Source organism: Brassicibacter thermophilus, assembly GCF_055378355.1.
In genome coordinates this window covers 1,499,457-2,422,202 of the sequence record NZ_AP042446.1, presented here as the reverse complement: position 1 = coordinate 2,422,202, position 922,746 = coordinate 1,499,457, and the positions used below count along the sequence as shown (strand labels likewise).

Below are 922,746 nucleotides of genomic sequence, written 5' to 3'. Positions count from 1 at the left end.
AGAACAATATTAACAGCTAATGGGAGATCTTATAGCTATTATATTACTAATGATAAAGGAGAAATAGATGAAGATAAATCTAGAAGAGTAGAGTTTAAATTTAGATTAAAAGACGAAGAAATGATTTATGAAATGCAAGAAATATTAGGTGATGGAAATGACATTTAATTTTAGTTATACTTTTTTTCCAAGAAAATTATTAGAGGCAGAGAGCGAAATAAAAAGGGCACATCATAAAATCAATGCTGAGCTTAAAATAGATGGGATTGATACTAATAGATTAAGAAATTTACTCAATAAAATTAAGGAGTTAGATAAAAATGAAATCCCTAGGTTTTCTTATGAGTTATCAAAGGAAGATTTGTATTTATTAGCAGACTATATGCCTAGAAATAGCTATGATGTAGATTTGGATAAAATTTATGAAATATTAAAAATTAGGTTTAGAGATGATTTTATATCTATTTTTTATAGTGGATTTCAGAATCATTATTATAATACTAATTTTAACAATTATTTCAGAAAATTTTTAAAGTTAACTAATAAATCCCATGCAGTTTTAGGTATTAGTATTGAAGCTATAAACCAATTTATAAATTGGTTATCAGAGAGTAATGTAATTGATAAAATAGTCAATTCATATTTCTCTTCAAATACAGATTTTGATTCATATATGAAGTATTTTGGATTTTTACCAAGTAAAAAACTATATGAAGATTGTATAAGATATTTATATACTTGTTGTAGTGCTAAATTTTATTTAGAAGCTAATATAGAAGAATTGATTAATATAATTAAGGGATATAATCATAAAGAAATTATTAAATTTATCAATAATTATCTATTAAGAATGGAAGTAGACGACTTTCAAGATGAGATATTAAATTATATTCATTTGAAATACGGGGATATAGATGAAAAAAATTATATTTATATTTGGAATAATATTTATGAAGAAGCTAAACAAAAATATAGTATTTGGATAGCACAAAAACAGATGGATAAGTTTTTTAAAGGCGATGCGAGATATATGTTTTGGGTTAACTTCATTAAAGATGTTACTGCAAAATTAATGGCCGTAAACGATAAACAACTATTTTTAGATTTTGGCAAATTTATTGTTGTTGAATTTAAGGAAATCAATAATGCAGCATATATTTATAGCAAAGATGTATTTAATAAGTATTTTTTAGATTATGCAAATAAAAAAGATGTTTACGACAATAGCGTTTTTAAAAATCCAAGTTTAATGTTCATATCAAATAAAATTATCCATAGCGGTAATTGGCAATATAGGACGAATAAACTTATAAATAAATTAATCAAATATTTTAAATAGAATAATGGGGTGCATGATTAATGTTTGCTAAAGAAGGAATAGATATTAATTATAGCTATCATGATAATGGCATTATTATTGATTGTTTTTATTATAAAGGAAGAAATAAGGATAGAATTAAGTTTCCGGTAAGACAAAATGTGAAATTGTTAAATAAAGTCATAAAATTGGACGAATATTACAAAGTATCTTTATTAGAAGACTTATGGCTTGATGATATTTTACATGATAATAAAATAAACTATATTATTTTATACGAAGATTTATATGATATAGACAAAGAGATTGCACGAGAATTGAGATTACCTTTTACAAATGATATTGATATAAACTTAAAGTCAAGTAGCTTTATTGGTAACAAGAATTTTGATATTTCTTATTCTTTAATTGATAATAACCTTGGAAAGATAGATGGATTTTATATTAGGTATAAAAATGTAATAAAAATTGGTAAAAACTTTTATTTACTCAGTAAAGAGCAATATAAGCTACTTGAAGAAATAGATAACTATCGTGAAACTTCTGATTTAAATGCTCAGGGAGTTTTTTTAGCTAAAGTAAAAGAAAAGGCAAAAAAGGCTGGAGCAAAAGTAGATGATTACATAAAAAATGAAGAATATTTTTTTCCAGAGGCTTTAGATGTAGACATAGTAAAACATAGTGATACTCATTTAGAATTAGTTCCAAAATTTGATGATTTAGATGATAGTACAAATATAGAATTATCTAAAAAAGGAAATATTTCATCTATCAATTCTTTATTAGTAAATAATAAGAGACATAGAGTATTTATAGATAATAGATTGAAAAACGACTTTAACGATGTAAGTAGGAAAAGAGATATAAAGGGAGTACAAGTTCCTAAACTTATTAACAATCCAAGTGCATTTTTACCTGAATCTATAAATTTAGAAAGATTTAGTGATAGAGTGAAAGGACTGAAAATTAGAACTTATAAAGCTCAACCGTTTTTACACTGCAATAAAGATTCTAATAGTGGGTGGTTTGACTTTAATACAGGAGTTAAGATAAGAGAAGAAAATTTATTTGAAAATGAAGAAGATAATCAGGTTATTGTTGATGAAATAGGTGTTGATGAATACGAGAAATTAATTAAGCAAGCTGAAAATAATGGAGAAAATTATATTTATGGTGGTGATAGGTGGATTAGAGTAGATGTTTTAAACGGTACAAAGTTTTTAGAGGCTAATGATAAATTAAGGTCTAAGTTTAATGGAAAAAAAGTAGATATAAAAAATTTAACATATGTTTTAGATATATATGATAATATTAAAGATCTTGAATATAGTTTAGATGTTATAAAGATAAAGGAAGATTTATATAATAAGAAGCTAGTGTATTATGAAAAGCCTAAGTTTTTAGATGCTAATTTATATGAATACCAAAAAGCTGGATTTATGTGGTTAAAATTCTTAAGATATGAAAAGCTAGGTGGTTTACTAGCTGATGATATGGGACTAGGAAAGACATTACAGGTTATAGCTTTTATGGCTTTTCTTAAAGAAATGGGAGAACTTAAACCATCTCTCATTGTAGTTCCATCTTCACTTATAGATAATTGGATACATGAAGTATGTAAGTATACTCATAATATGGATGATATCTATGTACATAAAGGACCATGCAGAATAAAAGAGTCAAATTATATTGAAAGCCGAAATATAACTATTACAACTTATGAAACTTTGGTTAGAGATCAAGTAGAGTTAGGGAAAGTAAATTGGAGACTTTTGGTAATAGATGAAGCCCAAAAGATTAAAAATTCTAGTACATTAATTTCAACAGCAGTAAAGGGAATGAAATGTATGTATCGTATAGCTTTAACAGGTACTCCTGTAGAAAACAATCTAAGGGAATTATGGTCCATAATAGATTTTGTACAACCAGGGCTTTTGGAAAGCTATAGTTGGTTTAGAAAAGAATTTCAAATACCAATAGAAAAAAATATAAATGATGACAAATTAATTGCCGAGAAGAAAGAAAAACTCATAAGTAAAATAGAACCTGTTTTTTTAAGAAGGATAAAAGAAGATAAATTAGACAATTTACCTAGAAAAGAAGATAAAATTGAGTGGTGCAATTTGTCTAAAGAACAAGAAATTCTTTATTTTAAAGTGATAAGTGAAGTGAAAAGTGGAAAAGCAAAAGGACGTATATTAGCATGTATACAAGAACTTATACAAATATGTAGCCATCCAAGGCTTATTAGTAAAAATATTAGTGTGAAATCTTCGATTTTAATATCAGAATGTGATAAATTGAAAAAAACAATTGAAATTTTAGAGGATATAAAAAGTTTGAACGAAAAAGTAGTTATTTTTACTAAATATAAGGTAATGCAAGAGATCTTAAGAAAAGTTATTTATGACAAATTTAAAATTTGGAGTTCATGTATAAATGGAGAAATAAATAAAAACAGATTGGAAATAATTAGATTTTTTGAATCTCAAAATGGATTCAATGTAATGATTTTATCTCCTAGAGCAGCTGGAGTTGGATTAAATATTACTGCGGCAAATCATGTAATTCATTATACTAGAGAATGGAATCCAGCTATTGAAGTTCAAGCGACTGATAGAGTTTATAGAATAGGTCAGAAAAAAGATGTTAAGGTATATTATCCAATATGCACTAGCCATAGAGGTACTACAGTAGAAGAACGTCTAAATGAATTATTAAACAAGAAAAAGAAATTAATAAAAGAAGTAGTAATACCTATGGAAAAACTTAAAATTACAGAAAAAGATTTTATAGATATAATTTGATGAACATATAGACAGAATTTTTCTTTTGACGAATGAAGATTTATCGGAAATGTTTAAAGTTTAATGTTAAAAAATGTATTACTTTAATTAAAAATTCTAATATTGTAGAATAATTGTACAATAAAATAAAACTGTTAAAAAGATAAACATGAGTAAAAACAACAGTAGATATAGTTACAATTCTGCAATAGAAATTGCAAAAGATAGGGCAAATAAAATATTAGAGTGAGGGGAGAATTTAAAATGTTAAATAAGGATTTAATTACTAGGGCCTGGGATTTAGTAAATGAATTAACTGATGATGATTTGAAGCAACTATTTGAATTGGATGATATTCTTACTGATATATCTCTAAAAATAATTAACTATAGAATAGACAATGATTTATCACAAAAACAATTAGCAGATAAACTTGGTATTTCTCAATCAATGGTATCAAAATTGGAAAGTGGAGAATACAATCCTACAGTAGAACAATTATGGAAGATCTCTAAAAAGCTAGGCTGGAATTTTAAAGTGATAATGGAAGATGAGAATAATGATACTCAACAAATTTGGGATGTATTTGATTCTTATTGTAGTGATAAAATGTGTAATGTTTCTCAAAAAGCAATTGAATTGGGGGCTAGTGCATAATGAATTTGAAAAATATATTGGCTGATTTTCAATTTATAGCTAATAGAGTATCAAATTTTACTATAGAAACAAAAGATATAGATACAAAAGGTGAAAGGGTTAAAACTAATTTTGATATTGATTATAATATTAAGGAACTAAAAGAGGATGAAAGATTATTTATAAGTAAATTAGAATATATAGTAGTTATTAAGGCAAAAGTGAAGAATAGAATATTGTTCAGAATTAAGCTTATTATGGAAGGTATATTTGCTGGAAATAAAAACAAATTAAGTGAAGAAGAATTTAAAAACATGGTAGAATTAAATGGAATTGCTACTTTATCACATCTAAGTAGATCATATATCATATCAGCTACTTCTTTAGCAGGAATAAACCCACCAGTTAAAGTACCGATGGTTAATGTGTACATTTTGAGAGAAATGAAAAAGAAGAATGATTTAGAAATGTCAAGAGAATAATATTTATGGATTTAGCCAATGATTGCATTGGCTTTTTAACTTTTTTGTTTGACAAAGAAAGTTAATATAGATATACTGTATTTAGTAATTTACTAATTTACTAAATTACTAAATACATTTCGGAGGGAATAAAATGAAGATACCTACTAATTTAAAACATAAACCAGTAATTGTATCAGAAAACTATGAAAATGTTGATGGTAGAAAGGCTTATAATACAGATGCTAAGGGACTATCTTTAGGTCTAGCACAGTGGAATGATAGAGGAAAAGTAGATATTTCAGCGAAAGTATGGAGATATACTGGTGAAAAGTGGTCTCGTCAATCTGAGGAGCTGCCTATACATCGTGTACTTGATCTTGCTATTTTGATTTCTAGAGCAGCTTTATATTTTCAAGAAGCATATCGTTTACCAAAAATGCATGACCCTGATAATCCTTTGATTGACCGTATTGGACTGCAAGGAGATGCTATGAGTGTGTCAGTTTGTGAAGATAATCCTATGATAGATGAAGATATTAAGCTTTTTTCTCAAGTTCTCAGCGAAGACGGAGAGATTATAGCAGAACGACTTAGAGTATTAGCAGGGTTATTAAGAGAAATGGGGTATTAGCTTATGAATAGGAAAAAGGAGCTTAAAGAATTATATAAAAGAATGAAGCCAGATATGGGTAATCATTTTAACAAAAATCTTCAAGAAGAGTGGAAAAAGCAGGGCAAAGAAAATTTCACTATAGAAATATTGGAGAAACTTGAATATGATAAGGATGAGTCAAAGACTGATTATAGTGAAGAACTAGAAATATTAAAGATGGTTTGGAAGGAAAAGTTGGTTAAAAAAGGCATGGATATTATTGATTGAGGAACTTGAAAAATTCATAAAATATTTTATTATGCAATTTTTTACATTGTTAATGTGTTAAAATATGATATAGGGAAAGAGAAAATAAAAAAGAAAAGAGGGTTTATAATGGATAAACAATTTTTTACTAGAAACAGAAATAATTTAATAAAAAACTTAGAAGACAATAGTATATTAATATTATTTGCAGGTACAGCACCTTATAAATCTGCTGATGAATTATATCAATTTGCACCAAATAGAAACTTCTATTATTTAACTGGTATTGATAGAGAAAAGATTATCTTATTAATAAGTAAGATTGATGGCAATGTTTCAGAAAAATTATTTATAGAAAGACCAGATCCAATTATGGCAAAATGGGTAGGCGCTAAAATGACTGATGAGGAAGCAAAAAAAGTATCTGGCATAGAAAACACCGATTATATAGATAAATTTGAACAAACTATTGGTTTTATTCTTGATAGAAATAGAATTGAAAACATATACTTAGACTTAGAAAGGCAGGAAATAAGGGCATCAATAACTGAAGCACAGAATTTTGCTAAAATGATAATTGAAAGGTACCCATATGTGAGAATAAAAAATGTTTATCATGATATTGCTAAGTTGAGGGCTATAAAATCGGAGGAAGAAATTGAACTTATTAGAAAAGCTATAGAAATAACTGATGAGGGAATAAAGTATATGGTTGATAATATGAAGCCTGGAATGATGGAGTATGAAATTGAAGCATATTTTGATTTTATTTTAAAGAAAAATGGAGTAAATGAAAAAGCTTTTAAAACAATTGCTGCAAGTGGTAAAAATGCAACTATATTACATTATTCAGAAAACAATTGCAAAACTTGTGATGGAGATTTAATATTATTTGATTTAGGTGCACAATATAAATATTACAATGCAGATATAAGCCGTACTTTTCCTGTAAATGGTGAGTTTACAAAAAGGCAAAAGGAAATTTATGATGTTGTTTTAAAAGCTAAAAATGCAGTAGAAGCAGCTGCAAAACCAGGACTTCCTTATAGAGAATTAAATGAAGTTGCTAAAAGAGTATTAGCAGAAGGGTGCAAAGAGTTAGGATTAATAAAAGATGACAAAGAGTTAACAAAATACTACTTCCATAGTGTATCTCACTATTTAGGTCTGGATGCACACGATGTAGGGTCGTATAATACTAATCTTAAACCAGGTATGGTTATTACAAATGAGCCAGGGCTTTACATTGAAGAAGAGGGAATAGGTATAAGATTAGAGGATGATTTGTTAATAACAGAAGATGGATGTGAAAATTTATCAAAAGACGTAATTTTATTATAGTAATTTATTGTAGAATAATACGATTATATTGACATATTTTTAACATTAGATTATAATTTACTTAAAGAACTAAATTATTACATTGGGGGTATAAAAATGGCTACCAATCATGTGGAAGAACTAAAATGTTTGCAGAGTTCATATGGTAAGCTATCAAAGTATTGTCCTGATACGATGAAGGCTTTTATGAACCTTCACCACGAAGCTACTAAAGATGGTGCATTATCACTAAAGAACAAAGAATTAATTGCTTTAGGTATTGCTATTGTTGTAAAATGTGTTGGCTGCATTCAAAGTCATGTAAAATCTGCTCTTGATGCTGGTGCTACACGTGAGGAAATTGCAGAAACAGTAGATGTAGCTATAATGATGGGGGGAGGCCCAGCTACTGTATACGGTTGTAAGGCTATAGAAGCGATGGACCAATATCTTGCTGAAAAATAAGCACAAAAAAGCCTTTAAAGGCTTTTTTGTGCTTTTTAATTAAAAGCCCAAAAAACAGAATTAAAAAATTTGTAAATTACAAAATTTTGAATTTATAGCAATTATGCAATTTTTTAATGTTGCATAGATTTATATTTTTTGAAATTATTGTATTTATAATAATTGGATGCGTCAAGATTTTTAAGCCAATTATATATATTGCCATTCTCCTTATTTGACATTAATTTAAAAAATAAAGTTCCAAAATTTGCAGCAATCCATAACCCTAATCTTCTCATACCAGATTCAAAACCAAATAATTTAAATATTTTTAACGAGCTTTTAAATGTGTAAAAATTTTTTACCGCATTAAAAAACTCTCTTTGTAGTTCCCAAGGAGTCAACTTTTTAGGTTTAAATATAACATTCATCATATCATAATATTGCCAATTTTTAGTCAATATTCTATTTTGCTTTTCAAAATTTTTGAATAATTCAGTTCCTGGATAAGGGGTAAGTATTGCTGGTTGTAACTGATAAGCATCAATATCTTTACAAAATTCGACTGCTTTTCTTATATCATCTGTATTATCATAATCTAATCCTATTACTATACTTGCTATCATTTTTATTTTATACTTTTTTAATTTTTCACTACATCTTATTATGTCTTCTATATTTTGATGTTTATTGATATAATCTAAAGATTTTTGATTTAATGATTCAATACCAATTAATACTCTTTTTAAATTTGCCTTTCTAAGTAAAGCTAATAATTCGTCATCATTAGCCATATCTGTTCTTCCGAAGAAGAAAGTTTCTTTGAAGATAAGATTTTGTGCAATCATTTTTCTTAAAATTTCTTTTGCTCTTTCCTTATCTGCAGTAAAATTGTCGTCTTCAAAATTTACATATTTAAATCCCATTTTTTTATACATTTTAAGTTCTTCTATGACATTATCTGGGCTTCTTTTTCTATATGGATGGAACATTCTCGAAGTTGTACAAAATATACATTTATAAGGACATCCTCTAGAAGTCATAACGTTAGCAGCTTTATATGGTGTTTTTAATATACTATAATCGGGGAAAGGTATAGTATCTAAATTTTTGATGGGTTCTGAATATACTATTTTATCCTTTATATTTCCCTCAATAACATCTGTAATAACGTTTTCGGCTTCACCAACTACGACTTGATTAGCATGTTTTAAGGCTTCTTCAGGTAATGCAGATGCATGCATACCACCAATTATTACACGTTTGTTCATATTTTTGAAAAAGTCTCCAATTTCATATGCTCTTATAGCGTTGGAAGTCATTGTATAAATACATACTACGTCTGTATCTAACAAACTATTGAGATCTAAATCTACATATAATTCTTCATAGGCTTCTACTTCATGTCCTTTGTTTTTTAAAATTCTTCCTAATATTAATGGGCCAGTTATTGAATTGTCATATCCATAAAAAGAACCACCTAGTCTATAATATTTATTTCTTCTTATATCTGCAGCAGGAACAATAAACGTAACTTTCATAAAAATATCCCCCTTGGTACAAAAAATTACGTTTTACGATGAAAATTACTTCTATATATAGGTATATACTTATTTAAAATAAATGTCAAATTAGATACACTATTAAAAAAATTATAGTTACTAAATTAACAAAAGAATTTTTGTTAAAAATATTAAATATATAATTTATACCATGTCATAGATACAAAGAATTAAATTTTTGCAATTCATTACTTTTTTAAAAAGGATATTTCATGTATTTATAGAATAATGCATTATAAATACTCCATTAATATAAATAAAGGAGTGAAAACTTATGCATATAAAAAAGATGATAGCACCTATAATTATTACAACATTATTAATAATATATTTTGCATTCTTTGCTTTGAACTGGTACTATATACCCTCCAGTAAATTGGGGATATTAGTTGGAATAACAATTTCATTAGCATTGATAGGAGTAAGTATATATGTGCTAATTGAAAGAATAAAAGAAATAAGGAGTGGTGAAGAAGATGAATTACTAGGTGCAGCTGAAGTCATAGTTTACGGTACTGCAGTAAAATTTATTTAATGGTATTGGGGCTTGTCCTCAGTGCAAAATAAAGGGGGCTTTAAATGTATTATTTCAACACAGAAAAAATTATAGAAGTAACAACAGATAGTGATAAAAAAATGGTGTCAGATTTTTTAAAAAATCAAGGGCTTTCTTTAGAAGAAGATGTGGAGTATACTATAGCTTTATTAAAAGAGGATAAAATAATTGGTACAGGATCCTTGAGTGGAAGAGTTTTAAAGTGTATAGCTATTGAGCCACAATTTCAAGGGATTGGATTATTAAATAAAATAGTAAGCCATCTGGTAAATGAAGCTTATTTTAGAGGAAATACTCACTTATTTATCTACACAAAACCTAAAAACAAAATATTATTTAACGACGTTGGATTTTATGAAATTGCGGAAGTTCCTAATAAAGTGTGTTTGTTAGAGAATAAATTAAATGGCATTCAATCTTATGCTGAAGAACTGAAACAGCATAGAATTGAAGGCGATAAAATAGCTGCTGTAGTGATGAATTGCAATCCTTTTACACTAGGGCACCAATACATTATAGAAAAAGCATCATATGAAAATGATATTGTCCATATTTTTATTGTGTGGGAAGATCGTTCTAGTTTTCCTTCAGAAGTGCGATACAATTTAGTAAAAGAAGGGACTAAGCATTTATCTAATGTTATACTACATAAAGGTAAGGACTATATTATTTCTAATGCAACTTTTCCATCATATTTTTTAAAAGAAAAGAGCAATGTTGTAGAAATTCAAGCTAAATTAGATATAGAAATATTTAAAAATTATATAGTTCCAGCATTAGGAATTAATAAAAGATATGTAGGAGAAGAACCTTATTGTGAAGTCACTAAAACATATAATAAAGTAATGAAAGAAATTTTACCTAAAGTAGGAGTAGAGGTAGAAGAGATAAAAAGGGCAAGTATCAATGGCGAATACATCAGTGCGTCTAAGGTGAGAAAATGGCTTGTTTCTAATGAATTATCAAAAGCAAAGTCCTTTTTACCTAAAACTACTTATGAATATGTCAAATCAGATGAAGGACAAAAAATTATTGATAATATGTCTAGGTCTAATAAAAGACATTAACTAGACAACTTTAATTTATAATAAAACAAAGTTTTATTTGAAAAGAAAAATTTATACTAGACAATCAGAAAAAATTGTGCTACTATGTTATTGAATTATTGTATACCGGCATACAATTTAAATGGTAAATGTTTTCGTGAAAGAAAACGATTTTTAAATATTTATCTTAAATAGCTTGTAAAGTCTTTGAACTTTAATGCTAGTGGACAAGTACATAGTGAAAAGTATATTAAAGAGATGATTATATCTGAAAACTAAAATTAGTTCAATAAAATTGAATATATTTAATAAAAATGATAACATAAAATAAAGAAGGAATAATAGATTTGTAATTTTAAGTATTAGTTAACTTTATATTTTCAACAAAATGTACTTGTTATTTGATAAAGTTAACTGGGAGGATTATTATATAATGGAGTTAGATTTAAAACCAGTAAAAAAACATGATCTGCGTCCTATAAGGGAAATCGTATTTGTAGAATTAAAAAAAGCAATTTTTGAAGGACGTATAAAAAAAGGTGAAAGATTAGTTGAAAATACAATTGCAGAGAAAATGGAAGTTAGCAGAACTCCAGTTAGAGAAGCTTTGAGGCAATTAGAAGCAGAAGGACTAGTTGATAATATTCCTAGGAGAGGTGCAATTGTAAAAGGGATAACTTTAAAAGACGCAGAGGAGATATATGATTTAAGAGAAGCATTAGAAGGACTAATGGCGAGATTAGCATGTAGGAATAGAACAGAAGATGATATTGATAATTTAAGGCATGTATTAAAATTAATGGAAGAAGCTATGCAACGAAAAGATTACAAGGAGTATGTAGAACTCCATAAAGATTTTAATAATATAATATTGAATAGTACTAGAAATAAAAAACTTAAAGCAATTATGAATAATATTTATGAACAATTGACTAGCTTAAGAAGCATTTCCTTGTACCATGAAGATAGAAGATTTTTGGCACTTGAAGAACATAAGCAGATTGTAGATACGATAGAAAAAAGACACGAAATTGAAGCAGAGACAATAGCTAAAAATCATGTTAAAAAAGCTAGGAAAGCTTTCTTCGATAATATAATTGATTCTAATCATTAGCTCATTTAGATTAATGTAAATTGTATACAAGTATACAAGTATACAAAATCACTGTACAGAAAGGAGGACTTGTAATGCAGCAAATGAAAGTAGGTCAAGCAGGAAGTTTAGAGTCTAATGACCTGATGGTAACTGTAGATTTAAATTATGATAAAGGTATACAGTTAGAAATAGAAAGCATAGTTAAGGAGAGATTTGGAAGACAGATAGATAAAGTTGTAAGAGAAACATTAAAAGAACTTAATGTTTCCAATGCTTATATAAAAATAATCGATAAAGGTGCTTTAGATTTTGCTATAATTGCAAGACTTAAGACTGCAATAAGAAGAGCGGAAAGGAGACAGTAAGTAATGAATAATTTAAGAAGAACCATGATGTTTGTACCTGCAAGCAATCCAAATATGATGGTAAATGCTCCGATTTTTAAGCCTGATTGTATTATATTTGATTTAGAAGATGCTATTTCGCTAAGAGAGAAAGATAGTGCAAGAGATTTAGTTGTCGAAGCATTGAAATCAATTAATTACCGAGATTGCGAAATCTTTGTTAGGGTTAATCCATTATATACTCCTTTTGGAGAAGAAGATGTTAGAACTTTAGTTAAAGCAGGATTAAGAAATATTAGATTGCCTATGACTGAAACAGCTGAAGATATTAAAAACTTAGACGCATTATTATCAGAAATAGAAAATGAATTAGGGATAGAAAATGAATCGGTGAAAATTTTAGGAGCTATAGAGACTGCAAAAGGTGTTTTAAATGCAGAAGAAATTGCAACTGCTAGTTCTAGGATGGTAGGGATATCATTTGGTGCAGAAGATTTTACTAGAACTATAGGTTCTGATCGTAGTAAAAGCGGAGAAGAATTATTTGTAGCTAGGTCTAAAATTGTTTTAGCTGCTTCAGCTGCAGGGATAGATGCTATTGATACTGTTTTTTCAGATATTAATGATGATGAAGGTCTTAGAAAAGAAACAGAGATGGCTAAGAGGCTGGGCTTTGATGGAAAATCTGTTATTCATCCAAGGCAAATAAAAATTGTACATGATATTTTTACTCCATCTGAAAAAGAAGTAAAAAAGGCCCTTAGGGTAATTCAAGCAATAGAAGAAGCTAAAAGTAAAGGCTTAGGAGTAATTTCTCTAGACGGTAAGATGGTTGATGCACCTGTTGTTGCTAGAGCCGAAAAAACAATAAAATTAGCTAAAGGAGCGGGAATAATATAGGAGGTTATAAGTATGAAGGATAATATAGTAAATGCAGTTGGGCGAGAAATACCACGTTATATAGAAGGAATAGGTGAATTGAAGCCTTATAAAGGTGTATTTGCTTGTGAACCAAAAAGCAGAAAGGTATTACCAAAGATAAAAACAATACATCCTCAGAAAAGTAAATTACTCAGAAACATAAGGGAAAGCTTAGAATTATGTAATATTCATGATGGAATGACAATATCTTTTCATCATCATTTTAGAAACGGAGATTATCTAATAAATATGGTTATGGATGAGATAGCTAAAATGGGGATTAAGGATATAACTGTTGCTGCAAGTTCATTACAATCTGTTCACAGTCCACTTATAGAGCATATAAAAAATGGTGTAGTGACTGGAATACAGACTAGTGGTATTAGGGGAGAACTAGGAGAGGCTATTAGCAGAGAAAAAATATTGGACAAACCAGTAATTATTCGTTCTCATGGCGGAAGGCCAAGGGCTATTGAAGCTGGTGAAGTAAAAATAGATATTGCATTTATAGCTGCTCCTGCAGCGGATAAATATGGAAATGTTAATGGAGTTGAAGGACCAACAGCTTGTGGGTCTTTAGGATATGCTATGATTGATGCAGAATATGCTGATAAAGTAGTTGTAGTAACTGATTATTTAGTAGATTATCCTGCTTGCCCAATAAGTATACCACAAACATTAGTAGACTATGTTGTTGTTGTAGATAAAATTGGGGATCCTAAAGGAATAGTATCAGGGGCTACTAGAATAACAAGAGATCCATTGGAATTATTAATAGCTGAAAAGGCATCTAAAGCTATTATAGCATCAGGATTGATTAAAGAAGGTTTTTCTTTTCAAGCTGGCACAGGAGGAGCTTCATTAGCAGTTGCATATTTTCTGAGAGAAAAAATGAGACAAGAGGGAATTAAAGGAAGTTTTGCTGCTGGAGGAATAAATGGATATCTAGTAGAGATGTTGGAAGAAGGACTGTTTAAAGCTTTATTAGATGTACAATGTTTTGACTTAAAAGCTGTGGAATCTTTAAAGAAGAATCCTAATCACATGGAGATGTCGGCATCATTTTATGCTAATCTTCATAATAAAGGATGTGTTACTAATCAGTTAGATGTTTTGATTTTAAGTGCTACAGAAATAGATACTGATTTTAATGTAAATGTTATCACTGGATCTAATGGAGTTATTATGGGGGCTTCAGGTGGTCACTGTGACACAGCAGCAGGAGCAAAACTTTCAGTAGTCGTAGCTCCACTTTTACGAGGAAGATTACCAATAATAGTGGATAAAGTAACAACTGTTGTTACTCCAGGAGAAACAATAGATGTAGTCGTTACAGAAAGAGGCATTGCAGTAAATCCTAGAAGGAAAGATTTATACGATTTATTCAAAGCTGCAAAATTAGATGTTATGGATATTCATGACCTTAAAGCTATTGCTGAAGAATTGACAGGTGTCCCTGATAAAATTGAAACAACAGATGAAATCGTAGGACTTGTTGAATACAGAGATGGTACTATTATAGATGTTATTAGGAGGGTAAAGTGATAAATCAGGATTTGCTAGAAAGAGTTTTAACAGCAAAAGAAGAAAGGGCAAATTATCAAAAGACATTAATAAGCAAATATAAATTACCATTAATTTCATTGACATTAAATCTACCAGGAGGATATTTACAATACATTAAATGGGATTTAGTTTTTCAGGAAGCAGTACGAAATATTGATAATATTTTTTCGGAAAATATTATGTTTAGAAAAGTAAAGCTCGGAGAATGGGGACCAGAAGGTTTTTGGGTAGTTGATCTATTTGTGCAAGACATTAAGAAAAAAACCATTGAAATAGAGGATAATCATCCTCTTGGTAGACTATTTGATATAGATGTTATAGATATAGATGCGACTCCTGTATCCAGAAGAGATTTTAATATAGAACCAAGAAAGTGTATTATATGCAATAATAAAGCATTAGAATGTTACATTGAAAAAAAACATACTCAAAAAGAAATTAAAAACAAGGTAAATGAAATAATAGAGAAAGGGCTAAAACTGTATGGCAAATAACGATGAAATCAAGGTATCTCAAGATGCAATAAAAATTGGTCAAGCATTAACTGCAGGAATTTTACTGGAAGCATCCTGCTATCCTTCACCTGGATTAGTTAGTCCTTTTTCTATGGGAGCTCATAAAGATATGAATTTTCTTAGCTTTATGTTAGGAAGTTCTGCAATATCTCCTTATTTTACCTTGTTTGGTCAAATAGGAATAAATTGGGATGGGGAAACATTTTTACTTAAAGAGTTAAGAAAGATAGGTATAAATGCAGAAGAACAATTACTTCAAATGACTAAAGGAATAAATACACAAAGAGGAATATTGTTTTTAGGAGGAATTGTTGCTGCAGCATGTGGGAAAACCATAAAATCAGGCAAACTTAATATAAAAAGTATATGCAAAAATGTATCAAAGATATGTGAAGGATTAGTAGAAAGAGAATTGAAGAGTTTGACCCCTAAAAAAGCATGTACTAATGGAGAAAAATTATTTTTGAAATATGGAACAAAGGGAATAAGAGGAGAATTAGAAAGAGGTTTGCCTTCTGTTTGTGATGTATCTTATCCACGATTTATTAAAGGTATGGAGTCAGGGATAGGCATAAATTATTCAATGATAGATAGCTTGTTACATTTAATAATGACGGTGGAAGATACAACTATATTATCAAGATTAGGACCAAATGGGCTAAAAAAAGCTCAGTTAAAAGCTAAGGAAGCTATTGAAAAAGGCTCTGTATATTCGGAACAAGGTAGAAAAGGTATTTTGCAACTAGATGAATATTTTACTAGAGAAAATATTAGTCCTGGAGGATGTGCAGATCTTTTAGCTATAACTGTGGCAATTTATATTCTAGAAGGTAGAGAAATTAAATTAAATGATATATTAAGTGGATACTATAATAAAGCGAAGGAGGATGAAGATGTCACAAAATTTATTTACAAAAATAGTTGAAAAGCATCTAGTTAGAGGAGTGATGAAAAAAGGACAAGATATAGCTATAAAAATAGACCAAACATTGACTCAAGATGCTACAGGAACTATGGCATATTTAGCTTTTGAAGCCTTGGGGTTACCTAGAGTTAAAACAGAGTTATCTGTTAGCTATGTAGATCATAATACACTTCAAACTGGCTTTGAAAATGCAGATGATCACTTATTTTTACAAACTATAGCTAATAAATACGGTATTTATTACTCTAGACCAGGTAATGGTATATGCCATTCTGTTCACTATCAACGATTTGCACAACCTGGGAAAACCTTATTAGGATCAGATAGCCATACACCGACATCAGGCTCTATGGGTATGATAGCTATAGGAGCTGGCGGTATGGATGTTGCCATGGCAATGGCAGGAGAACCTTTTAATTTGAAGATGCCTGAAGTAGTTAATGTATATTTAGAAGGTAAACTTAGAGAAGGAGTTGCTGCAAAAGATATTATCCTTGAACTATTAAGGCGTATGACTGTAAAAGGTGGATTGGGTAAAGTCATAGAATATACAGGACCTGGAATAAAGAATTTAAGCATTCCGGAAAGAGCTACTATAACTAATATGGGAGCGGAACTTGGTGTAACTACTTCAATTTTTCCTAGTGATGAAGTTACTTATGAATTTATGAAAGCTCAAGGAAGAGAAGAACAATGGATTGAGTTATTACCAGATGAAGGAGCAACTTATGATAGTTATATTAGAATCGATTTAGATACATTGGAACCTATGGTAGCACAACCACATATGCCAGATAAAGTCATAAAAGTAAAGGAACTATCAAATATAGCAGTAGATCAGGTGTTTATTGGAAGTTGTACAAATGCTTCATATTCTGATATAGCTAAAGCTGCAGCAATATTAGAAGGAAAATGTGTCCATCCAAGAGTTAGTTTGTGTGTAGCACCTGGCTCAAGACAGGTATTTGAAATGCTGGCTAGAGATGGAATATTACAAAAGCTTATATCTTCGGGAGCTAGAATATTAGAAAGTGCTTGTGGTCCTTGCGTAGGAATTGGACAATCTCCTCCTACAGGTGGAGTTTCAGTAAGAACTACTAATAGAAACTTTATTGGAAGAAGTGGAACGGCAGATGCTCGAGTTTATTTAGCTAGTCCTGAGGTAGCTGCAGCAACTGCTATTACAGGATATATCACTGACCCACGAGAAGTGGTTGACTTAAACATTTTAAAAGATGTTACTGAGCCTGATGAATATATTATTGATGATAGAATGATTATCAAACCAGAAGATGAAGGAAGTAATGTTGAAATAATCAGGGGACCAAACATTAAGCCTATGCCAATAGGAGAAGCCTTAGATGATAACTTAGAAGCAAAGATACTATTGAAAGTTGGAGACAATATTACAACTGATGATATTATGCCAGCTGGATCAAAAATATTACCACTTAGGTCAAACATACCTGCTATATCAGAGTATGTGTACAATGGCATAGATTCTAGTTTCCCAGAAAGAGCGAAAAAGAATAAGCCAAGTATTATTTTAGGTGGTGAAAATTATGGCCAAGGCTCAAGTAGAGAGCATGCTGCTTTAGCTCCTATGTATCTAGGGGTAAAGGCAGTAATTGCAAAATCAATAGCCAGAATTCATAAAGATAATTTAGTTAACTATGGCATTTTGCCTTTAATTTTAAAAGACTATGAAGATTACAATAAGATTTCCCAAGGGGATAAGATATTGTTTAATAATCTAAGAGAGCAGGTTCTTTCAGGAGAAGTAGTAGCAAAAAACGTAAATACCAATGAAGAAATTAGATTATATTTAGATTTATCTGACAGACAAAAAGAGATATTATTGTCTGGAGGCCTTTTAAATTATACAAGAGAAAAGAATAAGATTAAATAGTTATTAAGATTTCATGAATTTTAATGATTTAAATGTATTAAATATTATTTATTAATATTTAATTAAATGAGGAAATTGTATAATGAAATACTTTGTTATGCAATTTCCTAAAATAACAATATGAAGGAGGATAAAAATGTTTAAGAGATTATTAACAATTATTTTAGTAGTATCTATGATGTTATTGGTATTTACAGGGTGTCAAGAAAATAGTAATGAGAATATTGATGAAAATGTTAGTGAGAATGTCAATGAAAGCAAAACGTTCCCAAGTAAAAAAACTGTTGAATTAATAGCTCCAGCTAATCCAGGAGGCGGATGGGATGCAACAGCTAGGGCACTACAAAAAGTTATTACTGAGAATAAATTAGCACCCAATGTTAATGTAGTAGTTACAAACAAACCAGGCGGTTCAGGTTCTGTAGCTTGGGATATGCTAATCAAAAGAAAAGATTCTCATATGGTTGCTTTAGATTCTAGCTATATATATTTAAATGAATTATTAGGAGTAGAAGGTGCACAGCACTATACAGATTTGAAACCAATTTGTACATTGACAAATGAATGGATAGGTTTCTTTGTAAAAAGTGACTCAGAAATTAAAACAATCAATGATGTAATGGATAAACTTAAGAAAGATCCTTCGTCAATTAAAGTAGCAGTAGCACCAGGTAAGGGAAATGATGATCATTTATCAATTTTGTTGACAGCAAAAACTGCTGGTGTTGATTTAACAGAATTCGATAAAAACATTATGGCAACGACTACTGGTGAGTTAATACCTGGATTGCTTGGTGGATTTTATGATCTAATTGTGACTGGAGCAAGTGATGGAATAGAATTTATGAAATCAGGAGATGTAAGGTGTATAGCAATTACTGCTGATGAAAGATTAGATGGAGATTTTGCTGATGTACCAACAATTAAAGAGCAAGGTATAGATGTAGTATTTCCTCATTGGAGAGGTATATTAGGGCATCCAGATATGACTGATGAGGAGGTTGCTTGGTGGGAAGATTTAATTGAAAAAGCTATTGCAACTGATGATTGGAAGGAAGTTTTAGAAAATAATAACTGGGAAGATTATTATGAAAACAGTGAACAGACAATGAAAAGATGGGAAGAAGAGTATAAAATTTATGAAAGCTTAGTTAATGAGATAGACTTAAATAAATAAGTAAGCAAATAAAATAGTTACCATATGCGATATTGTTCTCGCATATGGTAACAAACCTACTATGAAAGAGGTGAAAAATATGAGTAAGAATAAAATTATTGGAATAGCAGGTTTATTAATATCAGCTTTTTATGGATATGGGATAATTAAACTTCCGCAAGCAGGTGCTACATTTTTGTCAGGTACTAAAATTTTTCTGATATTAATTGTGTTTATGACAGTTGTTTTTTCAATAATAATTTTTCTTCAAGATTTCAAAAAAGGCGCTGTTGTTGATAAACTTGTTTTAGATAAAAAAGTCTTAAAAACTATAGGAATATATGTAGTGATATTTGTTATTTATACTCTTATATTTGAAACAGTGGGATTTATTATATCTACAATATTCTTGCTTACAGCATTATTAAGTATATTAAACAAAGGAAAAATAAAAGCGAATTTATTAATAGGTATTATTTTTCCTATAACTATATATTTGATTTTTGCAAAGCTATTTTCTATATCTCTCCCACGAGGACTGATTCGCTTTTAATGATAAGGAGGTGTAGTTATGGGAGAAATACTTAAATCTTTAGGTGACGGTTTTATAGCAATATTAACTTTTAAAAATATTTTATGGATAACATTTGGAGGCTTTTTTGGTACGATTATAGGGATGCTACCTGGTTTAGGGCCAGCTACTGGTATAGCTATATTACTCCCAATTACTTTTGGTATGGATCCAACAACTGCTCTTAGTACGATGTGTGCAATATATTTTGGAGCGATGTTTGGAGGTTCAAGGTCATCGATTCTTATTAATACACCTGGGGATGGTGGGGCAATAGCATCTACATTCGATGGATATCCAATGTCTAGGAATGGTAAAGCTGGTGAAGCTTTAGCAATATCTGCAATTGCTTCATTTATTGGAGGTACAATAGGAGTTATATTAATGACATTTTTAGCTACTCCAATATCTAAAATTGCGATTAATTTTGGTCCACCTCAATATTTTACATTGATGGTATTTGCATTAGTTACAACTTCTTCAATATCTAAGGGAAATATGTTGAAAGGTATGCTTGCAACTTGTTTAGGATTAATGGTTTCAACTATAGGTGCAGATTTTTTGACAGGTACATCTAGATTTACGATGGGTATTCCTGAATTGTATGAAGGTATAGATTTCTTAATATTAATCATAGGGTTTTATGCAATAGGAGAAGCGTTTACGAATTTTGACAAATTATTATACGAAGAGCCAGATGGTAAAAACTCTGAGAAATATGAAATTGGTAAAGTATGGATTTCTAAGGAAGAGTTTAAAGAAACTTTACCTGGAATGATAAGAAGTACACCTATTGGATTTTTTATTGGAATACTTCCTGGAGCTGGAGCAACTATAGCTTCAATGATGGCTTATTCCACTGAAAAAAATCTATCAAAAGATGCTGATACATTTGGAAAAGGTAATATCAAAGGTCTTGCGGCTCCAGAAGCTGCAAATAATGCATGTTCCATTGGAGCATTAATACCTATGTTAACTCTTGGTATACCAGGTTCAGGAACAACTGCTGTTATGCTAGGTGCGTTAATGATGCTCGGTATAAGACCAGGGCCACTATTTTTTACATCACAACCTGATATTGCATGGTCAGTTGTAGCTAGTATGTATATAAGCAATATAATACTTGTAGCTATAAATATCCCTCTAGCTACACAACTTGTAAAAGTAATTAAAACACCTGCAAGGATACTATTACCAATAGTAATAACCTTAGGATTTTTAGGTACGTATGCGTTGAATTTTTCAACTGTAGACTTTTTTATAGTAGCATTGTTTGGTGTAATTGGTTACTTTGTTAAAAAGTTAAAAATACCTGTTGCAACTTTTATATTAGCTTTGATTTTAGGAGAAAAGATGGAAAGCTCATTTAGACAATCTATGGTTTTATCTAATGAAAACTTTAGCATTTTTATTTCTGATCCAATAACTATATTTTTTGTAATTGCAACAGTGCTTTCACTAATTTGGCCTTTCATTTCAAAGAAATTAAAAAAGAGTAAGGTAACAGCATAAAAGGAGATAATGATGTTATATAATATTATGCTGAAAAAAATTTGGTTTATATTGTTCCTAATAGCTTTAGGAGGATATTTTATTCTAAAGAAGACAACATATATATATATTTATATTATAGGAGAAGCTTTTATATTTATTATTGATTTTTTGATCAATAATAAATATTATGATAAAAATAATAGAAAAGCTGTAGTTAAAAGAAATTGGCATATACTAGCTAATTTTTGCCAGTGGACATTTTGGGCTGCAATTTTATATGTTCCTTTAATGACTGGACTTAATTTTGGATATAAAGTGTTTATTTTAATAGATACATTTATAGCTTCAACCTTTGCAACTTACAAGTTTATACATAAAAATATGTAGTTTTAAGCATTAATTTATGTTTATGCCTTAAGTAAATCATTTATATTTTTATTGTTTGTAATTTTGACAATAATATTGACTAGGCATATTACGTGAAAAAGGAGAAGACTATGGGAAGAATACTAATTACTCTTATAGTGGCAGCAGCAGGGGGATTATTAGGGGTAAAGCTTAAAATTCCTGCAGGAGCTATGATTGGAGCCATGTTTTCAGTTGCATTATTTAATATTTTAAGCGGAAAAGCCTCTATACCAGTAAACTTTAGATTAGTTGCACAAATGGTAGTAGGTGGAATGATAGGGTTGAAATTTACAAAAGAAACCATATATCAATTAAAGGAATTAATAGTGCCAGCTATTATTCTAGTAGTAGGATTTATGATTTTTAGCGTTGCATTAGGATACCTGATATATAAGGTTACTGGCTTAGAGTTGATGACTGCTTTATTTAGTACTTCACCAGGAGGACTTACTGATATGACACTTATAGCAGATGCATATGGGGCAGAAACACCTAAGATTGCAGTAATGCATATGATGCGTTTGGTTAGTGTTATTACAATTTTACCAATTGTAATTAAAGCTTTAACTCACTATATAAAAACTCATGGATAAAAAGCACTGGGCTCGTCCCAGTGCTTTATATATTATATGCTTCTAAATCTTTTCTAAACTCTTCAGTAACTCTTTTAAATTCCTTAATATTTTCTGTCATTTTTTCAATTTCATGAGTATATGATGTTACATTTGCACTTACTTCTTCTGAAGAAGCAGAGTTTTCTTCTGCAATTGCAGCTAATGATTCAATATTGTGTGAAACTTTATTAATAGATTCTGTTTCTTCATTAAGCTTATTTATCATAGCTATAAGACTATCAGAAACATTTTTAATGGAAGTTACTGTATCATGATTATTTTTCGCTACATTTGAAAGATTTGTGTTTTCTATTTCTAATATTCTGTATTGATTTTCTATTTGACCTACTACGGTATCTATATCTTTTATAAATGATACTAAATTCTTATTTATATCTCCTACAGCTTCCTTTGATTGTTCAGCTAGATTTCTGATTTCTTCAGCTACTACAGCAAAGCCTTTACCAAATTCTCCAGCTCTTGAAGCTTCTATTGCTGCATTTAATGCTAATAAATTAGTTTGATCAGATATAGCTTCAACGGTTTCAACGATTTTATTTACATCTTTTGCCCTATTTTGAAGAGCTACCCCATTTTCTTTAACTTTAGAGAACTCTTTTAATATGTTTTGAAGATTTGATGATGTATTTTTAAGTTCATTAAAGCCTTTATTGATTTTTTCTACAGCTGCTTCTAGAGATTCTTTACTTTTATTTTCTTCGTCAGATATTAAATTTAATGATTTAATATTAGTATTTAAAAGATAGGCAGATGATTCAGTTTCTTCAGCTTGACTAACTGCTCCTTGAGCTACTTGTTCAACGACTTCTGAGATCTCTCTAGAGGTATTATTCATATTTTCAGAAATCTCATTAAACTTATCACTAAATACATTTAGTTCATCAGTAGTACTTTTAAATCCCACAAAATCACTTTTCAAGATGGATACATATTCCTTTATTCCGTTATTGATATCTTCAAAAAAGTCATTAGTTTTTATATCAATTTCTTCAGAATAGTTCCTTTCTTTTAAATTATTGAGAATTTCCATGATTTTCTTTCTTGGAGCCATTAGTCCTTTAGTTATGATAAATGGGACTAAAAAACTCAATAAAGCAGTAATTGCAAAAGAAATTTCTTTGGTTAAATATAGTGATGATATTATTGATGGTATTCCAACAAAAATAAGTGATGCTATGGCAATTTTAGCTTCCATTTTTTTAATAAATCCTAAAGAGAGAAGTTTATTAAAACCATATGATTTATAATAATATATTTCTTTTTCAAAGGTTATTTGTATCTTAGTAAAATCTTCTGACTTTTCTAAGGTTTTTACATCGATTTTTTCACCATAGTATTTTGCAGCACCTTCAAGCATACCGTGGAAATATCCGAACATACCTCTAGATGATTTATAAGTCATTTCTGCTTTGTTTTTATCTACTGCGTAAACATTTAGTATAGGGGGATTAGCTCCTGGTATTTTTTTAGTTATTACTACATGTATATCATACATTGCTTTTAAGAAGGAGTATAGGTTTTTATATTTGAAAAAAGCAGGATAGTCTTTAGAAAAAGTCAATATATTATCATTACCTATCTCCTTCCATACATCATAGCTAGATTTATCTAGTTTTTTTGCTAAATATTCAACCATGTTTAGTGCATAACTATCTTCTATATCTTCTGTAGGTTTAAATATTCTATCTGGTTCAATATTAGAGGCTTTTAATGCTTCATTAGTAAGCTCATCTCCGTAAATCTTTCTTGATGTTTTAATCCATGCGGATACAATAGTTCCTTTCATATATTAGGGTAAGATTCCCTTTCCCTCCTTTAATGTTTGTTGTTACTATAATATAATAATTAGACTTCATACTACAAATTCCTTCTTTTAATTACAAAATTTATTTCATGACATGAATTGGATGTATTTAATTATATAACAGTTTAAATTGGCTTTTTATTTTAAAAATAAAAACATGCAGGAATTTATATGAAACAAAAAAATATATTTGTTAAGGAACAAGCTATTTACATAGAGATATTTTGGTGCTATACAAGGAGGTAATATCATGAATCACCTAGTTGTATATTCAAGTAAAACAGGGAATACAAAGAAGGTTGCAGAGAATATAGCAAAAGAATTAGATTGCAATATTATCAATCTTGATAAATGTTGTATCGATGATATTGATTTAACAAATGTAGATTTTATATTTCTTGGCAGCGGAGTATATGCTAATAAACTACATGAAAATATTATGAAATTTGTAGAAAACATAAGTCCTTCTAAAAAAAGAAAATTTGCCTTTTTTATAACTTGGTTTGGTAGGGGTAAAAGCGGTGAATTAGCTGTAAAGAAATGCAAAGATATTTTATTAAAGAAAAATCAAGATGTTTGTGAAGATTATTTTAATTGTTATGGACAAGGATTTGTATTTATTAGAAAAGGGCATCCAAGTAAAGATGATTTAGATAAAGCAAAAAAATGGGCTAAATGTATAGTAAATAAAACTCAATGTATTTAAAATTAATTTGGACACTTTTTATTCCTCATACGTTATATAAGTGAAAGCACAAATCGGGGAAGTGATATCGTGAATATTTATATGGTGTATAAAAAATATAACAAAGATTTTTTATCCTATGCAAAATCTATTACTCATAGCGAAGAAAAGGCCTTTGACCTAGTACAAGAATCTTATGTAGCTGCATTAGAAAAAGACGAAATATTTTATAATATGAATGAATATCAAATAAAAAGTTGGTTTTTTACAACTATAAGGAATAAAAATATTGACTACATAAGGAAATATAACAAATTAGCCTATTTACAAGATTATGATGTCATTGATTACAAAGAAAATTTTGAAGAAAGTGCAGCTATAAAAGATTTATTAGATAAATTGCCTGATAAAAATAGGGAAGTATTGTTATTGAAATATAAAATGAACTTAAATAGCAGGGAAATAGGTAAAGTATTAGGGATATCACCTTCAACAGTAAGATCTCGATTGTGTGCTTCATTAAAATTATTAAAAAAATTATTAAAAAATCAATTTTAGGAGGAATGAAAATGTCAAAAATCAAGAATATAGGTATGCTAGATGTAAGAAATATAGATAAAGAATTAGCTGAAAAAATTACACAAATAGAAAATATAGGAATAATTATCGAAAGTGATGAATCACAAGTGCTATTAAGACATTGTAGGAAATTAAATGTAGGAACTAGTTTAAAATTACCGAAGGATTTAAACATAAGGATTATAAGTCAAAATGGAAATATGGAGGTAGATAGAAGCTTTTTAGAAGGATTAACAAACTTAGTGGCCATTGTAGTTAATGGAAAGCTAGTTTTTAAAGATGATGTTGATGCTAAATTAATAAATGAAAAGATATATTCTATTATAGCTAATGGAAGGGTAATATCTAGTAAAAAATTAGCAGGAGTCATTCAATCTAAAGGCAAAATAAATGGGGAGTTTGTTAAGTATAATAATGGATACAAGTTCTTTGATGGTGTAATAAAATTGACAAATAAATTTCTAAAAGGCTTGGGAGTTAATTCGAAATTAGCTTTTAATAAATTATTAGCCATTGAAGAAATTGATTTGAAGCTATTAGAGGAAAAGGTATCAAATATTCAAATATTAGATTCATTAATAATAGCAGATTCATATGAAGAAGAAATATCGAAATATATAGATGAATATTATTCAGTAAATCAAGTCGTTGTTCCAAATAGTGCTAAAGGAATTAAATATATAGCTGGTGATATTTCACTAGATGATAATTCAATAAAAAAGTATGATCACAAAATCTTATATGTTGATGGAGATGTAGAAGTTTTCTTGAAAGACAATATAGCATTTAATGAGCATATTGAATATTTAATTTGTGATACACTTACTTGTAATCAAGAAACATATGATTTAATTAAAGATAGTATAAGTAGTGATGTAGAAATTGAAATCATAAAAGGTAAAATATATAAAAACACAGGAAAGATGATTTTATCTAAGAACTTTAAAGAAGAAACAACTATAAAAAATATGGGCAAACTAATATTTGATGAAAAGCTTGACTATGATGAATTTGAGAAAAGCGATGTATCAATTATAAATTATGGATTAATTGTAGTTCCAGAGGATAAACTTGATATAGTGAAGGATAAGATAAAAGATGATTATGGTTTAGTAAAGTCTAAGGAAGAAAAACAAGAACTGCATGATGAGGAATTGCTTTATGGTAATGTAGGAGAATTGAAGTTATAAATAATTGTTATAGGTTGGCAAGAGATATTATCTCTTGCCAATTTTTGTTTTGAACTTAGCTTTATTGCATATAGCATAAAAAACTAGTAAAATATTATTAAGAGAATATATAATAAGGGAAATTACATAATTACTACAAGGTCAAAATTTTTTATTATGAAATTTTCTCAATATACTTACGAAGGGGTGAAGCAGGATGAAAAAAGGATTTGATATTAAAAAAATTGGCATGATTTTATTAGTTATATCACTATTGATTTTACCACAAGGATTTTATTCAGAAGCGTCAACAAATAACTTAATAAAGGTGAAATTAGATGGGAAATATATTACTTCATTTGCAAAACCTATAGTTCAAAATGATAAAATTCTGCTGCCAATTGAATTTATTGCAGAAAAATTGGGTGCAGAGGTTTATAGGAATTATGAATATAATATTATAACAATTAAAAAAGGTAATAATTTAGCTATTTTACATATTGATAGTCGTTTGGTAATATATCAGAATGAAGGGAAAAGTTGTGAATTAAGTGATGTACCTACTAGGATTATAAATGACAAGGTTTATGTATCATATAAATTATTTCAAAATATATTTGGAGTAAAAGTTAAGTACAATGAGGATAGAAATAAAATTTATATCTATTCAAATAAAAAAGCAGATATAGAGCCATTATTTGACGTAGAGATTTCATCTGTTGAAATGGGACAAACTATTAATGGTAAAACAGATTTAAAAATATCATTTGATGATGATTTAGACAATGCGTCAGAGATAAAATACCTTCTGCTAAATCCAGAAACGGCAAGTGGAGTTATTATAGCAAGAGGAAATAAATTAGATGCAGAATATAATTGGATTCCAAGCCTTGAGGAAAGTGGAGAAAGAGTTTTAGTATCAGCTATATATGATTCTAATGGAAATTTTATAGCAGGAGATGCTGTTTTAGTAAATATTGAAGTTAATCCTAAAGTATTTTTAATTGGATTAGAACAAAATGATTATATTGATGATAATGTATCACTTAGTGTAGATACTAATTTTTTACCTTCCTATGTTGAATATGAGATTACTAATTTACATACAGGAGAGGTAATTTTATCTGGTAAAACTGACCCTTGGGGAACATATACTTGGGTACCAATGGTTGAAAATAATGGTGAATATTCTTTTAGGGTAATTGCTTATGATAGTGAGGATAATGGGTACTCAAGCTCATTAGTTACTGCTAAAATAGAAGTTCCACGTAAACTAGAATTAAGAGGAGTATCTGAGGGAGATACTATAAATAATCCAGTTAGATTATCAACTTTTAGGAATTTTCATGTTAGCGAAACAGAATATGTTTTAGAAGATTTAAGAACAGGCAAAGAAGAAATATTAAAGAAATTTGGATATGGAAGTTACAGTTGGTTTCCAGGACCTGAATATTCAGGGGAAAAAGCATTATTTGTTAGAGTTAAAGATACTAGAGGAAAAACCCATGAGAGTGAAAAGATAAATGTAACAATAAAAGACACACCAAAGGTTATTTTAGAAGGGATAGGTCCTAATCAAGTAATTACAAAACCTGTTGAGTTGAAAGTTAGTAGTAATGTTAATTTAAGTAGTGTAGATTATATTTTTACAAATAAAGATACAGGAAAGAAAGTAGTTATTGCTTCTAACCAAAATCCTTCAGATAGTTGTGTATATACTCCTAATGAAAATGATGAAGGAGAATGGATTGTCAAAGCTGTAGGAAAATATAAGTGGAAAAGCATTGAAAGCGAAGAAATACCTATTAAAGTGTATTTAGGTGAAACATATGGTCCTAAACCTATTATTGAAAAGGATAAGTTTATGGAATTTGCATCACAATTAGCAAAAAATTCTTGGGAGAAGACAGGAATGTCTGCTGCACTGCAGACTGCTCAAGCTATACTTGAAACAGGTTGGGGACAAAGTGTACCAGTCGATAAATATAGTGGACAGTTATCTTATAACCTCTTTGGAATAAAAGGTGAAGGAACTAATGGCTATGTTATATCTAATACATGGGAGCAATATAATGGACAGATTTTCCGTGTAGACGCAAAGTTTAGAGCATATAATAATGTAGAGGAAAGTTGGGCAGATCATAAGAATTTATTACTTAAATTAGACAGATATAAGCCTTTTAGAGAAGTAATGTATGACTATACACAAGGTGCATGGGCAATAAAAAGAGCAGGCTATGCAACAGATTCTATGTATCCACTTAAGTTAATGAGAATAATAAAACAATATAATTTACAAGAACTTGATAAGGTAAAAATTTAGATGCAATGGAGATGTGTTCCATTGCATCATAAATTATAGCGAGGTGTAAGGATTGAAGTATGAAGGTACAGTTTACAGGCCACCAAGTGAAGCCTATAGCTTAATTGTCCAAGTAACTATAGGATGTTCCCATAATAAGTGTACATTTTGTAGTATGTACAAAGATAAAAAGTTTAGAATAAGAAGTTTAGATGAAATATTCGATGATTTATATGAAGGAAGGAATTATTACAATAAGGTTAAAAGAATATTTTTAGCTGATGGTAATGCATTAGTTTTGAAAACAGAAAATTTGAAAAAAATACTTTTAAAAATAAAAGAGTTATTTCCTGAATGTGAAAGAGTAGGTATATATAGTGCTCCTAAAGACATATTGAGGAAAAGTGTAGATGAATTAAAACAATTGAAAGAATATGGATTGGGTATAGCATATTTAGGAATAGAATCTGGTAGTGATACTATATTAAATGAAATAAAAAAAGGTGTTACTTCAAAAGAAATTATCAAAGCAGGTAAAAGAATAAAAGAGTCTGGAATAAAGCTGTCTACAACACTTATTTCTGGCTTAGGAGGTAGAGATAAGTGGCAGGAGCACGCAAAAGAATCTGCAAAAGTTGTAAACAACATAAATCCAGATTATTTAGCATTACTTACTTTGCTTGTGCAAGAGGGGACTGAGATTGATGAAAAAATAAAAAAAGGTGAATTTAAGTTGTTAACGCCTAAAGAAGTGTTAAAAGAAACTAAAGTATTTATAGAAAATCTTTATGTAGATAACTGTATTTTTAGAAGCAACCACGCGTCAAATTATGTAACATTAGGAGGAACATTAAAAAAAGATAAAGAAAATATTTTAAGTGATATAGATAAATATTTAAAGATGGATTTTGATTATAGAGATGAATTATTTAGGAGTTTATAGAAAATATTAGGACGGATAATTTCTTTTCTAGAAATAACCCGTCCTTTTAATAATAGAAACCAAGGTAGGTGTACCAACCATATAACGTTTTTGGTGGAACTTCTTTTACCAACTTATCACTCTTCCTAATATATTTTCAAAATCCTTTCATTTATTTTTACTGCTAAATTACTTTACTAAACACCTAACATTTAAACTAATATTCAAAACTTCAATTTCTAAAACTACCTTATTAAACAAAGTAACTGAAACAACTTAACAACTCACTTACATTTCTGATATTTGGCTGATATAGAGCTACCTTGTTCTATTAATTACATTATACAGCAAAAATGAAGATTTGTAAACATATTTTTCAGAAAATTTAAAAGATTTATTTAAAATACTTTTTTAATTATTTTATTATGCAATTTTCTCATTTATTAAAGTAAAATCATTAAATTGCCGATAATAAAATTGAAAAAGTAATTTGGAGGGGTAGATACTTATGAGGATAGATGGTACACTATCACAAGTAGATTATCAAGGAATTAGTGCTTCAAAAAATGTTGACGCAGTAGAAAAAGTAAAAGAGGTTAAAAATTTTGATAATAACACAACTGCTTTAAATGAAACAGAAAAAAAAGAAATTAATGAAGATGAACTTATTCAAGCAATAAAAGATGTAAACAAAAGTATAAAAGCATATGACAGAAGATTAGAATATTCTGTACATGAAAAGACTAACACAATAATGGTAAAGGTCATAGATACTTCTGATGGCAATGAACGAGTTATCAGGGAAATACCTCCTGAAAAAATTCTTGACATGGTAGCAAAGATGTGGGAATTAGCAGGAATTATAGTAGATGAAAGAGTATAATTTAATATTTTAAGGTGGTGGTAATATGGATACTTCAAGAATTAGTGGGCTTGCGTCAGGGATAGATACAGAAACTATAATAAGTGACTTGATGAAAGCTGAAAGGGTAAAGGTAGACAAGCTTTACCAAGAAAAGCAGCTTCAGATTTGGAAGCGAGAAGCATATAATAACATAAACAAGAGTTTTGCAAACTTTATACTTGACACAAAAAAGGAATTTGGACTTACAACTACTACATATACAGGAGCATTGTTAAATACTTCTGTAAGTAGTCTTTCTTGGGTAAAAGCTGCAACGTCGTCTGATGAATCAATAGCTACTGTTAGTGCTTCAGCTAGTGCTATAAAAGGAAATTATAGTGTTAATGTTCATAGATTGGCTGATGGAGTGACTATGGCCAGTGGCAGTAATATTTCTGTTGGTGATAAGACTAATCTTGCTGAACAGTTTGGACTTGGTAAAAATAAAGATATTGAGAATGAAATTATTAATTTTACTATTAAGACAGAAAACGGTTCAAAGACATTTATATTTGGTAATGTAACTGATGCAGATATAGGAGATACTAAAGACGCAATAATTATAGATAAGACTTTAGATCAAATAAGCTTAAATGATATAGTAGATGCCATAAATTCTGCTACTGTTACAACAGAAGAGGGTGAAGAAGTAAGTTTAGGGGTAACGGCTGCTTATGACAGCACTATAGATAGGTTTTTCCTACAGAGTGATAGCACTGGGTCTAATAGTAAGATTACGATAGAAGATAATAGTACCTTAAGTGTTGGAGAAGATGATGTAGGTAACTTTATATGTGATAAATTAAAACTTAATTTTACTTACTATGATACTGATGAAAATAAACAAGTAACAACTCCTATTGTAGTTGATGGGACAACAACATACAGTGGAGTAGATGCTCAAATTGACTTTGCAGGAGCTACTAATATTACACAATCAACTAATCAGTTTACTATAAATGGTATTTCCTTTGACCTTAAGGGGACAGGTAGTTTTGATGTTAAAGTAGATACTAATGTAGATGAAGTATATGATAAGATAAAAAGCTTTATAGAAAAATACAATGAGATTGTCGATGAGGTAGGAAAAAAGGTAAATGAGAAAAAATATAGCGATTATCCTCCATTAACTAATGAACAGAAAGATGAGATGAAAGACAGTGAGATAGAGCTTTGGGAAGAAAAAGCAAAAAGTGGGCTATTAAGGTCAGATATGCTTTTAACTAGTACAATGCAATCTATAAGAAGCAGTTTATATGAAAAAGTAGAAGGAGTATCTGGTAGCTTTGATCATATAACTGAGATAGGTATAACTACACAAAGCTATGTTAGCGGTGAAGTAGGTGGAAAGCTTCAAATAGATGAAGATAAACTTAAAGAAGCTATTCGTGAAGATGTAAACGGAGTTTTAGAATTATTGTTTAAACAACCTGATTCCAGTTTAACTGATGAAGATGAAATACAGAAAAATAGCGGAATAATTACAAGAATTTATTCAAATATGATAGATGGCATGAAGGACATAATTAATAAGTCTGGGACTGGAGATGATGCTAATTTATATAGAAATGTTCAATCAAATATCCTTATAGACTTTGTTACTGAATATGGTAGTATAAGTACTATTGATAAAGAAATAAGTGATTTAGAAGATAGAATATATAATATGGAGTACTACCTTGATGCCAAAGAAGAAAGCTATTGGGATAAATTTACTGCTATGGAGAAAGCTATTTCTAGTATGAATCAGCAGAGTGCATGGCTCATGCAACAATTTCAAAGTTAATAGTTGACAAAATAATATGTAGAAGGTGATAAAGTGATAATAGGGAATCCATATGATAAATATCAGCAAAATTCCATTATGACAGCTACACCTGAAGAATTGACATTAATGCTTTATAATGGAGCTATAAAATTCATTAATAAGGCGAAACTATCCATAGAAAAGAAGCAAATGGAAGGTGCACATAATAATATCATCAGAGCACAAGATATTATTACCCATTTAAATGTAACGTTGGATATGAATTATGAAATATCAAAAAACTTAAGCCAATTGTACGATTTTATGTTAGAAAAGCTTGTTGATGCAAATATTAAAAAGTCTGTAGAACCATTAGATGAGATACTGCCATTGATTGAGGATTTAAGGGATACTTGGAAAGAGGCTATGAAAAAGGCAAAGATAGAGAGAAGAACTAGATAATAAATTAGGAGATGATTAGGTGGACTATGATATATTAAGTGATCTTGTTAAAATAACTACACAAAAAAAGATTCAACTAGAAAAGATACTAGATTTAACTAAAAAGCAGCAGCAGTCTATTAGAGATGATGATATAAAGAGCCTTTTTTCATATATTGAAAAAAAACAAGCTTGTATAGAATGTATAGATAAATTGGACAACTTATATTTAGATAAATATACTGAATTTAAAAAAAGCAAGAATATAAAAAAATTAGACGAATTAAATGTAAATAGCTATCCTGAGCTTAAAATATTAAAGCTTTTAGTAGAGAAGATTAATCAGTTATTAAATGAGATAAAGGAATATGAATCAATCAATAATAAAGAAATTAAAGAAAGGTTTGACAAAGTTAAAGAAAATTTAAGAAATGTGAGAGCAGGGAAAAAATTAGTAAGAGGATATGGTGCTTATAATCGAAAAGAAGGTTCAATATTTATAGATTTAGAAGGATAGTAGAAAAAAGGAGTATGCCTATAAAAAGGAAGGCTCCTTTTTTTCATTCAATATATAGTGTATAAAAAATTTTATACACTATAAAAATCATAAATATAAGTGTAGAAATATTTAATATTTTGTTATAAATTATATTTTAATAACAGCTGTAACAAATACACAAATTATTCACATATATATTAACAAAATAAACTCCCTACAATAACAGTTTTCCACAAACTTATACACATTATCCACAGAAATCATATATTTTTGTTCACAAAAAAACAGTAATTGCTATGTGGATAAAAAGAACAAATAAATATACAATTATTTTATAAAAAATTATTAAAAAAAAGCTATAAAATGTTTGTTAGGACACGTATTGGGTATCATATATATATACTAACTATCATTCTGAAAGGAGTTGGGCGTATGAAATTAAATATTAGCGGAAAGAACATGGAGGTTACTGACGCATTAAGAGATATAACTTTAAAGAAGATGAAAAAGCTAGAAAAATATTTCAAAGAAGATGTAGAAGGTAATATAACTTTCAGCGTAGAAAAAAATAGACAGATAATAGAAGTTACAATTCCTTTTTCAGGAGCTATACTTAGATGTGAAGAATCAACAGACGATATGTATACTTCCATAGATAAAGCTATAGATGTATTGGAAAGACAAATAAGGAAACATAAAACCAAACTTCAAAAGAGAATTCTTAATGGTAAAACAATTAGGTTTGAAAACATAGTACCACTTCCTAAAGAAGAAGAAGAAAAAGAACCTAAAATAGTTAAAACTAAAAAATTTGCTATGAAGCCTATGGATGTAGAGGAAGCAGTTCTTCAAATGGAGCTATTAAGGCACAACTTCTTCATGTTTATGAATGCTGATACTGATGAAGTAAATGTTGTATATAAAAGAAAAGATGGAAATTACGGATTAATTGAGCCGGAATTTTAAATAGGGCAAAGCCAAAGTGCTTTGCCTTTAATTTTTTATTTATAAATCACAAAATTTTGGCATTATAGTAATTATTCAATTTCGTCAGAAAATAAATATAAAGGAATTTTCATAAAATTGTAGAAGTCTTATACAACATACTATATTAGGGAAAAATATAAAGTTTTCCTACTTGGGTACATAACATCATATATAGTATATTTAGATATATTTGTAATTTAAATAGAAAAATATATACGAAAGGAAGGGAATGGGATGGTTATTGAAAGCTTCATTAGTTCTGTAATTGTTGGCTTTATAAGAGGAGGAAAGATTTCTAGATTTGCAAATATCAATTTTAAAAAGACATGGCTTTTCATATTAGCTTTGTTTATTCAATTTGGTATAATTTTCTTTAGTTTAAGTGAAAATGGAATTCAAATAAAGTATATTAAACAGTTGTACATGTTGTCTTATATATTATTGATCATTGGAATAATAATAAATATTAATTTAAGAACTTTATGGGTGATAATGATAGGTACAATTATGAACTTTATAGTATTTTTTGCAAATGGAGGTAAAAAACCTATTTTAACTGAAGGTCTTAAACTTATAGGGCTGGACAATATAACTTCTATGCTTACTGAAGAAAAATTAGCACTATACACTCCGCTCGGAAATAATACAAAGTTTTCATATTTAGGCAATATTATCATAGTGGCAAAACCGTATCCTTATCCACAAATAATTAGTATAGGTGATTTGATTGTTGCACTTGGATTATTCATATTTGTTCAAAGCATAATGTTAAATGAAGATCTTGATAGACATAAAATGATAAGATTTAAATATAAAGGAAGAATATAGGTGATTTCAAATTTGTTGTATAAAATAGGTAATAGTGATAAAATAATAGGATAGGATGAATTTTAGCAAAGAGGTGGGAAAATGAAAAAACTTTTTGAAAAGGTATTTGGTTCATATAGCGACAGAGAGATAAAGAGATTAATGCCTAATGTTGAGAAAATAGAATCATTAGAAGAAGATATGAAGAAACTTTCCGATGATGAATTGAGGGGTAAAACAATAGAATTTAAGAATAGATTGAACAATGGAGAGACTTTAGACGATATTCTTCCTGAAGCATTTGCAGTAGTTAGAGAAGCTGCAGACAGAGTCCTTGGAATGAGACATTATAGGGTTCAGCTTATAGGTGGTATAGTATTGCATCAAGGTAGGATAGCTGAGATGAAAACTGGTGAAGGTAAAACTTTAGTTGCAACATTACCTGTGTACTTAAATGGATTAACAGGTAAGGGAGTTCATGTAGTTACAGTAAATGATTACCTTGCTCAAAGAGATAGGGAATGGATGGGGAAGGTATACGAATTTCTAGGACTTTCAGTAGGTTGTATACTTCATGATATGGATAATAAGTCAAGAAAAGCTGCTTACAATTGTGATATCACCTATGGAACAAATAATGAATTTGGATTTGACTATCTTAGAGATAATATGGTCATATATAAAGAAGAGATGGTACAAAGAGAGTTGAATTATGTAATAATAGACGAGGTTGATAGTATATTAATAGATGAAGCTAGGACCCCACTTATTATATCTGGAGCTGGAGATAAGTCCACAAAACTTTATACTGTTGCTGATACATTTGTTCAGACGCTAAAGGGGAGAGTTAAGGATCCTAATGAGGATAAGGATAAAGATATTTTCAATAGAGAGATAAAAGAAGAAAAAGTAGATTTTGTAGTTGATGAAAAGGCACGTACAGTAACCTTAACTGAAAAGGGAGTTGAAAAAGCAGAAAGATTTTTTAACTTGGAGAATTTAGCCGATACTGAGAATATGGAAATTTCTCATCATATAAATCAAGCTTTAAAGGCTAGATATCTTATGAAACGAGACATAGATTATGTAGTTAAAGACGGAGAAGTAGTTATAGTAGACGAATTTACCGGCAGGCTTATGTTTGGTAGAAGATATAGTGATGGACTTCATCAGGCTATAGAAGCAAAAGAAGGACTAGATGTGCGTAGAGAGTCTAAAACTCTTGCTACTATAACATTTCAAAATTATTTTAGAATGTATAAAAAACTAGCTGGTATGACAGGTACAGCAAAGACTGAAGAAGATGAATTTAGAGAGATATACAATGTAGATGTAATTGAGATTCCTACTAATAAGCCTGTAATAAGAAAAGATTATCCTGATGTTATTTATAAGGAAGAAAAATATAAATTTGAAGCTGTAGTAAATGAGATAATTGAAAAACATAAAAAAGGTCAGCCAGTTCTTGTAGGAACTATATCTATAGAAAAGTCTGAAATGTTAAGTAAAATGCTGAAAAAACGAGGAATACCTCATCAAGTATTAAATGCTAAACATCATGAAAAAGAAGCTGAGATAGTAGCTCAAGCAGGCAGACTTGGAGCTGTGACTATAGCTACTAATATGGCTGGACGTGGTACGGATATCGTGTTAGGAGGAAATCCTGAGTATATAGCTAAAAGTGAAATGAAAAAGAAAGGTTATAGCGACCATGTTATAGCTTTAGCTAATAGTTTTGCAGAAACAGATGATCCAGAAATTCTTGAAGCTAGAAAGGTGTATAATACCCTTTATAATGAGGCTAAGAAATCAACAGACGAAGAACATAAAAAAGTGGTAGAAGCTGGCGGGCTTCATATCATAGGTACAGAAAGACATGAGTCAAGGCGTATAGATAATCAGCTAAGAGGACGTTCAGGACGTCAAGGAGATCCAGGTTCTTCTAGGTTTTACATTTCTCTTGAAGATGAACTCATGAGGCTATTTGGAAGCGATAGAATAAAAGGAGTAGTAGATACACTTGGTATGCCTGACAATGAGCCTTTGGAACACAATTTATTGACTAAATCTATTGAAAATGCTCAAAAAAAGGTTGAAGGTAGAAACTTTAGCATAAGAAAGCACGTGCTTCAATATGATGATGTCATGAATAAACAAAGAGAAGTAATATATGCTGAAAGAAAAAAGGTTTTAGAAGGTGCAGATTTAAAGGAACACATTATGTCTATGGTTAAAACTATTATTAGTGATGCTGTTAATATGTATACTGAAGGAGTAAAATATCCTGAGGAATGGAACCTTAAAGGGCTCGAAGATTATTTGTCAAATATTTTTCTTCCTAAGAATATACTTAAGTTTGATAATATAGAAGACCTTACTGTGGAAAAACTAAATGATTACCTTTTTGAAATAGCAAGAAATTTATATGAAGAGAAAGAGAGAGAAATTGGGTCAGAACAGTTTAGAGAAATTGAGCGAGTAATCCTTTTAAAGGTTGTTGATACTAAGTGGATGGATCATATTGATGCTATGGATCAGTTAAGGCAAGGAATAGGGCTTAGGGCTCTTGGCCAGGAGGATCCTGTGAGAGCATATCAGGTAGAAGGTTATGATATGTTTGAAGAAATGATTAGAAATATACAACAGGATACAGTAAAATATTTATATCATCTTGAATCACCAGAGAAAGTTGAAAGAAAAAGAGTAGTGAAGGTAATAGCAACAAATAGCGGAAAAGAGCAGTCAAAACCAAAGACTGTAGTGAAAGGTAAAAAAATAGGAAGAAATGACCCATGCCCTTGTGGAAGTGGCAAAAAATATAAAAAATGCTGTGGAAAAAATTTAGATTAGTTTATTGTATTAAATTATTTTACTAAATGGAGTGATGGCATGATAGATTTGGAGATTTATAAAGGTTATTTAAATGAATTTGAAAATAAGCTGAAAGAGGTAGGTGTTTCCCTTTGACTTGGATAGTATGAGGGAAGAGATAAAAAAATTAGATGAAAAAATGCTAGAAGAAGGCTTTTGGAATGATGTGGCTTCTGCACAAGAAATAGTTCAAAGATCTAAGGTATTAAAGGATAAGTTAGATGAATATGAAAAAATAAAGAGCAAGATTGAAGATTATCAAGTTCTTTTAGAGCTTATTGAAGAAGAAGAAGATTCTACATTGAATAGTGAAATAAAGAATAGTGTAAAAGAAATCAATAAAATGCTAGAAAAAATGAGGATAGAAACATTATTAAATGGTGAATATGATAAAAACAATGCAATACTATCTATACATTCAGGTGCTGGAGGACTAGATGCTCAAGATTGGGCAGAAATGCTTTTAAGGATGTATAAAAGGTGGAGTGATTCTAAAGGTTATGCAGTAGATACTCTTGATTTTATTTCCGATACAGAAGGTGGAATAAAAAGTGTTACTATATTGGTAAAAGGACTAAATGCTTATGGTTATCTAAAGTCTGAGAAGGGGGTACACAGGCTTGTTAGAATATCACCTTTTGACTCTTCAGGAAGAAGACATACATCTTTTGCCTCTGTTGATGTTTTTCCAGAGTTAGATGATGATATAGAGGTTGATATTGATCCAAATGATTTAAAAATAGACACTTATAGAGCTAGTGGTGCTGGAGGCCAGCATGTAAATACTACTGATTCAGCAGTAAGGATTACACATATACCAACTGGAATAGTGGTACAGTGTCAAAGTGAAAGATCCCAGCATACTAACAAGGTTACTGCTTTAAAGATGCTAAAGGCAAAGCTCCTTGAAATAAAAACAATGGAGCAGAAGGAAAAAATTGAAGATATTCAAGGACAATATACCCAAATTGCATGGGGATCACAAATAAGGTCATACGTATTTCATCCATATACGTTAGTAAAAGATCATAGGACAAATGCAGAGGTAGGTAATGTCCAAGCTGTTTTAGATGGTGATTTAGATTATTTTATTAATGAATATTTGAAGAATAAGTAAAAAAATATCAAGTTAACAAAAATAAAGATATTAAGGTCATTTTGATTTTAAACTAATAGATTTTAAGATTATATATGTGGAGCATATCATTTAGTAAAGTGATTATTATACAAAAGTACAAAGTTAAATTAATTTATATAGAGGAAAAATGCTAAAATTTTCCTCTATATATTTTTTACAAAAATTATCTTTTAGTAAATGATGAAATTGTAAAATTTACTCTAATAAAGTAATTATGAAATTTTCTCAATTAACAAAAGATTTCTGGGTTAATACAGTTCTGAGGTTTTTCTCCTTTTAAAGTTTGTATTATATTATTTGCAGCTATTTCAGCCATAGCATTTCTTGCCTCAACTGTTGCATTGCCAATATGAGGAGATAAGATAACATTGTCTAGCTTTTCTAACCCAGATGTTATTTCAGGTTCATTTTCATAAACATCAAGCGCTGCTCCTGCTATTACTTTATTTTGCAAAGCTTTTAATAGTGCAGCTTCATCAACGAGTGGACCTCTTGCAGCGTTTATAAGAAATGCAGTTGGTTTCATATTATTAAGTTCATTTTCTCCAATCATGTGGAATGATGAGGGCCTATAGCTACAATGTAAAGTCAAGAAATCTGACTGCTTGATTACTTCTTCAAATGGCATGTATTTATAACCTAATTCTTTTTCAAATTTCTCATCTAATTGATGTGAGCTATAATAAATTATATTCATATCAAATGCACGAGCACGTTTTGCTACAGCTTTACCTATATTTCCCATGCCTATTATTCCTAGAGTTTTACCTGATAATTCAGTTCCTAAATGGAATAATGGAGACCATCCAGTAAATTTACCTGCTCTTGATATTTTATCTCCTTCTACGATTCTTCTAGCGATTGAAATAATTAGTCCTAAAGTTAATTCTGCAGTAGAGGTAGTAGAAACAATAGGAGTGTTAGTTACAGGTATTTTTTTCTCTGTAGCTGTTTTAACATCAATATTATTAAATCCTGCACCATAATTAGCTATTATTTTTAGATTAGGATTAGAATTAATAATGTCTTTGTCTATTTTATCCGATAGCAGACAAAGTAAAGCATCTTTTTCATGTATGCCATTAATAATTTGTTCTTTTGTCAATAAATCTAAGCTGTCGTTCATAGTTACATCAAATTCCTTTGATAAAAGCTCATATGCTATTTGAGGAATTTTTCCTGTAATAAATACTTTTTTCTTCATAAACAACACGCTCCTTTAAAAATTAGATAATACCGTTAATTTTTTCTTTATGAAAATTATAACACTTGATATTATATAGATAAAATACATATTTAGAATAATCATTATGCATTTTATCTATAAGGAGGTTGATTTATTTATGGATATTAGACATTTGAAGTGTTTTGCTACTGTTGCTGAACATCTTAGTTTCACTAAGGCTTCTGAAATATTGCATATTACACAGCCAACAATAAGTAAAATGGTAAAAAATTTAGAAGAAGAACTTAACATAACTCTTTTTCATAGATCTCCTAAAATCCAATTAACTGATGTAGGAGAAATCTTATATAAGCAAGCTAAAGAGATATTAATTTTATTTGAAAATATTGAATCAGAGTTAGAAGATATTACAACTCTAAAAAAAGGAGTAATTAAAATTGGGATTCCACCTATAGTAGGTGCTAGTTTTTTCCCAAAATTAATTGGTGAATTTAAAAAAATATATCCTAATATTGAAATACAGATGGTGGAAGTAGGGTCTAAGAAAATCGAATCATTAGTAAATGAAGGCGTTTTAGATATTGGTGTAGTTTGTACTTTACCTGCAGAAAAAGAAAATTTTAATATGTTCTCCTTTGTTAAGAGCCCTTTAGTACTTATTGTTAATTCAGACCACAAATTAGCACAGAGAAAAATAGTTAGATATAAAGAATTAAAAAATGAACCATTTATATTATATAGAAAAGATTTTAGTTTGTATGATGTAATAATTAACAGATGCATTAAAAATAATTTTTATCCTAAGATAGTATGCGAAAGTTCTCAAAGAGATTTTATTGTAGAAATGGTTGCTGAGAATATTGGAGTATCTTTGTTGGATGAAAAAACTTATACTCAAATAGCAGTTAAACCTATAAAAGCTATAAAACTTGAAGAACCTAATATATATTTGCACCTATTTGTAATATGGAAGAAAAATAGATATATCTCCTTTGCGTCAAGAGAGTGGCTTAAATTTGTAAGTTCAAAAGTTAATGTAACAAGGTTAGTATAAATTTACAAAATGAAAAAATCTTATGATTACTTTAGAGTTAAAATTTTGAAAGTAATAAATTTTCATTATACAATGTTTTTATCAAAAATAATTATATTAAAAAGAAGGAATTTTTAAAAGAACATAGAATATATTTAATAAAGAAAAAACACATTTACTAATGGTAAATAATTTAATAATGCATAAGCTTAACCAAAAGCTATTTACTGACAAATATGCTAATAACATAATACTTTCAACAGTAGTAGAATTAATAGTTAAGGCATTAAGTTTAATTTATGAAAAATCTAATAATGAAATCCATGGAAACGTTTAACGGTCTGTTAGAAAGCTATTAATAAGAGATTAACAAAATATGTTATTAGCTTTTTGGCATGTAAATATCTAGTTATGGTTAAGCTTGTAAAATAAAAAATTGTTTACTAATAAAATAAATATTATTTGGAGGCGTAAAAAAATGAAAAATAGAAGATTAGTAATGATTCCAGGACCTACACCAGTAGTAAGATCTATTCAAGATCAAATGGGTAGGGAAACAGTAGCATTTGGTGACCCAGAGTTTATAAAAGATTATAAAGAATTGTTAAATGACTTAGAAGAAATATTTGACACAAAAGGGAAAGCATTTGTAGTAGCAGGGACAGGTACATTAGCAATGGAAATGGCAATAGCTAATGTAACAAAAAGAGGAGATAATGTATTAGTAGTATCTCATGGATATTTTGGGGACAGATTTGTTGAGTTATGCAATAGGAAAGGATTAAATGTTGATGTATTGTCATCAGAGTGGGGAACTATAGTTCCTGTAGAAGACATAGAAAAGAAACTAAGGGAAAAGGATTACAAAGCTATAACAGTAACACATGTAGACACCTCAACAGGAGTATGTGCTCCAATAGCAGAGATAGGGGAGATAGTAAAAAAATTTGAGAATACAATGTATATAGTAGATGGAGTATGTGCAACAGCAGCAGAACCAGAATACGTTGATAAAATGGGGATAGACGTATTGTTAACAGGGTCACAAAAAGCATTTGGAGTAGCACCAGGGCTAGCAATAGTATTAGCAGGACCAAGAGCATTAGAAAGAAGAGAAACATTAGGAGATATACCAGAATACTATGCAGACTTTAAAAAGTGGGAACCAATAATGGATAACCCAGCAAAATACTTTGCAACACCAGCAGTAAATATGATATGGGCATTAAAAGAATCAGTTAGAATAATAAAAGAAGAAGGAATTGAAAACAGATATGAAAGACATAGAAAAGTAGGAAGAGCAATGCAAAAAGCACTAGAAGCATTGGGATTTAAAATATTAGCAGAAAAAGAGCACAGAGCTATTACTTTATCAAATGTAATATATCCAGAAGGTATAAATGATGCAGAATTTAGGAAGATCCTTGCAGAGGAAGGAATAATAGTAGCTGGTGGATTAGGAGCATATGCAGGAAAGATGTTTAGATTAGGGCATATGGGAAATATTGATATTCATGATTTAGTATCTACAATATCTACTATAGAAAGAGCTTTGTATAGATCAGGCAAGAAGGATGTAATGGGCAAAGGTATAGCAGTTCTTACAACTGAATTGGCTATGTAGATGATTATAAAAAGGAAATTGCAAGGAATTGACATAATAAAATATTTTATTATGTCAATTCCTTTATTTATTTTTAAAATATGCAGAAGCTTTATTAGTAATTTTTAAAATATATTCTACCCATTTGTCTATGTTTTCTTTAGTAAATCTAGATGTTGGTCCAGATATGCTTATAGCTGCAATTATCTCGTTGTCAAAACCAAAAACTGGTGCAGCAATGCAACTTACCCCCAATTCTCTTTCTTCATTGTCAAAGGCATAATTTTTTTGTTTAATTATTTCAAGTTCTTTTCTCAATATGTCTTCATTGGTCACAGTTTTTTCTGTAAATGGCTTCAAATGTATATTTCTAAGTATTGATTCTTGCTTGGCAGGAGTCTGAAATGCGAGTAATACTTTTCCAGCTGCACTGCAGTATAATGGAGCTCTCGCTCCAGTTTTTGTAAACATTCTTACTAGCCTGTCGCTTTCTTCCTGAGCTATATATACTATTTCATTATTATCTAATACTGTCAAATTAGCTGTTTCTCCTGTTAAGCTTTTCAATTCTTTTAAATATGGCTTTAGTATAAGGGAAAGATGATTTTGTTTATTAGCTATTTTCCCAATTTGCCATAGCTTTATACCTAATCTATATTTTTTAGTTCGCGGATTTTGTTCAATAATATTAACTTCTTTTAAAGTGTTTAGGAGATGGTATGTGGCACTCACTCCATAATTTAAATTATTGCTTATTTCTGTAACTCCAACTTCTTCATCTGAATAAGCAATAAACTCCATAATTTCAATAGCCTTAATTACTGAATTTACTATTTTTTTACCCTTTTTTTTATTGTTATTATTCTCCATATACATCCTCCGGTTAATTTCAAGATTAATAAAATTTAACTTAAATTTGACACTTGAGTATTATACTACTTTCTCAGTTAATTATATCATAGAAGAAAATTATTTGATATTATGGTTATTATATTATTTACATTTATTTTTACAGCCTTGTTTTTATTTTAACATGGGAATTAATTATTTTTTTAGAGGATTTAACTAATTTTTGTAGAAATTTATCTTAGTAAAAATTTATTTTAATAAGTAAAAAAACATAAAATTAAGAATTATATAAAAAGAGGAAATTGCACAATTACTTTAAGGTTAAAATTTTGACGTTAAAATATTTTATTATGCAATTTTCTCAATATGTTAGATAATTATATTTTTGCAGTATATTTTTGAAGGGGGAAAATATTTTGTCTAAAAAGAAAAAAACAAAGGAAAGAAATTTTAATAAAAAAATCAAAAATGAAATAACAGTTATTGTTTTAACTATTACTGTATTAGCAGTGTTATCTGTTGGAATTATAAATTATAATGTACAAAGTAAAATGGTACAACAAAGTATAAATGACACAAATTTAAATGTTGCTATTATGGTCTCAAATCAAATAGATACATTTATAAATAGTACTTTCGATATACTTCAAACTCTTGTTTCTACTCACGACTTTGTTTATATGGATAAAGGTGAAAGTTCAATTAAGCTAAATACAGTAGCTAGGAATATTGGTCATATTAACAGTATACATATATATGATAGTAATGGAAATGTGATTGCTTCTACTGCTTCTAGAAGTATGCTTGAATCGAAGAATGTAAAAAATGAACAATGGTTTATAAATTCTATAAAAGGGGATAGATATATTTCTAACGCTCATATAGAGAATAGACTAGCCCAAGTTATTATATCTATGCCTTTTGAAAATGCTTTTGGGGAAATTAATGGGGTTGTAGCAGCTAGTATAAGTTTGAATCATCTTACAGATATTACCAAATCACAAAAGGTTGGCGAAACTGGAGTAGTATATATTGTAGATAGAAATGGTACGGCTATAGGACATCCAAACTTTGATAAATTCGTTAAAGCTGGTTATAATTATAAAGAAAATGGTATAGTAGGTGCATTAAAAGCATTAGAAGGTGAAACAAATGTTGATACATATAAAAATGATAAGGGAATAATGGTTTTAGGAGCTTATACACAAGTGCCATCATCAGGATGGGGTATTGTTGTAGAACAAAATAAAAATGAAGTAAACAAAATAGCTAATTTGGGATTAAAAAGTACGTTAATTGTAACTGCAGTAGTTATAATATTATGTGCCATATTTTCAACTTTATTTGCAAGACGTTTTTCTACACCTATTGTAAGACTTTTACAAGCTGCTGAAAGGATTGGTAGAGGCGAATTAACTGAAAAGGTAAAAGTGACAAGCAAAAATGAAATTGGTAGGTTACAAAAATCTTTTAATTATATGTTTGATTCATTATATACTCTCATATTGAGTTCAAAAGCTTCAGCAAATGATGTTAGTGAAGCATGCCAAAATCTTAGTCGAAGTACTCAAATGGCAGTACAAGCGTCAGAAGAAATTTCCAACGTTATAGAAGAAGTTGCAAGTGGTGCAGATAAACAGTTAAGGAACGTGGAAGAAGCAGAAAGAGTAGTAAAAGAGGTAGTAGAGAATGTAAAGATGGTTCAAGAAAGAAGTCAAAATATATTAGAAGCTACTAATTATGCTTCTAATATTGCAAAACAGGGTTCTAACACTATACATGAAGCTGAAGATATGATGAATTCTATAGAAAAGAAGGCAAAGGAATCTTCAAGACAAATTAGTATACTTATAAACTATACTAGTGAGATAGGAAATATTATTACATTTATTGATAACATATCTAAACAGACAAATCTTCTTGCATTAAATGCTGCTATTGAAGCAGCTAGGGCAGGGGAACATGGTAAGGGATTTACTGTTGTAGCAGATGAAGTAAGAAAGCTAGCTGAACAAACTAGCGAAGCGTCTAAGAATATAGTAAAAATAATAGAACAAATACAACGAGAAACAATATTAGTAACAAAAAGTATGGAAGAAAGCGTAAATGGGATAATAAAAGGCAAAGATGTTGTAAAAGAGACTACTAAGAATTTTAACAATATTAGAGATGAAAATGAAAAGGTCGTTAATATTGTAAAAGATTTCACTTTGATTATTGACAGTCTTTCTGATAGTATGAAGAAAATTGAAGATTCAATTAACCAAGTAAGTGCTATATCTCAACAGACAGCTTCAGGTACTCAAATGGTATTAGCTAGTACTGAAGAACAACATTCTGCTTTATATAGCATAGATAAACTATCAGAAAATCTTAAAGAATTGTCAAACCAGCTTGAATTAATAATTAAAGAATTTGTGTTAGGGTAGTTATTTTATGAGTGATTTCTCAATTAGCAAATGATGCTATTAGCAAGGAGTGTAAAAGATGAATATAGTTGAACAGTTGATGAAGGAGTTTAACATTAAAAGATTTCAAGTAGAAAATACTATAAGATTAATCGATGAGGGAAATACTATCCCATTTATTGCTAGATATAGAAAGGAACAGACTGGTGAGCTTAGTGATGTGGTGTTAAGGGAATTAAATGACAGGCTTATATACATGAGAAATCTTCAAAGCAGACAAGAAGAGGTAATTAGACTAATTGATGAACAGGGAAAACTTACAGAAGAACTTAAAGAAGAGATATTAAATGCAGATACATTGCAAAGAGTTGAAGATTTGTATAGACCGTATAGGCCAAAGAGGAGAACTAGGGCTACTATTGCTAAGGAAAGAGGTTTAGAGCCATTAGCTGATATAATATTGGCCCAAGAAATTGTTAAAGGGAGTATAGAGGATATTGCTTATCCTTTTGTAAATGAGGAAAAGGGAGTTAATAACATCCAAGAGGCATATCAAGGTGCTATGGATATTATTGCTGAAAATATATCTGATGATGCAGACCTTAGAACAATAATAAGAGATATTACTTTTAAGAAAGGTACTTTAGTGGTATCAGCTGTTGATAATGAAGCTAAATCTGTATATGAGATGTATTATGACTATAAGGAACCATTAAGAGTAATACCTAGCCACAGAATATTGGCAATAAATAGAGGAGAAAAAGAGAAGGTACTTAAGGTGAAAATAGATGCTCCTGGTGAGGAGATAGTGAATATAATAAAGGATAAGATAGTTAAAAATCCAAATGCTATAACAAACAGTTATCTAGAAGCAAGTATAGAGGATAGCTATAAAAGGCTTTTATCACCTTCGATAGAGAGAGAGATAAGAAATAGTCTTACAGAAGTTGCTGAAGAACAGGCTATAAAGGTATTTGGTATTAATCTTAAACCACTACTTATGCAAGCACCAGTAAAGGGCAAGGTGGTTATGGGGTTTGACCCTGCCTATAGAACTGGATGTAAAATAGCCATAGTAGATGAAACTGGCAAGCTTTTAGATTATACTACCGTTTATCCTACAGAGCCACAAAACAAGGTTGAAGAATCCAAAAAAGAGCTCATAGATCTTATACAGAAATACAACGTAGATATTATAGCTATTGGGAATGGAACAGCATCTAGAGAGTCTGAGATGATAATAGCTGATATGCTTAAAGAATTAGATAGGAAGGTATATTATACTATAGTAAGCGAAGCAGGTGCTTCTGTATATTCTGCTTCCAAAGTAGCAAATGAGGAATACCCTGATATAAATGTTTCCATAAGGGGAGCTATATCAATTGCTAGAAGGTTGCAAGATCCATTAGCTGAGCTTGTAAAAATAGATCCAAAACATATTGGAGTAGGGCAGTACCAGCATGATTTAAATCAAGGAAGACTAGATGATACTTTAAAGGGAGTTGTAGAGGATTGTGTAAATAGTGTGGGGGCAGACTTAAATACAGCTTCAGTATCACTTTTAAGCTATATTTCTGGTATTTCAAAGAGTGTTGCTAAAAATATTGTAAAATACAGAGAAGAAAAAGGTAAATTTACTAATAGAAAAGAACTGCTAAAAGTTAAAAGATTAGGTGAGCAGACATTTATACAGTGCGCAGGATTTTTAAGAATATCTGATGGAGACAACCCATTGGACAATACTTCAGTCCATCCTGAATCTTATGATGTGGCAATTAAGCTATTAGAGAGGTTAGGATTTACAGAAGAAGATATTAGAAATGGAAAGCTTAAAAACATAGAAAGTTTGATTGATCAAGACAGATTAACTAGTCTAGCAGAAGAATTAGAAGTAGGTTTGCCTACACTTAGAGATATAATTAAGGAATTAAAAAAGCCTGGAAGAGACCCGAGAGAGGATATGCCTAAGCCTGTGTTTAGGACAGATGTGTTGAAGATTGAAGATTTAAAACCTAATATGGTTGTAACAGGAACTGTAAGAAATGTAGTAGATTTTGGGGCATTTGTTGATATAGGTGTTAAACAAGATGGCTTGGTTCATATATCTCAACTAAGTGATAGATATGTAAAAAATCCAATGGAAGTAGTATCAGTTGGAGATATAGTGAGTGTAAGGATACTTGATGTAGATGTGGAAAGAGGAAGGATTTCTTTAAGTATGAAAGACTAGGGAGTTGCAGCTATTAACTGACTTGAATTATAATAATATTTAGAGGTACGAAATTATATTGATTCTTTTAGGAGGGTTGGTCTATGTTGTTAATAAAAAATGGTAAAATTTTCACTATGGCTGGAAGAGTATTAGAAAATGGAAGTATACTTATTGACAACGGTAAAATTATTGAAGTAGGAGAAAATATAGTTGCACCGTTAGATGCTGAAGTGATAGACGCAGAGGGAAGAATGATAACTCCGGGTTTTATTGATGCTCATTGCCATATTGGGCTATTTGAAGATGGAATAGGATTTGAAGGAAGCGACGGCAATGAATGGGTTGATCCAGTTACACCACAATTAAGAGCTATAGATGGCATAAACCCAATGGACATGAGTTTTAAAGACGCTTATGAAGGTGGAGTAACATCAGTTGCTACAGGTCCAGGTAGTGCAAATGTAATAGGCGGTCAGTTTGTTGCTATTAAGACTTATGGTGATAGGGTAGATGATATGATTATAAAAGAACCTATTGCTATGAAAATAGCTTTTGGCGAAAATCCAAAGAGAGTATATGAGAGCCAAAAGAAATCTCCTATAACAAGGATGGCTACTGCAGCGATATTAAGAGAAACTTTAAGTAAAGCTAAAAGGTATATGGCTAAAATAGAAAATGCAAATGGAGATTTATCTAAAATGCCTGAATATGATATAAAGATGGAAGCAATGCTTAAGGTATTGAAGAAAGAGATACCCCTTAAAGCTCATGCTCATAGAGCAGATGATATACTTACAGCAATAAGAATAGCTAAGGAGTTTGATGTAGATATAACACTTGATCATTGTACCGAGGGCCATTTAATAGCTAACCATTTGGCAAAGGAAGGTAAATGTGCTATAGTTGGACCTACGTTGAGCAATAGGTCTAAGTATGAACTAAGGAATCTTACATTTGAAACTCCAAGCATATTAAATAAAGCTGGGGTAAAAATAGCTATAATGACAGATTCACCAGTTATTCCAGAGCAGTATTTACCAATTTGTGCAGGATTAGCTGTAAAATCAGGATTGGATGAGATGGAAGCATTAAAAGCAATAACTATTAATGCTGCTGAAATTATTGGGATAGACGACAGAGTTGGAAGCATTGAAGTAGGTAAGGACGCAGATATAGTTATTCACGATGGTAATCCATTAATGGATGTAGGTTGTAAGACTTTTGCTACTATTATAGATGGTAAGATTGTATACAAAATAGGTTATTGACATAAAAATAACATTGTGAGATAATGTACTTAAAATATAATAATATATAATCTTCAGGGCAGGGTGAAAGTCCCTACCGGCGGTATAGCCCGCGAGCTTTTATAGCTGACTTGGTGAGATTCCAAGGCCGACAGTATAGTCTGGATGGGAGAAGATTAAGTTTTAGTTATTATGCTGATTTTTAGCCCTTGAAGATTTATCTTCAAGGGCTTTTAGCATTGTACTAACACCCTGAAGAAATAAAGGGAGGTATATGTATAATGATTTCATTAAAGAAAAATTTAACAGCAAAGAGTTTAACAAAAATATCGGTACTATCTGTAATAGCGTTTTTAATTATGTTCTTAGAGATACCATTATGGTTTGCTCCACCTTTTTTAGAAGTTGACTTAAGTGAAGTTCCTGCGTTAATAGGAACATTTGCATTAGGACCAATGGCTGGAGTATTTATTGAGCTTATTAAAAACTTACTTAATATAGCTTTACAAGGAACAGACACTATGGCAGTAGGAGAATTAGCAAATTTTATAGTAGGTAGTGCTTTTGTTTTTACTGCAGGAAGTATATATTATAAGAATAAAACTAAGAAAAATGCTATAATAGGAATTATTATAGGTACGTTAGTGATGACTATATTAATGGCATTTGCAAATTATTATATACTTATACCATTTTACGCCAAACTATTTGGCATGCCACTTGATAAGATAATAGCTATGGGTTCGGCAGTAAATAAATATGTAGTTGATTTAAAATCATTGATAATATATGCAGTAATACCTTTTAATTTAATAAAGGGTTTAATAGTATTTGCTATAACTATGCCACTGTATAAAAAGATATCGCCAATACTTAAAAGAGAGTGAAAAATTGACAATTAACAATTTGCAAACTACAATATATATAACAAGTAGTAGACAGGTGGAGGTGTGGAGTAATGAAGGTAGGTAGCGTTGATGTAGCAAAGGCTTCTGTAAAGATGGCGATATCTTCGAGGAGTGAAGAGGAAAAACTAATTGTAGAATTTAAGAAGAAAGGTATATTAACAGCAGGTGTTGATATTGGTGGAGACCTTATTTCGTCTATTCCTAAAATAGTAGAAAGAGCTATAATTGCTTCAAGACGTAGCGGTATTACTAAAGAATGTCATGTTCATGATGGTGCTGTAGCTGGAGCTACAAGAGAAGCTATAGCACAGGTTTCTTTAAAGGCAAATGGCTTAAATGTAGGTGGAAAGATTGGTATAGCGAGAAGTGGAGAACATATAAGTGTTTGTATTTTTATGAGTATAGGATTATTGCATTTAAATGAAGTAGTTATAGGGTTAGGTCATCGTTCCATACCAGAGTTATAAATTTTATATATGGAAATAAACGATTTCAACTTTTATTATAACGCCTTGAAAATTGAGGCAATTGCATAATAAAATTTCACGGATATTTTTTCTTGACATATTATAATTTTTTATGTATAATCATCACTATATTACAAAATTATATGCACAAAAAGTTTTAAATATTTTGGAATTAATTATTGGTAGGAAGTTGATTAGAAAGTAGCAGTGGTTTTTGCCTAATCAACTTAGTAGAATGGTAGATTGGAAAATGTAGTATAGTAGAATTGTTATTATTTAAAAAGTAGGATGGTAGAATGGTAGGAGAATATTATGGCCTTGTATAGGCTTATTTACTTATGGTGAAATCTCTCCTTCCTGGAGAGTTTTTTGTTTAGGGAATATCATAATTTATTAGGAGGATGGTAGAATGGTAGGAATTAAAAAAATTATTAGTTTAAGTTTAATCACTTTATTAGCTTTAACATTATTAGCAGGATGTAATAGTGGAGGTAAAGATAAGGTAATAAAAATTGGCATTGCACAAATTGTAGAACATCCAGCTTTGGATTCAGCAAGAGAAGGATTCATAGAAGGACTTAAATCAAAAGGATACGAGGAAGGTAAAAATATAGAGATAGATTATCAAAATGCTCAAGGAGATATGAGCGTTGCTCAAACCATAGGAAATAATTTTGCAACTCAAGAAAAAGACCTTATATTAGCAATAGCAACTAATATGGCACAAGCAGTTTATAATTCAACAAAAGATATACCTATTCTTATTACAGCAGTTACTGATCCAGTAGAAGCAGGACTAGCAGAAAGTCTTGATAAACCGGGGACTAATGTTACAGGTACAAGTGATGCAGTACCTATAAAAAATCAGTTTGAGTTGCTAAAAACATTAATTCCAGATGCTAAAAAAGTGGGCATACTTTACAATACTAGCGAAGTGAATTCTGAAGTTCAAGTAAAAGCTGCAAAAGAAATATCTGGACAGTTTGGTCTTGAAATAATAACTACTGGTATAACAAATGTAAATGACATATCTCAATCATTAGATTCATTGTTAGAAGATGTTGATGTCATATATGTACCTACTGATAATGTGGTGGCTTCTTCCATTCCTTTGATATACTCAAGAGCAATGGAAAAAAACATACCTATTATAGGATCAGAAGAAGCTCATGTAGAATCAGGTGCTTTAGCTACAGAAGGATTAAATTATTATAAATTAGGTGTGCAGACAGGAGTTATGGCAGCAGAAGTATTAGAAGGAAAAGATCCTAAGGATATGGCCATAACAACTTTAAAGGATACAGAATTGGTTATAAATATGGATACAGCAAAGAAGCTAAATATAGAAATTCCTGAAGAATTACTAGAAAGGGCAAAAATTATCGAAAGTGGTGAAGAATAATGGCTAGTTTTTGGATTAATATCTTACAAGAGGGTTTAATATATGGAATTATGGTCATAGGGGTGTATATAACATATAGAATATTAGATTTTCCTGACCTTTCAGTAGACGGAGTTTTTCCACTAGGGATATCAGTTACTGCAGCATCCCTTTTAATGGGTTTTAATCCTTATTTAGCTTGTATATTATCAATATTAGCAGGGATGGTAGCAGGATTGGCTACTGGTATATTACATGTAAAATTAAGAATAAGCAACTTGCTTTCAGGTATATTAGTTATGATAGGATTGTATTCTATAAATTTAAGAATAATGGGGAAATCTAATGTTCCCCTTTTTAATACGAATACTATATTTTCATTTGACGTTCCTCCAATATTGATAATTGCAATATTTGCTTTATTAGCCAAGTTATTTTTAGACATTTTCTTAAAGACTAAAGCAGGATTTATGCTTATAGCAACAGGAGATAATCCTCAGCTAGTAACATCACTAGGGGTAGATATTGGCAAGTGGAAGATAATAGGCCTTATGATATCTAATGGTCTTGTTGCTCTTTCAGGTTCTATATTGGCTCAATATCAGTCTTTCGCAGATGTTGGTATGGGGACTGGTATTATTGTCATGGGACTTGCTTCAATAATCATAGGGCAGTCATTATTAAAGAATATATCCTTTATGCTTGGTACTTCAATGGCATTGATAGGCTCGATTATATATAGGATTAGTATTGGATTTGCATTAAAAATTGGTTTTCCAGCAACAGATTTAAAGCTTATCACTGCTTTGATAGTAATAGCATTTTTATCCTTAAATAGGATGAATATTGGTAGTAGACTAAAAAAGCATATAAAAATAGGAGTTGATTCCAGTGCTAAAAATACGAAATCTATGCAAAACATTTAACATAGGTACTGTTAATGAAAGTATTCTTTTTAATAAATTTAATTTAGAAGTAAAAAAAGGCGATTTCATTACTATAATTGGTAGCAATGGTGCTGGAAAATCCTCATTATTAAATATTATATCAGGAACATTAAATTGTGATTCAGGAAGTATAATTCTTAATGGTAATGATATATCAAGTTTTCCAGAATATAAACGAACTAGAGTTATTGGTAGGGTATTTCAAGACCCTTCTCTTGGAGTATCACCATCTATGACTATACTAGAAAATCTTTCTATAGCGTACAATAAAGGTAAAAAATTTAATTTATCTATGGGCATATCTAAAAAAAATATTAATTATTTTAAAGAGATTCTTTTACAGCTTTCCCTTGGGCTTGAAGATAAATTGCATGTAAAAGCTGGTCTTTTATCTGGGGGACAAAGACAGGCTCTGTCTCTAGTTATGGCAAGTATATCAAATCCTAGCTTATTACTTTTAGATGAGCATACTGCAGCACTAGACCCTAAGACTTCTGAGAGAATTATTGAATTAACTAGTAAGATAGTTAATGAAAGGTCTATTACTACATTGATGGTAACACATAACTTAAATCAAGCGATAACTATGGGTAATAGGCTTATAATGATGCATAGAGGAGAAATAGTTTTGGATATAAAAGGCAAAGAGAAAGATGAACTTAGTATAGACAAATTACTTCAATATTTTGAGAAAAACCAGTCAAATGATGTGCTTAGTGATAGAATACTTTTTTCATAGGGTAGTGCTTGAATAAGTTGCGATGAAAGTTGATTTTTTCAAGGTATTGTAATTAAAGAAAAATTTATAATTATTGCAAAGACACCGTAATTATTTTGGTGTCTTTTTTCTTGTATTGAATTATATAGCGTTATATAATAATGATTAAAGATTAAGGGGAAAATATTGAGAAATGATTGAAAGGAAGAGAATATGTTTAAGATAATATCTAAGAATAAAGAAGATACAAGAAAAATAGGATATGAATTAGGGAAGGTTCTTAAAGGAGGAGAAGTAATCTGCCTTACTGGAGACCTTGGAGCAGGTAAAACTACTTTTACTCAAGCTTTGGCAAAAGGGCTTGAGGTAGATGACTATGTTACTAGTCCAACATTTACTATTATAAATGAGTATAATGGAAGGCTGCCATTATACCACTTTGATGTTTATAGGATTAACGATATAGATGAAATGTATGAGCTTGGTTTTGAGGAATATTTCTATTCAAATGGTGTAACTGTTATAGAGTGGGCAAACATTATAGAGGATATTTTGCCTAAAGATAGAATAGATATAGAGATTAGAAGAACTAATAAAGAAAATGAAAGAGAAATAATAATAAAAAACATAGGTAAAATACCTAAGTTTTGGATAAAAACGAATTGTTCTTAATGTTTCGATGAAAGGAGAGAAAAAAGGTGAAGGTACTTGCTATAGATACTTCCAGTATGGTAGCTTCCTGTGCTATAATGGATGATCAAAAATTGATAAGTGAATACATATTGAATCACAAAAGAACTCATTCTCAAAAAATCATGCCTATGATAAAAGAAGTTTTGTCTAGTTGTGAATTAACACCAGATGATATAGACCTTTATGGTGTTGCAAAAGGGCCAGGTTCTTTTACAGGATTAAGGATAGGCATATCTACAATTAAAGCATTAGCTCATGTTAATAATAAACCTGTTGTAGGAGTGTCAACATTAGATGCCCTAGCTTTTAATATTCCTTTTGGAGATGGGATTATTGTTCCAATTATGGATGCAAAACGTGACAGGGTATTTACAGGCATGTATAAATGGGAGAATGGTAATTTTTTTGTATTAGAAGAACAAAAAGTAATTGAAGTAGATAAATTAATTGAAGAGTTAAAAAAGAGGGATGAAATTATTATTTTTAATGGAGATGGCACCTTGGTTTATAAGGAAAGATTATTAAGTAGTTTAGGGAATAGGGCTATTATTTCCTCAAAAGCAGCTAATATGGCTAGGGCTTCCTCTGTAGCAGAACTTGCACTTGCAAAAGCACAAGAAGGAAAGACAGAAAACTACATAGATCTTCTACCAGATTATATGAGAAAATCTCAAGCAGAAAGAGAATATGAGAAGAAAAATAGTTCAAGGGGCGGTGAAGCACATGAGTGATATTATTGTTAGGATTATGAATGAAAGAGATATCGACGATGTTTTAGCTATAGAAGAGATGTCATTTTCAAATCCTTGGTCTAGAAAGTCTTTTGTGCTTGAGATAACTAAAAATAATCTTGCTAGGTATGTAGTAGCAGAACTTGAAGGAAAGGTAATTGGATACGGTGGTATGTGGCTTGTAATTGATGAAGGACATATTACTAATATAGCTGTACATAAAGATTACAGAGGATTAGGTGCAGGCAATCTTCTGCTTGAAAGTCTTATTAATATTTGTAAGGAGATCGGAATTATTAAAATGACATTAGAGGTAAGAAAATCTAATTATATAGCTCAATCTCTTTACAAAAAATATGGATTTAAAGAATTTGGAGTTAGACCAGGCTATTATTCAGATAATAATGAAGACGCAATTATTATGTGGAAAAGTGTATAAAAAATAAAAAAATGTATAGGAAAATTAATACATATAATATATAATATTAAATATCTGAGGAAATTGTTATATTTTTTACAAAAAACTTCATTAAATGTTTTGGGGGTAGATTATATGGCGAAAAGTAAAAAGAAAAAGGCACTTATTATTATTTCTATAGTAGCTGCTTTAGCAATTATAGTAACAGGAGTAATAAAGGCTATAAATAAAGAGGATAAGGGGGTATTTGTAAGTACTACTGAAGTTGAAAAAGAAGATAAATTTACTTCTGAGATAATTTGTGATGGAGTAATAAGGTCAAAAGAACAGCAAAACATTGTTTCAAGTTTACCTTATACTATAAGTGATGTGTTTGTTAAAGAAGGTGATGTTGTATCAAAGGGAGATGTTCTTGCTAAGTTAGATACTAGTGAATTAGAGTATAACATAAAAATTGCTGAAATTGACTTAGCCATGGAAAAAGAGAAACTTAAAAATCTAGAGGAAGGTTTACAGGATGTAACTGATACTTTTGATTTAGAGAAAAATTTAGAAAATGCAAAACTTACTTATGAAAATGCTCAAAAGAAATATGAAAACTCAAAAAAACTCTTTGAGGCAGGAGCTATAAGTGAGTTACAGCTTCAATCCGATAATATAGCAATGATAACTGCAAAAAATGATTTAGAAATAGCAGAGAACAAACTTAAAGATATTGAGAATAATGAGGACAAGACTACTAACGATTTAAAGACAAATATTGAACTGCAGAAAAAGAATGTAGAAATTAAGGAGTTAAATCTTAAGTTAAAGAAAGATGCATTAGAAAAATCTATAATTAAGAGTCCTATAGACGGTACCATAGTGCTTTCTAATGCAAAAATAGGATTGCCAGCTTCTTCTCTGACTCCTATGTTTACAATAGATGATGCAGATAATCTAATCGTTGAAGTAAAAATTAATGAATATGACATTAATAATATAAAAATAGGTCAAAAAGCAGCAATAGAAGGCGAAGCATTTAAAAAACATATATTGGAAGGAGTAGTTTCGTATATAGCACCTGTTGCAACTGTAGTAACATCAAATTCGGGTCAAGAAAATAGTGTAAAAGTACAAATAGATATACTTAACCATAATGAGTTTATAAAACCAGGTTTTTCTGCAGAGGTTACAATAAATACTAATGAAAAGGAAGGCGCTTTGGTTGTACCTTATGAGGCTTTATATAAAAAGAAAGATGGAAGTACTGTAGTTTTCAAAATTGTAGATAATAAAGCAAAAGAAATACCAGTAGAACTTGGTATAGAGGGTGATTTGAAAGTTGAATTAATATCTGACCAATTAGCAGAAGGAGATATACTTATACTAAATCCTAATGAAAGCATTAAAGATGGAATGCTGGTAGATTATAACAATAAAGGTGATAAAGAATGATAAAGTTAGAGGGATTATATAAAACTTATAAAACAGGAACTATTGAAGTAGAAGCACTTAAAGATGTTAATCTTATTATCAATAAAGAGGAATTTGTATCTATAATGGGTCCGTCAGGTTCTGGTAAATCAACTCTTATGAATATTTTAGGTTGTCTTGATAGACCTACTAAGGGGAAATACAGCTTAGATGGAGTTAGTGTAGAAGGATTAAATGAAAAAGAGCTTGCAGCTATTAGAAATAGGAAAATAGGATTTGTATTTCAATCTTTTAATTTACTTTCAAGAACTACTGCTTTAAAAAATGTAGAGCTGCCTATGATTTATGCAGGTGTTTCAGCTAAAGAAAGACGGAAAAGAGCTTTAGAGGCTTTAGAAAGAGTGGGCTTGATAGATAGGATTAACCATAAACCAAATGAGCTTTCGGGAGGACAAAGGCAAAGAGTAGCTATAGCTAGAGCTCTTGTAAATAATCCTGCAATAATATTAGCTGATGAGCCAACTGGGAATTTAGATACTAAATCAGGTGAAGAAATAATGGGGATATTTCAAAATTTAAATCGTGAAGGTGTAACTATTGTATTAGTTACTCATGAAGATGATATTGCTCAACATTCAAAGAGAATTGTATATTTTAGGGATGGATGTCTAATTGAGGATAAACTTGTAGAAAATCAAATAATTGTTGATAACGATTAGCAGTAGTTTTGCTGGGAACGAGGTGATAACTAATGAATTTTATTGAAAGTTTTAAAGTTGCCATAGCAAGTCTATTGGGAAATAAGATGCGTTCTTTTTTGACTATGCTAGGAATAATTATTGGAATTTCTTCTGTTATAACTATAGTATCCTTAGGTCAAGGGAGCCAAGCTCAAATAGGGAGCGAATTTGAAAAAATAGGTACAAATAGAGTTGTAATACATATGAACTGGGAGAAAAATCCTACTTACAGAGAACGGTTTGATGATGAGGATATAAAAATGGTAAAAAGAATTTTTAGCGATGACATAAAGGGTATATCGCCAAATTTAAGTATTAGTGGTCAAGCAAAAAATGGAAGAAATGAGAAAAAAATAAATGTTTTTGGTGTAAATGAGGAATATAATAAAATTGAAAACATTGATATTATTTACGGTAGATTTCTACTTGAAGGTGATGTTTTAGGTAGAAGAAAGGTATGTATTATAGACAAGGACTTAGCAATAAAGCTTTTTGGAAGAGAGAACGTATTAGGTGAAAAGATAACTGTTGACTTCGATTTTGCCAAAACTAAATTTTCAGTAGTAGGAATATATGAAAGACAAAGCAGCTCATTTGATGCTATAAATTCTCAATTTGGTGAGATACCAAGTAATATATATGTTCCTGTTGGAACATTACAGTTATTGGGGTTAGGAAATAGATACTATGCTTTTGAAATAAACGTAGTTGATAATTCAAAAATTGACAGTGTTAGTGAAGATATAATTAAGGTAATAGAAAGAAAACATAGGAACGAAGGCAAGGATTACTATAAAAGTACTAGCTATAAATCTCAGATGCAGATATTAGATAATATATTGGGAATAATGTCAAAAGTTGTTGGTGCTATAGCAGCTATATCTCTTTTAGTTGGTGGCATAGGAGTTATGAATATTATGCTAGTTTCGGTTACTGAGAGGACTAGAGAAATTGGCATTAGAAAAGCTATAGGGGCAACAAGAAGAGATATTTTAATTCAGTTTTTGGTAGAATCAGTTATTATTTCTGGAACAGGTGGACTTATTGGAACTATTTTGGGGCTAATATTCCAAAGCTTAATAGCTATGTCAATAGGGGTACCACCTACAGCGTCAATTGTTGTCATACTTATAGCTGTGCTTTTCTCAGCAGGCGTGGGGATATTTTTTGGAATTTACCCTGCCAATAAGGCAGCAAAGCTTGACCCAATAGATGCATTGAGATATGAATAATAATAATAAGGAGGAGCATTATGTCTGAAAATTTAAATGAAAATGTTATGGAAAAAAATCCACCGTTAAGTTGGTGGGAAAGAGTAAAAAATGTGTTTGTAAATCCTGATAAGGCTTTTGCAGACATAGCAGAACGTCCAAAGGCATTATTTCCAATATTAGTAATAGTAATTGGAACAATCCTTCTTGGAGTACTTAGACTAGATGCTATTAAGGAAGTACTAAGAAATCAAATGATGAATAATTTAGGAAGCAATCCAATGCCACCAAATGCTGAGCAGCTTATAAATATTCAAGCATATACGGGATTGATAATTGGAGCGTTGTCACCTGTAGTAATGTGGCTTGTAAAGAGTGGTGTAATGCAGGGAATGTCAGGATTTTTCGGAGGCGATGGAAAGTTTAAGCAAGCTTTTTCTGTTGTAGGTTATGCTTATTTACCTGTTCTTTTGGGGCAAGTAATAATTGCAATTATATCTATGATAATTGGAGAACTTACTATCATTTTTTCTCCTGCAGTTTTTTTGCCAGATTCTATGAGTACTAGTTTTATATATTTATTACTTAGTCAATTTGATATATTTGTCATATGGTATGAAATATTAGCTATAATTGGTATATCCTATGCTTACAAAATTGATAAGAAAAAAGCTGCAATTTTAGTGTTATTTACATGGTTTGTATGGATACTTATTGTTTGTGGATTAGGTGTTTTTGGTAATAAATATGTTTCTGGTATGATGTAGTGAATTAAAATGAATATATTGTCCTCCTTATGAAATAATAATAATTAGATGATTGCGAACTAATTGGAGTAAAATGTATAGTTTCGCAATTATAAAAATATATTAATGATAAGGAGGAGAATATGACTAACAAAGAACAATTGATAAAGATTGCTAATCGTTGTAGTCAGCATAAATTTATAGATGATAATGCTTTAACTTCAAGTGTAAATGAATTTGGTGAGGTTCAGAAAAGCTGTGCTAACTGCATACACTTTACTAGTGATGGAAGATGTAATATAAATCTAGCTGATGAGATACTAACTAATATGGCAATGGAATTAGATTATGAATGAAGCTGCGGGATTTCCCGTAGCTTTTGCTTTCATAACTGGAAACTGGAAAGCTATTGCTGTATAATTAGGTAATAGGAGTGTACCTATACCTTAATAAGGAGGAAAATTCATGAGAAAAAAAGATGTAATTGTACTAGCTATAGAAACTTCGTGTGATGAAACTTCAGCTGCAATAGTTAAAAATGGAAGATATGTATTTTCTAACATAATAGCTTCACAGATAAATATTCATAAAAAGTTTGGAGGAGTTGTACCAGAAGTTGCTTCTAGAAAGCACGTAGAAAATATTGAGCTAGTTATAGAAGAATCCTTGAAAAAGGCAAATATTTCTTTTGATGATATAGATTGTGTAGGTGTTACTTATGGTCCTGGACTTGTTGGGGCGCTTTTAGTAGGTATATCTGCTGCAAAGGCTATAGCTTTTAGCAAGAATATACCACTTATTGGAGTTAACCATATTGAGGGGCATATGTATGCTAATTTTATTGAGCATAAGGACTTAAAGCCTCCCTTTACTTCACTTATAGTTTCAGGAGGTCATACTCACCTTGTATATTTTAGAGATTACGGTGATTATGAAATAATGGGAAGGACCAGAGATGACGCTGCAGGGGAAGCCTTTGACAAGGTGGCGAGGGCTATAGGTCTTCCATACCCAGGAGGCCCTGAAATAGACAAATTATCTAAAATAGGAAATAAGGATGCTATTGAATTTCCAAGAGCATATCTAGAGGAAGGAAGCTATGATTTTAGCTTCAGTGGGCTTAAATCTGCAGTGCTAAATTATTTAAATAATATGCGTCAAAAAAATATCGATATATCGAAAGAAGATGTAGCAGCTAGTTTTCAACAGTCAGTAATTGAAGTATTAGTTGAAAAGTCAATTATGGCAGCTAAAAAAAACAATACGAAAATACTTGCGCTTGCTGGAGGAGTTGCAGCAAATGAAGGATTAAGAAGTCTTTTTAAAAAGAGATGTGAAGAAGAAGGAATAGAGTTAAAGTACCCTTCAAAACTATTATGTACTGATAATGGTGCAATGATAGGGTCAGTTGCTTATTACAATTATTTACAAGGCAAAGTATCTGATTTAACATTAAATGCAGTTCCAAATTTAAAGTTATGATAAGAAAATTTACTCACATTTTTTTTGCTTTGTATATAAATAAGTTGTGGATAATGTGGAAATATACCCTGGACAACCTTATATTAAAGGTTGTACCTGTGAATAATTTTGTGAATATTGTGCATAAAGCGTGAGTTACTTGGGAAAAATAAGTATTCTGTGTTCAAATACTTAATTATATTTGGGAAATTGCATAATAATGTTGAATTTTGATATTTCAGTAATTATGCAATTTCCCATATATAGAAATAGAATTAAGTGACTTATAGGTTAGTTTCTTCAGTAAGATGTATCCACTTCTTATATAAAATCTCAAGTTCGTTTTTAAGATTATTGCTTTTAACAGATATTTCTTGAATTTTTCCAGGGTCTGAGTAAATTTTTGAGTCACATAACAATTTTTCTATAGATAAAATTTCTTCCTCTTTTTTTGAAATTTCATCTTCTAGTTTTTTTATTTCTTCCTTTTTTTGTTTTTCTTTTTTTCTTTGTTCTCGTTCTTTTTTTCTTTCTGCTTTTTGCTGAGTTTTAGTTTTCTCTTCTTTTTCATCATCGGTATCAAGCAATTTTAGTGCATTTTTTTTCTCCAAGTAATAATCATAATTACCAAGATATTCGGTTAATCCTTCACTTGAAAGTTCCAATATTTTATCTGTAACCTTGTTTAAAAAATATCTATCATGGGATATAACAATTAAGGTGCCTGTATAATTTAATAAAGCGTCCTCTAATACTTCTTTAGAATCTATATCTAGGTGATTTGTTGGCTCATCCATAAGTAAGAGATTAGCTTTAGAAAGCATAAGTTTAAGTAGAGATAGTCTACTTTTTTCTCCACCACTTAAATCACCTACTTCTTTAAATATATCATCACCAAAAAATAAAAATTGGCTTAAAAGTGTTCTGATACTATTATGGTCAAGTTTTGGATTGTCATTCCATATTTCATCAACTACTGTATTTTCTGGATTTAAATCAGATTGTTCTTGGTCATAATAAGCAATATTTACATGGTGACCTATTTTAATTTCTCCATCAGTTTTATTTTCTTTTCCTAATAGTATTTTAAATAAAGTGGATTTTCCTATACCATTAGGGCCAATAAGCCCAACTTTCTCTCCTTTATATATTTTGAAATTTATGTTTTCAAAAAGGGTGAAAGAGTCAAAAGATTTTTTAAGATTATTTACCTCCAAAACGTCATTTCCACTAATAATTTTAGGTTCAAATTTAATCTTTGCTTTAGTGTTAATTTGAGCAGGTTTATCAACTATTTTCATCTTATCTAGCATTTTTTGCCTGCTTTTTGCTTGCCTTATACTTCTTTTTCCTCCTGAAGATAATGACTTTATTATTTGCTCTTGCCTAAATATTTCTTTTTGCTGTTCTTCATATTTTTTATTTAATAGCTTTAATTCTTGTTTTCTTTTTTTCATGAAAGTGCTGTAGTTACCTTTATAGATATTGAGTTTATGATTTTCTAGAAAAAATATTTTGGAAACTATATTATCTAAAAAGTATCTATCGTGAGATATTATTATTACTGCACCTTTATATTCACAAATATATCTTTCGAGCCAGTTAATAGCATCGATGTCTAAATGATTTGTCGGTTCGTCTAATAAAAGAATATCAGGTTTTTCCAAAAGAAGTTTTGCTAAAGATAACCTTGCTTTCTGACCACCACTAAGTTGTTTTACAGGTTGGTCAAATTGTTGTTCATTAAACCCTAGCCCTTTTAGTACTCCTTTTATTTCACTTTTATATCCATACCCATTATTATTTGAGAATTCTTCTGTTAGCTGAGCGTATTCTATCATTAATTCATTTAACTTATTAGATTTACCGTTGTTGCTCTCTATGCTTATAGCATGTTCTAAATCTCTTAGTTTATTTTCCATGTTTATAAGGGAATTAAATACTTCTAAAACTTCGTTAAATACAGATTTATCGCTTATCATGCTAGTATTTTGTTTTAAATGTCCAACTTTTAAATTTTTAGATATAAATATTTCTCCAGAGTCATAGGGTGTATTACCAGATATAATATTAAACAGAGTAGATTTTCCTGCACCATTGACGCCGACTAAACCGATTTTTTCTCCATCATTAATTACAAAGCTTATGTTATCAAGTATTTTATCTATACCATATGTTTTAACAATATTATTACATGATAATACTATCATGTTTATTTCCTCCTTAAATTAATTCTCTACTATGCCTTTGTATATAAATTTTAACAGAAAGAACTGATAAATAAAACTATTTATATATGAGGAAGTTGTATAATTATTTTAAGATCAAGATTTAATATTGTAAATTTGAAATAAATTCTCAAAATGATCTTTAAAAAAAGTTACAAATATTTTATAGAGGAAATTGCATAATTTTAAATTGTTGATTTTTCTAAATTTCACTGAACGCAAAAAGGAGTTTCACCCCTAAATGTCGAATATATTAAGTAGACAAACTCAATACCCGAAAGGAGTGAAACTTCTTAAATGTATATTCGACAAATGAGCTTGATTTCCTTTGAGGAAATTATGGAATTTCAACAAGAAACTAAATTAGAGATGATTTTATCTCAGATTGACATTTCTAATTTAGCTTGCAAACTAAGAAAATCTCATAATTCTAAAGGCCCGAAGGGCTATGATCCTGAAACTTTAATTTATGCTTTGATTGCTATGCAAGTAGAAAAAATTCAAACTATAAAAGATTTAGTTCTTAATCTTAAGCAAAATCCTGTTTTAAGATTCTGTTGTGGTTTTAGTGTCCTTGGCAAAGTACCATCCGAATCTACTTTTAGCAGATTTTTAGATAAATTAACTCAAACTGATGAACTTGAACAATTGTTTCATACCTTAGTTGTTAAAGCAAAAGAACTTAATATAATTGATGGAGAACATGTCTCTATTGATTCAACAAAATTAAGTTCTTATGAATCTGCTAAGCGTAAAAAATATATCGTAGATGATGACTATAACCCTAACTGGGGGATAAAAAAAGATACTAATGGTAACACCGTAAAATGGTTTGGTTGGAAGCTTCATATATTATGTGATTCTAAAAGTGAACTACCATTAGATATTTTATTAACCCCAGCAAGCACTTATGATGGCACTGTAGCTATACCTTTAATAAAGCAATTTTTTAATAATTATAAAGATATTTTTAAGCCTAAATATTATGCTATGGATTCTGGGTATGACTTTGAGTATGTTTATAAAGATATAATAAACGAATTTAATGGTATTCCAATAATAGCTTACAATCCTAGACGAAGCTATGCCCCACCTGCTGGATTAGATGAAGATTTTAATCCTATCTGCTCCGCAGGATATAAATTAGTATATTGGGGCAAAGATGGAAAATATCTTAAATTCCGTTGCCCTCACGCTTTAGGTAAGTGTAATTGTCCTTATGGAATGAATTGGTGTTCTTCTTCTACCTACGGATATACTTTTAAAGTCAATTATAAAGAAAATCCAAGGCATTATGGATATCCTTTAAGGTCTTCTACTAGTTGGAAAAAGTTATATGATAAAAGGACATCAGTTGAAAGATGTAATAGTAGACTTAAAGAATATCTAAATTTAGATAACATAAGGTCTAAAGGTATTAAAAAAGCCAAGGTTCACTCATTATTAAATTGCATAGCACTTATAGCTGGAACAATATCATTAAATTCAAGTAAAGTTGTTAATAAAGCTGCCTAACGGCATAAAATTACCTTTATTTAGGAGGTTCTTTGCATTATTCTAAAATAAATATCAAATTTAAAATCTCATTTTCAATGAGCTATCGCTCTATGCTCTTTTTTTCTACTGTGAAAAAGATGAATTATGCAATTTCCTCTTATAATAAATATTAAGATTAATTATAATTTTTAATTATAGTTCTTAAATTTTATATATAGAAATTATTATGATCAACTAAAATTGACATTATATTAACAAAACATTATAATTAGATTAAAAACGCTAAAACATCTTATTAAGTGAGGGGTAGATATATGGAAAAAGAAAACAAAGTATCTATGGCAGTTGTTAGAAGATTACCTAAGTATTATAGATATTTGCAGGAATTATTATCTAAAGGTATAAACCGGATATCATCTCAGGAGCTTAGTAATCTAACTGGATTTACAGCTTCACAAATTAGACAGGATTTAAATAATTTTGGTGGTTTTGGCCAACAAGGCTATGGATACAATGTAGAGAAATTATATTTGCAATTAAAAAAGATTATTGGGTTGGAGCAGACATATAATTCAGTCATTGCAGGAGCTGGTAATCTTGGGCAAGCAGTAGCAAATTATAAGGGATTTCAAGATGCTGGCTTTAAGATTTTATCGTTATTTGACAAAAATCCTAAAATTATAGGTTTGAAAATTAGAGATATTGAAATTAGAGATGTAGATTATATGGAAAGTTTTATAAGGGAAAATGACGTAAGTATTGGGATTATTACTACTCCAAAAGAACATGCACAAGACGTAGCAAATATATTTAGCAAAGCAGGAGTAAAAGGAATATGGAATTTTGCACCTGCAGACTTGAAGGTTCCTGATAATATAGTTGTTGAAAATGTGCATTTAAGTGAAAGTTTGTTTACTTTATCTTATTTATTAAAACAAAAATAAATATTATATATAAATATCCTCAAAAAATATATGATAAAAAATCTTATTTTATATGGAAATTGTTTAAAAATTAACGTATAATATAAGAAGAAGATTGATGCAAGACAAGGGGGGATATTTATTATGATGTTAAAATAGCTTAGAGGATAGAAAAAGGCTACACCTCTAAGCTATTATCTCTTTTTGCGGGATGGGGAAAAAATTATCAATTATAAATTATGACAAGGAGGAATAAGTATGGATTTTGCTTTAACAAGTGAACAACAAATGATAAAAAAAGTTATGAGAGACTTCGCAGAAAATGAAGTAAAACCTTTAGCTGCAGAAATAGATGAAACAGAAGAATATCCTATAGAAACGGTAAAAAAAATGGCAAGATACAATATGATGGGCATACCTGTACCAAAGGAATATGGAGGAGCAGGAGGAGATGAAATAGCTTATGTTATAGCTGTAGAAGAATTATCGAGAGTTTGTGCTACTACTGGAGTAATATGCTCAGCACATACTTCATTAGCTTGTTGGCCAATATTAAAGTTTGGTACGGAAGAGCAAAAAAATAAATATTTGGTACCATTAGCTAAAGGAGAAAAAATAGGTGCTTTTGGGCTTACAGAACCAAATGCTGGTACTGATGCTGCAAGTCAGCAGACGACAGCAGTCCTCAAAGGGGATAAATATATATTAAATGGTTCGAAGATATTTATTACAAATGGAGGACAAGCAGATGTATATATTATTTTTGCAATGACTGATAAATCAAAAGGTACAAGAGGTATAAGTGCATTTATAGTTGAAAAAGATTTTCCAGGCTTTAGTATTGGTAAAATAGAGGATAAAATGGGTATTAGAGCATCTGCTACAGCAGAGCTTATATTTGAAAATTGCATAGTGCCAAAGGAAAATTTACTCGGTGAAGAAGGTAAAGGATTTAAGATAGCTATGAAAACCCTTGATGGTGGAAGAATTGGTATTGCTGCTCAGGCGTTAGGTATAGCACAAGGTGCATTTGATGAATCTGTGAAATATTTAAAGGAAAGACAGCAGTTTGGAAGACCTTTAGCTAAATTTCAAGGTTTACAATGGATGGTTTCAGAAATGGCAACAAAAATAGAGGCAGCAAGGTGGTTAGTATATAATGCAGCATATAGAAAAGCAAATGGATTGACATATAACAAAGAAGCTGCTATGGCTAAGCTTTTTGCTGCAGAAACTGCAATGGATGTTACAACAAAAGCTGTTCAACTTCACGGTGGATACGGATACACTAAAGATTATCCAGTTGAAAGAATGATGAGAGACGCGAAGATTACTGAAATTTATGAAGGAACATCTCAAGTACAGAAAATGGTTATTGCAGCTAATCTTTTAAGATAATTATGGTTATGCAATTACCTGTTGAAATAGATCTTAAAGGGGGAAAATATTATGAATATTGTAGTTTGTGTGAAACAGGTTCCTGATACAAATGAGGTTAAAATAGACCCTGTTAAGGGTACATTGATTCGTGAAGGAGTACCAAGCATTATAAATCCAGATGATAAAAACGCTTTAGAAGAGGCACTTAAACTTAAGGAATTATTTGAAGGAACAAAAGTTACTGTACTTAGTATGGGGCCACCACAAGCTGAAGTTGCATTAAAAGAAGCATTGGCGATGGGAGCTGATGAAGCTATATTATTAAGCGATAGAGCATTTGCAGGGTCAGATACGTGGGCAACTTCAACAGTATTGGCTTCAGCAATAAAGAAAATAAAGGATTACGATATAGTATTTTGTGGAAGGCAAGCAATAGATGGAGATACTGCACAAGTTGGGCCTCAAATAGCTGAACATTTAGGGATACCACAAATAACTTATGTTGAAGAATTAAAAATTGAAGGAAATGAAGTAATAGCAAAGAGAGCATTAGAAGATGGATATTATGTTATAAGATCTAAAATGCCTGTTTTATTGACTGCTATTAAAGAATTAAATAAGCCAAGGTATCCTTCAATTAGAGGAATATATGATGCTTTTAGAGAGGAAAAGGTAAAAATTTGGACATTTAAGGATATTGACACTGAAGGAGTAAAAGTAGGATTAGATGGTTCACCAACACAGGTTAATAAATCCTTTACACCAGAAGGTAAAAAGGGAGAATGTGAAATGATAGAAGGAACTAAAGAGCAAATATCTAGAACACTTATTTATAAACTAAAACAAAGACAAATAATCTAAGTTAAGAAGTTGATTAATTAGAAAAAATTTAAATGTAATAAATAAGGAGGTATTATTATGGGCATTAAAGTATTAGAAGAGAAGTGTATCGGATGTAGTATATGTGTTAAAAATTGCCCTTTTGATGCTATAGAGATAAAAGATAAAAAAGCTTATATAAAAGATAATTGTACTATGTGTGGTGCTTGTATAGATAAATGTCCGGTAAATGCAATAATAAAGGAAAAAGAAGAAAAAACTGGAGTTGATATAACTCAATATAAGGGAGTATGGGTTTTTGCTGAGCAGAGACAAGGAAAACTTATGGGAGTAGCAATTGAGTTATTAGGAGAAGGAAGAAAAATTGCTGATAAACTGGGAGTAGAGTTAACTGCTGTTTTATTAGGAAATAAAGTTGATGAAATAGCTGATAAATTGATAAAATATGGAGCTGATAGAGTATTATATGTTGATAATGAAATATTAGATGTATATACAACAGATGCATATACAAAGGCTATATATGAACTAGTTATGGATAGAAAGCCTGAGATATTATTAATAGGTGCAACAAACATCGGTAGAGATTTAGGACCAAGATTGTCAGCTAGGATAGGTACAGGATTAACTGCTGACTGTACAAAACTTGAAGTAGACGAAAAAGATGGCAAACTTTTACAAACTAGACCAGCTTTTGGCGGAAATTTAATGGCTACTATTGTTTGTCCTAACCATAGACCACAAATGTCTACTGTTAGACCAGGGGTAATGGAGAAAGCTCACTATGATGAAAGTAGAGAAGGAACTATAGAAAAGGTAGATATTAAACTTGAAAAATCGGATATAAAAGCTTTTGTTGAAAAAGTTGAAAAAAGTGAGAAAGCAGAAGTTCCTTTAGAAGAAGCACCAATTGTAGTTTCTGGCGGTCGAGGATTAGGAAATAAAGAAGGCTTTAAATTAATAGAAAAACTAGCTAAAAAGCTAGGAGGAGTAGTAGGTGCCTCACGTGCTACAGTGGATGCTGGATGGATAGAACAATCACATCAAGTAGGCCAGACTGGTAAAACCGTAAGACCTAAATTATACGTAGCTTGTGGTATTTCTGGTGCTATACAGCATTTAGCAGGTATGCAAGAATCGGATTGCATAGTGGCTATTAATAAAAATCCAGATGCACCAATATTTGATGTAGCGGACTATGGTATAGTAGGAGATTTATATGAAATAATACCACAACTAATAGAAGAATTAGATAATGTAGACGATATAGTTAGTGCTTTTAAAGGTTAAATATATAGGTGTCCAAATCCTAATTTTAAAGTAATCTAAGATAAATAAGTAAGGGTTGACAATTTTATATACCTAAACTAAACTTATAATAAGAATATGAACCTCCTTGGTACTTGATATATTTGTTTTTGATTATAAAGTACAAGGAGGTTTTTTATAAACTTTGGAGGAACATAGATGAAAATAATTGCATTAATTGGGAAAAGTGGTACTGGAAAAAGCTACAAGGCTATTTCTCTTTTAAAAAAATTAAATATAGAATACATGATAGACGATGGGCTATTAATAAAAGGAAATCGCATTATTGCAGGAAAATCTGCTAAAAGAGAAGATACCTCATTAGGGGCTGTAAAAAGAGCTATTTTCATGGACGAATCTCATAGAAAAGAAGTGATAGAAGCTATAAAAAGTGAAAATCCTGATAGTATATTGATTCTTGGAACTTCAGATAAAATGGTTGAAAAATCAGTTAAAGCATTAGAATTACCCAACATATCGCAAAAGATATATATTGAAGATGTAGCAACAGAGAAGGAAATAAAAATTGCACAAATTCAGAGGAAAAAAGAAGGAAAACACGTAATTCCTGTTCCAACTTTTGAAATCAAGAAAGATTTTTCAGGATATTTTATCGATGCTCTAAGTGTTTGGAAAAAAAAAGATGGAAAAAAGGAAAAATATTGTGAAAAAACTGTAGTAAGACCTACATTTAGTTATAGGGGAAAGTACACTATTTCAAATAAAGTTATAAAAGATTTAGTAGGTTATGCTTCTATGAAAATTGATGGAGTGAGTAGGATTTTAAATATTTACATAAATAATTTGGAATATGGAGTAAAGATAAATATTGATTGCGAAATACAATATGGAAGTCCCATAATACCGATAGTCAAAAAGGTGCAATTTCAAGTTATTAAAGAAATTGAATACATGACTTCATTAAACATTATTGGAGTGGACGTTTTGGTAAAAAAAATGACAGTTTTGTAACAATATATAATTTCCACTTAGAGTATAATTTTAGTAGGCAAAAACAACAAAAATGAAAAAGATGCCCGAAAGCACCTTTAACATATATGAATCATCCAATATAATAGTAATTAATAAGAAAACTATAAAAGGGATGATTACATGTATAATATAAGTTTAGATGAAAAAGAAATTAATTTCAAGAACTTAGAGAAAATTATATATAAGCTTGTATGCCGACAGGCATGTGAAATGCTCGTAGAGCTATTAGAAAAATTAGATAATAAATTAATGAAAGAAAGAGATAAAGAAGAATATAGAAATAAAGGATTAAAGAAAACTACCATAAAAACAATAATGGGCGAAATTGAATATAAACGTAGAATATATCAATATACTACACAAGAGGGTAAAAGAGGTTACAAATGCCTTTTAGATGAATACTTAAAAATGGAAACCATAGGACATATATCTACAAATCTAGTAGAAAAAATAGTAGATCTAGCAACAGATGAATCATATAGAAAAACAGCAAATAAAATAACAGAAATGACAAACCAAAGTATAAGTCATTCAGCAGCTTGGAACATAATACAAAACTTAGGAGAACAACTAAAACAAAAAGAAAAACACGAAATAAAATTAAACAACGAAGAAAAATTACAAGGCAAAAAAGAAACAAAAATATTGTTTGAAGAAATGGATGGAGTGTGGATAAATATCCAAGGTAAAGATAAAAAGACTAAGGGAAAAGAGAAAAAAGAACTAAAATTAGGAATTTTTTATGAAGGCTGGGAGAAGAAGCATGAGAAAAAAGATAGATATGTACTAAAGAACAAAAAAGCATATGCAAGCTTTGGAAGTAGTAAAGAATTTAGAAAACTAAGACAAGCCAAAATAGCGAAACAATATAATACTGACGAAATAGAAACAAAAATAGTAAATGGAGATGGAGCAAACTGGATAAAAGAAGTTATAAAAGAAGACAATTCACACTTTCAATTAGATCCATTTCATAGAAATCAAGCAGTACTTAAGAACATAGAAGATAAGAAAAAGGCAAAAGAAATAATAAAGAAACTAAGCAATGGTAACATAGAAGAAGGATTAGAAATGATAACAAAACTAATGATAGAAAACAATGATAATCAAAAGAAAATGAAGAAATTACAGGCACTATATAATTACCTAGTAAACAACAAAGAAGGGATAGTGCTCTACAAACTTCGCCCAGACATAAATATGCCGCAACCACCAGAAGGAATTAAATATAGAAATCTAGGAACAATGGAACATAGCATATGTGATATATTAGCACAAAGGATGAAAGGGAATAAAACAAGTTGGTCAATACAAGGAGCCAGTAACTTAGCCAAGATACTAGCAGAAAAAGCAAGCAAAGAATTAGCAACAACAATAAAATCACTACTGAACAAAGAAATAAAAGAAGAAAAGCTTGAAGAAATAATAGAAAAAGTAGGATTAACAGCAGCAGAAGTAAATAAAAAGCCAAAGAAAAGCAAGATATACAAACACAAAAGAGCAAGCATGCCATTTAGTCAATGTTCAGTAACTAACGGAAGAAAAGCCATAAAGGACATGTTAGGTTGCAAATGTGCAAGTCAAATGAACCTAAGTTTTTAATATCTAATATATTATATAACTTAAAAGAATAAGCTAACATACGATACCTATGCTCTAATATAAGCCTAAAAAAATACAACATAATAGAGCATTAATACTGATGAATAAATAGAATTAGACCTAAAAATAGGGCTCTCAGACTTATTGTTATTCTATAATCATAAGTCTAGTATTATAGAATAACAATTTTGAAATCATTGTAAAGTATATGTAAATTTATTTTTAAAATTGTAGAAAGTATAAATAGAATACTCTTGCCCTATCGGGCATAAAAACATAATTAAAACAGCAAAATTGGATGATTAAATTTAAAAATAATAATTTTGCCAACTTTTACTTGACAGTATCTAATTTCCATTTACTATTTACAATAAAATATAAGTGTGTTATAATTCCATTTGAAAAGGGAAAAGGTTTCTAAAAACACATAAGGAAAATGTTTTATTGTGTTTATTTTATTAACAAAGTGTCCCTTTGACAATTAGTTAAAAATATAACAATTTAAATTTAATATAAAATAGGAGGTCTTGAAATGACAAAGGAAAGCTTAAATCCTTTAAAAAATGCTCAGTTACAAGTTAAAGAGGCTTGTGACAAATTAAATATGGAACCAGAAGTATATGAGTTGCTTAAAGAACCTCAGAGATTTATTGAAATTTCAATTCCTGTAAAAATGGATGATGGAACTGTTAAAGTGTTTAAAGGCTACAGATCTCAACATAATGATGCAGTTGGTCCAACTAAGGGTGGGGTTAGATTTCATCCCAATGTAACTCCTGATGAAGTAAAAGCATTATCAATATGGATGACATTTAAATGCAGCGTAACAGGCATTCCTTATGGTGGAGGTAAAGGTGGTATTACTGTAGATCCCAAAGAATTGTCAAAGGGAGAATTAGAAAGACTTGCTAGAGGATATGTTGACGGTTTATATAAATATTTAGGAGAAAAAAATGATATTCCTGCTCCAGATGTAAATACTAATGGTCAGATAATGGCATGGATGGTTGATGAATATAATAAACTTGTAGGGCATAGTGCTATAGGAGTAATTACAGGTAAGCCAGTTGAATTTGGTGGCTCAAAGGGTAGAAATGAAGCAACAGGTTTTGGTGTTGCAGTTGTAGCTAGAGAAGCTGCTAAAAAATTAGGTATAGATATGAAAAATGCAAAAATTGCAGTTCAAGGATTTGGAAATGTTGGTAGATTTACAGTTAAAAATATAGAAAAATTAGGAGGAAATGTAGTAGCAGTAGCAGAATGGTGTAAGGAAAAAGGAACTTATGCTTTATATAATGAAAAAGGATTAAAATTTGAAGATCTTCAAGCTTATATGGAAAAGAACGGAAATCTTTTAGGTTATCCAGATGCCGAAGAAATTTCATTAGAAGATTTTTGGAAATTAAACGTTGATATAATGATACCAGCTGCTTTAGAGAATGCTATTACAAAAGATGTTGCAGAATTAATCAATGCTAAGCTAGTTTGTGAAGCAGCTAATGGTCCTATAACTCCAGAAGCAGATGAAGTACTTAATAATAAAGGAATAGTAGTAACACCTGATATTTTAACTAATGCAGGTGGTGTTACAGTTTCATACTTTGAATGGGTACAAAATCTTTACGGATATTATTGGAGCGAAAAAGAAGTTGAAGAAAAAGAAGAAATAGCTATGGTTAATGCATTTAATGATATTTGGAAGATTAAAGAAGAATATGATGTACCTATGAGAAAAGCTGCTTATATGCATTCAATTAAAAAGGTTGCAGGTGTAATGAAATTAAGAGGATGGTATTAATATTAAAAACTCTCTGGTTTAAACCAGAGAGTTTTTAATATTATTTAGTATTATTTTGAAAAAGTATAGGGTATAATATGTATTATACACATATTTTACTGAGGAGTGAAATTATGCAGTATGATGTAACTTATGATAAAGGGAAGATAATAATTAAAGATGCTAAAGATTTTGTTCCTAAGCATGTATTTGAATGTGGTCAGTGCTTTAGGTGGGATAAAAAAGAGGATGGAAGTTATACAGGAGTAGCTTATGGTAAAGTAATAAATGTTAAAAAAGAAGGAGAAGACATAGTAATATCCAATTCAAATATGGATGATTTTCAAAACATTTGGGTAAAATACTTTGACTTAGATAGAGATTATGGTAATATAAAAAATATACTTTCAAAAGACCCGATATTAGATAAGGCAGTGAAATTTGGCCACGGTATTCGTATCCTTAACCAAGATGCATGGGAGATATTGATTTCATTTATTATTTCAGCAAATAATAGAATTCCTATGATAAAAAAAGCTATAAAATTGTTATGTGAAAGATATGGAGAATACATAGAAGACTATCAAGGAGAGAGCTATTATAGCTTTCCACGCCCAGAGGTATTGTCAAAGCTCAGTATAGAAGATTTAGAAAAATGTAAAACAGGATTTAGAGCTAAGTATATCTTAGATGCTTCCGCAATAATATCATCTAAACAGATGGATATATATGCACTAAAAAATATAAGTACGGAAGAAGCTAGGAAAAATTTAATGCTTTTTTCTGGAGTAGGACCTAAGGTATCTGATTGTATTATGCTTTTTTCTTTAGAAAAACGAGATGCTTTTCCAATTGACATATGGGTAAAAAGGGTTATGGAATATTTTTATATAAAAAAAGATACTAAACTAAAAGATATACAAAAGTATGCTAGAGACAAGTTCGGTGAATATGCAGGATTTGCTCAACAGTACTTATTTTACTATGCAAGGGAGTTAGGTATAGGTAAAACAAAGAAAGTAAGCAAATAGGCCAAAGACTGCCTTTGATGTTTCAAAAGGAGGAATATACATGTTAGGAACTATAGTTAATTTTCTTGCAATTATCATTGGTGGAAGTATAGGGGTATTTGTTAAAAATGGACTTAAGGAGAAATATAAAATTACCATCATGCAGGGAATTGCTTTATCTGTATTGATAATTGGTATTACGGGAGCAATCAAGACAGAAAATATGCTTTTGATGATAGGAAGTATAGTTGTTGGCAGCATATTAGGCGAGCTATTTAATATTGAAGAAAAATTGGACAAACTAGGAATTTGGTTAGGAGATAAATTTGGAAGCAGTAGTTCTAGTTTTTCTAAAGGGTTTGTTATGTCATCATTAATTTTTTGTGTTGGTGCTATGTCAATAGTAGGGGCTCTTGAGAGTGGCTTAACAGGAAATCATCAAACTCTTTTTGCAAAATCTATACTAGATGGTATTTCATCAATAATATTTGCTTCTACACTTGGTGTAGGCGTAATTTTTTCATCTATAACTGTACTCATTTATCAAGGAATTATTACTATTGCAGCTTCATCAATAAAGAATTTACTTACCCCAGAAGTTATAAATGAAATGTCAGCTGTAGGCGGACTGCTTATTATGGGAATAGGAATTAATATGCTTGAAATAAAGAAGATTAAAATAGGAAATATGCTTCCAGCCATATTTATACCTTTAATATATTATGTTATAACTATATTATTTTAAATAATAAAGAAAATTGAAGGATTACTATAAAGTTAAAACTTAATATAATATTTTATTGTATAAATTACTCAACAAAGAAAATATAAGAAATATAGAGACAATAAATGCGATAATAAGATAAAATAACAAAATTGCCATTAAAGATTAATATTGACAATATACGATTAAAAATTAAACTTGATTACATGAACCTGTTTATATAACATTATATTTGTAAGTGTTAGCACTCGACGATGATGAGTGCTAATAATATATTAGTCAGTTAAAAAATTTATATACAAGGAGGTCAATTTTATGAATATCAAACCTTTAGGAGACAGAGTAGTTATTAAGAAAGTTGAAGCTGAGGAAAAAACGAAAAGTGGTATTGTGTTACCAAATACAGCTAAAGAACAACCTCAAATGGCTGAAGTTATAGCCGTTGGAGCTGACATTACAAATGATGAAAAGAAAAAGGATCAAATTAAAGTTGGTGACAAAGTAATATTTGCTAAATATTCTGGTACTGAAGTAAAGATGGATGGAGTGGAATATACTATATTAAAATTAAATGATATTTTAGCAATAGTTGAATAAATTTAGTTATTTAGTAATTACTACATAATAATATAAAGGAGTGTGATTTTAATGTCTAAGGAAATAAGATTTGGAGAAGAAGCACGTCGTTCAATGGAAAAAGGTATTAATAAATTAGCTAATACTGTTAAGGTTACTTTAGGACCTAAAGGAAGAAATGTAGTATTAGGTAAGAAATTTGGTTCACCACTTATTACAAATGATGGTGTTACTATAGCTAGAGAAATAGAATTGAAAGACCCATATGAAAACATGGGAGCTCAATTAGTTAAAGAAGTTGCAACTAAGACAAATGATGTTGCTGGTGATGGAACTACTACAGCTACATTATTAGCTCAAGCAATTATAAGAGAAGGTTTAAAAAATGTTGCAGCTGGTGCTAATCCAATTATTTTGAAAAAAGGTATAAATAAAGCAGTTGAAAAAGCAGTTGAAGAAATAAAAGCATCATCAAAGAAGATTGAAAGCAAAGAAGCTATAGCTCAGGTTGCTTCAATATCTGCTGCAGATGAAGAAATAGGAAACCTAATAGCTGAGGCTATGGAAAAAGTAGGTAATGATGGAGTTATCACTGTAGAAGAATCAAAATCAATGGGAACTACTCTTGATGTAGTTGAAGGTATGCAATTTGATAGAGGATATCTATCACCATATATGGTAACTGATACAGAAAAAATGGAAGCTGTATTAGAAGATCCATATATTTTAATTACAGATAAGAAGATATCAAACATTCAAGAAATATTACCAATACTTGAAAAAATAGTTCAACAAGGTAAACAATTATTAATTATCGCTGAAGACGTAGAAGGAGAAGCTCTTGCTACATTAGTTGTTAATAAATTAAGAGGAACATTCAATTGTGTTGCTGTAAAAGCACCAGGATTTGGTGATAGAAGAAAAGAAATGTTAAGAGATATTGCTATCTTAACAGGTGGAGAAGTAATTTCTGAAGAGTTAGGATATGACCTTAAAGAAGCAAGTATTGAAATGCTTGGTAAAGCTCGTACAGTAAAAGTTGATAAAGAAAATACAACTATAGTTAACGGAGAAGGAAAACAGTCAGAAATAGAAAATCGAATAAAACAAATAAAAACTCAAATAGAAGAAACTACTTCAGAATTTGATAAAGAAAAATTACAAGAAAGATTAGCTAAATTATCTGGTGGAGTTGCAGTTATTCAAGTTGGTGCAGCTACAGAAACAGAACTAAAAGAAAGAAAGTTAAGAATAGAAGATGCTTTAGCTGCAACAAGAGCTGCAGTTGAAGAAGGTATAGTACCTGGTGGTGGAACTGCTTTTATCAACGCTATTCCAGCTATCAAAAAGTTAGTTGACGAAGCAGAAGGAGACGAAAAAACAGGTATAGCTATTATAATGAGAGCTTTAGAAGAACCAGTAAGACAAATAGCTATTAATGCAGGACTTGAAGGTTCAGTAATAGTTGAAAAAGTTAAAGAATGTGAAAAAGGCGTTGGATTTGACGCATTAAATGGAAAATATGTTGATATGATTAAAGCAGGTATAGTAGACCCAACTAAAGTAACTAGATCAGCTTTACAAAATGCTGCTTCAGTATCATCTATGGTACTTACTACTGAAAGTGCAGTTGTTGATGAACCTGAAGAAGAAAAATCTAATGCAATGCCAGGAGGAATGGGTGGCGGAATGCCAGGAATGATGTAATAAAATATATCATAGGGACGGTTCCGACGATATATTTTATACAAATAAAAGACGCGAGGATATGTTTTGATATGTCCTCGTGTTTTTTATTATAAAAAATCTGCACGACTATTTTCAAGTATTATTCTAAATAGTGTATTAATAAATTTTGAGGTTAGAACTTGTTTCATTAATATATATGTTTGTGAAATTTTTAATTTTCTAAATTCTAAAATTAGTCATTGACGAATTATGATTTTTTGTGGTATTATCAATATGAAACGTGTTTCATAGAGATTTATATTTTTAAAGATAAAAAGTCATTGCCCCCCTATATGGAACATGTTTCATACTTATGATTATATTAGTTCAAAGTTAAGAAAAAATAGGAAGGTAGTAAATATGATATATATTGGTATAGATTTAGGTACATCATCTGTAAAATTATTAGCTATGAATGAGTATGGTAAAATATTGGGAAATGTTGTAAAGGAATATCCAGTTTACTATCCAAAGGCAAATTGGGCAGAACAAGATCCTGATGACTGGTGGATTCAAACAAAAACAGGATTAAAAGAATTGATTTATAATTATGATCTTCCAAGGGACGCAATAAAAGCCATAAGTTTTAGCGGTCAAATGCATGGCTTAGTAGCTCTTGATGAAAATGGTAACGTTTTGTTTCCAGCTATTTTATGGAATGATCAAAGAACAATTAATGAGTGTAATGAAATAGAACAATTTTTTGGACAAAAGAAATTAAATGAATTAGTTGGAAATAAACCTCTTACAGGATTTACTGCTCCCAAGATATTGTGGCTTAAGAATAACCATAAAGATATTTTTAAACAAATAAATCACATTCTTCTTCCTAAAGACTATATAAGGTATAAGCTAACTGGAGATTATGCTACTGATGTTTCAGATGCTTCTGGAATGCTTATTTTAGATGTTAAAAATAGAAGATGGTCTGAGGAAATGATGGATTTTTTAGAAATTGATAAAACTATGCTTCCAGAACTTTATGAATCTTATGAAGTAACAGGAGTGTTATCAGATGAGATAAAAGATTTCCTTGGTATAAAAGGAGAAGTGTTAGTTGTTGCAGGTGCAGGTGACCAAGCAGCTGGAGCAATTGGGACAGGTACAGTAGAAAATGGAATGGTATCTATTACATTAGGAACATCTGGAGTGGTATTTGCCTCATGTGATGATTTTGTACTAGATGAGGAAAATAAATTACATTCTTTTTGCCATGCAAATGGGAGATATCATTTAATGGGAGTTATGCTTTCTGCAGCTAGTTGTTTAAAATGGTGGATTGAAGATGTAAATAGTGGAGAGTCTTTTGATAAACTTCTTAAAGAAGCAGAGGGTAGTAAAGTAGGTAGTAATGGAGTAATCTTTTTACCTTATTTAATGGGAGAGAGAACACCATATGCGGATCCAGATGCAAGAGGAGTTTTTATAGGCCTTAATATGAAAGTGAAAAGAGGAGATTTAACAAGAGCAGTACTAGAAGGTGTTTCATTTGGAATTAAAGATTCTTTTGAAATATTAAAAGAGTTAGGTGTTCCTATTTATCAAATAAGAATTATTGGTGGGGGAGCAAAAAGTAAATTGTGGAAGCAAATCCTTGCTGATATATTAGGATATCCAATTAATGAGATTAATACTAATCAAGGTGGGGCATTAGGAGCTGCTATTTTGGCAGGAGTTGGTTCAGGACAATATAAGGATGTAGAAGAAGGTTGTAAGAATTTAATAAAATCTTTAAATCAAATAAATCCAATAAAAGAAAACACAAAGTATTATGAAAGAATATATAAGAAATATCAATCTTTATATGGATGCTTAAAAGAATGGTTTAAACAATAGCAAACACAAGAGTTGGATTGAGGTGAAACTATCCATGTCCAATATTAGAGAAATTGCGAAAAAAGCAGGAGTAGGTATTGCTACAGTATCTCGATATTTAAATGGTACTGGTTATGTAAGCAAAGAAGCAAGACAAAAGATTAAAAAAGCAATAGAAGAATCAAACTATGTACCAAATGCATTGGCTAGAGCGATTTTTACAAAACATTTTAATACTATAGGGTTAATGGTTCCAAATATATCAAACCCATTTTTCAACCAAATGGCCTTAGTAATTGAAAAATATGCAAATAATATGGGATATACTATATTTTTATGTAACACCGATGATAATAAAGAGAAGGAAAAAAAATATTTAGAAGTTTTACGAAGCCATAGGGTAGCAGGAATAATTGCTTCTAGAAGTCAATGCAGTGAAGAATATAAGAATATTGATATTCCAGTAATAGCATTTGAAAATCATATATCAGATAACATTATAACAGTATCTGCAGACAATTATAATGGTGGGAAAATGGCTTTTGAACATTTATATGAAAAAGGTTGTAGAAAGATATTGCATATCAAAGGCCCTAAGTCTTTTGAAGCAACAGAGATGAGGTATAGAGGTTTTTTAGATGGAGCTAAGTCTAAGAATATTGAAATCGATTGCATAGAATTTGAAAGTGATTTTCAAGTAGAGATGATTGCAGGTAATATTAATAAGATAAAAAGCATAGGAAAATATGATGGAATATTTGTTTTTAATGATATTGCTGCAGCAACAGTAATGAGATTACTTAAAAAAATGGGAGTTAGTATTCCACAAGAGACTCAAATTATTGGGTTTGATAATAGTTTTATTGGTGAATTATTATATCCTTCTTTAACCACTATAAATCAGCCAGTACAAAAATTGGGCAATACTGTTATTAAATTATTAATCAAGTTGATTAATGGCGAAAAAGTACCTATTAAAGATTATATTGTAGAAACGAAATTAATAAAAAGGGAAACAACCCTATCTTAAAATTAAGTACAATGTACTGTAATTTAAATTAGGTTATAGAATGCTGAATAACAAATACTATTCAGCAATTCATATAACATAAATATGGAATAAAAATTAAATTTTAGGAGGGAAAATAATGAAAATGAAAAGAAGTTCAAAAATATTAGTAATTATGGTTTCTATTTTAATGATAGCATCTATGTTAACAGCTTGTGGTTCAGAGCAGCAAAGTGCAGATGACCAAAAGAACGAAGATGTATATGAAATAGTTATGGTAGCTAAGCATGAAGGTATCCCTTGGTTTGATGATATGAGAAAAGGTGTTGAAGAATTTAACGATGAATTTAAAGGCAAAGTCAAAGCTTGGCAAATTGCTCCAGAAGGTGGCGACCCAGCAAAACAAGTACAGATGGTAGAAGATTTAATTGCACAAGGCGTTGATGCAATTTGTGTAGTGCCAAATGATCCTGACGCTATGAGACCTGTTCTTGAAAGAGCAAAGGATAAAGGAATTGTTATTATTAGCCATGAAGCTGGAGGATTAACAGACATAGTTGATTACGATGTTGAAGCATTTGACAATAAGTCATTTGGAGAATTAATGTTTGAAGAACTTGCAAAAGCTATGGGTGGAGAAGGAAAGTTTGCAGCTATGGTTGGTGGACTTACTATGGAAACTCATATGGCTTGGTATAATGCAGGTATGGAATACATAAAAGAAAATTATCCAAATATGCAAGCTGTATCAGAAGAACCTTATGAAGATAAGAATGATGACAAGATAGCTAGAGATAAAGCACTAGAGATCTTAAATGCCTATCCAGATTTAAAAGGTTTTGTAGGCACATCAGTTTCTGCAGGAAGTAATATGGCTTCAGTGCTTAAAGAAAGGAACAACAAGGACGTTAAGGTAGTAAGTCTTGGTATACCATCAGTATCAGGTCCATATCTCGAAGAAGGCTATATGGTTCACGCTCAAACTTGGAGGCCTGCAGATGCTGGTTATGTATGTTGTAACCTTGCATATAAAATATTAGAAGGCGAAGAAATAAAAGATGGAATGGATTTAAATAGAGATGGGTATGACAATATAAAAATTGAAGATAAAATTGTATATGGTAATGCTCCATTAATATTGAAAAAAGGAACATTTGAGCCTGGAAATTATCCATTCTAATTAAGTAGCTTGGGGAATTGCATAATAAATAAATTTTATTATGTAATTCCCTAGTATAATATATTTTGTGCAAATCTTTTTACCTAGGAGGATTAATATGCAAAAACCTATTCTTATAGCAGAAAACATAACAAAAAATTTTGAAGGTGTGCGAGCTTTAAACAATGTAAGCATAAAAATAAATGAAGGAGAAATAATGTGTCTTGCTGGGCAAAACGGCTGTGGAAAGTCAACTATTGTTAAGATTATTGCAGGTGTTTATACTCCTGACGAAGGAACAATAACAATAGATGGGAAGAAGTATAATAAATTAAACCCTATTACTGCAATTAATGAAGGAATACAAGTAATATACCAAGATTTATCACTATTCCAGCATTTAACAGTTGCAGAAAATATAGCTATGAATAAAATGATTTATGACAAAAAAAGGTTTATTAACTGGAAGGAAATAAGAGAGATTGCACAAAAGCAGCTTGATGAAATAGGTGTAAATATTGATTTAGACACACCTATAAGAAATATTTCTATAGCTAATAGGCAGCTTGTAGCTATATGTAGGGCTTTAAGTTTAGATGCAAAAATACTTTTTATGGACGAGCCTACTACAGCTTTGACGAAAAAAGAAGTCAATAGATTGCTTTCAATTGTCATGGAATTAAAGAAGAAAGGTATTTCCGTTGTATTTATTAGTCATAAATTAAATGAAATATTCGAAATATCAGACCGTATTACTATACTGAGAGATGGAAATAAAGTTGGTGATTTTAACGCTTCAGAACTTAATCCAAAGAGCTTAAGTTACTATATGACTGGTAGAGAAGTTGAGTATCCGAGATATGAGAGAACTTATTCAGATGATTCAAAGATACTTGAAGTTAAAAATCTTAATAAAGCTGGAATGTATAAAAATATCAATTTTTCTATTAGAAAAGGAGATATATTAGGAATTACAGGATTACTAGGCTCAGGACGAACAGAGATAGCATTATCTTTATTTGGTCTTAATCCTCCAGATAGTGGGGAAATATTAATAGAAAACAAGGTAGTTAAGATAAATTCTCCTAATGACGCTATGAAGTATGGTATAGCTTTATTACCAGAAGATAGACATTCACAGGGGCTTTTTCTTCAACAGAGTGTGAAAACAAATATTACATCAACCATTCTCGATAAAATAAAAGGTAAAATAGGAGTAATTAATTCAAAGAAACAAAAAAATATTGCCACTGATACAGTTTATAATATGGATGTTAACAATAAAAATGTTAATATTGAGGTCAAAAAGCTTTCTGGAGGAAATCAGCAAAAGGTTGTTATTGGTAAGTGGATTGTTACTGATCCTAAACTATTTATACTAGATACACCTACTGTAGGTGTTGATATAGGTTCAAAAGCAGAAATTTATGAAAAAATACACAATTATGCAAATAACGGAATGGGTATTATTATAATTTCCGATGAGATAGAAGAAATATTAGCCAATGCAAATAAAGTTTTGGTAATGCACGATGGAGAGATAATAAAATATTTAGACGAAGATGACCTTAAAAAAGAAGATGTTCAAAAGAGAATATTTGAACTAATAAATAATCCTGATAAAAAATATAAAGATGAGGAAAATAAACAGCAGAGGGTGAAAGAAAATGAGGATGAAAGATCAATTAAGGCAAAAAAGACCATTTAGAAAGCTGAGACAGATGGAAAAATATCTATTAGGTATTTTGATATCGTATACAATATTAGTTGCTTTTGTAAATAAGGATTTTTTAAGTTTAAATACACTATTTGACTTATTAAAAACTTCATCAGGGACGATGATTTTAGCATTAGGAGTGTTAGTTGTTCTTATTTCTGGGGGAATAGATGTATCTTTTACAGCTATAGCAGTAGTAAGCGGATATTCTTCCATAAAATTAATGATGTATCTTGGCATAGATAATATCATGTTTGTTATGTGTATTTCAGTTATAATAGGAATTATTCTTGGAGCAATAAATGCCTTAATAATTCATATATTTAAGCTACAAACACTTATTGTTACTTTAGGAACTTCTAGTATATTTTATGGATTTATGACTACATTTATTGGGACAAAGAGTATCACAGTTGCAGACAAGCCTCAATCACTTCTCAATTTTGGAAGGGCAAATTTATTTACTATAACTTATGGTGCAAAAACTTATGGGTTATCAGTATTTACTGTAGTTGTATTAGCAGTTATTATAGCTACTTGGTTTATTCTTTATAGAACTATGCTTGGCCGTAGTATATTTGCATTAGGCAATTCTGAGGAGTCAGCTATTAGAGCAGGAGTAAATATATTTAAGACTAAATTGTTTATATATTGTTATATGGGTATGCTTTCAGGTATAATGGGTATTATCTATTTTTCGGAGATAGACCTTATCAATCCTGTTTCATTAGTAGGAACTGAGCTTATGGTTATCGCTGCTGTTGTTATAGGTGGCATAAGACTTTCAGGTGGTGAAGGAACTATATTTGGTGCTATACTTGGTGTAGCTATTATTCAGATGTTTAAATCTACACTTGTTTTTCTTGGACTTTCGACCTCTTGGAATGACTTGTTTGTAGGTGCGATCCTTATTGTTAGCATTTCAATTATTTCCTACCAAGCAAGAACATTTAACCGCAAGCATTTGATGTTTACAGAGTAAATAGAGAAGGAGGATCGATTATGAGGGAAAGTGTAAAGCAAATTATAAAAAAAGATATAAACCTTTCGGTTTTGGTAACTATATTTGTACTAGTTACAGCAGTACTTAGTTTTTTGTTACGAGATAAGTTTTTCTCCCTTAATAATTTTCAATCAATGGCATTTCAAGTAAGTGAATTTGGATTTCTTGCTATAGCAATGGCACTTGCTATGTTGACAGGAGGTATTGATCTTTCAATAGTAGCAAATGCAGGCCTTTCTGGTGTGATAGCAGCATTTGTTATGTCCGGTAAATTTTTCAACATCCAGGATATGAGTTCCATAGTAGTAATTTTTACAGCAGTATTTGCAGCATTATTGTGTTCTACATTGTGTGGAGTTTTTAATGGAATATTAATTGCTAAGTTTTCTATACCACCTATATTAGCAACTTTAGGTACTATGATCCTTTATACGGGGATTGGTATGGCTTTAACTAATGGAGAAAGTGTAAGAATTGCTGTGAAGGGCTTTTCAAGATTGAGTTCTAAAACTTTATTTGAAATACCATATATTTTTATTATGCTGGTTATTGCCTTTATAGTTATTTCATTTATTCTTTCAAAGACAAAAACAGGGAAACAGATATATATGTTGGGAGAAAACCCTGTAACATTAAGGTTTTCAGGGGTAGATACAGAAAAGCTTATAATAAAAACTTATGCCCTTATTGGTTTGTTAGTTGGATTTTCAGCTATTATCATGATTTCGAGAGTTAATTCAGCAAAAATGGGATTTGGAGATACCTATCAATTACAGGCAATTCTCGTCGCTGTTTTAGGCGGATTTGATCCTAATGGTGGGAAGGGAAAAATCGTTGGCGTTGTATTAGGAATGACAATTCTTCAATTTTTACAGAGTGCATTTACTATATTTAGATTTACTCCTTATGCTAAAAAATTAGTTTGGGGTGCTATGTTACTTGTAGTAATGATTATTAACTATATTGTTAATAATAGAAAAAAAGGTAGGAAAACGAAAAAAGCAAAAGAAATTCCTACTTTAGCAAGCTAATTATAGAAAGGTGGTAGAATATATGAAATATGATGAAATGTATAAAAAAATTTTAAATGAACTTTCGCAAGTATTTGAAAGAATTAATTTAGATGATGTGAATAAGCTTATGGACATGATAAATAAGGCAGATAGAATATTTTTAATGGGTGTAGGTAGAGAAGGCCTTGCAACTAGAGCATTTGCTATGAGACTTATGCATTATGGCAAAGAAGTACATTGGTGCTGGGACGATACTACACCAGCAGTTGAAAAAAATGACCTTTTCATCTTTACTTCAGGTTCTGGTGAAATAGGACATATACACTATGTTGTAAATGAAGTGAAAAAAACAGGTGCAAAGATTGCATTGGTTACAGGAGTGCCTGATAGAAAAACTGGCGAGTTAGCAGACCATATATTATGGGTTCCTGCTAGTGTATATAAAGGCAAAGATAATGTAGTACCATCTATTCAACCAATGGGTAATTTATTTGAGCAGTCATTATTCATATTATTTGATATGATAATTATGATGCTCGTTGATTCAAGTGAAACTACCTTTGAAGAAATGTCAGCAAGACACCGTAACTTCGAATAAATCGTGGGGACGGCTCCGACGATATATTTTTGATATGTTTTTAAGAATGAAAAAATGCGAGGGCAGATTGTTAATTATGTTCTCGCATTTTTTATTATATATAGAAGAAATTGCAAAATTACTTGAAATATCTTAATACGCAATTTTCTAAATTAATAATTTATATTATAATATAATAAGAATGTGTGGCTGAAATAAAAGAATTAGAATTATCAAATAATTTTTTTAATTATCACAAATGGGGTGAAAGAATTGAAGAGAATAGATGAAAGAGATACTATGTTTGCTAGAATGAGCTATAAAAAAGGAACCCCTCAATATGAAGATTATTATTCCAGAAATAAAGATTTAAAGGAAATAGACGATAAAATAAGGGCAAAACCTAATTTATGTGAAAAGGGTACAGCCTTTTATAGTCCTGTTAATTCACCAATAGCAGATGCAAATTTTAGATTTCTCAGCGATATTAATAGATTTGTAGAGGGAGATGTAAATCCTAAGAAAGTAGAAATAAATCCGGAACAGATGAGTTTTAAGCTTAAAGGGCTTGCTAAACATTATGGTGCAAAACTAGTTGGCATAGCAAAAATGGAGGATTACTACTATTATAGTTACAGAGGAAGACGAGCTGAGTCATATGGTGATAAAGTAGAACCAAAACATACTTATGGGATAACATTTGCAGTAGAAATGGATAAAGAAATGATGAATAGGGCACCACAAGTATCTGAAATCATAGAAGTATCAAAATCTTATGTTGACGCAGCAATAATTGGAATGATGCTGTCATACTATATAAGGGAATTAGGTTATGATGCTAGAAATCATATGGATGGTAATTACTTGGTAATAGCACCTTTGGTAGCTAGGAATGCAGGGCTAGGGGATATAGGAAGAAATGGAATTCTTATAACTAAGGAATATGGTTCTAGAGTAAGGCTTGGTGTAGTAACAACAGATATGCCTCTTATTCCAGATGAGAAGATAGACTTTGGGTTACAAGAATTTTGCACAATGTGTAAAAGATGCGTAAGAACATGTCCAGGAAAGGCTATACCATCTGGTGAAGCAAAAGAGATAGATGGAGTAAAAAGATGGAGGATAAAGCAAGAAAATTGCTATAATATATGGAGAAGTTTAGGAACAGATTGCGGTATATGTATTACCAGCTGTCCATTTAGCCAAGGCATAGATATTGAGCTTATAGATAAGATTAAAGAATCAAAAGAAATCATACAAAAAATATTAAAAGAGCACGATGAAAAATATGGAATAAGACCATATATAAAAGAACCTCTTGACTGGCTAAAATAAATCGTGGGGATAGTGCTGATGATATATTTAATAATATCATTGGAATCAATAAATAATAGTATGCTAGAAGAATCAGTAAAGGAAATATTAGAAGTAAGGTGGAAATATGTTCAAAAAAGTAATTTTAGGACTAATTATTGTATTAGTAATAATATTTTTATATCGTGAAAATAACTCTATAGTTATAACGCAGTTTAGCTTTAAATACAGTAAATTACCAGAAGAATTTTCTGGATATAAGATATTACATATATCAGATTTGCATAATAAAAACTTTGGTAAAAACCAAGAGAAGATTATGAAATATGTTAATGACATAAATCCAGATATTGTGGTGATAACTGGAGATATAATTGATAGAAGAAGGTACAACGAAGAGCCTAGTCTTAACTTAGTGAAGCAATTAGCTGATGTATGTTCAGTTTATTATGTTACAGGTAATCATGAAGCTTGGTCAGGGAAATTTGATGACCTTAAAGAAAAGTTAATTAAATCTAATGCAAAAGTGCTGAGAAATAAAAAAGTAGAATTAATAAAGGGTAATTCTAAAATTAATATTTTAGGCATAGACGATTATGCCTTTTTTGATAGCGGATTTGAATATGACCAAGAGTTAAGAAAATTGACAGACGATATTAATGAAGGAGAAATTACCATATTGCTATCTCACAGGCCTGATAAAATAGACTACTACAGCAAATATCCTATTGATATTGCATTTACAGGACATGCACATGGCGGACAAATAAGATTACCTTATATAGGTGGATTAATAGCACCAGATCAAGGGATATTACCTAAATACACGTCAGGGGTTTACGAAAAAAATGGGTTAAAAATGATAGTAAGTAGAGGCTTGGGAAATAGTATTTTCCCACAAAGGCTATTTAATAGACCAGAGTTAATAGTTGTTACCTTAGAAAAATAAATTAATTAAAGATTTATATTGGAAGAATATTGTGAAATTGTTATAATATTAATTAGATTACATAATTATCATAGAGTCATGATTTTGTAAGTTATAAATTTTAACAAAATATTTTATTATGCAAATTCCTCATATTATAAAAGGAGCGGTAAAAGTTGAATGAAAAGAGTATTGCAAATATAGCGTGCAGAATATTAGCTGTATATGTTATTATTACAGGAATAAAAAACTTATCATAATTTCTTTAGCCTTATACCAAAGATATCATTTTTTAATAGTGGCTATATTCCTAAAAATTCAGTTAGTACGCTGGAAGTAAAGTTTTCAATAATTGAACTAATAATTAGGTTTATCCTTGGACTTTTATTATTGCTAAAATCACAAAAAGAAGGTCTAAAGGATTTAGATAGGTGATGTATTAAAATATATCATCGGAACAGTCCCTATGATATATGGAAGAAGGTGAAGTTTTGAATATTTTAATAGTAGAAGATGATAAGGGGCTAAGTAGGGGGATTTCTTTTAGCCTTAATAAAGCTGGGTATGAGGTATATATTGCCCATAATATAAAAACTGCTAAAGAATTGTTTAAAAATAATAATATAAATATGATTATTTTAGATTTAAATCTTCCAGATGGAAATGGTGTTGATTTTTGTAGAGAGATTAGAGCTATATCTTCTGTTCCAATTATTATGTTAACTGCAAGAGATCTTGAAACTGATGAGATTGAAGGATTAGATTCAGGTGCAGATGATTATATTACAAAGCCATTTTCTATTTCTGTTTTGATAGCAAGAGTTAACTCTATTTTTAGGAGAAATGCAGTTAATCATAAATCTAATCAGATTAAATCTGGTAGAGTTATTATTGACCTAGACAGCTTTAAAGTATACAAGGCTAATAAAGAAGTGCCTATTAGTGTTACTGAATTTAAGCTATTAAAATATCTTATAGAAAACAAAGGGCAAGTTTTATTAAAAGAGCAAATATTAAAAAATTTATGGGATGATAGTGGAAATTTTGTTGATGAAAATACATTACCTGTTAATATAAGAAGACTTAGAAAGAAAATTGAAGATGACCCGTCTAAGCCTAAGTATATTAAAACTGTCCATGGTATGGGGTATATGTGGTGTGAGGAGTAGAAAATGAAGAACATAATTAGTATTGTTATTGCAGCTGGCTTTATATGTATATTAGTAATATACTTTTCCAGAAGGTATGTAGCTAAAATGTTTGATACAATCAGCTATATCCTAGAACAAATATTGTCTAGGAAAGATAATATCGTGATTTCGGAAGTAAAAGATTCTAGACAGTCAAAATTAGCATATCAAGCAAAGAGCATTATAGAAATGATAAATAGGGATGTAAATAAAACTGAAGAAGAAAAAGAAATTATTAAAGAACTAATTAGTGATATTTCACACCAAATAAAAACTCCTCTCGCAAACATATCTATGTATACAGATATATTACTAAATCAAAATTTAAATAAAGATGAGTATAGAGAGTTTTTGACGAGGATAAAAGAACAGTCGGAAAAAATTGATTGGCTTATGAAATCTTTGATAAAGATGTCAAGGTTGGAAACAGGGGTAATAGACTTTACACCTGATTATGAATACATAAAAGAAACTGTTGCAAAAGCTGTTAGTTCAGTTTATTCTCAAGCTAGCAGCAAGAATATTGAAATTACAGTTGAAGAATTTGATGATATAAAGCTTTTACATAATAGAAAATGGACTTGTGAAGCTATAACTAATATTTTAGAAAATGCTATCAAATATTCACCTGAGTTTTCTAAAATCAACATTAAAATTATTCCTCTTGAAATATATACAAAAATAGAAATAAAAGACCAAGGTATTGGCATAGATAAAAAAGATTATAACAATATATTCAAGAGATTTTACAGAGGTGAAAATGTGTCAGATTATAGAGGCATGGGAATAGGTCTTTATCTTTCACAGCTTATATTGTCTAAGGAAGGGGGATATATAACGGTTAAATCAGAATTAGGAAAGGGAAGTACATTTTCTATTTTTTTACAAAATATATCATAATGCAATTCCCTCGGGCAATTTTTTTTACGTCTAAAATATTTTATATTTTTTGATTTCATCTGTAACATTGTTAACTTCATATTCTAAAGCTATATGAGGATTTAAGTTAAATTTATCAAGTACTTTTTTCAAATACAAAATATTTTCATTAGAAGGCATCATGTGTTCATCATATATACCATTATTCCAATGAAAATGTATATAGACGATATCATCTTTTAAAATTTCCACCCAATTATGTATGTCATTACTAAGAATAGCATGACCTATATCTAAGCATATTTTTACGTTAGGTAAATTTATTGTATCGATAAGTTCTTTTAGCATCAAAGGATCATTTTCAAATATATTTTCAATCAATATTGTACCTTTGAAATAACTTGCTTGATTTAATATCTTTTGCCAAAATTCTTTATTTAGATTATTATTTATTTTTTTTATATTTGGTTCATTTAGATATGGATTAATTTGACTGTGGAATATTATATAATCTGCATTTAAATTACTACCAATATTAATTGCTTGTAAATATCTATTGATACTGGCATCTCTAATAGTTTTATCTGGGCTAATAGGTTTTAAATCCAAGAAAGGACCATGTAAAGATATTGTGTTAGGGAAATTTTTTAGAAGTATACTATATTTTTCTGCTATTTCTTCATAACCATTATCTAACAAATTTGGATTTGTAAAATCTTGGATTTCTACACCTAATCCTAGTTTGCTATATAAATCTTTATTGAAAGAATCTATAGTACTTATACAATTAATTATTTTGCTATGCATATTATTTCCTCCATATTTTAATATTTGAGGAAATTGCATAATATAATAAATTATTAGGTTTTGATTTTGTAGTAATTATGCAAATTCCTCACTTGTTTTTTATTTTATCATAATAGCTTATATTTCATAACTATATTTAAATAAAACTTGTTACATATATATCATAGAGATGGTTCTGGTGATATAAAAATTAGTTAGGGGGGTATTATATGTTAAGAAAAAGAAAAGTTATTATTGTTTCAATTGTGGTAATTTTAGTTGCTTTACTATTTTATTTAGGCAATGGGTCTTTATTTGCAAAGGATAAAGTAGTGGAAGATATTGAAGAAAAGGATTTTAATTTTACTATTGACCAGCTTACATCAGCAGTTTTGGAAAATGATATTGGCCTCGTAAATCAAATAATAGAAAGTGATTCATTAGACATTAATGAAAAAGATTCTCAAGGGCAATATCCTATTGAAATGGTGTTGGTAATGGGTAATTGTGATATGGCAAAAATTTTGTTAGAAGCAGGAGCTGATCCATATGTCATTACATCAAATGAGAAATCTGTATATGATATGGTAATGGAAGAGGATAATGAATCTTTAAAGGAAATATTTAGCCAATATAGTAAATAAAATATATCGTCGGAACTGTCCCCTAGATATATTTTTCTTACAGAATTGAAAGAAAAATATTTAAATTTGTAAGGAGTATGTAAGAATTAGATTTTATAATTGGATTATACAAAGGGTATAATCCAATTTTATTTTTATGGAGGGGTTATGATGAGTATACTTAAAAGTAATATGTTAAAAAAATACTATGGTAAGGAGCCTAATATAGTAAGAGCTCTTGATGGAGTTAGTGTAGAAATAGATCAGGGAGAGTTTGTAGCGGTTGTAGGAACATCAGGTTCAGGCAAATCTACTTTACTTCATATGTTAGGTGGTCTTGACAGGCCTACAAGTGGAGAGGTAATTGTTAGAGATAAGGAAATATTTAAGATGAATGATGATGAATTGACTGTGTTTAGAAGGAGAAATATAGGATTTGTATTTCAAAATTATAATTTAGTACCCATTTTAAATGTCTATGAAAACATAGTGCTTCCTATTGAACTCGATGGAAACACTATAGATAAAGATTATGTAAATAATATAATACATACATTAGGCTTGACAGAAAAATTAAGTAATCTTCCCAACAATTTATCTGGAGGGCAACAGCAGCGTGTTGCAATAGCAAGAGCGTTAGCTACAAAACCAGCTATAATTTTAGCTGATGAGCCTACTGGAAATTTAGATAGTAAAACAAGTCAAGAAGTAATAGGACTTTTAAAGGTTACAAGTGAGAAATTTAATCAAACAATAGTTATGATTACTCATAATGAGGATATAGCACAACTTTGTGATAGAATAATCCGAATTGAAGATGGAAAGATTGTTTCCTAGGAGGTGAGTCAAGTGCGAAATAATAATCAAAAAGTAATAAACAATTTGTCCCGTAAAAGCTTAAAGAACAATAAGCTTAGAAATGTTTTTGCAGTAATTGCCATTGTACTTACTACTGTGCTTTTTACTACTTTTTTTACTTTAAGCATGGGAATGGTAAAATCCATGGAGGAAGAAACTATGAGACAAACTGGAGGTTCTGCTCATGCGTCTTTAAAATACCTTACTTATGAAGAATATAATAATATGAAAGATCACCCTTTGATTAAGGAGATTGGGTACTCTGTCTTAGTTGGTTTTGCAGAAAATGAAGAGCTTATTAAAAGGCAGACAGAGATGCGATTTGCTACTGATAATGAAGCAAAATGGTATTTTAGTTATCCAACAGAAGGGAAAATGCCACAGAAAATAAATGAAATAGCAACGGACACTATAGTTTTGGATATGCTTAGAATACCTCATGAAATAGGTTCTCCAATAACATTAGAGTATTCAATAAATGGTAAAAAATTTAAGAAAGATTTTGTTCTCTCTGGATACTGGGAAGGTGATGTGGTTAATAGGGCAAGTCAAGTATGGGTGTCTCAAGCATTTATAGATGAAAACTTAGCAAATTTGGATCAAAATTACCAGAAACAACATCATCTTGACTCTGGATTAGTATTTGCAGATATAATGTTTAAAGACAGTTTAAATATTGAGGAAAATATACAAACAGTAATAACAGAAAGTGGGTATGAACTTGAGGATATAGATTATGGTGTAAATTGGGCTTATATGTCAACAAATTTCAATACAATAGATATTACTACTGCAATTACAATTATTGGTGCCATATTACTTATAATTTTTACTGGATATTTGATTATATATAATATTTTTTATATTTCAGTTACAAAAGATATACGGTTTTACGGATTGCTAAAAACTATAGGAACCACTTCAAAGCAGATTAAAAAGCTGGTGAGAAAACAGGCATATTTGCTTTCTGTAGTAGGTATTCCAATAGGATTGTTACTAGGGTATTTTCTTGGTGTTATGTTGTTGCCGTTAATAGTAAGTATAACAGATATAAAAAATATCAGCATTTCAGCAAGCCCAATTATATTTATTGGTGCAGCTTTATTTTCATTAATGACTGTATTTATAAGTTCACGAAAACCAAGTAAAATAGCATCAAAGGTTTCACCTATTGAAGCTGTACGGTATACAGGGGTAGAATTACACTATAAAAAGAAAAGTAAAAAAACATCAAATGGCGCTAAAATACACAAAATGGCTTTTTCTAATTTGTTTAGAAACAAGAAAAAGACTATAGTAGTTATTGTTTCTATGTCACTTAGCTTAATACTTCTAAACGTAGTTTATACTATAACAACAGGTTTTGATATGGATAAATATTTAAGCAATCAAGCAGTAACTGATTTTATTGTAGGGCATGTAAATTATTTTAATAATAGTCTTTCATTTGCATTTGAAGAAGATATGCCGTCGCAAAATCTAATTAATGAAATTAATAGCATGGAAGGAGTCAAACAATCTGGTAAGACTTACTATATGTATAATTTGCATAGGTTAAGTAACGTTGGTTTAAAGAATTTTAATGATATTTATCCAGATGAATATATAAAACAGCTTGACACAATCGACAAAAATGAAATAATAAAAGCAAAGAAAACAAGAGAAATATCATTAGGTATTTATGGACTTAATGATTTTCTTCTAGATAAATTAGAAATTAAGCAAGGAGAATTTGATAAAGAAAAGTTTAATACTGGACAATATATACTAACTAGTATACCAATAAATTCTAAAGAAGGAGACAATAGAAGTTACTATAACATTGGTGAAAAGATAACCATAAAATATGATGACAACACAGAGAAGACATATGAAGTAATGGGTATAGCAAGTATTCCATATAATATTTCTATAAGACATTATTATATTGATGGGATGATATGCTTTCTCCCAGAAACTGAATTTATATCTCAAGTGAAAGAACCAATGTTTATCAATTATGCTTTTGATGTTGATGATGAAAATACTGAAGCTATAGAAAAATTCCTAGAAAATTATACTAATAATATAGAGCCTATGATGAGTTATAAATCAAAACAAACTTATGTCAATGAGTTTAATCAAGTTCAGCATATGTATTTGATTATAGGTGGAGTGCTGTGTTTTATAGTTGGATTTATAGGAATATTAAACTTTATAAACTCAATACTTACAAGTATAATCACAAGAAAAAGAGAGTTTGCCATGATGAAAAGTATAGGAATGACTGGAAAGCAGCTTAATAAAATGCTTGTATTTGAAGGTTTGTATCATGCCATACTTACAATAGTTATAACATTGACTATTGGAAATATATTTTCTTATTTTATAGTTAATGCACTAGCAGGGCAAATATGGTTTTTTAAATATCACTTTACAGTATTACCAATACTAATTTCTATACCTATATTATTAATTATTTCAGCGGTTATTCCTTTTATATCCTATAAAGGAACTAATAATGAAACTTTAGTTGAACAACTAAGAGAAGCTGAATAAGAACCCTAATCAGGGTTCTTTTCAATTTCTCCACATATTAATTCTTGACATTATAATTAAATTCTGCTAAGGTATAAAGAAAAATATTACGATGTTTTTTATAAATAATTGTATTATTACTAATGATATATAGTAAGTTTAAGATTTCTTATTAAAGCAAAGGAATTGCATAATTATTGTATACTTAAGAAATTATATGCAATCCCCTTAAATATATATAGGAAATATTGTAGAAAATATTTACCTAAATTATGGCTTTGTAGTAACTAAGTAAACATTAATGATTAAAAGGAGGAAATTAAATGGAAATCGTAGGTGAAGGTTTAACATTTGATGATGTTTTACTAGTGCCAGCTAAATCGGAAGTTTTGCCAAGAGATGTGGATACGTCAACATATCTTACAAAAAAAATAAAACTAAATATACCTCTTATGAGTGCAAGTATGGATACTGTTACAGAAGCAAAAATGGCTATTGCAATGGCTAGAGAAGGTGGCATAGGTATAATTCACAAAAACATGAGTATTGAAAAGCAAGCTATGGAGGTAGACAAAGTTAAGAGATCGGAGCATGGTATTATCACAGACCCTTTTTATTTATCACCAGACCATATTGTTTCTGATGCATTAGAATTAATGGAAAGATATCGTATTTCAGGAGTACCTATTACTGATAACAATATGAAACTTGTTGGGATTATAACTAATAGGGATATTAGATTTGAAACCGATACTACAAAAAGAATTGCTGATGTTATGACTAAAGATAATCTTGTAACTGCTAGAAAAGGTATATCTATGGATGAAGCGTTAGATATTATGAAGAAGTACAAGATAGAAAAGCTTCCTTTAGTAGATGAAAACAATGTTCTTTCTGGGCTTATTACTATAAAAGATATTGAAAAATCAATAAAATATCCGCATGCTGCCAAAGATAAAAATGGAAGGCTTTTAGCTGGTGCAGCAGTAGGAGTTACTAATGATATGCTTGAAAGAGTAGATGCTTTAGTAAAAGCTAAAGTTGATGTAATAACTATAGATACTGCCCACGGACATTCTAAAGGAGTTATAGAAGCTGTAAAGAGAATAAAAATAGAATATCCAGAACTTCAGGTTATAGCTGGAAATGTTGCTACTGCAGAAGCTACAATTGATTTAATTGAAGCAGGTGCAGATGCTATTAAAGTTGGTATTGGACCAGGTTCTATCTGTACTACAAGAGTGGTTGCTGGTGTAGGAGTTCCTCAGATAACAGCTATTGATGAATGTGCAAAAGCTGCTGAAAAATATGGTATACCTGTTATAGCCGATGGAGGAATTAAATATTCGGGGGATATTACTAAAGCTATAGCAGCAGGTGCTAATGTTGTAATGATAGGATCATTATTTGCTGGAACAGAAGAAAGTCCCGGTGAAACAGAGCTTTATCAAGGAAGAAGATTTAAAGTATATAGAGGAATGGGTTCAATGGGTGCTATGGCGGCTGGTAGTAAAGATAGATATTTCCAAGAAGGAAGTAAAAAACTTGTTCCAGAAGGCGTTGAAGGCAGGACTCCATACAGAGGTCCGTTAAGTGATACTGTATTTCAGCTTATAGGTGGACTTAAATCAGGTATGGGGTATTGTGGAGCAGCTACTATTGAGGACTTAAAAACAAAATCTAAATTTATTAGAATAACAAGTGCCGGACTTAGAGAAAGCCATCCTCATGATATCCATATAACTAAAGAAGCTCCAAACTATAGCACAGGAGAGTAATAAAGAATTTGAGGAGGAAGGGAATGAAAAAAGATATAGTTCTTATAATGGATTTTGGAGGACAGTATAGCCAACTTATAGCGAGAAGAGTTAGAGAAGCAAATGTTTATTGTGAAATTGTCCCTTATGATTACAGTATAGATAAGATAAAAGAGAGATCACCTAAAGGAATAATATTCTCTGGAGGGCCTGCAAGTGTTTATACAGATAATTCGCCAAAGTGTGATGATAGAATATTTGATTTAGGAATACCTATTTTAGGGATATGTTATGGCAGCCAATTAATGGCAAAAACTTTGGGTGGAAAAGTTAATAGAGCTGCTTCAAAAGAGTACGGCAAAACAAAATTAGACGTAAAAAAAGGCAGCAAATTACTTCAAAATATCAATGATAACATTATATGTTGGATGAGTCATACTGATTTTATTGAAGATGCTCCATCAGGATTTGAGATAGTTGCAAAAACAGATTTTTGTCCAGTAGCAGCTATGGAAGATACAGGGAGAAAACTATATGGAGTACAATTTCATCCAGAAGTAGAGCATACAGAACAAGGTAGGGACATTATTAAGAATTTCCTTTTTGATATATGCGGTTGTAAAGAAGATTGGAACATGGGAGACTTTGTAAAAGAATCAGTAAAAAGAATAAAGGAAGAAGTAGGAGATAAAAAAGCATTATGTGCTCTTTCAGGTGGTGTAGATTCTTCGGTTGCTGCAGTTCTTGTACATGAAGCTATAGGCGACAACTTGGTTTGCGTATTTGTTGATCATGGTCTTTTGAGAAAGGATGAAGGAGACCAAGTTGAAAAGATATTTAGAGATAAATTTAATATGAATCTCATTAGAGTAAATGCTCAGGATAGGTTTTTAAATAAGCTTAAGGGTGTTACGGATCCTGAAAGAAAGAGAAAGATAATTGGAGAAGAATTTATCAGGGTTTTTGAAGAAGAACAGAAAAAGCTTACTGATATAGACTTTTTAGTGCAGGGTACTATTTATCCAGATGTTATCGAAAGCGGTACTGATAAAGCTTCAGTTATTAAGAGTCACCACAATGTTGGAGGACTTCCTGAAGATATTGATTTTAAGATTATCGAACCGCTTAGACAGTTATTTAAGGATGAAGTAAGAGAGGTAGGAAGGGAGTTAAAGATACCTGATGAAATAGTAAACAGACAACCTTTCCCAGGCCCAGGCCTTGCTATAAGAGTTCTTGGAGAAGTAACAGAAGAAAAGCTTTCTATACTTAGAGAAGCAGATTGGATATTTAGAGATGAGATCAAGAAAGCAGGGCTAGACAGTAAAATATGGCAGTACTTTGCAGTGTTACCGAATATAAGAAGCGTTGGCGTTATGGGAGATGAGAGGACTTATTCATATACTATAGCTTTAAGAGGTGTAACAAGTACTGATGGAATGACTGCAGATTGGGCAAGAATACCTTTTGATGTTTTAGAAAAAATTTCCAATAGAATAGTAAACAATGTTGAAGGTGTAAATAGAGTAGTATACGATATAACAAGCAAACCACCAGCTACTATTGAGTGGGAATAAAGAACAAACCTCTATGAATTTTAAATTATAAGTTTCATAGAGGTTTTTTTATATGATGGAGATACTTTAATATACTGAAAAAAACTATATAATTACTATGAGGTTAAATTTTTGAATAATACAAACACTATATTCTTTCATACTTTACAACAAATATTGTACCTAATATCAATGTTACTATGGAAGCTAGTAAAAGATATAATGTATTTGAGTTAACATTATCCACTGAATTTTGAATATTTGAGATATCTTGACCATTAAATCCTCTTCCGTTTATTGGTGGTTCATTTTCAGGTGGTGGTCCCATATTTGGTCTAGGTGCTGCATTAAAATTATCATTTCTATTATTTTCACCTATCTTTTGGCCTTGTTTTATATCAGTATTAGTATCCATATTCATAGAACCCATATCAGACATAGACAAATAATCTGCATCAATTAATGAACTGCTATCAGAAGACTGTCCTTCTTCAGTAGATGGGATACTTCCATCAAGCTGTCCTCGAACACTCTGTGCACGAAGTAGACAAAATTCCTTTAAAGTTTCTACTCCTTTTTTAAACTCTTCATAGCTATAAAATGCTGTTGGGTCGTTTTCTACATAATTTGAAATCAAGTTGACAACTCGGTCAAACTCTTGCTCAAATTTTCCACTTTCAAAATAATCAGCAATGAACTCATCAAAGTACTGATGATAAAGTTCCTTATATTCTGGGACTTCTAATAGTTTACCAAGTAGAGGTCGCTCCTCCATAGTAGTGCCAGATACTGGGGAATCAATAGGAAAATTTACCATTTCTGTTCCGTTTGTATTTCCTCTTGCCCCCAGACTAGCTGTAAATGCTCCAAAGGATAAGTTGTAATCCCATGGAATTACAGAAAGTTGACCTTCATTTTCATATAGGTAATAATTGTGTTGCATATTTCCAGTATAGCTATCAAAATTTAACACAAAATTATGCACAACAAAATACTTAAGTACACTTTCAATATCAACGACTGTATTTAAATCTTCTCCATTATTTAATTTTTTTATAGATTCTAATAATCTGTATTTATCACTTTCAGTAATATCAAAAATTGCACCATCCCAAATATCATTATAGCTGTCTAAATTGTCATCTATATATTGAAGTGATACACTACTTTTTTGCATATTTCTATCTATACCACCTTTGTTTCCTACTTCATTATTATCAGGTTTGTATAATTTGCCAGAAACACTTCCATAATTACGTTCTATTAAGGACTCTTCTACACCTTCTACTGCTACATAGAATCCAAAATCCTCACCGTTAACAGTGATATTTACAAAACTACTTAGAGGTGCTGCAATTCCTATTTCATTCATCATATGATATGAAAGATAATCTTTCATATAAGTGGGATCCTGTATAATATTATTAAGGGACAGTTTGTCAAGTCCATAATAGGATTCACTATTGTCGTAATGATCAAATTCAATCTTAAAGCTGTAGCGGTCTGAATCCATTTTTTTAACCATGGACAAAGAAGAATTTCCCTTTGTACGAATGGCTACATTATTAAAGTTTTCACCATCTATAACAACATTACATACTGTGTATTCTTTTTCTGATGCATTTTGAATCATATCATCCCAGTTATTTTCATCTATAACAATATCTATACTGTGTACCTTGGTATCATCAAAGAGTTTATTTTGGTAAGGTGATTCGTCTTTTGATACAATGCCAAGTGAAGTACCATTCATAAAAATTATTGTAAGGATAATAGCTAGGATGCATATTAAAATACAAATTCTATCAATATATTTGTGCCTAATCAACACCTCACCTCCTAGCTCATATAATCTCCATTATATCCTACTAATACAGCGTTTGAAACTCCTGATAGCTTAACAAGACTGTGAATAAAGGATGTATCTTTATCTTTAAGTCTTACTTCTACTGTTAACTCTACACCATTTTCTGATACACCTGTACTTTTTACAACGCTTTTTGTAACATTATTTTCTATTAAATTTCTTGCAGCATTTTCAGATTTTTCATCATCACAATTAACAACAACTATATATGGAGCATCATTTATTTTCTTATTAACGAATAGAACAAGAGTTATACCAATAAATACACTGCCAAATACAGCTAAAGGGATTAATCCTGCTGCTAATACAATGCCTATAGCTATAGACCAAAATAAAAATACTATATCAAGTGGGTCTTTTATAGCTGTTCTAAAACGAACGATAGAGAGTGCACCTACCATACCAAGAGAAAGAACAACATTACTTGTTACCGCTAAAATTACTACTGTTGTAATCATAGTAAGAGCTACTAAAGAAACGCCAAATCCTGAAGAATACATTACACCGCTAAAGGTTCTTTTATATACATAAAATATGAAAAGCCCAATGGCAAAAGCTAACGCAATAGCTAGTACCATATCAGTAAGTGAAACTGCAGTAACTTTTTCAATAAAACTAGATTTAAAAATATCATTAAAATTCATTTTTCATCCTCCTTAAGTTATTAAATTATAATATTTTTTAGAAATTATTCAATTCATTTATTTGAGGAAATTGAAATTACTCATTTAACTTTACATGTCTATCCATATCTGCGGCATGCAGCATATTTTGAAAATGAAGATTTATATCGACCTTTAATCTGCAACAATCTGACGATGTTGTCTGGTATAAACTCATCATATTTCACTTCAAGCAAAGCAACAGGTTCTACTGGTGTAATCATAGGAATACTTGGGTCAAATAACTTTGTTGAATATAAACCTGTCTTTAGCTCTGTGTCAAAGGTGATGCGTACATTTCCAGGAGCGTAAATATAAGCTTCCCTTTTATACTGCACAATAGTTCGCGGCCTTAGCTGTTGAGATTGCATTTTTGAGTACAGTTCAATTACTAAAGGTTTATCTATTTGTTTGATTTTTTCCCACTCACAATTAATAATTGCTTTTGCTTCTTCATAGTTTATCACTGCACTTAGTTTGTTATTAAGGCCCCTACGTTTGCTTTTTTTTCTAAACGAATATAGCTTTTATCGTTATTATAAAAACGTATGCGAAATTTTTCTCGATTATCAACGCCATCAATTTTTTCTCTTAAAGCTTTATCTTCTGCATTGTCAAAATACAAACTACGAATTAGATACATACCATTTTCATCACCATGGGGATCTAAGTCCATTAAATATTTCAGCCTATTTCGCAGTATATAATAATCAGCTATATTTACACGGTGCTTAAGCTCATGACGATAAATCATTTATTTTCCTCCTTCATCCAATTTTGCTTTGCAAAAACTATGATAGAGCATATACCTTAAATGAAGCTTAATAAAAATAAATATTTGAGAAAAATGTATGTTAAGGTATATTTAAGGTACAAATAATATAATGAACTAAATTAATAAAAATGATATACTTTTATTGTTAAGGAAGTGGTAATTTATGCGTATTCTAGTTATTGAAGATGAAAAAAGATTAGCTCAGACTTTGGCAGATATTTTAACACAGAAAAATTATACTGTTGATATTTCTTACGATGGAGAAAGTGGATTAGATAATGCGATGAGTGGCATTTACGATGCGATTATTCTTGATGTTATGTTGCCAAAGCTAAATGGTTATGATCTTTTAAAGACCCTAAGGAGTGAAGGTGATAATACGCCTGTTTTAATGTTGACTGCAAAATCTGAGCTTGAAGACCGTGTTAAGGGTTTGGATTTGGGAAGTGATTATTATCTTACAAAGCCTTTTGAAACTGCAGAATTTCTTGCTTGCTTACGAGCAATTATAAGACGTAAGGGAGATATTCAACCTCAACATCTTACATTTGGTGACATTGTCTTAAATATAGAAAGTGCTGAGTTACGTTGCAAAGAACGTACTGTACGGCTTAGAGCAAAAGAAATGGAAATTTTGAGATTATTAATAGAAAACCAAAATAAGTTGGTTTCAAAGGAGACACTGTATCTAAAAGTTTGGGGATATGATGCTGAAGCAGAGGGAAATGTAGTCGAGGTTTACATGACTTTTATAAGAAAAAAACTATCCCACATAAAATCTTCTGTAAAAATTGTTTCAGTAAGATTTATTGGATATCGTTTGGAGGTAGACAATGATTAAAATTTTGCGACGTAAATTTGTAATTATTATAATGAGCATTGTTGCACTAATTTTATTTGCGATTTTTATAACATTGCTGATTACAACAAAAAATAACATTGAAAGAAATAGCATGGAGGTGTTGCAACAATCATTAGGACGTGAAATTGATACATCTAATAGAATACCAAATCCTAATAAGCCACCTCCAAATATGCGTATACCTACTTTAGTAGTAGAAGACAATGGTAATACATACCATATAATAAGAAATGAAATTTATTATATAGATGATACTAATATAGATGAAGCAATCAAATTAGCAAATGATAATTTTGAAAATTTTGGTATTATAAAAGAATATAATTTAAGATTTCTTAAAAAGAAAATTGATGATTCTACATTTATAGCTTTTGTTGATACATCAGTAGAAACACGTATTATCCAAGACCTTGTCATAAATTCACTTTTAATTGGTTCGGCTGCATTAGTTGTTTTTTTCATTCTCAGTATTTTTTTTGCACGATGGGCAGTGAAACCTGTAGAACAGGCATGGGATAGGCAGCGCCAATTTGTTGCTGACGCTTCTCATGAGCTGAAAACACCTCTTACTGTTATTCTAACAAATACGGAAATGTTGGCTTCTGAAAAAAAGTATAATGAAAAAGATTCCAAGAGAATAGAGAATATTAAAGAGGAAAGTCTCAGGATGAAGAAGCTAGTTGAAAGTTTACTTATGTTGGCAAGGTCAGATTATGTGGAAACTTCATTACAATTTTCTTCTGTATGTTTGAGTGATATTGTTATGGATAGCGTACTATTATTTGAATCTACTATTTATGATGAAGGGAAATGCTTTGAGTACGATGTAGAGGAGAATATAAAGGTAAAAGGGAATCCAGAAAAACTTCGACAGTTGATTGATATTCTATTAGATAATGCAAATAAATATACAGATAAAGGGAATAATATTACTGTAAAGCTTAGTATTTCTCAAAAAAAAGCAGCTCATTTATCTGTTGCTAATGAAGGGGAGTTAATTCCGAGAGAAGAATTAGAAAATATTTTTAGACGTTTTTACCGTGTTGACAAATCTAGGGCAAATTATGGAGGATTTGGCTTAGGATTATCTATTGCAGAAAGCATCGTATTAGAGCATAAAGGGAAAATATGGGCTGAGAGTACAGAGGAGAAAGGAAATGTATTTCACGTATTATTTCCTTGCACTGATACTTAATAAAAAACGAATATTAATAGAAAAGAAAATATAAAAAGTTCGTATTATACCGAATTATATAAAAAAAATTATATAAAAAATACGAAAAACTATTGACTATTAATAATAATATGTTATCATATGTGTGTAAGAAAATTTAATACGAGCTCATATAAGTCTTGGGATATGGCTGAGACGTTTCTACCGAGTGACCGTAAATCACTTGACTATGGGTGGAAGTGTACCTAGGGTTCCAGAGAAAATTCTCGTTAGGTCCGAGTGGTACAGATATTACATTGTGTAATATTACACCGAGGGGATAAAAGCCCGGACGGGTAGGTTTCATCTATATTACCTATCCGTTCAGGCTTTTTTGTTTTTTACGGAATAATATCTGGAATTTGCAAACTAAAACCTATGGAAAAGAGGAGGATAAAGATGGAAAAGTTTTTTAGACTTAAAGAAAACAACACCGATGTAAAAACAGAAGTAATGGCTGGCATTACAACATTTATGACTATGGCGTATATACTTATTGTCAATCCAATTACTCTTTCTTTGGCTGATACCGGTGCAGAACATTTAGGTATGGATTGGGGTGGAGTATTTACTGCTACTGCATTATCTGCATGTATCGCTACTCTCATTATGGCTTTATATGCTAAGCTGCCTTTTGCATTAGCACCAGGAATGGGACTTAATTCGTTTTTTGCTTATTACGTTATACTTAATTTAGGTTATACATGGCAGTTTGCATTAACAGCTGTGTTTTTAGAAGGTATTATATTTATTATTCTTACAGTATTTAATATCCGTGAAGCTATCATTAATTGTATACCTAATAATATAAGAAAGGCTATTTCAGTAGGTATTGGATTATTTATTGCATTTATAGGATTAGTAAATGCAGGTGTTATCGAAGCAGGAGGAGCAATACTTCAACTTGGAAATGTTAAATCTCCTAAAGCTTTGTTGGCTTTAATAGGTTTGGTAGTTACAGGTATTTTACTTACTAAAAAAGTTAAAGGAGCATTACTATTTGGTATTATTATTAGTGCAATTATTGGAATACCAATGGGAGTTACTTCACTACCAGAAGGCATAGTCAGCTTACCACCATCATTAAAACCTGTAATGTTTAAATTTGATTGGACAAATGTATTTTCAGTAGATATGTTTATTGTGTTATTCACATTCTTATTTGTAGATATGTTTGATACAGTTGGTACTTTGGTAGGTGTTTCTACAAAAGCAGGAATGATCGATGAAAAAGGTAATATTCCAAGAGCTAAACAAGCTCTATTTGCAGATGCAATAGGAACTACTTTAGGTGCTTGCTTAGGTACAAGTACAGTAACTACTTATGTTGAAAGTGCTGCTGGTGTTGCAGAAGGTGGAAGAACAGGTCTTACTTCTTTAACGACTGCATTTATGTTTTTCATAGCATTATTCTTATCACCTTTGTTTATAGCAATACCTGGTGCTGCTACAGCTCCAGCTTTAATCCTAGTCGGATTGTTTATGATGAGTCCGATAAAAGAAATTAATCTTGAAGATTATACAGAAGCTATACCAGCATTCTTAACAATTATAATGATGCCTTTAGCTTACAGTATAGCAGACGGTATTGCATTTGGAATGTTATCTTATATTGCATTAAAGGCTTTAACTGGTAAAGCTAAAGAAGTTGGTTTTATAACATACATTGTAAGTATTTTATTTATCATTAAGTTTATTATTTAGTGCAGTATTTAAGTATTTGACATAAGAGTCCGAAATAGAGATAAATCTATTCGGGCTTTTATTTTCTAGGTCGAAAATATTACTTATTTAATTACTTATATTATGCAAGTTCTTCAATCATAAGGGCATAATAATTATTATCGTTGAAGGGAGATAAGTTAGATGTATAAAGATGTAAAGAGAGTATATGTTGAAAAGAAAAAGGGATACGATATTGAAGCAGAACATCTATTGTGTGACTTAAAGGAAAATTTGAACATTAAAGGTCTTAAGGATTTAAAAATTATCAATTGTTATGACGTATCAGGAATATCTGAAGAGGAATATAAAAGAGCTATAAATACAATATTTTCTGAACCTAATGTAGATAATGTATATATTGAAAAGCTCGATTTGCCATCTAATTTAAAGGCTTTTGCTATGGAATATTTGCCAGGACAGTATGACCAACGTGCAGATTCTGCAGCTCAATGTATACAAATACTTACCCAAGGAGAAAAGCCCCTCTTACGAACTTCAAAGATAATAGTTATTAATGGTGATGTAACAGAAAAAGAATTTGAGAAAATAAAGAGATATTGTATAAACCCAGTTGATTCAAGGGAGGCTTCTTTAAAAAAGCCTGATTCATTAGAAAGTAAACCTGAAGAACCTGCTAAAGTAAATATTATAGATGGTTTTATAGAAATGAGCGAAGAAGAATTAAAGGTATTTTTAAAAGATTCAGGGTTTGCTATGAGCATTGAAGATTTAAGGCTTTGTCAAAACTATTTTAAAAAAAGTGAAAAAAGGAATCCTACTATAACAGAGCTTAAGGTTATAGATACCTATTGGTCAGATCACTGTAGACATACAACATTTATGACTGAACTTTATGATGTGGATTTTGAAGATGGAAAATATTCGGAACTGATAAAGAAAGCATATAAAGACTACATTAAAGCAAGAGAATATGTATACGGAGATAATAAAAAGCCTGAATGTTTAATGGACATAGCAACAATAGCAATGAAGCAAATGAGAAAAATGGGTAAACTTGATGACCTTGAAGTTTCAGATGAAATAAATGCTTGCAGTATAGTAGTAGATGTTGATGTAAACGGTGAGAATGAAGAATGGCTAGTTATGTTTAAAAACGAAACTCACAATCATCCTACAGAAATAGAACCTTTTGGTGGAGCAGCTACCTGCTTAGGAGGAGCTATAAGAGACCCGCTGTCAGGAAGATCATATGTATATCAAGCTATGCGTGTAACAGGAAGTGGCGACCCTAGAACTAAGATAGAGGATACACTACCTGGAAAATTACCACAAAGGAAGATTACTACTGAAGCAGCAGCAGGTTACAGCTCGTACGGAAACCAGATAGGACTTGCTACAGGACAGGTTGTTGAGATATACGACGAAGGATATATAGCTAAGAGAATGGAAATAGGGGCGGTTATAGGTGCTGCACCTAAAAGCAATGTTGTTAGGGAAAAGCCTAATGAAGGAGACGTTATTATTTTAGTAGGTGGAAGAACAGGAAGAGATGGATGTGGTGGTGCAACTGGTTCATCAAAGAAGCATACTATAGAATCTCTATTAACATGTGGTGCAGAAGTACAAAAAGGTAATCCTCCTACTGAAAGAAAGATACAGAGGTTATTTAGAAAACCAGAACTGAGTAAAATGATAAAAAAATGCAATGACTTTGGCGCTGGTGGAGTATCCGTTGCCATAGGAGAATTGGCAGATAGCTTAGAAATAGATTTAGATAAAGTACCAAAAAAATACGAAGGGTTAGACGGAACGGAATTAGCTATATCTGAATCTCAAGAACGTATGGCTGTTGTTATAAGAAAAGATGATGTAGAAAGATTTAAAAAATATGCAGAAAAAGAAAATCTGGAGGCAACAGTTGTAGCTAGAGTTACTTCTGATGGAAGGCTTAAGATGAGTTGGAGAGGAGATACTATTTTAGATATAAGTAGAGAATTTTTAAATACTAATGGAGCTAGACAGAAGGTAAAAGTATTAGTAAGTGAATTAGATACTGAGGAAAATTATTTTAATAAATCACTTAAAAATATAGAAGATGACGAATTGTACAAAACATGGCTAAATAACTTAAAAGATTTAAATGTTGCAGGACAAAAAGGTTTAGTAGAGAGATTTGATAGTACTGTAGGTGCAGGTTCTGTTTTAATGCCTTTTGGAGGAAAATATCAATTATCTCCTAGTTTAGGAATGGCTGCCAAAATACCAGTACTAGATGGAGAAACTAATACTTGCTCGATTATGACGTACGGGTTTAATCCTAAATTATCAAAATGGAGTCCATTCCACGGAGCATTGTATGCAGTCCTTGAATCGGTTTCTAAGGTCGTTGCAATGGGTGGAGATTATAGAACTACGAGGCTTACACTTCAAGAATATTTTGAAAAACTAGGTAAAGATGAAAGAAAATGGGGTAAACCTTTTAGTGCTTTACTGGGTGCATATTATATACAAAACAAATTGAATATTCCTGCTATCGGTGGGAAGGATAGTATGTCTGGAACCTTTAATGACCTTAATGTTCCTCCTACTTTAGTAAGTTTTGCAGTAGACATATCAAAGATAGATAGGATTGTTTCTACAGAATTTAAGAAATCAGGAAGTAAAGTGATATTAGTCCCCATTAAAAGAGATAGATATGATGTTCCTGATTTTGAATACATTAAGAAAAGTTACGAAGGTATTACTAATCTTACAAAAGATAAAAAGGTATTATCCTCTAGTGTAGTAGGAATTGGAGGAATAGCCGCAGCAGTTAGCAAAATGGCTTTTGGTAATAAGATAGGAATAAAATTTGATAAGAGCATAACAAAATATGAGTTATTTAAAGTAGAATATGGCTCAATAATATTAGAAGTTGATAAAGAAGAAGACATTGACAAGTATATTAGCGATTATAAGATTTTAGGATACACTCAAGAAGAGCCACAAATATCTATAGGAGATGTAAATATTGATTTAGATAGTGCAATAGATGCTTGGAATGAACCATTAAATAATGTGTTTCCTATAAAAGAAGATGTAAGTGGCAAACCAGAAAAAATAAAGTATGTTAATGGAAATAAAATAAAATCATCGATAAAGATTGCAAAACCTAGAGTTTTTATACCAATATTTCCCGGGACAAATTGCGAATATGATACTCAAAAGGCATTTGAAAGAGCAGGGGGAGAAGTAAAAACTTTGGTATTTAGAAATCTTACTCCTCAAGACGTGGAAGAATCTATTATAAAAATGGAAGAAGAGATAAATAAATCTCAAATCATTGCTTTGCCTGGTGGTTTTAGTGCTGGCGACGAGCCAGAGGGCTCTGGGAAGTTTATAGCAGCAGTATTTAGGAACCCAAGGATAATGGAAGCAGTTATGAATCTATTAAAAAATAGGGATGGTCTTATGATAGGTATATGTAATGGATTTCAAGCATTGATAAAGCTTGGATTTGTACCATATGGTGAGATAAGGGATACAGATGTAAATTCGCCAACTCTTACCTTCAATAAAATAGGAAGGCATGTTTCCTGTATGGTAAGGACAAAGGTAGTTTCTAATCTCTCACCTTGGTTTAATAATGTAAATGTTGGAGATATCCATACTATACCAGTATCCCACGGAGAAGGTAGATTTATTGCTAATGATGAGGAAATGAAAAGGATGATAGAAAATGGGCAGGTGGCTACTCAATATGTAGATTTTAATGGTAATCCAAGCTATGATGGACTATTTAATCCAAATGGTTCAGTAAATGCAGTAGAAGGAATAACAAGCCCTGATGGGAGAATACTTGGTAAGATGGCACATTCAGAAAGAGTAGGGAAAAATCTTATGAAAAATGTACCTGGAGAAAAGGACCAAAAGATATTTGAAGCAGGAATAAGGTATTTTAGTTAATAAATTGAAAGGAGTTTTGTCATGAAAGTTGCTGTTATTATGGGAAGTGATTCAGATCTTCCAGTAGTTGAAAAAACGATAAATATGTTAAATAAATTTGATGTCGAAGTAGAGGCAAGAGTTTTATCTGCACATAGAACACCTTTTGCAGCGTTGGAGTTTGCTCAAAAGGCTGAGGAAAATGGATTTGAAGTTATTATTGCAGCAGCTGGAAAGGCTGCTCATCTTGCAGGAGTTTTAGCAGGAGCCACTATTTTACCAGTTATTGGATTGCCTATTAAATCTTCTACTATGGATGGATTGGACTCATTATTATCTACAGTACAGATGCCTAAAGGTGTTCCAGTTGCTACGGTAGCAATAAATGGAGCAGAAAATGCTGGCATTTTAGCTGTACAGATGTTGTCAATAAAATATTCTGAGTTAAAGGAAAAGCTCAAAGCATATAAAGAAGAAATGGCTAAAGAAGTAGAAAAGAAAAACGAGAAACTGAGAAGGATGTGAAGAAATGTATCCTAAAATGTTTACAGACGATAAGCTACATGAAGAATGTGGAGTATTTGGTATTTGTACATCTGCTGATGAAGATGTTGCTTCATCTATTTACTATAGTCTTTATGCACTTCAGCATAGAGGCCAGGAAAGTGCAGGTATAGCTGTAAGTAATGAAGGTAAAATAGATCATTATAAAGGAATGGGATTAGTGCCTGAGGTTTTTAATGATGAAATTCTGAATAAGCTTAAAGGTAGTATAGGAATAGGTCACGTTAGGTATTCGACATCAGGGGAAAGTTACCTTATGAATGCCCAACCATTAGTAGCAACCTATAAAAAAGGTGCTGTTGCTATTGCTCACAATGGTAATTTGACAAATGCAGATGCTATAAGGGATATACTTGAAGAACAAGGGACTATATTTCAAACTACAAGTGATACTGAAGTCATAGCTAATCTATTAGCAAGAAACAATAAAGAAGGTATTGTTAAATCTATTAAAAAGGTTACAGAAATATTAAAAGGTTCCTATGCACTAGTAATTATTAGCAATGATATGCTCATAGGTGCAAGAGATCCTTTTGGTCTAAGACCATTATGCATAGGAAAGACAGAAAACAGCTATATGTTAGCTTCAGAAAGCTGTGCATTAGACACTTTAGGAGCAGAATATGTTAGAGATGTAGAACCAGGGGAAATAGTTGTGATAGATAAAAAAGGTATGAAAAGTGTAAAAAGTGATAAGTGGTGCAAGAAAAATCTATGTGTTTTTGAATTGATCTATTTTTCAAGACCAGATAGCAAAATAGATGATACCAACGTGTATTTATTTAGAAGTAAATCGGGGAAAATATTAGCAGAAGAATCACCAGTTGATGCAGATGTAGTAATATCAGTCCCTGATTCTGGAACTCCGGCAGCTATAGGATATGCTGAAGCATCAGGAATTCCTTATGGAGTTGGGCTTATAAAAAATAAATATATTGGAAGAACATTTATACAGCCTAGTCAAGAGCTTAGAGAAAAGGGTGTAAAAATAAAGCTTAATGCTTTAAAGGAGAATATTGAGGGCAAAAGAGTAATAATGGTAGATGACTCTATAGTTAGAGGTACTACGATGAAAAAACTTGTAGATATGTTGAAAAAAGCTGGAGCAAAAGAAGTACACGTAAGAGTTAGTTCACCTCCTGTTACTAATCCATGTTATTTTGGAATTGACACACCATATAGAAGCCAATTAGTTGGAGCAACTAAGACTGTAGACGAGATAAAAGAAATGATTGGTGCTGATAGTTTAGCTTATTTATCTATAGAAGGGCTTATGAAGGCAACTGGCCAAACAAAGGGATTTTGTAAAGCATGTTTTGATGGAGATTATCCAATGGAGGTACCGATAAACAGAGACTAGAGGCTAAAATAGGGAGTGATTATGGTGAATAAAAAAGGATTGAGCTATAAATATTCCGGTGTTGATACTAAAGCAGGGTACGAAGCTGTAAAACTTATGAAGGAGCATGTTAAAAAGACTTATACAAAAGGAGTATTAACAGACATAGGAGGATTTGGAGGATTATTTGCTCTAGATAATAGATATAAAGAGCCTGTACTTGTTTCTGGGACAGATGGAGTAGGTACAAAGCTTAAAATTGCTTTCATGATGGATAAGCATGACACTATAGGAGAAGATTGTGTAGCAATGTGTGTTAATGATATATTGTGCCAAGGAGCAAAGCCTTTATTTTTCCTAGATTATGTAGCAACAGGAAAACTAGAACCTGAAAAAATTGCTCAAATAGTTAAGGGGGTATCCAATGGGTGCATTAAAGGTGGGTGTGCCCTTATAGGTGGAGAAACTGCTGAAATGCCAGGGCTTTATGGCGAAGGTGAATATGATTTAGCTGGTTTTTCTGTAGGAGTAGTAGAAAAAAGTAAGATAATTGATGGAACTAAAATAAAAGAAGGGGATATTCTTATAGGGCTGCCATCTAGTGGAGTCCATAGCAATGGTTTTTCCCTTGTAAGAAAGCTATTTTTTGATGTTAAGAAAATGAATGTAAATCAGTATATAGATGAATTAGGGACTACCTTAGGAGAAGAACTGTTGAAGCCAACAAGGATTTACACTAATCCATTGTATGACTTAATAGAAAAATTCAATATAAAAGGTATTAGTCATATAACAGGTGGAGGATTTTATGAAAATATTCCAAGAATGATACCTAAGGGTTATTCGGCAAATATTGATGTGAGGACTATTGATGAACTTCCTATTTTTAGATTAATGCAAAGACTTGGAAATATTGACATAGATGAAATGTATTCTACTTTTAATATGGGTGTAGGTATTGTAATAGTAGTTGGAAAAGATGAAGCAGATAAAGTTATAGAATATTTAAAGTCTAAAGACGAAAAATCATATTTGATGGGTGAGATAATTAAAGGAGAGGGCGGCATAAAAATATGTCACAAATAAATATTGGAGTGTTAATTTCAGGAGGTGGAACAAACCTTCAATCTTTGATTGATAATATAAATGCAGGGCAAATAAAAGGAAATATTTCTTTAGTAGTGTCAAATAATAAAAATGCGTACGGATTAGTAAGGGCTAAAAATGCAGGTATAGAATCTATATATATAAATAGGAAAGAATTTGACAATAGTGATGAATATAATAGGAAAATTTTAGAGGAGTTAAAAAAAAGAAATGTAGAGCTAATTGTATTAGCTGGGTATTTGAAAATACTAAGTGCTGAATTTATAGATCAATATGAAAATAGAATAATAAATATTCACCCATCTCTTATCCCTAGCTTTTGCGGAAAAGGATATTATGGAGAAAAAGTGCATAAGGCTGTACTTGATTATGGTGTAAAAGTTACAGGTGCAACTGTTCATTTTGTAGATAAGGGGACAGATACTGGACCTATAATAATTCAAGAACCAGTTAAGGTTAAAGAAGACGATACGGTTGAAACGTTAAAAGCAAGAGTATTAAAGGTAGAACATAAAATACTTTCCAAAGCTGTACAGCTATATTGCGATGGAAGATTAATGGTTATAGGGAGAAAAGTTAAAATCTTATAAAAAGGAGGAGGTAGGAAATGAAGAGAGCGTTGGTAAGCGTTTATGATAAAACAGGGATAATTGAATTTGTAAAAAAATTAGTGGAAATGGGTTGGGAAATTATATCAACTGGAGGAACTGCTAGAAAACTTAAAGAGGAAGGTATAGAGGTTATAGATGCTTCTGAAGTTACAGAATTTCCAGAGTGTTTTGATGGCAGAGTGAAAACACTACACCCTAGAATACACGGTGGGCTTTTAGCTGTAAGAGATAATGCTGAACATGTGAAAATGATGGAAGAATTAGGCATAAAACCTATAGATATGGTAGTGAATAATTTGTATCCATTTAAAGAAACAATTTTAAAAGAAGGAGTTACGCATGAAGAAATCATAGAAAATATAGACATCGGTGGGCCTTCTATGCTTAGAGCTGCTGCTAAAAATTACAAATTTGTTAATGTAATAGTTGACCCAAGGGATTATGATATGGTATTAAATGAGCTTAAAGACAAAGGCGAGACAAGCCTAAAGACTAGAGAATACCTGGCAGCAAAGGTGTTTCAACATACTAGCGCATATGATAGTTTAATTTCTAATTATTTTAATCAAATAACGAATGCAGAGTTTCCAGATACCATATCACTTACATTTGAAAAGAAACAAGACCTAAGATATGGAGAAAATCCTCATCAAAAAGCAGCGTTTTATGAAGAAATCAAAGAAACAAAAGGAACTCTTTCTGATGCAGTCAAGCTTCATGGAAAAGAGCTTTCCTTTAATAATATAAATGATACTAATGGAGCGTTGGAAATATTAAAAGAATTTGATGAGCCAACAGTAGTAGCAGTAAAGCACAGCAACCCATGTGGAATTGGTAGCAGTAGTACAATTTGTGAAGCATTTAAAAAAGCATATGAGGGAGATAAACTCTCAATATTTGGCGGGATAATTGCAGCAAATGAAGAGATTAATGCTGAAACTGCTAAAATGATAAATGAAATATTCATTGAAGTAGTTGTAGCACCATCATATACAAGTGAAGCTCTTGAGATACTAACTTCAAAGAAAAATATCAGAATATTAAAGTTAGAGAATATTAGAAAAAAGAATTACAAAAGCTATGATATAAAAAAGGTCTTAGGAGGCATACTAGTTCAAGAAAGAGATAATAAGCTATTAGATGGTGAAATTAAATGTGTTACTGAAAGAAAACCAACTGAAAAGGAAATGGAAGACTTATTGTTTGCTTGGAAGGCAGTAAAAAATACTAAATCAAATGGTATTGTTTTGGCTAAAGATAAAGGAACTGTAGCAGTAGGGCCTGGTCAGGTAAGTAGAATATGGGCACTTGAAAATACTATAAAGCAAGGAGAAGATAGAGTAAAAGGAAGCGTAATGGCTTCAGATGCTTTTTTCCCATTTAGCGATTGCGTCGAAGCAGCTCATAAAGCTGGAATTACTGCAATCATTCAGCCAGGAGGTTCAATAAGAGATAATGATTCCATAGAAGCAGCAAACAAATACAGTATCGCAATGGTCTTTACAAATATAAGACATTTTAAACACTAGCAAGTAGGGACGGTTCTTGCTTGCTATAGCAAGCAAGAACCGTCCCCACTTGCTACCTAAATTGGAGGTGGAAGGATGAAGGTTTTTGTTATAGGGAGCGGAGGAAGAGAGCATGCTCTCATTTGGAAAATTGCACAAAGCAAAAAGGTTTCTAAAATATACTGTGCACCAGGCAACGGAGGAATAGAAGAATTAGCAGAATGTGTAAATATAAAAGCTGATGATATAGAATTATTACTTAATTTTGCTATTAATAATAACATAGATTTAACAGTGGTAGGTCCAGAAGTGCCACTTGTAAAAGGTATCGTGGACAAATTTAAAGAAAATGGTCTTAAAATATTCGGGCCAGATAAAAAAAGTGCTCAATTAGAAGGCAGTAAGATATTTTCAAAAAAATTCATGGTAAAATATGATATACCAACAGCTAGATATAAGGATTGTAATGATCCTAAACAAGCGATGAAGGAACTAAAAAATTTTAAATATCCTTTAGTAATAAAGGCAGACGGGTTGGCTGCAGGCAAGGGAGTAATTATTTGCTTTACTGAAGAAGAAGCTAAGGAAGCTATAAGAAGCATAATGGAAAATAGAAAATTTGGGGTAGCTGGGGAATCTATAATTATTGAAGAATATTTAGAAGGAATAGAAGCTTCTCTATTATGTTTATTAGATGGTGAGAGAATAATCCCTATGGAAAGTGCTAGAGATTACAAAAAAATATATGATGGAGATAAAGGACCTAATACTGGCGGTGTAGGATGTTTATCACCAAATCCAATATTTAATGATAAATTACAAAATAGTGTAAAGCGAGATATATTGGAGAAAATAAAGGTTGGACTTAAAGAAGAAAACATTGATTTTCGAGGAGTACTTTTCATCGGATTAATGATAACTAAAGAAGGGCCAAAGGTTTTAGAGTTTAATGTAAGAATGGGAGATCCTGAAACTCAAGTAGTTCTTCCAAGGCTTGAAAGCGATCTAGTAGAGATTTTTGAGAAAGTTATTGCTGGTAATCTCAAAGAAGAAGATTTAAAATGGACAAATAAAAGCTCAATAGCGATAATAGCAGCATCTGAAGGTTATCCAGGAAGCTACGAAAAAGATAAAGAAATATTTGGACTTGATAAAATAGATAAAGACATAATAGTATTTCACGCAGGAACAAAAAAGACTGACAATAAAATCTTTACTAATGGAGGCAGGGTACTAGCATTGACAGCCTTAGGAAATACACTAGAAGAAGCAAGAGAAAAAGCTTATGATAATATAAGAAAAATAAACTTTGATGGTATGTACTATAGAAAAGATATTGGAGCCTTAAATTAGGCTCTTTTTTTGTATAAAGAAAAGGAACAAATATTATTTCCAATACGTCTATATAATGTATATGCAAAAAAATTATTTTGATGAAATTGCATATTATAGTTAAACAAAATTTAAGCTTAAAGTATGTCTATGGAAAATCTACTTTCCCTGCTCCGGTATTCAAGCACTATTTAGGGTAAAATATTAGGGTAGTGCTTAAATAAGTCGCGATGAAAGTAGATTTTCCAAGGCATAATAATTAAAGTGTTGAAATTGTTTACCTATGTATTACAATTATACAATTTCATCATTTTAAATTATAAAATTATGTTTTAGTGATTAGGGGGTAACTATGTATATGGGTAAAAGAGTTTTATCAGTTTTTCTAATTATAATGCTGCTATTTAGCCTAGCAGGATGCGCAGAAAAAGATTCAACAAATACAGAACTAACAGATAATGACATACAAGTTTCACTTAATGAAAAAGGATTTGATGTAATACCTACTTTAGCAGATACTTTAGGGGTTAGCTTAGATACAGGTTTTAAGGTAGTTTGTAGAGAAGATCAAGACATATCTACTATTAGGAGCAATGTAAATATATCACCTAGAGAACCTTATCAAATTGAAAAAGTTTCGGACAAAGAATTTTTAATTAATTTCGAAAATTCATTAAAGCCAAATAGTGTTTATAAAGTTAGCTTAAAAGACGATAATGATAAGCTACTGTCTTGGGCTTTCCAAACTAAAAAAGTATTTAAACTTGTTAGTACTTTACCTGCAGATAAAGCAACTTATGTACCAGTTGATTCTGGAATAGAAATGGAATTTAGCTATCCTAATATAAAAGCAATAGATGAGTATTTTGAAATAGAGCCAAAAGTAGAAGGAAGATTTGAATACCATAAAAATACTGTGGTATTTGTACATGATGGATTAGAGCCTGATACTATATATACTGTAAAGCTAAAACCAGGAATAGGATTGAAAGATAGCGATGAAGTCATAAAAGATGGATATACGTTTAAATTTAAAACAAAGGAAAGTGAAAATAGTAGTAAAAAATATTTTAATTTTTTAGATACTCTTCATAACTTTACATCTAAAACTGTTCCTAATATAGAGGTATCTAGTAGTGAAATATTTAAAGACAAAGAGCTAGAGGTAGAGATATATAAATATAAAAAAGGTGAAGATTTCTTTAAACAAATAAAAGAATTAAGTGATATTAATTTTAATTGGTGGGACAGTGTAAATGAAAAAATAGAAATAGATAAAAATAAACTTGAGAAAGTAGCAAGCTTTAATACTAAATTAGTTGGAGCAAGTGAAGATAGCTGGGGCAACTTTATTTCATTTCCAGAACCACTTAATGAAGGTTATTACTTAATAAATGTGATTTCAGGGAATGATAATTATCAAACTCATATTCAAATCAATGATATAGCTGCTTATATTATGTTAGGAGAAAAGGAAAGTCTTGCTTGGGTAAATGATAGTAAGACAGGAGAACCTATAGCAGGTGCTATAGTAAGTGCAGAAACAGGAGAAAGTGCAGAAACTAATGATGAAGGTATTGCAATAATAAATGAACAAATTGTAGATGGCGAAAATCTAAATAATGTATTTTTCACCATTGAAACAAATAAAGGACCTACTTATTATGCAAGAGTAGGGAAAACTTACTATGGATATAATGATTTTTATTACTTTGACGACTATTATGGCAACACAAAACAATCATCTTATTGGGAATATATGTACTTAGATAGAGGGCTGTACTTGCCTGACGATGAAGTAAAAGTATGGGGTATGGTTAAACCAAGAAACGGTAAAGAGATGGTTAAAACTGCTACACTGCATTTATATAGCGACGACTATGGAAGTGAAAGATTTGAATTAGATACTCAAGAAGTTTCTATAAACGAATTTGGAGCATATGAAGGGAGCATAGCTTTTACAGATTTACTTCAAGGCAGATATGCAGTGGAATTAATGATAGAAGATCAATTAATATCACGTAAATATTTTGAAGTTAGAAGATATACCAAACCTTCATATAAGTTAACAGCTAAATTTGATAAAGATAGAATATTTGGCTGGGAATCTGCACATCTAGATATACAAGCAAACTTTTTTGAAGGTTCTCCAGTAGCTGGTATAAAACTTGATTATTCATATAATGAAAATGACAGCAGTATAAGAGATAAAGTAGTTTGTGATAAAAATGGATATGCAAATATAGAATACAAACCTAATATAGTAACGGATAGCTGGTATCCTAAATATATCAACATAAACATAAACAATGCTGAAGCAGAAGAGGAAGAAATACGTGCGTCAGCAGGTATAGAGGTATTTCCAAGAGACGTTATGATTGATTTAGATACCAAGTACGATGAAGATATGGCTATTATTGAAGTAAAAACAAATAAGATAGATATAAATAAGGAAGTAGATGGTATAGAAACATACAATTATTATGATAGGTACAAAGGAGATAAGATAGATACAGATTTTACTTTAAATATCTATGAAATATCATATATTAAAGAAGAAACAGGAGAATATTATGACTTTATAAATAAAAAGATTTGTAAAACTTATAGATACACTAAACACCAAAAATTGTTGAAAGATATTAATGCTAGTACAGTAGATGGATATTATAGTATGGAGTTTCCAATTGAAGAAGGGAAAAATTATGAAATAGTATTATTAGGCCACGATACAAGAAATAACAACATAGTTTGCAGAGGGAATATAAATAAATATAATTATAGAGGTTGGTATCCAGGTACTAAATATTATTATATTGAAGAAGAGGATAAAGATAAAAAAAGCTATAAAATAGGAGAAGAAGCAAATATTATTTTAAAATGTAATAATCAAGAGGTTGAAGAGGTAGAAGAAACTGATGGAGATAAAATGCTATATCTTATTTTACAAGATGGGTTAAAGAATTATACTATTTCTGAAAATGTTAAGAATAGTTTTGAGTTTAAAAAAGAGGATATTCCAAATTATTACCTTAGGGCTGTGTATTTTGATGGAGAAAACATATTTTTAGCTGGATTAAAGAGTATTAATTATGATTATACAGAAAAAGCTTTAGACATTGATGTGAAGCCAGATAAAGAGAGCTATCGCCCAGGGGAAACTGTTAATTTAGATGTTGAAGTGAAGGGTAAAGAAGGTTTACCTGTAAAAGCAGCCATTAACATAAGTGTTGTAGATGAAGCATTTTTTGCAGTTAATGAACAGAGTGTAGATACCTTAAAATCATTATACAATTATTGCTATGGTACTGGCATTATACATGATTATGTTTCTTATAAAGAGATAAATCTATATGGAACAAGTATGGCAGAAGGCGGAGGTGGAGAAAACGGAGAATATATAAGGTCAGATTTTAAGGATACAGCATTGTTTAAATCTGCTGTTACTAATGAGTACGGAAAAGCAAATATAAGTTTTAATCTTCCTGATAATTTGACATCCTGGAGAGTAACATATCAAGGTATATCTAATGATTTACTAGCTGGAAGTGGAAAGATTAATATTAATGCTAAACTACCTTTCTTTGTAGATGTTATTTCAAGCGATATATTTATGGATGGAGATAGTCCATGTATAACAGTTCGTTCTTTTGGCACAGAATTAGGGCAAGATGATACAGTCAACTATGAAGTTATTTTAACTGATGAAAAGGGGAATGAAAATGTTTTTGAAAAATCCTCTAAAGGCAACAACTATACAAATATACAATTAGGAAAATTAAATAAAGGGAAATATACTGTAACTATAAAAGCAAGGAGTAAAGACTATTTTGATGGGGTAGAAAAGAAATTTGAGGTAGTAGATTCTATGCTTAAAGCTATGAGAACTGAATATGTTGATTTGAATGATAGGACTAAGGTAGAAGGAGGAGAAGGTTATACTAAGCTGTATTTTTACAATGAAAGTAGTTCGTTATTTTACAACACTTTAATGTCTTTATCACATTCTTGGGGCAATAGAGTAGATCAAAAACTTTCTAGAAAATTATCTCGAGAATTAATGGATAAATACTTTGATGAAGAAAGCTGGAGTGAAGATTATAATTTAGAACAATATCAGACAGGAGATGGAGGAATAGCATTATTACCATACGCTAGCAGTGATCCAGTTTTATCAGCAAAGATCACTTCTGTTGCAGGAGATTTATTTAATAAATATAAATTAAAAGAGTATTTTTACGGCATAATAGAAGACAGTGAATCTATTCCTGAACATGTAGCTGCAGCTTATTGGGGGCTTGCAAGGTTAAATGAGCCAGTTTTAATAGATATACAAAGACTTCTTGAGAATACAAATTTAAATATTAATGAAAAATTAATTTTAGGGATAGCCTTAGCTGATATAGGAGATTTAAATAATGCGGAAGAAATTTATGTAGATATTTTGAATAATTATGGCAAGAAAGCTGGTAATTATGTATATATTGATACAGGTGTAGATAAAGATGATATTTTACAAGCTACTTCACTTGCATCAATATTATCTTTAAAATTAGATAAGGCTGAAAAATATGATTTATTGAAATATGCAAAATATAATAGCACAGAGGATATTCTTACTTATTTAGAACAGCTAATGTTTGTGATGTATGATATTCCTCAAACAGATCAGATAGGAAGTTTTAGCTATACTTTAAATGGTGAGGAACATGAAGTTAAGCTTACTAAAGATAATAGATATGAGCTGCTTTTAAATTCTGAAGAAGTAAAAGAAATAGAATTTGATAATGTAAAAGGAGATATAGTAATGGCAGTAAATTATTTAGCTTCTGTAAAAGATTTGATAGATAAGCAAGATAAAAATATAAGCTTAACAAGGAGTTATAGTTTGGTTGAGAAATCTGATCAAGACACATTAAATCAATCAGATTTAATTAAAGTAATAATAACTCCAAAGTTTTCTGAATCATCTCCTGAAGGTTATTATGAAATTACTGATGTTTTACCTGCAGGATTAAGATATGTAGTTGGATATAGAAACGACAGAAATAAGAGCTATCCTATAGAAAGAGATGGTCAGAGATTAGTATTTGGATATCATTATAATAAAAAGAATCCTGTGAAATCAATCATATACTATGCGAGAGCTGTAACACCGGGAATATATAAGGTGGATAATGCTGTTATGAAGCACTGCAATAGCAATACTATGGTATTTACGGAACAGGATACTATAACTATTGAGGAATGATATGATGAATAGAAAAAAACTTCTATGTGGTCTATGTGGGGTACTATGTATTTTAGTTATTTTGATTGGCAGAGAAATATATTCACCTAAAAGCGATATAAACGTAGAAAATATACAGCGAGAAAAAAAGTTAATTCAGTGTAAATATTATAATGCTATAAACTTTCATATATCAGTTAATGATAGTGATGGAATATCATTAGATGATAAAGAGATAGTAGGGGGAATAGTACCTCACCACTTATTAGCAGATAAAATGATAGCTTCTTTCTTTAAAACAGTTGCTAAAAAGCAGCCAGATGTGGTTGTAGTAGTTGCACCAAATCATACTGGAGCAGGTGTAAGTGACATTCATACTGGAAGCTGGACTTGGGATACGCCATTTGGAGAACTTAAAGCTGACAAAACGATTGTAGATTATTTTATTGATAGTGGTATAGCAGATGCAAATTTCACATTGATGGAAAATGAACATTCTATTTCATCTGTTGTTCCATATATAAAGTATTTTATGCCAGACACTAAGATTGTTCCTATCTTAGTGTCTGGCACTTGTGGTATAAATAAAGCTATAGAGCTTGGAGAAAAGTTATCGGAGCAGTTAAGAGAGAAAAGCTTTCTAGTAATAGCATCAGTAGATTTTTCTCATTATCTGTCTGTAGAAGAAGCTGATAAAAAGGACGAATTTACTAAAAAAGTATTACTAAGTAGAGATATTTTAACCATAAGCCATATGAACAACGATTATATGGACTCACCATCTTCTATTATCACCTTGATTACAGTTATGAATAATATCGGAGCTAAAAATGCAATTATATTAGAACATAATAATTCTGCAAGAATTTCAGGTGAAAATAGAGATTATACAACAAGCTATTTTACAGTTGTCTATTGGAAATAGAGGAATAAAAGAGCAATTTGTAGTATAATTGTAATATACAAGAACAAGGGGGTTATACATGGTGAAAAATAGTGATGTTAACGTAAGTGACCACATAGAAAAAACTTATCAAGCAATTATGGAATATAAAGCTGTAAAAGAAGGGTTAGACTTCATAAAAGAGGATCATGAAGATATTGTAGAGGAACAGAAAAGGATTTGCAGTATTTCTGCACCTACATTTAAAGAGCAAATTCGAGGTCAATATTTTTATAAAAGATTTAAAGAATTAGGTCTTGAAGATGTTAGTATTGATGAAGTTGGCAATGTATTTGGTATAAGAAAAGGGACAGGTAAAGGTCCTAAATTATTAGTGGCAGCTCACTTAGATACTGTATTTGATGAAGGAACAGATACAAATGTTAAGGAAAAAGACGGCAAGCTTTATGCACCAGGAATATCTGATGATACGAGGGGATTAGTTGAAATCATATCTATCATTAAAGCACTTAATAAAACTAATATACAAACAATAGGTGATATTGTGTTTTGTGCCAATGTATGTGAAGAGGGACTAGGTGATTTACGAGGAGTAAAGCATATTTTTAAGAAGAATAATGATATAGACGGATTTATAAGCATTGATGGTACTGGAGTAGAACATATAACATACATAGCTACTGGGAGTCGAAGATACAAAATAACATATAAAGGTCCTGGGGGTCATAGCCTTGAAAATTTTGGACTGCCAAGTGCTATACATGCATTAGGTAGAGCAATAAGCGAAATAGCAGATATTAAAACACCTTCTAAGCCTAAAACTACATTTACTGTAGGGAAAATAGAAGGGGGAACGTCTATAAACTCTATAGCAGCAGAAGCTAGTATGTACGTAGATATGCGTTCTAACTGTCCTGAAGAATTATCAAAGCTTGAGAATAAAATATTAAATATAGCAGAAGACGCTGCGATAAAGGAAAATGAACGATGGAATTGTGAAGAAAAAATAAGTGTTGATATTGAGCTAATAGGAGATAGACCTGCAGGAAGTCAAAATGCAAATGAACCAATAGTTCAAGCAGCTGCTTGTGCTGTAAAAACTATGGGATTTGAGCCTTGTTTTAGTGAGACAGCAAGCACAGACGCAAACTTACCCATTAGTCTTGGAATACCAGCTATAACTGTTGGTACTGGTGGAAAAAGCGACAATGTACATACTGTAAGAGAATGGTTTGATCCTAAAGATGCTTATATTGGAGTGCAAAAGACTTTCTTGCTTATATTGGGATTAGTAGGGATAGAGGACATTGGAGGGCTATTAATTTAAATTATAATATTATTACCCAAATATACCATTTATAAGATCATTAAAATCAATATTTTTCATAAATTCAATAGTTTTGTCTTTTGAATGCTCAAACCAATCTAATATATGTACATCTGTATCTTCACTTTCCATTTTTTCAATTTTATATTTGTCAATCCTTATTATATAAAATATATCATCATTTTCGGTGATATTGATAACATCAATAATAAAAATAAATTTTTTGTCTTCACTAAATTCAATCCAATAACATTGATTATCATTTGATATTTTTTCTATTACAAAATTATTGTACTTATGGAGATCGGTAATTATGTCATCAACAGATTTATCATCAGTTTTGGATATTTTAATTTCAAGTATTTTACTATTATCATCCTTATTAGAATACCTTATAACGAGCTGATATATATTGGAAGATGAGAAGTTATCATATGTATATATTTTGCCAATTTCACCTATATGATCAATTGATGGCTTAGAACAATATACTGTTATATCGTGCAATTTATAGTTACTAATATTTTCTGGAATATTGATGTTGCTAAATATTTTTTTTAGGTCTAATAAAGAATTATATGTTTCATTATCCTTTTCGATGGATACTGGTATACCATCAACCATTATATGCTTGTACTGATTTAATTCTAAATCTTTAGCTTCTTCTTCTAACATTTTTTCATATTCCAAAACTTCCTCTTCGTCAACATATTGAATATCTAAGTTATCAGATGTATTTATTACTTCATTATAGTTAGTACCATCATTTTTTACTATAAATTCAAACATATCATTACTAAATTTTTCAATCAAATCTATATCTAATTTTTTCACTGTATCAAGCTCGGAATGGATAATATTAGTTTCATCTTGTCCTATATTTACAGCAGGGATACCGTATTCTTCGAAGCTTACATGATCACTAGTAAAAGAATCAAAAGTATCAAAAGAAACATCATAGTTTTTGCTATTAAGATAATCATACAAATCATTACTCAAACAATTTTCTATGTTTGAATCTTCACAATTATTAATAGTAAATTTTCTATCCTTAATTCCTATACAGTCAAAATTAATATTCCATATGTTTTTATACCTATCATTAATAAATTGAGCAAAAGCTTGACTTCCTTGCAATCCTGATTCTTCACCATTAAAAGCACATATTATAATATCTTGCTTAAAATTATTATTTATTGAGTATTCTTTTAATTTCCTTGTTAAATCTAATAATATTGATACACCTGAGCTATTATCTAATGCACCATAGTATATTGTATCTCCTATTTTTCCAACATGATCAAAATGAGCAGATAAAATGATGGCGCTATTATTATCTTCACCTGAAATCTTTCCTACAACATTATTTGCATTGATTTTTTTTATATTTAAGTTATATTCATAATTTATATTGCATTTATTATTAGCTAAATCATTATATAGATCTTCACTTATTTGAATAGCTGGTTTGTTATTACCTATACTAATATAATGATGAAAATATTTAGTTTTAAGTAATATTCCTTTTGCACTTGAATATTCAGGTTTTATGTTATCATTAACTAATAAGAAAGAACTTTCATCTATTTCTTTACTTATGGGGGCAGTTAAATTTATTTTTTTATTATATCTTTTAGGTAAAAAATCCTTACCTGCAATACATTCTCTAGTAGTGCCATTTTCATATTCTATGACCATTTTTATCTCTTCGTCGTTAAAGTTAACGAAATTATGAGTATAAGGTAATAAATAAGTATTATCTTTTAGAGTTTCTAGGCCTAATGATTTAAAATATTCGGATATAAACTCTTCAGCTTTTTTATTACCCTCAGTTCCTGTTAATCGGCCTTCCAGCTCTTTAGAAGCTAAAAATTCATTTATATCTTTTATAGTATAATTTATTAATTCTTTATCTGCATTTGACTTTAAAGATGCTCCAATGGTTATAGCAATAACGATAACAAGTACTATTATAAAGATTTTTTTCAATTTATTCACTTCCTTCGCAAGTTCTTTTTGATTTTTTCATTATCAATGCACCCATTTTTCACAGATAAAATATGGATAATATAAAAAATTAACAAAAATAACTTTTATATCCTAGAAAACAATATACTATTTTATAATATATATGTCAACGCTGTAATAATTTTTATAAATTACATAAACTGGGAGGCAAGCAAGAACCGTCCCTACTTGCTATTGACATTTAAATATATAAAATGGTATTATTTAGATAGAAAAAAGAATAATATGCTTTTAAGGTTTAGGGAAAGTGGTGAAAATCCACTACAGCCCCCGCTACTGTATACAGTGACGAATCCCAATCCACTGGCTTTTGCTGGGAAGGAGGGAGGAGGTTTAAGCTGTGAGTCAGGATACCTGCCTTAAAAGGAAGTACTCTTTCGGAGGGAAAGTAAGTACCTATTATTATAGTATTTATAGTATTGTGTAAATTTAAGGTGATTTTAATGGGAACTTCTGAAGGAGTTCCCATTTTTTAGTTTTTGAATGATTTAATTAGCAAGGAGGAGTGATATGAAAACTATCATGATTACGGCTCCCTCAAGTGGAAGTGGAAAAACTCTTATTACTCTTGGATTATTGAGGGCACTTAAAAAAAGAGGTTTAAATATTTGTGGATTTAAAACTGGGCCTGATTACATAGACACGAAATTTTTAGAGTTGTCTTCAGGGGAAAGGGCAGGTAATTTAGACTTTCATTTGATGGGTGAAGAAGGAGTTAAATATGCTTTGTCTATGGCAGAAGGGGAGTATTCTATTATAGAAGGAGCTATGGGATATTTCGATGGTATTTACAATACCTATGAAAATTCTAGTTATGATATATCCAAAAGGTTAGATATAAATACTATTTTAGTATACACTCCAAAAGGAGAAATGTTCTCAGCTATTCCTAAAATAAAGGGGATGGTAGATTTTGCAGGTTCAAAAATCAAGGGAATAATTTTGAATAAAGTTAATAAAGGGATTTATCTTCTTTTAAAGGAAAAAATCGAAGAATACATTGGTATAGAAGTGTTAGGATATATTGAAGAAAATGAAAATTTAGCAATAAAAAGTAGACATTTAGGTTTAGTTCAGGGTATGGAGATAGAGAATATCGAAGAAATAATTGATGAAGCGTCAGTAATTGTAGATAGAAATATTGATATTAATAAAATATTAAATATTATGAATGAAATAGATACTAAACCTTTTCATTATCCTAAAAAGAGAAATATATCAGTTGCTATAGCATATGATAAAGCTTTTTCTTTCTACTATAGTGAAAATTTAAAGCTTTTTGAAAACGTTTGTTTAGTAAAGTATTTTTCCCCGCTTAAAGATAAAAAGCTTCCTCCTTGCGATATTTTATATTTAGGCGGGGGATATCCTGAAGTATATAGAAAAGAGCTTTCTAAAAATACAGCAATACTTAAGGATATAAAGAAGTTTGCTGATAAATATGGAACTATATACGGAGAATGTGGTGGATTTATGTACTTAACTGATGAGATTGAGGATTCTAAAATGTGTGGAGTATTTCATGGTAAAAGTAAGATGACTGATAAGCTGCAAAGATTTGGATATATCAATATTGAACTAAAGGAAGACTGTTTGTTAGGTAAAAAAGGGGATAAACTTACAGGGCATGAATTTCACAAATCAGAAACTTATGTAAATGGTAATGAAGTATTTAAAATCACAAAACCTATGAGTAAGAAAAAGTGGGATTGTGGATACAAATATAAAAATGTTTTAGCTGGTTATCCACATGTACATTTTTTAGGGAACATGAAATCATTTAATAATATGCTTGATGTAGTAGAGAGAAACAAAAAATAAGTAATAAAAGAGGGGATTAAATGTATATAAAAAAGCCTATGGAAATTGAAGAAAAGAGTATGAATATTATTGAACAAGTTATGGATGATACTTCATTTAGTGATGAAGAAAAAATAATAGTTAAGAGAATGATTCATACTACTGGGGATTTCGATTATAGACACATAATTATTTTTAAAGAAGATTTCATTCATAATGCTTTAAAATCTATAAAAAATGGTGGAATTATATTTACAGATACAAAGATGGCTTATTCTGGTATAAACAAAAAAGCTTTGTCTAAGACATTGTGTAGCTTAAAATATTTTATTGATGATGAAAGAGTTATAAGGCTTTCAAAGGAAATGGGTACAACTAGGTCTGCTTGTTCAGTGGATTTGGCTGTAGCTGAAGGTATAGATATGTTTGTTATCGGAAACGCTCCTACAGCTTTATTTAGACTTTGTGAGTTAATAAATGAAGGAAAAGTTAGTCCTAAATTTGTAATAGGAGTTCCAGTAGGATTTGTAGGAGCAAAGGAGTCTAAGGAAGTTTTAAGAGAGACTATTGTACCATCTGTTTCTACTATAGGGACAAAAGGAGGAAGTAATGTAGCCGCATCTGTTATGAACGCTTTATTGTATATGGCGGTGGGAAGATAATGAAGGATATGTATGTTATAAAGGAAGGTAAACGTTTAAAATGTGGATATACTACTGGTAGCTGTGCTGCAGCTGCGTCAAAAGCTGCTGCTATTATGTTGAAGAATAATCAGACAATACCATATGTTGAAATAGATACTCCTGCTGGTGTGAGGCTTAAGTTAGAAGTTGTAAATCCTAAACTGGAAAATGAAAAAGCTTCTTGTGCCATTATAAAGGATGGAGGAGATGACCCTGATGTTACAGATGGCATGAAGATATATGCAGAGGTAAAAGAGAGAACTGATGGGGAAATTCACATTGATGGTGGAGAAGGTATAGGTAGAATTGCTCGAAAAGGGCTTTTTGGAGAGATAGGTGAAGCAGCAATAAATCCTGTTCCTAAAAAGATGATAATAAAAGAATTAAGTGAGGTATCTAACTGTGGATATGATGTGTTAATATATGCACCTTTAGGAAAAGAGATAGCTAAGAAAACTTATAACAAAAATATAGGCATAGAAGGGGGTATATCAATTATTGGCACTAAGGGCATAGTATATCCTATGTCTGAGGATGCACTTAAAAAGACTATATATCTTGAGGTTGATACAGTTATAGAAAAATATGGTAAAGACAATGTTATTTTCGTTCCCGGTAATTATGGAGAAAAAATAGCAGATTCTTTGGGTTTAAACAATAAGAGAGTAAAGATTTCAAATTATGTAGGGGATTCTTTTCTTTATGCTTACAATAAAGGAATTAAATCTATAACATTAGTAGGGCATATTGGTAAACTTGCAAAGTTATCTATTGGTTCATTTAATACGCACAACAGAGTTTGTGATGGCAGGATGGAAGCATTTATATATTACTTAGCATTGATGAAAGCACCTTATTATGTTATAGAAAAGGTCAATAATGCTTTGACTGCTGAAGAAGCATTAGATATATGTGTAAATGAAGGGTATAAAAATGTGGTTAAAGCCATGGAAAAAGGCTGTGAAGATAAAATAAGAAAGTACTTAAAAGATGAAGAATATAAAGTAAAAGTAATAATATATTCCATGAAAAGAGGTGCCTTTTTATGATAACAGTTGGTGGAATAGGCCCTGGTAATCCGAAATACTTAACTGAAGAAGTTAAAGAAGCTATAGAGAAGTCCTCGTGTGTATTAGCTTTTGGGAGAGTTGCAGACTCTCTTAAATCAATAAAGAAGGATTACATTAAAGTTACTTCTGTAAAAGAAGTCCTTAATTATTCAAAAGCTAATGAAGATATTCTCATATTAGCTTCAGGAGATCCATGCTTTTATGGAATATTAGAATATCTAAAAAAGAAAAATGTAGTGGTAGATAAAGTTTTGCCAGGGGTTTCATCATTTCAATACATGATGGCAAAGATTAATAAAAGTTGGCAAAATGCATTGTTTTTATCTCTTCATGGAAGAAAAGAAGATTTATCCAAAGTAAAGTCTAGTTCATTGACTGTTTTGCTTACTGATAAGGAAAATTGTCCTTCTTATATTTCTTCAAAGCTTTATGAATTAGGTGTACGAGGTAAAATATATGCAGGCTTTAATCTATCATATGAAGATGAATTAATAATTAAAAAGGATATTGGGGAAGAAATAATAGATATTTCCCCTTTAGCTGTGGTGGTGGTAGAAAATGAGATATTTGAGAGATGAAGATTTTATAAGAGGGAATATCCCTATGACAAAATTTGATATAAGAGTTTTAAATACAGCATATCTTTCCATAGAGAAAGATGATGTTTTTCTAGACATAGGTGGCGGAACAGGGTCAATTTCTATTGAAGCTGCTTTACAGGGAGCAAAAGTATATGTAGTTGAAAAAGAAAAAGAAGGTATAGAGTTAATAAATAAGAATGCAGAAAAATTTAATGCAGAAGTAAATATTATTCAAGGAGAAGCTCCAAAATGTCTTCCTAGTTTAACTATAAATAAATGTTTTATAGGTGGAAGTGGAGGAAAATTAGAAGAGATATTTGAGTACCTAGATAAAGCTCTTTTACAAAAAGGTATTGTATGTGCGAATTTTATTACTCTTAAAAATATGAACTTATTTTTATCATTGTTAGAAAAATACAAATATGAAGATATAGAGACAACTCTTATACAGTCGTCTAAGGTAAATAAAATTGGAATGCTAAAAGGAAACAATCCTATTTTTATAATAAAGGGAGTGAAGAGATGATTAGATTTGTTGGAGCAGGACCAGGAGATGTAGATTTAATAACAGTAAAAGGAAGAAAACTTTTAGAAAATGCAGACATAGTTATATATGCAGGAAGTTTAGTATCAAAAGAACATCTTAAGTTTTGTAAAGAAGGATGCCAATTTTATAACAGTGCGTCTATGACGTTAGAGGAAGTTATAGAAGTTATCCCGTGAGTTAGTTCTTTTACTGCTGCTTGTTGTGAAATAAAAAAAGAATTTACATTACCGGAAGTAAGTCAAACTATTATACTTACTAGACTTAAAGGAAGGACTCCAGTGCCAGAAAAAGAGGATTTAGAAAAGCTTGCTTCTTATGGAGCTTCTATGGCTATATTTCTTTCTGTCCAAAATATTGATGGCGTTGTTGAAAAATTGAAAAGAGGATATAAAAGAGATGATGTTCCTGTAGCTGTAGTTTATAAAGCTACTTGGGAAGACGAAAAAATAGTTAAAGGAACCTTAATGGATATAAGTTTTAAAGTTAAGGAAGCCGAAATAAAGAGTACTGCACAGATTCTTATTGGGGATAAAATAGTTAATTTAAGTAAACATGATAGTTCCTTTGTTAATGAGATTTGCCATTATAAAAATTCATCTATAGAAGGTGGAATAAAAAATATACTTAAAGATTTAATACAAAAATATGATGGTATAGTATTTATTTCAGCTATAGGAATAGCAGTTAGGATGATGACTCCATATATTAAGGATAAAAGATATGACCCTGCAGTAGTTGTAGTTGATGATATGGCAAGATATAGTATAAGTTTACTTTCAGGACATATTGGAGGAGCAAATACGTTGTGCGAATATATAGGAAATGCTATTGGGGCAATGCCTATAATAACTACAGCATCTGATGCTAGAGGTATAGAATCTATAGATATGTATGCTAAAAGAATGAATCTACATATTGAAGATATGGAGGATGTTAAAAATATAACTTCCATGATGGTAAATGGAAAAAAGATAGGTTTTTATTCAGAAATTAATGGAGCTATTAAATATAATAATTTAGTTTACTTGAGCAATGAGGACATTAACTTATATAAAAATGATATGGATGGTGTTATATGTGTTACATCAAACGAAAATGTAGATATAAAAACACCACATTGTATATTAAGACCTAAAAACTTAAATATAGGAATTGGATGTAAAAAAGGTATAAGTGGATATAGAATAATTGAATCTATAAGAAATGTTTTTAAAGAGAATAATTTATCGGAGAAGTCTTTAAAATCTGCAGGGACTATAGAGATAAAAAAGGACGAACAAGGAATAATTGAAGCTTGTAAATATTTTAAATTGCCATTAAAGATATTTACTAAAGAAGAAATACAAAAGGTAGAAAATAAATTTGAAAAAAGTGAATTCGTGAAAAGTAAAATAGGAGTTTACTCAGTATGTGAGCCTTGTGCATATTTATTAGGAGGACAAATAGTAGTTAATAAGAAAAAGGTAAATGGCATTACTATTGCTGTATCAAAGGAGGAGTATAATGGCTAAGCTATATGTTATAGGAATTGGACCAGAGATATGCTCCCTATATTGAATATATAAAGGACTTTTTAGATGGGCAAGAAGTATTTTCTACTGGTATGAGGGGAGAGATAGAAAGATGTAATAAGCTATTTATAATCCAAGAAGTAATGGAAGAAAAGACCATCTTAAAAAAGCAGTAGAAATAATGATGAAATATAAATTGGCATCGACACCTATAGGTAATAGCAAAACATATGTAGAAAATGGGAGAATGATAACTCCAAGGGGGTATAAGATTTGATTTGGATAATTGGAGGCACAACTGAAGCCAGGGAGTTTGTCAATAGAATAAAAGGTAAAAAAGACTTTATTGTAACTGCTGCAACTGAAGAAGAGAGGGAGTTTATTGATTGTGAGGAATTAAGAGTTGGTAGAATGGATTTTAATGATATGCTTAAATTTGTTCGTGATAATTCTATAAAATTAATTATAGATCTTTCTCACCCTTACGCTAAGGTTGTAAGTGAAAATGCCAAAAGAGTTTCAGAAATGGAGAATATTAAATATTTGAGGTATGAGAGAGATAAAACTGACATTCCCTCTTATGCTGTATATATCAAAAACTTAGAGGATACATTAGATTATTTAAGGGGAATAAAAGGAACAGTTTTCTTTACTACAGGTTCTAAAAATATTAGTGATTTTGAAAAAGTAAGAGGAAATAATAGATTTATATACAGAGTCCTTCCTACACCTATGAGTATTAATGAATGTAAGAAGAATAATATTCAGATGAAAGACATAATAGCTATTCTTGGCCCTTTTTCTGAGGATTTAAACTTTGCTATGTTTAAGGAATATAATGCAGATTTTGTGGTCATGAAAGATAGTGGAAAGCAAGGTGGGACTATTGAAAAGATAAATGCCTGCAGAAGACTAGGAATAAAACCTGTAGTAATAGGCAGGGATAGGTGATATTATGGAAAATTCATTATTAAGAAACAAAGGCTTAAGTAAAAATTTGATATTGTTTTTGTTTGTTATTTTATCAATCATTAGCTTCTTTATTAGTGTAGGAAATGGAGCAGTAAAGATTTCTCCATCAAATATCATTAAAGCTATTTTTTACGAGAAAGATACTGTTAATTATCAAGTAATATGGAATGTTAGATTACCTAGAACTATTGTAGCAGGTCTTGTAGGAGTGTGCTTTTCACTAGCAGGAGCTATACTTCAAGGTATAATGCGAAATCCACTTGCTAGCCCTAATATTATTGGAGTATCTTCAGGAGGTGGACTTGCTGCATTAATAATACTCATATTATTTCCAGAATATTATTATATAGTTCCTGCAGGTGCGTTTATTGGGGCATTACTTGCTACTTTAATTATTTACTCCTTAGCTTGGAAGGAAGGAATAAGACCTACAAGGCTTATCTTAGCAGGTGTAGCAATATCCTCAATACTTAGTGCAGGCATAAATGCTCTCATGACATTTTATCCAGATAGAGTTGCTGGAGTCATAGGCTTTATGGTAGGAGGATTGTCTTCAACTACTTGGACCCAAGTGAATATGATTTTTCCATATACGATAACAGGGATAATATTAGTTCTATTTATGCCAAATAAGTTAAATATATTAATGCTTGGAGATGAAATAGCAACTGGATTAGGAGTGAAAGTAGAGAGGACAAGATTCTTTTTCATCATTCTAGCTTCTTTACTTGCTGGTAGTGCTGTAAGTGCAGTAGGGTTATTAGGATTTGTTGGGCTTATAGTACCTCATATTGCTAGATTATTGATTGGTTCTGACTATAGGTACTTGTTTCCTGCATCTATTTTTTTAGGGGCATCAGTTGTTATATTATGTGATACATTAGCTAGGCTTTTGTTTGCACCTATGGAAATTCCAGTAGGGATAATAATGTCAGCTTGTGGAGGACCATTCTTCTTGTACTTATTAAGAAGAAAAGGAGGCATGAGTTAATGAGTATTAGAACTGAAGGGCTTTGTATCAAATATGGTGATAAGGATGTATTAAAAGAAATTGATTTTGAAGTAAAGGAGGGAGAATTGGTTTCTATAATTGGTCCTAATGGTTCTGGAAAATCAACATTACTTAGAGCTATCTCTAGATGTTTAAAGCCTTCTAGTGGAACTGTATATTTAGATGATGAAAACATTTATTCTATAAATACAAAAAAAGTGGCTCAAAGATTAGCGATTTTACCACAAATCAAGAAGGTACCTTCAGATATAGTAGTAGAAGATTTAGTTTCATATGGAAGGTATCCTCACCTTGGATTTAGTAAGAGATTACTTAAAAAAGATATTGAGATTGTTGATTGGGCTATAGAAAAAACTAGACTTCAAAGTTTAAGGAAGAGATTTGTAGCTACTTTATCTGGAGGAGAAAGACAGAGAGCGTGGATAGCCATGGCTATAGCACAGAGACCTAAAATATTACTTCTTGATGAGCCTACTACTTATTTAGATATATCTTATCAGCTGGAAGTATTAGAATTAGTAAAAGAATTAAATAAAACTTTAAATATTACTATTGTTATGGTGCTTCATGATTTGAATCAAGCTGCTAGATATTCTGACAAGATATATATACTTAAAGATGGGAAATTAGCAATGAAAGGTACTCCTAGTAATATCATTAATAATAACACATTAAAAAATATATTTGGAATTGAAGCTGATATATATAAAGATGAAGTAATAAATTGCCCATATTTTATTCCAAGGAAAATATGCCTTGGAATGAATCTGCAAAATATTTCTTTAGAGTAATTATGAGTTGCAAAGAAATGATTTAATAAAAATAAAAAAATGGAGTGGGACAAATGAGAATAAAAAAATATTTATGTTTAGTATTAGCAATTATTATGTCTATGTCAATTTTTGCTGGCTGTACAAATGGACAGAGTGAGGTTAATAATAGTCAAAATGATGTGGAGGAAAAGACATTAGAGGAAAGTGATATAAAAATAGATGAAGATACAGTTACATTTGTAGATGCAAGAGGGAAAGAAATAACTTATAACAAGAATCCTGAAAGAGTAGTATGTATTTATAATTCGTATCTAGATTTGTGGTATAAATGTGGTGGTACAGTTGTAGGAAGAGTTGAAGCAACAGCTGACAAACCAGTTCCAGGGTCAGAGAATGCAGAGGTAGTTGGAACAGCAGGTTCACCAAGTGTAGAAAAAATATTGTCACTCAAACCAGATTTAGTAATATTAAGTAATTTTCTTACTGCTCACAGAGGCATGGTAGATATTTTGGAACAAAACAACATTAAAGTTATGCTTTTAGAAATTAAATATAAAGATGATTATTTAAAAACAGTGAAACTGTTTACAGCATTAACTGGTAGAGAAGATTTATATGAACAGTATGGTAAAAAAGTTAATGAGGATATTGAAAAAATAATAGAAAAAGTACCAAAGGACAAAAAACCTAAAATCCTTATAATTTATGCTACTGCTAAAAATTTAACTGTTAGAGGAACAGATTCTATGGTAGGTGAAATGTTAGAGGATTTAAACACTATAAATATTTCAGGGAAAATTGGAAACTCTACAGATGCAAAGGTATTTAGCATGGAAAAAATACTTCAAGAAGATCCAGATTTTATTTTTGTTCAAATAATGGGTAGTGATAAAGAAAAAATATTTAAAAGGTTAAAAGATGATGCAGAATCTAATCCAGCATGGGCATCATTGACAGCTGTTAAAAATGATAGATATATCATACTCCCAAAGGATTTGTACTTATATATACCAAACGATAGATATGCAGAGGCATATGAAGGACTAGCTAAAATATTATATCCAGAAGTATTTGATAAGTAGTATGTATTTTACAATATAAGAATAAAGTTTAAAGTTTTAAGCCTCAGATTCTAAATCTGAGGCTTTCTGTTGCTTGGATTTAATCTAATGTTTTCAATGAAATTTAGTGTATCAATAGCATCTACATCCCTTTTCATACTCCATGGGAAAACCAGTGCATTCATCTGATTTTCAATAATAGGGTGTTTATATTTATTATAGGTTTCAAGAATTTTGTCATATCCATTTGTAGTATTTTTTTTATTGTTCATATATTTTCACCCTTTCAATTATATTTTGGTTAAAATAAAATTATTTATACTACTTGTTTAAATTGACAAATAAGGAAGTATGATAATTACTATGTTGAAAAAGAATAAATTTTGGTATCAATAATCAGTAATTTCTATATTATTTTGAAGGTTTTTTTATAAAAAGATAGAATAATAAACTTGAGGGGGTGTTTTTTTGGCTTATAAATCTAAAATAAAGAACGAACAAGTTGATAATTTTTTTGAAGCTATATTAAAATTGGAAAATATTGAGGAATGCTATAGATTTTTTGAAGATGTATGTACTATAAAGGAAATACTATCAATGGCTCAAAGACTACATGTAGCAAAACTTTTAAAGCAGGAAAAAACATACATTGAAATAGAAGAGGAAACAGGGGTTAGTACTGCTACTATAAGCAGGATAAGCAGGGCACTTCATTATGGAGCAGACGGATATAATATAATCTTGGATAGATTAGGGTATGGAAAAAACGTTTTCGGAGATAAAAACAAGTAATTTAACCTTCCTCAATTAACATAAAAACTGGATTATATCCAGTTTTTATTTTATGACTAATATTATTCTGTGAGAGGAAAACCCGGGGTTGGTTATTCCCGAGTTTACCTACTCAATATATATAATGAAGGGGGAAATTAGCATATTAAAACGAATTAATGACATCACTGTTAATATTTTTAATTATTTCCACAGCAAGATTTACAGTATTTTGAAAATCTTTAAATGATGCATAGCAGTAGTGAGTGTGTGCATACCTAGTAGGTATACCTAAAACTAAAGTAGGTACTCCTTTATTTGAAAGATGTATTTTGCCAGCATTTGTACTTCCTGCTACTCTTACTGTTTCTTGATATTGTATATTATTTTCATTGGCAATTTTTTTTGCAAAAGTTATGAACCTATGATGAGATACATAGGAACTATCTCTATGTCTTATTTGAGGACCATAATTAAGTCCTGACTGCATAGTATATTTATCAGTATATACATCATCGGCTGGGCTACCTTCAAATACTATAGCTATATCTGGTTTAACTCTATTTGCAGTTATTTGAGCTCCTCTTGTTCCTACTTCTTCTTGCGCTGCTAATGCTCCTACAACATTAACTGATAAATCTTCATTTTCTATTTTTTTTAGGACTTCTATTACAGCAGCACATCCTAGTCTGTTGTCAAAGGCTTTGCCCATCATAATCTTGTTATTTTCATTGTATTCAAACATTACATATGGGACAATGGGTGCTCCTATATTTATTTTAAATTCATTTATTATTTCTTCCCTACAAGTAGCACCTACATCTATTTTAAGATCTGATATATCTATCTTTTTCTCCTTTTCTTGAGCAGTCATGAAATGAGGAGGCTTAGAAGTTATAATTCCTTTTACATATTTACCTTCTGAATTTTTTATCATTACTAGATGAGCAGGAATATTATGTGTTACCCAACCACCTAAAGGAATAAAATTAATTAGGCCTTTTTCATCTATAGATTGGACCATGAAACCTACTTCATCTAAATGTGCATCTAACATAACAGTCATCTTTTTGTTATCTTTTTTTGCTAGATTTAAATAGCAGTTCATCATAGAATCACGTTCATAAGAAAGATTAGCTTTATATTTTTTTACTACTTCTAGAACATTGTCCTCAAAACCTGGTGCACCATAACAATTAGACAAATCTTTAATCATGGCTAAAGTTTCCATATAATACCTCCCATGCGTTGATTATTGATTATTATTTTACTATTTTAAGTTTCATTCAAAATTCATGCCAATTTTTTGGTTTAAAAATATTTTATTTAAAAATATTTTATTGACTACATAAAAGGTATATTATATATATTAAAATAAAATATCTAAATAACTTGGCTTTACAATTAAGAGGAGGGGGAATATGAGGAGTAGTATTTTAGTAATTGCTGCAAATAATCATACGAAAGATGCCATATACGAGTATCTTTACAATATTTTTCACGAGTATGTTGATTTAGATAGCTGCCTGATATCAGAATTAGATGAAAAAAAAGAAGAAAACTATGATTTAATTGTTTTACCAAATCAACCTGATGATAAAATTCTCAAAAGATTTATAGGAAACGACAAGATTATATTTTCACATAGAACTTTTAATTATAAAAAGATAGATGGAATATTTGATTTAGAACCGAATTCATATGTATATTTTGTAAATGACAGTAAACGTGGTATAGAAGAGGCTATTCAGCAGTTAAAGGATATGGGTGTTGTTTATTTTAATTTGATACCTTATTATCCTGGATGTAAAGTAGATAGAAGTATAAAAAATGCTATTACTGCTGGAGAAGCACGGTATGCTCCTGAACACATAGAAAAAATAATTGATTTAGGATGTAGGGTTCCTAATATATCAGATATTAGTGAAATTGCACATAAACTAAAATTGCCGATTAAGTTAATTAATTCTATTACACAAGATTATCTTAAAAGTTTTGCTAATGTGGTTAAAAACTCCAATATTCAACTAAGAAAACTGTATAACACACAACAAATACTTAAAAATGTTCTTAATAGTATTGATGAAGGAGTTTGTCTCATTAACGATAATTGCACAATTAAAATGGCTAATAACAAATTTGAAAATATTTTATGTTTATCTGATACAAACATAGTTGGAAAAAACTTAGCAGATATATTTAAAAGTAATAATATTAAAATACAAATAGATGAGATCCTTAAAGATGGTAAAATTATTAAAAATAAAGATAAAAAAGGCGTATTTATTGTTGCTTATGAGGTATATGAATTTAATGAAAAATCATATTTGATACATGTAAATTATACAGATAGTATTAACAAAAAAGAATTTATGGTAAGAAAAAAAACTGATTATAAAGGAGTATTAAAGAAATATAGTTTTGAAGATTATATAACTGTTGATAAAGCTACATTGGATATGTTAGACCGAGCAAAAAAAATATCTCATAATGATGCCTGTGTTCTAATTCAAGGGGAAAGTGGAACTGGAAAAGAGATAATTGCACAATCAATACACTATAATTCCCCAAGAAAAAATTATCCTTTTATTCCAGTTAATTTTGCTGCTATTCAACCAAGTCTTTTAGATAGTGAATTATTTGGATATGTAGAAGGTTCATTCACTGGAGCTAGTAAAGGTGGAAGCAAGGGACTTTTTGAAATGGCTCATAAAGGAACAATTTTTTTTGATGAAATAGGTGATGCTCCTTTAGATTTTCAAGTTAGACTGCTTAGAGTACTACAAGAAAAAGAAATAAGAAAGATAGGGAGTTCTGAAAGAATACCCATAGATGTTAGGGTTATAGCAGCTACTAATAAAAATTTATACGACATGGTATCTAAAGGTATGTTTAGAGAAGACTTATTTTATAGAATTAACGTTATGCCAATAGATACTATACCTGTAAGACAAAGAAGAGATGATATTCCAATACTTTTTAATTATTTTATAAAAGAATATTTTAATGATTCTGATTTACAACTTAAAGATATATGTACTGATAGGGTAATAGAATTTCTTATGGAATATGATTATAGAGGCAATGTAAGAGAGATAAAAAATTTAGTTGAATATTTTTCTTGTATAAAGGGTGCAAAAAAAATAGATTTATCAGAACTTCCTAAATATATGATGGAATCAGAATTAGAGTCTACTAAAACCCTTACTGAATATGAATACAATATACTTGATATTATTAATAGTAATCCTAAAATAGGAAGGTATAAAATTTACGAAATTTTAGCATCAGACAATAAAGATATTACAGAAAGTAAAATTAGGACCATTTTGAAGAAATTACAAAAACGAAAATACGTGGTAATAAATAATACTAGAGGAGGATGCGAAATAACTTTTTTTGGTAAAATGGTTCTGGAAAATATTAAAAAGAAGAACTCTATTAGGTGATTATAAATTTGTTTAATTAACCTAATAAAGTTATAAATTATTAATAAAAGGTAATTTATTTTGAAAATATTGCGTATATTAGTTGGCATGAATTTTGCTTGTATAATATACAAAGTTCATAAATATAATGAAAAATTATTTATTATTCAAAAATTTTTATAATTTTTTCAAGTTAATATTAGATTTAGTTACTAAATAAAAAGATTAGTAGACATAGTATTCAAAAGGAGAGGATATAAGTGACTAGGTATATATTAAAACGGCTTGAATCAAGTATTATTACATTATTGGTAGTTATAACTTTAACTTTTTTTCTTATTAGGGCTATCCCTGGTGGACCTTTTACTGATGAGAAAGCTATACCTCCTGAGGTAATGGAGAAGGTTTTAGAACGATATCATATGAATGATCCTCTATATAAACAATATTTTGACTATTTAAAAAATCTCGTAAAATTTGATTTGGGTCCATCTTATAGATATGCTGGAAGGACTGTAAATGAGATAATAGGAGAGACTTTTCCAATATCTGCGTTTATAGGAGCACTTGCTATACTGTTATCTTTGTTTATAGGAGTACCTATAGGCATAATTTCTGCACTTCGTAGAGGAAAGTGGCAGGATAATTTGGTAATGTTCATTGCTACTTTAGGAGTTACTGTACCAAATTTTGTTATAGCTACTTTGCTTATATATGTTTTTGCATTAAAATTTGGAATATTTACTGTAGGATTATGGGAAGGTGTATCTACTTCTATACTACCGGCTGTGACTTTGGCTGGATATCCTATGGCCTTTATATCTAGATTAGTTAGGTCTAGTATGTTAGAGGTAATTCAACAGGATTATATTAGAACTGCTAGATCAAAAGGTTTAGCAGAAAGGATTGTAATTTATATACACGCACTAAAAAATGCTTTGATTCCATTACTTACTTATTTAGGGCCTTTAACTGCAGGTATTTTGACAGGTAGTTTTGTTGTAGAACAAATATTTGGGGTACCAGGATTGGGGACTCATTTTGTTACGAGCATACAAAATAGGGATTATACTATGATTGTTGGCGTAACAGTATTTTATAGTACTTTTTTAGTAGCAATTAATTTTTTAATAGATATTTGTTATGGATTAATTGACCCTAGGATAAAAATAGATAGTTAAAGGAGGAAAGATAATTGGAAAATCAATATTTAGAAATAAACGATGAATTGTTTGAAGAAGTAAGTAAAGAAGCAAAAAAGAAAAATGAATTTTTACAACCTAGTCGTACATATTGGCAAGATGTATGGCAAAGATTAAAAAAAGATAAGATGGCTTTATTTGGTCTTATTATTATAATTGTTATAACATTATTTGCAATATTTGGTCCGATTTTTTCTCCTTATGAATATGATGAACAAAATTTTGATCTTTCCAATAAAGCTCCTACGTTATCTCATCCTTTTGGAACAGATATTTTTGGGCGAGATATTTTTGTTAGAGTTATGTATGGTGCTAGAATATCTTTAAGTATAGGGTTTGTTGCTAGCATCATAAACCTTACTATTGGAGTTATATATGGTGGAATATCGGGTTTAGCTGGTGGCAGAGTAGATAATGTGATGATGAGGATAGTTGATATCCTTTATAGTATTCCTACTATGATTTATGTTATTTTACTTATGGTAATAATAGGTCCTGGACTTAAAAGTATTTTTATTACTTTAGGGATTTCTTATTGGGTAGGTATGGCTCGAATAGTGCGATCTGAAGTTTTAAGGATTAAGCAAGAAGAGTTTGTATTGGCTGCTAAAGTTTTAGGTACATCTCAACGTAGGATATTATTCAGGCACATATTACCTAATGCTATGGGGCCAATAATAGTTACATTAACACTATCTATACCTAGTGCAATATTTACAGAAGCTTTTTTAAGTTTTGTAGGGTTAGGTGTTTCTGCACCAATGGCTAGCTGGGGTGTGTTAGTGAATGATGCTATTTCTTCTTTGAGCCTTTATCCATATCAGCTGTTTTTTCCTGCTGCCGCTATATGTATTACTATTTTAGGATTTAATTTTCTAGGAGATGGATTAAGAGATGCATTAGATCCTAAACTAAGAAAGTAGGTGATTTTAAGTGAATAATATAATTTTAGATGTTAAAAATCTTCAAACTTCATTTTATACTATGGCAGGAGAAGTTAAAGCAGTTAATGGACTTAATTTTTCTGTTAAGAAAGGTAGTACTCTTGGAATAGTAGGCGAGTCAGGAAGCGGCAAAAGTGTTACTATGTTGTCTATTGTAAAGTTGTTGGGAAGTAATGGGAAAATTAAAAAAGGCAGTATATTGTTTAATGGAGAAAATCTTGTAGATAAAGACGAAAGTTTCATGCAAAAAATAAGAGGAAATGATATTGGGATGATTTTTCAAGACCCTATGACTTCGCTAAATCCAGTTTTAACTATAGGTTATCAGATTTGTGAGTCACTTATGAAGCATAAAAAAATGTCAAAAGATCAAGCCAAAAAAAGAGCTATAGAGTTGCTCGGTGAAGTTGGCATTCCTGACCCTCAAAATAGATTGAACAATTATCCTCATGAGTTTTCTGGAGGAATGAGACAGAGGGTTATGATAGCAATAGCTATTTCATGTAATCCACAACTATTAATTGCAGATGAACCTACTACTGCATTGGATGTTACTATACAAGCTCAAATATTAGATTTGATGAAAAAACTTCAAAGGGAATTAGATACTTCAATTATTATTATTACACATGATCTTGGAGTAGTAGCGGATATTGCTGATGAAATCATGGTTATGTATGCTGGTAATATGGTAGAGAAGGGGTCTGCAAGAGATATATTCTATAATCCAAAACATCCATATACTAAAGGACTATTAAAATCAGTACCAAATCCTGATAATTTGGTAAAGGAAAGGTTAGTTCCAATTGAAGGTCAGCCGCCAGACCTTTTGAATCTTCCAAGCGGGTGTCCTTTTAGTCCTAGGTGTCCTCATACTATGAAGATTTGTCTTATGAGAGATCCAAGTTTAATGAAATTTGATAATGGTCAAGAAGTAAGGTGCTGGCTTTTATATAAAGAAGCAAGGGCTAAAGGGAAGGTGATATAGTGGAATATTTATTAAAAGTAGAGAATTTAAAAAAATACTTTCCTATTAGAAAAGGGATTTTTGGTAGGAAAGTAAGATATGTTAAAGCAGTTGATAACGTAAGTTTTAGTATAAAGCCAGGTGAAACATTAGGTCTTGTAGGTGAGAGTGGATGTGGAAAAACGACTACAGGAAGGACGATTATTAAACTTTATGAACCTACTGGAGGAAAAATATATTTTGATAATAAAGATATAACTAATTTGTCGAGAAAAGAAATCATGCCTATTCGTAAACAGATGCAGATGATATTTCAAGATCCATATGCATCGTTAAATCCTAGGATGACAGTATCAGATATTATTATGGAATCTATGATAGTCCATAATATGTATACAGATAAGGAAAGAAAAGACAGGGTTAAAGAACTGTTAGACATTGTTGGTTTAAATTCAGAACAAGCAAATAGATATCCTCATGAATTTTCTGGAGGTCAAAGGCAGAGGGTCGGTATAGCTAGGGCTTTGGCAGTAGAGCCAAAATTTATAATATGTGATGAACCTATTTCTGCTTTAGATGTTTCAATTCAGGCACAAATAATGAATACATTGGAAGATTTGCAAAGTAAATATAATTTGACTTATTTATTTATAGCTCATGATCTTTCTATGGTTAAACATATAAGCAATAAAATAGCAGTTATGTATTTAGGGAATATGGTTGAAATAGCAGAAAGCAATGAATTGTATTTGCATCCTCAGCATCCTTATACAAAAGCATTGTTATCTGCGATTCCAATACCAGACCCAGATAAGGCAAAAGAGAGGAAACGAATTATGCTGGAAGGAGAGGTTCCAAGTCCTATTAAACCTCCACGAGGATGTAAATTTCATCCTAGATGTAAATATAGGAAGAAAATTTGTGCTGAAGACCAACCTATGTTAAAAGATCTAGGTAATAATCATATGGTTGCTTGCCATTTATTTTAAGTAATTAGTATATTTTGATATTACAGATTTAAAAGGTCTTTTGACCTTTTAATATAAATATTATAAAAAAATAAATTAAAGAAAGGGTGGGTAATAAAATGAAAAGAAAATCTAGAGTCTTGTATTTGTTGCTAGTAGTGGTAATGTTATCAACAATAGTAGTTGGTTGTGGCAGCCAAAATACTAGCAATACTTCTGATGAGGGGACAAGTACTAATAACGTAGAAGAAAATACAGGAGAAGACACAAATGTAGAAGAAGAAAATATGATAGTTGCAAATATTGTAAGTGAACCAAGAACAATTGACCCTGCAATTAATAATGCTACAGATGGTTCTACAATAATATTCAATATATTTGAAGGTTTGGCTAGAATAAACCTTGATAATGATAAGCCAGAACCTGGTATAGCTGAAAGCTGGGATATTTCTGAAGATGGAACTAAATATACTTTCCATCTAAGAGATGGACTTAAATGGTCTGATGGATCTCCTCTTACTGCAGAAGACGTAAAATATGGTATTGTAAGGGTTCTTGATCCAAATACTGCATCATCTTATGCTTACCATGCTTATTGCATTAAAAACGGTAAAGCATTTTATGAAGGAAAAGCAAAAGCAGAAGATGTAGGTGTAAAAGTAATAGATGAAAAAACTCTAGAGATAACTTTAGATTATCCAGTTCCATATTTTATGGATATAATTTCTTGGCATCTATTATTGCCTCTTAAAGCAGATATAGTTGAAAGTGATCCTGATGGATGGGCTCAAAATCCAGAAACTATTATCAGCAATGGTCCTTTTAGAGTTAAAGAATGGAAACATAATGAATATATATTATTAGAGAAAAATCCTTACTACTGGGATAAAGATAATGTTAAAATAGATAAAGTTAAGTTAGTTATGATTACAGATGAAAACACTGCTTTAACAGCTTATAAAACTGGAAAAATAGACTATATGTCAAATATTCCTTCTGTTCAAGTTCCAGTACTTATTAATTCTGGTGAAGCTAAAGTTGTTGGTCAATTAGGTCCTTACTTCTATTGTTTTAATGTAGAGAAAGAACCATTTGATGATGCAAGGGTTAGAAAAGCTTTATCTTTAGCTATAGACAGACAAGCAATAGTAGATACTGTTGTACAAGGTGGTCAGAAACCTGCGATAGGCTTTATTCCTTATGGACTTCCTGGCATAGATGAAAACAAAGACTTTAGATCAGAAGTAGATCCTTATATAGATGTTAATGCTAATGTTGAGGAAGCTAAAAAACTTCTTGCAGAAGCAGGATATCCTAATGGAGAAGGATTCCCTGAAGTGACTTTCATATATAATACTAATGAAAATCACAAGGCTGTTGCTGAAGCAATACAAGCAATGTGGAAAAAGAACCTTGGTATAAATGTTTCATTAACTAATCAAGAGTGGAAAGTATTTATCAACACTAGAAGTCAAGGAGATTATCAAATTGCTAGACATGGATACCTTTCAGATTTTAATGATTTAGGTTCACTATTTGATTTATGGGTAACAGATAGTCCAAATAATGATGCTAATTATTCAAATCCTAAATATGACGAATTAGTTTTACAAGCAAGAGAAGAACAAGACCCAGTTAAGAGGGTAGAACTTTATCATAAAGCAGAAGACATATTAATGGAAGATATGCCTGTAATGCCAATATATTATTACAATACTACTTATTTATTAAAGCCTTATGTAAAGGGTTTGCATGTTTCACCTTTAGGATGGGAATTTTATAGAAATGCATATATTGAAAAATAATTAAATACTTATATTAATACTAAAAGGGTTCTGTGTTAAAGGAACCCTTTTAGTAATTATAAATAATTAGTAAAATAAAATTACTAATGAAAGGGTCATTATTATCATATCAAGTACCTACATATTTTGGTATGGCTGTTGTGAGTTGCGAATAAAAGATTACAGTTGAATAATAATATATAATAACAAAAATTATAAGCTGGATAGATTCCAGCTTTTATTTTTACAGGATGAGAAAAATGTATACAAATATAGTATAAGCACCTATGTTTATAACACAAAATAAAGGCAAGGAGGTGAATGTTGCTGAAATTAAGATTTTGGCAACGATATATGTTTAATTATAAAAGAAAAGTGTTTAAATGGGAAATGGCAGGTATAGCTTGGATTATAGTAGTAGGATTGTTATGGCATTCTTTGTATGAATGGTCAGGAAAGATTTTAATAATAGGTGCTATTGCTCCAGTAAATGAAAGTATTTGGGAGCATCTAAAATTAGGGTATTGGGCTCTCTTATCATTTTCAATTATTGAGTATCCTAAAATCAGAAGATATATTAATGGTTTTTTTCTTAGCAAAGCATTGGGGCTTATGACATTAGAATCAGTTATTGTTATAATAATATATACATATACTTCTATAACAAACGAGAACATACTCTGGATAGATATTGCATTGTATATTTTTGCAGCTATATTGTGTCAAGTGGTAAGCTATAATGTGTTAAAAAAGAATGTAACTAGAAAAGCTAATACAATTGGGCTAGTTATTTTCATAATATTTGGTATAATGTTAGTAGTATTTACATTTTATCCTCCTCATTTACCTATTTTTAGGGATTCAATTACAGGAGGATATGGTATAGAGTGACATAATATAAAATGCTAGGAGTAATTATTTATGAATATTTTATTACCTAATGAAGTAGATGTAGTATTAAGAAGACTAAAGTCAAATAATTATGATGCTTATGTAGTAGGTGGAAGTATTAGAGATATAACTATAGGATTACTTCCTCACGACTGGGATGTGGCTACATCAGCACTTCCTAAAGAGGTTATGGAAATATTTAAGGATTATAAAACTGTAGAAACAGGTATTAAATATGGGACAGTGACAGTAATTATAAATGATAAGCCTATTGAAATAACTACTTTTAGAAATGAAGGATTATATACTGATGGAAGAAGACCAGAATGGATTTCTTTTGGGAAAAGCATAATAGAAGATTTAAGAAGAAGAGATTTTACTATAAATGCTATAGCATATAATAGAGAAGATGGATTTATTGACCCTTATGGTGGACTAAAAGACATAAATGATAAAGTTATACGTTGTGTAGGTGATCCAAAGGAGAGATTTTTAGAAGATGCATTGAGGATGATGAGAGCTGTAAGGTTTTGTTGCCAACTAGATTTTTATATAGAAAAAAACACATTATCTGCAATATATAAATGTAGTGATAGATTAAAAAAAATCAGTATAGAAAGGATAACTGCAGAGTTTTTTAAGATACTTACCAGCCAAAATCCTATAAAAGGCTTAAATATATTGGAAAAAACAAAACTTTTAGATTATTTCTTGCCAGAGCTGACTACAGCAGTAGGATTTGACCAAAAAAACCCTAATCATGATAAAGATGTATTTGACCATACATTGTGCGTTGTAGACAGATGCCCTAATGATTTAGATACAAGATTGGCAGGATTATTTCATGATATAGGCAAGCCGTCATGTTTTTTTATTGATGAAGAAGGAATAGGACATTTTTATGGACATAACAAGAAGAGTGCCCAAATGGCTGAAGATATTCTTACAAGGTGGAAGTGTTCAAAGGACCGAATAAAAATTGTCACTAATCTAGTACGAGAACATATGATTTTTCATAATCAATTGGGCAATAAAGGATTAAAAAGATTGATAGGAAGGATAGGAAGGGAAAATATACATAAACTTATAGCATTAAATAAAGCTGATATATCATGTTCATGTGGTTCTATTCTTCAGGATGAAATAGAAAAAATAGAAAGTAGTATTCGTGAAATATTGTCAAGTAAAGAAGCTATGACTGTTAGGGACTTGGCAATAAATGGAAGAGATATTATTCAATTGGGAATTCCTCAAGGGAAGCGTATAGGTGAAATATTGAATTATTTATTGGAGTTAGTTTTAGAAAATCCAGAATATAATACTAAGGAAAAACTTATAGATATAGTGCAAAGGGAGTTTATAAACGATAAATGAATTAGTAAGGTCTAAATTAAAAAACCGTGATGTAATTAAATTGTATATATACACAAAATATGATAAGATTTAATAGATATGATATTACAGGAGGGATTATATGGGGCATTTGTTTGGCACAGATGGTGTTAGAGGTGTAGCAAACAAAGATTTAACTGTTGAGCTAGCCTATAATATTGGTAAAGCTGGAGCATATATCTTGTGTAAAGGTAAGAAAAATGCCAAAATTGTAGTTGGAAAAGATACTAGGCAATCAGGAGATATGCTTGAGGCAGCACTTACTGCAGGGATATGTTCAGTAGGTGTTGATGTGTTGTCTGTAGGAATATTACCTACTCCTGCAGTGGCATACCTTACTAGAGCATATAAGGCAGATGCTGGTGTAGTTATTTCTGCATCTCACAACCCTGTAGAGTACAATGGTATAAAGTTTTTTAACTCAGAAGGATACAAATTAAATGATGATGTAGAAAATGAGATAGAAGATATCATTTTAAATAAAAAGGATATACCACTAAAGCCTATTGCTGGTGACATAGGAGTAGTAACAAGGACAGACGAAGGAATGAAAAAATATATTGAATATATTAAAAGTACAGTAAATGTTGACTTTAAAGGATTAAAAATTGCTGTTGATTGTGGCAATGGAGCAGTTTATAAGGTTGCACCAATAGTACTTAAAGAATTAGGAGCAGATATAGAGGTTATCAACGATACACCTAATGGAGTAAATATAAATGTAAATTGTGGTTCTACAAATCCAAGTAAGGTTCAAGAGCTAGTAAAGAAAGCTAATGCAGATGTAGGGTTATCTTTTGATGGGGACGCAGATAGACTTATTGCTGTCGACAATGAAGGTAATATAGTAGATGGAGACCATATATTAGCTATATGTGGTACTCAATTAAAAAATGAAGGAAAACTAGATAACGATACTGTAGTTGGGACTGTTATGACCAATATGGGACTAGATGTGTACTTAAAGGAAAATGGGATGAATATAGTAAAAACTAAGGTTGGAGATAGATATGTCCTTGAGGAAATGCTGAAAAATGGTTATGTTCTAGGTGGTGAACAGTCAGGACATATTATCTTTTTAGATTATAATACTACTGGAGATGGACTGCTTACAGCCTTACAGCTTGTATCAGTAGTAAAACAAACTGGTAAAAAACTTTCAGACTTATCAAAGATAATGACTACATACCCACAGGTTCTAGTAAATGCAAGAGTTAATAATGAAAGTAAAAAAAGGTATCTAGAAGACGAAGTGATACAAAAAGAAATAAAAATATTAGAAAATAAATTTCATGGAGAAGGTAGAGTAGTTATTAGACCTTCTGGAACAGAACCACTAGTAAGAGTTATGATAGAAAGTAAAGATGAAGATGAAATAAAAAAATTAGCAGAAAAATTAGCTAATATTATTGAAGAAAGATTAAATTAATTACAATACTAGCTAATTTTTGATATATGAAAAACTTGCATAATATATGCAGATTCAGAATTTCATAATCTATAAATTTTCTATTATGCAAGTTTCTTATTTTTAAGGAGGTGATGTTTATAGCATACAATACAACTGAATAAAAGCGCCAGGACTTAGAAGGATTTCTAAGTTGACGAGGACAGGGTTTATCGAATTATTCGGCGGGTGCCCTGCGGTGTTTACACCACCGTTAGAGTTTTACAAAACCTTTAAGCGATTAAAGGTACAAAAGAAACTCAAGTGTTTATTATTACCATTTATATGGTGATTATTTTCTTCACGAAAAATGGAGTAAGGTATAAAATATTGAACGATAATATTATTTAACTTTAAATGGCAAAAGTATATATAGAAAGGTGGATATATATGTGTGGTATAGTAGGATATATAGGAGATAAAAATTCTATAAATATTTTAATAGATGGCTTAGAAAAGCTAGAATATAGAGGCTATGATTCTGCAGGTGTTGCAGTTTTAAATAATAATGAAATAAAGGTAGAAAAGAATAAAGGAAGAATTAAAGAATTAAAAGAAAAATTAAAGAGCAATAATATAGAAGGTAAAATAGGTATTGGTCACACAAGGTGGGCAACTCATGGAGAACCTTCAGATGCAAATGCTCATCCACATCTAAATAGTAAATGCGATATAGCTGTAGTACACAATGGAATTATAGAAAATTATCTAGAGATTAAGGAAGAGCTTATTGATAAAGGATATAGCTTTTGCTCTGATACAGATACAGAAGTGATACCATGTTTGATAGATTTTTATTATAATGGAGATATTGTAGAGGCTGTTAAGGAAGCTGTGAAAAGATTAGAAGGAGCATATGCACTTGCTATCATGAGCAAGAATGATCCTGATAAATTAGTAGCAGTAAGAAAAGATAGCCCTCTTATCATAGGATTAGGAGAAGGTGAAAACTTTATAGCTTCTGATATACCAGCTATATTAAATTATACAAGAAATGTATATTTGCTAGAAAATGGTGAAATGGCAGTATTAACTAAAGATACTATTGAACTTATGAAAACAGATGGTACACCTATTAAAAAGGATGTCTATAGGATAGATTGGGATATAAAGGCTGCTGAAAAAGGTGGATATGACCACTTTATGTTAAAAGAAATATATGAGCAACCTAAAGCGATAAAAGACACATTGTCGCCAAGATTGAGCAAGGATAATAATATAAAGCTTGATGATATAAATATTTCCGGGAAATATTTAGATAACTTAAATAGAATATATATAGTAGCATGTGGTACGGCTTACCATGCTGGAATGTTTGGCAAAATGATGATTGAAAAATATGTAAAAATACCAACTATTGTTGATATAGCTTCTGAGTTTAGATATAGCAGTCCACTACTTGATGAAAATACATTGATGATAGTAGTAAGCCAGTCTGGAGAAACAGCAGATACATTGGCTGCATTGAGGCTTGCAAAAGAAAAAGGTGCAAGAGTATTGGCTGTAACCAATGTAGTAGGCAGTAGTGTATCAAGGGAAGCTGATGATGTATTATATACTTGGGCAGGTCCTGAAATAGCAGTAGCTTCTACTAAGGCTTATACTACTCAATTGGTTGCATTAGCAGTGGTAGCAATGTATTTTGCTAAAAAAAGAGGTACGATAGAAGATAAGGAATACAATATGATATTAGATGAAATGAGAAATCTTTCCTCAAAAGCAGATAATGTTTTAAATAGTGTTGAAGATATAAAGAAAATAGTAGATGATATATATATGGTAGATGATGTATTTTATATGGGCAGAGGTTTAGATAACAGCCTTGCTATGGAAGGGTCGTTAAAACTAAAGGAGATATCATACTTGCATTCAGAAGCAATAGCTGCTGGTGAGCTTAAGCATGGCACTTTGGCTCTTATAGAAAAGGGGACTCCAGTTATAGCATTAGCTTTACAAGATAGATTATACGACAAGATGCTAAGTAATATAAAAGAAGTAAAGGCAAGAGGAGCACATGTTATAGCTTTTGCTAAAGAAAAGAATAAAGAAGTAGAAAAATCAGCAGATGAAGTAGTATATATACCAGATACACTTGATGAACTAGCACCAATACTGTGCGTAATTCATTTGCAGTTACTAGCATACTATGTAGCTTTAAAAAGAGGTAATGATGTAGATAAACCACGTAATTTAGCCAAAAGTGTTACTGTAGAATAGGCGAATAAGGAGAAAAGTTGGATTTTAATTCCTTCTTTTCTCTTTTTATTTTTTCCGAAATTAATTCAAAACTCTCTTTTTTCCTACCTTATTTCCTTCAAATTAATTCTTTATTTTGTTTATTTCTTTTATTAATTCTCTAATTTTCTTACCGACTTTATTTTCATTTTTCGAGAGAAAAAAGTAAAATTAAGGAAATAAAAAAGTGAAATTTCGGAAGGAGTTTATTTTGAGGAAGAAAATGGGAGGTTGAAAAATGAAGGAATGAGGGTAGGATTTCGGAAAGAGTTTTTTTTGAAACCACAGCCTTATGTCATAAAGGGTGCTATGATAGTGAAAATAATGATTTGTACTATAGAAAATGTAAATACGTAGAACCTAATCAAAATAAATTAGGAAGAAAGATTATTCCACTTTTCAGGCATAGTAAATATTCTTTAAAAAATTGGGATAGTTATGCTAATTTTGTTAAGAAAGAAATATTAAAATAAAAACATATTTGAAAAAAGATGCTGTTATATCAAATGAAGACATGAAGATTATCAATGTTAAAAATAGATGCAAAATAGATTAAAAATGTTAATTACAAAAATGACATAAATTAATATTTTAATAGTTTTATGAACGGATAAAACAAACACACCTCTTTTTACTGAATTAAGTAGGCAGAGAGTGTGTTTGTTTATTTTAAGATAAGTAATAGTATAATTTACAAATCACAATTTTATAGGAGGAACTTACAAATACTTGTAAAACAATATGCATGTTGATAAATCAACAGAGAAAGTTTTATTACTCTAATATCTGCCATGAAATTGCTGAACGGTACTTAAAAAATATTCAAATATTTAATTATCTATCGATTAAAGGAACTACTCTAGTTATGATTGTTTACATGATATGGAGGATATGATAAAAATGGCCGATAGAAATTTATACAAAGAAAAAAATATAAAAAACCAACAGGAAATTGAAAATAGTGAGTTAAAGAAAGAAATAGAAAAAGTGAGAAATAAGTTAGATGATATAGTAGCTAGAGAAAATAACATAGCAGGAAATGAAGAAATATTAGAAGTAAGCAAAAAACTGGATGAATTAATTGTAAAGTATTTAAAGAATGAACGATAAAAAATACTAATTTAAATTTATGAACCAAGACTTAAAATAAGCCTTGGGTTTTTTATATATAAATTAAGTTATTTAAAAATTAGAAGGAGAATAAATGACAATTATAGAATACTTTTTTTTATATGTAGAAAATGAAATAAAATCTTTAAGTCCAAATGAAAAAGGTAACGAGGTAGAATTCTTTTCTGGCAAGGTGTCTTGTTCTCAATTTAATTATATTTATTTCCAAAAGCATTTTTTAATAAACTTATTTTTTTCTTTCTTATTTTAGAAATATCATATTTAGAAGCAATTATATTCATAAAGATAAACGTAAGCCCAAGACCAACACAAAGCCCTTCTGCAAAATTTGGCAATAACTCAAAAGTTGCAGAGATAATACTTATACAACTAAACAAAAGGCCTAAAGCCAAATAATTGTTAGTTTTTTTCAATGAACTCACTTCCTTAATAAATATATTTATTTATATTATATAAAATTAAGCTGTAGTATTCAAGAAAATATATCTATTTATTCCTTTTTTTCTCTTTTTATTCTTTCCAAAATTAATTCAAAACTTTTTTCCTACCTTATTTTTTTCAAATTAATTCTTGATTTTGTTTATTTTTTTATTAATTCTCTTATTTTCTTACCGACTTTATTTTCATTTTTGAGTGGAAAAGTGAAATTTCAAAATGTATTTATTTTGAAAACACAAGGAAATGAGGAAAAACAGATGTTTTTATAAGTCGTATGTTGTAAAATAAAAGTATATGGTACACATTTGTAGAAATATTGTTAAGTTAACTTTATAAATTAGGTAGGGATTAGATGAAAGTTAGAAAATCAAGTCGAGCAATACTATTAAATCCAGAAAACAGGATTTTCTTATTTAAATTTGAGTTTGCAATGCTTTCGGAACATAAGACATTATGGGTCGCACCTGGCGGTGGTATCGAAGAAGGCGAAAGTTTTGAGCAAGCATTATATAGAGAATTGTATGAAGAATTAGGCCTTGAAGTAAATGGTGACTTCAAATGGATTTACTATAGAAATAAGATATTTACTAACAATTCTGGGGATAAGTTCATTTCGGAAGAACGGTATTATCTTGTAAGAATTGAACATTCAAATATGAAATTTGAAAACATGACTTGTACAGAAAAAAGATTAATAAAGGATTGGAAATGGTGGTCAGTTGAAGAGATAATGAATTCTTCTGATTTATTTTTTGCAGATAATCTTGGTGAAGAACTTTTAAAAATAACTAATGGTTTCATACCAGAAGAACCTGTTGAGATTTGACACCATTAACGCAGACATACAGAATTTTCTTTTGCGTATAACTTGTGAAGTTTTGTATATCTTAATGTATAATGATATTACATAAAGTTGTTTGGTATGTGCATTGGTATGAGTGTAGGATTGGCAATTGGTTCAGGGATAAAAAAGAAACAATAAATAAACTGTTGGAGAGGAGGATTAAGTTATGATTATAAGAACAGCACAATTTGAAGATGAAGAAAGAATATCTAAGTTGATAGCACAGTTTAGAGTAGAATTAAAAAAACTTAAAGGAATTAAGTCATCTGTTAACATAGAACAAGCAAAGGAAGAATTTAGAGAATACATGGAAGCAGAATTTCCTATATTTGTTGCTGAAAATAGTGACAATGAGTTGGTAGGATATTTAGTTTGCAGGGTTGATGGTGATGTAGTGTGGGCAGAATCATTATTTGTTTCCAATAGTTCAAGAAGAAAAGGAATAGCTTCAAGATTATATGAGGAGGCAGAGAAGTTAGCTAAGAAATTAGGAGGAAGTACAGTTTACAATTGGGTTCATCCAAATAATGATAAAATAATACCATTTTTATTGAAAAGGGGTTATAATGTTTTAAATCTCATAGAAATAAGAAAACCGCTGGAGAATGAAGCACTTACTCAAAAAATAAGTATAGGCAAATATGAATATAACTATTAATAATAAAAAAATTTTTACTAAAGTGGATTAAATTGAAAAGGATTAAAAAAATATGAAAAATTAAAAAAGGAATGTGTAAAAATGAATTATATAATAAAAATCAGTGAGAATTTTAGGATGAGTGCAGAAAGAAATAACATTACAAATAAAGAAATAAAACCATTGTTATTAAGATTCGTTATAAAGACGCATCACAACAATTTATATCACAATTAGATAATTATATTTTAGACGAACTTCAAATAGGAAATGTAAATTATAATATATATCATGATGACACTAACATCAAATTTATCACGTTTAAAGAAAATTTTGGAGGCAATAATTATAACGTACATGTAGAATTGCTCAAGACAGAAGCAGACGGTTCTATAGTAAATCAGTTCAAATGGTATACAAATAAATAGGTAATTTAATTAAAGAAAAATAAAACTTGTGCTAATAATCATAGTGAAAATAGGGTAGAGAACCTTATTGGAGCTATGATTTTTATTTTAGGATTATTAATGAATTATTATAGATGTTAAAATAGAACCAGAACAAAAAGAGAAAAAATCAGAAAAAGAGAATAGGGAAGTGAAATTTCGAAACGAGTTTATTTTGAAAATACATAGTGATGATTTATTAAAAGCATATGTTATAATAAAAAATATAATTGTTTTATACTATTAAAAGGAACTATAAATTGGGAGTGATGAATAAATAGATGAGATTATAATTAAGCAGAGCAAAATTAAATCAATAAACTTGATAATATTATGATATTAAAAGAGCAATGAATTCTAAACCATTATTGGTGATTAAGGAAGATGGTATCATTGATATGTCGACAGCAACTAGTGTAGGATTTATTGCTTGGGACGAAATTGTAAAGCAAACTTAAAGTTTAAATATTCACCTATTGCCATATTTATAAATACAGCTAAAAAGCAGGCATATGCCTGCTTTTTATTTTATCAAAATATAATAAATAAACATAAAAAATTGATTTTTTTGACATATATAGTATAATAAAAGTAAATAAACACCATTAATTATATAATTATGATTTTTTGTATAATATAATAATTATATGTAAAGTATGTTATGTAAAATACTGTTTAAATATGTCTATAAAATGAAAATAGAGAGAATTTAGTATGAGAAAAACTTACAAAAATAGAATTGAAGGGGTGCCTATGAAAACAATAAATGTTACATTTAATACCTTAACTCCTATTTACTTTGGAGATGCAAAACAATATTTTATAGATATAAGGCCATCAGCAATTCTAGGATGCATGCGTTTTTGGTTAGATGTTGCAAATGTAGGACTAAGTAAGGGAAAAATTACGATGGATCAAATGGATGAACTAACAAAAAATACTAATAAAAAAGAAGACTCCAAACCAAATATTAATGAAATTATATTAAAGAAATTATTTGAAAATACTAAAGATATTTCTTGGGACAATATGATTTTGGAAGAATATAAAGACACTTTTAAAAAAAAGAAATGCTCTGACCTTTTGTTTGGTTGTGAGGATTTTAAAGGGAATATAACTATAGAAGAAATTAATGTAGGAGATGAGAACAAAAATAATCAGGATGAGGAAGATGGCGGTGGTAGTGGTTTATCTAATGAAAGCAAAAAAGAAAATAATGATAACGAAGATAATAAGAATAATGAAAGAAGTAGTATTGCAAATGGAGTTATATATTTTGAATTTAAAAAGGGAAAAAAGATTAAATATAAAATTTATATTGGAGAATTTTCTGTAAGGTTTAAAGTAAACGAATTACTTTTAGAAGATTATTTCTATCCACTTTTGTATTTTATAAATGAAGTAGGTTATTTAGGTGGTAAATGGAATCTTGGTTTTGGCAGAGTAGAAGTAGTGAAAGTTATAGATGAATCTATAAAACAGGAAATAGATTTAAGAAAATATGGTAAGTTTGCTAAATGTATTACCATAGAAAGTTCTAGAAATTATAATATTGAGACTCATTTTAAAAATATAAAGCAAGGAACAAACGACAATCAAGGGAAAGTAGTAAAATTTATTATTGAAGAAGATAATGAAAGTAATGAAAATAAAAATAAAAATAAAAATAAAAATGAAGAAAATACATATAAAACTTATATAACGGGTGCCTTAAAAGAAAAAATAAAATATAGAGATATAATAAGAGAAAAAACAGATGAAGAAAAACAAAGAAAAGAAGAAGATAAAGAAAAAGATAAAGAAAAACAAAGAAAAGAAGAATTAAAATATCTAAGGCATAAAGTATTTGGTGCAGCAGGAAAAGAAGACATTCAAGGATCAAAAATATTGCCATATGTAGAAAAAGATGATAGTGGTAACTTTGAAACAGGATTTTTACTCCTTGATGGATTATATGATTTAAAAGGTGGTGGAAACAAAAGTGAGTGATCATATACATGAGTTTTTAGCGTCAAAAAATGATTTTGAAAGTAAAGAAGATGTTTTTGATTATTGTGATGACTTTTTTGATTATTGCAAGAAACAAGAGCTAAATCAAATTAATGAACAAGAAATATATAAATTAAAATGTTATTGGAAATCTAAATTTCTTTTTATAACGAAAGATGAAACGTTAGAATTAAGAAAGAGAAAAGAATTATCAGATAGACTAAGGGAATATATAAAATCATTTTACGAGGTAGATTGGGAAAATAAGGATAATGAAAAATTTTTTAGTAAAGATTATTTAAAAAGAAACATTGTTGAGCGTTCTATACCATATACATTAGCAATTTTTACAAACATTATACTTAAACAGCCCTATTTTTCCCGTGATGATGAAGAATATTATTATTTTATAGATAATCCTATTTTAAAAGATAAAGCTACCAAAACTCCTATGGCGAGAGGTAGTGGAATAAAAGGAAAACTTGAAGTATGTGCAGCTGAAGTAATATATGAATCAATTAATAAAGATAAAAATAATTTAATCAGTGAATTAATAAAATATTTAAGAATATTTGGTAGCGGGAATGATGAAATAAAAACATTAAATGAGCTATTGAAAAAATTATTCAATGAGAAAAAAATTGATAATTTGGCTGATGAGATAAAGGAGAAAATAGCAACTCAATTTATTAGTTTTATTTTGCTTAATTTTGGTGGAAAAGTGGCTAAAAAAACAGTTGATAATATATTGAGTTCAAATAGTTACGAAAATATTATAAATGAAATAATAGATTGGATATATCAAAACTCGAAAGATAAAAAAGAATTTAAAATTCAAAAAGGCAGACTTACTTTTTATCCTATGTATTTTAACAAAATTAACATAGAGGTTATAAATAGACATTCAAGAGAAAAAAGAGTAGGACAAGCACCAATATATTTTGAAGTAGTACCTAAAGGAGAAGATGCAAATCTTATATTAGTTTACACACCTTTTGATATTATATTTAGCAAAAATAAAGAAGAGATGAGAAAAGAGGCAGAAGAAGATTTAGACTTTATAATAAAATGTCTAGAAAAACTTCAAGAAGAAGGAATTGGAGCAAAAAGAAAATACGGTTGGGGACAGTTTGAGATGAAAGAAAAAACTATAATAAAAAGAAATCAAGATGAGTTAAATGAATATGAAGGATGGGAAATTAAATAAATAAGGCAAAAAGGGGAGGTAGGAAATGACTAATAAAATAAATGTGTTAAAAAATAATAGCATAGAAATTTTAAAAGCTGAAACTGCAGCCCTCTTATTTAATTTGGGAAAAACCCATTTTGGTTTATCAATTTGGAAGAATAAGGTTCAACCTATTATAAATGAAATTAAATTTAAAGATATATTTGGATATGAGAAATTTGGTAAATATAATGTGTATTATAATAAAGGATATTATAAACTTGATATGCAAATAAATAAAATATCTCAAAATAGTAATAATATATTACTTGATTTTATTAATAATGCAGATATTAACATAAAAAATAAAAGAATTAATTTTATTGAAATAATGAAGGGCAATGTGAGCAATGAAGAATTTGTAAAAAAGGTTTTTGTTAGAGGTTGTGAAAATATAAATTCTGGTATAGACAAAGGAAATCCTGATGAAAATAAGCAGCAGCTTGAAATATTGTGGCTATCTAATGCTTTTGGCAGCTATAAAGAGCAGGTTAATTCCATGTATTTAGATGAAAAAAGAAGAAATTTTTTTGAGAATCTTTTTTACTTTTTAAAAGAAAATAATTATTTTACAGATCCATCTTGGAGAGAAATAAGAAAATATATATTTGAGAATATAAAAAAGTGGTATAGCCATCTTTTAAGTGATAGTCGTTACCCTATAAATGATGTCAGTCTTTGGGATCAGGCATATATGACTGCTACTATGTTTAAAAGTGCTTTAGCAGCTATAATATTAGATGATGAAAAATTTGAAGAATATCAGAAAAATCCACAGGATATAAAATGGTGTATACTTGGAGTTCAATATGATAAAAAATCCCTTTATGAGAAAGCACTAAAATGTAGTTATATACAAGGTTACAAAGAAATTATAAAAGAAATTGATAATAAAGTTAAAAGTTTAATAGAAATAAAATATGCCCTTAGTAATGAGATATATAGAGATGAAACAGGGATTTATTTTCTTGCCCCAGAAAATATTAAGGGAGAAAAAATAGAAACCAATAGTTCATTTAATTTTTATAATATACATAATGACTTATCTTTATTAGAAAAAGAAATATATGAAATTTTTAAAGAAGAAAGTGATTCAGAAATATTTCCCTGTATTTTATGTACAGAAAAAAGCAAAGGTCTTCTAAATCTTTCAAAATTACTTGAAAATGCAAGAGATAATTTTTTAAATAAAAAGATATACAGCCTTCCTAAAATAAAAAAAGCTAGTAATAATATATGTCAAGTTTGTGGTGTAAGGACTGCAGAAACTTTTGATGGAGATTACCATGTATGTGATATTTGCCTTAATAGAAGACAGTTAAGAGTTAAAAACTGGTTTGAGAATTTAGAAAAAGAAACCATATGGACAGGTGAATTGCAGGATGAAAATGGTAAAATTGCCCTTATAATTCTTAAGTTTGATTTGGACCTATGGCTTAATGGGGAAATGATGAGTGGACTATTAGTAAGAGAAGGAGAAAATAAGGATAAGAGATTCATTGTTAATAAAATTATTAAAAATATAAAACAATATATAAATAATCCAGATACATTTTATACATCTTGTGAAGATAATGAAAAGAAAGAAAATAATATACATAAATTTATTGAATATTTTGATAAAAAGGGCATACAAGACATTTTTGAAAATATAACAAATACTAAAAACTATCAAGAATATTTAAGTAAGTCCTATAATAATTTAAAAAAATATAAAAGAGAAAAAAAGGAATTGTTGTTTAAAACTATTAAAATAGTATATTGTGAGAGAAATCAGAATTATTGTACTTATTTTAAGAAAGATATTGAAAATATTTTAAACAATCAATTAACTCAAAATGGAAATATTAATATTGAAGATATTGTTAAGCTTGATAAAGATAAAGAAGTAATTGACCTAGAGAACAATCACATTAAAGATAATACAAAACTTATTAATTATATACGAGATCTAGTTAGCATAGGATTTATAATACTTCAAATTAAAAATATAATATTTGAAAGAATAATTCATCTTAAAAATAAAGAAATTAATTATTTAATATCTGATGGCAAGATTGATATAAAAGAAAGAAGAATAAAATGGGATAATTTAAATGACAGGGATATAGAAATATTATCTAAGCTATTATATCAATTCCTTATCACTAAATCTCCTTCACCAGCAAGGCTTAAACGTATATGGGATAGTACTCAAAACTTTATGGAAGAAGTAAATCAAAGTGCATATAAAATTTTAGATTTAGACCAAGAAAAATATAGGAATTACAGGTTGATTTTTAGAGTAGACCAAAGTTATCCAGAAGGACTATATAAATATAAAGGATTAGATTTTTATTATAAAAGCGGGAATATTCTACTTATAACTTCTCTTTCAAAAGCTAAAAAATTTATCTTTAAAGATGATAGTGCAAAAGAAATTATAAATAATAACCTAGATGTTGATGAATTGAAATACCTTTTAAAACCAATAACAATAGAAAAAGTTGATGATAAGAAGAAAAAGAATGATAAGAAGGAAAAGATTACATTAAAACCAGATAATTTAGTTGAAATATGTAGATATAAACCTGCATTTGCCATAACATCTCCTAGTCCTATATCAACCCAACTCATAATTCCTGCTGATAAAGTACAGGATTTTATTAAAAAAGTGCAGGAAATATATATGAAGCACTTTAAATGGGTATATGGAAAACTGCCTTTACATATAGGTGTTGTTGTTCAAGATTATAAAATGCCTCTATATATAGGTATAAAAGCTTTAAGAAAAATGGAAAGACAATTAGAAAAACCAGAAGATATAGAAAAAACAGCTTTGGTTTTAGATGAAGATGAAATGAAAAAGTTGCCTTGCAAATTTGAAGATTATGGTAAAGACAGTAATGATTATATATATAAATTTTATTCTCTTTATAAAACCAATGATGAAGGTTTTGAATTTTTCTTCTTAAATAATGAAGCAAGATTTTCCATACCATTAGATTCTAATACTACTAAAGAGGTACAATACACTATTTATCCAAACACTATAGATTTTGAATTCCTAGATACCAATACTAGAATAAATGATATTTACTATAATAAAAAAACATATCAAAGATATTTAAAATTAAAAAATAATAGACCGTATACTTGGGAAGAATGGAAAAAGTTTGAAATATTTAAAGAGATTTTTCATGACAATTTAAAGACAAAGCTAAATAATCTTATAAGCCTTTTATATTCAAAATTGTATGATTGGCAGGTAATAGAAGGTAAAAACTATGATGATTTTAAAAAATTCTGTGCTGCTTTATTCTACAATACTCTTGAATTGAAAAATAACGAGGATATTGTTTTAAAACTATATCAAATTTTTGGTATTAAGCAAGATGACAATACAAAAGCAAATTTCATAGATAATATTTTAAATTTAGAAAATGTAAAATTTATAAAAAGTATATTGATGTTTTTAGATATGTATGAATTTTGGCATAAAGCTTTGAAGGAGGTTTAAAATATGTCTAAAATGATTGAAGAAATTAAAATATTTAGTAAAGCTACAGACCCTATATATATAGGTACAGGAGGATATACTATTGGACGGGTAGATAATACTATAGTGAGGGACCCGCTAAACAGGGTGCCTAAAATTCCTGGGTCATCTATTGCAGGTACTTGGAGATTTTATAGTGCTCTTTATTTTCAAGGTAAATGGAAAGATTTAAAACATATGTGGTCAAAGTTTAAAGAAAAAGAACATCTTATAACATCATATATAGGATCATATATAGATTATTTGAAAGGTAAAGGCTATCATATTGATGAAAATGAAGAAAATCTAAAAAAGAACCTCAAAAATGTTGACTTCAGGAAACTTATTTTAAAACTTAGACATATATTTTGGAATAATGGTCAAAAAGATTGGTATGTTTTTTGGGAAGATTTTTGGAATTATTTTGAAAAATATAAAGAACAACAAAAAGAACAAGATAGTGAAATAGAAAGTATTTTAGATAAAATATATGAAAATAAAGAAATAATAGAATACAGCATTTATTCCACAATTTATTGTGCTGGACAAGATGAATTACCACAGGAAGAAATAAAAGAAGAAGAAATAAAAGAAGACACTATAAAAGGACATTGTGGAAGATGTATTGTATGTAAATCCTTTGGTTATTCTAAAAACAACAATTCATGGCAGGGAACACTATTCTTTTCTGATTTAGAGATTATTTTATTTCCTGTTTATACACGAGATGGTACAAAATTTATTACTACAAAAGAAAAATTAAAATATCTAACGGATAATGCAGAAAAAAATAATACAGATGATAAAATAGAATATGCATATGAGTATGATGAATCAGGAGATTATTGTATCAATCTTGGGTGGCTAAATATAAAAGTTAAAAAATCAGAAGATGTAAAAGAAGTTTATAAAATAGAGGATTGTGAATTCAAATTAACTATTAGAGCTGAAGATATAGTTATAGTTCCAGATAAAATATTCAATCAAGTTGTAAATGCTAATTTAGAGGTAAGAACATCTGTATCAATTGACCCAATAACAGGTACAGCAAAGGATGGAGGGTTATTTACTTCAGAAGCAATCCCAAGAGGAACAATTTTCTATGGAAATATAAGAATTTTTGATAAGAGTATTTTTGACAAAGGTATATTACCTACTATTGGAGACATAAAAAATATGCTTTTAAATAGTAAATGCTATTTTGAAACATTAGGAATAGGAGGACTTACAACGAGAGGATTTGGCAGGATGAAGGTTGTTTTAAACAACGAAGAAAGCAATGGCAAAGAGGGGGCACAAAATAATGACAGGAAATAACCTTGATGTGCTAATAAATAAAATTTCCTATGATATAGCTAAAGAAGCAAACACTAAAGGAGTGCAGAATGAATTAGAAAAATTATTGGGTATTTTAATCAATGACGGAGTTTATGCATATTTTGTTTATTGTAGGTCTAAAAAAAATAAAACAAATGATGTTGAAAAGGTATTTGTTGAAAAAATTATAAAATCTAAAGATGGTAAAAATTTAATAAATGCAATGGGATTAGAAATAAAAGAAAATAGTGAAAAATTTTTTGAAAAACTCCCGCAAAACTTAGATGAACTTCTTTTTTTCAGAAGTGTTTTAGAAAGGATATTAACTTATGCTAGATACCATCTTAAGGGAATGGAAGACAATGGGGGCAAAAGTGCATGAAATGGTACAAGCTCATATTTAAACAGAAACAACCAATTTATTTAGGAAAAAGCAAATACGGTGTATTAAGTCAAACAAGCCTGTTTATCAATGGACATACTATGTGGGGTGCATTAACTAATACCTATATTACAAAACAAGAAGTTAATAATGTACAAGATATAAAAAAGATTGGAGATAGATTAAAAACTATAACTTGTTTTTTCCCAGCATTTAAAGAAGATAGTAGCTATATAGTTTTATATCCCCAATACGAGAATGGAATATTTTATTTCAAAAGCCAAGATGAAAAAATAAAATATTCAGAAGATGAATTTAGATTTAGATTTGTTGACAGTTTTGTTTCAACATCAATAGAATCTACTATAAGGTCAGCTAAAAATGAAGGTCTACATATGACAGAATTAATTTGTCAAAGAGATAAGCTCACGGGAAAACAGCTTTACTGGATAGGGTTATTGGGGGTAGAAGGTAGCGAAGATAACAACGAAGATAATATTGAAGTTAATGATATATTTTCAGAAATATTTGTTGGTGGAGATACTCGCTATGGATTAGGCTATATGCAATTAATAGGAACTTTAAATGGAGAAGAAGTTAAAAGCGAGTTAAGTAACTGGGGGGTTAATAGTGATGGTACTATTGAAATAAATAGTGGAGATGAAAGCATTAGATTGAAGAATTATTTACAACTCAAACCAGAAATTGATATTAGAATAAAGGGAGAATATGGTCTTATATATGAATATTCAGTCTATGATGAAGATAAAAAGGCTTCATTTTGTATTTACCCCGGTAGTAAAGTATTAAATGGCTTAAGTGGTTTTACAGGCAAACTATTTTTAGAAAAAGGAAAATTTGTTTTTAAATGAACAACACAATAGATATTTAAAGCTATCGTTAGATAATTTGATTAAGGAAAAATAAAAAATTGTGTTAAAAATTATAGCGAAAATAGGGTAGAAAACCTTATTTTCGCTATTAAATTTTATAAATTAAAAAATATTAGATATTATAAAAACCCTAAAATTTTTTATTTAACACACTTTCTATAGCTTCTTTAGGCATCCCTATAGATTCCACAATTACATTTTCATAATTAATAAGACCTTTTTTCATAAGCTGAAAAGTTACGGTTTTATTTGCTTTTACTGAACAGCCAAGGACTGCGCCAGTATCACAATCTACTCCAGAAGGTATATCTACTGACAATATGTATTTACTGTGATTATTTATACATGAAATAACATCTTTGTATAAGCCTTTTACTTCTCTAGTAAGCCCTGTCCCAAACAAAGAGTCTATAGTCATATCTGATGTATTAAGAGATTTTGCTAGAGTATTTAAATCTTTTTCTGCTTCAATTAAATTCATATTTACACCCATATTTTTTAGAATATTGTAGTTTATATCAAAATCTCTGCTGCCTTTATTTAAGTTTCCTACTATGAATATATCTACTTTTTTTCCTTCTACAATTAGATGCCTGCCGACTGCTAGCCCATCTCCTCCATTGTTTCCACAGCCACATACAATTGTGAATGAATGAAATTTACTTATATCAATGTTTTTTACTACCTTTAATGCAGCATTTTCCATGAGAACAATACCAGGGATACCGAGTTTTTCTATACAGAAGTTATCTATTGATTTCATTTGTTTACCTGTTACAGTAACCATAAAATCCCTCCTTTACTTCACATTATACCATATTAATTTTTTATTTATGTTTCTTCTATTGATAAAATTAAATAGTAAAATATTTAAAGAAAATTAAACTTGTAGTAATTGTGCAATTTGTTCTATTAAAAAAACTGATAAATTACAACTACCTTATTTAAAAATGCAATTTGACTTGCTTCATGATGAGTAATAGAGTTTAATAAGTATGTGAGTGTAGTTTGATTTCGGAAAAGGAGTGAGCAAATTGGATAAAGTGAAAAAAGTTATTTTATTATCCCACTGTGTAATAAATGAAAAATCAAAAGTAAAAAAATTTGAGATTAATCCGCCAGGAGATATTAAAGAATTTATTAATTTACTCATAGATAATGAAATAGGTATAATACAGCTTCCTTGTCCTGAGATGTTTTGCTACGGGTTAAAACGCTGGGGACATGTAAAAGAGCAATTTGATACACCTCATTATAGGGAAATATGTAGAGAACTATTTCAACCATATCTAGAACAAATTAAAGAATATATTGCAAATGGTTACGAAATAATTGGGTTAATAGGTATAGAAGGTAGCCCTTCTTGTGGAATATATAAGACATGTTCTGGTAAATGGGGAGGAGAGTTAGGGGGTAACCCTTATCTTCAAGATACTATAAATACTATAACACTAGCAGATGAAAGTGGAGTCTTCATAGAAGAGATAAAAAATATTCTTAGTGAAAACAATATTTCTTTTCCATTTATCGATTATAATAAAAATGAAATTGATGTTTTTATGAAGAGAATTAAAACAATTATCGAATAAGGAAATTGCATAATAAAAACTGACAAAAAACACGACCGATTAGCCGGCCGTGTTTTAAATTAGTTATTTCTAGCTTCTTGCATTGCTCTTTCTCCTCTTTCTTGAGCATCTTTTAGAGCGTCTTCAATAGATTTTTTATTATTAAATACCAAGTCTAATTCTTCTCCTAATACGTCAAGAGCATTTATTTCACCAATATTTCTCGCACCTTGGAAGCCAATTTCCATACAATCTAAGGACATAGATTTAATTGGATTTTTTTCTAAGTATTTTTTGTAACTATCTAATTCACGTACAGATTTTCTAACAGGTAAATATCCTGTGTTTTGTGAGAAATATGCAGTACTTTCAGGGATTGTAAGATGTTTTATATATTCCCATGCAGCTAGTTTTTCTTCAGGTGAATTAGTATTAAATACAGCAACATTTGTACCATAGAATAATTGGTCATTTGTTTTATATCCTGGAAGTGGTGCTGCAAACCAGTTTAAGCCATCAATTGCACCTTTTTCTATATAAGGAATAGCTGATGTAGAAGCTACACACATAGCTGCTCTTCCTTGTTGGAATGGAATATTAGCACTTCCATCTTCTCCAGCTAATCTAGCTATTTTTTCTTGTATCATACTATTTAAGAATTCTACTGCTTCTTTTGTTTCTGGAGTATCAAAATTTATTTTATCTTCTTCTTCGCTGATTATTACTCCGCCTGCTTGTTTAACCCAAGGAGCTATATCAGTTGAAAGATTATTTGCTAAAACTAATCCGTAAATTTCTGGTTCTCCATCTTTATCTTTATCAACAGTTAGCTTTTTAGCAGCTTCTTTCCATTCATCCCATGTCTTAGGAACTTCTAATCCTGCATCCTCAAACATGTCTACATTATAATAAAGAACCATTTGGCTTTTATTAAATGGCATAGCATATTGTTTACCATCCCATATTCCATCATCTAAAAATAATTGTGGAAAATCTTCAATTTCTTCTTTTGTCAATCCTACAGTTTCATTTTCCATATATGGTTTTAAATCTTCCACTAAGTTTTTAGAGATGTACCAAGACAATCTATTTGAATATACTTGAGCTATTGTAGGAAGCTGATTAGCTTTTGCTGCTCCCATTAATTTATCAAACAAATCTCTGTATCCACCTTGGTTTACTAGTTTTACGGTTATATTTTCATTAGCAGCGTTAAAATCATCAGTTAATTTTTGCAAAGCTTCTCCATTTGCTCCACTCATTGCATGCCAAAATTCAATTTCTACTGGGCTAGTGATTTCGGTAGCAATTGTTGATTCTTCTTCATTTACCTCTGGGTTTTCACTTTCGTTAACTTCATTGTCTGTTTCATTACCTGTTGTGTTGTTTGAACTATTACATGCTACAAGTCCAAATACAAGTACTAAAGATAATACTAATACTAAAATTTTTTTCATCAATTATCCCTCCATATTTTTATGCATTTAAATATATTTTATATAACCCATTTGACCACTATCCTTTTATTCCTGCACGTGATACTCCTGCAACTATGTATTTTTGAAGGATTAAATAAATTATAAATACAGGAATTATGATCATTGTAGCAGCTGCCATCAAAATATTGTAGTCTATTCCAGCTTCAGAAGAAAATGCAGACAATGCAACAGGCAGCGTTCTCATGGTATCTGAATTTGTAACTATTAAAGGCCAGAAAAATGAGTTCCAGCTATTAATGATTTTGAGTATAGCTAATGTTATTAAAGCTGGCTTTGATAGTGGAACCATTATTAGCCATAAAAATTTCATATCAGAGCAACCATCAATCTTTGCTGAATAATATAGTTGTTCAGGTATTCCAAGAAAGTATTGCCTCAGTAAAAATATTGAATATATACTTGCACACCAAGGAATAATTAAAGCTTTATATGAATCAATCCATCCCAATTTACTTAATGTAACGAAATTCGGAATGATTAAAACTTCACTTGGCACCATCATAGTTGCTATTAAAATAGAAAACAGTATTTCTCTACCTCGAAACTTAACCCTTGAAAATGCAAATGCTGCTAGTATAGTCGTAATTAATTCCCCAATTGTAACCATAGTAGCTACAAAAATACTATTTAGAAAATATCTTTTAAATGGAGCAGCTTCAAAAGCAATCTTATAATTTTCCCAAACTACCTTTGAAGGTATCCATTTTGGAGGCATTATTAGCACTTCTTTAGAAGGTTTAAGAGACGTAGAGATCATCCATGCAAATGGTAAAAGAATAAATAATGCACCTATTATTAAAATTATGTATATTATTATTTTAGATAATAATCTTTTTTTCATTGATTTCTACTTCCTTTAAACTATTGGTAGTTAGTCTTTTTTTGACCTAGTTTAAGTTGGATTAAAGTAAATATTAAAATAATAACAAATAATATAAAAGCTGCAGCTGATGCTATTGAAAATTGCCAATATCTATTAAATTTATTGTATATATAGTAAACAATAGTTAGTCCACTTTTTAAAGGGCCTGTTTGCTTATTATATAGGATAAATACCTCATCAAACAATTTAAAGCAGCCTATTACTGATGTTATTGATACAAAAAATAATGTTGGTGATAGAAGTGGTATAGTTATAGAGAAAAATCTTTTCCATGCAGGTGCTCCATCGATTTTAGCGGCTAAGTAATATTTTTCATCTATATTTTGAAGCCCTGCTAGAAATATTATTATTTTATATCCCATTCCCTTCCATACACTTAGTAAAATTAACATTGGTATAGTCATCTTAGGGTTAGTTAACCAATTTATTTTATTTATACCTAATGCCATAAGTATTGAGTTTATCAAACCAAACTCTTTATTAAACATCCATCGCCATACTATTGAAACAGCAACAGTAGATGTAATAAAAGGTATAAAGTATACACTTCTAAAAAATTTTTTTAGCTTTATATTAGAATTAAGAAGCAGTGCAAATCCTAATGATACAATTATTGATAATGGAACTGCTCCTAACACAAATAAAAATGTATTTTTAAGAGCCAGATAAAAATCTGGATCTGTTAGTACATATTGAAAGTTGTCTAAGCCTCTTTTATAAACTTCTCCTGATAGATAGTCAAAGTCAGTATAAAAACTCATAGCAAGAGATTTTATAATAGGGTATATTTGGAACACTGCTATGATTAGCAAAGCAGGGAGCAGATATAAAAAAGCTTTGAACTCATTATTTTTAATTATCTTTTTTATTACTGCTGCTTTTTTCAACATATACCACCTCTTTTGCTATGACTAGAAAATATGAAGCTTCTTAATACCTAAACCAATATTGTCTCCGATTTTTAGATCAAAATCCCAAGGAGTAACCATCGTAATATTTAAATTTCCTACTTTTACTTTTACATATATTTCTTTTCCTAAAGTCTGTAAACTTACTATATTACCTACAAAAGAATAGTCATTGTCTGTTATAAAAATGTCTTCTGGTCTAATTCCTACTGTTACTTGTTTATTCTTATTATTTATTTTAGTTATGTATTTATCTAAATTAAGTTTTATATTGGTATCATCTATTTTAATAGAGTTAGTGTCTTGAAAATATTTTCCTTTAAATAAATTAATAGGTGGATTTCCTAAAAACCTAGCGACAAATACGTTTGCAGGGTTCATATACATTTCTTTAGGTGCAGCAAATTGCTGACATTCTCCATCTTTCATTAAAAGGATTTTGTCTGATATACTCATAGCTTCTTCTTGATCGTGAGTTACAAATATAGTAGTGATTCCTACTTGTTTTTGTATACGTTTTATTTCATCTCTAAGCTCTATCCTCAACCTTGCATCTAGATTTGATAAAGGCTCATCTAATAGCAGTATTTTTGGTTTTTTAACTAATGCTCTTGCAATAGCCACTCTTTGCTGTTGTCCTCCTGATAGCTGAGATGGTTTGCGATCTATTAAGCTATCTATATGCATTAAACTTGCAATTTCTTCAGCTTGCTTTTTTGCCTCTTTCTTGGGGATTTTTTTCATTTTTAATGGAAACATAATATTTTTTAAAACTGTCATATGGGGATATAAAGCATAGTTTTGAAATACCATTCCTATTTCTCTATTTTCTGCCTCTATTTCATTAACTCTTTTATCATCAAAATAAATATCTCCAGAAGATGGTTTAAGGAGACCTGCGATTAAAAACAAAGTGGTGCTTTTTCCACATCCACTAGGACCTAGTATACAAACTAATTCTCTATCTTCAATAGTTATATTGAGATTTTTAACTGCTTCAACTTCATCAAATTTTTTTGATAGGTTTTTTAGTTTTATTCTCATGTTTGTACTCCGTCCTTGGCCCTTATTTATTCCATGGTATATGGTAGCATTTTTGTTATCAAAATTAAAATTGAATATTTCTATTTTATTAAGTGAGGTTATAGATGAAGATGTTATGTTTAATTGGTAAAGAAAAAAGAGATTAACTAGAGAGCATAATTAATAAACATGATAAAACACTTGGCGATTTTAAAGTTATTATGCTAAAAATAAAGCTAATAAGCTTAGATTTTAAATATCTGCTTGACAAAATGAACTTATTGAACATATAATAAAAGTGTACTAATTACACATATTGAACATAATAAACATAGGAGGTGAGTTATGGAAGAAGAATTTATTACTACTAAAGAGCTTTGTGAGTGGCTAAAAATCAGTAAATCAACAGCTAGTAATTGGCGTAAACAAGGGATGCCATACTACGGCAAGGATAGAAGTTTACGTTACAAAAAGTCAGAAGTAAACAGATGGTTAGATATGCAACGAAATAAGCAAAAATAAAGGGAACTCGCTCCCCGACCAAAGTTTGCGAATTCCCTAATTCAAGGAGAATTGTAATGAACAATCCTCATGTTCATTATAACAACTCCTAATCTAAAGTTCAAGGAGGGAGAGTTATGCTAAATAACCCACTTATTAGAGAACTTTACTATAGATCTACTGATAATGGTAATGGCGAACTTTTCAATGACCCAGAATATGTAGAAGCAGATAAGGAATTTCAAAAGGTTTTAAAGGAGCTTGAAAAATATATTCCAATAAATATGAAAGAAATATTGTTTAAATTAGACGAAGCCGTTAGTGCTAAGATATCAGTTGAAGCAAAATATTGTTATGAGTGTGGATTTAAAGATGGTGCTAATATATTAATAGCAGTTAAGGATTAATATAGTGTATTTTTTAATAAATGTATAGGCAAAGGGAGAAAATTGGATGAATTTCCTTATTTTCTCTCTTTAATTATTTTGAAATTATAGCAAGTAGAAAACACATAAACTTTTATATATTAGTGTTTTCTGATATAATTTATATAATGTTAAAATTTTATTATTTATACTATATTTGAGAAAAACTTATTATATTTAAGTATTTGTACTATACCAGGAGGTAAATGATATGGAAAAATTGACTGTACAAAAATTAGAATCGACTTTATGGTCTGCAGCTGATATCTTAAGAGGGGAATTAAGTGCAGCGGAATATAAAGATTACATATTTGGACTTTTATTTTTAAAAAGGATGAATGACCAATTTAAAGTTGAAAGACAAAGTAAAAAGGAAGAATTTTTGTCTCAAGGCATGGATGAAGAAGAAGTAAATATGATACTTGAAGAACCTTCAATATATGAAAATTTCTTTGTACCTGAACGGGCAAGATGGGATAAATTAAAAAATTTAAATTTTAACATAGGTCCAGAACTGGATAAGGCATTTAAAGCCATAGAAGATGAACCTAGAAACTCTGAACTTATAGGAGTACTTACAACAGCAAACTACAACGATAAAGAAAGAGTACCAGATAAAAAATTATCCCAACTATTATTATTATTTGATAGTATAAATCTTTCAAACGATAACTTAGAAAATAAAGATGTACTTGGTAATGCCTACGAATATTTAATAAAGAAATTTGCAGATGAAGGCGGTAAAAAGGGAGGAGAGTTTTATACTCCAGAAGAAGTTGTTAAAGTTCTTGTAAATATACTAAAGCCTAAAGAAGGAGATAGAATATACGACCCAACGGTAGGAAGTGGGGGTATGCTTATACATTCAACTTACTACATAGAAAAACATGGTGGCAACCCTAAAAATGTCTCATTGTTTGGTCAAGAAATAAACCTTTCTACATGGGCAATTTGCAAAATGAATATGCTTTTCCACGAAGCAAAGGGAGCAGATATTAAAAAAGGTGATACAATAAGAAATCCTATGCATGTTGAAGGAGGAGTGTTAAAAACTTTTGATATAGTTCTTGCCAATCCTCCATTTTCGTTAAAAAATTGGGGATATGAAGAAGCACAAGCAGACTCATATAATAGATTTCCTTATGGAATACCACCAAAAAGCTATGGAGATTTGGCCTTTGTTTGCCATATGATAGCAAGTTTAAATAACAAAGGAAAAATGGGAACAGTAGTACCCCACGGAGTATTGTTTAGAGGTGGAGCAGAAGGGAAGATAAGGAAAGGAATATTAAAGGATGATTTAGTCGAGGCAGTAATAGGACTTCCTGCAAATATATTTTATGGAACAGGAATACCTGCAGCTTTGTTAATAATAAATAAAAGTAAGCCAGCAGAGAGAAAGAAAAAAGTATTGTTTATAGATGCAAGTAAAGGGTTTATTAAGGATGGAAATAAAAATAGACTCAGGAAAGAAGACATAGAAAAAATAACAAAGACCTTTGATGAATTCAAAGATGTAGATAAATATGCCAGAGTTGTTAGTTTGGATGAAATAGAAGAAAATGATTATAACTTAAACATAAGTAGGTATGTAGATACAACAGAACCAGAACCTGAAGTGGATATACCAAATGTTATTAATGAAATAAAGGAACTAAAAGAAAAATCTAAAGAAACAGAAATGAAATTAAATGAATACTTGAAGGAATTAGGGTTTGAGGAAATTTAATATAGATGTTGGATAAAGAGAGGTGAAATAGATGAAAGAAGAAATAAAGGAAGGATATAAAAAGACAGAAATAGGAGTAATACCAGAAGATTGGGAAGTAAAGAGGTTAGGAGAATTAGGGTTAGCATATAATGGATTGTCTGGTAAAAACAAAGACGATTTTGGTAGAGGAAAGTTATTTATACCATATAAAAATATATTTAATAATTCAAAAATAGATATTAATTATTTAGAAAATGTTGTTATTAAAGAAAATGAAAATCAGAATAAAGTTAAATATGGTGATATATTTTTTACAACATCATCTGAAACACCTGAGGAAGTAGGTATGAGTTCTGTTATTTTAGATGAAGTGGATGAATTATACTTAAATAGCTTTTGTTTTGGATTTAGATTAAATGATTTTAGTACATTATTGCCTGAATTTGCAAGATTTTTATTTAGAGGAAGTAAAATAAGAAAAATAATTTCAAAATTAGCACAAGGTTCTACAAGATTTAATTTGTCAAAATCTCAGTTGTTAAAAATAAACATACCTATCCCACCCCTCAGCGAACAGCAAAAAATAGCATCCATTCTTTCAACAGTAGATGAATTTATTGAACAAATAGATAAATTAATAGAAAAAACTAAAGAACTTAAAAAAGGACTTATGCAAAAACTCCTAACCAAAGGTATTGGACATACAGAATTTAAAAAAACAGAAATAGGAGAGATACCAAAGGAGTGGGAGGTAAAAAGATTAGAAAAATATATAAAAATTAGGAGCGGGTATTCACCTAAAAATTTTGAGTTAAACGTGACAGGAAAATATCCATTTTATAAAGTTGATGACCTAAATTATACACCTAAATATCTAAATAAATCTAAGTTTTATTTTAATAAATGTTCTTATCCATTAATGCCAAAGGGAATGGTTGTTTTCCCTAAAAGAGGGGCTGCAATATTTACTAATAAAGTTGCAATTTTAGAAAAAGAAGGATATTTTGATACTAATATTATGGGACTAATTTGTAAAAAAGGTTTAAATAATGAGTATTTATTTTATCAAATCAGTTTCTTAGAACTAAAAAAGTTTGCTGACACCACTGCTATACCACAAATTAATAATAAACATGTCAATCCTTTAAAAATCCCACTTCCACCCCTCAGCGAACAACAAAAAATAGCCTCTATTCTCTCTGAAGTAGACAACAAAATAGAACAGTACGAACTAAAGAAAGAAAAACTCCAAATTCTTAAAAAGGGACTTATGCAAAAATTGTTGACTGGGAAAATAAGGGTGAAAGTGTATAACTAGAGATATCAAAAGAAGGTGATAACATGTCTTATCTAGGAAATGAAGAAACCTTAGTTGAATTACCAGCAATTGAATATCTACGGGAAAAATTAGGCTATGAATTTGTCCATGGACAGTTTTTGACCCCGGAATATGATGAAAGGGATTCTATGACAGAGGTTATTTTAAAAAAAAGATTAGAAAAATCACTTAAAAGATTAAATCCGTGGATGAATAATACCAATATAAATAAGGCAATAAGATACCTTGCTAGACCTGAAAATTTAGGGATAAACCTTTATGAAATAAATGAAAAAATTTATAATGCAATAGTAGATTTATCTTATTCACTTGACCAAGATTTAGATGGAAGTGGACAGAAAAAATACCATACAGTAAGATTTATAGATTGGGATAATATTGATAATAATGAGTTCCTAGTTACCAGACAATTCAAAGTACACGGACCAAATGAAAATATAATACCTGATATAGTTATATTTATAAATGGTATACCTGTAGTAGTTTTAGAGTGTAAATCTCCATTTCTTGAAAAAAGTAAAAATGAAAATATGGGCAAGTATGAAGCCTTTAATCAACTTCAGAGATACATGAATTTAAGGGGAGGAGATATAGTAGAAGGGGCAGAAAGGCTCTTTTATACAAACTTTATTACAGGTATTTTAAATAAGTATCATGGCTATATAGGGACTATAAGTTCCACATATCAATTTTATCAAGAATGGAAAGACCCTTATCCATTTAAAATTAAGGATATAGGTGGGGTAGAGGACAATGGTCAAAATATATTATTACATGGCGTGCTAGAGAAAAATAACCTTTTAGATATAATGAGAAATTTTATAATTTATGACGGTGGGATAAAAAAGGTTTGCAGATATCAGCAGTTTAGAGCGGTAAACAAAGCTTTAAAAAAACTCATAAAAGGTAAAGATTCAATAAGCCGTGGAGGAGTTATATGGCACACCCAAGGTTCAGGAAAATCCTTAACTATGGTATTTTTAGCAAGAAAAATAAGGAGGATTAAAGAGCTTTATGATGCTACTATTGTAGTAGTAACCGATAGAATAGATTTGGATAAACAGATTTACAATACATTTGTAAGAACGCTGTCCAGTATTACAACACCTATAAGAGCAGACAGTGTGGCTTCATTGAAAGAGCTGCTAACTCTTGCACAGCCACAAATAATAATGACTACTATCCATAAATTTCAAGGGGAAAAGAGAGACAAAGAAGTATTAAAAGATACAAAACAAAAAAAGGCTTTATATTTTGAAAAAGACTTTCCAGTTTTAACTACAAAATCAAATGTCATTGTCCTTGCTGATGAAGCGCATAGAAGTCAATATAAAGGAATGGCTAAGAATATGAGGAATGCTCTTCCTAATGCTGCTTTTATAGGTTTTACAGGAACGCCTATTGATAAAAAGGATAAATCTACAGTTAGAACTTTTGGAAAATATATAGATAAATATAGTATAAAACAAGCAGTAGAAGATGGTGCAACTGTTAAGATTATATATGAAGGTAGAAAACCAGAACTTCAAATTAAAGCAGATACATTAGAAGAATTATTCGATGTAGAATTTGAAGATAAAAGTGAAGAAGAAAAGGAAGCGATAAAACAAAAATATGCTAATAAAAGAGCAATAGTGGAAGCTGATGAAAGGATAGATGATATAGCAAAGGACATTCTTACTCATTATAAAGAACAAATTTATCCTAATGGTTTTAAAGCACAAGTAGTATGTATATCAAGGGATGCATGTGTAAAATACTATAATGCATTGACTAAATATATGGAAGAAATCATGGGGGAAAAATTAGAAGTAAAGATTATCTTTTCGGGCAGCCCTAATGATGAACCATATTTAAAAAAGCATCATACTACAAAATCAGAACAGGATAAAATAATAAAAAGGTTTTTACAGCCAATAGAAAAAGATAAACTTTGTTTTCTTATAGTAAAAGATATGTTATTAACAGGTTTTGATGCACCTATAGAACAAGTAATGTATCTTGATAGACCACTGAAAGAACACAATCTACTTCAAGCAATTGCAAGGGTAAATAGAACATATGGAGACGGTAAAAAATGTGGTTATGTAATAGATTACTATGGAATATCTAATCACTTAGAAGAAGCATTAGCAATATTCGATAAGGAAGAACTAGGGCAGCCAATGGAATCTCTAGACGCAGTATATAATCAGCTGCTTTCCTACAGAGAAGCAGTTATGAATATGTTTAAAGGCGTGGATAAAGAAGATTTAGATAGTTTGATTAGAAAAATTGAACCTGAAGATAAAAGGGCTGAATTTGAACTAGCATATAAAAGATTTGCAAGCACAATGGAGCAATTATTACCTTTGCGGGTTTCAACAAGTATTATAAATGATTTAAAATGGCTAACATATATAAGAGCAGCAGCAAAGGCTAGATTTGAACCGCAGAACAAGCTGGATATTGCAGGTTGTGGGGGAAAAGTTAGAAAAATTATATCAGAACATTTAAAATCTAAAGGTGTAGAGCAGTGGATAGAACCTATTACACTATTTGACCCAGATTTTAATAATAAAATAAATAAGTTAAATTCTGATGAAGCAGTAGCATCAAGCATGGAGCATGCAATAAAGCATGTAATACACATTAAAATGGACGATAATCCAGTTTATTATACATCTCTACTTGAAAAACTTCAAAAGATACTTGATGAAACAAAAAATAACTGGATAGAAAGAAAGAAAAAGTTAAAGCAATTTATTGAAAATGATATTAATAAGGGTGAAGTAAAGGAAGCAGAAGCATTAGGTCTAACAAAGGAAGAATATGCTTTTTTTGAAATGGTTAAAAAGCATCTTAATGAAAACAGTGAAAATGATTTTGTAGTGAAAGAAGAAGGAGAAGATTATATTTCAAATGAGATAATTGAATTATCAAAAAGTATTGCTAAAGATGTATGTGAAATAGTTAAGAAAAATTATATGATAGATTGGACAACAAATCAGGCAAAGACTTCAGATATAGAGAGAGCTATATATCTAATGCTTACAACAAAATACTTTAAAAAGATAAAATTAGAAATTAGAAAAAAGTTAGTAAAGCCACTTTTAAGCCTCGCTAAAAAACATTATGCGGTAATAGATTAAGGATGATTAATATGAAATTGTCGTTTGACTATGGGACAAGAAAAATAGAATTTACTTTAGAATATAGGAAAAGAAAAACCATGGAAATACGTGTAGAGCCACCAGATATCGTAAATGTAGTGGCTCCTCTTAATACTTCAGAAGATATGGTAATCAAAATAGTAAAAAATAAAAGTCCTTGGATAATACAAAAATTATATGAACTTAAAAATATAGAATATAGAAAAATTAAAAGAGAATTTGTAAATGGAGAATCATTTATGTACTTAGGGCGAAACTACTCACTTCAAATAATAGATAATATAAATGTAAAAATGCCAGAAGTTAAATTGTATCAAGGGAAATTTTATATTACCTCCAATACAAGAGAAGAAAATATATTAAAAAAAGCAATGGAGAATTGGTATAGAAAAAAGACATTAGAAAAAATAAAGGAAAAAGTAAAATATTATCAATCTTATTTTAAAGAAATACCTTTGAATATAAAAGTAAAAGAGCAACAAAAAAGGTGGGCAAGTTGTACCTCAAGAAATGAATTATTATTTAACTGGAGATGTGTTATGGCACCATCTAATGTGCTTGATTATATAGTAGTCCATGAAATGTGTCATATGGTTCATAAAAATCATTCAAAGGAGTTTTGGAATTTAGTATCATCAATAATACCAGATTATGAGGATAGAAAAGACTGGCTTAAAAATAATGGAATTAGGATGGATTTATAAATAAAAAAGGATACCCTAATTTGTTAAGAGCCTATCGAGATATGGGCTCTTTTTTATATTGACTTAATTGATATATTGATGTAAGAAGAATAAATTCGAAGGAATTTAATAAATACTCATTTTATAAAAATATGATTACATGAGATATTAAAAAAAGATATTTTTATTTAAATTTTGCATTTTAACATTATACAATATGTGATATTATTGACATAATTAAAATAGGTAGTTGCAGAATAAAAAAATGAACTTATCCACAGAAAAACAGGATAAAAGATGCGATAGCATAAAGTAATCCACAAAAAAAGAGCATAAGAAACCGAAGGTTAATTAAATCTTTAATTTTTATCAATATTCAATTATGTTCAAATTATGCTATTAATGTTTTTATTGCTAGAGGATTATCGTGATTTTCTTGAGTTTTAAACAGAAGTATGAAAGCAATTAATTGAGATATACAAGCCAATAAAATATCAGATTTCAAGGAAACTGTATTACGAACTTTTGTAACTTTTAACTGCATAAAATTTTTAATTTGTGATATCGACCTTTCAATAATGGTCCTTCGCTTGAAAAGTAAATTCCATTTCAAGCTATCGCGAGGAAAAGAAGCATTAAATCTGTAACTATGATGGATAGTAAGTTGTTTAATCCGCCCACATTTTGACTTGGTGCAGGGATTATCACAATTAAGAATATAGGTAGTTTTACCATTTACAATGGTTTTCTTTACCTTAGGGCAGATATACTTAATTCTATCAGCACGACCTTTTTCTCTAGTAATACCGTCGTAGACCATAGGTAAAGAAGGGTTTATAGGGCAAAGAGGAACACCAAGTTCATTAAAACCAGGTTGAGGTAAAATAAGAGAATTTCTAGGATTAATGTTGATAATAGGCATAATATTTTTAGAATGTAGATAAGCATAATTATCATCAGCATCAAAACCAGAATCTCCAATAAAGTATTTATAATTAAAATTAGGATGAATACTAAAAAAAGTTTCAAGAGAAGGAATTAGAGATTTAGCATCATATAAATCCTTAATCCCTTGTGGAGTAAGGTCAAAAGACAAACTATTATCAGAGTCATAAAAATTAACATCTCTAATAAGGCCAAAACCATTAGTAGAAATAACAGCTTTTTGATAATAACCAAAATGACCATTAAGGTAACAAAACTTAGCGTCTTTATTAGAAGATGCCGATTTAGGCATTAGACTTTGAGCATATTTTTCGATATCAAAATTAGAATTAGGATTACCTTTATTAATAGATTTATCATAAGCTTTCGCTTTACGTAGCTGAGACTGATAAAACTTAGGATTATTTTCAGTCACATAAGGTTCAAAGCCAGTAGTATCAGTAATTAAAATAGAAGAAAGAAAAGGGCTAACATCTTTAGCTAATTCATCAGTGACATCAACAAGGCAATGAAACATTTCTCTTAACTCATCAGAGAAAGTAGATTTAAACCTAGAGAACTGTGACTTATGAGGAATTCTAAGGAAACCACAAAAGCTACGCATCTCAGAAGAAATATGTAAAAAAGAAATTAAAAGGTCAATAGTAGGGATAGATAAAATATTTTTAAAAACAAAAGCTAAAAGCATAGACTCAAGAGAAAAATCTCTATTAGTACCTTTATTAGAATAATACTTTTGATAAAAAGAAAAAGGAATATATTTAGAAATATCAATAAATTGATCAAATAAAGAAAGCAAATCACTCTGGTTTTGATAAAAAAAATCATTAAAATCAGAAGAAATATCACAAAAGTTTAATTGTTTAGCTTGAACTGGCATGGTTTTCTCCTTTCTTTGAGTTATTAACAATTTCTTATTATATATATACCCAAAAATGGGGGAAAACCATCCATTTCAATAGATTTAAATGTAGTATTTATGCTAGTTGTAGTATTTTGCAACGAGCTAAATATATTATTTAAAAGAGGGATAAAAATGACTAATTATTGGAGAAAAGTAATTTGTTTGTTAATGATAATTTTTTTATTTCTATTTTCATTTGGATGTGCTGACAAAAAAGAAGATAAAATAATTTTCGAAAAAAATAATTATGAAGAAAAAAATAGTGAAAAGGAATTTCCTAATAAGCCTATCCAGATTGTTGTTCCTTATTCACCAGGTGGAGGAACTGATAGTGTTGCAAGATCTCTTGCATGGACTGCTGAAAAATTCTTTAATGTTCCAATAGTAGTTGTTAATAAGGAAGGTGATGGAGGGGCAGTTGGTATGTCAGAAGGAGTAAGTGCTCAACCAGATGGTTATACTGTTACAATGATGACTGTAGAACTTGTTACACTTTCAAACTTAGGATTAGCCTCTTTTACCTATGAGGATTTTAAACCTATACTTCAAGTAAATGCAGACCCAGCAGCACTTACTGTAAAAGCTGATGCACAATGGAATAATGTTGATGAATTTATTGAATATGCCAGAAAAAATCCTAATAAGATAAAAATTGGGAATTCAGGAGTTGGAGCCATATGGCACCTTGCTGCTGCTGGGATAGAAAAGAACACTGGAGTTAAATTTGAACATATTTTTTTTGATGGTGCTGCACCAGCAGTCGTTTCTCTGCTTGGAGGAGAAATTGATGCAGTAACAGTAAGCCCAGCTGAGGTACTTACTCATGTAAGAAATGGTAAGTTAAAAGTTTTAGCAGTATTATCTCCTAAGAGGATAAGCAGTTTGCCTAATGTACCTACTTTTGCAGAAGAAGGTTATGATTTTTCCATTGGAACTTGGAGAGGACTTGGAGTACCAAAAGATACACCAGATGATATATTGAAAATTCTTCAAGAAGGATTTGAAAAAGCAGCTAGAGATCCTGAATTTATTAATATGATGAATAAATTGGAGTTAGGATATAAGATAGCTAAACCTAATGACTTTTTAGAAACTATAAAATTAGATGATCGTTTGGTTAAAAATTTAATTGAAAATTTAGGATATTAATTTATTCATGTAAAGGATGATTTAGATGAAGGAAAATAAGATAAAATTAATAAAAGAAAGTGGAATAGTAGCTATTATTAGAAATATTGATGAGAGTCGAGTATTAAATGTGACTAATGCTCTTTTAAAAGGAGGAATTAAATGTATTGAAATTACATTTAATACACTTAATGCTAATAAAATGATATCAATGATAAAAAAAGAGTTTAAAGATGATGTTTTTGTAGGAGCAGGAACGGTAATAGATGAAGATACTGCTAAGATTGCTTATGATTCTGGGGCAGAGTTTATTTTAAGTCCAAGCTTACATAAAGATGTAATTGAATTTTGTAATAATAATAAAATCATATCTATTCCAGGGGCTTATACACCTACAGAAATAATAACAGCAAAACAATGGGGTGCAGACATTATTAAGGTTTTTCCTGCAGGAGCTGTTAAACCTGAATATATTAAGATGCTAAAGGGCCCTTTTAATGATATTGATATGATGGCTGTGGGGGGCATTAATGTATATAATGTATCAGACTATATTAAGAATGGGTGTATGAGTGTAGGTGTAGGAGGAGCTTTAGTAAATAAAAAATTTATTATTAATGAAGAATATGGTAAGATAACTAATTTAGCAAAGAATTTTATACAAAATATAAAAGAAGCAAGAAATATTTAAAGAATGAGTATTGGAGGTAAATTCATGGGGCATATAATAATAGATACAGGAACGACTAATACGCGAATAAGGTATATTGAAAAAAATATTGTACTAGGAAAATATAGTGAAAATGTAGGTGTTAGAGATACAGCTATTACAGGTAGTTTACAGAAGCTTAAAGAATGTATTAAGAAGGGTATAAAAAGTTGTCTAAAAAGCTGTAATAGAGAAATTGAAGATGTAGATAAGATTATTGCTTATGGTATGATTATTTCAAATTTAGGCTTAGTAGATATACCTCATTTAGAAACTCCTGTAGGATTAGAAGAAATATGTAGGAGTGTAATAGTAAAATATTTTAAAGAGATAGTTGATAAGCCTATATACTTTATACCAGGGGTAAAAAATAAAATAGGAGAAGTAGAATCTGAGGAATTTTATTTAATGGATATGATGAGAGGAGAAGAAGTTGAGACTTTTGGTGCTTTATATCTAACTGAAACAAAAGGGCCAGCACTATATATTTCTCCTGGATCACATACAAAATTCGTGTTCTGTGATGATAGAAAAAAAATTGTTAGATGTAGTACAACCCTTACAGGTGAATTGTTATGGGCTTTATCAAAAGAAACTATATTAGCTAGCTCGATTGATAATAATTTGATGTCTAATTTAGATAAAGAGTATATATTAAAGGGAATGGAGGCTGCTAAAAAGTATGGTTTTTCAAGGACATGCTTTTTAGTGAGGATACTTGATATACTTAAAAATACTACATCTAATCAGCGGGTAAACTTTATAGCTGGTGCAATATGTTACTATGATATAAAATCAATAGAAAAAGAATTAAAGTCTAAAGAGTTACAAATATTAATTGGAGGCAAATCAATTTTAAGAGATTTATATGGTGTAGTACTTGAATTAAATCAATATGATACGAATAAAATACTTAAGTTAGACGATAAATTGGTTGAAAAAATTAGTTTTGCTGGGCCAATAGGTATAGTAGAAGGAACAATGAGTAGAGATGGTTTATTTTGATATATTTTGAGTTTATAAAAACTGGTAGCAGTAAATAATACTGTTATCAGTTTTTATATGACAAAAATACATAATTACTTTATGATAAAAATTTTACAATTTTTTTACACAAATACTTTACAACTTTATCATGATAAAGTATAATATTATTTATAAAATAGAATAAAGAAAGGGGAAAAAATAAATGAAAAAATTTTGTTTGCTTTTATTAGTTATTGGATTAATAATTATTTCAATGATAGGATGTACTTCTCAGGAAGTAGCTAATCAAGAGGAAGATAAATCTTTAGAAGAAATCAAAGAAAATGGTAAATTAGTTTTAGGGCTTGACGATAGTTTTCCACCTATGGGATACAGGGATGAAAATGGTGATATTGTAGGTTTTGACATTGACATGGCAAAGGAAGTTGCTAAAAGGATGGGAGTAGAACTTGAGTTAAAACCGATAGACTGGGATGGGAAAGTGCTAAGCCTTAATAACAAAGATATTGATGTAATTTGGAATGGCTTAACTATTACTGAGGAAAGACTAGAAAAGATTGGTTTTTCAAAACCATATCTAAATAATAAACAAATAATAATTGTAAATAATGATTCTAGTATTGATACAAAACAGGATTTAGCAGGTAAAATAGTAGGGGTTCAGTTGGGAAGTAGTGGAGAAGACGCATTGGCTGCAGATACAGAAACTGAAAATTCCTTAAAGGAAGTTAGAAGATATTCAAACTATGTTGATGCTTTGATGGATTTAAAAGCTGAACGTGTTGACGCTGTTGTAGTAGATGAAGTTGTTGGAAGGTACTATATATCAAAAAAACCAGGTGAGTATAAAATTGCAAAAGATAATTTTGGGGAAGAGCAATATGGAATTGGTTTTAGAAAAGGAGATATTAGTTTGATAAACGAAGTAAACAGGATACTAGATGAGATGAACGATGACGGAACAACCGCAGAAATATCAAAAAAATGGTTTGGCAAAGATATAGTTATTAAATAGGAGGAATTTAAAGTGGCGTATATAATCAATATAACAAGATTTATATTACAGAGTGCTTCGATCACACTTAAATTATGTGTAGTAACAATTATATTTTCTATTCCCATAGGGGTTATATGCGCCCTTGGAAAGATTTCAAAGTATCCTTGGTTAAAGTGGATAATTGAGTTTTATACATGGGTATTTAGAGGTACACCTTTGCTGTTACAACTTTTTTTCACTTACTTTGGACTATCAGTAGTTGGCATAAAGCTTAGCCAATTTGAGGCAGCTTCTATTACATTTATACTTAATTATGGTGCATATTTTACTGAGATTTTCAGAGGTGGCATAGAATCTATAGATAAAGGACAATATGAGGCTGCAAAGGCGTTAGGAATGAATTATAGACAAACTATGCTGCGTATTATTTTACCTCAATCAGTTAAAAGAGTACTTCCTGCAACAAGCAATGAAGCCATTACATTAATAAAAGACACTTCGTTGGTTGCTGCAATAGGAATGGGAGATATTTTAAGGGCAGCAAAACAAGTTTCAAATAGGGATTTTAGAATAGCGTCATATATTATTGCGGCTATAATTTATTTATTGATGACTTCAATAATAGTATATTTCTTTAAAAAACTTGAGAAAAAATATTCTGTGTATGAATAGGAGTTAATTATGAATATTATTAGGACAAAGGGATTATGTAAGAATTTTGGAAAACTTAAAGTATTAAAAGATATTTCTATAGAAGTGAATAAAGGTGAAATTATATCCATTATTGGTCCTTCAGGGTCAGGTAAGAGTACTTTTTTAAGGTGCTTGAACAACCTTGAAGATATTGATGATGGGATGATAGAGATAGAGGGTGAACCAATAGCTTTATATAAAGAAAATAAAAGAGTAAATATTAATAAATCTGTTATAAGAAAAAAATGCAGCAAGATAGGCATGGTATTTCAAAACTTCAATTTGTTTCCGCATAAAACGGTATTAGAAAATATTATTGAAGCCCCTATAGTGGTGAATAAAATAGATAAAAAGGAAGCAATAAAAATTGCAGAATCTTTATTATTAAAGGTAGGTTTGCTTGATAAGAGAGATTCTTATCCTTCAAAATTATCAGGGGGACAAAAACAAAGGGTAGCTATAGCTAGAGCATTAGCTATGAAACCAGATATTATGCTTTTTGATGAGCCTACGTCAGCTCTTGATCCTGAACTTGTTGGAGAAGTTTTAGCGGTTATTAAGGATTTAGCGAAAGAGAATATGACTATGATAATAGTCACTCATGAAATGGGTTTTGCAAGAGAAATATCAGATAGAGTTATATTTATGGATAAGGGAGAAATAATAGAGGACAGTTCTCCTGATAAAATATTTACAAACCCTGACCATAATAGAATAAAAGCATTTTTAGATAAAATAATATGATATAAAAATTATGTAATTAGAGAAAATTGCATAATTACTACAAGGTTAAAATTTAAAATCTATGTTAATTATATTGACATACGCTATTATATAGAGTATTATATGAATACATTCAATTATAATCATATAATAACTAATTACTAAAATTTTAATTATGGAGGGGTTGAAATGAAAGAACAAAATAACCAAAATGACCAACAAGGACTAGATTTATTTGGAAAATACCTTACTATATGGGTAGCTTTATGTATTATTGTAGGAGTAGCAATAGGTCAATTGTTTCCTGCTTTTCCAAGAACATTGAGCAAATTTGAATATGCTCATGTATCTATTCCTGTAGCAATTTTAATTTGGCTTATGATATATCCTATGATGTTGAAGATTGATTTTTCAAGTATAGTTAATGCTACAAAGAAGCCTAAGGGTTTAACTGTTACATGTATTACTAATTGGCTTATTAAGCCTTTTACAATGTATTTGATTGCAGGCTTTTTCTTTAAAGTAGTATTTAGTAAGTGGATTCCACCTGAATTAGCTACAGATTATTTAGCTGGGGCAGTGTTATTAGGAGCAGCACCTTGTACTGCAATGGTATTTGTATGGAGTCATTTAACTAAAGGTGATCCAGCGTATACTTTAGTTCAGGTAGCGATAAATGATATTATTCTATTATTTGCTTTTACTCCAATTGTTGCGTTTTTACTTGGAGTAAGTGATGTTTCAGTACCATATGATACATTGTTTTTGTCAGTAGTATTATTTGTTGTTATTCCTTTGGTAGGAGGTTATTTATCAAGAGTAAATATTATTAAGAAAAAGGGATTAGATTATTTTGAAAATGTGTTTTTAAAGAAATTTAATAATGTTACCGTTATAGGTTTACTACTTACTTTGATTATAATCTTCTCTTTCCAAGGAGAAATAATTTTAGGCAAACCACTGCATATTGCTTTGATTGCAGTACCTTTGATAATACAGACATTTTTAATTTTCTTTATTGCTTATGGATGGGCAAAAGCTTGGAAATTACCTCATAACATATCTGCACCTGCTGGAATGATTGGAGCTAGTAATTTCTTTGAATTGGCAGTAGCAGTTGCTATATCACTATTTGGCTTGGAATCTGGTGCTACTCTTGCGACTGTAGTTGGAGTTTTAGTAGAAGTACCAGTAATGCTTACACTTGTAAGAATAGCAAATAATACAAGATATTGGTTTACAGAATAATTTTAGCAGTATAAATTTGACTTTGTGTGAGTTTATAAAATATATAAGTGAGCTGTATAATGAATATTCATTATACAGCTCACTTAACTTTTAAATAATACAGATTTTTGATAAAATAATAATAATATATAATAAATGTAAAAAGAATTGCATAATAAAATCTTTCAAGAAATTTTGACCTTGTATTAATTATGCAAATTCCTTGTTTTATAATAGGAGGAAGTAATGGATATTGTAGATATATTTCAGTGGCTTTATAGAAACATGATGATTATAAATATGATTCTTGCAGTATTGCTAGTATTTTTTGAAAGAAAAAAGCCTACATCTACTTGGTTGTGGGTTATGGTGCTGTTATTCTTGCCTGGTATTGGATTTATTTTATATTTATTTATAGGACAAGATTTGAGAAAGAAAAAGTTATTTAGTTTAAAAGTGGAAGAAGATAAATTGTTAAAAAAAATGATTCGCAATCAAGAAAAGACTTTGGCATTACAGAGCCATATATTTAATGATAGTACTATGGATAAATATAAGGATATTTTAAATTTTCATATTATTAGTAGTGAATCTTTATATACAAGAGATAACAAAGTAGAGCTTTTTCATAATGGAGAAGATAAATTTAAATCACTTAAATCTAGTTTAAAAGATGCGCAGAATTATATACATATGGAATATTATATTATACGAAATGACAATTTGGGTAATGAAATATTAGATATACTATGTGACAAAGCAAAGGAAGGTGTGGAAGTAAAACTGCTTTATGATGGTATGGGAGGATTAAAGCTTCCAAAGAAATTTTTTAATTCTTTAATAGAAAGTGGTGGAGAAGTAGCTTGTTTTTTTCCACCTTTTATACCATATATTAATTTAAGAATCAATTATAGAAATCATAGAAAAATATGTATAATAGACGGCAAAGAAGCTTATCTTGGAGGATTTAACATAGGTGACGAATATCTAGGAAAGTCTAAAAAATTTGGGTTTTGGAGAGATACTCATGCTAAAATTTGTGGTAGTGCTGTCGACTCACTTCAATGGCGTTTTTTACTAGATTGGAGATTTGCTTCTAAGCAAGACATATCATTTTTTGATAAAAAGTATTTTCCAAAACACGATAAATGTGGAAATACTGGTATACAAATAGTTTCTAGTGGTCCTGATTCCAAATGGAATAATATTAAAAATGGATATTTTAAAATGATTAATAGTGCTAGAGAAAAGGTGTATATAGCTACACCATATTTTATTCCTGATGATAGTATACTTGAAGCATTAAAAATATCTGCATTATCTGGGGTTGATGTCAGAGTTATTATTCCTAGTAAACCTGATCACCCTTTTGTGTATTGGGCTTCTTTATCGTATATAGGGGATCTGTTGAGTGCGGGAGTAAAATTTTATACTTATAATAATGGATTTGTTCATAGCAAACTGATACTTATTGATACATCTATATGTACTTTAGGAACAGCTAATTTGGATATTAGAAGTTTTGATATGAATTTTGAGGTAAATGCTTTTATTTATGATAGAAATGTAACTAAAGAGCTTGAAGATAAATTTATTGAAGATTTAGATAGCTGCACAGAAATAACTATAGAAAAATATGAGAAGCGTTCAAAAATGGTTAAGATAAAAGAATCAATTTCGCGATTGCTTTCACCTATACTTTAAAATTAATTTCAAATTACTCTATATACTTATTGTTTTCTTGTAAATAGTTTAAAATAATCATCTTTGGAAATAATATTTTCGAGGTGATTATTTATGATGAAAAAGAAAAAAAGTTTGTTTTTATTCTTTATGTTTATTTTAGTTTTTGTGATATTTACTACTTCATGTACTAATAAACAAGAAAAGCCTATTCCAATTCAAGAGGAAACTAAGATTCCTGAACATTTAAGTAGTATGTCTGAAGAAACAGATAAGATTATAGAAAAAATAGAACAAATAGATGAAGAAATAAAAAAACCTGAGTTTAAAGAGGAAACTAGCAAAGAAGAGGATAAGGAAGAAAATAAGGAAGAAAAAAGTGAAAAAAGCAATGAAGAAGAGGAAAAAGATAACTCTACTGAAGATGAACAACAGACTAGTAGAGAAGAAAAAATATATTCTATGTGGGAAGAGATAAAGACATCAGTGGAAGGGATTCATGAAAGTTGGAACAATTATGAAGTAGAGGCTATAGATATTGGAATAGATAAAGATGAAATGCTAAAATTTGAGGAAGCTTTAAATAAGTTCACAATAGCTGTAGATAAACAAAAATATATGGATTCATTAATTGAGTCAAATCAAATGATTTTATTCATGTCTTCATTTTTTGATTTTTATAAAGGAAGTTCTCAAGGAGATATATTAAGGATGAAGTATTATATAAGACAAACCTATTTATGTAGTATGGTAGGGGATTGGGAAGGTGCAAGTAAAAGTATGGAGGAGTCTGATACAGTACTAAAGCAGTTAAGGAAGAAAACTTTAGAAGAGGATGAGGCTAAGAAATTAGTAGAAAAACTAGATTTATCACTGGATAACATGGAAAATGGAATAAAAGAAAATAATTTAGAGCTATTAAAAATTAAAAGAGATATCGCTTTGAAAAACCTAGAAGAATTAAGGGATGAGTTGGAAGGCAAGGTTGTTCCAGCATTTTACAATAGAACTAAAGTAAATTGATTATAAAGGTTGATTTGTATGACTGAAAAAAATGAAATAAGAATATCAGTTAGAAATCTTGTGGAATTTGTTTTGCGTAGGGGTGACATTGATAGTAGATTTATTGGAAATAGTAGAGCTATAGAAGGAACGAGAGCTCATAAAAAAATTCAAAGTTCATATATTGATGGATATGATTCTGAAGTTTCTTTAAGCTGCAAAATTGACTATAAGGATTTCTTATTTAGAATAGAAGGACGAGCAGACGGTGTCTTTGAAGAAAATGATAATTTTTGTATTGATGAGATTAAGAGTACAACTAAACCTTTAGAAGAAATAGATGAAAACTATAATGTACTTCATTGGGCTCAAGCTAAATGCTACGGTTATATCTTTGCAAGAGAAAAAGGTATAGAATCAATAGATATACAATTAACTTATTATAATATCAATACTGAAAAAATTAAGCATATAAGAAAAACATTTTCCATAGGTGAGCTAGGAGAATTTTTTTACTCTCTTATAGACAAATATTTGGTATGGGCTAATTATATACTTAATTGGTCAATAGTAAGAGATTATTCAATTAAATCTTTGGGTTTTCCTTATGAAAGGTATAGAAGAGGTCAAAGGGAGTTGGCAATTGCAGTATATAAAACAATAGCTGATAATAAGAAACTTTTTGCTCAAGCACCTACAGGAATAGGGAAAACTATATCTACACTTTATCCAACTGTTAAAGCAATGGGTGAAGGGTTAACAAGTAAGATATTTTATTTGACGGCTAAAACTATTACTCGGGAAGCAGCACTTGACTGTATAAAAACAATGCATAGAAAGGGTTTAAGACTTAAGACTTTAGTTCTTACTGCAAAAGATAAAATATGTTTTAAGGAAGAACCAATATGTAATCCTGAAAAATGTGAATTTGCAAGGGGACATTTTGATAGGGTTAATCAAGCTATTTTGTCAATTTTGAAAGATGAAGATATTATTACCAGGGAAATAGTCGAAAAATATGCTAAGGACTACTGTATATGTCCCTTTGAATTTTCTTTAGATTTAGCTATTTGGGCTGATTGTGTAATATGTGATTATAACTACGTTTTTGATCCTAGAGTTTATTTAAAAAGATTTTTTATGGATAGCAATAATGATTATGTGTTTTTAGTAGATGAAGCTCATAATTTAGTAGATAGGTCAAGAGAAATGTTTTCAGCAGAACTTTATAAAAAGGAATTTTTAGAGTTAAGGAAGGTAATGAAAGATAAGAACGACGAAATATATAAGGAATTAGGCAAATTAAATTCTTTTATGCTTAAAATGAAGAAAAAATGTGGAGAACAGGATTATTATATTGAAAAAGAGAGTATAGACGATATATTTTATCTATTGAGAAAATTTTTAAGTAGTACTGAAGAGTGGCTAATAGAAAATGAAGATGTTGAAGGTCATAAGGAGTTGTTAGAATTATATTTTAACGTACTATCTTATGTTAAAATATATGAACTTTATGATGAAAGGTATGTAACTTATATAGAAAAAGAGAATAATGACGTTAAAATAAAGATGTTTTGTCTAGACCCTTCACATTTGCTTAAAGATGCACTAAATAGAGGGAAAGCAGCCATATTTTTTTCTGCTACTTTAACACCTATAAAATATTTTAAAGAAATTTTAGGTGGCAATGAAAATGATTTTTCAATAAGACTTTCATCTCCTTTTGACGCTAATAATCTTTGTCTTTTAATAGCAAATAATATATCTACGAGGTTTAAAAATAGGGAAAATACATATACCATAATAAGTGATTATATAAAGAAATTGACAGAACAAAAAAAGGGTCATTATTTAGTATTTTTCCCATCTTATAAATATATGAATGAGGTTTACTTAAGATTTGTAGATAAATATCCTAATGTTAAGACAATAGTCCAAAAAACATCTATGAAGGAAAAAGAAAGAGAAGAATTTCTTCAAGCTTTTGAAAATGAAACTGAACAGCTAATGATCGGTTTTGCAGTAATGGGAGGCATTTTTTCGGAAGGAATTGATTTAAAAGGGGACAAGCTAGTTGGAGCCATTGTAGTCGGTGTTGGTTTGCCTCAGTTATGTTTAGAAAGAAATATTATAAGAGAATACTTTCAAGATAAAAATGGATATGGATATGAGTATGCATATATGTATCCCGGAATGAATAAAGTATTGCAGGCAGCTGGAAGGGTAATTAGGACTGAAGATGATAAAGGTGTTGTTTTGCTTATCGATGATAGGTTTATGTATTCATCATATCAAGCGCTTTTTCCTTTAGGATGGATGAAATATAAAAGAATACATAGTACAGATGATATCAAAAGAATTACTAAAAGATTTTGGGTTGATTAATAAGGGGTCAGTAATCTGACCCCTATTTTGCAAAATAAATTATTAATGAAAAAATAATAATATAATAACTGCAACAACTGCAAATGCAATAATTATTACTGGGCTAAAAACTATTACAGCAGCAATAACCATAGCTAAAAAATCATTTTTTTCTAATTTTAAATCTTTTTTTATTTCTGGATCAATTTCTTTCTTTTCAAGCAAAGCACGCAGTTTGTTCATAAAAACAGCCCCTTATTTTGCTAGAATCATGAATTATATCTCTCCTGCAAAGTGGCATTTGCAGAAATGGTCTTTTTCTACTTCTATTGTTGGAGGGATCTCTTCTTTACATATGTCTTTCACATAAGGACATCTAGTGTGGAATGTGCAGCCACTTGGCAAATTAACATTACTTGGGATTTCTCCTTTTATAAGTTCTATATCAGTTTTGTAATCTGGATTTGGTACTGGTATTGCTGATAAAAGAGCTCTTGTATAAGGATGTAATGGGTTTTTATATATATCTTCTTTATCTGCAAGTTCGATAAGTGAACCTATATACATTACTCCAACTCTCTGACTAATGTGTTTAACAACGCTAAGGTCATGAGATATAAATAGATACGATAAACCTAATTTATCTTGTAAATCCATCATTAGATTAAGGATTTGGGATTGGATAGATACATCTAGAGCCGAAACTGGTTCATCACATACGATGAATTTTGGATTTAAAGCAAGTGCTCTAGCAATTCCTATACGTTGTCTTTGTCCACCTGAGAATTGATGAGGGTATCTATATATATGATAAGGAGACAAACCACAAAGCTCCATTACTTCCAATACACGGTTTTGAAGATCTGATTTATTTTTAACTATTTTATGTTCTAACATTGCCTCACCTATAATAGAAAAGACATTTAATCTTGGATTTAATGAGCTATATGGGTCTTGAAAGATTATTTGTAAATCCCTTCGCAATGGTTTCATCTCTTTTTCTTTTAATTTTAAAATATTTTTATTTTCATATATTACTTCACCAGATGTTGCTTCATATAATTTAATGATTGTTCTGCCTAATGTGGATTTGCCGCAGCCTGATTCACCAACTAATCCTAAAGTTTCCCCTTCAAATATATCGAAAGATACATCATTAACAGCTTGAACATAGCTTTTAGGTCCAAATATTTTAGAACTTTTAACGGGGAAATGTTTAGTTACATGTTTTACTTCTAACAGTTTATTTTTAGCCATTATTTAGTACCTCCTCGGTATAATGCTCTTTCTCAACTTTATCGCTATATAATAAGCATCTTACCTTATGATTTTCGCTATAATTAACAATATCAGGCATTTTTAATTTGCATTCTGGTTTTGCAAATTCACATCTAGGCTCGAAATAACATCCTTGTGGAAGCTCAAATGGGCTTGGCACAATACCTTTAATAGTATGCAGTCTACTTTTTTCTTGGTCGAGGCTAGGAATAGAAGCCATAAGCCCTTTAGTATATGGATGCTTAGGGTTGAAGAATAGCTCTCTAACTGGTGCAGATTCTACGACTTTTCCAGCATACATAACTATGACGTGATCAGCCATCTGTGCAATAACTCCTAAGTCGTGGGTAATGAGCATAATAGCAGTATTGGTCTTTTCTTTGAGGTCATTCATAAGTTTTAATATTTGTGCTTGTATTGTTACATCAAGGGCAGTTGTTGGTTCGTCAGCTATTAGCATTTTAGGGTTACAAGCAAGTGCCATGGCAATCATAACTCTTTGCCTCATACCACCACTTAATTGATGAGGATAATCATTAGCTACTTCTGCAGGTCTAGGTATACCAACCATATCTAGCATTTCAACAGCCACTTTTTTGGCTTCGTTTTCATCCATATTTTGATGTAGCATTAATGGCTCCATAATTTGATCTGATATCTTAAATACTGGATTTAGAGAAGTCATAGGCTCTTGAAATATCATTGATATATCATTGCCTCTTATTGACCTTATTTCCTCATCATTCATTTCTACAATATTTTTTCCATCAAAAATTATTGTCCCATCAACAATTTTGCCAGGTTTTTCAATGAGTTTTAAAATAGACATAGCAGTGATACTCTTTCCACAGCCTGATTCTCCAACAACACCTAAGGTTTTTCCTTTTTGCATACTAAAAGAAACTCCATCTACTGCTTTTACTACTCCTCTATCAGTAAAAAAATAAGTTTTCAAATTATTAACTTCTATCAAATTATTCATAGTATACACCTACCTTATTTCTTTTGGGTCAAAAGCATCTCTTAGACCTTCACCAAGAAGATTAATACTAACAACTGTTAAGACTATTAAAACTCCTGGTGGTATCCAAAGCCATGGTAAATTGTTAAACACATGACTGTTTCTTGCTCTTTCAATCATATTTCCCCAAGTTGGTGTTGGAGGAATAACTCCAAGGCCTAAGAAAGATAATGCTGACTCTACTAAGATAGCTCCTGCCATTCTAAGCATTGCATTAACGATAATGTATGATAAGGTGTTAGGCAAAAGGTGCTTAAATATTTTTGACTTAGTAGAAAGTCCCAATGCTTTAGTAGCCATCATAAAGTCTTGTTCTCTTAAAGACAAAATTTGTCCTCTAACTAGCCTTGCTAATCCTGGCCAAGATATAATAGCTAATATAAACATTACCACAAACATTTTTTGTTCAGCTGAAGCTCTCCACATAAGAGCAAATGAGAGAGTGATTAATATAGGATAGAATGGTAAAGAATATACAACTTCAGCTAGTCTCATTAATATATTGTCTACCGTTCCACCGTAAAATCCAGAAATAGCACCTATACTAGCACCAATGATAACAGTAACAACTGCAGTCATTACACCTATAAGTATAGATATTCTACCTCCTAAGAATACTCTTAATAAGACATCTCTCCCTTGTTCGTCAGTACCTAACCAATGCTTAGCTGAAGGAGGTTGATTTTTATTTGCAAGTTCAAATTCATTTACTTCATAGGGAGATAGAAATGGCACAATTATAACTAGTAATACTATAATAAGAAAGATAGTTGCACCGATTATAGCAATTTTATTTTTTTTAAACCTTTCCCAAGCTATTTTCCAAGGGCCCATGGCTTCAGATTGCTTTTTTATTTTTTCCATATCATGAGGACTTTTATTTAGAGTTTGAGCATCTTGCGTCATATTCTATATCCCTCCTACTCTAATTTTACTCTTGGGTCAACTGCTGCATACGACACATCTGCAACAAAGTTGCCTATTATTGTTAATACTGCATAAAAGGTATTACCAGCCATTACTAGCCAAATATCTCTATTCATTACTCCTTCATAAAGTAATTTTCCAATTCCTGGCCAGATAAAAACTGTTTCTAATAAGATAGCTCCGCCAAACAAAGTTGGGATGTACATACCTATCAAGGTTACAACAGGTATTAAAGCATTTCTAAAAGCGTGCTTATAAATAACTACTTTCTCAGATAACCCTTTAGAACGAGCTGTCCTTATATAATCTTGATTAATAACATCAATAACACTATTTCTTACATATCTAATAAGACTTGCTAAACTTAAAATAGTTAAAACGACAACAGGTAAAAACATATGCTTTGCAACGTCTAAAACCTCAAAAAAGAAGTTTTCGTATCCTAGAGCAGCTTTAATAGGGTCTCTCATGCTATTTAGAGGAATAAAATCTATTGGTACTGCTACGAAGAATACTAATAAAAGTGCAAAAAAGAATGAAGGCATACCTACTCCTATAAGTGAAAAAACAGTCCAGAAATTATCAAATTTACCGTACTTATTGACAGCAGATTTTATTCCTACAGGTATTGCAATTGCAAAAGTTAATGCAATCGACACGATATTTAGTAAAAATGTATTCCATATATGACTTCCTATGATTTCTTTAACTGGTTTTCTATACTGAATAGAACTTCCAAAATCTCCCTTTAAAGTTCTTCCTAGCCAGTTAAAATATTGAACTACCTTTGGTTTGTCTAAACCTAATTGTGCTCTGATATTTGCTTGCTGTTCTGGAGTAGTTTGACTTCCTTGTCCCAAATAGGCGTTAACAGGATCGCCTGGCATAAGTTGTAATAGAATAAAAAGAATTATCGTAATAGCAAGTAATACGGGAATCAAACTGATTATCCTTTTAATAACAAATTTTAACATTTCATCACCTCTGGTATTTAGTCGGATACATAGTTGAAAATAATAAGATGATTTTTGAAATATAACGCCCCACGATATGTAGGGCATTATATTTCAAACATTAACATAAGAATGAGAATACTTAGAATTATTCTTCAATATAAGCATCTTTAAGTGCAGCTACCCAATCATATAAAGAGCTAGTCTTGAAGTTCTTGATTTTTTCATTATATAAGTCATAGTAAGTATTAGCATATACTGGCATTATAGGAGCTTCTTTGTTAAGGATCTTGCATATTTCCTTATAGATAGGTTTAGCTTCTTCTATGTCCATAATTGCTTTTCCTTTATCTAACAATTCATCAACTTTAGGATTACTGTATCTACAAGTATTGTCTTCTCCACTTCCTATATAGTCTGAATGGAAAGATGAATATAAGCTATGGGGATCTGGAGTATTAATTGAAGTAGCTAAGAAGAATAAACTCCATTTATCTACATTTTCGTCAGAATTGTAGATAACGTAATCTAGCATAGTATTGAATTCAAGATAAGCTATATTAAGTTTAACTTTTAATCCTTCGCCCCAATCTCTTTGCCACATTGGTATTAATGTATTTAAGATATCATGATCTGGCATTGCTGCAATATTTAGCTCTAATATTTGGCCATCTTTTTCTCTATATCCACTTGAACCAACTTTCCATCCTGCTTCGTCTAAAATGCTCTTTGCTTTTTCTAAATCGAAGTGATATTCTATTAATTCCTTTTTAAGTTCTTCATCAACAGCCCAAGAAATTTGTGACAATGGATGATATTGTACTGTTGCTAAAACTTCACCAGTTTCTTCATCCTTGAAATAGCTGTTTACAAACTCTTCTATATCAAATGAATAGTATAAAGCTTGACGTACTTTTGGATCTTTTGTAGGGCCATATTCACAATTTAGTTTAATGTACCCATATCCACTTCTAGGGTAAGAACTTTCTTTTATAAATCCAGTAGCTCTAGCTTGATTTATTTTCTTAGGATCAATTTCACCAGCTAGTAAATCTACGCCTTTTGAAGTTAATTCAGTAATGTCAGTTGTTTGGTCAACGAATTTACAAATTACATTTTCTATGTAATATCCTTCATCTTTATACAGAGGATTTCTCTTTAATGAAGCAAATTGTTTTTCTTCAAATTTTTCTAATGTATATGGACCAGAACCTATTGGAGCAGTGGTAATAGCTTCAACAGATGAAGTATCCCCAGGTTTAAAGTCTTTTCCATAATAATGTTTAGGCATAATAGCATAAGTACAATTTGATAGGTTAACCCTTAGAGCTTCCTTGAAGTTAAATTTAATTGTGTAATCATCAATAACTTCTACACCTTTAAATACATCAGTTTCACCTTTCATGTACTCATCATATCCAACCATATCTTTTACTGCAGAGCTATATCTACCAGTATAAGAAGGGTCTGCCATTACTAAATAAGTAAATTCAACGTCCTCAGCAGTTAATGGCTCGCCATCTGAGAATACAATATCATCTCTCATATGGAAAGTAATACTTTTCCCGTCTTCTGAAAATTCCCAGTCTTTAGCTACAACTCCTTCATATTCTCCTTCGAAGTTTCTTTGTATTAAAGATTGGAATACCATATCTACTACTACTGCGTCGTAAGCTGAAGAATAGTAAAGTGGATTAAAGTTTCCAGACATTTCAAATATGCCGGCAACTAATGTTCCACCAATTTCTCTTTTTGGTGTTTCTTCTTTTGGTTCTTCTTTTTCTTCTTGTTGTTCTTCCTCCTTTTGTTCAGGTTCTTCAGATTCGCTTACTGATGAACTATCAGTTTGTTGTGGTTCGTTGTTGTCCCCGCAACCTACTGTTAATGTAGCTACCATTACAACTACAAGTAACAGAGCAATTAACTTTTTACTCACCAAAATTCCCCCTTAATAAATATTTTATATATACTTTGAAGGTTTTCTATTGTTTCAAGTAACGTATAAATTATTATAGAACTAATTTATAGAATTTGAAACTAGAAAACCCTCTAGAAGCCTTTATTAATATATTTTGGAAACTATAAGATTAACAGTATTTTGACAATAAACGAAAAATTATGACAATTTAAGAAAAGTTTCGACAATTTTGATAATTGCGTCAATTTTATTTATAAGTTGTTGCTTTTACAATGAAGATATGATTAAATTTTGAGAATTTTTAATGTATCATTCTATAAATATGTATTCGTTGTAGTCCAAAAAAATCCTTCTAATTTATTAAATATTTTTATAAAATTGAATTATTTGCTGATAATACAATAATATTCCTTGAAAATTACAGAGTATAAATTTTGCTAATTATATTCTAGAACATTGAAGAAATTGCATATTAAAATCTATAATTAAATTTACAAATTGCAAAATTTTAATACTGCAGTAATATAGATATTTTTTCAATTATTTAAAATATGCTATACTAATTCTAAAGAAGTTATAGTACTCGAAGGAGATGAAAAATATGAAAATAGAGGCTATCTTGAAATATTATTTGTGTAATGGTAGTATGTATTCTATAAATGAAAAAGAGCCTTTTTTAAAAATTGTAGATCCTGTTGTTTACGAAGTGATAAGGGTAATTGATGGTGTACCTTTATTTTTAGAAGAGCATTTAGAAAGAATGAGAAAATCTGCTGAACTTACTGATGTGAAAATATCTTATTCAGATCAAGAAATAGAGAAAGATATAAAATTATTGATAAAAGAAAATGATGTTAAGAATCTAAATGTAAAGTTGTTATTTGATTCATCAGCAAATTATTTTGTCTTTTTTATTAATAGTTATTATCCTGAAAAAGAGGTTTATGAAAAAGGAATACACACTATACTTTACAATTCAGAAAGGAAAAACCCTAATGCAAAGGTTATAAATGTTTCTTTTAAGGATCAAGTTAATAAGAAAATAAAAGAGGAAGGAGCTTTTGAAGCATTATTGGTGAATAAAGAAGGATATATTACGGAGGGAAGCCGTTCAAATATGTTTTTTGTAAAAGGACAAAAAGTTTTTACTGCCCCAGCTGGTGAAGTTCTTATGGGCGTGACTAGAAAACACATAATGAATATATGTGATAAATTAGGGATAGAAGTTATTGAAAGGAATATATCTGTAAATGAATTAAAATACTTAGATGGAGCTTTTATGACAGGCACATCTGTAAATGTTTTGCCTATATCTTCTATAGATAAACTAAAATATGATTCAGTTGTTAATGAGATAATTAATAAAATACAAAAAGAATACATTAAAGATTTAAACGAATATATTGAGTTAAAGAAAAATTGAGGGTAAAAAATACCCATAAGAGGCGACGTATCTATGAAAAAAAAGTTGATAAGTTATATTTTTGTAGTAATTCTTATTATTGTTACAATATATATTATATTTTCTAGTGAAGAATTAGGTGATTTGCGTAAGCTTATGGATACTACAAATAAGCTGTACTTAATTTTGGGATGCATGTCAATGTTAGGATATTGGATTTTTGATGCTAGTATAATAAATAATATTACCAAAACTATACACAAAAAATTGGGTATAGTTAAATCATTAAAAATTACAATGATTGGACAATATTATAGTGCTATTACTCCTTTTTCTAGTGGAGGACAACCAGCTCAAGTATATTCTATGGTAAATGATTCTATGTCTATTGCAAAAGCTACTTTGGTGATGATGAATAAATTTGTTATATATCAAATGGTAGCGACGATTTATTCTCTAATGCTATTTATTCTTAAAATGAGATTTGTATACAAAAATATAAAAACAGCATTGCCTTTAGTAATATTTGGAATAACGTTAAATTTGTTAGGCTTGGTGATATTAATAATATTATTTGCTAAACCTATTGTATTAAAAAAAATAATTGATAGAGTTCTTAGATTTTTATATAAAATTAAAGTAATTAAAGAACTAGATAAATATCAAGCAAAATTAGAGCAAAGCGTAGAGGAGTATATTAGCAGTATTGAAGAGATAAAGAAAAATAAACTTAAGTCAATAAAAATTATAATTATGACAATTATTCAATTGACTTTTAATTTTAGCATTACTTATTTTATATATTTATCACTAGGCTTTGACAAGGCTTCATATTTAGAAATACTTTCAGTTCAATCTTTATTGTATATGGCAGTATGTTTTATGCCTACTCCAGGGAGTATGGGGGCTTCAGAAGGAGGATTTTATATTTTATTTAAAGCCTTTTTCACGAAAAATTTTGTAATGTATGCTTTACTATTATGGAGAGCAATAAGTTATTATTCAAGAATAATAATATGTGGATTTGTTACCTTATTAGACTTTTTGATAAGAAAGAGAAAAAAGGTAGTTGCGTCATAATAAAAAACTAAGAGCAATGAGCTCTTAGTTTTTTGCATGTAATTCTATTATTTTTAGTATGACATCTACAGCTTTATCCATTGCAAAAGTTGGTATATATTCATATTTACCATGGAAATTGTGCCCCCCAGTGAATATGTTTGGACAAGGTAATCCCATATATGATAACCTTGCACCATCGGTACCACCTCTTACTGGGCTAATAACTGGGGTTATACCTACTTCTTCCATAGCTTTTTTGGCTGTATTTACTATTTCTATAACTGGTTCGATTTTTTCTTTCATATTATAATATTGATCTTTCATTTCAATATTGACTGCATTATCTCCATACTTTAAGTTTAAAAATTCAACTATTTTGTTTATTAGTTCTTTTTTGTGTTCAAATTTTGATTTATCATGGTCTCTTATTATATAATGGATGGATGTTTTTTCAACAGTACCATTAAAACTTGTTAAATGGAAAAATCCTTCATAACCTTCTGTGTATTGTGGTTTTTCGTTTTCAGGTAGAAGTGAATTGAGTTCCATGGCTATTTCCATAGAATTAACCATTTTATTTTTAGCAGAGCCAGGATGAACATTTCTACCATTTACAATTATCTTAACGCTAGCTGCATTAAAGTTTTCGTATTCTAATTCCCCTATAGGACCTCCATCTACAGTATAAGCAAAATCAGCATTGAATTTTTTTACGTCAAAATAATCTGCACCTTTTCCAACTTCTTCATCAGGGGTAAAAGCTATTTTTACTGTACCGTGTTTTATCTCTGGATGGCTTATCAAGTATTCCATAGCAGTAACTATTTCTGCTACACCTGCTTTATCATCTGCCCCTAATAAAGTAGTCCCATCAGTTGTTATAAGGGTTTTACCAATATAATTTTTTAATTCAGGGAAATCTTTTGGAGATAAAATGATATTTTTTTCTTTATTTAGTGTTAAATCTTCACCATTGTAATTTTCTACAATTTGTGGATTTACGTTTTTGCCTGACATATCAGGAGATGTATCCATGTGAGCAATAAACCCTATAACTGGAGTGTCTTTATCAATATTTGAGGGAAGGGTGGCCATGACATATCCTTTTTCATCTATAGAAACATCATCTAAACCAATTTGCTTAAGCTCTTCTGAAAGTTCCTTTGCGAAAATAAGCTGTGTTTTAGTAGTTGGAACTGTTGTAGAATTTTCATCGGATTTTGTATCATATTTTACGTATTTTAAAAATCTTTCTGTAACTTTTGACATTTTAAATCCTCCTTTGATTTAGGTTTCTATCTGTATTATAACTCTATTTATATTGAAATAGAAGTTTATATTTATTTTATAGGAGACGTATGTTTAAATATTATAGGTTTATTATTAATAGGGTGCAAAATATGTTAAAACTAGAGGAGGATGTATGGACAGTTTTGAACAAAAATATACAAAATAGGACTTAAAGACTAGAGGAAAATCCTTACACTTTGAAGAATTATTTCTAAAACAAATTAAAATTTTATATTGAGGTGTAATGATATGGGAAAAGTGCATATTGGGAAAAAACTTGATATTGATCAATGTAAACCAGGGATGAAAGTTATGGAAGATGTAAGGAGTGATACTGGGTCAATATTAGTAACTCCTGGAGTTACACTTACTGATGAATTGATAAATAGGTTAAAAAGATATAAGGTATCGTATATAACTGTAAAAGATGAAGGTTTAGATGTTGATATTAAAGATGATGAATATTTAGAAGGAAAATTAGAAACTAATCAAAATAAACATGATGAACGTGAAGAAAATTTGTCAAAATATAAATCTAAGGTTAACTTAGAAAGTAATAGTATATATAAAAGTAGTATTAGAACAATGAATAATATATTAGCAAAATTAGATAAGGGAAAACATCTTGATTTTCATGCTATAAAGAAAATAACATACCCATTATTTAACGAAATAATACGAAGCAATAATTTTCTCATATGTCTTTATGCTTTGAAAAAGAGAAATGAAAAAATGTACTCTCATAGTGTCAATGTGGCTATATTTGCAGGACTTATAGGAAAGTGGCTTAGGCTTAATGACAATATGATAAAGAATTTGATTCTTGGCGGATTGCTACACGATATAGGTATAGTTAAAATATTAAACAATTCAGGATACATAGATAAAAAAGAATATCGAAAACATCCTCTACTTGGTTATAGAGAAGTATTAAATATAAAAGATTTAAATACAACTGTAAAAAAGATGATTTTAAGCCATCATGAAAATTGCGATGGAACTGGGTATCCTTTTGGCTTAACTCGAGAAAATATTTCTTTTGAGGCTAGGATATTAGCAGTTGCAGATAGATTTGATGAAGTATATTTTGATGAACATGAAGAAGATGGTGGGATCTTTTTATCATTAAAAAAATTGTATTATGAAGAGCTTACTAGGCTAGATTTTAAGGTTTTAGATGTTTTTGTAAAGAACATGTTATGGAATAATATTGGGCGGTATGCTATTTTAAGTGATAATAGGATTGCAAAAATTATTTTTATAAACTACTATGATAAATTTAAGCCTTTAGTTAAAACAGACGATGCAATAATAGATTTGTCAACAGAACAAAGAATAAAAATTAAAAAAGTTATATAAAGAGGCTAGTTTAACATTCGTCAAAAATTTAAAACTAATGGTAAAAATCCCTAGAATTGTCTAGGGACTTAACTTTTATGTGTTTGAAAATATGATTAAAAGAATAATTACTATTATTACAATTGCAATTATTTTATACAGTGTTTTTTTAGGAACAAGAAAAAATTTAGTCAATCTGTTTCACCCCTTAGATTCCATTTGAAAGGAATTGTGTTATACTATAATTTATTGTAGTTTGATGGCATATATTCCAAACTTTAGATTGTAATTTTAATTTTTTCAATCTTATTTTTTTTTACGTTTTCTATATAGAATTTTATGCCTTTATATTCAAGGGTATCACCAGAATTTGGTAATCTACCAAATTTTCCAATTAAAAAACCTCCAATAGAATCAAATTCTTCAGAGTGAATATTGGTATTTATTATTCTATTAATATCTTCAATTTTTGTACTTCCAAGTACAAGAAATTCATTTTCACTGATCGTAATTATAGTATCATTTTCTTTATCATATTCATCATAAATATTACCAACGATTTCTTCTACTAAATCTTCTAGTGTAACAATACCAGAGGTACCTCCATATTCATCTAACACCACTGCCATATGTATTCTTTTTTTACGCATTTCATCAAAAAGATTTGTTATTCTGTTGAATTCAAATGTAAAATATGGTTTCTTCATGTAATCATTTATGTTAAACTTTTGTGAGTTTTTGTCAAAAAAAATCAGATCTTTTATGTATAGGATACCTACAATATTATCTAGAGTATTATCATAAATTGGTATTCTTGAAAATCTTTCTTTTTTAAGAATACCAACTAGTTCTTCGTAAGAAGATGAAATTTCAGCAGCTATCATGTTTGTCCTTGGCACCATTACATCTTTTACTTGAGAATCACCAAAATCAAATACGTTATATATCATTTGTCTTTCTTTTTTTTCTATTACGCCTTCCTCTTGACTAACATTGACAATCGTTTTTAACTCTTCTTCAGTAATAAAAGGTTTTTTACTTTCTGTTTTTTCTCCAAAAACTTTAATTGTAAAATTGGTTAAGTAAATTAATACGGATACGATTGGATTTAGGCAAGTGGAGATAAAAGATATAGGCTTAGCTACTCTTATAGCTACTTTTTCGGGGTTTTTTACTGATAATGATTTTGGAGTTATTTCACCAAAGACTAATATTAAAATGGTCATTATTGTTGTTGCAATACCTACACCAGCATTACCAAAATATTTTATTGCTAATGAAGTAGCTAATGCTGATGCAGTAATATTTACTATATTATTTCCTACTAATATGCTTCCTAATAGTTCATTTGGATTTTTTATTAATTTATTAACTAAATATGCACCTTTAACTTTATTGTCTACCATGTTTCTAATTTTTATCTTACTTAATGATGTTAAAGCTGTTTCTGATGCAGAAAAAAAGCTTGAGAATATCAATAGAATAAATAGTGATATTATTTGACCTATTTCATAAATATTCAAAATTTATCACACTCCTAGATATAGTATATTATCTGATATTATTAATGCATTTATCCATATATATTTTGATTTTTATTTACTTAATTAGTATAATAATTTTATGTGGATATAAATAATGCAAAAACAAGACTATAAGGAGGGATAGTATGACAGTAAAAATATTGACTGATAGTGCTTCGGATTTGCCTGAAGACATAATAAAAGAATACGACATAGATGTTTTACCTATATCAGTTTATTCAAATGAAGAGGAATACTATGATAGAATAACTATAGACCCTAAGGAATTATTTGATAATATGAGAGCTGGAAAAGTATATAAGACTGCTCAAATACCTCCTAAAACATTTGAAGAAAAATTTAAATACTATGCTGAAAAAAATATAAGCTGTATTTATATAGCATTTTCTTCTAGGTTATCAGGAACATATCAAAATTCTTTGATGGCAAGAAATGCTTTAGTAGATGATTATCCTAAATTGGATATTGAAGTTGTCGATTCAAAGAGTGCTTCTGTTGGTTTTGGGCTTCTTGTGTATAAAGCAGCTAGAATGGCTAAGGAAGGCAAATCTAAGGAAGAAATATTAAAGGTTTTAGATTTTTATATTAAACACATAGAGCATATTTTCTGCGTTGATGATATTGAGTATTTATATCGAGGTGGAAGGGTAAGCAGGACAGCTGCTTTTATTGGAAGCTTGCTCAGTATAAAACCTATATTAGATTTTGATGATGGCAGAATAGTCCCTAGAGAAAAGATTAGAGGAAGAAAAAAAGTAATTAAAAGAATGGTAGAAATTGTTGGTGAAAGAGGAGTGGATTTATCTAATCAAATTATTGGGATAAATCATGGGGATGATTTAGAAGGAGCGAATAAACTTATAGACTCTCTTAAAGAAAATTATGGTTGTAAAAAATTTGTAGTTAATATTTTAGGTGCTTCTATAGGCGCACATTCTGGTCCGGGAACACTTTCTGTATTTTTTTTGAATAAAGAGATGCCTGAGGATTTAAAGAAAATTGCTAATGGGTATTAAAAATTGTTCATAATATGGGGTGGTTATATGGAATATAAAAAAGTGCTTGAAGAAGCAAAAAAAATTAAGGGTTTAAAATGCCGTGTTTGTAAAGATTGCAATGGTAAAGCATGTGTAGGCGAAGTTCCTGGAGTAGGAGGTAAAGGTACAGGCTCTACTTTTATTAGGAATAGGGAGAAGATAAATGAATTAAAAATTAATTTGGATACTTTAACTGAAGAAGGAGAAATTAATACAGAAATCGAGCTGTTCGGTAAAACATTCTCTTTACCTGTTTTTGCAGCACCTATTGGAGCTGTAGGTATTAACTACTCTGATATAATGGATGATTATACTTATTCAAAATATATTATCGAAGGTTGTATAAGTGCTGGCACTATAGGATTTACTGGAGATGGAGTAGAAGATAAATATTATGATTTGCCTCTTAGTGTTATTGAAAAAAATGATGGTTATGGTATACCAACTATAAAACCATGGGAAAATGATGAGGTTATAAGAAAGATAAGGAAGGCGGAAGAAAAAGGTGTTTTAGCAATATCGATGGATATAGATGCTGCAGGTCTTATTACACTATCATTATTAGGGAAACCTGTAGGAACAAAATCTGTAAATGATTTAAAGAAAATCATATCTTCTACTAAACTTCCATTTATTATAAAGGGCATAATGACTGTTGAGGGAGCCAAAAAAGCTCTTGAAGCAGGTGCTTATGGTATAGTAGTGTCTAATCATGGAGGAAGAGTTCTAGATCATGCACCTTCTACTATAGAGGTATTACCTGCTATAGCTAAGGAAGTAGGAGAAAACATGAAGATTTTCATTGATGGAGGCTTTAGAGATGGTGTAGATGTATTTAAAGCTTTAGCACTTGGAGCTGATGGAGTCCTTATTGGAAGGCCATATGCTTTATCTGCATATGGAGGAGGAAAAGAGGGCGTTATATCATACACAGAAAAACTGAAAAGTGAATTAAAACAGGCTATGATAATGACTGGTTGTCATAGCTTGAAGGATATAAGTATAGAATGTATTTATAATCCTTTTTAATGTATTCATAAGTCGAGATTTATCTCGGCTTATGAAATTTTTGTATTAATTTGGAGGGAATATAGAGTGAGTTCAGTATATTCGGAAAGATTTTACTGTGTACATTATTATGAAGTGGATTATAAAGGAATGATTTTACCAAGTGCTATTGCAAATTATTTTCAAGATATAGCTATAATGCAGAGTGAACAGGTAGGTGTAGGTCTTGAATTTTTGAAAAACAATTCTCTGGCATGGTCTTTATATCAATGGGACATAGATATAAAAAAATATCCATTGTTAGGACAAAGTTTGAAGGTTACAACTAGGCCGTTAGCATTTGATAAGTTTAACGCATATAGGGAATTTAAGATTTTTCATGATGAAGAAGTTTTAGTGGAAGCTTGTTCTAGATGGGTATTATTAGATATAAATAAGATGAAACCTACAATCATACCTTCATATTTATATGAGGCTTATGGAATAAATAATGAAACTAAACATGCTAGAATGAGTAAAATTCCGATACCTGTGAAATGCGATTATCAAAAGGATTTTTTTGTTAGGTTTAGTGATATTGATACAAATAAACATGTAAATAATGCAAAATATATTCAGTGGGCTTTAGAAACACTCCCTTTGAATATATTAACAGATTATTTGTTAGCTAATATAAAGGTTGTATATAGAAGAGAGTCTAAGTATGGAGATATAATAAAGAGTGTTGTAGAAATAAGAGAAGAAGATAATAAAATTATTTGTATACACGAAATTAAAGATAAAAATGAAAACATATTATGTGTTTTACAGACACAGTGGAAAGAAGACTATAGTAAAAGAATATACTTTAAAATATGATGAGGGAGGCAAAAAAGTGAATGGTTTATTTTTACAAGGAGGAGGGGCAAAGGGAGCATTTCAAGCAGGAGTAATATATGGTTTGTATGAAAGAAATTGTGAATTTAATATACTAGCTGGAACATCAATAGGTGCTATTAACAGTTATTTTATATATAAAAATAGCTTTGAAGAACTAAAAAAGTTTTGGCTAGAAAATAATTTTGAATATTATAATACAAACGAGATATGTAGAAATGTAATAGATAATCAAGGGGTTATTGATTATTTAAGTGAGCTTGAAGGTATTAATGAAACAATAAAAGGCTTTTATGTAAATTATGTGTCCGTACGAAATAAGAAACTAAAAGAAGTAATAGCAGATATAACTAAGCTGCCAGATGATGAAAAGCTTAATGCAATAAAATATAGTTCATTACTACCTTGCAGATCAGAAAAATATGGCTCCATTGAAAATATAAAAAAACAATTTGATTCTTCAGTTATGTTTAATGAATTCAAAGAAGATTTAGAAACTGGTATTTATGAAGGATATAAATTAGATGGAGGGATTGTAAACAATAATTTTCTTGGGCCATTTGTTAAGAATAAGGTAGATAAATTATTTTTGATAGTATTCCATAAAAACTATCAAATACCAGATTACATAAAAAATAGGTATGCTATGGATAATATAGTAGTTATTGAACCTAAAAGAGATTTCAAGCCAAATGATACATTGAGGTTCGAAAAAAACTTTGCAAATGATCTATTTGAAGAAGGATATAGTATAAGTATGAAGGTATAAGATACTTAGTTTAATATATAGGTAAACAAGTTTAAAATTTAAAATAAAGTGTTAAACTTGTTTACCTAAATAATGATTATAGTTTTAAATATATTATACAATTTTATCGTTTGTTTTAGAATTAACTCTTGACATAGGGATAAAGCTTATATTATTATAACAATAATACTCAAAATTACTGTATATAAAGCTTAATTAAATTTTAAGATAAGTAGGTGATATAAATGCTAAAAGGTGAAAAAGTGAGATTGAGAGGTTATACGAAGGATGATATAAAATTAGCATATGAATATATGAATGATCCAGAAGTAATGCTCAATTTATCTACAGGTATCCCATATCCTATGACTTTGGAAATGGAGATGGAATGGTTTGAAAACCAGAAAAAGCTAAAGGATACATATAATTTTGCAATTGAAACTTTGGAGGAAGGGATTTATATAGGAGGATGCGGAATAAACAATATAGACTGGAAAAATGGAACAGCCACTGTTGGAATATTTATTGGACATAAAGATTATAGAGGTAAAGGTTATGGGACCGATGCTATGAAAATATTAGTTGATTTTATATTTAATCAGATAAATGTTAACAGAGTTGAACTTTCTGTATTTGAATTTAATGAGAGAGCACAAAAAAGTTATAAAAAATGTGGATTTATAGAAGAAGGAAGGTTAAGACAAAAATTATTTAGAAATGGTAAGTATTACGATGAGATAGTTATGAGTATTTTAAGAGATGAATATTTAGCAATGAAATAATATAAAAAAATAGTACAAAAATTAAAATTTATACTAGACAAAATGAAAAATAGATAGTATAATAAAAAATGTCGTTGATGACATGCCCCTTTAGCTCAGTTGGCTAGAGCACCTGACTCTTAATCAGGGTGTCCAGGGTTCGAGTCCCTGAAGGGGTACCAATAGATAAAAAGTTTCCAGAGGTCGCTTTGGAAACTTTTGTTATTTATTAAGATTTTTTATTCACTAAATAATAAAGGAGCCTTAGGCTCCTTAATAGCAGTAACAAAATATAATCACTAGAAGTAAAAAGAAAAATAATAATTCACTTCCGCTATTATTTCCACATAGTGCATTTGCCATAGATAAACCTCCCCATTGATTTATTTCTTTCTCAATTATAAATTATTCAACATTAGTTCATTTTGATACAACTGTTATAAATAATATTAGAGGCAACAAATTTGTAATTTGTAAAATTATGACTTTTTATTAATTTACAAATTTTTTATTTATTGCAAGAATTACTTTGTATATTTATTTGCATATGAAGAAGCTGCATAAGATTCAGGCTTAATCTTCGTTTCAAAACCAAGTCCTGCAAAGTATCCAATAGCTTCTTTAATTAACTTTCTAGTAGCTCCTTTAGTTCCTATATCAATGTGAATTTCATGACGAAAACTAGCTCCTTTATCTATATAAGGTAGTAGTATATTAGTTATTTCTTCAAAAATTTCAGGAGTAAACATAAATGCTAATTGCTGAGTTCTTGTAGCTTCAATAAATATTTTTTCTTTCAGATTTTTAATTCTTCTTGGAATGATAAGTTTATTAACACATCCCCAAGCTCCATTACCAATATTGTGGATGATTATTGCTGTAATAAAAATTGTATATTCTGATTTAACTTGAGAATCTGTTCCAATTGCGAGTATATACTCTCCTTGAGGATTTTTTTTAATAAAGTTTAGTATATGAGAAATTACATCGGAAAATGACATGTTTTTTTCGCTGCTATTATAAAAAGTCATTTCTTTTTTATATATTGAAGAGTCAAATTTCACATTATCACCTTCATTTTGTAATATATTATTATTCTAATCTTTCTGTTATTGTTACCTTGCAGAGATATAAATCTAAATAAATTAGTGTTACTTAAGAATTATACAAAACACGTTGTATTCCTTTATAAAATTTCGAAAATATTAATATTTAGGTTAAATTAAATTATATTCTGATTTTTGCTGATAATTGAGATAAACCGATTTTTATAAAAACTTAGATTTAAATAAAATTGGAAATTCATTATGAAGTTTTAATTTTTAATTAAAAATTTGATATGAAGTCTCTAATATACTGTACAAAATCTTGACATTTGTTTTAAGTTATCATAAAATAAAAATATAATAAAATTGAATATTTTGAAAGCAACACTTGTTTATTTAGATATGAAAATATCGACGTAAACAAGGTCATTAGCAAAGCCTTAATGTTTATATGGTTTTGCTTTTTTTGTTCTATTATATATAAAGGAGGTGATTTGATGTTTGATAAGAGGATACTTGAAATGAAGGATGAAATCATTCAAGAAGTGAGAAAAAGTGTAAAAATAAAGAGTGTACAGTCAACTCCAAAAGAAAATATGCCTTTTGGTGAAGGTGTTAATAAATCATTAAAACATGCATTAGAACTTGCGAATAAATTAGGATTTAGAACGAGAAACTTAGATAATATGGTTGGGTATGCAGAGTATGGCGAAGGCAAAGAGATGGTAGCTATTTTAGGGCATTTAGATGTTGTGCCTGAAGGTGATGGATGGACATATCCTCCGTATAGTGCTGAAATACATGATGGTAAAATATTTGGAAGAGGCACTCTTGACGATAAAGGACCAATTATAGGAGCTTTATTTGCACTAAAAGCTATAAAAGATTCACAATTACCATTAAAAAGAAGGATTAGAGTAATATTTGGAACAAACGAGGAATCTGGAAGTAAAGGGATAAAGTACTACACAGATAAAGATGAGATTCCAGTAGCTGGATTTACTCCAGATGCAGAATACCCAATAATTAATGCAGAAAAAGGAATAGTAACTTTCACATTAAGAAAACGTTTTGGTGTAAAAAATAATGATACTAGAACAAAAAGTGTTGGTATAGTATCATTTTCGGGAGGTACAGTTCCAAATGTTGTTCCTGAATATGCAGAGGTAGTAATACATAGCGATAAATTCCAAAAAGATTATTTAATAGAAAAGTGTAATAAAATTATTAAAATGAAAAATTACAAATTTGATGTTGAATATATTAAATCTAGTAAAAACTTTATTGTAAAAGTATATGGTATATCTGCACATGGAAGTACACCAGAACAAGGTAAAAATGCCATATCAGCAATAATACATTTATTAAGTGAATTAGATATATCTACAGATATAAAAGAAACTATGACTTTTTTAAATAAAAATATAGGTTATGAAACTGACGGAAGAACATTAGGAATTGATTTAGAAGATGAAATTTCAGGTAAATTAACTTTTAACTTGGGAACAATTAAAGGAAATAATAATGAAATCAGTTTAGGAATAAATATAAGGTATCCTGTTACTAAACAATATGATGATTTTATGAAAAATTTAACAGATAAAATGTTATCTGTAGGTTTTATAGTAGAAGATATTAAACATAAAGCCCCATTATATGTGAGTCCTGAAGAAGATTTTATTAAAAAACTTCAAAAAGTGTATAAGGAGAAAACAGGAAATGAACCAAAACTTTTAGCTATAGGTGGAGGAACTTACGCAAAAGCCATGAAAAATATTGTAGCTTTTGGGCCAATTTTCCCTGGTGAACCTGATGTTATCCATCAACCTGATGAATATATAACTATAGAAAACCTAATAAAAAATGTTCAGATTATGGCCTCTGCAATATATGAACTTGCTAATTGATATTAACATACTTATTGTCAACAATCATCTTTTAATGTTTTAATAAGTTATATTAGCGTTTTTCTAATTAATTAAAAATAATTTAAAGGAGGAGAATTAATGATTACAACTGGTTTTACATATTTATCTGTATTAGTTTTTTTAGCTGGCTTATTAGTTTGGCTAGAAAAGAAATACAAAGATAGCAAATTTTTTAAGTATGTACCAGCAGTAGTTTTGCTTTACTTAGTAGCTATGTTATTATCGACATTCGGATTATGGGAAAAAACAGATGATGTAAATTTATACTATTCAATATTTAAAAATAATCTATTACCTGCAATGATATTTTTAATGTTACTAAGATGTGATATAAGAAAAATTGTTAAATTAGGGCCTAAAATGTTATTAGGATTTTTTTCAGCTTCAATAAGTATAGGAGTAGGCTTTATTGTTACTTATATAATTTTTAAAGGTTTATATGAACCTGATACATGGCAAGCATTTGCAGCACTTTGCGGTAGCTGGATGGGTGGAACAGGAAATATGGTAGCTGTTCAAGGTGCTTTAAATATTCCAGATGCTAAGTTAGGGTATGCATTATTAATGGATTCTATTAACTATTCTATTTGGGTAATGGTTTTATTAGCATTAGTTCCTTTCGGACATAAATTTAATAAATGGACAAAATCAGATACTAGAATTATAGATGAAGTAGGTGAACAACTTGCTAAGGCTCAGGAAAATATGAGAACAAGTATGGAATTTTCAGACTTAATAATTTTAACAGGAACTAGTTTGTTAGTAGCTGCTATTTCTAAGAATTTAGGTGGATTATTGCCACAATCTGATTTTTTATCAGCAACGACTTGGACAGTTCTTATAGCTACTGTAGCTGGTGTTATAGGAGCTATGACACCTTTAGCAAAGTTACCAGGTTCGTCGCAGATTTCTAATGCGATGCTATATACTATAGTAGCTTTAATTGCTTCAAGAGCAAACTTTGCAGAGCTTGCACAAGCTCCATTATATATTATTTCTGGTTTTGTTATTTTAGGAATTCATGCTTTAGTAATGGCGATAATAGCTAAAGTATTTAAATTAGATCTATTTACCTGTGGTGTTGCAAGTTTAGCAAATATAGGTGGAGTTGCATCAGCACCTATTCTTGCAGCAGCATATAGTCAAGCTTTAATACCAATCGGAGTTCTTATGGCAATGATGGGTTATATCATTGGTACTGGTGGAGGTTTAATAGTAGGTAAGATAATGTCTTTACTTTAATGTAAATTAGTTTAAATAGAATATTGCAATAAAAAAAGGATATTGATCACTGCTGTAGAATTAATTTCAAGGATGAGATTTTTAAATAAAATTAATATAGGTGGTTTGAATAATGTATGATAAAAATACAGTGTATGTGATCGGTCACGGTAGAACCAATTCAGATAATGCTATAACAGAAAGATTTAAAATATTTTTTATAGGATTTATAGTCGACACAACAGATGATAAAATTGTTGATCTTAGTTGTTCTGCTACAATACCTACGACACAAAAGTTTATTGCTAGTATATTTAAAGGTAGAAAATTTGACAAATTCTATAAAGATATAGAAGAAGAGGTGATGAGAAGATACTTTGGGTCTTCACAAAAAGCTATAGTAGTTGCTTATAAAGATGCGTTAAAAAAATATAGGCAAGTAAAAGAAAAATATTATTAATAAAGATTTTTTATTTAAAATTTTGAGATAATATACGTACGGATCTGAGTTTAAAAGTTAAAGAGTCATAATAGAAAAATATATAGAAAATAATTAAAGGGGGAGCAATATGAAAATTACCGATATCAAAATAGGGCATATATCAGTTCCACTGAAGAAACCCTTTAAGACAGCATTGAGAACAGTTAATAGTGTAGAAGATGTTATTGTTAGAATTGAAACTGATACTGGAAATGTTGGCTATGGAGAGGCACCTCCTACAGGGGTTATAACGGGGGATACAACTGGTGGCATTATTGGAGCTATAGAAGATCATATTAAAAAACATTTATTGGGAATGGATATAGAGAACTTAGAAGAATTAATGTTAAAATTAGACAACTCAGTTGTTAAAAATACAAGTGCAAAAGCTGCTGTAGATATAGCAATATACGATTTATATGGGCAGTTGTATAAAGCACCAGTTTATAAATTACTAGGAGGATATAGAAAAGAAATAACGACAGATATAACTATAAGCGTAAATGACCCTGAAGAAATGGCACGGGATAGTATTGAAGCTGTAAATAAAGGGTATAAAACTCTTAAGATTAAAGTTGGTAAAGATTCATCACTAGATTTAAAGAGAATGAAAGCTATAAGAGAAGCTGTGGGATATGATGTTGATTTAAGAATAGATGCAAATCAAGGTTGGAAGCCAAAAGAAGCTATCTATACATTAAGAAAAATGGAAGATGCAGGACTTAATATAGAACTTGTCGAACAACCTGTACCGGCTCACGATATTGAAGGGTTAAAACTAGTAACAGATAATGTTTCAATACCAGTATTAGCTGATGAAAGTGTGTTTTCACCTAAAGATGCTATGAAAATCATTGAAATGAGGGCTGCTGATTTAATAAATATTAAATTAATGAAAACAGGTGGACTTCACAACGCTCTTAAAATATGTTCAATGGCAGAAATATATGGTATTGAATGCATGATAGGATGTATGTTAGAAGCTAAAGTAAGTGTTGCAGCAGCAGTACATTTAGCAGCAGCTAAAAGTATAATTACAAAAGTAGATTTAGATGGACCTGTATTATGTAGTGAAGACCCTATTGACGGAGGTCCAATATTTGAAGAATATAAAATTACATTGAATGATGAACCAGGTTTAGGAATTAAAGACGTACATGGAGTAGTATATAAATAATTTTTTTAAAGTCCTTTCCTTATGGAGAGGGCTTTTGCTTATAATTTTAATGATTACAAGACTAAAATATTTCATGTAACAAATATTTTTATCAACAAATAATTTATGTATTATAATATAATTGACTTATACAAATTTACATTGGGGAGTGTTTTTATTGAGAAATTTTAAATATGTGTTTGGACCAGTGCCATCAAGAAGAATGGGGCTTTCCATAGGTGTAAGTCCTATACCTGAGCAGACATGTAATTATTCATGTATATATTGTCAGCTAGGAAGAACAAAAAATATGACAAATGAAAGAAAAATGTTTTTTGATTATAAAGTTATTCTTGATGAATTTGAAGAATATATGAAGGAAAATATTAACTATGATGTGGTAACAGTAGTTGGCGAAGGAGAGCCTACTCTTTATAAAGGACTTGGAAATATCATAATGGGGTTAAAAGATCTAACTACTAAACCTGTAGCAGTTATAACTAATGGCGGCCTTATGTATGATAAACAGGTAAGAAATGAACTAATGCATGCTGACATTGTTTTACCTTCATTAGATGCAGCAGATGAAGAAACTTTTAGAAAAATCAATAGGCCCATTGGAAGTATAATGTTTAACGATATGATTGAGGGATTAATAGAATTTTCTAATGATTATAAAGGACAGTTATGGCTTGAAACCATGATTATAAAAGGGTTTAATGATAAAGAGTCTGATTTTATGAAAATGAAAGAAATCATAAAAGAAATAAAACATCAGAGATTGTATATTAATTCTCCTGTGAGGCCACCAGCAGAAAATTATGTTGAACAGCCTTCTGATAGATCTTTAGAATTGGCTGTAGAAATACTTGGAGGACTAGTAATAAATAAACTTGATTCTGTTGGATTTTATAGTGAAGTAAAAGATGATTACGATGCTATACTCAGTATTATAAGAAGGCATCCAATGAATACTCATGAGATTACAGGTTTTTTGAAAACAAGAGGTTGTAAGAAAATCAATGAAATAGTTTTAAAGTTAAGGGAAAATGTAAATATTGAAGTATTAAGTTATAAAGGTTATGATACTTTTAGGTTAAAATAAAAGAAGTTTAGTTTTTTATGAAGTATTCATTCAAATGAGAAAATTGTATATTAAAAAGAGGTGAGATAAATGATATTACCCGTTAAAAGAGTAGCTGCAATTCATGACCTTTCAGGATTTGGTAGATCTTCTCTTATGGCAATTATCCCAATATTGTCGACTATGGGACATCAAGTTTGTCCTGTACCTACAGCAGTATTGTCAAGTCATACAGGAGGTTTTGAAGGGTATAGTTTTGTAGATCTTACTGACTCTATGCAAGATTACATAAATCATTGGAAGAGACTAAAATTGGAATTTGATTGTATATATAGCGGATTTTTAGGCTCTTCAAAGCAAATAGATATAGTTTTAGATTTTGTGAATTACTTTAGCAATGATCATAATCTTACTGTAGTTGATCCTGTTATGGGTGATGATGGTAAACTTTATAGCACTATGGGATATGATATGGTTGAACGTATGAAAAAATTAGTAGAAAAGGCAGATATCATTACTCCTAATTTTACCGAGGCAGCATATTTATTAGGCAAATCATACTCTCTGGAGATTAATGATAAAGAGATGAAGAAGTGGTTATTAGAACTTTCTAAAATGGGACCTGAATGCGTTATAATTACTAGTGTTCCAGATGCGAATTCAAAAAAGAAGACAAGGACAATTGCTTATGATAAACGTCACGATAAATATTGGAATGTAACATGTCAATATATTCCTGCAAGTTTTCCTGGTACAGGGGATGCTTTTACAAGTGTAATAATTGGTAGTCTTCTTCAGGGCGACAGTCTTCCTATAGCGTTAGATAGGGGAGTGCAGTTTATAACTGCTTGTATAAGAGCCAGCTATGGATTTGGATATCCTGAAAGAGAAGGGGTTTTATTAGAAAGAGTTCTCAATAATTTAAATCTTCCTGTGCTGACCAGCAGTTATGAGGTCATGGATTAATTAATATATATTAATTAAGTTTGTTAACTAACACATCAGGGGGGTGGATGTTTTGAATAATTTAGAATTTTTAGCTGCAGATTTGCCAGAGGATATAAAGAAATTAATTACATATGGAAATTTTGCGGAGGCAAATAAGCTAATAGATATTTATTTAGATAGGAATATTTCTACTATGCTGAAAAAAAGGCTAAATTTTGAAAAGCATAGAATGGATATACTTAAGAAAGAATACATTTATACATATGATAGTGCATTAAAAATAGCTCAAGAAAAATTAAAGGATTTTACTAAGGAAGAATTGGATACTTTAAAAAACCAAAGATATGTTGATTGGGTATTTATTGATGGGAAATTAATGTTCAGTAAAAGATTTTTAGATAACATATTAAAGGTACATCCTGACATGAAAAATAGGTTAAAAAGAAGTAATAATGATAATAGAGAAAATGTGCTTTTAGATAAAACAGTAGAAGACATGATAGAAAAAGGAGAAAAGAGATACTTTATACATGTAAAATCAGGTATAAAACTAAAAAAAGAAGGAACAAGAGTTAATGAAATTGTAAGAGTTCATTTGCCTATACCTCAAGATGCAGTTCAAATAAAAAATATTAAGATATTAAATACTTCTCATAAACCAAAGATAATATCTCCAGAAACTTACCCACAAAGAACTATTTATTTTGAGGAAAAAGTAAAAGGCGAAGAGGAATTTATTGTAGAATACTCATATGAAAATCATGTAAAATATATTGAGTTAGATTACGATAAAGTATCAGAAATCCAGCCTAAATTTTATACTGAAGAATGGTTACCTCATATAGCTTTCACCCCATTTTTGGTTGATTTAGCAAAAGAAATAGTAGGCAATGAAGAAAACCCATTGAGGAAGGCAAGAAATATATATGATTATATTACAAAAAATGTACAGTATTCATATGTTAGACCATATGCAGCATTACTAAATATTCCAGAATATGCAGCATATAATCTCAAGGGAGACTGTGGAGTTCAGGCACTTTTATTTATTACATTGTGTAGAATTGTTGGTATACCTGCAAGATGGCAATCTGGACTTTATGTAAATCCGTATTATATAGGATGTCATGATTGGGCTCAATTTTATATTGAACCTTATGGATGGCTTTTTGCTGATTTATCTTTTGGAGGGAGTGCTTATAGAAAAAATAACGGTAAAAGGTGGAATTTTTATTTTGGAAATCTTGACCCTTTTAGGATGGTAGCTAATTCTGCATTTCAATACGAATTTTTACCTAAAAAGAATTATTTAAGATCTGATCCTTATGATAACCAAATTGGTGAGGTAGAATATTTTGATAAAGCAATATATAGTGGTGATGGATTTGAACCTATAATGGAGATAATAGATGTGCACGAGGTTTAATAGTGTGAGTATTTTTAATTTATAATTAATTATAGTAAATTAAGTTTTAGACTTGAAGTAATTATGAAAATATCAGAGATTTCGCATCAAAAAAATAAATGGGCGATAGCCCGTAGAAATTAAACAATTTATGATATACATATAAAATTTTGATTATTCCTATTTTTACTAGAAATTATAAAAAAATATTTGCAAAATAAAAGCATCCTTTCTACAATAGTTTTTACCCAAAAAACCAAAGAAAAGGATGCTGATAAAATGAGTAAAAGCTATTTGAAACAATTACTCACTTATATTAATAAGGTGTACCATATAAACGTAAAAATTTCAACAATTTCCTTTGTTGTATTATTTGGATTTATGAAAACTTAAATTGAAATAAAACTGGAAACTCATTATGGTGTATAATAAACTATATGGAATGTTTTGGAATAGGGGAGAAGGATTTTGAGTATTTATCAAGTAGATAGAGTGCAATACATTGAATCAGAAGATAAACTTATATTATTTGAGTTCTTTTTAGTTTCAAACATAAATGAATTTATTGATAGTTTTAAAAATGAAGGGAATAGATTTTCAAAGAAGTTTATAAGTGAAGATTACTATAATAAACTAAGGACTTTGTATGATTTAGCAGTTCAAAATGATGCATATTTATTAATAGTTGTATATGATGAGAATGCTAACAAAATACTATTTGTTAAAAGGATGCCAGAAATAAAGTGGAATATAGTTGATTTTGCAAGGTTTAAAGAAATATTTGTAGGAATAAACAATATAGATGGTGCAGAAAAAAAGTCAAAGAAATTAGGATCAGTTAGAAAAGAAAATAAAGATAATTTTGTTTTGGATACTTTAAAGAAAATTAATTGTTGTATAGATGAAAATGACGATAATGGCTTAGAAATTACGAAAAAATTATTGGGGGAATATACTACAAAAGGATTTGATTTTGATTTGTTTCAATATATAGAAACTACGGGAGAGACTATAATATACGAGTTTTTAAAAAAAGAAACAAGCTATGTTTCAAATTACACAGCACATCCTATGAGATATTGTTGGACTGGAAAACCAAGAGATAACAAACAGAAGTTTATAGGGTTATGGACTGTAAAAGAAAAATTAAATGGGAGATTGTTTCTTATAAATTACAGTGATAATTTAGATGATGGAATTGGAATTTCTGAAATACTTGATTTGGATATAGATGAAGGAATTAAAGGAGAATATAAATATAATTTAACATATAAAGAATTTATTCAATGGATGACAGAAATGAATGGCTACAATGATTATGACACTGATTATTTGAAAAAATATAATTCTAAAAGAAAGCATTTTGATAGAAAATTTTTCAAAAATTGGAACAAGAATAAAAGAAAATATTGTTAATAGGTAGTTGCAGAATAAAAAAATGAACTTATCCACAGAAAAACAAGATAAAAGATGCGATAGCATAAGAAACAGAAGGTTAATTAAACCTTTAATTTTTATCAATATTCAATTATGTTCAAATTATGCTATTAATGTTTTTATCGCTAGAGGATTATTGTGCTTTTCTTGAGTTTTAAACAGAAGAATGGTCCTTTGCTTGAAAAGTAAAGTCCATTTCAAGCTATCGCGAGGAAAAGAAGAATTAAATTTCATTTATAATGGTTTTCTCCTTTCTTTGAGTTATTAATAACTGCTTATTATATATACCCAAAAATGGGGGAAAACCATCCATTTCAATAATTTAAATGTAGCATTTATGCGAGTTGTAGGATTTTGCAACGAGCTAAAAATGAGGTATATATAGGAGGAAATAATAAAGTGAAAAATAATAAATTAATAAATATTATTCTAATAATAGGTTTATTGTTAATGACTAGTGGATGTATAACTACCTCAACGTCACCGACTTCTGATATTATGGTAGATTCAACTATTAATCAACAAGAACTGTCCATGGAAGCCTACAAAAAATTTCTGAATAATGAAATGAAGTTATCTTTTGACCGATTTATGCCAAAAGATTATGCTGGGAGAACTCTATACAAAAAAGGAAGTGAATATACACTTTCGGAAGTACTAGACATAGTTACTGGGCATTATTTTAAAAATTCCACAAATAAGAAAATTAAATATATAGATTACGGCTATATTGATTGTGGTATGGATGGAGTAAACGAATTGGTTCTTCGTTTTAATGGTATGGATATTTATGATAAAGATGATGATAGTACTTTAGTTTATATTATAAAGTATATTGATGAGAAACTATTTCTTTGTTATTATTACGAGACTTGGGCTAGAAGTGATTCCACAATAAATGAATATGGTTATTGTCAATCTAGTGGTAGTAATGGAGCTAGTAATTACGTAACAGAATATAGTCTAATTGATAAAGAGGGTAATTGGCAGTTTATTGTATCTATTGAAAGTGAACAGGATATAAACCAATTTGATTGGTCGGACGAGCTAGGAGAGATTTCAAAAGTGGCTGAGGCAAAAGGAATATCAGGCAAAATTCAGATAGATACCATATGCTTTGATAATAGTGTATATATACCTAATTCAGATGAAATTGGCAATAAAGAGTGCTTTTATACATTTTATGTATATGATGATAATTGGGAGCTAATAGATGATGCAAATCTTTATACGAATAGCATATATAAAGAAATTTTTGATGAAGCAAAGGTATCATTTATTACACCAGACGAGGTTTCGAATATGATTTCGGAAAAAGAGAAAAAGGTGGGGGCTACTATTGAAATCAAAGAAGGTGCCGAAATAACATGGAAGGCTCTTAGTGAGAACATGTTTTCTGATTATGTTGGAAGATAACTTTTAATTAGGAATATAATATTATGCAAATTCCTTAAGTATTAAATTTAATATTTTATATATAGAAGGATATTTATCAAAGTTTGATAAATACGAACATAAAGCGTGTTGGGGTACTGAAGAATTTAGTAAGTAGTGATGCAATAAATCTGTGCTTTTATGAAAATAAAAGCTCTTTTCTGGCAAGAATCTAAATAAGATTAAATCCAGAAAGGAGCATTTTTTTATGAGTACAATGCCAAAAGAAGTTTTAAGAAAAATGATTACAGAAGATAATTTAAAAACTGCAAAAACTTAGTTTGATCAATTCCCAATTCAAGTTCCCAGAGACAGAAATAGCGATTTTGAGCCTGTTGTTGTCCCAAAGAATAAAAGGAATATACGATAGTATACTTCCACAGATTAAAGAATGGCAAAATAGACCCCTTGAATCAATTTATCCTTTTGTTTTTATGGATGCTATCTATTACAAGGTAAGAGAAGATGGGCAAATTAAAAGCAAAGCTGCTTATGTAGTATTAGGGGTTAATTTAGACGGATTTAAGGATGTTTTAGGCATTTGGATAGGTGAAAATGAATCATCTAAGTTTTGGTTATGGGTATTAAATTATCTCAAAAATAGAGGCGTTTTAGATGTACTAATATTTAGTGTAGATGTTTTAACTGGTTTGAAAGAAGCTATACAATCAGCATATCCAAAAGCTGAAATACAAAGGTACATAATTCACAATTAAGAAATACTTTTAAATATGTTAGCTACAAGGATATAAAAGAATTTTCTAATGATTTTAAGAGCGTGTATAAAGCTGTAAATGAAGAAGAAGCTCTTGAAAATTTAGGGGAACTTGAAGAAAAATGGGGTAAGAAATATCCCTATGCAATCAAAAGCTGGGAAACAAACTGGGATGTACTATCTCCATTCTTCAAATACCTTAAAGAAATCAGGACTATAATGTATACTACAAATATTATAGAAGGTTTCCATAGACAGCTAAGAAAAGTAACAAAGACTAAGACGATGTTTCCATCAGATCAAGCCCTTGAAAAAATACTTTACTTAGCTAGTCAAAACGTTGTAAAGAAGTGGACTCAAAGGTATAAAAACTGGGATTTAATATTAAATCAGTTAACCATATTCTTTGATGGAAGAATACAATGGTCCTTTAATCAATGCTTATATGCTTTAAGACAGCCTGAAAGGCTGGATTAAATCATATAAGCCAACAGAAAAAATAAAAATTTTTTTGAAAACAAATATACTATATAGCATATTAATAAATAAGCATACAACCCTATAATTAAAATTATTGCCAAAAATATTATTTTAATGCATAAAACATAATAATTTTGGCAATAACAAAAATAAGATATTAAGTTACAATTTTACATAGTATTAGTTAGTATTTCTTGTCAGATTAGAGTTGTATATTCTCTTCTAAAGCACAAATTTAATTATATTCTCGGTTGTAGGATTTTGCAACGAGCTATTTTGTTATAAGGTTAGGGGGAATGTGACCATTTAATGCTGCTATAATATTATCTGCAGCCATGATAGCCATTTTAACTCTTGTTTCATAGGTTGCACTTCCTATATGTGGGCACATTACTACATTATCTAACCCCATTAATTCTTCCCTTACTGCCGGTTCATTTTCAAATACGTCTAATCCTGCTCCCCAGATTTCCTTGTTTTTAAGGGCATTTACCAAAGCCTTTTCATCTACAACCGGCCCCCTTGAAGTATTGATTAAAATAGCAGTTTTTTTCATCATTTCAAATTCTCTTTCTCCTATAAGATGGACTGTTTCTTTTGTTAATGGTGTATGTAGTGAAATAAAATCTGAGTTTTTTAATAGTTCATCCATAGAAACATACCTAGCACCTAACTTTTTTTCAAAATCTTCCTTTCTACTTCTATTATAATACAGTATTTCCATATTAAAGGCCTTAGCTCTCTTTGCAAATGCTCTCCCAATACGACCTGCACCTATTATACCCAAAGTTTTACCTGTAACATCCCTGCCAAGTAACAATTGAGGCGACCATTTTTTAAATTTACCTTCCCTTATATATCTATCTCCCTCTACTACTCTTCTTGCAGTAGCAAATAAAAGGGCCCATGCTAAATCAGCAGTTGCATCTGTTAATACATCTGGAGTATTTGTTAATAGAACATTTTTTTCCTTTGCGGCCTTTACATCCATGTTATTATATCCTACTGCATAATTTGCAAATATTTTTACTTTAGGTTCAGTATCCATTAGTTCTGCATCAATTCTATCTGATAATAAACATAAAACTCCATCTTTTCCCTTGATTTTTTCTTTTAATTCTTCATATGTAAGTTCTCTATCAAACTCATTTACTTCAACATCAAAATATTTTTTTAGCTTATTTATCCCTTCTTCTGGTATCATTCTAGTTACATAAACCTTTTTCCTTTCCACATTAATCCCCCCATTAATAAAAATGCATTATAACAAGTATAATTTTATCATATAAACAATTATAAGAGCAATTATCGTAGATTTATAGATACTGTCAAGTAAAAGTTGGCAAAATTATTATTTTTAAATTTAATCATCCAATTTTGCTGTTTTAATTATGTTTTTATGCCCGATAGGGCAAGAGTATTCTATTTATACTTTCTACAATTTTAAAAATAAATTTACATATACTTTACAATGATTTCAAAATTGTTATTCTATAATACTAGACTTATGATTATAGAATAACAATAAGTCTGAGAGCCCTATTTTTAGGTCTAATTCTATTTATTCATCAGTATTAATGCTCTATTATGTTGTATTTTTTTAGGCTTATATTAGAGCATAGGTATCGTATGTTAGCTTATTCTTTTAAGTTATATAATATATTAGATATTAAAAACTTAGGTTCATTTGACTTGCACATTTGCAACCTAACATGTCCTTTATGGCTTTTCTTCCGTTAGTTACTGAACATTGACTAAATGGCATGCTTGCTCTTTTGTGTTTGTATATCTTGCTTTTCTTTGGCTTTTTATTTACTTCTGCTGCTGTTAATCCTACTTTTTCTATTATTTCTTCAAGCTTTTCTTCTTTTATTTCTTTGTTCAGTAGTGATTTTATTGTTGTTGCTAATTCTTTGCTTGCTTTTTCTGCTAGTATCTTGGCTAAGTTACTGGCTCCTTGTATTGACCAACTTGTTTTATTCCCTTTCATCCTTTGTGCTAATATATCACATATGCTATGTTCCATTGTTCCTAGATTTCTATATTTAATTCCTTCTGGTGGTTGCGGCATATTTATGTCTGGGCGAAGTTTGTAGAGCACTATCCCTTCTTTGTTGTTTACTAGGTAATTATATAGTGCCTGTAATTTCTTCATTTTCTTTTGATTATCATTGTTTTCTATCATTAGTTTTGTTATCATTTCTAATCCTTCTTCTATGTTACCATTGCTTAGTTTCTTTATTATTTCTTTTGCCTTTTTCTTATCTTCTATGTTCTTAAGTACTGCTTGATTTCTATGAAATGGATCTAATTGAAAGTGTGAATTGTCTTCTTTTATAACTTCTTTTATCCAGTTTGCTCCATCTCCATTTACTATTTTTGTTTCTATTTCGTCAGTATTATATTGTTTCGCTATTTTGGCTTGTCTTAGTTTTCTAAATTCTTTACTACTTCCAAAGCTTGCATATGCTTTTTTGTTCTTTAGTACATATCTATCTTTTTTCTCATGCTTCTTCTCCCAGCCTTCATAAAAAATTCCTAATTTTAGTTCTTTTTTCTCTTTTCCCTTAGTCTTTTTATCTTTACCTTGGATATTTATCCACACTCCATCCATTTCTTCAAACAATATTTTTGTTTCTTTTTTGCCTTGTAATTTTTCTTCGTTGTTTAATTTTATTTCGTGTTTTTCTTTTTGTTTTAGTTGTTCTCCTAAGTTTTGTATTATGTTCCAAGCTGCTGAATGACTTATACTTTGGTTTGTCATTTCTGTTATTTTATTTGCTGTTTTTCTATATGATTCATCTGTTGCTAGATCTACTATTTTTTCTACTAGATTTGTAGATATATGTCCTATGGTTTCCATTTTTAAGTATTCATCTAAAAGGCATTTGTAACCTCTTTTACCCTCTTGTGTAGTATATTGATATATTCTACGTTTATATTCAATTTCGCCCATTATTGTTTTTATGGTAGTTTTCTTTAATCCTTTATTTCTATATTCTTCTTTATCTCTTTCTTTCATTAATTTATTATCTAATTTTTCTAATAGCTCTACGAGCATTTCACATGCCTGTCGGCATACAAGCTTATATATAATTTTCTCTAAGTTCTTGAAATTAATTTCTTTTTCATCTAAACTTATATTATACATGTAATCATCCCTTTTATAGTTTTCTTATTAATTACTATTATATTGGATGATTCATATATGTTAAAGGTGCTTTCGGGCATCTTTTTCATTTTTGTTGTTTTTGCCTACTAAAATTATACTCTAAGAGATTTATATATTGTATAGCCATATAACCATAGGAATTTTTCGGGGCCAGTAAAAAAGATGTGTATTTATATTGAAAATCTTATAAAACTATCAAAAAGTTAAAATTCAATCTAATAAATAAAGATTTTTCATTAAATCCAATTAATAAAAAAAATATATGTCTAGGGAACGGCAGACTGTGTACAAGATATAATAATTGGTTAACATAATGCGGGTGAAATATGCTACAATTAACCTATTACAGCAGAGATGTTTTTGGGATTTTTCCTAAAAACAATGGATTTACAATTAAATCAAGTGGTGATTTTAATGGTACAAGGATTTACACAGACGGATCTGAATTTGAAAGTATGTGGTGGTCACCTGACAGTAAATATCAAGTTATTTCTATTGTGCATGAAAAAGATCGATTGCTTGAATCTGGAAAAAAGAACAAAGAGGTATAATAGTTAGGTTTGCATTTGAAGATTACATTGGCAATCAGCAAAACGGTAAGTTGGATTTTAATTGTGAAACAGGTATTATTTCTAACATTGAGTTTGAATAATCATTATGAGTATAATAGGTGTATTGCAAATTAAAATTTTTTAAGGAAACTACAGTAACTATGAGAAGGTTCGAGATTAGTGAAAAAATCCCCATTAATTAATGCAAACAGAAAAGCACACTTAAGATATATCCATCGAAAAACATTAAATTAGCAATAGCAAATTCAGTATTAGAATAGTAAATATTAAAAGAAAAAGGATTATCTATTAGACAGATAGCTAGATTAACAGAAATAAGCAGACATATTATACTAAAATTATATAACTATGTTTTGTAACTAAATTTCGACCAGAAGAACCGTCCCTGCGGTTATGCGGTTATTTTCGGAAAATTCTATATTGATATATTTTTGTAAATATGATATATTTTTTGTATACCAATTATTTTCAATTTTTGTTATATTTTTATTTAATTAAAATTGTTAAGGGAGGGTGTTTATGGGGAAAAGTTTAGTTAAAAAGATTTTTATTGCATTTGTTTTAGGTCTTATTTTAGGTCTTGTTTTATGGTTAACTAAAGTACCAATTGAAGGCTATGTAAAATGGGTTTCACCTTTTGGACAAATTTTAGTATCAATGTTGAAAATGATTGTTATACCCGTTATTTTATTGTCTTTAATTTCTGGAGCTGCTTCGGTTCCTACAAAGGAATTCGGGAAAATCGGTATTAAGGTTATTATCTGGTATCTTTTAACTTCTTTATTTGCTGCTATTTTAGGCTCTACATTGGCTTTAGGATTTAACCCTGGAGGTTCATCATCTCAAGGTGCTTGGCAGTCCTTAATGTCTATGGAAGATGCAACACAAATAACTCCTACAGGTTCTGGTAGTTTAGCAGATATACTTATAGGAATGTTCCAAAATCCTTTCCAAGCATTATCTGAAGGTAATTTCTTAGCAATAATTGTGTTTGCAATAGCCTTTGGGTTAGGATTAAAACTTATATCTGAAGATGGTAGCAAAAACATAAAATCCAATGTAGATAATTTATTAGGTATTGTTGAAGCTGCCAAAGAAGCTATCTTTAAAATAGTTGATTGGATTTTAGCATATTCTCCTATAGGCGTCTTTGCATTAACGTCAGTAAACTTTGCCCAATTTGGTTCATCTCTTTTTGGACCTTATGTAAAACTAGCCTTAGGTGTTATTATAGGAATAATTATAATGATTTTTGGTATATATCCTTTATTGATGTTTGTTACATTAAGAGAAAATCCTTTTAAAGTAATAGCAAAATTGAAGGAACCTATGCTAACAGCTTTTGTTACTAGAAGTTCTGCTGCATCCCTTCCTGTTTCTTTGAGAGTTGCCACAGAGAATTTGAAAGTGAGTGAAAATATTTCATCTTTTGCATTGCCTTTAGGTTCTACTATTAATATGGATGGTGTTTGTATTCACTTACCTATGTTTGCTGTTTTATCGGCAAATATGTTTGGAGCAGATATGGGCTTTGCAACTTTAGCTGTTCTCGTTATTACAACTGTTTTAGCTTCAGTAGGTGCTGGTGGTGTTCCAGGTGGAAGTCTAATGCTTCTTTTTATAATTTTACAAAATATGGGTTTGGCACAGGAACAAATAGCATTAATAGTTGGTTTAGCCCTAGGAATTAACCCAATACTTGATATGTTTGAAACTATGAACAATGTAACTGGTGACCTTGTATGTACATACAGTGTTGCAAGGATGTCAAATCTTGTTGGTAAAGAAGAAGCCCTTGATTCATCTGAATCTTAAATAAAGATATTTAAAAATATTATGCTACCAAGAAGTATTCTCTTTTTGGTAGCATGTTATTTTTTATGAAAAATATTAATTTTCCTTAAACAAATAAGATTCATGTTTGAGATAGATTTAATTGATTATTTTAATGACTTATATTAGTTAAGGGGATGAAAGATAATGAAAAATATAATAAAATTGTAGTATGAAAGCAGTTGATGAAGAAAAATTCAAAAATATACTTTTTCAACAGTTGTGGAGTTTTACAGCTGACCATAAAATATTTAACATAAGGGAGAAAAAAATATGCATGATAAGAAATATTTAGAGAAGGTTATATATCAAATCAATGAAAAAAATCCTTTTTTCTTATTTGCAAAGGGTTGGTCATCACCAACTTATGGATTTTCATATAATAAATCTAGAAGTACAAAAGCCATGAATGCTTTAATGAAGAGTTCTATTATTAATGAAAGTAGAAATGACGTTATTTGTATATTATCTGATTGGGAGACTGTTGCAGAAGGCATTTTTTTCACTGATAAAGCAATTTACGTGAATTCACCAAAAAATGAGAGTAAAAAATTTAGCGTTAGATATGATGAAATACTGGAGTTAAAATACTATAGTTCAACTGCAGAATTAAAGATTATTTCTAAAACTGGTGCTACATATTATATTACAACACCTATGTGGAGTAAAAGAAATATAAAAATTTTTCTTGAAATTGCATCGGGTAATATGAATTTTGATGATGAAGATCGGAAACGGGTGAAGCACGTTGAGTTATTAAACATTAATAATGAGGATACAGGTTCTTTAGCAGCAGGTGTGGTTTATGGAAATGTTAGCAATGCAAGTACTTTATATGGAATGGATAAATTTAATACCCCTAGAGGACATGGCTTTGCAGCAGAAAGAGCAAATCATATTTACGATAAATTGACAGGAAAAGATGTTAAACTTGTTGGAGATGATAATGCAAAATTTGGTGCAGATAGAGTGGTTAATGGAGTTAATATTCAATCAAAATATTGTAATTCTGGTTCTAAATGTATTCAGGAATGTTTTCAAGATGGAAAATTTAAATATATTAATCCGGATGGATCACTAATGAAAATTGAGGTTCCATCCGATAAATATGATGCTGCTGTTCAAGCTATGGAAAATCGAATAAAAAATGGACAAGTACCTGGGGTTACTGATATAAAGGAAGCAAAAAATATAGTTAGAAAGGGTCATTTTACATATGAACAGGCTAAAAATATAGCAAAATCAGGAACTATAGAATCTATAACATTTGATGCTGTTAATGGTGCAATTATTGCAAATATAGCTTTTGGATTAAGCACAGCTGTAACTTTTGCAGCTTGTATTTGGAATGGGGAAGATTTTAATACAGCTTTAAAATCTGCAACCTATTCAGGGTTAAAGGTCGGTGGAATTACTTTTGCTACTGCTGTTTTATCAAGTCAATTATCTAGAGCAGGATTAAATAGTGCGTTAGTAGGAAGCTCAGAAGCTATTGTTAATATTATGGGACCAAAGGCATCAGCTGTTCTAGTAAATGCCTTTAGAAGTGGATCGAATATTTATGGTGCTGCAGCTATGAAAAGTGCAGCAAAAATGTTGAGAAGTAATGTAATAACAGGTATTGTTTCTGTTTTTGTATTATCTTCGGTAGATGTAGTAGATATTTTTAAAGGAAGAATATCGGGAGCACAATTGTTCAAAAATCTTGCTAATACAGCATCAACAGTAGCTGGAGGAACTGCTGGTTGGGTAGGAGGAGCTACTGTTGGAGCATCTGTTGGTTCAGTTGTTCCTATAATAGGTACAGCTGTTGGAGGATTTGTAGGAGGATTAATTGGATCTTTTGCTGGTGGGAGTGCAGCAAGTAAGATGTCCAATACTGTTGTTAGTAAAATTATTAAAGATGATGTGGATGAAATGGTAGGTATTATAGAAAAAGTATTCATTCAAATGGCAGAAGACTATTTGTTAAGTAAAAAAGAAGCAGAAAATATTATAGATCGTTTAAAAGATGATTTGACAGGTTCAGTACTTAAGAATATGTTTGCAAGTTCTAACAGAAGGGAATTTGCTCAAAAACTATTAATAAACTATGTTGAAAGTGAAGTTGGTAAGCGTAAAAAGATAATTATGCCTTCTAAAGAAGAAATGCAAAAAGGTTTAAAAAGTGTTCTTGAAGAAATTTCTGGGGTACAATGGGCTATTTTATAGTTTTCTAAAACAAATCATATACAGATTATTTATCTATGATATAGAACTTGTAACTTCTATAGATAATTTTAGAAAGATCATGAAAGAAGCTGAAGAAGAGTTTAATAAAAATGGGATGGAGATTCCGACAATTTACTGCTTAAAAAATTCAAAACATGATGGTAGAGAATATTGAAGCAAATGAAAAATATCACATTAGCAATAGACTTTTGGAAAATATGTTAAAAAAAGAAGTAATAGTAAGTATTATTTTATCTATTATATATGAAGCGTATCACGTTGAAATGGACAATAGTGTGTCATATTAAAGATATATGTCTAAAGTTTTTTTGAGCTTTTCTTTGATTTGTAGGCGAATATATTCAGGTTCTAATACTTCACAATCCAATCACTTTCACAACTTCCAAATAATGAAGACAGTTTCTGTTTTATCCAACACAAAATCAGGTAAGAGAGAGATTCCCCTGCCTCTGCCTTTGGTCATGTAGATAGGAATGCCTGCTGAAGATAAGAGTTCCACATCTATTATAAGGGGATAATATGACATCAACAAGACATATTAAAATGTTTTAGTATTCCTTTTGATAAGTAAAACATATTAGTCTATTTGTATTGACAAGATTTTTCTGCTAGAAGTAACATTTTAACAACAAAACTTTGAATTTTCAGGAGGTCATTATGGTATATGTAATTATAAGTCTTATTTTAGGAATAACATCTTGGGCAATTGCAATTTGGAATTGTAGAAATGAAGAAGGGAAAAAAGTAAAATATATTATCATTAGTTTTGTTTTGTCTTTGTGTTCTATTTATCCCCAGATTTTACTTATGAGTAGTTATGGAGATGATTTTGTACCTATTATTGATACTGTTGGTGCTTTGAAAACAGTAATTCCAATTTTAATAATTATTACTGCTGTATTGAATTTTGTACCTATGAAAATAAAAATACGAAGTAACTAAGTGACAGTTCTTTTGATTAGAGATAGACATAAAAATCACATACTTAAAAAATTTATTATTTATAAATAACTTTTGCTTCATCTAAGTAAATTTTGACTACCTTACAATTATTTTTTAAATTATAAAGTAAAAGATTAGTTTCATAAATATGGTTTTATATTTTTGTGAAATTATCCAAATAAATAGAAGTATAGATAAGGAAGGTGAAATTATGGAGTACTCAATAAAAACTAGAGAAGCACAAGAGTTTATTAATATAACAGATCTTGTTAGGGAAGCAGTAAAAACAAGTGGAGTAAAAAAAGGGATAGTGGTAGTTTTCGTTCCTCATACTACTGCTGGAATAACAATAAATGAAAATGCAGACCCTGATGTTGTAAGGGATATTTTGACAGCATTAAATAAAAGGTATCCTGAAAATGATGATTATCTCCATATAGAAGGAAATTCCCATGCCCATATAAAAGCATCGTTAATGGGAAGCTCATGTAATGTTATCATAGAAGATGGAAAACTCAAAATGGGAACATGGCAGGGGATTTATTTCTGTGAATTTGATGGGCCAAGAAATAGAAAAGTATATATAAAAATACTTGAAGGCTAATAAGTAAAATATTTTTAAAGGTTTGGCTTTAAACATAAAATAGTCTCCATCTTAATTTAAGGTGGGGATTATTTTATGTGCGCCCAGCATGCGCACAATATAATGAAGTAAAGTTCCTATTTTGGTTTTACGCTAACAAATCTAAATTTTCTTTATGTTAAATACATAACAAATTAGTTATTTTCTATTGACATATTATTCTATTTACAATAGCATGATAAAAAAATAATTATAGGAGGAATTATTTTAAAATGAGAAAACAAATTGATGTAGAGAGAATGGCATGGGAGGATCAGGGTGTACTTGTGGAGCAATGTATTTCTTTTACAGGAGAAGTTGCTGCAGAAGTTACAAAGATAATTATCCGAGAGACAGACAATATAGATTAAGTTAACAATGATAAATTAAAAAAATTAAACAAGTTCCAAAAGGTGTTTATCACATTGTTGTTGAAATTTATACAATAACTGAAAATAATGAGATCTTGATCATCATTGGTAAGAGATCGCTTTTATGTTCATGAAGTAATTTAAAAATAAAGCAGGAGGTAAATAATGGATAATAAATTAACGATACTTTGGACAAATGCAGATCCAATTACAGCAGAATTAATGGTTTTTATGTATGTTGAAGCAAGTTTGAAAAATGAATGGTGGAAGGAAGTTGAAATAATTGTATGGGGAGCAACAGCTAAACTGGTTGTTGAGAATAAAGCAATTCAAGAAAAACTTTTAGAGATCCAAGCGAAAGGTGTAAAAGTAAGATTTTGTATCGCTTGTGCAGCACAACTTGGCATCGATAACAAAGTAGAAGCACTAGGCTTTGAGTTAAAACCGATGGGACAGCCATTGACAGAAATCCTTAAAACTGATGGAAAATTATTGACTATCTAATATATAATGTTATCAAATCGAAATTTTAAGTTAATATCAAAAATAATAGTACTTATTAAAAATTGGAATTAATTGTCAATAGTCACATTGATAAAGGAAGCTATGACTATATTATTATGACTTGCCTAATGCATTAACACATGCGATGCTAGAACGATGCTTCTGCTTTCGTCACCAAGGCACTTTCTCTTTAAAAGATAAACCGATTATTATTCTATCAACTGGTTATTCTAAGGATGAAGAAAATAGTCAAGTATTAAAAATAGTAGAATATTTTGCGAATAACAATAAAATGAAAGTAATTTCAAAGTTTTTAGTAGGTGCTTTTTCCCAATGCTATTCATGTAAATATGGTATTACTTGTGCTTATGGAAATGTTGTAAAAGACAATGGTTTTGTTGATAAAATCACACCAGAGATGCTACCACTTAAATTTAAACAGCAAGAAGATTCTATTTTAAAATGCCATCGTGCAGCAGGTGTGTTTTTTATATAATAAATATAAGTATATCCTTTAAAATTTTCAAAAATATAAAAAATTACTGAAGGGCCTTCAAAAGTTATGAACAGAGAAGAAGCGGACATGTTTTTTGTCCGCCTTTTTTATTAGAATATACTATGTTTTAATAGTGGAAAAAAATAAGAAATAAAAAGTTAAAACTATTTATTTAGCTATTACGTATATAATAATAGACAAAGATTTTAAATATGGGATAGATGGTGAACAATGGATAGAGATAGAAGATTAATAAGAAGTATTAAAAGAAAACAGGATAAAGATGCAGCTAATGAGTTAATCTCTAAATATTATAAGGAAGTATATACTTATGTATATAAACAGACAGTTGATAAGGAACTTTCTATGGACTTAACTCAGGATATATTTATAAATGTATTAAAATCCATATATACCTATGATGAAAGGAAAGCTAATTTTAGAACTTGGCTTTATAGGATAGCTACTAATAGATTGGTAGATTACTATCGTTCTAGGAATTATAAGTATAATAATATGATAGTTCCAGTTTATAATGTTCAGATATTTAATGAGAAGGATTTAGAGGTTACAGTTGAAGATAAAGAAGATGTAAAAAAGATAATGAATATACTCGATAGTTTAGATACGCTATCACAGCAGATATTTAGACTAAAGATGTTTGCAGAGTATACATTTTTAAAAATATCTAAAGTATTAGAGATTCCAGAATCCACAGTTAAAACACGGTATTATTCAATGATTAAAAAAATTAGAGAAGAATTTAAGGAGGGATAACTATGAAAGTGGACATGCCAAATGAAAGAGAAATAAAGGCTGAAATAGACAGTATTATAGCTAAAGGTTTAGAAAATAGGGAATCATTTCACTCTCTTTTAACAAATATGTACAGGCAAATAGGCATTAGGAATTTATTTCATGATAAGCTAGAGATTATCTTCATTACATTATTAATGTCTTCTGTTTTATTATGGACTATTGTTAATGGCAATATGAAAAATGTGGAAGAAATATATGCTTATTTATTTACAATATCTCCGCTGTTATATCTTACAATGTCTATTTTTAACTTTATCAATTCAAAACAGAATAATACTTATGAAATAGAAATGACCTGTAAATACAATATATATCAAATATCAGCTTTTAGAATGTTAGTATTTAGTATTATATGTATTTTATTTAATTCTTTATTTGTATATATAACCGTCTATATTTATGAAGAAATAAGTTACTTAAAAGCCTTTATAATTTCAATAGCATCCTTATTTTTATTCTCTACAGTTTTTTTACTTGCAATGACTAATATTAGAAACATGTTTACAAAATACTTTGTTTTTTTAGGATGGATAGTCTTTAATTTTGCTTTAGTTATATTTAAAGTGAATTTTTACATCAAATTAATAGATAGCATTTCCATATATACATGGTTTGCAGTGACAATTATTTCTATAGTTATATACATGAGAAATCTTAAAAAGCTTATTTTATTTAGAAAAAGGAAAGGGATGATTAGATGTTGATAGTAAACAATGTAAGTAAAAGCTATGGCAAGTTTTCAGTCCTTGAAGATATAAATATTGAGTTTACAAATGGAGTATATGGTTTATTGGCACCAAATGGAGCAGGCAAGACTACTTTAATTAAGATGTTGACTACTTTACTTTTTCCAGATAGAGGAGAGATACTTTACAATGGTACAGATATATTTTCTATGGGAGATGATTATAGGAATATATTAGGCTATTTACCTCAAGAATTTGGATATTATAAGAATTATAGCCCTAGAAGATTTCTTAATTATCTATCAGCATTAAAGGGGATGGATAGAGGTAAGGCAAAAAAGAAAATAGATGAGCTTTTAAGGCTAGTTGGATTGGAAAATGTAGTAGATAAGAAAATGAAGAAATTTTCAGGTGGGATGATTCAAAGAGTAGGTATTGCTCAAGCTATGCTTAATGACCCGAAAATACTTATATTAGACGAACCTACGGCTGGATTAGATCCAAAGGAGAGGGTACGATTTAGAAACCTATTGGCAGAATTATCTAGAGATAGAATAGTTATTCTTTCTACTCATATTGTTTCAGATATAGAATCAATAGCTAACGAAATAGTAATGATAAAAGATAAAAGAGTTTTGTATAAGGATAAATTAAAAAATATATGTAAAATACTTGAAGGTATAGTCTATGAAACAAAAGTTGAATTTGAGGAAGTTTCAAATTTTAGAAAGAAGTTTTTTTCTTTGTCAGAAAGGCAGGAAAATGACAAGATGAAAATTAGATTCATATCCAAAGAAAAACTTGAGAGTTCCTGGAATAGTGTAGAACCAACTATAGAAGATGTATTTCTTTATGTATATAAAGATGAAGTAATAAAAGAGGGATAAAAAATGGAAATAAAGATAAATGAGTTTAAAAAAATTATAAATTCTCCTATTATTATAGGACTTTTAATTCTATTTATAGTTTTTAATTCCTTTATAATATTTGAAAACTCATATTTTAAAGATGATCTGAAAGTCTTAAATAAGATAGTTAATATGTTTGGCTATAAAATCAATGATGAAATGAAAGCTAAATTTAAGGAGTATTATGAAGAAGGATTAAATAAATTAAATACAATTGTAAAAGAGAAGGAATCAAAAGCTTATAATAGTGCATCTGAATTTTATAATGATAGTCCTTATGGTATTGAAGATACATACAGTGAGGAAGAAGTTAAATTTATTAAAGAACTAGGAATAATAGAAGCTTATTATTATAAAGTTGAGGAAATAGATGATATCTATTCAAAAATTGATATTATGGGAAAAGCTGAAGGAGAAATAAACAAATATAGACTTAGTGGAAAGGCTGCTGATACAGTAAGAAATCAATATAGGGATTTTAATATTAGATTCTGTCAATTGCTCAACAATGAAGAACATAAAAATCTATTTTTTTTAGGACAATTCTATAAAATGCATTCCTTGTTATTCAAAAATTTATTTAGAAAAGTTATATTTGAAATAATCATACTAGTAGTTTTAATAACTGCCTATTTAGTAAACTATGAATTTGATAATAATACAGAAGCTATAACCTATACAACTAAAAGGGGCAGAAACTTTATTTTAGACAAGCTATATACAGCCTTAGTTTCAAATATATTAGTAGCCACAATTATTTTAACTACCAGTTTGGGATTGTATTTTATGATTTTTAATTATTGGGGACTATGGAATGTTCCTATAAGTAGTTACTTTAACGCAGAGTATGGCTTACCATATATGTCTTGGTGGAATATGTCCTTTATACAATACTTATTTTCCTGTGTAGGACTTGTTTATATAAGTACATTGCTTTTTACTGGAATTACCTTTTTAATAACAAGATTAGCAAAAAACACTTATATTGTATTTTTCTTGTTTGCCATAATATTTGGTTTGTTTTTAGCTGTTCCTAGTCTACTACCTAGAAATAGCAATGTGATTTTCATAGGCGCATTTACACCATTTTATTTAGTCATGAATCCATTTAAGTGGTTTATGGAAAGTGGTGCTTTTACAACCTTTAAGTATTATGAATTGATTACGATAGGTATATGGTCAGTATTATTGTCAGTTTTTAGTGCATTATCAATTAAGAAATTTAAAAGGCTAGATATATAGTGAGGTGAGTTAAATGAATATTGTTATAAATGAATTGAAGAAGATATTTAATATAAAGTCTATCCTATTATTAATACTTATAAATATCATCATGTTTTTTCTCTTTATTGAATTTGAAATAACAAATTTTCCAAATGGTAGACCTGCCTTGGACATTTACAATATATTTGTAGAAATGAAAGAAAAGTATGGTGAATTTATGGATGAAAAGGAGTTTGAGGATTTTAAATTAAGATATGAAGAAATTAAAGAAGAAGCAGATGAGTATATTCAATCAAGGGAAGATTTTAAAAGATTAGGTATAACAAATTATGATGAATTTGTTAATATGGATACGACAAATGAGGAACTTGACAGACTTTTTGATGATGTAATCTTTAAAAAGCAAGTAGATATCTTTTGGGAACTTCCTTGGAGAGAAGATTTTATACGAGATTATGAAAATAGGGAAGAGTATATGTTGATAAAAGCAAAAAATGAAAAGCAGGAACTAAGAATTAAAGAAATATTAGAAAAAGGATTAGAAACTTCTGTTTTTAATGATGTAGTATTTCAAAATTATAATGACTTTATAAAACCAGTAGCTGCAACTATATTGTTAAGTGTAATCTTTATGATAACTCCTATATATTTTAGAGACAATAAAGAAAAACTACACTACCTTCAGTACACATCTAAAACAGGAAGGAAAATATTTAAAAAGAAGATAATTGCAGGGATTTTAGCATCTTTTATAATGGTAACCTTACAATTAATATGCTATTTTAGCATATACTCTACAAACAATACATCTATGTTTTTTAACTCTAATATAAACTCAATATATAATATTGTATCTTGGTATGATTTGACATTTATTCAATATATAATTCTTACTGTTTTAGGAATTTATATATTAGCTTTTGTATTTACACTAATATCTATGGTGGTTTCTAGTATAGGTAAAAGCTATATAGCTTTAATAGGTATTCAATTGCCTATAATGATATTTACCTTTTCATTACTATTGAAGTATCTAATATATTATATTACAAGCATTTGGTACCCAAAATATTTTATAGGCTTAACCTATATAGCATTAATATTTATTAGCACTTTATCTATCATAACTAGATGGAAAAGGGAAAAAAAGGCAGATATTCTATACTAGTGGTTGCATTGGGGACGTTTTTTGCACCTAATTTTCTTAGAGTATCTTATATAATTCATTACACCTTTAATGAAAAACTTTGATTATTCACAATATTTTATTTTTATAAAAAATAGAAAATAATTTAGAAGATTTCTCTTTGATATAGAAAGAATGGTATGGGAGGATTAGGGTGTACTTGTGGAGCAATGCATTTCTTTTACAGGAGAAGTCGCTGCAGAAGCTACTAAGATAATTATCCGAGAGTTAGACAATATAGATTAAGTTACCATGAATAAATTAAAAGATTATTTATCTTATTGACAAGAAACTTTTATTTGATATATAATATTTATATGCATAATAGGGCATACGTGCATATTATAATAAATAAAAGAAAGACAAATGATTAATGAACAATTAAGAATTGTTTTTGTGGTTTTAAGGTTGTACTTATTAACTTTTTTAAGTATATGGAGGTTTAGTATGAAAGACTATGAAGTTAATATTTTAGAGAGATATACAACTATATTTAAAGCACTTTCTGACTCAACAAGACTCAAGATAATGTGGTTATTACTTTCAATTGATTCAAAAATTAGTGTATCTGAGATTATCGATGTTTTAGAAGAAAACCAATACAATGTTTCTAAACATTTAAAAGTATTAAAGAATGCAGGACTTATTTATAAAAAAAATGAAGGGAAATGGTCATTTTATCATTACTTACCTGGTGATGATGCTTTTGATACATATATTCGACAAACTATTATGTCCATACCTAAAGAACTAATGGCTGATGAAATATATAGATGTAAGTTACGTCTATCCATGAGAAAAGATGGGAAATGTGTACTCGGTGCAGATAGTGAAGAATGGGAAGAATTAAAGAATGAAAAAAAACATAAGGGGAGATGAAGTTGTGGCGAGAAAATTTAGGATTAGCATTAAATGAGTTTTGGCATTTTCTATGGGTACTTTTCTTAATAGTTCTAGCTGTTTCTATAGTATCTGGAATTATGAGAGAGTTCATAGATCAAAATAAACTTCACAAAAGATTAGGACTAAATAAGGAATCAGGAGTATTCGTAGGTGCTGCACTAGGAATTTTAACTCCATTTTGCAGTGCTTCATCTGCTCCGGTGATTATGAACATGGTTGAAATTGGAGTATCTTTTTCCTCTATTTTTGCTTATGTAATAACAGGAGATCTTATCAATTTTGTTGTAATGGGAATTATCTTTGGAGGTTTTGGGTGGAAGGTTGCTTTATTTTGGTTTTTATGGATATTTATTTGTGCATTATTAGCAGGATTTATTGTAGGTAGAACACCAATACAAAATGAAATTAAAGTAGTAGATACAGGAGTTTTAAAACGATTAAACCCAGAGAAAGATTTTGATACAATTGAAGAATACCTAGATTATGTAATTGCAGTAAATACAGATTATATTGAAAATAATGACTTTAAGACCAATGAATTAGATGTCCTTGAAAATAATGAAGAAATGTCTACGACTAATAAAGCTGTTAGTAAGAAAATAAGAGTAACAAAGGCTATAATATATTCTATGTCGGTTTTTTTAAATGTATTTCCATATGTTCTAATTGGTGCAGTTATAAGTGCTTTTGCAACAGTATTTGTTCCAACTTATTATATAGAAAAATATATAGGTAGTCAATCAACTTCTGCTATACCAGTGGCATCTATTATAGGTATTCCATTGTATATGAGAATTGAGATGTCCATCCCTTTCTTGAAAGTGCTTTTAGAAAAGGGCATGGGATTTGGTGCTGCAATGGCCTTGCTTATTGGTGGTACTGGTGCTAGTCTTGCAGAGATTTCAATACTAAATATCTCATTTAAACCAAAAGCAATTTTGGCATATGTTATCTGTATGATTTTAATAGCAATGTTAGGAGGGTATGTATTTCAGCTTATTGGATTATCGTTAATTTAGGAGGATTAAGTTATTATGGATAACAGTAACAACATAAATAAAGGTCTAACAATTACATACAAATTTTTTATTGCTGTTCTTTTAGCTTGTCCACTTTATGTTTGGGGTAAAAAAATTAAAATTAGTAAAGAAAAAGAAAAGAAGGAATTAGAAAAATGGTTAAGTACACTAAAAAAGAAAGATAAAGAAAAAGTAGTTCCATTACTATTAACTATGAAAACTGGCAGGTCAATATTAATTTTAGGTTCTTTTTGCCCGTTATTTTGGTTTTCCTTAATTGCAGGTCAAAGTAAGAGAATTATACTTTTTAATTTATCGCATTCATTGATATATATAATAATAGGTTATTATATGACTAATAGGGCAAAGAGAAATCTAATTATAATGAAAAATAACCTCCAAAGAAAATAACAAGAATAATTAAGGACTTTTTACTAAATCCAGTTAATAAAGATGTTTAATTGTTCTTTATGATATGCACGATTTGTTTGCTTTTGACTGAGAAAAATTAATTGAAATATTGAGATAATGGACGTTTGATTGTTATTATTGCATTTAAACAATCAGACGTCTATTAATTTTTTGATGATTAAGCTCTTACTATATTAAAAATAGAATATAGAGATGAATTACAATGATAAAATATATAATTTTTCAAAAAAAGTATTGACATAGATATTTATCTAATATAAACTGCAATTAGATAAATATCTAATTTAAAAAATATAATTAGATAAATATAAAAAATTGAAATAAATTATCATATAAAATTCTAAACGGAGGTGTATAGATTGAAAATAATATTTGACCCTCAAATAGGCAAAACAAGAGATTGTTTTAGATTTTTACACAGTATATATTATCATGAGGAGTATAATGAAAGAATTAAAGAGCATGGAATAAAGCCAAATGAAGAGTTTGAGAAATTTATAATTGATTTAAAACAGGACGTTAAGTTAAATGAAGAAAAGTTAAAACTCTACTATGGTAATGAGTTTAGTTTATCAACAATTTTCTTATCAGACCAAGAGTTGTGGGAATATAGGGAATTAGATAAATGTTTAAATTATATAAAACAATTAGATGATCATCTACTAAAGCTAAAATTATTAAAAAATCTAATAAGCATAACTAGCGAGGAAAACAAAGAAAGTGAAATCGAAGAGAAAGCAAATTATATTTTAGCGAATGAACATGAGTGCTTATCTCTTATCCAAAAAACAGAATATGATTCAGGATTAAAGTGGGAGCTATTTTCTTTTCTTCAAGACCCAGAGAAATATAGAGATGAATATATCACATTTATGGAAAAATTAATTCCTAAATTTTTGAAGCACTATAAGACTAAAGAAAAAGTCATTGATGAGTTTAATAAATATATCGAAGAAAAAAATAATACAAACAATGGAAAATATTTCAAAAGTATTTTGGGGAAATTTATGAGATTTGATAAATATGATGAAATCTATATAACTACTAGTTACTTAGATTATTACAGCATCACATTTAATGTTTTAGAATCTTCAAGCTATGTTTATATTGGGATAGACTATGAAGACGCTTTAGCACAATATGAAGGAAGAGAAGGGGATAAGTTAAAAAAATATATCAATATTTTTAAAAACTTTTCAGATATTACTAGATTTCAAATACTTAAGCTTATAGCAGAGGATAAAGATTATTCCAGCAAGGATATTGCTGAAAAACTTGGAATTTCAGGAGCAACTGTTTCATATCACATGAATAATTTGTTTTCTGCAGAATTGGTGTCAATGAATAGAAAAAAAAGAAAGAATATTTATTCGATAAATAAGGATGTAATAAAGGAAGGAATAGATTTTTTAATAAGGGAATTTAATTTGAATGATCATGTTAAATAGATAGGAGGTTATTTATGAGTGATAGAGTTAAAAGATTAAAAGCTTATAAGCCAAGTGTTATATCAAATATGGTGTTGTTACTTTTAGGAAGACTTGTATCTTTATTTGGTTCAAGGATATATAGTTTTGCAATAAGTTTGTATATCCTTAAAACTACAGGTTCAGGTACTACTTTTGCATTATCATTGGTTATTAGCACACTTCCAGCAATCATATTTGGGCCTATAGCTGGGGTAATGAGTGACAAGATTGATAGAAAAAGAATGGTAGTATTAATGGATATCTTAAGTGGGGTAATAATTTTATTGTTGGCAGGATTGGCTGTACTTAATGGTTTAAAATTAATATATATTTATATAGCAAGCTTTTTATTAGCTACATGTAATACTTTTTTTAATGTTCCTTTTCAATCATCAATTCCTAATATAGTTGATGAACAAAATCTAATGAGGACAAACTCTTTAAATCAAGCTATAACATCAATTACTTCTATTGCAGGTCCATTTTTAGGAGGTATAATATATGCCTTTGTTGACATACAATTATTTCTCGTTATAAATGGAGTATCTTTTATACTTTCAGGCATTAGTGAAATGTTTATAGATTTTAATTTGAATAAAGCTGAAACAGGGACGTCAATGGATACAGTGAAAAATGAAGTAGTAATTGATGAAGATAAGGAAGTAATGGAGGCTAAAGTAGAGAGTGAAAATGCTGAGTCAGGTAAGAAACAGATCATCAAAAATTTCATAAACGACTTTAAAGATGGATTTGTGTATTTGAAATCAATTAGGTCAGTGTTTATGATGTCTATGGGTGGGATATTTCTTAATTTGTTTGCATCATTAGGGATGACAGTTCCTTTCCCTTATATAGTTAATGAGGTCATAAAAATGTCTGAGGTTCAATTTGGAACCTTAGAAGCAGTTTTTCCCTTAGGGATGCTTGTAGGAGCAGGGGCTCTATCTATTTTGCCACAGAGTGAAAAGAGTTTTAAGAAAATGATAATTGGATTATTTGTCGTAGATATAGGTATTACTTTATTAGGTTTATTTATTGTCTCAGAACCTTTAGCTTTCACCATAAACACCTATTTTATTTTGTATGCAATAATAATATTTATTATTTCTGTAGCAATAGTCTTTGTAAATATACCTATGGAAGTGAATTTGCAGAGGATAATACCTGATAATATGCGAGGAAGGATATTTGGATTGCTTACTACATTTTCCATGTCATGTATGCCTATTGGGATGGCTATTTCTGGAGTACTTATTGACTTGATCCCTGTATGGATATTACCTGTGACATCAGGAATTATATTGTTAGGAGTAACAATTGCTATAGGATTAAATAAAGATATAAGGGAATTATAATATATATAATTACAGTAATTATAAAAATAAACTGATCTAAGGTATGATAAAAAAATTTTATATTAATAATAAGTGTTGATTACTGAACTAATATATGAGTACTAATTTGTCTATAGTAAGAATCTTAATTCTTATTTTATATTAAAATTAATATATATATTGAAAATCACATTTTATTATATTATCATATTATTATCAAATTTAAAGGTATTTTGCCAATTTATGGATAATAACCATATGAGATTAAAAAATAAATATTGTTAAGGTAAAAAAATTAAATAATACCATAAAATTGAATCAAATATATATAAAGGTATTGATGATATTATTTTAATTATGCTTGGAAAACTCTTATTAAATGCAAATATCGATAATTAACCAAGAGTAATAATTGCAAATAAACAATTTTAATATACATAAAAATTATTTATTTAAAAATGGTGTAATGTTAAAGGAGGATTTATCATGTGAATTTATAAAAAATATGTTGTTAAACTAAATAGTACATTTACAGGATCTCTTGAAATGTTAATAAATGGAGTAAATAATAATGTTGAGAAGTATTTAGATTTAAAAAATATATAAATTTTAAGAATTTTCTAATAGATGATAAAAAAGTATAATTAAAGTAGGTGTTTATTATGGATGTTGAAAAAATTAAAGAAATTTTATACGAAGAAAATATAAAAAATGCAGTACATAAAATAAGAGAAATTAGTGACTCGAAATCTTTGCATATACTTATTGACAACTATAATTGGGATGATGGATTTGAAATTCCATCTGCAGTAATTGAAAATCCTTATTGTGACCTTGGTACAGCACTTTTAATTTTTTATTTGGCAGATGGTTATAGTATGATAAGTGATAAAAATTATTTTGAAAATCATTTCGATAATGAATGGAAGAATTTTCTTAAAAAATTGTATTTAAAAATTATTCAAAATGATTTTTCTAAAAATAATATTGAATTTATTGTTCCTTTGACAAAAGTTCAAATATATAAATTGAAAAAAAATAACCCGCAAATACCTAAAGTACTAGTTAATAATTTAGCAGGTGAAAAAATTGATAGTCCAATTCTTTACTAAATATGAAAATTATTTTTAATAATTTATAAGCTAATAATGCTGGATATATAGACTCACAAGTATATTTTAATAAAATATCTTCTTCATCTATAATATCTAAATGAGTATTAAATTTATTAAATATACTGTCTATTTTTCTATATTAATTTCATTATATAATTTTGAAGAGTTAAGAGAATTAAAATTTACAAAGTATTTATTTTATTATAATTCCATTTATAAGCACTATATTTATTTTTATATTTTCACCATCATTATTATCACACTTGAGTATAGCCTTTGAAATAAATAGTAAAATCATTTATCACTTAACGACTTTTTATATAAATCTAGATAATATTACCAAATAATATGGGATATTAAAGAGGTCTCAGTTTTTACTGATTTTAAACTTCTTGTCAGGAAATACGTTATACCAAATCCTCTTTTTATTGTCCCGAAGGGATGTTCTACTATCATTTGCCTTTGCTTATAAAGCTCTTTGTTTTCTATGGTTCTTTTATCAACTATATCTAGAAAGTCTTGGTTTATTGATCTTTTAATTTGTCTTCCTTAATAAAGTCTTTCTCCTTTAGGGCATATATAGATATTTTCTTCTTTGTCATATTTAAATTTGTCTAAATAATATTCTTTTTCTCCTGTAGAATTAGAGAATGTTTGTTTTGCAACATAGGTTTTTATATTTTTTTCACATTTATCTTTTACTGACGTCCCAATATCACAATATCATATAAAGAGAGGATTTTTGTAATGATAAAAGGATATGAGTTATTAATAAGCTTTCCTTTTTCCAACGAAATTGGTTCAATACTTTAGTAGTAGATTGAGGAAATTGTATAATTACTATTGGGTTAAAATTTTTATTATGTAATTTTCTTAATTAATATTGAAATTTAATCTTAGTAAAATCAACTCCAAATTTTAGAGTAAAATCTAATGTTTTGAGTTGATTTTTTATTTTTGCATTATTGTATCTTTTGTGGAATAAAATAACTAATATATTCTAAGCATATTCTTAGAGTATAATTTTAGTAGGCAAAAACAACAAAAATGAAAAAGATGCCCGAAAGCACCTTTAACATATATGAATCATCCAATATAATAGTAATTAATAAGAAAACTATAAAAGGGATGATTACATGTATAATATAAGTTTAGATGAAAAAGAAATTAATTTCAAGAACTTAGAGAAAATTATATATAAGCTTGTATGCCGACAGGCATGTGAAATGCTCGTAGAGCTATTAGAAAAATTAGATAATAAATTAATGAAAGAAAGAGATAAAGAAGAATATAGAAATAAAGGATTAAAGAAAACTACCATAAAAACAATAATGGGCGAAATTGAATATAAACGTAGAATATATCAATATACTACACAAGAGGGTAAAAGAGGTTACAAATGCCTTTTAGATGAATACTTAAAAATGGAAACCATAGGACATATATCTACAAATCTAGTAGAAAAAATAGTAGATCTAGCAACAGATGAATCATATAGAAAAACAGCAAATAAAATAACAGAAATGACAAACCAAAGTATAAGTCATTCAGCAGCTTGGAACATAATACAAAACTTAGGAGAACAACTAAAACAAAAAGAAAAACACGAAATAAAATTAAACAACGAAGAAAAATTACAAGGCAAAAAAGAAACAAAAATATTGTTTGAAGAAATGGATGGAGTGTGGATAAATATCCAAGGTAAAGATAAAAAGACTAAGGGAAAAGAGAAAAAAGAACTAAAATTAGGAATTTTTTATGAAGGCTGGGAGAAGAAGCATGAGAAAAAAGATAGATATGTACTAAAGAACAAAAAAGCATATGCAAGCTTTGGAAGTAGTAAAGAATTTAGAAAACTAAGACAAGCCAAAATAGCGAAACAATATAATACTGACGAAATAGAAACAAAAATAGTAAATGGAGATGGAGCAAACTGGATAAAAGAAGTTATAAAAGAAGACAATTCACACTTTCAATTAGATCCATTTCATAGAAATCAAGCAGTACTTAAGAACATAGAAGATAAGAAAAAGGCAAAAGAAATAATAAAGAAACTAAGCAATGGTAACATAGAAGAAGGATTAGAAATGATAACAAAACTAATGATAGAAAACAATGATAATCAAAAGAAAATGAAGAAATTACAGGCACTATATAATTACCTAGTAAACAACAAAGAAGGGATAGTGCTCTACAAACTTCGCCCAGACATAAATATGCCGCAACCACCAGAAGGAATTAAATATAGAAATCTAGGAACAATGGAACATAGCATATGTGATATATTAGCACAAAGGATGAAAGGGAATAAAACAAGTTGGTCAATACAAGGAGCCAGTAACTTAGCCAAGATACTAGCAGAAAAAGCAAGCAAAGAATTAGCAACAACAATAAAATCACTACTGAACAAAGAAATAAAAGAAGAAAAGCTTGAAGAAATAATAGAAAAAGTAGGATTAACAGCAGCAGAAGTAAATAAAAAGCCAAAGAAAAGCAAGATATACAAACACAAAAGAGCAAGCATGCCATTTAGTCAATGTTCAGTAACTAACGGAAGAAAAGCCATAAAGGACATGTTAGGTTGCAAATGTGCAAGTCAAATGAACCTAAGTTTTTAATATCTAATATATTATATAACTTAAAAGAATAAGCTAACATACGATACCTATGCTCTAATATAAGCCTAAAAAAATACAACATAATAGAGCATTAATACTGATGAATAAATAGAATTAGACCTAAAAATAGGGCTCTCAGACTTATTGTTATTCTATAATCATAAGTCTAGTATTATAGAATAACAATTTTGAAATCATTGTAAAGTATATGTAAATTTATTTTTAAAATTGTAGAAAGTATAAATAGAATACTCTTGCCCTATCGGGCATAAAAACATAATTAAAACAGCAAAATTGGATGATTAAATTTAAAAATAATAATTTTGCCAACTTTTACTTGACAGTATCGATTTGCTGTACCTTTTTTCATTATTTTATAATTTGTGATAAAATAATATAAAAAATGTTCTTAATAAAATGATATACTGAATTAGCGTTCTCTGAGGTGATTGTATGACCTATGATTATGAGTATTTAAAAAAATTTAGGAGCGATGAATCATTTGATGAAAAAATAAAAAATGAGATATATAAAGAGATAGCTAATACTTTAGGTAATTATGGAGATATAATAGATAAAGCAGTGAAGAATCAAAATGAATTATTGTGTGAAATTAAAAAACTAGTTTTTGTAAATAATAAAAATAGAATAAATTTAAAGCAACTAGAAAAATTAGATGAAAAAGAAAAAATCAAAGTATATAAGTTAATAGATACGTATAATAAGAATTATTACATTGCTGAGAAGTATCAATATTATATGAATGTACAAAAAGAAGCATTGAATTTTAGAGGGTTTAATTATGACCCGTATAATATTCTTCCTAAATTAATTATAGATGGGTCATAATTAATTTGATAAAAAAGTTTATTTTTAAAATTTTGAACATATTATAGACAATAGTGCTATTACAATGTAAAATAGTATAGGTATAAGATATCCCATTATAGAAATATTATAATGAATTATGTTATTTAAACGGAGGACTATATATGAAAGATTATTTAATAAGAGCTATTGATGAGGAAAAAACTTTTAGAGTTTTTATTGCTACAACTACAAATCTAGTGGAAGATGCTAGAAAATCTCATAATACCAGTCCTACAGCTACTGCAGCTTTAGGCAGGACTATGACTGCTGCTGGAATTATGGGAGCAATGTTAAAAAATGAAGAAGACAGTGTATCCATACAAATAAAAGGAAATGGACCTATTGGAACTGTTTTAGCAGTTGGAAAGAGAAATGGTAACGTTAAAGGATATGTTGATGTGCCTTATGTTGATTTAAAATTAAAAGAAAATGGAAAGTTAAATGTAGGTGGAGCTGTAGGAAAAGAAGGTAAAATTGTTGTGATAAAGGATTTAGGCCTTAAGGAACCTTATATTGGTCAGTCTAATTTAGTTACTGGAGAGATAGCAGAGGATTTAACTCACTACTTTGCATATTCAGAGCAGCAACCTTCAGCAGTATCTTTAGGGGTATTAATTGATAAAGATTTAAGTGTAAAAGCTTCCGGTGGATTTATTATTCAGATGTTGCCTTATGCACCAGATGAAATAGTAACTAAATTAGAAAATGCTATTGGAAATTCTGAACCAATATCTTCGTTAATAGATAAAGGATTAAGTCCTGAGGATATTTTGAGTCATATATTTAAGGATTTCAAGATGGATATAATTGAAAAAAGGGACTTGAGGTTTAAATGTGATTGTTCAAGAGAAAGAGTAGAAAGCATATTAATAAATTTAGGGAAAAAAGAGTTAAAAAACATGATAGACGAAGATGAAAAAGCAGAAGTTGTTTGTCATTTTTGTAATACTAAATATCAATTTAATAAAGAAGAATTAATTGATATACTTGAAACATTAGAGTAATTATTTAAAGTAGTTTTATAAAAAATTGCTTGTTTACTGTTGACTTTATTGTTAAAATAGTGTATACTAATTCTTGCGTTCAACAAACTACTGTTTAGCCCAGATAGCTCAGTCGGTAGAGCAGGGGACTGAAAATCCCCGTGTCGGTGGTTCGATTCCGCCTCTGGGCACCATAAAGTGTATATGCGGAAGTGGCTCAGTGGTAGAGCATCGCCTTGCCAAGGCGAGGGTCGCGAGTTCGAATCTCGTCTTCCGCTCCATGTATGGCGGCATGGCCAAGTGGTAAGGCAGAGGACTGCAAATCCTTTATCCTCAGTTCGAATCTGGGTGCCGCCTCCACTATATCTTCCTTAATGGAAGATTTTTTGTTTTTTTGAAAAACTAAGAAATATATGGTCTATAAATAACCTTGCAACTTTTGTTTGTGAGGTTATTTATTTTTGCTTCATGTTGGGTGATAATATATTATTAATAAAAGAAGGAGTGATTATAATGGATTTGTTAAAATCTACAGAAATAAAAAGGATATCAGATGTAGCTATTGTAGATGGTAGAGTAGATGATGAAACGATAAATAATCTCAAGAAATATTGTCTAAATATAATAAAAACTATTAAATGCTCCGAGCTATACGACGCTATTTCATATCATCCAGATATAGTTATTCACCCTATTGATTCAAAAACGGTTGTTGTTGCTCCAAATGTTTACGATTATTATAAAGACAGATTTTATAAAATGGGTATAAAAGTAATACAAGGAGAGAAAAGACTTAAAAGAAACTATCCAGATAACATTGCATATAATGTAGCAAGAGTTGGTAGATATGTTATTCATAATTTCAAGTACACAGATGAAAAATTAAAATATTATTATAGAAAAATGAATTTTGAATTTATTAATGTAAATCAAGGATATACAAAGTGTTCAATAGCTATCGTTAATGAGAGGGCTATAATTACCTCTGATCCTTCTATATATAAAGAATGTGTCAAACATGATATAGATGTGTTGCATATAACAGAAGGATTTATAGAATTGCCTGGGTTAAATTATGGATTTATCGGTGGTGCAACAGGCAATTTGGACAAAGATAGTATTTTATTTTCTGGCTCTTTTAAGAGCCATCCTGATTATATAAAAATTATAGAATTTTTGAAAAAATATGATAAAATACCAATTATTTTAAGTAATAATAAAATAAAAGATATTGGTTCAATTATTACTTTAAATACAATTAATACAATATAGTCAAAGTGAATATGTAACTATTAAAAACATATACTACTATTACAACTGAAGGGAGTGAAATAAATGCAATCATTATATATTGGAATTAACGATGAGTTAGATACTGCAAATGACATATTTGATAAATATATAAAATTATTCGATAATAAAGAAATTGCAATTGATAAAGATATAAAAAAAGTTGGAGATACTGTTTTTTTAAAATATGAATTGAAGAATAGTAATAATAAAAAATATAGTAATGTTGATAATATATTTAAAAATTATATAGCAAATGCTATTTCTGAAATAATTTTAGATATTTATCAAGAAAAGTTAATTACTAGATTAATTAATTTTAAATGTAATTATTTTGATTACAAAGATAAGGAAAGAATTAAAAATAGTACTATCAATAGCTTAAAAGAAAAAGAATGTATTTATACAGATGGTGTAATATATAAAATAAGCCGTAAAGCGAGAATACTTAAAGCTATAATAGAATATTTAGAAAATAATAATGAAATTATTATAGAAGGTTTTATTAATTTTAGATTGAAATTTTTTGTTGATGCTATAAAGGAGGAAATAGATAGAAATATTGAAAATATTATAATAGAAAAAGAATTTGAGGAATTTATAAAAATATTAAAGTATTTTGTCGAGATTCAAGAATCAAAGATTGATATGGTAAATATTGTTATTGATAAAGAAGAATACAGAATATATGATAAAAACAATATTAAAATTAATGATGATTTTGTAGAAGAGATTGCTGACGAATTTATAAATGATGATATAACTAATGATGATTTACTTATTAGTAGCTTAATTACACTGGCTCCTAAGAAAATAATACTTCATATTCGACATATTGATGAAAATACTAATGAAATGATAAAAATAATAAATAGTATTTTTACTGATAGAGTTAGTATTTGTGAGGGCTGTAAACTTTGTAATGTTAAACTATCCTTAAAAAATGAAAAATAGGTTGCTAAAAAACAGATATTTGTTTCTTATGACTCTAATATGTGCTATAATAATTTGGTTAGCACATATTAGAGTGGGGTGTAAATATGATAATAGTTAAGATATTGATACTTGCAATAATTGGAGCAATGATAGGATGGATAACTAATATTATAGCTATAAAATTAATATTTAGACCTTTAAATCCTATAAAAATACCACTTATTAATGTAAAGCTACAAGGATTAATACCTAAAAGAAAAGATGAAATTGCAAAAAGTATTGGCAATGTTGTTGAAAGTGAATTGCTATCAGTAGGAGATTTATTAGATGAAATTATAACTGAGGAAAGTATGTCTAATATATTATTCATTATTAAGAGGAAAATTAATTATATTATAGATCAAAAAATTCCATCTATTGTACCTAGAGCTATTAAAAATATGATTTTTGATTATATAAATGAGTTAGTTGATACAGAAGGTGAGAAAACTATCAAGGATTTGGCACAAAAAATTATTGATAAGACTACAAGTGAAGTTAGTGTGGCTAAGATCGTTGAAGATAAAATAAATTCATTTGAATTATATAAAATGGAAGAACTAGTTCTTTCCGTTGCTAAAAAAGAACTTAAACATATTGAAATATTAGGTGGAGTATTAGGTTTTATTATTGGAATAATACAAGGAATAATAGTAATGTTATTTTAGAGCGTTTTTTTATGTATATGACTTTTAAATTATAGATTTTTATACCTAAGAGTCCTTGACAAATACGAATATTATATCTATAATTATAAAAAAATATAGCTAAAGCTATGATGGGAAGAGTAAATTAGAAACAGTATCACAGAGAAGGGATGTCGTAGGCTGAAAACCTCCCTATACATGACTAATTGAAAACTGCCCCTGAGTTGTGTTTGAAACTCATTTTGAGGTAAAAATTTCCGTTGATTACGTTATAATCATTTGAGAGGATTTTATATCAATTAGGGTGGGACCGCGAGAATATAAGCTCTCGTCCCTAGATTTTATCTAGGAACGAGAGCTTTTTAATTATAATAATGCCAAAATCAATTAATTATGAGAAATGGAACTGTTAACTTAAAATGAAAAAATAGCATGATTTTATAGAAAAATTCTTAATGGATCTTGACCTTACAGCCCTATATGAATTTTAGCTATTACAATAAAGCTGTCAAGGGTCAAGATAAACGAGCAAAGCTCGCCCTTGACAGCTTTATTTTAAATAGCTATGGAATGGTTAAGGGCTGTAAAAATAAAAATTGCATAGCAAATAAACCAAGAAATAAGGCAAAGCAGAGAGAACCCTTAACAAGTAAATATTATGCAGATAATAACCAATTACTGCGATCTCTATCGCTATATTTGGCACCTGCTACCTGGGCAGGAGTAAGGTTACTCAAAGAAGAATGAGGCCGTATATAATTAAAGAAGAATACAAAGTTTGCAATTAAGTTATTAGCGCTTTCGAAACAGTTAAAACCTCGCTTTGGTTTATACCAGGCTTTAAATTCCTTATTAAAAGATTCAATTATATTGTTTGATATATCATCATCAAAAGATTCAACTCTTATATGGTTGGCACCGGCAAAGATAGATTTAGCAGGCACCTTATAAGCACTATATCTATCAGTAACGATAGTATTAGGAATGCCAAATTTCTTTGCTTTTTTAAAAAGGCTGAAGGCCTGGTTAGAATTTCTGTAAGGAGATAGATGAAAATTTATAATAAAGCGAGTTTCAGAATCAATGATAAACCAGAGATAATGTTTTTTACCATTAATTTTAACAACAGTTTCATCAGCATGCCACTCATCAGAAGAAGATAAGTCAATGGTTGAAGAAAGCTTACTAGATATACTGTCAAACAAAGGTGCAAACTTTTTAACCCAGGATGCAATGGATACATGGGAAACCTTAATATTATAAGTGATATATAGAAACTGCGATATCTTCCTTGTTGAAGAATTATTTAAAAAATAAAGGTTAAGAGCAGTAATAATAACAAACATAGGAAACCTCATTCTTTTAAAATCAGTTTTACCGGAAAGGTTAGACGATGAGGGATTATCGATAGTAGTTGGTTTAGCGATAAAGAAAGAATGGTAACACTTTTTATCTGAGCATCTATAGTTTGTATAGTGTTTATAATTATGATGAATAAAAGATGCTTTGCCACACTTGGGACATCTTGGATGTTTGGTATTGCGTGTAGTATTAGATTTAGGCTTTGTAGAAAATTGACGTCTACAATCACGGCATTGATACTTTTGATAACCATAAGGATCTTTGCCAAATTTATAAAGTTTTGAAGAATTACATCTAGGACACTTAATTTTTGGTATAATAGTCATAGGTCTCGACCTCCTTTGGAGTAGTGTTTTTGTGTCTATTGCTATTATACCTAAAGGAGTTCGAGACTTTCAATTTTCATTTAAGTTAACAGAACGTGAGAAATTGGAAGGAGGAAAGATTATGTCAAAAATTAATATTACATTACCAGATGGTTCAATAAGAGAATACGAAAAAGGTGTTACTGTTTTTGATGTAGCACAAGACATAAGTAGTGGATTAGCGAGAGTAGCTGTAGGCGGAAAAGTAAATAATAAAATTGTAGGTTTAAATTTTCATATTGATGAAGATGCAGAAGTTAGTATATTAAAATTTCAAGATAAAGAAGGTGCTGAAATATTTAGACATACTTCATCTCACATTTTGGCACAAGCTGTAAAAAGATTATTTCCTGATACAAAGCTTGCAATTGGTCCAGCTATAGAAGATGGTTTTTATTATGATTTTGACACAGAACACAGATTTACCCCCGAAGATTTAGAAAAGTTAGAAAATGAGATGAAAAAAATTGCTAAAGAAGATTTAAAGATTGAAAGGTTTGAACTTCCTAGAGAAGAAGCAATAAAGTTTTTAAAGGAAAAAGGTGAACCTTATAAAGTAGAATTAGTTGAAGATTTACCTAAAGATGCTGTTATATCATTTTATAAACAGGGAGATTTTACTGACTTATGTGCAGGACCTCATCTCCCAAGTACTAAGAAAGTAAAAGCTATCAAGCTATTGAGTATTGCGGGAGCTTATTGGAGAGGTAATGAAAAAAATAAAATGCTTCAAAGAATATATGGTACTTCATTTGAAAAAAACAAAGACTTAGAATTGTATTTAAATAGGTTAGAAGAAGCTAAAAAAAGGGATCACAGAAAGCTAGGAAAAGAGTTGGATTTGTTTAGTATACATGAAGAAGGACCAGGATTCCCATTTTTCCATCCAAAAGGAATGATAATTAGAAATATACTTGAAGATTTTTGGAGAAAAGAACATATAAAAAATGGATATGGAGAGATTAGGACTCCTATTATTTTAAATGAAGAATTGTGGCATAGATCAGGACATTGGGATCATTATAAAGAAAATATGTATTTTACTGAAATTGATGAATCAGATTATGCGATAAAACCAATGAATTGTCCAGGTGCAATGTTAGTATATAAAACAAAGATGTACAGCTATAGAGATTTTCCACTTAAACTTGCTGAAATGGGGCTTGTTCACAGGCATGAACTATCTGGGACACTTCATGGATTAATGAGAGTTAGAAATTTCACGCAGGATGATGCTCATATATTTATGCTTCCTGAGCAAGTTAAAGATGAATTGATAAATGTTATGGAATTGGCTGACTATATTTATGGAGTATTTGGCTTTAAATATAAGGTAGAATTATCTACTAGACCAGAAAATTCTATGGGTACAGATGAGCAATGGGAAATGGCAACAAATAGTCTTGCAGAAGCATTAAAAGCTAAAGGAATAGAATATACTGTTAACGAAGGTGATGGAGCTTTTTATGGACCAAAGATAGACTTTCACCTTGAAGATGCTATAGGAAGGACATGGCAATGTGGAACTATACAACTTGATTTTCAAATGCCTGAAAGGTTTGATTTAACATATATTGGTAAAGATAATGAAAAACATAGACCAGTTATGATTCACAGGACTATTTTTGGGAGCATTGAAAGATTTATGGGCATTTTGATTGAACACTATGCAGGAAAATTCCCAGCATGGATAGCACCTGTACAAGTTAGCATTTTACCGATATCTGATAAATTCAATAGTTTTTGTTATGAACTAGAAAATAAGTTTAAAGAAAAAGGAATAAGAGTTGAGGTAGATGATAGGGCTGAAAAAATAGGGTATAAGATAAGGGAAGCTCAAATTCAAAAAATACCTTATATGCTTATAGTTGGTGAAAAAGAAGTTGAAAGCAATACTGTTTCAGTAAGGTCAAGAGATAAAGGAAATATAGGCTCAATTGATATTGATGAGTTTTTAAATAAATTGCTAGAAGAAATTGAAAAGAAAAAGTAAATATACATTATATTCAGGTGGGTAGAATCCCACCTGAATATAAAAGACTATATAGCATAGTTTTCTAATTTTTCATATTTCCTAAATATTTCATCAAGCTGTTCTCCATCCATAGTTTCATTTTCCATTAAGAAATTAGATACATCAGATAATATAATCTTATTGTTTTCAATTATTTGAATTGCCCTATTAAAGCATTGGTTGGTTATTTTTTTCACTTCATTTTCTATAATGTTAAAGTTGTAGTGTAAATATTTTTCATCTATTGCTACATTTCCGAAAGAACTCATTCCATAATCACATACCATCTCTAAAGCAATTTTAGTAGCTTTTTTCAGGTCATCTTTTGCACCAGTAGTTATTTCATTAAATACTATTTGCTCTGCTGCTCTTCCTGCAAGCAATACGGTTATTTTATTTAATAACTCATTTTTTGATAATAAATATCTATCTTCTTCAGGGAACTTTAGCACATATCCTAAAGCTTGACCTCTGGGGACTATAGATATTTTTTGAATCATATCTGTTTTAAGTATTTTACCAACTATTGCATGACCTGCTTCATGATTAGATACTATTTTTTTTTCTTTTAATAAAACAGAAGGGTGTTTTATTTCTAGTCCTGCAACTACACGTTCAATTGCTGCGTTGAAATCTTCAATATTTATTTTTTTCTTGTTCTTTCTTACTGCGATTATAGCTGCTTCATTAGCTATATTTGCCAATTCAGCTCCAGACAAACCATGAGTTTTTTGTGCTAATTCTTTTATATCTATACTTTCATCTAGAGGTTTATTACAAGTATGAACTTTAAAGATTTTTTCTCTTGCTTTTACATTAGGATTTCCTACATACATATGTCTATCAAATCTTCCTGGTCTAAGTAGAGCTTCGTCTAGTAAATCTAATCTGTTTGTTGCTCCTATGACTACAATAGTATTGTTTTTATTAAAACCGTCCATTTCAACGAGAAGTTGATTTAGAGTTTGGTCTTTTTCATTGTTATTATCAAGATTTCTTTTAGAACCTATTGCATCTATCTCATCAATAAATATTATACAAGGGGCATCTTTTTTTGCTTTTTCAAAAAGAGTCCTTATTCTTTTTGCGCCAACACCTACATATTTCTCTACAAATTCAGAACCACTAGCATAAAGAAAGGTTGAATTTGTTTCTCCTGCAACAGCTTTAGCAAGCAAAGTTTTGCCTGTTCCAGGAGGACCGTAAAACAAAATACCTTTAGGAATTGTTGCTCCCATTTTAATATATTTTTCAGAATTATTGATAAAATCTATAGTTTCTTGCAACTCTTCTTTTATTTCTTCAAGTCCAGCCACATCTTTAAAGGATACATTAGGTTTGTTGCTGTTATTTTGGCTTTCTCCATTGGTTTTTTCAGTATTTATTGAGGCAGTGACTAATTGAGCATTAGAATTTAATTTTATATAATATATTAGAAAAGCCATAGTGAAGGCTATTATTATTAATACATTAGTGTTACTTATATTAATAAATCTTATACTTGATATGTATTTACCATATATTATAATTGATGAAATTATTATACAAATAATTAATATTGTTAAAATTAATTTCTTTTTCAATATTATTTCACTCCTATCAGTTAAAATAGATATATATGAATTGGTCTATTTCTGTAAATATATTTTAACCAAGTATGTGATTTTATATTTAAAGTGATAAGATAATAAAAAAGGTAATATAAAGCAAACAAATTAAAATGTAGAAAAAATATTTTAATATTTTTAGTTGACAAGATGTAAACATTAACATATAATGTACTGGAAATGTTTTATGTATAAAATAAAGTAGAAGTGTCCGCTTCTCACCTTATGGCGTTTATAGAAATTGCTAATAAGGTTAATAAAAAGTATGGGGTATTTTGATATTTATTGTTATTATGCCTTTATTTTAAATGAAGCGGATAGAAATATTCTATTCGTTTTTTTATTATAGATTTAATAATTATCCAGGAGGTGGAGTAATATTAAAGAGCTTCAAGTAAATGAAGAAATTAGGGACAAAGAAGTTAGGCTTATTGATGAAAAAGGAAACCAACTTGGCATAATGTCTAATTTCAAAGCAATTGAAATTGCTTATGAGAAAAAGCTTGATTTAGTTAAAGTAGCCCCTAACGCTAAACCGCCAGTTTGCAGAATAATGGATTATGGTAAGTATAAATATGAATTGGCAAAAAAAGAAAAAGAAGCAAGAAAGAATCAAAAAATTATAAACATAAAGGAAATTAGATTGACACCAAGTATTGAAGATCATGACTTAAATGTTAAAGCTAAAAAGGCTATAAAATTTTTACAGAATGGAGACAAAGTTAAAGTTACAGTGAGATTTAGAGGAAGAGAACTTGGACACACTGAACTAGGTGAAGAAGTATTAAAAAAATTTGTTGAATTAACTTCTGAATTTGGAATTGTGGATAAAAAGCCTAAGCTTGAAGGAAGAAACATGGTTATGTTTTTAATCCCTAAACAATGACATATTTTGAAAGGAGGAAAGGTATATGCCAAAAATGAAAACCCATAGAGGTGCAGCAAAGAGATTAACTAAAACTGGAACTGGTAAAATAAAGAGATATAAGGCTTATAAGAGCCATAAAACTGGTAAGAAATCATCTAAGAGAGTTAGAAATTTACGAAAATCAACATTAGTAAGTGGACATGATTCAAAAAGAATGCACAAAGTATTACCATACTAGTTTATACTGAAAGCAAAGGAGGTAGAAAAAATGGCTAGGGTAAAAAAAGCATTAAATGCAAAGAAAAAACATAAGAAGATTTTAAAGTTAGCAAAAGGATATTATGGTGCAAAAAGTAAATTATATAGACCAGCAAACCAAGCTGTAATGAAATCACTTAGCTATGCGTATGTAGGACGTAAACTAAGAAAAAGAGATTTTAGAAGATTATGGATAACAAGAATTAATGCAGATGCAAGAATGAATGGCATGTCTTATAGTACATTTATTAATGGATTGAAAAAAGCAAATATTGAAATCAATAGAAAAATGCTTTCAGAAATGGCTGTACATGACCCTAATGGTTTTTCACAATTAGTTGAAATTGCAAAGAACGCTTAAACAAAAGTTCCTTTTTAGGAACTTTTATTTATTATTAAGCGAAGAAATTGTTTATCTATGCACAATATGCATATTGAAGATAAAAAGTAAAATATTAGGTATTAACTTTTAAAGGGCACTATTAAATGTTATAATAATAATAATATTTTATTACATACTCATTAAATTTTAATAGGGGATGATAACTATAGATATTGTAAACAAAATTAATGAACTGAAAATGAACCCTGCACAAGTTTTAGTATTAGGTTTTGCGGCATTAATTTTAATAGGAGCAACTCTACTTAATCTACCATTTGCGTCGACTGATGGACTAAGTATTGGATTTGTAGATGCTTTATTTACTTCGGCTTCAGCTGTTTGCGTAACTGGATTAGTTGTAGTAAACACTGCTACTCATTGGACTATTTTTGGGAAAGTAGTAATATTAATTTTGATACAAATTGGAGGATTAGGATTTATGACCATGGCTACTTTAGTAGCTTTGTTTCTTGGCAAGAAAATTACTCTTAAAGATAGATTGATAATGCAAGAGGAATTAAATCAGTTTAGTTTATCTGGTCTAGTGAAGCTTACCAAATACATAATTATATCAACTTTTATTTTTGAAGGAATAGGTGCAGTATTTTTATCTTTTAGATTTATAAAAATATATGGTCTATTAACAGGAATATGGTTTTCGATTTTTCATTCTATTTCTGCATTTTGTAATGCCGGTTTTGATTTAATTGGCAATAGTTTAGTTATGTTTGTTACGGATCCTCTGATAAATTTTACTGTAGGGTTGTTGGTTATAGTTGGAGGGTTAGGATATACCGTATATATGGATATATCGGTAAAGAGAAGCTTAAAAAAACTTTCTCTTCATTCGAAAATTGTGTTATTAATGACATCGATATTATTAATTTTTGCGCTGGTTTTTGTTTTTGTTGTTGAGTATACAAATCCTAAAACATTAGGAAACTTATCTTTAGGTGGTAAACTGATAGCTTCATTTTTTCAGTCGGTAATTCCAAGAACTGCTGGTTTTAACACAATAGATATTGCATCCATAAGAAGTGCTACAGCTTTTATTATTATAATTTTAATGTTTATTGGAGGGTCACCAAGTTCTACTGCAGGTGGAATTAAAACTACTACTATTGGAGCAATATTTTTAGCGATACTTTCTGTCGTAAAAGGTAAAAAAGACGTTGAAATATTTAAAAGGAGAATACCTAATGATATTATATTAAGGGCACTTGCTGTTACAGGAATAGGAATGGCTTTAGTATTGACAATTACAATTTTACTTACGATTACTGAAGCAAAAGCATCATTTCTAGACATATTATTTGAGGTGACTTCTGCTTTTGGCACTGTTGGGCTTAGTAGAGGGTTAACTCCTAACTTATCTGTAATTGGAAGATTACTGATAACAATTACTATGTTTGCAGGAAGAGTTGGACCATTAACAATGGCTTTTGCTTTTGCAAAAAAACAGAAGGATAATAAGGGCATTTATAGATATCCTGAGGAAAAAATATTAGTTGGATAGGGGGTATATTTTATGAAACAGTTTGCTGTTATAGGGTGCGGAAGATTTGGTTCAAGTGTAGCTAAAAGTTTATATAGCCTTGGTTATGATGTCTTAGCTATAGATCAAGATGAGGAAAAAATACAAGAGATATCAGATTCTGTTACACATGCAGTTCAAGCTGATGTTATAGATGAAAGTACATTAAAAGCTTTAGGAATAAGAAATTTCGATGTAGTAGTAGTAAGTATAGGATCAGATATTCAAGCATCAATAATGGCTACTTTAATTGCGAAAGAATTGGGGGTAAAAACTGTTATTGCTAAAGCACAAAATGAACTTCATGGTAAGGTTTTATATAAAATTGGCGCAGATAGGGTAGTTTTTCCTGAAAGAGATATGGGAGTAAGAGTTGCACATAACTTAGTTTCTTCTAGTATATTGGATTATATTGAACTTGCACCTGATTATAGTATTGTAGAGATTGCAGCATTTCAAGAATGGGAGAATAAAACTCTTAAAGAACTCAGACTTCCTATAAGATATGGAATTAATGTTATGGCTATAAAACGAGATAAAGAAGTAAATATATCTCCATATGCTGATGATATAATATTGAAAGATGATGTTTTGATTGTTGTAGGGAGTAATAAAGATCTAAATAAGTTAGAGCGTATGAGTAAGTGAGGTGTACAAATGACCAATATAATTACAAGTGAAGACAATATAATAATTAAAACCATCAAGTCACTACACAAAAAAAGACAGAGATGGAAAAAGAAGATTTTTATTATTGAAGGTATAAAACTCCTTAAAGAAGCTATAGAGTATAATGGTGAAATTGAATATATAGTTTTTTCTGATTCATTATTTAATTGTAAAGAAGGAGAAGACTTTTTTTCTAGTTATTTAAATAGCAAAAAGTATAAAACATATCATATTTCAGATAAATTAATGAAAAGTATTTCTGATACTCAAACGCCACAAGGTATATTAGCAGTGGTTAATTTTCTTAATTGTACATTAGAAACAGCATTAAAGGAAGAAAAAAATTTTTTAGTGATTTTAGATAGATTGCAGGACCCTGGCAATGTAGGAACGATAATTAGGTCTGCTGACGCTTTAGGTTCAAATGGTGTTATTTTTACTGAAGGATGTGTGGATTTATATAATTTAAAAACAATTAGGGCAACAATGGGTTCAATATTCCACATTCCTATTATTTATTATAATGATGATATAAAGAAATTAGTTAAAGAACTTAAGAAAAGAAATATAAATATTATGTCAACTTCTATTAATGCAGATATGCTTTCATATCAAGCTAATTTTACTGAAGATTTTGCATTGGTTATAGGCAATGAGTCATCTGGTATTTCTCCTGAAATATTAAACATATCTGATACAATAGTAAAAATACCCATGGAAGGGAAGGCTGAATCTTTTAATGCAGCGGTAGCATCTTCTATAGTAATGTATGAAGCGTTAAGGCAAAGAAATAATTCAATATGATATAGAAGTTTATTATGGTTTACATATTCCTTGTAATTATATTTATAACATGCTATAATTTAATAAAATAACTTTAAGGAGAATATGTCTATGATAAATGCTGATTTCTTTTGGAGAGTTTTTGAATTGACAGGATCTGCAAATGCATATTTGGCTTATAGAAGTTTTTTGATTAATTAAAGTATGAGTTTTATTTTTAATACAGTTATTATTCTATAATATTTATATATATAAAGGTAATGAGGAAGAGAGTAAGTGTTGAAAACCTAAAGAGAGGAAATACCATTGGCTGAGAGTATTTCTAGGTGGAAGATACTGAAGTTCACTTCTAAACTGCAAGGCTGAAAATATAGTAGGCCTTAGCCGGTGTGAGCCGTTATTATAATTAAGTGACTAAACGATAATTATTATGTTTAGTTATAAGGGTGGTACCGCGGAAGACTTTCGTCCCTTTTAGGAAGTCTTTTTTTTATGCACATTTATAAGGAGGTTGGATATTTGGAATATTTGGTTAGCTTTATCGTGTTTTTTTTAGCATATTTTTGCTTAAATTTACTAGTAAATAAATTAAAAAAAACTAACAAAAAGAAAACCATAGATATCTTAAAGAATTCAGTATTTATAGCTATAGTATACATATTAGTTATTTTTGTATATGCAAGATTTAGATAGATGAAGAGTTTGTGTAGTTATAACGATTAAAGTGCTGAAATCTTATACTATAACTATAGAGAAAGGAGTGTATTTAACATGAAAGAAAAGTTAAGAAAAATAAAAGAAAAAACATTAATAGAGATTAACAAGGTTTCTACTTTAGAAGAATTAGATCAGCTAAGAGTAAGAGTTTTAGGAAAGAAAGGAGAATTAACAGAGGTTTTAAGAGGAATGGGGAGTGTGGCAAAAGAAGAAAGGCCAATTATTGGGAAAATAGCTAATGAGGTAAGAGAAACAATAGAAAAAGAACTAGAAAATGTAAAAGGAAAGCTTCAAGAAAAGATGTTAGAAAAGAAGTTAGAAAGTGAAAAAATTGATATTTCTATTCCTGGAAAACGTAAGATTTTAGGTCATAGTCATCCACTTATATCAGTTATGGAGGAATTAGAAAATTTATTTTTAAGCATGGGATTTTCAGTAGTAGAAGGGCCAGAAATAGAAACTGTTGAAAATAATTTTGACGCATTAAATTCTCCTGAAAACCATCCTTCTAGGGATTTATCAGATACATTTTATATAACTGAAAGTATCTTGTTAAGAACACATACTTCTCCTGTTCAAATTAGGGTAATGAAGCAAAACAAACCTCCTTTGAGAATTGTATCTGCTGGTAGGACATTTAGATTTGATGATGTAGATGATACACATTCTCCAATGTTCCATCAACTAGAGGGACTTGTAGTAGATAAAAATATTTCAATGGCTAATCTTAAGCATACAATTGATACTTTTGTTAAAAATTTATTTGGTAGTCAAATGAAAACTAGGTTTAGACCACATTATTTTCCATTTACTGAACCAAGTGCAGAAGTTGATGTTTCCTGTCCTAATTGTATGGGTAAAGGATGTGAAGTGTGCCATGATACTGGTTGGAGCATGGAACTATTAGGATGTGGAATGGTTCATCCTAAAGTATTAGAAAACTGTGGTATTGATCCAGAGGTTTATAGTGGTTTTGCTTTTGGATTAGGAGTGGATAGAATCGCTATGGTTAAATATGGAATTGATAATATAAGATTATTATTTGAAAATGATATGAGATTTTTAAATCAGTTTTGATAAAGGAGGAATATTATGCTAGTGCCAGTTAAGTGGTTAAAAGAATATGTAGATATTGATATTGATTCAAGGGAATTAGCAGATAAACTTACTATGTCTGGGTCACATGTTGATTCAATTTATAAAATGGATAAAGGGATAAAAAAAGTTGTTGTAGGTAAAATAACTAATATTGTAAAACATCCTAATGCTGATAAGCTAGTTATTACTACAGTTGATGTTGGAGAAGAAATGTTACAAATCGTAACAGGAGCTTCAAATATAAAAATTGGAGATTATGTACCAGTAGCACTTATAGGGGCTAGGTTGCCTGGTGGTATTAAGATAAAGAAGGGGAAACTCAGAGGAGAAGAATCATTAGGGATGCTTTGCTCTGCAAAAGAGCTAGGGATACCGGATAATGTTATACCTAAGGAAGCTAAGGATGGTATTTTTATATTAGATAAAGAATATCCATTAGGACAAGATATTAGGGATATTTTAGGATTGTGTGGTGAAGTAATAGAGTTTGAAATAACTCCAAATAGGCCAGATTGTTTAAGTATGATTGGAATGGCTAGGGAAACTGCTGCTACATTAAATAAAAAATTGAAATATCCAAAAGTTGAAATTAAAAGTCAAGAAGATGACATACTTCAGTATTTGAATGGCGTTGAAGTAATAGATAAGGATTTATGTAAGAGGTATTATGCAAAAGTAGTAAAGGATATCAAGATCAAACCTTCACCATTGTGGCTTCAAATGAGGTTAATTGAAGCAGGAGTAAGGCCTATTAACAATATTGTGGATATAACTAATTATGTAATGCTTGAATATGGGCAACCTCTTCATGCTTTTGATTTAGATAAGGTTGATGATAAAATTATTATTGTTAGAAGAGCAAAGACAGGAGAGGATATAACTACACTTGATGGTGTCAAAAGGCAATTAAGCGATAATGATTTAGTAATAGCTGACAGTAACAAACCTATAGGTATTGCAGGTGTTATGGGAGGGTTGGAATCAGAAATAACTAATGATACAAGTGTTATACTTGTAGAATCCGCAAATTTTGATGGACGTAGTGTGAGATTAACTTCTAAAAGAGTTGGTCTTAGAACTGAGGCATCTTCTAGATTTGAAAAGAATCTCGACCCTAATATTGCTGAAATAGCTTGCAATAGAGTTTGTCAGCTTATAGAAGAAGTTGGAGCTGGTACAGTTGTTAAAGGTTATGTAGATAAATATTATGATAAGACAGTAGAAAAAGTAGTTGAATTGAGGATTGAAAGAGTAAAGCAGTTATTAGGAATTGATATTGAAAAAGAAAAAATGATAGCTATATTGAATAGCCTCGAATTAAAATCTGAATTAAATGGGGATAAGATTAAAATAAATATTCCTTCATACAGAGGAGATTTAGAACTAGAGGCCGATATTATTGAAGAGATTGGAAGAATATATAATTTTGAAAAAATAGAACCACAGCCATTAAAAGGCAGCTTAACAAGAGGTGAAAAGTCTACTGCTAGAGTTATTAAGGATAAAGCAAAGAGTGTATTATTAGCTTTAGGATTAAATGAAGTGACTACATATTCATTTATTAGTCCTAAGGCATATGATAAAATAAAATTGCCAGAAGAAAGCATAAAGAGAAAATATGTCAAGCTTATTAATCCATTAGGGGAAGATTACAGTGTTATGAGAACAACTCTTATTCCAAATATGCTTGAAGTACTTTCAAGGAACTTTAATTATGGAGTGGATAAGGCTTATGCTTTCGAAATAGGAAACGTATTTATACCGAAAGAAATACCTGTAAAAACACTTCCATATGAGAATAAAACTCTTTGTATTGGTATGTATGGAGAAATTGACTTTTTTGATATTAAGGGTATACTAGAAGAATTATTTAGTAGAATGGGAATAAATAGTTATGACTTTTATAGGGAGATAAATCATAATACATTTCATCCAGGAAGATGTGCTAATGTGATTTTATCTAACCGTTTAGTAGGTATAGTTGGAGAAGTACATCCAGAGGTATTAAAGAACTATGGAATTAAGCAAAGAGTATATGTAGCAGAAATAAACTTTGAGGAAATAATTTTGGCTGCTAATTTTGAAAGAAAATACAAACCACTACCCAAATATCCTGCAATTGATAGAGATTTAGCTATAGTGATTGATGATGAGATATTGGTTGGTGATTTGGAAAAAATAATTTGGGAGAATGGTAATGGATTAGTGGATAAAGTTGATTTATTTGATGTATATGTTGGCAAACAGATACCTAAAGGCAAAAAAAGTGTAGCTTTTTCAATTTCATATCGTTCGATGGAAAAAACTTTAACTGATGATGAAGTTTCAAAAGTTCATGATAAGATTATATCTAAACTAAAAGATAAATTTAATGCAGTATTAAGGAGCTAAGTGAGTATTACTCATTTAGCTTTTTTTAGCTAAATTAGAGAAATAAAATAAATATTTGACTATGAATTATTAACTTTCCAATATTTTATGCAGGAAATAGATGAGATTAGAAGAATACATTATATTAACAAAGGGAATATATTAAGGAGAGGATAGCTATGACAAAGCAAAATAAGGTTATAGTTAAGATAAATGGTCAAGATTTTACTGTTGTTGGTGATGAAAGTGAAGAGTATATAAAAAATATAGCAAATTATGTTGATGAAAATATAGGAGAGCTAATTGAGAAAAATAACAAATTAAGTAAATCAATGGCTGCTATCCTAGCAGCTTTTAATATTGCAGATAAGTATTTTAAAAGTTCAAGGGAATTAGAACAGTTAAAAACAGATATAGTAGGTCCGCTTAAAGAGTATGAAAAAGCAAAAAAAGAACTAGAAGAATTAAAAAAATCTTTTCAAGAAATTAAAAGTGAATACGAAAAATGCAAGTTTGATTTAAATAAGATAAAAAAATTAAATGAGAGCAAGGATGCAAAAATAAAACAATATGAACAAGCATTGCAGTTAAAAGAAAAAGAGCTAGAAAACGCGCAAAAAATAATAAATGATCTTCAAGACAAATTATTTGAAAACCAGCTAGAACTTATAAATACTAAGAAAGAGCTTGAGGAAACGCTAAAAACAATAGAAGATATTTAATAAAGAGAATAGGCACTTTTACAATTTTGCTGAATTTTTAGGAGGATGAATAGAGCTAATGGAAAAAATTGAGTTACTTTCACCAGTTGGTAGTATAGAAGCCCTTTATGCAGCAGTAGAAAATGGTGCAGATGCAGTATATTTAGGAGGAAAGCTTTTTAATGCTAGGCAGTATGCCTCAAATTTTAGTAATGATGAGCTTAAAGATGTAATTAAATATGCTCATTTAAATAATGTAAGAGTTTATGTTACCGTAAATACGTTGCTTGATGACAAAGAAATCGAGAAGGCAATGGAATACATTGTTTTTCTTTATAATATTAATGTAGATGCAATAATTGTTCAAGATTTAGGATTGGCATGCCTAACGTCTTCTTTATTAAAAGATTTTGAAATTCATGCTAGTACTCAAATGACCATAAATAATTATTATGGAGCTAAGTTTTTAGAAGACTTAGGCTTTAAAAGAGTGGTTCTTGCTAGAGAACTTTCTTTGGATGAAATAAAGCAAATAAAAAACAAGACTGAAATAGAGTTAGAAGTGTTTATACATGGTGCACTATGTATATGTTATTCAGGACAATGTTTAATGAGCAGCATTATAGGAGGAAGAAGTGGTAATAGAGGTAGATGTGCACAACCTTGTAGAATGCCTTATTCAATCATAATGAAAGATAATGGGCAAACAATAAAAGGGTTTGAAAAAAAATATCTTTTAAGTCCTAAAGATTTAAATACTATAGATTACTTAGATAGTATAGTAGATGCAGGCATTTCCTCATTAAAGATAGAAGGAAGGATGAAAAGGCCTGAGTATGTAGCTATAGTTGTTTCTAAATATAAGAAAGCATTAGATATTATGAATGCAAAAAACAATAAATTAAAAATAAGTGACCGAGATAGAAGAGAAATAGCTCAAATATTTAATCGAAATTTTACAAAAGGGTACATGTTTGGTGACTTTGGGAAAAAACTTATATCATTTGATAAACCAAATAATAGGGGAATTTATATAGGCAAAATTAAAAAAATTAAAGGAAATAGCATGTATGCATTATTAGAATATAGTTTAAATAAAGGAGATGGTATTGAATTTATTAATGGCACAGGTCAAAATATTGGTTATTTAGTTGAACATGATATTGCATCAGATAATAATTTAAATAAATATGCACTCGTTAGATTTCCAAAGATTAAGGGTGTTAGGAAAGACGCATTGATATATAAAACTTCTGATGTTAAACTTTTAGAAAAAGCTCAAAATTCATATCAGGCAAGAGGAAAAAACATAAAATTAGGGTTATCTTTAGAAGTATTTATAAGGATAGGAAGTCCAGTTCAAATACATGCTTATGATGATGAAAATCAAGTAACTATATGCAGTGATGAAATAGTTGAAGCAGGTTTAAATGTCGTGTTAACTAAAGATAAGATAATAAAGCAAATGAACAAATTAGGTAATACTCCTTATTTTTTAGAAAAAATAGACATCGACTTACAAGAGGGTTCTATGGTTTCTATTTCTGTTTTAAATGATGTAAGGAGAAGAGTGGTTAAAAGTTTAATAGAAAAAAGGATTAGTATAAAGGGAAGGGAAAAAATTGATACTAATATAATTAAGAGTCAGATGAATCAAATATTTTTACAAAAAGATAATGTAAAGAAAGACTTTGCAAGAAAATTGAGCATAAAGGTAGAAAATCATTATCAATTTAATAAGTTAGACATGAAAAAAGTTGATAGAGTATATTTAAATTTTTCACAGAACATACAAGAGTGTATAAAAAAAGCTCATGATAATGGGGTAGAGGTATATTTTGCGACTGATAAAATTATTTCAAATAATGAATTTGAAAGCATTGAGAATGTTTTAAATGAGATAGGAGTTGAGAATATTGAAGGCATGAGTGTCTCAAATCTTGGGACACTTAAATTTGCTGTTGAAAAATATGAAGGACTTAAGATACATTGTGATATCGGTTTAAATATCTTTAATAAATATTCAGCATATTTTCTTAAAAACTACGGTGTTGAAAGTATGACTTTGTCGCCTGAATTAAAACTTTCGCAAATTAGAGAGATATGCAGTAATTCGATGGGTGAGTTTGAAGTTATTGGATATGGCAAATTGCCTTTAATGGTCAGTAGATATTGCCCATTATCTCTTGTTAAAGGGTGTGAAGATGATAAGTTTTGTGAAAAATGTGAGTTGAAAGAGGGTTTTGCATTAAAGGATAGGAAAGGTATGATATTTGATTTGGTAAGAAAAAAAGGAATTACTACTATATATAATAATCAGCCTATATTTGTTTTAGACTATCTTGAAGATATTTATAGTAGTGGAATAAGCATGATAAGAATGGATTTTACTACAGAAAAAAATGGTATAAGAGAACTTCAAAATATTTATTTTAATTATGCAAAAGGTAAAATTAATTATAAAAAAGCAAAAGAATTTACAACCTATTATAAGGAAAATCATAATATCACTAAAGGGCATTTTTTTAGAGGTGTATTATGATTTAACCTTGTTAAAAGGAGTGATAAAATGAACGAAAAGACTTTGAGAGTTTTAGAATATGATAAGATCATTAAAAAGCTTGTAGACAAAGCAGAGTCATCTCTTGGTATGGAGCTTGCTAAAAAGCTTATGCCAGTTACAGATATTAATTTGGTACAAAAATTACAAGATGAAACAGACGAAGCAGTATCATTGTTAATTAAGAGAGGAAGTCCTCCATTAGGTGGAATACATGATATATCTAGTGAAATTAAAAGAGCTGAAATAGGTGCTATGCTTGCTCCAGGGGAATTATTGAGGATTGCTGATACACTAAGAGCTTCTAGGCAGATGAAGGGATTTTTAAAGCAAGCTAAAGAAGATAAAAACTCTAGTTATCCTATACTAGGAGATTTGATATCAGGATTGAGAGTTTTCAAAGATGTAGAAGATAGTATATTTTATGCTATAGTTAGTGATGAAGAAATATCAGATAATGCTAGTTCTAGTTTAAGAAATATTAGAAGACAAATTAGTCAAAAAAATGAGGCTATTAGAAGTAAACTTAATTCTATAATCAATTCTCCAACAAATAGAAAATATCTTCAAGATGCAATAATTACTATAAGAGAAGGTAGATATGTAGTTCCTGTTAAACAAGAAAACAAATCGAGTTTTCCTGGATTAGTTCACGACCAGTCATCAAGTGGTGCTACTCTTTTTATTGAACCAATGGCTATAGTTAACTTAAATAATGATTTGAAGGAATTAAAAATAAAGGAAAAACAGGAAATAGAAAGAATATTAATAGAGTTAACTAATCTTGTATCAGCTGTTAGTGTTGATATAAGAAACAATGTTAATATACTAGCTAAGATTGATTTTATTTTTGCAAAAGCAAAATTGGCTTTAGAAATGAAAGGAGTAAAGCCATTACTTAATGATAAAGGTTATATTAAAATAAAAAATGGAAGACATCCTTTACTAGATCCTAAAATTGTTGTACCAATAAACGTTAGTCTAGGTAAAGATTTTGACACACTAATAATAACTGGACCTAATACTGGAGGTAAAACAGTATCATTGAAAACAGTAGGTTTATTAACCCTGATGGCACAATCAGGAATTCAAGTTCCTGCCGATTACGGGACTGAAATGGCAGTATATGATAATGTATTTGCAGATATAGGGGATGAACAGAGCATAGAACAGAGTTTAAGTACATTTTCATCTCATATGACTAATATTGTTAATATATTAAATAATGTTAAAAAAAACATGCTTGTTTTGCTAGATGAGTTAGGTGCAGGCACAGATCCTACTGAAGGTGCTGCTTTAGCTATGTCGGTGCTTAATTATTTACATGAAAATGGAGTAAAGACTATTGCTACTACGCATTATAGTGAACTTAAAGTTTATGCTTTGACTACTGAAGGCATTGAAAATGCGTCAGTAGAATTTGATGTTGACTCGTTAAGTCCTACTTATAGATTGATGATTGGGGTTCCTGGTAAATCAAATGCATTTGAAATATCTAAAAGGTTAGGACTTCAGGAACATATAATTAAAAGCGCGCAAAATCTTCTATCAAAAGAAAATATAGAATTTGAAGATGTTTTAGCAACTATAGAAAAAGATAGACGAATAAGTGAGAAGAATAAGGAAGAGTCAGAGAGACTTAAATTAGAGCTTAATAAACTTAAAAAGGAATTAGAAGAGAAAGAGAAAAAAATAGAAAATACTAGACAAAGGATAATTAGGGAAGCAAAAATAGAGGCAAATAGAATATTGAAAGATGCAAAACAAGAGACGGAAGAAATAATAAAAGAGCTAAAAGAGATTTCAGTTGAAATTGAAAAAGAGAAAAATAAAAGGATTCAAGAAGCAAAAGATAGATTAAAGAGCAAATTAGACAATGTTCAAAAAGAACTTACTGAAGATGTTCTTAAAAAAACTAATAAGAATCCGCCAAAAAATCTTAAACTAGGAGAAACTGTTAAAGTCTTAACCCTTGGGCAAACTGGTAATATTATTTCTCTTCCAGATGATAACGGCAATGTAACTGTTCAAATTGGAATAATGAAAGTAAATGTAGCTGTTTCATCTTTAGAAAGAATGAGCAAAGATGAGAAGGAGAAAAGTAAAACTATTACTAAAAATATAATTAAGTCAAAAGCTAAAGGGATAAAAAATGAAATAGATTTAAGAGGTAAAAATTTAGAAGAAGCTATATTAGATTTAGATAAATATTTGGATGATGCATATATTGCTGGATTAGAACAGGTATATATAATTCATGGTAAAGGTACTGGAGTATTGAGAAATGGAATAGGGCAGTTATTAAAAAAGCATAAACATATTAAATCATATAGACTAGGTAAATATGGAGAAGGTGGAGATGGAGTTACTGTAGCTCAGTTAAAATAAGGAGGGGTAGCTTATGTATATTGTAAGTGCTTGTCTAGCAGGAATTAATTGTAGATACGACGGTAAGAATAATTTAGATAAACGAATATTAAAATTAGTGAAAAAAGGGAAGGCAATTCTTGTATGCCCCGAACAATTAGGTGGTTTAACTACACCTAGAGATCCTAGTGAAATCATTGTTGAAAATGGCATTATGAAGGTTAAGAGTATTAATAATAAGGATGTAACCGAAAATTTTGAAAGAGGTGCTATGGAAGTATTAAAACTGGCTAAAGAAATTGGAGCAAACAAAGCCATACTGAAATCTAGAAGTCCTTCTTGTGGTTGTGGCGTGATTTACGATGGAACATTTAGTGGGAAACTTATACAAGGAAATGGTGTAACAGCTAAAATGCTTATCGAAAATGGAATAAAGGTTTTAACTGAAGAAGATTTAAACGATGGTAATGAGGGGGAATTATAATGAAATTAAAGATGACTAGTTTAATTTTATGTATTGTTTTGATTTTTACACTTTCTGCATGTGATAAGGAAAAAGAAGAACTAGATAATGTTGATGTGATTGATGAAGAAGAATCTACTGCCAACAATCAAAATAATGATGATAGTGAAGATTTAATAAATGAAAAGACGAGGGATATACAATATGCAATTTATTTAAAAAATAAAGATTTACCTATTCTATTAGCTGAGATGTATAGTATCAGCTCTGATGACATAAAGTTAAAAGATAAAACTATTGAAGAAGTTGCATTAGAAGAATTATTTAATTTTCAACAATACGAAGGGTATGTATCTCCAATTCCTAAAGGGACAAAAGTGATTAGCTTAGAAAAAGAAGGAGATACTGTTTATGTAGACCTTTCGAAAGAGTTTAAGGATGGGTTGAAGGACAAAAGTGAAACAGATATAGCTGTTGCATCTATAGTTAACACTTTAACTTTTTTTCAAGGCAATGAATACGTAGTTATAAAAATTGAAGGGGAAAAAGTGGACAAGTTAAATAATATAGATTTAAGTGGTAAATTATCGTTTGTTGAAACTTATATTCCTAGCAAATAATATATATAAAATTCTTTTGTTTCGGTACTTAAGTACTGTTTTGCATAAATTATTAGAGTGTACTTAAATAAGTTACGATAAAACTTATATTTTAATGTATGATAATTTAAGTATGGCTACTTACATTATGCAATTATTCAATAGGAATAATGTATATTTACAGTACTAATCATAAAGAATAATTAGAGAGAGGAGGATTATATGTACAAAAAAATATTTGGAGTAGTATTAGTTATCACTATTATTTTCACTTTGGCAGCATGTGAAAAAGATAATAACAAATACAAAATGGGAGATCTTCAATATGAAATTATATCACCTGAGGATATAGAAAATGAAAATTTGGTAAATTGGTATAATAATAATTTTAAGACATATGGAATACATGTATCAAATGAAAACTACGATGGAAAAAAATATATTATAGTTAGTGCTGGAGAAAAAAATACTGGAGGATATTCAGTAAAAATAGATTCAGTAGTTGGGGAAGAAAATATAATACGCATTAATGCTACTGTGAACCCACCAGAGTCAGGTCAATCCGTTATACAGGCTATTACTTATCCAAACGTATTATTAGCAATAGATGATGATGGAAGAGATATTGAACTTGGCACTTTCAATGTTGGAACAGATGACAAAGCTTTTGAAGATAATAGCAAAGTTGAAAAGAAAGATACAGTTGAGAAAGTAGGTAAATATGTTGGGAGAATTGATAATAACTCAGTAGAAATAATTATTGATGATGAGCCTTTAAGCTTTCGTTTAAATGATGAAATAAAACAAAAGCTTGATAATGAAGAGATAAAAGATGGAGAAGATGTTGTTGTAGTTTACTATAAAAATGAGTATGATCAGCTTGTTTTAGAAAGTATGAATAAAGCAATAAGCGATTAATTAAGTGTATAATTATTTTGGAGTTAAAATTTATAATTGTTAGAATTAGTATTGAGGTTGTAGACCAAAGATATTATAAAATATACTTGATTGTAAAAAAATAATATGGTAAAATTTTATAACAAAAGAAGAGCTAAAATCTATGAAGGAGAGAGTAAAGTATAATATGTTTTATAGCGAACAGGGGATGGTGTAAGCCTTGTAAACATTTATACTTGAAAAGAGCTCTGGAGATGTTGTCTGAAATAATAGTAGGATTAAACGTAAAACTGCGTTAAAGTTTTGAGTGGGTATATTATATTATACCAATTAGAGTGGCAACACGGGTAAACCCTCGTCTCTTTATTGAGATTAGGGTTTTTACTTATTTATAAGGATACATAAGGAGGATATAAAATGATAGATTTTAAAGGAAAAATTTGTGAACTTATAACAAATAATGTAGATACATTATCTAAAGAGGAGGTAAGTGATCTTATTGAGATTCCTCCAAGTTATGATATGGGAGATTATGCAATGCCATGTTTTAAGTTGGCCAAGATATTTAGAAAAGCTCCTAATATTATAGCTGAGGAAATAGTTAAGAAAATTAGTGAAAATGAATATTTTGAAAAAATTGAAAATGTAGGGCCATATGTAAATTTCTTTATAAACAAAAAAGTCCTTGCTGAAACTGTATTAAATGAAGTTTTAGAGAAAGGGCAAATGTATGGAAGTTCAAATTTAGGAGAAGGCAAAAATGTCATAGTTGAGTTTTCATCACCAAATATCGCAAAGCCTTTTCACATTGGGCATATAAGAACTACTGTTATTGGAAATGCACTATATAGGATATATAAGTTTTTAGGTTACAATGCTATAGCTATAAATCATTTAGGAGATTATGGTACTCAATTTGGAAAGTTAATAGTAGCTTTTAAAAGATGGGGAGATAAAGCTGTAGTCGAAGAAAATCCTATTCCTGAATTATTAAAGCTTTATGTTAAGTTTCACGAGGAAGCAGAAAAAGAACCTAATTTAGATGATGAAGCTAGAAACTGGTTTAAAAAACTAGAAGACGGAGATAATGAAGCTAAAGAGTTATGGCAATGGATTAGGGATGTTAGCCTAAAGGAGTTTAATCGTGTATATGATATGCTAGGAATTAAATTTGATTCTTATGCTGGAGAGAGCTTTTATTCTGATAAGATGCCAGAGGTAATTGATATTTTACATGAAAAAGGATTATTAAAAGAATCAGAAGGAGCTGAAATAGTAGATTTAGAACCTTTTGGTATGCCTCCAGCACTTATCAAAAAAAGTGACGGTTCAACGCTATATATAACTAGAGATATTGCTGCAGCTATATATAGGAAAAGAAAATATAATTTTTACAAAAATATTTATGTAGTTGCTTCACAGCAAAATCTTCATTTCAAACAATTAAAAAAGGTTATACAGCTTATGGGGTATGATTGGGCTGATGATTGTGTTCATGTTCCATTTGGAATGGTTAGTTTAGAGAATGGTACTTTAGCTACAAGAAAAGGTAGGGTAGTATTCTTAGAAGATGTATTAAATAAGGCTATTGAAAAGACAAAAGAGATTATATTAGAAAGAAACCCAAATCTGGAAGATAAAGACAAAGTAACAAAGCAAGTTGGAATAGGTGCAGTAATATTTCAGGAATTGTCAAATAGTAGGATAAAAGATTATGTTTTTTCTTGGGAACGAACTTTAAGCTTTGAAGGAGAAACAGGCCCATATGTACAATATAGTTATGCAAGAGCAAATAGTGTAATAAACAAAGCAAATATTGAGATTGATGGGGATGTTGATTATTCCTTGTTGACAAATGATGAATCTGTTGAGGTAATAAGGTTAATTCAAGGGTTGCCAAGAGTTATAATTGATGCTATGGAGAAAAACGAGCCATCTTTTATAACAAGACATATTACTGACATAGCTCAGGCTTTTAATAAATTTTATCATGAGTGTCCAATAATTGTTGAAGACGAAAAGGTTAAGAAAGCGAGATTGTTATTAGTATATGCTACAATGACAACTTTAAAAATTGGATTAAATTTATTAGGCATAGAAACTCCGGAAAAAATGTAATTATTATAATAAATGATATAGATAAAAGAGCAAGGTGTATATATACACCTTGCTCTTTTATTATCCTAATAGAATTGTAGAGAATTTTAAATAATACTTTATTTTAAATAAAAATGCTCTTCTCAAATCTAGGCATTTGTAGTGTTATAAAAAATATAAATTTGGACATGCTTACCATATAAGGTCTAGTTACGTTAATGTAACAATATTGACTTGTATAACCATAATTTATATAATAGTTCTTGTGCAAAAATTGAGAGGAGTGAAAAAATGGAAAAAAATTTTTTAATTTATCTAATTCTAGCGATTATTGTCATTTTTAGCAGCACAGTATATGGAATTATGGTAAATCAAGATGAATATAAAGAAATAAATTTAAGTAGTATCAACGATATGAAGGTGATTGGCTCTATTGATTTAGGCAAGCTTGAAGATAAAAGTACAGAAATAGATTTTATAATGAAAGAAACTGGATTAGATAAAGACGAAAGTGAATATCTTATAGAAAAAGCAAAGGAAAAGAATTTAGATTTATTTCTTCTTATGGGAATAATGAAGGTTGAGAGCAATTTCAATAAAAAATTAGTTGGTAGTCATGGAGAAAGAGGACTAGGGCAAATAATGGATGGAACAGCAAGAATCCTTGCGAATAACCTAAATTTAGATTATAGCCCTGATATGTTATTTGATGCAAAATACAATATAAATCTTTTTACAACTCACCTAGCTTATTTAATGGATGTATTTAATAATGATATACATAAAGCTTTAACAGCTTATAATAGAGGTGAAGGTGGATTGAAAAAGTATATTGCGTCTAGGGGAGGATATAGAAATCCAGCTGCTAGTACATACTCTAATAGGGTAATCGAATATAGAAATATGTATGCAGAATTGTATCATAAAGAAAATTAAAATTAATTTTTGGAAATAGCTGAAGTATAATAAATTGTATTAAGCTATTTCCTTTTTAAATATCTAATATTTTGATATACTAAATATAATAAATGTTAGGAGTGTAATTTGAGTGGAAAAAAAGATAAGAGATTTTATATTAAATGGATGTAATGCTAGTGTAAAGAATGATAGTCAGTATACATATGAAGTAGAAACTATGATATTTACTGCAAAATCTTTATTGCCATGCTTAGAAGACGTTGGTAATAGAATAGATTATTTTAGATTTAATGAGGAATTAAAATTATGGTTTTATTATAGAAATGGAGGAAATAGAAATTTAATTAATTTTTATAATTGGTGTAATGATGTTTATTGGGGAGAGGACGATAGTATATATAGCAGATTGGTTCCTATTGTATTTGCTAACGAAAAATGGGATATAGTTGTTGATGAAGTAATTAAAAATATATTATTTACGACTGGGAATATATCTTGTTTGTTTGAAGGAATAGCTTTGGCAAAATTGTTATCTTTAGTGTTAAATGATTCTGATTTTAATGATATTAAATTAAAACTGAAAGAAGAGATAATAAATTTTTCACAGGTGAACTATATTAACACATATAAAGATTATTACAAAGATAGAATAGATAATTATCCTGGAAACTATAGAGTTCATTTTGAGAAAGAAAGGATAAACTTATTAAATATATTGAATTCACAATCTTTTATAGCAAGTAAGTATAGAATTCTTAGAAGTTGTTTAAATATGTTAGATCATGGAATATCAAAAGAAAATAAAGTTCAAAATTTTTTCATATTTGGGTTTAAAGGACTACTAGGTGAAATTAATGATAAAAATAAAATTCACAATGATGTTTTTTTAAAAAATTTAGCAGGATATTTATATAAACTTAGAAAAGGTAAGATACATCCATCAAATTTGAAGATAGATAAATATATTTTACCAGATATTTTTAGTTTTAAAACTGGAGATAAGTTTTTTCATAGCTTATTAAATAATTGTAAAGTAATAAATAGAATGGATAGTAAAGATAAAATTGTTATATACGTGAAATCTAAATCAGGAATATATAAATTTAAAAGCCCTCAGGAAATTGAGGACTTTTCTAAATAACTTAAAAACTCTTTTTCGCTATTTGCACCAGAAAGTTCACTTAATTCTTTAATAATGTTGTCTTTTAATATTAAGAAGTCATTAATATTTGTATTTTTTCCCGTATATTCAAGTGCTTCAATAATCATAAGCATATCTTTTTTTGATATTTCAAAAATCGATATTTTTTCAAATTCTTGCATTCTATTATTCTCCTTCCTTTACTACAAATGATATTTAATGTCCTATTAAATTATATTTCGATGTAAAAATCAAAATACCTTTAAGAAACCATATATTTCAACAAAAAATATACACGAATTAATAAATTATACTTTAGTGAAAATTTTTAATTAATTCTACTAAAATATAAAGCAGATATGTACCAAATAGTATTACAATATGTACTAAAATATTATAATGTCTATACAAGGATTAAACTTGTGTTATAATATACCCATAAGAAAAATTGACTTTCCCTTTTTTGTTATTCAAGTACATTTTGGTATAAAAGTTTTAAAATTAGTATTGTCATTGAATTTACTTACTTATACCATTAAAAATATATCAATAAAAAAAAGGTAGGCATATAAATATGAAAATTTTATTAACTACATTAAATTCAAAATTTATTCATTCATCTTTATCTATAAGGTATTTAGAAAGTTATTGTCAAGATTGCGATTTGGATATTTTGACTATGGAATTTACTATAAATCAAAAGGATGACTATATTACTGGAGAGATTTATAAGCAGAACCCTGATATAGTAGCTTTTTCATGTTATATTTGGAATTTAAATGAGACTATGAACATTTGTCAACGACTTAAACTTATCAAGCCAGCTGTAAAAATAATTCTTGGAGGGCCTGAAGTATCTTTTGACAGTGAAAAAATACTTGAGAAGAATTGGTTTATAGATTTTATAGTATATGGTGAAGGTGAAGTAACTTTTAAAGAGTTAATTAACGCATTGAAAGATAAAAATAATGATTTTAGTAATATCAAAGGTATAGTATATAGAAATAAAAACATAATAAAGAAAAATGAACCTAGAGAACCTATAAAGAATTTAGATGTAATACCATCCCCTTTTAAAAAAAATTTATCACAATTTAAAAATAAAATCGTTTATTATGAGGCTTCAAGGGGTTGCCCTTTTAATTGTCAATTTTGTCTTTCTTCGACTATTAAAGGATTGACTTTTTTTTCATTAGAAAGGGTGAAAGAAGATTTAGACAATCTCATAAATGCAAAGGTAAAACAAGTAAAATTTGTTGATAGGACTTTTAATGCTAATAAAAATGTTGCTATGAATATTATGAAATATATAGTGAAAAAAAATGTTAAGGGAATAAATTTTCATTTTGAAATTAATGCTCATTTAATGGACAAAGAAATGTTACAGTTTTTAAAAAATGTTCCTGAAGGATTATTTCAATTTGAGATAGGTGTACAAACTACTAATTTAGATGTTCTAAATGAAATACAAAGAGATACTAATCTAAAAAAATTAAAAGAAATCGTAAAAGAGCTTCATAGTTATAGGAACATTCATTTACACTTAGATTTAATTGCAGGTCTACCATTAGAAGATTACGAGAGTTTTAAAAAGTCATTTAACGATATATATGACTTAAAACCTGATAAACTTCAACTTGGCTTTCTTAAACTTTTAAAAGGTTCAGGTCTTAGAATAAACAGTGCTAAATACGGATATAAGTATATAGATAGACCACCTTATGAGGTGCTAGAAAACAATTATATAACTTATTCTGAAATTCTCAGATTGAAGACAATTGAGGATTTGGTAGAAAAATATTGGAATAATGGAGGATTTTCACACTCCCTTAACTTTATAATAGAAAACCATTATAATAGTGCTTTTGATTTTTATGAGGATTTTAGTATATATTGGGAAGAAAATGAATTCCATAGATTGTCTCATAGTAGAGAAGCTCTTTACAGTATTTTATATGATTTTTATAGCAATTTAGATAAAAATAACATTTGTATATTTAGGGAACTAATGAGATTTGACTATATTCTTTTTCACAAGAATCCGGCTATACCTAGTTATCTTATAAATAAGAATATTATTGACAAAAAATATAAGCATGCTTTACTAAAAAATACTAGAATTTTAAATTGTTATTTAACTGACTATAAAAACAGTCCAACAAAAAAGATTTTAAATCAAATTTATATGGATTCATTTTCTTTTGATATTTTGTCTTTTATTAAAGGTGATTACTTAGCAGAAAATATGATTGACAAAGAAAAGAGAATTTTGTTATTTGTTTATAATGATGAAAAAGTATTGAATAATGTGGATTTTTATGATATAACACAAGAATTCGATGAATTGAGGAGTGATGATATTGGACATAATTAATGATTTAGTTTATATAAATAAAAGTACTGGTAAGAAAGCGGCAAAATTGTTTGTTAAAAACTGGGGGTTTATTTTTACTGGTATAGTATATATGATGATTAATATTGGGCTAATATGGATTGTTTCAATATTATTTAGAGGAGTATTAAGTATATTTGCTGGGTTAGCTATTGCTATAGCTATGAGTGCTATAATTTCAAGTTACTTATACTTATTAAACAGTATTGTGAAAAGAGGAAAATTTTCTTTAGCTGATTTTAAAGAAGGTTTTGGTGTCTATTTGTGGAAAATATATGGAATTTTGTTCATTGCATGGGTTGTAAGTTTTTTATATGATAGAATTTTATACCCAGTTATAGGAGCTGCATTACCACTTGAAATTGATTTAATAATTTCCCTTTTAGTTTTTATAATATTTAATGCTTTACCTGAATCTATTTATCTAAAGCATTATTCATCGTGGGAAACAATATTATATGCTTTTAACTTTATAAGAGAAAATTGGTTAGAGTGGTTATTACCTAACATATTATTTTCGATAGCTATATATTTTATTACTGGTAAATTTATTAATAGTTATTTTTCATTAAGTATTAATTTTATTATTCCCCAATCAGGGTTACTAAAATATATAATATCTCAAGTGTTGCTTTCTTATGCCATGATTTATAGGGGTATATTATTTGAACTTTTGAGTACTAGTACTAGAAGAAAAAGAAAATACATGCGAGATTTATATAAATAAGGCAGGTGAATAGGATGAAAAGTATAAGTGAATATTTTAAAGATAAGACTAAAAACTTATCTTTTATAGAGATAAAACCAAACTCATATATAGACATAAATGGTTACAAAGTTGATAATAAAGTACCTCTTCCTATAGTGATAGACGAATTAGTAGAAGAAATAAAAACTGGTAATGTAAATGAAGAAATTAAAATATCTTCAATAGTAAATGGAATGATATATACCATAGGGGTTGACCCTGAATTTGTGTATAATGATATTTATAAAGAAATATTATTAAAATACGACGAAAAAATTGAAAGTTATATATTGTTTAGTGCTATTAAATTTTTGAAAAATGGTAAATTAGATGATGGATTGATATATTTAAGGGCTTTAGTAAATATAAACCCAAAAAATGAAAAAGCACTTTATAACTATTCTTTGGCTCTTGAAGAGAAAGGAAAAAGACTTTATGACGTAGGTATGAAACAAAAAGGAGATATTTTTTTAAATGAATCAAGACAGATATTAGAGGAGATTACAAATATTAATCCTAAATATGCTTTGGCGTACTATAATTTAGGTTTTTATTATAGAAATAGTAAACAGTTTAAGAAATGCCAGCTTACTTGGCAAAAGTATATGCAATTAGGTGATGATCCAAGTAAAATTGAAGAAATAAGACAAAATCTTTTACTTATTGATGATTGTGTACAGTATGAAGAAGGATACAATGCTGTATTAAACGGTGATCCTTTAGAAGGACTTAAAAAGCTTTTACCTTTATTGGAGAGATATAATGATTGGTGGAATTTATATTTTATGATAGGACTTGCTTATAGATTTCTTGATAATTATAAAAAAGCTAAAGAATACTATAATAAAGTGCTTGAATTAAATGCTGATCAAATTGACACTTTGAATGAAATTGGTATATGTGAAGCTAATCTGGGGAAATTTAATGAAGCTATAGAATATTTTAATAAAGCTCTTCAAAAAAGGCCAAATGATTGTGAAATAATGTGTAATAGGGGAATGACATATATTAAAATGGGAGATATTAAAAGTGGAGAAAAGGATATAGAATGTGCTTATAAGCTAAATCCGAAAGATAAAATTATTATATCTTGCAAAACTTATTTAGATCAAGTCAAAAAGAAGGCAAAGAAGGCATAGTTACTATATCTTTTATTTTTCATTATAGTTTTTCACAAAAAAATAAAATTTATTGTACTTAGAGTATAATTTTAGTAGGCAAAAACAACAAAAATGAAAAAGATGCCCGAAAGCACCTTTAACATATATGAATCATCCAATATAATAGTAATTAATAAGAAAACTATAAAAGGGATGATTACATGTATAATATAAGTTTAGATGAAAAAGAAATTAATTTCAAGAACTTAGAGAAAATTATATATAAGCTTGTATGCCGACAGGCATGTGAAATGCTCGTAGAGCTATTAGAAAAATTAGATAATAAATTAATGAAAGAAAGAGATAAAGAAGAATATAGAAATAAAGGATTAAAGAAAACTACCATAAAAACAATAATGGGCGAAATTGAATATAAACGTAGAATATATCAATATACTACACAAGAGGGTAAAAGAGGTTACAAATGCCTTTTAGATGAATACTTAAAAATGGAAACCATAGGACATATATCTACAAATCTAGTAGAAAAAATAGTAGATCTAGCAACAGATGAATCATATAGAAAAACAGCAAATAAAATAACAGAAATGACAAACCAAAGTATAAGTCATTCAGCAGCTTGGAACATAATACAAAACTTAGGAGAACAACTAAAACAAAAAGAAAAACACGAAATAAAATTAAACAACGAAGAAAAATTACAAGGCAAAAAAGAAACAAAAATATTGTTTGAAGAAATGGATGGAGTGTGGATAAATATCCAAGGTAAAGATAAAAAGACTAAGGGAAAAGAGAAAAAAGAACTAAAATTAGGAATTTTTTATGAAGGCTGGGAGAAGAAGCATGAGAAAAAAGATAGATATGTACTAAAGAACAAAAAAGCATATGCAAGCTTTGGAAGTAGTAAAGAATTTAGAAAACTAAGACAAGCCAAAATAGCGAAACAATATAATACTGACGAAATAGAAACAAAAATAGTAAATGGAGATGGAGCAAACTGGATAAAAGAAGTTATAAAAGAAGACAATTCACACTTTCAATTAGATCCATTTCATAGAAATCAAGCAGTACTTAAGAACATAGAAGATAAGAAAAAGGCAAAAGAAATAATAAAGAAACTAAGCAATGGTAACATAGAAGAAGGATTAGAAATGATAACAAAACTAATGATAGAAAACAATGATAATCAAAAGAAAATGAAGAAATTACAGGCACTATATAATTACCTAGTAAACAACAAAGAAGGGATAGTGCTCTACAAACTTCGCCCAGACATAAATATGCCGCAACCACCAGAAGGAATTAAATATAGAAATCTAGGAACAATGGAACATAGCATATGTGATATATTAGCACAAAGGATGAAAGGGAATAAAACAAGTTGGTCAATACAAGGAGCCAGTAACTTAGCCAAGATACTAGCAGAAAAAGCAAGCAAAGAATTAGCAACAACAATAAAATCACTACTGAACAAAGAAATAAAAGAAGAAAAGCTTGAAGAAATAATAGAAAAAGTAGGATTAACAGCAGCAGAAGTAAATAAAAAGCCAAAGAAAAGCAAGATATACAAACACAAAAGAGCAAGCATGCCATTTAGTCAATGTTCAGTAACTAACGGAAGAAAAGCCATAAAGGACATGTTAGGTTGCAAATGTGCAAGTCAAATGAACCTAAGTTTTTAATATCTAATATATTATATAACTTAAAAGAATAAGCTAACATACGATACCTATGCTCTAATATAAGCCTAAAAAAATACAACATAATAGAGCATTAATACTGATGAATAAATAGAATTAGACCTAAAAATAGGGCTCTCAGACTTATTGTTATTCTATAATCATAAGTCTAGTATTATAGAATAACAATTTTGAAATCATTGTAAAGTATATGTAAATTTATTTTTAAAATTGTAGAAAGTATAAATAGAATACTCTTGCCCTATCGGGCATAAAAACATAATTAAAACAGCAAAATTGGATGATTAAATTTAAAAATAATAATTTTGCCAACTTTTACTTGACAGTATCTTTATTGTAAAAATGTGTTGACAAAAGGATAAAAAACTGGTATAGTTTTAAGAGTCGGCACGAGGAGTTCACAAGAAAAGATGAAAATAATTTAAAGAAAAAGATAAAAAGTGCTTGACAAGAAAAAGAAAGTATGGTATATTAAAAAAGTCGCTAAAATTGAACATTGAAAACTAAACAGTACAGAACCTGTTAATTCTGAAGAGTAAAAGCTTAGGCTATTAGATAAAATTTTTTAATGCGAGAGTTTGATCCTGGCTCAGGACAAACGCTGGCGGCGTGCCTAACACATGCAAGTCGAACGAAGCTTTAATTAGGAAGTCTTCGGATGGAATAGTTAAAGCTTAGTGGCGGACGGGTGAGTAACGCGTGGGAAACCTGCCCTATACTGGGGGATAGCCTCGGGAAACCGGGATTAATACCCCATGAAACTCTAATACCGCATGGTATGTGAGTCAAAGTGTTAGCGGTATAGGATGGTCCCGCGTCCCATTAGCTAGTTGGTGAGGTAACGGCTCACCAAGGCGACGATGGGTAGCCGGCCTGAGAGGGTGAACGGCCACACTGGAACTGAGACACGGTCCAGACTCCTACGGGAGGCAGCAGTGGGGAATATTGCACAATGGGGGAAACCCTGATGCAGCGACGCCGCGTGAGCGATGAAGGCCTTCGGGTCGTAAAGCTCTGTCCTAAGGGAAGATAATGACGGTACCTTAGGAGGAAGCCCCGGCTAACTACGTGCCAGCAGCCGCGGTAATACGTAGGGGGCGAGCGTTGTCCGGAATTACTGGGCGTAAAGGGTGCGTAGGCGGTCATGTAAGTCAGATGTGAAAGCCCTCGGCTTAACCGAGGTAAGCATTTGAAACTGCATAACTTGAGTGCAGGAGAGGAGAGTGGAATTCCTAGTGTAGCGGTGAAATGCGTAGATATTAGGAAGAATACCAGTGGCGAAGGCGACTCTCTGGACTGTAACTGACGCTGAGGCACGAAAGCGTGGGGAGCGAACAGGATTAGATACCCTGGTAGTCCACGCCGTAAACGATGAGTGCTAGGTGTTGGGGGAGACATCCTTCAGTGCCGCAGTTAACACAATAAGCACTCCGCCTGGGGAGTACGGTCGCAAGACTGAAACTCAAAGGAATTGACGGGGGCCCGCACAAGCAGCGGAGCATGTGGTTTAATTCGACGCAACGCGAAGAACCTTACCAGGGCTTGACATCCCTCGGACCGTCCTAGAGATAGGACTTTCCCTTCGGGGACTGAGGTGACAGGTGGTGCATGGTTGTCGTCAGCTCGTGTCGTGAGATGTTGGGTTAAGTCCCGCAACGAGCGCAACCCTTGTCTTTAGTTGCCATCAGGTAATGCTGGGCACTCTAGAGAGACTGCCGGTGACAAACCGGAGGAAGGTGGGGATGACGTCAAATCATCATGCCCTTTATGTCCTGGGCTACACACGTGCTACAATGGCCGGTACAACGGGCTGCGAGCTCGTAAGAGTGAGCGAATCCCAATAAGCCGGTCCCAGTTCGGATTGTGGGCTGCAACTCGCCCACATGAAGTCGGAGTTGCTAGTAATCGCGAATCAGCATGTCGCGGTGAATGCGTTCCCGGGCCTTGTACACACCGCCCGTCACACCATGGGAGTCGGTAATACCCGAAGCCAGTGAGCTAACCTTTTGGGGGCAGCTGTCGAAGGTAGGACCGATGACTGGGGTGAAGTCGTAACAAGGTAGCCGTATCGGAAGGTGCGGCTGGATCACCTCCTTTCTAAGGAGTAACACTTTAATTTAGACTATTTAGGGTTCTGTACTGTTTTGTTTTGAGTGTCCAATAAAATAGGATTGGGCAATCATTTCGTGGGGGTGTAGCTCAGTTGGGAGAGCACCTGCCTTGCAAGCAGGGGGTCAGGAGTTCGAATCTCCTCATCTCCACCATTGCACCTTGAAAATTGCACAGTGAATATAGTAAGTACTAGATACATGGATAGATACTAGCAATTTAATTGCTGGTAACTACTAAGAGTAACTAAGTACTACAATTTCTGGTCAAGTTATTAAGAGCATAGGGTGGATGCCTTGGCACCAGGAGCCGATGAAGGACGGGATAAGCACCGATATGCCTCGGGTAGCCGCAAGTAGGCTTTGATCCGGGGATTTCCGAATGGGGAAACCCACCTAGAGTAAACTCTAGGTATCAACTACTGAATACATAGGTAGTTGAGGGGACACCGGGGGAACTGAAACATCTAAGTACCCCGAGGAAGAGAAAGAAAAATCGATTCCCTAAGTAGCGGCGAGCGAACGGGGAAGAGCCCAAACCAGTAGAGGTTTCCTTTACTGGGGTTGTGGATGCAGCATAAAAGAAGGATTATCGTAGCTGAAGAGTTCTGGAAAGTACCACCATAGAAGGTGAAAGTCCTGTAAGTTAAACGATATGAATTCTAGCTGTATTCCAGAGTACCACGGGACACGTGAAACCCTGTGGGAAGCTGGGGGGACCACCCCCCAAGGCTAAATACTACCTGGTGACCGATAGCGAAGTAGTACCGTGAGGGAAAGGTGAAAAGAACCCCGGGAGGGGAGTGAAATAGAACCTGAAACCCTATGTTTACAAGCAGTGGAAGTACTTTTTATGTACGACCGCGTACTTTTTGTAGAACGGGCCAGCGAGTTACGATATGCAGCAAGGTTAAGTTGCTATGCAATGGAGCCGTAGGGAAACCGAGTCTTAATAGGGCGTTTTAGTTGCATGTCGTAGACCCGAAACCGGGTGACCTACCCATGGGCAGAGTGAAGCGGAAGTAAAATTTCGTGGAGGCTCGAACCGTTTAGCGTTTAAAAGCTATCGGATGACCTGTGGGTAGCGGTGAAATTCCAATCGAACCCGGATATAGCTGGTTCTCCTCGAAATAGCTTTAGGGCTAGCCTCAAGTAATAGTGACGTGGAGGTAGAGCACTGAATGGTCTAGGGGCGTTCATACGCTACCAAAACCTATCAAACTCCGAATGCCACAGTCATGTTTCTTGGGAGTCAGACTACGTGAGATAAGTTTCGTAGTCAAAAGGGAAACAGCCCAGATCACCAGCTAAGGTCCCTAAGTACAGGTTAAGTGGAAAAGGATGTAAGACTACACAGACAACCAGGATGTTGGCTTAGAAGCAGCCATTCATTTAAAGAGTGCGTAATAGCTCACTGGTCGAGTGGTCTTGCGCCGAAAATTTCCGGGGCTCAAACCTGTCACCGAAGCTGTGGGATACGTATGTATCGGTAGAGGAGCATTCTGTATGGACTGAAGCTATACCGTAAGGAATGGTGGACTATACAGAAGAGAGAATGCTGGCATGAGTAGCGAAAGGTAGGTGAGAATCCTACCCATCGAAAGCCTAAGGTTTCCTGAGGAAGGCTCGTCCTCTCAGGGTTAGTCGGGACCTAAGCCGAGGCCGAATGGCGTAGGCGATGGACAACAGGTTGAGATTCCTGTACTACCTGTAAGCGTTTGAGAAATGGGGTGACACAGGAGGATAGGTTATGCACACCGTTGGTTGAGTGTGTCTAAGCCAGTAGGGAGCTTCTATAGGCAAATCCGTAGAAGTAATCCTAAGAGGTGATGGGGAGCGAAAAATAAGTAGCGAACTAACTGATTCCACACTGTCGAGAAAAGCCTCTATCGAGCGAGCAGGTACCCGTACCGCAAACCGACACAGGTAGGCGAGGAGAGAATCCTAAGATGAGCGGAAGAACCCTTGTTAAGGAACTCGGCAAAATGACCCCGTAACTTCGGGATAAGGGGTGCTAAAAGAGGTTAATACACTAGCTGTATGAAGCCTTATTTAGCCGCAGTGAAGAGGCCCAAGCGACTGTTTACCAAAAACATAGGTCTCTGCTAAGTCGAAAGACGATGTATAGGGGCTGACACCTGCCCGGTGCTGGAAGGTTAAGGGGAACGCTTAGCGAAAGCGAAGGTGTGAACTTAAGCCCCAGTAAACGGCGGCCGTAACTATAACGGTCCTAAGGTAGCGAAATTCCTTGTCGGGTAAGTTCCGACCCGCACGAAAGGTGTAACGATTTGGGCACTGTCTCAACAAGGGATCCGGTGAAATTGTAGTACTCGTGAAGATGCGAGTTACCCGCGACAGGACGGAAAGACCCCGTGGAGCTTTACTGCAGGCTGACATTGGATTTTGGTATCGTATGTACAGGATAGGTGGGAGACTTAGAAGCCGGGGCGCCAGCTTCGGTGGAGTCGACCTTGGGATACCACTCTTATGATGCCGAAATTCTAACCAGAGACCGTGAAACCGGTCTTGGGACACTGTCAGTTGGGCAGTTTGACTGGGGCGGTCGCCTCCTAAAGAGTAACGGAGGCGCTCAAAGGTTCCCTCAGCACGGTCGGAAATCGTGCGTAGAGTGTAAAGGCAGAAGGGAGCTTGACTGCGAGAGATACATCTCGAGCAGGAACGAAAGTTGGACTTAGTGATCCGGTGGCACCGAGTGGAAGGGCCATCGCTCAACGGATAAAAGCTACCCCGGGGATAACAGGCTTATCTCCCCCAAGAGTCCACATCGACGGGGAGGTTTGGCACCTCGATGTCGGCTCGTCTCATCCTGGGGCTGGAGTAGGTCCCAAGGGTTGGGCTGTTCGCCCATTAAAGAGGCACGCGAGCTGGGTTCAGAACGTCGTGAGACAGTTCGGTCCCTATCCGTCGTGGGCGTAGGAAATTTGAGAGGAGCTGTCCCTAGTACGAGAGGACCGGGATGGACAGACCACTGGTGTATCAGTTGTTCCGCCAGGAGCATGGCTGAGTAGCTAAGTCTGGAAAGGATAAGCGCTGAAGGCATCTAAGCGCGAAGCCACCCTCAAGATAAGATTTCCCATCTTTTTAAAGAGTAAGACCCCAGGTAGACTACCTGGTTGATAGGTCACAGGTGTAAGGATAGTGATATCTTTAGCTTAGTGATACTAATAGGTCGAGGACTTGACCAGGAAAATTCACTGTGCAGTTTTGAAGGCGCAAGCCTTAAAAATATCCGGTGACGATAGCGAGAGGGTCACACCTGTTCCCATACCGAACACAGAAGTTAAGCCTCTCAGCGCTGATGGTACTTGGACGGAGACGTCCTGGGAGAGTAGGTCGTTGCCGGATGACATTCCTGGGTAGCTCAATGGTGGAGCAACCGGCTGTTAACCGGTAGGTTGTGGGTTCGAGTCCCACCCCAGGAGCCAATAAAGTGCCGGGGTGGCGGAACTGGCAGACGCACAGGACTTAAAATCCTGCGATCCCTAAAAGATCGTACCGGTTCGATTCCGGTCCCCGGCACCAATAAAATAAGTATTATATTAATTAAATGTACATCGCGGGGTGGAGCAGTCTGGTAGCTCGTCGGGCTCATAACCCGGAGGTCGCTGGTTCAAATCCAGTCCCCGCAACCATACGAAATATGGCGGCGTAGCTCAGTTGGCTAGAGCATGCGGTTCATACCCGCAGTGTCAGCGGTTCAAATCCGTTCGCCGCTACCAAAAAAACATGGCCCTATGGTCAAGCGGTTAAGACATCGCCCTTTCACGGCGGTAACCCGGGTTCGATTCCCGGTAGGGTCACCATATGGGCGCATAGCTCAGCTGGGAGAGCACCTGCCTTACAAGCAGGGGGTCATAGGTTCGAGCCCTGTTGCGCCCACCATAAAAAAGAATATGATGCGGCCTGGTAGTTCAGATGGTTAGAATGCCAGCCTGTCACGCTGGAGGTCGAGAGTTCGAGTCTCTTCCAGGTCGCCATGCTGGTGTAGCTCAATTGGTAGAGCAACTGACTTGTAATCAGTAGGTTGGGGGTTCAAGTCCTCTCACCAGCTCCATTATTTGAGGAGGGGTTCCCGAGTTGGCCAAAGGGGACGGACTGTAAATCCGTTGGCACAGCCTTCACTGGTTCGAATCCAGTCCCCTCCACCATTTAAAATATGCGGGTGTAGCTCAGTGGTAGAGCCCCAGCCTTCCAAGCTGGTTGCGAGGGTTCGATTCCCTTCACCCGCTCCAAAGTAAAAATTTAAACTAAAGTAATATGCACCTATAGCTCAGTTGGATAGAGCAACGGACTTCTAATCCGTGTGCCGGGGGTTCGAATCCTCCTAGGTGCGCCATATGTTGGGGTGTAGCCAAGTCGGTAAGGCACTAGACTTTGACTCTAGCATTTCGTAGGTTCGAGTCCTGCCACCCCAGCCAATTTGACCCATTAGCTCAGTAGGCAGAGCACCTGACTTTTAATCAGGGTGTCCGGCGTTCGAATCGCCGATGGGTCACCATTGGAGAGGTACCGAAGTGGTCATAACGGGGCGGTCTTGAAAACCGTTAGGGTGCAAGCCCACGTGGGTTCGAATCCCACCCTCTCCGCCAGATATGGAGAAGTACTCAAGTGGCTGAAGAGGCTCCCCTGCTAAGGGAGTAGGTCCTTCACGGGGCGCGAGGGTTCAAATCCCTCCTTCTCCGCCATTGGATGTTGATTATATAGGGGCCTTTAGCTCAGTTGGTTAGAGCGTCCGGCTCATAACCGGCAGGTCCGGGGTTCGAGTCCCTGAAGGCCCACCATTACACCATTAGGGGTGTAGTTCAGTTGGTAGAACGTCGGTCTCCAAAACCGAATGTCGTGGGTTCAAGTCCTGCCACCCCTGCCACTAAATGTTACTTTAATAATATGGGCAATAATATGGGCGCATAGCTCAGCTGGGAGAGCACCTGCCTTACAAGCAGGGGGTCATAGGTTCGAGCCCTGTTGCGCCCACCATAAAAAATTTAATAATTAACATTGCTTTATTTATCGGGGTGTAGCGCAGTTTGGTAGCGCACGTGGTTTGGGACCATGGGGCCGGGGGTTCGAGTCCCTCCACCCCGACCATATAAAGGAATGGGCTTGTAGCTCAGGTGGTTAGAGCGCACGCCTGATAAGCGTGAGGTCGGTGGTTCGAGTCCACCCAGGCCCACCACAAATTAAAATAAGGGCCTTTAGCTCAGTTGGTTAGAGCGTCCGGCTCATAACCGGCAGGTCCGGGGTTCGAGTCCCTGAAGGCCCACCATATATGCCCAGATAGCTCAGTCGGTAGAGCAGGGGACTGAAAATCCCCGTGTCGGTGGTTCGATTCCGCCTCTGGGCACCATTTAAAACCCTATGATTAATTTCATAGGGTTTTTTATTATGAATCAATTTTAATTGTAAATTATTTAAATATTTTCCTAATATTTAATTTTAAATAGTTTTAAATTAAATATTAAAATATAAAAAATTTCATATGTATTTCATAGATTGCTTAAGTATTGCTTTTATAATATTTTTTAAGTTTTCTGAAGCTATAATATCACCATATTGTATTAATAATATGCCTTTAGGCAGCTTATATTTTGTAGTATCAACTATATGTTTAGTGAATGGATAATCATATTGACTAATATAATAACATTCTTTTCCATCTGACAACTTACTTTTTCTTATTTCAAAATCAATAGTTAAATTACCATCTATAGGTAACCAAATAAAGGAATAATTTTCAGAAAAATAGATTTGTTTTTTTAAATTTAATTTATCAGTGTTGCATTTAACACTGAAATAATTTTGATTGTTTAATACATTTTGTATGTTTATGTTTAGCAATTGTGTTTGAGATTTAGTACTAATATTGACATTAAAGCTTATTTTATTTTCGATATAATCAAATATTTTTAATAAAAATTGAAGATTATAGACATCATCATAATTATGTTTTAATATTAGTTTTTTAAGATTATAATCATTATTTTTTTCATAATTTTTATATAGGGTTATAACATCCTTACCTGAAATTGTGTCAGTTCTATTGATTTTGAGAAACTTTTCAATTGTTTTTAATTTAAGGTTATCTACATTAAGAAATTGTTTGTAATTTTTTAGTATATTTAAAATATCAATGCTTTGTACCTTACTAATATTAAAATTTAAGCCAAATTTGCTGCATCTATCATTTATGAACGGAATATCAAAATTATTTCCATTATATGAAATAAAATAATCAATTTTATTTGCAACTTTTATGAAATTACGTAGGAGATCCAATTCTTCCTTTGAAGACTCTGCAAAAAATTGATTGATACAAATATTATCGTTATGTACAATTAATAAACCAATTAATATAATATTATTATACATATGGTTAAAACCAGTTGTTTCAATATCGATAAAGCAGAAGCTTTTATGGTTAAGTTTATCTACTAAATGTTGTGGTATATACACTTTTTCTTTTTGATTAAATTTAATTATTTCCATAAAAATACCTCCAGCAATATTAATATATCATATATTTTGATTATTAGGATACATTACTATAGACTATTTATTAGATTTTATATTTTATAATTATAAAGTTTTTTAAAACAAATTTCTAATTTGCTAGGTTGAATGAGAATATGTTAGAATTGAAGTATAAACCTGTTTGCCTATAACATAAATTAGAAATTGCGTTCATAATATAAATGTGAGATAAAATACTTTTTAATATTTTCACATTATTTATATGGTTGTTGAAGGCATGATATAATGAGTAGAAATGAATAAATTATACAGAGGGTGATATTATGAACGTAGTTGAATTGTTAGAATATAAGCTTACTTTAGCAGAAAAGATTTGTAATGATAAATTTCAAAATGATGTAATGCTTATATTTAATAATTTTAGTCAAAAATCTACAAAGTTAATAACTCAAATGATTATAAATGATATTAGAAAACATAGTTATATAGGAATTATACTTGATAGTAAATTACTTAGAACATACTGTACTATGTATCTCGGCTTAGCGTGGAGTATGTATAGGCAAGGGAAAAATATTCAAATAAAAAATAAATTAATAGATGAAGATAATATTAATGAAAAAAAACAAGAAAATAAAATAAAAAATTTTCTTGTTGAAAATAACTATTGTAGTGAATTAAAGGAAATTTCAATTAGATATTTTAATTTATATATTTCTAGACATTTAAAAGATATAATTAGTCGTATGGAAATTACTAATCATCCTAATGTAAATAGTGAAGAAGATCTAAAAAAAATAATGATCGATGATTTATATTATTTTGCTTATAGAACAGTAATAATTGGAATTTACGATGAGTATAATAAAAGTTAAAATTACTATAAATTATTTTGTTTATGTAATTAAAAAAATAAATATAAGGGGTATCAAATATGGAGAAAAAAAAATACATGATTTCTGTACTATTAGTTTTGATGTTATTAACTTTATCTAATTTTTCATTTGCAGGGACTTATTTTCTTGATGTATTTGGACATTGGGCTGAAGAAGACATTATGTGGGGAACAAATGAGGTTAAATTATTTAAAGGGTATGAAGATGGTACATTTAAACCTGATAATTATATAACAAGAAGTGAGTTTATATCAATTTTATACAGAACTGCTATTAAGAGTAATGTTATGGATAGTACATTGTCTGAGGAGTCAAAAATAAATGATGATTTTCAATTAGATACCTTAAGGACAAGTTCTTCAGATGGCTATGGAAAAATAGAAGAGGACATAAAAGAAGAAATTACAGAAAAAGTAACAGAAGCTAATACTGGTTTGTTATATCAAGATTTAGACATGAATTTTTGGGCATACAATGATATTTTAGCTATAAAAAATTATATTGATCGAAAGAATGAGCAAATAAATTTTGAAGATATTTTTCCTGGTAATAAATTTTATCCTAATAAATATATTACTAGAGAAGAAGCAGCTCTATTGACATATTTTTATACTACTCCACCAATTGTATGCAAAAATAAACAATTTAGTGACCTTGATAATGGATATAAATATTATGATATAATTAGAAATTTGGTAGATAATGGAATAATTACTGGATATGAGGATAATACTTTTAGGCCTGAAAAAAATATTACTAGAGGAGAATCAGCTACCATAATAAGGAGAATATATATGAATATGAAGTACTTCCGAGACGACTATCTTAACGATATATATTTAATTAGTAACGAATATATTGACAGTACTCCTTTATTTGGCGACTATGAAAATATAGAATTAACTAATGACGACTTTCTGTATAAAAAAGCAATTTCAAGTTTAGAATATTTAGATTTAGTAGGTAGAATTCCATATGAAGAAATGCATTTATATGATTTAAATCCTTTAGATACTTTAAATAGTTTAAAAGAAAATAATTACTGGAATAGGTTAGGAATAGATTATTATATATTCAAATATGGAAAGTTAGAACGTGAAGAAAAGTTAGATATATATAGAGAGATATTAGAACAATATTTGAAAAGAGATGATATAAAAGATTACGAGTCTTTGCTAATATTTAATGAAGGATTAGCTTTAAATGATGACCTTATAAATATGTTGCCTGCTGTTGAAAAATGGAAAGAAAATTGTGTTGACCGGGAATCAAAATATAATGCTGTTTTTATTATGACTAAGATATTAGTTAATTCAAATAGAGGAGAAGAAGCTCTTATGTTGTATACAGATGATATTTTGGAAGAATCGATAGATATTAAATTTTACTATATTATCAACAAGGCATACGTGCTGATAAATTTAGATAAGTTTGATGAAGCTAAAGATGAATTGCAAGAAGGATGGAATACTTTAAAGATGGACAATAATTATTTTAAATATAAAGAAAAGTATGAAGATGTATTAATTGGAAGTATAAAAAAAATAATGATGACTAATCCAAATATGGAGAGCTGTTCTGATTCACAATAATACTAAGGAGAAGATATTCATGTTTAGAATAATTATTAAAGCTCTTATCTTTAAAGGTGATAAATTATTGCTCATAAAAAGAAATAAGAAGTCTGATTTTGCAGGTGGGTGTTGGGATATACCAGGAGGAAAGATGGAGTACAAAGAAACTCCTGAAGATGCTTTAAAAAGGGAAGTATACGAAGAAACTGGATTAAATATAAATATTGAAAATATAATCAGTATAAGTTCAGGTATTAATGAAAAAAAGAAAAAACAATATATTTCCATAGTTTATTTATGTAAGTATAATTCAGGAGATATATTATTAAGTGATGAACATACAGATTATATTTGGTTAAATATAAATGAAGCTGAAAGTTATGAAAAAATATATTATATAGAAGATGCTTTGAACAATATTAAAAATAAAATTTAAGAATATTTTTGGTATATTATAGAGAAATAGATTCAAAATTGAGGGGAGATAAACATGTTAAAGGGAAAAACAATAGAAAGTGAATATACAGAGCAAGATATGTGCAGGAACAATTTATCTGATGATTATAATAAGTTTTTCAATGAACAAATAAGAGATCTAGCAACTATAAGCTACTATAAAATTGCTGAAGAAATAGTAAAATACTATGAGTATTCAAATGATGAAATTATTAATAAAAGTGGGTCCGAAAAAGAAAAACTTGTAAAATTAAAAAATAATATTTTATTACAAATTTTAAAGGCAACAGAAAGTGAGTTGCCTTTTAACAATGATATAGAAGAATTAAAGGAACTAAGAAGGGAAATAGTAACAAATATTAAATCTTTAAATTCATATATGAATGAGATTTTGTATTATAATGAAATATTAAATTATTTAATTATTAGAGAAAATATTAAAAATAATGTTTTACAAAATGAAGAAATAAATGTTCAAATATTTATTCAAGAGATATATAGATTTATAATTGTAGACACTAATAGCATATTCTTTAAAATTAGATCATTAATAAGAGTTTTGCCATTGAAGATTGCTAAAGCTAAATATTATGATATTTTAAAAAAATCTCTTATCAAGGAATTGCAAGGAAGTAGTTGTGAAACAATTGACTTTAAAATAATTAAATATAAACAATTGTTTAATGGAACAATGACTCATGAGTATGGTGTTAAATACGATAAATATTTTCGAGAAACACAAAAATATAAAAATATTGATTTAAAAAAACTAAGTTTGAATGAATTAAAAGAAAATGAAATATTAACTGCCAGGACTTTTCTTGAAATGAATAAGTTAGCTAGAACTATAGCTAACTGGGGACTATTAGTTAATAATTTAATTTGTGTAAATATGCTTAATGATAAAGAAAAGAAATTGATAGTTGATAATAATAGATCATTGCATAATAAATTAAAAAGATATTTAAATACAAAAGACAAAAAATTAGGAAACAATATTAAGGATATTTGTGACATGAATGTTCATAAGCTTGAAGATAATATAAATGTTAGAGATAATACTAATCTAATTAAGCTTCAAGAGATGTTATTATATCAAAATGATTTAAGCCTTGAAACTGAAGAGGTAGTTATAACACAAAATAAACGTGCAGATTTCAATTATTTAGATCAGTCTATTGATAATCTTATTCAATATATTGATAGAAATATAAGAAGTATGGATGTGTTGCAACGAAAAATAAGAATGAGAAGGCTGTTATCTGCTATACCTGAAGTATTTGATAGTATTGAAGATTTTATGATTTATGTTTCTGACATATTAAATTTCACATCTTCTAAAGAAGAGTTATTAATGATTGTCAATGATATAAAATATGTTATGGACAATTTTAAATAGTTGTCAGAGGTTGTTTATTATAGAAAATCCTGAGGTTTTATCCTTGGGATTTTTTTATTTTTTGCTTTGTAAAGTATATAAAATAATGTGTATGTCTATAATAAATAGATAGATTGGAGGGATATAATGACAAAAAAAGTTGGAATTCCGCGAGGACTATTTTTTTATGATTATTATCCTATAATTATCAATTTTTTTAGAGAATTAGGAGTAGAAGTAGTATTATCATCAAAAAGTAATAAAAATATACTTAATCAAGGGGTTGCTAATTGTGTTGATGAAGCGTGCTTACCTGTAAAGGTTTATCATGGACATGTAGTTGATTTAATAGGAAAAGTAGACTATATATTTATACCTAAAATAATGAGCACAAGAAAAAAAGAGTACAATTGCCCCAAAGTCCTTGGTTTGCCGGAGATGGTTAAGAACTCAATACACGATTTACCACCTATTATTAGTCCTACAATTAATCTTAGGAAATCAAAAAGAAATTACATTAATTCAATTATTGAAGTAGGAAGATATTTTACACAGAATACTTCCATGATTAAAGAAGCATATGAAAATGCCTTTGAAAAATATACAGAAATTAAAAGGTATATTTATAAAACTAAGACTATACCTATCAATATTATCAACAACTATGATAGTTATAATTTTGATAAAATATTAAATTTCAATAAAAATGAGTTAACATTATTAGTTTGCGGTCATCCATATAATATATTTGATGAATATATAAACATGAACATAATAAACAAATTAAAGAAACAGGGAATAAATACTTTAACAACTGAAATGGTAGAATCGAAATATATTGATAAATACATAAATGAATTACCTAAAAAAATGTTTTGGAGCTCTGGTAGGAATATAGTTGGAGCGTCATTTTATTTAATTGAAAATAAAATGATTGATGGGTTGATATATATTTCTTCTTTTGGATGTGGACTTGATTCTATATTAATTGAATTAGTTCAAAGAAAAGCTAGGAAAAGACAAATTCCATTTACATTATTTACACTTGATGAACAAACTGGTGAAGCAGGAATAAATACTAGACTAGAAGCATTTATAGACATGATGAAATGGAGGAATAATAATGAAAATAACATTTCCACACATGGGTAATGTTTATATTGCAGGAAAATCAATAGTTGAAGATTTGGGGCAAGAAGTTGTACTGCCACCTAAATGCAGTAAGAGAACATTAGAACTGGGGACAAAGTATTCTCCTGAAACAATATGTCTTCCTCTAAAAATTAATATTGGAAATTATATTGAAAGTATTGAAAATGGAGCAGATACAATATTGATTACAGGAAGTTGCGGACCATGTAGATTTGGATTTTATCCAACTATCGAACAAGAAATTTTAAGAGATCTTGGATATGATGCAAATATCGTTGTATTTGATGTATTTGAAGGTAATCCTATAAAACATATAAAGAATATAGGAAAATCTTTTAATATACAGCCGGGAGAGTTTAAAGGTGGTATTATGTATAATACAGCAAAGATTATTAAGGCTATTAGTAATGGTAAAAAAGTTTTATATAAATCAGACAAACTTACCCACTATGCAAATATTAAGAGAGCTCATGCTATTCACAGTTATTTAGTGGATAAAGTTATGTTAGACTATTACAATGAATTAGAAGAAGTAAGAGGTTCTCAAGAAATTTTAAAATTGATAGATAAAACTTTTGAGAGATTAAATAAGATTCAAGAAAAAAAACAAAATAGTTATTTAAGGGTAGGTATAGTAGGAGAAATATACACATTGATTGAACCTTTTGTAAATTTAGAGATAACCACTAAATTAGCAAATATGGGAGTTGAACCTTATATGGCTTTGACTCCAACAAAATGGGTAAAACATCACCTAGGTCTAGGACTTATAGGTATTAGTGAGGAAAGAAAAAAGTGGAAAGCTGCTAAACCATATCTTAGCACTTTGGTTGGTGGTCATGGGCGAGAAACCATAGGCAGTACAGTTATATATTCAAAGATGGGATTTGACGGAATCATTCAAGTTTATCCTTTAAATTGTATGCCTGAAATTGTTGCAGAAAGTATAATGCCTACTATTTCAAAAGATTATGATATACCTATTTTAACATTAATAGTAGATGAAATGACTGGTGAAGCAGGATACTTGACTAGAATCGAGGCGTTTATCGATCTATTAAAGAAGAGAAAGGAGCGATTTAAGAGTGGACCAGTTTTACTTAGGAGTTGATGTGGGTTCTGTTAGTACAAATATAGTTTTAATGACTGATGATAATGAAATTGTCACAAAAAAATATCTTAGGACTCAAGGGAAACCTATTAAGATTTTACAACAAGGACTAAGAGAAATAAAAAATGATTTTCCTAAAATTAGGATAAAAGGGGTTGGTACTACTGGTAGTGGAAGGTATCTTGCTAGTATTATACTAGGTTCTGATATTGTAAAAAATGAAATTACTTCTCATGCTATTGCTGCATTGCATTATTTCCCAAATGCAAGAACAGTTTTTGAAATTGGAGGACAGGATTCCAAGATTATTATATTAAGAGATGGAATAGTTACAGATTTTGCTATGAATACAGTATGTGCAGCAGGTACTGGTTCTTTTCTTGATAGGCAGGCAGGAAGATTAGGAATAGATATAAGTGATTTTGGAAAGCTTGCATTAAAATCTAAAAATCCAGTGAGAATTGCAGGTAGATGTGCTGTTTTTGCAGAATCAGATATGATACATAAGCAGCAACTTGGACATAATCAAGAGGATATAATAAGGGGATTATGTGAAGCATTAGTAAGAAATTATCTTAACAACGTAGGAAAAGGCAAAGAAATAGAACCTCCTATAGTTTTCCAAGGAGGAGTAGCAGCAAACGAAGGTATAAAAAAAGCATTTGAGCAAACATTAAATACTGAAATATATATACCAAAACATTATGATGTAATGGGTGCTATAGGTGCAGCTATACAAGCTAAGGCAAAGGTTAAAAATAATATAGAAACTGTTTTTAAAGGATTAGAAATAGCTGACACAAATTACCAAGTAAAAGGTTTTGAATGTAATGGGTGTGCTAACATGTGTGAAGTCGTAGAAATATATGCTAATCACAAGGTTATAGCTAGATATGGAGATAGATGTGGCAAGTGGACTAATTCATTAAAATCTAGTAATCAAGAACTTGCGTGAGAGGTATGATAAAAAAGATTTAGCTTTATAAGCTAAGTCTTTTTTTGTGGATTAATATATAAGTTGTGATTTTATATATTATTTTTTAGGAAACTAAACTACAATATTATAGAAATTATCAAATTATTTTATTAGTTATCACAATATGGTAAAATTAAAAAATTTATAACTTCTAAAATTTTTGACATGAGGTAATCATATAATTTTACTTTATGTAAATGATAAGGGAAATTCTTTTAAAAGGTTTTCCTTTATTTTTATTAGATATATATTGTGCTATAATTAATAATTGTAGAACAAAATATTTTAAAAGAGGTAGTAAATTGCATGAATATCTAAGATATTTTTTATGAAATTTTTTCCTATAAATAAGTATAGAGACAATAGGGGGCAATATATTTGGATAAATGTTTAAAGAAAGATATACCTATGAAAAAAAAGTGGAATTATAAGAATACTCTAATTAATGGTTTGAAAAATGGGTTGAGTACTTTATGGGTTTTGACTAAAATTATAGTTCCTGTTTATTTTTTTGTCACATTTTTAAAGTATACTCCTATATTAGGAAAAATATCAGATTTATTTGAACCCTTAATGAAGTTAGTAGGTTTACCAGGGGAAGCAGCGATTGCACTGGTATTAGGTAATTTTGTAAATTTGGCAGCTGCAATTGGAGCAATAGCTTCTTTATCTTTAAATGCTAAACAAATAACTATAATTGCAGTTATGCTTTCTTTTTCTCATAGTTTATTTTTGGAAACTGTAGTTGCAAAAAAGACAGGTGTAAGTGTCGCACTGATTATAACTACAAGAGTTACTTTATCTATCTTATCAGGAATTTTATTAAATATTTTACTATAGAAAAAATATAATTTTCTAAAACCAGGAACTTGCATAATTATTACAAGGTCAAAATTTTTTAAGTATTAAAATAATGATAAATTGGAGGATAAAATGGATTATATTCAATATTTTAAGGAATCATTTTTAGGAAGTGCTGATTCGGTACTATCTCTTGCAAAAATAATAATACCTTTAATGATTGTAATGGAAGTTTTGAAAGACTTAAATATACTAGATAAGTTAACTAAAATATTTGCACCTATGACTAAACTTTTAGGGCTTTCGAGTAAAGCTACATTTCCGTTAATTGTTGGCCTTTTCTTAGGATTATCCTATGGAGCAGGTATAATAATTAAAAGTGCTAAAGATTATAAGCTATCAAAAAAGGATTTATACTTAATAATTATATTTTTAATATTATGTCATGCTGTAATAGAAGATACATTGATATTTTCTGCAATAGGAGCAAATGGGTGGATGCTTTTAGCAATTAGACTTGCAATAGCAATGATTTTAACAGCTTTTTCTGCGAAATGTATCGATAAAATTGTTAGAAAAAACAAGAATTTTATGTAAAAAAAGAGGAAAATTAATATATTTGTAGAATTAATTAAATAATACCATCACTATTAATGGAGGTGATAGATTGCCACTCATTGCTATAAATGAAGCTTTACCTGGAATGATAGTTAAAAAACCTATAGAAAGTCCATTTTCAGGTGCTATATTATTAAATGCTGGAACTATTTTAAATAATAATAATATTTTTAGAATCAAAGATTTAGGTATTAAATACATAGAAGTTGTAGAAGCAAAAAATTCAAATAATGACTATATTATAATAGACAATAACAAATATTTAGCAACAAGGAACGAATTAGTCAAAGAGACAAAAAAAATTTTTAATCAAGTAAGGATAGGAAAAAAAGTTATTATAACTGAAGTAAGCGATACTGTAAATGATTTAATATTAGAAATAACGAAAAGTAATAATATATTAGGAAAGTTAAGACAAATTAAGGATGACGACGACTATACTTATAGGCATTCGATAAACGTTTGTATGCTGAGTACTATGATTGGTAAGTGGCTTAATTATTCAGCTGCAGACTTAAAGCAATTATCTTATGCAGGCTTATTCCACGATATAGGCAAGTATAAAATTCCTGATAATATTATAAAAAAACCAGCTAAGCTAACACCAGAGGAATATAATAAAGTAAAAAAACATACAATATTTGGATATCGTATTTTAAATGAAACTGTAGGATTAAGTAAAACGGTTTCACTTGGTGCTTTACAGCATCACGAAAGAGAAGATGGGAGTGGATATCCATTTGGAATTAAGTCTGAAAAAATCCATGAATTTGCTAAAATTATAGCTGTATGCGATGTTTTTGATGCTATGACATCAGATAGAATATATAAAAGAAAGATTTCTTCTTTTTCTGTTGCTGAATATATAGCTGATAATAGTTTTGGTGCATTAGACCCTAAAATATCAAGGTTGTTTTTGGATAATATTTCGAAGTTTTATGTAGGAAATATAGTTAAACTTAACACTGGGGAAATTGGAAGAGTAATTTATGTTCACAAGGAGATGCCAACAAGACCTGTAGTTAAAGTTGATGAAAAATATGTTGATTTGTATAAAGATAGTTCTATTAAGATAACTGAGGTTATAAATTAAAAAGCCTAAGCTGTTTTATATAGCTTAAGCTTTTTTCAATATATCTATTAAAATTACTCTTCTTGTGTTTGTTCAGAAGAAGTAATATTTCCGCTACTGCAATGTCGAGAGCTTTCGTCAATTTGTTTTGGAAATAAACTTGGAAAAGTAGAACATATTGGTGATATTTCAGCTGATAATTGAGGAAATCCTGTTGAAAGTACGCATAATTGAACAGGAACAACAATTTTCTTTTCACACGCAATACATAGTGCTATTAACAAATTAGCTCTTACACATCCTGTAGCAGGGTCTATAACCATATCTCTAATGATACTGTTTGTTGCTAATCTAGCTTCACAGTTTACATTGCAAAACTCTGCAAATCTAGGTAAATATGCAGTATTATAAACTGAAGGTATGCATAGTTCGAAGAAATTTGTTAAGACTAGTGGATTATCTTTTGGTGCAATCTTAACATTAGCTTTTAAAGTAGTCTTACATCTAGTGTCACAATTATCAGTAAATAATACATCAATTTCTACTAATACATTTCCTGTTATTTCAACATTTTGTGTACCAAAAATTGGTGTTCCTTTACCTTCTTCATCACAATCGTGTGTATCTGTATAAACTATTTTTTCGCTAAATTTTCCATCTGGGCCAACTACAGTTACATCTTTTCCTTTACTTTTTACAAAGTCTCCACCTGAGATTATTGTATCAGTGTTAATTTTTAAGTTCCTTGGGTCACAAATATCATCAGGATTAAAGAACTTTTTACATCTAATATCCAATACTTGAATTATTCTTGCGCCTTCTCCTAAACATGGTAATAATTCTTGGTTTGGTGCAGTTTTAAGTCCTTGAAGATTAAATAAAGCTGCATCATATACTTTTTGAACATATATTGGTTCGGCTTTAACATTCCTTAAAGAGCCGTCAAATTCACAGCCGGTAGTTGCCGTACAACATTTATCAGGAAGAGCAAGATTTAGTTGTTCTTTATTTATTGGCTTCATATATTTTCCCCCTTTATAAATAATGTAATATTTATTTCTCAATGTTAGTATATTCCTTGCTTTAAATATTTGTTACATATATTAATAATTGAACGACAAAATATATCAGTGTATTATAGAATATTTCTTTAGCTATTGAATAGGATATAAAAGAATAATATTAATTCATTTGGGGTGATTTGCATGGCTTTTTATAACGATAAAGGATATATTATCAATGATAGCTTATCTAATGTACATGTAATATTAGAAAGTAAAAACTTTATTAAACTTTACACTTTTAATGCTGAAAAAAATAAATCGAAAGAAACTATCTTGGTAGAAGAAAAAATAAATGAATTTGATGTAACTATAGATAATAATGACATAATGTATCTTGTTTATCAAACAGTAGATGGTAGCCTTTGGCTGCTAACTATTAATAATGGAGAAATAAACAAAAGTATTTTAATAGAAGGTCCGGTTCAAAGAATGTATAATTTAAACATTTTTATTGGTGATGATATAAATATAATATATTGTGTACCTAGCGAAAAAACAAAAGACGAATATAGAATTCTTCACCATTGTTACAATGGTGAAGAATGGCAAACATTAGAAGTTGGAAATATAAAAGTTAGAGAAATAATTAATGAATTTGCCATAGTAAAGTCAGAAAATAATATAATTTTAACATATTACAATGTAAAAGATAATTATGAACAAATATATATAAAAGCATTTGACCTTATTGATAAAAAATGGGGGAAGTCTATACAACTTACAAATAGTCAAAACAATAAACTTTATTTAGATATTTTCATAAAACCTCAAAACTTATTACATTTGGTTTACAGTGAATATGATGGAGGTAATTTGCATATTAAATACTGTAAATTTGAGATTTGTGAGAATAAGATTTTATTAAAATCTGAAAGCTATTTATCAGATCCATGTAATTGTTCCTATCCAACTTTTATTTTTGAAGAAGAAAAACTTTGGATTGTTTGGACAGAATACAATCATTTAATAAGCCTTTATTCTTTAGACTATGGTGATACTTGGTCAAAAACATATCATTGGTCAGAATCTGAAAAATATGATTTTTTGAGATATAAATTTTTGTCTAATAACAAAAATGTTAATAAATTTTACAAATTTAATTATTCTTTTGGGAAAGTATATCCAGAAATAAGCTTTATTGGATTTGGAAACTTAGAAAAAGCTAAAGAACAAAATACTAAAATAAATAATAGTATTAAAGATGATGTTAATAATCAAGAAAAGGATATTATTACTAGATCAAAAGAAAATTTTAATAATGAAATTAATCAAATAAAAAGAAGCATTAGAGAAATAAATGATCAAATCAATAAATTGATTAATTCTAAGGATAGCAATAAAAATAATGAAAATAAAGAAATAATATATAAAAAGATGGAAGAAATCGAAAAAGTGACTGCTGAATTAAACAAATTAGAAGTACGTGTTAGAAATATAGAAGATTTTTTAGATAGGAAGACTAGAGGGTTGTTTTATAGGAGCCGACGATTATAATATATAACCCAACGGTTTAATAAACCGTTGGGTTATATATTAATGTTAATTTATATCGTATGAATTTTCTTCAAAAAATTGTCTTATTTTGTTTAGATCTGATGTTGCACCTAGAGCTAGCATAAGTTTAATTCTAGCTTTTTGTCCAGGTAAATTGCCACCAAAAATTACTCCAAGGTCTTTCAGAGTTTTACCTCCTCCAAAATATCCATATGTGTCTAGAACTCTACCTGTAGGGCATCTTGATACAATTACTACGGGTATGCCTTTTTCGATACTATTTTTAACTCCTTCTACCATATCGGGAGGAATATTACCTCTTCCTAGTGCTTCGATAACAATACCTTTGTATCCAGAGTTTATACAGTAATTAATAAGGTCGGAATCCATACCTGCAGCACATTTAATAAGAGATACCTTTTTTTCTACTCTTTGAGTTTTTATATGGTTATGTTTAGTGATACTTCTATAAAATAGAACGGTATCGTTATCCACTATTCCAAGGGGACCAAATTCAGGGGATTTAAATGTATCAACAGACAAGGTATTAGTTTTTGTAACTTCCCTTGCAGAATTAACTTCATTATTCATAACTACTAAAACTCCTTTGTCTTTTGCTTCAGGGGAAATAGCAGTACATATTGCACTTGAAAGGTTGCTAGGACCATCATAGCCTAATTCAGAACTATTTCTCATTGCACCTACTACTATAACTGGTTTATTTAAGTTTAAAGTTAAGTCAAGAAAATACGCAGTTTCTTCAAGTGTATCAGTTCCGTGTGTTATTACTATTCCTGTAATATCATTACGAGCAGCAGTTTCACGTACAAGGATAGATAATTTCATCATTATTTCAGGAGTTATATGTGGACCAGGAATATTAGAAAAATTTATTATTTCTATGTCAGTAAATTTTTCTATATTAGTTACCATTGCCATAATTTCTTCACTAGATAATGCTGGTATTGCAGCATGTATTCTTGGATCTATTTTCATTGAAATAGTTCCACCAGTAAAAATAACAGCGACTTTATTTGACAAAATAGTTCACCCCTTATTTAACTTATTATTTTTTACCACATATAGTTTAACACTTTTCTAATTAAAATTCGAGGAAAAGAATAAAAAAAAGAACCCCATAACATGGGGTTCTTTCCGCACCCAATTAAGGGTGCTTTGTAAAACCGTTCAAAAGGGGTATTGGGAATAGAGATCTTATTTGAGGTTACCAGGGGGATAACCACATTGAAATTATAACAAAATACGACATCATTTGCAATACTTTTTGTAAAAAAATATTTTTTGTTATGTAATTTTTTAAGTTAAAGTCGTATAAAATTTAAATTTGTAAAACTAAATAAATTATTCTATTATAATTTCCTCATTTGATTTAGTGTGAATGCTTAATTTATTTGCTCAGAACTGGAATAGAGATTAAAATTAATATATAATAAAGATAATGTTTTGATCTACATTTTATTTTTGAATACAATTAAAAGAAAGTGGGAAAATGATTCATAGATAAATATATGGATACTATTTGTTGTAAATAATCATTAAGGGGTGATTCTATGGAAGTTTATTTAGATAATTGTGCTACTACACGACCTAGAGATGAAGTAATTGAAAAAATGGTTTATGTCTTAAAAAATTCATATGGTAATCCTTCTTCTCTTCACAAAAAAGGGTTTGAAGCTGAGAAAATGATAGAAGAATCTAGAGATATAATTGCTAAATTTTTGAATGTGGAAAAAGAAGAAATTTTTTTCACATCAGGAGGGACAGAAAGTAATAATTTAGCTATTCAAGGGATAGTAAATAAATGTAAAAGGCAAGGAAGACATATAATAACAACAAAAATCGAACATGCTTCTGTACTTAATATTTTCAAATATTATGAGAGTCAAGGATATGAAATTACGTATTTAGATGTTGATGATAAGGGTAGGATTGATTTAGATCAATTTGAGAAAAGTATAAAAGATGATACTATATTGATAGCTATTATGCTTGTAAATAACGAAATAGGCACTATAGAACCAATTAGGGAAATACGAAAGATAATTAATTCAAAAAATAAAAACATAAAAGTACATGTTGATGGGATTCAAGCATTTGGGAAAATTCCATTAAATATTAGTAAACTTGGTATTGATACTTTTTCTTTTAGTAGTCATAAAGTTTTTGGACCTAAAGGGGTAGGCGGATTGTATGTAAAAAGAAACCTAAATATTAATCCAATTATATTTGGTGGAAATCAAGAAAAAGGATTGAGATCAGGTACCGAAAATGTCCCAGGAATAGTTGGGTTTGGGAAAGCTGTTGAAATATTAAAGAGCAATTTTGATGTAGAAATAAAAAAAATATATTATTTGAGGAATTATTTTGCTGATAAAATAAAACATAGTATTGATAATATAAAAATTAATACTGAATTAAATGAAGATTTTGCTCCTCATATATTGAATGTTTCTTTTAGAGGAGTGAGAGGTGAGGTTTTACTGCATTATCTAGAACAGTATGGAATTTATGTTTCAACTGCGTCAGCTTGTTCATCCCATGGTAAAGGAAAAAGCCATGTTTTAAAAGCAATAGGGTTAAGTGAATCTGATATAGATGGTACTATAAGGTTTAGCTTTTCCCATTATATTAATGAAAATCAATTAGATTATACTGTTGATAAATTAATTAGTTCAGTCAAAGAAATAAGGGAAATAACGATGAGGTGATAATATGGAAATGGTTGTAAGTGCTAGCTTTGGAGAAATAGTTCTTAAAGGATTAAACAGAGCCTATTTTGAGAGGGTATTATTTAGACAAGTTGAAAAGGCTATTCAAGGCATTGATTATAAGGATATTTATAAAGAACAAGGTAAAATATATGTAGTAGTAGATGAAGTAAGTACAGGAATAGTTATAAATAGATTAAAAAAGGTTTTCGGATTAGTTAATATAAGCCCATGCTATAGAGTAGAAAAAGATATAGATACCATAATAAATACTTCCATATTTGCTGTAAATAAAGCAATGATGGATAGAGATATTAAGACTTTTAAAGTAAAAGCAAAGAGAGCAGATAAAAAATTTCCTTTAAAATCTATGGATTTGGCTCGCAAACTCGGTGGAGAGATTTTAAAAGGAGTACCAGACATTAAAGTTGATGTTCATAATCCAGATTTGTATATTTATGTTGATATTCGTGATATGTGTTATATATATACAGAGAAGATTAAGGCTTATGGGGGACTTCCTATAGGAACAAATGGTAAAGGTCTACTATTGTTATCAGGCGGAATTGATAGTCCTGTTGCAGGTTTTTTAATGGCAAAAAGAGGTGTTTCTTTAGAAGCTGTACATTTTCATAGTTATCCTTTTACTAGCCAAAGATCTGAAGAAAAAGTTAAGGAAATAGCCAAAATATTGTCAAGGTACTGTGGTCAAATTAAGATATATAGTGTAAATCTTTTAAATATACAAAAATCAATAAATGAAAATTGTCCTGAAGATGAAATGACTATTATTTCTAGAAGATTTATGATGAGAATAGCTGAAAAGATAGCAAAAGATAATGGGATAGATGCATTAATTACTGGAGAGAGTCTAGGTCAAGTTGCTAGCCAGACGATCATGGGAATAAATGCTACTAATTCTTCGGTAAATATTCCAGTTTTTAGACCATTGATAGGAATGGATAAGGTTGAAATTACTGAAATTGCAAAAGATATTGAGACATATGAGACATCAATACTACCTTATGAAGATTGCTGTACCGTATTTTTGCCTAAGCACCCTGTTACTAGACCAAAATTAGAAGACATTGAGAATTCAGAAAAAAAATTAGATGTAGATGCTTTGATAAAAGCTGCAATTGAGGACATGAAGATTATTAATGTTTAGAATTATTTTTATATGGGGAAACAATTTAATACTATAATTAATATATTTTGAAAAGTAAACTTTCATCACGATTTATTTAAATACTATTCTAATGTTTCATACTAAAAAGTAATTAAATATTCGAAAAGCGAAAGTTTATTTTTCTTATAACTTATAATGAGTAAATTGGTAATTACTTTAAGATTAAAATTTTGTAAGTTACAAACTTAACATAATATTTTATTACGTAATTTAATTAATTTTATTAAAAACATGTTGACAATATGTGTAATTATGTTAAAATTATATTGACGAATGCGTCGATAAAGACTGATATGTCGATGAAAAAATGTATATTTTAGGAGGAATAAGGATTGCCCAAAATTGTTAACTATGAGAAAAAAAAAGAAGAAATATTAGATAAGGCTATGAAGGTTTTTATTAACAGAGGATATTATAACACCAAACTTTCTGATATATCTAGTAAATGTGGAATGGGAAGAACTACTTTATATCAATATTTTAAAAACAAAGATGAAATATTTTACTATGCCATAAATCGTACTATAGATCAGCTTATAAATAGAATACAGATTATAGTACAGGATGATAATTTAAGCTTTATAGATAAGATAAAGAAGATTATTTCAGAACTTGCTATTGAGTACCAAAATAATAATATGATAGTTGTTTTGATAGAAATATGGGTTATTATGAAGAGAGAAAATAATGAAAAAATGAAAAAAATATACAATCATATAATGCAGATTAAACAACGCTTAAGAGACTTACTAAATGAGGCAATAGAAGCTAAAGAAATTAAACCTTTAGATACAGAAACTATGTCTGACACTTTATTTTCAATAATTCAGTCTTTTCTTCTTCAATCTTCTTCAAACAAAGAAGTTAATATTCAAAAACAGTTAAATTCATTAAATATATTGATTGAAGGGTTAAGAGCTTAGTATTGATAATAAAGGCTATTTTAACTATCGCCTTTATGTAATAAATATAACTTATTATTAATCCATTTAAGGGGGAGGTTACTTTGGCAAGTGTAAAACAACTAATTAGTACTGCTCTAATTAACGAGGGACTCAAGTATATTGAAAAAGATCCAATGAAAAATATGAATAAACTAATTGATTGGGCAGATAAAATCGTTACTTTAGATGAACATAAGAGGCATGTACAAACTTTTAGAAATATCATGAAAAACCCAGATAGCAACTGGTATAAGCTTATCGAGAGATATTTTAACGAATTATCGCCAAACACTAGAAAAAAATTCTTAATAAATTATATGGTTAATTCTGGAATGGTAGGAATGCCTAAAAAAGCAAAACTTCAGGAAAAATATGATTGTAATATACCTTGGGCAGTATTAATGGACCCAACATCTGCTTGTAACTTAAAATGTAAAGGTTGCTGGGCAGCAGAGTATGAAAAAACTGATTCATTAAGTACAGAAACATTAGATAGGATTATACAAGAAGGTAAAGAACTAGGAATATATATGTACATATATTCTGGAGGCGAGCCTCTTGTAAGAAAGGATGATTTAATTAAATTAGCAGAAAAACATGATGACTGTGCCTTTTTATCTTTTACTAATGCTACATTAGTAGATGAAGAATTTGCTAAGAAATTAGGTGAGTTGGGTAATTTTGGATTAGCAATTAGCATTGAAGGAAATGAAGAAGAAACTGATATGAGAAGAGGCAAGGGTACTTATCAAAAAGTAATGAAAGCTATGGATTTATTACAAAAAGAAGGAGTTGTATTTGGGTTTTCAACTTGTTACCATAAGTACAATACTGAATCTGTAGGTTCTGATGAATATGTTGATAAGATGGTTGAGAAGGGATGTAAATTTGGTTGGTACTTTACATATATTCCAATTGGTAAAGATGCAGTTATGGATTTATTAGCAACACCTGAGCAGAGAGAATATATGTTCCATAGAGTTAGAAAGATGAGAACAGAAAAACCAATATTTATACTAGATTTTTGGAATGATGGTGATTATGTTGGTGGATGTATTGCAGGTGGAAGAAATTATTTACACATAAATGCTAGTGGAGATGTGGAGCCTTGTGCATTTATACATTATTCAAATGTTAATATTAATGATGTTAGTCTATTAGAAGCATTAAAGTCACCTTTATTTAGACAATATAGATCACATCAACCTTTTAACGAAAACCATTTGAGACCTTGTCCACTATTGGATAATCCAGAAAAGTTAAGAGAGATGGTTCATAACGCAAATGCAAAATCAACGCAGCCAATAGATGAAGAGTCTGTTGATGAATTGACAGCTAAAACAGAAGAAGCATCTAAAAAATGGGCACCTGTTGCTGATAAACTTTGGAAAGAATTGCAAGAGCAGAAGAAAGAAAAAGCTTGTGAGACATGTTAACGTAAGGACAATAATTTGAATTAGTAAACTGGGCTAATTTTATAAGTAGCCCAGTTTTTTTGTATGAACAATAAATTTCTTAAAGTGATAAACTTGAGAAAATGTAGAAATAATTATTGTATTGTAGTATTATATATATAAAATGATTATATATTATTTTGATATATTTAATAGGAGTTGGCATTTATGGACCAATTATATGAGATATATGAAAAAGTAAAAGAAAAAGGTCATAAACTTACTCAACAGAGAAAGGATATTATTTTGATTTTTTATGAAAATAAAGATTATTTATTAGACCCTTCTCAAGTTTTTAAAAAATTATTAAAAAAAAATATAAAAATTAATTTTTCTACTGTATATAGAAATATAGATTTTTTATTGAGTATTGGTATATTAAGAAGGGTTAATATGGATAATGGAGTAAACACATATGAGCTAGATGATTTAGGAGGGCATCATCATTTAATTTGCTTGAAATGTGGTAAAGTAAAGCCTATAGAAGTTTGCCCATATAAGGAAATGGATAAAAAAATATTCTATGAAAATGATTTTTTCCCTGAGAACCATAAGTTTGAAATCTATGGTTATTGTAAAAAATGTATGAAAAAAAAGCTTGAAAATATGAACAAGTAAATATTGTTGAAAAACGGGTGTAAAAAATTAAAAGTTGATGTTTTACACCTGTTTTTTTGTGTTCATTAAACTATTGACTTTTAATAAAAAAATTTATTATAATTAGATAGTGTGTTTAGTAAATATAAACTTTATGTTAATAAATATCAAGTATTCTGTTAGGAGGGTTTTTGTGAAAATTGGTGAAAAGATTAGAAGGTTAAGAGTAAGGAATGATCTTACTCAAGAGGAACTAGCTAATCGGTGCGAATTGACAAAAGGCTTTATATCTCAGTTAGAAAGAGATTTGACCTCACCTTCTATAGCAACTCTTGTAGATATTTTAGAAGTTTTAGGAACAAGTCTGAAAGACTTTTTTAATGAAATAGAGCAGGAGAAAGTTGTTTTCACTAAAGATGATGCTTTTACAATGGAAAATGAAGAATTAAATTATAACCTAAGTTGGATAGTGCCAAATGCACAGAAGAATATGATGGAGCCTATACTGTTAGAATTAGGAGCTGGTGGGAGGTCTAAGGAGGACTGTCCCCATGAAGGTGAAGAATTTGGATTTGTAATATCTGGTAGTGTATATATTTATTTAGGAAGTGAAAAGTACAAGGTCAAAAAAGGAGAAAGTTTCTATTTTAAACCAAATTCTAATCATTATATTATTAACGCAGGGAAATCTAAGGCAAAGGTTTTATGGGTCAGTACCCCACCTAGTTTTTAATTATTAAGTGATTGCAAAATTTCATTTAATTAACATAAATTAAGATAATTTTGCAATAATTTATTTAATTATTTAGAGGGAGAGATGAAATGAGCAATATTATTATTGATTTAAAAAACATTTCTAAGGAGTATAATGGAGTAAAAGTGCTTAAAGATATTAATTTATACATTAGAAAAAATGAATTTTTAACATTGCTTGGACCAAGTGGCTGTGGGAAAACTACAACTTTAAGAATAATTGGAGGATTTGAACAGCCTACTACTGGTGATATTATATTTGAGGGCAAAAAAATAAATTATTTGCCCCCTTATAAAAGACATTTAAATACTGTTTTTCAAAAATATGCCTTATTCCCTCATATGAACGTGTATGAAAATATTGCTTTTGGACTAAAAGTAAAAAAGATAAATAAAAAAGAAATTGATAAAAGAGTTAGAAATATGCTCAAACTGGTTAATCTTGAAGGGTTTGAAAATAGAGATATTAATTCTTTAAGTGGTGGTCAGCAGCAGAGAATTGCTATTGCTAGAGCTCTTGTAAATGAACCTAAGGTATTGTTGCTTGACGAACCACTTGGTGCTTTAGATCTTAAGCTTAGAAAAGAGATGCAAATAGAACTGAAGAATATGCAGAAAAGAGTAGGTATAACTTTTGTTTATGTTACACATGACCAAGAAGAAGCACTTACTATGTCAGATACAATAGTTGTAATGGATAAAGGAGAAATTCAACAAATTGGAACTCCAGTAGATATCTATAACGAGCCAAAGAATGCTTTTGTGGCTAATTTTATAGGAGAGAGCAATATTATTAAGGGAACAATGCTGAGGGACTATGAAGTTGAATTTTCAGGAGTAAGATTTGATTGTGTTGACAAGGGATTTGATGCAAATGAAGAAGTTGATGTTGTTATTAGGCCAGAGGATATTAATTTAGTAAGCGAAGAAGACGGGCAATTAAAAGGCAGTATTGTTTCAGTTACCTTTAAAGGCGTTCATTATGAAATGATAATAAAGCAAAATAATGATTTATGGAAGGTTCACAGTACAGTTATGAAACCTGTTAATAGTAATGTTGGTATGGTTATTGATCCTGAAAATATCCATATAATGAAGAGGTGAGGGCATGAAGACAAAATGGATTTCATATCCTTATGTGATTTGGATGATTGGATTTATTGTAATTCCTTTACTACTTGTTTTATTTTTTAGCTTAACTGTAGGGGATGTTCACAATGTTAAATCATTAAAGTTTTCTTTAGAAAATTATAAAAGATTTTTAGACCCTATTTATATTAAAGTGCTTATAAGGTCAATAAATTTAGCATTAATATCTACTGTTATATGTTTAATTTTAGGATATCCTATGGCATATATCATATCAAAGGCAGATATAAAAAGAAGAAATTTTATGGTGTTGTTATTTGTATTACCTATGTGGATGAATTTTTTACTCAGAACATATGCGTGGATGACGATTTTAGGTAAAAACGGAATAATAAATAAATTTTTATTGTTTTTAGGTTTACCTACACTAAACTTATTATATAATGACGGTGCGGTAATGTTAGGTATGGTATATAACTTTCTGCCTTTTATGGTTTTACCAATATATTCAGTATTGAGTAAGATAGATAAAAATATTCTTGAAGCTGCAGAAGACCTTGGTGCAAGTAAATACATGATTTTCTATAAAATAATTTTTCCTTTAAGTCTCCCAGGAGTAATATCAGGTATTACTATGGTTTTTATGCCTGCAGTAAGTACTTTTGTAATATCCAGACTTTTAGGGGGAGGACAGTATTGGCTTATTGGTAATTTAGTTGAACAACAATTCTTATGGGCTGGAGACTGGCATTTTGGTTCAGCAATATCAATTATAATGATGATATTCATTCTTATTGCTATGGCTTTAGCGGCAAGATATGATAAAGGAAATGAGGGGGGAGGTTTGTGGTAAAAAAAACCTTAACGAGGACTTATTCCGTATTAATATATTTATTCTTATATGCTCCCATTGTTATATTGATAATTTTTTCGTTTAATGATTCAAAAATCAAAGGATCATGGAATGGATTTACATTAAAATGGTATGTTGAATTATTAAAGGATAGGCAAATATTAAAATCATTATATTATACGTTGGCAATTGCTATTTTATCATCAAGTATTTCAACAGTATTAGGTACTATTGCTGCTATTGGAATTCATAATATGGACCATTTTAATAAAAGAATAATTATGAATATAAATTATTTACCTGTACTAAATCCGGATATTGTTACTGGAATTTCACTGATGACATTGTTTATATTTATAAAATTAAAGTTAGGTTTTTTATCAATGCTATTATCTCATATTACATTTAGTGTGCCTTATGTGGTGTTGGCAGTTTTGCCAAAACTAAAACAGCTTAATAAACATTTAGCTGAGGCGGCTATGGACTTAGGAGCAACTCCCTTTTATGCATTAAAAAAAGTAATAATACCTGAGATTATGCCAGGTATTATTACTGGTGCATTGATGGCTTTTACACTTTCTATAGATGATTTCGTAATTAGCTTTTTTACAACTGGTTCGGGAGTGACCAATCTTTCTATAACTGTATATTCAATGGCTAGAAGAGGGATTAACCCTAAAATAAATGCTTTATCAACATTGATGTTTTTAAGTGTGATGGTTCTTTTAATTATAATAAATAAGAGAACTAAAAAAGAAATAAAAAGAAAGGGTGAAGTGTAATGAAAAAAAATGTTAAAAGATCTATTGCTTTAGTTTTAGTTTTAATGATTGCATTTTCAATTACAGCTTGTGGTGAAGAAAAAGTGGTTTTAAATGTTTATAACTGGGGAGATTATATTGATGAATCAGTTTTAGATGAATTTGAAAAAGAATATAATATTAAAATAAATTATGAAACTTTTGCTACTAATGAAGATATGTATTGGAAGATAAAATCAGGAGGTACTAATTATGATGTAGCATTTCCTTCAGACTATATGATAGAAAAGATGATTAAAGAAGATATGCTTAATAAAATAGATATGAATAATATTCCAAACTATAAGAACATAGATGATAGATTTAAAAATTTAGACTTTGATCCAAACAATGAATATTCTGTTCCATATATGTGGGGAACATTAGGAATATTATATAATACAAAGATGGTTGACGATGTAGTTGATAGCTGGGATATTTTATGGAATGAAAAATATAAGGGACAAATTTTGATGTTAAATAGTCAAAGGGATTCTATTGCTGTGGCATTAAAAAAATTAGGTTATTCGTTGAATACAAATAATGTAAGTGAGTTAGAAGAAGCTAAAAAAGAATTAATAAAACAAAAGCCTTTAGTCTTATCATACGTTGGAGATGAAGGAAAAGCTATGATGGTCAGTGAAGAAGCAGCACTGTCCGTAGTATGGTCAGGCGACGCTGTTGCGATGATGGAGGAAAACCCAAACCTAAAGTATGTAGTTCCTAAGGAAGGAAGCAACCTTTGGTTTGACAATATGGTTATACCCAAAACAAGTGAGCATATTAAAGAAGCAGAGCTATTTATTAATTTTATGTGTAGACCTGATATTGGATTAAAAAATACCAATTACATTGGATATTCTACAACAAATAAAGAGACTATGAAACTTTTAGATGAAGAAATATTAAATAATGAAGTTGCATATCCTAGTGATGAAATTATACAAAACTGTGAAATATTTAATGATCCTGGAGAATTTATAAAGGAATATGATAAAATTTGGACTGAAATAATGGCACATTAGTATATAAGAATTTATGAAAAAATAAGGAAATAGCATAATTACTACAAGGTCAAAATTTAGCAAGTTATAAATTTTTTACTCCGGTATTTTGGACTTTTAGTTGAATTTATAAGGAAAAAAGTCCAAAATAAGTCGTAATATAATAGTAAAAGGGTCAGGTTATAATATATAGTATCTAAAGATACAATATTTTATGACCTGACCTATTTTATTATATAATTTCTTTAATTGTAAAAATTCTTCGATTACTAAACATAATATTGGGTAATAAATTAAACAGAAGAAATAATTTAAATGGGGGTAAAAAAATGAAATATTTAATTATAGGTAATGGGATTGCTGGATTATCAGCAGCTAAGGAGATAAGGAATAAGGATATTGATGGTGAAATAACGATAGTAACTAAAGAACCATATCCAACTTACTATAGATTAAAATTATCACACTATATAAGTAAAGAGTTTGAAGACGAGGATTTGTTTATTGAGGAAATTGCATAATTTTAAATTGTTGATTTTTCTAAATTTCACTGAACGCAAAAAGGAGTTTCACCCCTAAATGTCGAATATATTAAGTAAGCAAACTCTATACCCGAAGGGAGTGAAACTTCTTAAATGTATATTCGACAAATGAGCTTGATTTCCTTTGAGGAAATTATGGAATTTCAACAAGAAACTAAATTAGAGATGATTTTATCTCAGATTGACATTTCTAATTTAGCTTGCAAACTAAGAAAATCTCATAATTCTAAAGGCCCGAAGGGCTATGATCCTGAAACTTTAATTTATGCTTTGATTGCTATGCAAGTAGAAAAAATTCAAACTATAAAAGATTTAGTTCTTAATCTTAAGCAAAATCCTGTTTTAAGATTCTGTTGTGGTTTTAGTGTCCTTGGCAAAGTACCATCTGAATCTACTTTTAGCAGATTTTTAGATAAATTAACTCAAACTGATGAACTTGAACAATTGTTTCATACCTTAGTTGTTAAAGCAAAAGAACTTAATATAATTGATGGAGAACATGTCTCTATTGATTCAACAAAATTAAGTTCTTATGAATCTGCTAAGCGTAAAAAATATATCGTAGATGATGACTATAACCCTAACTGGGGGATAAAAAAAGATACTAATGGTAACACCGTAAAATGGTTTGGTTGGAAGCTTCATATATTATGTGATTCTAAAAGTGAACTACCATTAGATATTTTATTAACCCCAGCAAGCACTTATGATGGCACTGTAGCTATACCTTTAATAAAGCAATTTTTTAATAATTATAAAGATATTTTTAAGCCTAAATATTATGCTATGGATTCTGGGTATGACTTTGAGTATGTTTATAAAGATATAATAAACGAATTTAATGGTATTCCAATAATAGCTTACAATCCTAGACGAAGCTATGCCCCACCTGCTGGATTAGATGAAGATTTTAATCCTATCTGCTCCGCAGGATATAAATTAGTATATTGGGGCAAAGATGGAAAATATCTTAAATTCCGTTGCCCTCACGCTTTAGGTAAGTGTAATTGTCCTTATGGAATGAATTGGTGTTCTTCTTCTACCTACGGATATACTTTTAAAGTCAATTATAAAGAAAATCCAAGGCATTATGGATATCCTTTAAGGTCTTCTACTAGTTGGAAAAAGTTATATGATAAAAGGACATCAGTTGAAAGATGTAATAGTAGACTTAAAGAATATCTAAATTTAGATAACATAAGGTCTAAAGGTATTAAAAAAGCCAAGGTTCACTCATTATTAAATTGCATAGCACTTATAGCTGGAACAATATCATTAAATTCAAGTAAAGTTGTTAATAAAGCTGCCTAACGGCATAAAATTACCTTTATTTAGGAGGTTCTTTGCATTATTCTAAAATAAATATCAAATTTAAAATCTCATTTTCAATGAGCTATCGCTCTATGCTCTTTTTTTCTACTGTGAAAAAGATGAATTATGCAATTTCCTCTATTTATAAAGAAGATTGGTATAGAAAAAATAATATTAATTTGATATTGGGAAAGATAGCTGAAAGTATAAATATAGAAAATAACTTTGTAAGATTAGATGATGGTAATGAAATATACTATGATAAACTACTTATAGCAAGCGGAAGTAGACCTTTTATACCACCAATAGCTGGTAAGTACAAAGATGGTGTTTTTGCACTTAGGACATTAAAAGATTTAAGGCACATAAAAAAATATTTTTCTTTATGTGATAATATTACTGTAATTGGTGGAGGATTATTAGGATTAGAAGCTGCTTGGGCAATAAAAGAATTAGGCAAAGAAGTTAATGTTGTTGAGTTTAGCCCTTATTTATTACCTAGACAATTAGATGAAGAAATATCTGAACAATTGGCTAAAAAGCTTGATAGTGCAGGTCTTAATTTATACTTAAATACTGCTGTAAAGGAAATAACAGGAGAAGTGAGAGCAGATGGTATATTGACTAATAATGGTAATAAAATTAAAACCGATGCTATATTAATTTCTGCTGGAGTTAGACCTAATATAGATTTAGCAGTAGATACAAAAATAAAATATAATAGAGGAATTATTGCTGACGAATATTTAAGGACAAATATTGATAATATTTATGTAGCTGGAGATGTGGCAGAGATAGAAGGTATGGTTATTGGTCTTTGGACTATTGCTAATGAACAAGGAAAAGTTGCAGGACAAAATATGGTAGGAGAAAATGTTAAGTATTCTCTTCCTAAGCCATTTACTACGCTTAGAATAGGCGATATATCAATGTTTTCTGCTGGAGACGTAAAAGACTTTGATGAAGTTATTGAATATAAGAAAGGCGAATCATATCATAAATTATTTGTTAAAGATAACAAAGTAAGTGGAGCAATTTTAACTGGTGATATATCAAAGATGTCAAAAGCAAAAAAAGCTGTTGTTAATAAAATAAATATTGGGGAATACATTAAACAAAATATGGATTTTGAAGAAATAGTAGAGAAATTTTAGATTTAGATTAATACCCCGATCAATCTTTTGATATAATATTTTAGATAATTACGAGAATGTAATTAATTATGTGGCAAAACAAAAGTGACAGGTTAACCTGTCACTTTTGAATATTAAGTGAAAAAATCGTTCTTTTTGGCAAAAGTGCTTTACTTAGTAAGCCAAAATGTTACGAAGAAGTGAATCAAAGGTATGCAAACTGGGGTTTTATGTATATTATCTTATATAATTTTGTATACTATAAAGTAGTATTATTAAATCGTTATTTTAGCCCAATTAAATATTTTTTGTCAGAAAAGAGTTGATCTTATTGAGAGTTAAAAGCACAGAATTGCTTACAGCTTTTTTCGTTTATTATTTAATATGTTTATTTTATAGTTTTTTAATATATTATCAACTCTAATAGTTTCATCTAAGAGAAGACTATAATAATAGCAGAGTATTGAAGGCATAATATTTAAGTTTCCGGTAACTAAATAATTATTTATTAAACATGCACCATCACATATAGGATTAAATTTACATTGTTTACACACTTCTATTCCATCGCTGCATTCAACTTTTCTTGGATCAAATTTGTGTATTAGGTTTAAACGTGCCTTGTTGTCTTCTCCTTTGTAGATATCTCCAATAATGAACATTCCACTTTTTGACTTGTTTCCCACTATTTCTTGGCAGCTATATAGTGTTCCATCAGTACCGACATTTGCGAATTTGTTGGCACCAATACCACATCTTCCAAAACCTAATAGATTTGCATTTTCATTTCTAAAATATCCATTCTTTTTTGCATAATTAATACGTTTAATTTTATGAAACATTTCATGGAAAGGTGAAAATGTTACATTTTTTTCTTTACATTATCATGATCACAAGTGCTTCTGAACGTCATATTGGGATAATATTTTAGAATCATCGGTATTTTTTTAATTAATATATCAAAGCTTCCTTAATTCTTTTTATATAGTAAAAAGGTTTTTAGGATGGAGGTGTTTTAATGGATAATGATTTTCACTTTATCTTTCAAAAAGCTAAACGTGGTGATAAAGAGGCATTGTTAGAAATTATATTACGATTTAATTCACTAATAAAAAAATATGGCAATAAATTAAATTATGACGGAGCTGATACGGATTTAATAATAGCACTTATTGAGTCTATTGATTTTATTCCAATTGAGAAAAAATTAAAAACAGATAAGGAAATTAGTCCATATATGGTAGCAGTAATAAAAAATAAATATATTAAATTAAGTAAAAAGCAAGATATTATTAATAAAATGGAAATTCCATTAAAAGAAGAAATTTTAAATGACTCATATGTAAGGGATATAGATTTGAAAATTTACTTATAGTTTAATGGACAAGCTAACGAATTTACAAAAATATGTTTTAAAGATGGTTTGTATAAATGGATATGAAGAAAAAACAGGAATATTTCCGAAAAAATATTAAAAGGAGGTTAATTGTATAATATGGGAAAAGATAATTATTTAAATAATGGAAAAGAAATAATGATTGATCCATGTTATGTTAATTGCCAAGATGCTTGTGAAGAAAGTTGTCGAAGTACGTGTGAAAAGAGTTGCCAAAGCACATGCCAAAAATCTTGCCAATGCAGTTATGAAGGATGTCAGACTACATGTGAGAGCATTTGTCAATGTTCTACTGAGGGATGTCAAGAAGAATGCCAAAGTAGCTGCCAGTGTAATGAAGAAAATAATCAAAGTGGAGGAGGTAATTCAAGATTATTAATTTCAGATATTAATGCTACTTCTATTACAGTAAAAATTTCAAATCTACAATATGAAGCTAATCTATATGACAAACTGATACAACCTATGAAATAAGTGCAGTTGTATTTACTGTAACTTCAAATACTCCAGGGAAATTTAAATATACATGCGAACTAGACCCTAATAAAGAATCGGGGGAAACAGATGAGTGTAGAGGAAATAATATAGATGATGTGTATTGCAACTGGTTGGAGGAAGATGATACAAATAGTTATATAATCGTAGTACGTGATTCTATATATTTACCTGAACAACAATGGATACCAGCTAAGCCTAATATAAGATTAAAAATTATTCTCTTAAATTACCTAGGTATTCTTTAGTTTTGTAATCATCAGGACTAATATTAATATCCCACGGGTCACCAGAAATAAAATTCTAAACATCACCAGTAATCGAATCAATTTTAAATTCTCTTAAAATCTCACAACGTGTTTGATTTTCTTTTTGTATAGCAAGTATTACTATAACATATCCTTTGTGGTAACCACCAGTTACTAAATAGCTATTTTCAGGTTTGTCAGTAATTATTTTTTCTGATAGCAGCCTTAATATTTCATCTTCACTTAATATTTCTATTTTGTCCTTGTCCATAAATAAATTAGTTATTAACGAATGACCAATATCATCATAAACATTTCCTGTATAAGGGTCTACAGCATAAGGAATTGGTGAACCAGTGGTTTCATTTGTTTTCATATAGATATAGCTTCCAAAGCAGTTATCTCCTATGTACTTAAATGTTTGCTTTTCTGAATCATCCCAATCCAAATATTTCCATAGTAATTCATATGCTTCTTCTTTTGACATTTTTTCTTTTTTTTCACCATTTTTATCTATTGAGTTTTTGTCCAAATCATTATTTAGTGATTTAACAGAGTCATCATTAGCACTATTACATCCAAATAAAGTAAATAGCATTAAGATTGATAATAATAGTAAAATAATTTTAATTTTCACACAAATCTCTCCAAATTTTCATATTAGGATAAATAAATTAATTATATTATACCATAAAATTATAAAATTTAGTACAATATGGTAAAAATATTGTATAAAAAAATATATTAAGCAAAATATGAGTTTTAATGAAATTGTAGATGAATTTTAGATTCAAGCTAATACCTAAATTAATTATTTGATATAATATAATTGAATGTGGCAAAGCATTATAGAATTAGGTAAATAATTGGATTGGAGGTATTAGTTTGAGTTATATTAAAAAATATGAAGAATGGCTAAATAATGATTATTTTGATGAAAAGACAAGAGAAGAATTAATGAGTATTAAAGACGATGAAAAAGAAATAGAAGACAGATTTTACAAAGATTTGACTTTTGGTACAGCAGGACTAAGGGGTAAAATCGGAGCAGGAACAAATAGGATGAATAAATATGTGATTGCATCAGCTACTCAAGGGCTTGCAGAAGTTATTAAGAAAAGAGGAAAGCAAGCAATGGAAAGAGGAGTAGTTATTGCGTATGATTGCAGACACTACTCTGATTTATTTGCAAAAACTGCTGCTTTAGTGCTTGCAGGAAACGGTATTAAAACTTATTTATTTGAGAGTTTAAGGCCTACTCCAGAGCTTTCTTTTGCTGTTAGAAAGCTTAAAACAATTGCTGGTATTGTAGTTACCGCAAGTCATAATCCAAGAGATTATAATGGATATAAAGTATATTGGGAAGAAGGTTCACAGATACTTTCAGATATTGCTACAGAAATACTTAATGAGATAAAAAAAATAAAAGATTTTTCTATCATTAAGTCTATGAAGGAAGCAGAAGCATTAGAAAATGGTCTTTTAAAAATAATTGGGAAAGAGATAGATGATGAATACATAGAAAAAGTAAAAAATCTTTCATTGAGAGATGATATTGATAAAAGCATAAATATAGTATATACTCCATTAAATGGAACAGGCAATATACCAGTAAGAAGAGTATTAAGAGAAAGAGGGTTTAATAATGTAACTGTTGTTCCAGAACAGGAAAATCCAGATCCTGATTTCACCACTGTAGGTTATCCGAACCCAGAAGATATTAATGCTTTTGAGTATGCTAAGAATTTAGGGAAAAAGATAAAGGCAGATTTACTTATTGCAACAGATCCTGACTGTGATAGATTAGCATGTATGGTTAAAAATGATAAAGGGGAGTATGTAGCACTTAATGGAAATCAAACAGGTGCAATTTTAATTGAATATATATTGTCTGCAAGAAAGGAAAAAGGAGATTTACCCAATAATGGTGTAATAGTGAAGTCTATTGTAACAGGAGACTTGGGAAAAGCTATTGCAAAAAAATACGGCATTGATACAATTGAAGTTTTAACTGGGTTTAAAAATATTTGTGGAAAAGCCAATGAATTTGATAAGACAAAAGAGCATACTTTTATATTTGGCTATGAAGAAAGTATAGGTTATGTATATGGGACAATTGTTAGAGATAAAGATGCAGTTATGTCATCTATGCTGTTAGCTGAAGCAGCAGGTTATTATAAACTTAAGGGAAAAACTTTATTAAATGTGTTAAATGAGATTTATGAAGAACATGGATACTATAGTGAGAAGCTGATATCTTTAGTTTTAGAAGGTATTGAAGGTCAAAAGAGAATTGAGAGAATGATGAAGGTTTATCGCAAGGATTACATAAAAGAAATTGGTGATGCAAGGTTAATTAAAAAGATTGATTACCAAATACAAAAAGAATATGACATGATAACAGGAAAAGAAAGAGATATAGATATACCTAAAACCAATGCATTGAAGTTTATTTTTGATGACGATTCATGGTATGCTATAAGACCTTCGGGAACAGAGCCAAAGATAAAAATTTATATTTATTCTGTAGGAGATGATTTAGTTCAATCAAAAGAAAAAATAAAAAGAATTGAAGAAGAAGTTATGAAAAAGTTAAATAGTATAGAATGATTAAAGCCTGATGTGTTTCAGGCTTTTTTTTACCTTTTTAACCAAATATGAATATAATTAATCTTTAAATCACAGAATATCATTATATGTTAGTTTTTATCTAATTCTTATTCAGTGTTGAGATTATTTATTTTAGAAAATTGCATAATGTATGGAAAGGTAAAATTTTAAATATATAATATGGTTTTTCATAATAATGAAAAGGAGTGGTTAAAATTAAAGCTGTAATAATGTCAGGAGGCAAGGGAAGTAGGTTAAGACCTTTAACGTGTGATATACCAAAACCAATGGTACCCATATTAAATAAGCCAGTAATGGAGTATATTATCGACCTTCTCAAAAAAAATGGAATAAATGATATTGCTGTTACATTGTCCTACCTTCCATCTGTTATTACAGAATATTTTGAAGACGGTAAAAAATGGAATGTAAATATCCAATATTTTATAGAAGAAACTCCTCTGGGCACTGGAGGAAGTGTTAAAAACGCTGAGGATTTTTTAGATAGCACATTTGTTGTTATAAGTGGTGATGCATTTACAGATATTAATATTATTGATGTATTAAAATACCATAAAGAAAAAAAATCTAAAGCTACATTAGTACTCAAAAGAGAACCTGTGCCTTTAGAATATGGTGTAATTATTACAGATAATGAAGGAAGAATTGTAAGATTTCTTGAAAAACCGAGTTGGGGAGAAGTATTTAGTGATACGATAAATACCGGCATATATGTATTAGAACCGGAAGTATTAAACTATTTTGATAAGGGAGATAATTTTGACTTTAGCAAGGATTTATTTCCTAAGCTACTTAAGGACAATGTTCCAATGTATGGATATGTTACAGATAATTATTGGAGTGACATAGGTGATTTAAGTTCTTACTTAAAAACTCAATGGGATATATTAAATAAGAAAATAGATGTAAATATTGATTATAAAGAGATTAAAGAAGGAGTATGGATAGGACAAGGAACTGAGATAAGTAATGATGTTCAGTTGAATTCACCGCTTTTAATTGGGAAAAATTGCACTATAAAGAGATCAGCAATAATTGATAAAGAAACAATAATAGGAGATAATTGTTTCATTGATGAAAAAAGTATTATTAAGAAAAGTATAATTTGGAAAAATTCCCATATTGGAAAGATGGTTCAATGCAGTGGAGCTGTTGTATGTAATAATGTCCATATTGATAATGGAGCTAGTATATTTGAAAGCTCAGTCATAGGAAAGGGAAGTGTAGTATCTGCTAATGCTACCATAAGTCCAAATATTAAGATATGGCCAGAGAAGAAGATAGAGCAAAATGCTGTAGTTAACGATAACTTAGTGTGGGGCACAAAAAAATCAAAAACTTTGTTTGGATTTAGGGGAATTTCAGGAAATGTAAATATAGATATAACACCTGAATTTTCATCTAAACTAGGTACAGCTTTTGCATCAACTATAGGGAATAATAACTGTTTCGTGGTAGGATGTGACGAAAACAATGCAAGTATCCTTGTGAAAAATTCAGTTGTATCAGGATTATTGTCTACAGGTGTTTCTGTTGTAGATATAAATAAATCTTCTATTCCAATGTGTAGATTTGCAATAAGGAATTTTGAAAGTGACGGCGGAATTCATGTAAGAGCTGATTTAAAGGATGAAAATAAGATTCATATTGAATTAATGGATAGATATGGAGCAAATATATCAAGAAATATAGAAAGAAAAATAGAAAACATTTTTAGTACAGAAGATTTTAGTAGGTGTAATAGCAAGAAAATCAAAGATTTAATAAAAGTGAATAATTTTTCTACGATTTATATAAAAAAAGGTATAGAATTAATTGGAGAAATGGATGATATAAAGATAAATAATCCTATAGTTATTATTGGTTCAAAAAATAATAGTATATTAAATACTGCAGCTGATTTTTTGAAATCTATTGGATGTTCAGTTTTGACTCAAGTTTATGATTGTCGTTTTAATAGCGAGAAGAAATATTTAAATTATATTGTAAGAGAAACTGTTAAAAACAAATGTGATATAGGTGTGTATATATCGGAAGATGGAGAAAGAATTTCTTTAGTAGATGAAAAAGGTCGATTAATTGAAAATGAAAAATATTTTGCATTAAAAACATTAGCAATTTTAAAAAGAGGTAATGTTAAAAATATTATTGCGCCATATAATCTACCAAATGTTATAGAAAAAATTGCTGAGGATTTTGATGCAAATGTATTAAGAACAAAAATTAGTCCTGCAGATGTTTTGACCAAGATGCTTAAGGGCGGAAATGAAGAGGATTATTTATTTCAGTACATATTAAATTTTGATGGTATATGGAGTATTGGCATTTTGTTAAAGTTTTTGATTGAAAAAGAATTGAAGCTTAGTGAACTCTTAGACCAAATTCCTGAATTTTATTTTATACGAAATAAAGTGAATTGTGACTGGAAAGATAAAGGGAGAATTATAAGAGAAATAATTCAAGAATATCCGGATAGAACCATTGAAATGTTTGAGGGTTTGAAGATATATGATAAAAAGGGTTGGACTTTGATACTACCAGATCATGAAAAGCCAACGTTTAATTTATATACAGAGGGTTTTACGGAGGAATATGCTAATGAACTTTCAACCTTTTTTATAGATAAAATAAACAAAATGTTAAAAAATCAAGGACAATAATGTCTTTGATTTTTTAGATAAATTAATAATATGTAAAAAAGTCTAAAAGTAAAATTATTATTTATACACTTCAGATGTGGTAACTTAAGTGTTAAGGCTGGATTTTTATATATTAAAAAAACTAAGAAGGAAGGATTGGATAGTTTATGAAGGAGTTTCTTATAGTTACAATAATATTTTCAATTATTTTAGTTATTATGAAAAATATAGAGTTGAAGAATAGAGAGATTATAACATTAAAAGATATTTTGTTAGATATAGAAGCCCTTCAAAAGCATGCAGTAGATATAGCAAGAAACCATTCTGTTTCTAAAGAGGCTAAATTTAGCAGGACCCTTATATATAGACTAGATAACAATTTTAAGTGTATTGAAAATACTTATAAAATACTTAATAAAAAAAGAAAAGAAGATTGGAGCTATGAACCTGCTATTGATTGGTTATTAGATAATTTTTTTCTTGTAGAAATTCAATATAGAAGCATAAGACAAGATCTTAAAAGAGATAGATATTCAAAATTGCAAATATTAAGTAATGGTAAATTAAAGGGGTATCCGAGAGCATATGCTATTGCACTAGAATTAGTATCTCATACTGATGGTAATTTAGATGAAGAACATTTTACTAATTTTATTGATGCTTATCAGACTCAAACTATTCTTTCTACGAATGAGATATGGTATCTATCGATTATGTTAAGGATAGCTTTAATTGAATACATAAGAGTAGTGAGTGAAAAAATACTTAATAACATTTTAGCATTAGAAAAAATAGAAAAATTAGACCTTAATGAAGGAATTGAAGACTTATTAAATGCAATTCAAAAAGGTGTAGGTAGTTTAGATAAAAATATGAAAATATATGCAAGCCAATTAATAAAAAAATTAAAGAAGAGTGAAAATACAAAAATAAATGTATTAGACGAAATTTTAACTATATACGGTACAAATGTAGATAAGATTGTTGAGCAGGAACATCAAGAACAGTTAAATAGAAGGATAGCTATAGGTAATGCTATTATGAGTTTAAAAAAGATAGCCACAATTGATTGGAATGACTTATTTGAATCTTTGAGTATAACAGAAAAAATATTGAGGAAAGATCCCAGTAATATTTATTCGAAAATGGATTATAAGTCTAGAGAATATTATAGAAGAATTGTAAACGGGTATGCACATAAGTTTCATGTACATGAAACTTATGTTGCAAATAAGGCTATAGAGTTATCCAGAGCTTGTTATGATAATGGATTTGAAGATAGAAAATGTCACGTAGGATATTATATAGTAGGAAAAGGGAAACTAGAATTATTAAATAGTTTACCAATAAAGAGAAAAATAACAAAAGTAGGATATAATCTTTCTTCCTATTTACTGCCTATTTTTCTGCTTACAGCTTTATTGTCTTTAGTATTTGCATTTTATTCTTATAAAAAATCACTTAATATTTTTATTAGTATAGTTGTTTTTATTACTGCCTTAATACCTATGAGTGATATTAGTATTTCTTTAATTAATTGGTGTTTTATCCGTAAAGTTTCTCCTGCGTTTCTTCCTAGGCTTAAATTTAGTAATAAAATACCTGAAGAAATGTCAACATTAGTGGTAATAACGACTTTACTTTCTAATGAAAAACAGGTAATTGAATTAATTAAAAAGTTAGAAATATATTACCTAGGAAATAAAGAGGAAAATATATATTATGGCATAGTTGGAGATTTTAAAGATTCTTTTTCCTCAAATTCAGATGATGACGAAAGAATTATTAATAGGGTAGTAAGTGAAATTGACAGATTAAACAAAAAATATCATACGGATGTCTTTCACTTATTTATAAGACATAGAAAATATAATAAAACACAGAATAAATGGATGGGCTGGGAAAGAAAGAGGGGAGCAATAGTAGAACTCAATAAGTTATTACTTGGTTCTGAAAAAACATCATTTTCTATAATTTCAGAAAATGTTAGTAATATAATAAATAAAATTAGATATGTAATAACCCTTGATGCTGATACTTTCCTTCCTATGGGAGCGGCTAAAAAACTCATAGGGACTATTTCTCATCCAATAAACAAAGCTGTTTTTGATGAAGATAAAAAGATAGTTATAGAGGGTTATGGATTAATTCAACCTAGAATTGCTGTAGATATTGAGAGTTTTAGCAAATCAGTGTTTTCAAAAATATTTGCTGGAGAGTGCGGAATAGACATTTATACAACAGCTGTTTCTGATGTTTATCAAGATGTATTTGGAGAAGGTATTTTTACTGGTAAAGGTATATATGATATTGATATATTTGAGAGATCCTTGTCAGATGCAATACCTGAGAATTCAGTCTTGAGTCATGATTTGTTAGAAGGAAGTTATGTAAGAACTGGGCTAGTAACTGACATTGAATTAATAGATGGATATCCATGGAAATATAGTTCCTTTGTTATGCGATTACATAGATGGACAAGAGGAGATTGGCAACTTATACCTTGGCTTAAGAAATATGTATTGAATAGGAAATGTAAAAAAGAAATAAATCCTATATCTTCTCTTTCAAAATGGAAAATACTAGACAATTTAAGAAGAAGTCTTTTGTTACCTTCACTATTATTAGTATTCGCACTAGGGTTAACTATTTTTCCGGGTAATTTTATAGTTTGGCTAGGCTTGGTTTTTCTAGTATTGGATTTTCCTGTTGTTTTAAGAAGTATAGAATATCTTTTTGGAAGAAAGCATATAGGAAAAAGATATAGAACAAATTTAAAAGTATATTCTAGTGTTGAAAGAATATTACTTCAAGGAGTTTTGTTGTTTGTATTTTTACCTTATCAAAGTTATATGATGATCGATGCTATTTTTAGGACGTTATATAGACTTTTAATATCTAGAAAGAACTTACTAGAATGGACAACTGCAGCAGACGCAGAAAAAAATTTAAAGAACGATTATCTAAGCTATGTTAAGAGGATGAAAGTATCAATAGTATTTTCATTGTTAATGATAATTTTATCTTTCTTCAAAGGAAAAATATATCCTATATACAGTATATCCATAGGAGTTATATGGATGATATCACCATTTATTGCTTATAAGGTCAGTGTTGAACAAACTAAAAATAAACTAGACATTTCCAATCAAGATTTACGTCTATTGAGAAGGATAGCAAGAAAGACATGGAGATATTTTGAGGATTTCGCCGATAAAGACAATAACTACCTCCCCCCTGACAATTATCAATTGAATCCATATAATGGAGTAGCATATAGAACTTCACCAACTAATATAGGATTTTTATTAATATCTATTTTAAGTGCAAGGGATTTGGGGTATATTACTACCACTGAGATGGTAAATAGAATAGATAAAACTATAGCTACATTAGAAAAAATGGAAAAGTGGGAAGGACATTTTTATAATTGGTATAATACAAAAAATCTTAAACCATTAATGCCTTTTTTCATTTCCTCTGTCGATAGTGGCAATCTTATAGGATACATGATGACTGTTATGCAAGGGATAAGAGAATATCTAAATAAACCTTTAATAGATTCCATTTTTGTGCAAGAGATAAATGAAACATATAAAGAGTTTTCAGATAGTAGCGGATTTAGTGACCAATCTTTAAAAATCAGCTATAATAGCAGTTTGTGGGAATTAAAAAAGTGGATAGATGATACTATAAAAATGATTTCTGATGAATCCATTAATGAAAATAACTGCTATAGAATATTAAGGATGATAAAAAAAGAGTTGGATTTTCTGTTACCGAATAAGGAAGTAATTGATTATGATAAAAATGTAAAATTAAAACAAATTAGTAATATTGTTAAAGAAAGTTTACATTCTATTGACAAAAATACTTCTTTGTTGGATTTAAGAGATATTTATGATAATTTAGTAAAACAATTGGAAGATAATTTAAGGTATGAGAATATTGATGAAAAAAATACTTTGAATATAGAAAATTTAAGAAAACATATTAAAGAAAAAAAAGACAATGCAGACGAGGTAATAAAAAATATTGATAACATCTATAAAAGATTAGAAAAGATAGTTAATGAGACGCGTTTTGATAAACTTTATGACTCCAAAGTAAATTTAATTTCTATAGGATATAATGTAAGAGAAAAGAAGCTTATAGATTCATATTATGACTTATTAGCTTCAGAAGCGAGAATAGTGAGCTATATAGGAATTATTAAAGGTGAGATTCCTAAAAGTCATTGGTTTAAGTTAGGAAGGTCATTAACTGAAATTGATAAATATAGAGGCTTAGTATCATGGACTGGTACTATGTTTGAATACTTAATGCCTAATCTAATACTTAAGAGTTATGACTATACTCTTTTAGATGAAACTTATAGAACTGCTATTAGAGCACAAAAAAGGTATGGACAAAACCAAAGCATACCTTGGGGGATTTCAGAGTCTGGATATTTTTCTTTTGATATGCAGTTAAATTATCAGTATAAGGCATTTGGCATACCTAAGTTAGGTCTAAAGAGAGGTTTGTCAGATGATATAGTTGTGTCTCCTTATTCTACATTTTTAGCTCTTAACTTTGACTATGATGATGCTATGAAAAACATAAGAGAGTTTATTGATAAAAAAATGGAAGGGATATATGGATTTTATGAAGCAATAGATTTTACAAAAAAACGACTTCCCTATGGAAGTAATTATGAAATAATTAGAAGCTATATGACTCATCATCAGGGTATGAGTCTAGTGTCAATAAATAATATTTTAAATGATAATATAATGCAAAAAAGATTTCATTCATTTCCTCATGTAAACATGGGTGAAATATTGCTTAAAGAAAGGATGCCTAATAATATCGTTGTATCTAGCAAAAATTATTATTTGAACCAAACTCAAGAAACTGCTAAAGAAAATGTTATGATAGAAAGAGTATATGGACTAGAAGATATAAAAGATATTGAATGTCAAATGATATCTTCTGGAAGATATTCACTTATGATAACTAATAGAGGTGGTGGTTTTAGCAAAAAAGGGGATATATTAGTTAATAGGTGGAGACGAGATAACTTACTAGGCAAATACGGTAACTATATTTTTTTAAGAGATTTGAAAGAAAACAAAGTATGGTGTTCTACATTTGAGCCATTAAATATTTTGCCTGAAAAATATGATGTGTCTTTTACAAATGATAAAGCTAAGTTTTCAAGAAAAGATGGAGATATAGAAACTCAAACAGAAGTTATTGTTAGTTCAGAAGAAAATGCAGAGATTAGAAAAGTTAGAATATCAAATCATGGTGATGAAGTAGCTATGATTGAAGTAACAAGTTATATGGAATTAACTATGACAAGATTAGAAAGTGATTTAGCTCACCCGGCATTTAGCAATTTATTTGTGCGCACAGAGTATATACCTAAATATGATAGCATTTTAGCACATCGAAGACCTAGAGGTGAGGATGAAGAATATATTTGGGCAGTTCATTCTGTTGTAACTAATGGTAATATGGTAGGAAGCGTTGAGTATGAAACAAGCAGAGAAAAATTTATTGGAAGAGGCAGGGATGTATCTAATCCCAAGGCATTAAATAGGCCTTTGACTAAAACGGAAGGTGTTGTATTAGACCCAGTTATGAGTTTAAGGGTGAAAATCATTATTAAGCCTAGAGATACTTCAGAGGTTATTTTTATAACTGGCATTGGTGAAGATAAAAAAGAAAGCTTATCAATTGCTCAAAAGTATAAAGATATGAATATGGTTGAACGTGCCTTTGAATTATCTTATAACAGAAGTTTTGTTGAGGCAAGTTATTTAAACTTAAAAGGATCAGAAATAAAACTTTACCAAAATATGATTCCTCACTTACTATTTCTTACTCCAATTAGAAGAAAATATGATAAATATTTAAAAAATAATTGTAAAGGACAATCTGGATTGTGGGCTTATGGAATATCAGGAGATAACCCTATAGTATTAGTTTCTATAAAGGAAGAGAATGGTATAGGAAGTATCAAACAAGTGTTAAAAGCACATGAATATTGGGCAATAAAAGGACTCAAAGTAGATTTAGTAATATTAAATGAAGATAGAGGTGATTATTTACAATCTTTATATCAGAGTATAAAAGACATTGTAAACAGTAGCAATAGCAAAGGAAGATTAGATTCTCCAGGAGGAATATTTATAAGAAAAGCAAGTGAAATACCTGAAGAAGATAGAATATTACTTTATGCGAGTGCTAGAATTATTTTAAAATGTGGGAAAAAACCTATAGCTTCACAAATCAATTATAAAAGTAACAGTCAAACTTACATGCCGTTTAAAAATTATATTGGTAAGAAAATTAAGTATGTAAACAAAGATGAAACTTTAGAGTTAATGCATTTTAACGACTATGGTGGTTTTGCTAATGATGGAAAAGAGTATATTATTAAGCTTACTAAAGATATAAATACCCCTAGACCTTGGATAAATGTTATTTCAAATAATAATTTTGGATTTGTAGTAACGGAAAGTGGTGGAGGATTTACTTGGTCTGAAAATAGTAGAGAAAATAAGATTACTCCGTGGTCAAATGACCCAATATCTGATATGCCCGGTGAGATTATTTATACTAAAGATGAGGAAACAGGTGAGATTTGGACAGTGACACCTTTACCTATAAGAGAGAAGGAAAGTTATATAATTACTCACGGGATAGGATACTCAACAATATCTCATAATAGTCATGGTATTCAACAAAGTTTAACTGTATTTGTACCTGTTGATGAACCAATTAAACTTAATGTTCTTAAGATTAAAAATATTTCAAGTATTAAAAGAAAATTGTCTTTCACTTATTATATAAGACCTGTATTGGGCGTAGATGAAAATAAAAATCAGTTTTTTATAAAAACAGAATTAGATGATAAAACTGGTGCAATTCTAGTAAGAAATCCATATAATACGGACTTCCCTAATAGATTAACTTTTGTTGATACGTCTGAAATTGGAAGAAACTTTACCTGTGATAGAGTAGAATTTTTAGGTCAACTTGGTAGTTTGAGAGAACCTGAAGGTCTTAAAAGAGAAGGACTTTCTGGAACTGTTGGTTGTGGTTTTGACCCTTGTGTTGCTTTGCAGGTTACCTTGGAAATTGGAGTAAATGAGGAGAAAGAAGTAATCTTTTCTCTTGGACAGGAAAAGGCAATAGATTCATGTAGATCTTTGATAGAAAAATATAAAGATGTAACTAATGTAAAGATAGCTTTAATTAGAGTAAAAGAATATTGGGAAAATATATTGGAAACATTACAAATAAAAACTCCAGATAATTCTATGAATATTTTAATTAATTCATGGCTTGTTTATCAAACAATATCCTGTAGAATATGGGGAAGGTCTGCATTTTATCAGTCAGGAGGAGCCTATGGTTTTAGGGATCAGCTTCAAGATGTAATGAATATGATATATTTATTACCTGAACAAACAAGAAACCAAATATTATTGCATTGTAGGCATCAGTATGTTGAAGGCGATGTACAACATTGGTGGCATCCTGGAGGGACTAAGGATGAAATTGATAAAGGGATTAGAACAAAATTTTCAGATGATTTATTGTGGTTACCTTATGTAGTAGCTGAATATATAACTGTTACTGAAGATTACAGTATATTAGACGAAGTAGTAAGTTATATTGAAAGCGACCAATTGGGAGAAAATGAGATGGAAAGATATGAAATTACTAGTATTTCTAAAGAAAAAACAACTGTTTATATCCACTGTATAAGAGCAATAGAGAGAAGTTTATCATTTGGAGTACATGGTATTCCTTTAATAGGAGGAGGAGATTGGAATGACGGTATGAATAAGGTTGGATCAAATGGTAAAGGGGAAAGTATTTGGCTTGGATGGTTTTTATGTGACATATTAAATAAATTTTCTCGTATATGTAAAATGAAGAAAGACCACTATAGACAGGCAAAATTTGAAAAGGTTTCAAAAGAAGTAGCAAATGCTATTGAAAAAACAGCTTGGGATGGGCAGTGGTATAGAAGAGCTTATTTTGATGACGGAACCCCTTTAGGTTCAGCTCAAAATAGTGAATGCATTATTGATTCTATTTCTCAGTCATGGGCAGTAATATCTAAAATGGCGAAAGAAGATAGAAAAAAAATTGCAATGAGTTCAGTTGAAAATTATTTAATTAGAGAAGAAGAAGGGATTATTTTATTGCTTACTCCTCCGTTTAATAAAAGCAATATGGAACCAGGATATATTAAAAGCTATGTTCCAGGAGTGAGAGAAAATGGTGGGCAATATACTCATGCAGCTGCATGGGTAGTAAATGCTTTTGCTATGATGGGCGATGGTGATAAAGCTTACAAACTATATCGTTTATTAAATCCTATTAATCACACTAGAACCAAACAGGAATGCAATATTTACAAGGTTGAACCTTATGTGATGGCTGCAGATGTTTATGATATTGAACCTCATAGAGGTAGGGGAGGATGGACTTGGTATACTGGTGCAGCAGGGTGGATGTATAAAGTGGGTATTGAAAGTATTTTAGGATTTAGAAAAGAAGGCAATAGGTTAATTATAAATCCTTGCATACCTAGAAATTGGAAGGGATATTCAATACGATATAGATATAAAAATACAGTTTATAATATAATAGTAAAGAATCCTTATGAGGTGAATAGAAAAGTAAAACATATATTAGTGGACGGAAAAATAATAAAAGAAAAACAAATTAAACTTTTTGATGATGGAAAGGAACATAATATTGATGTTACACTAGGGGAGAATGCTGCAAAAGGGTTATAGCATTTTAAAGCTATAACCCTTTTCGTATTTTAATTTTAAGATATTTGTTGAAAAAAGAGTTTTTCTTATTTTGGTATTTAAGAAATTATGCAATTTCCTCAACCAAATAAACCTTCTAAGTTAAAGTATTAATAGCAGAAAAAGTAACTTGTAAATGATTTTCTTTAATGTTAAACTTAATATGTGTAATATTGTGTATTTTTTCGGGAATAATTATCTTAGTTAAAAATTTAATTTATTGACAAAATGAGGTTAATATTTATAATTAATGGTATAATGCAATATTAAAAAAATTTAGGTGAGTGATATTAATGACAGAAATAATATTGGCTTCTTCTTCACCTAGAAGAAGAGAGTTATTATCTAAATATAATATCAATATTAAGATATTTCCGAGTAATATTAAAGAAAAAATATCTGGAAAAGAAGAGCCAGCTTGCTTAGCAATGGCTTTGTCATATGAAAAGGCACTTGATGTGTCAAAACGAGTTAAATGTCAAAGTGTTATTATAGGTGCTGATACTATTGTATATAAGGACAAAATTTTAGGAAAACCAAAATCTGAAGAAGATGCGTTTAAAATGTTAAAGTTTTTAAGTGGAAAAAAGCATGAAGTTATTACAGGCATATCATTGGTGAAATCTGGAACTAATATGAAATTTGTTGATTATGAAAAAACTATTGTAAAATTTAGAGATATTACTGAAGATGAAATAAGAGAGTATATAAAAACTGGAGAACCTATGGATAAGGCAGGAAGCTATGGTATACAAGGATATGGTGAAATTTTTGTGGAATATATCATTGGTTCTTATTCCAATGTTGTAGGACTTCCTATGTCAAAACTTGATTGTATGTTAGAAAAATATTTTGATATTTGTCTTTTATAATTTAGGAGGATATCATGAATAGCGATTTAAACTATACAATTAAGGATTTACCTGAGGAAGAGAGGCCAAGGGAAAAACTTTATAGATATGGTTCAAAAGCATTATCTAATCCAGAATTATTGGCTATAATAATAAGGACAGGTAGTAAAGAAGAAACTGCTATAGAAATATCTCAGAGGTTGCTTGCTATGGATAAAAGAGGTCTTGCCCTTTTAGCGGATATTTCTTTTGAAGAATTAACATCTATTAGAGGAATAGGAAAATGTAAAGCTGCCCAAATATTGGCTGCTATAGAATTAGGTAAGAGAATATCTATAGCATGTAATATGGAAAAAATAAAAATTACTTCTCCTTTAGATGTAGTTAACGTATTAATGGAAGAAATGAGATATTTAAAGAGAGAACATTTTAAAGTTGTGTTACTCGATACCAAAAATCAGATAATTTCTATAGAGAATGTATCAATAGGAAATTTGAATTCTTCTATTGTTCATCCAAGAGAAGTATTTAAAATAGCAATAAGACGGAGTAGTGCATCTATGATATTAGTTCATAATCACCCAAGTGGTGATCCTACACCTAGTAGTGAAGACATATCTATAACAAAAAGATTACTTGAAAGTGGCAAAATACTTGGGATTAGTATACTTGATCATATAATTATTGGCAATAAGACATATGTTAGTTTAAAAGAAAAAAATATAATATAAACATCTATGGAAATGAGATGAAGTTAGGAGGAGCTAAAGAAGATGGGATTATTAAGTTTTTTTACTAAAGATTTAGGAATTGATTTAGGAACAGCAAACACATTAGTTTTCGTTAAAGGTAAAGGAATAACTATTAGAGAACCTTCTGTTGTAGCAATTCAAGCTCATACAAAAGAAGTTCTAGCTGTAGGAGAAGAAGCAAAAAAGATGATTGGGCGAACTCCAGGCCATATAATCGCCGTAAGACCTTTAAAGGATGGAGTTATTGCAGATTTTGATGTTACGCAAACTATGTTAAAATTTTTTATAAAAAAAGCAAATACAAGGCATTCTCTTGTGCAACCTAGGGTTGTAGTGTGCATACCTTCAGGAGTTACTGAAGTGGAAAGGAGAGCAGTAGAAGAAGCTTCTGAACATGCTGGGGCTAGAGATGCTTATTTGATTGAAGAACCAATGGCTGCTGCAATAGGAGCAGGATTACCTGTTCAAGAGCCAACAGGGAGTATGGTTGTTGATATTGGAGGAGGGACTACTGAAGTAGCAATAATTTCGTTAGGAGGAATAGTTACTAGTAGGTCTATTAGAATAGGTGGAGATGAATTAGACCAGTCAATAGTTTATTATATTAAAAAAGAGTATAATCTTATGATAGGAGAGAGAACTGCCGAATATGTTAAGATTAAAATTGGGTCTGCTGATGCAAAGTCTAAAGATAAAAAAATACAAGTTAGAGGTAGAGATTTAATATCCGGATTACCTAAAACTATTGAGGTTACATCTTCGGAGATTAATAGTGCTATGGAAGAGCCTATTTCCAATATTATTGATGCTATAAAATATACTCTTGAAAAAACTCCACCTGAGTTAGCTTCGGATATAATGGAACAAGGTATAATGCTTACAGGTGGAGGAGCATTATTAGATGGTATAGATAGAGTAGTTAGAAGAGAAACAGGAATGCCTGTGAATATAGCTGAAAGTCCTTTAGATTGTGTTGCTTTAGGTACTGGTAAGGCTTTAGAGAGTATAGATTTATTAAAAAAAGCTAGTGTTAAAAGAATAGGCTAAACAAGTGGTGATGATTTATGTCTGATTTTAAAAAATTTGGAGATAGAATGATAGTAACTATAGTTACTGTCATTCTTATTATAATTATAAGCGTGACTGCTGGAGGAAGAGGCAGGATAACTTTTGCAGAAAATATTTTGGGCAAAATTATTACTCCTATACAAAGGGTATTTTACAATGCTGGAGAATATATATCAGGTACATTTAATTCGATTGCAAGTATTTCAAAATTAAAAGAAGAAAATATGAACTTAAAAAAAGAAATTACTAAACTTAAAAGAGAAAATATGTATTATGAGGATATTATATCAAGAACAGAATACTTAAGAAATGAATGGATTTTAGAGAATAATTCTAAATTTAACCTTGTAAAAGCTGAAATTATCGGGAAAAATCCCGGCAACTGGTTTGATAGATTTATTATTAATAAAGGATTAAAGGATGGTATAAAAAATGGTGACACGATAATTCAAGGAATTAATGTTGAAGGAGAAATTATTGAAGAAGGACTAATAGGTAGAGTTGTAGAAGTAGGAGATACTTGGGCAAAAGTGATATCTATTATTGATGAAGGCAGTAATGTCAGTTTCAAAGTAATAAGAACTCAAGATGGAGGAGTGCTTTCTGGGAGCGTGAATGGTAAACTTAGCGGTTATCTATTTGATTCTAAGGCTGATGTAGTAAAAGGAGACAAGCTTGTGACATCAGGTCTGGGAGGCGTTTTTTCCAAAGGAATATATATTGGTGAAATTAATGAGGTTACGAAAACAAGCGAGGATTTAATGAAAAAAATTGAGATTGAACCGGCTATAGATTTTAAAAAAATAGATAATGTTTTTGTAGTAATTGAGAATAAAGAAGCAAGGGAGTAATGACTTTGCAATACTTAATAATAAGTTTGATTATTTTGATAAATTTTCTTTTACAGACAACAATATTTCAATATATTGGAATAGTGGGGATTGTTCCTAATACATCTCTTGTTTTAACTGTTTGTTTTGCTTTGCAAAAAGGCAAAAAAACAGGACCTTTATTAGGTTTAGTTATGGGAATTTTGCAAGATATCTTTTTTGAAAGAGCCATAGGAGTCAATGCTCTTTTATATTTTTTAGTTGGATATTTTATGGGTTTGTCGGAAGAAAAATTATTTAAAGACAATATTATGATTCCTATAATATTTACTGGAATAGCAACTCTTTTTTATCATTTAATTTATTACTTTTTCATGTTTTTTATGGGAGTTAATGTTAGTCTTGCATATATTATGCAAAGAGTTGTATGGTTAGAGCTTGTATACAATTGTATTGTTGTTATCCCTATTTTTAAATTGATAGCTAAGATACATAAGAAACCTTCTATTAGCTTTAAGAGGAAGTAGGTGATAAATATTGAAACTAATAGATAGACTTAAGGATAGATATAATATTTTGCTTATATTGACATTCGTTATTTGTTTGATTTTATCTTTTAAATTAGCAACTTTAACAATAGTTGAAGGGGATATGTATAGAAATAAAGCAGATAATCAAAGAATTAGAAAGTTAACAATTACTGCTCCTAGAGGAGAGATAAGAGATAGATATGGGAGACTTTTAGCGGGTAATAAACTAAGTTTTACAGTTCAAATATTAAAAGATGAATTAAATATAAAAGATTCTACTGAACGTAACAAAGTTATTTTAGATTTAGTTAGTATTTTAAACGAAGATAGCGTAGAATATATAGATGAGTTTCCAATTAATATTAATGAGTTTATATATAAAGATGAAAGCCAATATTTTAATGATACAAAAAAACCTCAAGAAAAGGTAATAGACTTGATATTAGAAAATGATTTAATAGATAATTTAATATTGAGTCATTCTAATGAAAATGTAAATGATAAGGAAGTAAATTTTATAGTTGCTAAGAGAGCTATTGATATTTTAAGAGCTGAAAAAATGAGTGTGCCTATAGAGGTCAAGTTAGGTGAAGATAATTTCTTAGCTTTTTATTTTACAGAAGATGTTGACATAAAAGAGTGGAAAAAAAATAATAATATACCTTTGGATATGACTGCAAAAGATGCTCTTTTGAGACTTGTTGGAAATGATAGGAACATACTAAGAAAAATATTAGATAATCCAGTTGTTAGAAAATTATGTTTTGAAATTCTTAATGATAATAATTTAGCTTCAGATATTGCGTTAGATCAGTATTCTTTTAGTTTTGATCAAGAATATAGAAATATCAAAAGGTCACTTATGAAGAATTTTAGTGAAGTAACTATGACAACTACTGCAAAAGAGGATTTTGTGAATATTGTTTTACACACTTCTATAAATGACTTATTAAGTAAAGTCATTGTCAAAAAAGATGATGATGGTAAAGTAATTGAAACAATTGTACCCGGTAAGATATTGTTAGATAAATTGGAAGAGAATAATATATATTCTCCAATTGATATTGAAATAGATACTAACTCTAATACTGTAGAATATCGATTTAAAAGTGAAAAAGACAAAGCAAGATTTTTGTCTGAAGAAAGTCAAGAAGATGAAATAGACCCATTAGATGCGTTAATCTATTTAGGAATTAAAACAGGTTTTATTAAAGATGTAATAGTCGATGATAAAATAAAAGTAACTAGTCAGGAATTAATTTTAGGTAAGAATATAAATCCTAAAATATCAATAACAAATTGGGAGTATGTACCTATAAACAATAAAAATAATTGGATGAAAAGGTATAATATTCCTTTAAATAGTACAGCTAAAGAAGCACTTCAGTTTTTGAAAAATAGATATAAGATTGATTATGAAATAAGTGATTATTATTTAAGAAGTATGCTTGTTATTTTGGATCAAATAGATAGTAGAGTTTATGGTTCTTATCAACCAATAAATATTGCTTATGATATTAGCAATATAACAGTGGCTAAAATAGAGGAAAACAAATTAAATTTGCCAGGAATTAACATTTCTACCGAACCAGTAAGATATTATCCAATGGGAAAAACTGCAGCCCATATATTGGGTTATTTAGGTAAAATTTCTCAACCATTTGAAATTAATAAATATATAAATGAACTTGGCTATTCTCCAAATGATATTATAGGTAAGATGGGTGTAGAAGAAAAATTTGAAACGTACTTAAATGGGAAAGATGGATTTAGACGAGTTGAGGTAGATGCTTTTGATAATACCATAAATGTAATTGATGAGGGAAAATATACACCTGGAGATAATTTGTTTTTGACAATAGATGCTAAACTGCAAAAAACTGCTGAAGAATCTCTTAAGCAGGCATTGGAGCAAATACAAATAGGTGGAGAGTATAAGAGTAAGTGGGGTAATTATAAATATGGTATTAATAAGAGTAAAGGACAACCATATAAAAATGCTACTTCAGGTGCTGCAGTAGCAATAGATGTTAAAACTGGTGAAATTTTAGCTTTAGCTAATTATCCTGCTTTTGATCCCAATTTATTTGTTACAGGAATTTCAGCTAGTGATTGGGAGAGTTTATTACCAGAAAATGAAGAAGACCCTTTGGCTCCTAAGCCATTATATAATATTGCTTTACAGACTGCTATCCAACCCGGTTCTACATTTAAGATGATAACTGGATTGGCTGCTTTGGAAAATGGATTTAGTCCAGATAAAAAAATTAGAGACATGGGATATGTTGAAATTGGCAATAGGAGATTTGGCTGTTGGATATGGAATAGTTATGGAAGAACTCATGGATATGAAAATCTATATGAAGCCATAAGAGACTCATGTAATTACTATTTTTATTCTTTAACTTTAGGTGAAAATCCAAGAACTGGGGAAGATTTAGGAGTTCAAGTTGATATTGAAGATATAATAAGATTATGTGAACAATTTGGATTGAATAAAAAAACAGGTATTGAAATTGATATTCCTGCTGAATCTTCAGGAATTGTTCCCAGCCCTAATAAAAAGGTAAGTAGTATGAAATGGAGTTTAGAGAGATTTTTAAGAACTAATATTGAAAAATACATTATGGACGGAAAGAAATTAGATGATGAGGAATTAGAAAAAATAATATCGGAAATTTCTAGTTGGACAGAGCTAAAAACTCCTTTGTCTCGTAACGAAGTTATAAGAAGATTAAAAGAAATGGGTGTAGATGGAGAAAAAATATTAGAAGGAGAAAGAGAAAACCTTGCAGATAAAATTAAGTATACCTATTTAAATCAAGCTGGATGGAATGCAGCTGACACTTTAAACATTTCTATAGGGCAAGGTGAAAATTCGTATACTCCTATACAAATGGCAAACTATGTGGCTACTCTGGCTAATGGGGGATACAGGCATAAAACTAGTGTAGTAAAAGAAATTAAAAAATATGATAATAGTGAGATTACCTATGAGCCTGAACGATATTCTGAAAGAATAAATTTAAATAATTACGAAAATCTTGAAATAATTAAAAAAGGTATGTTACTTGTTACTACAGAAGGAAGCGCAAAAAGTATATTCAAAAATTTACCTGTCAAAGTTGGAGCTAAAACAGGAACCGCACAGAGAAGTGGCATAAACCCAGTTACTGGTGAAACTTATGATGAATATGCTTGGTTTGTAGCTTTTGCTCCATATGATGATCCTCAAATAGCAGTTTCAGTCGTAATTTTTCAAGGAGGAAATGGAGGATATGCTGGTCCTGTTGCCAGAGATATTATTGCAGAATATTTAGGATTAAATAACTTGACAAAAAATGAGTTTTTGTATGAAAATAAACTGGTAAGGTAGGTGTATTTCTGCTTTTAAGGTAGGTGTATTTCTGCTTTGCCAGTTATTTTTTTAGATAAATTAAGAAGGATTTATTTTAATAATATAGAATATTAAACTAATGGTAATATTGTTGCAGATGTAATGGAGGTTAAATTATGGCACAAAATTTAGTAGCATTTAAAGGAAACAAAGAAGGTATATATATATATATCAAAGAAGGAAGCTTTCAACAAATAAAAAATGAACTTGAACTTAAACTTCAGCAGTCAGGAGCTTTTTTTAAAGGAGGTAAAGTAGTAAACTTTAGAGGTAAAAAATTAACTGCTGATGAAAAAAAAGAATTATCAGGTATAATAAAATATAAGTATGATATAGCTGTTGAAACAAATGATATAGTTAATTTAAATACTGACAAAGATAGTAAAATTAATAAAGAGGGATATTTTGAAGGCATACATGAAGGAAAAACTAAATTTTTAAAAACTACTGTAAGATCTGGGCAGGTCATAAAGTATGATGGAAATATTGTAATTTTTGGAGATGTTAACCCAGGAGCTATTGTATCTGCAAAGGGAAATATTATCGTGATGGGTAACTTGAGGGGCATTGCTCATGCTGGCAATGATGGCAATAGGGAAGCTATAGTTGCAGCTTTCAATTTACAGCCTACTCAACTTAGAATAGCTGACATAATTTCTAGACCTCCGGATGGGGAAGCTATTCCATCAAATCAACCAGAAATTGCCAGAATAGTCAATGGTGATGTAGTGGTAGAAGCATTCTTAAAAAATAAATTATAGGAGGCTGAATTTATGGGAGATGTAATAGTTATAACTTCTGGTAAAGGTGGTGTAGGCAAAACTACTACTACCGCGAATATTGGTGCTGGTCTTGCTATGGAGAATAAAAAGGTAGTAGTTGTTGATGCTGATATAGGATTGAGAAACTTAGATGTAGTAATGGGCCTTGAAAATAGAATAGTTTATGATATAGTTGATGTTGTTGAAAAAGTGTGTAGATTAAAGCAAGGACTTATTAGAGATAAAAGGTTTGAAGGCTTGTATCTTTTGCCTGCAGCTCAAACTAGAGATAAGACTGCTGTTACACCACAACAGATGTATGAGCTATGTGGAGAATTAAAAAAATCTTTTGATTATGTATTAATTGATTGTCCAGCCGGAATTGAACAAGGTTTTCAAAATGCAATAGCTGGAGCTGATAAAGCTATTGTAGTAACTACTCCTGAAATTTCTGCTGTTAGAGATGCTGATAGAATAATAGGATTGTTAGAAGCTAAAGGCTTGCATAATCCTAAACTTATCATTAACAGGATCAGACAAGAAATGGTAAAAAAAGGAGATATGATGAATATAGATGATATGATTGATATTCTTGCTATAGATTTGTTAGGAATAGTTCCAGATGATGAAGCCATAGTAATATCAACTAATAGGGGAGAACCAGTAATAGCTGATGAGAAAACTTTGTCAGGTCAAGCTTTTAAAAATATTACAAAAAGGATATTAGGAGAAGATGTACCATTACTTGATTTAGAAGCAGATGAAGGAGTATTATCAAAGCTTAGAAAAATATTATTTGGGAAATAAAAGAGGGAGGAGTGAAGTTGGATTTATTTAAAGTATTTGGGAAAAATAACAATAGCAAAAATGTTGCTAAAGAACGATTAAAACTTGTTCTTATTCATGACAGAGCAAATGTTTCTCCTCGTTTTTTAGAGATGATTAAGGGAGATATAATTAGAGTTATATCAGATTATATGGTAATTGATGAGGAAGGGTTAGATATTAAATTTACGAGGACAAGAAGAGAAAGTGATAATATGCCAATCCCAGCTTTAATAGCAAATATACCTATTGTTAAAATGAAAGATAATGCAACAAAATAAGTTAAAAAATATCAATCCTAATATAGAATAGGAGGCATTATATGAATATAGCTTTAATAGCTCATGACAAAAAAAAGGAGCAGATGGTTAATTTTACGTTGGCTTATAAAAACATATTGGAAAAACACAATATTTATGCAACCGGGACAACTGGGAAAATAATACAACAAGCTACTGGACTAAATGTTCACAGATATTTATCAGGGCCATTAGGGGGAGATCAACAAATTGGTGCTAAGGTAGCTTCAAATGAAATAGACATAATAATTTTTTTAAGAGATCCATTAACTGCTCAACCTCATGAGCCAGATATTCTAGCTTTAATGAGGTTAAGTGATGTGCATTGTATTCCTATAGCTACTAATATAGCCACTGCAGAAATCTTGATTAAAGCTATGGAGAGAGGAGATATGGATTGGAGAATGGTTATGAAAGGAAATTAATATATATTAGAAATAAACTTTAAAAATTATATTATTGTTATATGAATTGATAGATGTAGGAGTAACATGTAGAATAATTATGAATTAAAACTAGTTAAATAAAAGAATTTTATTAAAAGGGTAGCGACATTAAGTCACTATCTTTTTTGCTTTTTTGTGCTTAATGCTCTAATTTCATATTATTAATATATAATTTTGTAATAAATTTAATTAACAAATAATAATTATATATTAAAATTGGTGGGTAGGTGGTAAAATGTCAGTAAAAAATTATTATGGTAATTTTAATAGAAATATAAAGAGTAAAAGACCATATGGTTATACTAAAACTAAAAATGGACAGAGTAAGTTATTAAAGAAAATATTAATAAGTATTATTATCGTAATAGTGGTAATATTCTTAAAAAAAGTTGATACTAAACCTACAGACAGGGTCATAGAAATAATTAACAATACTATAAATTATAATTATGATATGAAAGATGTTAGTAAAGAGGTTATAAATTTTGCAAAAAACTTAAGTAGTTGGCCAGAAAAAGTTAAGTCAGTTTTTTTTGAAGATGAAAGAGCAAATGATAAATATGTAATTCCTATTGAAGGGAGGGTATATCAGAAGTTTGGTGAAGAAAAGAAAAATAATGGAGTTACATTATTTCATCGAGGAATAGATATAATTGCTACCGACTATTCTGTATATTCTATTGGTAATGGAGAAGTTATTGAAATTGGAGTAAATAAAATTTATGACAAATACATAATAATAAATCATGAAGATGTAAATGCTGTATATTGTATGATGGATGAAATTTTATTAAAGGAAGGAGACACTGTTACTACAGGAGAAAAAATAGGTACACTAATTAAGTCAGGTAATGGACAAAATATATTTCATTTTGAAATTTGGAAAGAAGGTAAACCTATAGATCCTTTAACTATTTTTGATAATCAATATAGTAAATCTAGAATTTAGATTGAGGACGTGTCTTCATGGACTTGTTTAAACTGGGCAATATAAATATAAAAATAAATTTGATAGCAATTATTATAATAATTATATTTTCATTAATTGGATATACTGCTGAGGTATTAATTATTTTAATTTGTGTTTTGGTACATGAATTATCTCATGGAATAGTAGCAAAAATACGCGGATTTAATATAAGGGAAATAGAAATTTTCCCATTTGGAGGAATTGCTAAATTTGATACTATGTTAGGTTGTGATAGGGCAAATGAAATTTTTATTGCTGCAATAGGACCTTTAAGCAATATGATAATTTTACTACTATTTTTACTAATAAAAACTTATTTAATTGATAATTATATTACTAGGTTTATTATTCAATTAAATATGACTATGTTTATTATTAACTTACTTCCTATATTCCCACTTGATGGTGGAAGAATATTAAGGGCTGTTTTATCAGGAAGTATAGGATTTAAGAATGCTACTCGTATCTTATCATTTATGACATATTTCATAGCTTTTTTTTTGATTGTTTATGCTTTTATTAAAGTATCTGATTTATCTAATATAGTTATACTATTATCATTTTCAATTTTTCTTTTGTTAGCTGCCAAAAAAGAAATGAGCATGGCAGCTATTATTTTCTCTAAAGATTTAATGTTATGTAGAAAAAAAATACTAGAAAAGAGGATAATGAAAGTTCGTATTTTAGCTGGATTGCAGACAGCTAAAATTAGTGAGATTGTAGATAAATTTTTACCAGATTGCTATCATATAATAATTGTTATTGATTACAAGGGAGAAATAGTTGAAGAACTATCAGAAAATGAGATTTTAAGAGGAATAACCAAATTTGGAATGGATATAACATTAGAAGAACTATTATTTAACGATAAAAAGTGGTAAAATAATATTTGAAATACAATACTAAGGAGAAATATGAAAGGTGGTTTTTATGATAAATGCTGATTTGCTTGATAAAATATTACTTAATGTGGAGAAACCAGCTAGATATATAGGTAAGGAAATAAATAGCATAATAAAGGATAAAAATGAGGTAAATATAAGGTTTGCTTTTGCTTTTCCAGATATATATGAAATAGGTATGTCTCATTTAGGCTTACATATTATGTATAATTTACTAAATAATATCAAAGATGTTGGATGTGAAAGAGTTTTTGCTCCATGGATTGATATGGAAAATATTATGAGGGAAAATAACATTCCTTTATTTTCTTTGGAAACTAAAGAACCGATTAAGAATTTTGACTTTGTTGGATTTACGCTGCAGTATGAAATGAGCTATACTAACATTGTCAATATGTTAAATTTAGGAAATATACCTATACTATCTAAGGATAGAGGGGAGGATGACCCTTTTATTATAGGAGGGGGTCCTTGTGTTTATAATCCGGAACCATTGGCAGATATATTTGACTTTTTTATCATAGGTGAAGCTGAAGAGGTAATATTTGAAATATTAAATATGTATAGAGAATGGAAAAATGGAGGAGATAATAAATTAGAATTTTTAAAAGACATAAGTAAAATCCAAGGAGTGTATGTACCTAGATTTTATGATATTGTTTATAATGATGATGGAACAATAAAGGAAATGATACCTAATATGGCTGAAGCTCCTAACAAAATTAAAAAGAGGATTATTAAGAATTTTAATGAGGTATATTTTCCTGAAAAGTTTATTGTACCTTATATAGAAACAGTTCATGATAGAATAGTTTTGGAAATATTTAGGGGATGTACTAGAGGATGTAGATTTTGTCAAGCTGGTATGATATATCGACCTGTAAGGGAGAAAAATATTGATAAATTAATGGATTTTGCAGAAAAGTTAATTTCATCTACTGGATATGAGGAGTTATCTTTATCTTCTCTTAGTACAGGTGATTATTCTAACTTGGAAGAACTAGTAATGAAACTAGTTAATAAGTATAAAGATAAAAATATTTCTTTATCGTTACCTTCTCTAAGATTAGATTCTATTTCAAATGAAGTTTTGGAAGAAATTCAAAAGATAAGAAAATCTGGATTAACTTTTGCACCTGAAGCAGGAACTCAAAGGCTTAGAGATGTTATAAATAAGGGGATAAAAGAAGATGATATATTTGGTCCAGTTAGTGAGGCTTTTAATCTAGGCTGGTCAACAGTTAAGTTATATTTTATGATTGGGTTACCTACTGAAGAATTTGAAGATATTATTGGTATTAAGGAGATCGCTTATAAAATAAAAGATATGTTTTTTAAATTACCAAAGGGAAAAAGGAAAGGTAATTTGAATGTTACAGTTAGTACATCATGCTTTGTTCCTAAACCATTTACTCCTTTTCAGTGGTATCCTCAAGATACTGTAGAAGATTTTTATAAAAAAATAGATATTTTAAAGAATAGTATTAAGGATAAAAAAATAACTTACAACTATCATGATCCTAAAGCTAGCTTTCTTGAAGCTATACTTGCTAGAGGAGATAGAAAATTATGTGATGTTATTATTAAAGCATGGGAAAAAGGTTGTAAATTTGATGGGTGGGGAGATCAATTTTATTATAAAAAATGGATAGAAGCTTTTGAAGAAGTAAATGTAAGCCCTTATTTTTATGCAAATAGATCTAGAGATTACAATGAGGTACTACCTTGGGATTTTATTGACATAGGTGTTTCAAAGTCATATCTTATTAAGGAAAATGAGAAATCGAAAAACGGTGAAACAACTAGAGATTGTAGATTGGGTTGTACTGGGTGTGGAATTAGCAATACATTTGAAGGTGGTGTATGTGATGCCAACATTAAGAGTTAAATTTAGTAAAAAATCAGATTTAAAGTATATTTCTCATTTAGATTTAATGAGGCTATTTCAAAGAGCTTTTAGGAGAGGAAATATAGGTGTTAAATATAGTCAAGGATTCAATCCTCACCCTAAATTCTCATTTGCTACTGCATTACCTTTGGGAGTTTCTAGTGATGCTGAATATGCAGATATAGAATTAGTTGAAGAAATGGATGCAAGTCATTTTATTAATAAAATGAATGATGTATTACCTGAGGGAATAAATATTTATAAAGCGAGATATGTTAATAATTCAAAATCTATAATGTCTCTTATTAGGTGGTCTTCTTATATATTTGAAGTCAAAATATTAACTAACTTAGATAAATTTTCAATTAAAGACGAAATAGAAAAATTTTTATCTAAGAATGTCATAATTATAATAAAGGAAAAAAAGAAAAAAAATAGAAATATTAAATCAGAAGAAAATATAAGAAATAAAATTAAAGATATTGATATTTTGAGTATAGAAGAAAATAAAATAATATTAAAGTCAATTTTAATGACGGGGAGCAAAGGTAATTTAAAGCCAGATGTATTTATTAGAGCATTAAAAGAAAATACAGATATAGATATGGATTTAGAGTCTTTAAAAATACATCGGCTTGAGTTATTTTTAGAAAGTAATGAGGGTTTACTTTATCCAGTAATGTAAAATAACAAATTGAGTTTTGGGAGAGGTTTTATGAATCAGATAATAGTTGATGTTGGTGTATTTGAGGATAGGGTTGCTGTTTTAGAGGATAATGAGTTAGTAGAGTTTTATGTAGAAAGATATAATGGTAGTAAAACTGTAGGTAATATATATAAGGGACGAGTTGTAAATGTTTTACCAGGTATGCAGGCAGCTTTTGTTGATATAGGACTTAAGAAAAATTCTTTTCTTTATGTAAGAGATGCATTGCCTAAGGAAATGTTGCTAAATAGAGACATAAACTTAAAGGAAATTTCCATATGCGATGTATTAAAACAAGGTCAAGAGATAATAGTACAAGTATCAAAAGAACCATCTGGAACTAAAGGGGCTAGAATTACTACTCATATTACTTTACCAGGTAGATATATAGTATTAACTCCATTTACTGATTATGTTGGAATATCAAGACGTATAACAGATCAAGCTGAAAGAATGAGATTAAAACAATTAGCTGAACAGTTAAAGCCAAAAGGAATGGGAGTAATTATTAGAACTGCAGCAGAGGGTATGAGTGCTCAAGATTTTGAATCTGATATAAATTTTTTATTAGCATTGTTCAATAAAATACAAAATCAAAGTAAATTGGGATCAGCTCCTAAAGTTATTTATAAAGATATGGATCTTGTGGAGAGAGTAGTAAGAGATATGCTAAATAAATCAACAAAAAATATTATTATTAATAATGTTGAAAAATATAAAAGTATATTAGAGTTAGCAAATATGATATCGCCTGATTTAAGTTCTAGAATTGAACTCTTTGATATGAAACAAAATATATTTCAATATTTTAACATTCAACCACTTATAAATCATATTCTAGACAGAAAAGTGTGGTTGAAAAGCGGAGGATACATAGTCATAGATGAAACTGAAGCGTTAACTTCAATAGATGTTAATACTGGAAAGTATATAGGAAGCATAAATTTAGAAGATACGGTGTTAAAAACTAATATGGAAGCTGCCAAAGAAATAGCTAGACAGTTAAGGCTTAGAAATATTAGTGGTATAATAATAATTGATTTTATTGATATGAATTATAGTGAAGATGAAAAATTAGTTTTAGATTGTCTTGAAAAAGAATTACAAAAAGATAGAACAAAATGTACAGTATTAGGTATGACACAGTTAGGACTTGTCGAAATGACTAGAAAGAAAATTAGAAGACGACTAGCTTCCAAGACTTTGACAGAATGTCCATTTTGTGAAGGCAAAGGCAAAGTGTATTCTCCTAGTACAATAATTGGAAAGATTGAAAATAAACTAAAAGAAATGCAGAAAATTAAAACTTTAAAAAATATGACTGTATTATTAAACCCATTAGTGAGAAATTCAATTTTAGAAGAATATGGAGAAGCTATTAATATTATTGAAAAATCTTATAATGCTAGATTAAACATATTAGAATCTGATAAATTAGGATTAAATGATATAGAAATAGAAGTTGCAGATTTTGCTATGTATAGATAAAAGAATCTATAATAAAAAAAGTCTATAAATATTAAATCATAGAACTTCTCTAATTATACAAAATAAATTAAAAGATTACTTTTCAAATAGTTGACAAATCATAATATTTTTGATAAAATCTTGTTTTGTAAGTAGCCGCGCAGTGTGGGTTTATAAACTTCGGTACCTTATACTGGCGAGACTGGATAGAGGAGGTGTAATTATAATGTATGCTATAATAGAAACAGGTGGAAAACAGTATAAAGTTGAAGAAGGAAACACTATTCTTGTTGAAAAAATCAAAGGAAATGATGGAGACTTAGTTAAATTTGATAAAATCTTGCTCATTTCTAATGACGGACAATTAAAGGTTGGGAAACCACTGGTAGAAGGAGCAGCTGTAGAAGGAACAATTGTAGAACAAGGTAAAAGCAAAAAGATTATTGTATTTAAGTATAAAGCTAAGAAGGACTATAGAAGGAAACAAGGACATAGACAACCTTATACAAAGGTAAGAATTGATAAAATTATTGGGTAGTGTTATTCTATGATTAAATTTAAAATTTATAAAGATAAGCATGAAAATATTGTTGGATATATGGTAAAAGGACATGCTGGATACGATGTATCTGGAAAAGATATCGTATGTGCAGCTATATCTGTTTTATCTCAGACGGCTCTTATTTCTTTGAATAAAGTTTGCAAAATAGAAGAAAAAGATTTATTTTATGAGATTGACGAGAAGATAGGCTATATGAATGTCTCTCTTGTTGATAAGATTTCTAGAGCTCAAAGAGATAGTGCTAATATTGTATTGCGAACTTTAGAATTAGGTGTCAAAGAAGTAAGAAAATCTTATCCTGAATATATTACTCTCGAGTATGGGGAGGTGTAAAGAGATGATTAAATTAAATTTACAATTATTTGCTCATAAAAAAGGTGTTGGTAGTTCTAGGAATGGCCGTGATAGTGAATCAAAAAGGCTTGGTGTAAAGAGAGCTGATGGCCAATTTGTATTAGCAGGTAATATTTTAGTTAGACAAAGAGGAACTAAGATACATCCTGGTGTAAATGTAGGTAAGGGTGGAGATGATACTTTGTTTGCTAAAGTAGATGGCATAGTTAAATTTGAGAGAAAAGGTAAAAATAAAAAGCAAGTAAGTATTTATTCAAAGGAAGAAATTGCAGCAAGTGCAAAATAAACCTACCTATGCAGGTAGGTTTTTATTTATGAGTAAAATTTTTAATTAAAGAAAATACTAATAAATATAATTGACACAAGTATCATTGTTGGTATAATAAAAATATAATTAACAATAAGGATGATATATATGTTTATAGATGTAGTTAAAATTTTTGTTAAAGGCGGCAATGGTGGGAATGGTGCTGTTGCTTTTAGACGAGAAAAATATGAGCCTTCCGGTGGGCCAGCTGGAGGAGATGGAGGAGATGGAGGCAGTGTAATTTTAGAAGTAGATGAAGGTATTAAAACATTGATGGATTTTAGATATAAAAAACATTATAAAGCTGAAAAGGGTGAAGATGGTAAAGGGAAAAATCAGTTTGGTTCGAAGGGAAAAGATTTGATACTTAAAGTTCCGCCAGGAACTATAGTTAAAGATAGTGAAAGTGGAAAGATTATTTATGATTTAGTTAAGAATAAGGAGAGATTTGTTGTTGCTAAAGGCGGAAGAGGTGGAAAAGGCAATGCTAAATTTGCAACATCTACTAGACAAGCACCTAGATTTGCACAAGCTGGAGAAAAAGGAGAAGAAAGATGGATAATTTTAGAACTTAAGTTGATTGCAGATATTGGACTCATAGGATTTCCTAATGTTGGAAAATCAACTCTTTTGTCAGTACTTACAGATGCTAGACCTAAAATTGCTAATTATCATTTTACAACTTTATCTCCTAATTTAGGTGTAGTAAAAATAGATGAAGGTAAAAGTTTTGTGATTGCTGATATACCAGGGTTAATTGAAGGTGCTCACCAAGGAGTAGGACTAGGTCATGAATTTTTGAGACATATTGAAAGAACACGTTTATTAGTACATCTTATTGATATTTCAGGGACTGAAGGTAGAAATCCCTTAGATGATTTTCATAAAATAAACATGGAACTTAAGCAATATAGTGATAAACTTGCGAAAAAACCTCAAATAGTTGTTGCTAATAAAATTGACATACCTGGTGCTAAGGATACTTATAATGAATTAAAAGTTGAATTTGAAAAATTAGGTTATGATTTAATTGCGATATCTTCTGCTACCAGAGAAGGTGTAGAACAGTTAAAGTTTACTATGTGGAATAATCTTAATAAGCTTGATTCTGAGGAAATTTTTCATGAAATAGAGGAGAATAAAAAGTATTATTCTCCTAAAGTAGATAAAGATAAGTTCGTTGTTAGGAAAGAAAATGATCGATATATTGTTGAAGGAGATTTCATTGAAAGATTAATTTATTCGACAAATTTTGATGACATAGATTCACTTAGATATTTTCAAAAAGTAATGAAAAAGAAAGGAATTGTAGATGAACTAAAAAAACGTGGCATAAAGGATAATGATATTGTAAGCATATGTGGATTTGAATTTGAATTTTTTGATTAATTATGGAGGTTAACGTAAGATGGAGTGTATGAATTGTGGAAATTGTAAAGACAATAGTCAACAAACATATTATTGCTTAGCAAAAGGAGAATTTGTTATTAATGAAAATTACAAGCCACAGGAAAAGATGAGATTAGGATGGAAAAAAGGCACTAAAAATTACGAAGACCACAGGAGGCAATCAAGGAAAGAAATAGAATTATAATTATAATTGCAATAAGGGAGTGGCAAAATGTTAACAGGAAAACAAAGAAGTTATTTAAAAAAAATAGCTAATTCAATAGACCCTATTTTTCAATTAGGTAAAGGCGGTATTACGGAGAATTTTATAATACAAGTAGATCAGGCTTTAGAAGCTAGAGAATTAATAAAAGTAAATGTTTTGAACAACAGTTTAATTGATCCAAAAGTGGCTGCAAATGATATAGCTAAACGTACAGGGGCTGAATTTGTTCAGAGTATTGGCAATAAATTTGTTTTATATAGAGAATCTAAAAATAATAAAAAAATTGAACTTCCTTTATAATATAAAAATAGTATGTTGGGTAAAATACATGAGATTGGAAATTGTTCCGATCTCATTTTTAATTAAAATATATTTGTGCAATGTAAATTTTCATGCCCTTATACTATAAATATTATTAATTATAAAGGAGATGATTATAAGATGATTAATAATGTGGAGAAAGTAAAAAAATTATACGATAATGGGTATAGATGTATAAGATACGAATACGAGAAGGATAATAGTTTGAGCATTTACTTTAAAAATTTTGAAGAAGAAGATGTCGCATATGTAAATTGCAAAAATGGTAGAGAAATCGATGAAATAAAAACATTTATTGGACTTAATTAAAACCCCTTGAAGAGAGGGGTTTTAATGTAATAGATATAAGCCACTTTAAGTATATGAAAAAATAATATATAATAAATATGATTGTAACTTTGGAGGTAATTATTTATGAACACAAATAACTTAAAAAAAATTGGTATAATGGGTGGAACTTTTGATCCAATACATTTAGGACACTTAGCAATAGCAGAGGAAGTGCGTGAAGAGATGAATTTGGATAAAATAATTTTCATTCCTACTGGGATACCGCCTCATAAAAACAATGAATATATAACGTCAGCAAAGCATAGATATGCGATGACTTTACTTGCTACAATTGATAATCCGCGATTTGAAACCTCTATGCTTGAAATAAATAGACCAGGAAAGTCATATACTATTGATACAGTTAATCAGTTAAGTAATTATTATAAAAATGATGTAGATTTGTATTTTATAATTGGGGCAGATAGTGTGTTCCATATTTTAAAATGGAAAAAGAGTGATGAATTACTTACAAAATGTAAGTTTGTTGCAATATCTCGCCCAGGGTATGATAATGAGAAGTTAAAAAGAGAAATTGATAACCTTTATAAGACTTATGGCACTTCAATAAAGGTGATTTCAACAATGTATTTAAATATATCATCTACTATGATAAGGGAAAGATTAAAAAATGGCAAATCAATTAAATACCTAGTACCAAATGCTGTAGAAGACTATATTAGAAAAAATAAATTATATAACATATAATAATATTACCTAATGAATGTATATAAAAGGGAGGAATTTTATGCAATTAGATGAGATATGCCATAAACTAGAAAAAACTATTGGCAAAAAAAGGTTAAGGCATTCAATAGGTGTTATGAATACAGCTGTGGATTTAGCTGATAAATATAATTATGACAAAGAAAAGGCTAAGATTGCAGGTCTATTACATGACTGTGGAAAAATAGAAGATAAACCTACTTTGTTGAAAATGGCAGATACATTTGGCATAATTCAGGATGATGTTATGAAAAATAATTATCAATTAATACATGGGCCATTAGGGGCTTCAATAGCTGAAAAATATTATAAAATTAAAGATCAAGAAATACTTAATGCTATATATTACCATACTACTGGTAGAGAAAATATGACTTTATTAGAAAAAATCATATATATATCTGATTATATTGAACCAGGAAGAAAACTTCTAGGCTTAGAAGAAATAAGACAAACTGCATATACAGATTTGGACAAGGCTATGCTTTTGTCTATGGACCAAGTATTAAAATATATATTATCTAAAGGTGAGTTAATACATATGAATACGGTTAAGGCTAGAAACTATTTAATAAATGAAATTAAAGAAAAAGCAAACTAATTTTATGTAAGCAAATTTGTTAAATGTATTAAAAAATTTAACAATTTAGAATGGAGGTTATTATTAGTGGCAGAAATAAATGACAAACTAAGATGTGCAGTAAAAACTGCATATGAAAAGAAGGCTTTTAATATTAAAGTAATTGATATTTCACATATAACGAACATAACTGATTTTTTTGTAATACTAAGTGGAAATTCAACTGCTCATGTTATGTCTATTGCAGATGAAATTGAAGATAAACTACTTGCAAAAGGGTATAAATTAGGGCACAAAGAAGGGTACAGGGAAGGAAGGTGGATTCTTTTAGATTTTGGTGAAGTTATTGTTCATGTTTTTCATAAAAATGATAGAGATTTTTACAATTTAGAGAGACTTTGGATAGATGGAAATGAAGTTAGTGTTAAGGATATGATACAATAGATAAATTTATGAAATTGCATAATAAAGTAATACTTTATTATGCAATTTCTTCAGGTAGCTGTTATCTTCAGAAATTTTGTTAATGATTATTTATGTTATAATGTAAAACAGATACTTTTCTTTTTTTACGTTTATATCTTTTATAAGCAATTCTTGCACGCCATATAACACCTAAAGCTATTACCCAAAACCACCATTTTTTTAAAATAGAATTTTTACTATCATTTATAACTTTATATACTGGTTTTTGATTAACTTCAATTGCAGATACTATATTTACAGTCCCTAATATTTCTTCATCTAGAGTATATTCAATCCTTCCTACTACTTGATTTTTTGTTATAGGAGAGTTTAATTTAGACGGCATTATGATATTTTTTTTAATTTGATCTATTTTTTCAATAGGTACTGTAACATTTAAATTATTTTCTACTATACATGTTGCAAAAGGAATATCACCATTTTCTACTTCTATATTATTAATAAATTCATTTTTAAATGCTACTTGTACGTCACTAAAATTATCAAAACCATAATTTAAAAGTTTATGAGTATCTATATAGGCATCATTTGAACTTGTACGAAGTACTACACTTATCAAAGTTTGACCATTTCTAGTAGCACTTGTAACTAAGCAACGCCTTGCTGCATCTGTGTAACCTGATTTTACACCATTAACTCCATCATATTTTATAGTTACCCAATTTCCATCAACATTTATTTTTTTACTGCTATATAATAGTTCATTTGAAGATTTTAAATACCTAGGTTCACTTTTTTTATTAGTTGGTTCAATTTTATATGAATATTGACTAACAATATTTCTAAATATTTCATTTTTCATTGCATATTTTGTAATCATAGCTAAGTCATATGCAGTTGTGACGTGATTTTCATCAGGTAATCCATTTGGGTTAACGAAATGTGTGTTAAGAGCACCTATTTCTTTAGCCTTATCATTCATGAGTTCAGCAAATTTTTCTACTGAACCAGAAATATGTTTTGCAATAACAACAGCTGCATCATTAGCAGATTCAATTAATAATGCATATAACAAATCTTTTAAAGTTAGCTGTTCTCCGGGTTCTAATGCTATGTGAGAACCTGTAATTTCATAAGGAGTTTTATCATCAACTGTTACTATTTCATTTAAATCACAATTTTCAATTGCTAAGATTCCAGTCATTATTTTAGTAGTGCTAGCTGGATACAATTTTTCATGAATATTTTTTTCAAAAAGTATTTGACCAGTTTCTGCATCAATTAATATAGCAGCCTCAGCTGATATATCAGGTTTATCAGCATATGTAAAATTTGTTGAGTTTAGTAATAAGATTGTTACTAGTAAAAATACTATTATTTTTTTCAATGTAAATCACTCCAATGAATTAGTATATTAATTTTTTAAATTGAAATATGAATTAAACATTTATAATTAAGTATATCAAAAAAATATGCATTTTTTAAGAAAAAACATGTATTTTGTTAAAAAATATAGATAGAATATAGGTATGGTATGGAAATGAAAAGGAATTAAAGAGGAAAATATAAATAATAGTAGAATATAGTAATTATATTAAATTGAAAAGGGATGATGTGAATGGTTTCCTTTACAAAAAGAGAGCAAATAGTTATACTAATACTAGTCGTATTTATAGTTTTTATGTTGGGATATAAATTTTTTTTAACAAATAGTTATGATGCTAATAATTTTGCTGATGATGAAGGTGTTATTACTGAAAATGAACAATTAAAAAATATTGATATTTATAATAATCAATTAGAAGAAGACAAAAAGACTATAATGGTTCATGTATGTGGTGAAGTAAATAAACCAGGATTAATAGTACTTGAAGAAGGTGCAAGGGTATTTGATGCGATACAAAAAGCCGGAGGACTAAAAGAAGATGCATGCCCAGAAATGATAAACTTAGCTAAAAGAGTGACAGATGAAGAAAAAATTTATGTCCCTAAAAAAGTAGAAAATTTACAAATGGAAGGCTTAAATCCAAGTATGTTTAATTATAATAATGTAGAAAATGGTAATAACGTGACTGCAAAAATTAATATTAATACTGCTACGAAAGAACAATTAGAAAGTTTATCAGGTATAGGAGAGAAAACTGCACAGAAGATAATAGAATATCGAAAGAAAAAGAAATTTGAAAGCATAGATGAAATAACTAATGTTGATGGCATTGGTGAAAAAAAGTATGAGGCAATAAAAGAATTAATAACCATTAGATAAGGGAGTGATATTATGAGTGAAAAGTATAAAAGATTGACAGAGTTAACTAAAAGTTCTGGGTGAGCAGCTAAAATTGGTCCTGATACCTTGGCACAGGTTCTGTGTCATTTACCAAAAGTATATGATGATAATTTAATTGTTGGTTTAGATACATCAGATGACGCTGCTGTCTATAAAATAAATGAAGATACAGCGTTAATTCAAACTCTTGACTTTTTTACACCTGTAGTTGATGACCCATTTACATTTGGAGAAATTGCTGCTACTAATTCACTAAGTGATATTTATGCTATGGGAGGAGAACCTAAGCTTGCAATGAATATAGTATGTTTTCCTAATTGTTTACCTCCAAGAGTTTTAACAGAAATATTAAAGGGTGGATATAAAAAGGTTAAGGAAGCAGGAGCTCTTTTAATTGGGGGACACTCTGTTGAAGATGATGAGCCAAAGTATGGTTTATCTGTTTCAGGATTTGTGCATCCAAGTAAGGTATTAACAAATAGGGGTGCAAAGCCTGGAGATGTTTTAGTACTAACTAAACCATTGGGAGTTGGAATATTGAGTACTGCAATAAAAGCTCAAATGATTGAAAAAGAAACATATGATAAAGCTGTAAAGATAATGACTACCTTAAATAAATATGGTAAAAATGCAATGGATAAAACTGAAGTGAATGGGTGTACAGATATTACTGGATTTGGATTATTAGGTCATGGATTAGAGATGGCTTTAGCAAGTGATGTTACTATTAAAATTTATAGTAATAAAATACCAGTAATTAATGAAGCGTTAGATTTTGCTTCAATGGGACTTGTTCCTGCAGGTGCTTATTCTAATAAGGCATATATAGGTGATAGAGCATATATGAGAAACAAGATTTCAGAAGAATTGGAGGATATTTTATTTGATCCTCAAACTTCTGGAGGATTACTAATTTCTATAAAAAAAGATAATGTTGATATTTTACTTGAAGGATTGAAAAACAGTCCAGTAGAATATGGAATAGTAGGAGAAGTTGTTGAAAAACAAGCATATCCAATAATAGTAGAATAATAAGATAGGATGGTATCAAATGGATAAAAGTAAATTATTTAGAAGGCTGCCTAAAGTTGATCAAATATTAGCGAACAAAAAAATTAAGTTATTGTTAGAATCAGGGGATATCCCAAGAGATATATTAATTGAATCAATAAGAGAGACAATTGATGAAATAAGAGATGATATTTCTAAGGGCATAATTAGAGAAGATGAACTCGATAAGAAATTAAATATTATTCCAGATTTAATATGTAATAGAACAGAAAACAAACTTAAACCCAAATTAAGGAAAGTAATAAATGGAACAGGAATAATAATCCATACAAATCTAGGTCGTTCATTAATCAGTGAAAAGATAACTGGACATATTATCGATGTAATGACTAATTACTCTAATTTAGAGTATGATTTGGAAAATGGAAAAAGAGGATCAAGGTATAGCCACTTAGAAGATATAATAACTAAAATTACAGGTGCAGAGTCAGCATTAGTTGTAAATAATAACGGTGCAGCAGTATTGCTTATATTAAGTAGTATAGCTAATAAAAAACAGGTTATTGTTTCTAGGGGAGAGCTAGTAGAAATAGGAGGTTCTTTTAGAGTACCAGATGTTATGAAACAAAGTGGGGCAGTACTTATAGAAGTTGGTACTACAAATAAAACTCACCTTTGGGATTATGAAGATGCTATTAATGAGGAAACTGCTGCTTTATTAAAAGTACATACAAGTAATTATAGAATACTTGGATTTACTGAAACTGTTGCATTAGAAAAATTAGTTCAACTTGGACAAAAGAAAAACATACCTGTTATAGAGGATATAGGCAGTGGTGTGTTAATTGATATGTCTAAATACGGTCTTCAGCATGAACCAACAGTTCAGGAGTCTATAAAAGCAGGAGTAGATATAGTGTCGTTTAGTGGTGACAAACTTTTAGGGGGGCCTCAAGCAGGTATAATAATTGGTAAGAAAAAATACATTGATATAATGAAAAAACACCCTTTAAATAGAGCATTAAGGATAGATAAATATACTATAGCAGCTTTAGAAGCAACCTTAAGATTATACTTGGACGAAGAAAAAGCGATAAAAGAAATACCTACGTTAAGAATGATGACTTTTAGTTTAGATGAACTTGAAAGTAGAGCAGAAAAATTACTAAAAGTTATAAAAGATAAAGTGGATAGTATACAAGTAAGAATAGCTGATCAATTTTCCCAGGTAGGCGGGGGTGCAATGCCACTTCAAAACATACCAACCAAAGCAATAGAGATTTCTTTTTATGGGAAAAGCTTAGTTTCTATAGAAAATAATTTAAGAAATTTTAGAACACCTATAATAGTTAGAGTTAATAAGGAGAAAATGTATTTAGATTTAAGAACAATAAAAGATAAAGATTTTAATCTTATTGCTGAGGGCTTAAAATTTGCTGTAGACAATGCTTAGAGGAGTGGTGAAATGAAAAATATTATTATTGGAACTGCAGGACACATTGACCATGGCAAAACTACCTTAATAAAGGCAATTACAGGAAGGAATACAGATAGGCTTAAGGAAGAGCAAAAAAGAGGTATTTCAATAGATTTGGGGTTTACTTATTTTGATTTACCTAGTGGGAGAAGAGCAGGAATTATTGATGTACCTGGACATGAGAAGTTTATAAAAAATATGCTAGCCGGTGTGATAGGAATCGATATAGTTATATTGGTTATTGCTGCAGATGAAGGGGTTATGCCCCAGACAAAAGAGCACTTAGATATTTTAAATTTATTGGGTATTAAGAATGGAATAGTAGCCTTAACTAAAATTGACTTAGTTGAAGAAGAATGGAGAGAACTAGTAGTTGAAGAGATAAAAGAAAATTTAAAAGGTACTTTTTTAGAAAATAGTCCTATAATACAAGTTTCTTCTGTTAATAGGGTAGGAATTGATGAAATTGTAAATACTATAGATAAGATGACAGATAAAGTTCCTGATAGAGATATTACTTTGGTTCCACGGCTTCCAATAGATAGAGTATTTACTTTAGCAGGATTTGGCACTATAGTAACTGGAACATTAATTTCTGGGACATTTAGTTTGGGAGATGAAGTTCAGATTTTCCCTGGAAATAAAAAAAGTAGAATAAGATCAATACAAGTTCATGGAAAAAATGAAAAACAAGCTTATGCAGGACAAAGAGTTGCTATTAATCTTCCAGATGTTAAAAAAGAAGAAATTAGTAGGGGAAATGTCTTAGCTCCTATTGATTCTATGCAACCTACTATGATGATTGATGTAAAACTAGATTTATTGCAGAGTTGTGAAAAAATAATAGAAGATAGAACTCGTCTTAGATTATATATTGGGACCAATGAGGTATTGTTTAGAATTGTACTCTTAGATAAAGAGAATTTGTCTGCAGGTGAAAGCTGTTATGCTCAATTAAGGTTAGAAGATAAAATTGTAGCTAAACCAGGAGATAGATTTATTATAAGGTCATATTCCCCTATGGTTACAATAGGTGGTGGAAAAGTTCTTGAATCTAATCCACCTAAGAGGAAAAAATATGATCAGCAGGTTATAAATGAATTAAGGATTAAAGAAAGCGGTAATATTAGTGATATAATTGAAGAAATTATAAAAAATAGGAGTAGTGAATATCCTACGATAAAAGATATTTCTACTTATACTGTTTTACCTGAAGATAAGGTTAATAGCATTGTAAAAACACTTGAATGTGACTGTAAAGTAGTTACAGTGAAACTTTTAAATGATAAATATATTATTCATAAAACCTATTATGACTTTTTGGAAAATAATATAAGAAATGAATTAATAAAATATCATAAAAATTATCCGTTAAGGGTGGGCATGCCTAAAGAAGAGATAAAAAGCAAATATTTTCCTAATATAAAACCTAAGTTAGCTGAAAGTATAATAAACATTATGATTGATAAAAAAATAATTAAACAGACTTTAGAAAATGTAAGCATAAAAGAATTTGAGGTAAAATTTAACTCTTTTCAGCTTGAAATTAGGAAAAATATAGAAGACATGTTTTTCAGTAATTCTTTTAATCCACCAAAGAAAGAAGAAATTATTGGCGGATTGACTTATGATGTAAAAGATATAAATCAAGTTTTTGAAGCACTAGTAGAAATGGGAATAATTATTAAAATTAATGATGAAATTTATTTTCACAATGAAGTATATAAAAAAATACAAAAATTAATAATAAACTATATTGAAAATAATGGTTCTATAACTGTCGCTCAGGGTAGAGACTTGTTAAAAACAAGTAGAAAAATAATGATTGCATTAATGGAATATATGGACAAAAATAAGATAACTAAACGTATTGGCAATGAAAGAATATTATTTAACAAAAAAGAGGATTAACAAAAATTTTGTAGAATTGTTAATATGATATGTGGCAAATAATATATAAATTTACAATTATCTTGTTTTATTTGTGTTATTATTGTTCAAATTTTTCTAATTAATAGTATGAGATTTTTAATGAGAATAGATATGAGGTGATTTTGTGAGCACCAAAGTATTGGTAGTTGATGACGAGGCCTTGCTTGTTAAGGGCTTAAAGTATAGTTTAGAGCAAGATGGATATATAACAGATGCTGCTTATGATGGAAATGAAGCTTTAGAAAAAGTAATGAAGGGCAACTACGATATAATAATTTTAGACCTTATGTTACCGGGAATAGATGGCATGGAGGTTTGTCGAAAAATTAGGGAGAAATCTCAGGTACCAATAATTATGCTTACTGCTAAAGGAGAAGATATAAATAAGATATTGGGATTAGAGTATGGTGCAGATGATTATCTTACTAAGCCTTTTAATATTTTAGAACTTAAGGCTAGAATAAAAGCTATACTCAGAAGAGTAAGTGTACGAGATGCTAAGATAGGTGAACAAGTCATAGAGGTAGATGATTTTAAAATTAATACATTAGGTAGAAAATTAACTGTCAGAGGAAAGGATATAAATTTAACTGCTAAAGAATTTGATTTACTACTTTTGTTAGCTACCCATCCAGGCAAGGTATTTACTAGAGAGGAATTATTGGAAATTATATGGGGCTATGAATACTTTGGAGATTTAAGAACTGTAGATGTACACATAAGAAGACTTAGAGAAAAAATTGAAAAAAATTCTAGCCAAGCTGAATATATATTGACAAAATGGGGAGTTGGTTATTATTTTAGGAGTAAATCTAAATAAGGATAATAGATTCATTAGTGTTAGGTGGAAACTAGTTTCCACCTATTTGTTATTAGTAGTTATTTCACTAATAATAATTAGCACTATAGTTAGTAATAATATTCTGAGTATGAATATAAAAAGGAGAAATGACGAATTATTATTAAAGGCTAATATAATATCAAACAGAATAAGGGCGTATATGTTTTCGTATGATTCTTTATATTATAATGAAGGATTAATAATACCTGACCGAATGAAAGAACCTTATGTAAAGAATTTAATAAAAAATTATAGCAAAGAAATTAATTCAAGAATTATTATAGTTGACAATGATTATGTTGTAAGAGGTGATTCAAATAATAGTTTTGTAGGCTATATTTTTAAACATATTGAACTTCAGCGTGCATTAAAAGGCGAAAGTGTAAGTAATGTTTATAATTTTGAAGAATATGGTCATGTGATGTATGTTGCTGTTCCAATCATTTCGAATAATAAAATAATTGGTGCTACTTTGTTGTCAAGTTCTATAGATGATTCATACAACTTAATAAAAGAGTTAAATAAAAAATTATTTTTTATTTCATTAATAAGTATAATTTTTATTTCACTTATAAGTTTCATATTTGCAGGAATTATTGCAAATCCCATTAATAAGTTTATTAATGTTATTAATAATATTTCTAAAGGGAAACTAGGTGAAAGGGTTCAAATAGAAAGTAATGACGAGTTTAAAATGATGGCAGATGCATTTAATGTGATGATAATGAAACTTGAACAAGTTGATAAACAGAGAAAAGATTTTGTTGCCAATGTTTCTCACGAATTGAGAACACCGTTAAGTTCAATTAAATTGCTTGCTGAGTCATTATTGACTCAGAAGGAGCAAGATATTTCTTATTATAAAGAATTTCTTAAAGATATAGATTCAGAAATTGATAGGTTAAGTAATATAATTAATGATTTATTATTATTAGTAGATTTAGATAAAGAAAAACTGAAATTAAATATTAGTCCAGTATATATTAATTTTTTGCTCGAAAATATTATTAAAAGATTTAAGCCCCTTGCAAATAAAAAATCTATTGATTTACAGCTTAAGCTATGTGAAAAGATACAAATGAGAATTGACGGAGAAAAAATGCAACAAGCAATTATAAATATTATTCACAATGCTATAAAGTATACTCCTGAAGGTGGAAGAGTAAGGGTTAGTCTTTATAGTCAGAATAAACAGGTTAAGATAAAGGTAGAAGATAATGGTATAGGTATTCCCAAAGAAAGTCTTTCAAATATATTTGATAGATTTTATAGAGTAGATAAAGCTAGATCAAGAGCAACAGGAGGAACAGGGTTAGGACTTTCGATAGCTTCACAGATAGTGTCATTACATGGTGGGAGCATAGAGGTTGAAAGTAAATTAGGTGAAGGAAGCAAATTTTATATTGTTTTGCCTTACGATATACATTTAATGTGATTTAAACATTAATAAATATTTTTTAGAATAGGATGATACTTTATGAGGAAAAAGTTGAATTTAATTTTATTAATTATAATTTTGTTATTATCTGGTTGTAACAATTATGATGTAATCGAGGAAGACAGCTATAATTATCCTCCAATTAATCCTTTACCTAATGAAGGTAAACTTGAAGTGACATTGTTTTATCCAAACCAACAGTTAACTCATTTAGTACCAGAAATTAGAATAATTAATAGCGATAATAATGATTTGAGTTCTACCGTTATTGAAGAACTATTTAAAGGAACTGATAAAAAAGGGTTAGTTAATATAATACCTAAAAGTATAAAATTTTTATCTGTTGATGTGTTAGAAGGTACTGCTTATGTTAATCTATCTAGCAATTTAAAAGATAATAACATGAGTGAAAAAGAAGAAGCTTTTATTTTATATTCTATAGTAAATACTTTATGTAAGTTGGGAAATATTAATTCGGTTCAAATTCTATTAGATGGACAAATGTCAGATAGATTTATTAATGTTTATAGTATAAAAGAACCTTTATCATATAGTTCATTGATTGTGGAAGAAGATTATATAAACTTGATTTCGGTTATAAAAAATTATTATAACAGTATTACTTCAAATGATTTTGGAAGTTTATTAAAGCAATTAAATTTAAATGATCATGATTATTTAATATTGGGTATGATAAAAGCTGAATTTGGTATACTGTCTAAGTATATAGATGATTTTCAAATAAAAAATTATGTAATTAGTAGATATAATTATGAAATTGAAGTAACAGCAGATATTATTTTATATGATTATACTAAATTAAATAATGTTGAAAATACAAGAATAAATAGACGTTTTGATTTAAAATATGAAAATAATGATTTTAAAGTTACAATGCATGTTTTTTAAATTGTTATTGATAAGTACTTGACACAGAAATTCATTTTACCTATTTCTTAATAAAAAAGTGGCAGAGATTTCGCATCAAAAAAAATAAATGGGCGATAGCCCGTAGAAATTAAACAATTTATGATATACCTATAAAATTTTGATTATTCCTATTTTTACTGGAAATTATAAAAAAATATTTGCAAAATAAAAGCATCCTTTCTATAATAGTTTTTACCACAAAAACCAAAGAAAAGGATGCTGATAAAATGAGTAAAAGCTATTTGAAACAATTACTCACTTATATTAATAAGGTATACCATATAGGTGAAAAAATCAATACCTTAAATGATAAAAGATTAAAATCTAACGTAAAAATTTCAACAATTTCCTTTGTTGTATTATTTGGATTTATGCTTCAAATAAGAAGTTTCAATAGATTAGAGCATTGGCTTAAAAAAGATAAATTTAAAAAGATCATGCCTAAAAAAATAAAGATGCCACGTATTGATACTATTAGACGCTCTTTAAGTGATTTTGATTTAGAAGGTTTAAAAAATATTCATGGTCATATAGTAAAAACTACTATAAAAAATAAGGTGTTTAGGAATGGTACTATAGAAGGTTTAAAGGTAGTTGCTATAGATGGCGTAGAATTATTTGAAAGCACTAAAAAGTGTTGTGATAAATGCCTTACAAGAGTTGATAAAAATGGAATTACTCATTATTTTCATAGATCAGTTGTATGTGCAACCGTAGGTTCTGATCCACACATTATTTTAGGTCAAGAAATGCTAGAACCTAAAAATGATAGTTCATATAAAGATGAAGGCGAAATTACTGGTGGAAAACGGCTCATTAAAAACTTATATAAACAATATCATCATTTTGCAGATATTATAGTAGCTGATGCTTTATACTGTAAGTCTACTTGGATAAAAGAAGTTCTTTCTATAGGAATGGATGCAGTAGTAAGAGTGAAAGATGAGCGGCTTAATATTGTAAAAGACGCATTATCCTTATTTAAATGTCGTAAGGCAAATAAAGAGTGGATTGTAAAAAAAGGAAGTAAGAAATATATAAAAATTAAAGTTTGGGATGAAGATAATTTTGAAATGCCTAATTTAGATACAAAAGTAAGATTTATAAAATTTGTAGAAGAAATTCATAACGGAGATAAGAGTGAAATTAAAGAAGGATGGATCATAACTACAGATAAAATGACAACAGTAGAAACTTTATGGAAGATAATGCATAAAAGATGGGACATTGAAAATAATGCATTTCATCAATTAAAAACACAATGGCACCTAAATCATTGCTTTCTTCATAGCCCTACGGGCGTAGAAACAGTATTAATGTTTATGATAATAGCATTTAATTTAATGCAACTATATTTTTTTCGGTGTATAAGAGGATTTAGGAGAAAAGGTATGCTTCAGATAGATATTATAGAAGATATAAGAGATGAAAGATTTATCATAGAAAATAATTGGGATAATCCAATATTTATGAAAACTTAAATTGAAATAAAACTGGAAATTCATTATGAAGTTTTATTGGGGTAGGGGGAATTGTAACCATTTTTATGACCTAACGGTCTTTTAGCCTACCAATAATTCAAATAATTGTTTAGAAATACACATTTAGTAAGATTCAATTTTTCATTGGAAATTTGATGCGAAATCTCTGAAAAAGTGGTATTTTACTTGACAATTCTTGTCGATTTGTTATAATGTATTAGTGCCAATTAGAAATAATCTTGGGAGTAGATGGGTGCTGGTGTGCCCTCTGGTCTTCAAAACCAGTACGGGGCGTTAGGAGCGTCCTGGGTGGGTTCGATTCCCACATATTCCCGCCATAAAACATGTCAGTTAAGGCATGTTTTTTATTGTGCTTTTAATTCATTATTAGTTAAAAAATAAAGATATTTTTATATTATAATCAATATACTTATTTTATAGGAAACATGATATAATTATTATAGAAATAAAGAAAGATGATTTTTCTTTAATATATTGGTTGTTTTTTATACTTGCTTACAAGGGGGGCTTGATATGAGTGGTAGAAATATAATGGTTTGTGTAACACAGCAAAAGACATGTGAGAGATTGATAATGTATGGATATAATCTACAAAAGTGGGAAGATGATAAATTATATATTATACATGTTGTAAATGAAAAAGATAAATTTTTGAATAACTCAGATGATGGTGAAGCTTTAGAATACTTATTTAATGTTTCCAAAAGGGTAGGTGCAGATTTAACTGTACTAAGGTCTAAGGATGTAACAAAGGCTATGGCCGATTTTGCAAATAAAAACGAAATTACTCATATTTTAATGGGAGCTTCTCCAGATGGTAATGATATAGAAAATCATAAATTAGCTTTGAAATTAAAAAAAATGTTACCATTTGTAGAATTTATTATTGTATAGAAATATTAATATTGATAATACACATAACACTCCGTTTATAGTAAAATTATAAAGGAGTGTTTTTTATAATGAATTAAGATTTAACTAAATAATACTTAAATACTTAATCGTGGAAAGTTAATTTTAATAAGTATATTTTAAGTTAAAGCTTGTTTACTTATATACATAATTACAGTAAACTAAAATTTAACTGTACACTATTTAGATATATGTTCTCAAATCTAAAAAATGGGGTGAACATATGAACTTTATTAGAAAGATTCTTGTTGCATTTAAATTTTTATTTGATAGTAAAGTTGCTTTAAGGAGAAAAATCCCTATATTATTAGGCTTTTTATATTTTATATTACCTATTGATTTTATACCAGACCCAGTTCTAGGACTTGGTATAATAGATGATTTTGTTATACTATCGTTTATAATTCATAAATTATCTGAAGAATTGGACAAATATATTATAAATAAAGAACAAGAAGAAAAAGAAAAAAATTTTAAAGATAAAATAATAGAAGATGTTAAATATCATGTAGAAGATGATAAATAGAGCAAAGATAATATCAAATTATTATGACAATTCGTGAAAAAGATGGTAAAATAGAAATATAATTAGGGGAAAGGAAAGATTTTATGTCAAATGATATATTAGAAATGCTAGAGACAATAAGAACCTATTTTACCAACGATATTCAAAATATAACAGTTTGCAAGCATAGGGAAACAGGTGAAATTTTTATTTTAAATATTATTTACAAAAAAGATATATTTAAGGATGTTGATTTAAATAAATTATTACAAATGAAAAATATAAAAGGAATAATTGAGTTACAAGAAGGTTTATGTATTATTAGTAAGTTAATAGATTTTTCAAGTATAAGTGAATATATAAAAAATAATAAAATAAGTTTAAGTAGAGAAATTGGTTATACTACATTTATTATAGATAATCTAGTTAAACTTAAAGACTTTCCTCCTTGTATATTAAAATCACTATTTGATTTAGAAAATATAGTTATTGATAAAAACGGTAATATTAATCTCTTAGGTTTAATTATGTTGAATGATAATTATTCTGAAATATCTATGTCTCAAGTGTTTAATAATTTGGCAAAAATATTCCAAACTATTTTCGCAGGGGAAACATTTTTTAATAGTGATGTAGAAAAAAATATTCCACCACCAATAAATAATATAATTAATAAATGTTTAAAAGGCGAATATTTAAGTTATATTGATTTAGCGAAAGAATTTAAAGATTCCAAAATATACAGAATAATGAACCCAGAAGTTGAAGAAAGCCAGAGAATTTATTCTGTAAGAAAAAAATTAAAAAATAAGAGAAGAAAATATTTTTTTGCTAAAACTGGGTTATTAATTGTTTTAGTTGCAATTATATGTTTACCTTTTATTCTTAGGGCTGCTAAAACATATAAATATAATTCAAAAAATATAGATAGCAATTTAAACAATACAATTAGTGAAGAAAATGATCATACAGAAAATAAAACTAGTAATGAAGTATATGCAAGTAAAAATGATATACAAGAAAATGAAGAACAAACAGGAAAAAATATTTATGAAAGTAATGAAGAAAGTCTTTTTAAATTTTATAACGAAGATTTTCTTGAAAAATGTAAAGGTGAAACTAGTATTGGTTTTTTAGATGAAGAAAAGTATCATAAGGGTAATTGTTCTGTTAGAATTGAAAACATGGATGATTCAAAGGAGACATTTTTAATAGGAGGTATAGATTTAGAGAGTATAGATTTTAGATACCTTAATAATAGAGATGTGAGCCTTTCCTTGTGGACTAACAGCGAAAGTGATATTGATGCTATGATTACTGTTCAGACAGTACAGGGGAATAGTACATTGGCTAGATATTCAAAAAAAATTTATATTCCTAAAGACATTTGGTCACTGCAAAATATTGATTTAAAGTCAGTAAATGGAGATTATTTAAAGATATATTTGACTACTAGTGAGAAAGGAAGAGTTTGGATAGATTCCTTTGAAATAGATATTTTAAAGTGATTTTTTTCTAAGAGTTAAAAAAGGTATAATTAGTTATTAGTAGTAAGAATAAAAAAGTCTAACACTACCTAAACCCCATATAGTAAATAAATTTATGCTAATATATATATGCCAAGCACTATAAAGAAAAACAAATAATATAGTATTAATGTAGACTAAGATCGTTAATTGGGAGGAGAGGTATAAATGTCAAATAAAATTAAAAGGGTTTTTCCTGGGGGGAATACTTCGGTAGGGTTCTATTCTTACTACGACTATATTATTGGTGAGAATGCGAATAGGATATTTATTATTAAGGGAGGTCCTGGTACAGGTAAATCTTCTTTAATGAAAAAAATAGGTATGGAGATGTTTGAAAGGGGATATGATATAGAATATCATCACTGTTCATCAGATAATAATTCTATAGATGGAGTTGTTATTCCTAAATTAAAGGTTGCATTGATTGATGGCACAGCTCCTCATGTTGTAGATCCAAAAATACCAGGAGCTGTAGATGAGATAATTAATTTAGGCGAATTTTGGGATACAAAAATAATGGAAAAAAATAAAGATAAAATTATATATTATACTAAAAATAACAGTAAATTTTATAAGAGAGCGTATAAATATTTGTCAGCTGCAAGACTCATAAAAGAAGATTATATTAGGATAATTAGTGAATCACAAGATTTTGCTAAAGTAAATATTGAGACAGGTAATATAATCAAAGAAATTTTTGGAGAGAGAAAAATACAAGATAAACTAGGTAAAGTTAGACATTTATTTGGTAGTGCATATACTCCTGATGGCTGGGTAGAATATACTGATACATTAATAGAAGGATTAAATAATATATATTTTATTAAAGGAGATTGTGGTACTGGAAAATCAACTTTACTAGAAAAGGTATATAAAGAAGCAGTAATTAGAGGACTAGATACAGAAGTATATCATACGCCGCTGATTCCAGAAAAAATAGAAACTGTTCTTATAAAAGAGTTAAGTTTAGCATTAACTATTAGTGAGGTAGCTAAAAAGTATAATTATATAACAATTGATATGGATAAATATTTAAATAATGAAGCACTTGAAAAATATAAATTAGAGATTGAACAAGACAAGGAAGTGTACAATAAATTAATAGATATAGCACTATCAAATATAGCTGCAGCAAAAGAGAATCATGATATAATAGAAAAATTTTATGTTTCTAATATGAACTTTTCAAATGTAGAAAAGTTAAAAGATAGAATTGTTGAAAGCATACTTAAATATCAAAAACAATGATGTTAAAGGCAGAAAATGGTACAATTTTCTGCCTTTGGTATTTTTAATTTGTTACACAGCTTTGCTTTTAAAAATATAAATATATTAATCCTCATCATATTCTTTCGAATGAGCTATTCTAGCACATGACGCTGCTACAATTCCTGCAACTAAATCATCAAGAAAGGTATGCACTTCATCAGTGGCTTTACCTTTATGGTCAATTTCACCTATTATACCTGTTTTGATTTTATCTAGATACCCAAAATTTGTAAGTCCTATAGAGCCATAGACGTTTGTAATACTTAAAGCTAGGATTTCATCTATTCCATAAAGAGATTCATCTCTCTTGATTATACTTAACAAAGGTTCTTCTATTAATCCTTTTTCTGAAAGTATATCTAGTTGTATGCCAGTTAGTATTGCATTTTGAACTTCTCGTTTTGATAATACTTTGTCTATATTAAACATTGCTTCTTCCATAGAAATATTCATTCTGCTTTTTTGAAGAGAAATAACTATTTTGGCTATTTCATTTAAAGATACTCCTCTTTCTGCTAATTTTTTAATAACGATTTCTTTCATTTTATACCTCCATCTTAATTAATTCAATACTTGTATCTAAGCATTCTTGCAGTTTTTCACCAATATTTCCTCCGCCTTGAACAGAGCTTACACTACCTCCTCCTTTTCCATTTATTATGTGAATAACAGAGTTAAATATTTTTCTCAAATCTATGTTAACATTTTTAGATCGTCCCATTAAAAGTTGACATTTTTCTTTATTCCTTATTCCTAAAATTACAATCATACCATCATTATTTTGTATGATATTATTCATAATATATTTCACGTCTTTAAGATTAGCATCATAAAAAATTTTATTTATTATATATACTGACTTATATTTTATGGTATTACTCATTAATTCTATACTTTTATATTTTAGAAGTTCTTTTTTCAATTTTTTGTTAGTATTTTCTAATTGTTGTATTCTATCTTTTAGTTTTTGAACACCTTTTTCAACATCTTTATCTTTTTGAGAAAGCAATGTAGAAATGTTGTTTACAGCATTATTTTTCCACCTATAGTCTTTTAATGCTCTATTACCACACACAAATTCTACTCTTATATTTCCTTTGTACTTTTCCCATTTTCTTATTTTAATAAGGCCAATTTCTCCAGTTGATCTTGGGTGAGTTCCACAGCAAGGAGAATAATCTATACTATCAATTTCTACAATGCGGATATTTGATTTTACCGAAGGTTTTTTTCTTAGCGGTAAATCTTTAATATTATTATTATCAATATAATAAGTTTTTATATCTAAGTTTGAAAAAACGATTTTGTTTGAAAACTTTTCTATTTTGATAATATCTTCTTCACTTATTTTTGATAAAGTTATATCTATATATACGTATTCTTTGCCCAGATGAAAGCCTACAGTTTCTGCTCGGAAAAGATTATAAAATATGGCTGATAGTAAGTGCTGGCCAGCATGTTGTTGCATATGGTCAAATCTTGTATCCCAATCAATAGATAACCTTACATTTTCACTTGTTATGTCTTTTTCTAATACATGGACAATATCTTCACCTTTTTCAAATACATTTTTTACGGTAATTCCATTTATTGAACCTTTATCCATTGGTTGACCTCCGGACATATGGGGATAAAAAATTGTTTTGTCTAGTGTAATGAGAAAATTTCCATTATTATATTGTTTATTTATTATTTTTGCATTAATCTCCCTTAAATAAGGATTATGCATAAACACTTTTTGCGTCATTTCAACACTCCTCTATTTAGTATATTTTAGGCCGTATTGATCTGATAATTTAAATATTTCCTTTTTATACATTTCATAGTAATTACTCGCTTCTTTTAACATTTCATTTCCTTCTTTGATCATTTCTTTATCTTTTAATTCTGCACCTTGCTTTATTTTATACAGAGCTTCTAATTGTTTATTTACTCCTTTAATATAAATATTATGGATTTCTTGTACTTTTTTTGTAACAGGTTTTATATTATTTAGTTCTTTGATTAATGTTTCATAAGTTGGGATAAGATAATTATTTAAAATATCTGACAATTCATCAAAGGAATAGCTGCTTGTTGAGATGAATTTTTCATATTGTGTTACACTTTCTTTTTGTATTTCTAACGCTTTAGTTATATCACTATTGATATATACAATTAAGTCTTTTTTTATAGAGCTTGTACAGCTACACAACATAAAAATTAATAAAACAATTAAAATTAAATTTTTTTTCATCTTTTCCTCCTTATTTTGTAAATATTCTTAAACTTAATTTGCATACTACTTTTTACTTATTTTTTAATTAATTTTAGATTTTCATTAAACTAATTTTCATTAAATTCTATAAGTTTATTATGTATGTAATCTATTTTACCATTTTTATATATCACTTTGTAGTATATATCTTGATCTTTGAGAAGAGAATCTGAAGAATGATTACTAAATTCAATTATTCCAACAGGTGTATTATCAACTTTATACGTACCTACTCCTATTATAAAATACTTATAAACATTGCTCCAATTGTATTCAATATCAAACTGTTTTTCTTGTATTAATTGGAAGTTATCAGGAATCATATTATTATCTAATGAATTATATCCTTCATATTTTTTTAAAATTTTAGATACTTTTATTTTCAAAGAATCATTATTACTAGAAATATCTGATAATATACTCATTTCTTTAATCATGTACCACTTTGGAGTTTTAATAGAAGAGTCTGACCATTTTTCATAGTAATAGGATGTATATTCAGTTGATAGTCTAAATACTTCGGAAAAGCTATTATCTATCTTAGTAAAAATTTGAATATAATTATCATAGAAGAAAGCTCCTAGTCTTTCATCTAGCACTTGTTCTACAATTAGGAATGTTCTATTATATTTTTGACTTTTTATTGAATATATGTCTTTAATATATGTCAAATTTTCTATCTTATCTGAGAATATATACTCATCATTTATTAGTCTATATATTGCTATAATTCCTGTATCTTTGGACAAATTAATTGTTATGACTAAATCTTCAGAGATATCGCTATAAATTTTTGTTGGATATATAGTAATTTCTATGTAATCTAAATACTCTATCCAATTATCATAATTTAAATCTTTTAAAACAATTTGCTTTATAATATTTTGAGAAGATTTTTTTAAAGATTCATCATTAGAAAAATAATTATTTATTAAAGCTTTAGTAATTGATGGATTTAATAGACTAATATTATTAAAACTGACTTCTTTTGAATTAGAATTATAATATGTATTAATTAAGAAAAAACCTACTATACAAACTATAATAGTTAAAAAAATTAATACATTTTTCAATGTATACGCCTCCTAAAATGTAGAAGTTATTGACAATATGACTAAAATGAGATATAATAAAGTATCACTTCGTATAACCTCATCTAAATATTTGCTTAGTCAAATAATTCTTATTATCCTTTTATGTAAATAATATTTTTATAACTTAAAATTATTACCAATTTATTAATCTCATCTATTAGATTAATTATTTTACTCAAATAAATAATAATCTAATGTTTGTATTTGTGAAAATATTATTACTAAAAATTACTTTAATGTAAATATAATACAATATATTATCATAAATGATAAAAGGAGGAATGCTAATGACAGACTTAAGCGGAGCTCAAAAAAGAAATGCATTGTTTAACAAAGAAATGCCTTTTGAAGGAAAAATTTATTTAAAAAGGGAGATTTCTCTAAAGAGGGCCAAAGAGTTAAAATCACGTATTACTGACTATTTAGATGCTAGGGAAAGAATTCCTAGAGGACTTTACATGAGAGAAAAATTTATTGAATCTAAAAGAAGAATACTAGACGTACTTGGAGGCACTGATGAGGATTGGGAAGATTATAGGTGGCAACTATCTCATAGGATTAAAGATGTAGATACTTTAAGCAAAATCATAAATCTTTCTGATGAAGAAAAAGAAGAAATCAAAAGAGTAGGTAGTAAGTTTAGATGGGCTATATCACCTTATTATGCTAGTTTGCTAGACAGAGATGACAAGTATGATCCTATTAGGTTGCTTTCAATTCCAAGTGTTGCAGAAATAGTAAATCACGAAGGAGATACAGACCCTATGGGTGAAGAATATACTAATCCAGCAGGCAGTATAACTAGAAGATATCCTGACCGGCTAATAATTAATGTAACCAATGAATGTGCTATGTATTGTAGACATTGCCAAAGAAGAAGGAACATTGGACAAAAGGACGAACATAAGCCTACTAAAGTCATTCAAGAATCTATAAATTATATTAGGAATAATGAGGAAATAAGGGATGTTTTAATAACTGGTGGAGATCCTTTGACAATGCCAGATGATAGACTTGAATGGTTATTAAAAGAATTGCGGGATATACCACATGTAGAGATAATAAGGATAGGAAGTAGGGTTCCAGTAACTATGCCGCAACGAATAACTGATGAATTAGTTAATATGTTAAGTAAATACCATCCAATATATTTAAATACACATTTTAATCATCCTAAAGAAGTTACTGAAGATTCAAAAAAAGCCTGTGAAAAGCTTGCAAATGCAGGTATACCTTTAGGGAATCAAGCTGTTTTGTTAAATGGTATAAATAATGACAAGTTCGTAATGAGATCTTTAAATCAAGAGTTATTAAAAATACGTGTAAGACCGTATTATATTTTTCACGCTAAGCATGTTTTAGGAACTACACATTTCAACACTTCAATAGATGATGGAATAGAAATAATGGAGTATTTGAGAGGATATACTTCTGGCCTTGCAATACCTACGTATATTGTTAACGCTCCAAAAGGTCAAGGCAAAACACCTATATTACCACAGTATCTAATATCAAGGGGAAAAGATTACATTGTATTTAGAACATGGGAAGGAAATGTTATTAAATATGAGAATCATCCAACTAAAGATATTAGAGAAATAATATAAACCTGTTTAACTACTGGTAAGCTGTGAAAGTGAACACAGATTGTCAGTAGTTTTTTTTTAGCTAAATCATGCTTGTGTACATTTAATTACTTTAATTTGTGTTATAATGTATAGAGATTTATTAACTTTGGAGGTGGATTTTATGAAAAAATTTGAATATAAAGTTGTAAATTTTAGAACTCATGGAATGGTTAATTTAATATTAACTAAAGAAGATGAAGATAAGATGAATGAATTAGGTAACATGGGTTGGGAACTTGTAACTTTAAATGTTGCTAAAAATACTAGAAATATAATGGCTATATTTAAAAGAGAATTAAACGATTAGATTAGAAATAGAAGGTGAATATTTTGTTAATATTAAATAATTTTAATATTATGCTGATTGATATTGCAAGTAAAAGTTTTACAGGATATTTATATATTTTTTTAGGTACTTTACTTATTATATTTACTCTTAATAAAATGAATAGAAACCATAAAAACAGGTGAATAAAATTAGAAAACATATTAAGGGAAAAGAGTGGAACTAAAAATGTTTATGAACAATATGTGAAAAATAGAAATAAAAACTCTTAATATATAATTTAAGGATTTTAAATCCTTTTTTTTTTTTAGTTACATATTAGGAAATTTCATAATTACTGTAGCGTAAAAAAATTACGAGCTTATCGCATGATTTAAAAATATTTCTAATTTGAATAAATATTATATAAATTAAATTACTTTACATGACAACAATTCACTAAATTAGCAAATTTAATAATATCAATAAAAAATAAAGGTAATAAATTACATATAAATTATATTTATACGTAAAACGCATAAATATAGAAAACAAATGAAGTTGACAATTAAGAATTAATATAGTTATAATCAAAGTTGATAGGATATAATAATTTGGATTTTGTAATCATATTGTGAATAATCCTGTATAAGAGGTGGAATGTTATGTGTGAAGATAGTGTTTTATGTGTTAATTCCGAAATAGGGAAATTAAGAACTGTGTTACTTCATAGACCTGGTGATGAGATTAAAAATTTAGTACCTGATTATTTGGAAAAGCTGTTATTTGATGATATTCCATATTTAGAGGTTGCAAAGAAAGAACACGATAATTTTGCAAAAATTTTGCAAGATAATGGTGTTAAGGTAGTTTATTTAGAAGATCTTGTGTCTGAAGCTATAACTGATAAATCAGTGAGAGAATTGATGATTGAGGAATATTTGGATGAAGCACAATTGGAAGGAAGAGGTAGAAGAGACGCAGTAAAGTATTATTTTTCTTCTCTTTCTAATAGAGATTTAATAAATAAAATGATGGCGGGTATTAGAAAGACAGAAATACCTCGCTTTGTAGCTAAATCATTAGTTGACATGATAGAAACGAATTATCCTTTTATTATAGATCCTATGCCTAATTTATATTTTACAAGAGACCCTTTTGCAACTATTGGAAATGGCATTACATTAAATCGCATGTATACAGCTACTAGAAATAGAGAAACTATTTTTGCAAAATATATATTTAAATATCATCCAATATTTAAGGATAAAGATATACCCATTTGGTTTAACAGAGATGAACATTATTCTATGGAGGGTGGGGATGAATTAGTATTAAGTGATAAGGTTATAGCTATAGGGATATCTGAAAGAACTTCGCCAGTAGCTATAGAAAAGTTTGCGAGAAAAATACTTAATTCTGATAGCGGATTTGAAACTGTGCTTGCTTTTGATATACCTAAAAAAAGAGCTTTTATGCACCTTGATACGGTTTTTACTATGGTAGACTATGATAAATTTACTATTCATCCTGAAATAGAAGGACCTTTAACCATATTTTCAATTACTTGTGATAAAAATAGCCCTGAAGGTATTTCTATAAAGAAAGAAGAAATGAAATTAGAAGATATATTGAAAAAATATTTAAATTTAGATAAAGTTAATTTAATTAGATGTGCTGGTGGAGATATTATAGATTCTGCTAGAGAACAGTGGAATGATGGATCTAATACTCTTGCTATTGCACCTGGTGAAGTTGTAGTATATAGTAGAAATAGTGTTACAAATAAAATATTAGAGGATAATGGAATTAAGATTCATCAACTAGATAGTTCTGAATTGTCTAGAGGAAGAGGTGGCCCTAGGTGTATGAGTATGCCTCTTTATAGAGACAAGTTAGAATAATTGGACCTACAAATAAAAATAATATAATAAATATAAAGTTTTAAATTGAAAAGGAGGAATATAATATGGCATTTAACCTGAAAGGAAGAAGTTTTTTAACATTAAAGGATTTTACTCCAAAAGAAATAGAGTATTTGTTGAATTTAGCAGAAGAGCTTAAGAAGATGAAATATGCTGGAATAAGGCCAAGAACATTAGAGGGAAAGAATATAGCTTTATTGTTTGAAAAGCCATCAACAAGGACAAGATGTGCTTTTACTGTAGCTGCAATAGATGAAGGAGCTCATCCAGAATACTTAGGTAAGGGTGATATACAGTTAGGGAAAAAAGAATCAGTAGCAGATACAGCAAGAGTGTTAGGAAGAATGTTTGATGGAATAGAATTTAGAGGTTTTAAGCATGAGACAGTTGAGGCTTTAGCAAAATATTCGGGGGTACCTGTTTGGAATGGATTAACAGATAAATACCACCCAACTCAAGTATTAGCAGATTTTTTAACTATAAAAGAACATAAAGGATATCTTAGGGGAATAAAATTTGCTTATGTAGGAGATGGAAGAAACAACATGGCAAATTCTCTAATGATAGGGGCAGCGAAGATGGGAATGGATTTTAGGATAGTATCTCCAAAGGAATTATTCCCAGAAGAAGAATTAGTAAAAGAAGCGAGAGAAATAGCAAAAGAAACAAAAGCAGTTATAACTTTAACTGATTCAGTAGAACAAGGGGTGAAAAATGTAGATGTAATTTATACAGATGTATGGGTATCCATGGGAGAAGAAGAGCATTTTGCTGAGAGAATAGCCTTATTAAAACCTTATCAAGTAAACATGAATATGATAAATATGGCGGATGAAGATGTGATATTTATGCATTGTTTACCAGCTTTTCATGACCGAGAAACGATAATAGGAGAAGAAATATATAAAAAGTATGGAATAGGAGAAATGGAAGTAACTAATGAAGTATTTGAAGGTAAGCATTCAGTAGTATTTGATGAAGCAGAAAATAGAATGCATACTATAAAAGCAGTTATGGTAGCAACTTTGGGAAAATAGATAAAAAATACTATTTTTTAAATCTTTAGTTTAAAAAAATAGAAGGAATTAGGTGATATTCATCTAATTCCTTTTTAGTATATTTTTTAAATGGAATGGAAGATATTATGAAGAGACCATTTGCAATATTATTTTTTACCTTAGCTTTGGGTATATGTTTTTTCTATAAAATAAAAGTTTCACATAAACATTTATTTATTTTTATTAATCTTATAATAATTTCTTTTTTAACTTGTTTTATTATATGTAAAAAATTAGAAAATATTTCTAATTTAATATTACTCATTTTAATTTTTACTATAGGTGGATTTATTCTTCAATATAAAGCAAGCATTAGTTATCTGTTAACATATAAAGATAAAACTGTTGAAATAGAAGGTTACGTATTAGATACTATTAAAGTAGATTCTGAATATGGAAAATATTTATTTAAAGTAGAGAGTATTAGTTATAATGATAAACTCATTAAAGTTAATGAGAAAGCTTTACTTGAAATATATGGGAATAAAACTTTAAAAGTGGGCGATTTAATAAACAGTAAAGCAACTGTTTTGCAACCTAAAAGGAATACTAATCCTGGATTATTTAATTATAGACTTTATTTAAACACTAGAGGTATTTATGTTCAGATAAGGGCAAATAGTTATTATGTAAATGTCTTGAGTAAAAAAAACTTATCATTATACCGAAAATTGACTTCTACTTTTGCCAACGAAGTAAGCAATACATTTAGTCAAATTTTAAATAAAAAAAATGCCGGAATAATTAGTGGTATTCTTTTAGGTGATGATACATATATAGATAGTGATATTGTGAAGAATTTTAGAGAACTGGGACTAGCTCACGTTTTGGCAGTATCTGGACTTCATATTGGTATTATAGTGTATTTTTTCATAAATTTATTTAGATTTGTTGGTATAAATAATAAGACTGCTAAAGTATTAGCTACCTTAATGATTTGGTTTTATGGATTACTTATTGGATATCCTGTTTCAGTAGTTAGAGCAAATATTATGTTTACTTTATTGATATTAGCTACTTTAGTGCACAAAAGATATGATAGTTTAAATATATTATGCTTTGCAGGTTTTATAATGCTATTATATAATCCTTTATGGTTATTTGACGTTGGATTTCAGCTTTCACTTTCGGCTGCAGCCTCAATAATATTATTTAATAGTAGAAAATTCTATACTAACAATATAAAGGATAAAATTTTAAGTAAACTATCACCAATTATAGGAGTACAACTTGGAACTTTGCCTATAGTTTCATATCATTTTAATAAAATATCTATTATAGCGTTAATTGCCAATACATTAGTAATACCACTAATATCGATAAGTGTTGTATTAGGATTTTTATTAATTTTTTTTTCGTATATTTGCATAAAAATTTCTATTGTATTAGGTTTTATACTAAATATATTTTTAGATATTGTTAATATTTTATCAAACATTATAGTGAATTTTCCTATTACAAGTATGCCATTGAGGTCTCCAAGTTTTATTGAAGTAGTTTTATATTATATTTTGCTTTTATTAATATATAAGCATATTAAAATAGATTACTTCAGCTGGAATATTAAAAAAATACTATTTAAATATTTATTGGTAAATATTACATTTATTCTTCTACTTAATAATTTCAATCACGAAATATCTTTGGAATTTATAGATGTTGGGCAAGGAGACTGTTCATTAATGAGATTTGGTTCTAAAGCATATTTAATTGATACAGGTGGTAGTACTTTTGGAGATTATGATGTTGGTAAAAATATTGTTGTGCCTTATCTTAATAAAAATGGAATAAAGAAATTAGATGGGGTATTCATTAGTCATTTTCACGAGGATCATTGCAAAGGGTTACTATCTATTATGGACAATATAAAAATTAAAAGGATAATAATTGGACCAAGGAATGAAAAAAATACTCTTTATACAGAAATAGAAAGTAAGGCTAGTGAACTTAGCATACCTTTAGTAATTGTTTCTATGGGTGATAATATATATTTAAGCAAAGACATCTCTATAGAAATTCTAAGTCCTTCTGAAAAACTTATTTCTACATTTTCTAATGAGGAAAATAATTTATCTCTTGTGTTTCTAATGCAAGTTTTTGATAAAAAAATATTATTTACAGGTGATATTGAAAAAGAAGTGGAGGAAATATTATTAAAGAAAAATGATAATTTTAGGATAGACATATTAAAGGTACCACATCACGGAAGTAATACTTCTTCAACTATTTCATTTATAAAAACATATAATCCTAAATATGCGGTTATCCAAGTTGGAAATAATAATTTTGGTCATCCTGATGATCAAGTCATAAGGAGGTATGAGGATAATCATACATTAATATTAAGGAATGATGAATGTGGTTTAATTACTTTTAAGTTATACAATAATAAATTGGATATGAGTTATTATTTAAAAAAGGAATATAGTATTTTTAATATAATACAAAAATATACAGAAGAATTGTTAATTATAATTACTTATATTTTGTGTAGTATTTATTTGTCAAAGCTATATCAAAACATATATAATAAAGATAATCAAAACTTGAAATATTATACTTGTTTTCCTATAGATTAGTATATTACAGTTATTATCTAAGGATCAAAATAATTGGTGGTGAGGTGTACATATGAGTTATGAAGATATGTTAAATGATATTAAAAAAAATGCTATAAAATCAGTGTACTTATGTTATGGTACTGAAAAATACTTACAAGATTGGCTTATAAATGAACTTAAGATAAAATATATTGATAAAAAATTTGAATCCCTTAATTATATGTATTTGGATGGTAAAGAAATTACAATTGATGAAATACATAATGCTTGTGAAACTCTACCATTTATGTCTGACAAAAAGATTGTTATTGTTAATGATTTTTTCGATGGAAGGAAGGACATAAGTCGAGAATTAGAAGAAGAAATGGCAGAATATATATTAAAGTTAAATAATAAGACATGTTTAGTATTTTTATCTAATAGCGAAAAGATGCCGAAAGGACCTATAGCAAAAAGCATTAAAAAAGTAGGAAGAATAATAGAGTTAAAAAGGATAAAAGGAGAAGCATTAAATAAATGGATATTACACGTATTTAAAAAAAATAATAAAACTATTTCTAAAAATAATATTTTTTATTTACAACAGAATTCTTCCTATCTCGAGTATAGATCTGAAAAGACGTTGTACGATTTAGAAAATGAAATAGAAAAGATATGTAATTATGTAGGAGATAGAAAAGAAGTTACTGAAGATGATATAAATAAAGTTTTAGTAAAATCTATAGAAGGTGACATTTTTAAACTTGTTGATGGAATAGGTCAGAAACGTTGCGATGTCGCTTTAAATGTACTTAATGAAATGATTTTAGAAAACGAGCCTTTACAATTAATATTATTTATGATAATCAGACAATTTAGGCTAATTTATAAGGCAAAGCTACTTGATAATAAGGGATATAGTCAAGGAGATATTTCTAGGAAACTAAGTGTAAATTCATTTATTGCAAAAAAAATTATTTCTCAAGGAAGAAACTTTTCTATAGATGAATTAGAAAATGCTTTAGAAAAGTCTCTAATTGTAGAGGAAAATATCAAGCAAGGTTATATGGATGCCAAATTAGCAGTAGAGATGCTTATTATACAATTTGCATCGAAGTAAAAAATACAATTTGGTAATTTTGCTATACTCTTTGTATTTATAAGTAAGCTTCGGAATGATATCCGAAGCTTAAAAACCAAGCTACATAGCTTTATTCAATTTTTTAGCTAAACGGCTTACTTTCCTAGCTGCAGCATTTTTATGGATAGTACTTTTTGTGGAAGCTCTATATAATTTTTGTTCTATTAAAATAAGCAATTTTTTTGCTTCATCAATGTTTCCATTTTCTAAAGCAAGTTCAAATTTTCTAATATATGTTTTAATTTCTGATTTTCTTCTGCGGTTAATTTCTCTTTTCTTTTCTATTATATCAATTCTTTTCTTAGCTGATTTAATATTTGCCAACAGGCTCACCCCCTTCAAATACGACTAACAAGAGTTATTTTACCATGAAGAAATGTAAAATGCAAGGAAAATGTGTCATTTCTTTTATTCCCATATTTATATAAAATTATTCTTTTTAACGTTGAACTTTTTATTATATGAGGAAATTGCATAATTACTGAGAAAACTAAAATTTAAATTTACAAAATTTGTTAAATATTTATTTATGAAATTTAATTTTATTCGTTTGTGCAAACATAAAGAATAAAAAGTGATTATTAAGAAAATATAATAATATATTGGTATAGCATAAATATTATTGGATATTAGGAGGTGCTTGAATTGTTTCAAATTCGTACTGATTTAGCATTAGAAGCTAGGGAAATGTATAAAAAGAAATACAAAAAAGAGATTCCTGGTGTAGAAGTAGAAAAAGAAGAAAATAAAGATTATGTAGTAACTAGAGTTAAAATAATTAATGATGTTGGACAAAAAGAAATGGGGAAAAAGATAGGAACATATACTACTATAGAAGTACCAGCATTAAAAAGTGCTGATCAAGATTTAAAAGACAAAATTAGCAAAGTATTAGCTAAAGAATTGAAGAGTTTAACAAAAACAAATAAGTCTATGAAATCTTTAATTGTAGGTCTTGGAAACTGGGACGTGACACCAGATGCTTTAGGGCCAAAGGTTGTAAGCAAAGTATATGTTACTAGACATTATTTTGAAGCCTATAAAAAAAGTGAGGATGAAACTATGGCTAATGTTTCTGCTATATCCCCAGGAGTTATGGGGATTACTGGGATAGAAACGAGCGAAATAATAAAAGGGATTGTTGAGAAGACAAATCCTGATTTAGTTATTGCTGTCGATGCTTTAGCTTCAAGAAAGATGAGCAGAATTGCTAGCACTATTCAATTATCTGATACAGGTATAAGTCCTGGATCAGGGTTAGGAAGCCAAAGAAAAGCATTAGATAAGCAATATTTAGGAGTTCCTGTTATTTCTGTAGGCATACCTACTGTTGTAGATGCAGCAACTATAATAAATGATGCTATGGATTTGATTTTAGAATCATTAAAAAATCAAGCAGAAAAAGGAAAAGAATTTTATTCTATGTTAGAAAGTATTGATTCCCAAGATAAATATGAATTAATAAAAGAAGTTTTAATTCCACATATGTCCAATGTAGTAGTTACTCCTAAAGAGGTTGACCAACTTATTAGTAGTTTATCTCAAATAGTAGCAAATGGATTAAATATTGCGTTACATCCGGGGATTGATCTTAAAGATGTTAATAGATATATAAATTAACTAGTCATCTTTTACGATGACTTTTTATTCATATATCTTGATGATTCATAATAATCTAATTTAATGAATATAATTTGATGTATAGATAAAAATTGGATAAGCAATAGGAGAAAAGTAATTGAGCGAGGTGTTTATTATGCATAGATATTATAATGGATATTCACGGTTGTTTAATATTACTATTGCAATACTTTGTATTTCTATTGTATTTGTTAGTTTTCAATTATTTATGAAAATTATTAAATTAAATAAGTCTGATGATATGAGTTATATCCAAACAAATGAGGGAAAAACTGTATCAGTTTTTTCTGAAATTAAGGAAAAAGAAGAATGGGAAAATAAATATATTGAATCTAATATTAACCAATTTGATACTAGTGAATGGTTTTTAAACGTAATAGCAAAATCAAATACATATATGGAATACTTTATTAGTATGCACTTATCCAATAATAAATTCAACAATATTTTTTTTTCTGATAGCTTTTTAAATATTATTAACTTAGATAGTTATTTTAAGATTCATCTTCCTGCAATATTTAATATTATGGATTCAACATTTGCATTTAGTGACAAATATGCAAAAATAGAAAACAAAGAAGATGAAAATTCTCCTATGGTTTTAGAAGATTTAATATTTATTGAAGATCCTGAAGAATCAGAAAAGGGCGAGAAAATAGAGAACAATGTTAATGAAGAAGATATAACTGTTTCAGGGTTGCCCGAACCTAGTGATGTAGAATTAGTTAAAGTTAATACCGAAAAACCATATGTGCTAATATATCACACCCATGGTACTGAAGCTTTTTTACCAATAAATGAAAATCAATTTCATACAACAGAGAGAAAATATAATGTTATTAGTATTGGAGAAATATTATCTGATAAATTGAAAAAAGCTGGTCATAATGTGCAGCATGTTGATGTATATCATGATATTCCATCATATAATGAATCATATTATAGGTCATTAACTACAGCGAAAGACATTTTATCAAATAATAATAATATAAAAATAATATTTGACATACATAGAGATGGTGTAGATGAAAATGCAAGTTACATAGACAAAGCGAAAAAAGAAGCAAAGGTAAATATTGATGGTCAAGATGTTGCTACATTTTCAATGGTTATAGGAAATGAAAATCCCAATAAAGAACAATTGATTAATTTTGCAAAATATATTAAACTAATTTCTGATAAGATGTATCCAGGATTGTGTAAAGGTATTATTATAAAACCATATGGCAAATTTAATCAATATCTTTCTGATCATTATGTACTACTTGAAGTAGGGAGTAACTTAAATACAGTAGATGAAGCTAAAAGAAGTGCAGAGCTAATTGGAGATGTTTTAAATAATGTTATTAATCACATATTAGAATGAGAAATTACTTTGGTGTCTGTTAATTTTCAACTTTTTTTTAGTAACGTATAGTGGTATAATAACATAAAAAGTAATTTTGGGGAGGTAACTCTATGACAGAAGAAAAAAATGTAAAGAAAGAAGTGTATGAATGGATAAAGAGTATAGCCTTAGCTATAATAATTGCCATATTGATTAAAACTTTTATATTTAATACTACTTACGTTTTAGGTAGTTCTATGTATCCAACACTTCATGAAAAGGATAGATTATTTACTAATAAAATTGTATATACATTTAAGTCGCCAAAGCGAGGAGATATAGTAGTTTTGAAAGCCCCTGATGATCCAGAAAAAGATTATATAAAAAGAGTAATCGGTGTGGAAGGAGATTTAATTGAAATAAAGGATGGTAAAGTGTATTTAAATGGTGATTTATTAGAAGAAGATTACCTAGAAGATGATGCATATACTTACACTTATGGTCAAAATGTTTGGAAGGTTCCTAAAGGCTATGTTTTTGTACTTGGAGATAATAGACATAAATCAGCTAGTAAAGATAGTAGGTATTTTGGTTGTGTAAAAGTTGATTCTATTAAAGGAAAAGCAAGCTTTAGGTATTTTCCGTTTGATGGTAGAGTAGGTGTTTTAAAATAAATTAGAATATATATATAAAATGTTGTCTATAATAATTTTGGTGATTATTATGGGCAAGAGATTAGAAAGATATCATAGAGTAAGAAAAGAAAAAAAAATAAAAAGACAAAGATTTTTAATCGTTTTTTTGATGGTAATATTTTTTTTAACTGGTTTAGTAATAGTTGATAATTCTTTAAGAGAAATGATGTGTATAGAAGATAAAGGGTTATTTGATATTTTGAAGATAGAAGAAAATTATGATATTACGTTTATTGGGAAAAATTTTCATATAGATAGTAAAGATATTAAAACATTTTTAAAGGTAAAAACGGATTTATTTTTAGATGAGGTTTTTGAAATATTTAATACTATTGTTGGAAAGATATCTAGTGAAATTATATATTAATGATGACCAGGCATATGCTTGGTCTTTTAAAATTATATTATAAAACTTTGTTAAATGAATGTTTTATATAAAAAAGAGTATATGATATAATTTAATAAGTTGTTTTTATATAAATGATCGAATTATTATTATAAATAAGATTTTTAAGGAGGATACATATGCTTGAAAAAAAACAGGATAAAATACGAAATTTTTGTATTATAGCTCATATAGACCACGGTAAATCAACATTAGCAGATAGACTTATTGAAAAAACTGGTGTTTTAACAAAAAGGGAGATGCATGAACAGTTTTTAGATAATATGGATTTAGAAAGAGAAAGAGGAATTACTATTAAATTGCAAACTATAAGATTAGTTTATAAAGCAAAGGACGGAAATGAGTATATTTTAAACCTTATTGATACTCCTGGACATGTGGATTTTAACTATGAGGTATCTAAAAGTCTTGCGGCATGTGAAGGAGCATTATTGGTGGTAGATGCTGCTCAAGGCATTGAGGCACAAACACTTGCTAATGTGTATTTAGCAATTGAACAAGATTTAGAGATAGTTCCTATAATTAATAAAATCGATTTGCCTAGTGCAAGACCTGATGAAGTAAAGGATGAAATAGAAGATGTCATTGGTATTGATTGTTCTGATGCACCTATGGTGTCTGCTAAAGAGGGATTAAATATAGATGAAGTGTTAGAAGCTATAGTAAAAAGAATACCATCACCAAATGGAGATGTAAATAAACCTCTTAAAGCTCTGATTTTTGATTCATATTATGATAATTATAGGGGTGTTGTAGCTTTTATAAGGGTATTTGAAGGGAAAATAGAAAAAGGTATGACTATTAAAATGATGTCAAATGGAAAAGAATTCGAAGTAACAGAAGTAGGTATAAATGTTGCAAAACAGCTAAGTGTAGAAAAACTTGAAGCTGGTGATGTAGGTTATGTAGCTGCGAGCATAAAAAAAGTTGGTGATGCTAGAGTAGGAGATACAATAACAGATGCACATAATCCCACTGATAAACCGTTACCAGGTTATAAAAAGGTAACGCCTATGGTATACTGTGGCATATATCCTGCAGAAGGAGAAGATTATAACAGTGTAAGAGATGCTTTAGAAAAGTTACAGGTTAATGACGCAGCTCTAGTTTTCGATCCTGAAACTTCAGTTGCATTAGGATATGGTTTTAGGTGCGGATTTTTAGGTTTACTTCATATGGAGATTATTCAAGAAAGATTAGAAAGAGAATTTGACTTAAACATTATTACTACAGCACCAAGTGTTATATATAAAATAGTAAAAACGGACGGAAAAACTATAGATATTCAAAACCCGACAAACCTTCCACCTATGACAGAAATAGAAGTTATGAAGGAGCCTATTGTTGATGTTTCTATTATGACTCCAGATGATTATGTAGGGGCTATTATGGAATTATGCCAAAATAGAAGAGGCGTTTTTAAGAATATGGAATATATTGAATCAAATAGAGTTGTTATGCATTATGAAATTCCTTTAAATGAAGTTATATATGATTTTTTTGATGCTTTAAAATCTAAAACAAGAGGATATGCTTCATTAGATTATGAGCTAAAGGGGTATAAGGATTCTGAACTTGTAAAAATGGACATACTAATAAACGGTGAGTTAGTAGATGCTTTTTCTATTATTGTGCATAAAGATAAGGCTTATGAAAGAGCTAGAATGATAACTGAAAGGTTAAAAAATGTAATACCTAGACATCAATTTGCTATACCTATTCAAGCAGCAATTGGTGGGAAAATAATTGCTAGAGAAACAGTAAAAGCATTAAGAAAAGATGTTTTGGCTAAATGCTATGGTGGAGATATATCTAGGAAAAAGAAATTATTAGAAAAGCAAAAAGAAGGCAAAAAGAGAATGAGACAAATAGGTAGTGTTGATGTGCCACAAGAAGCTTTTCTTTCCGTTTTAAAATATGATGAAAAATAATTCTAAAATTTTCAATATATAGGGATCAATATGTGTTAATAAAAGCATTGAAGCTATATACCTGTCAAAACAATAAGAAGGTGAATTTATGAATGAAATTTCCATATACATACATATTCCTTTTTGCCAAAAGAAATGCAATTATTGTGATTTTAATTCTTTTTCTGATTGTTTAGATATAGTGCCAGATTATATTAGTTATCTGAAGAGAGAAATTGATCTGTATAGGAATGTACTTAAAAACTATGAAATAAAAACGATTTTCTTTGGTGGTGGAACTCCTTCATTAATTGATGCTAAATATATTGCTGAAACATTAAAGTATATTTATAACAATTTTAATATTAGTCATTTAAAAGAAATAACGTTGGAAGCTAATCCTAAAACATTAAATAGTGAAAAATTAAAGATTTATAAAGATATAGGTATTAATAGAATTAGTTTAGGGGTACAGACATTAAACGATAAGTTGCTAAAAAGATTAGGAAGGATTCACGACTCAAAAATATTTTATAAAAATTATGAAGAAGTAAGAAAACATGGATTTAAAAATGTTAATGTTGACGTAATGTTTAACTTGCCTAATCAAGGTATTGATGATGTATTAGAAACTTTAAATAAATTAGTAAAATTAAATCCTGAGCATATATCTTATTATAGTCTTACTCTCGAAAAAAATACACCTTTTTACAATGATTATAAAAATAATAAATTACACCTTCCAGATGAAGATACAGAAAGACTTATGTACCATAAAGGATTAGAATTTCTACAAAAAAAAAGATATGTTCATTATGAAATTTCCAATTTAGCTAAAGAAGGATACCAATGCTTTCATAATTTAGTATATTGGAAAGTAAAACCATATATAGGACTTGGCCTTTCTGCACATTCTAATATTAATGGTGTAAGATATGGGAATTATGACGACTTTAAAAACTATTTTTCTTCTATTGAGAATGGGAAATTACCTTTTAAGGAAATGGAGTTTATTGATAAAAAAATGGAGATGAGTGAGTTTACTATTTTAGGGTTAAGGTTGATAGATGGTATTAGTTATGAAGATTTTTATAAAAGGTTTAATTGTTCATTGGATAATGTATTTGGTGATATATTAAATAAATATGTGAATGAAGGGCTGATTAAGACCGAAGATAAAAGGGTAAAATTAACTAATAAAGGTCTGGATTTATGTAATCAAATTTTTGTTGATCTTTTACCTTAAAATAATGAAAAGTTTTTTATAGAAAGGTATTGACAAAATTTTATATCAATGATAACTTAAAATCGTAGGATTAGCACTCAATAACACAGAGTGCTAATAAAACACAAATATGATTGTTTTTATCATAGTTTTGAGGTGATAAGTTATGCTTGATGATAGAAAAATAAAAGTTTTACAGGCTATCATTCATAGCTATATAACTACCGCAGAGCCTATAGGGTCAAGAACTATATCTAAAAAATATAATTTAGGAGTAAGCTCTGCTACCATAAGGAATGAGATGTCTGATCTAGAAGATCTTGGTTATTTGAGTCAGCCTTACACATCTGCAGGACGGATACCATCTGATAAAGCATATAGATTGTATGTTGATAAATTAATGAAAGATGCTAAAGTTAATAATGAGATGAAAATGAATATAAAGCAAAAGTTATATCAAGAAATTGGAGAATTAGACCAACTTATTCAAAAATCAGCTAAAATTCTCTCTGGTGTTACTAAATATACTTCGCTTGCTGTTGCACCACAGATTAAGAAGACAATTTTAAAGCATATACAATTAGTTCCAATAGACGAATATAAAATTTTGCTGGTACTAGTGAGTGAATCTGGTATAGTTAAAAATTCTATACTAAGGATAGATGAAGCGATTTCGCCAAATCAGTTAAACAAAATCTCTAATTTTTTCAATGCCCGGTTGACAGGATATACATTTGAAGAAATAGGAAATAAGATAGAAGAAGAAATTGTAAAAGAGATGTACGATTTAAGTAGTATAATAAAAAAAGTCATACCAATTATAAGTCAGTCAGCATTTGAAGGATTAAATCATGTTACTTTATTTTCAGATGGAGTTACAAATATTTTTAATTTCCCTGAATATAATGATATTTCTAAAGCAAAGTCTTTTATTTCATTTATTGAAGATAAAGATGCTGTTATAGATACATTATTAAATACGGGATTTAATGATGTTGAAATTAAAATTGGAAGCGAAAATTGTTACGATGAAATTAAAGATTGTAGTGTAATTACTGCTACATATAAAATAAATGGAAAGACAATTGGTAAGATTGGGGTTATAGGCCCTACTAGGATGAATTATTCAGAAGTAATTTCAACTGTAAAATCCATAGCTGAAAGTTTAAATGAAGTTATAGAACAATATTTGAAGTAAAAATATATTTTGATAATAAAGGTGTAAGATTTTATCTTGCACCTATATATTGTGTTATTTAATTTTTAATAATATATAACTAATAAAAAAGAGGTGAAAAATGTTGGAACATAAAGACGAGTTAAAAAAGGATATGGATGATAGTATAGAACCTAATGAAGATGAAAATAAGAATAACAAATGTGATTCGCAAAAGGATGAACCAACAAAAAATAGTGAATGTTGTAGTGAAAAATGTAAAGAAACTAAAAAAGATTTAGATGATAATGAAAAAAAACAGAAAGAAGAAAATGAAATTAAAGAAAGCAGTAATAAGAGTAAAGAATATGAAGATCTACTTAAAGAAAAAGAAGAAATAAGTAATAGATTTTTAAGATTACAAGCAGACTTTAGTAATTATAAAAAGAGAGTTGCAAAGGATAAGGAAAAGATATATGCGTATGCAGCAGAAGAGCTAATAACTCAATTGTTACCTACTTTAGATAATTTTGATAGAGCGTTATCTTCTATAACAAATAAAGATGATGAGTTTTATAAGGGAATGGAGATGATATATAAGCAAACAATTAAAGTATTAGAAAATTATGGGTTAAAAGAAATAAAAGCAATAGGAGAAAAATTTGATCCTAATTTTCACCATGCAGCAGCAACGGAAAAAAATGATAAATATGAAGAAAATACTATTATAGAAGTTTTTCAAAAGGGATATTTGTTAAAAGATAAGGTTATCCGACCAAGTATTGTTAAGGTTATAAAATAAATTCTATTTTAGTTAAGGAGGAATAAATTATGGGAAAAATTATTGGAATTGATTTAGGAACAACAAATTCTTGTGTTGCAGTTATGGAAGGTGGAGAACCTGTTATTATTCCAAATGCAGAGGGTAATAGAACTACTCCATCCATAGTTGCTTTTACTAAAAATGGTGAAAGGTTAGTTGGCGAAACAGCTAAAAGGCAAGCTATAACAAATCCTGATAAGACGATAATTTCTATTAAAAGGCATATGGGTTCTGATTATAAAGTTAATATAGATGGCAAAGAATATACTCCTCAAGATATTTCAGCTATGATATTACAGAAACTTAAGGCAGATGCTGAAAATTATTTAGGAGAAACTGTAACAGATGCTGTAATTACAGTACCTGCATATTTCACAGATAGCCAAAGGCAAGCAACAAAAGATGCTGGAAGAATAGCAGGTTTAAACGTTAGAAGAATAATTAATGAACCAACTGCAGCTTCATTAGCATATGGAATGGATAAGGAGAATGAACATCAAAAGATTATGGTATTTGACCTCGGTGGAGGTACATTTGATGTATCTATACTTGAAATAGGTGATGGAGTCTTCGAAGTAATTGCAACTAAAGGCAATAATCATCTTGGTGGTGATGATTTTGATCAAGAGATTATAGATTATTTGGCAAATGAATTTAAAAAGGAAAATGGAATAGATTTAAGAAATGATAGAATGGCTCTTCAAAGGTTAAAAGAAGCAGCTGAAAAGGCTAAAAAAGAATTATCTACAACTATGACTACAAATATTAATTTACCATTTATTACTGCAACTCAAGATGGACCTAAGCATTTAAATATTGATTTAACTAGGGCAAAATTTAATGAGTTAACTGCTCACTTAGTTGATAAAACACTTGAGCCTACAAAACAAGCTTTAAGTGACGCAAACTTAAGTCCATCTGATATTGATAAGGTAATTTTAGTTGGAGGTTCTACAAGAATTCCTGCAGTACAAGAGGCAGTAAAAAAACTTACAGGTAAAGAACCTCATAAAGGAATAAATCCTGATGAATGTGTTGCATTAGGTGCTGCAATTCAAGGTGGAGTACTTAGTGGGGAAGTTAAAGATTTATTACTTTTAGACGTAACTCCATTATCCCTTGGTATTGAGACTTTAGGAGGAGTATTTACAAAACTAATAGAAAGAAATACTACTATACCAACCAAAAAGAGCCAAATATTCTCTACTGCTGCTGATAATCAAACTGCAGTTGATATACATGTACTCCAAGGAGAAAGACCAATGGCTCGTGACAATACTACATTAGGAAGATTCCAATTAACAGGAATTCCACCAGCACCAAGAGGTGTTCCTCAAATCGAGGTAACATTTGATATAGATGCTAATGGTATAGTAAATGTTTCTGCTAAAGATTTAGGTACAGGCAAAGAACAAAATATTACAATTACAGCATCAACAAATTTAACTGAAGATGAAATCCAAAAGAAAATAAAGGAAGCAGAAAAATTTGCCGAAGAAGATAAGAGAAAGAAAGAAGAAATAGAAGTACGAAATAATGCTGACAATTTGGTATATCAAACCGAAAAAACATTGAAAGATTTAGAAGGTAAGATTTCAGCTGATGAAAAGTCTAAAGTTAAATCAAAATTAGATGAATTGAAAAAAGCATTGGAATCTAATAATATTGATGATATTAAGAAAAAAACAGAAGAGTTGACTAATGAATTCCATGTGTTATCACAAAAAATGTATCAACAAACTTCGCAACAGCAAGGTAATGCGCAAGGAGGACAAACAAATAAAAAAGATGATGATGTGGTAGATGCTGATTATGAAGTAGTAGATGATGACAAGTAATTTTTACCAAAGCTAAATCTTTTGATTTAGCTTTGGCTTTTAATGGAGTTATTTTTTATAAGAATAAATTGTATAATTACTATATAGGGTATAAATTTTTATTTTGGTTTTATAGAATTTAAAATTAATTCTTTGTATAAAATTCAAAAAAGTTAGTCTAAAGATTAAATTTACAAGAGCTAATAAATAATATATATTGTGAAAAATTCTTATGGGTATTTTTAAAATTTATGAAACAATGATCAGACTATAAAACTAATTAATAATTACAACTTTGAAAGTTGGTGAAAGAGTGAGTAAAAGAGATTACTATGAAATTTTAGGAGTAAGTCGCAATGCAAGTGAAGATGAGATAAAAAGAGCTTATAGGAAATTAGCTAAGAAGTATCACCCCGATTTAAATCCAAATAACAAAGAAGCTGAACAAAAATTTAAAGAGGTTAATGAAGCATATGAAGTATTAAGCAATTCGGAAAAAAGAGCAAGATACGACCAATTTGGTCATGCTGGGGTTAATGGCCAAGCTGGCGGATTTAGTCAAGGATTTGGAGGCTTTGGTGACATATTTGATGATATATTTGATATGTTTGGTGGTGGATTTTCTAGTAATAGAAGATCAGGGCCGAAGAGAGGAGCTGACTTAAAATATAAATTAGACCTTAAGTTTGAAGAAGCTGCTTTTGGTGTAGAAAAGGAAATTAAAATCAATAGAAATGAAATTTGCTCAGCTTGCAATGGAACTGGTGCTAAAAATGGAACCAGTAAAGAAGTATGTTATAAGTGTCATGGTACAGGAGAAGTACGATATGCTCAAAAAACACCTTTTGGCCAATTTGTTAATGTAAGGACTTGCGATGTATGCAATGGAACTGGTGAGATTATTAAGGAAAAATGTGATAAATGCCGTGGAACTGGAAAGATAAGAAAAACTAAGAGGATTCATGTAAAGATCCCTGCTGGAGTAGATACTGGATCTGTAATACCATTAAGAGGCCAAGGTGAACCAGGAGAAAAAGGTGGAGCTACTGGAGATTTATATATTTATATTAATGTACTTCCTCATGAAATATTTGAGAGGGAAGGTAATGATATTATTTGTGAAATACCTATAAATTTTGTTCAAGCAGCATTAGGAGATGAAATTGATGTTCCAACATTGGAAGGTAAAATTAAGCATAATATTCCTGAGGGAACACAACCTGGTACTATATTTAAATTAAAAAATAAAGGAATACCAAATGTTAGAGGTTATGGCAGAGGAGACCAGTATGTAAAGATAAAGGTTGAAGTTCCTAGGAAGCTAAACCAAAAGCAAAAAGAAATTTTAAGAGAATTTGCTAAGGCTAGTGGTCAAAATCATGGTGAAAATAAGAAAGGTTTTTTTAATAAGGTTAAAGATGCTTTTGGAGGATAATCAATCACTCTTTGTATATACAAAGAGTGATTGATTATTTTTACATTTATTAATTATATACTGGTTTTTTTATTTTATATAGGGTATAATAATTGAGAAAATAGCTATTTTACTATTGATAATAAAAAGGATGTGAATAGTAATGAAGTGGATTGAGGTCCAGATAAAAACTACTACTGAAGCTGCTGAAGCTGTTTCTAATATAATGTATGAGGCAGGAGTAGGTGGATTGGCTATAGAGGATCCAAACGATATTATCATGCAAGCTAGCTCTGAGGAAAATTGGGACTACATAGATGAAAATCTGTTAGACCGAGATTTTGAAGGAGTTATTATAAAAGGATATTTTCCAGAAAGTGAAGATTTAAAGGATAAAATTGAACTAATAAAACAGAATGTTGAAAAAATTCCTCAATATAACCTAGACAAAGGGTTAGGCGAAGTAAGCATATCTGAAGTATATGAAAAAGATTGGGAAAATTCGTGGAAAAAATATTATAAACCCAAAAAGATAGGGGATAGAATTGTTGTTAAGCCTTCATGGCATGAATACCAAAAAAAAGGCGATGAAATAATTATTGAATTAGATCCAGGTATGGCATTCGGAACTGGAACTCATGAAACTACTATAATGTGTATTAAACAGCTAGAAAAGTACATTGATAAGGGGAGTATAGTTTTTGATATTGGATGTGGGACAGGAATATTAGGAATAGCATCAGCAAAATTAGGAGCAGATTCTGTTATATGTATAGATATAGATGATGTTTCTGTTAAAACAGCTCAGAAAAATGTCAAAATAAATGCTGTAGATGATATAGTAGAAATTAGACATGGTAATTTGTTGGATGTTATTGACGGAAAAGCTGATATTATTGTATCTAACATAATTGCAGAGGTTATAATTAAGATTTCAGAAAATATAAGAGACTATTTATTAAATGGAGGTATATTTATTTCTAGTGGTATTATTTTAGACAAAATTGATATGGTAAAGGAAAAACTTGAGGAAGAAAAGTTAAAAATTATTGATATAATTCAAATGGGCGAATGGGCTTGTATAGTTTCTAAAATGGAAGGATAATTTAGATGAATAGATTTTTTACTCATAAAGATAATATACAAGATGATATTGCTACAATAATTGGTGACGATGTAAGGCATATTAAGAATGTTCTTAGACTTGATGAAGGCAATCATATAATTGTTTGTGACTGTGAAGGAAATGATTATAAAGTAAAAATAACAGAAATAGCTGGTGATAAGGTAATAGGTACTGTTGAAGAGTCATATGCATCTAAGGGAGAACCTCCAGTTGATATTATTTTATATCAGGGGATACCTAAGTCTAATAAAATGGAACTAATAATTCAAAAGACAGTTGAATTAGGGGTAGTTGAAATACAACCAGTTATTATGGAAAGAACAGTAGTAAAAATTAAAGATAGAAGTAAAGAAAGTAAAAAACTGGTCAGATGGAATAAAATTGCTTTAGAAGCAGCAAAACAAAGCCATAGAGGAATAATTCCAAAAGTTAACAGTATAATCACCTTTGACGAGATGATTAAAGACCTTAAAGGGAAAAATAATATATTAGTTCCATATGAAAGTGAAGAAAATTATAAAATAAGAACTGCTTTGAGTAATTATAGTGGAAAGAAAATTAGGATAATTATTGGGCCTGAAGGAGGTTTCGATGAAGAAGAAATAGCAATTCTTAAAAGTTTAGATGCTGATATTGTTACTTTAGGGCCAAGAATTTTGAGAACAGAAACTGCTGGGTTTACTACTGTAGCTATAGTTATGTATGAGCTTGGGGATTTAGGAGTGATTTAATTTGAAAAAAGTAGCATTTTATACTCTAGGTTGTAAAGTGAATCAATATGAAACTGAAGTAATGGAAGAGAAATTTGAAAAAAAAGGATATAAGGTAGTCAATCCGGAGGAAAAGGCAGATATATATGTAATAAACACATGTACGGTAACTAATTTAGGAGATAGAAAATCGAGACAATTTATTAGAAGAGCGAAAAAGAATAACAAGAATGCTGTAATTGCTGTTGTTGGTTGCTACGCTCAAGTATCTCCTAAGGAAGTTTCTAATATTAAAGAAGTAGATGTGATAATGGGAACAAAAAATAAAAATAATATTGTAGATTTATGTGAAAAAGCTATGTTTGAGAAGGTAAGAATTAATGCTGTAGATAATATAAGTGACCTTAGAGAATTTGAGGAAATGAGTATTGAAAATAATAAGTTTAAAACAAGAGCATATATTAAAATTCAAGAAGGATGTAATAGATATTGCTCTTATTGTATAATTCCATATGCGAGAGGCCCAATCAGAAGTAGGTCTTTAGATAATATTATATTGGAAGCAGAAAAACTGGCTCATAATGGATATAAGGAAATAGTTTTAACTGGTATACATATAGCTTCATATGGATTAGATTTAGGAACTATTAGGTTAATTGATGTAATAGAGAAAATTAATTTAATTAGTGGTATAGAAAGGATAAGATTAGGATCTCTAGAACCCACGTTGGTTGATAAAAATTTTTTAGATAGATTGGTGAAATTAGATAAGGTTTGTGATCATTTTCACTTATCGCTACAAAGTGGTAGTAATTCAGTATTAAAGAGGATGAATAGAAAATATACTACTGAACAATATAGTGAAATTGTCGATTTAATTAGAAAATACATGCCTGAATCAGGTATTACTACAGATATTATAGTCGGTTTTCCTGGAGAAACAGATGAAGAATTTGAGGATACGTATAGATTTATTAAAAAAATAGGTTTTTCAAAGATACATGTATTTAAATATTCTCCAAGGAAAGGAACACCTGCAGCTATGTTTAAAAATCAAATTGGTGGAAATATAAAAAATGCTAGAAGTAAAAGTCTCATTGATTTAGGACACAACTTAACCGTATCATTTAATAAAAAGTATGTTGGTAGATTATTAGATGTTTTGTTAGAAAAAAAAGTTGAATATGAAGGAAGCATATATATGGAAGGATATACTTCAAATTATATTAGAGTTCTTACAAGAGCAAGCAATAAATTGAAAGGTAATATTGTTCCGGTAAAAATTACGAGCTTAAAAGATGAAAATTTGATTGGGGAAATAGAGGATTTTAAAAATAATTGTAGAATATAATTAATTATGATTAAAATGAGGAGGTGAAATGGGTGGCTGACTGTATTTTTTGTAAAATAGTTAATGGAGAAATTCCTTCAAAGATAATATATGAAGATGATAAGGTGGTTGCTTTTGACGATATAGACCCCCAATCTCCTATACATTTTTTGGTTATACCAAAAGAACATATTTCTTCTGTTAATGAATTAAATGACAATAATAAAAATATCATATCACATATATTTATTATTATAAAAAAAATATGTATTGAAAAAGGAATATCTGAAAATGGTTATAGGATAGTGAATAATTGCGGACAGCTTGGAGGTCAAACAGTTCCTCACCTACATTTTCATGTATTAGGTGGTAGACAAATGCAATGGCCTCCAGGTTAAAAATAAGTTGCATTCAAGTTGTGTTTAATGGTATAATATTCAAGTGCCAAATTCCACTTACTGCTCATAGTTTAATAGTAAACTATAGGCAGTGAAAGAGGGGAGGGAAACTGTATGTCAGAGGTTAAGGTTAAGGAAAATGAGTCCTTAGACAGTGCACTAAAAAGATTTAAAAGGCAATGTGCAAGATCTGGTGTTTTAGCTGAAGTTAGAAAAAGAGAACACTATGAAAAGCCTAGCGTGAGACGTAAGAAAAAATCTGAGGCAGCAAGAAGAAAAAAGGCTAGAGCTGGGAGAAATAGATAAGAGGTGAGATTATGTCTCTTAAAGAGAGACTTATGGAGGATCTTAAGTCCTCTATGAAAAACAAAGATAAAGTGAGAAAAAATGTCATTACAATGGTAAGATCTGCTATTAAACAAAGAGAAGTTGATGAAAGAATTGAATTAGAAGATGAGGATATAATCAATATCATATCTAAACAGGTGAAACAGAAGAGAGATGCAATAGAAGATTTTGAAAAAGGTAATAGACAGGATTTAGTTGATCTTACACAACAAGAAATAAATATATTGATGGAATACTTGCCTAAACAGCTCACTGAAGATGAATTAGAAGAAATTGTTAAAAAATCCATAGAAAAAGTTGGTGCAACTACTATTAAGGATATTGGAAAAGTAATGTCTGATGTTCTTCCAAAGGTAAAAGGAAAAGCTGATGGAAGTATGGTAAATAAAATTGTAAGACGTTATTTGAAATAAACTTGGATACATTGTATCCAAGTTTTTTGGTATTAAAATATTTAGTTTGAGTATATATGATAAAATAAGTTTTAAATATATATTTATAAAAAGATAAATGGTATAATCATATTAATAATAATCTATTTTAAGAATAAAATATATATAGTGTTTTATTTTTAGAAACTTACAAAATTTAACAAAATATTTTACAATACAATTTTTTTATTGTTTAATTGAGGGAGGTGGTATATTGTTTTTTAAGAATTTGGTCAAGAGTTTTTTTACAATATTTATATTAATTACAATTTTATTATTACCTAATTGCGTTATTGGCCAAGAAAATGAAAATGTATATGTAATACCAATAAATGGTAATATTAACAAGGCAACATATCAGTTTGTCCAAAAAGAAGTAAATAAAATTGAAAAATTCAAACCAAAGGCTATTATTTTTGAAATAGATACTTATGGAGGGTTAATAAGTGAAGCAGGAAAAATAAAAGATTTAATTTTTTCTCTTGAAACACCTACAATATCTTATGTGAATAATAAAGCTGAATCCGCAGGTGTATTAATCACTATATCTAGTGAAAAAATTGCTATGTCTGAAGGAGCTACAATCGGTTCTGCTGAAACTATACCAAATGATGAAAAAACCCTTTCTTTATGGGTGAGCTGGTTAAGAGATGCTGCAGAACGCAGAGGGAGAGATGACGAAGTTATTGCCGCTATGGCTGATAAGGATATAGAAATAGATGGTTTGGTAAAAAAAGGCAAATTATTAAACTTAAATGCAACGAGAGCAAAAGAAACAGGCATTACTGATGTTATAGCTAATAGTTATGAAGATATTTTAGATTATTTTAATATAGAATATAATAACATTGTTAAATCTGATATTGACTTAAGGACAAATATAGCTAAATATGTTTCAGATCCTTTTGTAAGTACATTTTTGCTTATGATAGGTTTTATAGGATTAATTGTTGAAGTATTTACTCCTGGTTTTGGATTAGGAGGGACTATTGGATTTATTGCATTTTCATTATTTTTTGGAGGCAATATTTTAGCTGGTAATAGCACTTGGAGTGCATTGATTCTTTTTGTAGTCGGTATAATATTATTGTTAATTGAGGCTGCAGCTCCCGGTTTTGGAGTACCAGGAGTTGGTGGCATTATAAGTATATTTATTAGTATTGTTTTAGCTATGAATTCTTTTAAGGTTGCAGTTATATCTTTTAGCATTGCAATAATTGCTACTGCTATTGTTGCAGTATTGCTAATTAAATATGGATATAAAAGTCCGTATTTAGATAAAATAATATTATCTACCAAACTTGATAAAGATCATGGTTATATTAGCTCAGAAACAAAATATGATTATCTTGGTAAAGAAGGGATAGCTGTAACTGACCTTAGACCTTCAGGAATAATTTCAATCGATGATAAAAGATTAGATTCAGTTTCTGAAGGAGGATTTATTGAAAAAGGGGAAAAAATAAAGGTGATTAAAGTGGAAGGATCGAAAATAATAGTTAAATCTATTAACTGAAAAAGGAGGTTTTTATATGCCATTTAATTTTAGCTTTCTTGTTTTGGCTGTAGTTATTATTTTTGTATTAATTTTGTTTTTTACATTTGTACCAGTAGGATTATGGATAACAGCATATTTTTCTGGGGTTAAAATAGGTATTTTTACTTTAGTTGGTATGAGACTAAGAAGGGTTATACCATCGAGAATAGTAAATCCCTTGATTAAGGCAACAAAAGCAGGTTTAGATTTAAGTGTGGATAAATTAGAAGCACATTATTTAGCAGGAGGAAATGTAAATACTGTTGTTGACGCACTTATTGCTGCTCAAAGAGCTGACATAGCTTTAGGTTTTGAAAGAGCTGCTGCAATAGACTTAGCTGGACGTAATGTCCTTGAAGCTGTACAAGTAAGTGTAAATCCAAAGGTTATTGAAACTCCAAAAGTTGCTGCAGTTGCTAAAGATGGAATTGAAGTTATGGTAAAAGCAAGAGTTACTGTTAGAGCAAATATCGAGAGATTAGTTGGTGGTGCTGGAGAAGAAACAATAATTGCTAGAGTTGGTGAAGGCATAGTTACTACAGTAGGTAGTGCTGTTTCTCATAAAAATGTGTTAGAAAATCCAGACCAAATATCTAAAACGGTTTTAAGCAAGGGGCTTGACGCGGGAACTGCTTTTGAAATTCTTTCTATAGATATTGCAGATGTTGATGTTGGAAGAAATATAGGCGCGCAATTACAAACAGATCAAGCTGAAGCTGATAAGAGAATTGCACAAGCAAAGGCTGAAGAGAGAAGAGCAATGGCAGTAGCACGTGAACAAGAAATGAAAGCTGAGGTTCAATCTATGAAGGCTAAAGTAGTTGAAGCTGAGGCAGAAGTACCTCTTGCTATAGCAAAAGCATTTAAAGATGGGAATCTAGGGGTTATGGATTATTATAATATTAAGAATCTTACTGCTGATACTGAGATGAGAAATTCTATTTCTAAAATGAGTAAAGAAAATAATGATACATCTGATAATTAAAGGATGATAGATATGGATTTTTTTGATATATTGATTCCAATTGTAGTTATATTTGGTTCTATAATAAGTAAAAGTTTACAAGACAAGGAAAAGATAAAAAAGGAAAGATTAGAAAAAATGCAAAATATAAATGATGAACCAAATAGTGAAAATTATATTTCTGAAGAAAGAGTAGAAACAAAAATGAAATCTAAAAATCAAAATATATACCAAAATGAAAAATATGAAGAAGATCAAGTATATAATGATTTTGTAAAAAATAATAATTATGTGTTAAATGAAATAAAGAATATAGATGAAAGTACTAATAAAAGACAGCATAATTTAAATAATAATACTGTTTCAAAATCCACATCAAATTCTTATTTTCTGTTTACAAAAAATGATATAGTAAGGGGAATTATTATGTCAGAACTTTTAGGTAAACCTAAAAGTTTAAATAAACATAAATAAAAAGTAAAAAGGATGCAGATTAATCTGCATCCTTTTTTTAAATTCACATTAATTTTTTTATGTAATGATATGTAAGTATTTGTTTGAATCTTCTTAAAGCAAAATCATGTAATACTATTGTATTTTTAGCATAAATTTTATATTAGGTAATTGTAGAATACTATAATAGAAATTTTGCAAGCTTTAAATTCGAAAATTCTGATTTTAATTAGTCTTAAAGAGAATTTAAACTTGCAAAATTTAGTTTAAACAATAATTTTTTGCTAAAAGATAAATTAAAATATGAAGGAGGACTTAGTGTGAAAAAAAAGATTGAAGATATTAAGTCAAATCTTTCAGATGTACTTGAGCTTCCTAAGGATATAGTAATGGATTTACCTAAAATAACTATGATAGGAAGCCTTCAAATATATGTAGAAAACCACAAGGGTATAATAGAATACAATAATGAAAATATAAGAATCAATTCAAATAGCGGGATAATAAAAATAACAGGAGAAAAAATGTACATAAAGACAATAGTGACTGAAGAAATAATTATTGTTGGTGATATAAAAAAAATTGAATTTTTGAAATAGGGGTGCAATTATGCTTGTTATTAGGTTATGGAATTATTTTCGAGGATATGTTATTATAAAAGTTGAAGGACTAACATTAGAAAGGTTTATTAATCTATCTATTGCAAAAAACATATATTTATGGGACATTATAAGGCATGATTATACAACTATTGAAGCTAAAATTAGTGTTTCAGGTTTTAAAGAATTAAAAGAAGTAGTTAGGTCTGTTGGGTGCAGGATTAGTATTGAAAAAAAAATTGGCTATCCTTTTGTAATTCACAAATTAAAATCTAGGAAAATGTTAGCTTTAGGTTTTATTATTGCTGTAACAATAATATTGTATTTAACTTCCTTTATATGGACCATAGAGATAAATGGGAACAATAGAATAAGTGATGAAAAAATAATTTCCTTTTTAAAACAGATAAATGTGGAACCTGGAACGAATAAGAACAAAATTCAAATTAATGATATAAGAAGAGAACTTTTAACTAAAATTGATGATTTTACTTTTGCTAATATCGAAATAAGGGGTACTAAACTTATTATTGAAGTTAAAGAAAGAGAAGAAAATCCCCAAAAATTGTATAGTAATACTCCTTGTAATATTGTAGCACAAAAAAGAGCAGTTGTAGAAAAAATTATTGCTAAAAATGGAGAAGCAGTTGTTAATGTAGGAGATATAGTCGAAGAAGGTAGAGTATTGATTTCTGGTATAATTAAGAATGAAAGACTAGAAAATGACTTGCTTGTTCACGCAGATGGTATAGTACTAGGAATTACTAGATATAATAAAGTAATTAAAAAAAATATTGAAGAATATGTAAAGGAAGAAACAGGTGCATATTTCACAACAAAAGAGTTGAAGATTGGTGAAAAGAGAATCCAATTGATTAATGGAGAAATACCATTTGATGATTATAAAATTGAAACTGAGAGAAAAAGAGTAATAGGTTCTAAATATTTCAATATACCTTTAGAAATAGTAACTTATAATTATAAAGAAGTTAAAGATAAAAAAGTTAAATATAATATTGATTTTTTAAAGCAATCATCTATTGTTGAAGGTACACAAGAGATTATGAAAAGTATACCTAAAGTTGAAAAAATATTATCTAAAGATGTTAAACATTATATTGATAATAATATACTAATTACAGAAATTAGTGTTGAGGTATTGGAAAATATAGGTATTGAAGAAAAGATTGGAATGGATAGGGAGGATTAGTTTTGCAAAAAGAAACCCAAGAGAAAAAAATTATTATATCAGATGATTATTTAGTTAGAGAACTGTTTGGAAGTTTTGATAAAAATGTTAAGATAATAGAAAATGAACTTAATGTTGATATATTGTCAAGAGAAGGAGAAATACGAATAATTGGCGAAGAAGATAATATCAAATTAGCTGAAATACTTATAGAGAAGTTAATAGAAATTATAAATAAAGAAGGTAAACTAACTGAACAAAACATAAATTACGTGATTAGACTCGTTTGTGCTGGAAAAGGGGACAAGATTAATGAGTTATTAGACGATACAATCTGTGTTACTTCTACAGGTAAAATGATAAAGCCTAAAACTCTTGGACAAAGAAGATATATCAACTCTATAAGAAAGAATGATATAGTTTTTGGTATAGGGCCTGCGGGAACTGGAAAAACGTATTTAGCTATGGCAATGGCAATATCTTCTTTTAAAAATAAACAGGTAAATAGGATTATATTAACAAGACCAGCAGTAGAGGCAGGAGAAAGCCTTGGATTTCTACCTGGAGATTTACAAGAAAAAGTAGATCCATATTTAAGACCTCTGTATGACGCTTTATTTGATATTCTAGGAGTAGAAACTTTTACAAAGTACATGGAAAAAGGATTGATTGAAATTGCTCCTTTAGCTTACATGAGAGGAAGGACTTTAGATTCTTCTTATGTTATCTTAGATGAAGCCCAAAACACTACTAGTGATCAGATGAAAATGTTCCTTACACGTTTAGGATTTGGCTCTAAGGCCATTATTACTGGAGATATAACTCAAATAGATTTGCCAAAAGGCAAAACTTCTGGACTTATAAAGGTAGCAGACATATTAAAAGATATTAAAGGAATTGGATTTGTGTATCTTGATAAAAATGATGTTGTAAGGCATCAACTTGTTCAACGGATAATTGAAGCTTATGACTATTATGAGAAGAAAAATAATGTATAAATAGGGAAATTTTAAAATCAAAATAAGCGGAGGCTATATATGTATAAATTAAAGAGCATTAATAAATTAAAAAGTATTAAATTTTGGAATTTTTTTACTGTACCAATTGTAAAACAAATATTTATAGGAGCTATTTTTGTTGTTGCTCTTTATTTTATACTTATCGATAATATTGCTCCTGAAAAAATAAGTGTAAAAGTAGGAGATATTGCTCCAATTGACATTAGGGCAACTAAGGATATAATTGACGAAGAAGCTACTGAAAAGTTAAAACAAGAAGCAATGTCAAGAGTCGAACCTAGACATAAAATAGATCATACTATACAAATCAAATCTAAAAATGAAGTTAAAAGTTTTTTTGATTTAGTATTTAGTTTAAAAAGCATTAATAATAATGACAATGAGAGTGTTAGTGATAAAGGCACCGGAAATATTAGTAATGAGAACAATATAGAAAAAGAATTTGATAAAGAAAATGCTTTAATAATTTTGAAAGAAAAATCTAATATAATATTGTCAGATGAAAATTATCATACTGCCATAAATCTGAATAATGAGAGATTACTTGAGTTACAAGATACACTATTTGATATTGTTAATCAAATAATGGGGACAGGCATACAAGAAGAAGAGTTAGAATATGAAAAGGAAAATGTAAAAAAAATTTTTGAAACAATGGATAATTTTTCAGAAGAAGAAAAAAAGTTAGGTATAAATATTGCTGACCAAGTTATAAAACCTAATAGATTTTTGGATGTTGAAACTACTGAAGAGAAGAAGAGAGAGGCAGCTGAAAATATAGAACCAGTTATAATAAAAGAAAATCAACTTATCGTTATGAAAGGAGATACTATAGACAGTAAAACTTTAGAATTAATTCGTAGTACTGGACTTTTAAAAGAAAAGGAAGGTATAGACTATAAAATTATTATTGGAACATTACTTATTGTTTTATTAATAACTTTTATTATTGGTTTGTATTTATATTTGTTTCATAAGGAAGTATTAAAAAGCGTTAAATTGGTTATTTTAGCCATCATCATTTTATCTGTAATTTTAATTTGTCAGGGCGTTTATGGTATATCAAAATATCTACTTCCTATATCTGCAGCCTCTATGTTGATTGCAATAATTATTGATACAAAGTTAGCTGTTTTAGTAAATTTTATATTAGTAATAATTGTTAATTTAATAATGAGAGAAATTGATACTCCATTAACAGTAATGCTTTTAATTGGTGGTTCAGTTGGTGCTTTTAGTGTAATTCATGCACTCCAAAGATTTAATATTTTTCTCACTGGACTTATTGTAGGGCTTATAAATATGTTAACACTGACTGCTTTTGGATTAATTAATAATTTAGAATTTAAAGAAATATTATTTCAAAGTATATATGGTATACTTAATGGAGCTTTTAGTGCAATATTGACAATTGGCACTTTGCCTTTATGGGAGAGTGTTTTTGGAATTCTTACTCCTGTAAAATTATTAGAACTTTCTAATCCTAATCAACCATTATTAAAAAAATTATTAATGGAAGCCCCTGGAACTTACCATCACAGTATTTTAGTAGGCAATTTAAGTGAAGCAGCAGCAGAGGCTATTGGATGTAACTCTTTAATTGCAAGAGTTGGTGCATATTATCATGATGTAGGCAAGCTAAAAAGACCATATTTTTTCAAGGAAAATCAGTTTAATATAGAAAATCCTCACGATAAATTAAATCCAAGTTTAAGTACTTTAATAATTACTAAACATACTAAAGAAGGAGAAGAGATAGCTAGCAAATATAAATTGCCACAAAAAATTAAAGATATTATTTTACAACATCATGGACAAACTGTAGTTGCTTATTTTTACCACAAAGCAAAACAAAATAAAAATGGTGAGGATATAAATATTAATGATTTTAGATATGAAGGCCCTAAGCCACAATCTAAGGAGGCTGCTATAATAATGATTGCAGATTCAGTTGAAGCAGCTACTAGGGCAATGAAAGAGCCTACAAAGGACAAGATTGAAGCTACAGTAAAACAAATTATAAAAGATAAACTAAATGATGGACAATTGGAAGAATGCGATTTGACTTTGAGGGACTTAAATACTATTGCAAATTCTTTTTTAAATATTCTGTTAGGGATATTTCATGAAAGAATTGAGTATCCAGAACTTAATATTAATGAGATAAAGGGTGAATGTTAAATGGAATTAATAATAGACAATAGACAAGAAAAAATTGTGATTGAAGATAATATAAAAGAAATCATAAAAAATGTTATCATAGAATCTTTGAATTGTGAAAATAAAGGGCAAGATTATGAAATAAGCGTATCTTTTGTTGACAATGAGGAGATTAGAAAACTAAATAATAAGTTTAGGGGAATAGATAGAGAAACGGATGTTCTTTCGTTTCCAATGGAGGATGAACAGGAAATTGGGGAAGGTTACATTCCTTTATTGGGTGATATAGTTATTTCTGCTGAGAAAGCTTTTGAACAAGCAAAAGAATTTGACCATTCTTTTGAACGAGAAGTGGCATATTTGACAGCCCATAGTATGTTTCATTTGATGGGATATGATCACATGAATGATGAAGAAAAGCGAATTATGAGAAATAAGGAAAAAGAGGTAATGAAAAAACTAGGCATATTCAAAACATAAAAATGTAATCAGTCATTATAAATAACTACATTATAAATAACTAATAAACCAGGAGTGATGAAATTGAGAAGAGTATTAATACTGCCTTTAATAGTTATAATATGTATAACATTATTATTTAGTGGATGTAATAAAGCACAAAAATCCTCTATTGATGATCAAATTGCAGTTAATGATGAAAAAGATTCAGATAATATTAATTCAGATAATATTAATGATGAAATTATTGATAATGAAACAGAAAGTATTGAAGTTGTTGAGCAGAAAATAGAAGGTATACCTTCACCGTTAAGTGGTATAATTGCACCTGAAGAAAAAGTAAATAGAAGAGTTGTAGCAATTATGTTTGATAATCATCCAAAGGCTAGGTGGCAAGCAGGTTTAAGTCAAGCTGAAGTTGTCTATGAATTTTTAGTTGAAGCTCCATATACAAGGTATTTAGGGTTATTTCTAATAAATGATCCAGAAATGGTAGGTCCAATAAGAAGTGCAAGACCTTATTTTGTAACAACAGCATTAGAAAATGACGCAGTATATGTTAGAGTGGGTGGTAGTGAACAAGCAAAAGAGGATGTAAAAAAACTTAAAATAGCTGATATTGACGGAATGAGTAGTTCATCGGATGTTTTTTGGAGATATTATAAAACGGGTAAAAAAGCACCTAATAATATGTATTCTAGCATGGAAGCTATAAGAAAGACTCAAGAAGAGAGAGGATATAGATTGACAACGGATTTAAAATATTTTAATTTTAATAGAGAAGATACTGACATTAATGGTGAAAATGCAGAAGAAATAACCATAAGATATAATCATGAGAATACAACAAAGTATGTATATGATAAAGATAAGAAGCTATATAAAAGATATAAAGATGGCAAAGAACATATAGACGAAAATGACAATAAAACTCTATATGCTAAAAATATAATAATACAGGAAGCCAAAACAAGGGTTATTGATTCAGAAGGAAGACTAGATATTGAGTTAATAGGTAAGGGCAAGGGCATGTATATTACAAATGGAAAAGCTCAAAATATTACTTGGATAAAAGAATCAAGAAGTGATAAAACTAAGTATTATGACGAACAAGGTGATGAAATAAATTTAAATCCAGGAATAACTTGGATTCAAGTAACTAGATTAAATCCTAATTTAGAGATTAAATAATATGAAGTTATTAAGAAGGGCAGGTATTAAAATGAACATAAAGGATTTAATAGAAAAAGCACTAGAGGCTAAAAACATGGCATATGTACCTTATTCGAATTTTCATGTAGGTGCTGCTTTGCTTACAAAAAGTGGTAAGGTTTTCACAGGGTGTAATATTGAATCTGCATCATTTAGTCCCACAATATGTGCTGAACGTACTGCTATATCTAAAGCTGTTTCAGAGGGAGAAAGAGAATTTATAGCATTGGCAGTAGTTGGCGATTCAGAATATACTTTTCCTTGTGGAGTTTGTAGGCAAGTTATTAGAGAATTTGGTACAGAGATTAAAATTATTGTAGCTAAGAATAAAGATGATTATAAGGTATATACTTTAGATGAACTTTTACCAAATAGTTTTGGTCCAAGTGATTTGAGAAAAAATGAGACTAGGAGTGAATAATGTGAAATATAAATCAGGATATGCGACAATTATTGGTAGACCGAACGTTGGAAAATCCACTTTGCTTAACAATATATTAGGTGAGAAAATATCAATTATTTCAGACAAACCACAGACAACGAGAAATAAAATTCAATGTGTATATACGGATAAAGATTTTCAAATTGTATTTTTAGACACCCCTGGTATTCATAAACCAAAAAATAAATTAGGTAAACATATGGTAAAGGAGTCATTTTCAACTTTAAGTGAGGTAGATGTATTAGTGATGATGGTCGATGAAAGTCTTGATATAGGACCTGGAGATAATTACTTAATAAATCAAATAAAAGATATAAAAATACCTAAAATATTATTGATCAATAAGATTGATAAATTAAAAGATGAAGAAATAAAGTTAATCAAAAGCAATTATGAAAAGTTAAATATATTCCAGTCAATAATTCCTATATCTGCAATTAATAACAAAGGTGTAAGGTTATTTATTAACACTATTGTAAAATATTTACCTTATGGTCCTCAGTATTTTCCAGAAGATATGATTACCGATCAATCAGAGCGATTTGTTATTAGTGAAATAATAAGAGAAAAAGCTCTTCATTATCTTGAACAAGAAATTCCACATGGAATAGCAGTTGTTATTGATAGAATGAATAAAAGAAAAGAAAAAGATATTATTGATATTGATGCTACTATTTATTGTGAAAAAGATTCTCATAAAGGAATTATCATTGGCAAAAATGGACGAAAACTTAAAGGAATAGGTAAAAGTGCGAGAATTGATATAGAAAAGTTTTTAGGAAATAAAGTAAATCTTCAGATATGGGTTAAGGTTGAAAAAAACTGGAGAGATAAAGAAAACAAACTCAAATATTTAGGGTATGATTAATATAATATATAGCATAGAGGTGTGAGATGTTCATAAATACTGAAGGTATTGTGCTGCGTCAAATTAATTTTAAAGAGTCAGATAAAATACTTACTGTTTTTTCAAGAAATAATGGTAAAGTACAAGTGATAGCTAAAGGTGCTAGAAGACCAAAAAGTAACTTATTTTCTAGTGCACAAATATTTACATATGGGGAGTTTGTGCTTTACAAAGGGAAAAATTTTTATCATTTGAACCAGGGTGAAGTTATTAATTCTTTTTATGGAATAAGGGAAGATTTAGCTAAATTAGCATATGCTACCTACTTAATTGAGTTGATAGATGCAGGGGTAATGGAAGAAGAACCTAATGAAAGACTATTTCAATTGCTAATAAAATCTTTATTAACACTTATTGGTATGAAAGAGAACTATTTAAAACTTATAGTTGCCTTTGAGCTTAAATTTATTACATTTATTGGCTATCGTCCTCAATTAAGTAGATGTGTGACATGTAATACAATTATAAGTGATAAAATAAGATTTAGTGTTAAATTTGGTGGGGTACAGTGCGAGGATTGTTTTAAAAAAGATATTCATTCTTTTGATATTAATAAAGAAATATTAAATGATATGAATAAATTACTATTTGTACGTTTAGAGAATTTAAGCAAATTAAAAATAGATATGGGCAATATGATTAAAATTCACAAATTGATGGTAAAATATATATTAGGGCATTTAGGGAAAAGCAGATTTAAAACGTTAGAATTTATAAAATTAATAAAGTAATTTGGAGGGAAAATTGTGGAAGATATTACTATTGAAAAAATTGATATGGTAGTTGAACGAACAGGAGCTAGTTACAGAGATGCAAAAGAGGCATTGGAGAAATCTAAAGGGAATGTTGTAGATGCTTTAGTGTATATTGAAAGTAAAAATAAATCATGGGGTGAAGATATTTCCCACAAAGGAGAAGTTGTTTTAGAAAAACTTAAAGAAGCTATAAGAAAAGGGAATGTAACTCGTGTGCTTGTAAAGAAAAATGGAGAGATAATAATGAATATTCCTATAACTGCAGGTGCGATTGGGTCTTTTTTAGCTCCACCAGTTGCTCTTATTGGTTTGACTGCTGCAGTTGCGTCTAGTTGTACTATAGAAATAGTTAAAGAAGGGGGTGAAATCGTAAATATCAATGAAATGGCAGAAAGAACAGTCCACAAAGTGAAAAACACAATAAAAAAAGATTAAGGAAAATAAGATATTGACAATAGAAATTTAATTTGTTAAATTTAAAATTATAGACAAATTGAAAAAGATATGCAGTGAAGGAGATAGTAATTAAATTTGATTATTAAAGAGAGTTAGGGATGGTGTGATCCTAGCATAATCATTTAATGAAAGGCACTTCTGAGCATATTTCTTCAAAGAGAATACCTTATGGTATTAATTAGGGTGGAACCGCGGAAGTAACCTTTCGTCCCTAGGGGATAGAAAGGTTTTATTTTGTTATAATAAATTATTTATCTATTTATAAAATAATTGAGGAGGAAAAGATATGTATTTTCAAGATCTAATATTAAATTTGCTAAATTATTGGGGAAATAAAGGATGTATTATAATGCAGCCGTATGATGTTGAAAAAGGTGCAGGTACAATGAACCCTCAAACATTTTTACGAGCTTTAGGTCCTGAACCATGGAAAGTAGTATATGTTGAGCCATCAAGAAGACCTGCAGATGCTAGATATGGAGAAAATCCAAATAGAGTGTATCAACATCATCAACTTCAGGTAATATTAAAACCTTCTCCAGAAGATGTACAGGATTTATATTTAGATAGCCTAAAAGCTATAGGGATCAATCCTTTAATGCATGATATAAGATTTGTTGAAGATAATTGGGAAGCTCCAACTCTTGGTGCATGGGGGTTAGGATGGGAAGTATGGTTAGATGGTATGGAGATAACCCAATTTACATATTTTCAACAAGTAGGTGGGATAAACTGTGAATTGGAATCAGCTGAATTAACTTATGGCTTAGAAAGAATAGCAATGTATCTACAAGATGTAAATAATATATTTGATATTGAATGGGTTTCAGGTATAAAGTACGGTGATGTTTTCAAACAAGCTGAATATGAACATTCAGTTTACAGTTTTGATAAGGCTAATATAAATGTTTTGTTTAATTTGTTTAATATATATGAGTCTCAAGCTAAAGAGGTAATAGAAGAAGGGCTAGTTATACCTGCTTATGATTATGTATTAAAATGTTCTCATACTTTCAACATTTTAGATGCAAGAGGGGCTATCAGTGTAACTGAGAGAACGCATTATATAGCTAGGGTTAGAAACTTAGCAAGACTTGTTGCTTCAAAGTATGTGGAGCAAAGAAATGATTTAGGTTTTCCACTCATTAAGGGAGGTGCTTCAGTTGAAAAATAAGTATTTATTGGAATTGGGCACAGAAGAGATACCTGCAAGGTTTGTAGAGAATTCATTAAAGCAGTTAAAGGAAAAATGGAGCAAATTGTTAGAAGAAGAAAGAATAAATTATGAAGAGATAAAAACATATGCTACACCAAGAAGGTTAGTGGTATTGATAGAAGGATTATCAGACAAGCAAAAAGATCTAGAAGAATTAGTTAAAGGGCCATCTGAGAAAATTGCATATGATAATGATGGGCATCCTACTAAGGCCTTAATTGGATTTGCAAAATCACAAGGCATAAGTTTAGATAGTATAGTTGTTAGACAATATAAAGGAGAAAAGTATATATATGCTAATAAAGTAGCAGAAGGGCGAAAAGTGCAAGAAGTTATAAAAGATAAAGCGCGTAGTATAATAACTAGCATAAGTTTTCCTAAATCAATGAGATGGGGAGGAAATAACTTTAGATTTTCTAGACCTATAAGATGGATTGTATCTTTGTTTAATGATGAGATTGTAGAATTTGAAATAGGAAATATAAAAGTATCAAATAAAACAAAAGGTCACAGGTTTTTAGGTAGTAGTGAGATTGTGGTAAATAACGTTGATGAATATTTCCAAAAACTTAAAGATAATTATGTTATAGTAGATCAAAATGAAAGAAAAGAAATAATCAAAAGAAATTGTGAAAAATTAGCTAGAGAAAAAGGCGGAAATCTTTTAAAAGATGATGAGCTATTAAATGAGCTTACATATATTGTTGAATATCCTACCCCAATGATTGGAAGAATTAACGAAGAATTTTTAAGTTTACCTAAGGAAGTAATAATAACTCCTATGAAAGAACATCAAAGGTATTTTCCTGTATTAGATGATAAAGGGAGATTATTGCCATATTTTATTGCAGTGCGAAATGGGAATGAAGAGTATTTAGATATTGTAACAAAAGGAAATGAGAAAGTATTAGAAGCAAGACTTGAGGATGCAAAATTTTTCTATAATGAAGATATAAAACAGCCATTAGAGCAGTATGTAGAGCGTTTAAAGTCAATAGTATTTCAAGAGAAATTAGGAACAATGTATGAAAAAACTATAAGAATTAATGAATTATCAAGAAGAATAGGTGAATATCTAGAAGTAGGAGAAGAAACGCTAAACAATATGAAAAGAGCTTCGCTACTTTCAAAGGCAGATTTGGTAACAAATATGGTAAATGAATTTACTGAGCTTCAAGGAATAATGGGAAGAGAATATGCAATTAAATCTGGGGAAAATGAAATAACAAGTCTTGCTATATTTGAACACTATTTACCTAGATTTGCTGGTGATGAATTACCTACTACAACTGCTGGTGCTATATTGAGTATAGCTGATAAATTAGATACTATAGCAGGATGTTTTGCTATAGGAATTAAGCCTACTGGTTCACAAGATCCATATGGCTTAAGACGACAAGCATTGGGAATAATCAATATAATACTAGATAAAAATTTAAAATTGTCTTTAAATGAACTATTAGACTTTGCATTGTATATATATGTAGAAGAGAAAGGTTTAGCTTTTGATTATAATAGAGTAAAAAATGATATAAAAGAGTTTTTTGATGGAAGAATAAAAAGTATGTTTATTGAAATTGGTATAAGATATGATATAGTAGATGCTGTATTAACTTCAGATGTTGATGATATAGTAGATCTAAAGTTAAGAGCAGAAAAGCTCAATGAATGGATAAATAAGGAAGGATTTAATGAAATATTGACTGCTTTTAATAGGGTTATTACACTAGCATCAAAATGTGAAGAATATAATGTAAATAAAGAGATTTTTAAAGAAGAACAGGAAAGAAAATTGTATGAGGTATATAATGATATAGAAGAAAAAGTAATTGCAAGTATAAATAGGAAGGAATATGATAAAGCTTTAGACGAGATGTTAATATTAAAGAAACCTATAGATAGTTTTTTTGATAATGTTATGGTTATGGTTGAAAATGAAGAACTAAAGAATAATAGGCTTGCTTTATTGAAAAAAATATCAGATTTGATGCTTAGAATTTGTGATTTGTCGAAAATAGTTAATAGCTAGCCCACATATAATGTGGGCTTTAATATACTTTAAATTGGTATATTTTTTAGATTTCAATGTAATTTATAAAATTTTTTGCCCATTAGAAAAGGGGTGGTTATTATTAAGCTAAATAGTAGACAAGAAAAAATTATTAATATTGTTAAAGAAAATGAACCAATTACAAGTGAAGAAATAGCAAAAAAATTGAAACTAACTAGGTCAACATTAAGGCCAGATTTAGCTATTCTTACTATGTCGGGGGTGCTTGACGCTAGACCTAAAGTAGGATATTTTTATTCTGGTAAATCTACTATAGACCTTTTTTCAGAAGAAGTAAAGAAGATAAAGGTTTCGGAGATAAAATCTTTACCTGTCGTTGTGAGTGAAGAAACTACTGTATACGATGCAATAGTAACTATGTTTTTAGAAGATGTTGGAACATTATATGTTACAACTGATGGTTTATTATCAGGGGTAGTTTCTAGAAAGGATTTTCTAAAAAGTGCTATTGGGGGAGTTGATATAAATAAAATTCCTGTTGGAGTTATAATGACAAGAATGCCTAATATAATAACAACTACTTGTGATGATAGTATTTTAGATGTCGCTATGAAGATTATAGAACACGAGATTGATAGCCTACCAGTAGTAGAGGAAGTTGAAACTGAAGATAGAAAGAAAGGATATAAAGTTATAGGAAGAATTTCTAAGACAAATATAACCAAGTTATTTGTTGATTTATGTAATAATGGTTAGGAGGGAATCAATATGGGTAAAGATACTAATCGGCATACTGTTATATATGTGATATCTGATTCTATTGGTGAAACAGGAGAACAAGTATGTAAAGCAGCTATTAGCCAGTTTAACTCAGGAAGTTATGAAATACGAAGATTTCCATATATAACAGATGAAGATCAGATAGTAGAAATATTTGAAGAAGCTAAACAAGAAAATTGTTTAATATTATTCACAGTAGTCATTGAAAAATTAAAAAATTTTATTTTATTGCAGGCTAAGAAATATAATATTATCGCTGTTGACATAATGTCACCTATATTAGATGCTATGAGAAGTTTAGTAGGAATAGAGCCTAAAAGGGAATCAGGAATTATTAGAAGATTAGACGATAAATATTTTAAAAAGGTAGAAGCAGTAGAATTTGCAGTAAAATATGACGATGGCAAAGATACTAGAGGGATAAAAAAGGCGGATATTGTGCTTATAGGGATATCGAGAACATCAAAAACTCCATTAAGTATGTATCTCGCTCATAAATATTTTAAAGTGGCAAATGTACCATTAGTACCTGAAGTTCCACCACCAGAAGAGCTGTTTGAAAAAAATTCTAGGCAAATAATAGGATTAATTGCAGATCCTATTAAGCTAAATAAAATAAGACAAGAAAGATTAAAAGCTTTGGGTCTTAGTAACAATGCCAATTATGCAAGCATAGAAAGAATTGAATATGAGCTTGAGTACTCAAAAAAAATTATGGAAAAGATTAAATGTCCAATAATAGATGTATCTAATAAAGCTGTTGAAGAAACAGCAGGAATAATACTCGATATGATTAAAAAAAATAAGATAGAAATTGATTGAGATTTGTATTAAACGTAGGTGCTGTATTTTACAGCACTTTTTGTGTATATGAATAAAAACTATCTATAAATTATTAGAAATTGAAGGAATTATGATATGTTTGTTGTATTTATATAATATGAATCGTTATATTGACTAAAGTCATATAGAAAAATAAGTGTATGATAGGATTGGAAAGAGGGAATAATTTTATGGTGACTAGAGAAATCACTGAGGAAATAGAAGCTAAGACATTATCTAAATATGCTTCTTTGAGTAAAAATTCTAAGGGAAGGTTGAAAAAGGAAGAAAAATGTGAAATTAGAACTGATTATCAAAGAGATAGAGACAGGATTATTCATTCGAAGGCTTTTAGGAGATTAAAGCATAAAACCCAGGTTTTTATTGCCCCTGAAGGAGATCATTATAGAACAAGACTTACTCATACACTTGAGGTTGCACAAATTTCAAGGACACTAGCGAGAGCATTAAGGTTAAATGAAGATTTAACAGAAGCCATTGCGTTAGGACATGATTTAGGGCACACACCTTTTGGACATACAGGTGAATATATATTAAACAAAATACACAAATATGGCTTTATGCATAATAAACAAAGCTTAAGGGTAGTTGATTTTTTGGAGCATAATGGTTTGAAAAAAGGACTTAATTTAACTTATGAAGTGAGAGATGGAATATTAAACCACAGAGGACCAAAACAACCAGAAACTCTTGAAGGACAAATAGTGAAACTTTCTGATAGGATAGCATATATCAATCATGATATAGATGATTCTATCAGAGGTGGTATTATTATGGAAGATGAATTACCTAAAGATTGTATAAAAGTGTTGGGATCTAATCATAGCCAAAGAATAAATACCATGATAATGGATGTTATAAATAATAGCTATGGTAATGATAATATAAAAATGAGTGAAAAGATAAAATATTATACCGACAAGTTAAGAGAATTTATGTTTAAAAGGGTATATTTAAATAGTAATGCAAAAAGTGAAGAGAACAAAGCAATTAATATTATTACCCAGCTTTATAATTATTTTTTAAATAATTTTAATGAATTACCTAAAGAGCATATAGATATTTACAAAGATTTGGATATTAGTAAAGAGACAATTGTTTGTGACTATATAGCTGGTATGACAGATAGATATGCTATAAATATGTATTGTAAGATATTTATACCAACCCCATGGGGAAAATATTAAGAAAAAAGAAGGATTATAAGTTTTTTTGTAGAATATACTAGAATGTTTTTGAATTAATTAGAGGGGTATATATTTATTGAGTATTAAAATAATTTTTTATCATAATAGAAATAGGAGAAAATTGACAACAAAATATTAAATTGATAGCAGAATGTTTTGTGAATAATATATTAAGGTGATAATTATGCAGTATTATGTTTATTCAGAGGATGATATTGAAAAAGTTTTATTAAATAATGATATTGTAGATGTTATTTCACAATATGTTGATTTAAAAAGGACAGGTTCTAGTTATAAAGGTCTTTGCCCTTTTCATAATGAAAAAACCCCATCATTCACGGTATCTCCTTCAAAACAACTTTATCACTGCTTTGGATGTGGTGAGGGTGGAGATGTAATAAATTTCATAATGAAAAAAAATGATTTAAGTTTTTTAGAAGCTGTAGAATTTTTAGCTGATAGAGCAGGTATAGTATTAGATAAGAAAATTAAAAAGAGCGATAATAAAGCACGGCAACAGAAAGAAATACTTTATAGAATTAATAGAGAGGCTGCCATATTTTTTTACAAAAACTTAATAGATGATAAAATAGCACAAAGTTATTTAAAAATAAGACAAATTGATATGACAATAGTAAAAAAATTTGGGTTAGGATATTCTCTTGATAGATGGGATGGTTTATATACTTATCTTAAAAAAAAAGGATTCGATGATGAACAGATATTTAAATCAGGATTAGTTAAAAAAAGTGAAAATAATAACAAATTTTACGACACATTTAGGAACAGAATAATGTTTCCAATTATAGATTTAAAAGGTAATGTCGTTGGCTTTGGAGGTAGAATTATTGGTAATGCTCAACCTAAATATTTAAATTCCCCAGAAACCCCTGTTTTTTCAAAAGGTTATAATTTATACGGGCTTAACATAGCTAAAAACTTTGGACGAAAATCTGGGATCATTTTAGTGGAAGGATATATGGATGTTATATCTCTTTATAAAAATGGAATAAAAAATTCAGTAGCTTCACTTGGAACTGCATTAACTCATAATCAAGCAAAATTGTTAAAAAGATATAGTGACAATATTTACATTTGCTATGATGCAGATGATGCAGGGTTTAAGGCTGCTAATAAAGCTTTAGATAAGCTAAAGGAGCAAGGGATAAACAGTAAAGTACTCTTGATTAAAAATGGTATGGATCCAGATGATTATATAAAGCAGTATGGCAAGTCTGAATTCGAAAAATTAAAGGAAAGTTCTTTAAGTTATATTGATTTCAAGATACATTTTTACAAAACTAAATACAACTTAGATGATTTAGAAGAAAAAATAAAATTCACTAAAGAAATATCAAATGTGTTGAGTAGTTTAAAGAGTACTATAGAAATTGATGCTTATATAGATAAACTTTCTCATGAAACAAATATATCTACGTATGCTATCAAATCGGAGATTTATGGCAAGAATAACAATACAAGTATACAAAATTTGAAGGACAAGTATATAAATAAGTTTTACAGGAATAATAAAGATAAAATAACTCCTGTTAATTACAAGGTAGAACTGGGTCATTTTAGTGCCGAAAAAGGATTGTTAAGTTTGATAATAAATAATAAGAATATGTTTGATAAAATTAAGTCTAAATTTAATCCTGAAGATTTTACTGATATTAAATTTAGACAAATCGCACATGTAATATATGAGTTATATGAAAATCAAACTGAAATATCTTTTAATGATATAAAGAAATTTTTTGATATAGAAACCATAAATATAGTTAAAGAAATATTTGATGATAATAATAATTTGGAGGAAGATGAAATTAACAAGGCTATGGAAGATTATATAAATAAGATTAATTACTATAAGCTTAAAAATAGAAAGAAATTGATTAAGGATGAACTTAGAAAGATTCAAGTTGGAAGTGATAATATCAGTAAAGGAGATGTAGAAAAATCCAAATATCTGTTAAACGAGCTTACAAAAATAGAGCAAAAGTTAAAAATGCATCAATAATTGCTGAAAGGAGGGAATCAATATGAGTAAGTTAGACAAGGATATGGAGCAAAATATTAAATCAGTAAAAGCATTGATTGAAAAAGGAAAAAAACAAGGGATGTTAACATATAAAGAAATTATGGATGCTTTAGAAGAAATGGATTTAAGCCCTGATCAAATAGATGATGTTTATCAGAGCTTAGAGAATATAGGAATAGATATAGTAGGGGATAAGGATGAAGAAATTTTATTAGCAGATGATGATGAGGAAGAGATAGATGTTAAGGAAGAAGATTTATCTGTTCCTAAAGGTATTAGTGTAGACGATCCAGTTAGAATGTATCTTAAAGAAATTGGGAAAGTACCTCTTCTTAGTGCAGAAGAAGAAATTGAATTGGCAAAAAAAATGGAGCAAGGAAATGAGGAAGCTAAAAGAAGACTAGCTGAAGCCAATTTGCGTTTAGTAGTTAGTATAGCTAAAAGATATGTAGGAAGAGGGATGCTCTTTTTAGATTTAATTCAAGAGGGCAATTTAGGTTTAATTAAAGCAGTTGAGAAATTTGACTACAGAAAAGGTTATAAGTTTAGCACGTATGCTACATGGTGGATTAGGCAGGCTATTACAAGAGCTATTGCTGATCAGGCAAGAACAATAAGGATACCAGTACACATGGTAGAGACTATAAATAAACTTATAAGGGTTTCAAGACAGTTATTACAGGAATTAGGTAGAGAGCCTACACCAGAAGAGATTGCAAAGGAAATGAATATGGAAGAGGACAAAGTAAGAGAAATAATTAAGATAGCTCAAGAACCAGTGTCTTTAGAGACTCCTATAGGAGAAGAAGAAGATAGTCATTTAGGGGACTTTATTCCTGATGATGACGCTCAGGCACCAGCGGAAGCTGCTACTTTTACCTTATTGAAGGAACAGCTTATTGAAGTGTTAGATACACTTACTCCTAGAGAACAGAAGGTACTAAGGTTAAGATTTGGGTTGGATGATGGTAGAGCAAGAACATTAGAAGAAGTTGGTAAGGAGTTTGATGTTACCAGAGAGAGAATAAGACAAATTGAGGCAAAAGCATTAAGAAAATTAAGGCATCCAAGCCGAAGCAAAAAACTAAAAGATTTTTTGGAATAGATTATTATAAAACTAAAGATTCGCTTAAAGCGAATCTTTAGTTTGGTTAATTTTTATCTTTTTTCGTTATTTTTAAATAGTTAGTTAAATTTTTAGCTTCTTTTATCCATTTTATAGTGTTACCACCCCACGTAAATACTGGTATATTATCGTTAGGTTTTTTTATTTGAACTTTTTTCTTCATAATTTAACACCTCAAGAATATGATTTCCATTTTAGCATTAAATATTTTATCAAATTAAGGAATAATTTTTAAAAAGATTAATGCAATAGTGTTTAAATAGATTTTACGGAAATTTTTCAAATCAGTATTATTAAAATGTTGAAGTTATTTTCTATGTATTAAAGTTAAATAAATAGAGAATAAATTAATAAAGGAGAAGCATAATGAAATTATCACCAAGATTAAAATGTGTTGCTAGTTTTGTTAAAAAAGACGCTAGGGTAGTTGATGTTGGTACAGATCATGGTTATATACCTGTATACCTTGTAGAAAACAATATAAGTAAGAAAATTATTGCTACCGATATAAATAAGGGACCATTAAATAAAGCAAAACGACTAATTCAGCTAAGACAGTATGAAGATTATATAGAAACAAGATTAGGTAATGGATTAGAAGTTTTAAATCCTAAAGAGGTTGATACTGCAATAATAGCCGGAATGGGAGGGCTTTTGATAACAGAAATTATTGCTGGGGCTGAAAATGTTGTAAAAAATATTGACACATTTATATTACAACCTATGGTTGCTAGTGACTTAGTTAGAAAATTTTTATATAGTAACAATTTCAAGATTATAGATGAAAAATTAGCAAAAGAAGAAGAAAAAATATATGAGATAATAGTTGCTCAACATGGAAAAGATAAATTAGAAAAAGAAATACACTTGGAGATAGGAAAATGTTTGATAAATAATAGAGATAAATTATTAAATGATTTCATCAGAAAGAAGATTTGTGAAATTGATAAAATATTATATAAAATGGAAGGAAAAAATTCTAAAAAAGCTGAACTAAAAAGACAAGATTTACTAATAAGAAAATATAGGCTAAAGGAGGTTTTGAAGTCCTTATGAAAGTAAAGGATATAATAAATATTTTAAATAGCTTAGCACCACCATACCTTGTTGACAAATGGGATAATTCAGGTTTTCAGCTAGGAAATCTGAATGAAGATGTTAAAAGAATACTTATATCTATAGATATAAGTAATGAATTAGTAGATTTTGCTATAAAAAGAAATGTAAATATGATTATAACTCATCACCCTTTGATTTTTGATCCAATAAAGAGTATAACTTTAGACAACTATAAAGGCAGGATGATTTATAAATTAATAAAAAATGACATATCGGTTATAAGTGCTCATACCAATTTAGATGTTTGTGATGGAGGAGTAAATGATGTCTTAGCTGATATTCTTAGTATTAAAAATAGAAAAATTTTATCTAAATCATATATTGAAAAATTATATAAAATAGTTGTTTTTGTTCCTGAAGAATATAGTGATAAGGTGAGAAGAGCAATGACAGAGGCAGGTGCTGGATATATTGGAAATTATAGAGATTGTACATTTAATATTAATGGAACTGGTACGTTTACACCACTTGAGGGAACAAATCCTTTTATAGGAAAATTAAATGAAATGGAAACGGTTGAAGAAACAAGAATAGAAACTATAGTGAAGGAAAGAGACTTAAATATGGTTTTATCTAAAATGATTTCTGTTCATCCATATGAAGAAGTTGCATATGATGTATATATGCTAAAAAATGATTCAATAACATATGGCTATGGAAGAATAGGTGAACTAGATAGTGAAATGACCCTAAAAGAATTTAGTAATATGGTTAAAAACAGATTAAACTGTAAAGATATTAGAGTGTACGGTAATTTAGATAAGAAAGTTAGACGAGTTGCGGTATGTGGAGGAAGTGGAGCAGATTTTATAAGAGATGTATTTAGAAAAAATGGAGATGTTTATGTAACAGGAGATATAAAGCACCATCAAGCACAATATGCCCTAGAATTAGGCATAGCAGTAATAGACGCTGGTCATTATTATACCGAAAGAGTAATACTTGATAAACTTAAAAATTATTTAAAGAACAATATAAAGGAAGATATTGATATTTTAGTAAATGAAAATAATGAGATAGATTTTTCAATATATTAAGTATAGTTTTTATAGTTTATATTTATTTGGGGGTGCTAGGCGTGAATCAAATACAAATGTTGTGGAAACTCCAAAAGCATGATTTAAGTTTAAAAGAACTTAAGTCAAATTTAAATGAGATATATAAGAGAAAAGAAAGCCAAAATTTAAAGGTTGACTTAAATAAAAAAAAGTATGACTTATCACATAAAAAAAAATTGTTAGAAGTGAATAATTTAAAGATTCAGAGAAACAATAACAAAATAAGACAACTAAATTTTAGTGTCAAAGAAAAAGAAATAAAACTTTATGATGGAAATATTACTGATTTAAAACAGTTAACTCATTTAAATGAAGAAGTTGAAGAAATGAAGAAACAAATAGAAGATTATGAGACTGATTTATTAGAATTAATGGAAGAGGTAGAGAATTTAAATAAGGAAATTATTGAGTTAGAAATTGAATACAAAGATGAAGAAAAAAAATTAGAATTAATTAAAAAGGATGAAAATGATAAGATTAATTGCATTAAAAATATGATAGAGGACGAACAAAATAAAATAGATGATCTAGCTGAAAGTTTAGAAAAAAAGTTATTGGAAAAATATAATACATTAAAGCAAACTAAAGGAAAAGCAATTGTAGAAGCTATTGATGGTAAATGTACAGGTTGCCATATGATAATACCTGTTTCATTATTTAATAAACTGAAAAATGGGAAAGAGATCGTGCAATGTGATAATTGTAATAGAATCCTTTATTACTATGAAAATGATAATGATAGAGATAAAGATGATTAAAACACATTATGGTAAAAATTAGTGATTGACACTAGTATAAATAATATGATACATTATTAATTATGACATAATGTGTACGAGTAAGCCAGATGATCGCATGCAAATGCATGAGGAAAGTCCGAGCTCCACAGGGCAAGATGCTGGGTAATACCCAGTAGGGGTGACCCTAAGGAAAGTGCAACAGAGATATACCGCCTAGCTATATAGTTGGGCAAGGGTGGAAAGGTGAGGTAAGAGCTCACCAGCAGCTAGGCGACTAGCTGGCTATGTAAACCCCATCTGGAGCAAGACCAAGTTAGGAACTTGAAAAAGTGGCTGCCCGTCACTGTTCCGTTGGTAGGTCGCTTGAACCTATTGGCAACAATAGGTCTAGATAGATGATCATCTAATACAGAACTCGGCTTATAGGCTTAGTCGTACAATTGTAAAAAACACTAGCTTAAATGGCTAGTGTTTTTTTATGTTGCGCTAGCATGAGTGCTTGTTTGTCAGTGTAAGTCCGATACATGGGCTGGCATTAGCAACCTAATTGTGATTTTACAAGCTTATCTTCACAGTATGAAAATTAAGATTGTCTTAATGAACATAAAATGAATAAAGATTAAAGATTAAAGATTAAAGAAGGAAATATGAATAACATGAAGAAATATATTGTTATGTTATATATTTATTATTTGTTCACAGAGGAATAATATAATGTTAAAATAGTAATTGAAAAATAAAAAAAACAGGTGTACTTATAATATATGATAAAAAAGGAGATGTTTAAATATGAAAGAGATTGTTTTAGCTGGAGGTTGTTTCTGGGGCGTTGAAGCATATATGTCTAGGATAAATGGAGTTATAGAAACAAAAGTAGGGTATGCAAATGGAACAAAAGAAAACCCTACTTATGAAGAAGTATGCACTTCAACAACTGGTCATGCTGAAGCTTGTTATATTAAATATGATGAAAATATTATTGATTTAGAAGAATTATTAAATAGATTTTGGAAAATAATAGATCCAACTCTTAAAAATCGTCAAGGAGGAGACATAGGGCTTCAATATAGAACTGGGATTTATTATGTAGATGAGTCTGATTTAGACATTATATTGAAGACAAAGGAACAACAACAAAAACTATATAATGATCCTATTGTAACAGAAATAGAACCATTAAAATGCTTTTATCTAGCAGAGGAATATCATCAAAAATACTTAGAGAAGAATCCAGATGGTTATTGTCATATTGATTTAAACAAGTGAGAGAATTACATAATACTATTTTAACTTTATAATCTTATAGATTTTGAGTATTTTATAACAAAGTTATAAAATATGCAAATATGAGATTATTAACCAATGAAAGATTAGATGTAACATGTAATGCTTAGCTTAATACAAAAGGGGGAAAGGTGTATGAGTGCTAAGGTTGCAAAATTTATTAGTATTATTACTGTTGTTCCAATAGCAGCAGCTTTTGCTATCACTTGGATATATTTCAATAATAGTGGAGGAGATTTTACTTTTACTTGGTATGCTATGTGTATAATTTTCCTTACTATTTTGCCTATAAGTGCGTATCCTATACAAAAAGTCGTACCTTCTCTAAGGAAAGGAGGAAGAAGGTTACAAAGAAAGCTTGCTTTTATTTTAGCTATATGTGGATATGTTTTAGGAACTATATGTTGTGTTATTTTTAAGCCACCTAAAGATGTCGTTTCAATTTTTTTAGCTTACCTTTTTTCGGGAGTAGTGCTAAGCATATTTAATGGACTTTTTAAAATAAAAGCTAGCGGACATGCTTGTGGAATATCTGGACCATTTATGCTACTATTATATTTGATAGGTAATAATGCATTGTGGACTATAATTTTAATTCCTATAGTTTTTTGGTCAAGAATTAAGCTTAAGAGGCATACATATAAGGAACTTGTATTAGGCACAGTTGTAGGTGTCTTTTCTACGATATTAGCTATTGTTGCAAATTTATATATTTTTGTTTAACTATATTTTTTATTGATGACAAAATAAAAAAACTTTATTAATATTTACCTTAGAAAATATTACATGATGGTAACATGATATAAATACTTTGTAATGTGATTAAAGATAGCTATTGAGAGGGAGGAAATTATATGCCTAAAGTTTTAGATGGAAAATGTGTTGCAAGAGAAATCAAAAAGAATATTAAGGAAAAAGCATCTAATCTAAGAAGAAGAGGGATAATACCTACTTTAGGAATTGTACGTGTAGGGAAGAGACCTGATGATTTAGCATATGAAAGAGGTATTATAAAAAACTGCAAAGCAGTAGATATTGAAAGCAGAGTATTTGAAACTGAAGAAGATATTTCTATGGAAGAGCTTGTTAAGCTTTTAAAGAACATTAATGAAGATAATAGTATTCATGGAATCTTAATATTTAGGCCACTACCTAAACACATTGATGAAGATATCATAAAACAAATAATCAGCCCTGATAAAGATATAGATTGCATGAATCCTATAAATCTTGAAAAAGTTTTTGAGGGAGATTTAAATGGATTTGTTCCTTGTACTCCTAAAGCGGTAGTTGAAATTTTAAAATATTACAATATACCTTTGTTGGGTTCTAATGTTTCTGTAATAAATAGAAGTATGGTTGTTGGAAGACCTCTTAGCATGATGCTTTTAGGAGAAGGATCTACTGTAACTATTTGTCATTCTAAAACTAGAAAACTTCATGAGATTACTTCTAATGCTGACATAGTTGTAACTGCTGTTGGAAAAGCTAAAATGTTTGATTTGAAATACTTTTCAACTAAAAATGTAGTGATTGATGTTGGTATTAATGACGCTGGAAATGGTAAAATATGCGGAGATGTAAATTATGAAGAAGTTGCGGAAAACGTTAAAGCTATTACTCCTGTTCCTGGAGGAGTTGGAAGTGTAACTACATCTATACTACTAGAACATGTAATAAAAGCATGTAATAAAATAGCACTATAGATATTAAAGGGAGAGTTTAAAAACTCTCTCTTTTGTATTTGTACATTGTATTAATAATGATTAACAAAATATTACAAAATAAAACATTTTTCTATGAAGGAAATTGCTTATTATGCAAAGAATATATGAAAGGTAAGGCAAAAGTGAAATAGGGGGGATAATTTTGAAAGTTGAATTTGAAATAATAGGGAAAAATCTTATTGTTAGATTTAATGGGGAATTAGATCATCATACGTCAGAAGAAATAAGAGATGAGATTGACAAAATTTATATTGATAAAGGATTAAAAAATATTATTCTAGATGTTAAGGCTTTAAATTTTATGGATAGTTCTGGAATAGGGTTAATTATGGGTAGATATAAAAAGGTATCAAGCAATAATGGAAAAGTTTATCTTTTACAAGTAAATAAAAGGTTAAAAAAAATATTGTCAATGTGTGGAATATTAAAAATAACAGAAATATACGATGACTTAAATGAATTAATGGACAATATAAGGGAGAGTGATAAAAATGTATAAAAATAATTTTAAATTAGAAATACCAAGTAAATCTCAAAATGAGGCTTTTGCAAGAATAGTAGTAGCAGCATTTGCATCACAGCTTGACCCTACTATTGAAGAATTAGCTGATATAAAAACAGCTGTTTCAGAAGCAGTAACAAATGCTATTATTCATGGATATGATAAAGGTGTTGGAATAGTAACAATAGAGTGTAAAATGGAAGATAACATTATTGAAATTATTATAAAAGATAATGGGAAGGGAATAGAAGATGTAGCGAAAGCGATGGAACCATTTTATACTTCTAAACCTGAATTAGAAAGATCAGGTATGGGGTTTACTGTTATGAATACATTTATGGATAAACTTGAGGTTTACTCGAAAGTTGGAGAAGGAACAATAGTTAAGATGACTAAAGAAATTAAAAGTACTTCTTCTAAGGAGTAGATAATATGAATAGCAATTCTGCAAATAAAAGCGATAGTGAATTGTTAAGCCATGAAGAAACTATGAAGTTAATTAAGAAGGCTCAAAATGGTGATGAAGAAGCACAAAATATTCTTGTAAATAACAACATTGGACTGGTTAGAAGTGTTATAAAAAGATTTAATAACAGAGGATATGAGTCTGAAGACCTTTTCCAACTTGGATGTATAGGCTTAATTAAAGCAATTAAAAAATTTGATATAAAATATGATGTAAGGTTTTCGACATATGCTGTTCCCATGATCATTGGTGAAATAAAAAGATTTTTGAGAGATGATGGAATTATAAAAGTGAGCAGATCACTAAAACAAACAGCAAACAAAGTAAAGGTAGCAAAAGAACATCTAACTAAGCAATTAGACAGGGAACCAACTATTCAGGAAATTTCTGATGAGATACATGTAGATAAAGAAGACATTGTTATGGCTCTAGAGTCAAATTATCATCCGGATTACTTATATGATGTGATACATCAAAATGATGGTTCACCAATTTATCTTATAGATAGGATAGGTGATGACGTAGATTTAGATGGAGAAGTTTTAGATAAGATAATTTTGAAAGAAGTACTTAATGAATTAAAACCTAGAGATAGGCAGGTAATTATTTTAAGGTATTTTAAAGATAAAACTCAGACTGAAGTAGCTAAAATTCTTGGAATATCTCAGGTCCAAGTTTCACGAATAGAAAAAAGAGTATTAAAAAATATGAAAAGTCTTCTATCAAAAACATAAATAAGTAAATGTATAAGGTATATTCATTTATTAAAGGAATCATATTATTACTTTGCTTTAGATATGCGGTCTAAAGCTTATGTAAGATGATTCTTTTATTTTTTGTATTAAAAAATAAATATTACAAATAATAAAAGTACAAAGAATTCGGAGATGATTATATGAAAAAAAAATGGTTTAAATTAACTATATTTATCATATCTATAGTGTCTATAGGATTGATATGGTACTTGTTTTTTAATAATAATAAGATCACAAATGAAATTCCTAAAAGCTCAAAATTAGTTAAAAGCTTCTATGGAACATTAAAAGAAAGGAGAATATGAAATTTCTAATTTGAAGATTTTTATTAAACTTGAGCCAAAAGTAAGTATTTGCAAAGAGCAAATACTTAAAATTAAAGATATTGCAACAATTTATTGTATAGATGAATCAGTTAAAAGTTCGATTTTAGAATTAAATATTAATAATTTAAACTACAATAAAGGTACACAGGTTATATCAATTATCAGAATAATAGATATAATTAATAGCACTTTTGAAGACTTAGACATAGTGGTTTTTGGAGATCCTGAAATTTTGATTGAAATTGAGAATAAATCTAATATAAGACCTTTTTTTAACTTTTTAAAGATATTTTTTGTGTCTACAATATTGTTTTTAGGAGCTGCTTTGGCAATAATTAATTTTCATGAGGATGTAAATATGGATGAATCATTAAAAAAAATATATTACATAATAACAGGAGAAATGAATAATAATCCAGCAATTTTATATATACCTTATTCAATTGGAATTGGGATAGGTATGTTTGCTTTTTTTAACAGTTTTCCAGGAAAGAAAAAGAAAAAGGAACCTAGCCCATTAGAAGTTGAGATGCATTTATATGATAAAAATGTTCAGGACTATATTCTAGACAATACTAAGGATAAAAATAAAATGGGGTGATTAATTGACTAAAGAATTGTTGTTAGTTTTGGTTGCAATTTCAGGAGGTATTGTAGTAGGAAATGCTGCGGCAGCTTTTATAGCATTACTTGAAATAGTACCACGACTTATGCAGCTTACTAATTCAAGAAATATGATAAAGATTTATGAATGGGCAATCATTATTTCACCAATTATTACAAGTATTATATATTTTTTGAATGTAAGTATAGGGCTTAATATACAGTTTATTGTAATTATTGTTGGTTTAGCATTTGGAATATTTGTAGGATTATTAGCCTCTGCCCTTGCAGAGATACTAAATGTGATTCCTGTGTTATCAAGAAAGTTAAATATAGCAAAATATATGTATTATGTTATGTTTGTAATTACTTTTGGGAAAATAGCTGGATCACTTTTTTATTGGTTATCTTTATCAACAAAATAAAATTATAGAGGTGAAAATTATGAAAAATATTAATCAAAAAGAATATGAAAAATATGTAAATAAGAAAATTCCTAAGCCAAATTATGTAAAGAATTGTTTAAGAGCTTTTATAGTTGGAGGATTAATATGTACTTTTGGTCAGCTCATTAATAATTGCTTAAGCAATGCTGGCCTTGATAAAACAAGTGTTTCGTCAGCTACTTCTATTATTTTAATATTTATTGGAGCTTTATTAACTGGATTTGGAGTATATGATAGACTAGGTAAATTTGCAGGAGCAGGTTCTATTGTACCAATAACTGGATTTGCTAATTCTATTGTATCTCCAGCCATGGAATTTAAAAGAGAAGGCTATGTTTTAGGAATTGCAGCAAAAATGTTTGTTGTGGCTGGACCCGTATTAGTTTATGGATTTACTAGCTCAGTAATTGTTGGGATTATTTACATTTTAATAAAATAATTAACTGGGGGAATTAAATTGGCTCAAAAAAAATTAGGAAAACAAACAATAAAATTTAATAATCCTCCTTCAATAATAGGTAACGGTACAGTTGTTGGACAAAAAGAAGGAGAAGGACCATTAAAAGATTATTTTGATATTATTATGCCAGATGACCTTTGGGGGGAGAGTTCTTGGGAGAAAGCTGAGAGCAAAATACAAATTGAGGCATTTAAGTTAGCATTGAGGGATGCAAATATATCTGAAAACAATATTGAATATGTATTTGCAGGTGACTTGCTTAATCAAATAATATCATCTTCTTATGCTATGAGACAATTAAATATACCATATTTTGGCCTATATGGAGCCTGTTCAACTATGTCAGAATCTTTATCTATAGGAGCTATGACTATTGATGGTGGATATGCTGATAATGTAGCATGTATTACATCAAGCCATTTTTGTACTGCAGAAAGGCAATATAGAAATCCTTTAGAACAAGGAAGTCAAAGGCCTTTAACTGCACAATGGACTGTAACTGGTGCAGGAGCAACAATACTTTCAAATGAAGGTAAAGGTCCCTTCATAACTCATATAACTACTGGTAAAGTAATAGATGCAGGAATAAAGGATGCGAATAATATGGGAGCAGCTATGGCACCTGCTGCAATTGATACTATTGTTCAGCATTTTATTGATACTGGTTTTACTCCTGACGATTATGATTTAATAATCACTGGAGATTTAGGCCGTGTTGGAAAATCAGTATTAATGGAATTGATAAGTGAAGAAGGATATGATTTAAGTAAGGTACATACTGATTGTGGTGTTGAGATTTTTGATGATGTAAAACAAGATACTCATTCAGGTGGAAGTGGTTGCGGATGTGCAGCAGTAGTTTTTAATGGATATGTGATTAAGCAAATTAAGTCAGGTATATTTAATAGGGTATTATTAGTTTCCACGGGTGCATTGCATTCACCGACTAGTATTCAACAAGGGGAGTCAATTCCTGGTATTGCTCATGCAGTGACTATAGATATAAACAAAGGGTAGGAGGTAGAATATGGATTATGTAAGAGCTTTTCTAATAGGTGGCTTAATATGTGTAATAGGACAAATAATTATGGATGGAACAAAGTTAACCCCTGCTCATGTTTTGGTATTATTTGTTACATCAGGTGTGGTATTAACTGCAATAGGGATATATGAACCTATAGTTCAATTTGGAGGGGCAGGAGCAACAGTTCCATTACCAGGATTCGGGTATGCATTAGCAAAAGGAGCTATAAAAGCAGTTAATGAAGATGGTTTACTTGGTGCATTTACAGGTGGTATAAAAGCTACTGCTGCAGGAGTAGCAGCAGCAACAGTTTTTGGGTATTTTATAGCAGTACTTTTTGATCCTAAGGCAAAAAAATAAATAATTAAAAATCGGGTAAAAGCCCGATTTTTAATTTCTATTGTCATTATTTTCTTCATCTTCTTTATTGTTTTCAATGATGTTATTATCTTCATTATTTTGATTTTTATCTACATCAGTATCTTCATCATTGTTAAACCAGTTCCATAACCAATCATCAAATATACTTTTTTCAGGTTTAGTATGGATATCACATTCTTCTGTTGGAGCAGTATATTGGTAATCTAACGGAACTATACCATTATTTTCATCTGGATTATATGGTGGATCACGTTTTATAAATACTTTTTTCTCCACAAGGTCATCTGGACAATATTCAGTAGCTATTTTATTTGTGCTAGTGTCTATATCTAATTCTACATGTGCATCACAGTATTCTGTTGGTTCAGTACCTTTAATGAAGATTTCTGTTCTAACCTGACTACCTCTAGGATCTTTTGAACATAATTCAGTTGCTAATTTACCTGATACAGTACATATTTGCTTTGTAACAAATCCATCTTCTACAGGGAAGTCTTTAGCTGGCAAATCTTTATGAATTTCTTTCATAATAATTGACCAAAATTGTGCTGCAGTACTGCTACCTTTTGAAAGCTTAATTTGTGGCGAATCGCTACCTATCCAAACTCCAGTTACATAATAAGGAGTATATCCAACAAACCATATGTCAGCTTTATCTTGTGTAGTACCTGTTTTACCTGCAACTGGAATATTTACATTACCTGGAAATAATTTTGCTCTATTACCAAGACCACTTGTTACAGTAGATTTTAGTATATCTGTCATTAGATATGCAACTTGTGGTGAAACTACACTTGTTTTATTAGGATTATTTTCATAAATAATATTTCCATCTTTATCCACAATTTTAGTAAAAGATATAGGCTCGATGTATATGCCTCTGTTTGCTATAGCACCATAAGCAGCAGTAAGCTCTAAAGGAGTTAGTCCTCTTGACATTCCTCCTAAGGCAAGAGATGAATAATTTTCATCATTTATTTTTTTGTTTTCTGCTCTTGTGATAAAGCTATCACTCTCAGGATGTTCTTCATCTATTATTCCCATTCTTGTAAGATATTCAATAGATGTATCTATACCAATGGTTTCAAGAACTTTTACAGCATTAACATTTATAGATTGTTCTACAGATCTTCTTAGTGTTGTTAATCCCCAATATTTATTTGCTTTATATTCATACCAGTTTTTTGGCCATCTATTACCATTACTATCATAATGAGGAATATCATCAATAATTGAAGCTGCAGTAAATCCATTATCTAATGCGGGAAGATAAACACTTATAGGTTTAATAGCCGACCCAGGTTGTCGATGTGAGTTAGTAGCTCTATTTAGAATTTTGTTACCCTTTACATTTCTCCCGCCAACTAATGCTTTAATTTGTCCTGTTGTGTAGTCAATTACTACTGCTGCTGATTGAGGTTGTACTACACCATTAATATCATTATTTAGAAAATAGTTTGAGCTTATTATTAAATTATTATTTGAATCTATAGAATAAAAATCTTTATGTTCATTTAAAAAGTTATTTGATATAATTAGTTCTTTGTTTTTACTTATACTATAATTTTCACTTGACAATGATAGTGAACCCACTGTATGAGTAACAAGATTTTTTTTATCATCAATTGTGTAGTAGTCCTGTATATCTATTGTTTTAGGATAAAGGTTTAATTTATTGTTTTTAATGACTAATGAGCCTTCATCTGAAAACCTATATGTTCCATTTTCTATTATTAAATTATTGTTATCATTAAACAAGTTAGTCTTATTATAGTAAATTATATTATTATTATTATCGATTATGTTTTTATATTTGTCTATACTCCAATCTATTAAAATAGGAGTATTATATTTAGATAAGTCACCAAACAACATTTCGCCAAAATTGTCGTATATATCTTCTATCTTTTTTTGTAGATTCAAATCTAATGTTGAGTAAATATTAAGACCACCAGAATAAACTAATCTTTCAGCTTCTTCTTTTGTATATCCTACCTTTTTTTCCAAGACATCTAAAACTTGATACTTAACATAATCAGCAAAGTAGGAAGATATTCCTTCTGCCGATGTTTGACCTGGTTTAAGAGCTGCTCTCATGTCTTCATTTAGTGCACTATTATACTCAGCATCTGTAATGCAACCTAATTCTTTCATTTTTTTAAGAATAATTCTTTGACGTTCAACAGCTTTTGGATTAAATACAGCTGTATATCTAACGCCATCAACATCTACATACCCTAATATATCTTCTTCATTTACATTTTCAGGATTTAGATACCTAAGGTAAGGAGTGTAAGTAGATGTTGCTTTTGCAATTCCAGCAATTAATGCACATTCTGCTAAAGAAAGTTCACTTACATCTTTTGAAAAATATGCTTGTGCAGCTTCTTGCACACCATATACTCCTTTGCCAAGAGGTATAGTATTAAGGTATGCTTCTAAAATTTGATCTTTTGTTAATTGTTTTTCAATCTGAATGGCTAAATAAGCTTCTTTTATTTTTCTATCAAGCTTTTTTTCATTTGTAAGATATAGATTTCTAGCAAGCTGTTGGGTAATAGTACTTGCACCTCTTACAGTTTCTCCTGCTTTTATATTATCAATAAAAGCAGCTATAATGCCCTTAAAGTCTACCCCAATATGGCTTTTAAACCTTTCGTCTTCAATAGCAATAAAAGCATTTTGTAAATTTTTAGGTATTTTATCTAAGCTTACTATAGTTCGAAATTGATTTGAATGGATTTTTTCTATGAGATTTCCATTCTGATCTAATATTACAGATGTTTCACTTAATAGAGATTCAATGTTTGTTGGGTCAATTTTTGGAGCATTCTTAATTGCAGCTAGGACTAAACCACCAACTGCTCCTGCTGTTATAAAACATGTCAATAAAATAATAACTAATATAAGTCTAAATATACTTATTTTCTTTTTTTTCTTAACTCTTCTAGGAGAAGCTTTTTTTTCTTTATCTTGTGTCATAATTAAAGACCTCCTTATAAGAATGAAGGTGACTGAAATTTGTTATCTAAATAATAAAATTATTATACCATATAAACATAGTATTGTTAACTAAATCAATAAATAATCAAAAGTGTATTAAATATTTCATATATGAATATTTCTAAATTAATACTATTAATCATAATTTTTTACTGTATACTATATTAGTTTTCCTACATATATTATATAAGGGGTGTTTTTTGTAATGTATAAGAATAGGGGGAGAAATAAATTATTTATAATAATTGTTATAATAACTACTTTGATAATCTACGGCTTTATTGTATTAGATAGAAACATAAAACCCTCTGTACTAGCAATTAGTGAGGTGAAAGCTAGAATAATAGCTACACAAGCTATTAATGATTCTATTAAAGCTAAGATAAAAGATGATATTAAATATAAAGATTTAATTTTTGTAAAATACGACAACGAAGGTAAGGTTACTATGATGCAAGCAAATACAGTGCTTATGAATTCAATAGCTTCTGATGTGGCATTAGAAGTTCAAAATAATATCAGGCAAATATCTACTAGTAATGTAGAAATACCACTTGGAAATGCCTTTAATAGTCAATTGCTTTCACAATATGGTCCTAAAATTAAATTAAGAATTGTTCCTCAAGGAACTGTGACCGTTGACTTTGCTACAGAGTTTGAAGAATCAGGTATTAACCAAACTCGACATAAGGTGTATCTAATAATTATTACTAATGTTAGAATTATTGTACCTTTGGCTTCAGATACCATTAGAATTGCTACTACTATTCCTATAGCAGAAACTATAATAGTAGGTGATGTTCCGGAAAGTTATATTAATGTACCTGAAGAAGAATTTCTAAATGTAGTTGATTGAGTAATAAACGACATAATAAATATTCTTGTTAATTATATATGTGAGGGAATTGTTAATTACATAAGGTATTATGGTATTGTATGAATAAGTTACGATGAAAGTATATTTTTAAAAAGGGTATAAATTAAGTGTTGAAATTGGGTGTTAATATATATGCAATTGACAATCAATGAAGAGGAGAGTACAATTTAATCAAGTGAAAAACAGTATGAGGTGAACATATGAATAAGAGTACAAATTTTGATAAAAGAGAAAAAGTCCTTTTAGTTGGAGTTGATTTAGGTAAAAAGGATGAAATAGATATAGATACTTCTATGAAAGAACTTGAAAATTTAGTAACAGCAGCTGACGGAGAAGTTGTTACAAGTATTATTCAGAGTAGAGAAAGAATTGATTCAGCGTTTTATATTGGAAAAGGAAAAGCTGAAGAAATTGCTACTTATTGTGATGAACTTGATATAGATACAGTAGTATTTAATGATGAACTTTCTGGAGTACAGGCTAGGAATTTAGAAGAAATTATAAATAAAAAAATAATTGATAGAACTAGTATTATTCTTGATATATTTGCTCAAAGAGCAAGTTCCAAGGAAGGAAAGTTACAGGTTGAATTAGCACAGCTTAAATATCGCCTCCCAAGGCTTGTAGGATTCAGAAAATATCTTTCAAGAACAGGTGGTGGAATAGGAACCAGAGGGCCTGGAGAAAAAAAGCTTGAAACCGATAGAAGACATATCATGAGGGAAATAAAAGAAATAGAGTCACAACTACATGACTTGAAAAAAGTTAGAATGGTGAAAAGAAAAAAGAGATTAAAATCTCAATTGCCAATAGTTGCTTTAGTTGGTTATACAAATGCAGGCAAATCTACTCTTTTAAATGCTCTTATAAAACACTATAAAGACTATGATAGAAGCAAAGAAGTATTCACTTATGATATGTTATTTGCAACATTAGATACTACCCTAAGAAAGGCTACATTTCCTAACGGACAGGATTTTTTAATAACGGATACCGTAGGTTTTGTAAACAAGCTACCTACTCATCTTATTGAAGCTTTTAAAGGAACTTTAGAAGAAGTAAAATATGCAGATTTACTTTTACACGTTGTTGATGCAAGTAGTGAAAATATAGACATGCAAATAAAGACTACAATGTCCATATTAAAAGAGATGCAGGTTTTAGATAAAAAGATTATAACTGTATATAATAAAATAGATAAAGTGGAAAAAGAAGATGAATTAATTATTAATTCTAATGCTCCTAAAATATTTATATCTGCAAAAGAAGAATTAAATATCGAGAAGCTTCTCTATATGATACAGGAAAATATTCCACAAAGGTATCGAAAAGTAAGTTTTTTAATTCCATATGATAAAAGTGATATAGTATCATATCTTTTTGATAATACAAAAGTAGAAAAAAATGAATATGTTGAGGAAGGTATTTTAATCAAGACAACGGTTAATGAAATTGATTATAATAGATTAAGGAAATATATAAAGTAAAAATTTTATATGAAGAATTGGACATTTAAAGTATATTCAAAAATGAGTAAATTGCATAATACTTAAGGGTCATAATTTTGTAATTTGTAGATTTTTATTATGCGAGTTCATAAAATATTTTATTTATCGTATTAAGGATGATATAAATGGATTCTACGAAAATAAATTGGGAAAATATAAGCAATCTTGATGACCATTTTATAACATATTTGCTATATAAAGAAGGTAAAAGTATTGATGCTATAGCATTGATTAGACGAATAAATAAATGCGAGGTTGAAAGACATATAATAAAATGCAAAATGTTATTAGTAGATAAAGAAAAAAGAAATGATAAATTAGTAAATCTTATAAGTATGGACAAAAGTGAAAGGTTACAATACATTAATAGTCTAAATAATGATGAAAGGAATATAATTATCGATGAAATATATAAGAGATATATAAAGTTTAAAAATACTGAAGATAGAATGATATTAATTTGGTTAATAGGTGAGCTTAAAGCATTAAAGCTTGTTCCTTTTTTAAGAATGGAACTTAGAAGCAAAAATGTTAATTATAGAAGACTTGCTTGTTCAGCTTTAGGAAAGATTCGCTATAGAGAAGCAAAAAATTGGCTTGAAGACGCTATATTTGATGTGAATCCTCAGGTTAGACAGTATGCAATAAAAGCCTTAATTCATATTGGTGATGAAAATACAATTAAAAAACTAGAAAACATATTAAATAATGATAAAGAGAAAAGATATGTTAAAGTTGCAGCATTAAAAGCAATAAAACAAATTAAGAATAGAAAAGGATAAATTGCATAAAATATTTATAATAATATTTATATTTTTTTAAAGTTAAAATAAAACATATAATACATTTTTAATACTATAAATTTTCAGAAAAATATTGAAATTTCGAGAGCTTTAATGTATTATGTAATTAGAAGTGGAAACGATTGCAATGTTGCAATAATAATATAATAAAATATGTAAGGAGGAATTCTACCAATGATATTTAGAAGCTGTGCTGGAGGCATTGTATTCAGCGGAGAGAAGGTTTTTTTATTAAAAAATGACAAGGGAGAATGGGTATTACCAAAAGGAAAAATTCGTAATGGTTTGTTAGCTTCTGAGACTGCCGTTGAACGTGTTAAAGTTGAAGCTAATTTAGATGCAGAGATTATTTCTACTGCAGGGGAAACCAGTTACGAATTTTATTCTTTTTCTAGGCAAAAACCGGTTTGTAATCAAATAGTTTGGTTTATTATGAATGCGAAGGATGATAATTTTGAAGTTAATAAGGAAATAGGATTTTTAGACGGAGGTTTTTTTACTTTAGAAGAGTCAATGAACAAGATAACTTATAGTCAGGATAAATCATTGGTTAGACTTTCATATAAAAAATATTTAAAATTAAAGGAAAAAGAGAAATTAATTGTATAAAGGGCAATATGCCCTTTTTCTTTTTTAAAAGATTATATGGGCAAATTTATAAATTAGATTGTTTTTTTTGTTATAATATATAAGTAATTAAGAGGATTTAAGGGAGGAAATTATCATGATAGAAAGATACAGAACTATACATAGTTTTGGTAGCAATGAAATTATTATAAACAAATCAAGATTTATAGGTTATGCTAAGCCTATCAAATCCGAAGAGGAGGCATTAGAGTTTATTGATGAAATTAAGATTAAGCATAAGGATGCTACTCATAATGTCTATGCATATGTTGTAGGAGAAAATAGTAATATCCAAAGATATAATGATGATGGAGAACCTAGTGGGACTGCAGGGATTCCTGTATTAGAAGTAATAAAAAAGGAAAATTTAAGGAATGTAGTAGTTGTAGTTACTAGATATTTTGGTGGAATAAAACTTGGAGCAGGTGGACTTATTAGAGCTTATACTAAAGGAGCGAAGATAGCACTTGAAGCAGGAAATATTGTAGAGAAAGTGCTATTTAAAATAATAAAGGGTAGGATTGATTATACTTTATATGGCAAAGTGGAAAATGATATAATAGCTAAAGGCTATATAATTGATGATGTGAAATATGATGACAAAGTAAATATATATATATTATGTGAAATAAGTAAGCAAGAAATACTGAAAAAATTACTTATAGAAGTTACAAATGCTAGAGTATTAATTGAGGATGTAGGTGAAAAATATTTTTCATTAAAAAATAATGAAATAATTGTTTAAGGAATTATATAATGAAATTTGATTTTACATTACCGAGTTAAATTTATTTATGATTATTTTCCTTACTTAATATTGTATAAATACCCATGATCAATAAAAAGATTCCAAACATTTTCCTTAAAATATTCGCTGAAATATTAGTGGCTATAAGTGAACCACATATAGCTCCAATTAAACCGAATAGGATGATAGGAAATATTATTTTAAATTTAATATTTTTATTTATAAGATGTGTTATCAATGCAACACATGCAATTGGAATGAATGCTATTAAATTTATGCCTTGTGCTTCATGTTGATTTAAGTTTGCAAATAAAATTAAAGAAGGGATTAATATAGTGCCTCCTCCTATCCCCATACCACTTATTATTCCAGATATTAATCCTATAATAAACAATATCATCCTATTATCATCCTAATCGCAGCAAAAATCATAAAAGTACCAAAAATTTTTCTCAAAAATTTAGTTGGAATTTTATTTAATAATTTAGAACCTATAAAACTTCCAATCATTCCTCCTATTATAACTATAATTGCTACCTTGAAAATTAACATATCTTTTTTAAAGTATATTATTGTACTTATTATGCTTAAGGGTAATATTATTGATATTGCAGTTGCATGAGCCTTGTGGTCTTCTATGTGCAAAATAAATACCATTGCAGGAACTAAAATTGTACCTCCACCTGATCCAAAAAGGCCATTTATTATACCGGCTATTAAGCCTATAAGCATCATTTTAATTTGATATATATTTATTTTCATATAAATCTCCTTATGAAACAAAATTGAAATAGAATTAAATATCATTTATTAATTTTTCCTAAATACGTTTACTTATTCGATATTGAAATAAAAAATGTTTATTACTTAGTGTATAATTTTAGTAGACAAAATTACAAAAAAATAAAAAAGATGCCCAAAGTTATCTTTAAATATAGATGACTAGCTGATAAGTTAATTAAAGAAAAAAAATTGTAGATCTAGCAATAGATGAATCATACAGAAAGACAGTAGTATTGTTTGAAAAAATGGATGGACTATGGGTAAATATGCAAGATTTAAAAGAAGCAAAGATAGCTAAAGAATTTAATGTAATGGTATTGCATAACTAACTATTACTTGACAGTAACCGTTTATTATAGCAAATTGATGCATATATAATTTTGTGTTAAAATATTTATGAAGTTAGGTGATAGGAGGATAAGATATGTCAGGACATTCAAAATGGTCAACAATTAAGAGAAAAAAAGGAGAAGCTGATGCAAAAAGGGGAAAGATATTTACAAAATTAACAAGGTATATAACTGTTGCTGTGAGAGATGGTGGTCCGGATCCGGAATATAATCCTGCGCTTAAGAGTGCAATAGAAAAAGCTAAAGCAGAAAACATGCCTAATGATAATATAGAGAGAGCTATTAAGAAAGCTATAGGAGATCAAAATAGCACTAATTATGAAGAAATAGTATATGAAGGCTATGGTCCAGCTGGAGTAGCTGTATTTGTTGAGTGCTTAACTGATAATAGAAATAGAACTGCATCAGATGTTAGACATGCATTCGATAAATTTGGAGGGAAATTAGGAGCTACTGGTTGTGTATCATGGATGTTTGACAGGAAAGGGTTGTTAGTCATAGAAAAAGACGAATCTATAGATGAAGAAGAATTAATGCTTCAAGCTATAGATGCTGGAGCAGAAGATTTTGAGATTGAAAATGAATATTATGAAGTTACTACATCCCCTGAAAACTTTTCGCAAGTTCGTGATAACCTTAAAGAACTAGGGTATGAATTTTCTACAGCAGACATAACGTATATACCTCAAAATTATACAAAATTGAATAATGAAGCTGATATAAAAAATATGAATAAACTTATTGAAACTTTAGAAGATAACGATGACGTTCAAAATGTGTATCATAATTGGGATGTTCCAGAAGAATAATGAATAATTAGATTTATTTATGTTGAATTAAGATATAACCACTTTTTATTTTGTTATAAAAAACAAGGTAAGAAGTGGTTATTTTTTGCGAATTTTTAAATTACTAAAGCAAGGTGTTATAATATTCTTCTTATGTGGTAATAATTGCTAAGGGAGGGATATTTATGCCTGCTAAACCACTTAAACTATGGGAAATTTATGAAGAACTAAAAAAAAATTTTTTGTATGAAAATGATATTAATTCTATCTATATCCTCCTTACACTTTACGATTTAGAAGAAAATATAAGTAATATTTGTCCTAAATATATGTGTACTAAAAACATAAAAAAGAAAATCAGGTATGTTTTGAAAGATAGGTTAGATAGAGATATAATATCTCACAATATTAGTCTGCTTATACATGAAGATATAAGCAGACTAGAATTATGTTTTTACTTAGAAGGATATAAATATGGATTTTATAATAACAAGTGGGTAAATATACTGGAAGAAAATGCTATAGAACGGTTTGGTATCAATAAAATCTATGGTAAAAAATATTTATTTCATTTTGATACAACTGATGAAATAAAGAAATTAAAGGCGTCAATTGAAAGAAGTATAGACAATAAGGAGAAAAAAGAAAAATATATAGAAAGTTTAGTTTTTACTTTTTCAAATAGAGTGATTAAGAAAAAAATTGTAAATTTAGAAGAATATTTAGATAAACAGTTAAAAATAGAGTTTAATCCTTATTCATATCATATAAATGAAGGTTTTTCTAAAATTAGGGATGAAGAGCTGGATAAGATTTATTTTACCATTGTAATTAATGCTATAAAAAATTTTAAGAAGATTTATAAAGATGCATGCTGGTTTGCATTAAACGATAAAGTATTAAAAAGGTATACATAGAGTATAAATTAGGTAAAATTGGATAAAATATTCCCTTAGAAGGCTAAGGAGGGATAATATGAAGAAGTATTTATTTATTATGTTGCTTATATGTGTAGTATTAACGCTTGCTAGTTTTGTGTTTAGTTATTATATAATGGATAAAAACATTAGTGAAAAGCCAAGTAAAGGGATATCTGAAAATATGTATTTAGAAGATAACAAAGTTAGTGATGAAAATATACTTAGTATAAGTAAAGGTGAAAACCATGTTTCTCCTAATACGACTATTAAGTATATTATATATTACACAGAATGTGGGCATACATTAACTAAAATAGTGGAACCATTTGATGAAATTATTAACATGAACCAAAAGCAGTTCGAGGAATATATTAAGAATAATTTAGAAGAATCTAGACTAATTTCTTTTTCAAATAAGGAAATTATTATTGAAAAAAAAATTAACTCTTTATGCCCAAATCATTTTATAATAGGAGAAACAAATGGCAAGATAGCTATTTATAAAATCAATGAAAAAGGTGAAAAAATATTAGACAAGATTCTAGAAAATTCATCTATAAAAATGTTAAAAGATATAGACCAGCAAAAACTGAAAAATGGAATTAGAGTTGATAGTGAAGAGGAATTAACAGATGTTCTTGAAAACTTTATTAGTTAATATTTCTTATTTTATAAATATTTTATTCCTATGTTTCACAATATGAAAAATATAATATAATATAAAAAAGGATTCTACGTAACGTTTAGCGAATATATGTTTGTAATATATATTGAAGGGATGATAATAGTGATTATTATGGGAATTGATCCTGGAATAGCAATTGTTGGTTTTGGAGTTATAGAATATAAAGGAAATAGATTTAAAGTGATAGATTATGGAGCAGTGATTACTGAATCAGAGGTTAGTTTTCCTAATAGGCTAAAACAGATATATGATAAGCTTATTGAACTGTTTAATATGTATAAACCGGATGCATTAGCTATAGAAGAATTATTCTTTAATAAAAATGTTAAAACTGCAATTAATGTTGGACAAGCTAGGGGAGTAGAAATATTAGCTGCAGTAAACAGCGGGATTGAAGTTTTCGAGTATACACCTTTGCAAGTAAAACAAGGTGTTGTAGGATATGGTAGAGCGCAGAAAAGACAAGTTCAAGAAATGATAAAAATAATTTTAAATCTAGAGAAGATACCTAAACCTGATGATGTTGCCGACGCTTTGGCTGTTGCTGTATGTCATGCTCACTCTGGTAACTTTAGGGATATGTTTAAAATTAAATGAAGGGAGAATGTGAATGTTTGAGTATATAGATGGGGTTGTGAGTATATTAGGTGATGACTATATAGTGTTGGAGAATAATGGCATTGGATTTAGAATTAATACTTCAAAAAATTCAATTGCGAATATAAGAAATAAAGGAGAAAAGCAAAGAATATATACTCAGCTAATTGTAAAGGAAGAAGGAATTTTTTTGTATGGTTTTACTACAAAAGAGGAACTTGATCTATTTAAGCTATTACTAACTGTCTCGAAAATTGGTCCTAAAGCGGGTTTGAGTTTGCTTTCAACATTAAAACCTAAGGATTTAAAGCTTTCTATACTAAGCAATGATTCTACTTTTTTGTCAAAAGCCCCTGGAATAGGTAAAAAAACTGCTGAGAGAATAATACTTGAATTAAAGGATAAAATTGATGATAATATAGATATTGAAGAAGGTTTACAAAGTAATATCGAAAATAATAATATTAATGAAGTTTACAATGCACTTATTTCACTAGGGTATAATAGAAGTGAAATAAGAATGGCTTTAGCTGATATAAATGTTACTGAGCTAAGTACAGAAGATATAATAAAAATTGCTTTGAAAAAAATATCAAATTCATAGGAAGGGAAATAATTTATGATGGACGATGAAAATAGAATTATTACTAGACAATTAAAAGCTGAGGATATGGAAAATGATAGTTCTTTAAGGCCTAAAAATATTGAAGATTATATTGGCCAAGACAAAGTGAAAAATAGATTAAAAATATTTATTAAAGCTGCTAATGCTAGAAAGGAAGCGTTAGATCATGTCTTATTATATGGGCCACCAGGTTTAGGAAAAACTACTTTAGCTAATATTATTGCTAATGAAATGGGTGTAAATATTAGAATTACATCTGGCCCTGCTATAGAAAGACCAGGAGATTTAGCTGCAATTCTAACTAATTTGGGAGAAAATGATGTATTGTTTATAGATGAAATCCATAGACTGAATAGAAGTGTTGAGGAAATATTATACCCTGCTATGGAAGATTATGCCCTGGATATTATAATAGGCAAAGGTCCAAGTGCAAGATCAATAAGATTGGATTTATCTCAATTTACACTTATTGGAGCTACAACTAGAGCGGGTATGCTTACTTCACCTTTGAGAGATAGATTTGGAGTTATATGCAAACTAGATTTATATGATGTAGAAAATTTAAAAGAAATAGTTAAAAGGTCAGCAAATATCTTGAAAATAAAAATTGACGAAGAAGGAGCTAAGGAAATAGCTAAACGTTCTAGAGGTACTCCACGTATCGCTAATAGATTGTTAAAAAGAGTCAGGGATTATGCTGAAGTTGTAGAAAATGGAGTTATATCCTATCCAGTTGCTAAAAAAGCTTTAGAAATGTTGGAGATAGATGAATTAGGATTAGATAATGTAGACAGAAAATTAATTATGACTATTATTGATACCTTTAATGGTGGACCTGTAGGATTAGACACATTATCAGCATCAACTGGGGAAGAAAAAAATACAATTGAAGATGTTTATGAACCTTACCTTCTTCAACTTGGTTTTATAAGCAGAACTCCTAGAGGAAGAATTGCTACTTCTAGAGCTTATGAGCACTTTGGATTGAATTATAATAAATAAGTTAAACAGGAGGGTAATTTTGCTATGGATTCATTAGGTAAAGGTATTATTGCGTTAGGTGTTGTATTAATAATTATAGGAGGAATTATCGTATTATTACAAAAAATTGGATTTACAAAGCTTCCAGGAGATATATTTATACAAAAAGGTAATTTTACTTTTTTCTTTCCAATTGTTACCTGCATTGTTATAAGCATTATTTTAAGCATAATACTGAATTTATTAAAGAGATAATTTAGATTATAAGGGGAGTGAGGGCTTGCACAGAAAAATATTTACAATACTTGTTATTATAGTTATGTTGTTTATTACTGAATTTGGAGACGCAAATGATAATCAAAGCGATAGCCAGTTTGTTAAGATAGGTTTAATTAATTCTATTAAGCCTGAAAGTACAATTTCTTTATATAGTAGTAGTGGATTTGATATAGGAATTTGGGATAAAAAATTTTTAAAGTTGTATGATATTGATAATGATAAAATTGTAGTAAAAAAAATATATAGTCAAGATAACATAAATGATTTATACTGTATAAGGATAAAAAAAAGCTATAGTGATTTTGAAAAAGCTTTAAAAGATTACTATTCGTTTAGGGAAGAAAAGATAGACGCATATCTAGTTTTTAACAATAATATTGAGATTTGGATTGGTGAATATACAGATAAAGATAATGCAGGCATAGAAAAAAATAAATTAAGTTCATTAATAAATTATTCTTTATATGTTTCAAAGATTGATGCAGATATGATTTTTGTTAGTGACAAGAAAGGCAATCATTTACTAGCTTTTAATAATGGTCGAAATATTATATTTAAGTCAAATAATGATGATGAAAAAAACTTAGTGAAAATTGAAGACAATTTATATAGAGACTATGTTACTTTTGGAATATATGAGAATAGATTAATTGCAATAAATTATACTACATTAAAACATTATTTATATGGTGTTGTACCAAACGAAATGTCTTGGGATTGGCCTTTGGAATCGTTAAAAGCTCAAGCTGTTGCTGCTAGAAGTTATGCTCTTTTAAATCTTGGTAAACACGAGAATAATGGCTTTGATTTGTGTGATGGACAGCATTGTCAAGTATATAATGGATATAATTCAGAACACTATGAGACTAATAAGGCTGTTGATGATACTGAAGGGAAAGTGATTAAATATAATGGTGAAATAATAAATGCTATGTATCATTCAACAAGTGGTGGACATACTGAAGATAGTGAAAATATTTGGCAGAAAGAGATTCCTTATCTTAGAGGAGTAGAAGATGAATATTCTATAGATTCACCTAATAGTACTTGGAAAATAATAATGACAAAGGAGGAGATAAAGCAAAAATTATGTGAAAATGGTATAGATATAGGCGATATTGAGTCTATAGAACCAATAAGTTATTCAGAAAATGGTAGGATTCTAGAAATAATTATTGAAGGTTCTGATGGAAGTTGTGTGCTAAAAAAAGAAGAGATAAGAGAATTGTTTGGATATAATGTTATTAAGAGTACTTGGTTTAATGTAAAAAGTGATAGCAGTGCTTATGTTATGTCAGCAGATACCTTGGAACCTATATATATTTCTCTAAACAATATTTCAGTAGTTAGTTCCAATAATAAACAATTAGCCAATAGAAGTTCTTTTAATAGAGTGAATATATCTAATGGATTTCAGAAAAGTACAATTTCAATAATTCCAGATACTTATATTTTTGAAGGTAAAGGATGGGGTCATGGTGTAGGAATGAGCCAATGGGGAGCAAAAAAAATGGCTGAGCAGGGGTATAGTTATGAGGAAATACTAAAACACTACTATTCAGGAGTAAAGATAGAGTAAAGGATGATGAATATATGAAAAAAAATGACTTTTATTATGATTTACCAGAGGAGTTAATAGCGCAGCACCCATTAAAAGAAAGATCAGAATCAAGGCTTATGGTACTTGATAAATACACTGGCAAGGTAAAACATGACCAATTTAAAAATATAATTAATTATTTAGATGAGGGAGATTGTCTAGTGTTGAATGATACTAGGGTAATGCCTGCTAGATTGTTTGGTTTCAGAAAAGATAATGGTAGTCAAATTGAATTTTTATTATTGAGAAGGATAGATAAATATAGTTGGGAAACTCTTGTTAAACCGGGTAAAAAAGCAAAAATTGGGAAAAAAATTATTTTTGGGAATGGTCTTATGACTGGAGAAATTCTTGATATTTTAGATGGAGGAACTAGGATTATTAAATTTGAATACGAAGGTGTTTTTGAAGAAATATTAGATATATTAGGGGAAATGCCTCTTCCTCCATATATTACTGAAAAGCTTCAAGATAAAGAAAGATATCAAACTGTATATTCAAAAAATTTGGGGTCTGCAGCAGCTCCTACTGCTGGATTACATTTTACTAAAAAGCTACTTAAAGATATACAAAACAAAGGTGTAAAAATAGCTTATATCACTTTGCATGTAGGGCTTGGTACATTTAGACCAGTAAAAACGCAAAATATAGAGGAACATCATATGCATTCTGAATTTTACAGCATATGTGATGAAGCTGCAAAGATTATAAATGATACCAAAATGAAAGGAAATAGAATAGTAGCTGTTGGTACAACATCAACAAGAACTTTAGAGTCAGCAGTAAATGAAAATGGGTATTTAGATGCAAAGAGTGGTTGGACTGATATATTCATATACCCAGGTTATAAGTTTAAGGTGATTGATTGCTTAATAACAAACTTCCATTTACCAGAATCGACTTTAATAATGCTTGTAAGTGCTTTAGCAGGTAGAGAAAATATTATGAATGCATATAAATTAGCTGTTAAAGAGAAGTACAGGTTTTACAGTTTTGGTGATGCAATGCTTATAAAATAAGCATTAAAAGTATGTTGAGGAGGTTAATATGGCTATAAAATTTGAATTAATCAAAGAATCCAGTGAAACTAAAGCAAGGTTAGGAAAACTATATACACCACATGGAGTTATAGAGACTCCAATATTTATGCCTGTTGGAACTAGAGCTACTGTTAAAACTATGACTCCAGAAGAGCTTAAAGATATAGGTGCACAAATAATATTATCAAATACCTATCATTTATTTTTAAGGCCTGGACATGAGTTAATTAAAGAAGCTGGTGGATTGCACAAATTTATGCATTGGGATAAGCCTATACTTACTGATAGTGGTGGGTTTCAAGTGTTTAGCCTTGGCGATCTAAGAAAAATAACTGAGGAAGGAGTAGAATTCAGATCTCATATAGATGGTTCTAAGCAATTTATTAGTCCAGAAAAATCTATTGAAATACAAAATGCTCTAGGCTCTGATATTATGATGGCTTTTGATGAATGTGCACCTTATCCTAGTGATAGGGACTATGTAATTGAATCTTATAAAAGAACAACAAGATGGGCTAAAAGATGTAAAGATTTTCATAAAAATGTTGACAAACAGGCTTTGTTTGGAATAGTGTAAGGAGGAATGTACAAAGATTTAAGAGAAAAAAGTGCTAAAGAACTTATAGATTTGGATTTTCCCGGGTATGCAATAGGTGGATTAAGTGTAGGTGAACCTCCTGAACTAATGTATGATATACTAGATTTTACTGCACCTTTACTTCCTAAAAATAAGCCAAGATATCTGATGGGTGTAGGAAGTCCTGATTATTTATTTGAAGCTGTTATAAGAGGTGTAGATATGGCAGATTGTGTTTTACCTACAAGGATAGCTAGAAATGGAACTGTATTGACAAGCCATGGAAAGCTAGTAATTAGGAATGCCAAATACGCAAGGGATTTTGAAAAACTAGACCCAGAATGCGATTGTTATACATGTAGGAATTATTCTAGGGCGTATATTAGGCATTTATTTAATGTTAATGAAATTCTTGGTGCACGGCTTGCTACTATACATAACCTATATTTTTTAATCAAACTTATGGAAAATATTAGAAAAGCAATAAAAGAAGATAGATTATTAGAGTATAAAGAAGAATTTTATAAAAAATATGGGTATATAAAATAAAGGATTTAGCTTTTATTTGTAGAATAATATATCCTATGAAAGGAGGGACTGCTTTTGCAGCAATATCAAGGGCTTATATTACCTATAGCTTTCCTTGCTATTTTCTATTTTTTAGTTATTAGACCTCAACAAAAAAGGGACAAGAAAATTAAGGAAATGAGAAATAACTTAAAGTTAGGGGATGAAGTAGTTACTATAGGTGGCATATATGGTAAAATTACAAAAATAAAAGATGACTTAGTAACTATTGAAGTAGGTAGCGATAAAGTAAAATTTAATATTGCTAAATGGGCTGTAGGTAATGTATTAAATAAAACAGAAAATAAAGACAAAAAGTAAAATTAAATAATTGTGAATATCATAAGTTAAAACTCCCGAATTTTAAAGAACTTATCAAGTGATTAATTAAGTTGAATTATTTGATTAGTTCTCAAATAGGGAGTTTTTGTTTTATAAATTAAGGCTCTTTGTCAATATTTGGGGTGGGATTTTTTTAAATCACACTCCATTACTATTTTTAGCTCTAATTTTTGCATTTGGTTGAGGAGGATAAAGCTATACGTGTTTTTGGGTGCACTTAAATAAACCTAGCTAAAATGTAGGCTTCATATAGGTATTTACTTTTTAGATATTTATCTAGTACAGTGAAGAATCCTATTACGGAACCTATGAAAGTTTTTAAGCCCAAAAGATATTCGTTTCAATACCTTAATCTTATTATTAAAACCTTCAGTTGGACTATTAGTATAACCATATTTAAAAGCATTTTTAATTTCTTTATACCATCTTCTATATGTAGCTGCACATTTTTCAAACTCTGGTATTCCAGAGTTTTCTGCATTTTCAATCCATTGAGCAAATTCTGTACATTGATAAGAATATTTATTGCTTTGACAGATTTCATAAAACCACTCTTTAAGCTTATGGGCAATACGTAAGTCATCATTATATAAAAGCATTAAATCAACAGCTTCTTTATTCTCATTCTTAAGCTTATAGTAACGAGTTAGAATTAATTTTCTGCTTCGCTTATAATATTTTCTAAGGGTGGTAGACATAGATTTCTGAATACGCTTTCTCACATTTTCAATAGCCCAAGTTACATGCCTAATAAAGTGGTATTTATCAATAATAATTTTAGCTTTAGGGAAAAACACTTTGGCTAAGTCAACGTAAGGCTGCCACATGTCACAGACGAAGAACTTTACCTTATTTCTTTCCTTACGAGAAAATCGCCTAAAATAGCTCACAAGGTCACTTTGATACCTATTAGGAATAATATCTAAAACCTTATTTTTTTCCCCATCAACAAGAATACATTGATATTTTCCAGTCTCTGCATTACCTTTAAACTCATCAATACAAAGAACCTTAGGTAATGTAGGAACATCATAATTAACATAATTAAAAATACGAATAACAGTAGAAACAGAAACATTAGCAACTTTAGCTACAGAAGTTAGGCTAGTTAACTTAGTAAGCTCTTGACAAATAAAAAATGCCAACCGGTTAGTCATGCGGTGATAGCGAGGCAGAAAGTCATAAGACTCATAAAATCTCTTTCCACAAGAGCAAACATATCTTCTTTTACGAAGCACAAGGTAGGTGTGCTTAAACTGAAAAGGCAAATCCTTAATTGTTTGTTCTCTATAATCGTGAATTTTAGAAGTTTTAGCACCACAAGCAGGACAAGTATGTTCTTTTGGATCGGTTGTAATATGGATTTTAACAAAAGAATCACCATGTGATATTTTAGTTATTTTAACCCCTTCTAAATTTAATAATTGTGTGATAAAATTAGATTGCACTTGTGAATAAACCTCCTTTGTATGTTGTTTTTTCCAATTAACATTTTAGCAGGTTTATTTCGCAAGTGCATTATATTTTGGGAAAATAAATGTTAGGGCACATCTTTCTCTACCCCAACATTTATTATAGAACCTAAATTAAAAAAAATTAATGTATAATTATGGTATAAATTAGTTAGATTCGCATAAATATTGAGTAAGGGGTAAGGGAGGGATTTTTATTGAAATATAAACTAAAAAAAGATAGTTCTAGATATACATATTATTTAACAAAAGGACTATTGATATCTTTTGCAATAACAGTGATTTTAATGATATTATTTACATTAATGCTTACTTTTACAAATATATCTGAAAATATGCTTACTGTTTTTAATTCTATTTCTATAATTTCAAGTATAGTAATAGGGGCATTGTACAGCTCTTATAAAACAAATAGAAAAGGATGGATTGTTGGGGGAATAATTGGATTTTGTTATATAATAATTATTATATTAATAAATGCTATCATAAATAAAGAGTTGAGCTTCAATTTGTATATTATTATTAAGATGTTAATTGCCCTAATTGTTGGTATGGTTGGAGGTATAATAGGAGTTAACTTAAAATAAAACTTTATTTAGAAAGTAGTTTGTGATATAATCTAATATGTTAAAAACAACGAATTGGTAAGGAGGACTAGAAATGAAGCATATAAAGACTTTAAGTAAGAAAAGTTTAAGGGTTACATGTTCAACTGGCGGATGTGGTGAATGTCAAACTTCATGTCAATCAGCTTGTAAGACTTCTTGTACAGTAGGTAATCAAAGCTGTGAAAATAACTAATTACTTAATAAAGTGGTGGTCAAGCCACTACTTTTTAATTTTAAGCTAAAGTGTAAGCTTGGAGGTAAGTTATGAGTGATAAATTGCATAAAATTCATTTTAATAATACGAGAATTATTTTAGATATAGCAAGTGGTGCAGTTCATATTGTGGACGAGCTAATTTGGGATATTGTCGATTTATTTGAAAAAAATAGTTTAGATGAAATTGTTAAAAAACTTAATAGTAAATATGATGAAAAAGATATAGTAGAAGGCTATGGCGAGATAAAAGAGTTAGTAGATGAAGGACTGATTTTTACTACTGATGACTATTTAAAAGATGTTAAATCTATGCATTCAAATATAGTAAAAGCATTATGCTTACATGTTGCTCATGATTGTAACTTAAGATGCGAATATTGCTTTGCTTCACAAGGAAACTTTCGTGGAGAAGCTATGCTAATGCCATTTGAGATAGGGAAAAAGGCATTAGACTTTTTGATAAAGGAGTCTGGAAATAGGAGAAATTTAGAAGTTGATTTTTTTGGTGGGGAACCTTTAATGAATTTTGAAGTAGTTAAAGACTTAGTCAAATATGGAAGAAGCATTGAAAAAGAATATAATAAAAACTTTAGATTTACAATAACCACTAATGGTATATTGTTAGATGATGAAAAGATGAAATTTATAAATGAAAATATGGATAATGTAGTAATGAGTCTTGATGGTAGAAAGCTTATTAATGATAAAATGAGGCATACTGCAAGTGGAGCTGGCAGCTATGATATTATAGTACCTAAATTTCAAAAAATGGTAAAACTTAGAGGAGATAAAGATTATTTCGTAAGAGGGACTTTTACATCTAATAACTTAGATTTTACTAAAGACATATTAGAATTTTATAAATTAGGGTTTAAAAAGGTTTCAATAGAGCCAGTAGTAACAGATCCACAAAAAGATTACGCTTTAAGAGAGGAACATCTTCCTAAAATTTTGAAAGAATATGAATTATTTTCGAAAGAATATGTTAAAATAAGAAATAAAGATAAAAAATTTAAATTTTTCCATTTCATGATTGATTTGGAACAAGGACCATGTATTATAAAAAGGATTTCTGGATGTGGTGCTGGTTCGGAATATTTGGCTGTTACACCTAATGGAGATTTATATCCTTGTCATCAGTTTGTTGGAGAAAAACAATTTAAAATTGGAGATGTTTATCAAGGGATTACTAATCTTAAATTAAGAGATAAATTTAGGGAACAAAATGTATATAGTAAAGAAGATTGTAGGAAATGTTGGGCAAGGTTTTATTGCAGTGGTGGCTGTCATGCTAATGCTTATTATGCTAATGGAGATATAAAAAAGCCGTATAAGATGGGATGTGAAATGGAAAAAAAGAGAATAGAATGTGCAATATCTGCCGCAGCTATTTTAGCTAGGGGGGAAAGTCATGATAATTGAATATAAAGGAATAAAACCTAAAATTCACGAGACTTGTTTTTTAGCAGACAGTGCAGAAATAATAGGAAATGTGGAAATCGGTAAAAATACAAGCATATGGTATAGCTGTGTTTTAAGAGCAGACTATAATAAAATAAAAATTGGAGAGTATACAAATATTCAGGACGCGTCAGTTATTCATATAAGTAAGGATTATGATACAATTATAGGAGATTACGTTACTGTTGGTCACAAAGCTATAATACATGCTTGTAAAATAGGCAATAATGTATTAATAGGTATGGGCTCAATTATATTAGATGGAGTTGAAATAGAAGATAATGTATTAGTAGGTGCTGGAAGTATAGTTACTCCTGGAAAAAGAATACCAACAGGATCATTGGTATTAGGAACACCAGCAAGAGTAGTTCGAAAATTAAGTGATGAAGAAATAAAACAATTAAAGCAATCAGCTGTTGACTATGTCAAATACGCACAGAACCATAAAAATAGCTTTTAGATTATTTATTGACTCTTATATTATACAAATATATAATAAAATAGTATGAACACAGTAAAGAGGGGGAAGAGTGATGAACCTTAAGAACACAATTATTTTTATTTTAATAGTTGCATTAGTAGTGTTTACTTCATATGTCGCTATTAATGGTGTAGATTTAGGAAAATACAAAATTGAAAATGCAAGAGAAGAAATTGACCTTGGATTAGACCTAGCGGGTGGTGTTTATGTTGTCCTTGAAGCACAAACGGACGCAACTGGTGAGGAGTTAGATAAGATAATGGAGCAATCTAAGGCGATTATTAGAGAAAGAGTCGATGGTCTCGGTGTATCTGAACCTAATATTACTATTGAAGGTAATAATAGGATAAGAATTGAATTAGCTGGAGTACAAGATTCACATCAAGCTATAGATTTAATTGGGAAAACTGCACAGCTTCAATTTATTGATCCTGAAGGTAATGTAGTAGTTACAGGTAAGAATATAAAAAAATCTGAGGCTAAATATCAATCTACTGATTTAGGAGAAGAGCCTGTAGTTGCATTGGAATTCGATAAAGAAGGCACTACTAAATTTGCAGAAGCAACAAAGAGGTTAGTGGGTAAAACTAATGATATAGATAAGATAATATATATAGTATTAGATGATAAAGTTATATCAAGTCCTGTTGTTCGTTCAGTTATTGATGATGGTCAAGCACAGATAGAAGGTAATTTTACAATACAAGAAGCCAGTGAGTTGGCAACATTGATAAGGGCAGGTGCTTTACCTGTTGAGATGAAGGAAATGGAAGTATCCACTATAGGACCAACTTTAGGATTGAAATCATTAGATAAAAGTATTTTTGCTGCAATGATTGGCTTAATACTAATTTTTGCTTTCATGTTAATATACTATAGAATACCTGGATTAGTTGCAGATATAGCCTTAATTATTTATATTCTCATAATGCTAGGTATTATGATTAATTTAGGAGTTAAGCTTACATTACCAGGTATAGCAGGATTGATATTGTCAATTGGTATGGCAGTAGACGCAAATGTTGTTATTTTTGAGAGAATTAAAGAAGAATTGAGAATGGGCAAGTCTTTGAGGTCTTCTGTTGATTCAGGATTTAAAAGAGCATTATCAACAGTATTGGATGCAAACATTACTACCTTTATTGCTGGGTTAGTATTATATAGTTTTGGTACTGGTCCAATTAAGGGATTTGGCGTTACTCTAATAATAGGGATAATTTCATCTATGATTACTGCTGTATTTATTACTAAATTCCTATTAAAGTTAATTATAAATACTAATATAACTAAGAATACAAAATTATATGGAGCTTAAAGGGGGGACAAAAATGAACATTGTTAAAAACAGTAAAATTTTCTTTAGTATATCATTAGTTATTATTGTTATTGGAATAATTACAGGCTTAACTAGTGGATTTAATTATGGAATAGATTTTACAGGTGGAACATTATTACAAATAGATATGGGTAAAACTGTTCCTGTAAACGAAATAAGAGAAATAACTGATGAATTTGATAAAGATGCAAGTATAATTCATGCTGGAGAAGAGAAAAATGAGGTTATTATAAAGAGCAAGTTAGATATGGATAATACAATGAGAAAAGAAATAGTTGATAAGTTTTTAAAAAAGTATGATTTAGAGGAAGACGCATTTATAAAAGCTGAAAAAATTAGTCCTTCCATAGGTAATGAAATAAGAAGGAAAGCAGTAATTTCTATAGCTATTGCTACTATAGGTATGCTTATATATATAACTTTCAGATTTGAATTTAAATTTGCTTTATCTGCTATAATAGCATTATTACATGATGTTTTGATTGCAATTGCATTTTATGCGATATTTAAATTTCAGATTAATAGTTCTTTTGTAGCAGCTATTTTGACAATAGTTGGTTACTCTATAAATGATACTATAGTTGTATTTGATAGAATTAGAGAGAATATTAAATTAATGAGAAAAGATAAATATGAGGATATTGTAAACAAGAGTATAGCTCAAACAATAACCAGATCAATAAATACTTCGGTTACTACTTTAATGGCTATCGGTGCATTGTATATATTTGGAGTAGAAGCAATAAGAGACTTTGCTTTGCCACTTATTGTTGGGGTAGTAGTTGGAACATATTCTTCAATATTTATTGCTAGCCCACTTTGGTTGCTATTTAAAACACGAGGCTCTAAAAATGGTAAATATAATGCTAGAAGAGTATAATAAAAAAACTGCCGTTTGGTGGTTTTTTTAATTATACTCTTTATTTAATTCATAAAATGTATTAAACTTAAATTATCAGAGAAATAGATAGTAAATTTAAAACCGTTTTGGATATATAGAGACAAAAGCGTTGAACTTAAAATATGATTATAATCTAATAAAATTCAGAGTAATATATGTGATGAAATATGAAAGTTATAGTATTGAGCTTGCTTATTTATATTATTTGTTAAATTATATTTTAATTATAAATTTTAGTAAATAGGAGGTTGCTTATGCAAGCTGGTTTTATTTTGTCATTATTTTTTGCTATAGTAGTTGCATTATTTGCTTTAAAAAATGCTAATTCAGTGTTAATTGATTTTATTTTTGCAGAAATTGAAGTTTCACAAGCCATTGTAATCTTTGTATCAGCAGCTTTAGGAGCTGTAATTGTTATGTTGTTAGGATTAGTAAGGCAAATAAGATTATCGATAAAGATAAAAGAACAAGGAAAAAAGATAGAGTCATTAGAAACTCAAAAAATTGACTTGGAAAATAGGATAGAAGAACTGTTAAAAGATTACAAATCATCAGACAATGTTGCAGAAGCAGAGATTTGTACAAAGACAAACTTTGATGAAAAAATGAATAATAAAAAAGATCTAAATGCTAACAATTTAAATGTTAACAATTTAGAAAAAACTAATGAAAAATAATTTATATACATAAAAATTGGGTGACGAAAATATGAATATAAACAAGATCTTTAAAATACAAAATAGTGATTATAGCAATGTAGATATGTTGAGTAGTGAACTGAATATTTCAAAATTAACATCTAAAATATTGATTAATAGAGGACTAAAAACTAAAGAAGAATGCTTAAAATTTTTAAATCCTAAATTAGAAGATTTACATGACCCATTTTTACTAGAAGATATGGATAAAGCGGTTAAAAGAATAATCAAAGCTATAAAGAATAAAGAAAATATATGGATATATGGTGATTATGACGTAGATGGAGTAACTAGTACATCATTGATGATCTTATTTTTAAGGAATATTGGTGTAAAATGCAATTATTATATACCAAATAGACTTAATGAAGGCTATGGGCTTAATAAAGCAGCTGTTGACTATATAAAAAATAATAATGGAGAATTAATAATAACTTTTGATTGTGGGATAACTTCTTTTGAAGAGGTTGAATACTGCAGGGATAATAATATTGATATTATCATAACAGATCACCATCAATGTCAAAATATTTTACCAGAAGCATATGCAGTAATAAATCCTTCAAGGAAAGATAGCAAATATCCATTTAAAAAATTAGCTGGAGTAGGAGTGGCATTTAAACTTGTACATGCTTTATCAAAAAAATTAGATGTGAAAATTCACTTAGAACAACTATTACCTATTGTTGCTATTGGAACAGTATCTGACATTGTATCTTTAACTGGTGAAAATAGAATATTAGTGAAGTATGGAATAGAGGAAATGAATTCTTGCAAAAATGTGGGTATTAAAGCTTTGCTTGAAGTTACCGGCTTAAAAAATAAAAAGATTACTTCAGGACATATTGGATTTGTTATTGGACCTAGAATTAATGCTGCAGGAAGAATGGGGTCAGCAGATTGTGGTGTTGACTTGTTTACTACTGATGACTATGAATATGCTTTAAAAATTGCTAAATTTCTAGAGAAAGAAAATTCAAGAAGACAAAATTTAGAAATGAAAATATTTAAGGAAGCTGAAGACTACATTAATCAAAATATAGATTTAAAAAAAGACAAGGTGATTGTTGTAGCTTCTGAATCCTGGCATCCTGGTGTTATAGGAATTGTGAGTTCGAGAATAACTGAAAAGTATTACAAACCAAGTGTTGTTATATCTATTTGTGATAATGTTGGGAAAGGCTCTGCTAGAAGTATATCTACATTTAATTTATACGAGAATTTGTATAAATGTCGTGACTTATTTAATGCATTTGGAGGGCATTCACAGGCTGCGGGATTATCTATAGAATTGAAAAATATTGATGAGTTTACTAAAAGGATAAATAGAATAGCAAATCAAGTGTTGATGGACGAAGATATGATACCACAAACTAATATAGATGCAGAAATAAGCCTTGATGATTTAAATATAGAGATTATTAAAGAAATTAAGTTACTTGAACCTTTTGGGATTGGGAATTCTTTGCCAGTACTAATTTTAAAAGATGCTAAGGTTGAAAGTGTCAAAAAAGTGGGGAAAAATAAATCTCATTTAAAATTATCAGTAAGGAAAAATAACGTTTCTTTAGATTGTATCGGATTTGGAATTGGACATATTTCAGAAAATATAAATGTAAATGACTGTGTGAATATTATTGGAAATGTTGAAATAAATGAGTTTATGAATGAAGAAAGAGTTCAAATAAATATAAAAGACATTATAAGTGATATTTTGCCACTTAATGATGTCAATTCTTATAAATACTTGTTTAATATTATTAAAAATGATTATAATAGTATAGATAAAAGCATCTTAAAAAAGTGTACTACAATTTTGAATAATATTGATAGATTAAAATATACTATAGAACTATTAAAAAGTTACGAAAACATATTAGTTGTAGTTAACAATATATATAATTTTAATCAATTAATAAAAGAAGTTATTACGAATGGTAGAGATATTATAAAAAAGACAGAAATATCTTTAAATAAAGGTTTAACATCAAAAACAAATAAAATCATATTAAATCCTACTATTCATAGCATTAATATTGATCATTATGATAAAATAATCATGTATGATTTATGTTTTGATATAAGTGATATTAAATACTTTTATGATATTAACTGTACTAAAGTAGAAATATTAGCAAGACAGGAAGACCTAACATATAACACTATTATATTGAATAGAATGATTCCATCTATTGAAGAACTAAGAAAAATTTACAAATCTCTTATATCGAAGAATAAGGAGATTTTGAAAATTGATGTTTCAAATTATTTAAAGTATATGTCAATAACCAAAGGTATGAGATTAAATCCTGTTAAGCTTTGGATTATATTTAACGTTTTTAATGAATGTGGATTATTGGATTTTATTGAAAAAAATAATTATTACTATGTAAAATTAAATGAAAGGCCTGAACAAAAAATTGATATTTTAAATTCGACTGTTATGGTAAAGTTATATAGCTTATTTAATGATTACAAAAACTTAAAAAGATTTTTAAGTTTTGATTTAAGTAATTAAAATACAATTTAAAGTTTTAGTGAAATTGAAGGGGGAATATACGTGGATTTAAAGAATATGATAAGAAATATTAAGGATTTTCCAAAGGAAGGTATTAATTTTAAGGATATTACACCTGTTTTAAAAGATAAGAAAGCCTTTAAACAGTGCATAGATGAAATGGCTGAACAAATTAAAGATAAAGATATAGATTTAATTGTTGGGCCAGAGGCTAGAGGCTTTTTAATTGGAGCTCCATTAGCATATAAGTTGGGAGTAGGATTTGTTCCAGTAAGAAAACCTGGAAAATTACCAGCAGAAACCATTAAACATGAATATGAATTAGAGTATGGAACAGATGTTTTAGAAATGCATAAGGATGCAATTAAGCCAGGACAAAAAGTTCTTGTAGTTGACGATTTATTAGCTACAGGTGGTACAGTTTACTCAATAATAAATATGGTGGAAAGTTTAGGTGGAAAAGTTGTCGGTGTACACTTTTTTATAGAATTAGAATTTTTAAATGGTAGAGATATGATTAGTGAATACGAAGTGCAATCATTAATAAAATTTTGATGAGTTCCCACAATGTTGTGGGACTTTTTACAATAAATATTAACTAGTGGAATCAAAAATGTTTTTAATTGAGTATTCTTGTGGTATACTGTTATATATATTTAATTACAGAATATTATTATTTTTCATTAATGAGCAGTACTAAAAGTTAAAATGTACCTATGAAATATAATTTTTTCTTGATATAATATTTAAATTAAAGTATTAAGATATTTGTGTTAAATTAATTATAGTAATATTTTTTAGTGATAGAATGTAGTAGATAATATGTTTATCTATATCTAGTAAGTAGGTGGACAAATTGTTAGAAAATTTAATATTAAAAATTGAACAATATAATCCCCAAGCTGACTTAAATAAGATAATTAAAGCATATAATTTTGCTGAACGTGCTCATGAAGGTCAATACAGAAAATCTAGCGAGAGATTTTTTGAACATCCTTATAATGTTGCTATGATTTTAGCAGATTTGAGTATGGATTCAGAAACTATTATTGGTGGATTATTGCATGATGTTATAGAAGATACATCGGTGACGTATGAAGAAATAGCTAGTGAATTTGGCGAGGGAATTGCTTATTTAGTAGAAGGAGTTACAAAGTTAAAAAAATTAAAGTACAGGACTAAGCAGGAGAACCAAGCTGAAAATTTAAGAAAAATGGTTATAGCTATGTCTAAAGATATAAGAGTAATTATCATAAAATTAGCTGATAGGCTGCACAATATAAGAACTTTAGATTATATGGATGAGGGTAAAAGAAAAGAGAAAGCTTTAGAAACTTTAGAAATATATGCACCAATTGCTCATAGACTAGGTATTTCTAAAATTAAATGGGAACTTGAAGACCTGTCTTTAAGATATCTTGACCCTGAAGGATATTATGACCTTGTTGAAAAAGTATCTAAAAAAAGAAGGGAAAGGGAAGCATATATAAAATTAATCATTGATACTCTTAGTACTAAACTTAAAGATATGGGTTTAGAAAGTGAAATAAGTGGGAGACCAAAGAATTTTTACAGTATATATAAGAAAATGGTTTATCAAAACAAAAGCTTCGAGCAAATATATGATCTTACTGCAATTAGAGTAATAGTTAATAGTGTTAAAGATTGCTATGGAGTATTAGGTATAGTGCATACACTTTGGAAGCCTATACCAGGTAGGTTTAAAGATTATATTGCAATGCCTAAGCCTAATATGTACCAATCGTTGCATACTACTGTTATGGGACCGCAGGGTGAGCCATTTGAAGTTCAAATCAGAACTTGGGAGATGCATAGAACAGCTGAATATGGTATAGCTGCTCATTGGAAGTATAAAGAAGGGATTTTAAAGACTGATGATTTTGATAAAAAGTTATCTTGGTTAAGACAACTTTTAGAATGGCAAAAAGAAATGAAAGATCCTAAAGAATTCATGGAATCGTTAAAAATAGATTTTTTTACAGATGAGGTGTTTGTGTTTACTCCTAAAGGAGAGGTTATTAATCTTCCTGCAGGTTCTACGCCTATAGATTTCGCCTACAGAGTTCATACAGCGGTTGGAAATAATTGCATAGGTGCAAAAGTTGATGGTAAAATAGTACCTATTGATTATAAATTAAAAAATGGGAATATTGTAGAGATATTAACATCCCCCAATAATAATGGGCCGAGCAGGGATTGGCTTAAGATAGTTAAAAGTAGCCAAGCAAAGACTAAAATTAAGCAATGGTTTAAAAAAGAAGAAAGGGCTCAAAATATAAATAGAGGTAAGCAATTGCTTGAAAAAGAAGTAAAAAGACAAGGATATAAATTAACAGAAATTTTAAAAGATGAATGGATGAAAAACATTTCAAATAGATTAAGCTTAAATAGTGTAGATGATTTGTATGCAGCTTTAGGCTATGGAAGTATTACTTTATCACAAATAGTAACAAGACTTAAAGAAAACTATAGAGAATATTATAAAAAAGATAACGAAAAACTCAATATTGCTAAAAAGGTAAAAGAAAAGTCAAGACATGATGTAACTCAGGGAGTAACTGTTAAAGGTGTAGACAATATTAAAGTGAGATTTTCAAAATGTTGTAATCCTGTTCCTGGTGATGAAATTATTGGATATATTACTAGAGGAAGAGGTGTATCGATTCATAGAAAAGATTGTGCTAATATTGCTGACTTAAATATTAAAGAAAGATTTATTGAAGTAGAGTGGGATACTGACAAAAAAATATCTTATCAAGCTGAAATACAGATAAAAGCTTCTGATAGGTCTGGTTTATTGTCTGAAATAACTCAATTATTGACACAGTCTAATTTGTCTGTTACTTCTCTAAATGCTAGAACTAATAAAGAAAAGTTGGTAATGATTAATATGACGTTAGAAATAAAAGATTTAGAACAGTTAAAAAATATAATGAAAAAAATTAAAAAATTTAGAGGAGTTATAGATGTTTATAGAGTAATAACTTAGAAGGGATGATTATATGAGGGCAGTAGTACAAAGAGTTAATAGTGCAAGGGTTATTGTAGATGGAAAAGTTATTGGGCAAATTGGGAAAGGATTTGTTGTATTACTAGGAGTAGGCTTAGATGATAATGAAACTGACATCGACTATTTAAGTGATAAAATATTGAATTTACGTGTTTTTGAAGACCAAAATGATAAGATGAATTTATCTCTTTTAGATGTAAATGGGGAATTGCTTATAGTTTCACAATTTACATTATATGGTGATTTAAGAAAAGGGAAACGTCCAAATTTTATGAAAGCTGCACCTCCAGATATGGCAAAGGACTTATATGATAAATTCGTCAAAAAATGTACTAGTTATGGAATTAAGGTAGATACTGGTGAATTTAAATCTCATATGGAGGTTGAATTGATAAATGATGGTCCAGTAACAATATTGATTGATAGTAAGAAAAGTTTTTAGGAGGTATTTTTATGATTCTTGAAAGATTAGTTGCAGGAGTATATGCTGCTAATTGTTATATTGTTGGTTGCGATAAAACTAAAGAAGCTATGGTTGTAGATCCAGGTGGAGATGTAGATGACATATTAAAAAAAATTAATGAACTAGGACTTAAAGTTAAGTATATAGTGTTAACTCACGCACATGGTGACCATATTGGAGGATTAAAAGAGTTAAAGGAATTTACTAAAGCAATGGTGTTAGTTCATAAAGACGATAAATATATGCTGCTAGATTCAGATAAGAATTTATCTAGTATAATGAGCATAGATAATGTAGAGATTGAACCTGATAAATTGCTTAATGATGAAGATACATTCAATGTTGGTGAATTAAATGTAAGTGTTATTCATACACCTGGACATACACCAGGAAGTATATGTTTAAAGGTTGAAGATAATATTTTGACAGGTGACACTTTATTTAAAGGGTCTATTGGAAGAACTGATCTAGAAGGCGGATCTTTTGAAAAAATAATTCAATCAATAAATAATAAATTATTAATTTTTGATAATGACACAAAATTGTTTCCTGGTCATGGACCAGCTACAAAAATTGGAATTGAGAAGTTGACAAATCAATTTATTAAATAAAGCAGCTAAAAATAATTCCTAAAATTAAAATATTAACTTGTCAAATTAAATAATATATAAGAATACTCTCATTGATTATTGGCAAACTAATATAAAAGTCAATGGGAGGGAAATATTTTGAGAAAATCAAAAAAAAGTTATAATGGACAAATTCATTTTGATAAATTTATAGATACTGAATTTTATGATTTGTTAGAGTTAAGTGAAATGGGATTAAGTAATGAGGAAATCTCTAAAGAATTAAATATTCCTAAACAGCATATAGAAACTTTGTTAAACGATATAAGAAAAAATATTTAATATATTGTGGAGAGAATATTATGATATACGTAAAATTGATAGGGCATAATTACCAATATGAAATTTATGAGCTTTTAAGACTTTTTTATTCAGATAATGATATATGTTTTGATTTAGATGAAAAGGCTTTGAATTTTGATCAAAGCCTTTTCATTGAAAGTATATTAGAGGAAACAAATGGACTGTATAGAGTTATAACAAATATATTAAAGAATAGTGAAATAATTAGTAAATATGAAATAGAGGATGTTAATAAAATTGATATTAAAGAGAATGACATAAATAAGAAGATAAAATATGGCATAAAGCAAAGTGCTTTTGAAGCAATTAAACCATTAACTAATACTAGAGCACCATGGGGAATTCTTACTGGAATTAGGCCTACTAAAATTGTACATAAATTACTTGATAAAGGGTATAATGATAAAGATATAATTTCTGTCTTTAGAAATGTGTATAAGGTTGACTTAAAAAACTCTATGTTAGTTTTAGATATTGCAAAAAGGGAAAGGAAAAAAATATATCCTCTTGATTCAAAAAAATTTAGTTTATATATTAGTATACCGTTTTGTCCTACTAGATGTATATATTGCTCTTTTCCATCTAATTCTTTAATGAAATATAACCACTTAGTAGATGAATATACTGATAAATTATTATTTGAATTAGAAGAAGTGGTCAAACTTACTTCGAATATGAAGATTGATACTGTGTATATTGGTGGAGGTACTCCTACATCTATTCCTATAGATAATTTGCATAAAATAATAAGTAAGATAAATGAATTTTTTCCTAGAAAAGAAGTAAGAGAATTTACAGTTGAGGCTGGAAGGCCAGATACTATAAAAGAGGATATGCTTAATATGCTGAAATCAAATAAAGTTGACAGAATAAGTATAAACCCACAAACTATGAATCAAAAAACTTTAGATTTAATTGGGAGGAGTCATTCGCCACAAGATATTATTGATTCATATTATCTAGCAAGAAAAATTGGGTTTCCTGTTATAAATATGGATATAATTGCAGGTCTACCTCAAGAAACTGTAACAGAATTTAAAAATACATTGGACCAAATAAAAAAGTTAGATCCTGATAATTTAACTGTCCATACTATGACTATAAAAAAAGCTTCTAAATTAAAGGAAAATATAAATAAATTTAAATTGAGTTCTCAAGAAACAGTATCAAAGATGCTCAGCTTAGCAGAAAAGTATACTAGAGAGATGAACTTAAATCCTTATTACTTGTACAGACAAAAACATATTTTAGGTAATTTTGAAAATATTGGATACTCTAAAGAAGGTAAAGAATCTATATATAATATGGAAATTATGGAGGAAAAAGAAACAATAATTGCTCTAGGGGCAGGGGCTATATCGAAGATATTTTATCCGGATGAAGATAGAATAGAACGAGTTCCTAATGTAAAAAGCCTTACAGAATATATTAAAAGAGTAACAGAAATGGTAAATAGAAAGAAAAAACACTTAACCTCTATTGACAGATATTAATAGTTATTTTATAATATGAAGCAATATATTCATAAATAAAATACAATGAAGAGGAATAGTAGTTAAATTATTGGGTAATAGAGAGTCGGTGTTGGTGGAAATCCGATACTCATGATTAACGAAGACACCTTGGAGTAGACATGCTGAAATTTAGTAGGTTTGTCCGCTTACCAGCGTTAATGGTAATTAAGTGGGATTTTATCCAAAAAGGGTGGCACCGCGGGAATTTAAACCTCTCGTCCCTGTCTATTTATAAGACAGTGATGTTGAGGTTTTTATTATTTATTATAAAAATGTGGAGGTAATTTATATGGGTGAAGCAATGGGAAAATTAAGAAGAAGTCATATGTGTGGTGAATTAAATATTAAAAATATTGGGCAAGACGTGGTACTAATGGGATGGGTTCAAAAAAGAAGGAATCTTGGAGGACTAATTTTTGTTGACCTTAGAGATACGACTGGTATAGTACAGGTAGTTTTTGATGAGAATATATCTAAAGACGCTTTTTATAAAGCTGATAAAATAAGAAGTGAATATGTTATTGCAGTAAAAGGTAATGTGATGAGAAGACAATCTATAAACAAAGAATTACCTACAGGGGAGATAGAAGTTTTTGCTAATGAATTAAAAATATTAGACGAAGCTGATACACCACCTATATATATTAAAGATGGTGATGATGTATCAGAAGATATGCGATTAAAATATAGGTATTTGGATTTAAGAAAACCGTCTATGCAAAGAAATCTTAAAGTAAGGCACAAAACTGCTAGAGTAATTAGAGATTTTCTTGACAATAACAGATTTATTGAAATAGAAACTCCAGTGTTAACTAAGCCTACGCCTGAAGGAGCAAGAGATTATCTAGTACCTAGTAGGATAAATCCAGGAAAATTTTATGCATTACCTCAATCTCCTCAGCTTTTAAAACAATTGTTAATGATTTCTGGGATGGATAGATATTACCAAATAGTTAAGTGTTTTAGAGATGAAGACTTAAGAGCAAATAGACAGCCTGAATTTACTCAGGTTGATATTGAGATGTCTTTTGTTGATATAAATGATATAATAGAGTTGAATGAAAAGTTGTTATACAAAATATTTAAAGAAATTAAAGGTATAGAGTTAAATCTTCCTATTAAGCGAATGACTTATAAGGAGGCAATGGAAAGATTTGGGTCTGACAAACCTGATTTAAGATTCGGATTTGAATTAAGAAATATTTCTGATATAGTTGCTAATTCTGATTTTAAGATTTTTAGTGAAACAATAAAAAACGGTGGAGAAGTAAGAGGTATAAATATTAATGGTTTTGCAGATGCATTTTCTAGAAAAGAGATATCTAAACTTGAAAAGTTTGTTAAAACTTATAAAGCAAAAGGTTTAGCTTGGATTAAGATTCAAGAAGACGGTATTTTATCTCCTATAGAAAAGTTTTTAAATAAAAAAACAATTGAAGATATTATCAAAAGAATGGAAGGTAATCCAGGTGATTTACTATTATTTGTAGCTGACAAACAATCTGTGGTTCTTGATTCACTTGGTGCTTTAAGGGTTGAAATAGCGAAAAAATTGGATATAATCAATAAAGACGAATATAAACTTGTTTGGATTACTGAGTTTCCTATGTTTGAATATAATGAAGAAGAAAAAAGATTTGTAGCTAAACACCATCCATTTACACATCCTATGGAGGAAGATTTAGATATATTAGAAACAGAACCAGAAAAGGTAAGGGCTAAGGCCTATGATATAGTTATTAATGGTGATGAGATAGGTGGCGGAAGTATAAGAATAAATAATTCACATTTGCAAGAAAGAATGTTTTCAGTATTAGGATTTTCTATGGAAGAAGCTTGGAATAAATTTGGCTTTCTTTTAGAAGCTTTTAAATATGGTACTCCACCACATGGTGGAATAGCATATGGGTTTGATAGATTAGTAATGCTTTTGACTGATAGTGACAACATTAGGGACGTAATAGCATTTCCTAAGACTCAGAGTGCAACTTGCTTATTAACTGGAGCACCTAGCGATGTTTCACCTAATCAGTTATCAGATGTTCATATATCTGTAAAAGATAGTTAAGGATAATTATTGGGCGCACCTAAATTGGTGTGCCCTATAGCACAATGAATTAAGTAAAACTTCGTAATTGAGAAAATTCCATAATTAATATAAAAAGGGTTACCAAAAAAGGAGTAATAAAAATGGATTTAAAGTTTAGTAGAACTGAAATGTTGTTGGGTGAAAGTGGACTTAAAGTACTAAAAAAATGCAAGATAGCTATTTTTGGGGTTGGAGGGGTAGGTTCTTTTGTAGCAGAAGGATTGATAAGAAGCGGGGTTGGAAGTTTTGTATTAGTTGATAAAGATGATGTAGATATAACAAATATAAATAGGCAGATACATGCTACTACTAAAACTATAGGGCAACCAAAAGTTGCGGTAATGAAAGAGAGAATGCTTTCTATTAATCCTGATGCCAATGTATTAGCAATAAAAAAAATGTTTAATCTTGAAACATCAAAAGAGTTGTTATCGCAAGATTACACGTATGTAATTGATTGCATAGATATGGTATCATGCAAACTTGACTTGATAGAACAATGCAAGAATAAAAATATACCTATTATCAGCAGTATGGGTGCTGGAAATAAATTAGATCCTACTCTTTTTAAAGTAGCAGATATATATGAAACATCAGTTTGTCCTTTAGCAAAGGTAATGAGAAGAGAATTAAGAAAGAGAAATATTAAAGATTTAAAAGTGGTTTTTTCCACAGAAAAACCTATAAAAACAAATAAATGTTATAATGACTCTAATAATAGAAAATTAGTGCCTGGTAGTGTTGCTTATGTGCCATCTGTTGTTGGATTGATAATAGCTTCGGAGGTTGTCAAGGATATTTTAATGACTAATAAATTATATTTTAGGAGGTGAACATAAATTGTATCAATTAGGATATATAACAGAAATAAAAGGGAATGTAGCAGAAGTAGAAGTGAAAAGAGTTTCAGCATGTGGTGGCAATTGCAGCTCTTGTGGAGGTAGTTGCAGTGCTCCAAGTATGAAAATTTCCATAAAAAATACTTTAAATGCTAAGAAAGGCGATTATGTCGAAATATCTGTTAAAACTAATAAGATTATTTTTTCTGCTTTTATCGTTTATGTTATACCTCTAATTAATATGGTTATAGGGATAATAGCTGGTACTAAAATTTTCAGTAACATTTCTAATACTAATGGAGAAATGTTTGGGTTTTTGATTGGATTAATTTTTTTAGTGTTATCTTTTTTTATTTTGAAAAGAATAGATAACAAAATGAAAAAACGCAATTATCTTACATTTCATATGAAAAAAATCATTTCTGAGCATTAAAATTATCAATAATAGAATTGTTTACGGGTTATCATTAAATAACTACAAACTAAAAAATTAGCTAATATTTAATTGATTAATTATATATATAAGGAGGGAATGCATTGGAAATTTATGAAAAAAAGGACGCAGTATTAAATAGATTAAAAAGAATAGAAGGTCAAATTAAAGGTATACAAAGAATGATAGAAGAAGATAAGTTTTGTGGAGATGTGTTAGTACAAATAACAGCTGCTCGCTCTGCTTTAAATAAGGTTGGCGGAATAATATTAGAAAATCACATGAAAGAATGTCTAAAATCATATATTGAGGAACATGACGAAGATGTTTTAGATGATTTGATAGATATAATGGTAAAATATACAAAATAATTAAATCATTATCTTTGTTTTTTTAGGACTTTTATCAAAGATGAAGATATAATAATTCCACTTGCAATTGAACCAGCTATAAATAATGTTTCAGTTCCTATATTTGCAGCTTCTAAAAAGTTTTTTTCAACTATAGCCAGCATAGTGTAATAGGTACCAGCACCAGGAACTAGAGGGACTATTCCTGGTATTATAAATACAGTTGCTGGCTTTTTAAAATGTTTAGCAAGTATTTCACCAATTAAACCTACTGTTATAGCAGCTAAAAATGTTGCAGCCACAGGTGAAGAATAAATATTATTAATTATCATATATATTGCCCAACCTGCTGCACCATTTATGCCTGACATTAATATTGATCCTTTTGGTATATTAAATAATACAGCAAACCCAATTGTAGATAAAAAAGAATATATAATTTGTTTGGAGTATACCATTTAAATTAACCTCCTAAAAGTGAAAAATAGAATTTTAAAGTAATTCCCACGCCAAATGCAATAGATAATGCTATAACTAATGTTTCCATGCCTCTAGAAAGACCAGATATAAATTCACCAGAAATGGAGTCTCTAATTGCATTAGTAATTGCTACTCCAGGTACAAGAGTCATAATTGAACCAATAATAATTTTATCCATATTAATTCCAAAACCTATTCTAGTGAAAAATATTGATAGTATTGTAGCTACTGCTGAACCAAGAAAATTATTAAGGAAAAAGGTCAAATCTAATTTACTTATCCACCTAGTTATTTGAATTACTGCAATACTAACTAAAAATGCACAAATAAAGTCAACAAAACAACCACCAAATAATAATGAGAAAAAAGCTCCTCCAAAGCTACCAAAAATAAGTGTTATAAGATTAGAGTAGCTTTCAGAATGATCTATTTTATTTAGAATTTTTATTCCTTTTTCTACACTTATTTTAGTGCTAACAAATTTTCTTGAGAAATCATTTACTAACGCTATTTTATTTAAATCTATTTTTATAGATTTTATTCGTTGGACATATGAAATTATATCATTTTCGTATTCTAAAGATATTATTATTCCTGTAGGCGTAACAAAAGCTTGGACGTATTTAACATTTTTTCTAGCTTTACATATCCTGATAACAGTATCTTCTACTCTATATGTTTCTGCACCATTTTTTAACATAATTTTACCAGCTAAAGTAGCCATAATTAACAAATTTTTTACTTCATTTTTATTATTCATAATAACACCTATCTTTTTGATTATTCTAGATAATAAGTATAGCACAAGGGAAAAATATAGTAAATATTTACTTGTAAAAACTGTGACTAATTTATATAATAAATATGGTATTAAAATATTATACTATTTAAATGATAATATTAAAATATTATCATTTTATTCTTTTTTATTTATTATGTTAGAATATATGATAGAGTAAAAATAATGATTTTGGATAGCATATATTTAGTATATACTGAGGGAATTAAAGTTTTGTATAAAATTTTATTAATTTTACGAAAAGAGCTTTGCAAATCTATAAATAACATTTTGAAAGGAGAAAATATGATGAATTTTGAGAATCTCTGTAATTTTGATGAAGAAATTATGGGTGCTATTAATAATGAAATTGATAGACAAAGAAGTAAAATTGAGTTAATTGCATCTGAAAACTTTGTGAGTAAACAGGTAATGGAAGCAATGGGCAGTCAATTAACTAATAAATACGCAGAAGGATATCCTGGCAAAAGATACTATGGAGGATGTAAGTACGTAGATGTTGTTGAAGATATTGCTAGAGATAGATTAAAAAAGATATTTGGCGCTGAGCATGCAAATGTGCAGCCTCATTCTGGTTCAAATGCAAATTTAGCTGTATACTTTGCTGTTTTAAAACCAGGAGATAAGGTTTTGGGCATGAATCTATCTCAAGGTGGGCATTTAACTCACGGAAGTCCTGTAAATATATCTGGTACTTATTTTAACTTTGTACCATATGGAGTAAATAGTAAAACAGAGATGATTGATTATGATGAAGTAATGAGCATAGCAAAAAAAGAAAAACCTAAGATGATTGTTGCTGGTGCAAGTGCTTATCCAAGAATAATAGATTTTAAGAAATTTAGAGAAATAGCAGATGCTGTTGGAGCATATTTAATGGTTGATATGGCACATATAGCTGGTTTAGTTGCTGCAGGTTTACATCCTAGTCCAGTACCATATGCTGACTTTGTAACTAGTACTACACATAAAACTCTTAGAGGTCCAAGAGGTGGAATAATTTTATGCAAAAAAGAATATGCAAAGATTATTGATAAAGCAATTTTTCCTGGTATACAAGGTGGGCCTTTAATGCATGTAATTGCTGCGAAAGCGGTTTCATTTAAAGAAGCTCTGGAGGATAATTTTAAAATTTATCAAAAACAAATATTAAAAAATGCAAAAGCTTTATCTGAAGCATTGATTAATAAAGGTTTTAGATTAGTTTCAGGAGGAACAGACAATCATTTAATTTTAATAGATTTAAGGAATAAAGGATTAACAGGGAAAAAAGCAGAAGCTTTACTTGATGAAATCGGTATCACTACTAATAAGAACACTATTCCAAATGATCCTGAAAGCCCATTTGTTACAAGTGGACTGAGAATAGGTACACCTGCTGTAACTACAAGGGGTATGAAGGAAAATGAGATGCTGGAAATAGCTGAAATTATGGAATTAGCATTAGATGAAAGCAATAACAGAGAAATTATTAAGGATAGAGTATTGGAACTATGCAAAAGATTTCCTCTATATGAATAAGAGCTATATAAGGTTAATAAAGATTTTTATGTGTTTTATTAGATAAATTAAATAATTAATAATATGGTATTGGTAAAGCATAGCAAGCACATTATAATATTTGCTATGCTTTTTTGTATACTTTTTTCCTAAAAGGGCAATCTATAATAAATAGAATTTTAGAAGATTAAATAATAATTATTATTTTACAATTACTAAGCAAAAAAGTTGTGAAAGGGGAAAGTTTTATGTGCTGATATATTTATTTTCAATTATTATAATATTTATTTTAATTATAGAGAAGAAAAGAAATGAATTACTAATATTTTTATCTATAATAACGGCGAAAGCTTTTACTCCTTTTATGACTATTTGTGGGAAAATTTTTTTAGGGACATATAGTTTAATTCTCGTATTAATAGTAATACGTTATTTTTTTTTCGATAAAACATCTAATTTATATAAAATTGAGAGTTTAATTATATCTTTTATAACATTTCTAGCTATTTTTATAGGTGAAATGTTATTACCATATAATTTTAAAATATTTTTTATAGATAAATATATTTTTTATGGATTAATTATTAGTTTAATGATATTTTTCCTAAATAAACCTAATATACATGGTTTTATAGGAAGTATATGTGGAGTTTTATTATTTGAATATACCAATTCTTATTTTGAATTTAAAAAATCAAATAGTATGTTAATATTAGCTGGACAGAACTTATTTAGCATAATAATCAGTATATCAGTATGTGTAACAATAATTAGCTATATACAAAACTATAAAAAAAAGGAAAAAAATGATTCTTTTGATTATACTAAAAATAATGACGAAAAAGATCTACTAAATCTTCTGTTAAATGATAAGAAAGTAAAATAAATGTTGTATTTAAAGTAGGTGTTTAGATGGTTGATTATGAATATATTGTAATTTTTTCATTAATTTCAGGTTTGATAGCAAGAGTATCAATGCTTAGAGTAGATTACAGACAATATCCAAGTTACCCTCAAGGTGTGCTATCACATTTAACTCTTGGAATTATAGCTGCAGCGTTAGGTTCTGTATCTGTCCCTGCTCTTTTAGAAAAAGAATATACTGCTGTTACATTTTTAGCTTTAGCTGCACAACAGTTTAGAGATGTAAGAAACTTAGAAAGGCAAAGTCTCGACAATATAGAAAGTACAGAGCTTGTAGCAAGAGGTACAGCCTATATAGAGGATATAGCTAAGGCTTTTGAGGCGAGAAACTATATTACTATGCTTACATCAATAATTGTAAGTATAGTTTTATATGTGTTGTTTAAGTCAGGTTTTTCTAAACAGTACATTATAATTGGAGGGGTTGTAACATCTATTATAATAATAACTTTTTTTAATATCGCTATATCTAGGCAAGTTGTAAAAGATATTGCTGATGTATACCCAGCTAAAATATCCTTTGATGGTACAATACTAAAGGTAAATGATGTTTCAATAATGAATGTTGGACTTAAATCATCTCAATCAATATATTTAGAACATGGAATAGCAGTAGAGATTATTCCAAAGGATGAAAATGCAGTAGCAACCCTTGCAAATTTAGGACAAAGACAGGCTATACAGCATAATGCAGCTATACAGTTAGGTATTCGTAAAGATGTTGATGAGCCTGATTTTACACCTTTGGCGAGGCGAGATCCTCATAATGGAAAAATAGTTATGGCTATTGTAGCTATGGAGCCAGATGTAGATAGTTTAGTAGAGGCAGTAAAAAGAACGATTGTTTTAGAAAGTTCAAAACGAAAGCCTCTAAGCTCTTATGCTGGGAAAAAAGCTGCAGATTAGGAGTGATAAAAATGGATGTAGGTATAAAGGAAACTATAATTGCAATAGTAACTACAGACAAAAACGTTGTTTCAGGAGGAAATGTACCGACTTTTATTGCTAAAAATGATGAAGAAAAGGAAAAGATTGCTTTATTGATATCTAAGGTTACTTTGGGGATGATACATGACTTAGAAAATGGTTGCTATATTATAGTGCGTCATTAAGAAAGTTTTTTGGCTATTAATCATATTATCACCAGTAGATTAATAGCCACTTTTATTAATTAAATAAAGTTACACTAAAAAGTACTTTTATCTTGTATCTTGTTATCACGCAGTAATCGCGTAAAGTCCTTATTAAAGTAACCATAAAATTTTTCTAAATTTATAAGTTGAAAGTTAGAAGAATTAAACTTGTTTCAATATTTAAGATACTATGTATTAAAATATAATAAATAGTGTTTGTAAAGATATAAAAATTAATGTAGAATGAATAGTGTATAAATATTGATCAGGAATAACATGGAAGGAGATATAATGGAAATAAAAAGTTATAGCGAAAATAAAAATATTATTGAAAGAATTGAAAAAAATTCTATTGCTGAAGAATTAGGAATTGAAAAAGGTGATATACTTTTAGCAATAGATAATAATGAGGTCAAAGATATTATAGATTATAAATATCTAATATCAGGTGATTACATCGTTGTGACAATTCAAAAAAAGAATGGCGAAATATGGGATTTTGAGATAGAAAAAAATTATGATGAAGATTTAGGAATTATATTTTCTAATCCATTAATAGATAAAGCTAAAAGTTGTAGAAATAAGTGTATATTTTGCTTTATAGATCAATTACCTAAAAACATGAGAAAAACTTTGTATTTTAAAGATGATGACTCTAGACTTTCATTTTTACAAGGGAATTTTATTACTTTGACTAATATGAGCGAAAATGATATCCAAAAAATAATTAAATATAGATTGAGTCCTATCAATATTTCAGTGCATACAACTAATCCAGAACTGAGAATAAAGATGTTAAATAATAAAAATGCAGGTAAAATATATAGTATAATAAAGAAATTTAGTGATGCTGGTATACAGATGAACTGCCAGATTGTATTAGTTCCTACTATCAACGATGGAGAAGAACTCATTAGAACTTTAAATGATTTACAGAAGCTTTATCCTCAAGTAAAGAGTATTGCTATAGTTCCTGTTGGTTTGACGAAATACAGAGAGGGGTTAGCTGATATAAAAACATATGATTATGAAAGTGCTAATAAACTTCTTACTCTTATTACAAGTATACAGGATAAATTTTTACATTCATTAGGAACACGTTTAGTTTTTCCATCTGATGAATTTTTTGTTTTAGCAAAAAGAAATATACCATCACTTGAATACTATGAAGGGTTTCCTCAGTTGGAAAATGGTGTTGGCTTAATGAGAAATTTTGAAGAGGAAATTTCAAATTCAATAAAAACTATAAAGGAAATAGAGAATAACAATAAATATACAGTTGCAACTGGAGTATTAGCATATGATTATATGAAAAATATTTGCAAAAAAATCACAAACAAATCAAAAGGTTTAAAAATTAATGTTGTAGCCATAAACAATGAATTTTTTGGAGAAAAAATTACTGTATCTGGATTGATAACTGGCAGGGATTTAATTAATCAACTTAAGCAGCTTAATGTAAAAAATGATATAATAATACCTGAGTGTATGTTAAAAAGGGATGAAAAGATATTTTTAGATGATGTTACAGTTGAACAAGTAGAAAATGAATTGGATACAAAGGTTATAGTATCAAAAGTTAATGGTAATGATTTTTTAAATATATTTTGTAATAAAAGAGGTGAATAGATATATGGTTAGACCAATAGTTGCAATAGTGGGAAGACCAAATGTAGGGAAATCTACTCTTTTTAACAGAATAGCTGGAAAAAGGATATCAATAATAGAGGATAATCCGGGTGTAACCAGAGATAGAATATATGCAGAGGGTGAATGGTTAGATAAATACTTTACTATAATTGATACTGGTGGTATTGAACCAAATAGTAATGATATTATTTTGTCTCAAATGAGAAGGCAAGCAGAGATAGCTATTGAAACAGCAGATGTTATATTGTTCCTTGTTGATGGGATTGAAGGTATTACATCTGCTGATAGAGAAATAGCAGATATGTTAAGGAAGTCGAATAATAATATTATTTTAGTTTGTAATAAAATTGATACTAGAAATGTACCAGATACTATATATGAATTTTATGAACTAGGATTAGGAGAACCGATAGCTATTTCAGCTGCGCAAGCTTTAGGTTTAGGAGATTTATTGGACCGTGTTATAGCTAAATTTCCTGAAAATAAAGACACCAAATATGATGATGATGCCATTAAGGTTGCGGTTATTGGAAAACCTAATGTTGGAAAATCATCACTTATAAATAGAATATTAGGCGAAGAAAGAGTAATAGTAAGTGATATACCAGGGACTACAAGAGATGCGATAGATACTGAATTTTCATATGAAGGTAAAAGATATATATTCATAGATACTGCTGGCATGCGAAAGAAGAAAAAAGTGAATCCAGGTGTAGAAAGATATAGTGTAATAAGGTCTCTTGCTGCGATTGAAAGGGCTGATGTGTGTCTTATGGTAATTGACGGTACAGAAGGTATATCTGAACAGGATTCCAAAATAGCAGGGTATGCTCATGATAATGGAAAAGCTTCTATAATTGTTGTAAATAAATGGGATATTGTTGAAAAGGAAGATAAAACGTATTTAAAATATGAAAGAGAAATAAGAGAAACCTTATCTTTTATGTTATATTCACCAATTATTTTTCTATCAGCTAAAACTGGTAAGAGGGTAAATAAATTATTTAGTTTAATTCAAACTGTTAATAATAATTATACATTTAGGATAAAAACAGGTGTTCTTAATGATGTGATAAATGAAGCTGTTTTAATGAACCAGCCACCATCTGATAAAGGAAAAAGATTGAAAATTTATTATGCTACTCAGGTAAGTGTAAAACCTCCTAAATTTGCAATTTTTATTAACGATAAAGAATTAATGCACTTTTCTTATTCGAGATATTTAGAAAACAAAATCAGACAGTATTTTGGATTTGAAGGTACTCCTATACAATTTGAATTTCGAGAAAAGGGGGACTAGATTTGAAATTTGCTATACTAGTTATAATTATTTCTTATTTTATAGGTAATTTTTCTACATCTTATGTTTTAGGTAAATTATTTAGAAATAAGGATATTAGAAACTACGGAAGTGGTAATGCTGGAGCAACCAATGCCCTTAGAGTTTTTGGTCCAAAATTTGCTGCGATAACTTTTTTAGTTGACGCTCTGAAAGGAACCTTAGCAGTAATCATTGGTAGCAAAATAATGGGTTTTGATGGTGAGCTATTGGCTGGAATAAGTGTGATTGTTGGACACAATTGGCCAATAGTATTGAATTTTAGGGGTGGTAAAGGCATGGCTTCAACAATTGGGGTTATGTTAACCGTTAATTATGTTACTGCAATTATTTGTATATTTGTTGGTATAATAGTTGTTTTTAAGACAAAATATGTTTCATTAGCTTCTATTTTATCTGTTACTTTTCTTCCTATAGTAGGAGTTTTAATTAATAAACCTTTTAACATCCACTTTTTCATTTTTACTCTGATATTAACAGTAATGGCTATTTATAGACATAAAAGTAATATTGTTCGATTAATAAATGGCACAGAGCATAAAATAGGAGAAAGAGTATAGTGAAAGGGGAAATATTTTATGAATAAAAAGATAGGGGTAATTGGAGCAGGTAGTTGGGGAACAGCAATTGCAATATTATTATCTAAAAAAGGATTTGATGTTGAGCTTTATGTAAGAAATAATATTCAAATGGAGAAAATGCAATTTTCAAGAGAAAATGTAAACTATCTTCCTGGAGTAATTATACCATCTAGTGTAAATATAACTAATAAACTAAGCAAGATAGTATTTCATAATGATATTATTGTTTTAGCTGTACCGTCACATGCAGTTAGGGATACATTAAGAAAAATTAAGGATATAGTGAAGCCTAACCAAGTTATAGTAAATCTAGCTAAGGGCTTAGAAGAAGGTACTTACCTTAGAATATCTGAAATAGTTAAGCAAGAGATTCCAATTGCTAAATATGCTGTGTTGTCTGGGCCTTCTCATGCTGAAGAAGTTGCTAGGGATATGCCTACAACTGTGGTAGTGTCATCTCAAGAAAAAGAAATAGCCCAGTTTGTACAGGATATTTTTATGTCTCCAAAATTTAGGGTATATACTAACCCTGATATTGTTGGTGTTGAACTTGGAGGTTCGTTGAAAAATGTAATAGCTTTAGGGGCAGGTATTTCGGATGGATTAGGCTATGGAGATAATACTAAAGCTGCTTTAATGAATAGAGGTATAATTGAGATAACAAGGCTAGGAATAAAGATGGGGGCGAAAGAATCAACTTTTGCAGGATTATCTGGTATAGGGGATTTAATAGTAACTTGTACAAGTATGCATAGTAGAAATCGGAGAGCAGGCATTTTAATTGGGAAGGGGTATTCAGTAGAGGATTCCATAAAGAAAATAGGAATGGTTGTAGAAGGAATTAAAACTACTAATTCTGCTTATATGCTTTCTAAAAAATATAAAGTAAAAATGCCAATTACAGAAGAAATATATAGGGTGTTGTATGAAGGTTCAGACGTAAAAACATCTGTGATAAATTTAATGCTAAGAGATAAGAAATATGAAATGGAAGATATTATAAATGACCGTAATTGTTAAAGTTTTTAGTTGAAAAAGGAATTAAAAAAGGTATTTACTAAAATACCTTTTTTAATTCCTTAATTTTTTTATGAGCATGTCATAATATTTACAGTTCCTCATATATATATATTGTTAAGTATATAAATAAAATAATTTGGCTATAAAATTATCCATCATTAATAAAGGAGGGAAAAAGAAGAATGGATAAGTTTGATATATACAAAGACATAGCAGAACGAACAGATGGCGATATATACATAGGAGTAGTAGGCCCTGTAAGAACAGGAAAGTCAACCTTTATTAAAAGATTTATGGATTTATTAGTTTTACCTAATATCGAAAATAGATATAAAAAAGAAAGAGCAACAGACGAATTACCATTAAGTGGTTCAGGAAAAACAATAATGACTACTGAACCAAAGTTTGTTCCCAATGAAGCAATAGAATTGACTTTAAAAGAAAATATTAAATTTAGAGTTAGGATGGTAGATTGCGTTGGATATTTGGTAAGTGGAGCTTTGGGGCACGAAGAAGAAAATGTACCAAGAATGGTTACAACTCCATGGTACGAAAAAGAAATACCATTTGAAGAAGCGGCGGAAATAGGGACAAAAAAGGTTATAACGGACCATTCGACAATTGGAATAGTGGTTACTACAGATGGATCAATAACAAGCATTGAACGTTCTAGTTATATAAGTGCTGAAGAAAGGGTAATAAGTGAACTAAAGGAAATTGGAAAACCATTTATTGTTTTATTAAATTCAACTCACCCAAATCTAGACAGTACTATTGCTTTGAGAGAAAGTTTAGAAGAAAAATATGCTGTTCCAGTAATTGCAATTGATTGTTTAAATATGAATATTCAGGATATTAATAGTATGCTTGAAAAGATATTACTTGAATTCCCAATAAAAGAAATAAATATAAACCTTCCAGGTTGGGTAGAGGGACTTCCAAAGGGTAATTGGATTAAAGATAAAATTTTAGGGTCACTTAAAGAAATAATTAAGAATATTTACAAATTAAGGGAAATAGATACAGCAGTAGCAAATCTTAGAGATTTAGATATAATTAATATTGCTAAAATTTCTGAAATAAAGCTTGGAGAAGGGGTTATTAATATAGACATACAAATTGACAATACACTATTTTATAATGTATTAAAAGAACTAACCGGGTATACAATACGAGGAGAACATCAAATTTTAAGTCTAATTTCAAAATTGTCTAAGTGCAAGAAAGAGTATGATAAATTAGAGGTAGCACTAAAGGATGCTAGAAATATAGGATATGGTATTGTACAACCGAGTTTAGAAGAAATGGAGCTTGAAGAACCTGAAGTGTTTAAACAGGGTAACCAATTTGGAGTAAAGTTGCGCGCAAAAGCTCCTAGTCTGCATATGATTAGGGCAGATATAACAACAGAAGTTTCACCTTTAATTGGTACGGAGAAACAGAGTGAAGAGCTATTGAATTATTTTTTAAGTGAATTCGAAAGTGACCCTAAGAAAATATGGGAGTCTAATTTATTTGGGAAATCTTTATATGATTTAGTAAAAGAACAACTTCAAAGCAAACTAAATATGATGCCAGAAGATGCTAGAATCAAAATGCAAAGAACTCTTCAGAAAATTGTAGATGACGGAAGTGGGGGATTAATTTGCATAATAATATAAAAATAAGAAGGATTTTTCCTTCTTATTTTTATGGTCGGGATGACTGGATTTGAACCAGCGACCCCAAGTCCCCCAGACTTGTGCGCTACCATGCTGCGCCACATCCCGATAACAATATCATTATACATGATATTGTTTTTTTTGTAAAGAAGCAAACTTAATCAGATACTGTCAAGTAAAAGTTGGCAAAATTATTATTTTTAAATTTAATCATCCAATTTTGCTGTTTTAATTATGTTTTTATGCCCGATAGGGCAAGAGTATTCTATTTATACTTTCTACAATTTTAAAAATAAATTTACATATACTTTACAATGATTTCAAAATTGTTATTCTATAATACTAGACTTATGATTATAGAATAACAATAAGTCTGAGAGCCCTATTTTTAGGTCTAATTCTATTTATTCATCAGTATTAATGCTCTATTATGTTGTATTTTTTTAGGCTTATATTAGAGCATAGGTATCGTATGTTAGCTTATTCTTTTAAGTTATATAATATATTAGATATTAAAAACTTAGGTTCATTTGACTTGCACATTTGCAACCTAACATGTCCTTTATGGCTTTTCTTCCGTTAGTTACTGAACATTGACTAAATGGCATGCTTGCTCTTTTGTGTTTGTATATCTTGCTTTTCTTTGGCTTTTTATTTACTTCTGCTGCTGTTAATCCTACTTTTTCTATTATTTCTTCAAGCTTTTCTTCTTTTATTTCTTTGTTCAGTAGTGATTTTATTGTTGTTGCTAATTCTTTGCTTGCTTTTTCTGCTAGTATCTTGGCTAAGTTACTGGCTCCTTGTATTGACCAACTTGTTTTATTCCCTTTCATCCTTTGTGCTAATATATCACATATGCTATGTTCCATTGTTCCTAGATTTCTATATTTAATTCCTTCTGGTGGTTGCGGCATATTTATGTCTGGGCGAAGTTTGTAGAGCACTATCCCTTCTTTGTTGTTTACTAGGTAATTATATAGTGCCTGTAATTTCTTCATTTTCTTTTGATTATCATTGTTTTCTATCATTAGTTTTGTTATCATTTCTAATCCTTCTTCTATGTTACCATTGCTTAGTTTCTTTATTATTTCTTTTGCCTTTTTCTTATCTTCTATGTTCTTAAGTACTGCTTGATTTCTATGAAATGGATCTAATTGAAAGTGTGAATTGTCTTCTTTTATAACTTCTTTTATCCAGTTTGCTCCATCTCCATTTACTATTTTTGTTTCTATTTCGTCAGTATTATATTGTTTCGCTATTTTGGCTTGTCTTAGTTTTCTAAATTCTTTACTACTTCCAAAGCTTGCATATGCTTTTTTGTTCTTTAGTACATATCTATCTTTTTTCTCATGCTTCTTCTCCCAGCCTTCATAAAAAATTCCTAATTTTAGTTCTTTTTTCTCTTTTCCCTTAGTCTTTTTATCTTTACCTTGGATATTTATCCACACTCCATCCATTTCTTCAAACAATATTTTTGTTTCTTTTTTGCCTTGTAATTTTTCTTCGTTGTTTAATTTTATTTCGTGTTTTTCTTTTTGTTTTAGTTGTTCTCCTAAGTTTTGTATTATGTTCCAAGCTGCTGAATGACTTATACTTTGGTTTGTCATTTCTGTTATTTTATTTGCTGTTTTTCTATATGATTCATCTGTTGCTAGATCTACTATTTTTTCTACTAGATTTGTAGATATATGTCCTATGGTTTCCATTTTTAAGTATTCATCTAAAAGGCATTTGTAACCTCTTTTACCCTCTTGTGTAGTATATTGATATATTCTACGTTTATATTCAATTTCGCCCATTATTGTTTTTATGGTAGTTTTCTTTAATCCTTTATTTCTATATTCTTCTTTATCTCTTTCTTTCATTAATTTATTATCTAATTTTTCTAATAGCTCTACGAGCATTTCACATGCCTGTCGGCATACAAGCTTATATATAATTTTCTCTAAGTTCTTGAAATTAATTTCTTTTTCATCTAAACTTATATTATACATGTAATCATCCCTTTTATAGTTTTCTTATTAATTACTATTATATTGGATGATTCATATATGTTAAAGGTGCTTTCGGGCATCTTTTTCATTTTTGTTGTTTTTGCCTACTAAAATTATACTCTAAGACTTAATCAACAAATCTTAATATTCTGGTGTTCATTTTTATTATTTGATATAAATTATATGTATATGATATACTTAAAGTTATAAAATTGTATAAGGTTGTGATATTATGATTTTATTTTATATAAGGACTATATTAGTTCTTTTATTTGTAACTAGTATTGCGGGGTATATATTTGCTGTTATTAAAGAAAAAATAGCTTTAAAAAACAATATGATTATTATAGATAAAAAATCTGTAACTCAAGAACATATAGATGAGACAGATGTAAAGGAATTTTTAATAGGTGAATTTCGAGTAAAATCTGGTGATGAAATAAAAGTTATATTTAGTAATAATAAAAAAATTGCGGGTATAATAATTGGTGCTGTAAAGAGGGATAATTCTATATTATTAGTTACTTACAAAGATGAAATTAAACGGTTTAAGGTTGATAAAATTAAGGAATTAAAAATAATCAGCAAGTATGGAAAATTTTTTAAGTTTTCTCGATAGACATATGTAGACATATATTTTAACGTTTAAAATAAAAATATATGGAGGAAATCAGTAAATTTTGAAGAAGTATATTTAAATAGGTTTTGTGGGTAGCTAATGGTGGTGATTATATGTCTATTAAGGAAAGAGCTAAAAAAAGGAAACGACGGAAAACCATAAAAACACTATTAATTTTATGCATTATATTATATATATTTATTAGGACTATACCTAATTTGTACGCTTCAAATTTAAAAACTCAAACTGTGGAAAAAGGTGTTATCGAAGATTCAATAACTACAAAAGGAATTATTGTAAAAAATGAAAAAGTTTATTCTTCTCAAGCACAAGGTAAAGTTAAAAAATTTTTTTCAGAAGGTGATAGAGTTGGAACTTTTATGAAAATACTAGAATTGGATTATAATGATAAGTCATCTGAACTAGAATTAAAATTATCAGATATTGAAAATGCCTTAAAGGACGCCAAGGCTGTGAAAGATAATAATATTAAATTCACTTCTGATATAAAAAAAAATAATGTGCAAATAGAAGATTTAATATATCAAATTCGTTCCAATTTAATGCGCAAAAATTATAGACAATTGAATCAGCTAAAAAAAGAGTTGGAAGTAATAATTGGCAGACGAGATTCAATTTTGGGGAACAATACTTTGCTAAATAATACTATTGAGAGTTTAGAAGAAGAAAAAAAGGAAATTTTAGACCAGATAAATAGAAATAGTAAAATATACTATTCTGATACATGTGGATTAGTAAGTTATAAAATCGACGGGCTAGAAGAAATATATAATGCAAAAAATATTTTGTCATATGAACCTAAAGATTTTAAGGTAATCGATCCTATAATTAATGAAATTGATGATAATAAGAATGTTAATTTTGGACAACCACTTTTCAAAATTATAGATAATTATGAATGGTATGTCATAGTAAAAATACCTAATAGTAGTATACGTTCATTAGAAATTGGAAAAGATGTTTTATTAGAGTTTGATAACAATGAAATAATAAAAAGCAGAATTATAAATATGAATTCAGACGAAAATGATACTTTGTTAGTGTTAAAAAACACTGATTATTTATATAAATTTTATAATGAAAGATATGTAGACATAAGGATTATTATTAATAAGTATGAAGGACTTAAAATACCTATTAAGTCGATTATTAAAAAAAATGGAGTTGAAGGTGTATATATTGAGGATATAAGTGGTATTGTTAAATTTAGGCCTGTAATAGTTTTAGCTAAAGATGAAGAATATGCAATAGTAGAAGAAGGAAATATATATGGGTATATAGAGATAGGCAATAATGGTAACAAAGTCAAAGAGAAAACTGTAAAATTATATGATGAAGTGTTTATAAATACGAACAATTTAAAAGAAGGTCAGATAATTGGAGGCATTTAGGCATAAAATAATTTGTTTAAGTTAATAAGTGGTATTGTTATTATTTAGCATATTATTTTTATCAACTAGGGAGGGTTTTAGATGTACTTAGAAGAAAACTTATCAAAGGTTAAAGATAAAATAAGAATAGCTTCTGAAAAGAGTGGAAGGAGCTCAAATGATATTCGCTTAATTGCAGTAACAAAAACTGTTGATAAAGATATAATAAAAGCAGCTATTAGCCTTGGAATAACTGATATAGGAGAGAATAGGGTACAAGAGATCAGAGAAAAATATGACTATATTGGTAATAATGTAAATTGGCATATGATAGGACATTTACAAACAAATAAAGTTAAATACATAATTGACAAAGTTAAGTTAATTCATTCTCTTGACAGAATATCTTTAGCTAAAGAGTTGAATAAAAGAGCAAAACAAAGTAATATCATTGTGAATGCGTTGATTCAAGTCAACGTTGCTGAAGAAGAAACTAAATATGGGTTAAAAGTTGCAGAGGTCTTGCCTTTTATAAGATCCATAGAAAATCTTGAAAATATAAGGATTAAAGGGTTAATGACTATAGCACCATATGCAGAAAACCCGGAAGATGTTAGATTTGTATTTAGAGGATTGAGAGAATTGTTCCAAGAAATAAAAAAGAATAATTACAAAAATGTGAGTATGGAATACCTTTCAATGGGTATGACAAATGATTATCAGATTGCTATTGAAGAAGGCTCTAATATGGTTAGAATTGGAACGGGGATATTTGGAGAAAGAAATTATAATTGATGGGGGGATATCTAATGGCTGAAAAGGCAAATAATTTTATTAATAAGGTTAAATACTTCATAGGGTTAGATGACTTAGAAGAAGATAATATTGTTCAAGAAAAGGAAAATGATATTACTAATTTAGAATCGACTTATATTAAAGGTAGTAATAAAATAGTAAATATACATACTAATAGTAATATGAAGTTAGTAATATATGAACCACAAGGATATGAAGAAGCACCTAAGATAGTTGATGAATTAAAAAATAGGAGAACTGTAGTTATAAATCTTGATAAATTAGAAGGTGAAAATAAAAAAGAAGTTTTCAATTTTTTAAATGGTTCAGTATATGCTTTAGAGGGCAATATTCAAAAAGTTTCTAGAGACATTTTTGTACTTGCACCTAGTAATGTTGAAATTGACGGTAAAATAGCCGAAGAATTAAGAAACAAGTCATTATTTCCTTGGCAGAAATAGATTTAAGAGGTGATATTGTGTGGATAATAGTAAAATCTTTTAATATTTTCGTAAATGTAATAGAAACAATAATTATTATTAGAATGTTTTTATCATTTATTATAAGAGATATTAATGATCCTTTTAGTAGATTTGTATATCAAATTACTGAGCCAATAATATCTCCTTTTAGAGAGCTAATATATAAGCTCGGTATAAATACTGGGATGATCGATTTTTCTCCATTACTAGCAATATTATTTTTGAATTTTTTAGCATATTTATTGAGTAGATTACTTATTTGGTGATAACATGATTATTAATAAAAAATTATATTTAGACCATATAAAAGATGATAATCAAATTATTACAATGAGAAATATACTTGATAAGGTTGAAAGAGTATTGAAATATCATGATGATGAATATACTGACTTTTTAGATCCTTATCAAAGGAACTTATGTTATAGCTTTTTAAATAGATTTCCATCAATAACATATTTTGAAGAAGGTGGTTTTACAGAATCAGAACGTAAAATTATTATAATGCATCAAAGCTATAAAGATAGAATAGAAGTTGATAATCCTATTAAGGCTATTTGTATTAGTTTTAAATCCTATAATGATAAGATCCGCCATAGAGATATTTTAGGATCAATTCTTGGCCTAGGTATAAAAAGAGAAAAAATTGGTGATATTCTTATTCATGAAAAGTATAGTCAAGTAGTATTGCTTAAAGATACTTTTGATTATGTTAGATATAATTTAAAAACAGTTAATAAATGCAATGTAATAGTGAATGAAATAGGTTTAGATGAATTAAAACTGGCTAGAGAAGATTACATTGATATTTTTATTGTTGTTTCATCTTTAAGATTAGATGCTATTATAAGTTCAGTTTTACATTGTTCACGTTCTAAAAGCTCTAATATTATTAAAGGAGAAAAAGTAAAAGTAAATTGGAAACCTGTAATCCAAAATTCATTTGAGTTAAAAGAAGGAGATATATTTTCTGTTAGAGGAACTGGAAGATTCAAATTAGTAAACATAGTTGGCAATACTAAAAAAGGCAGATTTAAAATTATGATAAGAAAATTTATATGATGGGAGGGCAAAATGCTAACACCATTAGATATTCAAAATAAAGAATTCAAAAAAGCTATGAGAGGCTATAAAGAAACTGAGGTCGATAGTTTTTTAGATGAAATTATAGCTGATTATGAAAAAATTTACAGGGAAAATATAGAATTAAAAGACAAAATTGCATCTTTAAACGAGGAAATCGAAAAATATACTAATTTAGAAGAAACTTTGAAAAACACATTAATTGTTGCACAAAATACAGCAGAAGAAGTTACTGCAAATGCAAGAAAAGAGTCCGAGCTAATAATTAAGGAAGCTAAAGATACTGCTAGAAATATAATTGAAGATGCTCATAGAGAAGCAGCTAAGATTCAAAATCAATATGAAAACTTAAAGAAAGAAACACTAATATATAAAAATAGATTTATAAATTTACTAACATCTGAGTTAGAAACTATTGAAAGATATTTTAAAGAGATTGAAAAGGAAAAATAATAATAATTATTATTATTCTAATAGCTTTTTACTTCATCCATTGTGGATGAAGTTTTTTTGATGTATTTTTTTACTATAATGATTATCAATAAAATAAAAGGAATTATATTATACTTACTCTATTATGAAGATAATATATAATGAATAAATAAAAAAATAATTGAAGGATATATTATTTGAAAGGAGCGTCTTTTTATGAATAAAGATGGAAAAACAAATATTGAAGAGAAAATTGAGAGTATTGCTATAAAATTAGAAAAGTCAAAAATTGCTGAATACGTAGATTTAATGAATGATAGACGTAGACTTTTATACATAAATTTCATAGGAGGGTTAGCAAGAGGATTTGGTATGGCTATTGGATTTACTCTATTAGGGGCATTTGTTATATATATTCTTAAAAGAGTAATCAATTTAAATTTACCATTGATTGGAGACTTTATAGCTGAAATTGTTAAGATAGTTCAAGATAATTTATAATATTTGAAATGATAATATTGTTTTCTGATTATAAGAAATAGAAAAATCGTTAATATAATGTAGTTATATGATAGAAATTTCTCAATTTAAAGGTTGTAATGTATAGGATAATAAATTAAAATATAATTGTGTTATAACGTAATTTATTTATATTATAATAAAATTAGAAAATTTATAGTCACGGGAGGAAATAATGTTATATTTAATATTAATTTTAGCTATTTTATTAGACCAAGTAAGCAAGTACCTTGCTATAAAATTTCTTTTAGGTAAACCTCCTATTGTACTTATTGAAGGTTTTTTGCAATTGAATTATTTAGAAAATTTTGGTGCTGCATTTGGTATATTACAAAATAGACAAAATTTTTTTATTGCAATAACTGTAATTGTAATATTTGGAATTATTTATTATTTGAAAACTAAAATGAATCTATCTATTGCTGCAAGAATTGCTTTTTCCATGATAGTTGGAGGTGCAATAGGCAATTTAATTGATAGAATTCGTTTAGGTTATGTAATAGATTTCATTGATGTTAAATTTGGGAGTTTGTATGACTATCCTGTGTTTAATATTGCTGATTCATTTATTGTTATAGGCACCGTGATAATATTGTATCTGGTTCTATCAAATAAGTATGAAATAGAAAGAGGGATTTGATGAACATAATTGAAATAATTGTTGATGAAGATGATGGTGAAAGAATAGATTATTATTTAGCTAATAAACTTGACGAAATATCACGGTCTTATATACAAAAATTAATTAAAGAAGGATATGTTAAGGTAAATTCAAAAGAGGTCAAGGCAAAATACTTGGTTAAGCAAGGTGATGAAATAGTTGTAACGCTGCCTAAGCCTAAAAAGCTTGATATAAATGCAGAAAAAATACCTATTGATATTGTATATGAAGATGATGATGTTGCTGTAATCAATAAACCACAAGGCATGGTTGTTCATCCAGCACCAGGAAATTACAGCGGAACACTTGTGAATGGTTTATTGTATCAATTAAACAGTTTGTCTAATATTAATGGCGTGATAAGGCCAGGTATAGTCCATAGGATTGATAAAGATACTTCTGGTCTGCTAATGATAGCAAAAAATAATTTGTCTCACAAAGAATTGTCTAAACAATTAAAAGAACATTCTATAACTAGAAGGTATTTGGCATTAGTTTATGGCAACTTTAAAGAAGATAAAGGAACTATTGACGCACCAATAGGTAGACACCCTATAGATCGAAAAAAGATGGCTGTTGTAGATAAAAATGGAAAAGAAGCTGTTACCCATTTTAAAGTTTTAGAAAGATTTAAAGAATATACACTTGTTGAAGCTAAACTTGAGACAGGAAGAACTCATCAAATTAGAGTTCATATGTCATATATAAAACATCCTGTAGTAGGAGATCGCATATACGGAGTAAAAAAGGAAAGATTTAATCTAAAAGGGCAACTTTTACATGCTAAAATTTTAGGCTTTGTGCATCCTACAAGAAAGGAATATATGGAGTTTAATTCTGAGCTTCCAAGTTATTTTGAAAGGATATTGGAAATTTTAAGAAGTCAAAATAATTATTAGGTGGTGAAAAAATGAAATTAAAAGCAACTATTCTTGACGAAAAAGCAATTTACAGAGCAACTACTAGAATAGCAAATGAGATTATAGAAAAAAATAAAGGTACAGAGGATCTAGTCCTTGTAGGAATTAAAACCAGAGGAATACCTTTTGCAAAAAGAATTGCTAAAAAGATAAATGAAATTGAAGGTGTAAATATTCCTGTACTTACTTTAGATATTACTTTATATCGGGATGATTTAAGTGAACTCTATAAAGACCCTCAAGTGAAAAATCCTCAATTTGATTATGATATTACTGGTAAAGTAGTAGTTTTAGTAGATGATGTTTTGTTTACTGGCAGGACAGCTAGAGCAGCTTTAGATGCTTTGATGGAAAATGGGAGGCCTAAAAGAGTTGAACTTGCAGTTTTAATTGATAGGGGACATAGAGAGTTGCCTATAAGACCTGATTTTGTAGGGAAAAATGTACCAACATCTAAAAATGAAGTAATTAGTGTTAAATTTTCTGAAACTGATGGATTTGATAAGGTTTTAATTAATGAATTAGATTAGTAATACTATTAATTGAATTTAGAGGAAAAAGTTGTGCAAAAATTTTAATTTATTTTTTAAAATATTTTATTATGCAATTTTTTCTATATATATATAGCTTAAAACAGGTAGAAGATTTAATCTTCTACCTGTAATATTTTATTAATTTGTTCGTCGGATGGAGTGACATATATTGTATTATTATTATCATATATTACCATTCCTGGCTTTGCGCCATTTGGTTTTCTTACGTATTTTCTTTTTGTATAGTCAACAGGAACATTACTCGACATTTTAGCTTTACTGAAATATGCTGCTAAAAGTGCTCCTTCTAATATTGCATTTTTACTTATTTCAGAGTTATTAGATTTTATAATTACATGGGAACCAGGAATGTTTTTTGTATGAAGCCATATATCTTCCTTATCCGAAAGTTTTAAAGTAAGGTAATCATTTTGTTTGTTATTTTTACCAACATAAATGTCAAATCCATCAGATGAAATAAAATGTTTTGGCTTTGAGCTGTTGTTTTTGTTACTTTTAAGTCTTTTATTACTTTTTTTTATGAATCCTTCTTCAGATAATTCTTCTCTTATTTCATTAACTTCTGTTAAATTAGTACAATTTTCGATGTTAAGTAATACTTGTTCTAAATATTTTTTTTCATCTTCATTTTTTTTGATATGCTCTTTTAAAAGATGATATGCATTTTTAAGTTTGTTATATTTTTTATAGTATTTTTGCGCATTTTGGTTAGGAGATATCTTTGGATCTAACTTTATTTTTACTTTCTTAAGGGAAGCATCATAAAAATTTTCTAACTCAATTTCAGATTTCCCTTTTTCAATTAAATGTAAATTTGCCATTATTAGGTCAGCGTATATCTTATATTTTTCTCGTTTTGAAGCATTTAAAAGTTCTTGTTTTTGCTTATTTAATTTATTAATTGTTCTATCAAGCCTTATTTGAACAATCTTTTTTAAATCTGAAGTTTTTTGTTTTATTCTATCAAAATTATCTCTTTCAACATAATATTTATCTAACAGCATACATATGCTATTAAAATGAGACTTGCTTTTTTTATCATATTGTTGCAAATCAATTGATGAAAAATCAATTATTTTGTTTTCATTTTTATCAAAGACAATTGTAGGAATGAAAATATTATTTTGTATTTGATGAAAAATGCTATAAAATGAATTAAACAATTGATATGCGTTTTCGGTACTGATATTGCTTAAAGGAGTATTTGGATCAATGTTACTTCTATAGCATATTTCTTTTGATACTAAAGGACTTATTCCTAAATAAGTTGTATATATATGCCTAAAAATAGCTTTTTCAGCATTATCTATTTCTAAATAATGAATAAATTCATTTTTAGATACATTTAATGGTGATATTTTATCTTTTGAAGGAGGTAATTCATAACATAAACCGGGCAATATCTGCCTTACAGTACTAACACTATAAGGTATTCTTTTAATGGAATCTATTATTGTGTTATTATTTTTGTCAATTAATATAATATTACTATGCTTTCCCATTATTTCTATTATGATTCTTTTAATTGATTTTACTCCTAATTCATCTAATGATTCTATGTCAAAATATAAAATTCTATCCATTGAGTATTGATCAATATTCAATATTTTTCCACCTTGGAGATGTTTTCTTAGAAGCATACAAAACATAGGAGGATTTTGAGGATTAGGTTTTGAAATATTGGTTATATAAATCCTTGGATTATTACTACTAGCTGATATTAATAATTTTTCATTTTTTTTCTGGCATCTGATATTTATTATTAACTCATCTTTTTCAGGTTGATACACTTTATCTATTTTTCCGTTTATGAGTTTAGCTTTCAACTCATTAACTACCGCTCTTAAAACAATTCCATCTAGTGACATAAAAATACCTCCATAATATAAATGATGTAAATAATATTATTTTAACATATAGTAATTTACTCACTAAAGTATATCATTTTATATTTCAAATATAAAGTTATTTCTTTAATCTAGTATGTACCTAGGGAATATAATATTGAATTGTAATATATTTTTTAATTTCATTAAATATTAAATTTTTGTAACAAATAATAGATTTACATATATTTTTTGATTATAATATGTTTAAGTATATCATAATTAATTATTATTTATAATTATAAATATTTAATAGAATTGCTTTATTGCTGTTAAACAATATACTATTATTATATATTATATTATGCAGATTTCATTTAAATGTATTTAAGTAATTTTTATGATGTAATTAGTTATATAGAATTGAGAAAGGACTGGTCTTATGGTAAAAAGCATGACAGGCTTTGGGAGAGGTGAATATAGTGATTCTAATAGAACTTTTGTTGTTGAAATGAAGTCAGTAAATTTTAGATACAATGATATAGTTGTTAAGATACCAAGACATTTAAGTATGTTAGAAGAAAATATAAAAAAACTCGTTAAGGATAAAGTTAAAAGAGGAAGAGTAGAAATATTTATAAATTTTAATTACATACAAGAAAGTGGAATAGATGTTAAAGTGGACTTATTATTAGCCCAAAACTATAAAAAAAGTATTGAAAAGATTGCTGAAGAGCTAGGACTTGATTCAAAAATAGGTTTGGATATGATAATAGGATTACCGGATGTTTTAACAACAGAAAATAAGGAAGAAGACATAGATGAGATTTGGAATTGTTTAAAAGTACCTCTTGAAGAGGCTTTAGATAAAATGATGGCCATGAGAATAAAAGAAGGCAATGAGCTTGCTAAAGATATTATTAAAAGGACAGAAAAAATTAAAGAATTACTAATTGAAATTGAGAATAGGGCACCAAATGTTGTAATGGAATATAAAGAAAAGCTTTGGATGAGAATAAATGAGCTTTTAGAAAATAAGTATGAATTAGACGAAAATAGGCTTATTAATGAAGTAGCATATTTTGCAGACAAGTCTAATATTAATGAGGAGATAGTAAGATTATTTAGTCATATAAAGCAGCTAGTAAAAACATTGGAATGTGAAGAGCCTATTGGAAGAAAATTGGATTTTCTTGTTCAAGAAATGAACAGAGAAGTTAATACTATAGGGTCTAAAGTTAGTGATATAGAAATTACTAATAATGTTGTTCAGTTAAAAAGTGAATTAGAAAAAATAAGAGAACAAGTTCAAAATATTGAATAATAGAAGGAGGGTAAATCATGAGTATTAAGCTTATAAATATTGGTTTTGGTAATATAGTATCTGCAAACAGAATAATTGCTATAGTTAGCCCGGAATCGGCACCGATAAAGAGAATGATTCAAGAAGCTAGAGAGAGAGGAATGTTAATAGATGCTACTTATGGCAGGCGTACTAGGGCTGTAATAATAACAGATAGCGACCATATTATTTTATCTGCAGTACAGCCTGAGACTGTTGCCCATAGACTTGATACCAAAAATATTGTAATAGAATAAAAAGGAGGAAATAAAGATAAATGAAAAAAGGCTTATTATTAGTAATTTCTGGGCCTTCTGGATGTGGTAAAGGTACTATTTGTAAAGAATTTTTAAAGAGAAATGATGCAGATATTTCTATCTCAGCAACTACTAGAAAACCTAGAATTGGTGAGGTAGACAGAAAAGATTATTTTTTCATTAATATGAATGAGTTTAAGTCTATGATTGAAAATGAAGATTTTTTAGAATATGCTTGCGTGCATGGAAATTATTATGGTACACCGAAAAAATTTGTTATGGAAAAACTGGAAAGTGGAAGAGATGTTCTTTTAGAAATTGATATACAAGGTGCACTTCAAATTAAAAGAAAATTCAAAGATGGTATTTATATTTTTATTTTGCCACCTTCAATGGAAGAGTTGAAGAAAAGAATAATTAAACGAGGAACTGAAACTGAAGAATCAATAAAGCAAAGATATGAAAATGCATATAAAGAGTTAAAATATATATGTGAATATGAATATGCAGTTGTAAATGATGAAGTAGAAAAAGCAGTTAAAAAAATTGAAGCAATATTTTTAGCTGAAAAATGTAAAGTTGAAAGGCAAAAAGATATAATTAAAAATATATAAAGGAGGTATTTCATGTTATATCCTTCAATAAATGAACTGCTAAAAAAGGTAGATAGTAGATATACTTTGGTAATGCTTGTTTCTAAGAGAGCAAGACAAATTGTTGATGGAAGTAAACCTTATGTAGAAGTAAATTCAAATAAACCTGTAACTATAGCTATTCAAGAAATTGCTGAAGATAAGATAACCTATACTAGGCCTGAAATTAAGGGGATTAAATAGTCTGGAGAGTGGTTTAATTGATAGATAATAAAAATATTATTGTTGGTGTTACTGGAGGAATAGCAGCTTATAAAGCTATAGATGTTGTAAGCAGATTAAAAAAATTAAATGCTAATGTAGATGTAATTATGACAAAATCAGCTACAGAATTTGTTACTCCTTTAACTTTTCAAACAATATCACAAAATTTTGTTACAGTTGATATGTTTAAAGAGCCAAAGAAATGGGAAATTGAGCATATTAGCTTAGCTAAAAAAGCAGATTTATTTTTAGTAGCTCCTGCTACTGCGAATATAATTGGAAAAGTAGCAAATGGGATTGCTGATGACATGTTAACAACTACTATAATGGCTACTAAAGCTAGAGTAATTTTTGTTCCAGCAATGAATACAAACATGTATAATAACCCTATACTAAAAAGTAACATAGAAAAATTGGAAATACTAGGATATGAGTTTATTAAGCCTGATAAAGGACGATTAGCCTGTGGAGATTATGGAGAGGGTAAGATGCCATCCCCTGAATCTATTGTTGATTATGTTGTTAAAAGCTTCAATAATGGAGATTTAAAAGGGAAAAAAATAATTGTTACAGCAGGTCCTACAATAGAACCACTTGATCCAGTAAGGTATATTACAAATTTCTCTACTGGGAAAATGGGTTACGCAATTGCAGAACAGTCGAAAAAAAGAGGAGCAGATGTTATTTTAATAAGTGGACCAACAAATTTAGATTTTCCTCGAGGCGTTACTGTTAGGAAAGTAAAGACAACAAGAGAAATGCTAGAAGCTATTAAAAAAGATTTTGATGATTGTGATGCACTAATAAAAGCTGCAGCACCTTTGGATTTTAGGCCAATTAAGGTATGTAAAAATAAAATTAAGAAGACTGACGATGGCTTAAAATTAAATTTGATAAGGAATCCTGATATTGCAGAATACTTTGGCAGTATCAAGAAAAAACAGATTTTAATAGGTTTTGCAGCAGAAACTGATAACGTTATTGAAAATGCTAAAAATAAGATTACTAAAAAGAATTTAGATATGATAGTAGTCAATGATGTTTCTTTAAAAGATGCTGGTTTTAGTTCGGAAACTAATATTGTAACAATAATTGATAAAGAAGGAAATATAACCAATTATCCTAAAATGACAAAAAGTGATGTAGCCAATGTTATATTAGATAAATTAGTTAATATTTTAAACAAATAAATTGCAGATAAATAAAAAAGCTAGTGATTTTTATTATGTTCTAGCTTTTTTATTTAATATTAGTTAAATGTTTAATACCTTTGAAAAGGTGATAATTTATGAATAATAATTTATTAGCAGAGATTATAGTTGATAATAAAAGCAGGAACACTGATAAAATGTTTACGTATATTATACCAGATAAATATAAAAATAATGTTAAAGCTGGTATGAGAGTACTAGTGCCTTTTGGAAATTCTAATAAACTGGTTGAGGGAATGATACTTAAATTAAAAGAAGATACAAATATAGACTTAATTAAGTTAAAATACGTTGTACAAATTATTGACAATTATCCTATATTAAATGATAATATGATTAAATTAATATTTTGGATGAAAGAAAAATATTTAGCTCAATATGTTGATATAATTAAAACTATGATTCCCTCCGGTATTTCTAATAAGGTTGAAATATTTTATAAAATAAATAAAGAAGTGGATATTAGTGCTGTTGAATTCAATTACGAAAAAAAAATATTAGAATTTTTACTTAATAATGGTGAAACAGAAATTCAAGTTTTAAAAGAAAATCTTAAAATTACTAATATAAATAGATATTTATCTTCTTTAATAAAAAAAGGTATAATATTAGAGATTAAAAAACTAAAATCTGATGTTAGAAAAAAATACGAAAAGTATGTATACCTTAATGAAGAAAAAATTGATATAAAAAATATACTATCTAATTTAGATTCTAGGGCGTATAAACAGAAAGAAGTTTTAAATTATTTAGCTAGTATAAAATTTTTACCTTTAAGGCAGCTTATGAAAGATACGCAAACTTCTTTATCTACTATAAAAAATCTTGAAAAAAAGAAATATATAACAATCAAAGATGTTGAGGTTAATAGAAATCCAATTATAAAAGAAATATCAAGATATCCTAAGGTAGAATTAAATACTGAACAGCAAGAATGCTTTAATAGTATATGCGAGGATATTAAAAAAGGAAAAAATTATATATATCTACTTCATGGTGTAACAGGTAGTGGGAAAACAGAAGTTTATTTACATGTTATTGAACAAATGATATCTAATGGTAAGGATGCAATTGTGTTAGTACCTGAGATTTCTTTAACGCCTCAAACTATAGAAAGGTTTGTAGGAAGATTTGGAGATAATGTAGCAGTTTTACATAGCAGATTATCATTAGGAGAAAGATTTGATGAGTGGAGGAAAATCAAAGAAGGAAAAGTAAAAATTGTCGTAGGAGCCAGGTCTGCAATATTTGCTCCGTTTAGTAATTTAGGTATTATTATTATTGACGAAGAGCATGAGAATAGTTATAAGTCTAATATGAATCCTAAGTATGATGCGAGAGAGATTGCTGAAAAAAGATGTGAAATTGAAGGAGCATCTATGATTTTGGGTTCAGCTACTCCTTCCATTGAGACATACTATAGAGCACAGAAAGGTGAAATAAAGCTCCTTAAAATGAATAATAGAATAAATAAAAAAAATATGCCAACAATGAAGATAATAGATATGACTAAGGAATTAAATATGGGAAATACTTCAATTTTCAGTAGAACTTTGTATAATGCAATAAAATCAAATTTAGACAATAATAAGCAAACGATATTGTTCTTAAATAGACGTGGATTTTCTACGTTTGTTTCATGTAGGAAATGTGGGTATGTTGCTAAATGTGAAGAGTGTGATATTGCATATACGTATCATAAGAGTGATAATATTTTAAAATGTCACTATTGTGGATTAACTATGAAACCGCCTAAGATTTGTCCAAAATGTGGTAGTAAATATATAAAATATTTTGGTGTTGGGACGCAAAAAGTAGAGGAGCTTGTAAAAAAATATTTTCCTAAAGCTAGAGTTGCTAGAATGGATGTTGATACTACTACTAAAAAAGGTAGTCATGAGAAAATTTTAGATAAAGTTAAAAATAGAGACATAGATATATTAATTGGAACCCAAATGATATCAAAAGGACTTGATTTTCCAAATGTAACTTTAGTAGGTGTTATTGCAGCAGATACAAGTTTGAATTTACCTGACTTTAGATCATCTGAAAGAACTTTTCAACTTTTAACTCAAGTTGGTGGTAGGGCTGGTAGAGGAGAAGATAGTGGATTAGTAATAATACAAACATATGACCCAAATCATTATAGCATAGAGGCAGCAAAAAAGTATGATTATATTGAATTTTACAATAAAGAAATTATGCTAAGAAGAGAATTTTGTTATTCTCCTTTTTCAAATATAATTAGTATACTTTTTATAAGTAAAATTAAATCAAAAGTAATTGAAATATCTAATAATATTACTAGACTAATAAGTCTTGAAATAAGCAAAGAAAAAGTATATTCTTCAAGTATAAATATTTATGGTCCCAATCCAGCAGCTTTATCAAAAATTAAAAATAACTATAGATGGCAAACATTAATAAAGTGCAAAGATGAAGAATTAAATATTATAAAAAATATTATAAAAAAATTAATACTACAAAACAATGATTTAAAATTAATAAAAGAGGTAAAAATAAGTGTTGACATAAATCCAATTTCAATTATGTAGGAGGAATTTAAATGGCATTAAGACAGTTAAGATATGAAGGAGACCCTTTGTTAAGAAAAAAGTCAAGAAAAGTTGAAGTGATAGACAAAAAAATAAAAACTTTAATTGAAGATATGGCTGAAACTATGTATAAAGAAGAGGGAGTTGGGTTAGCTGCTCCACAGGTAGGAATATTAAAAAGGGTGGTTGTAATAGATATAGGAGAAGGGCTTATAAAACTTATAAACCCTGAAATTATTTTTCAAGAAGGAGAACAGATCAATACTGAAGGGTGCTTAAGTATTCCAGGAATAAATGGAGAAGTTAAGAGACCTGAGAAAGTAAAAGTAAAATATTTAGATTTAGATGGAACTGAGAAAACTTTAGAAGGCACTGGATTATTAGCCATAGCTCTCTGCCATGAAATAGATCATTTAAATGGTATCTTGTTTATTGATAAAATGATAAACAGAAATAGAGGTGTTTAATAATGAAGATTATTTTTATGGGGACTCCAGATTTCGCTGTACCTTCATTAGAGAGTTTATATAGAAATGGGTTTGATATACCACTTGTTGTAACTCAGCAGGATAAGCCTAAAGGAAGAGGGAAAAAATTAACATATACTCCAGTAAAATTAAAAGCTCAAGAATTATCTATAAAGGTATATCAACCTAAAAATGTTAATAGTCCTGAGTCAATAAAACTTATTAAGGAGATATCACCTGATGCTATTGTGGTGGTAGCATATGGCCAAATTTTGAAAAAAGAGATATTGAATTATCCAAAATATGGATGCATAAATGTACATGCTTCTTTATTACCTAAATATAGAGGGGCAGCTCCAATTAATTGGGCAATCATAAACGGAGAGAAAAAAACTGGTGTTACTACCATGATTATGGATGAAGGATTAGATACTGGAGATATGCTAATTTCTGAGGAAACAGAAATAAAAGATGAAGAAACTGCTGGAGAATTACACGATAGATTAAAGCATATAGGAGCTAAGTTGATTGTTAATACTCTTAATAAAATTGAAAATGAGGGACTTGTTGGTATAAGCCAAAATGATGAGGAAGCAACTTATGCACCAATGTTAGACAAATCTTTAGGGCTTATTGACTGGAACAAATCAGGAGAGGAAATAAAAAATTTAGTAAGAGGAACAGTACCTTGGCCATCAACATATTTTGTTTATGATGAAAAAAAAGTAAAAGTTCATAAAGTTAGAGTTATTCCTAAATTTAAAAAAGGAGACCCTGGAGAAGTTATTAAGGTTGATGCCGACGGAATTTATGTAAATACTTCTAAAGATTGTATAGTTATTGAGGAAATTCAGTTTCCAGGTAAAAAAAGATTAAAAGTAAGTGAATTTTTGAAAGGAAATGATTTTAAATCAGGAATAAATTTGATGGGCGTGTAATAATGATTAGTTATAAAAAAATTTTTATTAAGAATATACTTGTCTTGATTGCATTTTTATGTTTGATAGTATTTGTATATTTTTATACATTAATAAATAATAATATTACTATATTAAAAGTTGGACTAGCTATTTTTGCTTTTATTCTATTATTTTTTATAATCTTAATTATATGGGGAACATTAATACTATATAAAGGATTAAATAATAAAAAAATCAATAAAATTAATGTAAAGCTTTGCTCATGGATTTTACCCATAACATATCCAGTATTAAAACTTCTATATAAATCTTTTAATGATGATATGTCAGCTGTTATGAGAGCATACATTAAGATTAATAATTCTAAAGTGAGATCTATGAGATATAATTTGAAAAGTAATGAATTATTGATACTTCTTCCACATTGTATTCAAAATTCAAAATGTGTACATAAGATTACAAATAACATAGAAAATTGTGCAAGATGTGGTAAATGTGATGTTAAAGATATATTATTATTAAAAGAAAAATACCATTTGAATATAGCTGTTGCTACAGGAGGAACTTTAGCACGAAAATGGGTAGAAAAATTTAAACCTAAAGCTATTGTAGCAGTAGCATGTGAAAGAGATTTACTTAGTGGAATAAGAGATGTTAAAGGCATACCAGTATTGGGTATATTTAATTATAGACCAAATGGACCTTGTTTCGACACGAAAGTGGATATCATTAAATTAGAAGAAGCAATAAAATTTTATATGGGGGTGGAAAATTAAATGTATGGAATTGGATATTGGATGTTTGGACCAGAATTTTATATTTTATTACCAGCTATTATATTTGCATTGTATGCACAAACTAAGGTACAATCGACTTTTAATCAATATTTAAAAGTATGGAATAGCTCTGGATATACAGGTGCTCAGGTTGCAAGGATGATTTTAGATAAAAATGGTCTTTATGATGTTTCAGTAGAAATGATTGGAGGTCGGTTAACAGATCACTATGACCCAAGACGCAAAGTAATAAGGTTATCAAGAGAGGTTTATGGAGGAAGTTCTATTGCATCTCTAGGAGTTGCAGCGCATGAATCTGGTCATGCTATTCAACATGCAACAGGCTATTTTCCGCTTATCCTTAGAGACAATATAGCTCCTGTGGCAAGTTTTAGTTCTAGGTTTGTCTGGATTTTGGTTATTTTAGGGTTACTAATTAGTCCTGAATTGCTTAGATTAGGAATAATTTTATATTTAGCAATCGTGATATTTCAGATTGTTACTTTACCTGTTGAATTTAATGCTAGCAGAAGAGCTATTTATCAGTTAGGAGATGGAATAATTACTGAAAATGAAATTGAACCTGTGAAAAAGGTATTAAATGCTGCGGCAATGACTTATGTTGCTGCTACTTTAGTTGCATTAGGACAACTTTTAAGACTAATGATTTTAAATAATCGTAGACGATAAAGAGGGATATTTTCCCTTTTTTCTTTTTTATTAATCTTAATGGAGGTAAGAAATGACACAGAATTCAAGAGAAATAGCTCTTAAAATATTGAGAGAGGTAGATGAGAAAGCGGCTTATGTAAATATTTCTATTAATAGAAATATAGAGGACAAACTAACTGAAAAAGATGAATCATTTATTAGAGAAATAGTATATGGAGTTATAGATAATAAACTGTATATTGATTGGGTAATAGAAAAGTTTTCTAGGATAAAGTTTAATAAAATATCTTCTATAATAAAAAACATATTAAGAATGGCAATATATCAGATTATTTTTATGGATAGAGTTCCAGATAGTGCAGCTGTTAATGAAGCAGTAAAATTATCGAAAAAATATAGTCATAAAGGCACTTACGGATTTGTAAATGCTGTTTTACGTAATATTGCTGATGAGAAGAATTCTATTATGCTTCCTGATAAAGAAAAAGATGTGATGATGTATATGTCAATAAAGTATTCGCATCCAAAATGGATGATTGAAAATTGGATAAAAGAATTTGGGGTGGACTTTACTGAAAGTCTTTGCAGAGAAAATAATGGAAAACCTAAGTTAAATATTAGAGTTAATACTCTTAAAATTAATAGAGATGATCTAATGAATGTACTTTCTCAAAAAGGATTTAAATGTAGTAAGACTAAATATTCTAATGATGGAATAATAATAGACAATCCTACTAAGATTACTGATACAGATGAGTTTAAAAATGGTTATTTTATTATTCAAGATGAGAGTTCCATGCTTGTTGCACAAGTAATGAATCCTAAACCCGGAAGTCTTGTTTTGGATATGTGTAGTTCTCCTGGTGGGAAAGCTACTCATATAGCACAATTTATGAATAATAAGGGAAGGATAATAGCGAGAGATATATACTTTCATAAGCTTAAATTAATAGAAGAAAATGTTAAGAGATTAGGTATAGATATCATCGAAACACAATTATTTGATGGATTAAAATTGGATAATTCACTTATTGAAAAGGTAGACTATTGTCTTATTGATGCACCTTGTTCTGGGTTGGGATTAATTAGACGTAAACCGGACATTAAATGGAGAAAGACAAAAACTGATTTAGAGAACATAAAAGAACTTCAATATGAAATATTAACTACTGGAAGTAAGTATATAAAACAAAATGGTGTACTAGTTTATAGTACTTGTACCATAGAAAAAGATGAAAATATTCGATTAATAAAAAGATTTTTAAATGAAAATCAAAACTTCAAATTAATTAGTTTTGATGATTTACTGCCTGATGATGAATTGTTATTGTCAAAAAAAGACGGGTATCTAGAGCTATATCCTAATGTACATAAAACGGATGGTTTCTTTATTGCAAAGCTTGTTCGATGTGAATAAACTATGTATTATGAAATTTATTTAATTATGTGAGGAAATTGCATAATTACTGCAGTACTAAATTTAACTATCAAAATTTACTAAAATATTTTATTATGCAATTTCCTCATGTTATAATAATGATATAATTTTATTATTAACGGTAGGTGGAACTTATTGAATAAAATAGATTTAAAATCTTTTACACTAAATGAAGTAATAGAAGAATTAGTAAAATTAGGTGAAAAATCATATAGAGGAAAACAACTATTTGAGTGGATTCATCAAAAAAGAGTTAAATCTTTCTTTGATATATCTGTAATTTCAAAATCATTAAAAGAAAAGCTTGATTTAAAATACATGATAACAAATTTAAAAATAGTGAAACGGTTTGATTCTAAGTTAGATAATACTAAAAAGTATTTATTTTCTTTAAACGATGGTAATATTATTGAAAGCGTTGCAATGGAATATAAATATGGTATTTCTGTTTGTATATCCACACAAGTAGGTTGTAGAATGGGTTGCAGTTTTTGTGCCTCTACTAAAGGTGGATTAGTCAGAAATTTAAGTTCAGGAGAAATAGTTGACCAAATATATAAAATAGAAGAAGATTTAAATAGAAAGGTGAATTCTGTTGTGTTAATGGGGAGTGGTGAACCATTAGATAATTACGAAAACGTGATAAAATTTTTAAATATTATTCATGAAAAATATGGTAAGGGATTGGGGTATAGGCATATAACCTTATCTACTTGTGGTTTAGTGGAAAACATTTATCGATTAGCAGATGAAAATATACCTATAACATTGTCTATATCATTACATTCACCATTTGATGAAGAAAGAAAAAAAATTATGCCAATTTCACAAAGATATAAGATAAGTGATATAATAAATGGATGTAAATATTATATTGAGAAAACAGGTAGAAGGGTAACATTTGAATATGCGCTGATTGAAGGTGTTAATGACGATATAAAGAGTGCGGAAAAATTAACAATTATATTAAAAGATATATTATGTCATGTAAATATTATCCCTATAAACTCGATAAAAGAAACTAGTTTTTCTAGGCCTAAGCAAGAAAATATAATTAAGTTTAAAAATATTTTAGAATTTAATGGAATTTCTACGACTATTAGAAGGGAAATGGGATCTGATATAAATGCTGCATGTGGGCAATTGAGAAGAGACTATATTAATAGTTTTGATTTGAGTTTTAATTCCATTACGAGTAGATATTAAAGGTGATGTAAATGAGGTGATATAGTGTTAGTTGGAGCTTGTACTGATATAGGTAAAATTAGAGAGGTTAATCAAGATTCATATTATTGCTGCAATAAAAATGATATGGCTTTATTTATTGTGGCAGATGGAATGGGTGGACATAAAGCAGGAGAAATCGCTAGTAAAATGGCTATTGATAGTATAAAAAAGTCATTTGAAGATAATAGTGTATTAGTTAAAAATGGTCAAATATTGCCTACAGAACTTATTATTCGGTCATTGAAAAATGCTAATGTTATGATTTTAGAAAAATCAAAAACAGATGAAAGTTGCGATGGAATGGGAACTACTATTACTTTAGCTTATATTTATAATAATAAGATTCATATTGGACATATTGGTGATAGTAGAGCGTACCTTTGTAGAAATAATAAATTAACTCAGTTGACTGAAGATCATTCATTAGTTGCTGAATTAGTTAAAAATGGAACTATTAGTAAAGAGGAAGCTAAATTTCACCCTCAAAAAAATATTATCACTAGAGCTTTAGGTACTGACGAAGATGTGGATGTCGATATTATAATAAAGGACATAGATAAAGATGATATATATTTGTTATGTACTGACGGATTAACAAATATGGTTAATGATGACCTAATAAAAAACATTATTCTCTCTTCTAATAATGTACAGCATATTTGTGAACGTTTAGTATATACTGCTAATGAAGCTGGAGGAATTGATAATTCTACAGCAATAATTATTAAAATTAAGTAGAGGCGAGGTGATAGTATGATTGGAAAAATCTTAGGAAATAGATATGAAATAATAGAGAGAATAGGCGGAGGTGGTATGGCGCTCGTTTATAAAGCTAAATGCCATCTTCTTAATAGATATGTAGCAGTGAAAATATTAAGAGATGAATATATAAATGATGAAGAATTTATTAATAAATTTAGAAGAGAATCCCAGGCTGCAGCTAGTCTATCTCACCCAAATATCGTTAATATATATGATGTTGGAGTTGAAGGTAACATTTATTATATTGTAATGGAATATATCAAAGGTAAAACTTTAAAGCAATTAATAAGGGAAAATGGTAAGTTAAGCGTTGAAAAAACGATTAGATATTCAATGCAAATAGCTGAAGCTTTAAATCACGCTCATGAGAATCATGTAGTTCATCGTGATATTAAACCACATAATATTATGATTACAGAAGATGAAAGAGTAAAAGTAACTGATTTTGGAATAGCTAGGGCAGCTACTGCTTCTACTGTTACTAATACTAGTAATGTTATTGGATCAGTACATTATTTTTCGCCAGAGCAAGCAAGAGGTGGGTATACAGATGAAAAGTCTGATATTTACTCTTTAGGTATAGTCATGTATGAAATGTTGACAGGTCGAGTGCCTTTTCAAGGAGATAGTCCAATTTCTGTAGCTTTAAAACATATACAAGATGATATTTTACCACCTAGCAAATTTGAAGAAAATATACCTATTGGATTAGAAAAAATAATAATGAAATGTGTTCAAAAAGACCAGGCATTAAGATATAGTACTGCTGAAGAATTATTGTTGGACTTAAAAAAGGTAAAAGAGTCTAATGAAGATAATATTGTGGAATACGATAATATATCTGATTCTCCAACGAGGGTAATTCCCGCAGTTGATGATGAAAAAATCAATAGTCGTTTAAGGAAAAAAAATAAATCTAAAACGAAAGATGAAGACGTAAATAATAAGAATAAAGCTTTGACTCTGTTGGCTATTTTATTAGCGTTTTTACTAACAAGTGGATTAGCTGTAGGATTTATCCTTATAAAAGGATTTTTTAATGAAAAAGAAGTAGTTGTTCCTAATCTTCAAAGATTGCATGAAGATATAGCCAAAAAACAAGTAGAGGAATTAGGATTAGTTTTTAAAGTAGAAAAAGAGGTATATAATGGAGATTATAAAGCTGGTCATGTAATAAGTCAAAGTATTAAACCAGGAGAAACTGTAAAAGAAGGATATCCGATTGGGGTTACTATTAGTTTAGGCGAAAAAACTGTTGCAGTTCCCGATTTAATCAATAAATATTATAATGAAGCGGGTATTTTGCTATCTGATGTTGGACTTGAAGAAGGAAAGGTTGAGTATGAATTTAGTGATATTCCTAAGGGAATTGTATTAAGACAAAATCCTGAAGCTGATACGGAAGTTGGTGTAGACACTAAAGTTGATATAGTGGTGAGTAAAGGACCAGAAATAGAATATATTATTATGCCAAAATTAATTGGTTTAAATATTGAGGAAGCAAAAAAAGACATAATTGCTAACGGCTTAGTTAAAGGGGAAATAATATATGAACCAAATGATGAAGCACCTAAAGATGAAGTAATATGGCAAAGTTATTCCTCAGGAGTTGAAGTTGCTGAAAATACAAGTATTGATTTAAAGGTAAGTAGTGGTCCTAGTGAGAATGGGACAAATTCTGATAAAGAAGAAAGTATAACGGAGAATGAACAAGATGAAAACAAAGTTAATGAAAAGACGGAAAACCTAATTATTGTATTACAAGATGAGGATGAAGAGGAAATAGAAGTTAAAGTTGTAAAAATTGTAGGTGAAGCAAAAGAAATTGTTTATGATAAAGTGCATAAAAAAAGTGACGAAGTAATTTATGTGCCAGTGTCTGGGAATAAGAAAAGCAAATTTGAGATATATTTTAATGGTGTATATCAAGGTTCGCAAGAGATAGATTTCTAGGGAGGGAAATATGAAGAAGGGTATAATCACAAAAGGAATAGGTGGTTTTTACTATGTTAAAGCTGATGAAAATGTATTTGAATGTAGGGCGAGAGGATTATTTCGAAAAAAGCAGATAAGTCCACAAGTAGGAGATTATGTTGAAATTCGTGAAAATATAGCAGATATGACAGGGTATATTGAAAGAATACTAGATAGAAAAACGTATCTTTATAGACCACCAGTAGCCAATGTCAATCAAGCTGTAATAGTTATGGCGATTAAAAACCCTGACCCTGATTTATGGTTGTTAGATAGATTTTTGTTATTAGCACAACATCAAAATTTGGACATAGTTATATGTATTAATAAAATTGATCTAGAAAAAGAAAAATTAAAATATATAAACGATATATATGAGAAATGTTCCTATCCAGTGATTAATATTAGTGCAAAATATGATATAGGGATTGATGAGCTTAGAGCAAAATTAAGAGATAAAATTTCTGTTTTTGCTGGCCCTTCAGGGGTTGGTAAAAGTACTATTTTAAATAAAATTCAGCCTAATTTACAACTTAAAACTGGTGAAATAAGCAAAAAAACTAATAGAGGTAAACATACTACTAGGCATGTAGAACTTTTAGAGCTTAACGACGGCGGATGGGTAGTTGACACTCCTGGCTTTAGTTCCCTTGATATAAATTTTGCCAAAGAAGAAGAATTGGAAAAATATTTCAATGAAATTTACGAAATAAGTCATTTATGTAAATTTACTGGGTGTAGACATTTCAAGGAACCAGGATGTGCTGTAAAACAGGCATTAAATGAAGGAAAAATAAGCCAGTCTAGATATAATAATTATCTTAATTTCTTGCAAGAAATAAAAAACAACAGGAGGTACTAACATGTTAAAACTTGCTCCGTCAATATTGTCATCAAATTTTGCAAATTTAAAAAGTGATATATTAGCTGCTGAAGCCGGAGGAGCTGATATATTACACCTTGATATAATGGATGGGCATTTTGTACCTAATATTTCATTTGGGGCACCATTAATTAAAAGTATTAGAAGCTTGACGAATATGCCATTTGATGTTCATCTTATGATTGAAAATCCTGAATTATATATTAATAGTTTTGTTGATGCTGGAGCTGATATTATTACAGTTCACAAAGAAGCATGTGTACACTTACATCGAGTAATTCAGCAAATAAAAAGTTACGGAATAAAAGCTGGTGTGGCTTTAAATCCTGCTACTCCTTTAGAAGAAATTCAGTATGTTTTGAATGACATTGATATGATATTAATTATGACAGTAAATCCTGGATTTGGAGGACAAACTCTTATAAGAAGTATGGAAGAAAAGGTTAGAAAGATTAAAAGAATAATTGAAAAAGAAAAATTGAATATCGATATTGAAATTGATGGAGGTATTAAATTAGACAATGTTGAAGAAGTAATTGACTGGGGAGCAAATATTATTGTTGCTGGTTCTGCAGTGTTTAATACAGAGGATATCACTTTGGCTGTAAATAAATTTAAGGATATTATGTCTTTACAATAGTTGATTTTTTGATATAATAATATTGTAAAAATGAATATGTACCACTAGGGGAGCTTTTGCTGAGAGGAAGCTTAAATAGCTTCGACCCTTTTACCTGAACTAGATAACGCTAGCGTAGGAAAGTGGATTTGTGTAAGTATGCCATTGCCTTATGTTAGGTAATGGTTTTAGTTTTTGTTTTCGTTACAAACCTTTCCCAAGTGATACATATTTTGTATTAATATGATAGTCAATTGTAACATTTTGTGCTATTGTATTTGCAATTGACTATTAAAAATATTTTTAAGGGGGAAGTAATTATGAAAAAAGGATGGAGCATTAAAATGCTTACTGAAGGTGGCATCATGATTGCACTTGCTACTATACTTAGCTTAGTAAAAATTTATGAAGCACCATATGGAGGATCAGTAACTGCAGGGAGTATGATTCCTATAATAGTTTTTGCTTTAAGATGGGGGACTGTACCAGGATTAATTGTTGGTGGACTTTATGGTATATTACAGTTTATTATTGAGCCATATTTTTATCACTACATTCAATTTCTGTTAGATTATCCATTAGCTTTTGGTTTGCTAGGGTTAGCAGGACTCGCACATAATGCAAATAAATACAAAGAAATAGGAATGCTTCAATATGCTTTATTAACATTTAGCATATTATTAGCTATATCAGGGAGATTTGTATGTCATTTACTTTCAGGAGTTGTGTTTTTTGCCGAGTATGCTGGTGATATGAATCCATGGTGGTATTCAACATTATATAATGGTGCTTATCTTTTACCAGAATTTATTATTTCTGCTATAATAATTAGTATATTGTGGAAACCTTTAAGCAGAATAAATAAGTAGATTAGAGGGATAATATGAAAACATTGATAGTATCTAATGGAGAAGCACTTAGCTCTTTAAAGCTAAAAAAAATATCACAAGAAGTTAATTTAATAATATGCGCTGACGGAGGAGCAAAACATTTATTAAAAAACGATATAATACCGGATGTTCTAATAGGGGATTTTGATTCTATTTCTAAATTGGATTTGGATATTATGAATAAAAAAAATGTTGAGCTAGTAAAGTATCCTGTTAAAAAAGATAAAACAGATACGGAACTGGCTATGGATTTTGCACTAGAAAAAAAAACTGATGAAATTATTTTTGTTGGTGCTACAGGGAGCAGATTAGACCATACTATAGCAAATATAATGCTTTTATATCAGCTTATGAAAAAGGGAGTTAAGGGTAAGATTATTGATAATAACAATGAAATAACTATAGTTAATGATGAATTAACTATAAAGAGAGAAAATAATAGTTTTGTATCTGTTATTCCGTTATTTGGAAGCAAGCCTAAGGTAACTTTATCTGGATTTGACTACGACACAGAGAAAGTTGAGTTTGAGTTTGGATCTACATTAGGTATTAGTAATAAAGTTAAGAAAAATGAAGGAAAAATTAAGGTGGATAATGGAGTTTGTTTAGTTACTATATCTAGAGATTAATATTTGAAAATTGTTATGTGGGAATTCCGTAAATTATAGGGATTCCTATTTTTTATTAGTGAATTGATAATTACTACAAGGTCAAAAATTTTTAAAATATTATATTATGCAATTTATTTTAGTTTTAAAATCATTGAATGTAACATTTGTAATTTAGATGAATAATATGTATTATGGAAGCTTCTTGATACTTTATGAGGTGAGTTGTATGAGACGTTTTTTTTATAAAAAATGCATAAAAAAAATTCTAGGTATTATTTTTTGTATAATTGGATTAATAATTATTATTTTAATAATACCGATTAATTTTTGGTTATTGATACTTGGTGTATTGTTAGTTTTGTTAGGGTGGATATTATATACGTCATTTTAAAGCATATAAAACAAAACAGGCTTCCTCTTTGGAAGCCACAATATTCTATAATGCTCTTTTCACTTTACCTGATCTTAAGCATCTAGTACAAACATACATTCTTTTAACTGTACCATTAGTATTTACTTTAACTCGACGAACATTTGGAGACCATGTCCTTTTGCTTTTACGGTTTGAGAAAGTCACTAAATTACCTGAAACTTTACCTTTACCACACACTTCACAGAATTTTGCCACTAAAAACACCTCCTTAGTAAAACATACTTTATGTTAAAACTATCATATCGAAACCCAACAATCTATATTTTAACACAATCCGGAATATTATTGCAATAAAAATATAAATATTTAGTATAGTTGAAGAGTACAGGATAATAATGTAGAATATAAATATATGATTTACTTTAAGAAAATTATGTTCTTTTTTTCTTTACTTAAATTTTATAATAATAGGATATAATAATTATGAAGGAGGATTGCAGATGGCTGGAAAAGTATCAAATAAATATGGGTCCATTAATATTGAAGATAATGTTTTAGCAACGATAGCAGGTTTATCAGCAATGGAATGTTATGGACTTGTTGGAATGGCTAATAAAAGTGCTACAGATGGACTTGTCGAGTTGCTGAAGAGAGAAAATTTAACTAAAGGTGTAAAAATTACTTCAGATGATAATGAAGTAACTATTGACTTATATATTATTGTTCAGTTTGGAACCAAAATATCAGTTGTAGCGAGAAATATTATTGACAAAGTGAAATATAATATTGAGAATCTTACAGGAATGAAAGTAAGAAAAATTAACATTAATGTACAAGGAGTAAGGGTACAAAAGTAGTTTAAGGAGGTACTAATGTTGAAAATTGAACATATAGATGGAGCTTTGCTAAAAAAACTATTTATTGGGGCTGCTAATTCATTAGAAAAAAACAAAGAATCAGTAAATGCTCTAAATGTATTTCCAGTACCTGATGGTGATACAGGAACTAACATGTCGTTAACAATGCAGTCTGCTATTAGGCAAATAAATAATGTAAGTGATAATAATATTGATGAAATAGCTATTGCAGCATCTAATGGTTCTTTGATGGGGGCTAGAGGAAATTCTGGTGTTATATTATCTCAATTGTTTAGAGGATTTGCTAATGGGTTAAAGGGTCATGATAAAATTAATACTGAAGTTTTAGCAAGAGCTTTTAAGTTAAGCGCAGATACTGCATATAGAGCCGTTATGAAACCTACTGAGGGTACTATTTTGACTGTTGCAAGAGAATGTGCAAAAAAAGCAATGAGTATATATACAAAACAAAAAGATATTAAATTATTCCTAGAAGAAGTTATTAATCATGGTGATGTTACACTACGGAGAACGCCTGAGATGCTAGATGTACTTAAGCAGGCTGGAGTTGTTGATGCGGGAGGAAAAGGATTATTAGTTATATTAATTGGAGCATTAGAAGTTTTGTCAGGTAAATCTATTGATATGCTTGAAAATAATGAAATAGTAAAAAGTGATTTTAAATTTGATAAGGTTGAAAACATTGAAGATATCAAGTATAGTTATTGTACTGAATTTATAATAAATAAAACAAAATTTCCTGCGGAGGTATTTAAAGAAAAGATTTCAAAATATGGAGATTCTATGCTTGTGGTAAGTGGGGATGATATTATTAAAGTACATATACATACTAACAATCCAGGCAGTGTAATACAAGAAGCATTAAAAATTGGAGAACTGATTGATATAAAAATAGATAATATGCGATATCAACACAGAAGTAATATTATTGAAAATAATAAATTAAATTCTTTGAAGAAGGAAAAAGCTAATGAAAAAACGGAAGAAAAATCAAAAAAATATAGTTTCATTAGTGTTTCCATGGGAGAAGGCTTTTCAAACATTTTCAAGGATTTAAAAGTAGATTATATAATTTCTGGTGGACAAACCATGAATCCTAGTACTGAGGACATAATAAATGCTATTGATAATGTGAATGGAGAAAACATCATCATTTTACCTAATAATAGCAATATTGTTTTAGCTGCAAACCAAGCAAAAAAATTGAGTAGTAAAAAAATTGAGGTATTGCCAACTAAAACTGTTCCCCAAGGAATTGCTGCATTAATAGCATTTAATGAAGAACTTGAATTGGAAAATAACTTAAAATTAATGGATGAAGCTATTAACAATGTAAAAACAGGGCAAATTACTTATGCTGTAAGAGATACGCAAATAAATGATACTAAGATAAAAAAAGATGATATTATAGGTATATTTGACGGTGAAATAAGAGAAGTTGGAAATGATGTTGAAGAGGTATCTTTATTGTTGATAAGAGACATGGTTGATGAAGATAGCGAAATGGTAACTATTTTTTATGGTGAAGATGTAACTGAAGAAGAAGCAGTAGAATTATCAAAAAAAATAGAACAGGAATTTGATTATTGTGATATAGAAGTAATTTATGGAGGTCAACCTTTATATTATTACTTATTTTCTGTAGAATAAAGTAGCTAATCATACTGGCTACTTTTTATTTTTAGATGATGGAATTTAATTACTAGGAAATATAAATATCTAATAATATGCGTTAAGATATAGCATTTGTGTTTGCTTATTTATTCTAAAATATATTTATATTGTTATTGTAATAAAATGTGGGGTGAACACTTTGGCAAAGTTAGATTTACCGGTTAGATTTGTTAAAGGAGTAGGACCGAAAAAGTTTAGTATATTGAAAAAGTTAAATATACAGACTGTAAGAGATTTATTGTATTATTTTCCACGTACCTATGAAGATAGAAGAAAGATAAATTATATTCAAGATTGTAAAAATGGTGATAAGGCTAATTTAGTTGTCACTGTATGTGGTTCTCCGTTTGTTTATAGACCTAGAAGAGGCCTATCAATAGTCAAGATTCCTGTGAGAGATAATACAGGATTAGCATATTTGGTATGGTTTAATCAAGAATATATATTAAAGTTATTCAAAGTAGGTGAAAAATATAAGGTTAGTGGAAAAGTTAAAATTATGAGAGGAGAAATTCAAATTCAAAGTCCTGTATTTGAAAAAATAAATAATGCTTCAAATAAATTAGGTAAGATTGTACCAATTTATCCTTTAACCGAGGGCATATCTAATAATACAATGATCAAAATAGTAACGAATGCTTTAAAAGAAAATCTAGAAGAAGTAGAAGAAATTATACCTAAATATTTAAGAGATAAATATAAACTATGTGATATTAAACAAGCATTAATGAATATTCACTACCCGAAAGATAAAGAATCTTACATTAGGGCAAGATATAGGCTTGCATTTGAAGAACTGTTTATTTTACAGCTAGGTCTCCTATTAATTAAAACAAAAAACGCTAAAGATAATAAAGGAATAGCATTTAAAAGTAATGAAGGTATTTCTGATTTTATTAATTCATTACCGTTTGAGTTGACTAATGCTCAGAAAAGAGTAATAAAAGAGATACAGGAGGATATGCAGTCAAAAAAGCAAATGAATAGGCTAGTACAAGGAGATGTTGGTTCTGGAAAAACTATTGTTGGAGTTATAGCTATGTTAAAAGCTTATAAATGTGGGTATCAATCTGTTATGATGGCTCCAACTGAAATTTTAGCTTATCAACATTATGAGGGAATAATTCAATATTTTAAAAATACTAATATTAGGTGTAAATTATTAACAGGTAGTATACGAGCAAAAGAAAAAAAGCAGATTATAAATGATATTAAAATGGGAAATATTGATGTTATTATTGGTACACATGCATTAATACAGGAAGATGTTGAATTTTCAAACTTAGGGTTAGTAATAACAGATGAGCAGCACAGATTTGGAGTAAGACAAAGGGCAATTTTGGCTTCAAAGGGAAAAGCCCCTGATATTTTGGTTATGACAGCAACTCCTATTCCTAGAACCTTAGCATTAATATTATATGGTGATTTAGATATATCTATAATAGATGAATTACCTGCAGGAAGAAAGAAAATTCAAACTTATGCAGTAAATAGTAATATGAGAAAAAGAGTATATGAATTTGTAAAAAAACAAATTAATCAGGGAAGACAGGCTTATATTGTATGTCCTTTAATCAATGAGTCAGAATCATTAAATATCAAGTCTGCTACTGAAGTTTATGATGACTTAAAGGATAATGAATTTAAAAATTATAATGTAGGAATTTTACATGGCAAAATGCTTTCACACGAGAAGGATGAAGTAATGAAAAAATTCAAGGAGGGTATCATTGATATACTTATTTCTACTACAGTGATAGAAGTAGGAGTAAATGTACCTAATGCAAACATTATTGTTATAGAAAACGCAGAAAGATTTGGATTAGCTCAATTACATCAATTGAGGGGAAGAGTTGGTAGGGGAGAATATCAATCTTATTGTATCCTTATAAATGAAAGTAATAATAAAATTGCCAAGGAAAGAATGAAAATAATGGAAAGAACGACAAATGGATTTGTTATATCAGAAAAAGATTTACAGTTAAGAGGACCAGGAGAATTTTTTGGCACTAAGCAGCATGGTTTACCAGATTTAAAAATTGCGAATATATTTACTGATATAAAAATATTAAAAGTCGCACAAGAAGCGGCTTTAAACTTATTAGAAGACGATCCAGAGTTACTTCTTGAGAAAAATAGAAAAATAAAAAATAAAATTGAAGAAATGTTTAAAGACAAAATTGACAGGATCGCATTAAATTAATTTTTGCACAAATAATTACCAGTGTAAAAAAAAATAGATTGGTTAAATTAATAATACTAAAAAGAAGGAGGTGAAAAAATTGCCTAATAAAAAAATAGTTGTTCCAGAAGCACGACAAGCACTTAATCAAATGAAAACAGAAATTGCTAGTGAATTAGGTTTGAGCAACTATGATAATATGGATAAAGGAAATCTTCCTTCAAGACAAAATGGATATGTAGGCGGATATATGACAAAAAGATTAATCGAGATGGCTCAAAGATCTATGTCAGGAAGATAATACAATTATGTAATTTTATAAATGTGAAAGGCATCAAATTTGATGCCTTTCATTTTTTTAATATAGCGAAAAAACACTAAGCTAAAATAGAATAGATGGTTTTGTAAAACAAAGTCCAACGTATATGTAGCTGTAATAACACAAATTTAATAAGGTGTATATATTTTATAATAAGTTAAAAAGATGTAAATTTCTTTGTATACTAATAAATATTGTGCTAAAATAATATTTGTAATGATAAGGAGGAATAAAATGAGAGTTATTACTGGTAAGGCTAAGGGACATAAACTTATTGCTCCAAAAGGCTTAAATGTTAGGCCAACAGCAGATAAAGTAAAAGAATCTATTTTTAATATAATAGGAAGTATTAATGAAGATTGTATAGTATTAGATTTATTTGCTGGATCGGGAGCAATAGGAATCGAATTTTTAAGTAGGGGAGCTAGTTTGTGCTATTTTATTGATAACAATATTATTAGTATAAAGCATATAAAAAAAAATTTAGAAAATACAAAGCTATTATCTAATGCTAGAATATATAGAAATGATGTATCGAGAGCTTTAACAGTGATGGGGAAAAAGAAAATCAAGTTTGATTTTATTTTTATGGATCCTCCTTATGAAAGGAACCTAGTTATTCCGAATATAAATATAATAAGTCAAATGAATTTATTAAAATATGATGGATTACTTATTGTAGAACATGAATCGAAAAAGATATTTCCTGAATTAATTTTTAATTTAGAGAAAGTGAATTCAAGGATATATGGCAGTACTTCAATTACTTTTTATAAGTCAAGGAGGCAGATTAATGGAAGTAATTTACCCAGGTAGTTTTGATCCTGTAACTAACGGACATTTAGATATTATAGAAAGATGTTCAAAAAAATTTAGTAAGGTAACAGTTTCTGTATTAATTAACACAACAAAAAAAAGTATGTTTACTGTTGAGGAAAGAGTAAAGTTATTAAAAGAATGTGTAAAAAAGTTCCACAATGTAGAGGTCGATACTTTTTCAGGTCTTTTAATAGATTATGCTAGGAAAAAAGATGTGTCTACGCTTATACGAGGATTAAGGGCAGTATCAGATTTTGAATATGAAATGCAGATAGCTTTAATGAATAAGAAATTATGTGATGATATAGAGACATTATTTATGATGTCAAGGAGTGAATATGCATTTTTAAGTTCTAGTATAGTTAAAGAGATAGCGAGGTTTAATGGTGATATTTCATGCTTAGTTCCAAAACCTGTAGAAATAGCTATAAAGGAAAAAATTAAGGGGGTATAAAATGGATATCTTAAAGCTTCTAGATGAAATGGAAGATATTTTAGAAGATAGTTCAACCATACCTTTATCAGGGAAATCCATTGTAGATAAGAAAGAATTGTTAGAAATAATTAAAGAAATAAGGATAAAATTACCAGATGAGATTAAACAAGCTGAATGGATTAAAGAGGAAAGACAAAGAATATTAGCTGAGGCTCAAAATGAAGCGGATACTATAGTTAAAGAAGCTAAAATACATATTGAAGAAATGATTGAACAAAATGAAATAACAAAGAAAGCTAAAGAAAGATCGGAAGAGATAATTGCTAGAGCTAAAAACAATGCAAAAGAAGTTCGAATTGGTGCTAGAGAATATGCTGATGAACTTCTTAAAAATGTGGAAGATGTAATGAAATCAATTATAGAAACTATAGAAAAAAATAGAAATGAATTAAAAGGTATTAAATAATAAATTCTTCTCTTAAGTGAAAGTCATAAAATATAAATATTTCTTATTTATACAATAATTGGGAATATTTATATTTTTGATTTGATTTTAAGAGAAGTTTATTTTTTTAAATGTTTACTGATTAATAAATTTATTATTGATAATATGATAATTAAAAATAATATTGTTACCTGAATTTTTAATGAGAAATTAATAATGTTTAGCCAGGTGATTTTTTTATTTTGAAAGTAGCTTGTTGAATTAGCAAATATAGGTATTATTTTGTTGAAAAAAAATTGATACAGGCAATATGAGTAGATACTTGAAATTGTTCCATGAAGTAATTTGGATAATATATATATATTAATTTTAATATCTGTTTTGCTTATAAAGCTAATAGCTTGACTATGAATTGATAAGCCACTCCACCCGATGAGAAAACTACATATTGATATTTTTACAATTAAAGGTATTTGGTGTAAAGATGAAATTATTCTACATCCATTAGTTATCTCAATTAATCCTCCAAAGATTCCTTCAACAACCTTTTCTTCAATTTTAATATTAATTATTTTAGATATAATAACTGATAGATATTTAAAAATATTGGTTAAATTTATCATTTCTATTACAACAGAATAGAAAATGACGAAACCACCTATGAGTAAAATTGTGTTAACTGATTCTTTTACAGAATTAGCTATTAACATTCCAATATTTCTCCCATCTTTTTTTCTTGCATCAATTAATTCTTTAAATGGATTACTTATTTTAATATTATTAGTAGATAAATATTTTTTTTCTTTGTTTGAATAAGATCTAAAAATGATTCCAACAGTTATTGCACCTAAATAATGAGATATAGCTATTAGTGTGCCAATAGAAGTATTATTGAACATTCCTATAGATACTGCTCCTATCATAAATAAAGGACCTGATGTACTACAAAAAGATAAAAGCCTTTGTCCCTCTATTTTTGTGATAAATTTTTTTTGCCTTAACTGAGATACAATTTTTGTTCCAACAGGATATCCAGAGATGAAACTCATGGACATGGTAAATGCACCTATTCCTGGTACATTAAATATTGGTTTAATTATAGGTTGTAATAATGCACCAATAAAATTTACAAAGCCTAATCCAATTAATATTTCTGAGAATATAAAAAAAGGCAGAAGAGATGGTATTATTATGTTTAACCAAGTGAATAAGCCTTTAGTTGCTGCATTAAGTGCATTTTGAGGGTATGATATAATTAATATAGTTATTATCAAAATTAATATTATTAATAAATAAAGGTTTATTAACTTTCTTTTATTCTTAGGGATTTTTTTAATTGTAAACTTAATTAACACAATAAATAGTGTAAATAATGTTATAGTTAGAAGTAAACGACCTAACATTTTGCATTGCACCTCCTAAGGCTTATGATATATATATATTGAGAATGAATGATTAATATGATATGAGAAATTTGCATAATTAAATAAAGTATTCTATAAATGCAGTTTTTTATTTAAGAAATTGATGAAGAAAAATTGGAGGGATTTAGGTGAATACTTTAAAGGTAGGTTTGGCTTTAGGCTCTGGGTCTGCTAGAGGTATGGCTCATATAGGAGTTCTTAAAGCGCTAGAAGAAAATAACATTAATATTGATGTTGTTGCAGGAACAAGTATAGGTGCTTTAATTGGTAGTCTTTATTGTTGTGGATTAGATCCTAAAACAATTGAGAACATTGCTATAGAAATTAAGAAAAGCCTTTGGATGGATTTTACTGTTCCTAGAAGAGGTATAATGAAAGGGAATAAAATTGAAGAGATACTTAAGTTATTAACACGAGGTAGATGTATTGAAGATCTGGATAAAAAATTTGCTGCTGTTGCAACTGATTTAAACAAGGCACAAAGATATGTTTTTACTAGTGGCCCTATATACAGAGCTGTTAGAGCAAGCATTTCTATACCAGGGATATTTGTACCAGTAAAATATAATAATATGATATTAGTTGATGGAGGGGTAACTGATAGGGTACCGGTGTCTATTGTTAAGGAGTTAGGGGCTGATGTTATCATTGCAGTAGATGTTGGCTTTTCTACTCAGCAAGGAAAAATAAGTCATATTATTGATGTGATACTGCAATCTATTGATGTTATGGCAAAGCAGATACTAGATAGTAATAAACCTAAGGCTGATGTACTTATTGAGCCACCTTTATCTCATATTGGGCCTTCAAAGTTTGAAAAAGTAGAAGAGTGTTCATATATTGGATATAAAGCTACATTAGAAAAAATGAATGAAATAAAGATGGCTATTGAGAAAAAATGAGAAAGATTTTGTGATAATTGTTAGTCTAATTTTATGTATGGTGTTGTATAATAATCTAAATTGTTTTTAGTATTCTTTTTTAATCCGAGAAAATATATATCTGTTGACTTTTTATCAAGCATGATCATATTATTTAAAATATCATTATTATATTGTTTGTATTGTGAAAATTTTGTTATAATTGGAATACTATTTTTGTTTTTTGAATTGTTAAGTATTTTAATTCCCTTGGCATTACACCCTAGCACTCTAATATATTGGGGGCCGTGAGTATTGAGAATATCAAATGTGTCCTTATCAAGACCAACCAATATATTTATCAATATTCTTTTAAGCCTTGTAAAGGTATATCTTTTTGTTTTTATAAAATCTAGTATATTATTTAAAGAATCATTGCTTTGAAAATAATTATAAATTCGATTTTCTAGCCCTTCATTAACATCGGGAAAATGTTTAATATAATTTGGTGATGAGGTTCTAATTAAGTATAATAATATATCTTGATAGTTATCTAAATAATTAAAAGTACCATATTTATTATAGAATTCTACCATATAATTATACGAGTTATTAGGGAGAGTTTCTTTTACTATATTGAGGTCTTTATTATTTTTTATACTATTTCTGATTGCGTTTGCACTTGAAATATTACCTGTTAAATTATATGAATTATAGTTAGCTTTTTTTCTTTTGATAGTTATAGGAATAATATTGCTATTTAATTTTTTAATTGATTTCAAATATTCTATTGCAAGGATATTGTTTGGAGTTGATATTATGTTATCTATTTTATTAAATAGACTACTGTTTTGTTCTTGAAAAAATTTTTTTAATGCGTTATTTCTTGCCTTGGGATACTGAATTCCTTTATTTAATTCAATTTTTAAATATTTTCTAAATATTTCTGGTTCTTTTACTAATATATTTGCTATATTTTCTAAAGTATCTACTTCCCCTAATTCACTACCAAAAGAAATATAATCAATTATACCTAGTGAATTTAAAATTTTTATTGCACCATAAGCAAAAAACTCAGCACTGCTACATGAGTACATAAAAGGTAATTCTATGACTAAGTCTACTCCATTATCTATGGCCATTTTTGCTCTTGTCCATTTATCAACTATTGCAGGTTCACCTCTTTGTACGAAATTACCGCTCATTATTGCAACAGTAAAATCGCAACCTGTAATAAGTTTTGATTTTTCAAGATGATATTTATGACCATTGTGAAAAGGATTATATTCTGCAACTATACCTAATACTTTCATTTTATCCTCCAATTCTAAGTAATATTTAAAAAGTAAAGAAATTACACAATAAATAGTTTTATTAATTTTTGAGTTTGGAGTAATTATACAATTTGTTCTAATAATAATTATTTTATTATAAAAGGGGTATTATTACAAAGTATTATTTAAAGTTAAATAAGTAGCTTCTATATTCTATAATTATAGAGAAAATAAGGAAATGATTTTATTATTATGTCTCGTTTTTCGTAATAAATATTGCATATAAAAATCTTTAAATTAGGTAATAATAGAAAAATAGATTATTTCAGTTGATTTTTTTTATAAGTTGTAATAATATGAAGAAGGTAAAACTATGTTGAATTTAGGAGGTTTTAATCATGAGAGGAAATTGCATAATTCATCTTTTTCACAGTAGAAAAAAAGAGCATAGAGCGATAGCTCATTGAAAATGAGATTTTAAATTTGATATTTATTTTAGAATAATGCAAAGAACCTCCTAAATAAAGGTAATTTTATGCCGTTAGGCAGCTTTATTAACAACTTTACTTGAATTTAATGATATTGTTCCAGCTATAAGTGCTATGCAATTTAATAATGAGTGAACCTTGGCTTTTTTAATACCTTTAGACCTTATGTTATCTAAATTTAGATATTCTTTAAGTCTACTATTACATCTTTCAACTGATGTCCTTTTATCATATAACTTTTTCCAACTAGTAGAAGACCTTAAAGGATATCCATAATGCCTTGGATTTTCTTTATAATTGACTTTAAAAGTATATCCGTAGGTAGAAGAAGAACACCAATTCATTCCATAAGGACAATTACACTTACCTAAAGCGTGAGGGCAACGGAATTTAAGATATTTTCCATCTTTGCCCCAATATACTAATTTATATCCTGCGGAGCAGATAGGATTAAAATCTTCATCTAATCCAGCAGGTGGGGCATAGCTTCGTCTAGGATTGTAAGCTATTATTGGAATACCATTAAATTCGTTTATTATATCTTTATAAACATACTCAAAGTCATACCCAGAATCCATAGCATAATATTTAGGCTTAAAAATATCTTTATAATTATTAAAAAATTGCTTTATTAAAGGTATAGCTACAGTGCCATCATAAGTGCTTGCTGGGGTTAATAAAATATCTAATGGTAGTTCACTTTTAGAATCACATAATATATGAAGCTTCCAACCAAACCATTTTACGGTGTTACCATTAGTATCTTTTTTTATCCCCCAGTTAGGGTTATAGTCATCATCTACGATATATTTTTTACGCTTAGCAGATTCATAAGAACTTAATTTTGTTGAATCAATAGAGACATGTTCTCCATCAATTATATTAAGTTCTTTTGCTTTAACAACTAAGGTATGAAACAATTGTTCAAGTTCATCAGTTTGAGTTAATTTATCTAAAAATCTGCTAAAAGTAGATTCAGATGGTACTTTGCCAAGGACACTAAAACCACAACAGAATCTTAAAACAGGATTTTGCTTAAGATTAAGAACTAAATCTTTTATAGTTTGAATTTTTTCTACTTGCATAGCAATCAAAGCATAAATTAAAGTTTCAGGATCATAGCCCTTCGGGCCTTTAGAATTATGAGATTTTCTTAGTTTGCAAGCTAAATTAGAAATGTCAATCTGAGATAAAATCATCTCTAATTTAGTTTCTTGTTGAAATTCCATAATTTCCTCAAAGGAAATCAAGCTCATTTGTCGAATATACATTTAAGAAGTTTCACTCCCTTCGGGTATAGAGTTTGCTTACTTAATATATTCGACATTTAGGGGTGAAACTCCTTTTTGCGTTCAGTGAAATTTAGAAAAATCAACAATTTAAAATTATGCAATTTCCTCATGAAAATATTAGTAATTAATTGTGGAAGTTCTTCACTGAAATATCAACTAATTGATATGACTGATGAAAAAGTTTTAGCTAAGGGGTTAGCTGAAAGAATAGGCATTAAAGGTTCGAAAATTAAACATAAACCTATTGGTAAGAACGAGGTAATTATAGAAAAACCAATGGAAAATCACAAGGTTGTTTTAGAATTAGTTTTAAATGCACTGGTTGATAAAGAATATGGTGTTATTGAAACAATGGACGAAATTAATGCAGTAGGTCATAGGGTTGTTCATGGAGGAGAAAAATTCTCAGGTTCTGTCATCATTGATGATGAAGTTTTAAAAGCATTAGATGAATGTATTGATTTAGCTCCTCTACATAATCCACCAAATATTATGGGTATTCAGGCATGTAAAGAGCTTATGCCAAATACACCAATGGTTGGAGTTTTTGATACAGCATTTCACCAAACAATGCCAAAAGATTCATATATATATCCATTACCATATGAATTATATGAGAAATATGGTATTAGAAAATATGGATTCCACGGAACATCACATAAATATGTTTCTGATAAAGCAGCTGAAATCTTAGATAAAAATAAAGATGAACTAAAAATTATTACTTGTCATCTTGGTAACGGTGCAAGTATTGCAGCAATAAAAGATGGTAAATGTATTGATACCAGTATGGGATTTACACCTCTTGAAGGTTTAGCTATGGGAACACGTTGTGGAGATATAGATCCAGCTATTTTACCTTTCTTAATGGACAAAGAAGGTCTAGATGTAGAAGGAATTAATAATTTGATTAATAAAAAATCAGGGGTACTTGGAATTTCAGGTGTTAGCAGTGACTTTAGAGACATAGAAGACGCTGCAAAAGAAGGTAATGAAAGAGCAAGTTTGGCTTTATCTATATTCAATAATAGGGTAAAGAAATATATTGGAGCATATGCAGCTATTATGGGTGGAGTAGATGTTGTTGTATTTACTGCTGGATTAGGAGAAAATTCAATAAATGCTAGAGAAGAAATTTGCGATGGATTACAATTCTTGGGAATAAAAATTGACAAGGAAAGAAATAATGTTAGAGGTAAAGAAGCTATTATTAGTTCTGACGATTCTAAGGTAAAGGTGTTAGTTGTACCAACAAATGAAGAATTAATGATAGCAAGAGAAACTAAGGCATTAATATAGTTGTTATTCTGAAACACTTGGCTTTGACATAAAAGTCTTGACAAAATCTCTGTAGCTTTATATAATGGGATTTGTTAATATTAAGAGGTGAATTTTATGAAAATTAATCTGTCAAGGCTTCTTCTTGATAGGCAAGATTATAATATTGAAATAAATAATAGTGTTAATATTAGCTGCATAGAATCAAAAAGAGGAAACATATTTCTAAAAGAACCTTTGAAGATTAAAGGTAATATTTATAAAGTTGATAATGATTTGTTTTTAGATGCAAAACTGGTATATACTTATAATGAAACTTGCTCTAGATGTTTAAAAGAATTTTACAATACTATAGAGACTAGATTATATGGAAAGCTGTTAGAAAAAAATAGAAATAGTTTTAATCTTAATATTGAAGAAGACAAAGAAGAACCGACGATTTTTTATGATGGAAATAATTTAGATTTATTAAAGGCTATAGAAGATGCAGTAATCTTATCTTTGCCTATGAAACCTTTATGTGATGAAAACTGTAAGGGTTTGTGTCCAATATGTGGTAAAAATTTAAACGATGGCGAGTGTGATTGCAATATTGACGATATTGATCCCCGTCTAGCAAAATTAAAGGAACTATTTGACTAGGTTAAGGAGGTGTTATAGATGGCAGTACCAAAGCGAAAAATTTCTAAAGCAAGAAGAGATAAAAGAAGAGCTTCAACTTTTAAATTAACCAAGGCTAACTTAGTAGAATGTCCTCAATGTCATGAGCTTAAGTTACCTCATAGAGTATGTAAGTCATGTGGTTATTATAAAAATGAAGAAGTGATAAGCGCAGAATAGTAGAAGATAGTGATGTTTTATCACTATCTTTCTTTATTTGTGCTAGTACTGATATTTGAAAGGAAATTTATACTTTTTCTTAGAGTATAATTTTAGTAGGCAAAAACAACAAAAATGAAAAAGATGCCCGAAAGCACCTTTAACATATATGAATCATCCAATATAATAGTAATTAATAAGAAAACTATAAAAGGGATGATTACATGTATAATATAAGTTTAGATGAAAAAGAAATTAATTTCAAGAACTTAGAGAAAATTATATATAAGCTTGTATGCCGACAGGCATGTGAAATGCTCGTAGAGCTATTAGAAAAATTAGATAATAAATTAATGAAAGAAAGAGATAAAGAAGAATATAGAAATAAAGGATTAAAGAAAACTACCATAAAAACAATAATGGGCGAAATTGAATATAAACGTAGAATATATCAATATACTACACAAGAGGGTAAAAGAGGTTACAAATGCCTTTTAGATGAATACTTAAAAATGGAAACCATAGGACATATATCTACAAATCTAGTAGAAAAAATAGTAGATCTAGCAACAGATGAATCATATAGAAAAACAGCAAATAAAATAACAGAAATGACAAACCAAAGTATAAGTCATTCAGCAGCTTGGAACATAATACAAAACTTAGGAGAACAACTAAAACAAAAAGAAAAACACGAAATAAAATTAAACAACGAAGAAAAATTACAAGGCAAAAAAGAAACAAAAATATTGTTTGAAGAAATGGATGGAGTGTGGATAAATATCCAAGGTAAAGATAAAAAGACTAAGGGAAAAGAGAAAAAAGAACTAAAATTAGGAATTTTTTATGAAGGCTGGGAGAAGAAGCATGAGAAAAAAGATAGATATGTACTAAAGAACAAAAAAGCATATGCAAGCTTTGGAAGTAGTAAAGAATTTAGAAAACTAAGACAAGCCAAAATAGCGAAACAATATAATACTGACGAAATAGAAACAAAAATAGTAAATGGAGATGGAGCAAACTGGATAAAAGAAGTTATAAAAGAAGACAATTCACACTTTCAATTAGATCCATTTCATAGAAATCAAGCAGTACTTAAGAACATAGAAGATAAGAAAAAGGCAAAAGAAATAATAAAGAAACTAAGCAATGGTAACATAGAAGAAGGATTAGAAATGATAACAAAACTAATGATAGAAAACAATGATAATCAAAAGAAAATGAAGAAATTACAGGCACTATATAATTACCTAGTAAACAACAAAGAAGGGATAGTGCTCTACAAACTTCGCCCAGACATAAATATGCCGCAACCACCAGAAGGAATTAAATATAGAAATCTAGGAACAATGGAACATAGCATATGTGATATATTAGCACAAAGGATGAAAGGGAATAAAACAAGTTGGTCAATACAAGGAGCCAGTAACTTAGCCAAGATACTAGCAGAAAAAGCAAGCAAAGAATTAGCAACAACAATAAAATCACTACTGAACAAAGAAATAAAAGAAGAAAAGCTTGAAGAAATAATAGAAAAAGTAGGATTAACAGCAGCAGAAGTAAATAAAAAGCCAAAGAAAAGCAAGATATACAAACACAAAAGAGCAAGCATGCCATTTAGTCAATGTTCAGTAACTAACGGAAGAAAAGCCATAAAGGACATGTTAGGTTGCAAATGTGCAAGTCAAATGAACCTAAGTTTTTAATATCTAATATATTATATAACTTAAAAGAATAAGCTAACATACGATACCTATGCTCTAATATAAGCCTAAAAAAATACAACATAATAGAGCATTAATACTGATGAATAAATAGAATTAGACCTAAAAATAGGGCTCTCAGACTTATTGTTATTCTATAATCATAAGTCTAGTATTATAGAATAACAATTTTGAAATCATTGTAAAGTATATGTAAATTTATTTTTAAAATTGTAGAAAGTATAAATAGAATACTCTTGCCCTATCGGGCATAAAAACATAATTAAAACAGCAAAATTGGATGATTAAATTTAAAAATAATAATTTTGCCAACTTTTACTTGACAGTATCATACTTTTTGAAAGACTTGCAATTTTTATCTAACTAATATATATTTTAAATTGTTAGTGGATAAATAAAATATGTATTTATTGTTTGAGGTGAAATGATGGGTAATAAAAGGTTAAGCAAAAAAGATAGACAGCTTAGGCTAAGGAATAGATTAAAGGAAGACCCATTTTTAACCGATGAAGAATTGATGCAAGAGTTTAATGTTAGTATTCAAACTATAAGATTAGATAGACTGGAATTGGGTATTCCTGAATTGCGTGAAAGGATAAAAAATGTTGCAGAACAAAATTATTCAAAAGTAAGAGCTATAGGTGGAACTGAAATAGTTGGCGAGCTTGTAGATTTAAATTTAGGCAAAAGTGGTATTTCTATTCTTGAGACAGATGAAGATATGGGATTTAAAAAAACAAATATAGTTAGAGGACATTATATTTTTGCTCAAGCAGAATCTTTAGCAATTGCAGTTATTGATGCTGAAGTAGCATTGACAGGCGTTGCAAATATAAAATATAAAACTCCAGTTAAGGCAGGAAGTAAGTTAATTGCGAAAGCTGAAGTTGTAAAAAGAAGAGGTAACAAATATTTTGTTCACGTATTTATTTATGTAGGACAAAAACAAGTTTTTAGAGGTAAATATATTCTGGTTTCTGTAGAACAATAGCAGGAGGTTGATTATGAAATTAGTTGTTGATGCAATGGGTGGAGATAATGCTCCTATGTCTACCGTAAAAGGTAGTGTTGAAGCAGTAAATCAGTTTAATGTACATATAATTTTGGTTGGTTATAAAAGTATAATAGAAAAGGAATTGAGTAAATATAATTATAATAATCAGTTGATTGATATTATTGATGCTGACGAAATTATAGAAAACGATGAAGAACCTGCTATGGCAATACGAAGGAAGAAAAAATCATCAATGGTTGTAGGGCTAAATTTAGTTAAGGAAGGATATGCTGATGGAATAATATCTGCAGGAAATACAGGAGCTTTATTAAGTGGAGGTATTTTAATTGTAAAAAGAATTAAAGGAATAGATAGAGGGGCTTTAGCGTCTGTGTATCCTACTAAAAAAGGAATTTCTTTGTTAATCGATGCTGGAGCTAATGCGGATTGTAAAGCTAAATATCTCCAGCAGTTTGCTGTTATGGGGTCTGTCTATTGCCAAAGAATATTAAAAATTGAATCACCAAAGGTAGGTTTGGTAAATGTAGGAGTAGAAAAAGGTAAGGGGAATGAACTTTATAAATCTACTTATGATTTGCTTGAAAGGACGAATGTAAATTTTATTGGGAATTTGGAAGCTAGAGACATTCCAAAAGGACATGCAGATGTTATAGTTTGTGATGGTTTTACTGGAAATGTAATATTAAAACTTACTGAAGGATTAGCATATACTATTTTTTCAACATTAAAAGATGAATTTACTAAAAATTTTTTTACAAAGCTTGGTGCATTTATATTAAAATCAAGACTTAAAAATTTTAAAAAGAGGTTAGACTACTCTGAATATGGTGGTGCACCGCTATTAGGAGTTAAAGGCGCCGTGATAAAAGCTCATGGTAGTTCAGATTCAAAGGCGATAATGAATGCAATAAGACAAGGAATATTGTTTGTTGAAAATAATGTTGTTGAAAAAATTGAGGCAGATATTAGTGCATTAGAAAATTAACATAGATAATTGCGATAAAGTTAATAATTCTATATAATATTTAGTAATTTGATTTTTGTAGAGGAGGTGATAACATGATATTTGAAAAAATAAGAAAAATAATATCTGAGCAGTTAGAAATTGATGAAGAAGAAATTTCATTAGAATCTTCTTTCCAAGATGATCTAAATGCTGATTCATTAGACGTTGTAGAACTTATTATGTCAATTGAAGATGAATTTGGTATTGAAATTCCAGATGAGGATGCTGAGAAAATTACAACTGTTGAAGATGCAGTTGGTTATATACAAGAACATATTGATTAAGTAATACGCCCCCAAAAATGGGGGCTTTGAAAAATAAATTAATAATTTATTTATGAGGTATTGTAAATATTTTAAAATGATTTAGAATATCTACGATACTTCAAAAAAGTTGGAGGTCATAGTTTTGCATAAATATAGGGAAGAATTATTAAAAGAGATAATGGAAAAAATAGGATACAAATTTAAAGATAAAGAAATATTAAATAGAGCTTTAACGCATAGCTCATATGCTAATGAACATAGAAAAAAAAAGATTCAGAACAATGAAAGACTCGAGTTTTTAGGAGATTCAGTATTGGGCTTGTGTGTAAGTGATTATATTTTTATGAAATATCCTAATTACCCTGAAGGAGAACTTACAAAGTTGAGAGCAACTGTGGTATGTGAACCATCCCTTGCATATATTGCAAGAAAAATGTGCCTAGGCAAATATCTTTTATTAGGTAATGGTGAAGAGGCTACAGGTGGTAGGAGTAGAGATTCAATTTTAGCTGATGCTTTTGAATCATTGATAGGAGCAATATATGTTGATGGAGGTATGGTTCCTGCAAAAAAATTTGTTTTGATTAATCTCAAAGATATTATTCATAATGCAGTTAATGGTTTTGAAATATTTATTGATTATAAGACTCAGTTGCAAGAAGTATTACAGAAACAAACAAAATCTAAAATTGACTATAGAATATTGAAAGAAGAAGGTCCTGATCATAATAAGATATTTTACATGGAAGTAAGAGTTGGGAATAAGGTTATAGGAAGTGGATATGGAAGAAGCAAGAAAGAAGCTGAACAATCTTCAGCGAGAAGAGCTTTATATGAAATGGGGTTAATAAATGAGTAGAATACATCATATAATTCCAATATTTGTTCCTCATAGAGGATGTCCTCATGATTGTGTATTTTGTAATCAAAAAAAAATTACAGGTTTAAGCACAGACATTACTTCTAAAGAAGTTAAAAATATTATAGAAAATTGCTTAAAGACTATACCTAGTACGAATCAAACACTTGAAATAGCATTTTTTGGAGGTAGTTTTACTGGAATTAAAACAGATATTCAAAAAGAATTTCTACAAATAGCTAATAACTATAAAAAAGCTGGAATTGTTAATAAAATTAGACTATCTACAAGACCTGATTATATCAACAATGATATATTAGATTTACTAAAATATAATGGGGTTGATATAATTGAATTAGGAGTACAATCTCTTGATGATGGTGTATTACAAAAAAGTTTTCGTGGTCATTCAGCAACTGATGTTATAAATGCAGTAAATATGATTAAAGAGTATAACTTTACTTTAGGTTTGCAGATGATGATAGGGTTACCTGGTGATACAAAAGAAAAAGCGATTTCCACAGCTTTAAAGATTGCAAAAATTAAACCAAATTTTGTTAGAATATACCCTACTTTAGTTATTAGTGAAACTTTCTTAGAAAAAATGTACATTAATGGTAAATATGAACCTCTTTCTATTGAAAAAGGGATAGATATATCTACTATTATCATGATGATTTTTGAGTACTATGGAATAGATGTAATCAGGGTAGGCTTGCAGGCTACTGACAATATTTCAACTGAAAAGGATGTTGTTGCAGGGCCTTATCATCCAGCATTTAGACAACTCGTAGAAGGTGAAATTTACAAAAAAATTCTAGAACAATACTTTCTTAAGATTAATAATTTTTACGATAGTATTCATATAAAAATCAATAAATTTGAAGTTGATAAAATTATAGGTCAAAGATCTATAAATTTAAGATATATTAAAAATAAATATGGTATACGCGAAATAAAAATTGAAAAAGAAGATATACCAAAAGATTATTTTTTTATAAAAATTAATAATAGTTTTGAAAAGATAGAAAGGCGTAAATATATAGAAGACTACCTATGTAATAATGGAATTATATTTTGTAAAAAACAGTAAATATATTAAAGAGGTGTGGAAATTTGCATTTAAAACGTTTAGAATTATATGGATTTAAATCATTTGCAAATAAAACAGAGATTGATTTTGAAGGTGGAATAACTGCGATAGTTGGTCCTAATGGAAGTGGCAAGAGCAATATTGCTGACGCTTTAAGGTGGGTTTTAGGAGAGCAAAGCGTCAAAACTTTAAGAGGAAGTAAAATGGATGATGTTATATTTGCAGGCACTGCTAATAGAAAGCCTTTGGGATATGCAGAGGTAAGTCTTGTACTTGATAATAAAGAAGGAGATTTACCAATTGATTATGATGAAGTTTCTGTTACACGAAGAGTTTTTAGGTCAGGTGAAAGTGAATATTATATAAATAAAACTTCATGTAGACTTAAAGATATTAGGGAATTATTTATGGATACAGGGGTAGGAAAAGATGGTTATTCAATAATTGGACAAGGTAAAATAGATGAAATACTAAGTTCTAAATCTGATGATAGACGAATTATTTTTGAAGAGGCAGCTGGAATAGTAAAATATAAATCGAGGAAAGAAGAATCAGAAAAAAAACTAAGTAAAGTAAAAGAAAATCTTACAAGGCTAAATGATATAATTAATGAATTGCAAGCTCAGATGATACCTTTAGAACATCAATCTGCTAAGGCTAAAGAGTATATAGAATTATCTGAAAAATTAAAGATACTTGAAGTCAATGTATATATAAGAGAGATTGAAAGATTAAAGGCTCAGGTTTTACAAATAGAATCTCAAAAACAGCTTGTTGAAAAACAGCTTGAGTATAATAAAAATGAAAAAGATAAAATTGAAAAAAGATATAATAATATAAAAAATAAAATTGAAGAAATTGATAGCAAAATAGAAAAGATTCAAGAATTAAAATATAATACAGAAAATAATGTTGAAAAACTTCGTGGAAATTTGAAATTATGTAAGGAAAAGCTAAATTTTTCTAAGAAGGAACAAGATAGAATATTAAGGGAAATTGATAGTTTAAAATTGAAAGTAAATAAAATTGATAATGAAAAAATAAGTATTCAAAATGAGAAACAAATAATAGAATCTAGACTTAAGGATATAATTGATAAATATGAAATTAAACGCCGTGAACTTGAAGAGCTAATAACAGAGATAAATGAGTATGAAAAGAATATTGAAGAAAAAAAAGGCAATATTATTGAAACTTTAAATTTAATATCAGAAAAAAAGAGTAATATGAATAGTATTATTTCTTTCAATCAGAGTATAAAAAAAAGAATTGAACAAATTAATAACGATATATTAGAAATTAAATCTAAAAAATGTTCTTTAGAGGATAACTTAAAATTATTAAAAAAAGATTTAGTAGATTTAGATTTGGATATCAATATGAATTATGAAAAAAAGAATTCATTGTTGAAAGAAAAAGATTTGTGTGAGATGAAAGTTTTAGAGCTATCAAAGAAAATTGACATGTTAAAAGGTCAATTACAAGGAAAAATTTCAAATTATAAATTACTTAATGAAATGAAAAATGATTACGAAGGGTTTTATAAAAGTGTTAAAAATGTGTTATTAGCTGCTAAAAAAGATAAAACTTTAGGCCATGGAGTTAGAGGAGCCGTAGCTGAATTGATTGCTGTTGATAAAAAATATGAAAAAGCTGTAGAGATAGCTTTAGGGGCTTCAGTTCAAAATATTGTAACTGATACAGAAGAAGACGCTAAACGAATTATAACTTATTTAAAATCTAATAAATTAGGAAGAGCTACTTTCCTTCCAATATCTTCAATTAGAGGTAAAAAATTATTACCTAAAGAGAGAGCACTGTTATCATGTAAGGGAGCAATTGGAGTAGCTTCAGAAATAGTACATTTTGATAATTTATATAAAAATATAGTTGAATACCTTTTAGGTAGGGTACTAATTGTTGAGAATGTTGATGTTGGAGTAGATATTGCTAAAAAATGTAATTATTCTATAAAAATTGTGAGTCTAGATGGTGATGTAATTAATCCTGGTGGTTCAATAACAGGTGGAAGCTATAAACATTCTAGTACAAACCTCATAGGGAGAGAGAGACAGTTAAAGGACATTGAAAAAGAAATAGATGATTTAAAAAATGATATTTTAATTCAAAATAATAAATTTACTTTATTAAAAAATATAATTAAAGAAAAAGGTGACGATATTAATGCTTTAGATGAAAAAATTAATAAACTAAATGTAGATAAAATTAATATCAAAAATGATTATAACAATACTCTTGATAGCTTAAAGAATATGGATGTTCAATTATCTAAATATGAGAAAGAAAAGAAGGAATTAGTTTGTGAGTTGGAGGATACTAAAAATAAATTAAAAGTCTTAGAAAAGGAATTAGATAGTTTGAATAACCAAAATAATAATATACAAATTAATATTGATGAAAAGATTAAATCTTTTCAAGAAAAGAAGGAGAAAAAAGATATTCTCGATAAAAATATGACAGAGTTAAAAGTAACTATTGCTTCTTACCAAGAAAAAATAAATTCTTATCAAGAATCTTTAAATAAACTTGAAAAAGATAAATTAGACATTGTAATTAATATTAATAAAAAAAATGATGAGTATAATAAAATAATTCATCAAATAGAAACGTTAGAAGTTAATATTAATGATATTTTAGCTAAAAGTAATGAACTTTCAGCTATGGTAATTGAATATGATGTTAATCTGACAGAAATAAAAAATGAAAAAAACAATTTACTCCAATCTTTTTATAAAGAGAAAGATAGGTTTAAAAATATTAATGATATAATAAAAGATTTAGAAGATAGTTTGAAAACACTTGAAATAAAATATACTAAAGATGAAATGCTTCTTGATAATTATGTAAATAAATTATGGGAAGAATATGAGTTAAGTTATCAGATGGCTTTAAAATACAAAAAGGAGATTAATAACATATCGAAATCTCAACAAGAAATAAGAGTATTAAAAAATAAAATTAAGTCTTTAGGTAATATTAATTTAGATTCAATTAAGGAATTTGAAAGAGTGAATGACAGATTTAAATTCATTAAAGAACAGGAAAATGATCTTTTAGCTGCTCAAAATTCTCTTAGAAAAGTGATCAAAGATATGGAAATGAAAATGAAAGAGCAATTTAGTGAGAAATTCCAAATAATTAGGGAAAATTTTAATATGGTATTTAATAAATTGTTTGGTGGCGGGAAGGCTGACATTTTTCTTGAAGATGAAGGAGATATTTTGAATAGTGGGATTGAAATTATTGCTCAACCTCCTGGAAAGAAACTTAAAAATCTTTCACTAATGTCTGGAGGTGAAAGAGCTTTAACTGCTATAGCGCTTCTCTTTGCTATTTTACATACTAAACCAACACCATTTTGTATATTGGATGAGATAGAGGCAGCATTGGATGATGCTAATGTTTATAGATTTGCTGATTATTTAAGAGAATTTTCTAAGAAAACTCAGTTTATAGTTATAACTCATAGGAAAGGAACTATGGAGTCAGTTGATTCTATGTATGGAGTTACTATGCAAGAGAAGGGAGTAAGCAAGATTATATCTGTGAAACTACCAGATAAGTCTGAAGAAAAAGTTAGTTGAGGAGGAAGAAAATATGTTTAAAAATTTTTTTGGAAAACGGAAAAAAGAAGTGGAAAAAGAAGTGGAGAGTTCGGTTGTACAAGAAATTAATACTGATGAAAATAATAATACAACAAGTTATGACAATTCATCTAAAAATGATAATTTCTTTACTAAATTAAAAAAAGGACTTTCTAAAACAAGAAAAGGAATGACACAAAAAATTGATAGCATTTTAAATAGTTATAAGAAAATTGATGAGGAACTTTTTGAAGAAATTGAAGAAGTATTAATAACTGCTGATGTAGGTGTAAATACAACTATTAGGATAATAGACAACTTAAAGGATAGAGTTAGAGCAGAAAAGATTAATGAAGTGGATAATATTAAAAAAGCACTTAAGGAAGAGTTAATAAAAATACTTTGTGATGTAAAGAGTGAAAATAAATTAAATATTGAACCAACGCCATCAATAATATTAGTTGTAGGAGTAAATGGTGTTGGAAAAACTACGACAATAGGTAAATTAGCATATAGATTAAAAAAAGAAGGTAAAAAAGTTTTAATAACTGCTGGAGATACATTTAGAGCAGCAGCAATTGAACAATTAGAAGAGTGGGGGAATAGAGCTAATGTAGATGTAATCTCACATCAAGAAGGTTCAGATCCTGCTGCAGTAATTTTTGATGGAATACAGGCTGCTAAAGCACGAAATATAGATGTTTTGATATGTGATACTGCTGGCAGGTTGCATAATAAAAAGAATTTAATGAATGAACTTAATAAAATTTTTAGAGTAGTTGACAAAGAATATCCTAATGCAACTAAGGAAATTTTGTTAGTTGTAGATGCTACTACAGGACAAAATGCTGTTATTCAAGCTAAAACGTTTAAGGAAGCATGTAATATAACTGGAATTGTTTTAACTAAACTTGATGGGACAGCAAAGGGCGGTGTAGTTCTTGCTGTTCAGTCCGAATTGAATGTTCCTGTAAAGCTTGTAGGGGTTGGTGAAACTGTTGATGATTTACAAGATTTTGATCCAGTAAGCTTTGCTGAAGCTTTATTTTCTGAATAAATTAATCTATCAAAAAGTGTTTTAATACTTTAAAATAGTTGACAGATGTATAGTTTTATTATAAAATACTCCTGTCAAGTAAAAAACTTTACACTATCTTGGTGATTCATGATGTTTGACAAAATGGTGGAAATAGGTCTATTATATGATTTCTATGGTAACCTTTTAAGTAAAAATCAAAATACTGTTATTGAATTATATTATATTTATGACTTATCATTAAGCGAAATAGGTGAGCAACTTAATATTAGCAGACAAGGTGTATATGACATATTAAAAAGGTCAGAATTAAAGCTATATAAATACGAGGAAACGCTTGGATTAATAAAAAGATTTAGAACTTGGAATAAAAAAATTGAAGAAATATTAAAATACACTAGAAAAATAAAACAAGAAGCGGATATATGTGATTCAAAAAGGATATATAAATATGCAGAAAATATTGAGAAAATTGCATTGAGCATATTGGATATTAATCAGGAGGTTAAAGAATGATTTTTGAGAGCTTAGCTGATAAGTTGCAAGGAGCCCTAAAAAAGCTTAAAAATAAAGGAAAATTGACTGAAAAAGATGTAAATACTGCAATGAGAGAAGTGAAGCTTGCTTTATTAGAAGCTGATGTCAATTTTAAAGTAGTAAAAAAGTTTATTAATAATGTAAAAGAAAGAGCTGTTGGAGCTGAAGTAATGGAAAGCCTTACTCCTGGACAGCATGTAATTAAAATTGTTAATGAAGAGCTAACTAAATTGATGGGGGAAAAGGAAAGTAAAATAGAATTTGCTTCGACACCTCCATCTGTTATAATGATGTGTGGATTGCAAGGTGCTGGTAAAACTACTACATCTGCAAAGCTTGGTGGTTTACTAATAAAAAAAGGGAAAAAACCTTTATTAGTAGCTTGTGACGTATATAGGCCAGCTGCTATTAAACAACTACAAGTAGTTGGCGAAAAAATTGGGGCCGAAGTGTTTTCAATGGGAAATAAAAATGACCCAGTAAATATTGCTATGGCTTCAGTAGAATATGCTAAGAAGAATGGAAATGATGTGGTTATTATTGATACTGCTGGTCGACTTCATGTTGATGATAATTTGATGCAGGAACTTGAAAATATTAAAAATAATGTTAAGCCTTCAGAAATATTATTAGTTGTTGACTCTATGACTGGTCAGGATGCTGTTACTGTAGCAGATACATTTAACAAAAGATTAGGGATAACTGGTGTAATATTGACTAAACTTGATGGTGATGCAAGGGGAGGTGCTGCTCTGTCAATTAGTGCAGTAACACAAAAACCAATCAAGTTTGTTGGTATGGGTGAAAAATTAGACCAATTAGAAGTTTTTTATCCTGATAGAATGGCTTCAAGAATTTTAGGTATGGGTGATGTATTAAGCCTTATAGAAAAAGCTCAATCAAATTTGGATTTAAAAAAAGCTATGGAAATGGAGAAAAAGTTAAGAAGCCAGCAGTTTACATTTGATGACTTTTTAGATCAGCTTGAACAAGTAAAGAATCTTGGACCTTTAGATGAATTGCTAGAAATGATTCCAGGAGTAAATTCAAAGCAACTGAAAGGGCTAAATGTTGATGAAAAAGAGCTTGTTCGTATTGAAGCAATAATAAAATCTATGACTAAAGAAGAACGTCAAAATCCTTCTATAATTGATAGTAGTAGAAGAAAGAGAATTGCTCTGGGCAGTGGGACTAAGGTTCAGGATGTGAATAAACTGATTAAACAGTATAAAGAAACTAAGAAAATGTTTAAACGATTTTCTGGTATGGAGAAAACCATGAGAAAAAAGGGAAAACTTAAACTCCCGTTTTTCAAATAGATAATAGATATTTGATTGTGTTATTTTAAAGGAGGTGAAAAAATGGCTGTTAAGATTAGATTAAAGAGGATGGGAGCAAAGAAAAAACCTTTTTATAGAATTGTAGTTGCTGATTCTCGTTCTCCAAGAGATGGAAGGTTTATTGAAGAGTTAGGATATTATAATCCTGTTTCAGAACCTAAAGAAATAAAGATAGATGATGAAAAAGCTGTAAAATGGCTTAATAATGGAGCAAAACCTACTGATACAGTAAACAAATTATTTAAGGAAAATGGTGTATATGATAAACTTGAAGAAGCTAAAAAAGCTGAATAGAAGCTTCTAAGGGGGTGAACTTAGTGGGTGAATTGGTGGAAATTATTGCTAAAGCTCTTGTGGATAAACCTGAAGAAGTTGTAGTAAATGAGGTAGAGGGAACTCAGTCAGTTATAATTGAACTGAAAGTAGCTTCTGATGATATGGGAAAAATTATTGGAAAACAAGGAAGAATAGCTAAAGCTATAAGGACTGTTGTTAAGGCTGCAGCTATAAAAGAAAATAAGAGAGTGGTTGTAGAAATAATCCAATAATTAATTAACCATAATTATATTATGTAAATAATTATTACAATGGGGGTGTAGCCCCCTATTTTAATATGTAGAAATATAAAGAATGGATGGTGGGATGGTATCGATATGACTGAGTATGTCCAAGTTGGAAAAATAATTAATACTCATGGATTACGTGGTTTTCTTAAAGTCATACCTCTGACTGATGACCCTAAAAGGTATGATAATTTGGATACAGTTTATGTCGAAGATGAAGAATTAAAAATAGAGAAGGTTTGGTACAATAAAGGACTTGTTATGGTTAAATTTTATGGGTATGATAGTATTAATGATGTGATAAAGTATAAAAATAAATTTATTTTGATAGATGCTAAGGATTCGTTAAAATTGCCTGAAAACAGTTATTTTATTTATCAAATAATAGGTCTTAATGTTTACGATAAAAAGCATAATCTAATTGGGAAAATTATTGATGTATTACAGCCAGGTGGTAATGACGTATATGTTGTTAAAAATGCTAATGGTAAAGAATGCTATATTCCTGCTGTTAAAGAATTTGTTGAGGAAATTAATTTAGATGAAAACATTATGATTATTAATCCTATTGAAGGAATGATATGATGAAAATTGATATATTAACTTTGTTTCCAAATTTTTTCACACCAATATTTTCTGAAAGCATAATAGGAAATGCAGTAAAAAATGATCTAGTGAATATTAACTGTATTAATATTAGAAATTTTTCTCAAGATAAACACAATAGAGTCGATGACTATCCTTATGGTGGTGGTCCTGGAATGATAATGAAAGTAGAGCCAATATATAGAGCAATAAACAGCGTTAAAACTAAAAAATCTAAGATAATATATTTATCACCTAAGGGAAAAGTATTCAATCAACAAATGGCTAAAAAACTTTCAAAGGAAAGCCATTTAGTATTGCTATGTGGCCACTATGAAGGTATAGATAATAGAATTGTTGAGAACTATATAGATGAGGAGATATCTATAGGCGATTATGTTTTAACAGGTGGTGAAATAGCTGCGATGGTGATAGTAGATGCAGTAGTTAGATTAATTCCAGGCGTATTATCAAGTAAAGATTCTTATGAAGATGAATCTCTTTATAATGGATTGTTAGAATATCCTCAATATACAAGACCTAGAGAATTTAATAATTTATCAGTTCCAGATATTTTGCTATCTGGCAATCACAAAGAAATAGAAAAATGGCGAAAATATCAAGCAATTAAAATCACTTATGAAAATAGAAAAGATTTACTTAATAATAGAAAACTAACAAAAGAAGAGCAAGAAATATTAAATAAAATTATTTCTTCAGAAAAAAGTCATCTTAGAGTATAATTTTAGTAGGCAAAAACAACAAAAATGAAAAAGATGCCCGAAAGCACCTTTAACATATATGAATCATCCAATATAATAGTAATTAATAAGAAAACTATAAAAGGGATGATTACATGTATAATATAAGTTTAGATGAAAAAGAAATTAATTTCAAGAACTTAGAGAAAATTATATATAAGCTTGTATGCCGACAGGCATGTGAAATGCTCGTAGAGCTATTAGAAAAATTAGATAATAAATTAATGAAAGAAAGAGATAAAGAAGAATATAGAAATAAAGGATTAAAGAAAACTACCATAAAAACAATAATGGGCGAAATTGAATATAAACGTAGAATATATCAATATACTACACAAGAGGGTAAAAGAGGTTACAAATGCCTTTTAGATGAATACTTAAAAATGGAAACCATAGGACATATATCTACAAATCTAGTAGAAAAAATAGTAGATCTAGCAACAGATGAATCATATAGAAAAACAGCAAATAAAATAACAGAAATGACAAACCAAAGTATAAGTCATTCAGCAGCTTGGAACATAATACAAAACTTAGGAGAACAACTAAAACAAAAAGAAAAACACGAAATAAAATTAAACAACGAAGAAAAATTACAAGGCAAAAAAGAAACAAAAATATTGTTTGAAGAAATGGATGGAGTGTGGATAAATATCCAAGGTAAAGATAAAAAGACTAAGGGAAAAGAGAAAAAAGAACTAAAATTAGGAATTTTTTATGAAGGCTGGGAGAAGAAGCATGAGAAAAAAGATAGATATGTACTAAAGAACAAAAAAGCATATGCAAGCTTTGGAAGTAGTAAAGAATTTAGAAAACTAAGACAAGCCAAAATAGCGAAACAATATAATACTGACGAAATAGAAACAAAAATAGTAAATGGAGATGGAGCAAACTGGATAAAAGAAGTTATAAAAGAAGACAATTCACACTTTCAATTAGATCCATTTCATAGAAATCAAGCAGTACTTAAGAACATAGAAGATAAGAAAAAGGCAAAAGAAATAATAAAGAAACTAAGCAATGGTAACATAGAAGAAGGATTAGAAATGATAACAAAACTAATGATAGAAAACAATGATAATCAAAAGAAAATGAAGAAATTACAGGCACTATATAATTACCTAGTAAACAACAAAGAAGGGATAGTGCTCTACAAACTTCGCCCAGACATAAATATGCCGCAACCACCAGAAGGAATTAAATATAGAAATCTAGGAACAATGGAACATAGCATATGTGATATATTAGCACAAAGGATGAAAGGGAATAAAACAAGTTGGTCAATACAAGGAGCCAGTAACTTAGCCAAGATACTAGCAGAAAAAGCAAGCAAAGAATTAGCAACAACAATAAAATCACTACTGAACAAAGAAATAAAAGAAGAAAAGCTTGAAGAAATAATAGAAAAAGTAGGATTAACAGCAGCAGAAGTAAATAAAAAGCCAAAGAAAAGCAAGATATACAAACACAAAAGAGCAAGCATGCCATTTAGTCAATGTTCAGTAACTAACGGAAGAAAAGCCATAAAGGACATGTTAGGTTGCAAATGTGCAAGTCAAATGAACCTAAGTTTTTAATATCTAATATATTATATAACTTAAAAGAATAAGCTAACATACGATACCTATGCTCTAATATAAGCCTAAAAAAATACAACATAATAGAGCATTAATACTGATGAATAAATAGAATTAGACCTAAAAATAGGGCTCTCAGACTTATTGTTATTCTATAATCATAAGTCTAGTATTATAGAATAACAATTTTGAAATCATTGTAAAGTATATGTAAATTTATTTTTAAAATTGTAGAAAGTATAAATAGAATACTCTTGCCCTATCGGGCATAAAAACATAATTAAAACAGCAAAATTGGATGATTAAATTTAAAAATAATAATTTTGCCAACTTTTACTTGACAGTATCAAAAGTCATAATTAAGTGAGGAAATTGCATAATTCATCTTTTTTATAGTAGAAAAAAAGAGCATAGAGCGATAGCTTATTGAAAATGAGATTTTAAATTTGATATTTTTGATATTTATTTTTGAATAATGCAAAGAACCTCCTAAATAAATATAATTTTATGCCGTTAGGCAGCTTTATTAACAGTTTTACTTGAGTTTAACGATATTGTTCCAGCTATAAGTGCTATGCAATTTAATAATGAGTGAACCTTGGCTTTTTTAATACCTTTAGACCTTATGTTATCTAAATTCAGATATTCTTTAAGTCTACTATTACATCTTTCAACTGATGTCCTTTTATCATATAACTTTTTCCAACTAGTAGAAGATCTTAAAGGATATCCATAATGCCTTGGATTTTCCTTATAATTGACTTTAAAAGTATATCCGTAGGTAGAAGAAGAACACCAATTCATTCCATGAGGGCAATTACACTTACCTAAAACATGAGGACAACGAAATTTAAGATAACTACCATCTTTGCCCCAATACACTAGTTTATATCCTGCGGAGCAGATAGGATTAAAATCTTCATCTAATCCAGCAGGTGGAGCATAGCTTCGTCTAGGATTGTAAGCTATTATTGGAATACCATTAAATTCGTTTATTATATCTTTATAAACATACTCAAAGTCATATCCAGAATCCATAGCATAATATTTAGGCTTAAAAATATCTTTATAATTATTAAAAAATTGCTTTATTAAAGGTATAGCTACAGTGCCATCATAAGTGCTTGCTGGGGTTAATAAAATATCTAATGGTAGTTCACTTTTAGAATCACATAATATATGAAGCTTCCAACCAAACCATTTTACGGTGTTACCATTAGTATCTTTTTTTATCCCCCAGTTAGGGTTATAGTCATCATCTACGATATATTTTTTACGCTTAGCAGATTCATAAGAACTTAATTTTGTTGAATCAATAGAGATATGTTCTCCATCAATTATATTAAGTTCTTTTGCTTTAACAACTAAAGAATGGAACAATTGCTCAAGTTCATCTGTTTGAGTTAATTTATCTAAGAATCTGCTAAAAGTTGATTCAGATGGTACTTTGCCAAGGACACCAAAACCACAACAATATCTTAAAACAGGATTTTGCTTAAGATTAAGAACTAAATCTTTTATAGTTTGAATTTTTTCTACTTGCATAGCAATCAAAGCATAAATTAAAGTTTCAGGATCATAGCCCTTCGGGCCTTTAGAATTATGAGATTTTCTTAGTTTGCAAGCTAAATTAGAAATGTCAATCTGAGATAAAATCATCTCTAATTTAGTTTCTTGTTGAAATTCCATAATTTCCTCAAAGGAAATCAAGCTCATTTGTCGAATATACATTTAAGAAGTTTCACTCCTTTCGGGTATTGAGTTTGTCTACTTAATATATTCGACATTTAGGGGTGAAACTCCTTTTTGCGTTCAGTGAAATTTAGAAAAATCAACAATTTAAAATTATGCAATTTCCTCAAGTTGTAAATTTAACTTAATTATGATATAATGTCACTTGCATTGTGCATTACGGACGGTCCTCTGTTATATTACATGAACGTCTAGGAAGAGGGGAGGTTTAATAAATGGATGTTATAAAAATGATAGAGCAAGAACAATTAAAAGAGAATGTACCAAGTTTTAATGTAGGGGATACTGTTCAAGTACATTATAGAATAAAAGAAGGAAATAGAGAGAGAATTCAAGTTTTTGAAGGAATAGTACTTAAAAGACAAGGTGGAGGAATTAGAGAAACTTTTACAGTACGAAGAATATCCTACGGAGTAGGAGTTGAAAGAACATTTTCACTTCATTCACCAAGGATTGAAAAATTAGTAGTAACTAGGAAAGGTAAGGTTAGAAGAGCAAGACTTAATTATTTAAGAAGTAGGACAGGAAAAGCTGCTAAAGTAAAGGAAAAAATGAATTATTAATGATAAATAATGAGACTTTTAAAGTCTCATTATTTAATTTAAAGAATAAATTTTTTAAAATTTAGTTTTTATGTTCTTATAAAAGTATTAGTTTAATTTTACATTATAATATCATAATGAATATTATCATAAATGATATTATTATCAAAATAAAAAACTATGTTATACTAATAAAGTAATATTTAATACATTTAATGTAATCATTAAAATAAGTTAATATAGTATAAAAAGGAGTGAAAAAATGGATAATAACGGAAATATAAATATTAATTGGTTTCCTGGTCATATGAAAAAAACTATAGATCTACTTAAAAAGAATTTAAATTTGGTCGATATTGTTTTTGAAATATTAGATTCCAGGATACCAATAAGTAGTAAAAATCCTGAAATTGACAATATTGTTTTAAATAAACCAAGAATTATTGTAATGAATAAGTGTGATTTAAGTAATGAAATAGCAAATAAAAAATGGAAAGAGTATTATATTAAAAAGAATATTAAAGTTGTTTTTCTTAATGCAACTAAAAATCATGATAAAGGCATAGAAAACTTAATTAGATTGACAAATGATATTACAAAGGGCAAAAGGAGAATATTAGAAAAAAAGGGTATAAAAAACAAACCTATAAGAGCAATGATTGTAGGAATACCAAATGTAGGCAAATCTACTCTTATAAATTCTTTAGTAAATAAAAAAAGTGCTAAAGTTGGAAACAAGCCTGGTATTACTAAAGGAAACCAATGGATTAAAACAAAAGGGAATTTTGAACTATTAGATACTCCTGGTGTATTATGGCCTAAATTTCAAGATGAAAAAATAGGGTTAAACTTAGCTTTTACAGGTGCGATAAAAGATGAAATAATTGATATCGAAACTCTTTCATTAAAGTTGATAGAAAGATTAGTAGAAATTTCACCTAAACTTTTAATAGAGCGTTATGGTATTGAAATTTGTAAAAGTAACGCCTTAAGTATACTTGAAAGTATTGCTATAAAAAGGGGGTGTATTCTTAAGGGAAAAGAAATAGACTATAAGAGAATAAGTAAAATAATTTTAGATGAATTTAGGAAAGGTAAGATTGGTAGAATTACCCTCGAATTACCTGATTTTTCTGATTAATGGGGGAATAAATATGCTAAGTATAGAAAGTGAAATATGGCAAGAAGGATATAACCATATTGCATGTATAGATGAAGTTGGGAGAGGATGTTTAGCTGGTGATGTAGTTGCATGTGCAATAATTATGCCTAAAGGATTACTAATTAATGGGGTAAAGGATTCAAAAAAGCTAACACCTAAAAAAAGAGAAGAGTTATATAATATTATTGTGTCAAAGGCTATAGCTATTGGGATAGGATGTGTTAATAATAAGGTTATAGATGAAATTAATATAAAAAATGCAACTCATTTGGCTATGAAAAAAGCTATAGATAACATAAAGGATAAACAAGGCAATAAGTTAGTACCAGATTTTGTTCTTATCGATGCAGAAAAAATTAACATAGATTTACCCCAAAAAAATATCATAAAAGGAGATGAAAAGTGTCACGGAATTGCTGCTGCTTCAATTATAGCTAAAGTATACAGAGATAGAAAATGTAAAGAATGGTCATTAGTTTATAAAGGTTATTCTTTAGAAAAAAATAAAGGTTATGGTACTAAAGAGCATATATTAGCTATTAAAAAAAATGGACCATCTCCAATACATAGGAAATCATTTTTAAGTAAAATCTTGCCTCAGGAAAAGCAAATTAATTTCTTGGAGGATTTTTATGAAGATAGTTAATGCTAATATAATAAATAAGGAAGAAACTATATTTTTTTTAAATAATTTATATCAAGTTGGAAAAATTTTTAAAGGGAAAATTACTGAAATTAAGGGCGAGTTTGTTACATTAGTTACCGAAAATGGACAAATAATAAGTTGTAAGACAGATACTTTATTAACTAGTAAAAAAAATGAAGAAATTTATTTTCAAGTAAAATCTATTTATGACAATAAAATAATATTATCAATATTAGATAATGAAAAAGGACAAAACAAATATTTAGATTACAGTATTAAAGAATTACTCAAAATGAATGGCATTGAACCTAGCAAATATAGAGCAGAAGTGGTAAAAGAATTAATTAACTTTATGTTGCCTATTGATAAAAAAAACGTTGTATATAGTATTAAAACATATGAAAAATTAGTTAAATTATTGAACAGTGATGATAACTTAAAAGTATATTCAATAAAACCTGGAATAGAAGTATTAGATGAGGATATATCAAATTTGATTATTGATAAGTATAATGATAATAACTTTAATTTTGATAAGTTAGATATTGAAAATAAACCTACAAATTATGTTGATACGGATAAATATAATGTAGTTAAAGTATCATATCTAAAAAAGATGATAAATGAAGCTATTAATAGAAATTCTTTTCAAGATCTTATTAAAGGAATTATATTTTTATTAAAAAGCAATGTAAAAGTTTCTCTAAATAACATATATTACCTATTTAAGATTTTAAATGGTGAAAATATATTAGAGGAAGACTTTAATGAATTAGAATTTTTGTTATTAAAGGATAATAAAAATAAATATAGAAATGTACTGAAAGTATTTAATAAATTTAATAATAGACTATGCATTAATATTAACAATCTTAGTAAGAAAAATAATTTTAGTAAGGAGAATCTGGAAAAATATTTGGATAATATAAAAGAAAATATAAAGAGTTTAGATAGTTTAGCAATAAAAGAATTTAATTCGAAAGAAATTCAGAAAAAAATTAGAGAGATATACAATAAATTAAATTTTTTAAGAGGAATTAATAGTATTTATGGATTTTATTATATTCCTTTTAAGATAGATAAGTATAATTTTAAAGAAAATATGTTTTTTTTAAAGAAAAGTAGAATAAATAAGGACAAAAATTTTAAAGTTTTTATAAATCTTAAAACTAAAAGATTAGAATTAGTAAAAATAGTATGTGAGATGAAAAGAAATAATATAAGTATCGATTTTAAAATAAAGGATAAATATATAGATTTATTTAAAAAAGAAGAGTACAAATTGAAGCAGGTTCTTAATGATAATGGTTTTGATAATATTGTTATATGTTATAATAGTAGTAATAATAGGAATCCTATTGAATTACTTGTTAATAATAATAGTTTTAATTATTTATTTGATATAAGGGTGTAATATTATGGAAAATAAAAATGAAAATAAGATTGCTGTTGCTTTGAAATATGAAAATATTGATTTAGCGCCTAAAGTAATAGCTAGTGGTAGAGGTGCAATAGCAAAAAAAATAATAAGTAAAGCTAAAGAAGAAAATATTAAGATGTATAAGGATGATAAATTAGCAAATGATTTAATAAATATAGATATTGGAAAGGAAATTCCAGAAGAGTTGTATTTTGCTGTAGCTGAAATATTAGCCTTTGTTTATGATTTAGATGAAAAAGCAGGGGATATGTGATGAACAATAAAGAAAGAGGCATGTTAGGAGAAAAGGTAGCTGTTAATTATTTAAAAAAAAATAACTATAATATTTTAGAAAAAAATTATAAAAATAAATTAGGTGAGATTGATATAATTGCTGAAAAAGATGATATAATAATTTTTATCGAAGTTAAAGCTAGGACAAGCAATAAATTTGGATTTCCCTATGAAGCTGTCGACAATAGAAAAAGAAAAAAAATAATTAATACTGCTTTAGCTTACATTAAATTTAAAATGCTTAAAGAAATACAATTTAGATTTGATATTATTGAAGTATATTTAAATAAACCTTTTAAAATTAAACATATAAAAAATGCATTTTGGGTATAAGGTTATGTTATTTTGTCATATATTATTATATTATTGTAAGGTATTTTGTTTTATTTGAATAATTGTCGCTTTATGACTATTACCCAGGTAATTTTAATATATTAAGTATTGTGAGTGATTTTAAGTTACCATGAAAATAATTAGATTAGGGATTGGAATATACTATAAAAACAGTAAAATCATATGGTTTTAATTATGATGAAGTTGAGAATGGAGGCAATATATGCTTAGTAGTTTTGAAGCTATAATATTTGATTTAGATGGTACTTTAGTGGATTCTATGTGGGTTTGGGAAAAAGTAGATATTGATTTTTTGAAAAGTAGAGGTCTAGATATGCCACCTGATTTGCAAAAAACAGTAGAAGGAATGAGTTTTAAAGAAACTGCACAATATTTTAAAAAACGATTTAATTTACCTGAACCAATTGAAGATATTATGAATCAGTGGAGATTAATGACAATTGACTATTACAAATATAGTATTCCTTTAAAAAAGGGAGTACTAGATTTTATATTTAATTTAAAAAGTCTTAAGAAAAAACTGGGTATTGGAACTAGTAATTCTAAAGAACTTGCTATTGAAGTTTTAAAGAAACATGATATTCTTAAGTTTTTTGATACTATAAGGACATCATGTGAAGTTCAAAATGGTAAACCTAGTCCAGATATTTTCATTCAAGTAGCGAAGGATTTAAATGTTGAACCAGCTAAATGCTTGGTTTTTGAAGATACATATGCAGGTGTTTTAGCTGCAAAAAGAGCTGGCATGAAAGTATATGCTGTATCTGATGATAGTTCTTTAAAATATAAATCTGAAATAATAAAGATAGCTGATAAATACATCAAAACTTTTGAAGAAATAGCATAAAAGGGGCCCTATGAATACAATAATTTAAATTTTTGGGACCCTTTAAATAATAAAAGTTAAAGGATGGATGTTTATGCTATCGAAGGTTAAAACATGTGTTTTACAAGGGTTAGAGGGCCATATAATATTTGTTGAAACAGACATTTCAAGAGGGCTTCCAGGATTTACTATTGTTGGTTTGGCTGATACATCTATAAAAGAATCTAAAGAAAGAGTTCGAGCTAGTATAAAAAATAGTGGTTTTGACTTTCCTTTAAATCGTATTACTATAAATTTAGCTCCAGCTAATTTAAGAAAGGAAGGGTCCCAACTTGATTTATCTATTGCTGTAGGGATACTTATAGCTACAAATATTATAAAAAATAATGATTTTGAAGAATATGCATTTTTGGGCGAACTTTCGTTAGATGGTAATCTAAATAAAATAGATGGTGCTTTACCTCTTGTTATTTCGCTTAGAGAAAATGGTATTAAAAAAGTCATATTGCCATTTAGCAATAAAGATGAATGTAGTGTAGTTGATGGAATAGATGTTATACCTGTAAAAAATTTACATGATTTAGTGTTGTATTTAAATGGTCTATACGAAATATTACCGTATAAGGTGAATATAAGCAACAAATTATATTGTGAAAATGAATATAATGAAGATTTTAAGGATATAAAAGGACAAAAATCATTAAAAAGGGCTATGGAAGTAGCTGCTTCAGGACTACATAATATACTGATGATTGGGCCACCTGGTTCAGGTAAAACTATGATAGCAAGACGATTACCATCTATATTACCACAATTAACATTTGAAGAATCCCTTGAAATAACTAAAATTTATAGCGTTTCTGGTTTGCTAGGCGGTAATTCTTTAATAAATAAAAGACCTTTTAGATCTCCACATCATACGGTTTCAGCCACTTCTTTGATAGGTGGTGGAAGAATACCTAAACCGGGAGAAGTTTCATTGGCACATTACGGGGTACTTTTTTTAGACGAAATTCCTGAGTTTCAAAAAAAAGTACTAGAAGTATTGAGACAACCTATGGAAGATGGAAAAGTAACGATATCACGAGTAAATGCTTCGATAACATATCCAGCAAGGTTTATGTTAGTAGCAAGTATGAACCCTTGTCCGTGTGGATATTATGGTGATCCTATTCATGAATGCACATGTAGCCAAGCAAGTATTGAACGGTATCTTAACAAAGTAAGTGGTCCCCTATTAGATAGGATTGATTTACATATAGAAGTATCACCTGTGAAATATGAAGATTTAAATAGTACTGATTATAAAGAAGAGTCTTCATCAACTATCCGAGAAAGAGTCAATATGGCTAGAGAAATACAGAATGAGAGATATAAAAAGGAAAATATTTTTTCTAATTCGCAACTGAGTGCTAAATTGATACAAAAATATTGCAAAGTAGATGATAAAGGAAAGCAACTTTTAGAATCTGCATTTAATAAATTAGGTTTTAGTGCAAGAGCTTATAACAGGATACTTAAGGTTGCAAGAACTATTGCTGATCTTGATGGAAAAGATCTTATACAATATGACCATATAGCTGAAGCTATACAATATAGAAATTTAGATAGAAAATTTTGGAGATAATATATTTTTTAGTTACTATAAATGGAATAAATATTTATTTTATAACTCTAAACGATTGACATAATATGTAAATGTGTTAAAATAGGAGGTGAGTACCTCCTATTGTTTTATATGTAATAAATATTTGAGGAAGATATATAATTAAATAGTTTAATCAAAGGGTGGATAGTTGTATGAATAAAAGAGATACATATATTTGGTTAAATAGTATTAGGGGTATTGGCAATATTACCATAGACAAACTTGAAGTATATTTTAAAAATATATCTAATATTTGGGAAGCGTCTAAAAATGAGATTTTTAGAATACCGTTTATTAGTAATAAAATAAAACATGAAATTATCAAATGTAAAAATTTAGACTATTTTGACAAATTAAAGCATACAATTAAAAAAAATAATGTTAAAGTAATTACTATTGTTGACAAAGAGTATCCACAAATGTTAAAAAATATTTACAATTATCCAAAAGTATTATATGTAAAAGGTAATATTGAGTTTAATAAATTATTATCTATTGCCATAGTTGGTTCTAGAAAAGCAACGTCATATGGAAGATGGGCTGCAGAAAAATTTGCGAAAGAGCTTTCGAGATTGGGTATTACAATTGTAAGTGGTATGGCAAAAGGAATAGATACTGTGGCTCATATTGGTGCTCTTGAAGAAAATGGTCAAACAATTGCAGTATTAGGTAGTGGACTTAATGTAATATACCCTTCATCAAACCGTATTTTATATGAAAAAATTATTGAAAAAGGAGCTGTTATTTCAGAATTTCCACTTAATACTAAGCCTTTGCCTCAAAATTTTCCTCAAAGAAATCGCATTATTAGTGGATTATCCTTAGGAACTGTGGTAATTGAAGCAGGAGAAAAAAGTGGTTCTTTAATAACTGCATCGCACGCACTAGAACAAGGGAAGGATGTATTTGCTCTTCCTGGAAACATAAATAGCACCTATAGCAAAGGAACAAATATGTTAATTAGAGATGGGGCTAAAATATTGATGGATATCGATTGCATTTTAGAAGAAATATCAGAATTACGTGGTATAACTAGAATGAAAAAATCTAATCATATAAATTATGATGATTTGAGTGATCAAGAAATAAAAATATTAGAATGCATTATTGAAAAACCAATACATTGTGATATGATATCATATAAAACAGGTATAGATATATCAACAGTGAGCAGTATTTTGACTATACTAGAAATGAAAGGCATAATTAAACAATTACCAGGAAAAATATTTATGATTAACTAATCATTAAGTTAAATTAGTTTTAATTTAGTGTTCACTTATGTTTTTAAATTAAATAACATTGAATAGATTAAGGGATTGTTATATGTTTTAAGTTGGAGGTGTACTTCTTGAAAAAAAATCTAGTTATTGTTGAATCACCAGCAAAAGCAAAAACTATTGCAAAATTCTTAGGAAGAAATTATAAGGTTGCTGCTTCTTTAGGACACATTAGAGATTTGCCCAAAAGCAAATTAGGGATTGACATTGATAATGATTTTAGCCCTAAGTATATAACTATTAGAGGTAAAGGGCCTGTTTTAAAGGAGTTAAAAAATGAAGCTAAAAAAGCAGATAATGTGTATTTAGCTACTGACCCTGATAGGGAAGGTGAAGCAATATCATGGCACTTAGCTTATGTATTGGGATTAGATCAAAATGAGAAAAATAGAATTGAATTTAATGAAATAACAGAGCAAGCTATAAAAAATGCAATAAAGAAGCCAAGAATGATTAATATGAATCTAGTAGATGCCCAACAGGCAAGAAGAGCATTAGATAGACTTGTAGGTTATAAAATTAGCCCTTTATTGTGGAGAAAAGTTAGGAAGGGATTAAGTGCAGGTAGAGTTCAATCGGTTGCAACTAAACTAATATGTGATAGAGAAAAAGAAATTGAAAATTTTATACCACAGGAATATTGGACTATAGAAGTCTTACTTTCAAAAAAAGATTTTAACTTTAAAGCTAATTTTTATGGTATAGAATCTAAAGGTAAGATTAAAAAAGTAGATATTAAGAATAATTTGCAATTAAAAGAGATTATAGCTAATTTTAATAAAAATGAATTTATTGTTGATGAAGTAAAGAAAGGCCAAAAAAAACGAAATCCTTATCCCCCATATACTACTAGTAGTTTACAGCAAGATGCTTCTAAGAGGTTAGGATTTTCCACAAAAAAAACCATGATGATTGCTCAAAAATTATATGAGGGAGTAGACATAAAAGGAGAAGGTGCTGTTGGGCTTATAACATATATGAGAAGTGATTCTATTAGAATTTCTAAAGAAGCTATACAATATTCAGATGATTTTATTAAAAAAGAATATGGAGAAAAATATTCTACTGGAGGTAGAGAATTTAAAGTAAATAAAAAGAAAGATATTCAAGATGCCCATGAAGCAATACGACCAACTTCAGTATTTAGAACTCCAGAGTCAATTAAAAATTCTTTGAATGATTCACAATATAAATTGTATAAATTAATTTGGGAAAGATTTGTAGCTAGTCAGATGAAACCTGCAATATACGATACATTATCTGTTAAAATAAAATGCGGAAGTTATATTTTTAAAGTTTCTGGTTCTAAATTATGTTTTGATGGATTTTTAAAATTATATAATATTTCAGATGAGGACAAAAGTATTGATATCCCTGAGTTAAAAAAAGGAGAAAAGCTTGATTTATTAAAAATTGAGCCACAACAACATTTTACTCAACCTCCTCCAAGATATACTGAAGCTTCTTTAGTGAAAACATTAGAAGAGTTAGGCATAGGTCGACCTAGTACGTATTCTCCAACAATAAGTACAATATTGAGTAGAAAATATGTGACATTACAAAATAAATATTTTAAGCCTACTGAGTTAGGAATAATAGTGACAAAACTACTCGAGGAGTATTTCCCAAATATTATAAATAAAGAATTTACTGCTGAAATGGAAGGTAAGCTTGATAAGATTGAAGAGGGAGAATTATATTGGAAAGATATTATTGCTGACTTTTTTAATGATTTTAAAAAAGTACTAGAAAATGCAGAAGCAAAAATTGGAAAAATAGATATTAAAGAAGAAGTGACTGATGAAAAGTGTGAAAAATGCGGTAGAAATATGATCATCAAACATGGTAGGTATGGAAAGTTTTTAGCATGTCCTGGTTACCCTGAGTGTAAAAATACTAAACCTTTGATAAAGAAAATTGGTGTTGTTTGTCCTTTGTGTGGTGGCGATATTGTTGAACGAATGAGCAAAAGAGGAAGAAAATTTTATGGTTGTAGTAATTACCCTAAGTGTAATTTTATGTCATGGAATAAACCTATAGAAGAAAGGTGCCCTATTTGTAATGGAATATTGGTTAAAAAGGAAAATAAAAATGGTACTATTATTCAATGCTTAAATAAGGAATGTAGTTATAAGAAGAAAGTTGATTCTTCAACCTTATCTAAAGAATAATTTTCCAACAATATTAAAATATTTTAAGAAATTTTTCAAGTTTGAATATAAGATAATTATGTGAATTTTTCATATATCTTATATTAAGAAATATATATTTTACAAGAATTTTCTGAAATTAAGTTGATATTTTTCTTATTTTATGATACTATTCAAATGGTTAGTGCTAGTATATTAATTAACAAAAATTTATATACTTTTTTACTAAAATATTGTTTTGTTAATAAAAATAATGTATCATATATTGTATGTGTATTTCTCATATAATAATTTTGATAAAACATAATATTTTCTATAAAGTTTTATGTATGGCAAGCAATATTTGAAGAAAATTACACAACAAAATTCATATTAAGAAGATAAGGAGGACAATAATGGGTGAAAGTTTATTACAAAAAACTAGGAGATTAAATAAAACCTTGCAAAGCACTGGTTCTAAACCAGTTTCTTTTCCGGAACTTAGTAAAAAATTAAGTGAAATATTAGATGCAAATGTTTATATTTCAAGCCGAAAAGGAAGAATACTAGGATTTGCTTTATCGAAAAATTTTGAATGTAGTATAATTGAAAGTGAGATAGTTGAAGAAGGTAGATTCCCAAAAAAGTACAATGACCAATTATTAGCAATAATTGAAACAAAGGAAAATTTCAAAGGTATCGATGAATGTGTTTTTGATGGAGTATCTCAATGTGATTATCCTAATAAAGTATCTACAATAATTCCTATTATTAGCGGAGGAAATAGGCTTGGCACATTAGTTATTGCAAGATTTGATAGAGACTTTGATGAAGATGATCTTGTGCTTGCAGAATACAGTGCTACAATTGTTGGTATGGAAATACTGAGGTCAAAAAATGAAGAAATTGAAGAAGAAGCAAGAAAAAAAGCTGTAGTCCAAATGGCAATTGGTACTTTGTCATATTCAGAATTAGAAGCTGTAGAACATATATTTAATGAATTAGATGGTAATGAAGGATTACTTGTAGCTAGTAAAATTGCTGATAGAGTTGGAATAACAAGATCAGTTATAGTTAACGCCTTGAGAAAATTTGAAAGTGCAGGTGTTATTGAATCAAGGTCTTTAGGTATGAAAGGTACGCATATTAGGATTTTAAATGATAAATTGATGGAAGAATTAAAAAAGGTAAGGCAATAAATTAAGGCTGATGACTTAGTCATCAGCCTTAATTTATTGCTATAATGTATATTATTTATTTGTCAGTATTAAAAAATTACAATATTGTGAGGTTTTATAGTACATTAGTACTATTTGAAACTAAATATCATTTTAAGGAGGAATAAGTAAATAGATGTAGAAATAAATATTGTGTGGTAGGAAATATGTGTAATTATTTTTAATATATTATAATAAATTATCGATAGTTACACTTATTTGTAGAAATAAAGATGTAAAATATATAAGATAATTGATTTATAATAATTATTTTTACGTAAAAAATGTAGAATACACAGCAAAGTTTTATCTTAAAAAGTTTTAAAGAAAATCAATTTTATTTACTCAGGTGTTTAAAAATCTTGAGTAAAGTTGATTTTTTAAGGTGTGATAATTTATAGTATTGAAATTGTGTACATGTAAGTTTGTAACTAAAAATTAAATTACAATATTTATTTGTAATCCTTTAGATAATTATTAACATTCTGAGGTGATATTTATGTTAGAAAAAATATTCTATAATGAAACAATTTTAAGCAAGGCTTTAGAAGGAACTTGGTTGAGACATCAAGCTATTACTAATAATATTGCTAATGCCAATACACCGAATTATAAAAAAATTGATGTTAGCTTTGAAGATGTTCTTTTTGATAAAATTAACAACAGAAAATTACAACTGCGCAATACAAACCTAAAACATATTTCTAAAAGTAATGATATTGAAGATTTAAAACCTAAGATTAAGAGATTAGAAGGATATTCTACGAGGAAAGATGGTAATAATGTAAATATTGATGTTGAGAATGCAAATTTAGCAAAAAATGCAATAATGTATAATGCTTTGATAAGACAAATATCGTGGGAATTTGAAAGACTAAGTACTATTATAAATGGAGGGAGTAATCAATAATGGGAATTTTTGATGCTATCAATATTAGTGCTACAGGATTAACTGCTGAAAGAATGAGAATTGAAGTAATATCACAAAATATTGCTAATGCTAACACAACTAGGACGAGCTCTGGAACTCCTTACAGGAGAAAAATGGTATTATTTAAAGAAAAAAAAGAAGTTCCATTTTCAACTTACTTATCAAAGTATTCAAATAATAAAGTTAATACTCAAGGCGTAGAGGTTAGTAAAATTGTAGAAGATAAATCGCCTTTTAAGAGAGTTTATGATCCAGGTCATCCAGATGCAGATGAAGATGGTTATGTTCAAATGCCTAATATAGATATACTAAAAGAAATGGTTGATATGATGTCAGCTGCTAGGAGTTACGAAGCTAATATTACTTCGTTAAATACGACAAAATCTATGCTTCTAAAAACGTTAGAAATAGGTAGAAGGTAGGTGTGGTTTATGAGATTGAGTGAAATTAATAGTTATGGCATTAATAAATTAGATAATCATTTTAGCAAAAATGATATAAATAAAGAAACTAATTATTCTTTTGAAGATTATCTAAAAAGTGCATTAGATAAAGTAAATGAAATGCAAGTTAATTCTGATAAATTAAGTAGTTTGTTAGCAACAGGAAATTTAGATAATTTACATGATGCTATGATTGCAACTGAAAAAGCAAGGATTTCTTTGCAGCTTGTGTTAAGTGTAAGAAATAAGGTAATAGATTCATATAAAGAAATAATGAGAATGCAGATATAAAATGATTGGCTGCAGAAATGAGGTGGTTTGGTGGTCGAAACTTTTAAACGAATGAAAAATCAATTAAACGATTTTTGGAATGAGTTAGAAAGACCTAAAAAGATAAAAATAATTATAAGTTGTTTACTTATCGTGTCTGCATTAACAATTTTTATATTTTTTGCAACTAGAACAAAATATACAGTGTTATACGATAATTTGTCTTTAAAAGATACTAGTCTTATAACAAAAAAACTAGATGATATGGGTGTAAAATGGAAAAGTGATGATAATAATGCTAATGTAATAATGGTTCCTTCTGATATGAAAAATAAGATAAAAATAGAATTGGCGTCCGAAGGGCTGCCAAAAGAAGGTTATGGTTTTTTAGATGCTTTTAATGACAGTAGTTGGACCATGACTGATTATGATAAAAGACAAAGGATTAAAATTGCACTACAAAATGAACTTGCTAATACGATATCGGAAATAGAAGGTGTTGAAAATGCTAGAGTATATATAAAAGATGGTTTTGAAAATTCCTCTTTTGTCATTGATGATGATTCACAAATGTCTGCATCAGTTTTTATTAAGAAAGTAAGAGGTTCTAACTTGACAACATCAAAAGTTACAGCAATTAAAAACTTAGTTGCGAGTTCTGTTGGCATGAACCCTGATATGGTATCTATTATAGACGATACTGGTAAGTTATTGACTGAGGACGCAGATTCAAGTTCTTATGATATGAGTGATCAATTAAATATTCAAAATGAAATTCAAATGAAGATAAATGAAAGTATAAGAAGATTTCTTGAAAATATTTTTGGATATGGCAACGTTGATGTAAGATCTAATGTAAAAGTAAACTTTGATTCAGAAATAATGAATGTTGTAGAATTCAGTCCTCCTATTGAAGGTTCAGAGGAAGGCTTGATTAGAAGCATGGAGGAAGTCGAAGAGCATGTGGTTAATATGCCGGAGGGGGGCATACCGGGAACTGAGACTAATTCAGAAGAGATTACTGACTATGGACAATTAGAAAATAGTAATTCGAGATACGATAAAGCAAGTAAAATTATTAATAACGAGCTAAATGAAATTAATAAGCAAATAAAAAAGGCACCGGGTCAAATTGAATCAATTACTGTAGCAATTTTAATCAATCAAAAAGTACTTGAAGATGGTGAATTAACTGAAGAAAAAGAAAAAGAAATATCTGAGTTAATATATGCTGCTACTGGCTTGGATACTAAACAAGTTAAGGTTATTTCTGCTGACTTTAATAATGATGAATTGAATGCTTCGTCAGATATACCATTGACAACAGACAATAAAAATGCTAACTATTTATTATATATTCTATCTACTGTTTTAGGAGTGGCAGCTATAACTGGTGTTATAATGTACAGAAAGAGAAAGAATAAATATGATATCAATGAACTTCTCAAAGAACAAGAAAAACAAAATGATGATGTAGAAGAAATAGATTTTGAAACAGAAAAATCTAAGATTAAATCTCAGATTAATAAATTTGTAGACAAAAAACCTGATGCAGTTGCACAACTTTTAAGGACTTGGCTTAATGAAGAATAGAGGTGTTTTATTAATGGCTAGAAAACATGTTTTAACTGGGAAACAAAAAGCTGCAATACTATTAATTTCTTTAGGTCCAGAAAAATCAGCTGAGATTTTCAAACATTTAACTGAAGAAGAAATTGAAGAACTAACCCTAGAAATTGCAAACATGAGAATGGTTGAACCAGAAGAAAAAGAAGCAGTACTTGAAGACTTCTATCAACTTTGCTTAGCCCAAGAGTATATATCTGAAGGTGGTATCGGTTATGCAAAAGATATACTGGAGAGGGCCTTAGGATCTCAAAAGGCAGTAAGCATTATAAATAAACTTACTTCATCTCTTCAAGTGAGACCTTTTGAGTTTATTAGAAAAACAGATCCTAATCAATTGTTAACTTATATACAAAATGAACATCCTCAAACAATAGCATTGATATTAGCATATTTAAGACCTAATCAATCAGCCCAAATATTATCTAAATTAAGTCAGGAAAAGCAAATTGATGTTGCTAGAAGGATAGCGACAATGGACAGAACATCACCAGAAGTTATTAAAGAGATTGAGAAAGTTTTAGAGGATAAGTTTTCTAATATTGTGTCACAAGATTTTACTTCAGCAGGTGGAATTGAAACAATTGTTTCAATATTGAATTCTGTTGATAGAGGTACAGAAAAAGTAATTATAGAAGGATTAGAAACTAAAGACCCTGAATTAAGCGAAGATATAAGGAAGAGGATGTTTGTATTTGAAGATATTGTTACATTAGATAATAGATCTATCCAAAGATTTATTAGAGAAATTGATAATAATCAATGGGCTATAGCTCTTAAGGGGGCTAGTGAAGAGGTTAAAGAAGTTATATTTGCTAATATGTCAAAGAGATTAGTTGAAATGATTAAAGAAGATATGGAATTTATGGGTCCTGTAAGACTTAAAGATATTGAAGAAGCTCAACAAAACATAGTTAATATAATTAGAAAGCTTGAGGAGGAAGGTGAAATAGTTACACCTAGAGGAGGAGATGAAATAGTTGTCTAGTATTATTAAATCTTCGCAGATAGTAAAACAAGTTGATATAAATAAGGATGAAGTCCATAAGAATACAATTATTGCAAGAAATTTGTTGTTAAAAGCAAGAATAGAATATGATAAAATAATCAGTTCTGCAAAAAAAGAATATGCTGAAATTATTGAAAAAGCTAGTAAAGAAGCAGATGTGATATTATCTAATTCATATAAAAAATCCCAAAAGTTGTTTCAAGAAAATAAACAAAAAGGTTACGAAAAAGGTTATGAAGATGGCTATAATAAAGGATATAATGAAGGCAAAGAAGTTGCAGATAAATTGATAAAGGAAGCAAATGATATAAAGAAAAAATATTTTAATGAAAAAGAAGCCATTTTAGCAAATACTGAAAAAGATATTATCAACTTAGTGTTTACGATATGTGAAAAAGTATTAAACAAAAAAATTGAAGAAGATAGAGATGTAATAATATCATTAATATCAAAAGGTATAAATAGCTTAAACTCTAGAGAAAGTTTACTAATAAGAGTTTCAGAACAAGATTATGATTATGTAGAAATGTCAAAAGATAGAATTCTAGCAATGTCAAACCTAGTCGATGAAATCGATATTAAGGTTGATAATAATCTTGAACCTGGCTCGTGTATAATAGAAGGTAAAAAAGGAAGCGTTGATGTCAGTGTAAACTACCAAATTGAAAAAATCAAAGAACTTATTTTAGATATTTTAAATAGTGAGTGATTTATATGAAAGTAATTGATATGCAAAAATATATCCGAGCTGTAAAAGATAATGAATTTATAAGACATACTGGATTAATAACAAGAGTTACTGGACTTACAATGGAATCTAGTGGACCAGTGGCAAGCATAGGAGAAATATGTTATATTTATCCATTTGGAAAAAATGATCCAATATTATCAGAAGTAGTCGGTTTTAAAGATGATAAAATATTATTAATGCCTTTAGGAGAGATGAGTGGTATAGGACCAGGTAGTACAGTATTGGCTACAGGAAAATCTTTAATGGTAAATGTTGGAGAGGATCTTTTAGGAAGAGTAATAGATGGGCTAGGAAGGCCTATAGATGGTAAAGGACCCATTAGAACAACGAAAAGTTATCCTGTGTCTAATACTCCCCCGAAGCCGCTTGAAAGAAAAAAAATAACGGAAGTTCTACAACTAGGTATTAAAGCTATAGACGGATTATTAACTTGTGGGAAGGGTCAAAGGATTGGAATATTTGCAGGTAGTGGAGTCGGCAAGAGCACCTTGATGGGAATGATAGCAAGAAATACTGTAGCAGATATAAATGTTATAGGCCTTATAGGAGAAAGAGGTAGAGAAGTAAGAGAATTTATTGAAAATGATTTACAAGAAGAAGGACTTAAAAAATCTGTAGTAGTTGTTGTTACTTCAGATCAACCAGCTTTGATTAGAATGAAAGGTGCTTTAATAACAACTGCTATTGCAGAATATTTTAGAGATGCAGGTAAAGATGTGATGCTTATGATGGATTCTATAACGAGATTTGCAATGGCTCAAAGAGAAATAGGTCTTGCTATTGGTGAACCACCTGTAACTAGAGGTTTTACTCCATCAGTTTTTGCGGTTTTACCAAAATTATTAGAAAGGGCAGGGACTTCAAAAACTGGAACTATAACAGGTCTTTACACTGTTTTAGTTGATGGTGATGATTTAAATGAACCAATTACTGATGCAGTAAGAGGTATTCTCGATGGTCATATTATATTATCTAGGCAGTTAGCAAATAATAATCATTATCCCGCAATAGATGTACTTTCAAGTGTTAGTAGAGTTATGCCTAATATTTGTAGTAAAGAACATATAAATCTTTCTAATAAGATTAAAGATATTATTGCTACTTATAGAGAATCAGAAGATTTGATTAATATTGGTGCTTACAAAAGAGGAAGCAATAAAAAAATAGATACGGCTATTAATTTAATTGATAGAATAAATGAATTATTGGTTCAAGATACTTTAGACAGATTTAGCTTCCCTCAAACACTAGAGATGATGCAGCATATATTTGATCATTGATTACTATGATTGAATGGAGTTGATTTGATGGAAAAGTTTAATTTTAAGTTTGAGAGAGTACTTGGGTATAAAAAAACAATAGAAGAATTAAAGAAAGCGGAATATGGACAAGCAAAAAAAATATTAAACACCGAAGAAGAGAAACTGAAGAAATTACTAATTGAAAAAAGTAGAATTAGTTTAGAAAAAAACAATATAAATGATAATACTAAAATTAATGTATTGATAAATTATAACAATTATTTAGAAAAGGTTAATTTATTGATAAAGAACCAAAAAATTAATTTAGAAGAGGCAGAGTACAATGCTGAAAAGAGCAGAATCAATATGGTAGAGGCTAGTAGAGATAAAAAAATTTTTGAAAAACTTAAGAGAAAGTACTACAATGAATTTTTAAATGGATTAAAGAAAGAAGAAGAAAAAATTAACGATCAATTAGTTACATATAGAAATAGTTTGCAATAATGGGGGCTTATGTATGATTAAAGAAAATAAAGAACATAATAGTAATATTTTTAAAATAGTATTAATATTTTTCATTGCTTTTATAATTGTCCCTGTTGGCATTGTTACTCTTATATATTTCAATAATGATACGTTTAGGAATAATGCAAATGACGTTTTAAAAAACTTACCAGGTTCCTTAGGTACTCGTTTTAATAATTCTTTGATTATTGATGAGGATAAGGAACTTGACAATAAAAAAGAATTTTTAGCAAACTATTATTTACAACTTGATTCAAGAACTGCTTCGGATAAGTTATATATTATAAAAGAGAAAGATAGAAAATTGTATGATGATATTTTAAAAAGAATGAGTGCTATTTCAATAAATAAAACAAAAGAAATAGTTAAGTTAATAAGCGACTTAGAATTGAAAGGAGATTTACTCATTAATTTATATGACGAAATAATAACTGAAGAAGAGAATGAATTGTTAAATGAAGTGAAGCGCTTTGAAAAATTAGATACTGTTGTTGCTATAAAAGAGATAAACAATGAAATATCTAATAATCCCAAATATATAGATGAGTTGAGTAAAATAATAGCTGAAATGGATGACAATAAAGTCGCAGATATACTTTATTATTTAGACGAAGACATAAAAAATGAAATATTAAATAATTTAAACAAAGATAAAAAGTATAGTATATCAAGAATTTTAAATGAAATGAAAGTTGAAAATGAAAACCTTAAAAATATTGCCAATATTTATCGATACAAGGATCCTGTTAAATCAGTCGAAGAAATTGGAAATACAGAAAAATATAATATAGATCAATTAAGTAAGATTTATAGAAATTTGGATGTTGCTACTGCATCTAAAATATTAGTTAATGTTGAAAATGACGAGTTTAAAGAAGAATTATTCGCTACAATGAAAAAATATGAGATATTAAATAATGAAGAAGAGTCAAAGACTGAAAAAATCAATGAAACTATAAATTATATTCAAAACTATAATGATAAAATAGAGGAGTTAGTTGCATTATATGAAAAAATGAATTCAGAGGATGCTGCCAATATTGTAGAAAAAATGATGTACAATTATAATCAAGTTAGTTCATTAGAAATTGATTCAATTCCTATTTATAAAATTTCTGATGCTATTATAATAGAAGATGTTTTAAAGAAGATGAATAAAACAAAACTATCAGATATTATATCAAATATGGATTCAAGGAAAGCAGCTGATCTTACAAGAAGATTAGCTACTCCTTAAATTAAAGTATTTAATATGGAAAGGAGGTGAAATGTTGAACAATAATTATTTAGATATTGTTGATATGATTGATAACGTTAAAAAGAATAGTGCAGTAAATAGTACAACATCAAAAAAAAGTAAATTAAATAGCAAAAATGATTTATTTAATAATGTTTTAAAATCATCTAAAAACAATAAAAAAATATTAACAAAATATAAAAGCAAAACTGATAATTATCACATAAATTATACTCGAAATGATAAAGAAAGTGGTAATATTGAACAATATAACAAGTTTTTAAAATTAAATACGTCTAATTATGTAGACGATAGCGTTAAAGATACAAAAAAAATATTGTTTTTAGATGATGATAACACGATAGAGTTAAACTCTGAGTTGTTAAACAATTTAAATGAATTGCTGGAAGTTTTACTTAATTTAACTAATTTTAATATTGAAGATTTTAATGTTAAAGGCATAAATGATAATCAAGAAATTAATTTAGCAAATTTTTTCAGCGAACTTACAAACTATACATACAGCAACTTAAATAATATTAGCAATGACCAACTAATGAAGATAAAAGAGCTATCATTAGAGTTAGTAGATAGCTTAGAAACTACAGATAATGAAGAATTGATTGAAACTATTGAAAAACTATTAAGTTTGATGAATGACAAAGATATTATTGAAAAAGGTAGTGAACTTGATGCATTAAACACAAACAATTTAGATACTTTTATTGAATTAAATAATGATACTCATAATACCACTCGTGAAAGCAATTTAATAAACCAAGATAAAGTTTTAGAAGAAATTATTTATGAAGCAGATTATTCTGGTAAAATTAATGATAAAGAGGGAAATAATATTGAAAATAATGTTGAAAACAATATTGAAAACAATATTGATGATGAAAAATCTAAGTACTTTGATGAGTTTAAACTTTTAAATAATACTCTTAATAATAATGTGGAAAATGTATCCGAAGGGAATAATTTTGATGATAAATTAGGAAAATTTAATTTTAATCAATATGAATCAAATGCCCGTGATGTAGAAAATTTATTAAGAGAAGTTGCACAAAAAACTAAATTTATATTAAAGGAAAATGGTTCTGAAGTACACATACAGCTAAAGCCGGAAATATTAGGTAAGATGATATTAAAGATGTCTTTAGAGAAAGGTGAAATGCATGCAAAAGCTGTAGTAGATAATATGCAGGCTAAGCAACTTATAGATAATAACTTAATTCAACTTAAAGAAACACTTAGGGACCAGGGAATTGAAGTTAAAACTTTTGAAGTATTTGTTGGAAAGGACCCTAATTTTAGCAATAGGCAAAGGAATTATTGGAGTGGCAAATCTAAATTAAAACTTAAAAAAGCTAGTATTGATGAATATGAAGATATAAATACCTATTATGTAAATATGTTTGATAATAATTCTAATACTGTATTGGTTCATACAACTAATTTTGATATTAAAGCATAGGGGGTGTGAAAATGAGTATTAGTAAAGTAGATAATAATCAATATTGGTATATATTTGACACTGAAAAAAAACAGAATGATACTGAAATTTCTACTACAACTAATGAAGATATAAATAAAGATGCTTTTTTAAATCTTTTAGTTACACAATTAAAATATCAAGATCCTTTAAATCCTGTAGATGATAAAGAATTTCTTGGCCAAATGGCACAATTTAGTATATTAGAACAAATTAAAAACATGGATGAAAGTATAAAAGAATCTCAAGAAAAAGTGTTAAATACTATTGATCAAATAAATATTTCTAACAGCTATTTACACAATGATATTATTGAAGAATTAAAAACTTTAAACGGTGCTTTTAAAGCATATATTGGAAGAGAAGATGAGTAAAATTGGAGTTGAGCATATGAATAATATTAATTTTTATAAAATAAATAATAAAACCATAAATAATCAAAATAGAATTAATACAAATATAAACAATAAAACTCGAGGTATTTCTTTCGATAAGATCTTAAAAATTGAAAGAGATAAAGGAATTAAGATTTCTAAACATGCTATGGAAAGAATGAATTTAAGAAATATTAATTTTAATGATGATGACATGAATAAAATAGAAAACGCTATAACAATGGCTAAAAGCAAAGGAGTTAAGGAAGCTTTAATACTTATGGGAGACATAGCTATGATAGCTAGTACTAAAAACAAAACTATCATAACAACTGTAAATGCAGAACAATTAAAGAATAATGTATTTACTAATATTGATGGGGCTGTAATTATATAACTGGACCTTATTAAGGAAGTTATTTTGCCGGACTGACTGAAGGCATAAAGCCCTATAAAGAAAGGAGAAATAATTATGATGAGGTCAATGTATTCTGGTGTATCAGGGTTAAGAGTACACCAAACAAAAATGGATGTAATTGGTAACAATATAGCAAATGTTAATACAGTAGGCTTTAAAAGAGGACAAGTTACTTTTCAAGAGGTTTTTAGCCAAGTTGTTAGAGGTGGAGGAGCTCCTCAAGAAGGAAAAGGAGGTACAAATCCTCAACAAATAGGTTTAGGAGTAAAAATAGGGTCAATAGATACTATACATACAAAGGGAGCCACACAAAGAACTGATAATGCTACTGATCTTATGATCGATGGCGAAGGTTTTTTTGTAGTAAGTGATGACCCAGATTATGAAAATAGATATTATACTCGAGCAGGCAATTTTACATTTGATAGGGATGGATGTTTGGTAACTGCTGATGGATATAAGGTTTTAGGGTATAAATATGATGAAAATGGTGAAAAAACTGACGAGATTAGTGAAATTATTGTAAGTCGCTCTGAATCTTCACCACCAAAAGCTACTGAAAACGTTGAAATTATTGGCAATTTAGATTCTAGAACTCCAAGTTACGATAGTTTATCTGATGAAGAAAAAGAAAAAGGTAAAATTAATACTAATACAATTATAAAGGACGTACTTGGAAATTCATATCAACTAGAGTTTGAATTTAGAAAAACACAGGAAAATTCTGACGGTAGTAATGAGTGGGAAGTTTATGTAAAAGACATTGTTGATTTAAGTAGTAATGAATCTATAATAGATGGTGGTACACCTAGTGATCCTATTACCTTAGGAAAAGTGACATTTAATAAAAATGGGAAATATGTTAGTGATACAATTCCTACATCATCTTCTGGAGAAAAAAATATATTATCATCAATTACACTTGTTGATGGAATAAATCTTGGAGATGAGAAAGAAAATAAGATTATACCAGATTTTTCCAAGATGACACAGTATGCAAATGAGACTGATATAGAAGCTGAGGCTGATGGCTATAGCTCTGGCACTCTTAATGCAGTTACAATTGATGCTTCAGGCAACGTCATTGGAGGTTTTACAAATGGTGATAAAAGGACATTAGCTCAGATAATTTTAGCTAAATTCGATAACTCTATGGGCTTGGAAAAGGTTGGTAATAACTTTTTTATCAATTCACCAAACTCTGGCGATCCTAAAATAGGAACTGCAGGAAGTAATGGTTATGGCTCAATTAATCCAGGAACATTAGAAATGTCTAATGTTGATTTGTCCTTAGAGTTTACCGAAATGATTACTACTCAAAGAGGATTTCAAGCAAATTCAAGGGTTATAACTACTACAGATGAAATGTTACAAGAACTTGTTAATTTGAAAAGGTAGTATATTCTAGGTAGGAATCCTACCTAGAATATACAATGTATAATCTAAGTTAGAATATATTAAATGATTAATAATTAAGTAAGTACATATTTTTTATATGTTATAAAGAAATGAGGTGTAATAGTTGGATTTAGCAACTGCCATAGGTTTGATATCAGGTTTATTTTTCTTAATATGGGGTATATCTTTGACTGGCAATATATCAACTTTTTTTCACTTACCTTCAATAATAATAGTATTTGGAGGAACTTTAGCTTCAACCTTTATTAGTTTTCCTCTTAATAAGGTATTAAGGACGATGAAAGTAGTAAAGAATGTTTTTACTACTAAAGAATTTTTGCCTAACGTTACTATTGAAGAGATAATTAAATTAGCTAATATAGCTAGAAAAGAAGGATTACTTGCTTTAGAGGAAGCTAGTGAGGAGATTGAAGATATCTTTTTAAAAAAAGGTATAATGCTTATTGTAGATGGAACTGATCCAGAACTAGTAAAAAATATTTTGGAAACAGAATTAGCTTTTTTAGAAGAAAGACATGAAGAAGGACAAAGCATTTTTGAAACTATGGGAAGTTTTTCCCCAGCATTTGGTATGATCGGTACTTTAATCGGTCTTATAAATATGCTTAGTGAGTTAGATGATCCATCTAGTGTAGGGCCTAATATGTCTGTTGCACTAATAACTACTTTTTATGGTTCTATATTAGCTAATTTAATATTTTTGCCTATAGCAAACAAACTAAAGGGAAGAAGTAAAGAAGAAATATTAAATAAAGAATTAATAATTGAGGGCTTGTTATCAATACAAGCAGGTGAAAATCCTAGAATAATTGAAGAAAAATTAAAATCTTTTATACCTCCAGAAATGAGGATAGATTTTCATAAATCGACAGAGAAAGAAGGTGCCTAATGAGGAAAAAGAAAGAAAAAAAAATTAATAATACACCTTCATGGATGATAACTTATAGTGATTTGGTAACATTGTTATTGTGTTTTTTTGTTTTGTTATTTTCGTTTTCTGAGATTAATGCACAAAAATTTCAAGTGATCATGAGTTCATTTCAAAATTCTTTGGGAATTCTAGACGGAGGTAAAACTATTGATGAATCTGAACTAACAAATTTAAATAGATTAATTGAAGATAAAACTTCAGTAGGGAAACAAGAAATAGAAGATTTTAAGAGATTTAAAGATCTTATTGATGAATATGCAAAGGAAAGAGGATTAGATACTAAGATTCATGTTGAGCTTGAAGAACGAGGGTTATTGATTAGATTTATGGATAGTGTATTTTTCGATCCCGATGATGCAGAAATTAAACCAGAGTCTAAAAAGATATTATCTTTCATAGGAGATATTTTAAATAGAGATGAATTTGCTGATAAGCATATAAAAGTTGAGGGGCATACAGATAATGTTCCAACTTTTAAATATGAAACTAATTGGGAATTATCTGCAATGAGAGCAACAAATGCTTTAAGATATTTGGTCGAAAAAGAAAATGTAAAAGGTGATAGAATATCATCTGCTGGGTATAGTTACTATAGACCAATTGCATCAAATGATACTGCAGAAGGAAGAGCTAAAAATAGGAGAGTTGATATAATAATTTTAAAATCATCTTATGGAAAGTGGGAACCAAATTAGAAGTTAAGGAGTTGTTATCATGAGCACAAAAAAAATAGTAATTATAGCGATAACTATATTATTTCTAGTAATTTTGATATTAGGTGGAGTATTTGGCTATATGTATTTACAAAATAAAAATGCTAAAGAAAAAGCTGATATGAAATATTACTATACAATGGATGATATAAATTGTAATATTAAAGATAGTAACAGAATAATAAAACTAAAAATTACTATAGAAACTGATGAGGAAAAAATTATTCCTATAATTGAAGAAAAATCATTTTTAATTAAAAATGAAATTAATATGATTACACGTAGCAAAACAGAAGAAGAATTAGAAGGAAAAGAAGGGCAAGAATTATTACAAAAAGAAATTACAAATAAGCTTAATGAGATATTTGGTACAAATAGCATTAAAAATATATATTTTGACATATTAATTATTCAGTAGGGAGGTAGGTACATTGTCAGAAGTATTATCACAAAATGAAATAGACGCCCTACTTAATGCCCTGAATTCTGGAGAAGTTGATGTTAGTGATATTAAAGAAGAATCTCAGGATAAAAAGATAAAAAAATATGATTTTAGGAATCCACAAAAAATTGCAAAAGATCAATTAAGAACACTAGAGATAATACACGATAATTTTGCAAGATTAATTCAGACTTATTTATCAGGTTATTTACGTTCTGCAGTTAAAGTATCTGTTTTGACGGTAGACCAGTATGCATATAGCGAATTTAGTAATGCAATATCAAATCCTGCATTTTTATCTGTTATAAATTTTCGACCTTTGAGTGGACAGATAATAATGGATATATCTACTAATATAGCTTTTGCAATTATTGATCGACTTTTAGGTGGAGATGGTAAAAATACCTCAGATATTAGACCTTTTACAGAAATTGAAGTGACTTTATTAACTAAAGTTGTCAATAGAATTATTAATTTTATTGTTGAAGCTTGGGACAATGTAATAAAACTCGATCCATATCTTGAAAAGATTGAAACCAATTCTCAATTTGCACAAATTGTTTCACCTAGTGAAACGGTAGCATTGATAACATTAAATATTTCTATTGGTGAAATTGAGGGAATGATGAATGTTTGTATACCTCATATTGTTATAGAACCAATATTAGACAAGCTAAGTACAAAATTTTGGTTTTCTACTTCAAAAAAAGACATAACTAAAAACGAAGTGAAAGTAATTGAAAAGCGTATGAGAAATGTAAAGGTTGAAATATCTGCAGTACTTGGCTCTAATATTATTACTGTAGGTGAGTTGTTAGATTTACAGAATAAAGATGTTATAAAATTAGATACAAAAGCAAACGCCGGTGTTAAAATAAAGATTGGCTCAAATTACAAATTTATAGGAATACCGGGTACAAAAAACAATAAAATGGCTGTAAAGATTCAAAGAGTACTTAAGGATGGTGATGATGTAAATGACAAGTGATATGCTATCTCAAGAAGAAATTAATGCTTTATTAAATGATAATAGTTTAACTGATAGTAATGATAGTAGTTCTAATGTGTTAAGCGATACTGAAAAAGATACTTTGGGTGAAATTGGCAACATTAGTATGGGTACAGCTACGACAACATTATTTACTTTACTAGGTCAAAAGGTAATAATAACAACACCAAAGGTAACTATTACTGATGCAAATAAATTAGCTTCAGAATATACCATTCCATTTGTTGCAGTTGATGTAAGGTATAAATTAGGACTAAAAGGTGCAAACTTATTAATTTTAAAATGTGATGATGTAAAAATAATCACTGATTTGATGATGGGTGGTGATGGTACTAATGTTGATAGGGAAATCAACGAAATGGATTTAAGTGCTATTAGTGAAGCAATGAATCAGATGATAGGTTCATCGTGTACTTCTCTTTCTGAGATGTTTTCTCAAAAAATTGATATTGAACCCCCAAGGGCATTTGTGATAAACTTTTCTGATAATAAAAATTCGTTGGATATATTAAATACTGATGAACCCATTGTAAAAATATCTTTTAAAATGGTAGTTGGTAATATTATTGATAGTGAAATTATGCAACTTTTACCTTTAAGTTTTGCAAAGGAAATGGTGTCTAAATTGTTAGATATACATAATGAAAATAATGTTTATGACTTAGGTGATAAGGATGAATTTAATGTTAAAGAAGGAGCTTTAGATAATAAGCAATCTTTTACTGATGAAAGTAATAAAAAACATAAAAATGTAGATAAAACTATCGATGAATCAGAGAAAAGTATTGTAAATGTTAAATCAGCAAGTTTTAAGTCTTTTGATGATAAAGAAGATAAAATGTATAATGAAAGTATTGGGTTAGTAGAAGAAATACCTGTAGAAATTACTGCTGAACTAGGACGTACAACTAAAAAAATTGGCGAAATTTTAGAATATGGACCTGGTACGATTATTGAATTGGATAAGCTAGTAGGTGAGCCTTTGGATATTTATGCTAATGGAAAATTCATTGCAAAAGGCGAGGTAGTAGTAATCGATGATAATTTTGGAATTAGAATTACAGATATTACAAACCCTGCTAAAAGATTAAGTTAGTTAAAGTAAAGGAGGAATATTAATTGGGTAAAGGAATTTTAATTGTAGATGATGCTGCATTTATGAGAATGATGATAAAAGATATTTTGAGTAAAAATGGATTTGAAGTTATTGGTGAAGCACAAGATGGAGTTAAAGCAGTTGAAAAATATAAAGAATTAAATCCTGATTTAGTTATTATGGACATAACTATGCCTGAAATGGATGGCATACAAGCTGTTAAAGAAATAAAAAAAATTGATAACAATGCTAAAATAGTTATGTGCTCAGCTATGGGACAACAGGCAATGGTTATCGAAGCGATTCAAGCAGGAGCAAAAGATTTTATAGTTAAGCCTTTTCAAGCAGATAGAGTTGTAGAAGCGGTAAAGAAGGCAATTGGTTAAAAACAAGTAAAATAATGATTGAAATTACTTACGAGCATTATCATATACTTTTGGAGGAAATATATGCATGCCTAATAATACTTCATTTTTGCTTTTTTACTATATTATTGGATTTTGTTTTATATTATTTTTAGCTTATTATGTAACAAAATTCATTGCAAAAAGAACAAATAGCGTTATATCTGAAAAAAACGTTAGAATTATTCAAAATATTAGGTTAGACAAAAATAATAGAATTACGATAGTTATAATTTACTCAAAACTTTATGTTTTGGGAATTAGTAACAATAATATTAGTGTATTAGATAAGTTTGATATTAAGGCAAAAGAAAGTAGTGATACTGAAAAAACAGAGTACAATAATTTTGAACAATATTTAAATAGTTATATTTATGCTAAACCAAATTACGAATTAAATAAATCTGATAATATTAAAAATAAAATCAAATGTTTAAAGATCAAATTAATAAAACTTTTAAAAAAGGGCGATTTTACAAGTGATAAGGAAGACGAATATGAGAAAAAAAATTAAAGCAGTAATATGTCTATCTATTGTTACAATAATTATATTTGGAATATCTGGGGTTAGTTTAGGGGCACCAGAATTGTCTTTATTTGGTAATACAGTTACTGTAAATAACAATAATGATCCAAATAATTATGTGGTAAGTATTCAATTACTTATTTTATTAACGATTTTGACTTTAGCTCCATCTATACTTATTATGATGACAAGCTTTACAAGGATAATAATAGTACTTGCTTTTATTAGAAATGCCCTTGGAACCCAACGTATTCCACCAAATCAAGTGTTAATAGGTTTGGCATTGTTTCTAACATTTTTTATAATGGCTCCAATAGCTTCTGAAATAAATGAAGAAGCTATACAGCCATTTATTAAAGAAGAGATAAGTCAAGAAGAGGCATTTGATAAAGCACTGGAACCAATAAGAGAATTTATGTTTAGGCAAACAAGAAACAAAGACTTAGCTTTATTTTTAAATATAAGTGATTCAAAAGATGTGAAAGAGCTAGATGATATACCTACTAAAGTACTTATACCTAGTTTTATAATAAGTGAACTTAAAACTGCGTTTGAAATTGGATTTATTATATATATACCATTTTTAGTTATAGATATGGTTGTAGCTAGTACGTTAATGTCAATGGGGATGATGATGCTTCCACCAGTAATCATTTCATTACCTTTTAAGCTTTTATTATTTATTATGGTAGATGGATGGAATTTAATTACCAAATCATTAATAATGGGTTTTAAATAATATAAGGAGTTGATATTTTGAGTCAGGGAGAGGTATTAAAGATAGCACAAGATGCAATCCGAACAATTTTAATGCTTTCAGCTCCTATGCTTGGTTTTAGCTTATTGGTTGGCTTAATTATTAGTATATTTCAAGCTGTTACACAAATACAGGAAGCTACGTTATCTTTTGTGCCTAAGATTGTTGCTGTTTTAATAGCATTTATTATCTTTGGGCCTTGGATGTTAAAAGTTATTCTTCAGTATACAAATAATCTTTTAACAAATTTAAATAATTTTATTTAAAAATGGGTGAAATTTATGAATCAGTTAATTTATTATATTTTTTCTAAATACGAAATATTTATATTTGTTTTGATAAGAGTATCAGGAATATTTTTAATTTCACCTATATTTAATAATGATTTTATACCAAGAACATTTAAAATAGGGTTTGCTTTCTTCTTATCGATAATCATTGCTGATGTTTTAAATGTAAATCAAATTTATTATAATGATTATGGAATTTTCTTTTTAGTTGTTAAGGAACTAATAGTTGGATACGTAATTGGATTTATTTCATACTTGTTTTTTACAGCTGTATACGTTTTAGGCCAAATTGTTGATATGGAAATTGGGTTTGGTATGGTAAATGTATTTGATCCACATAGTAAAGAAGAAATGCCTATTATGGGAAATTTTTACTATATTTTTGCTTTTTTAATTTTTTTAATAATAGATGGCCATCATATGTTGATAGAGGGATTAGTTAATAGTTATATATATGTGCCTATCGGAACTTTTGAGTTTAATAATGTAGTGGTTCAACAAATACTTGAGATATTAAGCAAGGTTTTTATTATAGGTTTTAAAATTAGCAGCCCAATATTAGCAGCTCTTTTTTTATCAAATGTCTTATTAGGAATATTAGCAAGAACTATGCCTCAAATGAATGTCTTTATTGTGGGTATGCCATTTAAAATATTTATTGGTTTGTTTGTGATTTTATTTTCACTACCATTATTTGTTATTGCTCTTCAACATATGTATAATAATATGTATGAAGAGATTTTTAACTTTTTAAAGGTACTGATAAAAGGATGACTTTGATGATTTCGTTATATAAAATCAATCTTCAATTATTTGCAGATGAAGAAAAAACTGAAAAGCCTACACCTAAAAAAAGGATGGACGCTAGAAAGGAAGGACAAGTAGTACAAAGTAGAGAAATAAACTCTGCATTTGTGCTAATTGGTACTTTCCTTTCGTTAAAAGTTTTTGGTAAACAAATAATGGGTAATATGTATAAATTTACAAGATTTACCTTTTCTAATCTTATTACACAAGACAATTTATTTACAATGGAAGGCATTAAAAATATAATATTAAGGATAATTGCAATTGTGGCACAAACAATTGTCCCAATTGTTGCTGCAGCGTTTATAATTGGCTTTACTATAAATTATGTTCAAGTAGGTTTTTTATTCACAACAAAACCATTAAAAATAAAACTTAATAGAATAAATCCAATAGAAGGCATTAAAAGAATTTTTTCAAAGCGAATGTTAGTTGAACTAATAAAATCTATTTTTAAGATTTTTGTTATTGGCTATTTTATATATAAATATATTGTTAAAGAAATGGAAAATATAATGAATTTATACGATTTAAGTATAAATGAAATAGTTAAAACTATAGGTACTCTTTCATACGGTATTGCAATAAGAGCAGGAGGAATATTAATTATTGTCTCTGTTATAGACTACTTTTATCAATGGAAAGAGCATGAAAAAAATATTAAGATGACAAAAAAAGAAATTAAAGAAGAATATAAACAAAGTGAAGGAGATCCTCAAGTTAAATCTCGTATTAAGGAAAAGCAGCGACAAATAGCAATGAGAAGAATGATGCAAGAAGTTCCAAAGGCAGATGTAATAATAACTAATCCAACTCACTATGCTGTTGCAATAAAATACGATAAAGAAAAATATGATGCACCATATGTTTTAGCGAAAGGTGCTGATTTAATTGCTGAAAATATAAAGAAAGTTGCTAGAGAGAATAATGTACCTATCGTTGAAAATAAGCCACTCGCAAGGATGTTATATGATACGGTTGATATTGATTGTACTATACCTCAGGATATGTACCAAGCAGTTGCTGAAGTTTTGGCTTATGTCTATAGCTTAAAGGAGGATTAAAATGAAATTTGGAGATATTGTTGTCGCCATAGCAATAATTTCAATTGTATTAATTATTATAATACCTGTTCCAAAAGGGGCTTTAGATATACTTTTGAGCTTGAATATTTCTTTAGCTATACTTATACTTTTAATATCAATGTATACAAAAAATGCTTTGCAATTTTCAATATTTCCTTCATTGTTGCTTTTGACTACGTTATTTAGGCTATCTTTAAATATTTCTACAACTAGATATATTTTAGGAGAAGGAGATGCAGGCAGAGTAATAGAAACTTTTGGACAATTTGTTATTCAAGGAAATGTTATAGTAGGTTTTATAGTTTTTCTTATTATAGTAATAATACAGTTCATTGTTATAACTAAAGGTGCAGAGAGAGTGGCTGAAGTAGCGGCTCGTTTTACTTTAGATGCTATGCCTGGGAAACAAATGGCAATAGACGCTGATTTAAATTCTGGACTTATTACTGAACAAGAAGCATTATTAAGGAGAAAAGAGATACAAAGATCAGCAGATTTTTATGGAGCAATGGATGGAGCAAGTAAGTTTGTGAAGGGTGATGCTATAGCAAGTATTATAATTACATTAATAAATATTATTGCAGGACTTGCAGTAGGCTATATTGTAAAAGGGATGAGTTTTAGCGAAGCAATTTCTAGATACACTTTATTGACAGTTGGTGATGGATTAGTTAGTCAAATTCCCGCATTACTTATTTCTACTGCAACTGGATTAGTTGTAACTAGAGCTGCTTCTGAATCTAATTTAGGGCATGATGTGGTACAGCAACTTTTTGGAACTAATCCACAGCTGATGTATATTATACTAGGTGTACTATTGTTTTTAGGTATTATAACACCTCTACCAACCATACCTTATGTATTTTTAGCAGGGATATTTGGCTTTTTAGGTTATTCGATGGATAAAATTAGAAAGAAAGCTGAGAAAGAGAATGAAGAACAAAGTGATAAAAGTGAAGTAGAAGAAATTAGAAAACCTGAAAGTGTTAAGAATTTATTAAAGGTAGAAAGTATAGAGCTAGAATTTGGTTACGGTATAATTCCTTTGGCTGATGTAAAACAAGGAGGAGATTTATTAGATAGAATTGTTATGATCAGAAGACAGATAGCATTAGAACTTGGACTAGTGCTTCCAATGGTAAGGTTAAGGGATAATATTCAGTTAAGCCCTAATGAATATATAATAAAAATTAAAGATGTAGCTGTTTCAAAAGGAGAAATTTTATTTGACCATTATTTAGCTATGAACCCAGGGACTGCAACAGGTGAACTTAATGGAATAGATACAATTGAGCCAGCATTTGGGTTGAAAGCTAAATGGATTACTGAAGATGAAAGAGAAAAAGCTGAGATTTTAGGGTACACAGTAGTTGATCCACCTTCTGTTATTTCTACTCACTTAACTGAAGTAATTAGATCAAGAGCTCATGAATTACTTGGACGTCAGGATGTAAAGACGTTAATAGATAATGTAAAGGAAGATAATCCTACAGTAGTTGAGGAAGTTTATCCGAAACTTCTTTCAGTAGGAGAAATACAAAAGGTATTGTGCAATCTTTTAAGAGAGCAGATATCTATTAGAGATATGGTTACTATATTAGAAGTATTAGCAGATTATGCTCCAGTAACTAAGGATCCAGATATGCTTACAGAATATGTTAGGCAGAGACTTTCTCCTTATATAACGAAGAAATATGCTAGCTCAGGGGTATTAAAAGTTATTAGCCTCGATAGTGAAGTTGAACAATTGATAATGGACTCTATAAACCAAACTGAAACTGGCTCTTATTTATCACTAGAACCAAATACAGTGCAAATACTACTAGATAGAACGATAAATAATATAAAGAAATTAACATCTATAGGTGAACAGCCAATTGTATTGACAGCACCTATTGTCAGAATATATTTTAAAAGATTAACAGAGCAAATAACTAAAGATTTAATCGTATTATCATACAATGAAATAGAACCTAACGTAGAAGTTAAATCATTAGGGGTGGTGAAATTGTAAATGAAAATAAAAAGATATATTGGAAAAAACACCCAAGAAGCTATGATGAAATTAAAAAAAGAAATGGGGTCTGATGCAGTTATTTTACATACTAGAAAAATAAAACAGCCTGGTTTTGTAGGGCTATTTAAAAAATCATTAGTAGAAGTAGTTGCGGCTAAAGAAGAGAAATTTGTCGACACTACCCCTTTTTATAATAGAGATAATGAAATTTTTACGATTGAATCTAATAATATAAATAACCAAAATAATAAAGATATTATTGAAAGAACAGATGATTATGATCTTAATAAAAATTTAGAAATACTTCAAAGTACAATAAATAAATTGATTGAAAACCTTAATAAAAATGATGATAGTATTTTGACTAAAAAAATAAATTTTTATAAAAAAATCTTAACAAGTAATGGAGTAGATGATTTTGTTGCTACTAAAATAATTGAGAGAATAAATAAACAGGTTGATATAATTACTAAAGAAAATGAAGTTATTATAAGGATTATAAAACATAATATAAAGGAATATCTTGGAGTACCACAACCAATTGAAATAGGTAATAGCCAAAAAGTAGTTTTTTTTGTTGGGCCTACTGGTGTTGGAAAGACTACTACGTTAGCTAAAATAGCAGCTCAGTTTACATTGAGTGGAGATTATAATATTGGATTGATTACTGCTGATACTTATAGAATAGCTGCAGTTGAACAGTTAAAAATTTATAGTGAAATAATGAAACTTCCCTTAGAAATAGTTTATAGTCCAGAAGAAATACATAATGCGATAGCTAATTTCAGGGACAAGGATATAATATTAATTGATACAGCTGGAAGAAGTCATAAAAATAAATATCAAATTGAAGAATTAAAAACTCTACTTAACATTGTTTCGAATTCTGAAATATACTTAGTTTTAAGTGCTACTACTGATATAAAAAATATTAAATCTATTTTAGAACAATATGATTTTATTGAAAATTATAAGATTATCTTTACTAAAGTTGATGAATGCCAAGATTTAGGTGTTATTTTAAGTACTAAATTCTATACCGACAAACCTTTATCATATATAACTACGGGACAAAATGTTCCAGAAGATATTGAAATTATCAATATTAACAGTATAATTGATAATTTAGTTAAGGAGAAAGCTAATGAAAGATCAAGCGGAGAAACTTAGAGAATTAATTAATTTAAAAAAGAATGCTAATACTAAATTAAATACATTAAAAATAACAAAACAAACAAAACAAACAAAACAAACAAAAGTAATATCAGTTACTAGTGGCAAGGGAGGAGTTGGAAAAACTAATTTTACTGTTAATTTAGCTATTTCTTTAAGTAATCTTGGCTATAAGGTGATAGTATTAGATGCTGATATTGGACTAGCAAATATTGATGTATTGTTAGATGTAATACCACAATATTCTATTACTGATGTAATAAATGGAAATAAAGAAATAACTGAAATTTTAACTGAAGGGCCTAATGGAATAATGATTATAGCTGGAGGTTCAGGTATAAATGAATTGCCTTTTGTAAGTAAGGAGCAATTAGATTACGTTATAAAACAATTAATAGTATTAGAGGATTATGCTGATTTTATTCTAATTGATACTGGTGCAGGGATATCTAATACAGTACTAAGTTTTGTAAATGCGGCAGATGAAATTATACTTGTTACTACACCTGAACCGACATCACTAACTGATTGTTATGCTATGGTGAAAATGTTAAGTAAACTTGGTCGAAAGTCTAATTTAAAGCTTGTAGTCAATAAGGCAGAAAATAGTATTGAGGCAAAAAATGCATACAAAAAAATTTCTCTAGTATCTCAAAAATTTTTAAAAATGAAAATTGATGATTTAGGATTTCTTTGTAATAATAGAATTGTTATAGAATCTGTAAAGAAACAAATACCATTTATAATTTTATATCCCTATTCTGAAATAACCAGTAAAATTAATAGTATAGCACTAAAAATATCAGGTGCTACCACTGAAGAGAAAACTAATAGTCAAGGATTAAAAGAATTTGGTATAAGGCTTTTAAGATTTTTTGGCAAAGGAGGTCCATAATATGCATTATGATGATTTAATTGGTAGAAGAATTGAAATTAAAAGGATAAACAAAGAAAAACATGAAAGATATTCAAGCCAGATACTTGATATTATTGACGATAAAACATATATTATAAGTGGACCTATTAAGAAAAAAAACATTGTAATTTTTCATGTAGGTGAAATTATAGAAATTTCTTATATTGTAGAAGATAAAGGAAGATTTTATTTTAATGCTAAAATATTACAGAGATTTTTGAAAGATATTTATTCTTTAAAGGTTTTAAGGACAACAAATATTAATAAACTACAAGAAAGAGATTATTATAGATTAAACGTTTCTTTAAATGTAGTTAAAACTTACTGTAAAAAAACACATTTGGGAGTTGAGAATATTGAAGAAAAGTGTGAGTCTGTTGATTTAAGTGGTGGCGGCATAAAGTTAAAGTGTAATTATCCTCATTCTATTGGCGATAATGTAAAAATATTACTTGATATTGGGGATTTAAAAATACCAATAGATGGTGAAGTAGTGAGAATTCAGGAGAAAGATTTTTACGGATATAAATATTTAATCGGAATTAAGTTTAATAATGTGTCTAATAAAGATAGAGATTTAATTATAAGATATATTTTTCAAGAGCAAAGAAGACTAAGAAATAAAGGATTGATTTAATTGACAGCAAGAGTATTAGTAGTAGACGACTCTGTATTTATGAGAAAAATAATCACAGATATTTTGTCTAAGGATAAATTGATTAAAGTAGTAGGTACGGCCAGAGATGGAAAAGAAGCTTTAGAAAAAATTAAAGAATTAAAACCTAATGTAGTCACTTTAGATATTGAGATGCCAGTTAAAGATGGTATTGAAACTCTTAAAGAAATAGTTAAAGATAGTAGTAATATATCTGTAATAATGGTGAGTAATTTTACACCTGAAGGAGCAGAACTTACTTTAAAAGCTCTTGATATAGGTGCATTTGATTTCATACAAAAGCCAGATAATATTTTTAGATTTAACAATGACGATTATGAAAAAAAAATAATAGAAAAAGTAAAAATAGCTTCGAAATCAAAAACAAAATATAGAATAATAGAAAACATTGACTACGAAAAACATAAGAAATTTATTCCTTGTAAAAATAATAAAATGACATTAATTTCTATTGGAACTTCTACTGGAGGACCAAAAGCTCTTCAATGTATTATACCTAAAATACCGAAGAATATAAATGGAGCATTTTTAGTTGTTCAACATATGCCTCCAAAGTTTACAAAATCTTTAGCTGAACGATTAAATAGTATGAGCGAGATCAGTGTGGTAGAAGCAACTGATAATGAACTTATAAAAAAAGGATTTTGTTATATTGCGCCTGGAGGTTTACATATGATAGTTGTAAATCAGGATGGTAAATTAATGATTAAATTGACAGAAGACGCTCCAGTTTTAGGTTTTAGACCATCAGTAAATGTTCTAATGAACTCTGTATCTAAAATTAATTGTGTAAAAAAAATAGGAGTAATATTGACAGGAATGGGTTCAGATGGAGCTGTTGGTATGAAGAAAATTTTTGAAAATAATGGTTATACTATAGCACAGGACGAAGAGTCATCTATAGTGTTTGGTATGCCAAAATCATCGATAAAATTAGGAGGCGTTCATAAGATATTACCACTACGCGAAATTGCATATGAAATAATCAATAAAGTGGGGGTGTAAAAAATGGATGTTAATCAATATCTTGAGATCTTTGTAGAGGAATCAAGAGAGCATTTACAGTACTTAAATGAAAATTTATTAGAGTTAGAAAAAAATCCAGATAAAAAAGACATCTTTAATGAAATTTTTAGAATTGCTCATACTTTAAAAGGAATGGCAGGGACAATGGGCTTTAAAAAAGTGTCAAACTTAACTCATGAGATGGAAAATGTTCTTCAAGAGATAAGAAGTGGTAATATTAAAATAGATGATGATATTATTGATCTCTTATTTAAATGTCTTGACGCTTTAGAAGAATATATTAATTATATAAGTGAAAATGAAGAAGAAGGCAACCTTGACAGCAGCAATTTAGTAAATGCATTAAATAGAATAATATCAAGAGGCAACAAAGATTTAACTGATAATAAAAATATTAAAAACAATGAAAATATTTTGAATGAATATGTAATTGATGTTGTGAAAAAGGCCAGTCAGCAAGGATTAAAATCTTACAATATTAAAGTAACGTTAAATAAGCAATGTATGCTTAAAGCAGCAAGAGCATTTATTGTATTTAATACATTAGATGACGACGGGGAAATAATTCAATCTATACCATCTGCACAGGATATAGAAGATGAAAAATTTGATTTTTCTTTTACTATTGTATATTTAACAAATTTAGATGAAGACAAAATAAAACAAAAGATCTTGAATATATCTGAGATTGACGATGTAGAAATAACAAATATAAATTTAAATATGCAGAATATTGGTGTAGTTAACGGTGATAAATCTATAGAAAGTTTTGATGATAAAATTAAAAAAGGAAATGACCAAGGGAAGCAAGAAAAACAAAATAATAAACATTCTAAAATGGGAAAAACAGTAAGAGTGGACATAAATAGATTAGATAATTTAATGAATTTAGTTAGTGAATTAATTATAATTAAGACTAGAATGGAAGATATGGGATATTCCAATGAGAATGAAGATATGAATGAAGCTATAGAATACTTAGAGAGAATTACAACAAGTCTTCATGATGCAGTAATGAAAGTCAGAATGGTTCCTATAGAAAGAGTTTTTAACAGATTTCCAAGAATGGTTAGAGATTTATCAAAAGAATTAGGGAAGGAAATAAATTTAGTAATGTCTGGTGAAGAAACAGAAGTTGACCGAACTGTAATAGATGAAATAGGGGATCCGTTGATTCATCTAATTAGAAATTCTATCGACCATGGTATTGAAAGCCCTGAAGAAAGAAAGAAAGCTAATAAGGATGAGGTAGGAACTGTAAAATTAAAAGCTTACCCAGATGGAAATAATGTAGTTATTGAAGTAGAAGATGATGGACAAGGTATAAATATTGAAAAAGTAAGAGCTAAAGTTGTAGAGAAAGGATTAATTTCTTCTAGCAGAGCAAAAAATTTAACAAAAGATGAGTTAATTGATTTTCTCTTTAAAGCAGGTTTTAGTACAGCTGATAAAATATCAAGTGTATCAGGTAGAGGAGTTGGACTAGATGTAGTAAAAACAAAGATTGAATCTATTGGTGGAGTATTAGAGGTTGAAACATCCAAAGGAATAGGTTCTAAATTTATTATAAGAATTCCTTTAACTTTAGCTATTATTCAAGCTTTATTAGTTAAATTATTAGATGAAATATACGCTATACCTTTAAGCTCAATATCAGAAATTGTAAATATCGATAGAGATAAAATTAGGAAAGTGCAGGGAAAAGAAGTGGTTTTATATAGAAATAAGACATTACCAATTATTAGGTTGGAAGAAATATTAGGATTAAAAACTAATAATAACAATAATGAATTAACAGTTGTCGTAGTAAAAAAAGGAGACAAGCTTGCGGGGTTAATAGTTGATTCTTTAATTGGGCAACAGGAAATAGTAATAAAATCTTTAGGCAAATATTTATCAAACATCAAATATCTTGCAGGAGCAACTATATTGGGTAATGGTAAAATATCACTAATATTAGATATAAATTCTTTATTTTAAAGAGGTGAATAAAATATGACTGATCTATCTTCTATTGAAAAAAAATATGTACTTTTTAAGTTAGAAAATGAATTATACGGTATAGATATCGATAATGTTAAAACTATTGAAAAAGTACCTACTTTTACAAGAGTTCCAAATGCTGAACATTATGTTAAAGGTGTTATTAACTTAAGAGGAGATGTAGTACCAGTAATTGACTTAAGAAAAAAATTTAATTTACCAGAAAAAGATATTGATGATAACAGCAGAATAATTATAGTTGAAATTAATGATATATTATTAGGGTTAATGGTTGATTCTTCTTCTGAAGTTTTAGAGCTTTCTCAGAATGAAATAGACAATCCTTCTTCGATTGGAGAAGGAACTTTTGAAGAATATATAAAAGGTATAGGCAAAAAAAAGGATAGACTTATTATTTTATTAGATTTAACTAAGCTAATACATAATGCTGAGAATACAAATAATTAATAGGAGTGGCATATACGTAATGAATATTAATACTTTAAATGATTATTTACTAGATGTATTGAAGGAAATAGGTAACATTGGTTCTGGAAATGCTACTACTGCATTAGCTCTTATGATAAATAAAAAAATTGATATGAGAGTTCCAAAAGTAAGAATATTAAATTTTTCTGATGTAACAGAAGTTTTAGGTAATGCTGAAGCTCCTGTTGTAGGAATTTATTTTGAAATGAATGGAGACGTAGTTGGTAATATACTATTTATTTTAAGCGTTGATTCAGCAAGAAATCTTGTAAGTATGCTAACAAATAATAAACAAAATCATGATAATTTTGATGAATTTGAATTATCTGCTTTATCTGAAGTAGGCAATATATTAGCATCTTCCTATATAAATTCTATAAGTTCTTTAACAGGTTTAAATATAAAAGTTTCTATTCCCTCCATTAGTATTGATATGGCTGCTGCAATTTTAAGTGTTCCTGCTGTAGAGTTTGGCAAAATTGGAGATAAAGCTTTATTTATTGAAACTGAAATAGAAGAAAATGATAAGCAAATAAAAGGGGACCTCTTTTTAGTACCAGAAGTAAAGTCCTTTAGTAAAATTTTAAAAAGTTTAGGAGTAAGTGAATAATGGTTATAGTAAAAGTTGGAATGGCTGATTTAAATGCAATAAGGGCCCCTGGTATATTAACAACTTTAGGACTAGGTTCTTGTGTAGGGATAGCATTATATGATGGAGTAAACAAGATTGCAGGATTAGCTCATATTATGCTACCTTCGAGCAATGAAATAAGAAATAATAGTAATAAAGCCAAATTTGCTGATACTGGAATAGAGATGCTTATCGAAAAAATGGTTAAATTAGGCGCAAATACTGAAAATATAGTAGCGAAGCTTGCAGGTGGAGCACAAATGTTTTCATTTAATTCGCAAAGCAGTATTTTGAAAATTGGAGAGAGAAATGTAGAATCATCTAAGATGAAATTAAAAGAATTAAATATAAAAATTGTTTCCGAAGATACAGGAGGAAACTATGGTAGAACAATAGAGTTTAATTCTGAAAATGGAGATTTAATGATAAGAACGATAGGACATGGAATTAAATATATCTGACTTATTGAGAACTATATATTCACCAGCAGGAGGTATTATTTTATGACTAATGAAGAATTATGGAGAAAATATAAAGAAACTCAATCTGTATCTTTAAGGCAAGAATTAATAAAAAGATATGTTCAGATTGTTAAAATAGTCGCTGGTAGAATGTATAACTATTATGGTGGTAAAATAGAATTTGATGATTTGGTAGGATTTGGGGTATTAGGGCTAATAGATAGTATCGATAAATATGACATTAGTAGGAATTTGAAATTTGAGACTTATGCACAAATTAGGATTAGGGGAGCAATAATTGATAATCTAAGAAAAATTGATTGGATTCCAAGGTCATTAAGAAAAAAGGCTAAAAAAATAGAAGATGCAGTGTATAATTTGGAAAACACATTGGGACATAAAGCTAGCAATAAGGAAATTGCAGAATATTTGAATATTACTGTAAGTGAACTAGAAGACTTACAAAGAGAGCTTGCATCTATTAATATTATATCTTTAGAAGAGTTTTTGTCTGCAAAAATTGGGATTGTTTCTGACTATGAAGATTGTAGCATACCTGAAAAGATTTATCAAGAAAGAGAGATAAAAGAGACACTAAAAAAAGTAATAAATGAACTACCTGAGAAAGAAAAAATAGTAATTTCTATGTACTATTATAACGAATTAACTTATAAAGAAATTGCAAAAATACTAAATCTATCTGAATCTAGGATATCTCAACTTCATAGCAAAGCTATAATATCCATTAAAAACGCTTTGTTAAAAAAAGATTTAATTGATAATAAATAATAATTTTTAAATGGTAGGTGAGGATATGGACAAGAGTGTTGTTGTGTTAGAGGGAAAAGATAAAGAAAAATTAATTGAAGAAGGTTTAAAAAAGCTAAACAGAAGATTAAATGAAGTAAACATTGAAGTATTGCAGGAAGGACGCTCTATTGGTGGCATATCCATAAAAAAATATAAAATAAAAATGGAAGTAAAGAAAAATAGTGAAAAAGAAAATGAGAATAATATGTTGAACAATCTAGATTATGTAATTAAAGATATTTCTGACTATGAAATACTTTATAAGGAAGACGGAGTGTATTTATTTATTAGAGATAATATAAAAAATAAACTAGATATTTTACCTGATATTTTTAGCGACATAAAAAGACGAGAGATTGAAAATTGTAATTTAAAATTGATTGAAGAAGAATTGAAATTAAATAACAGTTCTTTTATAAAATTTGCTCCACCTCAAACAGAAAAATTAATTGATGGAGGAATAGACATATTTATTTCTCCAGATAAAATGGAAGGGTATATTATTTTGTATCCTCCTATTGGAGGAAATGATATAAGTTTTGATTCAGCACTAAAGAAAATTAATGAAAAAATAAAATATGGGTTAGATATTAATAAATTAAGAAATATAATAGATAAAAGAATATATGGTAAAAAAATATGTATAGCTAAAGGAAAAAAGCCAATCGATGGTAAAGATGGGTATATTCATTATAAGTTTAATACTAAAACTAATTTTACTCCTAAAATAAATGAAGACGGTAGTGTAGATTTTAGAAATTTAGGATTAATAGTAAATGTAAAAAAGGGAGATATTTTAGCTGAAATAATAAACCCTCAAAAAGGTGAAGATGGGTTTAATGTTGTCGGAGAAAAAATTCCTCATAAGGTTGGGAAAAAAACTATACCAAAATATGGAAAGAACGTTATTATTACTAATGATGGATTATATCTTGTATCAGAGATTGATGGACAAGTATTATTAGAAGGTAATAAAGTAATAGTAAAAGAAATATATGAGGTTAAAGGTGATGTTGACAATTCTACAGGTAATATCGTGTTTAATGGTACGATAAGGATAGATGGTTGTGTTAGAACAGGTTTTAGTTTAGAGGCAAAAGGCGATATAGAAGTAAAAGGAGTAGTAGAAGGAGCTAAGATCAATAGCGATGGAAATATAATACTTAATAGTGGTATTCAAGGTTATAATAAAGCTAATATAAATTCTAGAGGGAATGTTATAGCGAAGTATATTGAAAATAGTGTTATTAATTGCGAAGGAATTGTTACGACTGATGCAATAATGCATAGTGAAGTATATAGTAATGATTGTATAAATGTGGAAGGAAAGAAAGGTCTTATTGTAGGAGGAACTTGTAGAGCAACAAATGAAATTAATGCTAAAACTATCGGGTCCAGTATGGCAACTGTAACAAATATAGAAGTTGGAATTGACCCTGGGCTAAAAATAAAATATGAAGAATTAAGCAATAAATCTAAAGAAATTAATAATAGTTTAGACAAGATAGAAAAATCGGTTAAGGTTTTAGATAGGTTAGCAAAGGCTAATAAACTTGATAAGAAGAAACAAGATTTGTATTTAAAATTGATTAATACTAAGAAACAGTTATTAATTAGAAATAATATCTTAATTAGAGAAAAGGCTGAATTGAGTAAGAGAATTGATAAATTAAGCAATGGAAAAGTAAGAGTTAAAAATACTATTTATCCTGGGGTAAAGATTACTGTTGGTAAAAATTCAATGTTTGTGAGAGAAGAACTTAAAAATTGTACTATTTATAATGAAAGAAATGAAATCAAAATCGGACCTTATGATTTGTAGTTATAATTTTTTGTATAATGAACTCATTTCCTTTATAAGTTGTAATTTAAAAATTGGGAGATGATTTTATGAGTATAAAGCCTATAGACATAAAAATTACAATGCCAAAACTTCAACGAATTTCTGAAATTAATCAAATTGAAAACAACAAGTCTAGGAATGATGTACTTACTTTAGAAATGCAACAACAAAAAAGGATTGATAACGAATCTAAGAAAGTTGTAAATACTAAAGAAACGAATAAATCAAGAATTAACAATAATAATGAAAAACATAATCAAGGTAATAGTTCCACTAAAAAAGGCAATAGAGAAAAAATAAATAAAAAAAAGAGTAATATTGAAAGTGATGATATTATTGATATTGGTAAAAAAATTGATATTAGAATTTAGAAGAGGGCTAACAATGAGTGGATATACTATATTAATAATAGGATTTTTATGTATATTTGTTTCTATTATATTTATATTAAGAAGTGATAATAAAATTAAATTAATATATGAAGATTTACTAAGAAAGCATCAAGAAATAACTGAATATGTTACTACAATTGAAAGGTTAATATACGATTTAGATGAATTGGTTAGTAAATCGTTACAAAATGTTGACTTAATAAACAGCAATAAAAGCATTGTAGTTAATAATGATAAGAATAAAAAAGGTATAAATACCATAGTTAACAATGAAGAATATGAAAATTGTAACAATAATTATGATAAATTGCTTACTTTAAAAAAACAAGGTTATAAAAATATTGAAATTGCTAAAAAATTAAATATAGGTGTTAGGGAAGTAGAGATTATTCTTAAAATGAATGGTTATATGGACAAAATTGCAACAAAAAATAGAAATTCATAATTTCTGATATTTTTAATAAAATTGTTGCTAAAATACCTTACCTTGTGGTATACTACTATAGGTAAAACTACACACATCCCATAATTTACATGGGAAGTGCCTTATGAAGGTACCCATTAGATATGATTGGGATGGAGGTTTAAAACTAAGGAGGTGAAAGGTATGTCAGTAGTTACTATGAAAAATTTGTTAGAAGCTGGAGTTCATTTTGGACATCAAACAAGAAGATGGAATCCCAAAATGGCAGAATATATTTTTACAGAAAGAAATGGAATTTATATTATTGACCTACAAAAAACTGTAAAAAAAGTTGAAAGTGCTTATGAATTTGTTAAAGAAGTAGCTGCTAATAATGGTGAAATTCTTTTTGTTGGAACAAAAAAACAAGCTCAGGAATCTATTGAAAATGAAGCAAAAAGATGTGGAATGCATTATGTTAATCAAAGATGGTTAGGTGGAATGCTAACAAACTATAAAACTATAAAGAAAAGAATTGACAGACTTCATGAACTTACTAAAATGGAAGAAGAAGGTATGTTTGACTTATTACCAAAAAAAGAAGTTATAATGCTAAGGCATGAAGCTGAAAGATTAGAAAAATTCTTGGGTGGAATTAAAAATATGCACGGCTTGCCTGATGCATTATTTGTTGTTGACCCAAGAAAGGAAAAAATAGCTGTAAAAGAAGCTAGAATATTAGGTATACCTGTAGTTGCAATTGTCGATACAAACTGTGATCCTGATGAAGTTGACTATGTAATTCCAGGCAATGATGATGCAATTAGAGCTGTAAAGCTACTTACTGAAACAATTGCAAATGCTGTTTTAGAAGGTAAACAAGGAGAACAAATAGAAGAACAATAATCAGACGATAAAATGGTAAGGGTAAAAGGGATAGATTTCTTCCCTTACTACTCTTGCCATTTATTTTAATAATTTAGTAGGAGGCGATTAAATGGCCATTACAGCTGCAATGGTAAAAGAACTAAGAGAAAGAACTGGAGTAGGCATGCTCGATTGTAAAAAGGCTTTGGTTGAAACAGATGGAAATATTGAAAAGGCTATAGATTTATTACGAGAAAAAGGATTATCTAAGGCAGCAAAAAAATCTGGTAGAATTACAGCAGAAGGTATTGTAGATTCATACATACATGGTGGAAGAATAGGTGTTTTGATTGAAGTTAATTCAGAAACTGATTTTGTTGCTAAGAATGCTGAATTTAAGCAGTTTGTTAGAGACATGGCAATGCAAGTAGCAGCTTCTAAGCCTCAATATGTTGCAATTGAAGATGTTCCTGAAGAGGTAATAAATAAAGAAAAAGAAATATTAAAGCATCAAGTATTAAATGAAGGAAAACCTGAAAAAATAGTTGACAAAATAGTCGAAGGTAAGATTAATAAGTTTTATAAAGAAGTATGCTTATTAGAGCAGCCATTTATAAAAGACCCTGACAGAACAGTAAAAGATATACTAAATGAAAAGATTTCTAAAATTGGAGAAAATATAAGAATTAGAAGATTTGTTAGATATGAAGTAGGAGAAGGGTTAGAAAAACGTGAAGAAAATTTTGCTGAAGAAGTTGCTAAACAAATGAAATTTTAGTTATTCAAATGGAGAACACTTGGTGTTCTCCATTTGAATAATTTAAAAAAAGAAAAGTTTTATATTATTTATCAAACAGTTGCAGGTTTTTTTATACTATTGTAGAATATAATTACAAGGAGTTGTTCGCATGAAAGAACCTAAATTTAAGAGGATAGTACTAAAGCTTAGTGGAGAGGCGTTATCTGGAACTAAAGGGTTTGGATTAGATGAGAAAACGTTACTTGAAATTGCTAAACAAGTAAAAAAAGTTGTTGAAACTGGAGTTCAAGTTGCGATAGTTGTGGGCGGTGGGAATTTTTGGAGAGGCAGAAGTGCAAAAGTAATGGATAGAACTATTTCAGATTATATGGGAATGCTAGGTACAGTAATTAATGCATTAGGTCTTCAAGATGCTCTCGAAAATATTGGAGTAGTAACTAGGGTGCAAACTGCAATTGAGATGAGGCAGATTGCAGAACCATATATTAGAAGGAGAGCAATAAGGCATTTAGAAAAAAATAGAGTTGTTATTTTTGCTGCTGGTTCTGGAAATCCATACTTTTCTACGGATACGACAGCTGCCCTAAGGGCTGCTGAAATAGAAGCTGATGTTATTTTATTAGCTAAAAAAGGTGTAGATGGTGTCTATGATTCTGATCCACATATAAATTCACAAGCTAAAAAATTTGATAAATTAAAATATATTGATATATTAAATATGGGGTTAGGAGTTATGGATTCTACTGCTACATCATTGTGTATGGACAACAAAATCCCGTTAATAGTTTTTGGGATAGATAATCCAGAAAATATTGTTAAGGTAATTATGGGTGCGAAAATTGGTACACAAGTAAAGGAGGAGTAATTATGTATTTGGAAGTTCACAAACAAGCGGAAGGGAAAATGAAAAAAACCATAAAAGCTTATAAAGACGAATTAGCCTCTATTAGAGCAGGCAGAGCTAATCCAGCTTTATTGGATAGAATATCAATTGATTATTACGGTGTTTCTACACCATTGAAACAAGTTGCAAATATTTCTGCTCCTGAGCCAAGACTTCTAGTAATACATCCTTGGGATGTAAAAATATTACCAGAAATTGAAAGGGCAATTTTAAAATCAGATCTTGGATTAAATCCATCAAATGATGGGAAAATAATAAGGCTTCCTATTCCTCAGTTAACGGAAGAAAGAAGAAAAGAACTTTTAAAAATAGTTAAAAAAGCTTCAGAAAATGCTAAGATAGCTATAAGAAATACAAGACGCGAAGCTAATGATACATTGAAGAAAATGCAAAAATCAGGTGAATTAACTGAAGACGATTTAAAACTTGCAGAAGAGCAAGTTCAAAAATTAACAGATAAATATATTGAAGAAGTAGAAAAAATATTAGAAAAGAAAGAAAAAGACTTAATGGAGGTTTAACAAAATTTGGATATTGATTGCATTCTAGGTTTCCCTTTAGAAGAAGGTATTAAAATATTGAGTACTAAAACTAGCGCTATTATTGAGGTAAAAAAAACTAGAGGATTAAATAAGAACTTTTCAGAAAACTTAAGTGAACCTCGTATTATTAGAGTTACTAAATGTGATAATAGTGTGCTTGTTGTTTATGGATATTTCAATCCCCTTCTTAATCTATAAGAAGGGGATTTTATCGACAGTTGATATGGAGGTATTACTTAAATGGTTGAAAATAATGTAGAAAAGTTAAAAAAACAAATTGACATGAAAAAATTACCTAAACACGTAGCTATTATAATGGATGGAAATGGGCGATGGGCACAAAGGAGAATGCTTCCAAGAAGTGCTGGACACAAAATGGGAGTAGAGAGAGTGAAAGAAATAATAGAAGCTGTGGGTAATTTAGGTATAAAATATTTAACATTATATGCACTTTCAACGGAAAACTGGAAAAGACCAAAATATGAAATAGATACCTTAATGAATTTATTAGTTCAATATTTGGGTAGAGAATTAGATAATATGAATAAAAATAATATAAAGATAAATATTTTGGGAAACATAGATATGTTACCTGATGTACCTAAAAAAGAAGTTCTAAAAGCTGTAGAAAAAACTAAAAATAATAATAGACTTATTCTAAACATTGCTTTAAATTATGGTGGAAGGTATGAAATAGTTAGAGCTGTAAAAAAAATACTTTATGATATAAAAAACAAAGATATAAAGATAGAAGAAATAGATGAAGAAGTTTTTAAGAATTATCTATATACTTGTGACCAGCCTGACCCTGATTTATTAATAAGACCTAGTGGAGAATTAAGACTTAGTAATTTTTTATTATACCAAGTAGCATATACTGAGTTTTGGTTTTCTGATGTATATTGGCCTGATTTTTCTGAAAAAGATTTGTATATGGCAATAATAGATTTTCAAAAACGCAATAGAAGATATGGAGGAATATAGGTGATTAATAATGAGAAAGAGAATAATTAGCGGTATACTTGGATTTTTAGTATTATTTTTTATGATAGTAGCAGATAAAAAAATATGGTGTACTTCAGTTTTTATCATCTCTTTAATTGCAACATACGAATTTAATAGTGCTGTTAGTAAAATTGATGGCTTAAGGCCAATAAAAGTAGTAAGTTATTTATTACCTTTAGGTTTATTTATCATATCCTTAACTAATTCTTATAATGAGATAAAGTTATTATTTGCATTGTACACTATTATATTATTACTTATATTTGTACTTGATGACAGTGTAAAGCTACAGGATATTGCTGTAACTTTTTTTGGCGGTATATACGTGTCCTTTTTTATGTTTCATATGGCTTTTTTCGACAATAATTTATTTATTTGGCTAGCATTATTAATAGGATGGAGTACCGATACTTTAGCGTATTTTACTGGGATGCTATTTGGTAAACGAAAATTATGTCCTACTTTAAGTCCCAAGAAAACTGTGGAAGGGTCAATTGGAGGCGTTATTGGCTGTATTATATGTACTATAATTTTTGTTAGCTATTTTGATTTGGGCAATGTGTACAGATATTTAGTATTAGCAATAGTTAGCTCAATTATGGCTCAATTTGGAGATCTTACAGCTTCAAGGATTAAAAGGCTTGCAAATATAAAGGATTATGGGTATATTATGCCAGGTCATGGTGGAATTCTAGATAGATTTGATAGTATATTATTTACTGCACCAATAGTATATTATTTCGTAAGATTTTTTATTTAAGGTATATCTAGGGAGTGATAAATTTGAAATCAGTTAGCATCTTAGGGTCTACTGGTTCTATTGGAGTTCAAGCATTAAATGTTATTGAAAATTTAAAAGATATTAATGTTGTTGCACTTTCAACCAATGAAAACATTGAATTATTAGAAAAACAAGCTTTAAAATTTAAACCAAAAATTGTATCCGTTGGGAACCCTAAAAAAGCTGAAATTCTTAAGCAAAAACTTAATGCCTACGATATAAAAATAGTACAAGGCATGGAAGGTTTAGTCGATGTTGCAACTGAAAGTAAGGCTGATATAGTGTTAAATTCTGTTGTAGGCATGATAGGGCTGTTACCAACTCTTGAAGCTATAAAAGCAAAAAAAACCATTGCTCTGGCAAACAAAGAAACACTAGTAAGTGGTGGAAAGCTCGTAATGAAGGAGGCAAAAGAAAACAATGTAAAAATAATTCCAGTTGATAGTGAGCATTCTGCAATATTTCAGTGTTTAAATGCTGGAAAATATAAAGAGATATCTAAAATAATTTTAACAGCTTCAGGAGGACCATTCTACGGTTGGTCAAAGGACGAATTAAAATCTGTTACAGTAAAAGATGCATTAAAACATCCAAATTGGAATATGGGAAATAAGATAACTATAGATTCTGCAACATTAATGAATAAGGGGCTTGAAATAATTGAAGCTATGTGGCTTTTTAATATTGATATTAATAAAATTGAACCTATTATACATCCTCAAAGCATTGTACATTCAGCTGTCGAATATGTAGATGGAAGTATAATTGCGCAGTTAGGTATACCAGACATGAGAATACCCATTCAGTATGCATTAACTTATCCGAATAGAAGTTATAGTAATTTAAAAAAACTTAATTTAGTTGATATAGGGGAATTAACTTTCAGGCAACCTGATTTAAATGTTTTTCCATGCTTAAAATTAGCTATTGAAGCAGCAAAGATAGGTGGTTCAATGACTGCGGTGTTAAATGGTGCTAATGAAGCAGCAGTAGACTTGTTTTTAAAAGGTAAAATTAGATTTATTGATATTCCTAAAATAATTGAAGAAGTTATGGGAAAACATAAAATCATAAAGGATCCATCTCTAGAAGATATAATTGAATGTGATGTTTGGGCTAGAGAAAATGTATATAGATTATAATTTTAGGTGGTGTTATTATGTTAACAGCTATATCTGCAATATTCGTATTTTTTTTAGTAGTAGTTTTTCACGAGTTAGGTCATTTTTCTATAGCGAAACTTGTAGGCATAAAAGTCAATGAATTTTCTATTGGTATGGGGCCTAGACTTGCAAAATTAGGCGAAGGAGAAACCGAATATTCTATTAGGTTACTTCCAATTGGTGGGTATGTAAAAATGGAAGGCGAAGATGGAGAATCAGATGATAAAAGAAGCTTTAACAACAAACCAGTTTTTGCTAGAATAGCGGTATTAGCTGCTGGTGCAATAATGAATTTTGTATTAGCCATAATTATATTTAGCATTATATTATATATTACTGGTACTCCTACAACGATTATTTCAGAAACAATAGACAATTCACCTGCATATGAAGCTGGAATAATAGAAGGTGATAAAATAATAGCAATTAACGATAATAAGACCCAAAGTTGGGATGCTATAGTAAATGAAATTAACAAATCTACAAAGAATGAGATAAAAGTTACGGTTCTAAGAAACTCAAAAGTAAGAGAATTTTATATTAAACCTATTATAGAAAATAATAGATTATTAATTGGGATAGTTCCTAAGACAGAAAAATCATTATATTGGGCAATAAAAGGTGGAATGCAAAAGACTGTTTTTATAATAGGTTTAATGTTTGAATTTTTTAAAATGTTATTTCAAGGAAATGTAACTAGCAATGATATAGCTGGCCCAGTTGGAATAATACATCTTGTTGGTGAGGCTGCAAAGTTTGGATTTTTAGATGTATTGTATATAACTGGCTTTATAAGCGTAAATCTTGGATTTTTTAATTTATTACCTATTCCTGCTTTAGATGGAAGTAGAATTTTATTTTCTTTTATTGAATTATTTAGAGGAAAACCTATTAATCCTGAAAAAGAAGGTTTTATCCACTTTGTAGGGTTTATATTTTTAATAATACTAATGATTCTTGTAACTTATAAAGATTTTATTAAATTTAATATATTTTAGAAGGTGAAAAAAGTGGAGATAATAAGAAAAAAGACGAGAAAGGTTAAATGTGGCAATATAGAGATTGGAGGGGATTCTCCTATAACTGTTCAGTCTATGACGAATACAGATACAAGAGATGTTGAATCGACAGTAAAACAAATTAATAAATTAGCAGATGAAGGTTGTGATTTAATTAGAGTTGCAGTATTAAATATGGATGCGGCTAAAGCTATTAAGGAAATAAAAAAAAGAATTTATATTCCGTTAATAGCTGATATTCATTTTGATTACAAGTTAGCATTGGAAGCAATTAAAAATGGTACTGATGGAATTCGTATCAATCCTGGTAATATAGGTTCTAAAGATAAAGTAAGAGAAGTCGTAAAAGCTTGCAAGGAAAAACAAATACCAATTAGGATTGGTGTTAACTCAGGCTCTTTAGATAAAGACGTGGTTAAAAGATTTGGAGGAATAAATGAAAATTCAATGGTAGAAAGTGCATTAAATCATGTTAGAATTCTAGAGGATATGGATTATGGTAATATAGTAATTTCTATAAAGTCGTCAAATGTGCCTTTGACTTTTAAATCATATATTAAAATTTCCGAAATAGTAGATTATCCCTTACATTTAGGCATAACTGAGTCAGGAACAATATGGAATGGAATGATAAAATCATCTATTGGAATAGGAGCACTTTTATTATTAGGCATTGGTGATACAATAAGAGTATCACTAACTGAAGACCCTGTTCAAGAAGTAAGAGTAGGAAAACAAATTTTGAGATCTATTGGAATATTAAGGGACAAACCAGAAATTATTTCTTGTCCTACTTGTGGTAGAACACAAATTGATTTAATTGATTTAACAAAGAAAGTTGAAGAGAGTGTTAAGAATATTAACAAGCCCATAAAAATAGCCATTATGGGTTGTATTGTTAATGGACCGGGAGAAGCTAAAGAAGCTGATATTGGGATAGCAGGCGGTAATGAATGCGGAATAATATTTAAAAAAGGTAAAATAATAAAAAAGGTAGAGGAAGGTAAACTATTAACTGAGTTACTTAAAGAAATAAAAAACTTATGATAGTGAGGTGTATTTATGCACTTTGTTTCCGCAGTCATTCCAGCATACAATGAGGAGAAAACTGTTGGTAAGGTGGTTAGTATTATAAAAAAAATTGAGGAGATAAATGAGATTTTTGTTGTTAGTGATGGTTCTGTCGATAAAACTGTTGAAGTTGCTAAATTAAATGGTGCTCAAGTTATTGAACTAAAGCGTAATATAGGTAAAGGTGGGGCTGTTAAGGCTGGAGTTGATAGATGCAGTAATGAAGTAATACTGCTTTTAGACGCTGATTTAATGGGGCTAACAGAAAGACACATTTATAACTTATTGTTTCCGGTTTTACATAATGAAGTAGATATGTCGATTGGCGTATTTAATAAAGGCAGATTTATAACTGATTTAGCTCAGAAACTAACTCCTCAATTATCAGGGCAAAGAACCTTAAAAAGATATATATTACAAAATATTACCAATATCGATATTACAAGATATGGTTTTGAAGTAGCTTTAACTAGATACGTTGCACGTAATAAAATATCTACTAAAGAAGTACTATTAAATGATTTAACACATATTCTCAAAGAAGAAAAACTCGGATTATTAAAAGGTACTACAGCTAGGTTTAAAATGTACTGGGAAATAGCAAAAGAAATTAGGGCAAAGAGATGTTGATTTGATTGTTTATGTAAAGTTAATCAATGTAGTTAATGGACTTTTTTTCTATATTATTATTTGGCCTTCAAGATTGGCGAACTCATATTTTGAACCGTAGCATGTACTGGATTAGATGTTGAACAAGATTTATACGAGTAGCTTATAAATAACATAAAATTACAAAGAGAGAATAAAAATACAGTTAATATTTGAGTTCTCGGATTATTAAAATCGTAGAAAAGAATTAGAGGAGGCTTTTTACATCCATGAGTAGAACTCTTGGTAATATAATTAGTAAGCTTGGTATAAAAGTAAATATTAATGAAATTGAAAACTTAACATTAAAGCATGTGTATGTGAATATTTGCAGTAAGAGTTTAATACTAGTTTTGTCATCTAAACAAATTGTATCATATGACAATTTAATGATAGTTAAAAATGAAATAAACAAAAAAATCGATGAATTTAATGAAGTAAAGATTCAAATGGAATATGAAATCGATGAAGACATTAAATTATTGGTTGAGAAGTTTTGGAATAATATTAAATTTATTATTAGAAAAGAAATACCTTCGAGCAGTGCATGGCTTGAAAAACTTAAGTGGAGTTTAGACGATAATTGCCTTTATATTATTGCAGATAATAATGTAGCTATATATACTTTGAAAAATAAAGGTATTGACAAAATATTAAAAAGAGTGTTTTTAAATGAATTTCAAATTAGAAATATAGATATTAAATTCAGATTTTTATCGGATGAAAGTTTACTTCAAGAGCATTATAAAAATAAAGAAATTGAAGAGAAACAGTTAGCTAGTAAAGTTAATGTTCATGAAACTAATATTAAAGAAAAAAATAGTTCACACAACAATAAAAATAGTGATAGTTCAAAGCTTTTATGTGGAAAAAAAATTGATGGTGATATAATGAAAATATCCCAAATAAGTACAGATACAGGAACTGCTATAATAGAAGGAGAAATCTTTTCAATAGAAAGTAAAGATATAAAAGGACAAAAAAAACTTTATATATTTGACGTAACAGATTATTCTAATTCCATTACTTGTAAGTTATTTAGTAATAAAAATAATATTCAATTGCTAGAAGATAATTTAAAAAAAGGTATATTTGCTAGGATTTCAGGAAACGTAGTATATGACAATTATTCAAGACAGTTAGTTATAATGGTTAATTCTATTCAAATTATTGAAAAACAAAAAAGAAAAGATACATGGATTAGAAAAAGAGTTGAGCTTCATGTGCATTCTCAGATGAGTGCGATGGACGGAGTATCTAAATTCACGGATATTGTAAAAAGGGCAAAAGAATGGAATCATCCTGCGATAGCAATCACTGATCACGGAGTAGTTCAAGCATTTCCAGAGGCGATGAATGCTGGTAAAAAATATGGAGTAAAAATATTATACGGTGTAGAAGGATATTTAGTAAATGATAGCAAACCGATAGTTGTAAATTATGAAGAACAGACTATAGATTGTGAATATGTTGTATTTGACATAGAGACTACAGGATTATTACCAACAAAGGATAAAATAACTGAAATTGGTGCTGTTAAAATAAAAAAGGGTGAAATAGTTGATAGATTTTCTCAGCTAATTAATCCTGGTATAAAGATTCCTGAAAAAATAGTGAAGTTAACTGGAATAACTGATGAAATGGTTTCTGGTAAACCTAGTATTGAATCAGTATTACCAGATTTTTTAAATTTTATAGGAAATAGTGTTTTAGTTGCTCATAATGCCTCATTTGATATAGGGTTTATAAGAGAGAACTGCAAAAAAATAAACGCTGAGATATCAAATGCTATCTTAGATACTTTACAACTTTCAAGAGAATTATTTCCTCAACTAAAAAAGCACAAATTAGACGTTATAGCTAAGCATTTGAATATTTCTCTTGACAATCACCATAGGGCTGTAGATGATGCAGAAGCTACTGCTAATATATTTTTAAAGTGTATTGATATATTAAAGGAGAAGGATATAAAATATATTTCTGAAATTAATAAATTATTTGGAGATAATATCAATGTAAAAGGTGTTGAATCATACCATATAATTATTCTTGTAAAAAATAAAATTGGGTTAAAAAATTTATATAAAATTGTTTCTGAATCACATTTAAAATATTTTTATAGAAAGCCAAGAATACCTAAATCTTTACTTACTAAGTATCGAGAAGGATTAATACTGGGTACTGCTTGTGAAGCTGGAGAATTATATAAGGCAATTTTAAATAATAAAGAATATGAGGAAATAAGAGATATTGTTAGTTTTTATGATTACTTAGAGATACAACCCGTAGGCAACAATATGCATTTGATTAGGAATGGCTTAGTTAAAAATGAAGATGAACTTAAAAATATTAATAAAAAGATAGTTGAAATTGGGAATAAATTTAATAAACCTGTAGTAGCTACAGGTGATGTGCATTTTTTGGATCCCCAAGACGAGATATATAGGCGAATACTTATGAATGGGCAAGGATATTCTGATGCTGATAATCAACCGCCGCTATACTTTAAAACTACTGATGAAATGATTAAAGAGTTTAGTTATTTGGGAGAAAAAAAAGCTGAAGAGGTGGTAATTGATAATTCTATTTTAATTTCCAATATGATTGATGAAATTTTACCTATTCCTGAAGGAACTTATCCTCCAATAATTGATGGAGCAGAGGAAGAATTGATGAAAATGACGTATAAAAAGGCAAAATCAATTTACGGAGATCCTCTTCCCAAAATTGTTAAGGATAGATTAGATAGAGAATTAAACTCAATTATTAAGAATGGATATGCAGTTTTATATATTATTGCACAAAAATTAGTAACTAAATCATTAAAAGATGGATATTTAGTTGGCTCAAGAGGTTCTGTAGGGTCATCTTTTGTGGCGACAATGAGTGATATTACAGAAGTAAATCCTCTTATACCTCATTATGTGTGTCCTAATTGTAAACACAGCGAATTTATAGACGATGATTCAGTTGGTTCAGGAGCAGATTTGCCTGACAAAAATTGTCCAAAATGTGGGACTAAATATAGAAAGGACGGACATAATATACCTTTTGAAGTTTTTTTAGGATTTGAAGGTGATAAAGAGCCTGATATTGATTTAAACTTTGCTGGTGAATATCAACCAATTGCTCATAAGTATACAGAAGAACTTTTTGGTAAAGGTTATGTATTTAGGGCTGGAACAATTGGAACTGTTGCAGAAAAAACTGCATATGGTTTTGTCAAAAAATATTTTGATGAGAGAGAAATTCATATAAATAGTGCTGAAATAAACAGGTTAGTTACGGGATGTACAGGCATAAAACGTACTTCAGGGCAACACCCAGGTGGAGTTATGATTGTTCCTAGGAATAAAGAAATATATGATTTCTCTCCGATACAATACCCTGCAGATGATAAAAGTTCTGGTGTAATAACTACACATTTTGATTATCATTCGATAAGTGGTAGAATATTAAAATTAGATATCTTAGGGCATGATGTTCCTACCATAATAAAAATGCTAGAGGATTTAACAGGGTTAGATCCTACTAAAATACCATTAGATGATAAAGAAACTATTAAAATATTTACATCAACAGACCCACTTGGAGTTTCTCCTGAAGATATAAATAGCGAAGTAGGAACTATGGGAATACCTGAATTTGGCACTAAATTTGTTAGACAAATGTTAATAGACACAAAACCTACTACTTTTGCTGAATTAGTTAGAATTGCTGGTTTATCTCATGGAACTGATGTATGGCTTAACAATGCACAAGAGCTGGTTAGAAATGGAACTGCTAAGCTTTCTAATGTAATTTCTACTAGAGATGATATTATGCTTTATCTAATCTCAAATGGATTAGATAAAAAAAGGTCTTTTAAGATAATGGAAAAGGTAAGAAAAGGAAAAGGATTAACTCAGGAAGACGAAGAGTATATGAGAGAAAATAAGATACCAGAATGGTATATAGAATCATGTAAAAAGATAAAATACATGTTCCCTAAAGCTCATGCTGTTGCATATGTAATGATGTCTTTTAGGATTGCATATTTTAAGGTTCACTATCCTGAAGCATTTTATGCAACATATTTTACTACTAAAGCAAATGATTTTGATGCTGAACTCATTTTAAAAGGAGAAGAAGCTGTTAAAAACAAGATAATAAAACTTGAAAAACAAGGGAATGATAAAACTGCTAAAGAAAAGAACTTACTTACAGTTTTGGAAGTTGTATTAGAAATGTATAAAAGAGGATTTAAGTTTGAAAGGGTAAATTTGTATAAGTCTGATAGTGATAAATTTTTAATTGGGGAAAATGGCATAATTCCGCCTCTTAAATCGCTTCAAGGTGTAGGTGAAAATGCTGCTAGAAATATAGTTAAAGAAAGAAAAAAGGGAAAATTTTTATCTGTAGAAGACTTAGTTAACAGAACTAAAATTACCAAGACAGTTGTTGAAGCACTAAGGATTCATGGTTGTCTTAATTCTATGTCAGAAAGTAACCAATTAAGTTTATTTAATATTTGATTTTTTATAAAATATATGATATTCTTAATTTAGTAGATATATATTCGTGGCTAATAGAGTGGGTGTTCCCACTCTTTCGTTTTTATTTAAGTATAATAAAATATATTTTAGATAAAATATTCATGAACGATTATGGAGGTGAAAACATGAAGAAAAAGGATATTGAGGAACTTACAAGAAGTTTAGTAGGCACTGTACTTAAAGAAAATAATTTTGAGTTGATTGATGTAGAATTTACTAAAGAAGGTTCTAATAAAATCTTGAGATTATACATAGATAAAAAAGGCGGAATTACTATAGATGATTGTCAGTTAGTTAGTGAATATTTAAGTAAAAAATTAGATGAAGTAGACCCGATAGAAGAAAATTATTATTTAGAAGTTTCTTCTCCTGGTTTAGATCGACCTTTAAAAACTGATAAAGATTTGAAACAAAATATTGGAAATGAGGTAGAAATTAATCTTTTTAAAAATTATAAAGGTAAGAAGCACTTTGTATCTGTTTTATTGAGTTTTGATGACAAAATAATAAAGATTAAGGACGATGAACTTGGTGAATTAAAAATAGATAGAAACCTTATATCGAAAATCAACTTAGCAGTTAAATTTTAACAGGGAGGTTAATCGACATGAAAGTCGAATTTATACAGGCGCTTGAAGAAATTGAAAAGGAAAAAGGTATTTCTAAGGAATTGATATTCGACGCATTAGAGGCAGCACTAATATCTGGATACAAAAAGAACTTTGGCTCTTCACAAAATGTGGAAGTAGAGATAAATAGAGTAACAGGCGAAGTAAATGTATATGCAAAAAAAGAAGTTGTTGATAAAGTAGAGGATGATTTATTGGAAATAAGTCTTTCAGATGCGAAAAAAATAGATGAAAAATATAATATTAATGACATTGTGAAAGTAAAGATTACGCCAAAAAATTTTGGAAGAATTGCTGCACAAACAGCTAAACAAGTAGTGATGCAAAAAATTAAGGAAGCTGAAAGAGAAGTAATTTATGAAGATTTTCTAAATAGAGAAAATGAAATAGTTACTGGATTAGTTCAAAAAGTTAATAAAACTAATGTATTAATTAACTTAGGTAGAACTGAAGGAAATTTACCATTAAGTGAACAAATAGAAGGTGAAGTTTATAAACAAGGAGATAGAGTTAAAGTTTATATCTTAGAAGTCAAGAAGACTACCAAAGGGCCACAAATTACTCTTTCTCGTACGCATCCAGGGTTAGTAAAACGATTATTTGAATTAGAAGTTCCTGAAATTAATGAAGGTATTGTTGACGTGTTTAGTATTTCAAGAGAAGCTGGTTCAAGAACTAAAATAGCAGTATTTGCTAATGATCCTAATGTTGACCCTGTTGGAGCATGTGTGGGATTTAAGGGCAGTAGGGTTAAAAATATTGTAGAGGAATTAAACGGAGAAAAGATCGATATTATAATGTGGGATAAAGATCCAGCAAAATTTATTGCTAATAGTTTAAGTCCTGCTAAAGTATTAAGAACTGACATAGATGAAAATAATAAATCAGCTTTAGTAGTTGTTCCTGATTATCAGTTATCTCTTGCTATAGGAAAAGAAGGACAAAATGCTAGACTTGCTGCTAAATTAACTGGTTGGAAGATAGATATTAAAAGTGAAAGCCAAATAAACAATGAATAATAATAAATGGTAAGGAGGGATTTACTTGAGAAAAAAGAAAATACCTCTTAGAAAATGTATTAGTTGTGGAGAAAGTAAGGAAAAAAGAGAACTTATTAGAATAGTAAAAAATAAAGAGGGAGAGATAAAAGTTGATTTAACAGGGAAAGCTAATGGTAGAGGTGCTTATATATGTAATAATAAAAACTGCCTAGAAAAACTAAAAAAATCAAATAAGCTTGCAAAAGCCTTAAACACTTCTATACCTAATGATATATATATTCAATTAGCTGAGGTGATTGATGATAATTAGTAAAGTGTATTCGTTGCTGGGAATTGGAAAAAAAGCAGGATTTATAACTTATGGCGAAGAAGGGTGTAAAATTTCTATTAAGAGAAACAAGTGTAAGCTACTTATAATAGCACTTGATTCTTCGAAAAATACTATGGAAAAATTTATACATCTTTGTAAAAAAAATAATATTAAATATGTAATTTTTGGAGATAAAGAATCGTTAGGTAAAGCAATAGGCAAAGAGATTATTGCTATCATTTCTGTAAATAATTTAAATTTTTCTCGTGAGATTTTGAATTATATTGAATAAAATTGTCACCTGTATTAATTTGGGGGGTGTATAGTTTGACAAAAATAAGAGTATATGAATTAGCTAAAGAATTGAATATGTCTAGTAAAGAGTTATTAAAAAAAATAAAGGATTTAGATTTAAAGTTACCAAGTCATATGAGCACATTAGAAGATGAAGAAGCAGAGATTATTAAAGAGTTTTTACAAGAAAAAAATAAGACTAAAGGTAAAAAATCCAAAAAAAGTGATACTCTTAGTAAGAAAAAAAAGACAGGTAAAAAAAAGCAAAATAACAATTTTAAGGTGGAGGAAAAAACAGAAAATAATTTGAAAAATTTTGAGATTGAGATAGGAGAAACTATACAAGTTAATGAATTAGCTAATAAAATGGGAGTTGCAGCTACTCAATTAATAAGTAAATTAGTTTCTTATGGGATAATGGCAAGCATAAATCAAGAAATTGATTTTGATACTGCTAGTATTGTGGCAGAAGATTTTAATGTAAAAATAAAACGTAAAGAGCAATCTGAAGAAAAGACAATTGAAAGTTTATTAGATGTTGAAGATAAACCAGAAGATTTAGAACTTAGGCCTCCAGTAGTAACTGTCATGGGACACGTTGACCACGGTAAAACTTCTTTATTAGATGCAATTAGAAAGACAAATGTTACTGAAAAAGAAGCAGGTGGAATTACTCAACATATTGGAGCGTCAACTGTTACAATAAATAAACAAAAAATTGTATTTTTAGATACTCCTGGTCATGAAGCTTTTACTGCTATGAGAGCTAGAGGAGCTCAAATTACTGATATAGCTGTATTAGTTGTTTCTGCTGATGATGGAGTTATGCCTCAAACTATAGAAGCAATAAATCATGCTAAAGCTGCAAAAGTACCAATTATTGTAGCTATAAATAAAATTGATAAGCCTGAAGCAAACCCTGACAGGGTAAAACAAGAATTAGTTGAACATGGCTTAGTACCTGAAGATTGGGGTGGAGATACTATATGTGTGCCTGTTTCTGCTCTAAAAAGAATAGGTATAGATGAACTTTTAGAGATGATTTTGTTAGTTGCAGAAATGCAGGAGTTAAAAGCAAATCCTAATAGACCTGCTAAAGGCGTAATTATTGAAGCCAAGCTTGATAAAGGTAGGGGTCCAGTTGCTTCAGTACTAATTCAAAAAGGAACTCTTAGGGTCGGAGATGCTGTTGTAACAGGATTTGCTCACGGAAAAGTACGTGCTATGTTTGATGATAAAGGTAAACGCATAAAGAAAGCTGGGCCATCTGATCCAGTTATGATATTAGGCTTATCAGAGGTTCCTGATGCTGGTGAACAATTATATGTAGTTGAGGATGACAAAAAGGCACGTGAATTAGCTGAGATAAAGAAAGAACAGATTAGGACAGAACATTTAAAAATGAATCAAAAAGTTTCTTTAGATGATTTATTTGAACAAATAAAACAAGGTGAAGTAAAAGATTTGAATATAATTATTAAAGCTGATGTAAAGGGCTCTATTGAGGCTGTAAAACAATCATTAGAAAAATTAAGTATAGAAGAGGTTAAAGTAAATGTTATTCACGGTGGCGTTGGGGCTATTACTGATAGTGATGTAATGTTAGCTTCAGCATCAAATGCTATTATAATTGGTTTTAATGTACGTCCTACTACAACAGCTGTTGATTTAGCAAAAATGGAAAATGTTGACATTAGAACTTATAGAGTTATTTATAATGCCATTGAAGATATAAAAGCAGCTGTAAAAGGTATGCTTGAGCCAGAATTTAAAGAAAATATTTTAGGAAGAGCTGAAGTAAGAGCTACTTTTAAGGTTCCAAACGTAGGTGTAGTAGCAGGCATATATGTTCAAAATGGCAAGATAACTAGAAAATGTAAAGTAAGATTACTTAGAGATAATATTGTTATTAAAGAAGGAGAAATATCATCTTTAAAAAGATATAAAGATGATGTTAAGGAAATTCAATCAGGTTATGAAGGTGGGTTAGGTATAGAAAATTATAATGACATAAAAGAAGGGGATGTTATTGAAGCTTATGAGTTAAAAGAGGTTAAACGATAAATAGGAAGGATGAACTTTTATGTCAAAGAGATTAGGTAGAATTTCTGAAGAGATTAAGAAAATAGTAAGTAATTTAATGAGAAATGAATTGAAAGATCCACGTATCTCTTCTATGGCTAGTATAAATAAAGTTGAAGTAACGAAAGATTTAAGGATTGCTAAAATATATGTAACTGTTTTAGGTAATGAATCTGAACAAAAAAATACTATTATTGGTTTGGAAAGAGCTAAAGGATTTATTAGGAGAGAGATGGGAAAGGAGTTAGGAATAAGGTATACACCGCAACCAATATTTTTACTTGATAAGTCTATAGAGCATGGTATATATATATCTGAATTAATTGATAAAATAAATAAGCAAGAAAATAGGAGTAAAGAAAATGAGTAAAGATTTATCTGAAAAATTTAAAAAGGCATATAATAAGATTAATAAATCAAAAAATATATGTATTGTTTCTCACGTAAATCCTGATGGAGATAATATAGGATCTTTACTGGCTTTAGGTATTGCATTAAAACAAAATGTTTCAAAAAATATAGTTATAGCAAAAACTGATAATATTCCTGAACAATTTAATTTTATGCCTAATATTGAACTAATAGAAGATATTAAACCAGAATCAAAATATGACTTGTTAATTGTTTTAGATTGTGGTGATATTGGTAGATTAGGTAAATTAAAAGATATAGTTCATAATTCAAAAACTATAATTAATATTGACCATCATATTACTAATGAAATGTTTGGAGATATAAATATAGTTGATGAAAAATCATCATCAACTGGAGAAATAGTTTTTAAGTTTCTTGAGCAAATGAATTATCAGTTAACTACTGATATTGCAACATGTTTATATGTTGCAATATCTACTGATACGGGTAGTTTTAAATATGATTCAACTACGTATGAAACTCACATTATTGCTTCAAAATTATTGAAAACAGGAATTGACTTAAATGAAATTATAGTCAATCTTTATCAGAGTAAATCATTACGGAAAACAAAGTTAATGATAGAAGCTCTTACTTCTCTTGAATTGTATTTTAATAATAATCTTGGAATTGTTGAGGTTACTCAAGATATGCTTTCACAATTTGATGCAAGTATTGAAGATGCAGATGGTATAGTTGATTTTATTAGAGATATTAATGATGTTGAAGTATCTTGTGTATTAAAAGAGGTTAACTCTAATGAAGTTAAAATTACTTTAAGGTCTAAAAAATACGTTGATGTATCACAAGTTGCTAAAGCTTTTAATGGTGGAGGACATAAAAAGGCTGCTGGTTGCACAATAAATGAAAATATTGAAACTGCAAAAGCTATGATTGTAAAAAAAATTGCTGATATATTGGGATGATAAATATGAATGGAATAATAAATGTTTTAAAACCTTCTGGTATGACTTCTCATGACATAGTAAATTTTATTAGAAGAACATTAGAAATAAAAAAAGTTGGTCATACTGGTACTTTAGATCCAAATGCAGCAGGAGTATTACCTATTTGTATAGGAAAAGCGACTAAAATTATTGAATACATTTCAAAAAATAGAAAGAAATATAGAGCTGAATTGACATTGGGTGTAGAAACTGATACGCAAGACAGTTATGGAAATATAGTAAATAGATCTAAAACTATTCCGTCTACCGCAGAAATTATTTCTGCTTTCAATGAATTTACTGGTACGATTGATCAAATACCTCCGATGTATTCTGCAATTAAGTATAATGGTAAAAGATTATATGAATTAGCTAGACAAGGCAAGAATATAGAACGAAAATCCAGAAAGGTTACAATTTATTCTCTAGACATTGTGAAAGTAGATAAAAATAAAGTATTATTTGATGTAGAATGTTCACCTGGTACTTACATTAGGACTTTATGTCATGATATAGGAAATCGATTAGGAAGTTATGGATATATGTCATTTTTATTGAGAACAGAAGTATATCCTTTTAAAATAAGTGATTCTTATACCATTGAAGAAATACTAGACATTAATAAGAAACAAAAAATAAAAGATATTTTATTGCCAATGGATTATCCGCTGAGTGATTATAATAAAATTAATTTTAACAGAAGATATTTAAAGTCTTTAGTTAATGGAGCAACAATAAAATTAGATAAGGAAAATGCTGAGTTTAAATATGCAATTAAAATTAATGAAAATGTTCTTGTGTATTGCGATAATAGATTTATCGGTGTTGGAATAGTTATATTAAATAATGGGCAAAAGTTTATGAGACTGAAAAAGGTTCTTATATAAAGGTGATGACAATGAAATTTATATCATACGATTCAAAAGTTACCCTAGGTTATACAGCTGTTGCTTTAGGAAATTTTGATGGAGTTCATATAGGACATCAAGCTTTAATAAACAATATGATTAGAAAATCTAACGATAATGGGTTAATACCTTCTGTTTTACTCTTTAATACTCATACTTCTTCTACTTTAAATGACAAGAAAACACCATTTATTTTAATGAGTAATTTGCAAAAAATAGAGGCATTAGAAGATATGGGGGTAAAACTTATATATAACATTGAGTTTGATGAAAATATTATGCATATGTCCCCAGACAAATTTGTTAAAGAAATTTTAAAAGAAAGATTAAATGCAAAATTATTAGTGGCTGGATTCAATTATCATTTTGGATATAAAGCTAGTGGAGATAGCAATTGCTTAAAGATACTTGGTAATAAAAATGGTATTGATGTTGCTATAATAAAACCAGTATACCATAAAGGTAACATTGTAAGCAGTACGATGATACGTAATTTATTAAAGGAAGGAAAAATAAAACAATCAAGAGAGTTATTAGGCAAACCATATGAAATGATTGGAAAAGTTATAAAAGGAAAAGGACTTGGAAAAAAATTAGGATTTCCCACTGCTAATATAAGTTTAGATGATAATTATCTAATACCTAAACATGGAGTTTATAAAACTATTACTGAAGTGTCAGGACAAGCATATAAAAGTATAACTAACATTGGCAATAATCCGACTTTTGACGAAACCAATACAAGTATAGAAACACATATAATAAATTTTAATCAAGATATATATGGAAGCAATGTTAAAGTTAAATTTATCGATTATATTAGAGAAGAGAGAAAATTTAATTCTGAACAAGAATTAATTAATCAAATAAAAAGTGATATAATTAATAGTAAATAATTTATTTACAAAAACATATTAATATGGTACAATTATTGCTGTTAAGTTACCTATAGCTATGATTTTCGTATCCTCGGCGATATTCTTGGCTTTAGGTGTAATCAAAATAGGAGGTGTTAAAAAAGTGAATATTAGTAAGGAAGAAAAGGCTGAAATTATCAAAGAATATGGACTTAGTGAAAATGATACTGGTTCACCAGAAGTACAGGTAGCTATTTTAACTCGTAGAATCAATAAATTAAATGAGCATTTAAAGGTTCATAAAAAAGACCATCACTCAAGAAGGGGATTGCTTATGATGGTTGGTAAGAGAAGGGGTTTATTGAATTATTTAGAAAAAAAAGATATAGAAAGATATCGTAGCCTTATTTCTAGATTAGGATTAAGGCATTAAGCGGAGCGGGGATACCCGCTCTATTTATTTATTGTTAATAGTTCATTTTATTTTTTAATGATTAAGGATATAATATTAATATAGGTTATAAAGGAGGTTGAATATGGAAAAAGTATTTAAATATACATTAGCTAATAGAGAGTTAGAAGTTAGCATTGGAAAAGTGGCTGAACAAGCCAATGGAGCATGCCTAGTAAGATATGGCGATACAGTTGTTTTAGTAACAGCTACAGCTTCAAAGGAACCTAGAGAGGGAATTGACTTTTTCCCATTGAGTGTTGATTATGAAGAAAGATTATATTCTGTTGGAAAGATACCAGGAGGATTTATAAAAAGAGAAGGTAAACCTAGTGAAAAAGCAATACTAACTTCTAGACTTATCGATAGGCCAATACGACCTTTGTTTCCAAAGGGCTATAGAAATGATGTACAAATAATAGCTACTGTATTATCGGTGGATCAAGACTGTACTCCAGATATTGTTTCTATGATAGGTTCTTCTATTGCTTTAACAATTTCTGATATACCATTTAACGGACCTACCGGTTCAGTATCTTTAGGTTTAATTGATAATGAATTTGTAATTAATCCTACAAGTGAGGAAAGAGAAAAATCCGATTTAAATCTAGTTGTTTCAGGAACCGAAGAAGCTATTATGATGGTAGAAGCTGGTGCTAAAGAAATCTCAGAAGATGTTATGCTTGATGCAATTATGCTAGCACATAAATACATAAAAGATATTTGTAAGTTCATTAATAAAATAAGAGAAGAAGTAGGGAAAGAAAAAGCTGAAGTCACTTTATTTAAAGTTGAGGAAAATATTGAAAAAGAAATTAGAGACTATGCTACAGAACAAATAATAGAAGCTATTCAAATTTTTGATAAACAAGAAAGACAGGCCAAAATTGATGAGATTAAAACAAAAATTACTGAACATTTTTTAGAAAAATATCCTGATAATCAAAAAGATATAGAAGAAGTTTTTTCATCAATATTAAAAGAAGAAGTAAGAAATCTCATTTTACAGAAAGAAATAAGACCAGATAATAGAAAAATTGATGAAATTAGGCCTATTACTTGTGAGGTAGGAATATTGCCAAGAACTCATGGTTCAGGATTGTTTACAAGAGGGCAGACACAAGTATTAACTATTGCAACTTTAGGAGCACCTGGAGACGTTCAAATATTAGATGGTTTAGGAGAAGAAGAGTCAAAGCGATATATGCATCACTATAATTTTCCACCATATAGTGTAGGGGAAACTAGATTTTTAAGGGGACCAGGTAGAAGAGAGATAGGACATGGAGCATTAGCAGAGAGAGCATTAGAGCCTGTGATACCAAGTGAAGATGAGTTTCCATATACAATAAGATTAGTTTCAGAAGTTTTAAGTTCTAATGGTTCTACATCTCAAGCAAGCGTATGTGGTAGTACGTTAGCATTATTAGATGCTGGTGTGCCAATAAAAGCTCCTATTGCAGGCATTGCTATGGGTTTAATAAAATCAGAAGAAAAAGTTGTAATATTAACTGATATTCAAGGTATTGAGGATCATTTTGGAGATATGGACTTTAAAGTGGCTGGATCAGAGAAAGGAATCACAGCTATACAGATGGATATTAAGATACCAGGTATAGGAAGGGATATCTTAAAAGAAGCTTTAAGAAGAGCGAGAGAAGGAAGACTTTTTATATTAAATAAAATGAAGGAAGTAATTTCCCGACCTAATCCACATCTTTCAAAATATGCCCCAAGAATATTAACAATGAATGTAAACCCTGATAAAATTAGAGATATTATTGGGCCTGGTGGGAAAACAATTAATAAAATAATTGATGAAACAGGTGTAAAGATTGACATAAGTGACGATGGCAGAGTATCTATATCATCAACAGATGAATATTCAGGTAAAAGAGCTATGGATTTAATTAAAAATATTGTTAAAGATGTTGAAGTAGGAGAAATATATCTTGGAAAAGTAGTTAAAATAACATCTTTTGGTGCTTTCGTTGAAATATTAAATGGTAAAGAAGGATTAATTCATATTTCAAATATTGCTAAAGAACGTATAAATAAAGTAGAAGATGTGTTATCTGTTGGTGATGAAGTTTTAGTTAAAGTTACTGAAATAGATAAACAAGGAAGAATAAACTTATCGAGAAAAGATGCTTTGCCCAAAGAAGATAATGGTGTTAAAGGGCAAAAAAAATAATATAAGTATCATAAACTATGTTAAAACATGGATCATTTTGGGTTCATGTTTTTTTAGTATAAAAATTAGCCTTATTATTTGTAAAAATTGTATAATTACTATAACATCTAGATTTTCCAAGTTCCAATTTTATAATATATTTTATTATGCATTGCCTGATTTTTTAAATATTTTTTTTGTCTTTGAATATTATTATACTAATGAAGAAATTTCAAGCTAACTTCTTCAAAATCACTTTAGGGAGGTTGGGTAATGAAAATATTTTTTATACAATACAGAACTATTTATAGAGTAATTTTATTTGCATTAATGATATTAGTTATTTTTTTTACTATAAAATTTTTCATACATAATTATGTAAAGGAAACATTTAATGAAGATATTTATTATAAGGGGACTAAAGACGATAAAATAATAGCGTTTACATGTAATGTGGATTGGGGCAATGAATTTATACCTACAATGCTAGAGATTTTTAAAAAAGATAATATCAAAATTACATTTTTTGTTACTGGAAGATGGGCAGAAAAATATCCAGATTTATTAAAGTCTATTTATAATGATGGTCATGAAATTGGGAATCATGGTTACTTGCATAAAGATTACAGCTTGTTACAATATGATATGAATAAGGAAGAAATTTTGAAATGCCACATGGTACTAAAAGAGATTCTAGGGATTAATGCTAAATATTTTGCTCCTCCATCAGGAGCATATAATGAATATACTATAGCTGCTGCAAAAGATTTAGGGTATGATGTAATAATGTGGAGTATTGATACAATTGATTGGCGTGAAGATAGTACAATGACTAAAATATCTAATAGAGTATTAAACAAAGCAGAGAATGGTGCAATAGTATTAATGCACCCTAAAGGAGAAACAGTAAAAGCTTTACCATACATAATTAGTACTTTAAAAAACAAAGGATTTAAAATAGGAAGAGTAAGTGATGTTATAGATTAAAAAATATTTACATTGTTGAAAGTTTAAAATAACTAATTTATAATAGTATACGCAGTAATTAATTTATACTATTAGGAGGAAAAGATGTATAATAAGTTTATTTTAGATAACGGAATTAGGGTAGTTATGGAAAATATACCTTATGTAAAATCTGTTTCTATTGGTATATGGATTGAAGCAGGTTCTAGGAAAGAAAATGCTAAAAATAATGGCGTGTCACATTTTATTGAACATATGCTTTTTAAAGGAACAGAAAATAGAAATGCAAAAGAAATTGCTGAAAGTATAGAAAATATTGGTGGCCAATTGAATGCTTTTACGAGTAAGGAATGTACATGTGTTTATGCAAAAGTTCTTGATAATCATCTTCCTATAGCAATTGATGTTTTAGCAGATATGCTTCTTAATTCTAAATTTTCTTATGAAGACATAGAAAAAGAAAAAAGTGTTGTTTTTGAGGAAATAAATATGTATGAAGATTCACCAGAGGATATTGTTTACGATTTATTGTCAGAAACAATATTTGATGGTCACTCTTTAGCCTTACCTGTACTAGGAAAATTGAATACTCTTAAGAATCTTTCAAGAAATGATATTTTAGATTACTATCATGATAACTATATTGGAAATAATATAGTTATTTCGGTAGCTGGTAATGTAAATATTTCTCAAACTCTTAAGATAATAGAAAAATATTTTTCTAACATGAATTCTGGTCAAAAAAAGGAAAAAATAAGCAAACCTCTACTTTCAAAACAAAAATTGTCAAGCAGACAAAAAGATATAGAGCAGTTAAATTTTTGTATTGGAACAGAGGGAATTTCCCAAGGAGATGAAGGAGTATACACTCTTTTAGTACTGAATAATATTTTAGGTGGAAGTATGAGTTCTAGGCTATTTCAAAAAATTAGAGAAGATAGAGGTTTAGTATATTCAATATATTCTTATCCTTCTTTCTATAAAGATACGGGAGTATTTACTATATATGCAGGTTTAAATCCTAAAGAAGTATTAAATGTAACAGAATTAATAATTGAAGACTTGAGTTATTTAAACAGGCACGGGATTACTAATTCAGAATTAATAAAATCTAAAGAACAATTGAAAGGTAATTATATTTTAGGACTAGAAAGTACATCTAGTAGAATGACTGCCATAGGGAAATCAGAATTATTATTAGGAGAAATATATTCGCAAAAAGAAGTAATTGATAAAATAGATAGCGTTACGAAAAGTAATGTTGAAGATATGATTGAAAGAGTGTTTAATAAAGAAAAATATAATATTTCTTATGTTGGGAATGTAAAAAATAAAAAAAATATAGATGAAAGGCTTAAAGATATTTGCTTTTCTTAATTAAGTATTCTTAATGAATAAAGTTAATACTAAATAGAAGATGGAGTGTTATAGATGAAAATAAAAATAATTAACAAAAGCGGGTTACCAAATCCTGAATATAAAACTGATGGTTCTGCTGGATTAGATTTGTACGCAAATATTAAAGATGAAATTATAATTCACCCTATGGAAAGAAAATTAATACCTACTGGATTGTATATGTCGATACCTAAAGGATATGAAGGCCAAATAAGGGCAAGAAGCGGACTAGCTTTAAAATCAGGAATATGTTTAGCTAATGGTATAGGTACAATTGATAGTGATTATAGGGGAGAAATAAAAATATTACTAATTAATCTTGGGGATAGAGATTTTATCATTAAAAAAGGTGATAGAATTGCTCAAATGGTATTTGTCAAATATGAGAAAGCAGATTTTATACAGGTTGAAAAATTAGATGATACAGGTAGAGGTTCAGGAGGTTTTGGGCATACAGGAATACAAGATGTTTAAATAAATTTAAAGGGGGATAATAAAGTGAAACTTAGTGATTTAGGAGGAAAAGAAATTGTAAATTTAAACGATGGACAAAGATTGGGAATTATTGCAAATTCAGATTTAGTTATTGATGAGAAAACTGGTAAAATTTTAGCACTATTAGTGCCTGACACAAAGGTACAATTTAAACTTTTTGGAGATAAAAATGAAATTGAAATTCCATGGGAGGCAATTAGAAAAATAGGTAATGATATGATTATAATTGAAATTGATGAAAAAGATAAGAAAATTAAAAGATTTACTGTCTAAATTAACATATATAGAAAAAGTGCATATAATAAAATATAATATTACGGTATTTAACTAAATTGCATATTAGAATTTGATAAATTTTAATATGCAATTTTTTTTTAAGGTGTAATGTTAAGTCGTTCATATTTATTGGGGTGATGTAATGAATGTAGTTATACAAAAATACGGGGGGACTTCATTAGCTACTGAAAAAGCGAGAAGATTTGCAGCTGATAAAATAATTAAAAGCTATGATGAGGGTAATAAACTTGTTGTCGTGGTTTCAGCAATGGGAAGAAAAGAAAGTCCATATTCTACAGATTCACTAATACAATTAGTAAATAGAGATTTTATAAACAAAAGGGACCTTGATTTGTTAATGTTTTGTGGAGAGGTAATATCTGCAGTAGCTTTAGGGAATTTATTACTAGAAAGAGGCTATAAAAATACTATATTTACTGGGTGGCAGGCGGGCATTGTAACAGACAATAATTATGGGAATGCAAGTATAATAAAGATTGATCCAATGAATATAAAAAAAGAATTAAAAAAAGATAAAATAGTGATAGTAACAGGTTTTCAAGGTATAACAAAGTTTGGAGATGTTACTACTTTAGGAAGAGGCGGAAGTGATATAACTGCTGTTGCATTGGGGGAAGCTTTAAAATGTAAGTATGTTGAAATATATACAGATGTTGATGGTATAATGACTGCAGATCCAAGGATTGTACATGATGCTAAACTTATTAAATCTGTTTGCTATTCAGAAGTTTATCAATTAGCTGAAGATGGAGCTAAGGTCATTCATCCTAGAGCTATTGAAATTGCACAAAGGTCAAACATAATACTCAAGATTAAGAATACACTTAATAATTGTAAAGGTACTGTTATAAAGAATAATGAAATACAAGATAATGGTAGTCCAGAAAGAGATTTTAAAAATGTAGTTACTTCAATAACTTATAAAAAAAACAGAGTACAAATAATCATTTATACAAATAAAGATGATATTTGTTTATTTATGGAAGAGATAAGTAATAATAAAGTAAATATAGATTTAATTAATTTTTTCACGGACAGAAAAGTATTTACTATTGATATGAAAGACTTAGATATTTTAAAACACATTTTAAATAAACATCATTATAAGTATGAAATAATATCAAATTGCTGCAAAATTAGTGTTATAGGACATAAAATGCATGGCACTCCTGGTGTTATGTCTAGAATTGTTAAAACATTGAAAAAAGAAAAAATAAATATATTGCAATCTTCAGACTCTCATAATACTATTTGGATATTAGTAAATGAAATGGATGCTGAAAAAGCAATAATTAGCCTACATGATGAATTTAACCTTGCTAAAGAGTAGACATAAAATTTTATGTCTACTCTTTTTATTTCTTAATTATTATAGAAAATCACGTAGATATTAAGCATATATTTTAAATAATAGTAAAAAATAATTTAGTGAAGAAGTACCATAATTTTTAAAGCATAAAAATAGAATAAATAAGGAGTGTTATGATGAAAGAGAATATATATATAAATAAGCTAAATAAAGATGATAATAATTCATCAGAAAGTAGTCACCTTGAAAACTTGAAGGAAGTTGGAACTGAAAAATTAATCAAACCTATTGAAGATATTCAATTTATCTCTATTATTGGAGAAGTAGAAGGTCATAATGTATTACCACCACAGAAAAAAGTAACTAAATATGAACATTTAATTCCATTAATAACTTCAGCAGAAACAAATCCTAATATAAAGGGGATTATAATTATCCTAAATACTGTAGGTGGAGATGTGGAAGCTGGATTAGCTTTAGCTGAAATGATAAATAGTATAAATAAGCCAACAGTATCTCTTGTTTTAGGTGGAGGCCATAGTATAGGAGTTCCACTTGCAACTTCTAGTGATTATTCATTTATAGTTCCTACAGCAAGTATGACCATCCACCCTATAAGAATGACAGGTTTAGTTATAGGGGTTCCTCAAACTTTTAGATATTTTGAAAAAATGCAACAGAGAATTATTGAGTTTATTTTAAGAACATCAAGAATTGATAGAAAAACATTAAAAAAGTTAATGTATGACACAGATGAAATAGCTAATGATGTAGGCACTATTTTAATAGGAAAGGAAGCAGTAGATTATGGATTAATAAATGAAGTTGGAGGTTTTAAGGATGCGTTAAGAAAAATACGAGAAATGACCAATAGTAAAAGCAAATAAATATTATAGTATATTACTAACAATTATGTTATAATTACTTAAGTAATGGGTATAACTTTAACATTTTTACAATTAAGGGGGAGTATTTTTGACATTATTTAAGGCTATAGTACTTGGTATATTTCAAGGGGTTGCTGAGTTTTTACCGATAAGTAGTTCTGGACATTTAGTACTTTTACAAACTTTATTTGGAATAAAGGAAGGAAATTTGTTTTTTACTGAAATGCTTCATTTTGGTACTTTATTATCTATTTTTATTGTATACTTCAAAGATATTTTTAAAATTATAGTAGAATTTTTTATTTTAATCAAGGATTTTTTCAAAACTAAAAGACTTATTGTAGATAATACATATAAAAAAATGGCTATGTTAATAATAGTTGGGTCAATACCAACTGGTATAATGGGTATAGCTTTAGGTGATATATTTGAAAGCTTTTATAGTTCTATTACTGTAGTTGCTATAGCTTTCATTATTACAGGGGTTTTGCTATGGATATCAGAAAAGAGTTCTTTAGGAAATAAATCAGTAAAGGAAGTAACTTATGCTGACTCATTTATTATAGGGGTATTCCAAGGATTTGCAATAACACCTGGAATATCGAGATCAGGGTCGACTATAGTGGGAGGTCTTTTTAGAGGATTGGACAAAAAATTAGCTACAAAATTCTCCTTTCTTTTAGCTTTGCCTGCTACATTTGGAGCTGCAATTTTGGGAATTAAAGATGCCCTTCCTCAGGAAGCAGGTACTTTATTTACTATTCCATTATTAATAGGAGTGCTAATATCAACTATAACTGGTATAATATCAATCAAAATATTAATACGTGTATTAGAAAGAGGAAAATTACACTATTTTTCATATTATGTATGGATTTTAAGTGTCATATTACTCATTGCAAATACATTTTAATACTCCAATAAATTGCCTTTAAAAATAAACTTTCATCTCCACGTATTTAAATATTAACCTAATACTTTACTGTAAATAGTGTTTAAATATTGGAGCAAGGAAAGTTTATTTTTAAAAGGATTTTTATTTTTTTTATAGAAATACTCTATAGAGGTGGTTGACATGAGTAAATCTAAAAAGAATTCTAGTACTAGAAAAAATAACAGTACGAAAAATAAAAAACAACGTGAAAACAAAGAAATTAATAAAGAAATAATAGGTATACTGATTATCTCTATAGGAGTATTATTTTTAGCAAGTATGGTTAGTGAATCCACTGGTTCTATTGGACATTTTATTAAAATCAAGTCTATGCAACTAACAGGATTTGGCAGTAAGATATTGCCTTATATAATATTAACAATAGGTATATTATTTTCTATAAACCGACTAAATTTGCAAGAAAACAGAAAATCCATTTCTTTAATTGTTATTTTTTTAAGCTTTTTAATTATATTTGATATTAAGGTTTTACCTATTGAAAATGATATATCGTTAATAGATAGAATTAAAATATCTATTGAATTGAGTGAAGAAGGCTTGGGAGGTGGATTATTAGGTTCTTTTTTATCTTATATATTTCTTAAGTTATTTGGTGTTATTGGTTCTTATATAATTATCACAACAGTTATATTAATTTCTTTACTGATGTTTACAAATAAAAGTTTAATCAAGATTTTAAAAATTATTTATGAAAAAATAATAAAGTTGTTAATGGGTTCTATATCTTCAATAAAAAGCTTTATATATGTTAATACTGAAGAGGAGACTACGAAAAAGAAAAAAGTAATGAGTAAGAATAAGGAAAATAATACAAACATAGAAAAGAACGTTGATGCAGAAGATTTTGAAGAAAAAATTAAAATACTAGATTATACTCATTTAAATGATATAAGTAATAATAAAAAAAATCAAGAAGCAGCTTCAAAAATGAAGGAATTTACTAGTGAAGATAATGAAGTAAATGAATTGGAAGTAAGTGAAATAAATGTTACTAATGAAGCTAATTATGAAAATTATAGATTCCCAAGTTTAGAATTATTAGAAAAGAAACGAGATAATAATGAAAGTAATGAAAAAAAGGAGATACTCATTAATGCTAGAAAACTAGCTGACACACTAAAAAATTTTGGAATTAATGCAAAAATAGTTCAAGTTAGTAGGGGACCTACTATAACAAGATATGAATTGCAACCTGCACCAGGAGTGAAGGTAAGTAAGATAGTCTCTTTATCTGATGATATTGCATTGAGCCTTGCTTCTTCAGATATAAGAATTGAAGCTCCTATACCAGGAAAATCCGCAGTAGGAATAGAAGTTCCTAATAAAGATAAATCTAATGTAAACTTGAGAGAGGTTTTGGAAAGTGATGACTATAGTAGGATTAAAACTAAATTACCTTTGGCATTAGGAAAAGATATTGCTGGAAAGCCAATTATTGCTAATATGGAAAAAATGCCACATTTATTGATAGCTGGTGCTACGGGTTCAGGAAAGAGCGTTTGTATTAATACTATTATCATAAGTATACTATTTAAAGCTAAACCTGATGAAGTTAAAATGCTTATGATTGATCCAAAAGTTGTTGAGCTAAGTATATATAATGGTATACCACATTTATTGATTCCAGTTGTGACAAATCCGAAAAAAGCAGCTAGTGCACTTAACTGGGCTGTTCAAGAAATGACTAGACGATATAAATTATTTGCTAAAAATGGTGTTAGAGATATAGATAATTATAACCATAAAATAGAAGGTAAAGATAATGCTGAAAAACTACCTAAAATTGTTATTATTATTGATGAGTTAGCCGATTTAATGATGGTATCGCCTACAGAGGTAGAAGATTTAATTTGTAGATTAGCTCAAATGGCTAGAGCTGCTGGGATTCACTTGATTGTAGCTACTCAAAGACCTTCTGTAGATGTTATAACTGGTACTATCAAAGCCAATATACCTTCAAGAATATCTTTTTCAGTTTCATCTCAAGCAGACTCTAGAACTATTTTAGACATGGGTGGAGCTGAAAAACTTTTAGGAAAAGGTGATATGTTATATTATCCAGTTGGTATGTCAAAGCCTTTAAGGGTTCAGGGAGCTTTTATTTCAGAAAGTGAAGTAGAAAGAATAGTTGAAGTACTAAAAAGTGAATTTACTGCAGAATATAAAAATGAAATTATTGATACAATTGACAATGAAGCTAATATAACTAATAGTGATGATTCTGATGAATTACTTTCTGATGCGATAGATTTAGTTATAAATGAGGGACAAGCTTCTATTTCATTATTACAGAGGAGATTAAAGATTGGATATACAAGGGCTGCTAGAATAATTGACGCAATGGAAGAGAGAGGAATTATAGGTGGTTATGAAGGAAGCAAACCAAGAAAAGTGTTAATAACAAAAGACGAAGTTGAAAATTAAAATACAAATGAAAGGAGCATATTAATGGGATATAAATTTTCGTTAATATCCTTAGGATGTGAAAAAAATACTATTGATTCTGAGCAAATGATAGGCTTATTAATAGGTAAAGGGTATGATTATTGTGAAAGACTAGAAGAGTGTGAAATAATTATTGTAAATACGTGTAGTTTTATAAATGATGCAATGCAGGAATCTATTGATACTATTTTAGAAGTGGCAGAATTAAAAAAGGTAGGTAAATGCAAAGCGTTGATTGTTGCTGGGTGTCTTGCCCAACGATATAAAAATTTACTTTTTAATGAAATGCCTGAGATAGACGGAATTCTAGGGACTGGAAGTATATATGAGGTTGATCAAATTGTTAAAGAAGCGTTAATTAACAAAAAAACTATTAAAGTAGATAATTTAAATAATACATATAATGATAAAGTAAAAAGATGTATAAAAGAAGGTATAACTACTGCATATGTAAAAATAGCTGAAGGATGTAATAATTATTGTTCTTATTGTATAATTCCTAAAATTAGAGGAAAATATAGAAGCAGGAGAATAGAGTCAATTGTTGATGAAGTTAAATCACTAGTACAAAAAGGTATTAAAGAGATAATTTTAATAGCTCAAGATACAAGTAAATATGGCATAGATTTATATAGTGAGTATAAATTACCTGAGTTACTTAGAAAACTAAATTGTATTGAGGGATTGAAGTGGATAAGATTATTGTATTTATATCCTGAAACATTAACAGATGATACTATATTGAGCATAAAAGAATGTGAGAAAGTAGTAAAATATGTTGATATACCAATACAGCATGCTAATGATAGAATTCTTAGTTTAATGAATAGAAAATGTAATAAAAATAGTTTAACTATGCTTATAAACAAACTTCGTCACAAAATACCGAATATAATAATAAGAACGACTCTTATAGTAGGTTTTCCTACTGAGACTGATGAAGAATTTCAAGAGTTATATGATTTTGTCAAAAATAGTGAGTTTGATAGATTAGGTGTATTTACATATTCTAAAGAAGAAGATACAGCTGCTGCTGAAATGGATAATCATATAGATGAAGAAACAAAATATATTAGAAAAGATATCATAATGAGATTGCAAAAAGATATATCATATAATAAAAATGTAAAAAAATTGAACAAAGTATATGAGGTTTTGGTTGAAGACCGATATGAAGATGGTATATATATCGGAAGGACGTATATGGATAGCCCTGAAATTGATGGGATTGTATATATTCATAGCAAAAAAAATCTAGAAATGGGCTCTTTTGTTAATGTTAAGATTAATGATGTTTTAGAATATGATTTAATAGGGGAGATATATAATGAATTTAGCAAATAAAATAACTATTTTTAGAATTTTTCTTGTTCCTATTTTCATGATTTTTTTGTTTTCAAATATTTTATATGGACAGTATATAGCAGCTTTAATATTTGTTATAGCTGCATTAACAGATACTTTAGATGGCTACATAGCAAGAAGTAGAAATCTGATTACTAAATTTGGGAAATTTATGGATCCGTTAGCAGATAAATTACTAGTTTCAGCAGCTTTTATTTCATTAGTTGAAATGGATAAAATTTCTTCATGGATAGTAGTAGTAATAATTGCTAGAGAATTTGCTATTACTGGTTTAAGAGTATTAGCTGCTTCTGATGGAATAACAATTGCAGCTAGCTGGTGGGGAAAAATTAAAACAACAACACAAATGATTTCAATTTTACTACTGCTTTTAGATAATTATCCTTTTAGTATTGTTGATTTTCCTATGGATAAAGTAGCTGTTATTTTAGCAGTTATATTTACTATTATTTCTGGTATAGACTATATACTTAAAAATATAAAAGTTTTCAAATCTGTATCATAATAAATAAAGTTTTTAGGTTTCTTTCTATTTAATATTCTATATATAATAATGGAGTGGTTAATATGAAAGGTGAAATAATAAATATTGGTACTGAATTACTATTAGGAAATATAGTTAACACTAATGCAACATATCTTTCAAATAAATTAGCTGATAGAGGCATAGATATTTATTATCATACTGTAGTTGGTGATAATAAAAATAGGTTAAAAGAAGTTTTTAACATTGCATTATCAAGATCAGAGGTGATTATATGCACAGGTGGTTTGGGACCTACAGATGATGATATAACAAAGGAAACAATATGTGAGGCGTTAAATAAAAAGTTAATATTGAATATGGAAGAGCTTGATAAAATTAAAGAATATTTTAATAAAAAAGGTCTTAAAATGACTAAAAATAACACCAAACAGGCATATGTTATTGAAGGTAGTAAAGTTTTGCCTAATGATATTGGAACAGCACCAGGGTTATATATAGACAATGGAAAAAATAAAATTGTAATTTTGCCTGGTCCACCAAAAGAATTAAATATTATGTTTGAAAAATATGTTCTTCCTTTATTTGAACAAAAAGAAATAATAAAATCACGTTTTATTAAAACTATTGGCATAGGTGAATCTACATTAGAAACTAAAATTAAAGATATTATTGAAAAACAAACTAATCCTACAATTGCTACATATGCTAAGCCAGGAAGTGTTGATATAAGAGTTACTGCTAAAGCACACAGCAAAGAAAAAGCTGATTTGCTAATAGATGGCATGATTTCAAAACTTAAACCCATAATAGACAATTATGTATATAGTTATGATGGTAAAAGTATTGAAGAGGTTGTTTTTCATTTGTTAAGTAAAAAAAATATGAAAATAGGTTTTTGTGAATCTTGTACTGGTGGATTAATTTGTAGTACATTAACAAAAATACCTGGGGCATCAAGAGTATTTGAAAGAGGTATAGTTACGTATAGTAATCAATCAAAAATTGATGAATTAAATGTGAAAAAAAGTACTTTATTAAAATATGGTGCAGTTAGTAAAGAAACTGCAATGGAAATGGCAAAAGGGCTTTTAGAAAAAGGAAATATTGATATTGCGATTTCAGTAACGGGTATCGCTGGCCCTACTGGAGGAAGTAAGGAAAAGCCTGTTGGTTTAGTATACATAGGGGTGAGCTATAAAGATTATTGCTATGCTAATAAATTTATATTTAGAGGGGATAGAGAAAGTATTCAATTAAGAGCATGTTTAGCGGCATTTAATGAAGCAAGAAAAGCTTTGCTTTTGTAACTTAGAGTATAATTTTAGTAGGCAAAAACAACAAAAATGAAAAAGATGCCCGAAAGCACCTTTAACATATATGAATCATCCAATATAATAGTAATTAATAAGAAAACTATAAAAGGGATGATTACATGTATAATATAAGTTTAGATGAAAAAGAAATTAATTTCAAGAACTTAGAGAAAATTATATATAAGCTTGTATGCCGACAGGCATGTGAAATGCTCGTAGAGCTATTAGAAAAATTAGATAATAAATTAATGAAAGAAAGAGATAAAGAAGAATATAGAAATAAAGGATTAAAGAAAACTACCATAAAAACAATAATGGGCGAAATTGAATATAAACGTAGAATATATCAATATACTACACAAGAGGGTAAAAGAGGTTACAAATGCCTTTTAGATGAATACTTAAAAATGGAAACCATAGGACATATATCTACAAATCTAGTAGAAAAAATAGTAGATCTAGCAACAGATGAATCATATAGAAAAACAGCAAATAAAATAACAGAAATGACAAACCAAAGTATAAGTCATTCAGCAGCTTGGAACATAATACAAAACTTAGGAGAACAACTAAAACAAAAAGAAAAACACGAAATAAAATTAAACAACGAAGAAAAATTACAAGGCAAAAAAGAAACAAAAATATTGTTTGAAGAAATGGATGGAGTGTGGATAAATATCCAAGGTAAAGATAAAAAGACTAAGGGAAAAGAGAAAAAAGAACTAAAATTAGGAATTTTTTATGAAGGCTGGGAGAAGAAGCATGAGAAAAAAGATAGATATGTACTAAAGAACAAAAAAGCATATGCAAGCTTTGGAAGTAGTAAAGAATTTAGAAAACTAAGACAAGCCAAAATAGCGAAACAATATAATACTGACGAAATAGAAACAAAAATAGTAAATGGAGATGGAGCAAACTGGATAAAAGAAGTTATAAAAGAAGACAATTCACACTTTCAATTAGATCCATTTCATAGAAATCAAGCAGTACTTAAGAACATAGAAGATAAGAAAAAGGCAAAAGAAATAATAAAGAAACTAAGCAATGGTAACATAGAAGAAGGATTAGAAATGATAACAAAACTAATGATAGAAAACAATGATAATCAAAAGAAAATGAAGAAATTACAGGCACTATATAATTACCTAGTAAACAACAAAGAAGGGATAGTGCTCTACAAACTTCGCCCAGACATAAATATGCCGCAACCACCAGAAGGAATTAAATATAGAAATCTAGGAACAATGGAACATAGCATATGTGATATATTAGCACAAAGGATGAAAGGGAATAAAACAAGTTGGTCAATACAAGGAGCCAGTAACTTAGCCAAGATACTAGCAGAAAAAGCAAGCAAAGAATTAGCAACAACAATAAAATCACTACTGAACAAAGAAATAAAAGAAGAAAAGCTTGAAGAAATAATAGAAAAAGTAGGATTAACAGCAGCAGAAGTAAATAAAAAGCCAAAGAAAAGCAAGATATACAAACACAAAAGAGCAAGCATGCCATTTAGTCAATGTTCAGTAACTAACGGAAGAAAAGCCATAAAGGACATGTTAGGTTGCAAATGTGCAAGTCAAATGAACCTAAGTTTTTAATATCTAATATATTATATAACTTAAAAGAATAAGCTAACATACGATACCTATGCTCTAATATAAGCCTAAAAAAATACAACATAATAGAGCATTAATACTGATGAATAAATAGAATTAGACCTAAAAATAGGGCTCTCAGACTTATTGTTATTCTATAATCATAAGTCTAGTATTATAGAATAACAATTTTGAAATCATTGTAAAGTATATGTAAATTTATTTTTAAAATTGTAGAAAGTATAAATAGAATACTCTTGCCCTATCGGGCATAAAAACATAATTAAAACAGCAAAATTGGATGATTAAATTTAAAAATAATAATTTTGCCAACTTTTACTTGACAGTATCCTTTTGTAAATTATATTTGACCATTAAGAGAAAATATTATATAATAAATATAGAACAAATGTTCGAGATATGGAAAGGTGGTGAATTCCAGATTTTTCTGGAGAGATTATGATTGAAAAGAAAAAAGCTTTGGAAATGGCTATTAACCAAATTGAAAAACAGTTTGGTAAAGGTTCAATAATGATGCTTGGTGAGGATTCTAAGCTTAACGTTGAATCTATTCCTACAGGGTCTCTCGATCTTGATATAGCTTTAGGAATAGGAGGTCTTCCGAAAGGTAGGATTGTTGAAATATTCGGCCCTGAATCTTCAGGTAAAACTACAGTAGCACTTCATGCTATAGCTGAAGCACAGAAGAGAAATGGTGTAGCAGCTTTTATTGATGCTGAACATGCTTTAGACCCTGTTTATGCTAAAAATTTAGGTGTAGATATTGAAAATTTGGTTGTTTCGCAACCAGATACAGGTGAGCAAGCTTTAGAAATTGCTGAAGCATTAGTCAGGAGTGGTGCAATAGATATATTAGTTATCGATTCTGTGGCTGCATTAGTTCCAAAAGCTGAGATTGAAGGTGAAATGGGAGATAGCCATGTGGGACTTCAAGCAAGACTTATGTCGCAAGCATTAAGAAAACTGGCAGGTGCTATAAAAAAATCAAATACTATTGCAATATTTATAAATCAATTAAGAGAAAAAGTTGGAGTAATGTTTGGTAATCCTGAAACTACAACAGGTGGAAGGGCTCTTAAGTTTTATGCTTCAGTTAGATTAGATGTAAGACGAATAGAATCAATAAAACAAGGCGATGAAATCATAGGGAATAGGACGAGAGTTAGAGTTGTTAAAAATAAAGTAGCACCACCATTTAAACAGGCAGAGTTTGATATAATGTACGGAAAGGGTATTTCTAAAGAAGGTAATATTTTAGATGTAGGAGTTAATTCTGATATAATAAATAAAGCAGGCTCATGGTATAGTTATGGCGATATTAGGTTAGGCCAAGGTAGGGAAAATGCAAAGCAATTTCTTATAGAAAATCCTAAAATTGCGGAAGAAATAGAAAATAAAATAAGAGAAATAAATGGATTAGTTATCGATAAGAAAATTAAAGATGGAAAGAATGAAAATACAAAACAAAAAAAATAATATTTTTTACAGTTAAAGCCTCCTAAAAGGGGCTTTAATTTTGTGTGGGGATAATATATATAATAAAGAATAATATTAAAGTTAAGTGATAGTAATTATGTTATAATTAAAAAAGAGATTATTATTTTTGGAAAACAATTTTATATATTATTTTAATAGGAGTGTTAAATATTGAGATTGCTATTTTTTACTGATACTCATATTAGAGGTACTTCACCTAAAAATAGGAAAGATAATATTGTTGATACTTTAGAAAAAAAATTTAAAGAAATAATCAATATTATTAAAATTAATAATATTGATTATGTATTGCATGGTGGGGATTTATTTGATAGGCCAGATATATCTCCATCAATTGTAAGTAGATTTGCTAAAATATTAAGTATGATAGAAGTTCCTATATATATTGTGTCTGGAAATCATGATATATATGGGCATAATCCAGAAACTATAAATAGGAGCATGTTAGGAGTATTTGATGCTGTTGGAGTGGTAAAGATATTAGATGAACAAAAAATAATATTATTAGAAAAAGATAATATAAAAGTCCAGTTAACGGGGGCGTCATACTCTTTTGATATAGATACTGATAAGGAAAAAAGCAAATATATAGTAAAGAATAAATTGCAAGGAGTAAAGTATGCCATACATATTGTGCACGGTATGCTTTTAGATAGACCATTTATAGAAGGCATACCTTATACATTGATTGATGATATTGATAAAACAGCAGCAGATATAACTTTAGTAGGACACTACCATTCAGGATTTGGGATAATACAAAAAGGTGATAAATATTTTGTAAATCCAGGTAGTTTGATAAGAATTACTAATAGTTTAAAAGAAATTGAAAGACAACCTCAAATAGCTATAATTGATTTAGATGATGATATTAAAATAGATTTAATTCCATTAAAAGTCGCAGAAAAAGGAGAAAAAGTTTTAGATAGAAAACAAATCGAAATATCAATGTATAGAAACGAAAAACTGATGCAATTTAAACAAATAGTAGATTCATCCACTGATTTTGAAAAATTAGATATAAATCATATATTGAATAACATATCTAACGCAGAAGGAGTATCAGAAGAAGTTAAAAAAGAAGCTATGAAAAGAATCTCTATTTCACAGATGCTTTATAAAGGGGATGAGTTTTAATATGAACTATATTTCAAAAATAATTATTAATAATTTCCAATCTCATAAGCATACGGAAATAGAGCTTGATAAAGGATTAAATGTAATAGTAGGACCTTCAGATCAAGGAAAAAGTGCAATTATAAGAGCTGTGAAATGGGTTTTGTTTAATGAACCGTTAGGGACATTTTTTATTAGAGAAGGAGAAAAAGAATGTAGTGTTACATTACAATTTTTTGATGGAGAAAGATTGACAAGAATAAGAAGTAAAAATAAAAATCTTTATGTTTTTGTAGATAAGAATAATAAAGAGTCTGTATTTGAGGGTTTTGGTAGTGAAGTTCCTCAACCTATTATGGATATTATTGGTATTAAAAAGATATATCTTGATGGCAAACAGTCTTCACTTATAAATATTGGAGAACAATTAGAAGGACCTTTTCTATTATCGGAAAAAACATCTACACGCGCTAATGCAATTGGTAGATTGGTTGGAGTTCATATTGTAGATCAAGCAATATCAGGAGTATTAAAAGATATAAGAAATTTAAATATTAATATAAAAAGTAATGAAGAAAAGTTAAAGGAATATAGCAAACAATTAAAACAATTTAATTATTTAGATGATTTAAAATCTATTATAGATTTAATAGAAGATATTAAGACAAAAATTAATTCTACATGGGAAAGATATTTAAATCTTTCTAATATTAAAAACGAATACGAAAAGATAGAGAAAGACATAAGGGTTACAAATAATATTTTAAGGAAACTGTCTTATATTGATGATATATTACTTCTATATCAACATATAGAAGCTAAAATGAAAAATCATAGATATTTTTATAATAAATATAATCTGTATTGTCAATTAATAAAAAATATATCACGTGATAGAGATATTTTAACTAAACTTTCTAACATAGAAAGTTTAGTTACTGATGTTAAGCAATTAGAGAAGAAAATAAAACGAAAAGAAAAGCTAAGTAAAATAAAAGAGAGATATGATAGTATTATTGAGTTACAAGCAAAAAATGCATATATATTAAAGAAATTAAACACTACTGATAAAATAAACAAACTTATCAATCAATTATGTTTACTTAACATCAAGTTTCAAAATCTTAAATCTATTAATAATAAATTACAGGACTTAAATAAAAGAATAGCTTTTGGGGATATTTATATTAAAAAATTAAAGGATATTGATAAAATTACTGAATATGCATATAAAATAAAAAATTTATTAGATAAATTAAGAAAATTAGAACAATATAACAAGGATTTAAAGAAGTCTAATGCAGAAATTGTTAGAATGCAAATTATTATAAAAAACTCTAATGAAAAAGTTGACAAATATCTTTGTGAATATGAAAAAATATTAGAAACGCTTGAAATATGTCCGCTATGTTTAAATAAAATAGATAAAAGTCATATTAATAAAATAATTAATAGTTATAGATAAATTAAGGAGGGTGTAGTTTAGTGGTAGATTATGAAAAAGATGTAGATTATGAAAAAGATTTAAATATGCTTAAGGAAAATATTGAAAAAGCAAAATCTCTTAAATATAAAGCTGAAGCTAGAATGGAACAGTTAAATAAACAGAAGGAAGAGATTATTCAAGAACTTGAAAAAATGGGAGTTAAACCTGAGGACTTAGAAAAAGAAATAAAAGAGTTAGATATTCAAATAAAAGAGTTGTTCAACAAAGCTAATGAAATGTTACCTAAAGATATTTTAGAAAAAAGTTGAGGTGAATTTGTTGGAGAATTATACTCAAAATATTAAATATTTAAATAATAGTATAGAAAAATTAAAAAAAGTATATAATTTAGAAAAAGGTAAAGAAGAAAATATTAAAGAAGAAATTGAAAAAATAAAATCAAATATTAATAATTTATATAGAGAGTTAGATATATTAGAAAAGGTAAATATACTATTGCAGAAAACTTCTGAATATGCTAGAGAACAGTCAAAGAAGCAAATTGAATTAATTGTTACTAATTGCTTGCAATATGTTTTTTTTGATTCAGATATAGAATTTAAAATTGATATACAAGAAGCATATGGTAAACCTAATGCTGAATTTTATGTTATTAGTCGCATTGGAGATAAGTTAATTAAAACTAAACCTGAACTATCAAGAGGTGGCGGAGTTGTTGATATCATTTCTCTTGCATTAAGAATAGCATTTATGCAAATACATAAGCCAACAGTAAATGGACCTTTGCTATTAGATGAACCAGCTAAACATGTTAGTTCCGAATATATATTTAATGTTGCGGAGTTTTTAAGACAAACTTCAGAAATGTTTAATAGACAAATAATATTAGTAACTCATAACAATCACTTATCGTCTATTTCAAAAAATGCATATAGAATAGAAATTATTAATGGAGTTAGCAGGGCTGAAAAAATAGAGCAAATTTGATTTTACTTGACATAAATATAAAAAAGTAATAAAATAAATACGGATATTGGAAATATTTTTGCATAAATTGATGTAGTAGCATATGGAATTCTACAAATCAATATGTAGAATTTATAAGCCGAGACTACTCGGTTTATATTTATATTTTTTATTGAATTGTGAAACTTTGTATTTTGCATTAATGAAACTTGAAAAGTAAATAGTGAAGGAGGTGCTGATTATTGAAACTGGAAAGATTATTATAGGAATTATTACAGGTACAGTAATTGGTATATTTATAGGGATATATTTGAGAAAACTAATTGCTGAAGCTAAATTCAAAAATGCCGAGGAAGCAGCTTCAAAAATTATTGAAGATGCAAAAAAATTAGCAGAAACTAACAAAAAAGAACTTCTTCTAGAAGCTAAGGAAGAAATTCACAAGATGAGAAATGATTTCGATCGTGAAGTAAGAGAAAGAAGAAATGAGCTTCAGAAATTAGAAAGAAGGATTGTTCATAAAGAAGAAATACTTGATAGAAAAAGTGAAAGCTTTGAAAAGAAAGAAGAGTTACTAAATAGAAAGAGTAAGGAGCTAGAACAAAAAGAATTATTAATTAATGAGTTATATGAAAAACAATTAAATGAATTAGAAAGATTATCTGGATTAACATCAGAAGAAGCAAAAGAATTGTTATTAAATGATGTCAGAAAAGAAGTTAGTCATGAAGCTGCATTAATGATAAAGGAAATTGAAAATAAAGCAAAAGAAGAAGCTGAAAAAAGAGCTAAAGAAATAATTTCATATGCTATTCAAAAATGTGCAGCTGATCATGTAGCTGAGACTACAGTTACTGTTGTGTCTTTACCTAATGATGAAATGAAAGGAAGAATTATAGGTAGAGAAGGTAGAAATATAAGAACTCTTGAAACCCTAACAGGAATCGATTTAATAATTGATGATACGCCGGAAGCAGTAATATTATCTGGCTTTGATCCTATTAGGAGAGAAATTGCAAGGATTGCACTAGAAAAATTAATTGTTGATGGGAGAATACATCCTGCTAGGATAGAGGAAATGGTTGAAAAAGCTAGAAAAGAAGTTGATAATAACATTAGAGAAGTAGGAGAGCAAGCAGCTTTTGATGCTGGAGTTCATGGATTGCATCCTGAATTGATTAAACTTTTAGGTAGACTTAAATTTAGAACAAGCTATGGTCAAAATGTATTGAATCATTCTATAGAAGTTTCTAATTTAGCTTCATTAATGGCTGCAGAACTTGGTGCAGATGTCAAAATTGCTAAAAGAGCAGGCTTACTTCATGACATAGGGAAAGCTGTAGATCATGAAATGGAAGGTCCTCATGTTACTATTGGTGTAGATTTAGCAAGAAAATATAGAGAATCTAATGAAGTATTACATGCTATAGGTGCACATCATGGAGATATTGAGCCTCAAACTGTAGAGGCTGTTTTAGTACAAGCAGCTGATGCTATTTCTGCTGCTAGACCAGGTGCAAGAAGAGAAACTTTGGAAGCTTATATTAAAAGATTAGAAAAATTAGAAGATATAGCTAGTTCATTTGAAGGTATTGAAAAGTGTTATGCAATTCAAGCTGGTAGAGAAATTAGAATAATGGTAAAACCTGATGAGTTAAGTGATGATGATATTATTCATGTAGCAAGAAAAATAGTTAAAAGAATTGAAACTGAACTTGATTATCCAGGGCAAATTAAGGTAAATGTTATAAGAGAAACTAGGGCTATTGAATATGCAAAATAAAGAGAAGATAATATCTTCTCTTTTCATTTATATAATTAATAATTATGTTAATATTAAATATTATAAGAAAATCGTATAACGAAATAACGTGTTCTAAATTTAACTAATTCTTTATATATAACATTATTCCATTAATAAAGAAAAACTTAAAATTTATAAATTTTTTAAAATATTTATATGTTAAAAAGAGGATTTATTTGATAAATGTAGAATAGAATAATATAATAAATATAATAATAATAATATAATTGAAGGGGGCTTTATTAATGGATGTATTAAAAGTATCAGCAAAATCAAGTCCAAATTCTGTTGCAGGAGCATTAGCAGGAGTATTAAGAGAAAAAGGTTCTGCTGAAATTCAAGCAATAGGTGCAGGTGCTCTTAATCAAGCAGTAAAAGCAGTAGCTATTGCTAGAGGATTTGTTGCTCCTAGTGGTGTTGACCTAATATGTATACCAGCTTTTACAGATATTGAGATTGATGGTGAAGAAAGAACAGCTATAAAATTAATTGTTGAGCCTAGATAATGATTAGAAAAAACCTGTCGGAATTTGGCAGGTTTTTTATTTCTGTGTTTTACAGTTATACTGTGTATATAGCTTGATTTTTAATATTTCGAAAATAATGGGAAATAATATATTGTGATTAATAAAAGATACATTATAATAAATATGGAGGTATTAAACTTTATATGTTAAATGCAGACTTACATATTCATACAACAGCTTCTGATGGGCTAAAAACGCCCGAAGAAATTGTAGATTTAGCTAATCAAAATAATATGTATGCTATATCAATAACTGATCATGATACTATTAATGGTATACAAAGAGCAATAGATAGATCTAAATTAATTAAATGCAAAACAATAATTATACCTGGAATAGAATTAAGTAGTAGCTTAGAAAATTATGATGTGCATATTTTAGGTTATTTTATAGATTATCGCTCAAGTAATTTATTGTCTCTATCTAATAAGCTTATTGAACACAGGTCAGAGAGAATTTGGAAGATGATTACTAAACTTAATAATCTTGGAATTAAAATAACAGTACAAGATGTAAAAGCACAATCTAAAAATGATTATATAGGAAGACCACATATAGCAAAAACTTTACAAGAAAAAAAATATGTTAACAACATTGCTGAAGCATTTGATTTATATTTAGAAAAAGGAAAGCCTGCATATGTTGAAAGGTATAAACTTGAAGTGAACGAATGTATTAATTTAATACATGATATTGGTGGTGTAGCAGTTTTAGCTCATCCTGGATTAATAGACAATTTGAAAATAGTAGATAAAGTTATTAATATGGGTATAGACGGAATTGAAGTAGTACATTCTAAACATAATTCTGAAGAAATTAAATTATATAAACAAATGGCATTTAAGCATGGCCTTGTTATGACTGGCGGTTCCGATTATCATGGTGGACTTAAAGATGATGAGCTTATTTTTGGTAGTTATTGCATAGATTTAAATGAATCTGAAAAAATGCTCAATCTTATAAAAGAATATAGGGTGAAAAATAATGAATAAAAATAAAGATGAAAGGAATAGGCAATTTCCATTTAAGATTAGTACTACTTCGTTAGTAAAACTATATATTTTACATTTGTTGAATGAGAAAAATTACTACGGAAATGAAATTATTGATGTTATCAAACAAAGGCTTAAAGGTAAATGGGAGCCTAGCCCCGGAATGATATACCCATTACTTAGAGATATGGAATCTAATGGGTATATAATGGGATGGTGGCAAGAACCAGATAAAAGATCTATAAGATATTATAAGATGACTGAAAAAGGTTTTGAATATTATAAAAGAATTAAATTAATATATAAACCTGTATTTGAAGATTCGTTGAATATTATCAAAAATATTATAAATGATATTTATTCTGAAAGGGGACTTTAATTACATTAATTTTAATCTAAAAACAACTTAAATAATTAAGTTATTGATTGTTATTAAATTGATTTTAAAGAGGATTTTTTCTGGACTTATAGAAATATTCATTGTTTACGAATAGTAAAATAAATAGCGGAGGGATATTATGTCTATTAATCTTTCAGAAAAAGCAAAGAAAATTGCTCCATCACTTACATTAGAAATTACTGCTAAAGCAAAAGCTATGAAGTCACAAGGACTTGATGTTATAGGTTTTGGTGCTGGTGAACCTGATTTTGATACACCAAGTAATATTCAAGAAGCAGGTATAAAGGCTATAAAAGATGGCCATACGAGATATACTGCTGCTTCTGGACTAATTGAGCTTAAAAAAGCTATATGTGACAAACTGAAAAAGGATAATGGGTTAGAATATTCGCCTAAAAACATTATTGTATCAAGTGGAGCAAAGCATTCCATTTTTAATGCACTTTATGCTATACTTAATCCGGGCGATGAAGTTATTATTCCAGTTCCATATTGGGTTAGTTATCCTGAGATGGTAAAACTAGCTGATGGTGTACCAGTTATGATAGAAACAAGTGAAGAAAATGATTTTAAATTGACTATCGATGATTTAAATAAATCTCTTACCAATAGGACTAAGGTATTAATATTAAATAGCCCTAATAATCCTACTGGAACTGTATATTCGAAAAAAGAAATCATAGATATAGCTAATTGGGCTGTTAAAAATAATATTTTTATTATTTCTGATGAAATATATGAAAAATTAATTTATGATGGTGAAAAACATGTAAGCATAGCTTCTATTAACGATGAAATAAAAGAGTTAACTATTGTTATAAATGGAATGTCAAAAGCATATGCAATGACTGGGTGGCGTATCGGATATGCAGCAGCTCACGAGGATATTATAAAAGTTATTAATAATATTCAAAGTCACACTACATCTAATCCATGTTCTATTTCTCAATATGCCAGTATTGAGGGATTATTAGGAAATCAAGACAATATATCATATATGAATAAACATTTTGAGAATAGAAGAAATTATATGGTAGAGAAGATAAATTCTATTGATGGTTTATCATGTAGAAAACCAAAGGGTGCTTTTTATGTTATGGCTAATATATCTAAATTTAAAGGTAGTACAATAAAAGGCGTTAAAATCGAGGGATCTTTGGATTTTGCTAAAGTTATGCTTGATGAAGCAAAAGTAGCTTTAATACCAGGTATTGCTTTTGGTGCAGATGATTTCGTTAGATTGTCATATGCAACATCTATGGAAAATATTAAGGAAGGTTTAGATAGAATAGAAAAATTATTAATGTGTAGATAATGCTAAGGTTATTCATTTTATAATTATAGTTAGTGCTTAAAGTTTTGATTTAAAAGGCTTTCTATATATAAATTTATATATAGAAAGCCTTTTGGATTGATTCAAAATAACAAATTTGTTATATATGTAAAAGCCCAAAATTGATTTTAAACTTCTCTATAAGCAACTTTAATTTGAGAAATTAATTATGAAATATTTTTTAGTAAAAATTTTTTATTTTAAGAGGATTTTACGTATTTATAACGAATACAATAATCACACATCATTAGTCGCAAAATGTATATTTTGCGACTAATGATGTGTGATTATTAACTACTGAGGTGATTTCATGAACACAGATCCTTTAATTTTAACGGATTTTTTAGATTATTTAGAAACTATTAAAGGCAAATCTCCAAATACTATTAAGGAGTATTATTTGGATTTAAGAACTTTTTTTAGGTTTCTTAAAATTAGGTATAAATTAGTAGATAATTCTACTGCATTTGATGAAATTGATATATCTGATATTGATGCAACTTTAATTTCAAGAGTTAATTTACAAGATTTATATGCTTTTATTTCTTTTGCTGATAAGAAAAGAAATAATAAGAATTATGCAAAAGCACGTAAAGTTGCAAGCTTAAGGTCATTTTTCAAATATTTACATACAAAAGTAAAACTTATTAATGAAAACCCTGCTGCTGAACTAGAATCTCCTAAGACTGATATTAGACACCCTGTATATCTTACGTTACCTGAAGCTAAAGAATTACTAAACTCAATAGATGGTGAATATAAAATTAGAGATTATGCTATTATTACCCTTTTTTTAAATTGTGGTCTCAGAATTTCTGAGTTAGTTAGCATAGATATTGATAAAATTAAAGGTGATACATTAACTGTTATAGGTAAAGGCAATAAAGAGCGAACTATATATCTTAATGAAGCATGTATTGATGCAATTAATAAATATTTAGAAGTTAGACCAAAAGAAAATTTAAACGACAAAAAAGCTTTGTTTATCAGCAAAAGAAAAAACAGAATTAGTGTTAGAGCTGTACAACATTTGGTGAAAAAGTATATTTCAAAATCAGGATTAGATACAAGCAAATACTCTACTCACAAACTTAGACATACTGCCGCTACACTTATGTACAAGTATGGTAATGTTGATATTAGAGCATTACAAGAAATACTTGGGCATGAAAATGTTTCCACTACACAAATATACACTCATTTAGATGATGAAAGACTTAGAAATGCAGTTAAAAGTAATCCACTTTCTCAATTAACTAATAACGATAAATAAAATATATTAGTAAAGATAAGGGCAGTCTCTTCTTTGCCCTTATCTAATGGGGATTTTTAAAATATCACCAGGTTTAATTTTTGCATTTTTCATATCGTTAAAGGTCATTATTCTATTTACAACTCGTCGTATATCATAATTATTAGGATTATTATTTTTTGCAATTTTCCATAATGTGTCGCCTTTTACTACCATAACTTCATAGTATCTCTCGTAAGTACTGCTATAAACTTTGTTTTGAAATATGTTTGTAATTATAAAAGAAATAAAAATAATTATTAATACTATAAAAATAGTAAATCTAACCTTATTGATAATTTTATATTTAATCATTTTATACCCCCGAACAAATGTTCTTACAGTTAAATTATACAAGAACACTTGTTCTATGTCAACTATTTTCCGAACAGGCGTTTGATTATTGCCGTTTATTATGATATAATAAAAAAAATATAGTTTGTGGGGTGCTAATAATATGTATGAAGATTTATCTAACAAGCAAATAGAAATTCTTAATTTTATAAAAAAAGAGATTCAATCTAAAGGTTATCCTCCTGCAGTGAGAGAAATATGTAAAGCTGTTGGGCTTAGGTCTACTTCTACTGTGCATGGACATTTGGCTAAATTAGAACAAAAAAATTATATTAGAAGAGATGCGACTAAGCCTAGAGCTATAGAAATATTAGATAAAAGTAACAACTATGTAAATTTTCCACGTAAGGAAATTGTCGATGTTCCTATTATTGGTAAGGTTACAGCGGGTGAACCTATTTTAGCAGTCGAAAATATTCAAGACACTTTTCCTGTTCCTCTTAGTTTTGTTGGAAATAATAATGTGTTCATACTTTCTGTAAGAGGAGAAAGTATGGTTAATGCAGGAATTCTTGATAATGATTATGTTTTAGTAAAACAAGAAAATACTGCAGAAAATGGTGATATCGTTGTTGCTTTATTAGGTGATGAAGCAACAATTAAACGTTTTTACAGAGAAAAAAATCACATAAGGCTTCAACCTGAAAATGACTATATGGAGCCTATTATATGTACTGATGTAATAATTTTAGGAAAAGTAATAGGAGTTTTTAGAAAAATCAAATAAGCTGGTTATATTTCCAGCTTATTTTTATCTATAAGATTATTTACATAAAGATTATTTAGGCTTTTCATTATTCCTAATTTACAATGTTCATAAGTTAATCCGCCTTGGTAATAAGCATAATAAGGTTCTCTTATAGGACCATCTGCACTTAATTCAATTGAAGACCCTTGAATAAATCCTCCAGAAGCCATAATCACTTCATTTTCATATCCTGGCATGTTCCACGGTTGAGGTGACACATATGAATCTACTGGCGAAGCTTCTTGTATACCCTTACAAAATTGAATTACCCTTTCTGGGTTATTAAACTCTATTCCTTGTATTATATCACTTCTTTGCTCTTCAAAATCAGGAACTACTTTAAATCCTAAGTCCTTAAATACTTTAGCAGTTAATAATGCTCCTTTCAAAGCTTCAGATACAACGTGAGGTGCTAAGAATAATCCTTGTAAAGTATTTCTTGTTGTTCCGAAAGTAAGTCCACATTCTTTGCCAATACCAGGTGCAGTGCTTCTATTTGCAACTTCTTCAATAAGGTGACTATTACCTACAATATACCCACCTGTTAACGCGATACCGCCTCCAGGATTTTTTATTAGTGATCCGGCTACTATATCTGCACCTACATCTGTTGGTTCAGTGTAATCTGTAAATTCACCATAACAATTATCTACCATGCAAATAATATTTTTATTATAATTTTTTATCGCTTCTATAGCCTTTTCTATCTCTTTAACAGTAATTGCTCTTCTACTGCTGTAACCTGTTGAACGTTGTATTAATACAAGTTTGGTATTATTATTTATTTGCTGTATAACTTTATCTATATCAATTTCACTATTGTTTTTTAGAGCAACCTCATTATATTTTATACCGTATTCTAAAAAATTACCTTTACTATTACCTTTTATACCTATTACATTTTGTAATGTATCATAAGGACTTCCCGTAATAGATAATAATTCTTCTCCAGGTCTCAATATTCCTGATATTACTAAAGAAATAGCATGTGTTCCAGATACAATAGTTGGTCTAACTAAAGCGTCTTCAGTGTGAAATACTTTAGAATATATTTCTTCGACTTTTTCTCTTCCACTATCGTCATATCCATATCCCGTGTTCCAATTAAAATGTGTAAAGTTTAGTCTAGATTGTTGCATTGCATTAATTACTTTATACTGATTATATTCTTTGATATTATCAATTCTATTAAAATATTTTTTTATCTTTTGTTCTTTTATCGATACATATTCGACAATTTTTTCATTGATTTTAAAATGTTTACATAACATATTTATTGTTTCCTTATTCATTTTTTCACCTACTTCTGTTTATTTCTTAGTAAGAAAACTCTTAAGTTTTACTTAAGAGTTTTCTTCTTCCTCTTTAGTTAAAAAGTTTACTGGTACTGTCGGTACTATAGTTGAAACAGCATGTTTATAAATTAATTGCTGTTTATTTTCACTTTCTAAAACTATAGTATAATTATCAAATCCTTTTACATAACCTTTTAACTGATAGCCATTTACTAAAAAGATAGTAATTCCAATATTTTTTTTTCTGACTTTATTTAAAAACATATCTTGTAAATTAATAGTATTTTTCACATAATCCCTCCCCCATTATTATATTATTAAAAATTTTATTATTTTTAAGCGTTTCATTAATATAATTTTGTATGTATGCTGCAGTTTCTTTAATACTATTAAAATCATCTAAATTTACCCATTTTAATTGACTTTCTCTTCTAAACCAAGTCAATTGCCTTTTAGCGAATCTTCTAGTATCTCTTTTGATAATTTCTATTGCTTCTTCAAGGGAGTATTTTCCATTTAAATAGTCTATGATTTCTTTATATCCTAACCCTTGCATTGATACTAAAGATTTGTCATATCCCATACTAAGTAGTTTTTTAACTTCTGATATTAAACCATTTTCAATCATAGTATCTACTCTTTTATTTATTCTTTCATATAATTTTTTTCTATTCATTGTTAACCCTATAACTGCTAAATCAAACTTTTCGTTTGGTTTTCTAAAGTTATTATAGAATTCAGACATTGGCTTTCCTGTAACATAAAATACTTCTAAAGCTCTTATTATCCTTTTTCTATCATTTGTGTGTATTCTTTGAGCAGATTTAATATCAATTTTTTCTAATTCTTTATGAATGTACTCGTTTCCGTATTTATTTGCTAACATGTTATATTTTTTTCTAATATGAGGATTTGATACAGTTTTGCTAAAATCGAGATCATAAATAATTGAATTAACGTATAAGCCAGTACCACCAACTATTATGGGAAGTTTTTTCTTTTTGATTATTATATCAATATATTTCATTGCTTTATTTTGAAAATCTGATACGCTAAATGCTTCATCTGGAAATATTTCATTAATCAAATAATGCTTGATTCCTTTAGTTTCATTAAGGCTTATTTTTGCTGTACCTATATCCATATATTTATATATTTGCATAGAGTCAGCAGAAATTATCTCTCCATTCATTTTGGTTGCTAATTCTATAGAAAGATTTGTTTTACCAACTGCTGTTGGACCAACAAGTATAATAACAGGTATTTTTTTCATATAATAATCATCCTTTATTGTATGCGTTTAAATTTCTTTTCTAATTCATACCTTGTCATCTTGATAACAATAGGTCTGCCATGAGGACAAGTATATGGATCAATACATAGCCTTAAATCATTTAATAATTTTTCTACTTCTAGCTTCTTTAAATTATCTCCGGCTTTAATTGCACATCTACATGAAATTTTCATTATTCTATCAATGTTTAAATCATAATTATTTTTAATATCTTTACTTATATTATCTAAAATATCTATAAATAGTTTTCTTGAATTAGGGTTACCAAAGACCATTGGTACACTTCTTAATATTATTGCATTAACACCAAATTCTTCAAATTCAAATCCTAAACTATTGAATATTTTTTTGTTTTCTTTTACTATTTCGATTTCTCCATGTGTTAAATTTATGACTTCAGGGACTAATAAATTTTGAGAAACTATTTTTTCCTGTTCGTAATTTCTTCTAATTTTTTCATACATAACTCTTTCGTGAGCTGCATGCTGGTCAATTATATAAAAGGTGTTATTATCAATATCTTCAGCTAAAATATAAGTTTCAAATAATCTTCCTATATATCTTAGACTAGGGAGAAATTTTTTCGAATTATTATTATGCTTTAATACATTATTTACTTTATAATTAGAGTTTACAACATCATTATGAATTATTTTTTTCATATAATTTACATTACTGTTTTGTTCGCTATAAGGCATATCATGTTTGAGGTTATGCTCAAAGACTATATTTTCTTTAATATTTGAATTGTTGAATTTATCATTATTATCTATGATATCCAAAAAATTATTTTCTATAGTTTCTGGTTTATGTTGATTTTTATCGATTGATATTTCTGGAATGAGATTGTGTTTTTTTAATTCCATATTGATTGATTCTTTAATAAAATTTGAAATTAATTTCTTATCCTCAAAGCGTATTTCTGTCTTTGTAGGATGTATATTTACATCTATTTTATCAGGAGGAATATCTATATAGAGAAAAAATACAGGGAACCTGTTTATAGTTATTAAAGATTTGTAAGCATCTTCTATAATTTTTGATAATTCGATATCCCTTATAAATCTACCATTTACAAATATAAATTCATAATTTCTATTTCCCTTAGTAAGAGTCAAATTAGAGATAAAGCCTTTTAAACTTATATCTTTAAAAGTATTGTTAATACTTATAAGTGATTTCATTATATCCTTTCCATACAAACTATAAATTGTATCTAATACATTACCATTTCCAGGAGTTTTAACTATAACCTTATTATCTTTTAAATATTTGAAAGAAATATTAGGATTACTCAATGCTAATCTATATACGTTATCGCTAATATATGCTGTTTCAGTAGCATCACTTTTTAAAAATTTTCTTCTTACAGGTATATTATAGAATAAATCTCTTATAATTATTGTCGTTCCGTTTGGACATCCGATTTCAACTATATCTACAACTTTTCCACCATTAATTATTATTTGATTACCAGATTTTTCGTTCTTAGTTTTAGTAATACCTTCCACTTTAGATACAGCTGCAATACTAGCTAAAGCTTCTCCTCTAAACCCGAGTGTTTTAGTATTTTGCAAGTCTTCTATTGAAGAAATTTTGCTAGTTGAATGCCTTAAAAATGCAATTTCCAAATCTTCTTTTAATATTCCATCACCATTATCAGTTACTCTGATATATTCCTTTCCACCTTTTTTTATTTCAATGCTTATAGATGAAGAATTAGCGTCTATAGAATTTTCTACTAACTCTTTTATAATTGATGCAGGTCTATCTATAACTTCTCCTGCAGCAATTTTATTTATTGTTTTTTCATCTAAAAGTTTAATTTTTTGTGGCATTTAAATCTCTCCTATAAGGCTTTGCTTTCTTCTATCAATTTATACAAAATATTTATTGCATCAATAGGTGTCAATTTCATTAAATCAATATTTTTAATTTTATTTATTATTCTCTTAGTATTTATATCATAAAAATCTAGTTGTTGATTTTCATTCTTTTTGTTTTTTGTTTCTGCTATTTTATTAGTATTGACATTATTTATATCTTTGTTTTCTAAATCACTTAAAATCTCTTTTGCTCGTTTAATTACTTCGTCATTTACTCCAGCTAGTTTTGCAACTTGTATTCCATAGCTTTTATCTGCTCCACCTCTTGATATTTTTCTTAGAAATATGATGTCATCGTTATTTTCTTTAACTTCAATTTTGTAGTTTTTTATACCATCTATTTTTCCCTCTAGTTCAGTCAATTCATGATAATGTGTTGCAAATAAAGTTTTAGCTCCTATTTTATTTTTATTAGCTATGTATTCTATTACCGCCCATGCAATACTCAATCCATCAAAGGTACTAGTACCTCTGCCAATTTCATCTAATATAATTAAACTTTTACTTGTACTATTATTTAATATGTTTGCTACTTCTTTCATCTCAACCATAAAAGTACTTTGACCTTGAGATAAATCATCAGAAGCTCCTATTCTAGTGAATATTTTATCTACAATAGATATATTTGCTTCATCAGCAGGCACAAAGGATCCAATTTGAGCCATTAAGCAAATAATTGCAACTTGTCTCATATAAGTTGATTTACCAGCCATATTTGGTCCAGTTATTATTGACACTCTGTTTTCATTATTATCTAATATTGTATCATTAGGAATGAAAATTTCATCATTAAGCATTTGTTCAACTACTGGGTGTCTACCATTTTTTATCCTTATAATACCATTATTATTTAAATTAGGCCTTACATAATCATTGTTATAAGCAACTATGGCAAGTGAATTTAATGCATCAATTTGAGCAAGGATTTTACTTGTATGTTGTATCCTGGCAATTTGAGATTTTATTTTATCACGTATTTCTATAAAAAGTTCATATTCAAGAGCTATCATTTTTTCTTCTGCTCCTAAGATTTTTGACTCCATTTCCTTTAACTCAGAAGTAATGTATCTTTCACAATTTGATAAAGTCTGTTTTCTAATATAATCTTCTGGGACAAGTTTAAGATTAGATTTAGTTACTTCAATATAATAACCAAACACTTTATTATATCCTATTTTTAAAGATTTTATACCTGTCCTGTTTTTCTCTTTTTCTTCTAAATTTGAAATCCACTGTTTTCCTTCTATTGTTGCCTTTCTTAGTTCGGCAAGTTCATTATTATATTGGCTTTTTATTAAACCTCCTTCTTTAATAGTAACTGGAGGATTTTCAATAATTGAAGAATTAATTATAGTATATATGTCATTTAAATCATCTATTTTTTTACCTAATTCTTTTAATTTTTCACAGCTACACGAAGAAAGAAGTTTCTTTAATTTAGGTAAAATAGAAATTGAATTTTTCAAAGCTAATAAATCTCTACCATTACAACTACCGTAAGTTATTTTTCCCATGAGTCTTTCAATATCATAAACGTTATTTAATAGGACTTTCAATTCATCCATTATAAATATGTTGTTATAGAGTTCCTCTATAATATTAAGCCTATATTCTATTTTTTTTATATCAATTAAAGGTTCTTCAATCCATCTTTTTAGAAGTCTACCGCCCATTGCGGTTGAGGTTTTGTCAAGTACTCCTATTAACGAACCTTTTTTAGTCTTACCTCTTATTGTTTCTACAAGTTCCAAGTTTCTTCTTGTATTTATATCTAGTGTCATATAATTATCAATAGAGTAAAAAGATAAATTATTCAAGTTTATAAGTCCTACTTTTTGAGTATTATTCAGATAATTAAGCAGCATTCCAATAGACATTTTAGCATGGAATTTTTCATTTAAATCAAAATTATCGTTATTTATTTTAGTAAATTGTTTTTTTATTAATTCATTATATATATTATCTTTATTTTCATTAAAATTCTTAAAACTATATTTATCTATAGTACAGTTTAATACTGATTTCAATTTTTTTAAAAAAGCTTCATTATTGTATGACTCATCACTTAATATTATTTCTTTAGGAGAAATCTTGCCTAGCTCATCAATTATAATCTCTTGTGTATATTTGTTTTTTTTATTGATTTCAGTAGCATATAAGTCTCCAGTAGAAACATCTACATATGATATTCCTATTCCGATAATGTCAGAAAATATTGAGCATAGATAGTTATTGCTTTTTTCATCTAATGCTTTATAATCAGTTATAGTCCCCGGAGTAATTACTTTTACAACCTCTCGTTTAACTATTCCTGTTGACTTTGAAGGATCTTCTACTTGTTCGCATATTGCTACTTTATAACCTTTTTCTACTAATTTTATTATATATGAATCAGCGGAATGATAAGGAACTCCACACATAGGAGCTTTTTCTTTTTGACCACATTCCCTGCCTGTTAAAGTGATTTCTAATATTTTAGAAGCTAAAATAGCATCATCAAAAAACATTTCATAGAAATCTCCTAATCTAAAAAAAACAATTGTATCATGATATTTTTTTTTAATTTCCATATATTGCTTCATCATTGGTGTTAGTTTGCTCACTGTATTTCCCTCCATAAGTATGTATATTAATATTATAGCATACTATAAATAGGAGACAACAAATATAGTTAAATAAAAACACCCTATTTGTATTAGAGTGTTTTTATTATTAAAATTATTTATCAGACAATTTTACCTTCTAATGTCCACGTTTTGGGATTAGTAATTTTTACATTAACGAATTGTCCAATAAGTGACCGGTCTCCTTCAAAATGAACTAACTTATTTGTCCTCGTTCTTCCGCTTAAAATTGCTTGATTATTCTTACTTATATCTTCTACTAGAACTTCAACTATTTTATCTTTGTAGAATTGATTTTTATCATAGAAAATAGGGTAAAGGGTATCTTGTAGTTTTTTAAACCTATTATGTTTTATTTTGTCTGGAATTTGATTTTTCATGGTTGCAGCAGGAGTACCTTCACGAATTGAGTACAAAAATGTAAATGCATTGTCAAATTTTACTTTATTTACAATATCGAGTGTTTCATTAAAGTCTTCTTCAGTTTCTCCTGGGAAACCAACAATAATGTCTGTAGTTATAGCAATATTAGGAATTTCACTTCTTACTTTTTCTACCAAATTTAAGTATTTTTCCTTTGTATATTTTCTATTCATAGCTTTTAATACTTTATTGCTACCTGCTTGAAATGGCAGATGTAAGTGTTCACAAACCTTATCACAGTCTTTCATAGCTAAAATTAAATCATCTGATAGATCTTTAGGATGTGATGTCATAAATCTAATTCTTTCAATACCTTTTATTTCATTTATTCTTCTTAATAAATTAGCAAAAGTCATTTTTTTTTCTAAAGTTTTTCCGTATGAATTAACATTTTGCCCTAATAATGTTACTTCTTTACATCCATTATCTGCAAGTTCATTTATTTCTTCTATTATATTTTCTGGGTCTCTACTTTTTTCTCTACCTCTTGTATAAGGAACTATACAGTAACTACAAAAATTATTGCATCCATACATAATATTTACAAAAGCTTTAAAATCATATTTTCTGTGAGAACTTAACCCTTCAATAATTTTTTCAGAATCATCCAAAACAGATTCTATGAGTTGAGAACTTTTTCTATGTTGTTCTATAAGTTCTGGTAATTGATGAATGTTATGAGTTCCAAATATTATATCAACATATCCGTATTTTTTCTTAATTATATTTCTAATATTTTCTCTCTGCATCATACATCCGCATAAGCCTATGATTAAATCTTCATTCTCTTTCTTTAAAGCTTTAAGTTCTCCTAATTTACCATATACTTTGAGCTCAGCATTTTCTCTAACTAGACATGTATTAAAAATTATTATATCAGCATCATTTATTATATTTGCTTTCTCATAACCTATATTTTCAAGAATACCAGCAATTATTTCTGAATCATGTTCATTCATTTGACATCCATAAGTCTTAATGTAATATTTTTTATTGTATTTCAAGATTATTCCTCCTTAAAAGAACCTGCTTTAACCCTAAAATTTATTATACCAAAAATTATTTCTATTTAAAACTAAATACTTTACTAAATTACAGAATATAATAATATAGATATAGAATAATTTATTTTACTAATTTTATAATTGAACAAACAACTATGTATCATTTTCCTATAAATTATGTTATTATTATATCGAAACGTTTACTTATTTTAATTACTCCGTTTGGAGGAATATATTTTATAGTTATAATTCAAGAGGAGGTTTTGATATGGAATTTTCAAGAAGAATAATTAGTATGCAACAATCGCCTATTAGGAAGCTTGTTCCCTATGCGGAAGAAGCTAAGCAAAAAGGAAAAAAAGTATATCACTTAAATATCGGACAGCCTGATATACCTACTCCAGATGTATTTTGGGAAGCAATAAAAAATTACGATGAAGATGTATTAGCTTATTCATTTTCACAAGGTATACCAGAACTTAGAAATAGCTTTAGTAAATATTACAAAATGCATAATATGGATTTTGACCCGGAGGATATACTCATAACAAATGGCGGCAGCGAAGCTCTACTTTTTTCACTTATTGCTACATGTAATTATGAAGATGAAGTATTAATTCCTGAGCCATTTTATACAAATTATAATGGTTTTGGTAATTCAGCAGGTATTAAGGTAAAACCTATTACTACGAAAGCTGAAAACGGTTTCCACTTACCTCCTAAAAAAGAAATAGAAAAATTAATAACAAATAAAACTAAAGCCATTCTATTATCAAACCCAAGTAACCCTACTGGAACTGTATATAATAGAGAAGAGATATTTATGCTAAGAGATATTGCTAAAAAGTATGATTTATTCATAATTGCAGATGAAGTTTATAGAGAATTTATATATGATGGATTAGAATACATGAGTTTTGCTCACCTTAATGATATAAAGGATAGAGTAATAATTACTGATAGTATATCAAAAAGGTATAGTGCTTGTGGAGCACGAATAGGATGTATTGCTTCAAAAAATAAAGAACTATTAAAACAAATATTAAAGCTGTGCCAAAGCAGATTATGTGTGGCAACTATTGAACAAATAGGTGCTTCTGCTCTAATAAATGTACAAGATAAATATTTTAAAGAAGTTTCAGAAGAATACAAAAAACGTAGAGATATAGTTTATGAAGCTTTAAGTAAAATGGACGGTGTCGTTTGTGAAAAACCTCATGGTGCTTTTTACGTTATTGCTAAGTTACCAGTAATAGATGCAGAAGACTTTGTTATTTGGCTTTTAAGAGAATTTGATGTAGATAATGAAACTGTAATGATGGCCCCTGCTGAAGGATTTTATGCTACAAAAGGGTTAGGTAAGGATGAAGTAAGAATATCATATGTGCTAAATACAGAAGATTTATTGAAAGCGATGAAGATATTAGAAAAAGCTTTAAAGATATATCAAAAAAAATAGGAACACTAATACGATAAGTGGAGGAAGTATGTGAAATATTACTTCCTCTATTTATTAGTATTCCTGCCTTAAAGCTCTTTCGTAAATTTCACATTTTTCCATATTACAATATCCATCAATATTATGAATACAAGTAATAGCACCACATTTTTTTAATCTACTTGTAATTTCAGATTTAACATTTTCTATTATATTTTTTTTCATCTATTAACCCCCTTTTTAATTATTGTTAAATATATTTTATCATACTAAGGCTATTATGTCAATTAAATTTTCAGAATATTGCATAGTAACATAAATTATATTCAATATATTGGTATATTAACTTAAATATCATTGATATATGCAAGAATTATTTCGCTTTGTTTCATTTGTGAATGAATTAGTGTATTTGAATAATAATTATGTAGCCTGAAAATAATAAATAATTGAAGAAGAGTATTTATGGCAAAGGTGGAATTAATATTATTAATATAATCATTTATTTAAAGAAAATAAGATTATATTTTATTGCTTATAATTTGCATAAAGCATTTATTTTTGTTTTAGTATTTATTTTAATATTTTCTTTATTATTTTATAAATTTGAAGCTGAGAAAAATGAAAATATCAATTCAATAAAAGATTCTATATGGTGGGGGTTTGTAACAAGTACAACGGTTGGATATGGAGATATATATCCAGTAACTACAGCTGGAAGAATATTAGCAGTATTAAATATAATAGTAGGAATAGGGGTTTTTGGTTTTATAACAGCTTCTGTAGCTTCAATATTTGTTGAAAGAAATTTTAAAAAGGGGATGGGATTATTGGATGTTAACTTTAAAGATCATATTATAATTGTTGGTTGGGGTAGTCGTTCAAAATCACTTATAGAAGAGTTTATGAATCAAGATAATAGGTTAAAGATAGCTCTTATATCAGATAATATAGATCATAATCCCTTTAATAATAAAAATATATTATACATAAAAGGAGAACCCTGGGCTAAAAAGGTTTTAGACCGCGCTAACGTAAAAAATGCAAAAACGGCTATTGTCCTAGCAGACTATTCTATTGAAAAAAAGGAAATTATTGATTCTAAATCTTTAATGATATGTTTAGCTATCGATAAAATAAATCCAGACATTCATTTAATTGCAGAAGTAACCAATCATACAAATATTCCTCATTTTGAAAGTGTGAATGTAGATGATATAATTATTACTAATCAATTGCAAAATAAGATATTAGTAAGAAGTATTTTATATGATGGAGTTAATAAGGCTTTTAAAGAACTAATAAATGATAACTATGGTAATAAGATGTTCCAATCTAGTCTTGATTCGAAACTAGTTGGTAAAACATACGAAGAAATTGTAAATAAATATTTAAATTTAAAATTGACGGTTATAGGATTTTATAGAGGTAATTGTGTTCATTTAAATCCTCCTAAAGACACAATTTTGAAAAATTATGATCAACTTATTTGTATTGGTTGTAAACCTAAAACAAAAAAATAAATTGTGCAAATATAAATGTTTTAGATTTTTTTTCTAAAGATTTTTTTAATAAAGCCAGCATTATTCTTTTGCTCTTTTTTTAGTTTTTCTTTTAATTCAACTATTTCATATGTTTTTTCTTTAATTTTCATTTTTAGTTTAGCATTTTCACATATTAATACGTCTCTTTCTTTGCTATTAATTTCATTTCTTAATTCAATAATTTCGTTTTTTAAATCATTTATAGCTTGAAAATTTTTTTCTGAATTATCAATTAATTTAGGTTTTATGCTATTATTTATTATTTTTTCTAAAGCAATATAAATTTCATTAGAAATATCTTTTGAAATATTTCTAATTTCTTTTTTTTTACTTGTCAAACTTGTAACAGCAGTTTCATTATTATTAATAAGCATTTCAGGCGAGTTCATTATTAAATTAATTTGCTTATTTGTAAAACCCTTTTCTTGTAGGGCTTTAATATAATTTATTGTTTCAATTTCTTTGAACGTATAATATCTGTGATTAGCTTCATTTCTTGGAATATCTAATTTAAATTCTTTTTCATAATATCGTAATACATGATTTGGATATCCTGTTATTTTTGATACTTCTGAAATAGTGTATTCTTTTTCAGTATCAATTTTATTGTTCATAAAAATCCCCCTTACTTAACCTCTACATTTTTGTATTCTTTATTTATATAAAATTTCCTTTATTTTTCATATACTATTATTTTCAATAATTCGAGTATATATGATAAATCATAGATTAATTTGTAAAATAAATAGTTATTATGAAGAAATAGAGGAGTAACTAAAATACTCCTCCTAAAATTGATTTATTATATATCTATTTTATTATTTAAGATATTATATAATAATTTTATTGAATTATTAATATCTGTTTTAGAAGCCATTTCATGTGAAGTATGTACATATCTAGTTGGTATTGATATAACTCCTGAAGGTACTCCAGACCTTGTTAAATGAATAGCTCCTGAGTCTGTTCCTCCAGCTTCTAAAACTTCCATTTGATAAGGAATATTATTTTCTTTAGCAGTTTCAATCATTAGCTTTTTAACTTTTGGATGTGTTATAACTGACCTATCCATAACTTTTATGGCTGTTCCTTTATCTAGGCTTATAGCAAATCTTTTAGCTTTAGGAGTATCTCCTGTACCCGTTACGTCAATTGAAATTCCTATGTCAGGATTTATACCATATGCTGATGTTTTAGCACCTCTTAAGCCAACTTCTTCTTGTGCAGTAAACACGAAATAAAGATCATTTTTATCGCTATTTATTAGTTTTATTGTTTCTATCAAAACATAGCAACCAATTCTGTCATCTAAACATTTTGATATTATTCTATTTTCATTTTCAACAATATCACTATGATATACACATATATCACCAATAGAAACTAATTTTTCAGCTTCTTCTCTGCTTTTTGCACCTATATCAATGTACATATTTTCGAGTTTTAAGTCTTTCATATTTTCAATATATTCTTTAAATATTATACCAATTGTTCCATTTTCAAATATAACTTTTTGTCCCAATGCTATATAAGGAGATATACCGCCAACTCTTGCAAACCTTAAAAAACCATTATCATCTATATCAATTACCATTAATCCTATTTGGTCCATATGTGCAGCAACCATAATTTTATGTCCATTTCCCTTTTTTCTAGCTATAAGGTTTCCAAGAGTATCAATTTTTATTTCATCAACATAAGGTTTTATTTCATTTTTAATTAATTCTCTAATTTTACATTCATTTCCTGATGGCGAATAAGTATTTGTTAATTTTTTTAATAAATCACTGTTAAACTTCATTACTAAAACCTCCCTTTTCTAGGCTTTTTACAATAGCTTTCACAAGTTTTCTGGTATTTTCATAATCTCTTTTATCCATTACACATATTGGAGAATGTATATATCTGCAGGGAACAGATATTGTGCTTGTTCTACATCCTTCTTTAGCAATATGAATTTTTCCAGAATCATTTCCACCGCTTAATGTTTTTCTATATTGATAAGGTATATTGTTTTTATTAGCTATACTGACAATTGCATTTCTTAATTCTTTATCGAAATAAGTAGTTGCATCCATTAAGGAAATAGCTGGTCCTTTCCCCAACTCTGTTGAAGTCATATGACTAGGCACATCAGGAACATCAGAACACAGTGTACCTTCTAGTATAATAGCAATATCTGGTTCAATTCTAAATGCTGCAGGACCAGCTCCTATTAGTCCTACTTCTTCCATAACAGTGAATACTGCATATAACGTTAGATTAGTTTTACTTTTTAATAAATCAATAAGTATGCTACAACCTACTCTATCATCTAAAGCTTTTGCTTTTATTTTATTGTCACCGAATTCGACATATTTACTGTCAAAAGTTATATAGTCACCAATATTAACTAGTTTTTTAGCTTCATCTTTATTTGTTACTCCAATATCAATGTATAATTGTCTAATAGATAGGGTTTTTGATCTTTCGTCTTTTTCTTGTAAATGAATTGGTTTACACCCAATCACCCCGTGAATTTTTTTATCACCTATTAATACAGGTTTAGAAATTAAAATTCTTTTGTCAATACCTCCAACAGTAGTAAATTTAATTAAACCGCTTTCTTCAATTCCAGTTACCATTAATCCAACTTCATCCATATGTGCAGCAATCATTAATTTTGGTGCATTTACCATTCCTTTTTTTATAGCTATAATATTCCCTAACTTATCAACTGTTAGGCTGTCTACGTAATCTTTAATTTCACTAATTATTATATTTCTGACTTCTTTTTCATTACCAGATACTCCTGAAGCTTCTGTGAGTTTTTTTAATAACATAATAATCCCTCCAAGCTTTCATCTGAAATACAAGATATAAACATAGCTAATAATTTTCCAGTTGTTTTGATATCTTGCATTGCTATAGTTTCGACGGAAGTGTGCATATATCTTAAAGGAATTGATATACAAAGAGTTGGAATTCCACTTCTAGTGATTTGAATAGATCTTGCATCAGTGCCTGTTGGGCCTGGTTCGACTTCATTTTGAAAAGGTATGTTGTAATCTTCTGCTATTTGAATTAATTTTCTTCTTAAAGTAGGATGTATATTTCCACCTATAGTTATTCCTGGGCCTTTTAGCATTTCTAGTACATCTTCTTTTGGAAGCTCAGGAGTAGCACCAAAACCTACATCTATTGCGATACCGATATCAGGATTAATACTATATGTACTAACTACTGCACCCCTTGTTCCGACTTCTTCTTGAACTGTTGAAACAAAATATACATCTGCAGTATGGCGCATTTTTTTCAACTCTTTTGCACATTCAAACATTGCAACTATACCAGCTCTATCATCTATAGCTTTGCAGCTAACCATGTCATTTTGTAAATCTATCATGTCTCTTTTTATTGATATTATATTACCAACTTGAATTATTTTTTCTACATCTTTTTTAGATAAACCAACGTCTATAACCATATCTTCGATTTTTACAGCTTTATTACTTTCACTAGATTTTTGAAGATGTGGAGGCTTAACTCCAATTACACCAAATACGTCTTTTTTTCCATGAACTATTACTTCTTGAGCTAATAATGTTCTTTGATCAATACCTCCTACAGTAGCAAACCTTATAAAACCATGTTTATCAATTTCTTTTACTATTAATCCTATTTCATCCATATGCCCAGCTAACATAATTTTTATATTATTTTTATTATTTTCTCCTCGCTTAATTGCTATAACATTGCCAAAATTATCTACTTTAATTTCTTCAGTTAATTTTTTAAAAGCGTTAATAATGATACTATGCAAGTCTTGTTCGTACCCTGAAATTCCTGTTTTAGTGCATAAATTTTTTAGAAATTCTTTAGATTCCAACAAAATGCCTCCTTTCTATGTTTTACTTATATATTATATCACAGTCAAAATTATATACGAAATTAGCATAATAAATACGAAGATAAATTAAAATAATTATATATGATATTTATATTAATCAAATATACTACTTATATGATTATATGAAGATTTTTATAAAATTTTTTTATAAAAAAAAGTTTTTACAGGTTTGAAGTTATATCTTTCTGGTAAAATTATTTGTTCTGTACTACCAACAAAAAGAATACCATCATCATTAAGAGAATCATAGAACTTTTTATACATTTTTAATTTAGCGTCGTCAGTAAAATATATCATAACATTTCTGCATAGAATTAAATCCATTCCCTTAGGATAATTATCTCTTATAAGGTCTATTTTTTTAAAAATAACTCTACTTTTGATTTTATCATCAATAATGAAATTATTACCTGATTTTTTAAAATACTTATGTATAAACGTAGATGGTAAATTTTTAATATTTTTTTCAGTATAAATGCCTTTTTTAGCTTTGTTTAATACTTCTAAATCTAGATCAGTAGCAAGAATTTGTATATCATCTAGATTATAATATTTTGATAAAAGCATTACTAAAGAATATGGTTCTTCACCTGTTGAACAAGCGCTACTCCAAACAGATAGTTTATTATTTTTATTTATTAAGTTAGGTAATATGTCATTTTCTAATATATTCCATTGCGCTGGGTTTCTATAAAATTCAGATACATTTATGGTAATATAATTTAAAAATTCATTTAAAAGTTTTGAATTTTTTTTGATGCCTTCAAAATATTCATTAAATCCTTTAAAACCATTTTTTTCTACAAGGAAATTAATTCTTCGTTTCATTTGTTTTTCTTTATATGATGATAAATCGATATTTAAAAAATTAAGTATCTTTATTTTGAATTCTTCATAACTGTTCATTTTATTTCCCCTTTTACAATTATAAAAAAATAAGCAATATATATTTTGCCTATTTATCTAAAAAATTGCACAAAATAATATTTTAACGTTAAAATTATTATATAATTTAGTTTATCGCATATATTATTTTCATATCTTATTTTAGCATATGAAGATGAGTTAGTAAAAACAAAATCAGGCAAATTAAAAAAATCTGTGGCAAAAGCCACAGATTTGTAAAGGGGGTCTTGATGTATTATGTGAGGTTATTAATATTATTCGCAGAAATTTAATTTTTATACGTAAAAAATGAGGAGTAAAAAACTCCTCTATTTTTTATTAACTATTTCTCCAATGGTTATATTGTCATTATTATTGTATTTATTTAAGTCTTTAGAATTGCTAGTATTAGTTGCTTCTTTTATTGAAAGGCTTATTTTTTGGTCCTTCTCATTAATATCTATAATTTTAACTTTAACTATTTGACCAATTTTAAGTTTATCAGATGGTTTATTTACACGGCTATTAGAAATTTGAGAAACATGAACTAATCCGTCTACTCCTTCTTCTAGATTTACAAATGCACCAAAATCAAGCAACTTAATAACTTTTCCTTCAACAATATCATTAACTTTATATCTAGCAGAAATATTTTCCCATGGATGAGGTTTTGTTTGTTTTAAACCTAAAGATACTCTTTCTTTTTCTTTATCAAAATCTAGTACACAAACTTGAACCTTATCTCCAATTTTAACTACTTCAGAAGGATGATTAACTCTTCCCCATGATAATTCAGATATGTGAATTAATCCATCAACTCCACCAATGTCAACAAATGCACCAAAATTGGTAATTCTCTTTACTTCTCCTTCAATTGTATTTCCAACTTTTAACGAATTCCATGTTTTATTTTTAAGTTTCTCTTCTAGTTCTTTTTCAACAATTTTTCGTGATAATACAATTCGTTTTTTTCTTTTATCAAATTCTATTATTTTAACGTCCATCGTTTTACCTAAATATTTACTTAAATCTTCTACATATCTTGAAGATAAATGCGATGCTGGAATGAATCCTTTTACTCCTTTGACAGTAACAATTACACCGCCTTTTACAATTTCAATTACTTTAGCTTCTACTAATTCATTGTTATTATAAGATACTTCTAGCTCATCCCAACTTTTCATGTTTACGATACGTTTTCTCGAAAGTAATACATTACCATCACCGTCATCTAATTTTAATACATATACTTCTATTTCATCGCCTTCTTTTACTATTTCATTTGGACTAATAGTATGATCTACAGTTAACTCATCTTTTGTTATAAGACCATCAGATTTATAACCAACATTAACCATAACCTCATCATCATTAACAGAAATAACTTTACCTTTAACTATATCTCCACGATGCAACTTTACCATAGAAGCTTCAATTGCTTCTAACATATTATTAAAATCATTTTCATAATTATCCATTTTGTTAATTACCTCCTTAATTATCCATTCAGGCGTTGAAGCACCTGCGGTTATACCAATTCTTTCAAAGTTTTTTAATTTTTTTAAATCTAGTTCTGATGCAGTTTCAATATGATATGTGTTTTTACAGTATTGTTCACTTATAAGTTTTAGTTTTCGAGTATTAGAGCTATGATATCCTCCTATAACAATCATTGCATCAACGTTTTTTGCAAGTTCCTTACAAGCGTTTTGCCTAAGCTTTGTGGCATTACAAATAGTATTAAATACTTCTACTTTTTTACCTCTTTGTGAGATTTCATTTGATAATAAATTGAATTTTTCTTCAGTAATTGTTGTTTGAGCTACAATACATATTTTATCACATTTCGGCACATCTTCAACATTATCTTTTGAATTAATTATGATTGCACTATCATTACACCATCCATTGATGCCTTTTACTTCAGGATGATTTGGATCGCCAATAATAATTATTGTATATCCTTTATTATAAAACTCATAAACTTTATTTTGTATTTTCTTAACAAAAGGACAAGTACAATCAATAATTTCAATTCCCTTATTTTTTGCTTCTTCATAAATATTAAGTGGTACTCCGTGAGACCTTATGATTATTTTTCCATCATTGATTTGATCTATGCTTTTTATTACTTTGAGTCCTTTTTTATTTAATAAATTAATTACTTGATCATTATGAATTAATGGGCCTAATGAATATATATTAATATTTTTGCTATTTAACACATCTAATGTTTTTTTCATAGCATTATTAACACCGAAACAGAATCCTGAATTTTCTGCCAAAAAATATTTCACATTAACTCCTCCTAGTATCAGCTAAACTATAAATATCAGACATTACTTTTTGGCTAAGCATTTTATAGTCATCTATTTTTAATTTTTTATTATAGAATTCCTTGAATTCAATTGGTTTGCCCACAGTTATTTTTACTGATTTAAATAGTTTATATTCAGTATCTATGTATATTGGTATAATTGGAGATTTAGCTTTAATGCTTATCATAGAAACTCCAGGCTTAGCACTATTGATATCTTGTTCTTTTACTCTTGTCCCTTCTGGAAACATGCCAAGAATATTTTCTTCTCTAAGAATTTTTATTGCCTTTCTAATAGATCCTAGATCGTTAGCATTTCTATCGACTGGAAAGGCACCAAGTTTATTTATTATCAAACCTAATAACTTTTTGTCAAACAATTCTTTTTTTGCCATAAAATATATTCTTCTTGGCATTGTTATACCAACCATAACTGGATCTAGTACACTAATATGATTAGAGCAAATGATTGCTCTCGTATTACTAGGGATATATTCTAATCCATTAACTTCAATTTTAAAAAAAATTTTAAAGACAATTTTTACTAGACCTTTAGCGAAGCTATAAAAATTCAATTTATCACTTCCCTTTTATTATATTAATCATAATATTTACAACATCTTCAATAGTTTTATTCGTTGTATCAATGATAATAGCATCCTCACTTGCTTTTAAAGGTGAGATTTTTCTAGTGCTATCTATTTTATCTCTCAATATTATTTTTTCTTCAACTTCTTCTAACGTTATTGTATTATCTATTTTTAACAATTCTTTAAATCTTCTTTTTGCTCTTTCTTGAACTGATGCAGTTATAAAAAATTTAAAGTTAGCATTAGTTAAAACGTGAGTACCAATGTCCCTACCATCCATAATAACGCTTTTATTTTTTGCTATATTTCTTTGAATTTCAACTAAACGTTTTCTAACATCAGGAATTTTAGCAATTTTGGAAACATTATTATTTACAATATTCTGTCTAATTTCTTCATCAACTATATTTCCGTCTAGGTATATATGATTATTTGCAAAGTTAATATTAGTTTCTTTAAGTAATTTTAATATATCTTTTATATTTTTTGTGTCTAAATTATTATTAATTACCTTTAATGTAAAAGCTCTATACATAGCTCCTGTATCTATATATTCAATTCCCAATTTTTTAGCTAATATTTTTGCTACAGTACTCTTACCTGCTCCAGCAGGGCCATCAATAGCTATTTTTAAACTTTGCAATTTATCAACTCCTTCAATTAAATATAACCACCGTTAAGGTGGTTTACCAGTATAAAATGTTAAAAATCACTTTATTTTCACTGGTATTTAATCTAGTAGTAAGTATCACACCCACATTTATTATATAATATAAGAAGTTCATTCTCAAGACTATTTTAGACGTACTTCACCAATTAATTCTATACTTTTTGAAGTTTTAATAATTTGATTGAGATTGGGATATTTTATATTTTTGCTAATTCCTACTATTTTAACTATTACAGGTTCCTGATACATCGAACCGTTTATTTCTAAAATATCTTTATCCTTAACTTTTATAGAAATCTCTTTATCCTTTTTAAAACTATTTTCGATTTTTCCATTTTTTATTACTTCAACATTTGAAAATTTAGTGTCGTTTATTGCAATTATTATTATTCCATAATTCGATTTATCAATACCTATAGAAGTATAATTGTTAGAAAAAACAGAAGTATAATTATTGCTATCTATCGTTTGAAAAAAGATTAATAAGGTAAAACAAATAGTGGTCATTGTTAATAATAACCATTCAACTTTTCTGAGAAAATCATTATAGTTGTTTTTCAAAGTTACCACTCCTCATATAGTCTATATATAGTTTATATTTAATACTATGTTATTATGATAGAAAAAAGTATATTGTTTATAGACTATATGAGTATTAATATCTTTTGTTAACAATTTAACCCTGCTAAATATCCGGTTGAATAGGCAATTTGTAAATTAAATCCTCCTGTTAAAGCATCTACATCAATTACTTCCCCTGCAAAATATAAACCTTTAACTTTTTTTGATTCCATTGTAGTAGGATTTATTTCAGATGTATCAACTCCTCCTGATGTTACAATACCTTCCTCTAAAGGTCTTAATCCGTCAAATGTCATTTTTAATCCTTTTATAAGCTGAGTAAGCGTAAGTCTTTCTTCTTTTGTAATTTGATTTACTACTTTTTCAGGATTTATTTTAGAAAGTTCTATGATAGGTGAAATTAATTTTTTAGGAAGTAAATCGTTTAACGAGTTTTTAAACTGTTTATTTGCATACTTTTTAAAGTCATTAATTAATCTATTTTCTAATTTTTCTTTAGATAAACCTGGTTTTAAATCTAAAACAATATCAATTTTTTTATTACTAAATTTATTAATATAACTACTCATTGTAAGGACTATTGGTCCAGAAATGCCAAAATGGGTAAATAACATTTCACCAAAATTTTCGAAAATTATTTTATTATTTAAAATTGCTTTTATTTTTACATTTTTTAAAGAAAGACCTTGAACTTGTTTTATCCATTTTTCTTTTATTTTACAAGGTACAAGAGCTGGTTTAGGTTCTATAATATTATGCCCTAGCGACTTAGCAAAAATATATCCATCTCCTGTAGAACCTGTAACAGGGTATGTTTTACCACCAGTTGCTATTATAACTTTATCAAATTTATAACTATTATTATCGGATGTAGTTAATAAAAATTTATTCGTATTTAATTTTTTAATTGTTTTAATTCTTTTATTTAATAAAATTTTAATATTATTGAGGAAATTGCATAATTTTAAATTGTTGATTTTTCTAAATTTCACTGAACGCAAAAAGGAGTTTCACCCCTAAATGTCGAATATATTAAGTAGACAAACTCAATACCCGAAAGGAGTGAAACTTCTTAAATGTATATTCGACAAATGAGCTTGATTTCCTTTGAGGAAATTATGGAATTTCAACAAGAAACTAAATTAGAGATGATTTTATCTCAGATTGACATTTCTAATTTAGCTTGCAAACTAAGAAAATCTCATAATTCTAAAGGCCCGAAGGGCTATGATCCTGAAACTTTAATTTATGCTTTGATTGCTATGCAAGTAGAAAAAATTCAAACTATAAAAGATTTAGTTCTTAATCTTAAGCAAAATCCTGTTTTAAGATTCTGTTGTGGTTTTAGTGTCCTTGGCAAAGTACCATCCGAATCTACTTTTAGCAGATTTTTAGATAAATTAACTCAAACTGATGAACTTGAACAATTGTTTCATACCTTAGTTGTTAAAGCAAAAGAACTTAATATAATTGATGGAGAACATGTCTCTATTGATTCAACAAAATTAAGTTCTTATGAATCTGCTAAGCGTAAAAAATATATCGTAGATGATGACTATAACCCTAACTGGGGGATAAAAAAAGATACTAATGGTAACACCGTAAAATGGTTTGGTTGGAAGCTTCATATATTATGTGATTCTAAAAGTGAACTACCATTAGATATTTTATTAACCCCAGCAAGCACTTATGATGGCACTGTAGCTATACCTTTAATAAAGCAATTTTTTAATAATTATAAAGATATTTTTAAGCCTAAATATTATGCTATGGATTCTGGGTATGACTTTGAGTATGTTTATAAAGATATAATAAACGAATTTAATGGTATTCCAATAATAGCTTACAATCCTAGACGAAGCTATGCCCCACCTGCTGGATTAGATGAAGATTTTAATCCTATCTGCTCCGCAGGATATAAATTAGTATATTGGGGCAAAGATGGAAAATATCTTAAATTCCGTTGCCCTCACGCTTTAGGTAAGTGTAATTGTCCTTATGGAATGAATTGGTGTTCTTCTTCTACCTACGGATATACTTTTAAAGTCAATTATAAAGAAAATCCAAGGCATTATGGATATCCTTTAAGGTCTTCTACTAGTTGGAAAAAGTTATATGATAAAAGGACATCAGTTGAAAGATGTAATAGTAGACTTAAAGAATATCTAAATTTAGATAACATAAGGTCTAAAGGTATTAAAAAAGCCAAGGTTCACTCATTATTAAATTGCATAGCACTTATAGCTGGAACAATATCATTAAATTCAAGTAAAGTTGTTAATAAAGCTGCCTAACGGCATAAAATTACCTTTATTTAGGAGGTTCTTTGCATTATTCTAAAATAAATATCAAATTTAAAATCTCATTTTCAATGAGCTATCGCTCTATGCTCTTTTTTTCTACTGTGAAAAAGATGAATTATGCAATTTCCTCTTATTATCTAATAAGTATCTTTGAAAAGCTTTGATTACATCACTTGATTTATTACTCAAAGGAAACACTCGATTTCCTCTTTCAACTTTTGTTTTTACTCCATAATTATTTAATAAATTAATAATGTCTTCATTAGTAAAAGTGTAAAAGGCACTATATAAAAATTTATTATTTACAACTACATTATTAATGATATCTTCAATATCACATAAATTAGTTATATTGCATCTTCCTTTTCCAGTAATAAATAATTTCTTTCCTATTTTATCGTTTTTTTCAAATATAGTTACATCTTTACCGAGGCTTCCAGCAGTTCCAGCCGCTAAAATTCCAGCTGGGCCTCCACCAATAACAGCAATTTTGTTTTTCAATTAAATTAGTCCTCCTTTAAATGTGATGTATCATTCAATAGTTTTAGAACAGGATTATAATCTCTAAATTCTATGATGCTTAAACTTACATTATCAATTACTAATTTATTGATATGAGATATATCAATGTTTAATATACCAAGTATAAAAGCTTTAATTGCAGCTCCATGTGATACTACCAATATATTTTTATCATTACTATTGTTAATAATTTCCTTAATAAATTTAACTGTTCTTTCTTTCACTATCATCAAGGTTTCAGCATTTGAAATTTGTAATTTGTGAGGCTCAGTCATCCACAAAAGGTATTCATTAGAATATTTATTTTGTATTTCTGACAAAGTTAACCCTTCCCAGCACCCGAAATTAATTTCCCTTAGAGCTTGTGATACATTTACTTTTAATTTTAATTTATTAGCTATTATTTCTGCTGTTTTGTATGCTCTTTTTAAATCACTAGAATATATCAAGTCTATTTTTTCATTTGCAAGCCTATTGGCTATTTTTTTAGCTTGTTTAAATCCTTTAGGGGTTAGCTCTATATCACTTGTACCTTGTATTTTTTTTATTTTATTCCATTTAGTCTCACCGTGTCTAACTAAATATATTTTATTCATATATTTTTTCAGCTCCTTAATTTAGAAATATTTGTATATGTTATAATGAGTTTATACTATAATAGTATAACATATTTAGCTTTTTTTTGTTATTAATTATTTATTATCAAGTATGATAATATCATATATGACATTTTTATTAAAAAAAAAGAAGCTATTTAGCTTCTTCTTAATCATCGTCTTTAGAATTTTCATATATACTATATTCTTTCCATATATCTTCCAATTTTTCAAAATACTCTGTTATTCGTTTTTTATTCTTCATACCTACAGCTATAATCAGTGAATTCAACAAACTCATTGGAGCAACTAATGAATCGACAAAAGAAACCATATTGCTATTTGCTATTAAAGTATAATCTGCTAAAGATGCAGCAGGAGATATTAAACTATCAGTTATTCCAACAATTTTGCATTTTCTTCCTTTGACAAATTTCAATGCTTCTAACGTTTTCTTGGAATATCTTGGATAACTAATGCCTATAACTAAATCATCTTTTGAAACTTTAATTAATTGTTCAAAAACATCACTCACACCAAAGCTAACAACTTTTACATTATCTAAAATCAATCCTAAGTAGAAACCTAAAAATCCTGCTAAGAAAGTAGAACTTCTAAATGCCAATATATATACTGATTTTGCTTCATAAATAGAATCAACAACCTTTTCAAAAACATCTATGTCAATTTTCTCCATGGTTTGTCTTATGTTTTCTATGTCTCTTTTAAGAACTTTTTTTAAAAATATGTCTTCATGAGAAAATTCTTCAGACATACTTATTCGCTGTACAGTGGTCAACTTGTTTTTAACTAAATCTTGTAATATTTTTTGTAAATCACGATATCCATCAAAACCAAGTGTATTAGCTAATCTCACAACAGTTGATTCACTAACACCTACAATATCTCCAAGGTTTGCTGCAGTCATAAAAGCAGCTTTATCATAATGTGTCATTATATACTGGGCAATTAATTTTTGACTTTTGCTTAATTTAGGAAATCTCTGTTGTATGGTTTTTATCAAATCTAAATTTTTTTCTTCCATAACATCATTCCTTGCAACTATTAGTTAAATTAAACCCTTCTTCTAACGCTTTTTGATTAAGTTCTTCAGTACCTTTTGGAACACGATTTAGTACTGCTTTCTTCAAAGATTCTTTTGATACAACTTTAGTTAATTCACATATAGCTCCTAATGCTACAATATTAGCAACCATTGATTTTTTCAATTTGTTATGAGCAGTATCCAAAATTGGAATTGAGTAAATTTTTATATCATCACGACACGTAGGAGCCTCAATGCTGCTATCTATAATTAAATAGCCACCTTTTTTTAATGAATTAAAATACTTATCACAAGATAACTGTGTTAATGATAATAGTATATCACATTCTCTAACTTTTGGGTAATTAATTTCATCTTCACTTATAATAACTTCTGCTTTACTTGCTCCACCTCTCGCTTCAGGACCATAAGATTGAGATTGTACAGCATTTTTTCCGTCTAATATAGCTGCTTCAGCTAAAATAATTCCACCTAGAATAAGTCCCTGACCTCCAGAACCACTTAATCTTAATTCTAATTTACTGTACATACTATCGCTCCTTTTGTAAACTATCAATTATTTTTTGATATTTTTCAGTGTATTCCATTCCATCAGTTCGATATAATTCACCAACAATGATTTTTCCCTCAAGATCCTTTTCGTTCATTTTTTCTGCTGCTTTAACATTGATAGATTTTTCTTTAAGTAATTTCATCATATCTACAGCATCACCTTTTTTATTTTTTCTTCCATAATATGTTGGACATACACTAATGCCTTCTATAAAAGAAAAACCTTTATTTTTAATTCCTTCTTCTACTAATTTTACTAAAATATTAGGACTATACGCAGTAGCCCTTCCAACATAAGTAGCTCCTGCTACTTTTGCTAATTTACACAAATCAAAATTATTATCAATATTTCCATATGGTGCTGTAGTTCCTTTATCACCAGTAGGTGTTGTAGGTGAATATTGTCCTCCAGTCATTCCATAAATATTATTATTAAATACTATAGTTGTAATATCTATATTTCTTCTTGCAGCATGGATTAAATGATTTCCTCCAATTGCTGAACAATCTCCATCGCCAGTAATAACTATTATATTCAATTTAGGATTTGCCATTTTTATACCTGTAGCAAAAGCCAATGCTCTTCCATGGGTTGTATGTAAAGTATTAAAGTCTAAATATCCTGGAGCCCTTGAAGAACAACCTATACCAGAAACTATACATACATCATTTTTATCTAATCCAAGGTTATCTACTGCTTGAATTATCGATTTCATTAAAATACCATGGCCACAACCTGGACACCAAATATGTGGCAATCTATTTGTTCTAAAGTATTTTTTAATTAATTGAGGAAATTGCATAATTCATCTTTTTCACAGTAGAAAAAAAGAGCATAGAGCGATAGCTCATTGAAAATGAGATTTTAAATTTGATATTTATTTTAGAATAATGCAAAGAACCTCCTAAATAAAGGTAATTTTATGCCGTTAGGCAGCTTTATTAACAACTTTACTTGAATTTAATGATATTGTTCCAGCTATAAGTGCTATGCAATTTAATAATGAGTGAACCTTGGCTTTTTTAATACCTTTAGACCTTATGTTATCTAAATTTAGATATTCTTTAAGTCTACTATTACATCTTTCAACTGATGTCCTTTTATCATATAACTTTTTCCAACTAGTAGAAGACCTTAAAGGATATCCATAATGCCTTGGATTTTCTTTATAATTGACTTTAAAAGTATATCCGTAGGTAGAAGAAGAACACCAATTCATTCCATAAGGACAATTACACTTACCTAAAGCGTGAGGGCAACGGAATTTAAGATATTTTCCATCTTTGCCCCAATATACTAATTTATATCCTGCGGAGCAGATAGGATTAAAATCTTCATCTAATCCAGCAGGTGGGGCATAGCTTCGTCTAGGATTGTAAGCTATTATTGGAATACCATTAAATTCGTTTATTATATCTTTATAAACATACTCAAAGTCATACCCAGAATCCATAGCATAATATTTAGGCTTAAAAATATCTTTATAATTATTAAAAAATTGCTTTATTAAAGGTATAGCTACAGTGCCATCATAAGTGCTTGCTGGGGTTAATAAAATATCTAATGGTAGTTCACTTTTAGAATCACATAATATATGAAGCTTCCAACCAAACCATTTTACGGTGTTACCATTAGTATCTTTTTTTATCCCCCAGTTAGGGTTATAGTCATCATCTACGATATATTTTTTACGCTTAGCAGATTCATAAGAACTTAATTTTGTTGAATCAATAGAGACATGTTCTCCATCAATTATATTAAGTTCTTTTGCTTTAACAACTAAGGTATGAAACAATTGTTCAAGTTCATCAGTTTGAGTTAATTTATCTAAAAATCTGCTAAAAGTAGATTCGGATGGTACTTTGCCAAGGACACTAAAACCACAACAGAATCTTAAAACAGGATTTTGCTTAAGATTAAGAACTAAATCTTTTATAGTTTGAATTTTTTCTACTTGCATAGCAATCAAAGCATAAATTAAAGTTTCAGGATCATAGCCCTTCGGGCCTTTAGAATTATGAGATTTTCTTAGTTTGCAAGCTAAATTAGAAATGTCAATCTGAGATAAAATCATCTCTAATTTAGTTTCTTGTTGAAATTCCATAATTTCCTCAAAGGAAATCAAGCTCATTTGTCGAATATACATTTAAGAAGTTTCACTCCTTTCGGGTATTGAGTTTGTCTACTTAATATATTCGACATTTAGGGGTGAAACTCCTTTTTGCGTTCAGTGAAATTTAGAAAAATCAACAATTTAAAATTATGCAATTTCCTCAATTGATTAGGCACTTTTTAGACCTCCTTAATTACAGTCAATATTTCATCTGGCGTCATCAGTTCACCATTAGCTCTACCAAATTTAATTACTTCAGTATATTTATTTGCTACTCTATCAACCTCTAAGAAATATTGACCTAAATTCATTTCTACAACAACTATTTTTCTAACCTTTTTAGCCAATTCTATAATTTGTTTCTCTGGGAAAGGCCACAATGTAATTGGTCTAAACAAACCAGCTTTAATTCCATTTTTTCTAGCCATTTCAACAGTACTTTTTACTGACCTTGCTGTACCACCAAAAGCTACAAAAGCAATATCAGCATCATCAATTTTGTATTTTTCATATAAAGAAATATCATCAATATTATTGCGTATTTTATTCATTAACCTATTAATAAGCTCATCTGCTACTTTAGGACTATTGCTAGGAAATCCAGTTTCATCATGAACAAGACCAGTAACGTGAAATCTATGACCTTCTCCGTAAGCAGCCATAGGTGGAACCAGTTCTCCATCAGTAACTTTATATGGTAAATAATTAGCATCATCTTTACTTGGTTTTCTTCTATCAAAAATTTCTATTTCAGATTGATCAGGCAACACAACTTTTTCTCTCATATGAGCAATAACTTCGTCCATAAGTAAAATTACTGGGGTTCTATATTTTTCTGCAAAATTAAAAGCCTTTATGGTAATATCATAAGTTTCTTTAACTGAACTAGGTGTAAGTACAATTATCGGATGATCTCCATGTGTTCCCCATCTTGATTGCATAACATCTCCTTGTGATGGTGAAGTTGGTAATCCAGTACTTGGACCTCCTCTTTGAACATTGACAATAACACATGGAACTTCTGCTATCGCGGCATAACCTATGTTTTCCTGCTTTAATGAAAATCCTGGACCACTTGTAGCAGTCATAGATTTTAGTCCAGCAAGTGATGCTCCAATTGTTGCTCCCATACTTGCAATTTCGTCTTCCATTTGAATAAATTTTCCACCATATTTTGGCAGTTTAACTGAAGACAACTCAGCAATTTCTGTTGACGGAGTTATTGGATATCCGGCAAAAAATCTCATTCCTGCTGCAATTGCACCCTCAACACAAGCTTCATTCCCCTGCATTAACATTTCTTTACGATTAGTCATCTGATTTACCTCCTAAATATATAGCATAGTCTGGACATCTAAGCTCACATTGTCCACACTGAATACACGCTTCAGGATCTTTAATATTTACTTTATCATTTTTTAATTCCAACACATTTTTAGGACAAAAAGCTACACATATTCCACAGCCCTTACACCATTTCAGGTCTATATGGAGTTTCTTTTTTTTAGAGTCTATCACTTTAAATCCCCCTCAATTAAATAATTTAACTTTAAATATATAATAACAAACTTTATATAATTTTGCAAGTTTTATTTCATTTTTCTTTGTATAAAAGCATATTTTGCAAGTTTTATTTCATTTTATTCATAATTGACTTTTTCACAATCAAAATTTTTGCTCATTTGACTGATTTCTTTTAATGCTCTAAAATCCGTCAAGTTGTAATGTAGCGGTGTAATTGAAATATAGCCATTTTCAATAGCATTAATATCACTATTTTTGATGATATTATTTTTAATCAATTCACCTGATAACCAGTAATACTCATTTCCCATTGGATCAACTCTTTTAATGTATGAACTATTGTATTTCCTAATTCCAAGCTCTGTAATTCGTATCCCTTTAATCTGTTTTAAATCTAATAGCGGAAAGTTAATATTTAGTATAGCATTCTTACATTTATATAAGTATTCTTCAACCAAAAAGCAAGATAAAGACGCCGCTCCTTCATATTTTTTATTATTTCCTACACCTGCAAGCGATAAAGCAATAGATGGTATTCCATTTATTGCACCTTCAATTGCTGCAGAAACAGTACCTGAGTATATTACATCTGTACCAAGATTTGGCCCATTATTAATTCCAGAAACTACTATATCTGGTCTGTCAGGAATTAAAGAAGTTATCCCTAATTTAACACAATCGCTAGGAGTGCCATTTATGCTCCAAGCTTTTATTTCTTCACTATAATAATCAACTTTTTTTACCCTTAATGGTTCGTGCATCGTTATTGCATGACCTGTTGCACTTCTTTCCCTATCAGGTGCAATTACAAAAACATCACCTAATTTTTTTAAAGCTTCAGCTAATTTTCTTATACCTATTGCATTTATTCCATCATCATTTGTCACTAATATCTTCATCTTTTTCCTCCTATTCAATATTTTTTAAATTGCATTAAAACATTTTATTGGATATTTTAAATTTGTAGTAATTATGTAGAGACTTTTATACTTTTTTCAAATCAAAATTTATGGTTCAACTAGTTAATTTTTCAATACAATAAAGAATTGGCGGATTGTTTACCTGATTAACAAAACTAAATTTTATTACATTATACATTTTTTGGTCTAAACTTAATAAAAATTTTTCAATAGCAGTTTTTTCTTCAAGTCCACCAGGATGTCCATAATAGGAAGTTATATTAATTTTTCCGCCTTTTTTAAGGAGAGATAAACTTAAATTAAGAGCTTTAATAGTCGTATCAGGTTTAGTAATAATTTTATGGTCACTACCAGGAAGATAGCCTAAATTAAAAACTACAAAATCTACATTACTCTCGATGTACTTATCCATATGTTCATGACCATCATTTATAAGTTTTACTCTCATATCTAATTTTCTTTTTTTAAGTATATTTTCAGTATTCGTTATTGCTTCACACTGAATATCAAAACCATAAACCTTGCCAGTATCGCCTACTAATTCAGCTAATAAAATAGTATCATTCCCATTTCCTACAGTTGCATCAACAGTAATATCTCCTTCTTTAACCATTTTTTTTACCAAGTGTTTATTAATCTCCACAGCATTCTTGAAAAGTGTAAATCTCATATAATCATCTCCTTTTTTGGCTGCATCCTCTACTAAAAAATTTATTTAAATCACATTTTAAAATGTTATTATCAACTTTCTCAAAACCTTTATACATTAAATAGCTATTATAATGATAATAATAAACTGTACTTACCCCTTTTGACATACAATAATTCAATACTGATCTCAATAATCCATCTCCAAAACCTTCTCCTCTTTTTAATTTGTCTATAACTAAATATTCTAAAAAAGCAGATGAAGTTGATTTAAAAACAACCTTAGTTACTCCTATGATAACTCCATTTTCTTCAAGTATATAAATGTGATCTTTAGGATTTAATACATCTTTTATTCCATTTTTATTTAGAATATTAATTATAGAATTATATTCATTATTATAATTCATTTTTCTTGATACAATCATATTTTCCTCCTGTTTAAAAATTTGACATATAATTTTATTTATTTTTATATTTAATTCATTATAGAAAAAACATTATGTAAAAACATAATGTTTTATAATTGTCTATATTTCTAAGAATCAATTAAGTAATTAATTTCATCCTTTTTTAAATAACGCCATTTTCCTTGTTCTATTCCTCTATAAGAAATACAACCAATAGCAATTCTATCTAATTCCATTACAGGATGGTTAATTTCTTCACACATTTTTCTAACTTGCCTATTTCTTCCCTCATGTATAACTATTTTTAAAATAGAATACTTAGATGATTTTTTTAAAATTTTAATATCAGCTTTTGAAGTCTTATATCCATCAATAACTAATCCACTTTTAAATTTATCTAATTCATACTGATTGGGTATACCTTTTACTTTAGCAATATAAGTTTTATTAATCATATGACTAGGATGAGTAAGCTTATATGCTAAATGTCCATCATTAGTTAACAAAAGTAATCCTGTGGTATCATAATCCAATCTACCTACAGGATATATTCTTTCATTTATACCTTTAATAAGGTCTAATACAGTTTTTCTATTAAATTGATCACTTACAGTAGAAACATAACCTTTTGGCTTATTTAATGCTATATAAATTTTTTTCTTTTCTTTTTTAATTAGTTTATTATCTACCATAACAATATCTGTTTCTGGATCTATGATAAATCCCATTTTTGTAATTTTTTCTCCATTAACAGTTACTCTTCCAGCTCTAATTATTTCTTCTGATTTTCTTCTCGAAGCTACACCACATTCAGCCATAAATTTTTGCAGCCTCATATAACACCTTCTTTCTTTTGTTAACTATATTATACCATTTCTTTTACTTAAGTCCAGTAAAATGAATATTATAATAGTATATTATAATTTTTCATTATAAATATTTAATAATCCTAGTTTTTTAACCCTGCTTTTTATTTCTTCATTATCATATGAATACAAACCTTTTTCATTCATTCTTTTAAAATAACTAGCTCCAGCAAAAGTATATCTTTTTTTCATTCCATCTTCTGTTTGCATTTGGTCTCTTACATAAGCTATAAAATCTCCAATTGCAAGATCTTTAGGTAATTCTAGTGTTGGCATTCCTTTATATAATCTAACACTATTATACCCAGCCAATGTTCCAGTTACAATAGCTTCAGTATGCCCTACAATTAAACCTGATTTTTCTCCACCACAGAATAAATTATCTATACCATTAACTTTCATCGTATTATCTCTAGGTGCCATAGATAAAAATCGAATCGAATTTCCAATTCCTCCAGAATAAGGGTCTTCATATCTAGCATTTTCAAGTCCTTTAATTTTTCTTAACTTTTCTAAAGGATAAAATGGTGTCATTAACTTCGCATGGCCCGTATCAAGCAAAATAATATTTTCAGCAAATTCTTCAAGTGCATATTGTTCGCATACTTTTAATTTTAATTTATCTTTATTTATATCTTCCTTAGGAACTTTTAAAATAACAACACCTTCCTTATCTAATTTTTCCCTTATTTCTTTACTTAAAGAATCTTTATTTAATTTACATGACCCACTAAAAGCTCCATAAGTACCATCTCTACGCATTCCAACTAAATCATTTATCCCTGCTCGTTTACTTATACTTATTCTAGGCCCAAAAGTAGGACATCTTAAAATACACATTGCACAACCATTACCATATCTTAAACAATTTCCCATAGGTCCTGTTGAACCAGTAGTTTCAATAAAAACATCACCTTTAATGACCCTATCATCTGCAAGTTTTATACCTTCAATACTGTTATTATTCATAATAACATCTATGGCTCTACTTTTAGTCATTACTTTAATATTCATTTCTTTTAATAATCTCCTAACCATTGGCTCAACTTTAGTTACATCATAAAGCCATGCGTGTTTATGACCTGGAAAGTTAATATTTTTATGCCTAGCAGCTTTATCTGTTATCTCAAATAATTCTTTTCCCCCTAGAAATATATTCTCTTCTGCAGCAGTATACCTCCCATTGTTTCTCATAATGCCACCAACATTTCCTAATCCTACCAAAAGGTCAGTTTTTTCAAGCAAAATAACATCTGCACCAGCTTTTCTTGCTGCTATAGCAGACGCACATCCTGCCCAACCTCCACCAATAACAACAATTTTAATCATTTAAAATCCTCCTTTTTATTGCAGCAGTAGGTAATATTTGAGCTTTGCACGCACGAACTTTCAATCCTTCTTCAAATCGAACGTTACAACCTCCACATATACCTTCTCCACAGCATAATTCATAATTATTTGTTATAGATAACTGAGGTGGATTTTCTAATGTCTCAATACAACGCAATAACTTATTATGAAGAATGTCTGATCCACAGCTTAAAACATATTTAATGTCTAATTTATCTATTTTCTCTTTAATTTGATTTTCATTAATCGAATGTACTTCTTCAACAAATATTTCACCATTTAAAGGCTGAATATAACTTTGAACAAAATTTATATTTATATCTCCTTTATCAATAAGTAAGTAAACTTTATTATTATTTTTGCATAATTTTTTAATTGATAACAATGTTGGAACCTGCCCTATACCTTTGGCTACAATCATCCAATTCATACCTTTCGAATTTTTCAAATTTTCTATGCCAAATATTCCATTCCAATATGGTCCTCTTAGAATAAAATCGTCTTTTATGCTATCGAGTTTTTTGGTTTTCGAACCTACTATTTCATAAACTAAGTACATTAATTGATTTTCCTTATCAACATCGAACACTGATAGTGGTAAATTATAATATTGTTTTGTATCTTTACCTCTTATAAAGATATAAGAGCCAGGTTCATCAGAATTAATAACTAAATTTTTACTTACTTTTAAAATTAACATCTTTAATTTATTATTTAGTACTTTTTTTTCTACTATGCTACAAATATACTCATTTCTCTTTGCTTTACTTTTCATACCGTTCATAACATATTCATAATAAATACACGTACCCTGCCAATTACAATCACAAAATTCTTTCCCTTGCATTTGAGAACAAATCATACAATTATCACAAACACCTAATTCACAAGGGCAATACTCACTTCCTCCATCTATACATTTTACGCTATATTTAAGCAAATTTATCCTTCCCTTCATTTATTACTATAATATTAGAATATTTAATAATATAATATTTTGTTACTAAATAAAAGAAACGGCATATCAAGCCGTTTTTTTTATAAAAATTCTATCAAGTATCTTTTCGATCCAATTTTTTTCTAAAATATCTTCTTTAGCAACTAAATCATCAATATAAGCTATGCTTCCATTCATAAAAACTTTTATAATTCCAATTTTCTGTCCTTTATAAATTGGAGCTTGTAAACTCTCAGGAATTTTAGTTACAATTTTTATATTTTTCACCTCATCTTCTTTTAGAGGAATCACACAACTATCAGCTGTTACTGCTGAAATAGTATCCTTTTTTCCATTAGATACATATATATTACCAATAAACTGACCCTTGTCATAAACTACCATGGGCTTATAATTGTTAAATCCATAATCAAACAAGTTATAACATGACTGAAACCATGAATTATTATTCAGTGTAACAGCTATTAGTTGCATGCCATTTTTTGTAGCACTAGAAACTAAACATCTACCAGATTTTTGTGTATAGCCAATTTTAACCCCATCACCACCTTCATATTGCCATAAAGTTTTATTTTTATTATAAAAATACTTATTAATATCCCTATCTGCAACCCAAAGCTTGGTTTTAACTATTTTTCTAAATTCATCATTTTTCATTGCTTCTCTCGTAATTAAAGCTAAGTCATATGCTGTAGTATAGTGATTATCATTATGAAGTCCATGTGGATTAACAAAGTTAGTATTTATTGCTCCTATTTCTTTTGCTCTATCGTTCATTAATTTAACAAAATCATCTATACTACCACTAATATGAATAGCAATAGCTACTGCAGCGTCATTTCCTGACCTTAACATTAAACCATATAATAAATCTCTTAAAGAAATTTCCTCTCCTTCTCTAAGGTATATGCTTGAACCTTCTATACCAACACTTCTTTTATCAATTTTTACTATATCATCTAATTCTCCATTTTCTAGAGCAATTAAAGCAGTCATAATTTTTGTCGTGCTAGCCATTGGTAATTTTAGATTTTCATTATTCTTATACAACACTCTACCTGATTTTCTATCAATAAGTATACTACTTTGACCATAACTAACATTGCCTTCTGCAAATACATTAATATTAGTAAGTACTATAATTAAAGAGAAAAATAAAGCTACTTGTTTATATAATTTCAATATAATCACTCCGTATTTTTAATTAATGAAATAAATTATCAATTATTAAATCTACTATTAAACTTTATATAATCATTATTTCAAAGAATAATAGTGAAATTTCCTAGCGATATTTTCTAATTAGACAGAAAATTGCATTATACAATTTAAATTAGGGGTGATCTTTTTCACCCCTAATTTTCCACGTCTTTTTGAGAATGATTTTTTACATCATCTATATTATTCTTATTACCCTTATCATTTGAACATTTATTCTTTAGTATTGATTGTAAGTTGTTTGTAAGCTTAGGTATAAAATCCAATAAATTGTTCAAAGCACTACTCCCTTGGTCAACAGGCAACATTTTTATTTGGTTGTTTCCTACAACTATAAAAGCAACAGGCTGTACTGAAACTCCTGCCCCAGAACCTCCTCCAAATGGAATTTTCCTATCATTATTATTTACCTCTTCTTTGTGAGAAACCTTATTTAAATTATATTCCGCTCCACCAGATGCAAAGCCAAAGGAAACTTTTGATATAGGGATTATAACTAATCCATCTGAAGATTCTACAGGATCACCAACTATAGTATTTACATCAACCATATCTTTTAAGCTTTCCATCGTTGTCTTCATTAATGCCTCAATAGGATATTCTGTCAAATTCAATCCACCACCTTTTTTCTAACTTTTATACAACTTAACCATGCAATAATAATATAAACTAATTTATATTTTATTATGCAGTTAAAGTTAATTTCAGTATAATTTATTGAAAAAACAGGCAATACATTAAATCTAATTTTATCTACTTTTACCTTATTTGTTAAATAAGCAGTAAAAAAACTTTTAATAGAAAATATAATACCTGCTAATATAGCTGTTTGAGCTGCATCAAAAAAACCAAATTTAGTTTCTATTATTAATTCCTTAAACTTTAAATGAGTTAATAATGATTTTAGAAAAACAACTAACCTATTCTTGTTTTTTTTATTAAAATAATTATTATAACTTTTTCTTAGAAATCCAATAAAATTTTTATCTATCTTTATCCCAGCTTTTTTTTTGATTCTTTCAGGATTTATTTTATAAAATAATCGTAATTTATTACTTAAAATTCCTATTCCTATTTTTACAGTATTCTTTTTTTTAGTTTTTACTATCTTAATATTGATATAAAATGGGAAAAATAGAATAAATATAATTATTCCAAAAACTATGATATATTTCACTTTATTAACACCTCGAGTAAAAAAAGTAAATATCCTCAGATAACTATTTTTCCCATAAAAATAAAAATAACACATAAATGTGCTATTTATTTTCGTCAATTTTCTCATTTATTGATTCTGTTAAATCATCGATATTAGGTAATTCATCTATAGATTTTAGTCCAAAATATCTTAAAAATTCATCAGTCGTACCATATATAATAGGTTTTCCCGGTTTATCAATTCTACCCTTTTCTTCGATTAAATTTCTTTCAATTAATGTGTATAATGCTTTATCACATTTAACACCTCTTATAGCTTCTATCTCAGCTTTTGTAATAGGCTGTTTATATCCAATTATTGATAAAGTTTCTAATGCAGCACTTGACAAACTTTTATTTCTTTTAGGTACGCATAACTTTTTAATCCAATCAAAATGCTCCTTTCTCGTAGATAATTGATATTTATTATTTATTTGAACTATTTGTAATCCTCTTCTATTATAATTAAATTCATCTATCATTTCACTCATAATTTCTTTTACTACTTTTTTATCTATTTCTAGTACGCGTGATATATCCTCAATAGAAAGAGGATCACCCCATACAAACAATAATGCCTCTATTATCCCAAATATCTCTTTTCTATCCATAATACACACTCCACCTTACTTCAATTTATAATAGATATAATTATTGGTTTAAAATTGTCTTTTTGATTTACAGTAATTTTTTTTAGCTTTATTAATTCTAAAATAGATAAAAAAGTAATTACTACCATACTTCTATTTTTGTCTCCTTCAAAGAGTTCCTCAAATTTAACTTTTTTCTTTTTTGAAATTATGTCAATAATATTTTTCATTTTATCTTCAATTGTTATCTCTTCCTTATGTATTTCCTTAAATTTTATTATATTTTCGTTATATTTACTTTTACTAATAACTTTTGAAAAAGCTTTTACTAAGTCTTTAAGTTGAATATTTTCAAGTTTTGGCAACTCTTCTGTATTATACTCACTTATTTCTTCTTTAGATTTATAATAAATCTTTTTTTGTATTTCTTCCTTATTTTTTAGCTCAAGAGCTACATTTTTATACTTTTTGTATTCAATCAATTTTTTCACTAACTCATCTCTTGGGTCGACATCTTCAATTTCTAATTGTTTTCCTTCTACATTATTATGTTTAGGAAGGAGCATTCTAGATTTGATTTCTAATAAAGTCGAAGCCATAACTAAAAACTCACTTGCAATTTCTAAATCTAATTCTTTCATACTATTTAAATAAGCCATATACTGCTCAGTAATTTGAGCAATAGGAATATCATATATATCAACTTTGTTTTTTTCAATTAAATGATATAATAAATCTAAAGGACCCTCAAATGTGTCTAAAACAAGTTTATATTTCATATCATAACAACCTCTATTTGTTAGTTTAACTTAGAAAAAAAGGGAAATACACTTTAATAAACTGTCATATCCAAATTGTACTAATGGACCTAATATCTTGTTTATTGAATTGGTTACTATTAACAATATAAGAATCGCATAAAGGTATTTTTCATATCTATAAAATAACATTTCAAATTTTATTGGCAATAAGCTAGCAAGTATTTTTGAGCCATCTAAAGGTGGAAACGGTAAAAGATTAAATATACCTAAAATAATATTATACCATATAGTTATTAAAATCATATTTAATAACAATCCATTTCTAATAACTTGTAACTTGACCATCAAACCAATTATTAAAGCTAAAATAATTGCAATAGCAAAATTTGATATTGGTCCAGCTAAGGATACAATAATAGTTCCAGATTTTCGCTTTTTAAAATACATTGGATTAATAGGCACTGGCTTGGCCCAACCAAATCCAACAATAAACAGTAATAGAAAACCTACAATATCAATGTGAGCAAGAGGATTTAACGATAATCTTCCACTATTTTTTGCAGTAGGATCGCCAAGTCGATATGCAAAATACCCATGGGCTAATTCATGAAAAGTAATAGCAATCAGTAACCCAGGTAATGATATTAATTTACTTAATAATTGGTTAGTTATATTATTAAACATTAAACTAAATACCTTCTTTCTAATTTTAGATAAATTCAATATCCTATTTTTTGAATATATCTTATCACATAATATTAAAAATTGATATTTTATATTATTTAAGTAAAAATCTAAAAATCATTTCAAATATTTATTATAATTATAAAAAAGTAAAGCTAGATATATTGTATAATGTATCGACTAAAATTACAATATATCTAGCTTACTAATTAAATGCTATTCTAATTTTTTCTATTTATCAAAAATTAACATATTCCTAATCATTTTCTTTAACATATCAAAAAAACCGGCCTTTTCCACATCTTTTTCAGCAATTAAGTTTGCTCTAGCTACTTCTTTATTATCAATTTTAAAAATGATTTCTCCAACTTTTTGATTTTTGCTAATAGGAGCTTCAATATATTCAGGGAGATTAATTTCTTTTTCTACACTTTTACTACTACCTTTTTTAATTAACAAATTTACAGAATTTTCTATTATAACATTAACATCTTCAGACAATCCCTTTTTTAATTTTACTTTTTTAATAAAATCACCTTTTTTATAAAGCGGAAGAGAGTCATAATTAGCAAATCCATAATCAAGTAATTTTTTTGATTCACTAAATCTAATACTAGAACTTTCACATCCTAAAATAACACTTATAAGCTTTAGATTCCCTCTTTGAGCTGAAGCTGAGAGACAATATCCAGCCTCACTTGTATAACCAGTTTTTATACCATTAGCACCATTATAATCGTGAATTAATCTGTTAGTATTTACTAAAGTTTGTACTATGTCATTATTTTTTCCAACCTTTATATTTGTAATCCATAATGTAAGCCATTGATGTATTTTTTCATGTTTCAATAGTTCTTTAGACATCAAAGCAATATCATATGCACTAGTATAATGCCCTTCTGTCGGAAGGCCAGTAGAATTCATAAAGTTTGTATTAGTCATTCCTAATTCTTTAGCCTTGTCATTCATCATCTTAACAAATAAATCATAACTACCTGCAATATGTTCTCCTAAAGCAACAGATGCATCATTAGCTGACCTTAAACAAATAGCTTTTATCAAGTTTTCAACTGTCTGAATTTCTCCAGGCTCAAGATATATCTGACTTCCACCCATTCCTGATGCTTTTTCGCTTATTTGTACTTGATCATTTAAACTAATTTTATTACTATCTAAAGCTTCCATTGCTAACAATAGAGTCATTATCTTAGTAATACTTGCAGGAGGCAGTTTTTCATGAATATTTTTCTCATAAAGTATTTCCCCAGTAGATGCATCCATTAATAAGGCAGATTTTGCATTGATATTAAATTCTTCCTTAGCCATAACTATATTTGATGTTGATGACATTAATAATAAAATAATCACTAATATTGTAGAAAACATCAACTTTATCTTTTTGTTAAAATTCATTCAAATCCTCCCTTCATCATATATATTTTTCATTATAACTATTTAACTACCATAAGCAATGTATATTAATATCTTAACCATTATACTTTTTCATATACAAAGTAGTAATGGTAAAAACAAAGAAGGTTGTTAACTATTAACAACCTTCTTTGTTTTTAAAACAGCTTATAACCTTTTTTATCTACGATACCATAAATAAGCTTTTTAGGTTTTTTACTTTTTTCACCTATTACAAAAATATCTTTAAGTTTATCATGTACTTCATTTGCTTTCTTCATATCATTACTATGAATATAAGCTAAAATATCTCCTTTTTTAACTTCATCATTAACTTTTTTATTTAATAAAATCCCTGCTGAAAGATCTATAGTACTTTCTTTGGTTTCTCTTCCTGCTCCTAATGCTAGAGAACATTTTCCAACATTTTCTGCATTTATTTCTGTTACATAACCATTTTTATCGCTTCTTACCTCAATTACATATTTTGCCTTAGGAAGTAAGCTTAAATCTTCAACACATTTTTTGTCTCCACCTTGTCGTTCAACAAGTTCTATAAATTTTTGATAAGCTTTTCCACTTTTCAGTACATCATTAAGCATTTTACGGCCATCTACCTCATTATTAATTTTCCCACCAAGTAATAAAAGTTTTGTAGCTAAAGTTAAACATAACTCTAATAAATCATCAGGACCGTTTCCTTTAAGAGTATTTACAGCCTCTTTAACTTCCAACGCATTTCCTATAGCAAACCCTAATGGTTCATCCATATTTGATAAAACTGCCACTACATTTCTTCCCATTTTTGTACCAATGTCAACCATTTCTCTAGCTAATTTAAGACCATCTTCTATATTTTTCATGAATGCACCACTACCGACTTTCACATCAAGAACTATACCATCGGAGCCAATCGCTAATTTCTTACTCATAATACTACTTGCGATAAGCGAAATATTATCTACAGTCGCGGTTACATCTCTTAAAGCATACAATTTCTTATCTGCTGGAGCAATGTTTGATGTTTGGCTACATATTGCAATTTTAATTTCGTTAACATTCTTAATAAATTTTTCCTTAGTAATTTCAACATTAAATCCCTTTATTGATTCAAGTTTATCAAGAGTTCCACCAGTATGTCCTAACCCTCTACCTGACATCTTAGCAAATGGAAGTCCACAAGCTGCAACCATTGGTCCAAGCACTAGAGAAGTCTTATCTCCTACTCCACCAGTGCTATGTTTATCCACTTTTACTCCATCAATCAAATCTAAATTAACTTTATCTCCAGAATTCACAATTGCCTCAGTTAAATAAGCTGTTTCTCTTTTGTTCATTTTTTGAAAAAATATTGCCATAAGTAATGCAGAAACTTGATAATCAGGTATATCTCCTTTAGTATAACCATTTATAAAATACTGAATTTCCTTTTCAGTTAATTCCTTTCCATCTCTCTTTTTTTGAATAATATCATACATATTCACTATAATGACACCTCTTTAATTATACCTTTAACAAAACTTTTAAATTTTGGTTTTGTCTTATTTGCAACTTCCATTACCTCTTCATGACTAATTGATACAATTTCATCTGCAATAGCCATGTCTGTAACACAGCATATTCCTAATACCTTAATTCCAGCATGATTTGCTACAATTACTTCTGGCACAGTAGACATACCTATAGCATCTCCTCCAAGATTTCTAAGCATTCTAAGTTCTGCTCTAGAAAAGAAATATGGGCCACTTATAGCAGCATATACACCTTTTTTTAAATCTATATTAAGTTTTTTAGCAACGTCTTCAGCAATTTTTATATACTCTTCATCATATGCATGGGACATATCAGGAAATCTAGGACCTAATTCATCATAATTTTTCCCAATTAAAGGATTCGTACCCATAAAATTAATATGGTCTTCTATAACCATTAACGCACCTGGATATAATTTTTTAGTCATCCCTCCACAAGCATTAGTTACAATTAGTAATTTTATCCCCAAATTTTTCATTACTCTAACTGGGAAAGTTACCTCTTTCATCGAATACCCTTCATAATAATGGAACCTTCCTTTCATTGCTATAACTTTTTTACCCTCAAGAATACCAATAACTAACTTACCTTCATGACCTTTTACTGTGGAAACAGGAAAATTAGGTATATCTTTGTAATCTATTTCTACAACATCTTCCATATCATTTGCCAAGTCACCTAACCCTGAACCCAGTATCAATCCAATTTCTGGAATAACATTGATTCTCCTTCTTATGTAATCACTAGTTTCTTTAATTTTCAATAAAATATTTTCCATTTCAATCCCCCCATTAAATATTTTTAATAATTTCTTTAACTAAATAAGAAAACTTATTCTTCACAAGATTTGCTGTTTCTATTACTTCACTGTGGTTCAATGGCTGCGGTAATATACCTGCTGCCATATTAGTGATACAAGAAATTCCCAAAACTTTAATACCTCCATGTACAGCTGTTATTACTTCAGGCACTGTAGACATACCTACAGCGTCTCCACCTAAAAAAGAAACTAATCTTACTTCAGCAGGTGTTTCATATTGTGGTCCAGTCATCCATACGTATGTGCCTTTTTTTATGTCAATATTATTTTTTTTAGCAATATCTATTGCCATATTAATCAGATATTCATCATAAGCATGAGACATATCTGGAAATCTAGGTCCGAGCTCATCGTAATTTTTACCTATAAGTGGATTATTAAAAGCAAAATTAATATGATCTTCAATAATCATCAAATCACCAGGACTTAAATTTCTATTTATACCACCAGCTGCATTTGTAATAATTAGCACTTTAATACCTAATTCTTTCATTACTCTTATTGGAAAAGTAACCTGTTTAAGATCGTACCCTTCATAATAATGGAATCTTCCATTCATTGCTACTATATTTTTCCCAGAAAGTTTTCCAATAATTAAAGACCCTTCATGCCCTTTTACTGTAGATATAGGAAAATTTGGTATATCACTATATTGAATTTTAATATCTGCAACTATGTCTTTTGATAATTCTCCTAATCCAGAACCTAAAATTAATCCTATTTCAGGACTAACGTTAATTTTACTTTTAATATATTGAGTAGCTTCATTTATCTTTTCTAATAAATCCATTATATCTCTCCTCATAAATTAATATTTACTTATCCTTATATTGATATTATAGTTTAAATAACTAATTATGTAAATGTATTCTATCATTATATACTAAAAAATCCACCTTTTGGTGGACTTTAAGCTCTTGGGTGAGTTTTATCATACACTTCCTTTATTCTACTTGTATTTATCATGGTATATATTTGTGTAGTTGATATATCAGAATGACCTAACATCTCTTGCACCGATTTCAAATCAGCACCATTTTGTAATAGATGTGCTGCAAAAGAATGCCTCAAAGTATGCGGTGTAATAACTTTATTAATGTTAGCTTTCTTAGTATAAAATTTTATTATTTTCCAAAATCCTTGCCTAGTTAACCTTTTACCATGATAATTTACAAACAAAGAATTTTCTTTTCTGTCCTTAATTAACTTATTTCTACTTACCGTCATATATTTATTTAACATTTCTATGGCCATTCTACCAATAGGAATTACTCTTTCATTATTACTCCCTTTAGCACACGTTACAAAGCCCAAATTAAAATTTATATCTTCTACATTTAAAGAAACTAATTCCGAAACCCTAATACCAACTGCATATAAAAGCTCTAACATAGCTCTATCCCTTATGCCTTTTACAGTATTAATATCAGGCTGATTTAAGAGTAATTCAACTTCTTCAAGTGTAAGTATACTTGGAAGTTTTTTTTCCTGCTTTGGAGCTTGTAAATCTACAGTAGGGTCTTGTTTAATCTTACCATTATTTAATAAATATTGATAAAAACTCCTTAATGATGCTAATTTACGTGAAATAGTGGAAGTTGATTTACCATTTTTCTGTAAATACATTAAGTATGTAAGAACTAATGTTTTGGTGGCTTTTTCAATCTCATCTTTAGAATCCTTTTTATGCACATATTCTTCGAATTGTCTTAAATCTCTACTGTAAGATTCAAGAGTATTCTTAGATAATTCTCTATCATTTTCTAGATAATTAATATATTGAGACAAGACATTATTCATACTTCTTCTCCTTTAAAAACTAATCGTTCTGTTAACTTAAATGAAAATTGAAAGTCTCGAACTCCTTTAGGTATAATAGCAATAGACACAAAAACACTACTCCAAAGGAGGTCGAGACCTATGACTATTATACCAAAAATTAAGTGTCCTAGATGTAATTCTTCAAAACTTTATAAATTTGGCAAAGATCCTTATGGTTATCAAAAGTATCAATGCCGTGATTGTAGACGTCAATTTTCTACAAAGCCTAAATCTAATACTACACGCAATACCAAACATCCAAGATGTCCCAAGTGTGGCAAAGCATCTTTTATTCATCATAATTATAAACACTATACAAACTATAGATGCTCAGATAAAAAGTGTTACCATTCTTTCTTTATCGCTAAACCAACTACTATCGATAATCCCTCATCGTCTAACCTTTCCGGTAAAACTGATTTTAAAAGAATGAGGTTTCCTATGTTTGTTATTATTACTGCTCTTAACCTTTATTTTTTAAATAACTCTTCAACAAGAAAAATATCACAGTTTCTTTATATTACATATAATATTAAGGTTTCCCATGTATCCATTGCATCCTGGGTTAAAAAGTTTGCACCTTTGTTTGACAGTATATCTAGTAAGCTTTCTTCAACCATTGACTTATCTTCTTCTGATGAGTGGCATGCTGATGAAACTGTTGTTAAAATTAATGGTAAAAAACATTATCTCTGGTTTATCATTGATTCTGAAACTCGCTTTATTATAAATTTTCATCTATCTCCTTACAGAAATTCTAACCAGGCCTTCAGCCTTTTTAAAAAAGCAAAGAAATTTGGCATTCCTAATACTATCGTTACTGATAGATATAGTGCTTATAAGGTGCCTGCTAAATCTATCTTTGCCGGTGCCAACCATATAAGAGTTGAATCTTTTGATGATGATATATCAAACAATATAATTGAATCTTTTAATAAGGAATTTAAAGCCTGGTATAAACCAAAGCGAGGTTTTAACTGTTTCGAAAGCGCTAATAACTTAATTGCAAACTTTGTATTCTTCTTTAATTATATACGGCCTCATTCTTCTTTGAGTAACCTTACTCCTGCCCAGGTAGCAGGTGCCAAATATAGCGATAGAGATCGCAGTAATTGGTTATTATCTGCATAATATTTACTTGTTAAGGGTTCTCTCTGCTTTGCCTTATTTCTTGGTTTATTTGCTATGCAATTTTTATTTTTACAGCCCTTAACCATTCCATAGCTATTTAAAATAAAGCTGTCAAGGGCGAGCTTTGCTCGTTTATCTTGACCCTTGACAGCTTTATTGTAATAGCTAAAATTCATATAGGGCTGTAAGGTCAAGATCCATTAAGAATTTTTCTATAAAATCATGCTATTTTTTCATTTTAAGTTAACAGTTCCAAACTAATAAATAAAATTAATTAATAAAATTGTGTAATTATAATATTCAACATATATCTTTAAATTCCTTCATTTTTTTATTTTTTTATGTTAACAAATTATATAAAAAAGTATTCTTAATAGAATTTTGTAATATAAAATTTTACATTAACAAAAATTATGTAATAAATTTGTATAACTAATAAATAAACTCTACAAATAAATAAAGAGCCATATTTCATTTAAATAAAGCTCTTTGACTATGACCATTTTATCAAATATATTCGTTAACTAAATTTATGAATACAGGAGTTACAAACGCCTCAACAGCACTTCCTAAAATAATAATTAAAGAAATTAACAATACAATAACTGTATAATTAACAAATTCTTTAACAAAGCTAGTTTGAATCATTTTTTTTCTTCTTCTTTTTACAGTTTCTACTGAAAAGCATATTGATATCACTGAAATAATCAATATCCCAGGGATAATAAAAATATTTTGAGGAAATATTGTTGTCAAAGTAAATATAAAACCATCAAACGCAAGTTCTTTTATTAGAAATCCAACAGTAAATCCTATAACAAAACCTCTTACTATTAATATTACAATTATTATAGGAGCACCAATTACAGTTACACCTAGTAACCAAATCATAATTACAGTTTTGAAATTATTAACTAGTGATTGTTTAAAAATTACAATATTATCTATTGGCTCTTCTTTAAGTATTTTAAAAAAAGAATCTAAAAAATCTATTATTTGTTTTTTTTGTTCTTGATTTAATACTTTTATTGTTATAGCACCTGAAAATATTCCTACCATAAAAAAAATAGTCAAAATTAAATATATAGCAAAATGTTCTTGAAAATGTGAATATAATAACTTCCTTAATTTAAAAAACAAGGTCATACCTCCCCTTCTTTAAACAAGCCCTCTAACAAATAAATATGCTATAAGGGTATATAATATGACCTTGTATTTTTAAACATTAAATTCGTTTTTCAGTTATCTTTTTTGCAATAAAGGAACCAATTATAGTTTTACTATCTAAGACCTCTCCTTTATTAATCATAGATATTAAATCATCAATTTTTATTTTCAATACTTCAATATATTCATCCTTTTCAGGCTCAGCTACACCTTCGTGTAAATCTTCAGCTAAAAATAAGTAAAGCTTTTCATTTGAAAATCCTGGTGATGTATAAAATTCCATTATATAAGTTATTTTTTCAGCAGAATATCCAGTTTCTTCTTTCAACTCTCTAATAACACAATCCTTAGGTTCTTCACCTATTTCAAGTTTTCCAGCTGGTATTTCAATTAATTCCTTCTCTATAGCTTTTCTAAATTGCTTGACTAACACCATTTCATTATTATTAGTTATAGCTACAATTCCAACAGCACCAGGATGTTCAATAATTTCTCTTTTAGAATATTTTTTATCTGGAAGTTCAACTGTATCAATTCTTAAATTTAGTATTTTCCCATCATATATTTTTTCTGTTTTCATTGTTTTTTCCTCATAACCCATATATATACCTCCCAAATTTTCAGCATCAAAATATACAACTATCTTATATTTACTATTATATTACTCTTTTTTCTTTTGTAAAGCATGGGTACAATCTATATGTTTTGCAACACCTTTTCCAACTGCACCTAATGCTATAAAATAGTCCTTATCTTCTTCGAAAGTTCTCCCCATAGTATTTACATCTAATCCAAAATAATCTAATGCTTTAATAATATCTGAACCATCCTCATAAATAATATTATGTTTTTTATCAATATCAAATTTTTTTAATTGAGCATTAAAATAATCTATTTTCTTTTTACTAAGTAAAGGCAAAATAATATTTGTACATGTATTTGTCATATTTCCAAGACAAGTTAATGTGTGGTGACTAATTCCTTGATGCCTCTTCCTATAATCACTAAAACTAATTCTAGGAACAGCAAAACTAAAACCACCCATATTATTAATACCATCAATGATATAACCTTGTTCAATTCCGCTAAAACCATATTTTGTCCCAGTACCTACAATTCCTGGTCCCATAGATATTATTGTAACATCGCTATTTAAAATTTCTTTTGCAGTAATTAATCCAGTATAAATGTTTACGCATTCATAGTCTCCACCAAATGAATGCCCTACCGTTATAGTATTATTTATGATTTTTAATTCTTTTAGTGTTCTTACTGTTCGACTAAATTGTATAGGTAATGCTCCACCATCAGTCATAATATATGTTATATTTATTTTAGGATTTAGCCATTTTATCATGGCTGATATTGGTGCTATCATGCTATGTAAAGTACCAACAACAAAAATAGATTTTTCCAATCCATTAAAAGCTTTTATTTTCTCATGATATATACTATCTTGTTCCTCAACACATAAAGTTTTAATTTGCATCGGTGTATACCGTAATTTTATTATGTGACCTTTATCACTCAAATTCTTTTCTTTATTGTCATAATTAAATAATACAAAGTGATACCCTCCTGTCCCAAGAGATAAATCAACAGCAGTAGTATTAACAACAATTTTATCACCTATATTTACATCTCCAGTTATTTTGTTATAATTTACAGCTTTTTGTTTTTTACCTTCAATATCAACTATTATCCAAGATACTTCTGTATCTTTATATAATATATTTGAACATATTCCTTCTTTATAACTTAACAAGCTAATCTCCCCTTTGATACCTTAATAAATATAGAATTAAAGTGGAAATTTATGTATAATAACCAATTACTAACATCTACCTAATTTATCTATGAATGATAAAAATCTATTATTATTTATAATCTTAGTAATAGAATATTTTTCCCCTACTAAATGAATAACTATCAACAGTAATAAATACATTATTTTATAGCTGAATTCGTTAGTAATTACACAGTAAATTCCTAAAGTAATTCCTAAAGAATTTGAACCAATATCACCCATCATGGCTTTTTCTCCTAAGTCAAATGGTAAAAATGCAACACAAAATCCAAGTGCAGAATATAGTATATATTCAAATATATTGTTTTTAGATGTTAATAAAAGAATAATACTTAATATAATAAATATCTTACAACCTCTTCCAGGTCTTAAATCAAAAAGATTTATGGAATTTGTAAAGAGAACAATAATTAAGATATTAATTATTAACATCAAAATGTTTTCAGACACAAATTGTGAAAAAATAATTGAAAGCAATAAACCTGTTAAAGCTTTTAATGCACCAGTTGACAGTTGCCCTTTAAAAATCTGTGAAATATGCCCTTTAAATCCTTTAACATCTTTATTGCCTATTAAATCATCCAATAAACCTATCATTCCCATAAATACAAGTGAAAACAAGTACATAATAATATTATTATCCAACTTTTCAACTATTAATGAAATTAGATATACAATAAATAGTTGAGAATAAATAAAAACTATTCCAACAGAAATCGGTATCTTTAATCCTCTATAATTAACATCTATACTTTTTTCTGACTTAAACATATTTATAGCAATGGGTAATATTAATATCGAAAATAATAATCCAAAAATAAAACTTATTAAATTTATCATCAAATTCAACTCCTAATCCTAAAGATGAGAATAAAGAGAGTAGCTGCTATGTCTAAAAACTGTCTACCTCTATGTAAAAAACCTGATAGATTGTTGCCTGTTTCATTATGTTTCATATCTACATCAACTTCTTTAAGAATATAGTTTTTTTTCAGGGCTTGAATTGTCATAGCTACCTCAATACCATAATTATTGGGAATATAATCCATGCTTTTTAATACTTCTATTTTATATACCCTTTGACCTGAAAGGGTAGAATCAATCTTAATTTTTGTATAAAAATAAACTCCTAATTTTGCTATTTTTTTTACAAATCCAAAACCACCTTTTTTGTTGGTATTTTTAAATCTTGCTATCGTAAAATCGCATTCTTTATTTAAAACTGGTAATAGGAGTTTCTCTACCTCATTTGAAGTTTTTCCCAAATCTCCATCTAATAAAACTATATAAGATGCATTTGTATTACTAAGTCCTGTTTTAATTGCATAACCTTTACCATGATTTTTATCTAACTTAACTACATTTACGCCACTTTTTATTGCCTTTTCATATGTATTATCCCTTGACCCATCATCTACTACAATTATTTCATTAATTAATTTTATCTTTTTTAATTCTTTAATGGTATCTTCAATTTTATTTTCTTCATTATATGCAGGTATAATAGCCACAACTTTATTTTTTTGACACATAACTTATTTAACTCCTTCTAATAAGAAATAAGTTTAATTAAACATTCATACAGAATTTTTAGCTTATAAAAAATAAGCTATTTCTTAATCTAAATAATTACTAGTAATATTAGGTAATAGTTCTTCTGCGCTTGGTTTTACTCCATAATTTCCTGGATTTCCACTCATAGACATTATCAGTGCTACCTTTCCTATAATAGTATCAACATTGTCCACTGTAGATATTCTATTATTTTTATATATATCTATATAAGAATAATTAACAGTAATTTTTTCAACACCAACAATAGGAATATTGTTATTTTTTGTTTTAGCTATAATATTTTCATCAATTAAATTTACTCTATTATCATTGTCTTTCCCTCCGCCAGCAATTATTAAATAATCTATTGGAATACTATAATCTCCAAGTATATCAATTATTTCATTTTCGCTCAAAAATCTTATAATTTCATAATTATCGCCATAGATTATAGCATCGGTAATCGTATATATTATATTTTCTATTTGTAAATTTAAGTTATCATTATTTCCTTGCTGAGTTGATATTAATTGTTCATTAACCATTTCAATTAATTTACTGTCATTTATTAAAGAGTCGTTAATAGTAGTAATTGAAGTTACTATACCGCCAGATGTTTCAATTGCTTGTTCTATACCAGAATATATATAATCGTCATTGGTTTCTATTATTGCTACCTTAACATCAGTTAACTTATTCTTTACAATATCAGGAAATGTTGTTTTTGCAAACCTTTCATACTGCATTTTTGTTGCTTCTAATTTTTTTATATCATTTTTTAACTTTTCATTTTCTTCCTTCAGATAATCAAATCTCTGTTCAAGTTGAGAAACAATGTCATTTCTTTGGGTAATTAATATATCTTGAGCATCAAGCATAAAACCTATATATATACCTACACCTAGTGCTAAAAAAATTGATACAATCGTAACTACATAATACTTAATATTAGTCATAAACACTTTCCTCCCTTATAATCCAAAAAGTATCTTAAACCTAATTTGAATAAGCTTTAACAAATCCCGCATAGGTGGAAACATCATTGTAATGACTAATATTGGAATCAATGCTGCTAGACCAATTCCTATTACATATCTTAGTTTGAGATTACTTCTGTATAGTTTACTTACTCCTTTAGCATCTACGAGTTTATCGCCAATTTTAAGCCTTACTAAAAAAGTACTAGCCATTCCATTTCTTCCTTTTTCTAAGAAATCAATCATATTATTATGTGTTCCTACTGCTACTATTAAATCTGCTCCCTTAGAGTAACATAAAAGCAAAGCTATATCTTCACTAGTACCTGGGGATGAAAAAACAATAGGATTTATATCTAATGAATTTAGTCTAGCCATACCTGGAGCTCTACCATCAGGATATGCATGAACAATAATTTCTTTTGATACTTTTAAACATCTATCAGTTACACTATCCATATCACCTATTACAATATCAGGAATTAAGCCAAATTCTAGAATAGCATCCCCTCCTCCATCAACACCAATTAATACAGGTCTAACTTCTTTTACGTAATTTTGTATAGCTTCAAGGTCTCTCTTATAACCTTTTCCTCTTACAACAACTAATGCATGTTTACCTTTTATTTTTGTAGTAATTTGAGGAATTTTTACCTTGCCTAAGACTAAACCTTTTTCTTTTTTAGCATATTCTAATGTATTTTCAATAAATCTATCTAATTCCTTTTCTAGATTAGAATTACCAATCTCCATCATTTTTTCTATTTCATATATGTCAATAATTTTACAAAATGATATGACTCTGTTTTTGTAAATAATTTTATTACCGTCAATCTTTAATTCATCCCCTTCATTAATCAAATCAAAAATATTGGTTTTATCTACTTCAAAAATTGGTATACCTGACTTATTTAATAATAGTGGACCTCTATTGGGATATTTTCCACTTAGAGTTTTTTCTACATTTAATACAGCTTTAACTTTTGATTCTATTAAAGATATAGCAGCAATTTCATCGATATCTCGATGACACAATAGAGCAATATCACCTGGATTTAACCTATTTATTAATTTTTTAGTTTTTTTGTCTTTTCTAACAATCCCTTTTATAGTCATATACTACCTCCAACTTATCTTTAAGCTTATTATTTGTAAATAGTTGATAAATAATAATGTTATTTGTTATTTTTTTTAATTAGCAGTAATATACTTGAACAGCTTTATACATATTATCTAATAATATTGAAAAGATTTGTTATTTGATAATGAGAAGTATAAAATATAAATATATTCATTCTAATTTAAGGAAATAAAGCAGGAATATTTGAAGGTTTGTCGAATAAATCCATTATAGAAGAAAAATAGAAATTTATTTACAGGGGGGTAATTTTGTGAACACAGAAAAAATTAAAGTGTTAATAGCAGATGACAACAAAGATTTTTGCAATATTTTATGTGAATACCTTTCAAGTCAAGATGATATTGATGTCATAGGTGTCGCTAGAGACGGAATAGAGGCATTAAAGTTATTAGAAGAAAAGGAACCTGATGTTTTAATTTTAGATATCATTATGCCTCATTTAGATGGACTTGGTGTATTAGAAAAATTAAACTCCATGGAATTATCTAAATTTCCCAAAACTATTGTATTATCAGCAGTAGGGCAAGATAAAATAACTCAAAGAGCTATTGCTTTAGGTGCAAATTATTATGTAGTTAAACCTTTTGATTTTGAAATATTTATGAAAAGAATAAGACAAATGGCTGGTTATTTACCAGACATTATTCTAAATAGAAAGTATTCAGAAAATCCTCTTCAATATGTTAATAGTAATAATAGCACTAAAAGTATGGAAGCTAAAATAACAAATATAATTCATGAAATTGGTGTGCCTGCTCATATAAAAGGTTATCTATATTTAAGGGAAGCTATTGGGATGGTCGTTGAAAATATGGATTTACTTAGTGCAGTTACAAAAGAGCTCTACCCATCAATTGCTAAAAAATTTAATACAACTTCAAGTAGAGTTGAAAGAGCAATACGACATGCTATAGAAGTTGCATGGAGTAGAGGAAAAGTTGACACCATTAATAACTTATTTGGATACACAATTCATACTGACAAAGGTAAACCAACTAATAGTGAATTTATTGCTATGGTTGCAGACAAATTAAGATTAGAACAAAATATTTCTTAAATAAATAGACAGAATGTAACAATATAAATCTACTGTTACATTCTGTTTTTAGTATTTATAGATATACCTGCTTCTTTTAGCATCCATTCTATATATATACCATATCCCTTAGTGGGATCATTTACAAATACATGAGTTATTGCGCCAACAATCTTACCATTTTGAATTATAGGACTACCACTCATTCCTTGAACAATTCCACCAGTTTTTTTTAAAAGCCTGTCATCAGTTATTTTTATAACCATGCTCTTTTGATCAGCTTCTTTTTGATTGTTTACTTTTATTATTTCTATTTCATATTTATCAATGCTATCATCTTCTATAGTTGTCAAAATATAGGCTTTCCCTACTTTTACTTCATTTTGCAAAGCTATTGGTAACATTTTGTTATATTCAATTTTTGCATTCATATTTCCATATATTCCAAATACACTATTTTTTTCTATTTCACCTAGAGTATCTTCTGTTTCAAAAAAAATACCCCTAATCTCTCCAGGTTTACCTTTTTGTCCTACCTCTATAGAAGAAACCCTAGCCTTCATTATCTTGCCATCTTCAATTTCTAATAACGAGCCTGTATCAATATCTGTAATTCCATGTCCTAAAGCTCCAAATTTATTTGTGTTTTCGTCATAAAAAGTAAGAGTACCTATGCCAGCTATCTTATCTCTTACCCAAACTCCTAACCTATAAAAATTGTCTTCCTTACATTTTACAGGAGTAACAAATGTAGAAAAATTTATCTTATTCCTTTGAACTTCTACCTCTACTTTATTATCCTTTATACTATTTAATATTTTAACTACATGGTCTGCATCTACTATTTTTTCGCCGTTAATGCTAATAATTATATCACCGGCTTTTATTCCAGCATCCTTTGCCGGACTCACTTTATTACCATTAACATCACATATTTCTGAAAGAGCAACTACTAAAACTCCCTTTGTATTTAGTTTAACACCTATTGAATTACCACCTGGCATTAAATAAATATTATCTAATACATTTACCTGTATGTTTTTGATAGGAATTAAATTTAACAGCTTTAATTCAACACTTGCTATACCATTATCAATTGTATTAAATTTATAAGTTTTTTTTAATCCTAAAGATATTTTCTGGTTAAGACTGTTATTAACATCAATAATATTGTCATTATTAAGGATATCTATAGTAAAAGGAAATATAATATTTAAACTTTTATTCTGCCCTTTTAATACATTTATTTGCGTAGGATAAGAAACAATAGCAAATATTTCAATAAAATATATTAATAATAATACTATAATGCTAAATAATAATATTCTTTTACTTTTATAATATATATTTTTCAAAAGCAAATCACGCTCCTACTTTTGTATAGAACTTTATTCACCTCCTAATAAAATGTTCTTGTTTATTTTAATTTAGCCTTTTTGAGCATTATTTATTCTATATAAAATTTAATATAATTGTAAACTTAAATATTATTTTGCTAAATATAGCACACAAAAAGAACCCTTATTTGAAATAAGGGTTCTTTTTGTTTTATTTACAATAATTAAATATTTAATTATTGTAAATAAAATTCAATATTCCATTTATTAACTAAAATTATTTCATTTATTTATATCAAGCATTTCTTTAGCATGTAGTTTAGTAGTTTCAGTTAACTTTGCTCCTCCGAGCAACCTAGACAACTCGTCCACTCTCTCTTCATAATTTAATTTTTTAACACTTGTTATAGTATTATTATCAATAATTGTTTTTTCAATCAAAAAATGAGTGTCTGCCATAGATGCAATTTGTGGTAAATGTGTTATAGAAATTATCTGGTGAGTTTTAGAAATTTTTTTGATTTTTTCACCAACAATTTGTGCTGTACGTCCGCTTATTCCAGAATCAATTTCATCAAAAACTAAGCAAGATATATTATCTACATCTGCCAAAATATTTTTAAAAGCTAACATTATTCTTGACATTTCCCCACCTGAAGTTATTTTTGATAGAGGTTTCAAATCTTCTCCTAAATTCGTTGAAATTAAAAATTCAATCTTATCCCAACCACTGCTAGTAAAGTATTCAGTACGATCAAATCTAACTTTAAACTTAATATGCTTCATATTTAAATCAGACAATTCTTGGGTAATTTTATTTTCAACATGTTTTGCAATCTTTCTTCTTGCTTCTGTTAACTTACTACAAAAAATTTTAAGTTTCTCTTCTGAGTTCTTTATATTTTTATTTATTTTAGAAATTTCTTCTTTACTATTTTCCAGATACTCCATTTCCTTACATAATCTATCCTTATATTCTAATATTTCTTCAATACTACCACCATATTTTCTTTTTAATCTATTGATTATATCAATTCTATTTTCTAAAAAAGCAAGCCTTTCTCTATCATATTCTAAAGATTCATAAAAATGCCTTAAGTCCCTTAATAAATCCTGTATTTGATAAGATAAAGATTTTATAATTTCTTCAAAGTTTTTTACATCATTATTATATTTAGAAATTTTTGAAATTAATGTAATGCAATAATTTATTTCATCTAATACTGACCTATTATTGTAATTTTCAGATCCCAAAATTTCTTTTATTTCTCCTAAAGTATTTACAATTTCCTCTTTATTTGAAATAATATTATATTCTTCAATTAGTTCTTTATCTTCACCAATATTTAATTTAGCACCATCTATTTCTTCAATCTGGAATTTTAAAAGGTCAATTTGCCGTTCTCTCTCCATATCATTTTGATTAAACTCTTTCAACTTATTTTTTAGCCTTTGAAGTTCATTAAATTCTAATTTTATTTTTTCTTTTAATCTAACAAGATCTTCGTTACCTAAAGAATCAATAATATCTATATGATTTGCTTTGTTTAATAAAGATTGGTGTTGATGTTGACCGTGAATGTCTATAAGCTTGCTTGTTAATTTGCTAAGCATGCTAATTGTTACTGTTCTACCATTAACTCTTGAAGTACTTCGTCCTGAAGCATATATTTCTCTAATCAAAAGCAAAGTATTATCTTTTTCCATATCTATACCGAAATCATTTAATATAGTGATTACTTCACTTTGATTCTTGTCCAAATAAAATAATGCTTCGATAACTGCTTTATTAGCCCCTGTTCTAACATAATCTTTTGTTGCTCTTTCCCCTAATACTTGACTTAATGCTTCAATTATAATTGATTTTCCAGTTCCTGTTTCTCCAGTTATTATGTTTAAGCCTTTAGTAAAAGATACAGTTAATTTATTTATTATAGCAAAATTTTTTATACTAAGCTCTAAGAGCATAATAAACCCTCCACTTAATTAAGTAGCTTTTTAAATTTATCTAAAATATCTCTTAGCTTTTCACTATTATTTATAGCAACAAAAATAGTATCGTCTCCAGCAATAGTTCCTATAACTCCATCAATATTAAGTGCATCAATTGCAGATGCTGAAACCTGTGCTGCTCCTGGTAAGGTTTTCATAACTAATATATGCCCTGCAACATCTATAGAAATTATGGAGTTTTTAAATATCTTAATGAGTCTATCAGTAGTACCTTCTTGGCTTTGTCCCATAGCAGCATATTTATATTTACCGCTACTTGACATAACTTTAACAAGTCTTAATTCCCTAATATCTCTTGAAACTGTAGCCTGAGTAACTTCGATACCAGATTTTTTTAAATAATCTGCTAGCTCTTCCTGAGTTTCTATTTCATAATTTTGAATAAGTTCTAATATCTTCATTTGTCTAGTATACTTTTTCATATATCTATCCCCTTCACTCATTAATAAATCATAACTCTTTATGAGATCTTTTAACTACATTGTTTATTAATTCTTCATTATCATATTTAAAATAATCTATGTTATTTTTCTTTATATAAGCCAAATATTCTATATTGCCCTCTGCTCCCTTGATAGGCGAAAATGTTAATCCAATGACATTTAAATCAATAGATTTGCAAAAATTAACAAAATTTATTAATACTTCTCTATGTACATTAATATCCTTAATCACTCCTTTTTTACCTACTTTCTCCTTTCCTGCTTCAAATTGAGGTTTTATTAGTGATACTATTTCTCCATTATCATTTAATAATTCTTTTACAACAGGTAAAACTAACTTTAGTGATATGAAAGATACATCTATTGATGCAAAATCAGCAAGTTCACCAATATCGCTTTTCTTCACATATCTGATATTAGTTCTTTCCATACATATAACCTTATCGTCATTTCTTAATTTCCATGCTAGCTGACCATATCCTACATCTATAGCATACACTCTCTTTATACCATTTTTCAACATACAATCAGTAAATCCTCCTGTAGAAGCTCCAATATCTAAAGCAACTTTATTCTCTAATTTTATTTGAAACTCACTAAGGGCCTTCTCTAACTTTAGCCCACCTCTACCTACATAAGGAATAGGGTTATTCTTTACTTTTATATCACAATCCACAGATACCCTAGTTCCAGGTTTATCAATTCTCTGCCCATTAACAAATACTACTCCAGCCATAACTAATCTTTTTGCTTTTTCCCTGCTTTCAGCAAAGTTATATTTTGTCAACAAAACATCAATTCTTTCTGTTATCATGATATCTCCTCATTTAACAATATTTTTTCACTAATTCAGCTATACTTTTAGCATCCATATTGTATTTTTCAAGTAATTGATCAATACTACCATGTTCAATAAATATATCAGGATATGCAATATTAATTATTTTACCTGAATATTTTCTTTCGATATAAAAATCATTTACTGCACTTCCAAATCCTCCAATTTTCACATTGTCTTCCATTGTTATGATTATCTTATGATTTTCTGCTATTTTTTCTAACAGTTCTATATCTAATGGTTTAACAAACCTTGCATTTACAAGAGTTATATTAATACCTTCTTTATTTAGCATTTTTAATGCGTCAAACCCTATTTGAACCATCTTACCAACTGCAATAATTGCTATATTATTTCCTATATTGAGTATTTCACCTTTAGCATATTTTATTTGAGCAGAATTATTACTACATGGTAAATCTACACATTTACCTTTTGGATATCTTATAGCAATTGGCCCATTATATTCAGTTGTAAATTTTAACATACTGATAAATTCTTTTTTGTCTTTTGGAGCTATAATTGTAATATTTGGTATATGCGACAAATAAGAGAGATCAAAAACACCTTGATGAGTTTCACCATCATTACCTACTAATCCCGCCCTATCTATTGCAAAAGTAACATTAAGGTTTTGCAAACATACATCATGAAGAACTTGATCGTATCCTCTCTGCAGAAATGTAGAATAGACTGCAAAATATGGTTTCATTCCGTTTGCAGCTAATCCAGCTGCAAGTGTAACTCCATGTTGCTCAGCAATTCCCACGTCAAAAAACCTATTAGGATATTTATTGCTAAATTTATACAAGCCAGTTCCCGTAGGCATTGCAGCAGTTATTGCTACAATCCTTTCATCCTTATTTGCAAGTTCTACTAATGTATCACCTAAAACATCAGAATAACTTGGAATTATGGATTTGTTTTTAATCTTACCAGTCTTTATATCAAATTTTGGAGCACTATGATATTTATCTGGATTGTTTTCCGCAGGTTTATAACCTTTACCTTTTTTTGTTATAACATGAATGAGTGTTGGACCTTTGATTTTTTTTGCTATATCGAAAATATCTATAAGATCATTAATATTATGTCCATCAACAGGTCCAAGATATTTAAACCCAATTTCTTCAAAGAACATTCCAGGAACAAAAAAATACTTTATACTATCTTTAGCCCTTTCAGCTGTCTTATAAACTTTATCGCCAATTTTAGGTATACTATTTAATAATGAACCGACATCTTCCTTAACTTTAAAATATGAAGGTTTTGTTCTTATCCTATTTAAATATCGTGAAAGTCCTCCTACATTTTTCGAAATAGACATCTCATTATCATTTAATATAACGATTAGTTTAGTTCCTATATCACCAGCTTGATTTAATGCCTCAAACGCCATACCAGCAGTAAGCGCTCCATCACCTATAATTGAAACAACATTAAATTTTTCATTTTTTATATCTCTAGCCAAAGCATAACCAAGTCCAGCAGAAATAGAAGTTGAACTATGTCCTGTTTCAAAAATATCATGATAACTTTCATTTCTCTTAGGAAACCCACTTAATCCTCCAAATTGTCTAATGGTATTAAATTTATCTCTTCTTCCTGTAATTATCTTGTGTACATATGATTGATGACCTACATCCCAAATTATTTTATCCTTTGGACTATCAAATACTTTATGAATAGCTAAAGTTAATTCAACAACACCTAAATTTGAAGCTAAGTGCCCACCATTTTTTGAAACAACTTTAATTATTAGATTTCTTATTTCATTAGCCAGCACATTTAGTTGATCTACATTAAGGTTCTTTATATCCTTAATATCATTAATATATTCTAAATACACCTAGAAGATCACCTCTTCCTTCTGTTTCTATTGCTAGATTTTATATCTGGAATCAAATCTATTTTTAATTTTGTATCGATAAACATAAGTATTTTTCCGACATAATAAACTATTTTTTCAGAACTATTTATAGCAATTTCTTTACCAAGTGCTTTTCCTCCTACTGTTAGTGATGCAGTAAAAGCTGTGACAATAACACTCAACATTGTGCCATTTGTAAAACCGTATATATTAATAAGCTTATAAACAATGATAGCTCCTGCAGCTCCACTAATTATACCACTAATATCCCCAATTACATCATTACAAAAATTAGATACAGGACCAGCATTCCTTATAATTTTAATAGAATATCTTGCTTCCTTAACATTATTAGCTGCCATAGAATGAAAAGATCTTTCATTTGATGCAGCAACTGCTATACCTATAATATCAAAAAATACTCCTAAAAGTATAATAGCAATCAATGTAATAAATGCTAAGATTATATTAAAACTTCTCATAACGCTTTCAGTAATAACACTTACAACTATTGCTAAGAAAAATGTCCATAAAGTAATAATAAAAACCCATTTATGATTATATTTCCTTTTAGAAATTTTTTTATAACTCCGCCCTTCAACAATACTATCTTGTTTTGCCTTCTTCAATAATTATCCCTCCATAAGTAATAGAAATAAAGCTGATAGCGTATGCTATCAGCCTAATTGAGTGGCGGTATATTAGGTAAATCTTACGGCTTAAGGTCTAGCAGGATTTCCCAGATAAGTACTGCATGTCGCCATATCAGCGGTTTCCCTTTAACCTTATCTCTACCTTGTCGCCATAGGTAGGGCTAGATTACCACTTAGTCCGCACTGTAATCCCTAATACACCCTTCTTTGATGAAACAGTCTAGGAGTTTTCCTCAACAGTTACGTTATTCCTTAGCCTCTTTTGCAAAATAGGTTTCGATAGCAAAACTCTTCCTTCTATGGGCCCATAGAAGTCTAAGCTACAACTATCATCCGCCTATTTCACTCAAGGCAGGCTACGCTGCAAGTAGCTTACGCCACAATGCAGGTTAATCCTATTTTAATTAAATATTTAATTAAAATAGGTCTCCACGAGGGCAGGGTCATCGCCCACATGCCGTTGTGGATCGCCCCATCCCCCTTACTCCCAGAAACGACCCTCAACTGGGCGTTGAAAGCCGAAACCAGGAACTTCATCGATATGCCCTTTGACGGATTTTTAGCCCCGCCTTCAGGAATAACATCACTGACTAGAATACTGTGCCACTCAAAGCTAGAAATATATTATACCATACTAATAATCTTATTTCAAATATTATAAAATTAAAAACAAAATTTCACTATTGCAGACTAATAGCATAATATATGTAATATTTTGCTAATTTTCTCGGTATACTAGATATTGTGATAAATCTTTGAAAAAAGAGACATCTTTACTTTTTATTTTCTGAATAGCTTCAATAGACTTTCTACATAAAATCTTAGTCATTTCTATAGCTTCGTCAATAGTATATATTGATAAATATGTAGCTTTATTGTTTACTTCGTCGCTTCCAATCTTTTTCCCTAATTTGTTAAAATCTCCAATTCTATCTAATATATCATCCCTTATTTGATATCCTAGTCCTAAACATTCACTATACTCAGTTAATGCATTTAAAGTATCTTCATCACATTCACCTAAATAAGCTCCAGACAATATAGATGCTTCTATTAAAGCCGAAGTTTTATTTTTATGAATATATGACAATATATTCTTATCAATATTATTTCTTTGATATAATATATCTGCAGTTTGCCCTCCTATCATTCCATATACTCCAGCCGCTTCACTTATTTTTTTCATAGCTTTTAAGTAAGGAGTTATATTTGTTCCTTCTTCTTGCTTTTTGCATATATAATTTATCATATTTTCAAAAGCATAATTTAAAAGTGCATCACCACATAAAATTGCAATATTTTCCCCATATATTTTGTGATTAGATAACTTACCTCTTCTATAATCATCATTATCCATTGCAGGCAAATCATCATGAATTAAAGAATATGTATGAATCATTTCAATGCTAATAGCAAAAGGAATCGCTTCTTTAAAATCATTCTTAAATAATTCATAAGTTTTTAAAGTTAAAATAGGTCTTAATCTTTTACCTCCTGAAAAAATGCTGTAATGCATAGAATCAAATATTTTATCAGCATAACTGATTTTTTTTGGCAAAGATTTAAGCAATTCTTGGTCAATTATATTTCTAACCTTTTCTAACTCTTTTCTTAAGTTCATTCCATCCTCCTATACATCTACATCAAAATCAATTTCCATTATTTTACCATTATCATCTTTTAAAATCTTTTTTATCTTACCATCAACATCATTCAGTTTTTTGTAGCAAAACCTATAAAGTTCAACTCCTCTTTGAAAATAATTTAATGAGTCATCTAAATTTAATTTTTCATTTTCGAGTTTATCTACAATGCATTCTAATTCTTCTATAGCTTCCTCAAAAGAAAGATTATCATTATTCACTAAATTATCTATCATTTATCTTCTCCCTTCTCAATATTATTTCTTGAACAGTTGCTTTTACTTCTCCGTCCTTAAACATTAAAGTAATTTTATCTTTATTCTTGACTTTAGTAATACTATTTATAACATGACCACTTTCATTTAATACTATAGAATAACCCCTGGAAATAACAGAAAGTGGACTAAGAGAATTGAGCTTTCCAACTAGATTTTCTAAATCTTTATAAAGATTATTCTCTTTTGTATGTATATTTCTAACTAAATCTTTTATTAATCTGTCTATTTTTTTCTTATCTTCATTAATTCTACTTATAGGATTATTATACGAAATAATATTTTTAATATTATCTAATTTATTTCTTTTTTTATTAATATAATTTGAGTATGAAACGTTAAGTTTCCATAATTCAGTGTCAATTCTATCATTTAATTCATCAATTACAGGAACTACCAGTTCTCCAGCTGCAGACGGAGTAGGGGCTCTTAAATCTGATACAAAATCAGCTATAGTAAAATCAGTTTCATGACCAACAGCAGATATAACTGGTATTTTCATGTTGTAAATTGCCCTAGCAACATCTTCTTCGTTAAAAGCCCATAATTCTTCTATAGAACCTCCGCCTCTACCAATTATGACTACGTCTATATCATCTCTAGAATTTAAATAATTTAATGCTTCGCATATTTCATAATGAGCTTTATCTCCTTGGACTAATACCGGATACAAAATAATATCTACACAAGGCAACCTTCTTTTTATTACAGATATAATATCTCTAACAGCTGCACCAGTAGATGAAGTTACCACTCCAATCTTCCTAGGGATATAAGGTAAAGGTTTCTTTTTATCTTTATCAAATAATCCTTCACTTTGAAGCTTATTTTTAAGCTTTTCAAAATTCTCGTATAGCTCGCCAATTCCTCTTTTTTTTATATCTTTGCAATAAAGTTGGTATGTTCCACTTTTTTCATATATAGAAATATATCCCGAAACAACCACATGCATACCATCATTAGGTATAAAATCTAATTTATTGCAGTTATTATTAAACATTATACACTTAAGAGTACTTTTATCATCTTTTAATGTAAAATACATATGTCCACTATAATGATGCTTAAAATTTGAAATTTCTCCTTCTACTTCTATATTATGTAAAATAGGATCGCTAATTAATAACTTTTTAATATATTGAGTAACCTGGCTAACTTTTATTGGCATCGAATTCATAAAGTTTCCTCCGCAGCCTTTTCTTATAATTTGTTTTTAGTAAGACCTAAATATGCTATACCTACAGCATTATCAGTACAATATTTTACTTGGGGATAATATATTTTGATATTTTTATACATTAACTTATTACGGATAATATCTCTTATATATAAATTTGCAGCTACACCACCAATAATAAGAATATTACTAACAGAAAGGTCAGACAAAGAATTTACAATTATATTTGCTAAACTGCAACCTATTACATAAAAAACACTTTTAGCTATATCATTTATATTATAAGTTTTACTATCAATTATTTTTTTAAAATAAGTTTCAGCTCCAGAAAAATTTGTCCAATTTCCTGAACAACTAATTGGTAAAGAACAAGATAAACAATTACCATTGCGAGATAAATACTCCATAGCTTTTCCAGATGGAAACTCTAAACCTGCTTTTACCCCTATTCTGTCGATTAGTTGACCAGCACTTATATCCTTAGTTCCACCTATAATTTTAATATCATAATTGTATTTAGTATTTTTAACGTACAAAAGTTCAGTTGTGCCTCCAGAAATATGTAAAACTAAAAAAGGTTCATCATCATTCATCTCGGAATTTAAAATTCCTGAAGCTATGTGTCCCTCTTGATGGCTAAATCTTTTAAACTCTATTCCTAATATTTTTGAAATAGTTATAGCATATCCTTCCCCAGCTTTAAACACTGGCATATAAGAATTTTCAATATTTCTAGGCTTTGTGCTAGCTGAAACTGTTTTTATTTTTTTTAAATCTACATATTTTTCTGCATATGATATAATTTGTGGTAAATTATTTATGTGTTGAAAAACTGCTTCTTGCTGTCTTAATCCTAGTTTCCCCTTCTTCACATTTAATACAATTCTTTTATCCACAATAACTTCACTATCTTGGTTTATTATTGCTATTGAAGTAGTATATGCACTTGTATCTATTCCCATACAATACTTATTCATTTATAATCTTCTCCGCTCTTACATAACTTCCTAAGACACCATTAATAAATTTAGAAGATTCTTCAGTACTATATTTTTTACTTATTTCAAGTGCTTCATTTATCGAAACTTGAATTGGAATATCATTTCTATAACCTATCTCATTTATCGCTATGCGAAGTATGTTTAAATCTACTTTAGCAATGCGATTTAGTTTCCATTTTTTAGAATATTTTTCAATAATATCATCTATTTCTTCAATATTTTTTATAACAGAATCAATAGTCTCTAATATATACTTTTTTTCATCTTCTGTAAATTTGTTATTATCAAAAAAAACGTCAATTGCTTCATTTGAAAAATCTTTATTTATTTCCATCTGATATAATAACTTCATTGAAGCAATCCTAGCAACTTTTCTTCCCATGTTTTTCCTCCTTACATATTATTCAATTATAAATTAAACACACTATTTAATTTTCCCAGGAGGAAGTATTTTATCTAATATTTCAGCAATATCTTCTTTATTATCAATCTTTTTCCCTAAATAATATCCTCCAGCAATAAACAAGGTAATAAATAATGTCTTGAAAAAACCAATTATCAATATTACAACAGCTATAACAAAACCAATAAAGCTGCAAATAATTTTCCATTGGTGTTTTTCAAAAAATTTAAAAAGTCTATCTTTAAACACATTAAAACACCCTTTACCGTTTTATTTAACTGTTTTAGTTGGTGTTACTACATTTAAAATTTCTACCCTAACTTCACTTACTTCCAATCCAGTACATTTTTCAACATGGTCTTTTACTTTATTTTGTATATTTACAACAGTTTCTGGAATATTTATATCAGGATTTACTTGTCCCTTAATATTTATTATAACTTTCTCATCGTACAATTCAACATCAGTTTTAATATTTTTTAGTCCTTGTTGATTAATTGTAACAGTGTTAGCTAAACCTTCAACAGTAGCACTAGATATTCTCAATTCTCCAAAATTTGTATGCCGAATTATATAATTTTCTTTTTTTCTTTTAAACCCTGTTATTAAAAATCTAATACTAACTAAAAAAAAGGCTAGTCCAATCAACGAATACCAATAATTCCCTTTAATTTGAGTCAAATAGAAATTTACATTTGCCATATTTAACATTTTAATATTAAAAGGAAATAATATTAGAATAAGTGAAACTATTGCCAAACAAAATGTATAAATCGTAAGGATAACTCTATCAAATAACTTCATATCTATTAACACCATCCCCTAAATGTTTAAATAACCCTCTGATATCAGAGGGTAAATTATTTATTTAACTCTTACTTGTTGTTCTACATCACTTTGCTCTTTTTCTATATTTACACCTTGGACGTTTATATTTACCTCAATAACATTTAATCCCGTCATTGATTCAACTGCTTTCTTTACATTTTCTTGAATATTCCAAGCTACTTCAGGTATTTTAGCCCCATACTCAACAATTATATATAAATCAATAGCAGCTTCTTTTTCTCCAACTTCAACTTTAACGCCCTTAGATAAATTTTTTCTTCCCAACATTTCAGTAATTCCACCTGCTATACCGCCACTCATACCTGCAACTCCATCTACTTCTGTAGCTGCAAGTCCAGCAATTATACCTACTACTTCATCAGCTATTTTTATTTGACCATATTCTATATCATTTTCTTTATCAACATACTCGTTCAACATGCAACACCTCCTGAGTAAATATAAATTATACAAGTACATTATACCAAATCAACTCAAATTATACAAACATAAACATTGCCTTTGTTTTAAAGCTTTTTCATTATTTTTATCTTTGAAGTTTCAATACTTGTTTCATTTTTCACTATTTCTAGTATTTTCATTACATCTTGCTCACTTAGATTATCTACAGAAACCACAACCCTAGCACTTTCATTAGTTAAAAATACCAAAGCATCTTCAAATCCTTTAGCTTTAATTAATCCTTCAATGCTTAATTCTTTTTCAGCAATATTTCCTATTCTTATAATTTCTTTTTGTGCATCATCTCTAATGCTTTGACTCGTTTTATCGTTATTGATTATCTCTTTTAATCTTTCTATTAAATTTGCTCTCATTTTATCTCTAGAAAGTCTATATTCAATAAAATAACTTGAATCTTTCATATTTTCTTCTTTTGTAATTTCCTCCTCTATACTATTATTGACAGTATTTGTTAGTTTTACAACATCATTTTCTTTACTATCAACTATCTTTATATCTTTTTCTAAATCATCTTTATCAATAACTTCTGATACCGTTTCTACTGAGTCATCATAATTCATCTTCGCTAACTCCATTTCTTCATGTTTCTGATATTCATTAGATGATTCAAGTAATGATTCATTTGTAAGTCTATTGTTAATATATCCTATAAAAACTAATAAAATAATCAGAGATATTAATGTGGCTAATTTTCTTCTTGACATTTAATTAACCTCCTTCTATTTACTTGAATATACTTCCACTTTATTGCCTGAAATACCCAATACAGTTTTAACTGCATTATATAGTTTTTCTTTAACATTTATATCTTCTGCTCCCTCAGCTACAACAATTACACCATTAATTTGAGGATTGACCTCTTTAATTATAGCCATTGAATTATTATTTTCTGTAACAACTTGTTGAGATACTTCATCTCTTGTTATTTCTCTTGTTCCGCCTTCAGAATCTCTTTCAATAGTTTTTTCTTGTGTTTTGTTTGTATTTATGGCAGGTATTCTTTCTATAGAGTCGTTTATAGTAACCATTACTTTGACCTTTCCTGCACCTTTTATTTGACTCAAAATATTCTCTAACTTACTTTCTAGAGTAGTAGAATAATCAAACTTAGTGCTTGAATAATTTTCATTAGAAACATTTAAAGAATTGCTATCGTTGTTTTGGTTATAACCTTCATTTTCATTGAACGAACTAATAAATACAAGTATTATACAGCTTATGATTAATATGATAAACAAATTTGTTAACTGTTTTTTATAATCACCTTCTTCAAAATACTTTTCAAATTTTTTTATAAAGTTCATTTTGTCCTCCTACTTTTTAATAATATATATCTGAATATTACCCTCATATAAACCATATTTCTGATATAATAAATTTTTTATTTTAGTTGATTCTACTGGTATACTATTATTAAAATCTTCTCTATTGTTTGATGTTATATGTATAGAATTTATTTTTTCTACTTTAATGCTATTTTCATCATCTTTATAAGCTTCATTGATATCAATTTGAATAAATTTTAATTTCCCAAAATCTTTGTTGTTTACATCATCTTCTATTTCTAAATCTATATCACAAACAATATAATCTGTGTTTGTTTCAATTAAATTCTTTATTTCAGTAATTATTTTTTCCTTGTACAAATTAATAGTTTGTTCTTGCTGCAATTTAACTAAATCTTCATTAGTTGTATTTTTAATTTTATAATTTTTTTCTGTAATATTAGCAAACATTGTTTTCTCTATATCTATATTATCATTTAAAATTTTTATGAATGGATTCATAATAACTAAAATTATCAACAATCCTATAATCATGTTTATATATTTTTTCATGCTACTACTAGGAATGATTATCTGAAACAGAGTTGTAAATATTATTACACCAACTATTTCTATTACCCAGCTTCTTACAAATTCTATCATTTTATCCTCCTATCTAAACAATATAGTCATATTTCCTGCACTAACTATTATTGTTATTGCAATAAAAAACATCATTCCTACAGACGATACAACTGCAAGTAGTACTACAAGTGAATTACTAATTTCACTTAAACATGATACTATCCTTTTGTTAGATATAGGTTCAATAAATGCTGCTCCTAGCTTGTATAAAAAAATTAAAGCAATTATTTTTATTGCTGGTATAAGAGTTATTAAAAATAAAATTATTACTCCAATCATACCTATTGCATTTTTTAGTAATACAGAACATCCTACTACTGTATCCATAGCATCTGATAAAAATTTGCCTACAATAGGAACAAATTTATCTACTGCAAATTTCATCGTCTTTATTGATACACCATCGACTTTAGCAGTTGTTAAACCTTGTATTGATATTATTCCAATAAATATAGTTAAAGTAATCCCAACTATACCAATAGAAATTTGCCTTAAAAGCCCTGATAATTTCGTTACATGAATTCTAGGTGATATATTGCTTATCAAACCTATAACTGTAGAAAAAAATACTAAAGGAATTATCAAATCTTTCATCAAAGTGCTTACAATGCTAATAGTTCCTAAAATTATTGGTTGAAAAATAGCTGATGATGTTATTCCTCCAACAATCAAAAGTAATGTTATTAATGTTGGTAACAAAGCTTGCATAAACACTACCATTTTATCTATAGTTTCTATACCAACATCCATTGCATTTGTAAAACTCTTTAGTGCAAACCCAATCAATACTATATAACAAATGAAAAAAGCTATTTCTCCAACTGAATCATTCTCAAAAGTAGTTTGAATGTTAATAAGAATACTACATATTATAGTCAATATTAATATTTTAATAAGAATACTTGCATTTTGTATAACTTCATAAAAAAATATTTTTAAAATTCCATTTAATATATCACTTCCTTTGATAAACTCTTCACCTTTTAATAAAGATTTTAAAATAGAATCAAAATCTATATTTGGCATAAAATTCTTAGTTGAAGAATTCACATCTCTAATTATTTTTTGAAGCTCATCAATTTTGATATTTTTCATTTGCTCTTCAATTATTTTATCTTTATATTCATCAGTATCTTCTAAATCTTGGGCATATATCAAATTAAACTCAAAAACTATAATTATTATAATTAAAAAAATTAAAATTTTTTTCAACATGTTTTTCACACCTTAAGGTATTATTTTAACTATTAAATCCAGTAAAGCAGTTAATATAGGTAACGCAAAAGTCATTATAATAATCTTAGCACCTAATTCTATTTTTGATGCTATTGCATTTTCATTTGCATCTCTTGCTATCTGTGCTCCAAATTCAGCAATATATGCTACTCCTATTATCTTTAAAATGCTTGAAAAATAAACAAATTTTAAATTTACTCTTTCAGACAAAGAATTAAGTGTTTTTATAACATATTCTAGTTGCGGCATAATTATAAAAAATATTATAATACCTACTACTAAACTTAATTGAACAGCAAATTCAGGTTTTTTTTGCTTAAGAATAATAGATAATACAGTTGCAGTAATGCCCAATCCAACTATTTTCATAATTTCCATTGCAAACATCCCCATTAATAAAGCTGAAATATTGTTTTTACGTTATCGAATAAATTACTTATTAATTTTATAACCATAGTTAAAACTATTACAACTCCTGCAAGTGTTGCAAGATATGCGTATTCTTCCTTCCCTGATCTAGATAAAACAGTATGTAATACTGAAACTAATATGCCTATACCAGCAATTTTAAATATTAAATCAACGTTCATCATAATCTTCCTTTCTTAAAACAAAATAATCACAATTGTTAATCCTGCCAAGACTCCTAAACTTCTGTACATTTTTTCATTTCTTTCTTTGTTTAGCTCAGCTTCTCTTTGCTGTAATTTTAACTGTTCTAAAGTAGTTTTAAAATACTTTTCTTGATCATGCCTATTAGTCACCCCTAGAACTTTTCCTAAACTTAATAATATTTCTACATCCTGATCAGTTAAGCTAATTTTATCCATTGATTGATTTAACGTTTTTTCAAAGCAAATAAAAAATCCAGTTTCTCTTTCTGTTAGCCAATAATCTTTAACCTGTTTAAAAATATATGATACTTTTTTATTTCCTTTCCTATAAACGTTTTCTAAAGCATCAGGAAGAGGTGTGGCTAAATATAACACCTCTGTTTCCAAAAGTTGAATACAATTCTGTAAATATATTAAACTCTCAACTCTGTTATAATATTTTCGTGAATATAAAAAACCAATTATACTAGAACTTGTAATTATAACTATTGAAGTCACTATTTTTATCAGATACATATTTTTTCTCCTTTTCAAGATAAATGGATTTAAAACTTTTACCTTCTATTATATCTCTAACAGTCCCTACTCCCCGTGAATTATCCAATATAATAAATCTTTCAAAAATTTTATCTTTTATAATTTTTCTCATATTTGGTTTTCCCATCACATCTTCTATATCTGTTCCATGAACTGTCGACAATATTTTTACGCCAGCTTTTAATGCTTCATGTATTACCTTTATGTCTTCACTACTTCCTAGTTCATCAGTAGCAATAACTTGAGGTGACATAGATCTAATAAGCATTATTATTCCATCTTCCTTTCTACACCCATCAAGTACATCAGTTCTAGGACCTAACATATTTTGCGGAACCCCCATATATGTTGCAGCAAGCTCTGACCTTTCATCAACAACTCCAACCTTTAATCCTTTAAATCCTAATGCAGGATCTCCAACACTTATATATCTTACAATATCTCTAAGCAAAGTAGTCTTACCACACTGTGGAGGAGAAATAATAAGAGTATGATAAATAGTTGTACCATTAATTAGGTATCTTATTATTTTTCTTGAAATTCCTATTTTTTCTTTAGCTATTCGGATATTTAAAGAGGTTATGTCTTTTAATGTTTCTAGACCTTTGTCTCCATAAACTATCTTGCCAGCTAACCCTACTCTATGGCCTCCCTTTATTGTGATAAAACCCCTTTTTATATCTTCTTCCAAGGCATATACAGAATAATTGCTAATAAGGTTAAATGTTGTTAAAATATTTTCTCTTGAAACAATAACTAAATCTTTCTCATCATAACTAATACTACCATCATAGTTAACATAATAGTCATATCCATTTAAAGATACCATTAGTGGGCTATTTACTCTTAACCTTATTTCTTCAATTTTTTTTTTCATTTCTAAGGGAATATTTATAAGCACCTTGCTAATTTTAGAATCAATATACTGTATAACATTATCAAAAGCATATTTATCTGTTGATTTTTCACCCTTTTGTATATTAGCATTATTTTTTTTTCTCATGACATGTCCCTCCTTATATTTATAACTATGAAGTCCATTAAATAATATGCTTACAAAATAAATTTTTATTTAATAAATAAGTTTAAATATGATTTTTCTAAAAGACTAAAAAAAGGTGCTATAGCATATGCTATAGCACCTTTTTTTAGTTTCTTACTCTTTATTATCTTCATCTAATTCATCAAATTCTATATCATCATCGTAATCATCATATTCTTCTAAATCATCACAGCAATTACAATGGTCATAGTCTTCAGCGTCTTCATATTCATCAAATATCTCGTTTTCAACATTTGCAAGATCTTCATCGATACATTCTACATACTCTGACATTTCTTCATGTTGGTCATTTAGTTCATTTATAGAATCTGCAAAGTCTTCTAAAGTATCAACAATACTAAGTAATAATTTACCTTCTTTACTGTTCTCACTTATTTCTAAACCTTCAGCTAATCCCTTCAGATATGATACTTTTTCATACAAATAATCCATTTACTTGACCCTCCTCCGTTTATAATATTAATTAATAATTATTATTTCCTAAACTCTAGATAAATACTCACCTGTTCGTGTATCAATTTTTATTTTATCTCCAATATTTATAAAAAGTGGAACATTTATAGTTGCACCTGTTTCAACAGTAGCTGGTTTAGTTGCACCAGTAGCAGTATCTCCTTTTACGCCAGGTTCTGTGTGGGTAACAACTAATTCAACAAAGTTTGGTGCTTCTACATCAAATGGTTTTCCTTTATAAAATCTAATTTTCACTATATCATTTTCTTTAACATATTTTATAGCTTCTTCTACTTGGCTATAGTTTAAAGGTAATTGTTCATATGTTTCAGTATCCATAAAATAATACAGTTCTCCATCATTATATAAGTACTGCATTTCTTTTGTTTCGATATACGCCTTTGGATATCTATCGTTTGGATTGAAAGTAACCTCCTTTATTGCACCAGTCATTATGTTTTTTATTTTAGCCCTAACAAACGCGGCTCCCTTACCAGGTTTTACATGCTGAAAATCTATAATTTGAAAAACCTGACCATTCATTTCAAATGTAATTCCTTTTCTAAAATCTCCAGCTGAAATCATTATAAATCCTCCCTTATAATATATTTGTCTTAATTTATGCTAGTATATAAACTAAATATAATTGTATATTTAGTCATTTGTCTGGTATATGTCTTTTTTATGATTTCTACAATATAATATCATAAAATAACTAATTGGTCCAAAAAAATCAAAAAATTATTATGTAAAAAATTGAGTTTCCATGTAATTTTGTAGTTTCAATTCTATTTCCCTAAAAATTAATTATTTTAATAAAATATTCTATTAGTTACTTTTAAATCCTTCAAATATTTTATCTTTTAATAATATTCTACCAGTAACAGGCGTGATTGTTATTTCAACAAATTTATTACTTTTTATATTCAAAACTTTTATAGTACCAGCTGAACCTAAAGAAGGAGCACCATTTAAAGAGAACATTATTTTATTGCTATCAAAATTATGATATATTTCTATATTTTCATCCATACGCACAGTTTTTATTACGTTATCTCCATTTGTAATAACATAATAATCACTACAATCTCTTGGAAAGAGTATTTTTATTGGTGTTCCTTGAGTCATCCTTATATACCTAATTTCTCTTATGTCATTCCATAAAATTCTACCATTAATCATTAATATCTTTTCATCAGCGTTTATTTTAGGGAAAAAAATAAGAATAAGAATTAATAAAATAGCTATTACAATTATCAATTCAATAAAAGTGAAACCCCTATTCATTTTTAATTCCCCAATTATTAATCCCCCTTTTTCAATAACCTCTTTTAACCATATAGCTTGGGAAATTGCATAATAACTACAGGTTAAAAAACTGAAAAATATCTATTATGCAATTTCCTTAGTTGAAAAAGCAACTAATCAATTGTAGGTAATTCCACAATTTCTATACCTATACTATCTTTTTTATCATAAAGAATAACACTATTTACTAGCTTTAAAGTTGAATAATCAATAATTTCAGCATTAACAGAATAATCATAAGTAATTAAATAATACTCATAATTACTATCACTGTTTATATCAAATGTACATCTATTTTCATTTTCTCTCATATTTTTTATATTATTTAAATTATGTAAATAATTTCCCTCGTCTATACCATATGAAATAATATTATTTATATTAGTTTTAACACTCTTTGAATTATTATTGGTTGATAAAATAGTCATCTCAAACTTTTTATTACCTATACTATCACATTTTACTATTACTCCCATTTTTATATTATATCCATTTGTTATACTTACGATATTTTCAACGGGCCTATATAAATAATTTTTTAAATTATCATCAACATTATTATTTACATATATACCGTGTTTAATTATTTTTACATCAGGTATATCATCAACTATATTAATATCCAAGGAAGGAAAATACCTCGTTTCTTCATTTAATCCTAAATCAGTATATCTAATAATTGATAGATTATTACCTTCATCATCTTTACTAAGTTGATATTTACCAACTTCCGAACCTTTGAGTTTTATCCAAAAACTAATAGGCTTTGCTATATATTCTTTAGTTTCTTCATCATATTTATAAACTATACTTCCTATATTACCACTTACTTTTCTATCACTTATCTTCAATATATCAGAACTATCTATTCCCTCTATTCCACTAGGAAAAAACTCTTCAAAACTAATGTCTTGCACAATCAAATCATTTTGTATCTGTACAGCAAGTTCTTCATAAACAATATTCAAAGCATTCTCATCTTCTGCAGTCTTACAATATCCATTGCATTCACTTGCTATATCTTTTAAATCATACATATTTGCATCTTTAGTAAAACCAACCATAAAAGTTTCTATAGAAAGGTCGCCGTTGGATATCAGTTTATCAGCTACCTTTTTGGCATAATCGACATCTTCTAAATTTCTACTGCTTCCTCCTCTAACATCATAGTCTCGTTTATAATTACCATCCCCAAAATAATAATTATCATAATACCATCTATAACTATAAGAAGTAGGTTCTCCGTCTGTCAATAAAACAATGTATTTTTTAGCTTCTTCACTACCATACTTCTTTAAAGCATAATAAGATTCTCTCAATCCATCTCCAATATTAGTACCGCCTCTATAGAAGCCTTGATGAACTTTTAAATTTTCTATTTTATCTTTGAGTGTTTTAACATCTTCCAAATCAGCTAAATTCATCTTATTTAAATAATAACCATAATCATCATAAGAAACTAATAATATATCGATATCCTTATTCCCTATAAAATCACCATCTTCATCATACACTAATTTATCTATGAAAGCTTTAGCTGCATTTTTAGCTATAGTTAATCTCTTTTTATTGTAATATCCAGTTTCATCACCTTCAATATCATAATTCATACTACCAGATGTGTCAAATAAAAGTACAATTTCTTTTTTAATGTTTTTTTCTTCGTTTTCCACAATTTCATTAGTTACTACTCCCGGGTCAATTGAATAATTTATTAAAAATTCTTCACCTATTAAATAATTATCTTTTTCTATAGTTTTTGTAACATTTATTGGTGCTTTATATTCATATAGCGAAAGGTATATAGGATTAAATTTTAAACTAACTTTTTCTCCATTGATATCAGTAAAACTTATGTAGCTATTTAATATAATAAAATCACCTGGATTAGTTCCTTTATATTTAATCTCAAAATTTAGAGGTTCAATTTCGTATTTTTCACTTTCAGGATTATATTTGTACATAATATTTCCAATATCTTTTTTTATAACATTTTCGGCTATATCAGTATTATCTGAACTAACTACTACAATTCCTTCAGGAAGACTTTGAATAAATGTTACATCATCTATAACTATACTACTGCTAATTTCCTCGGCTATTTCTTCATATACATTATTTAATGCTGATTCAGTCTTTGCCTCCCAATAACTGCCACAAACAACTTCATTTATGCTATTTAACTTGTCCTTATTTATTCCATTGCTAAATCCAATAATATATGTATTGATGTTCATATCATCATTAGCTATCATCTCAGCTATTATTGATGAATATTCTAATCCAAAGCCATTATAATCTGTTTGATAATTAGTTTTGCTTGAGAAAACACCATATTTCTTATGATCAAATTCGTCTTTCAAAAAATAATCAACAGAATTAATTGTTCCGTTAAAATTATAATCATAACAATCCCAAAAATCACTGACACCCCAATAATCATAATAAATATCTTGGTTTTTCTTCTTAATATATCCTATATTATCGTCACCATAATTACCTTCTTTAATAGAATCAAAACTAAAGCTTGTAGGTTCTCCATCAGTCATCAATACTATATATTTCTCAGCATCATCATTACCATATTCTTTTAGTAAATAATAAGCCTTTCTAAGTCCGTCACCAATATTTGTTCCACCATATGCATGTAATGAATTTATAAAAGAATTATTAAATTCGTCATGGTCTTTAATTTCTTTTAAAGTAGCAAAATAATCATTATCATAATTTTCAGAAAAACCATGAGGATATTTTTTTGCTATTGCATAATCACTATATGTTACCAATGCAATACTAATGTTATCATAATCTAAAAATTTATTGTCATTTTCAGTTAGCTTGTCAATAAAATTTTTTACTGCTTTCTTTACTATACTTAGCCTTTTCTTTTTATCGCTGTTAACATATTTTCCCTCAATATCATAGTTCATACTTCCTGATGTATCTATAACAAGGACTATCTCCTTCTTATACGAATTTTCATTTATTTCCTCAACAGGAATATCATTTCCTTCTATCTTATAAGTTATTTTAAAATCTTCACCTACTTTAAGCCTATTATCTAAAACAATATTATCTAAGTTTAAGTATTGCCAAATTGAATAATTATTTTCTTCTGAAGCCTGAGATATATTTGCTGGTAATATAGATAAAGACATAGCTATTAACAACAATATTGATAAAGCTTTTCTTTTTCTACTAAAAGAATTCACTATTCTCCCTCCTTATTATTATTTCTAAAAGTTACTTGAGTAGAAATCTCATCATAACTTTCACCTTTTTTAACATAAATGTATAAAATGATTCCTTTTGCTTTAGAATAAGTTAAATTTGTCGGAACAGGTTCAATTTCTATTTTATCTATATAATTTGCTATTTCCATATTTGCATAATTACCAGAAGACAAAATTCCATATTTTAGGTCATATGAATTTCTATCAGAATTGAGATTCAACTGAAATATATATCCTCCTATTTCTCCATTTAATTCAATTCCATTTAATACAATCTTTTTAATATTTACTCTTTGACTAGTATCAGTCACATTATTATTATCTTTATCTTTAACTTGATTAATACTACTACACTGCATCAATCTTTCAGTCATAAAGTCTAAAACAAACTGCTCTTGATGTTGTATTTCCATCTCATCTTCAAGTATATCAAATACTTTTACATTATTTGCAAAAAATGAAAAGACAAGCATTACAACAATACTAGAAATTCCAATAGTAATGAGCAATTCGATCAATGTAAAACCTCTTTCATCTATCTTTTTCACATTTTTCACTCCTAAAAGGAATTTAGTATATTGATTTATCAATTCTCCAATTCTTCATCTTTATAAGAGTATCACCAATTATTGTTGAATCAAAGCTATCATCTTCTCCTATAGAAGTATCAATTTCTATGCTTAAATAATTATCACTATTATTCTTAAATATATCTTTAATTTTTTCTTTATTTTCAGCAATTGCTCTTGCTACATAAGCCTGATTGTACTCAACGCTTTTTTGCCCTGTACCTTCGCAGAGTAGACCACCATTTGATATCACAGTACCAATTAATGAAACATTACCATATAAAAGAATGTCTCCATTTGAAATAATAACTGAACGTATCGCTTTATTATTATCTACTTCTATAATTTCATATCCATTATTGCTTATTTCACTTTTCTTTTGATTATCTATACTATCGTCAACTAAAGCATATTTTTTATTTCTATCATTATTAAATAAAACTAGTTCATCATTAGAGTAATCTATATAAAAATTTATCTTATTAAAATCAACTTGGTTTGAAACAGAGGTCATTTGATTAATCGTATTATCAAATTGGTTTACTTTTTCAACAATAAAATTAATAATATCTTCATCAGTAGAATAACTACTAACACTATTAACAATATTTCCATTAGAAAGTACTACTCCAGTACTAATTATTTTTTTTGTATCACTATCAACATTTATACCTTGTCCTAAATTTAAATCTCCATATTGCTGCTCGTAATTGATAAAATACTGCTTTTTATCATTTATATCTAATTTTTTTCTATTATCTACAAAACTATGTGCTAAAACTAATGGATTATAGTACATAAATGTGATGTTATCTTCTTTATACCTTTTGTCAACAGGATTATCTAGTGGATAAGAATAAGCTTTATAATTCCCCTTTATAGAAACAGACTCGCCAGTCTGATATTTTTCTTTTAAAGTATTAATATATGAGGTACCATACAATAAAATATCTCCATATATGTTTATATTTGATCCTCCCTCTAAACCTAAATCTGGAGAATTTACTACAATGCTACTTGACTTGTCAGGAACACTAGATTTAGAACCATCTGAGATACCATAATAACCATTTGTAATAGTTATTTTTGATTTTTTACCATTAAGTTCTAAATCGTCAGATGTAAAAAGAGAGCCATTAATATTAACAGAAGAATTTGATGTATTATTACTAATCAATAAATTCTTCGTAAATACATTTCCAGTTAAGTTTACATTTTTCTTTTTATCTTCCATTGAATCTACTAATAAATTTTTAGTTGTTACTACTTCACCAACAAGCTCTAATTTTTCACCTTCTTCTACTAATGCTATACCTTTTTCCTTGCCTTTTACATATATATCGCCATCTACTTTTAATTCGCCATTTTTTAACAATAAATCTTCTTCTATAGATATAGCCTTACTCAATACAACATTTTGAGGAATATTTACTACATTCGATTTTATATAATACGGTTTATTATAATCTGGAATTATTATCTCATATTCAGTAGATACGCCTCTTTTCATATCGTTTTTCTCATATACAGATGTTAAACTCAATATAAATTTGTCACTATCAAATACAGAAGAAATAGTTCTATTACCCTCATCAAATTCACCTATATCGTTCAATTCATCTATATAAGACTCTATATTGTCAACAATATATCTTTTATATTCAGCTTTAAAAATTTTATTCTGTTCAGACTCCAAGGCAGCATAATTAATAGTACCATCTTCATTTACATATGGACTCTTAATACCTAATTCATAATTAGCAATTTCTAAATCAAAATCTATAGATTCAATAAACTCAGTAACTTTTTCATTTCCATATCTTATAGCTTCATCAACTACTTGTCCTATTTTACCATAAGCCTCATCTATTCCTGACTCAGCAAAATATAAATTTTTCTTGTCTTTTGACTGCAATACTTTCATTTTATAATTAGTAATAGTAACAGACAATATAACAGTTCCAAGCATAGATAGTATTCCCATTATAAATATTAACATAACCAATGTGGACCCTCTATTTTTCTCTTTTTTCATAACTAAACACTTCCCATGTTATAAAATGCCTTATAACCTTTTAAATTAGTTAATATTTTCTTGTCTTTCATGACAGTAATTTCAATACTATAAAGTCTACTGTTGTGATTAATTTCTATTTTCTCATCAGTTATATTCTTATACCATGTAACTTCTCCATAAGTATTTTTATAATCATATATAGCTTTTGAATTAATGCTCTCATTAAGATATATATTCAAATCTTTATCAGAATAATTTTCTGCTTCAATAATGAAATTTTTATCATATATTTCTATACTTATTTTAGTATTTTCATCATTTATTTGCTTTTCAAATAATTGATCTAATATATCTTCAATAAATAACTTAAAAACAATTTTATTCTGATATTTATCAATATGTACCTTAATATCTTCTTTTTGGAGATTTTTCAGTGGTAGGATATAATTAAATAATAAGCTATTGTTCTCATCAAAAATTACTATACTATCTTCATTACCAACTTTTACAGTAAAATTATATTTTATATTGTCCTTACTTTCTCTAATCGGTTCATCTTCGACAAGATTTAAAAATCTGTATCTCGAATCATCATCAATATTAATTATTACTTCAAAATTTCCTCTTGTTTCTCTTTTTTCTCCTTCATTTACTATATCTTGTGATTTAATTTTTTCCATATACTCTTGAGCTATTGATGTAGCTTTTAATTTATCCTCTGCAAACCTACTATATTTAGCAGAATTTATAAATAATGCAGATAGGGGAGTTATAATTATTCCTAATATACCCAAGGTAACAATTAGCTCTATTAGAGTAAGTCCACGATTATTATTAAATTTTATCATATCACTCACTCCAATTTGTCAATTATTTACTACTTCAATTTTACCTTTTTCTTTCTGTATATGAACCCTAGGTCTTTCAATATCATCATTTGCAATGGTCACCACTACTTTATAGTTAGTATCATTATTAATAATCATATTAACCCCTGATACATCTTCAAGAGAATTTCTTTTTTCGCTATAAACTTTTATATTAATGTTGTCACTATAAGGTATAAACTCAACCCATTTATTAAAATCCTTAGGATATGAATATTTTTCTGACTTGTATTTATAGTACAGTTTCCCATCTTTTTCTAAAAAATAAATATTAATGTCTTCAATTCCACTATTATCAGCATAAATACTTGTTTCACCTATTCTATCTTTGTTTTTACCTAACGTAAGAGCAGGCAAATCTGAACTTAGTGGTTTTACAATCATTATAAAATCTGACTGAGTTCTAACTAGGTTTTCTTCTTTAGTTGTACTTTCACTCAAATCTGAAATAATAGAAAATGGGTTATATTTTCCATAATTATTATAAAAATCCCAATTATATTTTTCTTCATTTGCATTAATCAAACTAGGTATTGCATGAAATTCTAATATAATACTACCTTGTAATACTCCTTCATTCATGACTGCATTTATCATGTTAATTACTATTTTTTTTTCATTGTGTTCAATGAGAGATATAAATTTCAAAAGTTGATTATAACTACCTTCATAGTTAATAACAGCAGTCATTCCTTCCACTTGAGAATTTTCATTTATATTTTTTTCCGTATCTTTATCACTTTCTTTTTCTAATTCCAAAACATCATTGTTAATTTCCCGTGCTAATTCATGCAATGTTGTTTCTTCATTATCCGTTTCTTCGTCAGAGTTTAAATCTTTTATACTTATATCTGAAAAAGAAATTGAACTTTCACGTATGCCAGACTGTTTTAATACATTATCGATAATAAGTATTATATTTTCTTGGTTTATCTCAGAAAAATATCTAGATGAAATATTATTTATTTTATATCCAAGAATTTTGTATTCATCATTTACTTTTTCTTTCAACTTTATTTGGCTCTTTATCTGTTCTGCTTTTAATCTTTTATCATTTTTAGTTTCATTCAATATCTTTAACTTATTTAAAGGTGGCTGTAAAATAAATCTATAATAAACAATAGTTGCTATTAGTATTATTAATACAATAATTAATTTTTTTTCTCTCTCAGTTAACTTCATTTTTGTCACCCTCTAGTAAGCATGTCATAGAAAATACATATCCATTATTTTCTTCTAAATTTCCAGATATATTTGAAACGTGAACTTCTTTTATATTATTTAATAACTTAAGATTATATTCAAGTTCAGCAACTGAAGTTCTATTCTTTGATATACCTTGTATTTGCATTTCCTCTTGAGTAATAGAAATAGCTGTAAAATAAGTATCATCTGGTACTTGTCTAGAAATATTTGCTAAAAATTGTTCATTTATTATATCTTTAGAATAAATATTATTATCTATTATTTTTACAATGTCGTAATACTCATTCAAAAGTTTATATTTATTTTGTAAAGTATTTATTTCATTAATGTTTTTAATTGTTTCTTCAGAATTTATAAAATTATCTAGTTCATCTATTTCATCACTAAGATATTTACTGGTTAAATAGTACCAGCTATAAAAACCTATTGTAAAAATTAATATAAATGCAATTAAAACTCCCCAAAATAATGAATTTTTTTTTGAATTTTTTTGCACATCAATATAAGAAGAAAAAAAGTTTATATCTTTCATGCCATCACCTGCCTATGATTTCATAATACCACCAATACAATTTAAAAACAGATCATAATCTATTTTTATGCCTTTTGCATTTCTTAAACCAGTTATATCTTTTATTTTAAAAGCAGGAATTTCAAAGTAGTCGCTAAAATACTCACATATTCCTTCTAGTTTAGCACCACCGCCATATATATACACAGTATCTATTTTATTGTTTGTATTTCTACTTTTATAAAATTTAAACATTATATTAATTTCTTCTATCCAAGTTATTAATATTTCTTCTATAGCATTTTTTAACATTGCAGCATTATTTCTACTTTCATTTTCCTTCATGGAGTACTCTTTTCTTATTCTTTCGGCTTCTTCTAATGTAAGATTAAAATAGTTCGCAATGCTTAAATCTAATTCTCTTGATCCATGATTAATAATTCTTGAAAACTCTGTATTACCATTTGAAATAATAGTAATTTCAATATATTTATAACCTAAGTCTATTACAGCAATAGTGTTACCGTCATTATCAAAACAAGCAGACATAGAATTAAAACTAAGGTCTAATTTATATGGCTTAAGTTTTAATTCATAAGCTAATTTTAAATAATTATCAACAATTGACCTTGGAAGTGCAGCAACTAAAATCTTATCTTTTTTGAGTTGATCTTCTTCTACGCATTCTAATGTCTTATACTCTATAACATAATCATCCAAATCTATTGGTAAATAATTACTTATTTCATATTTTACCATAGATTTAAGATCTTCTTCCTTTGCATGTGGTAAAATCACATCTCTAATGATAACTGAAGTACTTTTTAAAGTGAATACAACTTTATCTCCATGAATTTTCTCCGAGTCTAAAGCATTTTTTATAGAAGTTTTAATATTGTCTAAATTTAATATTTTTCCATCTTCAATAGAATTTTTAGGAGTTGGGATAACTATTAACTTATTAATAGTAGTAAACGAACGTAGTTTTTGACCTCTTGCAATTTTTATATATTTACTTCCTAAATCTATAGATAGTATATTATTGCTAAACACGTAACCACCCTTTGTAAATATGTTTGTACTATAATTTAACTAAATAAAAACCAATACCATTGAATTATCTGAGAACCGAAAAAAATCGATATAACTGTAGCTAAAAATATAAAGGGAGCAAATGGAATATAATCTTTTCTACTTTTAATTTTGAGAATTATCAATATAATAGAAATAAAAGCACCAATGATGAAAGATAAAAATGTAATTAGTATAATATATTTCCAACCTAAAGAAAATCCCAGCATACCCATAAGCTTAATATCTCCACCACCCATAGCACCCTTTGTTATCAAAGCTATAATAAAAAATATACCACCACCAATTATTAGTCCTAAAGCCCCATTTAAAAAGCTACTTGGAAAATTATATAATATATTTAATGAAATTGTGGCAATAATACCAAATAATAATATTTTATTTGGTATTATACTATAATAATAATCAATGAAAGCAACAACGATTAGTATACTTGAAAGTAAAGCATACTTAAAAAATAATATATTAAAACCAAATCTTAAATACAACAATATATATAAAACCACATTTAAAAACTCAACCATTGGATACTGAGGGGATATGCCCTCCCCACAGTATCTGCATTTTCCCCTATTAATAATATAACTTACAATAGGGATAAGGTCATAAGCTTTAAGCCTTGTCCCACATTTAGTACAGTGAGAAGGCGGATATACAATTGACTCTCCCCTAGGTATGCGGTAAATACACACATTTAAAAATGAACCTATTATAAGAGAAAAAAGTATAATTAAGTAAATCATAATATCACTCTTTTTGATTTAGTTGTTGATTTTGTCTTCGCCTGTTCTATAAAGAAGTTCATTTTTTTTATCGCTATCAGTACCACGATATACTTCAATAGTAATTATGTCTTCTGAATTTCTTAACGCAAATACAAAAAATTCATAATTATTACCACTATTATCTTCTACTTGAGCTACTAAATCATTACTATCAACGTAATTATCAACAATATTACTAGTTATCTCTTTTTCTGTTTCTCCATCATCAAAATCAATACCATTCATCTGCACATATGCTTCTGCAGCCCTACCTACATTAGCTGCTGCAATATAATCAGCTTTTTCAGCTGCATCTTTTGTAACTCCACTTAATCTTGGCACTGCTATTGCTGCTAATATACCTAATACTGCAATAACTACTATTAGCTCAACTAGTGTAAAACCTTTATTATTCTTTAATTTTTTACTTATAGCCATTATCATCTTTCTCACCTCCTTTCAATGTCAGCTAAGTTTTAAAAAGCAAAACTGTTTAATTACAATGCCTTGGAAAATCAACTTTCATCGCAACTTATTCAAGCATTACCTTAATAACTCACAGTATTCACCATATCAAACATTGGCATCGCCATAGCTATGACTATAAACCCAATTATTAAGGCCATAAATACAATCATAATAGGTTCAAGCATAGTTGTCAATCTCTGCAAAGATGATTCTACCTCTTCTTCATAAAAATCTGCAGTCTTGTCCAATATTTCATCAAGCGTACCTGATTCTTCCCCTATTTTTATCATAGACACAACCATAGGAGGAAAAATCCCAATATTGTTCAAAGGTTCAGCTAAACCTTTTCCTTTTCTTACTTCTTCTTTTGAAGCAAGTATATTTTTTGCGACAAAGTTATTACCCACTACCTTTGATACTATGTCTAATGCATCTAAAAGGGGTATACCACTATTTAATAATGTAGATAATGTTCTAGTAAATCTTAAAGTTATGATCTTTATATTTGTATTTTTTATAATTGGTATATTGAGTTTATTCTTATCAAGTATAATGTTTCCTTTTTCACTTTTAAAATATGCTTTAATACCATAAACAGCCCCAACAACAATAAGGATAAATATATGCCAATATCCCTTCAAAAAGTCACTTATAGCTAAAAGTGCTCTAGTAGGTTTAGGTAATTCAGTACCACTACTTTCAAACATTCCAATAAATGTCGGCATAACTACTACCAATAGAAAAATAACTACAACAATTGCTACTATGCTCAATATTATAGGATATATCATAGCACTCTTTATCTTATTATTTATCTTATTTTCTTTTTCATAATGATTTGCCATCCTATCCATTATTATATCTAAGGTACCACTGACTTCACCAGCTTCAACCATGTTTATCAATAATCTTGGAAAAACATCTTTGTGATTTTTCAAAGATTCTGAAAAAGTAAATCCCTTTTGAAGATTTTCATATATATCCTCAAGAACTTCTTTCATTAACTTTTTTTCAGTCTGCCGTCTAAGTATGTCAATACAATTTACTATGGATATTCCAGATTTTAACATAGAATAAAATTGTCTACAAAAAACAGCTAAATCCTTAGTTTTAATCTTATTTTTTAGACTAATACTACTTACGTTCTTGCCTTCTATTTTTTCTTTTATTTCAACTGGATAGTAATTTTTATTCCTTATCATAGATAATACTTCATCTTCAGATTTAGCATCATAATTTCCAGTTACTCTCTCTCCATTAGACTTTATAGCAATATATGCGTAATTTGGCATATGCTCACCTCTTAAAATACACCAATTGTTCTTTTTACATATTCTTTATCTATAGAATATGTAATGGCAGTTTCTAATGAAATAGCTCCTTTTTTATAAAGTTGACATATAGAGTTATCCATAGTTTGCATTTTATATTTTCCGCCTGTTTGAATAGCAGTTTGAATTTGGTGAGTTTTACCTTCCCTTATTAAATTTCTAATAGCTGTATTTGCTATCATGATTTCTAATGCTAACACTCTTCCTCTTCCGTCTGCACTTGGAAGAAGCTGCTGTGAAACGACTCCTTGTAGTACAGTTGATAATTGCATAATAACTTGCTGCCTTTGATGAGTAGGAAAAACATCTATTATTCTATCTACAGTATTTGCAGCACCAATAGTGTGCAAAGTAGAAAGTACAAGGTGCCCCGTTTCTGCAGCAGTTAAAGCTATTCGCATTGTTTCTAAGTCTCTCATCTCTCCAACTAAAATTACATCTGGGTCTTGTCTTAGTGCTGCTCTAAGTGCATTTGAAAAAGATTTACTATCACTTCCTATTTCTCTTTGATTAACTAGGCTTTTCTTATGCTTATGAAGGTATTCTATAGGATCCTCTAAAGTTAAGATATGACAACTTTTTTCTTCATTTATCTTATCTATCATAGCTGCAAGAGTAGTAGATTTACCACTTCCAGTAGCACCAGTTATAAGCACCAAGCCTCTCTGTTTCATGGCAAGTTCACCAATTATACTTGGAAGACCTAAATCATCTAAACTTGGTACTTTTAATGGAACAGATCTAATTGCCATTCCATAAGTTCCTCTTTGTTTATATATGTTTATCCTAAATCTTCCAAGTCCACTAACAGACATAGAAAAATCTAGTTCTCCAACTTCTTCAAGTTTATTAAATTTCTCTTCATCTAATATTTCCTTAACTAAAGCTAAATTATCACTAGGGGTTAAACTTTCTTTTTCTATTTTTTTTAATTCTCCATTTATTCTTACTACAGGAGGATACCCAACTGTAATATGTAAATCAGAAGCTTTTAGCTCTACTGTTCTTTCTAATAATGCTAATATATCCATCAAAACACCACCTAATCAATTGTATATGTTGCACGCATTATTTCTTCATATGTTGTAATACCTTTCAGTATCAAATATTTTCCATTTTCCATAAGGACTTTCATACCCTCTGAAATTGCTTCTTTTCTCAATTCCTCAATACCACTTTTTTTACTTATAAGTTTTTTAATTTCTTTGGTAATCGGCATAACTTCATGAATAGCTATTCTGCCTTTGTACCCAGTATGATTACATTGATTACAACCTTTACCCTTATATAGCTTTGTACTTACATCATTAATGCCTAATATATTTCTTTCATCTTCCGAAGGTAAATACTCAGTTTTGCAGTTAGGACATATCCTTCTTACTAATCTTTGAGCTACAACACCAATTAACGAATCAGAAATTAAATATGGCTCTATACCCATGTCCAACAATCTAGTAATAGTAGACGGAGCATCATTAGTATGTAAAGTACTTATAACTAAATGACCAGTTATAGCTGCTCTTACTGCAATATGAGCAGTTTCGGCATCTCTTATTTCTCCCACCATAATAATATCTGGGTCTTGTCTAAGTATTGATCTTAATCCTGTAGCAAATGTAAATCCTGCTTTTACATTTACTTGAGTTTGATTTATTCCCTCTAATCTGTATTCTACAGGATCTTCAACAGTAATTATATTCTTATTAATTTTATTTAGTTCATTTAATATTGCATAAAGAGTTGTGGTTTTTCCACTACCAGTCGGTCCAGTTACTAATAGTATTCCACTTGGATTCCTTATGATATTTTCAAACCTCATTAGATTTTCATCAGTAAACCCTAAATTATTTTTACTAATAAGAAAGCTACTTCTATCTAAAATTCTCATTACTATCTTTTCGCCATATACAGTAGGCAAAGTAGATATTCTTAAATCAATATCTCTACCATCTATATTCATTTCTACTCTACCATCCTGGGGTATTCTCTTTTCTGCAATATTCATCTTTGACATTATCTTTATTCTTGTAGATATAGCAGAATGAGTAGATTTAGCAGTTTTCATTATTTCATTAAGTTCGCCATCTATACGGAATCTAATCCTTACTATATCTTCAAAAGGCTCTATATGTATATCACTAGCTCTTGACTTTACACCTTGAGTTATAATAGAGTTAACTAATCTTACAACAGGTGCATTGTTTATCTGATTTAATACTTCTTCATCTATATTTTCAATATTATCTACATGGTATTGCTTTTTAAAATCTTCTATAGCTTTTTCAGCACTTTGTTTACCATAATATTGGTCTATTAGAGATAATATTTTTTGTTTAGTAGATATTACTGGTTCAACTTCCATATTAGTGGACATATTTACGTCATCAATCGCAAATATGTTTAAAGGGTCAGCCATAGCTAACACAAGTTTACCATTTTTTTTATCGATAGGAATTATAATGTGCCTTCTTGCTAAGTTTTCACTTATCAGTTGAGGTATTTCTGGGTCTATAAAAAACTTGTCTAAATCAACATGAGGTATTCCAAGCTGAAATTCTAATGCTTGGATAATATCAATTTCAGATACATAGCCAGCCTCTACTAAGGTCTCTCCAATCTTCCGTCCACTCTTTTTTTGTTGCTCAAGAGCATAACTTAGCTGCTCCTTAGTTATCATTCCTACAGAAAGTAAAAGGTCACCTAATTTAGGTCTATTTACTTCTTTCATTCCTTCACCTTCTTTTTCTTTATTTATTTAATATTCTCTTTATTTATTTAATATCCTTCTTTTAAGTAATATTTTTTGCAAAATATCCATTTTTTTCTATTAATAATGCATAATAAGATAATTTATTTAATTTTCCAAATTTATTACTAAATAAAACCAAATACAAATCTAGTTTTTAAAAAATCAAAATATAAGTTAAAACATAATTTCATTATACTATATTGTTATACTTAATTTTTATGGTAAATTAAGTATAATAATTTCAATTAAGGAAATAACATAATTACTACAAGATTACTAAAAGATAAAAGTTAAACTTAATAAATTATAATATTACATAATTTCCTCAAATGAAAAAATCGTCAATTTATCTTATATCCACGATAAATTGACGATTTTTATCATTGTCTTCTTAATGCCTCAACAGGTGGTAAAGAAGACGCTGATATTGCTGGATATACTCCAAATAAAAGTCCGGATGATAATGCTACAACAGTTGCAATTTTTATTGATTGTATATTTACAGCAGTTTCAAAACCATGGTTTTTAAATACATTCATTCCTAATATGCCAGCAACTATACCTACCAATGCACCTATTACACTAACATATAATGCTTCTAAAATAAATTGAAATAATAAATCTCCTTGTTTAGCTCCTAATGCTCTTCTTACTCCAATTTCCTCTGTTCTTTCTGTTACTGCTACAAGCATTATATTCATAATACCTAGTCCACCTACAAGTAGTGAAACTGCTGCTATTCCTCCTAATAACAAAGTCATTATTCTATTTGCATTATCAGCTTCTTCTACAAGCTGATTTAAACTAGTAATAGTTATTAAATCTTCTCCTAATCCTGGAATTTCAGGTTTACTATCTTCTTGAGATTCTGATTCAGCCATTTCTGCTTTTACTTTTTCAACGCTTTCTCCTTCAGCACCATTTTCATCTGATACTACTGCAGTAGGTAGTGGAGGCCCTGGAATTAAACCAAGTTTTCTTCTAAATATTCTGCCTAGTTGTACTACAACCAAGTCAGCTTCTTCTTTAGAAGCAGCTTTAACCCATATCTCATCAACAGTTATTTTTTCTGCAATTTTAAGTGCTGAAGTATAAGGTATTATAATTTTTTCATCTATATCATCAGCATTACCACTACCTTTTTGAGCTAAAACTCCAACTATCCTATAACTATCCCCATTAAGTGAAATATATCTCCCTACTGGTGACCGTCCATTCATAAGTCCTTTCCCAATATTGTATCCCAAAACTGCTACTTTAGATCTCTGCTCTACATGCCATTTTGTAAAGAATTTTCCTGATATTAGTTCATGGTCTCTTATTTCAGGAAACTTTTCATTTACCCCTATGATTTTAACATTTCCACTAGCTCTTCGCCAGTTCATCAAAGCTTTAGTTTGAACAACAGGACTAGCCATTTCTAATCCTTTGACTCTATCAACTAAATCTGCTGCTTCTTCAGGATAGAATTCAACAGAAGGATCATGAGCCTTGATAGTTATGACATTCATTCCTAAACTTTTAAACTGTTCTACTACTGCTTGCCTTGCTCCTTCTCCTATTCCCATAAGACTTACTACAGAAGCTACTCCTATGGCAACCCCTAAAATTGTTAAAGCGGATCTTAAAGGGTTAGATAATACACCATGAGCAGCCATTTTCGCTGTAAACCACCATCTTGTGAATAAGGAGTAAAATCGCTTTTTACCAGCCATTTAACCATCCCCCTATTAGTTGTTATTGTTATCTGTGTTACCCTCTCCATTGCCTGTATCACTATTATCCTCGTTATCTGGTAAAATAGTATCATTTGATTTTATACTTTGACTTGGCAATATGTCTTCACTGCTACCCAAAACAACCAAATCTCCTTCTTTAAGTCCACTTTTAACTTCTGCATAGCGGTCATTCATAAGCCCTAATTCAAGAGTAACTTCTTTCGTAGTTCCATCAGAATTTAATATTTCTACTTTAGCTTTTCCATCTTCTTCATATATAGCATCTATTGGTACAAGTAATACATCTTCTGCACTACCTGCCTCAATGCGCCCTTTTGCCTGCATACCACGTTTTAATTTTGAATTTCCTTTTACTTCTATACCTACTTGGTATTTAGTTATTCCATTTACTTCACGTCCCCATGTATCAACATATAGCACCTTACCTTCAAGAACTTCACCAGGAAGTGCATCTACAGTCACTTTAACTTCTGCATCTTCATGAACATATATTAGGTCTCTATCATCTACCATAACACTCATCGACATTTCATTCGTATTAATTATTTCTCCAAGATATCTTCCTGCATCAACAGAATCACCTATTTCAGAATTAATATATCCAATAACTCCGTCGATACCTGCTTTGATTTCTAATTCATCCAACATAGATTCCATATTTTCAAGACTTGATCTCAATTGTTTAATTTCATCAATTTTTTCTTGAATTTTATCTTGAGTATCTGATCCAGCCAATGTAACTATTGGTGCGCCTTCCTTAACAGATTCCATATTATGTACTAATACTTCCGTAATTATTCCATCTATTCTATTAATTATTCTTGTTTCTTTTACAAATTCTTCAACAACTGCATTGTTTACAAAGAAATTTATGTTTGTATTACTTTCATCATTAGATAATCCTATTCTAACTTCCATACCCGGTTGAACTAAACCTGGATTTTCTCCTTCGATTGTTATCCAATGCACAAATCCTCTTGCATTACCATTTTCATCAATATCAGGTGTTGGATTTTCATTAATATCAGTAATTGTCGCTTCAGTAAAACCATCAAAATTTGAAAAACTCAACATAACTTTTTGACCTACTTTTACTAATTTAACTTCTGATGGAGTTAGTTTTGCTCTTATTTTAAATTTAGAATCGTCTACTACCTTGCATATTAAATCGCCTGATTTTTTCTCATCTCCTTCTTTTACATTCAAATTAGTGATTTTTCCACTAATATCTGCTTTTATAGTTACGCCTTTTGCAGGATTTACACTATCTAACTTATCTACTGGAACTCCAGTTATATCTGATAAATCTTGCTCTTTTATTTCTAACTTTTCTCTTGTCTCTTCTATTTTAGTTAGTAAATCAGGAGCTTTTAACTTGATTAGTGTTTGTCCTTTCTTTACTGTATCTCCTTGTTTTACTAATACCTCATCTATTATGTATTGAAAAGAAGGAATATCATAATATTTGTTTTCAGGTGCTCTAATCATACCTTCTCTAGACCAAGATCCTTCTAATCTTCCAGAAACATCTACTCCTACTGAAATATCACCTTTTTCCACTTTATGAGTTACATATGTAGGTCCCTTTGTCTCTTCAACTTTTTCAGGCATCAATTCATTATACGCATAAAAACCGCCAAAAAAACTACCGCTAATATTAAAATTATAGTTAAGACACGTTGTGTCATTTTATGCACCTCCAAATTATTAATTAATATTAATTCTATAATTTTGCTATAATATTATTTGTTTTCTACGATTTCAACTTTTTCCATTTTACCATCTCTAACATGGTAAATTTTTTGACCATATAAAGCTATCTCTCTTTCATGAGTAACTTGAACTATAGTAATTCCTAAATCCTTATTAAGCTTTTGAAAAATAGACATTATATTATTACCAGAATTTGTATCCAAGGCTCCAGTAGGTTCATCAGCAAGGATTAATGATGGATTTCCTGCTATAGCCCTCGCTATAGCCACTCTTTGCTGTTCTCCACCAGAAAGTTGAGATGGTAAATGATGCATTCTTTCTTTTAAACCTACAGACTCTAATGCTGCTTCAGCTCTTTTTCGTCTATCTTTACCTCTCATACCTCTATAAACAAGGGGAAGTTCTACATTTTCCATAGCATTCAAATTTGGTAATAAATGAAATTTCTGGAAAACAAACCCAATAAATTCATTTCTAATTTCTGATAATTCCCAGTCTTTCATTTTTTCAACTCTCTTTCCAGCAAGCTGATATGTACCTGATGTAGGAAGATCTAGACAACCTATTAAATTTAATAATGTGGACTTGCCAGAACCAGATGGCCCCATTATAGAAACAAATTCTTTGTCTTCAATGTTCAAGCTTATATCATCCAATGCTTTAACTTTAATTTGACCATTTTTATAATACTTTTTTATCTCTTTTAGTTCAATTAACGACAACCTTTATCACCCCTTTTTTTATGTATTACAATTATTAGACGATATTATTTTTAAAAAGTTCCATATTAATTATATAAAATATTAATTTTTTTTGCTATATCTTACCATAATTATTTAATTTATTTTTATTTATCAATTATGATAAAATTCATTATGATAATTATTATTCATTTAAATATTCTATCAAACTTTCTCCTATAGCTTTAGCAACCTTGTTTTGATAAGAGTCATTTTTTAGTAATTTGTTATCAATATCATTTGATATATATCCTATTTCTACCAAAACGCCTGGTTTATTAGTTTCTCTTAAAATAAAGAAATTTTCAGGCACAATTTTACAACGTAAATCCTCGTAATGTAAATAATCATTATACACAACTTTATCGATTTTCTCTTTCAACATTTCTGCAATATATTTACTTTCTCCAGACGTCGGATAGTGATATATTTCGATTCCTCTAGGTTTTTTACTTGTATTAGAATTAACATGTATACTAACAAAAACTTTAATTAAATCATTACTATTAATTATTGATTTTCTAGCATCTAAATCTCTTAAATGTCTTGATGCATCTAAATTACTTTTTTTTTCTAAAGACATATCTTTATCCCTAGTCATGATAACAGATATTCCATTATCATTTAGATATTTCTTAAGTTTTAAGGCTACTGATAAATTGATATCTTTTTCTAAATATCCTTCTGAATCTGAAGTCCCTCCATCAATGCCTCCATGTCCTGGATCTATAACAATAACTTCATCTGAAAAACTAAAAGAGTTAGTATTTAAAGATTGATTATTTTTTATTTTAATAATTACAACTGAAAATATTAAAATTAAAACCATTAATGTTAAATATTTCTTTTTTACTTTAATTATTCTAATTTTTTTCATAATACATCACCTTTACATTTATTATATAATGACTATATATCCTATAATTATATATAATATCATTTTTAATCACCAATAACATTTAAATTTTATCATAAAAACAATAATTAAGTACACAATAAAATTGGAGGTGTTAACAATGAAAAAAAGTTTTAAGTTTTGTTCTATTATAGCTGTGCTTTTATTAACTATATCTTTTGGATTAATTGGATGTCAAGCATCACAAAAACCAAAGATACTGTCAAGTAAAAGTTGGCAAAATTATTATTTTTAAATTTAATCATCCAATTTTGCTGTTTTAATTATGTTTTTATGCCCGATAGGGCAAGAGTATTCTATTTATACTTTCTACAATTTTAAAAATAAATTTACATATACTTTACAATGATTTCAAAATTGTTATTCTATAATACTAGACTTATGATTATAGAATAACAATAAGTCTGAGAGCCCTATTTTTAGGTCTAATTCTATTTATTCATCAGTATTAATGCTCTATTATGTTGTATTTTTTTAGGCTTATATTAGAGCATAGGTATCGTATGTTAGCTTATTCTTTTAAGTTATATAATATATTAGATATTAAAAACTTAGGTTCATTTGACTTGCACATTTGCAACCTAACATGTCCTTTATGGCTTTTCTTCCGTTAGTTACTGAACATTGACTAAATGGCATGCTTGCTCTTTTGTGTTTGTATATCTTGCTTTTCTTTGGCTTTTTATTTACTTCTGCTGCTGTTAATCCTACTTTTTCTATTATTTCTTCAAGCTTTTCTTCTTTTATTTCTTTGTTCAGTAGTGATTTTATTGTTGTTGCTAATTCTTTGCTTGCTTTTTCTGCTAGTATCTTGGCTAAGTTACTGGCTCCTTGTATTGACCAACTTGTTTTATTCCCTTTCATCCTTTGTGCTAATATATCACATATGCTATGTTCCATTGTTCCTAGATTTCTATATTTAATTCCTTCTGGTGGTTGCGGCATATTTATGTCTGGGCGAAGTTTGTAGAGCACTATCCCTTCTTTGTTGTTTACTAGGTAATTATATAGTGCCTGTAATTTCTTCATTTTCTTTTGATTATCATTGTTTTCTATCATTAGTTTTGTTATCATTTCTAATCCTTCTTCTATGTTACCATTGCTTAGTTTCTTTATTATTTCTTTTGCCTTTTTCTTATCTTCTATGTTCTTAAGTACTGCTTGATTTCTATGAAATGGATCTAATTGAAAGTGTGAATTGTCTTCTTTTATAACTTCTTTTATCCAGTTTGCTCCATCTCCATTTACTATTTTTGTTTCTATTTCGTCAGTATTATATTGTTTCGCTATTTTGGCTTGTCTTAGTTTTCTAAATTCTTTACTACTTCCAAAGCTTGCATATGCTTTTTTGTTCTTTAGTACATATCTATCTTTTTTCTCATGCTTCTTCTCCCAGCCTTCATAAAAAATTCCTAATTTTAGTTCTTTTTTCTCTTTTCCCTTAGTCTTTTTATCTTTACCTTGGATATTTATCCACACTCCATCCATTTCTTCAAACAATATTTTTGTTTCTTTTTTGCCTTGTAATTTTTCTTCGTTGTTTAATTTTATTTCGTGTTTTTCTTTTTGTTTTAGTTGTTCTCCTAAGTTTTGTATTATGTTCCAAGCTGCTGAATGACTTATACTTTGGTTTGTCATTTCTGTTATTTTATTTGCTGTTTTTCTATATGATTCATCTGTTGCTAGATCTACTATTTTTTCTACTAGATTTGTAGATATATGTCCTATGGTTTCCATTTTTAAGTATTCATCTAAAAGGCATTTGTAACCTCTTTTACCCTCTTGTGTAGTATATTGATATATTCTACGTTTATATTCAATTTCGCCCATTATTGTTTTTATGGTAGTTTTCTTTAATCCTTTATTTCTATATTCTTCTTTATCTCTTTCTTTCATTAATTTATTATCTAATTTTTCTAATAGCTCTACGAGCATTTCACATGCCTGTCGGCATACAAGCTTATATATAATTTTCTCTAAGTTCTTGAAATTAATTTCTTTTTCATCTAAACTTATATTATACATGTAATCATCCCTTTTATAGTTTTCTTATTAATTACTATTATATTGGATGATTCATATATGTTAAAGGTGCTTTCGGGCATCTTTTTCATTTTTGTTGTTTTTGCCTACTAAAATTATACTCTAAGAAAACCAAATGATAATACTGAAATAGAAAATAATAATTCAACTAATGATATGGCTACTAGAGCTAGAAAAATTGCTGATAATGTAGAAAATCTTGAAAATGTTAATAATGCAACAGTAGTAATAACAGGAAATACTGCAATAATTGGAGTAGACATAAATAATAATCTAGAAGGAAAAATTACAGATGATTTAAAAGAAGAAATCAGAAAAACTGCTATAAATACTGATAAAGAAGTCGAAAAAGTGTCAATAACTGCAGATGCAGACTTGTATACTAGAATAAGAAATATGTCAAGAGATATTCAAGATGGCAGTCCTGTATCAAACTTTGATGATGAAATTAGAGAAATACTAAGAAGAATCACCCCAGATATGTAAATATCCGGATTTAACCGGATATTTTTTTTGCTTTTTTTTGTTTTCCAATAGGAAAAGTTATTAAAAATTCTGTTTCTTCACTTGTACTATAAACATTTATTTTTCCATTATACTTATTTACTAACCTCTTAACAGTAAATAACCCATAGCCATGATTTTTTTCTTTTCTCATAGATTTAGTAGAAAATCCATTATCAAATATTCTGTCAATCAACTCAGGTGGTATTTGTGGACCATTGTTTGAAATTGATATATAATATTTATCATCCTCTATATACGACGATATAGAAACAACATTATATTCTTTATTTTTTTTAGACAATACTGCTTCGAAAGCATTGTCTACTATATTACTTATAATTCTAACTAAATCATTGTCTTCTATATCTAAACATGATAAAGGATCCTCAAAGTCAACATCTAAAACAATATCATTTTCAAATGTAAAATTACTTTTAACTGCTAATAATCCATCAATATAATCATTTCCTGTTTCAAAAAAACTGTAAGATGCCTTTAAATTATTAGATATGTTTTCTAAATAATTTTTAATTCTTTCAATTGTATTTGGTTTATTTAAAACACACATCGCATATATAGTATTTATGTGATTAGCAAAATCGTGCTTTTCTCTTCTAATAATATTAATCGTGTTTTCTAAGTTGCTTACATATTCTTTCTCCAATTTTAATTTATTACTATCTTTAACTAATTTATTTTTTTCTTTTAAATCAACAATCCCAACAAACAAATAAATAATGAAAATTAAAAATAATAAAATTTTGTATAAAAATAAATTACTTGCATTCTGAGGAATATAAATAATAATTCCAATACAAATAGCAATTAAAAAAACTCCTATGCTATTATAATAAATAGAATAGTTTTCATAATCATAAGAAAATTTTTTTATAACTGGAAATTTTAGTTTGCACAACACTTTAAGTAATATTATTTGTGATATTATACTTATAAATTTAAGTATTAAATACAAAGTAGGTTCTTTTATTAAAGTTTTGATATCAGTTTTTAAAATCATTGCAACTATAATTAATATAAAACCTTCAGTTGCAAAAAAATAAATTGTTGAAATAATAGTTATTAATAAAGACGTAGAAAGATTTGTTGAAGTAAAAAAAGCAAGAATAAATACAGTAAAAAGTAATAATACAATAATATGCAATAGAATATGTAAACTTAATACAGTTGTGGCTGAAAAAAGTGTATATAACAAAATAAATAATGTTGACTTTAATTTATTATCTATTATGTACGTTTTGTTGTAAGTTAATAAAGAAAAAATAATTAGTATAACTAACCCTTCTAATAATGATGATACTAATTCACCTACTAAAACAAACACCTCCATATACTCCCTTCAATAACAAATACCACCCTAATTCCTATAATATTATAAAATTTGATATTATTTATACATTTATTTTATCTAAATTTTTACATAATTTCAATTAAAACTTACAAATTTAATAATGATTTAAAAAGTCATATAATTACTTTAAAGTTATGATTGTTTATTTTATTACTCAGTTTCATTAAAATTTAATAAATTTTAATAAACAAATTACATAGTCAAAAGTATATCTAATTATACATTGTTTAAATTATAAATTAACATTATATTCCAATAAATGTTTTGTATAATTTCAATAAAATTGTTAATAATAATAGTGTAGAGAAGATGATAATTAACTTAAGACTTATATACGTTCTTTAAAAAGTTCGTATTATAGTCTAAAATCAATTGCATACTAACAAGGTTTGTATGCAATTGATGAAAAATTCTATATGATTTTTAAGGACTTTATTATATTAGTGTTTTTTATTATAATAAAGTCTAAAATTATCATATAGGAGTTAATCGATCATCTTCTCTATTTTTTATTTTAGTCAGTAATATTACAAAAAATTTATAAATATTCTTGACAATCGATAATATTACAAATATAATTAAATAAATCGTTTAGTATATAAGAATTTAGTAAATAAAAATTAGGTTAATTATAAATTAAATATATAAAAACTATGAAAGAGATATAAGCATCAAAACTATAAATACAGAGAGTCGGGTAAGGTGAGAGCCGGTTTTACAAGCTGATGTGTATGTTCACTCTTGAGTTTTTGCTCCCAAAGGTATAACGAGTAAGAGCAAAGGTATGTCCCCCTTATAAGGACTATAGTTTAGCATTATGCAGACTAGAATAAAGATTATCCTTTAATATTTTATTATTTATGTAAGTAATAAAGGATAAAGTAGAGTGGTACCGCGAATTAGCTTCGCCTCTATTAATAGAGGCGAAGCTTTTTTATAAATTATTATAAATAAAGGAGGTCTTTCATGAGAGATAAGTGGTCATCAAAAATAGGTTTTATTTTAGCAACTGCAGGTTCAGCAATAGGATTAGGAAATATATGGAAATTTCCGTATAGTGTAGGAACAAATGGTGGTGGAGCATTTGTAGCTTTATATTTATTGTTCTTAATATTTATTGGTTTCCCTCTTATGTTAGCTGCTATTACTTTAGGTAGGAAAACTCAACTATCAGTGTTTGGAGCTTACAAAAGTATTGACAAAAGATGGTCATTTGTTGGTGCATTAGGAGTTATTTGTGGTTTCTTTATATTAGCATTTTATTCAACAGTAGGAGGATGGGTAATATACTATTTAAAAAATGCATTAATGGGTACACTAGATATTAGAGATCCTAATTATTACGGTACAATCTTTTCTAATCTAATGTCATCATCTGGCAATTTAATTTTTTATCAATTTATCTTCATGTTATTAACTGTACTTATAGTATTAAAAGGCATAAGTAACGGGATAGAAAAGGCTTCAAAAATAATGATGCCTGCATTACTAATAATGCTTATAATAATTTCATTGAGAAGTATTACTCTTAGTGGAAGTATTGAAGGTATAAAGTTTTTATTCGTCCCAGATTTTTCTAAAATAACTATGGATGTTGCTAAAAATGCACTTGGTCAATTATTCTTTTCTTTAAGCATAGGTATGGGTGTTATTGTAACCTATGGGAGTTATTTAAGCAAGAAAGACAATATATTAAATGCTGCTGCTTTAATACCAATATTAGATACAGTTGTTGCTTTAATAGCTGGTATAGCAACAATACCTGCAGTTTTTGCTCTAGGTTTTGAAGTCGGTGAAGGTCCAGGTCTTATGTTTATTACATTGCCTGCAGTATTTGCTTCTATGCCTATGGGAAGTATTTTTTGCTTTGTATTTTTTTTATTAGTTGTTTTTGCAGCTCTTACATCATCAATATCTATGCTAGAAGTATCTGTATCCTATTTTGTAGATGAAAAAAACAAAAAAAGAATACCAACAACTATTATAATAGGTCTAATTATATTCATTATGGGAATACCAGCTTCATTATCAATGGGTATGTGGAAAGATTTAAATGTAATAGGAAGTTTAAATTTCTTTGATTTTTACGATAAACTTACATCTAATATTCTTCTCACTACAGGTGGTTTTTTACTTTGTATTTTTGTTGGTTGGGTATTAAAGGCTGATGAGGCTATAAAAGAAATTGAAAGTTCAGGAATAAGATTTAAACTAGCAAATATCTGGGCATTTTTAATTAAGTATATTGTTCCTATTGCAATTTTTATAGTACTTATTAATTCATATAAAGAATTTATATTATCCTTAATTTAGAGTAGTAAGCCTTATAAGACTTAAGTCTTATAAGGCTTATCTTCTATACTACATAGCTGTATTATTCAATTGTTTAGTTCTATTAAATCTATTAGCATTCATAGGACATACAATAATTTATATTAAAGCTAATTGCTCACTTTTATCTTTATCATCTTCCTTTTTTAAGTAAGTACCTATAGCAGGAATATTTCCTCTATAATAATCTAGATCTTCATAATCTACTTCATGTAATTCTTTTATTTGAGATAATGTGCTTCCTTTTTTTGATTTTAAAACCTGAACTCCTTGTGTGTTGCGAGTAGTTTTAGGATTAATCTGTTTAGTATTAAAAATTAACACTTTTTTAATACTGCTAATAGCAACAAATTCCCTATCTTCACAAATATAAGTTAAATATACTAATCTTCCTTTATTAGAATATGCATTAGCTAATTTACTTCTATTTGTCTTTGTCTTATAACTTGACATCTCAACTTTTGCACACTTTCCATTGTCATAAAAGAATAGCATATATCCTTTAAAATCGGTAGTAGCCACAATATAGATAATCCTTTCATTATTATCTAAGCCTAATACATTTGGTAAATAATCACCTAAATTACTTGTCTTTGTATCTTCTAATTGGTATATCTTTATTTTATATACAGTATGTTTATTTGAAAATAAAAGTAATTCAGCTTTATTTGTAGTATCTATCTCTTGAATAATTAAATCACCATCCTTGAGCTTTTGTTTAGTAGCTCCTCTCAAAGATATAGCAGGTACTTTCTTTAAATATCCTTCTTTAGTCAAGAAAATCCTAACATTATATTCTTCTATCAATTGTTCATTTGTTAAAACTTCAATTTGGTCTTCGTCAATTAATTCCGTTTTTCTATCCTGTCCGTATTTTTTTATTACTTCTTTTAACTGTTCGATGATTATGTTTTTTTTCTTTTCTTCATTATTCAATATGTCTTCAAGATGTTTTATTTCTTTTTCAAGTTTTTTAATATCTTTTGTCTTATTAAGTATATATTCTTGATTAAAATTTCTTAATTTTATATCAGCTATAAACTCAGCTTGTGTTTCATCTATATCGAAACCCTGCATTAAATTTGCTACAACATCCTTATCCTTCTTAGTATCCTTCACTATTTTAACTGCCTTATCTATGTCTAAAAGTATCTTATTCAATCCTTTTAATAAATGTAGATTTTGAGATTTTTTATCTATATCATATTTCAATTGTCTATTGATACACCTTATTCTAAAAGCTGTCCATTCTTGTAAAATACCTTTCACTCCTAAAACTTTAGGATTTCCATTAACTAAAATATTAAAATTACACGAAAAGCTATCCTTAAGAGGTGTCTTCTTATAAAGTATTTTCATTAGTTTATCAGGGTCAGTATTTCTTTTCAATTCTATAGTTATTTTCAAACCACTTTTATCTGTTTCATCTCTTATATCTGTAATATCTTTTATAAAACCATTTTTTACCAGTTCGGTTATCTTCTCTATAATAGCTTCTATTGTTGTTGTATATGGAATTTCATAAATATCTATACAATTATTTTTCTTATCAAATCTATATTTACCCCTTAAATAAAAACTACCTCTTCCAGTATGGTAAATTTTTTCCATTTGTTTTTTGTTATAAATTATCTCTCCACCAGTTGAAAAATCTGGAGCAGGTAGCCATTTCAGTAAATCAATATTTCCAGTTTTGCTTTGAAGATATTTTATCGTAGTTTGGCATACCTCTTTTAAATTAAAAGAAGGTATAGAACTTGCCATACCAACTGCAATTCCTATATTAGGATTAACAAGTATATTTGGAAATGTAGTTGGAAGCAATTTAGGCTCTACTGTAGAATTATCATAATTTGGTACAAAATTCACTGTGTTTTTGTTAATATCTTTAAAAAGTTCTTCTGCTACTTTATCCAATTTTGCTTCTGTATATCTAGCTGCAGCATAGGACATATCCCTTGAATAAACTTTACCAAAATTGCCTTTACTATCGATATAAGGTAGTAATAAAGACTCATTACCTCTCGTTAACCTAACCATTGTTTCATATATTGGATTGTCTCCATGAGGATTTAATCTCATTGTAGCTCCTACTATATTAGCAGATTTAGTTCTATTTCCTTTGAGAAGTCCCATCTTATACATTGTATACAATAATTTTCTATGAGATGGTTTTAAACCATCTATTTCAGGTAAAGCTCTGCTCATAATAACACTCATAGAATAAGGCATATAATTTTGTTTAAGAACATCTATAACTCCTAATTTGATTAATGATTCTTTACTCATTTGTTTCTCCTTTCACGTACAATTACATTACATCTGCAAAATCTATATACTCATGTCCATATTCTGCAATAAAATTTTTTCTTCCTTTTAAGTCATTTCCTAAGAAAAGATCAAACATTTTCTTAGTTTCTTCAGCATCGTCTGGTGTAATCTGTATTAATCTTCTAGTTTCTGGACACATTGTTGTCTTCCACATCATTTCTGGCTCGTTTTCTCCTAAACCTTTACTTCTTTGAATACGATATTTACCTTTTAATTTTTTTATTATAAGATCTTTCTCCTTGTCTGAATAAGCAAAATAAGTGTTGTCTTTACTGTCAGTTATCTCATATAAAGGAGATTCCGCAATATATACAAAGCCCTTTTCTATTAATGTTGGTGTCAACACATATAGCATAGTCATTATTAGGGTCCTAATTTGAAATCCATCAACGTCAGCATCAGTAGTAATTATTATCTTATTCCACCTTAATTTATTTAAATCAAAATTACCTAAATCCTTATGTTTGCTTTTTACTTCAACTCCACATCCTAATACTTTTAAAAGGTCAATTATTAAGTCATCATTAAAGATCTTATCATAATCTGATTTTAAACAGTTTCGTATCTTCCCCCTAACAGGCATAATAGCTTGAAATTCAGCATCTCTACCCATCTTAGTACTTCCTAGTGCACTATCACCTTCAACGATGAACAATTCTCTTTTACTTACATCTTTGCTTCTACAGTCAACAAATTTCTCTACTTTATTGTTAATATTATCTATACCTTTGCTTAACTGTTTTCTTATATTAATTCTAGCCTTCTCTGCTTTTTCTCTGCTCCTCTTATTCACTAATACCTGATTGATTATTTTATCTGCTTCTATCTTATTTTCTATAAAGTAAATTTCTAGCTTCTCCTTTAAAAAATCATTCATTGCATCTTTAATAAACTTATTAGTAATAGCTTTTTTTGTTTGATTTTCATAAGAAGTCATTGTTGAATACGTATTTGAAATAAGTATCAAACTATCTTCGATATCACAAAAGCTAATACTTTTTTCGTTCTTTCTATACTTTCCTTCACTTTTTATCTTTTGATCCAAAACATATCTAAAAGCATTTTTAACTGCTTCATCAGGACTTCCACCGTGTTCTAAAAAGCTACTATTGTGATAGTACTCTAATAAATTTACTTCATTATTAAAACAAAATGCAATCTCTATTTTTACCTTATATTGTGGTTTGTCTTCTCTATCTCTTCCTTTAGTCTCCATTTCATAATATCTAACATCAGTAAATCCTTTCTCTCCACTTAATTCTTTAACATAATCTACAATACCATTTTTATAATAATATATAAAAGTTTCATTACTTTCTTCATCATATAATTTAAATGTAATACCTTTATTCACAATTGCTTGCCGCCTAAGAATATCTTTGTAAAAGTCCAGTGGTATATTTATATCATTAAATACCTCTAAATCTGGTTTCCACCGTATGTAAGTTCCCGTGTGTTCGTAATTACATTTAGTTTTAATATAACCCCTTTCATCCTCTGTTACATTATCTCCTTTTTTAAAGTACAATTCATATTTATGTTTATCTCTAAAAACAGTAACATTCATGTATTCACTAGCAAACTGAGTCGCAGCAGTTCCTAAGCCATTTAAACCTATACTAAATTGATAATTACTATCACCGTTATTATTGTATTTTCCGCCACCGTATAGAATGGTAAATACTATTTCCCAATTATATTTTTCTTCTTTACTATTCCATTCTATCGGAATACCTCTACCTCTATCTCTAACTTCTATAGATTTATCCTTATATCTAAATACTTCGATTAAATCACCATATCCCTCAGCTGCCTCATCTCTTGAATTGCCAATTATTTCTCTTAATGTGTGCTTGGCTCCTTCTAGACCATCAGAACCAAATATAACTCCTGGTCTTAGTCGAACTTTTTCCTTTTCTTCTAAAGTTGAAAGACTTTCATTTCCATATTTGTTATCTTTAATCACCATATATTTATTTCTCCTTCTTACTATATTTCTCTATTGAGGAAATTTCATAATTACTACAAGGTCAAAATCTTTTATTAGGTCTTTTAATGTTATTTCAATGTTATAATTTAATTGCATTACCTTGACTTCTCATCTTTATTATTATACCAGAAAGTATGTTCGATGTTGAGTGTTTTATGCAATTTCCTCAATTGAAAAAGCACAAGAATCTTCTTGTGCTCATTTCTAACATTTTTTCATCATACATATATAAAACTTAACTGCTTTTATTACCTTTTCTATTGGAATTTTCTCATTATTACCATGTATTAGCTTTCTTTCGTTAGAATCAAGTTCCATGGCTGCAAATCGAAAAACATTTTCACTAATTTTCGTATAGCTTCTAGAATCACTACAAGCTATCATCAAATAAGGAGACACTATAGTACCTGGCCATACCTCCCTAATTCCTTCTTTAAGCATATTCCATGGCTCTTTATTGATTTTAGAAAAAGGTGCTACTTCAGTAACTTGTAATGCTTCCACTAATATTTGATCATCACTAATACGTTTTTTCAAGCCATTTATTATAGATTCTTTATTATCTCCTTGCATTATCCTTACATCACCTTCAACACTAGCATATGGAGGAAAAACATTTACAGCATCGCTAGCTTTCATTTTAGTAAAAGCTACTGTAGTTCTAAATAGAGCATTTAATTCTCCTCCTGTTTTTTTAGTTAGTAAATTTAGCAATGGACTAAAGAATGTTAAATTAGCAAAAATTATTCTTAATCCAAATGTAGAGTAGCGGCCTAAAATATTAAACATATCTTTTACTGGTTCAGACAAATAAAATTTAAATGGCTTACTTTCAATTCTCATAACACTCCTAGCTAACCTTCCAATAGGACTCATCGAAGGTGGTGAAGACGCATGTCCTCCCTGACTTTTTGTAGATAATCTAATGTGCATTTTACCTTTTTCTCCAGTACCTACTAGGGCACATTTTCCACTTACACCTGGTATAGGACCATCAACAATAGCACCACCTTCATCCAGTACCATAAATGGCTTAACACCTTTACTCTCCAGAAAATCCACTATACTATCTGTACTTGGTCCATCTGTTTCTTCATCACCAGAAAATGAAAGGTAAATATCGTTTTCTGGTTGAAATCCTTCTGATATTAACTTTTCAGCAGCTTCCATAATTCCACATAGAGTTCCCTTAGTATCTAAAGTACCTCTCCCCCACACGTATCCATCCTCAATCAACCCTGAAAAAGGTTCTTTGTCCCATTCTTGCTCATTTACTGGTACTACATCATAGTGAGCCATGAAAACAACGGGCTTATCTGCTTTTTTACCCTTCCAATGATATAACACTCCTGTTCTACCTATATTATATAAGCTGCATTTTTCATTTACTGCTGGATACTTTTCTTTTAGTAATTTTCTAAATTTTTCAAATTCCTTCTTATCTTCAAGGGATGTATCCTTATAAGAAACAGTTTTACATTTAATCATTTGAACAAAATGTTCAATTATTCTTTCTTCATCTAATTCAATATCAAAGGCTTTAACTTCCTTTTCTTTTAATGGTTTGAACCTAATAGCTCTTATTATTAATATCAAAAATCCTATTAATAGTATTAATAAAATATATTTTAATATTTTAATCATCTCCTTTTAATATTCTTAAAGGTATCCTTTTTTATATAATATCCTTGATACAGATAGAGCCACTATAGCTCCAACTGGAACCATAACACTAACAGAATTTGAGAGAGAAGGTATAGAAATAAATAAAATAAGCATAAATATTAGGGGAGCAGCAGCTATTTTCCAGTTCTTCGAAATAAATACTACAGCTAAAGCTCCAAATAATGAAGGTAAAATGTTATCAAATGCAGGTGCAATAATTTCAGATTCTAAAATTGGTCTAAGTTGGGTTAAAAGCAAAATTCCAATAAATATTATAATCGTTGTAACAATAGAAGAAACTGCAATTGCTATTGTTGAAATAACTTCACCTTCTTCTGTACCAGGTTTTACTTTAGCTGATTCCATAGCATTTAATGCACAAGGTACTTTAAGGTTTGTTAAATTTCCTGTGACAAATCCTAAATATGACCCTCCCGATCCAAGCATAGGTGCAAAAGTAAATGCTTCAATTGCTCCTACAGTCCAAAATATAGGAGCTACCCCTAATAATCCTTTTAGTAAAGGTTTTGCATCTGGCCAAGCTTCATAATATATACTTACTGCTAAAGGATAAAGAACAAACATTAATATAGCTAAAGAACACCAAATTCTACCCCAAGTATGTATATTTTCGTTATAATTTTTGCTTTTCATAATAACCTCCTAATGAATTAAATTTGTTATCGGTATAGATAACGCCATTGCACCAAGCATACTTATAGGTAAAGCATAATCTTCTAACCATTTAATTTTATGTACTTTAACAAAATAACCACATATTATCATAATAATTGAAGATACAATCATTACAAATACAGGTATCCATCCTCTAATTCCTAATGTAATATCTGAAAAAATCATTCCTAAAAAAGCTGAAATCATTCCCATAAAAATTGAGGTTATAAAAATATCTCCCCATTTATTATCTCGTTTCTGAATTTTATCAATACCATTTTGTATTCTCTTTAAAAACAAGGTAACAATTATCAATCCTGATAAAATGCCTAAAGTCATAACCCAAGCAATAGTTGAATAAACTTTAGGATCTTTTATTCCTTGAGAAATAGAAACTCCTAGAGAAGCTGCAGTAGAAGTAGCTGCTGGTAATTCATAAGTTAGTGCTCCTAAAACACTTAATCTAAGCCAGGGTAAGGCTAGTCCCAAAAACTTAGATAGAGTAATAACCCCCAGTATAATTAAAATAGCTGGAGCTATAGTAAAAACTGCACTGCTTTTAACAACCCTTTTAAGCGTTTCTGTTTCAATACCTAATTCTTTTGCTCTTTTCCATGCCTTTAACATAAAAAATACAGATTGGGCAATAATAAAAACAATAATGATACCTGCAACACTAAACAAAAACATACTGTTGGAATCAAATTCCCTCATAATTAAAGCCTCCTAAAATTTATTTATAAAAGAATATGCAAAATATTCTAAATTTATCATAATGTAAAAATAGTAGAAATTCAAGAGAACTTTGGAAAGGGATACTGTCAAGTAAAAGTTGGCAAAATTATTATTTTTAAATTTAATCATCCAATTTTGCTGTTTTAATTATGTTTTTATGCCCGATAGGGCAAGAGTATTCTATTTATACTTTCTACAATTTTAAAAATAAATTTACATATACTTTACAATGATTTCAAAATTGTTATTCTATAATACTAGACTTATGATTATAGAATAACAATAAGTCTGAGAGCCCTATTTTTAGGTCTAATTCTATTTATTCATCAGTATTAATGCTCTATTATGTTGTATTTTTTTAGGCTTATATTAGAGCATAGGTATCGTATGTTAGCTTATTCTTTTAAGTTATATAATATATTAGATATTAAAAACTTAGGTTCATTTGACTTGCACATTTGCAACCTAACATGTCCTTTATGGCTTTTCTTCCGTTAGTTACTGAACATTGACTAAATGGCATGCTTGCTCTTTTGTGTTTGTATATCTTGCTTTTCTTTGGCTTTTTATTTACTTCTGCTGCTGTTAATCCTACTTTTTCTATTATTTCTTCAAGCTTTTCTTCTTTTATTTCTTTGTTCAGTAGTGATTTTATTGTTGTTGCTAATTCTTTGCTTGCTTTTTCTGCTAGTATCTTGGCTAAGTTACTGGCTCCTTGTATTGACCAACTTGTTTTATTCCCTTTCATCCTTTGTGCTAATATATCACATATGCTATGTTCCATTGTTCCTAGATTTCTATATTTAATTCCTTCTGGTGGTTGCGGCATATTTATGTCTGGGCGAAGTTTGTAGAGCACTATCCCTTCTTTGTTGTTTACTAGGTAATTATATAGTGCCTGTAATTTCTTCATTTTCTTTTGATTATCATTGTTTTCTATCATTAGTTTTGTTATCATTTCTAATCCTTCTTCTATGTTACCATTGCTTAGTTTCTTTATTATTTCTTTTGCCTTTTTCTTATCTTCTATGTTCTTAAGTACTGCTTGATTTCTATGAAATGGATCTAATTGAAAGTGTGAATTGTCTTCTTTTATAACTTCTTTTATCCAGTTTGCTCCATCTCCATTTACTATTTTTGTTTCTATTTCGTCAGTATTATATTGTTTCGCTATTTTGGCTTGTCTTAGTTTTCTAAATTCTTTACTACTTCCAAAGCTTGCATATGCTTTTTTGTTCTTTAGTACATATCTATCTTTTTTCTCATGCTTCTTCTCCCAGCCTTCATAAAAAATTCCTAATTTTAGTTCTTTTTTCTCTTTTCCCTTAGTCTTTTTATCTTTACCTTGGATATTTATCCACACTCCATCCATTTCTTCAAACAATATTTTTGTTTCTTTTTTGCCTTGTAATTTTTCTTCGTTGTTTAATTTTATTTCGTGTTTTTCTTTTTGTTTTAGTTGTTCTCCTAAGTTTTGTATTATGTTCCAAGCTGCTGAATGACTTATACTTTGGTTTGTCATTTCTGTTATTTTATTTGCTGTTTTTCTATATGATTCATCTGTTGCTAGATCTACTATTTTTTCTACTAGATTTGTAGATATATGTCCTATGGTTTCCATTTTTAAGTATTCATCTAAAAGGCATTTGTAACCTCTTTTACCCTCTTGTGTAGTATATTGATATATTCTACGTTTATATTCAATTTCGCCCATTATTGTTTTTATGGTAGTTTTCTTTAATCCTTTATTTCTATATTCTTCTTTATCTCTTTCTTTCATTAATTTATTATCTAATTTTTCTAATAGCTCTACGAGCATTTCACATGCCTGTCGGCATACAAGCTTATATATAATTTTCTCTAAGTTCTTGAAATTAATTTCTTTTTCATCTAAACTTATATTATACATGTAATCATCCCTTTTATAGTTTTCTTATTAATTACTATTATATTGGATGATTCATATATGTTAAAGGTGCTTTCGGGCATCTTTTTCATTTTTGTTGTTTTTGCCTACTAAAATTATACTCTAAGTTGGAAAGTCAAATTTCATTAAAACTTAAAATTAAGTCAATTTTAAAATAAGCTGTAGAAATAAAATTCCACAGCTTATTATGAACATTCTAAAGCTTTTGCTAATTTTTTAATAGCTCTTTTTTCAATTCTTGATACATATGACCTTGATATTCCTAACATATTAGCAATTTCTCTTTGAGTTTTGCACCCATTGCAAAGAAGCCCATACCTTAATTCAATAATAGTTTTTTCTCTTTCCTTTAGAACTTTATTCATTTTTTTATATAATTTTTTGACCTCTATTTTAAGGTTAACTTCATCAATTATTTTATCCGGGTCTGTACCTAATATATCTATAAGTGATATCTCATTACCTTCCTTATCTACTCCAATAGGATCATGCAAAGATACCTCAGCTTTTGTTTTCTTATTCGATCTTATTGTCATTAGTATTTCATTATCTATACTAACCAAAAAACAACTCTTGTTATAACCTTAGATATTAGAAATTTTCATAATTACTTTAAAATCAAAATTAATTATACTTTTTAGTGTAAATAATAAAGATAACTCCAGCTAATGAAAGTAAAGCAAATATTATTGTAAAAACATATCCATTGTTATTACTTGCTATAAAAATAGATGTTGGTCCATCTGCTCCACCTATAATTGCTGTTGAATTAGAATCATTCACTTCCTTATCAAACTTATATGATACATACATTGGTATCAAAATATTTAAACAAATACTAATAAAGGATATTAATACAAATATAATTGTAGAAAAAGTAACTATCTTCATTATTTTAGAGTTTTTCAATTATTTTCACCTCTATTGACTTTCTTTTTCCTTAAACTTAAAAGACTTTAATACCTTAACATCAGGATTAAATTCAACTAATTTTAAGCTTTCTATTTTAACATGAAAAGGCTCATAATCTTCGTTAATCACATCAAGTGCCTTCTGAATTTTAGTTTTTGGAATATTCATTCCTAATGTACAATGTGGAACCCAAAAACCAGGTAAATAATAATCCCATTGTTCTTCAATGTCCTTCAAAGCATCATGTAATTTCATGTGAAAATTAATTAAATTTTCCGAAGCAGCTGGTGATAAAAACAAAACACTTTCATTTGATGGGAATATTCCTAGACTTGACATTTTTATAGTAAATTTATGTTCATCTTCAACAACTTTTTCAATTATATTTTCTATCTCTAATACATCAATGTCATCAAATACTGCTAAAGCAATATGTGGGAACCCACCATGTTTATGCATATAGTCTGATATACCTCTTTCGCTTAGCTTTTTCCACATATTTTTTATTATTAAGTTGCTATTATCATCAAAATTTAATTCAATAGAAAATGGCATAAATTTTCCCTCCCAAATCTATCTTTTTACCTTCTTCTAATTCAACAAGAGCTGTATTATCCTCAAGGGCAATCTCTGGGATACTTTCACTTTTCATCATCTCATCAAAACTTTCTCTTCCTTCATGGTTATAATACTGTCACTATGCCCGAATATAAACCAACAAATTGAACCAGCACTTAACCCTGATAATACAGTTCCACTATATGAGTCAACTATGCAACTCAATTTACCAAATTTTTCTTCTACTAATTTTTCTCCTTGTCTTAATTCCCCACCACCAATTGCAACAACCTTCCCCATATACATCCACCCTCTTTACTTAAATTCAAAAGTCAAAAACCTGTCGTTAAAAAATTTATGACTTGCAAATTTTGACCCATAAGTAATTATGCAAGTTTTTCATTTAACAAAACCATATGTATATGATCTTCCCATTTTCCATTAATTTTTAAATATTTTTGAGCCAAACCTTCATTATAAAACCCTAACTTTTCAACTACCCTTAAAGAAGGTTTGTTTTTAGGCATGATATTAGCTTCAATTCTATGTAAGCCATATTCATTAAATATGATATCTATTCCTTTTTGAATTGCTTCAGTCATATAACCTTTATTTATTTCATCTTTATCTAGTTTGTAGCCAAGATGACATGATAAAAATGAACCCCTTACTATATTGTTAAAAGCAACACAACCTATTATTTTATTCTCATTTTCCTTCTTAAAAATCCATAGCCTTAAGGAATTATTATTTTTTATATTTGTCAGTTCTTTTTCTAACTGTTCTTCCTGATACTGTTTCGTATAAAAAAATTCCTCTCTTATGGGCTCCCATTCTTCTAAAAAAGACTTATTTCTCATATAATAATCTACAACTAATCCTGCATAGGATTTATCTAACACTTTTAATATAAGTCTTTCAGTTTTGTAAATCTTTTGCATTATTTAACCTCCCTTTATTACTGTATGTATTTCATTAAATATGCCTAAAATATAATATTGATAACTGCCTATTTCCACATATTATATCATATATTTTAATTTGTTGTTTAAAATTTAGTAATACAAATATCTCTAATATTTTATAATTTTATAGTCAACTTTCTAAAGAATATTTTTCGTTTTTATTAAAATTTTTATTTTTATACATCATAATCCCTACGATTATTATCATAATAGTATTCATAAATAAAACTACAATACTCCCTTCCATCTTACTTGCTCCTCCCGTAAGTAATTTACTTCCTGTAAATATTAAATTCCATAAATTTGGATAATCATCTGCTAACGAAACTCCACCTAAATACAGACAACCAACTGCATTCCAAATAAAATGGACAATTATAGGAGCTAATAAAGCCTTAGTATAAATAAGCAACAGTGAAACAAAAATACTCATTGTTAAAACGTTTAAGACAGCTACAATTCCAACCTTAAATGCTCCTCCATGCAATGAAGTAAATATAAGCGTACTAACTACAGTTGCAATTATATTGTTATAATTAGATTTAATAACATTAAAAATATAACCCCTAACTAAATACTCTTGCATTATAACATTTATCAATGCTGCTATAACCCAAATCCACATATACTTTACATCATTCTTGCTTGCAAAGTTTATAATTCCTAAAAATTTCATAACTAGCACCGATAATCCAATCCAAATAACCCCTAGAAATAATCCTAAAATAAACTCCTTAAGAGGTTTTTCAGTTAATTTAGTATGAACTTTCATCTTTTCTATTCCTTTTTCAAATATTAATGTAACAATTATAATCGCTATAAATGGTGTAATTTCCCACCACAATCTATTTGTTGCAGGATTTACTGGAATAAGCGGTGGTTTGTCAAAATAATCCATCGTAAAAATAGAAATTAAAATAGCCCATGTAATAAAAAATCCAAACACCTTTCCTATAGTTACTAGCAATTTTTTCATTTTACATACCTCCAATACAATACCATTATAATTTTAATTAAAAGTGTAAAATATAGATTTGAAAAATTTATAACTTGTTAATTTTTACCTTAAAACAATAATGCAAGTTCCTTAATAATTTAGCATGATAAAATTTTAGAAGTTGTTTTACTATTCATTTTATATAAATAATAACGTAATATAATAATAATGTTATGCAGGTTTTTACACAATTAATTATTATTCACTTAACTATAAAATAAACCATAAAAAAAAGAAAGTGCTTAAACACTTTCTAAATAATGTCAATATTAATCAATCATCATACCCATAGCTATGGAATCATAAAATTTATTATTAATTAAAAAATCTCTTGTAATAACTCCTTCTTCTTTAAAACCCAGTTTTTTATATAAGTAAATTGCTGAATAATTATCACTTCTAACCCTCAAATTAATTTTCCTTATTATTCCTGACTTTTTACTCCATTCAATTAAATACTTTATAAGTTCAGTCCCTATTCCTTGTCCCCAATATTCTTTTAAAACACTAACTCCAAATTCTCCTGTATGAACTGTTCTGGGTCTTGTACCTGCTGCAAAGTTTAGATTTCCAACTATTTTTCCTTCTACTTCAGCAATAATGAACAATGCATTATCTCTCTTAGAAATGTTATCAATGAATTTTTCTTCCTCTTCAATAGTCTTATCAAATTCTCCTTTGCCAAATGTCAAAAATTCAGACTCTGTACTAATTGCATGAATATATTCTAGTACTGATTTTGCGTCGGATTTATTTGCTTTTCTAATCGTAAGTGTTTTTCCATTTTTTATTAACATCTGCTCCATTTTTTACCTCCTTAAAATATATTGCAACATATTTCAAAATAATAATTAGAGCACAGTTTTTTATTTGCTAGTTTTATTTTCACTATCAAACCTTTCTTTCATGTTTGTAATGTAATTATAACATAAATATAAAATTTATAATTTACAAAATTTTTATCTGAAAGAATTATACAATTACCTTACGATTATATTAATCGTCATATATACCAAGAAATTTTCTTATTTCATGTATGCTCTTACCTTCTTCTGCCATTTTAATTACTTCTCTTGTCACTATATCAGCAACAATATCTGTATTTCTTTTTATTATTTTTTTCTTATGTTCTTCAGTAAGTTCATTAAAAGGAATACCACCTACTGTTATTATGATCTTTTTTGGTGTTACCACATAGATCACCTCAATTAATCTTATGAGGTATCTAGTTTGTACTATAACATAAAGTATCATCACTATGATATTTATTCCTTTCACTTTAATTTTAGCTTTCTTACATATGCTAAATAAAATATTTTACTAACTCATTTATAAAGTAAATAGATGCTAAAATCATTATGACATATTTTCCCTACTAGAATCAATTTAACATCTTTTCTAACAAAATCAATTTTTCATATTTTTCAATATTATTTAGTATTAATAGTATTGAGAAAATAACATAATATAATACTTTATAAAATTTTTACTTTGAAGTGATTATGAAATTTCCTCATATTGTTGTTTTTACACCAATATAATTAATTGTCAAAACTTAATTCAAGAGGTGATAACATGAAAATTGCAATTTACTCTCGTAAATCAAAGTTTACTGGTAAAGGAGAATCTATTAATAATCAAATAGAGCTTTGTAAAGAATATGCAAGTAAACATTTTGATAATGTAGATGAATTTATAATATATGAAGACGAAGGTTTTTCAGGTGGAAATGTAGATAGACCTCAATTTCAAAAAATGTTAGCAGATGCAAAATTAAAGAAATTTAGTGTCCTTATTTGTTATAGATTAGATAGGATTTCTAGGAACGTTTCTGACTTCTCAGGTACAATAGAAAAACTTAGTAAAAACAATATTTCTTTTATTTCTATAAAAGAACAATTTGATACCAGTACCCCTATGGGGCGTGCAATGATGTATATAACATCTGTATTTGCACAACTTGAAAGAGAAACTATTGCAGAACGTATCAAAGATAACATGTATCAATTAGCTCGTTCTGGAAGGTGGCTTGGAGGCATTACTCCTACTGGATATAAAGCCAAAGCAATAACTTACATTGATAAAAACAAGAAAGAAAAAAGGAAATATATTCTAACCCCTGTATCTAAAGAATTAGAAATAGTTAAGCTTATATATATAAAATATATAGAATTTCAATCATTAAGTCGCTTAGAAACGTATTTCTTGAAAAATAATATTAAAACAGTAAATAATAAAAACTTTACTAAATATACACTTAGAACTATATTGACTAACCCTGTATATGCTATAGCAGATAAAGATATATACAACTATTTTTACTCTAGAAAAGCACAAATTTGTAACAGTAAAAATGAGTTTAATGGTAAATATGGAATTATGGCATATAATAAAAACTCAGTTAAAAAAGGACAATCAGTCAAAACTAAAAATATAGATGAATGGATTATTGCTATAGGTCAGCATGAAGGAATAATTAGAGGAGATGATTGGGTTACGGTGCAAAATATATTAAATAAAAATAAAAATCTTGCCCCACGACAAAGTATATCCTATGCTGCTATGCTTTCAGGACTATTGTACTGTAAGAAATGTGGTAGCTTTATGAAAATTAAATATGGCCAAAAGAAAAAGGGTTCTAATGAAAGGCACTTCTACTATGTATGTAGTTTAAAAGAAAATTCTCAGAGTTCTAGATGTGATATCAAGAATTTAAAAGGTGACGTTGCAGACCAATATGTCATAGATGAATTAAAAAATATAATAGATTCAGGATTATTAAAAAATATAGATAAAACAAATAAAAATAGTGAAAATAAAAAAATAATAGTAAAAAATATCCATAGAAAAATATCTTCCAACAAAAAAGCAATTGATAATCTTTTAAAACAGCTTTCAAGATACGAAAGCGATACTTTATCAAAATATATTTTCACTGAAATTGAAAAATTAGATAAGGAAAATTATGAACTTAAAACTGAATTAGAAAAATATAATAGTAAAACTAAAATTGCAAATCTTAAGTTATTTAAAGAAGTATTAATAAAATTTTATGATACGATAGAACAAATATCATATATACAAAAAAGAAATTTAATACAATCTATTATAAAACGTATAGAATGGGATGGAGAAAACTTGTATATTGATATACTTGATACTTAGCTAAATTGTATTTAGTATGTATAGCATTATCTATACATCTTGCTGCATAAGTAGCAAGTCTTGTTCCTTTATTTTTGTCAAAAGTAGAAATAGCCTTTATCAAACCGATCGTACCAATAGATATTAGATCATCTGCTTCTTTACCTATGTTATGATATTTTTTTGCAATATGAGCAACCAATCTTAGATTTCTTTCTATTAAGATATTTTTAGCTTTTTCATCACCCATCTCATAAAGTGCTAAATACTTTTCTTCTTCCTCTTGACTCAATGGTTGAGGAAATGTATTGTTACAAGATATATATCCAACAAACATTAAGAAGGGTTTAATCATTAAAACCCCTCCAGTAGCCAAAAGCGGAGTTAGCATTAAAACATACACCTCCAATATATTTCATATTAAATTATATGATTCGTTATAGTAAAGTGTGCCAGTACTTTTTTAATTTTTTAATATCTCCTTTGCTATCTCTTGAAATATAGGTATAGCACTTTTTGAACCATTTAATTCTTTTTCAACTAACACAGTAATTACATATTTTGGATTATCTTCCGGAAAATATCCAGAAAACCACCCATGAATTGTATTTTCATAGTTTAATACATCTTGTGCAGATCCAGTTTTTCCTGCTGCACCACCAAAATTATCAAGATTTATTTCTTTTGCAGTTCCATCTTCAACTACAGTTCTTAAACACTCTTTTATTTTTTTATTTACTTCATAGGAAATTACTCTGTAATCATCATCTCTTTTAAATGTTTCCACAACTTCTCCTTCTTGATTAACTATTGAATCGACCAATGTTAAATCTTTTCTAATACCATCGTTAGCTATAATCATTATCATATTAGTAACCTGTAAAGGAGTAACAGCAATATTTCCTTGACCAATTGATATATTGCCAATTGCAGGTCCTAAAAGCTCATCTCCCTCAGGCAAATTTCCTGCAATCTCTTCTGTAAGTCCAATGTTTATTGTTTTTCCAAAACCAATTTTTTTAGCACTTTCTATTATTTTTTCAGCTCCTACCTTTTTTCCTATTTGTATAAAAACACTGTTGCACGAATCACTAAAAGCTTCCTTAACATTTATTAGTCCATGACCTTCCTTTTTATGGCATGATATAGTAGTATTACCTATTTTTTCATACCCTTTACAATAAAATTCATCATCTAAGTTAATAATGTTGTTTTCTAGAGCTGACATAAGCACAATTGTTTTAAATACTGATCCTGGAGGGTATGAAACTTGAAGGGCTTTATTATAAAATTCCATATTATTATTATTTAGATATTTTTCAATATTATTTAAATCAATATTGGGTCTGCTTGCCATAGCCAATATATCTCCACTAGGTACATCAGCTACTATTACAGCACCGTTACATTTTTTCTCATCCATTACTTTTTCTACAGATTTTTGTATATTATAATCTATCGTTAATTTTATACTGTTAGGTTTTAAGTCAAAACTATCTTGGTCTAAGCTTTGTTTGGCTCCTGGTATTATTCGTCTTTTCCCATCTAATTGAACCATTATAGCACCCATATATTCATTTCTAGTTAAGATGTCATTATAAGATTTTTCTAAACCGCTTTCTCCTTTATTGTTACTCTCTTTTACATACCCAATAACATGAGATAAAATATTGTCACTACTATATCTACTCGTCTTATCTATTAACAGCATATTTTGTATATCAATATCTTTTGTTTCAGTAAACGGTATTTGTATAAATTGATTATTTTGACTTATAATATTACTCAAATCATCTATACCAGTTATTGTTTTTACATATTCCTGCATATCTTCGTTTTTTACTAAATAATCTCTATAGACAAGTAATACTGGATATTTTTGATTGTTTGTTAAAGGAATTAAATTTCTATCAAATATTGTTCCTCTAGCTGGAGATAACCTAACTATCCTATTATGCTGATTGCTAGCTTCCTTTTTATAAGACTCTCCTTTAACAAATTGAATCCAAAATAATCTAATTACTAATATAGCAAAAGTTATATTAATTGCTAACAAAACAATTACAATTCTTCTATTTTTTTTCTTACTATAATTTTTCATAAAAACCTCCATATATATCTAGAAACATAATATATATTAATTATTTCCAGAAACATATGGAGTTATGATTTTATTTAGAAATTTTTTCTTTAATTATTGATTTTATTTTTGTCACCATTAAGTCTATGGCTACTTTATTATAACCTCCCTCAGGTATTATAATATCTGCATATTTTTTTGAAGGCTCTATAAATTGCATATGAGCTGGTCTAACAGTTTCTAAATATTGCTCTATAACAGACTCTAAAGTCCTTCCTCGATCATTAATATCTCTCATAATCCTTCTAATAACTCTAACGTCAGAATCTGTATCTACAAATATCTTAATATCTAGTAAATCTCTTATTCTTTTATCATCTAATATCAATATACCTTCTAAAATTATTATATCTTTAGGTTCAACTAAAATAGTTTCTTTTTTTCTATTATGTATTTCAAAATCATAAATTGGCTTCTTAATAGTCTCACCATTCAAAAGCATTGTTAAATGTTTTAGCAATAAATCATTATCAAAAGCAAAAGGGTGATCATAATTAGTCTTTACTCTTTCTTCAAATGATAAATGGCTCTGATCTTTATAATAAGAATCTTGTTCAATTATAGCAATATTTCTTTCAGGAAGAGATTTGCAAATCTCTTTAGCAACTGTACTCTTTCCAGACCCTGTACCACCAGTTATTCCAATCAATATAGGATGTTTATCCATATCATCATTCCTTTCTCTTTCTAATTATATCCCATTTTTCTACAGGCTTATCAACTTTTATCTTTATAATTTGTTTAGGATGGGGTGCTACATTAATTTCTTCATTTTCATCATTCCACATATTTTCTATCTTTTGTACGAAATGCTTTTTATTTGGCCCAAATATCTCGATTTCATCACCGACAAACATCCTATTTCTCTGTTCTACAATAGCAATGCCAGTTTTAGGCTCATAATCTAAAATTAATCCTACAAAATCATAAGTTCTTATATAAGAACTACTTGAGTAATTTTGTTCTTCACTTCCTGGCTTTCCAAAATAAAAACCTGTTGTAAAATCTCTATAGCTTGCCTTTTTAATCTCCTCAAGCCAATTTTCGTTATATCTATAGTTTTTAGGATTTTCAAAGTATCTATCTATTGCCATTCTATAAGATCTAACTACTGTAGCAACATAGTATTGACTTTTCATCCTTCCTTCTATTTTCAAACTATTTATACCAGATTCAATAAGCTCTGGTATATGTTCAAGCATACAGAGATCTTTTGAATTAAACACATATGTCCCTTTTTCATCTTCAACAATAGGAAAATATTCTCCTGGTCTTTTTTCTTCCATGAGGTAATATTTCCATCTACAAGATTGTGCGCATTCGCCTCTATTTGCATCTCTACTAGTCATATAATTGCTTAAAAGACATCTACCAGAATATGAAATACACATAGCACCATGTATAAATACTTCTATATCTAAATTATCTGGCACATTATTTATTATATCCTTTATTTCTACTAGAGATAATTCCCTTGCAAGTATTATTCTTTTAACTCCTTGATTATACCAAAAATTTGCAGATTTATAATTAGTGGTGTTAGCTTGGGTACTTAAGTGAATTTCCATATTAGGCGATACAGATTTTACTATTGATAATACTCCTGGGTCAGATACTATAACCGCATCAATTCCAATTTTTTCTAATTCCCTAACATAATCCTCTAAACCTATTAAATCATCATTATGTGGTATAATATTTAGAGTAACATATACTTTTTTCCCTCGTTTATGAGCGAAACTAACTCCTTCAGTTAACTCATCCATAGTGAAATTCTTAGCAAAAGCTCTTAACCCAAATTGAACACCACCTAAATATACTGCATCAGCGCCATAAATAATAGCCATTTTTAACTTTTCTAAATCTCCAGCAGGAGCTAGTAATTCTGGTTTTTTCATTTGTTTCCCTCCTTATAAGTTAAAGCAACTCCATCTCCTATTGGTATTACACTAGATACCAGTCCTTTAGTGTTGCAAATGAAGTTCAAGTATTCTCTCATTCTTTTTACAATGGTTTTCTTTCTTCTTACTACCAAATCATCATTTGCAACCATTCCCTTAAATAATACATTGTCAGAAACTATTATACCATCAGTAACCAAGTTATTTATACAGGAATTAAAAAATTCCATATACTTACCTTTTGCTGCATCCAAAAATATAAAATCATAAATCTCATCTAAATTACATAGTATTTCATTGGCTTCACCTTTAAGTATAGTTATTTTATTCATAAATCCAGCTTTCTTTATATTATCAAGTGCCAAATCTATCATATCATCTCTTCGTTCAATAGTCGTTATAGTTCCTAAACTTTCAAGATTCTCTGCCATTATTATTGTTGAATATCCTATTGCCGTACCAATTTCTAAAATTTTCTTGGGCTTTTTTATTTTTATTAATACTCTCAATAATTGAGCTACTTCAGGATGTATAATTGGAATATGATTTCTTTTTGCATATTCTTCCATAGAAGCTAATAAACCATTATTTTTTGGTATTATACCTCTAATATAATCTTCAATATAATTATTGTTAATATTGCTCAAATTAATCTCTCCTTATTAAATCAACTAAAATAATACGTGGGTATCTACCACGTATTATTTCAAAAATTATCATAATAATACTATTTTCTATTTTTAGCGTCTAAATGGTCCTTATAAGTTTTAGTAAATGTATGAGTTCCATCACCATTTGAAACAAAATATAAATAATCTACATCAGCTGGATTTAACGCTGCCTCAATAGATTTTAACCCTGGTGAAGCAATTGGCCCAGGGGGTAATCCATTGTTATTGTAGGTATTATAAGGAGATTCAACTTTTAAATCTTCATAAGTAAGATATTCTTTTCTTTCACCTAAAACATATTGTACCGTTGCACAGGATTCCAAAGGCTTATTTATTTTTAATCTATTATGAAAGACTGCTGAAATAATTGCTCTTTCACTATCTATTTTAGCTTCCCGTTCGATAATAGAAGCTAAAGTAATAACTTCATTAAGATTCATACCTAATTCTTTTTGATTTTTCTTCATTTCGTCATTATAAATTTCATTAAATCTCAAAAGCATTTTAGAAATAATCTCTTCTTCATTAGAATCTTTGTATACTTGGTAAGTGTCAGGAAATAAATATCCTTCTAATGTTAAATAATCAGGAACATCCTTTAAAAACGAAAATTTCTTAGAAAAATTTGAAGGTTTAGATGCTAATTCCATAAATTTATCTTTATTTACTAATCCTAGTTTATCTAATTTTTCTGCTATTTGTTTTAACTCAAAACCTTCAGGTATAGTAAATGTAATAGTTTCTTTACTACTTCTACCACCTTTAACTAATTGACTTAATATCTCATCTATATTCATACCATTATTAAAAACATATTCTCCAGCTTTTAATTTTCCGTCCAATTTTTTGATCCTTGCAGAAATTCTAAAAATATATTTATTTTTTATAACGTCATTACTTTCCAATATTTTTCCAATATCACTTGTTGTACTCCCTTGAGGAATAGTTACGTTAATATTTTTAGAATTATTTTTTTCTACCGGCATAGATTGATTAATATAGTAATATAAAGAAATTACACTAAATATAATAATTATTATCAATCCTAAAAAACATTTTTTTAAAAAACTAAAATTTTTCTTTTTTTTTAAATTTTTATTAAGTGATTCGCTCACTAAAGTTCCACCCTTTATTAAAAATTTTTAATTTATAAATAACACTTAAATACAGAAGCAAAAAAGTTTATTTCATATAATATTATTTTAGCTTAAGACTTGTATCCCTATAATTATACAATTAATATTAATATTTTACAAGTTTACATCAATGTTTTATTCATTAAACACAGCTACACCTGCAACAGTTGTCCAATTGACACTACTATTAATCCATTTAATATTATAATTATCACACCTTGAGAAATCAACTTTCATCGTGTTTTTCCTTTAGTAAATTTAATTAAAAGAAAAAACAAAAATTGAAAATTTATAGATTGCAAAATCAAAATATTGTTGTAATTATACAATTTTGTTAATTATAAGCTAATCATTATTGATACAATGATTGGTACGGAACTTGATAAACAAGCTCCTGTTATAAATGCAATAATTGTCGTTTCAGAATCTGTAAATTTTGATATAATTGGTAATGAAGTATCCATAGCTGTTGCTCCAGCTGGTGCAATACTTTCTACATAACCTATATTTTTAGCTACGACAGGAATAATAATTAGTGCTATTATTTCTCTAAATACATTAGTTAAAAATGCCAATGCACTTAGTTCCGTTGAATAGTTAGCAAGCATCATAGCAGATAATGTATACCATCCAAATCCTGCCCCAACTGCACCTGCCTCTTTATAAGGCATTCCTATAATATATCCTCCGATGATACTTCCAGCAATAGTACCTATTATGATCATAATAGGTACTAATACTATTTTTAACCCCATTCTCTTAATTTTATTGAATATATCTTTATTTCTTCCAATATCTATTCCAACAAAAAATAATAAAATACAAAGTCCTACATCTATAATTAGATCGGTATGTTGATAAAAGTTATTAGGCAATATATAATATCCACTTAAAATACCTATTAATATCGATAAAATTATCTTAATACTCATTCTTACAATCCTCCTTATCTTTTGCTTTAAATGTAAAACTTGTAATCAATTTAACCATAATTATGCTAAAAACAATAGATAAGCTTGATAACATAAAAGCTTTTAGACCTAATGCAAAAAAGGAGTTTACTACTTTAGGATCTAGTCCCATTCTAATTCCCATTATAAATAATAGTGTTAGAAGGCAAATATTTTGAATATGATTTATCTTGCTATATATTTTATCTTCTACTAAATCTTTATATCCTACAATTCCTCCAGTGATTAGTATAATCAAATATAGTAATAATCGCAACCCCATTTTCTACATCTCCCTTATCTGATTAGTGATCCATAAATATATTATAAATTAACATTTTAATATAAAAACATATTTTTCTTATATGTAACAGTAAGTCGTAGCATATGCTACGACTTACTGTTTTCTATACTTCCATAATTATTGGTAATATCATAGGATTTCTTTTGATTTTTCCATATATAAAACTTCCTAAAGCTTCTTTAGTATTTGTCTTGAGCGTAGCCCAATCAGTAATATGATTTTTTTCGCATTCTTTTAAAGCTTCTCTTACAACAAATCTAGCTTCTTCCATTAAATCTTCAGATTCACGTACATATACAAAACCCCTAGAAATAATATCAGGACCTGCCATTACCAATCCAGTATCCTTGTTTATAGTAACTACTACAACAATTAATCCATCCTCTGACAAATGCTTTCTATCTCTTAATACTATATTACCAACATCTCCTATTCCTAAACCATCAACTAATATATTACCTGCAGGAACATTTTGAGATATTCTTCCTGTATTTTTTGTAAATTCAATAGTTGAACCATTTTCTGCAATAAATATATTTGATTTATCCATACCTAAATCTTCCGCTAGCTGAGCATGTCTTTTTAAATGCCTATATTCACCATGTACAGGAATAAAAAATTTAGGCTTAAGTAATGCATGCATAAGCTTAAGTTCTTCTTGACAAGCGTGTCCTGAAACATGAACATCAGCTAATGATTCGTATATTACATTAGCACCTCTTTTAAACAATTGATTAACAACTCTTGAAACAGTTTTTTCGTTTCCAGGTATTGGTGTTGCAGAAATAATTACTAAGTCACCGTGTACAAGTTCCATTTTTTTATGCTCGGAAGCAGCAATTCTTGCAAGAGCAGACATAGGTTCTCCTTGACTTCCTGTAGTAATCACTACAATCTTATTATAAGGATATTTATTCATATCATTAATGTCTATTAACGTTCCTTCAGGTATATCTAAATATCCTAAATCCCTTGCTACATTAACAACATTTACCATACTTCTTCCAGAAACAACAATTTTTCTATCAAATAATACTGCTGAATTAACTATTTGTTGTATTCTATGAATATTTGAAGCAAATGTAGCAACAATTATTCTCTGTTTTGCAGTTAAAAAGATATCATTAAATGTATCTCCCACAGTACTTTCAGACATAGTATACCCCGGTCTCTCTACATTTGTACTATCAGCCAACATTACTAAAACACCTTTACTACCTATTTCAGCAAATTTGTGAAAATCCATTAGTTCTCCATTTATTGGAGTATAGTCAACTTTAAAATCTCCTGTATGGACCACTTTACCGACTGGAGTATCAATTGCTATTGCTACTGAATCAGGTATACTGTGACTTGTTCTTATGAATTCAAGTTCAAAAATTCCTAACCTTATTTTATCTCCTGCTTTTATAGTATTAAGCTTCACATCATTTAAATGATGTTCTTTAAGTTTATTTTCCACTAACCCTAATGTTAGTTTTGTACCATATATCGGTGCTGATATTTTTTTTAGTGCATAAGGTAATCCTCCTATATGGTCTTCATGTCCGTGAGTAAGAACTATTCCTCTAATTTTATCCCTATTTTTTATTAAGTAAGTTATGTCAGGTATAACAACATCTATACCTAACATCTCATCTTCAGGAAAACTAAGCCCGCAATCAATAACTATTAGATCATTTTCATATTCAATTACTGTTATATTTTTGCCAATTTCATTAAGTCCTCCTAAGGGAATTATCTTTAATTTTGATGTTTTTTTTGTCAATACACTTCACTCCTTTAATACAATTTTCAAGTTTCGATTTGTCACAAACCATTCACCAAAACATATAATTTTATATTTATTTCATATACCGTACATTACAGGTTTTTATTAATGAAATAATTCTAAAAATAAAAATAGTCATGGATTTAATGTATAATTTATATCATAATTATTCTCATTTTAAATTATTTGTTCAACAAATTTTATGTGAAAAATTTTCAGAATAAATATTTATTTAATTTTATGTTAAATTTTACATTGCAATAATCATGCAATTTCCTCACATATATATTGTGCTTTTTTTATAAAAATTATTTTACTAAAAAGTTTTATAAAGATTACAAAAAAATAAATCTCACAAGGAGATTTATTTTTGGCACTCACTACAATAGCCAAAAAATTTAACATTATGGTCTACAATTTTAAATTTACCTTCTTTCTCGATTTCTGTTTCAAGGTTTTCCAGTAAATCTAATTTGACCTCAATAACCTTGCCGCACTTCAAACATATAAGATGATGGTGATGATGATCTCCTGTATTAGAATTAAGTTCATATCGTGAACATCCATCATTAAAATTTAATTTACTTATTATATTTTGTTGCTCTAATAATTGAAGAGTTCTATAAACTGTTGCTAATCCTATTTCAGGATATTGTATTCTTACTATATCATAAACTTCTTCTGGACTTAAATGATTTCCTTGATTTTCTAGTATAACATTTAATATTGCTCTTCTCTGTGTAGTCAATTTATATCCTTTGCCTTTAAGAATCTGTTTTATATCATCCGCATTCAAACTCATTTATTCACCTGCTTTATTACTCTTTTAATATAGTCTATAATTATAAAACATAAAAGTCAACACTTTGTTACTAAAGAATTTCATCTACTATAGCTTCATAAGCTGCAACCACATTATCAAATTCATCTTGGTCTTCAATATTTATCAATATCATTTCGCCCTCTTCAGTATATACGATCTTTAAAATATATGCATCGTCTTCTTCGCCAACAGGAAATAAAACAGCGTATTCATCATCTTCAATTTTAAATGTTGCAGAAACCTCAAATTCTTGTTCTTTTCCTTCTTCATCCACTAACGAAATTATATTTTTATCCATACTACTCACCTCTATTCTTTGTTATTTCCATATATGTTTGTAAAATATATGTTGCAGCTATCATATCCACAAGTTTTTTTCTTTGCTTTCTCTTAACATCACCAGAAATTAAAGTTCTTTCAGCTGATACAGTTGTCAGTCTCTCATCTTGTAGTATAATTTCCATATCTAAACTTTGTTTTAATTGTTCAGCAAATTTTAAAACCTTTTCTCCTTGAGAACCAATAGTATTATTCATATTTTTAGGAAGCCCTATAATTATCTTTTCTACATCGTATTTCAAAACCAACTCTTTTATTTCATTTATATCAGATTCTATTCCTTTTCTTCGAATTGTAGTTAAACCTTGAGCTGTTAACATTAATAAGTCACTAATTGCAACTCCTATTGTTTTATCTCCCACATCTAATCCCATTAATCTCTTCATTATTACCTCCAAGATGTAAAAACTATATTACCTTTATACAAAATTCAGGACATTTTATCGCACAATAGCCACAAAATACACAATTTTCATAAACAGGTACCGCTTTATTGTCTACAATCTTAATCCCACTATGGGTACATGTTTTTACACAAGCTCCACAGCCTACACACCAATCAGATATATGCAATCTTCTTTTCTTATGCCCTATTCTGTTTTTAATCTCTTCAGGAATATATCCATATTCAATTATACTTACATTTCCATCAACCTCATCATAAGATTGCATTCCAACTGCTATTGAATGAATAGATTTGATATTTCTAACATAATTAAAAGAGTCTTCAGCATTTTTTATTAAATGTCCTCCTCCTAATGGCTTCATTGCATATATACCTTTTCCTTTTTCATAAGCTAAATTTACTGCATCAATCATTTCATCAATATTGCCATCTTGTATCCCTATCCCAATCTTGTTAACAATCGGATGAATAATTTCTATTTCATTATATTTCAATGCTCCTAAAACACCAGATATTCTATGAGTAGATATTCCAAAAGCTCTTATAATACCTTTCTCTTTAGCTTTAAGAAAATATTCTATTGCTTCATAATGCCCCCGTATAGTATGTTCACTTTCCTGTTCATGTAACATAAAAATATCAATATAATCTGTATTAATCTCTTTTAACGCTTTATTAAGACTTTTTTCCGCTGTTTTTTTTGAATATGAATAAGATTTGGTACTAATGACATACTTATCTCTCGGTATTTCATTTAACGCTTGTCTAATATATGCATAATTATTATATAATTCTGCAGTATCTAGAAAATTTATGCCTTTATCATAAGCATATTTTATTATTTTTGCTCCATCATTAATAGGTAATTTTGCTTGCAAAGGACTTATCGTCAAAGAACCAAAACAAAGTCTTGATACTTTAATACCAGTATTTCCTAAAAAATTATACTCCATACTTTCACTTCCTAAATCAATTAGATATAATATCTTCTATTGTAATATAAATTAATGAGGATACAGTATAAATATTAGCAATAGCAGCTAAAACCACTCCAGAATCATTTACTATAAATCCAATAGTACTAGCAAAAATTAAAGCTATAAATCCATAGAAACAATATTTTTGTTTTGAAAAATTACTAAAACTATATTGTATTTTTATAATTAGAAGATATAAAACTAGAATTGTAAAGTGCAAAGTTCGCCCCCATATTGAAATTCCTACCATCTTAATATTTAGGAGGATTTTTCTATTAATTATATCAAAAAAATATGAAATTCCTTTATCTTTAATATTTAAAATCATTTGTCCAAAATGAGAAGGGTTAGGATTAATATATGTATCAAAAAAAGCAATTATAATTATAAAAGTTAAAGAAAAACCTATAATAACAAGTAATTTTTTTAAATTAATTTTTATATCCAAAATCATTATTAATATGCATAATAAACCAGAACCGATAGAAATTGCTCCACCAAAATTAGCTCCATAATTTGGATGAATTGTTAATAAAAAAGCTAAAATAATAAAAAACATACCTATGTATTTCTTACCGAACTTATCAACAAAAACTCCAAAAAAAATCATTGAAGAAGCTAAAAACACACCTACTAGCTCATTACCTACACCAAAATATCTAGCTCCTATGGATGGGTCATATCCAATCACAGAAAATTTAACTAACCTACCTTCAATAATAATGTCTAATAAAATTATCAAATAGCTTATCGCAGAAATAACTAACAAACTATGCTTATCAAACAACCTACTAACAACAAGTGTCATAATAATTAGTATAAAAATAAATACAAAAACATAACAAAAGTCAGTATAAATGTTAAACATTGATATTATTAGTAAAGCAGGTGGAACACTCATGATGCTAATCAACAAAGTTTTTGCATTATATAAATATTTTTTTTTGATTTTATCATTAAAAAATATTAAAAACAGTGATAGAAAGATAAATATCAATGACATTAAGTTATATGTACTTAATATTGGATATCTAAGTCTTGATACCAAATTAGTTCTAATTCTTAAATTGTCTATAAAATCTATGTTATTTTCTTCATCGATAAAAACAACATTATGACCAATAAATCCCTCACTCGGTATATCTAGAAATCTAGCTACTGTTGGAGCAAAATCAATATTAGCAACTATTCCTTTTCTTCTAGTTGTTTGTGAAGTTAAGACTCCCTTACATATATTACCATCCCATATAATAAGTGGTGAAAGCTTTCCGTCATCAATTAAATTTTCTCCACTATTAGGACTTGTAATTATATATATTGCTTTATCCATGCTAGTTTTACTAATAAGATTTCCAATAAACTCATCAATATCCTTTAATATTTGCTTTCTATGTTGAAAAAACATAGACCTGCTTATACTATCTTTATATAAGTTTAATCTATACAAATCACCTAAATCAATTATTATAAGTGATACTTCCTTTCTTACTCTTTCTATTTCATTTATTAGCTTTTCATAATCTGTCTTATATCCAAAAGGATAATCATAATCATTAATCAATATATTGTCAATATTACCATAATCAATCAATCCATTTTTATCAGCAGCTAATAGGCAACTCTGCCTATTATTAGTATCAAGTGTATCAGAGTTGCCAAAAACAGCAGTTTTTAAATTATTATAGTGTAACACATCCCCTATTGTTCCTAAATGTTGTAATGCACTATTCTCTTTATTTATAATTTGAAATCTATTAGCTTCTAAATTCCCAATTTCATAACCTTCTGCTGTTAATCCTATCCTTCTTTCATATATTTTTCGTCTTTCAAAATTTAAATTAACAAAATCTAAAGATTTATTTGAAGTTCTTATAGTTCTAGAACCACTCATTGCCGCAAAACTATCGCTACCATAATATCCATTAAATCCTCTTGTATTCATAAGACCCAAAGAACCTTCTGATGCCACTTTCTTGATATAGTAAGTATTTTTTAAATCATTAAAAGTCAATTTATTTATAAAATAGTATATACCAATGGACTTTTTGCATTTTGAGTATCATATACACTATCACAAAAAGCATATTCAGATATATTTGAAACATTTATAATTATTAATAATATAAAAATACTTATCTTTTGTTTGCAATCTAACAATTACGACTCTCCTATTATTTATCCATCAAATAGCTCTTTAATAACTCCTCTAATAATTCATCTCTTTCTAATTTTCTAATTAATGTTCTAGCATTATTATAACTAGTAATATACGTAGGATCTCCAGATAGTATATATCCTATCATTTGATTTATAGGATTATAGCCCTTTTCTTCCAATGCCCTATATACTTGAAAGATTATTTCTCGTACTTCATTTATACTTTCTTTAGGTACAGTAAACTTCATAGTTTCATTTGCATTGTTATCCATATAAATACCCCCTTTATATATTTATATCATAATATTTAATAGTATATACAACATTATATATTTTTAAATAATAAATAAATTCAATATCTACTTTATCTGCTTCTTAATAATGTCAATTACACTCTCTAAAGCAACATCAATTTTATTTTTTTCTTTTCCACCAGCTTGAGCCATATCAGGACGTCCGCCTCCGCCTCCACCAGTTATTTTAGCAACCTCTCTAATAAGATTACCTGCGTGAATACCTCTTTTTACCAAATCTTTAGTTGCCATAGAGATAAATATAATCTTTCCTTCATTTACTGTACCTAATACAACAACAACTGATTTTAATTTATCTTTTAACGTATCCCCCATTTGTCTTAAACTATCTGCATCCATACCATCTATTCTCTTAACAATAACATTAATGTCATCTATTTTTATGATATCATTTAATACATCTTTCGTCTTTAATGAAGCAATCTCAGATTTTAATCTCTCAATTTCCCTATCTTTAATTTTATTATCTTCAGCTAATCCTCTAACTCTATTAACAATATCAACTTTACTACCTTTTGTAATATTAACAATGTCTTCTATTGTCTTTTCCATATTCTTAATATCTATATAAGCTCCCAATCCAGTAACGGCTTCTATTCTTCGAACTCCTGAAGCAATACCAGTTTCACTAATTATTTTAAATAAACCTATTTCACTTGAATTCTTTACATGAGTGCCCCCACATAGTTCCTTGCTATAATTACCTATATTGACTATTCTAACTCTATCTCCATACTTTTCATCAAATAATGCAGTTACATCACTATTTAATGCATCCTCTAATGTAGTTTCTACAACACTAACATCTAATCCTTCTAAAATTTTTAAATTTACTATCTTTTCTATTTCATTTAACTGTTCTTTATCTATACTCTCAAAATGCGTAAAATCAAATCTCAGTCTTTCATTAGTAACTAATGAACCTGCTTGATTTACATGTTCTCCCAATGTTTCCTTTAAAACTTTATGTAATAAATGTGTTGCAGTATGATTTCTAGCAGCGTCCATTCTTCTTTTTTTATCTACTATTCCTTCAACTGACATATCTACATTAAGTTGTCCTTTTTCTATTTCAACTAGATGAAAAATAATATTCCTTGGTCCTTTTTTAGTTTCTAAAACTCTAGCTAAACATCCCTCTCCTTTAATAATGCCTACATCACCAATTTGTCCTCCACCTTCAGGATAAAAAGTAGTTTTTTCAAGTATTACCATACCTTTGTCTTTTTCTTTTAAAACATTTACAGACTTATCATCTTTAACCAATGCCAATACCTTAGAATTAATACTTAACTTATTATAACCTTCAAATATGGAAAATATATTTTCTTTTAATTGTACGTTTTCATCTGTCTGCCATCCCAGATTATTTTCTTCTTCTCTAGCTTTTCTAGCACGATTTCTTTGTATTTCCATTTCTTTATTGAAACCTTCTTCATCAACTTTAATATTATGCTCAGAAAGTATTTCTTTAGTCAAATCTAGAGGAAATCCATAAGTATCATACAGTTTAAATGCAAATTCACCATTAAGAATATCTTTCCTCTGAGATTTAATAGTATTCACCATATCATTTAGTATACTCATTCCTTGTTCAACAGTTTCTTGAAACTTTCTTTCTTCAATTTCAATTATTTTCTTAATTTCTACTTTTTTTTCTTTCAGTCTAGGATATACATCACCCCATAAATCAACGACAGTAGATGAAAGCTGACCTAAAAAAATATCTTTAATTCCTAATAATTTTCCATGTCTTGATGCTCTTCTTATTAATCTTCTTAAAACATATCCTCTTCCTTCATTACTAGGTAATATTCCATCAGATACCATAAATGTCGCAGCTCTAATATGGTCAGTTATTACTCTTAACGAGATATCGCTTTTTTTATTATCACCATAATTTACTTTGCTAATTTTTTCAATTTCTTTAAGTATATTTCTAATTATATCAATTTCAAAAATATTATCCACATTTTGCATTATTGCAGTAATTCTTTCCAAACCCATTCCTGTATCTATATTAGGATTTGGCAGAGGTTTATAGTTACCTTCTTGATCTTTATCATATTGAGAAAATACTAGATTCCAAATTTCAACATACCTGTCGCAGTCACATCCAGGTTTACAATCAGGCTTTCCACAACCATATTTTTCCCCTCGATCTACATATATTTCTGAACAAGGACCACATGGACCTACTTCTAGCTCCCAAAAATTATCTTCTTTTCCTAATCTAATAATTCTATCACTATGAATTCCTATTTCTTTATTCCAAATATCAAAAGCCTCATCATCATCTTCATAAATAGAAACCCACAATTTTTCCTTTGGTATTTCCATCCTCTCTGTTATAAATTCCCAAGCCCACTTTATAGCTTCTCTTTTGAAATAATCTCCAAAAGAGAAATTTCCTAACATTTCAAAAAAAGTTGCGTGTCTAGCAGTTTGACCTACATTTTCTATGTCTCCAGTTCTTAAACATTTTTGGCACGTAGCCATTCTTCTTTTAGGAGGTTTTTGAACTCCGGTAAAATATGGTTTTAATGGAGCCATACCAGCATTAATTAGTAAAAGGCTCTTATCATTCTTTGGAGGAACAAGTGAAAAACTTGGAACTATAAGATGTTCTTTTTCCTTAAAAAAATTTAAGTATTCATTTCTTATTTCATGTAATTTCATATATTTCATAATATGCACCTCATTTCTTACATTTATCTTTATATATCAAAAAAACTCATCCCGAATCCTAGGGACGAGCTTACCCGCGGTACCACCCTACTTACTTAAAAGTCTCTTAAAAATATAACGGTTATTCCGAAAATCCCTACTATTATTTCAAGATTTCAACTTAAGGGCTGCTTCAATATATCTACCTAAATGTCTTCCAGCCATGGACATTCTCTCTTTAAGAATAAATATATCTACTCTTCCCCATCATAGTCGTTATGTATATTAAATTAATAAGTAAAATAATAACATAAAAAGTATTTGTTTGAAGCTATACTATATTTAAAAATTATATTTAAAAATAAAATTACTATACAATTGGATTATAATGAAAAAGCTTAAATTTGTCAACTTATCCATGTCTCATATTATCAGTAATTTTTTCAATTATAAAAGATACTATAACTTTCATTATAGCAGCAAATGGTACAGCTAAAAGCATTCCTAATATTCCAAAAAGACTTCCGCCTATTAATAATATAATTATAATTATAACTGGATGAATTCCAACACTTTCTCCTACTATTTTAGGAGACACTATATTACCTTCGATTTGCTGAATAATAGTAAATATTATAATAACCCATATAGCTTTACCTGGACTGTCAAGTAATGCAAATAGTATTGCTGGTATTATCCCTATTATAGGTCCAAAATATGGTATTATATCCCCTAAGCCTGCTATTAATCCAATTATTAATGCAAAATCTATCCTTAAAATCATAAGACTAATTGATGTTGCTACTCCAACGAATGTAGCAACTATAAGTTGTCCTCTTATAAATTTACCAAGTACAAAATCTATTTCTCTAGAAATCTTAATAACATCCCTTCTATATTCCTTAGGTATTGACAAGCATAACTTTTTACTAAAAAGTTCCTTATCTTTTAAAAAATAAAATGCTAAAATTGGAACTAAAACAAAAGTAACTATCTTAGAAAATCCACTAATTATTGAATTAGTAAATTGCTTTGTACTATTTACAATAACATTTTGTATTTTTAATAAGTTTTCTATAACAGCGTCTTTAATTCCTAATAATTCTATAGGCAAGTTATTTATATTTTTTGTATATTTTATATAATTTTCATTAAATATACTATAAATTTGGTTAATATAAGATGGTAATATTTGCATTAAGCTTTTAAATTCCTCTACAATTTTAGGAATTATAGATATGAATATAATTGATAATGTAAAAAAAATTGTTAAGTAAACAACTAATACTGCCCAAACTCTTTTAATACTTTTTTTTTCAACTATATTTACCAATGGATTTAGTAAATAAGCAAATATTATCGAAAACAAAAGAATAAAAAATACCCTTTTAACTATTAAATGATATTTAACAATAAATAAAATAATTATAAATATTATTAATACAATCCAAAAACGATACTTAACCTTCTTTTTTAATACAATCAGCTTATCTTTAGTAAAATTACTACCTACAATACCTATATAATAATATAAAATTATAAGCACAATTAATATTATGAAAAAAGTATTAATACTTGATAATATCAATAAAAATCTATCCATATAAAATCCCCTTATTATGTTTTAATAGGCAGCATATGCTGCCTATTAAAACATACTCATCCTATCCATCACACTGGACATAACTCTTTTACCTACTTTCATGACCTTTCTTCTTTGCCTACTACTCATTCTTGACATAGCATACATACCTGCACTAACACCTATTATACTACTAATCATCGTTGCTCCTAAAACTGAACGTTTCATCTTCATCTGTTTCCCTCCTCAATAACATGTTTTCACATTTAGTTTGCAGCTTTTTTACATTTGTAATTCTATCAGTTTTTTGTAATCATCTTCACATTTATCAAGTATTTCCTTAATTTTACTATCTACTATTATTTTATTTTCACTGTAACTAATACCTTCCATTCTTGGTAAAATACTTCTTCCTTTTCTCAAATCTTCAACAAATCCTTCCGTTACAATAAATCCTATAACTTTTCCATTTTTTTCATTAATAATAATATCTTTGATATAGCCTAATGCTTCACCATTATCAAAAATTATCTCATAATTGTTTATTTGGGTTTTGTTAGTTAATGCTTCAGCTATTTGAGGAATAGTGCTAGCAATTTCAATTGATTTTTCACTTTCTATTATTACAGTATCTTGTCCTATTGACCTAATATTTTTATACCTTATAATTTTTGACTCTCTAAAATATCCTCCCTCATTTATCAATAGTGCTAATACTTTGCTTCTGTTTTTTGAATATATAACTTTTTTTACATTACCTATTTTTTCACCACTACGTTGTATTATTACAGAAAGTCCAAGAATTTCACTTTCTTTAATCATAATAATTCATCTCCCAAATATGCTTCTATAATTATTATTGGCTTATATTTGGATTATATATTCTAATGTAATTTAATCTTATATTGGAAAAAGGCCAATTACTTAGAAAAATTTCTAAATAATTGGCCTTTAATGAATATTTATTAATAAAATTTATTTTAACTTGTTTCTTATAATATATTTTATTATAAAGTTTTATAAATTTGTTTAATTAGTGTTCATGAACATCTTTATCAGGATCAAAGTCTTCTAATCCTTTGATTTTTACATTATTCTTTTTTGAATAATCTAGTAGTGCTGCTTTAACAGCTTGTTCAGCTAATACAGAACAATGCATTTTAACTGGTGGTAAACCGTCTAGTGCTTCAGCAACAGCTTTATTAGTTAGTTTCATTGCTTCTTCTATTGTTTTCCCTTTTATCATTTCCGTTGCCATACTGGATGAAGCTATTGCAGACCCACATCCAAAAGTTTTAAATTTTACATCAACTATTATCCCATCCTTTATCTTCAAATACATTTTCATTATATCCCCACATTTTGGATTGCCAACTTCACCTATACCATCTGCATCTTTAATTTCTCCTACATTTCTAGGATTTCTAAAGTGGTCTAAAACTTTTTCTGAATACATAATTTTACCCCCTAATATTTTCGTATAATGGTGACATTTGTCTTAATCTATCAACTATTTCTACCAATTTTTCAACTACAAAATCAACTTCTTCCTCAGTATTAAAATCTCCTAATGTCAATCTTAAAGAACCATGAGCTATCTCATGTGGAAGTCCTATAGATAATAATACATGAGAAGGATCTAACGACCCTGAAGTGCAAGCAGAACCGCTTGAAGCACAAATTCCCTCCATATCAAGACTCAATAATAGTGATTCTCCTTCGATAAATCTAAAGCAAAAATTTACATTACCAGGCAATCTTTTTACCGGATGACCATTTAATATTACATAGTCAATTTTGTTCATAACCCCATTTATTAATCTCTCACGTAATTTAGTTAATTTTTTATTGTGTTCATCTAAATTCTTATAAGCTAGTTCTAATGCAGTACTTAATCCAACAATACTAGCAGTATTTTCTGTACCTGCTCTCTTGTTTGCTTCTTGAGCACCTCCATGAATAAACGAATCTATTTTAACACCTTTTCTCACATACAGTGCCCCAATTCCTTTAGGTCCATAAAATTTATGAGCTGACATTGATAATAAGTCAATATTTAAATCATTAACGTCAATTTTTATATTGCCCATAGCCTGAACAGCATCAGTATGGAAATAAATATTATGTTCTCTTGCTATTTCACCAATTTCCTTAATTGGCTGTATTGTACCAATTTCATTGTTAGCAAACATAATTGAAATAAGTATAGTTTTATCAGTTATAGAATCTCTCAATTGGTCTAAATCAACTACACCGTATTTATCAACATCAAGATAAGTAACTTCAAAACCGTGTTTTTGTAAATATTGACAAGCATGAAGTACAGCATGGTGCTCAATCTTACTAGTTATAATATGATTACCTTTATCTTTATTAGCTAGTGCTACAGATTTAATAGCCCAGTTATCAGCTTCAGAACCACCACTAGTAAAAAATATTTCATCTTTTTTTGCTCCAATTATATTTGCAACACTTTCTCTAGCCTTAATAATAGCAGCTTTAGACTCTTGTCCAATACTATATATACTAGATGGATTGCCGTATTTTTCAGTATAATAAGGGAGCATAGCATCTAATACTTCTTTTTTTACAGGAGTAGTAGCAGAATTGTCCATGTATATTATCTTTCTATCCATAAAATTTCCTCCTAAACATTTAAATTAGAATAAGTAACCGTAATTTATAATTAATTTAATAATAAGTAATTAAAACTTTATTTGCTAAAATTTTTAACTTTTTTCTGTATTATTTTATTGTGGTCATCAACCATATCTTTTAAAGTTATTGAATCAACAACATTATTAATACTATCTCTTATTCTCTCCCATACAGTCTTGGTAACACAATATTCATCTCTACTACAATAAGACTTATCATTATCTATTACACATTCAGCTGGAGCTATAGTTCCTTCTAAGGTTCTTAATATCTTGCCTACAGTAATTTCATCTGGCTCCTTTGCTAACATATATCCACCTTGAGCCCCTCTAACACTTTCTACCATTTTCTCTTTTCTTAATACTGAGATTAACTGTTCTAAGTAATTTTCAGGTATTAATTGTTGTTCAGCAATATTTTTTAAAGGTATCGGTCCTTCTCCATAATGCAGAGCAAGTTCAAACATAGCTTTCAAGCCATATCTTCCCTTAGTTGAAAGTTTCATTAAATCACCTCTTTTAATCCCAAGTATTTTACTTGGTATTCTTTTTTAAGTATAATATACCCTAGTATTTTTGTCAACATTAAAGAACTAATTTTTTTATAAGTATTTTTCTCTTCTAAATAATGCCATAACAATTTATTAATATCTAGTATCACCACAATTTACATAAAGGATTTATATAAAAAATCTCAAATTATTAATATATTGAGTAAATAACAAGTTAAAATTAATTATCAAGGAGGTAATGTCTTATATGAAGAGAAAGTCAGTTGCGGTAATTACTTCAATATTTGTTTTTATGACTACATCTACCATATCTTTTGCAGATATTGTCATTGATAATCCAAAATATTACTATAATTATGGATATAGTCTAGGTAGAAATACTTATAAAACAAATATTCAAGAATCAACAACAGTTGAGGAACCAACAGCAAATCAAGAAATTTCATCAAGTAAATCTAATGTTATTTTAGATGAATATAAAAATGATTACGATAATTCTTATATTCTACCAGAGAGTTCAAAGAATGATACTACTCAAAATAATACCACTATAACAGTATCTCAAGAAGATACTTTACAAAAGCAAAAAAAATTACTTAACCTTATAAACAATGAGCGAGAAAAGGCTGGTTTATCTAAATTAAAATTAAATACTGAATTATGTGAAATAGCTCAACAAAAATCTAAAGATATGTATGATAACAACTATTTTTCACATACTTCACCAAACTTTGGTAAAACGTCTAGTCTCCTTAAATCAGAAAACATTTCTTATAAATATTTTGGCGAAAATATCGCTAGAACATACAGTATTTACAGTGCACATAGCGGGTTTATGAACTCAAGTGGTCATAGAGCAAATGTACTTAATAAAAACTATAATGAAATTGGCATAGGTATTGTAGGAAACTATTATACAGAAGTATTTATAGGTAATTAAAACACCAAAAAGGAGAAAAGCCGATATCGGCTTTTCTCCTTTTTGGTGTTTTGGTGTTTTTACACATCAGGATATAAGTCTTCAAATTGTGGTGGAAAGAAATCAGGGAATTCTTCATATTCAAATCTCTCACAAATATCTTCGTCAGGGTTGAATTCTTCACATTCTGGTGGTTCTGGGCAGAAACCAAATGCTGGAATTAATAACTGAACTCTTCCAACCACTTTAACAATTACAAATACGCCAACAGCAATAGTCAAAGTAGTGCCACTTTGAACTGGAGTAGTTAATAATTTAGAACTTGTTTCAACAACAATTCTAAAGTCAAATTCATCTCTCGCATCTGGAATAAATAATACTATATCCTTAAATATATCTGGTAAAAATCCTTCTAATGTACTTCCATCCTTCCTTGTTATTACAAATGGAATTTTCAAAGTAAATCTTACTCTTCTAAAGTTTGGTCTATTTTCTATATCATTTGTTATAAGTGTTCCAGGTACTATAAAGCCCGAGCCAAATTTAATACTATCGTATTCTCCATTTTCTAGATCTACATCAAAACTAGGGAAGCACTCTCTCTGCTGGCAATGAGCGTAAACTTTGTCAGTAATTATGCAAACCGTTTCAGTAATATAGTTCAAATCATCTTCCATTAAAGGTTCGCCTGGGCTAGGGTCAAAGCCATTATTCATATATTTTCACTCCTTCTTGCTTAAGAATTTAATAATTTCACCTTTACTTTCATATTATGAAATATAAAAGTATTGGTGATTACTTTTTTAAATTTTTTGGGGGTGTTTAAATGTCTAATGAATTATTTTCAAAATATTTAATAAAAACATCAGAAAACTATTTTCTCTACATTCATTTAGATGATAAAAACTATATTTTATTAGATAAATTTAACAAATCTAATATATTAATAGAATCAAAAATACTCATCGATGAACCAGTTATTGATTTTTCAGCTAATCTTGGTAATACAAATGCAATCTACTTACTATATTTAAATAAATATGGTGAATTAAAATACAGCAAAATAAATAATAAAAATATTTCCTCGAATATTATTACCAAACTTGATTTACGTTCAAATATTTATTCAAATCTTAAACTAATAACACGAAAAAATTCTATCCATATCTTCTATTCCTATAAAAATTATATAAATTCTAAAATTTGGACTATTCAACATATCATTGGAGAGGAAGGAAAATGGGAAAAAAACACAGTAATTAGTATATCTTCTAGTGAAAATATGCAACCATTTCATGTTTCTTTCGATAATTTAGATAATATTCACCTAATATATGAAGCCTTAGAAAAAAATAACCAAAATGTTTATTATATGTCTTATACACCATTTTTGCATAAATGGAATAAATCTCCTCATAAGCTTTCAGAAGGTTTATTTGATTGCAATCAATCATGTTTATTCATCGATTCCAAAGACAATGTACACGTAATTTGGTGCTCTACTCCCAAAAACAACCATTCTGTAATTCAGTACAGGCAATCTTTAACTTTAGGAAAATTCCAACGGAATTGGAAATCAAAGCAACTTCCCATAAATGATAATAATTTCTTTTATCCAATTATGTTTGAAGAAAAAGGAATACTAAAAATTATTTACAAGTCACATAATTTAATAAAAATTTTGTATTCTCAAGACTATGGATATACTTGGAATTTAGGTGACTCATTAAATTGTCCCAATGATATATTTCCAATTACTTATTTGAGCAACAATAGATCATTTAATACTAAAATAAATAGAATTTATGCCCTAATTACTGACAAAGTCCAATTATTCGGACTAAGTAATAATAATGACTTTGGCTCTAAAATAAGTAAAACAAATGCTTCAAACCAGACATTAACTAAAAATAACAGCACCTCAAAAAATACTGAATTTAATAATGAAGAAATAATTAAGTTTATACAAAAAACAAACAAGGAAATAAATAACTTAATCATACATGTTAAACCTGATATTCTAAAAAAAGAAATTAATTCCATCATAAATCGAAACGCTAAGTTACTTGACGAAAATATAAAATATAATAAAAATATATCTGAACAAGTATTAAAAAATATAGAAAAAATAGAGGTCCTCATTAAAAATTATATTGATTACATAAAACAAATAGATAATATAATAAATTACTTAAAAGAAAATTACAATAATAACATTATTGATACAAAACAAATTTTAACTCAAATTGATCAATTAAATACCTTAATAGAAAATGAAAAAAATAAATCTTTACTTAAAAGAATTATTAGTTTATTAAAGTAATCTATTTAACTAAAGTAATAAATTTTCTTCCTCCTTTCCTCTCAATTAGATATATATTATTTATATAAGTATCTACGTTTTTTTCTATTTTTTTTAATATCTCGTAATCTTTAATATCATTAAATTTTAGCGAATAGCTGCATCCAGCTTGTATCTGACATGGTGTAGATATTAGCTGGAATTTTTTATTCCCTTTTCTCTCAATATGATAATATGTTTTTATTGCATAATTCTTAGATTTAAAAACAGCAATGTAGTACTTATTATTATTGAAGTACTTACTATTCACAATTATCCCCCCATATTCTATACAACTAGACTTACTTTTTATAATATTCATATTTATAAAATTTTGTTACTTGAGGAATTTGCATAGTAAAATATTTTAAGTCTTAAGATTAATTTAGTCTAAGATTTTAATGATTATGTCAAAAATAATTGCAACTCATATAATAGTAAAAAGGAAGGTGGTAGCAAAATGAAAGTAAAATACCATATCAATAAACTGTATATTAATAATCCTGTAAATAAAAATATTTCTATACAACCCAAAAAGCCAAAAATGCAAATTGATTGCCTTTCTGACTTAAATAAAATAGGAATATCAATAATAACATGCACAAATAGACTAAATCATATAAATAATATCTTAATGAACTATAATAGGCAAAGTATTCTTAAGAAAGAGTTGATTTTGATATTAAATAACAATGATTTTTGTATAAAAAAAATAAACAACCTTACAAAACATCATGAAAATATAAAAGTATTTCAATTAGATGAAAATATATCGTTAGGAGACTGCCTAAACTATGGAGTTTCAATGTCAAACTTTAATATAATTGCAAAATTTGATGATGATGACTACTATAGTAATAATTATCTCAAAAATTCCATTAATGCATTTAATTATACAGATGCTCAAGTGATCGGTAAATCCACGACTTATGTTTATTTCGAAAAAAGTAAACATCTAGCAATCAGAAATTTAAATAAAGAAAATCGTTATGTCTATAGGCTTGAAGGGCCAACATTAATTATAAAAAAAGGTGTCTTTGAAAAAGTAAAATTCAGAAACAAAAACCTAGGTGAAGACGTGCAATTTTGTAAAGATTGTATTCGCAATGGCATTAAGCTATTCTCAACAGACAGATCAGATTATATTTATATAAGGCACAATGAAGGAAAAGGACATACATGGGGAATAAGTGACCAATATTATAAAAAATTGTGTAAAATAATAAAAAAGGTAGAAAATTTACAAGAATGTATATCTATGATTGAAAAATAATAATTCACAAGATTAATTATGGGAATTTATTGCATATAATTTATAATTATCGACTTTTCCAATAACTTTACATGAGTTCTTTAATAATTTTTCATCACTTATCTTCCAAGTATGATTATTTTTTGAAATATGACGAATATAAACATGATTATACCTACTAGTTGAATATATTTTGATTCCTCTTTTAACACAATCATTGCAAAACCTAGTATCTTCAGCTATTGATATATTTGCAAATTTTACTTTCTTAATGATTTCTTTCTTAAATATCATAGTTGACCCATTGACAAATACGTCATAACAATTTTCATGGTTTGGATTTCTAATTGCTAAAATTTTACTTTCTTCAAAATAAATTAAATGTGACCTTTTTCCAATTAATTCTGCCTCTGTATAGTCAAATGCTTTTATCGAATCAGAAATATATTTAGGTGCATAATAATCATCATCATCAAATTTAGCAATAATATCGTATTTTGACTTATTAATGCCATAATTTATACATTCTCCTAAAGAAACTCTTTCATCAACTTTATATACTCGAATATTTTTACTTATTTTTATTTTCGTTTTAAATTCATTAAGGTTCAAATTATTATTATTTAAAATAATTATTAATTCTTTTGGCTCAAAATCCTGATTATTATAGTTTTCGATAATGTTATCAATATAAATGTTATTGTTGGTAACAGTAAGTATTGAAACGCCTTTTTTACCGTTAAAACGACTTTTATTAGTTGACGAATAATTCCTAATCTTATAATTATTTAATTTATAAATAAATTTATTAATCCTTTTTTTAACCAATTTAATCTCCCCAATGTTCAGTATTAAAATAATATTATTTTATATGTTATCTACAGAAATAATATGGTCTTACCAATTTTAATTTTATAGTATTTTACTGTTTTTAAATATCAACATATTTAGTGTAATCCTTTACATTCCTCCGTATAATTCTACAATGAGTTAATAACTTTTTATCACTTATTTTCCATGTATGACTTTCAACCGATTTATGTCTAATATATACATGGTGAAATCTATTAATGGAATATATTTTAATACCCTTTTTTACACAATCTTTGGAAAATCGTGTATCTACTCCTCTAGGTATGTTGGCAAACCTAACCTTAGTTAATACCTCTCTTTTAATTAACATCGTTGGGCCATCCATATGTTTTACATATCTATTTTCCCTGTTTGGAAACCTAATAGCCAATGTTTTACTTTTTTCAAAATAAACATAAGATGCGGCTTTACCTACTACACCAGCATCAACATTTTTAAAAGCTTTAACAGAATCTAATAAATATTTTGGTCCGTAATAGTCATCATCATCAAATTTAGCAATAATTTCATACTTCGTCTGATCTATTCCAAAATTTAAGCAATTGCCTAATGTTATTTTTTCGTCAAGCTGAAATACTCTCACATTTTTATATTGCTTAGCTTTTTCCTTCCATTTTTTTAAATTCATTTTATTATTATTTAATACTATAATCATTTCCTTATTGTCATATATTTGCCTACTATAATTTGAAAAAACATTATTCATATATTGAGGACGCATTGTGCAAACAACTATAGATACTCTTGGTAGCTGAGTACTTTTATCTGAAATATCTTTAATTACTTTATTAGTCATGTGTTTTACATGATTTCTTTTTTTTATATTTTTTAATATTAATTTTTCAAAGGATTTATTGACAGGCTTTTTATGCATAAACTCACCACTCTTAATTTATAATTTCTTTGTTATTCTGCTTATTGAGAAAATTGCATAATTACTATAAGGTCAAAATTTTGCAAATTATAAATTTTTTAAATTATTTTATTATGCAATTTCCTCTATTGTATATATATGTTAATAATCAACATCTGTGAAATATTATATTAATATAACTTAACTTACATGGTCATATATTAGAAAGCCAACTATCTCTAATGACTACAAATTCAGTATAATATCACCATTATCAATTCATTTCATAATATGTAATGAAAACAGATTGTTCAAAAAACTGTTACTAATTACATCAAAGAAGGTGATAGAATGAATATTTGTGTTATAGGAGCTGGGTATGTAGGGCTTATTACTTCATTGTCATTAGCTAAAAAAAATAATAAAGTCATATGCATAGATAAAGATAAAAGCAAGATAGAAAAGTTAAATAATGGTATCACAACTATATATGAAAAAGGTTTAGGTAAACTTCTTAATGAATGTTTATCTTCCAATAATATATTGTTTACAAATGATATGGCTACAGGTGTCAAAAACTCAGACATTATATATATAGCAGTCGGAACACCTCAAAAAACAAATTGGGATGTAGATATGACTCAAGTATACGAAGTCATAAATCAAATATCAGATTATATAAATAACTATAAAGTCATTGTCAATAAAAGCACAGTACCAGTAGGAACCCAAAAAGAAACAAAAAATATCCTCATAAAAAATAATGTTTCTTCTAAGTATTTTGATGTAGTTTCTAATCCAGAATTTCTAAGAGAAGGTAAGGCAATAGAAGACTTTTTTAACCCAGATAGGATAGTAATTGGTTACGATTCATTGAAAGCTAAAAATATAATGAAAAAAATATATAAACCGTTCAATAGTAAAATTATTTTTACTACACCAGAAACTGCAGAATTAATAAAATATGCTTCTAATGCTTTTCTAGCAACGAAAATATCTTTCGTTAATGAATTAGCAAATTTGTGTACAAAAGTAGGAGCTGATATTGAAACAGTATCCTATGCTATGGGATTTGATAAAAGAATATCACCTCATTTTTTAAAAGCTGGTATAGGTTTTGGAGGTTCTTGTTTCCCAAAAGATACCCGAGCTTTAGTAAAAACTGGTGAAAAATTTGGTTGTGATTTTAAAATAGTAAAAAGTGCTATAGAAGTAAATGAAATACAAAAAACAATACCAATAAAATACCTATTAGAAAAATATAATGAAATAAAAGGAAAAATAATTTCTATACTAGGACTTACTTTTAAACCAGATACTGATGATATACGGGAAGCTCCTTCATTAAGTATCATAGAAACATTATTAGATAAAGGTGCTATAGTAAAGTGTTATGACCCAAAAGCCTCAATAGAGATTAAAGACTTATTCCCTAATGTAGAATATTGTGAAAATCTTTACGATAGTTTAATAAATTCTGACTGTGCTATTATTTGTACTGAATGGGATGAGTTTAAATCTTTAGATTTAAAAAAAGTTAAATCTTTAATGAAATCTCCTATGATTATTGATGGACGAAATATGCTTAATTTAAGTAATAATGAAAAAGAAGAATTTGATTATATTTCAATTGGTAAAAATAGTAATGATGATATGAAAATATAATTATTTCATAAAATTTTATGTGCAAGGAAAAAAGATGCAATTTTGCATCTTTTTTTACATACTCAATATTAATTATTGCAGGATTTATTTAAAAAGCTTTTAAAATATTTTATCGTCTTCATTAAACCTTCATCTAAACTGACTTTTGGTTTCCAATTTAGTACTTTTTTTGCTAGTTCAATATTAGGTCTGCGTTTTCGAGGGTCATCTTTTGGTAATGGCCTAAACACAATTTTTGAAGAACTACCTGTTAAATGGATTATTTTTTTCGCCAAGTCCAATACTGTAAATTCTTCATTACTACCTAGATTAACTGGCCCTATAATTTTATCTGGTGCGTTCATCATCTTAATCATTCCATCTACTAAATCATCAATATAACAAAATGACCTTGTTTGAAGACCATCTCCGTATACTGTTATATCTTCCCCTTTTAAAGCTTGAACTATAAAATTACTTACTACCCGGCCATCATTAATTAGCATTTTAGGTCCATAGGTGTTAAAAATCCTTACTACACGGATATTTACACTTTTTTGGAAATGATAGCTAAAAAAAAGAGATTCAGCACAGCGTTTACCTTCATCATAACAAGACCTTAATCCTATAGGATTAACATATCCATAGTAATTTTCGTCTTGGGGATGAATTTGAGGATCACCGTAAATCTCGCTAGTTGAAGCTTGAAGTATTTTTGCTTTGTTTTTTTTAGCTAATTCTAACATATTGATACAACCTATTACATTTGTCTTAATAGTTTTAATTGAATCTTTCTGATATTGAATAGGAGATGCTGGACAAGCTAAATTATAAATTTCATCTACATTCGTGGTATATTCATCAACTATATCATGTTTTACTATGGTAAAATTTTCATTATTTAAGAGGCTATTAACATTGTATATTCTGCCTGTTGTAAAATTATCTAAACATATTACTTTATTGCCTTTCTTTAATAAATGCTCACAAACATGAGAGCCAATAAATCCAGCACCTCCTGTCACTAAAACTTTCTTGCCTATACTCACCGATCTTTCTCCTTTCATCATCCTATGGCTAAATATATATAAAATCTTTCAAGATATTTTTATAAGATGAATCTTTCTCATATATAATTTTTTCATCCTTATGTCTAAATTTTGTTGAAGTATTTTTTGAATGAATTGTAACCATAAAATTATTACCATTAATAGTTTCATGGGGTAACTTGATAACATTTGGGTGTCCTCCCGGTATGTTATAATCACCTTTTTTAATATAATCTTTGACTTTATAAATCAAAGTGTAAAAAGGAGGAGAATAATGATGATATTTTTTTAACCTTTTATTGATTGAATCATATATATAACCATCTTGATTGATTAATGCTATAGTTCCTTTTTTAGGCTTATAATCATATAATTTTTGTATAAAAGATTTATGGTACATATCATCAGAATCCAATCTAACTAAATAAAGGTAATCATAATTTTTAATACATTTAGTTATTTTATCATTGTAATTGCTTTCGCTAACAAAAATAATATTTTTAGGCAGTTTATCATATTTTTTTAATTCTCTTTCAATAATGTCTTTAGATTTATCATTATATATAATAAGAGCTGTAAAATTTTGATTGGTTTGCAGTTTTAAACTTTGTAAAGTAAATTTATTAAACACTCTTAAACGTTTTTCAATCCATTCTTTAGATAAACAATTTCTGCTAAAAGGAGGTTTAGTAAAAGTATTAAAATGAATACGTATAATTATCTTGATATTTGCTTTGTCTAAAATAATATTTTTCTTATGCTTTCTTTTTTTTTTTATAAACAATCTTTTTAATAGACTTATTTACAGGATTTTTCATACTATCACCCTTATACTATAATTTGAAGAATTGATTATTCCCAAAATCTGTAGTTATTAGTTTTGGTTATAACAACACATTTTTTCAATAATTCATCATTGCTTATTTTCCAATAATGTTGGTCTAAGGATTTATGCCTTAAATAAACAAAATTATTTCTGTCAGTAGAGTAGATTTTAAAACCATTTTCATAACAATCTCTACAAAATTGCCCATCTTCCCCTATATCTAAATGTTTAAATTTCACTTTTTCAAATACTTTTCTTTTAAAAATAATTGTAGGTCCGTGTACATATTTTACATAATTATTTTCATCTCCTAATTTTTTTACTGCTAATATTTTTGTATCTTCAAAATATACATAAATTACTGCTTTACCAATTACACTGGCGTCTGTTTTTTTAAAGTACTTAATAGAATCTTTTAAATAATTTGGTGCATAATAATCATTATCGTCAAATTTAGCTATAATATCATATTTAGACTGTTCTACTGCATAATTTAAACACTCTCCAGCGCTTTTTTCTTCATCTAGTTGAAATACTTTTACATTTTTATACTTTTTTGAAATCTCTTTTAAATGATTTTGTTCTATTTTATTATTGTTTAAAACAATTATAAGTTCTTTCATTTTATAATTTTGTCTTTCATAGTTATAAAAAATATTGCTAATATACTCTGGCTTATTAGTTCCAACTATTATAGATACTCCCGGTACTATACGTTTTTTATTAATATTTGGAACTCTTTTATATTTTTTCTTAATACTTTTATTATGTCTTTTTATTTTATCAAGAGATTTATTTACTGGTTTTCTTATTTTATTTTTGCAAGGCATTTTATCACCTCTTAAATTGTTTGATATGATTACAAGCATTAAAATGTGCATTTAAATTCTACTATATAATATGATTACTTTTACAAATGTGATTATTTATATTTCTGTAAATTGTATAATTACTGCGAGGTCAAAATTATGCAATTCCCTCTATTATTTAATAGTTTGATTTAGTACCTCTACTTATGTTATTTCATATATTGAATTATAGGATAGCACATTATAAAGGAGATGAATTATGGAAAAGCTTAAAATTTTAATATTAATTAATGATTTCACTAAAAAATGGCCTAAGGAAAGGTATTTATCAGATGTGTTTTTTGAACTAAAGAAAATGTGTACCGTTAGATATTGGTATAAACCAGGCGATATTCGAGATATATTAAATAAAATCGAATTTAAGCCAGATTTTATTTTTCACTTTGATATATCATGGAATTATAAATATGCTCCAGTAATTACTGGGTTGAGTAAAATTGATATACCTAAGGGATGTTATGTAATAGATATTCATTATAATAAAGAAGTACGAAAACAGTATTTTGATAACAACAAAATCGACCTAATCTTTTCAACTTATAAAGAACCATTTTTAAAAACTTTCCCTAATTACGAAGATAAATTTAGATGGATGCCTTATTCGATAAATACACAGATTATGAAAGATTGGAAATTAAATAAGACTATCGATTTTCTCCTTTTAGGACAATTCTATTTCGAAAATAAAAATAAGTCTGCTGGTAGAATACCTCCTAAAGGTCGCTATTCATTTCGAGAAGCGGTTTATAATAGTTTAAAAGATAAAAAAGGATTTGTATTTCACCCTCACCCTGGACATTTTGCACCACCTTCTAAAGACCTAATAATTAATGAAAATTATTCAAAGGAAATAAATCGTTCAAAGATCTTTTTTACATGTGGTGGAATTTTCGATTATGCAGTTGCAAAATTTTTTGAAGCTCCTGCTTGTAGAACATTACTACTGGCAAAACCAAACAAAGACATCTTGGAACTTGGTTTTAAAGATGGTAAAAATTTTGTAGCGTGTGATGAAAATGATTTTTATGATAAAGCAATGTATTATGTTACGAATAATAAAGAACGAAATCGTATTACTGATAATGGATATAATTTCATTCTTAACAATCATACTAATAAAATTCGAGCAAAACAGTTTATTAGATATATTGAAAATTACCTATATTGATTATTAATTTGGAACGGAGGTTAAAATGAAAAAACTCAAAATTCTTATATTAATCAATAAATTTCATAAAAAATATCCAAAACATAAACATAAATATGACATGATTGAAGCATTAAGAAATTTTGCGATAGTAAAGTATTGGCATAATCATGGAAATATCAATTATATACTCCAAAAGCTTAATTTTAAGCCAGATTTTATTTTGCATTATGATGTTGCATATGGTTATACCTTTGCTCCTAAAATAACCGGTCTAAAAAATATAAATATCCCAAAAGGCTGCTTTGTCATTGACTCTCATTACAAGAAAAATAGTAGAATCAATTATTTTGAAAGTAACAAAATAGATATGATTTTTTCTATCACTAAGGAAAATTTCATACAACAATTTCCTGAATATAAAAGTAAACACTATTGGGTGCCCTTCTCCATTAATCCTGATATATTTCATGACTATAAGCTTAAAAAAGATATAAATTTTCTTCTAATGGGACTAGTACATGTTGATAATAAAAGTAGTATTAAGCCAAAAACTAATTGCCCTAAAGGACGCTATCCCTTTAGAGAAGCAGTCCTGAGAGATTTTTTTAATAAAAAAGGTTTTGTATTTGTCCCACATCCTGGTCACCTATCTCCACCGTCAAAAAATTTAATGGTTAACGAAAATTATGCAAAGCAATTAAATAGATCAAAAATATTCTTTACAAGTGGTGGAGAATTTCATTACCCAGTAGCAAAATTTTTTGAAGCTTTAGCGTGCAAAACATTACTATTAGCCAAGCCAAATAAAGATATCTTAGAATTAGGTTTTAAAAATGAAGTAAATTTTGTTTCATGTGATGAATCAGATTTTTATGATAAAGCAATGTATTATATAGAAAACCATAAAGAACGTGAACGTATCGCTAACAATGGATACAAGTTTATTCATAAAAACCACACTAACGTAGTGCGAGCTAAGCAAATAGTTAGTTATATTGAAAATTATCTAAAACAAAGATAATAAGTTGTTTAGTCAATCATTAATGCACAATTCAATATAATGTAATTGGGAGGAATTTATATGAAAAAAATAAAATTCGCACTTGTAGGCTGTGGGAGGATAGCAAATAAACATATTGAATCTATTTGCAAACTAGAAGAAGCAAAACTTGTTTCTTTATGTGATATTAATAAAGAAAGAGCAAAAAAATATGGTGAAAAGCTACATTTGCCTTACTATACTGATTATGACGAAATGTTAAGAAATGAAGATGTCGATGTGGTTAATATATTGACTCCAAGTGGCTTTCACGCAAAGCATACTATAGACATCGTAAAAAAATATCAAAAACACATTGTATGTGAAAAGCCCATGGCATTAAGGTTGGAAGATGCCGACGAAATGATTAATGTATGCAATAACTATGGTGTGAAGTTATTTGTAATTAAACAAAATAGATACAATATTCCTATACAACAATTAAAAAAATATATAGATGAAGGTAGATTTGGTAAACTTGTCATGGGTACAGTTAGATTAAGATGGTCTAGAAAGCAAGAGTACTACGATATGGATAGTTGGAGAGGAACGTGGAAAATGGATGGCGGATGCTTAACAAATCAAGCATCACATCTAATCGATTTATTACAATGGTTAATGGGTAAGCCTATTGAAGTATCAGCTATGACAGCTACTAGACTGGCAGATATTGAAGTAGAAGATACTGGTGTAGCCATTTTGAAATTTGAAAATGGTGCACTTGGTATTATTGAAGCAACTACTGCAACCAGACCCACAGATATAGAAGGCTCAATTTCTATACTAGGAGAAAAAGGTACAGTAGAAATAGGTGGTTTTTCAGCAAATAACATCAAAATTTGGAAGTTCGAAGATAATGACTCTGAAGACATGAAAATACTAGAAAAATATAATGAAAATCCTCCAGATGTGTACGGTTTTGGACATATTAGATATCTAAGACATGTTATTTATTGTATTCAAAATAAAGAAAAACCACTCATTGATGGTTATGAAGGCAGAAAATCCCTTGAACTAATAAATGCTATATACGAATCTGCAGAAAAAGGAAAAAAAGTAAAATTAAATAAATCATCATATAGTTGCAAGTTAGGTGAAAAAAATGAATGATTGTATAATATATCCTAATGTTATAATTGGTGATAACTGTAAAATTGGAAGATACGTTATTATCGGAGAACCGCCTAGAGGAAAAAAAATTGGAGAATTGAAAACTGTAATAGGAAATAATGCAATTATTAGATCCCATACAGTCATATATTCAGGGAATACTATCGGTAATAACTTCATGTGTGGTCATAATGTGACTATAAGAGAAAATAACACTATTGGTAATAATGTCAGTATAGGTACTGGTTCGTGCATTGAACACCATGTTGTAATAAAAAATAACGTGAGAATACATTCTCAGGCCTTCATCCCTGAATATTCGATTTTAGAAAATGATTGTTGGATTGGACCTAACGTAGTATTAACTAACGCGAAATATCCTAATGCCAAAAATACAAAAGATCACTTATTAGGTCCTATAATAAAATCTAGAGCTATTATTGGAGCAAATTCAACTATCCTACCAGGCATTGTTATTGAAAATAATGCTTTAATAGGTGCTGGCAGCGTTGTAACCTGTAATGTTCCTAAAAATTCAATTGTAGTAGGTAATCCAGCAAAACACATAGGTAATATTAGTGATATAAAGGAATATAAGGAGGAATAAATATTGGATATACCATTAATGGATTTATCTAGTTACAATAATGACATTTATGAAGAAGTTATTCAGAAGATTACTACAATAATAAATAATGCTAACTTTATTGGCGGCGATGAAGTTAAATATTTTGAACAGGAATTTGCTAAATATTGTAATGTAAAATATGCTATAGGATGCAGTAATGGAACTGACGCTTTAATTTTAGCTTTGCGTGCCCTTGACATAGGACGAGGTCATACTGTTATCACAGTACCAAATACTTTTATTGCAACTGCCGAAGCCATAACATCTGTAGGAGCTTCAGTAGATTTTGTAGATATAGATGAAAAAACATATACTATGGATTGTGAAAAATTAGAGAACTATATTAAAAGAAATATAAATAATAAAAATATAAAAGCAATAATACCTGTCCATTTATATGGACAAATGGCTGATATGAGCAAAATTATGTCTATTGCTAGAGAATTTGATTTGAAAGTTATAGAAGATTCAGCTCAAGCACATGGAGCAAAGCTTAATGGAAAAGGACCTGGCGAATACGGAGATATAGCTACTTTTTCTTTTTACCCAGGCAAAAACTTAGGGGCTTTTGGGGACGCTGGTGCAGTTGTTACAAATAACAGTAATTTAGCAGAAAAAGTTAAAAAACTTTCAAATCATGGTAGGCTAAATAAATATTTACACGAGATAGAAGGATATAATAGTAGATTAGATTCAATACAAGCTGCAGTTTTAAGAATAAAACTTAAATATCTAGATCAGTGGAACGATTTACGAATTAGAAATGCAAAACTATATGACAAGTATTTAAGCAATAAAATCATTAAACCATTCTGTCGTAAAAATTCTAAACATGTATACCATTTATATGTATGTAGAGTAAAAAATAGGGATGAAATTAGAGATGCTCTATTAGAAATTGGTATTACCACTGGAATTCACTACCCAATTCCCCTCCATCTACAACCTGCTTATAGTAATTTGAAATATTCAAAAGGGGACTTTTGTGTAACTGAATTAGTAAGCAGCGAAGTTATTAGCCTGCCAATGTGGCCTTATTTAAGTGAATTACAAATAAAGATGATTAGTAAAGTCATAAACAATATAGTAAAAAATTAGTTTTAAAATAGACTCCAACAATGTGGAGTCTATTTTTTGCAACTTCACTTTCTAGTGCTTAATACTTTAGTTATTGCTAAAGACTGATTAATATTACTTTTCTTTTTGTTGATATATTTGTCATGAAAATTATTCAGCATAATCTCAATATTATCACTCTCGTTAAAAGAATAATATTCTTCATTAGTAATAACTGCTTCCTTATTATTTTTTTTATATTTAATTCTTAATAAAGTATCTTTTTTAAATGGGTCAAAACGAATTATCGTATTGTCCCCATAAATCGTAATGTTCCTTTCTTTTTTATAATGATTTAAGCTAACTATTATCCTACCTTTTAAATTCCCCTTAGAGAACATAATCTCTCCAGTTTCAACTATCTTATTTTTATTAACAATTAAATCTCTAAATTTAAAATTCATTTCATCTATTGAAAATAAATAATCAAGTATAGAAATCATATGACTGCCAAGAACGTCATAAACATCATCATCATAAAATCGCCCAAGTTGTTTCATACTCAATTCTACATAACTTATATTTGATACATCATCTAGTATTTCCTTTATCTTTTGTATACTTTTAGAAATTGTATAAATATAATCTGTTTCAACCAAAAGATTTTTTGCATTTGCCAATTTTTCAATTTCTAAAGCTTCGCTATAATTATTAGTTAATGGTTTTTCACAAAATACATGCTTGTTATTTTTAAGAGCTTCTTTAACTATCGTATAATGTGTTTTAATTGGAGTAGCAATAAATACAACAGAAATATCTTTATTATTCCAAATTTCATTTATATCATTAGTGAATATGCCTTTATTTTCTAAAGATGGACTATATATTTTTTTTAGTTCATAATTAGGATTATTTATTAAATATTTAGATACTATTTTCCCCCAATATCCATATCCAATTAATGCTATTTTCATATTTACCATATTTACCTCTCAAAAACTTTTAATTTTTAATTAGTTTAATTAATTTTTCCCCTATATCTATTATGGTATTGATTTTACCACCAAATACCACATAGTAATTCTCTGCTTCATCATACTGTATTAGCATACTTGGTCTAGCATCAGAATCTTCTACATAATTTAAAATAGTTTTTACTGCAAACATTGAATCAATAAACTTTGCATTTTCTACATAAGGTAAATATTTCACTGCAAACTCTTTTATACTTTCATATCCGCTTTTAAATCTACATTTACAATCAAGACATATATTAATATTATTTGGATCACATTTGCATTTATTATTTTTTTCTTTGTTACATGAAAAAATAGGATATCCGACATCAGACCTTTCATGAGGAGTCTTTCTTACATTGTGTATAGTTTGGTATCCAGTTAATCCGAATGGCATTACAGATGTAAAATTTCCATCCATTATTGTTACCCCTATAGAATTGTATTTCTGAGGCAATAATATCTTAACCATTTCACACATTTCAAAAGACAATGGTTCTAATGGTAATCCAAATAATTTGTTTAATCCATTAATATTAGCATAAGCTGCATTAATAACTATATCATAGTTTTCTATATTTTTTCTATCGCGATGTAAAGAAACCAATTTTTTTACTTTACCTTTTACATCTCCATCAATTATTTTATGATTTAGCAGTATTTTACCTCCATTATTTATTATTTTTTCCTCAAGGCTGTTAACAACCTCCTTCCAATCAAAAGCATATTCTAAAGCTTCTATGACTACTTTAACAGTTCCAGGTCTAATTATGTCTGGAGGCAATTTTACTATTTTATACGGTAATTTTAATTCATCGCAAAATCTTAAATATTCTTTATCAGTCACTTTAGAGCCAGTACTTGATATTGCATAATACTGCTTAAAGCTTTTATTTATCGCTTTGGGAAACTTATATTGGAAATCATAAAAACCTTTTATACATTGTAATGCAGTTTCTTTAGACCTGGGATAATGATATCCTAAGTGCAATCTTGCTTGATTAACCTGCGATGCTCCTAAGCACAAACTGTTTCCCTGTTCATAAACATCAACTTTAAAATTATTTTCTAATAACACATCAGCACAATATAGTCCAAAAATCCCGCCACCTATAACTGCAGCCTTCATTTATTTCCCTCCAAAACTATTTTTTTATTAATCTATCTTATATTTTTCATAAGATGATTTTAAAATCAGAACCTTATATTTACTACTTTTTATTATTTATAACAGTAAATTTATCTTATTCTAATAAAACTTTACTATTTTTAGCTAATAAAAAACTACTAGACTTCTTCATCGATGTATTTTTTTCTATTTTAGAACATTTATCTATTATACTAGAATCAATTATAGATTCTGAATAAGAAATACTACAATTATCAAGTACAATACTATTCTCTATACTGCTGTCGATAATTTTCACTCCATTAGCAATAACAGTAAAAGGCCCTATATAACTATTAGTTATATTACAATTATCACCAATGATAACAGGTCCTCTTATTATTGAGTTCATTACTCTTGAGTTTTTTCCTAATTTAATTCTACCGCTTAACTTGCTATCATTATCAACACTTCCTATAATGCTACTACTAATTTTATACATAGTATTTTGATTTGCTTCTACTATTGCATCTGGATATCCTAAATCTCTCCAACCATCTTTAATTATTTTATAGTTTACCTTATACTTATTGCTAATAAGCCACTTTATAGCATCTGTAATTTCATATTCCCCTCTCCAAGATGGTTTTATATTACTACATCCAGTAAATATACTCTTATCAAATAAATATATACCTGTTATAGCTAGATTAGAAATGGAGTGTTTAGGTTTTTCCATAACATCGATTATATTATCTCCACTAACTACAGCTATACCGTAATTTTTGGGATTAGATACTCTTTTTAATATCAACTTACAATTCACATTTTCCTTGGAAAATTGAGATATAGTTTCTTTTAGTTCCATATTATAAAAATTATCACCTAATACCATGATAAATCTTTCATTGTTAATATATTCTTTAGAAGTCAAAACTGCATCTGCTAACCCTTTAGGTGTATCTTGTTTTATAAAAGTAACTTTTATCTTATTATTCGCATATTTTTTTATTGCATCTTTAAAAATATCTTCGTTATTTTTTACGACAATTCCAATATCATATATATCTGCTTTTACAAGGGAATCTAAAATATAATACAAAACAGGTTTCCCTGCTATTGGTATCAATTGTTTTGGCAATGACAAAGTTACAGGCCACAACCTACTCCCTACTCCAGCACAGAGGATTAAAGCTTTCATATAATTATCACACCTCCTAAAACTTTTCTGAATACTATTTGTTTTTTCATTATTATTTTGTAGGCTTATTTTATTATATTTATTTTGTTTTAACTTCGTTAACAGAAGATTTGGCTATTACCTGGGTAATAGCCAAATAGCGACATTCATACTATATATTCTTTTATTTTTAAGAAAAAAACAACTAATTTTGATTAAAAAATACATTATTTTGCATCATTTGTTTTTAAATATATTGAGGAAATTGCATAATTACTATAAGGTCAAAATTTTATTATGCAATTTTCTATATTGTATATGATTAAAATAAAAAATATTAGAACATTATAGTGTTGATACATAGTATATTATTATAAAACTAGGGAGGTGATAATTTGAGAATATTAAAACTTGGTTCAAAAGGTTCTGACGTAATGGAAATACAATCATTACTAGAAAAAATAGGTTATGACCCCGGTCCAATAGATGGTATATTCGGTGTCAAAACAGAGCAAGCAGTTATTCAGTTTCAAAAAGATAATGGGCTTGTACCAGATGGCATAATTGGTCCAAATACTTATAGAATACTAAACAGACTTTTATTAGGATTTGATTATTATACAATTCGTCCAGGAGATACTCTATATGATTTATCTAGAAAATATTATACTACTGTAAATAAAATTTTAGTTGCTAATCCAGATATAAATCCTAATAATTTAATGGTAGGTCAACAAATCATAATACCTTACGGAATAGATGTAGTAGATACAAACATTGATTATACCTATGAAATTATGCAAAGAGATATTAGAGGCTTAAAAGCTAGATATCCCTTTTTAGAAACAGGTTCTATAGGCAATAGTGTACTTGGAAGAAATTTATACTATATTAAGCTTGGAAATGGTCCAAATAAAGTGTTTTATAATGGAGCACATCACGCATTAGAATGGATTACATCTCCGTTGTTAATGAAATTTGTTGAAAATTTCTTAATAGCTTATGTTGAAGGAAAAAACATTAAAGAATACAATATAAATGATATATGGAATCAAAGTTCAATTTATATAGTTCCTATGGTAAATCCTGATGGTGTAGATTTAGTTATTAACGGCTTAAGTAGAAATAATCCTTATTATGAAAATTTAATAATATGGAATGATGGGAGCCTAGATTTTAGTAATACATGGCAAGCTAATATTAAAGGAGTTGATTTGAACCACAATTACGACGCACTATGGGAAAAATATAGAGATATAGCTGCACAACTAGGCTATGATAGTCCCGGTCCAACAAGATATCCTGGAATATCTCCCGAATCTGAACCTGAATCAAAAGCAGTTGCAGATTTTACTAGAAATAATAATTTTAGACTAGTATTAGCTTATCACAGTCAAGGGGAAGTAATATATTGGAATTTTGAAGGCTTAGCTCCTCCTGAAGCTAAAAATATCGGTGAACTCTTTTCAAAAGTTAGTGGATATGGTCTAGAAAACACTTATGGAATAGCATCATATGCTGGCTATAAAGATTGGTTTATTCAAGAATATATACGCCCAGGATATACAGTAGAAGTAGGTAAAGGCAAAAATCCACTTCCCATTACGCAATTTGATAAAATATATGATGATAATATTGAAATACTCTTATTAGCTGCAGTTGTTTAATCAATATGAACCATAATTAATCAATCTTTGATTAATTATGGTTTTATTTAATATAGAATTTTTAAAGATTCTCAAATACCCCTCTTTGTATTATCATATCTTCACTTTGAATACCTTCAATCTCACTAAATTCTAAATCGAGCCTTAATTTGTTTCCATACTATAAACCCTTAATATATTTGGTTCCTATAATAAATACTTATAAAAAACTGCATTTTAGCAAGATTTCTTAAGTACAATCTAATATACATATAAATTTATCTATTTCAATCACTATATTAAATTAGAACTAAATTATAATTTTCTTTGTCCATAAGTTTTAAATTTTTCTATCATCAAAGTCATTTCTTTTTCTGGAAGAATAACAGGATCCCCTATACACTTAGTTCTATAATATAATTCAGCACAATATTCAATTTCCTCTGTAATATTAAAAGCATTTAATAAATCATTTGCTCCTGCTAATAATCCATGATTAGCTAATAACACTGCCTTTCTGCCCTTCATAGCTTCAAAAGCATTTTCCGCTAATTCTTTAGTCCCATATGTAGCATATTTAGCACATTTTACATCTAAACCAGCTAATGCAACCATATAGTGAACTGGTGGTAATGACCAATTTAGACAAGCTAGTGTAGTTGCATACATAGTATGAGTATGAATAATCGCATCTATATCATTTCTTCTTTCATAAAAAACTCTATGCATCTCGACTTCACTAGAAGGTTTCTTATCTCCTTCTATCTTTTCACCTTTAATATCTAATACAACTACATCTTCTGGCTTAATTTTAAAATAATCTATACCAGAAGGACTTATAGCAAATAATCCTTTTTTTCTATTATAAATACTTAAATTTCCACCTGTCCCCTTTGTAAGTCCACTTGTAACAAGTTTTTTACCATATTCGACTATTTGTTCTCTTTCTTTTTTCATTAACATATAATACTCATCCTTTCTAATTACTAAAATATAATTCTATATTTGTAACCTTTTACTTTTTATAGTATCGATTAAGGTCATAGGGTGAAAAAATACCTTTATCTGTTACAACTCCACTTACTAAATGGGGAGGTGTGATATCAAATAGCGGATAGTACCCTTTAACTCCATCCATTGCAGTTCGTACACCCATTGCTTCCAATACATATCTTCCATCTCTTTCTTCAATGTTTACAGTAGATACTTTATCGTGTAATCTATCTGGAAAACCTGTAACAAAATAAGGTATGCCAAAATATTTAGCTGCTAACGCAATTTGAAAAGTACCAACTTTATTCACAACATGACCATCCATACAAATTACATCTGCTGCTGATGTAAATAAATCTACTTTTTTGCTTTTCATAGTATAAGCTGGCATATTGTCTGTTATTACAGTAACGTCAAATCCCTGATCATGGACAACACTTGCAGTTAATCTTGCTCCTTGAAAATATGGACGTGTTTCTGGACAAATTACTTTAATATCTTTTTTCCTATTTCTAGCTTCCTTTAGCATCTGACCAACTATCGTTTCAGCAAAACATTGCGTCATAATAGTTCCTTTGTCTGGAAACATATCTACAAGATACTTAGCAACCTTAGCTATTCTTATGTAATTATTATTTACTGAATTTAAAGTATGTTGAAAAATAGCCTCATCAACTTTTTCTTCTTTCTTTATAGCTTCTTTTGCTACCTCTAAACATTTTTTTACAACTAGTTCCATTCGTTTAACCGTTGTAGGTCTTGCATGAGAAAGAACATATGCAGCTTCCTTCAAATATTCTAATTGCTGTTCAATTGTTTTATCTTTTACTTCATAAGCAGCAAGTGCCATTCCCATACCAGCTGCTACATATGGTCCACCACTTTGAGTTACCATATCAGCAATAGCCTTTGCTACTTCAGTATAATGATTACATGTAACATATTCTATCCGTGCAGGATATATTCTCCTATCTAATATTTTAACTTTGCCTTTTTCATACCAAGCAATATTTTCATATTGTAACATAAATGCTAAATCTTTATCAGCCCTAATCATTTATATCCTCCCAACTAATTATTATTGCTTTATAAATTTAAATAAAAATAGAGGACTTTAATCTTTTTTAATACGATGTTTAGTAAGAAAACGAATGATTTTCAAAAAAGACAAACTAGTGAAATCATAATCGGCCAATCTTTAATTAGTTATAATTTTCTAAATCATATTTTTGATAAAGCATCGTTTAAGTCACAAATTATATCATTACAATCTTCTAATCCCACAGATATCCTTATCATACTTTCTGTTAAACCAAATTTAGCTAGCTCTTCTTTTGGATATCCTCTATGTGTCATGGCTGCAGGAAGTTCTATTAATGTTTCACAATCTCCAAGACTTACAGCAATTTGTACTAATTTCACAGAATTTACTACTTTTTTAGCATCTTCTAAGTTCCCATCTACTTCAAAGCTTATCATGGCCCCAAATCCGTTCATCTGTTCTTTAGCTATTTTATAGCCCTTAAAATCTTTAAGTCCAGGATAATAAACCTTACGTACTTTTGAATGATTCTTTAAAAAATTTGCTACTGCTAATGCATTTTTCTCATGTTCTCTCATTCTTACACCTAATGTTTTAAGGCCTCTAAGTAAAAGCCATGCATTGAATGGGCTCATAACTCCACCAAATTCACACATATAGTCAAATTTAAGTGATTGTATATAATCAGCATCTTTGGCTACTGCAACACCTCCAACCACATCTCCATGACCACATATATACTTTGTAGCACTGTGAACTACTATATCTGCTCCTATAGTTAATGGTTTTTGAAAATACGGTGTTGCAAAAGTATTATCTACTACTACTTTTATATTTTTTTCTTTTGCTATTTGTGCAATTTTTTTGATGTCTATTATCATTAAATTTGGATTAGAAGGCGTTTCAAAATAAATAACCTTAGTATTTTTATCAATTAATTCTTTTAATTTTTCTGTATCACTTAAATCAGCTATTTTGCAATCAATATTATATTGAGGTAGAATATGAGTTGCTACATTATAACTTGAGCCATACAGTGTTTTATTTACTATTACATTGTCTCCTGGCTTAAGAAGCGAAAATAGAACTGAACTTATGGCTGCCATACCTGAAGCAAAAGCTACTGCACCTTTTCCTTCTTCTAATGCAGCCATTCTATTTTCAAAAAGTCTTAATGTTGGATTGTTTCCTCTAGTATAAACATAATCATTGCTTTCAAAAGACATTACTTTTTCAACATGTTCAATATCATCAAATACAAAAGTAGATGTTTGATAAATAGGTGGATTTAATGCATTATTTGCATTTTTCTTTCCTCCTGCATGTATCGCCATAGTTTCAAAACCATATTTCTTATTGTTATCCATTTGTTATGCTCCTTCCTTTTTCGAATTGAATCAGTTTAACTATGTCCTTAATACCTATAAACTATACTGTTAATTCATTCTTAGTTTAATGCTTTAATAAGTTGAGGGTAACACCCTCAACTTATTATTGCATAAAACTGCCAACGTACGTTAAAACTACGCCTATTCCTGATACTAGTGTTACATTCATACCTTCTGACACTCCACCTGCAAAGCTAAAAACTTGCTGTCCAGCACCTAAAGCTACTGCAAATCCGCCTATTATACCAAATAATATTCCTATTACCATAACAATAGAACCTGTTCTCACTCTACTACTAAATTGAGGCAAATCTTCTTCAGGCATTATATCAGTCCATAAAAGATCCCATTTTTTTATTCTTGGATATAAAACCATTAATAAAGGTATACCAAGAATAATAGATGGCACAGAGTTATTTACTGATATTATTGCTGCTAATGCAGCAAATGGAACCATACCTAGTAGTTCAAGACCCCATCCTATTATTAGAGCACATGATAATGAACCGCCTAACGCTGCTACTATAAATGCTGCTATTTTTCTACCTGATTTAAGGTTTGGTTCTATATCACTTTTATTTACTATTCCCAAATTGTTCCATATTTTATAAGGAACATAAGCAAACATAAAATTACCAAAGAAACCAAAAATACTACCTACTCCTAATGAACCAAAGAAATCTCCTATTAGGTTACCAATAGCTGAACCCCATGCTCCAGCAGGTCCAAATAATAATCCAAATACTACAGGAAGTGCACTTGCAGGTCTAACCTCAGTAATTCCAGGAATTAATACAATTGCTTTAAAAGGTATCAATAATGCCGCATAAAGTCCAGCACATAGTGCTACTAAAACCACCATCTTAGTTGACTTCCACATCCTAAATACTTCTTTCATGATAAATCCTCCTTTTAACTAAAGTTTAATGCTTGCATTTTTACAATTACATTGTTCCTGATCGAGATTCTCACTAAACACTCTCAAAAATACTTTAGTAATTTTTTCCTTGTTTGCAGACAATGTACCTTGAATATCATGTAGAGTTATATCTCCTTTTACGCCTGTGCACCAGTTAGTTATTATACCAACTGCAGCGTAGCACATACCTAATTCTCTAGCCAATACTACTTCTGGCACATTTGTCATGCCTACTACATCACCTCCAAACATTTTATACATTTTAATTTCAGATTCTGTTTCAAACCTAGGGCCTTCAGTACATATATAGACAGCATCTCCTTTTATATCAATTAACTCAATTTTTGCCGCTTCGTAAAACTTATTCCTAAGATTTTTACAATATGGTTCACTCATATCAATATGTTTTACTGGTTCATCTCCACCTTCAAAGAAAGTAAGAGGTCTTTGCTTAGTAAAATCTATAAAATCTCTAATAACTACAATATCTCCTGGTATATAATTTTCATTACATGAACCAACTGCAGCTGTAGCATAAACATATTTAACACCTAACTCTTCCAAAGCCTTCATATTTGCTCTATAGTTTATTAAATGTGGCGGTGTTGTATGTTTTTTCCCATGTCTCGCTAAAAAAACGATTTCTTCTCCATTTATATTTACTAAATCCACTTCTGCATTTCCATATTTTGTTTTTACAATCTTTGTCTTGCTTCCACTTCCAATATCATAAACTCCTGTACCGCCAATAATAGCTTTTTTCATGATATTACCTCCCTTACTATAATTTAAATACTATCTTAGCATAAATTGAAAATACTACTGCTAATATCGTTATTACTATCAATATATAATCCTTACTATCAAAATTTATCTCCATGTAATTAGTTCTGTTTTTATCGTATCCAAAACCTTTTGATTCTAGTGCCATAGAAAATACATTTGTCCCTCTTATGACAGAAATAAATGTAGGTATAAGTAACGGAATGTACTTCTTAGCTTTTTGGAATATTGACCCTGAATTAAGATCTAATCCCCTTGATTCTTGAGCTTGAGTAATTGTATAGCTAGTACTTACTATCATAGGTACAAGTCTTATAGCCGTAGAAAATGCAAATGCTCCCCTATAAGGTACTTTTAATTTAACAAGACCTAAAGATATTTCTTCAATCTTTGTAGAACTTAGAAAGATCATCCCAGATATTATCATTATATTGAACTTTATTCCTATTGTTATGCCGTACAATAAGCCTTCTAAGGTTATGGGTCCTAATATTTTGGTTTCACCACTTTTAGTAAATGACCAAATAATTATCGACATTAAAGCAATCATAAACAATATTACTCTTATACGTTTAAGATTTGAAAGTACTTTTCCTGACATTCCATAAAAAATTATGACTAATCCCAAAATAATTAAAATAGGTAGTGAGTTAAACAATAATGCAATTGTAAAGCTTCCAAACATAATTAATAATTTAGTTCTAGGGTCTAATTTATGTAGGAAAGTATCTTTATCAATATATAAAAACATATCCATGTTATTTCACCCCCTTAGTACAACTAATCATTTCATCTAAAGATAACATTGTTTTTCCTATCTTATTACTTAAACTTACTATATGAGGTAGTTTTAAGTATGATTTCAATAATTCTTCCTCATTTTTAAATACGTCCCTAGTATTACCATACATCTTTATTTCACCATCATTCACTACTACTACTTTATGAGCATATTCTGCAACTACCCACATAGTATGAGTTATCATTATAATAGTATGTCCATTCTCATTAAGTTTCTTAATTAGCTCCATCATTTGTCTTTGTTCTTTATAATCAAGTCCTGTGGTTGGCTCGTCCAATATAATTACTTTAGGTCTTGCGGATAAAATAGAAGCCACAGCTATTCTTTGTCTTCCACCCTTTGTAAGTGAAAATGGGTCTTCTTCTTCATATCCTTCCATATCAACTGCTTTTAAAGCCTCTTTTACCCTCTCATCTATTTCTTCTTTTGAATACCCCCTAATTTTAGGACTAAAAGCTACTTCTTCATAAACTGTATCTGCAAATATTTGATGATCGGGATTTTGGAAAACATAGCCTACTTTCTTTCCTATTTCAAATATAGTGGTATTTTTTGTGTCTTTGCCATCTATTATTACCCTTCCATTTGTAGGTAATAAAAGTCCATTAAAGTGTTTTACCAAAGTAGTTTTACCACTTCCATTATGCCCAAGGATAGCTAAAAACTCGCCTTCTCGTATCTTTAAATTTGCTCCTTTAAGAGCAGTTTTACCATTTGGATATGTGTGCTCTAAGTCCTGTACTTCAATGATTACATCTCCATATTTACTCTCTCTTTCTTTTTCTCTTTCTAAAATTTCATTATATTTATTCTCATCTATTTTAAGATTTAGACCCAAGAATTTTTCGAAGCCTTCTTCAGGCGTTAAAGGCAATTCATCTTTACTTAGTAAAGAAAGACTTGAAAAATACTTAGGAATTTGTAATGTCATAATTCCTATACTGTCTGTCAATTCTATTTCTTTCAAAACTTCTTTTGGATTTCCATCTCTTAAAATGTGTCCATCTTTCATTATAATAAGTCTATCAGCATTTAACGCTTCTTCTGTTTCATGTTCAATTATAATAAGGGTAAGTTCTTTATCCTCATGCAGTTCTTTTGCTATTCTAAATATACCTAATTTTCCTACTGGATCAAGATCTGTAGTAGGCTCGTCCATACATATTACACTAGGTTTAGAAGCAAGAACAGAGCCTATAGCTAATCTTTGCTTCTGACCACCAGATAATGTTGAAGGTTGTCTATCCTCAAAACCTTCTAATTTAACTGTTTTTAATATCTTATCTATTCTCCTTTGAATTTCTTCTCTATCAACATTAAAATTCTCTGGACCAAATGCAATTTCTAATTTTGTATTTGTTGAAAATAACTGAGATTCAAAATCCTGAAATACTAAACCTATCTCCTTTGCCATTCTACTAACGTTATTTTCTTTAGCATTGATTCCATTTATTAAAACTTCACCACTATATTTTCCCCTAATAAAATGAGGAATTAATCCATTTAAACAATTTGCTAAAGTAGATTTACCTGCACCACTTGGTCCCATTATTACCACAAATTGTCCCTTTTCAATATCTAAATTTATATTTTCTATGGCATTTCTATCTTTTTGGTCTTTATACTTAAAAGTAAGGTTTCTAATAGATACAGTTTTATTACTTCCATCATCGCTCATTTTATTTGCCCTCCTTATTTTAGTTTTAATATATTTTCCTTATATGATGGACTAATTATTCCTTTTTCTGTTATAATACCAGTAATATTTTCATTTGGCGTTACATCAAAAGCAGGATTAAATACTTCTATTCCTTCTGGTGCTATTCTTACAGTTTCAATATGAGTTAATTCTTTACTACTTCTTTCCTCTATTTCTATTTCCTCTCCTGTTTCAATATCAAAATCTATAGTAGTAGTTGGAGCTACTACGTAAAATGGAACATTGTATGTCTTAGCAACTACTGATAACATAAATGTACCTATTTTATTTGCAGTATCACCATTTAATGCTATTCTATCTGCCCCAACAAGTATAACATCAATTTTTCCATCTCTAATAAGGGTAGCAGCTGCGTTATCTACAATAAGTTTTGATGGTATCCCTTCTTGTACCAATTCCCATGCAGTAAGCCTTCCACCCTGCAGTCTTGGTCTTGTTTCATCAGCAAATACAAATATATCCTTTCCACTATAAAAAGCTTCCCTAATTACTCCAAGTGCCGTTCCAAACCCTGCTGTAGCTAAAGCTCCAGTATTACAATGTGTTAAAATAGTAGCTTTCTGAGGGATAATTTCATTTCCATACTTACTCATTTTTTTATTAGTCTCTATATCTTCATTAAGTATTTTATCAGCTTCAACTTTTATTTTTTTGTATATTTCTCTTACTGATAATTCAATATTTATTTTTATGAGATTTCTCATTCTTTTTATAGCCCACATTAAATTAACTGCTGTAGGTCTAGATTTACTCAATTTTTCTAAAGCTTCATTCATATTTTTTAAAAAATCTTCTTTATCGTTTTCCAAAAATTCTTTTGCTGCTAAAACTACTCCATAGGCTGCTGTTGCCCCAATAGCAGGTGCTCCTCTAACAATCATGTCTTTAATAGCAAAAATTACTTCTTTATAGGTTCTACATTCGAATAGTTCATAATCATTTGGCAGTTTTCTTTGGTCTATAAGATATAAAACATCATCTTTAAATTCAATTGCCTTAATTTCATTCATTTGTTTCATCTCCTTACTATAATATCTACTTATTCTTTTCTTAAATCAAATACTGCTTTTAAAATATTTTTTTGTCCAAAAGCATTTTCAAAATCTCTTAAAGCATAAATACCACTAACTAATCTATCTACCTTTACAAGCTTTTTTTGTAAAAGTCTCAAAGCAGCATCTAAAGGCCCACATCTAGTACCTATTACAGTAATTTCATTTACTACCCAACTTGTAGGGTTTAGTATTGAACTAGAATTATAAGTGCTTTTTAGTATTATAGTCCCCATTGCTTTTACCATATCTTGAGCATATTTTAAACCTTGTTCATTGCCAGTACATTCAATGACTATGTCAAAATAATTGATATAATTGGCCTCTTCTAATAATACTGTTGTTGCATTTTCCTCTAGAAATTTTAATTTTTCTAAATGCTTCCCTATAACAGTTAAATCACATCCTGTTAAGCTTATAACTTGTGTTACAAGCTGAGATAATTTTCCATCACCAATTATAGCAACTTTATGAGTTGGCTTAATGTGGCATCTTTCTGTAATTTGTAAAGCAGCTGCTATTGGTTCAGCAAATACTGCTTCAATATCTGTTACATTATCAGGTACAATATGTAGGTTTTTATTTGGAAGAGTAATATAATCTGCAAAGACTCCATCTTTATCTTTCATTCCTAATATCTTTCTATTTTTACAATGATTTTCAAACCCTTTTTTACAAAATTCACATTGATTACATCCTATATTTATTTCTCCAACTACTCTTTTACCTATAAATTTTTTATTAGTGGAATCCTCTACAGTTCCTACAAATTCATGACCTAATATACCAGTAAAACTCTTATACCCCTTTATCACTTCTTTATCTGTGTTGCATATTGCTGCATAAATAATTTTTATTAAAGATTCATCTGCATTAATCTTAGGCTTTTCTGCATCTTCTTTATATTGCAACTTTCCATCAAAGTATATACATCTCATTATTTCACCCTTTTCTATACAAACTAAACTAATAATTTATACAATTATATATTTTCATCAACTATTGCCATCTTTACATCTGATGCTTATACTGAATAATCTCAGAAAACAATAAAGTCGTTTTTTAGATGAAAATATAATATCTAATGCATTTATACTTTCCATAAGATGTGTAACCATAGTAAAAACAAAAATATTTTTTTATTCCTATCTTATCCTATTTACTTTAAATTTAAATACATCTGTGTTAAAATAGTCCATTGAATATATTTGAGGATTTCCTTCTTTATCATAGTGAATTTGCCTTAATAATAGAAAAAGCTGATCCTTTTCTATCTTCATATGTTTTATCATTTCAGCAGTAGATAAGGTAGGTATAATATCTGCAATAGCATACTCAGGTTCTATACCATAATTTTCTTTTAGATACTCAAACATAGATTCACCTTTAATACTATCAGGTACTACTTTCATTTGTTTTGGTTTTTTTATTGTATCTATACAATATGCAGCAATTTTTCCATTTGCTGTTCTTATTCTGGTAAATGTTATTACTTTCTCATTTTTTCTTAACCTCATTTTTTTGGTCATATCTTCTGTTGGAAAATCTTCTTTAATGTCAATCCAAATAGTGCCCGGTTCATAACCAAAACTTTCTATTATTTCCGTAATACTTTCTAACTTTTCAAGTCCACTTTCAATTTGTATAGGTATTTTATTCACAAAAGTACCTTTTCCTTGTATCTTATATAGTATTTTATCTTGTTCTAATAATGCTAATGCCTCTCGTACAGTATATCTGCTTACTCCAAACATTTTCATTAATGATACTTCTGAAGGAAGGACGTTACCAGGTTGCAATTTTTCATTAAGTATATATTCTATTATTCTCTTTTTAACTTTACGACTTAGTGAAACTGTTTTTTCTTTTACTTTCATTATTTCAACCTCTTTCTAATTTGTCAGTCATCAGACATCTTAATTTAAAGATACCACATTTTGAATTTTCAGTCAATATAATTCTATAAAATTCAATTTTACTAAATATATGTTTCTAAACAGTTATTTGAATAATCTGTAGCTACTCTAATATTGTAACCGCTGCTAATTTTTCCATTATAGACTTTGTATCTGCCACACCTCTTTAGGTAAAAACTCTTACGTGCCTATACTTAGCCCACAATAAAAAGCCTTGGGTTAAGTACTATCCCAAGGCTTTTTATAACTATTTATTTAATTTTACTCTTAACTTATCCAACATATCAGTAGTCATAGATGCTAAATCATATTTAGGATTCCATCCCCATTCTTCTCTAGCTGCACTGTCATCTAGAGAATTTGGCCATGAATCAGCTATAGATTGTCTAACAGGGTCAACATCATAATCCATTTTAAAATCAGGTATATGTTTTTTAATTTCTGCATAAATATCCTCTGGAGCAAAACTCATAGCAGTAATGTTAAATGCATTCCTGTGAACAAGTTTTGAACCATCTGCTTCTGCTAAGTTAATAATAGCATCTAATGCGTCAGGCATATACATCATATCCATATGAGTACCTTCTTTTATATAACATGTATAGCTGCCTTTTTCAATAGCATCGTAAAATATATGTACAGCATAATCCGTTGTACCCCCACCAGGTAAAGTTTTGTAAGATATTAAGCCAGGAAAACGTACTCCTCTTGTATCTACACCATATTTATGATAGTAATAATCACACAATATCTCGCCTGCAACTTTTGTTACTCCGTACATAGTATTTGGTCTTTGAATAGTATCTTGTGGAGTATTATCCATAGGAGTTGAAGGACCGAAAGCAGCAATTGAACTAGGAGTAAAAACTGCACACTTTGTCTCTCTAGCTACTTCTAATACATTAAATAATCCACCCATATTTACATTCCAAGCTGCAGTTGGATTTTTTTCTCCTACTGCAGACAGAATTGCAGCTAGATGAATTATTGTATCTATCTTATATTTTTTAACAACATCAGCTATTCTCTGAGCGTCATTCACATCAACAATCTCAAACACTCCAGATTCCATTAATTCTTCAAAACCATCTTTTTTTCTTCTACTACTAGCTATAACATTAGATGAACCATAGATGTCCCTAAGTTTCATGGTTAACTCTGAACCAATTTGTCCTAATGCTCCAGTCACTAAAATCCTTTTCATGATTACACCTCCATATTAATTTAAAAACAAATACTTATTTTTCTCCCCAAATGCAATTATAACATATTTTAATAATAAGTTAATATCTTTTTTTAGTGTTAACCATACTTAATGCATTTATTCTTAAATATTTAGCTTGTCTTTTTTGCAATATTTTCACACTTTATATTTATACTAATAATATGACTATAAAAATTAATTTAATAATCATTTTGCTATTTGTATACATTTTATGTTATACTAAGTAAGGAAAAAAATGATAGGAGTGTTATACATGAAAAATAATATTGAAGTAGGAAACATTGTTAAAGGAAAAGTAACAGGTATTAAACCATTTGGTGCATTTGTAGCATTAGATGAATCTACACAAGGTTTAGTACACATCTCTGAAATCGCCCACGGGTTTGTTAAAGATATCAATGACTATCTTTCAGTAGGAGATGAAGTTGATGTAAAGATTATTTCTGTAGATGAAGAATCGGGAAAAATATCCCTTTCTATTCGTGCTACATTAGAAAAACCAAAAAAGAAACTCAATAAAAAGCAAAATACAAAACCTAAGGTAACAAATAACTCAGAAGGTTTTAACCTTTTAAAAGATGAAATGAAAAAGTGGATAGAAAATAACAAATAAAAAAGTAGTAGCTAATATTAGCTACTACTTTTTTATTTGTCTCTATTTTACAACCAAATTACATATTCTACCTGGTACATATATTTCTTTAATTATTTTCTTATCTTTAAAGTATTTAGCTAAATCTTTATCTTTCTTAATTTTATCCATTACTTGATCTTTCGTATCATCTATAGAAATAGTTATTTTTCCTCTAACTTTGCCATTTACCTGTACAGCTATTTCAACTATCTCATCCACAGTTTTTTCTTCAATCCACTGTGGCCATTTACTTTGATTCAACATCCCTTCAAAACCTGCTATACTCCATAATTCTTCAGTGATATGTGGTGCTACTGGATTTAAAAGAATCAAAAAAGTCTTAAATTCTGCTCTATTTATAGCACCTTTACTATTGAACTCATTTATCAAAGACATTAATGCTGCTATAGCAGTATTAAATTTCATATTTTCATAATCCTCGGAGACTTTCTTTATAGTCTTATGCATGATATTTTCCATATCTTTAGAATATGAATCTCCATCAATAAGTATATCTTGCAACTTCCATACTCTATCTAAAAATCTTCTACAACCCTTAACACCATTATATGACCATGGAACACTCTTTTCAAAATCTCCTATAAACATTTCATATGTCCTTAAAGTATCAGCTCCAAACTCTTCTACTATTTCATCTGGATTTACAACATTACCTCTAGATTTAGACATTTTTTCATTATTCTCACCTAGTATCATACCATGAGATGTTCTCTTTTTGTATGGTTCAGGAGTTGAAACTACACCTATATCATATAAAAATTTATGCCAAAATCTTGAATATAGTAAGTGTAGAGTAGTATGCTCCATTCCTCCATTATACCAGTCTACAGGCATCCAATAATCTAATGCGTCCTTTCCAGCTAAAGCTGTATCATTATGAGGATCAACATATCTTAAAAAATACCAGGATGAACCAGCCCACTGAGGCATAGTATCAGTTTCCCTGTTAGCAGGGCCTCCGCATTTAGGACAAGTAGTTTTGACCCAATCTTCAATATTAGCCAATGGAGATTCCCCCGTTCCAGTTGGTTCATAATTATCTACCTCTGGAAGTTTAAGAGGAAGCTCATCTTCTGGAATAGGAACCCAACCACATTTTTCACAGTATACTAAAGGTATAGGTTCCCCCCAATACCTTTGTCTAGAAAATACCCAGTCTCTAAGCTTATAATTTACTTTCCTAGTTCCTAATCCTTTTTCTTCTAACCAATCACTTATCTTCTTCTTCGCAGCGTTTACATCTAAGCCATTTAAGAAATCTGAATTAACCAAAATACCTTTTTGGACATCAGTAAAAGCTTCTTTTTCAACATTACCACCTTTAACGACTTCAATAATTGGAAGACCAAATTTTTTAGCAAATTCCCAATCTCTAGTATCATGAGCAGGCACTGCCATTATTGCACCTGTTCCATAAGACATAAGCACATAATCAGATGTCCATATAGGTATTTCTTTACCATTAACAGGATTAATAGCCTTTAGTCCTTTTATTTCTACTCCCGTTTTTTCTTTTGCAAGTTCTGCTCTTTCAAAGTCTGATTTTTTGCTAGCTTGTTTTTGATACTCTCTTATCTCACTTATATTCTTTATTCTATCCTTATATTCGTTAATTAAAGGATGTTCTGGAGAAATAACCATATAAGTAGCTCCAAATAATGTATCTGGTCGTGTAGTAAATACTCGTAAATTTTTATCAGTACCTGCTATTTTAAAATCTACTTCCATACCTTCTGAACGCCCTATCCAATTAATCTGTTGGATCTTCGCACGTTCTATATAATCAACTAATTCAAGATCTTTTATAAGTTTATCAGCATACTCAGTAATTTTAAGCATCCACTGATTTTTTACTTTTCTTACTACTTCACCACCACACCTTGCACAAGCTCCATTAACAACTTCTTCATTTGCAAGCCCTATCTTACATTGAGTACACCAATTAATTGGCATCTCTTTTTTATAAGCCAAACCTTTTTCAAACAATTTTAGGAATATCCATTGAGTCCACTTATAATAACTAGGATCAGTAGTATTTATTTCTCTTGACCAATCAAAAGAAAAACCTAAAGATTTCAATTGCTTTTTAAACATAGCTACATTTTTCTTAGTAACTTCTCTAGGGTGAATTTTGTTCTTAATAGCATAATTTTCAGTAGGAAGACCGAAAGCATCCCATCCAATAGGAAATAGTACATTATAGCCTTCCAATCTTCTTTTTCTTGCTACAATATCTAACGCAGTATATGGTCTTGGATGACCAACGTGTAGCCCTTTTCCAGATGGATAAGGGAATTCTATTAATGCATAGAATTTAGGTTTTGATGTATCATTGCAAGCATAAAATGTTTTTTTCTCATCCCATATAGCTTGCCATTTTTTTTCAATTACTCTTGGATTATAAGATTTACTCACCTAAATACCTCCTATTACTATGTTAATTTATATCAAATTTATATCAAAAAAACCTTTCAACTCATTTAGAGACGAAAGGTTCGCGGTACCACACTAATTGACAGCAATATAGCTATCCACTCTTTTTGATAACGGTTATAACCGATCAAAGTTACTTAAATTCACTTTGATAGCTCAAAGACGAGTTCAGCTTCCTTTATTGCTACTTTTCACCATCCAGCAGCTCTCTTAAAATAAAGTATAAGCCTACTACTTCTTTTCATAGCTAATTATTCAATTGCAAATTATTATAACAAATTATATTATAAAAATCAAGAAGCAATCTACAAGTTCTTGCCACAGCATTTTTTGTACTTTTTACCACTACCACATGGACATGGATCATTTCTACCTATCTTATCTGATTTAACTACCATTTTTGAAGACCTATACTCATTTTTAATATTCTTTCTTTCCTCTTGAGTTAATATTTTATCCCATTGTGGTAAATTATAGAGCCATTTCGCCTTTGCTTCCATCATATTATAATACAATTTTTTAAAATCAATATTAATATTAATTTCACTTTCTTCGTTTAACTTTTCCATATCTAAAGGTTCAACCAAGCTAGTATTTAACCCGTCTAAAAAACCAACAAAAGTTATATCATCCATACCAAATTCTTCAGCAATATCATTTAACTTTCCATTAATATTAGCCTTTTTATTTTCTAAAATATACTCATAGTTTTTCTTCTCCATTTCTAAATATGGCTTCCAAAATTCATTATATTCTTTCTTTGTCATTTGTTTATATGCTAAATCTTTCCAACTTTCATATAAACTCATTTCCTCACCTCTTGCTAAAATATCTTTTAATACTTATAACTCACCTAAAACTCTATAGACCTTACTGTCCTTGGAAAAGGAATTACGTCTCTAATATTGCTCATTCCAGTAATATACATTACAGCTCTTTCAAAGCCTAGTCCATATCCAGCATGCTTCGTTCCACCATATTTTCTTAAATCTAAATACCACCAATAATCTTCTTTTTTCATTTTCATTTCATCCATTCTAGCTTCAAGGACATCTAATCTTTCTTCTCTTTGGCTCCCTCCTATTATTTCACCAACTCCAGGAACTAATAAATCCATAGCTGCAACAGTCTTATTATCGTCATTAAGCCTCATATAAAAAGCTTTAATATCTTTTGGATAATCTGTAATAAAAACTGGCTTGTTAAATACTTTTTCTGTAATATATCTCTCATGCTCTGTTTGGAGATCCATTCCCCATTCTACAGGATACTCAAAATTTTGTCCAGATTTTTTAAGAATATCAATTGCTTCAGTATAAGTTATATGTTCAAAATCAGAATTTACAACATTTTCTAATCTATCGAACAATCCTTTATCGATAAATCTATTAAAGAATTCCATCTCTTCAGGTGCATTATCCATTACATATTGAATAATGTATTTCATCATATCCTCTGCTAAACACATATTATCATTTAAATCTGCAAAAGCAATTTCAGGTTCAATCATCCAAAACTCTGCAGCATGTCTAGCTGTATTTGAGTTTTCTGCTCTAAAAGTAGGTCCGAAAGTATAAACATTTCTAAATGCTAAAGCATATGCTTCAGCTTCTAACTGCCCACTTACAGTTAAATTTGCTTCTTTACCGAAAAAATCTTTAGAAAAATCTATTTTCCCATGTTCATCCTTAGGTAGACTATTTAAGTCCAATGTAGATACTCTAAACATTTCTCCTGCACCTTCAGCGTCACTAGCAGTAATAATTGGTGTATGAACATAAACAAAATTTCTATCATTAAAGAACTTGTGTATAGCATAAGCAGCTAACGAACGTACCCTAAACACTGCAGAAAAAGTATTACTTCTTGGTCTTAAGTGAGCAATAGTTCTTAAAAATTCAAAAGTATGCCTCTTTTTCTGTAAAGGATAATCTTTAGTTGTAGTTCCTACAATAATAATATTATCTGCCTTGATTTCAAAAGGCTGTTTTGCATTTGGTGTAGCAACTAACTGACCTTCCACAGAAATAGCAGTGCTAACTTTCAATTTACAAATATCTTCAAAATTGCTTAAACTATCATCAAAAACTATTTGTATGTTTTTAAAAAAACTTCCATCGTTAACTTCTATAAATCCAAAATTTTTAGAAGCTCTTACAGTCCTAACCCATCCTTCAATTTTTAGTTTTTTACCAATATACTTTTCACTTTCTCTATAAATTTGTCTTACCAATTCAGTGCACAATCTTATAACCTCCTTACATTAATCATTTTTAATATAAAAAAAGCCCAACTCCTTTAAAGGGACGAAGGACTCGCGGTACCACCCTATTTGCCATTATTCAATGGCCACCTCAAATAATATGTTTTAAAAAACATATTATTTGCCTGTAACGGGGCAAATCCGTCTAAGCCTACTATCCATAAACATAGATTTCGGTTAGAAGCTTGGGGACGTTCTTCAATATAAGATTTATATCGGACTCACACCATCACCGACTCGCTATAATAAATACCTTATATTTACTCTTCCCGTCATCGCTGTTTTCTTTTTTATTATAGATATTATAATAATATAAGAAAACTTTGTCAAATAAGAAAATCACATAAATAGTTTGTGATTTTAATTTTAATCTATAATAATTATTTAATTTCTTTAGATGATATTTTCTTTAATTAGACCAATTAGCAATATTACAACTCCAATAAAAATAGATATATCTGCAATATTAAAAATAGGACATTTTTTGAATTTAAAATATATATAATCTATTACATATCCATAAACATATCTATCTATAAGATTTCCAATAGCACCCGAAATTACTAAAGCAAACCCTATTTTTATATTAATAGTAACTATATCATAAATAATAAAAAAATAATAATATGTTATTACTGCTAATATTAAAGTAACTAAAGCTTTTAAAAACTTAGGTTTATTTTTTAAAAGTCCAAATGCAGCTCCTCTATTCTTAATAAGAGTAATATTAATATAATAATTTGTTTCTATTACTTTTCCATTTGACATGTTATGCAAAACTTTCTTTTTAATTAATTGGTCTAAAACTACTATTGATAATATTAATAAAATAAAGTTAATAATTTAGTCACACTCCTTATCTAGCTATCTCTCTATCTATAATAAAACACAATACATCAGCTGCTGCAAATATAACATTCTGGCAACCTTTTTCTTCAGTTCTATATAAAGGTTTTAATTCGCTACATTTAATGCTCCCCATTTTTTCTTCGTATAATCGAAAAAATTCTCGTATTAAACCTTCAAACTGTTCTTTTTTATATAAATCATTATGACCAAATATTTTGCTAAGCACCATAACTCCACCAGTTAAAGCTCCACAAACGCTCTCAATTTTCATACCACCACCAAATCCAGCTGATAATTTCAAGCATTCTCTACTTAACCCTAAATCATATATTTCATTAGCTCCATAAAGAATTTTTTCAGCACAGTTTAAACCTTCTTCATTACCATATCCATCTTCTATCATTTTTTTTAGCATGTTAGCTTCCTCCCTATTTTTCTCCTTTGTGTAATGAGCTTAATCTATCCTTAATTACTTTTTCATAACCATTTTCAGTAGGTTTATAATAATCTTTATTAATAAATTCATCAGGTAAATATTGTTGGGCTACAAAAGAGCCTTCATAGTCATGAGGATATTTATAACCTTTTCCATAACCAAATTTTTTAGCACCATAGTAATTAGAATCTTTTAAATGATTAGGAACCTTTCCAGTTTCTAAATTTTTAATATCTGAAAGTGCCCGATTTATTCCTACATAACTAGCATTACTCTTAGGTGCACATGCAACATAAACAGCTGCTTGAGCTAACGGTATCCTTCCCTCTGGCATTCCAACAATGTTAACTGCTTGAAACGCAGATACAGCAATATTTAATGCATTAGGATCAGCATTACCAACATCTTCTGAAGCACATATGATTATCCTTCTTGCAATGAATTTAGGATCTTCCCCTGCATAAATCATCTTAGCAAGCCAATACAGCGTTGCATTAGGATCTGAGCCTCTCATGGACTTAATAAAAGCAGATATAGTGTCATAATGCTCATCTCCGCCTTTTTCATATTTCAAGGCTCTTTGTTGAACACAATCTTGTGCTATTTCTAATGTAATATTAATAATTCCTTCTTCATTTGGAGAAGTGGTAAGCACTCCTAGTTCTAACCCATTTAAAGCAATCCTTGCATCACCATTTGATACACTTATTAAGTGTTCAAGTGCATCAGCATCAATTTTAACACGAAGATTTCCTAAACCTTTTTCCTTATCACTCAATGCTCTTTCTAATATACTCTTTAAATGATTTCTGTTAAGAGGTTCTAGTTTAAATATCATAGATCTAGATATTAAAGCTTTATTAACTTCAAAGTAAGGATTTTCAGTAGTAGCACCAATCAAAATAATAGTTCCATTTTCAACGTAAGGCAACAAAGCATCTTGCTGAGATTTATTAAATCTATGAATTTCATCAATGAACAATATTGTCCTCTTATTTGAAAATGCAATATTATCTTTAGCAGTTGAAATAACTTCTCTAATTTCCTTTATACCAGATGTAACAGCATTTAACTGTTCAAAATTCATTTTAGTGGTATTAGCAATAATTTTTGCCAATGTAGTTTTTCCTGTTCCAGGAGGACCATAAAATATTATTGAACTGAGTTTGTCTGCTTGTATAGCCCTATAAAGAAGTTTTCCTTTTCCTATTATATGTTCTTGACCGACAAAATCTTCCAAAGTTGTTGGACGCATCCTTTCTGCTAAAGGAGCAGACTTTTTCTCGTTAATTTCCCTGCTTAAATCAAATAAATCCAATTAATCACCTCTTATCCAAAACATAAAACGAAATCGCATAATAATTATACAATTTCTCCAATTATTAATGTGATAATATATCATCGATAATTTTAACTGCATATTCTACATCACTTTTGCTAATATATCTATGAGTAACAAACCTTATTATCTCATCTGTTATGCTTGAAGCTAAAATGCCTCTTTCTTTCATTTTCAATACAAATTCATTAGCACTATAACCAGTATTTTTAATGTTTACCATAAGTATATTAGTTTGCACAGAATTTTTATCAATTTCTATGCCTTTAATTGATCCTAATCCTTCAGATAGTTTCCTCAAGTTGTCGTGATCTTCCCAAAGTCTTTCTACCATTCTATCTAACGCTACTAAGCCAGCTGCAGCTAAAACTCCAGCTTGTCTCATTCCACCACCCAACATTTTCCTGTATCTTGTGGCTTTATTTATAAACTCTTTAGTTCCTGCCAAAATAGAACCAACTGGTGCACAGAGTCCTTTTGATAAGCAAAACATTACGCTATCAGTATATTTTGTTATATCTTTCGGATTACATTTTAAATAAGTTGAAGCATTAAATAACCTTGCCCCATCCAAATGTACAGGCAGATTATATTCTTTCGCTAAAGAATAAATTTCTTTCATTTTTGGCAAAGGTGTTACAACACCACCTGCCATATTATGGGTATTTTCTATGCATATAAGTCCTGTTTGAGCATGGTGGATATTATTATCATTAACTATAGCATTTTTTAAATCTTCAATCTCCATTATACCATTTTTACCCTTTACAGTTTTAGCTTGAAGCCCTGAAAGAAATGCTAACCCTCCTGCTTCAAACCTATATATATGTGACCATTCTTCTAAAACAATTTCCTGACCTCTTTGAGTATGTGCCATTAATGCTAGTTGATTCCCCATAGTTCCTGAAGGTACAAAAAGAGCAGCTTCTTTACCTACTTTTTCAGCAGCAATTTCCTCTAATTTATTTATTGTTGGGTCTTCTTTATAAACATCATCTCCTACTTCTGCCTCATACATAGCCTTGCGCATTTCATCTGTTGGTTTAGTTATAGTATCACTTCTAAAATCAATTATCTTCATTTTCATCCCCCGTAACATTTTTTATTTTATTATAACATTTTTATAATTAGAGTAAAGTTTCATCTCTAAATTGCAATATCAAATACATAGATATCTTCTAAATCTTTATCTTAATAAAAACTGTAAGTTTCTATAAAGTAGCTTTCATCATAATCTTTATCCCACCATAGTATGGTATGAACATTTTTATGCATTCTCCAAAAGCTCCTTTACATAGTTGGGAATGGCAAAAGCCCCCTTATGCAGTTCAGTATTATAATATTTCGTTTTTAATCTCAGCGAGTTCCAGTTTTGTTCCTTTAGATCAGTGACAGGATGAAGTTCTTTAGAAGCAAATCCAAACAACCAATGCCCAGAAGGATAAGTTGGAATATGAGCCTGATAAACTAAAGCCAGAGGAAAAATAGATTTAATCTTTTTATGAGCATTTTGCATTGCCAGAGCATCATTAGAATAATAAGGGCTTTCGTGCTGATTAACTAAAATCCCTTTTTTCCTCAATGCCTTATAGCAGTTCCCATAAAATTCTTTTGTAAACAGATCTTCTCCAGGGCCAAAGGGATCGGTAGAATCAACTATGATTAGGTCATATTCCTCTTTTTTGGTGCTGACATACTTTAATCCATCCTCAAAATATAAATTTACTCTTCTGTCATCCAATTTCGAAGCAGTTTGGGGAATATATTTTCTGCACATATCCACTACCAGCTTGTCTATTTCAACCATATCGATTTTCTCTATCGATTCATATCTGGTAAGCTCCCTTACAGTTCCTCCATCTCCTGCTCCAATTACCAGTACATCTTTAATTTCAGGATTTACTGCCATCGGTACATGGGTTATCATCTCATGATAGATAAATTCATCCTTTTCTGTAAGCATCAAATATCCATCTAAAATTAATATTTTCCCAAAGTCATATGATTCCAGTATATCTATTCTCTGAAATTGACTTTGTCCGCTAAATAACTGCTTTTTTAGTTTAATTGAGAATTTTGCATTCTCTGTATGTTTTTCTGTAAACCACAGTTCCATATCATCCCTCCATTACTTTTATATTTTCAACACTCATATCCTCAGTAACCATAAGCAGGCTTCCTTTTTCCTTACTATAATATAATATATTATCTCTCCAGTTATTCGTTCTCCAGGCACTAAAACAGGAATACCTGAAGGATATGCCATTACAAATCCTCTCTTTCATCTTTGTAACATGGTATAATAAAATGAACTATCCTTACTCTCCTATGTTTTACTAAAACTTCATATATGGGTATTTCTCTCTGATTCAATTCTAATTACCTCTGTATATATTCTTACCGCTAAAAATTTCAATCATTTCTTTGCGGAGCCTATCTACTATCTCCAACCTTTTCTTAGAAGAAAGATCATATACATCTTTATTGAAAAGGTAATTCTGCAGATCAATTTCCTTTATAAGCATTTTTGTATGAAAAGTATTGGACTGATATACATTTATATCAACTGCATCATATTCTTTTAAAGTCTTATCATCTATATAATCCTGAATGGATTTTATATCATGATCTATAAAATATTTTTTTCCATGAATATCCCTTGTAAATCCTCTAACCCGATAATCAATAGTAATAATATCCGAGTCAAAACTGTCTATTAGGAAATTCAAAGAATTAAGAGGAGAAATTCTGCCGCATGTTGATACATCAATATCTACACGAAAGGTAGAAATTGCATTATCAGGGTGATGTTCTGGAAACGTATGAACGGTAACATGGCTCTTATCCAAATGGGCATGGATAGTATCCGGTTTTATATTATATATATTTGCTAAATTACCCTGATTACAGCTTTCATCCACTTGTTCTGGCATTAAGGGCTCTTCTGCTATTAATACATTTACAGATGCACCCTGGGGTTCATAATCTTGCTTTGAAATGTTAAGGATATGAGCTCCAATTATATCTGTTACTTCACATAAAATTTCAGTGAGCCTTTGAGAATTGTACTGCTCATCTATATATTCTATATAATCTTCTTTCTCTTTTTGAGTTTCTGCATAGCATACATCATAAATATTAAAGCTAAGAGATTTTGTAAGATTGTTAAATCCATATAAGGTCATCTTTTCTTCCAACCCTAACACCACTACCTTTCCTTATAAAATAATCAATTTATTACTAACATATTTTTTCTATAATTTCAATACTTGATTTTTATACATTTCAACTCATAATTTGAGCAAATAATAAAATAAGCTATAAACTGCTTGTTTTCAAAGAAATTTGATAAAACTTGTAAAGAATTAGCTAAGTGGATTCAAAATGCAGAAAACTCTGGAATACCAGAGTTTAAGAAAGATATTAAAAAATGTCTTTCGGAAAAGGATTTAAGAAAATATCACCTCAACTATTGACAAAGAACCATTTTTAAATATATAAATAACTTTTTGCACTTTTTTACTAAACATCTTTTTATCGAAAATCTATATTACTTACAAACATATTCTTTCTGAACATATTTAGAAGTCATAGTCCTTAATATTCCTCCATAAGTAAGTTTAAAATGAATTATATCTCCTATCCTATAACTCTTACCACTTTCAGTAACATCTAGGATTAGATGATCACTACTAGCTCCAAGTATATCAATCTTTTTATCAATTGGTATAAGGTCATTAATATCAATATCTTGTTTTCCTATGGCACAAATTGCTCTTCTTCTTATTCCTCTATCATCAAAGGAAGGTTTATTTCCAAATGCATCCATACCTATTTCACCAATTGGAACAGATGGTTTATCTCTAATTTCAATAATTTCAGTTGATAATATAAAACAATCATCATATGTCCTATTAATTCTATTTCCATAAGCAGTTTCTCTACCCAAAACAATAGATTCGCCTAATCTTAATTGATTGATTTCTTTTGGTATTTCTCTTTTTCCAACTAAATACAAGCTGCTAGAATTACCACCAGAAATGATTTCAAGTTTGATATTATTTCTATTTTCTATATCTTTTTTAATATTTACTAGCTTTCCAAGGTTTTCTTCTGTAGGAATGACACCACCATAGCATGTTAGATTAGTTCCAAGCCCAATTAATTCAACACCTTTCAGCTTTAAAATCTCATCAACTGTATAAATAATTTCTTCATTATTAAATATACCTTCCCTCAAATCGCCTAAATCGATCATTAAAATAACTTTATGCACTTTACCTTTCTTTATTGCTACTTCTGATAAACATTTAATAGTTTCAATATGAGAATTTAACGATATATCCGCATACTCCACTACTTCTTCAACTTGACTTATCATTGGTAATCTTAGCAACAACTTAGGTAACTTAAATTTTTTCATGTTCATAATATTTTCAATCCTAGAATCAGCAAGTAATGAAACTCCGCCTTTTACTATTGATTCAACTATTTGTTTTTCAGCACAAAAAACCTTAGTAACAGCAGCTACTTTAATATTATATTTGTTACAATATTTCACAAGCTCTCTTGTATTATGTTCTATTTTATTAAGATTAATTTCTACTAAAGGATACTTTATCATTTATCATCCCTCCCATATAAATATAGTCCAACTATAAGTTGGACTAATCGTCTATTTTTAAACTTTTCTTCAATAATTGAATAGCTGCTTCAGGATATTTTATTGATAACACTCCTAAAGACGACATAATATAATCATTATCTACTAATACCTCTGCCTCCTTGCCAGGAAGCAGTTCATTTCCATTATTACTTAAAGGAATATCTTTCATGATATTTATTCTATTTGGAAGCCTTGTTAATGCACCTCCAGTACCAATAATATATTTTACCTTTGTTAAATCTTTTCCTTCTGCCACAGTTTTTTTACCTTCTGGACCATATAAATGTCTAAATTTACCTGCATGTCTTTTGATTGCTGTTGTAACAGCAATAGAAGTTAATTCCTCTACAAATCTTTTTTCCATATCTGATATGGGTATTGGTTTAATATCATTAATTAATTCCATTAATTTTTTAGAATTTATTTTTAATCTTTCACCTAGTTTTTCTAGTCCAACTAAATCTATAATATTCTTCATATTTATATATACTCCTAGATCTCCTTCTACAGTTCTTTTAGCCATAGGTTCAGGATTAATTAAAATTCTGCTTATTTCTTCGCTGCCTTCTGTTACAGAGTGTATATCAGTTGTTGCTCCACCTACATCTATAGTAACTAAGTCTCCTATATACTCATATAATAGTTTAGAAGCAAGCATAACAGCTCCTGGTGTAGGTATTATATGTCCTTTTATCATATTTCTAACCTTCGTCATTCCTGGAGCATAAATTATATGTTCTTCAAAAACATCATGTATTACTTTTCTGGTAGGTTCTATGTTTAATTGGTCTATTTTGGGATAAACATTTTCCACTACATATAATTCAGATTTACTTTGACTAAAAATTTCCTTTATTTCATCTTGATTGTCTACATTACCAGCATATATAACTGGTACACCTAAATTAAGCTCTGCTATAAGTTCTGCATTATATAAAGCAGTATCTCTTTCTCCATGGTCAACTCCTCCAGCTATAAGTATAATATTGGGACGTATTTCTTGAATTCTTCTTATGTCTGTTTTTCTTAACTTTCCTGAAGTTATTTGATGAATGTTTGCTCCTGCACCTAATGCAGCTTCTTTAGCAGCTTTTACAGTCATATCATAAACCAGTCCATGTACCGTCATCCTAAGTCCACCTGCAGCACTGCTTGTAGCTAACATCTCATCATACTCTAGTTGTTTTATATTTAATTTAGATTTTAGATCTTCTAAAGCTTCATTTATTCCAATATTTACGTCTCCTTTTGAAACAGAAGTAGGAGCTTGCCCCTGTCCAATAAAGACAGGGGAACCACTTGAAACTCCGTCAAAAGCATTCATAACTGTAGTTGTACTACCAATTTCAACAACCAATACATCAATTTTCATTATTCATTTCCTTTCTTTTCTTTACTAAGAAAGTTGCTACATGTGCTCCTTTAGTTCCTCTGCCAAATCCAGCATCTACTCCATTTGCAACTGCTAACTCATTTGAAACTTGAGTACCACCTGCTAAAATCATTACTTTATCTCTTATACCTTTTTCTATACAAAGTTCGTGTATTCTCTTCATATTCTTGTAGTGAATATCATCATGGCTAATTATCGTAGAAGCAAGAATCGCATCTGCATTTAACTCTATAGCAGCATCAACTAATTTTTCTACAGGAACCGATGTACCTAAATAATGACATTCTATACCATATTTTTCAATTCCACCATGTTTAATATCTATTATTTCTCTTAAGCCAACTGAATGCTCATCTTCTCCAACTGTAGCTGCTACTATTTTCATAGGATGAGCCTTTATTTCTGCCTTAATTTCTTCATCAGTCATTACTTCTGGCTTAGGTGGAATAACTAAATCTTTAGTATCTATGGTAAAAGGTACTCTTCCTTTTAACTCAATTCTAGTTCCTTCTGATGGGTGCATGATTTCTTTGTGTATTACTTCTACATCTTCTAAGTTCATCTTCTTGCCGAATTCTATTGCAGCAAATTCAGCTGTCCTTTCATCTGTAGGTAAAAACATTGTGATTAAAACAATTCCATCTCCTTGCCATTCCATCTCTGGTTTAATTTTAGTTGTTTGTCTAAGTTCTTTAGTTTCTTCAAGCCTTTTATTTACATTGTCTTCTTCATCAAGTTCATCAATGAAAATTATTTTATCAGGATTTTCAAAAGTACATCCACCTATTAGAGAAGCAGGATTATCTACAGCATTCTTGTCATATTGAGCTATATTATTATACCCAAAATGTGCTGTTACAGGTGCCATATAATCTTCATCTCTTTCAACTACTGTCCCAGCACCAACTCCTCCGTTTATTTTTCTTGCTATTCCATCTCCATTTCTTTCAGGATAATAACCAGAATCAACGAAAAATCCTTCTTCGACAGCCTTAAAATATCCACCGACTTCAAGGATTTCTTCCATAAATAGTACTGCTCTTTCTTTCAACTCTCTTACCTTTTCAGCCAGCTCTCCTTCATTTCTTCTTAATTGAACCATTTCCTTTAATCCGTCCATTCCTATTAAAGCCTGTTTAGCTGTATCCGTCCCCTCAATATTGTATATGTGCCATGGAACATTTCTTCCTTCATCTGGTGTAATAGTTGACTGTATGTCTGCTCTTGTAAGTTTTGAAATAAGCAAATTAAGGGTATGAGTTACAGTAGCTTCCCTAGTTGATGAACCCATATATTTTGTGTTTTGTTGAGCTCTCATCTTATAATCTTTAAACAATTCTCTCAAAGCAACAGCATAAGGTAAATCAATCCTTATACAAGGAGCAGGTGGAGCTGTTGGTGGAACTGTAGAAAGACATATATTTTCTTTTTTCATTCCTACCTTAACTGAAAACATACAGTTTATAGCGTGTTGGACCATTAGCTCAGGCATAACTTTCCATGCTTTTACAGCAGTTGCATTTGCATTATGAGCACCATCTATCTGTGCCATATTAGCCCAGGCCATTACTTTCTTGGCAACTGCAGCATCGACAAAAGACCTAATCATATTAATATTTCGATATAATACATTATATTGTGGGTCTTGATGTGCACCATTTACGCCTTCTTCAGCAAACATAACTGCTATTTCTGGACCTGCAACTCCACTTACATAGGAATGATAGTTTATTGGTCTACCTACTTCATCTTCTATTAAATCTAAAGCTTTTCTTTGAGCTCTAACTTGCTTTCTCGTTATTGGTATACCCCCTATTCCTTGTGGAGTTCCTTCTATTAGACCGTCAAAATGACTTTGACCAGCAGTTCTTATTACCATCAAATGGTCAGCTCCATGATATGCGGCCATTCTCATTCTTCTAATATCATCTTCAAATCTCCCAGAGGCAATTTCAGTAGTAATAACTGAATCAGGCTGTGGATCAATATCATCGAAATAATGCCCTGCAGGAAGCGGTTGACTTTGTTTTAATGGTTTAGAAGTATCATAATACTCAAATTCTCCAATAATTCTTTTTTCATTTCTTCCTTCTCGCCAAGTCCATCCTCTTCTCCTTGGCCTGTATTTATCTAAATCCTTTAAAATATTCTCAATATTAAGCTTCTCATTTTTTTTCAATTCCATTATTTATCACCACCTTTAAACAGGTTTTCAACTTCATCCCACATCTGTCCGTTAACAAGTTGTAATCCTGCTTCCCTTATTTCCATTCCTTTATTTTTGGCCAACTTATACACTATATGACCTGCCCCCTTACCTAATAATCCTCTATCAATAGCTCCTTCTACTATTGCTTTAGCTTCAATACTTGAAAATCCCATTCTCAAAAGTACTGACCTTTCAATAGAAGGAGAAGTATTCTTATATGCAAGTTCAATCATTGGATCCACAATTTTCTCAGCTAACTCCCAAAATCTTGCTTCAAGTTCTTCTTCGGTCAAGTTAGCTAAATGTTTTCTCCTTTCTTGAAAATCATCATTTCTTTTCAAATATATCCCTCCCCTTGTTAGTATTTAACTCCTAATTCATCTAATACTTTCTTAACAAAATTATCATCTGATTTAGTTTCAATTGCTAAAAATTCTAAGTCTTCATGTGAAATTTCATTTAAACCGGTATTTTTAATACAATTTTTAATATATGACTCCTTAATTTTTTTCAAATCAATATCAACTGATTTAATGAGACTTGGATGCTTTGGAAGTATGATATTAGTTCCGGGTATTTCTTCTCTCGGATCGCCTATTATTACTTTTATACCATTTTCCTTAGCAAATGATAATTGAGGTTGAATATGTTTACCAGCTCCAGTGTACTCTGTTTCTTGAACTACTATAATTTTATCTTCATCTAATTCCTGTGCTATTGAAAACGCTGCAGTTAAAGATGTATTTCCAGCCGGACCTCTTTCAAGACCTTCCAATTGAGCTAAAGCTTCTGTGATATAAAATACTTCTCCTTGATTTACTGTTACATATCTATCCATATATCTCAAAGGTCTAGCTGCTGACCTTGGAACATCTGATCTATCCGGCCAAGTGGCAAAAGGAATGCCAAATCCAGTATGACCTGTAGTAAAAGATTTTCTATTAAATTGATAGTCACTAGCCATATGAAGTCCCTTCAAATTTACACTTGCACCTACTACTTGTGTATTTTTTGCACCTGCTTTCAATAATCCTCTTGCAGTTCCAGTTAAATTTCCGCCGCCAGCATTTGTAGCCACTACTACATCTGGGTCACGTCCTTCTCTTTCCCTAAATTGCATCGATAATTCATACCCCAAAGTTTCAACTCCTGCTATTCCGAAAGGAGTATATAAAGAAGCATTGAAATATCCTGTTTCTTCCAGTAATCTCAAAAAACTATAAAAGAGTTCTGGCCCAACAGTTAATTGAACTACTTCAGCACCGTATGCTTCGCACTTTCTTGCTTTTTCAATTATTTCTGGTTGTCCCTTACCTCTAGAATCATAACATTCCTGTACAATGATACACTTAAGCCCTTTCATTGCGGCTTGGCTAGCTACAGCAGCACCATAGTTACCGCTTGTTGCAGCAATGACTCCTTTATAACCTAATTTTTTAGCATGATAGACACTAGTGGCTGCTCTTCTTGCTTTAAAGCTTCCCGATGGGTTTGCAGCCTCATCCTTAATAAATATCCTTGCACCCTTACCCTTTGGGGCAAGTTTTCTTGCTAAGGCCGTCAAATTTTTAAGCTCATAAATTGGCGTTTTACCTACACCTGTTTCTGCTTGGATTTTTTGAATTTCATCGATTGTATATCCAGTTTCTTCCATCATTTTTTCGTAATCAAATGATATCCCATTTGTTTCAAATTTTTCGTAATCTATTCCCACTGCTTTCTTCATTATCTCGCCTTTTCTGTCCATTACAGCTTTATAACTCAGATCCCTATTCATCTACTTCACCGCCTTCCAAAATACCCCTTAATTGTCTGCCTATATATAATAATTCAGGCACACATTGTCCAAAACTATGTGTGTAATAAGGGTTGATTTCGACAAGTTTCCCCTTAATTCTTCTTCCAATATAAGTTTCAATTTCAACTTCATCGCCAATATTTGCTTCTTCATTAATTAGAAATCCTTTGTCCCACATCTCTAAAGGAACTTTTTTTGTATCATCTGGAACCTGAGGTGCCCTTTGTTCTGGAGTTAAAACTACATTGTAAATTCTCACCCAATCACCTTTTTTAGCTTTCATTGTATTTCCCCTCCTTACTAACTACATAAATCCTTGTAATTACACAATTCTCTATTATAATATCTAAAACTTATTTAATCTCTTTCAATTAAATCTCTCATATCACCCATTATTGCCCTTGGTACTGGTAAATCAATCATAGTTTTTAATCCTGGTCTTGCATTTATTACATGTGGAATCATATTTACACACATTGCTATTGTTCCAATCCCTCCAGGGATTTCTGGAATATTTGAAACATTTATATTTGGTGTGCCTTTAATTATTACATAATCACCTGTATTTGTACCCTCAAGCTCAGGTTCTATTTGTTGTGGATGGTCCATTTCAATTTTAAGTTCTCCATCTACATATCCATAACCTTTCATAGCACATCCAGCTACATTACCTGGTTGAACTTCAGCATATTTTGATTTTCTATATACATTTGAAACTATAGGTTCCATAGTTTGCTTTATTTCATCGCTTAACTTCCAACCAATTGCATCAGCAATCATGTTTATTGATTCTCTAAAACCAACATGTCCAGCCAATTTCCCTTCTTTTTTACGTTTTTCAAATTCTTCTACTGTAAGTCCTATACCTTGCTCTTCCATTACTGCAGGACCAAATGGTGATAAACTATTAACTCTTCTTGCAAGTATATGTTCAACATCTATACATGCTCCTGTTAAGCATACAACTAATAGATCCATGATAAGACCTGGATTAATCCCGGTTCCTAATACACTAACACCGTTTTCCTTAGCAATTCTATCTAGCTCTTTAGATAATTCAGGCTCATTTGCCATAGGATAAGCCATCTCTTCAGCACTTGAAATAACATTAATTTTTTTCTCTAAGCAGAATTTGATTTTATCAAAAGCATTTCTTGTAAATGAATCAGTACATAGCAATACAACATCTGCAGCCTTTTCTGTGATTACTTCATCTCTAGATTTTATTATTACATCAGGTCTATCTCCTCTATCTACACTTAAATAGTCATACATACTTTTACCTAACTTTTTACCTCTTCCTACTACACCAACTATTTCTACACCTTTTTTCTTAAGAAGCATTTCAGCCATTCCTGATCCCATAGCACCTAATCCCCAAATAATAACCTTTACGTTTTCCATAAAAGCACCTCCAATAATTTAAAAATATTTAGATAAATAATTATATTTTAAATTAATGTTATGCAAATACTTTGCCAATTTATAAATTCTCGTAATTACAACAATCTTTTTTCTTTAAGTATTTAATGAAATTGCAAAATATGCTTTACTTATTAAGTCTTTTAATTCTAACTACAAAATAATTATTTAATTTACCATATTATGATTATGTTAGATATTAAAAAGCTACTGCAAATTAATTTGCAGTAGCTTTGCAATAATTTTTGCATCACATCAAAATATATCATATTTTCTAAGCTTATATTGCAATGCTTGTCTTTTTATACCTAATTTTTTTGCAGTTCTAGTTATATTATTGTTTTCTTCTTTTAATGCTTTCACTATTAATTTTTTTTCGACAGTTGACAATACCTCTGGTAAAGATTTTTCCATATTAATTTCTTTATAAATCTTAACTTTATTTGAAAAATGGCAAATATGAGAAGGAAAATGTTGCATAGTTAAAACATGTTCTTCTGGTAGTATATAATTCATAGCAGCTTCAATTACATTTTCAAGTTCTCTGACATTCCCAGGCCAATCATATTCTTTAAATTTTTTCATAACATCATCTGACAACATCCATACGTCTTTTTTTAATTTCTCATTATATTTTTTTATGAAGTAATCAACAAGCAAGAAAAAATCATCTTTCCTCTCTTTTAATAAAGGCAAATGTATATATATAACATTTAATCTGTAAAACAAATCCTTTCTTAATCTCCCACGCTCAACAGCTTCATAAGGGTCTTCATTTGTAGTAGCAATTATTCTTACATCGACTGGTATATCTTTAATTCCTCCTACACGTCTAATGTATTCTTCTTGTAATACCCTTAAAAGTTTAGCCTGTAAGGATAAGCCCATTGAATTAATCTCATCTAATAATAATGTCCCACCATTAGCCTGTTCAAATAATCCTGGTCTATCTTTAGCTCCTGTAAAACCTCCTTTTTCAGTACCAAATAAAATTCCTTCTAGTAGACTTTCTGGTATAGCAGCACAATTTTGTGCAATAAAAGGTTTGTTTTTCCTAATTCCTTCAAAATGAATACTCTGAGCAAAAAGTTCCTTTCCAGTACCAGTTTCACCATATATTAAAACATTAGAAGAAGAGTTAGATGCTCTTCTTGCAATTTCTATGGCTTTCCTTATTTTATTGTTAGTTCCTATTATATCCTTAAAAGTATAATGCTTTTTTATATAATTATTAATAGACTCCTGTCCTTTGCTTAATTCGTTCTTTAAATCAATTAATTTTTCTGATAATTCTTTGATTTGCGTCACATTTTTAGCTATTTCTAAAGCTCCTAATTTTTCACCATTATCAATTAAAGGTATTGTTGTATTTACTGTTGTTATTTTTTGTCCTTTATAATTTAGATATGTTTGAGCTTTATTTATAATTGGTCTACCTGTTTTTAATACGTTTAAAAGCGTACTAGTATCCTCATTAAGAGTCGGAAAAATATCTAGTAGTTGCTTATTTATAACAGTATGTTTCTCTAATCCTTCTAATTTAGCCATAACATCATTATACAAAATATTTTTTCCATTCTTATCAATAACATGTATCCCAATATCAGCATACTGCAAAATATTTTGCAATATAGTTTTCATTAAATCATTGTTTTTCATATGATCACCTTTAATTTTATATGATACTTTAACTAAAATAACGCTTAAATAACTTACCAAAAAAGTAATTTCATCAATCATATATTTTCATTTAATTTTACAGGAAAAGTTAAAGTAAATTCTGTTCCTTTATTTATTTCACTTGTTACTTCAATCTTCCCATTAAATATTAATGCGATATGTTTTACTATAGCTAAACCTAATCCAGTGCCACCAATCTGTCTAGATCTAGCCTTATCTACCCTATAAAACCTTTCAAATATTCTTGATAAATGTTTTTTCTCTATGCCTATTCCTGTATCTTTAATTTTTATTTCAATATTACCGTTTTTATAAGCATCACTTACTATAACATTTCCACCTGTTGGTGTGTATTTTATAGCATTATCAATAACGTTTATCAACATTTGTTTAAACCAACCGTTATTTCCTATCAAATAAGGCAATTTTTCCTTTGAATTATATTTTAACTTTATTTCTTTTCGATTTGCTACTTCTTCAAGCATTTCTATTACTTCATTAATTGATTTATTTATATCAATTTTGTTATTAATCATACTTTTATTTCCTTCTATTTCAGACAAAAGCATTAAATCTTCTACTAAAGAAGTAAGTCTATTTACCTCTAAAGAAATTATATTTAAAAATTTATCTCTAATAGTTATATTTTCTATAGCTCCGTCTTGTAATGTTTCTACAAAGCCCTTGATTGACGTTAGAGGCGTCTTTAACTCATGAGAAACATTTGCAACAAAATCTTTACGCATTCTCTCTAGCTTTCTTATTTCTGTTATATCTTCTATAATTGTGACAATACCAAGTATTCTAATAGGATTATTATATAATCTTATCGGATTCGAATAAATATTTAATATTTTATGTACAGGCTCAAATATCTCAACTTCATATTTCATCTTGTCATTATTTCTAAGTACATCTTGTACTATATCATCAAAAACACTTTTTTTTATCACTTCTAGGATTGGTTTTCCTACTATATCTTTTTCCTTAATGCCAAACATCTTTTCTGCTGATGGATTTACCAGAATGACTCTTTTATTATTATCTAAAGCAATAACTCCATTAGTCATGCTAGTAAGAATAGCTCGAAGTTTCGTATTGCTTTCTTGTAACTTTTCTATAGTGTCATTAAGCTTCAAACTCATCTGATTAAAATTTTCTGCAAGCTCACCAAGTTCATCATCACTTTTAAAGTGAACTTTTTGCCCATAATTACCATTAGTAATCTTTTTAGTTGCTGTATTTAGTTGAATTATAGGATTAGTAACATTTTTAACATATCTATATCCAAGTACTAATGCCACCAATAGTCCTGCAATAATTGCAATAATTATGTAGTTAATAAATGTCAAATTTAAATTAGTTATTTTATTCAAAGAAACTGAAAGCCTAATTACAGCTAAATTAGATTCAAATTTTTTAAAAGGAATTGCTACATATAACATATTTTGATTTAATGAATTACTGTAACGTTTATATACCCCAATTTCACCAGAAAGTGCTTTTAAAACTTCAGGTCTATTTTTATGATTTTCGAGTGCATCAGAGCTTATCTGAGAATCTCCTAACACTGTTCCATCTTTAGCTATAAAAGTAATTCTAAAATTTATCTTATTTGAAAACTTAACTGCTAGATCGTCATAATCGATATTAGTTAAGTTATCTTGTTCATAAAAAAACTCTGCTATTAGCTTTGAATTAGTTAATAAATTATATTCCATATTGTCTAGATAATTAATTTTTAAAAAATTCAATGAAAATACACCAGTTGTAACTACTCCAATTAATATTAAAGTAACAAAAATAAAGTATATTTTTTTTCTCATATATCTCTCCTCTACTTCATTTTGTATCCTATTCCTCTAATAGTTTCAATATATTTTGATTTATTATCAATATTTTCTATTTTTTTTCTTAAATGTCTTATATGAACATCTACTGTTCTTGTTTCTCCAAAATAATCATACCCCCAAACCTCATCTAATAATAAACTTCTTGATAAAACCTTGCCTCTATTTTCTGCTAAAATTCTTAATAACTCAAATTCTTTTAATGTTAAATCAATTTTTATACCATTCTTGGTAACTTCATGCTTTTCAATATCTATTGTTATATCACCTATTTTAATTATATTATTTGTATTTTTATCATCTTTGCTCCTTCTTAAAACAGCTTTAATTCTTGCAAGTAACTCTCTAACACTAAATGGTTTCGTAATATAATCATCAGCCCCAATTTCCAAACCTAAAACTTTATCAGTTTCCTCACTTTTCGCAGTAAGCATTATTATAGGTATGTTTTCAGTATTCTTATCCTTTTTTAAAATCTTACATACATCTATACCATCAATTTCAGGAAGCATTATATCAAGAATAATTAAATCTATTTCATTGTTTGACACCTTATCTAAAGCTGCTTTACCGTCATATGCAGTAATAACAGTATATCCGTTGTTTTCTAAATTGTACTTGATTAATTCTACTATATGTTCTTCATCATCAACAACAAGAATATTTCTATAACTCATCAAATTATCCTCCTTTTGTTGTTAAATTATTGTTATATACAACTACTAAAATAGGACTCAAATTTGAGTCCTATTTTTTTTCGTCAAGGAGCTTTTTTAGTTCATCCATAAATGTATTGATATCTTTGAATTGTCTGTAAACTGATGCAAATCTAACATATGAAACTTCATCTAAAGTTTTTAATTTATTCATTATCATTTCTCCAATACGTTTCGACGTTACTTCCTTCTGCATAGAATTATATAAACTTTTCTCAATTTCATCAACAATATTTTCAATTTGTTCAACTGAAACAGGCCTTTTTTCACATGCCTTAATTATACCATTTAGCATTTTATTTCTATTGAATGTCTGCCTGTTCCCATCTTTTTTAATAACCATTAAAGGAATTTCTTCAATTTTTTCATACGTAGTAAATCTCCTATTACATTTTACACACTCTCTTCTTCTCCTTATTGCTTGTCCTTCATCAGTAGGTCTTGAATCAATAACTTTAGTTTCAAAATAATTACAATATGGACATTTCATCTGTACACCTCTTCTTTATCAACGTTTAAATAAATTATATTATATTTTATTATAAAAGTCTAATATTAAAAAGCTATAAAAATTCATTAATTTTCGTCATTAATATCTACTAGTATTGTATCTATGCCTATCCTAATAATATCCTTCCATTTTATTATTATATCATCATTCTTGCCAAACAATCTAAAAATTCTATTAGTGCCAGATATTATAACTCCTTTAACCTCTCCAGCTTCTAAGTCTACATCAATATCATCAATAAATCCAAGTTTTGTTCCATCTCTAACGTTAATTACTTCTTTTTCTCTCAATTCTGAAACTACTATCATATATATCACCTTCTAAATAATTCTAATATAGGCTGAATTATAATCCAGCCTATATTAATATATATTATACTTGTATAATATTATTACTATTTTAAACGCAATATCAAATCAATTTTCTCATATGTTTTAGCGCGGTTTTTTCTAATCTTGAAACTTGAGCTTGGGATATTCCAATTTCCTCAGCTACTTCCATCTGTGTTTTTCCTTCATAAAATCTAAGATTTAATATAAGCTTCTCACGTTCATTAAGTTTTCTTAATGCTTCTCTTAATACTATACCCTCAAGCCACGTTTCATCTTCACTTTTTTCATCTTTTACTTGATCCATCACGTATATAGCATCACCGCTATCATGATAAATTGGCTCAAATAATGATATTGGATCTTGTATAGAATCTAAGGCAAAAACCACTTCTTCTTTTGGCAATCCCAGTTCTTTTGCAATTTCTGAAATAGTAGGTTCTTTAGAATTTTTATTTATCAACTGGTCTCTAACTTGTAATGCTTTATATGCAATATCACGTAATGATCTACTTACTCTAATAGAATTATTATCCCTTAAATATCTTCTTATTTCTCCAATAATCATTGGAACTGCATAAGTAGAAAATTTCACATTTTGGCTCAAATCAAAATTATCTATTGCTTTTATTAAGCCTATGCACCCTACTTGGAACAAATCATCAACATTTTCCCCTCTTTTATTAAAACGCTGAATAACACTTAAAACAAGTCTTAAATTTCCTTTTATAAATTCTTCTCTCGCTGTTAAATCTCCTGCATGTATTCTATCAAATAGTTTTCTCATCTCTTCATTAGTAAGTACTGGAAGCTTAGAAGTATTTACGCCACATATTTCTACTTTATTTACATGCATATTTATTATTCATTCCTTTCATGATGTTTTGCCCCTTTTCAGTTTAAATTATTACCTTTATCCGATTTTTTATTCAATAATTAAAGTAAATAGATTAAGTAATTTAAATAAAATAGCTACCAAATATCGGTAGCCCATCAAATCATTCTATTTATTTCTCTTTTTAATCTTTTAATTATTCTTTTTTCTAATCTAGAAATATATGATTGGGATATTCCTAGCATATCAGCAACCTCTTTTTGGGTTTTTTCTTCACCGCTTCTTAGTCCAAATCTCAATTCTACTATTCTTTTTTCTCTTCGTGAAAGTTTACGAATAGCCTGTTTTAGTAAATCTTTATCTACTTCTTCCTCTAAGTATTTAAAAATAATATCTCCCTCTGTACCTAGTATATCTGATAATAATAGTTCATTTCCATCCCAATCAACATTTAATGGCTCATCAAAAGATATTTCAGATTTGATTTTACTGTTTCTTCTTAAATACATCAATATCTCGTTTTCAATACATTTTGATGCATAAGTAGCTAACTTTATACTTCTATCAGGATTAAATGTATTTACAGCTTTTATTAATCCTATTGTACCTATAGAAATTAAATCTTCTACTCCAATCCCTGTGTTTTCAAATTTTCTAGCGATATAAACTACTAACCTTAAATTTCTTTCTATGAGAATAGTCCTAATTGATTCATCACTTTTCAATTTTGAGATTAAATAATTTTCTTCCTCAGGTTCTAAAGGAGGAGGCAAAACTTCATTTCCTCCAATATAAAATATTTCGTCTTCTTTTATAAGCTTAAGTTTCATAAGTAACTTTACAAAGTACATTTTATTGAAAATCAACAATTTTTTAATATAATTAACCAATTTATTCCCTTCCTTCTAGTTTAAAATTTCTGGATGTAATAACGCAACATACTCGTTGTCATTTGATAACCTATTATTATACACTCCAATAACTATGTCACTAATTAATTTAACTTCATCTCCTTTAACAATAACTTTATCAGGTTTAAAACCTAATAACATTCCATTTTCGTTTCCTAAAGATTTAAATGGTATTACTCTAAATTTAATTTTTTCAGACGATTTAGACATTACTGCTGCAACAATTTCTAAATTATTTTCCTTATACTTTAAAAATATATTTTGTACTTCTAATGGTAAAATATCTTTAATAGCTGAAAATTGAACAACAATTACGGGGACATGAGTAATAGGATCTTGAAGTGAATTTCCTGTATCTACTAATGCAATAATATCCACATACTTATTATTCAATTCAATTGAAACTGGAATAAAATTTTTTTCTTTGTTCATTCTTTTCTGAATAAAGCCAATTGTAAACTTCAATAATATCCAAGAAAATATAACAGCAATTATAAGCAATTTTGCAGGAAATTCAGTTATATAGAATATTCCGTTACCTAAATAGGCTTCTAAATCATAAAAATAAAAAAATGCTAATGCTGCTCCAGCAAAAACAAAAGAGATTATATAAAATGATGAAAATAATTTAATAAATTTTTTTAATTTTTCAGGATTAAAAGCAATTATTATCATTAATATAGAGACGCATATCTTTACAGTAAATTTTGTCATAAATCTTAAAGAAGGATAAAAAACTACTAATGTATATAGAGCACCAATCATGGAAGAAATTATTAATCTTATTCTTGATATATTATTTTTTGTCAATTTTCCAGTCATGTAAAGAATAGTATAATTTATTACCATGTTCTCCATGATTAAATATTCAGCGTAGATGTACAATTTTTTTCCTCCTTCATAAGTATATATGTCCCTATTTATTTCATATTCAGCTATTATTTAATTTATGTATATTATAACTTACAACTATTGAATTTTTTGTCATTTAGTGAAATAAAAAAAGTCGTTTTCTAAAGAAAACGACTTTTATTTATTTCTTCTTCTTAAAAATGTTGGTATATCAAGATCATCATCAAATTCTTTTGAGATAACTTTTGATTTTTCATCTACATTTTTATGTAAATGTTCATCCTTGCTTGATGCAACTTCTTGAAAGCCTTTATTACTTTCAAATCCAGTAGCAATAACAGTTATTTTTATTTCATCTTTAAGATTTTCATCAATTCCTGCACCAAAAATAATGTTAGCATCATCATCAACAGATTGTCTTATAAGGTCAGCTGCTTCATTTACTTCAAAAAGTCCTAAATTAGCACCCCCAGTAATATTTAGTAAAACAGCCTTTGCACCTTCAATTGAAGTTTCAAGTAAAGGACTTTGTATTGCTTGCTTTGCTGCTTCTGTAGCCCTATTGTCTCCGCTAGCTAACCCAATACCCATATGAGCAAGACCTTGATTAACCATAATAGTCTTTACATCAGCAAAATCTAAATTTATAAGTGCAGGTACAGCAATCAAATCTGATATTCCTTGTATACCCTGCCTTAGTACTTCATCAGCTACTCTAAAAGCCTCCACTATGGTCGTCTTTTTTTCCACCACTTGGAGTAATCTATCATTTGGAATTGTAATTAATGTATCTACTCTGCTTTTTAATTCTTCTATTCCCTTTTCAGCATGTAACATTCTTTTCCTACCTTCAAACATAAAAGGCTTTGTTACAACACCAACTGTTAAAATTCCAAGCTCTTTTGCAATTTCAGCAACTATAGGTGCTGCACCAGTACCAGTCCCTCCACCCATACCTGCTGTAATAAAAATCATATCTGCACCCTGAATAGCTTCTAAAATAATATTTCTGCTCTCCTCTGCAGCTTTCATCCCAATTTCCGGATTAGCTCCAGCACCTAATCCTTTTGTAAGTTTTTCACCAATTTGAAGTTTTGTTTCAGCTTTTGAGGAATGTAAAGCTTGTTTATCAGTATTTATTGCAATAAAATCAATACCCTTTACTTCGCCATCGATCATTCTATTAACTGCATTATTTCCTCCACCGCCAACACCTACTACTTTTATATGTGCAAACTGTTCCATATCAACATCAAAATCAAACAACTCATACCCTCCTTACTTCATCAATATTAGAAATACTCATTCCATATTTTCTTTATAAAATTTTTTATATTTCTATTATTTTTACTTCTAGTCTTACTAGTTCCTTTTTTACTCCTCAAATTATTATATTCTATATAATAATCAAATTTCCTTTTTAACGAATAATTTATCAATCCAACTACAGTTGAATAAATAGGTTCTTTTACACCGATTTCACTAGGTTGTCCTAATCTTATCGGCAATCCAAATACCATACTTCCAAGCTCTTTAAAGCCATTAATATAGCTTGCTCCACCCCCAGTTAAAACAATCCCTGCTAAAATTTGATCTTTCAAATTATTATCTACCAAAGTTTTATCAATAATCTCAAATATTTCTTTAAGCCTTGGCTCAACTATTTCAGCTACTTGTGTTTCAGTAACCCTTATTTTTTTATTTGTTCCAATTGCTCTTACTTCAATTGACTTACTATCACTTGCTAATGGTCTGTAAGCTGTAGCAAATTTCTTTTTAACTTCTTCACTTTCATCATAAGTTATTCTAAAACCTATGGAAATATCATTAGTAATATGATTACCAGCAACAGGAATTAAATCTGAAGATACTAAATGTCCATTTTTAAACAGGGAAAAATCAGTCGTTCCAGCACCAATATCAATGAGCAATGTTCCTAATTCTTTTTCATCTCTAGTTAAAACACTTTCAGCTTCAGCAATAGGCTCCATAATAATACCTAAAACTTCTAAACCAGCGTTGTTAATTGTTTTAATTAAATTCATTACTGTAGTTTTAGATCCGGTAACAATATCTACTTCTGCTTCCAACCTAACACCTACCATACCAACTGGATCTTTAATTTCATCATATCCATCAATAATATATTGCTTAGGAATTATATCAATAATCTGTTGATCTTGTGGTATCGAAATAATAGAAGCAGAATTTAAAACTCTTTTAACATCATCTATATTAATTTCTCTATTATCTCCTGATACTGCAATAATTCCTTTATTATTAATTATATTACAATAGCCTCCAGGGATGTTTGCATATACACTATCTATCTTAATATCTGCCATGTTCTCAGCTTGCTCAACTGCATTTAAAATAGCTTTAGAAGTCGATTCAATATCAACAACTACTCCTTTTCTTACTCCTTCACAGCTACTCTTCCCTAACCCAATAATTTGAAGCCTACCATTATTTATTTCCCCAATCGCAATACAAACTTTTGAAGTGCCAATATCTATAGAAGCTACGATATTGCTCATGACATTTGCCCCCTCCGGCTATTAATTACAAACAAAGTATATATAATTTCAATAAATGTTTATAATTTCCTTTTTTATATAAAATAATAAAATTTTCTATTGCATATTTTTCTTGCTAAATAAATGTCTTCTGATTATTGCAAAGTTTTGAAACAATCTACCTCCAAAAGCAAATATAGCTGCATAATAAAGAGGTACTCCTAACCTATCACCTATATATGCTAAAAAAGCAGCTAATATTGCATTCCCAAAAAAGCCAGAAATAAAGATTTCTGGATTAAACTTCTTCTCTAAATTAGCTCTTACACCTCCAAACACTGAATCAAGGCATGCAAGAATTGCAACAGAAATATATAGTGAATAGGTAGGGTTATATGTTATAGGTAAGAAAAAACCTATTGCCACTCCAATAATAATTCCGATAATCGCTAAAATCACATTATTCACCTTCTTCTTTAATATTTGCATATTTAAATGTTACATCTCCCCAATACCTAGGGATATATATATTATATTTCATTGTTGTTTCAATATTGATCTTATAAACATTTTTTAATGTATCTCCATAAGTTTGTGGAGCATTTATTGCTGCATACAATAATTTAGGGTCTCCAATTGCTTTTATATAGAAAGGTGTAGCTATACTCTTCTCATTTATTCTAATAATTGGACCACCACACTTAATCTCTGAATTAGATAATAATCTTTGTCCATTTATACTTATAGCTTCTGCACCAGCTATCTTTAAGTCATTGATAATATTTAAAATATCCATATCATGTATAATATCATAATTTACATCCCCACTTACTATTTCATCATCTGCATTGTCACTCATCTTAATAATTATTCCAGGTCCCTCTACATCAGTGAAACCTGCAGTTAATTTAATATCTTCTAATTGTTCTTCTAATACAGAAACAATGTCCCCTTCATTATTTATAACATTTTCTAGATTTTCCAATTCTTTTTCTTTTTTATCTATGAGAAATTTTAATTCCTCTATTTCTTTTCTCTTATTATTTACATCATTTTTCATTTCCTGTATTGATTTTAAAGATACTAAATCATATTGTTCAATGTTCAGCTTAAACTGCGTAGATAAAAACAAACCCAGTACTATAGACATTAACATAATTAATATATTTCCAACTGCTTTACTTTTCATAATATCCTCCTAACATCAATTAGATGGATTATTAATTGGATTTGCATATCTAAACTCTTTTATTTTTCTGTATTTCGGTATTTCTATCTTCTGCTGCTGCTTTATTTGTATGCTTAAATTTAAACTACGTTCCATATACCATATTATTCCACCTTTAATTCTTAAAGCAAATTCTAAAGTATCTGGCTTGCCTATCGCTTTAATAATAAAAGGGGGGCCTAATGATACACCATTTATTTCTATATGACTTCCAGCTGGCTCTATTTCTGTGTAACTCGTATATCTTTGGTCATTTATAGATATAGCTTCTGCATCAGCAGCATTTAATACGCTTATTACTTGCAATAACAGGTCATAATTTGATAATATTGTACTCGTATCATCACCAAATTGAACTTCCATTGGTGGATCATCTATCTCTAATATGATACCAGGACCTTCTACAGCTTCATATCCAGCAATCATTTTATATTTTTGCAAATCTTTATATAAATTCTCTACATATACATTTTTTTCAGCTTCACCTTCTTCATATTGTTTTACTTTACTTTCTAAATTATCAAGCTCACGTTGTAGATTGTCTCTTTCTTCTTGCAATTTTTTCAACTCAACTGCAAGTTGCTGAGCTCTTTGATTTGGTATAACACCAAACCCAACTGTTTCATTAACAGTTTTAAATTGAATAGCAAGTATAAGTCCTAGAAACACACATACTACTAATATCGATAACTTACTTTTTATATCTTTCATTTATAATCCTCCTAATTATCCTCAGTTACTACAATGGCATCTTCAGCCTTATCTAGATCAATTAACTTAAAGTTTATATTATTTTGATTCAATTTATTTAATATTTCATAAAGAAAGCTCAATTTATATTCTACATTATTTAGACTACCAAACGCAACTATCCCTCTATTTTTAAGATAGATATTCACTCGATTATCCGAAATGTCTATAACATCAATTTTATCAAATAAATCTATATTTTTACATTCGTTTGCAAATTTTAATAAAAGAGATAAATTTATTCCATCGTCATTTAAAATTAACCTCTTCCCTATACTAGCTTCTTTTATACTCAAGCCCTCTATAGATGGTATACCGTCATTCTTACTAGATAACATATTAATGATATATCCTTCATTATCTATATATAAATAGGAACCAATATATGATATGGCAAGAAATGCACTCCTTTCTTCAATTTTTATTAATATTTTATCAGGTATTTTCCTATAAACCTTTGCATCCTTTATATAAGGATGCAATAATAAATTTTCTCTTACAGCCTTTAAATTTATTTTAAATATATTTTCTTTTAATGCAATACCTGAAGCCATAAAAATTTTTTCACTGTCAAGTTCTTGATTACCTTCTATTTGAACAGTTTTTATATTAAAAATCTCAGTCTTCGTAAGTAGTATAAAAAAAACAATAAATATAAAAAGTAATATGATGAGTATAAGTCCTATTTTCTTTTTTTTAACTTTAGTTTCTATTGACGTTTGCCGTATCATTAGTTAACCCTCCTAAGCAGCTTGTACACATTATACAGAGCAGCAAAAAGCTGCTATTGTACCTTCTTTATACTCGCTCCTAATTCAGTTAAGTCTTTATCCAATCTATCATAGCCTCGTTCAATATGATATATGTTATCAATTACAGTAATTCCATTCGCTGCTATACCTGCTAAAACTAAACTAGCACCACCTCTTAAATCAGCAGCAGTAACATTTGCACCAGATAATTTATCTACGCCCTTAATAACAGCAACTCTCCCAATAACCTTAATATTAGCCCCCATTCTTATTAGTTCCTCTGCATGTTTAAACCTATTTTCAAAAACTGTTTCAGATATAATACTTGTACCTTTGGCTATAGTCATTAAAGACATAATTTGCGGTTGCATATCAGTAGGAAATCCAGGATAAGGCAATGTCTGTATTTTTTCTATTGGATTAACATGATTATTTCCAATAATCTTTAGTGTTGTACAATTATTATATATCATAGCTCCAGCTTCTCTCAATTTAGCTATAATCGATTGAATATGATCTACCTCAATATTCTTCAGTATAATTTCTCCTCCTGTTATTGCAGCTGCAGTCATATAAGTTCCTGCAACTATTCTATCAGGTATTATTGTATGCTCTGTGTTATTTAATTTACTTACTCCATCTATTCTTATCACACTTGTTCCTGCCCCACAAATATTAGCACCACATGAGTTCAAATAATTTTGAAGGTCTACTATTTCCGGCTCTCTAGCTGCATTTCTTATTATTGTTGTTCCTTTTGCTTTAACTGCTGCTAGCATTATATTTTCTGTTGCTCCCACACTTGGATAGTCAAGCTGTATATCACAGCCTCTAAGTTTTTTAGCCTTGCAATACAAAAATCCATGAGATTCTTCTATATCTGCCCCCATCTCTCTAAGTGCTTTTAAATGCAAATCTATAGGTCTTGGTCCAATTTCACAACCACCTGGATATGATACTTCTACTTCTCCACATCTAGACAACATTGCGCCCATTAAAATAATAGATGAACGCATTTCTCGTACTAATTCTTCTGGAATTCTTATTTTGTCTAGCTTACTAGAATCTACAAATATAATATTATTCATTCTTTTAACCTTGCACCCTATGGATTTTAATATTTTTTCCATTGTTTCAACATCTCTTAGATTAGGTGCATTAAATATCGTACTACAACCACCATTAAGAATGGTAGCTGCTAAAACTGGGAGAACAGCATTTTTAGCTCCAACTATGGATACCTCTCCAACTAATCTTTTTCCTCCTTCAATAATATATTTTCCCATTACTTCACCTCCAGAATATGCCTTTAAGTATGTAAAACAATATATAAATATAATATGCATATTCTAAAAAGGTGTTACTTAAGTAATAGTATCATAAGAAGTTAATATTTTGAATGCTAATTAATATAATCTTCTATTAGTTTTAAAATCCTATCTGACGAATTTGTTATTCCCAATTTTTTACTTTGTTTTGACATTTTAAATAGTTTTGATTCATCATTTAATAGATCTATTATCATTTTATTTAGCTTTTCTCCTTCTAATTCTTTTTCTGTAATAACTATACTTGCTCCTTTATTTTCTAATGCCCTAGCATTATACTCTTGATGATTTTCAGCAGTGTAAGCCTTAGGTATTAAAATACTTGGCTTTCCTAATGCGGTTATTTCAGCTATTGTGATAGCTCCTGCACTAGTAATTACGAGGTCAGCAATATTTAAATATTTAGGCATATCGAATAAATATGGTACAACTCGAATATTTTTATTCATATTTAAAGAAATACCTTTATCTTTTAGTTGATGAATAAAGCTATCAAAAAATCGCTTCCCTGTCACATGAATTATCTGTATATTATTGTTGTATAAATTATTTATTATAACATCCATCATAGCGTCATTTAGACTCTTTTGACCTCCACTTCCACCAAAAGATAAAATAAACTTTTTATTTTTATCAATTTTAAGTTCTATATAAGCTAAATTTTTATCTATGGTTAAGATATCGTTTCTTATAGGATTACCAGTAATAGTTATTTTTTCAGGATATTTGAAATATTTCTTGCTCACTTCAAAACTAGCTGCTACTTTGTCAACAAATCTAGAAAGTATTTTATTTGTTATTCCTGGTAAAGCATTTTGTTCGTGAATAATTGTCGGAATTTTTTTTAACGCAGCAATTAAAACTACTGGTCCACATACATATCCTCCAGTTCCAATAACTATATCAGGCTTAAATGAATTTATTATTTTGCGTGCATCATTCAAGCCAAGAAGCAATTCTTTCATGGATTTTAGTGTTTCTATTGAAAAATTTCTTGAAAATCCTCTAACTCTTATTGTTCTAAACTCAAATCCTTCCTTAGGTACTAGTTCTGATTCCATACCATTTTTAGTCCCAACATATAGAATATCTGCATTTTCGTATTTTTCTTTAACTTTATATGCTATAGCTAAAGCAGGATAAATATGTCCTCCAGTCCCTCCGCCTGTTATTAAAAATTTCATTTTTTCAGCTCCTATCTAAGTTAGTATTTCTAGATATATTTAGTAGTATTCCTATTGAAGCCATGTAAATAATTAATGATGTACCTCCATAACTAACAAATGGTAAAGGTATCCCTGTTGGTGGTATTGAAGAAGTAACTACTCCTATATGCATAACTGCTTGAACAGTAATTAAAGCAATAATTCCAGAAGCTAAAAAACATCCAAATTGATCATTTATATTTAAAGCTATACGAATACCACGCCAAATGATTACTAAAAATAATATTATAACAGTTGCACATCCTAGAAATCCTAATTCTTCTCCTATAATTGCAAATATAAAATCATTATATGGTTCAGGAATATAAAAATACTTTTGTATGCTTTTACCAAGCCCTAGTCCAAATAATCCCCCAGAACCTAAAGCATATAATGATTGTACAGCTTGCCATCCTATACCATCTTTATATTTAAAAGGATCTAAAAAAGATATAATTCGATCTATTCTATACCTGTATTCTTCATTTGTATAAGCCTGATAAATTACTAACCCTACTCCTCCAAGACTTAGTAATGATAATAGTATAATATGAGAAATTTTTATGCCTGCAATAAACAAAATTGCCGCTAATGTAACTCCTAAGGTAACACTTGTGCTGAAATCTTTTTGCAGTAAAATCAAACCGCATGAAATACCTATTATAATTAACGAAGGAATAAGTCCTTTTCTGAAATTTTTTATTTCATCGCTAATCTTACTTAAAAAAGCTGCAAGATATATTATTGAACCGAGTTTAATGATATCTGATGGCATAAATGTAGTAAATCCTAAATTAATCCACCTTCTCGCACCATTAAACTCCTCGCCAAGTGGTGTAAATATTAGCATCCCAGACATAATAGAAAATAAAAAAACTACTCTTGATAACTTATAAAGATTCTTATAGTCAAAGTTCATGAAGAACAACATAGCTGCTAATCCTATTAAACTTGCTATTAATTGTTTTCTTAAAAAATAATACCCATCCTTAACCTTATATATTGCATCAGGCCAACTTGAACTAAATACCATTATTATTCCGATAAAAACAAGTAGTATTGTAGCTATCATTAAAGTAAAATCACTTGCCTTTTTGTTGGTCATCCCTAATCCTCCCTTAATTTTACAACAGCCTGCTTATAATCCCTTCCCCTCTCTTCAAAATTTTTATACATATCCCAACTTGCACAGGCAGGAGAAAGTAAAATTTTATCGCCTTTAGAAGCCAAACTATAAGCCTTATTAACTGCTATTTCCATATTTTCTACTATATATATATTACAAAATCCTTCCTTTATTGCAGTTTTCATGATTTTTTCTGAAGTTTCTCCCAGTAATACCATAGCTTTAACTTTATTGTTAAAACTCTTTATGAAATCTGTAAAATCATTTCCTTTATCCATTCCACCAGCAATTAATATAATTGGCCCATTTAAAGCTTCTACTGCTTTCTGTGATGCATTTGGATTTGTTCCCTTTGAATCATTATAAAATTTAATACCATTCAATTCTGTAACATATTCTAATCTATGTTCAACTCCACGAAAATTTCTAATTGTATTTGCAATCACATTTACACTAATACCCATAGTCCAAGCTATACCAATAGAAGTCATGATATTTTCTAGATTATGTTTTCCTGGTATAGGTATATCTTCTATAGATATTATTTTAAATTTCTTATCTTTAGTTTTTATAACGATATTATTATCTTCAATAACAATGCCTCTATTTAATGTGTTTTCCGTACTAAAATAAATAATTTTTGATTTTGTCTCTTTTTTAATATTATTTAAAATTTCATCATCGTAATTTAAAATTAAATAATCATCGCTATTTTGATTCCTAAATATTTTCTTTTTTGCTTCTACATAATTATCAAATGTCTTATGCCAATTTAAATGATCAGGAGTAATATTTAATATTGCTGCAACTTTAGGTTTGAAAGTTTTTGTACCTTCTAATTGAAAGCTACTAGCTTCAATAACAAAAATATCATCTTTATAAGAATTAACTACCTCCCATAAAATCCCAACTCCAATATTTCCAACAACATGACACTTGGCTCCAGAATTTTTAAATATTTCCCCAGTTAAAGTTGTGGTTGTAGTTTTCCCATTAGTTCCTGTAATAGCAATAAAATTATTTTTGCATAACCTATAGGCTAATTCTATGTCAGTTACAACTTCTATTCCTTTCTTTTCTGCTTTCTTTATTAATGGTAAATCCATAGGTATACCTGGACTTTTAATTACAAAATCTATATTGTCTAATACAACATCATTAGTTCCTAAAATATATTTTATATTACAGCCTTCCAATGCTTTTATACATTCCTTAAGTTCCTTTTCATTTTTTTTATCATTTATCACTACATTTGCTCCTAATTTATCTAATGCCTTTGCTGTAGATATACCACTAACTCCTAATCCCAAAACTAAAATATTCTTACCTTTTAATTTCATCATATACACCTGCTTTTTTTATATTTGAATAAATAATGAATTTATATAATAAAATATTATATTAAATTTTCTTGCACCGTTTTTATTTTTAATTTAAACTTAATATTCCTATAAGGCATAATATAACTGTTGCTATCCAAAATACAATCACTACCTTTGTTTCTTTCCAGCCTTTTAATTCAAAATGATGATGTAGAGGACTCATTAAGAAAACTCTTTTTCCAGTAAGTTTAAAGGAAGTAACCTGAATAATTACTGATAATGCTTCAACAAAGTAAATTCCTCCAACTATAGGAATGATTAAAGGCAAATTAAGTAGTACAGCTATAGCCGAAACTGCACCACCTAGTGCCATAGAACCTGTATCTCCCATAAACACTTTTGCAGGATAAGAGTTATACCTTAAAAAACCTAAACATGCTCCTGTAAGGGCTGCAGAAAATACTGCTATACTTTTCATCCCTATATTAAGTGAAACTAGCCCGAAAAAAGATAGTACAATTAAAGTTATACCTGAAGCTAATCCATCTAAACCATCTGTCAAGTTTACACTATTTACAGTTCCAACCACTACAAAAGCTATAAATGGGATATATAATTTCCCTAAATCTAAATATGTATTGTCGAGAAAAGGAACAATTACTTTCGTACCAAGCATTGACGTATTAGATTGATACACGGCTAGTATAACAGCTAATGCTATCTGCCCTATTAACTTTTGATAAGCTTTCAATCCTAAAGATCTCCTCATCACGACCTTAATAAAATCATCTATAAACCCTATAAAACCAAAACCCAATGTTGACAAAAGTAAGACAATCATATCTTTGTTGAATATTCCAGAAGTAGTAGTTGTAATAATAAGGGCGATAAGCATTATTATTCCACCCATTGTAGGAATACCACTCTTTTTCAAATGGGTTTTAGGTCCTTCTTCTCTAATGCTTTGTCCTATTTTTAACTTTCTTAGCAAAGGTATCACAATCGGACCAAGCAATAATGTTATTGCAAAAGATATAATTATTATCCGGATAATATCCTTGTACTCTACCATATTTTTTCATCTCCCGTATTGTTACTATATTATTATAATTGTTTTCCATACGTTGTAAATTATATTATATCTCCTTTAATGTTTCTGCAACAATTTCTCTTTCATCAAAAGGATATTTTTTATTTCCTATAATAGTATAAGATTCATGTCCTTTCCCTGCAAGTAAAATAATGTCATTAGATTTGGCACTCTTAATTGCATATTTTATTGCTTCCTTTCTATCTACAATAGCTATGTATTTTCCTCCAACCCTTTTCACTCCTTTAATAATATCATCAATTATCAATTTAGGGTCTTCAGTTCTGGGATTATCAGAAGTAACTACACATAAATCTGCATAACGAGCAGCTATTTCTCCCATCTTTGATCTTTTAGATTTGTCTCTATCACCACCAGCTCCAAAGACAATTATTTTTCTGCTTTTAGAAAATCGATCTATTGTTTTAAGAACATTTTCTAACCCATCAGGTGTATGAGCAAAATCAATAATTACTGTAAAATCTTTATTAGTAGGTACTATTTCAAATCTTCCTTTAACCCCATTTACAGATTCTAGTCCTTTTTTTATTATATCCAAATTTATACCATAAGCATAACCACATGCTGCAGCAGCTAAACAATTATATACTGAAAATAATCCTGGAATTTTTATTTTAATAGTTAATGATCCTTTAGGAGTATTAAGCAAAAATTGAACACTATTTTGATAATAGACTATATTTGTTGCATTTACATCTGATTTATTATCTATACCATATGTAATAGTTCTAACATTTTTTTCACTCAATTCATTTACAATTCTTTTTCCATATTCATCATCTACATTTATTATATTAGCTATTGTTGTCATATCAAATAACTTTCTTTTAGCTTTATAATATTCTTCAAGAGTTTTGTGATAATCTAAATGGTCTATACTTAAATTAGTAAATATGCCAACATCAAAATAGCAATATTCTACTCTCTGTAAAGCCAAAGCATGAGAAGATACCTCCATAACACAGCTTTTAACTCCATTTTTAACCATATCAAATAATTTCATTTGAATATCTAATGACTCTGGTGTAGTATTAACAATTTCATATGACTTATTATCAAATCCTTGGTCAACTGTACCAATAATTCCAGTCTTCCATCCATAACATTCAAATATTGATTTAATAAAATACGTCACTGTGGTTTTCCCATTAGTTCCAGTCACTCCAACAAGGTTTAATTTCTTTGAAGGTTCATTATAAAATATAGAAGAAATTTTCGCCAAAGCATTTCTCGTATTTTTAACTTTTATAACAGTAATACCTTCTTTAACATTTGTAACATCCTTTTCAACTATTACTACCTTTGCACCTTTATTTATTGCTTCCTCAACAAATTCGTGCCCATCAAATTTAAATCCTTCTATCGCAACAAATAAACAACCCTCATTAGCTTTTCTTGAATCCTCACTTATAGAAGATATTTCTACATCTGTAGAACCAAAATAATTAATGATATCCAAATAACCCATTATATATTTTAAATTCACTAATTTACACTCCTTAGATATATTAAATAAAAGGCACTCCCTAATTTCGAGTTTGGAAGTTGCCTTTTGGTGTTACTACTCAATATCTTCTAACTCTATTTCAATAATTTGACTACTATCAACTTCAGTTCCAGCCTTAGGAAATTGATTCGAAACTATTCCATTACCACTAATTTTATATGTTAATCCCATCTTATTAAGTGTCGTGATTGCTTCTTCCTTAGTATTACCAGTTAAGTCAGGTAATACAATCTTATTATATTCTCTTCTCTTTTCATTTACATATAAGTCAACAAATGACCCTTTATTGATACTCGTATTTGGCAAAGGAAATTGATCTATCACTACCGAATTTTCTTTTACTTCAAGTGTTTCAGTATTATACTTTAATCCTACTTTTGAAAGAATATTCGCCGCCTCATTAATAGTCTTATTTCTTACATCAGGTACTAAAACTAATTTATTATACTTTTCTTCTTCCTCTTCTGTATATTTTGGTTCAACGTTTAGATACTTAAGAGTATTTTCTACAATCTCTGCAGCAACAGGTGCAGCAATCATACCTCCATAATATGCCCCATTGCTTGGTTCATCAATCACTACTAATACAGCTATTTTAGGATCATCTGCAGGTGCAACTGCTACAAATGATGATACATATTTACCAGAAGCATATTTTCCATCTATAACTTTTTGCGCAGTACCAGTCTTACCTGCTACCCTATACCCTGGTACATAAGCTTTTTTCCCTGTTCCTTCCGATACTACTGTTTCAAGAATCCCTAGAAGCGTCTCGCTTGTTTGCTTTGATATTACTTTTCTTCTCACTTTAGGTTCAAATTGATGGATAACATTACCGTCTTTATCAACAAGTCTATCAACTAACCTCGGTTCCATTAAATTGCCTCCATTAGCAACAGCAGATACTGCTGTTATCAACTGAATAGGCGTTACAGCAATCCCTTGACCATAAGATATAGTTGCAAGTCTTACTTCTCTCATAGTTTCAGGATTTTGTGGAATTAATCCTGCTTGCTCTCCCAATAAATCTATTCCAGTTCGTTCTCCAAAACCAAATCCCTTTATATATTTAATCATTCTCTCCTTGCCTAATCTTCTTCCTACATCAACAAAAACTACATTACATGAATTTTGAACTCCCTCTACGAAAGTTTCACTACCATGAGGATTATAGTATCTCCAACATTTTAGGGTTACTCCAGGTATATCAGTAATATATCCACCGCAATAAAACTGGCTTTCTGGTGTAACAACCCCTTCTTCTAATCCTGCAGCAGCAGTAATAATCTTAAATGTAGAACCTGGCTCATAACTATCATTAATTGGAAAGTTTCTCCACATATCATACCACTTTTTTTGAAGTTCTTCTTGTGATAGACCTTCCCACTCTTTTTTAGTATCCTCATCTAATGGTTCCCTAGGATTATTAGGATTATAATCAGGCTTAGTAGCCATAGCTAAAATATCACCTGTATTAGGATCCATAACTAATATAGAAACATTTTTTGCCTTATTTATTATTAAGTTTTCTAATGCTGCTTTTTCTGCAAAATGCTGGATTGTCTCATCTAGTGTAAGTACCACACTTAAACCATCTTTAGCCTCATATATTTTTTGATTAGTATTAGGTAATTCTCTGCCTATTGAATCTGTAGTTTTAATCCATTTTCCTGGCACACCTTTTAAATATTTATTATATGTTCTCTCTATCCCATAAAGACCATTATTATCAATATCAGTAAATCCCAAAATATGTGCAGCAAAGTTTCCATATGGATAATATCGTTTGTTATCATCAATTATATTAATGCCTTTTATATTCTCACTTCTTAGCTGTAATGCTTCTTCTTTACTTATCCATTGTTTAATCTTTTCAACACTTTGATTCTTTGTTATTTTTTCATATAATATGTCTTCATCCATATCTAATATTTTAGCTAATTTCTCAGCAGTTTCTCTAGGATTTTCTACATCAGCCGGTGTACACCAAACAGTATAAGAACTAACACTTAAAGCGAGTTTCTTACCAGTTCTATCATATATTATCCCTCTTTTAGGCTTTATTTCAATCCCTCTAGTCCATTGCTCTAATGCTCCTTTTTTAAGCTCTTCACCCTTCACAATCTGTAAAAATACAAGTCTAGATAACAAAAAGAAAATAATAAGCGAAATCGTAAATAAAGCAAAAATCAGTCTTTTTTTAGTGCTTGTTGTGGGCAGTGACACTGGCTTTCCTCCTTAAATAGCATTAGCAATTCTTTTAAACATATTTCTAAAAGATTCTAAAAAGACTTTTTTACCTTCAAAAATACTTGCAGTATTTTGTCCTGTTTCTTTATTATTTAAAATGTTTTTATCAACACTAACATAAAATTTTTCCCCATCATTTGGATACCTCATGTTGAGTTTCGTCATAGCCTGTCTTTCTATCCATCTTGTATCTTTGAGTTCATCAAGTTCTAATGCTAATTCTTGCTTTTCTTCACTTAATTTATTAATTTCATTGTTTAGTTGTGAAATTTCAATTTGTACTTTTGTAATATATGTATATCTAAATAGTATAGTAAGACAAATAATAAGCATAGCTAATGCATATAAAAAAGCTTTAATCTTTAGGGCTACATTACTTTCTTTTTTTCTTCGGGTATCAATAACAGTATTCGTTTTCTTAATAGTTGGTTTATCATAATAATTATCGTAAATATCTTTTTTTGCTACTAACAAGTTTATTCACCCCTTTAAAATTTTAGAACCCTAAATTTTTTCTCCTATTCTAAGCTTAGCACTTCTTGCTCTCGGGTTATTCTCAACTTCTTTTTGTGAAGGAATAATTGGCTTTTTAGTTATTATATTTATCTGTCTTCTTTTATTGCAAACACATACAGGATAACTTGGTGGGCAAATACAATCTTTATTCAAATCTTTTAACGTATTTTTAATAATCCTATCCTCTAAAGAATGAAAGGTTATAATACAGATTCTACCTTTTGAATTTAAAACATCACAAATATCTTTAATCGTATCTTGAAGTATATTAAGCTCTTGATTTACTTCTATCCTTATAGCTTGAAAGGTTCTTTTTGCAGGATGAGGACCTGTTCTTCTAGCTCCACTAGGAATAGCTTCTTTAATGATATCTACAAGCTCTTTCGTTGTGTTTATATGTTTATTCTCTCTATGCCTTACTATAAATTCAGCAATTCTTTTTGCCCATCTCTCTTCTCCATATTTTTCTATAATCCTTTCAAGTTCATCTTTTGAATAAGTATTAACAACATCCCACGCACTAAATTTTTTTGTAACGTCCATTCTCATGTCTAAGATAGCATCATAATTATATGAAAAGCCTCTTTCTTTATTGTCAAGCTGATACGATGAAACTCCTAAGTCTAATAAAGCTCCATCTATTCTGCGAATATTAAGTTTTTCTAAAATGTTTTTTATGTTTTTAAAATTATCATGTACTATTATAAATTTATCTCCTAAATTCTTGAAGTTTTTCTGTGCATTGTGTACTGCATCAATATCTTGATCTATTGCAATCAACTTACCTGTTTTCAATCTAGTCAATATTTCTTTAGAGTGTCCTCCTCCACCAAAGGTACAATCAACATATATTCCATCTTGCTTAATTTTTAATCCATTTATTGTTTCATTAAACAGTACTGGTATATGATTAAAATCCAACTATTTCACCTCTAATATAATTAAAAAGTTTTATACTATATTTCATAGCTTGTTTCTATCTACAATATTTAAATTGACAATTAAATTTCAAATTATATTATTAACTTATCAAAACTTTATATCCCTAATTCAGCCATCTTTTCAGCTATATTTTCATAGCTCAAACTATTATCTTTATTATATATATCCCATCGTTCTTTACTCCATATTTCTACTCGATTAGAAACGCCTATTATTACAGCATCCTTGCTTAATTCAGCATGTTCCCTTAAATTTGAAGGTATCAGTATTCTACCCTGCTTGTCTAATTCACACTCTGTAGCTCCAGAAAAAAAGAATCTAACAAATGCTCTTGCCTCTTTTCTAGTTAGTGGAAGTTTTTTAAGTTTTTCTTCAACAACTTTCCATTCTTCAATGGGGTAAATAAAAAGACAATTATCAAGCCCTTTAGTCATAATAAAAAAGCTTCCCAATTGTTCCCTAAATTTTGAAGGTATAATTATCCTTCCTTTACTATCTAATGAATGATTATATTCACCTATAAACATAATTGCACCCCATTTGAAGAAATTATCCACCACTTTCTACCACAACCAACCACAATTCTATACTTCTATAGTAATTGAAAAATTCCTGCTAATATACATAAATTTTTATTATTTTTTAATATATGATTTTTGACCTATTTCCCCAAAAAAAAACATCTACCTCTATATAGTAGATGAGTAAATTATAAACATAACCCATTCAATTCATTAGTAAATTTATCTTTACTAAGATAGTATAAAGCTATTAATTTATCAAGTTCTGTACTTATACGGTAAATTGTATCTTTTTTTTCGTTATTTTCTATAGACTTATTTAACTTATACCTCAATAAGTCTATTTTGTCATTTATTGTCACTCTATCCCCCCTCTTCTTAAGTTACAAAAACATTTTATTACATAAAGTAAATTATGTCAACAAGGTTTTGGATAAAATTACAATGATTTTCTTTTTTTTGATCTTCTTCTAAAAATAAAAATAGCAATACTTACCGAAATTAAAACCAAACTTATTAATTGTGCAATTCTTATAGGACCTAGCATCAAGCTATCTATTCTTAACCCTTCTATAAAAAATCTGCCTATAGAATATAATATAGCATATAATAGGAAAACTTCTCCTTTAACTTCTACTTTATTTTTTCTATACCACAATAAAAATAAAAATACTAAAAAATCCCAAATAGATTCATATAGAAAAGTCGGATGTACCTTCTGACCATTAACCATTATTCCCCAAGGTAAATCAGTTGGTGTGCCATAAGCTTCTTGATTTATGTAATTGCCCCATCTACCTATTGCTTGACCTAATATAATGCTAGGAGCAGTTATATCAGCAATTTGCCAAAAATTCATATTTTTCTTCTTGCAAAATACTATTGCTACTAAAACAGCTGCAATAATACCACCATGTATAGCCAATCCACCACCTCTAATATTTATGATTTTTAGCAAGTTTCCTTTATAATAATCCCAAGAAAAAATAACATAATATAATCTTGCTCCAATTATTGCAGCTGGAAGAACAAATATCAATAAATCAATTAATTTTTCTTCATCTACTCCAACTTTCTTAGCCTCTCTAACAGCTAAATATGTACCAACTAAAAAACCTATAGATATTAAAATGCCATACCATCTTATAGATATACCAAAAATTTCAAAAGCTACTGGATTCATAATAAATCTCCTCCAAAATTATACATTTTATTGTACACTATATTTTTAACGTTTTTTAATACAAAAAATACAATTGAGGAAATTGATACTTAATCAAAATATCGTTGTGCAATTTCCTCAATTTATTATAATTTCTTTTGCAACAATAAGTCAATACAAATATTTTACTTTATTATTGATAAGCAGCAATTATCTGATTTAAAATGATTATAAAACCTATCTTTTATGTCTTCAATACTTGCATTTTCAACTAGGTCTAAATAATCTAAAATAGAAAAATTATTAAAATAGTACGTTACAAATTGTGTAGAAATGTATTCTAAAGAATTAAAATTAATTATAAAATTACCTAATATCTTTTTCTTTATCCTGTTAAAATCTTCATCATTTAATCCACGTTTTTTAATATCAAATACATATTTATTTATTTCATCAAATACTTTAGCAGGATTTTCTGATTCTCCAATTAAAATTGAATGTCCATAATTTTTTTGTCCAATATATTGAGCACTAAAGCTATTATTTATCAAACCTTTTTCATAAAGTTTCTGATAAAATTCAGAGCTTTCACCAAATAGCATTTCCAATAATATATTAGTCATTATTTCCTTATATATAAGTTCCTTACCATCAAAACCTAAATCTATGTCTTTATATCCAATAGTGAATATAGGTATAGAACCCCCCATATCTTCCTCAATATAATCATTTTTTATTTTTATTGGTTCATCTGGATAAATACGTTTTATATTAGTTTGGTTATCAAAAATTTCTTTTTCATTTTTATTGCATTCAATTATTTCTAATGCTTTATCAAATTCAATATCTCCAGTTATAAATAATACCATATTTTGAGGGTTGTAAAATGTATTATAACATTTATACAGCATATCTTTATCAATCTGTTTTATGCTTTCAACTGTTCCAGCTATATCAATTTTTACAGGATGTTCATGATACATTATTTTAAGGCAATTGAAAAAAACTTTCCAATTAGGATCATCATCGTACATCTTAATTTCTTGTTCAATTATCCCTTTTTCTTTCTCAACATTTTCTTTTGTAAAATATGGATTTTGAACAAATTTTACGAGTAAATCTAAATTTTCATAAAATCTATCAGTACAAGAAAATAAATAAGCAGTTTGATTAAAATTTGTATATGCATTAACATATGACCCTAATTTAGAAAACATATCCATAATATTTCCATATGGCTCTTCAAATAGCTTGTGCTCTAAAAAATGTGCTATGCCTTCAGGTACTTTTATTGCACTATCCTCATTAACGGGGATAAAACTATTATCAATAGACCCATAATTAGTTGCAAAAATTGCATATTTCTTTACATAATTTTTTTTAGGCATTAAAAAAACTTTAAGTCCATTTTTTAATTCTTTATATATAAGTCTTTCGTTAATTTTTCTATTATCAATTATCGTGTTTTTCAAACTTATTCCTCCTATTGTATATGTTTTTAATAATTTTATAATGATATATTTTGTACTAAGCTAATCACAACTTTTTTCTTCTTAAAAAATATATTGTATCCATACTAAGATTAGAAACTGATTCTATTATTTCTTTTTTATTTGTTTTTTCAATATCATTAAGTATTTCTTCAATAGTTCTTTTATCACCAGTCAACACTTGACTAAAAATAAATTCTGATACAGCATATATGTTGTCAGTCATTGATTTAATAGATGTAATTATTGACTTCTTAGACTTTTCTATATCTTCTTCTTTAAATATTCCACTTTTTAGTTCTTCGACTTGTTTCTTTATAATATCTAAAGTTTCTTCAAATTTATCAGATTCAATACCTGAATTAATAAGCATAATAGATTTAAATTTATACATCTTAGTATATATATAATATGCTAAACTTGCCTTTTCTCTCACAGTTTTGAACAGCTTTGAATTTGAACTTCCCCCTAATATATCACTAGCAATTAATAAAGCACTATACTTTTCACTTTCATATGGAATATTCGTTCTAAACCCTATTGTAAGCTTACCTTGACTAACATTTAGATCTTCAAAAACCATATTCTTAGTCTTAATATCTTTAATAATATTTTCTCTTGGAACTATAATTGTATTTGTTCTGTCAAATTTAAAGATATTTTTTATATCTTTAGTATAATCATAATCATCAAAATTTCCTACTATGCATATTTCTACTGGGCTAGTAGCCAATATGTTTTTATAGTGTTGATATAAATTAATGTTATCAATATCGTCCAAATCCTCAACATATCCATAAGCATATAAACTAAATTTTTCATTCTTACACATTTCTTCTATACATCTTTCTACTGCATACTGCTTTTTATCATTAATTCTACTTTCTATCCTTTTTTTTAAGTTCTCCTTTTCTTGATTAACATAGTATTCATTAAATGATTCATCATAAGATAAAGGGTCATGAATTATTTCGTATAATATTTTTATAATATTTTTAAAACTATGGTCACTGCCAATAATACTTTCACTAGGAGTTTCAATAGAGAACCTTATAACCTGCCTTTCTCCTTTTTTATTGACATCTATGCTAAAATTTGACCCATAATGTTCTTCTAAAATTCTTTGTAACTTTAGTGATGAAGAATACTTCTTAGTACCCCTTTTCAAAACTAATGGTATTAAAGCATTTTTAGTTACTTCATTTCTATTCAAAGGCCTTACAAAATACACACTAATAATATTAGTTTTAAACTTATTTGTTTTTACTATATTTAGATTTACTCCATTACTTATGTTTTCTCTAGATACATTTAAAATCAATTGTATTAACCTCCTTATATTATTAACTAAAAATCTATTTCAAAAATAGCTTCAAAAAAATAATTTTGCAAAACTTATATTATTATTTATATGAAAATTCAAATAAAATTGTATTGAAATTTTTATATATTACCAGCTTTGAAGATTTACAAACTCAATACTTTTTTTCAAAATTAAAACAAAGTTCAAATCTTTTAAGAAACCATCAATAACCTTTATACTAACTGCCTCTGGTATTTGAACAGACTTGTGTATTTTTCTAGCTATCATAACATTCTCTATATTTGTTGTAGAAGGATTTATATAAATACAAATTATTTTCCCTACTCCTTGTTCCAAAAGTTCTTGAATAGCTTCAATATAATGTGTTTCTAGACTATGAATCCAGCCAAGCTTAACTTTGTATTCCTGAAGTCCTATTTTTTCAACTAAATACTTTTGAATACCTTGTCTAAACATCAAATCTTGTTTTAATGCGTTTACTGTGCTTTCATTTCCTTTATATTTATTATCATTTCCTACTAATATTACTCCTACATCTAAAACATTTTGTAAATCTATTTGTTTTATAATCTTATTTAAATAAGAAATCTCTGCTATAGTACTTTTCCACAATGTTTCAGTATATCTAACTTGAATATTTAAATTATAAAGTTTCATCTTATCAATTCGTTGTTTTAAAATACTTACTTCTCTACTATCTGTTAGAAAAACAGGAACAACTATAATATTATGGTACCCTTCATTCACTATATCAATTAAACTTTCTTCAACATATTTTGTATCATTTAAATATCCAATATACACCTTAAAGTCATCTGAAATTTCATTTTCCAGCATTTCTTTTACTTTAACAGTATTTTTTTTATAATAACTTTTTCCTATATTTTCATAATACTTTTTATTTCTGTATAATATAAAAGGTAATGTATACTTTTCCCAATAGTTACCATTAATCTTAATATTATTTATCTGTATTTTTAAGTCATACATTTCTCCTTCTCCTTTATATACCAATAAAACAGCCTGACCTTTTTCTTCAGTGTCATAATTTGGCTTATATATATTCATAACATAACTTTTTTGAAAAATAATGAGTATTGTAAGATTGTATATAAAAAATATAGTAATTAATATATGTAAAATATAAATAGATTTTTTTAAATTAAAAATTTTCTTTAATAACAAAATTAGTCCACTAAATGAAATAACTAAATATATATTTTCTTTAATTCCTGTATTTATCATGAACATAATTCCAAAAAAAACGAATATTATTGTATATACAATTAAACCATAGTCTATACTGTGTTTATACATAGCTATCCCTCTATTCAATAATTATTTAAATTATTTGATAAAATTACACTTCAAAATTCTTGATTTTACTATACAATATCCTCATATTATTAATATAATATGAAAAAAACCAGTCTATAGACTGGTTTTTTTCATACTTTTAGTAATATTAATAGTATTTATTAATTCATTAAAATTTTTTTCTCTGACCATTAACCATATATATCACTCTTTCACATATGTTAGTAGTATGGTCAGAAATTCTCTCTAAGTATCTTCCAACAAATAATAAATGTATTACTTGTCCCATAATTTTCTTATCCTCACTTAACATCTGAAGTAATTCAATATAAATATCTTTATACAAATTATCAACCACATCGTCCATACATGCAATTTTATTTGCTAATTCTACATCTTCATTAATAAAAGCATCAAGACTCTTTTCGAGCATCTCTTTTGTTAAATCTCCCATTTTAGGAATATCAATTAATGGCTTAATAAATTTTCTATGCCCAATTTTTTCTGCAACTCTAGCAATATTTACTCCATGATCGCCTATTCTCTCAATATCTGTAATTATTTTTAAAATTGCACCAATTTTACGTAAATCTTTACCTACTGGTTGTTGTAGTGCTATAAGCTCTAAACACTTCTTTTCAATTTCAGTTTCTATAAAATCAATTCTATCATCTAAAGCAATAACCTCTTTAGCTTTTTCTAAATCGCGTTCTATTAGTGATTTCAAAGCAATATCAATAACATCTTCTACCATAGCTCCCATTTTGAGAATAGATTTTTGTAACTGTTGTAATTCCTCATGATAATTTAACCTCATGAATAACCTCCTCATTAACCAAATCTTCCAGTAATATAGTCTTCTGTTCTATTGTCTGAAGGATTTGTAAATAATTTATTTGTCTTGTTATACTCGATCAAATCTCCTAACAAGAAAAATGCTGTATTATCAGAAATTCTAGCAGCTTGCTGCATTGAGTGCGTAACTATTACAATCGTATAATTTTTTTTAAGCTCAATTGCAAGATCTTCTATTTTAGATGTTGCAATTGGGTCTAATGCCGAAGTTGGCTCATCCATTAAAATGACCTCAGGCTCAACAGCTAATGCTCTTGCAATACATAATCTTTGCTGTTGGCCTCCAGATATACTTAAAGCATTTCTATTTAGTCTATCTTTAACTTCATCCCAAATTGCAGCTGCTCTTAAACTTTTCTCAACTATTTCATCAAGTAACCATTTCTTTTTTATTCCATGTACTCTTGGACCATAAGCTACATTATCATATATGCTCATTGGAAATGGATTAGGGCTCTGAAACACCATTCCAACTTTTTTTCTTAAATTAATTACATCCATATCCTCATAAATATTAACACCATCTAACTTAATTTCACCTGAAATCTTTACATTTTCTACTAAATCATTCATTCTATTTAAGGTTTTTAGAAATGTTGATTTTCCACATCCCGAAGGACCTATAAGTGCTGTTATTTCATTTTCATTTATGTCTATATTTATTTTTTTAAGTGCTTGAAAATCTCCATAATACAAATCTAAGTCTTTAACAGATATTTTTACATTTCCCATAATCACACTTCCTTCTTACATGATAGATGTTTTTGATTTGCTTAACTTTGTACCTAATTTATTCGCTATAAAATTCAATATTATTACTATTAATATTAATATTGTAGCTGTTGCAAAAGCTTTTTCAAACGATATTCCTTCTTTGCATAATAAATATAAATGTACAGTTAAAGTTCTTCCTGAATCAAAAACACTTGTGGGCACTTCACTAGCATACATCCCTGCAGTAAATAATAAAGCTGCAGTTTCTCCAATTATCCTTCCGATACTCAATATAACAGAAGTTAGTATACCAGGTATAGCGTTTGGAAGTACAACCTTGCTTATAGTCCTAAGTTTGGTCGCCCCTAGTCCTAAACTACCCTCTCTATAAGCATTTGGTACAGCTTTTAAAGCTTCTTCTGTTGTACGAATAATTGTTGGCAAAACCATCATACTAACAGTTAATGCCCCAGCTAATAAGGAAAACCCCAATTTTAAATAAGTTACAAAAAATAAAAATCCAAATAATCCAAAAATAATTGAAGGTATTCCAGCTAAACTTTCAGTAGCAAATCTAATAATTCTAACTATTTTTCCATGTTTAGCATACTCAACTAAATATATTGCAGCAAATATACCAATTGGTGTAGATATTAAAATTGATAATATTACAATATATAACGTACTAAATATACTAGAATATATTCCTCCTTCTTCCCCATTAGGATTTGTGGACAAAAATTTTATGTTAATTTCTCCTATGCCATTAATCAATATATAACCTAAAATCCAAAACAATATTCCAACTGTAATAAATGATGATAAAAATATCAGTATTTTTAATATTTTATCTTTCACCTTTCTATTCAATTCTTATTCACCTACCTTGTGCAATAAGGTATTTAAGACTAAATTGAGAATCATAATGAAAATAAATAAAACAACTCCAGTTGCAAATAGTGCTGATTGATGGTCACCATATGCATATCCCATTTCTATTGCAATATTCGCCGTTAGCGGTCTAAATCTATCTAAAAGAGAATGAGGAATAAGAACTGTGTTACCTGCAACAAGAATGACAGCCATAGTTTCACCTATAGCTCTACCTATCCCTAATACTACTGCTGCTAAAATACCCGATTTGGCTGCTGGAAGAATTACACCAAATATTGTTTGTATATGAGAAGCTCCCATAGCAAATGACCCTTCCTTATACGCTTTAGGTACTGCTCTAATTGATGTTTCCGAAATATTTACTATTGTTGGTAAAATCATAATTCCCAAAATAATACTTGCAGCTAAAAGACTATTTCCACCATTAAAGAATAATTTATCTATTTTGGGTACAATTACAAGTAAGCCAAAAAAACCATATACAACAGATGGTATTCCTGCTAACAATTCAACTGCAGGTCTAACTATCTTTGCTAGCCAGCTTGGAGCTATTTCCGCTATAAAAACAGCAGTTAAAATGCCTATAGGAACACCTATTATTATTGAACCTAAAGTAACATATACAGAGCCAATAATCATTGGTAATATTCCAAATATACCAGCTAAAGGTTTCCATCTAGTACCAAATATAAATTCCTTAAACCCAATTTTAAACATTACTGGAACTCCCTTAAAAAAAATAAACAAAGTTATAGTAATTACGCATAGTATTGATATACAAGCCGAAATAAAAAATAATTTTTCTGCCGCTGTTTCACTATTAATCTTCACTACAACATCACCACCAAGCTATATTAAATATAAATGCAGACTTCACATGATAATGAAGCCTAGCATTTACATTTAAACAGAATATAAAATTGAACTCTATTCTATAAACATATTTATTTTACAGGTATTTGTTTTTCTGCTACTATTTCTTGACCTTCTTCACTCATTACAAAATCTAAGAAAGATTTTACTTCAGATTTTTCTTGCCCATTAGTAAGCATTAAAAATGGTCTTGATACTTTATATGTCCCATTTATAACATTATCAACATTTGCATCGACACCATTTATTTTCAAAGCTTTTACTGTATCATCTAAGTATGAAAATGATATATACCCTATAGCGTATTCTTTTTTAGCTATATTTGCTCTTACTGCTCCATTACCTTCTGCTATTAAAGCGTCCTCTCTTACTGAACTCATTTTTTTACCATCGACTTCTTCTATTAAATCCATTATCTCTTCAAAAGCACCTCTAGTTCCTGAACCGTCTTCACGACTTACAACTAATATATCTTTATCTGGGCCTCCAACTTCACTCCAATTGGTAATTTCTCCTTTAAATATTGACGCTACTTGTTCTGAACTTAAATCTGTTACAGGGTTATTTTGATGAACTACTACTGCAATCCCATCATATGCAATTACGTGTTCTGTTAATTTCCATTCTTTTTCACCCGGCTTTAAATTTCTTGATGCTGTCCCTATATCTGCTGTTCCTTCATGACTAGCTTTAATTCCCGCTGTTGAACCTACTCCTTGCACTTCAACCTTAACTCCCGAATACTTTTCCATATACTTATTACCTAATTTTTCTGCTAAAGGTTGAACTGAAGTTGAACCAACTATTGATATTGTTGTTTCTTCTTTTTTATCTGATTCATTATTTGATGACGTTTGATCACTATTACCTGAACAACCTGCAAGAACACTTATAACTAATACTAAAGCTAAAGATAAAATTAATATTCTTGATTTCAAAAAAATTTTCATTTTATATCCCCTTTCATTATTTTGTTTTATTAATAACTCTATTAGCAATTATAATGTGCATATATTGATTATGGGTTAAGTTAATGTTAAAAATGTGTTAAATGAAAACAACTTAAACACTCTATTTATAATACTTTGAAAAATCAAACTTTATAGAGTTATTCAAGCACTATCCAAATATGTTACCATAATTATTTTGTATATAAGATTAAAAAAACTTATTTCTACATCATTGATTTAATTTTTAACTTTTAGAATTTTAACCATGTAGTAATTATGCAAGTTCATTAATTATTGTAAATACTTATATCAATCTAAAAATATGTTCTAATCGCTTATTATGTATTAGTTGAAGTAAAACAGTTTATATTATATAATTTGTCTAGTATAAGACACACTATAATAATTATTATTAACAATTGAAAGGAAGGTTTTTTATGAAATTAGGTATTGTAGGTCTACCAAATGTAGGTAAAAGTACACTGTTTAACGCCATAACTTCTGCAGGTGCAGAATCAGCCAATTATCCTTTTTGCACAATAGAGCCAAATGTAGGTGTAGTTTCGGTTCCAGATAAACGTCTTGATGGCCTTGCTAAACTAGTAAACCCAGCGAAGATAACTCCTGCAGTTATTGAATTTTTTGATATAGCTGGTCTAGTAAAAGGAGCAAGTAAAGGTGAAGGTCTTGGAAATAAATTTTTATCACATATCAGAGAAGTAGAAGCAATAGTACATGTAGTAAGATGTTTTGAAGATGAAAATGTGACACATGTAGAAGGGAGAATAAACCCTATTGAAGACATAGAAATTATTAATCTAGAACTTATATTAGCAGATCTTGAAGTAGTATGTAAACGAATCGATAAAACTGAAAAACTACTTAAAGGAGATAAATCTTATCAAAAGGAAATAGATATACTTAATAGAATAAAAGAAGCTTTTGAAAACAATTTACCTGCTAGAAGTTTAGAATTTAACGATGAAGAAATAAAGTTTGTCAAAAGTTTAAATCTTTTATCATTTAAACCAGTGTTGTATGCTGCTAATATATCAGAAGATGATTTAATTTCAGGAGAAGAAAATATCTATGTGAAAAAAATCAAAGAATATGCAAAAAAAGAAAATTCAGAGGTTTTAACAATATCTGCAAAAATTGAATCTGAAATATCTGAATTAAGTAATGAAGAAAAAATCTCCTTCTTACAAGATTTAGGATTAGAAGAATCAGGCTTAGACAGGCTTATCAAATCAAGCTATCGTCTGCTAGGGTTAATTAGTTTTTTAACAGCAGGTCCTAAAGAAGTTAGAGCTTGGACTATAAAAAAAGGTACTAAAGCTCCTCAAGCTGCAGGAAAAATCCATTCTGATATAGAAAGAGGCTTTATTAGAGCAGAGGTAATAAGTTATGACGAATTAATCAAATGTGGCGGATTTACTGTTGCAAAAGAAAAAGGTCTTATTAGACTTGAAGGTAAAGATTACATAATGAAAGATGGAGATGTTGTTTTATTTAGGTTTAATGTATAAATTAAACGGATGGTAATAACTCCCATCCGTTTTACCCTATTTCAATTTAAGCTTTGAAAGTCTTTCTATCAATTGAGATGATATTTTTTCCAAATCTTTTACACTATTAGTTAGGTTAGTAACTATAGAAGTTTGTTTGTCAATTCCTAATAGCACTTCTTGATTTGCATTATTATTTTCTTTAGAAATATCTGCTAATTTTTGTATTTTATTGGTAACTGTAGTAATACCTGCCGACATTTCCTCAGATGCTGCAGAAACTTCTTGTACATTATTTGAAACCTTATTAATTGATTCGACTATTTCTTCAAACTTTTCTATAGCATTGTTTACAAATTTATTTCCTTCAATAGATTTTTCAGATACAATTTTCATAGAATTTCCAGTATTTTTTATATCTTCTTGAACTTCTTTAACTAATTTAGAAATTTCGCTAGCAGATTTTCCAGATTCTTCAGCAAGTTTTCTTACTTCTTCAGCAACTACTATAAAGCCTTTTCCATTTTCACCTGCCCTTGCAGCTTCAATAGATGCATTAAGAGCAAGTAAATTAGTTTGCTCTGCAATAGCTGTAATAGTATCAACTATACTATTTATTGCCTCAGATTTTTTTCTTAACTCTTCTACTATATTAGATGCATTTTCAACAACATTTACTATTTCATTAGAATGTTCCTTCATTTTACTCATTACCTCATTACCTTCAATAGCATTACTGCTAGTAGCAACAGCTTGTTCTGTTACTAACTGAGAGTTTTCTGCTACTTGAGTTATAGAATCACTTATAGAAGTAAGACTTTCAGAAGCACTAAGTATTTCATTATTTTGTCCTTCTATTCTATCAGTAATATTTTTTACAAGAATGTCCATGTTTTTAAAATCTTCAGCAACTTCTAAAAATGTTCTAGCAAATTCTTCAGATGTTTGATGGAGCTGATAAGAGGTATTGTTCACCTTTAATAATATTTCTTGGAGAGTATCTAGCATCTTATTAGTATAATAAGCTAAATCTCCTATTTCATCATTGCTATTAATATCAATTCTCTTAGTCAAATCTCCTTCTAAATTAGCCATATCTTTCATCGTTGCAACTAAAGCTTCTATTGATTTTGTCTGTTTCCTTGTAATACCTTCTACTATTATTCTTACTAAAATCAAAAATCCTCCTAAAATTATTATTAATGTAATTACCAAATTTTGTATAAACTTTATAAATATATCAGTTTTCACACTTAAACATATAATAGATTTTATACCTTCTTCACTTTTTACTGGTATGTAAGCAATCATATCAGTAGATTTATTTGCTATATTATGTTTTCCCTTACTAATTGTAGTTTTTCCGGTAGACACAGCTTTTTCAATTAAATTTATATCTTTAGAAATATACTCTTCACCAAATTTCGTATCTTTATTATTATCTGTATCAGCTACATAAATCCACTTGTTATCTCTATTTAAAGTTATTATTGAAATACGATTGATAAAATTTGACAGTTTCGAATCCATCATTTCAAATGATTTTTCAAGCTTTTTTTGTATTTCTAAAATTTGGTTGTCTTTCAATTCATCACTTAATATTGCACCATCAATATCTTGTGTAACAAAAGAAGACATTCCATCTACTGACATTATTATCGCTTTACCAATCGTATTTTTTACTATAAAATAATTTCCAACTCCTATAACTAAAATAATACAAGTAACTAATATCATTATCTTATTTGTCCATTGTTTTCTAATATTAATCCTTTTTTTATTTTCCATAATGTCCCTCCTTGACATTTTCTTGATATAATTATAACACATTTGCAACATTATGGATAATTTTTGTCGAATAATCTATGAAATAAAAAAGAACCCGTAAAAGGTTCTTTTTTTTTCGCTTTATTTAAAGCTTATAGCTTTTTTAGGACATTTTTCAATGCATAAACCACAACCTACACACTTATCTTCATCCACTTTATGTTTTTCTTTTAAACTGCCTTCTATAGCATCAACAGGACAATTTTTGGCACATATAGTACATCCTATGCATTTATCTTCATCAATAACTGCTTTTTTTCTGTTTTCTAATTGAGCTTGTATTGCACCAGTAGGACATTTTTCAGCACAAATCATGCAGTTTCTACATTTTTCATAATTTATCTTAGCTAAATTATTTTCAAACTCTATAGCGTCAAATGGACATGATTTTACGCATAATTTGCAGCCAATACAACCTACAGAACACTTGGATTTTACGTCCTTCCCAAATTCTTTACTATTACATGTAACAACTACCTGTTGGGAATAAGGAACAAGCTCTATAACACTCTTAGGACAAACCTCAATACATTTACCACAAGCTGTACATTTTTCAGGGTCTATTTGAGCTATACCATCTACTATATTTATAGCATCAAATTTACAAGCATCTACACAAGTGCCAAAACCTAAACATCCATATTGGCAAGATTTGTTTCCCCCTTGTACATTGTTAGCTGCTTTACAATCCTTAATCCCATTATATTCATATTTTTCTTTTGCATTACAACTTGTTCCTTGACATAAAACTTTCGCTACTTTTTTTTCTCCAGCATCTGCAGCTACACCCATTATTTGACCAATTTTTTCAGCAGATTGAGCTCCCCCAACAGGGCAAGCATTAACTGGAGCTTTTCCAGCTGCAATAGCCTTTGCTAATCCATCACATCCAGGATATCCACATGCGCCACAATTGGCACCAGGTAATGCTGCTCTCACTTGCTCCTCTTTGGGGTCAACTTTAACAGCAAAAGCCTTAGAAGCTACTGCTAATCCTACGCCAAAAATAAGTCCTAGCCCTCCTAATACAAGTACTGGATATAAAATGCTCTCCATCATCTCACTTCACCCCCTAAACTAATCCTGCAAAACCTAAAAATGCAATTGACATCAATCCTGCTGTAATTAACGCTATAGGAAATCCTTTTAAAGATTCAGGTACATCGGCTAGAGCAAGTCTTTCTCTGATACCTGCAAATAAAACAATTGCCAAAGAAAAACCTATTGCAGCTCCTATAGAATGAACTATTGTACTTATTAAGTTATAATCTTCTTGAATATTTAATATTGCAAGCCCTAAAACAGCACAATTTGTAGTGATAAGTGGAAGATATACTCCAAGTGCTTCGTAAAGCGTTGGACTCGCTTTTTTAACAAACATTTCAACAAATTGAACCAATGCAGCTATAACTAATATAAAAGCTATAGTCTGTAAGTAACCTAATCCAAGAGGATCCAATATTGCTATTTGAACTACGTAAGTAATAATAGAAGACAACGTCATAACAAAAGTAACAGCCATTCCCATACCAAAAGCGGTCTCTACTTGCTTAGAAACGCCTAAGAAAGGGCATATGCCTAAAAACCTTGATAAAACAAAATTATTTACTAATACTGCACTAATAAATATAGTTAGAAGCTTCACTAATAATGCCCCCTTTATGCTTTACTTACATTCTTTTTCTTTAAATAATTAAACAATCCTATTAGAAGCCCTAGTGCTAAAAAAGCTCCTGGTGGTAATATCATGATAATTGCAGGTTTAAAAGCTTCACCAAATATTTGAAAACCAAATACACTTCCAGCTCCTAAAATTTCTCTTATTATACCTAACAATGTTAAAGCCCAAGTAAATCCTAGTCCCATACCTATACCATCAAATATAGAATTTAGTGGTTTATTCTTTGAAGCAAAAGATTCAGCCCTTCCTAATATAATACAATTCACAACAATTAATGGTATAAACAATCCTAATGAATCATATAAAGCTGGAGCATATGCCTGCATAAACATTCCTATAAGAGTTACGAAAGTAGCAATTATAACAATAAACGATGGAATACGAATTTTATCAGGTATAACCTTTCTAAGTGAAGATATAACTAAATTTGAACCTGCTAATACTACTGTAACTGCTAAACCCATAGACATACCATTTATAGCAGAACTTGTAACAGCAAGTGTAGGACACATACCTAAAAGCTGCACAAAAGTAGGGTTTTCCTTAATTAAACCGTTTTTAAAATCCTTCATTACACTCATTATTTCACCCCCAGATCAATTTATCAAAAATAAATTCATTAACACCTTTTTTATTTCTAATCTGATAAATATTCATTGTATACACTTATAGCTGAATTAACGCCAGTAGTAACAGCTCTAGAAGTAATTGTTGCTCCAGTCAAAGCCTGTATTTCATTACTCTCTTTTGCTTCAGTCTTGACAACAGTTAATTCTTTATCAGTAGATTTACCAACAAATTGATTTTGAAACTCAGGTTTTGTAGAATTAGCTCCTAGACCAGGTGTTTCTTGATGTTTAACTACTTTTATTCCCGTTACTTTACCGTCTAAAGAAATTCCGGTTATAACTTCTACATCACCACCATATCCAGATGTAGCAGTCTTTATAGTATATCCTACAACACTTTTGTCTTTTGATATTCCAGTATATACCTCTAAAATATTATTATTTTTGCTTTTAATTTCATTTATTTTACTTTCATCAATTGCATTGAAGTTCTCAGCTTGAGGAAGTACTTCCTTTCTAGCTGCATCATTAGCTTCATTTTGAACTTTAACAATCATATCGCTTGTAGCATTATTAGAAACAGCCAAAACTACTGCAGCTACTGCAGTAATAAGAAATAAAATTAATCCTAATTTAACTATCTCACGCATTCTGCTTCACCTCCCCAAATATTTTTGGGCTCGTATATTTATCCAGTAATGGAGCAACCACATTCATTAGCAATATTGAATATGATACACCCTCTGGATATCCGCCATACAATCTGATTACCGATGTTAAAATCCCAGCACCTATGCCAAAGATTATTTGTCCTTTTGGAGTTACAGGAGATGAAGCATAATCTGTTGCCATAAAAAAAGCTCCTAGCATTAACCCACCAGCAAATAAGTGATAAAGCATCCCCTGAAGTCCTCCGCCACTAAGTAATAATGTCATAATTGCAACAGTACCAATATAGGTAAAAGGAATTCTCCAGTTTATAACACCTCTATAAAGTAACCATAAACCACCTAAAATCAACAATATTGCTGAAGTTTCACCTATGCAACCACCAATATTCCCCAAAAATAAATCCTTTAAAGGAGGTAATATTGCATCTGGTGCATTCCCTTTTAATATATCTAAAGGTGTTGCAGTACTTACAGCATCAGCACCTGGAGTAACCCAATCAGTCATTATACCCGTCCAAGATGATAAGAGCATAGCTCTAGCTGCTAAAGCTGGATTCATAAAGTTATGACCTAATCCTCCAAATGCTTGCTTTACTATACCTATTGCAAATGCAGAACCAATTATAGGTATCCACCAAGGTACAGATGCTGGAAGATTAAAAGCAAGTAATAATCCAGTCACTACAGCACTATAATCGTTGATAGTAACTGGTTTTTTAAGTAATTTTTGAATTAACGCTTCAGTTAAAACTGCTGCCCCAACTGCTAATACGATAATTTTTATAGCATTAAATCTAAAGAAATATATACTAGCTAAAGCAGCAGGAAGTAAAGCAATTATTACATCCAACATTATTCTACTAATAGTTTCATCAGATCTAATATGTGGAGAAGATGATGCAATAAGTTTATTTTCCATTGTTTTCCCCCCTGTTATTTTGATTTCCTTCGCTTTGCAATTATCTCTCTCTTAGCTACCCTTATTGACTCAACTAATGGTCTCTTTGAAGGGCATACAAATGAACATGATCCACATTCTATACAATCAACAGCATGATATTTCTCTGCTTCCTCATACATATGTTTCAATGCAAATTTGCTAATAAATAATGGTTGTAAATTAACTGGGCATGCTTCAAGGCATTTACCACATCTTATACATGGTTGCGGTTCAGGTATTCTAGCCTCTTTTTCAGTTAGCACCAAAATACCTGAAGTTCCTTTAATAACAGGTACTTCATCTGTATATTGTGCTAGTCCCATCATCGGACCGCCCATTATTATTTTACCAGGAGCCTCTTTATAACCACCACATTGTTCTATAACATCTTTAAAAGTTGTTCCAATCTTTACTATTAAATTCTTAGGCTCCTTTATTGCACCTCCAGTTATAGTAACAATTCTTTCTATTACTGGCATGCCAGTCTCTATTGCTGTAGAAATAGCAGCTGATGTTCCAACATTATTTACTACAACCCCAACATCCATTGGTAATCCACCAGAAGGTACTTCTCTTCCTGTTATAGCATTAATTAGCCTCTTTTCATCTCCCTGAGGATATTTTGTTTTCAAAGGAGCTACTTCGATATTACGTTCATTTTCAACAGCTTTTAGCATCACTTTAATCGCATCAGGTTTATTATTTTCTATTCCAATAAAACCTTTTTCTGCGTTTACAACCTTCATAATTGCTTTTAATCCGTTCACAACCTTCTCGGGATTTTCTAACATAAGTCTATGGTCAGAAGTTAAAAATGGCTCACATTCAGCACCATTCAATATAACAACATCAATTTTTTTATCAGGTGGTGGCGAAAGTTTTACATGTGTAGGAAAGCCAGCACCTCCCATACCTGTAATACCTGCTTCCTTAATAATATTTAATATTTCTTCTCTTGGCAAAGAATCTACTGTACCTTTTGGATTGATGCTTTCATCTATTAAATTAGATCCATCAGATTCAATTACTACACACATAGCCTGTCCAGTTGGAGTATTCATCTTGCCAATTTTCTTTACAACTCCAGAAACACTGGAATGTACCGGAGCAGAAACAAAAGATTTAGCCTCACCTATCTTTTGACCAACCTTTACTTTGTCACCAACTTTAACTAAAGGTTCACAAGGTGCACCTATATGCTGCTGCATGGGAATTATAACCATTGATGGTTCTTCAGCTCTTTTTAGTGCTACCTTTTCAGTATATTTTTTAAAGTGAGGTGGATGTATTCCGCCCTTGAAGGTAAATTCTTTTAGATTCACTTTTATCACCTCTCATATTAATATAATTATAATTAAGTCAATATTCAAACTATAAACATATAATTTATAATTTAATTTGGACCCAAAAGGGTCCACATAAATTCCCAAACTTATTATAGCACTTTTTCACGAAAATGTATAATTAACATTTATATAGAATTTTATATCATCAATAAAACATTTAAAATTATTTTTATATTTTAAAAAAATATAAGCAAAAATGTAACTTTAATTTATTAAGATTACACTTATAATTTTAAAAGCTTAATATTAAATACTATGTTAAATTTAAGATTTGAACTTATAATATTTAATCAAAAGCTTAAAACTTGAGATAAATTAAAACTATAAAACTATATATAATCCAATAATTTATGTAATTTGCTAATTATTTACTACATTTTAGCTTATTAATATTTTCATTTATATACTCTTTAATCCATAATAGAACATCTACGTTATCAATATTTACATCCTCTAATATTTTTTTAGTCTCTCTCGTATCAAAAATAAATTTATTTTCATTATAAAAATGAGAATATCTTATTTCTACATCAGGTCTATTATTTATAATAGATACTATTGTTTCGCCAATATTTCCTAAAGGTGCTCTGTCAATATGGCTATATTTAAATGAGAATAAAATCTCTGTTCCATTACCTTTTTTAGATTTAATACTAAAACTGCCCTCACATCTTAACGCTGCAGCTTTAGCAAGTGATAATCCTAATCCCACACTCCTTGTTTTTCTTGTCGTAATAAAGGGGTCATCAGCTATCTTTAGAAAGCTTTCATCCATACCTATTCCATTATCTTTAATTCTAATTTCAAGTATATCTCTTTTTAAATCTTCATTAACTAAAATTTCTAATTCAGTGCAATTAGCTTTAAGTGAATTTTCAGCTAAATCTAATATATGCAATGACAAATCTTTCATCAGTAATGCCTCCAGCCGTCTTTTAAATATAATATAATCGACTCAACACTTAGTTCTTTAGGATAAATATAGTTAACTGCTTCACTAATATCTTCTAGGTAATGTGCATCAGAATTTGTAATAATTTCATAGTCATTTAAGTTATTAATAAATTTCTCTACAAAGTCTAAATCTCCATTATTTGATATTTCCAATGTTTTTATTTTTAAATTATTAGGTAAAAAACCTAACACTGAAATTAAACTAAAAACCTTTCTATCAATATGAGCTGGAATCATAACTCCATTATAATCTTGAGCAAGGTGATAAATCTCATTAATAGAATATTTTGTACTACTTATAAGCAGTTTTTTAAGTTCACCAATACAGTTATCATTTGAATCCATTATATATTGGTCTCCAAAAATATTTCTGTCATTCTCTATTTCAGGCAATCCATTATAAATAATATTTTGAAACTCCAGCCCTCTATCTAAACTAGTAAAATAACATAAAACGTGTATTTCTTCTTTAGTTGTCACTTCTATTCCCGGAATAACTAATATATCTTTTTTTCCTCCAAGTTCAATCAAAGCCTTTGAATTAAGCATAGTATTATGATCAGTAACAGAAATTACATTAAGTCCTTTAATATATGCCATATTTATAATATTATTTGGAGTCATATCATTGCTACCACATGGAGATAAAGCCGAATGAATATGAAGGTCTGCACTAAGTTTCATAACTAAACCCCTAAATTATTTAATTTACAAGCAAGTTCATAAGCAGTATCATTTGATCTAAGCAATGGCATATTAACTGAATTTGCTTTTTTTATAGTATCAGCATCAATATCCATTCCTTCTGCAATTAAAATAGCTGACATGTTAACTAATGTAGCAACAGCAACTATATTTACATGAGTTTGAATTGTTATCCAAACATCTTTATCTTGAGCCCTAGCCATTACCAAACTCAATAAATCTCCTATATAAACTCCATTTACATCTTTATCAATACCATTAAATCCAGCTATTATATCTAGATTTAACTCTTCTATAATTCTAGATAATTTCATTCAAATCCCCCATTTATTATTATTAACTTTTTCCTTAAGCTTAAATATACAGTCGTCTATCCTAGCCGTTCCCCTAACAATGTCTTCAGCAAGTGCATGACATGATGGTGCTCCACACGAACCACAATCTAATCCAGGAAGTTTTTTAAAAATTTCTTTTATTTTTTCTAACTTTTTCATAGCTTTTTGAATGTCTGAATCTAAAGTCATAATAGGTCTAGGTAATATTTCTTCTTCTAGATATATATAACCATTATCACATAAATGCTTTACATAATCTTTATCTATAGATTTACTTTTTGTAGTATTTTGAGATAAATTTCTTATAATACTCTTCGCTATAAATGGATTAGCAACATTTAATGGTCCTCCTACACACCCACCTACACAAGCAAGTCCTTCAAAAAAATCGACACCATCTAATCTGCCCATTTCTATTTCTTCAAGGACTTTTATTACATTTTCTATACCATCTACAGCTACATAATTTTCTATGCCAATAGAATAACTTTGACCACCAACTCTAGCCCAACCTATCCCTAATGGAGAAGCTTTCTCAAAGCTATTGTGATTAGTGCTATCTTTCAAATTTTTCATTATATCACCAAAAATATCTTTTATTGATATTGCACCATCAATACTTGATTTTTTGTTCCCTAAAGGATTTTTTATGCTTGTAACTCTAGCTGGACATTGAGTTAAATAAAATACACCAATTTCTTTTAATGGAATACCATATTTTTGTGCTATTTTATCTTTAGCTATTCTTCCAGCTATTTCCATAGGCGATTCAATTTTAATAATATTATCTATCAACGAAGGATATTTTACTTGTATAAGTCTTACAATCGCTGGACAAAAAGATGAAATAATTGGTTTAGGAAGAGATTTATCATTTAACATATTTTTTATAACTTCAGCAGATATATCTGCAGCTAGTCCTTCATCATAGACATAGTCAAACCCTAATTTCATTATTGCATCAAATACTTTATCTATATCAATGCTGCTAGTAAATTGGCCATATAAAGAAATAGACGGTATCGCAATATTATACTTATAATTCTTTAAGTTAACTAGGCTATCAGTAATAGAATTCTGTGCATGATAAGGACACACTCTAATACATTCACCACAATCTATACATCTTTCTTCCATAATAACAGCCTTTTTATTTCTCACTCTAATAGCTTCATTTGGACATCTACGCATGCAATTAGTGCAACCATTACACATGTCTTTATCTAAAACTACAGAATGGAAGTACTTTTTCATAATATCACCCGCTAACTATTTTTTCTTATATATATTTTCATTACTACTTTTGTTTCTTTCCCTTCCTCTGAAGTTATATTAAATTCATCACAACATTTTTTCATATTAGGTAGACCCATTCCTGCTCCAAATCCTAATTCCCTAACAGCGTTAGAAGCTGTAGAATATCCTTCTTGCATGGCTAACTCTATATCTTTAATTCCTGGACCTTTATCTTTTGCAACTATTTCAATCTCTTCTGGGGAAATTGTAACATTTATTTTTCCTCCATAAGAATGTATAACAATATTCATCTCTGCTTCATAAGTAACTATAGAAGCTCGTCTTACTATTTTAGAATCTATTCCAAGATGAGTAAGTACTTTCCTCATATTACTCGAAGCTTCTCCTGCTCTTGTAAAATCGTTTTCAATTATTTCATACTCTAAACTCATTAAGCTATTTTGATTACTCATTATCTTATTTCTCCTTTTACCACAACACCTCTTAATCCTTTTTCATAAAGCTTTCCACAAGCAGTATAAAGCGTATACTTTGTCGATAAAATAGTAATATTATTTTTTTTTGCCATTTCTAATATACTATCATCTGGTATCTTAGCTCTAACGAACACTATAACAAATAAATCTATCATCTCAGCTGTTCTAATAACTTGAGGATTAGTAAGACCCGTTAATAACACAGTTTCTTCGTTTACAAAAGCCAGTACATCACTCATGAGATCTGAACCAAATGCTGCATTAACTTCTTTATAAAGAAACTCCTCTCCCGTTAGGACTTTAGCATTTAGTATTTCCTTTATTTCTTGTACCTTCATCCTCTACTCACCCCTCCTCTGTTTTATAATAAATTTACCATTTTAAAATATTTAAATACAATATCCATAAATTTTCTATAACAAGTAATTATGTCCGCTTCATTAGCTTGCTCGATATTGTTTAACAACTCTTTTCTTATATCAATAATTGATTTAGTAACTGTAAAATAATTATTTATTTCTTTGCTTGTAATTTGGCTAGTGTCAAAATTTTGTATTTCCTCCATTGCATTAGTATTAGATTTTAAAAAGTTGATCAAAAGTTCTTTATCATTAGATTCTATAACTGATTTCCACAAGCTCACTTCTTCACCATAAGACTTCTTTATCAAATCATGTAATTCTGATAATTTCTTTAAATAATCAATATCTTGATTATAACAGCTAATTTCTTTATTTTTAATATCCATCGTACTTATAAAACTGTCTTCATAATATTTTTTTATCTCTTTTAAATAATCTTCTGCTTCCTCACGTGTAAAATAACTGCCACCAAATACCTTATATCCATCTAAATCTACTACATAACTGTAAATACCTTCACTTAATAATTTGTTTGCAAAATTTATAGCATTTTCTCTTGTACTAAAACTACCTAATTGTATATTATAAATTGATAAACCATCTATTGTAATGTTTTGTGTATTTAATAATTCATCATCGCTTATTTCATTTATTGGACTCTCAGCATCTAACTCATTATCCTCGTTAAAAACTTCACTGTTCGTGACAGTGTCATCATTAGTTTTTTGAGTATTCGAAAATTGAGGTAGTATTATGTATCTTACTAATGCAGTACCAATAAGAATTGCAACAATTGGTGCAAATACAAAAAATGCCAGAAAATTTATCATTTTTTCTGACTTAACTTTCTTCTTGCCTAATCTTGTCCGCCTCATTCTTTTACCTCCTAAGCAGAGTATCTATATATAGCAACTAATATATCTGATACTTAATTATATCATATTTATTTAAAAAATACCTTATAGCTATAATAAAAAATCAATTGTTCGAAAAATTTCAGAATGAAACTATTAATAAAATCTAAATTATATATGTAGATATAATATTCATAATTTAATTACCATAAATACACACCTTATTTCTTCCCTTCTGTTTAGCACCAGTATACATTGCTCTATCTGCATGAGATAGCAAAACAGAGCCTGATGTAGCTTTTTGAGGAAAACTAGATATTCCGCCACTTATAGTTATTTTTATACTTTCTCCATGTAATCCAACAAAATTATTATTTTCAACTGCTTTTCTTATCCTATTTGCAATATATTTAGCCTGTTCTTCATTTGTATTTGGCAATAATATGGCAAATTCTTCTCCACCATATCTATAAACTTGATCATTATTTCTTACATTATTCTTTAATATTTTCGCAATTTCCTTTAAAACTTTATCACCAGTTTGATGTCCATAAGTGTCATTAATAATTGAAAAATCACTAAAAACTAATTCCTCAATACCTTTTAATATACTTGCTATTGTTTCATTTAAGTCAAGTTTAGAACTTATAGTTGCTGAAACCTCATACACAACTCTTAATTCATTATTCATAAAAACTAAATTTCTTATTAGTCTAAAAAATAAAATTACAACAAAAACTAATATAGAAATTAAAATTATACCAAAATATCCATAATTATTATATGAATTTATTAATAAAATTGCTAACGGTATAACTACAATATTTGTATAAAAATCCCATTTTAACGACTCATTTAACCACTTTGGAAAACTTCCTATTGTAATTATTATTTGAAGCATCATAAAGCACCAATTTAATATAAACACTAATAGACCAAAAAAAGTAACATTAACATATACATTAACTAATACACTAGCCATTAAACTTTGTTTCATAGCCATAAAAATATAATGGGCTATAAAATATATTAAAGTAAACATACCTGCATTATTAAAAACTTTTCTTTTAGGTTTAGACTCAAATAAAATACCGTATATGCCTACAACAAATATATTAAGCCACAAAGTTGTTACAATACCCATAAGAAAATAGCATGCAAACATGACAGATGTATCTAATGTAATAATTAAATCCTCAATCTTAATTTCACCAAATTTTTGAATTATCAGTCCTAATAAAGTTAAAATTATGAATAATCCAAAAGTTTCATTTATTCTATTTGATAGCAAAATATTAGCAAATATTAATACCCCTATTCCTAAAAACCCAATTGTAAAATAATATAAATTTTCACCTCTACTATGCAAAATCCCATCTCCCCATTGTTACATATGAAAAAGACACCTTTTGGTAATAATATTCTAAATAAATAATCTAATTCCTTTTAATATTTTTCAAATAATTAAAAAAAAACATCACACTCACCTATCCGTATGATGTAATAAAATGGTGCGGGTAATGGGACTTGAACCCATACGTCATACGACACACGCCCCTCAAACGTGCCTGTCTGCCTATTCCAGCACACCCGCATAAATACCAAAACTACATTTAATATTGTTTTATTGTTAACAAAAATTATTTTTATCAACACATAATAGTATACCATTAAAAAAAAGAAGAAGTCAAGTAGTACTTTTCTACTCAACTTCATTCTTTTGATAAGCTTTAGGAATATAGTAATTCTCGATATTATTATATATATTAATAATATTTGGATCTATCTCCCCTTTAACCCTGTTATTAACTAATATTGAATTGTTTTTAAAAAAGAGACTGAAATATGGTAATTCTTCGACTATCAAATCTTGAATTTCTTTATATTTTTTAAGTTTTTCTTCTCTATTATTTGACTCAAAAGCTTCAAGTATTAATCTATCCATGTCTTCATTTACGTATGATATAAAATTAGTCCCATAAGGTATTTGAGATGAGTGAAAAGCAAAAGATAAATCTGTAACAGGTGATAATTGCCAACCTAATAACACCATATCAAAATCCCCAGTATTAATTTTTCTTGTCAAATCATCCCACTGTTCTTCTTTAATTTCTTCACTAATCTCTGCATTATCATTTGCAGCATAATCCTTTATAACTTTAATACCAATTTTCTTTAAATCATCAACTATGGCATCAGCAGTCATAGCTCTCAATTGATTAAATGAATTAGTAGTAAGATTAAGAACTAAGTCGTTACCATTTTCATCTTCTAATATACCATCATCATCAATATCTTTCCAACCTGCACCTTCTAACAATTCTTTTGCTTTGTCAGCATTATATCCATAATAATTGCTTTTTTCTGATATAAGCCAAGAATTTGGAGATATTGGCACATCAATCTGAGTAGCATGCCCTAAATATACATTTTCAATTATAGATTTTCTATTTATTCCATAAGCTATTGCCTTTCTGAGTTCCTTCCCTTTGCTTCCCTTAAATATATCTTTTTTAAAATTAAAACCTATAAATTCATAGTCTTGAGAAACAAATTCATATATCTTAACATTTTTATTTTCCATATATTTTTCCCAATCAACACCAACAGTTGATGTTAAATCTATTAACCCAGATTCGAAAGAGGTATTAGCTAATAACTCATCATCAATTAATATACCTGTTATTTTCTCTATATATGGTTTTCCTTTCCACCAATTTTCATTAACTTTTAGCATAATATTTTTAAGATTATTTATTTTTACAAGTTCATAAGGTCCAGTACCTATAGGAATAAAATTTTTGGAATCTAAAGCTTTATCATAATAATCTTTTTCATTTCCGTCTTCTTCGACAAACTCATGTCTTGGCAATATTGGGAAAGTTAGGCTTTCAATAATATTGCTATTACTTCTATCAGAAATGATTTCTAAATTGTATTCATCTATAATGTTGACATTTAAAATATGTTGTAAATCTGATGGTTTTGACGTCTTAAAAATGCTGTATATCATATTTTTATATTTGCTTTCTAAAGAAGCATATTTAATAGTATCAATTGTAAATTTAACATCTTTTGAAGTGAATTTTTCTCCATCATGCCAATAAACATCATCCCTCAGGGTAATTTTAATTTTATGTCCTTCGTCTTCAATATCATAACCCTTAGCAAGTACCATTTTTACATCAAAATTATTATCTAATTCAAAAAGACTTTCATATAATAACTTATCAAAATAATAAACACTTCTGCTCTTAGTAATCAAAGGATTTATTGTATCATAATATGTTATTGGTACATTTAATTCACCACCAAATTCAGGTCCTTTGTCAAGCTCATCATTATTAATATCAATATTACTATTTGGATTATCTTCTGTAAAGTTATCGCTAGCATTACAACCTGAAATTAGTACAATTATTGCCATAATAATGACTATGATTTTAGCTTGTGCTTTTTTCAATGGTATTCCTCCTATCAGCAATTAAAAAATATTTCTAAAAACTTCATAATATAATTCTGTCTATTTTACTAATAGAAATAATCATATTCATATATTTTTTTATATATGTTATAATATTTGGTTATTTTTTTTATATATTCTCTAGTTTCTTTAAATGGTATATTCTCCAATGTACTACCATCAGAACTATATTTTTCATCATTTAACCATTTTGTAACGTTACCGCTTCCAGCATTATACGCAGCTAATACAAGATTAATATCATAATTAAATTGTTTATTTAGTTTATTTATATACCAGCATCCTATTTTAATATTTATTTCGGGATCATACAATAAATTTATATCAAAATCATCTATCCCAATCTCCTGCGAAGCCCAATTACCAGTAATCGGGGAAATTTGCATTAATCCTCTTGCATCTTTATGTGACCTTGCATATTTATCATATTTGCTTTCTACCATTATTATTGAAGCTACTAATCTTGGATCAATGCCATTTATTTTAGAGTATTTGCTAATATATTCGGTATACTTAATAGGATATATTACCCTGCCTATTAATTTTAAGTTGCAAATAAATGTTATTAATATTAACAGTAATGCAACTAAGATTAGTATAGGCTTTTTATATTTAAATGAAATAATAGGCATTATAACCCCCCGAACTTTATATTTTTTTCAATAATTCTTCAATTTGAATTGATAAGTTTCTAAAATCTTTACTATTATCAATTATAATATCTGCATATTTTAATTTATCATCAAGTGGCATTTGAGAATTAATCCTTGCTAACGCTTTATTTAAATCTATATTATCTCTTGCCATTAGTCTTTTAATTTGAATATGTTTTTCCACATAAACTAACCAAATTTCGTGAAATATTATTCCATATTTCTTCAAATTATCTAGCTCTTCAATTAAAAGTGGCATATCAATAAAAATAACATCATTATCACTGCTATAGAATCTAATTTGCTCTTTAATATTTTTAATAATACTCGGATGAACTATTTTATTTAGCACCAATCTTTTCTTTTCATCATTAAATATAATATTTCCCAATTTCTTTCTATTAATATTGTAATCCTCATCAAGAATTTCTTTGCCAAATTCCCTAACAATATCTTTATAAGCAGGTCTTCCAATCTCTACAACTTCTCTTGCAATAGTATCACAGTCAATGACAACAAACCCATTTTCTGATATTAATCTAGAAACACTACTTTTACCAGTAGCAATACCCCCTGTAATACCAATAATTTTAATATTATTATTTCTATTTTGTTTCATACCAACTATCTCCCGTTTTCATATCTACCTTTAAAGGTATGTTTAATTCAACTGCATTTTCCATTAAATTCTTTAAAATCTCTTTTACTTCATTTAACTCTTCTTTGTGTGCTTCAATAATAAGTTCATCATGTACCTGTAAAATTAGTTTTGATTTCAATTTTCGTCTTTCAAGTTCCTTATAAACCTTAACCATTGCTATTTTAATAATATCTGCTGCACTACCTTGTATAGGCGTATTCATAGCCATTCTTTCTCCAAATGATCTAATATTAAAATTTCTAGAATTTAATTCAGGTAAGTACCTCCTCCTGTTAAGAATAGTTGTTACATATCCTTCTTTTTTCCCTTGCTTTACTATATCATCCATATAAGTTTTTACTTTACTATATTTATTAAAGTAATTATCAATATATAATTTAGCTTCTTTTCTAGGAATGTTCAAATCTCTCGATAATCCAAAATCACTTATACCATAAACTATCCCAAAATTTACAGCTTTAGCTCTACTTCTCATCAAAGAAGTTACTTCATCTAAAGAAACACCAAACACCTGTGAAGCTGTCTTTTTGTGAATATCTTCATTATTATAAAACGCTTCTTTCAAACTTGGGTCATCAGATAAATGAGCTAAAACTCTCAATTCAATTTGTGAATAGTCTGCATCTACTAATACATATTCATCACTTCTAGTAACAAATACTCTTCTTATTTTTCTCCCTTCATCCGTTTTAATAGGTATATTTTGTAGATTAGGCTCAGTGCTACTTATTCTACCTGTATTAGTTACTGTCTGATTAAAACTTGAATGAATTTTCCCATCACTCTTATTTATTACTGATATAAGACCATCTACATATGTCGATTTTAGTTTAACTAACTGTCTATATTTTAGTACATATTCAATTATTGGATGCATTCCTAAAAGCTTATCTAAAACCTCAACACTCGTAGAATATCCCGTCTTTGTCTTTTTAATAACAGGTAATTTTAACTTGTCAAACAGTATTATTCCCAACTGTTTAGGAGAATTGATATTAAACTTTTCTCCAGCTAATTTATATATATCATTCTCAAGAATTTTTATTTTTCCATCAAATTCTCTTCCTAGCTTCCTAAGTTCTTCTATATCAACACTAAAGCCAGTAAATTCCATATCTGCTAGCACTTTAATTAGTGGAATCTCTACATCATAATAAAGTTTCGACATGTCCTCCTTTTCAATTTTTTCAATTATAGGATTCTCCAATCTAGCAACTATTTCTACACAATTGGAAAAAAATTTTGCCCTTTCATTTAATGTAATATTTTCAAGTCTTTTTTTATTCTTTCCTTTTCCTAATAATTCTTCTTCACTTTCAATTTTAATATTTAAATAACTTCTGCTTAATTTATCTAAACTATAACTATTTTCCGAAGGATCTATTAGGTACTGGCCAATCATAGAGTCAAAGCCAACTCCTTTTATATTTATACCATATCTAAATAAAACAACTATATCTTTTTTTAGATTATGGCCTAGTTTTCTAATTGATTCATTTTCAAATATATTTTTAAAATATTTTATAAAGTATACTTCTGTTTCACTATTACCAACAAAATCTATATAATAAATTTCATTACAAGAATCAATTTTTATTGCTATACCACATACTTTATCATCAAAATAGTAATTTCTATCCATTGAAAACATAAAAGTAATATTATTACCTGGTTTAATTTTTTTGCTTATTTTTTCAATTTCATGTTTGTCTGATATTATTTTATAATTTACAAAAAAAATATTTGTATCATCCTTGATACCTTTTTCAATATTATTAGGTAATTTTTCTAATAAGCTTTTAAATTCTAGTTTATTAAATATTTTCAAAACTTCTTTAATATTTGGCTCTTTTACCTTTAAATCATTAATATTTACATTAATAGGAACATTGGTTATAATTCTTGCTAATTCTTTGCTCATCATTGCTTGAGCTTTATTTTCAATTAATCTTTCTTTTAACTTTTTACCCGAAATAGAATCAATGTTATTGTATAAATTATCGACTGAACCATATTTTAGTAAAAGTTTAATTCCTGTTTTTTCTCCTATGCCTGGTACTCCGGGTATATTATCAGATTTATCACCCATTAATCCTTTAAGGTCAATAAATTGTTCAGGAGTTAATCCATATCTATCTAAAACTTCATCTTTACCATATTTTTCGATTTCACTTATACCTTTTTTAGTTATTAAAACACAAATTTTATCACTTGCTAGCTGTAAATAATCTCTATCTCCAGTTACTAATATAACATTTAAATTCTTTTTTTCTCCTAATTTAGCTAGTGTACCAGCTAAATCGTCTGCTTCAAATCCTTCCAATTCCATTCTATAAACGTTTAGTTTGTCCAAAATATCTTTTAATATTGGAAACTGCATATTTAATTCATCAGGAGTTTTGGGTCTCCCTGCTTTGTAATTCTTATATTCTTTGTGCCTAAATGTAGGAGTCTTTTTATCAAAAACAACGCATAAATAATCAGGTTTGTAATCTTCAACAACTTTATAATACATTGTCAAAAATCCATAAACTCCATTAGTGTACAATCCTTCAGCATTCTTTAAAGGAGGCAAAGCATAAAAAGCTCTATTAAGCAAACTATTTCCATCAATAACCATAAGCCTTTTATCAGGCAAAATAATCAACTCCTCTATTTTAACAAAAAATTAATTATATATATATTTAAGTATATAAAAAATATATAAAATAGTAAACATTATAATCTTTAGAAAAACTTTTTCACAAATATGGTTAAATATATTTTTACGTATTCTCCTCTTGACTCATCTCTTTTAACTTTAAATTAATCTCAGGCATATTAATTATGCAATCTAAATTTTGTAACTCCCTCGTATTTCGTTCTATATCAATTCTTATTTGTTTTAAGTCCTTTTCTAATTTAATAATTTTATCTGTATTATTTACTTGTTCAATCATTTTTGATACTTCATTTTCTCTATTCTTTAATTTATTTATTATCTCTTCCTTTTCAGAATATAATTGAGTAATATCATTTTCAATATGTTGATGTTTTTCAACGTCAGAAATACTTTTAATAAAATCAACAGCATCTTCAAATTTATCTTGAGTAACTCTTAACTTCATTATTCCATTTTTAAGATAAATATCTTCATCCTCTTCGTCATTTTTCTCATTTTTAGAATAATCTATATTTAATACTTCAACATATCCTCCTAATTTTTCTATATATTCAGTGATTTCTTCTACAATATCATCATACGGTTGTATAGACAATTCTATGTTTTCTATTCTAACCAATTTTCTTCCATATTTCATGCTTCTCGTTACTTTAGACATAATATTCGAATCATCTAAAGCAACTTGTTTATTTGTTTCAGAAACTAATCCATAAAATTCTTCGGCTTCAGTATCTTTACTTTCAATTTCAGCTGTATCTTTATCACTTTTATTTTCATTAACATTATTGGATTTATTGCTAAATTCATCTACTGTATATTTAACAACTTGAGATTCCTTAACTAATTCTTTATTTGAAGACATATTATCATTATTGGAAGTATTCAAAATAAACATTGAAGAGATAATTAATAATAAAGCAGCTGCAATTGAAGACAAAGTTTTCAAATTATTATATAATCTTCTCTTCTGTATTTTAACCTTTTCCATAAGAATATTATGATAGTCTTCAGGCAGTTCAACTTCTTTTTTTTCTTTTATCAACTTGACTATATTAATCATATTTTCATACTTTTGTCTACAATTTTTACATTTTAATAAATGAAGTTCAAACTCTATTTTATCAATATCTTTCAATTCTCCATCTAAATAGGATGATATATTATCTTCAAACATTTTGCAATCCATCTATCTTTATCACTCCCTTCACATTACATTAGACGTTATATGATTTATTTTGTTCCAACTCGTTTATTATAATTCTCTTAAGATTTATCCGACCCCTACTTATTCTAGATTTAACAGTTCCTACAGATAAATCTAAAATTTGTGATATTTCTTCATAACTAAAGCCCTGTATATCCCTTAGAATTATTACTATTCTATAAATATCATCTAATTTATCAATGGATTTATGTACTAACTCCTTGGTTAATTTTTTATCTAATAATTCTTCAGGAGTAAAGCTATCATCAGCTATCTCTCTTTGTATAACACCATCATCAGTATTTATTGCCTCATCTATATATATCAACTTATTATTTCTTTTGCGCAAATAATCAATGCACGTATTAGTAACAATTTTAAATATCCAAGTGGAAAAAGAAGCTTTGAAATTAAATTTTTTTATATTCTGAAATACTTTAATTAATACCTCTTGAGAAGCATCCATTGCATCCTCAGGGTTTTTAAGTATTCTTAAAGATATATTGTAAACTTTTTTTTCATAATTCATAATCAATTTTTCAAAAGCTTTAATGTTTCCTTTGCAACATTTGTTTATTAATAATCTTTCTTTGTCTTTCAAATCTTCACTCCTCTCATAAATAATGAAAAAACAAATATAGCCCCGTAAATATCAAAGCTACCAATTAGATGGTAGCTTTAGCAACTTTTTTTTCTTCAACGTTTATACTGTTTCGTAAATTATAAGGGTGAAAAACTGATTTTATAACACATCGCTTACTATCAAGTATAATTGTAGCATGATGCATAAATTTATCCCTTAAATAATATCTTAAATCAATCATCTGAATTACTACCTTCTTATTTTTCTCCATTACAGTTATGTGTCTAAAAGGAGTAAAATCTTTAAAATATTTCCCCATTTCAGTATCATCAATATAATTAATATATTCACTATTTGCTTTTTCTAAGTATTTAAAGACTGTATAATCCATATCAAAATAATTAAATCTGCCTACTATATTTAATCTCTCTGTTTCTATTATAAAATCCCATTTTAATATATTAGTCATGCTAGGTAAAACATTAATACTCAATATTTTATTATTTTTAGAAAAATCACTCATAAGCTTAGATTTTATTTTTTTTCTCATAAATAATCTTATCAATAAATATGTGATCATACATAAGATAGCAAATATAACTTTTGTCATTTTATTAGTATCAATAATAATCAAACCTAAACATAATATTGTAATAACTGGATCATAGAGCATTAATAGATTAAAAGAATATTTTTTTCTAGAAAAAGGTAATAAACACCGCACCCCATAAGAATTAAGCCAATCAAAAACAGTATGAGATATAGCACCTAAAAATGTCCATATAAATATATCTATAAAACTGTATTGATAAAATTTTATACTTAAAACATAAGCAATTATGATAGATAATATTCCCAATCCTATAGGAGAATGTGATATACCTCTATGATGCTTAAGGTATTTATAATTCCCCCAAAATTTTGTTATTACATCTATATCAGGAGACATAGCCCCTATCATACTTCCTAATACAATAGGATTTGAAAAACTAAAAGGTTGACCACTTAAAGCAGATATTCCTGCTCCAATTATTCCATGTGTTACTGGGTCCAATAGAATCACCACCATTTTTATAATCAACTAATATTAATTATAACATAATTTGGGGTCACTATTTCATGTTATTTACTGTAAATTCGACATTATATATAAGTACTATATTAAAATACTTACATATTGCTAATAATATTTTTAATTTTTATTAATTAAGTGCTTGATTTTTTATCATATTTATGCTAATATATCTTTTGTAACTAATAAGCCGAAGTGGTGGAATTGGCAGACGCGCTGGACTCAAAATCCAGTGGAGCTCAAACTCCGTGTGGGTTCGACTCCCACCTTCGGCACCAGTAAATAAAAGTGTTAGAAGAATTAAAGTCTTCTAACACTTTTATATTTTATATAACCTTATAACATCCTTCTAACATAAAAAACTTGTTAGACTAATCTTTTGTGGAATTTCTAGTAACATGTGCACATGGTCAAAACATACTTCAGCCTCTATTATATTAACTCCTTTCCAATTACATAGTTCTCTCAGAATTTCTCCTATATTTTGGAGCAAAAACTATATGATATTTACAATTACATTTTAGCAATTATCAAAATAAACTCTTATTGACATTAAGACTATAATAAAATAATATTATTATTGAGATTATTGAGAATGTGAAAGTGGTGATAATTTTGGATTTTAGACAATTGGAAACCTTTATAGAAGTTATAAAATTGAAAAGCTTTTCAAAGGCTGCAAATAAGTTATATTTAACTCAACCTACAGTAACAAGCCATATTCAAAATTTAGAAAAAGAATTAGGAACTATATTAATAAATAGGTCGGGTAAAGAAATAACTACTACTGAAGCTGGTAGTATACTATATAACTATGCTTTAGACATAATAAACACATGCCAAATGGCTAAGTTTCACTTAGAAACATACAATGGTAAAATTGAAGGGCATTTACACATTAGTGCAAGCACTATACCTAGGCAATATATTCTACCAAGAATATTAATGGATTTTGTAAAAAAATATCCACATGTAACATTTACAATTAACGAAGATGATTCAAAACAAGTATTAAAAAACATATTAGATAGCAATACTGATTTCGGCATAATCGGAGCAAAATACAACTCTAAAAATTTAGAATACATAAAACTACTAGAAGATAATCTCATAGGTATTGCACCTAATAATAGTAAATATGATTGGAAACCATATGAAGAACTAGATTTAAATTTTTTACATAACGAAAAAATAATACTCAGAGAAAAAGGTTCAGGTACCAGACATCTTTTTGAAAGTGAAATTAGAAAAAAAAATCTTGATTTACAATCGTTAAATGTTATTTGTTATGTTCAAGACAATGAAACCATAAAAAAATTTGTTGAAGTTGGATTAGGAATAAGTTTTGTCTCTGAAATTGCTGTGAAACGTGAAATAGACCAAGGATTATTAAAACCTTTTAAGTTAAAGAATATAAATTTTACACGAAATTTTTATTTTGCATATCATAAAAAAAGGCAACTATCTCCTTTAACACAAACATTCAAAGATTTTGTGACAAAATATGCAGTTCATAATAATTTATTTGACAAAAAAGACTGAGATAAGTTTCCCAGTCTTTTTTCTAAGCTTTATAAAATGCATTGTAACCTTTATACGCCATGTAAAGGTCTGCCTTACTAATTAATTCATATGGTGAATGCATACCTACTACTGGAACTCCACAATCCACTACTTCCATACCATAATTAGCTAAAATATAAGCAATAGTTCCTCCACCACCTTGATCAACCTTACCAAGTTCACCCATTTGCCAAATAACATTATTCTCATCAAATATTTTCCTTATATAGCTAATATACTCTGAATTTGCATCATTACATCCGCCTTTTCCACGAGAACCGGTATATTTAACTAAAGTTAAGCCTTTACTTAAATATGGTGCATTTCTTTTGTCCAGTACATCTGGGAAATTAGGATTTACAGCAGCAGCAACATCTCCTGATAAAACCATAGAATTTGACATAGCTCTTTTTATCATTAGATCATTATAATCCTTTTCAGTTAAATACAAAAGTTCTGCAACACAATTTTCAAAGAAACTAGAATGCATTCCAGTATTACCCACACTTCCTATTTCTTCTTTATCTACAAAAAGAGCTACAGAAGTTCTTTTAGGAATATAATTAACATCTAATATTGCTTTTAAAGACGCATATGCACATACTCTATCATCATGCCCGTATGCTGATATTATACCTCTGTCTAAACCTGTATCTCTAGCTTTCATTGCTGGCACTGCTTCTAATTCAGCAGTAGTAAAATCATATTCAGTTATACCATACTTTTTATTTAATATATTTAAAATATTTAGCTTAATCTTTTCATCTAATTCTTCATCAACATCATAAGGTATATTTCCAATAACTATATTTAACCCCTCACCAGTAATACCTTCACTCATTTTTTTATTCATTTGATCTTTTGCAAGATGAGGTAATATATCAGAAATAACAAATACTGGATCGCTCTCATCTTCTCCAATTACAATATTTATTTTTTCACCATTGCTTTTAATTATTATTCCATGAAGAGCTAGTGGTATATTTACCCACTGATATTTTTTTATACCTCCATAGTAATGAGTTTTAAGTAATGCTAGTTGTGAATCTTCATAAAGTGGAAATTGTTTTATATCGATACGTGGTGCATCTATATGTGAACCAACAATGTTCATTCCTTTTGTTAGGCTTTCACTTCCAATAATAAACATAGCCACACCTTTATTCTTATTTACAGCGTAAATCTTCATTCCAGGAGCAACTTTTTTTCCTTCTTCAATCACTTTTTTTAAATCAATATATCCATTATCAATAGCCGCTTTAACAATTTCATCTGTCGCTTCTCTTTCAGTCTTACCTTTGTCTAAAAAATTCTTGTATTCCTCTCCCAATTCAAAAACCTTTTCTTTCTCATCATCATCAATGTTTTCCCATACGTTCTTCCATTTATGAGATAACCTTTCATTAAGTTCTTTAGCGTTTACTTTTTTAGCCATAATATACCTCCTTTTAATAAGTTCAATAATTTCATAAAACTATATGTAATTAATTAGTACCTCTAAATAATATTATATCATAAAAATTGTATTTATATTTTCTTTATATTATGTTTGTATGCATATATTGCTGCCTGCATTCTATCATTAACTTTAATCTTTTTAAATATATTAGAAACATGTTTTTTACGGTTTTTTCACTAATAAATAATTTATTAGCGATATCTCTATTATTCAATCCTTCAGCTATAAGAGTAAGAACCTCATATTCTCTTTTTGTAAGTGAGTCTTTTTTTAAGAAGTTATTACTTCCATCTTTATTAAAATTGATTTCATCAACTAAAAGACTAGCAATACTTGGCTGAATATATTTTTTTCCTGAATAAACATCATGAATAGCCTTAATCAAAGAATCCGAATCAGCGTCTTTCAGTACATATCCATTAGCTCCCATATTAATTGTTTCAAACAAATATTCTTTATCATCGTGTATAGTTAAAATAATTATCTTTGATTCTATACCTAAATCCCTAAATCGTCTCAAAGCCTCAATACCATTCATCTTGGGCATGTTAATATCTAATAAAATTATATCTGGTTTGTATTCAATAGCTTGTTCTACAGTTTCTTCTCCGTCTGACGCTTGAGCAATAACTTCAATATCATCCTCCAATTCCAAAATTTGCTCTAATCCTTGTCTCATCAATGAATGATCATCTGCAATTAAAACTGTTATATTCTTATTCCTCAACAATATCATCCTTTCTATCAATAGGTATAGTAAGAAAAACTTTAGTGCCTTGGCCGGGTTTAGATTTTATTTGAAATAAACCACCTATCAATTCAGCTCTTTCACGCATACTCACAATGCCAAAACCACTATCTATCGTAGTACATTTCTTTTGAAAATTTGTAGTACTGTCAAATCCTACCCCATTGTCAATAATTAAAACATTAATTCTGTCAATCAAATTCTCTATAGTAATTGTCACTCTGTCTGCTTTAGAATGTTTTTTAATATTATTAAGAGCTTCTTGAATTACTCTAAATGTTGCAATTTTAATTGTTGAATCAATATCTTTTGTTTGTCCAATTACTTTTAACTGAATATCAATATTTGAATCATTCATAAAATTTGATATGTATCTTTGAACAGTAGGAATTAGGCCCAAGTCATCTAAAGACATAGGTCTTAAATCATATATAGTTTTTCTAATATCCTTTAAAGTAAGTCTTGCAATTTCCTTCAACTCGTTAAGTTCTTTTCTAGTTTTATCTATATCTCTGCTTAACAACTTCTCACATAACTCTGATTTCAACAAAATATTTGCCATTGATTGAGCAGGCCCATCATGGATATCTCTAGCTAACCTTTGCCTTTCAGCTTCTTGAGCCTCTATAATTTTTATTCCTAAATACTGACGTTTATTAATATCATCCATAGTTTTAATTATATCATCTAAATTTCCACTTAAATATTTAACAATAACATTAGTTTGTTTAACCAAATTATCAGCCTTTGAAACAACTTCTAAAGAATTCTTTAACCTTATTTCCAACTCATTTCTTTTTTCAATTAGACTTTTTTCTTCCTCTCTCTTTAATGCTAATTTTATCTGAAGATTCTTAGCATTTTCATAAGCTTCTTTTATATCTTTTTCTTTATACACATTAAAATTTTTACTAACTGATACTAATCTAATTCTACTCCTTTTTTCTTCAATTTCTAATAAATCAACTTCCTCTATTATTATTCTAATCTTTTTCCTTAATTCATTTAAATCCTTTCTTATTTTTTCTACTTCTGCTTTAACATTTTCTGCAATATCTTTTATTTCATCTCTATTATTAGTAATTGTATTAATTGTATCATTTAAAATTTTGTTTATTCTCTCAATGTCCAATGATAATTTTGTCATAATACACCTCTAAATTTCTTTTAAAAAATCTAATTATTACATACTGGTTGCATTTTTTTTAAATATAACTTACCACCTTTATTCTGTAACTGGATCTCGTATATATGTTTAAGCTATATACATATGCCAAATCAGTAGGATTTTCTTTTAATTCCTTAATTGAATCCATATCTTCTTTTAATATTGGTCCAGTTTCAATCTGAATTAATTTTTTTGACATATTTTCTAAGTTTAAATCATTAAAAAGAAGATCATTTAATATAATTCTACGTTTGTCCAACAATAATTCTATATCATTTGAAATACTCTCAATATCTCTACATTCACTAATAGGAGTTGTTCTATGAAAATTTTATCACCTATTGGAATTAAATTCTAATTTTTTATTACATTTTCTTTTATATTATTGCTAATTAATTTAATTATTGTCATTATTAGTCAGATAGCTCTATTTTATTAATTAATAATTTTTCTTTTTCAGACAATACCTTTTCTAAATTAATTAATATTAGTAATCCATTATCTAGCTTTCCAATACCTGTTATAAATTCTCTAGCATCCCCTGAAATAATATCAGGTGTTGGATCAATATCACTATCATCAAGTCTAATAGTCTGAGAAGCTTCATCAACCAAAAAACCTACTTCTTTTTGACCTATACTAATAATAATTATCCTTGAATCTTTACCTATAATAGATTCTTTCATATTGAATCTTTTTCTTAAACTAATAACTGGTATAACATTACCTCGAAAATTAATTATGCCTTCAACAAAACTAGGTGCATTAGGAACTTTAATAATTTCTTGATACTGACTTATTTCTTTTACATTCATTATATCTATTCCATATTCTTCTTTATCTAATTTAAAAATAACATATTGTTTTTCAGACATTACATATACCCCCATTTAATTCAATAGTGTATATTTCTATAAATTATGATGTATTCCTCCTAATTTACTAAAACATTATACCTCATCATATTGTTAAATATTTTATATAATACTTTATTTTACAATTCTATAAATAATTTAATAATAAAAGAAAAATGAAAATATAATTGATATTAAAAAATTAACTAAACCAATAAATCCAAACGATTTTGCTGCAAATCTCAGCACTTTATTTTCCAAAGCTGGATCATGAGAACTTTCTTTAAAACTTTTTTTCTTTAAAACAGATTTTTTGTGAATTTTCCAAGCCTTTAATCGCAAAAATACACCTAAAATTAAAAAAATATTAGCAGAAATAAAGAAAGCATTAGAAAAGTGTATTATTTTTACATTTTTGCCTTTAACAACTATAGTAATAATTAAAGTTATTAAAACTACAATTAGCGAACCTAAAAGAGTTTTCTTAAAATTTTTACTCTTAAAAAAAGATTTATCATTATTATTCTGTTCATCTTTCACAATAATCACCTCTACATAATATAGAAAGTTTTTCATCAGCAGTATATTAATTAGTTTAATAATTGTATAAAATCATATAGAAAAGCGAACATAGTTCGCTTTAAAATTCTTTTCTATTCTATTTAATCTTTTTACAACTGTCACGTTTCAGTATTTGAAATGGCAATATTACATCATTAGCTTCAAGCTTTTCTCCTTTTAACTCTTTTATAATCTTCCTAATAGCAACTGCCCCAATATCGTAAAAAGGTTCCTTAATAGTCGTTAATTTTGGTCTAAATATAGAACCAATATTAGTTCCTCCAAAACCAGCAATAGACAATTTTTCAGGAATTTTAATATTATTATCATAACAATAATTCATGATCCCTATAGCAATTTCATCGCACCCGCAAAATACTGCAGTTACATTATCTGAATTATTAACTATGTCTTTTGCAATATCATATCCATCCTGTATATTATTCCCATTAGTGTAAAATACTATTTCATTTTCTAATTCATGTTCACTTATTGCTCTTCTATATCCACTTTCTTTAGTTTTTTCTAAAGAATCACCTTCTAAATTAATACCAACATAAGCTATTTTGTTATGTCCTAAATTAATCAAGAAATTTGTCATTTCATAAGCTGCGTCAAATACGTCTATTGAAACAGTAGAAATGCCTTGTTTATAATAATATCTATTTAAGTATACTAAAGGAAATTTGTATTGATTTATATTTTCAAATAAATCATTATTTAATATATCGGAAATTAATATAATACCTTCTACTTGTTTTCTATTTAAAAGCTGAACAAACTTTAACTCAGCATTTTGATCACCATAACTACTACATAAAAGTATGTCATAATTATACATTTTCCCAACTTCTTCAATTCCTCTTACCATTTGTGCAACATAAGAATTTCCTATATCGGTAACTATAACACCGATTAAGTATGATTTTTTAGTAACTAGTGTTCTTGCAATTTCATTAGGCTTGTACCCAACCTGTTCAATAATTTCTAGAACCCTTTTTCTAACTTCAGGACTAACGGGTTTTGAATCATTTATTACTCTAGAAACAGTTGATATAGATACTCCAGCGAGTCTAGCAACATCTTTAATTGTTACAGTCAATTTAGTTTCCTCCTCTCTTTTACATTATTATACCATACAATATGATTATATATGTATTTGAATATAAAGCAAATTATTAAAAATATTAATTTTTATTTGTTTTATTGATAAAATTGCATAATAAAATATTTTAAAAAATTATAACTTGTTTATAATTTTAACCTTTTCATAAGTAGTTCCATCTAAATCTTCATATAAAATATTTTCTACTTTATATCTATTATTAATCAGTTCCATGTATTTCCTTCTTTTTCAACAAAAAATTACTTTTGTATTTATTATATTATACTTTAATAATCAATAGATATTACTAAATATTATTTATTTCATGTTATTTTAGTTTTTAGAATATATTAGAATATATCAAAAAATATCCAGCAATGTTCAAAATGCTGGAAAGTCGGTTTTTAGATAAATCAATATTTTTTATTGATATAAAACTATTATCCTTCAATACTTTCTTTTTTCATAGCCTCATATAATTTAAACAAGCTTCTTAATAAAAATTCTTTGCTTTCTTCATCTAAATCGTTCAGTTTACTAGAAAGATAAATTCTTCTTCTATCTAGAACCTGGTCTACTAATTCATAGCCAATAGATTTGACTTTCAATCTAACAATTCTTTTATCTTTATCATCCTTAATCCTTTCGACAAGATTATTTTTTTCCATTCTATCAATTAAATCAGTAATAGTACTACATGCTAAAGACATTTTTTGACTTAATTCACCAATAGTTAAATTACCATAATCTATAAGTATTTGAAGAGCAATAAACTGTGGTCCAGTTATACCAAAATCATTCAATATCTCTCTACCTTTTTTTCTAATTACGTAATCTACATACCTTAAATACTTTTCAATTAAAACAACCTTTTCTGAATAATCACTAGTTTTCAACGAAATTAACCTCCTATATATATTTCATAATAAACATAAACTCAAACTCAATAATATATTTTTGACATTTTTAACCTCAACTTGTTTACCCTTTACTAAACCAATATTTACCTTGTTTCGATACACTAAGTATTTTATCATTTTGCTAATAATTAAGTCAATGTTTCACACTAGAATATAAACTACAAATTCTAATTCGTCAGATTTTAATTTTCAGTATTTAATTTATTTTTTTACATAAATAGAGGATTTTTTTATATTATCTAGAATATAAAATATATCTATTTTGTAATTGGAAAGGGTGGTAATATTGTGAAGCATTTTCATACTAAATCAAAAAAAGATAGATACTTATCAATAATTATTATCTCTCATTCAAAAAAAACAAAGCAAGTTGTTTTACCGTCATATCTTCCTAAGCTTTTAACTTCTTTATCATTAATTTTAATAATTACTTTTAGTATATATACATATAATTTGAGGAATTCTTATACAAGCCTTGTAACAGAACATAAAGATACTCTCAACACATTAAATAACCTCAATAAAATTAATTCATCTCAAAAAGAAGAAATAGAATCTTTATATTCAATTACTTCAGAAATTGAAAAAAAGCTTTCATATATATCAGAATTACAACATACTGTCAAAACCATGGTGGGGTTGGAAGAAAATGATGAAGAAATAACAACTGCTTCTAGAGGTGGAGAATCATATATAAGAAAATCACCTAGTTCCATATACAATAAATCTGAAATAGAATCAGAATTTAATAATTTATCCATTCAATTAGACAAAAGTGAAGAAGAACTAAATACACTTATTACGGATGTAGAAAAAAGATTAGATTTTTTAGAAGCACAACCTAATCTAATGCCTACAGTAGGAAGAATAACTTCGACTTTTGGCTATAGGGATAATCCTTTTGGAAAAGGAAGAGAATTTCATCAAGGTATTGATATAGCAAATGAACCTAAGACAAAGATCAAAGCAGCTGGAAAAGGTGTTGTTACATACGCTGGGTATAATGGTAGTTATGGGAAAGTAGTAATAATAAGTCATGGGTACGGCTATCAGTCAATTTATGGGCATAATAGCAATATATTAGTAAAAGTTGGAGATAGCGTAGAAAAAGGTCAAATAATAGCTGAAATGGGTAATACAGGAAGAAGTACCGGTACTCATCTACATTTTGAAATTAGGTACTACGGTAATCCTATTGACCCATACAAAGTTTTAAATAATAACTAAATTGGGAGGTAATAAAAATGTTTGGAAAAACAAATATTAACAATGAAAAAATTGATACATTAATAGGAGAAGGTACAAAATTACAAGGAAAAGTTGAAGGGAAAGGTAGTATAAAAATAGATGGTACTATCGAAGGCGATATAATATTAAATGGCAATATTATACTTGGTGAAAAAGGAAACATAAATGGCAATGTTATTTGTGATAACATATATATTTCAGGTAAAATTAATGGTAACATTTCATGTAAAGAACAATTAAGAATAACAAATACTGGTAAACTTTTTGGTGATATTGAAGTTAACAATTTTGTTGTTGATGAAAATGCAATATTTGAAGGAAATTGTAAAATGAATAATAATAGTGTTAATAGAAATAAAGATGAAAAAGTAAAACAAGAAAAAAGTAAGTAGAGGAAACCCTGCTACTTAATCAATATCCTAAAAGCATTAGAAAGCACTTCAAAAGTAGCAGGCAACTTTCCTCCATATTCACCATCTATATCAATAGGTATATTATCTTCTGAATTTACCGATAATTTTTTTGTTCTAAAATATTCTACATTTGGATGATTAATATGTTCTCCTTTAAAAATATTTATAAAAATATTAAAAAGATCTTGAATATCAGATTTTTTTACAATTATACAATCTAAATAACCATCTGAAACATTAGCACTTGGTGCAAGTTTTTTAAATCCCCCAATAGAAGAAGTATTTGATAGAAGAAATAATAATACTTCTTCCATGCTACTATACTCATCGCTATTAAATTCAACTTTGATAGGTTTAAGTTTTTGTTTTGGAATTTCCATTAACCCTTGAATATAGTAAGCCATTCTTCCAAACATAGTTTTAAGCTCAGGTTGAACTTGATAAGGAACATTAGTTAATAATCCACTAGCAGCAACATTAACAAAACACCTATCACCTATCCTACCTAAATCAACATCAATTTGTTTTCCTTCTAAAACCATATTACAAAATTCCTTAGGACTTTTCGGTAACCCTAAGTAATTTGCAAAATCATTAACGGTACCCGCACCTAAAATTGCAACAGGTATTTTTCTACCTCCTTTAACAATTCCTGAAGCTATTTCATTTACAGTTCCATCACCACCACAAGCAATAATTAAATCCCAATCCTCATTACAGCATTTTATAGTTTCATAAAAAGCATCGTTTCGTTTGGTTGTAGAATACTTCCCCATAATATATCCATTATCCATTAACATTTTACATATAGAATCTAGCCTTCTCTGTATTATCTGTCTACCTGAAGATGGATTATATATAATTTTAGCCTTTTTCATACTATCACTTCCTAATTGATAATAAACATCTTTTAACTCTTATCATTCATATATAAACATACAACATCTTCTACTAAATTATATCCCTATTTCTTTATTTTATAGCAATTATGTTAGAAATTAAATATTTTTTTATTTAATATTAAACTTTTAATATAATTTAAATTGCAATATTAAATGCAACACTTTGTGAGAAGAAGTATGGTATAGATATCCAAACTCTTATAGTTTTATAATTTTAGGTCGATATTACTTTATTTTGTTGTCAAGGGAAGGGTGGAGATTTTCGAGCATATGCGAGAAAATACTACCCGACCTTGACAACGTATCGAAATGATATAATTGGCTTTAGGCCTTTTGGCATACTAGCCGAAAGGCCTTAACGATATAAGATCATTTACTAAGGCACTCCTGTCTTTTGTTTCTTAGCTACATTTATTTGCTAAATCTCAAACGATAGACAACAGCAAATGCTTGTCCTTGAATTCATTACTATTCTTACATAAACTCAATAGTTCTTCATAAAAACATTCTTTTGGCGTTTTATAATCCAATATCTTCCTCGGATATTCATTCATCCAGTCTTCGATACTCTGGATGAATGATAAAGGTATTCTTTTTATTGTTTTTCCTTTCGGAATAAAACGTCTGATTATACCATTTTGTCTCTCATTGCTTGCTCTTTCCCATGATGAATAGGGATGAGCAAAGTAGGCTTCACTTTTATACTTCTCTAAAATACTGGATAATTCACTAAATTCTGAGCCATTGTCAGCGGTTACACTACGAAATACCTTAGAGAATAAAGCACCATATCGGTTTTTAAGCTCTACAAATACATTACGAACAGCTTGACTGTTCTTTAAATCTAGTAAAAATATCAATTCATATCTTGTTTTCCTCTCGGTTAATGTTAAAAGTACTGCGTCATTCGAACGTTTACCGACAACAGTATCGATTTCCCAGTGTCCAAACTCTTTACGAGTTTCTACTTCTTTTGGCCTTAAATCTATACTTTTGCCCATAATTCGTTTATGTTTTTTGGAGTTGTTTTTATTTTTAGGTTTTAATCTAGGTTTGAGTTGTAAATCAATATTGCGTACTTTAAGAAATCCTCTGTCTATGTAATTATATAGAGTTTTTGTGCAAACCATCGGTTTTTCCTTCCATTTAGGATCTCTTTTGCAATACCCTACGATGCTATCTGGAGACCACTTCTTTTCTGCTAACATCTTTTTTTCAGCAAATTCAATAAATTCCTTAGCATGTGAAAGCTTGCATTTAGCGCCACAGTTTTTACGACGTTTTTCATATACTGCCTGGCCTGCTTCAGGAAAATAGGCTTCATAAGTCGATAAATCGTACTTAAGTTGAGTTACAGTCCCTCTTTTTATTTCTCTACTAATGGTACTAGCATTACGACCAAGTTGTCTTGCAATATATCGAAGGCTCTTTCCTTCAGCTAAAAGAGCTGCAATTTTTCCTCTCTCATATACATTTAGGTGTTTAAAAGAGCGTCTTTTCGTGGTACAATTAGATTGAACCATAGTGAGACCTCCCTATATTTTTTTAGTTTGGATAACTATATCATACAGGATTTCTCACTATGGTTCTATATTTTTTACCTGTTGCATTTAATTTTACAATGAACCAACTTTTAATATAATCAATTGAATCTTTACATATATCTACTTTTCTAGTACAATATTTATTTAGGTAGTAAATAAAATTTAGGAGTGGTTGATTTGATAGACTTTCACGTCCATAGCTACTTTTCTATAGATTGTAAATTTACAATGGAAGAAATGGTAAGCAGCGCTATTGAAAAGAAAATTGATACATTAGCCTTTACTGATCATATAGATTTAGGATTTTATCCTGATTCAATTGATTATGTTTTTCATGTTTCAGATTATTATAAAGAATATAAAAAAGTAAAAAATAATTACAAAAATAAAATAGAACTACTTCTAGGCGTTGAATTAGGTGCTCACCCAAATTTAAACAAAAAATTAGAAACATTAATTAACTTAAATTCGTTAGATTTCGTTATATTATCAATTCATTCAGTAAACGAAAAAGAATTATATGATGGCACTTTTTATAAAAATAAAAAGTTAAATGAAATATATAATGATTATTATAATTTTATGCTTAAGTGTTTAAAAAACTTTGATAACTTTGATGTAGTAGGCCATCTTGATATTGTCGATAGATATTATAATTATATGGAAAATAGACTAAGTATTGACCAATACATTGATATATTAAAAATAGTTTTGAAAAAGATAATTAGTATGGAAAAAGGAATTGAATTAAATACTTCAGGTATGAGATACGGTATGGGATATTTCCATCCTCATATAGATATATTAAAATTATATAAAGAACTTGGCGGAGAAATAATAACTATAGGTTCAGACGCTCATACCCCCCAAGATATAGGAAGTCAATACCATGAAGCAAAAAAACTTTTAAAAGATTTAGGTTTCAAATATATATGTACTTTCAAAAATAGAAAAAAACAGATGATTAAAATAAAGTAAAGCTATAGCTAAAATTAGCTATAGCTTTATTTTATTTATTTCTCTTCTTTTATCGCTCTTACAATTTGTGCAATGAAAAAGATGTAAACATATTCTACTACAAGTATTACAATAAACTTCTGTTTGTTTTAAACCATTACATAATAAGTACACAAAATCCATTAAATAGTCCTTTCAACATAGCTAATATTTTAATTTCATTTTTTATTATTTACTTTATATAATTAATAATTCTCTTTAAGTAATATCTAATTATAATAAGAATATTTATATATTAAAAATATTCTTGAGGTGATATGTTGAATAAATCAGGATTTCTTTATGGCACATTAATACTAATAATAATTAATTTTCTAGTTAGATTATTAGGTTTTGTCTATAAAATAGCATTATCAAGACTAATAGGTCCTGAAGGTATAGGACTTTTTCAAATGGTTTTTCCCATATTGATGTTTTTCATAACGTTTACTACAGCAGGAATTCCTGTCGCTATATCAAAAATTATTGCAAAAGAAAGTTCAGTAAATAATTATAACAATATTAGAAATATTTTTAAGGTATCATTATTATTAGTTGTAATATTATCATTTGCTTTAAGCATGATTCTTATAATTTCAAGAAACCTAATTAGTCAAATTTTTTTACATAATAATGATATGCAGTTATTACTCATGTTTGTCAGCCCCTCAATAGTTCTTATATCACTATCTTCAATATTCAGGGGATATTATTATGGTTTATCTCAGATAAAAATTTCTGGAATAGCACAAGTTATTGAACAAATTACAAGAATAACCTTTGTATTAGGAACTATTTTTTTACTATCACCAATTAGTTCTAAAACAGGAGCTTGTATTGCCTTAATAGGAATAAGTATAGGAGAGTTATCTGGTTTACTTTTTCTAATATTCAAATATTCAAGAAATAAAAAAATAAATTATAAATATATAAAAAAAATGAAATCAAGAAGAATATTGTATCAAATAAATCATATAGCCTTTCCAATTACTATCTCACGATTAGTCAATGTTATTTTTCAATCAATTAACACAATAATTATACCTCAAAGATTAATACATGCAGGATATTCACACAAAGAATCAATTGAAATATTTGGAAGAGTTACTGGTATGGCAATGCCCTTCATTTTCTTGCCTTTCATAGTTACATCTGCATTAGTTATAAATATAATTCCTAACCTGTCAAAAGATATAAGTTTAAAAAAATATAAAGATGCAAAAATTAATATATCAAACTCCATAAGGATTACATTAATAGTGTCTATACCAATTTTTTTAGTATATGTATTTTGGGCTGAACCAATTGCTATTTTCTTTTATGATGACTGTATAGTAGCAAAATATTTAAATATATTAGGTTACAGTACTCTATTCCTTTCTTTACAGCACGTTTTATCAGGAATTTTACATGGCATAGGAAAACAAGTTTCTTCAACAATCAATTACATTATAGGTATGACTTTACAACTTATTTTGACATATAAACTCGTAGGTAACCCAAGCTTTGGTATAAATGGCTTTTTGATAAGTTTCTTTATATCTGTTGTACTCATTTCTTTCTTGAACTTTTTGAGCGTTAACCAATATGTTAAAATTCATATTAATATAAAAGATTTCATAATTAAACCTCTACTATCTTCCGTAATTTCTATCGGAACAGTAATGATCTTATATAATTATTTAACATATACATCAATTAAAAATTATATAATATTCTTATCATGTTTAATTTTAGGATGTTTAATCTATATTGGATTTTTATTTTTAACAAAAAGTCTTCCCTCTATTCTGATAAAAAATATTTTTTCAAAAAAGCAAAACCCTTAAGCCTTAGGCCTAAGGGTTACTAATCCCAAGATGACGTTGCCCAACTAATTCATACCCGCTTCTCACGCAGGTGGGTGCCCTGTCAATAACTTTTGACTTCCTCTTAAAGATATGTCATATTAAAGGCATGTCATACGTTATTGAACCCGAGCTCCCGGATGTCTTATGTCGGTTGAATTATACTGGGCTGTCGTTCATCGCAGGACTAACTTCTAAATATATTATACTACAATTTTAATAATTTTAAAAACCCTAATATAGTAATTTATCAGCTTTATTTTAGTTTATATGCAATTATGTAAACTTTAATGCCTATTCCTAATTATCTCTATAGTATTTGTATTAAGCATAACCATCGTTTTTACATACCAACAATGGTTATGCTTATATTTATATTATATTTCTAAAATACTATTTAGTTCTTCTTCTCCTATACTTTCCTTTTCTAGTAAAATATTTGATATTTGATTTAATTGTTTTAAATTACCAGAAATAACTTCTTTAGTTTTTTTATATAAATTCATAGTTATTTCTTTGCATCTATCCAAGACATATTTACTAGAACCAATATTATCTCCGAGAATAGCTTCATAATTTAATAATCCTAATTTCTCATCCATTCCTAACTTAGCAACTATTGTCATAATAATATTTGTTGCTCTCGATAAATCATTTGAAGCACCAGTAGTTATCTTATCCGTTCCGAACACTATCTCTTCTGCTGCTCTGCCTCCTAATAACACCATTATTTGATTTATCAACTCTTCTTTAGTTTGGTACATTTTATCTTGAGGTATACTCATACTAAACCCTCCTGTACCTTTGGTACTAGGAATTATAGTAACCTTAGTAACTCTATTATTCGGTAAAACAAGTTTAGATACAAGAGCATGTCCAGCTTCATGAAATGCAGTTATCTTCTTATCATCTAAAGATACAGAAGTTCTATCTTTTTTTTCTTCACCAACCATTATAGAGTAAAAAGCTTTATCTATATGGTCCATAGTAATTACCTCATTATTGTTTTTTGCAGCTAGTATAGCTGACTCATTCATTAAACTTTCAAGTTTTGCACCACTAAAATAAACAGTTTCATATGCAACTTTCATTAAATCTACACTTTTACTTAAAGGCTTATTTTTACTATGAAGCCTTAAAATTTTGTGGCGGGCATTTACATCTGGAAGACCTACCTCTATTTGTCTATCAAATCTACCAGGCCTTAATAAAGCCTCATCAAGTGTATCAATCCTATTAGTTGCTGCTATAACAATTATACCTTCATTACCATTAAAACCTGACATCTCAGTTAAAAGTGCATTAAGGGTCCTATCACTTTCATCATTACCACCGCTTAATGTTCCTCTCCTTTTTTTGCCAAGTGCATCTATTTCATCTATAAATATTACACATTTACCTTCTTGCCTAGCCTTTTTAAATAGATTTCTTATTCTACTAGCTCCTAGTCCAGCATAAACTTGAATAAAATCAGAGCCTGAAACAGCATAAAAAGGCACTCCTGCTTCTCCTGCTAAACCCTTAGCAAGTAATGTTTTGCCTGTTCCTGGGGGACCATATAAAAGTATACCTCTTGGCATACGTGCTCCATATTTCTGATATTTCTCAGGATTTCTAATAAAATCAACAAGTTCTTTAAGATTTTCTTTAGCTTCTTCGTTACCAGCTACATCTTCAAATGTAGTGTATTTATTATCCTTATTACTATTATCTACTGTTGACATTTGAGTGATTTCTTTCTGTGCTTGTCCTGTTACATTCTTGTTTAATAAAAATATCATTCCTCCAATACCTATAAGAACAAATATATACATGAATAAATTTTGAAATGTGTTATTCTCATCTGATTCAACTACTTTAATACCATTTAGTAATAAATATTCTTTAAAATCTTCTGTCCTCGGATTATCTGTAATAAAAAGTTCACCATCTTTTAATTTGCCTTTTATTTTAGAATTATCATCTAGCATTACTTCGCTAACATTTCTCTGCGTTATTTCCTCTAAAAAAGATTTATATGAAATCTCTGTATAAGCATCTTTTGATTTAAAATATACTAAATAAAAAATAGCTGATGATAAAATAATAACAATTAAAATAGAAATAATTAACTTTTTCTTATTTAGCTTCAAATTTTTCACCTCGTTAGTTTACATAATGTTGATATTATTATAACATAACAATCTGAATTTGTCGAATCTTAAACTAAGTACTTTAAACTTCTCTAACTATTGAAAAGATGGAATACATTAATGTATTCCATCTTTTCTTTCTACTCTTCTTCACTTAACAATATCTCTAATACCTTATCAAGTTTTTTCTGTTGTTCTTCATTCAGCAAAGGTCTGATTTGATCTAATTTCTTTAATTTTTCCTTATATTCTTCTTTCTTTTCAGAACTTAATTTCTTATTTAATTTAATTATTTCAAAAAGTATCTCTTCATTTGACTTTTTTGAATATTTTTCAGCCATATTTTTTAATACATCTACTTGCTCTTCAGTTGGCTGAACTTTATCTTTTAATAAATCAAATATTTCATTAACATCTTTTCTATCATCCATTTATCATTCCTCCTTACAGTCTTTTTTATTGATGCTCATAGCAACTACAAAATAATAGTTTCAAATTTGTATTGTTCTACAGTATACTAAAATTTATGTTTTAAGATTCAAATATATTACAACACTTTAAAGAATTTATTTATCATTAGAAAGTTTCATAAAAAATAACACATTTAATATTTAATATCGAAGCAAATTTCGAGGAACAAAAAAATTAAATTATCATAATATACAATATAAAGCTATTTTGAAAGGCAATTCTTTCAAGGAGGTTTAGTGTTGAATGAAATAATAATATCAGAAAAAAAATTAAATTATCCTAAATTTACAAATAGACTAATTCTTTTACTACCTATTTTATTAATTATTAAAGGTAAAAGAAATTTAATTTATTTCAATAACAGCATTCATAAAAGAAACCTAGTTTTAGATAATTTAAATAATATAAAGCCTAAAATTCAGTTATTGAAAAAAATTGGTCCTTATCTATCTGAACCACAAGTAAATATATTAAATAAAATAATAATTCTTTTTGAAAAAATTAATCGAACTGTTAGCTTAATAGATTTTCTATCAAAAGATAATAATTATAAACCAATAGTCATAAATAATATTACTTCAAAAAAAGAACGCTTTAATGGTATATTAAAGGTATTAGAAGATGAATTACCAAAAGAAACTACAAAAATTATTAGTCCTATCATCGAAATTGCAGCAAACTTTGAAAAATACAAAGGAATATTATCAACTCTAACTAATCTAATTGGGTCAAATGGAAATTCTGAATTAAATTTTGATAATCTAATAAGCTCATTTTCTTCAATTTTAAGTGATAAAGATGAAAGTAATATAAAAGATATATCAAAAATGTTAGAAATATTAAATGTCTTAAATTCCCCAATAAATGAAGAAGACCAATCAAAATAATCACAAATCTTCTCCAACTACATAGTATAATATTAACAATAAACTAATATAACAAAAATACACACAATCATGATATCACCAATTTTATCATTATTTCATATAATGTATTGACTTAAATAGAATTTAAAGGAGGTTACGTAAATGGCTGAAAGTAAAGGCTTATTAGGAGGACTATTTGGAGGAGAAAGTGGAAGTGAATTATTGTTTTTCTTCCTACTTCTAGTAATCATATTCTGCAACTGCTATGGTGGTTTTGGATGTAGATAATTAATACTTTAGTTAGGAGGTAAGACTATGGCTGATCTTCAATGTAGAAATGGTGATACTGGTAGTAGCTTACTATTCTTCTTTTTACTTTTAATAATAATATTCTGCTACTGTTGTTAAGTTAAAACATTAGTATAAAAAATGTAAAGGATAGGGCCATTTATATATGTAGCTCCTATCCTTTTATATTAAACTCATTTTATCTTTTCAAGCAAATGTAGCATATCATCAGGAATATTACTACTTATCTCAATTAATTTTCCACTTCGAGGTTGTTTAAATCTTAAATAATGAGAATGTAAAGCTTGTCGACCAATTAATAAACTAGGTTTATTATATAATGTATCACCAATAATAGGATAACCAATTGATTTAAGATGAACTCTTATTTGGTGTGTTCTTCCTGTTAAAAGTTCAACATTTAAAAGGGTTCCTTTCTTATATCTTTTTATTACTCTGTATTTTGTCAATGCCTTGGCACCATAATCTACTATTTTATTTTTTATATCTTTATTGTTTTCTTTTCCTATAGATTTATCTATTATCCCTTCTTCGCTATTTACTACTCCTTCAACAATAGCTAAATATTTTTTTGTAACAATATTTTTTTCAATCTGTGCTGCAAGTTGCTGATGAGCAAATGAATTCTTTGCTACCATCAATAATCCAGAAGTATCCATATCAAGTCTATTAATAAACCTAATCTTCTTTTTATATCCATTTTGTTTAAAATAATACGCAAGTCCATTAGCAAGAGTCCCATCTTTATGATTTTTGGTTGGATGAACTAATATACCTGGCTGCTTATCTAAAATTATCAAGTCATAGTCTTCATATACAATATTTAAAGGAATATTTTGAGGAATATTTGGATCTTCTTCATCTTCCAATATTATTTGCAATAAGTCGTCTTTATATAAATTTATATTTTTAGTAACTTTTTTGCCATTAACAAAGATACAACCGCCCTTTTTCAATCTCCTAAATAATCTTCCAGAAATATTTAAAACATCTATAATAATTTTTTCAACTGTTGCATTAGAAAATTCGACTTTATAATTTATCACACTTTCGTTTTCTTGTAACCTTATCATAAAACCCTCCATTTAAATATTCTATATAATAATGTATAATAAGCATATAAAACTATCTATAATATTACTAACTATTATTTTCATAAAATAGAAAACATTATCTATATTGGGGGGAACATTTTGAATCATCAAAACACTAACAAAATAATTAATATCATACATAATAATGACAAAGAATCAATATTAACTGCAAAAATTCTCAAAGAAAAACTCTTAAGTAACGATTTTGTTGTATCCCAAAATTATCACTCCGATGCAATGCTAAACATATGCATTGGAGGTGATGGAGCTTTTCTTAGAGCAGTACATAATTATAATTTTCCTGATATACCATTTGCAGGAATTAACACAGGTCATTTAGGTTTTTTCCAAGAAATATCTCCAGAAAACATAGATTTATTAATTTCTCGGCTCAAAAGTAAAAAATACTCTATAAAAAAAATAAATCTAGTCGAAAGTTCAATATGTACAAAAACCAACTGTATTGATTTATTAGGTGTAAATGAATTTGCTGTAAAAGGTATAAATTCTAAAGTAATACACTTAAATATCTATATTAATAATAATCATCTTGAGCGCTTTAGTGGCGATGGGATAATCATCTCTACTCCTACTGGAAGCACAGGATATAATTTTTCCGCAGGAGGAAGTATTATATATCCAACTCTCAAAACTTTACAAATTACACCATTAGCACCTATTAATTCAAAAGCATATAGGTCATTATTAAATAGTATAATTGTTCCAAAAACTACTACAATAAAAGTTAAACCTGAATATAGATACGAAAATTCAATATTAATTATTTCAGATGGTATTCAATATCAATTTGATAATATAGTAGAAATCCATTTTAAATTATCTAATTCAACAATATCTCGTTTAACTCTGGACAGCAATTTTTATTGGAATAACCTTAAAAGTAAATTTTTATAAAACGAAAAGGCTGCTTATAGGTAAACGTATTTTCGAGGTTAACCTATGATTAGCCTTATTCTTTATACTCTAATACAAGTATATCATTATTTTTAATCTCAACTACAATCAAAAAATGCCTCATATATTTATAACATAATTTTTCTAACTCACTTAATGTTATTCTATCATTTACTTCATAAATATTTACTAACGTTTTCTTCCAACCATAACTTAAAAGTTGATCCCTTTGTTTATCATTTATCAATTCTTCAGGAATAGAACCAAACACATTCCCTTTCTCAACATTATTGAAAGTCCAAAATTTATCATGTATTTCAATAACTTCAGCTTTTTTTAATTCATTTGTTCTTTGTTCAGCAAACCTTTCTAGATAATCACCTTCATAATAGTTATCAACTGTTACTGGCTTATATAGAAAAGGTACTGTGGCGATTAATTCTATATTCTGTTTATTTATATTGCCTGTATCATTATTATTTTTTTCGCATATTTCTTTATATAATCTATCTACAATATCCTTTATTTCTATTATTATATTCAAAGAATTATTATAATTATCACAATAAATATAAGATTCCATTTTACTAACGAGTTTTTTTAATTGCCTAATATCTTCCTTCATTTTTTCCTCCTTCTATTATGTAAAATAATACAGTTAAAATTGGTCTAATTATTATATATTGGAAGCTAAGTTTAAAATTAAAAAAGTTCTTAAAAAATCAACTTATCGTACTACTCGTACTACAGTATTTGATCATTATTTAGTTAAAATATTAATGTAACTATTCTTATTCTTAAATAAGGTTGTGACAAAAACATTTTTCCAGTAATAATGATTAATGCTATAATATAATTACAAATTATATTATAGCATTTTAATTCTAATATGAAAGAAAAAATTAATTTTCAAACATCCCAACTTCTTTTAAAAACATCAAAAAACACCCTGCAGTCGTCCTTTGAGCTAATGGAAGAGAACACCTAGTAATTCTATAAAATCTTTCATTGTCATTTTTTATTGTCTTAAATTTTTTGTATATTTTCATTGCAACTTTTGCATTAAATCTAATATAGTGTTCTAAATCTTCAAATATAATAGGACTTTCAATTGTAGCAAATTCTTTAACTGTTTTATATGATATTTTTACATAATTTTCATATTGGTGATGGTTATCTAGCAACCTTATATTCACATGTTGAGGAATAGTCATATCTTGAATTATATGCACAAACGCTCCTAAATAAAACATTGCTTTTCTAGTATCATTTTTATTCCAGTATCTTAAAGCTTTAAAATAGTATCTTTTTGCTAAAATAAGTGCATTGGTATTTCCATACAATCCTCTTTTTTTCTGAGGATTATAAAAATGTCCAATACTTTTAAAATCTTGGTCGGCCCATGTAGCTCCTTTATTCAATTGATTTACATACATATTTAAAAAAGCATATTCTTTAATATATTCATTATATTTCAATATATTTAATCCTTTATCTATAATAAATTTGTGTACCTGACACTCAGTTTTAATAATTATCTTTTTAAAAGGATTGATAATATACAATAACAATTTTAACGCATTTCCATAATATCTTTCAATTAAAGTCATTTAACTTCTCACCTTTTCTATTTAATATTCTTCACCCTTATATTTCCCTAAAATATATAAATAAATTTAAAATAAAAAATAAAAATGCCCTATTATAAGGGCAAACATTAAAAACAACTAATAAAATACTGTAACAAATTTTATAGAGTACAAATCAGCCACCACTAAATCATCTGTTTGTGGTTCTCTTAATACAATATGATCTACACCAACATCTACTAATGTACCTTCTTTGTCAATATACATATTGGTACCTAAAATAAAATTGACTTTTACATATTTGCCAATAACACTCCTTAAGTATCCTTGAAGGTAATCAGTATTTTCCATAACTGGTGGGCCTGGTTGAAGTTCAAAGTCTTCATTAGGGCCTCCAGGCATTGTAGGTTGCATTGTAGTAGGAGGCATTCCTCCTATTGGTATATACATACAAGGTGGCATTTGTGGTTGTGGCATCATTGGCATTCCAGGCATTGTTGGTGGCATTGTTGGCATCTCTGGTTCTGGAAATACTGGTCTTCTCCCCCTTGGAGGCATTTCAGGCATAATAGGTTCTTGAGGTTCCATAGTTCTTTTAGTCTTGTCATTATGTTGTCTATTTCTCATTAATTATATCCCTCCTATTATTTAAGTTTGGCTATACAATTCAGTAGGATCATAAAAACAATGTTTATTTATTCTTGTTCTAAATGACCCTGTTCCATTTCTTGGAAAAGTATTAGGGCAGGTAGGCATAAAAGGATTAAAATACCATAAACTTTGACCTATATTCCATACTTTATTGCCACTTAATACCCAATCAGCTATTTGGTAATGTACTTCATCAGGACGAGAGGCCCAAATTGTTTGAGGATTTGCAACACCCTTTATTGTCCCTCGAACACAATCAAATTGTCCAGGTTGATATATAACCTTCCTAAGATCACCTTGATTTACTCTTTGATATTCTCCATATGCTACATGAACTCTATTCATTATAACTGTTCCAACAGCCTTCATTCCATTGTCGTCTATATCATACCCCATGAGTTAAAAATAAAAAAACATCATAAATGATGTATCAAGTAAAACACAGGAACTACCAACAAAATGTAATGAATCTTTGAATCACACAGAAATAGAATCTGTTGTTTCAGTTGTTGCTGTTGCTAAATTTTTGCTCGTATCAGCTACTTTTCTTGAACATAACTTACCTAATATAAAAAGCAGCTGACAAATATTTTCTATTCATCTGCTGCTTTTTTATATTTTCGTATTATAATATTTTTCTCCATGTCATCCTCCCTTTATAAATAAGCAATATACCACTTCTTTCAAATGCGTAATTAATTCCTTAAATTCTGAAATAGAATTACTACTTATATAAACCCAATCTCTATCACTCTTTCCTTTACCAAGTACAGATTTACCTACTATATAAAAATCACTCATACAAAAGGTTATATTTCAAGCCTGACCCCTTATGTATATTCTATTTACATTTAATAATTAAATAATCATCAAAATGTTCAAACCCTATAGCTGTATATGTCTGAATGTTAGCTTGAGCTACCATTATTCCATCCTTTTCTGCAATTATAAAGTCTTCTTCTTCTCCTCGCTGCGTTAATGTTTTTTTGATTTCTTCCTTTGTACTAACTTGATTAAAACCTTTCAAGCGTGCTTCTAAGATAAATTCAACTACTTTGTCATTAATTGTCATATTTGCATCTATAAATTTTAAGTCATTTATATTATATGGTTTAAAGTTCTTATTTACAAAATAATAGCTTTCATTATACTCTAGAATTTCCTTATAATCTTTTATTTCCTCATACAATGGTTGTATAATCCTCTTCATTCCTATTAAAAACTCAAATTTTCTATTTTTCATAATATCCACAAATAGATGTTTCCATCTCGTTCCTCATAATGTAATCTAAAACTATTTCCTTGTCTGCTTGAGTTAGTAACCTAATCATTATAATCCTCCCTTGTTAAATAAAAATCCCCTTGAAGCACTATTAAAAGTGACTCCAAAGGGTAATCTTTCGTGTAGGATAACTTATCCCTATGCTTTTCCTTCACTAGAGCGCTACTGAGCAAACATTAGTTATGTAATCGTAGTCGCTTGACCCTTTAGCAATATCCTTTAACTTCTATACCTATTTTCTTTTAACAAAAAGAACTATGCTAATTGAAGATAATACTAAACCTACTATATAAAATGATATTGCATAAAGATATACCATTCTATTAAAATCACTAGGTGAGCAAGATCCATTTCCACCTGGAAAAAAATATTCCCTAGTTAACTCATAAGATAGTTTTGGAGCCTGTAATATGATAAACAACCCAAAAACAATGATAATTATAGCAACAAAAATAATAATATATTTTTTCACTGCTTCTTTTTTCATTTTTACTATTCTTCTTTCCTGAAAAAATATTTTTTGAAAATTTACTAGCTTTGTTTATATTGATTATTCTTATTATAAGAATAATTACAATCTGTTAAATAACACTTGACTTAAATATGGCACTATAAACAATGTAATATGTTTTAGTCATCTACTTTTATGACAATTACTACAAAGGTGTTCACAAACACTTATAAATTTCTCAATTAAATAAACATCAATTATTTTTAATAACAATTTACTATTTAATTATGTTATTGTATGCTTCCGCCATACATCCCTAATACCTCCTATAGATTGTCCACCCTATCTATATTATATCATATATTTCTAGTTTATTGTCATATGATTAATTTATTGTTATACAAACAAATTATGTCATACACTTTCATTGACTTTTCGCTCTTTCAAATACCTATATAGAGTAGCTTTTGATATACCTGTCATTTTTAATATTTCATTAACGCCAAAATTCCCTGACTCATATAATCTTATAGCTTTATTTATTGTATCTTTGATTATATTTCTTTCAAATTCAGCTAAGGATGCGAATATATGAAATATTAACTTTCCTGCACGATCTAATTTCCAAACAACTAATATATCTCCTTTTCTAGCATATTCTAATGCTTGATTTAACCCTTTTCTTTCTTTTTCAGCACCAGATATTTTATCAGTAAATATTTTTTCACAACCATATTATTCAAGAGCATCAAGTTGCAAACTAAGATTTTGACCCTTAGTTGACACTCTCGCATAACCTATCTTCAAAAAATCATCTCCTTCACCTTTTAATATAAAAATCGTATCAAAACTCATTTTGGTATTTAAGTTTCTGTACTTTGTAGTCTCAAAATCATTCGTTTTTGAGACTATATTTTTAATATTTGGATTAACTAATACTAACATATGTTTTAGTGTAATCTTCATCTATATGCTACTAATTTATGATATAATTAATATACTAAAATAAGATAGAATGAGGAGGATAAAAAATGAAATTTAATTGGAATAAGGCAATCTTAACATTCTTTTTGGGAATCATAATATCATTTACTGTAGGACGCATCTACAATGATAGTGGTTATATGGTAGCTGTAGCAGTTTGTTACGTTGGTGCTACTATTATCGGAGAACTTGACAAAAATAATTAAAAAAAGATTTTTAACTTATACATAAAAATGGCCAAGAAACTATCCTTGGCTATAATTTTCCCTCAATAAATATTCACTTGGTAATATATAGATTTCACATTTCAACCCTAATAACTACCTAAGTAAAATATTTAAGCAACTCATTTACAAAATATAATGACGCAATAATCATTATAACATGTTCTCCTATTCCCCCTGTAGTCATCGTAAAAGGAAATTTAACTCTAGGTTTAAATGGGTAAAATAATTGGATTCCTTTATTAGTCAGCATATCAGCTACAAGATGTGATATAAATCCTATAGCAAATCCTATGTGTGCTATAGGAATGTTATATACAGAATTAGTAAGATAATATACTCCTGCCCAGAAAATTAATAATCCTAATAAACTATGAGTAAATCCTCTATGGCTAGATAAGCCCGTAAGTATTAAAGCTATTCCAATAAATAAAAACGCTTTAATATCTTGTCTATAAGAAAAATATATAGAAACTAACCCTAGCACAAAATAAAACATTTCTTGTATAAACTTATTCTTTTTAGGAAGTATTTTTTGATTTAAAGTACTTTTTGGATGATCAATATCCGGAACTAATGATCCTAAAGCAGTAAAAGTTAAAAATAACATTTGTTCTTCAATAGGACATTTAGCAGCTATAGTAATTCCTGCTGCAGCTCCTATCATTATATGAGTTTTTCCATTCAATTTTAACATCCTTTCCTATAAAGCCCATATTTTCGTTTTAACGTCGTTTTTTAGTACAACCATATAATAAGATCAAAAAATAAAAAAACTCTTCTTATATTGACTTATAAAAATCCTTTTTTACCTAAAATATTCTTATCCACCTTAGCTTTCCCTATATCATGAAAAATAGCTGCAATAAATAATTCAACTATTGTTCTCTCATTTAAGTTTAAAGCAAACCCTATTTTTAAGCAAGTTTGAGCAACCCTAAAAGAATGTAGAAATTCGTCGATAGGAAGTCCATATCTACGGTATTCTTCATCAATCACATTTATAGCTTCTATTTTCGCCATAAATAAAATAGGGTGATTATACTCCCTCTTTGTGTACTTAAAATATTCCAGCAAATATTTATGTTCTCTTTAGATTTGTAATGCATGTCTAAATGTTCGCAACCGTGAGTGCTAAGCACTCATTTATCCTTCTTTATGTTTATTATAACAATTTTCATTAAAATAAGTATTATAATCAATATCTGGCCTTTTCTCTATCAATTCATTAAAAAATTTGTTAAGCAACTTATTTAAAGATTGTTTCACTTCTTCTTCTGATTTCTTATGTGTGTAAATTATTCTTACATTCTTCATAACCTCCCCCCTATTAAATATTTATGCAACTTTAAGATTGTCTTATTATTATTGAATACAATTATAGAAATAAAAAAACAAGATGAATAAAGCTCACCTTGTTTTTTATTTCTATATAAAATTTCACCACAAATTTGCCTTTAATTTTCGTCAAATTCCTCATAGGTAGAATAATAACGTGTTACTTCTACATCATCAAGTACAGCGGCTAGTAGGTTTCAATTCCTCATAGGTAGAATAATAACAGGACAGCCTAACGGAGTGGCAACCCTAGATGAAAATGGGTTTCAATTCCTCATAGGTAGAATAATAACTAATAGGGGGTGAGGATTACTGAAGTAACTGTTGGATGTTTCAATTCCTCATAGGTAGAATAATAACTATCTGATTTTTTCATTTTTTAAACCCCACTTGTCAAGTTTCAATTCCTCATAGGTAGAATAATAACTATCTATATTTTTTCAGGCATTTTTTACTTCTAATTGTTTCAATTCCTCATAGGTAGAATAATAACCCAATATTTACATCTTCATCATCAATTTGAGGAGGATGTTTCAATTCCTCATAGGTAGAATAATAACTATAAGTATTTCGATTCTTATTGGAAACCTAGTGATATGTTTCAATTCCTCATAGGTAGAATAATAACTCTTGCTGGGATAAATTTAGAGACTCTCTTCTTTTTTTGTTTCAATTCCTCATAGGTAGAATAATAACCTGGACATGCTGGTATTGTGTATGCTGTTGCTGTAGAGTTTCAATTCCTCATAGGTAGAATAATAACTGACAGTTATGGTCATGTCATTGTTTGCTATTACTTGGTTTCAATTCCTCATAGGTAGAATAATAACATTTTTTATTACATTCCAAGCTCCACTAAGTATATTCTGTTTCAATTCCTCATAGGTAGAATAATAACAACATGATATATGAGGCCAATAGGAATGTTATAGGCAAGTTTCAATTCCTCATAGGTAGAATAATAACCTTATATTCTTCCCTTAATTGCTCTAGCTCCCTATTACCGTTTCAATTCCTCATAGGTAGAATAATAACGATTATAGACTAATGAAGGATAGAGAAAAACAAAGCAAGTTTCAATTCCTCATAGGTAGAATAATAACGCAGGCAAAACATCACAAGTACTGCAAGCATCAATGGTTTCAATTCCTCATAGGTAGAATAATAACCCAAAATAAATAAAAGTATATGCTGCTCTATACTACGTTTCAATTCCTCATAGGTAGAATAATAACCCATTACATACATTGATTTTATCAAGTTTTTAATTTTTTGTCAATTTTATTTTTACCATAATTTTCTTTAGATTTTACATCTTAGAAGTGAGTGTATCCATTGTAAAAACTTAATTCTAAGACAATTTAATTCAAAATATAAAATGTCGTCGATCCCCAGGGGTTTTTACGCTATTGGAGGTCGACGACATTTATATTGCACTATGAATTTGTTAATTTTAGTTTATTCGGTTCAAGCCCACTTACAGGAAGTATGTTTCAATTCCATTGTGATCCGGTCCGATTAAAACATTATAATCTTAATTTTTAAATTATTTTGGTTCAATATATCCCATACCTATACTATTATTTTCCCCGATACCGCAATCAATAGCTACTTTTTTTACATCACTAGCACATTTCATAGTGAAAGGACAAATAAAGCCTTTAATCTTTATTCCCTTAAAATCAATCAAATTTCCTCTTTTATTTTTTTCTATATATCTATCATTGAAGGAAATATCTATATTCATATCGTCTGGTAATTTGCCATTTATTAAAAAATATTTCTTCAATAAATTATTTTTTATATTTTCTACAAATTTATCTTCTGTAATATATACAGTTCTAGGTTTTATTTCTCCATCTATTTCTTTTTTGGTAGTAACCACAATAGGAGATAATGTTTTAAACTCTGTTTCATAATTAAAATCATAATTATCTTTAAAATTAATATTTTCTACTTTGAATATTTCTTTACCTATTCTCATTTCTCCTTCTTTTACCAAAGAATTTCCTAGGGAATTTATAAATTCTTTTATTGGAGAATTAATATAGAGCCTTGTCCTACCTTTTTCTATAATCATATTAGGTCCTTGCAAGTTAAATTTATCTGGCATAAGTCGTGAATATACAAATAACTTAAATCTCTTATTACCAAGCTTATATCCTTCATCGTGTAGATATTTTGAAAAATTCATATCATGATCTGCTATGAGTTTATATATAGAAGATGTTATATAATAATTATAATTTAAATTTATACTTTTTTCTTTATCAGCATATAACTCTATTTCTAATTTCATACATTAGCCACCTTTTCTAATTTTATTCAAAATTATCTTTAGAATTCTTTTTTGTCTAGTTATATGTATTTTTATTTAATGGAATCTCAATAACTACTTTTGCCCCTTTTTTATTATCTTTACGATTTTCTAAAATTAGCTTACCGTTGTGAAGATTTATAATAATATTTGTAATATATAGTCCCAACCCGTAATGTCCTTTCAAATTCCTGCTTTTTTCTTTCATATAAAATTTTTTATTTGCATATTCAATATCTTCCTTCGTAAATCCTGGACCATCATCTTTTATAATAAATCTAATATTTTTTTCTGTCCCTTCTATTATAAACTGTATTTCACCATTTTCTTTTGTGTGTTCTACTGCATTTGATAAAACATTCATTATTCCTCTTTGTAAAAGACCCATATCCCCTATTATAAAATCGGATAAGTTTTTCTCTTTATATATTATTTTTAAATTCTTATAATTCCCCAGTGCTTTTAATTTATTTAACAGTCCTGATACAAACTCCTTAACTACTATTTTTTCAAATTTTACGTCTGTTTTGTTTTCTGTTACTGTAATATCTAATAGGTTTTTAATATATGTCTCTATATCCTTTGTACCTTCTAGTATATATTCAATATAATCTTCTACATCTTTATCCTTATTATTTTCTTTTAATAATTCTGCATTTCCTTTTATTATAGTCAATGGAGTTTTTATATCGTGACTTAACATAGAAATTTGTTCATTTTTCAATTGTTCTAAATTCCATTGTGCCTGCAGAGATTTTTTCAATCCTATCTTCATATCTTCAATTGAATTAAGTACATCATTAAATTCTTTTATTTTAGAATATTCTATGTTAAAATCTAATTTCTGCTCTTTTATTTTTTTTGTAGCATTGAATAAAGGCTCTAGTTCTTTCCGTAAATTTTTAGCAAATAAAACTGCTATAATAATACTTAAAACCATTATATTTAAAACTATTATAATTATTAACATATTATCAGGATTTGGTAAATAATCGTTTAATTTTTCATTAGAATATCTAGGTTGTACGAAATATTGCAACACTAAATATTCATTATCTCTTCTTATTAATTTATAGCTTTTTTTACTACCATTTAGTTTAAGTTCTCCTTTAGCACATAGTATTGCTTCATCTATATATTTATTTTTTAAGTTTCCTTCTTTAAAAATATAATCTTCATCTAAAATCGCATAAAAACATCCATCTGGAATCATATATTCTTCTATCTTTGAAACACTTCTGAGTCTAGCTTTTTCTGTTTCAATTTGGTTTTCTACATAGTTAGCAGGTAGTAGTATACTTGAATTTAGAATAATATTGTATATTAAAAAAGGAATAGTTGCTGCTAACCCCACCGCAATAAATGACATAAATAAATATTTTAAAAATACTGACCTTAAATTTCTTTGTCCTTTCTCCACTTATATCCTATCCCCCAAACCGTTTCTATTGGTTCTATATGAAATTCCTTTAACTTAGCTCTGATATTTTTAATATGTTCAGAAATAGTTGAACTATTGCTATCTCCATCAAATCCATAGATTTTTTCATATATTTGTTCCCTTGAAAAAACTTGCCCCCTATTTTTAGCTAAAAATTCACATATCTCGTATTCGCTTTTTGTAAATGGAATTTTTTTATCATCAACTAATATTTCTTTTCCAGCTAAATCAAACTTCAACCCAGAAATATAGAGCATATTTTTCTTTTCTCTTCTCTCCCGTCTTAAATGTGCATCTACTCTAGCTCTTAATTCTCCAATGCTAAATGGTTTTGTAATATAATCGTCTGCTCCTATTCCTAAACCGTAGATTATATCATTTTCCATGTTTTTAGCCGTTAAGAATATAATAGGACTATCTACTAGATCTCTTATCTTTTTACATAAAGTAAATCCGTCTATATTAGGCATCATAATATCTAGCAAGATTAAATCATATTCTTTTAATCTATTTAAATCTATATCCAAGGGGTTGTCCATTGTAGTAATAATATGATTATCCCTTTCTAAACAATTCTTTATCAGTTTTAAAATTCCCTGTTCATCGTCTATAACCAGTATTTTGGTCATTTAACTTACCTCCATTAAAATCCCAATTTTGCCTACTATTTTAATTTGCTATTTTTCTATTAAGAAAAGAAACCTTATTATCTATTAAAGAGTAACATGATAATATTATAAACGTTAGTACAATAATTGTTAAGCTAATATTTTTGCAAATATATTCAATCATATAATTTTCTTCCTTCCCATCTATTAAACCAAAGCACACTAAAGATTAAAATAATAAATGTACTAATTGTTAAAGTTAACAACCCACCCAATATACTTGTGAATATACTGCTAAAACTCATATTATTTATTTCTCCTAGTATTATATAATCACAAAATCTAATTGTCCAAGCCCATGGAACAATATGCCAAATTCCATCTCCAAGACCTGTTTCCATTAAAGCTGATATTAATACCCCAGCTATCCCTAATCCAATTGATATCCCTTTTCCAAATTTAAGGCTAATAAATAATTGTAAAATATATATGAATATATTTCCCAAAAACAATGCACATCCTAATTTGAAATATAAATCAAAACTATAACTTTTAAATACTAATCCAAAAGTAAAAGTAGCTATTGTAATTGATAAAATGGATAATATAAGTAACACTATTATTTTACTAAAGTAAGTTAAAGTTTTTGATTTTACAGTGGATAACATGTTTTGAAAATTCCCTGCTTGTTCTTCTTGTTCCACAACTATTCCTGTTATCATTCCAACTAATAAGGGAAATATAGCTGCTATAACTTGAAAATATGCTACAAGTTTTGTTTTAGTATCCCAAATAGAAACGGAATAATATAATAAAAATATTAAAGCCCCTATTAGTGGAATTAATATATGTATATAAAAAATTGGTGTTCTTCTTAACTTTATAAAGTCAGCTTTTATACTTCTAAACAATACCTCCATATTATTTCGCCTCCTGTTTTTGAAACCAATTAGCAGTGATTATTAACAAAATTAAATATAGTGTAAGAGAAACGATAATACCAACAGGTATATTATTTGTATTTATCAATGGACTTTCTAACTCCAATGGAGTTGCATTTGGATGAATTTGTAAAATAGTAGCCATTAAACGAGATGTATAACTATAGGGTGAAATCCACCACATATTAGAATCAGCCATCATTATATTTAGTAATGTCCCAAGTCCAAAATTAATTAAGATTCCTCCTAAAAGTTTAAATTTTTTACTTAAAAATAGACAAAATGGTATTTGCCAACCTGTTGTAATTGTCATAATAATTACTGCAATAAATCCTTTTAGGATAGTTATTTTTAAAGGTAATTTCAATATATGACCTATTAAATTCATACATATTAATAACATTATGCTAGATAAAAATACATAAATTGAAATTAAAAATAGTTTCCCAATCCAAACCTTTTTTAGGTCTACAGGTAAAGTATATATAGCTCTATATGATAGTTTCTTCTCTTCTTTTTGATTGATTAATATAGTTATTAAAGTTATTGTTCCTGGAAACATAATTACATACCAAAAGTTATATCCATCTACTTCAAACCATAAAGGAGATAATAAAGCAATTAGTAAAGTAACGATGGGACTTAGTAGAATTATTTTCCTCGTAAATGTTCTTTTATGTTTTAGGTTTTCTGATAATATATATTTAATCATCGTATTTCCCCCCATTATAATTTCTAACTACATCCATGAAAATAGTTTCTAAATCTACATTAGAGTTTATTTCTCCTTCATATCCTAAAACACCATTATTTATAATCCCAATATATTCTGCTGTCTGTTTTACTTCTGATAAAATATGACTAGACAGTATTACTGTAATACCTTGTGAAGGGAAGGAACAAATTAAATCTCGTAATTCTCTAATTCCTATTGGGTCAAGTCCATTGGTTGGCTCGTCTAAAATTAGTAATTTAGGATTATTTAAAAGGGCTATGGCAATTCCTAGTCTTTGTTTCATACCCATTGAAAACTGAGACGCTTTCTTGTTACCTGTATTTGTCAAATCCACAATTTTAAGTACTTCATCGATTCTAGTATCAGAAAGCCCTAACAAAGTAGTTCTTACTTTTAAGTTTTCTCTAGCTGTTAAATTTTCATATAAAGGTGGTAGTTCTATTAAAGCTCCAATATTAGTTAAGTCATTTCTATTCCATATATGATTATCAAAAATAATTTGTCCTGATGTTGGATGTAGAATCCCTGTAATCATTTTTAATAATGTAGATTTCCCAGCTCCATTTGGACCAAGTAACCCATAAATAGAATTTCTTTTTACTGAAATAGTAATATTATTAACTGATTTCTGGTTTTTGAAAAATTTGCAAAGATTTTTTGTTTGTAAAATATAATTATCCATATAATCATCCTTTCTTTTCTTATTAGCTTCATTGTAATAAAAGATTTTAAGGATTTTATAAGGATTATAAATTTCATAAATAAAAAAATCCTAAAGATAAATTCTTTAGGATCTTAAAATTAATACTCCACTATAAGTAAATAACAACTATTACATATAAAATGTCGTCGATTCCCAAGAGTTTTTACACCATTGAGAGTCGACGACATTTTATATAATCATTTTAATTCCACTATAGTCCGATTAAAACTTGACTGAAGAAAAGATAGAAAGATATATAGAAAAATTTCAATTCCACTGTGGTCCGATTAAAACTAAAATATATTTATGTTTTCTCTGAAAGACAAAATCCAATTTCAATTCCACTGTGGTCCGATTAAAACCCATCAGTTTGGTGTAAAAATAGCCATTTATATTTTTATAGATTTTTATTTTAAAAAATTACTTCTAGTACTTATCAGGGTTTGAAGATAATTTCGATTTGTCGACCCCTAGGGATTTTTGCATCACCGAGGGTCGACAAACTATTTTTCAGTGTCATTTCTACTCCTACTTATAAAATATTTCTACATTTTATTTAAAAATCCTTCTTTATTTTCATTATACATTCAGCTAAGTATTATTAATAAAATATAAAGTAATTATTGTTTTTCAAATATTCGGTTGCTCATAGGTAGAATAATAACTGGATGCATATAACAATGCCGTATGAACCACAGTCATGTTTCAATTCCTCATAGGTAGAATAATAACGGGTATATAATAGGATATACATATGAATATAGTATGTGGTTTCAATTCCTCATAGGTAGAATAATAACAAAGATTGAAAACATATGAGATACAGTTAGAAACTATGTTTCAATTCCTCATAGGTAGAATAATAACTCCTTAAAATCCTTCTTTTATTTACATTACTCTATAGTTTCAATTCCTCATAGGTAGAATAATAACTAGTTGGAGAAAGGGTTACTTGATTGAATTTATATTTAGTTTCAATTCCTCATAGGTAGAATAATAACTAGTGAGATTGAATCAGGTTCTATAGTTTATGATTCGTTTCAATTCCTCATAGGTAGAATAATAACATTATCCTTAATTTTAGGTCGCATTTTACACCCCTATGTTTCAATTCCTCATAGGTAGAATAATAACTTGAAGAAGATAAATTAAGAGAACTTAGAGAACTTGAAAGTTTCAATTCCTCATAGGTAGAATAATAACTTGTCCTTTTTTATAGAGTTTTTTAGTATATTTGTCCCGTTTCAATTCCTCATAGGTAGAATAATAACAAAAAAATACCGATAAAAACAAAAATATTATGTGCAAGTTTCAATTCCTCATAGGTAGAATAATAACGTACATAATGAGGAAATAAGAAATGCGTTTGATACTTAGTTTCAATTCCTCATAGGTAGAATAATAACCATTTTTTACTCCTTTCTACTTTAAAAATATATCATGTTTCAATTCCTCATAGGTAGAATAATAACGTAATAGCAAGAGATTTAAAAACCTTGCTAGAAAATAGGTTTCAATTCCTCATAGGTAGAATAGTAACACAAAAGAAGATATACAGCAAATAGGTTCAATAGGCTGTTTCAATTCCTCATAGGTAGAATAGTAACACAAAAGAAGATATACAGCAAATAGGTTCAATAGGCTGTTTCAATTCCTCATAGGTAGAATAGTAACGATTATCCATATTGTGAATCCTGCTACCATAGGTATAGGTTTCAATTCCTCATAGGTAGAATAGTAACCCCTCCCCCTTGGAAATATTTATGCTACTCCAGGGGGTTTCAATTCCTCATAGGTAGAATAGTAACAATTCTAAAGCACCATACTCATCAAGTGCTTCAATTAGTTTCAATTCCTCATAGGTAGAATAGTAACTTGCACTCCGTTATCTGGATATTCTCCATCTTCAGCAAGTTTCAATTCCTCATAGGTAGAATAGTAACAAAGATTTATTATCTATAGTATTAGATAGATTAGAATGGTTTCAATTCCTCATAGGTAGAATAGTAACTAATTATAAAAAATTAAAAAAAATACTTGACAACATAGTTTCAATTCCTCATAGGTAGAATAGTAACCTAAAAACCTAATTGGAACATAATTTACACTATCTTGTTTCAATTCCTCATAGGTAGAATAGTAACGTTTCATTTGCAAAGTTGACTTTACTGTATTCTTTTTCAGTTTCAATTCCTCATAGGTAGAATAGTAACTACTTCTGAGGGACGACTATTTTTGTCCCTCCTATGTACAGTTTCAATTCCTCATAGGTAGAATAGTAACCACCAAAGATGAAAAGTAGTTACGAACATGTGTACAGGTTTCAATTCCTCATAGGTAGAATAGTAACAAAGATGAAAGACTACTGGTACATATCGCAAAAGCTAGGTTTCAATTCCTCATAGGTAGAATAGTAACCATTCCTATACTCATATAATATATTCCTTCAATTGTAGTTTCAATTCCTCATAGGTAGAATAGTAACTTAAGAAAGGTGGTGAAAGATATGGGAATGGGAGAGTTTCAATTCCTCATAGGTAGAATAGTAACGGTTTCTATTCCCTAATAAAAAGGATAATAGGAAATATGTTTCAATTCCTCATAGGTAGAATAGTAACTCCTAAATACAAAATCAAATATATCAAATACTTTTAAGGTTTCAATTCCTCATAGGTAGAATAGTAACCAAGGAATTATTATATAGAACGTATGAGTAGGGAGCAAAGTTTCAATTCCTCATAGGTAGAATAGTAACTTGATTGAATAGTGTGGTTGTGTCAACCTGTTCCACGTTTCAATTCCTCATAGGTAGAATAGTAACTGTCTAATCTTCTCTCTATACCGCCGACTTAACTGACGTTTCAATTCCTCATAGGTAGAATAGTAACGATTAGGTCGCAGTTAAGAGTTAGTAAATATATAACGTTTCAATTCCTCATAGGTAGAATAGTAACTATAGCCATTATCTCACCACCTGTTTGATTTTATCGAGTTTCAATTCCTCATAGGTAGAATAGTAACTTGTATCTCCTTCTTCTAATTGTACTAAATCTATATGTTTCAATTCCTCATAGGTAGAATAGTAACTTGAGTTCCCCTCGGCAAATAAAAACAAGCATAGCAGTTTCAATTCCTCATAGGTAGAATAGTAACCCATTACATACATTGATTTTATCAAGTTTTTAATTTTTTGTCAATTTTATTTTTACCATAATTTTCTTTAGATTTTATATCTTAAAAGTAAGTGTATCCATTGTAAAAACTTAATTCTAAGACAATTTAATTCAAAATATAAAATGTCGTCGATCCTCAGGGGTTTTTACGCTATTGGAGGTCGACGACATTTATATTGCACTATGAATTTATTAATTTTGTATTATTCGGCTCAAACCACCTTACAAGAAGTATGTTTCAATTCCATTGTGGTCCGATTAAAACCCATCAATTTGCTGTAAAAATAGTCATTTATATTTTTAAAGATTTTTATTTCAAAAAATTACTCCTAGCACTTATCATAGTTTGAAGTCGATTTCAGTTTGTCGACCCCCAAGTTTTTTTGCATCACTGAGGGTCGACAAACTATTTTTCAGTGTAATTTCTACTCCTACTTAGAAAATATTTCTACATTTTATTTAAAAGTCCTTCAAAAACATATCAATTTACACTATTAAACTTTCTACAAATCTTTTTTCCCAGTTCATTAACTCAATTATTTCTTTAGTAATCCTCATATTACTGAAAGCGTCTGATGCTTTTACAAGAACTTCGATTATATCTTTATCATTACTATCTGTAAAATTTTCATCATACCAAATCTCTATTGATTCATATATTTTTTCATACTCTTTCCCTTCTCGACTTTTTATATATAAAAGTGTTTTAAGTAATCCATTGCTAACAATTAATGTTGGGATTTTTCTTATATATCCTTTGAATTTATCTAAATCTACTTTATCATCCTTCTTTTTATCATTCTTTTCTTTACTTTCATTTATTACATTTATTATAAAATCATGGGCATATTCAGCTCTTCTTAATTCTATATCTTTCAAGCTTGAATCATTCATATAGAATCCTCCTCATCATTCTACTTACATATTTTTATATTGCCTTTTCCTAAAGAAGTATTTCCTCCTAATTGAAAATATTTAATATTGCTGAGTTCTTCGTAAAATTTACTAAACTTCACTTTAGATTCTTCATCTGAACCTTGTAAAAATATCCATGAATATAAATATGTGTTAGAAGGCAAGTATTCTTCAGTAAACAACCCTTTGTTTTCTGCTGTGCCTGTATCAGGATCTATTTTATTTCTTGTTATTATCTCTGTATTTGTTGATAATAAATACATAAAATCTTCATCTGATAAAACAACTAATCTTTCTTTAATTTTTTTTAACTCGCTTCCTTCACTAATGTTTGTTTTTAGTGTGTCCTTTGCTTTTTTTATAAAATAATCTCCTATATATACACCTTCATCATTCTCAGAAGCTACTATGCAATCGTTATGTACTATGCATTTTCCAGACGGTATATATTTATCTTTTATTTCATTATATATATCATCTTCCTTTGAATCCCCATACATAACTCTCTCTTCTATCATTCTATTTATTATATATGGGCAAGTTATATAAGCATATATATTTTTTAAAGATTTTATTGGGAAAAATAGAAGCCTAGCATCAGTAAATCCTAACCTTCCACCTTTATCTTCAGTTCCAAATAAATTCTCTGTATCAATATCTATTTTATATCTTAGTACACCTTTCAATGTAGATGCTTGTATTTTAGGTATGCCTGTGCTTTCCTCTCTCTGTATTGGCATATCTACAACAAAAGAATCTTTACCACTACCAGCGTGCAAAGGTGTAATGGTTTTTAGTAACAATTTTTTAGCGAGTTGGCTCATTTGTTCCCCTCCTCTTTATTTACATTTGCCATATCAACTATTTCTTGTAATTTTACGTCTATTTGATCTATCCCCCATACTTTCACATTGGCTTTTTTAGCACTACTAATAGCATTAAAACTTTCTTTTAATAAATTTTTTCTCTCATCTGACATTTTGCTTTCTTTTAATATCTCTTCTTTTGCTAATGGAATCAGTAATATTGGCATTCCATATACACCTGCTAATGCGTAAGTAGTATAATTATGGCTTTTAGCATTATTCCCATCCATACCCCCTGATTTACACTCAAATGATATTATTTGTCCAGAAGCACTTAATAAAATTATGTCTATCTCATCAACATCACTACTGTATCTTTTATCTTCAAAAAATCCAACTTTTCTACTTAAAGACAAATCTATGAAAAAGGAATTATTCTTATCATTATTTATTTTTTGGATTTCTTTTTTTATGCCATATAAACATATATACTCAAATATCCTACCAAATACAGAAACATCAGCCCCGAAATTCTTAACTAAATAATCTATTACTTGTCCCTTTTCATCTTTAAAATCTTCTACAAATTTAAAAAGTTCATTATATTTGTCCTCTGTTTCTATTTCTTTGTTCAAAAATTTTTGAAAAAATTCTTTCCTTGCCTCACTTCTTTCTTTTTTATTCTCTTCATCATTCTTTTTTTTCGGAGCTTTCTTATCTACAAATTCTTCTCTTTTAGTAAAAAATAATTTCTTCTTCTTATTTAAAGAAACAAGTTCATCTCTTAAATCAAAATTACTCCTTATTTCTTCATAGAGCTTTGTGAATATTTTTTGTTCAAAATTTATCTCTTCTTCTTGTTCTAGATAATTTATATATTTATTATCTTTATAATCTTTAAATCCTGCTAAAGCTAAAGCTGTCTTTATATTTATATCTTTAAGGCTTAGTTCATATTTTGTTGATTGATATTCATAATTCCATTTATCTGTAGTCTCATCTTCTACATAATTATACACAATCATCTGGTTAGTATTTCCTTCTAGATACATAATTTTATCATCATATTTTTCTTTTTTTCTTTTTTCATAAATCTCCTTAATAACTAATGATATGCTTCTTTGACCTCCTGTAATATTCCAAAGCACTTTAGAACGATTTTTTTCAATACATTCTGCTAAAAATTTTTCAATAAGTTTTTTAATTTCTTTCATATTATATATATTTTCTTCCGATATAAACAAAGTATTTGTTGTATTGCCTTTTTCAAGCCCAATTACTTCTTTTAAATTCTTGTCCCATTCATAATTATTAAATCTTCTATTAGCTGAAAATGTTATTTCTTCTTCAGCTAATTTTTTATATTCATTTTTATCACCTATTGTTATGAAATAAATATCATCTTTATTTATATCAAAAAACTTATAGGGTATATAATTAACCACTTGATTTAATGTTGAACAAATTACATATGCATCAAATTGTTCTTTAGCATCTGCCATACTAAATTTCCCCCTTTACTGGCACTATTAGAAATTTTCCATATCCTTTATAATCTTCATGAATATCTAAATATTTTTTAATCT

Annotated in this window: 877 protein-coding genes, 31 tRNA genes, 3 rRNA genes, 2 other RNA genes, 6 pseudogenes, 2 CRISPR repeat arrays, 4 riboswitches and 9 other annotated features (2 of these 934 running past the window's edge); of the genes and pseudogenes, 598 read left to right on the top strand and 321 right to left on the bottom strand. The window is 28.8% G+C overall.

Features of this window, described 5'->3' with window-relative positions; translation table 11 throughout:
• The 9 genes from ACZ41D_RS11580 to ACZ41D_RS11540 form a co-directional block, all read left to right on the top strand.
• Nucleotides 1-168, top strand: partial view of an OmpA family protein gene (locus ACZ41D_RS11580; RefSeq protein WP_464151564.1) — the 3' portion only. Its footprint begins 546 nt before the window's first position; the window shows 168 of its 714 coding nt (coding positions 547-714); its start codon lies beyond the left edge, outside the window; it ends in the stop codon at nucleotides 166-168.
• Nucleotides 158-1,339, top strand: coding sequence for a hypothetical protein (locus ACZ41D_RS11575; RefSeq protein WP_464151563.1), 1,182 nt, complete (start codon nucleotides 158-160; stop codon nucleotides 1,337-1,339). The genes ACZ41D_RS11580 and ACZ41D_RS11575 overlap by 11 nt, the downstream gene beginning before the upstream one ends.
• A gap of 20 nt (nucleotides 1,340-1,359) precedes the next feature.
• Complete coding sequence (locus ACZ41D_RS11570) at nucleotides 1,360-4,125, top strand: DEAD/DEAH box helicase (RefSeq protein ID WP_464151562.1); 2,766 nt, start codon at nucleotides 1,360-1,362, stop codon at nucleotides 4,123-4,125.
• Between the two features lie 243 nt (nucleotides 4,126-4,368).
• Nucleotides 4,369-4,761 carry a helix-turn-helix domain-containing protein gene (locus ACZ41D_RS11565; protein WP_464151561.1) on the top strand — a complete coding sequence of 131 codons (393 nt, stop codon included), beginning with the start codon at nucleotides 4,369-4,371 and terminating at the stop codon, nucleotides 4,759-4,761.
• On the top strand, nucleotides 4,761-5,222 hold the full coding sequence (locus ACZ41D_RS11560; protein WP_464151560.1) for a hypothetical protein: 462 nt from the start codon (nucleotides 4,761-4,763) through the stop codon (nucleotides 5,220-5,222). The genes ACZ41D_RS11565 and ACZ41D_RS11560 overlap by 1 nt, the downstream gene beginning before the upstream one ends.
• Nucleotides 5,223-5,355: 133 nt before the next feature.
• Complete coding sequence (locus ACZ41D_RS11555; RefSeq protein WP_464151559.1) at nucleotides 5,356-5,835, top strand: DUF6530 family protein; 480 nt, start codon at nucleotides 5,356-5,358, stop codon at nucleotides 5,833-5,835.
• Between the two features lie 3 nt (nucleotides 5,836-5,838).
• Entirely contained in the window at nucleotides 5,839-6,084 is a 246-nt protein-coding gene (locus tag ACZ41D_RS11550) for a GIY-YIG nuclease family protein (protein ID WP_464151558.1), read from the top strand.
• A 108-nt stretch (nucleotides 6,085-6,192) separates the two neighbouring features.
• Nucleotides 6,193-7,404, top strand: coding sequence for an aminopeptidase P family protein (locus ACZ41D_RS11545; RefSeq protein WP_464151557.1), 1,212 nt, complete (start codon nucleotides 6,193-6,195; stop codon nucleotides 7,402-7,404).
• Between the two features lie 96 nt (nucleotides 7,405-7,500).
• Nucleotides 7,501-7,848 carry a carboxymuconolactone decarboxylase family protein gene (locus tag ACZ41D_RS11540; protein ID WP_464151556.1) on the top strand — a complete coding sequence of 116 codons (348 nt, stop codon included), beginning with the start codon at nucleotides 7,501-7,503 and terminating at the stop codon, nucleotides 7,846-7,848.
• A 113-nt stretch (nucleotides 7,849-7,961) separates the two neighbouring features.
• Here the strand turns inward: ACZ41D_RS11540 and ACZ41D_RS11535 are convergent, their stop codons facing one another.
• The gene (locus tag ACZ41D_RS11535; RefSeq protein ID WP_464151555.1) at nucleotides 7,962-9,368 is read right to left on the bottom strand and encodes a B12-binding domain-containing radical SAM protein; all 1,407 of its coding nucleotides are present in this window, start codon (nucleotides 9,366-9,368) and stop codon (nucleotides 7,962-7,964) included.
• 295 nt (nucleotides 9,369-9,663) lie between these two features.
• Between ACZ41D_RS11535 and ACZ41D_RS11530 the strand changes: the two genes are divergently transcribed.
• The 14 genes from ACZ41D_RS11530 to ACZ41D_RS11465 all read left to right on the top strand — a co-directional run bounded on the left by ACZ41D_RS11530 (nucleotide 9,664) and on the right by ACZ41D_RS11465 (nucleotide 22,489).
• Complete coding sequence (locus ACZ41D_RS11530; RefSeq protein WP_464151554.1) at nucleotides 9,664-9,924, top strand: hypothetical protein; 261 nt, start codon at nucleotides 9,664-9,666, stop codon at nucleotides 9,922-9,924.
• A gap of 44 nt (nucleotides 9,925-9,968) precedes the next feature.
• On the top strand, nucleotides 9,969-11,012 hold the full coding sequence (gene citC / locus ACZ41D_RS11525; RefSeq protein WP_464151553.1) for a [citrate (pro-3S)-lyase] ligase: 1,044 nt from the start codon (nucleotides 9,969-9,971) through the stop codon (nucleotides 11,010-11,012).
• A gap of 412 nt (nucleotides 11,013-11,424) precedes the next feature.
• Nucleotides 11,425-12,105 (top strand): GntR family transcriptional regulator, encoded by a 681-nt coding sequence (locus tag ACZ41D_RS11520; protein ID WP_464151552.1) that lies wholly within the window; start codon nucleotides 11,425-11,427, stop codon nucleotides 12,103-12,105.
• A 74-nt stretch (nucleotides 12,106-12,179) separates the two neighbouring features.
• Nucleotides 12,180-12,452 carry a citrate lyase acyl carrier protein gene (citD, locus tag ACZ41D_RS11515; RefSeq protein WP_464151551.1) on the top strand — a complete coding sequence of 91 codons (273 nt, stop codon included), beginning with the start codon at nucleotides 12,180-12,182 and terminating at the stop codon, nucleotides 12,450-12,452.
• Between the two features lie 3 nt (nucleotides 12,453-12,455).
• Nucleotides 12,456-13,331, top strand: a complete 876-nt coding sequence (locus ACZ41D_RS11510; protein ID WP_464151550.1) for an aldolase/citrate lyase family protein — start codon at nucleotides 12,456-12,458, stop codon at nucleotides 13,329-13,331.
• Nucleotides 13,332-13,343: 12 nt separating this feature from the next.
• On the top strand, nucleotides 13,344-14,897 hold the full coding sequence (gene citF, locus ACZ41D_RS11505) for a citrate lyase subunit alpha (protein ID WP_464151549.1): 1,554 nt from the start codon (nucleotides 13,344-13,346) through the stop codon (nucleotides 14,895-14,897).
• The gene (citX, locus tag ACZ41D_RS11500; RefSeq protein WP_464151548.1) at nucleotides 14,894-15,412 is read left to right on the top strand and encodes a citrate lyase holo-[acyl-carrier protein] synthase; all 519 of its coding nucleotides are present in this window, start codon (nucleotides 14,894-14,896) and stop codon (nucleotides 15,410-15,412) included. The genes citF and citX overlap by 4 nt, the downstream gene beginning before the upstream one ends.
• The gene (locus ACZ41D_RS11495; RefSeq protein ID WP_464151547.1) at nucleotides 15,402-16,358 is read left to right on the top strand and encodes a triphosphoribosyl-dephospho-CoA synthase; all 957 of its coding nucleotides are present in this window, start codon (nucleotides 15,402-15,404) and stop codon (nucleotides 16,356-16,358) included. The genes citX and ACZ41D_RS11495 overlap by 11 nt, the downstream gene beginning before the upstream one ends.
• Nucleotides 16,327-18,267: an aconitate hydratase gene (locus ACZ41D_RS11490; RefSeq protein ID WP_464151546.1), complete on the top strand. Its 1,941-nt coding sequence runs from the start codon at nucleotides 16,327-16,329 to the stop codon at nucleotides 18,265-18,267. The genes ACZ41D_RS11495 and ACZ41D_RS11490 overlap by 32 nt, the downstream gene beginning before the upstream one ends.
• Before the next feature lie 136 nt (nucleotides 18,268-18,403).
• The gene (locus ACZ41D_RS11485; protein WP_464151545.1) at nucleotides 18,404-19,444 is read left to right on the top strand and encodes a tripartite tricarboxylate transporter substrate binding protein; all 1,041 of its coding nucleotides are present in this window, start codon (nucleotides 18,404-18,406) and stop codon (nucleotides 19,442-19,444) included.
• Nucleotides 19,445-19,523: 79 nt separating this feature from the next.
• Entirely contained in the window at nucleotides 19,524-19,976 is a 453-nt protein-coding gene (locus ACZ41D_RS11480) for a tripartite tricarboxylate transporter TctB family protein (RefSeq protein WP_464151544.1), read from the top strand.
• An 18-nt stretch (nucleotides 19,977-19,994) separates the two neighbouring features.
• Complete coding sequence (locus ACZ41D_RS11475; protein WP_464151543.1) at nucleotides 19,995-21,506, top strand: tripartite tricarboxylate transporter permease; 1,512 nt, start codon at nucleotides 19,995-19,997, stop codon at nucleotides 21,504-21,506.
• 27 nt (nucleotides 21,507-21,533) lie between these two features.
• Nucleotides 21,534-21,875, top strand: a complete 342-nt coding sequence (locus ACZ41D_RS11470; RefSeq protein WP_464151542.1) for a hypothetical protein — start codon at nucleotides 21,534-21,536, stop codon at nucleotides 21,873-21,875.
• A gap of 110 nt (nucleotides 21,876-21,985) precedes the next feature.
• Nucleotides 21,986-22,489: an AbrB family transcriptional regulator gene (locus ACZ41D_RS11465; RefSeq protein WP_464151541.1), complete on the top strand. Its 504-nt coding sequence runs from the start codon at nucleotides 21,986-21,988 to the stop codon at nucleotides 22,487-22,489.
• A gap of 25 nt (nucleotides 22,490-22,514) precedes the next feature.
• On the opposite strand, the gene ACZ41D_RS11460 is transcribed toward ACZ41D_RS11465, so the two are convergent.
• Nucleotides 22,515-24,317 carry a methyl-accepting chemotaxis protein gene (locus tag ACZ41D_RS11460; RefSeq protein WP_464151540.1) on the bottom strand — a complete coding sequence of 601 codons (1,803 nt, stop codon included), beginning with the start codon at nucleotides 24,315-24,317 and terminating at the stop codon, nucleotides 22,515-22,517.
• Nucleotides 24,318-24,585: 268 nt separating this feature from the next.
• On the opposite strand from ACZ41D_RS11460, the gene ACZ41D_RS11455 reads away from it, so the two are divergent.
• The 13 genes from ACZ41D_RS11455 to prfB all read left to right on the top strand — a co-directional run bounded on the left by ACZ41D_RS11455 (nucleotide 24,586) and on the right by prfB (nucleotide 39,365).
• Complete coding sequence (locus ACZ41D_RS11455) at nucleotides 24,586-25,041, top strand: flavodoxin domain-containing protein (RefSeq protein WP_464151539.1); 456 nt, start codon at nucleotides 24,586-24,588, stop codon at nucleotides 25,039-25,041.
• Nucleotides 25,042-25,110: 69 nt separating this feature from the next.
• Entirely contained in the window at nucleotides 25,111-25,578 is a 468-nt protein-coding gene (locus ACZ41D_RS11450) for an RNA polymerase sigma factor (protein ID WP_464151538.1), read from the top strand.
• An 11-nt stretch (nucleotides 25,579-25,589) separates the two neighbouring features.
• Nucleotides 25,590-26,789 (top strand): hypothetical protein, encoded by a 1,200-nt coding sequence (locus ACZ41D_RS11445; protein ID WP_464151537.1) that lies wholly within the window; start codon nucleotides 25,590-25,592, stop codon nucleotides 26,787-26,789.
• A gap of 196 nt (nucleotides 26,790-26,985) precedes the next feature.
• A complete protein-coding gene (locus tag ACZ41D_RS11440; RefSeq protein ID WP_464151536.1) occupies nucleotides 26,986-29,091 on the top strand; it encodes a glucosaminidase domain-containing protein in 2,106 nt (701 codons plus the stop codon).
• A 52-nt stretch (nucleotides 29,092-29,143) separates the two neighbouring features.
• Nucleotides 29,144-30,013: a radical SAM protein gene (locus ACZ41D_RS11435; RefSeq protein WP_464151535.1), complete on the top strand. Its 870-nt coding sequence runs from the start codon at nucleotides 29,144-29,146 to the stop codon at nucleotides 30,011-30,013.
• Between the two features lie 487 nt (nucleotides 30,014-30,500).
• Nucleotides 30,501-30,875 (top strand): flagellar protein FlaG, encoded by a 375-nt coding sequence (locus ACZ41D_RS11430; protein WP_464151534.1) that lies wholly within the window; start codon nucleotides 30,501-30,503, stop codon nucleotides 30,873-30,875.
• A gap of 25 nt (nucleotides 30,876-30,900) precedes the next feature.
• Entirely contained in the window at nucleotides 30,901-32,682 is a 1,782-nt protein-coding gene (gene fliD, locus ACZ41D_RS11425; RefSeq protein ID WP_464151533.1) for a flagellar filament capping protein FliD, read from the top strand.
• 33 nt (nucleotides 32,683-32,715) lie between these two features.
• Entirely contained in the window at nucleotides 32,716-33,105 is a 390-nt protein-coding gene (gene fliS, locus ACZ41D_RS11420) for a flagellar export chaperone FliS (protein ID WP_464151532.1), read from the top strand.
• 19 nt (nucleotides 33,106-33,124) lie between these two features.
• Entirely contained in the window at nucleotides 33,125-33,601 is a 477-nt protein-coding gene (locus ACZ41D_RS11415; RefSeq protein ID WP_464151531.1) for a flagellar protein FlgN, read from the top strand.
• A 414-nt stretch (nucleotides 33,602-34,015) separates the two neighbouring features.
• A complete protein-coding gene (gene hpf, locus ACZ41D_RS11410) occupies nucleotides 34,016-34,549 on the top strand; it encodes a ribosome hibernation-promoting factor, HPF/YfiA family (RefSeq protein ID WP_464151530.1) in 534 nt (177 codons plus the stop codon).
• A gap of 255 nt (nucleotides 34,550-34,804) precedes the next feature.
• Nucleotides 34,805-35,398, top strand: coding sequence for a DUF5317 domain-containing protein (locus ACZ41D_RS11405; protein ID WP_464151529.1), 594 nt, complete (start codon nucleotides 34,805-34,807; stop codon nucleotides 35,396-35,398).
• Between the two features lie 81 nt (nucleotides 35,399-35,479).
• Complete coding sequence (gene secA, locus ACZ41D_RS11400) at nucleotides 35,480-38,227, top strand: preprotein translocase subunit SecA (protein WP_464151528.1); 2,748 nt, start codon at nucleotides 35,480-35,482, stop codon at nucleotides 38,225-38,227.
• 39 nt (nucleotides 38,228-38,266) lie between these two features.
• Nucleotides 38,267-39,365, top strand: a protein-coding gene (gene prfB, locus ACZ41D_RS11395) for a peptide chain release factor 2 (RefSeq protein WP_464151527.1) whose coding sequence is annotated in 2 segments (ribosomal slippage) — nucleotides 38,267-38,341 and nucleotides 38,343-39,365 — 1,098 coding nt in all. Because the reading frame shifts where the segments join, the coding sequence is not laid out codon by codon here.
• Between the two features lie 250 nt (nucleotides 39,366-39,615).
• Here prfB and ACZ41D_RS11390 read toward each other — a convergent pair.
• Entirely contained in the window at nucleotides 39,616-40,590 is a 975-nt protein-coding gene (locus tag ACZ41D_RS11390) for a 2-hydroxyacid dehydrogenase family protein (RefSeq protein WP_464151526.1), read from the bottom strand.
• Nucleotides 40,591-40,729: 139 nt separating this feature from the next.
• On the opposite strand from ACZ41D_RS11390, the gene ACZ41D_RS11385 reads away from it, so the two are divergent.
• The 3 genes from ACZ41D_RS11385 to ACZ41D_RS11375 all read left to right on the top strand — a co-directional run bounded on the left by ACZ41D_RS11385 (nucleotide 40,730) and on the right by ACZ41D_RS11375 (nucleotide 43,229).
• The gene (locus ACZ41D_RS11385) at nucleotides 40,730-41,626 is read left to right on the top strand and encodes a LysR family transcriptional regulator (protein WP_464151525.1); all 897 of its coding nucleotides are present in this window, start codon (nucleotides 40,730-40,732) and stop codon (nucleotides 41,624-41,626) included.
• Nucleotides 41,627-41,804: 178 nt separating this feature from the next.
• The gene (locus ACZ41D_RS11380) at nucleotides 41,805-41,942 is read left to right on the top strand and encodes a hypothetical protein (RefSeq protein WP_464151524.1); all 138 of its coding nucleotides are present in this window, start codon (nucleotides 41,805-41,807) and stop codon (nucleotides 41,940-41,942) included.
• 141 nt (nucleotides 41,943-42,083) lie between these two features.
• The gene (locus ACZ41D_RS11375) at nucleotides 42,084-43,229 is read left to right on the top strand and encodes a pyridoxal-phosphate-dependent aminotransferase family protein (RefSeq protein WP_464151523.1); all 1,146 of its coding nucleotides are present in this window, start codon (nucleotides 42,084-42,086) and stop codon (nucleotides 43,227-43,229) included.
• Between the two features lie 63 nt (nucleotides 43,230-43,292).
• On the opposite strand, the gene ACZ41D_RS11370 is transcribed toward ACZ41D_RS11375, so the two are convergent.
• Nucleotides 43,293-44,078: an IclR family transcriptional regulator gene (locus ACZ41D_RS11370; protein ID WP_464151522.1), complete on the bottom strand. Its 786-nt coding sequence runs from the start codon at nucleotides 44,076-44,078 to the stop codon at nucleotides 43,293-43,295.
• A 395-nt stretch (nucleotides 44,079-44,473) separates the two neighbouring features.
• Here ACZ41D_RS11370 and ACZ41D_RS11365 point away from each other — a divergent pair, with 395 nt between their 5' ends.
• From ACZ41D_RS11365 to tsaD, 17 genes are all read left to right on the top strand, one after another.
• Nucleotides 44,474-46,486, top strand: coding sequence for a methyl-accepting chemotaxis protein (locus ACZ41D_RS11365; RefSeq protein ID WP_464151521.1), 2,013 nt, complete (start codon nucleotides 44,474-44,476; stop codon nucleotides 46,484-46,486).
• Between the two features lie 58 nt (nucleotides 46,487-46,544).
• Complete coding sequence (locus ACZ41D_RS11360) at nucleotides 46,545-48,695, top strand: Tex family protein (RefSeq protein WP_464151520.1); 2,151 nt, start codon at nucleotides 46,545-46,547, stop codon at nucleotides 48,693-48,695.
• 83 nt (nucleotides 48,696-48,778) lie between these two features.
• A complete protein-coding gene (locus ACZ41D_RS11355; protein WP_464151519.1) occupies nucleotides 48,779-49,945 on the top strand; it encodes an amidohydrolase in 1,167 nt (388 codons plus the stop codon).
• Between the two features lie 45 nt (nucleotides 49,946-49,990).
• Nucleotides 49,991-50,105: riboswitch (FMN riboswitch) on the top strand.
• 100 nt (nucleotides 50,106-50,205) lie between these two features.
• Nucleotides 50,206-50,811, top strand: a complete 606-nt coding sequence (locus ACZ41D_RS11350; RefSeq protein WP_464151518.1) for an ECF transporter S component — start codon at nucleotides 50,206-50,208, stop codon at nucleotides 50,809-50,811.
• A 71-nt stretch (nucleotides 50,812-50,882) separates the two neighbouring features.
• Nucleotides 50,883-51,299 (top strand): HutP family protein, encoded by a 417-nt coding sequence (locus ACZ41D_RS11345; protein ID WP_464151517.1) that lies wholly within the window; start codon nucleotides 50,883-50,885, stop codon nucleotides 51,297-51,299.
• Nucleotides 51,300-51,708: 409 nt separating this feature from the next.
• Nucleotides 51,709-52,701 (top strand): ABC transporter substrate-binding protein, encoded by a 993-nt coding sequence (locus ACZ41D_RS11340; RefSeq protein WP_464151516.1) that lies wholly within the window; start codon nucleotides 51,709-51,711, stop codon nucleotides 52,699-52,701.
• Nucleotides 52,701-53,606: an ABC transporter permease gene (locus ACZ41D_RS11335; RefSeq protein WP_464151515.1), complete on the top strand. Its 906-nt coding sequence runs from the start codon at nucleotides 52,701-52,703 to the stop codon at nucleotides 53,604-53,606. The genes ACZ41D_RS11340 and ACZ41D_RS11335 overlap by 1 nt, the downstream gene beginning before the upstream one ends.
• The gene (locus ACZ41D_RS11330; RefSeq protein WP_464151514.1) at nucleotides 53,572-54,366 is read left to right on the top strand and encodes an ABC transporter ATP-binding protein; all 795 of its coding nucleotides are present in this window, start codon (nucleotides 53,572-53,574) and stop codon (nucleotides 54,364-54,366) included. Before ACZ41D_RS11335 ends, ACZ41D_RS11330 begins: the two co-directional genes overlap by 35 nt.
• Before the next feature lie 192 nt (nucleotides 54,367-54,558).
• Complete coding sequence (tsaE, locus tag ACZ41D_RS11325; RefSeq protein ID WP_464151513.1) at nucleotides 54,559-55,017, top strand: tRNA (adenosine(37)-N6)-threonylcarbamoyltransferase complex ATPase subunit type 1 TsaE; 459 nt, start codon at nucleotides 54,559-54,561, stop codon at nucleotides 55,015-55,017.
• 26 nt (nucleotides 55,018-55,043) lie between these two features.
• Nucleotides 55,044-55,769: a tRNA (adenosine(37)-N6)-threonylcarbamoyltransferase complex dimerization subunit type 1 TsaB gene (gene tsaB, locus ACZ41D_RS11320; protein ID WP_464151512.1), complete on the top strand. Its 726-nt coding sequence runs from the start codon at nucleotides 55,044-55,046 to the stop codon at nucleotides 55,767-55,769.
• A complete protein-coding gene (gene rimI / locus ACZ41D_RS11315) occupies nucleotides 55,762-56,208 on the top strand; it encodes a ribosomal protein S18-alanine N-acetyltransferase (RefSeq protein WP_464151511.1) in 447 nt (148 codons plus the stop codon). The genes tsaB and rimI overlap by 8 nt, the downstream gene beginning before the upstream one ends.
• Before the next feature lie 114 nt (nucleotides 56,209-56,322).
• Complete coding sequence (locus ACZ41D_RS11310) at nucleotides 56,323-57,624, top strand: efflux RND transporter periplasmic adaptor subunit (protein ID WP_464151510.1); 1,302 nt, start codon at nucleotides 56,323-56,325, stop codon at nucleotides 57,622-57,624.
• The gene (locus tag ACZ41D_RS11305) at nucleotides 57,621-58,322 is read left to right on the top strand and encodes an ABC transporter ATP-binding protein (protein ID WP_464151509.1); all 702 of its coding nucleotides are present in this window, start codon (nucleotides 57,621-57,623) and stop codon (nucleotides 58,320-58,322) included. The genes ACZ41D_RS11310 and ACZ41D_RS11305 overlap by 4 nt, the downstream gene beginning before the upstream one ends.
• 32 nt (nucleotides 58,323-58,354) lie before the next feature.
• Nucleotides 58,355-59,575 carry an ABC transporter permease gene (locus tag ACZ41D_RS11300; RefSeq protein WP_464151508.1) on the top strand — a complete coding sequence of 407 codons (1,221 nt, stop codon included), beginning with the start codon at nucleotides 58,355-58,357 and terminating at the stop codon, nucleotides 59,573-59,575.
• A gap of 20 nt (nucleotides 59,576-59,595) precedes the next feature.
• A complete protein-coding gene (locus tag ACZ41D_RS11295) occupies nucleotides 59,596-60,321 on the top strand; it encodes a Yip1 family protein (RefSeq protein WP_464151507.1) in 726 nt (241 codons plus the stop codon).
• 122 nt (nucleotides 60,322-60,443) lie between these two features.
• Entirely contained in the window at nucleotides 60,444-60,656 is a 213-nt protein-coding gene (locus tag ACZ41D_RS11290) for a hypothetical protein (protein WP_464151506.1), read from the top strand.
• A gap of 109 nt (nucleotides 60,657-60,765) precedes the next feature.
• Nucleotides 60,766-61,782 (top strand): tRNA (adenosine(37)-N6)-threonylcarbamoyltransferase complex transferase subunit TsaD, encoded by a 1,017-nt coding sequence (tsaD, locus tag ACZ41D_RS11285; protein ID WP_464151505.1) that lies wholly within the window; start codon nucleotides 60,766-60,768, stop codon nucleotides 61,780-61,782.
• 263 nt (nucleotides 61,783-62,045) lie between these two features.
• Here tsaD and ACZ41D_RS11280 read toward each other — a convergent pair whose 3' ends face one another.
• Entirely contained in the window at nucleotides 62,046-63,971 is a 1,926-nt protein-coding gene (locus ACZ41D_RS11280) for an ABC-F family ATP-binding cassette domain-containing protein (RefSeq protein WP_464151504.1), read from the bottom strand.
• Between the two features lie 330 nt (nucleotides 63,972-64,301).
• On the opposite strand from ACZ41D_RS11280, the gene ACZ41D_RS11275 reads away from it, so the two are divergent.
• The 23 genes from ACZ41D_RS11275 (at nucleotide 64,302) to ACZ41D_RS11165 (ending at nucleotide 90,972) form a co-directional block, all read left to right on the top strand.
• The gene (locus ACZ41D_RS11275) at nucleotides 64,302-65,504 is read left to right on the top strand and encodes a transposase (RefSeq protein ID WP_464150977.1); all 1,203 of its coding nucleotides are present in this window, start codon (nucleotides 64,302-64,304) and stop codon (nucleotides 65,502-65,504) included.
• Between the two features lie 296 nt (nucleotides 65,505-65,800).
• Nucleotides 65,801-66,430, top strand: coding sequence for a redox-sensing transcriptional repressor Rex (locus ACZ41D_RS11270; protein WP_464151503.1), 630 nt, complete (start codon nucleotides 65,801-65,803; stop codon nucleotides 66,428-66,430).
• Between the two features lie 237 nt (nucleotides 66,431-66,667).
• Nucleotides 66,668-67,807 carry an acyl-CoA dehydrogenase gene (locus tag ACZ41D_RS11265; RefSeq protein ID WP_464151502.1) on the top strand — a complete coding sequence of 380 codons (1,140 nt, stop codon included), beginning with the start codon at nucleotides 66,668-66,670 and terminating at the stop codon, nucleotides 67,805-67,807.
• A 51-nt stretch (nucleotides 67,808-67,858) separates the two neighbouring features.
• Complete coding sequence (locus ACZ41D_RS11260; protein ID WP_464151501.1) at nucleotides 67,859-68,650, top strand: electron transfer flavoprotein subunit beta; 792 nt, start codon at nucleotides 67,859-67,861, stop codon at nucleotides 68,648-68,650.
• Between the two features lie 57 nt (nucleotides 68,651-68,707).
• Entirely contained in the window at nucleotides 68,708-69,919 is a 1,212-nt protein-coding gene (locus ACZ41D_RS11255; RefSeq protein WP_464151500.1) for an FAD-binding protein, read from the top strand.
• Nucleotides 69,920-70,096: 177 nt separating this feature from the next.
• A complete protein-coding gene (locus ACZ41D_RS11250; RefSeq protein ID WP_464151499.1) occupies nucleotides 70,097-70,909 on the top strand; it encodes an Asp23/Gls24 family envelope stress response protein in 813 nt (270 codons plus the stop codon).
• 141 nt (nucleotides 70,910-71,050) lie between these two features.
• The gene (locus ACZ41D_RS11245; RefSeq protein WP_464150702.1) at nucleotides 71,051-72,532 is read left to right on the top strand and encodes an ISLre2 family transposase; all 1,482 of its coding nucleotides are present in this window, start codon (nucleotides 71,051-71,053) and stop codon (nucleotides 72,530-72,532) included.
• A 532-nt stretch (nucleotides 72,533-73,064) separates the two neighbouring features.
• Nucleotides 73,065-74,330 (top strand): Glu/Leu/Phe/Val family dehydrogenase, encoded by a 1,266-nt coding sequence (locus ACZ41D_RS11240; protein ID WP_464151498.1) that lies wholly within the window; start codon nucleotides 73,065-73,067, stop codon nucleotides 74,328-74,330.
• 113 nt (nucleotides 74,331-74,443) lie between these two features.
• On the top strand, nucleotides 74,444-75,340 hold the full coding sequence (locus ACZ41D_RS11235) for a DNA-3-methyladenine glycosylase family protein (RefSeq protein WP_464151497.1): 897 nt from the start codon (nucleotides 74,444-74,446) through the stop codon (nucleotides 75,338-75,340).
• Nucleotides 75,341-75,380: 40 nt separating this feature from the next.
• Nucleotides 75,381-76,064, top strand: a complete 684-nt coding sequence (locus ACZ41D_RS11230) for a DUF554 domain-containing protein (RefSeq protein ID WP_464151496.1) — start codon at nucleotides 75,381-75,383, stop codon at nucleotides 76,062-76,064.
• 294 nt (nucleotides 76,065-76,358) lie between these two features.
• Nucleotides 76,359-76,640, top strand: coding sequence for a co-chaperone GroES (locus ACZ41D_RS11225; protein WP_464151495.1), 282 nt, complete (start codon nucleotides 76,359-76,361; stop codon nucleotides 76,638-76,640).
• A 51-nt stretch (nucleotides 76,641-76,691) separates the two neighbouring features.
• Nucleotides 76,692-78,326, top strand: a complete 1,635-nt coding sequence (gene groL / locus ACZ41D_RS11220) for a chaperonin GroEL (RefSeq protein WP_464151494.1) — start codon at nucleotides 76,692-76,694, stop codon at nucleotides 78,324-78,326.
• A 381-nt stretch (nucleotides 78,327-78,707) separates the two neighbouring features.
• Nucleotides 78,708-80,183, top strand: coding sequence for a xylulokinase (gene xylB / locus ACZ41D_RS11215; protein WP_464151493.1), 1,476 nt, complete (start codon nucleotides 78,708-78,710; stop codon nucleotides 80,181-80,183).
• Nucleotides 80,184-80,217: 34 nt separating this feature from the next.
• Nucleotides 80,218-81,192 (top strand): LacI family DNA-binding transcriptional regulator, encoded by a 975-nt coding sequence (locus tag ACZ41D_RS11210; RefSeq protein ID WP_464151492.1) that lies wholly within the window; start codon nucleotides 80,218-80,220, stop codon nucleotides 81,190-81,192.
• 118 nt (nucleotides 81,193-81,310) lie between these two features.
• On the top strand, nucleotides 81,311-82,351 hold the full coding sequence (locus tag ACZ41D_RS11205; protein ID WP_464151491.1) for a substrate-binding domain-containing protein: 1,041 nt from the start codon (nucleotides 81,311-81,313) through the stop codon (nucleotides 82,349-82,351).
• 97 nt (nucleotides 82,352-82,448) lie between these two features.
• A complete protein-coding gene (locus ACZ41D_RS11200; protein WP_464151490.1) occupies nucleotides 82,449-84,038 on the top strand; it encodes a sugar ABC transporter ATP-binding protein in 1,590 nt (529 codons plus the stop codon).
• Nucleotides 84,004-85,029 carry an ABC transporter permease gene (locus ACZ41D_RS11195; RefSeq protein WP_464151489.1) on the top strand — a complete coding sequence of 342 codons (1,026 nt, stop codon included), beginning with the start codon at nucleotides 84,004-84,006 and terminating at the stop codon, nucleotides 85,027-85,029. Before ACZ41D_RS11200 ends, ACZ41D_RS11195 begins: the two co-directional genes overlap by 35 nt.
• A 20-nt stretch (nucleotides 85,030-85,049) precedes the next feature.
• The gene (locus tag ACZ41D_RS11190; RefSeq protein ID WP_464151488.1) at nucleotides 85,050-86,081 is read left to right on the top strand and encodes an ABC transporter permease; all 1,032 of its coding nucleotides are present in this window, start codon (nucleotides 85,050-85,052) and stop codon (nucleotides 86,079-86,081) included.
• A 22-nt stretch (nucleotides 86,082-86,103) separates the two neighbouring features.
• Nucleotides 86,104-86,661 (top strand): 6-phospho-3-hexuloisomerase, encoded by a 558-nt coding sequence (gene hxlB, locus ACZ41D_RS11185; protein ID WP_464151487.1) that lies wholly within the window; start codon nucleotides 86,104-86,106, stop codon nucleotides 86,659-86,661.
• Nucleotides 86,662-86,913: 252 nt separating this feature from the next.
• Entirely contained in the window at nucleotides 86,914-87,975 is a 1,062-nt protein-coding gene (locus ACZ41D_RS11180) for a 4Fe-4S dicluster domain-containing protein (RefSeq protein ID WP_464151486.1), read from the top strand.
• Between the two features lie 106 nt (nucleotides 87,976-88,081).
• A complete protein-coding gene (locus ACZ41D_RS11175; protein ID WP_464151485.1) occupies nucleotides 88,082-88,903 on the top strand; it encodes a metallophosphoesterase in 822 nt (273 codons plus the stop codon).
• Nucleotides 88,904-89,373: 470 nt separating this feature from the next.
• The gene (locus ACZ41D_RS11170) at nucleotides 89,374-90,051 is read left to right on the top strand and encodes a response regulator transcription factor (protein ID WP_464151484.1); all 678 of its coding nucleotides are present in this window, start codon (nucleotides 89,374-89,376) and stop codon (nucleotides 90,049-90,051) included.
• A gap of 3 nt (nucleotides 90,052-90,054) precedes the next feature.
• A complete protein-coding gene (locus ACZ41D_RS11165) occupies nucleotides 90,055-90,972 on the top strand; it encodes a sensor histidine kinase (protein WP_464151483.1) in 918 nt (305 codons plus the stop codon).
• A 30-nt stretch (nucleotides 90,973-91,002) separates the two neighbouring features.
• On the opposite strand, the gene ACZ41D_RS11160 is transcribed toward ACZ41D_RS11165, so the two are convergent.
• Complete coding sequence (locus tag ACZ41D_RS11160) at nucleotides 91,003-91,758, bottom strand: sugar phosphate isomerase/epimerase family protein (protein WP_464151482.1); 756 nt, start codon at nucleotides 91,756-91,758, stop codon at nucleotides 91,003-91,005.
• 209 nt (nucleotides 91,759-91,967) lie between these two features.
• Between ACZ41D_RS11160 and ACZ41D_RS11155 the strand changes: the two genes are divergently transcribed.
• From ACZ41D_RS11155 to guaA, 5 genes are all read left to right on the top strand, one after another.
• On the top strand, nucleotides 91,968-92,381 hold the full coding sequence (locus ACZ41D_RS11155; protein ID WP_464151481.1) for a hypothetical protein: 414 nt from the start codon (nucleotides 91,968-91,970) through the stop codon (nucleotides 92,379-92,381).
• Nucleotides 92,382-92,531: 150 nt separating this feature from the next.
• The gene (locus ACZ41D_RS11150) at nucleotides 92,532-93,197 is read left to right on the top strand and encodes an ABC transporter ATP-binding protein (RefSeq protein WP_464151480.1); all 666 of its coding nucleotides are present in this window, start codon (nucleotides 92,532-92,534) and stop codon (nucleotides 93,195-93,197) included.
• A gap of 12 nt (nucleotides 93,198-93,209) precedes the next feature.
• Nucleotides 93,210-95,756 carry an ABC transporter permease gene (locus ACZ41D_RS11145; RefSeq protein ID WP_464151479.1) on the top strand — a complete coding sequence of 849 codons (2,547 nt, stop codon included), beginning with the start codon at nucleotides 93,210-93,212 and terminating at the stop codon, nucleotides 95,754-95,756.
• 302 nt (nucleotides 95,757-96,058) lie between these two features.
• A complete protein-coding gene (guaB, locus tag ACZ41D_RS11140; protein ID WP_464151478.1) occupies nucleotides 96,059-97,513 on the top strand; it encodes an IMP dehydrogenase in 1,455 nt (484 codons plus the stop codon).
• Between the two features lie 23 nt (nucleotides 97,514-97,536).
• Nucleotides 97,537-99,069 (top strand): glutamine-hydrolyzing GMP synthase, encoded by a 1,533-nt coding sequence (guaA, locus tag ACZ41D_RS11135; RefSeq protein ID WP_464151477.1) that lies wholly within the window; start codon nucleotides 97,537-97,539, stop codon nucleotides 99,067-99,069.
• Between the two features lie 127 nt (nucleotides 99,070-99,196).
• Here guaA and ACZ41D_RS11130 read toward each other — a convergent pair whose 3' ends face one another.
• The 3 genes and pseudogenes from ACZ41D_RS11130 to ACZ41D_RS11120 form a co-directional block, all read right to left on the bottom strand.
• A complete protein-coding gene (locus tag ACZ41D_RS11130) occupies nucleotides 99,197-100,876 on the bottom strand; it encodes a CotH kinase family protein (protein WP_464151476.1) in 1,680 nt (559 codons plus the stop codon).
• An 11-nt stretch (nucleotides 100,877-100,887) separates the two neighbouring features.
• Entirely contained in the window at nucleotides 100,888-101,559 is a 672-nt protein-coding gene (locus tag ACZ41D_RS11125; RefSeq protein ID WP_464151475.1) for a DUF4956 domain-containing protein, read from the bottom strand.
• 98 nt (nucleotides 101,560-101,657) lie between these two features.
• Nucleotides 101,658-102,331: pseudogene (locus ACZ41D_RS11120) on the bottom strand (polyphosphate polymerase domain-containing protein).
• A 184-nt stretch (nucleotides 102,332-102,515) separates the two neighbouring features.
• Here ACZ41D_RS11120 and ACZ41D_RS11115 point away from each other — a divergent pair.
• The 13 genes from ACZ41D_RS11115 to ACZ41D_RS11055 all read left to right on the top strand — a co-directional run bounded on the left by ACZ41D_RS11115 (nucleotide 102,516) and on the right by ACZ41D_RS11055 (nucleotide 123,959).
• Nucleotides 102,516-103,193 (top strand): response regulator transcription factor, encoded by a 678-nt coding sequence (locus tag ACZ41D_RS11115; protein ID WP_464151474.1) that lies wholly within the window; start codon nucleotides 102,516-102,518, stop codon nucleotides 103,191-103,193.
• Nucleotides 103,186-104,409: a sensor histidine kinase gene (locus tag ACZ41D_RS11110; protein ID WP_464151473.1), complete on the top strand. Its 1,224-nt coding sequence runs from the start codon at nucleotides 103,186-103,188 to the stop codon at nucleotides 104,407-104,409. Before ACZ41D_RS11115 ends, ACZ41D_RS11110 begins: the two co-directional genes overlap by 8 nt.
• 127 nt (nucleotides 104,410-104,536) lie before the next feature.
• A riboswitch (purine riboswitch) is annotated at nucleotides 104,537-104,638 on the top strand.
• Nucleotides 104,639-104,826: 188 nt separating this feature from the next.
• A complete protein-coding gene (locus tag ACZ41D_RS11105; protein ID WP_464151472.1) occupies nucleotides 104,827-106,131 on the top strand; it encodes an NCS2 family permease in 1,305 nt (434 codons plus the stop codon).
• Nucleotides 106,132-106,293: 162 nt separating this feature from the next.
• Complete coding sequence (locus tag ACZ41D_RS11100) at nucleotides 106,294-110,058, top strand: phosphoribosylformylglycinamidine synthase (RefSeq protein WP_464151471.1); 3,765 nt, start codon at nucleotides 106,294-106,296, stop codon at nucleotides 110,056-110,058.
• A 21-nt stretch (nucleotides 110,059-110,079) separates the two neighbouring features.
• On the top strand, nucleotides 110,080-110,562 hold the full coding sequence (purE, locus tag ACZ41D_RS11095) for a 5-(carboxyamino)imidazole ribonucleotide mutase (protein ID WP_464151470.1): 483 nt from the start codon (nucleotides 110,080-110,082) through the stop codon (nucleotides 110,560-110,562).
• 4 nt (nucleotides 110,563-110,566) lie between these two features.
• Entirely contained in the window at nucleotides 110,567-111,961 is a 1,395-nt protein-coding gene (gene purF, locus ACZ41D_RS11090) for an amidophosphoribosyltransferase (RefSeq protein WP_464151469.1), read from the top strand.
• 24 nt (nucleotides 111,962-111,985) lie between these two features.
• On the top strand, nucleotides 111,986-113,026 hold the full coding sequence (gene purM, locus ACZ41D_RS11085) for a phosphoribosylformylglycinamidine cyclo-ligase (protein WP_464151468.1): 1,041 nt from the start codon (nucleotides 111,986-111,988) through the stop codon (nucleotides 113,024-113,026).
• Nucleotides 113,014-113,637, top strand: coding sequence for a phosphoribosylglycinamide formyltransferase (purN, locus tag ACZ41D_RS11080; RefSeq protein ID WP_464151467.1), 624 nt, complete (start codon nucleotides 113,014-113,016; stop codon nucleotides 113,635-113,637). Before purM ends, purN begins: the two co-directional genes overlap by 13 nt.
• Nucleotides 113,638-113,654: 17 nt before the next feature.
• Nucleotides 113,655-115,187, top strand: a complete 1,533-nt coding sequence (gene purH, locus ACZ41D_RS11075; protein ID WP_464151466.1) for a bifunctional phosphoribosylaminoimidazolecarboxamide formyltransferase/IMP cyclohydrolase — start codon at nucleotides 113,655-113,657, stop codon at nucleotides 115,185-115,187.
• 75 nt (nucleotides 115,188-115,262) lie between these two features.
• On the top strand, nucleotides 115,263-116,519 hold the full coding sequence (gene purD, locus ACZ41D_RS11070; protein ID WP_464151465.1) for a phosphoribosylamine--glycine ligase: 1,257 nt from the start codon (nucleotides 115,263-115,265) through the stop codon (nucleotides 116,517-116,519).
• Nucleotides 116,520-116,856: 337 nt separating this feature from the next.
• Entirely contained in the window at nucleotides 116,857-121,749 is a 4,893-nt protein-coding gene (locus ACZ41D_RS11065; RefSeq protein WP_464151464.1) for an Ig-like domain-containing alpha-2-macroglobulin family protein, read from the top strand.
• Between the two features lies 1 nt (nucleotide 121,750).
• Entirely contained in the window at nucleotides 121,751-122,653 is a 903-nt protein-coding gene (gene amrB, locus ACZ41D_RS11060) for an AmmeMemoRadiSam system protein B (RefSeq protein WP_464151463.1), read from the top strand.
• Nucleotides 122,654-122,711: 58 nt separating this feature from the next.
• Entirely contained in the window at nucleotides 122,712-123,959 is a 1,248-nt protein-coding gene (locus ACZ41D_RS11055) for a M20/M25/M40 family metallo-hydrolase (RefSeq protein ID WP_464151462.1), read from the top strand.
• A gap of 12 nt (nucleotides 123,960-123,971) precedes the next feature.
• Here the strand turns inward: ACZ41D_RS11055 and ACZ41D_RS11050 are convergent, their stop codons facing one another.
• On the bottom strand, nucleotides 123,972-125,948 hold the full coding sequence (locus ACZ41D_RS11050) for a M28 family metallopeptidase (RefSeq protein WP_464151461.1): 1,977 nt from the start codon (nucleotides 125,946-125,948) through the stop codon (nucleotides 123,972-123,974).
• A gap of 256 nt (nucleotides 125,949-126,204) precedes the next feature.
• Nucleotides 126,205-126,363, top strand: a riboswitch (cobalamin riboswitch).
• Nucleotides 126,364-126,497: 134 nt separating this feature from the next.
• Here ACZ41D_RS11050 and ACZ41D_RS11045 point away from each other — a divergent pair.
• The 13 genes and pseudogenes from ACZ41D_RS11045 (at nucleotide 126,498) to ACZ41D_RS10985 (ending at nucleotide 136,018) form a co-directional block, all read left to right on the top strand.
• Nucleotides 126,498-127,808, top strand: a complete 1,311-nt coding sequence (locus tag ACZ41D_RS11045) for a cobyrinate a,c-diamide synthase (protein ID WP_464151460.1) — start codon at nucleotides 126,498-126,500, stop codon at nucleotides 127,806-127,808.
• A gap of 20 nt (nucleotides 127,809-127,828) precedes the next feature.
• Complete coding sequence (locus ACZ41D_RS11040) at nucleotides 127,829-128,449, top strand: precorrin-8X methylmutase (protein WP_464151459.1); 621 nt, start codon at nucleotides 127,829-127,831, stop codon at nucleotides 128,447-128,449.
• The gene (gene cbiD / locus ACZ41D_RS11035; RefSeq protein ID WP_464151458.1) at nucleotides 128,449-129,519 is read left to right on the top strand and encodes a cobalt-precorrin-5B (C(1))-methyltransferase CbiD; all 1,071 of its coding nucleotides are present in this window, start codon (nucleotides 128,449-128,451) and stop codon (nucleotides 129,517-129,519) included. Before ACZ41D_RS11040 ends, cbiD begins: the two co-directional genes overlap by 1 nt.
• Nucleotides 129,516-130,118, top strand: coding sequence for a precorrin-6y C5,15-methyltransferase (decarboxylating) subunit CbiE (cbiE, locus tag ACZ41D_RS11030; RefSeq protein ID WP_464151457.1), 603 nt, complete (start codon nucleotides 129,516-129,518; stop codon nucleotides 130,116-130,118). Before cbiD ends, cbiE begins: the two co-directional genes overlap by 4 nt.
• On the top strand, nucleotides 130,099-130,647 hold the full coding sequence (gene cbiT / locus ACZ41D_RS11025) for a precorrin-6Y C5,15-methyltransferase (decarboxylating) subunit CbiT (RefSeq protein WP_464151456.1): 549 nt from the start codon (nucleotides 130,099-130,101) through the stop codon (nucleotides 130,645-130,647). The genes cbiE and cbiT overlap by 20 nt, the downstream gene beginning before the upstream one ends.
• Complete coding sequence (locus ACZ41D_RS11020) at nucleotides 130,644-130,844, top strand: SAM-dependent methyltransferase (RefSeq protein ID WP_464151455.1); 201 nt, start codon at nucleotides 130,644-130,646, stop codon at nucleotides 130,842-130,844. Before cbiT ends, ACZ41D_RS11020 begins: the two co-directional genes overlap by 4 nt.
• Before the next feature lie 12 nt (nucleotides 130,845-130,856).
• Nucleotides 130,857-131,126 (top strand): annotated as a pseudogene (locus ACZ41D_RS11015) (SAM-dependent methyltransferase); the annotation flags it as partial.
• 6 nt (nucleotides 131,127-131,132) lie between these two features.
• Nucleotides 131,133-132,179: a cobalt-precorrin 5A hydrolase gene (gene cbiG, locus ACZ41D_RS11010; protein ID WP_464153143.1), complete on the top strand. Its 1,047-nt coding sequence runs from the start codon at nucleotides 131,133-131,135 to the stop codon at nucleotides 132,177-132,179.
• 17 nt (nucleotides 132,180-132,196) lie between these two features.
• Complete coding sequence (locus tag ACZ41D_RS11005; protein WP_464151454.1) at nucleotides 132,197-132,355, top strand: hypothetical protein; 159 nt, start codon at nucleotides 132,197-132,199, stop codon at nucleotides 132,353-132,355.
• Nucleotides 132,356-132,452: 97 nt separating this feature from the next.
• The gene (gene cobK, locus ACZ41D_RS11000) at nucleotides 132,453-133,130 is read left to right on the top strand and encodes a precorrin-6A reductase (protein ID WP_464151453.1); all 678 of its coding nucleotides are present in this window, start codon (nucleotides 132,453-132,455) and stop codon (nucleotides 133,128-133,130) included.
• A gap of 4 nt (nucleotides 133,131-133,134) precedes the next feature.
• Nucleotides 133,135-134,142 (top strand): FecCD family ABC transporter permease, encoded by a 1,008-nt coding sequence (locus ACZ41D_RS10995; RefSeq protein WP_464151452.1) that lies wholly within the window; start codon nucleotides 133,135-133,137, stop codon nucleotides 134,140-134,142.
• A complete protein-coding gene (locus ACZ41D_RS10990; RefSeq protein ID WP_464151451.1) occupies nucleotides 134,142-134,954 on the top strand; it encodes an ABC transporter ATP-binding protein in 813 nt (270 codons plus the stop codon). Before ACZ41D_RS10995 ends, ACZ41D_RS10990 begins: the two co-directional genes overlap by 1 nt.
• 53 nt (nucleotides 134,955-135,007) lie before the next feature.
• Nucleotides 135,008-136,018, top strand: a complete 1,011-nt coding sequence (locus ACZ41D_RS10985; protein WP_464151450.1) for an ABC transporter substrate-binding protein — start codon at nucleotides 135,008-135,010, stop codon at nucleotides 136,016-136,018.
• A 50-nt stretch (nucleotides 136,019-136,068) separates the two neighbouring features.
• On the opposite strand, the gene ACZ41D_RS10980 is transcribed toward ACZ41D_RS10985, so the two are convergent.
• Nucleotides 136,069-136,269, bottom strand: a complete 201-nt coding sequence (locus tag ACZ41D_RS10980) for a hypothetical protein (protein WP_464151449.1) — start codon at nucleotides 136,267-136,269, stop codon at nucleotides 136,069-136,071.
• A 196-nt stretch (nucleotides 136,270-136,465) separates the two neighbouring features.
• On the opposite strand from ACZ41D_RS10980, the gene ACZ41D_RS10975 reads away from it, so the two are divergent.
• The gene (locus ACZ41D_RS10975; protein ID WP_464151448.1) at nucleotides 136,466-136,789 is read left to right on the top strand and encodes a YerC/YecD family TrpR-related protein; all 324 of its coding nucleotides are present in this window, start codon (nucleotides 136,466-136,468) and stop codon (nucleotides 136,787-136,789) included.
• A 145-nt stretch (nucleotides 136,790-136,934) separates the two neighbouring features.
• Here ACZ41D_RS10975 and ACZ41D_RS10970 read toward each other — a convergent pair whose 3' ends face one another.
• On the bottom strand, nucleotides 136,935-137,999 hold the full coding sequence (locus ACZ41D_RS10970) for a M42 family metallopeptidase (RefSeq protein ID WP_464151447.1): 1,065 nt from the start codon (nucleotides 137,997-137,999) through the stop codon (nucleotides 136,935-136,937).
• A 190-nt stretch (nucleotides 138,000-138,189) separates the two neighbouring features.
• Here ACZ41D_RS10970 and ACZ41D_RS10965 point away from each other — a divergent pair, with 190 nt between their 5' ends.
• From ACZ41D_RS10965 to ACZ41D_RS10910, 12 genes are all read left to right on the top strand, one after another.
• On the top strand, nucleotides 138,190-140,217 hold the full coding sequence (locus ACZ41D_RS10965; protein WP_464151446.1) for a sigma-54 interaction domain-containing protein: 2,028 nt from the start codon (nucleotides 138,190-138,192) through the stop codon (nucleotides 140,215-140,217).
• A 239-nt stretch (nucleotides 140,218-140,456) separates the two neighbouring features.
• Entirely contained in the window at nucleotides 140,457-141,377 is a 921-nt protein-coding gene (locus ACZ41D_RS10960; RefSeq protein ID WP_464151445.1) for an ABC transporter permease, read from the top strand.
• Nucleotides 141,378-141,391: 14 nt separating this feature from the next.
• Nucleotides 141,392-142,321 carry an ABC transporter permease gene (locus ACZ41D_RS10955; RefSeq protein ID WP_464151444.1) on the top strand — a complete coding sequence of 310 codons (930 nt, stop codon included), beginning with the start codon at nucleotides 141,392-141,394 and terminating at the stop codon, nucleotides 142,319-142,321.
• 61 nt (nucleotides 142,322-142,382) lie between these two features.
• Nucleotides 142,383-143,330 carry an ABC transporter ATP-binding protein gene (locus ACZ41D_RS10950; RefSeq protein WP_464153142.1) on the top strand — a complete coding sequence of 316 codons (948 nt, stop codon included), beginning with the start codon at nucleotides 142,383-142,385 and terminating at the stop codon, nucleotides 143,328-143,330.
• Nucleotides 143,327-144,298, top strand: coding sequence for an ABC transporter ATP-binding protein (locus tag ACZ41D_RS10945; protein ID WP_464153141.1), 972 nt, complete (start codon nucleotides 143,327-143,329; stop codon nucleotides 144,296-144,298). Before ACZ41D_RS10950 ends, ACZ41D_RS10945 begins: the two co-directional genes overlap by 4 nt.
• Before the next feature lie 98 nt (nucleotides 144,299-144,396).
• Complete coding sequence (locus ACZ41D_RS10940; RefSeq protein ID WP_464151443.1) at nucleotides 144,397-146,082, top strand: peptide ABC transporter substrate-binding protein; 1,686 nt, start codon at nucleotides 144,397-144,399, stop codon at nucleotides 146,080-146,082.
• Between the two features lie 303 nt (nucleotides 146,083-146,385).
• Nucleotides 146,386-146,952: a DUF6512 family protein gene (locus tag ACZ41D_RS10935; protein WP_464151442.1), complete on the top strand. Its 567-nt coding sequence runs from the start codon at nucleotides 146,386-146,388 to the stop codon at nucleotides 146,950-146,952.
• A gap of 30 nt (nucleotides 146,953-146,982) precedes the next feature.
• Nucleotides 146,983-148,326 carry a CCA tRNA nucleotidyltransferase gene (locus tag ACZ41D_RS10930; protein WP_464151441.1) on the top strand — a complete coding sequence of 448 codons (1,344 nt, stop codon included), beginning with the start codon at nucleotides 146,983-146,985 and terminating at the stop codon, nucleotides 148,324-148,326.
• 100 nt (nucleotides 148,327-148,426) lie between these two features.
• Nucleotides 148,427-149,773 carry a phosphoglucosamine mutase gene (gene glmM / locus ACZ41D_RS10925; protein WP_464151440.1) on the top strand — a complete coding sequence of 449 codons (1,347 nt, stop codon included), beginning with the start codon at nucleotides 148,427-148,429 and terminating at the stop codon, nucleotides 149,771-149,773.
• A 408-nt stretch (nucleotides 149,774-150,181) separates the two neighbouring features.
• Entirely contained in the window at nucleotides 150,182-152,008 is a 1,827-nt protein-coding gene (gene glmS / locus ACZ41D_RS10920) for a glutamine--fructose-6-phosphate transaminase (isomerizing) (protein WP_464151439.1), read from the top strand.
• 347 nt (nucleotides 152,009-152,355) lie between these two features.
• Entirely contained in the window at nucleotides 152,356-152,499 is a 144-nt protein-coding gene (locus ACZ41D_RS10915) for a hypothetical protein (RefSeq protein WP_464151438.1), read from the top strand.
• A gap of 427 nt (nucleotides 152,500-152,926) precedes the next feature.
• The gene (locus tag ACZ41D_RS10910) at nucleotides 152,927-153,136 is read left to right on the top strand and encodes an aspartyl-phosphate phosphatase Spo0E family protein (protein ID WP_464151437.1); all 210 of its coding nucleotides are present in this window, start codon (nucleotides 152,927-152,929) and stop codon (nucleotides 153,134-153,136) included.
• 209 nt (nucleotides 153,137-153,345) lie between these two features.
• Here ACZ41D_RS10910 and ACZ41D_RS10905 read toward each other — a convergent pair whose 3' ends face one another.
• Nucleotides 153,346-153,570 carry a hypothetical protein gene (locus ACZ41D_RS10905; protein WP_464151436.1) on the bottom strand — a complete coding sequence of 75 codons (225 nt, stop codon included), beginning with the start codon at nucleotides 153,568-153,570 and terminating at the stop codon, nucleotides 153,346-153,348.
• A gap of 377 nt (nucleotides 153,571-153,947) precedes the next feature.
• Here ACZ41D_RS10905 and ACZ41D_RS10900 point away from each other — a divergent pair, with 377 nt between their 5' ends.
• The 8 genes from ACZ41D_RS10900 (at nucleotide 153,948) to ACZ41D_RS10865 (ending at nucleotide 164,827) form a co-directional block, all read left to right on the top strand.
• On the top strand, nucleotides 153,948-154,421 hold the full coding sequence (locus ACZ41D_RS10900) for an NUDIX hydrolase (protein ID WP_464151435.1): 474 nt from the start codon (nucleotides 153,948-153,950) through the stop codon (nucleotides 154,419-154,421).
• A gap of 184 nt (nucleotides 154,422-154,605) precedes the next feature.
• A complete protein-coding gene (locus tag ACZ41D_RS10895) occupies nucleotides 154,606-155,097 on the top strand; it encodes an N-acetyltransferase family protein (RefSeq protein WP_464151434.1) in 492 nt (163 codons plus the stop codon).
• A gap of 1,178 nt (nucleotides 155,098-156,275) precedes the next feature.
• Complete coding sequence (locus ACZ41D_RS10890) at nucleotides 156,276-157,511, top strand: RAMP superfamily CRISPR-associated protein (RefSeq protein WP_464151433.1); 1,236 nt, start codon at nucleotides 156,276-156,278, stop codon at nucleotides 157,509-157,511.
• Entirely contained in the window at nucleotides 157,504-158,718 is a 1,215-nt protein-coding gene (locus ACZ41D_RS10885; RefSeq protein ID WP_464151432.1) for an RAMP superfamily CRISPR-associated protein, read from the top strand. Before ACZ41D_RS10890 ends, ACZ41D_RS10885 begins: the two co-directional genes overlap by 8 nt.
• A gap of 25 nt (nucleotides 158,719-158,743) precedes the next feature.
• Nucleotides 158,744-162,238 carry a CRISPR-associated protein Csx11 gene (locus ACZ41D_RS10880; RefSeq protein WP_464151431.1) on the top strand — a complete coding sequence of 1,165 codons (3,495 nt, stop codon included), beginning with the start codon at nucleotides 158,744-158,746 and terminating at the stop codon, nucleotides 162,236-162,238.
• Between the two features lie 3 nt (nucleotides 162,239-162,241).
• On the top strand, nucleotides 162,242-163,573 hold the full coding sequence (locus ACZ41D_RS10875; RefSeq protein ID WP_464151430.1) for an RAMP superfamily CRISPR-associated protein: 1,332 nt from the start codon (nucleotides 162,242-162,244) through the stop codon (nucleotides 163,571-163,573).
• On the top strand, nucleotides 163,560-163,955 hold the full coding sequence (locus ACZ41D_RS10870) for a hypothetical protein (protein WP_464151429.1): 396 nt from the start codon (nucleotides 163,560-163,562) through the stop codon (nucleotides 163,953-163,955). The genes ACZ41D_RS10875 and ACZ41D_RS10870 overlap by 14 nt, the downstream gene beginning before the upstream one ends.
• Nucleotides 163,952-164,827, top strand: coding sequence for a hypothetical protein (locus tag ACZ41D_RS10865; RefSeq protein WP_464151428.1), 876 nt, complete (start codon nucleotides 163,952-163,954; stop codon nucleotides 164,825-164,827). Before ACZ41D_RS10870 ends, ACZ41D_RS10865 begins: the two co-directional genes overlap by 4 nt.
• A 151-nt stretch (nucleotides 164,828-164,978) precedes the next feature.
• On the opposite strand, the gene ACZ41D_RS10860 is transcribed toward ACZ41D_RS10865, so the two are convergent.
• Nucleotides 164,979-165,635, bottom strand: coding sequence for an NAD(P)H-hydrate epimerase (locus tag ACZ41D_RS10860; RefSeq protein ID WP_464151427.1), 657 nt, complete (start codon nucleotides 165,633-165,635; stop codon nucleotides 164,979-164,981).
• 256 nt (nucleotides 165,636-165,891) lie between these two features.
• On the opposite strand from ACZ41D_RS10860, the gene ACZ41D_RS10855 reads away from it, so the two are divergent.
• Nucleotides 165,892-166,437: a CD3072 family TudS-related putative desulfidase gene (locus tag ACZ41D_RS10855; protein ID WP_464153140.1), complete on the top strand. Its 546-nt coding sequence runs from the start codon at nucleotides 165,892-165,894 to the stop codon at nucleotides 166,435-166,437.
• Nucleotides 166,438-166,496: 59 nt separating this feature from the next.
• On the opposite strand, the gene ACZ41D_RS10850 is transcribed toward ACZ41D_RS10855, so the two are convergent.
• Genes ACZ41D_RS10850 through ACZ41D_RS10835 form a run of 4 tightly spaced genes read right to left on the bottom strand, consistent with a single transcriptional unit; the run spans nucleotide 166,497 to nucleotide 170,750 of the window.
• Nucleotides 166,497-167,873, bottom strand: coding sequence for an ABC transporter substrate-binding protein (locus ACZ41D_RS10850; protein WP_464151426.1), 1,377 nt, complete (start codon nucleotides 167,871-167,873; stop codon nucleotides 166,497-166,499).
• Nucleotides 167,874-167,931: 58 nt separating this feature from the next.
• Nucleotides 167,932-168,756: a carbohydrate ABC transporter permease gene (locus ACZ41D_RS10845; RefSeq protein ID WP_464151425.1), complete on the bottom strand. Its 825-nt coding sequence runs from the start codon at nucleotides 168,754-168,756 to the stop codon at nucleotides 167,932-167,934.
• 20 nt (nucleotides 168,757-168,776) lie between these two features.
• A complete protein-coding gene (locus tag ACZ41D_RS10840) occupies nucleotides 168,777-169,688 on the bottom strand; it encodes a carbohydrate ABC transporter permease (protein ID WP_464151424.1) in 912 nt (303 codons plus the stop codon).
• 21 nt (nucleotides 169,689-169,709) lie between these two features.
• Nucleotides 169,710-170,750, bottom strand: coding sequence for an ABC transporter ATP-binding protein (locus ACZ41D_RS10835; RefSeq protein ID WP_464151423.1), 1,041 nt, complete (start codon nucleotides 170,748-170,750; stop codon nucleotides 169,710-169,712).
• Between the two features lie 324 nt (nucleotides 170,751-171,074).
• On the opposite strand from ACZ41D_RS10835, the gene ACZ41D_RS10830 reads away from it, so the two are divergent.
• The 6 genes from ACZ41D_RS10830 (at nucleotide 171,075) to ACZ41D_RS10805 (ending at nucleotide 178,561) form a co-directional block, all read left to right on the top strand.
• Nucleotides 171,075-171,251 carry a helix-turn-helix domain-containing protein gene (locus ACZ41D_RS10830; RefSeq protein ID WP_464151422.1) on the top strand — a complete coding sequence of 59 codons (177 nt, stop codon included), beginning with the start codon at nucleotides 171,075-171,077 and terminating at the stop codon, nucleotides 171,249-171,251.
• A gap of 116 nt (nucleotides 171,252-171,367) precedes the next feature.
• Nucleotides 171,368-171,637, top strand: a complete 270-nt coding sequence (locus ACZ41D_RS10825; protein ID WP_464151421.1) for a DUF6809 family protein — start codon at nucleotides 171,368-171,370, stop codon at nucleotides 171,635-171,637.
• A gap of 229 nt (nucleotides 171,638-171,866) precedes the next feature.
• Nucleotides 171,867-173,384 carry a type I restriction-modification system subunit M gene (locus ACZ41D_RS10820; protein ID WP_464151420.1) on the top strand — a complete coding sequence of 506 codons (1,518 nt, stop codon included), beginning with the start codon at nucleotides 171,867-171,869 and terminating at the stop codon, nucleotides 173,382-173,384.
• Nucleotides 173,385-173,415: 31 nt separating this feature from the next.
• Complete coding sequence (locus tag ACZ41D_RS10815) at nucleotides 173,416-174,684, top strand: restriction endonuclease subunit S (protein ID WP_464151419.1); 1,269 nt, start codon at nucleotides 173,416-173,418, stop codon at nucleotides 174,682-174,684.
• A 23-nt stretch (nucleotides 174,685-174,707) separates the two neighbouring features.
• On the top strand, nucleotides 174,708-177,836 hold the full coding sequence (locus ACZ41D_RS10810) for a type I restriction endonuclease subunit R (protein WP_464151418.1): 3,129 nt from the start codon (nucleotides 174,708-174,710) through the stop codon (nucleotides 177,834-177,836).
• Between the two features lie 11 nt (nucleotides 177,837-177,847).
• Nucleotides 177,848-178,561: a M48 family metallopeptidase gene (locus ACZ41D_RS10805; protein ID WP_464151417.1), complete on the top strand. Its 714-nt coding sequence runs from the start codon at nucleotides 177,848-177,850 to the stop codon at nucleotides 178,559-178,561.
• 370 nt (nucleotides 178,562-178,931) lie between these two features.
• Here ACZ41D_RS10805 and ACZ41D_RS10800 read toward each other — a convergent pair whose 3' ends face one another.
• Nucleotides 178,932-180,365: a transposase gene (locus ACZ41D_RS10800; RefSeq protein WP_464151416.1), complete on the bottom strand. Its 1,434-nt coding sequence runs from the start codon at nucleotides 180,363-180,365 to the stop codon at nucleotides 178,932-178,934.
• A gap of 156 nt (nucleotides 180,366-180,521) precedes the next feature.
• Between ACZ41D_RS10800 and ACZ41D_RS10795 the strand changes: the two genes are divergently transcribed.
• From ACZ41D_RS10795 to ACZ41D_RS10750, 10 genes are all read left to right on the top strand, one after another.
• Nucleotides 180,522-181,538, top strand: coding sequence for a tripartite tricarboxylate transporter substrate binding protein (locus ACZ41D_RS10795; protein ID WP_464151415.1), 1,017 nt, complete (start codon nucleotides 180,522-180,524; stop codon nucleotides 181,536-181,538).
• A 25-nt stretch (nucleotides 181,539-181,563) separates the two neighbouring features.
• Complete coding sequence (locus ACZ41D_RS10790; RefSeq protein WP_464151414.1) at nucleotides 181,564-182,208, top strand: bifunctional 4-hydroxy-2-oxoglutarate aldolase/2-dehydro-3-deoxy-phosphogluconate aldolase; 645 nt, start codon at nucleotides 181,564-181,566, stop codon at nucleotides 182,206-182,208.
• Nucleotides 182,209-182,232: 24 nt separating this feature from the next.
• Nucleotides 182,233-183,231 (top strand): 2-dehydro-3-deoxygalactonokinase, encoded by a 999-nt coding sequence (locus tag ACZ41D_RS10785; RefSeq protein ID WP_464151413.1) that lies wholly within the window; start codon nucleotides 182,233-182,235, stop codon nucleotides 183,229-183,231.
• 184 nt (nucleotides 183,232-183,415) lie between these two features.
• Nucleotides 183,416-184,228, top strand: a complete 813-nt coding sequence (locus ACZ41D_RS10780; RefSeq protein ID WP_464151412.1) for an amino acid ABC transporter substrate-binding protein — start codon at nucleotides 183,416-183,418, stop codon at nucleotides 184,226-184,228.
• 12 nt (nucleotides 184,229-184,240) lie between these two features.
• Nucleotides 184,241-184,882: an amino acid ABC transporter permease gene (locus ACZ41D_RS10775; protein ID WP_464151411.1), complete on the top strand. Its 642-nt coding sequence runs from the start codon at nucleotides 184,241-184,243 to the stop codon at nucleotides 184,880-184,882.
• Between the two features lie 15 nt (nucleotides 184,883-184,897).
• Nucleotides 184,898-185,647 (top strand): amino acid ABC transporter ATP-binding protein, encoded by a 750-nt coding sequence (locus tag ACZ41D_RS10770; RefSeq protein WP_464153139.1) that lies wholly within the window; start codon nucleotides 184,898-184,900, stop codon nucleotides 185,645-185,647.
• A 168-nt stretch (nucleotides 185,648-185,815) separates the two neighbouring features.
• Nucleotides 185,816-186,874: an ACR3 family arsenite efflux transporter gene (arsB, locus tag ACZ41D_RS10765; RefSeq protein WP_464151410.1), complete on the top strand. Its 1,059-nt coding sequence runs from the start codon at nucleotides 185,816-185,818 to the stop codon at nucleotides 186,872-186,874.
• A gap of 225 nt (nucleotides 186,875-187,099) precedes the next feature.
• Complete coding sequence (gene cls / locus ACZ41D_RS10760) at nucleotides 187,100-188,557, top strand: cardiolipin synthase (protein WP_464151409.1); 1,458 nt, start codon at nucleotides 187,100-187,102, stop codon at nucleotides 188,555-188,557.
• A 93-nt stretch (nucleotides 188,558-188,650) separates the two neighbouring features.
• Nucleotides 188,651-189,559, top strand: coding sequence for a hypothetical protein (locus ACZ41D_RS10755; RefSeq protein WP_464151408.1), 909 nt, complete (start codon nucleotides 188,651-188,653; stop codon nucleotides 189,557-189,559).
• An 18-nt stretch (nucleotides 189,560-189,577) separates the two neighbouring features.
• The gene (locus ACZ41D_RS10750; RefSeq protein WP_464151407.1) at nucleotides 189,578-191,923 is read left to right on the top strand and encodes an ATP-dependent DNA helicase; all 2,346 of its coding nucleotides are present in this window, start codon (nucleotides 189,578-189,580) and stop codon (nucleotides 191,921-191,923) included.
• A 42-nt stretch (nucleotides 191,924-191,965) separates the two neighbouring features.
• Here ACZ41D_RS10750 and ACZ41D_RS10745 read toward each other — a convergent pair whose 3' ends face one another.
• The 6 genes from ACZ41D_RS10745 to ACZ41D_RS10720 all read right to left on the bottom strand — a co-directional run bounded on the left by ACZ41D_RS10745 (nucleotide 191,966) and on the right by ACZ41D_RS10720 (nucleotide 198,017).
• Nucleotides 191,966-192,145 carry a hypothetical protein gene (locus tag ACZ41D_RS10745; RefSeq protein WP_464151406.1) on the bottom strand — a complete coding sequence of 60 codons (180 nt, stop codon included), beginning with the start codon at nucleotides 192,143-192,145 and terminating at the stop codon, nucleotides 191,966-191,968.
• 33 nt (nucleotides 192,146-192,178) lie between these two features.
• A complete protein-coding gene (locus tag ACZ41D_RS10740; RefSeq protein WP_464151405.1) occupies nucleotides 192,179-193,159 on the bottom strand; it encodes an ABC transporter ATP-binding protein in 981 nt (326 codons plus the stop codon).
• Entirely contained in the window at nucleotides 193,152-194,162 is a 1,011-nt protein-coding gene (locus ACZ41D_RS10735; RefSeq protein WP_464151404.1) for an ABC transporter ATP-binding protein, read from the bottom strand. The genes ACZ41D_RS10740 and ACZ41D_RS10735 overlap by 8 nt, the downstream gene beginning before the upstream one ends.
• Before the next feature lie 9 nt (nucleotides 194,163-194,171).
• Nucleotides 194,172-195,107, bottom strand: coding sequence for an oligopeptide ABC transporter permease (gene opp4C, locus ACZ41D_RS10730; protein WP_464151403.1), 936 nt, complete (start codon nucleotides 195,105-195,107; stop codon nucleotides 194,172-194,174).
• A gap of 14 nt (nucleotides 195,108-195,121) precedes the next feature.
• Nucleotides 195,122-196,102 carry an ABC transporter permease gene (locus ACZ41D_RS10725; protein WP_464151402.1) on the bottom strand — a complete coding sequence of 327 codons (981 nt, stop codon included), beginning with the start codon at nucleotides 196,100-196,102 and terminating at the stop codon, nucleotides 195,122-195,124.
• 127 nt (nucleotides 196,103-196,229) lie between these two features.
• Complete coding sequence (locus ACZ41D_RS10720) at nucleotides 196,230-198,017, bottom strand: ABC transporter substrate-binding protein (RefSeq protein ID WP_464151401.1); 1,788 nt, start codon at nucleotides 198,015-198,017, stop codon at nucleotides 196,230-196,232.
• A gap of 583 nt (nucleotides 198,018-198,600) precedes the next feature.
• On the opposite strand from ACZ41D_RS10720, the gene ACZ41D_RS10715 reads away from it, so the two are divergent.
• Nucleotides 198,601-199,422 (top strand): aminotransferase class IV, encoded by an 822-nt coding sequence (locus ACZ41D_RS10715; RefSeq protein ID WP_464151400.1) that lies wholly within the window; start codon nucleotides 198,601-198,603, stop codon nucleotides 199,420-199,422.
• Between the two features lie 33 nt (nucleotides 199,423-199,455).
• Nucleotides 199,456-200,481 carry a lysylphosphatidylglycerol synthase transmembrane domain-containing protein gene (locus tag ACZ41D_RS10710; RefSeq protein WP_464151399.1) on the top strand — a complete coding sequence of 342 codons (1,026 nt, stop codon included), beginning with the start codon at nucleotides 199,456-199,458 and terminating at the stop codon, nucleotides 200,479-200,481.
• Between the two features lie 24 nt (nucleotides 200,482-200,505).
• Here the strand turns inward: ACZ41D_RS10710 and pepT are convergent, their stop codons facing one another.
• Entirely contained in the window at nucleotides 200,506-201,732 is a 1,227-nt protein-coding gene (pepT, locus tag ACZ41D_RS10705) for a peptidase T (protein WP_464151398.1), read from the bottom strand.
• A 270-nt stretch (nucleotides 201,733-202,002) separates the two neighbouring features.
• Here pepT and ACZ41D_RS10700 point away from each other — a divergent pair, with 270 nt between their 5' ends.
• Nucleotides 202,003-203,112 carry an HD-GYP domain-containing protein gene (locus ACZ41D_RS10700; RefSeq protein WP_464151397.1) on the top strand — a complete coding sequence of 370 codons (1,110 nt, stop codon included), beginning with the start codon at nucleotides 202,003-202,005 and terminating at the stop codon, nucleotides 203,110-203,112.
• A 257-nt stretch (nucleotides 203,113-203,369) separates the two neighbouring features.
• On the opposite strand, the gene ACZ41D_RS10695 is transcribed toward ACZ41D_RS10700, so the two are convergent.
• Nucleotides 203,370-204,614 carry an HlyC/CorC family transporter gene (locus ACZ41D_RS10695; RefSeq protein WP_464151396.1) on the bottom strand — a complete coding sequence of 415 codons (1,245 nt, stop codon included), beginning with the start codon at nucleotides 204,612-204,614 and terminating at the stop codon, nucleotides 203,370-203,372.
• A gap of 146 nt (nucleotides 204,615-204,760) precedes the next feature.
• On the opposite strand from ACZ41D_RS10695, the gene ACZ41D_RS10690 reads away from it, so the two are divergent.
• From ACZ41D_RS10690 to ACZ41D_RS10665, 6 genes are all read left to right on the top strand, one after another.
• Nucleotides 204,761-205,651 carry a DegV family protein gene (locus ACZ41D_RS10690; protein WP_464151395.1) on the top strand — a complete coding sequence of 297 codons (891 nt, stop codon included), beginning with the start codon at nucleotides 204,761-204,763 and terminating at the stop codon, nucleotides 205,649-205,651.
• A 27-nt stretch (nucleotides 205,652-205,678) separates the two neighbouring features.
• A complete protein-coding gene (locus ACZ41D_RS10685; protein ID WP_464151394.1) occupies nucleotides 205,679-206,701 on the top strand; it encodes an alpha-hydroxy-acid oxidizing protein in 1,023 nt (340 codons plus the stop codon).
• A 66-nt stretch (nucleotides 206,702-206,767) separates the two neighbouring features.
• A complete protein-coding gene (locus ACZ41D_RS10680; RefSeq protein ID WP_464151393.1) occupies nucleotides 206,768-207,538 on the top strand; it encodes an acyl-[acyl-carrier-protein] thioesterase in 771 nt (256 codons plus the stop codon).
• Nucleotides 207,539-207,554: 16 nt separating this feature from the next.
• Complete coding sequence (locus ACZ41D_RS10675; protein WP_464151392.1) at nucleotides 207,555-208,325, top strand: patatin-like phospholipase family protein; 771 nt, start codon at nucleotides 207,555-207,557, stop codon at nucleotides 208,323-208,325.
• 224 nt (nucleotides 208,326-208,549) lie between these two features.
• Nucleotides 208,550-209,086: a GNAT family N-acetyltransferase gene (locus ACZ41D_RS10670; RefSeq protein ID WP_464151391.1), complete on the top strand. Its 537-nt coding sequence runs from the start codon at nucleotides 208,550-208,552 to the stop codon at nucleotides 209,084-209,086.
• A gap of 84 nt (nucleotides 209,087-209,170) precedes the next feature.
• A tRNA-Lys gene (locus tag ACZ41D_RS10665) sits at nucleotides 209,171-209,247 on the top strand.
• A gap of 342 nt (nucleotides 209,248-209,589) precedes the next feature.
• Here the strand turns inward: ACZ41D_RS10665 and ACZ41D_RS10660 are convergent.
• Nucleotides 209,590-210,129: a ribonuclease H-like YkuK family protein gene (locus tag ACZ41D_RS10660; protein WP_464151390.1), complete on the bottom strand. Its 540-nt coding sequence runs from the start codon at nucleotides 210,127-210,129 to the stop codon at nucleotides 209,590-209,592.
• A 479-nt stretch (nucleotides 210,130-210,608) separates the two neighbouring features.
• On the opposite strand from ACZ41D_RS10660, the gene pepV reads away from it, so the two are divergent.
• The 11 genes and pseudogenes from pepV to ACZ41D_RS10605 all read left to right on the top strand — a co-directional run bounded on the left by pepV (nucleotide 210,609) and on the right by ACZ41D_RS10605 (nucleotide 222,397).
• Nucleotides 210,609-212,018 carry a dipeptidase PepV gene (gene pepV / locus ACZ41D_RS10655; protein WP_464151389.1) on the top strand — a complete coding sequence of 470 codons (1,410 nt, stop codon included), beginning with the start codon at nucleotides 210,609-210,611 and terminating at the stop codon, nucleotides 212,016-212,018.
• 99 nt (nucleotides 212,019-212,117) lie between these two features.
• Nucleotides 212,118-213,281, top strand: coding sequence for a DUF819 family protein (locus tag ACZ41D_RS10650; protein ID WP_464151388.1), 1,164 nt, complete (start codon nucleotides 212,118-212,120; stop codon nucleotides 213,279-213,281).
• A 112-nt stretch (nucleotides 213,282-213,393) separates the two neighbouring features.
• The gene (locus ACZ41D_RS10645; protein WP_464151387.1) at nucleotides 213,394-213,720 is read left to right on the top strand and encodes a DUF3870 domain-containing protein; all 327 of its coding nucleotides are present in this window, start codon (nucleotides 213,394-213,396) and stop codon (nucleotides 213,718-213,720) included.
• A gap of 109 nt (nucleotides 213,721-213,829) precedes the next feature.
• On the top strand, nucleotides 213,830-214,918 hold the full coding sequence (locus ACZ41D_RS10640) for a dipeptide epimerase (RefSeq protein ID WP_464151386.1): 1,089 nt from the start codon (nucleotides 213,830-213,832) through the stop codon (nucleotides 214,916-214,918).
• Nucleotides 214,919-215,075: 157 nt separating this feature from the next.
• A complete protein-coding gene (locus ACZ41D_RS10635; RefSeq protein ID WP_464151385.1) occupies nucleotides 215,076-216,002 on the top strand; it encodes a radical SAM protein in 927 nt (308 codons plus the stop codon).
• Nucleotides 216,003-216,071: 69 nt separating this feature from the next.
• On the top strand, nucleotides 216,072-216,947 hold the full coding sequence (locus ACZ41D_RS10630; RefSeq protein ID WP_464151384.1) for a pyridoxamine kinase: 876 nt from the start codon (nucleotides 216,072-216,074) through the stop codon (nucleotides 216,945-216,947).
• A 52-nt stretch (nucleotides 216,948-216,999) separates the two neighbouring features.
• The gene (locus ACZ41D_RS10625; protein WP_464151383.1) at nucleotides 217,000-218,355 is read left to right on the top strand and encodes a transglutaminase-like domain-containing protein; all 1,356 of its coding nucleotides are present in this window, start codon (nucleotides 217,000-217,002) and stop codon (nucleotides 218,353-218,355) included.
• Between the two features lie 447 nt (nucleotides 218,356-218,802).
• Nucleotides 218,803-219,750, top strand: coding sequence for a hypothetical protein (locus ACZ41D_RS10620; protein ID WP_464151382.1), 948 nt, complete (start codon nucleotides 218,803-218,805; stop codon nucleotides 219,748-219,750).
• Nucleotides 219,751-219,772: 22 nt separating this feature from the next.
• Complete coding sequence (locus ACZ41D_RS10615; protein ID WP_464151381.1) at nucleotides 219,773-219,922, top strand: hypothetical protein; 150 nt, start codon at nucleotides 219,773-219,775, stop codon at nucleotides 219,920-219,922.
• A 248-nt stretch (nucleotides 219,923-220,170) separates the two neighbouring features.
• A complete protein-coding gene (locus ACZ41D_RS10610) occupies nucleotides 220,171-221,187 on the top strand; it encodes a hypothetical protein (RefSeq protein WP_464151380.1) in 1,017 nt (338 codons plus the stop codon).
• A gap of 259 nt (nucleotides 221,188-221,446) precedes the next feature.
• Nucleotides 221,447-222,397 (top strand): annotated as a pseudogene (locus ACZ41D_RS10605) (IS256 family transposase).
• Between the two features lie 274 nt (nucleotides 222,398-222,671).
• On the opposite strand, the gene ACZ41D_RS10600 reads toward ACZ41D_RS10605, so the two are convergent.
• Nucleotides 222,672-223,634 carry a 2-hydroxyacid dehydrogenase gene (locus tag ACZ41D_RS10600; RefSeq protein WP_464151379.1) on the bottom strand — a complete coding sequence of 321 codons (963 nt, stop codon included), beginning with the start codon at nucleotides 223,632-223,634 and terminating at the stop codon, nucleotides 222,672-222,674.
• A gap of 435 nt (nucleotides 223,635-224,069) precedes the next feature.
• Nucleotides 224,070-225,551 carry an ISLre2 family transposase gene (locus ACZ41D_RS10595; protein ID WP_464150702.1) on the bottom strand — a complete coding sequence of 494 codons (1,482 nt, stop codon included), beginning with the start codon at nucleotides 225,549-225,551 and terminating at the stop codon, nucleotides 224,070-224,072.
• Nucleotides 225,552-225,898: 347 nt separating this feature from the next.
• Between ACZ41D_RS10595 and ACZ41D_RS10590 the strand changes: the two genes are divergently transcribed.
• From ACZ41D_RS10590 to ACZ41D_RS10445, 30 genes are all read left to right on the top strand, one after another.
• Nucleotides 225,899-226,123, top strand: a complete 225-nt coding sequence (locus ACZ41D_RS10590) for a hypothetical protein (RefSeq protein ID WP_464151378.1) — start codon at nucleotides 225,899-225,901, stop codon at nucleotides 226,121-226,123.
• A 540-nt stretch (nucleotides 226,124-226,663) separates the two neighbouring features.
• Nucleotides 226,664-227,959 carry a dicarboxylate/amino acid:cation symporter gene (locus tag ACZ41D_RS10585; RefSeq protein ID WP_464151377.1) on the top strand — a complete coding sequence of 432 codons (1,296 nt, stop codon included), beginning with the start codon at nucleotides 226,664-226,666 and terminating at the stop codon, nucleotides 227,957-227,959.
• A gap of 190 nt (nucleotides 227,960-228,149) precedes the next feature.
• Nucleotides 228,150-228,272 carry a hypothetical protein gene (locus ACZ41D_RS10580; RefSeq protein ID WP_464151376.1) on the top strand — a complete coding sequence of 41 codons (123 nt, stop codon included), beginning with the start codon at nucleotides 228,150-228,152 and terminating at the stop codon, nucleotides 228,270-228,272.
• Entirely contained in the window at nucleotides 228,251-230,188 is a 1,938-nt protein-coding gene (locus tag ACZ41D_RS10575) for a hypothetical protein (RefSeq protein ID WP_464151375.1), read from the top strand. The genes ACZ41D_RS10580 and ACZ41D_RS10575 overlap by 22 nt, the downstream gene beginning before the upstream one ends.
• Entirely contained in the window at nucleotides 230,151-230,363 is a 213-nt protein-coding gene (locus tag ACZ41D_RS10570; RefSeq protein WP_464151374.1) for a hypothetical protein, read from the top strand. Before ACZ41D_RS10575 ends, ACZ41D_RS10570 begins: the two co-directional genes overlap by 38 nt.
• 503 nt (nucleotides 230,364-230,866) lie before the next feature.
• Nucleotides 230,867-231,151, top strand: a complete 285-nt coding sequence (locus ACZ41D_RS10565; protein ID WP_464151373.1) for a hypothetical protein — start codon at nucleotides 230,867-230,869, stop codon at nucleotides 231,149-231,151.
• A gap of 211 nt (nucleotides 231,152-231,362) precedes the next feature.
• On the top strand, nucleotides 231,363-231,755 hold the full coding sequence (locus ACZ41D_RS10560; RefSeq protein ID WP_464151372.1) for a secondary thiamine-phosphate synthase enzyme YjbQ: 393 nt from the start codon (nucleotides 231,363-231,365) through the stop codon (nucleotides 231,753-231,755).
• Nucleotides 231,756-232,006: 251 nt separating this feature from the next.
• Nucleotides 232,007-232,144 (top strand): hypothetical protein, encoded by a 138-nt coding sequence (locus tag ACZ41D_RS10555; RefSeq protein ID WP_464151371.1) that lies wholly within the window; start codon nucleotides 232,007-232,009, stop codon nucleotides 232,142-232,144.
• Between the two features lie 165 nt (nucleotides 232,145-232,309).
• The gene (locus ACZ41D_RS10550) at nucleotides 232,310-232,648 is read left to right on the top strand and encodes a DsrE family protein (protein WP_464151370.1); all 339 of its coding nucleotides are present in this window, start codon (nucleotides 232,310-232,312) and stop codon (nucleotides 232,646-232,648) included.
• A gap of 145 nt (nucleotides 232,649-232,793) precedes the next feature.
• On the top strand, nucleotides 232,794-233,144 hold the full coding sequence (locus tag ACZ41D_RS10545; RefSeq protein ID WP_464151369.1) for a hypothetical protein: 351 nt from the start codon (nucleotides 232,794-232,796) through the stop codon (nucleotides 233,142-233,144).
• A 231-nt stretch (nucleotides 233,145-233,375) separates the two neighbouring features.
• Nucleotides 233,376-233,921: an RNA polymerase sigma factor gene (locus tag ACZ41D_RS10540; RefSeq protein WP_464151368.1), complete on the top strand. Its 546-nt coding sequence runs from the start codon at nucleotides 233,376-233,378 to the stop codon at nucleotides 233,919-233,921.
• A 2-nt stretch (nucleotides 233,922-233,923) separates the two neighbouring features.
• A complete protein-coding gene (locus tag ACZ41D_RS10535; protein WP_464151367.1) occupies nucleotides 233,924-234,667 on the top strand; it encodes a hypothetical protein in 744 nt (247 codons plus the stop codon).
• The gene (locus tag ACZ41D_RS10530) at nucleotides 234,661-235,536 is read left to right on the top strand and encodes an ABC transporter ATP-binding protein (RefSeq protein WP_464151366.1); all 876 of its coding nucleotides are present in this window, start codon (nucleotides 234,661-234,663) and stop codon (nucleotides 235,534-235,536) included. Before ACZ41D_RS10535 ends, ACZ41D_RS10530 begins: the two co-directional genes overlap by 7 nt.
• 3 nt (nucleotides 235,537-235,539) lie before the next feature.
• Nucleotides 235,540-236,799 (top strand): hypothetical protein, encoded by a 1,260-nt coding sequence (locus tag ACZ41D_RS10525; RefSeq protein ID WP_464151365.1) that lies wholly within the window; start codon nucleotides 235,540-235,542, stop codon nucleotides 236,797-236,799.
• A gap of 13 nt (nucleotides 236,800-236,812) precedes the next feature.
• Entirely contained in the window at nucleotides 236,813-237,949 is a 1,137-nt protein-coding gene (locus ACZ41D_RS10520; protein WP_464151364.1) for a hypothetical protein, read from the top strand.
• A 465-nt stretch (nucleotides 237,950-238,414) separates the two neighbouring features.
• Complete coding sequence (locus ACZ41D_RS10515; RefSeq protein WP_464151363.1) at nucleotides 238,415-238,846, top strand: ArsR/SmtB family transcription factor; 432 nt, start codon at nucleotides 238,415-238,417, stop codon at nucleotides 238,844-238,846.
• A 2-nt stretch (nucleotides 238,847-238,848) separates the two neighbouring features.
• A complete protein-coding gene (locus ACZ41D_RS10510) occupies nucleotides 238,849-239,889 on the top strand; it encodes a permease (RefSeq protein ID WP_464151362.1) in 1,041 nt (346 codons plus the stop codon).
• Nucleotides 239,890-239,904: 15 nt separating this feature from the next.
• Nucleotides 239,905-240,300 carry a hypothetical protein gene (locus tag ACZ41D_RS10505; protein ID WP_464151361.1) on the top strand — a complete coding sequence of 132 codons (396 nt, stop codon included), beginning with the start codon at nucleotides 239,905-239,907 and terminating at the stop codon, nucleotides 240,298-240,300.
• 380 nt (nucleotides 240,301-240,680) lie between these two features.
• On the top strand, nucleotides 240,681-241,769 hold the full coding sequence (locus tag ACZ41D_RS10500) for an ArsR/SmtB family transcription factor (protein ID WP_464151360.1): 1,089 nt from the start codon (nucleotides 240,681-240,683) through the stop codon (nucleotides 241,767-241,769).
• Between the two features lie 14 nt (nucleotides 241,770-241,783).
• Nucleotides 241,784-243,145, top strand: a complete 1,362-nt coding sequence (locus ACZ41D_RS10495) for an MFS transporter (RefSeq protein WP_464151359.1) — start codon at nucleotides 241,784-241,786, stop codon at nucleotides 243,143-243,145.
• A gap of 641 nt (nucleotides 243,146-243,786) precedes the next feature.
• The gene (locus ACZ41D_RS10490; RefSeq protein WP_464151358.1) at nucleotides 243,787-244,236 is read left to right on the top strand and encodes a DUF4274 domain-containing protein; all 450 of its coding nucleotides are present in this window, start codon (nucleotides 243,787-243,789) and stop codon (nucleotides 244,234-244,236) included.
• A gap of 1,139 nt (nucleotides 244,237-245,375) precedes the next feature.
• On the top strand, nucleotides 245,376-246,857 hold the full coding sequence (locus ACZ41D_RS10485; RefSeq protein ID WP_464150702.1) for an ISLre2 family transposase: 1,482 nt from the start codon (nucleotides 245,376-245,378) through the stop codon (nucleotides 246,855-246,857).
• Nucleotides 246,858-247,310: 453 nt separating this feature from the next.
• A complete protein-coding gene (locus ACZ41D_RS10480) occupies nucleotides 247,311-247,706 on the top strand; it encodes a hypothetical protein (RefSeq protein ID WP_464151357.1) in 396 nt (131 codons plus the stop codon).
• A gap of 143 nt (nucleotides 247,707-247,849) precedes the next feature.
• On the top strand, nucleotides 247,850-248,731 hold the full coding sequence (hslO, locus tag ACZ41D_RS10475) for an Hsp33 family molecular chaperone HslO (protein ID WP_464151356.1): 882 nt from the start codon (nucleotides 247,850-247,852) through the stop codon (nucleotides 248,729-248,731).
• A gap of 97 nt (nucleotides 248,732-248,828) precedes the next feature.
• A tRNA-Phe gene (locus ACZ41D_RS10470) sits at nucleotides 248,829-248,904 on the top strand.
• Between the two features lie 12 nt (nucleotides 248,905-248,916).
• Nucleotides 248,917-248,991 (top strand) — tRNA-Gly (locus ACZ41D_RS10465).
• Nucleotides 248,992-248,996: 5 nt separating this feature from the next.
• Nucleotides 248,997-249,070: transfer RNA gene (locus tag ACZ41D_RS10460), tRNA-Cys, on the top strand.
• A 153-nt stretch (nucleotides 249,071-249,223) separates the two neighbouring features.
• Nucleotides 249,224-249,982 (top strand): DUF6873 family GME fold protein, encoded by a 759-nt coding sequence (locus tag ACZ41D_RS10455; protein WP_464151355.1) that lies wholly within the window; start codon nucleotides 249,224-249,226, stop codon nucleotides 249,980-249,982.
• 63 nt (nucleotides 249,983-250,045) lie between these two features.
• A complete protein-coding gene (ytxC, locus tag ACZ41D_RS10450; protein WP_464151354.1) occupies nucleotides 250,046-250,954 on the top strand; it encodes a sporulation protein YtxC in 909 nt (302 codons plus the stop codon).
• Between the two features lie 86 nt (nucleotides 250,955-251,040).
• Nucleotides 251,041-251,643 (top strand): DUF445 domain-containing protein, encoded by a 603-nt coding sequence (locus ACZ41D_RS10445; protein ID WP_464151353.1) that lies wholly within the window; start codon nucleotides 251,041-251,043, stop codon nucleotides 251,641-251,643.
• A gap of 98 nt (nucleotides 251,644-251,741) precedes the next feature.
• Nucleotides 251,742-251,961 (top strand) — a binding site (T-box leader).
• 317 nt (nucleotides 251,962-252,278) lie between these two features.
• Here the strand turns inward: ACZ41D_RS10445 and ACZ41D_RS10440 are convergent.
• Complete coding sequence (locus ACZ41D_RS10440) at nucleotides 252,279-253,310, bottom strand: IS6 family transposase (RefSeq protein ID WP_464150957.1); 1,032 nt, start codon at nucleotides 253,308-253,310, stop codon at nucleotides 252,279-252,281.
• A gap of 121 nt (nucleotides 253,311-253,431) precedes the next feature.
• Between ACZ41D_RS10440 and thrS the strand changes: the two genes are divergently transcribed.
• Complete coding sequence (thrS, locus tag ACZ41D_RS10435) at nucleotides 253,432-255,342, top strand: threonine--tRNA ligase (protein WP_464153138.1); 1,911 nt, start codon at nucleotides 253,432-253,434, stop codon at nucleotides 255,340-255,342.
• A 47-nt stretch (nucleotides 255,343-255,389) separates the two neighbouring features.
• Here thrS and ACZ41D_RS10430 read toward each other — a convergent pair whose 3' ends face one another.
• Nucleotides 255,390-256,946, bottom strand: coding sequence for an ATP-dependent metallopeptidase FtsH/Yme1/Tma family protein (locus ACZ41D_RS10430; RefSeq protein WP_464151351.1), 1,557 nt, complete (start codon nucleotides 256,944-256,946; stop codon nucleotides 255,390-255,392).
• A 403-nt stretch (nucleotides 256,947-257,349) separates the two neighbouring features.
• Here ACZ41D_RS10430 and infC point away from each other — a divergent pair, with 403 nt between their 5' ends.
• From infC to ACZ41D_RS10340, 18 genes are all read left to right on the top strand, one after another.
• Nucleotides 257,350-257,856 (top strand): translation initiation factor IF-3, encoded by a 507-nt coding sequence (gene infC / locus ACZ41D_RS10425; protein WP_464153137.1) that lies wholly within the window; start codon nucleotides 257,350-257,352, stop codon nucleotides 257,854-257,856.
• A 25-nt stretch (nucleotides 257,857-257,881) separates the two neighbouring features.
• A complete protein-coding gene (gene rpmI, locus ACZ41D_RS10420; protein WP_464151350.1) occupies nucleotides 257,882-258,076 on the top strand; it encodes a 50S ribosomal protein L35 in 195 nt (64 codons plus the stop codon).
• A 30-nt stretch (nucleotides 258,077-258,106) separates the two neighbouring features.
• Nucleotides 258,107-258,457, top strand: coding sequence for a 50S ribosomal protein L20 (rplT, locus tag ACZ41D_RS10415; RefSeq protein ID WP_464151349.1), 351 nt, complete (start codon nucleotides 258,107-258,109; stop codon nucleotides 258,455-258,457).
• A 178-nt stretch (nucleotides 258,458-258,635) separates the two neighbouring features.
• Complete coding sequence (locus ACZ41D_RS10410) at nucleotides 258,636-259,994, top strand: TrkH family potassium uptake protein (protein ID WP_464151348.1); 1,359 nt, start codon at nucleotides 258,636-258,638, stop codon at nucleotides 259,992-259,994.
• A 12-nt stretch (nucleotides 259,995-260,006) separates the two neighbouring features.
• Nucleotides 260,007-260,660 carry a potassium channel family protein gene (locus ACZ41D_RS10405; protein ID WP_464151347.1) on the top strand — a complete coding sequence of 218 codons (654 nt, stop codon included), beginning with the start codon at nucleotides 260,007-260,009 and terminating at the stop codon, nucleotides 260,658-260,660.
• 9 nt (nucleotides 260,661-260,669) lie between these two features.
• Nucleotides 260,670-261,485 (top strand): TrmH family RNA methyltransferase, encoded by an 816-nt coding sequence (locus ACZ41D_RS10400; RefSeq protein ID WP_464151346.1) that lies wholly within the window; start codon nucleotides 260,670-260,672, stop codon nucleotides 261,483-261,485.
• 230 nt (nucleotides 261,486-261,715) lie between these two features.
• Nucleotides 261,716-261,940, top strand: a binding site (T-box leader).
• Between the two features lie 43 nt (nucleotides 261,941-261,983).
• Nucleotides 261,984-262,157 carry a hypothetical protein gene (locus tag ACZ41D_RS10395; protein ID WP_464151345.1) on the top strand — a complete coding sequence of 58 codons (174 nt, stop codon included), beginning with the start codon at nucleotides 261,984-261,986 and terminating at the stop codon, nucleotides 262,155-262,157.
• Between the two features lie 78 nt (nucleotides 262,158-262,235).
• Nucleotides 262,236-263,258, top strand: a complete 1,023-nt coding sequence (gene pheS / locus ACZ41D_RS10390; protein WP_464151344.1) for a phenylalanine--tRNA ligase subunit alpha — start codon at nucleotides 262,236-262,238, stop codon at nucleotides 263,256-263,258.
• 15 nt (nucleotides 263,259-263,273) lie between these two features.
• Nucleotides 263,274-265,670, top strand: a complete 2,397-nt coding sequence (pheT, locus tag ACZ41D_RS10385; protein WP_464151343.1) for a phenylalanine--tRNA ligase subunit beta — start codon at nucleotides 263,274-263,276, stop codon at nucleotides 265,668-265,670.
• Nucleotides 265,671-265,828: 158 nt separating this feature from the next.
• A complete protein-coding gene (locus ACZ41D_RS10380) occupies nucleotides 265,829-266,371 on the top strand; it encodes a cell division protein ZapA (protein ID WP_464151342.1) in 543 nt (180 codons plus the stop codon).
• 58 nt (nucleotides 266,372-266,429) lie between these two features.
• Entirely contained in the window at nucleotides 266,430-268,892 is a 2,463-nt protein-coding gene (locus ACZ41D_RS10375) for a U32 family peptidase (protein ID WP_464151341.1), read from the top strand.
• 27 nt (nucleotides 268,893-268,919) lie between these two features.
• Nucleotides 268,920-271,298, top strand: coding sequence for an endonuclease MutS2 (locus ACZ41D_RS10370; protein WP_464151340.1), 2,379 nt, complete (start codon nucleotides 268,920-268,922; stop codon nucleotides 271,296-271,298).
• A gap of 13 nt (nucleotides 271,299-271,311) precedes the next feature.
• Complete coding sequence (locus ACZ41D_RS10365) at nucleotides 271,312-271,761, top strand: 2-thiouracil desulfurase family protein (protein ID WP_464151339.1); 450 nt, start codon at nucleotides 271,312-271,314, stop codon at nucleotides 271,759-271,761.
• Nucleotides 271,761-272,360, top strand: a complete 600-nt coding sequence (locus ACZ41D_RS10360) for a GerMN domain-containing protein (protein WP_464151338.1) — start codon at nucleotides 271,761-271,763, stop codon at nucleotides 272,358-272,360. Before ACZ41D_RS10365 ends, ACZ41D_RS10360 begins: the two co-directional genes overlap by 1 nt.
• A 201-nt stretch (nucleotides 272,361-272,561) precedes the next feature.
• On the top strand, nucleotides 272,562-273,257 hold the full coding sequence (locus ACZ41D_RS10355) for a protease complex subunit PrcB family protein (RefSeq protein ID WP_464151337.1): 696 nt from the start codon (nucleotides 272,562-272,564) through the stop codon (nucleotides 273,255-273,257).
• 133 nt (nucleotides 273,258-273,390) lie between these two features.
• Nucleotides 273,391-273,602, top strand: a binding site (T-box leader).
• A 51-nt stretch (nucleotides 273,603-273,653) separates the two neighbouring features.
• Entirely contained in the window at nucleotides 273,654-275,354 is a 1,701-nt protein-coding gene (gene argS, locus ACZ41D_RS10350) for an arginine--tRNA ligase (RefSeq protein ID WP_464151336.1), read from the top strand.
• A 270-nt stretch (nucleotides 275,355-275,624) separates the two neighbouring features.
• A complete protein-coding gene (locus ACZ41D_RS10345; RefSeq protein WP_464151335.1) occupies nucleotides 275,625-276,269 on the top strand; it encodes a lytic transglycosylase domain-containing protein in 645 nt (214 codons plus the stop codon).
• A gap of 112 nt (nucleotides 276,270-276,381) precedes the next feature.
• Entirely contained in the window at nucleotides 276,382-277,392 is a 1,011-nt protein-coding gene (locus tag ACZ41D_RS10340) for a hypothetical protein (protein ID WP_464151334.1), read from the top strand.
• On the opposite strand, the gene ACZ41D_RS10335 is transcribed toward ACZ41D_RS10340, so the two are convergent.
• The gene (locus tag ACZ41D_RS10335) at nucleotides 277,365-277,574 is read right to left on the bottom strand and encodes a hypothetical protein (RefSeq protein ID WP_464151333.1); all 210 of its coding nucleotides are present in this window, start codon (nucleotides 277,572-277,574) and stop codon (nucleotides 277,365-277,367) included. The two genes, ACZ41D_RS10340 and ACZ41D_RS10335, sit on opposite strands and share 28 nt — an antisense overlap.
• A gap of 392 nt (nucleotides 277,575-277,966) precedes the next feature.
• Between ACZ41D_RS10335 and ACZ41D_RS10330 the strand changes: the two genes are divergently transcribed.
• The 30 genes from ACZ41D_RS10330 (at nucleotide 277,967) to ACZ41D_RS10185 (ending at nucleotide 290,829) form a co-directional block, all read left to right on the top strand.
• Nucleotides 277,967-279,766, top strand: a complete 1,800-nt coding sequence (locus ACZ41D_RS10330) for a B12-binding domain-containing radical SAM protein (protein WP_464151332.1) — start codon at nucleotides 277,967-277,969, stop codon at nucleotides 279,764-279,766.
• Entirely contained in the window at nucleotides 279,753-280,511 is a 759-nt protein-coding gene (locus ACZ41D_RS10325) for a hypothetical protein (RefSeq protein ID WP_464151331.1), read from the top strand. The genes ACZ41D_RS10330 and ACZ41D_RS10325 overlap by 14 nt, the downstream gene beginning before the upstream one ends.
• Before the next feature lie 14 nt (nucleotides 280,512-280,525).
• A complete protein-coding gene (locus tag ACZ41D_RS10320) occupies nucleotides 280,526-281,671 on the top strand; it encodes a tetratricopeptide repeat protein (RefSeq protein WP_464151330.1) in 1,146 nt (381 codons plus the stop codon).
• 182 nt (nucleotides 281,672-281,853) lie between these two features.
• Nucleotides 281,854-283,335 (top strand): ISLre2 family transposase, encoded by a 1,482-nt coding sequence (locus ACZ41D_RS10315; RefSeq protein WP_464150702.1) that lies wholly within the window; start codon nucleotides 281,854-281,856, stop codon nucleotides 283,333-283,335.
• A gap of 584 nt (nucleotides 283,336-283,919) precedes the next feature.
• Nucleotides 283,920-285,450 (top strand): 16S ribosomal RNA (locus tag ACZ41D_RS10310).
• A gap of 91 nt (nucleotides 285,451-285,541) precedes the next feature.
• Nucleotides 285,542-285,617 (top strand) — tRNA-Ala (locus ACZ41D_RS10305).
• Nucleotides 285,618-285,726: 109 nt separating this feature from the next.
• Nucleotides 285,727-288,667 (top strand): 23S ribosomal RNA (locus ACZ41D_RS10300).
• A 43-nt stretch (nucleotides 288,668-288,710) separates the two neighbouring features.
• Nucleotides 288,711-288,827 (top strand): 5S ribosomal RNA (rrf, locus tag ACZ41D_RS10295).
• The 16S, 23S and 5S rRNA genes sit together here with 23 tRNA genes alongside, the layout of an rRNA operon.
• A gap of 5 nt (nucleotides 288,828-288,832) precedes the next feature.
• Nucleotides 288,833-288,907 (top strand) — tRNA-Asn (locus ACZ41D_RS10290).
• Nucleotides 288,908-288,914: 7 nt separating this feature from the next.
• Nucleotides 288,915-289,004 (top strand) — tRNA-Leu (locus tag ACZ41D_RS10285).
• 33 nt (nucleotides 289,005-289,037) lie between these two features.
• Nucleotides 289,038-289,114, top strand: a tRNA-Met gene (locus ACZ41D_RS10280).
• A gap of 10 nt (nucleotides 289,115-289,124) precedes the next feature.
• Nucleotides 289,125-289,201: transfer RNA gene (locus ACZ41D_RS10275), tRNA-Met, on the top strand.
• 9 nt (nucleotides 289,202-289,210) lie between these two features.
• Nucleotides 289,211-289,285 (top strand) — tRNA-Glu (locus ACZ41D_RS10270).
• Between the two features lie 3 nt (nucleotides 289,286-289,288).
• Nucleotides 289,289-289,364 (top strand) — tRNA-Val (locus ACZ41D_RS10265).
• Between the two features lie 18 nt (nucleotides 289,365-289,382).
• Nucleotides 289,383-289,459 (top strand) — tRNA-Asp (locus tag ACZ41D_RS10260).
• Nucleotide 289,460: 1 nt separating this feature from the next.
• Nucleotides 289,461-289,536: transfer RNA gene (locus tag ACZ41D_RS10255), tRNA-Thr, on the top strand.
• An 8-nt stretch (nucleotides 289,537-289,544) separates the two neighbouring features.
• Nucleotides 289,545-289,630, top strand: a tRNA-Tyr gene (locus ACZ41D_RS10250).
• Between the two features lie 10 nt (nucleotides 289,631-289,640).
• A tRNA-Gly gene (locus ACZ41D_RS10245) sits at nucleotides 289,641-289,714 on the top strand.
• Nucleotides 289,715-289,741: 27 nt separating this feature from the next.
• Nucleotides 289,742-289,818, top strand: a tRNA-Arg gene (locus tag ACZ41D_RS10240).
• 5 nt (nucleotides 289,819-289,823) lie between these two features.
• Nucleotides 289,824-289,900 (top strand) — tRNA-Gln (locus ACZ41D_RS10235).
• Between the two features lie 4 nt (nucleotides 289,901-289,904).
• Nucleotides 289,905-289,980, top strand: a tRNA-Lys gene (locus ACZ41D_RS10230).
• 2 nt (nucleotides 289,981-289,982) lie between these two features.
• Nucleotides 289,983-290,071, top strand: a tRNA-Ser gene (locus ACZ41D_RS10225).
• A gap of 5 nt (nucleotides 290,072-290,076) precedes the next feature.
• Nucleotides 290,077-290,167: transfer RNA gene (locus ACZ41D_RS10220), tRNA-Ser, on the top strand.
• 19 nt (nucleotides 290,168-290,186) lie between these two features.
• A tRNA-Ile gene (locus tag ACZ41D_RS10215) sits at nucleotides 290,187-290,263 on the top strand.
• A gap of 10 nt (nucleotides 290,264-290,273) precedes the next feature.
• Nucleotides 290,274-290,349: transfer RNA gene (locus ACZ41D_RS10210), tRNA-Trp, on the top strand.
• 34 nt (nucleotides 290,350-290,383) lie between these two features.
• Nucleotides 290,384-290,459: transfer RNA gene (locus ACZ41D_RS10205), tRNA-Val, on the top strand.
• A 34-nt stretch (nucleotides 290,460-290,493) separates the two neighbouring features.
• Nucleotides 290,494-290,570 (top strand) — tRNA-Pro (locus ACZ41D_RS10200).
• Nucleotides 290,571-290,581: 11 nt separating this feature from the next.
• A tRNA-Ile gene (locus tag ACZ41D_RS10195) sits at nucleotides 290,582-290,658 on the top strand.
• Between the two features lie 13 nt (nucleotides 290,659-290,671).
• Nucleotides 290,672-290,748 (top strand) — tRNA-Ile (locus ACZ41D_RS10190).
• Nucleotides 290,749-290,753: 5 nt separating this feature from the next.
• Nucleotides 290,754-290,829 (top strand) — tRNA-Phe (locus ACZ41D_RS10185).
• A gap of 128 nt (nucleotides 290,830-290,957) precedes the next feature.
• Here the strand turns inward: ACZ41D_RS10185 and ACZ41D_RS10180 are convergent.
• Nucleotides 290,958-291,968 carry a ribonuclease H-like domain-containing protein gene (locus tag ACZ41D_RS10180; protein WP_464151329.1) on the bottom strand — a complete coding sequence of 337 codons (1,011 nt, stop codon included), beginning with the start codon at nucleotides 291,966-291,968 and terminating at the stop codon, nucleotides 290,958-290,960.
• 308 nt (nucleotides 291,969-292,276) lie between these two features.
• On the opposite strand from ACZ41D_RS10180, the gene ACZ41D_RS10175 reads away from it, so the two are divergent.
• The 10 genes from ACZ41D_RS10175 to ACZ41D_RS10130 all read left to right on the top strand — a co-directional run bounded on the left by ACZ41D_RS10175 (nucleotide 292,277) and on the right by ACZ41D_RS10130 (nucleotide 302,008).
• Nucleotides 292,277-292,828, top strand: coding sequence for a hypothetical protein (locus tag ACZ41D_RS10175; protein WP_464151328.1), 552 nt, complete (start codon nucleotides 292,277-292,279; stop codon nucleotides 292,826-292,828).
• Nucleotides 292,829-292,887: 59 nt separating this feature from the next.
• Nucleotides 292,888-294,441, top strand: a complete 1,554-nt coding sequence (locus ACZ41D_RS10170; RefSeq protein WP_464151327.1) for an S-layer homology domain-containing protein — start codon at nucleotides 292,888-292,890, stop codon at nucleotides 294,439-294,441.
• Nucleotides 294,442-294,460: 19 nt separating this feature from the next.
• Nucleotides 294,461-294,859, top strand: coding sequence for an NUDIX domain-containing protein (locus ACZ41D_RS10165; protein WP_464151326.1), 399 nt, complete (start codon nucleotides 294,461-294,463; stop codon nucleotides 294,857-294,859).
• Between the two features lie 54 nt (nucleotides 294,860-294,913).
• Nucleotides 294,914-296,278 (top strand): hypothetical protein, encoded by a 1,365-nt coding sequence (locus ACZ41D_RS10160; protein WP_464151325.1) that lies wholly within the window; start codon nucleotides 294,914-294,916, stop codon nucleotides 296,276-296,278.
• Nucleotides 296,279-296,404: 126 nt separating this feature from the next.
• Nucleotides 296,405-297,409: an acyl-CoA dehydratase activase-related protein gene (locus ACZ41D_RS10155; RefSeq protein WP_464151324.1), complete on the top strand. Its 1,005-nt coding sequence runs from the start codon at nucleotides 296,405-296,407 to the stop codon at nucleotides 297,407-297,409.
• Nucleotides 297,381-298,520, top strand: a complete 1,140-nt coding sequence (locus ACZ41D_RS10150; RefSeq protein ID WP_464151323.1) for a CoA protein activase — start codon at nucleotides 297,381-297,383, stop codon at nucleotides 298,518-298,520. Before ACZ41D_RS10155 ends, ACZ41D_RS10150 begins: the two co-directional genes overlap by 29 nt.
• Nucleotides 298,495-299,475, top strand: a complete 981-nt coding sequence (locus ACZ41D_RS10145; RefSeq protein ID WP_464151322.1) for an acyl-CoA dehydratase activase — start codon at nucleotides 298,495-298,497, stop codon at nucleotides 299,473-299,475. Before ACZ41D_RS10150 ends, ACZ41D_RS10145 begins: the two co-directional genes overlap by 26 nt.
• A gap of 399 nt (nucleotides 299,476-299,874) precedes the next feature.
• Complete coding sequence (locus tag ACZ41D_RS10140; RefSeq protein WP_464151321.1) at nucleotides 299,875-300,336, top strand: nucleoside recognition domain-containing protein; 462 nt, start codon at nucleotides 299,875-299,877, stop codon at nucleotides 300,334-300,336.
• A gap of 93 nt (nucleotides 300,337-300,429) precedes the next feature.
• The gene (locus tag ACZ41D_RS10135) at nucleotides 300,430-300,894 is read left to right on the top strand and encodes a nucleoside recognition domain-containing protein (protein WP_464151320.1); all 465 of its coding nucleotides are present in this window, start codon (nucleotides 300,430-300,432) and stop codon (nucleotides 300,892-300,894) included.
• A 70-nt stretch (nucleotides 300,895-300,964) separates the two neighbouring features.
• Nucleotides 300,965-302,008 carry an HD-GYP domain-containing protein gene (locus ACZ41D_RS10130; protein ID WP_464151319.1) on the top strand — a complete coding sequence of 348 codons (1,044 nt, stop codon included), beginning with the start codon at nucleotides 300,965-300,967 and terminating at the stop codon, nucleotides 302,006-302,008.
• Between the two features lie 53 nt (nucleotides 302,009-302,061).
• On the opposite strand, the gene ACZ41D_RS10125 is transcribed toward ACZ41D_RS10130, so the two are convergent.
• A complete protein-coding gene (locus ACZ41D_RS10125) occupies nucleotides 302,062-303,009 on the bottom strand; it encodes a hypothetical protein (RefSeq protein ID WP_464151318.1) in 948 nt (315 codons plus the stop codon).
• A 183-nt stretch (nucleotides 303,010-303,192) separates the two neighbouring features.
• Here ACZ41D_RS10125 and ACZ41D_RS10120 point away from each other — a divergent pair, with 183 nt between their 5' ends.
• On the top strand, nucleotides 303,193-304,545 hold the full coding sequence (locus ACZ41D_RS10120) for a hypothetical protein (protein WP_464151317.1): 1,353 nt from the start codon (nucleotides 303,193-303,195) through the stop codon (nucleotides 304,543-304,545).
• A gap of 45 nt (nucleotides 304,546-304,590) precedes the next feature.
• On the opposite strand, the gene ACZ41D_RS10115 is transcribed toward ACZ41D_RS10120, so the two are convergent.
• A complete protein-coding gene (locus ACZ41D_RS10115) occupies nucleotides 304,591-305,586 on the bottom strand; it encodes an asparaginase (protein ID WP_464151316.1) in 996 nt (331 codons plus the stop codon).
• Nucleotides 305,587-306,116: 530 nt separating this feature from the next.
• Between ACZ41D_RS10115 and ACZ41D_RS10110 the strand changes: the two genes are divergently transcribed.
• The 13 genes from ACZ41D_RS10110 to ACZ41D_RS10050 all read left to right on the top strand — a co-directional run bounded on the left by ACZ41D_RS10110 (nucleotide 306,117) and on the right by ACZ41D_RS10050 (nucleotide 318,964).
• The gene (locus ACZ41D_RS10110) at nucleotides 306,117-307,274 is read left to right on the top strand and encodes a cysteine desulfurase family protein (RefSeq protein WP_464151315.1); all 1,158 of its coding nucleotides are present in this window, start codon (nucleotides 306,117-306,119) and stop codon (nucleotides 307,272-307,274) included.
• A gap of 4 nt (nucleotides 307,275-307,278) precedes the next feature.
• Nucleotides 307,279-308,442, top strand: coding sequence for a tRNA uracil 4-sulfurtransferase ThiI (gene thiI / locus ACZ41D_RS10105; RefSeq protein ID WP_464151314.1), 1,164 nt, complete (start codon nucleotides 307,279-307,281; stop codon nucleotides 308,440-308,442).
• 353 nt (nucleotides 308,443-308,795) lie between these two features.
• The gene (locus ACZ41D_RS10100; RefSeq protein ID WP_464151313.1) at nucleotides 308,796-309,386 is read left to right on the top strand and encodes a TetR/AcrR family transcriptional regulator; all 591 of its coding nucleotides are present in this window, start codon (nucleotides 308,796-308,798) and stop codon (nucleotides 309,384-309,386) included.
• Between the two features lie 83 nt (nucleotides 309,387-309,469).
• Nucleotides 309,470-310,843: a radical SAM/SPASM domain-containing protein gene (locus tag ACZ41D_RS10095; RefSeq protein ID WP_464151312.1), complete on the top strand. Its 1,374-nt coding sequence runs from the start codon at nucleotides 309,470-309,472 to the stop codon at nucleotides 310,841-310,843.
• A 186-nt stretch (nucleotides 310,844-311,029) separates the two neighbouring features.
• Entirely contained in the window at nucleotides 311,030-311,479 is a 450-nt protein-coding gene (locus tag ACZ41D_RS10090) for a Fur family transcriptional regulator (RefSeq protein ID WP_464151311.1), read from the top strand.
• A gap of 172 nt (nucleotides 311,480-311,651) precedes the next feature.
• Complete coding sequence (locus tag ACZ41D_RS10085) at nucleotides 311,652-312,191, top strand: cupin domain-containing protein (protein ID WP_464151310.1); 540 nt, start codon at nucleotides 311,652-311,654, stop codon at nucleotides 312,189-312,191.
• A gap of 89 nt (nucleotides 312,192-312,280) precedes the next feature.
• Nucleotides 312,281-313,315 carry a spermidine/putrescine ABC transporter ATP-binding protein gene (gene potA, locus ACZ41D_RS10080; protein ID WP_464151309.1) on the top strand — a complete coding sequence of 345 codons (1,035 nt, stop codon included), beginning with the start codon at nucleotides 312,281-312,283 and terminating at the stop codon, nucleotides 313,313-313,315.
• A gap of 4 nt (nucleotides 313,316-313,319) precedes the next feature.
• Complete coding sequence (locus ACZ41D_RS10075; protein ID WP_464151308.1) at nucleotides 313,320-314,153, top strand: ABC transporter permease; 834 nt, start codon at nucleotides 313,320-313,322, stop codon at nucleotides 314,151-314,153.
• Nucleotides 314,147-314,935 (top strand): ABC transporter permease, encoded by a 789-nt coding sequence (locus ACZ41D_RS10070; RefSeq protein WP_464151307.1) that lies wholly within the window; start codon nucleotides 314,147-314,149, stop codon nucleotides 314,933-314,935. The genes ACZ41D_RS10075 and ACZ41D_RS10070 overlap by 7 nt, the downstream gene beginning before the upstream one ends.
• A complete protein-coding gene (locus ACZ41D_RS10065) occupies nucleotides 314,935-315,978 on the top strand; it encodes an ABC transporter substrate-binding protein (RefSeq protein WP_464151306.1) in 1,044 nt (347 codons plus the stop codon). Before ACZ41D_RS10070 ends, ACZ41D_RS10065 begins: the two co-directional genes overlap by 1 nt.
• A gap of 308 nt (nucleotides 315,979-316,286) precedes the next feature.
• Nucleotides 316,287-316,478, top strand: coding sequence for an FAD-dependent oxidoreductase (locus ACZ41D_RS10060; RefSeq protein ID WP_464151305.1), 192 nt, complete (start codon nucleotides 316,287-316,289; stop codon nucleotides 316,476-316,478).
• Between the two features lie 129 nt (nucleotides 316,479-316,607).
• On the top strand, nucleotides 316,608-317,810 hold the full coding sequence (locus ACZ41D_RS10055; protein ID WP_464150977.1) for a transposase: 1,203 nt from the start codon (nucleotides 316,608-316,610) through the stop codon (nucleotides 317,808-317,810).
• A 119-nt stretch (nucleotides 317,811-317,929) separates the two neighbouring features.
• On the top strand, nucleotides 317,930-318,964 hold the full coding sequence (locus ACZ41D_RS10050; protein ID WP_464153136.1) for an NAD(P)/FAD-dependent oxidoreductase: 1,035 nt from the start codon (nucleotides 317,930-317,932) through the stop codon (nucleotides 318,962-318,964).
• Nucleotides 318,965-319,299: 335 nt separating this feature from the next.
• Here the strand turns inward: ACZ41D_RS10050 and ACZ41D_RS10045 are convergent, their stop codons facing one another.
• Complete coding sequence (locus ACZ41D_RS10045) at nucleotides 319,300-319,785, bottom strand: SPASM domain-containing protein (RefSeq protein WP_464151304.1); 486 nt, start codon at nucleotides 319,783-319,785, stop codon at nucleotides 319,300-319,302.
• A 176-nt stretch (nucleotides 319,786-319,961) separates the two neighbouring features.
• Between ACZ41D_RS10045 and ACZ41D_RS10040 the strand changes: the two genes are divergently transcribed.
• The 3 genes from ACZ41D_RS10040 (at nucleotide 319,962) to ACZ41D_RS10030 (ending at nucleotide 321,082) form a co-directional block, all read left to right on the top strand.
• The gene (locus ACZ41D_RS10040) at nucleotides 319,962-320,318 is read left to right on the top strand and encodes a hypothetical protein (protein WP_464151303.1); all 357 of its coding nucleotides are present in this window, start codon (nucleotides 319,962-319,964) and stop codon (nucleotides 320,316-320,318) included.
• A gap of 120 nt (nucleotides 320,319-320,438) precedes the next feature.
• The gene (locus tag ACZ41D_RS10035; protein ID WP_464151302.1) at nucleotides 320,439-320,813 is read left to right on the top strand and encodes a hypothetical protein; all 375 of its coding nucleotides are present in this window, start codon (nucleotides 320,439-320,441) and stop codon (nucleotides 320,811-320,813) included.
• A gap of 119 nt (nucleotides 320,814-320,932) precedes the next feature.
• Nucleotides 320,933-321,082, top strand: a complete 150-nt coding sequence (locus ACZ41D_RS10030; protein ID WP_464151301.1) for a hypothetical protein — start codon at nucleotides 320,933-320,935, stop codon at nucleotides 321,080-321,082.
• Nucleotides 321,083-321,137: 55 nt separating this feature from the next.
• Here the strand turns inward: ACZ41D_RS10030 and ACZ41D_RS10025 are convergent, their stop codons facing one another.
• Nucleotides 321,138-321,719, bottom strand: a complete 582-nt coding sequence (locus tag ACZ41D_RS10025; protein ID WP_464151300.1) for a hypothetical protein — start codon at nucleotides 321,717-321,719, stop codon at nucleotides 321,138-321,140.
• A 248-nt stretch (nucleotides 321,720-321,967) separates the two neighbouring features.
• On the opposite strand from ACZ41D_RS10025, the gene ACZ41D_RS10020 reads away from it, so the two are divergent.
• The 28 genes from ACZ41D_RS10020 to rsfS all read left to right on the top strand — a co-directional run bounded on the left by ACZ41D_RS10020 (nucleotide 321,968) and on the right by rsfS (nucleotide 356,108).
• Nucleotides 321,968-323,692 (top strand): phospho-sugar mutase, encoded by a 1,725-nt coding sequence (locus ACZ41D_RS10020; protein ID WP_464151299.1) that lies wholly within the window; start codon nucleotides 321,968-321,970, stop codon nucleotides 323,690-323,692.
• Nucleotides 323,693-323,922: 230 nt separating this feature from the next.
• Nucleotides 323,923-326,373 (top strand): sugar phosphate nucleotidyltransferase, encoded by a 2,451-nt coding sequence (locus tag ACZ41D_RS10015; protein ID WP_464151298.1) that lies wholly within the window; start codon nucleotides 323,923-323,925, stop codon nucleotides 326,371-326,373.
• A 146-nt stretch (nucleotides 326,374-326,519) separates the two neighbouring features.
• Nucleotides 326,520-335,159 (top strand): glycoside hydrolase family 94 protein, encoded by an 8,640-nt coding sequence (locus ACZ41D_RS10010; RefSeq protein WP_464151297.1) that lies wholly within the window; start codon nucleotides 326,520-326,522, stop codon nucleotides 335,157-335,159.
• Between the two features lie 311 nt (nucleotides 335,160-335,470).
• Nucleotides 335,471-336,049 (top strand): Maf family protein, encoded by a 579-nt coding sequence (locus ACZ41D_RS10005; protein ID WP_464151296.1) that lies wholly within the window; start codon nucleotides 335,471-335,473, stop codon nucleotides 336,047-336,049.
• 14 nt (nucleotides 336,050-336,063) lie between these two features.
• Nucleotides 336,064-336,759 carry a RadC family protein gene (gene radC, locus ACZ41D_RS10000; RefSeq protein WP_464151295.1) on the top strand — a complete coding sequence of 232 codons (696 nt, stop codon included), beginning with the start codon at nucleotides 336,064-336,066 and terminating at the stop codon, nucleotides 336,757-336,759.
• A gap of 42 nt (nucleotides 336,760-336,801) precedes the next feature.
• Nucleotides 336,802-337,827 carry a rod shape-determining protein gene (locus ACZ41D_RS09995; protein ID WP_464151294.1) on the top strand — a complete coding sequence of 342 codons (1,026 nt, stop codon included), beginning with the start codon at nucleotides 336,802-336,804 and terminating at the stop codon, nucleotides 337,825-337,827.
• Nucleotides 337,828-337,844: 17 nt separating this feature from the next.
• Entirely contained in the window at nucleotides 337,845-338,699 is an 855-nt protein-coding gene (gene mreC, locus ACZ41D_RS09990; RefSeq protein WP_464151293.1) for a rod shape-determining protein MreC, read from the top strand.
• Between the two features lie 5 nt (nucleotides 338,700-338,704).
• A complete protein-coding gene (gene mreD, locus ACZ41D_RS09985) occupies nucleotides 338,705-339,205 on the top strand; it encodes a rod shape-determining protein MreD (protein ID WP_464151292.1) in 501 nt (166 codons plus the stop codon).
• A 10-nt stretch (nucleotides 339,206-339,215) separates the two neighbouring features.
• A complete protein-coding gene (locus ACZ41D_RS09980; RefSeq protein ID WP_464151291.1) occupies nucleotides 339,216-342,584 on the top strand; it encodes a penicillin-binding transpeptidase domain-containing protein in 3,369 nt (1,122 codons plus the stop codon).
• Between the two features lie 137 nt (nucleotides 342,585-342,721).
• A complete protein-coding gene (minC, locus tag ACZ41D_RS09975) occupies nucleotides 342,722-343,366 on the top strand; it encodes a septum site-determining protein MinC (RefSeq protein ID WP_464151290.1) in 645 nt (214 codons plus the stop codon).
• A 12-nt stretch (nucleotides 343,367-343,378) separates the two neighbouring features.
• Nucleotides 343,379-344,173, top strand: a complete 795-nt coding sequence (gene minD / locus ACZ41D_RS09970; protein ID WP_464151289.1) for a septum site-determining protein MinD — start codon at nucleotides 343,379-343,381, stop codon at nucleotides 344,171-344,173.
• 17 nt (nucleotides 344,174-344,190) lie between these two features.
• A complete protein-coding gene (gene minE, locus ACZ41D_RS09965) occupies nucleotides 344,191-344,472 on the top strand; it encodes a cell division topological specificity factor MinE (protein WP_464151288.1) in 282 nt (93 codons plus the stop codon).
• A gap of 41 nt (nucleotides 344,473-344,513) precedes the next feature.
• Nucleotides 344,514-344,915: a methylglyoxal synthase gene (gene mgsA / locus ACZ41D_RS09960; protein WP_464151287.1), complete on the top strand. Its 402-nt coding sequence runs from the start codon at nucleotides 344,514-344,516 to the stop codon at nucleotides 344,913-344,915.
• 256 nt (nucleotides 344,916-345,171) lie between these two features.
• On the top strand, nucleotides 345,172-345,885 hold the full coding sequence (locus ACZ41D_RS09955; RefSeq protein WP_464151286.1) for a M23 family metallopeptidase: 714 nt from the start codon (nucleotides 345,172-345,174) through the stop codon (nucleotides 345,883-345,885).
• A 17-nt stretch (nucleotides 345,886-345,902) separates the two neighbouring features.
• Nucleotides 345,903-346,787 carry a M50 family metallopeptidase gene (locus ACZ41D_RS09950; RefSeq protein WP_464151285.1) on the top strand — a complete coding sequence of 295 codons (885 nt, stop codon included), beginning with the start codon at nucleotides 345,903-345,905 and terminating at the stop codon, nucleotides 346,785-346,787.
• A 49-nt stretch (nucleotides 346,788-346,836) separates the two neighbouring features.
• Nucleotides 346,837-348,696 carry a TIGR03960 family B12-binding radical SAM protein gene (locus ACZ41D_RS09945; RefSeq protein ID WP_464151284.1) on the top strand — a complete coding sequence of 620 codons (1,860 nt, stop codon included), beginning with the start codon at nucleotides 346,837-346,839 and terminating at the stop codon, nucleotides 348,694-348,696.
• Entirely contained in the window at nucleotides 348,677-349,381 is a 705-nt protein-coding gene (locus ACZ41D_RS09940) for a TIGR03936 family radical SAM-associated protein (protein WP_464151283.1), read from the top strand. The genes ACZ41D_RS09945 and ACZ41D_RS09940 overlap by 20 nt, the downstream gene beginning before the upstream one ends.
• Nucleotides 349,382-349,411: 30 nt before the next feature.
• On the top strand, nucleotides 349,412-350,890 hold the full coding sequence (locus tag ACZ41D_RS09935) for an Rne/Rng family ribonuclease (RefSeq protein ID WP_464151282.1): 1,479 nt from the start codon (nucleotides 349,412-349,414) through the stop codon (nucleotides 350,888-350,890).
• 205 nt (nucleotides 350,891-351,095) lie between these two features.
• Entirely contained in the window at nucleotides 351,096-351,407 is a 312-nt protein-coding gene (rplU, locus tag ACZ41D_RS09930) for a 50S ribosomal protein L21 (protein WP_464151281.1), read from the top strand.
• A 9-nt stretch (nucleotides 351,408-351,416) separates the two neighbouring features.
• Entirely contained in the window at nucleotides 351,417-351,764 is a 348-nt protein-coding gene (locus ACZ41D_RS09925) for a ribosomal-processing cysteine protease Prp (RefSeq protein WP_464151280.1), read from the top strand.
• A gap of 4 nt (nucleotides 351,765-351,768) precedes the next feature.
• Entirely contained in the window at nucleotides 351,769-352,071 is a 303-nt protein-coding gene (gene rpmA, locus ACZ41D_RS09920; protein ID WP_464151279.1) for a 50S ribosomal protein L27, read from the top strand.
• A 129-nt stretch (nucleotides 352,072-352,200) separates the two neighbouring features.
• Nucleotides 352,201-353,481 (top strand): GTPase ObgE, encoded by a 1,281-nt coding sequence (obgE, locus tag ACZ41D_RS09915; RefSeq protein ID WP_464151278.1) that lies wholly within the window; start codon nucleotides 352,201-352,203, stop codon nucleotides 353,479-353,481.
• Between the two features lie 19 nt (nucleotides 353,482-353,500).
• The gene (locus ACZ41D_RS09910) at nucleotides 353,501-353,686 is read left to right on the top strand and encodes a hypothetical protein (RefSeq protein ID WP_464151277.1); all 186 of its coding nucleotides are present in this window, start codon (nucleotides 353,501-353,503) and stop codon (nucleotides 353,684-353,686) included.
• Between the two features lie 27 nt (nucleotides 353,687-353,713).
• The gene (gene yhbY / locus ACZ41D_RS09905) at nucleotides 353,714-354,007 is read left to right on the top strand and encodes a ribosome assembly RNA-binding protein YhbY (RefSeq protein ID WP_464151276.1); all 294 of its coding nucleotides are present in this window, start codon (nucleotides 353,714-353,716) and stop codon (nucleotides 354,005-354,007) included.
• 141 nt (nucleotides 354,008-354,148) lie between these two features.
• A complete protein-coding gene (locus ACZ41D_RS09900) occupies nucleotides 354,149-354,337 on the top strand; it encodes a hypothetical protein (protein ID WP_464151275.1) in 189 nt (62 codons plus the stop codon).
• Nucleotides 354,338-354,442: 105 nt separating this feature from the next.
• Nucleotides 354,443-355,066, top strand: coding sequence for a nicotinate-nucleotide adenylyltransferase (gene nadD, locus ACZ41D_RS09895; protein WP_464151274.1), 624 nt, complete (start codon nucleotides 354,443-354,445; stop codon nucleotides 355,064-355,066).
• 40 nt (nucleotides 355,067-355,106) lie between these two features.
• Nucleotides 355,107-355,685 carry a bis(5'-nucleosyl)-tetraphosphatase (symmetrical) YqeK gene (yqeK, locus tag ACZ41D_RS09890; protein ID WP_464151273.1) on the top strand — a complete coding sequence of 193 codons (579 nt, stop codon included), beginning with the start codon at nucleotides 355,107-355,109 and terminating at the stop codon, nucleotides 355,683-355,685.
• A gap of 66 nt (nucleotides 355,686-355,751) precedes the next feature.
• Entirely contained in the window at nucleotides 355,752-356,108 is a 357-nt protein-coding gene (gene rsfS / locus ACZ41D_RS09885) for a ribosome silencing factor (RefSeq protein WP_464151272.1), read from the top strand.
• A gap of 79 nt (nucleotides 356,109-356,187) precedes the next feature.
• Here the strand turns inward: rsfS and ACZ41D_RS09880 are convergent, their stop codons facing one another.
• The gene (locus tag ACZ41D_RS09880) at nucleotides 356,188-357,477 is read right to left on the bottom strand and encodes a D-alanyl-D-alanine carboxypeptidase family protein (protein ID WP_464151271.1); all 1,290 of its coding nucleotides are present in this window, start codon (nucleotides 357,475-357,477) and stop codon (nucleotides 356,188-356,190) included.
• 231 nt (nucleotides 357,478-357,708) lie between these two features.
• On the opposite strand from ACZ41D_RS09880, the gene ACZ41D_RS09875 reads away from it, so the two are divergent.
• From ACZ41D_RS09875 to ACZ41D_RS09815, 13 genes are all read left to right on the top strand, one after another.
• Nucleotides 357,709-358,356 carry a DUF655 domain-containing protein gene (locus tag ACZ41D_RS09875; protein WP_464151270.1) on the top strand — a complete coding sequence of 216 codons (648 nt, stop codon included), beginning with the start codon at nucleotides 357,709-357,711 and terminating at the stop codon, nucleotides 358,354-358,356.
• Nucleotides 358,357-358,368: 12 nt separating this feature from the next.
• Nucleotides 358,369-359,409, top strand: a complete 1,041-nt coding sequence (gene selD, locus ACZ41D_RS09870) for a selenide, water dikinase SelD (protein ID WP_464151269.1) — start codon at nucleotides 358,369-358,371, stop codon at nucleotides 359,407-359,409.
• A 19-nt stretch (nucleotides 359,410-359,428) separates the two neighbouring features.
• The gene (gene selA, locus ACZ41D_RS09865) at nucleotides 359,429-360,841 is read left to right on the top strand and encodes an L-seryl-tRNA(Sec) selenium transferase (RefSeq protein ID WP_464151268.1); all 1,413 of its coding nucleotides are present in this window, start codon (nucleotides 359,429-359,431) and stop codon (nucleotides 360,839-360,841) included.
• 12 nt (nucleotides 360,842-360,853) lie between these two features.
• Complete coding sequence (selB, locus tag ACZ41D_RS09860; protein ID WP_464151267.1) at nucleotides 360,854-362,776, top strand: selenocysteine-specific translation elongation factor; 1,923 nt, start codon at nucleotides 360,854-360,856, stop codon at nucleotides 362,774-362,776.
• Between the two features lie 145 nt (nucleotides 362,777-362,921).
• A complete protein-coding gene (locus tag ACZ41D_RS09855; protein WP_464151266.1) occupies nucleotides 362,922-363,617 on the top strand; it encodes a response regulator in 696 nt (231 codons plus the stop codon).
• Nucleotides 363,618-363,726: 109 nt separating this feature from the next.
• Nucleotides 363,727-365,073, top strand: a complete 1,347-nt coding sequence (locus ACZ41D_RS09850) for a sensor histidine kinase (RefSeq protein WP_464151265.1) — start codon at nucleotides 363,727-363,729, stop codon at nucleotides 365,071-365,073.
• Between the two features lie 42 nt (nucleotides 365,074-365,115).
• Nucleotides 365,116-365,985: a GerMN domain-containing protein gene (locus tag ACZ41D_RS09845; protein WP_464151264.1), complete on the top strand. Its 870-nt coding sequence runs from the start codon at nucleotides 365,116-365,118 to the stop codon at nucleotides 365,983-365,985.
• Between the two features lie 248 nt (nucleotides 365,986-366,233).
• Nucleotides 366,234-367,487: a transposase gene (locus ACZ41D_RS09840; protein ID WP_464151263.1), complete on the top strand. Its 1,254-nt coding sequence runs from the start codon at nucleotides 366,234-366,236 to the stop codon at nucleotides 367,485-367,487.
• Nucleotides 367,488-367,728: 241 nt separating this feature from the next.
• Nucleotides 367,729-367,825 (top strand) — tRNA-Sec (locus ACZ41D_RS09835).
• Between the two features lie 196 nt (nucleotides 367,826-368,021).
• Nucleotides 368,022-368,402 carry a universal stress protein gene (locus ACZ41D_RS09830; RefSeq protein ID WP_464151262.1) on the top strand — a complete coding sequence of 127 codons (381 nt, stop codon included), beginning with the start codon at nucleotides 368,022-368,024 and terminating at the stop codon, nucleotides 368,400-368,402.
• 241 nt (nucleotides 368,403-368,643) lie between these two features.
• Complete coding sequence (locus ACZ41D_RS09825; protein ID WP_464151261.1) at nucleotides 368,644-368,946, top strand: YkvA family protein; 303 nt, start codon at nucleotides 368,644-368,646, stop codon at nucleotides 368,944-368,946.
• Nucleotides 368,947-369,029: 83 nt separating this feature from the next.
• Complete coding sequence (locus tag ACZ41D_RS09820; protein WP_464151260.1) at nucleotides 369,030-370,433, top strand: hypothetical protein; 1,404 nt, start codon at nucleotides 369,030-369,032, stop codon at nucleotides 370,431-370,433.
• 186 nt (nucleotides 370,434-370,619) lie between these two features.
• Nucleotides 370,620-371,702 (top strand): PRK06851 family protein, encoded by a 1,083-nt coding sequence (locus ACZ41D_RS09815; protein WP_464151259.1) that lies wholly within the window; start codon nucleotides 370,620-370,622, stop codon nucleotides 371,700-371,702.
• A gap of 84 nt (nucleotides 371,703-371,786) precedes the next feature.
• Here ACZ41D_RS09815 and ACZ41D_RS09810 read toward each other — a convergent pair whose 3' ends face one another.
• The 4 genes from ACZ41D_RS09810 to ACZ41D_RS09795 form a co-directional block, all read right to left on the bottom strand.
• Nucleotides 371,787-372,266 carry a phosphatidylglycerophosphatase A family protein gene (locus tag ACZ41D_RS09810; RefSeq protein WP_464151258.1) on the bottom strand — a complete coding sequence of 160 codons (480 nt, stop codon included), beginning with the start codon at nucleotides 372,264-372,266 and terminating at the stop codon, nucleotides 371,787-371,789.
• Between the two features lies 1 nt (nucleotide 372,267).
• On the bottom strand, nucleotides 372,268-373,329 hold the full coding sequence (locus tag ACZ41D_RS09805; protein ID WP_464151257.1) for an alanyl-tRNA editing protein: 1,062 nt from the start codon (nucleotides 373,327-373,329) through the stop codon (nucleotides 372,268-372,270).
• A 153-nt stretch (nucleotides 373,330-373,482) separates the two neighbouring features.
• Entirely contained in the window at nucleotides 373,483-373,959 is a 477-nt protein-coding gene (locus ACZ41D_RS09800) for a hypothetical protein (protein WP_464151256.1), read from the bottom strand.
• 89 nt (nucleotides 373,960-374,048) lie between these two features.
• Nucleotides 374,049-375,053, bottom strand: a complete 1,005-nt coding sequence (locus ACZ41D_RS09795; RefSeq protein WP_464151255.1) for a hypothetical protein — start codon at nucleotides 375,051-375,053, stop codon at nucleotides 374,049-374,051.
• A 308-nt stretch (nucleotides 375,054-375,361) separates the two neighbouring features.
• Between ACZ41D_RS09795 and eam the strand changes: the two genes are divergently transcribed.
• The 6 genes from eam to holA all read left to right on the top strand — a co-directional run bounded on the left by eam (nucleotide 375,362) and on the right by holA (nucleotide 383,610).
• Nucleotides 375,362-376,681: a glutamate 2,3-aminomutase gene (eam, locus tag ACZ41D_RS09790; RefSeq protein WP_464151254.1), complete on the top strand. Its 1,320-nt coding sequence runs from the start codon at nucleotides 375,362-375,364 to the stop codon at nucleotides 376,679-376,681.
• A 142-nt stretch (nucleotides 376,682-376,823) separates the two neighbouring features.
• The gene (locus ACZ41D_RS09785; protein WP_464151253.1) at nucleotides 376,824-377,009 is read left to right on the top strand and encodes a DUF4177 domain-containing protein; all 186 of its coding nucleotides are present in this window, start codon (nucleotides 376,824-376,826) and stop codon (nucleotides 377,007-377,009) included.
• A gap of 623 nt (nucleotides 377,010-377,632) precedes the next feature.
• Nucleotides 377,633-378,871, top strand: a complete 1,239-nt coding sequence (arcA, locus tag ACZ41D_RS09780; protein ID WP_464151252.1) for an arginine deiminase — start codon at nucleotides 377,633-377,635, stop codon at nucleotides 378,869-378,871.
• Nucleotides 378,872-378,936: 65 nt separating this feature from the next.
• On the top strand, nucleotides 378,937-379,929 hold the full coding sequence (gene argF / locus ACZ41D_RS09775) for an ornithine carbamoyltransferase (RefSeq protein ID WP_464151251.1): 993 nt from the start codon (nucleotides 378,937-378,939) through the stop codon (nucleotides 379,927-379,929).
• A gap of 107 nt (nucleotides 379,930-380,036) precedes the next feature.
• Complete coding sequence (locus tag ACZ41D_RS09770) at nucleotides 380,037-382,529, top strand: DNA internalization-related competence protein ComEC/Rec2 (protein ID WP_464151250.1); 2,493 nt, start codon at nucleotides 380,037-380,039, stop codon at nucleotides 382,527-382,529.
• Nucleotides 382,530-382,581: 52 nt separating this feature from the next.
• Nucleotides 382,582-383,610, top strand: coding sequence for a DNA polymerase III subunit delta (gene holA / locus ACZ41D_RS09765; protein ID WP_464151249.1), 1,029 nt, complete (start codon nucleotides 382,582-382,584; stop codon nucleotides 383,608-383,610).
• A gap of 81 nt (nucleotides 383,611-383,691) precedes the next feature.
• Here the strand turns inward: holA and rpsT are convergent, their stop codons facing one another.
• Nucleotides 383,692-383,955 (bottom strand): 30S ribosomal protein S20, encoded by a 264-nt coding sequence (gene rpsT, locus ACZ41D_RS09760; protein WP_464151248.1) that lies wholly within the window; start codon nucleotides 383,953-383,955, stop codon nucleotides 383,692-383,694.
• Between the two features lie 321 nt (nucleotides 383,956-384,276).
• Between rpsT and gpr the strand changes: the two genes are divergently transcribed.
• The 36 genes from gpr (at nucleotide 384,277) to rpoD (ending at nucleotide 421,723) form a co-directional block, all read left to right on the top strand.
• Nucleotides 384,277-385,251, top strand: coding sequence for a GPR endopeptidase (gene gpr / locus ACZ41D_RS09755; RefSeq protein WP_464151247.1), 975 nt, complete (start codon nucleotides 384,277-384,279; stop codon nucleotides 385,249-385,251).
• 127 nt (nucleotides 385,252-385,378) lie between these two features.
• Nucleotides 385,379-386,638 carry a stage II sporulation protein P gene (gene spoIIP, locus ACZ41D_RS09750; RefSeq protein ID WP_464153135.1) on the top strand — a complete coding sequence of 420 codons (1,260 nt, stop codon included), beginning with the start codon at nucleotides 385,379-385,381 and terminating at the stop codon, nucleotides 386,636-386,638.
• A 92-nt stretch (nucleotides 386,639-386,730) separates the two neighbouring features.
• Nucleotides 386,731-387,273, top strand: coding sequence for a signal peptidase I (lepB, locus tag ACZ41D_RS09745; protein ID WP_464151246.1), 543 nt, complete (start codon nucleotides 386,731-386,733; stop codon nucleotides 387,271-387,273).
• A gap of 49 nt (nucleotides 387,274-387,322) precedes the next feature.
• Nucleotides 387,323-387,661 carry a hypothetical protein gene (locus tag ACZ41D_RS09740; RefSeq protein WP_464151245.1) on the top strand — a complete coding sequence of 113 codons (339 nt, stop codon included), beginning with the start codon at nucleotides 387,323-387,325 and terminating at the stop codon, nucleotides 387,659-387,661.
• Between the two features lie 158 nt (nucleotides 387,662-387,819).
• Complete coding sequence (gene lepA, locus ACZ41D_RS09735; RefSeq protein WP_464151244.1) at nucleotides 387,820-389,631, top strand: translation elongation factor 4; 1,812 nt, start codon at nucleotides 387,820-387,822, stop codon at nucleotides 389,629-389,631.
• Nucleotides 389,632-389,719: 88 nt separating this feature from the next.
• Nucleotides 389,720-390,856: a radical SAM family heme chaperone HemW gene (hemW, locus tag ACZ41D_RS09730; RefSeq protein WP_464151243.1), complete on the top strand. Its 1,137-nt coding sequence runs from the start codon at nucleotides 389,720-389,722 to the stop codon at nucleotides 390,854-390,856.
• 145 nt (nucleotides 390,857-391,001) lie between these two features.
• Entirely contained in the window at nucleotides 391,002-392,033 is a 1,032-nt protein-coding gene (hrcA, locus tag ACZ41D_RS09725; RefSeq protein ID WP_464151242.1) for a heat-inducible transcriptional repressor HrcA, read from the top strand.
• A 100-nt stretch (nucleotides 392,034-392,133) separates the two neighbouring features.
• Nucleotides 392,134-392,793, top strand: coding sequence for a nucleotide exchange factor GrpE (grpE, locus tag ACZ41D_RS09720; protein ID WP_464151241.1), 660 nt, complete (start codon nucleotides 392,134-392,136; stop codon nucleotides 392,791-392,793).
• Between the two features lie 29 nt (nucleotides 392,794-392,822).
• Nucleotides 392,823-394,652, top strand: a complete 1,830-nt coding sequence (gene dnaK, locus ACZ41D_RS09715; protein ID WP_464151240.1) for a molecular chaperone DnaK — start codon at nucleotides 392,823-392,825, stop codon at nucleotides 394,650-394,652.
• A 292-nt stretch (nucleotides 394,653-394,944) separates the two neighbouring features.
• Nucleotides 394,945-396,066, top strand: a complete 1,122-nt coding sequence (dnaJ, locus tag ACZ41D_RS09710; protein ID WP_464151239.1) for a molecular chaperone DnaJ — start codon at nucleotides 394,945-394,947, stop codon at nucleotides 396,064-396,066.
• 142 nt (nucleotides 396,067-396,208) lie between these two features.
• Nucleotides 396,209-397,150 (top strand): 50S ribosomal protein L11 methyltransferase, encoded by a 942-nt coding sequence (gene prmA, locus ACZ41D_RS09705; RefSeq protein ID WP_464151238.1) that lies wholly within the window; start codon nucleotides 396,209-396,211, stop codon nucleotides 397,148-397,150.
• A gap of 5 nt (nucleotides 397,151-397,155) precedes the next feature.
• Complete coding sequence (locus ACZ41D_RS09700; protein ID WP_464151237.1) at nucleotides 397,156-397,902, top strand: 16S rRNA (uracil(1498)-N(3))-methyltransferase; 747 nt, start codon at nucleotides 397,156-397,158, stop codon at nucleotides 397,900-397,902.
• Between the two features lies 1 nt (nucleotide 397,903).
• A complete protein-coding gene (gene mtaB, locus ACZ41D_RS09695; RefSeq protein WP_464151236.1) occupies nucleotides 397,904-399,232 on the top strand; it encodes a tRNA (N(6)-L-threonylcarbamoyladenosine(37)-C(2))-methylthiotransferase MtaB in 1,329 nt (442 codons plus the stop codon).
• Between the two features lie 32 nt (nucleotides 399,233-399,264).
• Complete coding sequence (locus ACZ41D_RS09690; protein WP_464151235.1) at nucleotides 399,265-399,609, top strand: histidine triad nucleotide-binding protein; 345 nt, start codon at nucleotides 399,265-399,267, stop codon at nucleotides 399,607-399,609.
• Between the two features lie 114 nt (nucleotides 399,610-399,723).
• Nucleotides 399,724-399,915, top strand: coding sequence for a 30S ribosomal protein S21 (gene rpsU, locus ACZ41D_RS09685; RefSeq protein WP_464151234.1), 192 nt, complete (start codon nucleotides 399,724-399,726; stop codon nucleotides 399,913-399,915).
• A gap of 11 nt (nucleotides 399,916-399,926) precedes the next feature.
• Nucleotides 399,927-400,370, top strand: coding sequence for a GatB/YqeY domain-containing protein (locus ACZ41D_RS09680; RefSeq protein ID WP_464151233.1), 444 nt, complete (start codon nucleotides 399,927-399,929; stop codon nucleotides 400,368-400,370).
• A 232-nt stretch (nucleotides 400,371-400,602) separates the two neighbouring features.
• Complete coding sequence (locus ACZ41D_RS09675) at nucleotides 400,603-401,904, top strand: NfeD family protein (RefSeq protein WP_464151232.1); 1,302 nt, start codon at nucleotides 400,603-400,605, stop codon at nucleotides 401,902-401,904.
• A 16-nt stretch (nucleotides 401,905-401,920) separates the two neighbouring features.
• Entirely contained in the window at nucleotides 401,921-402,910 is a 990-nt protein-coding gene (gene floA, locus ACZ41D_RS09670) for a flotillin-like protein FloA (protein WP_464151231.1), read from the top strand.
• 12 nt (nucleotides 402,911-402,922) lie between these two features.
• On the top strand, nucleotides 402,923-403,363 hold the full coding sequence (locus tag ACZ41D_RS09665) for a hypothetical protein (RefSeq protein WP_464151230.1): 441 nt from the start codon (nucleotides 402,923-402,925) through the stop codon (nucleotides 403,361-403,363).
• A gap of 299 nt (nucleotides 403,364-403,662) precedes the next feature.
• Nucleotides 403,663-403,941, top strand: coding sequence for a sporulation protein YqfC (gene yqfC, locus ACZ41D_RS09660; protein ID WP_464151229.1), 279 nt, complete (start codon nucleotides 403,663-403,665; stop codon nucleotides 403,939-403,941).
• Nucleotides 403,942-403,951: 10 nt separating this feature from the next.
• Nucleotides 403,952-405,151, top strand: a complete 1,200-nt coding sequence (gene yqfD / locus ACZ41D_RS09655) for a sporulation protein YqfD (RefSeq protein ID WP_464151228.1) — start codon at nucleotides 403,952-403,954, stop codon at nucleotides 405,149-405,151.
• 2 nt (nucleotides 405,152-405,153) lie between these two features.
• Nucleotides 405,154-406,128, top strand: a complete 975-nt coding sequence (locus tag ACZ41D_RS09650) for a PhoH family protein (RefSeq protein ID WP_464151227.1) — start codon at nucleotides 405,154-405,156, stop codon at nucleotides 406,126-406,128.
• Nucleotides 406,129-406,167: 39 nt separating this feature from the next.
• A complete protein-coding gene (locus ACZ41D_RS09645; protein WP_464151226.1) occupies nucleotides 406,168-408,330 on the top strand; it encodes an HD family phosphohydrolase in 2,163 nt (720 codons plus the stop codon).
• Nucleotides 408,331-408,789 (top strand): rRNA maturation RNase YbeY, encoded by a 459-nt coding sequence (ybeY, locus tag ACZ41D_RS09640; RefSeq protein ID WP_464151225.1) that lies wholly within the window; start codon nucleotides 408,331-408,333, stop codon nucleotides 408,787-408,789. It abuts the gene before it with no gap.
• A 57-nt stretch (nucleotides 408,790-408,846) separates the two neighbouring features.
• Nucleotides 408,847-409,959, top strand: a complete 1,113-nt coding sequence (locus tag ACZ41D_RS09635; RefSeq protein ID WP_464151224.1) for a DUF3048 domain-containing protein — start codon at nucleotides 408,847-408,849, stop codon at nucleotides 409,957-409,959.
• 31 nt (nucleotides 409,960-409,990) lie between these two features.
• On the top strand, nucleotides 409,991-410,401 hold the full coding sequence (gene cdd / locus ACZ41D_RS09630; RefSeq protein WP_464153134.1) for a cytidine deaminase: 411 nt from the start codon (nucleotides 409,991-409,993) through the stop codon (nucleotides 410,399-410,401).
• Nucleotides 410,394-411,290, top strand: a complete 897-nt coding sequence (gene era, locus ACZ41D_RS09625; protein WP_464153133.1) for a GTPase Era — start codon at nucleotides 410,394-410,396, stop codon at nucleotides 411,288-411,290. Before cdd ends, era begins: the two co-directional genes overlap by 8 nt.
• Before the next feature lie 26 nt (nucleotides 411,291-411,316).
• Nucleotides 411,317-412,060 (top strand): DNA repair protein RecO, encoded by a 744-nt coding sequence (gene recO / locus ACZ41D_RS09620; RefSeq protein WP_464151223.1) that lies wholly within the window; start codon nucleotides 411,317-411,319, stop codon nucleotides 412,058-412,060.
• A gap of 15 nt (nucleotides 412,061-412,075) precedes the next feature.
• Nucleotides 412,076-412,519, top strand: coding sequence for a DUF4342 domain-containing protein (locus ACZ41D_RS09615; RefSeq protein WP_464151222.1), 444 nt, complete (start codon nucleotides 412,076-412,078; stop codon nucleotides 412,517-412,519).
• 65 nt (nucleotides 412,520-412,584) lie between these two features.
• Nucleotides 412,585-412,756, top strand: a binding site (T-box leader).
• Nucleotides 412,757-412,826: 70 nt separating this feature from the next.
• Nucleotides 412,827-413,714, top strand: a complete 888-nt coding sequence (gene glyQ / locus ACZ41D_RS09610; RefSeq protein ID WP_464151221.1) for a glycine--tRNA ligase subunit alpha — start codon at nucleotides 412,827-412,829, stop codon at nucleotides 413,712-413,714.
• The gene (glyS, locus tag ACZ41D_RS09605) at nucleotides 413,704-415,785 is read left to right on the top strand and encodes a glycine--tRNA ligase subunit beta (RefSeq protein ID WP_464151220.1); all 2,082 of its coding nucleotides are present in this window, start codon (nucleotides 413,704-413,706) and stop codon (nucleotides 415,783-415,785) included. Before glyQ ends, glyS begins: the two co-directional genes overlap by 11 nt.
• A 93-nt stretch (nucleotides 415,786-415,878) precedes the next feature.
• Nucleotides 415,879-416,523 (top strand): helix-turn-helix transcriptional regulator, encoded by a 645-nt coding sequence (locus tag ACZ41D_RS09600; protein WP_464151219.1) that lies wholly within the window; start codon nucleotides 415,879-415,881, stop codon nucleotides 416,521-416,523.
• Between the two features lie 12 nt (nucleotides 416,524-416,535).
• A complete protein-coding gene (locus tag ACZ41D_RS09595; protein ID WP_464151218.1) occupies nucleotides 416,536-417,369 on the top strand; it encodes a pyruvate, water dikinase regulatory protein in 834 nt (277 codons plus the stop codon).
• 191 nt (nucleotides 417,370-417,560) lie between these two features.
• The gene (locus ACZ41D_RS09590; protein WP_464151217.1) at nucleotides 417,561-418,577 is read left to right on the top strand and encodes a deoxyguanosinetriphosphate triphosphohydrolase; all 1,017 of its coding nucleotides are present in this window, start codon (nucleotides 417,561-417,563) and stop codon (nucleotides 418,575-418,577) included.
• 184 nt (nucleotides 418,578-418,761) lie between these two features.
• Nucleotides 418,762-420,597: a DNA primase gene (dnaG, locus tag ACZ41D_RS09585; protein ID WP_464151216.1), complete on the top strand. Its 1,836-nt coding sequence runs from the start codon at nucleotides 418,762-418,764 to the stop codon at nucleotides 420,595-420,597.
• A 22-nt stretch (nucleotides 420,598-420,619) separates the two neighbouring features.
• The gene (rpoD, locus tag ACZ41D_RS09580) at nucleotides 420,620-421,723 is read left to right on the top strand and encodes an RNA polymerase sigma factor RpoD (protein ID WP_464151215.1); all 1,104 of its coding nucleotides are present in this window, start codon (nucleotides 420,620-420,622) and stop codon (nucleotides 421,721-421,723) included.
• Between the two features lie 46 nt (nucleotides 421,724-421,769).
• On the opposite strand, the gene ACZ41D_RS09575 is transcribed toward rpoD, so the two are convergent.
• Nucleotides 421,770-421,907, bottom strand: a complete 138-nt coding sequence (locus tag ACZ41D_RS09575) for a hypothetical protein (protein ID WP_464151214.1) — start codon at nucleotides 421,905-421,907, stop codon at nucleotides 421,770-421,772.
• A gap of 203 nt (nucleotides 421,908-422,110) precedes the next feature.
• Here ACZ41D_RS09575 and ACZ41D_RS09570 point away from each other — a divergent pair, with 203 nt between their 5' ends.
• The 16 genes from ACZ41D_RS09570 (at nucleotide 422,111) to spoVAE (ending at nucleotide 432,614) form a co-directional block, all read left to right on the top strand.
• The gene (locus ACZ41D_RS09570; protein ID WP_464151213.1) at nucleotides 422,111-422,800 is read left to right on the top strand and encodes a tRNA (adenine(22)-N(1))-methyltransferase; all 690 of its coding nucleotides are present in this window, start codon (nucleotides 422,111-422,113) and stop codon (nucleotides 422,798-422,800) included.
• Nucleotides 422,797-423,900: a Nif3-like dinuclear metal center hexameric protein gene (locus ACZ41D_RS09565; RefSeq protein ID WP_464151212.1), complete on the top strand. Its 1,104-nt coding sequence runs from the start codon at nucleotides 422,797-422,799 to the stop codon at nucleotides 423,898-423,900. Before ACZ41D_RS09570 ends, ACZ41D_RS09565 begins: the two co-directional genes overlap by 4 nt.
• 41 nt (nucleotides 423,901-423,941) lie before the next feature.
• Nucleotides 423,942-424,679, top strand: coding sequence for a zinc ribbon domain-containing protein (locus ACZ41D_RS09560; RefSeq protein WP_464151211.1), 738 nt, complete (start codon nucleotides 423,942-423,944; stop codon nucleotides 424,677-424,679).
• 77 nt (nucleotides 424,680-424,756) lie between these two features.
• An RNA gene (gene rnpB / locus ACZ41D_RS09555) (RNase P RNA component class A) lies at nucleotides 424,757-425,100 on the top strand.
• A gap of 350 nt (nucleotides 425,101-425,450) precedes the next feature.
• The gene (msrA, locus tag ACZ41D_RS09550) at nucleotides 425,451-425,927 is read left to right on the top strand and encodes a peptide-methionine (S)-S-oxide reductase MsrA (protein ID WP_464151210.1); all 477 of its coding nucleotides are present in this window, start codon (nucleotides 425,451-425,453) and stop codon (nucleotides 425,925-425,927) included.
• Nucleotides 425,928-426,080: 153 nt separating this feature from the next.
• Nucleotides 426,081-426,668 carry a hypothetical protein gene (locus ACZ41D_RS09545; protein WP_464151209.1) on the top strand — a complete coding sequence of 196 codons (588 nt, stop codon included), beginning with the start codon at nucleotides 426,081-426,083 and terminating at the stop codon, nucleotides 426,666-426,668.
• Nucleotides 426,669-426,799: 131 nt separating this feature from the next.
• Nucleotides 426,800-427,651 carry a bifunctional 5,10-methylenetetrahydrofolate dehydrogenase/5,10-methenyltetrahydrofolate cyclohydrolase gene (locus tag ACZ41D_RS09540; RefSeq protein WP_464151208.1) on the top strand — a complete coding sequence of 284 codons (852 nt, stop codon included), beginning with the start codon at nucleotides 426,800-426,802 and terminating at the stop codon, nucleotides 427,649-427,651.
• 163 nt (nucleotides 427,652-427,814) lie between these two features.
• Nucleotides 427,815-428,171, top strand: coding sequence for an anti-sigma F factor antagonist (gene spoIIAA, locus ACZ41D_RS09535; protein ID WP_464151207.1), 357 nt, complete (start codon nucleotides 427,815-427,817; stop codon nucleotides 428,169-428,171).
• Nucleotides 428,164-428,601 (top strand): anti-sigma F factor, encoded by a 438-nt coding sequence (gene spoIIAB / locus ACZ41D_RS09530; protein ID WP_464151206.1) that lies wholly within the window; start codon nucleotides 428,164-428,166, stop codon nucleotides 428,599-428,601. The genes spoIIAA and spoIIAB overlap by 8 nt, the downstream gene beginning before the upstream one ends.
• A gap of 5 nt (nucleotides 428,602-428,606) precedes the next feature.
• Nucleotides 428,607-429,374, top strand: a complete 768-nt coding sequence (gene sigF / locus ACZ41D_RS09525; protein WP_464151205.1) for an RNA polymerase sporulation sigma factor SigF — start codon at nucleotides 428,607-428,609, stop codon at nucleotides 429,372-429,374.
• Between the two features lie 161 nt (nucleotides 429,375-429,535).
• Entirely contained in the window at nucleotides 429,536-429,700 is a 165-nt protein-coding gene (locus ACZ41D_RS09520) for a hypothetical protein (protein WP_464151204.1), read from the top strand.
• A 10-nt stretch (nucleotides 429,701-429,710) separates the two neighbouring features.
• Nucleotides 429,711-430,322 (top strand): stage V sporulation protein AA, encoded by a 612-nt coding sequence (locus ACZ41D_RS09515; RefSeq protein ID WP_464151203.1) that lies wholly within the window; start codon nucleotides 429,711-429,713, stop codon nucleotides 430,320-430,322.
• Nucleotides 430,323-430,326: 4 nt separating this feature from the next.
• Complete coding sequence (locus ACZ41D_RS09510) at nucleotides 430,327-430,749, top strand: stage V sporulation protein AB (RefSeq protein WP_464151202.1); 423 nt, start codon at nucleotides 430,327-430,329, stop codon at nucleotides 430,747-430,749.
• A gap of 19 nt (nucleotides 430,750-430,768) precedes the next feature.
• Nucleotides 430,769-431,209 carry a stage V sporulation protein AC gene (spoVAC, locus tag ACZ41D_RS09505; RefSeq protein WP_464151201.1) on the top strand — a complete coding sequence of 147 codons (441 nt, stop codon included), beginning with the start codon at nucleotides 430,769-430,771 and terminating at the stop codon, nucleotides 431,207-431,209.
• Nucleotides 431,210-431,227: 18 nt separating this feature from the next.
• A complete protein-coding gene (spoVAD, locus tag ACZ41D_RS09500; protein WP_464151200.1) occupies nucleotides 431,228-432,247 on the top strand; it encodes a stage V sporulation protein AD in 1,020 nt (339 codons plus the stop codon).
• Between the two features lie 10 nt (nucleotides 432,248-432,257).
• The gene (gene spoVAE, locus ACZ41D_RS09495; RefSeq protein WP_464151199.1) at nucleotides 432,258-432,614 is read left to right on the top strand and encodes a stage V sporulation protein AE; all 357 of its coding nucleotides are present in this window, start codon (nucleotides 432,258-432,260) and stop codon (nucleotides 432,612-432,614) included.
• Nucleotides 432,615-432,644: 30 nt separating this feature from the next.
• Here the strand turns inward: spoVAE and ACZ41D_RS09490 are convergent, their stop codons facing one another.
• Nucleotides 432,645-435,617 carry a penicillin-binding protein 1A gene (locus ACZ41D_RS09490; protein WP_464151198.1) on the bottom strand — a complete coding sequence of 991 codons (2,973 nt, stop codon included), beginning with the start codon at nucleotides 435,615-435,617 and terminating at the stop codon, nucleotides 432,645-432,647.
• Between the two features lie 226 nt (nucleotides 435,618-435,843).
• Between ACZ41D_RS09490 and yunB the strand changes: the two genes are divergently transcribed.
• The 5 genes from yunB (at nucleotide 435,844) to ACZ41D_RS09465 (ending at nucleotide 440,198) form a co-directional block, all read left to right on the top strand.
• On the top strand, nucleotides 435,844-436,494 hold the full coding sequence (gene yunB, locus ACZ41D_RS09485; RefSeq protein ID WP_464151197.1) for a sporulation protein YunB: 651 nt from the start codon (nucleotides 435,844-435,846) through the stop codon (nucleotides 436,492-436,494).
• A 221-nt stretch (nucleotides 436,495-436,715) separates the two neighbouring features.
• A complete protein-coding gene (hflX, locus tag ACZ41D_RS09480; protein ID WP_464151196.1) occupies nucleotides 436,716-438,002 on the top strand; it encodes a GTPase HflX in 1,287 nt (428 codons plus the stop codon).
• Nucleotides 438,003-438,148: 146 nt separating this feature from the next.
• Nucleotides 438,149-438,805, top strand: a complete 657-nt coding sequence (locus ACZ41D_RS09475) for a HEAT repeat domain-containing protein (RefSeq protein WP_464151195.1) — start codon at nucleotides 438,149-438,151, stop codon at nucleotides 438,803-438,805.
• 195 nt (nucleotides 438,806-439,000) lie between these two features.
• Nucleotides 439,001-439,435 (top strand): NUDIX domain-containing protein, encoded by a 435-nt coding sequence (locus ACZ41D_RS09470; RefSeq protein WP_464151194.1) that lies wholly within the window; start codon nucleotides 439,001-439,003, stop codon nucleotides 439,433-439,435.
• 115 nt (nucleotides 439,436-439,550) lie between these two features.
• On the top strand, nucleotides 439,551-440,198 hold the full coding sequence (locus ACZ41D_RS09465) for a YigZ family protein (protein WP_464151193.1): 648 nt from the start codon (nucleotides 439,551-439,553) through the stop codon (nucleotides 440,196-440,198).
• Between the two features lie 43 nt (nucleotides 440,199-440,241).
• Here ACZ41D_RS09465 and ACZ41D_RS09460 read toward each other — a convergent pair whose 3' ends face one another.
• Together ACZ41D_RS09460 and ACZ41D_RS09455 are read right to left on the bottom strand one after the other, a co-directional pair.
• Nucleotides 440,242-440,601, bottom strand: coding sequence for a TSUP family transporter (locus ACZ41D_RS09460; RefSeq protein WP_464151192.1), 360 nt, complete (start codon nucleotides 440,599-440,601; stop codon nucleotides 440,242-440,244).
• Nucleotides 440,598-440,963, bottom strand: a complete 366-nt coding sequence (locus ACZ41D_RS09455) for a sulfite exporter TauE/SafE family protein (RefSeq protein WP_464151191.1) — start codon at nucleotides 440,961-440,963, stop codon at nucleotides 440,598-440,600. Before ACZ41D_RS09455 ends, ACZ41D_RS09460 begins: the two co-directional genes overlap by 4 nt.
• A gap of 445 nt (nucleotides 440,964-441,408) precedes the next feature.
• Here ACZ41D_RS09455 and ACZ41D_RS09450 point away from each other — a divergent pair, with 445 nt between their 5' ends.
• The 11 genes and pseudogenes from ACZ41D_RS09450 to yajC all read left to right on the top strand — a co-directional run bounded on the left by ACZ41D_RS09450 (nucleotide 441,409) and on the right by yajC (nucleotide 450,314).
• Nucleotides 441,409-442,143 carry a YebC/PmpR family DNA-binding transcriptional regulator gene (locus ACZ41D_RS09450; protein WP_464151190.1) on the top strand — a complete coding sequence of 245 codons (735 nt, stop codon included), beginning with the start codon at nucleotides 441,409-441,411 and terminating at the stop codon, nucleotides 442,141-442,143.
• Nucleotides 442,144-442,307: 164 nt separating this feature from the next.
• Nucleotides 442,308-443,039: a hypothetical protein gene (locus ACZ41D_RS09445; RefSeq protein ID WP_464151189.1), complete on the top strand. Its 732-nt coding sequence runs from the start codon at nucleotides 442,308-442,310 to the stop codon at nucleotides 443,037-443,039.
• A gap of 58 nt (nucleotides 443,040-443,097) precedes the next feature.
• The gene (locus ACZ41D_RS09440) at nucleotides 443,098-443,700 is read left to right on the top strand and encodes a BofC C-terminal domain-containing protein (RefSeq protein ID WP_464151188.1); all 603 of its coding nucleotides are present in this window, start codon (nucleotides 443,098-443,100) and stop codon (nucleotides 443,698-443,700) included.
• Nucleotides 443,701-443,829: 129 nt separating this feature from the next.
• Entirely contained in the window at nucleotides 443,830-444,324 is a 495-nt protein-coding gene (ruvC, locus tag ACZ41D_RS09435; protein ID WP_464153132.1) for a crossover junction endodeoxyribonuclease RuvC, read from the top strand.
• A 13-nt stretch (nucleotides 444,325-444,337) separates the two neighbouring features.
• Nucleotides 444,338-444,928 carry a Holliday junction branch migration protein RuvA gene (gene ruvA / locus ACZ41D_RS09430; RefSeq protein WP_464151187.1) on the top strand — a complete coding sequence of 197 codons (591 nt, stop codon included), beginning with the start codon at nucleotides 444,338-444,340 and terminating at the stop codon, nucleotides 444,926-444,928.
• Between the two features lie 15 nt (nucleotides 444,929-444,943).
• Entirely contained in the window at nucleotides 444,944-445,951 is a 1,008-nt protein-coding gene (gene ruvB, locus ACZ41D_RS09425; RefSeq protein ID WP_464151186.1) for a Holliday junction branch migration DNA helicase RuvB, read from the top strand.
• Nucleotides 445,952-445,975: 24 nt separating this feature from the next.
• On the top strand, nucleotides 445,976-446,185 hold the full coding sequence (locus ACZ41D_RS09420; RefSeq protein ID WP_464151185.1) for a DUF2905 domain-containing protein: 210 nt from the start codon (nucleotides 445,976-445,978) through the stop codon (nucleotides 446,183-446,185).
• Nucleotides 446,186-446,210: 25 nt separating this feature from the next.
• Nucleotides 446,211-447,788, top strand: coding sequence for a SpoIID/LytB domain-containing protein (locus ACZ41D_RS09415; RefSeq protein ID WP_464151184.1), 1,578 nt, complete (start codon nucleotides 446,211-446,213; stop codon nucleotides 447,786-447,788).
• A gap of 14 nt (nucleotides 447,789-447,802) precedes the next feature.
• A complete protein-coding gene (queA, locus tag ACZ41D_RS09410) occupies nucleotides 447,803-448,828 on the top strand; it encodes a tRNA preQ1(34) S-adenosylmethionine ribosyltransferase-isomerase QueA (protein WP_464151183.1) in 1,026 nt (341 codons plus the stop codon).
• Nucleotides 448,829-448,856: 28 nt separating this feature from the next.
• Nucleotides 448,857-449,975, top strand: a pseudogene (gene tgt / locus ACZ41D_RS09405) (tRNA guanosine(34) transglycosylase Tgt).
• A 54-nt stretch (nucleotides 449,976-450,029) separates the two neighbouring features.
• On the top strand, nucleotides 450,030-450,314 hold the full coding sequence (yajC, locus tag ACZ41D_RS09400) for a preprotein translocase subunit YajC (protein ID WP_464151182.1): 285 nt from the start codon (nucleotides 450,030-450,032) through the stop codon (nucleotides 450,312-450,314).
• Between the two features lie 293 nt (nucleotides 450,315-450,607).
• On the opposite strand, the gene ACZ41D_RS09395 is transcribed toward yajC, so the two are convergent.
• Entirely contained in the window at nucleotides 450,608-451,783 is a 1,176-nt protein-coding gene (locus ACZ41D_RS09395; protein ID WP_464151181.1) for an ISL3 family transposase, read from the bottom strand.
• Between the two features lie 221 nt (nucleotides 451,784-452,004).
• Between ACZ41D_RS09395 and ACZ41D_RS09390 the strand changes: the two genes are divergently transcribed.
• From ACZ41D_RS09390 to ACZ41D_RS09305, 18 genes are all read left to right on the top strand, one after another.
• A complete protein-coding gene (locus ACZ41D_RS09390) occupies nucleotides 452,005-452,394 on the top strand; it encodes a TIGR04086 family membrane protein (RefSeq protein WP_464151180.1) in 390 nt (129 codons plus the stop codon).
• 73 nt (nucleotides 452,395-452,467) lie between these two features.
• Nucleotides 452,468-452,608, top strand: a complete 141-nt coding sequence (gene scfA / locus ACZ41D_RS09385) for a six-cysteine ranthipeptide SCIFF (RefSeq protein WP_464151179.1) — start codon at nucleotides 452,468-452,470, stop codon at nucleotides 452,606-452,608.
• Nucleotides 452,609-452,679: 71 nt separating this feature from the next.
• A complete protein-coding gene (scfB, locus tag ACZ41D_RS09380) occupies nucleotides 452,680-454,053 on the top strand; it encodes a thioether cross-link-forming SCIFF peptide maturase (protein WP_464151178.1) in 1,374 nt (457 codons plus the stop codon).
• Nucleotides 454,043-454,552, top strand: a complete 510-nt coding sequence (locus ACZ41D_RS09375) for a gamma carbonic anhydrase family protein (protein WP_464151177.1) — start codon at nucleotides 454,043-454,045, stop codon at nucleotides 454,550-454,552. The genes scfB and ACZ41D_RS09375 overlap by 11 nt, the downstream gene beginning before the upstream one ends.
• Nucleotides 454,553-454,625: 73 nt before the next feature.
• Nucleotides 454,626-455,888 carry a protein translocase subunit SecD gene (secD, locus tag ACZ41D_RS09370; RefSeq protein WP_464151176.1) on the top strand — a complete coding sequence of 421 codons (1,263 nt, stop codon included), beginning with the start codon at nucleotides 454,626-454,628 and terminating at the stop codon, nucleotides 455,886-455,888.
• A 13-nt stretch (nucleotides 455,889-455,901) separates the two neighbouring features.
• Nucleotides 455,902-456,789: a protein translocase subunit SecF gene (gene secF, locus ACZ41D_RS09365; protein ID WP_464151175.1), complete on the top strand. Its 888-nt coding sequence runs from the start codon at nucleotides 455,902-455,904 to the stop codon at nucleotides 456,787-456,789.
• A 275-nt stretch (nucleotides 456,790-457,064) separates the two neighbouring features.
• Nucleotides 457,065-457,487, top strand: a complete 423-nt coding sequence (locus tag ACZ41D_RS09360) for a LapA family protein (RefSeq protein ID WP_464151174.1) — start codon at nucleotides 457,065-457,067, stop codon at nucleotides 457,485-457,487.
• Nucleotides 457,488-457,518: 31 nt separating this feature from the next.
• Nucleotides 457,519-460,026 carry a single-stranded-DNA-specific exonuclease RecJ gene (recJ, locus tag ACZ41D_RS09355; RefSeq protein WP_464151173.1) on the top strand — a complete coding sequence of 836 codons (2,508 nt, stop codon included), beginning with the start codon at nucleotides 457,519-457,521 and terminating at the stop codon, nucleotides 460,024-460,026.
• Nucleotides 460,027-460,068: 42 nt separating this feature from the next.
• Nucleotides 460,069-460,581, top strand: coding sequence for an adenine phosphoribosyltransferase (locus ACZ41D_RS09350; protein WP_464151172.1), 513 nt, complete (start codon nucleotides 460,069-460,071; stop codon nucleotides 460,579-460,581).
• Between the two features lie 301 nt (nucleotides 460,582-460,882).
• Nucleotides 460,883-463,036, top strand: a complete 2,154-nt coding sequence (locus ACZ41D_RS09345) for a RelA/SpoT family protein (protein WP_464151171.1) — start codon at nucleotides 460,883-460,885, stop codon at nucleotides 463,034-463,036.
• 13 nt (nucleotides 463,037-463,049) lie between these two features.
• Nucleotides 463,050-463,499, top strand: coding sequence for a D-aminoacyl-tRNA deacylase (gene dtd, locus ACZ41D_RS09340; RefSeq protein ID WP_464151170.1), 450 nt, complete (start codon nucleotides 463,050-463,052; stop codon nucleotides 463,497-463,499).
• Nucleotides 463,500-463,510: 11 nt separating this feature from the next.
• Entirely contained in the window at nucleotides 463,511-464,131 is a 621-nt protein-coding gene (locus ACZ41D_RS09335) for an MBL fold metallo-hydrolase (RefSeq protein ID WP_464151169.1), read from the top strand.
• A 117-nt stretch (nucleotides 464,132-464,248) separates the two neighbouring features.
• Complete coding sequence (locus tag ACZ41D_RS09330; RefSeq protein ID WP_464151168.1) at nucleotides 464,249-464,431, top strand: hypothetical protein; 183 nt, start codon at nucleotides 464,249-464,251, stop codon at nucleotides 464,429-464,431.
• A 20-nt stretch (nucleotides 464,432-464,451) separates the two neighbouring features.
• Nucleotides 464,452-465,945 carry a coproporphyrinogen dehydrogenase HemZ gene (hemZ, locus tag ACZ41D_RS09325; RefSeq protein WP_464151167.1) on the top strand — a complete coding sequence of 498 codons (1,494 nt, stop codon included), beginning with the start codon at nucleotides 464,452-464,454 and terminating at the stop codon, nucleotides 465,943-465,945.
• Nucleotides 465,946-465,981: 36 nt separating this feature from the next.
• Nucleotides 465,982-466,192: a binding site (T-box leader), on the top strand.
• Between the two features lie 63 nt (nucleotides 466,193-466,255).
• Entirely contained in the window at nucleotides 466,256-468,034 is a 1,779-nt protein-coding gene (gene aspS / locus ACZ41D_RS09320) for an aspartate--tRNA ligase (RefSeq protein WP_464151166.1), read from the top strand.
• 122 nt (nucleotides 468,035-468,156) lie between these two features.
• Nucleotides 468,157-468,888: a tRNA threonylcarbamoyladenosine dehydratase gene (locus ACZ41D_RS09315; protein WP_464151165.1), complete on the top strand. Its 732-nt coding sequence runs from the start codon at nucleotides 468,157-468,159 to the stop codon at nucleotides 468,886-468,888.
• A gap of 7 nt (nucleotides 468,889-468,895) precedes the next feature.
• Complete coding sequence (locus ACZ41D_RS09310; protein WP_464151164.1) at nucleotides 468,896-469,327, top strand: SoxR reducing system RseC family protein; 432 nt, start codon at nucleotides 468,896-468,898, stop codon at nucleotides 469,325-469,327.
• Nucleotides 469,328-469,431: 104 nt separating this feature from the next.
• Nucleotides 469,432-469,698: a metal-sensitive transcriptional regulator gene (locus ACZ41D_RS09305; RefSeq protein ID WP_464151163.1), complete on the top strand. Its 267-nt coding sequence runs from the start codon at nucleotides 469,432-469,434 to the stop codon at nucleotides 469,696-469,698.
• Nucleotides 469,699-469,706: 8 nt separating this feature from the next.
• On the opposite strand, the gene ACZ41D_RS09300 is transcribed toward ACZ41D_RS09305, so the two are convergent.
• A complete protein-coding gene (locus ACZ41D_RS09300) occupies nucleotides 469,707-470,135 on the bottom strand; it encodes a threonine/serine exporter family protein (protein WP_464151162.1) in 429 nt (142 codons plus the stop codon).
• A 5-nt stretch (nucleotides 470,136-470,140) separates the two neighbouring features.
• On the bottom strand, nucleotides 470,141-470,917 hold the full coding sequence (locus tag ACZ41D_RS09295) for a threonine/serine exporter family protein (RefSeq protein WP_464151161.1): 777 nt from the start codon (nucleotides 470,915-470,917) through the stop codon (nucleotides 470,141-470,143).
• A gap of 327 nt (nucleotides 470,918-471,244) precedes the next feature.
• Here ACZ41D_RS09295 and glyA point away from each other — a divergent pair, with 327 nt between their 5' ends.
• The 9 genes from glyA (at nucleotide 471,245) to spoIVA (ending at nucleotide 480,764) form a co-directional block, all read left to right on the top strand.
• Nucleotides 471,245-472,477, top strand: a complete 1,233-nt coding sequence (gene glyA, locus ACZ41D_RS09290) for a serine hydroxymethyltransferase (RefSeq protein WP_464151160.1) — start codon at nucleotides 471,245-471,247, stop codon at nucleotides 472,475-472,477.
• 229 nt (nucleotides 472,478-472,706) lie between these two features.
• Entirely contained in the window at nucleotides 472,707-473,342 is a 636-nt protein-coding gene (locus ACZ41D_RS09285; RefSeq protein ID WP_464151159.1) for a hypothetical protein, read from the top strand.
• Between the two features lie 26 nt (nucleotides 473,343-473,368).
• Nucleotides 473,369-474,286: a YIEGIA family protein gene (locus ACZ41D_RS09280; protein WP_464151158.1), complete on the top strand. Its 918-nt coding sequence runs from the start codon at nucleotides 473,369-473,371 to the stop codon at nucleotides 474,284-474,286.
• An 11-nt stretch (nucleotides 474,287-474,297) separates the two neighbouring features.
• A complete protein-coding gene (locus tag ACZ41D_RS09275; RefSeq protein ID WP_464151157.1) occupies nucleotides 474,298-474,492 on the top strand; it encodes a capping complex subunit for YIEGIA in 195 nt (64 codons plus the stop codon).
• A 312-nt stretch (nucleotides 474,493-474,804) separates the two neighbouring features.
• Nucleotides 474,805-476,142, top strand: coding sequence for a DUF512 domain-containing protein (locus ACZ41D_RS09270; protein ID WP_464151156.1), 1,338 nt, complete (start codon nucleotides 474,805-474,807; stop codon nucleotides 476,140-476,142).
• Between the two features lie 4 nt (nucleotides 476,143-476,146).
• Entirely contained in the window at nucleotides 476,147-477,463 is a 1,317-nt protein-coding gene (der, locus tag ACZ41D_RS09265; RefSeq protein WP_464151155.1) for a ribosome biogenesis GTPase Der, read from the top strand.
• Between the two features lie 2 nt (nucleotides 477,464-477,465).
• Nucleotides 477,466-478,062, top strand: a complete 597-nt coding sequence (plsY, locus tag ACZ41D_RS09260; protein WP_464151154.1) for a glycerol-3-phosphate 1-O-acyltransferase PlsY — start codon at nucleotides 477,466-477,468, stop codon at nucleotides 478,060-478,062.
• A gap of 18 nt (nucleotides 478,063-478,080) precedes the next feature.
• The gene (locus ACZ41D_RS09255) at nucleotides 478,081-479,103 is read left to right on the top strand and encodes an NAD(P)H-dependent glycerol-3-phosphate dehydrogenase (RefSeq protein ID WP_464151153.1); all 1,023 of its coding nucleotides are present in this window, start codon (nucleotides 478,081-478,083) and stop codon (nucleotides 479,101-479,103) included.
• Between the two features lie 182 nt (nucleotides 479,104-479,285).
• Nucleotides 479,286-480,764, top strand: a complete 1,479-nt coding sequence (gene spoIVA, locus ACZ41D_RS09250) for a stage IV sporulation protein A (protein ID WP_464151152.1) — start codon at nucleotides 479,286-479,288, stop codon at nucleotides 480,762-480,764.
• A gap of 31 nt (nucleotides 480,765-480,795) precedes the next feature.
• Here the strand turns inward: spoIVA and ACZ41D_RS09245 are convergent.
• Nucleotides 480,796-480,872: transfer RNA gene (locus ACZ41D_RS09245), tRNA-Pro, on the bottom strand.
• Nucleotides 480,873-481,276: 404 nt separating this feature from the next.
• Entirely contained in the window at nucleotides 481,277-482,758 is a 1,482-nt protein-coding gene (locus ACZ41D_RS09240; RefSeq protein ID WP_464150702.1) for an ISLre2 family transposase, read from the bottom strand.
• Nucleotides 482,759-482,990: 232 nt separating this feature from the next.
• Here ACZ41D_RS09240 and ACZ41D_RS09235 point away from each other — a divergent pair, with 232 nt between their 5' ends.
• The 11 genes from ACZ41D_RS09235 to pyrR all read left to right on the top strand — a co-directional run bounded on the left by ACZ41D_RS09235 (nucleotide 482,991) and on the right by pyrR (nucleotide 490,190).
• Nucleotides 482,991-483,377 carry a hypothetical protein gene (locus tag ACZ41D_RS09235; protein ID WP_464151151.1) on the top strand — a complete coding sequence of 129 codons (387 nt, stop codon included), beginning with the start codon at nucleotides 482,991-482,993 and terminating at the stop codon, nucleotides 483,375-483,377.
• A gap of 113 nt (nucleotides 483,378-483,490) precedes the next feature.
• Entirely contained in the window at nucleotides 483,491-484,789 is a 1,299-nt protein-coding gene (locus ACZ41D_RS09230; RefSeq protein ID WP_464151150.1) for a biotin/lipoyl attachment domain-containing protein, read from the top strand.
• Nucleotides 484,790-484,870: 81 nt separating this feature from the next.
• Nucleotides 484,871-485,563: a YggS family pyridoxal phosphate-dependent enzyme gene (locus ACZ41D_RS09225; RefSeq protein ID WP_464151149.1), complete on the top strand. Its 693-nt coding sequence runs from the start codon at nucleotides 484,871-484,873 to the stop codon at nucleotides 485,561-485,563.
• 14 nt (nucleotides 485,564-485,577) lie between these two features.
• A complete protein-coding gene (locus tag ACZ41D_RS09220) occupies nucleotides 485,578-486,024 on the top strand; it encodes a cell division protein SepF (protein ID WP_464151148.1) in 447 nt (148 codons plus the stop codon).
• Nucleotides 486,012-486,311, top strand: coding sequence for a YggT family protein (locus ACZ41D_RS09215; protein WP_464151147.1), 300 nt, complete (start codon nucleotides 486,012-486,014; stop codon nucleotides 486,309-486,311). Before ACZ41D_RS09220 ends, ACZ41D_RS09215 begins: the two co-directional genes overlap by 13 nt.
• A gap of 4 nt (nucleotides 486,312-486,315) precedes the next feature.
• Nucleotides 486,316-487,107 carry a YlmH family RNA-binding protein gene (locus ACZ41D_RS09210; protein ID WP_464151146.1) on the top strand — a complete coding sequence of 264 codons (792 nt, stop codon included), beginning with the start codon at nucleotides 486,316-486,318 and terminating at the stop codon, nucleotides 487,105-487,107.
• A gap of 12 nt (nucleotides 487,108-487,119) precedes the next feature.
• Nucleotides 487,120-487,581, top strand: coding sequence for a DivIVA domain-containing protein (locus ACZ41D_RS09205; protein ID WP_464151145.1), 462 nt, complete (start codon nucleotides 487,120-487,122; stop codon nucleotides 487,579-487,581).
• Between the two features lie 195 nt (nucleotides 487,582-487,776).
• Nucleotides 487,777-488,061, top strand: coding sequence for a DUF5665 domain-containing protein (locus ACZ41D_RS09200; protein ID WP_464151144.1), 285 nt, complete (start codon nucleotides 487,777-487,779; stop codon nucleotides 488,059-488,061).
• A gap of 193 nt (nucleotides 488,062-488,254) precedes the next feature.
• Nucleotides 488,255-488,719: a signal peptidase II gene (gene lspA / locus ACZ41D_RS09195; RefSeq protein ID WP_464151143.1), complete on the top strand. Its 465-nt coding sequence runs from the start codon at nucleotides 488,255-488,257 to the stop codon at nucleotides 488,717-488,719.
• The gene (locus ACZ41D_RS09190) at nucleotides 488,719-489,639 is read left to right on the top strand and encodes an RluA family pseudouridine synthase (protein ID WP_464151142.1); all 921 of its coding nucleotides are present in this window, start codon (nucleotides 488,719-488,721) and stop codon (nucleotides 489,637-489,639) included. Before lspA (ACZ41D_RS09195) ends, ACZ41D_RS09190 begins: the two co-directional genes overlap by 1 nt.
• An 11-nt stretch (nucleotides 489,640-489,650) precedes the next feature.
• A complete protein-coding gene (pyrR, locus tag ACZ41D_RS09185) occupies nucleotides 489,651-490,190 on the top strand; it encodes a bifunctional pyr operon transcriptional regulator/uracil phosphoribosyltransferase PyrR (RefSeq protein WP_464151141.1) in 540 nt (179 codons plus the stop codon).
• A gap of 116 nt (nucleotides 490,191-490,306) precedes the next feature.
• Here the strand turns inward: pyrR and ACZ41D_RS09180 are convergent, their stop codons facing one another.
• A complete protein-coding gene (locus tag ACZ41D_RS09180; protein WP_464151140.1) occupies nucleotides 490,307-492,082 on the bottom strand; it encodes an Rqc2 family fibronectin-binding protein in 1,776 nt (591 codons plus the stop codon).
• A gap of 400 nt (nucleotides 492,083-492,482) precedes the next feature.
• On the opposite strand from ACZ41D_RS09180, the gene ACZ41D_RS09175 reads away from it, so the two are divergent.
• The 18 genes from ACZ41D_RS09175 (at nucleotide 492,483) to ACZ41D_RS09090 (ending at nucleotide 509,519) form a co-directional block, all read left to right on the top strand.
• Nucleotides 492,483-493,364 carry a YicC/YloC family endoribonuclease gene (locus ACZ41D_RS09175; protein WP_464151139.1) on the top strand — a complete coding sequence of 294 codons (882 nt, stop codon included), beginning with the start codon at nucleotides 492,483-492,485 and terminating at the stop codon, nucleotides 493,362-493,364.
• 17 nt (nucleotides 493,365-493,381) lie between these two features.
• Complete coding sequence (gene remA, locus ACZ41D_RS09170) at nucleotides 493,382-493,639, top strand: extracellular matrix/biofilm regulator RemA (protein ID WP_464151138.1); 258 nt, start codon at nucleotides 493,382-493,384, stop codon at nucleotides 493,637-493,639.
• A 20-nt stretch (nucleotides 493,640-493,659) separates the two neighbouring features.
• A complete protein-coding gene (gene gmk, locus ACZ41D_RS09165) occupies nucleotides 493,660-494,253 on the top strand; it encodes a guanylate kinase (RefSeq protein ID WP_464151137.1) in 594 nt (197 codons plus the stop codon).
• 12 nt (nucleotides 494,254-494,265) lie between these two features.
• Nucleotides 494,266-494,475: a DNA-directed RNA polymerase subunit omega gene (rpoZ, locus tag ACZ41D_RS09160; protein ID WP_464151136.1), complete on the top strand. Its 210-nt coding sequence runs from the start codon at nucleotides 494,266-494,268 to the stop codon at nucleotides 494,473-494,475.
• Nucleotides 494,476-494,492: 17 nt separating this feature from the next.
• Nucleotides 494,493-495,686, top strand: coding sequence for a bifunctional phosphopantothenoylcysteine decarboxylase/phosphopantothenate--cysteine ligase CoaBC (coaBC, locus tag ACZ41D_RS09155; protein WP_464151135.1), 1,194 nt, complete (start codon nucleotides 494,493-494,495; stop codon nucleotides 495,684-495,686).
• A gap of 98 nt (nucleotides 495,687-495,784) precedes the next feature.
• Nucleotides 495,785-498,262 (top strand): primosomal protein N', encoded by a 2,478-nt coding sequence (priA, locus tag ACZ41D_RS09150; protein ID WP_464151134.1) that lies wholly within the window; start codon nucleotides 495,785-495,787, stop codon nucleotides 498,260-498,262.
• Between the two features lie 11 nt (nucleotides 498,263-498,273).
• A complete protein-coding gene (gene def, locus ACZ41D_RS09145) occupies nucleotides 498,274-498,729 on the top strand; it encodes a peptide deformylase (RefSeq protein ID WP_464151133.1) in 456 nt (151 codons plus the stop codon).
• 2 nt (nucleotides 498,730-498,731) lie between these two features.
• On the top strand, nucleotides 498,732-499,667 hold the full coding sequence (gene fmt / locus ACZ41D_RS09140) for a methionyl-tRNA formyltransferase (protein ID WP_464151132.1): 936 nt from the start codon (nucleotides 498,732-498,734) through the stop codon (nucleotides 499,665-499,667).
• Nucleotides 499,668-499,669: 2 nt separating this feature from the next.
• Nucleotides 499,670-500,425, top strand: a complete 756-nt coding sequence (locus ACZ41D_RS09135) for a DUF116 domain-containing protein (RefSeq protein WP_464151131.1) — start codon at nucleotides 499,670-499,672, stop codon at nucleotides 500,423-500,425.
• Nucleotides 500,426-501,115 carry a zinc metallopeptidase gene (locus ACZ41D_RS09130; protein WP_464151130.1) on the top strand — a complete coding sequence of 230 codons (690 nt, stop codon included), beginning with the start codon at nucleotides 500,426-500,428 and terminating at the stop codon, nucleotides 501,113-501,115.
• Nucleotides 501,116-501,167: 52 nt separating this feature from the next.
• Nucleotides 501,168-502,514, top strand: coding sequence for a 16S rRNA (cytosine(967)-C(5))-methyltransferase RsmB (gene rsmB, locus ACZ41D_RS09125; RefSeq protein WP_464151129.1), 1,347 nt, complete (start codon nucleotides 501,168-501,170; stop codon nucleotides 502,512-502,514).
• Nucleotides 502,515-502,670: 156 nt separating this feature from the next.
• The gene (gene rlmN, locus ACZ41D_RS09120) at nucleotides 502,671-503,741 is read left to right on the top strand and encodes a dual-specificity RNA methyltransferase RlmN (RefSeq protein ID WP_464151128.1); all 1,071 of its coding nucleotides are present in this window, start codon (nucleotides 502,671-502,673) and stop codon (nucleotides 503,739-503,741) included.
• Nucleotides 503,742-503,765: 24 nt separating this feature from the next.
• A complete protein-coding gene (locus tag ACZ41D_RS09115; protein ID WP_464151127.1) occupies nucleotides 503,766-504,500 on the top strand; it encodes a Stp1/IreP family PP2C-type Ser/Thr phosphatase in 735 nt (244 codons plus the stop codon).
• 15 nt (nucleotides 504,501-504,515) lie between these two features.
• Nucleotides 504,516-506,477: a Stk1 family PASTA domain-containing Ser/Thr kinase gene (pknB, locus tag ACZ41D_RS09110; RefSeq protein ID WP_464151126.1), complete on the top strand. Its 1,962-nt coding sequence runs from the start codon at nucleotides 504,516-504,518 to the stop codon at nucleotides 506,475-506,477.
• Between the two features lie 10 nt (nucleotides 506,478-506,487).
• Nucleotides 506,488-507,360, top strand: a complete 873-nt coding sequence (rsgA, locus tag ACZ41D_RS09105) for a ribosome small subunit-dependent GTPase A (RefSeq protein WP_464151125.1) — start codon at nucleotides 506,488-506,490, stop codon at nucleotides 507,358-507,360.
• A gap of 1 nt (nucleotide 507,361) precedes the next feature.
• Nucleotides 507,362-508,021, top strand: coding sequence for a ribulose-phosphate 3-epimerase (gene rpe, locus ACZ41D_RS09100; protein ID WP_464151124.1), 660 nt, complete (start codon nucleotides 507,362-507,364; stop codon nucleotides 508,019-508,021).
• A 36-nt stretch (nucleotides 508,022-508,057) separates the two neighbouring features.
• Nucleotides 508,058-508,159: riboswitch (TPP riboswitch) on the top strand.
• A gap of 161 nt (nucleotides 508,160-508,320) precedes the next feature.
• On the top strand, nucleotides 508,321-508,869 hold the full coding sequence (gene thiT, locus ACZ41D_RS09095) for an energy-coupled thiamine transporter ThiT (protein WP_464151123.1): 549 nt from the start codon (nucleotides 508,321-508,323) through the stop codon (nucleotides 508,867-508,869).
• A gap of 14 nt (nucleotides 508,870-508,883) precedes the next feature.
• Nucleotides 508,884-509,519, top strand: a complete 636-nt coding sequence (locus tag ACZ41D_RS09090) for a thiamine diphosphokinase (protein ID WP_464151122.1) — start codon at nucleotides 508,884-508,886, stop codon at nucleotides 509,517-509,519.
• Nucleotides 509,520-509,937: 418 nt separating this feature from the next.
• On the opposite strand, the gene rpmB is transcribed toward ACZ41D_RS09090, so the two are convergent.
• On the bottom strand, nucleotides 509,938-510,129 hold the full coding sequence (gene rpmB / locus ACZ41D_RS09085; RefSeq protein WP_464151121.1) for a 50S ribosomal protein L28: 192 nt from the start codon (nucleotides 510,127-510,129) through the stop codon (nucleotides 509,938-509,940).
• 245 nt (nucleotides 510,130-510,374) lie between these two features.
• On the opposite strand from rpmB, the gene ACZ41D_RS09080 reads away from it, so the two are divergent.
• The 7 genes from ACZ41D_RS09080 (at nucleotide 510,375) to ACZ41D_RS09050 (ending at nucleotide 516,648) form a co-directional block, all read left to right on the top strand.
• Nucleotides 510,375-510,731 (top strand): Asp23/Gls24 family envelope stress response protein, encoded by a 357-nt coding sequence (locus tag ACZ41D_RS09080; RefSeq protein ID WP_464151120.1) that lies wholly within the window; start codon nucleotides 510,375-510,377, stop codon nucleotides 510,729-510,731.
• Nucleotides 510,732-510,746: 15 nt separating this feature from the next.
• Nucleotides 510,747-512,402 (top strand): DAK2 domain-containing protein, encoded by a 1,656-nt coding sequence (locus tag ACZ41D_RS09075; protein ID WP_464151119.1) that lies wholly within the window; start codon nucleotides 510,747-510,749, stop codon nucleotides 512,400-512,402.
• A 163-nt stretch (nucleotides 512,403-512,565) separates the two neighbouring features.
• Nucleotides 512,566-514,629, top strand: coding sequence for an ATP-dependent DNA helicase RecG (recG, locus tag ACZ41D_RS09070; protein ID WP_464151118.1), 2,064 nt, complete (start codon nucleotides 512,566-512,568; stop codon nucleotides 514,627-514,629).
• A 79-nt stretch (nucleotides 514,630-514,708) separates the two neighbouring features.
• The gene (locus ACZ41D_RS09065; protein WP_464151117.1) at nucleotides 514,709-514,909 is read left to right on the top strand and encodes a small, acid-soluble spore protein, alpha/beta type; all 201 of its coding nucleotides are present in this window, start codon (nucleotides 514,709-514,711) and stop codon (nucleotides 514,907-514,909) included.
• A gap of 252 nt (nucleotides 514,910-515,161) precedes the next feature.
• The gene (rsmD, locus tag ACZ41D_RS09060) at nucleotides 515,162-515,743 is read left to right on the top strand and encodes a 16S rRNA (guanine(966)-N(2))-methyltransferase RsmD (RefSeq protein ID WP_464151116.1); all 582 of its coding nucleotides are present in this window, start codon (nucleotides 515,162-515,164) and stop codon (nucleotides 515,741-515,743) included.
• Nucleotides 515,721-516,200, top strand: a complete 480-nt coding sequence (coaD, locus tag ACZ41D_RS09055) for a pantetheine-phosphate adenylyltransferase (protein ID WP_464151115.1) — start codon at nucleotides 515,721-515,723, stop codon at nucleotides 516,198-516,200. Before rsmD ends, coaD begins: the two co-directional genes overlap by 23 nt.
• 1 nt (nucleotide 516,201) lies before the next feature.
• Nucleotides 516,202-516,648 (top strand): ATPase, encoded by a 447-nt coding sequence (locus tag ACZ41D_RS09050; RefSeq protein ID WP_464151114.1) that lies wholly within the window; start codon nucleotides 516,202-516,204, stop codon nucleotides 516,646-516,648.
• A 98-nt stretch (nucleotides 516,649-516,746) separates the two neighbouring features.
• On the opposite strand, the gene ylbJ is transcribed toward ACZ41D_RS09050, so the two are convergent.
• On the bottom strand, nucleotides 516,747-518,030 hold the full coding sequence (gene ylbJ / locus ACZ41D_RS09045) for a sporulation integral membrane protein YlbJ (protein WP_464151113.1): 1,284 nt from the start codon (nucleotides 518,028-518,030) through the stop codon (nucleotides 516,747-516,749).
• A gap of 149 nt (nucleotides 518,031-518,179) precedes the next feature.
• Between ylbJ and ACZ41D_RS09040 the strand changes: the two genes are divergently transcribed.
• Nucleotides 518,180-518,953, top strand: coding sequence for a patatin-like phospholipase family protein (locus ACZ41D_RS09040; protein WP_464151112.1), 774 nt, complete (start codon nucleotides 518,180-518,182; stop codon nucleotides 518,951-518,953).
• A gap of 20 nt (nucleotides 518,954-518,973) precedes the next feature.
• Here the strand turns inward: ACZ41D_RS09040 and ACZ41D_RS09035 are convergent, their stop codons facing one another.
• Nucleotides 518,974-520,224: a nucleotidyltransferase gene (locus ACZ41D_RS09035; protein WP_464151111.1), complete on the bottom strand. Its 1,251-nt coding sequence runs from the start codon at nucleotides 520,222-520,224 to the stop codon at nucleotides 518,974-518,976.
• Between the two features lie 502 nt (nucleotides 520,225-520,726).
• A complete protein-coding gene (locus tag ACZ41D_RS09030) occupies nucleotides 520,727-521,929 on the bottom strand; it encodes a transposase (RefSeq protein ID WP_464150977.1) in 1,203 nt (400 codons plus the stop codon).
• 144 nt (nucleotides 521,930-522,073) lie between these two features.
• On the opposite strand from ACZ41D_RS09030, the gene ACZ41D_RS09025 reads away from it, so the two are divergent.
• The 18 genes from ACZ41D_RS09025 (at nucleotide 522,074) to ACZ41D_RS08940 (ending at nucleotide 540,029) form a co-directional block, all read left to right on the top strand.
• Entirely contained in the window at nucleotides 522,074-523,264 is a 1,191-nt protein-coding gene (locus tag ACZ41D_RS09025; RefSeq protein ID WP_464151110.1) for an acetate/propionate family kinase, read from the top strand.
• 96 nt (nucleotides 523,265-523,360) lie between these two features.
• On the top strand, nucleotides 523,361-523,885 hold the full coding sequence (locus ACZ41D_RS09020) for a YceD family protein (RefSeq protein ID WP_464151109.1): 525 nt from the start codon (nucleotides 523,361-523,363) through the stop codon (nucleotides 523,883-523,885).
• A gap of 18 nt (nucleotides 523,886-523,903) precedes the next feature.
• Entirely contained in the window at nucleotides 523,904-524,083 is a 180-nt protein-coding gene (gene rpmF, locus ACZ41D_RS09015) for a 50S ribosomal protein L32 (RefSeq protein ID WP_464151108.1), read from the top strand.
• A gap of 203 nt (nucleotides 524,084-524,286) precedes the next feature.
• A complete protein-coding gene (locus ACZ41D_RS09010; RefSeq protein ID WP_464150702.1) occupies nucleotides 524,287-525,768 on the top strand; it encodes an ISLre2 family transposase in 1,482 nt (493 codons plus the stop codon).
• Nucleotides 525,769-526,213: 445 nt separating this feature from the next.
• Nucleotides 526,214-526,777 carry a transcription factor FapR gene (fapR, locus tag ACZ41D_RS09005; protein WP_464151107.1) on the top strand — a complete coding sequence of 188 codons (564 nt, stop codon included), beginning with the start codon at nucleotides 526,214-526,216 and terminating at the stop codon, nucleotides 526,775-526,777.
• A gap of 13 nt (nucleotides 526,778-526,790) precedes the next feature.
• Nucleotides 526,791-527,786: a phosphate acyltransferase PlsX gene (gene plsX / locus ACZ41D_RS09000; RefSeq protein WP_464151106.1), complete on the top strand. Its 996-nt coding sequence runs from the start codon at nucleotides 526,791-526,793 to the stop codon at nucleotides 527,784-527,786.
• A gap of 74 nt (nucleotides 527,787-527,860) precedes the next feature.
• On the top strand, nucleotides 527,861-528,091 hold the full coding sequence (gene acpP / locus ACZ41D_RS08995; RefSeq protein ID WP_464151105.1) for an acyl carrier protein: 231 nt from the start codon (nucleotides 527,861-527,863) through the stop codon (nucleotides 528,089-528,091).
• A 124-nt stretch (nucleotides 528,092-528,215) separates the two neighbouring features.
• A complete protein-coding gene (gene rnc / locus ACZ41D_RS08990) occupies nucleotides 528,216-528,932 on the top strand; it encodes a ribonuclease III (protein WP_464151104.1) in 717 nt (238 codons plus the stop codon).
• Entirely contained in the window at nucleotides 528,925-530,025 is a 1,101-nt protein-coding gene (locus ACZ41D_RS08985; protein ID WP_464151103.1) for an elongator complex protein 3, read from the top strand. The genes rnc and ACZ41D_RS08985 overlap by 8 nt, the downstream gene beginning before the upstream one ends.
• Before the next feature lie 23 nt (nucleotides 530,026-530,048).
• Nucleotides 530,049-533,630 carry a chromosome segregation protein SMC gene (smc, locus tag ACZ41D_RS08980; RefSeq protein WP_464151102.1) on the top strand — a complete coding sequence of 1,194 codons (3,582 nt, stop codon included), beginning with the start codon at nucleotides 530,049-530,051 and terminating at the stop codon, nucleotides 533,628-533,630.
• A gap of 13 nt (nucleotides 533,631-533,643) precedes the next feature.
• Nucleotides 533,644-534,687, top strand: coding sequence for a signal recognition particle-docking protein FtsY (ftsY, locus tag ACZ41D_RS08975; protein WP_464151101.1), 1,044 nt, complete (start codon nucleotides 533,644-533,646; stop codon nucleotides 534,685-534,687).
• Nucleotides 534,688-534,798: 111 nt separating this feature from the next.
• On the top strand, nucleotides 534,799-535,182 hold the full coding sequence (ylxM, locus tag ACZ41D_RS08970; RefSeq protein ID WP_464151100.1) for a YlxM family DNA-binding protein: 384 nt from the start codon (nucleotides 534,799-534,801) through the stop codon (nucleotides 535,180-535,182).
• Nucleotides 535,179-536,522 carry a signal recognition particle protein gene (gene ffh, locus ACZ41D_RS08965; RefSeq protein WP_464151099.1) on the top strand — a complete coding sequence of 448 codons (1,344 nt, stop codon included), beginning with the start codon at nucleotides 535,179-535,181 and terminating at the stop codon, nucleotides 536,520-536,522. The genes ylxM and ffh overlap by 4 nt, the downstream gene beginning before the upstream one ends.
• A gap of 42 nt (nucleotides 536,523-536,564) precedes the next feature.
• A complete protein-coding gene (rpsP, locus tag ACZ41D_RS08960) occupies nucleotides 536,565-536,837 on the top strand; it encodes a 30S ribosomal protein S16 (RefSeq protein WP_464151098.1) in 273 nt (90 codons plus the stop codon).
• A 23-nt stretch (nucleotides 536,838-536,860) separates the two neighbouring features.
• Nucleotides 536,861-537,091, top strand: a complete 231-nt coding sequence (locus ACZ41D_RS08955) for a KH domain-containing protein (RefSeq protein WP_464151097.1) — start codon at nucleotides 536,861-536,863, stop codon at nucleotides 537,089-537,091.
• Nucleotides 537,092-537,196: 105 nt separating this feature from the next.
• Complete coding sequence (rimM, locus tag ACZ41D_RS08950) at nucleotides 537,197-537,691, top strand: ribosome maturation factor RimM (protein ID WP_464151096.1); 495 nt, start codon at nucleotides 537,197-537,199, stop codon at nucleotides 537,689-537,691.
• Nucleotides 537,691-538,434: a tRNA (guanosine(37)-N1)-methyltransferase TrmD gene (gene trmD, locus ACZ41D_RS08945; protein WP_464153131.1), complete on the top strand. Its 744-nt coding sequence runs from the start codon at nucleotides 537,691-537,693 to the stop codon at nucleotides 538,432-538,434. Before rimM ends, trmD begins: the two co-directional genes overlap by 1 nt.
• A gap of 113 nt (nucleotides 538,435-538,547) precedes the next feature.
• Nucleotides 538,548-540,029: an ISLre2 family transposase gene (locus tag ACZ41D_RS08940; protein ID WP_464150702.1), complete on the top strand. Its 1,482-nt coding sequence runs from the start codon at nucleotides 538,548-538,550 to the stop codon at nucleotides 540,027-540,029.
• Between the two features lie 513 nt (nucleotides 540,030-540,542).
• Here ACZ41D_RS08940 and ACZ41D_RS08935 read toward each other — a convergent pair.
• Nucleotides 540,543-541,745 carry a transposase gene (locus ACZ41D_RS08935; RefSeq protein WP_464151095.1) on the bottom strand — a complete coding sequence of 401 codons (1,203 nt, stop codon included), beginning with the start codon at nucleotides 541,743-541,745 and terminating at the stop codon, nucleotides 540,543-540,545.
• Nucleotides 541,746-541,996: 251 nt separating this feature from the next.
• Between ACZ41D_RS08935 and rplS the strand changes: the two genes are divergently transcribed.
• The 94 genes from rplS (at nucleotide 541,997) to ACZ41D_RS08465 (ending at nucleotide 634,170) form a co-directional block, all read left to right on the top strand.
• Nucleotides 541,997-542,344 carry a 50S ribosomal protein L19 gene (gene rplS, locus ACZ41D_RS08930; protein WP_464151094.1) on the top strand — a complete coding sequence of 116 codons (348 nt, stop codon included), beginning with the start codon at nucleotides 541,997-541,999 and terminating at the stop codon, nucleotides 542,342-542,344.
• Nucleotides 542,345-542,585: 241 nt separating this feature from the next.
• Nucleotides 542,586-543,464 carry a ribosome biogenesis GTPase YlqF gene (gene ylqF, locus ACZ41D_RS08925; protein ID WP_464151093.1) on the top strand — a complete coding sequence of 293 codons (879 nt, stop codon included), beginning with the start codon at nucleotides 542,586-542,588 and terminating at the stop codon, nucleotides 543,462-543,464.
• 13 nt (nucleotides 543,465-543,477) lie between these two features.
• The gene (locus tag ACZ41D_RS08920) at nucleotides 543,478-544,131 is read left to right on the top strand and encodes a ribonuclease HII (RefSeq protein WP_464151092.1); all 654 of its coding nucleotides are present in this window, start codon (nucleotides 543,478-543,480) and stop codon (nucleotides 544,129-544,131) included.
• Nucleotides 544,118-545,545, top strand: a complete 1,428-nt coding sequence (locus tag ACZ41D_RS08915) for a hypothetical protein (RefSeq protein WP_464151091.1) — start codon at nucleotides 544,118-544,120, stop codon at nucleotides 545,543-545,545. Before ACZ41D_RS08920 ends, ACZ41D_RS08915 begins: the two co-directional genes overlap by 14 nt.
• Nucleotides 545,546-545,549: 4 nt before the next feature.
• Entirely contained in the window at nucleotides 545,550-545,825 is a 276-nt protein-coding gene (locus ACZ41D_RS08910) for an EscU/YscU/HrcU family type III secretion system export apparatus switch protein (protein ID WP_464151090.1), read from the top strand.
• On the top strand, nucleotides 545,825-546,178 hold the full coding sequence (locus ACZ41D_RS08905) for a YraN family protein (RefSeq protein ID WP_464151089.1): 354 nt from the start codon (nucleotides 545,825-545,827) through the stop codon (nucleotides 546,176-546,178). Before ACZ41D_RS08910 ends, ACZ41D_RS08905 begins: the two co-directional genes overlap by 1 nt.
• Nucleotides 546,179-546,401: 223 nt before the next feature.
• Nucleotides 546,402-547,046: an HAD family hydrolase gene (locus ACZ41D_RS08900; protein ID WP_464151088.1), complete on the top strand. Its 645-nt coding sequence runs from the start codon at nucleotides 546,402-546,404 to the stop codon at nucleotides 547,044-547,046.
• Nucleotides 547,047-547,119: 73 nt separating this feature from the next.
• On the top strand, nucleotides 547,120-548,652 hold the full coding sequence (locus tag ACZ41D_RS08895) for a YifB family Mg chelatase-like AAA ATPase (RefSeq protein WP_464151087.1): 1,533 nt from the start codon (nucleotides 547,120-547,122) through the stop codon (nucleotides 548,650-548,652).
• Nucleotides 548,653-548,825: 173 nt separating this feature from the next.
• On the top strand, nucleotides 548,826-549,917 hold the full coding sequence (gene dprA, locus ACZ41D_RS08890) for a DNA-processing protein DprA (protein WP_464151086.1): 1,092 nt from the start codon (nucleotides 548,826-548,828) through the stop codon (nucleotides 549,915-549,917).
• A 107-nt stretch (nucleotides 549,918-550,024) separates the two neighbouring features.
• Nucleotides 550,025-552,124, top strand: coding sequence for a type I DNA topoisomerase (topA, locus tag ACZ41D_RS08885; protein WP_464151085.1), 2,100 nt, complete (start codon nucleotides 550,025-550,027; stop codon nucleotides 552,122-552,124).
• A 374-nt stretch (nucleotides 552,125-552,498) separates the two neighbouring features.
• Entirely contained in the window at nucleotides 552,499-553,281 is a 783-nt protein-coding gene (gene codY / locus ACZ41D_RS08880; protein ID WP_464151084.1) for a GTP-sensing pleiotropic transcriptional regulator CodY, read from the top strand.
• A gap of 517 nt (nucleotides 553,282-553,798) precedes the next feature.
• The gene (gene flgB, locus ACZ41D_RS08875) at nucleotides 553,799-554,209 is read left to right on the top strand and encodes a flagellar basal body rod protein FlgB (RefSeq protein ID WP_464151083.1); all 411 of its coding nucleotides are present in this window, start codon (nucleotides 553,799-553,801) and stop codon (nucleotides 554,207-554,209) included.
• Nucleotides 554,209-554,652, top strand: coding sequence for a flagellar basal body rod protein FlgC (flgC, locus tag ACZ41D_RS08870; RefSeq protein ID WP_464151082.1), 444 nt, complete (start codon nucleotides 554,209-554,211; stop codon nucleotides 554,650-554,652). The genes flgB and flgC overlap by 1 nt, the downstream gene beginning before the upstream one ends.
• Nucleotides 554,653-554,661: 9 nt before the next feature.
• Nucleotides 554,662-554,964, top strand: coding sequence for a flagellar hook-basal body complex protein FliE (gene fliE, locus ACZ41D_RS08865; protein ID WP_464151081.1), 303 nt, complete (start codon nucleotides 554,662-554,664; stop codon nucleotides 554,962-554,964).
• Between the two features lie 51 nt (nucleotides 554,965-555,015).
• Nucleotides 555,016-556,536 (top strand): flagellar basal-body MS-ring/collar protein FliF, encoded by a 1,521-nt coding sequence (gene fliF, locus ACZ41D_RS08860; RefSeq protein ID WP_464151080.1) that lies wholly within the window; start codon nucleotides 555,016-555,018, stop codon nucleotides 556,534-556,536.
• The gene (gene fliG / locus ACZ41D_RS08855; protein WP_464151079.1) at nucleotides 556,526-557,557 is read left to right on the top strand and encodes a flagellar motor switch protein FliG; all 1,032 of its coding nucleotides are present in this window, start codon (nucleotides 556,526-556,528) and stop codon (nucleotides 557,555-557,557) included. The genes fliF and fliG overlap by 11 nt, the downstream gene beginning before the upstream one ends.
• Nucleotides 557,550-558,287 (top strand): FliH/SctL family protein, encoded by a 738-nt coding sequence (locus ACZ41D_RS08850; RefSeq protein WP_464151078.1) that lies wholly within the window; start codon nucleotides 557,550-557,552, stop codon nucleotides 558,285-558,287. The genes fliG and ACZ41D_RS08850 overlap by 8 nt, the downstream gene beginning before the upstream one ends.
• Nucleotides 558,288-558,292: 5 nt before the next feature.
• Nucleotides 558,293-559,609: a flagellar protein export ATPase FliI gene (gene fliI / locus ACZ41D_RS08845; RefSeq protein WP_464151077.1), complete on the top strand. Its 1,317-nt coding sequence runs from the start codon at nucleotides 558,293-558,295 to the stop codon at nucleotides 559,607-559,609.
• Between the two features lie 27 nt (nucleotides 559,610-559,636).
• Nucleotides 559,637-560,074: a flagellar export protein FliJ gene (fliJ, locus tag ACZ41D_RS08840; RefSeq protein WP_464151076.1), complete on the top strand. Its 438-nt coding sequence runs from the start codon at nucleotides 559,637-559,639 to the stop codon at nucleotides 560,072-560,074.
• Nucleotides 560,075-560,087: 13 nt separating this feature from the next.
• Nucleotides 560,088-561,332 (top strand): hypothetical protein, encoded by a 1,245-nt coding sequence (locus tag ACZ41D_RS08835; protein WP_464151075.1) that lies wholly within the window; start codon nucleotides 560,088-560,090, stop codon nucleotides 561,330-561,332.
• Nucleotides 561,333-561,366: 34 nt separating this feature from the next.
• Nucleotides 561,367-562,809 (top strand): flagellar hook-length control protein FliK, encoded by a 1,443-nt coding sequence (locus ACZ41D_RS08830; RefSeq protein ID WP_464151074.1) that lies wholly within the window; start codon nucleotides 561,367-561,369, stop codon nucleotides 562,807-562,809.
• A gap of 11 nt (nucleotides 562,810-562,820) precedes the next feature.
• Complete coding sequence (locus ACZ41D_RS08825; protein ID WP_464151073.1) at nucleotides 562,821-563,201, top strand: flagellar hook assembly protein FlgD; 381 nt, start codon at nucleotides 562,821-562,823, stop codon at nucleotides 563,199-563,201.
• A gap of 16 nt (nucleotides 563,202-563,217) precedes the next feature.
• Nucleotides 563,218-563,598: a TIGR02530 family flagellar biosynthesis protein gene (locus ACZ41D_RS08820; protein ID WP_464151072.1), complete on the top strand. Its 381-nt coding sequence runs from the start codon at nucleotides 563,218-563,220 to the stop codon at nucleotides 563,596-563,598.
• Between the two features lie 75 nt (nucleotides 563,599-563,673).
• The gene (locus ACZ41D_RS08815; RefSeq protein WP_464151071.1) at nucleotides 563,674-565,017 is read left to right on the top strand and encodes a flagellar hook protein FlgE; all 1,344 of its coding nucleotides are present in this window, start codon (nucleotides 563,674-563,676) and stop codon (nucleotides 565,015-565,017) included.
• Between the two features lie 124 nt (nucleotides 565,018-565,141).
• Nucleotides 565,142-565,927, top strand: coding sequence for a motility protein A (locus ACZ41D_RS08810; protein WP_464151070.1), 786 nt, complete (start codon nucleotides 565,142-565,144; stop codon nucleotides 565,925-565,927).
• The gene (locus tag ACZ41D_RS08805; RefSeq protein WP_464151069.1) at nucleotides 565,927-566,664 is read left to right on the top strand and encodes a flagellar motor protein MotB; all 738 of its coding nucleotides are present in this window, start codon (nucleotides 565,927-565,929) and stop codon (nucleotides 566,662-566,664) included. The genes ACZ41D_RS08810 and ACZ41D_RS08805 overlap by 1 nt, the downstream gene beginning before the upstream one ends.
• A 19-nt stretch (nucleotides 566,665-566,683) precedes the next feature.
• Nucleotides 566,684-567,100, top strand: coding sequence for a flagellar basal body-associated FliL family protein (locus tag ACZ41D_RS08800; protein ID WP_464151068.1), 417 nt, complete (start codon nucleotides 566,684-566,686; stop codon nucleotides 567,098-567,100).
• Nucleotides 567,101-567,113: 13 nt separating this feature from the next.
• Nucleotides 567,114-568,112, top strand: a complete 999-nt coding sequence (gene fliM, locus ACZ41D_RS08795; RefSeq protein ID WP_464151067.1) for a flagellar motor switch protein FliM — start codon at nucleotides 567,114-567,116, stop codon at nucleotides 568,110-568,112.
• Complete coding sequence (fliY, locus tag ACZ41D_RS08790; RefSeq protein WP_464151066.1) at nucleotides 568,102-569,229, top strand: flagellar motor switch phosphatase FliY; 1,128 nt, start codon at nucleotides 568,102-568,104, stop codon at nucleotides 569,227-569,229. Before fliM ends, fliY begins: the two co-directional genes overlap by 11 nt.
• A 23-nt stretch (nucleotides 569,230-569,252) precedes the next feature.
• Nucleotides 569,253-569,615: a response regulator gene (locus tag ACZ41D_RS08785; RefSeq protein ID WP_464151065.1), complete on the top strand. Its 363-nt coding sequence runs from the start codon at nucleotides 569,253-569,255 to the stop codon at nucleotides 569,613-569,615.
• Between the two features lie 67 nt (nucleotides 569,616-569,682).
• Entirely contained in the window at nucleotides 569,683-570,147 is a 465-nt protein-coding gene (locus ACZ41D_RS08780; RefSeq protein WP_464151064.1) for a flagellar biosynthetic protein FliO, read from the top strand.
• Nucleotides 570,131-570,898, top strand: coding sequence for a flagellar type III secretion system pore protein FliP (fliP, locus tag ACZ41D_RS08775; RefSeq protein WP_464151063.1), 768 nt, complete (start codon nucleotides 570,131-570,133; stop codon nucleotides 570,896-570,898). Before ACZ41D_RS08780 ends, fliP begins: the two co-directional genes overlap by 17 nt.
• Nucleotides 570,899-570,915: 17 nt before the next feature.
• Nucleotides 570,916-571,182: a flagellar biosynthesis protein FliQ gene (gene fliQ, locus ACZ41D_RS08770; RefSeq protein ID WP_464151062.1), complete on the top strand. Its 267-nt coding sequence runs from the start codon at nucleotides 570,916-570,918 to the stop codon at nucleotides 571,180-571,182.
• 15 nt (nucleotides 571,183-571,197) lie between these two features.
• The gene (fliR, locus tag ACZ41D_RS08765) at nucleotides 571,198-571,980 is read left to right on the top strand and encodes a flagellar biosynthetic protein FliR (protein ID WP_464151061.1); all 783 of its coding nucleotides are present in this window, start codon (nucleotides 571,198-571,200) and stop codon (nucleotides 571,978-571,980) included.
• A gap of 5 nt (nucleotides 571,981-571,985) precedes the next feature.
• Complete coding sequence (gene flhB / locus ACZ41D_RS08760; RefSeq protein ID WP_464151060.1) at nucleotides 571,986-573,077, top strand: flagellar biosynthesis protein FlhB; 1,092 nt, start codon at nucleotides 571,986-571,988, stop codon at nucleotides 573,075-573,077.
• 1 nt (nucleotide 573,078) lies between these two features.
• A complete protein-coding gene (flhA, locus tag ACZ41D_RS08755; protein WP_464151059.1) occupies nucleotides 573,079-575,112 on the top strand; it encodes a flagellar biosynthesis protein FlhA in 2,034 nt (677 codons plus the stop codon).
• Nucleotides 575,113-576,285, top strand: coding sequence for a flagellar biosynthesis protein FlhF (flhF, locus tag ACZ41D_RS08750; RefSeq protein ID WP_464151058.1), 1,173 nt, complete (start codon nucleotides 575,113-575,115; stop codon nucleotides 576,283-576,285).
• On the top strand, nucleotides 576,260-577,183 hold the full coding sequence (locus ACZ41D_RS08745; protein ID WP_464151057.1) for a MinD/ParA family protein: 924 nt from the start codon (nucleotides 576,260-576,262) through the stop codon (nucleotides 577,181-577,183). The genes flhF and ACZ41D_RS08745 overlap by 26 nt, the downstream gene beginning before the upstream one ends.
• A 1-nt stretch (nucleotide 577,184) precedes the next feature.
• Nucleotides 577,185-577,841 (top strand): flagellar brake protein, encoded by a 657-nt coding sequence (locus ACZ41D_RS08740; RefSeq protein ID WP_464151056.1) that lies wholly within the window; start codon nucleotides 577,185-577,187, stop codon nucleotides 577,839-577,841.
• Nucleotides 577,842-578,885, top strand: coding sequence for a protein-glutamate methylesterase/protein-glutamine glutaminase (locus ACZ41D_RS08735; protein ID WP_464151055.1), 1,044 nt, complete (start codon nucleotides 577,842-577,844; stop codon nucleotides 578,883-578,885).
• Nucleotides 578,886-578,888: 3 nt separating this feature from the next.
• Nucleotides 578,889-580,886, top strand: a complete 1,998-nt coding sequence (locus ACZ41D_RS08730; protein ID WP_464151054.1) for a chemotaxis protein CheA — start codon at nucleotides 578,889-578,891, stop codon at nucleotides 580,884-580,886.
• A gap of 15 nt (nucleotides 580,887-580,901) precedes the next feature.
• Nucleotides 580,902-581,357 carry a chemotaxis protein CheW gene (locus ACZ41D_RS08725; protein WP_464151053.1) on the top strand — a complete coding sequence of 152 codons (456 nt, stop codon included), beginning with the start codon at nucleotides 580,902-580,904 and terminating at the stop codon, nucleotides 581,355-581,357.
• Between the two features lie 19 nt (nucleotides 581,358-581,376).
• Entirely contained in the window at nucleotides 581,377-581,988 is a 612-nt protein-coding gene (locus ACZ41D_RS08720; RefSeq protein ID WP_464151052.1) for a chemotaxis protein CheC, read from the top strand.
• A complete protein-coding gene (locus tag ACZ41D_RS08715) occupies nucleotides 581,988-582,470 on the top strand; it encodes a chemotaxis protein CheD (RefSeq protein ID WP_464151051.1) in 483 nt (160 codons plus the stop codon). Before ACZ41D_RS08720 ends, ACZ41D_RS08715 begins: the two co-directional genes overlap by 1 nt.
• 42 nt (nucleotides 582,471-582,512) lie before the next feature.
• Complete coding sequence (locus ACZ41D_RS08710; RefSeq protein WP_464151050.1) at nucleotides 582,513-583,259, top strand: sigma-70 family RNA polymerase sigma factor; 747 nt, start codon at nucleotides 582,513-582,515, stop codon at nucleotides 583,257-583,259.
• 25 nt (nucleotides 583,260-583,284) lie between these two features.
• Nucleotides 583,285-585,102 (top strand): FapA family protein, encoded by a 1,818-nt coding sequence (locus ACZ41D_RS08705; protein WP_464151049.1) that lies wholly within the window; start codon nucleotides 583,285-583,287, stop codon nucleotides 585,100-585,102.
• A gap of 68 nt (nucleotides 585,103-585,170) precedes the next feature.
• The gene (locus ACZ41D_RS08700; RefSeq protein WP_464151048.1) at nucleotides 585,171-585,494 is read left to right on the top strand and encodes a hypothetical protein; all 324 of its coding nucleotides are present in this window, start codon (nucleotides 585,171-585,173) and stop codon (nucleotides 585,492-585,494) included.
• A gap of 13 nt (nucleotides 585,495-585,507) precedes the next feature.
• The gene (locus ACZ41D_RS08695; RefSeq protein ID WP_464151047.1) at nucleotides 585,508-585,960 is read left to right on the top strand and encodes a DUF6115 domain-containing protein; all 453 of its coding nucleotides are present in this window, start codon (nucleotides 585,508-585,510) and stop codon (nucleotides 585,958-585,960) included.
• A 162-nt stretch (nucleotides 585,961-586,122) separates the two neighbouring features.
• Nucleotides 586,123-586,824: a 30S ribosomal protein S2 gene (gene rpsB / locus ACZ41D_RS08690; RefSeq protein ID WP_464151046.1), complete on the top strand. Its 702-nt coding sequence runs from the start codon at nucleotides 586,123-586,125 to the stop codon at nucleotides 586,822-586,824.
• A 91-nt stretch (nucleotides 586,825-586,915) separates the two neighbouring features.
• Nucleotides 586,916-587,563, top strand: a complete 648-nt coding sequence (gene tsf / locus ACZ41D_RS08685; RefSeq protein ID WP_464151045.1) for a translation elongation factor Ts — start codon at nucleotides 586,916-586,918, stop codon at nucleotides 587,561-587,563.
• A gap of 130 nt (nucleotides 587,564-587,693) precedes the next feature.
• On the top strand, nucleotides 587,694-588,410 hold the full coding sequence (gene pyrH, locus ACZ41D_RS08680; RefSeq protein ID WP_464151044.1) for a UMP kinase: 717 nt from the start codon (nucleotides 587,694-587,696) through the stop codon (nucleotides 588,408-588,410).
• A 2-nt stretch (nucleotides 588,411-588,412) separates the two neighbouring features.
• Nucleotides 588,413-588,970: a ribosome recycling factor gene (gene frr / locus ACZ41D_RS08675; protein ID WP_464151043.1), complete on the top strand. Its 558-nt coding sequence runs from the start codon at nucleotides 588,413-588,415 to the stop codon at nucleotides 588,968-588,970.
• A gap of 6 nt (nucleotides 588,971-588,976) precedes the next feature.
• On the top strand, nucleotides 588,977-589,189 hold the full coding sequence (locus ACZ41D_RS08670) for a hypothetical protein (protein ID WP_464151042.1): 213 nt from the start codon (nucleotides 588,977-588,979) through the stop codon (nucleotides 589,187-589,189).
• Between the two features lie 42 nt (nucleotides 589,190-589,231).
• Complete coding sequence (locus ACZ41D_RS08665) at nucleotides 589,232-589,975, top strand: isoprenyl transferase (RefSeq protein WP_464151041.1); 744 nt, start codon at nucleotides 589,232-589,234, stop codon at nucleotides 589,973-589,975.
• A gap of 10 nt (nucleotides 589,976-589,985) precedes the next feature.
• On the top strand, nucleotides 589,986-590,756 hold the full coding sequence (locus ACZ41D_RS08660; RefSeq protein ID WP_464151040.1) for a phosphatidate cytidylyltransferase: 771 nt from the start codon (nucleotides 589,986-589,988) through the stop codon (nucleotides 590,754-590,756).
• A gap of 14 nt (nucleotides 590,757-590,770) precedes the next feature.
• A complete protein-coding gene (locus ACZ41D_RS08655; RefSeq protein WP_464151039.1) occupies nucleotides 590,771-591,919 on the top strand; it encodes a 1-deoxy-D-xylulose-5-phosphate reductoisomerase in 1,149 nt (382 codons plus the stop codon).
• 17 nt (nucleotides 591,920-591,936) lie between these two features.
• A complete protein-coding gene (gene rseP / locus ACZ41D_RS08650; RefSeq protein ID WP_464151038.1) occupies nucleotides 591,937-592,938 on the top strand; it encodes an RIP metalloprotease RseP in 1,002 nt (333 codons plus the stop codon).
• Between the two features lie 12 nt (nucleotides 592,939-592,950).
• Nucleotides 592,951-594,006, top strand: a complete 1,056-nt coding sequence (gene ispG, locus ACZ41D_RS08645) for a flavodoxin-dependent (E)-4-hydroxy-3-methylbut-2-enyl-diphosphate synthase (RefSeq protein WP_464151037.1) — start codon at nucleotides 592,951-592,953, stop codon at nucleotides 594,004-594,006.
• A 15-nt stretch (nucleotides 594,007-594,021) separates the two neighbouring features.
• A complete protein-coding gene (locus ACZ41D_RS08640) occupies nucleotides 594,022-594,660 on the top strand; it encodes a glycosyltransferase family 2 protein (RefSeq protein WP_464151036.1) in 639 nt (212 codons plus the stop codon).
• Between the two features lie 248 nt (nucleotides 594,661-594,908).
• The gene (locus tag ACZ41D_RS08635) at nucleotides 594,909-599,192 is read left to right on the top strand and encodes a PolC-type DNA polymerase III (RefSeq protein ID WP_464151035.1); all 4,284 of its coding nucleotides are present in this window, start codon (nucleotides 594,909-594,911) and stop codon (nucleotides 599,190-599,192) included.
• A gap of 146 nt (nucleotides 599,193-599,338) precedes the next feature.
• A complete protein-coding gene (locus ACZ41D_RS08630; protein WP_464151034.1) occupies nucleotides 599,339-599,803 on the top strand; it encodes a ribosome maturation factor RimP in 465 nt (154 codons plus the stop codon).
• Between the two features lie 17 nt (nucleotides 599,804-599,820).
• Nucleotides 599,821-600,861: a transcription termination factor NusA gene (gene nusA / locus ACZ41D_RS08625; RefSeq protein ID WP_464151033.1), complete on the top strand. Its 1,041-nt coding sequence runs from the start codon at nucleotides 599,821-599,823 to the stop codon at nucleotides 600,859-600,861.
• 25 nt (nucleotides 600,862-600,886) lie between these two features.
• Nucleotides 600,887-601,153: an RNase P modulator RnpM gene (gene rnpM, locus ACZ41D_RS08620; RefSeq protein WP_464151032.1), complete on the top strand. Its 267-nt coding sequence runs from the start codon at nucleotides 600,887-600,889 to the stop codon at nucleotides 601,151-601,153.
• Nucleotides 601,143-601,445, top strand: coding sequence for a L7Ae/L30e/S12e/Gadd45 family ribosomal protein (locus tag ACZ41D_RS08615; RefSeq protein ID WP_464151031.1), 303 nt, complete (start codon nucleotides 601,143-601,145; stop codon nucleotides 601,443-601,445). Before rnpM ends, ACZ41D_RS08615 begins: the two co-directional genes overlap by 11 nt.
• Before the next feature lie 35 nt (nucleotides 601,446-601,480).
• Complete coding sequence (gene infB, locus ACZ41D_RS08610) at nucleotides 601,481-603,511, top strand: translation initiation factor IF-2 (protein ID WP_464151030.1); 2,031 nt, start codon at nucleotides 601,481-601,483, stop codon at nucleotides 603,509-603,511.
• A 19-nt stretch (nucleotides 603,512-603,530) separates the two neighbouring features.
• Nucleotides 603,531-603,899 (top strand): 30S ribosome-binding factor RbfA, encoded by a 369-nt coding sequence (rbfA, locus tag ACZ41D_RS08605; protein WP_464151029.1) that lies wholly within the window; start codon nucleotides 603,531-603,533, stop codon nucleotides 603,897-603,899.
• Nucleotides 603,892-604,869: a DHH family phosphoesterase gene (locus ACZ41D_RS08600; protein ID WP_464151028.1), complete on the top strand. Its 978-nt coding sequence runs from the start codon at nucleotides 603,892-603,894 to the stop codon at nucleotides 604,867-604,869. The genes rbfA and ACZ41D_RS08600 overlap by 8 nt, the downstream gene beginning before the upstream one ends.
• A 5-nt stretch (nucleotides 604,870-604,874) precedes the next feature.
• Nucleotides 604,875-605,777: a tRNA pseudouridine(55) synthase TruB gene (truB, locus tag ACZ41D_RS08595; RefSeq protein ID WP_464151027.1), complete on the top strand. Its 903-nt coding sequence runs from the start codon at nucleotides 604,875-604,877 to the stop codon at nucleotides 605,775-605,777.
• A gap of 11 nt (nucleotides 605,778-605,788) precedes the next feature.
• Nucleotides 605,789-606,694 carry a bifunctional riboflavin kinase/FAD synthetase gene (locus ACZ41D_RS08590; protein ID WP_464151026.1) on the top strand — a complete coding sequence of 302 codons (906 nt, stop codon included), beginning with the start codon at nucleotides 605,789-605,791 and terminating at the stop codon, nucleotides 606,692-606,694.
• Between the two features lie 124 nt (nucleotides 606,695-606,818).
• A complete protein-coding gene (gene rpsO, locus ACZ41D_RS08585) occupies nucleotides 606,819-607,088 on the top strand; it encodes a 30S ribosomal protein S15 (protein ID WP_464151025.1) in 270 nt (89 codons plus the stop codon).
• Nucleotides 607,089-607,191: 103 nt separating this feature from the next.
• Complete coding sequence (locus ACZ41D_RS08580) at nucleotides 607,192-609,300, top strand: polyribonucleotide nucleotidyltransferase (protein ID WP_464151024.1); 2,109 nt, start codon at nucleotides 607,192-607,194, stop codon at nucleotides 609,298-609,300.
• 252 nt (nucleotides 609,301-609,552) lie between these two features.
• Complete coding sequence (locus ACZ41D_RS08575) at nucleotides 609,553-610,266, top strand: polysaccharide deacetylase family protein (RefSeq protein WP_464151023.1); 714 nt, start codon at nucleotides 609,553-609,555, stop codon at nucleotides 610,264-610,266.
• Nucleotides 610,267-610,350: 84 nt separating this feature from the next.
• Nucleotides 610,351-611,622: a M16 family metallopeptidase gene (locus ACZ41D_RS08570; protein ID WP_464151022.1), complete on the top strand. Its 1,272-nt coding sequence runs from the start codon at nucleotides 610,351-610,353 to the stop codon at nucleotides 611,620-611,622.
• Nucleotides 611,623-611,676: 54 nt separating this feature from the next.
• Nucleotides 611,677-612,117 (top strand): dUTP diphosphatase, encoded by a 441-nt coding sequence (gene dut / locus ACZ41D_RS08565; protein ID WP_464151021.1) that lies wholly within the window; start codon nucleotides 611,677-611,679, stop codon nucleotides 612,115-612,117.
• Nucleotides 612,118-612,141: 24 nt separating this feature from the next.
• Nucleotides 612,142-612,411 (top strand): YlmC/YmxH family sporulation protein, encoded by a 270-nt coding sequence (locus ACZ41D_RS08560; RefSeq protein ID WP_464151020.1) that lies wholly within the window; start codon nucleotides 612,142-612,144, stop codon nucleotides 612,409-612,411.
• A 145-nt stretch (nucleotides 612,412-612,556) separates the two neighbouring features.
• Complete coding sequence (gene dapG, locus ACZ41D_RS08555; RefSeq protein WP_464151019.1) at nucleotides 612,557-613,765, top strand: aspartate kinase; 1,209 nt, start codon at nucleotides 612,557-612,559, stop codon at nucleotides 613,763-613,765.
• 155 nt (nucleotides 613,766-613,920) lie between these two features.
• Nucleotides 613,921-614,631: a ClpP family protease gene (locus ACZ41D_RS08550; protein WP_464151018.1), complete on the top strand. Its 711-nt coding sequence runs from the start codon at nucleotides 613,921-613,923 to the stop codon at nucleotides 614,629-614,631.
• Nucleotides 614,632-614,719: 88 nt separating this feature from the next.
• Nucleotides 614,720-615,544: an undecaprenyl-diphosphate phosphatase gene (locus ACZ41D_RS08545; protein ID WP_464151017.1), complete on the top strand. Its 825-nt coding sequence runs from the start codon at nucleotides 614,720-614,722 to the stop codon at nucleotides 615,542-615,544.
• A 162-nt stretch (nucleotides 615,545-615,706) separates the two neighbouring features.
• A complete protein-coding gene (locus ACZ41D_RS08540) occupies nucleotides 615,707-618,010 on the top strand; it encodes a DNA translocase FtsK (protein WP_464151016.1) in 2,304 nt (767 codons plus the stop codon).
• A 24-nt stretch (nucleotides 618,011-618,034) separates the two neighbouring features.
• The gene (gene rimO / locus ACZ41D_RS08535) at nucleotides 618,035-619,375 is read left to right on the top strand and encodes a 30S ribosomal protein S12 methylthiotransferase RimO (protein ID WP_464151015.1); all 1,341 of its coding nucleotides are present in this window, start codon (nucleotides 618,035-618,037) and stop codon (nucleotides 619,373-619,375) included.
• Nucleotides 619,359-619,901 carry a CDP-diacylglycerol--glycerol-3-phosphate 3-phosphatidyltransferase gene (gene pgsA, locus ACZ41D_RS08530; RefSeq protein WP_464151014.1) on the top strand — a complete coding sequence of 181 codons (543 nt, stop codon included), beginning with the start codon at nucleotides 619,359-619,361 and terminating at the stop codon, nucleotides 619,899-619,901. The genes rimO and pgsA overlap by 17 nt, the downstream gene beginning before the upstream one ends.
• 62 nt (nucleotides 619,902-619,963) lie before the next feature.
• Nucleotides 619,964-621,190 carry a competence/damage-inducible protein A gene (locus tag ACZ41D_RS08525; protein WP_464151013.1) on the top strand — a complete coding sequence of 409 codons (1,227 nt, stop codon included), beginning with the start codon at nucleotides 619,964-619,966 and terminating at the stop codon, nucleotides 621,188-621,190.
• 125 nt (nucleotides 621,191-621,315) lie between these two features.
• A complete protein-coding gene (locus ACZ41D_RS08520; RefSeq protein ID WP_464150702.1) occupies nucleotides 621,316-622,797 on the top strand; it encodes an ISLre2 family transposase in 1,482 nt (493 codons plus the stop codon).
• 456 nt (nucleotides 622,798-623,253) lie between these two features.
• Nucleotides 623,254-624,291 carry a recombinase RecA gene (gene recA, locus ACZ41D_RS08515; protein WP_464151012.1) on the top strand — a complete coding sequence of 346 codons (1,038 nt, stop codon included), beginning with the start codon at nucleotides 623,254-623,256 and terminating at the stop codon, nucleotides 624,289-624,291.
• Between the two features lie 171 nt (nucleotides 624,292-624,462).
• Nucleotides 624,463-625,449: a metallophosphoesterase family protein gene (locus tag ACZ41D_RS08510; protein WP_464151011.1), complete on the top strand. Its 987-nt coding sequence runs from the start codon at nucleotides 624,463-624,465 to the stop codon at nucleotides 625,447-625,449.
• Nucleotide 625,450: 1 nt separating this feature from the next.
• A complete protein-coding gene (locus tag ACZ41D_RS08505) occupies nucleotides 625,451-626,893 on the top strand; it encodes an AAA family ATPase (protein ID WP_464151010.1) in 1,443 nt (480 codons plus the stop codon).
• A gap of 20 nt (nucleotides 626,894-626,913) precedes the next feature.
• Nucleotides 626,914-627,183, top strand: coding sequence for a hypothetical protein (locus ACZ41D_RS08500; RefSeq protein ID WP_464151009.1), 270 nt, complete (start codon nucleotides 626,914-626,916; stop codon nucleotides 627,181-627,183).
• A gap of 10 nt (nucleotides 627,184-627,193) precedes the next feature.
• The gene (locus ACZ41D_RS08495) at nucleotides 627,194-627,862 is read left to right on the top strand and encodes an OLD family protein (protein WP_464151008.1); all 669 of its coding nucleotides are present in this window, start codon (nucleotides 627,194-627,196) and stop codon (nucleotides 627,860-627,862) included.
• Nucleotides 627,863-628,064: 202 nt separating this feature from the next.
• Complete coding sequence (gene rny / locus ACZ41D_RS08490) at nucleotides 628,065-629,624, top strand: ribonuclease Y (protein ID WP_464151007.1); 1,560 nt, start codon at nucleotides 628,065-628,067, stop codon at nucleotides 629,622-629,624.
• A gap of 266 nt (nucleotides 629,625-629,890) precedes the next feature.
• Nucleotides 629,891-630,151: a stage V sporulation protein SpoVS gene (gene spoVS, locus ACZ41D_RS08485; RefSeq protein WP_034429806.1), complete on the top strand. Its 261-nt coding sequence runs from the start codon at nucleotides 629,891-629,893 to the stop codon at nucleotides 630,149-630,151.
• A 164-nt stretch (nucleotides 630,152-630,315) separates the two neighbouring features.
• Entirely contained in the window at nucleotides 630,316-631,164 is an 849-nt protein-coding gene (locus ACZ41D_RS08480; RefSeq protein ID WP_464151006.1) for a PHP domain-containing protein, read from the top strand.
• Nucleotides 631,157-631,543 carry a PadR family transcriptional regulator gene (locus ACZ41D_RS08475; RefSeq protein ID WP_464151005.1) on the top strand — a complete coding sequence of 129 codons (387 nt, stop codon included), beginning with the start codon at nucleotides 631,157-631,159 and terminating at the stop codon, nucleotides 631,541-631,543. The genes ACZ41D_RS08480 and ACZ41D_RS08475 overlap by 8 nt, the downstream gene beginning before the upstream one ends.
• A 139-nt stretch (nucleotides 631,544-631,682) precedes the next feature.
• Nucleotides 631,683-632,879 (top strand): pyridoxal phosphate-dependent aminotransferase, encoded by a 1,197-nt coding sequence (locus tag ACZ41D_RS08470; RefSeq protein ID WP_464151004.1) that lies wholly within the window; start codon nucleotides 631,683-631,685, stop codon nucleotides 632,877-632,879.
• 328 nt (nucleotides 632,880-633,207) lie between these two features.
• The gene (locus ACZ41D_RS08465) at nucleotides 633,208-634,170 is read left to right on the top strand and encodes a tyrosine recombinase XerC (protein WP_464151003.1); all 963 of its coding nucleotides are present in this window, start codon (nucleotides 633,208-633,210) and stop codon (nucleotides 634,168-634,170) included.
• Between the two features lie 39 nt (nucleotides 634,171-634,209).
• Here the strand turns inward: ACZ41D_RS08465 and yneA are convergent, their stop codons facing one another.
• Nucleotides 634,210-634,503, bottom strand: a complete 294-nt coding sequence (gene yneA, locus ACZ41D_RS08460) for a cell division suppressor protein YneA (RefSeq protein ID WP_464151002.1) — start codon at nucleotides 634,501-634,503, stop codon at nucleotides 634,210-634,212.
• A gap of 142 nt (nucleotides 634,504-634,645) precedes the next feature.
• Between yneA and lexA the strand changes: the two genes are divergently transcribed.
• A complete protein-coding gene (gene lexA / locus ACZ41D_RS08455; RefSeq protein ID WP_464151001.1) occupies nucleotides 634,646-635,269 on the top strand; it encodes a transcriptional repressor LexA in 624 nt (207 codons plus the stop codon).
• Between the two features lie 5 nt (nucleotides 635,270-635,274).
• Here lexA and ACZ41D_RS08450 read toward each other — a convergent pair whose 3' ends face one another.
• The 6 genes from ACZ41D_RS08450 to miaB form a co-directional block, all read right to left on the bottom strand.
• Nucleotides 635,275-636,582 (bottom strand): methionine gamma-lyase family protein, encoded by a 1,308-nt coding sequence (locus ACZ41D_RS08450; RefSeq protein WP_464151000.1) that lies wholly within the window; start codon nucleotides 636,580-636,582, stop codon nucleotides 635,275-635,277.
• A 51-nt stretch (nucleotides 636,583-636,633) separates the two neighbouring features.
• A complete protein-coding gene (gene hfq / locus ACZ41D_RS08445; RefSeq protein ID WP_464150999.1) occupies nucleotides 636,634-636,876 on the bottom strand; it encodes an RNA chaperone Hfq in 243 nt (80 codons plus the stop codon).
• The gene (gene miaA, locus ACZ41D_RS08440) at nucleotides 636,860-637,858 is read right to left on the bottom strand and encodes a tRNA (adenosine(37)-N6)-dimethylallyltransferase MiaA (protein WP_464150998.1); all 999 of its coding nucleotides are present in this window, start codon (nucleotides 637,856-637,858) and stop codon (nucleotides 636,860-636,862) included. Before miaA ends, hfq begins: the two co-directional genes overlap by 17 nt.
• 14 nt (nucleotides 637,859-637,872) lie before the next feature.
• A complete protein-coding gene (gene mutL / locus ACZ41D_RS08435; protein WP_464150997.1) occupies nucleotides 637,873-639,717 on the bottom strand; it encodes a DNA mismatch repair endonuclease MutL in 1,845 nt (614 codons plus the stop codon).
• Nucleotides 639,718-639,728: 11 nt separating this feature from the next.
• A complete protein-coding gene (gene mutS, locus ACZ41D_RS08430) occupies nucleotides 639,729-642,368 on the bottom strand; it encodes a DNA mismatch repair protein MutS (RefSeq protein WP_464150996.1) in 2,640 nt (879 codons plus the stop codon).
• Nucleotides 642,369-642,490: 122 nt separating this feature from the next.
• Nucleotides 642,491-643,816, bottom strand: a complete 1,326-nt coding sequence (gene miaB, locus ACZ41D_RS08425) for a tRNA (N6-isopentenyl adenosine(37)-C2)-methylthiotransferase MiaB (protein ID WP_464150995.1) — start codon at nucleotides 643,814-643,816, stop codon at nucleotides 642,491-642,493.
• Between the two features lie 268 nt (nucleotides 643,817-644,084).
• Here miaB and ACZ41D_RS08420 point away from each other — a divergent pair, with 268 nt between their 5' ends.
• On the top strand, nucleotides 644,085-645,275 hold the full coding sequence (locus tag ACZ41D_RS08420) for a pyridoxal phosphate-dependent aminotransferase (protein WP_464150994.1): 1,191 nt from the start codon (nucleotides 644,085-644,087) through the stop codon (nucleotides 645,273-645,275).
• 54 nt (nucleotides 645,276-645,329) lie between these two features.
• Here ACZ41D_RS08420 and ACZ41D_RS08415 read toward each other — a convergent pair whose 3' ends face one another.
• Nucleotides 645,330-645,479: a hypothetical protein gene (locus tag ACZ41D_RS08415; RefSeq protein WP_464150993.1), complete on the bottom strand. Its 150-nt coding sequence runs from the start codon at nucleotides 645,477-645,479 to the stop codon at nucleotides 645,330-645,332.
• 224 nt (nucleotides 645,480-645,703) lie between these two features.
• Between ACZ41D_RS08415 and ACZ41D_RS08410 the strand changes: the two genes are divergently transcribed.
• Entirely contained in the window at nucleotides 645,704-646,777 is a 1,074-nt protein-coding gene (locus tag ACZ41D_RS08410; RefSeq protein ID WP_464150992.1) for a potassium channel family protein, read from the top strand.
• A gap of 20 nt (nucleotides 646,778-646,797) precedes the next feature.
• Here the strand turns inward: ACZ41D_RS08410 and ACZ41D_RS08405 are convergent, their stop codons facing one another.
• From ACZ41D_RS08405 to ACZ41D_RS08360, 10 genes are all read right to left on the bottom strand, one after another.
• The gene (locus ACZ41D_RS08405) at nucleotides 646,798-647,412 is read right to left on the bottom strand and encodes a helix-turn-helix domain-containing protein (protein ID WP_464150991.1); all 615 of its coding nucleotides are present in this window, start codon (nucleotides 647,410-647,412) and stop codon (nucleotides 646,798-646,800) included.
• Between the two features lie 188 nt (nucleotides 647,413-647,600).
• Nucleotides 647,601-648,599: a M42 family metallopeptidase gene (locus ACZ41D_RS08400; protein WP_464150990.1), complete on the bottom strand. Its 999-nt coding sequence runs from the start codon at nucleotides 648,597-648,599 to the stop codon at nucleotides 647,601-647,603.
• Nucleotides 648,589-649,620, bottom strand: coding sequence for a M42 family metallopeptidase (locus tag ACZ41D_RS08395; protein WP_464150989.1), 1,032 nt, complete (start codon nucleotides 649,618-649,620; stop codon nucleotides 648,589-648,591). Before ACZ41D_RS08395 ends, ACZ41D_RS08400 begins: the two co-directional genes overlap by 11 nt.
• The gene (locus ACZ41D_RS08390; RefSeq protein WP_464150988.1) at nucleotides 649,611-650,666 is read right to left on the bottom strand and encodes a M42 family metallopeptidase; all 1,056 of its coding nucleotides are present in this window, start codon (nucleotides 650,664-650,666) and stop codon (nucleotides 649,611-649,613) included. Before ACZ41D_RS08390 ends, ACZ41D_RS08395 begins: the two co-directional genes overlap by 10 nt.
• Before the next feature lie 153 nt (nucleotides 650,667-650,819).
• Nucleotides 650,820-651,593: a CheR family methyltransferase gene (locus tag ACZ41D_RS08385; RefSeq protein WP_464150987.1), complete on the bottom strand. Its 774-nt coding sequence runs from the start codon at nucleotides 651,591-651,593 to the stop codon at nucleotides 650,820-650,822.
• 308 nt (nucleotides 651,594-651,901) lie between these two features.
• A complete protein-coding gene (locus ACZ41D_RS08380; protein ID WP_464150986.1) occupies nucleotides 651,902-653,869 on the bottom strand; it encodes a bifunctional 4-hydroxy-3-methylbut-2-enyl diphosphate reductase/30S ribosomal protein S1 in 1,968 nt (655 codons plus the stop codon).
• A gap of 1 nt (nucleotide 653,870) precedes the next feature.
• Entirely contained in the window at nucleotides 653,871-654,464 is a 594-nt protein-coding gene (locus ACZ41D_RS08375) for a lysophospholipid acyltransferase family protein (RefSeq protein ID WP_464150985.1), read from the bottom strand.
• A gap of 4 nt (nucleotides 654,465-654,468) precedes the next feature.
• Entirely contained in the window at nucleotides 654,469-655,122 is a 654-nt protein-coding gene (gene cmk, locus ACZ41D_RS08370) for a (d)CMP kinase (RefSeq protein ID WP_464150984.1), read from the bottom strand.
• A 150-nt stretch (nucleotides 655,123-655,272) separates the two neighbouring features.
• Nucleotides 655,273-655,710, bottom strand: coding sequence for a hypothetical protein (locus ACZ41D_RS08365; protein WP_464150983.1), 438 nt, complete (start codon nucleotides 655,708-655,710; stop codon nucleotides 655,273-655,275).
• A gap of 107 nt (nucleotides 655,711-655,817) precedes the next feature.
• Nucleotides 655,818-656,723 (bottom strand): BaiN/RdsA family NAD(P)/FAD-dependent oxidoreductase, encoded by a 906-nt coding sequence (locus ACZ41D_RS08360; protein WP_464153130.1) that lies wholly within the window; start codon nucleotides 656,721-656,723, stop codon nucleotides 655,818-655,820.
• 99 nt (nucleotides 656,724-656,822) lie between these two features.
• On the opposite strand from ACZ41D_RS08360, the gene ACZ41D_RS08355 reads away from it, so the two are divergent.
• On the top strand, nucleotides 656,823-658,025 hold the full coding sequence (locus ACZ41D_RS08355) for a transposase (RefSeq protein WP_464150977.1): 1,203 nt from the start codon (nucleotides 656,823-656,825) through the stop codon (nucleotides 658,023-658,025).
• Between the two features lie 105 nt (nucleotides 658,026-658,130).
• Here ACZ41D_RS08355 and ACZ41D_RS08350 read toward each other — a convergent pair whose 3' ends face one another.
• The 25 genes from ACZ41D_RS08350 to xerD all read right to left on the bottom strand — a co-directional run bounded on the left by ACZ41D_RS08350 (nucleotide 658,131) and on the right by xerD (nucleotide 679,573).
• Nucleotides 658,131-658,535, bottom strand: a complete 405-nt coding sequence (locus ACZ41D_RS08350; RefSeq protein ID WP_464150982.1) for an NAD(P)/FAD-dependent oxidoreductase — start codon at nucleotides 658,533-658,535, stop codon at nucleotides 658,131-658,133.
• A gap of 5 nt (nucleotides 658,536-658,540) precedes the next feature.
• Nucleotides 658,541-659,152, bottom strand: a complete 612-nt coding sequence (locus ACZ41D_RS08345; RefSeq protein ID WP_464150981.1) for a histidine phosphatase family protein — start codon at nucleotides 659,150-659,152, stop codon at nucleotides 658,541-658,543.
• 169 nt (nucleotides 659,153-659,321) lie between these two features.
• Complete coding sequence (locus ACZ41D_RS08340) at nucleotides 659,322-660,197, bottom strand: MurR/RpiR family transcriptional regulator (RefSeq protein WP_464150980.1); 876 nt, start codon at nucleotides 660,195-660,197, stop codon at nucleotides 659,322-659,324.
• Nucleotides 660,198-660,201: 4 nt separating this feature from the next.
• Nucleotides 660,202-660,747 carry a 2-oxoacid:acceptor oxidoreductase family protein gene (locus ACZ41D_RS08335; protein ID WP_464150979.1) on the bottom strand — a complete coding sequence of 182 codons (546 nt, stop codon included), beginning with the start codon at nucleotides 660,745-660,747 and terminating at the stop codon, nucleotides 660,202-660,204.
• A 1-nt stretch (nucleotide 660,748) separates the two neighbouring features.
• Nucleotides 660,749-661,573 (bottom strand): 2-oxoacid:ferredoxin oxidoreductase subunit beta, encoded by an 825-nt coding sequence (locus tag ACZ41D_RS08330; protein ID WP_464150978.1) that lies wholly within the window; start codon nucleotides 661,571-661,573, stop codon nucleotides 660,749-660,751.
• Between the two features lie 126 nt (nucleotides 661,574-661,699).
• Complete coding sequence (locus tag ACZ41D_RS08325) at nucleotides 661,700-662,902, bottom strand: transposase (protein ID WP_464150977.1); 1,203 nt, start codon at nucleotides 662,900-662,902, stop codon at nucleotides 661,700-661,702.
• Between the two features lie 161 nt (nucleotides 662,903-663,063).
• Nucleotides 663,064-664,200: a 2-oxoacid:acceptor oxidoreductase subunit alpha gene (locus ACZ41D_RS08320; protein WP_464150976.1), complete on the bottom strand. Its 1,137-nt coding sequence runs from the start codon at nucleotides 664,198-664,200 to the stop codon at nucleotides 663,064-663,066.
• Complete coding sequence (locus tag ACZ41D_RS08315; RefSeq protein WP_464150975.1) at nucleotides 664,193-664,402, bottom strand: 4Fe-4S binding protein; 210 nt, start codon at nucleotides 664,400-664,402, stop codon at nucleotides 664,193-664,195. Before ACZ41D_RS08315 ends, ACZ41D_RS08320 begins: the two co-directional genes overlap by 8 nt.
• 122 nt (nucleotides 664,403-664,524) lie before the next feature.
• Nucleotides 664,525-665,307 (bottom strand): 5'/3'-nucleotidase SurE, encoded by a 783-nt coding sequence (gene surE, locus ACZ41D_RS08310; protein WP_464150974.1) that lies wholly within the window; start codon nucleotides 665,305-665,307, stop codon nucleotides 664,525-664,527.
• Between the two features lie 115 nt (nucleotides 665,308-665,422).
• Nucleotides 665,423-665,998 (bottom strand): tRNA 5-(aminomethyl)-2-thiouridylate-methyltransferase MnmM, encoded by a 576-nt coding sequence (gene mnmM, locus ACZ41D_RS08305; RefSeq protein WP_464150973.1) that lies wholly within the window; start codon nucleotides 665,996-665,998, stop codon nucleotides 665,423-665,425.
• A 4-nt stretch (nucleotides 665,999-666,002) separates the two neighbouring features.
• On the bottom strand, nucleotides 666,003-666,404 hold the full coding sequence (locus tag ACZ41D_RS08300; protein WP_464150972.1) for a GNAT family N-acetyltransferase: 402 nt from the start codon (nucleotides 666,402-666,404) through the stop codon (nucleotides 666,003-666,005).
• A gap of 110 nt (nucleotides 666,405-666,514) precedes the next feature.
• A complete protein-coding gene (locus ACZ41D_RS08295; RefSeq protein WP_464150971.1) occupies nucleotides 666,515-667,222 on the bottom strand; it encodes a pseudouridine synthase in 708 nt (235 codons plus the stop codon).
• A gap of 81 nt (nucleotides 667,223-667,303) precedes the next feature.
• Complete coding sequence (locus ACZ41D_RS08290) at nucleotides 667,304-668,581, bottom strand: FAD-dependent oxidoreductase (protein ID WP_464150970.1); 1,278 nt, start codon at nucleotides 668,579-668,581, stop codon at nucleotides 667,304-667,306.
• Nucleotides 668,574-669,542, bottom strand: a complete 969-nt coding sequence (locus ACZ41D_RS08285; protein ID WP_464150969.1) for a sulfide/dihydroorotate dehydrogenase-like FAD/NAD-binding protein — start codon at nucleotides 669,540-669,542, stop codon at nucleotides 668,574-668,576. Before ACZ41D_RS08285 ends, ACZ41D_RS08290 begins: the two co-directional genes overlap by 8 nt.
• A gap of 84 nt (nucleotides 669,543-669,626) precedes the next feature.
• Nucleotides 669,627-670,742: a D-alanyl-D-alanine carboxypeptidase family protein gene (locus tag ACZ41D_RS08280; protein ID WP_464150968.1), complete on the bottom strand. Its 1,116-nt coding sequence runs from the start codon at nucleotides 670,740-670,742 to the stop codon at nucleotides 669,627-669,629.
• Between the two features lie 173 nt (nucleotides 670,743-670,915).
• Entirely contained in the window at nucleotides 670,916-671,386 is a 471-nt protein-coding gene (ytfJ, locus tag ACZ41D_RS08275) for a GerW family sporulation protein (RefSeq protein WP_464150967.1), read from the bottom strand.
• A 2-nt stretch (nucleotides 671,387-671,388) separates the two neighbouring features.
• A complete protein-coding gene (locus ACZ41D_RS08270; protein ID WP_464150966.1) occupies nucleotides 671,389-671,955 on the bottom strand; it encodes a DUF2953 domain-containing protein in 567 nt (188 codons plus the stop codon).
• Nucleotides 671,956-672,037: 82 nt separating this feature from the next.
• Complete coding sequence (scpB, locus tag ACZ41D_RS08265) at nucleotides 672,038-672,586, bottom strand: SMC-Scp complex subunit ScpB (protein WP_464150965.1); 549 nt, start codon at nucleotides 672,584-672,586, stop codon at nucleotides 672,038-672,040.
• A 20-nt stretch (nucleotides 672,587-672,606) separates the two neighbouring features.
• Nucleotides 672,607-673,344 (bottom strand): segregation and condensation protein A, encoded by a 738-nt coding sequence (locus ACZ41D_RS08260; RefSeq protein ID WP_464150964.1) that lies wholly within the window; start codon nucleotides 673,342-673,344, stop codon nucleotides 672,607-672,609.
• A 30-nt stretch (nucleotides 673,345-673,374) separates the two neighbouring features.
• Nucleotides 673,375-674,010, bottom strand: a complete 636-nt coding sequence (locus ACZ41D_RS08255; protein WP_464150963.1) for a site-2 protease family protein — start codon at nucleotides 674,008-674,010, stop codon at nucleotides 673,375-673,377.
• A 231-nt stretch (nucleotides 674,011-674,241) separates the two neighbouring features.
• Nucleotides 674,242-675,423 (bottom strand): D-alanyl-D-alanine carboxypeptidase family protein, encoded by a 1,182-nt coding sequence (locus ACZ41D_RS08250; protein WP_464150962.1) that lies wholly within the window; start codon nucleotides 675,421-675,423, stop codon nucleotides 674,242-674,244.
• Between the two features lie 155 nt (nucleotides 675,424-675,578).
• Nucleotides 675,579-676,904 carry a pyrimidine-nucleoside phosphorylase gene (locus ACZ41D_RS08245; RefSeq protein ID WP_464150961.1) on the bottom strand — a complete coding sequence of 442 codons (1,326 nt, stop codon included), beginning with the start codon at nucleotides 676,902-676,904 and terminating at the stop codon, nucleotides 675,579-675,581.
• A complete protein-coding gene (locus ACZ41D_RS08240) occupies nucleotides 676,904-677,731 on the bottom strand; it encodes a purine-nucleoside phosphorylase (RefSeq protein WP_464150960.1) in 828 nt (275 codons plus the stop codon). The genes ACZ41D_RS08245 and ACZ41D_RS08240 overlap by 1 nt, the downstream gene beginning before the upstream one ends.
• Before the next feature lie 13 nt (nucleotides 677,732-677,744).
• A complete protein-coding gene (locus ACZ41D_RS08235; protein WP_464150959.1) occupies nucleotides 677,745-678,563 on the bottom strand; it encodes a purine-nucleoside phosphorylase in 819 nt (272 codons plus the stop codon).
• 119 nt (nucleotides 678,564-678,682) lie between these two features.
• On the bottom strand, nucleotides 678,683-679,573 hold the full coding sequence (gene xerD, locus ACZ41D_RS08230) for a site-specific tyrosine recombinase XerD (protein ID WP_464150958.1): 891 nt from the start codon (nucleotides 679,571-679,573) through the stop codon (nucleotides 678,683-678,685).
• A gap of 120 nt (nucleotides 679,574-679,693) precedes the next feature.
• Between xerD and ACZ41D_RS08225 the strand changes: the two genes are divergently transcribed.
• Nucleotides 679,694-680,725 (top strand): IS6 family transposase, encoded by a 1,032-nt coding sequence (locus ACZ41D_RS08225; protein WP_464150957.1) that lies wholly within the window; start codon nucleotides 679,694-679,696, stop codon nucleotides 680,723-680,725.
• Between the two features lie 507 nt (nucleotides 680,726-681,232).
• Here the strand turns inward: ACZ41D_RS08225 and spoIIM are convergent.
• From spoIIM to steA, 7 genes are all read right to left on the bottom strand, one after another.
• A complete protein-coding gene (spoIIM, locus tag ACZ41D_RS08220) occupies nucleotides 681,233-681,865 on the bottom strand; it encodes a stage II sporulation protein M (RefSeq protein WP_464150956.1) in 633 nt (210 codons plus the stop codon).
• An 85-nt stretch (nucleotides 681,866-681,950) separates the two neighbouring features.
• Nucleotides 681,951-682,493: an NUDIX hydrolase gene (locus ACZ41D_RS08215; RefSeq protein WP_464150955.1), complete on the bottom strand. Its 543-nt coding sequence runs from the start codon at nucleotides 682,491-682,493 to the stop codon at nucleotides 681,951-681,953.
• A 60-nt stretch (nucleotides 682,494-682,553) separates the two neighbouring features.
• Nucleotides 682,554-683,657 carry a DUF3866 family protein gene (locus tag ACZ41D_RS08210; protein WP_464150954.1) on the bottom strand — a complete coding sequence of 368 codons (1,104 nt, stop codon included), beginning with the start codon at nucleotides 683,655-683,657 and terminating at the stop codon, nucleotides 682,554-682,556.
• A 69-nt stretch (nucleotides 683,658-683,726) separates the two neighbouring features.
• On the bottom strand, nucleotides 683,727-684,539 hold the full coding sequence (locus tag ACZ41D_RS08205) for a phospho-N-acetylmuramoyl-pentapeptide-transferase (RefSeq protein ID WP_464150953.1): 813 nt from the start codon (nucleotides 684,537-684,539) through the stop codon (nucleotides 683,727-683,729).
• A gap of 5 nt (nucleotides 684,540-684,544) precedes the next feature.
• Nucleotides 684,545-685,231 (bottom strand): glycosyltransferase family 2 protein, encoded by a 687-nt coding sequence (locus tag ACZ41D_RS08200; RefSeq protein WP_464150952.1) that lies wholly within the window; start codon nucleotides 685,229-685,231, stop codon nucleotides 684,545-684,547.
• A gap of 84 nt (nucleotides 685,232-685,315) precedes the next feature.
• A complete protein-coding gene (locus ACZ41D_RS08195; RefSeq protein ID WP_464150951.1) occupies nucleotides 685,316-686,209 on the bottom strand; it encodes a copper transporter in 894 nt (297 codons plus the stop codon).
• A 15-nt stretch (nucleotides 686,210-686,224) separates the two neighbouring features.
• Complete coding sequence (gene steA, locus ACZ41D_RS08190; protein ID WP_464150950.1) at nucleotides 686,225-687,346, bottom strand: putative cytokinetic ring protein SteA; 1,122 nt, start codon at nucleotides 687,344-687,346, stop codon at nucleotides 686,225-686,227.
• Between the two features lie 275 nt (nucleotides 687,347-687,621).
• Here steA and spo0A point away from each other — a divergent pair, with 275 nt between their 5' ends.
• Nucleotides 687,622-688,428, top strand: coding sequence for a sporulation transcription factor Spo0A (gene spo0A, locus ACZ41D_RS08185; protein WP_464150949.1), 807 nt, complete (start codon nucleotides 687,622-687,624; stop codon nucleotides 688,426-688,428).
• Between the two features lie 35 nt (nucleotides 688,429-688,463).
• Here spo0A and spoIVB read toward each other — a convergent pair whose 3' ends face one another.
• The 6 genes from spoIVB to ACZ41D_RS08155 form a co-directional block, all read right to left on the bottom strand.
• A complete protein-coding gene (spoIVB, locus tag ACZ41D_RS08180; protein WP_464150948.1) occupies nucleotides 688,464-689,762 on the bottom strand; it encodes a SpoIVB peptidase in 1,299 nt (432 codons plus the stop codon).
• Nucleotides 689,763-690,026: 264 nt separating this feature from the next.
• A complete protein-coding gene (gene recN / locus ACZ41D_RS08175; RefSeq protein ID WP_464150947.1) occupies nucleotides 690,027-691,712 on the bottom strand; it encodes a DNA repair protein RecN in 1,686 nt (561 codons plus the stop codon).
• A 14-nt stretch (nucleotides 691,713-691,726) separates the two neighbouring features.
• Nucleotides 691,727-692,179 (bottom strand): arginine repressor, encoded by a 453-nt coding sequence (locus ACZ41D_RS08170; protein WP_464150946.1) that lies wholly within the window; start codon nucleotides 692,177-692,179, stop codon nucleotides 691,727-691,729.
• Between the two features lie 28 nt (nucleotides 692,180-692,207).
• A complete protein-coding gene (locus tag ACZ41D_RS08165; protein WP_464150945.1) occupies nucleotides 692,208-693,014 on the bottom strand; it encodes a TlyA family RNA methyltransferase in 807 nt (268 codons plus the stop codon).
• Between the two features lie 13 nt (nucleotides 693,015-693,027).
• On the bottom strand, nucleotides 693,028-694,887 hold the full coding sequence (gene dxs, locus ACZ41D_RS08160) for a 1-deoxy-D-xylulose-5-phosphate synthase (RefSeq protein WP_464150944.1): 1,860 nt from the start codon (nucleotides 694,885-694,887) through the stop codon (nucleotides 693,028-693,030).
• Nucleotides 694,888-694,895: 8 nt separating this feature from the next.
• On the bottom strand, nucleotides 694,896-695,537 hold the full coding sequence (locus ACZ41D_RS08155; RefSeq protein WP_464150943.1) for a hypothetical protein: 642 nt from the start codon (nucleotides 695,535-695,537) through the stop codon (nucleotides 694,896-694,898).
• A gap of 406 nt (nucleotides 695,538-695,943) precedes the next feature.
• On the opposite strand from ACZ41D_RS08155, the gene ACZ41D_RS08150 reads away from it, so the two are divergent.
• Nucleotides 695,944-696,222, top strand: coding sequence for a hypothetical protein (locus tag ACZ41D_RS08150; RefSeq protein ID WP_464150942.1), 279 nt, complete (start codon nucleotides 695,944-695,946; stop codon nucleotides 696,220-696,222).
• 57 nt (nucleotides 696,223-696,279) lie between these two features.
• Here the strand turns inward: ACZ41D_RS08150 and ACZ41D_RS08145 are convergent, their stop codons facing one another.
• The 35 genes from ACZ41D_RS08145 to ACZ41D_RS07975 form a co-directional block, all read right to left on the bottom strand.
• Nucleotides 696,280-697,182 (bottom strand): polyprenyl synthetase family protein, encoded by a 903-nt coding sequence (locus ACZ41D_RS08145; RefSeq protein WP_464150941.1) that lies wholly within the window; start codon nucleotides 697,180-697,182, stop codon nucleotides 696,280-696,282.
• A gap of 9 nt (nucleotides 697,183-697,191) precedes the next feature.
• Nucleotides 697,192-697,440: an exodeoxyribonuclease VII small subunit gene (xseB, locus tag ACZ41D_RS08140; protein ID WP_464150940.1), complete on the bottom strand. Its 249-nt coding sequence runs from the start codon at nucleotides 697,438-697,440 to the stop codon at nucleotides 697,192-697,194.
• Complete coding sequence (gene xseA, locus ACZ41D_RS08135) at nucleotides 697,430-698,656, bottom strand: exodeoxyribonuclease VII large subunit (RefSeq protein WP_464150939.1); 1,227 nt, start codon at nucleotides 698,654-698,656, stop codon at nucleotides 697,430-697,432. Before xseA ends, xseB begins: the two co-directional genes overlap by 11 nt.
• A 23-nt stretch (nucleotides 698,657-698,679) precedes the next feature.
• The gene (locus ACZ41D_RS08130; RefSeq protein WP_464150938.1) at nucleotides 698,680-699,633 is read right to left on the bottom strand and encodes a hypothetical protein; all 954 of its coding nucleotides are present in this window, start codon (nucleotides 699,631-699,633) and stop codon (nucleotides 698,680-698,682) included.
• Nucleotides 699,626-700,039, bottom strand: coding sequence for a transcription antitermination factor NusB (gene nusB / locus ACZ41D_RS08125; protein ID WP_464150937.1), 414 nt, complete (start codon nucleotides 700,037-700,039; stop codon nucleotides 699,626-699,628). Before nusB ends, ACZ41D_RS08130 begins: the two co-directional genes overlap by 8 nt.
• A 42-nt stretch (nucleotides 700,040-700,081) precedes the next feature.
• Complete coding sequence (locus ACZ41D_RS08120) at nucleotides 700,082-700,309, bottom strand: DUF2273 domain-containing protein (protein WP_464150936.1); 228 nt, start codon at nucleotides 700,307-700,309, stop codon at nucleotides 700,082-700,084.
• 21 nt (nucleotides 700,310-700,330) lie between these two features.
• Nucleotides 700,331-700,864: an alkaline shock response membrane anchor protein AmaP gene (amaP, locus tag ACZ41D_RS08115; RefSeq protein WP_464150935.1), complete on the bottom strand. Its 534-nt coding sequence runs from the start codon at nucleotides 700,862-700,864 to the stop codon at nucleotides 700,331-700,333.
• Nucleotides 700,865-700,924: 60 nt separating this feature from the next.
• The gene (locus tag ACZ41D_RS08110; RefSeq protein ID WP_464150934.1) at nucleotides 700,925-701,329 is read right to left on the bottom strand and encodes an Asp23/Gls24 family envelope stress response protein; all 405 of its coding nucleotides are present in this window, start codon (nucleotides 701,327-701,329) and stop codon (nucleotides 700,925-700,927) included.
• Between the two features lie 86 nt (nucleotides 701,330-701,415).
• Entirely contained in the window at nucleotides 701,416-702,075 is a 660-nt protein-coding gene (locus tag ACZ41D_RS08105) for a SpoIIIAH-like family protein (RefSeq protein ID WP_464150933.1), read from the bottom strand.
• A 15-nt stretch (nucleotides 702,076-702,090) separates the two neighbouring features.
• Complete coding sequence (locus ACZ41D_RS08100) at nucleotides 702,091-702,675, bottom strand: sporulation stage III protein AG (RefSeq protein WP_464150932.1); 585 nt, start codon at nucleotides 702,673-702,675, stop codon at nucleotides 702,091-702,093.
• Nucleotides 702,676-702,684: 9 nt separating this feature from the next.
• Entirely contained in the window at nucleotides 702,685-703,299 is a 615-nt protein-coding gene (gene spoIIIAF, locus ACZ41D_RS08095; protein ID WP_464150931.1) for a stage III sporulation protein AF, read from the bottom strand.
• Between the two features lie 9 nt (nucleotides 703,300-703,308).
• A complete protein-coding gene (gene spoIIIAE, locus ACZ41D_RS08090) occupies nucleotides 703,309-704,496 on the bottom strand; it encodes a stage III sporulation protein AE (protein ID WP_464150930.1) in 1,188 nt (395 codons plus the stop codon).
• 12 nt (nucleotides 704,497-704,508) lie between these two features.
• Nucleotides 704,509-704,895 carry a stage III sporulation protein AD gene (spoIIIAD, locus tag ACZ41D_RS08085; protein WP_464150929.1) on the bottom strand — a complete coding sequence of 129 codons (387 nt, stop codon included), beginning with the start codon at nucleotides 704,893-704,895 and terminating at the stop codon, nucleotides 704,509-704,511.
• Between the two features lie 14 nt (nucleotides 704,896-704,909).
• Entirely contained in the window at nucleotides 704,910-705,107 is a 198-nt protein-coding gene (spoIIIAC, locus tag ACZ41D_RS08080; protein ID WP_464150928.1) for a stage III sporulation protein AC, read from the bottom strand.
• Between the two features lie 15 nt (nucleotides 705,108-705,122).
• Nucleotides 705,123-705,647 (bottom strand): stage III sporulation protein SpoIIIAB, encoded by a 525-nt coding sequence (spoIIIAB, locus tag ACZ41D_RS08075; protein WP_464150927.1) that lies wholly within the window; start codon nucleotides 705,645-705,647, stop codon nucleotides 705,123-705,125.
• A complete protein-coding gene (gene spoIIIAA / locus ACZ41D_RS08070; RefSeq protein ID WP_464150926.1) occupies nucleotides 705,598-706,671 on the bottom strand; it encodes a stage III sporulation protein AA in 1,074 nt (357 codons plus the stop codon). Before spoIIIAA ends, spoIIIAB begins: the two co-directional genes overlap by 50 nt.
• A gap of 153 nt (nucleotides 706,672-706,824) precedes the next feature.
• Entirely contained in the window at nucleotides 706,825-707,163 is a 339-nt protein-coding gene (locus ACZ41D_RS08065) for a CD1247 N-terminal domain-containing protein (RefSeq protein WP_464150925.1), read from the bottom strand.
• Between the two features lie 48 nt (nucleotides 707,164-707,211).
• Nucleotides 707,212-707,769 (bottom strand): elongation factor P, encoded by a 558-nt coding sequence (gene efp, locus ACZ41D_RS08060; protein WP_464150924.1) that lies wholly within the window; start codon nucleotides 707,767-707,769, stop codon nucleotides 707,212-707,214.
• A gap of 243 nt (nucleotides 707,770-708,012) precedes the next feature.
• The gene (locus ACZ41D_RS08055; protein WP_464150923.1) at nucleotides 708,013-708,471 is read right to left on the bottom strand and encodes a prepilin-type N-terminal cleavage/methylation domain-containing protein; all 459 of its coding nucleotides are present in this window, start codon (nucleotides 708,469-708,471) and stop codon (nucleotides 708,013-708,015) included.
• A 134-nt stretch (nucleotides 708,472-708,605) separates the two neighbouring features.
• Nucleotides 708,606-711,704 carry a VWA domain-containing protein gene (locus ACZ41D_RS08050; protein WP_464150922.1) on the bottom strand — a complete coding sequence of 1,033 codons (3,099 nt, stop codon included), beginning with the start codon at nucleotides 711,702-711,704 and terminating at the stop codon, nucleotides 708,606-708,608.
• Entirely contained in the window at nucleotides 711,704-712,273 is a 570-nt protein-coding gene (locus ACZ41D_RS08045; RefSeq protein WP_464150921.1) for a PilW family protein, read from the bottom strand. The genes ACZ41D_RS08050 and ACZ41D_RS08045 overlap by 1 nt, the downstream gene beginning before the upstream one ends.
• A gap of 22 nt (nucleotides 712,274-712,295) precedes the next feature.
• Nucleotides 712,296-714,329, bottom strand: a complete 2,034-nt coding sequence (locus ACZ41D_RS08040) for a hypothetical protein (RefSeq protein ID WP_464150920.1) — start codon at nucleotides 714,327-714,329, stop codon at nucleotides 712,296-712,298.
• Between the two features lie 2 nt (nucleotides 714,330-714,331).
• Nucleotides 714,332-715,159 (bottom strand): prepilin-type N-terminal cleavage/methylation domain-containing protein, encoded by an 828-nt coding sequence (locus tag ACZ41D_RS08035; RefSeq protein ID WP_464150919.1) that lies wholly within the window; start codon nucleotides 715,157-715,159, stop codon nucleotides 714,332-714,334.
• An 18-nt stretch (nucleotides 715,160-715,177) separates the two neighbouring features.
• Complete coding sequence (locus ACZ41D_RS08030; protein ID WP_464150918.1) at nucleotides 715,178-716,380, bottom strand: hypothetical protein; 1,203 nt, start codon at nucleotides 716,378-716,380, stop codon at nucleotides 715,178-715,180.
• Nucleotides 716,367-716,936 carry a PilN domain-containing protein gene (locus ACZ41D_RS08025; RefSeq protein WP_464150917.1) on the bottom strand — a complete coding sequence of 190 codons (570 nt, stop codon included), beginning with the start codon at nucleotides 716,934-716,936 and terminating at the stop codon, nucleotides 716,367-716,369. Before ACZ41D_RS08025 ends, ACZ41D_RS08030 begins: the two co-directional genes overlap by 14 nt.
• 12 nt (nucleotides 716,937-716,948) lie before the next feature.
• The gene (gene pilM / locus ACZ41D_RS08020) at nucleotides 716,949-717,968 is read right to left on the bottom strand and encodes a pilus assembly protein PilM (protein WP_464150916.1); all 1,020 of its coding nucleotides are present in this window, start codon (nucleotides 717,966-717,968) and stop codon (nucleotides 716,949-716,951) included.
• Nucleotides 717,969-718,003: 35 nt separating this feature from the next.
• Nucleotides 718,004-718,750 (bottom strand): prepilin peptidase, encoded by a 747-nt coding sequence (locus ACZ41D_RS08015; RefSeq protein ID WP_464150915.1) that lies wholly within the window; start codon nucleotides 718,748-718,750, stop codon nucleotides 718,004-718,006.
• A gap of 18 nt (nucleotides 718,751-718,768) precedes the next feature.
• On the bottom strand, nucleotides 718,769-719,215 hold the full coding sequence (locus tag ACZ41D_RS08010) for a type II secretion system protein (RefSeq protein ID WP_464150914.1): 447 nt from the start codon (nucleotides 719,213-719,215) through the stop codon (nucleotides 718,769-718,771).
• Nucleotides 719,216-719,319: 104 nt separating this feature from the next.
• A complete protein-coding gene (locus ACZ41D_RS08005; protein WP_464150913.1) occupies nucleotides 719,320-720,531 on the bottom strand; it encodes a type II secretion system F family protein in 1,212 nt (403 codons plus the stop codon).
• Between the two features lie 11 nt (nucleotides 720,532-720,542).
• Complete coding sequence (locus ACZ41D_RS08000; RefSeq protein WP_464150912.1) at nucleotides 720,543-721,601, bottom strand: type IV pilus twitching motility protein PilT; 1,059 nt, start codon at nucleotides 721,599-721,601, stop codon at nucleotides 720,543-720,545.
• An 11-nt stretch (nucleotides 721,602-721,612) separates the two neighbouring features.
• Nucleotides 721,613-723,298, bottom strand: coding sequence for a type II secretion system ATPase GspE (gene gspE, locus ACZ41D_RS07995; protein ID WP_464150911.1), 1,686 nt, complete (start codon nucleotides 723,296-723,298; stop codon nucleotides 721,613-721,615).
• Nucleotides 723,299-723,699: 401 nt separating this feature from the next.
• Nucleotides 723,700-725,034: an ABC transporter permease gene (locus tag ACZ41D_RS07990; protein WP_464150910.1), complete on the bottom strand. Its 1,335-nt coding sequence runs from the start codon at nucleotides 725,032-725,034 to the stop codon at nucleotides 723,700-723,702.
• 15 nt (nucleotides 725,035-725,049) lie between these two features.
• On the bottom strand, nucleotides 725,050-726,669 hold the full coding sequence (locus tag ACZ41D_RS07985; RefSeq protein ID WP_464150909.1) for an efflux RND transporter periplasmic adaptor subunit: 1,620 nt from the start codon (nucleotides 726,667-726,669) through the stop codon (nucleotides 725,050-725,052).
• A 131-nt stretch (nucleotides 726,670-726,800) separates the two neighbouring features.
• The gene (locus tag ACZ41D_RS07980) at nucleotides 726,801-727,493 is read right to left on the bottom strand and encodes an ABC transporter ATP-binding protein (RefSeq protein WP_464150908.1); all 693 of its coding nucleotides are present in this window, start codon (nucleotides 727,491-727,493) and stop codon (nucleotides 726,801-726,803) included.
• A gap of 163 nt (nucleotides 727,494-727,656) precedes the next feature.
• On the bottom strand, nucleotides 727,657-728,388 hold the full coding sequence (locus ACZ41D_RS07975; RefSeq protein ID WP_464150907.1) for an N-acetylmuramoyl-L-alanine amidase family protein: 732 nt from the start codon (nucleotides 728,386-728,388) through the stop codon (nucleotides 727,657-727,659).
• A 139-nt stretch (nucleotides 728,389-728,527) separates the two neighbouring features.
• Here ACZ41D_RS07975 and ACZ41D_RS07970 point away from each other — a divergent pair, with 139 nt between their 5' ends.
• Nucleotides 728,528-728,662: a hypothetical protein gene (locus ACZ41D_RS07970; RefSeq protein ID WP_464150906.1), complete on the top strand. Its 135-nt coding sequence runs from the start codon at nucleotides 728,528-728,530 to the stop codon at nucleotides 728,660-728,662.
• Between the two features lie 308 nt (nucleotides 728,663-728,970).
• Here the strand turns inward: ACZ41D_RS07970 and ACZ41D_RS07965 are convergent, their stop codons facing one another.
• Entirely contained in the window at nucleotides 728,971-730,452 is a 1,482-nt protein-coding gene (locus ACZ41D_RS07965) for an ISLre2 family transposase (RefSeq protein WP_464150702.1), read from the bottom strand.
• A 144-nt stretch (nucleotides 730,453-730,596) separates the two neighbouring features.
• On the opposite strand from ACZ41D_RS07965, the pseudogene ACZ41D_RS07960 reads away from it, so the two are divergent.
• Nucleotides 730,597-730,956: pseudogene (locus tag ACZ41D_RS07960) on the top strand (YhcN/YlaJ family sporulation lipoprotein); the annotation flags it as partial.
• A 10-nt stretch (nucleotides 730,957-730,966) separates the two neighbouring features.
• Here ACZ41D_RS07960 and ACZ41D_RS07955 read toward each other — a convergent pair.
• Entirely contained in the window at nucleotides 730,967-732,325 is a 1,359-nt protein-coding gene (locus ACZ41D_RS07955; RefSeq protein ID WP_464150905.1) for a sensor histidine kinase, read from the bottom strand.
• 665 nt (nucleotides 732,326-732,990) lie between these two features.
• Nucleotides 732,991-733,262 (top strand) — a binding site (T-box leader).
• Nucleotides 733,263-733,312: 50 nt separating this feature from the next.
• Here ACZ41D_RS07955 and ACZ41D_RS07950 point away from each other — a divergent pair.
• A complete protein-coding gene (locus tag ACZ41D_RS07950) occupies nucleotides 733,313-734,659 on the top strand; it encodes a sodium-dependent transporter (protein ID WP_464150904.1) in 1,347 nt (448 codons plus the stop codon).
• A 117-nt stretch (nucleotides 734,660-734,776) separates the two neighbouring features.
• Here the strand turns inward: ACZ41D_RS07950 and ACZ41D_RS07945 are convergent, their stop codons facing one another.
• From ACZ41D_RS07945 to ACZ41D_RS07880, 14 genes are all read right to left on the bottom strand, one after another.
• A complete protein-coding gene (locus ACZ41D_RS07945) occupies nucleotides 734,777-736,966 on the bottom strand; it encodes a DNA gyrase subunit A (RefSeq protein ID WP_464150903.1) in 2,190 nt (729 codons plus the stop codon).
• A 22-nt stretch (nucleotides 736,967-736,988) separates the two neighbouring features.
• Nucleotides 736,989-738,977, bottom strand: coding sequence for a toprim domain-containing protein (locus ACZ41D_RS07940; protein WP_464150902.1), 1,989 nt, complete (start codon nucleotides 738,975-738,977; stop codon nucleotides 736,989-736,991).
• A 225-nt stretch (nucleotides 738,978-739,202) separates the two neighbouring features.
• Nucleotides 739,203-740,642, bottom strand: a complete 1,440-nt coding sequence (locus tag ACZ41D_RS07935) for a M20/M25/M40 family metallo-hydrolase (RefSeq protein ID WP_464150901.1) — start codon at nucleotides 740,640-740,642, stop codon at nucleotides 739,203-739,205.
• A 15-nt stretch (nucleotides 740,643-740,657) separates the two neighbouring features.
• Entirely contained in the window at nucleotides 740,658-741,317 is a 660-nt protein-coding gene (locus ACZ41D_RS07930; RefSeq protein ID WP_464150900.1) for a hypothetical protein, read from the bottom strand.
• 9 nt (nucleotides 741,318-741,326) lie between these two features.
• Nucleotides 741,327-742,052, bottom strand: a complete 726-nt coding sequence (locus ACZ41D_RS07925) for a DUF5058 family protein (protein WP_464150899.1) — start codon at nucleotides 742,050-742,052, stop codon at nucleotides 741,327-741,329.
• Nucleotides 742,053-742,500: 448 nt separating this feature from the next.
• A complete protein-coding gene (locus tag ACZ41D_RS07920; RefSeq protein ID WP_464150702.1) occupies nucleotides 742,501-743,982 on the bottom strand; it encodes an ISLre2 family transposase in 1,482 nt (493 codons plus the stop codon).
• A 203-nt stretch (nucleotides 743,983-744,185) separates the two neighbouring features.
• Nucleotides 744,186-744,563 carry a sigma-70 family RNA polymerase sigma factor gene (locus tag ACZ41D_RS07915; RefSeq protein ID WP_464150898.1) on the bottom strand — a complete coding sequence of 126 codons (378 nt, stop codon included), beginning with the start codon at nucleotides 744,561-744,563 and terminating at the stop codon, nucleotides 744,186-744,188.
• Nucleotides 744,564-744,624: 61 nt separating this feature from the next.
• Nucleotides 744,625-744,891: a hypothetical protein gene (locus ACZ41D_RS07910; RefSeq protein WP_464150897.1), complete on the bottom strand. Its 267-nt coding sequence runs from the start codon at nucleotides 744,889-744,891 to the stop codon at nucleotides 744,625-744,627.
• A gap of 30 nt (nucleotides 744,892-744,921) precedes the next feature.
• Complete coding sequence (locus ACZ41D_RS07905) at nucleotides 744,922-745,467, bottom strand: 2'-5' RNA ligase family protein (protein WP_464150896.1); 546 nt, start codon at nucleotides 745,465-745,467, stop codon at nucleotides 744,922-744,924.
• A 96-nt stretch (nucleotides 745,468-745,563) separates the two neighbouring features.
• Nucleotides 745,564-745,770, bottom strand: a complete 207-nt coding sequence (locus tag ACZ41D_RS07900) for a hypothetical protein (RefSeq protein ID WP_464150895.1) — start codon at nucleotides 745,768-745,770, stop codon at nucleotides 745,564-745,566.
• Nucleotides 745,771-745,856: 86 nt separating this feature from the next.
• Nucleotides 745,857-746,411 carry a GNAT family N-acetyltransferase gene (locus ACZ41D_RS07895; protein ID WP_464150894.1) on the bottom strand — a complete coding sequence of 185 codons (555 nt, stop codon included), beginning with the start codon at nucleotides 746,409-746,411 and terminating at the stop codon, nucleotides 745,857-745,859.
• Nucleotides 746,412-746,565: 154 nt separating this feature from the next.
• The gene (locus ACZ41D_RS07890; RefSeq protein WP_464150893.1) at nucleotides 746,566-747,411 is read right to left on the bottom strand and encodes a lysostaphin resistance A-like protein; all 846 of its coding nucleotides are present in this window, start codon (nucleotides 747,409-747,411) and stop codon (nucleotides 746,566-746,568) included.
• Nucleotides 747,412-747,701: 290 nt separating this feature from the next.
• On the bottom strand, nucleotides 747,702-748,238 hold the full coding sequence (locus ACZ41D_RS07885) for an N-acetyltransferase family protein (RefSeq protein WP_464150892.1): 537 nt from the start codon (nucleotides 748,236-748,238) through the stop codon (nucleotides 747,702-747,704).
• Between the two features lie 190 nt (nucleotides 748,239-748,428).
• The gene (locus ACZ41D_RS07880) at nucleotides 748,429-748,626 is read right to left on the bottom strand and encodes a hypothetical protein (protein ID WP_464150891.1); all 198 of its coding nucleotides are present in this window, start codon (nucleotides 748,624-748,626) and stop codon (nucleotides 748,429-748,431) included.
• A gap of 381 nt (nucleotides 748,627-749,007) precedes the next feature.
• Between ACZ41D_RS07880 and ACZ41D_RS07875 the strand changes: the two genes are divergently transcribed.
• Nucleotides 749,008-750,597, top strand: a complete 1,590-nt coding sequence (locus tag ACZ41D_RS07875; protein WP_464150890.1) for a recombinase family protein — start codon at nucleotides 749,008-749,010, stop codon at nucleotides 750,595-750,597.
• Here ACZ41D_RS07875 and ACZ41D_RS07870 read toward each other — a convergent pair.
• From ACZ41D_RS07870 to ACZ41D_RS07760, 23 genes are all read right to left on the bottom strand, one after another.
• Nucleotides 750,539-750,931, bottom strand: coding sequence for a sigma-70 family RNA polymerase sigma factor (locus ACZ41D_RS07870; RefSeq protein ID WP_464150889.1), 393 nt, complete (start codon nucleotides 750,929-750,931; stop codon nucleotides 750,539-750,541). The genes ACZ41D_RS07875 and ACZ41D_RS07870 overlap by 59 nt on opposite strands.
• A 108-nt stretch (nucleotides 750,932-751,039) precedes the next feature.
• Nucleotides 751,040-752,677 carry a peptidoglycan D,D-transpeptidase FtsI family protein gene (locus ACZ41D_RS07865; protein ID WP_464150888.1) on the bottom strand — a complete coding sequence of 546 codons (1,638 nt, stop codon included), beginning with the start codon at nucleotides 752,675-752,677 and terminating at the stop codon, nucleotides 751,040-751,042.
• Between the two features lie 70 nt (nucleotides 752,678-752,747).
• Nucleotides 752,748-753,383, bottom strand: coding sequence for a uridine kinase (udk, locus tag ACZ41D_RS07860; protein WP_464150887.1), 636 nt, complete (start codon nucleotides 753,381-753,383; stop codon nucleotides 752,748-752,750).
• 4 nt (nucleotides 753,384-753,387) lie between these two features.
• Nucleotides 753,388-754,614, bottom strand: a complete 1,227-nt coding sequence (locus ACZ41D_RS07855; RefSeq protein WP_464150886.1) for a peptidase U32 family protein — start codon at nucleotides 754,612-754,614, stop codon at nucleotides 753,388-753,390.
• A complete protein-coding gene (locus tag ACZ41D_RS07850; protein WP_464150885.1) occupies nucleotides 754,611-755,264 on the bottom strand; it encodes an O-methyltransferase in 654 nt (217 codons plus the stop codon). Before ACZ41D_RS07850 ends, ACZ41D_RS07855 begins: the two co-directional genes overlap by 4 nt.
• 80 nt (nucleotides 755,265-755,344) lie before the next feature.
• Nucleotides 755,345-756,403: an endolytic transglycosylase MltG gene (gene mltG, locus ACZ41D_RS07845; RefSeq protein WP_464150884.1), complete on the bottom strand. Its 1,059-nt coding sequence runs from the start codon at nucleotides 756,401-756,403 to the stop codon at nucleotides 755,345-755,347.
• Nucleotides 756,404-756,762: 359 nt separating this feature from the next.
• On the bottom strand, nucleotides 756,763-757,356 hold the full coding sequence (locus tag ACZ41D_RS07840) for a LysO family transporter (RefSeq protein WP_464150883.1): 594 nt from the start codon (nucleotides 757,354-757,356) through the stop codon (nucleotides 756,763-756,765).
• Nucleotides 757,346-757,657: a LysO family transporter gene (locus ACZ41D_RS07835; RefSeq protein WP_464150882.1), complete on the bottom strand. Its 312-nt coding sequence runs from the start codon at nucleotides 757,655-757,657 to the stop codon at nucleotides 757,346-757,348. Before ACZ41D_RS07835 ends, ACZ41D_RS07840 begins: the two co-directional genes overlap by 11 nt.
• 124 nt (nucleotides 757,658-757,781) lie before the next feature.
• Entirely contained in the window at nucleotides 757,782-759,446 is a 1,665-nt protein-coding gene (locus ACZ41D_RS07830; protein ID WP_464150881.1) for a ribonuclease J, read from the bottom strand.
• A gap of 367 nt (nucleotides 759,447-759,813) precedes the next feature.
• Complete coding sequence (locus ACZ41D_RS07825; protein ID WP_464150880.1) at nucleotides 759,814-760,251, bottom strand: Fur family transcriptional regulator; 438 nt, start codon at nucleotides 760,249-760,251, stop codon at nucleotides 759,814-759,816.
• A gap of 70 nt (nucleotides 760,252-760,321) precedes the next feature.
• The gene (locus ACZ41D_RS07820) at nucleotides 760,322-760,570 is read right to left on the bottom strand and encodes a DUF1292 domain-containing protein (protein ID WP_464150879.1); all 249 of its coding nucleotides are present in this window, start codon (nucleotides 760,568-760,570) and stop codon (nucleotides 760,322-760,324) included.
• 1 nt (nucleotide 760,571) lies between these two features.
• The gene (gene ruvX / locus ACZ41D_RS07815; RefSeq protein WP_464150878.1) at nucleotides 760,572-760,997 is read right to left on the bottom strand and encodes a Holliday junction resolvase RuvX; all 426 of its coding nucleotides are present in this window, start codon (nucleotides 760,995-760,997) and stop codon (nucleotides 760,572-760,574) included.
• A gap of 22 nt (nucleotides 760,998-761,019) precedes the next feature.
• Nucleotides 761,020-761,970: an aldo/keto reductase gene (locus tag ACZ41D_RS07810; RefSeq protein WP_464150877.1), complete on the bottom strand. Its 951-nt coding sequence runs from the start codon at nucleotides 761,968-761,970 to the stop codon at nucleotides 761,020-761,022.
• Between the two features lie 16 nt (nucleotides 761,971-761,986).
• Nucleotides 761,987-764,005: a hypothetical protein gene (locus ACZ41D_RS07805; RefSeq protein ID WP_464150876.1), complete on the bottom strand. Its 2,019-nt coding sequence runs from the start codon at nucleotides 764,003-764,005 to the stop codon at nucleotides 761,987-761,989.
• Nucleotides 764,006-764,010: 5 nt separating this feature from the next.
• Nucleotides 764,011-764,151 carry a hypothetical protein gene (locus ACZ41D_RS07800; RefSeq protein WP_464150875.1) on the bottom strand — a complete coding sequence of 47 codons (141 nt, stop codon included), beginning with the start codon at nucleotides 764,149-764,151 and terminating at the stop codon, nucleotides 764,011-764,013.
• 14 nt (nucleotides 764,152-764,165) lie between these two features.
• Nucleotides 764,166-764,423: an IreB family regulatory phosphoprotein gene (locus ACZ41D_RS07795; protein WP_464150874.1), complete on the bottom strand. Its 258-nt coding sequence runs from the start codon at nucleotides 764,421-764,423 to the stop codon at nucleotides 764,166-764,168.
• Nucleotides 764,424-764,510: 87 nt separating this feature from the next.
• Complete coding sequence (gene alaS / locus ACZ41D_RS07790) at nucleotides 764,511-767,153, bottom strand: alanine--tRNA ligase (protein WP_464150873.1); 2,643 nt, start codon at nucleotides 767,151-767,153, stop codon at nucleotides 764,511-764,513.
• Between the two features lie 57 nt (nucleotides 767,154-767,210).
• Nucleotides 767,211-767,412 (bottom strand) — a binding site (T-box leader).
• A 132-nt stretch (nucleotides 767,413-767,544) separates the two neighbouring features.
• A complete protein-coding gene (locus ACZ41D_RS07785; protein WP_464150872.1) occupies nucleotides 767,545-768,735 on the bottom strand; it encodes an AI-2E family transporter in 1,191 nt (396 codons plus the stop codon).
• Nucleotides 768,736-768,780: 45 nt separating this feature from the next.
• Entirely contained in the window at nucleotides 768,781-768,948 is a 168-nt protein-coding gene (locus ACZ41D_RS07780) for a hypothetical protein (RefSeq protein ID WP_464150871.1), read from the bottom strand.
• A 48-nt stretch (nucleotides 768,949-768,996) separates the two neighbouring features.
• Entirely contained in the window at nucleotides 768,997-769,536 is a 540-nt protein-coding gene (locus ACZ41D_RS07775; RefSeq protein WP_464150870.1) for a PRC-barrel domain-containing protein, read from the bottom strand.
• Nucleotides 769,537-769,747: 211 nt separating this feature from the next.
• Nucleotides 769,748-770,170 carry a Fe-S cluster assembly scaffold protein NifU gene (nifU, locus tag ACZ41D_RS07770; protein WP_464150869.1) on the bottom strand — a complete coding sequence of 141 codons (423 nt, stop codon included), beginning with the start codon at nucleotides 770,168-770,170 and terminating at the stop codon, nucleotides 769,748-769,750.
• A gap of 4 nt (nucleotides 770,171-770,174) precedes the next feature.
• Entirely contained in the window at nucleotides 770,175-771,350 is a 1,176-nt protein-coding gene (nifS, locus tag ACZ41D_RS07765; RefSeq protein ID WP_464150868.1) for a cysteine desulfurase NifS, read from the bottom strand.
• Nucleotides 771,351-771,427: 77 nt separating this feature from the next.
• Nucleotides 771,428-771,877 carry an RrF2 family transcriptional regulator gene (locus ACZ41D_RS07760; RefSeq protein ID WP_464150867.1) on the bottom strand — a complete coding sequence of 150 codons (450 nt, stop codon included), beginning with the start codon at nucleotides 771,875-771,877 and terminating at the stop codon, nucleotides 771,428-771,430.
• A gap of 253 nt (nucleotides 771,878-772,130) precedes the next feature.
• Here ACZ41D_RS07760 and ACZ41D_RS07755 point away from each other — a divergent pair, with 253 nt between their 5' ends.
• On the top strand, nucleotides 772,131-772,823 hold the full coding sequence (locus ACZ41D_RS07755; RefSeq protein ID WP_464150866.1) for a CAP domain-containing protein: 693 nt from the start codon (nucleotides 772,131-772,133) through the stop codon (nucleotides 772,821-772,823).
• 59 nt (nucleotides 772,824-772,882) lie between these two features.
• Here the strand turns inward: ACZ41D_RS07755 and ACZ41D_RS07750 are convergent, their stop codons facing one another.
• Nucleotides 772,883-773,518 (bottom strand): hypothetical protein, encoded by a 636-nt coding sequence (locus tag ACZ41D_RS07750; protein WP_464150865.1) that lies wholly within the window; start codon nucleotides 773,516-773,518, stop codon nucleotides 772,883-772,885.
• 110 nt (nucleotides 773,519-773,628) lie between these two features.
• Between ACZ41D_RS07750 and ACZ41D_RS07745 the strand changes: the two genes are divergently transcribed.
• A complete protein-coding gene (locus ACZ41D_RS07745) occupies nucleotides 773,629-775,125 on the top strand; it encodes a hypothetical protein (RefSeq protein ID WP_464150864.1) in 1,497 nt (498 codons plus the stop codon).
• A gap of 1 nt (nucleotide 775,126) precedes the next feature.
• Here ACZ41D_RS07745 and ACZ41D_RS07740 read toward each other — a convergent pair whose 3' ends face one another.
• Nucleotides 775,127-775,414, bottom strand: a complete 288-nt coding sequence (locus tag ACZ41D_RS07740) for a putative Se/S carrier protein (RefSeq protein WP_464150863.1) — start codon at nucleotides 775,412-775,414, stop codon at nucleotides 775,127-775,129.
• A gap of 189 nt (nucleotides 775,415-775,603) precedes the next feature.
• On the opposite strand from ACZ41D_RS07740, the gene ACZ41D_RS07735 reads away from it, so the two are divergent.
• Nucleotides 775,604-776,416: a glycosyltransferase family 2 protein gene (locus ACZ41D_RS07735; RefSeq protein WP_464150862.1), complete on the top strand. Its 813-nt coding sequence runs from the start codon at nucleotides 775,604-775,606 to the stop codon at nucleotides 776,414-776,416.
• A 12-nt stretch (nucleotides 776,417-776,428) separates the two neighbouring features.
• Here the strand turns inward: ACZ41D_RS07735 and ACZ41D_RS07730 are convergent, their stop codons facing one another.
• Both ACZ41D_RS07730 and ACZ41D_RS07725 read right to left on the bottom strand, forming a co-directional pair.
• Entirely contained in the window at nucleotides 776,429-777,223 is a 795-nt protein-coding gene (locus ACZ41D_RS07730) for a glycosyltransferase family 2 protein (RefSeq protein WP_464150861.1), read from the bottom strand.
• Between the two features lie 103 nt (nucleotides 777,224-777,326).
• Complete coding sequence (locus ACZ41D_RS07725; RefSeq protein ID WP_464150860.1) at nucleotides 777,327-778,142, bottom strand: glycosyltransferase family 2 protein; 816 nt, start codon at nucleotides 778,140-778,142, stop codon at nucleotides 777,327-777,329.
• Nucleotides 778,143-778,472: 330 nt separating this feature from the next.
• Between ACZ41D_RS07725 and ACZ41D_RS07720 the strand changes: the two genes are divergently transcribed.
• Complete coding sequence (locus tag ACZ41D_RS07720) at nucleotides 778,473-779,786, top strand: UDP-glucose dehydrogenase family protein (RefSeq protein WP_464150859.1); 1,314 nt, start codon at nucleotides 778,473-778,475, stop codon at nucleotides 779,784-779,786.
• A gap of 68 nt (nucleotides 779,787-779,854) precedes the next feature.
• Here ACZ41D_RS07720 and ACZ41D_RS07715 read toward each other — a convergent pair whose 3' ends face one another.
• The 3 genes from ACZ41D_RS07715 to ACZ41D_RS07705 form a co-directional block, all read right to left on the bottom strand.
• Nucleotides 779,855-780,814, bottom strand: coding sequence for a UDP-glucuronic acid decarboxylase family protein (locus ACZ41D_RS07715; protein ID WP_464150858.1), 960 nt, complete (start codon nucleotides 780,812-780,814; stop codon nucleotides 779,855-779,857).
• Nucleotides 780,815-780,842: 28 nt separating this feature from the next.
• Nucleotides 780,843-781,598 (bottom strand): glycosyltransferase family A protein, encoded by a 756-nt coding sequence (locus ACZ41D_RS07710; protein WP_464150857.1) that lies wholly within the window; start codon nucleotides 781,596-781,598, stop codon nucleotides 780,843-780,845.
• A gap of 68 nt (nucleotides 781,599-781,666) precedes the next feature.
• A complete protein-coding gene (locus ACZ41D_RS07705) occupies nucleotides 781,667-782,470 on the bottom strand; it encodes a glycosyltransferase family 2 protein (protein WP_464150856.1) in 804 nt (267 codons plus the stop codon).
• A 238-nt stretch (nucleotides 782,471-782,708) separates the two neighbouring features.
• Here ACZ41D_RS07705 and ACZ41D_RS07700 point away from each other — a divergent pair, with 238 nt between their 5' ends.
• Genes ACZ41D_RS07700 through ACZ41D_RS07680 form a run of 5 tightly spaced genes read left to right on the top strand, consistent with a single transcriptional unit; the run spans nucleotide 782,709 to nucleotide 787,534 of the window.
• Complete coding sequence (locus ACZ41D_RS07700; RefSeq protein WP_464150855.1) at nucleotides 782,709-783,677, top strand: glycosyltransferase family protein; 969 nt, start codon at nucleotides 782,709-782,711, stop codon at nucleotides 783,675-783,677.
• Nucleotides 783,678-783,702: 25 nt separating this feature from the next.
• Nucleotides 783,703-784,680, top strand: a complete 978-nt coding sequence (locus tag ACZ41D_RS07695) for a glycosyltransferase family protein (protein ID WP_464150853.1) — start codon at nucleotides 783,703-783,705, stop codon at nucleotides 784,678-784,680.
• A 60-nt stretch (nucleotides 784,681-784,740) separates the two neighbouring features.
• Nucleotides 784,741-785,808, top strand: coding sequence for a Gfo/Idh/MocA family protein (locus ACZ41D_RS07690; RefSeq protein ID WP_464150852.1), 1,068 nt, complete (start codon nucleotides 784,741-784,743; stop codon nucleotides 785,806-785,808).
• Nucleotides 785,801-786,415 (top strand): DapH/DapD/GlmU-related protein, encoded by a 615-nt coding sequence (locus ACZ41D_RS07685; protein WP_464150851.1) that lies wholly within the window; start codon nucleotides 785,801-785,803, stop codon nucleotides 786,413-786,415. Before ACZ41D_RS07690 ends, ACZ41D_RS07685 begins: the two co-directional genes overlap by 8 nt.
• A 3-nt stretch (nucleotides 786,416-786,418) precedes the next feature.
• Nucleotides 786,419-787,534, top strand: coding sequence for a DegT/DnrJ/EryC1/StrS family aminotransferase (locus ACZ41D_RS07680; RefSeq protein WP_464150850.1), 1,116 nt, complete (start codon nucleotides 786,419-786,421; stop codon nucleotides 787,532-787,534).
• 44 nt (nucleotides 787,535-787,578) lie between these two features.
• Here the strand turns inward: ACZ41D_RS07680 and ACZ41D_RS07675 are convergent, their stop codons facing one another.
• The 3 genes from ACZ41D_RS07675 to ACZ41D_RS07665 all read right to left on the bottom strand — a co-directional run bounded on the left by ACZ41D_RS07675 (nucleotide 787,579) and on the right by ACZ41D_RS07665 (nucleotide 790,817).
• A complete protein-coding gene (locus ACZ41D_RS07675) occupies nucleotides 787,579-788,475 on the bottom strand; it encodes a Gfo/Idh/MocA family protein (protein ID WP_464150849.1) in 897 nt (298 codons plus the stop codon).
• Between the two features lie 19 nt (nucleotides 788,476-788,494).
• Nucleotides 788,495-789,637, bottom strand: a complete 1,143-nt coding sequence (locus ACZ41D_RS07670) for an FAD-dependent oxidoreductase (protein ID WP_464150848.1) — start codon at nucleotides 789,635-789,637, stop codon at nucleotides 788,495-788,497.
• A 115-nt stretch (nucleotides 789,638-789,752) separates the two neighbouring features.
• On the bottom strand, nucleotides 789,753-790,817 hold the full coding sequence (locus tag ACZ41D_RS07665; RefSeq protein ID WP_464150847.1) for a glucose-1-phosphate thymidylyltransferase: 1,065 nt from the start codon (nucleotides 790,815-790,817) through the stop codon (nucleotides 789,753-789,755).
• Nucleotides 790,818-791,191: 374 nt separating this feature from the next.
• On the opposite strand from ACZ41D_RS07665, the gene ACZ41D_RS07660 reads away from it, so the two are divergent.
• On the top strand, nucleotides 791,192-792,463 hold the full coding sequence (locus ACZ41D_RS07660; RefSeq protein WP_464150846.1) for a M14 family zinc carboxypeptidase: 1,272 nt from the start codon (nucleotides 791,192-791,194) through the stop codon (nucleotides 792,461-792,463).
• 294 nt (nucleotides 792,464-792,757) lie between these two features.
• Here ACZ41D_RS07660 and ACZ41D_RS07655 read toward each other — a convergent pair whose 3' ends face one another.
• The 11 genes from ACZ41D_RS07655 to ACZ41D_RS07605 form a co-directional block, all read right to left on the bottom strand.
• Entirely contained in the window at nucleotides 792,758-793,405 is a 648-nt protein-coding gene (locus tag ACZ41D_RS07655; protein ID WP_464150845.1) for an L-fuculose-phosphate aldolase, read from the bottom strand.
• Nucleotides 793,406-793,457: 52 nt separating this feature from the next.
• Nucleotides 793,458-794,492: an S-methyl-5-thioribose-1-phosphate isomerase gene (locus ACZ41D_RS07650; RefSeq protein WP_464150844.1), complete on the bottom strand. Its 1,035-nt coding sequence runs from the start codon at nucleotides 794,490-794,492 to the stop codon at nucleotides 793,458-793,460.
• Between the two features lie 164 nt (nucleotides 794,493-794,656).
• Nucleotides 794,657-795,844, bottom strand: a complete 1,188-nt coding sequence (locus ACZ41D_RS07645; RefSeq protein WP_464150843.1) for a trans-sulfuration enzyme family protein — start codon at nucleotides 795,842-795,844, stop codon at nucleotides 794,657-794,659.
• 124 nt (nucleotides 795,845-795,968) lie between these two features.
• Nucleotides 795,969-796,763: a QueT transporter family protein gene (locus ACZ41D_RS07640; protein ID WP_464150842.1), complete on the bottom strand. Its 795-nt coding sequence runs from the start codon at nucleotides 796,761-796,763 to the stop codon at nucleotides 795,969-795,971.
• A gap of 18 nt (nucleotides 796,764-796,781) precedes the next feature.
• Nucleotides 796,782-797,549: an S-methyl-5'-thioinosine phosphorylase gene (locus tag ACZ41D_RS07635; RefSeq protein ID WP_464150841.1), complete on the bottom strand. Its 768-nt coding sequence runs from the start codon at nucleotides 797,547-797,549 to the stop codon at nucleotides 796,782-796,784.
• Nucleotides 797,550-797,565: 16 nt separating this feature from the next.
• Nucleotides 797,566-798,324, bottom strand: coding sequence for an energy-coupling factor transporter transmembrane component T family protein (locus tag ACZ41D_RS07630; protein ID WP_464150840.1), 759 nt, complete (start codon nucleotides 798,322-798,324; stop codon nucleotides 797,566-797,568).
• A 1-nt stretch (nucleotide 798,325) separates the two neighbouring features.
• Entirely contained in the window at nucleotides 798,326-800,047 is a 1,722-nt protein-coding gene (locus ACZ41D_RS07625) for an ABC transporter ATP-binding protein (RefSeq protein ID WP_464150839.1), read from the bottom strand.
• Between the two features lie 14 nt (nucleotides 800,048-800,061).
• Entirely contained in the window at nucleotides 800,062-801,108 is a 1,047-nt protein-coding gene (mtnA, locus tag ACZ41D_RS07620; RefSeq protein WP_464150838.1) for an S-methyl-5-thioribose-1-phosphate isomerase, read from the bottom strand.
• A gap of 20 nt (nucleotides 801,109-801,128) precedes the next feature.
• On the bottom strand, nucleotides 801,129-802,079 hold the full coding sequence (locus ACZ41D_RS07615; protein ID WP_464150837.1) for an MDR/zinc-dependent alcohol dehydrogenase-like family protein: 951 nt from the start codon (nucleotides 802,077-802,079) through the stop codon (nucleotides 801,129-801,131).
• A gap of 207 nt (nucleotides 802,080-802,286) precedes the next feature.
• The gene (locus tag ACZ41D_RS07610; RefSeq protein ID WP_464150836.1) at nucleotides 802,287-803,018 is read right to left on the bottom strand and encodes a GntR family transcriptional regulator; all 732 of its coding nucleotides are present in this window, start codon (nucleotides 803,016-803,018) and stop codon (nucleotides 802,287-802,289) included.
• Between the two features lie 286 nt (nucleotides 803,019-803,304).
• A complete protein-coding gene (locus ACZ41D_RS07605) occupies nucleotides 803,305-804,261 on the bottom strand; it encodes an L-threonine 3-dehydrogenase (protein ID WP_464150835.1) in 957 nt (318 codons plus the stop codon).
• A 274-nt stretch (nucleotides 804,262-804,535) separates the two neighbouring features.
• On the opposite strand from ACZ41D_RS07605, the gene yugI reads away from it, so the two are divergent.
• A complete protein-coding gene (yugI, locus tag ACZ41D_RS07600) occupies nucleotides 804,536-804,895 on the top strand; it encodes a S1 domain-containing post-transcriptional regulator GSP13 (RefSeq protein ID WP_464150834.1) in 360 nt (119 codons plus the stop codon).
• Nucleotides 804,896-804,937: 42 nt separating this feature from the next.
• On the opposite strand, the gene leuS is transcribed toward yugI, so the two are convergent.
• The 51 genes from leuS to ACZ41D_RS07345 form a co-directional block, all read right to left on the bottom strand.
• Nucleotides 804,938-807,352 carry a leucine--tRNA ligase gene (gene leuS, locus ACZ41D_RS07595; protein WP_464150833.1) on the bottom strand — a complete coding sequence of 805 codons (2,415 nt, stop codon included), beginning with the start codon at nucleotides 807,350-807,352 and terminating at the stop codon, nucleotides 804,938-804,940.
• A 64-nt stretch (nucleotides 807,353-807,416) separates the two neighbouring features.
• Nucleotides 807,417-807,624 (bottom strand) — a binding site (T-box leader).
• Nucleotides 807,625-807,675: 51 nt separating this feature from the next.
• Nucleotides 807,676-808,179, bottom strand: a complete 504-nt coding sequence (locus ACZ41D_RS07590) for an SEC-C metal-binding domain-containing protein (protein ID WP_464150832.1) — start codon at nucleotides 808,177-808,179, stop codon at nucleotides 807,676-807,678.
• A gap of 44 nt (nucleotides 808,180-808,223) precedes the next feature.
• Nucleotides 808,224-809,615 carry an asparagine--tRNA ligase gene (asnS, locus tag ACZ41D_RS07585; protein WP_464150831.1) on the bottom strand — a complete coding sequence of 464 codons (1,392 nt, stop codon included), beginning with the start codon at nucleotides 809,613-809,615 and terminating at the stop codon, nucleotides 808,224-808,226.
• Nucleotides 809,616-809,669: 54 nt separating this feature from the next.
• Nucleotides 809,670-809,918: a binding site (T-box leader), on the bottom strand.
• A 108-nt stretch (nucleotides 809,919-810,026) separates the two neighbouring features.
• The gene (lspA, locus tag ACZ41D_RS07580; protein WP_464153129.1) at nucleotides 810,027-810,464 is read right to left on the bottom strand and encodes a signal peptidase II; all 438 of its coding nucleotides are present in this window, start codon (nucleotides 810,462-810,464) and stop codon (nucleotides 810,027-810,029) included.
• Between the two features lie 25 nt (nucleotides 810,465-810,489).
• Nucleotides 810,490-810,897 carry a C-GCAxxG-C-C family (seleno)protein gene (locus ACZ41D_RS07575; protein WP_464150830.1) on the bottom strand — a complete coding sequence of 136 codons (408 nt, stop codon included), beginning with the start codon at nucleotides 810,895-810,897 and terminating at the stop codon, nucleotides 810,490-810,492.
• Nucleotides 810,898-810,910: 13 nt separating this feature from the next.
• Nucleotides 810,911-812,236 carry an AAA family ATPase gene (locus ACZ41D_RS07570; RefSeq protein ID WP_464150829.1) on the bottom strand — a complete coding sequence of 442 codons (1,326 nt, stop codon included), beginning with the start codon at nucleotides 812,234-812,236 and terminating at the stop codon, nucleotides 810,911-810,913.
• Nucleotides 812,237-812,300: 64 nt separating this feature from the next.
• Entirely contained in the window at nucleotides 812,301-813,338 is a 1,038-nt protein-coding gene (gene ltaE, locus ACZ41D_RS07565) for a low-specificity L-threonine aldolase (RefSeq protein WP_464150828.1), read from the bottom strand.
• A gap of 186 nt (nucleotides 813,339-813,524) precedes the next feature.
• Nucleotides 813,525-814,373, bottom strand: a complete 849-nt coding sequence (gene speE, locus ACZ41D_RS07560) for a polyamine aminopropyltransferase (RefSeq protein ID WP_464150827.1) — start codon at nucleotides 814,371-814,373, stop codon at nucleotides 813,525-813,527.
• Between the two features lie 33 nt (nucleotides 814,374-814,406).
• A complete protein-coding gene (locus tag ACZ41D_RS07555; RefSeq protein ID WP_464150826.1) occupies nucleotides 814,407-814,523 on the bottom strand; it encodes a hypothetical protein in 117 nt (38 codons plus the stop codon).
• Between the two features lie 109 nt (nucleotides 814,524-814,632).
• Complete coding sequence (gene speD / locus ACZ41D_RS07550; protein ID WP_464150825.1) at nucleotides 814,633-815,454, bottom strand: adenosylmethionine decarboxylase; 822 nt, start codon at nucleotides 815,452-815,454, stop codon at nucleotides 814,633-814,635.
• A gap of 353 nt (nucleotides 815,455-815,807) precedes the next feature.
• Nucleotides 815,808-816,881 carry an ornithine racemase Orr gene (orr, locus tag ACZ41D_RS07545; protein WP_464150824.1) on the bottom strand — a complete coding sequence of 358 codons (1,074 nt, stop codon included), beginning with the start codon at nucleotides 816,879-816,881 and terminating at the stop codon, nucleotides 815,808-815,810.
• Nucleotides 816,882-816,924: 43 nt separating this feature from the next.
• Nucleotides 816,925-818,295 carry a GlmL-related ornithine degradation protein gene (locus ACZ41D_RS07540; protein WP_464150823.1) on the bottom strand — a complete coding sequence of 457 codons (1,371 nt, stop codon included), beginning with the start codon at nucleotides 818,293-818,295 and terminating at the stop codon, nucleotides 816,925-816,927.
• Complete coding sequence (gene oraE, locus ACZ41D_RS07535; protein ID WP_464150822.1) at nucleotides 818,285-820,501, bottom strand: D-ornithine 4,5-aminomutase subunit OraE; 2,217 nt, start codon at nucleotides 820,499-820,501, stop codon at nucleotides 818,285-818,287. The genes ACZ41D_RS07540 and oraE overlap by 11 nt, the downstream gene beginning before the upstream one ends.
• On the bottom strand, nucleotides 820,501-820,866 hold the full coding sequence (locus ACZ41D_RS07530; protein WP_464150821.1) for an ornithine aminomutase subunit alpha: 366 nt from the start codon (nucleotides 820,864-820,866) through the stop codon (nucleotides 820,501-820,503). The genes oraE and ACZ41D_RS07530 overlap by 1 nt, the downstream gene beginning before the upstream one ends.
• A 17-nt stretch (nucleotides 820,867-820,883) precedes the next feature.
• Nucleotides 820,884-822,302 (bottom strand): 2-amino-4-oxopentanoate thiolase subunit OrtB, encoded by a 1,419-nt coding sequence (gene ortB / locus ACZ41D_RS07525; protein ID WP_464150820.1) that lies wholly within the window; start codon nucleotides 822,300-822,302, stop codon nucleotides 820,884-820,886.
• Nucleotides 822,295-822,606, bottom strand: coding sequence for a 2-amino-4-oxopentanoate thiolase subunit OrtA (ortA, locus tag ACZ41D_RS07520; RefSeq protein WP_464150819.1), 312 nt, complete (start codon nucleotides 822,604-822,606; stop codon nucleotides 822,295-822,297). The genes ortB and ortA overlap by 8 nt, the downstream gene beginning before the upstream one ends.
• Nucleotides 822,607-822,680: 74 nt before the next feature.
• The gene (gene ord / locus ACZ41D_RS07515) at nucleotides 822,681-823,727 is read right to left on the bottom strand and encodes a 2,4-diaminopentanoate dehydrogenase (RefSeq protein WP_464150818.1); all 1,047 of its coding nucleotides are present in this window, start codon (nucleotides 823,725-823,727) and stop codon (nucleotides 822,681-822,683) included.
• Between the two features lie 273 nt (nucleotides 823,728-824,000).
• A complete protein-coding gene (locus tag ACZ41D_RS07510) occupies nucleotides 824,001-825,485 on the bottom strand; it encodes a sigma-54 interaction domain-containing protein (RefSeq protein WP_464150817.1) in 1,485 nt (494 codons plus the stop codon).
• Nucleotides 825,482-827,251: a two-component system histidine kinase PnpS gene (pnpS, locus tag ACZ41D_RS07505; protein WP_464150816.1), complete on the bottom strand. Its 1,770-nt coding sequence runs from the start codon at nucleotides 827,249-827,251 to the stop codon at nucleotides 825,482-825,484. Before pnpS ends, ACZ41D_RS07510 begins: the two co-directional genes overlap by 4 nt.
• Before the next feature lie 11 nt (nucleotides 827,252-827,262).
• On the bottom strand, nucleotides 827,263-827,952 hold the full coding sequence (locus tag ACZ41D_RS07500; protein ID WP_464150815.1) for a response regulator: 690 nt from the start codon (nucleotides 827,950-827,952) through the stop codon (nucleotides 827,263-827,265).
• A 70-nt stretch (nucleotides 827,953-828,022) separates the two neighbouring features.
• Entirely contained in the window at nucleotides 828,023-828,481 is a 459-nt protein-coding gene (gene nrdR / locus ACZ41D_RS07495) for a transcriptional regulator NrdR (RefSeq protein WP_464150814.1), read from the bottom strand.
• A gap of 86 nt (nucleotides 828,482-828,567) precedes the next feature.
• Entirely contained in the window at nucleotides 828,568-828,810 is a 243-nt protein-coding gene (locus tag ACZ41D_RS07490; protein WP_464150813.1) for a YlmC/YmxH family sporulation protein, read from the bottom strand.
• 103 nt (nucleotides 828,811-828,913) lie between these two features.
• The gene (gene sigG, locus ACZ41D_RS07485; protein WP_464150812.1) at nucleotides 828,914-829,687 is read right to left on the bottom strand and encodes an RNA polymerase sporulation sigma factor SigG; all 774 of its coding nucleotides are present in this window, start codon (nucleotides 829,685-829,687) and stop codon (nucleotides 828,914-828,916) included.
• Nucleotides 829,688-829,824: 137 nt separating this feature from the next.
• Nucleotides 829,825-830,556, bottom strand: a complete 732-nt coding sequence (sigE, locus tag ACZ41D_RS07480; RefSeq protein ID WP_464150811.1) for an RNA polymerase sporulation sigma factor SigE — start codon at nucleotides 830,554-830,556, stop codon at nucleotides 829,825-829,827.
• Nucleotides 830,557-830,571: 15 nt separating this feature from the next.
• Complete coding sequence (gene spoIIGA / locus ACZ41D_RS07475; protein WP_464150810.1) at nucleotides 830,572-831,462, bottom strand: sigma-E processing peptidase SpoIIGA; 891 nt, start codon at nucleotides 831,460-831,462, stop codon at nucleotides 830,572-830,574.
• Between the two features lie 144 nt (nucleotides 831,463-831,606).
• The gene (gene ftsZ / locus ACZ41D_RS07470; RefSeq protein WP_464150808.1) at nucleotides 831,607-832,695 is read right to left on the bottom strand and encodes a cell division protein FtsZ; all 1,089 of its coding nucleotides are present in this window, start codon (nucleotides 832,693-832,695) and stop codon (nucleotides 831,607-831,609) included.
• Between the two features lie 26 nt (nucleotides 832,696-832,721).
• Nucleotides 832,722-833,966: a cell division protein FtsA gene (gene ftsA / locus ACZ41D_RS07465; protein ID WP_464150807.1), complete on the bottom strand. Its 1,245-nt coding sequence runs from the start codon at nucleotides 833,964-833,966 to the stop codon at nucleotides 832,722-832,724.
• Nucleotides 833,967-834,062: 96 nt separating this feature from the next.
• On the bottom strand, nucleotides 834,063-834,404 hold the full coding sequence (locus tag ACZ41D_RS07460) for a small basic family protein (protein WP_464150806.1): 342 nt from the start codon (nucleotides 834,402-834,404) through the stop codon (nucleotides 834,063-834,065).
• A gap of 1 nt (nucleotide 834,405) precedes the next feature.
• Nucleotides 834,406-835,134 carry a DUF881 domain-containing protein gene (locus ACZ41D_RS07455; RefSeq protein ID WP_464150805.1) on the bottom strand — a complete coding sequence of 243 codons (729 nt, stop codon included), beginning with the start codon at nucleotides 835,132-835,134 and terminating at the stop codon, nucleotides 834,406-834,408.
• 15 nt (nucleotides 835,135-835,149) lie between these two features.
• A complete protein-coding gene (locus ACZ41D_RS07450) occupies nucleotides 835,150-835,884 on the bottom strand; it encodes a DUF881 domain-containing protein (RefSeq protein WP_464150804.1) in 735 nt (244 codons plus the stop codon).
• Between the two features lie 11 nt (nucleotides 835,885-835,895).
• Nucleotides 835,896-836,654, bottom strand: coding sequence for a cell division protein FtsQ/DivIB (locus ACZ41D_RS07445; protein ID WP_464150803.1), 759 nt, complete (start codon nucleotides 836,652-836,654; stop codon nucleotides 835,896-835,898).
• Nucleotides 836,655-836,707: 53 nt separating this feature from the next.
• A complete protein-coding gene (gene murA, locus ACZ41D_RS07440; protein ID WP_464150802.1) occupies nucleotides 836,708-837,961 on the bottom strand; it encodes a UDP-N-acetylglucosamine 1-carboxyvinyltransferase in 1,254 nt (417 codons plus the stop codon).
• Nucleotides 837,962-838,077: 116 nt separating this feature from the next.
• Nucleotides 838,078-839,187, bottom strand: coding sequence for an undecaprenyldiphospho-muramoylpentapeptide beta-N-acetylglucosaminyltransferase (gene murG, locus ACZ41D_RS07435; protein WP_464150801.1), 1,110 nt, complete (start codon nucleotides 839,185-839,187; stop codon nucleotides 838,078-838,080).
• A gap of 4 nt (nucleotides 839,188-839,191) precedes the next feature.
• Complete coding sequence (gene ftsW / locus ACZ41D_RS07430; RefSeq protein WP_464150800.1) at nucleotides 839,192-840,313, bottom strand: putative lipid II flippase FtsW; 1,122 nt, start codon at nucleotides 840,311-840,313, stop codon at nucleotides 839,192-839,194.
• 2 nt (nucleotides 840,314-840,315) lie between these two features.
• Nucleotides 840,316-841,677: a UDP-N-acetylmuramoyl-L-alanine--D-glutamate ligase gene (murD, locus tag ACZ41D_RS07425; protein WP_464150799.1), complete on the bottom strand. Its 1,362-nt coding sequence runs from the start codon at nucleotides 841,675-841,677 to the stop codon at nucleotides 840,316-840,318.
• Nucleotides 841,678-841,762: 85 nt separating this feature from the next.
• Nucleotides 841,763-842,728: a phospho-N-acetylmuramoyl-pentapeptide-transferase gene (mraY, locus tag ACZ41D_RS07420; RefSeq protein WP_464150798.1), complete on the bottom strand. Its 966-nt coding sequence runs from the start codon at nucleotides 842,726-842,728 to the stop codon at nucleotides 841,763-841,765.
• Between the two features lie 64 nt (nucleotides 842,729-842,792).
• A complete protein-coding gene (locus ACZ41D_RS07415) occupies nucleotides 842,793-844,253 on the bottom strand; it encodes a UDP-N-acetylmuramoyl-L-alanyl-D-glutamate--2,6-diaminopimelate ligase (RefSeq protein WP_464150797.1) in 1,461 nt (486 codons plus the stop codon).
• 75 nt (nucleotides 844,254-844,328) lie between these two features.
• Nucleotides 844,329-846,500 carry a stage V sporulation protein D gene (locus ACZ41D_RS07410; protein WP_464150796.1) on the bottom strand — a complete coding sequence of 724 codons (2,172 nt, stop codon included), beginning with the start codon at nucleotides 846,498-846,500 and terminating at the stop codon, nucleotides 844,329-844,331.
• Nucleotides 846,501-846,512: 12 nt separating this feature from the next.
• Complete coding sequence (locus ACZ41D_RS07405) at nucleotides 846,513-846,998, bottom strand: FtsB family cell division protein (RefSeq protein ID WP_464150795.1); 486 nt, start codon at nucleotides 846,996-846,998, stop codon at nucleotides 846,513-846,515.
• Between the two features lie 30 nt (nucleotides 846,999-847,028).
• A complete protein-coding gene (rsmH, locus tag ACZ41D_RS07400; RefSeq protein ID WP_464150794.1) occupies nucleotides 847,029-847,961 on the bottom strand; it encodes a 16S rRNA (cytosine(1402)-N(4))-methyltransferase RsmH in 933 nt (310 codons plus the stop codon).
• A gap of 116 nt (nucleotides 847,962-848,077) precedes the next feature.
• Nucleotides 848,078-848,509, bottom strand: a complete 432-nt coding sequence (gene mraZ / locus ACZ41D_RS07395) for a division/cell wall cluster transcriptional repressor MraZ (RefSeq protein WP_464150793.1) — start codon at nucleotides 848,507-848,509, stop codon at nucleotides 848,078-848,080.
• A gap of 182 nt (nucleotides 848,510-848,691) precedes the next feature.
• A complete protein-coding gene (locus tag ACZ41D_RS07390; protein ID WP_464150792.1) occupies nucleotides 848,692-848,865 on the bottom strand; it encodes an aspartyl-phosphate phosphatase Spo0E family protein in 174 nt (57 codons plus the stop codon).
• Nucleotides 848,866-848,942: 77 nt separating this feature from the next.
• Nucleotides 848,943-849,686 carry a prolipoprotein diacylglyceryl transferase gene (gene lgt, locus ACZ41D_RS07385; protein ID WP_464150791.1) on the bottom strand — a complete coding sequence of 248 codons (744 nt, stop codon included), beginning with the start codon at nucleotides 849,684-849,686 and terminating at the stop codon, nucleotides 848,943-848,945.
• Nucleotides 849,687-849,850: 164 nt separating this feature from the next.
• A complete protein-coding gene (yfmH, locus tag ACZ41D_RS07380) occupies nucleotides 849,851-851,137 on the bottom strand; it encodes an EF-P 5-aminopentanol modification-associated protein YfmH (RefSeq protein WP_464150790.1) in 1,287 nt (428 codons plus the stop codon).
• A 64-nt stretch (nucleotides 851,138-851,201) separates the two neighbouring features.
• Nucleotides 851,202-852,476: an EF-P 5-aminopentanol modification-associated protein YfmF gene (yfmF, locus tag ACZ41D_RS07375; RefSeq protein ID WP_464150789.1), complete on the bottom strand. Its 1,275-nt coding sequence runs from the start codon at nucleotides 852,474-852,476 to the stop codon at nucleotides 851,202-851,204.
• A gap of 129 nt (nucleotides 852,477-852,605) precedes the next feature.
• Nucleotides 852,606-853,796 carry a hypothetical protein gene (locus ACZ41D_RS07370; RefSeq protein ID WP_464150788.1) on the bottom strand — a complete coding sequence of 397 codons (1,191 nt, stop codon included), beginning with the start codon at nucleotides 853,794-853,796 and terminating at the stop codon, nucleotides 852,606-852,608.
• Nucleotides 853,797-853,965: 169 nt separating this feature from the next.
• Entirely contained in the window at nucleotides 853,966-854,613 is a 648-nt protein-coding gene (gene phoU, locus ACZ41D_RS07365) for a phosphate signaling complex protein PhoU (RefSeq protein ID WP_464150787.1), read from the bottom strand.
• A gap of 14 nt (nucleotides 854,614-854,627) precedes the next feature.
• Nucleotides 854,628-855,383 (bottom strand): phosphate ABC transporter ATP-binding protein PstB, encoded by a 756-nt coding sequence (gene pstB, locus ACZ41D_RS07360; protein WP_464150786.1) that lies wholly within the window; start codon nucleotides 855,381-855,383, stop codon nucleotides 854,628-854,630.
• Between the two features lie 15 nt (nucleotides 855,384-855,398).
• Nucleotides 855,399-856,235: a phosphate ABC transporter permease PstA gene (gene pstA / locus ACZ41D_RS07355; protein ID WP_464150785.1), complete on the bottom strand. Its 837-nt coding sequence runs from the start codon at nucleotides 856,233-856,235 to the stop codon at nucleotides 855,399-855,401.
• Between the two features lie 3 nt (nucleotides 856,236-856,238).
• Nucleotides 856,239-857,090 (bottom strand): phosphate ABC transporter permease subunit PstC, encoded by an 852-nt coding sequence (gene pstC / locus ACZ41D_RS07350; RefSeq protein ID WP_464150784.1) that lies wholly within the window; start codon nucleotides 857,088-857,090, stop codon nucleotides 856,239-856,241.
• Nucleotides 857,091-857,203: 113 nt separating this feature from the next.
• On the bottom strand, nucleotides 857,204-858,082 hold the full coding sequence (locus ACZ41D_RS07345) for a phosphate ABC transporter substrate-binding protein (protein ID WP_464150783.1): 879 nt from the start codon (nucleotides 858,080-858,082) through the stop codon (nucleotides 857,204-857,206).
• Between the two features lie 437 nt (nucleotides 858,083-858,519).
• Here ACZ41D_RS07345 and ychF point away from each other — a divergent pair, with 437 nt between their 5' ends.
• On the top strand, nucleotides 858,520-859,611 hold the full coding sequence (gene ychF, locus ACZ41D_RS07340) for a redox-regulated ATPase YchF (RefSeq protein WP_464150782.1): 1,092 nt from the start codon (nucleotides 858,520-858,522) through the stop codon (nucleotides 859,609-859,611).
• A gap of 36 nt (nucleotides 859,612-859,647) precedes the next feature.
• Here the strand turns inward: ychF and ACZ41D_RS07335 are convergent, their stop codons facing one another.
• The 23 genes from ACZ41D_RS07335 to ACZ41D_RS07225 all read right to left on the bottom strand — a co-directional run bounded on the left by ACZ41D_RS07335 (nucleotide 859,648) and on the right by ACZ41D_RS07225 (nucleotide 881,868).
• On the bottom strand, nucleotides 859,648-861,378 hold the full coding sequence (locus tag ACZ41D_RS07335; RefSeq protein WP_464150781.1) for a methyl-accepting chemotaxis protein: 1,731 nt from the start codon (nucleotides 861,376-861,378) through the stop codon (nucleotides 859,648-859,650).
• 120 nt (nucleotides 861,379-861,498) lie between these two features.
• Entirely contained in the window at nucleotides 861,499-862,476 is a 978-nt protein-coding gene (rnfB, locus tag ACZ41D_RS07330; protein WP_464150780.1) for an RnfABCDGE type electron transport complex subunit B, read from the bottom strand.
• 13 nt (nucleotides 862,477-862,489) lie between these two features.
• A complete protein-coding gene (rsxA, locus tag ACZ41D_RS07325; protein ID WP_464150779.1) occupies nucleotides 862,490-863,062 on the bottom strand; it encodes an electron transport complex subunit RsxA in 573 nt (190 codons plus the stop codon).
• Between the two features lie 14 nt (nucleotides 863,063-863,076).
• Nucleotides 863,077-863,679 carry an electron transport complex subunit RsxE gene (rsxE, locus tag ACZ41D_RS07320; protein WP_464150778.1) on the bottom strand — a complete coding sequence of 201 codons (603 nt, stop codon included), beginning with the start codon at nucleotides 863,677-863,679 and terminating at the stop codon, nucleotides 863,077-863,079.
• A gap of 56 nt (nucleotides 863,680-863,735) precedes the next feature.
• Entirely contained in the window at nucleotides 863,736-864,317 is a 582-nt protein-coding gene (locus ACZ41D_RS07315; RefSeq protein WP_464150777.1) for an RnfABCDGE type electron transport complex subunit G, read from the bottom strand.
• The gene (locus tag ACZ41D_RS07310; protein ID WP_464150776.1) at nucleotides 864,310-865,257 is read right to left on the bottom strand and encodes an RnfABCDGE type electron transport complex subunit D; all 948 of its coding nucleotides are present in this window, start codon (nucleotides 865,255-865,257) and stop codon (nucleotides 864,310-864,312) included. The genes ACZ41D_RS07315 and ACZ41D_RS07310 overlap by 8 nt, the downstream gene beginning before the upstream one ends.
• A 14-nt stretch (nucleotides 865,258-865,271) precedes the next feature.
• Nucleotides 865,272-866,600 (bottom strand): electron transport complex subunit RsxC, encoded by a 1,329-nt coding sequence (gene rsxC, locus ACZ41D_RS07305; protein ID WP_464150775.1) that lies wholly within the window; start codon nucleotides 866,598-866,600, stop codon nucleotides 865,272-865,274.
• 388 nt (nucleotides 866,601-866,988) lie between these two features.
• Nucleotides 866,989-867,537: an ATP-binding protein gene (locus ACZ41D_RS07300; protein WP_464150774.1), complete on the bottom strand. Its 549-nt coding sequence runs from the start codon at nucleotides 867,535-867,537 to the stop codon at nucleotides 866,989-866,991.
• Complete coding sequence (locus tag ACZ41D_RS07295) at nucleotides 867,537-868,262, bottom strand: PHP domain-containing protein (protein ID WP_464150773.1); 726 nt, start codon at nucleotides 868,260-868,262, stop codon at nucleotides 867,537-867,539. The genes ACZ41D_RS07300 and ACZ41D_RS07295 overlap by 1 nt, the downstream gene beginning before the upstream one ends.
• A gap of 2 nt (nucleotides 868,263-868,264) precedes the next feature.
• The gene (locus ACZ41D_RS07290; RefSeq protein WP_464150772.1) at nucleotides 868,265-868,597 is read right to left on the bottom strand and encodes a serine kinase; all 333 of its coding nucleotides are present in this window, start codon (nucleotides 868,595-868,597) and stop codon (nucleotides 868,265-868,267) included.
• A complete protein-coding gene (locus ACZ41D_RS07285) occupies nucleotides 868,598-869,872 on the bottom strand; it encodes a [Fe-Fe] hydrogenase large subunit C-terminal domain-containing protein (protein ID WP_464150771.1) in 1,275 nt (424 codons plus the stop codon). It abuts the gene before it with no gap.
• 11 nt (nucleotides 869,873-869,883) lie between these two features.
• The gene (locus tag ACZ41D_RS07280; RefSeq protein WP_464150770.1) at nucleotides 869,884-870,327 is read right to left on the bottom strand and encodes an ATP-binding protein; all 444 of its coding nucleotides are present in this window, start codon (nucleotides 870,325-870,327) and stop codon (nucleotides 869,884-869,886) included.
• Complete coding sequence (locus ACZ41D_RS07275) at nucleotides 870,327-870,689, bottom strand: DRTGG domain-containing protein (RefSeq protein WP_464150769.1); 363 nt, start codon at nucleotides 870,687-870,689, stop codon at nucleotides 870,327-870,329. Before ACZ41D_RS07275 ends, ACZ41D_RS07280 begins: the two co-directional genes overlap by 1 nt.
• Nucleotides 870,690-870,712: 23 nt before the next feature.
• Nucleotides 870,713-871,588 carry an SPOR domain-containing protein gene (locus ACZ41D_RS07270; protein ID WP_464150768.1) on the bottom strand — a complete coding sequence of 292 codons (876 nt, stop codon included), beginning with the start codon at nucleotides 871,586-871,588 and terminating at the stop codon, nucleotides 870,713-870,715.
• 178 nt (nucleotides 871,589-871,766) lie between these two features.
• Complete coding sequence (locus tag ACZ41D_RS07265) at nucleotides 871,767-872,936, bottom strand: GGDEF domain-containing protein (protein WP_464150767.1); 1,170 nt, start codon at nucleotides 872,934-872,936, stop codon at nucleotides 871,767-871,769.
• A gap of 140 nt (nucleotides 872,937-873,076) precedes the next feature.
• Nucleotides 873,077-873,161 (bottom strand) — tRNA-Leu (locus tag ACZ41D_RS07260).
• Nucleotides 873,162-873,269: 108 nt separating this feature from the next.
• Nucleotides 873,270-875,030 carry an ABC transporter substrate-binding protein gene (locus ACZ41D_RS07255; protein WP_464150766.1) on the bottom strand — a complete coding sequence of 587 codons (1,761 nt, stop codon included), beginning with the start codon at nucleotides 875,028-875,030 and terminating at the stop codon, nucleotides 873,270-873,272.
• Between the two features lie 68 nt (nucleotides 875,031-875,098).
• Entirely contained in the window at nucleotides 875,099-875,683 is a 585-nt protein-coding gene (locus ACZ41D_RS07250; RefSeq protein ID WP_464150765.1) for a lytic transglycosylase domain-containing protein, read from the bottom strand.
• A 16-nt stretch (nucleotides 875,684-875,699) separates the two neighbouring features.
• Entirely contained in the window at nucleotides 875,700-876,323 is a 624-nt protein-coding gene (gene coaE, locus ACZ41D_RS07245; RefSeq protein WP_464150764.1) for a dephospho-CoA kinase, read from the bottom strand.
• Nucleotides 876,310-879,003: a DNA polymerase I gene (gene polA / locus ACZ41D_RS07240; protein WP_464150763.1), complete on the bottom strand. Its 2,694-nt coding sequence runs from the start codon at nucleotides 879,001-879,003 to the stop codon at nucleotides 876,310-876,312. The genes coaE and polA overlap by 14 nt, the downstream gene beginning before the upstream one ends.
• 127 nt (nucleotides 879,004-879,130) lie before the next feature.
• Entirely contained in the window at nucleotides 879,131-880,201 is a 1,071-nt protein-coding gene (locus ACZ41D_RS07235) for a DUF4349 domain-containing protein (RefSeq protein ID WP_464150762.1), read from the bottom strand.
• Between the two features lie 40 nt (nucleotides 880,202-880,241).
• Complete coding sequence (locus ACZ41D_RS07230) at nucleotides 880,242-880,832, bottom strand: RNA polymerase sigma factor (RefSeq protein ID WP_464150761.1); 591 nt, start codon at nucleotides 880,830-880,832, stop codon at nucleotides 880,242-880,244.
• A gap of 64 nt (nucleotides 880,833-880,896) precedes the next feature.
• Nucleotides 880,897-881,868, bottom strand: coding sequence for a metal-dependent hydrolase (locus ACZ41D_RS07225; RefSeq protein ID WP_464150760.1), 972 nt, complete (start codon nucleotides 881,866-881,868; stop codon nucleotides 880,897-880,899).
• A gap of 207 nt (nucleotides 881,869-882,075) precedes the next feature.
• On the opposite strand from ACZ41D_RS07225, the gene ACZ41D_RS07220 reads away from it, so the two are divergent.
• A tRNA-Leu gene (locus ACZ41D_RS07220) sits at nucleotides 882,076-882,164 on the top strand.
• 77 nt (nucleotides 882,165-882,241) lie between these two features.
• On the opposite strand, the pseudogene ACZ41D_RS07215 reads toward ACZ41D_RS07220, so the two are convergent.
• A pseudogene (locus ACZ41D_RS07215) lies at nucleotides 882,242-882,413 on the bottom strand (transposase); the annotation flags it as partial.
• 70 nt (nucleotides 882,414-882,483) lie between these two features.
• Here ACZ41D_RS07215 and ACZ41D_RS07210 point away from each other — a divergent pair.
• Nucleotides 882,484-883,428: a selenium metabolism-associated LysR family transcriptional regulator gene (locus ACZ41D_RS07210; RefSeq protein ID WP_464150759.1), complete on the top strand. Its 945-nt coding sequence runs from the start codon at nucleotides 882,484-882,486 to the stop codon at nucleotides 883,426-883,428.
• A gap of 22 nt (nucleotides 883,429-883,450) precedes the next feature.
• Here the strand turns inward: ACZ41D_RS07210 and ACZ41D_RS07205 are convergent, their stop codons facing one another.
• The 8 genes from ACZ41D_RS07205 to ACZ41D_RS07170 form a co-directional block, all read right to left on the bottom strand.
• A complete protein-coding gene (locus tag ACZ41D_RS07205; protein WP_464150758.1) occupies nucleotides 883,451-884,884 on the bottom strand; it encodes an aminopeptidase in 1,434 nt (477 codons plus the stop codon).
• A gap of 103 nt (nucleotides 884,885-884,987) precedes the next feature.
• Nucleotides 884,988-885,635: a response regulator gene (locus ACZ41D_RS07200; RefSeq protein ID WP_464150757.1), complete on the bottom strand. Its 648-nt coding sequence runs from the start codon at nucleotides 885,633-885,635 to the stop codon at nucleotides 884,988-884,990.
• A complete protein-coding gene (locus ACZ41D_RS07195) occupies nucleotides 885,625-886,803 on the bottom strand; it encodes a sensor histidine kinase (RefSeq protein WP_464150756.1) in 1,179 nt (392 codons plus the stop codon). The genes ACZ41D_RS07200 and ACZ41D_RS07195 overlap by 11 nt, the downstream gene beginning before the upstream one ends.
• Before the next feature lie 58 nt (nucleotides 886,804-886,861).
• Nucleotides 886,862-887,086: a hypothetical protein gene (locus ACZ41D_RS07190; protein ID WP_464150755.1), complete on the bottom strand. Its 225-nt coding sequence runs from the start codon at nucleotides 887,084-887,086 to the stop codon at nucleotides 886,862-886,864.
• Nucleotides 887,087-887,237: 151 nt separating this feature from the next.
• Nucleotides 887,238-887,699, bottom strand: coding sequence for a chemotaxis protein CheW (locus ACZ41D_RS07185; RefSeq protein ID WP_464150754.1), 462 nt, complete (start codon nucleotides 887,697-887,699; stop codon nucleotides 887,238-887,240).
• 138 nt (nucleotides 887,700-887,837) lie between these two features.
• Entirely contained in the window at nucleotides 887,838-888,218 is a 381-nt protein-coding gene (locus tag ACZ41D_RS07180; protein ID WP_464150753.1) for a hypothetical protein, read from the bottom strand.
• 118 nt (nucleotides 888,219-888,336) lie between these two features.
• A complete protein-coding gene (locus ACZ41D_RS07175) occupies nucleotides 888,337-889,341 on the bottom strand; it encodes a LacI family DNA-binding transcriptional regulator (RefSeq protein ID WP_464150752.1) in 1,005 nt (334 codons plus the stop codon).
• 443 nt (nucleotides 889,342-889,784) lie between these two features.
• On the bottom strand, nucleotides 889,785-890,240 hold the full coding sequence (locus ACZ41D_RS07170) for a MarR family winged helix-turn-helix transcriptional regulator (RefSeq protein ID WP_464150751.1): 456 nt from the start codon (nucleotides 890,238-890,240) through the stop codon (nucleotides 889,785-889,787).
• Between the two features lie 312 nt (nucleotides 890,241-890,552).
• Here ACZ41D_RS07170 and ACZ41D_RS07165 point away from each other — a divergent pair, with 312 nt between their 5' ends.
• Nucleotides 890,553-891,491 carry a M23 family metallopeptidase gene (locus ACZ41D_RS07165; protein ID WP_464150750.1) on the top strand — a complete coding sequence of 313 codons (939 nt, stop codon included), beginning with the start codon at nucleotides 890,553-890,555 and terminating at the stop codon, nucleotides 891,489-891,491.
• 17 nt (nucleotides 891,492-891,508) lie between these two features.
• Entirely contained in the window at nucleotides 891,509-891,904 is a 396-nt protein-coding gene (locus ACZ41D_RS07160; RefSeq protein WP_464150749.1) for a bactofilin family protein, read from the top strand.
• 11 nt (nucleotides 891,905-891,915) lie between these two features.
• Here ACZ41D_RS07160 and ACZ41D_RS07155 read toward each other — a convergent pair whose 3' ends face one another.
• Nucleotides 891,916-892,803, bottom strand: coding sequence for a YegS/Rv2252/BmrU family lipid kinase (locus ACZ41D_RS07155; protein WP_464150748.1), 888 nt, complete (start codon nucleotides 892,801-892,803; stop codon nucleotides 891,916-891,918).
• A 449-nt stretch (nucleotides 892,804-893,252) separates the two neighbouring features.
• Complete coding sequence (locus ACZ41D_RS07150; protein ID WP_464150747.1) at nucleotides 893,253-894,350, bottom strand: IS30 family transposase; 1,098 nt, start codon at nucleotides 894,348-894,350, stop codon at nucleotides 893,253-893,255.
• Between the two features lie 198 nt (nucleotides 894,351-894,548).
• Here ACZ41D_RS07150 and ACZ41D_RS07145 point away from each other — a divergent pair, with 198 nt between their 5' ends.
• Together ACZ41D_RS07145 and spoVB are read left to right on the top strand one after the other, a co-directional pair.
• Complete coding sequence (locus ACZ41D_RS07145; RefSeq protein WP_464150746.1) at nucleotides 894,549-895,349, top strand: histidinol-phosphatase HisJ family protein; 801 nt, start codon at nucleotides 894,549-894,551, stop codon at nucleotides 895,347-895,349.
• A 299-nt stretch (nucleotides 895,350-895,648) separates the two neighbouring features.
• The gene (gene spoVB, locus ACZ41D_RS07140) at nucleotides 895,649-897,196 is read left to right on the top strand and encodes a stage V sporulation protein B (protein ID WP_464150745.1); all 1,548 of its coding nucleotides are present in this window, start codon (nucleotides 895,649-895,651) and stop codon (nucleotides 897,194-897,196) included.
• Between the two features lie 18 nt (nucleotides 897,197-897,214).
• Here spoVB and ssrS read toward each other — a convergent pair.
• From ssrS to ACZ41D_RS07125, 3 genes are all read right to left on the bottom strand, one after another.
• Nucleotides 897,215-897,405, bottom strand: a non-coding RNA gene (gene ssrS, locus ACZ41D_RS07135) — 6S RNA.
• Between the two features lie 186 nt (nucleotides 897,406-897,591).
• The gene (gene ftsH, locus ACZ41D_RS07130; protein ID WP_464150744.1) at nucleotides 897,592-899,346 is read right to left on the bottom strand and encodes an ATP-dependent zinc metalloprotease FtsH; all 1,755 of its coding nucleotides are present in this window, start codon (nucleotides 899,344-899,346) and stop codon (nucleotides 897,592-897,594) included.
• A gap of 140 nt (nucleotides 899,347-899,486) precedes the next feature.
• Nucleotides 899,487-899,777 carry a hypothetical protein gene (locus ACZ41D_RS07125; protein WP_464150743.1) on the bottom strand — a complete coding sequence of 97 codons (291 nt, stop codon included), beginning with the start codon at nucleotides 899,775-899,777 and terminating at the stop codon, nucleotides 899,487-899,489.
• A gap of 279 nt (nucleotides 899,778-900,056) precedes the next feature.
• On the opposite strand from ACZ41D_RS07125, the gene ACZ41D_RS07120 reads away from it, so the two are divergent.
• Nucleotides 900,057-900,704, top strand: coding sequence for a hypothetical protein (locus ACZ41D_RS07120; protein WP_464150742.1), 648 nt, complete (start codon nucleotides 900,057-900,059; stop codon nucleotides 900,702-900,704).
• 141 nt (nucleotides 900,705-900,845) lie between these two features.
• A complete protein-coding gene (locus ACZ41D_RS07115) occupies nucleotides 900,846-900,971 on the top strand; it encodes a hypothetical protein (RefSeq protein WP_464150741.1) in 126 nt (41 codons plus the stop codon).
• 194 nt (nucleotides 900,972-901,165) lie between these two features.
• Here ACZ41D_RS07115 and ACZ41D_RS07110 read toward each other — a convergent pair whose 3' ends face one another.
• The gene (locus tag ACZ41D_RS07110) at nucleotides 901,166-902,065 is read right to left on the bottom strand and encodes an RluA family pseudouridine synthase (protein WP_464150740.1); all 900 of its coding nucleotides are present in this window, start codon (nucleotides 902,063-902,065) and stop codon (nucleotides 901,166-901,168) included.
• Nucleotides 902,066-902,185: 120 nt separating this feature from the next.
• Between ACZ41D_RS07110 and ACZ41D_RS07105 the strand changes: the two genes are divergently transcribed.
• Nucleotides 902,186-903,001, top strand: a complete 816-nt coding sequence (locus ACZ41D_RS07105; RefSeq protein ID WP_464150739.1) for an NAD(+)/NADH kinase — start codon at nucleotides 902,186-902,188, stop codon at nucleotides 902,999-903,001.
• A gap of 55 nt (nucleotides 903,002-903,056) precedes the next feature.
• On the opposite strand, the gene ACZ41D_RS07100 is transcribed toward ACZ41D_RS07105, so the two are convergent.
• The 9 genes from ACZ41D_RS07100 to ACZ41D_RS07060 all read right to left on the bottom strand — a co-directional run bounded on the left by ACZ41D_RS07100 (nucleotide 903,057) and on the right by ACZ41D_RS07060 (nucleotide 907,919).
• Nucleotides 903,057-903,626 (bottom strand): hypothetical protein, encoded by a 570-nt coding sequence (locus tag ACZ41D_RS07100; protein ID WP_464150738.1) that lies wholly within the window; start codon nucleotides 903,624-903,626, stop codon nucleotides 903,057-903,059.
• 277 nt (nucleotides 903,627-903,903) lie between these two features.
• Nucleotides 903,904-904,611, bottom strand: coding sequence for a zinc dependent phospholipase C family protein (locus tag ACZ41D_RS07095; protein WP_464150737.1), 708 nt, complete (start codon nucleotides 904,609-904,611; stop codon nucleotides 903,904-903,906).
• A gap of 117 nt (nucleotides 904,612-904,728) precedes the next feature.
• Nucleotides 904,729-905,217 (bottom strand): hypothetical protein, encoded by a 489-nt coding sequence (locus tag ACZ41D_RS07090; protein ID WP_464150736.1) that lies wholly within the window; start codon nucleotides 905,215-905,217, stop codon nucleotides 904,729-904,731.
• Nucleotides 905,218-905,238: 21 nt separating this feature from the next.
• Entirely contained in the window at nucleotides 905,239-905,637 is a 399-nt protein-coding gene (locus ACZ41D_RS07085) for a cell wall hydrolase (protein WP_464150735.1), read from the bottom strand.
• Between the two features lie 249 nt (nucleotides 905,638-905,886).
• Nucleotides 905,887-906,042 (bottom strand): hypothetical protein, encoded by a 156-nt coding sequence (locus ACZ41D_RS07080; RefSeq protein ID WP_464150734.1) that lies wholly within the window; start codon nucleotides 906,040-906,042, stop codon nucleotides 905,887-905,889.
• Between the two features lie 40 nt (nucleotides 906,043-906,082).
• Nucleotides 906,083-906,484, bottom strand: a complete 402-nt coding sequence (locus ACZ41D_RS07075; protein ID WP_464150733.1) for a hypothetical protein — start codon at nucleotides 906,482-906,484, stop codon at nucleotides 906,083-906,085.
• Between the two features lie 271 nt (nucleotides 906,485-906,755).
• Nucleotides 906,756-907,010, bottom strand: coding sequence for a hypothetical protein (locus ACZ41D_RS07070; RefSeq protein ID WP_464150732.1), 255 nt, complete (start codon nucleotides 907,008-907,010; stop codon nucleotides 906,756-906,758).
• Nucleotides 907,011-907,388: 378 nt separating this feature from the next.
• Nucleotides 907,389-907,694, bottom strand: a complete 306-nt coding sequence (locus tag ACZ41D_RS07065; protein ID WP_464153128.1) for a recombinase family protein — start codon at nucleotides 907,692-907,694, stop codon at nucleotides 907,389-907,391.
• Nucleotides 907,695-907,709: 15 nt separating this feature from the next.
• A complete protein-coding gene (locus tag ACZ41D_RS07060) occupies nucleotides 907,710-907,919 on the bottom strand; it encodes a hypothetical protein (RefSeq protein ID WP_464150731.1) in 210 nt (69 codons plus the stop codon).
• 86 nt (nucleotides 907,920-908,005) lie between these two features.
• Between ACZ41D_RS07060 and ACZ41D_RS07055 the strand changes: the two genes are divergently transcribed.
• A complete protein-coding gene (locus ACZ41D_RS07055; RefSeq protein WP_464150730.1) occupies nucleotides 908,006-908,164 on the top strand; it encodes a hypothetical protein in 159 nt (52 codons plus the stop codon).
• A 118-nt stretch (nucleotides 908,165-908,282) separates the two neighbouring features.
• Here ACZ41D_RS07055 and ACZ41D_RS07050 read toward each other — a convergent pair whose 3' ends face one another.
• The 13 genes from ACZ41D_RS07050 to cmr3 form a co-directional block, all read right to left on the bottom strand.
• Complete coding sequence (locus ACZ41D_RS07050) at nucleotides 908,283-908,870, bottom strand: metal-dependent hydrolase (RefSeq protein WP_464150729.1); 588 nt, start codon at nucleotides 908,868-908,870, stop codon at nucleotides 908,283-908,285.
• 104 nt (nucleotides 908,871-908,974) lie between these two features.
• Entirely contained in the window at nucleotides 908,975-909,205 is a 231-nt protein-coding gene (locus ACZ41D_RS07045; RefSeq protein ID WP_464150728.1) for an HD domain-containing protein, read from the bottom strand.
• 123 nt (nucleotides 909,206-909,328) lie between these two features.
• Complete coding sequence (locus ACZ41D_RS07040; protein WP_464150727.1) at nucleotides 909,329-909,499, bottom strand: hypothetical protein; 171 nt, start codon at nucleotides 909,497-909,499, stop codon at nucleotides 909,329-909,331.
• Between the two features lie 148 nt (nucleotides 909,500-909,647).
• Nucleotides 909,648-910,755: direct repeats of the CRISPR family, unit length 30 nt; unit sequence GTTTCAATTCCTCATAGGTAGAATAATAAC.
• A 311-nt stretch (nucleotides 910,756-911,066) separates the two neighbouring features.
• Nucleotides 911,067-911,819 (bottom strand): CRISPR-associated endoribonuclease Cas6, encoded by a 753-nt coding sequence (cas6, locus tag ACZ41D_RS07035; protein WP_464150726.1) that lies wholly within the window; start codon nucleotides 911,817-911,819, stop codon nucleotides 911,067-911,069.
• 55 nt (nucleotides 911,820-911,874) lie between these two features.
• Nucleotides 911,875-913,257, bottom strand: coding sequence for a sensor histidine kinase (locus ACZ41D_RS07030; protein WP_464150725.1), 1,383 nt, complete (start codon nucleotides 913,255-913,257; stop codon nucleotides 911,875-911,877).
• Complete coding sequence (locus ACZ41D_RS07025; RefSeq protein WP_464150724.1) at nucleotides 913,233-913,907, bottom strand: response regulator transcription factor; 675 nt, start codon at nucleotides 913,905-913,907, stop codon at nucleotides 913,233-913,235. The genes ACZ41D_RS07030 and ACZ41D_RS07025 overlap by 25 nt, the downstream gene beginning before the upstream one ends.
• Nucleotides 913,908-914,062: 155 nt before the next feature.
• Nucleotides 914,063-914,806, bottom strand: coding sequence for a lantibiotic immunity ABC transporter MutG family permease subunit (locus tag ACZ41D_RS07020; protein ID WP_464150723.1), 744 nt, complete (start codon nucleotides 914,804-914,806; stop codon nucleotides 914,063-914,065).
• Nucleotide 914,807: 1 nt separating this feature from the next.
• The gene (locus ACZ41D_RS07015) at nucleotides 914,808-915,539 is read right to left on the bottom strand and encodes a lantibiotic immunity ABC transporter MutE/EpiE family permease subunit (protein ID WP_464150722.1); all 732 of its coding nucleotides are present in this window, start codon (nucleotides 915,537-915,539) and stop codon (nucleotides 914,808-914,810) included.
• The gene (locus tag ACZ41D_RS07010; RefSeq protein WP_464150721.1) at nucleotides 915,532-916,245 is read right to left on the bottom strand and encodes a lantibiotic protection ABC transporter ATP-binding protein; all 714 of its coding nucleotides are present in this window, start codon (nucleotides 916,243-916,245) and stop codon (nucleotides 915,532-915,534) included. Before ACZ41D_RS07010 ends, ACZ41D_RS07015 begins: the two co-directional genes overlap by 8 nt.
• A gap of 656 nt (nucleotides 916,246-916,901) precedes the next feature.
• Nucleotides 916,902-919,419: a CRISPR direct-repeat array (repeat unit 30 nt; unit sequence GTTTCAATTCCTCATAGGTAGAATAATAAC).
• 506 nt (nucleotides 919,420-919,925) lie between these two features.
• Nucleotides 919,926-920,333, bottom strand: a complete 408-nt coding sequence (gene cmr5 / locus ACZ41D_RS07005; RefSeq protein WP_464150720.1) for a type III-B CRISPR module-associated protein Cmr5 — start codon at nucleotides 920,331-920,333, stop codon at nucleotides 919,926-919,928.
• 20 nt (nucleotides 920,334-920,353) lie between these two features.
• Nucleotides 920,354-921,178: a type III-B CRISPR module RAMP protein Cmr4 gene (cmr4, locus tag ACZ41D_RS07000; protein ID WP_464150719.1), complete on the bottom strand. Its 825-nt coding sequence runs from the start codon at nucleotides 921,176-921,178 to the stop codon at nucleotides 920,354-920,356.
• Nucleotides 921,175-922,662: a hypothetical protein gene (locus ACZ41D_RS06995; RefSeq protein WP_464150718.1), complete on the bottom strand. Its 1,488-nt coding sequence runs from the start codon at nucleotides 922,660-922,662 to the stop codon at nucleotides 921,175-921,177. Before ACZ41D_RS06995 ends, cmr4 begins: the two co-directional genes overlap by 4 nt.
• Nucleotide 922,663: 1 nt before the next feature.
• Nucleotides 922,664-922,746, bottom strand: partial view of a type III-B CRISPR module-associated protein Cmr3 gene (gene cmr3 / locus ACZ41D_RS06990; protein WP_464150717.1) — the final stretch only. Its footprint extends 1,087 nt past the window's final position; 83 of the gene's 1,170 nt are visible here — the last part of the coding sequence; the start codon falls outside the window, past its right edge; it ends in the stop codon at nucleotides 922,664-922,666.

Coding starts and splice junctions, on each gene's coding strand:
- ACZ41D_RS11200 (WP_464151490.1), top strand. CDS start 82,449: ATGCAAAAACCTATTCTTATAGCAGAAAACATAACAAAAAATTTTGAA.
- ACZ41D_RS10545 (WP_464151369.1), top strand. CDS start 232,794: ATGCTAGAACGATGCTTCTGCTTTCGTCACCAAGGCACTTTCTCTTTA.
- purN (WP_464151467.1), top strand. CDS start 113,014: ATGTCACAAATAAATATTGGAGTGTTAATTTCAGGAGGTGGAACAAAC.
- ACZ41D_RS09570 (WP_464151213.1), top strand. CDS start 422,111: ATGAAATTATCACCAAGATTAAAATGTGTTGCTAGTTTTGTTAAAAAA.
- ACZ41D_RS07890 (WP_464150893.1), bottom strand. CDS start 747,411: ATGAAAAAATTGCTAGTAACTATAGGAAAGGTGTTTGGATTTTTTATT.
- ACZ41D_RS08450 (WP_464151000.1), bottom strand. CDS start 636,582: ATGAATAAGGAAACAATAAATATGTTATGTAAACATTTTAAAATCAAT.
- ACZ41D_RS07100 (WP_464150738.1), bottom strand. CDS start 903,626: ATGAAGGAAGATATTAGGCAATTAAAAAAACTCGTTAGTAAAATGGAA.
- ytxC (WP_464151354.1), top strand. CDS start 250,046: ATGCAATCATTATATATTGGAATTAACGATGAGTTAGATACTGCAAAT.
- ACZ41D_RS11485 (WP_464151545.1), top strand. CDS start 18,404: ATGTTTAAGAGATTATTAACAATTATTTTAGTAGTATCTATGATGTTA.
- ACZ41D_RS09030 (WP_464150977.1), bottom strand. CDS start 521,929: ATGAGCTTGATTTCCTTTGAGGAAATTATGGAATTTCAACAAGAAACT.
- ACZ41D_RS09945 (WP_464151284.1), top strand. CDS start 346,837: ATGATAAATGCTGATTTGCTTGATAAAATATTACTTAATGTGGAGAAA.
- ACZ41D_RS10735 (WP_464151404.1), bottom strand. CDS start 194,162: ATGAATAATTTGATAGAAGTTAATAATTTGAAAACTTATTTTTTTACT.
- ACZ41D_RS10750 (WP_464151407.1), top strand. CDS start 189,578: ATGACTGAAAAAAATGAAATAAGAATATCAGTTAGAAATCTTGTGGAA.
- ACZ41D_RS09770 (WP_464151250.1), top strand. CDS start 380,037: ATGAAGAGACCATTTGCAATATTATTTTTTACCTTAGCTTTGGGTATA.
- ACZ41D_RS07055 (WP_464150730.1), top strand. CDS start 908,006: ATGAAATTTAATTGGAATAAGGCAATCTTAACATTCTTTTTGGGAATC.
- nadD (WP_464151274.1), top strand. CDS start 354,443: ATGAACACAAATAACTTAAAAAAAATTGGTATAATGGGTGGAACTTTT.
- ACZ41D_RS10370 (WP_464151340.1), top strand. CDS start 268,920: ATGAACGAAAAGACTTTGAGAGTTTTAGAATATGATAAGATCATTAAA.
- ACZ41D_RS10360 (WP_464151338.1), top strand. CDS start 271,761: ATGAAATTAAAGATGACTAGTTTAATTTTATGTATTGTTTTGATTTTT.
- ACZ41D_RS09025 (WP_464151110.1), top strand. CDS start 522,074: ATGAAAATATTAGTAATTAATTGTGGAAGTTCTTCACTGAAATATCAA.
- ACZ41D_RS10490 (WP_464151358.1), top strand. CDS start 243,787: ATGGATGTTGAAAAAATTAAAGAAATTTTATACGAAGAAAATATAAAA.
- ACZ41D_RS08355 (WP_464150977.1), top strand. CDS start 656,823: ATGAGCTTGATTTCCTTTGAGGAAATTATGGAATTTCAACAAGAAACT.
- ACZ41D_RS10170 (WP_464151327.1), top strand. CDS start 292,888: ATGGAGAAAAAAAAATACATGATTTCTGTACTATTAGTTTTGATGTTA.
- dnaG (WP_464151216.1), top strand. CDS start 418,762: ATGCAGTATTATGTTTATTCAGAGGATGATATTGAAAAAGTTTTATTA.
- ACZ41D_RS10585 (WP_464151377.1), top strand. CDS start 226,664: ATGGGGAAAAGTTTAGTTAAAAAGATTTTTATTGCATTTGTTTTAGGT.
- nusB (WP_464150937.1), bottom strand. CDS start 700,039: ATGGGAAGAAAAGTTGCTAGGATTGCTTCAATGAAGTTATTATATCAG.
- ACZ41D_RS10970 (WP_464151447.1), bottom strand. CDS start 137,999: ATGGAAACTTTAGCCATGATTAAAGATTTGTCTAATTGTTATGGTGCA.
- ACZ41D_RS11175 (WP_464151485.1), top strand. CDS start 88,082: ATGTTCAAAAAAGTAATTTTAGGACTAATTATTGTATTAGTAATAATA.
- pepV (WP_464151389.1), top strand. CDS start 210,609: ATGTTTGATAAGAGGATACTTGAAATGAAGGATGAAATCATTCAAGAA.
- ACZ41D_RS07750 (WP_464150865.1), bottom strand. CDS start 773,518: ATGAATAATGGCTTTGACCCTAGCCCAGGCGAACCTTTAATGGAAGAT.
- ACZ41D_RS08520 (WP_464150702.1), top strand. CDS start 621,316: ATGTATAATATAAGTTTAGATGAAAAAGAAATTAATTTCAAGAACTTA.
- ACZ41D_RS09010 (WP_464150702.1), top strand. CDS start 524,287: ATGTATAATATAAGTTTAGATGAAAAAGAAATTAATTTCAAGAACTTA.
- rsmD (WP_464151116.1), top strand. CDS start 515,162: ATGAGAGTTATTACTGGTAAGGCTAAGGGACATAAACTTATTGCTCCA.
- ACZ41D_RS08525 (WP_464151013.1), top strand. CDS start 619,964: ATGAAAGGTGAAATAATAAATATTGGTACTGAATTACTATTAGGAAAT.
- ACZ41D_RS08215 (WP_464150955.1), bottom strand. CDS start 682,493: ATGGGTTATGAGGAAAAAACAATGAAAACAGAAAAAATATATGATGGG.
- ACZ41D_RS08035 (WP_464150919.1), bottom strand. CDS start 715,159: ATGATAAAATTTAATAATAATCGTGGACTTACTCTAATAGAGCTAATT.
- pepT (WP_464151398.1), bottom strand. CDS start 201,732: ATGTCAAAAGTTACAGAAAGATTTTTAAAATACGTAAAATATGATACA.
- ACZ41D_RS11530 (WP_464151554.1), top strand. CDS start 9,664: ATGCATATAAAAAAGATGATAGCACCTATAATTATTACAACATTATTA.
- ACZ41D_RS10345 (WP_464151335.1), top strand. CDS start 275,625: ATGGAAAAAAATTTTTTAATTTATCTAATTCTAGCGATTATTGTCATT.
- scfB (WP_464151178.1), top strand. CDS start 452,680: ATGAGTGATAAATTGCATAAAATTCATTTTAATAATACGAGAATTATT.
- ACZ41D_RS09280 (WP_464151158.1), top strand. CDS start 473,369: ATGGTTGATTATGAATATATTGTAATTTTTTCATTAATTTCAGGTTTG.
- ACZ41D_RS11150 (WP_464151480.1), top strand. CDS start 92,532: ATGAGTATACTTAAAAGTAATATGTTAAAAAAATACTATGGTAAGGAG.
- ACZ41D_RS10850 (WP_464151426.1), bottom strand. CDS start 167,873: ATGAAAAAAATTTTAGTATTAGTATTATCTTTAGTACTTGTATTTGGA.
- ACZ41D_RS10990 (WP_464151451.1), top strand. CDS start 134,142: ATGAGTATTAGAACTGAAGGGCTTTGTATCAAATATGGTGATAAGGAT.
- ACZ41D_RS10125 (WP_464151318.1), bottom strand. CDS start 303,009: ATGAAGCCAATAAATAAAGAACAACTAAATCTTGCTCTTCCTGATAAA.
- ACZ41D_RS10155 (WP_464151324.1), top strand. CDS start 296,405: ATGACAAAAAAAGTTGGAATTCCGCGAGGACTATTTTTTTATGATTAT.
- ACZ41D_RS10830 (WP_464151422.1), top strand. CDS start 171,075: ATGGAAGAAGAATTTATTACTACTAAAGAGCTTTGTGAGTGGCTAAAA.
- ACZ41D_RS08385 (WP_464150987.1), bottom strand. CDS start 651,593: ATGAACAGTTATGAAGAATTCAAAATAAAGATACTTAATTTTTTAAAT.
- ACZ41D_RS07970 (WP_464150906.1), top strand. CDS start 728,528: ATGAAAAAAAGTTTTAAGTTTTGTTCTATTATAGCTGTGCTTTTATTA.
- cdd (WP_464153134.1), top strand. CDS start 409,991: ATGAACATAAAGGATTTAATAGAAAAAGCACTAGAGGCTAAAAACATG.
- ACZ41D_RS10040 (WP_464151303.1), top strand. CDS start 319,962: ATGGATAATGATTTTCACTTTATCTTTCAAAAAGCTAAACGTGGTGAT.
- mreC (WP_464151293.1), top strand. CDS start 337,845: ATGTCTGATTTTAAAAAATTTGGAGATAGAATGATAGTAACTATAGTT.
- ACZ41D_RS07675 (WP_464150849.1), bottom strand. CDS start 788,475: ATGGTAAATATGAAAATAGCATTAATTGGATATGGATATTGGGGGAAA.
- ACZ41D_RS10175 (WP_464151328.1), top strand. CDS start 292,277: ATGAACGTAGTTGAATTGTTAGAATATAAGCTTACTTTAGCAGAAAAG.
- ACZ41D_RS08400 (WP_464150990.1), bottom strand. CDS start 648,599: ATGAAGTTTAACAGTGATTTATTAAAAAAATTAACAAATACTTATTCG.
- ACZ41D_RS10865 (WP_464151428.1), top strand. CDS start 163,952: ATGAAATGGTACAAGCTCATATTTAAACAGAAACAACCAATTTATTTA.
- ACZ41D_RS11205 (WP_464151491.1), top strand. CDS start 81,311: ATGAAAATGAAAAGAAGTTCAAAAATATTAGTAATTATGGTTTCTATT.
- recA (WP_464151012.1), top strand. CDS start 623,254: ATGATTGAAAAGAAAAAAGCTTTGGAAATGGCTATTAACCAAATTGAA.
- fliD (WP_464151533.1), top strand. CDS start 30,901: ATGGATACTTCAAGAATTAGTGGGCTTGCGTCAGGGATAGATACAGAA.
- arcA (WP_464151252.1), top strand. CDS start 377,633: ATGTGTGAAGATAGTGTTTTATGTGTTAATTCCGAAATAGGGAAATTA.
- ACZ41D_RS09785 (WP_464151253.1), top strand. CDS start 376,824: ATGAAAAAATTTGAATATAAAGTTGTAAATTTTAGAACTCATGGAATG.
- ACZ41D_RS11370 (WP_464151522.1), bottom strand. CDS start 44,078: ATGGAGAATAATAACAATAAAAAAAAGGGTAAAAAAATAGTAAATTCA.
- ACZ41D_RS07605 (WP_464150835.1), bottom strand. CDS start 804,261: ATGAAAAGGATTTTAGTGACTGGAGCATTAGGACAAATTGGTTCAGAG.
- ACZ41D_RS08985 (WP_464151103.1), top strand. CDS start 528,925: ATGAGTAGAATACATCATATAATTCCAATATTTGTTCCTCATAGAGGA.
- ACZ41D_RS07310 (WP_464150776.1), bottom strand. CDS start 865,257: ATGGAAAATAAACTTATTGCATCATCTTCTCCACATATTAGATCTGAT.
- ACZ41D_RS08170 (WP_464150946.1), bottom strand. CDS start 692,179: ATGAAAAAGTATACTAGACAAATGAAGATATTAGAACTTATTCAAAAT.
- guaB (WP_464151478.1), top strand. CDS start 96,059: ATGGAAATCGTAGGTGAAGGTTTAACATTTGATGATGTTTTACTAGTG.
- ACZ41D_RS09805 (WP_464151257.1), bottom strand. CDS start 373,329: ATGGATAAAGGTTCAATAAATGGAATTACCGTAAAAAATGTATTTGAA.
- ACZ41D_RS10840 (WP_464151424.1), bottom strand. CDS start 169,688: ATGTTGAAAAAAGCAGCAGTAATAAAAAAGATAATTAAAAATAATGAG.
- thiI (WP_464151314.1), top strand. CDS start 307,279: ATGGAAATGGTTGTAAGTGCTAGCTTTGGAGAAATAGTTCTTAAAGGA.
- ACZ41D_RS08740 (WP_464151056.1), top strand. CDS start 577,185: ATGCATTATGATGATTTAATTGGTAGAAGAATTGAAATTAAAAGGATA.
- ACZ41D_RS11305 (WP_464151509.1), top strand. CDS start 57,621: ATGATAAAGTTAGAGGGATTATATAAAACTTATAAAACAGGAACTATT.
- minD (WP_464151289.1), top strand. CDS start 343,379: ATGGGAGATGTAATAGTTATAACTTCTGGTAAAGGTGGTGTAGGCAAA.
- mraZ (WP_464150793.1), bottom strand. CDS start 848,509: ATGTTTATAGGTGAATATAATCATTCATTAGATAGTAAAGGAAGGATA.
- ACZ41D_RS11390 (WP_464151526.1), bottom strand. CDS start 40,590: ATGAAGAAAAAAGTATTTATTACAGGAAAAATTCCTCAAATAGCATAT.
- ACZ41D_RS10375 (WP_464151341.1), top strand. CDS start 266,430: ATGGAAAAAATTGAGTTACTTTCACCAGTTGGTAGTATAGAAGCCCTT.
- ACZ41D_RS09210 (WP_464151146.1), top strand. CDS start 486,316: ATGATTATTAATAAAAAATTATATTTAGACCATATAAAAGATGATAAT.
- ACZ41D_RS10440 (WP_464150957.1), bottom strand. CDS start 253,310: ATGACTATTATACCAAAAATTAAGTGTCCTAGATGTAATTCTTCAAAA.
- tsaE (WP_464151513.1), top strand. CDS start 54,559: ATGTTTAAGATAATATCTAAGAATAAAGAAGATACAAGAAAAATAGGA.
- ACZ41D_RS08600 (WP_464151028.1), top strand. CDS start 603,892: ATGAGTAAAGATTTATCTGAAAAATTTAAAAAGGCATATAATAAGATT.
- rpsB (WP_464151046.1), top strand. CDS start 586,123: ATGTCAGTAGTTACTATGAAAAATTTGTTAGAAGCTGGAGTTCATTTT.
- potA (WP_464151309.1), top strand. CDS start 312,281: ATGAGCAATATTATTATTGATTTAAAAAACATTTCTAAGGAGTATAAT.
- udk (WP_464150887.1), bottom strand. CDS start 753,383: ATGGATAAACATCCTATATTGATTGGAATAACTGGTGGTACAGGGTCT.
- ACZ41D_RS09465 (WP_464151193.1), top strand. CDS start 439,551: ATGATAGAAAGATACAGAACTATACATAGTTTTGGTAGCAATGAAATT.
- ACZ41D_RS11460 (WP_464151540.1), bottom strand. CDS start 24,317: ATGAAAGGAACTATTGTATCCGCATGGATTAAAACATCAAGAAAGATT.
- ACZ41D_RS08195 (WP_464150951.1), bottom strand. CDS start 686,209: ATGACTAATATTAAGTATTATGTAGTTACGATTGTATCAATTTTTTTA.
- ACZ41D_RS08065 (WP_464150925.1), bottom strand. CDS start 707,163: ATGGATTATTTGTATGAAAAAGTATCATATCTGAAGGGATTAGCTGAA.
- ACZ41D_RS09220 (WP_464151148.1), top strand. CDS start 485,578: ATGGCTGAAAAGGCAAATAATTTTATTAATAAGGTTAAATACTTCATA.
- ACZ41D_RS07670 (WP_464150848.1), bottom strand. CDS start 789,637: ATGAAGGCTGCAGTTATAGGTGGCGGGATTTTTGGACTATATTGTGCT.
- ACZ41D_RS09680 (WP_464151233.1), top strand. CDS start 399,927: ATGTCTCTTAAAGAGAGACTTATGGAGGATCTTAAGTCCTCTATGAAA.
- ACZ41D_RS10820 (WP_464151420.1), top strand. CDS start 171,867: ATGGAAAAATTGACTGTACAAAAATTAGAATCGACTTTATGGTCTGCA.
- ACZ41D_RS10575 (WP_464151375.1), top strand. CDS start 228,251: ATGCATGATAAGAAATATTTAGAGAAGGTTATATATCAAATCAATGAA.
- ACZ41D_RS08465 (WP_464151003.1), top strand. CDS start 633,208: ATGAACACAGATCCTTTAATTTTAACGGATTTTTTAGATTATTTAGAA.
- hflX (WP_464151196.1), top strand. CDS start 436,716: ATGAATAAGAGTACAAATTTTGATAAAAGAGAAAAAGTCCTTTTAGTT.
- ACZ41D_RS09925 (WP_464151280.1), top strand. CDS start 351,417: ATGATTAAATTTAAAATTTATAAAGATAAGCATGAAAATATTGTTGGA.
- ACZ41D_RS08290 (WP_464150970.1), bottom strand. CDS start 668,581: ATGATTAAAATTGTTGTTATTGGTGGAGGTTGGGCAGGATGTGCGTCT.
- flgC (WP_464151082.1), top strand. CDS start 554,209: ATGGGAATTTTTGATGCTATCAATATTAGTGCTACAGGATTAACTGCT.
- phoU (WP_464150787.1), bottom strand. CDS start 854,613: ATGAGGTTAAATTATCATGAGGAATTACAACAGTTACAAAAATCTATT.
- dprA (WP_464151086.1), top strand. CDS start 548,826: ATGAATAAAAGAGATACATATATTTGGTTAAATAGTATTAGGGGTATT.
- ACZ41D_RS11570 (WP_464151562.1), top strand. CDS start 1,360: ATGTTTGCTAAAGAAGGAATAGATATTAATTATAGCTATCATGATAAT.
- ACZ41D_RS10400 (WP_464151346.1), top strand. CDS start 260,670: ATGACCAATATAATTACAAGTGAAGACAATATAATAATTAAAACCATC.
- yunB (WP_464151197.1), top strand. CDS start 435,844: ATGTATAAGAATAGGGGGAGAAATAAATTATTTATAATAATTGTTATA.
- yneA (WP_464151002.1), bottom strand. CDS start 634,503: ATGATTAAATATAAAATTATCAATAAGGTTAGATTTACTATTTTTATA.
- ACZ41D_RS07370 (WP_464150788.1), bottom strand. CDS start 853,796: ATGTATAAACACAGTATAGACTATGGTTTAATTGTATATACAATAATA.
- ACZ41D_RS08570 (WP_464151022.1), top strand. CDS start 610,351: ATGTATAATAAGTTTATTTTAGATAACGGAATTAGGGTAGTTATGGAA.
- ACZ41D_RS08580 (WP_464151024.1), top strand. CDS start 607,192: ATGGAAAAAGTATTTAAATATACATTAGCTAATAGAGAGTTAGAAGTT.
- ACZ41D_RS07875 (WP_464150890.1), top strand. CDS start 749,008: ATGAAAATTGCAATTTACTCTCGTAAATCAAAGTTTACTGGTAAAGGA.
- ACZ41D_RS09200 (WP_464151144.1), top strand. CDS start 487,777: ATGAATAAAGATGGAAAAACAAATATTGAAGAGAAAATTGAGAGTATT.
- ACZ41D_RS08665 (WP_464151041.1), top strand. CDS start 589,232: ATGGTTGAAAATAATGTAGAAAAGTTAAAAAAACAAATTGACATGAAA.
- rpsP (WP_464151098.1), top strand. CDS start 536,565: ATGGCTGTTAAGATTAGATTAAAGAGGATGGGAGCAAAGAAAAAACCT.
- ACZ41D_RS10795 (WP_464151415.1), top strand. CDS start 180,522: ATGACTAATTATTGGAGAAAAGTAATTTGTTTGTTAATGATAATTTTT.
- ACZ41D_RS07945 (WP_464150903.1), bottom strand. CDS start 736,966: ATGAGTAAAGAATCATTAATCAAATTAGGAGTTATAGATGTTCTTAAA.
- acpP (WP_464151105.1), top strand. CDS start 527,861: ATGATATTTGAAAAAATAAGAAAAATAATATCTGAGCAGTTAGAAATT.
- ACZ41D_RS08335 (WP_464150979.1), bottom strand. CDS start 660,747: ATGTACAGTAAATTAGAATTAAGATTAAGTGGTTCTGGAGGTCAGGGA.
- ACZ41D_RS11350 (WP_464151518.1), top strand. CDS start 50,206: ATGATTTCATTAAAGAAAAATTTAACAGCAAAGAGTTTAACAAAAATA.
- guaA (WP_464151477.1), top strand. CDS start 97,537: ATGAAAAAAGATATAGTTCTTATAATGGATTTTGGAGGACAGTATAGC.
- ACZ41D_RS10690 (WP_464151395.1), top strand. CDS start 204,761: ATGACAGTAAAAATATTGACTGATAGTGCTTCGGATTTGCCTGAAGAC.
- selA (WP_464151268.1), top strand. CDS start 359,429: ATGGATAAAAGTAAATTATTTAGAAGGCTGCCTAAAGTTGATCAAATA.
- yqfD (WP_464151228.1), top strand. CDS start 403,952: ATGCTTGTTATTAGGTTATGGAATTATTTTCGAGGATATGTTATTATA.
- grpE (WP_464151241.1), top strand. CDS start 392,134: ATGTTGGAACATAAAGACGAGTTAAAAAAGGATATGGATGATAGTATA.
- ACZ41D_RS10065 (WP_464151306.1), top strand. CDS start 314,935: ATGAAAAAAAATGTTAAAAGATCTATTGCTTTAGTTTTAGTTTTAATG.
- rpsU (WP_464151234.1), top strand. CDS start 399,724: ATGTCAGAGGTTAAGGTTAAGGAAAATGAGTCCTTAGACAGTGCACTA.
- ACZ41D_RS08590 (WP_464151026.1), top strand. CDS start 605,789: ATGAAATTTATATCATACGATTCAAAAGTTACCCTAGGTTATACAGCT.
- recO (WP_464151223.1), top strand. CDS start 411,317: ATGTTCATAAATACTGAAGGTATTGTGCTGCGTCAAATTAATTTTAAA.
- ACZ41D_RS11245 (WP_464150702.1), top strand. CDS start 71,051: ATGTATAATATAAGTTTAGATGAAAAAGAAATTAATTTCAAGAACTTA.
- ACZ41D_RS09455 (WP_464151191.1), bottom strand. CDS start 440,963: ATGAAAATAAATATATATCAAATTAAAATGATGCTTATAGGCTTAATA.
- secF (WP_464151175.1), top strand. CDS start 455,902: ATGAACATTGTTAAAAACAGTAAAATTTTCTTTAGTATATCATTAGTT.
- ACZ41D_RS08165 (WP_464150945.1), bottom strand. CDS start 693,014: ATGATAACAGAAAGAATTGATGTTTTGTTGACAAAATATAACTTTGCT.
- ACZ41D_RS07665 (WP_464150847.1), bottom strand. CDS start 790,817: ATGAAAGCTTTAATCCTCTGTGCTGGAGTAGGGAGTAGGTTGTGGCCT.
- ACZ41D_RS08940 (WP_464150702.1), top strand. CDS start 538,548: ATGTATAATATAAGTTTAGATGAAAAAGAAATTAATTTCAAGAACTTA.
- ACZ41D_RS08130 (WP_464150938.1), bottom strand. CDS start 699,633: ATGAATAAGTATTGTATGGGAATAGATACAAGTGCATATACTACTTCA.
- ACZ41D_RS09130 (WP_464151130.1), top strand. CDS start 500,426: ATGTATGGAATTGGATATTGGATGTTTGGACCAGAATTTTATATTTTA.
- ACZ41D_RS08145 (WP_464150941.1), bottom strand. CDS start 697,182: ATGAACTTAAGAAAAGAGTTAGAAAAGGTTAGAAATATAATTGACCAA.
- coaE (WP_464150764.1), bottom strand. CDS start 876,323: ATGAAACAAAATAGAAATAATAATATTAAAATTATTGGTATTACAGGG.
- hpf (WP_464151530.1), top strand. CDS start 34,016: ATGAAATTAAATATTAGCGGAAAGAACATGGAGGTTACTGACGCATTA.
- ACZ41D_RS07990 (WP_464150910.1), bottom strand. CDS start 725,034: ATGGCTGGTAAAAAGCGATTTTACTCCTTATTCACAAGATGGTGGTTT.
- fliF (WP_464151080.1), top strand. CDS start 555,016: ATGAAAAATCAATTAAACGATTTTTGGAATGAGTTAGAAAGACCTAAA.
- ACZ41D_RS09800 (WP_464151256.1), bottom strand. CDS start 373,959: ATGAAAAAAAATTTAATTTTAATTGTTTTATTAATTTTTATGTTGTGT.
- ACZ41D_RS10615 (WP_464151381.1), top strand. CDS start 219,773: ATGAACTTATCCACAGAAAAACAAGATAAAAGATGCGATAGCATAAGA.
- ACZ41D_RS11055 (WP_464151462.1), top strand. CDS start 122,712: ATGGTGAAAAATAGTGATGTTAACGTAAGTGACCACATAGAAAAAACT.
- citC (WP_464151553.1), top strand. CDS start 9,969: ATGTATTATTTCAACACAGAAAAAATTATAGAAGTAACAACAGATAGT.
- ACZ41D_RS07785 (WP_464150872.1), bottom strand. CDS start 768,735: ATGGATAGATTTTTATTGATATTATCAAGTATTAATACTTTTTTCATA.
- nifS (WP_464150868.1), bottom strand. CDS start 771,350: ATGGATAGAAAGATAATATACATGGACAATTCTGCTACTACTCCTGTA.
- ortB (WP_464150820.1), bottom strand. CDS start 822,302: ATGAATAGGGATCTGAGTTATAAAGCTGTAATGGACAGAAAAGGCGAG.
- ACZ41D_RS11535 (WP_464151555.1), bottom strand. CDS start 9,368: ATGAAAGTTACGTTTATTGTTCCTGCTGCAGATATAAGAAGAAATAAA.
- spoIVA (WP_464151152.1), top strand. CDS start 479,286: ATGGATAAGTTTGATATATACAAAGACATAGCAGAACGAACAGATGGC.
- ACZ41D_RS10055 (WP_464150977.1), top strand. CDS start 316,608: ATGAGCTTGATTTCCTTTGAGGAAATTATGGAATTTCAACAAGAAACT.
- spoVAE (WP_464151199.1), top strand. CDS start 432,258: ATGGATTATGTAAGAGCTTTTCTAATAGGTGGCTTAATATGTGTAATA.
- ACZ41D_RS09940 (WP_464151283.1), top strand. CDS start 348,677: ATGCCAACATTAAGAGTTAAATTTAGTAAAAAATCAGATTTAAAGTAT.
- mgsA (WP_464151287.1), top strand. CDS start 344,514: ATGAATATAGCTTTAATAGCTCATGACAAAAAAAAGGAGCAGATGGTT.
- secA (WP_464151528.1), top strand. CDS start 35,480: ATGAAAAAACTTTTTGAAAAGGTATTTGGTTCATATAGCGACAGAGAG.
- cbiD (WP_464151458.1), top strand. CDS start 128,449: ATGAAGGATATGTATGTTATAAAGGAAGGTAAACGTTTAAAATGTGGA.
- fliJ (WP_464151076.1), top strand. CDS start 559,637: ATGGAAAAGTTTAATTTTAAGTTTGAGAGAGTACTTGGGTATAAAAAA.
- ACZ41D_RS07630 (WP_464150840.1), bottom strand. CDS start 798,324: ATGGATATGTTTTTATATATTGATAAAGATACTTTCCTACATAAATTA.
- ACZ41D_RS10825 (WP_464151421.1), top strand. CDS start 171,368: ATGCTAAATAACCCACTTATTAGAGAACTTTACTATAGATCTACTGAT.
- ACZ41D_RS07755 (WP_464150866.1), top strand. CDS start 772,131: ATGAAGAGAAAGTCAGTTGCGGTAATTACTTCAATATTTGTTTTTATG.
- ACZ41D_RS09635 (WP_464151224.1), top strand. CDS start 408,847: ATGAAATTGAGAAGAGTATTAATACTGCCTTTAATAGTTATAATATGT.
- flhA (WP_464151059.1), top strand. CDS start 573,079: ATGAAATTTGGAGATATTGTTGTCGCCATAGCAATAATTTCAATTGTA.
- ACZ41D_RS11560 (WP_464151560.1), top strand. CDS start 4,761: ATGAATTTGAAAAATATATTGGCTGATTTTCAATTTATAGCTAATAGA.
- ACZ41D_RS08240 (WP_464150960.1), bottom strand. CDS start 677,731: ATGGAAAATATTTTATTGAAAATTAAAGAAACTAGTGATTACATAAGA.
- ACZ41D_RS09295 (WP_464151161.1), bottom strand. CDS start 470,917: ATGAATAATAAAAATGAAGTAAAAAATTTGTTAATTATGGCTACTTTA.
- dapG (WP_464151019.1), top strand. CDS start 612,557: ATGAATGTAGTTATACAAAAATACGGGGGGACTTCATTAGCTACTGAA.
- ACZ41D_RS07020 (WP_464150723.1), bottom strand. CDS start 914,806: ATGGAGGTATTGTTTAGAAGTATAAAAGCTGACTTTATAAAGTTAAGA.
- flgB (WP_464151083.1), top strand. CDS start 553,799: ATGTTAGAAAAAATATTCTATAATGAAACAATTTTAAGCAAGGCTTTA.
- ACZ41D_RS11110 (WP_464151473.1), top strand. CDS start 103,186: ATGATTAAAATTTTGCGACGTAAATTTGTAATTATTATAATGAGCATT.
- ACZ41D_RS08295 (WP_464150971.1), bottom strand. CDS start 667,222: ATGAGGCTGCAAAAATTTATGGCTGAATGTGGTGTAGCTTCGAGAAGA.
- ACZ41D_RS11190 (WP_464151488.1), top strand. CDS start 85,050: ATGAGGGAAAGTGTAAAGCAAATTATAAAAAAAGATATAAACCTTTCG.
- ACZ41D_RS08710 (WP_464151050.1), top strand. CDS start 582,513: ATGACTAATGAAGAATTATGGAGAAAATATAAAGAAACTCAATCTGTA.
- ACZ41D_RS09035 (WP_464151111.1), bottom strand. CDS start 520,224: ATGAAAGTATTAGGTATAGTTGCAGAATATAATCCTTTTCACAATGGT.
- ACZ41D_RS10725 (WP_464151402.1), bottom strand. CDS start 196,102: ATGTTAAAATTTGTTATTAAAAGGATAATCAGTTTGATTCCCGTATTA.
- ACZ41D_RS10505 (WP_464151361.1), top strand. CDS start 239,905: ATGGATAACAGTAACAACATAAATAAAGGTCTAACAATTACATACAAA.
- ACZ41D_RS07295 (WP_464150773.1), bottom strand. CDS start 868,262: ATGAAACTTAGTGCAGACCTTCATATTCATTCGGCTTTATCTCCATGT.
- ACZ41D_RS10835 (WP_464151423.1), bottom strand. CDS start 170,750: ATGAGAATAAAACTAAAAAACCTATCAAAAAAATTTGATGAAGTTGAA.
- ACZ41D_RS07085 (WP_464150735.1), bottom strand. CDS start 905,637: ATGGGGTATGATATAGACGACAATGGAATGAAGGCTGTTGGAACAGTT.
- ACZ41D_RS09235 (WP_464151151.1), top strand. CDS start 482,991: ATGATTTTATTTTATATAAGGACTATATTAGTTCTTTTATTTGTAACT.
- purD (WP_464151465.1), top strand. CDS start 115,263: ATGAAGGTTTTTGTTATAGGGAGCGGAGGAAGAGAGCATGCTCTCATT.
- gspE (WP_464150911.1), bottom strand. CDS start 723,298: ATGAAAGAAGTAAATAGACCTAAATTAGGTGACCTTTTACTTTCTGTA.
- ACZ41D_RS07920 (WP_464150702.1), bottom strand. CDS start 743,982: ATGTATAATATAAGTTTAGATGAAAAAGAAATTAATTTCAAGAACTTA.
- ACZ41D_RS10790 (WP_464151414.1), top strand. CDS start 181,564: ATGAAGGAAAATAAGATAAAATTAATAAAAGAAAGTGGAATAGTAGCT.
- ACZ41D_RS11290 (WP_464151506.1), top strand. CDS start 60,444: ATGACTAACAAAGAACAATTGATAAAGATTGCTAATCGTTGTAGTCAG.
- ACZ41D_RS07280 (WP_464150770.1), bottom strand. CDS start 870,327: ATGAGTAATCAAAATAGCTTAATGAGTTTAGAGTATGAAATAATTGAA.
- ACZ41D_RS10090 (WP_464151311.1), top strand. CDS start 311,030: ATGGACCAATTATATGAGATATATGAAAAAGTAAAAGAAAAAGGTCAT.
- ACZ41D_RS07500 (WP_464150815.1), bottom strand. CDS start 827,952: ATGAGTTATAGAAATATTCTTGTTGTTGATGATGAAGAACATATAGTA.
- ACZ41D_RS07060 (WP_464150731.1), bottom strand. CDS start 907,919: ATGTTAGTATTAGTTAATCCAAATATTAAAAATATAGTCTCAAAAACG.
- purF (WP_464151469.1), top strand. CDS start 110,567: ATGTATCCTAAAATGTTTACAGACGATAAGCTACATGAAGAATGTGGA.
- citF (WP_464151549.1), top strand. CDS start 13,344: ATGAAGGATAATATAGTAAATGCAGTTGGGCGAGAAATACCACGTTAT.
- ACZ41D_RS11480 (WP_464151544.1), top strand. CDS start 19,524: ATGAGTAAGAATAAAATTATTGGAATAGCAGGTTTATTAATATCAGCT.
- nusA (WP_464151033.1), top strand. CDS start 599,821: ATGAAAGTCGAATTTATACAGGCGCTTGAAGAAATTGAAAAGGAAAAA.
- ybeY (WP_464151225.1), top strand. CDS start 408,331: ATGGAATTAATAATAGACAATAGACAAGAAAAAATTGTGATTGAAGAT.
- ACZ41D_RS11235 (WP_464151497.1), top strand. CDS start 74,444: ATGCAGTATGATGTAACTTATGATAAAGGGAAGATAATAATTAAAGAT.
- ACZ41D_RS10980 (WP_464151449.1), bottom strand. CDS start 136,269: ATGAACAATAAAAAAAATACTACAAATGGATATGACAAAATTCTTGAA.
- ACZ41D_RS09950 (WP_464151285.1), top strand. CDS start 345,903: ATGGACTTGTTTAAACTGGGCAATATAAATATAAAAATAAATTTGATA.
- fliG (WP_464151079.1), top strand. CDS start 556,526: ATGAAGAATAGAGGTGTTTTATTAATGGCTAGAAAACATGTTTTAACT.
- ACZ41D_RS11300 (WP_464151508.1), top strand. CDS start 58,355: ATGAATTTTATTGAAAGTTTTAAAGTTGCCATAGCAAGTCTATTGGGA.
- ACZ41D_RS07885 (WP_464150892.1), bottom strand. CDS start 748,238: ATGGAGCAGATGTTAATAAAAAATGGAAAAACACTTACGATTAGAAAA.
- hemZ (WP_464151167.1), top strand. CDS start 464,452: ATGATATACGTAAAATTGATAGGGCATAATTACCAATATGAAATTTAT.
- ACZ41D_RS10900 (WP_464151435.1), top strand. CDS start 153,948: ATGAAAGTTAGAAAATCAAGTCGAGCAATACTATTAAATCCAGAAAAC.
- ACZ41D_RS07870 (WP_464150889.1), bottom strand. CDS start 750,931: ATGATTAAACCCTTCTTAATGTTTGTTGGATATATATCTTGTAACAAT.
- ACZ41D_RS09255 (WP_464151153.1), top strand. CDS start 478,081: ATGAATAAAAAGATAGGGGTAATTGGAGCAGGTAGTTGGGGAACAGCA.
- fliE (WP_464151081.1), top strand. CDS start 554,662: ATGAGATTGAGTGAAATTAATAGTTATGGCATTAATAAATTAGATAAT.
- ACZ41D_RS10150 (WP_464151323.1), top strand. CDS start 297,381: ATGAAAATAACATTTCCACACATGGGTAATGTTTATATTGCAGGAAAA.
- ACZ41D_RS07835 (WP_464150882.1), bottom strand. CDS start 757,657: ATGGGGTTGCGATTATTACTATATTTGATTATACTAATCACTGGAGGA.
- murG (WP_464150801.1), bottom strand. CDS start 839,187: ATGAAATTTTTAATAACAGGCGGAGGGACTGGAGGACATATTTATCCT.
- ACZ41D_RS08320 (WP_464150976.1), bottom strand. CDS start 664,200: ATGACTAATCGTAAAGAAATGTTAATGCAGGGGAATGAAGCTTGTGTT.
- ACZ41D_RS08470 (WP_464151004.1), top strand. CDS start 631,683: ATGTCTATTAATCTTTCAGAAAAAGCAAAGAAAATTGCTCCATCACTT.
- ffh (WP_464151099.1), top strand. CDS start 535,179: ATGATTTTTGAGAGCTTAGCTGATAAGTTGCAAGGAGCCCTAAAAAAG.
- ACZ41D_RS09375 (WP_464151177.1), top strand. CDS start 454,043: ATGATAATTGAATATAAAGGAATAAAACCTAAAATTCACGAGACTTGT.
- spoIIIAD (WP_464150929.1), bottom strand. CDS start 704,895: ATGGAAATTATGAAAATAGTTGGATTGGGCATTACTGCAACTGTATTA.
- ACZ41D_RS10985 (WP_464151450.1), top strand. CDS start 135,008: ATGAGAATAAAAAAATATTTATGTTTAGTATTAGCAATTATTATGTCT.
- ACZ41D_RS08415 (WP_464150993.1), bottom strand. CDS start 645,479: ATGAAAAAAAATATAATAGAAAATGTTAAATCTGAAATTACAAGTAGA.
- ACZ41D_RS09850 (WP_464151265.1), top strand. CDS start 363,727: ATGAATATAAAAAGGAGAAATGACGAATTATTATTAAAGGCTAATATA.
- cbiT (WP_464151456.1), top strand. CDS start 130,099: ATGAGATATTTGAGAGATGAAGATTTTATAAGAGGGAATATCCCTATG.
- ACZ41D_RS11345 (WP_464151517.1), top strand. CDS start 50,883: ATGAAGGTAGGTAGCGTTGATGTAGCAAAGGCTTCTGTAAAGATGGCG.
- ACZ41D_RS10630 (WP_464151384.1), top strand. CDS start 216,072: ATGATATTACCCGTTAAAAGAGTAGCTGCAATTCATGACCTTTCAGGA.
- ACZ41D_RS11465 (WP_464151541.1), top strand. CDS start 21,986: ATGGGAAGAATACTAATTACTCTTATAGTGGCAGCAGCAGGGGGATTA.
- ACZ41D_RS11360 (WP_464151520.1), top strand. CDS start 46,545: ATGAATATAGTTGAACAGTTGATGAAGGAGTTTAACATTAAAAGATTT.
- ACZ41D_RS10890 (WP_464151433.1), top strand. CDS start 156,276: ATGAAAACAATAAATGTTACATTTAATACCTTAACTCCTATTTACTTT.
- hxlB (WP_464151487.1), top strand. CDS start 86,104: ATGAAATATGATGAAATGTATAAAAAAATTTTAAATGAACTTTCGCAA.
- ACZ41D_RS10405 (WP_464151347.1), top strand. CDS start 260,007: ATGAAACAGTTTGCTGTTATAGGGTGCGGAAGATTTGGTTCAAGTGTA.
- ACZ41D_RS10810 (WP_464151418.1), top strand. CDS start 174,708: ATGTCTTATCTAGGAAATGAAGAAACCTTAGTTGAATTACCAGCAATT.
- argF (WP_464151251.1), top strand. CDS start 378,937: ATGGCATTTAACCTGAAAGGAAGAAGTTTTTTAACATTAAAGGATTTT.
- ACZ41D_RS11455 (WP_464151539.1), top strand. CDS start 24,586: ATGAATCACCTAGTTGTATATTCAAGTAAAACAGGGAATACAAAGAAG.
- ACZ41D_RS11195 (WP_464151489.1), top strand. CDS start 84,004: ATGAAAGATCAATTAAGGCAAAAAAGACCATTTAGAAAGCTGAGACAG.
- ACZ41D_RS09820 (WP_464151260.1), top strand. CDS start 369,030: ATGTCAAATGATATATTAGAAATGCTAGAGACAATAAGAACCTATTTT.
- lspA (WP_464151143.1), top strand. CDS start 488,255: ATGTTATATTTAATATTAATTTTAGCTATTTTATTAGACCAAGTAAGC.
- citD (WP_464151551.1), top strand. CDS start 12,180: ATGCAGCAAATGAAAGTAGGTCAAGCAGGAAGTTTAGAGTCTAATGAC.
- rsgA (WP_464151125.1), top strand. CDS start 506,488: ATGAAGAAGGGTATAATCACAAAAGGAATAGGTGGTTTTTACTATGTT.
- ACZ41D_RS11255 (WP_464151500.1), top strand. CDS start 68,708: ATGGGCATTAAAGTATTAGAAGAGAAGTGTATCGGATGTAGTATATGT.
- surE (WP_464150974.1), bottom strand. CDS start 665,307: ATGAAGATATTAGTGACAAATGATGATGGAATAAATGCAATAGGTATA.
- ACZ41D_RS07925 (WP_464150899.1), bottom strand. CDS start 742,052: ATGAGGGAATTTGATTCCAACAGTATGTTTTTGTTTAGTGTTGCAGGT.
- dtd (WP_464151170.1), top strand. CDS start 463,050: ATGAGGGCAGTAGTACAAAGAGTTAATAGTGCAAGGGTTATTGTAGAT.
- queA (WP_464151183.1), top strand. CDS start 447,803: ATGAAAAAAAATGACTTTTATTATGATTTACCAGAGGAGTTAATAGCG.
- lepB (WP_464151246.1), top strand. CDS start 386,731: ATGACAGAAGAAAAAAATGTAAAGAAAGAAGTGTATGAATGGATAAAG.
- ACZ41D_RS10640 (WP_464151386.1), top strand. CDS start 213,830: ATGAAAATTACCGATATCAAAATAGGGCATATATCAGTTCCACTGAAG.
- ACZ41D_RS10965 (WP_464151446.1), top strand. CDS start 138,190: ATGAGGAGTAGTATTTTAGTAATTGCTGCAAATAATCATACGAAAGAT.
- ACZ41D_RS09080 (WP_464151120.1), top strand. CDS start 510,375: ATGGCTGGAAAAGTATCAAATAAATATGGGTCCATTAATATTGAAGAT.
- ACZ41D_RS07195 (WP_464150756.1), bottom strand. CDS start 886,803: ATGACAAAATTATCATTGGACATTGAGAGAATAAACAAAATTTTAAAT.
- ACZ41D_RS11265 (WP_464151502.1), top strand. CDS start 66,668: ATGGATTTTGCTTTAACAAGTGAACAACAAATGATAAAAAAAGTTATG.
- ylxM (WP_464151100.1), top strand. CDS start 534,799: ATGTTTGACAAAATGGTGGAAATAGGTCTATTATATGATTTCTATGGT.
- ACZ41D_RS09575 (WP_464151214.1), bottom strand. CDS start 421,907: ATGAAGAAAAAAGTTCAAATAAAAAAACCTAACGATAATATACCAGTA.
- rpoD (WP_464151215.1), top strand. CDS start 420,620: ATGAGTAAGTTAGACAAGGATATGGAGCAAAATATTAAATCAGTAAAA.
- ACZ41D_RS09420 (WP_464151185.1), top strand. CDS start 445,976: ATGGATTCATTAGGTAAAGGTATTATTGCGTTAGGTGTTGTATTAATA.
- ACZ41D_RS07490 (WP_464150813.1), bottom strand. CDS start 828,810: ATGATAGTAGTTTCAGAATTGAGAGAAAAAGAAGTAATTAACGTTAGA.
- radC (WP_464151295.1), top strand. CDS start 336,064: ATGAATAGCGATTTAAACTATACAATTAAGGATTTACCTGAGGAAGAG.
- ACZ41D_RS09300 (WP_464151162.1), bottom strand. CDS start 470,135: ATGGTATACTCCAAACAAATTATATATTCTTTTTTATCTACAATTGGG.
- cbiE (WP_464151457.1), top strand. CDS start 129,516: ATGATAACAGTTGGTGGAATAGGCCCTGGTAATCCGAAATACTTAACT.
- ACZ41D_RS08920 (WP_464151092.1), top strand. CDS start 543,478: ATGCTAAGTATAGAAAGTGAAATATGGCAAGAAGGATATAACCATATT.
- ACZ41D_RS10860 (WP_464151427.1), bottom strand. CDS start 165,635: ATGGTTACTGTAACAGGTAAACAAATGAAATCAATAGATAACTTCTGT.
- ACZ41D_RS08225 (WP_464150957.1), top strand. CDS start 679,694: ATGACTATTATACCAAAAATTAAGTGTCCTAGATGTAATTCTTCAAAA.
- ACZ41D_RS08260 (WP_464150964.1), bottom strand. CDS start 673,344: ATGAAATATAAACTTGTTTTAGACACATTTGAGGGTCCTTTAGATTTA.
- ACZ41D_RS10940 (WP_464151443.1), top strand. CDS start 144,397: ATGAAAAGAAAATCTAGAGTCTTGTATTTGTTGCTAGTAGTGGTAATG.
- ACZ41D_RS08505 (WP_464151010.1), top strand. CDS start 625,451: ATGAACTATATTTCAAAAATAATTATTAATAATTTCCAATCTCATAAG.
- ACZ41D_RS07160 (WP_464150749.1), top strand. CDS start 891,509: ATGTTTGGAAAAACAAATATTAACAATGAAAAAATTGATACATTAATA.
- pstB (WP_464150786.1), bottom strand. CDS start 855,383: ATGGGAAATGTAAAAATATCTGTTAAAGACTTAGATTTGTATTATGGA.
- ACZ41D_RS09075 (WP_464151119.1), top strand. CDS start 510,747: ATGTTGAAAATTGAACATATAGATGGAGCTTTGCTAAAAAAACTATTT.
- pheS (WP_464151344.1), top strand. CDS start 262,236: ATGAAAGAAAAGTTAAGAAAAATAAAAGAAAAAACATTAATAGAGATT.
- ACZ41D_RS10165 (WP_464151326.1), top strand. CDS start 294,461: ATGTTTAGAATAATTATTAAAGCTCTTATCTTTAAAGGTGATAAATTA.
- ftsA (WP_464150807.1), bottom strand. CDS start 833,966: ATGAGCAATATCGTAGCTTCTATAGATATTGGCACTTCAAAAGTTTGT.
- recJ (WP_464151173.1), top strand. CDS start 457,519: ATGAATATAAACAAGATCTTTAAAATACAAAATAGTGATTATAGCAAT.
- trmD (WP_464153131.1), top strand. CDS start 537,691: ATGAAAATTGATATATTAACTTTGTTTCCAAATTTTTTCACACCAATA.
- rimM (WP_464151096.1), top strand. CDS start 537,197: ATGACTGAGTATGTCCAAGTTGGAAAAATAATTAATACTCATGGATTA.
- ACZ41D_RS08825 (WP_464151073.1), top strand. CDS start 562,821: ATGAGTATTAGTAAAGTAGATAATAATCAATATTGGTATATATTTGAC.
- ACZ41D_RS10550 (WP_464151370.1), top strand. CDS start 232,310: ATGGATAATAAATTAACGATACTTTGGACAAATGCAGATCCAATTACA.
- fliP (WP_464151063.1), top strand. CDS start 570,131: ATGAGAAAAAAAATTAAAGCAGTAATATGTCTATCTATTGTTACAATA.
- ACZ41D_RS11250 (WP_464151499.1), top strand. CDS start 70,097: ATGAAAATAATTGCATTAATTGGGAAAAGTGGTACTGGAAAAAGCTAC.
- ACZ41D_RS11225 (WP_464151495.1), top strand. CDS start 76,359: ATGAATATCAAACCTTTAGGAGACAGAGTAGTTATTAAGAAAGTTGAA.
- ACZ41D_RS10580 (WP_464151376.1), top strand. CDS start 228,150: ATGAAAGCAGTTGATGAAGAAAAATTCAAAAATATACTTTTTCAACAG.
- ACZ41D_RS11125 (WP_464151475.1), bottom strand. CDS start 101,559: ATGAATTTTAATGATATTTTTAAATCTAGTTTTATTGAAAAAGTTACT.
- ACZ41D_RS08615 (WP_464151031.1), top strand. CDS start 601,143: ATGATAATTAGTAAAGTGTATTCGTTGCTGGGAATTGGAAAAAAAGCA.
- rimI (WP_464151511.1), top strand. CDS start 55,762: ATGAGTGATATTATTGTTAGGATTATGAATGAAAGAGATATCGACGAT.
- amaP (WP_464150935.1), bottom strand. CDS start 700,864: ATGAAGTTATTTGATAGAGTTATCCTTACGATTTATACATTTTGTTTG.
- dut (WP_464151021.1), top strand. CDS start 611,677: ATGAAAATAAAAATAATTAACAAAAGCGGGTTACCAAATCCTGAATAT.
- ACZ41D_RS07825 (WP_464150880.1), bottom strand. CDS start 760,251: ATGAGTTTGAATGCGGATGATATAAAACAGATTCTTAAAGGCAAAGGA.
- ACZ41D_RS10805 (WP_464151417.1), top strand. CDS start 177,848: ATGAAATTGTCGTTTGACTATGGGACAAGAAAAATAGAATTTACTTTA.
- ACZ41D_RS07760 (WP_464150867.1), bottom strand. CDS start 771,877: ATGAAACTTTCAACTAAGGGAAGATATGGCTTGAAAGCTATGTTTGAA.
- ACZ41D_RS09955 (WP_464151286.1), top strand. CDS start 345,172: ATGTCAGTAAAAAATTATTATGGTAATTTTAATAGAAATATAAAGAGT.
- ACZ41D_RS07940 (WP_464150902.1), bottom strand. CDS start 738,977: ATGGTGATTAAAGATAACAAATATGGAAATGAAAGTCTTTCAACTTTA.
- thrS (WP_464153138.1), top strand. CDS start 253,432: ATGTCAAAAATTAATATTACATTACCAGATGGTTCAATAAGAGAATAC.
- ACZ41D_RS10555 (WP_464151371.1), top strand. CDS start 232,007: ATGAGAAAACAAATTGATGTAGAGAGAATGGCATGGGAGGATCAGGGT.
- ACZ41D_RS10755 (WP_464151408.1), top strand. CDS start 188,651: ATGATGAAAAAGAAAAAAAGTTTGTTTTTATTCTTTATGTTTATTTTA.
- ACZ41D_RS07950 (WP_464150904.1), top strand. CDS start 733,313: ATGAGAGATAAGTGGTCATCAAAAATAGGTTTTATTTTAGCAACTGCA.
- ACZ41D_RS10845 (WP_464151425.1), bottom strand. CDS start 168,756: ATGAAAAAAAGATTATTATCTAAAATAATAATATACATAATTTTAATA.
- thiT (WP_464151123.1), top strand. CDS start 508,321: ATGAAAAAAGGATGGAGCATTAAAATGCTTACTGAAGGTGGCATCATG.
- ACZ41D_RS10045 (WP_464151304.1), bottom strand. CDS start 319,785: ATGTTTCATAAAATTAAACGTATTAATTATGCAAAAAAGAATGGATAT.
- ACZ41D_RS08205 (WP_464150953.1), bottom strand. CDS start 684,539: ATGATAAATTTAATAAGTTTTATTTTTGGATTATTATTTTCGATATTA.
- ACZ41D_RS09090 (WP_464151122.1), top strand. CDS start 508,884: ATGAAAACATTGATAGTATCTAATGGAGAAGCACTTAGCTCTTTAAAG.
- ACZ41D_RS07810 (WP_464150877.1), bottom strand. CDS start 761,970: ATGGAGTATAATTTTTTAGGAAATACTGGTATTAAAGTATCAAGACTT.
- ACZ41D_RS10595 (WP_464150702.1), bottom strand. CDS start 225,551: ATGTATAATATAAGTTTAGATGAAAAAGAAATTAATTTCAAGAACTTA.
- ACZ41D_RS07840 (WP_464150883.1), bottom strand. CDS start 757,356: ATGAGTATTAAGATAATTTTATCGATATTAATAGGTATTTTAAGTGGA.
- ACZ41D_RS09460 (WP_464151192.1), bottom strand. CDS start 440,601: ATGATATTGTTTATTATAGGATTAATATCTGGAATAATAAGTGGTATG.
- ACZ41D_RS11280 (WP_464151504.1), bottom strand. CDS start 63,971: ATGATAGTATTATCATGTAATAATATTGTTAAAACATATGGTATAGAT.
- dnaK (WP_464151240.1), top strand. CDS start 392,823: ATGGGAAAAATTATTGGAATTGATTTAGGAACAACAAATTCTTGTGTT.
- speE (WP_464150827.1), bottom strand. CDS start 814,373: ATGGAACTGTGGTTTACAGAAAAACATACAGAGAATGCAAAATTCTCA.
- rpe (WP_464151124.1), top strand. CDS start 507,362: ATGTTAAAACTTGCTCCGTCAATATTGTCATCAAATTTTGCAAATTTA.
- ACZ41D_RS08900 (WP_464151088.1), top strand. CDS start 546,402: ATGCTTAGTAGTTTTGAAGCTATAATATTTGATTTAGATGGTACTTTA.
- mraY (WP_464150798.1), bottom strand. CDS start 842,728: ATGGTAGAGTACAAGGATATTATCCGGATAATAATTATATCTTTTGCA.
- xylB (WP_464151493.1), top strand. CDS start 78,708: ATGATATATATTGGTATAGATTTAGGTACATCATCTGTAAAATTATTA.
- ACZ41D_RS10870 (WP_464151429.1), top strand. CDS start 163,560: ATGACAGGAAATAACCTTGATGTGCTAATAAATAAAATTTCCTATGAT.
- ACZ41D_RS10525 (WP_464151365.1), top strand. CDS start 235,540: ATGGAAATAAAGATAAATGAGTTTAAAAAAATTATAAATTCTCCTATT.
- ACZ41D_RS11385 (WP_464151525.1), top strand. CDS start 40,730: ATGGATATTAGACATTTGAAGTGTTTTGCTACTGTTGCTGAACATCTT.
- ACZ41D_RS08040 (WP_464150920.1), bottom strand. CDS start 714,329: ATGAAAAAAGAGAAAAATAGAGGGTCCACATTGGTTATGTTAATATTT.
- ACZ41D_RS11335 (WP_464151515.1), top strand. CDS start 52,701: ATGGCTAGTTTTTGGATTAATATCTTACAAGAGGGTTTAATATATGGA.
- ACZ41D_RS07720 (WP_464150859.1), top strand. CDS start 778,473: ATGAATATTTGTGTTATAGGAGCTGGGTATGTAGGGCTTATTACTTCA.
- ACZ41D_RS10355 (WP_464151337.1), top strand. CDS start 272,562: ATGTACAAAAAAATATTTGGAGTAGTATTAGTTATCACTATTATTTTC.
- ACZ41D_RS07625 (WP_464150839.1), bottom strand. CDS start 800,047: ATGAGCGATGATGGAAGTAATAAAACTGTATCTATTAGAAACCTTACT.
- flhB (WP_464151060.1), top strand. CDS start 571,986: ATGATTTCGTTATATAAAATCAATCTTCAATTATTTGCAGATGAAGAA.
- ACZ41D_RS11575 (WP_464151563.1), top strand. CDS start 158: ATGACATTTAATTTTAGTTATACTTTTTTTCCAAGAAAATTATTAGAG.
- ACZ41D_RS11040 (WP_464151459.1), top strand. CDS start 127,829: ATGTATATAAAAAAGCCTATGGAAATTGAAGAAAAGAGTATGAATATT.
- ACZ41D_RS08635 (WP_464151035.1), top strand. CDS start 594,909: ATGAGTAGAACTCTTGGTAATATAATTAGTAAGCTTGGTATAAAAGTA.
- ACZ41D_RS11270 (WP_464151503.1), top strand. CDS start 65,801: ATGGAAAAAGAAAACAAAGTATCTATGGCAGTTGTTAGAAGATTACCT.
- ACZ41D_RS09205 (WP_464151145.1), top strand. CDS start 487,120: ATGCTAACACCATTAGATATTCAAAATAAAGAATTCAAAAAAGCTATG.
- orr (WP_464150824.1), bottom strand. CDS start 816,881: ATGATAAAGTATCCTTTAGTAGAAATTAATCTTAATAAAATAGAACAT.
- ruvX (WP_464150878.1), bottom strand. CDS start 760,997: ATGAAGAGATTAATGGGATTAGATGTGGGAGATAAAACAATAGGAGTT.
- def (WP_464151133.1), top strand. CDS start 498,274: ATGGCATTAAGACAGTTAAGATATGAAGGAGACCCTTTGTTAAGAAAA.
- ACZ41D_RS09595 (WP_464151218.1), top strand. CDS start 416,536: ATGGGTAAAGATACTAATCGGCATACTGTTATATATGTGATATCTGAT.
- rseP (WP_464151038.1), top strand. CDS start 591,937: ATGTTAACAGCTATATCTGCAATATTCGTATTTTTTTTAGTAGTAGTT.
- spoIIIAA (WP_464150926.1), bottom strand. CDS start 706,671: ATGAGAAAAAAAAATAATGCTAATATACAAAAGGGTGAAAAATCAACA.
- ACZ41D_RS07185 (WP_464150754.1), bottom strand. CDS start 887,699: ATGTCTGAAAAACAATATGTTATTTTTAAATTAGATAAAGAAGAATAT.
- ACZ41D_RS09050 (WP_464151114.1), top strand. CDS start 516,202: ATGGATATCTTAAAGCTTCTAGATGAAATGGAAGATATTTTAGAAGAT.
- coaD (WP_464151115.1), top strand. CDS start 515,721: ATGGAAGTAATTTACCCAGGTAGTTTTGATCCTGTAACTAACGGACAT.
- ACZ41D_RS10530 (WP_464151366.1), top strand. CDS start 234,661: ATGTTGATAGTAAACAATGTAAGTAAAAGCTATGGCAAGTTTTCAGTC.
- ACZ41D_RS10410 (WP_464151348.1), top strand. CDS start 258,636: ATGATAACTATAGATATTGTAAACAAAATTAATGAACTGAAAATGAAC.
- ACZ41D_RS08235 (WP_464150959.1), bottom strand. CDS start 678,563: ATGGATTTATTAGAAAAGATAAATGAAGCTACTCAATATATTAAAAGT.
- ACZ41D_RS08910 (WP_464151090.1), top strand. CDS start 545,550: ATGGAAAATAAAAATGAAAATAAGATTGCTGTTGCTTTGAAATATGAA.
- ACZ41D_RS10995 (WP_464151452.1), top strand. CDS start 133,135: ATGGAAAATTCATTATTAAGAAACAAAGGCTTAAGTAAAAATTTGATA.
- ACZ41D_RS07285 (WP_464150771.1), bottom strand. CDS start 869,872: ATGAAAAAGTACTTCCATTCTGTAGTTTTAGATAAAGACATGTGTAAT.
- flhF (WP_464151058.1), top strand. CDS start 575,113: ATGAAAATAAAAAGATATATTGGAAAAAACACCCAAGAAGCTATGATG.
- ACZ41D_RS10780 (WP_464151412.1), top strand. CDS start 183,416: ATGAAAAAATTTTGTTTGCTTTTATTAGTTATTGGATTAATAATTATT.
- ACZ41D_RS07300 (WP_464150774.1), bottom strand. CDS start 867,537: ATGAAAGATTTGTCATTGCATATATTAGATTTAGCTGAAAATTCACTT.
- ACZ41D_RS08550 (WP_464151018.1), top strand. CDS start 613,921: ATGAAAGAGAATATATATATAAATAAGCTAAATAAAGATGATAATAAT.
- ACZ41D_RS11210 (WP_464151492.1), top strand. CDS start 80,218: ATGTCCAATATTAGAGAAATTGCGAAAAAAGCAGGAGTAGGTATTGCT.
- ACZ41D_RS10785 (WP_464151413.1), top strand. CDS start 182,233: ATGGGGCATATAATAATAGATACAGGAACGACTAATACGCGAATAAGG.
- ACZ41D_RS08150 (WP_464150942.1), top strand. CDS start 695,944: ATGCAGGTTAATCCTATTTTAATTAAATATTTAATTAAAATAGGTCTC.
- ACZ41D_RS07685 (WP_464150851.1), top strand. CDS start 785,801: ATGAATGATTGTATAATATATCCTAATGTTATAATTGGTGATAACTGT.
- ACZ41D_RS08575 (WP_464151023.1), top strand. CDS start 609,553: ATGAAAATATTTTTTATACAATACAGAACTATTTATAGAGTAATTTTA.
- ACZ41D_RS10700 (WP_464151397.1), top strand. CDS start 202,003: ATGGGAAAAGTGCATATTGGGAAAAAACTTGATATTGATCAATGTAAA.
- ACZ41D_RS08030 (WP_464150918.1), bottom strand. CDS start 716,380: ATGAAGTTAACTGAGAGAGAAAAAAAATTAATTATTGTATTAATAATA.
- xerD (WP_464150958.1), bottom strand. CDS start 679,573: ATGAATAATGTCTTGTCTCAATATATTAATTATCTAGAAAATGATAGA.
- ACZ41D_RS07975 (WP_464150907.1), bottom strand. CDS start 728,388: ATGAAAAAAATTAGAATAATTAAAGTAAAAAAGAAATATTTAACATTA.
- miaA (WP_464150998.1), bottom strand. CDS start 637,858: ATGAAAAAAATACCTGTTATTATACTTGTTGGTCCAACAGCAGTTGGT.
- ACZ41D_RS08805 (WP_464151069.1), top strand. CDS start 565,927: ATGAGGAAAAAGAAAGAAAAAAAAATTAATAATACACCTTCATGGATG.
- ACZ41D_RS10180 (WP_464151329.1), bottom strand. CDS start 291,968: ATGGAAATAATTAAATTTAATCAAAAAGAAAAAGTGTATATACCACAA.
- ACZ41D_RS08540 (WP_464151016.1), top strand. CDS start 615,707: ATGAGTAAATCTAAAAAGAATTCTAGTACTAGAAAAAATAACAGTACG.
- ACZ41D_RS07270 (WP_464150768.1), bottom strand. CDS start 871,588: ATGAGGCGGACAAGATTAGGCAAGAAGAAAGTTAAGTCAGAAAAAATG.
- ACZ41D_RS08835 (WP_464151075.1), top strand. CDS start 560,088: ATGATTAAAGAAAATAAAGAACATAATAGTAATATTTTTAAAATAGTA.
- ACZ41D_RS11115 (WP_464151474.1), top strand. CDS start 102,516: ATGCGTATTCTAGTTATTGAAGATGAAAAAAGATTAGCTCAGACTTTG.
- truB (WP_464151027.1), top strand. CDS start 604,875: ATGAATGGAATAATAAATGTTTTAAAACCTTCTGGTATGACTTCTCAT.
- ACZ41D_RS10050 (WP_464153136.1), top strand. CDS start 317,930: ATGAATTATGCAATTTCCTCTATTTATAAAGAAGATTGGTATAGAAAA.
- ACZ41D_RS09700 (WP_464151237.1), top strand. CDS start 397,156: ATGAATAGATTTTTTACTCATAAAGATAATATACAAGATGATATTGCT.
- ACZ41D_RS07695 (WP_464150853.1), top strand. CDS start 783,703: ATGAAAAAACTCAAAATTCTTATATTAATCAATAAATTTCATAAAAAA.
- selB (WP_464151267.1), top strand. CDS start 360,854: ATGAAAAATATTATTATTGGAACTGCAGGACACATTGACCATGGCAAA.
- plsX (WP_464151106.1), top strand. CDS start 526,791: ATGAAATTAGTTGTTGATGCAATGGGTGGAGATAATGCTCCTATGTCT.
- glyQ (WP_464151221.1), top strand. CDS start 412,827: ATGTATTTTCAAGATCTAATATTAAATTTGCTAAATTATTGGGGAAAT.
- murA (WP_464150802.1), bottom strand. CDS start 837,961: ATGGGAAAATATATTATTGAAGGAGGAAAAAGATTAGTTGGAGAGGTA.
- ACZ41D_RS10135 (WP_464151320.1), top strand. CDS start 300,430: ATGGATTATATTCAATATTTTAAGGAATCATTTTTAGGAAGTGCTGAT.
- ACZ41D_RS07075 (WP_464150733.1), bottom strand. CDS start 906,484: ATGAAAAATAGAAAATTTGAGTTTTTAATAGGAATGAAGAGGATTATA.
- ACZ41D_RS08695 (WP_464151047.1), top strand. CDS start 585,508: ATGAGTGGATATACTATATTAATAATAGGATTTTTATGTATATTTGTT.
- ACZ41D_RS07010 (WP_464150721.1), bottom strand. CDS start 916,245: ATGGATAATTATATTTTACAAACAAAAAATCTTTGCAAATTTTTCAAA.
- ACZ41D_RS09335 (WP_464151169.1), top strand. CDS start 463,511: ATGATTCTTGAAAGATTAGTTGCAGGAGTATATGCTGCTAATTGTTAT.
- ACZ41D_RS08660 (WP_464151040.1), top strand. CDS start 589,986: ATGAGAAAGAGAATAATTAGCGGTATACTTGGATTTTTAGTATTATTT.
- ACZ41D_RS11105 (WP_464151472.1), top strand. CDS start 104,827: ATGGAAAAGTTTTTTAGACTTAAAGAAAACAACACCGATGTAAAAACA.
- ACZ41D_RS11375 (WP_464151523.1), top strand. CDS start 42,084: ATGAAAAATAGAAGATTAGTAATGATTCCAGGACCTACACCAGTAGTA.
- cmr4 (WP_464150719.1), bottom strand. CDS start 921,178: ATGAGCCAACTCGCTAAAAAATTGTTACTAAAAACCATTACACCTTTG.
- ACZ41D_RS09190 (WP_464151142.1), top strand. CDS start 488,719: ATGAACATAATTGAAATAATTGTTGATGAAGATGATGGTGAAAGAATA.
- ACZ41D_RS08110 (WP_464150934.1), bottom strand. CDS start 701,329: ATGTTGAACGAGTATGTTGATAAAGAAAATGATATAGAATATGGTCAA.
- ACZ41D_RS11445 (WP_464151537.1), top strand. CDS start 25,590: ATGTCAAAAATCAAGAATATAGGTATGCTAGATGTAAGAAATATAGAT.
- ACZ41D_RS07040 (WP_464150727.1), bottom strand. CDS start 909,499: ATGAAGAATGTAAGAATAATTTACACACATAAGAAATCAGAAGAAGAA.
- rplS (WP_464151094.1), top strand. CDS start 541,997: ATGGATGTTATAAAAATGATAGAGCAAGAACAATTAAAAGAGAATGTA.
- ACZ41D_RS10455 (WP_464151355.1), top strand. CDS start 249,224: ATGGATTTGTTAAAATCTACAGAAATAAAAAGGATATCAGATGTAGCT.
- ltaE (WP_464150828.1), bottom strand. CDS start 813,338: ATGAAGATAATTGATTTTAGAAGTGATACTATAACTAAACCAACAGAT.
- ACZ41D_RS07610 (WP_464150836.1), bottom strand. CDS start 803,018: ATGAAAGTAAAAGAAAAAACAGTTTCACTAAGTCGTAAAGTTAAAAAG.
- ACZ41D_RS10365 (WP_464151339.1), top strand. CDS start 271,312: ATGTATATTGTAAGTGCTTGTCTAGCAGGAATTAATTGTAGATACGAC.
- ACZ41D_RS11155 (WP_464151481.1), top strand. CDS start 91,968: ATGTTAAGAAAAAGAAAAGTTATTATTGTTTCAATTGTGGTAATTTTA.
- ACZ41D_RS10515 (WP_464151363.1), top strand. CDS start 238,415: ATGAAAGACTATGAAGTTAATATTTTAGAGAGATATACAACTATATTT.
- ACZ41D_RS11475 (WP_464151543.1), top strand. CDS start 19,995: ATGGGAGAAATACTTAAATCTTTAGGTGACGGTTTTATAGCAATATTA.
- ACZ41D_RS10895 (WP_464151434.1), top strand. CDS start 154,606: ATGATTATAAGAACAGCACAATTTGAAGATGAAGAAAGAATATCTAAG.
- ACZ41D_RS08250 (WP_464150962.1), bottom strand. CDS start 675,423: ATGAATTTTAACAAAAAGATAAAGTTGATGTTTTCTACAATATTAGTG.
- ACZ41D_RS07455 (WP_464150805.1), bottom strand. CDS start 835,134: ATGAAAAGTAAAGCAGTTGGAAATATATTAATTATGTTAATGTCTATA.
- ACZ41D_RS07820 (WP_464150879.1), bottom strand. CDS start 760,570: ATGGATAAAAATATAATTTCGTTAGTGGATGAAGAAGGAAAAGAACAA.
- ACZ41D_RS07705 (WP_464150856.1), bottom strand. CDS start 782,470: ATGCCTTGCAAAAATAAAATAAGAAAACCAGTAAATAAATCTCTTGAT.
- ACZ41D_RS08055 (WP_464150923.1), bottom strand. CDS start 708,471: ATGAATAGGGGTTTCACTTTTATTGAATTGATAATTGTAATAGCTATT.
- ACZ41D_RS09875 (WP_464151270.1), top strand. CDS start 357,709: ATGGTTTCCTTTACAAAAAGAGAGCAAATAGTTATACTAATACTAGTC.
- ACZ41D_RS07095 (WP_464150737.1), bottom strand. CDS start 904,611: ATGACTTTAATTGAAAGATATTATGGAAATGCGTTAAAATTGTTATTG.
- ACZ41D_RS08705 (WP_464151049.1), top strand. CDS start 583,285: ATGGACAAGAGTGTTGTTGTGTTAGAGGGAAAAGATAAAGAAAAATTA.
- pgsA (WP_464151014.1), top strand. CDS start 619,359: ATGAATTTAGCAAATAAAATAACTATTTTTAGAATTTTTCTTGTTCCT.
- ACZ41D_RS10520 (WP_464151364.1), top strand. CDS start 236,813: ATGAATATTGTTATAAATGAATTGAAGAAGATATTTAATATAAAGTCT.
- ACZ41D_RS07615 (WP_464150837.1), bottom strand. CDS start 802,079: ATGAGATGTATATACTTTGATGGAAAGTTGCAATATAAAGAAGATGCA.
- glmS (WP_464151439.1), top strand. CDS start 150,182: ATGTGTGGTATAGTAGGATATATAGGAGATAAAAATTCTATAAATATT.
- fliI (WP_464151077.1), top strand. CDS start 558,293: ATGAAAGTAATTGATATGCAAAAATATATCCGAGCTGTAAAAGATAAT.
- ACZ41D_RS09440 (WP_464151188.1), top strand. CDS start 443,098: ATGAAGAAGTATTTATTTATTATGTTGCTTATATGTGTAGTATTAACG.
- pyrH (WP_464151044.1), top strand. CDS start 587,694: ATGAAAGAACCTAAATTTAAGAGGATAGTACTAAAGCTTAGTGGAGAG.
- rpmF (WP_464151108.1), top strand. CDS start 523,904: ATGGCAGTACCAAAGCGAAAAATTTCTAAAGCAAGAAGAGATAAAAGA.
- ACZ41D_RS07125 (WP_464150743.1), bottom strand. CDS start 899,777: ATGGATGATAGAAAAGATGTTAATGAAATATTTGATTTATTAAAAGAT.
- ACZ41D_RS07575 (WP_464150830.1), bottom strand. CDS start 810,897: ATGCTAAAAAAAATGATAGAAGATGGATATGGTAATGAAGAAGGTTTA.
- ACZ41D_RS09520 (WP_464151204.1), top strand. CDS start 429,536: ATGAAAAAAAAATGGTTTAAATTAACTATATTTATCATATCTATAGTG.
- argS (WP_464151336.1), top strand. CDS start 273,654: ATGATAGATTTTAAAGGAAAAATTTGTGAACTTATAACAAATAATGTA.
- ACZ41D_RS07070 (WP_464150732.1), bottom strand. CDS start 907,010: ATGAAAAAAGAAGCAGTGAAAAAATATATTATTATTTTTGTTGCTATA.
- ACZ41D_RS07275 (WP_464150769.1), bottom strand. CDS start 870,689: ATGAAGGTACAAGAAATAAAGGAAATACTAAATGCTAAAGTCCTAACG.
- ACZ41D_RS09540 (WP_464151208.1), top strand. CDS start 426,800: ATGCCTAAAGTTTTAGATGGAAAATGTGTTGCAAGAGAAATCAAAAAG.
- rsmB (WP_464151129.1), top strand. CDS start 501,168: ATGACACAGAATTCAAGAGAAATAGCTCTTAAAATATTGAGAGAGGTA.
- ACZ41D_RS11540 (WP_464151556.1), top strand. CDS start 7,501: ATGGCTACCAATCATGTGGAAGAACTAAAATGTTTGCAGAGTTCATAT.
- ACZ41D_RS08745 (WP_464151057.1), top strand. CDS start 576,260: ATGAAAGATCAAGCGGAGAAACTTAGAGAATTAATTAATTTAAAAAAG.
- ACZ41D_RS09315 (WP_464151165.1), top strand. CDS start 468,157: ATGGATTTAAAGTTTAGTAGAACTGAAATGTTGTTGGGTGAAAGTGGA.
- spoIIIAB (WP_464150927.1), bottom strand. CDS start 705,647: ATGTATCTGATAAAAATAGTGACTTCAATAGTTATAATTACAAGTTCT.
- rpoZ (WP_464151136.1), top strand. CDS start 494,266: ATGTTATATCCTTCAATAAATGAACTGCTAAAAAAGGTAGATAGTAGA.
- ACZ41D_RS11430 (WP_464151534.1), top strand. CDS start 30,501: ATGAGGATAGATGGTACACTATCACAAGTAGATTATCAAGGAATTAGT.
- pnpS (WP_464150816.1), bottom strand. CDS start 827,251: ATGAGAAAAAAAATATACTTTATTTTTGTTACTTTAATATTAATTGGA.
- ACZ41D_RS07025 (WP_464150724.1), bottom strand. CDS start 913,907: ATGACCAAAATACTGGTTATAGACGATGAACAGGGAATTTTAAAACTG.
- ACZ41D_RS08640 (WP_464151036.1), top strand. CDS start 594,022: ATGCACTTTGTTTCCGCAGTCATTCCAGCATACAATGAGGAGAAAACT.
- ACZ41D_RS10535 (WP_464151367.1), top strand. CDS start 233,924: ATGAAAGTGGACATGCCAAATGAAAGAGAAATAAAGGCTGAAATAGAC.
- ACZ41D_RS10120 (WP_464151317.1), top strand. CDS start 303,193: ATGGCTTTTTATAACGATAAAGGATATATTATCAATGATAGCTTATCT.
- ACZ41D_RS10745 (WP_464151406.1), bottom strand. CDS start 192,145: ATGAACAAACTGCGTGCTTTGCTTGAAAAGAAAGAAATTGATCCAGAA.
- rsxE (WP_464150778.1), bottom strand. CDS start 863,679: ATGAGTGTAATGAAGGATTTTAAAAACGGTTTAATTAAGGAAAACCCT.
- ACZ41D_RS10015 (WP_464151298.1), top strand. CDS start 323,923: ATGTCAGGAGGCAAGGGAAGTAGGTTAAGACCTTTAACGTGTGATATA.
- ruvB (WP_464151186.1), top strand. CDS start 444,944: ATGATGGACGATGAAAATAGAATTATTACTAGACAATTAAAAGCTGAG.
- ACZ41D_RS07115 (WP_464150741.1), top strand. CDS start 900,846: ATGGCTGAAAGTAAAGGCTTATTAGGAGGACTATTTGGAGGAGAAAGT.
- nifU (WP_464150869.1), bottom strand. CDS start 770,170: ATGTATTCAGAAAAAGTTTTAGACCACTTTAGAAATCCTAGAAATGTA.
- ACZ41D_RS08300 (WP_464150972.1), bottom strand. CDS start 666,404: ATGATTGTATCAAGAAAAATGAATTATAATAATGAATATAATTCTATA.
- ACZ41D_RS09815 (WP_464151259.1), top strand. CDS start 370,620: ATGTCAAATAAAATTAAAAGGGTTTTTCCTGGGGGGAATACTTCGGTA.
- ACZ41D_RS10075 (WP_464151308.1), top strand. CDS start 313,320: ATGAAGACAAAATGGATTTCATATCCTTATGTGATTTGGATGATTGGA.
- ACZ41D_RS08340 (WP_464150980.1), bottom strand. CDS start 660,197: ATGGAAGAAAAAAATTTAGATTTGATAAAAACCATACAACAGAGATTT.
- ACZ41D_RS08475 (WP_464151005.1), top strand. CDS start 631,157: ATGAATAAAAATAAAGATGAAAGGAATAGGCAATTTCCATTTAAGATT.
- ACZ41D_RS07955 (WP_464150905.1), bottom strand. CDS start 732,325: ATGGAGGTGTTTGTTTTAGTAGGTGAATTAGTATCATCATTATTAGAA.
- sigF (WP_464151205.1), top strand. CDS start 428,607: ATGAATAGCAATTCTGCAAATAAAAGCGATAGTGAATTGTTAAGCCAT.
- rpmA (WP_464151279.1), top strand. CDS start 351,769: ATGATTAAATTAAATTTACAATTATTTGCTCATAAAAAAGGTGTTGGT.
- hslO (WP_464151356.1), top strand. CDS start 247,850: ATGAAAGATTATTTAATAAGAGCTATTGATGAGGAAAAAACTTTTAGA.
- ACZ41D_RS11230 (WP_464151496.1), top strand. CDS start 75,381: ATGTTAGGAACTATAGTTAATTTTCTTGCAATTATCATTGGTGGAAGT.
- groL (WP_464151494.1), top strand. CDS start 76,692: ATGTCTAAGGAAATAAGATTTGGAGAAGAAGCACGTCGTTCAATGGAA.
- ACZ41D_RS11160 (WP_464151482.1), bottom strand. CDS start 91,758: ATGCATAGCAAAATAATTAATTGTATAAGTACTATAGATTCTTTCAAT.
- ACZ41D_RS10540 (WP_464151368.1), top strand. CDS start 233,376: ATGGATAGAGATAGAAGATTAATAAGAAGTATTAAAAGAAAACAGGAT.
- spoVAC (WP_464151201.1), top strand. CDS start 430,769: ATGAAAAATATTAATCAAAAAGAATATGAAAAATATGTAAATAAGAAA.
- ACZ41D_RS09270 (WP_464151156.1), top strand. CDS start 474,805: ATGGAAATAAAAAGTTATAGCGAAAATAAAAATATTATTGAAAGAATT.
- oraE (WP_464150822.1), bottom strand. CDS start 820,501: ATGGAATTGAAAAAAAATGAGAAGCTTAATATTGAGAATATTTTAAAG.
- ACZ41D_RS08330 (WP_464150978.1), bottom strand. CDS start 661,573: ATGCAATTTCCTCAATTAATTAAAAAATACTTTAGAACAAATAGATTG.
- ACZ41D_RS09810 (WP_464151258.1), bottom strand. CDS start 372,266: ATGAAAGAAATCGTTATTAAAAAATTAGCAGAAAGAGGAGTATCTTTA.
- ACZ41D_RS10060 (WP_464151305.1), top strand. CDS start 316,287: ATGAAATATTTAATTATAGGTAATGGGATTGCTGGATTATCAGCAGCT.
- ACZ41D_RS09825 (WP_464151261.1), top strand. CDS start 368,644: ATGAACTTTATTAGAAAGATTCTTGTTGCATTTAAATTTTTATTTGAT.
- ACZ41D_RS09995 (WP_464151294.1), top strand. CDS start 336,802: ATGGGATTATTAAGTTTTTTTACTAAAGATTTAGGAATTGATTTAGGA.
- ACZ41D_RS08820 (WP_464151072.1), top strand. CDS start 563,218: ATGAATAATATTAATTTTTATAAAATAAATAATAAAACCATAAATAAT.
- ACZ41D_RS11295 (WP_464151507.1), top strand. CDS start 59,596: ATGTCTGAAAATTTAAATGAAAATGTTATGGAAAAAAATCCACCGTTA.
- ACZ41D_RS10650 (WP_464151388.1), top strand. CDS start 212,118: ATGATTACAACTGGTTTTACATATTTATCTGTATTAGTTTTTTTAGCT.
- ACZ41D_RS10645 (WP_464151387.1), top strand. CDS start 213,394: ATGTATGATAAAAATACAGTGTATGTGATCGGTCACGGTAGAACCAAT.
- ACZ41D_RS07640 (WP_464150842.1), bottom strand. CDS start 796,763: ATGAAAGAAGTATTTAGGATGTGGAAGTCAACTAAGATGGTGGTTTTA.
- ACZ41D_RS08815 (WP_464151071.1), top strand. CDS start 563,674: ATGATGAGGTCAATGTATTCTGGTGTATCAGGGTTAAGAGTACACCAA.
- ACZ41D_RS07445 (WP_464150803.1), bottom strand. CDS start 836,654: ATGATACGGCAAACGTCAATAGAAACTAAAGTTAAAAAAAAGAAAATA.
- ACZ41D_RS11310 (WP_464151510.1), top strand. CDS start 56,323: ATGGCGAAAAGTAAAAAGAAAAAGGCACTTATTATTATTTCTATAGTA.
- ACZ41D_RS07985 (WP_464150909.1), bottom strand. CDS start 726,669: ATGCCTGAAAAAGTTGAAGAGACAAAGGGACCTACATATGTAACTCAT.
- ACZ41D_RS08345 (WP_464150981.1), bottom strand. CDS start 659,152: ATGAATAAAATATATTTAGTTAGACACGGTGAGACTAAATGGAATAAA.
- ACZ41D_RS11020 (WP_464151455.1), top strand. CDS start 130,644: ATGATTAGATTTGTTGGAGCAGGACCAGGAGATGTAGATTTAATAACA.
- ACZ41D_RS07635 (WP_464150841.1), bottom strand. CDS start 797,549: ATGAAAAAAGCTATTATTGGCGGTACAGGAGTTTATGATATTGGAAGT.
- ACZ41D_RS11065 (WP_464151464.1), top strand. CDS start 116,857: ATGGGTAAAAGAGTTTTATCAGTTTTTCTAATTATAATGCTGCTATTT.
- ACZ41D_RS07540 (WP_464150823.1), bottom strand. CDS start 818,295: ATGAAAATTGATGTATTGGTTGTTGAAATTGGTAGTACAACTACAGTT.
- ACZ41D_RS09845 (WP_464151264.1), top strand. CDS start 365,116: ATGAGGAAAAAGTTGAATTTAATTTTATTAATTATAATTTTGTTATTA.
- ACZ41D_RS08720 (WP_464151052.1), top strand. CDS start 581,377: ATGAATATTAATACTTTAAATGATTATTTACTAGATGTATTGAAGGAA.
- ACZ41D_RS11550 (WP_464151558.1), top strand. CDS start 5,839: ATGAATAGGAAAAAGGAGCTTAAAGAATTATATAAAAGAATGAAGCCA.
- pyrR (WP_464151141.1), top strand. CDS start 489,651: ATGAAATTAAAAGCAACTATTCTTGACGAAAAAGCAATTTACAGAGCA.
- ACZ41D_RS08800 (WP_464151068.1), top strand. CDS start 566,684: ATGAGCACAAAAAAAATAGTAATTATAGCGATAACTATATTATTTCTA.
- ACZ41D_RS08015 (WP_464150915.1), bottom strand. CDS start 718,750: ATGATTTACTTAATTATACTTTTTTCTCTTATAATAGGTTCATTTTTA.
- ACZ41D_RS07045 (WP_464150728.1), bottom strand. CDS start 909,205: ATGGCGAAAATAGAAGCTATAAATGTGATTGATGAAGAATACCGTAGA.
- yugI (WP_464150834.1), top strand. CDS start 804,536: ATGAAAAATAATATTGAAGTAGGAAACATTGTTAAAGGAAAAGTAACA.
- ACZ41D_RS08405 (WP_464150991.1), bottom strand. CDS start 647,412: ATGAACAATAAAATTGATACTGAAAAAGAATACACTATTTCAGAAGTA.
- ACZ41D_RS10565 (WP_464151373.1), top strand. CDS start 230,867: ATGGTATATGTAATTATAAGTCTTATTTTAGGAATAACATCTTGGGCA.
- mnmM (WP_464150973.1), bottom strand. CDS start 665,998: ATGAGATTTACACTTTTCAAGAATGCTGTGGAGATTAATAAACACTTG.
- msrA (WP_464151210.1), top strand. CDS start 425,451: ATGAAAGAGATTGTTTTAGCTGGAGGTTGTTTCTGGGGCGTTGAAGCA.
- ACZ41D_RS07900 (WP_464150895.1), bottom strand. CDS start 745,770: ATGGGGAAGGTTGTTGCAATTGGTGGTGGGGAATTAAGACAAGGAGAA.
- ACZ41D_RS11490 (WP_464151546.1), top strand. CDS start 16,327: ATGTCACAAAATTTATTTACAAAAATAGTTGAAAAGCATCTAGTTAGA.
- ACZ41D_RS10005 (WP_464151296.1), top strand. CDS start 335,471: ATGACAGAAATAATATTGGCTTCTTCTTCACCTAGAAGAAGAGAGTTA.
- ACZ41D_RS07930 (WP_464150900.1), bottom strand. CDS start 741,317: ATGAAAAGCAAAAATTATAACGAAAATATACATACTTGGGGTAGAATT.
- xseB (WP_464150940.1), bottom strand. CDS start 697,440: ATGATAGATAATTTAGTGAATAATGATAATCTTTCTTTTGAGGAAGCT.
- ACZ41D_RS10910 (WP_464151437.1), top strand. CDS start 152,927: ATGGCCGATAGAAATTTATACAAAGAAAAAAATATAAAAAACCAACAG.
- ACZ41D_RS10950 (WP_464153142.1), top strand. CDS start 142,383: ATGGCAGGAGAAGTTAAAGCAGTTAATGGACTTAATTTTTCTGTTAAG.
- steA (WP_464150950.1), bottom strand. CDS start 687,346: ATGACTATAAAAGGGATTGTTAGAAAAGACAAAAAAACTAAAAAATTA.
- ACZ41D_RS07235 (WP_464150762.1), bottom strand. CDS start 880,201: ATGTTTGAAGATAATATATCATCCTATTTAGATGGAGAATTGAAAGAT.
- ACZ41D_RS10815 (WP_464151419.1), top strand. CDS start 173,416: ATGAAAGAAGAAATAAAGGAAGGATATAAAAAGACAGAAATAGGAGTA.
- ACZ41D_RS10590 (WP_464151378.1), top strand. CDS start 225,899: ATGCTACAATTAACCTATTACAGCAGAGATGTTTTTGGGATTTTTCCT.
- ACZ41D_RS09900 (WP_464151275.1), top strand. CDS start 354,149: ATGATTAATAATGTGGAGAAAGTAAAAAAATTATACGATAATGGGTAT.
- ACZ41D_RS09935 (WP_464151282.1), top strand. CDS start 349,412: ATGAATCAGATAATAGTTGATGTTGGTGTATTTGAGGATAGGGTTGCT.
- gmk (WP_464151137.1), top strand. CDS start 493,660: ATGAAAAAAGGCTTATTATTAGTAATTTCTGGGCCTTCTGGATGTGGT.
- ACZ41D_RS10715 (WP_464151400.1), top strand. CDS start 198,601: ATGAAAATAGAGGCTATCTTGAAATATTATTTGTGTAATGGTAGTATG.
- ACZ41D_RS09275 (WP_464151157.1), top strand. CDS start 474,298: ATGGATGTAGGTATAAAGGAAACTATAATTGCAATAGTAACTACAGAC.
- ACZ41D_RS10315 (WP_464150702.1), top strand. CDS start 281,854: ATGTATAATATAAGTTTAGATGAAAAAGAAATTAATTTCAAGAACTTA.
- secD (WP_464151176.1), top strand. CDS start 454,626: ATGAACCTTAAGAACACAATTATTTTTATTTTAATAGTTGCATTAGTA.
- remA (WP_464151138.1), top strand. CDS start 493,382: ATGAGTATTAAGCTTATAAATATTGGTTTTGGTAATATAGTATCTGCA.
- ACZ41D_RS10010 (WP_464151297.1), top strand. CDS start 326,520: ATGAAGGAGTTTCTTATAGTTACAATAATATTTTCAATTATTTTAGTT.
- frr (WP_464151043.1), top strand. CDS start 588,413: ATGTATTTGGAAGTTCACAAACAAGCGGAAGGGAAAATGAAAAAAACC.
- ACZ41D_RS07315 (WP_464150777.1), bottom strand. CDS start 864,317: ATGCGTGAGATAGTTAAATTAGGATTAATTTTATTTCTTATTACTGCA.
- recN (WP_464150947.1), bottom strand. CDS start 691,712: ATGCTCTTAGAGCTTAGTATAAAAAATTTTGCTATAATAAATAAATTA.
- ACZ41D_RS10330 (WP_464151332.1), top strand. CDS start 277,967: ATGAAAATTTTATTAACTACATTAAATTCAAAATTTATTCATTCATCT.
- arsB (WP_464151410.1), top strand. CDS start 185,816: ATGAAAGAACAAAATAACCAAAATGACCAACAAGGACTAGATTTATTT.
- ACZ41D_RS07590 (WP_464150832.1), bottom strand. CDS start 808,179: ATGAGTTTATATGAAAGTTGGAAAGATTTAGCATATAAACAAATGACA.
- ACZ41D_RS10160 (WP_464151325.1), top strand. CDS start 294,914: ATGTTAAAGGGAAAAACAATAGAAAGTGAATATACAGAGCAAGATATG.
- ychF (WP_464150782.1), top strand. CDS start 858,520: ATGAAATTAGGTATTGTAGGTCTACCAAATGTAGGTAAAAGTACACTG.
- ACZ41D_RS08905 (WP_464151089.1), top strand. CDS start 545,825: ATGAACAATAAAGAAAGAGGCATGTTAGGAGAAAAGGTAGCTGTTAAT.
- ACZ41D_RS10800 (WP_464151416.1), bottom strand. CDS start 180,365: ATGCCAGTTCAAGCTAAACAATTAAACTTTTGTGATATTTCTTCTGAT.
- ACZ41D_RS09545 (WP_464151209.1), top strand. CDS start 426,081: ATGAGTGCTAAGGTTGCAAAATTTATTAGTATTATTACTGTTGTTCCA.
- ACZ41D_RS09225 (WP_464151149.1), top strand. CDS start 484,871: ATGTACTTAGAAGAAAACTTATCAAAGGTTAAAGATAAAATAAGAATA.
- cmr5 (WP_464150720.1), bottom strand. CDS start 920,333: ATGAATGATTCAAGCTTGAAAGATATAGAATTAAGAAGAGCTGAATAT.
- ACZ41D_RS11470 (WP_464151542.1), top strand. CDS start 21,534: ATGCTGAAAAAAATTTGGTTTATATTGTTCCTAATAGCTTTAGGAGGA.
- ACZ41D_RS07250 (WP_464150765.1), bottom strand. CDS start 875,683: ATGCCTATTATTTCATTTAAATATAAAAAGCCTATACTAATCTTAGTT.
- pknB (WP_464151126.1), top strand. CDS start 504,516: ATGATTGGAAAAATCTTAGGAAATAGATATGAAATAATAGAGAGAATA.
- ACZ41D_RS09840 (WP_464151263.1), top strand. CDS start 366,234: ATGAGTAAAAGCTATTTGAAACAATTACTCACTTATATTAATAAGGTA.
- ACZ41D_RS07775 (WP_464150870.1), bottom strand. CDS start 769,536: ATGATTAAAGAAAGTGAAATTCTTGGACTTTCTGTAATAATACAACGT.
- der (WP_464151155.1), top strand. CDS start 476,147: ATGGTTAGACCAATAGTTGCAATAGTGGGAAGACCAAATGTAGGGAAA.
- rpmI (WP_464151350.1), top strand. CDS start 257,882: ATGCCAAAAATGAAAACCCATAGAGGTGCAGCAAAGAGATTAACTAAA.
- ACZ41D_RS08725 (WP_464151053.1), top strand. CDS start 580,902: ATGACTGATCTATCTTCTATTGAAAAAAAATATGTACTTTTTAAGTTA.
- ACZ41D_RS07510 (WP_464150817.1), bottom strand. CDS start 825,485: ATGATTGATGAAATTACTTTTTTGGTAAGTTATTTAAGCGTTATTTTA.
- ACZ41D_RS11380 (WP_464151524.1), top strand. CDS start 41,805: ATGCATAAGCTTAACCAAAAGCTATTTACTGACAAATATGCTAATAAC.
- spoVS (WP_034429806.1), top strand. CDS start 629,891: ATGGATGTATTAAAAGTATCAGCAAAATCAAGTCCAAATTCTGTTGCA.
- ACZ41D_RS10930 (WP_464151441.1), top strand. CDS start 146,983: ATGAATATTTTATTACCTAATGAAGTAGATGTAGTATTAAGAAGACTA.
- xseA (WP_464150939.1), bottom strand. CDS start 698,656: ATGAATTCGATGCCAATAAAAGTTAGCCAGGTTACTCAATATATTAAA.
- ACZ41D_RS10035 (WP_464151302.1), top strand. CDS start 320,439: ATGGGAAAAGATAATTATTTAAATAATGGAAAAGAAATAATGATTGAT.
- ord (WP_464150818.1), bottom strand. CDS start 823,727: ATGGAAAACGTAAAGGTTATTATTTGGGGATTAGGTGCTATGGGATCA.
- ACZ41D_RS11260 (WP_464151501.1), top strand. CDS start 67,859: ATGAATATTGTAGTTTGTGTGAAACAGGTTCCTGATACAAATGAGGTT.
- ACZ41D_RS09020 (WP_464151109.1), top strand. CDS start 523,361: ATGAAAATTAATCTGTCAAGGCTTCTTCTTGATAGGCAAGATTATAAT.
- ACZ41D_RS09645 (WP_464151226.1), top strand. CDS start 406,168: ATGTATAAATTAAAGAGCATTAATAAATTAAAAAGTATTAAATTTTGG.
- tsaD (WP_464151505.1), top strand. CDS start 60,766: ATGAGAAAAAAAGATGTAATTGTACTAGCTATAGAAACTTCGTGTGAT.
- ACZ41D_RS07155 (WP_464150748.1), bottom strand. CDS start 892,803: ATGAAAAAGGCTAAAATTATATATAATCCATCTTCAGGTAGACAGATA.
- ACZ41D_RS09490 (WP_464151198.1), bottom strand. CDS start 435,617: ATGACACAAGATAAAGAAAAAAAAGCTTCTCCTAGAAGAGTTAAGAAA.
- spoIIIAC (WP_464150928.1), bottom strand. CDS start 705,107: ATGAACGTTGATTTAATATTTAAAATTGCTGGTATAGGCATATTAGTT.
- ACZ41D_RS09180 (WP_464151140.1), bottom strand. CDS start 492,082: ATGTCACTAGATGGAATTGTTTTAAGAGCGGTAGTTAATGAGTTGAAA.
- lgt (WP_464150791.1), bottom strand. CDS start 849,686: ATGAATCCAGTAGCTTTTGAAATTTTTGGTATATCTATAAGATGGTAT.
- mtnA (WP_464150838.1), bottom strand. CDS start 801,108: ATGAAACAAATGAATGAAATTAAGGCAATTGAATTTAAAGATGATGTT.
- ACZ41D_RS11340 (WP_464151516.1), top strand. CDS start 51,709: ATGGTAGGAATTAAAAAAATTATTAGTTTAAGTTTAATCACTTTATTA.
- rnfB (WP_464150780.1), bottom strand. CDS start 862,476: ATGATGGAGAGCATTTTATATCCAGTACTTGTATTAGGAGGGCTAGGA.
- holA (WP_464151249.1), top strand. CDS start 382,582: ATGAGTTATGAAGATATGTTAAATGATATTAAAAAAAATGCTATAAAA.
- purH (WP_464151466.1), top strand. CDS start 113,655: ATGAAGAGAGCGTTGGTAAGCGTTTATGATAAAACAGGGATAATTGAA.
- nrdR (WP_464150814.1), bottom strand. CDS start 828,481: ATGAAATGTCCATATTGTAATTATTTTGAAACTAAAGTTATTGATTCA.
- ACZ41D_RS07090 (WP_464150736.1), bottom strand. CDS start 905,217: ATGAGAAATAGACAACATAATGACAAGACTAAAAGAACTATGGAACCT.
- fapR (WP_464151107.1), top strand. CDS start 526,214: ATGGGTAATAAAAGGTTAAGCAAAAAAGATAGACAGCTTAGGCTAAGG.
- fliY (WP_464151066.1), top strand. CDS start 568,102: ATGACAAGTGATATGCTATCTCAAGAAGAAATTAATGCTTTATTAAAT.
- ACZ41D_RS07965 (WP_464150702.1), bottom strand. CDS start 730,452: ATGTATAATATAAGTTTAGATGAAAAAGAAATTAATTTCAAGAACTTA.
- ACZ41D_RS07345 (WP_464150783.1), bottom strand. CDS start 858,082: ATGAAAATTTTTTTGAAATCAAGAATATTAATTTTATCTTTAGCTTTA.
- ACZ41D_RS07910 (WP_464150897.1), bottom strand. CDS start 744,891: ATGAAGATAGTTACTTTTTCTACAATTATATTTGTATTAATATCCTTT.
- ACZ41D_RS11240 (WP_464151498.1), top strand. CDS start 73,065: ATGACAAAGGAAAGCTTAAATCCTTTAAAAAATGCTCAGTTACAAGTT.
- glyA (WP_464151160.1), top strand. CDS start 471,245: ATGAATTTTGAGAATCTCTGTAATTTTGATGAAGAAATTATGGGTGCT.
- obgE (WP_464151278.1), top strand. CDS start 352,201: ATGTTTATAGATGTAGTTAAAATTTTTGTTAAAGGCGGCAATGGTGGG.
- ACZ41D_RS10560 (WP_464151372.1), top strand. CDS start 231,363: ATGGAGTACTCAATAAAAACTAGAGAAGCACAAGAGTTTATTAATATA.
- ACZ41D_RS09830 (WP_464151262.1), top strand. CDS start 368,022: ATGAGTGGTAGAAATATAATGGTTTGTGTAACACAGCAAAAGACATGT.
- spoIIAB (WP_464151206.1), top strand. CDS start 428,164: ATGTATAAAAATAATTTTAAATTAGAAATACCAAGTAAATCTCAAAAT.
- ACZ41D_RS08480 (WP_464151006.1), top strand. CDS start 630,316: ATGTTAAATGCAGACTTACATATTCATACAACAGCTTCTGATGGGCTA.
- ACZ41D_RS07015 (WP_464150722.1), bottom strand. CDS start 915,539: ATGATTAAATATATATTATCAGAAAACCTAAAACATAAAAGAACATTT.
- ACZ41D_RS07080 (WP_464150734.1), bottom strand. CDS start 906,042: ATGAGTGATTTTTATATAGTAGGTAAATCTGTACTTGGTAAAGGAAAG.
- rbfA (WP_464151029.1), top strand. CDS start 603,531: ATGTCAAAGAGATTAGGTAGAATTTCTGAAGAGATTAAGAAAATAGTA.
- ACZ41D_RS10710 (WP_464151399.1), top strand. CDS start 199,456: ATGAAAAAAAAGTTGATAAGTTATATTTTTGTAGTAATTCTTATTATT.
- ACZ41D_RS07450 (WP_464150804.1), bottom strand. CDS start 835,884: ATGAAAGATATAAAAAGTAAGTTATCGATATTAGTAGTATGTGTGTTT.
- cbiG (WP_464153143.1), top strand. CDS start 131,133: ATGGATATAAGTTTTAAAGTTAAGGAAGCCGAAATAAAGAGTACTGCA.
- ACZ41D_RS09910 (WP_464151277.1), top strand. CDS start 353,501: ATGGAGTGTATGAATTGTGGAAATTGTAAAGACAATAGTCAACAAACA.
- ftsY (WP_464151101.1), top strand. CDS start 533,644: ATGTTTAAAAATTTTTTTGGAAAACGGAAAAAAGAAGTGGAAAAAGAA.
- ACZ41D_RS08935 (WP_464151095.1), bottom strand. CDS start 541,745: ATGAGCTTGATTTCCTTTGAGGAAATTATGGAATTTCAACAAGAAACT.
- ACZ41D_RS11545 (WP_464151557.1), top strand. CDS start 6,193: ATGGATAAACAATTTTTTACTAGAAACAGAAATAATTTAATAAAAAAC.
- tsf (WP_464151045.1), top strand. CDS start 586,916: ATGGCCATTACAGCTGCAATGGTAAAAGAACTAAGAGAAAGAACTGGA.
- ACZ41D_RS10445 (WP_464151353.1), top strand. CDS start 251,041: ATGATAATAGTTAAGATATTGATACTTGCAATAATTGGAGCAATGATA.
- ACZ41D_RS07645 (WP_464150843.1), bottom strand. CDS start 795,844: ATGGATAACAATAAGAAATATGGTTTTGAAACTATGGCGATACATGCA.
- fliR (WP_464151061.1), top strand. CDS start 571,198: ATGAATCAGTTAATTTATTATATTTTTTCTAAATACGAAATATTTATA.
- ylbJ (WP_464151113.1), bottom strand. CDS start 518,030: ATGTTAGGTCGTTTACTTCTAACTATAACATTATTTACACTATTTATT.
- ACZ41D_RS10880 (WP_464151431.1), top strand. CDS start 158,744: ATGACTAATAAAATAAATGTGTTAAAAAATAATAGCATAGAAATTTTA.
- ACZ41D_RS08895 (WP_464151087.1), top strand. CDS start 547,120: ATGCTATCGAAGGTTAAAACATGTGTTTTACAAGGGTTAGAGGGCCAT.
- floA (WP_464151231.1), top strand. CDS start 401,921: ATGCCATTTAATTTTAGCTTTCTTGTTTTGGCTGTAGTTATTATTTTT.
- ACZ41D_RS11100 (WP_464151471.1), top strand. CDS start 106,294: ATGTATAAAGATGTAAAGAGAGTATATGTTGAAAAGAAAAAGGGATAC.
- ACZ41D_RS09175 (WP_464151139.1), top strand. CDS start 492,483: ATGGTAAAAAGCATGACAGGCTTTGGGAGAGGTGAATATAGTGATTCT.
- ACZ41D_RS07650 (WP_464150844.1), bottom strand. CDS start 794,492: ATGATTAGGGCTGATAAAGATTTAGCATTTATGTTACAATATGAAAAT.
- ACZ41D_RS11495 (WP_464151547.1), top strand. CDS start 15,402: ATGGCAAATAACGATGAAATCAAGGTATCTCAAGATGCAATAAAAATT.
- ACZ41D_RS08255 (WP_464150963.1), bottom strand. CDS start 674,010: ATGTTTAATAATATAACTAACCAATTATTAAGTAAATTAATATCATTA.
- ACZ41D_RS09445 (WP_464151189.1), top strand. CDS start 442,308: ATGCCTGCTAAACCACTTAAACTATGGGAAATTTATGAAGAACTAAAA.
- ACZ41D_RS07725 (WP_464150860.1), bottom strand. CDS start 778,142: ATGCATAAAAAGCCTGTCAATAAATCCTTTGAAAAATTAATATTAAAA.
- ACZ41D_RS08000 (WP_464150912.1), bottom strand. CDS start 721,601: ATGGATATATTAGCATTATTAGAAAGAACAGTAGAGCTAAAAGCTTCT.
- rimO (WP_464151015.1), top strand. CDS start 618,035: ATGGGATATAAATTTTCGTTAATATCCTTAGGATGTGAAAAAAATACT.
- eam (WP_464151254.1), top strand. CDS start 375,362: ATGACAGACTTAAGCGGAGCTCAAAAAAGAAATGCATTGTTTAACAAA.
- ACZ41D_RS07935 (WP_464150901.1), bottom strand. CDS start 740,642: ATGATTAAAATATTAAAATATATTTTATTAATACTATTAATAGGATTT.
- ACZ41D_RS10685 (WP_464151394.1), top strand. CDS start 205,679: ATGGAATATAAAAAAGTGCTTGAAGAAGCAAAAAAAATTAAGGGTTTA.
- cls (WP_464151409.1), top strand. CDS start 187,100: ATGGATATTGTAGATATATTTCAGTGGCTTTATAGAAACATGATGATT.
- ACZ41D_RS10335 (WP_464151333.1), bottom strand. CDS start 277,574: ATGCAAGAATTTGAAAAAATATCGATTTTTGAAATATCAAAAAAAGAT.
- ACZ41D_RS11165 (WP_464151483.1), top strand. CDS start 90,055: ATGAAGAACATAATTAGTATTGTTATTGCAGCTGGCTTTATATGTATA.
- ACZ41D_RS07205 (WP_464150758.1), bottom strand. CDS start 884,884: ATGGCTAAAAAAGTAAACGCTAAAGAACTTAATGAAAGGTTATCTCAT.
- ACZ41D_RS07780 (WP_464150871.1), bottom strand. CDS start 768,948: ATGAAGATGAAACGTTCAGTTTTAGGAGCAACGATGATTAGTAGTATA.
- ACZ41D_RS08005 (WP_464150913.1), bottom strand. CDS start 720,531: ATGCCAAATTACGCATATATTGCTATAAAGTCTAATGGAGAGAGAGTA.
- opp4C (WP_464151403.1), bottom strand. CDS start 195,107: ATGACGCAAGATGCTCAAACTCTAAATAAAAGTCCTCATGATATGGAA.
- hemW (WP_464151243.1), top strand. CDS start 389,720: ATGAATGAAATTTCCATATACATACATATTCCTTTTTGCCAAAAGAAA.
- lepA (WP_464151244.1), top strand. CDS start 387,820: ATGCTTGAAAAAAAACAGGATAAAATACGAAATTTTTGTATTATAGCT.
- ACZ41D_RS09360 (WP_464151174.1), top strand. CDS start 457,065: ATGCAAGCTGGTTTTATTTTGTCATTATTTTTTGCTATAGTAGTTGCA.
- ACZ41D_RS07855 (WP_464150886.1), bottom strand. CDS start 754,614: ATGAAAAAACCAGAATTACTAGCTCCTGCTGGAGATTTAGAAAAGTTA.
- ACZ41D_RS06995 (WP_464150718.1), bottom strand. CDS start 922,662: ATGGCAGATGCTAAAGAACAATTTGATGCATATGTAATTTGTTCAACA.
- ACZ41D_RS09565 (WP_464151212.1), top strand. CDS start 422,797: ATGAAAGTAAAGGATATAATAAATATTTTAAATAGCTTAGCACCACCA.
- ACZ41D_RS07110 (WP_464150740.1), bottom strand. CDS start 902,065: ATGATAAGGTTACAAGAAAACGAAAGTGTGATAAATTATAAAGTCGAA.
- ACZ41D_RS09450 (WP_464151190.1), top strand. CDS start 441,409: ATGTCAGGACATTCAAAATGGTCAACAATTAAGAGAAAAAAAGGAGAA.
- ACZ41D_RS07865 (WP_464150888.1), bottom strand. CDS start 752,677: ATGAAAAATTATAGTAAGAAAAAAAATAGAAGAATTGTAATTGTTTTG.
- prmA (WP_464151238.1), top strand. CDS start 396,209: ATGAAGTGGATTGAGGTCCAGATAAAAACTACTACTGAAGCTGCTGAA.
- ACZ41D_RS11510 (WP_464151550.1), top strand. CDS start 12,456: ATGAATAATTTAAGAAGAACCATGATGTTTGTACCTGCAAGCAATCCA.
- efp (WP_464150924.1), bottom strand. CDS start 707,769: ATGATTTCAGCTGGAGATTTTAGAAAAGGAATTACATTTGAAATGAAT.
- priA (WP_464151134.1), top strand. CDS start 495,785: ATGAATAATAATTTATTAGCAGAGATTATAGTTGATAATAAAAGCAGG.
- aspS (WP_464151166.1), top strand. CDS start 466,256: ATGGGTGAAGCAATGGGAAAATTAAGAAGAAGTCATATGTGTGGTGAA.
- cas6 (WP_464150726.1), bottom strand. CDS start 911,819: ATGAAATTAGAAATAGAGTTATATGCTGATAAAGAAAAAAGTATAAAT.
- ACZ41D_RS08780 (WP_464151064.1), top strand. CDS start 569,683: ATGCCTAATAATACTTCATTTTTGCTTTTTTACTATATTATTGGATTT.
- spoIIIAF (WP_464150931.1), bottom strand. CDS start 703,299: ATGATAGAATTTGTAAGAAGCTGGGTAATAGAAATAGTTGGTGTAATA.
- ACZ41D_RS09230 (WP_464151150.1), top strand. CDS start 483,491: ATGTCTATTAAGGAAAGAGCTAAAAAAAGGAAACGACGGAAAACCATA.
- alaS (WP_464150873.1), bottom strand. CDS start 767,153: ATGAAATATATGAAATTACATGAAATAAGAAATGAATACTTAAATTTT.
- ACZ41D_RS10495 (WP_464151359.1), top strand. CDS start 241,784: ATGAGTGATAGAGTTAAAAGATTAAAAGCTTATAAGCCAAGTGTTATA.
- hrcA (WP_464151242.1), top strand. CDS start 391,002: ATGCTTGATGATAGAAAAATAAAAGTTTTACAGGCTATCATTCATAGC.
- ftsW (WP_464150800.1), bottom strand. CDS start 840,313: ATGACCAACAAAAAGGCAAGTGATTTTACTTTAATGATAGCTACAATA.
- ACZ41D_RS07735 (WP_464150862.1), top strand. CDS start 775,604: ATGAAAGTAAAATACCATATCAATAAACTGTATATTAATAATCCTGTA.
- ACZ41D_RS11440 (WP_464151536.1), top strand. CDS start 26,986: ATGAAAAAAGGATTTGATATTAAAAAAATTGGCATGATTTTATTAGTT.
- ACZ41D_RS08915 (WP_464151091.1), top strand. CDS start 544,118: ATGAAGATAGTTAATGCTAATATAATAAATAAGGAAGAAACTATATTT.
- ACZ41D_RS07795 (WP_464150874.1), bottom strand. CDS start 764,423: ATGGATAACAATGCAAATGAAACTATGAAGTTTACTGTACCTAAAGAA.
- ACZ41D_RS07150 (WP_464150747.1), bottom strand. CDS start 894,350: ATGGTTCAATCTAATTGTACCACGAAAAGACGCTCTTTTAAACACCTA.
- ACZ41D_RS08395 (WP_464150989.1), bottom strand. CDS start 649,620: ATGTTATTAAAAAAACTCACAGAAGCTTCAGGAGTATCTGGTAATGAA.
- rplT (WP_464151349.1), top strand. CDS start 258,107: ATGGCTAGGGTAAAAAAAGCATTAAATGCAAAGAAAAAACATAAGAAG.
- ACZ41D_RS08010 (WP_464150914.1), bottom strand. CDS start 719,215: ATGATAATGGCTATAAGTAAAAAATTAAAGAATAATAAAGGTTTTACA.
- yhbY (WP_464151276.1), top strand. CDS start 353,714: ATGTTAACAGGAAAACAAAGAAGTTATTTAAAAAAAATAGCTAATTCA.
- ACZ41D_RS10670 (WP_464151391.1), top strand. CDS start 208,550: ATGCTAAAAGGTGAAAAAGTGAGATTGAGAGGTTATACGAAGGATGAT.
- ACZ41D_RS09240 (WP_464150702.1), bottom strand. CDS start 482,758: ATGTATAATATAAGTTTAGATGAAAAAGAAATTAATTTCAAGAACTTA.
- ACZ41D_RS07690 (WP_464150852.1), top strand. CDS start 784,741: ATGAAAAAAATAAAATTCGCACTTGTAGGCTGTGGGAGGATAGCAAAT.
- ACZ41D_RS10875 (WP_464151430.1), top strand. CDS start 162,242: ATGTCTAAAATGATTGAAGAAATTAAAATATTTAGTAAAGCTACAGAC.
- ACZ41D_RS07335 (WP_464150781.1), bottom strand. CDS start 861,378: ATGGAAAATAAAAAAAGGATTAATATTAGAAAACAATGGACAAATAAG.
- ACZ41D_RS08025 (WP_464150917.1), bottom strand. CDS start 716,936: ATGAAAGATATAAACTTTTTTTCTTCTTATATTGATGTGCAAAAAAAT.
- ACZ41D_RS11275 (WP_464150977.1), top strand. CDS start 64,302: ATGAGCTTGATTTCCTTTGAGGAAATTATGGAATTTCAACAAGAAACT.
- ACZ41D_RS11565 (WP_464151561.1), top strand. CDS start 4,369: ATGTTAAATAAGGATTTAATTACTAGGGCCTGGGATTTAGTAAATGAA.
- ACZ41D_RS08715 (WP_464151051.1), top strand. CDS start 581,988: ATGGTTATAGTAAAAGTTGGAATGGCTGATTTAAATGCAATAAGGGCC.
- ACZ41D_RS09665 (WP_464151230.1), top strand. CDS start 402,923: ATGGATTTTTTTGATATATTGATTCCAATTGTAGTTATATTTGGTTCT.
- ACZ41D_RS10480 (WP_464151357.1), top strand. CDS start 247,311: ATGACCTATGATTATGAGTATTTAAAAAAATTTAGGAGCGATGAATCA.
- ACZ41D_RS08730 (WP_464151054.1), top strand. CDS start 578,889: ATGGATGTTAATCAATATCTTGAGATCTTTGTAGAGGAATCAAGAGAG.
- ACZ41D_RS07745 (WP_464150864.1), top strand. CDS start 773,629: ATGTCTAATGAATTATTTTCAAAATATTTAATAAAAACATCAGAAAAC.
- ACZ41D_RS11405 (WP_464151529.1), top strand. CDS start 34,805: ATGGTTATTGAAAGCTTCATTAGTTCTGTAATTGTTGGCTTTATAAGA.
- ACZ41D_RS11555 (WP_464151559.1), top strand. CDS start 5,356: ATGAAGATACCTACTAATTTAAAACATAAACCAGTAATTGTATCAGAA.
- ACZ41D_RS11520 (WP_464151552.1), top strand. CDS start 11,425: ATGGAGTTAGATTTAAAACCAGTAAAAAAACATGATCTGCGTCCTATA.
- ACZ41D_RS11355 (WP_464151519.1), top strand. CDS start 48,779: ATGTTGTTAATAAAAAATGGTAAAATTTTCACTATGGCTGGAAGAGTA.
- ACZ41D_RS08325 (WP_464150977.1), bottom strand. CDS start 662,902: ATGAGCTTGATTTCCTTTGAGGAAATTATGGAATTTCAACAAGAAACT.
- ACZ41D_RS10110 (WP_464151315.1), top strand. CDS start 306,117: ATGGAAGTTTATTTAGATAATTGTGCTACTACACGACCTAGAGATGAA.
- scpB (WP_464150965.1), bottom strand. CDS start 672,586: ATGGATAGAAAAGAGATATTTGGGATAATAGAGGCATTATTGTTTGTA.
- scfA (WP_464151179.1), top strand. CDS start 452,468: ATGAAGCATATAAAGACTTTAAGTAAGAAAAGTTTAAGGGTTACATGT.
- lexA (WP_464151001.1), top strand. CDS start 634,646: ATGTATGAAGATTTATCTAACAAGCAAATAGAAATTCTTAATTTTATA.
- ACZ41D_RS11045 (WP_464151460.1), top strand. CDS start 126,498: ATGAAAACTATCATGATTACGGCTCCCTCAAGTGGAAGTGGAAAAACT.
- ACZ41D_RS10485 (WP_464150702.1), top strand. CDS start 245,376: ATGTATAATATAAGTTTAGATGAAAAAGAAATTAATTTCAAGAACTTA.
- amrB (WP_464151463.1), top strand. CDS start 121,751: ATGATGAATAGAAAAAAACTTCTATGTGGTCTATGTGGGGTACTATGT.
- minC (WP_464151290.1), top strand. CDS start 342,722: ATGGCACAAAATTTAGTAGCATTTAAAGGAAACAAAGAAGGTATATAT.
- pheT (WP_464151343.1), top strand. CDS start 263,274: ATGCTAGTGCCAGTTAAGTGGTTAAAAGAATATGTAGATATTGATATT.
- codY (WP_464151084.1), top strand. CDS start 552,499: ATGGGTGAAAGTTTATTACAAAAAACTAGGAGATTAAATAAAACCTTG.
- ACZ41D_RS08105 (WP_464150933.1), bottom strand. CDS start 702,075: ATGTCAAGAAGAAAATTAGCCACATTAATATCTCTGATTATTTTATTA.
- ACZ41D_RS09135 (WP_464151131.1), top strand. CDS start 499,670: ATGATTAGTTATAAAAAAATTTTTATTAAGAATATACTTGTCTTGATT.
- ortA (WP_464150819.1), bottom strand. CDS start 822,606: ATGAAAGCTAAAAAAGGTGATTGGGTGAGAATTTACAATGTAGTTTTA.
- ACZ41D_RS07700 (WP_464150855.1), top strand. CDS start 782,709: ATGGAAAAGCTTAAAATTTTAATATTAATTAATGATTTCACTAAAAAA.
- fmt (WP_464151132.1), top strand. CDS start 498,732: ATGAAGATTATTTTTATGGGGACTCCAGATTTCGCTGTACCTTCATTA.
- ACZ41D_RS08700 (WP_464151048.1), top strand. CDS start 585,171: ATGAGTATAAAGCCTATAGACATAAAAATTACAATGCCAAAACTTCAA.
- murD (WP_464150799.1), bottom strand. CDS start 841,677: ATGATGAAATTAAAAGGTAAGAATATTTTAGTTTTGGGATTAGGAGTT.
- ACZ41D_RS08200 (WP_464150952.1), bottom strand. CDS start 685,231: ATGTGTCAAAAAAATAAAGTTGTGGCTATTATACCTGCATATAATGAA.
- ACZ41D_RS07905 (WP_464150896.1), bottom strand. CDS start 745,467: ATGCCATTTTCTATTGAATTAAATTTTGATGATAATAGCAACTTAATA.
- ACZ41D_RS09740 (WP_464151245.1), top strand. CDS start 387,323: ATGGGCAAGAGATTAGAAAGATATCATAGAGTAAGAAAAGAAAAAAAA.
- ACZ41D_RS07655 (WP_464150845.1), bottom strand. CDS start 793,405: ATGTTAATGAAAAAAGAAAGAGAACAAATAGTCGAATATGGTAAAAAA.
- ACZ41D_RS10320 (WP_464151330.1), top strand. CDS start 280,526: ATGAAAAGTATAAGTGAATATTTTAAAGATAAGACTAAAAACTTATCT.
- ACZ41D_RS10380 (WP_464151342.1), top strand. CDS start 265,829: ATGACAAAGCAAAATAAGGTTATAGTTAAGATAAATGGTCAAGATTTT.
- ruvA (WP_464151187.1), top strand. CDS start 444,338: ATGTTTGAGTATATAGATGGGGTTGTGAGTATATTAGGTGATGACTAT.
- ACZ41D_RS07290 (WP_464150772.1), bottom strand. CDS start 868,597: ATGAAATTATCTAGAATTATAGAAGAGTTAAATCTAGATATAATAGCT.
- ACZ41D_RS08420 (WP_464150994.1), top strand. CDS start 644,085: ATGGAATTTTCAAGAAGAATAATTAGTATGCAACAATCGCCTATTAGG.
- sigG (WP_464150812.1), bottom strand. CDS start 829,687: ATGCATGTAAATAAAGTAGAAATATGTGGCGTAAATACTTCTAAGCTT.
- ACZ41D_RS08100 (WP_464150932.1), bottom strand. CDS start 702,675: ATGAACTTTATAAAAAAATTTGAAAAGTATTTTGAAGAAGGTGATTAT.
- ACZ41D_RS09470 (WP_464151194.1), top strand. CDS start 439,001: ATGATATTTAGAAGCTGTGCTGGAGGCATTGTATTCAGCGGAGAGAAG.
- spoIIIAE (WP_464150930.1), bottom strand. CDS start 704,496: ATGTTGAAAAAAATTTTAATTTTTTTAATTATAATAATTATAGTTTTT.
- rplU (WP_464151281.1), top strand. CDS start 351,096: ATGTATGCTATAATAGAAACAGGTGGAAAACAGTATAAAGTTGAAGAA.
- ylqF (WP_464151093.1), top strand. CDS start 542,586: ATGGATAATAACGGAAATATAAATATTAATTGGTTTCCTGGTCATATG.
- ACZ41D_RS09590 (WP_464151217.1), top strand. CDS start 417,561: ATGGTGACTAGAGAAATCACTGAGGAAATAGAAGCTAAGACATTATCT.
- ACZ41D_RS08630 (WP_464151034.1), top strand. CDS start 599,339: ATGAAGAAAAAGGATATTGAGGAACTTACAAGAAGTTTAGTAGGCACT.
- mutL (WP_464150997.1), bottom strand. CDS start 639,717: ATGCCACAAAAAATTAAACTTTTAGATGAAAAAACAATAAATAAAATT.
- ACZ41D_RS07555 (WP_464150826.1), bottom strand. CDS start 814,523: ATGGCATATCCTTCAGGTATTCCTGTTTTAGTGCCTGGAGAACGAATA.
- purE (WP_464151470.1), top strand. CDS start 110,080: ATGAAAGTTGCTGTTATTATGGGAAGTGATTCAGATCTTCCAGTAGTT.
- ACZ41D_RS10740 (WP_464151405.1), bottom strand. CDS start 193,159: ATGGCTAAAAATAAACTGTTAGAAGTAAAACATGTAACTAAACATTTC.
- yqeK (WP_464151273.1), top strand. CDS start 355,107: ATGCAATTAGATGAGATATGCCATAAACTAGAAAAAACTATTGGCAAA.
- ACZ41D_RS07895 (WP_464150894.1), bottom strand. CDS start 746,411: ATGCAAAAGATTTACAAAACTGAAAGACTTATATTAAAAGTGTTAGAT.
- glmM (WP_464151440.1), top strand. CDS start 148,427: ATGGGGCATTTGTTTGGCACAGATGGTGTTAGAGGTGTAGCAAACAAA.
- ACZ41D_RS09475 (WP_464151195.1), top strand. CDS start 438,149: ATGGATTCTACGAAAATAAATTGGGAAAATATAAGCAATCTTGATGAC.